808 protein-coding genes, 8 tRNA genes, 7 pseudogenes and 2 riboswitches (2 of these 825 running past the window's edge) are annotated in these 922746 nt (G+C 37.6%); of the genes and pseudogenes, 329 read left to right on the top strand and 494 right to left on the bottom strand.

Features of this window, described 5'->3' with window-relative positions; translation table 11 throughout:
* From ABI125_08820 to ABI125_08805, 4 genes are all read left to right on the top strand, one after another.
* On the top strand, nucleotides 1-1449 hold the 3' portion of the coding sequence (locus ABI125_08820; protein XCF04830.1) for a thiamine pyrophosphate-dependent enzyme. 963 nt of this gene lie to the left of the window's left edge; the window shows 1449 of its 2412 coding nt (coding positions 964-2412); the start codon falls outside the window, past its left edge; it ends in the stop codon at nucleotides 1447-1449.
* Between the two features lie 5 nt (nucleotides 1450-1454).
* On the top strand, nucleotides 1455-1856 hold the full coding sequence (locus tag ABI125_08815; GenBank protein XCF04829.1) for a DoxX family protein: 402 nt from the start codon (nucleotides 1455-1457) through the stop codon (nucleotides 1854-1856).
* Entirely contained in the window at nucleotides 1853-2323 is a 471-nt protein-coding gene (locus tag ABI125_08810; GenBank protein XCF04828.1) for a hypothetical protein, read from the top strand. The genes ABI125_08815 and ABI125_08810 overlap by 4 nt, the downstream gene beginning before the upstream one ends.
* A gap of 160 nt (nucleotides 2324-2483) precedes the next feature.
* Nucleotides 2484-2873 (top strand): ATP-binding protein, encoded by a 390-nt coding sequence (locus ABI125_08805; GenBank protein ID XCF04827.1) that lies wholly within the window; start codon nucleotides 2484-2486, stop codon nucleotides 2871-2873.
* 209 nt (nucleotides 2874-3082) lie between these two features.
* On the opposite strand, the gene ABI125_08800 is transcribed toward ABI125_08805, so the two are convergent.
* From ABI125_08800 to ABI125_08765, 8 genes are all read right to left on the bottom strand, one after another.
* Nucleotides 3083-3283 (bottom strand): Arm DNA-binding domain-containing protein, encoded by a 201-nt coding sequence (locus tag ABI125_08800; GenBank protein ID XCF04826.1) that lies wholly within the window; start codon nucleotides 3281-3283, stop codon nucleotides 3083-3085.
* Between the two features lie 796 nt (nucleotides 3284-4079).
* Complete coding sequence (locus ABI125_08795) at nucleotides 4080-4886, bottom strand: DUF4138 domain-containing protein (GenBank protein ID XCF04825.1); 807 nt, start codon at nucleotides 4884-4886, stop codon at nucleotides 4080-4082.
* Nucleotides 4883-5851 carry a conjugative transposon protein TraM gene (gene traM / locus ABI125_08790; protein ID XCF04824.1) on the bottom strand — a complete coding sequence of 323 codons (969 nt, stop codon included), beginning with the start codon at nucleotides 5849-5851 and terminating at the stop codon, nucleotides 4883-4885. Before traM ends, ABI125_08795 begins: the two co-directional genes overlap by 4 nt.
* Nucleotides 5832-6458 carry a conjugal transfer protein TraK gene (locus ABI125_08785; GenBank protein XCF04823.1) on the bottom strand — a complete coding sequence of 209 codons (627 nt, stop codon included), beginning with the start codon at nucleotides 6456-6458 and terminating at the stop codon, nucleotides 5832-5834. Before ABI125_08785 ends, traM begins: the two co-directional genes overlap by 20 nt.
* Nucleotides 6459-6478: 20 nt before the next feature.
* Nucleotides 6479-7315, bottom strand: a complete 837-nt coding sequence (locus tag ABI125_08780; GenBank protein ID XCF04822.1) for a hypothetical protein — start codon at nucleotides 7313-7315, stop codon at nucleotides 6479-6481.
* Between the two features lie 6 nt (nucleotides 7316-7321).
* Nucleotides 7322-7903, bottom strand: coding sequence for a conjugal transfer protein (locus ABI125_08775; protein XCF04821.1), 582 nt, complete (start codon nucleotides 7901-7903; stop codon nucleotides 7322-7324).
* Nucleotides 7904-7921: 18 nt separating this feature from the next.
* Nucleotides 7922-10330 carry a TraG family conjugative transposon ATPase gene (locus ABI125_08770; GenBank protein ID XCF04820.1) on the bottom strand — a complete coding sequence of 803 codons (2409 nt, stop codon included), beginning with the start codon at nucleotides 10328-10330 and terminating at the stop codon, nucleotides 7922-7924.
* A 270-nt stretch (nucleotides 10331-10600) separates the two neighbouring features.
* Nucleotides 10601-10888, bottom strand: a complete 288-nt coding sequence (locus ABI125_08765) for a hypothetical protein (protein ID XCF04819.1) — start codon at nucleotides 10886-10888, stop codon at nucleotides 10601-10603.
* 376 nt (nucleotides 10889-11264) lie between these two features.
* Between ABI125_08765 and ABI125_08760 the strand changes: the two genes are divergently transcribed.
* Nucleotides 11265-12626 carry an AAA family ATPase gene (locus ABI125_08760; GenBank protein ID XCF04818.1) on the top strand — a complete coding sequence of 454 codons (1362 nt, stop codon included), beginning with the start codon at nucleotides 11265-11267 and terminating at the stop codon, nucleotides 12624-12626.
* Between the two features lie 43 nt (nucleotides 12627-12669).
* On the opposite strand, the gene ABI125_08755 is transcribed toward ABI125_08760, so the two are convergent.
* The 5 genes from ABI125_08755 to ABI125_08735 all read right to left on the bottom strand — a co-directional run bounded on the left by ABI125_08755 (nucleotide 12670) and on the right by ABI125_08735 (nucleotide 17807).
* Nucleotides 12670-13332: an ATPase gene (locus tag ABI125_08755; GenBank protein XCF04817.1), complete on the bottom strand. Its 663-nt coding sequence runs from the start codon at nucleotides 13330-13332 to the stop codon at nucleotides 12670-12672.
* Nucleotides 13329-13874 carry a hypothetical protein gene (locus ABI125_08750; protein XCF04816.1) on the bottom strand — a complete coding sequence of 182 codons (546 nt, stop codon included), beginning with the start codon at nucleotides 13872-13874 and terminating at the stop codon, nucleotides 13329-13331. Before ABI125_08750 ends, ABI125_08755 begins: the two co-directional genes overlap by 4 nt.
* Nucleotides 13871-14149: a helix-turn-helix domain-containing protein gene (locus ABI125_08745; GenBank protein ID XCF04815.1), complete on the bottom strand. Its 279-nt coding sequence runs from the start codon at nucleotides 14147-14149 to the stop codon at nucleotides 13871-13873. Before ABI125_08745 ends, ABI125_08750 begins: the two co-directional genes overlap by 4 nt.
* Nucleotides 14150-14428: 279 nt before the next feature.
* A complete protein-coding gene (locus ABI125_08740) occupies nucleotides 14429-15298 on the bottom strand; it encodes an RteC domain-containing protein (GenBank protein XCF04814.1) in 870 nt (289 codons plus the stop codon).
* A gap of 82 nt (nucleotides 15299-15380) precedes the next feature.
* Nucleotides 15381-17807: an aminotransferase class I/II-fold pyridoxal phosphate-dependent enzyme gene (locus ABI125_08735; GenBank protein XCF04813.1), complete on the bottom strand. Its 2427-nt coding sequence runs from the start codon at nucleotides 17805-17807 to the stop codon at nucleotides 15381-15383.
* A 238-nt stretch (nucleotides 17808-18045) separates the two neighbouring features.
* Here ABI125_08735 and ABI125_08730 point away from each other — a divergent pair, with 238 nt between their 5' ends.
* The 4 genes from ABI125_08730 to ABI125_08715 all read left to right on the top strand — a co-directional run bounded on the left by ABI125_08730 (nucleotide 18046) and on the right by ABI125_08715 (nucleotide 20460).
* Entirely contained in the window at nucleotides 18046-18414 is a 369-nt protein-coding gene (locus ABI125_08730) for a hypothetical protein (GenBank protein XCF04812.1), read from the top strand.
* Between the two features lie 111 nt (nucleotides 18415-18525).
* Nucleotides 18526-19476, top strand: a complete 951-nt coding sequence (locus ABI125_08725) for a helix-turn-helix domain-containing protein (GenBank protein ID XCF04811.1) — start codon at nucleotides 18526-18528, stop codon at nucleotides 19474-19476.
* 114 nt (nucleotides 19477-19590) lie between these two features.
* Nucleotides 19591-20067 carry a MauE/DoxX family redox-associated membrane protein gene (locus ABI125_08720; protein XCF04810.1) on the top strand — a complete coding sequence of 159 codons (477 nt, stop codon included), beginning with the start codon at nucleotides 19591-19593 and terminating at the stop codon, nucleotides 20065-20067.
* A gap of 87 nt (nucleotides 20068-20154) precedes the next feature.
* Nucleotides 20155-20460: a DUF6520 family protein gene (locus ABI125_08715; protein ID XCF04809.1), complete on the top strand. Its 306-nt coding sequence runs from the start codon at nucleotides 20155-20157 to the stop codon at nucleotides 20458-20460.
* 62 nt (nucleotides 20461-20522) lie between these two features.
* Here ABI125_08715 and ABI125_08710 read toward each other — a convergent pair whose 3' ends face one another.
* The 3 genes from ABI125_08710 to ABI125_08700 form a co-directional block, all read right to left on the bottom strand.
* A complete protein-coding gene (locus ABI125_08710) occupies nucleotides 20523-23303 on the bottom strand; it encodes an insulinase family protein (GenBank protein ID XCF04808.1) in 2781 nt (926 codons plus the stop codon).
* A gap of 88 nt (nucleotides 23304-23391) precedes the next feature.
* The gene (locus tag ABI125_08705) at nucleotides 23392-24789 is read right to left on the bottom strand and encodes a RagB/SusD family nutrient uptake outer membrane protein (protein ID XCF04807.1); all 1398 of its coding nucleotides are present in this window, start codon (nucleotides 24787-24789) and stop codon (nucleotides 23392-23394) included.
* A 12-nt stretch (nucleotides 24790-24801) separates the two neighbouring features.
* Entirely contained in the window at nucleotides 24802-27822 is a 3021-nt protein-coding gene (locus ABI125_08700; protein XCF04806.1) for a SusC/RagA family TonB-linked outer membrane protein, read from the bottom strand.
* 985 nt (nucleotides 27823-28807) lie between these two features.
* Here ABI125_08700 and ABI125_08695 point away from each other — a divergent pair.
* Entirely contained in the window at nucleotides 28808-29110 is a 303-nt protein-coding gene (locus ABI125_08695; GenBank protein XCF04805.1) for a helix-turn-helix transcriptional regulator, read from the top strand.
* Here the strand turns inward: ABI125_08695 and ABI125_08690 are convergent.
* Nucleotides 29107-30302, bottom strand: a pseudogene (locus ABI125_08690) (IS256 family transposase). The gene ABI125_08695 and the pseudogene ABI125_08690 sit on opposite strands and share 4 nt — an antisense overlap.
* A gap of 251 nt (nucleotides 30303-30553) precedes the next feature.
* Here ABI125_08690 and ABI125_08685 point away from each other — a divergent pair.
* Complete coding sequence (locus ABI125_08685) at nucleotides 30554-30826, top strand: hypothetical protein (protein XCF04804.1); 273 nt, start codon at nucleotides 30554-30556, stop codon at nucleotides 30824-30826.
* Nucleotides 30827-30835: 9 nt separating this feature from the next.
* On the opposite strand, the gene ABI125_08680 is transcribed toward ABI125_08685, so the two are convergent.
* Genes ABI125_08680 through ABI125_08665 form a run of 4 tightly spaced genes read right to left on the bottom strand, consistent with a single transcriptional unit; the run spans nucleotide 30836 to nucleotide 35208 of the window.
* The gene (locus ABI125_08680; GenBank protein ID XCF04803.1) at nucleotides 30836-31423 is read right to left on the bottom strand and encodes a hypothetical protein; all 588 of its coding nucleotides are present in this window, start codon (nucleotides 31421-31423) and stop codon (nucleotides 30836-30838) included.
* Nucleotides 31416-32021 (bottom strand): response regulator, encoded by a 606-nt coding sequence (locus ABI125_08675; GenBank protein XCF04802.1) that lies wholly within the window; start codon nucleotides 32019-32021, stop codon nucleotides 31416-31418. Before ABI125_08675 ends, ABI125_08680 begins: the two co-directional genes overlap by 8 nt.
* Before the next feature lie 6 nt (nucleotides 32022-32027).
* Nucleotides 32028-34160 (bottom strand): sensor histidine kinase, encoded by a 2133-nt coding sequence (locus ABI125_08670; GenBank protein ID XCF04801.1) that lies wholly within the window; start codon nucleotides 34158-34160, stop codon nucleotides 32028-32030.
* Nucleotides 34144-35208, bottom strand: coding sequence for a DNA cytosine methyltransferase (locus tag ABI125_08665; GenBank protein ID XCF04800.1), 1065 nt, complete (start codon nucleotides 35206-35208; stop codon nucleotides 34144-34146). The genes ABI125_08670 and ABI125_08665 overlap by 17 nt, the downstream gene beginning before the upstream one ends.
* Nucleotides 35209-35827: 619 nt before the next feature.
* Here ABI125_08665 and ABI125_08660 point away from each other — a divergent pair.
* The 3 genes from ABI125_08660 (at nucleotide 35828) to ABI125_08650 (ending at nucleotide 37361) form a co-directional block, all read left to right on the top strand.
* A complete protein-coding gene (locus ABI125_08660) occupies nucleotides 35828-36313 on the top strand; it encodes a helix-turn-helix domain-containing protein (protein ID XCF04799.1) in 486 nt (161 codons plus the stop codon).
* Nucleotides 36314-36328: 15 nt separating this feature from the next.
* Complete coding sequence (locus ABI125_08655) at nucleotides 36329-36988, top strand: nucleotidyl transferase AbiEii/AbiGii toxin family protein (protein ID XCF04798.1); 660 nt, start codon at nucleotides 36329-36331, stop codon at nucleotides 36986-36988.
* A gap of 130 nt (nucleotides 36989-37118) precedes the next feature.
* Nucleotides 37119-37361, top strand: a complete 243-nt coding sequence (locus ABI125_08650) for a hypothetical protein (GenBank protein ID XCF04797.1) — start codon at nucleotides 37119-37121, stop codon at nucleotides 37359-37361.
* A gap of 43 nt (nucleotides 37362-37404) precedes the next feature.
* On the opposite strand, the gene ABI125_08645 is transcribed toward ABI125_08650, so the two are convergent.
* From ABI125_08645 to ABI125_08525, 25 genes are all read right to left on the bottom strand, one after another.
* Nucleotides 37405-37665, bottom strand: coding sequence for a hypothetical protein (locus ABI125_08645; GenBank protein XCF04796.1), 261 nt, complete (start codon nucleotides 37663-37665; stop codon nucleotides 37405-37407).
* 4 nt (nucleotides 37666-37669) lie between these two features.
* Nucleotides 37670-38047: a nuclear transport factor 2 family protein gene (locus ABI125_08640; protein ID XCF04795.1), complete on the bottom strand. Its 378-nt coding sequence runs from the start codon at nucleotides 38045-38047 to the stop codon at nucleotides 37670-37672.
* An 18-nt stretch (nucleotides 38048-38065) separates the two neighbouring features.
* Nucleotides 38066-38482, bottom strand: a complete 417-nt coding sequence (locus tag ABI125_08635; protein XCF04794.1) for a VOC family protein — start codon at nucleotides 38480-38482, stop codon at nucleotides 38066-38068.
* Between the two features lie 12 nt (nucleotides 38483-38494).
* On the bottom strand, nucleotides 38495-38887 hold the full coding sequence (locus ABI125_08630; protein ID XCF04793.1) for an SRPBCC domain-containing protein: 393 nt from the start codon (nucleotides 38885-38887) through the stop codon (nucleotides 38495-38497).
* Between the two features lie 12 nt (nucleotides 38888-38899).
* Nucleotides 38900-39283: a VOC family protein gene (locus ABI125_08625; GenBank protein ID XCF04792.1), complete on the bottom strand. Its 384-nt coding sequence runs from the start codon at nucleotides 39281-39283 to the stop codon at nucleotides 38900-38902.
* A 64-nt stretch (nucleotides 39284-39347) separates the two neighbouring features.
* On the bottom strand, nucleotides 39348-39941 hold the full coding sequence (locus ABI125_08620; GenBank protein XCF04791.1) for a Crp/Fnr family transcriptional regulator: 594 nt from the start codon (nucleotides 39939-39941) through the stop codon (nucleotides 39348-39350).
* A gap of 48 nt (nucleotides 39942-39989) precedes the next feature.
* Nucleotides 39990-40202, bottom strand: coding sequence for a DUF4287 domain-containing protein (locus tag ABI125_08615; protein ID XCF04790.1), 213 nt, complete (start codon nucleotides 40200-40202; stop codon nucleotides 39990-39992).
* A 2-nt stretch (nucleotides 40203-40204) separates the two neighbouring features.
* Entirely contained in the window at nucleotides 40205-40588 is a 384-nt protein-coding gene (locus ABI125_08610; GenBank protein ID XCF04789.1) for a DoxX family protein, read from the bottom strand.
* Between the two features lie 5 nt (nucleotides 40589-40593).
* Nucleotides 40594-41556, bottom strand: coding sequence for an SRPBCC domain-containing protein (locus tag ABI125_08605; protein XCF04788.1), 963 nt, complete (start codon nucleotides 41554-41556; stop codon nucleotides 40594-40596).
* A complete protein-coding gene (locus tag ABI125_08600; protein XCF04787.1) occupies nucleotides 41546-41878 on the bottom strand; it encodes a metalloregulator ArsR/SmtB family transcription factor in 333 nt (110 codons plus the stop codon). Before ABI125_08600 ends, ABI125_08605 begins: the two co-directional genes overlap by 11 nt.
* Nucleotides 41879-42012: 134 nt before the next feature.
* Nucleotides 42013-43458, bottom strand: a complete 1446-nt coding sequence (locus ABI125_08595; GenBank protein XCF04786.1) for a TraM recognition domain-containing protein — start codon at nucleotides 43456-43458, stop codon at nucleotides 42013-42015.
* A complete protein-coding gene (gene mobB / locus ABI125_08590) occupies nucleotides 43455-44489 on the bottom strand; it encodes a MobB family relaxase (protein XCF04785.1) in 1035 nt (344 codons plus the stop codon). Before mobB ends, ABI125_08595 begins: the two co-directional genes overlap by 4 nt.
* The gene (locus tag ABI125_08585) at nucleotides 44458-45027 is read right to left on the bottom strand and encodes a BfmA/BtgA family mobilization protein (GenBank protein XCF04784.1); all 570 of its coding nucleotides are present in this window, start codon (nucleotides 45025-45027) and stop codon (nucleotides 44458-44460) included. The genes mobB and ABI125_08585 overlap by 32 nt, the downstream gene beginning before the upstream one ends.
* Before the next feature lie 402 nt (nucleotides 45028-45429).
* Nucleotides 45430-45627, bottom strand: coding sequence for a hypothetical protein (locus tag ABI125_08580; protein XCF07891.1), 198 nt, complete (start codon nucleotides 45625-45627; stop codon nucleotides 45430-45432).
* A gap of 16 nt (nucleotides 45628-45643) precedes the next feature.
* Nucleotides 45644-46093: a JAB domain-containing protein gene (locus tag ABI125_08575; protein XCF04783.1), complete on the bottom strand. Its 450-nt coding sequence runs from the start codon at nucleotides 46091-46093 to the stop codon at nucleotides 45644-45646.
* 77 nt (nucleotides 46094-46170) lie between these two features.
* Nucleotides 46171-46506, bottom strand: a complete 336-nt coding sequence (gene ssb / locus ABI125_08570) for a single-stranded DNA-binding protein (GenBank protein ID XCF04782.1) — start codon at nucleotides 46504-46506, stop codon at nucleotides 46171-46173.
* A gap of 841 nt (nucleotides 46507-47347) precedes the next feature.
* A complete protein-coding gene (locus ABI125_08565) occupies nucleotides 47348-49135 on the bottom strand; it encodes a ParB/RepB/Spo0J family partition protein (GenBank protein XCF04781.1) in 1788 nt (595 codons plus the stop codon).
* Nucleotides 49136-49523: 388 nt separating this feature from the next.
* On the bottom strand, nucleotides 49524-50240 hold the full coding sequence (locus ABI125_08560; protein ID XCF04780.1) for a hypothetical protein: 717 nt from the start codon (nucleotides 50238-50240) through the stop codon (nucleotides 49524-49526).
* A gap of 9 nt (nucleotides 50241-50249) precedes the next feature.
* Complete coding sequence (locus tag ABI125_08555) at nucleotides 50250-51989, bottom strand: hypothetical protein (GenBank protein ID XCF04779.1); 1740 nt, start codon at nucleotides 51987-51989, stop codon at nucleotides 50250-50252.
* An 89-nt stretch (nucleotides 51990-52078) separates the two neighbouring features.
* Nucleotides 52079-52957, bottom strand: a complete 879-nt coding sequence (locus ABI125_08550; GenBank protein ID XCF04778.1) for a phosphatase PAP2 family protein — start codon at nucleotides 52955-52957, stop codon at nucleotides 52079-52081.
* 169 nt (nucleotides 52958-53126) lie between these two features.
* Complete coding sequence (locus ABI125_08545; protein ID XCF04777.1) at nucleotides 53127-53726, bottom strand: HD domain-containing protein; 600 nt, start codon at nucleotides 53724-53726, stop codon at nucleotides 53127-53129.
* A gap of 5 nt (nucleotides 53727-53731) precedes the next feature.
* Nucleotides 53732-54301 carry a phosphatase PAP2 family protein gene (locus ABI125_08540; protein ID XCF04776.1) on the bottom strand — a complete coding sequence of 190 codons (570 nt, stop codon included), beginning with the start codon at nucleotides 54299-54301 and terminating at the stop codon, nucleotides 53732-53734.
* A 20-nt stretch (nucleotides 54302-54321) separates the two neighbouring features.
* A complete protein-coding gene (locus tag ABI125_08535) occupies nucleotides 54322-54897 on the bottom strand; it encodes a phosphatase PAP2 family protein (GenBank protein ID XCF04775.1) in 576 nt (191 codons plus the stop codon).
* Nucleotides 54898-55010: 113 nt separating this feature from the next.
* Complete coding sequence (locus tag ABI125_08530) at nucleotides 55011-55892, bottom strand: diacylglycerol kinase family protein (GenBank protein XCF04774.1); 882 nt, start codon at nucleotides 55890-55892, stop codon at nucleotides 55011-55013.
* Between the two features lie 2 nt (nucleotides 55893-55894).
* Nucleotides 55895-57871: an LTA synthase family protein gene (locus tag ABI125_08525; GenBank protein ID XCF04773.1), complete on the bottom strand. Its 1977-nt coding sequence runs from the start codon at nucleotides 57869-57871 to the stop codon at nucleotides 55895-55897.
* Nucleotides 57872-58030: 159 nt separating this feature from the next.
* On the opposite strand from ABI125_08525, the gene ABI125_08520 reads away from it, so the two are divergent.
* Nucleotides 58031-58771: a phosphatase PAP2 family protein gene (locus tag ABI125_08520; GenBank protein XCF04772.1), complete on the top strand. Its 741-nt coding sequence runs from the start codon at nucleotides 58031-58033 to the stop codon at nucleotides 58769-58771.
* 96 nt (nucleotides 58772-58867) lie between these two features.
* Here the strand turns inward: ABI125_08520 and ABI125_08515 are convergent, their stop codons facing one another.
* The 7 genes from ABI125_08515 to ABI125_08485 all read right to left on the bottom strand — a co-directional run bounded on the left by ABI125_08515 (nucleotide 58868) and on the right by ABI125_08485 (nucleotide 67398).
* Nucleotides 58868-59320 (bottom strand): PepSY-like domain-containing protein, encoded by a 453-nt coding sequence (locus ABI125_08515; protein ID XCF04771.1) that lies wholly within the window; start codon nucleotides 59318-59320, stop codon nucleotides 58868-58870.
* Nucleotides 59321-59518: 198 nt separating this feature from the next.
* Complete coding sequence (locus tag ABI125_08510; protein ID XCF04770.1) at nucleotides 59519-61933, bottom strand: TonB-dependent receptor; 2415 nt, start codon at nucleotides 61931-61933, stop codon at nucleotides 59519-59521.
* Nucleotides 61934-62052: 119 nt separating this feature from the next.
* The gene (locus tag ABI125_08505; GenBank protein XCF04769.1) at nucleotides 62053-62493 is read right to left on the bottom strand and encodes a hypothetical protein; all 441 of its coding nucleotides are present in this window, start codon (nucleotides 62491-62493) and stop codon (nucleotides 62053-62055) included.
* Nucleotides 62494-62577: 84 nt separating this feature from the next.
* Complete coding sequence (locus tag ABI125_08500) at nucleotides 62578-63279, bottom strand: hypothetical protein (GenBank protein ID XCF04768.1); 702 nt, start codon at nucleotides 63277-63279, stop codon at nucleotides 62578-62580.
* A 133-nt stretch (nucleotides 63280-63412) separates the two neighbouring features.
* Entirely contained in the window at nucleotides 63413-65935 is a 2523-nt protein-coding gene (locus ABI125_08495; GenBank protein XCF04767.1) for a TonB-dependent receptor, read from the bottom strand.
* Complete coding sequence (locus ABI125_08490; GenBank protein ID XCF04766.1) at nucleotides 65928-66833, bottom strand: FecR domain-containing protein; 906 nt, start codon at nucleotides 66831-66833, stop codon at nucleotides 65928-65930. The genes ABI125_08495 and ABI125_08490 overlap by 8 nt, the downstream gene beginning before the upstream one ends.
* 49 nt (nucleotides 66834-66882) lie before the next feature.
* Nucleotides 66883-67398 (bottom strand): RNA polymerase sigma factor, encoded by a 516-nt coding sequence (locus ABI125_08485; GenBank protein XCF04765.1) that lies wholly within the window; start codon nucleotides 67396-67398, stop codon nucleotides 66883-66885.
* 93 nt (nucleotides 67399-67491) lie between these two features.
* Between ABI125_08485 and ABI125_08480 the strand changes: the two genes are divergently transcribed.
* Nucleotides 67492-68553 carry a hypothetical protein gene (locus ABI125_08480; protein XCF04764.1) on the top strand — a complete coding sequence of 354 codons (1062 nt, stop codon included), beginning with the start codon at nucleotides 67492-67494 and terminating at the stop codon, nucleotides 68551-68553.
* Between the two features lie 39 nt (nucleotides 68554-68592).
* Here the strand turns inward: ABI125_08480 and ABI125_08475 are convergent, their stop codons facing one another.
* The 3 genes from ABI125_08475 to ABI125_08465 form a co-directional block, all read right to left on the bottom strand.
* Complete coding sequence (locus ABI125_08475) at nucleotides 68593-69846, bottom strand: HAMP domain-containing sensor histidine kinase (protein ID XCF04763.1); 1254 nt, start codon at nucleotides 69844-69846, stop codon at nucleotides 68593-68595.
* Nucleotides 69847-69849: 3 nt separating this feature from the next.
* On the bottom strand, nucleotides 69850-70524 hold the full coding sequence (locus ABI125_08470; protein ID XCF04762.1) for a response regulator transcription factor: 675 nt from the start codon (nucleotides 70522-70524) through the stop codon (nucleotides 69850-69852).
* A gap of 67 nt (nucleotides 70525-70591) precedes the next feature.
* On the bottom strand, nucleotides 70592-70948 hold the full coding sequence (locus tag ABI125_08465; protein ID XCF04761.1) for a hypothetical protein: 357 nt from the start codon (nucleotides 70946-70948) through the stop codon (nucleotides 70592-70594).
* Between the two features lie 56 nt (nucleotides 70949-71004).
* Between ABI125_08465 and ABI125_08460 the strand changes: the two genes are divergently transcribed.
* Both ABI125_08460 and ABI125_08455 read left to right on the top strand, forming a co-directional pair.
* The gene (locus tag ABI125_08460; protein ID XCF04760.1) at nucleotides 71005-72735 is read left to right on the top strand and encodes an APC family permease; all 1731 of its coding nucleotides are present in this window, start codon (nucleotides 71005-71007) and stop codon (nucleotides 72733-72735) included.
* Between the two features lie 11 nt (nucleotides 72736-72746).
* On the top strand, nucleotides 72747-73007 hold the full coding sequence (locus ABI125_08455) for a heavy-metal-associated domain-containing protein (GenBank protein ID XCF04759.1): 261 nt from the start codon (nucleotides 72747-72749) through the stop codon (nucleotides 73005-73007).
* Between the two features lie 165 nt (nucleotides 73008-73172).
* On the opposite strand, the gene ABI125_08450 is transcribed toward ABI125_08455, so the two are convergent.
* From ABI125_08450 to ABI125_08380, 15 genes are all read right to left on the bottom strand, one after another.
* A complete protein-coding gene (locus ABI125_08450; protein XCF04758.1) occupies nucleotides 73173-73391 on the bottom strand; it encodes a hypothetical protein in 219 nt (72 codons plus the stop codon).
* Between the two features lie 10 nt (nucleotides 73392-73401).
* Nucleotides 73402-73587 (bottom strand): hypothetical protein, encoded by a 186-nt coding sequence (locus tag ABI125_08445; protein XCF04757.1) that lies wholly within the window; start codon nucleotides 73585-73587, stop codon nucleotides 73402-73404.
* A gap of 222 nt (nucleotides 73588-73809) precedes the next feature.
* On the bottom strand, nucleotides 73810-73884 hold the full coding sequence (locus ABI125_08440) for a hypothetical protein (GenBank protein ID XCF07890.1): 75 nt from the start codon (nucleotides 73882-73884) through the stop codon (nucleotides 73810-73812).
* Nucleotides 73885-73972: 88 nt separating this feature from the next.
* The gene (gene nhaD, locus ABI125_08435; GenBank protein XCF04756.1) at nucleotides 73973-75274 is read right to left on the bottom strand and encodes a sodium:proton antiporter NhaD; all 1302 of its coding nucleotides are present in this window, start codon (nucleotides 75272-75274) and stop codon (nucleotides 73973-73975) included.
* Between the two features lie 107 nt (nucleotides 75275-75381).
* Complete coding sequence (locus tag ABI125_08430) at nucleotides 75382-78381, bottom strand: efflux RND transporter permease subunit (protein XCF04755.1); 3000 nt, start codon at nucleotides 78379-78381, stop codon at nucleotides 75382-75384.
* Nucleotides 78378-79295 (bottom strand): HlyD family efflux transporter periplasmic adaptor subunit, encoded by a 918-nt coding sequence (locus tag ABI125_08425; GenBank protein XCF04754.1) that lies wholly within the window; start codon nucleotides 79293-79295, stop codon nucleotides 78378-78380. The genes ABI125_08430 and ABI125_08425 overlap by 4 nt, the downstream gene beginning before the upstream one ends.
* A 2-nt stretch (nucleotides 79296-79297) precedes the next feature.
* Nucleotides 79298-80578, bottom strand: a complete 1281-nt coding sequence (locus ABI125_08420) for a TolC family protein (GenBank protein XCF04753.1) — start codon at nucleotides 80576-80578, stop codon at nucleotides 79298-79300.
* Between the two features lie 200 nt (nucleotides 80579-80778).
* Nucleotides 80779-81390, bottom strand: coding sequence for a class I SAM-dependent methyltransferase (locus tag ABI125_08415; protein ID XCF04752.1), 612 nt, complete (start codon nucleotides 81388-81390; stop codon nucleotides 80779-80781).
* 10 nt (nucleotides 81391-81400) lie between these two features.
* A complete protein-coding gene (locus ABI125_08410; protein ID XCF04751.1) occupies nucleotides 81401-83353 on the bottom strand; it encodes a heavy metal translocating P-type ATPase in 1953 nt (650 codons plus the stop codon).
* A gap of 11 nt (nucleotides 83354-83364) precedes the next feature.
* Entirely contained in the window at nucleotides 83365-83571 is a 207-nt protein-coding gene (locus ABI125_08405; protein XCF04750.1) for a GDCCVxC domain-containing (seleno)protein, read from the bottom strand.
* Nucleotides 83571-84164: a mercuric transport protein MerTP gene (gene merTP / locus ABI125_08400; GenBank protein ID XCF04749.1), complete on the bottom strand. Its 594-nt coding sequence runs from the start codon at nucleotides 84162-84164 to the stop codon at nucleotides 83571-83573. The genes ABI125_08405 and merTP overlap by 1 nt, the downstream gene beginning before the upstream one ends.
* A 52-nt stretch (nucleotides 84165-84216) precedes the next feature.
* Nucleotides 84217-84633, bottom strand: coding sequence for a transcriptional repressor (locus ABI125_08395; GenBank protein ID XCF04748.1), 417 nt, complete (start codon nucleotides 84631-84633; stop codon nucleotides 84217-84219).
* Between the two features lie 2 nt (nucleotides 84634-84635).
* Nucleotides 84636-85841 (bottom strand): efflux RND transporter periplasmic adaptor subunit, encoded by a 1206-nt coding sequence (locus ABI125_08390; GenBank protein XCF04747.1) that lies wholly within the window; start codon nucleotides 85839-85841, stop codon nucleotides 84636-84638.
* Between the two features lie 4 nt (nucleotides 85842-85845).
* Nucleotides 85846-90180 carry a CusA/CzcA family heavy metal efflux RND transporter gene (locus tag ABI125_08385; GenBank protein ID XCF04746.1) on the bottom strand — a complete coding sequence of 1445 codons (4335 nt, stop codon included), beginning with the start codon at nucleotides 90178-90180 and terminating at the stop codon, nucleotides 85846-85848.
* A gap of 107 nt (nucleotides 90181-90287) precedes the next feature.
* Nucleotides 90288-90599 carry a DUF6660 family protein gene (locus ABI125_08380; protein XCF04745.1) on the bottom strand — a complete coding sequence of 104 codons (312 nt, stop codon included), beginning with the start codon at nucleotides 90597-90599 and terminating at the stop codon, nucleotides 90288-90290.
* Between the two features lie 293 nt (nucleotides 90600-90892).
* Between ABI125_08380 and ABI125_08375 the strand changes: the two genes are divergently transcribed.
* The 4 genes from ABI125_08375 (at nucleotide 90893) to ABI125_08360 (ending at nucleotide 97240) form a co-directional block, all read left to right on the top strand.
* Complete coding sequence (locus ABI125_08375; GenBank protein ID XCF04744.1) at nucleotides 90893-91288, top strand: hypothetical protein; 396 nt, start codon at nucleotides 90893-90895, stop codon at nucleotides 91286-91288.
* A 155-nt stretch (nucleotides 91289-91443) separates the two neighbouring features.
* Nucleotides 91444-92526 (top strand): efflux RND transporter periplasmic adaptor subunit, encoded by a 1083-nt coding sequence (locus tag ABI125_08370; GenBank protein ID XCF04743.1) that lies wholly within the window; start codon nucleotides 91444-91446, stop codon nucleotides 92524-92526.
* Between the two features lie 24 nt (nucleotides 92527-92550).
* Nucleotides 92551-95799 (top strand): efflux RND transporter permease subunit, encoded by a 3249-nt coding sequence (locus tag ABI125_08365; GenBank protein XCF04742.1) that lies wholly within the window; start codon nucleotides 92551-92553, stop codon nucleotides 95797-95799.
* Nucleotides 95792-97240, top strand: a complete 1449-nt coding sequence (locus ABI125_08360; protein ID XCF04741.1) for a TolC family protein — start codon at nucleotides 95792-95794, stop codon at nucleotides 97238-97240. Before ABI125_08365 ends, ABI125_08360 begins: the two co-directional genes overlap by 8 nt.
* Before the next feature lie 454 nt (nucleotides 97241-97694).
* Here the strand turns inward: ABI125_08360 and ABI125_08355 are convergent, their stop codons facing one another.
* From ABI125_08355 to ABI125_08345, 3 genes are read right to left on the bottom strand one after another with little or no spacing between them, the layout of a single operon-like run.
* A complete protein-coding gene (locus ABI125_08355) occupies nucleotides 97695-98741 on the bottom strand; it encodes a TQO small subunit DoxD (protein ID XCF04740.1) in 1047 nt (348 codons plus the stop codon).
* 6 nt (nucleotides 98742-98747) lie between these two features.
* On the bottom strand, nucleotides 98748-99173 hold the full coding sequence (locus ABI125_08350) for a sulfur reduction protein DsrE (protein XCF04739.1): 426 nt from the start codon (nucleotides 99171-99173) through the stop codon (nucleotides 98748-98750).
* Between the two features lie 14 nt (nucleotides 99174-99187).
* Nucleotides 99188-99580: a DoxX family protein gene (locus ABI125_08345; protein ID XCF04738.1), complete on the bottom strand. Its 393-nt coding sequence runs from the start codon at nucleotides 99578-99580 to the stop codon at nucleotides 99188-99190.
* A 768-nt stretch (nucleotides 99581-100348) separates the two neighbouring features.
* Between ABI125_08345 and ABI125_08340 the strand changes: the two are divergent.
* Nucleotides 100349-101543, top strand: a pseudogene (locus ABI125_08340) (IS256 family transposase).
* Nucleotides 101544-101652: 109 nt separating this feature from the next.
* Here the strand turns inward: ABI125_08340 and ABI125_08335 are convergent.
* The 24 genes from ABI125_08335 to ABI125_08220 all read right to left on the bottom strand — a co-directional run bounded on the left by ABI125_08335 (nucleotide 101653) and on the right by ABI125_08220 (nucleotide 130440).
* Nucleotides 101653-104745 carry an efflux RND transporter permease subunit gene (locus ABI125_08335; GenBank protein ID XCF07857.1) on the bottom strand — a complete coding sequence of 1031 codons (3093 nt, stop codon included), beginning with the start codon at nucleotides 104743-104745 and terminating at the stop codon, nucleotides 101653-101655.
* Between the two features lie 12 nt (nucleotides 104746-104757).
* Nucleotides 104758-106263: an efflux RND transporter periplasmic adaptor subunit gene (locus ABI125_08330; GenBank protein ID XCF07856.1), complete on the bottom strand. Its 1506-nt coding sequence runs from the start codon at nucleotides 106261-106263 to the stop codon at nucleotides 104758-104760.
* A gap of 11 nt (nucleotides 106264-106274) precedes the next feature.
* Complete coding sequence (locus tag ABI125_08325; protein ID XCF07855.1) at nucleotides 106275-106520, bottom strand: hypothetical protein; 246 nt, start codon at nucleotides 106518-106520, stop codon at nucleotides 106275-106277.
* Between the two features lie 21 nt (nucleotides 106521-106541).
* Entirely contained in the window at nucleotides 106542-107726 is a 1185-nt protein-coding gene (locus ABI125_08320; GenBank protein ID XCF07854.1) for a TolC family protein, read from the bottom strand.
* Between the two features lie 82 nt (nucleotides 107727-107808).
* Complete coding sequence (locus ABI125_08315) at nucleotides 107809-108243, bottom strand: hypothetical protein (protein ID XCF07853.1); 435 nt, start codon at nucleotides 108241-108243, stop codon at nucleotides 107809-107811.
* Between the two features lie 26 nt (nucleotides 108244-108269).
* The gene (locus ABI125_08310; protein XCF07852.1) at nucleotides 108270-110045 is read right to left on the bottom strand and encodes an efflux RND transporter periplasmic adaptor subunit; all 1776 of its coding nucleotides are present in this window, start codon (nucleotides 110043-110045) and stop codon (nucleotides 108270-108272) included.
* On the bottom strand, nucleotides 110035-110517 hold the full coding sequence (locus ABI125_08305; GenBank protein XCF07851.1) for a DUF305 domain-containing protein: 483 nt from the start codon (nucleotides 110515-110517) through the stop codon (nucleotides 110035-110037). Before ABI125_08305 ends, ABI125_08310 begins: the two co-directional genes overlap by 11 nt.
* Nucleotides 110518-110535: 18 nt before the next feature.
* Nucleotides 110536-113037, bottom strand: coding sequence for a heavy metal translocating P-type ATPase (locus tag ABI125_08300; protein XCF07850.1), 2502 nt, complete (start codon nucleotides 113035-113037; stop codon nucleotides 110536-110538).
* Between the two features lie 75 nt (nucleotides 113038-113112).
* On the bottom strand, nucleotides 113113-113622 hold the full coding sequence (locus tag ABI125_08295; protein XCF07849.1) for an AraC family transcriptional regulator: 510 nt from the start codon (nucleotides 113620-113622) through the stop codon (nucleotides 113113-113115).
* Between the two features lie 61 nt (nucleotides 113623-113683).
* Nucleotides 113684-114139 (bottom strand): heme-binding domain-containing protein, encoded by a 456-nt coding sequence (locus tag ABI125_08290; GenBank protein XCF07848.1) that lies wholly within the window; start codon nucleotides 114137-114139, stop codon nucleotides 113684-113686.
* The gene (locus tag ABI125_08285; GenBank protein ID XCF07847.1) at nucleotides 114140-114769 is read right to left on the bottom strand and encodes a DUF3347 domain-containing protein; all 630 of its coding nucleotides are present in this window, start codon (nucleotides 114767-114769) and stop codon (nucleotides 114140-114142) included.
* A gap of 39 nt (nucleotides 114770-114808) precedes the next feature.
* A complete protein-coding gene (locus ABI125_08280) occupies nucleotides 114809-115195 on the bottom strand; it encodes a DUF302 domain-containing protein (GenBank protein XCF07846.1) in 387 nt (128 codons plus the stop codon).
* A gap of 210 nt (nucleotides 115196-115405) precedes the next feature.
* Complete coding sequence (locus tag ABI125_08275; protein ID XCF07845.1) at nucleotides 115406-117760, bottom strand: multicopper oxidase domain-containing protein; 2355 nt, start codon at nucleotides 117758-117760, stop codon at nucleotides 115406-115408.
* 3 nt (nucleotides 117761-117763) lie between these two features.
* On the bottom strand, nucleotides 117764-118987 hold the full coding sequence (locus tag ABI125_08270; protein ID XCF07844.1) for a TolC family protein: 1224 nt from the start codon (nucleotides 118985-118987) through the stop codon (nucleotides 117764-117766).
* Nucleotides 118984-122685, bottom strand: a complete 3702-nt coding sequence (locus tag ABI125_08265; protein XCF07843.1) for an efflux RND transporter permease subunit — start codon at nucleotides 122683-122685, stop codon at nucleotides 118984-118986. The genes ABI125_08270 and ABI125_08265 overlap by 4 nt, the downstream gene beginning before the upstream one ends.
* A gap of 108 nt (nucleotides 122686-122793) precedes the next feature.
* Nucleotides 122794-123207 carry a hypothetical protein gene (locus ABI125_08260; GenBank protein ID XCF07842.1) on the bottom strand — a complete coding sequence of 138 codons (414 nt, stop codon included), beginning with the start codon at nucleotides 123205-123207 and terminating at the stop codon, nucleotides 122794-122796.
* Nucleotides 123208-123267: 60 nt separating this feature from the next.
* Complete coding sequence (locus ABI125_08255) at nucleotides 123268-124932, bottom strand: hypothetical protein (GenBank protein ID XCF07841.1); 1665 nt, start codon at nucleotides 124930-124932, stop codon at nucleotides 123268-123270.
* Nucleotides 124929-126509, bottom strand: coding sequence for a hypothetical protein (locus tag ABI125_08250; GenBank protein XCF07840.1), 1581 nt, complete (start codon nucleotides 126507-126509; stop codon nucleotides 124929-124931). The genes ABI125_08255 and ABI125_08250 overlap by 4 nt, the downstream gene beginning before the upstream one ends.
* 630 nt (nucleotides 126510-127139) lie before the next feature.
* Nucleotides 127140-128420: a site-specific integrase gene (locus ABI125_08245; protein XCF07839.1), complete on the bottom strand. Its 1281-nt coding sequence runs from the start codon at nucleotides 128418-128420 to the stop codon at nucleotides 127140-127142.
* Nucleotides 128421-128651: 231 nt separating this feature from the next.
* Nucleotides 128652-128726: transfer RNA gene (locus tag ABI125_08240), tRNA-Pro, on the bottom strand.
* Nucleotides 128727-128896: 170 nt separating this feature from the next.
* A complete protein-coding gene (locus tag ABI125_08235; protein XCF07838.1) occupies nucleotides 128897-129055 on the bottom strand; it encodes a hypothetical protein in 159 nt (52 codons plus the stop codon).
* Nucleotides 129056-129101: 46 nt separating this feature from the next.
* Complete coding sequence (locus ABI125_08230; protein XCF07837.1) at nucleotides 129102-129263, bottom strand: DUF1328 domain-containing protein; 162 nt, start codon at nucleotides 129261-129263, stop codon at nucleotides 129102-129104.
* 181 nt (nucleotides 129264-129444) lie between these two features.
* Nucleotides 129445-129891: a PA2169 family four-helix-bundle protein gene (locus ABI125_08225; protein ID XCF07836.1), complete on the bottom strand. Its 447-nt coding sequence runs from the start codon at nucleotides 129889-129891 to the stop codon at nucleotides 129445-129447.
* Between the two features lie 114 nt (nucleotides 129892-130005).
* Entirely contained in the window at nucleotides 130006-130440 is a 435-nt protein-coding gene (locus tag ABI125_08220; protein ID XCF07835.1) for a hemerythrin domain-containing protein, read from the bottom strand.
* A 226-nt stretch (nucleotides 130441-130666) separates the two neighbouring features.
* Between ABI125_08220 and ABI125_08215 the strand changes: the two genes are divergently transcribed.
* Nucleotides 130667-131428 (top strand): AraC family transcriptional regulator, encoded by a 762-nt coding sequence (locus ABI125_08215; GenBank protein ID XCF07834.1) that lies wholly within the window; start codon nucleotides 130667-130669, stop codon nucleotides 131426-131428.
* Entirely contained in the window at nucleotides 131320-131697 is a 378-nt protein-coding gene (locus ABI125_08210; protein ID XCF07889.1) for an AraC family transcriptional regulator, read from the top strand. Before ABI125_08215 ends, ABI125_08210 begins: the two co-directional genes overlap by 109 nt.
* 70 nt (nucleotides 131698-131767) lie before the next feature.
* On the opposite strand, the gene trxB is transcribed toward ABI125_08210, so the two are convergent.
* Complete coding sequence (gene trxB, locus ABI125_08205) at nucleotides 131768-132748, bottom strand: thioredoxin-disulfide reductase (protein ID XCF07833.1); 981 nt, start codon at nucleotides 132746-132748, stop codon at nucleotides 131768-131770.
* A 160-nt stretch (nucleotides 132749-132908) separates the two neighbouring features.
* Between trxB and ABI125_08200 the strand changes: the two genes are divergently transcribed.
* Entirely contained in the window at nucleotides 132909-133382 is a 474-nt protein-coding gene (locus ABI125_08200; protein ID XCF07832.1) for a hypothetical protein, read from the top strand.
* 60 nt (nucleotides 133383-133442) lie between these two features.
* On the top strand, nucleotides 133443-134405 hold the full coding sequence (locus ABI125_08195; GenBank protein ID XCF07831.1) for a D-2-hydroxyacid dehydrogenase: 963 nt from the start codon (nucleotides 133443-133445) through the stop codon (nucleotides 134403-134405).
* Nucleotides 134406-134434: 29 nt separating this feature from the next.
* Here the strand turns inward: ABI125_08195 and ABI125_08190 are convergent, their stop codons facing one another.
* Entirely contained in the window at nucleotides 134435-135406 is a 972-nt protein-coding gene (locus tag ABI125_08190; GenBank protein XCF07830.1) for a type I phosphomannose isomerase catalytic subunit, read from the bottom strand.
* Between the two features lie 6 nt (nucleotides 135407-135412).
* On the bottom strand, nucleotides 135413-136429 hold the full coding sequence (locus tag ABI125_08185) for a LacI family DNA-binding transcriptional regulator (protein XCF07829.1): 1017 nt from the start codon (nucleotides 136427-136429) through the stop codon (nucleotides 135413-135415).
* A 134-nt stretch (nucleotides 136430-136563) separates the two neighbouring features.
* On the opposite strand from ABI125_08185, the gene kduI reads away from it, so the two are divergent.
* From kduI to ABI125_08110, 15 genes are all read left to right on the top strand, one after another.
* Nucleotides 136564-137406 (top strand): 5-dehydro-4-deoxy-D-glucuronate isomerase, encoded by an 843-nt coding sequence (gene kduI, locus ABI125_08180; GenBank protein XCF07828.1) that lies wholly within the window; start codon nucleotides 136564-136566, stop codon nucleotides 137404-137406.
* A 7-nt stretch (nucleotides 137407-137413) separates the two neighbouring features.
* Nucleotides 137414-138208 carry a gluconate 5-dehydrogenase gene (locus tag ABI125_08175; GenBank protein ID XCF07827.1) on the top strand — a complete coding sequence of 265 codons (795 nt, stop codon included), beginning with the start codon at nucleotides 137414-137416 and terminating at the stop codon, nucleotides 138206-138208.
* Nucleotides 138209-138224: 16 nt separating this feature from the next.
* The gene (locus ABI125_08170; GenBank protein XCF07826.1) at nucleotides 138225-139400 is read left to right on the top strand and encodes a DUF4861 family protein; all 1176 of its coding nucleotides are present in this window, start codon (nucleotides 138225-138227) and stop codon (nucleotides 139398-139400) included.
* Nucleotides 139401-139741: 341 nt separating this feature from the next.
* The gene (locus ABI125_08165; protein XCF07825.1) at nucleotides 139742-140626 is read left to right on the top strand and encodes an AraC family transcriptional regulator; all 885 of its coding nucleotides are present in this window, start codon (nucleotides 139742-139744) and stop codon (nucleotides 140624-140626) included.
* A gap of 413 nt (nucleotides 140627-141039) precedes the next feature.
* Entirely contained in the window at nucleotides 141040-143046 is a 2007-nt protein-coding gene (locus tag ABI125_08160) for a discoidin domain-containing protein (protein XCF07824.1), read from the top strand.
* A gap of 21 nt (nucleotides 143047-143067) precedes the next feature.
* A complete protein-coding gene (locus tag ABI125_08155; protein XCF07823.1) occupies nucleotides 143068-145641 on the top strand; it encodes a T9SS type A sorting domain-containing protein in 2574 nt (857 codons plus the stop codon).
* Nucleotides 145642-145667: 26 nt separating this feature from the next.
* The gene (locus ABI125_08150; GenBank protein ID XCF07822.1) at nucleotides 145668-147536 is read left to right on the top strand and encodes a Xaa-Pro dipeptidyl-peptidase; all 1869 of its coding nucleotides are present in this window, start codon (nucleotides 145668-145670) and stop codon (nucleotides 147534-147536) included.
* Nucleotides 147536-148111 (top strand): PepSY domain-containing protein, encoded by a 576-nt coding sequence (locus tag ABI125_08145; GenBank protein XCF07821.1) that lies wholly within the window; start codon nucleotides 147536-147538, stop codon nucleotides 148109-148111. Before ABI125_08150 ends, ABI125_08145 begins: the two co-directional genes overlap by 1 nt.
* A gap of 170 nt (nucleotides 148112-148281) precedes the next feature.
* Nucleotides 148282-151410, top strand: coding sequence for a TonB-dependent receptor (locus tag ABI125_08140; protein XCF07820.1), 3129 nt, complete (start codon nucleotides 148282-148284; stop codon nucleotides 151408-151410).
* Between the two features lie 29 nt (nucleotides 151411-151439).
* Complete coding sequence (locus ABI125_08135; GenBank protein XCF07819.1) at nucleotides 151440-153368, top strand: RagB/SusD family nutrient uptake outer membrane protein; 1929 nt, start codon at nucleotides 151440-151442, stop codon at nucleotides 153366-153368.
* Between the two features lie 20 nt (nucleotides 153369-153388).
* On the top strand, nucleotides 153389-154594 hold the full coding sequence (locus tag ABI125_08130) for a DUF5000 domain-containing lipoprotein (protein XCF07818.1): 1206 nt from the start codon (nucleotides 153389-153391) through the stop codon (nucleotides 154592-154594).
* Nucleotides 154595-154625: 31 nt separating this feature from the next.
* Nucleotides 154626-155891 carry a DUF4998 domain-containing protein gene (locus tag ABI125_08125; GenBank protein ID XCF07817.1) on the top strand — a complete coding sequence of 422 codons (1266 nt, stop codon included), beginning with the start codon at nucleotides 154626-154628 and terminating at the stop codon, nucleotides 155889-155891.
* 232 nt (nucleotides 155892-156123) lie between these two features.
* The gene (locus tag ABI125_08120; GenBank protein ID XCF07816.1) at nucleotides 156124-156786 is read left to right on the top strand and encodes a hypothetical protein; all 663 of its coding nucleotides are present in this window, start codon (nucleotides 156124-156126) and stop codon (nucleotides 156784-156786) included.
* 72 nt (nucleotides 156787-156858) lie between these two features.
* Nucleotides 156859-157224, top strand: a complete 366-nt coding sequence (locus tag ABI125_08115) for a hypothetical protein (GenBank protein ID XCF07815.1) — start codon at nucleotides 156859-156861, stop codon at nucleotides 157222-157224.
* A 216-nt stretch (nucleotides 157225-157440) separates the two neighbouring features.
* On the top strand, nucleotides 157441-158637 hold the full coding sequence (locus tag ABI125_08110; GenBank protein XCF07814.1) for an IS256 family transposase: 1197 nt from the start codon (nucleotides 157441-157443) through the stop codon (nucleotides 158635-158637).
* Nucleotides 158638-158710: 73 nt separating this feature from the next.
* On the opposite strand, the gene ABI125_08105 is transcribed toward ABI125_08110, so the two are convergent.
* The 19 genes from ABI125_08105 to ABI125_08015 all read right to left on the bottom strand — a co-directional run bounded on the left by ABI125_08105 (nucleotide 158711) and on the right by ABI125_08015 (nucleotide 194616).
* Entirely contained in the window at nucleotides 158711-160042 is a 1332-nt protein-coding gene (locus ABI125_08105; GenBank protein ID XCF07813.1) for a sulfatase-like hydrolase/transferase, read from the bottom strand.
* 111 nt (nucleotides 160043-160153) lie between these two features.
* Entirely contained in the window at nucleotides 160154-163360 is a 3207-nt protein-coding gene (locus ABI125_08100; GenBank protein ID XCF07812.1) for a glycoside hydrolase family 2 TIM barrel-domain containing protein, read from the bottom strand.
* Between the two features lie 177 nt (nucleotides 163361-163537).
* Nucleotides 163538-164380, bottom strand: a complete 843-nt coding sequence (locus ABI125_08095) for a T9SS type A sorting domain-containing protein (protein ID XCF07811.1) — start codon at nucleotides 164378-164380, stop codon at nucleotides 163538-163540.
* A 336-nt stretch (nucleotides 164381-164716) separates the two neighbouring features.
* Nucleotides 164717-167515: a sugar-binding domain-containing protein gene (locus tag ABI125_08090; GenBank protein XCF07810.1), complete on the bottom strand. Its 2799-nt coding sequence runs from the start codon at nucleotides 167513-167515 to the stop codon at nucleotides 164717-164719.
* A 19-nt stretch (nucleotides 167516-167534) separates the two neighbouring features.
* Nucleotides 167535-169406, bottom strand: coding sequence for a sulfatase (locus ABI125_08085; GenBank protein XCF07809.1), 1872 nt, complete (start codon nucleotides 169404-169406; stop codon nucleotides 167535-167537).
* 6 nt (nucleotides 169407-169412) lie between these two features.
* On the bottom strand, nucleotides 169413-170873 hold the full coding sequence (locus tag ABI125_08080) for an arylsulfatase (protein XCF07808.1): 1461 nt from the start codon (nucleotides 170871-170873) through the stop codon (nucleotides 169413-169415).
* Nucleotides 170874-170944: 71 nt separating this feature from the next.
* Nucleotides 170945-174247, bottom strand: a complete 3303-nt coding sequence (locus ABI125_08075) for a DUF5107 domain-containing protein (GenBank protein XCF07807.1) — start codon at nucleotides 174245-174247, stop codon at nucleotides 170945-170947.
* Between the two features lie 34 nt (nucleotides 174248-174281).
* The gene (locus tag ABI125_08070) at nucleotides 174282-177122 is read right to left on the bottom strand and encodes a glycoside hydrolase family 2 TIM barrel-domain containing protein (protein XCF07806.1); all 2841 of its coding nucleotides are present in this window, start codon (nucleotides 177120-177122) and stop codon (nucleotides 174282-174284) included.
* Between the two features lie 7 nt (nucleotides 177123-177129).
* Nucleotides 177130-177894, bottom strand: a complete 765-nt coding sequence (locus ABI125_08065) for an SGNH/GDSL hydrolase family protein (GenBank protein XCF07805.1) — start codon at nucleotides 177892-177894, stop codon at nucleotides 177130-177132.
* 5 nt (nucleotides 177895-177899) lie between these two features.
* Nucleotides 177900-179303 carry a sugar porter family MFS transporter gene (locus tag ABI125_08060; protein ID XCF07804.1) on the bottom strand — a complete coding sequence of 468 codons (1404 nt, stop codon included), beginning with the start codon at nucleotides 179301-179303 and terminating at the stop codon, nucleotides 177900-177902.
* A gap of 30 nt (nucleotides 179304-179333) precedes the next feature.
* A complete protein-coding gene (locus ABI125_08055; GenBank protein ID XCF07803.1) occupies nucleotides 179334-180821 on the bottom strand; it encodes a sulfatase in 1488 nt (495 codons plus the stop codon).
* A gap of 201 nt (nucleotides 180822-181022) precedes the next feature.
* Entirely contained in the window at nucleotides 181023-182594 is a 1572-nt protein-coding gene (locus ABI125_08050; GenBank protein ID XCF07802.1) for a glycoside hydrolase, read from the bottom strand.
* Between the two features lie 118 nt (nucleotides 182595-182712).
* Nucleotides 182713-184140: a hypothetical protein gene (locus tag ABI125_08045; protein XCF07801.1), complete on the bottom strand. Its 1428-nt coding sequence runs from the start codon at nucleotides 184138-184140 to the stop codon at nucleotides 182713-182715.
* 93 nt (nucleotides 184141-184233) lie between these two features.
* Nucleotides 184234-185859 carry a glycoside hydrolase gene (locus ABI125_08040; protein ID XCF07800.1) on the bottom strand — a complete coding sequence of 542 codons (1626 nt, stop codon included), beginning with the start codon at nucleotides 185857-185859 and terminating at the stop codon, nucleotides 184234-184236.
* Nucleotides 185860-185873: 14 nt separating this feature from the next.
* Nucleotides 185874-187454 (bottom strand): RagB/SusD family nutrient uptake outer membrane protein, encoded by a 1581-nt coding sequence (locus ABI125_08035; protein XCF07799.1) that lies wholly within the window; start codon nucleotides 187452-187454, stop codon nucleotides 185874-185876.
* A gap of 4 nt (nucleotides 187455-187458) precedes the next feature.
* Nucleotides 187459-190503 carry a TonB-dependent receptor gene (locus ABI125_08030; protein ID XCF07798.1) on the bottom strand — a complete coding sequence of 1015 codons (3045 nt, stop codon included), beginning with the start codon at nucleotides 190501-190503 and terminating at the stop codon, nucleotides 187459-187461.
* A 26-nt stretch (nucleotides 190504-190529) separates the two neighbouring features.
* Nucleotides 190530-191942 carry a hypothetical protein gene (locus ABI125_08025; GenBank protein ID XCF07797.1) on the bottom strand — a complete coding sequence of 471 codons (1413 nt, stop codon included), beginning with the start codon at nucleotides 191940-191942 and terminating at the stop codon, nucleotides 190530-190532.
* A gap of 485 nt (nucleotides 191943-192427) precedes the next feature.
* Nucleotides 192428-193396, bottom strand: a complete 969-nt coding sequence (locus ABI125_08020) for a dihydrodipicolinate synthase family protein (protein XCF07796.1) — start codon at nucleotides 193394-193396, stop codon at nucleotides 192428-192430.
* Nucleotides 193397-193770: 374 nt separating this feature from the next.
* Nucleotides 193771-194616, bottom strand: a complete 846-nt coding sequence (locus ABI125_08015; protein ID XCF07795.1) for an AraC family transcriptional regulator — start codon at nucleotides 194614-194616, stop codon at nucleotides 193771-193773.
* Between the two features lie 404 nt (nucleotides 194617-195020).
* On the opposite strand from ABI125_08015, the gene ABI125_08010 reads away from it, so the two are divergent.
* The 6 genes from ABI125_08010 to ABI125_07985 all read left to right on the top strand — a co-directional run bounded on the left by ABI125_08010 (nucleotide 195021) and on the right by ABI125_07985 (nucleotide 204817).
* Nucleotides 195021-196547, top strand: coding sequence for an aldehyde dehydrogenase (NADP(+)) (locus ABI125_08010; protein XCF07794.1), 1527 nt, complete (start codon nucleotides 195021-195023; stop codon nucleotides 196545-196547).
* Between the two features lie 108 nt (nucleotides 196548-196655).
* Nucleotides 196656-197663 carry a 4-hydroxyproline epimerase gene (locus ABI125_08005; GenBank protein ID XCF07793.1) on the top strand — a complete coding sequence of 336 codons (1008 nt, stop codon included), beginning with the start codon at nucleotides 196656-196658 and terminating at the stop codon, nucleotides 197661-197663.
* A gap of 77 nt (nucleotides 197664-197740) precedes the next feature.
* Complete coding sequence (locus ABI125_08000) at nucleotides 197741-198985, top strand: FAD-dependent oxidoreductase (GenBank protein XCF07792.1); 1245 nt, start codon at nucleotides 197741-197743, stop codon at nucleotides 198983-198985.
* A 322-nt stretch (nucleotides 198986-199307) separates the two neighbouring features.
* Nucleotides 199308-200522, top strand: a complete 1215-nt coding sequence (locus tag ABI125_07995) for a Xaa-Pro peptidase family protein (protein XCF07791.1) — start codon at nucleotides 199308-199310, stop codon at nucleotides 200520-200522.
* A gap of 122 nt (nucleotides 200523-200644) precedes the next feature.
* A complete protein-coding gene (locus ABI125_07990; protein XCF07790.1) occupies nucleotides 200645-202897 on the top strand; it encodes a DPP IV N-terminal domain-containing protein in 2253 nt (750 codons plus the stop codon).
* A 267-nt stretch (nucleotides 202898-203164) separates the two neighbouring features.
* Nucleotides 203165-204817, top strand: a complete 1653-nt coding sequence (locus ABI125_07985) for a DUF885 family protein (protein XCF07789.1) — start codon at nucleotides 203165-203167, stop codon at nucleotides 204815-204817.
* Between the two features lie 238 nt (nucleotides 204818-205055).
* On the opposite strand, the gene ABI125_07980 is transcribed toward ABI125_07985, so the two are convergent.
* The 19 genes from ABI125_07980 to ABI125_07890 form a co-directional block, all read right to left on the bottom strand.
* Complete coding sequence (locus ABI125_07980) at nucleotides 205056-205361, bottom strand: hypothetical protein (GenBank protein ID XCF07788.1); 306 nt, start codon at nucleotides 205359-205361, stop codon at nucleotides 205056-205058.
* 344 nt (nucleotides 205362-205705) lie between these two features.
* Nucleotides 205706-207136, bottom strand: a complete 1431-nt coding sequence (locus ABI125_07975) for a DUF3526 domain-containing protein (protein XCF07787.1) — start codon at nucleotides 207134-207136, stop codon at nucleotides 205706-205708.
* A gap of 3 nt (nucleotides 207137-207139) precedes the next feature.
* Nucleotides 207140-208543, bottom strand: a complete 1404-nt coding sequence (locus ABI125_07970) for a DUF3526 domain-containing protein (protein XCF07786.1) — start codon at nucleotides 208541-208543, stop codon at nucleotides 207140-207142.
* Between the two features lie 2 nt (nucleotides 208544-208545).
* Nucleotides 208546-209259, bottom strand: coding sequence for an ABC transporter ATP-binding protein (locus ABI125_07965; protein XCF07785.1), 714 nt, complete (start codon nucleotides 209257-209259; stop codon nucleotides 208546-208548).
* A 502-nt stretch (nucleotides 209260-209761) separates the two neighbouring features.
* Nucleotides 209762-211267, bottom strand: coding sequence for an aminotransferase class V-fold PLP-dependent enzyme (locus ABI125_07960; protein ID XCF07784.1), 1506 nt, complete (start codon nucleotides 211265-211267; stop codon nucleotides 209762-209764).
* A gap of 81 nt (nucleotides 211268-211348) precedes the next feature.
* Nucleotides 211349-213337 (bottom strand): cytochrome c biogenesis protein CcdA, encoded by a 1989-nt coding sequence (locus ABI125_07955; GenBank protein XCF07783.1) that lies wholly within the window; start codon nucleotides 213335-213337, stop codon nucleotides 211349-211351.
* A 12-nt stretch (nucleotides 213338-213349) separates the two neighbouring features.
* Complete coding sequence (locus tag ABI125_07950; protein ID XCF07782.1) at nucleotides 213350-213811, bottom strand: protein-disulfide reductase DsbD domain-containing protein; 462 nt, start codon at nucleotides 213809-213811, stop codon at nucleotides 213350-213352.
* A gap of 8 nt (nucleotides 213812-213819) precedes the next feature.
* Nucleotides 213820-216627, bottom strand: a complete 2808-nt coding sequence (locus tag ABI125_07945) for an insulinase family protein (protein ID XCF07781.1) — start codon at nucleotides 216625-216627, stop codon at nucleotides 213820-213822.
* Nucleotides 216628-216850: 223 nt separating this feature from the next.
* Nucleotides 216851-218230: a TlpA disulfide reductase family protein gene (locus ABI125_07940; protein XCF07780.1), complete on the bottom strand. Its 1380-nt coding sequence runs from the start codon at nucleotides 218228-218230 to the stop codon at nucleotides 216851-216853.
* A gap of 388 nt (nucleotides 218231-218618) precedes the next feature.
* The gene (locus ABI125_07935; protein XCF07779.1) at nucleotides 218619-219860 is read right to left on the bottom strand and encodes a TlpA disulfide reductase family protein; all 1242 of its coding nucleotides are present in this window, start codon (nucleotides 219858-219860) and stop codon (nucleotides 218619-218621) included.
* A 10-nt stretch (nucleotides 219861-219870) separates the two neighbouring features.
* Complete coding sequence (locus ABI125_07930) at nucleotides 219871-220923, bottom strand: DUF4465 domain-containing protein (protein XCF07778.1); 1053 nt, start codon at nucleotides 220921-220923, stop codon at nucleotides 219871-219873.
* Between the two features lie 17 nt (nucleotides 220924-220940).
* On the bottom strand, nucleotides 220941-222437 hold the full coding sequence (locus ABI125_07925) for a RagB/SusD family nutrient uptake outer membrane protein (protein XCF07777.1): 1497 nt from the start codon (nucleotides 222435-222437) through the stop codon (nucleotides 220941-220943).
* 11 nt (nucleotides 222438-222448) lie between these two features.
* A complete protein-coding gene (locus ABI125_07920) occupies nucleotides 222449-225928 on the bottom strand; it encodes a SusC/RagA family TonB-linked outer membrane protein (protein XCF07776.1) in 3480 nt (1159 codons plus the stop codon).
* A 100-nt stretch (nucleotides 225929-226028) separates the two neighbouring features.
* The gene (locus tag ABI125_07915; protein ID XCF07775.1) at nucleotides 226029-227159 is read right to left on the bottom strand and encodes a FecR family protein; all 1131 of its coding nucleotides are present in this window, start codon (nucleotides 227157-227159) and stop codon (nucleotides 226029-226031) included.
* A gap of 124 nt (nucleotides 227160-227283) precedes the next feature.
* On the bottom strand, nucleotides 227284-227841 hold the full coding sequence (locus tag ABI125_07910) for an RNA polymerase sigma-70 factor (GenBank protein XCF07774.1): 558 nt from the start codon (nucleotides 227839-227841) through the stop codon (nucleotides 227284-227286).
* A 338-nt stretch (nucleotides 227842-228179) separates the two neighbouring features.
* Complete coding sequence (locus tag ABI125_07905; GenBank protein XCF07888.1) at nucleotides 228180-228365, bottom strand: transposase; 186 nt, start codon at nucleotides 228363-228365, stop codon at nucleotides 228180-228182.
* Between the two features lie 229 nt (nucleotides 228366-228594).
* A tRNA-Pro gene (locus ABI125_07900) sits at nucleotides 228595-228669 on the bottom strand.
* A 65-nt stretch (nucleotides 228670-228734) separates the two neighbouring features.
* A tRNA-Ser gene (locus tag ABI125_07895) sits at nucleotides 228735-228818 on the bottom strand.
* Nucleotides 228819-228912: 94 nt separating this feature from the next.
* The gene (locus ABI125_07890; GenBank protein XCF07773.1) at nucleotides 228913-230961 is read right to left on the bottom strand and encodes an HDIG domain-containing metalloprotein; all 2049 of its coding nucleotides are present in this window, start codon (nucleotides 230959-230961) and stop codon (nucleotides 228913-228915) included.
* 121 nt (nucleotides 230962-231082) lie between these two features.
* On the opposite strand from ABI125_07890, the gene ABI125_07885 reads away from it, so the two are divergent.
* Nucleotides 231083-232261, top strand: a complete 1179-nt coding sequence (locus ABI125_07885) for an acetyl-CoA C-acyltransferase (protein ID XCF07772.1) — start codon at nucleotides 231083-231085, stop codon at nucleotides 232259-232261.
* Between the two features lie 9 nt (nucleotides 232262-232270).
* Nucleotides 232271-233020, top strand: a complete 750-nt coding sequence (locus ABI125_07880) for a C40 family peptidase (protein ID XCF07771.1) — start codon at nucleotides 232271-232273, stop codon at nucleotides 233018-233020.
* A 378-nt stretch (nucleotides 233021-233398) separates the two neighbouring features.
* On the opposite strand, the gene ABI125_07875 is transcribed toward ABI125_07880, so the two are convergent.
* Both ABI125_07875 and ABI125_07870 read right to left on the bottom strand, forming a co-directional pair.
* On the bottom strand, nucleotides 233399-234331 hold the full coding sequence (locus tag ABI125_07875; GenBank protein XCF07770.1) for a peptidylprolyl isomerase: 933 nt from the start codon (nucleotides 234329-234331) through the stop codon (nucleotides 233399-233401).
* A gap of 67 nt (nucleotides 234332-234398) precedes the next feature.
* Complete coding sequence (locus tag ABI125_07870) at nucleotides 234399-236603, bottom strand: RecQ family ATP-dependent DNA helicase (protein XCF07769.1); 2205 nt, start codon at nucleotides 236601-236603, stop codon at nucleotides 234399-234401.
* Nucleotides 236604-236803: 200 nt separating this feature from the next.
* Here ABI125_07870 and ABI125_07865 point away from each other — a divergent pair, with 200 nt between their 5' ends.
* The 3 genes from ABI125_07865 to lptB all read left to right on the top strand — a co-directional run bounded on the left by ABI125_07865 (nucleotide 236804) and on the right by lptB (nucleotide 239431).
* Nucleotides 236804-237769, top strand: coding sequence for a KpsF/GutQ family sugar-phosphate isomerase (locus ABI125_07865; GenBank protein XCF07768.1), 966 nt, complete (start codon nucleotides 236804-236806; stop codon nucleotides 237767-237769).
* Nucleotides 237769-238611, top strand: coding sequence for a twin-arginine translocase subunit TatC (tatC, locus tag ABI125_07860; protein ID XCF07767.1), 843 nt, complete (start codon nucleotides 237769-237771; stop codon nucleotides 238609-238611). The genes ABI125_07865 and tatC overlap by 1 nt, the downstream gene beginning before the upstream one ends.
* Before the next feature lie 79 nt (nucleotides 238612-238690).
* Nucleotides 238691-239431, top strand: coding sequence for an LPS export ABC transporter ATP-binding protein (gene lptB, locus ABI125_07855; protein XCF07766.1), 741 nt, complete (start codon nucleotides 238691-238693; stop codon nucleotides 239429-239431).
* A 77-nt stretch (nucleotides 239432-239508) separates the two neighbouring features.
* On the opposite strand, the gene ABI125_07850 is transcribed toward lptB, so the two are convergent.
* Nucleotides 239509-240381 (bottom strand): DUF808 domain-containing protein, encoded by an 873-nt coding sequence (locus ABI125_07850; GenBank protein XCF07765.1) that lies wholly within the window; start codon nucleotides 240379-240381, stop codon nucleotides 239509-239511.
* Complete coding sequence (locus ABI125_07845) at nucleotides 240381-241142, bottom strand: CDP-alcohol phosphatidyltransferase family protein (protein XCF07764.1); 762 nt, start codon at nucleotides 241140-241142, stop codon at nucleotides 240381-240383. The genes ABI125_07850 and ABI125_07845 overlap by 1 nt, the downstream gene beginning before the upstream one ends.
* A gap of 126 nt (nucleotides 241143-241268) precedes the next feature.
* On the opposite strand from ABI125_07845, the gene ABI125_07840 reads away from it, so the two are divergent.
* Both ABI125_07840 and ABI125_07835 read left to right on the top strand, forming a co-directional pair.
* Nucleotides 241269-242339 (top strand): PorV/PorQ family protein, encoded by a 1071-nt coding sequence (locus ABI125_07840; protein ID XCF07763.1) that lies wholly within the window; start codon nucleotides 241269-241271, stop codon nucleotides 242337-242339.
* The gene (locus ABI125_07835) at nucleotides 242339-243502 is read left to right on the top strand and encodes a DUF4105 domain-containing protein (GenBank protein XCF07762.1); all 1164 of its coding nucleotides are present in this window, start codon (nucleotides 242339-242341) and stop codon (nucleotides 243500-243502) included. The genes ABI125_07840 and ABI125_07835 overlap by 1 nt, the downstream gene beginning before the upstream one ends.
* Before the next feature lie 252 nt (nucleotides 243503-243754).
* On the opposite strand, the gene ABI125_07830 is transcribed toward ABI125_07835, so the two are convergent.
* From ABI125_07830 to ABI125_07645, 38 genes are all read right to left on the bottom strand, one after another.
* On the bottom strand, nucleotides 243755-245146 hold the full coding sequence (locus ABI125_07830; protein XCF07761.1) for a sugar transferase: 1392 nt from the start codon (nucleotides 245144-245146) through the stop codon (nucleotides 243755-243757).
* A gap of 77 nt (nucleotides 245147-245223) precedes the next feature.
* Nucleotides 245224-246588 (bottom strand): O-antigen ligase family protein, encoded by a 1365-nt coding sequence (locus tag ABI125_07825; GenBank protein XCF07760.1) that lies wholly within the window; start codon nucleotides 246586-246588, stop codon nucleotides 245224-245226.
* A complete protein-coding gene (locus ABI125_07820) occupies nucleotides 246585-247667 on the bottom strand; it encodes a glycosyltransferase (protein ID XCF07759.1) in 1083 nt (360 codons plus the stop codon). Before ABI125_07820 ends, ABI125_07825 begins: the two co-directional genes overlap by 4 nt.
* Nucleotides 247667-248785 carry a glycosyltransferase gene (locus tag ABI125_07815; protein ID XCF07758.1) on the bottom strand — a complete coding sequence of 373 codons (1119 nt, stop codon included), beginning with the start codon at nucleotides 248783-248785 and terminating at the stop codon, nucleotides 247667-247669. The genes ABI125_07820 and ABI125_07815 overlap by 1 nt, the downstream gene beginning before the upstream one ends.
* Nucleotides 248782-249783, bottom strand: coding sequence for a glycosyltransferase (locus ABI125_07810; protein XCF07757.1), 1002 nt, complete (start codon nucleotides 249781-249783; stop codon nucleotides 248782-248784). Before ABI125_07810 ends, ABI125_07815 begins: the two co-directional genes overlap by 4 nt.
* Nucleotides 249776-250819 (bottom strand): exostosin family protein, encoded by a 1044-nt coding sequence (locus tag ABI125_07805; GenBank protein ID XCF07756.1) that lies wholly within the window; start codon nucleotides 250817-250819, stop codon nucleotides 249776-249778. Before ABI125_07805 ends, ABI125_07810 begins: the two co-directional genes overlap by 8 nt.
* 37 nt (nucleotides 250820-250856) lie before the next feature.
* On the bottom strand, nucleotides 250857-251924 hold the full coding sequence (locus tag ABI125_07800) for a glycosyltransferase family 4 protein (protein XCF07755.1): 1068 nt from the start codon (nucleotides 251922-251924) through the stop codon (nucleotides 250857-250859).
* Nucleotides 251925-251938: 14 nt separating this feature from the next.
* Nucleotides 251939-253477: a glycosyltransferase family A protein gene (locus tag ABI125_07795; protein ID XCF07754.1), complete on the bottom strand. Its 1539-nt coding sequence runs from the start codon at nucleotides 253475-253477 to the stop codon at nucleotides 251939-251941.
* Complete coding sequence (locus tag ABI125_07790; protein ID XCF07753.1) at nucleotides 253474-254622, bottom strand: glycosyltransferase family 4 protein; 1149 nt, start codon at nucleotides 254620-254622, stop codon at nucleotides 253474-253476. The genes ABI125_07795 and ABI125_07790 overlap by 4 nt, the downstream gene beginning before the upstream one ends.
* 308 nt (nucleotides 254623-254930) lie before the next feature.
* Nucleotides 254931-256325 carry a UDP-glycosyltransferase gene (locus ABI125_07785; GenBank protein XCF07752.1) on the bottom strand — a complete coding sequence of 465 codons (1395 nt, stop codon included), beginning with the start codon at nucleotides 256323-256325 and terminating at the stop codon, nucleotides 254931-254933.
* A complete protein-coding gene (locus ABI125_07780) occupies nucleotides 256326-257153 on the bottom strand; it encodes a polysaccharide pyruvyl transferase family protein (protein ID XCF07751.1) in 828 nt (275 codons plus the stop codon). It abuts the gene before it with no gap.
* Complete coding sequence (locus ABI125_07775) at nucleotides 257153-258028, bottom strand: N-acetylneuraminate synthase family protein (GenBank protein XCF07750.1); 876 nt, start codon at nucleotides 258026-258028, stop codon at nucleotides 257153-257155. Before ABI125_07775 ends, ABI125_07780 begins: the two co-directional genes overlap by 1 nt.
* 157 nt (nucleotides 258029-258185) lie before the next feature.
* Nucleotides 258186-259340, bottom strand: coding sequence for an HAD hydrolase family protein (locus tag ABI125_07770; GenBank protein ID XCF07749.1), 1155 nt, complete (start codon nucleotides 259338-259340; stop codon nucleotides 258186-258188).
* 12 nt (nucleotides 259341-259352) lie between these two features.
* Entirely contained in the window at nucleotides 259353-260501 is a 1149-nt protein-coding gene (locus ABI125_07765; GenBank protein XCF07748.1) for a glycosyltransferase family 4 protein, read from the bottom strand.
* Nucleotides 260488-261567: a galactosyltransferase-related protein gene (locus ABI125_07760; protein XCF07747.1), complete on the bottom strand. Its 1080-nt coding sequence runs from the start codon at nucleotides 261565-261567 to the stop codon at nucleotides 260488-260490. Before ABI125_07760 ends, ABI125_07765 begins: the two co-directional genes overlap by 14 nt.
* Nucleotides 261561-262772 (bottom strand): glycosyltransferase family 4 protein, encoded by a 1212-nt coding sequence (locus ABI125_07755; GenBank protein ID XCF07746.1) that lies wholly within the window; start codon nucleotides 262770-262772, stop codon nucleotides 261561-261563. The genes ABI125_07760 and ABI125_07755 overlap by 7 nt, the downstream gene beginning before the upstream one ends.
* Nucleotides 262769-263734 carry a glycosyltransferase family 2 protein gene (locus ABI125_07750; protein ID XCF07745.1) on the bottom strand — a complete coding sequence of 322 codons (966 nt, stop codon included), beginning with the start codon at nucleotides 263732-263734 and terminating at the stop codon, nucleotides 262769-262771. Before ABI125_07750 ends, ABI125_07755 begins: the two co-directional genes overlap by 4 nt.
* A gap of 3 nt (nucleotides 263735-263737) precedes the next feature.
* Nucleotides 263738-264469 (bottom strand): hypothetical protein, encoded by a 732-nt coding sequence (locus ABI125_07745; GenBank protein XCF07744.1) that lies wholly within the window; start codon nucleotides 264467-264469, stop codon nucleotides 263738-263740.
* 7 nt (nucleotides 264470-264476) lie between these two features.
* Nucleotides 264477-265562 (bottom strand): acyltransferase, encoded by a 1086-nt coding sequence (locus tag ABI125_07740; protein XCF07743.1) that lies wholly within the window; start codon nucleotides 265560-265562, stop codon nucleotides 264477-264479.
* Nucleotides 265559-266338: a glycosyltransferase gene (locus ABI125_07735; GenBank protein ID XCF07742.1), complete on the bottom strand. Its 780-nt coding sequence runs from the start codon at nucleotides 266336-266338 to the stop codon at nucleotides 265559-265561. Before ABI125_07735 ends, ABI125_07740 begins: the two co-directional genes overlap by 4 nt.
* Before the next feature lie 100 nt (nucleotides 266339-266438).
* Nucleotides 266439-267332: a hypothetical protein gene (locus ABI125_07730; protein ID XCF07741.1), complete on the bottom strand. Its 894-nt coding sequence runs from the start codon at nucleotides 267330-267332 to the stop codon at nucleotides 266439-266441.
* Between the two features lie 47 nt (nucleotides 267333-267379).
* The gene (locus tag ABI125_07725; protein ID XCF07740.1) at nucleotides 267380-268099 is read right to left on the bottom strand and encodes a sulfotransferase family 2 domain-containing protein; all 720 of its coding nucleotides are present in this window, start codon (nucleotides 268097-268099) and stop codon (nucleotides 267380-267382) included.
* A 22-nt stretch (nucleotides 268100-268121) separates the two neighbouring features.
* Nucleotides 268122-268985 carry a glycosyltransferase family A protein gene (locus ABI125_07720; protein XCF07739.1) on the bottom strand — a complete coding sequence of 288 codons (864 nt, stop codon included), beginning with the start codon at nucleotides 268983-268985 and terminating at the stop codon, nucleotides 268122-268124.
* A complete protein-coding gene (locus ABI125_07715) occupies nucleotides 268985-269767 on the bottom strand; it encodes a glycosyltransferase family 2 protein (protein ID XCF07738.1) in 783 nt (260 codons plus the stop codon). The genes ABI125_07720 and ABI125_07715 overlap by 1 nt, the downstream gene beginning before the upstream one ends.
* A gap of 59 nt (nucleotides 269768-269826) precedes the next feature.
* Nucleotides 269827-270777 carry a glycosyltransferase family 2 protein gene (locus tag ABI125_07710; protein ID XCF07737.1) on the bottom strand — a complete coding sequence of 317 codons (951 nt, stop codon included), beginning with the start codon at nucleotides 270775-270777 and terminating at the stop codon, nucleotides 269827-269829.
* Nucleotides 270774-271718, bottom strand: coding sequence for a glycosyltransferase family 2 protein (locus ABI125_07705; protein ID XCF07736.1), 945 nt, complete (start codon nucleotides 271716-271718; stop codon nucleotides 270774-270776). The genes ABI125_07710 and ABI125_07705 overlap by 4 nt, the downstream gene beginning before the upstream one ends.
* A 2-nt stretch (nucleotides 271719-271720) precedes the next feature.
* The gene (locus ABI125_07700) at nucleotides 271721-272497 is read right to left on the bottom strand and encodes a glycosyltransferase family 2 protein (GenBank protein XCF07735.1); all 777 of its coding nucleotides are present in this window, start codon (nucleotides 272495-272497) and stop codon (nucleotides 271721-271723) included.
* A 2-nt stretch (nucleotides 272498-272499) separates the two neighbouring features.
* Nucleotides 272500-273426 carry a GDP-L-fucose synthase gene (locus ABI125_07695; protein XCF07734.1) on the bottom strand — a complete coding sequence of 309 codons (927 nt, stop codon included), beginning with the start codon at nucleotides 273424-273426 and terminating at the stop codon, nucleotides 272500-272502.
* A gap of 153 nt (nucleotides 273427-273579) precedes the next feature.
* A complete protein-coding gene (gene gmd / locus ABI125_07690) occupies nucleotides 273580-274653 on the bottom strand; it encodes a GDP-mannose 4,6-dehydratase (protein ID XCF07733.1) in 1074 nt (357 codons plus the stop codon).
* A gap of 119 nt (nucleotides 274654-274772) precedes the next feature.
* Complete coding sequence (locus ABI125_07685; GenBank protein ID XCF07732.1) at nucleotides 274773-276011, bottom strand: hypothetical protein; 1239 nt, start codon at nucleotides 276009-276011, stop codon at nucleotides 274773-274775.
* Nucleotides 276008-277120, bottom strand: coding sequence for a polysaccharide pyruvyl transferase family protein (locus ABI125_07680; GenBank protein XCF07731.1), 1113 nt, complete (start codon nucleotides 277118-277120; stop codon nucleotides 276008-276010). The genes ABI125_07685 and ABI125_07680 overlap by 4 nt, the downstream gene beginning before the upstream one ends.
* 34 nt (nucleotides 277121-277154) lie before the next feature.
* Nucleotides 277155-277784, bottom strand: coding sequence for a sulfotransferase family 2 domain-containing protein (locus ABI125_07675; protein ID XCF07730.1), 630 nt, complete (start codon nucleotides 277782-277784; stop codon nucleotides 277155-277157).
* Nucleotides 277784-279019 carry an ABC transporter ATP-binding protein gene (locus ABI125_07670; protein ID XCF07729.1) on the bottom strand — a complete coding sequence of 412 codons (1236 nt, stop codon included), beginning with the start codon at nucleotides 279017-279019 and terminating at the stop codon, nucleotides 277784-277786. Before ABI125_07670 ends, ABI125_07675 begins: the two co-directional genes overlap by 1 nt.
* Before the next feature lie 187 nt (nucleotides 279020-279206).
* Complete coding sequence (locus ABI125_07665; GenBank protein ID XCF07728.1) at nucleotides 279207-280052, bottom strand: ABC transporter permease; 846 nt, start codon at nucleotides 280050-280052, stop codon at nucleotides 279207-279209.
* Between the two features lie 12 nt (nucleotides 280053-280064).
* A complete protein-coding gene (gene cysC / locus ABI125_07660; GenBank protein ID XCF07727.1) occupies nucleotides 280065-280649 on the bottom strand; it encodes an adenylyl-sulfate kinase in 585 nt (194 codons plus the stop codon).
* Nucleotides 280646-281443 carry a 3'(2'),5'-bisphosphate nucleotidase CysQ gene (cysQ, locus tag ABI125_07655; GenBank protein XCF07726.1) on the bottom strand — a complete coding sequence of 266 codons (798 nt, stop codon included), beginning with the start codon at nucleotides 281441-281443 and terminating at the stop codon, nucleotides 280646-280648. The genes cysC and cysQ overlap by 4 nt, the downstream gene beginning before the upstream one ends.
* 7 nt (nucleotides 281444-281450) lie before the next feature.
* On the bottom strand, nucleotides 281451-283928 hold the full coding sequence (locus ABI125_07650) for a polysaccharide biosynthesis tyrosine autokinase (GenBank protein XCF07725.1): 2478 nt from the start codon (nucleotides 283926-283928) through the stop codon (nucleotides 281451-281453).
* 6 nt (nucleotides 283929-283934) lie between these two features.
* Complete coding sequence (locus tag ABI125_07645) at nucleotides 283935-284723, bottom strand: polysaccharide biosynthesis/export family protein (GenBank protein ID XCF07724.1); 789 nt, start codon at nucleotides 284721-284723, stop codon at nucleotides 283935-283937.
* Between the two features lie 105 nt (nucleotides 284724-284828).
* Between ABI125_07645 and ABI125_07640 the strand changes: the two genes are divergently transcribed.
* Together ABI125_07640 and ABI125_07635 are read left to right on the top strand one after the other, a co-directional pair.
* Nucleotides 284829-286694, top strand: a complete 1866-nt coding sequence (locus ABI125_07640) for an ABC-F family ATP-binding cassette domain-containing protein (protein ID XCF07723.1) — start codon at nucleotides 284829-284831, stop codon at nucleotides 286692-286694.
* Nucleotides 286695-286780: 86 nt separating this feature from the next.
* A complete protein-coding gene (locus tag ABI125_07635; GenBank protein XCF07887.1) occupies nucleotides 286781-287554 on the top strand; it encodes a class I SAM-dependent methyltransferase in 774 nt (257 codons plus the stop codon).
* A 90-nt stretch (nucleotides 287555-287644) separates the two neighbouring features.
* On the opposite strand, the gene ABI125_07630 is transcribed toward ABI125_07635, so the two are convergent.
* A complete protein-coding gene (locus tag ABI125_07630; GenBank protein XCF07722.1) occupies nucleotides 287645-289732 on the bottom strand; it encodes a DUF5723 family protein in 2088 nt (695 codons plus the stop codon).
* Nucleotides 289733-289929: 197 nt separating this feature from the next.
* Between ABI125_07630 and ABI125_07625 the strand changes: the two genes are divergently transcribed.
* The 3 genes from ABI125_07625 to secA all read left to right on the top strand — a co-directional run bounded on the left by ABI125_07625 (nucleotide 289930) and on the right by secA (nucleotide 294459).
* Entirely contained in the window at nucleotides 289930-290502 is a 573-nt protein-coding gene (locus tag ABI125_07625; protein XCF07721.1) for a cob(I)yrinic acid a,c-diamide adenosyltransferase, read from the top strand.
* Between the two features lie 177 nt (nucleotides 290503-290679).
* Entirely contained in the window at nucleotides 290680-290901 is a 222-nt protein-coding gene (locus ABI125_07620) for a DUF2795 domain-containing protein (protein ID XCF07720.1), read from the top strand.
* 204 nt (nucleotides 290902-291105) lie between these two features.
* Nucleotides 291106-294459 (top strand): preprotein translocase subunit SecA, encoded by a 3354-nt coding sequence (gene secA, locus ABI125_07615; protein XCF07719.1) that lies wholly within the window; start codon nucleotides 291106-291108, stop codon nucleotides 294457-294459.
* A gap of 159 nt (nucleotides 294460-294618) precedes the next feature.
* On the opposite strand, the gene ABI125_07610 is transcribed toward secA, so the two are convergent.
* Nucleotides 294619-294882 carry a hypothetical protein gene (locus tag ABI125_07610; GenBank protein XCF07718.1) on the bottom strand — a complete coding sequence of 88 codons (264 nt, stop codon included), beginning with the start codon at nucleotides 294880-294882 and terminating at the stop codon, nucleotides 294619-294621.
* A 42-nt stretch (nucleotides 294883-294924) separates the two neighbouring features.
* On the bottom strand, nucleotides 294925-295512 hold the full coding sequence (gene folE / locus ABI125_07605) for a GTP cyclohydrolase I FolE (GenBank protein XCF07717.1): 588 nt from the start codon (nucleotides 295510-295512) through the stop codon (nucleotides 294925-294927).
* Between the two features lie 284 nt (nucleotides 295513-295796).
* Here folE (ABI125_07605) and ABI125_07600 point away from each other — a divergent pair, with 284 nt between their 5' ends.
* Entirely contained in the window at nucleotides 295797-296471 is a 675-nt protein-coding gene (locus ABI125_07600) for an ABC transporter ATP-binding protein (GenBank protein XCF07716.1), read from the top strand.
* 60 nt (nucleotides 296472-296531) lie between these two features.
* Here ABI125_07600 and ABI125_07595 read toward each other — a convergent pair whose 3' ends face one another.
* A complete protein-coding gene (locus tag ABI125_07595; GenBank protein ID XCF07715.1) occupies nucleotides 296532-297341 on the bottom strand; it encodes a hypothetical protein in 810 nt (269 codons plus the stop codon).
* 220 nt (nucleotides 297342-297561) lie between these two features.
* On the opposite strand from ABI125_07595, the gene ABI125_07590 reads away from it, so the two are divergent.
* The 3 genes from ABI125_07590 to ABI125_07580 all read left to right on the top strand — a co-directional run bounded on the left by ABI125_07590 (nucleotide 297562) and on the right by ABI125_07580 (nucleotide 301727).
* Nucleotides 297562-298326 (top strand): TIGR02757 family protein, encoded by a 765-nt coding sequence (locus ABI125_07590; GenBank protein ID XCF07886.1) that lies wholly within the window; start codon nucleotides 297562-297564, stop codon nucleotides 298324-298326.
* A gap of 152 nt (nucleotides 298327-298478) precedes the next feature.
* Nucleotides 298479-299918 (top strand): phosphatase, encoded by a 1440-nt coding sequence (locus tag ABI125_07585; protein XCF07714.1) that lies wholly within the window; start codon nucleotides 298479-298481, stop codon nucleotides 299916-299918.
* 6 nt (nucleotides 299919-299924) lie between these two features.
* Nucleotides 299925-301727 carry a cytochrome c peroxidase gene (locus ABI125_07580; GenBank protein ID XCF07713.1) on the top strand — a complete coding sequence of 601 codons (1803 nt, stop codon included), beginning with the start codon at nucleotides 299925-299927 and terminating at the stop codon, nucleotides 301725-301727.
* Nucleotides 301728-301900: 173 nt separating this feature from the next.
* On the opposite strand, the gene ABI125_07575 is transcribed toward ABI125_07580, so the two are convergent.
* Complete coding sequence (locus ABI125_07575; protein XCF07712.1) at nucleotides 301901-303793, bottom strand: peptidase M61; 1893 nt, start codon at nucleotides 303791-303793, stop codon at nucleotides 301901-301903.
* Between the two features lie 146 nt (nucleotides 303794-303939).
* Between ABI125_07575 and ABI125_07570 the strand changes: the two genes are divergently transcribed.
* From ABI125_07570 to ABI125_07550, 5 genes are all read left to right on the top strand, one after another.
* A complete protein-coding gene (locus ABI125_07570) occupies nucleotides 303940-304947 on the top strand; it encodes a glycosyltransferase family 2 protein (protein ID XCF07711.1) in 1008 nt (335 codons plus the stop codon).
* A gap of 207 nt (nucleotides 304948-305154) precedes the next feature.
* On the top strand, nucleotides 305155-307080 hold the full coding sequence (locus ABI125_07565; GenBank protein XCF07710.1) for a BatA domain-containing protein: 1926 nt from the start codon (nucleotides 305155-305157) through the stop codon (nucleotides 307078-307080).
* A complete protein-coding gene (locus ABI125_07560) occupies nucleotides 307077-308333 on the top strand; it encodes a dihydroorotase (protein XCF07709.1) in 1257 nt (418 codons plus the stop codon). Before ABI125_07565 ends, ABI125_07560 begins: the two co-directional genes overlap by 4 nt.
* 5 nt (nucleotides 308334-308338) lie before the next feature.
* Nucleotides 308339-308677, top strand: a complete 339-nt coding sequence (locus ABI125_07555) for a hypothetical protein (protein ID XCF07708.1) — start codon at nucleotides 308339-308341, stop codon at nucleotides 308675-308677.
* A gap of 1 nt (nucleotide 308678) precedes the next feature.
* The gene (locus ABI125_07550; protein XCF07707.1) at nucleotides 308679-309335 is read left to right on the top strand and encodes an alpha/beta fold hydrolase; all 657 of its coding nucleotides are present in this window, start codon (nucleotides 308679-308681) and stop codon (nucleotides 309333-309335) included.
* 270 nt (nucleotides 309336-309605) lie between these two features.
* Here ABI125_07550 and ABI125_07545 read toward each other — a convergent pair whose 3' ends face one another.
* The 14 genes from ABI125_07545 to ABI125_07480 form a co-directional block, all read right to left on the bottom strand.
* On the bottom strand, nucleotides 309606-310880 hold the full coding sequence (locus ABI125_07545) for a hypothetical protein (GenBank protein XCF07706.1): 1275 nt from the start codon (nucleotides 310878-310880) through the stop codon (nucleotides 309606-309608).
* 313 nt (nucleotides 310881-311193) lie between these two features.
* Nucleotides 311194-311898 carry a response regulator transcription factor gene (locus ABI125_07540; GenBank protein XCF07705.1) on the bottom strand — a complete coding sequence of 235 codons (705 nt, stop codon included), beginning with the start codon at nucleotides 311896-311898 and terminating at the stop codon, nucleotides 311194-311196.
* Between the two features lie 3 nt (nucleotides 311899-311901).
* A complete protein-coding gene (locus tag ABI125_07535) occupies nucleotides 311902-313470 on the bottom strand; it encodes a HAMP domain-containing sensor histidine kinase (GenBank protein ID XCF07885.1) in 1569 nt (522 codons plus the stop codon).
* Between the two features lie 70 nt (nucleotides 313471-313540).
* Nucleotides 313541-314125: a dephospho-CoA kinase gene (coaE, locus tag ABI125_07530; protein XCF07884.1), complete on the bottom strand. Its 585-nt coding sequence runs from the start codon at nucleotides 314123-314125 to the stop codon at nucleotides 313541-313543.
* Nucleotides 314122-315078 carry a YbbR-like domain-containing protein gene (locus ABI125_07525; GenBank protein XCF07704.1) on the bottom strand — a complete coding sequence of 319 codons (957 nt, stop codon included), beginning with the start codon at nucleotides 315076-315078 and terminating at the stop codon, nucleotides 314122-314124. Before ABI125_07525 ends, coaE begins: the two co-directional genes overlap by 4 nt.
* The gene (locus ABI125_07520) at nucleotides 315075-316082 is read right to left on the bottom strand and encodes a glycosyltransferase (GenBank protein ID XCF07703.1); all 1008 of its coding nucleotides are present in this window, start codon (nucleotides 316080-316082) and stop codon (nucleotides 315075-315077) included. Before ABI125_07520 ends, ABI125_07525 begins: the two co-directional genes overlap by 4 nt.
* Before the next feature lie 64 nt (nucleotides 316083-316146).
* Nucleotides 316147-316965, bottom strand: coding sequence for an SDR family oxidoreductase (locus tag ABI125_07515; protein XCF07702.1), 819 nt, complete (start codon nucleotides 316963-316965; stop codon nucleotides 316147-316149).
* A gap of 96 nt (nucleotides 316966-317061) precedes the next feature.
* Entirely contained in the window at nucleotides 317062-318714 is a 1653-nt protein-coding gene (gene recN, locus ABI125_07510) for a DNA repair protein RecN (protein XCF07701.1), read from the bottom strand.
* Nucleotides 318715-318790: 76 nt separating this feature from the next.
* Nucleotides 318791-319678: a DUF4835 family protein gene (locus ABI125_07505; GenBank protein XCF07700.1), complete on the bottom strand. Its 888-nt coding sequence runs from the start codon at nucleotides 319676-319678 to the stop codon at nucleotides 318791-318793.
* A complete protein-coding gene (coaBC, locus tag ABI125_07500; GenBank protein ID XCF07699.1) occupies nucleotides 319671-320882 on the bottom strand; it encodes a bifunctional phosphopantothenoylcysteine decarboxylase/phosphopantothenate--cysteine ligase CoaBC in 1212 nt (403 codons plus the stop codon). The genes ABI125_07505 and coaBC overlap by 8 nt, the downstream gene beginning before the upstream one ends.
* A 189-nt stretch (nucleotides 320883-321071) precedes the next feature.
* On the bottom strand, nucleotides 321072-321398 hold the full coding sequence (locus tag ABI125_07495) for a DNA-directed RNA polymerase subunit omega (GenBank protein ID XCF07698.1): 327 nt from the start codon (nucleotides 321396-321398) through the stop codon (nucleotides 321072-321074).
* An 11-nt stretch (nucleotides 321399-321409) separates the two neighbouring features.
* Nucleotides 321410-322240, bottom strand: coding sequence for an outer membrane protein assembly factor BamD (gene bamD, locus ABI125_07490; protein ID XCF07697.1), 831 nt, complete (start codon nucleotides 322238-322240; stop codon nucleotides 321410-321412).
* 164 nt (nucleotides 322241-322404) lie between these two features.
* Complete coding sequence (dapA, locus tag ABI125_07485; protein XCF07696.1) at nucleotides 322405-323283, bottom strand: 4-hydroxy-tetrahydrodipicolinate synthase; 879 nt, start codon at nucleotides 323281-323283, stop codon at nucleotides 322405-322407.
* A gap of 6 nt (nucleotides 323284-323289) precedes the next feature.
* Nucleotides 323290-323766 (bottom strand): hypothetical protein, encoded by a 477-nt coding sequence (locus ABI125_07480; protein XCF07695.1) that lies wholly within the window; start codon nucleotides 323764-323766, stop codon nucleotides 323290-323292.
* Nucleotides 323767-323865: 99 nt separating this feature from the next.
* Here ABI125_07480 and ABI125_07475 point away from each other — a divergent pair, with 99 nt between their 5' ends.
* A complete protein-coding gene (locus ABI125_07475) occupies nucleotides 323866-324624 on the top strand; it encodes a 5'-nucleotidase C-terminal domain-containing protein (GenBank protein XCF07694.1) in 759 nt (252 codons plus the stop codon).
* Nucleotides 324625-324629: 5 nt separating this feature from the next.
* A complete protein-coding gene (locus ABI125_07470; GenBank protein ID XCF07693.1) occupies nucleotides 324630-325541 on the top strand; it encodes a metallophosphatase in 912 nt (303 codons plus the stop codon).
* On the opposite strand, the gene ABI125_07465 is transcribed toward ABI125_07470, so the two are convergent.
* The 5 genes from ABI125_07465 to ABI125_07445 all read right to left on the bottom strand — a co-directional run bounded on the left by ABI125_07465 (nucleotide 325538) and on the right by ABI125_07445 (nucleotide 330588).
* Nucleotides 325538-326296, bottom strand: coding sequence for a hypothetical protein (locus ABI125_07465; protein XCF07692.1), 759 nt, complete (start codon nucleotides 326294-326296; stop codon nucleotides 325538-325540). The two genes, ABI125_07470 and ABI125_07465, sit on opposite strands and share 4 nt — an antisense overlap.
* Before the next feature lie 123 nt (nucleotides 326297-326419).
* A complete protein-coding gene (locus tag ABI125_07460; GenBank protein ID XCF07691.1) occupies nucleotides 326420-327160 on the bottom strand; it encodes a hypothetical protein in 741 nt (246 codons plus the stop codon).
* Nucleotides 327161-327241: 81 nt separating this feature from the next.
* Nucleotides 327242-329245, bottom strand: a complete 2004-nt coding sequence (gene ligA, locus ABI125_07455) for an NAD-dependent DNA ligase LigA (protein XCF07690.1) — start codon at nucleotides 329243-329245, stop codon at nucleotides 327242-327244.
* Nucleotides 329238-330092, bottom strand: a complete 855-nt coding sequence (gene prmC / locus ABI125_07450) for a peptide chain release factor N(5)-glutamine methyltransferase (protein ID XCF07689.1) — start codon at nucleotides 330090-330092, stop codon at nucleotides 329238-329240. The genes ligA and prmC overlap by 8 nt, the downstream gene beginning before the upstream one ends.
* Nucleotides 330093-330096: 4 nt before the next feature.
* On the bottom strand, nucleotides 330097-330588 hold the full coding sequence (locus ABI125_07445) for a GNAT family N-acetyltransferase (protein XCF07688.1): 492 nt from the start codon (nucleotides 330586-330588) through the stop codon (nucleotides 330097-330099).
* Between the two features lie 48 nt (nucleotides 330589-330636).
* On the opposite strand from ABI125_07445, the gene ABI125_07440 reads away from it, so the two are divergent.
* From ABI125_07440 to ABI125_07425, 4 genes are read left to right on the top strand one after another with little or no spacing between them, the layout of a single operon-like run.
* A complete protein-coding gene (locus ABI125_07440) occupies nucleotides 330637-331098 on the top strand; it encodes an LEA type 2 family protein (GenBank protein XCF07687.1) in 462 nt (153 codons plus the stop codon).
* Entirely contained in the window at nucleotides 331098-332084 is a 987-nt protein-coding gene (gene ribD / locus ABI125_07435; protein XCF07686.1) for a bifunctional diaminohydroxyphosphoribosylaminopyrimidine deaminase/5-amino-6-(5-phosphoribosylamino)uracil reductase RibD, read from the top strand. Before ABI125_07440 ends, ribD begins: the two co-directional genes overlap by 1 nt.
* Nucleotides 332077-332688, top strand: a complete 612-nt coding sequence (locus tag ABI125_07430) for an HAD family phosphatase (protein ID XCF07685.1) — start codon at nucleotides 332077-332079, stop codon at nucleotides 332686-332688. The genes ribD and ABI125_07430 overlap by 8 nt, the downstream gene beginning before the upstream one ends.
* A gap of 1 nt (nucleotide 332689) precedes the next feature.
* The gene (locus ABI125_07425) at nucleotides 332690-333307 is read left to right on the top strand and encodes a YigZ family protein (GenBank protein XCF07684.1); all 618 of its coding nucleotides are present in this window, start codon (nucleotides 332690-332692) and stop codon (nucleotides 333305-333307) included.
* A gap of 83 nt (nucleotides 333308-333390) precedes the next feature.
* On the opposite strand, the gene ABI125_07420 is transcribed toward ABI125_07425, so the two are convergent.
* From ABI125_07420 to pflB, 3 genes are all read right to left on the bottom strand, one after another.
* Entirely contained in the window at nucleotides 333391-334893 is a 1503-nt protein-coding gene (locus tag ABI125_07420; protein XCF07683.1) for a DUF3360 family protein, read from the bottom strand.
* Nucleotides 334894-334928: 35 nt separating this feature from the next.
* Nucleotides 334929-335687: a pyruvate formate-lyase-activating protein gene (gene pflA, locus ABI125_07415; protein ID XCF07682.1), complete on the bottom strand. Its 759-nt coding sequence runs from the start codon at nucleotides 335685-335687 to the stop codon at nucleotides 334929-334931.
* A 73-nt stretch (nucleotides 335688-335760) separates the two neighbouring features.
* Nucleotides 335761-337986, bottom strand: coding sequence for a formate C-acetyltransferase (gene pflB / locus ABI125_07410; protein XCF07681.1), 2226 nt, complete (start codon nucleotides 337984-337986; stop codon nucleotides 335761-335763).
* A 381-nt stretch (nucleotides 337987-338367) separates the two neighbouring features.
* On the opposite strand from pflB, the gene ABI125_07405 reads away from it, so the two are divergent.
* The 9 genes from ABI125_07405 to ABI125_07365 all read left to right on the top strand — a co-directional run bounded on the left by ABI125_07405 (nucleotide 338368) and on the right by ABI125_07365 (nucleotide 350239).
* A complete protein-coding gene (locus ABI125_07405; GenBank protein XCF07680.1) occupies nucleotides 338368-340137 on the top strand; it encodes a long-chain fatty acid--CoA ligase in 1770 nt (589 codons plus the stop codon).
* 144 nt (nucleotides 340138-340281) lie between these two features.
* Nucleotides 340282-340725, top strand: a complete 444-nt coding sequence (locus ABI125_07400; protein XCF07679.1) for a MarR family transcriptional regulator — start codon at nucleotides 340282-340284, stop codon at nucleotides 340723-340725.
* Nucleotides 340726-340734: 9 nt separating this feature from the next.
* Nucleotides 340735-343143 (top strand): 3-hydroxyacyl-CoA dehydrogenase/enoyl-CoA hydratase family protein, encoded by a 2409-nt coding sequence (locus ABI125_07395; protein ID XCF07678.1) that lies wholly within the window; start codon nucleotides 340735-340737, stop codon nucleotides 343141-343143.
* 49 nt (nucleotides 343144-343192) lie between these two features.
* Nucleotides 343193-343549, top strand: a complete 357-nt coding sequence (locus tag ABI125_07390; protein ID XCF07677.1) for a four helix bundle protein — start codon at nucleotides 343193-343195, stop codon at nucleotides 343547-343549.
* Nucleotides 343550-343580: 31 nt separating this feature from the next.
* Nucleotides 343581-344771, top strand: a complete 1191-nt coding sequence (locus tag ABI125_07385; GenBank protein ID XCF07676.1) for an acetyl-CoA C-acyltransferase — start codon at nucleotides 343581-343583, stop codon at nucleotides 344769-344771.
* 18 nt (nucleotides 344772-344789) lie between these two features.
* Nucleotides 344790-346592: an acyl-CoA dehydrogenase family protein gene (locus ABI125_07380; protein ID XCF07675.1), complete on the top strand. Its 1803-nt coding sequence runs from the start codon at nucleotides 344790-344792 to the stop codon at nucleotides 346590-346592.
* A 92-nt stretch (nucleotides 346593-346684) separates the two neighbouring features.
* Entirely contained in the window at nucleotides 346685-348019 is a 1335-nt protein-coding gene (locus ABI125_07375) for a M28 family peptidase (GenBank protein XCF07674.1), read from the top strand.
* Nucleotides 348020-348029: 10 nt separating this feature from the next.
* Nucleotides 348030-349667: a M1 family metallopeptidase gene (locus tag ABI125_07370; GenBank protein XCF07673.1), complete on the top strand. Its 1638-nt coding sequence runs from the start codon at nucleotides 348030-348032 to the stop codon at nucleotides 349665-349667.
* Nucleotides 349668-349669: 2 nt separating this feature from the next.
* The gene (locus tag ABI125_07365; GenBank protein XCF07672.1) at nucleotides 349670-350239 is read left to right on the top strand and encodes a YdeI/OmpD-associated family protein; all 570 of its coding nucleotides are present in this window, start codon (nucleotides 349670-349672) and stop codon (nucleotides 350237-350239) included.
* An 8-nt stretch (nucleotides 350240-350247) separates the two neighbouring features.
* Here the strand turns inward: ABI125_07365 and ABI125_07360 are convergent, their stop codons facing one another.
* From ABI125_07360 to ABI125_07325, 8 genes are all read right to left on the bottom strand, one after another.
* A complete protein-coding gene (locus ABI125_07360; GenBank protein ID XCF07671.1) occupies nucleotides 350248-351525 on the bottom strand; it encodes a glycosyltransferase in 1278 nt (425 codons plus the stop codon).
* A gap of 10 nt (nucleotides 351526-351535) precedes the next feature.
* The gene (locus tag ABI125_07355; protein ID XCF07670.1) at nucleotides 351536-353620 is read right to left on the bottom strand and encodes an HAD-IIB family hydrolase; all 2085 of its coding nucleotides are present in this window, start codon (nucleotides 353618-353620) and stop codon (nucleotides 351536-351538) included.
* 318 nt (nucleotides 353621-353938) lie between these two features.
* Nucleotides 353939-355405 carry a magnesium chelatase gene (locus tag ABI125_07350; GenBank protein XCF07669.1) on the bottom strand — a complete coding sequence of 489 codons (1467 nt, stop codon included), beginning with the start codon at nucleotides 355403-355405 and terminating at the stop codon, nucleotides 353939-353941.
* Between the two features lie 104 nt (nucleotides 355406-355509).
* Entirely contained in the window at nucleotides 355510-356637 is a 1128-nt protein-coding gene (locus tag ABI125_07345) for a VWA domain-containing protein (GenBank protein ID XCF07668.1), read from the bottom strand.
* A gap of 88 nt (nucleotides 356638-356725) precedes the next feature.
* The gene (locus tag ABI125_07340) at nucleotides 356726-357403 is read right to left on the bottom strand and encodes a Crp/Fnr family transcriptional regulator (protein XCF07667.1); all 678 of its coding nucleotides are present in this window, start codon (nucleotides 357401-357403) and stop codon (nucleotides 356726-356728) included.
* A gap of 50 nt (nucleotides 357404-357453) precedes the next feature.
* Nucleotides 357454-358293, bottom strand: coding sequence for a universal stress protein (locus ABI125_07335; GenBank protein ID XCF07666.1), 840 nt, complete (start codon nucleotides 358291-358293; stop codon nucleotides 357454-357456).
* Between the two features lie 86 nt (nucleotides 358294-358379).
* Complete coding sequence (locus ABI125_07330; protein XCF07665.1) at nucleotides 358380-359429, bottom strand: response regulator; 1050 nt, start codon at nucleotides 359427-359429, stop codon at nucleotides 358380-358382.
* A 90-nt stretch (nucleotides 359430-359519) separates the two neighbouring features.
* The gene (locus ABI125_07325; GenBank protein XCF07664.1) at nucleotides 359520-360770 is read right to left on the bottom strand and encodes a PAS domain-containing sensor histidine kinase; all 1251 of its coding nucleotides are present in this window, start codon (nucleotides 360768-360770) and stop codon (nucleotides 359520-359522) included.
* 122 nt (nucleotides 360771-360892) lie between these two features.
* Here ABI125_07325 and ABI125_07320 point away from each other — a divergent pair, with 122 nt between their 5' ends.
* The 12 genes from ABI125_07320 (at nucleotide 360893) to ABI125_07265 (ending at nucleotide 375104) form a co-directional block, all read left to right on the top strand.
* Entirely contained in the window at nucleotides 360893-363268 is a 2376-nt protein-coding gene (locus ABI125_07320) for a heavy metal translocating P-type ATPase metal-binding domain-containing protein (GenBank protein ID XCF07663.1), read from the top strand.
* 158 nt (nucleotides 363269-363426) lie between these two features.
* The gene (ccoS, locus tag ABI125_07315; protein ID XCF07662.1) at nucleotides 363427-363651 is read left to right on the top strand and encodes a cbb3-type cytochrome oxidase assembly protein CcoS; all 225 of its coding nucleotides are present in this window, start codon (nucleotides 363427-363429) and stop codon (nucleotides 363649-363651) included.
* Nucleotides 363629-365809: a cytochrome-c oxidase, cbb3-type subunit I gene (ccoN, locus tag ABI125_07310; protein XCF07661.1), complete on the top strand. Its 2181-nt coding sequence runs from the start codon at nucleotides 363629-363631 to the stop codon at nucleotides 365807-365809. Before ccoS ends, ccoN begins: the two co-directional genes overlap by 23 nt.
* Nucleotides 365810-365831: 22 nt before the next feature.
* A complete protein-coding gene (locus tag ABI125_07305) occupies nucleotides 365832-366017 on the top strand; it encodes a CcoQ/FixQ family Cbb3-type cytochrome c oxidase assembly chaperone (GenBank protein XCF07660.1) in 186 nt (61 codons plus the stop codon).
* Nucleotides 366014-366919: a cbb3-type cytochrome c oxidase N-terminal domain-containing protein gene (locus tag ABI125_07300; GenBank protein XCF07659.1), complete on the top strand. Its 906-nt coding sequence runs from the start codon at nucleotides 366014-366016 to the stop codon at nucleotides 366917-366919. The genes ABI125_07305 and ABI125_07300 overlap by 4 nt, the downstream gene beginning before the upstream one ends.
* Before the next feature lie 132 nt (nucleotides 366920-367051).
* Complete coding sequence (gene ccoG / locus ABI125_07295) at nucleotides 367052-368476, top strand: cytochrome c oxidase accessory protein CcoG (protein XCF07658.1); 1425 nt, start codon at nucleotides 367052-367054, stop codon at nucleotides 368474-368476.
* Nucleotides 368477-368659: 183 nt separating this feature from the next.
* Nucleotides 368660-369106: a FixH family protein gene (locus ABI125_07290; protein ID XCF07657.1), complete on the top strand. Its 447-nt coding sequence runs from the start codon at nucleotides 368660-368662 to the stop codon at nucleotides 369104-369106.
* A gap of 1 nt (nucleotide 369107) precedes the next feature.
* On the top strand, nucleotides 369108-369809 hold the full coding sequence (locus tag ABI125_07285) for a sulfite exporter TauE/SafE family protein (GenBank protein XCF07656.1): 702 nt from the start codon (nucleotides 369108-369110) through the stop codon (nucleotides 369807-369809).
* 196 nt (nucleotides 369810-370005) lie between these two features.
* Nucleotides 370006-370677 carry a TetR/AcrR family transcriptional regulator gene (locus ABI125_07280; protein XCF07655.1) on the top strand — a complete coding sequence of 224 codons (672 nt, stop codon included), beginning with the start codon at nucleotides 370006-370008 and terminating at the stop codon, nucleotides 370675-370677.
* A 1-nt stretch (nucleotide 370678) separates the two neighbouring features.
* Nucleotides 370679-372346, top strand: coding sequence for an ATP-binding cassette domain-containing protein (locus ABI125_07275; GenBank protein ID XCF07654.1), 1668 nt, complete (start codon nucleotides 370679-370681; stop codon nucleotides 372344-372346).
* A gap of 2 nt (nucleotides 372347-372348) precedes the next feature.
* Nucleotides 372349-373707: a biotin/lipoyl-binding protein gene (locus ABI125_07270; GenBank protein XCF07653.1), complete on the top strand. Its 1359-nt coding sequence runs from the start codon at nucleotides 372349-372351 to the stop codon at nucleotides 373705-373707.
* Nucleotides 373704-375104: a TolC family protein gene (locus ABI125_07265; protein ID XCF07652.1), complete on the top strand. Its 1401-nt coding sequence runs from the start codon at nucleotides 373704-373706 to the stop codon at nucleotides 375102-375104. The genes ABI125_07270 and ABI125_07265 overlap by 4 nt, the downstream gene beginning before the upstream one ends.
* 9 nt (nucleotides 375105-375113) lie before the next feature.
* On the opposite strand, the gene ABI125_07260 is transcribed toward ABI125_07265, so the two are convergent.
* Together ABI125_07260 and hemN are read right to left on the bottom strand one after the other, a co-directional pair.
* A complete protein-coding gene (locus tag ABI125_07260) occupies nucleotides 375114-375947 on the bottom strand; it encodes a universal stress protein (GenBank protein XCF07651.1) in 834 nt (277 codons plus the stop codon).
* A gap of 29 nt (nucleotides 375948-375976) precedes the next feature.
* On the bottom strand, nucleotides 375977-377341 hold the full coding sequence (gene hemN / locus ABI125_07255; protein ID XCF07650.1) for an oxygen-independent coproporphyrinogen III oxidase: 1365 nt from the start codon (nucleotides 377339-377341) through the stop codon (nucleotides 375977-375979).
* 115 nt (nucleotides 377342-377456) lie between these two features.
* Between hemN and ABI125_07250 the strand changes: the two genes are divergently transcribed.
* From ABI125_07250 to ABI125_07235, 4 genes are all read left to right on the top strand, one after another.
* Nucleotides 377457-378011 (top strand): superoxide dismutase family protein, encoded by a 555-nt coding sequence (locus ABI125_07250; GenBank protein XCF07649.1) that lies wholly within the window; start codon nucleotides 377457-377459, stop codon nucleotides 378009-378011.
* 117 nt (nucleotides 378012-378128) lie between these two features.
* Nucleotides 378129-378761, top strand: coding sequence for a YceI family protein (locus tag ABI125_07245; protein ID XCF07648.1), 633 nt, complete (start codon nucleotides 378129-378131; stop codon nucleotides 378759-378761).
* 101 nt (nucleotides 378762-378862) lie between these two features.
* A complete protein-coding gene (locus ABI125_07240; GenBank protein XCF07647.1) occupies nucleotides 378863-379393 on the top strand; it encodes a sigma-70 family RNA polymerase sigma factor in 531 nt (176 codons plus the stop codon).
* A 1-nt stretch (nucleotide 379394) separates the two neighbouring features.
* Complete coding sequence (locus tag ABI125_07235; protein XCF07646.1) at nucleotides 379395-380195, top strand: anti-sigma factor; 801 nt, start codon at nucleotides 379395-379397, stop codon at nucleotides 380193-380195.
* Here the strand turns inward: ABI125_07235 and ABI125_07230 are convergent.
* A complete protein-coding gene (locus ABI125_07230; protein ID XCF07645.1) occupies nucleotides 380192-380824 on the bottom strand; it encodes a hypothetical protein in 633 nt (210 codons plus the stop codon). The genes ABI125_07235 and ABI125_07230 overlap by 4 nt on opposite strands.
* 4 nt (nucleotides 380825-380828) lie before the next feature.
* On the bottom strand, nucleotides 380829-381323 hold the full coding sequence (locus tag ABI125_07225) for an RNA polymerase sigma factor (protein ID XCF07644.1): 495 nt from the start codon (nucleotides 381321-381323) through the stop codon (nucleotides 380829-380831).
* A gap of 568 nt (nucleotides 381324-381891) precedes the next feature.
* Here ABI125_07225 and ABI125_07220 point away from each other — a divergent pair.
* Nucleotides 381892-384048, top strand: coding sequence for a TonB-dependent receptor (locus tag ABI125_07220; GenBank protein XCF07643.1), 2157 nt, complete (start codon nucleotides 381892-381894; stop codon nucleotides 384046-384048).
* A gap of 24 nt (nucleotides 384049-384072) precedes the next feature.
* Here ABI125_07220 and ABI125_07215 read toward each other — a convergent pair whose 3' ends face one another.
* The gene (locus ABI125_07215; GenBank protein XCF07642.1) at nucleotides 384073-384399 is read right to left on the bottom strand and encodes a multidrug efflux SMR transporter; all 327 of its coding nucleotides are present in this window, start codon (nucleotides 384397-384399) and stop codon (nucleotides 384073-384075) included.
* Between the two features lie 290 nt (nucleotides 384400-384689).
* On the opposite strand from ABI125_07215, the gene folE (ABI125_07210) reads away from it, so the two are divergent.
* From folE (ABI125_07210) to ABI125_07165, 10 genes are all read left to right on the top strand, one after another.
* A complete protein-coding gene (gene folE, locus ABI125_07210; protein XCF07641.1) occupies nucleotides 384690-385367 on the top strand; it encodes a GTP cyclohydrolase I FolE in 678 nt (225 codons plus the stop codon).
* A 38-nt stretch (nucleotides 385368-385405) separates the two neighbouring features.
* Complete coding sequence (gene cysS / locus ABI125_07205) at nucleotides 385406-386887, top strand: cysteine--tRNA ligase (GenBank protein ID XCF07640.1); 1482 nt, start codon at nucleotides 385406-385408, stop codon at nucleotides 386885-386887.
* A 138-nt stretch (nucleotides 386888-387025) separates the two neighbouring features.
* Nucleotides 387026-387247: a membrane protein insertion efficiency factor YidD gene (yidD, locus tag ABI125_07200; GenBank protein XCF07639.1), complete on the top strand. Its 222-nt coding sequence runs from the start codon at nucleotides 387026-387028 to the stop codon at nucleotides 387245-387247.
* A 363-nt stretch (nucleotides 387248-387610) separates the two neighbouring features.
* Nucleotides 387611-392953 (top strand): CHAT domain-containing protein, encoded by a 5343-nt coding sequence (locus ABI125_07195; GenBank protein ID XCF07638.1) that lies wholly within the window; start codon nucleotides 387611-387613, stop codon nucleotides 392951-392953.
* An 11-nt stretch (nucleotides 392954-392964) separates the two neighbouring features.
* A complete protein-coding gene (locus ABI125_07190) occupies nucleotides 392965-394200 on the top strand; it encodes a peptidoglycan-binding domain-containing protein (protein ID XCF07637.1) in 1236 nt (411 codons plus the stop codon).
* 16 nt (nucleotides 394201-394216) lie between these two features.
* A complete protein-coding gene (locus tag ABI125_07185) occupies nucleotides 394217-394567 on the top strand; it encodes a hypothetical protein (GenBank protein XCF07636.1) in 351 nt (116 codons plus the stop codon).
* A 4-nt stretch (nucleotides 394568-394571) separates the two neighbouring features.
* Nucleotides 394572-396176, top strand: a complete 1605-nt coding sequence (locus tag ABI125_07180; protein XCF07635.1) for an FAD-linked oxidase — start codon at nucleotides 394572-394574, stop codon at nucleotides 396174-396176.
* A 24-nt stretch (nucleotides 396177-396200) separates the two neighbouring features.
* Nucleotides 396201-396872, top strand: coding sequence for a hypothetical protein (locus tag ABI125_07175; protein ID XCF07634.1), 672 nt, complete (start codon nucleotides 396201-396203; stop codon nucleotides 396870-396872).
* A 20-nt stretch (nucleotides 396873-396892) separates the two neighbouring features.
* A complete protein-coding gene (locus ABI125_07170) occupies nucleotides 396893-397906 on the top strand; it encodes a hypothetical protein (GenBank protein XCF07633.1) in 1014 nt (337 codons plus the stop codon).
* 26 nt (nucleotides 397907-397932) lie between these two features.
* Nucleotides 397933-398343, top strand: a complete 411-nt coding sequence (locus ABI125_07165; protein XCF07632.1) for a hypothetical protein — start codon at nucleotides 397933-397935, stop codon at nucleotides 398341-398343.
* Nucleotides 398344-398598: 255 nt separating this feature from the next.
* On the opposite strand, the gene ABI125_07160 is transcribed toward ABI125_07165, so the two are convergent.
* Nucleotides 398599-400065 carry an aminoacyl-histidine dipeptidase gene (locus ABI125_07160; GenBank protein ID XCF07631.1) on the bottom strand — a complete coding sequence of 489 codons (1467 nt, stop codon included), beginning with the start codon at nucleotides 400063-400065 and terminating at the stop codon, nucleotides 398599-398601.
* Nucleotides 400066-400337: 272 nt separating this feature from the next.
* Here ABI125_07160 and ABI125_07155 point away from each other — a divergent pair, with 272 nt between their 5' ends.
* A complete protein-coding gene (locus ABI125_07155) occupies nucleotides 400338-401405 on the top strand; it encodes a DUF3810 domain-containing protein (protein ID XCF07630.1) in 1068 nt (355 codons plus the stop codon).
* Here ABI125_07155 and ABI125_07150 read toward each other — a convergent pair whose 3' ends face one another.
* Nucleotides 401406-402206, bottom strand: coding sequence for a DUF6503 family protein (locus ABI125_07150; protein XCF07629.1), 801 nt, complete (start codon nucleotides 402204-402206; stop codon nucleotides 401406-401408).
* Nucleotides 402207-402287: 81 nt separating this feature from the next.
* A complete protein-coding gene (locus ABI125_07145) occupies nucleotides 402288-403676 on the bottom strand; it encodes a T9SS type A sorting domain-containing protein (protein XCF07628.1) in 1389 nt (462 codons plus the stop codon).
* Between the two features lie 38 nt (nucleotides 403677-403714).
* Here ABI125_07145 and ABI125_07140 point away from each other — a divergent pair, with 38 nt between their 5' ends.
* Both ABI125_07140 and ABI125_07135 read left to right on the top strand, forming a co-directional pair.
* A complete protein-coding gene (locus ABI125_07140) occupies nucleotides 403715-404536 on the top strand; it encodes an RNA methyltransferase (protein ID XCF07627.1) in 822 nt (273 codons plus the stop codon).
* Between the two features lie 87 nt (nucleotides 404537-404623).
* Entirely contained in the window at nucleotides 404624-405856 is a 1233-nt protein-coding gene (locus ABI125_07135) for a M48 family metallopeptidase (protein ID XCF07626.1), read from the top strand.
* Between the two features lie 83 nt (nucleotides 405857-405939).
* On the opposite strand, the gene ABI125_07130 is transcribed toward ABI125_07135, so the two are convergent.
* Nucleotides 405940-406791 carry a PPK2 family polyphosphate kinase gene (locus ABI125_07130; GenBank protein XCF07625.1) on the bottom strand — a complete coding sequence of 284 codons (852 nt, stop codon included), beginning with the start codon at nucleotides 406789-406791 and terminating at the stop codon, nucleotides 405940-405942.
* A 173-nt stretch (nucleotides 406792-406964) separates the two neighbouring features.
* Here ABI125_07130 and ABI125_07125 point away from each other — a divergent pair, with 173 nt between their 5' ends.
* Entirely contained in the window at nucleotides 406965-407693 is a 729-nt protein-coding gene (locus ABI125_07125; GenBank protein XCF07624.1) for a hypothetical protein, read from the top strand.
* A gap of 321 nt (nucleotides 407694-408014) precedes the next feature.
* Here ABI125_07125 and ABI125_07120 read toward each other — a convergent pair whose 3' ends face one another.
* The 8 genes from ABI125_07120 to ABI125_07085 all read right to left on the bottom strand — a co-directional run bounded on the left by ABI125_07120 (nucleotide 408015) and on the right by ABI125_07085 (nucleotide 417906).
* Nucleotides 408015-408485, bottom strand: a complete 471-nt coding sequence (locus tag ABI125_07120) for a hypothetical protein (GenBank protein ID XCF07623.1) — start codon at nucleotides 408483-408485, stop codon at nucleotides 408015-408017.
* A 105-nt stretch (nucleotides 408486-408590) separates the two neighbouring features.
* Nucleotides 408591-411572, bottom strand: coding sequence for a T9SS type A sorting domain-containing protein (locus ABI125_07115; GenBank protein XCF07622.1), 2982 nt, complete (start codon nucleotides 411570-411572; stop codon nucleotides 408591-408593).
* A gap of 93 nt (nucleotides 411573-411665) precedes the next feature.
* Nucleotides 411666-413237, bottom strand: coding sequence for a T9SS type A sorting domain-containing protein (locus ABI125_07110; protein ID XCF07621.1), 1572 nt, complete (start codon nucleotides 413235-413237; stop codon nucleotides 411666-411668).
* A gap of 101 nt (nucleotides 413238-413338) precedes the next feature.
* Nucleotides 413339-414163, bottom strand: a complete 825-nt coding sequence (locus tag ABI125_07105) for a hypothetical protein (protein XCF07620.1) — start codon at nucleotides 414161-414163, stop codon at nucleotides 413339-413341.
* Between the two features lie 84 nt (nucleotides 414164-414247).
* The gene (locus ABI125_07100; protein ID XCF07619.1) at nucleotides 414248-414871 is read right to left on the bottom strand and encodes a response regulator transcription factor; all 624 of its coding nucleotides are present in this window, start codon (nucleotides 414869-414871) and stop codon (nucleotides 414248-414250) included.
* Nucleotides 414872-414917: 46 nt separating this feature from the next.
* A complete protein-coding gene (locus ABI125_07095) occupies nucleotides 414918-416720 on the bottom strand; it encodes an ATP-binding protein (protein XCF07618.1) in 1803 nt (600 codons plus the stop codon).
* A 97-nt stretch (nucleotides 416721-416817) separates the two neighbouring features.
* Nucleotides 416818-417474, bottom strand: a complete 657-nt coding sequence (locus tag ABI125_07090) for a hypothetical protein (protein ID XCF07617.1) — start codon at nucleotides 417472-417474, stop codon at nucleotides 416818-416820.
* A 246-nt stretch (nucleotides 417475-417720) separates the two neighbouring features.
* Nucleotides 417721-417906, bottom strand: coding sequence for a hypothetical protein (locus ABI125_07085; protein ID XCF07616.1), 186 nt, complete (start codon nucleotides 417904-417906; stop codon nucleotides 417721-417723).
* A gap of 38 nt (nucleotides 417907-417944) precedes the next feature.
* Between ABI125_07085 and ABI125_07080 the strand changes: the two genes are divergently transcribed.
* Nucleotides 417945-418331: a nucleoside triphosphate pyrophosphohydrolase family protein gene (locus ABI125_07080; GenBank protein ID XCF07615.1), complete on the top strand. Its 387-nt coding sequence runs from the start codon at nucleotides 417945-417947 to the stop codon at nucleotides 418329-418331.
* A gap of 125 nt (nucleotides 418332-418456) precedes the next feature.
* Here ABI125_07080 and ABI125_07075 read toward each other — a convergent pair whose 3' ends face one another.
* Nucleotides 418457-419527 carry a branched-chain amino acid aminotransferase gene (locus ABI125_07075; GenBank protein ID XCF07614.1) on the bottom strand — a complete coding sequence of 357 codons (1071 nt, stop codon included), beginning with the start codon at nucleotides 419525-419527 and terminating at the stop codon, nucleotides 418457-418459.
* Between the two features lie 94 nt (nucleotides 419528-419621).
* Here ABI125_07075 and ABI125_07070 point away from each other — a divergent pair, with 94 nt between their 5' ends.
* The 3 genes from ABI125_07070 to ABI125_07060 all read left to right on the top strand — a co-directional run bounded on the left by ABI125_07070 (nucleotide 419622) and on the right by ABI125_07060 (nucleotide 422082).
* Entirely contained in the window at nucleotides 419622-420125 is a 504-nt protein-coding gene (locus ABI125_07070; protein XCF07613.1) for a DUF4920 domain-containing protein, read from the top strand.
* Nucleotides 420126-420131: 6 nt separating this feature from the next.
* Nucleotides 420132-420878, top strand: coding sequence for a tRNA (5-methylaminomethyl-2-thiouridine)(34)-methyltransferase MnmD (gene mnmD, locus ABI125_07065; protein ID XCF07612.1), 747 nt, complete (start codon nucleotides 420132-420134; stop codon nucleotides 420876-420878).
* Between the two features lie 289 nt (nucleotides 420879-421167).
* Entirely contained in the window at nucleotides 421168-422082 is a 915-nt protein-coding gene (locus ABI125_07060; protein ID XCF07611.1) for a TIGR01777 family oxidoreductase, read from the top strand.
* A 17-nt stretch (nucleotides 422083-422099) separates the two neighbouring features.
* On the opposite strand, the gene ABI125_07055 is transcribed toward ABI125_07060, so the two are convergent.
* The 5 genes from ABI125_07055 to ABI125_07035 form a co-directional block, all read right to left on the bottom strand.
* A complete protein-coding gene (locus ABI125_07055) occupies nucleotides 422100-423317 on the bottom strand; it encodes an ATP-binding cassette domain-containing protein (GenBank protein ID XCF07610.1) in 1218 nt (405 codons plus the stop codon).
* 16 nt (nucleotides 423318-423333) lie between these two features.
* Nucleotides 423334-424206, bottom strand: coding sequence for an N-acetylglucosamine kinase (locus ABI125_07050; protein XCF07609.1), 873 nt, complete (start codon nucleotides 424204-424206; stop codon nucleotides 423334-423336).
* A gap of 78 nt (nucleotides 424207-424284) precedes the next feature.
* Complete coding sequence (gene gap / locus ABI125_07045; GenBank protein XCF07608.1) at nucleotides 424285-425286, bottom strand: type I glyceraldehyde-3-phosphate dehydrogenase; 1002 nt, start codon at nucleotides 425284-425286, stop codon at nucleotides 424285-424287.
* A gap of 17 nt (nucleotides 425287-425303) precedes the next feature.
* Nucleotides 425304-426290, bottom strand: a complete 987-nt coding sequence (pfkA, locus tag ABI125_07040) for a 6-phosphofructokinase (protein XCF07607.1) — start codon at nucleotides 426288-426290, stop codon at nucleotides 425304-425306.
* Nucleotides 426291-426425: 135 nt separating this feature from the next.
* A complete protein-coding gene (locus ABI125_07035; GenBank protein XCF07606.1) occupies nucleotides 426426-430820 on the bottom strand; it encodes a translocation/assembly module TamB domain-containing protein in 4395 nt (1464 codons plus the stop codon).
* Nucleotides 430821-430978: 158 nt separating this feature from the next.
* Between ABI125_07035 and tsaD the strand changes: the two genes are divergently transcribed.
* The 8 genes from tsaD to ABI125_06995 all read left to right on the top strand — a co-directional run bounded on the left by tsaD (nucleotide 430979) and on the right by ABI125_06995 (nucleotide 437521).
* Nucleotides 430979-432001, top strand: a complete 1023-nt coding sequence (tsaD, locus tag ABI125_07030; protein ID XCF07605.1) for a tRNA (adenosine(37)-N6)-threonylcarbamoyltransferase complex transferase subunit TsaD — start codon at nucleotides 430979-430981, stop codon at nucleotides 431999-432001.
* A gap of 156 nt (nucleotides 432002-432157) precedes the next feature.
* Nucleotides 432158-432793, top strand: coding sequence for a peptidylprolyl isomerase (locus ABI125_07025; protein ID XCF07604.1), 636 nt, complete (start codon nucleotides 432158-432160; stop codon nucleotides 432791-432793).
* A 2-nt stretch (nucleotides 432794-432795) separates the two neighbouring features.
* Nucleotides 432796-433512: a 16S rRNA (uracil(1498)-N(3))-methyltransferase gene (locus ABI125_07020; GenBank protein XCF07603.1), complete on the top strand. Its 717-nt coding sequence runs from the start codon at nucleotides 432796-432798 to the stop codon at nucleotides 433510-433512.
* 12 nt (nucleotides 433513-433524) lie between these two features.
* Nucleotides 433525-434166: a DUF4159 domain-containing protein gene (locus ABI125_07015; GenBank protein ID XCF07602.1), complete on the top strand. Its 642-nt coding sequence runs from the start codon at nucleotides 433525-433527 to the stop codon at nucleotides 434164-434166.
* Between the two features lie 95 nt (nucleotides 434167-434261).
* On the top strand, nucleotides 434262-434759 hold the full coding sequence (locus ABI125_07010; protein XCF07883.1) for a TrmH family RNA methyltransferase: 498 nt from the start codon (nucleotides 434262-434264) through the stop codon (nucleotides 434757-434759).
* Nucleotides 434760-434894: 135 nt separating this feature from the next.
* Nucleotides 434895-435983: an AI-2E family transporter gene (locus ABI125_07005; protein XCF07601.1), complete on the top strand. Its 1089-nt coding sequence runs from the start codon at nucleotides 434895-434897 to the stop codon at nucleotides 435981-435983.
* 6 nt (nucleotides 435984-435989) lie between these two features.
* Nucleotides 435990-437168 (top strand): class I SAM-dependent methyltransferase, encoded by a 1179-nt coding sequence (locus ABI125_07000; GenBank protein XCF07600.1) that lies wholly within the window; start codon nucleotides 435990-435992, stop codon nucleotides 437166-437168.
* Entirely contained in the window at nucleotides 437165-437521 is a 357-nt protein-coding gene (locus ABI125_06995; GenBank protein XCF07599.1) for a hypothetical protein, read from the top strand. The genes ABI125_07000 and ABI125_06995 overlap by 4 nt, the downstream gene beginning before the upstream one ends.
* Here the strand turns inward: ABI125_06995 and ABI125_06990 are convergent.
* From ABI125_06990 to ABI125_06965, 6 genes are all read right to left on the bottom strand, one after another.
* Nucleotides 437518-437976 (bottom strand): RNA methyltransferase, encoded by a 459-nt coding sequence (locus tag ABI125_06990; GenBank protein XCF07598.1) that lies wholly within the window; start codon nucleotides 437974-437976, stop codon nucleotides 437518-437520. The genes ABI125_06995 and ABI125_06990 overlap by 4 nt on opposite strands.
* 130 nt (nucleotides 437977-438106) lie before the next feature.
* Nucleotides 438107-438826 carry a pirin family protein gene (locus ABI125_06985; GenBank protein XCF07597.1) on the bottom strand — a complete coding sequence of 240 codons (720 nt, stop codon included), beginning with the start codon at nucleotides 438824-438826 and terminating at the stop codon, nucleotides 438107-438109.
* Between the two features lie 20 nt (nucleotides 438827-438846).
* A complete protein-coding gene (locus ABI125_06980) occupies nucleotides 438847-439719 on the bottom strand; it encodes a pirin family protein (protein XCF07596.1) in 873 nt (290 codons plus the stop codon).
* Nucleotides 439720-439772: 53 nt separating this feature from the next.
* On the bottom strand, nucleotides 439773-440210 hold the full coding sequence (locus ABI125_06975; protein ID XCF07595.1) for a MarR family transcriptional regulator: 438 nt from the start codon (nucleotides 440208-440210) through the stop codon (nucleotides 439773-439775).
* A gap of 27 nt (nucleotides 440211-440237) precedes the next feature.
* Nucleotides 440238-440522, bottom strand: coding sequence for a GNAT family N-acetyltransferase (locus ABI125_06970; GenBank protein XCF07594.1), 285 nt, complete (start codon nucleotides 440520-440522; stop codon nucleotides 440238-440240).
* A complete protein-coding gene (locus ABI125_06965) occupies nucleotides 440497-441054 on the bottom strand; it encodes an NAD(P)H-dependent oxidoreductase (protein ID XCF07593.1) in 558 nt (185 codons plus the stop codon). The genes ABI125_06970 and ABI125_06965 overlap by 26 nt, the downstream gene beginning before the upstream one ends.
* Nucleotides 441055-441199: 145 nt before the next feature.
* Between ABI125_06965 and ABI125_06960 the strand changes: the two genes are divergently transcribed.
* Nucleotides 441200-442828, top strand: coding sequence for a carboxyl transferase domain-containing protein (locus tag ABI125_06960; GenBank protein XCF07592.1), 1629 nt, complete (start codon nucleotides 441200-441202; stop codon nucleotides 442826-442828).
* Nucleotides 442829-442887: 59 nt separating this feature from the next.
* Nucleotides 442888-443310 (top strand): DoxX family protein, encoded by a 423-nt coding sequence (locus tag ABI125_06955; GenBank protein XCF07591.1) that lies wholly within the window; start codon nucleotides 442888-442890, stop codon nucleotides 443308-443310.
* Nucleotides 443311-443379: 69 nt separating this feature from the next.
* On the opposite strand, the gene sppA is transcribed toward ABI125_06955, so the two are convergent.
* From sppA to holA, 9 genes are all read right to left on the bottom strand, one after another.
* On the bottom strand, nucleotides 443380-445140 hold the full coding sequence (gene sppA, locus ABI125_06950) for a signal peptide peptidase SppA (protein XCF07590.1): 1761 nt from the start codon (nucleotides 445138-445140) through the stop codon (nucleotides 443380-443382).
* A gap of 51 nt (nucleotides 445141-445191) precedes the next feature.
* Nucleotides 445192-446268 (bottom strand): AMP-binding protein, encoded by a 1077-nt coding sequence (locus tag ABI125_06945; GenBank protein ID XCF07589.1) that lies wholly within the window; start codon nucleotides 446266-446268, stop codon nucleotides 445192-445194.
* Nucleotide 446269: 1 nt separating this feature from the next.
* Nucleotides 446270-447229, bottom strand: coding sequence for a CPBP family intramembrane glutamic endopeptidase (locus tag ABI125_06940; GenBank protein ID XCF07588.1), 960 nt, complete (start codon nucleotides 447227-447229; stop codon nucleotides 446270-446272).
* Complete coding sequence (locus tag ABI125_06935) at nucleotides 447220-448278, bottom strand: o-succinylbenzoate synthase (GenBank protein XCF07587.1); 1059 nt, start codon at nucleotides 448276-448278, stop codon at nucleotides 447220-447222. Before ABI125_06935 ends, ABI125_06940 begins: the two co-directional genes overlap by 10 nt.
* The gene (locus ABI125_06930) at nucleotides 448279-448956 is read right to left on the bottom strand and encodes a metal-dependent hydrolase (GenBank protein ID XCF07586.1); all 678 of its coding nucleotides are present in this window, start codon (nucleotides 448954-448956) and stop codon (nucleotides 448279-448281) included.
* Between the two features lie 77 nt (nucleotides 448957-449033).
* Entirely contained in the window at nucleotides 449034-449948 is a 915-nt protein-coding gene (menA, locus tag ABI125_06925) for a 1,4-dihydroxy-2-naphthoate octaprenyltransferase (GenBank protein XCF07585.1), read from the bottom strand.
* A complete protein-coding gene (locus ABI125_06920; protein ID XCF07584.1) occupies nucleotides 449936-450775 on the bottom strand; it encodes a 1,4-dihydroxy-2-naphthoyl-CoA synthase in 840 nt (279 codons plus the stop codon). Before ABI125_06920 ends, menA begins: the two co-directional genes overlap by 13 nt.
* A gap of 676 nt (nucleotides 450776-451451) precedes the next feature.
* A complete protein-coding gene (gene ung / locus ABI125_06915; protein ID XCF07583.1) occupies nucleotides 451452-452117 on the bottom strand; it encodes a uracil-DNA glycosylase in 666 nt (221 codons plus the stop codon).
* Nucleotides 452118-452121: 4 nt separating this feature from the next.
* Entirely contained in the window at nucleotides 452122-453126 is a 1005-nt protein-coding gene (gene holA / locus ABI125_06910) for a DNA polymerase III subunit delta (GenBank protein ID XCF07582.1), read from the bottom strand.
* Between the two features lie 128 nt (nucleotides 453127-453254).
* On the opposite strand from holA, the gene ABI125_06905 reads away from it, so the two are divergent.
* The 6 genes from ABI125_06905 to ABI125_06880 all read left to right on the top strand — a co-directional run bounded on the left by ABI125_06905 (nucleotide 453255) and on the right by ABI125_06880 (nucleotide 459146).
* Nucleotides 453255-453701 (top strand): type I restriction enzyme HsdR N-terminal domain-containing protein, encoded by a 447-nt coding sequence (locus ABI125_06905; protein ID XCF07581.1) that lies wholly within the window; start codon nucleotides 453255-453257, stop codon nucleotides 453699-453701.
* Nucleotides 453698-454687 carry a glycosyltransferase family 2 protein gene (locus ABI125_06900; protein XCF07580.1) on the top strand — a complete coding sequence of 330 codons (990 nt, stop codon included), beginning with the start codon at nucleotides 453698-453700 and terminating at the stop codon, nucleotides 454685-454687. Before ABI125_06905 ends, ABI125_06900 begins: the two co-directional genes overlap by 4 nt.
* Nucleotides 454688-454863: 176 nt before the next feature.
* A complete protein-coding gene (locus tag ABI125_06895; GenBank protein ID XCF07579.1) occupies nucleotides 454864-455703 on the top strand; it encodes an OmpA family protein in 840 nt (279 codons plus the stop codon).
* 141 nt (nucleotides 455704-455844) lie between these two features.
* A complete protein-coding gene (locus ABI125_06890) occupies nucleotides 455845-456618 on the top strand; it encodes a DUF1080 domain-containing protein (protein XCF07578.1) in 774 nt (257 codons plus the stop codon).
* 224 nt (nucleotides 456619-456842) lie between these two features.
* A complete protein-coding gene (locus ABI125_06885; protein XCF07577.1) occupies nucleotides 456843-457334 on the top strand; it encodes a T9SS type A sorting domain-containing protein in 492 nt (163 codons plus the stop codon).
* A 6-nt stretch (nucleotides 457335-457340) separates the two neighbouring features.
* A complete protein-coding gene (locus ABI125_06880; protein ID XCF07576.1) occupies nucleotides 457341-459146 on the top strand; it encodes a hypothetical protein in 1806 nt (601 codons plus the stop codon).
* 98 nt (nucleotides 459147-459244) lie between these two features.
* Here the strand turns inward: ABI125_06880 and ABI125_06875 are convergent, their stop codons facing one another.
* Entirely contained in the window at nucleotides 459245-460192 is a 948-nt protein-coding gene (locus ABI125_06875; GenBank protein ID XCF07575.1) for a phosphoribosylaminoimidazolesuccinocarboxamide synthase, read from the bottom strand.
* A gap of 142 nt (nucleotides 460193-460334) precedes the next feature.
* Nucleotides 460335-461288 carry a PhoH family protein gene (locus ABI125_06870; protein XCF07574.1) on the bottom strand — a complete coding sequence of 318 codons (954 nt, stop codon included), beginning with the start codon at nucleotides 461286-461288 and terminating at the stop codon, nucleotides 460335-460337.
* A 156-nt stretch (nucleotides 461289-461444) separates the two neighbouring features.
* On the opposite strand from ABI125_06870, the gene ABI125_06865 reads away from it, so the two are divergent.
* From ABI125_06865 to dnaN, 6 genes are all read left to right on the top strand, one after another.
* The gene (locus tag ABI125_06865) at nucleotides 461445-462338 is read left to right on the top strand and encodes an SAM-dependent chlorinase/fluorinase (GenBank protein XCF07573.1); all 894 of its coding nucleotides are present in this window, start codon (nucleotides 461445-461447) and stop codon (nucleotides 462336-462338) included.
* 13 nt (nucleotides 462339-462351) lie between these two features.
* On the top strand, nucleotides 462352-462648 hold the full coding sequence (locus ABI125_06860) for an antibiotic biosynthesis monooxygenase family protein (protein XCF07572.1): 297 nt from the start codon (nucleotides 462352-462354) through the stop codon (nucleotides 462646-462648).
* Nucleotides 462649-462720: 72 nt separating this feature from the next.
* Nucleotides 462721-463440, top strand: a complete 720-nt coding sequence (gldF, locus tag ABI125_06855) for a gliding motility-associated ABC transporter permease subunit GldF (GenBank protein ID XCF07571.1) — start codon at nucleotides 462721-462723, stop codon at nucleotides 463438-463440.
* Nucleotides 463437-463922, top strand: coding sequence for a hypothetical protein (locus ABI125_06850; GenBank protein XCF07570.1), 486 nt, complete (start codon nucleotides 463437-463439; stop codon nucleotides 463920-463922). The genes gldF and ABI125_06850 overlap by 4 nt, the downstream gene beginning before the upstream one ends.
* On the top strand, nucleotides 463915-465582 hold the full coding sequence (gene gldG, locus ABI125_06845) for a gliding motility-associated ABC transporter substrate-binding protein GldG (protein ID XCF07569.1): 1668 nt from the start codon (nucleotides 463915-463917) through the stop codon (nucleotides 465580-465582). Before ABI125_06850 ends, gldG begins: the two co-directional genes overlap by 8 nt.
* A gap of 168 nt (nucleotides 465583-465750) precedes the next feature.
* Complete coding sequence (gene dnaN / locus ABI125_06840; GenBank protein ID XCF07568.1) at nucleotides 465751-466869, top strand: DNA polymerase III subunit beta; 1119 nt, start codon at nucleotides 465751-465753, stop codon at nucleotides 466867-466869.
* A gap of 124 nt (nucleotides 466870-466993) precedes the next feature.
* On the opposite strand, the gene ABI125_06835 is transcribed toward dnaN, so the two are convergent.
* Together ABI125_06835 and ABI125_06830 are read right to left on the bottom strand one after the other, a co-directional pair.
* Nucleotides 466994-467332 (bottom strand): DUF4870 domain-containing protein, encoded by a 339-nt coding sequence (locus ABI125_06835; protein XCF07567.1) that lies wholly within the window; start codon nucleotides 467330-467332, stop codon nucleotides 466994-466996.
* Between the two features lie 77 nt (nucleotides 467333-467409).
* A complete protein-coding gene (locus ABI125_06830; protein ID XCF07566.1) occupies nucleotides 467410-468252 on the bottom strand; it encodes a universal stress protein in 843 nt (280 codons plus the stop codon).
* Between the two features lie 242 nt (nucleotides 468253-468494).
* Here ABI125_06830 and ABI125_06825 point away from each other — a divergent pair, with 242 nt between their 5' ends.
* From ABI125_06825 to ABI125_06800, 6 genes are all read left to right on the top strand, one after another.
* Complete coding sequence (locus ABI125_06825; GenBank protein ID XCF07565.1) at nucleotides 468495-469247, top strand: DUF3108 domain-containing protein; 753 nt, start codon at nucleotides 468495-468497, stop codon at nucleotides 469245-469247.
* A gap of 29 nt (nucleotides 469248-469276) precedes the next feature.
* Nucleotides 469277-469648, top strand: a complete 372-nt coding sequence (locus tag ABI125_06820) for an FUSC family protein (protein XCF07564.1) — start codon at nucleotides 469277-469279, stop codon at nucleotides 469646-469648.
* Nucleotides 469649-469772: 124 nt separating this feature from the next.
* On the top strand, nucleotides 469773-470825 hold the full coding sequence (locus ABI125_06815) for a M28 family metallopeptidase (protein XCF07563.1): 1053 nt from the start codon (nucleotides 469773-469775) through the stop codon (nucleotides 470823-470825).
* A 53-nt stretch (nucleotides 470826-470878) separates the two neighbouring features.
* On the top strand, nucleotides 470879-471898 hold the full coding sequence (locus ABI125_06810) for a M28 family metallopeptidase (GenBank protein ID XCF07562.1): 1020 nt from the start codon (nucleotides 470879-470881) through the stop codon (nucleotides 471896-471898).
* 76 nt (nucleotides 471899-471974) lie between these two features.
* A complete protein-coding gene (locus tag ABI125_06805; GenBank protein ID XCF07561.1) occupies nucleotides 471975-472364 on the top strand; it encodes a hypothetical protein in 390 nt (129 codons plus the stop codon).
* Nucleotides 472365-472426: 62 nt separating this feature from the next.
* Entirely contained in the window at nucleotides 472427-472744 is a 318-nt protein-coding gene (locus tag ABI125_06800) for an antibiotic biosynthesis monooxygenase (GenBank protein XCF07560.1), read from the top strand.
* Nucleotides 472745-472946: 202 nt separating this feature from the next.
* On the opposite strand, the gene ABI125_06795 is transcribed toward ABI125_06800, so the two are convergent.
* Nucleotides 472947-473022 (bottom strand) — tRNA-His (locus tag ABI125_06795).
* 183 nt (nucleotides 473023-473205) lie between these two features.
* On the bottom strand, nucleotides 473206-473922 hold the full coding sequence (bshB1, locus tag ABI125_06790) for a bacillithiol biosynthesis deacetylase BshB1 (GenBank protein ID XCF07559.1): 717 nt from the start codon (nucleotides 473920-473922) through the stop codon (nucleotides 473206-473208).
* 263 nt (nucleotides 473923-474185) lie between these two features.
* On the opposite strand from bshB1, the gene ABI125_06785 reads away from it, so the two are divergent.
* Nucleotides 474186-476027 carry an SLC13 family permease gene (locus tag ABI125_06785; protein XCF07558.1) on the top strand — a complete coding sequence of 614 codons (1842 nt, stop codon included), beginning with the start codon at nucleotides 474186-474188 and terminating at the stop codon, nucleotides 476025-476027.
* A gap of 80 nt (nucleotides 476028-476107) precedes the next feature.
* On the opposite strand, the gene ABI125_06780 is transcribed toward ABI125_06785, so the two are convergent.
* A complete protein-coding gene (locus tag ABI125_06780) occupies nucleotides 476108-477514 on the bottom strand; it encodes an MATE family efflux transporter (GenBank protein ID XCF07557.1) in 1407 nt (468 codons plus the stop codon).
* A 198-nt stretch (nucleotides 477515-477712) separates the two neighbouring features.
* Here ABI125_06780 and ABI125_06775 point away from each other — a divergent pair, with 198 nt between their 5' ends.
* Nucleotides 477713-478369, top strand: a complete 657-nt coding sequence (locus ABI125_06775; GenBank protein ID XCF07556.1) for an HAD family phosphatase — start codon at nucleotides 477713-477715, stop codon at nucleotides 478367-478369.
* Between the two features lie 21 nt (nucleotides 478370-478390).
* Here ABI125_06775 and mscL read toward each other — a convergent pair whose 3' ends face one another.
* Entirely contained in the window at nucleotides 478391-478831 is a 441-nt protein-coding gene (mscL, locus tag ABI125_06770) for a large conductance mechanosensitive channel protein MscL (GenBank protein XCF07555.1), read from the bottom strand.
* A 172-nt stretch (nucleotides 478832-479003) separates the two neighbouring features.
* On the opposite strand from mscL, the gene ABI125_06765 reads away from it, so the two are divergent.
* Both ABI125_06765 and ABI125_06760 read left to right on the top strand, forming a co-directional pair.
* Nucleotides 479004-479627: a transcriptional regulator gene (locus ABI125_06765; protein ID XCF07554.1), complete on the top strand. Its 624-nt coding sequence runs from the start codon at nucleotides 479004-479006 to the stop codon at nucleotides 479625-479627.
* Nucleotides 479621-480337: a DUF3307 domain-containing protein gene (locus ABI125_06760; GenBank protein ID XCF07553.1), complete on the top strand. Its 717-nt coding sequence runs from the start codon at nucleotides 479621-479623 to the stop codon at nucleotides 480335-480337. Before ABI125_06765 ends, ABI125_06760 begins: the two co-directional genes overlap by 7 nt.
* A 23-nt stretch (nucleotides 480338-480360) precedes the next feature.
* On the opposite strand, the gene ccsA is transcribed toward ABI125_06760, so the two are convergent.
* Together ccsA and ABI125_06750 are read right to left on the bottom strand one after the other, a co-directional pair.
* The gene (gene ccsA, locus ABI125_06755) at nucleotides 480361-483546 is read right to left on the bottom strand and encodes a cytochrome c biogenesis protein CcsA (GenBank protein ID XCF07552.1); all 3186 of its coding nucleotides are present in this window, start codon (nucleotides 483544-483546) and stop codon (nucleotides 480361-480363) included.
* A gap of 193 nt (nucleotides 483547-483739) precedes the next feature.
* Nucleotides 483740-484144 (bottom strand): group III truncated hemoglobin, encoded by a 405-nt coding sequence (locus tag ABI125_06750; protein XCF07551.1) that lies wholly within the window; start codon nucleotides 484142-484144, stop codon nucleotides 483740-483742.
* 60 nt (nucleotides 484145-484204) lie between these two features.
* On the opposite strand from ABI125_06750, the gene ABI125_06745 reads away from it, so the two are divergent.
* The 52 genes from ABI125_06745 to ABI125_06490 all read left to right on the top strand — a co-directional run bounded on the left by ABI125_06745 (nucleotide 484205) and on the right by ABI125_06490 (nucleotide 526480).
* On the top strand, nucleotides 484205-484972 hold the full coding sequence (locus ABI125_06745) for a DUF2520 domain-containing protein (GenBank protein ID XCF07550.1): 768 nt from the start codon (nucleotides 484205-484207) through the stop codon (nucleotides 484970-484972).
* Complete coding sequence (locus ABI125_06740) at nucleotides 484953-485483, top strand: HAD-IIIA family hydrolase (protein ID XCF07549.1); 531 nt, start codon at nucleotides 484953-484955, stop codon at nucleotides 485481-485483. Before ABI125_06745 ends, ABI125_06740 begins: the two co-directional genes overlap by 20 nt.
* 87 nt (nucleotides 485484-485570) lie before the next feature.
* Complete coding sequence (locus ABI125_06735) at nucleotides 485571-486479, top strand: geranylgeranylglycerol-phosphate geranylgeranyltransferase (GenBank protein XCF07548.1); 909 nt, start codon at nucleotides 485571-485573, stop codon at nucleotides 486477-486479.
* A 106-nt stretch (nucleotides 486480-486585) separates the two neighbouring features.
* On the top strand, nucleotides 486586-487176 hold the full coding sequence (locus tag ABI125_06730; protein XCF07547.1) for a Maf-like protein: 591 nt from the start codon (nucleotides 486586-486588) through the stop codon (nucleotides 487174-487176).
* Between the two features lie 28 nt (nucleotides 487177-487204).
* Entirely contained in the window at nucleotides 487205-488146 is a 942-nt protein-coding gene (locus tag ABI125_06725; GenBank protein XCF07546.1) for a septum formation inhibitor Maf, read from the top strand.
* Nucleotides 488147-488196: 50 nt separating this feature from the next.
* Complete coding sequence (locus ABI125_06720; GenBank protein XCF07545.1) at nucleotides 488197-488745, top strand: mechanosensitive ion channel domain-containing protein; 549 nt, start codon at nucleotides 488197-488199, stop codon at nucleotides 488743-488745.
* 35 nt (nucleotides 488746-488780) lie between these two features.
* Nucleotides 488781-489845, top strand: a complete 1065-nt coding sequence (corA, locus tag ABI125_06715) for a magnesium/cobalt transporter CorA (protein XCF07544.1) — start codon at nucleotides 488781-488783, stop codon at nucleotides 489843-489845.
* A gap of 103 nt (nucleotides 489846-489948) precedes the next feature.
* Nucleotides 489949-491064 (top strand): tyrosine-type recombinase/integrase, encoded by a 1116-nt coding sequence (locus ABI125_06710; protein XCF07543.1) that lies wholly within the window; start codon nucleotides 489949-489951, stop codon nucleotides 491062-491064.
* 155 nt (nucleotides 491065-491219) lie between these two features.
* Nucleotides 491220-492704, top strand: a complete 1485-nt coding sequence (locus ABI125_06705) for an AAA family ATPase (GenBank protein ID XCF07542.1) — start codon at nucleotides 491220-491222, stop codon at nucleotides 492702-492704.
* A 290-nt stretch (nucleotides 492705-492994) separates the two neighbouring features.
* Complete coding sequence (locus tag ABI125_06700) at nucleotides 492995-493366, top strand: type II toxin-antitoxin system RelE/ParE family toxin (GenBank protein ID XCF07541.1); 372 nt, start codon at nucleotides 492995-492997, stop codon at nucleotides 493364-493366.
* A complete protein-coding gene (locus ABI125_06695) occupies nucleotides 493339-493629 on the top strand; it encodes a helix-turn-helix transcriptional regulator (GenBank protein ID XCF07540.1) in 291 nt (96 codons plus the stop codon). The genes ABI125_06700 and ABI125_06695 overlap by 28 nt, the downstream gene beginning before the upstream one ends.
* Before the next feature lie 585 nt (nucleotides 493630-494214).
* On the top strand, nucleotides 494215-494793 hold the full coding sequence (locus ABI125_06690; protein ID XCF07539.1) for an outer membrane beta-barrel protein: 579 nt from the start codon (nucleotides 494215-494217) through the stop codon (nucleotides 494791-494793).
* Nucleotides 494794-495387: 594 nt separating this feature from the next.
* Nucleotides 495388-495801 carry a hypothetical protein gene (locus ABI125_06685; GenBank protein XCF07538.1) on the top strand — a complete coding sequence of 138 codons (414 nt, stop codon included), beginning with the start codon at nucleotides 495388-495390 and terminating at the stop codon, nucleotides 495799-495801.
* 8 nt (nucleotides 495802-495809) lie between these two features.
* Nucleotides 495810-496382: a hypothetical protein gene (locus tag ABI125_06680; GenBank protein ID XCF07537.1), complete on the top strand. Its 573-nt coding sequence runs from the start codon at nucleotides 495810-495812 to the stop codon at nucleotides 496380-496382.
* 3 nt (nucleotides 496383-496385) lie between these two features.
* Nucleotides 496386-496856, top strand: a complete 471-nt coding sequence (locus tag ABI125_06675; GenBank protein XCF07536.1) for a hypothetical protein — start codon at nucleotides 496386-496388, stop codon at nucleotides 496854-496856.
* Nucleotides 496857-496861: 5 nt separating this feature from the next.
* A complete protein-coding gene (locus ABI125_06670; protein ID XCF07535.1) occupies nucleotides 496862-497128 on the top strand; it encodes a hypothetical protein in 267 nt (88 codons plus the stop codon).
* Between the two features lie 158 nt (nucleotides 497129-497286).
* Nucleotides 497287-498069 carry a hypothetical protein gene (locus ABI125_06665; GenBank protein XCF07534.1) on the top strand — a complete coding sequence of 261 codons (783 nt, stop codon included), beginning with the start codon at nucleotides 497287-497289 and terminating at the stop codon, nucleotides 498067-498069.
* 138 nt (nucleotides 498070-498207) lie between these two features.
* Nucleotides 498208-498789, top strand: a complete 582-nt coding sequence (locus ABI125_06660; GenBank protein ID XCF07533.1) for a hypothetical protein — start codon at nucleotides 498208-498210, stop codon at nucleotides 498787-498789.
* Nucleotides 498790-498939: 150 nt separating this feature from the next.
* The gene (locus ABI125_06655; protein XCF07532.1) at nucleotides 498940-499380 is read left to right on the top strand and encodes a hypothetical protein; all 441 of its coding nucleotides are present in this window, start codon (nucleotides 498940-498942) and stop codon (nucleotides 499378-499380) included.
* Nucleotides 499381-499956: 576 nt separating this feature from the next.
* Nucleotides 499957-501627, top strand: a complete 1671-nt coding sequence (locus tag ABI125_06650) for an RNA-directed DNA polymerase (GenBank protein XCF07531.1) — start codon at nucleotides 499957-499959, stop codon at nucleotides 501625-501627.
* Nucleotides 501627-502259 (top strand): hypothetical protein, encoded by a 633-nt coding sequence (locus ABI125_06645; GenBank protein ID XCF07530.1) that lies wholly within the window; start codon nucleotides 501627-501629, stop codon nucleotides 502257-502259. The genes ABI125_06650 and ABI125_06645 overlap by 1 nt, the downstream gene beginning before the upstream one ends.
* A gap of 222 nt (nucleotides 502260-502481) precedes the next feature.
* Nucleotides 502482-502670, top strand: coding sequence for a hypothetical protein (locus tag ABI125_06640; protein XCF07529.1), 189 nt, complete (start codon nucleotides 502482-502484; stop codon nucleotides 502668-502670).
* A gap of 358 nt (nucleotides 502671-503028) precedes the next feature.
* Nucleotides 503029-504282: a hypothetical protein gene (locus ABI125_06635; GenBank protein XCF07528.1), complete on the top strand. Its 1254-nt coding sequence runs from the start codon at nucleotides 503029-503031 to the stop codon at nucleotides 504280-504282.
* A 2-nt stretch (nucleotides 504283-504284) separates the two neighbouring features.
* Complete coding sequence (locus ABI125_06630) at nucleotides 504285-505931, top strand: hypothetical protein (GenBank protein ID XCF07527.1); 1647 nt, start codon at nucleotides 504285-504287, stop codon at nucleotides 505929-505931.
* A 142-nt stretch (nucleotides 505932-506073) separates the two neighbouring features.
* Complete coding sequence (locus ABI125_06625) at nucleotides 506074-506844, top strand: hypothetical protein (GenBank protein ID XCF07526.1); 771 nt, start codon at nucleotides 506074-506076, stop codon at nucleotides 506842-506844.
* Nucleotides 506845-506991: 147 nt separating this feature from the next.
* Nucleotides 506992-507363, top strand: coding sequence for a hypothetical protein (locus tag ABI125_06620; protein XCF07525.1), 372 nt, complete (start codon nucleotides 506992-506994; stop codon nucleotides 507361-507363).
* The gene (locus ABI125_06615; GenBank protein XCF07524.1) at nucleotides 507363-508232 is read left to right on the top strand and encodes an exonuclease domain-containing protein; all 870 of its coding nucleotides are present in this window, start codon (nucleotides 507363-507365) and stop codon (nucleotides 508230-508232) included. Before ABI125_06620 ends, ABI125_06615 begins: the two co-directional genes overlap by 1 nt.
* A 165-nt stretch (nucleotides 508233-508397) precedes the next feature.
* On the top strand, nucleotides 508398-509021 hold the full coding sequence (locus tag ABI125_06610) for a GIY-YIG nuclease family protein (GenBank protein XCF07523.1): 624 nt from the start codon (nucleotides 508398-508400) through the stop codon (nucleotides 509019-509021).
* Nucleotides 509022-509197: 176 nt separating this feature from the next.
* The gene (locus ABI125_06605) at nucleotides 509198-509722 is read left to right on the top strand and encodes a hypothetical protein (GenBank protein ID XCF07522.1); all 525 of its coding nucleotides are present in this window, start codon (nucleotides 509198-509200) and stop codon (nucleotides 509720-509722) included.
* A gap of 157 nt (nucleotides 509723-509879) precedes the next feature.
* A complete protein-coding gene (locus tag ABI125_06600; GenBank protein XCF07521.1) occupies nucleotides 509880-510374 on the top strand; it encodes a hypothetical protein in 495 nt (164 codons plus the stop codon).
* Nucleotides 510375-510540: 166 nt separating this feature from the next.
* Entirely contained in the window at nucleotides 510541-511236 is a 696-nt protein-coding gene (locus ABI125_06595) for a hypothetical protein (GenBank protein XCF07520.1), read from the top strand.
* Entirely contained in the window at nucleotides 511217-511399 is a 183-nt protein-coding gene (locus ABI125_06590; protein XCF07519.1) for a hypothetical protein, read from the top strand. Before ABI125_06595 ends, ABI125_06590 begins: the two co-directional genes overlap by 20 nt.
* A 168-nt stretch (nucleotides 511400-511567) precedes the next feature.
* Nucleotides 511568-512092 (top strand): hypothetical protein, encoded by a 525-nt coding sequence (locus ABI125_06585; protein ID XCF07518.1) that lies wholly within the window; start codon nucleotides 511568-511570, stop codon nucleotides 512090-512092.
* A gap of 173 nt (nucleotides 512093-512265) precedes the next feature.
* Complete coding sequence (locus tag ABI125_06580; GenBank protein ID XCF07517.1) at nucleotides 512266-512772, top strand: hypothetical protein; 507 nt, start codon at nucleotides 512266-512268, stop codon at nucleotides 512770-512772.
* A gap of 160 nt (nucleotides 512773-512932) precedes the next feature.
* A complete protein-coding gene (locus ABI125_06575) occupies nucleotides 512933-513520 on the top strand; it encodes an alpha/beta hydrolase (GenBank protein ID XCF07516.1) in 588 nt (195 codons plus the stop codon).
* A 77-nt stretch (nucleotides 513521-513597) separates the two neighbouring features.
* Nucleotides 513598-513942: a hypothetical protein gene (locus tag ABI125_06570; protein ID XCF07515.1), complete on the top strand. Its 345-nt coding sequence runs from the start codon at nucleotides 513598-513600 to the stop codon at nucleotides 513940-513942.
* On the top strand, nucleotides 513942-514325 hold the full coding sequence (locus tag ABI125_06565; GenBank protein XCF07514.1) for a hypothetical protein: 384 nt from the start codon (nucleotides 513942-513944) through the stop codon (nucleotides 514323-514325). Before ABI125_06570 ends, ABI125_06565 begins: the two co-directional genes overlap by 1 nt.
* Before the next feature lie 121 nt (nucleotides 514326-514446).
* A complete protein-coding gene (locus ABI125_06560) occupies nucleotides 514447-515697 on the top strand; it encodes a Shedu anti-phage system protein SduA domain-containing protein (protein ID XCF07513.1) in 1251 nt (416 codons plus the stop codon).
* A gap of 572 nt (nucleotides 515698-516269) precedes the next feature.
* Nucleotides 516270-516857 (top strand): alpha/beta hydrolase, encoded by a 588-nt coding sequence (locus ABI125_06555; protein ID XCF07512.1) that lies wholly within the window; start codon nucleotides 516270-516272, stop codon nucleotides 516855-516857.
* Between the two features lie 77 nt (nucleotides 516858-516934).
* Nucleotides 516935-517546 (top strand): hypothetical protein, encoded by a 612-nt coding sequence (locus ABI125_06550; GenBank protein ID XCF07511.1) that lies wholly within the window; start codon nucleotides 516935-516937, stop codon nucleotides 517544-517546.
* A gap of 149 nt (nucleotides 517547-517695) precedes the next feature.
* Nucleotides 517696-518229, top strand: coding sequence for a hypothetical protein (locus ABI125_06545; protein XCF07510.1), 534 nt, complete (start codon nucleotides 517696-517698; stop codon nucleotides 518227-518229).
* 159 nt (nucleotides 518230-518388) lie between these two features.
* Nucleotides 518389-520155, top strand: a complete 1767-nt coding sequence (locus ABI125_06540) for an AAA family ATPase (GenBank protein XCF07509.1) — start codon at nucleotides 518389-518391, stop codon at nucleotides 520153-520155.
* Nucleotides 520156-520377: 222 nt separating this feature from the next.
* Nucleotides 520378-520734: a type II toxin-antitoxin system RelE/ParE family toxin gene (locus ABI125_06535; GenBank protein XCF07508.1), complete on the top strand. Its 357-nt coding sequence runs from the start codon at nucleotides 520378-520380 to the stop codon at nucleotides 520732-520734.
* A complete protein-coding gene (locus tag ABI125_06530) occupies nucleotides 520724-521014 on the top strand; it encodes a helix-turn-helix transcriptional regulator (protein XCF07507.1) in 291 nt (96 codons plus the stop codon). Before ABI125_06535 ends, ABI125_06530 begins: the two co-directional genes overlap by 11 nt.
* 165 nt (nucleotides 521015-521179) lie before the next feature.
* Nucleotides 521180-521989 carry a hypothetical protein gene (locus tag ABI125_06525; GenBank protein ID XCF07506.1) on the top strand — a complete coding sequence of 270 codons (810 nt, stop codon included), beginning with the start codon at nucleotides 521180-521182 and terminating at the stop codon, nucleotides 521987-521989.
* A gap of 215 nt (nucleotides 521990-522204) precedes the next feature.
* Entirely contained in the window at nucleotides 522205-522498 is a 294-nt protein-coding gene (locus ABI125_06520) for a type II toxin-antitoxin system HigB family toxin (protein XCF07505.1), read from the top strand.
* 1 nt (nucleotide 522499) lies between these two features.
* Nucleotides 522500-522856, top strand: a complete 357-nt coding sequence (locus tag ABI125_06515; GenBank protein XCF07504.1) for a helix-turn-helix domain-containing protein — start codon at nucleotides 522500-522502, stop codon at nucleotides 522854-522856.
* A 227-nt stretch (nucleotides 522857-523083) separates the two neighbouring features.
* The gene (locus ABI125_06510) at nucleotides 523084-523272 is read left to right on the top strand and encodes a hypothetical protein (protein XCF07503.1); all 189 of its coding nucleotides are present in this window, start codon (nucleotides 523084-523086) and stop codon (nucleotides 523270-523272) included.
* A gap of 339 nt (nucleotides 523273-523611) precedes the next feature.
* The gene (locus ABI125_06505; GenBank protein ID XCF07502.1) at nucleotides 523612-524661 is read left to right on the top strand and encodes an NERD domain-containing protein; all 1050 of its coding nucleotides are present in this window, start codon (nucleotides 523612-523614) and stop codon (nucleotides 524659-524661) included.
* A 148-nt stretch (nucleotides 524662-524809) separates the two neighbouring features.
* Complete coding sequence (locus ABI125_06500; GenBank protein XCF07501.1) at nucleotides 524810-525409, top strand: hypothetical protein; 600 nt, start codon at nucleotides 524810-524812, stop codon at nucleotides 525407-525409.
* Between the two features lie 161 nt (nucleotides 525410-525570).
* A complete protein-coding gene (locus ABI125_06495) occupies nucleotides 525571-526035 on the top strand; it encodes a hypothetical protein (GenBank protein ID XCF07500.1) in 465 nt (154 codons plus the stop codon).
* Between the two features lie 142 nt (nucleotides 526036-526177).
* Complete coding sequence (locus tag ABI125_06490) at nucleotides 526178-526480, top strand: hypothetical protein (GenBank protein ID XCF07499.1); 303 nt, start codon at nucleotides 526178-526180, stop codon at nucleotides 526478-526480.
* Here ABI125_06490 and ABI125_06485 read toward each other — a convergent pair.
* The 3 genes and pseudogenes from ABI125_06485 to ABI125_06475 all read right to left on the bottom strand — a co-directional run bounded on the left by ABI125_06485 (nucleotide 526458) and on the right by ABI125_06475 (nucleotide 529618).
* A pseudogene (locus ABI125_06485) lies at nucleotides 526458-527587 on the bottom strand (IS3 family transposase). The gene ABI125_06490 and the pseudogene ABI125_06485 sit on opposite strands and share 23 nt — an antisense overlap.
* A gap of 73 nt (nucleotides 527588-527660) precedes the next feature.
* The gene (locus ABI125_06480; protein ID XCF07498.1) at nucleotides 527661-529124 is read right to left on the bottom strand and encodes a sulfatase; all 1464 of its coding nucleotides are present in this window, start codon (nucleotides 529122-529124) and stop codon (nucleotides 527661-527663) included.
* Between the two features lie 62 nt (nucleotides 529125-529186).
* Nucleotides 529187-529618 (bottom strand): hypothetical protein, encoded by a 432-nt coding sequence (locus tag ABI125_06475; GenBank protein ID XCF07497.1) that lies wholly within the window; start codon nucleotides 529616-529618, stop codon nucleotides 529187-529189.
* Between the two features lie 195 nt (nucleotides 529619-529813).
* On the opposite strand from ABI125_06475, the gene ABI125_06470 reads away from it, so the two are divergent.
* From ABI125_06470 to ABI125_06445, 6 genes are all read left to right on the top strand, one after another.
* The gene (locus ABI125_06470; protein ID XCF07496.1) at nucleotides 529814-530836 is read left to right on the top strand and encodes an SRPBCC family protein; all 1023 of its coding nucleotides are present in this window, start codon (nucleotides 529814-529816) and stop codon (nucleotides 530834-530836) included.
* Nucleotides 530837-530930: 94 nt separating this feature from the next.
* The gene (gene crcB, locus ABI125_06465) at nucleotides 530931-531296 is read left to right on the top strand and encodes a fluoride efflux transporter CrcB (GenBank protein ID XCF07495.1); all 366 of its coding nucleotides are present in this window, start codon (nucleotides 530931-530933) and stop codon (nucleotides 531294-531296) included.
* A gap of 179 nt (nucleotides 531297-531475) precedes the next feature.
* Nucleotides 531476-531724 carry a type II toxin-antitoxin system ParD family antitoxin gene (locus ABI125_06460; protein ID XCF07494.1) on the top strand — a complete coding sequence of 83 codons (249 nt, stop codon included), beginning with the start codon at nucleotides 531476-531478 and terminating at the stop codon, nucleotides 531722-531724.
* Nucleotides 531725-531824: 100 nt separating this feature from the next.
* Entirely contained in the window at nucleotides 531825-532016 is a 192-nt protein-coding gene (locus tag ABI125_06455; protein ID XCF07882.1) for a type II toxin-antitoxin system RelE/ParE family toxin, read from the top strand.
* Between the two features lie 274 nt (nucleotides 532017-532290).
* Nucleotides 532291-532515, top strand: a complete 225-nt coding sequence (locus ABI125_06450; protein ID XCF07493.1) for a hypothetical protein — start codon at nucleotides 532291-532293, stop codon at nucleotides 532513-532515.
* 191 nt (nucleotides 532516-532706) lie between these two features.
* Nucleotides 532707-533417 carry an IS3 family transposase gene (locus ABI125_06445; protein ID XCF07881.1) on the top strand — a complete coding sequence of 237 codons (711 nt, stop codon included), beginning with the start codon at nucleotides 532707-532709 and terminating at the stop codon, nucleotides 533415-533417.
* A gap of 25 nt (nucleotides 533418-533442) precedes the next feature.
* On the opposite strand, the gene ABI125_06440 is transcribed toward ABI125_06445, so the two are convergent.
* The 7 genes from ABI125_06440 to ABI125_06410 form a co-directional block, all read right to left on the bottom strand.
* Entirely contained in the window at nucleotides 533443-534639 is a 1197-nt protein-coding gene (locus ABI125_06440) for an IS256 family transposase (protein XCF07492.1), read from the bottom strand.
* A gap of 293 nt (nucleotides 534640-534932) precedes the next feature.
* The gene (locus ABI125_06435; GenBank protein ID XCF07491.1) at nucleotides 534933-537191 is read right to left on the bottom strand and encodes a glycoside hydrolase family 2 TIM barrel-domain containing protein; all 2259 of its coding nucleotides are present in this window, start codon (nucleotides 537189-537191) and stop codon (nucleotides 534933-534935) included.
* 267 nt (nucleotides 537192-537458) lie between these two features.
* Nucleotides 537459-538646: a glycoside hydrolase family 88 protein gene (locus ABI125_06430; protein XCF07490.1), complete on the bottom strand. Its 1188-nt coding sequence runs from the start codon at nucleotides 538644-538646 to the stop codon at nucleotides 537459-537461.
* Nucleotides 538647-538655: 9 nt separating this feature from the next.
* Nucleotides 538656-540170: a RagB/SusD family nutrient uptake outer membrane protein gene (locus ABI125_06425; protein ID XCF07489.1), complete on the bottom strand. Its 1515-nt coding sequence runs from the start codon at nucleotides 540168-540170 to the stop codon at nucleotides 538656-538658.
* Between the two features lie 17 nt (nucleotides 540171-540187).
* The gene (locus ABI125_06420; protein ID XCF07488.1) at nucleotides 540188-543082 is read right to left on the bottom strand and encodes a TonB-dependent receptor; all 2895 of its coding nucleotides are present in this window, start codon (nucleotides 543080-543082) and stop codon (nucleotides 540188-540190) included.
* Nucleotides 543083-543411: 329 nt separating this feature from the next.
* Nucleotides 543412-547398, bottom strand: coding sequence for a two-component regulator propeller domain-containing protein (locus ABI125_06415; protein ID XCF07487.1), 3987 nt, complete (start codon nucleotides 547396-547398; stop codon nucleotides 543412-543414).
* A 320-nt stretch (nucleotides 547399-547718) separates the two neighbouring features.
* Complete coding sequence (locus tag ABI125_06410; protein ID XCF07486.1) at nucleotides 547719-548324, bottom strand: DUF1684 domain-containing protein; 606 nt, start codon at nucleotides 548322-548324, stop codon at nucleotides 547719-547721.
* Nucleotides 548325-548663: 339 nt separating this feature from the next.
* Here ABI125_06410 and ABI125_06405 point away from each other — a divergent pair, with 339 nt between their 5' ends.
* The 3 genes from ABI125_06405 to ABI125_06395 are packed head-to-tail and all read left to right on the top strand — an operon-like array spanning nucleotide 548664 to nucleotide 551270.
* The gene (locus tag ABI125_06405; protein ID XCF07485.1) at nucleotides 548664-549923 is read left to right on the top strand and encodes an MFS transporter; all 1260 of its coding nucleotides are present in this window, start codon (nucleotides 548664-548666) and stop codon (nucleotides 549921-549923) included.
* Complete coding sequence (locus ABI125_06400) at nucleotides 549916-550896, top strand: YpdA family putative bacillithiol disulfide reductase (GenBank protein ID XCF07484.1); 981 nt, start codon at nucleotides 549916-549918, stop codon at nucleotides 550894-550896. Before ABI125_06405 ends, ABI125_06400 begins: the two co-directional genes overlap by 8 nt.
* A complete protein-coding gene (locus ABI125_06395; protein ID XCF07483.1) occupies nucleotides 550893-551270 on the top strand; it encodes a VOC family protein in 378 nt (125 codons plus the stop codon). Before ABI125_06400 ends, ABI125_06395 begins: the two co-directional genes overlap by 4 nt.
* Nucleotides 551271-551277: 7 nt before the next feature.
* Here ABI125_06395 and ABI125_06390 read toward each other — a convergent pair whose 3' ends face one another.
* Nucleotides 551278-551721, bottom strand: coding sequence for an Lrp/AsnC family transcriptional regulator (locus ABI125_06390; GenBank protein XCF07482.1), 444 nt, complete (start codon nucleotides 551719-551721; stop codon nucleotides 551278-551280).
* A 123-nt stretch (nucleotides 551722-551844) separates the two neighbouring features.
* Between ABI125_06390 and ABI125_06385 the strand changes: the two genes are divergently transcribed.
* Entirely contained in the window at nucleotides 551845-552240 is a 396-nt protein-coding gene (locus tag ABI125_06385) for a hypothetical protein (protein XCF07481.1), read from the top strand.
* 13 nt (nucleotides 552241-552253) lie between these two features.
* On the opposite strand, the gene ABI125_06380 is transcribed toward ABI125_06385, so the two are convergent.
* From ABI125_06380 to ABI125_06360, 5 genes are all read right to left on the bottom strand, one after another.
* Nucleotides 552254-552583, bottom strand: coding sequence for a hypothetical protein (locus ABI125_06380; GenBank protein XCF07480.1), 330 nt, complete (start codon nucleotides 552581-552583; stop codon nucleotides 552254-552256).
* A gap of 129 nt (nucleotides 552584-552712) precedes the next feature.
* Nucleotides 552713-552853, bottom strand: a complete 141-nt coding sequence (locus tag ABI125_06375) for a hypothetical protein (protein XCF07479.1) — start codon at nucleotides 552851-552853, stop codon at nucleotides 552713-552715.
* 194 nt (nucleotides 552854-553047) lie between these two features.
* The gene (locus tag ABI125_06370) at nucleotides 553048-554439 is read right to left on the bottom strand and encodes a HAMP domain-containing sensor histidine kinase (GenBank protein XCF07478.1); all 1392 of its coding nucleotides are present in this window, start codon (nucleotides 554437-554439) and stop codon (nucleotides 553048-553050) included.
* A 151-nt stretch (nucleotides 554440-554590) separates the two neighbouring features.
* On the bottom strand, nucleotides 554591-555130 hold the full coding sequence (locus tag ABI125_06365) for a sigma-70 family RNA polymerase sigma factor (protein ID XCF07477.1): 540 nt from the start codon (nucleotides 555128-555130) through the stop codon (nucleotides 554591-554593).
* Between the two features lie 303 nt (nucleotides 555131-555433).
* Nucleotides 555434-558970, bottom strand: coding sequence for a methylmalonyl-CoA mutase family protein (locus ABI125_06360; GenBank protein XCF07476.1), 3537 nt, complete (start codon nucleotides 558968-558970; stop codon nucleotides 555434-555436).
* 146 nt (nucleotides 558971-559116) lie between these two features.
* On the opposite strand from ABI125_06360, the gene purU reads away from it, so the two are divergent.
* From purU to ABI125_06330, 6 genes are all read left to right on the top strand, one after another.
* On the top strand, nucleotides 559117-559971 hold the full coding sequence (gene purU / locus ABI125_06355; protein XCF07475.1) for a formyltetrahydrofolate deformylase: 855 nt from the start codon (nucleotides 559117-559119) through the stop codon (nucleotides 559969-559971).
* Nucleotides 559972-560001: 30 nt separating this feature from the next.
* Nucleotides 560002-560706, top strand: a complete 705-nt coding sequence (locus ABI125_06350) for a DUF4197 domain-containing protein (protein XCF07474.1) — start codon at nucleotides 560002-560004, stop codon at nucleotides 560704-560706.
* Nucleotides 560707-560895: 189 nt separating this feature from the next.
* Nucleotides 560896-561093: a Lacal_2735 family protein gene (locus ABI125_06345; GenBank protein XCF07473.1), complete on the top strand. Its 198-nt coding sequence runs from the start codon at nucleotides 560896-560898 to the stop codon at nucleotides 561091-561093.
* Nucleotides 561094-561170: 77 nt separating this feature from the next.
* On the top strand, nucleotides 561171-561314 hold the full coding sequence (locus ABI125_06340; protein XCF07472.1) for a hypothetical protein: 144 nt from the start codon (nucleotides 561171-561173) through the stop codon (nucleotides 561312-561314).
* Between the two features lie 160 nt (nucleotides 561315-561474).
* Complete coding sequence (locus ABI125_06335) at nucleotides 561475-563034, top strand: HAMP domain-containing sensor histidine kinase (GenBank protein ID XCF07471.1); 1560 nt, start codon at nucleotides 561475-561477, stop codon at nucleotides 563032-563034.
* Nucleotides 563027-563440 carry a response regulator gene (locus ABI125_06330; protein ID XCF07470.1) on the top strand — a complete coding sequence of 138 codons (414 nt, stop codon included), beginning with the start codon at nucleotides 563027-563029 and terminating at the stop codon, nucleotides 563438-563440. The genes ABI125_06335 and ABI125_06330 overlap by 8 nt, the downstream gene beginning before the upstream one ends.
* A gap of 23 nt (nucleotides 563441-563463) precedes the next feature.
* On the opposite strand, the gene ABI125_06325 is transcribed toward ABI125_06330, so the two are convergent.
* The 5 genes from ABI125_06325 to ABI125_06305 form a co-directional block, all read right to left on the bottom strand.
* Nucleotides 563464-564258: a helical backbone metal receptor gene (locus ABI125_06325; protein ID XCF07469.1), complete on the bottom strand. Its 795-nt coding sequence runs from the start codon at nucleotides 564256-564258 to the stop codon at nucleotides 563464-563466.
* A gap of 19 nt (nucleotides 564259-564277) precedes the next feature.
* Nucleotides 564278-565090, bottom strand: a complete 813-nt coding sequence (pyrF, locus tag ABI125_06320) for an orotidine-5'-phosphate decarboxylase (protein XCF07468.1) — start codon at nucleotides 565088-565090, stop codon at nucleotides 564278-564280.
* 3 nt (nucleotides 565091-565093) lie between these two features.
* The gene (locus ABI125_06315; GenBank protein ID XCF07467.1) at nucleotides 565094-565684 is read right to left on the bottom strand and encodes a hypothetical protein; all 591 of its coding nucleotides are present in this window, start codon (nucleotides 565682-565684) and stop codon (nucleotides 565094-565096) included.
* Nucleotides 565685-565744: 60 nt separating this feature from the next.
* Nucleotides 565745-566821: a peptide chain release factor 1 gene (gene prfA, locus ABI125_06310; GenBank protein XCF07466.1), complete on the bottom strand. Its 1077-nt coding sequence runs from the start codon at nucleotides 566819-566821 to the stop codon at nucleotides 565745-565747.
* A gap of 166 nt (nucleotides 566822-566987) precedes the next feature.
* Nucleotides 566988-569543 carry an adenosylcobalamin-dependent ribonucleoside-diphosphate reductase gene (locus ABI125_06305; protein XCF07465.1) on the bottom strand — a complete coding sequence of 852 codons (2556 nt, stop codon included), beginning with the start codon at nucleotides 569541-569543 and terminating at the stop codon, nucleotides 566988-566990.
* A 364-nt stretch (nucleotides 569544-569907) separates the two neighbouring features.
* Between ABI125_06305 and ABI125_06300 the strand changes: the two genes are divergently transcribed.
* Entirely contained in the window at nucleotides 569908-571137 is a 1230-nt protein-coding gene (locus ABI125_06300; protein ID XCF07464.1) for a hypothetical protein, read from the top strand.
* Nucleotides 571138-571199: 62 nt separating this feature from the next.
* Here ABI125_06300 and ABI125_06295 read toward each other — a convergent pair whose 3' ends face one another.
* The 5 genes from ABI125_06295 to ABI125_06275 all read right to left on the bottom strand — a co-directional run bounded on the left by ABI125_06295 (nucleotide 571200) and on the right by ABI125_06275 (nucleotide 578909).
* Nucleotides 571200-572039 (bottom strand): DUF4249 family protein, encoded by an 840-nt coding sequence (locus tag ABI125_06295; protein ID XCF07463.1) that lies wholly within the window; start codon nucleotides 572037-572039, stop codon nucleotides 571200-571202.
* A 12-nt stretch (nucleotides 572040-572051) separates the two neighbouring features.
* The gene (locus ABI125_06290; GenBank protein ID XCF07462.1) at nucleotides 572052-574337 is read right to left on the bottom strand and encodes a TonB-dependent receptor; all 2286 of its coding nucleotides are present in this window, start codon (nucleotides 574335-574337) and stop codon (nucleotides 572052-572054) included.
* Between the two features lie 99 nt (nucleotides 574338-574436).
* Nucleotides 574437-575399, bottom strand: coding sequence for a DUF3078 domain-containing protein (locus ABI125_06285; GenBank protein ID XCF07461.1), 963 nt, complete (start codon nucleotides 575397-575399; stop codon nucleotides 574437-574439).
* A gap of 72 nt (nucleotides 575400-575471) precedes the next feature.
* Nucleotides 575472-576650: an AIR synthase related protein gene (locus tag ABI125_06280; protein XCF07460.1), complete on the bottom strand. Its 1179-nt coding sequence runs from the start codon at nucleotides 576648-576650 to the stop codon at nucleotides 575472-575474.
* 72 nt (nucleotides 576651-576722) lie between these two features.
* Nucleotides 576723-578909 carry a glutamine synthetase III gene (locus ABI125_06275; GenBank protein ID XCF07459.1) on the bottom strand — a complete coding sequence of 729 codons (2187 nt, stop codon included), beginning with the start codon at nucleotides 578907-578909 and terminating at the stop codon, nucleotides 576723-576725.
* 279 nt (nucleotides 578910-579188) lie between these two features.
* On the opposite strand from ABI125_06275, the gene ABI125_06270 reads away from it, so the two are divergent.
* Nucleotides 579189-580211, top strand: coding sequence for a glutamine synthetase beta-grasp domain-containing protein (locus ABI125_06270; GenBank protein ID XCF07458.1), 1023 nt, complete (start codon nucleotides 579189-579191; stop codon nucleotides 580209-580211).
* 93 nt (nucleotides 580212-580304) lie between these two features.
* On the opposite strand, the gene ABI125_06265 is transcribed toward ABI125_06270, so the two are convergent.
* Both ABI125_06265 and ABI125_06260 read right to left on the bottom strand, forming a co-directional pair.
* Nucleotides 580305-582695, bottom strand: coding sequence for a sodium-translocating pyrophosphatase (locus ABI125_06265; protein XCF07457.1), 2391 nt, complete (start codon nucleotides 582693-582695; stop codon nucleotides 580305-580307).
* Nucleotides 582696-582825: 130 nt separating this feature from the next.
* The gene (locus tag ABI125_06260) at nucleotides 582826-583353 is read right to left on the bottom strand and encodes an inorganic diphosphatase (protein ID XCF07456.1); all 528 of its coding nucleotides are present in this window, start codon (nucleotides 583351-583353) and stop codon (nucleotides 582826-582828) included.
* A gap of 175 nt (nucleotides 583354-583528) precedes the next feature.
* Between ABI125_06260 and ABI125_06255 the strand changes: the two genes are divergently transcribed.
* Nucleotides 583529-585766 (top strand): M1 family metallopeptidase, encoded by a 2238-nt coding sequence (locus ABI125_06255; protein ID XCF07455.1) that lies wholly within the window; start codon nucleotides 583529-583531, stop codon nucleotides 585764-585766.
* A gap of 38 nt (nucleotides 585767-585804) precedes the next feature.
* On the opposite strand, the gene murA is transcribed toward ABI125_06255, so the two are convergent.
* From murA to ABI125_06240, 3 genes are all read right to left on the bottom strand, one after another.
* The gene (gene murA, locus ABI125_06250) at nucleotides 585805-587115 is read right to left on the bottom strand and encodes a UDP-N-acetylglucosamine 1-carboxyvinyltransferase (protein XCF07454.1); all 1311 of its coding nucleotides are present in this window, start codon (nucleotides 587113-587115) and stop codon (nucleotides 585805-585807) included.
* Nucleotides 587116-587120: 5 nt separating this feature from the next.
* Nucleotides 587121-587762 carry a DUF4290 domain-containing protein gene (locus ABI125_06245; protein XCF07453.1) on the bottom strand — a complete coding sequence of 214 codons (642 nt, stop codon included), beginning with the start codon at nucleotides 587760-587762 and terminating at the stop codon, nucleotides 587121-587123.
* Nucleotides 587763-587992: 230 nt separating this feature from the next.
* On the bottom strand, nucleotides 587993-588286 hold the full coding sequence (locus ABI125_06240) for a DUF493 family protein (GenBank protein XCF07452.1): 294 nt from the start codon (nucleotides 588284-588286) through the stop codon (nucleotides 587993-587995).
* A gap of 88 nt (nucleotides 588287-588374) precedes the next feature.
* Here ABI125_06240 and ABI125_06235 point away from each other — a divergent pair, with 88 nt between their 5' ends.
* From ABI125_06235 to ABI125_06215, 5 genes are all read left to right on the top strand, one after another.
* Nucleotides 588375-588914: an ATP-binding protein gene (locus ABI125_06235; GenBank protein ID XCF07451.1), complete on the top strand. Its 540-nt coding sequence runs from the start codon at nucleotides 588375-588377 to the stop codon at nucleotides 588912-588914.
* A 1-nt stretch (nucleotide 588915) separates the two neighbouring features.
* On the top strand, nucleotides 588916-590820 hold the full coding sequence (locus ABI125_06230) for a RecQ family ATP-dependent DNA helicase (protein ID XCF07450.1): 1905 nt from the start codon (nucleotides 588916-588918) through the stop codon (nucleotides 590818-590820).
* Nucleotides 590821-590864: 44 nt separating this feature from the next.
* Nucleotides 590865-591812, top strand: a complete 948-nt coding sequence (gene fmt / locus ABI125_06225; protein ID XCF07449.1) for a methionyl-tRNA formyltransferase — start codon at nucleotides 590865-590867, stop codon at nucleotides 591810-591812.
* 187 nt (nucleotides 591813-591999) lie between these two features.
* On the top strand, nucleotides 592000-592272 hold the full coding sequence (locus tag ABI125_06220) for an HU family DNA-binding protein (protein ID XCF07448.1): 273 nt from the start codon (nucleotides 592000-592002) through the stop codon (nucleotides 592270-592272).
* 122 nt (nucleotides 592273-592394) lie between these two features.
* Nucleotides 592395-592955 carry a YqgE/AlgH family protein gene (locus ABI125_06215; GenBank protein ID XCF07447.1) on the top strand — a complete coding sequence of 187 codons (561 nt, stop codon included), beginning with the start codon at nucleotides 592395-592397 and terminating at the stop codon, nucleotides 592953-592955.
* Here ABI125_06215 and ABI125_06210 read toward each other — a convergent pair.
* Together ABI125_06210 and ABI125_06205 are read right to left on the bottom strand one after the other, a co-directional pair.
* Entirely contained in the window at nucleotides 592952-593794 is an 843-nt protein-coding gene (locus ABI125_06210; GenBank protein XCF07446.1) for an aminotransferase class IV, read from the bottom strand. The genes ABI125_06215 and ABI125_06210 overlap by 4 nt on opposite strands.
* Nucleotides 593795-593856: 62 nt before the next feature.
* The gene (locus ABI125_06205) at nucleotides 593857-594249 is read right to left on the bottom strand and encodes an START-like domain-containing protein (protein ID XCF07445.1); all 393 of its coding nucleotides are present in this window, start codon (nucleotides 594247-594249) and stop codon (nucleotides 593857-593859) included.
* A 132-nt stretch (nucleotides 594250-594381) separates the two neighbouring features.
* Here ABI125_06205 and ABI125_06200 point away from each other — a divergent pair.
* Nucleotides 594382-594455, top strand: a tRNA-Met gene (locus tag ABI125_06200).
* Between the two features lie 654 nt (nucleotides 594456-595109).
* Here ABI125_06200 and ABI125_06195 read toward each other — a convergent pair.
* The 12 genes from ABI125_06195 to ABI125_06140 all read right to left on the bottom strand — a co-directional run bounded on the left by ABI125_06195 (nucleotide 595110) and on the right by ABI125_06140 (nucleotide 613882).
* A complete protein-coding gene (locus ABI125_06195; protein ID XCF07444.1) occupies nucleotides 595110-595535 on the bottom strand; it encodes a heavy-metal-associated domain-containing protein in 426 nt (141 codons plus the stop codon).
* Nucleotides 595536-595567: 32 nt separating this feature from the next.
* Nucleotides 595568-597340 (bottom strand): efflux RND transporter periplasmic adaptor subunit, encoded by a 1773-nt coding sequence (locus ABI125_06190; protein XCF07443.1) that lies wholly within the window; start codon nucleotides 597338-597340, stop codon nucleotides 595568-595570.
* A 3-nt stretch (nucleotides 597341-597343) separates the two neighbouring features.
* Entirely contained in the window at nucleotides 597344-598567 is a 1224-nt protein-coding gene (locus ABI125_06185) for a TolC family protein (protein ID XCF07442.1), read from the bottom strand.
* Nucleotides 598564-602265 carry an efflux RND transporter permease subunit gene (locus ABI125_06180; protein ID XCF07441.1) on the bottom strand — a complete coding sequence of 1234 codons (3702 nt, stop codon included), beginning with the start codon at nucleotides 602263-602265 and terminating at the stop codon, nucleotides 598564-598566. Before ABI125_06180 ends, ABI125_06185 begins: the two co-directional genes overlap by 4 nt.
* 109 nt (nucleotides 602266-602374) lie before the next feature.
* Nucleotides 602375-602791, bottom strand: a complete 417-nt coding sequence (locus tag ABI125_06175; GenBank protein XCF07440.1) for a hypothetical protein — start codon at nucleotides 602789-602791, stop codon at nucleotides 602375-602377.
* A 277-nt stretch (nucleotides 602792-603068) separates the two neighbouring features.
* On the bottom strand, nucleotides 603069-603590 hold the full coding sequence (locus ABI125_06170) for a DUF3347 domain-containing protein (GenBank protein XCF07439.1): 522 nt from the start codon (nucleotides 603588-603590) through the stop codon (nucleotides 603069-603071).
* Nucleotides 603587-606016 carry a zinc-dependent metalloprotease gene (locus ABI125_06165; GenBank protein XCF07438.1) on the bottom strand — a complete coding sequence of 810 codons (2430 nt, stop codon included), beginning with the start codon at nucleotides 606014-606016 and terminating at the stop codon, nucleotides 603587-603589. Before ABI125_06165 ends, ABI125_06170 begins: the two co-directional genes overlap by 4 nt.
* A gap of 3 nt (nucleotides 606017-606019) precedes the next feature.
* Complete coding sequence (locus ABI125_06160) at nucleotides 606020-607444, bottom strand: RagB/SusD family nutrient uptake outer membrane protein (protein XCF07437.1); 1425 nt, start codon at nucleotides 607442-607444, stop codon at nucleotides 606020-606022.
* A 6-nt stretch (nucleotides 607445-607450) separates the two neighbouring features.
* Nucleotides 607451-611089 carry a SusC/RagA family TonB-linked outer membrane protein gene (locus tag ABI125_06155; protein XCF07436.1) on the bottom strand — a complete coding sequence of 1213 codons (3639 nt, stop codon included), beginning with the start codon at nucleotides 611087-611089 and terminating at the stop codon, nucleotides 607451-607453.
* A 130-nt stretch (nucleotides 611090-611219) separates the two neighbouring features.
* Entirely contained in the window at nucleotides 611220-612356 is a 1137-nt protein-coding gene (locus tag ABI125_06150; protein ID XCF07435.1) for a FecR domain-containing protein, read from the bottom strand.
* 171 nt (nucleotides 612357-612527) lie between these two features.
* Nucleotides 612528-613115, bottom strand: coding sequence for an RNA polymerase sigma-70 factor (locus tag ABI125_06145; protein XCF07434.1), 588 nt, complete (start codon nucleotides 613113-613115; stop codon nucleotides 612528-612530).
* A gap of 398 nt (nucleotides 613116-613513) precedes the next feature.
* Complete coding sequence (locus tag ABI125_06140) at nucleotides 613514-613882, bottom strand: helix-turn-helix domain-containing protein (protein ID XCF07433.1); 369 nt, start codon at nucleotides 613880-613882, stop codon at nucleotides 613514-613516.
* Between the two features lie 238 nt (nucleotides 613883-614120).
* On the opposite strand from ABI125_06140, the gene ABI125_06135 reads away from it, so the two are divergent.
* The 8 genes from ABI125_06135 to ABI125_06100 all read left to right on the top strand — a co-directional run bounded on the left by ABI125_06135 (nucleotide 614121) and on the right by ABI125_06100 (nucleotide 620488).
* On the top strand, nucleotides 614121-614795 hold the full coding sequence (locus ABI125_06135; protein ID XCF07432.1) for an NAD(P)H-dependent oxidoreductase: 675 nt from the start codon (nucleotides 614121-614123) through the stop codon (nucleotides 614793-614795).
* A gap of 8 nt (nucleotides 614796-614803) precedes the next feature.
* Nucleotides 614804-615577 (top strand): DUF4437 domain-containing protein, encoded by a 774-nt coding sequence (locus ABI125_06130; protein ID XCF07431.1) that lies wholly within the window; start codon nucleotides 614804-614806, stop codon nucleotides 615575-615577.
* A gap of 167 nt (nucleotides 615578-615744) precedes the next feature.
* Nucleotides 615745-615906, top strand: coding sequence for a hypothetical protein (locus tag ABI125_06125; GenBank protein ID XCF07430.1), 162 nt, complete (start codon nucleotides 615745-615747; stop codon nucleotides 615904-615906).
* Between the two features lie 27 nt (nucleotides 615907-615933).
* Nucleotides 615934-616527, top strand: a complete 594-nt coding sequence (locus tag ABI125_06120) for an NAD(P)H-dependent oxidoreductase (GenBank protein ID XCF07429.1) — start codon at nucleotides 615934-615936, stop codon at nucleotides 616525-616527.
* A gap of 3 nt (nucleotides 616528-616530) precedes the next feature.
* Nucleotides 616531-618417, top strand: coding sequence for a monovalent cation:proton antiporter-2 (CPA2) family protein (locus ABI125_06115; GenBank protein XCF07428.1), 1887 nt, complete (start codon nucleotides 616531-616533; stop codon nucleotides 618415-618417).
* Between the two features lie 68 nt (nucleotides 618418-618485).
* Nucleotides 618486-619058, top strand: coding sequence for a Crp/Fnr family transcriptional regulator (locus tag ABI125_06110; protein XCF07427.1), 573 nt, complete (start codon nucleotides 618486-618488; stop codon nucleotides 619056-619058).
* A gap of 124 nt (nucleotides 619059-619182) precedes the next feature.
* Nucleotides 619183-619935 (top strand): type 1 glutamine amidotransferase domain-containing protein, encoded by a 753-nt coding sequence (locus tag ABI125_06105; protein XCF07426.1) that lies wholly within the window; start codon nucleotides 619183-619185, stop codon nucleotides 619933-619935.
* Between the two features lie 37 nt (nucleotides 619936-619972).
* On the top strand, nucleotides 619973-620488 hold the full coding sequence (locus ABI125_06100) for a lactoylglutathione lyase family protein (protein XCF07425.1): 516 nt from the start codon (nucleotides 619973-619975) through the stop codon (nucleotides 620486-620488).
* Between the two features lie 123 nt (nucleotides 620489-620611).
* Here the strand turns inward: ABI125_06100 and xylA are convergent, their stop codons facing one another.
* The 5 genes from xylA to ABI125_06075 all read right to left on the bottom strand — a co-directional run bounded on the left by xylA (nucleotide 620612) and on the right by ABI125_06075 (nucleotide 627381).
* Nucleotides 620612-621937, bottom strand: a complete 1326-nt coding sequence (xylA, locus tag ABI125_06095; protein XCF07424.1) for a xylose isomerase — start codon at nucleotides 621935-621937, stop codon at nucleotides 620612-620614.
* A 24-nt stretch (nucleotides 621938-621961) separates the two neighbouring features.
* Complete coding sequence (locus tag ABI125_06090; GenBank protein XCF07423.1) at nucleotides 621962-623449, bottom strand: FGGY family carbohydrate kinase; 1488 nt, start codon at nucleotides 623447-623449, stop codon at nucleotides 621962-621964.
* Between the two features lie 4 nt (nucleotides 623450-623453).
* Nucleotides 623454-624470 carry a GntR family transcriptional regulator gene (locus ABI125_06085; GenBank protein ID XCF07422.1) on the bottom strand — a complete coding sequence of 339 codons (1017 nt, stop codon included), beginning with the start codon at nucleotides 624468-624470 and terminating at the stop codon, nucleotides 623454-623456.
* A 75-nt stretch (nucleotides 624471-624545) separates the two neighbouring features.
* Nucleotides 624546-626135 (bottom strand): solute:sodium symporter family transporter, encoded by a 1590-nt coding sequence (locus ABI125_06080; protein XCF07421.1) that lies wholly within the window; start codon nucleotides 626133-626135, stop codon nucleotides 624546-624548.
* A 52-nt stretch (nucleotides 626136-626187) separates the two neighbouring features.
* Nucleotides 626188-627381, bottom strand: coding sequence for an aldose epimerase family protein (locus tag ABI125_06075; protein XCF07420.1), 1194 nt, complete (start codon nucleotides 627379-627381; stop codon nucleotides 626188-626190).
* A 578-nt stretch (nucleotides 627382-627959) separates the two neighbouring features.
* On the opposite strand from ABI125_06075, the gene ABI125_06070 reads away from it, so the two are divergent.
* Entirely contained in the window at nucleotides 627960-629030 is a 1071-nt protein-coding gene (locus ABI125_06070) for a LacI family DNA-binding transcriptional regulator (GenBank protein ID XCF07419.1), read from the top strand.
* A gap of 88 nt (nucleotides 629031-629118) precedes the next feature.
* On the opposite strand, the gene ABI125_06065 is transcribed toward ABI125_06070, so the two are convergent.
* The 6 genes from ABI125_06065 to uxaC form a co-directional block, all read right to left on the bottom strand.
* Complete coding sequence (locus ABI125_06065; GenBank protein XCF07418.1) at nucleotides 629119-630726, bottom strand: altronate dehydratase family protein; 1608 nt, start codon at nucleotides 630724-630726, stop codon at nucleotides 629119-629121.
* Nucleotides 630727-630752: 26 nt separating this feature from the next.
* Nucleotides 630753-632198: a tagaturonate reductase gene (locus ABI125_06060; protein XCF07417.1), complete on the bottom strand. Its 1446-nt coding sequence runs from the start codon at nucleotides 632196-632198 to the stop codon at nucleotides 630753-630755.
* A 24-nt stretch (nucleotides 632199-632222) separates the two neighbouring features.
* Nucleotides 632223-633524, bottom strand: a complete 1302-nt coding sequence (locus ABI125_06055) for a TRAP transporter large permease (GenBank protein ID XCF07416.1) — start codon at nucleotides 633522-633524, stop codon at nucleotides 632223-632225.
* A 3-nt stretch (nucleotides 633525-633527) separates the two neighbouring features.
* Nucleotides 633528-633986 carry a TRAP transporter small permease gene (locus tag ABI125_06050; GenBank protein ID XCF07415.1) on the bottom strand — a complete coding sequence of 153 codons (459 nt, stop codon included), beginning with the start codon at nucleotides 633984-633986 and terminating at the stop codon, nucleotides 633528-633530.
* A gap of 44 nt (nucleotides 633987-634030) precedes the next feature.
* A complete protein-coding gene (locus ABI125_06045) occupies nucleotides 634031-635008 on the bottom strand; it encodes a TRAP transporter substrate-binding protein (protein XCF07414.1) in 978 nt (325 codons plus the stop codon).
* A gap of 91 nt (nucleotides 635009-635099) precedes the next feature.
* A complete protein-coding gene (gene uxaC / locus ABI125_06040) occupies nucleotides 635100-636503 on the bottom strand; it encodes a glucuronate isomerase (protein XCF07413.1) in 1404 nt (467 codons plus the stop codon).
* An 834-nt stretch (nucleotides 636504-637337) separates the two neighbouring features.
* Here uxaC and ABI125_06035 point away from each other — a divergent pair.
* Entirely contained in the window at nucleotides 637338-641981 is a 4644-nt protein-coding gene (locus ABI125_06035) for a LamG-like jellyroll fold domain-containing protein (GenBank protein XCF07412.1), read from the top strand.
* Nucleotides 641982-642060: 79 nt separating this feature from the next.
* Here ABI125_06035 and hisS read toward each other — a convergent pair whose 3' ends face one another.
* From hisS to rpsF, 5 genes are all read right to left on the bottom strand, one after another.
* Nucleotides 642061-643527 (bottom strand): histidine--tRNA ligase, encoded by a 1467-nt coding sequence (gene hisS / locus ABI125_06030; GenBank protein ID XCF07411.1) that lies wholly within the window; start codon nucleotides 643525-643527, stop codon nucleotides 642061-642063.
* A gap of 271 nt (nucleotides 643528-643798) precedes the next feature.
* On the bottom strand, nucleotides 643799-644269 hold the full coding sequence (locus ABI125_06025; GenBank protein ID XCF07410.1) for a DUF6495 family protein: 471 nt from the start codon (nucleotides 644267-644269) through the stop codon (nucleotides 643799-643801).
* 63 nt (nucleotides 644270-644332) lie between these two features.
* Nucleotides 644333-644794, bottom strand: coding sequence for a 50S ribosomal protein L9 (rplI, locus tag ABI125_06020; protein XCF07409.1), 462 nt, complete (start codon nucleotides 644792-644794; stop codon nucleotides 644333-644335).
* 13 nt (nucleotides 644795-644807) lie between these two features.
* Entirely contained in the window at nucleotides 644808-645104 is a 297-nt protein-coding gene (gene rpsR / locus ABI125_06015; protein XCF07408.1) for a 30S ribosomal protein S18, read from the bottom strand.
* Nucleotides 645105-645106: 2 nt separating this feature from the next.
* A complete protein-coding gene (rpsF, locus tag ABI125_06010; protein XCF07407.1) occupies nucleotides 645107-645445 on the bottom strand; it encodes a 30S ribosomal protein S6 in 339 nt (112 codons plus the stop codon).
* Nucleotides 645446-645656: 211 nt separating this feature from the next.
* On the opposite strand from rpsF, the gene ABI125_06005 reads away from it, so the two are divergent.
* Nucleotides 645657-646352, top strand: a complete 696-nt coding sequence (locus ABI125_06005; GenBank protein ID XCF07406.1) for a LytTR family DNA-binding domain-containing protein — start codon at nucleotides 645657-645659, stop codon at nucleotides 646350-646352.
* Nucleotides 646353-646495: 143 nt separating this feature from the next.
* Here the strand turns inward: ABI125_06005 and priA are convergent, their stop codons facing one another.
* From priA to nadC, 3 genes are all read right to left on the bottom strand, one after another.
* Entirely contained in the window at nucleotides 646496-648949 is a 2454-nt protein-coding gene (gene priA, locus ABI125_06000; GenBank protein XCF07405.1) for a primosomal protein N', read from the bottom strand.
* Between the two features lie 23 nt (nucleotides 648950-648972).
* Nucleotides 648973-649932 carry a YihY/virulence factor BrkB family protein gene (locus ABI125_05995; GenBank protein XCF07404.1) on the bottom strand — a complete coding sequence of 320 codons (960 nt, stop codon included), beginning with the start codon at nucleotides 649930-649932 and terminating at the stop codon, nucleotides 648973-648975.
* Nucleotides 649933-650034: 102 nt separating this feature from the next.
* Entirely contained in the window at nucleotides 650035-650895 is an 861-nt protein-coding gene (nadC, locus tag ABI125_05990) for a carboxylating nicotinate-nucleotide diphosphorylase (GenBank protein XCF07403.1), read from the bottom strand.
* Between the two features lie 130 nt (nucleotides 650896-651025).
* Here nadC and rlmH point away from each other — a divergent pair, with 130 nt between their 5' ends.
* Nucleotides 651026-651499, top strand: coding sequence for a 23S rRNA (pseudouridine(1915)-N(3))-methyltransferase RlmH (gene rlmH, locus ABI125_05985; protein ID XCF07402.1), 474 nt, complete (start codon nucleotides 651026-651028; stop codon nucleotides 651497-651499).
* Here the strand turns inward: rlmH and raiA are convergent.
* Nucleotides 651496-651795 carry a ribosome-associated translation inhibitor RaiA gene (gene raiA / locus ABI125_05980; GenBank protein ID XCF07401.1) on the bottom strand — a complete coding sequence of 100 codons (300 nt, stop codon included), beginning with the start codon at nucleotides 651793-651795 and terminating at the stop codon, nucleotides 651496-651498. The genes rlmH and raiA overlap by 4 nt on opposite strands.
* A gap of 160 nt (nucleotides 651796-651955) precedes the next feature.
* Here raiA and ABI125_05975 point away from each other — a divergent pair, with 160 nt between their 5' ends.
* The 4 genes from ABI125_05975 to ABI125_05960 all read left to right on the top strand — a co-directional run bounded on the left by ABI125_05975 (nucleotide 651956) and on the right by ABI125_05960 (nucleotide 656591).
* Nucleotides 651956-652531, top strand: coding sequence for a non-canonical purine NTP diphosphatase (locus ABI125_05975; protein ID XCF07400.1), 576 nt, complete (start codon nucleotides 651956-651958; stop codon nucleotides 652529-652531).
* Nucleotides 652532-652594: 63 nt separating this feature from the next.
* Nucleotides 652595-654820, top strand: a complete 2226-nt coding sequence (locus ABI125_05970; GenBank protein ID XCF07880.1) for a RelA/SpoT family protein — start codon at nucleotides 652595-652597, stop codon at nucleotides 654818-654820.
* Nucleotides 654821-654847: 27 nt separating this feature from the next.
* Entirely contained in the window at nucleotides 654848-655303 is a 456-nt protein-coding gene (locus ABI125_05965; protein XCF07399.1) for a transcriptional repressor, read from the top strand.
* A 13-nt stretch (nucleotides 655304-655316) separates the two neighbouring features.
* Nucleotides 655317-656591: an adenylosuccinate synthase gene (locus ABI125_05960; GenBank protein XCF07398.1), complete on the top strand. Its 1275-nt coding sequence runs from the start codon at nucleotides 655317-655319 to the stop codon at nucleotides 656589-656591.
* A 427-nt stretch (nucleotides 656592-657018) separates the two neighbouring features.
* Here ABI125_05960 and guaB read toward each other — a convergent pair whose 3' ends face one another.
* The 7 genes and pseudogenes from guaB to ABI125_05925 all read right to left on the bottom strand — a co-directional run bounded on the left by guaB (nucleotide 657019) and on the right by ABI125_05925 (nucleotide 668414).
* The gene (gene guaB / locus ABI125_05955) at nucleotides 657019-658491 is read right to left on the bottom strand and encodes an IMP dehydrogenase (protein ID XCF07397.1); all 1473 of its coding nucleotides are present in this window, start codon (nucleotides 658489-658491) and stop codon (nucleotides 657019-657021) included.
* Nucleotides 658492-658548: 57 nt separating this feature from the next.
* The gene (locus ABI125_05950; protein XCF07396.1) at nucleotides 658549-659259 is read right to left on the bottom strand and encodes an Insecticidal toxin complex protein; all 711 of its coding nucleotides are present in this window, start codon (nucleotides 659257-659259) and stop codon (nucleotides 658549-658551) included.
* Between the two features lie 41 nt (nucleotides 659260-659300).
* Nucleotides 659301-660194, bottom strand: a pseudogene (locus ABI125_05945) (IS1595 family transposase).
* Nucleotides 660195-660306: 112 nt separating this feature from the next.
* The gene (locus ABI125_05940) at nucleotides 660307-663069 is read right to left on the bottom strand and encodes an outer membrane beta-barrel protein (protein XCF07395.1); all 2763 of its coding nucleotides are present in this window, start codon (nucleotides 663067-663069) and stop codon (nucleotides 660307-660309) included.
* A gap of 98 nt (nucleotides 663070-663167) precedes the next feature.
* Nucleotides 663168-665642 carry a TonB-dependent receptor gene (locus ABI125_05935; GenBank protein XCF07394.1) on the bottom strand — a complete coding sequence of 825 codons (2475 nt, stop codon included), beginning with the start codon at nucleotides 665640-665642 and terminating at the stop codon, nucleotides 663168-663170.
* Nucleotides 665623-667005, bottom strand: coding sequence for an HTTM domain-containing protein (locus ABI125_05930; GenBank protein XCF07393.1), 1383 nt, complete (start codon nucleotides 667003-667005; stop codon nucleotides 665623-665625). The genes ABI125_05935 and ABI125_05930 overlap by 20 nt, the downstream gene beginning before the upstream one ends.
* Nucleotides 667006-667370: 365 nt before the next feature.
* Nucleotides 667371-668414 carry an FKBP-type peptidyl-prolyl cis-trans isomerase gene (locus ABI125_05925; GenBank protein XCF07392.1) on the bottom strand — a complete coding sequence of 348 codons (1044 nt, stop codon included), beginning with the start codon at nucleotides 668412-668414 and terminating at the stop codon, nucleotides 667371-667373.
* A gap of 166 nt (nucleotides 668415-668580) precedes the next feature.
* Here ABI125_05925 and ABI125_05920 point away from each other — a divergent pair, with 166 nt between their 5' ends.
* A complete protein-coding gene (locus ABI125_05920; protein ID XCF07391.1) occupies nucleotides 668581-668952 on the top strand; it encodes an RNA-binding S4 domain-containing protein in 372 nt (123 codons plus the stop codon).
* 26 nt (nucleotides 668953-668978) lie between these two features.
* Nucleotides 668979-669482 (top strand): phosphoribosyltransferase family protein, encoded by a 504-nt coding sequence (locus ABI125_05915; GenBank protein ID XCF07390.1) that lies wholly within the window; start codon nucleotides 668979-668981, stop codon nucleotides 669480-669482.
* Here the strand turns inward: ABI125_05915 and ABI125_05910 are convergent.
* The gene (locus ABI125_05910; protein ID XCF07389.1) at nucleotides 669474-669995 is read right to left on the bottom strand and encodes a shikimate kinase; all 522 of its coding nucleotides are present in this window, start codon (nucleotides 669993-669995) and stop codon (nucleotides 669474-669476) included. The two genes, ABI125_05915 and ABI125_05910, sit on opposite strands and share 9 nt — an antisense overlap.
* Before the next feature lie 146 nt (nucleotides 669996-670141).
* On the opposite strand from ABI125_05910, the gene ABI125_05905 reads away from it, so the two are divergent.
* From ABI125_05905 to ABI125_05875, 7 genes are all read left to right on the top strand, one after another.
* Nucleotides 670142-670214, top strand: a tRNA-Lys gene (locus ABI125_05905).
* A 64-nt stretch (nucleotides 670215-670278) separates the two neighbouring features.
* Nucleotides 670279-670363 (top strand) — tRNA-Leu (locus ABI125_05900).
* 115 nt (nucleotides 670364-670478) lie between these two features.
* The gene (locus ABI125_05895) at nucleotides 670479-671378 is read left to right on the top strand and encodes a MerR family transcriptional regulator (protein XCF07388.1); all 900 of its coding nucleotides are present in this window, start codon (nucleotides 670479-670481) and stop codon (nucleotides 671376-671378) included.
* A 41-nt stretch (nucleotides 671379-671419) separates the two neighbouring features.
* Nucleotides 671420-672892 (top strand): phytoene desaturase family protein, encoded by a 1473-nt coding sequence (gene crtI, locus ABI125_05890; protein XCF07387.1) that lies wholly within the window; start codon nucleotides 671420-671422, stop codon nucleotides 672890-672892.
* Complete coding sequence (locus ABI125_05885) at nucleotides 672889-673728, top strand: phytoene/squalene synthase family protein (GenBank protein ID XCF07386.1); 840 nt, start codon at nucleotides 672889-672891, stop codon at nucleotides 673726-673728. The genes crtI and ABI125_05885 overlap by 4 nt, the downstream gene beginning before the upstream one ends.
* A 9-nt stretch (nucleotides 673729-673737) precedes the next feature.
* Entirely contained in the window at nucleotides 673738-674187 is a 450-nt protein-coding gene (locus ABI125_05880; GenBank protein XCF07385.1) for a beta-carotene hydroxylase, read from the top strand.
* Nucleotides 674188-674195: 8 nt separating this feature from the next.
* Complete coding sequence (locus tag ABI125_05875) at nucleotides 674196-675341, top strand: lycopene cyclase family protein (protein ID XCF07384.1); 1146 nt, start codon at nucleotides 674196-674198, stop codon at nucleotides 675339-675341.
* A 62-nt stretch (nucleotides 675342-675403) separates the two neighbouring features.
* Here the strand turns inward: ABI125_05875 and ABI125_05870 are convergent, their stop codons facing one another.
* The 8 genes from ABI125_05870 to ABI125_05835 form a co-directional block, all read right to left on the bottom strand.
* A complete protein-coding gene (locus ABI125_05870) occupies nucleotides 675404-676273 on the bottom strand; it encodes an anti-sigma factor (GenBank protein ID XCF07383.1) in 870 nt (289 codons plus the stop codon).
* Nucleotides 676274-676354: 81 nt separating this feature from the next.
* Entirely contained in the window at nucleotides 676355-677020 is a 666-nt protein-coding gene (locus ABI125_05865) for a Crp/Fnr family transcriptional regulator (GenBank protein ID XCF07382.1), read from the bottom strand.
* A 105-nt stretch (nucleotides 677021-677125) separates the two neighbouring features.
* Nucleotides 677126-677557: a DUF5606 domain-containing protein gene (locus ABI125_05860; protein XCF07381.1), complete on the bottom strand. Its 432-nt coding sequence runs from the start codon at nucleotides 677555-677557 to the stop codon at nucleotides 677126-677128.
* 54 nt (nucleotides 677558-677611) lie between these two features.
* Complete coding sequence (gene def / locus ABI125_05855; GenBank protein ID XCF07380.1) at nucleotides 677612-678202, bottom strand: peptide deformylase; 591 nt, start codon at nucleotides 678200-678202, stop codon at nucleotides 677612-677614.
* A gap of 77 nt (nucleotides 678203-678279) precedes the next feature.
* Nucleotides 678280-678690, bottom strand: coding sequence for a Holliday junction resolvase RuvX (gene ruvX / locus ABI125_05850; GenBank protein XCF07379.1), 411 nt, complete (start codon nucleotides 678688-678690; stop codon nucleotides 678280-678282).
* Nucleotides 678691-678806: 116 nt separating this feature from the next.
* Complete coding sequence (locus ABI125_05845; GenBank protein XCF07378.1) at nucleotides 678807-679085, bottom strand: hypothetical protein; 279 nt, start codon at nucleotides 679083-679085, stop codon at nucleotides 678807-678809.
* A 363-nt stretch (nucleotides 679086-679448) separates the two neighbouring features.
* Entirely contained in the window at nucleotides 679449-679727 is a 279-nt protein-coding gene (locus ABI125_05840) for a hypothetical protein (protein XCF07377.1), read from the bottom strand.
* Between the two features lie 59 nt (nucleotides 679728-679786).
* Nucleotides 679787-679975, bottom strand: coding sequence for a hypothetical protein (locus ABI125_05835; GenBank protein ID XCF07376.1), 189 nt, complete (start codon nucleotides 679973-679975; stop codon nucleotides 679787-679789).
* 75 nt (nucleotides 679976-680050) lie between these two features.
* Here ABI125_05835 and ABI125_05830 point away from each other — a divergent pair, with 75 nt between their 5' ends.
* Nucleotides 680051-680866: a 2,3,4,5-tetrahydropyridine-2,6-dicarboxylate N-succinyltransferase gene (locus tag ABI125_05830; GenBank protein XCF07375.1), complete on the top strand. Its 816-nt coding sequence runs from the start codon at nucleotides 680051-680053 to the stop codon at nucleotides 680864-680866.
* Nucleotides 680867-680955: 89 nt separating this feature from the next.
* On the top strand, nucleotides 680956-682008 hold the full coding sequence (locus ABI125_05825) for a glycosyltransferase family 9 protein (protein XCF07374.1): 1053 nt from the start codon (nucleotides 680956-680958) through the stop codon (nucleotides 682006-682008).
* Here ABI125_05825 and ABI125_05820 read toward each other — a convergent pair.
* Entirely contained in the window at nucleotides 682005-682829 is an 825-nt protein-coding gene (locus ABI125_05820) for a glycosyltransferase family 2 protein (GenBank protein ID XCF07373.1), read from the bottom strand. The genes ABI125_05825 and ABI125_05820 overlap by 4 nt on opposite strands.
* A 41-nt stretch (nucleotides 682830-682870) precedes the next feature.
* Here ABI125_05820 and ABI125_05815 point away from each other — a divergent pair, with 41 nt between their 5' ends.
* Both ABI125_05815 and ABI125_05810 read left to right on the top strand, forming a co-directional pair.
* On the top strand, nucleotides 682871-683629 hold the full coding sequence (locus tag ABI125_05815) for a glycosyltransferase family 2 protein (GenBank protein XCF07372.1): 759 nt from the start codon (nucleotides 682871-682873) through the stop codon (nucleotides 683627-683629).
* 115 nt (nucleotides 683630-683744) lie between these two features.
* Entirely contained in the window at nucleotides 683745-684554 is an 810-nt protein-coding gene (locus ABI125_05810; protein XCF07371.1) for a glycosyltransferase family 25 protein, read from the top strand.
* Nucleotides 684555-684590: 36 nt separating this feature from the next.
* Here the strand turns inward: ABI125_05810 and ABI125_05805 are convergent, their stop codons facing one another.
* A complete protein-coding gene (locus ABI125_05805) occupies nucleotides 684591-685394 on the bottom strand; it encodes a lipopolysaccharide kinase InaA family protein (GenBank protein ID XCF07370.1) in 804 nt (267 codons plus the stop codon).
* Nucleotides 685395-685473: 79 nt separating this feature from the next.
* Here ABI125_05805 and ABI125_05800 point away from each other — a divergent pair, with 79 nt between their 5' ends.
* The 9 genes from ABI125_05800 (at nucleotide 685474) to ABI125_05760 (ending at nucleotide 693418) form a co-directional block, all read left to right on the top strand.
* Nucleotides 685474-686583, top strand: coding sequence for a glycosyltransferase family 4 protein (locus ABI125_05800; GenBank protein XCF07369.1), 1110 nt, complete (start codon nucleotides 685474-685476; stop codon nucleotides 686581-686583).
* 4 nt (nucleotides 686584-686587) lie between these two features.
* Entirely contained in the window at nucleotides 686588-687694 is a 1107-nt protein-coding gene (gene glf / locus ABI125_05795) for a UDP-galactopyranose mutase (protein XCF07368.1), read from the top strand.
* 6 nt (nucleotides 687695-687700) lie between these two features.
* Nucleotides 687701-688474 (top strand): DUF4422 domain-containing protein, encoded by a 774-nt coding sequence (locus ABI125_05790; protein ID XCF07367.1) that lies wholly within the window; start codon nucleotides 687701-687703, stop codon nucleotides 688472-688474.
* Nucleotides 688475-688478: 4 nt separating this feature from the next.
* On the top strand, nucleotides 688479-689309 hold the full coding sequence (locus ABI125_05785; GenBank protein XCF07366.1) for a DUF4422 domain-containing protein: 831 nt from the start codon (nucleotides 688479-688481) through the stop codon (nucleotides 689307-689309).
* Between the two features lie 13 nt (nucleotides 689310-689322).
* On the top strand, nucleotides 689323-689883 hold the full coding sequence (locus tag ABI125_05780) for an L-threonylcarbamoyladenylate synthase (GenBank protein ID XCF07365.1): 561 nt from the start codon (nucleotides 689323-689325) through the stop codon (nucleotides 689881-689883).
* Between the two features lie 114 nt (nucleotides 689884-689997).
* A complete protein-coding gene (locus tag ABI125_05775; protein ID XCF07364.1) occupies nucleotides 689998-690372 on the top strand; it encodes a GxxExxY protein in 375 nt (124 codons plus the stop codon).
* 28 nt (nucleotides 690373-690400) lie between these two features.
* Complete coding sequence (locus ABI125_05770) at nucleotides 690401-691825, top strand: HD domain-containing protein (GenBank protein XCF07363.1); 1425 nt, start codon at nucleotides 690401-690403, stop codon at nucleotides 691823-691825.
* Nucleotides 691826-691837: 12 nt separating this feature from the next.
* Nucleotides 691838-692863, top strand: a complete 1026-nt coding sequence (locus ABI125_05765) for a COX15/CtaA family protein (GenBank protein XCF07362.1) — start codon at nucleotides 691838-691840, stop codon at nucleotides 692861-692863.
* A gap of 39 nt (nucleotides 692864-692902) precedes the next feature.
* Nucleotides 692903-693418: a hypothetical protein gene (locus ABI125_05760; GenBank protein XCF07361.1), complete on the top strand. Its 516-nt coding sequence runs from the start codon at nucleotides 692903-692905 to the stop codon at nucleotides 693416-693418.
* Between the two features lie 93 nt (nucleotides 693419-693511).
* On the opposite strand, the gene ABI125_05755 is transcribed toward ABI125_05760, so the two are convergent.
* Complete coding sequence (locus tag ABI125_05755; GenBank protein ID XCF07360.1) at nucleotides 693512-694579, bottom strand: hypothetical protein; 1068 nt, start codon at nucleotides 694577-694579, stop codon at nucleotides 693512-693514.
* A 162-nt stretch (nucleotides 694580-694741) separates the two neighbouring features.
* Here ABI125_05755 and ABI125_05750 point away from each other — a divergent pair, with 162 nt between their 5' ends.
* The 6 genes from ABI125_05750 to uvrB all read left to right on the top strand — a co-directional run bounded on the left by ABI125_05750 (nucleotide 694742) and on the right by uvrB (nucleotide 711827).
* Nucleotides 694742-695647 (top strand): ABC transporter ATP-binding protein, encoded by a 906-nt coding sequence (locus ABI125_05750; protein XCF07359.1) that lies wholly within the window; start codon nucleotides 694742-694744, stop codon nucleotides 695645-695647.
* Nucleotides 695648-695649: 2 nt separating this feature from the next.
* Nucleotides 695650-696474 (top strand): ABC transporter permease subunit, encoded by an 825-nt coding sequence (locus ABI125_05745; GenBank protein ID XCF07358.1) that lies wholly within the window; start codon nucleotides 695650-695652, stop codon nucleotides 696472-696474.
* 30 nt (nucleotides 696475-696504) lie between these two features.
* Complete coding sequence (locus ABI125_05740; protein XCF07357.1) at nucleotides 696505-699252, top strand: T9SS type B sorting domain-containing protein; 2748 nt, start codon at nucleotides 696505-696507, stop codon at nucleotides 699250-699252.
* 143 nt (nucleotides 699253-699395) lie between these two features.
* Nucleotides 699396-704297 (top strand): choice-of-anchor L domain-containing protein, encoded by a 4902-nt coding sequence (locus ABI125_05735; GenBank protein XCF07356.1) that lies wholly within the window; start codon nucleotides 699396-699398, stop codon nucleotides 704295-704297.
* A gap of 169 nt (nucleotides 704298-704466) precedes the next feature.
* The gene (locus tag ABI125_05730; protein ID XCF07355.1) at nucleotides 704467-709599 is read left to right on the top strand and encodes a T9SS type B sorting domain-containing protein; all 5133 of its coding nucleotides are present in this window, start codon (nucleotides 704467-704469) and stop codon (nucleotides 709597-709599) included.
* Between the two features lie 224 nt (nucleotides 709600-709823).
* Nucleotides 709824-711827, top strand: coding sequence for an excinuclease ABC subunit UvrB (gene uvrB, locus ABI125_05725; protein XCF07354.1), 2004 nt, complete (start codon nucleotides 709824-709826; stop codon nucleotides 711825-711827).
* A gap of 84 nt (nucleotides 711828-711911) precedes the next feature.
* Here the strand turns inward: uvrB and ABI125_05720 are convergent, their stop codons facing one another.
* Nucleotides 711912-712325 (bottom strand): TerB family tellurite resistance protein, encoded by a 414-nt coding sequence (locus ABI125_05720; GenBank protein ID XCF07353.1) that lies wholly within the window; start codon nucleotides 712323-712325, stop codon nucleotides 711912-711914.
* Between the two features lie 368 nt (nucleotides 712326-712693).
* Here ABI125_05720 and ABI125_05715 point away from each other — a divergent pair, with 368 nt between their 5' ends.
* Nucleotides 712694-712951, top strand: coding sequence for a DUF1456 family protein (locus tag ABI125_05715; protein ID XCF07352.1), 258 nt, complete (start codon nucleotides 712694-712696; stop codon nucleotides 712949-712951).
* A gap of 37 nt (nucleotides 712952-712988) precedes the next feature.
* Here ABI125_05715 and sucC read toward each other — a convergent pair whose 3' ends face one another.
* On the bottom strand, nucleotides 712989-714179 hold the full coding sequence (sucC, locus tag ABI125_05710) for an ADP-forming succinate--CoA ligase subunit beta (protein ID XCF07351.1): 1191 nt from the start codon (nucleotides 714177-714179) through the stop codon (nucleotides 712989-712991).
* A 204-nt stretch (nucleotides 714180-714383) separates the two neighbouring features.
* On the opposite strand from sucC, the gene lysA reads away from it, so the two are divergent.
* Nucleotides 714384-715622 carry a diaminopimelate decarboxylase gene (lysA, locus tag ABI125_05705; protein ID XCF07350.1) on the top strand — a complete coding sequence of 413 codons (1239 nt, stop codon included), beginning with the start codon at nucleotides 714384-714386 and terminating at the stop codon, nucleotides 715620-715622.
* 48 nt (nucleotides 715623-715670) lie between these two features.
* On the opposite strand, the gene ABI125_05700 is transcribed toward lysA, so the two are convergent.
* The 4 genes from ABI125_05700 to hutH form a co-directional block, all read right to left on the bottom strand.
* Complete coding sequence (locus ABI125_05700; protein ID XCF07349.1) at nucleotides 715671-716225, bottom strand: hypothetical protein; 555 nt, start codon at nucleotides 716223-716225, stop codon at nucleotides 715671-715673.
* Between the two features lie 85 nt (nucleotides 716226-716310).
* Complete coding sequence (gene hutI, locus ABI125_05695) at nucleotides 716311-717546, bottom strand: imidazolonepropionase (protein XCF07348.1); 1236 nt, start codon at nucleotides 717544-717546, stop codon at nucleotides 716311-716313.
* Nucleotides 717546-719624 carry a urocanate hydratase gene (locus ABI125_05690; GenBank protein XCF07347.1) on the bottom strand — a complete coding sequence of 693 codons (2079 nt, stop codon included), beginning with the start codon at nucleotides 719622-719624 and terminating at the stop codon, nucleotides 717546-717548. Before ABI125_05690 ends, hutI begins: the two co-directional genes overlap by 1 nt.
* Before the next feature lie 8 nt (nucleotides 719625-719632).
* A complete protein-coding gene (gene hutH, locus ABI125_05685; protein XCF07879.1) occupies nucleotides 719633-721060 on the bottom strand; it encodes a histidine ammonia-lyase in 1428 nt (475 codons plus the stop codon).
* Nucleotides 721061-721209: 149 nt separating this feature from the next.
* Here hutH and ABI125_05680 point away from each other — a divergent pair, with 149 nt between their 5' ends.
* The 3 genes from ABI125_05680 to ABI125_05670 all read left to right on the top strand — a co-directional run bounded on the left by ABI125_05680 (nucleotide 721210) and on the right by ABI125_05670 (nucleotide 724909).
* Nucleotides 721210-722106, top strand: coding sequence for a LysR family transcriptional regulator (locus ABI125_05680; GenBank protein XCF07346.1), 897 nt, complete (start codon nucleotides 721210-721212; stop codon nucleotides 722104-722106).
* A gap of 158 nt (nucleotides 722107-722264) precedes the next feature.
* Nucleotides 722265-724034, top strand: coding sequence for a DEAD/DEAH box helicase (locus ABI125_05675; protein XCF07345.1), 1770 nt, complete (start codon nucleotides 722265-722267; stop codon nucleotides 724032-724034).
* A 101-nt stretch (nucleotides 724035-724135) separates the two neighbouring features.
* Nucleotides 724136-724909: a carboxypeptidase-like regulatory domain-containing protein gene (locus ABI125_05670; protein XCF07344.1), complete on the top strand. Its 774-nt coding sequence runs from the start codon at nucleotides 724136-724138 to the stop codon at nucleotides 724907-724909.
* Between the two features lie 53 nt (nucleotides 724910-724962).
* Here ABI125_05670 and ABI125_05665 read toward each other — a convergent pair whose 3' ends face one another.
* On the bottom strand, nucleotides 724963-725325 hold the full coding sequence (locus tag ABI125_05665; protein ID XCF07343.1) for a VOC family protein: 363 nt from the start codon (nucleotides 725323-725325) through the stop codon (nucleotides 724963-724965).
* A gap of 170 nt (nucleotides 725326-725495) precedes the next feature.
* Between ABI125_05665 and ABI125_05660 the strand changes: the two genes are divergently transcribed.
* Nucleotides 725496-726236, top strand: a complete 741-nt coding sequence (locus ABI125_05660; GenBank protein ID XCF07342.1) for a carboxypeptidase-like regulatory domain-containing protein — start codon at nucleotides 725496-725498, stop codon at nucleotides 726234-726236.
* A gap of 5 nt (nucleotides 726237-726241) precedes the next feature.
* Here ABI125_05660 and ABI125_05655 read toward each other — a convergent pair whose 3' ends face one another.
* Nucleotides 726242-726895: an RNA methyltransferase gene (locus ABI125_05655; GenBank protein XCF07341.1), complete on the bottom strand. Its 654-nt coding sequence runs from the start codon at nucleotides 726893-726895 to the stop codon at nucleotides 726242-726244.
* A 147-nt stretch (nucleotides 726896-727042) separates the two neighbouring features.
* Between ABI125_05655 and ABI125_05650 the strand changes: the two genes are divergently transcribed.
* Complete coding sequence (locus tag ABI125_05650; protein ID XCF07340.1) at nucleotides 727043-727714, top strand: NAD-dependent deacylase; 672 nt, start codon at nucleotides 727043-727045, stop codon at nucleotides 727712-727714.
* A 5-nt stretch (nucleotides 727715-727719) separates the two neighbouring features.
* Here ABI125_05650 and ABI125_05645 read toward each other — a convergent pair whose 3' ends face one another.
* Together ABI125_05645 and ABI125_05640 are read right to left on the bottom strand one after the other, a co-directional pair.
* The gene (locus ABI125_05645; protein XCF07339.1) at nucleotides 727720-728958 is read right to left on the bottom strand and encodes a glycosyltransferase family 4 protein; all 1239 of its coding nucleotides are present in this window, start codon (nucleotides 728956-728958) and stop codon (nucleotides 727720-727722) included.
* Between the two features lie 107 nt (nucleotides 728959-729065).
* Entirely contained in the window at nucleotides 729066-729539 is a 474-nt protein-coding gene (locus tag ABI125_05640; GenBank protein ID XCF07338.1) for a heme-binding domain-containing protein, read from the bottom strand.
* A 40-nt stretch (nucleotides 729540-729579) separates the two neighbouring features.
* Between ABI125_05640 and ABI125_05635 the strand changes: the two genes are divergently transcribed.
* From ABI125_05635 to ABI125_05625, 3 genes are all read left to right on the top strand, one after another.
* Nucleotides 729580-730146 carry an adenylosuccinate lyase gene (locus tag ABI125_05635; GenBank protein XCF07337.1) on the top strand — a complete coding sequence of 189 codons (567 nt, stop codon included), beginning with the start codon at nucleotides 729580-729582 and terminating at the stop codon, nucleotides 730144-730146.
* Nucleotides 730147-730273: 127 nt separating this feature from the next.
* Nucleotides 730274-731617, top strand: a complete 1344-nt coding sequence (purB, locus tag ABI125_05630) for an adenylosuccinate lyase (GenBank protein XCF07336.1) — start codon at nucleotides 730274-730276, stop codon at nucleotides 731615-731617.
* 6 nt (nucleotides 731618-731623) lie between these two features.
* Nucleotides 731624-731827, top strand: coding sequence for a hypothetical protein (locus ABI125_05625; GenBank protein XCF07335.1), 204 nt, complete (start codon nucleotides 731624-731626; stop codon nucleotides 731825-731827).
* Nucleotides 731828-731954: 127 nt separating this feature from the next.
* On the opposite strand, the gene ABI125_05620 is transcribed toward ABI125_05625, so the two are convergent.
* The 6 genes from ABI125_05620 to ABI125_05595 form a co-directional block, all read right to left on the bottom strand.
* Nucleotides 731955-734222 carry an aconitate hydratase gene (locus ABI125_05620; GenBank protein XCF07334.1) on the bottom strand — a complete coding sequence of 756 codons (2268 nt, stop codon included), beginning with the start codon at nucleotides 734220-734222 and terminating at the stop codon, nucleotides 731955-731957.
* 134 nt (nucleotides 734223-734356) lie between these two features.
* A complete protein-coding gene (locus tag ABI125_05615; protein ID XCF07333.1) occupies nucleotides 734357-737137 on the bottom strand; it encodes a bifunctional aconitate hydratase 2/2-methylisocitrate dehydratase in 2781 nt (926 codons plus the stop codon).
* A gap of 347 nt (nucleotides 737138-737484) precedes the next feature.
* Nucleotides 737485-738438, bottom strand: a complete 954-nt coding sequence (locus ABI125_05610) for a MoxR family ATPase (GenBank protein ID XCF07332.1) — start codon at nucleotides 738436-738438, stop codon at nucleotides 737485-737487.
* A gap of 4 nt (nucleotides 738439-738442) precedes the next feature.
* Nucleotides 738443-739900, bottom strand: a complete 1458-nt coding sequence (locus ABI125_05605; protein ID XCF07331.1) for a peptidylprolyl isomerase — start codon at nucleotides 739898-739900, stop codon at nucleotides 738443-738445.
* On the bottom strand, nucleotides 739863-740714 hold the full coding sequence (locus ABI125_05600; GenBank protein XCF07330.1) for a peptidyl-prolyl cis-trans isomerase: 852 nt from the start codon (nucleotides 740712-740714) through the stop codon (nucleotides 739863-739865). The genes ABI125_05605 and ABI125_05600 overlap by 38 nt, the downstream gene beginning before the upstream one ends.
* Nucleotides 740715-742670, bottom strand: a complete 1956-nt coding sequence (locus ABI125_05595; GenBank protein ID XCF07329.1) for a peptidylprolyl isomerase — start codon at nucleotides 742668-742670, stop codon at nucleotides 740715-740717.
* A gap of 133 nt (nucleotides 742671-742803) precedes the next feature.
* Between ABI125_05595 and ABI125_05590 the strand changes: the two genes are divergently transcribed.
* The 3 genes from ABI125_05590 to ABI125_05580 all read left to right on the top strand — a co-directional run bounded on the left by ABI125_05590 (nucleotide 742804) and on the right by ABI125_05580 (nucleotide 744884).
* Nucleotides 742804-743043, top strand: a complete 240-nt coding sequence (locus ABI125_05590) for a hypothetical protein (protein XCF07328.1) — start codon at nucleotides 742804-742806, stop codon at nucleotides 743041-743043.
* A gap of 141 nt (nucleotides 743044-743184) precedes the next feature.
* Entirely contained in the window at nucleotides 743185-743976 is a 792-nt protein-coding gene (locus ABI125_05585; protein XCF07327.1) for an ATP-binding protein, read from the top strand.
* Nucleotides 743973-744884: a response regulator gene (locus ABI125_05580; protein ID XCF07326.1), complete on the top strand. Its 912-nt coding sequence runs from the start codon at nucleotides 743973-743975 to the stop codon at nucleotides 744882-744884. Before ABI125_05585 ends, ABI125_05580 begins: the two co-directional genes overlap by 4 nt.
* A 105-nt stretch (nucleotides 744885-744989) precedes the next feature.
* Here ABI125_05580 and ABI125_05575 read toward each other — a convergent pair.
* The 3 genes and pseudogenes from ABI125_05575 to ABI125_05565 form a co-directional block, all read right to left on the bottom strand.
* Nucleotides 744990-745790: pseudogene (locus ABI125_05575) on the bottom strand (class I SAM-dependent methyltransferase).
* Nucleotides 745791-745843: 53 nt separating this feature from the next.
* A complete protein-coding gene (gene lipB / locus ABI125_05570) occupies nucleotides 745844-746548 on the bottom strand; it encodes a lipoyl(octanoyl) transferase LipB (GenBank protein XCF07325.1) in 705 nt (234 codons plus the stop codon).
* Between the two features lie 104 nt (nucleotides 746549-746652).
* Entirely contained in the window at nucleotides 746653-746811 is a 159-nt protein-coding gene (locus ABI125_05565; protein ID XCF07324.1) for a YqaE/Pmp3 family membrane protein, read from the bottom strand.
* A gap of 197 nt (nucleotides 746812-747008) precedes the next feature.
* On the opposite strand from ABI125_05565, the gene lysS reads away from it, so the two are divergent.
* The 4 genes from lysS (at nucleotide 747009) to ABI125_05545 (ending at nucleotide 752980) form a co-directional block, all read left to right on the top strand.
* On the top strand, nucleotides 747009-748697 hold the full coding sequence (gene lysS / locus ABI125_05560) for a lysine--tRNA ligase (GenBank protein XCF07323.1): 1689 nt from the start codon (nucleotides 747009-747011) through the stop codon (nucleotides 748695-748697).
* 151 nt (nucleotides 748698-748848) lie between these two features.
* The gene (locus tag ABI125_05555) at nucleotides 748849-750912 is read left to right on the top strand and encodes a response regulator (protein XCF07322.1); all 2064 of its coding nucleotides are present in this window, start codon (nucleotides 748849-748851) and stop codon (nucleotides 750910-750912) included.
* 276 nt (nucleotides 750913-751188) lie between these two features.
* On the top strand, nucleotides 751189-752406 hold the full coding sequence (locus ABI125_05550; protein XCF07321.1) for a hypothetical protein: 1218 nt from the start codon (nucleotides 751189-751191) through the stop codon (nucleotides 752404-752406).
* Between the two features lie 106 nt (nucleotides 752407-752512).
* On the top strand, nucleotides 752513-752980 hold the full coding sequence (locus tag ABI125_05545) for a hypothetical protein (protein XCF07320.1): 468 nt from the start codon (nucleotides 752513-752515) through the stop codon (nucleotides 752978-752980).
* A gap of 76 nt (nucleotides 752981-753056) precedes the next feature.
* Here ABI125_05545 and hemL read toward each other — a convergent pair whose 3' ends face one another.
* From hemL to ABI125_05525, 4 genes are read right to left on the bottom strand one after another with little or no spacing between them, the layout of a single operon-like run.
* Nucleotides 753057-754343 (bottom strand): glutamate-1-semialdehyde 2,1-aminomutase, encoded by a 1287-nt coding sequence (hemL, locus tag ABI125_05540; GenBank protein ID XCF07319.1) that lies wholly within the window; start codon nucleotides 754341-754343, stop codon nucleotides 753057-753059.
* 8 nt (nucleotides 754344-754351) lie between these two features.
* Nucleotides 754352-755176 (bottom strand): glucosaminidase domain-containing protein, encoded by an 825-nt coding sequence (locus tag ABI125_05535; GenBank protein XCF07318.1) that lies wholly within the window; start codon nucleotides 755174-755176, stop codon nucleotides 754352-754354.
* Nucleotides 755177-756091: a pyridoxal-phosphate dependent enzyme gene (locus ABI125_05530; protein XCF07317.1), complete on the bottom strand. Its 915-nt coding sequence runs from the start codon at nucleotides 756089-756091 to the stop codon at nucleotides 755177-755179.
* Nucleotides 756027-756419, bottom strand: coding sequence for a hypothetical protein (locus ABI125_05525; GenBank protein ID XCF07316.1), 393 nt, complete (start codon nucleotides 756417-756419; stop codon nucleotides 756027-756029). The genes ABI125_05530 and ABI125_05525 overlap by 65 nt, the downstream gene beginning before the upstream one ends.
* A 49-nt stretch (nucleotides 756420-756468) precedes the next feature.
* Here ABI125_05525 and ABI125_05520 point away from each other — a divergent pair, with 49 nt between their 5' ends.
* A complete protein-coding gene (locus ABI125_05520; protein XCF07315.1) occupies nucleotides 756469-756633 on the top strand; it encodes a DUF5522 domain-containing protein in 165 nt (54 codons plus the stop codon).
* A gap of 73 nt (nucleotides 756634-756706) precedes the next feature.
* Nucleotides 756707-757273 carry a DUF4136 domain-containing protein gene (locus ABI125_05515; GenBank protein XCF07314.1) on the top strand — a complete coding sequence of 189 codons (567 nt, stop codon included), beginning with the start codon at nucleotides 756707-756709 and terminating at the stop codon, nucleotides 757271-757273.
* Between the two features lie 31 nt (nucleotides 757274-757304).
* Here the strand turns inward: ABI125_05515 and ABI125_05510 are convergent, their stop codons facing one another.
* Nucleotides 757305-757634 carry a thermonuclease family protein gene (locus ABI125_05510; protein XCF07313.1) on the bottom strand — a complete coding sequence of 110 codons (330 nt, stop codon included), beginning with the start codon at nucleotides 757632-757634 and terminating at the stop codon, nucleotides 757305-757307.
* A 145-nt stretch (nucleotides 757635-757779) separates the two neighbouring features.
* Between ABI125_05510 and ABI125_05505 the strand changes: the two genes are divergently transcribed.
* A complete protein-coding gene (locus ABI125_05505) occupies nucleotides 757780-759546 on the top strand; it encodes an aromatic amino acid hydroxylase (GenBank protein XCF07312.1) in 1767 nt (588 codons plus the stop codon).
* 46 nt (nucleotides 759547-759592) lie between these two features.
* On the opposite strand, the gene ABI125_05500 is transcribed toward ABI125_05505, so the two are convergent.
* Nucleotides 759593-760345 (bottom strand): enoyl-CoA hydratase/isomerase family protein, encoded by a 753-nt coding sequence (locus ABI125_05500; GenBank protein ID XCF07311.1) that lies wholly within the window; start codon nucleotides 760343-760345, stop codon nucleotides 759593-759595.
* A gap of 83 nt (nucleotides 760346-760428) precedes the next feature.
* On the opposite strand from ABI125_05500, the gene ABI125_05495 reads away from it, so the two are divergent.
* Entirely contained in the window at nucleotides 760429-760734 is a 306-nt protein-coding gene (locus ABI125_05495; protein XCF07310.1) for a rhodanese-like domain-containing protein, read from the top strand.
* A 178-nt stretch (nucleotides 760735-760912) separates the two neighbouring features.
* On the opposite strand, the gene ABI125_05490 is transcribed toward ABI125_05495, so the two are convergent.
* The 7 genes from ABI125_05490 to alaS form a co-directional block, all read right to left on the bottom strand.
* Nucleotides 760913-761563, bottom strand: coding sequence for a response regulator transcription factor (locus tag ABI125_05490; GenBank protein XCF07309.1), 651 nt, complete (start codon nucleotides 761561-761563; stop codon nucleotides 760913-760915).
* A gap of 11 nt (nucleotides 761564-761574) precedes the next feature.
* Nucleotides 761575-763521, bottom strand: coding sequence for a tetratricopeptide repeat protein (locus ABI125_05485; GenBank protein ID XCF07308.1), 1947 nt, complete (start codon nucleotides 763519-763521; stop codon nucleotides 761575-761577).
* Nucleotides 763522-763530: 9 nt separating this feature from the next.
* The gene (locus ABI125_05480) at nucleotides 763531-763812 is read right to left on the bottom strand and encodes a hypothetical protein (GenBank protein XCF07307.1); all 282 of its coding nucleotides are present in this window, start codon (nucleotides 763810-763812) and stop codon (nucleotides 763531-763533) included.
* A gap of 239 nt (nucleotides 763813-764051) precedes the next feature.
* Nucleotides 764052-765938, bottom strand: a complete 1887-nt coding sequence (locus ABI125_05475; protein ID XCF07306.1) for a PQQ-binding-like beta-propeller repeat protein — start codon at nucleotides 765936-765938, stop codon at nucleotides 764052-764054.
* Between the two features lie 58 nt (nucleotides 765939-765996).
* Nucleotides 765997-766536, bottom strand: a complete 540-nt coding sequence (locus tag ABI125_05470) for a DUF6252 family protein (GenBank protein XCF07305.1) — start codon at nucleotides 766534-766536, stop codon at nucleotides 765997-765999.
* Between the two features lie 125 nt (nucleotides 766537-766661).
* Complete coding sequence (locus tag ABI125_05465) at nucleotides 766662-767603, bottom strand: GSCFA domain-containing protein (GenBank protein XCF07304.1); 942 nt, start codon at nucleotides 767601-767603, stop codon at nucleotides 766662-766664.
* Between the two features lie 111 nt (nucleotides 767604-767714).
* Nucleotides 767715-770333: an alanine--tRNA ligase gene (gene alaS, locus ABI125_05460; GenBank protein ID XCF07303.1), complete on the bottom strand. Its 2619-nt coding sequence runs from the start codon at nucleotides 770331-770333 to the stop codon at nucleotides 767715-767717.
* Between the two features lie 185 nt (nucleotides 770334-770518).
* Between alaS and ABI125_05455 the strand changes: the two genes are divergently transcribed.
* The 5 genes from ABI125_05455 to ABI125_05435 all read left to right on the top strand — a co-directional run bounded on the left by ABI125_05455 (nucleotide 770519) and on the right by ABI125_05435 (nucleotide 773810).
* The gene (locus tag ABI125_05455; GenBank protein XCF07302.1) at nucleotides 770519-771490 is read left to right on the top strand and encodes a M23 family metallopeptidase; all 972 of its coding nucleotides are present in this window, start codon (nucleotides 770519-770521) and stop codon (nucleotides 771488-771490) included.
* The gene (locus ABI125_05450; GenBank protein ID XCF07301.1) at nucleotides 771490-771819 is read left to right on the top strand and encodes a MerR family transcriptional regulator; all 330 of its coding nucleotides are present in this window, start codon (nucleotides 771490-771492) and stop codon (nucleotides 771817-771819) included. The genes ABI125_05455 and ABI125_05450 overlap by 1 nt, the downstream gene beginning before the upstream one ends.
* Before the next feature lie 86 nt (nucleotides 771820-771905).
* Entirely contained in the window at nucleotides 771906-772520 is a 615-nt protein-coding gene (locus ABI125_05445) for a LemA family protein (GenBank protein XCF07300.1), read from the top strand.
* On the top strand, nucleotides 772521-772958 hold the full coding sequence (locus ABI125_05440) for a TPM domain-containing protein (protein XCF07299.1): 438 nt from the start codon (nucleotides 772521-772523) through the stop codon (nucleotides 772956-772958).
* Complete coding sequence (locus ABI125_05435) at nucleotides 772959-773810, top strand: TPM domain-containing protein (GenBank protein ID XCF07298.1); 852 nt, start codon at nucleotides 772959-772961, stop codon at nucleotides 773808-773810.
* Nucleotides 773811-774022: 212 nt separating this feature from the next.
* Here the strand turns inward: ABI125_05435 and ABI125_05430 are convergent, their stop codons facing one another.
* A complete protein-coding gene (locus ABI125_05430) occupies nucleotides 774023-775027 on the bottom strand; it encodes a sugar kinase (protein ID XCF07297.1) in 1005 nt (334 codons plus the stop codon).
* An 83-nt stretch (nucleotides 775028-775110) separates the two neighbouring features.
* Entirely contained in the window at nucleotides 775111-776415 is a 1305-nt protein-coding gene (gene der, locus ABI125_05425; protein XCF07296.1) for a ribosome biogenesis GTPase Der, read from the bottom strand.
* 158 nt (nucleotides 776416-776573) lie between these two features.
* On the opposite strand from der, the gene ABI125_05420 reads away from it, so the two are divergent.
* On the top strand, nucleotides 776574-777083 hold the full coding sequence (locus ABI125_05420; GenBank protein XCF07295.1) for a GTP-binding protein: 510 nt from the start codon (nucleotides 776574-776576) through the stop codon (nucleotides 777081-777083).
* A 309-nt stretch (nucleotides 777084-777392) separates the two neighbouring features.
* On the opposite strand, the gene era is transcribed toward ABI125_05420, so the two are convergent.
* The 4 genes from era to ABI125_05400 form a co-directional block, all read right to left on the bottom strand.
* On the bottom strand, nucleotides 777393-778277 hold the full coding sequence (gene era, locus ABI125_05415) for a GTPase Era (protein XCF07294.1): 885 nt from the start codon (nucleotides 778275-778277) through the stop codon (nucleotides 777393-777395).
* 159 nt (nucleotides 778278-778436) lie between these two features.
* Nucleotides 778437-779129: an FKBP-type peptidyl-prolyl cis-trans isomerase gene (locus ABI125_05410; protein ID XCF07293.1), complete on the bottom strand. Its 693-nt coding sequence runs from the start codon at nucleotides 779127-779129 to the stop codon at nucleotides 778437-778439.
* A 135-nt stretch (nucleotides 779130-779264) separates the two neighbouring features.
* Nucleotides 779265-779936: a bifunctional 4-hydroxy-2-oxoglutarate aldolase/2-dehydro-3-deoxy-phosphogluconate aldolase gene (locus tag ABI125_05405; GenBank protein ID XCF07292.1), complete on the bottom strand. Its 672-nt coding sequence runs from the start codon at nucleotides 779934-779936 to the stop codon at nucleotides 779265-779267.
* A gap of 82 nt (nucleotides 779937-780018) precedes the next feature.
* Complete coding sequence (locus ABI125_05400) at nucleotides 780019-781065, bottom strand: sugar kinase (GenBank protein XCF07291.1); 1047 nt, start codon at nucleotides 781063-781065, stop codon at nucleotides 780019-780021.
* Between the two features lie 131 nt (nucleotides 781066-781196).
* On the opposite strand from ABI125_05400, the gene ABI125_05395 reads away from it, so the two are divergent.
* Complete coding sequence (locus ABI125_05395; protein XCF07290.1) at nucleotides 781197-782258, top strand: LacI family DNA-binding transcriptional regulator; 1062 nt, start codon at nucleotides 781197-781199, stop codon at nucleotides 782256-782258.
* Nucleotides 782259-783274: 1016 nt separating this feature from the next.
* Here the strand turns inward: ABI125_05395 and ABI125_05390 are convergent.
* The 44 genes and pseudogenes from ABI125_05390 to ABI125_05175 form a co-directional block, all read right to left on the bottom strand.
* Nucleotides 783275-784303, bottom strand: coding sequence for a DUF4405 domain-containing protein (locus tag ABI125_05390; GenBank protein XCF07289.1), 1029 nt, complete (start codon nucleotides 784301-784303; stop codon nucleotides 783275-783277).
* A gap of 20 nt (nucleotides 784304-784323) precedes the next feature.
* The gene (locus tag ABI125_05385) at nucleotides 784324-785208 is read right to left on the bottom strand and encodes a helix-turn-helix domain-containing protein (protein XCF07288.1); all 885 of its coding nucleotides are present in this window, start codon (nucleotides 785206-785208) and stop codon (nucleotides 784324-784326) included.
* A gap of 11 nt (nucleotides 785209-785219) precedes the next feature.
* On the bottom strand, nucleotides 785220-785633 hold the full coding sequence (locus ABI125_05380) for a nuclear transport factor 2 family protein (GenBank protein XCF07287.1): 414 nt from the start codon (nucleotides 785631-785633) through the stop codon (nucleotides 785220-785222).
* Nucleotides 785634-785651: 18 nt separating this feature from the next.
* Nucleotides 785652-786062 carry an OsmC family protein gene (locus tag ABI125_05375; protein XCF07286.1) on the bottom strand — a complete coding sequence of 137 codons (411 nt, stop codon included), beginning with the start codon at nucleotides 786060-786062 and terminating at the stop codon, nucleotides 785652-785654.
* Nucleotides 786063-786436: 374 nt separating this feature from the next.
* Nucleotides 786437-786985, bottom strand: coding sequence for a carboxymuconolactone decarboxylase family protein (locus tag ABI125_05370; protein ID XCF07285.1), 549 nt, complete (start codon nucleotides 786983-786985; stop codon nucleotides 786437-786439).
* Nucleotides 786986-787374: 389 nt separating this feature from the next.
* The gene (locus tag ABI125_05365) at nucleotides 787375-788310 is read right to left on the bottom strand and encodes an NmrA family NAD(P)-binding protein (GenBank protein ID XCF07284.1); all 936 of its coding nucleotides are present in this window, start codon (nucleotides 788308-788310) and stop codon (nucleotides 787375-787377) included.
* Nucleotides 788276-788677 carry a DUF5367 family protein gene (locus ABI125_05360; GenBank protein ID XCF07283.1) on the bottom strand — a complete coding sequence of 134 codons (402 nt, stop codon included), beginning with the start codon at nucleotides 788675-788677 and terminating at the stop codon, nucleotides 788276-788278. The genes ABI125_05365 and ABI125_05360 overlap by 35 nt, the downstream gene beginning before the upstream one ends.
* A gap of 43 nt (nucleotides 788678-788720) precedes the next feature.
* Nucleotides 788721-789215, bottom strand: coding sequence for an anthrone oxygenase family protein (locus ABI125_05355; protein XCF07282.1), 495 nt, complete (start codon nucleotides 789213-789215; stop codon nucleotides 788721-788723).
* A gap of 146 nt (nucleotides 789216-789361) precedes the next feature.
* Complete coding sequence (locus ABI125_05350) at nucleotides 789362-790351, bottom strand: AraC family transcriptional regulator ligand-binding domain-containing protein (protein XCF07281.1); 990 nt, start codon at nucleotides 790349-790351, stop codon at nucleotides 789362-789364.
* A gap of 98 nt (nucleotides 790352-790449) precedes the next feature.
* On the bottom strand, nucleotides 790450-791541 hold the full coding sequence (locus ABI125_05345; GenBank protein ID XCF07280.1) for an alpha/beta hydrolase: 1092 nt from the start codon (nucleotides 791539-791541) through the stop codon (nucleotides 790450-790452).
* Nucleotide 791542: 1 nt separating this feature from the next.
* The gene (locus ABI125_05340) at nucleotides 791543-794713 is read right to left on the bottom strand and encodes a M1 family aminopeptidase (GenBank protein ID XCF07279.1); all 3171 of its coding nucleotides are present in this window, start codon (nucleotides 794711-794713) and stop codon (nucleotides 791543-791545) included.
* Nucleotides 794714-794715: 2 nt separating this feature from the next.
* Complete coding sequence (locus ABI125_05335; GenBank protein ID XCF07278.1) at nucleotides 794716-795588, bottom strand: ABC transporter ATP-binding protein; 873 nt, start codon at nucleotides 795586-795588, stop codon at nucleotides 794716-794718.
* Nucleotides 795585-796310, bottom strand: a complete 726-nt coding sequence (locus tag ABI125_05330) for a DUF4386 domain-containing protein (GenBank protein ID XCF07277.1) — start codon at nucleotides 796308-796310, stop codon at nucleotides 795585-795587. Before ABI125_05330 ends, ABI125_05335 begins: the two co-directional genes overlap by 4 nt.
* A 97-nt stretch (nucleotides 796311-796407) precedes the next feature.
* Entirely contained in the window at nucleotides 796408-797385 is a 978-nt protein-coding gene (locus ABI125_05325; GenBank protein XCF07276.1) for a helix-turn-helix domain-containing protein, read from the bottom strand.
* 82 nt (nucleotides 797386-797467) lie between these two features.
* Nucleotides 797468-798052, bottom strand: coding sequence for an NAD(P)H-dependent oxidoreductase (locus tag ABI125_05320; GenBank protein ID XCF07275.1), 585 nt, complete (start codon nucleotides 798050-798052; stop codon nucleotides 797468-797470).
* Nucleotides 798053-798054: 2 nt separating this feature from the next.
* On the bottom strand, nucleotides 798055-798510 hold the full coding sequence (locus ABI125_05315) for a DoxX family protein (protein ID XCF07274.1): 456 nt from the start codon (nucleotides 798508-798510) through the stop codon (nucleotides 798055-798057).
* Nucleotides 798511-798532: 22 nt separating this feature from the next.
* The gene (locus ABI125_05310) at nucleotides 798533-799177 is read right to left on the bottom strand and encodes a hypothetical protein (protein XCF07273.1); all 645 of its coding nucleotides are present in this window, start codon (nucleotides 799175-799177) and stop codon (nucleotides 798533-798535) included.
* A gap of 53 nt (nucleotides 799178-799230) precedes the next feature.
* On the bottom strand, nucleotides 799231-799599 hold the full coding sequence (locus ABI125_05305; protein ID XCF07272.1) for a hypothetical protein: 369 nt from the start codon (nucleotides 799597-799599) through the stop codon (nucleotides 799231-799233).
* Between the two features lie 433 nt (nucleotides 799600-800032).
* The gene (locus ABI125_05300) at nucleotides 800033-801280 is read right to left on the bottom strand and encodes a hypothetical protein (protein ID XCF07271.1); all 1248 of its coding nucleotides are present in this window, start codon (nucleotides 801278-801280) and stop codon (nucleotides 800033-800035) included.
* Nucleotides 801281-801284: 4 nt separating this feature from the next.
* The gene (locus ABI125_05295; protein XCF07270.1) at nucleotides 801285-802415 is read right to left on the bottom strand and encodes a serine hydrolase domain-containing protein; all 1131 of its coding nucleotides are present in this window, start codon (nucleotides 802413-802415) and stop codon (nucleotides 801285-801287) included.
* A gap of 49 nt (nucleotides 802416-802464) precedes the next feature.
* A complete protein-coding gene (locus ABI125_05290; protein ID XCF07269.1) occupies nucleotides 802465-803070 on the bottom strand; it encodes a hypothetical protein in 606 nt (201 codons plus the stop codon).
* Between the two features lie 43 nt (nucleotides 803071-803113).
* The gene (locus ABI125_05285) at nucleotides 803114-803758 is read right to left on the bottom strand and encodes a hypothetical protein (protein XCF07268.1); all 645 of its coding nucleotides are present in this window, start codon (nucleotides 803756-803758) and stop codon (nucleotides 803114-803116) included.
* Nucleotides 803759-803953: 195 nt separating this feature from the next.
* Nucleotides 803954-804571 carry a CatB-related O-acetyltransferase gene (locus ABI125_05280; protein XCF07267.1) on the bottom strand — a complete coding sequence of 206 codons (618 nt, stop codon included), beginning with the start codon at nucleotides 804569-804571 and terminating at the stop codon, nucleotides 803954-803956.
* A gap of 96 nt (nucleotides 804572-804667) precedes the next feature.
* On the bottom strand, nucleotides 804668-804952 hold the full coding sequence (locus ABI125_05275) for a hypothetical protein (GenBank protein XCF07266.1): 285 nt from the start codon (nucleotides 804950-804952) through the stop codon (nucleotides 804668-804670).
* 13 nt (nucleotides 804953-804965) lie between these two features.
* Nucleotides 804966-805832, bottom strand: coding sequence for an SDR family oxidoreductase (locus ABI125_05270; protein ID XCF07265.1), 867 nt, complete (start codon nucleotides 805830-805832; stop codon nucleotides 804966-804968).
* A 21-nt stretch (nucleotides 805833-805853) separates the two neighbouring features.
* The gene (locus ABI125_05265; GenBank protein ID XCF07264.1) at nucleotides 805854-806933 is read right to left on the bottom strand and encodes a serine hydrolase domain-containing protein; all 1080 of its coding nucleotides are present in this window, start codon (nucleotides 806931-806933) and stop codon (nucleotides 805854-805856) included.
* Nucleotides 806934-807038: 105 nt separating this feature from the next.
* On the bottom strand, nucleotides 807039-808769 hold the full coding sequence (locus ABI125_05260) for a tetratricopeptide repeat protein (GenBank protein XCF07263.1): 1731 nt from the start codon (nucleotides 808767-808769) through the stop codon (nucleotides 807039-807041).
* Between the two features lie 204 nt (nucleotides 808770-808973).
* Nucleotides 808974-809180 (bottom strand): alpha/beta hydrolase, encoded by a 207-nt coding sequence (locus tag ABI125_05255; protein ID XCF07262.1) that lies wholly within the window; start codon nucleotides 809178-809180, stop codon nucleotides 808974-808976.
* Between the two features lie 34 nt (nucleotides 809181-809214).
* Nucleotides 809215-810069 carry an alpha/beta hydrolase gene (locus ABI125_05250; protein XCF07261.1) on the bottom strand — a complete coding sequence of 285 codons (855 nt, stop codon included), beginning with the start codon at nucleotides 810067-810069 and terminating at the stop codon, nucleotides 809215-809217.
* Nucleotides 810070-810095: 26 nt separating this feature from the next.
* Nucleotides 810096-811058, bottom strand: coding sequence for an NAD(P)-dependent alcohol dehydrogenase (locus ABI125_05245; protein XCF07260.1), 963 nt, complete (start codon nucleotides 811056-811058; stop codon nucleotides 810096-810098).
* 362 nt (nucleotides 811059-811420) lie between these two features.
* The gene (locus ABI125_05240) at nucleotides 811421-812323 is read right to left on the bottom strand and encodes a hypothetical protein (protein XCF07259.1); all 903 of its coding nucleotides are present in this window, start codon (nucleotides 812321-812323) and stop codon (nucleotides 811421-811423) included.
* Between the two features lie 38 nt (nucleotides 812324-812361).
* Nucleotides 812362-813378, bottom strand: a complete 1017-nt coding sequence (locus ABI125_05235; protein XCF07258.1) for a serine hydrolase domain-containing protein — start codon at nucleotides 813376-813378, stop codon at nucleotides 812362-812364.
* 109 nt (nucleotides 813379-813487) lie between these two features.
* Complete coding sequence (locus tag ABI125_05230; GenBank protein XCF07257.1) at nucleotides 813488-813742, bottom strand: hypothetical protein; 255 nt, start codon at nucleotides 813740-813742, stop codon at nucleotides 813488-813490.
* Nucleotides 813723-814355, bottom strand: a complete 633-nt coding sequence (locus tag ABI125_05225; protein ID XCF07256.1) for a hypothetical protein — start codon at nucleotides 814353-814355, stop codon at nucleotides 813723-813725. The genes ABI125_05230 and ABI125_05225 overlap by 20 nt, the downstream gene beginning before the upstream one ends.
* 44 nt (nucleotides 814356-814399) lie before the next feature.
* A complete protein-coding gene (locus ABI125_05220; protein XCF07255.1) occupies nucleotides 814400-816142 on the bottom strand; it encodes a tetratricopeptide repeat protein in 1743 nt (580 codons plus the stop codon).
* Between the two features lie 146 nt (nucleotides 816143-816288).
* Nucleotides 816289-817418, bottom strand: a pseudogene (locus ABI125_05215) (IS3 family transposase).
* A 162-nt stretch (nucleotides 817419-817580) separates the two neighbouring features.
* Nucleotides 817581-818024, bottom strand: a complete 444-nt coding sequence (locus ABI125_05210; GenBank protein XCF07254.1) for a hypothetical protein — start codon at nucleotides 818022-818024, stop codon at nucleotides 817581-817583.
* 39 nt (nucleotides 818025-818063) lie between these two features.
* On the bottom strand, nucleotides 818064-818738 hold the full coding sequence (locus ABI125_05205) for a hypothetical protein (GenBank protein ID XCF07253.1): 675 nt from the start codon (nucleotides 818736-818738) through the stop codon (nucleotides 818064-818066).
* Nucleotides 818738-819181 carry a hypothetical protein gene (locus ABI125_05200; GenBank protein XCF07252.1) on the bottom strand — a complete coding sequence of 148 codons (444 nt, stop codon included), beginning with the start codon at nucleotides 819179-819181 and terminating at the stop codon, nucleotides 818738-818740. Before ABI125_05200 ends, ABI125_05205 begins: the two co-directional genes overlap by 1 nt.
* Entirely contained in the window at nucleotides 819162-820094 is a 933-nt protein-coding gene (locus ABI125_05195) for a phage integrase N-terminal SAM-like domain-containing protein (protein ID XCF07251.1), read from the bottom strand. Before ABI125_05195 ends, ABI125_05200 begins: the two co-directional genes overlap by 20 nt.
* 54 nt (nucleotides 820095-820148) lie before the next feature.
* Nucleotides 820149-820221, bottom strand: a tRNA-Met gene (locus ABI125_05190).
* A 59-nt stretch (nucleotides 820222-820280) separates the two neighbouring features.
* Nucleotides 820281-820464 (bottom strand): annotated as a pseudogene (locus tag ABI125_05185) (CPXCG motif-containing cysteine-rich protein).
* 67 nt (nucleotides 820465-820531) lie between these two features.
* Nucleotides 820532-821353, bottom strand: coding sequence for a Two component regulator three Y domain protein (locus ABI125_05180; GenBank protein XCF07250.1), 822 nt, complete (start codon nucleotides 821351-821353; stop codon nucleotides 820532-820534).
* 108 nt (nucleotides 821354-821461) lie between these two features.
* Complete coding sequence (locus ABI125_05175; GenBank protein ID XCF07249.1) at nucleotides 821462-823372, bottom strand: ATP-binding cassette domain-containing protein; 1911 nt, start codon at nucleotides 823370-823372, stop codon at nucleotides 821462-821464.
* Nucleotides 823373-823459: 87 nt separating this feature from the next.
* Here ABI125_05175 and ABI125_05170 point away from each other — a divergent pair, with 87 nt between their 5' ends.
* Nucleotides 823460-823846 carry a DUF983 domain-containing protein gene (locus ABI125_05170; GenBank protein ID XCF07248.1) on the top strand — a complete coding sequence of 129 codons (387 nt, stop codon included), beginning with the start codon at nucleotides 823460-823462 and terminating at the stop codon, nucleotides 823844-823846.
* A gap of 7 nt (nucleotides 823847-823853) precedes the next feature.
* On the opposite strand, the gene ABI125_05165 is transcribed toward ABI125_05170, so the two are convergent.
* The 11 genes from ABI125_05165 to ABI125_05115 form a co-directional block, all read right to left on the bottom strand.
* The gene (locus tag ABI125_05165; GenBank protein XCF07247.1) at nucleotides 823854-824897 is read right to left on the bottom strand and encodes an FAD-dependent oxidoreductase; all 1044 of its coding nucleotides are present in this window, start codon (nucleotides 824895-824897) and stop codon (nucleotides 823854-823856) included.
* Nucleotides 824898-825141: 244 nt separating this feature from the next.
* On the bottom strand, nucleotides 825142-826032 hold the full coding sequence (gldN, locus tag ABI125_05160) for a gliding motility protein GldN (protein ID XCF07246.1): 891 nt from the start codon (nucleotides 826030-826032) through the stop codon (nucleotides 825142-825144).
* 65 nt (nucleotides 826033-826097) lie between these two features.
* On the bottom strand, nucleotides 826098-827660 hold the full coding sequence (gldM, locus tag ABI125_05155) for a gliding motility protein GldM (GenBank protein XCF07245.1): 1563 nt from the start codon (nucleotides 827658-827660) through the stop codon (nucleotides 826098-826100).
* Nucleotides 827661-827703: 43 nt separating this feature from the next.
* Nucleotides 827704-828342 carry a gliding motility protein GldL gene (gene gldL, locus ABI125_05150; GenBank protein XCF07244.1) on the bottom strand — a complete coding sequence of 213 codons (639 nt, stop codon included), beginning with the start codon at nucleotides 828340-828342 and terminating at the stop codon, nucleotides 827704-827706.
* Between the two features lie 79 nt (nucleotides 828343-828421).
* A complete protein-coding gene (gene gldK, locus ABI125_05145) occupies nucleotides 828422-829783 on the bottom strand; it encodes a gliding motility lipoprotein GldK (protein ID XCF07243.1) in 1362 nt (453 codons plus the stop codon).
* A 163-nt stretch (nucleotides 829784-829946) separates the two neighbouring features.
* The gene (locus ABI125_05140; protein ID XCF07242.1) at nucleotides 829947-831113 is read right to left on the bottom strand and encodes a formimidoylglutamase; all 1167 of its coding nucleotides are present in this window, start codon (nucleotides 831111-831113) and stop codon (nucleotides 829947-829949) included.
* A gap of 92 nt (nucleotides 831114-831205) precedes the next feature.
* Complete coding sequence (topA, locus tag ABI125_05135) at nucleotides 831206-833713, bottom strand: type I DNA topoisomerase (protein ID XCF07241.1); 2508 nt, start codon at nucleotides 833711-833713, stop codon at nucleotides 831206-831208.
* Nucleotides 833714-833850: 137 nt separating this feature from the next.
* Nucleotides 833851-834618: a hypothetical protein gene (locus ABI125_05130; protein ID XCF07240.1), complete on the bottom strand. Its 768-nt coding sequence runs from the start codon at nucleotides 834616-834618 to the stop codon at nucleotides 833851-833853.
* An 18-nt stretch (nucleotides 834619-834636) separates the two neighbouring features.
* Nucleotides 834637-835410 carry a hypothetical protein gene (locus tag ABI125_05125; GenBank protein XCF07239.1) on the bottom strand — a complete coding sequence of 258 codons (774 nt, stop codon included), beginning with the start codon at nucleotides 835408-835410 and terminating at the stop codon, nucleotides 834637-834639.
* 254 nt (nucleotides 835411-835664) lie between these two features.
* Nucleotides 835665-836903 carry a hypothetical protein gene (locus tag ABI125_05120; GenBank protein ID XCF07238.1) on the bottom strand — a complete coding sequence of 413 codons (1239 nt, stop codon included), beginning with the start codon at nucleotides 836901-836903 and terminating at the stop codon, nucleotides 835665-835667.
* 109 nt (nucleotides 836904-837012) lie between these two features.
* Nucleotides 837013-837462 carry a hypothetical protein gene (locus ABI125_05115; GenBank protein ID XCF07237.1) on the bottom strand — a complete coding sequence of 150 codons (450 nt, stop codon included), beginning with the start codon at nucleotides 837460-837462 and terminating at the stop codon, nucleotides 837013-837015.
* A gap of 165 nt (nucleotides 837463-837627) precedes the next feature.
* Between ABI125_05115 and miaB the strand changes: the two genes are divergently transcribed.
* The 7 genes from miaB (at nucleotide 837628) to groL (ending at nucleotide 844647) form a co-directional block, all read left to right on the top strand.
* Nucleotides 837628-839076, top strand: coding sequence for a tRNA (N6-isopentenyl adenosine(37)-C2)-methylthiotransferase MiaB (gene miaB, locus ABI125_05110; protein XCF07236.1), 1449 nt, complete (start codon nucleotides 837628-837630; stop codon nucleotides 839074-839076).
* A gap of 42 nt (nucleotides 839077-839118) precedes the next feature.
* A complete protein-coding gene (locus ABI125_05105; protein XCF07235.1) occupies nucleotides 839119-840387 on the top strand; it encodes a sigma-54 dependent transcriptional regulator in 1269 nt (422 codons plus the stop codon).
* A 132-nt stretch (nucleotides 840388-840519) separates the two neighbouring features.
* Nucleotides 840520-841029: an LptE family protein gene (locus tag ABI125_05100; GenBank protein ID XCF07234.1), complete on the top strand. Its 510-nt coding sequence runs from the start codon at nucleotides 840520-840522 to the stop codon at nucleotides 841027-841029.
* 133 nt (nucleotides 841030-841162) lie between these two features.
* The gene (locus ABI125_05095) at nucleotides 841163-842122 is read left to right on the top strand and encodes a hypothetical protein (protein XCF07233.1); all 960 of its coding nucleotides are present in this window, start codon (nucleotides 841163-841165) and stop codon (nucleotides 842120-842122) included.
* Nucleotides 842122-842499, top strand: coding sequence for a preprotein translocase subunit SecG (gene secG, locus ABI125_05090; GenBank protein XCF07232.1), 378 nt, complete (start codon nucleotides 842122-842124; stop codon nucleotides 842497-842499). The genes ABI125_05095 and secG overlap by 1 nt, the downstream gene beginning before the upstream one ends.
* Before the next feature lie 147 nt (nucleotides 842500-842646).
* Nucleotides 842647-842922 carry a co-chaperone GroES gene (locus ABI125_05085; protein ID XCF07231.1) on the top strand — a complete coding sequence of 92 codons (276 nt, stop codon included), beginning with the start codon at nucleotides 842647-842649 and terminating at the stop codon, nucleotides 842920-842922.
* Nucleotides 842923-843018: 96 nt separating this feature from the next.
* Nucleotides 843019-844647, top strand: a complete 1629-nt coding sequence (gene groL, locus ABI125_05080; protein ID XCF07230.1) for a chaperonin GroEL — start codon at nucleotides 843019-843021, stop codon at nucleotides 844645-844647.
* 425 nt (nucleotides 844648-845072) lie between these two features.
* On the opposite strand, the gene ABI125_05075 is transcribed toward groL, so the two are convergent.
* The 6 genes from ABI125_05075 to xrtF all read right to left on the bottom strand — a co-directional run bounded on the left by ABI125_05075 (nucleotide 845073) and on the right by xrtF (nucleotide 850128).
* Nucleotides 845073-845435 carry a cation transporter gene (locus tag ABI125_05075; protein ID XCF07229.1) on the bottom strand — a complete coding sequence of 121 codons (363 nt, stop codon included), beginning with the start codon at nucleotides 845433-845435 and terminating at the stop codon, nucleotides 845073-845075.
* A 183-nt stretch (nucleotides 845436-845618) separates the two neighbouring features.
* Nucleotides 845619-847886, bottom strand: coding sequence for a TonB-dependent receptor (locus tag ABI125_05070; GenBank protein ID XCF07228.1), 2268 nt, complete (start codon nucleotides 847884-847886; stop codon nucleotides 845619-845621).
* A 4-nt stretch (nucleotides 847887-847890) separates the two neighbouring features.
* Entirely contained in the window at nucleotides 847891-848616 is a 726-nt protein-coding gene (locus ABI125_05065; protein XCF07227.1) for a MauE/DoxX family redox-associated membrane protein, read from the bottom strand.
* 79 nt (nucleotides 848617-848695) lie between these two features.
* Complete coding sequence (locus ABI125_05060) at nucleotides 848696-849058, bottom strand: hypothetical protein (GenBank protein XCF07226.1); 363 nt, start codon at nucleotides 849056-849058, stop codon at nucleotides 848696-848698.
* Between the two features lie 97 nt (nucleotides 849059-849155).
* Complete coding sequence (locus tag ABI125_05055; GenBank protein XCF07225.1) at nucleotides 849156-849563, bottom strand: exosortase F system-associated protein; 408 nt, start codon at nucleotides 849561-849563, stop codon at nucleotides 849156-849158.
* Between the two features lie 13 nt (nucleotides 849564-849576).
* Nucleotides 849577-850128 carry an exosortase family protein XrtF gene (xrtF, locus tag ABI125_05050; protein XCF07224.1) on the bottom strand — a complete coding sequence of 184 codons (552 nt, stop codon included), beginning with the start codon at nucleotides 850126-850128 and terminating at the stop codon, nucleotides 849577-849579.
* Between the two features lie 121 nt (nucleotides 850129-850249).
* Between xrtF and ABI125_05045 the strand changes: the two genes are divergently transcribed.
* The 8 genes from ABI125_05045 (at nucleotide 850250) to def (ABI125_05010) (ending at nucleotide 858874) form a co-directional block, all read left to right on the top strand.
* Entirely contained in the window at nucleotides 850250-850705 is a 456-nt protein-coding gene (locus ABI125_05045) for a GAF domain-containing protein (GenBank protein XCF07223.1), read from the top strand.
* 209 nt (nucleotides 850706-850914) lie between these two features.
* Entirely contained in the window at nucleotides 850915-852447 is a 1533-nt protein-coding gene (gene purH / locus ABI125_05040; protein ID XCF07222.1) for a bifunctional phosphoribosylaminoimidazolecarboxamide formyltransferase/IMP cyclohydrolase, read from the top strand.
* Nucleotides 852448-852629: 182 nt separating this feature from the next.
* The gene (locus ABI125_05035) at nucleotides 852630-853658 is read left to right on the top strand and encodes a rod shape-determining protein (protein ID XCF07221.1); all 1029 of its coding nucleotides are present in this window, start codon (nucleotides 852630-852632) and stop codon (nucleotides 853656-853658) included.
* Between the two features lie 20 nt (nucleotides 853659-853678).
* Complete coding sequence (mreC, locus tag ABI125_05030; GenBank protein XCF07220.1) at nucleotides 853679-854497, top strand: rod shape-determining protein MreC; 819 nt, start codon at nucleotides 853679-853681, stop codon at nucleotides 854495-854497.
* Entirely contained in the window at nucleotides 854498-855004 is a 507-nt protein-coding gene (locus tag ABI125_05025; protein ID XCF07219.1) for a rod shape-determining protein MreD, read from the top strand. It begins immediately after the preceding gene.
* Nucleotides 855001-856938: a penicillin-binding protein 2 gene (gene mrdA / locus ABI125_05020; GenBank protein XCF07218.1), complete on the top strand. Its 1938-nt coding sequence runs from the start codon at nucleotides 855001-855003 to the stop codon at nucleotides 856936-856938. Before ABI125_05025 ends, mrdA begins: the two co-directional genes overlap by 4 nt.
* Nucleotides 856938-858215 carry a rod shape-determining protein RodA gene (gene rodA, locus ABI125_05015; protein XCF07217.1) on the top strand — a complete coding sequence of 426 codons (1278 nt, stop codon included), beginning with the start codon at nucleotides 856938-856940 and terminating at the stop codon, nucleotides 858213-858215. The genes mrdA and rodA overlap by 1 nt, the downstream gene beginning before the upstream one ends.
* A 32-nt stretch (nucleotides 858216-858247) precedes the next feature.
* Nucleotides 858248-858874 (top strand): peptide deformylase, encoded by a 627-nt coding sequence (gene def / locus ABI125_05010; GenBank protein ID XCF07216.1) that lies wholly within the window; start codon nucleotides 858248-858250, stop codon nucleotides 858872-858874.
* Nucleotides 858875-858877: 3 nt separating this feature from the next.
* On the opposite strand, the gene gldC is transcribed toward def (ABI125_05010), so the two are convergent.
* Together gldC and gldB are read right to left on the bottom strand one after the other, a co-directional pair.
* Nucleotides 858878-859210 (bottom strand): gliding motility protein GldC, encoded by a 333-nt coding sequence (gldC, locus tag ABI125_05005; GenBank protein XCF07215.1) that lies wholly within the window; start codon nucleotides 859208-859210, stop codon nucleotides 858878-858880.
* The gene (gene gldB, locus ABI125_05000; protein XCF07214.1) at nucleotides 859210-860190 is read right to left on the bottom strand and encodes a gliding motility lipoprotein GldB; all 981 of its coding nucleotides are present in this window, start codon (nucleotides 860188-860190) and stop codon (nucleotides 859210-859212) included. Before gldB ends, gldC begins: the two co-directional genes overlap by 1 nt.
* Nucleotides 860191-860264: 74 nt before the next feature.
* Between gldB and nadE the strand changes: the two genes are divergently transcribed.
* Nucleotides 860265-861053 (top strand): NAD(+) synthase, encoded by a 789-nt coding sequence (nadE, locus tag ABI125_04995; protein ID XCF07213.1) that lies wholly within the window; start codon nucleotides 860265-860267, stop codon nucleotides 861051-861053.
* A gap of 95 nt (nucleotides 861054-861148) precedes the next feature.
* Entirely contained in the window at nucleotides 861149-861781 is a 633-nt protein-coding gene (locus ABI125_04990; protein ID XCF07212.1) for a response regulator transcription factor, read from the top strand.
* Here ABI125_04990 and dnaG read toward each other — a convergent pair.
* Entirely contained in the window at nucleotides 861776-863734 is a 1959-nt protein-coding gene (dnaG, locus tag ABI125_04985) for a DNA primase (protein XCF07211.1), read from the bottom strand. The genes ABI125_04990 and dnaG overlap by 6 nt on opposite strands.
* A 351-nt stretch (nucleotides 863735-864085) precedes the next feature.
* Here dnaG and ABI125_04980 point away from each other — a divergent pair, with 351 nt between their 5' ends.
* From ABI125_04980 to ABI125_04970, 3 genes are read left to right on the top strand one after another with little or no spacing between them, the layout of a single operon-like run.
* The gene (locus tag ABI125_04980; GenBank protein ID XCF07210.1) at nucleotides 864086-865528 is read left to right on the top strand and encodes a circularly permuted type 2 ATP-grasp protein; all 1443 of its coding nucleotides are present in this window, start codon (nucleotides 864086-864088) and stop codon (nucleotides 865526-865528) included.
* A gap of 25 nt (nucleotides 865529-865553) precedes the next feature.
* Nucleotides 865554-866480, top strand: a complete 927-nt coding sequence (locus ABI125_04975; protein ID XCF07209.1) for an alpha-E domain-containing protein — start codon at nucleotides 865554-865556, stop codon at nucleotides 866478-866480.
* A gap of 18 nt (nucleotides 866481-866498) precedes the next feature.
* Nucleotides 866499-867452, top strand: coding sequence for a transglutaminase family protein (locus ABI125_04970; protein XCF07208.1), 954 nt, complete (start codon nucleotides 866499-866501; stop codon nucleotides 867450-867452).
* An 8-nt stretch (nucleotides 867453-867460) separates the two neighbouring features.
* On the opposite strand, the gene ABI125_04965 is transcribed toward ABI125_04970, so the two are convergent.
* From ABI125_04965 to rsgA, 8 genes are all read right to left on the bottom strand, one after another.
* The gene (locus ABI125_04965) at nucleotides 867461-868438 is read right to left on the bottom strand and encodes a polyprenyl synthetase family protein (GenBank protein ID XCF07207.1); all 978 of its coding nucleotides are present in this window, start codon (nucleotides 868436-868438) and stop codon (nucleotides 867461-867463) included.
* Nucleotides 868439-868474: 36 nt separating this feature from the next.
* Nucleotides 868475-869515, bottom strand: coding sequence for a 23S rRNA (adenine(2503)-C(2))-methyltransferase RlmN (rlmN, locus tag ABI125_04960; GenBank protein ID XCF07206.1), 1041 nt, complete (start codon nucleotides 869513-869515; stop codon nucleotides 868475-868477).
* A 77-nt stretch (nucleotides 869516-869592) separates the two neighbouring features.
* Nucleotides 869593-870642: a tRNA preQ1(34) S-adenosylmethionine ribosyltransferase-isomerase QueA gene (gene queA / locus ABI125_04955; GenBank protein XCF07205.1), complete on the bottom strand. Its 1050-nt coding sequence runs from the start codon at nucleotides 870640-870642 to the stop codon at nucleotides 869593-869595.
* A 69-nt stretch (nucleotides 870643-870711) separates the two neighbouring features.
* The gene (locus ABI125_04950) at nucleotides 870712-871938 is read right to left on the bottom strand and encodes a 3-phosphoshikimate 1-carboxyvinyltransferase (GenBank protein ID XCF07204.1); all 1227 of its coding nucleotides are present in this window, start codon (nucleotides 871936-871938) and stop codon (nucleotides 870712-870714) included.
* A gap of 54 nt (nucleotides 871939-871992) precedes the next feature.
* The gene (locus ABI125_04945) at nucleotides 871993-872319 is read right to left on the bottom strand and encodes a nucleotide pyrophosphohydrolase (protein XCF07203.1); all 327 of its coding nucleotides are present in this window, start codon (nucleotides 872317-872319) and stop codon (nucleotides 871993-871995) included.
* A 172-nt stretch (nucleotides 872320-872491) separates the two neighbouring features.
* Nucleotides 872492-872827, bottom strand: coding sequence for a metal-dependent hydrolase (locus ABI125_04940; GenBank protein ID XCF07202.1), 336 nt, complete (start codon nucleotides 872825-872827; stop codon nucleotides 872492-872494).
* Nucleotides 872827-873279, bottom strand: a complete 453-nt coding sequence (dtd, locus tag ABI125_04935; GenBank protein ID XCF07201.1) for a D-aminoacyl-tRNA deacylase — start codon at nucleotides 873277-873279, stop codon at nucleotides 872827-872829. Before dtd ends, ABI125_04940 begins: the two co-directional genes overlap by 1 nt.
* Complete coding sequence (gene rsgA / locus ABI125_04930) at nucleotides 873280-874230, bottom strand: ribosome small subunit-dependent GTPase A (GenBank protein XCF07200.1); 951 nt, start codon at nucleotides 874228-874230, stop codon at nucleotides 873280-873282.
* An 89-nt stretch (nucleotides 874231-874319) separates the two neighbouring features.
* Here rsgA and ABI125_04925 point away from each other — a divergent pair, with 89 nt between their 5' ends.
* Nucleotides 874320-874769, top strand: a complete 450-nt coding sequence (locus ABI125_04925; GenBank protein ID XCF07199.1) for a hypothetical protein — start codon at nucleotides 874320-874322, stop codon at nucleotides 874767-874769.
* 64 nt (nucleotides 874770-874833) lie between these two features.
* On the opposite strand, the gene ABI125_04920 is transcribed toward ABI125_04925, so the two are convergent.
* The 4 genes from ABI125_04920 to ABI125_04905 all read right to left on the bottom strand — a co-directional run bounded on the left by ABI125_04920 (nucleotide 874834) and on the right by ABI125_04905 (nucleotide 878824).
* A complete protein-coding gene (locus ABI125_04920; GenBank protein ID XCF07198.1) occupies nucleotides 874834-875916 on the bottom strand; it encodes a bifunctional 3-deoxy-7-phosphoheptulonate synthase/chorismate mutase type II in 1083 nt (360 codons plus the stop codon).
* Nucleotides 875917-876000: 84 nt separating this feature from the next.
* Complete coding sequence (locus ABI125_04915; protein ID XCF07197.1) at nucleotides 876001-876852, bottom strand: prephenate dehydrogenase; 852 nt, start codon at nucleotides 876850-876852, stop codon at nucleotides 876001-876003.
* A gap of 2 nt (nucleotides 876853-876854) precedes the next feature.
* Nucleotides 876855-878000 (bottom strand): aminotransferase class I/II-fold pyridoxal phosphate-dependent enzyme, encoded by a 1146-nt coding sequence (locus tag ABI125_04910; protein XCF07196.1) that lies wholly within the window; start codon nucleotides 877998-878000, stop codon nucleotides 876855-876857.
* Nucleotides 877997-878824 carry a prephenate dehydratase gene (locus ABI125_04905; GenBank protein ID XCF07195.1) on the bottom strand — a complete coding sequence of 276 codons (828 nt, stop codon included), beginning with the start codon at nucleotides 878822-878824 and terminating at the stop codon, nucleotides 877997-877999. Before ABI125_04905 ends, ABI125_04910 begins: the two co-directional genes overlap by 4 nt.
* Nucleotides 878825-879155: 331 nt before the next feature.
* Here ABI125_04905 and gldA point away from each other — a divergent pair, with 331 nt between their 5' ends.
* The 3 genes from gldA (at nucleotide 879156) to ABI125_04890 (ending at nucleotide 883432) form a co-directional block, all read left to right on the top strand.
* The gene (gldA, locus tag ABI125_04900) at nucleotides 879156-880052 is read left to right on the top strand and encodes a gliding motility-associated ABC transporter ATP-binding subunit GldA (GenBank protein ID XCF07194.1); all 897 of its coding nucleotides are present in this window, start codon (nucleotides 879156-879158) and stop codon (nucleotides 880050-880052) included.
* Nucleotides 880053-880151: 99 nt separating this feature from the next.
* A complete protein-coding gene (gene pta / locus ABI125_04895; protein XCF07193.1) occupies nucleotides 880152-882242 on the top strand; it encodes a phosphate acetyltransferase in 2091 nt (696 codons plus the stop codon).
* A gap of 2 nt (nucleotides 882243-882244) precedes the next feature.
* Nucleotides 882245-883432 carry an acetate kinase gene (locus ABI125_04890; GenBank protein ID XCF07192.1) on the top strand — a complete coding sequence of 396 codons (1188 nt, stop codon included), beginning with the start codon at nucleotides 882245-882247 and terminating at the stop codon, nucleotides 883430-883432.
* On the opposite strand, the gene ABI125_04885 is transcribed toward ABI125_04890, so the two are convergent.
* The 22 genes from ABI125_04885 to ABI125_04780 form a co-directional block, all read right to left on the bottom strand.
* The gene (locus ABI125_04885) at nucleotides 883418-884164 is read right to left on the bottom strand and encodes a head GIN domain-containing protein (GenBank protein XCF07191.1); all 747 of its coding nucleotides are present in this window, start codon (nucleotides 884162-884164) and stop codon (nucleotides 883418-883420) included. The genes ABI125_04890 and ABI125_04885 overlap by 15 nt on opposite strands.
* A 1-nt stretch (nucleotide 884165) precedes the next feature.
* On the bottom strand, nucleotides 884166-885266 hold the full coding sequence (locus ABI125_04880) for an acyloxyacyl hydrolase (GenBank protein ID XCF07190.1): 1101 nt from the start codon (nucleotides 885264-885266) through the stop codon (nucleotides 884166-884168).
* Between the two features lie 34 nt (nucleotides 885267-885300).
* Nucleotides 885301-886257, bottom strand: a complete 957-nt coding sequence (metF, locus tag ABI125_04875; protein ID XCF07189.1) for a methylenetetrahydrofolate reductase [NAD(P)H] — start codon at nucleotides 886255-886257, stop codon at nucleotides 885301-885303.
* 206 nt (nucleotides 886258-886463) lie between these two features.
* A complete protein-coding gene (gene metH, locus ABI125_04870) occupies nucleotides 886464-889163 on the bottom strand; it encodes a methionine synthase (GenBank protein XCF07188.1) in 2700 nt (899 codons plus the stop codon).
* Nucleotides 889164-889165: 2 nt separating this feature from the next.
* Nucleotides 889166-889522 (bottom strand): four helix bundle protein, encoded by a 357-nt coding sequence (locus ABI125_04865; GenBank protein XCF07187.1) that lies wholly within the window; start codon nucleotides 889520-889522, stop codon nucleotides 889166-889168.
* Nucleotides 889523-889586: 64 nt separating this feature from the next.
* Nucleotides 889587-890588, bottom strand: a complete 1002-nt coding sequence (locus ABI125_04860) for a homocysteine S-methyltransferase family protein (GenBank protein XCF07186.1) — start codon at nucleotides 890586-890588, stop codon at nucleotides 889587-889589.
* Nucleotides 890589-890643: 55 nt separating this feature from the next.
* Nucleotides 890644-890768, bottom strand: a riboswitch (SAM riboswitch).
* 89 nt (nucleotides 890769-890857) lie between these two features.
* Complete coding sequence (gene cysM / locus ABI125_04855) at nucleotides 890858-891748, bottom strand: cysteine synthase CysM (GenBank protein ID XCF07185.1); 891 nt, start codon at nucleotides 891746-891748, stop codon at nucleotides 890858-890860.
* Nucleotides 891732-892475 carry a serine O-acetyltransferase EpsC gene (epsC, locus tag ABI125_04850; protein XCF07184.1) on the bottom strand — a complete coding sequence of 248 codons (744 nt, stop codon included), beginning with the start codon at nucleotides 892473-892475 and terminating at the stop codon, nucleotides 891732-891734. The genes cysM and epsC overlap by 17 nt, the downstream gene beginning before the upstream one ends.
* Before the next feature lie 110 nt (nucleotides 892476-892585).
* Nucleotides 892586-893638 (bottom strand): NAD(P)/FAD-dependent oxidoreductase, encoded by a 1053-nt coding sequence (locus tag ABI125_04845; GenBank protein XCF07183.1) that lies wholly within the window; start codon nucleotides 893636-893638, stop codon nucleotides 892586-892588.
* A gap of 1 nt (nucleotide 893639) precedes the next feature.
* Nucleotides 893640-894224 carry a bifunctional precorrin-2 dehydrogenase/sirohydrochlorin ferrochelatase gene (locus tag ABI125_04840; protein XCF07182.1) on the bottom strand — a complete coding sequence of 195 codons (585 nt, stop codon included), beginning with the start codon at nucleotides 894222-894224 and terminating at the stop codon, nucleotides 893640-893642.
* Nucleotides 894225-894227: 3 nt separating this feature from the next.
* A complete protein-coding gene (cobA, locus tag ABI125_04835; GenBank protein ID XCF07181.1) occupies nucleotides 894228-894989 on the bottom strand; it encodes a uroporphyrinogen-III C-methyltransferase in 762 nt (253 codons plus the stop codon).
* A 9-nt stretch (nucleotides 894990-894998) separates the two neighbouring features.
* Entirely contained in the window at nucleotides 894999-897101 is a 2103-nt protein-coding gene (locus tag ABI125_04830) for a HEPN domain-containing protein (protein XCF07180.1), read from the bottom strand.
* Between the two features lie 9 nt (nucleotides 897102-897110).
* Nucleotides 897111-898358, bottom strand: coding sequence for a GTP-binding protein (locus ABI125_04825; GenBank protein ID XCF07179.1), 1248 nt, complete (start codon nucleotides 898356-898358; stop codon nucleotides 897111-897113).
* Nucleotides 898359-898502: 144 nt separating this feature from the next.
* Nucleotides 898503-899408 carry a sulfate adenylyltransferase subunit CysD gene (gene cysD / locus ABI125_04820; GenBank protein XCF07178.1) on the bottom strand — a complete coding sequence of 302 codons (906 nt, stop codon included), beginning with the start codon at nucleotides 899406-899408 and terminating at the stop codon, nucleotides 898503-898505.
* 10 nt (nucleotides 899409-899418) lie between these two features.
* On the bottom strand, nucleotides 899419-900039 hold the full coding sequence (locus ABI125_04815; GenBank protein XCF07177.1) for a phosphoadenosine phosphosulfate reductase family protein: 621 nt from the start codon (nucleotides 900037-900039) through the stop codon (nucleotides 899419-899421).
* Between the two features lie 15 nt (nucleotides 900040-900054).
* Nucleotides 900055-900300 (bottom strand): DUF2061 domain-containing protein, encoded by a 246-nt coding sequence (locus ABI125_04810; GenBank protein XCF07176.1) that lies wholly within the window; start codon nucleotides 900298-900300, stop codon nucleotides 900055-900057.
* A gap of 174 nt (nucleotides 900301-900474) precedes the next feature.
* Nucleotides 900475-900894 (bottom strand): Rrf2 family transcriptional regulator, encoded by a 420-nt coding sequence (locus ABI125_04805; GenBank protein ID XCF07175.1) that lies wholly within the window; start codon nucleotides 900892-900894, stop codon nucleotides 900475-900477.
* 18 nt (nucleotides 900895-900912) lie between these two features.
* Complete coding sequence (locus ABI125_04800) at nucleotides 900913-901713, bottom strand: PhzF family phenazine biosynthesis protein (GenBank protein XCF07174.1); 801 nt, start codon at nucleotides 901711-901713, stop codon at nucleotides 900913-900915.
* Between the two features lie 6 nt (nucleotides 901714-901719).
* Nucleotides 901720-902892: an aminotransferase class I/II-fold pyridoxal phosphate-dependent enzyme gene (locus tag ABI125_04795; protein ID XCF07173.1), complete on the bottom strand. Its 1173-nt coding sequence runs from the start codon at nucleotides 902890-902892 to the stop codon at nucleotides 901720-901722.
* Between the two features lie 124 nt (nucleotides 902893-903016).
* Nucleotides 903017-906415 (bottom strand): bifunctional aspartate kinase/homoserine dehydrogenase I, encoded by a 3399-nt coding sequence (gene thrA / locus ABI125_04790; GenBank protein ID XCF07172.1) that lies wholly within the window; start codon nucleotides 906413-906415, stop codon nucleotides 903017-903019.
* A gap of 63 nt (nucleotides 906416-906478) precedes the next feature.
* Entirely contained in the window at nucleotides 906479-907753 is a 1275-nt protein-coding gene (locus ABI125_04785) for an O-acetylhomoserine aminocarboxypropyltransferase/cysteine synthase family protein (protein XCF07171.1), read from the bottom strand.
* A gap of 115 nt (nucleotides 907754-907868) precedes the next feature.
* A riboswitch (SAM riboswitch) is annotated at nucleotides 907869-907981 on the bottom strand.
* A 94-nt stretch (nucleotides 907982-908075) separates the two neighbouring features.
* The gene (locus ABI125_04780; GenBank protein XCF07170.1) at nucleotides 908076-909629 is read right to left on the bottom strand and encodes a hypothetical protein; all 1554 of its coding nucleotides are present in this window, start codon (nucleotides 909627-909629) and stop codon (nucleotides 908076-908078) included.
* Nucleotides 909630-909778: 149 nt separating this feature from the next.
* Here ABI125_04780 and ABI125_04775 point away from each other — a divergent pair, with 149 nt between their 5' ends.
* The 4 genes from ABI125_04775 (at nucleotide 909779) to ABI125_04760 (ending at nucleotide 912960) form a co-directional block, all read left to right on the top strand.
* Nucleotides 909779-910954, top strand: coding sequence for a 2-isopropylmalate synthase (locus ABI125_04775; GenBank protein XCF07169.1), 1176 nt, complete (start codon nucleotides 909779-909781; stop codon nucleotides 910952-910954).
* Between the two features lie 15 nt (nucleotides 910955-910969).
* The gene (gene leuB, locus ABI125_04770) at nucleotides 910970-912088 is read left to right on the top strand and encodes a 3-isopropylmalate dehydrogenase (protein XCF07168.1); all 1119 of its coding nucleotides are present in this window, start codon (nucleotides 910970-910972) and stop codon (nucleotides 912086-912088) included.
* A 131-nt stretch (nucleotides 912089-912219) separates the two neighbouring features.
* Nucleotides 912220-912711, top strand: coding sequence for an ROK family protein (locus ABI125_04765; protein ID XCF07167.1), 492 nt, complete (start codon nucleotides 912220-912222; stop codon nucleotides 912709-912711).
* A 72-nt stretch (nucleotides 912712-912783) separates the two neighbouring features.
* Nucleotides 912784-912960, top strand: coding sequence for a hypothetical protein (locus ABI125_04760; GenBank protein XCF07166.1), 177 nt, complete (start codon nucleotides 912784-912786; stop codon nucleotides 912958-912960).
* 90 nt (nucleotides 912961-913050) lie between these two features.
* Here ABI125_04760 and argH read toward each other — a convergent pair whose 3' ends face one another.
* From argH to ABI125_04710, 10 genes are all read right to left on the bottom strand, one after another.
* Nucleotides 913051-914325, bottom strand: a complete 1275-nt coding sequence (gene argH / locus ABI125_04755; protein XCF07165.1) for an argininosuccinate lyase — start codon at nucleotides 914323-914325, stop codon at nucleotides 913051-913053.
* A gap of 173 nt (nucleotides 914326-914498) precedes the next feature.
* Nucleotides 914499-915566: a M20 family metallo-hydrolase gene (locus ABI125_04750; GenBank protein ID XCF07164.1), complete on the bottom strand. Its 1068-nt coding sequence runs from the start codon at nucleotides 915564-915566 to the stop codon at nucleotides 914499-914501.
* 1 nt (nucleotide 915567) lies between these two features.
* Nucleotides 915568-916344, bottom strand: coding sequence for an acetylglutamate kinase (argB, locus tag ABI125_04745; protein XCF07163.1), 777 nt, complete (start codon nucleotides 916342-916344; stop codon nucleotides 915568-915570).
* Between the two features lie 176 nt (nucleotides 916345-916520).
* Nucleotides 916521-917459: an N-acetylornithine carbamoyltransferase gene (locus ABI125_04740; GenBank protein ID XCF07162.1), complete on the bottom strand. Its 939-nt coding sequence runs from the start codon at nucleotides 917457-917459 to the stop codon at nucleotides 916521-916523.
* Between the two features lie 46 nt (nucleotides 917460-917505).
* Entirely contained in the window at nucleotides 917506-918270 is a 765-nt protein-coding gene (gene proB / locus ABI125_04735) for a glutamate 5-kinase (protein ID XCF07161.1), read from the bottom strand.
* A gap of 21 nt (nucleotides 918271-918291) precedes the next feature.
* On the bottom strand, nucleotides 918292-919449 hold the full coding sequence (locus tag ABI125_04730; GenBank protein XCF07160.1) for an aminotransferase class III-fold pyridoxal phosphate-dependent enzyme: 1158 nt from the start codon (nucleotides 919447-919449) through the stop codon (nucleotides 918292-918294).
* A 1-nt stretch (nucleotide 919450) separates the two neighbouring features.
* Nucleotides 919451-920245, bottom strand: coding sequence for a pyrroline-5-carboxylate reductase (proC, locus tag ABI125_04725; GenBank protein ID XCF07159.1), 795 nt, complete (start codon nucleotides 920243-920245; stop codon nucleotides 919451-919453).
* A gap of 33 nt (nucleotides 920246-920278) precedes the next feature.
* On the bottom strand, nucleotides 920279-921262 hold the full coding sequence (argC, locus tag ABI125_04720) for an N-acetyl-gamma-glutamyl-phosphate reductase (GenBank protein XCF07158.1): 984 nt from the start codon (nucleotides 921260-921262) through the stop codon (nucleotides 920279-920281).
* Between the two features lie 66 nt (nucleotides 921263-921328).
* Nucleotides 921329-922507: an argininosuccinate synthase domain-containing protein gene (locus tag ABI125_04715; protein XCF07157.1), complete on the bottom strand. Its 1179-nt coding sequence runs from the start codon at nucleotides 922505-922507 to the stop codon at nucleotides 921329-921331.
* A protein-coding gene (locus ABI125_04710) for a hypothetical protein (protein XCF07156.1) crosses the window boundary here: on the bottom strand, nucleotides 922504-922746 show its 3' portion. It continues 372 nt past the right edge of the window; the window shows 243 of its 615 coding nt (coding positions 373-615); its start codon lies off the right edge, out of view — the gene reads right to left on this strand; it ends in the stop codon at nucleotides 922504-922506. The genes ABI125_04715 and ABI125_04710 overlap by 4 nt, the downstream gene beginning before the upstream one ends.

The following is a 922746-nucleotide window of genomic DNA, read 5'->3' as shown; positions in this document are numbered from 1 at the left end:
GAGTGGATTATTGAAAACGGTATTGCCACCAACGAAGCTCTTTTGGATATTGAAAGAGCTGCTAAACGCGAGGTAAGGCAAGCCAAAAACAATGCTTGGAACACCTTTTTAAAGCCGATTAAAAACGAACAGGACGAACTGGTTTCGCTGTTAAAGCAAACTGAAACTACTAGTACTAATGGTGTTTTTATCCAAAAAATACGCGAAAGCCTTGCTAATATTAGCGAACCCACCCGCAAGGACATTTTATCGCACGGACGCAGGGCACTTCGTTATACTTTGGGAGAGACCACAACGGAAAAAAAGCAACTGACTGACTGGATCAATAGAATTTTCGAAAAAGTACAACCCAAGTTCAGTTCGCATTTGTATTCTGAAACCCAAGGTTCGAACACCAGAATTCAAGAAATAAAACCCACATACAACGATGATGCCCCGCAGGTAGATGGGCGTATCATCCTTCGCGATAACTTTGATGCCATTTTTACCCGATACCCCGAAGCCCTCGTTTTTGGGGAGGACACCGGTAATATTGGTGATGTAAACCAAGGTTTGGAAGGCTTGCAGGAAAAACATGGCGAACTTCGTGTGGCCGATGCCGGCATTCGCGAAGCCACTATTGTTGGGCAAGGTATTGGCATGGCATTGCGCGGTTTGCGCCCTATTGCAGAAATCCAATATTTGGATTATATTCTGTATGCCCTGCAAATTATCAGTGACGATTTGGCTACCACCCATTACCGCACCAAAGGGAAACAAAAAGCCCCATTGATTATTAGAACCCGTGGCCACCGTTTGGAAGGTATTTGGCATTCTGGTTCGCAAATGGGCGGCATTTTAAACTTGGCAAAAGGCGTTAATTTACTCGTACCACGAAACATGACAAAAGCCGCTGGATTTTATAACACGCTATTGTTGGGCGACGACCCTGCCATTGTAGTGGAATGCCTAAATGGCTACCGATTAAAGGAAAAAATGCCCAACAATTTAGGCGCCTTAAAAACTCCTATTGGCGTGGTGGAAACCGTAAAAGAAGGTGCCGATATCACTTTAGTGTCTTACGGTTCTACGCTACGTATTGTGGAGCAAACGGCCAAAGATTTATTGGCTGTTGGTATAAATGTCGAAATTATCGATGTGCAATCATTAATGCCATTCGATTTAAACCACGACATTGTTAAAAGCATTGCTAAAACCAATAAATTAATGGTGATTGATGAAGACGTACCAGGCGGTGCTTCTGCATACATTTTAGATCATATTTTAAATGAACAAAATGCTTTCCAATATTTGGACAGCGCACCGAAAACCCTATCGGCAAAACCACACCGTCCGGCCTACGGCAACGATGGCGATTATTTTTCAAAACCCTCGGCCGAAGATATTTTCGAAGCCGTTTACGCTGTAATGCACGAATACAATCCTTCAGAATTCCCTAAATTAAGATAAGATTAATGGTATTGAATCTCATAAAAAAACCTACCGATTTAGGCCTGCTCATTTTACGTGTGGGCTTTTCGGGTATGATGCTTAGCCATGGCATTCCAAAAATAAACATGCTTTTTCTAAGTCCCATAAAATTTGCCGACCCCATCGGGTTGGGCGAAACCACATCGCTTGTCCTCACCTTAATTGGCGAAGTGCTTGCCCCTATCTTGGTTCTTGTGGGCTTTAAAACCAAATGGGCCACCATTCCGGTAATTATTACTATGTTGGTCGCAGCTTTTGTGGTGCATTTAAGCGACCCCATCGGCACAAAGGAAAAAGCCCTGCTGTACCTATTCGCATTTTTGGCCATTCTTATTGCTGGCCCCGGTCACTACTCATACGACGGTATTAAAAAGCACCTCAATTGAAAGCAGCATCGGTTGTAAGCATAAAAAAAGAACTGAAATACAAATCGAGGGAAGAACTGCTCGATATTTGCCTGCGGCTAGCTAAATTCAAGAAGGAAAACAAAGAACTCCTTACCTATTTATTGTTCGAATCGGAAGACGAAACCGGCTATGTGGAAAGCATAAAAACCTTCATGGATGCCGAATTCGAGCAAATTAACACCAAAAGCTTTTTTTATATTAGAAAGAGCGTTCGTAAAATTTTACGCAACGTTAAAAAATACATCCGTTACTCCTTAAAAAAAGAAACCGAAGTAGAACTCCTCCTCTACTTTTGCCAAAAACTACGCGATTTTAAACCCAGTATTAAACGCAGCACCCAACTACAAAACACTTACGACCGCCAACTCCTTTTGGCTAAAAAAACCATTGAAAAACTGCACGAAGACTTGCAGTACGACTATAATTTGATGGTGGAAGAATTGTAGTTATTGTTGAAAACTACCAATAACTTTTCTGTCATTTAAATTGAATTTGAAGTATTTTCGACTTAGCTTGCGATATGTATAAGTCGCCTGTACCGAACCTGTTTCAGTAATAAAACGAAGAATATTGTTAAACGTTGGAGCAAACTTATAAATTTTGAATATGACAGAGATACTAACAGATAATTGGCTAAAAGATTTTTTTGGAAATGCTGATGAGGATAATGTCATTAAAAGAAGAGAATCACATTATATCGAGTTTAAATCAAAATTTGATTGGACATCAGAAAAAGCCCGATCGAACTACTCCAAATCTTTATGTGCATTTTCGAATAACAAAGGAGGAGCCTTAATTTTTGGTGTTGAAAATAAACCTCATAAAATTACAGGAATTGAAAATTTTGAAGACATTGATGATGCGGATATAACAAATTACCTTAACGAATTATTCACACCTTCAATAAATTTTGAAAGAAAAACCTTTGAGTTCCGAAATATGAAAATAGGAATTCTATATGCCTTTAAAAATAAAAATAGGCCATTTCGAATTTGACTACCTAAAATCAAAATTATATTCTATATTCGAAGGTTTTTATCCATTTCAAATAAAACGGCTTGAATTATTTGTTTAGAGATGCAATAACTTATATGGATTACTTAGAGAACAAGTTAGAAGACAACGATGGCTAGTAATATTACCTAATTCCCCGGCTAGCGCTCATCTGTGACGAGTGCAACCTAACAAATATAAATAAGCACTCGTTACAAACGAGCGCTAGCATAGCGAATCCTTTTACCTTTCCTTTGTTTTTTGTCCCATAATTTTTGAGATGCACTCCTTTTTAAACTTATTTCAGAGCGTTTACCATTGACTGCAATCCGGACAAATATGAGTGCATTGTCTGTTTTCTTGGAATTAAGGCGCATAAAGAAAGTAACGCCAAATGTTGCGTTTGTTTTCATTTTGAAAGTGTTTTGGTTAAACGAGTAACTCGTAACTCGAAAATCAAATCACTTTCAAAATTTCAGTAGATAGGTGAGCTCAACAAATCACTTAACTATTAACTCACTTTTAAATAAAACCTTACTTTGTCGGGATGACAGGATTTGAAACACTTATATTAAAAACCTGAAAATCAGTAGTTTACAATTTACCTTTTAAATTAGGACATCAATTTAGACATCAACGAGCTCGTTTAAGCTCTCTATACAATACAAAAATAATAAAAACTCACTAAAACTTATCATTAATTTTCGATATACTACCTTAAAATTGTCAGGCCTATTAAGAAAAGGTTTTATCTCTGAAAACTAAACTTACAAAATATTGGTCATAAAGAAGAAGAATTATCTTGGCGGTTTTTAAAGACCAAATGAGGGTAAAACCCATAGTTTGAAGTTTAGAACTTAAGCATAAGGCGATAAAACTGAGCTATGCGTCGGGACAGTGTTACAAAAGCCATTAAAGAAATTAACATTCCAAAATCAGTTCTTAACCTCTGGCGAAACGAATTCAAAAGAAAATGACTGGAACAGTTTTCCTGGCTACCCGAATGAGAAGTATGGATTTCAGTAAAAAAATATCGCAAGATGCTTTATCATTGGATGAAAAATCACACACAAAAGCCTAAAAAAAGAGGTTTAATCATAGATGTACCCCCCATTAATTTTGACAGGTAAAAACAGACACTTAGCGAGATAGTGCCAAAAAGTTCCTAAAGTATGAGATAATTTTTGAATATAAATTAATCTTTTTTAATCAAACCCTTAGCCTAGATATCAACTTCAAGTTTCTCCCCCCATTCAGCTCCTGTAACTCCACCAATAACTTTTCCTTGTCACTAAGTACATATTTAGGCAGTACATATACAAAGCGAAATGATTGACCGTTCCATATTTTGGTTGGAGGGTTATAAATATGAATAGGTTGCATTTCCAATTGTTGATAGGAAGCCTTTCGTCTTTTATTGCCGCTTACCCTATAAACCTTTAAAAAGTCAGTTTCAAAGTCAATACCGGAAGTATTGGATACTTCCATAACCATATAGGTTTCGGATTGGTGATAGACTATTTTTTGGAGCTGAATTTTAATCCCATTTTTCTGTTTAGCTGCCAGTCTCTTGGCTTTGGTTTTAAGCAAGTACGTACTGAAGGATTTAAAATATTCCAACCTTTCTCCAATACTATACAATCGTTTTTGTTTTGGCTCTGGCTTTACAGAAAAAGGCTCTTCATTTCCGATACTTTCTGTGTTAGATATAAAATAATTTAATTTTGATAGTCGTTCGGAATATTTCAAGATATAAGAATACACCTGTCCATCTTCTGTTACTACCAACAAATTGCTTTCTTCACCTGGCTGTGCCTGCAATAACCCGAAATATTGTTTTGTCTCCCGATTATAGGTGAACACAAAATGGGAAGCTCCTGTAATGCCCTGTCGGATAGCCTCCGGAAAAAATAAGGCCACATTCTTTTTGTTATTGGCATACAGCGTATCCAACACAGGTTGTGCATTTAAAGAACCCGATAAAATTATAGTTATAAGTATAGATATTGCTTTCATTGTTTAAGTTTTAATACTAATTGATAGTTGTCCAGTATGGTTACCCTAACCTGTCGGTTGCTCCTTCTAAAAAGCTGCTTGACACCACTTACCTGTGGCACTCCGGGTACGCTTAGGTCATCCACCACATCACCAACTACTTGTTTTCGGACATCCTCCCGGAAACTGTTTTCAATGTAAATGCCCTTACTGCCATCATCCAAATCATACGCTTCAAATTGAACAGCGCACCCTTTGACGTTTTCAATATTTAGAATGGTCCGGTTGGGCTTAAAACCCACAAAACCATAAACCAAGGTGTTTTTATCCACCGTAACCCCATTTATTTTGGCCGGTCTGGAAAGCCTCATGCGTAATCTAAAGTTTTGCATTACCGTCTGTGTGCCATCTACTCGAACCATTAATTCTTTGTCCGTATTGCGTAAAAGCCGTTCAAGGTTTTCTTTTGGATTGGAAGCAAAAAACAACTGATGTTCCAGCCCCAACTCCTTTGCGATAACCTTCAATTCTTTGTCATCTATTGATGCAGTGTCCTTTTTTGGTGCTTTAGAAAGATGAAGAGCTTGAGGATCCGGTTCGGAATATTGCCCATTATAATTGCCTTGCATCTTTTTTAAGGCGGTCAAGTTTTCATACCGCCTTTGTCCTAAGAAATAAACACTGTCGATTATTCTTCTTTTTCGAATGCTGTCCTGTTTTGTATTATAATACCCCAGGGAATCCAATAGCCGCTCATCATAGATGCTTGGCGCATTTGTTTCGCGTTCTTCCTTCAAGGCTTCGATGGCCTCCATCTTACTGTCATATTGTTTCTGCCCCTCTCCAAGTTTAGGGACGGGCACTTGATTGTTTTCAATTGCGGTATCATCATCCTTTCCAAACGTGATGATTGAATAAAAAACAATAAACAAGACCACGCTTGCTATGATCAATACCATGACGATTTTACTTTTCTGGATTTTCATAATCTTCAAGTTTTCTGAGTGTATTTTCAAAATAATCCGTGACCAATAACCCATGGGGGTTATGTGGAAAGTGGCGATCTACATGGATCAAGTGTCCGCTGGATATAAGTTCGTAGGAATCGGTTATGCTGCCCCGGTTAATCTGAAAGGTGGTTACCGTCCTGAACGGATACGGTTCGCTTTTGGTTTCCACATGGGATTCAATCTTGATGACGTTCTGTACCAATGAATATTGCAGGAGCCTATTATAGACACCCTCGGCCTGCTTTTGACGGAACAGCTCGGCCACGGAATTGTTGCCCAACCACAGGGCCTTTTCAACCTGCTTTTTATAATTGTTGCCATCAAGGTCATAAAAGTAGCTGTGGAAGAGTTTTAAATGTGCCAATGCTTCCACTTCAAAGTTTTCCCGCTGATTGACCACTTCCAAGGGCACCACATTTCCTTGGCTACTGACCACAAAGGCATTGTTTAGGGACTCCCTGTGGATTCTTATGGTCACAACGATGGAAAACACGCAGACCAAAGCAGAACATCCCACGGTGGCCAATACGATAAAACGGTTGGTGCGGAGCACGTCAAAAATATTTTTATAAGGTATTTTCATTCTATTTTGGGTTTTGGTTTTTATGAACCTCCAGTAAAAAGCCTTAACACGAACGTGCTGGCTTTTCTATACAGTTTAAATTTGAGAAGCACTATAAACCCGATGGAGGCACATTCAATGACAGGGGCAAAAAACTCACTCCCCCAATCCGTACCGAACAGACCTGTCCAAAAATGGGCATTGATTTCGGTGTAAAGGTTGTTCACAAACACATTGACCAAAAAGAAGGCCGGGACCAGCATATACACACCGGCATAAAGCTTAAAGAACGTATAGGCCAGTGACCTGAATTTCTCAAAAACAGCCAGACTGATGACCAATGGAAAAAAGGCCTGCATGATGCCCAACAAAAAATACCGTTCTGCTAGGAATAGCGGATAAATGAACAGGTCCAACAGCCAAAGCACGACACCGAAAATAAAGGCGATCATCTTTAGCCCATAGAGCGGCGTCACCAAAGCTTCGTATAAAATGGCCATGGCCTTTTTGGCGGCTTCCCAAGCACCCACATCCTGTTCCAGGTCCACATCCTGCAACTGCAACGGGAGGAGTGCCGGAGCCGTATCCCGATATTGCGCCTCGATGGCCACCAAAATGCCATCAAATACGCCCAATACCTGTGTAGAGAAAATGACCAACAGCACGATGGCAAAATTCTTGGCCAGTTCCGTTGGCGTCAGTCCCCAGGTATGGCCATCGGTGGTAGCGATGCCTTCATTATATTTTTTAAGGATATTGATCAGAAAGAACAGCACGGCCAATGTCTTCATCCCGGCAATGGTATATTGGGAAAAGTCACTGTTCTTAATGGTCTGGAAGACCGTATCCACATATTCCAATCCAATACCTAAAAACATGGTCTATTAATATTCACTTGTTCTGTTATTGATCCTATCCTGCATTTTCCTAAACGATATGATCTCCCTGTAACGTCTGGTTTTATTCTCTACCTCGGCCACCATTTCATTCGATTGGGTCTCATACTCTTTTAGGATTGCCGCACGTTCGGCATCGGTCATCTTCAGGTAATCACTGGTCAATATCTTATTGGCATATTCCACACTTTCCATGGAGCGCTCAATAATTTCATTAAAGGAATCCGTGATCCGATCGATCTCGTCGGGCTTGACGTATGGGGAATTCAAGATATCCTGTAAATCCCTTTGTACCATATTGAAGAGCTTCCCATTGTTCTGTATCAACTGGCCAACGGCATCCAGTTGTTGGATCACATTGCTCACCTGCTCAATACGTTCCTTTTGTTTTTTTAGGAACTCGACCGTTTTCAAAAGGTTTGAGGTCTGTTTTGCGGATTCCACGAGCTGCTTTGCCAGGCTGATAAAATTGGTGTTATCATAGACCGGCATACCCTGGCAGGCAGCGCCTGCCGGCAATAAAAAGATGAAGGCAAGTGCTATAAATAAAGTTTTTGCATACTGTTTCATGTTTAAAGGTTTTAATGGTTATTGATTTATGCGTTTTAAAAATTTCCTGATGGCTTCTTCCATATCACTGGTCTCCCTATAAATGGCCATTATGGCCTCGTTTTCCGTACCATCTGTTAGATAGGCCGCGAACACTTCGGGCGGCACTTCCAAGCGAAAGATGTTGCTCTCCTTTCCGGTCTTGATGAACATTTCGGTGTGCTTTCGGTCTCCCGTTAAGTTATTTCTAATGGAGCGAAGTTGGTTCAGATCATGGTCGGAAAGGTTGAGCCGCTTCCTCAGTTCATCATATCCCTTTTCATTCCGAAGGCTATAAATGACCTGGGTATTTTCCAGGATACTGGCAGAAGTGGAATTGTCCGGCAATTGGTTGATGGATTGCAGAATGATACCAATGGCGCCATTCTGCTTACGGATGGCCTGATAGTAGAATTCCACACTTTCCAGAACATTATCGAACTTCAACTGTTTGGCAAACTCATCGAATAAAATGATGCCCCTTTCGGAGCGGTTCCGCCAAATGGTACGCTGTATGGCGGACTTAATGAGTTTTAGCATCACCGACAGGATTTCCTTGTTGTCCCGAACCTCGTCCAGTTCAAAAACGATCATCCGTTTATCCTCTATTTTATAGGTCTGGTCTTCGCCAACATTGAACAAAAAGCTATACAGCCCTCCTTCCACATATTCCGATATGATATGCAGGAAATCATAGGTACTGAAATGCGCCTCTTGGATGCCCAGATCCTGCATGAGGTTTTCTTTGTTCCTATCGACAAAATGGTAAAGGGAAGCCAGCGAATGTGCTTTGCGGACTTGGCCATAATAGTGCAACAGCACTTTCTTCATGGCCACTTCCCTACCTTTGGAAACCGTTTTCCCTTCCGCCAAAAGTTCCAGTAAAAAAACGGCAAGGTCTTCCAGGCGTTCCGGGGTCAGATCGGCATCGTTGGAAATATAAAAGGGATTGATGCCCAGATTTTTTCCTTGTTCATAGCGCAATATGATATGCGCTTCGGGATAGAGTTTTGCGAACTTGGAATAGGAACCTCCCAAGTCGATGATCACCAGCCGCACATTGTCCTCAAAATACTGCCTGAGGATATTGTTGGCCAAAAAGGATTTCCCTTCCCCTGTGGGCGCAAAAATGGCAAAGTTCCGGGCCTTAATGCGTTTCTTTTTCCCGTCCCATACATCTTTGAGGATGGGAATGTTATGCTGCCGGTCATTGAAAATGATTCCAGTGGCATCAGAAATATAGTTGGTGTTGTTGATCCATAGGCACAGCGCATGTTTAAGGTCCGTTACATACACATCGCCATTGGAAAAATTGGAAGAAAAGCAAGGGTATGAATTCAGGAAATAGTGCTTGCGCTCCTCCCCTTTTGGAGAATACGGCATTATATCCAGTTCCTTGAATTCCGCTTTTATCTTGGAAGCGATACCATCCAATCTTTCTGCTCTATCCGCCCAATACACCACATTAAGGTGCCCCCGTACAATACGAGAGCTATCATCTTCATTGATACGGTCAACAATTTCCCGGATTTTCTTTAGGACAACCTTATTCTGCGTTCCAAAATTGGAACTTTTGGAAAGTTCTTCTATTTTCTTCTCCAAAAGTTTTCGCCACTTGTGTTTATCATCGAGATAAAGGATATGGTTGACGATGTGGTTTTCGTCCAGGTCGAGCCCCAGCCCGTCAATAAAACCTTGGTGAAAGCTGAAATCATCCGAAGTGAACTTATCATTGACCTTACTGGTCTGGATAGCCTCGCCAAAACACAGTTCACTGTTGACGGCCAGAACATCAAAATGGAAATCCCCTATGGCAATGCCCTTTTTGCCCAAACTGATATCTGTGTCGAAGCCCTCATTGAACCCATTAAAATAGGAATGGGTCAACTTCAAAATGGCATCGCTGTGGATTGGCACGACATTTATTTTACGGCCATTATTGATAAACGATATCGCATCACGGACTACTTGGATGAATCCATGCACCCGATCGTCAAAAGTTTTGTGAATCCCATTTTCTACCTTTTTAAAGGGGTTCACATATTTGCCAGCTTTCAGCGCCCTGTCCAATGGAAGTACAAAGAACAGATAGCTGTTGTGCTCTACGAATTCCCTGTCCTTAAAGTAGTCGTGCGTCGCTTTTTGCAGAAATGTCCTATTCGGTATATTTCCGGCAGCATACTTACTTTTCCTGTAAACATCCTGCTTATGGATGACCGTTCCCGGCGGAAAGGATTTAAACGCCTGGAACCAGCTGCTATGCAGTTGCTCAAAATCGTTTTCTGAAAGCGAATATATTTCAGGAAGCATGACTTCATAGCACAGTACCACATTACCATTGGAAGCAAACACCACATGGTCCTCGATATTTAAAATGGGATGGTATGCCGAAAAATTAATTGTCTTCATAATACAGTTGGCTTTGTTTTTTATTGCTTATATATCTCGGGAAGACCTTTTGTAAATGAAACAGTTCCGATGTTTGTGAAAACTTGGACAATAGCGCATACAGAGTTGCGTTCCAAAAAAGGACCACGACAATTGCACCAAGGCCAAAAGAAAAAATAATGACCAGAAGCGACGTAATGACCGATATCATTTGCAGTGCAAAAAAGGGCAAAGGGAGCCCAAGTACCATGGCCTGTTTCCGGATGTTTCTATACGGGACAAATCTTTTCATTACACCACGATTCCAATCAAATATGTAAAGATGCCCACCACAGCCCCGGCTATGAGCACAAAGACCAGTACCCGGGTGATCCCTTTTTTGAGGTCTGCATTTTCACCAAAGAAATGCCCCGCATTAAAAAGAAACCCCACTAAAAAGATAACGCCGAGGATAATTGGGAAGATGGAACGGATGGTATCGGAAATATCATTTACCGAATCCTCAATGCCCCCTATTTGTGCAAAAAGGATGTTCGAGACCAGAAGTAATGACAGTGTGGAATAAATTGCTTTTTTCATATCAAAAATGGATTTAAAATGGGTTTGGTTTTGATATCCAAAAGTTACTGAAAGCATTCACCCAATTTACTGTTTGTCAAACATTTGCGAATAAAATATTATTTAACACGGGTTGTTATTATCTGATAATAAACCGGTTCAGTTTTAATGGAGAGATGGGAAGGAACTGTTGATAAGCTGAAAATGGAGAAAGAAAAAAGCGATTGAAAACGTCAACTTGCACATGCATTGCTTAAATTTATTTTGTTTAAGCTCACAAAAAGAAGAGTCTAACAACAACTACACCCTTTACTTTATAACAAAATTTCACAAAAACTACACTTACTTTGTTACAAAAAAGCATTATATTTGCCTTTACTATACAACAAATACTGCTTTGACCTTAAAAAGACACCTTATTGACCAGTTAAACCTTTGGAAAAGTAAACCCAATAGAAAACCTTTGATCCTGAGGGGTGCCAGACAGGTGGGCAAGACCACATTGGTTACTGAATTCGCCAAAAGTTATAAGCACCACATTTATCTTAACCTTGAGAAAAAAGCGGACAGCGAATATTTCGAGCAAACCGATGAAGCGAGTACAATCATTGAGTCCTTATTAATCTCAAATAACATTGTTTCAAAGGACATTGGAGAGACGTTACTGTTTATCGATGAGATACAGGAACAGCCAAAAGCCATTCAACTTTTACGCTATTTCTTTGAAGAGATACCCGATCTTCATGTTATAACAGCTGGGTCGCTACTTGAATTTAGCCTTAAGGATGTTAAAAGCTTCCCTGTGGGCAGAGTTGAGTTTTTGTATCTGTACCCTTTTAATTTTTCAGAATATTTGGAAGCTATCGGGCATCGATCCGGATTAAATGAATTGAATAAAATTCCAGTAAGGTCCGTTGCCCACAAGACCTTATTATCATTGTTTAATGACTATGCCATAATAGGCGGTATGCCGGAAGTTGTGGACTTGTACATCAAAAACCAAAGCGTAGCAGATCTATCTCCTATTTATGAAAGTATTTGGAGTTCCTATATTAGTGATTCGGAAAAATATGCCTCTAATACAACAGAAAAGAATGTCATCAAGCATATTATGTCCACAGCGGCTTACTCCATAGATGAACGGATAAAGTTCCAAAATTTTGGCAACTCCAATTACAGGTCCAGAGAAGTTGGTGAGGCCATGCGTAATTTGCACCAAGCAAAAGTCATCCAGCTTATTTATCCAACCACGGCCACGGAGGTTCCTATAGTACCTGATTTAAAAAAATCTCCTAGACTACAGTTTTTGGACACGGGTATCCTTAACCATATATTGGGAATAAGCGCTAAGATGTTGGTCATGGACGATTTAAGCCAAAGTTACAAAGGCGCCATTATTCCCCATATCATTACCCAAGAACTGATTTCCATTCAGGTGAACACGTCCGATCTGCCCAATTTCTGGGTCCGGGAAAAAAGACAGGCTTCGTCCGAAGTTGATTTGGTTTATGCCATGGAAGGAAAAGTAATTCCCATAGAAATTAAATCGGGAAGTACGGGCTCTTTAAAATCATTGCACCAATTTATAGAACGTACCGACCACCCTTATGCCATCAGGATTTATGCCGGAGAATTTTCCGTTCAAGAGACCAAGACACCTAATGGAAAACCTTATTTACTAATGAATTTACCCTATTTCTTAGGAACCCTAATTCCTCAGTATATAACCTATTTCGTAAAAAACTATAAACTTTCCTGAAAACCAAAGGGCTAAACTAATTAGAAAAACATAAGCACTTCTTTCACTTCCTTTTGTCCTTGCTCTTTTTATCAAAGGCAACCAGATTGAACAATTCACGCATCCGGCTTCGCACCCGATTACCATATCGCCCCTCCAGTTCATCGGCATTTAAATTGGTTGTCGCATGGGTTTTTAGTTTGTGCTTGAGGAATAGATCATAGCGGGAGAGGAGTATTTCCCCCAACACATTACAATCTTTTCCAAAATACCTTCCGCTAGGCTCCACTCCCAGGTCATCGAAACAAAAAAATTGATGGTTCCCATATTGCTCTATAATTCGATAACCTATATTATTGAACCCAAAAACAATGTTCCTGGTGGGGATGACCTCATAGGGACGGAAATGTGGCACCATATGCTTCAATAATCGCATCATGGATGTCTTACCGCACCCCACTGGGCCGGTGAGCAAAATCCCTTTATCGATATCGATGTTAAACTTTTCACAGCTCGCCTTATCCTTGATGAAATAACAACAAAGCCTGTACAGCACTTCACGGTCTTCGTTATAAATCCTAAATTTCTTGCCGAACATAAGCTTTCCTTTGGCTTCGAGATAGACCAGCATTTTACCAAAATTGTACTGGACATAATCTTTTTGGGGCGATCCCAGACAAAATTCAACGCCGCCTTCAATGATGATATGTGGACGATCGAGCTTCATAGTGGTTCATTGTAATTTTTTTCGGAAGTTGTTTTTAAGTTGTCCTGAAAATGAACAGGCTCGGAAGGTTTGTTACCGTTTTCAGAATAATCAAAATCTGATTTTTCAAAAACGCGCTGTTTGTTTTTGTTTTTTAAGTTTTCTTTAGTTTGTATATGTTTATTTATAGGTATCAGTGCTTGTTCAGTACTTGTTTGATTTTTGACGGTGCTGTTGTTCATAGCTTGTTCGGAACTTGGTTCAAAATTGAACATCTTGACTTTACTCCCCTTGAACGGGTTGTGCGATGGCATATAGAGCAGGTAGTTCCAATGACTGAGTTCCTTGATGCATTTGTGGTAGGTGGCCGTGGAACCTATTTTTGACAGGTGCATGACCTCTTCCCGGTTGATATAAAATTCATCCCGGAAATAATTACTGTTCCAACATTGAAAAAGCGCCATGTACAGACTGACATGGGTAGGATTGAGCCTGCTATCCTTGGAGAATTGCCCGAACAGGCCATTAAGATGTTTGATGTAGTTGATCTCTACCACAATCATAACTTATTATGGACACGGTTGTTCTCCAGTACGCCCATAATTTCATGGTAGTCATAATATAGGATCCCCCCGACCTTGGTATAGGGAATGGTCCCGTTGATCCGCATATTCTGTAATGTTCCGGGTGAAATCCCGAGAAGCTTCATGACTTCTGGGGATTTGAGCCATTTTTTGACTGGGGTTCCATTTTGGGACTGCAATAATTGCTTAATCTCCTCTAACAATTCCAATTTAAAATCATAAAGATCTTCGGTGGTAATGATACTTGTTGGCATAACAAAACGATTAAAAAAAGGAACTATCGCGTTACTTTCACCTAATTTGATAGTTCCCCATTGATTTGACTTTCTGTATGCAAACTTCAAAAGTTAAACTGGGAATGTTTCGTAATGCCTTCGTAATTACGAACCCATTTTAACATAGTATACTTCGCTATATTTTGGAGCAATTCCCTCTATTCTTATTGGATTCAGGACACCAAACGGGCATAAATTTAATGATGAACGGCATAAAGCCGCCAGTTCGTAACCTGTTCGTAACTACGAATACTTTTCTCACGCATTTCTGTAACCTTCATCTAAAAACTCATCATCGTTTTCCATCTTCTCATTGAAGCGTACCCTTAACTCTTCAAGAAAACGCGACCGGCTCCCTTTCCTGGCCTTGATTTCAAAGTAGGTCTTATAGAGGTTGCCCAGGTTAATATCAAATAGCACTTCAAATTTAGCGGCTATGGATTTTAAATCATCCTGTCCATTATTGATGGCCCTTGTCGCATACAGGGCATAAATAAGTTCTGTGAGCGCGGCCTTGGAAGATGTCCACTGGAGCGGTTTGGAAAGTTTGTGCTGCGGATGCCGTTCTTTGTTTTGCAGCTCAACTTCCTTGATTACATTTTTTACGTAGACACTAAAATGGTCCATCCCTTTTATCCTTGCCCATAGCATATCCTTGGACGTGAAAAATTTGGGATCCAGATAACAGGCTTCCGGGAGGGCATAAACGGGGAACTCCTGATTTTCGCGGGTAAAGTACTGTATATCCAAATAGGTCAATTCCTGTTCCATATAATGGACAAAATCCCAATTGCGATTGAAGAACTTATTGATGCGGCGGATTTTCTTTTTAAGGAAGGACAATTGGTTGTTCACTCCAATTTTCGGCATTAACAGTTCGCAGGACCGCACCTCACTGAAATAGACGAGAAAGCTGAGCGGTTCCGATTTGACCTTTTTAAAAAAATGTATTTCTTCCTTTATATTTTTAAATCCACGCGATTCAACGATTTCCTTTAAAAGATAGAGGGCATTGTTGCATAAATGGATCCCTTCATTTGATTTTTTCAGGGAGATCCTTCCATCCGACCTTAAACCAGCTAGTCTTTGATTGAACTTATCAATTGCATGTCTGTATTTTCCATTCATCCGGATTTGGGTTAAAATACCTTGGGGAACAGGCAACCTGTTGCTTATTCAAGAGCAATAGGCCTAAAGGTATCTGTAAAATTCACTTCTTAGTTTCCATCATTTCCATGAGCTCCATGGAAAAGTTATCTTTCGCTTGTATGTATGCGCTCTTTTCCAGAACACTGGCTCCAATTTTTCGCTTTTCAAAACCGGCCGTCATTCCAAAATCAATGGTCCGCAACCCCATTTCACCGGCCCTTTTTACGGTCTGGAAAAGTAATTGGCGGTACACTTGGTGGTCATGGGCATACTTATAATCCATCCCCACAAAGGCCGGAACATAGGTTTTGCCCACGTTCTTGTAACAGAACATAACGCCTACGGGGATTTCCTTTTCGATGTCCGCAAAACGGGGCTTCAATGACAGTACAATGAATTCCCATTGAGGGATATCGGACATATATTGTAGCATATCCCTGGGGAACCCAAAGGTGTTCAGGCCAAGATTATGTTTTCTGACATTTTCAAAAAGTCCATAAAACATATCTATTTGCCCCGGTAAGACCTTATCCAGGACCTCTATCTTAAAATGTGCTTCAAAGGGCGCAATATCTTTCTTGAAATGCCTTCTGGATCTTGATGACAGGGTATCCAGGTAATTTTCCACTCCATTCCATTTCAGGTCATGGACCATACAGGCCTCTGGCATGGTCACCTTAAAAAAGCCATGGTTATGGAAAAACTCGTTCAGGATTTCTACGGAATCAAAATCCCTAAATATGATCATTGATGGATTCAGTGCATCATCCAACTTTTCGAGTTCATCAAATAATCGGTGCATCGCATTTTGCCACAGTGGATGGTTATTATCCAGATAAAGATGTGCGCCTTCCGTAAAAAGCGACCCCATGCCCAGCACATATGACACCATGTAATATGGATTATCCAACCTGGTCCGTTCTATTTCTTTGGAAACCGAAGCTGGGGCCAACATATCCTCCTTCCAAAGCGCATAGGTGAAATAGGTCGCCAATACCGGTTTACCCAATTGATCTCGAATGATAAAATAATAGAAGTCCCAGTTCTCCTCAGCCTTTTGGTTTTCGGAAAATGTTTTTTCAAGGAACTGGAGCCCATCCCAATCAAAAACCCCACGATTCCCAAAAAACAGATTCCATTCATCTTTCTTGATTGCCGAAATGCTGCGCTCCACCTGGACACTCAATCCGTCCGATTTGCTCCCAACAACGGGGCTTAGCTGCTTTTTGGGCAAGTTGAATGCTTTCCGTACACTATCGTCAGAGGTAAATGTATCCTCCAAGGCTTTGGGATAATGATAGTCCATGGCCTCCACCAAAGCTTTTATTTCTTCCTTTTGGTTATGTCTGGAAACGGTAATCCTGACCCCCGTGTTCTTTATGGGAACGGCCGGAAAAATACCGAGGTTCACAAAAAAGCCCTCCCGCATCAAACGGTTTACAAAATTATATCCGGTGATGGGCATTCCCGTTCCGATGTAGAAAACGGGCGAATGGTTTCTTTTAATTAATGGCAGATCGGTCTTGTCCAATTCTGCGTTAAAAAAGTTTATGCGCTCCAATAGGTCCTGTTGGAGGGTATAAATTTCCGGAGAAAGGTGGATGTCGGCAGACGCTATTGCGGCCGCTACCGATGCCGGTTCCAGTTGCGCCGAAAAGGTAAGCGGCCCTCCAAAGGTTTTGATCTTTCCGTACATTTTCTTGTTTGAACAGACCAATACGGCACCACTGGCCCCGAAGGTTTTACTGAGCGTCCCGAACAAAAGGACGTGCTCCGGCAATTCCTGAAGTTTATCCATCACGAATCCCGTTCCGTTTTTTCCCGCCCAACTCATACCGTGCACATCATCAAAGTAAAAGTGCAGTTGTGGATATTTATTACTGAGTTCCATCAATTCCAACACTGGCGCTTCATCACCGTACATCGAATACAGACCATCGGCCATATACCATATCCTTTTGTGCTTTGACGACAGTTTTTTGATCTTATCTTCCAACATATCCAGATGGTTATGGCGGATCATCTCAATGGGAACGCTACGGGTCTTTAGGGTCTTTGCAGCACTTTGGACACTCCAGTGCACTTGGTGGTCCAATATAATGGCGTCACGGTCGGACACCGCACTTGGAATGACCCCGATATGTCCCAGACTACTGTTTTTTGTTATGATTACGGGATGCCCGTACATCTGGGCAACCTTTCCTTCCAGGCTGCGATATAAAGGATGGGAGATGTACGTCTTGGATAACGGGAACTGCGTACCATATCGAAAGATGGCCTTGGCCGCCGCTTTTTTTAGTCGTTCATCTTGTTCCAGCCCTAAATATCCAGTGGTCCCAAAATGGAACAATGACTTTTTATTGATACTTATTTTTCTTCCGGTAAATACCTCTCCATCTGCATATAAATGCAGTACGCCCTGTTTGGTTGCATCGGTGAATACTTCATCGACGGTATCCAGAAAATTGTTGCGTTTAATTTTAGCCATTTGTAAATAAATTTTATGGGTTTAACGATTACATAGGTCCTAAAAACCTCAATAATCTACATTTTGAACCAAATAAAATTCGTGATTTAACCGCTTAGATACTGCCATACAATTGAAATAATCCCTTACAGACCAATAAAAATCCTTTACAGATTAATATTACATCGTATCTATTGGACAAAACGACCATTTAATTAAAAATTACTAATTTGAAGGTTTTTATAAAGTACCAGTAATCATGAATGTTGAAAATAATTTTGCATCCTTTTGGATCAAAAGCGGCATTCTCTATTTTAAATACAAAGAGGATGTGGCTATTGACCTAGCAGCCGCCATGCAGATTGTGACCGACAGGTTGCAATTACAAAAAGGAAAATCCTATCCAATCTTATGCGATACAAGAGGCGTTAAAAGTATCGACATGAATGCACGCCGTTATCTTGCCAGTGAAGGGGCTATATTTATAAAGGCCGTAGCACTGGTACAGAACAATCCCTTATCCCGTATTTTCTCCGAAATTTATGTCCAGGGCAACAAGCCTCCCATTCCCATTAAGATATGTAACGGTACCGACGAAGCTTTAAGCTTTCTACATGGATACCTCTAAAATTGGTTTAAGCTTAAAAAGTCAAAGAAAAGATTAAAAGTAAACCCAAAACCAACTGGTATCTTCATTTAGCTCCCGTTCCATTGGCCATTCTTTAAAACCTCCCAAACTATGGATACCCATGAAAATGATAAACGTTTAGAAAAAATATACCTCCAACTGCTCGAACTGTCGAAAGGCAATTTTTCCACCCTTATTGAACGTTCGGAACATAAAGATGACCTCGAAGCCCTTGCTGCATTGGTCAATATGGCCACTGAAGAAATCAAGGACTCCTTTTTGCACCAGGGTTATGTAAATTTCCATGATTCATATGTTCTCGCCACCCAAATGCTTATGGTCTTGGATGGTGATTTCCGCATTGAGGAAATCAATGAGAGCTGTCCTTCGCTTTTGGGTTTCGGGACCAATACATTGATTGGAAGACCTTTTGACACCTTAATCACTTCTAAATCAAAGGAAAAGTGGTCAATCTTGGTGAATGACATAAAAACGTTGTCATATACCGAGCAATCGCTCCAACTCTCCTTTAATACCAAGCAGGGTTTAGAACTCCCTGCATTTTGCAGGGTCGTCCATTTTACGCATAATTCTTTTCTTAAGGGCAAAACCATCATCACTAGTTTTGATATGGTACAGACCCGAAAATATATTGAAGAAAGAACGCAAAAGAAAATACAGAGCCGACTATATCTTCGGAAAAACCATAAAAGGAAGCAAAGTGCGCTTCACCTGAGTGATATAGAAAAAATAAGGACCATAAGCGAACATATCAAAAACCACTTGGATGAAGATCTACCTTCTTTAAAGGAGATGGCGCTTCACTTTGGGACCAACGAATATAAACTCAAAAAAGGGTTTAAGGAACTGAATGGGATGACGGTTTTCCAGTTCTTAAAAGAAGAGCGCCTTCGAAAAGCCCACGTTATCGTTGAACATTCCAATAAGTCCTTTAAGGAAATTGCCAAAATGGTAGGATTTAAAAATTCCACTCATTTTTCAAGGGAGTTCAATATCCGGTTCGGTTACCGCCCCAAAGCGTTGCGGACCGCCAAGGACTGATTCCAAAATACCCGGCCAAAATCAGTTAATCCCTTACAGACCAGTTATTATCCCAGAGGGATCATTCTGCTTCTTTAATTTTATACCATTCATTATCAAACAGATATAAATAGCATGAAATGGGAACAAAAACATAGAAATATTATTACCGAAATCATCAGTATGTTGTTTGTGGTGCTATTTGTTTATGCCGCGATGGGCAAGCTTTTGGATGGGAATAAATTTTATAACAATCTCAACAACTCCCCTTTATTTGGGGTTGGCCATATCGCTGGGATTGTGTCCTGGGCGATTCCTGTAATTGAAATAGGAGTTGCGCTTTTGCTCACTTTTCAGAAAACAAGACTTAAAGGCCTTTATGGAGCCTTAATTCTTATGGCCACCTTTACGATATATGTAGCGGGCATATTGTTCATCAGCCCCTATACGCCTTGTTCCTGTGGCGGTATCATCACACTTCTATCCTGGGAGCAACACTTCATATTCAACATTATATGGATAGGGCTGGCGATAACCGGCATTGTTCTGTACCGTAAAGAATGTGGGGCAACACCCCACAGCACATACCATTATACGAAATACCCTTTTTAAAATATTTGTTGCAACAAAAGCAGGGTGAGGCCCACAACCTGTACAAAAGAATGGGCACCATGTTTAAACCATAAATATTTAAAAATCATGAAAAGATTAAAATTGATTTTACCGATGTTGGCCTTTGTATTGGCCATTGGAATGTCTTTTGCATTTGTGGAAACAAATGCGGAAAAGGACTATTACGCTACTAAATTCATTTTGGTGGAAGCGCCAAATGGATGGGCAACGATTGACGTTGAATGTAATCCACAAAACGATGATTGTACCGTAAGGTTTTCCGAGGATCCGCTTACCGAATATACGGTTTATGATTCAAAAAACCTTAATGATGAGGCAGAGGGAGATGGACAAGCAGTATTAATAAATGGACCAGTTCCAAATCCTGATTGATTCTTGCTTATGAAAAGGAGTGCACTCAGGTGCACTCCTTTACTTTTAAGTTTGTTGCTATATCATTGTAATTCCCTCGAAGATACCATCCTAAACTCGAAGGGCTTAACTTTTAATAGTTTTTGTGCCAGGTGTTTTATATCCAAGGGTGAAATAGATTTTATATACTCCTGTTCTTCCTCTATACTGTGCCATGGCCTTCCAAGCTTATAATAAGCATGTATTTTATCGGATATATACATTCGATTGTTCTTTTTCTTTTCTAAATTGAGGACTTCCATTTTTTTATATCTTTCCAACAATTCTACGTCTACGATACTGTTCTTAAAGGATGTCATAAATCCTTTGGCCTGCCTTATTAATCGGTCTGTGTCTTCCGGACTGCTACTGAATGTAACAAAAACCTCTGTAAACAGCCCTGAATTTTGATTACACGCCACCACTGCATAATAGCTTCCCCCTTCCTTTGTAGATTCAAATCGCATTTCCTGCATTATTGAAAAGTTCATCAACGACTGTAGCAATTTTAGCTTTATTTCCCTTTTCCAATCCAAGCCTGAAGTATCTATACCTGAAATATACCCTAACCGCACCTTTACTTCCTGCATAAATTCCGTAGCTGGTATAGCTACCGCGTGAGGCTTTGGTAAATCATGTTTTTTAGATGTTTTTTGTATACCACAATTATTTCGATCTTTACCAACGGGTAAATTCCCTAAATACTTTTGGCATAGGTGCAAAACTTGATCTTCAGGAAAATCACCGGTAAGCCCAAAGGTAAAGTCTGATGCGTTACCATAGATTTCCTTATATATCGCCAATGCCCTATCCAAATCGGTCTTTGTTACTCCTTTTAGGGCTTTAGTCCCCTTGGGCAAAAAAGTTTCATCTCTTAATACCGCACTAACAGCAGTATTAAAATCCTTCTCATTAATATTTTTTAAAACAATGGATGAACCCGATTTAAGTTTCCAATCCTCAAAAGCGAGCTTATTTTTATTGGGCGCCGTAAAATATAAATAGATCAGTTGCATAGCCGTTTCCAAATCTTCTAAAGATACGGCCCCTTTTATCCCCGCTTCATCATGGGCCAAATATGGAGACACCCTACCCATAAAACCATTATGGGAGAGGTAACGTTCCAATTCAAATTTGTCCAGCCCACCAACTCCGGAATTCCGAACAATATCAGCGGCATTTAAAGCGGAAAAATAATCGGCCTGAGAATAGCAGCTTATTCCTCTGTTGGTAAAACCATGAAATCTTAATGAGTGCTCTTGTTTGGGATTTGGAACAGAAATTGAGTGCAACACCAGCCTAACCCCATTGTCCAAGAGGTACTCCGATGTTCCCGGCAACGGGGTGCTTTTCTTTTTAATGTTAGCCTTCTTTAATCCACTCACCGTTGTAGCATCCATCAATTCGTCAGGGATGCTTGGGTTACGATATGGTACTACTGGCATATTAATGGCATTGGCAATCCAACCACGGATGGTCCTTTCTGAGTAAGACAACATACGGTGACCGGGAGGAGCCAATGTTATAATGTCGATATTGTCTGTATCCGTTTGGATATACTGCTGTGCAAAACGATTGAACTCATCCAAAGTCAAATCGGATATGATTTCTTTTAAAAGCCCATTTTTATTGGGAGGCAAAACTTCCCCAAACACAAAATGGTCAATGATGTTATCCTTCCAGTAAGGCACTTTAGAGGTATCTATTTTAAGTAAGGCTAAAAGGTAATTTTCTTTGGCCGTTTTAAATTCCGATTCCGTAAAACCATCTGTCTCTAATTGCCTTATAGTTCTTAAGGCTCCAAATATCACCTCTTTTTCAGAACCTCCATCTATTTTAATATTTAATTGCACCCCCAACGATGACGGATACATAAATTTAGGCAAAATGTTGAAAGAAGTGTTATAGGCCTCCTGTTGTTCCATAAACCTAGCTGTTAGCATGTCGATCAAAACTTGCCTTTGCTGTTCATTCCTTAAAGCCTCCATGCCACTTTCTTCCAACTTTTCTTTCTGTTTCAGGTACAAACGCAAATAGGCCGTCCTTTTTTTTGAACCCTTCAGTAAGTATGGGTGCTCCTGGCTTATAAATTGAGGAGCTTGGCTTCTGTATTTGCTGTAATCTACATTGGGCGTGCGTGGATTCTCCACCGGTTTATCCTTGGAGAACCTTGTTTTTATTTCGTTTTCCATGTCATCCACGTCTTCGATATCCCCAACTACAACAATGGCCATTAAATCCGGGCGGTACCAATCTCTATAATAGCGTTTAAGTGGTCCATGCGGGAAAGTTTTTATATACTTTACAATGTCCTTGGGCGCTTTCGGGGTTCTTCCTGTCATGGTACTTTCCAAGCTGGTCAAGATAGAACCTGCACCGAACCGACCTCTCTCTGCCAATTCATTTATGATAACAGAACGCTCACTATCTATATATTCACTTTTCAACTCCAAACCCCAGATTATATCATGAAACAAATCAAAGGCAATATCTCTTTTTTGCTCGGTATATGTAGACTTAAGATGGTACTGTACAAAATAATGAGACGTGTTCCCATTGATTTCCCCCATTTTAAACCCCAGATTATGCGCCTTTGCCATGGTCATATTCCTTCCAGATTTAAAAGCCACGTGCTCCATAACGTGCTGTAGTTCATATTGATCCTGGTCCAAAATGGAAGATCCCGCTTTAACAATCAGACGTATATCCATTTGGGACGAACCATTGTCCGTAGGTTTTATATAATACGTAAGCCCATTATCCAACACGCCATGGCGTATACTGGGATCCAATGCCACGGTCTCCTTACAAATTGAAGAATTCACAGGGAAGGCATTACATAAAAATATATTTATGAATAATATTAAAAAGCTATATTTTTTGTTTCGATTGTTCATAGTAATCTTATTAAATTTAATATCCGTTGTTCTGTGTCAGGTTCGGGTTTTTGTCGATTTCATCTTCCGGTACGGGATATAGGACATCCGTATCCTGCCAGGAGTTTTTCTTGGCGCCCAATGTTTCCGATGCCTCCCCTGTGCGTTTAAGATCCAACCAGCGATGTCCCCATTCCATAAACAATTCCCTTCTCCGTTCCTTCTGAATGGAATCCAGTAACGGTTCACGGCCAATATCAGGAGCGGTAACTGAAAGCAATGGTAGCCCTGCCCGTTCCCTTATTTTATCTAAATCTGATATTGCCTCAGTTAATTTGCTCTGTCTCGCTCGTGCTTCGGCACGGATAAAGTATTGTTCGGCCAAACGCAAGGCCATGGAATACTCCATAATCATACCTTCCGAAATGTTATTTTTATATTTAAATGGATAATAATAGACTTGGTCGTCGGTTTCAAGTGCTCCAACCCAACTTTCCCGTCTGAGGTCCTGTTCCCCATAGTGATTTATTAAATCAGTAGCCAGTGCTAACGGCTGTTGGGAATTTGGTGGCGCATCGGTCAAAATGAATATTCGCGCCTCATTGGTTATATAGCTCAAGGCACCGCTCCCGGCAGGTGATATCTGCCAAATGGCTTCTTGGCTATTGGCCAGAAAAACGTCATCGAGTTCATTTAAAAGGGTATAGTTTTCAGAACTAGCGATGACCTGTCCGCTCAAAGTTTCCGCTTTCTCCCAATCTTCCAAAAAGAGGTTTACTCGGGCCAATAAGGCCATAGCCGTAAACCTATTGGCCCGTAAACGCTCACCATTTTCAAAAGTAGTTCCCAAAACGGCAGCAGCACTTTCCAAATCGTCCGTAATGAGATTGTACACTTCTACTATTGAGCTTCTTGGAGCCAAAGCATTTTCCCGATAGTCCGAAGTTTGGATTAGAGGCACATCGCCATACAGGTTAACGAGATAGAAATATACAAAAGCACGGACAAAACGTGCTTCGCCCATGAGCCTATCCTTCATTTCTGCGGAAACCTCTTTAGAGGCTTCCAGCCCATCCAATACGGCATTGCACATATAAACAATATTGTACGCACTGGACCAGAGGTTTAAATTATAGGCGTTGTTTATCAATATCTCATTGTTCTCGAACTCCCTCATGGCATCGTTCACTGTGGTGGTCTGGGCATTATCGGCAGCCAACCCGCCCAACATGGTAACCGAACGAAAATCACCATTGGCAAAATCTGCCTTGAACAGTTCATTATAGATGCCCATAACGGCACTGTTTGCCGTGGCATCGTTATTGAATACGGTCTCACTAATAATCTTATAGTCCGGAGCTTCCACCGCTACAAAATCTTCACAAGAGGCTTGGAGCAGGCCAAGACCGATCAGTATAATATATCTAGATTTCATGTTTTTAATTTTTTATAGGTTTATCTGGATTCCACAGGTTATTGTTCTCAGGGGAGGTACAACTCCCCTACCGCCTTGGGGATCCAATCCAGCGTACCTTGTTATGGTAAAAAGGTTTTGAGCGCGCACATATACATTGGCCGACCGTATGTTCAATCTTTCCATGACGTCTCGGGGCAGTTGGTAGGACAGGGATATATTTTTCAATCTTAGAAACGAGGCATCTTCTATCCCTAAAGAACTATTCGCTGCATTTAAGGAAGAAAATAAGGCCGAAAACGATTGTGACACTTTCTGGATGTCTTCATTATCACCGGGCACCTCCCAAGCGTTCAGGAACTCCACGGGCTTGTTGCCCGAAAAACCTGGAGGTGTCGTGCTGAATATATAACTCAAGTTACTCTGCTTAATGTATTCGAACAGAAACTGAAGTGAAAATCCCTTATACTGTATTTGGTTATTAAGTCCGCCGTAATATGCCCTGCCCATATTTTTAATGATCACCCTATCGTCATTATTAAACCTGCCATCTTCATTGACATCCGAAATGCGGTAAAAACCGGTTTCCGGATCTATTCCTTCATACTGATAGAGCAACCTTATATTTAAAGGGTGCCCCACTCTATATCTGTTGGCATAAGAGGTCTGCTCTATACCATCAAAGGCCACAAGCTTGTTGTCTGGAAAAGTCATATTCAAGGAGGTTTTCCAAGAGAATGCGCCATTGGCGATATTGGTTGTATTAAGGAGTACTTCCCATCCCGTATTTTGCACCGTGGCCGGAAGGTTTGCCTGTACCGAAGTAAACCCTGTAATGGCAGGCAACGGATAGCCTACCAATTGGTTGGAAGAGCGGTTTCTGTACCAACTCACATCTACGTTGATACGGTTTTGAATAAATCCGAGCTGAAGAGCGGCTTCCAGTTTTTTATTGACCTCCCACGAATAATCCGCGTTAAATAATTGGGTAGGGTACAGACCTCCTGCGCCATCGGTGGGCTCATAAGCATCTAGATATCCGTAGTCCCCTATTTGGTCACTTCCGGTAGTGCCATAGCTTCCCCTTAGCTTTCCAAAACTTAGAAAAGACAAGTTTTCACGAATAACATTTTCTTCGGAGAATATCCATGCGGCACCAATGGCTCCGAAATTCGAAAAACGCTTATCAGGACCAAAACGGGAAGAGCCATCACGTCTTCCTGTGATGTTCAGGAAATACTTTTCGTCCCAGTTCAATCCCAAGCGTCCAAATACCGCAGCATATCTATATTCTGTATTGGTATCAGCTAAGGTACGTACATCATCGGCCGCAGCAAGGTTTCCCATTAAACTTTTATCTGCATAACCGTTTCCTTCCATACTTAAATAGCCGTTTTTGTTATCCTGAAAAGTGCCGCCGACCAAAGCATTGATTTCAAACTTTCCCTGTACCATGTCATAGGCCATTTGAGGCTCTACGATCCATGATTGCCTGTTGGCCTGGTTCTGTATGGTGCTCAACCTTATAAAGTCCCACCTGTTCGGGCGATTGGCCTCTTTGAAAAAACGTACCTGCTCTTCACTATTTAATTTGGAGTATCCCGCATTCACTTTTAATTTTAAACCTTTGAGCATTTCATAGGAAAGCCCCATATTGGTCAGTAGGTTATCGGTCTTAATATCCTGCGGCTGTTCGAGCACGGCCAATGGGTTATTACCGGTCCAGTTGTCCCAATTCAGGCTCCCGTCCTCCTTGTAAATGGCAGGGGCATTGGGCGCGGTATTTAGAGCGCTGTTCACAAAGTTGTTTCCAAAAAACAGGGCATTATCGTCCACGCCATAATTGACGGAAAGATCGAGTTGAAATCTTTGGTCTTTGGAGCGGTGGTTTAGGTTTAAATTTGCAGTGAGCTTATTGTAATCGAAATTACCGGGAAATACAGACCCTTGGTTTTGATACCCACCGCCTACCCGAAATGAGGTGTAGGCATTGCCGCCCGATACGGCCATGTTGATACTTTTTGCCAATACCGTCTTTCCAAACAACACCTCCTGCCAGTCTGTATAGCGGTTTTGGTCCCACAACACCAAATCGGGGGCATTGCCTTCATTGGGGGTCAAACCATCGTTCTCAAAGGCCTGTCGCCTCATGGAAAGGTACTGAGGCGTGTTCAACAATTTTGCCTTATTGGAAACCTCAGAGATACCTGAATACAGGTTGATGGCCAATAAAGTCCGTCCATTTTCGTTCGATCCTTTTTTGGTGGTAATGAGCACTACCCCATTTGCTCCACGTGAGCCATAGATGGCTGTGGCATCGGCATCTTTTAAAACCTCAATGCTTTCAATATTCTGGAGGTTCAACGTACTCAAAGGGTCCAGTCCCGATTGGCTGGTCAAAGAACCGACACTGTTTAAAGGCTCGGAATTGACGGGGACTCCATCCACAATATATAGCGGGTAGTTACCATCATTGCGCAAACTGTTGGTTCCGCGTATACGGATGTTTGGGGCCAATCCGGTAATGCCGCTCCCCTGTTCAACCTCTACACCGGGCATCCTCCCCTCTAAAGCCTGTAATGGGCTTACAATAGGCTGTAATTCGATATCCTTTGCGGTGACCTTACTGATACTACCGGTGCGTTCATTTTCAGAAACCGAATAATATCCGGCATTGACCATAACGGTGCCCAAATCGGTAACACTTTCCCGAAGTACTACATTTATGGTTATTTTATTGTCAACAATCATTTCCTGCGTCTCAAGACCCAATGCCGAAAAGACCAGAGTATCGGTTGCTGTGGCCTCAATGATGTACCTCCCATCAAAGTTTGAAATTGTGCCCCTATGGGTGTTTTTAACTTGAATGTTTACACCGGCTATAGGAACACCATTTACATCAACAACTTTGCCCTTGATTTGCCGTTGTTGAACCTTAAAGTTTATATGGTCAGGTATGGGGATGCCCCAAGCATGGTTGGCCAAGAGCGTCAAGGCTACAAAAAGCGTGCAAATAAGCAGGCTCTTTACCTTGTTGTAAAAGGTATTTTTCATAATTTTGAATACGTTTAATTAAACATCGTTTTAATTGGATCTGCCCTCCGGTAACCCGTCAAAGTGATTGGAGGGTTTCTTTTTGCCGTAGATTAACGGCTTTATACTGTAATCGTTATTGTTGTTTCATAGGCATTTCGTTTTTATAGTTAAATTTCACACTAACATCAATAATGGTATATCTGGGCAGGTCACCTGTAAATGATTACCTGTTGTGTTTACAGGGCTTACGCCCGCCCGACATACCGTAACTAATTCAAAGGGTATTCCATAGGCATTGTTTTAAATGAATGTATAGCGCACCTTATTGCCGTAAGATGACTTGTTTAATTACTTAGGGATTATCGTTACATGGCCGGATACCATGAAATATATGCAGTGGTACATTACAGGAGAAAAAGAATATTGAAATACCGGATACCGCATGTTTTAACAACCCGGTATTATAATCCTGCTTTTGCAGGGGCTATAACGTCACTCCCGTAACAATTGGGCATCCTAAACCGGATACTTTGGTTTTTTAGGAAACAGGGCACAAAATACCGTAAAGGTCACATTGTACTGTGCCTTGGTAATTTTTAATCCTTTATACCCTGTAAGTTTTTTAAATGGGTTTACCATAGTTTAAAACCGTAGTATTTTGCAAAACCCGAATTAAAATGAAGAAACTTTTGCCAAGAACAGTTGAGCAAACCAAAATTACAATAATAAAAAGGCGTGAAACTCAACTTACCGGATTGGGGTACTGGTATACCTGACAACGATAAGAGAGCCCACGCCCGGGTCGTGAGCAAACTTACTTATCATCTCGTTGTCTAAAAAGTACCAGTTTTCAATCCGAGACTCCAAGCAATTGCTTCTAATATTTTAATTTGAAGAATTGCAAATTTATGTAATTCAAACAAATATAATAAAATTTATCATATTGGAAATATATTACCAAAGAATATTCTTCAATAAATACAACCTTGTCCAAAATAAGTAAATGAATTCAAAGAAGGTAGACCTCTCTTTAAAAGAATTATTATTAGCTATTGGTAATAAAATAAAAGAAGAAAGAGAGAGGCAAGGTTATAAACTGGAGGATATGGATGCTCTATGTGATATAGACCCTAGTGCATTTAGCAAAATCGAAAGAGGGATTTACGATAACATTACCCTGAAAACATTAATCAGGATTTCTATTGCTTTAAAATTAAAATCTTTTAATGTATTCGGTGTTAATTTTCCTTTAAGACACTATCCCGAAAAGTGTGTAAGTTATAAATCGAGGGTTTGGCTTAATTAAAGCCGGACCCTTTTTTCAAATATAGTCAAAAACTGGTTTAAAATAATGCCCCAGTTCCTAATGGGCATCGACCATTTCTTGGTAGCCTCTCTAATGGCTAAAAAAGTGGATTTCATAACAGCTTCATCTGTTGGGAATGAGAGTTTGTTTTTAGTGTATTTTCTGATTTTTCCATTAAGGTTTTCAATAAGGTTCGTAGTGTAAATGATTTTTCTGATTTCTAAAGGGAATTCATAGAAAGCTGTAAGTTCTTCCCAGTTGTCCCTCCAGCTTTTAATAGCGTAAGAGTACTTGTGTTCCCATTTCTGGGCAAAGTCCTCCAGAGCGGCTTTTGCTGCGCTTTTGGTAGGTGCATCATAGATGCTTTTCATATCCTTTGTAAACTCCTTCTTGTCCTTCCAAACCACATAGCGACAAGCATTTCTAATTTGATGCACCACACAGATTTGGGTCTTGGATTCAGGAAAAACGTTTTTAATGGTGTCGGTAAAACCGTTAAGATTATCTGTGGCCGTGATAAGCAAATCCTGAACGCCTCTGGCTTTCATATCGGTTAGTACACTCATCCAAAAGGTCCCGATTCATTCTTACCCAGCCAAAGCCCTAGGACTTCCTTTTTACCGTCTCTACGTAGTCCTACGGCAATGTACATGGTTTTGTTAATGACTTTGGAGTTCTCCCGAACCTTAAATACAATGCCATCCATCCAAGTAATTAAATATACGGGCTCCAATGGCCTGTTCTGCCAGGCAACAATATCATTGGTAACTTTATCCGTGATGCGGGATATGGTGGATGTGGATACATCAAAATCGTAGACTTCACGGATCTGTTCTTCGATATCGGAATTACTCATGCCCTTAGCATAAAGGCTGATAATCACATTTTCTATGCCATCGACCATGTTGGTGCGTTTAGGGACGAGCATGGGGTTAAAAGAGGCTTCTCGGTCTCTGGGAACTTTAATATTGGTCTCGCCCAATGCCGTTTTTATCTTTTTGGAAGCGTAACCGTTACGGGTATTGCTGTTATCGGATTGTTGGTGCCTTTCATAATCCAGATGCGCATCAAGCTCGCCTTCAAGCATCTTTTCAATGCCCCGCTTTTGGATGGATTTTAGAAAGGAGGTTAGTTCGTCTCCTGTTTTGAACTGTTTTAAAAAGTCGTCGTTTAGAAAATCTTCTTTCTTCATAAGTGTATAAAATTTAAAATTAAACAAAAAAATATCGAGAGCTGTTAACCCTCGATATTTAAACTTTACACACTTAGTGAGATACTACCTCCTTTAAATGATTTCCTTGACTAGCAACTGAACCTACAACAATTTTTAAATATTAACCTGTAATTCTCTGGTTTTCGAAGTTCTTTAAGGTAAACCGTAAAATAATAATACTTCATATGTTTACTTAAAACCTATTAATAATAACCTTAATTAAAACAACTATGGCAATAATTATTACTTACGATATTAATAAAAAGCATACCGAGTTTAAAACAGAAATGGCTACACTTGGATATAAAGATCAGATTCCAGGAACTGTAAATTGTAAAATCATTTATTTTCCTAATACAACTTTATACCATAAAACTAAATCTTCTTCGGAAGCTCGTGATGATGCACAAACTATTAGTAAGAAACTAAACATAGACCTTGAAAGATGTGTTGCCTCTATTTGGGAAAACTGGGCTGCAATTTGTGGTAGTGATTTTAAGTAAAATATAAGCTTATAACTTCAATTTTTTTCCTAAATGAGTAAGAGCATCTCGATTAGACCTTAACATAGCTGCTCCAATTAGATCATTAGAATAATTGTCAATGTATTCATTGTATTTTGCTTTGGTATTAATAACTGCTTGTTCAGTATCAATTCCTGAATATATTTCTTTTATAGCGTAATTAGCACATTCAATAAATGGTGACCTATTAAAATCCCATACAATAAATTTGTCTTTATATCCAATATAACTTAAACAACCATTCTCTATTAATTGAGAACCCAATGATTTACCTGTATGGCAGGAGCAAGTATAAAATAACGAATTTTTGAAACTTTCAACATTATGTTCGTCAATATAAGGAGTGCCTTTAGACAGCAATTCATTATCTGATCCGTGAGAGTAAGCCAAAAAAGTAAATGTATCTAAAGGTTCAGTTACTAATCCAATATAAATATGATTTAATTGATTATTTTGTAGTGAATTAACTGATAAATGTTTCTCTGAAAAAAAGTTATTTAAATCTAAATCACAATCTTCAAAAAAACCTCCAAGTTCTTCATCTTCCTTATCAATTGCAACAATAATATTAGTCATTCAAATTCTCTTTATTTCTTAAAATTAGGTCAATAGTTAATTCATTAAATTTTCTTGTAAATTCCTTACCTATTTCGCTTTGTTGCCTAATTTCGTTCAGTATATCATTAAGAGAATATGATGCTCCGTCAGAAGTCAAATACACAGGCTTATCTTTATCCTCATCCTTATCAATAATCCAATCCTCAATTACATTATCTATATTAAATTCCAAAAATCGTTCTGCCTTATCAATAATAGTCATTGCTTCTTCAATAGTAGCAGTTTTATTAATGAACCCAAAAGCGTGGTTATTTATAAAATCAGAGAATTTTTCTTTATTTTCATCAACTGCACTCCAAAGCACAACAGGTATAAGTTTAGATATATTTGTAATTTCTTCTAAAGCCTTATGCCCATCTATTTGGTTTTCAGGGAAATTTATATCTAATAATATAATTAGGTTCTTTTTTAGATTGTCCTTAATAAAATTTAGCCCCTCTGTTGGTGTTAAAAAAAAGTGAACCTTATCTTCTCCAAATCTATCTTCAAGAGACCATATAAGAGAGTCATCTTGCATCTTTTGGTTATCATCAATAACTACTATACTAATATCCATAATAAATTATTTTTCAAAAGGTAAAACTATCTTAAATGTAGCACCAGTTGGTTTTAGTTCATTTTCTACAACTTCAATTGTTCCATTCATAGCCTCAATCCTTGTTTTAACCATATAAAGTCCTATTCCTGCCCCTCCATCTTCTGCTGTTCGTGTAAAGAAAATATCAAAAATACGATACTTATCTTCTTCCAGTATTCCTATACCATTATCAGAAAAATAAAGCGTTAATTTATCGTTACTAACAATCCCACTACATTTAATCTTTTTATTTGACCTCCCTTTTAGTGCTTTTATTGAATTTGATATTAAATTATCAAAGACATCTTCCAAAGCCTTTTTATTATAATGTAATTCTAAATTTTTAGCAATCTCAACTTGAGTTTCAATATTCTCTCTTTTAAAAACATCTAAATAGATATTGTTAAACAAGTTGCTCAACAAATCATTAAGATTAATATCTTCAATATCATCATCAGATTGGGCATACTTCAACATAAAATCTATGCCTTGTCTTAATGTATTCATTTCGTCAAAAATCCTTGTTGAAATAGACCTAAACCTATCCGTTAACCTCTCATTAGGAAAATGATTTTTAAAGTATTCTGCATCTCTTATTATATGTCCAATAGTGTGTTTAGTCATATGAGAAAACATTGAAGCGTAAGTCTGCAACGATACTAAACTAAAAAACAAACTTTCTTTTTGCTTAGAGTCTTGCTCTAACTTAGCGTAATCTTTTATGCTCTTATTTACTGTGCCTTGTAATTTACTTAAATCAGCCTCTACATCTTTTAATTGCTTTTTCACCTCTGGAGAAGCACTCTTTTTAATCTGTGATAAATTCTTTTTAATAGACTTTAACCCAGTATTAGCATTTGTTAAATCTGATTTTGTGGTCTCTCTTACGTGGTCTCTCTCGTATTTTAAGCACTTTTCAATTTGCTCAATTTGCTCGATAATAAAAAGTTTAAGTTCACTATACTCAATATTATCTATAAAATCCTGTCTATTTGTTGTCTCTATAATATTAGGATTATTTTCATCAGAAATTTCTAAATAACCCAACAAATCCCTACTACTGATCTTATCGAAAAAACCTGAATATCTACGCTTATCAATTCCTAAAATATCTTTTTGTTTATTTTGATTTGCCTCGTGTTCTGCAAAAGGAGTTGTTATAATTCCATCTCTATAAACTTTAATACCATCAGTATCCAAGTTTTGATATTGTTTTACAAGTTTTCGCTTTGCCGATTGGTCGAAATAATATAATGTGAAGTCAACAAATCCAAATCTTCTTTTAGGTACAGACTTAATTATAATTTCTCCTTTGTCGTGAATTGCTATTTCTTGAGTTTCTTGCTTTTTATTATAAGATAGTTTTATTGATTTTGTAGCATAATTTACAATTGATAAAGGCTTAACATTTAAATTGTCATAATCTTTAAACGGAGAGTTGATTTTTATATTAAAAGGATATTGTGTTAATTTAGCATTAGGAGAAACTAACTTCGCAAGTTCCTTTGTAACTCGGATAATATCGTATTCAGTCCAATCATTATTAACCTTTTCAATTTCTAAAATTGTGCCTTGAGTATTTTCGTCTCCTTCTTCAAACCAATATCTATTTTTAATATCAGTAAAAAACTCTTTATCTTCTTCAAAAGGCAAGGTTAATTGTTGTTGTTCTAACGTTTGATAAACTGACCAATCAGTTTCTAAAACTGTCCAATTTTTACTGCCTTTTTGTTTTGTCTTTAGGGTTAATTTAGAACCTAATAAATCAACTGCAAATCGACCTATTCCTTTTTTTCCTACAACTTTTCTATTATAAGGCTCTGGAGAAGTTCTTTCTCTTCTTTTACTACTTGTGCCGATGACCATCCAACGATTTTTTAAGTCGTTCAACGTCATTCCTAAACCATCATCCTTAATAATTATTTTTGAGTTGTTAGATTTTGAAGTTGTATTTATGAAACTAATTGTAACATTATCAGAATTAGCATCGTAAGAGTTTTTTACAATCTCAAACAATGCAGTTATTCTGTCCGTAATTAATTCTCTACCAAGCAATCGATAGGCACTAACGTCAAAATTAAATCTTATGAAGTTATCTTGCTTACTGCTGTTGCTCATTATTAGTTAAATATATGATTTGTTCAAAAATTGCCTTAGCCAATAAAGGAGGTACAGCATTTCCTATTTGTTGTTGCATATGCATTAGACTTCCTTTAAATTCAAAATTATCAGGAAAACTTTGTAGTCTTGCTGCTTCCCTAACAGATAAGCCTCTATCCTGATATGGATGAATTAACATGTTCTTTCTATAATTAGCGATTACTACTGATGGTTTTTTGTCATCTAACCTTTTATAGATACCACTATGACAATTAGATAAATCAGCATAGTTAGACATTAACTCTTTAGGTATGGCTTGCCAGTTTTTTCCTTTAGGAATATGCTTGTATCTTTCCAAAACATAGTCTCTATTTCTTGAAACATAATTTTGTGTTGCAACTTTACAGCCATTACTCATTGTCTTTGCATACTGACTTTTTCTACCTTTCCTATATGGCAATTCATCAATACTATCTCCATTTTGTAAGATAGGTAGGTCATTTATTGCTTGTTTAACAGTTACTCGCTTTTTATTTTTTTCGGGAAAAGTAAAGTCTATACCTAGTCTATTACCTATCATAAAAAAACGATTTCTATTTTGTGGAACACCGTAATCTGATGCGGTTAAGACAGAGTGAGAAACATTATAACCTAAATCCTGAAACTCTTCTTTTAATTCTTTTAGGATTTTACCATTATGAAAAGATACAAACCCTTCAACATTTTCAAAAACAAACCATCTCGGATTTGCTTCTCTAACAAAACGAATAAACTCTTTGAATAAAGAATTATTCTCATTTTTTAAGTTTCGTGTCTTTGTATTAGAGATAGAAAAACCCTGGCACGGCGGACCTCCAAACAAAATAAATGGGTTCCTTACCTCATCAGGCACAGTAACTTCCCTTATATCCTCACATAAAACCTCAGCCTCAGGGTGGTTACTTTTAAAAGTTTCTGCTGCTGCCTTATTATATTCTACTGCAAACTGGATATCTATTCCCGCCAACTCAGCTCCCACACTCATCCCGCCAGCACCGCTAAAGATATCTATTGCATTTTTCATCATAAACCTGATTTTTATAACTTATTTAGTGAACTATCTGTTAAAATTTTCGTGAAAACTAAAATATTTAATTGCTTTTTTTCCTAGATTAAACATTAGAAAAACAACTAACTAAAATTAAGGACTATTCGGGCAATCATTTTTCATACTATTTTTTTTTACAAAATGTGATTATTTTTCAGACAAAAAAAATACTCATTTATTAAAAAAATTAAGATTATACAAATATATTTTTTTAAAAGAAATTTATTATTAATATTATCATTTATTAATAATATAAATATGTTTTCTCCCATTCTTCTTTAATTTATTTCTTGAAATCAACTTAGCTGATTCCATTAAAGCTGAAAAACCAATATAATCCACAATAGAAACCTGTTTTTCAAACTTCATAGCGATACTTTTACTAACGTCTTCGGGTTAGTGTTTTGATTATTTCAAAGAACCGCTCGTAATATTTGGGGTATCCGAATCATTTACTTTTTCAAAAACTGATAGGATATCAAAGCCAATAATATTAGCCCATTCGTATAGTAACTTAGACTATATATACATTATGCTATTTTAAATTCAACAGAGAAGGCAGGTGATGAATATAAACAAATTTGTTTATATTTGTATTATGAATGAGTTAGTAGATAAATACAAAGGCATCCACCCCGGATTGGTTCTGGAGCGCATCCTAAAGAAGCGCATGATCCGTCAGCGTCCCTTTGCCCTATCCATTAACGAACACCCCCAAACCCTTAATGCAATTATTAAAGGTAGTAGAAGCTTAAATACAGCCTTAGCCTTAAAAATTGAAAAAAAATTAGATATTGAAGAAGGCACTCTGCCCCTTTTGCAAACCTATTTTGATATTGCCCAAGAAAAAAGGAAACAAGATACACCCAAGCCAAATGTTTCCATTTTAAGAAAATCGTTATTCTGGGATACTGATATGTCCAAAATTGACTGGAACAGACAATTTAAAGCGGTTATCCATAGGGTTTTTGAACGCGGTAATGATGCCGAAAAAAATGAAATTCGCCGTTTTTATGGTTCCCAAAAAGTACAGACTGCTTTACGATCCAATTCAAGAAAGTCTTATCAGGTTATCCATGATTAACCGTTACCCTCTTATATGCTACATTACAATACCGTTAATGACCTACTGAAGGACAGCCTCATTCTTTTAATGTCCGCTAAGGAATTAGAATCTTTTAGATTAGTTGGAGGTACGGCTCTAAGTCTGCAAATTGGCCATCGGGAATCGATAGATATCGATTTATTCAGTGACCTGCCCTATGGTTCGATTGATTTTGATACCATTCAAAGATTTTTGGAATCCAATTTTGCTTTCGTAGACCACCTGGAGAATATTCCTGTTGCTCTGGGCAAATCCTATTTTATTGGAACTGATGCCGAAAACACCATAAAATTAGATGTGTTTTATACAGATCCTTTTATCCAAGACCCATTGATTGAAGACGGTATTCGCATGGCTACCCTCGAAGAAATTTCAGCCATGAAACTGGATGTCATCCAAAGAGGTGGCAGAAAAAAGGATTTTTGGGACTTGCATGAGCTATTCAATTCTTATAGTCTAAAAAATATGCTAGCACTGCACGAACAGCGTTACCCACATACCCATGACCGCTATTTGATTTTAAAGAACTTTGTTGAATTCAAACCAGCTGATGATGACTTTGACCCTATATGTTTTTTAGGTAAACATTGGGAATTTATAAAAGATGACATTTCTGAAATCATCAATAATCATATTGATGAGATTTCTAAATAATATCTACTCGGTTTTGAAAATATTTATCCGTTAATTAAAACGGCCAAATTATCTTATATTTACTGATAATATCAGTATGATTTGGTTACTAACCTTTTAGTCATAATTCATAACAACCCCTAATAGACTTATGAAAAGTAAAACTGTTTTCAGAAGAGATGTCTCCCAAACAAAAGCACTGATAAAAGCTGGAAAAATCGCTTCTAAAACAGCTCGCAGAGCATCAATTGCATTAGGACTGTCTGTTACTTTTATTAAAGACGGGATAATTTATGAGGAAAAAGAGGGGCAAATTATAGAAAAAGGCCGTATTGAAGCGCAAGATCAAACTTCATTTGAAATAAAAAAAGGAACTGTCCTTCATGCCAAGTAAAAGAAAACAAGAGTTTTTTCTGGTCTTATTTTTTTAACTCCTTTTAATAGTCAATAAGGCTTATTTCAATATTATTACACTTTCCATAGTTTATAACCCCAAAAACATCAATGGAGTTATTGCTCTCAATACGAAGTACCTTATCACAGTCTTCCAAATCGAAACTGATAAGGCAGTCAGGATATAGTTTATTAAGTCCACAAACTATTTCATTTGCTAATGGTTCACTATTTACGTCAGTTTTAAAAATTTCAACGATGGTCTGATTGATATTTATTTGCCCATTACCATTCATTTTCTTCAAACTTTTATACTTCCAAACAATACGATGTAATGGCTTTTATTTTCTCACCTTTTGCACCTTGAAAGACATAAAAATCTGAAAACGCATATTTTTTTCCGTTTTCCATTGTCATCCATCCATTAATTGCTCCTTCTTTTCCATGGGACAGGATTTGGTCTATCATCAATTCGGATGCTTTTACGGGTTGCAGTTCTTCTAATGCTTTTACAAAATTTGCTCTGCCTTCAATTTTCTTGTCCCCTATAATGTTCCAAATAATATCATCCGTAACACTATCCTTTAAAAATGTTACGTTCCCTTCAGCAAAGGCAATGTTAAACTGTTTTAAAAACTCCATTTTGGGCGAGTTGCCGCAATTGGGACTGGATATTATTTTGGTCATTATTTTAAACTTTTTACTTTACATATTCGCATTATAGAGCAGATTGAATTTATGTCCATCAGGATCTGAAAAGACACAAACGACAAATCCATTTTTATCGTAAAATTCTTTTCTGTCTACGTTTGAATCGAATAAAATTCTGCCTCCTGCATTTTTTATATCAGTTACGCATTGATCATACGCTTTCTTGGTTTCAACAGCCAACGAAAACATTACTTCGTTGCCATTGCTTAAATCGGCTGTTTTGCCTTCCAGACTGGATTCTAACTTTTCCCTTTTGAAAAAATGAATTACAAAATTATCAACACCAAAAAAGAAACTGACCAAATCTTCCGAAGGACTTCCATTTAACCTAAAGCCCAACGATTCATAAAAAGTTTTGGTTCGTTCTAAGTTTTCTACGCCTAGGTTTGCCCATACTTGTTTTGCTTTCATGGCCGAGTTTTATCATTCGCAATAATTCTTTAATCGAAAGAGAAACATTGCCCAATTGTAGTTGCACCAACGGTAAAAGTCTGTGCGCCCCCTCCAATGGTTGTGTTTAAGGGTTACGGTTGTGACCTTATCTTTTTCCGATAGGTCAAAAGACACTTTGGTGCCTACCCACTCCTCGTCAGAAGCGGTGCACTCCCAAACAATTTTACTGTTTTCTACAAGTTCAACAACCTTGAACTTTGTGATATAGCCTTCATCAAAATCAAACTCATTGACGAAGCCAATTTCAGGTTTTACTTTGAGTTTCTTCGTCCAAACGTTTCCTAAACCTTCTTCAGTAGTAAGTGCTTTATAAATCTTTGCAACAGGTGCTTTGATGTAGTTGATCTGTTCAATACTTTCCATAAAAACACTTACTTAATTCAAGGAATGGAATCCAATAGAGTTACCCTCTGTATCTTTGATTATGGAAATAAAACCATGCTCACCAATGGCCATTTTGGGTTGGATAATTTCAGCTCCATTTTCTGCTGCCCGATTTTCTAAGACCTTGCAATCCTCACAACCAAAATAAACGAGGCTTCCATTGGTTGAGGGTTTTACTCCTTCCATTTTTACCAAAGCACCTGCAGCCCCATAATTTTCCATATCACTCGGGAAGCATTTCATTTGGACGGATGAATCTGTTGGATCGCTCATATCTTCCATGGTTACTTGAAGTACCTTTTCGTAAAACGTTGTAGCCCTACCTATATCATTTACATAAATTTCGAACCATACCACGGGATTAATTTTTTTCATCTTTCGATTATTTTAAATAGTTAGTACTACAAAAGTGAAAAAAGGAAACTAAAAAAATCTTGTCCTATGACAAGTTCTCCGTTTGCGAAAGTACTTCTTTTCTTATCCTGCTCAAAGAAGTGTCGGTAATCCCTAAATAAGTAGCAATATATTTTAACGGTACTTCTTTGATGATCTGTGGGTTTTCCTGCACCAAGCTCAAATACCTTTGCGAAGCGCTTTGTGTGTGCATGGTAACGGCACGGTGTTTTGCCATAAATAGTTGGTGGGACATCCAACTGCGGCCCCATTCCGTAAAACCTTCTATGGTGCTGTACAAATTTTGAAAATCGTTAAACCCAATTTTATAGACTTCACAATCTGTTAGTGCTTGAATGGTTTCTTTTGAAGGCATACGGAGAAATAAAGAAGCTACTTCAATTAGAATTTCATTAGGGCCAAAAAAACCTGTAGTGATTTCGTTGCCTTTATAATCGATAACATATGATCGGAACAAGCCTTTTTTTATTAAATAGTAAGCGTTATTGAATTGGCCTTCCTTTAATACGGTATCATTTTTTAAAAACCCAACTTTTGTATGGGCACCAATAATAGCTTTATAGTCTTCCTTTTTAATGTTGGGATGGTCATATATGTTTTCGAAAAAGGATGCTTCCATTAATTTTACAGTTTGTTTAAAAATAAGGAAAAAGATCTATTAAAAAAACTATTCCCTTTTTCCTTTAATATAGGCATACATGGCCATAGCGTGCCCGTGGCCCAATTCTAATTCCTCTTTGAGCCAATGGGTTACTTCGGCAGCTTTTACAGTTAATGTACCATTCTTGGTAAACCCTTTTTCTTCAGCAAGATTTAGGAAGTCCTGGGCCGTTTTACCTGTTTTTTCCTCAATGTTTTTGATATATGTTTGGAATGACATAACTATGGTTTTATAGTTTGAGGTCTGACTTTTTGCGAATAGACATAAGAGACACCCAAGACAACACCTACGACGATGGGCATTACAATGTTGGCCATAACTTGGTCTACCGCTATATGGCTTATAGCTGCAAAAATTAAATTGAACGTTAAACCGGCATACGCCCATTCCCTAAGTTTGGCAGGGAGTTTTGGGAACATTATTGCGGTTGCTCCCAATATTTTGCAAACGATTAAAGTGTAGGCGAAGTAATCGGGATAGCCCAAGGGCTTGGTCCCGGCGTTAAAGTATTCGTGAGCGAACAAAAGGGTTGCCAACGGCATTATGGCTTCCATGGCAAAAATGATGGAAGTCGCCATCAAGAATATGGTCTTATTCTTTTTCATGGTTATTATTTGTTTTGATAATTGATCATCCAGTTGATTCCAAACTTGTCCGTACAGCTGCCGAAATAGGCTCCCCAAAACATATCCTGGATGGGCATTTCTACATTTCCGTCTTCCGAAAGGGCGTCAAAAAGTCGTTTGGCTTCTTCGCGGGATTCCGGTTCAAGATTGATGTGCATATTATTTCCTGAATTTACGGTCATTCCAAATTCTTTAGGGGCATCGGTTCCCATTAAAATATGTCCTCCAAGTATGGGAAGCTCTACGTGCAACACCATTCTTTTCACTGTTTCGTTCATAGGCGGATGGTTATGATCAGCGGGGACCTCTTCAAATCGCTGAATGCCGTTAACAAAATCGGATTTAAAGACACTTTTGTAAAAATTAAAGGCTTCTTCCGTATTGCCCGGAAAATTTAAATAGGTGGATACCCTTGCCCTATTGTTGGGTTTGTTTTGTTTACGCAGCCTAAATTGTGATTCGATGTACTGGTCAAGGTTTGATAGTGCCATTTCAAAACCTTCCTTAAAGCCCATTTCAATTATTTTTTCCAGATCATTGAGGCTATCAAAGGTCAAAGTAACATCTACTAAGGTTTGGTCCTCTTTTGCAGTAAATTGATTGTTCCAATAGTTCTGTGGCAATTCTTGGTTCATGGTGCCGTTTTCATCACAAAAGCCGTCTTTTGCTTTAAAGAACTCTTTATCCACAATTGAGATATAATGGACCTTTGCCCAATGCTTTTCGCCCTCTGGACTGACCATAGCATAGTGCCAATGGCCGCCTTCCTTAAATTCCATTGTTTTGGTCTCCGCTTTCCAAGGCTTTGGTGCCCACCATTTGTCTAATATTTCTGATGTTGTCCAAGCGTACCACACCAATTCAAGTTCTGCATTAAATTCCCTTTGGATATTAATGGTCTTGTTTTCCTTGTTTACGGAAAAATTGAATAACAGGCTATTTTTCATTTTTTTTGTTTTTAAGTGTTTCCAATACATTGTCAAGTTGGCTGAATCGATTTTCCCAAATGACCCTAAATTGCTCCAGCCATTTATCGATTTCTTTCATTTTTTCGATTTTCAGCTCATAATAGATTTCTCTGCCCTGTTGATTTGCCTCGACCAGATCACATTCATTTAAGATTTGGATGTGTTTTGAAATCGTAGGTCTTGCGGCATCAAAATTTTCTGCTATCGCACCTGCCGTCATAGCTTGTGAGGTAAGCAAAACCAATATGGCACGCCTTGTGGGGTCGGAAATGGCCTGGAAAATATCTCGTCTTAATTTCATTATGAAGTTATTTGACTACAAATATAAATGAAGTTATTTAGCTACACAACAAAAAATGAATAAAAATTTTATTTGACCGATATATCATTCATTAATTGACCAAAAAGAGTTTAATGTATAAGAAGTTCTAAAGTTTATTCCCCTTTAAAAATAGACTGGACTTCCCGATGTATTTTTTGAAAATGCATAGCCAGGTCGGTTTCAGATACCTCGTATTCCCGTTTGGGCCTTTCCTTTAAAATGGGCTGTAATTTGAAACGCAGCCTCTTGTCCTTTCCATCGGCAAAGGCGATAAACTCCCCTTGTTTCAGTTTAAAGAAGATTTCGGCCCTACGTTTGGACACTTCGCGCTCGCCTTTGGTAATGCGGCTTTCAAAACTAATACCGCTACTTTTGCTGACGCTGCGGGTCGGTGTTTTGATAATTTCAAAGAACCGTTCGTAATATTTGGCGGTATCCGGATCGTTCACCTTGCCAAAAAACTGATAGGACAGGTTGCTTAAAATAGCCTTGCTTGCCTTATCCCCATAAAGCAAATCGTTCTGCACTTTATCCTGCATCACATAGACAGTGCAAATATCATAACTGCGCAGCGTGGCCGGAATACGGTGCATATTGGGCAACTTCAGGGTCGGTGCTTCTTCCATGAGCAAAAAGGAGGATGCTTTGTCCCGCAAGCTCATTTGCTTGATAATGGTATGCATCACCATGGCAATGACCGGCGAATACGCCGAATCATACTTGGGATTATTGACCAGGGCGATTACCGCAGGATTTATGGGATTATTGATGTCCAGGGGCACTTCGTCCTTGGACAGTACATAGAACAGTTTTTGGGAACTGATTTTTCTAAAGGCATTGCCCAGGGTACTTTTCACTCCGGCGGTCTGCTTTTCCGATTCAATCCCGTTGAGGAATGCACTGGCCATACTCCGCGATGTCAGGTCGGACCTTAAAAAGGCCACCAATCTTTTGGTGTCCAAATTCTGGAACAAGGCGATGACATGGGGCAAGGTACAGAAATCGGGATAAGCCGTTTTCATTTTCCATATCATTCCGCTCAGCAGCCCCTCTACGGCATCGGAAAAAAACTTATTGCTCCCGCTACTTTCCGAAAGGTTCTGCTCCAACAGGTTTTCCATGAGCACCCGTGACACTTCGTTGACGCTCTCCTCGTTGGGCAAATACTGTGGGGCAATGGGATTCACCCGGCAATGAATGTCATCAAAAGCAATGGTGTAAAAGGGCATGTCCATGTCGCTGAACAGCGGATAGGCGATTTCGGTAAGTTCAAAATCCTTATAGTCATGGACGACCCCACAAAATCCATTTCGACTGAAATGCTGCAAAAAATTATAGACCACACTTTCGGTCTTTCCACTTCCTGCCGAACCGATGACCGAAGCCCCCCGACGGATGTTATCGATTTTGAACCTCCCATTTTTCAGTTTAAAACGCACCCGGTATTTTTTGTTGATCCGTTCCTGCTTTTCACCATGGAACAGACCATAAATGATAGCTCCAAAAAACAAGGTCGGCACCACAACATACAGGACGATATGTTCCCATGGCCAAATCATATCCCTATAGATCCCGATTCAATCGCCCTTCCAATCCCTTTTTTCAAGGTATTGATGGCTTTCATGGTGAGCTGGAGCTTGTTGGTCGGGATGCTGAGCAACGCCGCATCCACCCCACTTTTTTGCAACAGTTTAAAGGCCAACGCCCTTTCATTGGCAGGTAGGTTCGTAATGGTGGAAAAATACAGCTTGGGATCCTTTAAAAAGGTTTTCCGGGCGGTATAGGATTCCACATAATTACGTTTGTACTTGAACATGGCATCAAAAGTCTTTTCGGCATTCCTATAAAAAGTGTCCCTATCGAATCCGCGTTTTACCATTTTGCCGTTCATTTCCACTTCTGAAGCCCTGTATTTACTTCCCGGGGACAGGCTATAACGGTTGGACACATCCTTGCGGCTTACAATGATATGGATGTGGCTCTGGGGGCCCGGCTTGGGCATGTCCCTGACGATACGTTTGCCATCCAACTGATGGGGCGCTTCACGCTCCAACCGGGCTATCTCTGTTTTCAATTTTTTGATATCCCCCGTTCTTTCCCCTCGTTGAATGCTTCTAACCTGTTGTTTCAATTCCAGTATTTTAGTGGCATAAGGTTGGTTTTCCTGTATCTGTTTATCCGAACCTTTAAAGGTCCGTTGCCGTTCCACTTTGGCGTAATATGTAATGTCGTTTACATTGACGGGCCTGCCCTCGATTTCTCGGTTAAAGGCTTTGGCGTAGGCTTTCATGGCTTCCCTGGTGTATTGTTTTAGAGCTTCGGGGGAATCCCCAATGGTTTTAAGTTCCCTTTGGCTTGGGTTCAGGGTAATGGAATAGAACTTGGGCTCCGTTTTTTTTAGTTTGGCCGTGTTGCCATCAATGGCCTTGATGACTTCATCCGCGGATATTTCATTGTTATGTTGGTCAAAAAATGGCTCCATTTCAGGCACGGGCTTCCCTTCGTTCTCCTTTTCGAGATAGTCCACAAATGCGGCGGCACTTTGGCCATAGTTTCCGCTAAGGTTTTGTGCGGTGATGGTGATGTACATGATCCAGGTTCGTTTTAAAGTTCTCCAATTCATTCCTATCCATATCCAGCTTATGGTAATCCTTACCAAAGGTTGTTTTGATATGGTACAATCGGCCCAACAGTATTTCCATACCATTTTTATAAATGCTGAGTTGTTGCCGCATCTCTTCATAGCGGTTTTGGTAATGTTCCAGTTCGGCATCCCGTGTCAGGGTTTCGGGAGTGCCAAAATCAAATACCTCTTCTGCCACCTCACCCTGCTCCGCTTGTGTTATTTCCCGAAAGAGCGTATCCAGCATCGCCTTGGTGGGCAGGGTCTGTTGTTTTTCAATGTTGCGGACAATAGCGATTAGGGCATTGATGCGTTTTTTGGTATCATCGCCTTTCACCCCCAGACTGTCATTGGGGTCAAGATTGTTCCATTTGAAGAAGTTCAGCATGGCCTCCAGCGTTTCCGAATGCGATTTGGAAACTTCTTTGGAAAACGCCCGAAAGCGATCGGCAATATCTTTTTTGACATTGATTCCGGAAAAGCCGTATGTTGAAAATCTCTTCATTTTGCTGCAAAAAATGGCCTGTTTACTATGGATTTCAGAGGGTTTGCTGCAAACCCTTGATATTCAGCACAATAAAAACAATTTTAAGTAACTGATTATCAATTTCTTAATTAAAAAAATCGAACAGAAACACCGCAGAGCGTGTTACCCTCTTGCTCCTCGATTTTTGTCCCGCAGGGACAAAAAATTTTCGGACATCCCACCAAGGTAGATGCCTTATTTCAATTGTGCTGATATGGTCATGCAAGGAAAGTCAAATCATCTATCCCGATAACTGACGGGATGGAATTGTGAATGACCAAAATGGCTTAACAAGCCATGCTTTAAAGATAGTGATTTCAAGGGATTATGCACAAAAAAAGCCCATCATAATCAATGAGCTTGTTTGGTGCAGTTTGATGTTCAGATGTTGAAAACATACTTATAATTGTATAGATTCCGTATCGCTTCTTCTTCCAACAGGGTTTCATAATTGACGAAGTGCTCCCTGGCATAGTCTCTCAATTGTTTCCCAAAGCGCCTTTCAATATCTTTTTTGGACATGGAAAGCAAACGGTTTTGGGTATCGCCATCAAGGTTGTTATAGTTCAAATAGACCATTATTTTCAAGATTTCATTATAATAGACCGTTATCCGCAAAACTATAGTATCCACCATCTGGGGTTATGATGATGTGGTCCAGCACCGCAACATCCAAAATCTGTGCCGCCTGTTTTATTTTCTCGGTGAGCCTTTTGTCGGATTCACTTGGGTAGAGCTTATAACTTGGGTGGTTATGCGCCAACAAAACGCCCACAGATAATGTTTTGAGCACAATAGCAAACAGAATACGGATATCGACCAATGTCCCCGTTATGCTTCCGCTCGATAACGGATACACGCCCTTCACCTTATTGGCATTGTTGAGCAATAGGATTTTAAAGGTTTCATGCAGCCCTATGGTGTTCTTGTCCCAATTTTTAAATATCAGTTCGGCAGCCTGCGACGAACTTTTGATGGGGCTTGATTTCAGCGTACTGATTTTTTCGCGGTAACTTATCTTTATTTCGTTAACTTTATCGTTCATTGTTCATTTATTTTAAGTGAATGATTAAAAGAGGGCACGTTCTAATTGAAAACTGGTTTCAGTGCCCTCTTTGCTTTTTATTGGCTTCCCAACAGTAGGATTTCAGAAGCCACCACTTCGGTTACATAGCGTTTTACGCCCTCTTTGTCCTCATAGGAACGGGAGGTCAGTTTCCCCTCAATGGCAATCTCCTTGCCCTTGCCTACATACTTCTCGATAATGTCTGCGGTCTTGCCCCAGGCGACAATGGTATGCCAATGGGTGTTGGTCTCTTTTTCTCCTTTGGAGTTTTTGTAGTTCTCATTGGTCGCCAATGAAACCCGAGCTACTTTTTTACCGCTGTCCAACTTGGTAACGGCAGGCTCTTGTCCTACGTTCCCGATCAACTGTACTTTGTTTCTTAATGTACTCATGACTTAAAAATTTAAAAGGTTAATAATTCCCCCTGTCCATCCATTTCATTCGATACTGAATTTTAAGGGGTGCGTTGTATGATTTCTTTCGTGCACAGCACAATGGATAAAGTGGGTTCTGTCAAGGCTTACGGTAAAAAATCGGGAGTGTCTGCGACGTAGCAAATCCCTTGGGATTTCAAGGAAGTAGAGACCCTATTTTTTACCGTAACTTGCACGGTCTTGACAGGTTCCACAAGGGCATTAGCAATTCTCTTAAAGCCAGTTGTGACCTGAGCGTACGGAAAGTTGAGCGAGGCGAGCGATTGGTTTTAATCTAGAATTGGTTATGCCCTGCCCGTTTTTCGATGCCCCGAAAAACGGCAAAAGGCTTTATCCATTATAAACCCCTTAAAATGCGCAGGCCAACGGTGCGGTTTTTAGGGATTTCCGTGCAAGCCCCCAAGAAGGGCTTGCCGAAAATCACGTCAAGAAAACCGTAGCGGTGGCTTTCCGTTGTGGAGAGCGGACTTATCCGTTTTTATTGATGCGTAATGGAGTGTCCCGTACCGGCAGCGCGGTACGGGCAAACGGAATGCAGTCAGCAAAAAAAAACGGATAGGGCCAAGATTTTTGTAGTGAAGCGCTTTGCCCGGAGCGGAGTGGCTATAAGCCCTTTTGTGGGGAATCGCGCAGTACAGGGCAATGTGCTGAGTGGGATATGAGAACTGGATTGAAACACATTAAAATGTTGCTTATTAACGACAATTAATTTGATTATGACATAAATAAGCGACAAACTTGCTTTTGAAAGAAAAAAGAAGGCCGGCACGGATGCCGACCCTCCTACTGACAACAAATGCTAATCGCCGTGTTCCTGTATTTTCCTTTCAAGGACGGCGATGCGCTCCTTCAAGCGGGCCTCCCGCTTGTCCCGTTTTTCGGCATACTCCTTTTCGATGGCCGCAATTTCCTTCCCGTAATACCGCTGTACGGCATTGTAGAACGATAGGTTCGTCAGGTCGTTGGTATGGTTGCCCTCTCCTAAATGCACCTGCTTGGCGATCATGAACCGGAGGAGCCTGTGGAACGTTTCCTTTTTGAAGTTTTTCCGGAAGCTTTCGACAGTTTCGGCCTTGGTCATTTCTGCCGTGCCCTCGAACAGATCCGAAAAATATTTCTCCTCGCCTATATAGCCCACATTGTTTTCGAGAAGCGAAATCGATATGGCGACCATTTCATCCACCGAAAGCGGTTTCTTCATGTCCACATAATCTGTTTCCCTGATCATCTTGGCCACTTCCTCAAACTGCCTGTTGTTCTCTATCTGCTTCTTGCGGTTTTCACGCAGGTTCATTTTGATGATCTGTTCCTTCGGTGTACAATCGTCCATTTTCTTTTTATCGATTGGCACGGAACTGATATTCTGTTCATTTCCGGAAGGCTCGATTACTTTTACAAAGGCCTCCCTTTTTTGGTAGGATTTGGGATGAAAGAGAATGCCCTTGGTATATCCGTTCCCTTCTGCCTCTCCATAGCTTGCCAATTGCTCTCGATAAGCTTCGAGGGCTTCTTCTAATTTGGCTTTCAGCTCTTCTTCGGTATAGTCATAGAAACGGTGCTCGTGCCTTACCGAACCCATGGTCGGTTCCACGGGTGCTTCGATGGTCCTTACCTCATCCAGCAAATGGACTTTCAGCCCTTTGTTTTCGAGCAGTGAAACGATGGCTCGGTTGTTTTCGTCATCAAGCCAATATTTGCGTATCTCGGGGATGAGCAGCCTGTTCTCTTTTTTGCACCTGTCAATCAGATTCATAAGTGACATGGACTTTTTGGATTCAAAGCAGGCCGACCTGGTGCATACCATCTTGCCCTCGCCGAACAGGTTGCCCTGATTGGCGGCATTGAACGGGCAGTCGGTACAGGCATCTGCTTTTGGCGCCAATGCTTTGTCCGAAACGTCGAAGGGCGCATTCTGTAGATCATAGGTCTGTTCTTCGACCATCCTTTTCATCCTATTGGCGTTGAATTCACCGTCCATGGCTTCCAGCATCATCTGCTGTTCCTCGGGTTCAAAAAGGGCCACGGCCACACCCAAGGATATCGTCATTTCTCCATTACGTACATACTGCTTGAAACCGTCTATCAGTCCGGCCAATTTCAACCGTTGCCGAACAAAATTGTCCGTCCGCCCCAGACGCTTTGCGATTTCGCCCGGAGAATGCTTTTCGTGCAGATAGGCGATGGCCTCCGCTTCTTCGGTAGGTTCCACGTCCTTCCGTTGCAGGTTCTCGATGATCTGGACTTCGAGGACGTCACCATTCCCATAATTGCGGACCATGCAGGGAATCGTTTTCTTTCCGGCCAGCTTACTGGCCCGGTAGCGGCGCTCGCCCATGACGATGGTAAAGCCCTTTCCGGATTCCCTTACCGTGATGGGCTGGAGCACGCCGTGCTCCTTGATGCTTTGGGAAAGCAGGCTCAGGGACTTTTCATCGAAGGTCTTCCTCGGCTGGCCGGGATCGGGCTTTATTTTGCCCATGGGCAGTTCCTGGACCTGGAGTGCCAAGGCTTCCTTGCCGTTCAGTGCTTTGTTGGCAGTCGTCTTTCCGCTACTGCGCTTTCTTGGGGTACTTGCTTTTGTTGTCATAATACTCAAATTTTAGTTAAACAATATTTGAGCAGCGGACCAAACGGAAGATAAAATCTTGGCTCAAAAGGAATCGGAATAAACGGGCATGGGAGAGCGCGCCGGATTTATGCCGAAGTCTTTTGATGGAAGTATTTTACGGGTTTAACTTTGTACCAATATTGATATAGATATCCCCCACTTTTTAAGCGGACGCTATTCCAAAGTTTTATATTGGGAATGTAACGAGCTGCTCCCGAAGTTTCGGGATTAGGCAGCATCAAGCGAAGTGGAAATCTAGAACTTTGGAATTGTGTTCAAGACTTCTAGTGAAGCTCTTTTCCAGGAATGTAGAGTAACGAAATGTAGGGAAATGTGCTAAGCTGGTTTTTGAAAGCTAATTTTACAGTTACTTACCATCGTCATTATTAAAACAGGGGTGTTTAAGACTGTCGTACATTAGTTGTCTGAAAGGCAAAGTTTCTTCGGTAGGATATGTATTGAAATAATTATACATGGCAATAACCATTTGCCTCATAAAACGGTTCCATTTTTTTATTGGTATGAAATATATAGTATTTAAATTTTCAAACTTAAATATGATGCCTTGTAGTGATAAATTGTTCTTCTTAAGCTTATAAGCGTAATAAAAGCTATTGTTTGACAAATCGGATTCTTCAAAATATTTATAATTTTCTAGGATATCATCAATATCAAAATTTTCTCTAAATTTCCAATGTTTACCATTTTTCCTTTTATGAATGAGTTTATCTTCAGCCTCATCAGAAGAAATAAAGGTGTTTATAATTAGTTTGTATTTCTTTAATTTACCAAAATTAGTTTTTGAACTTAATACAAGATTTAGAATGCTTTGATTATACAATAACTCAAAACGTTTTAAGAAAAGAAAGAAGCGAAACGCTGAAAGTACAAAAATATAATTTCTTCTTTTAGCACCAGCCTCATTAATTGTATCATCGGTAAAATGAATGTTAAATTCTCTTCTTTTATTATCAAAACCTATGGATATATGCTCTCCTTCTTTTAGAGTTGGCGCATTGAATATGAAACCTTTTTCGTCTGTATAATTGAAGCGCAGATATAGCTGTTTTAGTTCGTCTATCATATCTAAACTTTACTCTTCTTCAAACAAAATGCCTGCCTTCTCCAACAAGTCTTTACCTGACCTCTGAAAACCTAATAGTTCAATTTTGTTATCCAAAAAAAATGAGAAAGGTGCCAATGATTTTTCAAACATTGAATTGGCTTCTTCACGACTTCTTGGTCTTGGTCTAGCAGTTGCTAAATTAAACCTTAAATAATTTATCTCATATTCAAGTAGTGCATTTTGAATTGTGATTTTTCTTTGAATTAATGCATCTTTATTAAAGATTAAAGTATCAACATCAATAATTACAAGGTCATGAATCCTAGAAATATCTAATCCCAATTCTTCTAATTTCAGCAACTCATTAGTAAACCACGAATTAATTACACTATTTAATCCAGCTGCATTAAACATTCTGTAATGCAGAATCAATACTGGAAATATTTGAACTGTTGCCAAAGGAATGTTTGGGTCGTAAATTGCTTCTCCAGCTAATATTTTTCTAATAGATTCAACTAATTGTTTGACTGCTTTAGGACTCCCTTTTTCATTTTCATAAAGCTTAATCCTAAGCTCATTTTCTAAATCTCTGTAATCTAATGTTTGTTTACTTTCCTTAGTAATTAAAATATCTTTAGACTCATAAAGATGAATGTATTTGCCGTTCCTCATATAGTAATCTGGTGCGCCTTGCATAATTCCATCCAACTCTGCTCCAGATTTCTGTACGTATCTATTTCCGTAGATTTCCTTTAATAATTTTGATAAAACATACTGTTCGCTAAATTCATAAGTCTTTAGGTCATATAATTTAGCTACTTTGTCTTTATCAGGCAATTTTTTATTGATTGATTTCAGCCTAAAATAGAGTCCATTATAAATCATTTCGATTGTAAATAATGGCGAAATTATTCTGTATTTATCTTCTTCAAATTTATATAGAGGATTGCTCCTAACTTTAAGGAAATCTACTTCGGTAATTGATTCATCTACATTGGCTACATGCTTATCAATGAACGCCATACTTTCTTGTTCTTCAAGATGGATTTCAGTATGAGATTCCACATCCTTCATTAAAACAGAATGGGTTATCCCTAACAATCGTTTCAGATAATCTCTATAATCTGTTACACCATAATGGGCATAAAATGCATTTAGTAAAGCCTCGCAGTCATCTCTATCTTTTAGAAATTGGAAATATAGCAACGCTCTTTTAAATTGAGCATCAAAAAGCTTATCTACTCTGAAGTTTATAAGGTCATTATTATGAAAACTTATTTCTAGAAGCGCTTGAGCTGGTGTTGGTCTTATATTGTTTTCTTCTTTTATTTGCTTACTTACTAAATACCTGTCAGTAATATTTATCTGATTCAATAATATATAAGCCTTAAACGTATCACGTTCAATTTGCTTATTTGTTTTTGTTGTTTCTTGTTCATCAGGTATCGAATCAAATATAAATTCAAACAATTTTAAGCTAGAAACAACATAAGGAACTTCATAGATTTCTATAGGATATTCTGTAGTTTCTATGTACTCCAAAATATTTTCATATATAGTTTTAGCAAATTCAGCGTTTTCAGGACCGAAAAACATTCGCAAAAAATGTATGATATCTGAGTATCTAGATTTCTCCGCATTGAAACCTAAAAAGAAAGAGCACATTTTAAGTAGGTCTACTTTATCGATTCCTGATAAGTATTCTTTTAAAGTGCCTCGTTCTTCATTAGGGAAACAGGCTTCAAAGGTTATTCCGAGTTTAAACAATTTTTATACTTTTTAGATTAATCTAACAAGTTAAAAAATATATTGTCCGCTCAGTTGAAATGAAGTGAAATATAATTTAGATTAATATCTCAAAACGTAATCACAACACCTGCCATATTATAACCTGAATGCGACGAAAACATAAAATCGGTTTTAAATCTTGGTTCGATTATTTCGCCTGTAACACCATGTTTTACTTGTCTTTTAATTCTGCGATTAGCTGCATTTTTTCCTATAACGTAACCCATTAAAATAGCAAATGGATAGTCTGACACCCAATGAACCCGAGAACTCATCATTTGAAAGGCCATAACTCCTGCAATTGTATATCCTACTGGTCTAAGCCACTTAACGTCTGGATAATTGGTTGTGATTACAGTTAGAGCAGCTATATAGGTCGTCATATGGCCAGATGGCATGGCATCGTAATTTGGCGTATTGGTTTGGTAAGCCTTAAAACTTGGAAAGGGTGTCCAATGACCTCCTGGGTTTCCACTTTCAATCGCTGCACTTGGGCTTTGTCTTCCTGTTATTCTTTTGATTATTTGCGTGCTCACACCAGAAGACAACAACACTTCTATTAATTCACTTGATGTATTTAATGCGCGATAATCGTTATTGATTTTTCCGGCGATATAAAAACCACCACTTAACAGAATTGGTGTTAACCCATTTCCGATGTAGTAAATTGTTCCATTAATATCTTTTGGAAGCACCTCTATACCTAAAAGTCTAGTATAGCTCACATCTTCTGCTAAACCAAGTGGTTCGCCCAATTCTTGTGCGTTGTCCAGTAACTTTTGGTCAAATGGTATTAAAGCCAACGTACCACCAACCGCCATTCCAGTATAAAGTAAGTTTTCTTTTTGGACTGTATATTTTCCAAATTCATATACATCATTTGGAATGTACCGAAACATATCGAAAAACTTGGGCTCAGTATAGGTAAAGGTTGTTCCATCTTTCATTTCGAAGGTTTGTGAATCTTCAAGTTGTTGTGCGTTGTTTCTGTTTGGGATTATGAAACAACAAACAACTATTAGTACTTTAAACAAAAGTGTATAATTGTAGTTCTGCCTCATAAATAAATGTAATCAAAATTATCTATATTGTTCTTAATATTTTATTGTTAATGGATTAAGCTATGACTTCCGCCAACAACTTTTCCAATAATTCAATATTCTTCTTTTTCTTTTCTTGAAGCACATTTTTACCATAGTTTGTATGGTAATGGTGCTCTGATAAAAAATCGAGATTTAGCTTAAACCAATCTTGGTCTGTAAAAATTAGATTCATATAGGTTTTCCATTCTATACGTAATAATTCGTTTTTAAGCATATATACTTTCGTGGACAAATGGAATAAATCAGCATCACAAATAATCTGCTCTAACTTTGTTTTAGGGTTTTGTGGCATTTTAGTTGCGTTGATACAGTTCATCACTTCTGCGATTTTGTTAACTGGATATTTCAAATCGCTCAAAAATAGGTGTGCATTGTTGGCACTTATATCCTCGTGACCTTTATAGGTGGCAGAAACTCCCGTGTCGTGAAATAGTGCAGCTATTTTCAAAATTTCAAATTCTTCTGCATTACATTTTTCTTGCTTACCAATAGTTTGTACATTTTTGTACACTTCCAAAGTGTGTTGTACACAATGAAATGGCAACACTTTACAACGACTGTGCATTAGCAAATCGAGGCAATGTTTTTTTACTTTGCGAACTATTGAATTCATCCTGTCTAAAATTTATATTTGAAACCAAGCAAGTAGTTTCCGTCTCCACCACTAAACGTGAGTTCATAATGTTCTTTTTGGAAAGGTGTTGTAAATAAATAGGTACTCCCAATTCCGACCAATGCACCACCTAAGACATCCCAACCATCGTGTCTTTCATTAATACCTTCTAGTCTGCTGTACGCCACCAAGCCCGCAACAACATAGGCAGGTATCCCATACTCCCAACCATAGCGACGTTGTAAAAAAGAAGCTCCGGAAAAGGCTACAGATGTATGTCCTGATGGAAATGCTTTACCATCTGTTCTACCATCTGGTCTTGGCTTATCAATAGCATATTTTAGCCCGTAGGTTAGAGCCAAAGTAGTACCATACGATTTTGCAAACTGCCAAAATCCTTTTTTGTCTTTTTTTGCAATAATCATAACCAAAGAGGTTAACGCTGGTAAATGTTGCCCATAATCCCCTAATACTTCATAAGTTGTTTCTCTTCTAATTTCTGAAGGCGAATCAATGTCTTGGGCTAAGATTATAAAAGGCATGAAAGCCACTAAAAGCAAAATTGTTTTTTTCATTTTAAAAAAATATAGTTCAGTTAAAATTTATAGGAGAAACCGAGTAGATAGTTTCCGTCATTACTGTTAAAGGTGAGTTCCATGTGCTCCTGTTGGTATTCCGTAGTAAATAGCAAATTGCTCCCCAAACCTATTGCTGCACCAGCCAATACATCGAGTATGTCGTGTTTTTTTGAATCAATTCTACTAGCTGCTGTAAACCCTGCAAGTGCGTAAGCTGGAATACTATATTTAAACCCATAGCGTCTATGAATATATCCTGCACTATGAAATACTGTAGAGGTATGGCCAGACGGAAATGAGTTATCGTTACTCATATCTGGACGTTGTTTATTGATGCTTAACTTAAGTCCGTAAGTAACACCTGTGGTGAGCAAAAGTCCTTTAGTGAACTGCCACGCGCCTTTTTCATCACCAATAATAAATGAGGTTCCTACCGTAGCAGCAGGTAATGCAAAAAGAATAACGTCGCCTATTTTTTGGGTTGTTCCTACTTGTGGTTTTGTCTCACTTGTATCTTGAGCTTGAAGCGGAATTGTGGGTAAAAATAAAACTGTGCATAACAGCCATAAGAATTTTAGATGCTTTGATATCATTAATTGGGTGTTTTAATTAAAGTAGCTTTCTGTATATGCAGTTTATTTTATAATAAATGTAGTTGGGAAATCTTAAGAAAATTTAAAGCTGTCCTCCCGACACATTAGTTGATTCATATTAAGACACTTAAAGATTCTTTTTTAATTGATATTGAAAGTATTGTGTCATTAATTTTTGATATTTCTCCATCAATCTGAGATTCGAAAAATGCACCTTGTTTTCTTGAAAGTGTTAATTCGTTTGTTTGGTAATATCTTACTTCTTTCAATAAACCAATCTTATTAATAAGCATACAAAATCCGAAAAGCAACATTTTCAACTTGCTTATTTTTGGCACTATAATGACATCTAAAAGCCCATCTTTTAAGGATGCTTTCGGTGTCAAACTCACGTTATAACCCATAACATTTGAGTTGGAAACAAAAATTAAAAATGGATTCACCAACTCTGTTTTATCGTTAACACTAATAACTACACCATTTTTTTTAGAATATTGCTGAAAGGATTTTAAAGATGCCTTTAAGTAACACCACAATGTTCTGGTTTGTAATGCTTCATAATTTTGAATCACATGTGCAGTAAAACCAAAACCCGTATTGCTAAAGAAATAGCGTTGGTTAACACAACCAACATCTATGTTCGTGGTTTGATTATTTTTAATAATGTAGAGTGCCTTTTGGATATTTTTAGGAATGTTTAAATTACAAGCTAATCCATTGCCTGAACCAATAGGAACTATTCCTAAAGGAATTGTTGTTCCGACCAGAGTAGAAGCCACTTCATTTATAGTTCCATCACCACCACAAGCCACAATGATATCAGCTTTTTCGTTGATGGATTCTTTAGTCAAATCAATAGCGTTACCTTTAAATGCTGAAGATTTAATGGTAATAGTATATCTGTCCGCTTCAAAATAATCCCGAAGGAATGGTACTGAAAAGCTATGATGACCAGAACCAGCTATTGGGTTAACTATGAAATGAATATCTATCACTTTTACTCATTCTTAATTTTTAAACCCTCGCTTCTGTACAAATCGTCAGCTACCTGATAGAAAGCAATACTCTTTTGTTCAAATTGTTCTTCGGAAGGAATACTTGTTAAACTATTATCTTCAGGATTCCAAGAATAGAAATGAGCGTTTTTCTGTTCATCTAAAACCAAAACTTTATGATCCTTTAAATAACCTAGTTTTCTATAATTCCCTATAAATGCACGTTCATCTTTTGGTTGCATGGATAGAATATCTTTTCCGAAAAGGTTAGATTCATAATCCCAATTCAGTAATGAGAAAAGCGTAGGAAACAAATCAATTTGAGAAGCCAATTTGTCCACTTTTTCGGGTTGCTGATTTGGCAAATTGAAAATCAATGCTGGAATATGGTAATTTTGCACATCCAATTCCCATCGGCCAGCACTACTGGCACAATGGTCACTCATGATAACAAACACCGTATTTTTAAACCAAGGTTTCTGCTTTGCCTTTTTAATAAATTGGCCAATAGCATAATCGGTATATTTTACCGCACCATGTCGTCCTGCTCCAGAAGGAATATCAATTTTACCTTCTGGATAGGTATATGGTTTATGGTTAGAAGTGGTCATTACGAAATCGAAAAATGGCCTTCCAGTTTCGTGAGCTTTGTCTGCTTCTTTCAATACTTTATTGTAAATATCCATATCGCAAACTCCCCAGGCATTTTCAAAAGTCACTTCGTCATCTTCAATATTAGTTCGTGTGGTTGCAATGCTTTTATCCAATAAAAAACCCCGTCCCCTATCTACGATATTAAAGCCATTACCTCCAAAATAGGTGTTCATATTATCAAAATACCCATCACCTCCGTAAAAGAAGTTGCGCTCATAACCTTGTTGTTTAAACACTTCTCCAATAGTAAATAAGCCTTGATTATTTTTTCGCTTTACAATGCTACGACCTGGAGTTGGCGGAATGGATAAGGTTATGGCTTCCATTCCCCTAACAGTTCGTGTTCCTGTGGCATAAAAATTTTCGAAAAACAGACCATTATTGGCTAGTGAATCCAATACTGGTGTAATGTTACTTTTACCTCCAAAAGTCTTTAAAAAACTACCACTTAAACTTTCTATACAAATAAAAATGACGTTAGGTTTCAATGGTCTTGAGATGCTATCTGAATTTACAATTGACCTGTAAATAGCATCTTCTCTTGGATTTACAAACGTGTTTTTTGAATCTGAAAAACTGGATTTAACCGTTTGGAACGCTTGCTCTTTTGGAATGGTTTTATAAAATTCATTATAAGGCAATTCGTTATTTCTAAAGGCCGCAAAGAATGAATAAATTCCAGATTTAGCTAATTCATTATTATATCTATTTTTAGAGAAATCGGCTTGTTTGTTCGTAATGAAAAAAACGCTAATAATAACAATCGTAAACCAAGGAAGCGCAGCAATCAATTTGGGTTTAAAAGTTGTTTCACTATTAAAAGCTTTACTGAAATATCCTAATTTATAGACAATAAATATACTTGCCAGAACCAAAGCCAACATTGTAGAAATTAAAATCGGTAACGGATAAGACTCGTTGATGTTCTTTACAACTTCATAGGTATAAATAAGATAATCTACAGCAATAAAATTATAGCGTCTTTGAAACTCATCCCAAAATGTAAATTCTCCAAAAAATGAAAAGAAAACAATTAACACTCCTAACGAAAAACCAAAATAGGTAATAACTTTATCGACTACCGAACCATTGAAACGTTTTGGAAAAAGCAATAGATAAATTATATACGGAATTGCAAAAAACGAAATTGTAGCTACATCAAATAAAAAACCAATGATAAATGTGTTTCCTAACGTGAATAGGTTTTTATCTACTTCGGAAAAATTCCAAATCAAGAAACTTAATCTTACTATAAACGATAAGATTAAAAACAAACCAATATAGGCTTTGAGTAAAGCAAATCGCTTCGGAAATAGTTTTGACATTGTTGGGTATGATTAATAATTAATTCCCAACGAAAATAATTGCAGAATCTAAAGAAAAATTAAAGTTGACTTCTTACATGCTATCATATCTTGATAGAGCCACCTTTAGAATGCATTAAGATTTAATGCGTAAGTTTAGGTTTTTAACACTTATGGCTTATGAAATTAAAATACGCTTTGATAGTTTTCTTGTTTGTAATGATAATGCCTAAATCTAATGCGCAACAAGACTCTATTGCAACCAAAATCAAGAAAAGTAAAACCTTTCTTAAAAAAAGTATTCTTCCAGTATCTTTAATTATTGGTGGTACACTAATAAGTGGTAGTGGTTTTGAGAGGAATTTTCAACGCGATGTTAGAAATGCCGTAGGAAACGATTTTGCATTTGGCTTTGATGATTATGCACGTTATGCACCGATTGCTGAGATGTACATAGCCGATGCTTTGGGTGTTCCCTCTAAAAATCACTGGTTCGACCAGACCAAAAACCTAACCATAGCCATAATAGTATCTGATTTTATAACGTTCAGATTAAAACAATCGACCAATAAACGAAGACCTAATGGCGGTGACGATTTACAATCATTTCCATCAGGACATACCTCTTTTGCATTCACCAATGCTGGTGTGTTATATCAAGAATTTAAGAATTCTTCACCTTTGTTAGCCTATAGTGGTTATGCCCTAGCTACAACTACTGGTGCTTTTAGGGTAATGAACAATGCGCATTGGATTAGTGATGTGATTGTAAGTGCTGGCATCGGAATTTTAGTCACCGAGTTGGTGTATCTTTTTGACCCTATTATAAAATGGAACCCGTTTAAAAAAGTAAAAGGCGTTACTCTTATTCCACAAATAGACCATAGCCAATATGGGTTTTATTTGAGTAAAACCTTTTAAGCTAATTAGCAACAGTACCAAACCCTTAACCTATAAAAGTTTAAGGGTTTTAATCAAAAAACTACAACCAGTCAATTATGAAAACTCAACTTAACACTAATCTTTATCTTCCTTTTTTACTTCTTGATTTACAATTTTGCCGTTCTTATCTATAGCTACTTCCATCTCGGCCTCTCCTTTTTCAATTTCAAATTCATATATCGATCCATCATGGGTTTCAGAGATTTCTGCTTCTTCCATTTCATATCCAGGGAATGATGATGTTAATGTAGCTTTAACATTTTGAGGGATGTCTTTTTCATCGATCTCATGCTCTGTTTCGGTCCAAGTGCCATCTTCAAAAAAGTTAGCACAATATTTCACCTTGTTTATTTTAAATTCAGCTTCCCATTCTGTAGCATTTTCTTTTTCCCATTTTACTTTTTTCGCCGCTGGAAATTTCTTCGCAAAAGCGTTTTTTACTTTTTGCGGTGCTTTATCTCCTCCCGAAGCAAAGGCAAATAGTATTGTTACCAAAAAAGCTCCTAATAATACCTTAAATGTCTTCATTTTTATTGTATTTAAATTATTGATAGTATAAATGTAACACCAGATTCTAAAGACGGTTTTAAGGAAATCTAAAGTAAATTTCAATTAACATTATTTTAATAAAAAAACACGCCACAATAATAGCGCGCCTTAGTCAAAGTGTTTAAATAATCATTGTTATTTTCACTTATTAAGTTTTCTCTAAGAGCTTTTAAAGCTTTAAAATTTATATTTCATGCCCAACCTGATAATTTGGGTTTCATAATAGTTCTCGTAAAGCGCTGTGAACCCTTCTCCTGTGATGCGCTGTCTTAATCCAAAATTATTGAATAAGTCACTAGCAGATAATGTGATTTCCCCCTTTTTATCCCAAATGGATTTTTTCAACCCTAAATCTATTGATGAACGCGCTAGCTCTTCACCTTGTGGAATATTTCGAGGACTGTACCACAAACCTGTTAGCTGCAACTCTAATTCCTTGGGTAAGTTAAAGCTATTCGAAATTTTAAAGTCACCTGCCTCATCATCTGAAGTGCCAATATTAAATGTACGTTCGGTAGGAAACAATAACATCCCTTGATAAGCATCAATATGGTTGACGTAAAGGTTTGCGCTAGCTGTCAGCTTCCAAAAACTGCTAATATCCTGACTAAACAATAACTCTATTCCTGAATTGGTACTACTATCTACATTAGAATAAATTCTGTTTACAATATCATATTGTGGATTGCTATTGTCTATGCTAAATATGCGTAAATAAGCATCGTTGATTTCTCGGTGGTACACCGCAGAAAACAATGAGCCAGAACTCCAATTGTATCGATGGGCTACTTCAAAGCTATTAGTGGTTTGCGGACGTAAATATGGATTTCCTACCTTCAATAACTCTGGGTCATCATACTTTGGAAAAATTCGCAATTCAGGTTCGCCTGGTCTGTCTATTCTTCTGTTATAAAATATCGAAAGTTTATTTTTTCCATTTAATTTATAAGTAAATCGTACACTTGGAAATAATTCAAAATAATCATACCTGTCATTGCTTGGATAATAGGCATTTTGAGGGTCAAGTACATAAGATACATCGGTTTGTTCTGCACGTAACCCTGCTTCAACGTCAAAATGTTCTTTTTCTAAAAGGTAATTTCCATAAAGCGCATAAAGATTTTCTTTCCATATGGAAAATTCGCCCAAATCAGGGTAAATAATAGATTGGTTGCCCCTGTTGATCGTATAATCTACGGGCAGATTTCTAAATCGTAACTTTAAACCTGCCTCAATTTTACCCGCTTTTAAAGCTTTGGTATAATCGGATGATAAACTTGTAGTATGCTCGATAGCCCTAATATTGGTCATATCTCTACCAATACGTACTTCTGAGCTATCATTTAAAAAGTAACTTTCATCTTCCAAACCTCGTGTATATTGAGCGTTTGCAGATAGTGAATGACCCGCTTGCGGAAAGTTGTGTTTGTAATTAGCAGCCACATTTATAAAACTGGTAACTTCTTCTTCTTTCCAAGTATATAGCCGGTTACGAGCGTTAGTATTCAAATTAATAAAAGCAACTTGCGAGGTATCAATATGCTTTTCACGATCAAACATTCCAGAAAATGTAATGGCATCATTATCGCTTAATTCCCAATCCAATCCCCCTGTAACAATAGAACGAAATTGCCTTCTGTTTTCAGGCACTTGTGAAATGATATTTCGTCCATCGTCATAATTTCTAGTGGTAAATTCGTTATTTGGTAAGGCTTCTTGAATGATAAATTCAGATTGTAGAAAATAGTTCATTTTTTTGGTTCTATAATTCAAGTTTAAGCTCGGAATAAGTTTCGGATTGACCGAAAAACTCCCATAGTCGGTTGGTGTATCGGCTTTTCGTTTGGATAAAGCACCCAAACCAAAAGACAAACCAACATCACCATTTAAGCCTGTTTGCTTTTCTTTTTTGTAAACAATGTTTACAATACCTGCAAAACCATTAGCATCGTATTTTGCGGATGGATTATTGATGATTTCAATACGTTCAATATTGGAGGCAGGAATATTGCTTAATCCTTTTTGATTACCAAAACCTGTAAGACTCGATTGTTTGCCATCTATTAACACGACCACTTTATCACTGCCACGAAGCACCACTTTTCCTTCTTGGTCGAAGGCAACACCTGGCATTGTTTTCATGGCATCCACTACCGAACCTCCGGATTGAGCCACATTATCAGTAAGACCAAAAGACTTTTTATCGAGCGCAGAATTTACAGTTGCCCGTTTTCCTTCAATGGTCACTTCATCTAAAGCCTCTGCAGAAGGTTTTAGTTCTATTTTACCTAAATCGAAAATGGGGTTTAATCCGCCAGAAGCAATTTTTCGCTCTACCGTTTCAAAACCTAAATAGGCAATATTTACGATGTATTTTCCTGTTTTTAAATCCAGTATTTCAAAACGGCCATCATCATCAGTTATGGTTCCTGTTATAATGGTGTTTGTAGCTTCATCTTTAACAGCAACTGTAACAAAAGGTAAGGATTCTTTGGTTTCACCATCTATAACTTGCCCTGCAATGGTAATTGCTTCTTGTGCATTTACTAAAGTTATTAGAAAAAGTAGAATTGTGGTAAGGGTAATTTTCATTTTTTAATTTATAATTTATGCTCCAAACGTAAGGTTAAAATCTAAAGAGAAATTAAAGAAACAAAAAAACCAACCATAAAATTATGGTTGGCTGGTTATGGGACATAAAAAAGGTTTACTTAATTGCCTTCACTTAATGAAAAGCTGCCATCACCGTTAAAATTAGTTACAGAAATTGTTACCGACCAAATCCCAGATGTGCCCGAAGAGGTTACCCCTGAAAAAGAATCAGGTTCAACTGCACCATCAAGAGACCTATCCAGAACAACTGCACCATCGGCATCCCTAACAACCATTGTAAACATGCCTGCCTCAGTAGTCGTAATATCTGCATTATAATCTGCTGTAGTTAAAGCATTTTGCCAGTTAAATGTTCTAGTTACACTTCCGCCATCACCAGTAAAATCACCGTTAATATCACCAGTAAAATCATCATCATTGGCTACAACTGCATTGTTTACTTTAATTGTGGCTGTTGGTGCTGGGTCGTCTTTACTACAACCTACAAAGGCAACAAAAGCCATTACTACTACAATAAGTTTTAAAAAATTTCTCATCATTATGTTAATTTGGGTTAAACTCTATTTTTAATAATACCGATAAAAGAATATATTTTATCGATGAAATGTAATATGTTTTAATTTTTATTGAAAGGTAGATTCTGTACTTACATCTAATCGGTCTGCAACTAAATCAAAAATAGCTTCGTTTTTACTTTCACTGATGATGATTACACCATCAGTAAGAGTTGCATTATCCAATGCATTTGTGGATACCACACTAAACCATACTTGAGGGTCAAATACGATTTTTGATAAGGCTGTTTCGTTTTCGTTTACTATGACCTGTTGAGAGGTCTCTGCTTCAAATACTTCGCCTGAATTAAACTCGAAACGAATAGGAATCACCGTGCTGTTTGAATGCGTATATGTGCCTTCCATAATTACAGAAGGTTGGCTGTCTTCATCCCTTAATTCTACACCTAAATAGACATCTGTATAGGTGCCAGCAGGAATAGTTACATCATCAAGACTTGGTGTTGCAATACCTATTTCAAAATCTATTTTTGAAAAGCGTTCTACATTTCTGGTCACAAAATTGCCAGACTCTAAAGTGCCATAAAATACAATCTCACTTACCCACACGTAACCTGAAGTAAATTCAAGATTTTGATTTACTCTTGATGACGTGTTTTTTGATGTCATTTGTCTGCCAGAAGTACTTGAGTTGGCAAGACCAGCCGTAATTTGCAAAGTTGCATTGCCTGTTCCTATTGGGTTGTCTTTACTACAACTCACCAAGCTAAGCACACAAAGTATTACTGTTGTTACTAATAAATTTTTCATAATAAATTGATTTGGGTTATTATCTTTTATATATGAAACAACACAATACCTAAAGTTTACCCTTTTAAAACAAAGAAATTTCAAAAAACACACAAAACACTGATAAACAATCATTTAAAATGTTTTTTTAAGTCTAAAACTTTACTCTAACAAGGGCATTTGGTGTAAATTGTAACGCGTTTTGTGTTACTGGTGAAGGGAAATTAACATCTGTAAACTCGAAATATCTATCGATAATATTTCTTTTATCGGTAATATTCCACAAAGATATTCCTGTACTAACGTTTACAGAGTTTCTTATTGTAAAATCATAAGTCATTGAAGCATCCCACCTAAAATAATACGGTAAATTGCTTGAGTTTGCCGGTTCGTAATTGATTGTATTGTTAACGACTTCATTCCCATTTACTAGATTAGTAGCTGCCTTTCCTGTTCGCCATTGCAAACCTGTAGCTATTTTGAAGCCTTGATAATTATAGGAAACACCGAGGTTTAAGGCGTGGTTGATGTTGAAGTTATTTGGAAACTTGGATGCCCGAAGTGTTTCGAATTCATAGTTTAAATCTTGGTAGGAATAACTACCCCAAAGACTCAAATCATTAATTTTTTTACTAATAAAAACATCTATACCTATACCAGCATACTTGCCTGTTGCTTTACTAAATTGGTATTGATTTTGAAATTCTTGACTTTGGGCAACCACGCCTTCAACATCCTTATAATACACATCAACATCTACTAACCAATTATTATTTTTATAGGTGAAACCTGTGGAAAGTTGTTTGCTTTTTATTATGGGTATATCTTTATTGTTGGATGCAATCCAACGTCTGTTCTCTACACCAAGAAAATCATTCTGAAAATCCACAGTCTGCGTTGTGGTTTGGTGTTTAAATTCGCCTAAAACATTAAATAATAAATTTTCTGAAATTTCTTGATTGAAACTCAACCTTGGCTCTACTATGATTTCATTAAGCGGTTGTATATAATTGATACGTACACCAGGTTTAAATATGGTCTTTCCATCAAACCAATCAAAAACACCTTCTGTAAAAAGGGCGTGTTTCCGCAATACATCTTTAGAAAAAATTCTGAATAGTGGATTGTTGGATTCCTCTAAATTATAAATACCTGACTCGTTAAAATTGTAACCTGCCGTAACGGATATATGATTATTAAATACATAGTTTGAAGTAATCTTTACGTCTGTTTCATCTATGCTATTTTCTTGAACCAATTGTTTAACGTTAAGTATATCGGCATTTTGGGCTTGTAAATTATAGGTAAGACCATACAACTGTAACTTGGTCTGCAACTTATCATTCCAACGATGCTGATACCACAGGCCTATTGCTCTATTGTTTTGTTTAGAGGTGCTCTGTTTGGATACTTCTTCATTATTAATAAATGCACTTTCAAAAAAAGAAAGGTCATTGTCCATAGTGATGAAGCTTATTTTAAGTTTATCATTTTGTGAAATGTTGTAGTTTAAAATAGCTTCAATATCATAAAATTTAAAGTTATCTCTTTCTGAAATGACATCCTCAATGTTTTGAAAAATTTCTGTGTTTTGAAAGGCATTCTTAAAATAATTCTCTGAGGTAATAGTATTAAAAATATCACTATAAGAACGTCTTCCAGAAAGTTGTAACGATGCCTTTTTGCCTATCGGAACGTCAAATAATACATTGCCTTCTATTAGATTTAAACTTACTGTAGATTTGATTTTGTTTGCTACTTTGTTGGAACTATGAATATCAATCGTACCCGAAACACCATCTGTATATTCCGCTGGACTTCCGTTTTTAAAGAGCTTAACCCTATCTGTAATACTCGGGTTAAATGCAGAAATTAAGCTAAAAAAATGACCAGTCTGATACATTTTAATATGGTTCCAAGTAATCAAGTTCTGGTCGTGAGACCCACCTCTTATATTAATATTTGTTACCGTTTCATCTAAACTATTAATTCCTGGTATGGTTTGCACAGTCTGTAAGGCGTCTGTATCAATAAGACCTGGTAGAATACCAAACTGATTATAGTTAATGTTGATAGCACCACTTGAGGTTTTATTAATACCCTTGGTTATAAAATTGGAAACAATGACCTCATTCAATTCTTCTACATCTGGTACCAAAACAATATTCAAACAGTTCCTATTGGTATTTTTATTAATTGTAAGAAAATCATCTTTGTAGCTCATACGGTAAAACTTCAGCGTATCAGCAAGTTTAACGTCCTTTACTCTGAAAAAACCATTTTTATCACTGACAGTAAATTTTGAATTAATAGCAATTCTCACCGACTCAATGGGAAGTCCTGTTTGGCTATCTAAAATAGTACCGCAAATACTATATAGTTCAGCATCTGGTTTAACAATGGTAATGAGTCCGTTTCCAAGTACATTAAAACTTAAATCCGTCTGTTTTATAAGGTAGTTTAAAGCATCTTTTAGCGACAGCTGGTTAGAAGGTGGGACGATTTTAATAGTTTTAATATCGTCATTAGCGTATGAAAAGTTACAGTTGTATCGTACTTCTAATGTTTTAAGAACTTCAGTAAGAAATTGTTTCTCTTGTAGCGTTTGTGAAGTGAGGTAATGAGTCCATAAAAAAAAAGAAATACATAAAAAATTAAGCAGTTCTTTTTTACTCATATTTGAATATTCTTATTTGGTTACCGTTCACTTCATAGCGCAGTTTAAAGGGTTGCGTAATGGATTTTAAAGCCAACTCTTTATTGTCGTTGGTAAAGCTTCCTGTAAATATTTTGTCCTTATCAAAGTTACTTAAAACAATAGTCACATCAAATTGCCTTTCAAACTCTGCAATAACTTCACTGTAAGGAACACCGGTAAAAGTGCTTTTACCGTCTATCCAAGAAGGTTTAAGCAATGCTGTTTTGCCTTCTGAAAAATTACCATTTGCAAGCCGTAACGTGCGACCAGCTGGCAATTTAATGTTTGATGTGCCAAAGGCTACGCTTACCAATCCCTCAAAACATTGCACTTCCAACAGCTTGCCTCTTTGTTTTACATTAAATTGAGTACCTAATACAGAAACAGTTCCTAAATCTGTTTTCACGTCAAACTTTCTACCTTTGGCCACTTTGAAGAAGGCTTCGCCATCGAGTGTAAGAGCTCTTTTTTTGTCCCAATCTTTTTCGTTGTATTTTATGTAAGAATCTGCATTTACAATTATTTCGGAACTGTCTGGTAAATCTAGAGTAATTTGTTGTGCTACCAATGTATTTACTTTAACTACATCTTCTTTTATTACTGTAAAATATAAGCCAAAGCCAATAACGAGAACAGCGGCAATACGTAAAACGTATTTTATCGAAGTCTTATAATTAAATGTTGAAGTTTCTTTTTCCAATATTGATTTAAAGTTAGCATATTGCTCTTCTTTACTGATAACTGGCGATTTAAAGTAAGACGCATTATCATATAATTTTTTATACGACTCATACTCAGGAAGCTGCTTAAACGATGCTAATTCAGCATCATTCAGCTCACCGTCAAGCCATTTTATCAGTAAATCCTCTTTATTCATTTTTAGTTATTTAAATATATAACAACTATCTACTAAAAGTTTACCCTTTTTAGATGCCGTCTATTTCTTTTCTTAAGTTTTCCACTGCACTATATATTCTTTTTCTTGCTGCTCTTAATGTAATACCAAGCATTTCGGCAATTTCACTATGCTTTTTTCCTTCAACTCTATTTAACAAAAAAGCCACACGTTGTACTTCTGAAAGGTTTTCTAAGGCATTTTGGTATTTTTCAAGATATTGTTTTTGTTCCAAAACAAATTCTGGACTTTCATTATTAATACCACTTGAAACGACTTCACGGTGTTTTAAAACCACTTTTTGATGCTTTACTTCGTTCAACATTAAATTATTTGCAACGGTGAACAAAAAACTTTTAGCCTTGTCCATAGATACTTTAGAACAGTTTTGCCAAAGCTTAATAAAGGCCTCTTGGGCTTTGTCTTGCGGGTTTAAAAGCTCACCATATTTATAGTATAGAAAATCATTTAAATCTTGTATATATTTGTTGTATATACTCGAAAATAAACGTTCCTCACAAATGTTGTTATGTAATTTTTTAGCCAAATTTCACAAAATGATTTTTGCAAATTAACAAAATTAATAAGGATAGAAGGGTAAATTCGTGGCGGTTATATGTTATATAAGAAAAGGAATTAAATGAAATATTTAGTGAAATTTATTTGGCTGTTTTTTCCATTGGCTTTTATACTGTCTTGTCAGGAAAGTATTCCTGAAACGATAGAAGAGGAAGAAGCTGGTCTCATAAGTGCCAATACTAACCTATCTAATTTACTAAATCGTGTCGCACTTAAGGATGGTTCTCAAGACAACATTTTAGATAATGCCAATAATATTACCATTGTACTACCCATTACCGTAACAGTCAATGGGATGGTAATTACTGTAGCGACTGCCAACGATTATCAATTGGTTGAAAACGCTATTGAAGCTTTTGCAGATGATGACGACGTTGTTACTATTTCTTTCCCCATCACTATTATTTTACCCGATTTTACAGAAGTTACCATTAACAACCAAGCACAATTTAACACCTACGTGTCTCAAAGTACCAGTGAAAATGAAATTGATGATGATATAGAGTGTATAGATTTTGTGTTTCCAATAACTTTAGAAGCATTAGAGGTTAATGCATCAATTGCAACAACTTTAGTGATAACCAATGATGAAGAGTTATTTGAGCTTATCATTAATTTGGATGAGTATGCTTCTGTTCAGTTAAACTTCCCGATAGCACTAATCACATTTGATGGTATTGAAATTGAAGTAGAAAATTTAGAAGCCTTAGAATCTACCATTGAAAATTATATAGACAGTTGTGATGAAGATGATGATTTTGATTTCAACGATGATGACCAAGATGTATTACTTGATTTCTTAACCAATAGCAACTGGATTATTGATGAATTTGTCATAGCCGATGTAGGTCAAACCGACAATTTTACGGGATATGTCTTTACGTTTTTAAATGATGGTACAGTGAATGCAAATAATGGTAGTCAAAATATTGGTGGTACCTTTTCCATAGATGATGCTAACCCAAATGAATTATTGGTAGTTTTAGGTTTTGGTACCGTTGAGCCGTTTAACGACCTCAATAATCCTTGGAAAATAACCGAATCTGAGTTTGATACCTTAGCATTAGAAATTGGTAGCGAAGCAAATGGTGACTTGGAAATACTTGTTTTTGAGAAGTTATAGAAAGAGATATATTTGCACATTTGCAAAAACTTATTTATACTAACTTTTTGAAAAATCTATTGAAAAAACATGAAGCTTTTCTTCAAATTTATATGAAATCTTAAATCCGTATACGTCACAAATTTTCTTAACGATTGCGAGTCCTAATCCTGTGGATTTTATGCCATTGGATTCTCTGTAAAAACGTTGAAACAATTTTTCGGGATGGGCTAAAGCGTGCTCACCAAAATTGGAAATAACCAAAGTCGATTGATCTGTAATAATGGAAATGACATCTTCATTTTTAGTGTATTTAACGGCATTGGAAATTAAGTTGTTTATCAAAATATCTGCAAGATAGGCATCCATTGACACTTGTAGTGCCCCTCCTGAAACATGGGACAAATTCGCCATTTGAATCTCCCTAAAGTTTTCTATTTTTTCGTTTACGAGCTCTGAGAGATTTACGTTTTCGATATTTACAAATTGGTTATTATCTATTTTAGTTAATGTAGTAATACGCTTGTTTAACTGCTTTAAACGTTGAATATCCTTTTGAATAGAGCTTACTTGTTCAAATTGATTATTGCTAATTTCTTGTTCATTAATAAGGTTATCTATTTTTGCTTGTATGATTGCTAAAGGTGTTTGCATTTCATGGGAAACGTCTTCTGTAAATTGTTTAAGGTTTTCGTAATCGTTTTTTACTTTATTTGTTAATGTTTCTATTTCATTTTTTAATTCTGAAAACTCTAACACATCACTCTCCACAAGCTCAATAGGCTCTTTTGAAGCTAATGAGAAGCGCTTCATTTGTTCCAAATTCTTAAAAAACGGATTCCATAATTTCAGGCTTTTTGCAATATTAAAGTAAAACAGAAAGATAAAAGCCAATCCAAATATAATGATATTTGACACTACAATCGCAAAAAGAAAATCTTCAGATTCAACAACCATTTCTCTTATGGTAATCTGATAATTTTTTCCTTTAATGTTTTTAGAAATTGAAAGTTCCCTAAAGAGTTCCATTTCATCTTGTGATGGGTCATAGATAACGGTATCCTTTAAAACCTTATCTTTTAGAACATCAACTTCCATAACCTCTATAACGGGCGGCAATGAGCTAACACCACTTTCAAACCTTAAGGCACTTTCTACCCTTGCCTCTGTTGAATACAATACTTCCTCCAGTTCGTTTTCAAGCTGATGTTTGGTATAATAATACAGGACAATCGTGCTCAATAAAGCCAAAACAAGCCCAGTAACCAAAAAGGTTCTCGACGTTTTGTGAATTAGCTTTGTTTTTTTTCTCATGCTTTAATCCTCTATAAATTTATAGCCGCTGCCATATGCTGTTTTTATGTATTTTGCACCTCCAGCAGTCAATTTTCTCCGTAGGTTGTTGATATGCACATAAATAAAGTCAAAATTATCGAGTAAGTCACTATCGTCGCCCCAAAGATGTTCTGCTATAATTTCTTTGGAAAGTACACGCCCTTTATTTGAGATGAAAAACACCAATAAATCGTATTCTTTTCTCGTCAATGATATTGCTCTGCCATTAATGTAAGCGGTTCTGGATCTTGTGTCTATTCTAATTTCATTAAATTCCATAACCTCGTCGCCACCATACTTTCCTCGCCTAAGTACAGCATTAATACGTGAATTTAATTCTGCCAAATGAAAAGGCTTTGTAATATAATCATCTGCACCTAAATCCAGGCCTTCCAATTTGTCTGTCAACGAGTTGTTTGCAGAAATGATTATGACGCCTGCTCTTTTCTTTTCTTTCTTTAAGGATTTAAGTAGATCCAATCCGCTACCTGTCACTAAATTGATGTCTAGAATTATTACATCGTAATCATAGATAGCCGCTTTTTCTGAAGCTTCCCTAAAGTCTGAAGCAACTTCACAAATATTACCATCACGTTGTAGATATGTTACAATAGATTGTTGTAAATCTTTTTCGTCTTCGGCTATTAAGTACTTCATCGCTATAAATTTAAAACAATAAAATTAGTATTGAATTCTAAATTTATTCTAAAGACGCCTTCTATGATTATTCGGTATTATCCGAATTTATAATATGCAAAAACCGATGAACAATAGGAGCCATAACTACTGCTATAACACTAAAGAAGGCAGTCCCGCTAAAAAGCGCATAAAAGGAAGCAAATAATTTAGCGGTATCATTTGGCATTGTTGCTATTGGCCCTACACCAGCCAAAATCATACATGCATTGTAGAAGGCATCCATCCATGATAAAAGTCCTAGATAACGGTAACCCAAAGTTCCAATAGTAACAGAGATGATCACCATAATTATGGCGTACATTAAGTAACGTAATGCCCTAATAAAAAAGCGCTTTCTCTTTATTACAGGACTTTTCCTGTGTTCAAATCTTAAAAATGACATGAAAAATCAATTATATACTTCAAATTTACTTAAGATTTCTTTAGTAAATTTACATCATGGCGAAAAAACTCAATCAACTGGAAGCGACAGCTATTTGTGGCAATGATATTAGTTCCTCATGTTTATATGTTTCTGCACTTGCCATTGTTTATGCCGGGCAATATGCTTGGATTTCGTTATTGGTAGTTGGGGCTGTACTGTTTTTCTTTAGAAAAATTTATGGGGAAGTAGTAGGTGCACTGCCTCTTAACGGTGGTGCTTATAATGCCCTATTAAATACAACAAAAAAATCTACAGCTTCTTTGGCGGCGTCGTTAACGGTACTATCATATATGGCAACTGCGGTGATTTCTGCAAGTGAAGCTGTAAAATATGCACATAGTATTTGGAATGGCATTCCTATTATTCCCGTTACCATAGGGCTGCTTCTACTGTTTATGGGGTTGGTTATTTTAGGTATCGGCGAATCGTCTAAAGTAGCGATTGGGATTTTTTTATTTCATTTAGTTTCTTTGACGTTACTTTGCGGTTTCTGCATCCTATTCTTGTTTGAAAACGGCACTGAAACCCTACTTTCCAATTTTAAAGCACCATTAAAAACCAGTATTATTACTGCTTTATTTTTAGGTTTTTCGGCTGCAATGTTGGGCATTAGTGGCTTTGAAAGTTCAGCTAATTATGTGGAAGAACAGCAAAAAGGTGTCTTTCCGAAAACCTTGCGCAATATGTGGATAGTGGTTACTGTTTTTAACCCACTTATTGCTTTTTTAGCACTAAGCATTATACCTATTTCTACCGTTGTAGACAACCAAGATGCACTATTATCTATAATGGGGAAAACAGCTAGCGGAAATTGGTTGTCATTACTAATTGGTATAGACGCTGCACTGGTTTTAAGTGGAGCAGTGCTTACTTCATTTGTTGGTGTTGGAGGTTTAATGAAACGTATGGCTTTAGATAGAATACTGCCAAATGTGCTCTTGAAGAAAACAAGAAAAGGAAGTAATTACCTAATCTTCATCTTATTTTTTGGGCTTTGCGTTTCTATTTTATTGATTACACAAGGCGATTTAGCCAAATTAGCTGGTGTTTATACTATTGCATTTTTGTCGGTTATGATTTTGTTTGGCATTGGAAATCTATTACTGAAAATCAATCGTTCGCGGTTACCGAGACCGGAAAAATCAAGTTGGGTAGGTCTTTTTATTGGTGTGACTTCCGTTGCAGCTGCTATTGTTGGCAATGTGATATTGAACCCTCAATATTTAGCAATTTTTATGGAATACCTTATCCCAACATTAGCTGTGGTGTTTTTTATGCTCTATCGCACATCAATTTTTAAAGTTTTTCTGAACGTTCTAGATTATTTGTTCCCAGAAAAAAATGCACTTTTTGTTAGATTGAACAAATCTATTAAAAAAGCACTTAATACTATAAACAAGCAACAATTCGTCTATTTTACCAATCACGATGATATTTCCATCCTGAACAAAGTACTCTTGTACATTACTGAAAATGAATCCACTAAAAACGTAAAGATTGTAACTGTTTTAGATAAAGACGAAACTATTGCCCCAAATCTTAAAAAAGATATAGAAACACTGGATAGAGCGTATCCATTGATAAATGTTGAATTTATTATAGAACCTGGCGTTTTTGGACCTGAAAAAATTAAGGAACTATCCAAACGTTGGGAAATCCCTACAAATTTTATGTTTATAGCTTCACCCGGACATAAATTTTCATATAAAATTGAAGAACTGGGTGAGGTAAGATTAATTATTTAAAACAATAAACTATGAGCCTATTATCAGAAAATGTCATCCCGGGAAATCATGGCAAAATATTTGGCACAGATGCCAAAGAAATGTCCGACTTGTTAAAGATTGAAAAAGTCTTATTACAGATTGATGGTATCAAGGATGTTATCCTTAACAAAGATGTTTACCCCAGAGAATTCACCATACATACAACTAAACTTATTAGAGTTGAACAAATTGAAAATATGGTTAAAAAGACGGGGTTCCATGTTGTTCCCAAGAGTATTTTTAAACTTTAAGGTCTATTTGGTGATTTGAGAGGTCATTTTAAAAGTTGTAACCTCCTAAAAAAAGGTTAGTTAAGACTTACACTATAGTCATGCCTTCGTCGTTCGCATTATAACCTTAGGTTTTTTTCAATGTACATTTTAAATAACACGTTTCATAACCTATTACTTTAATGTTCATTTTAATTTTTCTTTTATGCTTTCTATTTTATTTGTTGTTGTTGTTTGATAACCGATTTCATAGAGTTCATCAGATTTCTTAGCGTCAAATAAACCATAATGAAATGACTTTTCAATCTCCAATGCTATATTACATTGATTTAAACGCTGCTCTATGGAGCTCCAAATAACAACCTGTAAACACCTCTCAGCTATGCTTTCAATGCCTTTTATCACTTTTTAATATTTAATGAGGGCAGACACTAACCCCTATAACTTTTTCACCGTTCTTAAAAAGTGGCTCAACTGCCAAATTATTAAGTAATCCCTCGTCAACATAGGTAAAGCCATTTATTTTTACCTGTTTAAACAATAGCGGCAAAGCACAAAAAGCTGCCAGCACTTTAATTAAATCCCTTTCCGATATAATCAACTGACCTGTATTTATTTGGATATGCAAACATGTAAAGGCAGCGTTAAACTCTTAAAATCGTCACTTTTAAAGTGTTCTTTTAAGAATGCTTTCAGGTAAGTAAGTTCAGTTGGACCTTTATTCAAAAAATCAATTTTGAAAATTTTCAAAAACGCTTTCTGGTGACAAAGCTCCAAAATTTCTTGTGGACTATAGTCCGCATAGTACAATACGCCAATTATGCTACCGGCACTGACTGGTTCCTGATATTCGATTTGGGAATATGCCATTATCATTTAAAGCCTTTAAAACCCCAATATGGGCTGCCCCTCTTGCTCCACCATCAAATAGTGCTATACCTATTTACCCCTTCTTTTTTCTTGTTATATTTTTAATATTACCCACATTAATTCAAAACCATAAATGTTAATATTCCGAATATATAACCTAAAAACGCTACTAAAGAGATTCGTTTAAGATACCAGATAAAATCAATTTTGAAAATTCCCATTATAGCGACACCAGCAGCCGAACCTATGATTAAAATACTCCCTCCAGTACCAGCACAATAAGCCAATAACTCCCAAAATTCGCTATCAATTTGGTAAACGTCGGTTGAGTACATACCCATTGCCCCTGCTACCATAGGCACATTGTCTATTATAGAAGATAAAATACCTATTAAACCATTGATAACATATATACTTTTAAAATTAGCATCTAACATTCCTGAGAGTTCGGTCAAATGCCCTCCTGTCTGTAGCGCTGCTACGGCCATCAAAATCCCCAGGAAAAACAATATGCTAGGTGTATCAATTCGTTGGATAATACTGGTAATGGACAAAGCCTTTCTATGTTCTTCTTCTTTCTTTTTATGAATAATTTCTGTTAAAATCCAAACAATACTTAATCCAAATAATACCCCCATAAACGGTGGCAAGTGGGTTATTGTTTTAAAAACAGGCACAAAAAGCAGCACAGCTATTCCTGTAAAAAACACAATATACTTTTCAAAATCACTAACCCCGTGTATTTCTGTATGTTTCGTATTTTTGATTTCCTTTTGAATTGTTCCTTTTAACCAAAAACTGAAAATAATTAATGGCACCAAAGCTGCCACCAAACTTGGCAGAAAAATTTGGCTGATTATATTACCCGCAGTTATTTGCCCCCCTATCCATAACATAATAGTAGTTACATCTCCTATGGGAGACCAAGCTCCTCCTGCATTGGCTGAAATTATCATCATCGAAGCAAAAAGCCATAAATCATCCTTATTTTTAATTATTTTCTTCAAAACGGCAGCCATTACGATAGATGTTGTTAGGTTATCTAATAATGCGGAAAGGAAAAAAGTGATCATTGCTAATGCCCATAGTAAATGACTTTTCTTTTTCATTTTGATTTTATCCGTAATAATACTAAAACCTTGATGGGCATCCATCAGTTCCACTATAGTCATAGCCCCCAACAGAAAGAAAAGGATTTCCGAAATTTCACCTATATGTCCTAAAAGTGCCTCTGTAAGAAAATCTCCTGGCTCAGTACTTCCCATATTTGGAAAAATACTATAACTTCCAAAAACTAAAAGTGTCCAACATACCACACCTAAGAGTAAAGCTGTTGCTGTTTTGTTTATACGAATATAGTGTTCAAGTGCAATAGCTAAATAGCCTAACACAAACATGACAATTATGGCCGTATACATGTTTTATTTTTTTAATTGTTGTTTTGTAATTTACTCTAAATGTATGTTATAAGTTATGTATATAACAGAACAATTTACAAAAACCACTAATTTATCACTCCTTTGGTCTATTCCTTTAATATTTTCATAATTGTAGGCAGTACGATCAATAATAACGGTAAAGCAAAAAACAATCCACCTATTACAGCAATAGCCAACGGTTGATGCAATTGTGCACCTGCACCAATACCCAAAGCCAAGGGTGTTAGTGCCATTATTGCAGCTAATGCTGTCATCAATTTTGGGCGTAAACGAGCTGCAATAGAATATTCAATTTTTTCAATATGAGACAAAGAAGTATCACTTTCTTGGTACTGTCTGTAGGTAAAAATCGAGTTTTCTCCAATGATGCCGACAATCATTATAATTCCGGTATAACTCCCTACGTTTAGTGGTGTTCCTGTTAAGTACAGACTTAATAAACTTCCTGCCACACCCAATACGGCAATTACAATAATGGCGAATGCTATTTTAAGCTTTCTAAATAAAAACAGAATAACCACAAAAACCAGTAATATCGCCGAAATTAAAATCATCATTAATTCCTTAAACGCCTTTTGTTGTTCTTGATAAGCACCTCCATACTCAATAATATAACCAGCCGGAAGCGATAGGTTTTTTGTTAGGTGGCTTTGAATATCCTTTAAGGTAGAACCTAAATCACGATTGTTGAGTCGTGCGGTAATCACACCCATCGATTTTTGATTTTCACGATTAATTTCCGCAACACCTTTGTCCATTTCAATATTTGCCACTTGATTGATAGGCACGCTTGAACCATTTGGCAATAAAATAGCTGTATTTCTAATATCAGATACAGATGTTTTAAGTGCATCAGGATAAATAAGACGTATATCTACCATTTGCTCTTTGTCAATCATTGAGCTTACCACCGTTCCTTCTACTTGCGTCTGTAATTGCAATTGAAAATCGGCCACAGTCATCCCTAATTGAGCTAGTTTGGGAACATTGGGCACTATAGATAAACTTGGACCTGCGACAATAATACCATCATTGACATCAGCTGTTCCCTGTACGATTTCAACCTGTTTTGCTATTTCTTGTGACAGGCTTTCTAAAGTGCCGATATTAGTCCCGAAAACCTTAATTTCTATAGGTTGTACCGAACTCATTAAATCGCCTAACATATCACCAATCACCTGACCAAAATCTATGGTTAGTTGTGGTACTTTTTCTTCAACACGTTTTCTGATTTCGTCCGAAACTTGAGTAGTAGTTTTGTTGCGTTTATCCTTCAGTTTAATTAGATAATCGCCTCGGTTGGGTTCGGTAATAAAAAAGCCCATTTGCGTTCCTAATCGAGCTGAATAGGCTTCCACTTCAGGTTGTGTATCCAAAACCCCATTTACAATTTGAAGCATCCTGTCGGTTTCCTCTAAAGTGGTTCCTGAAGGACTATTAAAATCCAATACGATACTACCCTCATCCATTTCCGGTAAAAACCCGGAAGGCAATTTGGACGGAAACAGCACAAGTATTCCCACACAAACCAATAAAAATGCAATCCCGATAATGGGTTTTCCCAATATATTATGAATCCATTTGGTTTTGGGTTGATTTTTGTTTTTTATTTCTTTATTCTTTATGAAGACAATAGATAGTACAGGTACTAACAACCAAGTCACCAAAAACGAAGCCGCCAGCGCTATAATCATACTAAAAGCCATCACCTTAAAATACGCTCCGGCGACACCTGTCATTAACACAAAGGGAATAAAAATAACCAAGGTACTTAATGAGGAGCCTATCATTGCCGGCAATAAGTGGGTAATAGCTTCGTGGGCCACCCAATCCATTTTTTCTTTTGGGTGTTCTTCCCGTATTTTATGAATTTGCTCAATGATAATGACCACATCATCAATCATCAATCCTATGGCAGCGGCAATAGCACCAAGAGTCATAATGTTGAAGGTGTAGCCAATGGCATCCAGCACAATCAATGTTAAGGATAAGGATACCGGAATGGTAAAGAGCACCACCAAACTCGCCGAGAATGAACGCAGAAACAAAATCACCACCAAAAGGGCTAATGCCAATCCAATCCAAAGAACATCTTTAATACTCGCAATACTGGTGGTTACAAAATCGGCTTGCTTGTAATAGGGTTTTAACACAACACCTTTTGGAAATATAGTGGAAAGTTCGGCAACTTTTTGTTCGATGTTTTTATTGACTTCAATAAGGTTGGCATTGGGCTGTTTTATAATAGCTATGATGGGCACATTTTTACCATTGGCCAATATTTTTACATATTCCTTTACCTCGTTGACTTCAACCATAGCCACATCCTTTAATCGAATCAATCGATTGGGACTGTTGATGATAACTAAATTCTGTAAGTCCTCAATATCATCCACAGCGTTATCCGTAAGGGTTAGGTACATTCTATTAAAATCTGTGATGTACCCATTGGATTGCAATACATTTGAATTGACAATGGCATTCTGAATCGTAGCTATGGAAATACCCAAAGATGTAATGATGTCTGGTCTTAAAATCACCTGAAACTCTTTGTCCTTGCCACCAATAACGGCAATATCAGACACGCCTTTGGTTGCTGCGAGATAAGGTTTAATCTGGTATTTGGCGATTTTTTTTAAATCAACTTGTGAAAACCCATCGCCTTCCAACGAATAGCCCATTACTGGTAAGATAGACGGGTTCATTTTTTCTACCGAAAACACGGTATTGGGAAGAATGCTTCCCTGCGATTGATTGATAAAGGATTCTATCTGTGATTTGGCAACATCAATATCAGTGCTCCAATCCAAAAATACTGAAATTTCACAACTGCCACGGGATGTTGTGCTGCGTATGTATTGCAAGCCTTCAGTACGACGAATGATATTCTCTAATGGAATAGTTACCGTAGTCATCATTTTATCTACAGGTTGCTGTCCCGCATCTGCAATGACCTTAATCTTCGGAAACGTAATATCTGGAAATAAGCCTGTTTTTAAATTTTGATAGCTAAAAATTCCACCTAAAAGTATAATGATACCAATGGCAAGAAGCGGAAACTTATAATTGGAATGCAGTTTTTTCATTGTTTTTTAAAGCTTACAATAGTTGAATCCTGCATTTGATACGCACCTTCCGTGATGACTAAATCACCAATCTTTAAAGTATTGGATTGTATCTGCACTAACGAATCATTTTTAAGTTGTGGCTTAACTTTTTGCTTTATGGCAAGTGAATCGTTAAACACTTTCATTACCCAATACTCTGTTAGCAATTCATTAGTTTGTAAGGCAGTTTTAGGAATACATATAGCCGTTTTAACTTCTCTATAAATAGTTTTAACTTGTACATTCAGGTTTTCTGGCAAATCCTCATCTGGCAACGCAATTAAAAAACTTTGTGATTGCGCTAAAGGATCAATAGTCGGTAGTTTTCCTGTAATTTTAGCGGTTATGGTTTCCTCATTCTGAAGCAGAATTTCGCAATTGGTACCTATATCCACATAATCTTCATACTCATACGGCACATTAACTTGCACGGTCAAGGATTTTGGTTGTACTACAGTTGCCAAAATATCGCCTTCAGCTACATAGTCATTGGTGGTTATATTTAATGTGTTAATGATGCCTGTAGCATTACTCCGTATGGTTATTGGACTAATAAATTTACCTAGAGAACTGTCAATCTTAACCGCTTCCTTTAAAGCATCTTGCTCTTTGGTTCTCACCGACGCAAAGGTTTGCCCATTGTGAATGTTATCACCAATCTTATATTTCATCCAAGAAATATAACCAGTCACATTAGAACGGATATTTTCTTTTTTTTGATATTGGGTAACGCCATTAAACGTTAGGTATTCTTTAATGTCATTTTGCTGAACGGCGACTACCGAAACAGTTATTGGTGCTTTTTTATCGGTTGTAGTTGCTGTTTTTTTATTGCACGATCCAAGAGAAAACATACAAACCGCTAATAGGTAAAAGTGTATTTTTTGTGTCATCGCTACCAGTTTATAAAATTATACTGGCTTTGTAATAACCAGTAGTTGGTTTGCATTTGTAGTTTCGTGTAACTATTAAGCTTGTAGTTTTGAATCACATTGAGATAATCAACAATAGAAACTTGACCTTGAACCAATTTGCCTTTATAGATTTCTAACACGTTTTGTTGTGTTTTGAGTTGTTTGTCAAGTAGCATCATATTATTATTCAATGCCCGTATTTGTTGTTCAATACTTTTAAGATTGTTATCCAACTGTATTTTAGCGTTTTCTCTATAAAACTCTAAACTTTCTTCTTTTAAAAGGCTTTGCTGCGCGTTGTATTTGCGTTGCTTCCCGTCATAAATAGGAATTGTTAACCGTAGTCCAGCACTTGCGCCAAATCTTCTGTAGATATTGGGAGTTTCAACAGCATTTAAACCGGTGTTGGCATAAGCTGTAACCTGTGGTTTGTATTGATTTTCAAAAACCTTTTGATTGGCTACGATTTGTAGACTGTCATTCTCGAATTTTTTCTCATAAAAAAACTGGGAAGGTTTTGAAGCACTATTAAAACTAGGTGCTTCCAAGTTTTCAATAGTTCCAATTGGTGTTCCGCTTAAGCTATATAATTGGATAATTGCAGCTTCAAGGTTATTTTGTACTTGTTCTAGCTCTAATTTTTTCCCTTCAATATCCAATTGCAACAGCAAATAATCACTTTCCATTAAAACAGCACGCTTCACTAATAATTCTACTACTTGTAATCGCTTCTCGAGGTCTTTTAGGATTTCTTTGGTAAAATCTTCTTGCAACTGTAATTGGTATGCCCCTATATAAGCATCTGTAATATTCTTAATAATGTTATGTTCGATTTCTTCTGACGAAAGCGCGATGGTGTTATTTTGAATTTTATTCTGAAACAGTAAATCATCTGTAATTGCTTGATTAAAAAGATTTTTGGTCACATTGATTTGAGCAGAATACAGACCACCATTTGTAATACCTACATCATACCCAAAAGCATTAGCAGATGGTGTTGTGGTAATATCTATAAACTTACCGTTGTTATTAAAGTAAGGTGCTACTAAAACTTCCGAAGTGGCATTAACCTGAAATGCTTTATTTTGTGCAAAAATGATGCTAGTTTGAAGTTCACCAATCTTTAGAAGGTTACTGTTTTCCTTTAAAATTGGAGCGTTTAGTTTCGCCTGATTAATAAAAAAACCAAGGTTTGTTTCGTTTTGAGCAAAAACCTTAACACACGTAAAAAAAACAAATAGAAATAGCGCTTTTATATTCAATGTTAATGGATTACAATTTAAATATAAAAATATGTATAAATTCTAAAGAAGTTCTAAAGCATAATAAAGATCAGCTATTTGTGCCTAACAAGGGAAGTGGTATTGATAACCAATCAAAATAATAGCACTTTCCTTTCAGGGCTTCTACTTTGTAAATCTAAAAAATGATTCTAAAGAAATTTTGAAGAAGATAAGTTTGCTTATAATCTCTTGAACCAACAAAATGTGAAATTTTGATTTGTGTCAAAAGGTGTTATATGGGACTTATTAATACATTCTAGTTTAGAAAATGAACCATTAAATAATTTTTCCATAGATTCTTCTGAATATTGTTTTATCTCTAAACCACTACACTTTTTTGGCCCATTTTCTGAAAATGCACCTATTATCAAATTACCATTTTTCACAATATTCTGTTGAACCAGTTGTTGATACTTTTTGATTTGGGATTCATCAGTTAAAAAATGAAATGACGCTCTATCGTGCCAAAAATGATATTTTTCAGAGGGTAAGAAATCTAAAACATCCGACACAATCCAAGTAACATTACCTGACTTATTTTTTAGGCGATTTTTGGCTTTTTGAATTGCTGCTTCCGAAATATCTAATACCGTAATATTTTGGTATCCCAATTTTAACAAATAATCAACAAAAAAACTGTCTCCACCACCAATGTCAATTATCTTCTCCGATTTAGAGATATTTGCTTTTTCGAGAAATGACAATGAGGTTTTAGGTATTGGTTCAAACCAACTTACCTCATTAAGGGGTTTTGTTTTAAAGACATTTTCCCAATGTTCTTTTTTATTCATAATTATAATATTAACTCCATTTCATTTTCTGTAACCTTACAGCATTCAATATTGCCAATAATGCTACCCCTACATCGGCAAAAACAGCTTCCCACATAGTTGCCAAACCTCCAGCTCCTAAAATTAATACAATTACTTTAACGCCAAAAGCCAAAATGATATTTTGCCATACAATTTTTCGTGTGGAACTGCCTATTTTAATGGCTCTCACTACTTTTGAAGGTTGATCGGTTTGAATGATAACATCTGCTGTTTCTATTGCTACATCGCTTCCTAATCCACCCATTGCTATACCAACATCACTTGCTGCCAAAACGGGTGCATCATTAATACCATCACCAATGAAGGCTACTTTATTTTCTGCATTTTTCTTTAAAATTTCGACTTCATTTAATTTATCTTCCGGCAGTAAACCACCTTTAGCACTTTCAATTTTTAACTCTTTTGCTACTTGCTGGGTTATAGAATCTTTATCACCTGAAAGCATCATAATATTTTTAATGCCTGCTTTGTGTAAATCTGTAATTGTTTCTTTTGCATCCTCCTTTAATTCGTCTGCTATCACCACATAACCAGCAAATTGATTATCGATTGAAACCAATACTATAGATTCTACAATACTTTCAATTTCATTTGGAACATCAATATCATTGGCAATCATTAAGGCTTTATTGCCTACTAATACTGTTTTATCATTCACAATACCTTTTAACCCTTTTCCTGCAACTTCAGAAACCTTATTTGCTTCTAAATTGTTGATTCCTTTCTGGTATTCCATAATAGCTTTAGCAATAGGATGTGTGGATTGTTCTTCCATAGCCATTAGATAGTTCATAAATTCCTTTTCATCCCAATCAAAAGTCTTTATGTTTTTGATTTTGAAAACTGCTTTGGTAACTGTTCCTGTTTTATCCATTACCAATGTATTTATCTTGGTCATAGCATCTAAAAAGGAAGCGCCTTTGAACAAAATACCATTTTTTGAAGCTGCACCCAATCCACCGAAATAACCTAACGGAATGGATATCACCAAAGCACATGGACAAGAAATTACAAGAAAAATCAGTGCTCGATACAACCAATCTCTAAAGACATAATCATCTACAAAAAAGTACGGTAGAAACGTAACACCTATTGCTAAAAACACAACTATTGGCGTATAAATACGTGCAAATTTCCTGATAAACAATTCGGTTTTGGACTTTCTTGCTGTGGCGTTTTGTACCAAATCCAATATTCTCGCTATGGAACTGTCTTCAAACTTACTAATAACTTCAACTTCAATCACACTTTCCAGATTGATGCTTCCTGCATATACTTTTGCTTCTTTTAAAACAGAATCGGGTTTACTTTCGCCTGTTAAAGCTGCGGTATTTAAAGTCGCTTTTTCAGATAGCAGAATACCATCCAATGGGATTTTTTCACCTACACGAATTTGGATTTTTTCCCCTATTTCGACACTTTCGGGCGATACGCTTATACAATCACCATTGCGAAAAACATTGGCTTCTTTAGGTCTTACATCCAATAAGGCCTTAATATTTCCTTTAGCTCTATTGACTGCTGCACTTTGAAAGAGTTCGCCTACTGCATAGAACAACATCACCGCAACACCTTCTGGATATTCCCCTATTATAAACGCACCAATAGTTGCTATAGACATTAAAAAGAACTCTGTAAATACATCCCCCTTTTTTATGCTTCCCCAACCTTCTTTTACTACCGGAAAACCAACAGGTAGATATGCTATACTGTACCAAATTATACGAAGACAACCCTTAAAAAAAGAAACATTAAAATACTCTAATCCTATTCCAATTATAAGCATTGTAAAGCTTATAACGGCAGGTATATAAGCTTTAAATTGGCTTGGACTTTTACCGTGGTTGTACCCATCATCGTGACTATGCTCGTTATTGGCATCAGGTTTTAAATCTCGTAGATTTATTTTCTTTTTTTTCATTTTGAATTAGATTAACAACAACTTTTTTTGCGTTGTATTGAGGGGCATTTTACCGAACCAAAACTGCAATACACACAACAATGGCCTTCGTTTGGTCGTAGGACTTTTTTACAATTCTCACACTCGTAAAAGAACTGACAAGATTCTGTTGGCATTGTTTCTATCTTTTTGTGTCCGCAGTTTGGGCAAGTGATTTCTGATTTTAATTGAACTTCCATTAATTTTCTTTTTTGTTGGTTACTTTATATCCTGTTGTATTAATTGCTTTCTCGATTTCCGTTGCGTTGGTTTTGGTTTTGTCAAATTCAATGATGGCGTTTCCATTTTCGTAAGATGTTTTCGAACTTATAATACCATTAAGTTTGTTTACTTCGTGATTAACGTGTGCTTCACAACTTGCACAAGTCATTCCGCTGATTTTAAATTCAGTGGTTTTAATATCTGACTTGTCAACTACGACAATTTGTTTTTCGGTTTTAGGATAAAAAATTCCTGAATAGTATGGGAAAACCAACATTATAATTGCAAATACTGTTACAATTCCCAAAAACGTTTTTGTTTGTGAAAATTTTGGCTTGTCGTCCGTGTCACATTCACAGTCAATTTCTTTAGGTGTGTTTAGCTTTTGATACCAAGCAAAACCAAGAATTAAAATTGTGAGTCCAATTAAATAAGGTCTAAACGGTTCTACCCAAGAGAATGTCGAAGCTATTCCACTTGCTCCAGCAATAAGAGCCAAAATAGGTGTAATACAACATAACGAAGCTGTAATGGCTGTTAACAGCCCAATTTCCATCAAATTATTTTTCATAATCTATCAGTTTGTTCAAATATGCAATAAATTGAAGTGCAACGGAAGTGCATTATTGCCCACTACACTTATCGCAAATACCTTTTATCACCAAGTTTACATTTTCGGAAACAAAACCTTCTGGAACCTTTATTTGTGGTATTTTATGGTCTGTTAAGCAAACCGTGTCTCCACAATTAGTACAATGAAAGTGTAAATGCAAATCGGTTTTAATATCACAACTGCAACCTTGCTCGCACAACGCATATTTGGTGATGCCTGTACCATCGTCTATTTGATGTACAATATCATTTTCCTCAAAGGTCTTTATTGTTCTGTAAAGCGTTGTTCTATCTGCCTTTTCAAAAGCATTTTCAATATCGCTCAATGTAACTGCTACTTCTTTTTCAGCAAGAAACTTATATATGAGTAAACGCATTGCCGTAACACGAATATTTTTTGATTCTAATAGCTTTTCTATTGTTTCCATATTTAATGTGAATGTTCTGCTTCTCCTTTTTTCATTTCTGCTATAAGGTAATATGCATTATTGTAAGCAAACTCGGTATTAGCGGGTATTTCTTCCGAAAAAGTGACTGCTATCCAATCACCATCTTTTTGCCCAGTAAACACTTCTATAGGTTTAAAAGTCCAATTTTCTCCTTCTATTTTTACCGTAAAAACAAAAAATCTATCGTTATCTTTTACAATGGCAGTTTCGGGCAATGCTTTTGTTAATGCACTATCGGTTTGTATTCTTCCTTGAATATACATACCAGGAATGAGGTTTTCTGATTTATTTTCAATTTCGGCGTGTACGTGAACTGCTTTGGGGTTGTCTTCAAAGGTTTTGCTTACCGAGTAAATTTCAGCCGTAAGTTCGGAATCTGGTATGGATTGAACACTAAAAGTTACCTTTTGGCCTTGTTTTACTTTATATACATCTTTTTCGAACACCATTAAATCGGCGTGAACGTGGTGTGTATTGACAATCTCGAACAATTCTGTTTGTGGTTCTATATACTGCCCTGTTTTAACCTCGACTTTCTGCACAAAACCTTCAATGGGACTTCGTAACGGAATTTGTTGAGCAATTGAAGCATTGCGCACCGATGCTGTATTAATATTCAAAATACTCAATTGAGCTGCCAAACCATTTACTAATGCCGTTGAGCCTTTGTATTCTGCTTCTGCTTTTTGGAAATTGGCACCAGAACCTACACCTGCATCATATAATTTCTTTTGACGTTGGTAATTTTTCTTTAAAAGTTCACTATTGCTATAAGCGTTTAGGTAATCTGTTTGTATGGCAATGATGTTAGGATGCGACAAATAAGCTACCACCTGACCTTTTTCAACTTTATCACCTTCAATTACTTTTATGGATATTACATTTGCACCTATTACAGAAGTAATAGCAGCTTCGTTTTGGGGAGGCACTTCCAATGTGCCGTTTGCCTCTATATAACCACCCATATTGCGTAAGCCCAACGTATCTATTTTCATTTTTAAGGCTTCAAACTGTTGTTGATTAAGTGTTACTTCGCCTTCTTCGTGATGTTCTTCATTATCACTGGTTTGTTCAGTTTTATTATGTGAATGTCCATCATTTTCTGAATGGTCTTTTTTATTGCCACAAGACACCGTAAAAAGTGCTGCAAAAATGACTGCGATGTATTTATATGCTGTTTTTTTCATAATGTTATTGATTGAAATATTGTAATTGAAATGCACTTTCTAAATAATTGATTAAAGCGTTTTGGGCTTCCAGTTCTGACTGCACCGCTTCTTTTACCAATTGAGTAAATGTGGTATAATCAATTTCGCCTTCTTTGTACGCCAACAACGCTCCTGATTTCTGGTCTTTGGTTAACGGTAACACTTGTGTTTCGTAAAACACCCAAGACGTTTTCCACTTTAAATAATCTTCTTTTGCTTGTGCATATTGAGATTGTAATTCTTGTTTTTTGAATAGCAAATTACTTTCGGCAATAGCATAGTCAATTTTTGCCGATTTAATTCGGGCCTTGTTTGAACCTGATAAAAACGGAATGGAAATTCCTGCTTGATAGGTATAAAAACCTGAATTACCATTAACTTTTTGTAAACCACCTTGAAGGTTCAATTTTGGTAAATTATCGGCTTTTGCCGCTCTCAATTCTGCTTCGGCGACATTCAATTGATTTTCTGAAACAGTAACCATTGGATGTTCATTTATTGATAAGCTACCACTTTCTACAGTTAATATGTCCTCCAATTTATTGGTTACCGTATAAATACCATCCTCAAACAACCAAAGATTCAACTGTTGGATAGCAATGAGGTAATCCCTATAAGCCTGTGCTTTTTTATTCTGTATTTGAAACATTTGGTTTTTTGCCGCTGAATATTCCAATTTAGAAATGGCTTCCACTTCAAAGTTAAGTGCAACTGCTTGTTCAAAATTTCCATAAATGGAATCAAGTTCTTCGTACAACTGAAAGCTTATCATAGACTCATAACATTTTGCCCACGCTTTTTTTACTTCCAGTTCTATCTCCAATTCAGATAATTGTACTATTTTTTGTGACAACTCAATGCGTTGTTGTAGCAGTTTTTGTTTTGCTCCGATTCCAAACACATCAATGTTTGATTGACCAACACCGACCGTTGTGTAGATTCCTGTTCCATCTTTGATTTCTTCACCACCAGTAAAGATTTGAGTAAAACCAAAATCGTATGCCGTAGATTTTAGGTTTTCTTGTTTGGTAGCTTCCAATTGTTTTTGCTTCAATAGTGGATAGTTCTTTTTAGATAAGGCAACAGCCTCGTTCAACGAAATTTTAGGCAAGGGCTCCGTGATTTGTTGTGCATTACTTCGAGTTGAAAACACCAACATTAAAACCAGTACTGCGGTTGCACTCACTAATTTTTTGTTTGTTTTAAACCTAAAAGTTTTATTCTCAACCCAATGGTATAAAATGGGCAATACAAATAAGGTTAGTAATGTAGAAGTCAATAAACCACCAATAACAACGGTTGCCAACGGACGCTGTACTTCTGCACCTGCCGATGCTGAAACAGCCATTGGTAAAAAGCCCAATACATCTGTAAATGCAGTGAGCATAATGGGACGTATTCTTCGTTTTGTACCTTCCAAAATTCTATCTTTTAAATTGGTGATACCCTCGTCTTTCAATTCATTTAAGCCGCTTATCATTACCAATCCGTTTAACACGGCAACCCCAAACAATACAATAAAACCAACACCTGCCGAAATACTAAAGGGCATATCCCGTAGCCACAAGGCCACCACACCGCCAATGGTAGCCATTGGAATAGCAATGTATATCATTAAGGTTTGTGGTACTGATTTTAAAGCAAAGTATATCAGTACGAAAATAAGTAGTAAGGCAATAGGTACTACGGTTTGCAAGCGGTTACTGGCTCGTTCCAAATTTTCAAAAGCACCGCCATAGCGGACAAAATAGCCAGAGGGCAATTCCAGTTGTGCATCTAATTTTGATTTAATTTCTTCTACCAACGATTTTACATCACGTCCTCTTACATTGATACCTACATAGGTTCTTCTGTTGGTATTGTCCCTACTTATTTGCATAGGTCCCGCTTTATAAGATATCTCAGCTACTTCACGAAGTGGGATTTGTGTTCCAGAAGGCAAATTGACGAATAGATTTTGAATATCGGATATGTCTTTTCGGTTTTGTTGATTTAAACGAACTACCAAATCAAACCGCTTTTCGCCTTCAAAAATAACGCCTGCATTTCCTCCGGCAAATGCCGATTGCACCATTTTGTTAAGTGTGTTGATTTGCAGTCCATATTGAGCCAACTTATCTCTACTGTAGGTTATAGTCATTTGGGGCAACCCTGTGGTAGCTTCGGCTTTCATATCGCCAATACCCTCAGTACCTGCAATTATTTTGGTAATTTCTTCGGCCTTTTGCGATAAGATATCAATATCTTCACCATATAGTTTAATAGCAATATCTTCACGAACGCCTTCCAACAACTCGTTAAAACGCATTTCTATAGGTTGGGTAAATTCATAATTTACGCCAGGAATGATCTCTACAGCTTCTTTCATGGCTTCAATAAGCTCGTGTTTTGTCTCTACCGTAGTCCATTCGCTTTTTGGCTTCAGTATGACGAATACATCGGCAATATCCATAGGCATTGGGTCTGTAGGAATTTCGGCTACACCAATACGGCTCACAATTTTTTCGACTTCGGGAAATTTGGTTTTTACTATTTGCTCAATTTTTGTTGTGGTCTCAATAGTTTCGGTAAGTGAGCTACCAGGTTTTAATATGGCGTGGAACGCAATGTCGCCTTCATCAAGCTGTGGAATAAATTCACCACCCATTCGGGTAAACATAAAGACTGTTACGGCAAATAGTGCCACTGCAATCCCTACAATCCATTTTCCTTTTAAAAGTGCTTTTTCCAGTAAAGGCTTGTACCTGTCTTCAACCCAACGCACAAACTTATCTCCATAAGATAATTTGTTGTTTTTTGGCGGTCTCAATACTAAAGCAGACATCATTGGGACATAGGTAAGGCACAACACCATAGCTCCCAACATAGCAAAAATAAAGGTCAATGCCATTGGCTTGAACATTTTACCTTCAATGCCTTGTAAGGCTAAAATGGGAAGAAATACGATAAGAATAATTAGCTGACCAAAGAACGCTGCATTCATCATTTTTTTGGAAGCCGATGCAGCAACCTCATCACGCTCTTTGGCTGTTATTTTTTTCTTTTTAAGTACTTGGGAAGCGATAATGAATACAGTAGACTCTACAATAATCACTGCACCATCTACAATAATACCGAAGTCTATAGCTCCTAAACTCATCAGGTTTGCCCATACGTTGAATACATTCATTAAAATAAATGCAAACAGTAACGATAGTGGAATAGTTGATGCTACAATTAAACCACCTCGCCAATTACCCAACAAGAAAATGAGGACGAAAATAACGATTAAAGCCCCTTCAATAAGGTTTGTTGCAACCGTTGATGTCGTTTCTCCAATTAACTTACTTCTGTCTAAAAGTGGTTCAATAACAACGCCTTCTGGCAGGGATTTTTGTATTTGAACCATACGCTCTTTAACATTGGCAATCACATCATTTGAATTTGCACCTTTAAGCATCATTACCAAGCCACCGACAACTTCTCCTTCGCCGTCTTGAGTTAATGCTCCGTAACGAATGGCAGAACCAAATTGAACTGTTGCTATATCACCAATGGTAATAGGCACATTATTAATGGTTTTAACCGTAATTTTTTTAATATCGTCTAAACTTCTTGCCAATCCTTCCCCGCGTATAAAATTAGCCTGATGGTTTTTTTCGATATAAGCACCTCCCGTATTTTGGTTATTGGCTTCGAGGGCTTCAAATACATCTGTAATGGTAATCCCAATAGATTTAAGCTCATTAGGGTCTACAGCAACTTCATATTGTTTTATTTTACCTCCAATAGCGTTGACCTCGACAACACCAGGAACCATTGCCATTTGGCGTTGTACAATCCAGTCTTGCATGGTGCGCACATCTGAAATGGAATAGTTGTCTTGATATTCTGGTCTTACTTTTAATGTGTATTGGTATATCTCTCCCAGACCTGTGGATATAGGCCCCATTGTAGGTTCTCCAAAACCCGCAGGAATTTGTTCATTTACTTCGTTGAGTTTTTCTGCTACCAATTGTCTCGGAAGATAGGTTCCCATATCATCATCAAATACAATGGTGACAACTGACAGACCAAAGCGTGAAATTGAGCGAATTTCTTCCACATTGGGCAAATTGCTCATTGCCACCTCAACAGGATAGGTAACTATTTGCTCAATATCTTCTGTACCTAAATTTGGGGATTGTGTTATTACCTGAACTTGGTTGTTGGTAATATCCGGAACGGCATCTATGGGTACTTGGGTCATACTCCAGATACCTGCTCCAATAATGGTAAGCGTTAGCAAACCAATAATGAATTTATTATTGATTGAAAAATCAATGATTTTATTAATCATAATACATGATTTAATTCAGTTGAACATTTCGATAGAACTTGGGAAGTCATCGAGTAAAATTGACCATAGCGGTCTTAAAAGGATATAACTATCCTATAAAAACTGAATTAAACTTGTGGAGGTTGTAAAAGTGTAGTATTAAAGTCTTTTTCAAGTCCTTCAAAATGGTTGAATACTTGTGTTTGTACTACAATGTTAGATAAACTATAATCCAAAACATTGAATTGTGCCACATGAATATGGCAACAATGGCACTGACAAAATGGTGAGCACAAATCCGCTCCTTGATGTTGATGGTCGTTGTCTAACGCTTGAGAAATTTCAGTTTTAACCTCATTATCAGGGATACCATTATCTTCACAAGGCACTAAATTGAGCGCAAAGATATAAATAGATAATATGAGTGCTAAAACTTTCATTGAGACAAATATATTAAATATTTAATGCAATGGGTGTGCATTTTTAACTCATACTAATTTTAAGGATAGTTCTCAAAAATCAATCAAACAGTGTTTAAAATACCTTTTAAAAAAGAAATGATACTTTACAACATGGAACGATACAGAATTATATAGAGGTCTGACAAATTTACTTATTAAAGTTGTTGAACAATACTAAGTTTTTACTTTTGCACGGATTTTCCTCCAATTAACCATTTAATCCCAAATATTTTTTGTTTAAGTAAACGCATTGCTATAATTTTGCGCGCTGTATGGGCAAAATCTTAATTAAATACCTCTATTTATTAAACCTCCTTTTAATAGTAGGTGTCTTTGGTCTATACGCAAATTCAGTAAATGATTTATCCTTTGGTGAAGCCTATCATGCCGAAAACAGCCATGATGTAAAACACCCTTATTTTCATACCAACCATCACGGCAGTAGCCATGGCATAGATTTAACATTTACCGAAGTAGAGGATACTGAAAACGAAGAATCTTCCACAAAAAACAAAGTCTTTATTGATAGGTTAGCACCTGCTCGTTACAATGCAGCGCTTTTTAGCAATCTATCTTTTCAACTACAAAAAGATTTACGGCGCCACGACATCTATTACGATAAGTCGGCCACAAAGCTCCATGTCAGGATCCAGGTGTTTCGAATTTGAAAACCACTTCCCTTTAAGCCTTTTACGGCTTTTGAAAAACCACAATAGTTTTTCATACTTATTTTAATCCATTGATTTAGCCCGACGTGCGTTTTTGGGGCGGCGTCCTGCTATAAATTCACTTCCCCAAGATTTTTTTTATAAAAAACGAACAGATGAAAAAATCATTCATTTTCATGAGCGTCATTGTGTTTATACTTTTCACAAGCTGTCATTCCGAAAAAGCAGAAAAAAAAGAACATATCGAATTTTTAGTGACTAACCCCATAAAAAAGGACACAGCCATTACCAAAGACTATGTGAGCCAAATCCACTCGTTCAGGCACATTGAAATCAGGGCTTTGGAAAAAGGATATTTAAACCACATTTCGGTCGATGAAGGCCAGCACGTAAAAAAGGGACAGGCCATGTTCCAGATTATGCCCAATGTCTACGAAGCCGAACTGGAACGTGCCAAAGCCGAAGCCATGGCTGCCGAAATAGAATATAAAAACACCCAATTATTGGCCGATGGCAACGTGGTTTCAGAAAACGAACTTGCACTGGCAAAAGCGAATTATGCAAAGGCAAAAGCCGAAGTAACACTGGCCGAAACCCATTTGGGCTTTACCAAAATAAAAGCACCTTTTGATGGCATTATGGACCACCTCCATGTGCGTGAGGGCAGCCTTTTGGACGAGGGTGAGCTGCTCACCACGCTATCCGACAACAGTAAAATGTGGGTGTATTTTAACGTGCCTGAAGCCGAATATTTAGATTACATAACCAGTGCAGAGAAAGGTAACAAAAAAGGAGTGGAACTACTCATGGCCAACAACAAGTTGTTTAAGCAGAAAGGTATTGTTGAAACCATTGAAGGTGAATTCAACCACGAAACGGGCAACATTGCCTTTAGGGCCACTTTTCCAAACCCCGATGGCATTTTAAGACATGGCGAAACCGGAAGCGTACTGATGAAAGTCCCTTATAAAAATGCAACCATCATCCCGCAAAAAGCCACTTTTGAGATATTAGACAAAACCTATGTGTATGTAATCAGTAAAGAAGGCAAAGTTACCCAACGCGAAATTACCGTGGGCGCCGAACTGCCACACCTGTTTATTGTAAACGACGGACTTACCGAAAACGATACCATTTTATTGGAAGGCATTAGGGTAGTTCGTAACAACGAAACCATACACACCAAGTTTTTAGAGCCCAACAAAGTACTGTCTGAGTTAGACCTTTACGCTGAATAATCAAGAATTTAATCTACAAAAGACATGTTTAAAAAATTTATAAAACGCCCCGTTCTGGCCATTGTCATTTCGGTCATTATCCTATTTGTCGGGGGGCTATCCATAAAACAACTACCCATTTCGCAGTTTCCACAAATTGCGCCTACTACTGTAAATATTTTTATTGCCTATCCTGGCTCCAGTGCCGAAGTATTGGTGAATTCTACTTTAATTCCTTTGGAAACCGCCATAAACGGTGTGCAAGGCATGCGCTATATCGCTTCTGATGCCACCAGTGCCGGCGAAGCCACCGTACGTGTTATTTTCGAGCCGGGTACCGACCCCAACCAAGCCGTAGTGAGGGTAAAAACCCGTGTGGACCAAGTGATGCCCTTACTGCCCGAACTGGTGCAACGCGAAGGCGTTATCATTACACCAATCCAACCCAGTATGCTCATGTACGTTAACCTGTCGAGTACCGACAAGAATAACGACGAAAAGTTTCTTTACAACTATGCCTACACCAAAATCATTCCCGAAATTCAACGTATAAACGGTATTGCCAGTGCCCAAATATTGGGTAGCCGCAAATATGCCATGCGGGTTTGGCTGAAACCAGACCGTATGCGTGCTTATAATATTTCAGCCGAAGAGGTGCTCGAAGCCATGGAAGAGCAAAGTATTTTAGCGCGCCCCGGCCGATTGGGAAGGAGCTCGGGGATTACCTCCCAATCTTTGGAATATGTACTGACCTACCAAAACCGGTACAACGAACCCGACCAATACAAGGAAATCATTATTCGGGCCAACAAAGAAGGCGAAATCATCAAACTGGCCGATATTGCCGATGTAAAACTGGGCAGTGAATTTTTCGATATTTATTCGAATTTAGACGGAAAACCGTCGGCATCCATCGTTTTAAAACAAACATTTGGCAGTAATGGTAGCGATGTCATCGATGCCGTAAAGGAAAAGTTGGCCGAACTGGAACAGGAACTGCCGCCTAACGTCGATTTTCAGATCAGTTATGATGTATCCAATTTTCTTGATGCTTCCATAGAACAAGTGTTGCACACCTTACGGGATGCCTTTATCCTTGTAGCCATTGTGGTATTTTTATTTTTGGGCGATTGGCGCTCTACGTTAATCCCCATTATCGCTGTGCCCGTATCATTGGTTGGCGCCTTTTTCGTCATGCAAATCTTTGGGCTGTCCATAAACTTGATAACCCTTTTCGCATTGGTTTTGGCCATTGGTATTGTGGTCGATGATGCCATTGTAGTGGTTGAGGCCGTACATGTAAAAATGGAAGAAGAACACTTAACCCCCTACAAAGCCTCGTATGCTGTGGTGGGCGAAATTGGTGGTGCCATTATCGCCATTACATTGGTTATGGTTTCGGTATTTATACCCATTTCGTTCATGACAGGCCCCGTTGGCGTGTTTTACAGACAGTTTTCCATAACTATGGCTGGTGCTATTGTCATTTCGGCATTGGTCGCCTTAACCCTCACCCCAGTGCTTTGTGCCATGATTTTGAAGCACAACAACGGCAAAAAACGAAAAACTCCAATTGATAAATTCATTGACTGGTTTAACGGCGGATTTGAAAAATTAACCGGAAAGTATGTTAAGGTTTTGAATAAAATTGTAGCCAGAAGGGTTTTAACCTTTGGACTGCTAATTGCGTTCTGTACTGGTATTTTTATCACCAACAAAGTGCTTCCATCGGGGTTTATTCCCAATGAAGACCAAGGTATGATTTACGCCATTATTCAAACCCCTCCAGGTGCCACCTTAGAGCGTACCAACGAAGTCGCCAGAAAACTGCAAGCCATCTGTGAGGTAACCGAAGGCGTTGAGTCTGTTTCTTCTTTGGCCGGTTACGAAATCATGACCGAAGGCCGGGGCTCAAACGCAGGGACCTGCCTCATTAACCTAAAACCATGGTCTGAACGCCATCATTCGGTTCACGAGATTATGGAAGAATTGGAAGAGGAAACCAAAGACCTCGGTGCTATAATTGAATATTTCGAGCCACCAGCCGTTCCCGGGTTTGGTTCTTCCGGCGGATTCGCATTGCGTTTATTGGACAAAACCAATTCAACGGACTATCACAAGTTTGAAAAAATCAATTCCGATTTTATGGATGCCTTGTCACAGCGCAAGGAACTGTCTGGTTTGTTCACGTTTTTCTCAGCGCAATACCCACAATACGAGCTAAAAATCAATAACAAAATAGCCATGCAAAAAGGGGTAACCATTGCCAAGGCTATGGAAAACCTAAATATCTTAATAGGCAGCACCTACGAACAAGGATTTATCCGCTTCGGAAGGTTTTTTAAGGTTTATACACAAGCGGCGCCTTCCTATAGACGAATCCCAACTGATTTGGAAAAATTATTTGTAAAGAACGAAGAAGGCGAAATGGTGCCTTATTCGGCATTTATGTCCATCGAAAAGAAACTTGGCCCAAATGAAATTACACGATACAATTTATATAATTCTGCTGCCATTAGAGGGTTGCCCGCTGCGGGTTTCACCAGTGGCGATGCCATACAAGCCATTAAAGAAGTGGCAGCGCAAAAATTGCCCAGAGGTTACGATATAGCTTGGGAAGGCCTTTCTTTTGACGAAGCCAGAAGAGGCAACGAATCACTGTACATTTTTATTGTGGTACTCGTTTTTGTGTATTTTGTTTTGGCTGCCCAATACGAAAGTTTCATTTTGCCCCTTACCGTTATTTTATCTTTGCCCGTTGGGGTTTTCGGCTCATTCCTCTTTTTAAAAATGATGGGGCTGGCCAACGATGTTTATGCCCAAATAGGGGTAATCATGTTGGTTGGCCTTTTAGGCAAAAACGCCGTATTAATTGTTGAATATGCGGTACAGAAACACCAGCAGGGCGCTACAGTTTTAGAAGCAGCCATTGAAGGTGCCAAAGCCAGATTCAGGCCTGTTTTAATGACTTCATTTGCCTTTATCGCTGGGTTGATTCCCCTCGTTATAGCCACTGGTGCCGGTGCCATTGGAAACAGAACCATTGGCGGGTCTGCGATGGGCGGTATGCTTATTGGTACTCTATTCGGGGTGTTGTTAATCCCAGGGCTGTATTTTGTTTTTGCTAAACTTTCGGAAGGCAGAAGTTTGATTAAGGACGAATCCAGCGAACCACTTTCAGAAGAATTCATTCGAAATAGCGAAGCCGAAAACCAAACAAAAATCAATACGGCAAGCATTGGCAAGCTTACCAAACTATTGAAAAAACTCACTAAAAAAAGAAACAATGAATAGATCTAAAAAATCATTGAAATGCCTTACCCCTTTTTGGAGCGGCACACTCATCATACTTTTTATGTATGCCTGTGTGCCCACCAAAACCGTAAGAGAAGCGAACCTCGCTGTACCAGAGACGTTCCAAAATCAAATAACGGACACATCCAACACGGCCAACGTTAATTGGAAGGTTTTTTTTTCGGATCCTAATTTGCAAACGTTAATAGATACGGCTTTGTCCAACAACCAAGAGTTGAATATTATGCTGCAAAGCATCGATATGGCCAAAAACGAAATACAGGCTAAAAAAGGGGAATACCTGCCGTTTGTTGGTGTTTCGGCAGGTGCCGACACTGAAAAGGTAGGCGAGTACACCCGAAACGGTGTCGTTGAAAAAAATCTGGATATTGAGGAAGGTAAAGCTTTCCCCGAGCCGCTATCTAATTTTTCAGCAGGTTTGAAGGCGTCATGGGAACTCGATATTTGGAAAAAAATGCGCAATGAAAAAAAGGCTGCCGTTTTGGAATATTTAGCTTCCGTTGAGGGCAAAAATTTTATGGTTACCCAATTGGTTTCAGAAATTGCTAGTGCATATTATGAACTTATGGCTTTGGATAATCAACTGGACATCATCAAACAAAACCTAGCCATTCAACAAAACGCCCTTAAAATGGTGAAACTTCAAAAACAAGCAGCAAGAGCCACACAATTGGCCGTAAGGCGTTTTGAGGCCGAAGTTTTAAAAAACCAGAGCAACAAATACAACATCGAACAACGTATTGTCGAAACCGAAAATGCCATCAACTTTTTGGTGGGTAGGTTTCCGCAGCACGTAAAACGAAGTTCGCAAGGTTTTACGGAGCTTTCAATAAAATCTCTCGATGCCGGCATTCCTTCGCAGTTGCTGCAAAACCGGCCCGATATTAAGAAAGCAGAATTAGAGCTCTCGGCAGCGAAACTTAGCGTAAAGGCCACGAAAGCTAATTTTTTCCCGTCCATTGGCATTAAGGCAGGAATTGGGCTAGAGGCATTTCAAACCAAATTTTTAACGCACACGCCACAATCTTTGGCTTACTCGTTGGCAGGCGATTTGGTGGCGCCTTTAATCAATAGAAACGCCATAAAAGTGGAATATAAAAATGCGACCGACAAGCAGTTACAAGCTATTTTTGAATACGAAAAATCTATTTTAAATGCTTATATCGAAGTAGTCAACCAAGTGTTGAATGTTGAAAAACTCAACCAAAGTTATAAATTGAAGGAAGACCAAGTTGAAGCTTTAACCGAATCTATTGAGCTATCGATAAAATTATTTAAATCGGCCCGTGCCGAATACACCGAAGTGTTGTTGACACAGCGTGAGGCACTGGATTCCAAAATTGAAATTATCGAAACCAAAAGAGACCAGCTTCTGGCCAACCTAAAACTGTACCAAGCTTTAGGTGGCGGCTGGAAATAATATAAATCAACTTAGGAAACCTATTTTATTAAAAATTCTCATTGTAATTTTAGTTATAACTTGTTTTTAATAAAACCTTATTTGAAATATTATGAAATCATATTTACAATAAGATTGTTACATAACCCGTTTATAAAAGCTAAAAATCTTCATAGGGATTTCTTCATAAAAAACGCACCTATATTTTAGGTGCGTTTTTTTAATTGTTGCTACTGGTTTTTAGAGTTCTGAATATCACCAAACCAAACCTATTAGGTTTAAGTGTTTCCGTAATAAAACCATTTAATTACGATAGACTACGCTTTGGATTTTTCCATGTTAGATTTTACCCATAGTAGCCAACTATATTCCTAACTAATTATTTTAACGGGTTTGTAAATGAGAGACACTGGAAATATGCACAAACTTTTTGGTTTATAATATGGATTAAATTTTAAAAAAGCCTTTGCCCCCCTCACCCTCTACTTATTATATTGGCTTTTGCTATTTTTTCAATTTGATGCTCCCAATTAGCTCCACTGATATCTGTGATCTTTAGAGTATATGTTCCTTTTGGCAAACTACTTAAAGATTCCTTTTCTAAATTTAGTTTTGCTTTTGCCCCTAATGGTACAATTAAACTATGTTTGCCTGGCTTAATTTTAGCTACATAATGGTTTGATATCCTCATTTTATTCAAAGTTGCTAAATCTTCTTGGGTATACTCTATTATTGTGTTGTTTTTATTGTCATATAATTCAATTCCAATAACCCAAGAACCATAAACATCTACTCCTTCGGTCCTAAAGACATCAAAACTAAGGGTGTTATTTTGAATTTCACCATTAGTTATTTCAAGTTTTGGTTTTACTGATTTATTATGAAGCGTTCCCCAAAGTCCGCCATGAAATACTTGATTAGTCATTAAGGTCATTCCAAAAATAAATAGTGAACCTATTAATACGACTTTAGGAAAAATACGCTCTTTAATCGGTAAAATTCCTGAACCGAACCAACTAAACCATTTCTTTTTGGTAAAAGCAAAATTGTTTTTTATAAGATAACTGTCCAGAGAGTATTTTCCACTGCCAGTTAAAAATAAAACAAAACCTGTAGCTATTCCTAACACACCAATCTGCCATTCATCTAAGCATGTTGTACCTATCCAGCCCGAAGCAAGAAGGATGCCCATAGCTAAACTAAATACGCCAATACTCATAAATCGAGTGAATAACCCAAATAATATAAATAACCCTACAATACCTTCAACAATGGTAAATATTACCATATTTACCCAAAGCACATCTGGGTTCTCCACCAAGTATTGGATAATAGGTTTTATACCTAAAGCATTCGGTAAAAAAGCGTTAAACTTTTCGCCAATATATCCTGTTACTTCTGGATCTAATTTGTCGACTAATACGGTTCTTCTCCAAAATGCCGAAAAATACGTCCAACCTACTACTAATCTTAATGCCAGAGTTAAAAGTCCTGCATCATTTTTTATGTTTACTGTTTTCATAATTTATTAGATGGTAAGTGTGATAAAACCTTTCTTAGTAAGTTGAAAGCCATATAAAATACCATTAGGAGTTATTTCAAGATTACTACTAGGTAATGTTTCAGGATTAATATTAAATTTTGAAAGTGAAATACCGCATACAAAAACGTTTACCTTTTGGGCTTTTGCCTTTTCCAGCAGTGCATTAAAATCTGGATTGTTTGAAATGTCTTTCACTGTTTTACCGCAAATAATTACATAAAACGCTCCATATTTTTCCCCGTCTTCCTTTGCCAATTCATTGGCCGTTAATAAAACAGGTTTGAGTTGTTGTATGTTTTTTGAAAGCACTAAATAATTATTCTTTTTAAGGTTAATATTTTGTGCCTGTAATTGAGAGGTTCCGAATAGTAAAAGGAATATTGTTGTTATAAATAGGATTGAATTTTTCATTGTTTTTGAATTTTTTAATTTGAATTAATACTAAAAAAAAGAAGCCCACCAAGTATGGCTACATTCTTAAAAAGTGGACCTATAGTTGTCATTTGCCCAACCTGTACTGTTAGCGTAATAGGAATTAAAACGGCTATTAATACTATTGAGACCATTTTCGTTTTAAAGCCAAGAAGTAATGAAATGCCTGCAATTAGCATTACAATTCCTGAGAGAATCACAGCTATTTCTGGTGTTCCTAGAATGTTTCCAATAAAACCCATTGAGGAGTTTTCTATTCTGCTCACCGTTTTTTCGGTATTAAAAAAATGATTAGTGCTTGCTATTATAAAAATTAGGCTAAGCATAATGCGAAGTATAACCACAGATTTGTAGCTAACTTCAAGTGTTTTTTCTTGAAATTTCATTTAATATATTTGTAATTGATTGCTATATAGCAGTAATAACAACTGCTTTATGTTTTCTTATTTAGAAAAGCAATTACGAATAGACCTTGAGGTTCTGATATAAAATATAGAGAGGAACATCAGCAACCTGTTGGTTTCTTGATGTATTAAGATTGAAAGCATTCCTAAGTAAATAGGTAGTAAAATCAAAATGAGAAGCTTCCGAAATTAGAAAGTTCGGTTGCAGAACAATTGGCTTTGTGATAGTCTGAATAGTTTCAGAAAACTCAAAAGTCTGGCAATTTGATTCTGAAATTGTAGACTGACTCTTGTTTAAGACTTTGGTTTGAGGAATCCCTAATTCATCTTGAATAAAATTCCTAACCTTACAAGGCGAAAGTAGTAGTAGCAAAACAAGCCCAAATATGGACAAGATTAAATTCATTTTATGTATTTTACTCTTCTCTTTCACTATTTGCAAAAATAGATACATTTTTTCAAGAATTATGTTATTTTTTTCTTAATAAAATTTAACTATAAATTGTTTTTCTTGCTTAGAATCCTAATGTATTCTCCGAATTTTATAATTCTAAACTTGACTTGTCAATAATTGAGAAATTTAAGAACAAGAAATTAAAAGCAATACAAAAAAGACATTTATAAAATAGGTAATAAGAACATTAAGGATTTGAGGATAAAAGGTAGTATCTCACTAAGTGTGTAAAGTTTAAATATCGAGGGTTAACAGCTCTCGATATTTTTTTGTTTAATTTTAAATTTTATACACTTATGAAGAAAGAAGATTTTCTAAACGACGACTTTTTAAAACAGTTCAAAACAGGAGACGAACTAACCTCCTTTCTAAAATCCATCCAAAAGCGGGGCATTGAAAAGATGCTTGAAGGCGAGCTTGATGCGCATCTGGATTATGAAAGGCACCAACAATCCGATAACAGCAATACCCGTAACGGTTACGCTTCCAAAAAGATAAAAACGGCATTGGGCGAGACCAATATTAAAGTTCCCAGAGACCGAGAAGCCTCTTTTAACCCCATGCTCGTCCCTAAACGCACCAACATGGTCGATGGCATAGAAAATGTGATTATCAGCCTTTATGCTAAGGGCATGAGTAATTCCGATATCGAAGAACAGATCCGTGAAGTCTACGATTTTGATGTATCCCATCCACCATATCCCGCATCACGGATAAAGTTACCAATGATATTGTTGCCTGGCAGAACAGGCCATTGGAGCCCGTATATTTAATTACTTGGATGGATGGCATTGTATTTAAGGTTCGGGAGAACTCCAAAGTCATTAACAAAACCATGTACATTGCCGTAGGACTACGTAGAGACGGTAAAAAGGAAGTCCTAGGGCTTTGGCTGGGTAAGAATGAATCGGCACCTTTTGGATGAGTGTACTAACCGATATGAAAGCCAGAGGCGTTCAGGATTTGCTTATCACGGCCACAGATAATCTTAACGGTTTTACCGACACCATTAAAAACGTTTTTCCTGAATCCAAGACCCAAATCTGTGTGGTGCATCAAATTAGAAATGCTTGTCGCTATGTGGTTTGGAAGGACAAGAAGGAGTTTACAAAGGATATGAAAAGCATCTATGATGCACCTACCAAAAGCGCAGCAAAAGCCGCTCTGGAGGACTTTGCCCAGAAATGGGAACACAAGTACTCTTACGCTATTAAAAGCTGGAGGGACAACTGGGAAGAACTTACAGCTTTCTATGAATTCCCTTTAGAAATCAGAAAAATCATTTACACTACGAACCTTATTGAAAACCTTAATGGAAAAATCAGAAAATACACTAAAAACAAACTCTCATTCCCAACAGATGAAGCTGTTATGAAATCCACTTTTTTAGCCATTAGAGAGGCTACCAAGAAATGGTCGATGCCCATTAGGAACTGGGGCATTATTTTAAACCAGTTTTTGACTATATTTGAAAAAAGGGTCCGGCTTTAATTAAGCCAAACCCTCGATTTATAACTTACACACTTTTCGGGATAGTGTCGGATAAAAAAAACCTCCCTTAAAGAGAGGTTTCCTTAAATCCTTAAATTCCTTGAAATCTTTATTGCAGATTTTGAGTTTTGGATGTTACCAGCTCATACACACAAGGAATCACAATTAAATTTAAAAATGTTGCAGTTAATAGACCGCCTAAAATAACCACCGCCATTGGGCTTTGTATTTCACTACCAGGTTGTCCGCCTTTTAAGGCTAATGGAATTAATGCCAATCCTGTAGTAAAGGCAGTCATTAAAATAGGGTTTAATCTATCCAACGCGCCTGCTTTAATGAGGTCTATTCCTATTTTACCTTCTTGTCGTAAATCTTCGTATCGTGATACCAAGAGAATACCATTTCTGGTAGCAATACCAAATAAGCTGATAAACCCAATGGTTGCTGCAATACTTACAATTCCTGATGTAAAATACACAATGAGAATACCACCAATCAATGCTAATGGTAAGTTAATCAATACTACAAACGCCAGTTTGGTATTTTTAAACTCATAATACAATAACAAAAATATGATACCAATGGCTAAAATAGCTGTTATCAATAACAGTTGAGAGGCTTTAGATTCGCTTTCAAACTGTCCGCCATATTGTACACGATAGCCTTCAGGAAGATTGATGGTGTTGTTTACGACCTCTTCAATCTCGTTTACGGCACTTCGTAAATCCCTGCCTTGTACATTGGCTGCAATGACGATTTTACGTTGTACATCTTCACGACTAATAGAATTTGGACTACTTACTGACGCAATGGTTGCTAATTCCCCTAAAACCGTTTGTCCGCCATTTGGTAAGCTAATCAAGGTGTTTTTGAAGTTTTCGATGTTATCACGAAACGGTTTTTCATAACGCACTACCAAATCAAAATACTGTTGACCTTCGTAGATTTCGCCTACTTCCTCACCTGCAAAAGCAATATCGACCTGTTCCATTACATCGCCAACGGTCATACCATAAGCTGCTAAAATTTGACGTTTTGGTTTTATGCGTATTTGTGGCACTTCAATTTGTTGGTCAACCGCTACGTCTGCCAATCCATCAATGGATTTGATGTTTTGCTCTACTTGTTTACCCAATTCAAATAAACGCTGTAAATCTGAACCAAAAATCTTGATTGCGATATTGGCACGAGTACCCGATAACATATGGTCAATTCGGTGTGCAATAGGTTGTCCAAGGGTGATATTTACACCTGGTACAACGCTTAACTTGGTGCGGACTTCCTCAAAAAATTCCTCTTTGGTTTTATCTTCCAAAGTAAACGGAACATCAATTTCGGCAGCATTAACGCCTTGTGCGTGTTCATCCAATTCTGCGCGTCCTGTTCTTCGTGTGACAACCTCTACTTCGGGCATTTCCAATAACAAGGTTTCTACTTGCTTTCCTGTTTTGTTGCTCTCTTCTAACGACATTCCCGGTGGACCTACCACACTGATTACCAACGAACCTTCATTAAATTCAGGTAAAAAACTTCTTCCTAATTGGGTTGATAAAACAATACTCAATATAAAAGCAATCACTGTAACCGTAATTACGGTTTTAGGAATTTTAATCACCTTATCTAATGTTGAAGCATACCGTTTTTGCAACCATTGTTCTACTTTAGTGCCTTCTGCCTGTTTGTTGAGCAGTTTTTCATTGTTCAATAAATAGGAACATAGTACAGGTGTTACAGTGACTGCCACAATCAAAGATGTTAATACTGATGTTACAAACGCAATCCCAAGTGGTTGTAACAATCGTCCTTCCATACCGCTCAAAAAGAATAAAGGCACAAATGACACAATTATGATTAAGGTAGCAATGATAATGGAACTACGGATTTCTACCGAAGCATCACGTACCACTGTAATAATAGATTGTTGTTCCGATTTAGGTAATCGGCTATTTTCACGCAGACGTTTATAAACGTTTTCTACATCAATAATAGCATCATCTACCAACGCACCAATTGCAATAGCCATACCACCTAAACTCATTGTGTTAATGGTGTATCCCATTAATTTTAAGATGATAATCGACACCAATAATGAAATTGGAATTGCCAACAGCGAAATAACTGTTGTACGCCAGTTCATTAGGAAAATAAAGAGTACAATCACTACAAAAAATGCGCCTTCTAAAAGCGTCATATTCAGGTTGCTTATAGATGCTTCTATAAAATCGGATTGTCTAAAGATTTGGCTTTTGATGTCTACACCTTTTGGTAAGGTTTTTTGTAAATCGGCAATAGCTTCATCTAACTGTTCTGTTAATTTTAAGGTATTAACATCAGGTTGTTTTGAAATGGTGAGAATTACCGATTCTTTTCCATTCAATGAGCCATCACCAATTTTATCAGATGCTCCAATTTGAACGGTTGCGACATCTTTAATTTTAATGGTCTGTCCGTTGATTTGTTTTACGACTGCTTCTTGTAAATCTTCCAATGCATAAGCTCTACCGCTTCCCTTGATGATGTATTGATTGCCGTATTGGTTCACGACACCACCAGGTGCATTAACATTGGCTTCCTTAACGTGTTCTACCAACTCCGATAAACTCACATTGTAATGCTTCATTTTTTCAGGATTGGCAAATACTTGGTATTGCTTGTATTCGCCACCGATTACTACCACATTGGCAATACCGCCAATTGCTTTGATGCGTGGTCTTATGGTCCAATCAGATAATGTTCGCAATTCCATAGGTGATAAACTATCGGATGTTACACCCAAAAGCATTATCTCGCCCATAATGGATGAAATAGGTGCCATTGTTGGTGCTCCGATACCTTCAGGTAGATTTTCTCGTACCATTGGGATGCGCTCACTTACAATTTGTCGCGCTTTGTAAATATCTGTACCCCATTCAAACTCCACCCAAACAATGGAAATACCTGCCGCTGATGACGAACGAATACGCCTTACATTGGGCGAACCGTTTAAAGCAGTTTCTAATTGGTAGGTAACGAGTTTTTCTACTTCTTCCGATTCCATTCCGTGTGCTTCGGTAAGAATCGTTACCGTTGGTGCAGTTAGGTCTGGAAACACATCTACGTTCATTGTTTTGGCATAATACACACCTAAAACGCTCAACACCACCGCAGCCAAAAGTACCAACAAACGGTTGTGCAGTGAACTATTTAATATTTTAGTTAACATACTGTTTGCGTTTTAGTGTTCGTGTCCGTGAGCAGGTGTAGAACCTGACATTGATGCCATTTTTACCTGATATGCTCCTGTTGTAACGACCACATCGCCAACCTGCAACCCTTTTAAAACCTCAACATTTTTGCCATTGCGTTTACCGATGGTAATTGGTCGTCTTTCAAAACTTTCACCAGAGAGTTGCACCATTACCGAATAGTTGCCGTAATCTTCCAATAAAGCTGCTTCTGGAACAATTGTGGTTTGTGTACCGTTACCCATAGCAATTTGTACTTGGGTTAGTCTACCATCTGGAACATTTATCATATCATTTACTTTGGCGAATACCGAAATGAGTGGGCTATCTCTTTCTACATCTTTTGAAATGGATAGTATTTCACCTTGAGCATCTGAAATGCTTTTCCAGTTGCCTGTTTCGGTTTGATACCATACATCTTTGATGTTTTGCATTGTTAACCCGTAGGTAGGTGCTATTTGCGATTTCAACACTTTGGATTCTTCCGTTGCCACGCTAATCAACATATCGCCTTGTGAGGCATATTGTCCGTTTGAAACATTAACAGTTCTAATAAAACCATTGAAAGGTGCGCGAATTTGTTTGCTCCCACCAGAAACACCCGAAGCGATGGATTGGTACTGTGATTTGGCAATCGCATAATTGCTTTCAACCTTTTCAAACTCCGATTTAGGAATAATCTTGTCATTATAAAGTTCTTTCTTACGGTTGTACTCTGATGTGGCTTGGTCGTAATTGGCTTTTGCTTTAGCAACTTCTGCACTTAAATTGTTGGTTGCTAATCCTTGACTGCTCACATTTAACAGCAATTGCCCTTGTTTGACTTCCATACCTTCGGTAAGGTTGGTAGTCGCAAAATTTACTGTACCGTTTGCTGTTGCCACCATTGTTTTTACAGAACCCTGTGCAGGTTGCCAAACACCAGATGTTTTGATAACATCAAAAATTTCGCCATTCGTGACTGGTGCTGTTTGAAAATCTATTTGCCAAGCCTGTTCCTTTAAAAATGAAATGGAAGCGTCTTCACCGGCTTCACCCACAGCTTTTTTGGCTTCATCCAAATTGGCATACACCATTACATCTTCAATAATAATGTTATCCTTGTATTGCGGTGTAGAAAGGTCGAAAACCAATTGATGAACGCCTGATTGATTCGGTTGAATGATAGGCGAAAAAATACCAGGTGATGATAGTGCTTCGGCAGTTGCACGAAGTCCTTTATCTCCTTTTATCAAACTTACTGTTACTGAACCTTCACGAACAGGTTGGTGTTTGTCCATCACTGTAAAATGGGCTGCAAATTTGCTGGGTTGCCCAACGATTAAAACAGGAAATTCCACAAACAACTCGGTTTTATCTGTCCAAATGGTATAATCTAATCGAGGAATTTCATCGCCTACGTGACTGCCATCAGGATTGTGGGCGTAATCTTCTTCGTGATTTTGTTTACAAGCTATTGCCATTAAGGCAAGCACAATTATAAAATACTTTTTCATTACTGCTATTTTTAGTGGTCGTGGTTCGTTTCTCCGTTATCGTGTGTGTGGGTTTCTTTTTCTACTTTAATGGTATCCTGACCTACTGTAAACTCTTCTTGTTTTACTTCCTCGTGTTCGTGTGTATGGTCTGAACCTTCATCGTGTGAATGTCCGTGATCGTCGTGTGCTTCTTCTTTCTTTGTTTCTCGGCATCCTGTAAAGCTGATTGCTGCTGTCACCATTAATGCCATTAAAATTTTTGATACTGTCTTCATTTGTCTAAATTTTTAAAATTGTTATAACTGATGTATTAATAATTGTGCTTGTAAAAGCTGTAATTGTTTTTCCATTTGTAGCATTTTATCGGTAGCATCGCGATAAAATTGCACTTCCATATAGTATTCTAAAAAGGAATATTCTCCCAAGCTGTAAGCTTTAAAGAGTAAGTCTTCGCTGTTTAAAGTTTCTATAATGTTTTGATATTCGGTGTATTTGTCGAATAACAATTGATACTGATTGTACTCCTGCTGTACTTGTGCATAAAGCAGTTGTTGTACTACTTCAGTACTGGATTGTTGGTATTCGTATTGGGCTTGTGCTGCTTTGACTTTGTTTTTACTATTCCATAAAGGAATTGAAAGTCCGCCATAGATTCCGGAATAATTACTACCATTAACGCCTTGATAGTTATAACCTAAAGCGAGGTTGGGTAGCACTTTATTCTTTTCTAATTGCACATTTTGTAAGGCAGTGGCTTCATTGGCTTTTAACTCCAATAACTTTGAGTCTTTTGCCAATTTTTCAGTCCATAAGGCTTCCAAAGTTTGTATTTGAAATGGTATTTCCAATTGTAAATTATCCAATACCATAGCTTCGCCACCGTTCAAAGTTTGTAAAATGGCTATTTGGTTTTGGATTTCAGTTTCTAATTGGTCTACCACAAACTGTTCTTGCATCCAAGCGACTTTGGCTTTGTTGAGGTCTAAAATGCCTACTTGCTCTTTGTTAAAAAGCTCTTGCACTTGCTGAAATACCTCTTGACTTTGTTGTTTTCTTTCAACTTCAATGTTTTTTTGCATTTGAAGTATAAAGAGGTTAATCAAGCCCTGTTTTGCCTGTAAAAGTACTTCTTGACGCTTTTTGGTAAAGCTTGCTTGTAGCTGTTCGGCTTTAAGGCTGTTCCACTTGCTACGTGCTGCATATACCGTTGGAAACTCAAAGGATTGTGTGATTTCAAATTCGGTATAATCATCGCTTTGGTGTTCTCCAAAGGGTAAATAGTAGCCTGATAATTGTGGATTGGGTAAATTGTTACCACTTTTATCTTGCAGCTTTTGCCCATCGCTAAAAGATTGATAGGCTTTAAGCTCTGTATTGTTTTGTTCTATTTGGTTCAGTATGTCGTCAACCGTTTGCGATTGCGAAAACACGTTTCCGAAGAACAGGCATACACCTATGGTGTACACTGTTTTTATGTTCATAATATGTTTGTATTAGGTTTATCAAAATGAGATAACAGAGACTATTTGCTGCGTTTGAAACAAGTGTCTCCTGATTTATTGATTAACCTAAACTTGGTGGTCCCCGAAGGGATATATTGGGAAGATATGTACTTTGAAGTTTATCAGGTGGTTGATACCATTTTTTGGTTGTGGTATCGGCTTCGTAAACTACAATAGTATTAGTATTTGTACTTACGGTATTTACTACTGCTTCTTTTTCAACAGTAATTTTTTTAACCGTAGTTTGCTTTAACACCAACACATCCGAAGTTGTGCTGGTATGTGTATGCATTTCTATAAACCAATCCAAAAAGCCCTTTTTTGGGTTTTCTTTTTGTGGGGTTTTATGATGATGGTGGTCGTGATGACTATGTGCTACATCGTGATGATGCTCTTCTTGATGCTGGTGATGCCAATGAGGCACAACTTGGTGCAACAGTAACATACTGAATATACCCAAGAAAAAAAGTGCTTTTATGGTTTTGTGTTTTTGCATCAGAAGCAAATTTAGAAAAAATACGGTTATTCTATCTCATTGATTACACTTCCGCAAGATAGCATGTTAGGGCCAAAATAAGGGTTTTGTATTTGTTCTTCTTTGCTCAACCAATATGCACCTTTGTTATTATCTGCCATAGGGCAAAATTCTACAAATACCTTTTCATTTACACCAAATATTTGAACCGCTTTTATTAAATGTGAAGACAAGTGTTTAAAGTGATTTCTTTGGGTTTTAATGTCTTGTGAACGGGCTATTGAAGTTGTGGAAGATTCTATCTCATCTATTAATGACATCCAGTGATTATGAGCTTCTGCTTTTAGCAATTTCATATCTACCCTACTTAAATTTGATAGTAAAGATGATGCGTATTGGGAACTACTTTTTGAGTCTTCTTCTACTAAAGCATCTTTTAAATTGATGTAATCATTGTATACCTTTTTTAATTGCTCTTGAAATTCCCCTGACACTTTTAAGCGTTCATTCATATTAGCATGGTCACTTTCATTTTTTGATGTATTATTATCCATTCCTAAATGCCCTTCGTGACCTGTCATTGTTTTACCGTCTTGCTTGTTCATCATTGATTTTTTGCCCTGTAGTTGTGCAGCAGCATCTACAGTAAATGTTCCGTTGGTAACAATTTCATTTCCTTCATACAGACCTTCAATTACCTCATAATGACCACCCAGCCTTCTTCCTAAAACCACTTCTTTTAATTCAAAAACAGGTTCATCGGGATTTGTTTTGAGATACACTACAGAGCGTTCTCCTGTCCAAAGCACTGCTGACGATGGTATCGTTATTACTTCATTCGAATTCGATTTATTACCTTCAATTTCTGCGGTTACAAACATTCCCGGTTTAAAAATGGCTTCTTTGTTATTTAAAACCACGCGTAAATCGACAGTACGTGTGTTGGTATTTAAAACAGGGTCTATAAAATCTACTATTCCTTTAAATGCTTTATTGGGATACGCATTGGTAGTTATTTTAACTTCTTGACCTTTTTTAAATAAATCGATTTGATTTTCGTAGACATCAAAATTGGCCCAAACCGTATTGAGATTAGCTATTTTAAGCAAGGGTTGCCCTTGTTTGATGTAATCGCCTTGTTCTACCAATTTTTCAGTTACAGTACCCGAAACAGTAGCATACACAGGGAAATTTTCAATGACTTTACCAGATGTTTCAATTTGGTTGATTTGGTTTTCAGACAGTTTCCAAAGTTTTAGTTTATTACGTACCGCTTTGTATAAAGCAGGTTGTGACTCTTTTAAAGAAGACGCTGTAATCAATTCTTGTTGTGCTGCGTATAATTCTGGTGAATAAATGTTTGCCAATAATTGTCCTTTGCGTACTTTTTCACCAGTAAAACTGATATCTAAACGCTCAATTCTACCAGAAAAATAACTCACTTGTACTGCATTTGCGTCTTCATTTTCGGCTATTTTACCTGATAGTTTTATTGTTTCACTTTCGACTGAACCATTACCAACCTCCGTAGTTTGAATGTTTGCCAAAGCCATTGCGTTAGCAGTTAATTTAAACTGGTCTGCAGTTAAACCATCTGCTCCAGCTTCGGCAGGAATTAAGTCCATACCACAAATAGGGCAATCGCCTGGTTCGGGTTGCATAATTTGTGGGTGCATTGAGCAGGTCCACATTTGGTTGCTTTCAGTTGTTTCCTTATGGTTGTGCTCTGTACTTTCATTGGACGAACTTCCAAATAGTAACCAACCCAAGAGTAAACCTACCACAAGTAAGCCTACGTATATGACTATTTTATTATTTTTCATTTTCTAATCGTTTTATCATGGCTTTCATTTCTTCAATTTCTTTACGCTGTGCTTTAATAATGTCTTCAGCTAATTTTTTAACTTCTGGGTCTTTTATATCTGCACGTTCACTGGTTAAAATAGCAATGGAATGATGAGGTATCATGGCTTTCATCCAAAGTACATCTCCAATAATCGGTTTTTGAGCTCTTACTAATATTAATGCACCAATAAATAAGATAAAACTACCTGCAAGAATGGCTATATTTTTCTTTTTATCGTTGTACATTTTCCGCATAAAAAACCACATGATAACTGCCATAGTGGAAATTCCCAAGCAGGTCATGTAAAAGCGGGTTAAGCTAAACCAAACGTGGTCAATTGAATAAGTATTTAAATACATTGTGATGTACATTGCTACAAATGAGCATGCCAACATTATAAAGAAGGTTTTGTAATTTCCTTTGTTTGAGTGTTCTTTTGAATTTTCCATAATTATTCGATTTTATAGTTAAATTTTAATTGTTCTTAATCTTAAAGCATTTGCTATTACCGAAACCGAGCTAAAACTCATTGCCAATGCCGCTATCATAGGCGATAATAATATTCCAAAGAACGGAAACAATACACCTGCTGCGATTGGCACACCCAAGGTGTTATAGATGAGTGCAAAAAACAGATTTTGCTTAATGTTTTTCATTACGGAATGACTTAAGTTTTTAGCCTTTACAATGCCGTGTAAATCACCTTTTACTAAAGTTATCATAGCACTTTCAATAGCTACAGATGTACCTGTCCCCATTGCAATACCCACATCACTTTTTGCCAATGCCGGTGCATCATTAATACCATCACCTGCCATAGCAACTACTTTGCCCTTTTCTTGCAGTTTTTCTACTTCTTTGAGTTTATCTTCTGGTAGCATACTAGCTTTGAAATCTGCCAAATTAAGTTCTGAAGCTACAGCTTGTGCTGTATCGTGATTATCTCCTGTAAGCATTAAAACATCAATGCCTTTATCTTGAAGTACTTTAATAGCCTTGGCACTTGTTTCTTTTATTTTATCCCCTATAACCACATAGCCGACAACAGTTTCATCTAATGATAAATAAGAAACTGTTTTACCCTGTTTTTGATAAGATTTAGCTTCGTCTTTCATTTTAGATGTAATGTCTGCTTTGGCATGTTCCATCATTTTAGGGTTTCCTAATGCTACTTTTTTATCGTTTATTATAGCTTCAACACCTTTTCCTGTAACAGCACTAAAGTTTTTAGATTTTACTATTTCAACGTTATGTTCCTTTCCATATTTAACAGTCGCTTCTGCTAATGGGTGTTCGCTATTGGTATTTAATGAAACGATGTATTGTAGTAGCTCTTTTTCGTTTAAAGTATCACTAAAAACACCTATTGTTTCTACTGTTGGTTTCCCATCTGTAATTGTTCCCGTTTTATCAACTATAAGTGTATTTACCTTATCCATCTTTTCAAGAGCTTCGGCATTTTTTATCAATACACCATTTTGAGCACCTTTACCCACACCAACCATTACCGACATTGGTGTTGCTAAACCTAAAGCACAAGGACACGCAATGATAAGAACTGCGATTGCATTGACCAATGCATACACATAAGCTGGTTCTGGACCCCAAATTGCCCATACCATAAATGTAATTACCGATATGATAACTACAACTGGCACAAAATAACCTGACACCTTATCTGCTAAATTTTGAATAGGTGCACGACTTCTACTGGCATCATTCACCATATGAATGATTTGTGACAGTAAGGTATCACTTCCTACTTTTTCTGCTTTCATCAAGAATGATTGATTCCCATTAATGGTTCCGCTACTTACTTTATCGTCTTCTGATTTGTTTACAGGAATAGGTTCTCCTGTAATCATAGATTCGTCAATTGTTGTTTCGCCTTCTGTTATTACACCATCCACAGGAATTTTATCACCTGGTTTTACTTTAAGGGTATCGTTGAGTTCTATCTCATCAATACTGACTTCAATCTCTTCACCATCTACAATTTTTATGGCTTTGTTAGGTGCTAACTTCAACAGCTCTTTTACTGCTGAATTGGTTTTGCTATGCGCACGGGCTTCTAATAGCTGGCCTAAAAGCACCAAGGTTAAAATAACCGTTGCTGCTTCAAAATACACATGAACTGCACCTGATTCTGTTTTAAACTGTGCCGGAAATACGTCTGGAAATAACATCCCAACAACACTAAACAACCATGCTACACCGGCACCAATCCCAATAAGCGTAAACATATTGAGATTCCACGTTTTGATACTTCGGTAAGCCCTTTCAAAGAACATCCAAGTGGCATAAAAAACTACAGGAATTGATAATGCGAACTGTACCCCATTCCAATACTTCTGCTCCATAATATCGTATAATGGATTACCATGAAGCATTTCGCTCATGGCAATCAGGAATATGGGCAATGTAAATACTGTGGCCACCCAAAACTTCTTTAATAGCTTTTTATAGGCCCTTTCTTCTGATGAAAGGTCTGGTTGCATGGGTACTAAATCCATTCCGCAGATGGGACACGAACCTGATTCGTCCTTAACAATTTCTGGATGCATAGGACAGGTCCATTGCTCTGATGCTGACGCTGAAAGATTTTGTTCCTCTACCAAATCCATTCCGCAAACAGGGCAATCCCCTGGTTTATCATAGGTTTTATCTCCTTCGCAGTGCATCGGGCAATAAAATGTACCTTTACCTTTTCCTTTGAGTTTCTTTTTCTTTTTGAGTTCTGAATGATGGTGATGTTCTCCTTGATTGTGAATGCTATACCTTCCACCATCTTCTTTTAATGTTTTTTGAAATGTTCCCAAAGAGATATGCTGCTCCATTTCAATTGTGGCTTCCGCTGTTTCGAGATTAACCGTCGCCTTGGAAACACCTTTTACTTTTGAAAGTGTTTCCTCTACGTGACTACGACAACCGTTGCAGGTCATACCGTGTATGTGATACGTGTGTTTCATTGTTTTGATTTTTAAGGTTAATTCACAAAACTATAAGCTACAACTGCTTTTGGTTTTTCCAATTATGGTTATTGTTTATACAATTTTGTCCAAGGGTGTTCTATTCCAATTTTGTAAATTTTTATAATCTGTCATAGACATTCCGGTTACCCGCTTAAACTGTTTTGCCAAATGGCTACTATTTTTATAATTAAGACTATAAGCTATTTCTGAAAAATTGAGTGCCCGTAACTGGATATGCTCCTTCACTTTTTCAATTTTTAGGTTTATGAGGTATTTTTCCAATGTTATGCCTTCTGACTTACTGAACGTTTTACTCAATATGGAATAACTTTTACCAATTTCACTTTCAAGTTTAGTGAGAATGACATCCGTATCGTTCTTTTCAATATGTTCAATAAGACTTACTTTAATTTTTTCGACCAAAGCTTTTGAAGGGTCTTTTATAAGCTCAAAACCTAAATTGTTTAGTTGTTTTTCGAGTTTCACATAATCATTACCAGAACGTTCTTCTACTATTATCTCACCAAGCTGAATAGCTTTTACCTCAAAGCCCTCATCTTTTAATAGTTGAAGGATTGACATTTTACAACGATTACAAACCATATTTTTTATAAATAATGTAAGTGTCATTACCAAAAAGATTTTAGTTTAAACTATCTTTTAGTTGGTTAAAATATTTGATAATTTCTTGTTTTTCAGTATTAGTAAATATGGAATTACTATGGATAAAAGTATATGATTTTAAAGGCATTTTGTTATCCTCTATTTGACTGATTATTGACTTCAACTTACTGTTCTTCCGTCGGTTGGAATAAGAACCCCATTCATTGAAATTTAGTTCTCCTTTTCCTTCTTTAATATGCCCTTCTAAAAACCAAGCAATGGGCTGTATTGTATTGTACCAAGGGTATTTTGTATTGTTGCTATGGCAATCATAGCACGACACCTTTAGCTGCTTTTGAATACCCTCTGGCACATGGTTTACCTCCATAAAATCTGTTTGTGGCACAACATCGCTTTGGTTACATTCTGTGGGCATAAACTGTATGCCCACGAACGCCACCAATAAAACCAATAGTATGATTTTTAAAATCTTCATTTAGTTGATTTCCTTTTGCACTTTTCCACAGGTCAACATTTTGTCTCCATAATAAGGATTTTTAATATCCTTGCTCATGCTTATCCACGCACTTCCCCCATCGTACATTGGGCAAAATTGTTGGTATAAGGTATTCTCTGTGCCAGTGATGGCAACCATATCAATGATATCTTTACTCAGTATTTTGAAATGTTCGCGCTGATGCGCTATAGCACTTTCTGAAATATGCTCAGCGTGCTCTATAGCATCTTCGATAATTTCATTAAGTTCAGATTTTTCAGCTTCTGAATAGTCTGAAACATTTAAACCTTTTAGACTTTTTGCCAAAGTCCCACCAAGTTGCTTAGCTTTTGTATTATCATCTGATACTAGAGCGTCTTTAAGATTGAAGTAATGGTTTAATATGGTTTGTGAATTACCATCTCCGCCCATTGCCATTTCTTTTTTATCTCCACCGTGATAAGCGTCGGTATTATCGTGGTTCATTTTTGAGTGGTCTTCACCCGCATTCATCTCCGAATGATGATCTGCAGAATTGTTTTTGTCTGTTTTTGCATCTTTACAAGACACTGCTGCTAAGGTTACAAGTGCTATTGCAGCTACTCCCAATACTAATTTGAATTTACTCATTTTGTTTTTGATTTAAATTTGTATGTATGATTAATTTTTTTATAATTTTTCAATCACGTGTTTCAATTTTGCCGTGATTTCACTTGCTATCTGTTCTAATTTTTCATTCTCCACAGCCTGCATAGATGCTATAGGGTTCACAGCAGCAACTTCAACAACTCCTGCTCCAATTTCTTGCACTATAACATTACAGGGCAACAGTGTTCCGATTTTATCCTCAGCTTGTAATGCTTTGTGGGCATAAGGTGGATTGCATGCACCCAGTATTTTATACTTTTTAAAGTCTACATCTAGTTTTTTCTTCAATGTTTCTGTTACGTCAATTTCCGTAAGTATCCCAAAACCTTCTTCTTTTAATTGCTGTGTAACTTTATCGACAACCTCTCCAAAGGTTCTATTGATTTTTTTATTAAAGTAATAGTCCATTTTTTATTTGTTTTAATTAGTAATTCGTTTACTCTGTTCGTATTCTTCCTTGATAATTTTACCATTGGCATGATGCCTATCCTAAACGCCTTCCGGACTTCTTCTCGATGATTTTATTGCCATTTACACTTACATATAAGAGGATTACGGAGACAATGACTCCTTATATAATACTCCACATGCGAGTCGTAACTTCACCTTTTTTGTTGGTTAAAATCTTACCAAAAGACCTCCACCCCAGCCATATCGATTATTATAGTTTCCTTGAATTGAAAAATTTCTGGAAATAATATAAGATGCACCAACCAACCACTGGGTTTCTGCTTCATACGATTTACTTCCAATGTCATTTACCCAACCGAAGTCTGCTCTGTATTCGTATTCGCCTTCCAGAAAAATTCTTGGAAAAATTAGAAACTCTCTGTCAAGTCGTATTCTTGGCCGCAATTGATGATCCATACTCACATCTACATTAAATCTGTATGGTGTAAAGTACTTAATACCAACCAACCCAACAGTATTGAATGTATCGTAAGAATTTGGGGTTGAAGTTTCGGTATTTACACCAACATAAAGTCGTACCCAATCGTTTAAATATCTATTATAACTCAATTCAATTTCGGTGTTTTTATCATAATCCCATTCTGCACGTAAACCGAACTCATTTCTTATGTTACTCGATGTAAGAGCTAGCTCATTAAAATTTGAACCCAAACGCGCCAAGCCCCAAGAATAATAATGGTCGGTTTCTTCTATTAGCTTTGTTACTGGATGATCCTTCATTCGTTCATCCCTTGGTGTATCATAGCTAAACACTCGTGCCATACCACCCATCATATGATATAATACGTGGCAATGAAAAAACCAATCGCCATATTCTTCGTTATAAAATTCAATAATCACTTTTTGCATTGGTGGCACGTTAACCGTATGCTTTAAAGGTGAACGTTCTCCATTTTCATTAATAACCCTAAAATAATGACCGTGAAGATGCATTGGGTGATGCATCATTGTTAAGTTATTTAATGTTATTCTGGTAACCTCTCCTCCTTTAATTTTAATCTTATCTGTTTCAGATAATGGCACACCATTTATACTCCACACATAGCGTTGCATATTACCTGTTAGGTTGAGTAAAAGGTCATTTACAGGTAAATCTTCCTTATAAGTGGTATTTTCTTTTGCCTTTAAAAAATCGTAGTTGAAATAGGTTTTACGTGTATTGTAATCAAAAGACCTAGAGTCTTTCTCCATCATAGACATATTATGGCTCATTGGCATAGAATCCTTTTTCATATCCATCTTTTTGTCCATTTCCATTTGCATATGATTATCATTCATATTCATTTGGTTATCCATCTTACCATCTTTCATCGACATCTTATTATTCATATCCATATTCATCTTACCATCTTTCATATCCATTTGCATTCCATACCTTTTCATTAAAGCTTCAGGTGTATTTTTCTTTTGATTACCTGCCATTGCTGGCGCTCCCATTTTCATATCCATTTTAGCCATTTGCTTCATCATCGCAACTTTGTTTGGTCTATCTATTACCGTTGCAGGAAAAAGTTCGCCACTTCCTAAACGAATGGATGTACTGCCAGAGCCATCTTGTGCTGTTGCAGTAACTTCCAATGTGCCATTTGGAATAGTCACTATTACATCATAGGTTTCTGCAATACCAAAGAGAAATCTACTTTTATTGACTGGTGTTACATCAACACCATCACTTGAAACGATTGTAGGATTACCAGCTCCAAAATCCATCCAATAGTAAGTCGATGCAGAAGCGTTGATAAAACGAAGTCTTACCTTTTCTCCAGGTTTAAACCCTGGATATTCCGCCAGTTTTTTACCATTAGACAGAAATGCAGGGTAATAAATGTCCGCAATATCTGCGCCTTCCATTCTATCCCGCCAAAACTTAAATTGCGCGCCTAATGCACCTTCTTTTACAACTCTACTTAAAGGTACAGCTGTTCCTTTTTTAACTTGATACCATTCATTCCCTCGTTTAAGGTTACGAAGCACATTCATTGGTTTTTCATTTGTCCAATCGGAAAGCAATACGACTAAATCTTTATCATATTCCAATGTCTTTTCTTTTGGATGAATGACAATAGAGCCATAAACACCTTTTTGCTCTTGTAACATGGTATGGGAATGATACCAATACGTACCAGATTGGTTGATAGGGATTCTATATTGAAATGTTGTACCTGATTTTATTGGTGGCGTTGTTAAATAGGGCACACCATCATAAAAATTAGGAAGAATTAATCCGTGCCAATGCACAGACGTTTCCACATCCATTTTGTTGGTAACATTAATAATAGCAAGGTCACCTTCATTAAATTCCAAAACTGGTCCGGGAATACTACCATTGATAGTCATACCTTTGGCGGTTACACCAGCAAGTGTCATTTCATTTTCCTCTATAGTGAGATTATATTCTTTTATTTTCCTTCCTTCTTCATTTCTATCATTTCCATTTGTCCCTACTTGGCAAAATGCAATTGACGTTAGTAGTAAAAGAAATATTGTGTTTAATGTCTTCATTGTTTACTGAATTAAATAATTAATTATAGCACTCTGAATATAGTAGGTCTTCACAGATTCAATCTGGTTCATTTGAAACTTCAACTGCAATTCCTGAATATCCAAAACATCATTAAAATCAATGGTTCCTGTTTCATAGCTTTTAATGAGAATTTGCTCTGCATCTTCAGCTTGTTTCAGATTTTTAGATGCTGTATCATTGCTAATTCTTGCTGAAATGCGGTCGGTAATAGCTTTATCTAAAACAGTTTTTAAACTGTTTAAGCGCTCTTGTTTTTGATAATTGATTTCCTGTTGCTCCAGTTCGTTTTGCTTGGTAACCGATTTATATCTTTTATTAAAAATGGGGATTGAAACCGATACCATTGGCATAATAATATCTTTACCATTGTCTGAAAAACTCATATCTGGCCGTTCTTCTACATTGATATAATCCAACCCGAAACCAATCATTGGGCTACTTTCTTTTTGGTTTAGTAATTCCGATTTTTCTACAGATTGATACAGTTTATCGAACTTTATTAATTCAGGATGTACCGATAGATTTTCAGTATTAACCTCAAAATCTTCCATAGGAATTGTTAAGCTATCCACAACTGCAACTTTAATGGTACTATTCCTATTCAAAAGACTGTTGAAATTAGTTTGTTCTGCCAAAAACTGTTGACGCAAAACATCTTTTAATTGTTGCAAATCGTTTTGCCGCATTTGTAAACGCAATACATCTACTGCGGATGCTTTACCTACTTCAACAGAAGTCAAGGCCATTATTTCATAGGTTTCCAACAATTTGATATTATCACTCAGCACTTGCTGTTTTGCTTGGTTTGCATACAGCTTGTAGTAAGATTGAGATACCGAAGCCATAAGTTTTCGTTTGGCAATAACAATATCTTCATATTTCGCATCTGCCAATGCGGTTACATAATCTTCACGCGAGGTAATTGTACCAAACCAAGGTAACATTTGTTTTGCTGACACCTTAAACCGTTGTGCACCTGTTCTGGTTTCGGGTTCGCTAACAAAGTAGCCCACGCCAAATTCGGTGTTTGGAATCGTGTTGACTTCGTTTATTTTTTCTGAAACTCTTTTGTATTGCAACTCGAATTTTTGAATCTCGGGATTGTTTTCTAACGCTTCATTAATTAATTTTTCTAACTGTTGAGCACTTCCATTGAGACAAAAGAGAATAGAAAAAAGAAAAAAGATTGTTTTTATATATTTCATTTTGATGCTCTTTTAAGTTGAACTTCGGCTTTCCAGCTATATAAAACTGGCACAACAAATAAGGTGATTAAAGCGATTAACATTCCACCGAAACTCGGTATTGCCATAGGAATCATAATATCGCTACCTCGTCCTGTTGATGTTAGTACAGGCAAGAGTGCTAAAATGGTTGTTGCTGTAGTCATTAAGCACGGTCTAATACGTTTTTCACCTGCTTCTACAATAGAAGCCCTAATTTCCTTTTTTGTTTCTGGTGAATTTCTATCGAAAGTTTGGGTTAAGTAGGTTGCCATTACAACACCATCATCGGTGGCAATACCAAAGAGCGCAATAAAGCCTACCCAGACTGCGACACTTAAATTAATGGTGTGCATTTGGAATAAATCGCGTAGGTTTTCACCAAAGACACTGAAATTTAAAAACCACGATTGTCCGTACAGCCATATCATTAAAAAGCCACCTGCAAACGCTACTGCAATACCTGTAAAAACCATTAATGATGTGCCCACCGAACGGAATTGGAAGTACAGAATTAAAAAGATGATAGCCAATGCTAATGGTACAACTACTGATAAGGTTTTTTCGGCACGTAATTGGTTTTCGTAAGTTCCTGTAAATTGATAGTTAATGCCTTTTGGTACAATTAATTCACCTGCATCAATCTTGCTTTGAATCATTGCCTGTGCATTTTCAACTACATTTACTTCAGCATAGCCATCCATTTTATCAAACAACACATAGCCTACTAAAAAGGTATCCTCACTTTTTATGACTTGTGGACCTTGCTCGTAACGAATGGTTGCCAATTCGCTTAAAGGTACAGGACTGCCTTTTTCAACAGGTACATAAATTTGCTCTAAATCGGTTGGATTTGCTCGTAATTCTCTTGGATAACGTACACGAACTCCATAACGCTCACGACCTTCAACGGTTTGTGTTAAGGACATACCGCCAACAGCTACTTTTAATACGTTTTGTACCTCTTCAATACTTACACCATAACGTGCAATTTTTTCTCTGTCAATATCTATGAGTAAATACGGTTTACCTACAATACGGTCTGCAAAAACAGCTTCGTCCTTTACACCTTCAGCTTCTTTTAAAATGGTTTCTAACTTCATTCCAAAAGCTTCAATCTGTTTTAAATCTTGACCTTTTATTTTGATTCCCATTGGTGCACGCATACCTGTTTGTAGCATTACCAATCGAGTTTCAATAGGTTGTAATTTAGGTGCTGATGTGACTCCTGGTAATTTGGTGACTTTTACAATTTCGTTCCAAATGTCATCTGGTGATTGTATTTCTGGTCGCCAGTTTCTGTAAAACTCGCCATCATCGTCAGGGATTAACTGTTCTTTTGCATTTAGAGATTGCCACGCTTCACGTTGTTCCGCTCGCAATGACATTCCGTTTTTTAATACATACTCACCATCATTGTTGACCTTATAGCGTTGACGCTCTCCTTTATCATTCAGCATATATTCGGGTTTGTATTGAATGATATTTTCATACATTGACAATGGTGCAGGATCTAAAGCTGATTCTGTTCTTCCTGCCTTACCTACAACGGTTTTTATCTCTGGAATACTTGCTACCGCCATATCCAATTGTTGTAAAACGCGCTTATTTTCTTCTACACCTGAATGTGGCATTGAGGTAGGCATTAATAGAAAAGAACCTTCATTTAATGATGGCATAAACTCTTTACCTGTATTTTTCATTATAAAAAATCCTGCAATGACAATTGCTGTAGGTATGGAAAGAAATAATAATTTATTGTCTAAACACCATCTTAAAATACGTGTGTAGTATTTAATGAATAATGCAAATACACCTAATAATCCAAAGCAAATAATAGCTACAAAAATGAGGTTTAAGAAGATGCTTTCGTTTACGCCTAACGGTCGCCAATATTCTGCTAATAAAAATACGATTGCCGAAGCCGAAATGATAATGTTGGCAAAGTTTCCCTGTTTATCTGAAATCTTGTTTTGAAGATTCAATAAAGCTGTCACACCAAAAGCGATGAGTATTATTCCCAACCAATACCCGAAGTAAATAGCAGTTATTCCTAATACTATTAAAACACCGTTTAAAGCATATTTAAAATGTTTTTGAATGCTCTTTTTTCGGAATAAAAAGGCTGCAAACGGTGGAATTAAAAATAAGGCTACAATTATCGAAGCTGTTAATGCAAAGGTTTTTGTGAATGCTAATGGTCTAAATAATTTTCCTTCAGCACCAATCATAGTAAATACAGGAATAAAACTGATAATGGTTGTCATTACTGCGGTTACGATTGCACCAGATACTTCTGCTGTTGCGTTATAAACGACTGTGTTTATTGGTAATTTGTTTCCGTTTTCATCTAAATGCCTTATGATGTTTTCTGAAAGTATGACACCAACATCTACCATAGTACCAATTGCAATGGCGATACCAGATAGCGCTACGATATTAGCATCGACACCAAAAAGTTTCATTGCTATAAACACCATTAACACCGCAACAGGTAATAAGCCAGAGATTAATACCGATGCACGAAGATTAAATACCATAATGATAATGACCAAAATAGTAATGAGAATTTCTAAAGTTAAGGCTTCATTGAGTGTGCCTAACGTTTCTTGAATCAATTCTGTACGGTCGTAAAATGGTACTATAGTTACTTGTGATGTTCTGCCATCTGCCAACGTTTTTGTAGGTAGTCCTGCGCTTAATTCGTTAATTTTGGCTTTTACATTATTAATGACTTCCATTGGATTAGCACCATAACGTGCCACCACAACACCACCAACCACTTCTGCACCTTCTTTATCTAGAATACCACGTCTTGTTGCAGGACCTAAAGACACATTGGCCACATCTTTAATTTTAATAGATGTGTAATCTTCGGAAGTGACTACCGCATTTTCGATGTCTGCTATGGATTTCACATAGCCCAAACCACGCACCAGATATTCGGCTTGATTGATTTCAAGGGTTTGTGCCCCAATATCTCTATTACTTTCTTTAACTGCTTTTACAATATGTTGCAAACCTATATTGTATTGACGCATAAATTCTGGGTTTACATCCACTTGGTATTCCTGAACATAACCACCAATAGATGCGACCTCCGATACACCACTCGCAGAGGAAAGCGCATATTTCACATAGTAATCTTGAATACTTCGTAATTCGTGCAAATCCCATCCGCCAGTTACGTTGCCGTTTCCATCACGACCTTCTAACGTGTACCAAAATATTTGACCTAATCCTGTGGCATCTGGGCCCAATGCAGGATTGACACCATCTGGTAATAAACCACTTGGTAAGGAATTTAATTTTTCGAGAATACGACTTCTACTCCAATAAAATTCGATATCTTCTTCAAAAATGATATAGATACTTGAAAAGCCAAACATAGAAGAACTACGAATGGTTTTTACTCCAGGAATACCCAGTAATGATGTGGTTAATGGATAAGTAATTTGGTCTTCTATATCTTGTGGCGAACGACCATCCCATTTGGTAAATACAATTTGTTGGTTTTCACCTATATCTGGTATGGCATCTACAGCTACTGGATTGCTTGGTAGAAAACCTGTATCCCAATTAAAAGGTGCATTTACAGTTCCCCATCCTATAAAAAGAACAAGCAACAGTACAGCTACGAGCTTGTTTTCTATTAAAAGTTTGATGCTTTTGTTTAGCATTGCTTTTGATAATTAAACAGTTAGACATTGGCGTTGGGACAACACCGAATACAGCAAATTACCCTTATGACAAAAAGCCAAAGGATAATACAGTCTATTGTTTAAAAATCAAATTAGGTAAGTCTCATCAAGCTTGTAGATGCGCCTTATGACGAGTGGCGGTTTGTATTCTTCGTAAGCCGTTACGTTTTTTTCTAAACCTTCAAAAAGGTTGATGTAAGTATATACAAAGGATGCAATGAATACTTGTTGCTCAAAAGAAATTTTATCTATGGTAAGTTGTAACTCATCTTGACCTTCAATTGATAATTGCTTATCATCACAACAATTTTTCTTGGTAATTGAACAGTTTTCGGTTGATGGATTTTCCATTTCCATACCGCAACCTTTTGCTTTTTGAAACAGCGCCGTTTCTACTAAAGTATCGCCACAATAATGCATGTTCATAGTAAATGACATTGTAGAAAATAACACTACAAAAGCCATTAACATAGACATTATTTTATGGAATACTTGTTTCATTGTAATTGCGAATTTACGAAATTTTAACAAATACAAATTTAATTAACAGAAGTTTAGTGTTTATTTTAAAAACTTTCGCCATGTTAATGGAAATGATTGGCTCTTGTAATGTCTACTGGCTACATAAGCCACACTATCAAATCCTGATGTAAAGATTTTGAAATCTTTTTCAACACCGAATAGCTTAGCTTCCTCTTTCATTTCTTCTAGGTAAGCATCAGCGTCTTCGTATAAGACCACACTATGCTTTAAAGTCCCTTCTTGGTTGCTATAATCCTTAACGCATATTCTATCTTCCATTTCTTCCAAAGCAAACCACATTTGAAGGTTTAAATCAATAAATAATTCTTTAACGGTGTTTCTTACGAACTGGTATAATTCCTTATCCTCAAATACCAATGCAAATTCCGCCAGAATAGGTACAATCATAGAAGAGTCTATCTCACATTGTTCGTCGCCATTATGGATATCAACCAATTTGTCGTAATTGGTCCTAAACAAGGGAAAGAATTTATTGATTCTATAATTATCGTACAACCCTACTACTAATTGGTATATCCACTGTTTGGCAGAATTCATATTTCCGGTTAGCACAAATAAGTTGAGGGCCAATGCAATTTCTACGCTATGAATGTCATATTCCGGATAGTTAGAAGGTGGGTTGTTTTTTATGAAAAGTGTCAAAGCATTACTTATCGATATCGCGCTTTCATAATAGATTTCTGCCTGTTCTTTTTGGTCTTCCATAAAATACAATTTAAATTCCTGTATTTCGGTAAGCCCAATAGTGGCAATAATTCCGATTTCTTCCCAAACATTCAAACTATATTCCAAGCTGTTTTTACCGTATCTATAAATACTATGCTCAACCTTATAGTGTTCAACCACTTTGTTAAAATAGTTCACGCCAATGATTCTTTTTAAACTATGGATTTTATAAAATTCTAAACGAACATAATTCTTGTCTAAATGATTGCCGCTTTGCATAAAGTGCCATACCAACAGCAAGCAACGTTCACTGGCATAAATAGAAGGTTTTAGGTTATTATTGTCCTGAGACCATTTGTAAATAATATTTAAGCATAATCTAACTAAGCGAAGTTTCTTAAGCACCTGTCGCTTCCGTTTGGATGGTTTCTCTAAAATTTGCCGAATTAGACTGTAAAAATGCGACAGGTCATAATCTACTAAATCCAAAAAAGCCAATGACTTTCGTAACAGGGATTGGTATTCCTGCGGAAAGAGTTTTTCGCTTTCCAGATAATCCTCAAGCATTGCACTAATTTTCTCGGTGCCCCAAAAATCGTAATCGATTTTATCTGTAGTATGTTGTTCAACATATTGCGTCCAATCAATTAATACAGGATTATTGATAGAGCCATTAGTAGCAACAATTATTTTTATGGGTAGCTTTTTTTGGGTTTTGGTTAATGACGTTGGAATAAACGTATCTTTTATTTGATTAAGGGTAGAACGTATTGCGTTTACATCACCATCCCAAGTAGTTCTGGTTAAATTTCCTTGTTTTACTGCAAACAAGAATACTTTTTTGATACCATCGTCCGGGTCAATGCCTATGGCGGAAATATCCACACCAAATTGACGTCCGCGTTGTGGTTTGGATATGGTGGTGAACTTCATCCCCAGCAACAGGTCTGTCAACAAAGTATCGAGTTCCTTGTCTTCTTTTAAGAGGTTAATATATTCACTTAATAATAATCTCATTTACGTCTATTAAAATTTTGCCAGAGCAATCGTTCCTTAGCTTGACCAACTGGGTCTATAAACTCACCTCTTGGCATTTCACCTCTATGCGATATGAGTGCAGGTGTCATTTTCTCTGTATATTTCCCTTCATATTTAGAAAAGCAAGATTTTCCTGTTCTGTAATTTATGGTATTTAATGTATTAAAAAATGATGCTTGATTATTTTCACTTTCCCTATATGATTTACTGAATTTACGGCTCTGAATTTTGTTGTAATAAATCAATCGTCGTTCGGAAGGCTCAAACTCTTTTAAAAGAGTTAAATCTGAATAGGCAATATATCTAGCTTCGCCAGCCTTTATAATTTTAGTGATGACTTTCTTGAGTTTTGCATTGGCGGATTTCTTCTTCTCGTTTAAAAAATCAATCACCGAATAGTAATTGAAAATAAGATGGTTGGCAATTAAGTCTGATAGAAAATGGTTGACATTTTTATTCTCATATTTAAGTTCCAAAATGGAATACACTAAAGAAACCGAAGTGTCCTTATCGTAAATGTAAGCGAGAATTTTATAAGTAATATATTCTATGTCAAAATCAGAGAATGTTTTTACAACTTCTTTGGAAACCTTTAACCCTGAAAGGTCTCTAATATTCCCCACACGGTTCATATTGAAAATGGCAATATGGAAATTGGGATTATCACTATTCAGCCGATTAGTAAACAGTTTTTGAAATTCAAGGTAAAAATCATCGATTAGAGTATTAAGTAAATAACTGAAATATGAAATTTTTCGGGCATTATCAATATCCTTTTCAACCCAAACTGTTAAAAACCGAACTACCAAAGACAAACTTTGCTTCGTTAAGTTTTCAAGATTATGGGATAGTTGACTATAAGCACCAGAGTGTTCAAGGTCAATATGAAGTAAATTTGGCAGGTATTTTTCAAGTAGAGACATTTCAGTCTCTAAATCAAGGTTATAAAACAGAAAACACATCAGTTCAAGCTGTACTTCTAAAATTTTAATCTCGGACAGTTTTTCTAATAAGGTATCCGCATTTTTAATTGATTTACGTTGCAAACGAGCAACAAAAAGCACAGATGGCCATAATTCTGACTTTGATTGTTTATTTGTAATATCTTCAAGTGCCCTTTCAATCCAAATGATGAAATCCTTTGGTGTTTCCTCTTGATTTAAATCAAATTTGGCAACTGAATCTAAACCGATTTTATTTAGGGCTTTGTCTTTATGTTTTATTAATTTTTCTACTTCGGCAATAGCAAATTTTTGGTCTGAATAAAATAAACCAGACAAAATATCCTTTAATGTAAAATAAGTGTCGGCATTATTTGTTCCCAAAGTCCTTTTATAAATGGCCTTCCCAAATGAGGGATTATTTTTGGCTTCACGTTCAAGAGCAACTTGCAGGTTTCTAAATCCATAACTATTTTGAAGTTTAAGGACTAAAGTTGGTAAAGCTTTTACGTATTCATCGATTTCAACATTTTTGAAGTCATCACAAAATGCCCTGTACTCTTGCCACCAATTAGAAGGTTCATTACAAACTAATATGTCTGAAAAGAATTTCAAGCTATAGAATTCTATTTTATATCAAATTTAAAAAAGAAATTACTTAATTGGGAAAAATCAAGATACTTAATTGAACTCCATAAACGAAACCAATCTAAAGCAAATGTCATTACAAAAAAAAAAGTGTTTTATGTCTCGCCCCCTTATTATTAGTTGGAACCTAAACTCGAACCTGTGACATCCGATTTATGAGGTTAGAATAAAAACAATTTTCATCAAGTAATAAATGAAATAATGAGTTTTCACATAAAGGTACTGATTCGGTGTTAGTTGAATTTTCTATCACCGAAAAACCTTTTAAACCTAATAAATTTCATACACGTTCTAGTTTCAATTTATCTTTAGCAATACATATTCTGAATTTTAGAGGATTCCATTATTCACATCGAGATAATGAAATTTCAAAGTAGCCAAATCTTACCTTGTATAAAAAAATGAAGTTATAAGAGACAAAAATATCGCGTAGCACATACTATGCAAAACTTCATATCTTTTGAAGTACACAATCCAAAACTAAAAAATTGACTTTTAACACTTATCTGAAAACTCAGTATCAAAAAAATTAATGATAGAGTCTTAGTTTTTGATTTGTTCAACCAATATTAACAAAGCTAATTACCCATTAATTACTTACACTATCCTTAGGTGTCCATTTATCAGATTCCCATTATATGATTCCTGTTTTGAGTCCTTAAGTTTTGCTTTCAACATTTTCATATCATTACTTATTTTCTTTTCAATAACTCTAGCATATTTTTGGGTAGTTGATAATTTGGTATGCCCCAACATTTTTGAAACCGTTTCAATTGGCACATCATTTAAAAGGGCAACTGTCGTTGCAAAGGTATGCCTACCTACGTGAAAGGTCAGTTTTTTTTCAATATGACACAATTTTGCAATTTTCTTGAGATATTGGTTAATTTTTTGATCACTAAATACATTCAAGAGTACAAAATTATTATCAGGATTGGGGTGTTCTGAATACCTTTCAAGAATCTCCAACGCTTCATCCAAAAGTGGCAACTTTACTGGTGTATTCGATTTCTGCCTCCTGACCATAATCCATTGTTCGTTGTCTATGCCATTCACTATATCTCTTTTGCACAAATTCTTAACCTCAATATAACTCAAACCTGTATAACAGGAAAAAATGAATATATCCCGGACTAAACGCATGCTATCTTTTTCAATAGATAGATTCTTTAATTTATCTAGTTCAAACTGTTCTAGAAATGGACAGTCAAAATCTTCATATTTTAATTGGTATAATTTAAAAGGATTTGTTTTTATCCATCCATGTTTAAAACCTAAAGTGGTGAATTTTTGCAAACGCTCCAGATGTTTCATTATTCCATTATTATTTAAAGGTTGAGATTTTTTCAAGGGAGTACAGCGACGAAGATAGTTTTCAAATTTGACAACAAAAGAATAATTTATTTGGAACAGCGGTACATCGTCTGTTTTGAACTCTTCCAGTATAAACTTGCAGATATATTTTTCCGTTGCACTATAATTCTTAATGGTTCCCTTTGCGAGCTTTTTCATTTCATTATTTCTGTGATAGTCCATAAGTTCTCTACAGGTCTTAACCGATCTATCCTTTCCTAAATATCGCAGCTTTACGGCCTTAGAAGTCACCGGAGCTCCCTCAGCCTTAAGTTGTCGATAAACAGCTTTTAGCCTTGAGTTAATATCATCAAGTGCATCATTTATTTCTCTGGCATACTTTACTCTTGTCTTAACCCTATTTCTTTTATTGCACCAATGGATTTCGTTAACGGATTCTTTTGTGCTCATATCTACGGGCTTACTGTCTATCCATAGGCGGGCATAGATAGTTTTCGTCCCATTTTTTCTGGCAGAGTTTCTTTTCAGCCAAAAATGGACGTTAAATGTGTGTGTAGTTGTCATTACTTTCGTTTTTGATGAAACATTCTGTTAAACGAAAGCCAAATCATCTCGAAGAGTCAAATCCAAATTGTGGACTATAAATTTAAGAATTAATTCCCTAAAAAAAATAGGACACGAAAAAGGACACGAATAGATATCCTTTAAATTGGGCACAAAAAAAACCAGAAAAAATGTATTTCACTGGTTTTCATTAGATTAAATATTAAGTGATTCTCCTTAACACCTATTTCGTCGGGATGACAGGATTTGAACCTGCGACCACACGGCCCCCAGCCGTGTACGCTAACCGGACTGCGCCACATCCCGATTTTTTTTTAATTGGACGGCAAAGAAAACAATTTTTAAATTATTTTAAAAACTTTAAATGTAATTTATCTCAAATTTACTTATTATTTCAATAGCATTAACAAGTTAAACGGGCACTTCCCAACTGTGAAGTGCCCGTTTTTAAGCTAGTCTGCCAAGATATAATGTATTTATTCTACCGCATCTTCTACTTCATCGGCCGCATCCTCTATTCCATCCCCAACTTCTTCAACGGCTTCTTCCACCTTATTGTCTTTTACTTCCCTACAACTTGTTGCTATTGCTGAAAGTGCAAATAGTATAATAAATATTTTCGCTACAGTTTTCATAAGATTAAATTTTTAATGGTTTAAAATTAATAATTGAATTCGTTTTTTATTTCTTTATTGCTCCTCTTAAGATTGATAGTATAAAAAGCACTAAAAAAATAAAGAATAAGATTTTTGCAATTCCTGCTGAAGCCCCCGCAATGCCTCCAAAACCTAAAACTCCGGCTATTAACGCAATCACTATAAATATTATCGTCCAACGTAACATAGTTTTTAATTTTTAATTAATTCTGGTTGATTATCAACCAGTTATATGCAATTTATAGAACATAAAAGTGATTTGTTAATCGTATTGATTTACTTGTTAACTCATTCAGCATTTAAGCACGAAAAAGCCTAAACAGTAATTATCTGCCTTGACTTCTATTAACAGTCAAAAAAAATTCGTTTTAACAAAGTTCCTCTAAGGTTCTGAAGCGCGACAAACCCTTTACAATTTTACTTTTTTGAGACTCCATAACCATTTTGGTACTTATGGGAAGTTCTTTATTTTTTATTATTTCAACATACTCGCTAACAGCTGCTTTTTCTCCTTTTATGACCTCTTCTAACATCGATTCTTCATCGTTATACGAAACAATGGCGCTCACATCCATCCAAGCTCTGTTGATATGTTCGTTCTGGATTTGTGAATTCACAGGATGATTATACAACTTAAACTCTGTGGTAAGTTCATCACCAAAATTATGGCGTTCTTGTGCCTTTAATTTAAAGTAAGATTCTAAAGCATCATTACCTACATGTTTTGCAGCTGTTTTAAATCCTTTTTGGGTATGATATGTTTTTTGAAGCAGTTCATTTAATTGCTTTCCAACTTCTTTGGTGTAGGTATTCATAACAATTTATTTCTATTTACAGTAATTTATCTTAAGATTCTTACTGATGGTAATTTTTCATAGTGATAAGTTGGAAGAAGAAAAGAACTAAAGGTTTCGGTAAAGGACAGTTTTTTATATATGTTCTTTCATGTAACCAACGTAATCATTGGCCAGACTTTCTTTTTGCGTTTCTGAAAACACTTTTCCCGCCAATTGAAAAAAAGTACGCTCTTCGTCCTCTAAGTGGTGCTCTACCTTTTCTTTTAAATCTTTTGCTATTTTCAACCATGCCGAAGAATCATATTCGGTGGTTTCCAGTTGCTCGATTAACTCATCAATTTCGTGATGCTCTGCAATACCATGCCTAGCTTTTTCCTGCATCATTTCATTGCTGATTAACGGTTTGTAAAAATGTCTTTCTTCTGCGTTGGCATGCACCTCCAATTCGTTTTTAATCGCTTTAAAAAGGGCATCACGCTTTTTAGTATCGCCTGATGTTTGAACCAACTTATCCAACAAATCCCTTTGCGTATCGTGGTCTTTTCTAATAGCTTCAAAAATATTCATAGTTAAGTATCGTTTTGTGTTTCAATCAAAATTATGGCATTACTCCTAATTTCATTTGTTGAATCGAATTAAGAATTAACTCAAATGATTTTATTGAATCTTTAACTTATGGGATTCATAAAGTCTAAAATAATCTTAACTTTAGGAGTTTCGAAGTCTAATAACCATCTAAAGAAATAACTTACCCCGTATATTGAATAGCTAATTTTAACCCTCACCTCTAATAATGATGACAGAAATTGAAATTATTGCAGACAATACCAAAGAAGTTCTACAAGAAATACAAAACCACATTGGAGGCACGATTGAAGAAAAATGGAGTGAGTGCTGTTTAACGGTAAGCAACAACAAAGCCAATGGAACCATTCGTTTTATTCCTTTTGATTGGGGAGTTAGCCTATTGGATTATAATATCACATTCAGTAATAACATCTGTTTAAAAATACACGCTTCCAACTTTAATCCTATTCGGTTTGTTTACCCGCTTAGTGGCAATTTTACGCATAAATTTGATGTGGATAAACATGGAGAAGACATTGAGCAATTCCAGTCTTTAATCTATACAAACAAAACTGGCGGAATAAATTATTTGGAATTCCCAAAAGGTGTTAACCTGAAAATTAACGTCATTCAAATAGTAAGAAAACAGTTTTTAAAAAAACGCACAACCAATATATCTACCCTAAATAAAAAGCTTTACGAAATTTTTGTTGACACCGATCACGAAAACAGATACAGGCATTACGGCACTTTGAATTTAAAGATGGCCGACCATGTAAAAAGACTTTGGAAGATAAAAACCAAAGGCATGGTTAGGATTTTAAATATTGAAGCCATTGTTTACGAAATTTTAACGCTTCACATCCAGCAACACAATAAATTACAGCAAGGCATACCCTTACCAACTTCATTAATAAAAAGCGAACTTATTACTATAAGGCGTTTGGCAGAGGCCATTTTGAAGAACCCTCAAAAGATTACTCGTTAGAATATTTAGCTACCGAATCGGGATTATCGCAAGCCAAACTGCAAGATGGGTTTAAGTTTCTTTTTAAAAGAACCGTGACCGAATATATAAGGCACGTAAGACTTGAGGTGGCCCGCAATTTAATTACCACTACAGACCTCAATATATCACAAATTGTATATACCATTGGCTTTACCAGCAGAAGCTATTTTTCAAAAATATTCAAAGAAAAATATGAAATTACTCCCAACGAATTTAAAAAGCAACTCGTAGTACCCGTAGCAGTTTAAATTCAATTAAAGAGCATATAAAGAAAGCCGAAGCAATTGCTTCGGCTTTCTATTTTTTAATCAGTCCTGCTTAATTATAAGTAGATGTAGACACTTCAAAAGTAGAATCTTTTGCTGCCAAATAACGTTCGGCATCCAAAGCTGCCATACAACCTGTTCCGGCTGCGGTAACAGCTTGGCGATATACATGATCGGCTGCATCACCCGATACAAAAACACCCTCAACATTGGTTTTTGATGTTCCAGGCTCATTAATGATGTAACCCGTTTCATCTAAATCCAGAAAACCTTTAAAGATATCGGTGTTTGGTTTGTGCCCAATGGCTACGAAAAATCCCGTTGCAGGAATTTCGTGCTTCTCATTGGTTTTGTTATTAAAAACACGCACGCCTGTAACCACTTGCCCATCACCCATAACTTCATCGGTTTCAGTATTGAACAAAATTTCAATGTTTTCGGTGTTTTTAACGCGTGCTTCCATAATTTTAGACGCTCTAAATTCATCGCGTCTCACCAACATCGTTACTTTTTTACAAAGCTTAGACAGGTAGTGTGCTTCTTCACAAGCCGAATCGCCTGCCCCTACAATCACCACCTCTTGGTTTCTGTAGAAAAATCCGTCACAAACGGCACAAGCAGAAACGCCTCCGCCCAATTTCAGATATTTCTGTTCAGAATCCAAACCTAAATATTTAGCTGATGCTCCGGTTGAAATAATAACCGTATCAGCATGGATCTCCTTTACATCGTTAACCCAAATTTTGTGCACCTCACCAGAAAAATCGACTTTAGTAACCCAACCGTCTCGCACATCGGTTTCAAAACGCTGTGCTTGCGCTTGTAGCTGCATCATCATTTCCGGCCCGGTAATCCCTTCTGGGTACCCCGGGAAATTCTCAACTTCATTTGTGGTTGTTAATTGCCCCCCTGGTTGTGTACCTTGGTACAACACCGGATTCATGTTTGCTCTCGCCGCATAAATGGCTGCTGTATAGCCTGCAGGTCCCGAGCCTATAATCAAACATTTTACTCTTTCTATTTCCTCTGCCATATCGAATTCATTTTAGAACAACAAATGTAGAATTTTTAGTGTAAAATGAGTACATAAGTTATTAACACTTTCTTATAACCTCATATTTAAAATCTATTACATTTTAATCTTGTCATTTTTTTTTCGTAAATTTAAATAGGACCAAAATAACTAACACGATATGAAAAAGCATCTAACCTTGGCATTAATAACGCTAATTGCCGTTTCGAGCTGTAAAAACAATAACGAAACCGCTATGGCGGAAGCTATTGAAGAAACCAATAAAGAATACACCCTTGAAGGTGCATGGGAAATGACTAGCTACCTAAATTATGGCGGTGATGGCTCAATAGACACTATCAAGACTTCCGAAAAATTTATGCAAATGAAAATGTTTTCACAAACAAAGTATATGTGGAATCGGTTTACTGCCTATCACCCTTCTGAATGGTTTGGAAGTGGAGACTACACCTTTAAAAACGATACACTAATCGAGCATACAGAATATGGCTCTGAAGCTTTGCTTACTATCCTTGAAAAAGACAGTATCCATAGATTGAGCATCTTCTTTATTGACAAGGACTGTTATATGCAAACTGAAAAAGATAGCCTAGGAAATCCTATCTATGGTGAAATTTACCATCGTGTTAAATAAGCCATAAAGCGTAAAGATTTTTTAATCACAACTCTTATATTTAAAAAATAAAAGTTTTTTATGAAAATAGTTGTATTGGATGGCTTTACGCTAAACCCTGGTGATTTAAATTGGAATGACATAAAACAATTTGACGATTTAACCGTTTTTGACCGAACACCTTGTAATGATGAAGATATCATCAACAATATTGGTGATTCAAAAATCATTTTCACCAACAAAACCCCAATTAACCGCTCGGTTATCGATAGCTGTCCTAACCTTGAATACATCGGTGTATTAGCTACAGGTTTCAACATTATTGATACTGAATATGCCAAACGAAAGAAAATCACCGTAACCAATGTGCCCGATTATAGCTCAACAGCTGTTGCCCAGTTTACTTTGGCATTATTGCTGGAAATGTGCCACCATATAGGTGAGCACAACAATGCTGTCAAAAATGGTGATTGGATAAGCAGCAAAGATTTTTCTTTTTGGAATTACCCACTCATCGAGTTGGCCGGAAAAACCATGGGCATTATTGGTTTTGGAAAAATTGGAAAGGCTACGGCCAAACTAGCTTTGGCTTTTGGACTCAAAATCAAAGTTTACAACCGGACGGTTTACAGTGAATTTGAAAACGACCATTTAAAGTTTGTTTCGTTGGAAGAACTGTTAAATACATCTGATATCATAAGCCTACATTGCCCACTAACCCCTGAAACTGAAAACCTCATAAACCAAAGCTCCATTAAAAAAATGAAAGATGGCACCATGTTGATAAACACTTCTCGCGGACCATTAATTAATGAAAATGACTTGGTTGAAGCCCTTAACAACAGAAAGCTTTCTGCAGCTGCGCTCGATGTTATTTCAAGTGAACCAATGAAAGAAAACAATCCGTTGTTAAAAGCAAGAAACTGTATTATAACCCCACACATTGCTTGGGCACCCAAAGAAGCCAGAACACGTTTAATGCAAACCACTATTGAAAACTTAGCGGCTTATATCGAAGGGAATCCCAAAAATGTAGTAAATTGATAAGTTGTTATTTAATTTTAAAATATTGATTACAGATATATTTCTAAAAATTCTGCATTTTCCGATTCAATTTTAACATGGCTGAGTGATGCAGGCAACAAAATGGTTTCTCCCATTTTTAGTAAATAGGATGTATTGCCACTTTGGAGTTCCAACCCTCCGCTAACACACATATATATTACAAAAGAGTCCAATGCCGAATAGTCTTTTTCCAACGTACCGTCAACTTTCATAAAATTGGTCTTGAAGTATGGCGAATGCACCAACTTGTTACTGGTATTGGCCTCTGTTTTATAATCGGTCTTAAAATGGCTATGGTAAGTAAAATCGATAGCGTCTAAGGCCAAATCGTTGTGCAGTTCGCGTTCTTTACCCGTTATGGCATCCACACGTTTGTAATCGTAAATTCTATAGGTAACATCCGATGTTTGCTGGATTTCCGCCAACAGCACCCCGGCCCCAATGGCGTGGATCCTTCCGGTAGGAATGTAAAACGTATCGCCTTTGCTTACCGTTTCGTGGTGCATCACTTCCAAAATGGTATCGTTCTCCAAATGCTTTTGGTATTCGGTTTTATCAATCTCTTTTTCAAAACCCACGATAAGTTCTGCATCTTTATCGGCGCCCATAACGTACCACATTTCGTTTTTTCCGAAAGAATCATGACGCTCCTTGGCCAATTCGTTACTGGGATGTACCTGAATGGACAATGGCGTTTTGGCATCGATGAACTTGATGAGCAAAGGAAATTCCTCGCCAAAAGTTTCGTAAACCGATTCACCAACAAAACCACCTTTGTACTGCTGGATAAGCTGCTTTAAGGTTTTTCCCTCCAACGGGCCATTGGCCACTTTGGTCTCGTCGCCCTTAACATCCGAAATCTCCCAAGATTCGCCAATGTTATTTTCATTATAGTCCTTATTAAGTTGGGTCTTCAACTTTTCACCTCCCCAAAGTCTATATTTGTAAAGCGGGGTAAATTTTATTGGGTATAGTTTCATGTTATGTTATTTTTTTGATGAATTCCGTTCTATTAATTTCGAATTTAAAATTATGGTCTGCCCCTCAACGGGTATTTCTTTTTTCGATATGTATTCCAACAATAGTTCGGTTGCTGTTTTTCCTATTTCAGAGCCCGATTGGTCTATGGTGGTCAGCGAAGGCTCAATAACCTGAGAAATAGGCTCGTTGCTGAACCCTACTATGGCGATATCTTCAGGTATCTTTAATTGCCGTTCCTTTATACATTTCATGGCTCCGATAGCCGTTACATCATTTGCTGAAAACACACCATCAATCTCCTGTTGGTTATCCAATAAATTTTGCATGCCAAGATAACCATCCTGTTCCATTAATCTGGAATTTACAACATATTCATTTTTAAACAGAATGTTGTGTTTTGCCAACGCTGCTTTATAACCGTTAAAACGGTTTTTGTATATCTCTAATTCCTGAGAACCGGAAAAATGGGCAATACGTTTGCAGCCTTTCAATATTAAATGCTCGGTGGCATCAAATCCGCATTTAAAATCGTCAATAAGAACATTACTGTAGCCGGAAATACCACAATGCCTATCGAAAAAAACCAAGGGAATGCTATTGTTTTTGGCGACTTCCAAATGCCGGTAATCTACCGTTTCCATCGATACGGATATCAAAAGCCCATCTACCCTATTGGCAACCAATCCTTCAACAATCTTCCTTTCCCTTTCAAGCTGTTCCAACGATTGACTAATAATCACATTATAGCCAGCCAAATATGCGGTTTCCTCAATACCTTGAATAGCCGACGAAAAAAAATGACGCGAAATCCGTGGCACAATCACTCCTATGGTATTCGTTACATTTTTTCGTAAATTAGAAGCCAACATATTCCTTTGATACCCCAACTCGGCCGCCATGGCCAAAACCCTAACCTTTGTAGCCTTGGTAACGCGCGGGCTGTCGTTTAATGCCCTTGAAACGGTAGAACTGTCTACCCCCAAAGCTTTGGCTATGTCGTGTATTGTAGGTTTGTTGTTCAATTTTTATATTGAAGGGTTAGTCTAGTATTGCAAATATAACAAAATCCAATCGATTGTATTCTGATATATTTTTAGTACTTTTACGGAGTTTTTCGAAAAAAAGAAACAAATTTAAATCATAAAAAACAAGTAATATGAAAACAAACTATGAAGTAAGATATGCGGCATCTCCACAAGATGTTAAATCGTACGACACTACGCGATTAAGAGACGAATTCCTTATTGACAACTTAATGGAACCAGGCCAAGTAAATTTAGTGTATTCCCATTATGACAGATTTATTTCTGGAAGTGCGGTGCCTACAAATTCAGCTTTAAAATTGGAAACTATCGACCCGTTAAAGGCCGAATACTTTCTTGAAAGACGCGAATTGGGCATCATCAACATTGGTGGTTCAGGAACGGTAAATGTTGACGGTACCGAATACGAATTGAATAACAGAGAGGCTTTATATGTTGGAAGAGGCAACAAAGAAGTGACTTTCACCAGTAAATCGGCTGATGAACCGGCATTGTTTTACCTAAATTCAACACCAGCCCACAAAGAGCATCCCAACAAAAAAATAGGAATAAAAGATGTTGAAGTTGTGGAATTGGGCGCTCCTGAAACCGCCAATGCCAGAACCCTTAGAAAATACATCGTAAACAGCGTGGTTGATGTTTGCCAGTTGCAAATGGGAATGACCGAGTTAAAAACTGGAAGTGTTTGGAACACCATGCCAGCGCACGTGCACGACAGAAGAATGGAAGTATATTTTTACTTTGATGTACCTGCAGACCAAGCCGTATGTCACTTTATGGGACAACCACAGGAAACCCGCCACATTTGGATGCAAAACCACCAAGCGGTAATTTCCCCGGCATGGTCTATCCACTCGGGTTCAGGAACCAGCAACTACACCTTTATTTGGGGCATGGCCGGCGAAAATTTAGATTACGGCGATATGGATCATTGCAAAATTAACGAACTAAAATAAGATAAATATGTCTATTAATTTATTCGATTTAACAGGTAAAGTCGCTTTAATAACCGGTGGTACACACGGTTTGGGCCAAGCCATGGCAACAGGTTTAGGAAAGGCCGGAGCCACTTTGGTGATAAACGGCGCGTCTTCACAGGAAAAACTTGACAAAGCTATAGAATACTACAAATCTCAAGGCATCAATACCCATGGTTACCTTTTTGATGTGACCAACGAAAGCTTAGTGATGAAAAATATTGCTGCCATTGAAAAGGAAGTAGGGAATATTGATATTTTGGTGAACAATGCCGGAATAATAAAAAGAACACCGCTAGAAGACATGGAAGTCGAAGACTTTGAACAGGTGATTAAAGTCGATCTGATTAGTCCATTTATCATGTCCAAGCATGTCGTAAAAGGCATGATTAAAAGAAAGGCCGGTAAAATCATCAACATTTGCTCTATGATGAGTGAATTGGGAAGAAATACCGTTGGTGCCTATGCTGCTGCTAAAGGCGGACTAAAAATGCTTACCCAAAACATGGCGACAGAATGGGCCAAGCACAACATACAAACCAATGGCATTGGCCCAGGCTATTTCGCTACAAGTCAAACCGCACCTATTCGTGTAGACGGGCATCCGTTTAATGAGTTTATCATTAACAGAACTCCAGCAGCACGTTGGGGCGACCCAGACGATTTGCAAGGGGCTGCTATCTTTTTGAGCTCTAAGGCCAGTGATTTTGTAAACGGACAAGTGCTTTATGTAGACGGTGGCATTTTGGCCACTATCGGAAAGCCTTCAAACGAAGATTAAAAAAACTCAGAGTACTATGAATAAAAACACAATATGGGCAGGTGTTTTGTGCGCTGCCTTGTTTTCTTCTTGTAATCAAAAAGAAAACACAAAGTCAATTGTTGTGAAAAACACTTTGGATTTTGAAAGAACTTCGGAAACAGTTGAACTGAGTAAGTCGTTTTTGAAGGTTGAAGACCTAAACACTATTGGCATTAAAGATGCCGAAAGTGGCGAGTTACAAGTTACCCAAACTGTAGACATTGACGGAGATGGTACTTTAGACGAAATTTTATTTCAACCAACAGTAGCTGCAAATTCCGAAAAAACATTTGATATAGTGACGATTACTGAAGCTGAAAAACCAAAAGCCGAAACACTTTGCTACTCTAGGTTTGTACCAGAACGTACCGACGATTATACTTGGGAAAACAACAAGGTAGCCTTTCGAGTTTATGGCCCCGTTGCCCAAAAAATGGTCGAAGATGGTAAGCCGGGTGGCACACTTTCCAGTGGAGTTGACGCCTGGTTGAAAAAAGTAGAATACCCCATTATCAATAATTGGTACAAGAAAAACACCGAAAAACCTGGTGCTTACCACAAACCTTCTCCAGAGGGGTTGGATAATTTTCATGTTGGTGTGAGTCGTGGAGTCGGTGGTATTGCCGTTAAGCAAGATACCACATATTATTTCTCCAAAAACTACACCAAATGGCGCACCATTACTACGGGTCCAATTCGTACCAGTTTCCATTTGGAATACGAAACTTGGGATGCTGGAGGAAATCAAATTAAGGAATCGAAAACCATTAGCTTGGATTTGGGTAGTAACCTATCTAAGTTCGTCACCCATATTGAAGGTACCGATACTATTTCCGCTGGTTTAACTTTACACGAAAAAGATGGAGAAGTTACTGGTAACGATGAAAACGGTTGGATAAGCTATTGGCAGCCACATGCCGATTCTGAAATTGGTATGGCCATTGTAGCCAAGAAAGGAACTTTTTTAGGCTTTGAAAAATATGACACCGAAGCCAAAGACCTAAGTAATGCTTACGCCCATTTAAAAGTGAATAACAACGAAGTGGTATATTACGCTGGCTTTGCTTGGAAAGAAGCTGAACAATACACAACTCCTTCAGAGTGGGAAAACTATCTTACTAAATTTTCAAATCAAATTAACACACCTTTAAAAGTGAGTTGGGCTGAGTAATTTATTAGATTAAAATTTTAAAAAATCCAAGATTGAAATTCAATCTTGGATTTTTTAAATGAATGACCCCGTAGCAAGCAGACTAGGAATTCTTTAGATTAAAAATGTGGCATAGGCCTTAAAACAATCTCCGACTTTATTTTGAAGATTAACTCCTTCAAGTTAAAAAAACTAATACAAAATCTTTTGGACGCAATTTTGAATACAAACAACGAATAACCTGTAAAAAAACCTTTTATAATTTAGCTCTAAATTTAATTGATGTATTGAAAAAGTAATACTTTTGTAATAGGCTCATCCCTTTTACCTATGTAATTTTTCAAAAAACAACAAAACTAAACATGAACACCACTACTCTTAAAGAAGGTTTTTTAGGGCAAAAGATGATAGCTTTACCTAAATCTGTTATTAAAACCATTAAAAAAAACCCAATAACGAAATCGTTTTACATAAGTGATTTAGGATATTATCCAACCGCCCATCACCATCATCGCACCCGAAAAAAAGGAGCCAAACAATATATTTTCATTTATTGCACCAAAGGAAAAGGAGAAATTAGGCTAAATGATACCACAACAAAGATAAGTCCAAACCAATTTTTTATTCTTCCTAAAAACGCTAAACATGAATATGCAGCAGATAAAAAAGATCCTTGGAGCATTTATTGGTTTCATTTTAACGGTAACCTGGCCTCTAAACTTTATAACAGATATGCATCAAACCCTACCAACTTAAGAAACATCCCTTTCTCTGCCGAGAATATAGAATCTTTCGATAAGATATTCAACTTATTTGATAATAACAATCTAGAACATGGTTTAGAATTTGCAAACATCTTGGCTCTTAACTTTATAAGTTCATTTATATATTACAACGCCGAGGAGCAAAAAGAGTTAGATCAAGGCGACAATGTTATTAATGCCATTAGGGAATATTTATTAAGCGACTTACAAAAAAACCACACCTTAGACCACATTTCCGAGAGGTTCAACTATTCAAAATCTTACCTACATACCAAGTTTAAAAAAAGAACCGGCTATTCTATTATTGTTTTCCATAATTTGAAGAAGGTACAAAAAGCCTGCGAGTATTTAATTTATACAGACTTAAGCATAAAGGAAATAAGCTTTAAAGTAGGCTTTGACGACCCTTTATATTTTTCAAGGATATTTAAAAAATATATGGGCAAGTCCCCTAGGAAATATAAAAATGGTTGGCAAAAATAAAAAACTGTTTTGAAAAGCCGATTTTCCTATTTTAAAATATAACAAGCCCCAATATTAGAATAGAGCAGATTAACCTGCCTCTTAGTTACAACTTTTAGCTGTTTTTCTAATTCTTCTTAATCCATTCAACCCATAAACCGAGTGGAGCATTTATATTGATAAAAAACACTCCTTATTTAGACAAGCATTTTTACGCAGTAACGTTTAAAAGTGACATACAAGTCCTGCTAAATTTCAAAATGTGTATACCTATTTCCGTATCACACTTCAAAATAAACACAAAAATCTATTCATTGAATAAAATCATCCATGTTTGAAGAACATGAAGTGATTAAGTTTGGTAGATTACTATTACTGCTTATTCCAACAATTCAATACACCAACCTGACTGAAATTAAACAAAAGCTGAAACTATGAGGAAATTTTTACCAATCCTATTTTTATTTCTATCAATCAACACCTGTTTTTCACAGTACATAGATGAAAATACGCCTAAGAACGTTCAACCATCCAACCCGCACATTAATGGCAATTGGATTCTTGACTTTAGTGACGAATTCAACTCAAATATTGTCGACCAAAACAAGTGGAATATAGACCACAGTACCAAATCAAGAGCTGCTAGGCCCAAAATAGGAATCGATGATTGGAGGTGGAAACCAGAGAACGTTTCCGTAGAAAATGGAAATTTAATACTTAAAGTGTACAAAACCGGAAACTCGTCGATGACTAACGGATCTATAAACAGCCATAATAAGTATTTAACCAAGTACGGCTATTTTGAAGCCCGAATAAAAGTAGGTGATGCCACTAAGGGCACCCATACAGCTTTTTGGTTGCAAAGTCCTAACATGGGTAATGTTGATGGCACCGCAAACGACGGTGCTGAAATCGACATTTTTGAAACGGCATGGACTGAAGACTACACAAAATCTGTGGTACATATTGACGGTTACGGAGCAGACCATCAAGCCAATACAAAACAATTCAATACCCCTGGTATTCATTCCGGATTTCACACATGGGGTTTTCATTGGACTGAAAGCTTCATGGATATTTACTATGATGGTGTTTTTAAAGTGCGATATTCAAACCCTAAATGGGTAGTAAAAAGTCTTGAGTTTCTTTGGTTGTCCAACGGGGCAAGTTTTGGCGTTAGCGGAGACCAATACTTTAAAGACTATCCTATTGGTTATCTTACAGAAACACATGTAGACTATATTAGAGTTTGGAAAACACCCACGGCAACCGATCTTGACGAGTCCCTTTTAAAACAAGATAAATGGCGATTAATTATGGCCGATAGCGAAGACACAGAAGGCACAGGAAACCCTGCCGTTAATGCCTTTGACGACAACCCAAATACATTTTGGCATACAGAATGGAAAAACAATCAGCCACAGCATCCTCACGAAATCCAAATTGACCTTGGAGAAAAAGCAAAAATAGATGCGTTTAAATACTTACCAAGGCAAGACAACAATACCAACGGGAACATTACCCAATATGAATTCTACGCAACAAACAATACATCAAATTGGGGCGCCCCAATTGCTAGCGGGAGTTTTATTGGAGACCACACCCTTAAAACTGTAAACTTTAATAAAACTATAGAATGTAGGTATGTTAAAATGGTTTCCTTAGCGGCTAATAACAGTGCCCCTTTTGCCAATATTGCAGAATTATATCTAAAGGGAACTTATCCACCTCAACTAAACCAAGCTTCTTGGCAATTAATTATGGCCGATAGTGAGGATACTGAAGGCACAGGAAACCCTGCCGTTAATGCATTTGATAACAACCCAAATACCTTTTGGTTCACAGATTGGGCAAACGAACAGCCCACACACCCGCACGAAATTCAAATTAATCTTGGAGAACAAGCAACCATCGAAGCCTTTAAATATTTACCCAGACAAGACGGAAAAACCAATGGAAACATTACAGAATATGAGTTTTATGCATCTAAAACCCTATCAGACTGGGGCAGCCCAATATCTGTTGGCTCCTTTCTTGGTAACGAGGCTTTACAAATAACCTATTTTAACGAGGCTGTAGAATGCCAGTATATTAAAATAGTTGCCTTATCCGATGTAAATAATTCGCCATTTACCAACATTGCCGAAATTTATTTAAACGGCACTTACAATTCACAGCTAAATACCCAGCTTAAAACCAAAACAGATTTTAACGTTTATCCCTCTCCTTTTAATGACGAGCTTTTTCTTAAACAGGTTTATCGTGGTGAATATAAAACTTGGCAAATATTCTCTATAAATGGAATACTTCTAAAGGAAGGGCGAATCCCAATTTCACAAGACAAAATCAATATAAAACTAGATAATCTAGCACCTGGGATATACGTCTTTACTGTTCATGGCAACTCTACCTACAAAAACAAACTAGTTATAAAAGAATAACACGCTTAACATTTAAAAAACATGAAAACTTCAAAAAAAATAATTATAACCGTTTCTCTTTTATTATTGCTGCTGTTACTGGCATTGGTGCTATTTTTAAAAAACACCAACACACCTATTACTTCCCAACAAACTGAAGAGCACCAAGAAGAATACGAGGAAGAACCAGAAGAAGACATGCTCCCTGAAGAACTTTTTGACCCTAAAACTCTAAGCAACAAAGAGCTTGCCGATTATAAAAAATGGAGAAACACCCTTGAAAATACAGGATATAAGTTTACAAATTACGACGTGTTGACATCTTCCGAAACGGAGTTTTTAAAATTCGACAATATAGAAGAAGCTCCAAATCAATACGCTTACGCCAACAACTCCATTACAGGTTCTTGGCACCAAAAAAACCTTACGTTATTTGACGATAGTGGGTTTCGAGCAGATGGCTCTACCTACGATCCTGTGAACGAAGAGCTTTATGTAGTTTCATTTGCAGGTCATCTATATAAAATTGACGAAAGTGCTCCAATTAAATGGTCGCTTAGGAACCACAAAAAAAACTTATTAGGAGACGATTTTAACGGTATTAACCTACCTGATAACAGTTTTCGATTATTACACCAAAAAGCAAATGGCCCCATGGAGTTTTCTGATGATGAAGGCCGAAATTGGATTGATGCAAATGGTGCCTTTTTCCAAAGCTCCTGGAATTACAAAACCTTGGTTAGCAAAACCCCTTCCGGCAGAAAGATTACCGCCCATGGCGGAAGCTACATTAACGGTACCGCCTACGATCGGTTATTTATTTCAACCGATTACGGCTTAAACTATACCGAATCGAGCATTAGGTTCAAAAAATCTGATTTTGAAGTAAGCATAAACAAACCACACAGCAGCAATACGATTTATTGTTTTGCCAGAAGAAAAAGTGATTCTAAAATTTTAGTTTATAAAATGGGCGAAAGCGACAATGACTTTTCTCTACTACACACCACAACACAATCTTTTTCAGCAATCAACAGTGTTTTTGGCTCTTATGTTAACAATGCCACGCACTTTTACATTAGTAGTGGCAACAAGCTTTTTTATTCCAATAACGAAGGTCTAACATGGCTACAAACCAACAGTAATAACGACCGACCTGTTACCGAGGTTCATCCAACACAACCTAATATTTGTTATAAAGGATTTGTAGAACTGTTCATGTCTACAGACTATGGCGCAACATGGAGCAAAAACAACCATTATTTAAGCAGTTATTACGTATGGGACTTACAACACATGAAAATCTACGATAAAGAAAATGGAGATCATTTTACTTTTGCTGGATTTGATTTTGGGAGTTTCTATACCAGCAACCCTATGTTGTGGAACTCATGGACCTCTATTAATTCGGGATCACCAAATATTATGGCCTATGATGCTACAACTAGCGAAATAAACGATAAAATTTATACAGCAAACCAAGATCGGGGCTCCCAGGGCTTTATTGATATTCCTAATAACGATAATGTTTATAATGCAGCCCGTGAAGCTAATACGGATGTTTTACGTGTTCAAGTTTCAAATGATGAATCGTCTGTATGGTTTTGGTATTATTACGGAACCATTGGTCGTGCTTCGGTAACAAACGGTGGAGATTATAGAACTGTAGTACGAAAAGATTTCTATTCAAGCTGGTGGGCCACAAGCATGGTTCCGTCTCCTAATACCAACGAAGATGCCATTTACATCCCTGCCGGAGGCAACAAACTAAATAAATATACTTATCAAAACGGTACAATTACGCAATCATTCCATCCATTTGTGTTTCCAGGCCCACCCATTAGCTTTGCTTATTCCAAAATCAATACCAACAGATGGTATGTAGGTCTAAAAAATGGAGGGCTCATGTTTTCCGCCAACGGAGGCCAAAGTTTCAGTACCTCTAATTATTCTGGCCCTTGGCCTGGACAAGACGATTCACATAGAAAACGACGCACCGTTATAGCTACTAGCCCAACTGATGAATCTACGGTTTATTTTGCTGGCAAAGGAAACATCTTCCTTGAATCGAAGGACGGAGGCTTAACTTTCTCCAATAAAAATACAGGACTGAACGTAGCGCGGATAACAGACTTAGCGGTTTCGCCCAATGGAAAATACGTTTTCGCTTCATGCGAAACTGATGGTGCTTGGATTTATTCCACTGAAGATAACAGATGGTATAAAATGGATGGTTTCCACTTACCCAATGTGCAATTTACAGATGTGCAATTTATAAAATCTAAAAATTTAGTAAGGTTCGCAACCTATGGCTCTGGTATTTTGGACTTTAAAATTAACGAAGATTTATTGTCTATATCAAAAAGCGAAAATAAAACCCCTTCAATAAAGGTTATTCCCAACCCTACTTCTGGTATTTTTGAGATAAAAACCAACGCTACAACAGACATGGTTAATATTGATTTGTACTCTGAAAATGGTACGCTTTTATCCCAAAAAAACTACAAACAACAAAATGGAAAAATAAGCCTAGACTTAACCAACCAAAGCAATGGGGTGTACATTTTAAAAATGCATTTAGAAAAAAGCCACACAATTAAAGTAGTTAAAAATTAATCTTCTAAGTTTATTCAGTCTATAAAATGAGTTCAGTCAAATATATGTTCCGCAAGTTATTTTATGTTCTATTATTGGTGTTTATTTTGCCATCTCCAATACTAGAACTTAATTCACAGAACCAACCTAAAGCATCTCCAATTTTTAAAAATGGAGAAACCCAGATTGTTCCAGAATTTTCAGATGAAACAAAATGGATTAGGGAAGACCTTTGGGTGGAAACAGATTTCGATACGGACGGAGATGGCAAACCAGACCGCATGCATGTGGATGTTACCCGCCCCAAACAAACCCAAACAGAAGGTTTAAAATTGCCGATAATTTACGAATCCAGTCCATACTATGCTCGAGGTGGGGCTCCTTTTTCACAAGAGGCATTCTGGAATGTAAAACACGAACTAGGTGAAAAAAGTAAACCCAGAAAACATCCAGAGGTAATAGGAACCATAAACCGACCGATTATTTCTAACTCGCAGATTAAAACTTGGGTACCGCGAGGGTTTATAGTTGTTCATTCCTCTTCACCGGGTACAGGCCTTTCGCAAGGTGCTCCCACCATAGGAGGCATAAATGAATCTTTAGCCCCCAAAGCGGTAATAGATTGGCTGTGCGGACGGCGCCCAGGCTACAAAACTCCTTATGGCAATGAAATAGTAAAAGCCTACTGGTCTACAGGTAAAGTGGGGATGACAGGCACCTCGTACAACGGAACCATTCCGCTTGCAGCTGCTACTACGGGAGTAGAAGGTTTAGAGGTTATTATACCTATTGCTCCCAACACCTCTTACTATCATTATTATCGATCAAATGGACTTGTTAAATCACCAGGCGGTTATTTGGGGGAAGACATCGATGTGTTATATGACTTTATACACACCATTAATGATGAAACCAAAAGAGCTTATAACAATTCAACAGTAAGAGATTCTGAAATGATAAATGGCATGGACAGAATTACAGGAGATTATAATGAATTTTGGGCAAAGAGAGATTATTTAAACCATATGGACAAAATGAAGGCCGCTATGCTTATGTCTCACGGTTTTAACGACTGGAACGTAATGCCTGAACACAGCTATAGAATATACAAAAAAGCACAGGAAATGGGGCTACACACCAATGTTTACTATCACCAAGATGGTCACGGTGGACCACCGCCTTTAAGTATGATGAACAAATGGTTTACCCATTACTTACACGGCATTCAAAATGACATAAAAAACGCTCCCAAAGCTTGGATTGTACGAGAAAATGACAACCAAACCAATCCTACACCTTACGATAATTATCCAAACCCAGATGCAAAACCTGTAACTTTTTATTTAACCCAAGGAGCACCTAAAACGGGAACACTATCCCTAACACCTCCAAACACAGATGCGACAGAAACCCTTATTGATAATTACTCGTTCACTGGCGAAGTACTAGCTCAAGCAGAGTATAGCAATCATCGACTACTTTACGCAACGCCGAAACTTAATAACGACATACATCTTTCGGGGGTTCCTGAAGTAACCATAAAACTTTCATGCAACAAACCAGCAGCTAACCTATCTGTTTGGCTTGTGTCACTCCCTTGGAACAAAGGAAAAAATGTTAAAATAACAGACAATATTATAACCCGCGGATGGGCAGACCCACAAAACAATCACTCAATATGGCATAGTACTCCACTGGAAAAACATCAATTCTATACAATTTCTTTCGAGTTAATGCCAGATGATCAAATCATCAAAAAAGGACAACAAATAGGCTTAATGATTTTCTCTAGTGATAAAGATTTTACCCTTCACCCCGCACCAGGTACCGAGCTAACCATAGACCTGAAAGCAACATCGTTAAAATTACCTATTGTTAATGGTATCGATGCCATAAAAAAATCAATTGCCTTTTAATGAACAAAAGAGCCAAGCAAGCTAAAGTAATCCGCTTTTTTAGAAAAGCCCATAGAATCACTGGCATTTACTTATTCGCTCTTTTTTTCATACTATCTATTTCTGGACTGGTACTGGGCTGGAAAAAGCACAGTAAAGGCCTAATACTTCCTCGAACCGAAATTGGGGTTTCAAACAATCCTAATGACTGGCTTCCCTTATCAAACCTACAAAGTAAAGCCCTTGAATCTATAAAATCGAAAGGCAAGAGTATTACAGAAATAAGTAGGATTGATATACGTCCAGAACAGGGTATTGCTAAGTTTATATTCAAAAATGAATATTGGGAGCTACAAATGGATTGCACAACAGCCAAAGTATTGGCGATAAACAAAAGACATTCAGATTGGCTGGAAGACATTCATGATGGCTCTATCCTTGACGATTTATTCAAAACAAGAGTAGAAATCATAAAACTAATTTACACAACCTCTATGGGTGGCGCATTAATCCTTTTCACTATAACAGGTTTTTGGCTATGGATGGGTCCAAAAAGAATGAAAAAACTAAGTAGTTCAAAATTAAAACTACTTTAACAAATAATTAATATTATTATCCATATATCTCATTTTTTTATCCATTTTTTAACATATAGTTAATCTTAATTTAGTTGCCACAATAGCAATAAATACTCAAAACCTCTAACCGAAAGGCCATCTTATTAGGTTTTCAACAGAGGATTAACTAACCGACCTAATTGAAAAATATGAAAAAAAAACATTTACCTATTCTACTAATTTTGTTCTGCCAGACTGTTTTTTCGCAAATTATAGTCAAGGGCTCCGTTAAAGACAATAACGGGACTCCTTTACTTGGCGTTAACGTTCTCGAAAAAGGCACCACTAATGGGGTTGCTGCAGATTTTGACGGCAATTACGAAATTAAAGTAACAGACAATGAAGCCATTCTAGTGTTTTCATTTGTAGGCTACCAAACAAAAGAAATTGCTGTAAAAAACGAAACAACCATTAACGCCATTCTTTTAGAAGACCTTTCTGAACTAGATGAAGTCGTTCTAGTAGGCTTTGGCAAACAAAAGAAAGAAAGCTTAGTAAGTTCAATCACCAGTATATCACCTGGCGAACTCAGAGCACCAACAAGCAACCTTACTACAATGATGGCTGGCCGTGTGGCTGGTATGATTGCATTCCAAAGAAGTGGTGAACCTGGTGCCAACAATTCAGATTTCTTTATTCGTGGGTTGGGGTCTTTCGGTGCTGGTAAACGCAATCCATTAATCCTAATTGATGGCATTGAATCTTCACCCACTGATATGGCCAGACTACAACCCGATGATATAGAATCATTTTCTGTACTAAAAGATGCTGCAGCAGCATCAATTTATGGTGCTCGTGGTGCTAACGGTGTAGTACTTATTTCTACTAAAAGTGGTAAAGCTGGTAAAGTTAAGTTTGATTTCAGAGTTGAAAACAGATTTTCTTCCAACACCGATAATTTTAAGATTGCAGATAACATCACCTACATGAAGCTTGCCAATGAAGCTACTTTAACACGAGACCCATTGGCGCCGTTACCATATTCGCAAAACAAAATAGAACGAACTGCTGCTGGCGCTAACCCACTACTCTATCCTAACAACAATTGGATAGACCAATTAATAAAGGATTACACTTGGAATCAAGCTTTTAACCTAAGTGCCAGTGGTGGAGCTGAAAAAGCTCAGTACTATGTAGCAGGAACATTTAATGTAGATAATGGTTTATTAAACGTAAACGGGCTAAACGATTTTAATAATAATATTAAATTATACAATTACTCATTAAGAAGTAACATAAACCTACAGTTAACACCAACCACAGAAGGAATTGTAAGGCTATATGGCCAATTTGACGATTATACAGGTCCTATAGGCGGAGGGCAAAGAATATTTAACTCAGCGCTATACTCCAACCCGGTATTATTTCCAAATGTATACCCAGAAAGTCTATCTCCATTTACTACCCACCCCATGTTTGGGGGTGCAGAAACTCGTCCGGGGAGTGGTGTTTTAGCCCAAAACCCTTATGCCGAAATGGTAAGGGGATATCAAGTCTATAAAAATTCTACTTTACAAGTACAGTTAGAATTAAAACAAGATTTAGGCTTTTGGACTGAAGGTCTGAGCGCAAGAGCCATGGGGTATATTAGAAGGTTTTCCTTTTTTGATGTCACAAGAAGTTATAATCCCTTCTATTATTCATCCCGTAGAAATCCAGAGAATGGAGAAATAATCCTCAACGTTTTAAACGATGGCAGCGAGGGATCAATTGGAACTACGGGCACTGAATTTTTAGATTACAATCCCGGTAACAAAAACTTAGATTCTAGAATTTATCTTGAAACTGCTATTAATTATAACCGTACTTTTAATGATGTGCACTCTGTTTCTGGTATGTTGATAAATTTAATATCAAGTTACCAAACCGGCAACGCAGGGTCGTTACAAGCATCTTTACCTAGCCGAAACCATGGTCTATCAGGCAGGTTTACCTACGGTTATGACAATCGATATCTATTTGAGTTTAATTTTGGTTACAATGGTTCGGAGCGTTTTTCTGCTGGCAAAAGGTACGGATATTTTCCCTCAATAGGTTTTGCTTACAGGATTTCCAACGAAGACTATTTTCAACCTTTAAAAAATGTTGTTAATGATTTAAAACTGAGATTTACCTTTGGAGAGATTGGAAATGATGAAATAGGCAGACAGGAAGATAGGTTCTTCTACCTATCAAACGTTAACCTGAACGATGGCACCTATGGAGCTTCCTTTGGTGAGGAATTTGGCTTTAGTAGGCCTGGGGTTTCAACAAGTCGATACTCAAACCCTAACATAACATGGGAAAAATCCAAACAAACCAATATTGGTTTGGATGTAGGATTGTTTAAATCCCTAACCATTTCGGCCGATTATTTTAAACAACACAGGTTTAATATTCTTCAAGAAAGAAGCGATGTTGGATCAACCTTAGGACTACAGGTAACGCCTTCAACAAACTTTGGCGAAGTAGAAAGTAAAGGTTTTGAACTCTCTATGGATTACAATGAACAGCTTTCTAGTAGCTGGTGGACTAGCCTTAGAGCCAACATGACCTATTCTACAAGCGAAATTTTAGAATTTGCAGAAATAGACTATCCTAACGAACTTTCGTACCTAAAAAGAAAAGGCAACTCCATCGCTCAGGGCTATGGACTAATTGCTGAAAGATTATTTGTAGATGACGAAGAAGTAGCAAACTCACCAACACAATTTGGTGATGTGAGAGGAGGCGACATAAAATATAGAGATGTTAATGGTGATGGTGCCATTACTAATGCAGACCGCGTACCAATAGGACTTCCTACAACCCCAGAACTTATCTACGGTTTTGGTGGAACAATTGGCTATAAAGATTTTGATTTTAGCTTGTTTTTTCAAGGCTCCGCTAGGTCTAGCTTTTTTATAAGACCTAACTTAATACAACCATTTTTTATAAATGGTAGTTCTGAAAGTGGATTACTTAAAGCAATTGCCGATGACCATTGGTCTGAGAGTAACCGGAACGTTTATGCTTTTTGGCCCCGACTCAGCACCCAACAAGAGGTAAACAACAACCAACCTTCAACATGGTGGATGCGCAATGGTGCTTTTCTTAGACTAAAGAACATTGAGTTTGGTTATAATGCACCAAAATCCATCGCCAACAAAATAGGTCTTGAAAACCTAAGAGTTTATGCTAGCGCTATAAATGTTGCCGTATGGAGCTCTTTTGACTTATGGGATCCTGAACAAGGAGCAAATGGACTGGGTTACCCTATACAATCTGTTTATAACATAGGTTTAACTGCAAGACTTTAATTAAATTTAATTTAAAAAAATCACATAATATGTTTTTAAATAAAATTAAAACACTGGCTATTTTGTTAGCATCAATCATCAGCTTTCAATCATGTGAGAGCCACTTAGATGTTGTTCCAGATAGCGCACCTACAATAGACAATGCTTTCACCCTACGAAACGAAGCTGAAAAATATTTATTCACTTGCTATTCTTATTTACCTAAAAACGGCGATGTGCGGTTTAATATAGCCATGCTCGCTGGAGACGAAATTTGGAAGAATGACATCACTTTAGACGATGTTTCAAATTTTGAAATTGCAAAAGGCAACCAACGTGCCGGTAACCCATTAGTGAATGTTTGGGACGGTAACTCTTATGGTGCTGGCCCTGGCAACAACTTTGACATTTTTGATGGTATTCGACATTGTAACATTTTTATAGAAAAAATGACCGACAGGAACAATGCCAGAGATCTAGACGAATTAGAAAGAACAAGGTGGATTGGAGAGGTCGAATTTTTAAAGGCATATTACCACTATTATCTACTCAGGATGTATGGCCCTATTCCTATAATCGATAAAAATATACCAATTGAAGCATCAACCGATGAGATAAACGTATATCGAGCGCCTTTTGATGACTGTGTTTCATATATTTCAGATTTATTAGACCAATCAGCCGAAAAGCTACCAGAATCTATAGAAGACATAACCAATGAGTTAGGACGCATAACAAAACCCATCGCGCTGGGCATTAAGGCAAAACTCCTTACTATGGCAGCAAGCCCATTATTTAATGGAAATCCAGACTACGTTGGTTTTGTTGATAGCCAAGGTACAGCATTAATGAATACCACTTACGACCCACAAAAATGGCGTAAAGCGGCCGATGCTGCCCTAGCGGCCATTCAATCAGCCGAGGCAAGTGGCAATAGCTTGTTCTATTTTGAACAAAACCAGTTTGACCTATCTGAAACCACCCTCACCAAACTCAGTATTAGGCAAGCCATTACAGAACGGTGGAACCCAGAAATTGTATGGTCTAATCCTAACAGCAGAACAACAAACCTGCAATATTACTGTATGGTTCCAGTAAGTGCAGAATATAACCATACACTTGCACAAAAGATTTTGTCGCCACCACTAAAAATAGCCAAACTATTTTATACTAAAAATGGCGTTCCTATTAATGAAGACAAAACATTGAACTTCACTAACGAAACAGAATTAAGGCTTGCCACAACAGAGGAGAGTTATAACATAGAAGAAGGCTTCCAAACAGCACGAATAAATTTTGACAGAGAACCACGATTTTATGCTAATTTAGGGTTTGATGGCAGTACTTTTTATAAACGAGACAGCCCATCCAAATCCGATGAAAACACTTGGGTTATACGAGCTAAATATAATGACTATGCCGGTAGCAACGCAGGGGTGCTTTACAATGTTTCTGGATACTATATTAAAAAACTAGTAGATTGGCGCATGACAAATTCAACAGGAGAGCCTTACAGGTCTTACGCTTGGCCAGAAATAAGATTGGCAGACCTCTACCTATTGTACGCAGAAGCATTAAACGAAACTGAAGGTCCAACGGCCAATGTTCTTGAGTATGCCAACAGAGTTAGACAAAGAGCAGGTCTTGAAGGTATTGCAGAATCCTGGACTAATTTTTCTGTAAACCCATCAAAATATACCACTAAAGAAGGCATGAGGGAAATACTTCATCAAGAACGTTTAATCGAACTAGCCTTTGAAGGCCAACGTTTTTGGGATTTAAGAAGATGGAAAAAAGCATCTGAAGAGTTAAACAAAGACATTACAGGTTGGAACTATTTAGGCGTTACACAAGAAGAATATTACCAAATAAGAACTTTAGAGCTTCAAAAGTTTGTAGCACCCCGAGATTACCTATGGCCGCTTTCAGAAAACACACTTTTACAAAATCCAAATCTCGTTCAAAATCCTGGTTGGTAAAACCATAAAAAATAATGAATATGAAAAATATTATCTTAAAATACTGCTTAGCTATAGTTTGCCTTGCCATGCAAATGTCTTGTAGTGACGATCAAAACGAACACTCCCCTTTAAGTAATGACAACTCTGTACCTGGCCAGGTAACCAACATAACGGTTACAAATCTATCAGGAAAATCAGAAATCAATTACGCTTTACCAGATGATGATAACTTATTGTATGTTAAAGCCATTTACAAACTTGATAATGGAACCGATATGGAGGTGAAATCTTCATACTACAAAAAATCTTTGGTCATTGATGGATTTGCCGAAGCTGGTCCCAGAGACATAACTCTGTATTCAGTTAGCAGAAACGAAGTTGAGTCCGATCCAGTTGTGGTAACAATAAACCCAAAAGAATCTCCCTTATTTGATATTTTTAGAAGCCTCGAGGTAGGGCCTGATTTTGGAGGGCTATTTGTAGAAGCAGACAACCCAGACCGTACAGACATAGCCATATTAGTGATGGAAAAAGACGATAACGGCGATTGGGTTACCAATGGCAATAGCATTTACACCTCTACAAATGAAATTTTTAGAACCATAAGAGGGTTAGATACTCTGGATTACGAGTTTGCATTCACTATTCGCGATAGGTTTTTAAACACTTCAGACACCTTGTTTCAAACCATAAAGCCTATTTATGAAACTGAAATACCAAGAACTCAATACAGTGGTTATCCATTACCTGGAGATGCTCCTACAGACGATTTTGGGTTTGGTCTAGACAGGCTTTTTGACAATAACTTTAGAGGTTGGCCCAGAATTTATATCACTGACGCTGCCCCACCACCACCCCACGCCTTTACCATTGACCTAGGACAAGAAGTAAAAATAAGCCGTGTAAAAATTTGGGATTATCCACAACAAACGTCCAGTGGCTTTTTCTACTATTGGCAATTTAACATGAGAAAATTTGAGATATGGGGTTCCAACTCTCCAAACACCAACGGCAGTTGGGACAGTTGGGAATTGTTGGGTACCTACGAAGTAATTAAACCATCAGGGCTACCTCTTACCCAACAGAACAACGAGGATATAGAATTTGCCCAAGACGGATTCAATTGGCCTATCCCTATTACAGCGCCCAAATACAGGTATCTTAGAATTAACAACTTAGAAAATTGGGCTGGTTCTGGGCGTTTAGCCATTGCCGAAATGAGAGTATACGGAGATACCCGTTAATATAAATTGAAAATTAAAATTTAATTAAAAAATGATTGATATTATAAAAACAATACAGCTACTTCGCATAACTTTTGTTATTGCGGGCATTTTAGCCCTTTCTTCATGCTCGAACCAAGAAGAGGATGATTACAAGAAATTTGTTTCTGATGGAGAGATAATATACACAGGCAAAATAGACTCTTTAAAAACATTTTCCGGTAAAAACCGTATTAAGCTTAACGGACTACTTAGCCCAGACCCTAAAGTAACTTCTGTAAAAGTTTATTGGGCTAACAAAAAGGAAAGTACCGTTATACCCGTAAACAAAGAAGATATAGCCAAACCTGTTAGTTATATTATTGACGGGTTAGAAGAAAACCTTTACAATTTTGAAATACAAACATTCGATGACGATAATAACAGTTCTATTCCTGTTTTTATTACAGGAAAAGTTTATGGCAATAGATACCAGAACTCATTAATTAACAGACCGCTTATAAAACAAGATTTACAAGAAGAAAGCCAATCTGCCTTTGTTGAATTTGCACCAGTTGATCTTACTTCTGGTATCTTGTTCTCTGAATTGGAGTATGTAGATAGTGATGGCGACCTAATAACCATTGAAGTTCCCACTGAAACAGAATCGATCACTCTGGAGAAATTTACAAACGGTAACACCTTTAAATACCGTACAGCCTTCTTGCCAGAAGAAACAGCTATTGACACCTTTTATACAGATTACAAAGTAATAACACCTTCAGTTCCCATCTCTAAACCTCCATACTTTAAAAATGGAGTAAAACCATTTGCTGTTGCAGAATTTAGCGGAATTAGATATGGCACTCCAAAAGATTGGATTCATAACGAAGGTGCTTTGAACCACAACGGTTACGGAGTTTATGACAATAATAGTGGCGGTGGTATATTCAATCTAGTGAGTGGCTATGGCGAACCCAAATTGGTCAATGCAAAGGTGTACCAAAAAATGCGATTAACGCCAGGAACTTACACTTATAAAGTTGTTACAGAAGGCAACAATTACAACGGTGTAAACGATCAAGTATACGCAACAGTAGCCTTGGGCAACACCCTACCTGATGTTAAAGATGTTGAAACCGCATCATCTACACTTGGCTTTGCTCGTATATCTGGTCCAGCAAATACCTATACAATAGAATTTACCCTCACAGAAGATTTTACGGATATAGCTATTGGACTTGCAGCAACAAATGGTATTGACCCTAGCAACCCAGATGCCGAGCCAGTAAATATTAATAGATATATGACGTTTGCGTCTTTTACATTAAGCAAGTAGTAAGTTTATTGTTTTAATTTTTTATATTATAAAAAATCTCGAGAAATAGCCCTCGAGATTTTTTTATTCAATATTTTTTCTGATTTAAGATTATCGAAATGCCAAATAAAATAACTCTTGCTGCCACTACTGAATAAATCTAAATTTCAATAAACTCATTTTTAATTAAATTTTGTAGGATTTTATTTTCTATTTTTTTATATTTAAAATCTGTTATAAAAACTTTACGACAATGAAAACTTGCTGCCTTTATTCCACAGTCATTTTAAGCTTAATATTATTTTCAAGTTGCAACAATGATACCACGGGTAAAGTTAGATCTAATAAAGTACTCACACAATCCAGTCTTCCAGACCTTTCAACACTTATTTCTTATGAAGATTACCGTAACCAAACTGTAACAAAAAAAATAGATTCGGTTATTAAAACCCAAAAAGATTTTTTACAGATGATAATGGAAGATAAAAGCCTAGTAAAGATAAACCCTTATGGTTTGTTTTTGACGGGTTATGAAATAATAAGTAGTGATGAATCTACAATTGACAATATTTTAAATACACCTATTACGGAAAAGACATATTTACCCATTTACGTTGGAAAAGATAAAAACACCCTAAATGAATTTGTAATAAAGCAACCTTTTACTATCAACAACATGAAAAAACCAGAAGTGGTAGATGAAATAAAAAGGCAAAAAGACATAATCAAATTTCGTGTTGCTCAAATACCTGATTCACAATATCAATTGCTGCGATTAGAATGGGACTATCATGGTAAAAAATTTTTCACCAATGCTGTTTTTAGTGGTAAAGAATTGATATATGATGAGATTTTATCTAATCTTAGTGAAATAAATTATATACGAAATTGTAGTTCTGACGAAACCAATATGTAAAAAAAATCAAACATTAAAAATGCTACAGAAGACTGTTCAACAACGTTTAATATTTTTTTTTATGACGAAATCATGTTAACTCGAAAAGGACTCTATGGGAGTGGTTCGTATGCATATGCGCGCATAACAGTTTCTGGCGAACAATGGGCACCAGACTGTACTAAATATATTCAAAGCAAAAGTACAGAGGCAAATGGCTATTACCAACCTGGATACTCTGGGGACTCCAAAGCTAAAATTATTAATTTTACACCAGCTGGGATGTATTATTATGGTTCTTGTGATTACGAACTTGCAGCTGTAATTTCCAATTACGCACCATTTTCCACTTCAATAACATTGTCCTGGAATGGATCTGAGTTTACTGTAACAGGAGGTTCTTGGGGCTATAGCTTTCAGAGTAAAGGGAACTATGTTACTCCTGATATGCTTAATTAGAAAATATTGTCAGTAATGGAACAACATGATTACAACTATCTAACACAAAATAGCATTTGCTATTAATGATGCTATTTTCTGAATGCGCCAAGATAAACATGTTGCTTCCATCGAATAAAATAAAAAAGGTAGTATCTCACTAAGTGTGTAAAGTTTAAATATCGAGGGTTAACAGCTCTCGATATTTTTTTGTTTAATTTTAAATTTTATACACTTATGAAGAAAGAAGATTTTCTAAACGACGACTTTTTAAAACAGTTCAAAACAGGAGACGAACTAACCTCCTTTCTAAAATCCATCCAAAAGCGGGGCATTGAAAAGATGCTTGAAGGCGAGCTTGATGCGCATCTGGATTATGAAAGGCACCAACAATCCGATAACAGCAATACCCGTAACGGTTACGCTTCCAAAAAGATAAAAACGGCATTGGGCGAGACCAATATTAAAGTTCCCAGAGACCGAGAAGCCTCTTTTAACCCCATGCTCGTCCCTAAACGCACCAACATGGTCGATGGCATAGAAAATGTGATTATCAGCCTTTATGCTAAGGGCATGAGTAATTCCGATATCGAAGAACAGATCCGTGAAGTCTACGATTTTGATGTATCCACATCCACCATATCCCGCATCACGGATAAAGTTACCAATGATATTGTTGCCTGGCAGAACAGGCCATTGGAGCCCGTATATTTAATTACTTGGATGGATGGCATTGTATTTAAGGTTCGGGAGAACTCCAAAGTCATTAACAAAACCATGTACATTGCCGTAGGACTACGTAGAGACGGTAAAAAGGAAGTCCTAGGGCTTTGGCTGGGTAAGAATGAATCGGCAGCCTTTTGGATGAGTGTACTAACCGATATGAAAGCCAGAGGCGTTCAGGATTTGCTTATCACGGCCACAGATAATCTTAACGGTTTTACCGACACCATTAAAAACGTTTTTCCTGAATCCAAGACCCAAATCTGTGTGGTGCATCAAATTAGAAATGCTTGTCGCTATGTGGTTTGGAAGGACAAGAAGGAGTTTACAAAGGATATGAAAAGCATCTATGATGCACCTACCAAAAGCGCAGCAAAAGCCGCTCTGGAGGACTTTGCCCAGAAATGGGAACACAAGTACTCTTACGCTATTAAAAGCTGGAGGGACAACTGGGAAGAACTTACAGCTTTCTATGAATTCCCTTTAGAAATCAGAAAAATCATTTACACTACGAACCTTATTGAAAACCTTAATGGAAAAATCAGAAAATACACTAAAAACAAACTCTCATTCCCAACAGATGAAGCTGTTATGAAATCCACTTTTTTAGCCATTAGAGAGGCTACCAAGAAATGGTCGATGCCCATTAGGAACTGGGGCATTATTTTAAACCAGTTTTTGACTATATTTGAAAAAAGGGTCCGGCTTTAATTAAGCCAAACCCTCGATTTATAACTTACACACTTTTCGGGATAGTGTCATAAAAAACTGCTATTACCAACAACTACTTCTCCAAAATTTTCCTAAAAGCAGGATCCCAAATATCTTTGTATTCCACTTCCTTATTTTGCATGAGTTGTTTGTGGATATGAGAGGTAACCCCCATCCATTGTTCTCCTTCATCCCATAAAGGCGGAATAATTTCTAACTCCCAAGCTTTATAGCTCTCTATAATTGAACCGAAAACATCTGGTTTTTGTTTAATTATATTTTGACTTTCTCCCAAATCATCTTTTAAATTATACATAACAGAACCGAAATTTTTCAGTGAAATTAATTTATAGTCGCCAATCCTAGCTGCAGACTCATCTAATTTTCGCCAAAACAACTCACCGTGAGGGCTCCCTTCTGCTTCATTTCTTAAATATGGTATTAAATTAACACCATCTAATTGAAGGTGTTCGGGTTTACTAATGTGAGCTGCCGCCAAAGAGGTTGAAAAAATATCTAATGAAGACGACAACCCATCAAAGCGTTTACCACCCTTAAACCCAGCTGGCCAACTCACTACAAAAGGCACTCTATGCCCACCTTCAAACTTATTGCCTTTCCAACCTTTAAGCGGACCAGATTGCGATTGGTTATTATGGGCTCCTCCATTATCGCTTAAAAAATAAATTAAGGTATTTTCACGTTCACCCAGTTCTTCTAATTTATTCAATAATTTACCTACGTTTTGATCTAACGACCATGTCATGGCTGCTAATTCTCTACGCGGGTGATTTTCAAAGCGTTCTAAATCTTCTTTTTTAGCTTCCATAGGTGTATGCACGGCATTGTATGCCAAATACATAAAAAATGGTTTCCTTTTTGAATCCTCCATAAATTTTAAAGACTGGTCTCCCAAAACATCCGTCATATAACCATTAAAAACCACACGCTCTCCATTATGTTGAAGCATTTTTTCTTTGCTTGGATTCGCCAAAGGAAAATAAGAACGACTACCCGAAATAAACCCATAAAACTCGTCGAAACCTCTGTTATTTGGATGATCGGACATTTCTTCTCCCAGATGCCATTTCCCTAGGGCATAGGTATTGTAGCCATTGGCTCGAAACACATCTGCCATGGTTACAACACCGTCACTTAAACCAATACCTCCAGTACCGTTGGCTTCAAACCCGAACCTCTGTTGGTATTTCCCTGTTAGCAAACCGGCCCTGGAAGGTGCACAAACCGTGGCACTTACATGAGCATCGGTAAAAATAACGCCATTACTTGCTAGGGCATCAATGTTTGGTGTGTGCAAATCTTTACTACCCATAAACCCAAAATCTACATAGCCGGCATCATCCAATAGAACAACTATAACGTTGGGTGGCTTTGTAGCTGCCACTGTTTGTTCGTTTAATTTTGTTTTACAACCCAACGAACTCAAAGTTAAGAGTGCAAAACATATGGTTTTAAAAAGAATATTCATTTTTTGTTCGTTAATTCAATGCAAACTTTAATTTAAAGGAAAGATAGTATAGGAATAAACCATCGATTTAGGCTTTATCTGATATTGCTCTAAGGGCCTGGCCCACCAACTGGTATCGCCACCAACGCCCATTTGTTTATTGTCTATATTTATATTCACAAAATCGCGTTTTTTAATATCTGTTGTATGGCGTTGTTGCTTGGTTAAACCAGCATCAAAATCTGAATTATATTGATGATGTGCACTAAAACTAAATAGTTTTGATCCTGTAACTTTTATACCTTTTCCTTTTTCATTTGTAAAAGAGACCCACCGAACATCTGTTTTATATCCATTTTCTTGAGGCCGTATGTAAGGAACATATAAATCTTCCACTTTAGTGTTATAGATGCCTACAAAAGCTGAAGTATTTCGGTCTTGATAATTTTCTTGCGGTCCTCTACCGTACCAGTTCACATGGTTGTAATCCGCTTTTAATATAAAATTATTTCCGAAACGAGGTAGGTTAGGCAATTCACCACTCACCTCCTTTAGTGTATTTGTAACCGTAATTTGGCCAGACGCCTCTATTTTATAATCTAATTGAATTTGCGCCATATTGTCTGGTAATTGATAAACCAACTCTAATTTTGCCCATGCATCAACAAGGGACTCATGTTCAGACAGAGAGGCTAGGTCTACAATCGTATTACCAGCTTTTAGTGCGTATGACGTCAACACCTGTTGATCTGTGGCCCTTTTCCATTTTGCAAAATGTTTTGGCATATTAAAACCGAAATCGTTATCGGTTGTAGCTCTCCAGAAATTTGGTTGAATGCCTTGTTTGATTATATTTCCGTTACCATAATTCAATGTTACCAGTTTTCCAGTCTGCAGGTTAAAACCAGCTTCAAAGTTATTAGACTTAAAAAATAAGCTATCATTAACTTTCTTAATAGTAATATTATCTGTTGTATTTTCTTTGAATATTGGCGTATAAGTTCCCGTTAAAAACTCTGCTTTAGCCAATGGGTAGCCTTTTGGTATTAACGGCCTTTTTTCTTTTGTTCTAGCGAACAGTTGAAGTGCAAATTCGCCCGATTGAAAATCTATTTCTGGTAAATTAAGTGTTATCACTTTTGAAGTTCTGGGTTCTAAATCAATTGATTTTATGATCCCCTCATCAATTTTAGATCCGTTTTTAAAAAGTTGCCACGAAAAATCAAATTGATTTAGATTGGTAAAAAAATACTCATTGTAAACGGTTACTTGACCTGTTTTTAAGTTGGCGTCTTTAAAATGAATATCTTGATAAACTTTTTTAAGTTCTTCCAAACCTGGGTGCGGTGTACGATCTGGATTAACAATACCATTTAAACAAAAATTAGCATCATTATGGATGTTTTCTGCTCCAAAATCGCCTCCATACCCCCAATATTTCTCCCCTTCTGGGGAGGTAGCAACAAGCCCTTGGTCAACCCAATCCCAAATAAAACCACCTTGCATAATATCATATTTCCTAATAACATCCCAATAGTCTTTAAAGTTGCCTAAACTGTTCCCCATAGCATGAGCGTACTCACATTGTATTAAAGGGCGGTTGGGGTTGTTCTCGGCATACTGAATCATCTTTGGTATTCGCCAATACATAGGTGCTTGAATATCTGTATTTTCATAACCGGTAGCACCTTCGTATTGTACAGGCCTTGTAGAGTCATTTTCTTTTAACCAATTATAGGTAGCTACGAAATTATTGCCATTTCCAGCTTCATTTCCTAAAGACCATGTGATGATAGACGGATGATTTTTATCGCGTTCAAACATTCTTATCGTTCTATCTAAGTGAGCTGTTTTCCATTTTGGTTGATAAGCGGGATGCACCTTTTTTGCTTCCTCGTTATTATCCAATCCTTGGTTGGTAGTTCCCATACCATGAGTTTCAATGTTCGCTTCATTTATAACATAGAATCCGTACTGATCACACATAGAATAGAAAAACGGATTTTTAGGGTAATGGCTACAACGTATGGCATTTACGTTGTTTTTTTTCATTAGCTCCAAATCCTTCATGGTCAATTCTTCACTTACAACGTGTCCTGTTTTTTCATCGTGGTCATGAAGATTCACTCCTTTTAACAATACTGGCTTCCCATTTACTAAAAATTGGTTGTTTTCAATTTTTATATTTCTGAAACCTGTTTTTATGGAAGTAGCCTGCATAATGTTGCCATCAACATCTTTAAGCGTTACTAGCACAGTATAGAGTTTTGGTGTTTCTGCCGTCCATGGTACTACATTTGAAATTGTTCCCTCATGAAAAACTTCAATAGATTGTTTAGAAGAAATTTCAAAATTCTTTGAAAAAGCTTCGATCTCTTCATTGCTATCCATGAGCTTAATTTCTACAATCCCCTTTTCCGGCTGTTTTGAATATGAGCTTAAATCTATCTTCGCACCAAATAAGCCTTGTTTATAATTGCTAGACAGGTCGTTTTTAAGTTTTATATCTTTTATGTAAACAGGGTTTTCAACTCGTAAATAAACATCTCGCTCAATACCACTTAATCTCCAAAAATCTTGATCTTCCATATAGCTACCATCAGACCAGCGTAGCACCTGCACAGATAATTGATTTTCGCCTGGTTTAAGATATTTTGTCACCTTAAATTCTGCAGGGGTTTTACTGCCTTGGTTATAACCTACCATTTGGCCGTTTATATACACATACATAGCACCACTTACCCCGGCAAAATGTAAGAACACATCTTTGTTTTTCCAATCTGTTGGGATTTGAAAAGTTCGTTTATAACTACCTACATTATTAAAATTATGAGCGATATAGGGAGGGTTTTTAGGAAAAACATAACCCGCATTAACATAAATAGGCAGTCCAAATCCTTTTAACTCCCAGTTTGAAGGTACAGAAATAGTATCCCAACCTTTTAAACTAAAATCTTCTTTGTAAAAATCTTTGGGTCTGGCTTGCACACTATCTGCATAGTAAAACTTCCAAGTGCCATTTAGTGATTTGTAAAATGAAGACGACTTCCATCCCTTATTTGTTATTGCTTCCTCTACGGTCCTATGGTTATAAAATGTCGCTCTCGGGGCCTCCCGGTTTATTTGGAATATTTCAGGGTTTTCCCATTCGGGGTTTTCCCAAGTTTCAGCTACATAAATAGGTTTTGAAAGCTGCACTTTATTGCACGAAACTGTTAGTACTAGTATTAAAATTAAGTTACAGTAAAATTTCATCTGGTATTTATTAAAATTTAAAAAGTCTTACAGAATGCAAATACACTAACGGAGTTAAAATGATTAAAAAAAAAACAGACATAATATAGTTATGTCTGCTCCTTTTCAATTATAAACCAACTTGATGTAATATCTTTTTATTGAGGTATTTTATAACATCAAATTAAGGTTTATTATTTAGTTCTTAACGATTCTTTTAAAGGCCGTGTTCCCTTGAGAATTAGCTATTTCAACAACATAAACTCCAGATTGCAAACCACTTATATCATACTCATTATCATTAAAACTAATTATGTTTTCGGCCACCTTATTTCCCAAAATATTATAAATCGATACATTCTCAACAATTGTATTACTTTGGGTTTTTAATTTAAAAGTAGATTGTACTGGGTTTGGGAATAACGAAACGCTATTCTCAAACTTTAAATCGGAAGCAGATAAAGGATTGCTATCTAAAATTTGAATATTATCAATGTAACCGAAAGCATCTGTATTGTTTAGCACTTGACCTGCTGGCACATTTTCATAACCTATATCTGGATGGATAGATAATCTATATAAAGTCCCTAAAGTAAATGCTGTTGCCGCCGGACTATCTTTAATTTCAAACACAATTTCCTGCCATTGGTTAAAATCTGTATACGAATTTACGGCCCTTACTACCTCGCTCCCATTTGATGCATCGTCAGGAGCATCAAAACGAACCCCCAAATCTGGTTGTGCTGGAAAATTAACCATCATACTTAAAAATTTGGTTTCAGAAGATGAAATAGCCATGTCAACAACATCAACACCTTGAAAAACCCACCATTGGGCGCCCGTTCTTTTAATTTCCAAACAATTGGCTGATGTGTTCAACCCTGATGTGTTAGGGTTTGCCACCACTGAAGTGGTTATACCTCCCCCAACATTAAGTAAACCCGTAGTCCCCGATTCGAAATCGTTAACCAATGTTTGCCCAAAAGCTAAAACAGAGCAAAACAGAAATGCTGTAAGCGAAAAAGTAATTTTTTTTGTCATAATAAATAATTTTAATTAGTTAATTGGTTTTGTATAAAATTAATTTTAATAAGCAATATTTAAATGGACTAACATTTTGCTTTTATAGACAATACTACTTTTTTGACACCATTTTAGCTCTTATTGATATTTCAACAGAATAATTAAATAAAATAACGCATTTTCTAACATATTCCTTTCCTTCGATTTAGGGTTAGTATTAACTTATCTCTCTATTATTTATTTTTTCATCTATAAATTCACAAGCGTTTTACTCAGGTACTTTCATGAAAACAAAAAAATAGAAATACTAGATAAAAACGTTTTTAATGGTGAATATCGGCATGATTATTATCATTAATTGTATCCACTACTATAGACGTCTTCTGCTGAAAACGTGCTACTTTTACCTTCAATTTTAACCTGTTCCAGGTCCTTCATTTGGATTGTTTCAGACGGATTAAAGCTATCGCTTTTCATGTACTCCAGTAAGCTATATCTCAATTGTCTCGCTACTGGCCTCTTGTCCAAATCTGTAGTTAAATCTATGGCAGAAAACACCAGCTTTCCTTGCCCTACATTAGCTTCGAAAACATTAGCTAGGTGATGGTTGGTAACAAAATTATCTATCACTCGAACTATCGGTGTCACTTTCAAGGAATCTATAATAACAGATTTTGATTTTATACATAAATCCCACCATTGCCAATCGGTATGCGAACTTGTTGGGAAATGATTAAAAGCTGGATGCGCTTCATTTACCATAACACCCATTGTTGCTGGCTGGTCGGGAAAATGTACAGGACTCCAAAAAACAGGCACAAATCGTCCTGTTGTACCTTTTAGTCCTTTATAATCTGGATTTAGCAACACGGTTTTTCCTTTATGCAATGCTTTTGAAGCCTCTTGAAAAGAAGATGTTATTAAGATATCTGCTGATGTTGTAGAAACAGTTTTTGGATACACCCATATATTCCAACTGTTTTTATATTTTGTTTCTGCTACGCTTACACTAATATTTAGTTTTCTGGCTTCTTTTGCCTCAACAGTGTAATCAATAACTCCTAAATCTGTGTTGTTTCCTATAGATAGATTAATATCAGTTAGACTACCAGATTTCACTTCTTTTCCTGCCTCATCTGTTATGCTCCAATTGATGATTTTGTTTTTCAAATCTTTGAAAAAATTGGCCACTTCAATAGTAGCTATGAAAGACTCTCCGCTTTCGTAAACTGCTTTTTCAAATCTAATTAACGGAACCAATTCGCTATTAAATTGGCTAAATTCTTCGGCAGAGATAACTCCTTTCGATTCCCAAAAAGCATTTAACAAACCTACCAAAGCGGTTCCTTGCCCAGGAAAATCTTGAAGCTGCAGCAACTGAAAGCCATCAAAACTTGGTGTCTTTAAAGCCCTCTCGATTTCCTCCTTGTATAACAAAGCGGCCAACTTTCCTGAATTATATGTGAACTCCGGAGCTAAATCCAAAAGTCCCTTCTTCTCTAAATCTTGTTTTACCGCTATAAAGTTTAGCGGCTCCAAAACCCCTGTATACTTTTCTATTTCACTCATATCGGGATATACGGAATACTGACCAATTTCATGGGAAATTAAAGGCACTTCTATATGTTCCGCTCCAGAAGTATAATCTGCATTAAAATGCGGTGGTTTGTCATTAAAAACACCTTGTCCTCGAATCCATCCTCTCTTGGTCCATTGAGCAATAAAGTACTCATCTTCCGGTTCGGGTCTTGTCCCCATTGGCCTTTGGAACGAAAATGCTGTTGTTGCATATAAATGCCTATCGTCTTTCTGTTTCAAATCTTTAACAAGGCTATTTAGAAAGGCAGCGTCACCTTCCAATTCATTCCCCATCGCCATGAAAATAAAAGATGGATGGTTACCATAATCCTTTATAATTTTATCGGCTTCAGCTTTTAAAAACGCGTTAGTGGCTTGGTCTTCCCCTACTTTTAAACTCCAATGCGGCAGTTCTACCTGAACGTAAAAACCAGCCTCGTCTGCAGCCTCAAAAGCTGCTTTTGGAGGACACCATGAATGAAAACGTAGGTGATTTAAACCATAATCTTTTGCTTGTTTTATAAGAGTTGCCCAGTCTTCTTTCTGCATTGGCGGATAACCAGTTAGCGGAAAAATAACACACTCCAAATTTCCTCTTAAAAAAATACGTTTATCATTTAAGGTTAAATCGCCATCATGGCTATCCACAACTTTGTATCCAAAAGTAGTGCTAACCGTTCCGGTATTCGTTTTTACTGAAACCTCATACAAATTGGGGTTGAACTCATCCCATAACTCAAGGCCTTCCGGCTTATCCACTTCAATAGAAAATTCGTTGTTTGAAACTTTTACAGCCTCTAATTGTTTGCTGTAAATTTCTGCCCCATTTAAAGTTTTAATATTTAAGGCTACTGCCCCATCAAGTGCGACGGGTTGTTCGAATGTTACCTTTAATCCTTTTAAATCTTTTTTGGGGTAAACCTGAATATTATTGGGCTTATTCTGGCCTGAAGCATTTAGCGAAATATCGCCAATTATACCATTCCACTTTATTTGTGTGTGATTGGTGTAGGCATGAGCCATGTCTTGGTTTACTTTATCTGGATAACGTGTTCCTGCAACGTTTATGTTTGGGTACTTGTTGGAGTTATCTACACAAATAGTAAGCATATGTTTTCCCGCAGAAATATTATCTGGAATTTCAAAACTATGTGCGCCAATTAAGCTATTTGCTTTACCGATTATTTTATCGTCAATATACACAGTGGACTCCCATAGCACCCGTTCAAGGTTTAATGTCACCGATTTCTCTTTCCAATCTTTGGGTATTTCAATTTCTTTTTGATACCACGCTTTCCCTATATACTGATGTTTTCGGGTTAAATTGGACATTACGTAATTATTTATTGCTGGTTCAAGTTTGTTTGGCGTTCCTATTTCGGCATCATCTAAAGTTCCTGGTAAACTAATTTCTCTTCCTTCTAGTTTTGACCCCGCCCAATTTTCTTGCTTTCCAACATTTGTGGAATCTAATTTTACCTGCCATATACCCGACAAATCTATTCGATCTACCTTTGGCGCACAAGCACCCAATATGAGCATAAAAACTAGAACTACGGTTTGATATAATTTCATGGTATCTTTGGTTTTTAATTTAAATTTCTTTCCTCAATCTTTGACTTTCCTCAAAATCAAGGCATGCACTTTTTACATGCCAATTAAGGTTTTGGTTTTGAAGTAATGCTTCAATTGTAGGTTCAAACGGTGTTCTGTCTTGACAATAAAGCATATAATTAATAGACATTAAAGCCAGAGTCCAATCCTCATTTTTAGCGAAGTTATTTAAAACTTCCATAGCCTTTTTACTTTGAAATTTACTATACAAGATTGCAGAAACAGTTATAGCTACGGGAGAATAATCATCCTGAAGTGATTCATTTAATTCCTTCTGAAATGATTCTAAAATCTTTTGGTCCTGAGACATCAAACCTACACTAGCCCAATACCTAACTAATCTATCGTCGTGCTTTAGAGATTCTATTTGAGCTTGCGCTACCTTTCTGCCCTTCTTACCAGATAATGAAGCGATTTTATAAATTTCATTAAAATTGTAGTCGTCCGTTAAACGGTATTCGTAAGGAGTTTGGTTTTCAGATATTTTAGCCATATCGTACTCGGGCATAAACAATATATCTTTATCCTCTAAAAGAGTACTGTCTAAAAACTGTCTCATCTTCTCTAAAACAGGATTATACTTTGCATTGTCCGCTAAGTTGTGCTCTTCCCATATATCATTTTCAATATCATATAACACTTCAAAGGGGCGCTCCTCAAAAACCCGAGATTGGAATGCGTTAAGTTTACCTTGTTTTAAATCTTTACGCATATGTTTTGTGATATCAGCAATCTCCAAATAATTGATATACCTTACTTCAGGAATAAATGGCATAAAGTTTCTAGAATATACAAACTTACCATCGGTTACGGTTCTTACTAAGTCTAATCCATTATCCACCCTATCTGTAGACAGTAACAACAAATCTTTTTTATTATTTGAATCTGAGTCAAAAAGGCGTTTTCCTTTCATGTATTCTGGCACTTTACCTCCTAACAAATCAATCATTGTAGGCCCTAAATCTTCAAAACTAATAAGTTTATTTGTTGGCTTTCCTGTTTCCCACGGTGATAGATGTTTAAATTTTTCAGGAAACCACGCCACAAATGGCACACGGTACCCTAAATTTATGCCGTTAGTTTTTGCCCTTGGTATACCCTCGCCATGATCAGCATAAAAGAAAATAATGGTATCGTCTTTTAGTCCATCTTCTTCTAATTTTTGCAATAATTCCCCTATTCGATTATCGGTAAGTTTAATGGAATTATAAACTCTTGCAAATTGCTTACGCATTTCGGGGGTATCGTTATAAAAAGGAGGCATATCAAAAGCATCGTCAGCAATTTTATCTTCGTCAGGCAAATGATTCCAAACATGCTTTTGGTACTGTTCAAAAGTCCACGACATGGTTCGTGACTGATGCGATTCTGCAAAATTGAATACAGCAAAGAAGGGTTGGCCTTCGGCCCTATTTTTCCAAGTGGCCTTGTTGGAACTTTCGTCCCAAGCCTCTTTTACAAAATCTTTTTCGTTGGCAATATTATAATCTGTTTTAGAATTATTGGTTGTGTAATACCCCAATTGCTTCAAGTAAAAAGGGAAGCCTTTAATAAAACCCGGAATAGGATATTGACTTCTTTGGTGGCCTGTACCCATTTTATAAGTTCGAACACCCGTTATTATTGTTGACCGACTGGCCGCACATACTGTACCTGTAGAAAATGCGTTTGTAAACTTTACACCCTCTTCTGCTAATTTATCAATTACTGGTGTACTGGCTTGTTCATTACCGTAACAACCTATAAAGAGAGGAGAAGTATCCTCTATGGTTACCCAAAGAATATTAGGTTTGTCTTGTGCTTGGCACGACATTATTGTAAATAAACACAACGCCAATAAAATTATTCTCATAATACTTTATTTTTCCAGAATTTCTTTTAATTCGGCCTCCATTTTGGCAACTATCTTGGGATATTTGCTGGCAATGTTTTTAGATTCTGATGGATCTTCGTCTAAATTGAACAATTGTGGTTCTGGTCTAAATCCGGGATCTACAAACTTTTGAACAATCCAATTAGGTACAGGTTTATCTTTAGGTTTTATATATTTCCAATTATCCATTCTAAAACCGAAGGTGTATGATTCTTCGAGTAAAAATTTACGGCCTTTCTTAGATTTCCCTAACCAAGACTCCATAAAGTTTTGACTATCAACAGCATCATCTTTTGCAACCTTTTGATCGACCAAGGACGCTAATGAGGCATACAAGTCCACTTGTGACAATAAGGCATTACTAACACCTGGTTTTACTTCTTTTGGCCAATGCACCACAGTAGGCATACGGGTACCTGCTTCATAAGCCGAGTATTTGCTACCCCGGTAACCTCCACCTGGTTTATGGTCACCAACTAATTCTCTAGCATAATCTAAATAGCCATCATCCAGAATAGGACCGTTATCACTTGTAAAAACAATTAAGGTATTATCTAATAAACCTTGCTTTTCAAGTGCTTTGGTAATTTGGCCAACACACCAATCCATTTGAGCAATTACATCGCCACGGGGGCCCATGGTACTGCTTTCTACAAATTTGATATTGGCAATACGTGGTTGATGAATATCATGCAAAGCAAAATATAGAAAGAATGGATTGTTCGTATTATTATTAATGAAAGCATTGGCTTTATCGGTTAGGACAAAAGGGATGTTCTCGTCCACCCAAAGGGCATCTTTACCCCCTTTCATATATCCAATTCGGCTTATGCCATTAATGATAGCTCCCTGATGGTAAGGGTCTGTATGTTGTTTTAGCAATTCAGGACGCTGAAAACCCCATGGGTATCCTTCTATTCTTGCACCATAGCTTACTGTTATTGGGTCGTCAGGGTCTAAACCAACCACTTTTTGATTTTCCAAAAATACACAAGGTACTCTATCGCCTGTAGCTGGGATTAAAAAGCTATAATCGAATCCTACTTCTTCGGGACCTAACGGAATTTTTTCATTCCAATTGATTTTCCCTTTACCAAGACCTAAATGCCATTTGCCAACCACACCCGTTTTGTAACCGGCTTTTTGTAACATTTTAGGTAATGTACCCATATTAGGGTTTATTATAAGTGGTGCATCACCTTCTAAAATTTCAGCATTATTGCGAAAGGCATAGCTTCCCGTTAATAAGGAATATCTTGATGGTGTACAGGTTGATGCCGAACAATGTGCATCTGTAAAGTTCAATCCGTTTTTAGCAAGTGTATCAATATGTGGTGTTTCTACTCCAATGGCTCCATTGACACCAATATCGCCGTACCCTAAATCGTCAACATAAATGATGACGATATTAGGGTTGGTGCTTTGTGTAAGTGCCTTAAAAGGCATACAGCAGAAAATTCCAAAAAAAATAATTTTAAAACAAGATAAAACCCTCATATACAAGCAATTAATTTTAGTTAAGATTTCACCCCAACAAGCGCTTGATGAATCTGCGCTGGAATATGAGATAAATTAGTATCAATAACTTTAGTGAACGCTTCAGTTGCCTCAGCATCGTTACCTTTGCCCAATTGCCCTAAGCCAATCATATAATTACAATGGATTTTATTGATAACATTCAAATCTTCTTCCCAAATCAATAAATCGGGTAAGGATATGGCAAAATAGTCCAGTTTCACATTATCATTAATATGTTCTTGTCCGTAGTTCAACAAATTATCAAATCTCTTGTTTGCTTCATCATTACGTCCTAATTTTTGCAATGCCAATCCTTGATAGAAAATTTTATCAGGCTGTTGGTCGTTGTAAAAAATTGCTGGGCTTGGGTCACTTAATCCTTCGGAAGCTAATTCAAAATAAGCTTTGGCTTGCTCAGCATTACCTAAACCTTCGTAGGCACAGCCTAACCAATAATCGATGTCATTCTCAACAGTGCCGTGCAGTTTACCTTCTCCTAAATTGTGTGGGTAATCTTTTGACTGTATTAAAAGCTCAATAGCGCCTTCGTAATTCTTAATAGAAATATACTGCTTAGCAAGCTCAATGTTACTTGTTAAATATTGGAATGGCACTTTGCCTTCACCTCCTTCCCACGGGTGGAATTGACGTTTATCAATAAGCGCTTTCGCTTTCTCGAAATCACCTTTCAAATTATAAAGCGCAATACGCTCCAAGTACAAATCGTCTCTAGAATTAGTCAAGTCAATATGCTCCTCTAATAATGCTAATCGCTTATCAACAGGTACATTAATCTTTTTATATAATTGGTCTAACTCCATCAACAATCTAGCATCGGTACTATCCAGCTCAAATGCTTTTTCTAAATGGGTTACTGCCAATTCTTTTTGATTGGTTTTATTGTAGTATAGCAATGCCAAGTTGCGATGGGTTATAGCAAAACTATCATCTAATTTCACGGAAGTTTCCCAGCAATCTTGCGCCTCCTCGTACTGCCTGTTGGCATACCAGAAATTCCCAAGATAGTAGAATGCTTTAGCATCGGTTGGGTTCGCTTTACAAGCAGATTCCAATGCCTTAACTTCCTCTATTTTGTTCGGGAAACAATAAGTATCCGGCATCTGCGAGGCCTTTTTGTAAGCTTCCAAAGCTTTAGAATTATCGCCTTTTTGGTCTAAATACCATCCCATGAAATAGTACACCATCGGGTACACTTCATTATTGGCATCGGTATGTACTTTTAAAAGAGCCACAGCTTCATCAAATTGACCCGCCATTGCATAGTCTAAAGAAAACTCAATATAATTGTGTGCATAATTTCTAATAATCGTCTTGAATGCCTCTAAATCTTCTTGGGCATTAGACAAAATATACCTTTCGTAAAGCACTCCAAAATTGAATTTATCAATAGTCAAAGAATCTTTGATTAACTGTTTAGCTTGTTCAATTTTACCAGTTTTTCTGAGTAAAATCACTTTTAGATGTCTTGCCTTATGGTTGTGCCAGTTTTTAATTAAAGCTCTATCCACCAAATCCATAGCTTTTTCTAAATCGCCTCTTGAGCAATCTATTTGGGCTAAGTTGAAATAACCCGCATCTTGCCATTGTGCATTCCAACAGGCTTTAAAGAAACTAGCATAAGCCTCTTCTTTTTTACCTAAATAACTCAATGCCATTCCTTTGTTAAAATAAGGCTCACCGTCATAAGGGTTAGGATTATGACTTGTCAAGGTCTCAATAGCTGTATCGAAATAAGAAATTGATTTTTCCAATTGCCCTTTTCGCATAAACCAAAGCCCCATAGCATTGTTGATGCGTACATCTTTTGGTGAACGTCTCAATGCCTCTTCATAATAGTCTGTGGCCACAAAAGTTGCATGTCTGTATTGCTCTAAATGGAGCCCTCTTAAATACAAGCCTTCAATAGTCTCAATATCTTTTGGATCTTTGGCCGCCTTGGCTGGTTCAGGGATTTCATCTGACAAATCCTTATCGGGTTCCCAAGCCACCAAAACTTTACCGGCACTATCATTCACTGAAATTTGTAAATCATCAAAAGTATTGGAACCAATGTCTATCAATTCTTCAAAACCAACTTCAGGAGACAGATTTAACACTTCTTCGTGCAACACCTTTCCGTTGGCACTTAAAGTGATAACGCAATTGTTATAAGTAGACGTTACATACACTTTTACTTGAGCCTTTCCATCCACCATTTCAAGATTTACCAAAGCCTCTTTGGTCGCATTTTTAACCACACCTACATTGTAGTAAGGCATAAAATATTGCTTAAAGCTTTTTTCTTCATAGGGATGCATCCATGAGAAATCGGGTTGATTATCTGTGTAAACTCCACACATCAATTCAATATAAGGTCCGTCTTCATCTGTTAAATTCCTATCCCAAGCTTTACCAAATTCTCCGTTACCCCAAGTCCATTGTTTTTTCCCTGGAGAAACGTTATGGTCTGCAACATGTAGCAATCCACCTTTTGAATCATTTTCATAACCACCAACAAAATCGTATTTAGAGGTGATGGCCATATAACTTGTTGGTACTGGGATATTCTTATATCTAGATATATCGGTTCCTGGTGAATAATCTACTTTATAATATTCGCCTTTGGCAATTGGAAATTCCGATACATCACGCTTACCATGGTCAAATACAGCATTTACATCTGGTGGAAACACAGATTGGTAATGGTCGTTAACCGCCACCGCAGGATTTGCCCACCATAAGAAAGTTTGTGGATGCGGTGTTCTGTTGTATAAATGGGCTTTAATTTCAATGTAAGCCTTATCTGGATGCAAGGTAAAACCAGCCATTCCTTTGGTTCGGAACATACGCTCTAATTCACTAACCCAAACGGTTTTACTACCATCTTCATTGTCTTCTATATAAAAATCTGTTGGATCGTATGTGCTTGGACGGTGATGCTGAGGCCAGTTAAATTCAATACCGCCAGAAATCCAAGGTCCTGTTAACCCCACCAAAGCTGGTTTTATAACATGATTATAATAAACAAAATCTCGTTTACGAATCTTATCATAAGCTCTTTGGATTCTGCCTCCCAAAGCCGGTAAAATCATTAATTTGATATAATCATTTTCAATAAAAATAGCATCCCATTCTTTATCTACCTTCTCATCACTGATTTTTTCAATAACGGGATGTGGATAAACAGAACCACTACTTGCCTGATATACTCGTTTTTCTAAAAAAACCGGGTATTTCTCTGGTGTTCCTACTTCATAGGTAGGAATGGTTACTTTCTCGTGCCAAGCGTTTACTGTCTTCATAATCTTATAATTTTTATGCTTAGTTTGTTTGTTACTAATAGGTTAATAGCGCTTTTAGTTGACTAATATTCAATTCACTTTTAGGATTAAAATCATTACTGGTCATATATGTTTTTAGACTGTATAAAAGCTGTTGTGCTTCTAGTCTATTTTCTATATCAGTATGCAGGTCAATTCCAGAAAAAATTAGCTTTCCTTTCCCTACTTGAGCTTCAAAAATTAAAGCGAGTTTTCTATTTTTAAACCAGTCGTCAACAACCCTAACAATAGGATTCAATTCTGGTATATCATCAAAAATGATTGCGTTGGAATGGCTCATAGCATCCCACCATTGCCAATTAGAATGGTACTCCGTTGGGAAATGAGCTAATGCAGGATGTTCTGGATTGCATAGAATTCCTAATGTATGTGGTTTCTGTTCATTGGTCCATGAGGTATTCCAAAAAATACTTGAAAAACCAATACCTATATTTCCTCCTTTTTCTGGAGCTATATCTCCTTTGTTGATATTTAAAAGTACATTACCACCATTCTCTAAATAACTGATAGTTTTTGCATCCAATTTAGTTACAACTTTAATAGATGACTCATTTTCAATATTCTCCTTTTTAGAAGGATACACCCAAACATCCCAACTATTTTTGGCGTCACCCACCATAATGCTTAAGATAAGTTGTTGAGCCTTGGTAATGGTATTTAAGGGTTGATTAACCTTTCCTAATTGAATACCATTTCCTATGGGAATATCTATTTTTTCGAATTCTCCTTTAGAGAACACACTACCATCTGTTTTAGTTAATTCCCATTTAGGAATCACTTCATTCATAGGATACTCTCCAAAATGGGCAATTTCAATTTCAGCGGTTAGCGTATCTATATTTTGAAATGTTCGTTTTGATAAACGTGCCAACGGAACCGTACTTCCGCTAAAGGCTTTAAATTCTTCAGGAGTGACGTATCCTTTTTCATCCCAAAATACATCTAAAACGCCCACTAGTGCAGTACCTTGACCAGGAAAATCATGTAAATCCAATAACTGATAGCCTGCCATTCCTTTGGTTCGCAGAGCTGCTTCAATATCTGCTTTGTAACAAAGTGTTTGTAATTTGCCCGATGCCAATAAAAAGCTGTCTGCTAATTTTAACATACCGTTCTCCTCCAAGGATTCCTTAAAAATTTCAAAGTTTTTAGGTTTTAAAACCCCTGTATATTTCGACATTTCCTTAAAGTTGGGGTACACACACCATTGCCCCATTTCATGGCTTACGTAAGGCATAGGTGTTTGCTTAATTAAGTGCTCATAATCAAATAAGGTTTGTGGGGCCTCTTTGTTAATAACACTTTTTAAATTTTGATTCCATCCTTGAATTCTAGGCCTAGCGTTGTTATAATAATCCATATTTTCTAAGTACGGATACCCAGCGCCACTTGTGTATAATCTGCGGTTATCTAATGCTTTAAAATGATTGACATACTTTGTTAAATACTGCTTATGGTTTTTTCCACTTGGCTCATTACCATAAGTCATTAGCACAAACGACGGATGGTTTCCGTAAGCGTTAATGATATCCTCACCTTCTTTGTACAACCATGTATCCACAGGCTCTCCATCTCCTAAACCCGCTTTCCAAGCTGATGCTTCCGCTTGAATATATATACCCATTTCATCTGCAACCTGAAATGCAGCTTCGGGTGGACACCAAGAATGAAAACGAATATGGTTTAGACCGTGATTTTTAACAATACTAATTATCCGTTTCCAAGAATCAACATCTGTAGGCGGATATCCCGTTAATGGGAAAATGGCACATTCTAGAGTTCCTCTAAGGTATAGGGGCCGGTCATTAATAGTAAAAACTGTTCCAGTTGCCTTAAAGTCACGCATGCCGAAAGTTTCAACCCTTTTGTCTACACTTTCTTCGGAATTTAAAGACAGGTGCATCTCATATAAATCAGGATTAAATTCATCCCATAGTTTGGGGGCATCACCCATTGGGTACTCCAACTCTATTATTTTGGAATCACCTATTTCTATTGATTCTTTCAAAACCTCAAGAGCTTCCCCATTTTCCGATTTTTCTTTGGCTTGAAGTACTAATTCTGCGGTTTGGTTCTTACCTGTTCCGTTTTCAATTCTAGCTACAACTCTAACGGTTTTATCAGAGACGTTAGGATATAATTTCACATTTCCGATAGACAATTTAGGAACCGCAGAAAGTGATATTTCACCAACAATGCCATTCCAATTGGTTTGGGTGTTGTCTGAAATACTATGGGCGTCTAAACCAACATTGATATCTTTAATTCGGTTGTCTACTCGAATGGAAACAGTATGTTCTCCTGCTGCTAATTCGCCTAAATTATAGTGATGAGCAGTGGCCAGACTATTCTGCATTTCCAGTTTCTTGTCATCTATCCAAACGGTAGATTCCCAATGCACACGTTCCAGATTTAAGACAATGTTTTTGCCTTCCCAAGATTGTGGAATGGCTATTCTTTTCTGATACCAAGCAGCCCCTTTATAATCTTTAACAGGCGTTAACCAAAACGATACTTTTACGTTGCCTTCTTGTCGGTACTTTTTCATCTCTTCAGATTTATACCATAGGCTATCATTCCACATGTTGCCCGTCCAGTTGGTTTTAACCGATATATCATTACCCTTACCATTTTCGGGCATTGAACCGGGTAATTTAATGCTGTCCCCTAAATTCAATTTGAACCACTTTTCTTTTTCACCTTGGTCTAGCGAATCAATTTTAAAACTCCACGTGCCAGACAAATCGACATAAGCAGTTTCATCACTTTTGCAATTATGCAAAATGAAGCTTGATGCGATTAAAAAAAGAATGATATGCTTTCTGAAAGTCTTCATTTTATGATTAATTGGTTTCACAATTCAAGTTTTTGAAATATTCGAAAATGGCATCCGCAACAAATTGGTGACCTTTCATGTTGATATGATTACTTTGGGACATGTAGCCTTCCAAAGGTTCAGTTTCTGCCAATTTTTTAAATAAAGCATAGCTATCTACCAAGCCTACTTTATATTTATTAGCTAAATCGCGAATAAGTTCACTATGCTTTGCTAGCGGCGATTCATTGGATGCAATATCTTCTTTAGTATCAGGTGTAGGTGTCAATAAAATCACTTTAGTGCCATATTCCAAAGCCTCCTTTATCATTTGTTCCCAAGCCACTTTTGCGCGTTCCACACCCATTTTTCTATCGTTAAGGGCATAATCGATAAACAGCACATCTGGTTTATAAATTAAAACTTCCTCTTTAAAACGCTTAGCGCCTTGTTCTGCCTGTTCCCCTCCAATAGAAGTGGTTATAGTATTTACCACAGAATAAGGATAAAAGTCATTTACCTTTTTTAGTGTGCGATACGGGTAAGCATTTATCCTATCCAAAACACCTCTTGTGGTATATCCCGTAGGTACCGAATGCCCATGAAACACCAAATTGATAGTGCGGTTATTTGGCCATTTTACTTTAAGTTCGGTTTTTAAGCTATCTAAATAATGTGCTGAATGAGGACAATCTTCAATCGTCTCATTGGCTATATCCTGAGCATAAGACTTACAGGCATAACAGAATAAAAACACACCTAAAAGTAACCAAGTACTAAATACTTTTTTCATTTTTATTATTCTTTATCTTTAGTCAATTCTAGTTCTATTTCTTCAAGACTTTTCCCTTTTGTTTCTGGCAACTTCGACTTAATAAATAAGAATCCAGCAATACATATTATACTATATACCCAGAACGTCCCTGAAGCTCCTAAAGCATCATTTAAAATTGGGAATGTAAAGGTTAAAACAAACGACGCTACCCATAAAGAAAACGTAGCAATAGACATGGCAACCCCTCTAATTTTATTCGGGAAAATTTCGGAAAGCACAACCCATGTAATTGGAGCTAAAGACATGGCGTATATTGCTATGGCAGTAATCACCAACAACAATACCGGCCATCCCGTAAACTGGAAAAAGTAAGCACCACCCAAAATAAGATATACCACACCCAAGCCTATAGAGCCCAATAGCATGAGTTTTCTACGTCCCCAGCTATCAACAGTTCGCATGGCAATTAATGTGAAAATTAAATTAACGCTTCCGGTAATCACTATGTTAAATAGCATATCCCCTACACTATAACCCGCAGCCGTAAAAATTTCCTCGGCATAATTAAAAATGATGTTAATGCCACACCACTGCTGAAATATTGCCAGTACTATACCGATTACCAAAATGGGTTTTATTTTAGCCGATTTTAAATCTGCTATATTAACTTTCGGATGTCCGCTCTGTTTCAAGGTCAACTTGATGCTATTCAATTCTTCTTGAGCATAGAACTCTCCTCCTATTTTTGCCAACACTTTTTTAGCTGTTTCACCCTGATTAATCTTTACTAAAAATCTTGGACTCTTTGGAACAACAAACATTAAAACAAAAAACAAGGTAGCCGACACTAACTCTGCCCAAAACATCCAGCGCCAACCAGTTTGTCCGTTCCAAGAATTTAAAATCATTTCGGGCGTACTATTTTCAGGAATGGCTTCGGCAATAAAGTAATTCGCCACTTGTGCGGCCAAAATCCCAATTACCAGTGTGAGTTGATTGATAGCCACAAACTGGCCTCTATATTTTGCAGGAGCAATTTCTGCAATATACATGGGCGATAATGTAGAAGCCAAACCAATACCTAAACCTCCTATCAATCTATAAATTATAAAAGGCGTAAAATTATCAACATAACCGGTTCCAAAGGCAGAAACAATAAACAATAAAGCTGCTAAAATTAACGGTATCTTTCTCCCAAATTTATCGGCCACAATTCCCGATAATACTGCTCCAAAAATACAACCAATAAGCGCACTACTCATCGCCCACCCTTGTAAGGTTGGCTCTGATGTAATATCGAAATAAAGTTCGTAAAACGGCTTGGCTCCTCCTATCACTACCCAGTCATAACCGAACAGGAAACCGCCCATAGCAGATACAAGTGCTAGAAATAATAAATAAGTAAAATTAAATTTTGTTTTATTCATGGTGTTTAGTTAGTTGGTGTATTTAAAACTTTAGTCTTTTGTATTTAAACTGCTATCGTACCAATTATTATTGGGATTAAAATCTTTACTTAAAAAATCCATACGTTGTTTTTCTAAACGTTGTTTCATTTTAGTTTTTCGCTCTTCATATTTGGCTTTTGCCTTGCTATCATCATACTTAGCATACACTTTAGGAATTCTAGCATTTACACTTTCTAAATATGTATCCAGCTCTTTTCTTAAATTTTGTGAAATCTCTTGGTTGTTCGCAGAAATATCATTTGCTTCACTTGGGTCCAATGATAAATTATACAATTCATCACGTCCATCTTCCCAGAAATGAATAAGCTTATAATCTCCTTTTCTTATAATACTTACAGGGTCGCCACCTTGATTTCCATAATGAGGATAATGCCAGAACAGGGGCCTGTCTTCTAATTCTCCACCCTTTAACAGCGGTACTAAACTTACTCCATCAATTATATGGTTTGGGTCTTTTTCTGCCCCAGCCATATCTAATAATGTTGGATAAAAATCTATTCCTGAAGCAGGATACTCAATTTGTTTAGGCGCATTTTTTATCATGGGTGCTTTAATTAGGTACGGCTCTCTAATGCCTCCTTCCCACTGGTATCCCTTACCGCCTCTCAAAGGATAGTTTGTAGTAGAAAAGGCATCTCCACTAGCTACACCTCCATTATCAGATGTAAATACTACAATGGTATTTTCTTCTAAACCCAACTCTTTTAACCTACTGAGAACAACGCCCACTGCATCATCCATAGACTCTACCAAGCCTGCATAAATAGGATTATCCTGCACGGTTCTAATAGGTAATCTAGCTTCCATTTCAAAACCAGATTCGGGAATTCCTTGTGATTCAGCCTTATCTCTGTACTTTTTCCATTTTGCCTCTGTAGTTTCTATAGGGCCATGTACCGCGTAAAAAGAAAGGTACGCAAAGAACGGCTTGTCTTTATTTGCGGTAATGAAATCAGCTGTTTCTAACGCTAAACGCTTAGTAAGGTTTTCACCTTCATATTTATAATCTAACTTAGGATTTCTCCAAGGCGCATAATACCCCCCTTTAGGGCCTCCTACTTCCCAACCTCCTTTGTTTATATCGAAACCATTGTTTTCAGGACCATACGGCACGTCTCCTAAATGCCATTTCCCTGCAAAAAAGGTTTTGTATCCGTTTTGCTTTAGTGCTTCAGCTATAGTGATACTTTCTTCGGGAAGCGCGTGAACATATTCTGGTGGCATAACTTTGGTATTGTAGTAATCGCCCCATTTTTCACCTGTAGCGGCTCCAATCCAGTCTGTTATACCATGTCGTGCAGGATCTTGACCTGTCATTAAACTGGCCCTTGAAGGACTACATACCTGACATGCGGCATAACCTTGTGTAAACTCAGTTCCTTCCTTTGCTATACGATCAATATTAGGCGTTTCATAATAGCTACTCCCTGCATAGCTTAAATCGTGTGCACCCAAATCGTCTGCAAGGATAAACAAGACATTAGGTTTTTTGTCGACTTTAACTACTTCATTATTAACTTTGCTTTTGCAGCTATTAAAAACAATAGCTGCTAAGCAAAGCGCTACTAAACTGAACTTATTCTTGTTTTTCATTTGTGTCATTTTAATTTATGGTACCCAAAGCCCCCAAACTACTTTCTCTAATTCTTAAGAGCTGTTTTAGTTTAGGGTATTTTATTACTTTTTTAAAGATCCTGTTAGTGTATTTATTGATTTTGCCTTAAGGACAACGACTTTGCCGTCTACTTTAAATGTTTCTAAATTGCTATTTTCGGAGGTAACGTTTACATTTTCAATTTTACAGTTGGTTACATTTAAAACCTGATCCTCGTCACTGTAATTGATAGCAACTAAAACCACCTCTGAAGTATCTTTATCAAGGTATCCTGAAACCATCATATTGTTGTATGCTTTTTTTAAAGCTTCTTTGTTTCGGTTTGATTCAACCTCTACCCTTACCATTCCAGGCTTTACAAATCTTGAATAGTTGCCTAACGCCCATAATAATTTAGAATCGTGGTATTCTCCATCATGTTTTAGCGATTGTTTATTATAGAGGTCATTCGGGTTACCTGTATCCAAATAAATAAGCCCGTCTTTAAAGTTGGCTATGGTCAAAGCTGTCCACCATTGCCAAGAACTGGCATTGGCTAGGGTTAAATCGGCATGTATAACACGAGCTACATATAGAGCGGTGTTTATCCCTAAATCCCGTTGATGCCCTCCGCCTATGTCATCATTTTTTTCTAGAATACAAAACTCACTTTGCCAATAATCAAGACCAGGATATTCATTTAGTTTATGTTTCAACTTTTTTCGTATACCAATTAGGCTATCTACTGGCCATGTTGTAAAATAGCTATGACCTGTAATTGTATTATCTAGATGCTTTAGTTCTTTCTTTTCGTTGAAAAAAAAGTCGATTTGATTACCCCGTTCTGACTTATTGTAGTTTGAGTATAACCAACGTAAATCGGCTGCTTCTCCCAACACTATTTTTGTAGACACGCCACTCTCGTCTATACCCTTATCTAACATTTTAGTAAGTTTTAAAATATTTTGATTGGTTGCTGGCGTGCCTTCTTGAGATTTTTTTTCCCAGTCCCATTGCGGTTCATTTATTGGACTTAGATAATCAAAAAAGATTCCTTGGGAGTCAAAATGTTTTAGAAACTCTACCATGAAATTGGCATAATCGTCAAAATACTCCGGTTTTAAATTAATTTCACCGTCTTTATTATCGCCATTGTACCCCTTACCATTTTTTGTCCACTGTACGGGGGCCGAGATTGAAAATGCCAATAACTTATCTACACCATAATGCTTCGCCTTTTCCAAAAACCACTGTTGCCCCTCTTGTTTTTTCCAATTGTAATTTCCATTAACATCTATAAAAGATTCTGCTCTACGCCATTCATTTGCAATATTAGAATCGCTACCTTGCTCAGTAGTTCCTGCCCCGATATAAAACCTCCACATAGATAGCCCGATACCTTTAGGATTTCCTTTTTTGTCTGTTTCTTTACTAAAAAGCCATTCTGCTATTTTCTCTTTTTTATGTTCTGGCCAATTACTGCCCACAAATTGACACCTCCAAGCATCAGAAGCTCCAAAACCTAAAATAGTTTGATGTTCCTTTTCAGTATTTAATTGCACTTGTAAAGTTTGTGCCATTCCAGCAGTGCCGATAAAGCCTGCAAACCATACCACAACAAAAACATGCACAAAATTTGTTTTTTTATATCTCATTTAAAACACAGTAAATCGCTTAAACGCCTATTTTACACAAGACAAATTTAAAAACATGTTTATTCACAAAAATAGACACAACAACTAAAAACATAGACAATAATATTTTCATCACTCACTAACTCCCCTTAACAACAATTTTATAGATTTGATATAAACCTTCTTTGTTAACATCTACCACTACATGGTTTGAGCTAATCTGGGCAGACGCCGTTTCTGTGAGATAAGGCTCTGCTTTTGCCGTGTCATTATAATCTGCTGGCACAAAACGCTCAACACTTTGTATAGAATTTATTGTAAACCCATTTACTTTAACTGCTACTTTTTTACCACTTTCCTTGGCTCCAGTTATATACATTACCATAGTATTTGCATCTTGTAGCGCAGCTGCTAAATGAACCTTATTTGATGTTGTTTTTAAAGATTTGCCCTTGTATGAAACTGCCATATCACCCAAAATTTGCCCTGTTGGAAACACTTTAGAATAGTTCCAGTTGGTTATACCCAAACCAGGCACAGGACTGTTGATTGGCGGCCAATATGCAGCCGCTTGAGCTCCAGCTCTGGCATAAATATGAATAATATCTGGTATAATATTAGCGGCTTCCATATATAATGCTCTTTCGTTGTAATCTCGAGAAGGCATCCATTCTGATAGGTATTTGAAGTTCTTATCTGGATTGAAGTTATCGGCACATTCCTTTATTCTTTCTTCTAAATCAGCAATGTTATGTGAATCAGTTACATAACCTGTATAGGTATGTAAACCTACCCCATCAATAGCACCATAACCTCTAGTAAACTTATTCTTCATGGTTGTAAACTCCTGAGGTTCGGTATAATCTCCATTAATTAACAACTTGAACTTACGATTTGGATATTCACTAACTATATATTCCGTCAAGTCCATGGCAATGTTAACATATTTATCGAGTTTTTGCGACCTACTCACGCCTCCTGCCCATTGCAACCACCATTCATTACCAATTTCCACAAGGCCTCCGTTAACAGAATTAATGCCAGACAAGTCAATAGCCTGTTTCGCTCTAGTCTTTAAGTTGGCAATTGCAAGGTTATATTGAGAAGAACCAACCGCCGTAATCATTGCTTCTTCAGTCGGTAGAACAATACTATAATTTGAAACATTGCTCTTTAACGTTTCTATTGAAGCTCCTGGCGTATCGGGTGATTTGTCCCATCTGGGGGTTGTATTGGTTGTCCAGTCGTAAAATTCAGATTCCCACCCTCCGGGGTATCTTACTACTGTGCTGCCAATAGTACCGAGTGTAGAAGCAAAAGCTGAAAAGGTATTATCCGGAACTAGACGCCAATCATTATTAACACCAAAAATTTCTGGACTTATATCGACACCATCAGTAGCATCGACCATAATAACCACATCTGCGTTTACCTCTTCCTCTCCTTCTTCTTCGCCTCCTATCCCATCTTCAATATTACCAAATTTAGGATCGTTAGGATCTGTAAAATCATTCGAAGTACAGGAAAAAATTATTCCTAGTAATAGTATTAATAATGTCTTTTTCATGTTTGTTTTTTTTAAAATTTATAACAGTTCGAAAATTGCTACACCTCTCTTGTAACTTAATACACCTAATAGCTTTAAAGCTATTTAATAGGCTTATTTTATCTGAGCTCTTAATGTTACTATTGATTTGGACGGCACAACTATATTGTCATACGTAGTTGTAGATTTTTTTAAGTTCTTAGTAGATGATGTTGTATAAACCTCGAAAAGATCATTTACAACCTCAAATTTCGTCCCATATTCTTCTAATATAATTTCCCTATTACTATTGGTATTGTTAACACATACTAAAACCAAATCGTTGCCCGAGGTACTTTTGTAGCCCGAAATCATGAAATTTTCAACCGAAGTATTATCACTATAATCAGGGTCTTTAACTTCAAACCTCACCATTCCAGGCCTAACAAACCTACTATAGTTCCCTAGCGCCCATAATAACTTATTATCTTCAACCGTACCATCTGTATGTGTTGGACTATTGGAATTGGGTGTCCAAAGTACAAGGTTGAATCGGTATGGATGATCTCCGAAAGTAGAACTATTAAGGGCTGTCCAGAAACTCCAGCCAGTAGCATTACCAAAAACTAAATCTGTGTGGATTATACGACTCATCCATAACGCATAGTCAATTTCTTGAAAAGTTGATACGTCTTTGTTTTGCTGATACGCAGTACCCAAAAGACTATACTCCGTTTGCCAATAATTCAAACCATAATTTTCTAGTGTTGTTCTCAAAGACTTGCGTTGCCTTAAAGACTCATTAGTGGTTTCATTACTGAAATAGCTATGTCCTGCTATATTTTTTGATAGATTAGTTAAATTACCTATATAATTAGCACTAGAAGGGTTAAAGAAATCATTAACCTGATTTACCGTATTACCAGAACCTTCAAACAGGTATTTTAACTGAGCCGCTTCAGGAATCATTATTTGGGCATTTATCCCCTTTTCCGTAAACGTCTCATCAATAATTCTAGTAACGGTGGCTATTTCTGCATTAGTTGCCCTGGTACCAGATTGCTGTGCTTCACCAACTGTTGCATTCCACTCGTATTGAGTTTCATTAAAAGGACATAATGCGGTGATATTGTAACCGTCATCCTCGTATTTTTTAACAACATCTGCCAAGAAATTAGCAAAGTCATCATATTTATCTGGCTGACAATTAAAGCTAGACTCATCAGAAGTACTAAACACAAAACCATTTTTACTCATAAAAAATGGAGGTGAACCGGTCCACGCTGTAAATTTATCTACACCATACTCTTTAGCTTTAGACATAAACCAGCGCTGTCCGGCCTGTTTAGACCAATCATAAGTACCATCTGGCGCTAAATAGCACTCCATTTCACGAAACCAATTAGAAGCGCTAAAGCCACTATTAGCTTGATCGGCAGAGCCTTCTCCTATAATGGTTCTCCATAAAGACAACCCAATGCCCTCTGGATCCCCAGAAGTATTACTTTCAGTACTGAACAACCATTTTGCTACTTTATTTTTGGAAGCGTCAGGCCACTTCCCAACCCACTGGTCCTGAAATCCGCTCGACGCCCCAAAATGATCTATGATTTGAAACGTGTTATCTAGGTTTAGCACTATTCCTTCTTCTGGATCATCAAACTTAGGATCGTTGGGATCTGTAGCCTTATCTCTGCTGCATCCAAAAACCGCTAAAACCAATAACAAGCAAAATGATACTTTAAAAAATCTATACCCCATAAAGCCTCTTGTTATTAATATCCAGGGTTTTGCTCTAAATTACCTCTAGAAGCCTGTATTTCTTCAGGAGGAATAGGCCAAAGTAGATGTATACTCGGATCAAACAACACACCACTATCCTGAGACTCTTTTAAATTTGTTGTTTCAAATGGATCGGTACTTACCTCGGTATTATATTTTACAAAAGACCCATTAGGACCTAGGATTAATGCAATTCTAGGAACCCCATTAATTTTTTGTCTTCTTAAATCGTACAACCTATGCTGTTCCAAAGCCAATTCCAAACGTCTTTCTTTCCAAATTGCGTCTCTCAAAGCAGAACCGGTCAAGGACATATTAGTGCTTAATCCTACTCTATCCCTAACTAGCTTCAAAGAATTCTTAGCCGAAGTTTCATCGCCATTAAAAAATGCAGCCTCTGCGTGCATTAAAATAACATCAGCTAACCTTAAGTAAAGTACATGTCCTGGCAATTGACCTTGCACATAATTTGCTGGTCTTTCTGCTTTGGGTAAATAGTATTTTCTGTTGGTACGTCCTGACTTATTTTCAGTAGGCTTGCCGTCGAATTCCGTAACATCTGGATCACCAAAAACAGGTTCGCCATGTTTAATTATTGTTGACCTCAACCTGATGTTGTCGCCTTCACTTAAAAATGCATTTTCTAAATCGCTTGTTGGCGAGCCCCAGCCCCAGCCTCCGTCTCCACGACTTCCGTTGGTTTGAGAAAGATAACCTCCAACATCTACTAGATTAGGATTACTTACAAATTCTACACCGAATATTGATTCTACGCCATTGGCATTGCCTACTTTATAAATATCGGCAAAATCAGGCTCCAAACTATACTCTCCCGAATCCATTACTGTTTTTGCCATAGCTTGAGCTTCTGCCCATTTTTCTTGAAACAAATACACTTTAGCTAACAAAGCTTGAGCTGCACCTTTGGTTGCTCTACCTAAATCTTCTGCCGCGTATTCGCTTTTTTCTGGCAATCCGTTTATCGCATCTTCTAAATCGTCCTCGATTAAAGCATAAACCTCTGCTACGGTTGCTCTTGTTTTATCATTAATAGATGGGTCGAATAACTCACTGTAGGTGGTAACAATTGGTACACCTCCAAAATTCCTAACTAACTCAAAATAAAAAAATGCCCTTAAAAATTGTGCTTCACCTGTAAATCGACTTTTTAAATCTTCAGAAATAGGACTCTCTGGAAGATTATCTAACGCAATATTTACCCTTGTAATACCAATGTAGTTATGCTCCCAAAATGCATTAAAATACGTTGAACCGGCAAATACATTATATTGGGCTATTCCAAATATATCTGGTCTTGGCTGTGCCGTATTTCCTGCCCAGTTATCATCGGTTGCCATGTCATTGATTTGACGCTGAAAATTAACCATCCACCATTTTTCTCCATTTACTTTCCTGTACAAACCGTTAACAAAGCCTTCTAAGTTATCTGGATTACTTAAAAAATCATCTAACGTTTCTCTACCCTGTAGAGGCTGATCTAAAAAATCTTCTTTATCGCAACCCACTACGAAAAGGGCCGCCGTTATTGTTAATAATAATACTATCTTTTTCATAATTTTATAAACTTAAATTTAACCCTACCAAATACGTTTTTGATATTGGATTTCTTCCAAAATCTACCCCTAATGCATCAATAATATTTACTCCTCTTGGCTGATTTTGAACCTCAGGATCAAAGCCACTATAATTTGTAAACGTTATTAAATTCTGTCCGGACACATACAATCTACATTTTTCAAACCCTTTAACTTTAAAGTTGTACCCCAATTGTATATTACGCAACCTAACGTAGGTACCATCCTCAATAAAAAGATCGGATGGGTTTTTATAGTTGCCATTTAGATCAAGTTCAGTAAGTCTAGGGAAGCTCGCATTAGTATTGGTTGGCGACCATACCACATCTGTTGTGCCTGCCAAAACGTTTAGATTTTGAGTACCTGATCTTATATATTCTAAATTACCATTATAAACATCATTACCAAATGTACCGTACCACTGCATAGATAAGTCTATATTTTTATAGCTCATGTTTATATTTAACCCTCCAAAAAAGTCTGGAAACGGGTTACCAATGGTCGTTAAATCTGCATCGTCAATTTTACCGTCTTTGTTTTGATCTACAAATCTCAAATCACCTACTTGAGCATTTGGTTGAATGATAGTCCCATCCTCTGAAGTATGTGAGTTTAATTCCGTTGGATTTTGAAAAATCCCATCTGTTTGATAGCCCTGAAATAAACCTACTATTTCACCCACCTCTGTAATTTTAACATTTCGATTACCTAATGTTGCTCTCTTTTGCCCTAAAATGACCTCATTTGAGGGGTCGAGTTCTATAGTCCTACTTTCATTAGAAGATAGAGTTAAGTTAACCCCCAAATTAAAGTCGTTCCAAGTTTTATTTAATCCTAAAGCGATATCGATACCTTTAGATTCTATACTTCCAACATTACGAGCAACTGTACCCGGAATACCGGTATAACCTGGTTGCTCTACTTGATTTAACAAGTCTTCAGAGGTTTTTACATAATATTCGCCCGAAAAAGTCAAGGCGTTATTAAACAGCCCAAGATCAACGCCAAAGTTTTTATCTTTTACAGTTTCCCATCTTAAATCTTGGTTACCAAACTGACTCAAGAAGTTAGAGACAACACTCTGCCCTCCTAGAATAACGTTATCTGAACCAACTGTAAAAAACGAACCATCTCTATCTATATTTTGATTTCCCAATTCTCCCGCACCAGCTTTTAAACGTAAATTATTAATAGTTTCTGAAGTAAACCAATCCTCAGAATCCACATCCCAAGCTACCGAGGCACTAGAAAATATACCTGTTCTTCTATCCTTTGGAAAACGAGAGGATTGATCAACTCGTACCGATGCGTTTATTGTGTACTTATTGTCAAAACTATAAATGGTTCTAAAAACTCCCGAAAGAATATTCTGCTTACCTTGATTTCCAGTGGCAGAAATAAGTAGTCCTTCATCATTAACAGCGGCATCCAACTGCCAAAGTCTTGGATCGGTATCGCTAGGTATGCCCTCTCGTGAACCTCTTAAATAATTAGTGCTTTCTGAATCAAAAAGAACACCCCCAACAACATTTAAATAATGCTTATCGAGAATTGTTTTTTCAAAGGTGATTGTGTTGTTAATTACATAATCAAAATTCTGAGTAACATTTTTTGTGTATTGGTTAACCAATCGCCTTCTATTAGGATCAAATTCGTAGGCCGGATTAAATGTTTCCCAAGTTAGAGCATCAACATTTAAACCTACTTGAGATGCTAAGGTAAAAGCAGGCGATATCTTATATTCCAATTGGGTATTAGACAACAAACCATAATATTTGTTTTCAGCAAACAGTTGAGCAATTTGGGCAACTGGGTTTGGCACTAAATTATTAGATACAGGGTATATACTATATATATTGCGCCCTACTCTTTCACTTTGCGGAAGATATACTTCGGTTAAAGGATCTATTCTTATAGAATTAAATAATAAATCTGGCGTATTTTCCCACTTCTCAGACCTAGGACTAAGGTCTTGTTTTAAGGTAACTTTATCAGAAATCTTAAAATCTACGTTAAAACGACCTGTAACCCTTTGATAATAACCTTTTGCGTAATTGGATTCTTGATCGAAAAAACTTAAACTAGCCGCATACTTAAGCTTCTCATCTCCACCTGAAGCTCTTAGGTTTGCATTAACCACCGGTGTATAATCCCTAACTACCTCATCCCACCAATCGGTTCCTTCACCATAATCATTTGGATCGTAAAGTGGAGACGCATTATCATTTGTTCTCCTTGTGTTTATAACTTCTATATATTCTTGCGCCCCTGCCATTTCAATCTTGTCCCAACTCTGAACACCGTAGTTAAAATCAAAACTTATTTTTGCCTTGCCTGATTTTCCTCTTTTTGTTGTTATCAACACCACTCCGTTTGAAGCTCTTGAACCATATATGGCTGATGCTGCAGCATCCTTCAAAATATCCATACTTTTAATATCTTGAGCATTAACAGCGTTTAATGAAGTGCCACTAGGCTGCAAAATACCGTCGATAACAATTAGAGGACTAGAAGACCCAAGAACAGTTGTGATACCACGAACCAAAATTTTTGGAGAAGCACCCGGAGAACCTCCCGAAGATAACACCTGAACACCTGCGGCTTTACCTTGCAACGCTTCCGCAGCATTACTAGCTACTTGTTTGGTAATTTCTTCGCCATCTACAGAAGCAATAGATGTGGCTATTTTATCTCTTTTAACCGCACCATACCCAATAACAACCACTTCATCTAATTGTGCGCTATCTTCCTGAAGCGTAATGGGTATATTTTGCCTACCAGAAACGGACACCTCCTTAGTTTTGTATCCAATATAACTGAACACCAAAGTTGCACCATCATTTACCGTTATTGAGTAATTTCCATCAAAATCGGACGCCACTCCATTAGTTGTATTCTTTTCAACAACATTAACCCCAGGTAACGGTTGTCCATTTTGGTCTGTAATAGCACCCGTAACTGTATTTTGGGCTATTACCGTAAACCCCAGCAACAAAAAGCTGAGCATTATTAATCTTGTAAGTCTCATATAATCTTTAATTAATTTAGTTGAATTTATCTTTCTAATAGTGTTAGCCTATTTAAATGCGTATCGAATACCACCTTATAATCCTTTCCTAATGCATCGTCTGGAAAAACATAGTTTGCTCCACCACCCGGAACAGTAGCTTCTGGATCTGCTGCGTCATCAACTCTCCAGAAAGGAGCCCATCCAGAAGCATTTGCATTTAAAATAAATCCGTTGGCACCCTCATCGTTAGGTTGGTCATCAACACTGATATCGAGTGTCCATAAATACGGATTGTTGGAATCTACACTAAAAGGCTTACCTGAATTAAAGTGCCAACATTGTGTGGCCCCTGTTGTATTGTTCACACAGGTAGAAGAATTTCCAACAAATACTCCTCGCCCTAAAATGTAAACTTGATCAAAAGCATCATCGGTTGGAGTATAGGTATTTACTGTGTATGTTAGATTTTTCACATCTATTGTCACCTCATAATACCCCACTTGCGGCAAGACTATAGGCGAGACTGTGCTATCGGTACCAATGGCTAAAACTCCAGGGGCTTCTCCTGCTCCGAAAGCATAAGGCTCAAAAGAGCCTTTCTGAGGAATGAATCTCAATTCGGCATCCTCGGTGGCCGCATAATACCGGGCTGTAAATACATAACCATCTTCTCCTGTTGCGGTACTGGCCTCGGTAGCATAAGGCACTCCAAACAAATCAGTATTCAATGCTGCATTATCTGATACATCGGCGACATACATAACATCGAACAACAGTTCGTTAAGCACATTAACATAAACCATTTCTGTTGTTGTATTTCCTGAAGCATCCGTAACGGTAATCGTGAAATCATACTTGCCCGGATTTGATATATCCAACGAGTTTGAATACACATAGCTTGTTCCCGATATAGGCATGGTTTCGTTTAGCACTGTACTTTCTATTTTAAATTCCGCTAACTCTTGGTCCGCAACGGCTATATCTAATTCTATTTCGATACCATCACCTATTAAAACAGTAGCTCCATTAGTTGGGTTGTTTATCTGGACCGTAGGACTTGCTATATCCTGGTCTAGAGTAACCACCAAGTTTTCGGTAGACTGATTTCCTCCTTGGTTGGTTACCGTAATAAGTATAGTATGCTGACTGCCCTCAATGGCATCTTCTGGAACTTTAAACTTGTAATCCAATTCATAAGTTTTATACACAGAATCATTCTTGATTATGGTTTTATCTAAAAACCAAGGCTCATACTTCAAATTCACAGATTGAACACCCGCTGGGTCAACCAATGTCCCTTTAATAATAAATGTTTCACCTGGAAGCGAAGAAATACTTTTTGTTAACAAAGTTACTTCAGGTACGGAATCTGTTTTAACCGAATCATCATCGCTACACCCAATAACTAATAATAAAAGGGAAGCAATCATTAATACTCCTAATTTTTTTGTTTTCATTTTTAGTCTATATTTAGTTTAATTTCAAGATATTATGTATCCAAATAGGACACACACAAAATACTGTAGTTTTGGCAACCTGCTTTTCTTAGTTGTTTATTGTTAATTTATAAAAAAAACGAACAAAAAAAAGACATAATCATAATAATCTCATTATAATATTTCAAAATTAACAATACTTACAAGCAAAAAAATAGACACAAAACCTCAATATATGGACAATACTATTCTTGTTTAATCCAAAACTAATCATGCTAAATACTTTTTAAGGCAAACAAATTGTCTAAACAAACAATATCGTATAAAAATTTTCTTGCATAGAGTGCATTCACAAAACTAAGATGGGTAATGGCATTGCAACAAAAAACGGTCTTCAATTTTGTTGCCGAGTAAGGGTTGCAACTCAAACTTATTAAATAATTGAGATGTTAAAAAAAAACTCCGTAAAAACGAAGCTTTTCTATTTGAGTGTTTGAAGTATTGGATTACAATAAGTCCAAAGCTCTAAGTCTTTCTTTTGCTAAGTTATATCTTGCTTGAACATCATCAATTTGCTGTTGGGTTAATTCTATACCATAGGTGCGAAGCCCTCCAGCTATATCATTATGATGAATACCCATGGCAAGCTTAAGATATTCCATAAGTAGCGGCTGAGCATCCAGATATGACAGGGAATTTAAAGCCTGAGAAATTTTGTTTGCCTCAGCCCATTCTCCATTTAAAACATGCTCCTGCATGGTAACGCTTGCTTTAGGGAAGATAGCCCCCACACCTGTAATACCACCACATGCCCCAGCAAGTCCTGCAAATACAGTAACTGAATCTACACCTGCCAAAACTTTTAAATCTTTGTTCTCTAAAATCAATGTTTCAATAATTGAAACATCTATTGTCGATATTTTAAGAGCAGTTACATTAGGTAGAGTAGAAATTCTTCGAAGAAGATCAGTTGATATGGCATGATATCCAGCAGCATCAGGATTGTTATAAGGCATAATTGTTACGCCTATGTTTCTTGCAGTCGCTTCAGCAAGTTCAAAGTAATCATACATCTCATCATCTGATGGAATCGCTTTAGTTTTTGGCGGCATAATCATGACGGTATCTACTCCAACCGTTGCAAGACCTTCAATAATTTTGGCAAGTTCTTCCTTTGTTTCTGCAGCTGCTCCACTAATCAACGGTACATTATATTCTTTAGCAACCTCAGAAAAGGCTTTAAGTAAAGAAAGGCGCTGTTCTACGCTTATGTAACTATTCTCACCAAGAGTACCAGAGCCGACAAGTCCGCCCATTCTGCTGCCTCCTTTTCCTTGAACCTTTAAAATATCTGCAGCGTATTTTTTTGTTGCATCTAGGTCTATTTCAAGGGTACCGGATTTTGACTCTTTTAACCATGTAAACACAGCCGGCATAACGCTATGCCGCCAATCTGGGTTATTTTTTTCTATCATATTTTTCATTATCTAAAATTAACTTAAACAAGCATTTTCTAAATTGATGTTTTTGACAAAAGTATAAAGTAAAACCTCTTCCAATGAAGCATTGTTAACATAAAGCGATATTATATTACCCTGTTTTAAGTGTTTTACAAAAAGAAGAAGGTAGTTTTAATTCCTTTAGAGTAAATTTTGGGCTTTGAGTTCTAAAACTAACTAAAAACATAAGATTAGACTTTCTATGTTATAATAGATTTAGGGGAAAATACTTTAAATTCGTATTGTTTGTAAAGAAGAATTTATTTAAAATGTCACTATCAAAAGCCTGTTATTTGTTATTTGTTGTTTCATTAATCATGATTTCTTTAACAAGTTAGACCTTTAATCTGTTAAAACCTTTGCAATCTATAATGTGATGGCGTTAGGCCTTTAATTTCTTTAAATTTTCTATTGAAATTGGCTGTATTTTGAAAACCGCACAACTCAGAAATGGAAGAAATAGAACTGTCAGGGTTGTTGTAAATCATTTTACACGCATTTTCTATTCTAATTTCGATTAAAAACTGGAAAAAGGTTTTATTGGTACGTTTTTTAAAATAACGACAAAATGCATTTTTACTCATGTTTGCTATTTGAGATATTTCTTCAAGAGTAATAATTTCCATGTAATTTTCCATAGCGTAGTTAAGTACATCTTTCATGCGTTTACCTTCATCGTCTGTATATTTTTTTTTATAAACAAATGAAGATAATGCAGTACGTTCGGCTTTGGTAATATGGTCTATAATTTTTAAAAGTGTACTAATGCGTTCAACCTTATTTTGGTCTTTCAGTTTTAAAAATTGCTTTACCAGCTTCTTTTTGCGCGATAGTATTTTCATACCATTTTCCGATTCGTTGAAAAACACATCACAACCTTCTAAATCGGGTAAATTAAAAAAGTCCTTTCCAAACGAATTTCTATCAAAAAACAATGTATAGACAACGGTTAGTTCAGAAAAACTGGTATCAGTCCTAAATACATGAGGTACATACCCCCCCAAAACCAAAATATCGCCAGGATAAAATTCATTAATAGTGTCGCCTACAATTAAAGTACCGGCTCCCTTTTCTACATAGCTAATTTGTATTTCACTATGTTGGTGCAATTGATCGTATAATACGCTTTCCCTTTCATATTGGTATATTAACGCTTGATTTTCAGGTTTCGGAATTTTAAAAGGAAGTACTTTCATAATCATCAATTTTGCTAATATTACTAAAAAACAAAACACAAACCTATTTACAGGGTAATATAGTATCACAAAAAGCTAAGAATAACTACTATCTATATATAAACAAAGTCTATTTTTGTCCATAACAAATCATATTTTAAGACTATAAGGCAAGGCCTAATATTGGCAGCGATAACTAAGTCCACAAGTAAAAATACACTTGAATAGAACTTGATTTTAGTGCTAAATTGTCACAAAATATTAAATTAGCAAAAGTTGCTACTGGTATAATCGCAGAGCAAATAAAAGCTCCAAGATTACCATTACAAGGTGCAGAAAGAGAACGCATAGTTAGGGTAATTGAATCTACTATGTCATCACTACCTAAATAACCATAATATAAAATATTTAAGCACAAAAATTACATGATTACAGGCAAAAATTATATCGGAAACAAACTCAGTGCAACAGGCAATTATAGCTTTAAAACTATAAACCCTAAGCTAAACACCGAAAACCCAACAACATTTGTTGAAGCTACACCCAAAGAAATCGAAGAAGCTGCGCAACTAGCTGCTTCGGCTTTTAAAACGTTTAGAAATGTTTCTGGGGAAGACAAAGCTAAATTTTTAAACGCTATTGCAGACGAAATTTTAGCTTTAGACCAAGACTTAATCGATGCTTACACTACCGAATCTGGTTTACCGGAAGGTCGCGCTATTGGTGAACGCGGTAGAACCGTAATGCAATTAAAATCGTTTGCGAATTTAGTGGCTAACGAAGATTGGAAAGGCAACACCTTTGATGCCGCTATCCCAGATAGACAACCACTACCAAAAGACGATTTACGCAAAACAGTAATTCCAATTGGGCCTGTTGTTGTATTTGGAGCAAGTAATTTCCCCTTTGCTTTCTCAACAGCAGGTGGTGATACGGCTAGTGCTCTAGCTGCAGGTTGTCCTGTTATTGTAAAAGCTCACGAAATGCATGCAGCAACATCAGAGCTTGTAGCTTCGGCTATTATTAAAGCTGCCGAAAAAACAGGCATGCCAAACGGTGTGTTTTCACATCTTTCTGGTCGTGGTACGGTGGTTGGTTCGGCTTTAGTAAATCACCCAAAAATTAAAGGTGTTGGTTTTACAGGAAGCATAGGTGCAGGTCGTGCTATTTTTAATTTAGCATCGCAACGCGAAGAACCTATTCCGGTTTATGCCGAAATGGGTAGTATAAATCCAGTAGTTATTACGCCAAATGCTATAGCTAACCGTGGTGAAGCTATTGCTGCCAATTACGCAGGTTCTATTACTTTGGGTACCGGGCAGTTTTGTACAAATCCAGGATTAATTTTAACTATTGAAGATGAAAATACACCAGATTTTATTAAATCTTTGGCCGAAAAAACCGTAGCTATAGATGCACAATGCATGTTACACCCAAACATTAAAGCTGGTTTTGTAAAAAATAGCGATAGTGTAACTGCGCAAGGCGGTGTGAGCACCGTTGCTAAAATTACAAGTGATGTAGCTGATAACTTTGCAGCATCACAAATTGCCACCGTTTCGGGCGCAGACTTTTTAGCAAACCCAAAAACACATCAAGAAGTATTTGGGCCGTTTTCGTTAGTAGTTACAAGCAAGGACGAAGCCGAACTTATAGAAATTATTGAAGCACTCGAAGGTCAATTAACAGGAACTATCATTGCTGAAGATGATGATATTGCTAAACTTAGTGAGGTTGTTGAAGCATTAACCAATCGTGTGGGGCGTATTATTTTTAATGGCGTTCCAACAGGTGTTGAGGTTTGCCCTTCAATGCATCATGGTGGTCCTTATCCAGCTTCAACCAATGCAAAATATACGTCGGTAGGTACCGATGCGATTCAACGTTGGGTACGACCAATAAGTTATCAATCATTCCCTTCAGAATTACTTCCGAAAGGATTACAAAAATAAATGGTAAATTTAATAGACCTGTCATGCTTTTGAAACCTGACAGGTCTTATTACATTTTATCAAAACCAAAACAATAATTTAAAAGCCCTAAAAGCATACAGTAATTTAATGGCTAGAAAAACCTTTTTTTGTGTAGATGCGCATACCTGCGGAAATCCGGTTCGTGTGGTAGCTGGTGGCGGTCCCAATTTAGTGGGCGCAACTATGAGCGAAAAACGTCAGCATTTCCTTAAAGAATTCGATTGGATTCGTAAAGGATTGATGTTTGAACCTCGCGGACACGACATGATGAGCGGTAGCATACTTTATCCGCCTTCTAACCCAGACAACGATTTTGGTATTTTATTTATCGAAACATCAGGTTGTTTGCCTATGTGCGGTCACGGTACTATTGGCACGATTACTATTGCTATAGAAGAAGGTTTAATTACTCCAAAAATTCCGGGAAAAATTAAAATGGAAGCGCCTGCTGGTTTAGTTGAAATTGAATATCAACAAACAGGCAAAAAGGTAGATTGGGTAAAATTAGTTAATGTAAAATCGTACTTAGCGGCCGAAAATTTAACTATCGATTGTCCTGAATTGGGTGAATTAACCTTCGATGTATCTTACGGTGGTAATTTTTATGCCATTGTAGATCCGCAAAAAAACTTTACTGGCGTACATGACTTTACAGCGAGTAAAATTGTTCAATATTCGCAAGTCATTCGCAACAGCATCAACGAAAAGTATCCAGATATGTTTATACATCCTGAAAACGATACCATTCGCGATGTTAGCCACATGCTTTGGACGGGTAACCCAATTGACCCAACATCATCTGGTAGAAACGCGGTATTTTATGGCGATAAAGCCATCGATAGATCGCCTTGTGGTACAGGAACATCGGCACGCATTGCACAAATGCATGCTAAAGGCAAATTAAAATTAGGCGAACCTTTTATTCACGAAAGTTTTATTGGCAGTAAGTTTATAGGTAAAGTTGAGCAAGAAACAACGCTTAACGGTAAACCAGCCATAATACCAAGTATTCAAGGTTGGGCGCAAGTAACAGGTTACAACAATATTATTATTGACGACGACGACCCTTACGCTCACGGATTTCAAGTGATATAAACCAAAAAAAAAATGCGCTACGTAAAAACTTTAATTCATTTGCTAGCGCATTTTAAACTTTATAATTTAAGCAACAGATGAAAAAAGTTGTCATCATTGGTGGCGGTATTTCCGGCATTTGCAGCGCTTACTACTTACTAAAAGAAGGCTACCAAGTTACCGTTTTAGACAAAAGCGACCTGACTACAGGAGCTTCTTTTATTAACGCAGGATATTTAACCCCCAGCCATTTTATTCCACTTGCCGCACCAGGTATTATTACCCAAGGCTTGAAATGGATGTTTAATAGTTCTAGTCCGTTTTACATCAAACCGCGTGTAGATTTCGATTTCATAAAATGGGCATTATATTTTAAAAAATCGGCTACTAACAAAAATGTCGAAAAGTCTATTCCAGTTTTAAAAGAATTGAACTTAAAAAGTCAGACGCTTTTTGAAAACATGATAAACGAACTGGACTTTAGTTTCCATTACGAGAAAAAAGGCGTTTTAATGACGTATGCTACCCAACATTGTGAAGAAGAAGAACACGAAGTTGCAGAAAGAGCCATAAAAGAAGGTCTTGATGTAAGTGTACTTAATAAAACAGAGTTGCATGAGTTAGAACCTGTTCTATCTGATAAAGTTATTGGTGCTGTACATTACAAATGCGATTCGCACATGACGCCAAATCATTTTATACCAAAAATGAAGGCATGGTTAGAACAAAATGGCGTGATATTTAAAACCAACGAAACGGTAACCGATTTCAGTATAAAAAATAACGAGATAGCTTCAGTTACTACTCAAAATAGCACTTACGAAGCAGACGATTTTGTACTAGCTAGCGGTAGTTGGACTACAGAATTAGCTTCAAAATTAAAGCTAAACATTCCCGTTCAAGGCGGAAAAGGTTACAGTATGGACGTACAACGACCAACTGGCATAACCATACCTACTATTTTGCTAGAAGCTAAAGTTGCTATAACACCCATGGATACCTTTACGCGTTTTGCAGGAACCATGGAGTTTTCGGGGAACAACACCCTTGTTCGTAAAGAACGTGTTGAAGCCCTAGCAAACGCCATAAAAAGCTATTACACCAATATAGAAATAAACCCCGATGAACGTGCCAACGCTACTTCAGGTTTACGACCAGTTTCACCCGATGGTGTACCATTTATTGGCAAAACAAGCAAATACAACAACTTAACCGTAGCTGCAGGCCACGCCATGATGGGTTGGAGTTTAGGCCCTATAACAGGGCAATTGGTTGCAGAACTTGTTGCCAATAAAAAGACTTCGGTTAATGTTAACCCGTTGTCGCCAGAGCGTTTTAAGTAAAAAACAGCCTGTAAATTGCCACGAATTCACTAATATTAGTTGTTAGCATACATACAGAAAAAAAGATGAATGGAGCATATGGAAATTTTAGTGATTTAGATGGATTAATTATTTGGACTTGCAAATTGTTCAAGGGAAAATTTAAAGAGCATCGTGAGAATAAATATTCTTTTATGATTGGAGTTGTATTTATTCTAGTGCTTATTTTGATTCTCTTACTAATGGATTAATCACAAAAAAACATTCGTGAATTAGTGGCTTTTAAAAACAACCACAATACCTTTGCATCACTTTACCCTTTAACTACAAAATAAAAAATACCATGAGTAAATTTGGAATAGGAGGCTCAACCATTCAAGATGAGTTAAACGCTATACAACCAACAGCACAACATATTCAACCTATTCAAAACATCGAGTACGAAGCCCGCATTAAAAAAGCGTGCGACTTAATGCAAGTCCAAAATGTTAAGGCTTTATACTTAAACGCGGGTACGAATTTATTCTATTTTACAGGCATGCAATGGCACCCAAGCGAGCGTATGGTGGGTGCTATTTTATTAAGTAATGGCGACGTGCATTACATTGCGCCACACTTCGAAAAAGGCACCATTAAAGATTTTATGGTTATTGAAGGCGCTATCCATTGCTGGGAAGAACACGAAAGCCCATTTAAACTTTTCGCTTCCATTATTGAAACTGAAGCTACTGGAAAAGGTTCCATTTTAATTGATGAATCTACGCCATTTTTTATATATGAAGGTATTTCAGATGCCATCTCACCAGAAACTTTAAGAAACGGAAAATCAATTATTTCAGCATGCAGAATGGTGAAATCCGAAGCTGAGATTAGCATCATAAAGTCCTTAATGGAAATCACGCTTGAGGTGCAAAAAGCCGCTGCCCGAATATTAAAAGTTGGTATTACAGCTAAAGAAGTAACCGATTTTATTCATGAAGCGCACAAACGTTACGGCGTTGCATCGGGTTCTTACTTTTGTATTGTACTTTTTGGTAAAGATACCTCGTTTCCACATGGCGTAAAAAACCCAAAACCTTTAGAAGAAAACGACATTGTTTTAGTCGATACAGGTTGTTCTATGCATAATTACATCTCAGATATTACGAGAACTTACTGTTTTGGTACACCAACCGATTATCAACGTAGAATTTGGAATGTTGAAAAAGAAGCGCAATTTGCAGCATTTGATGCATCACAGATAGAAAACACCTGCCATGATGTAGATACTGCGGCAAGACAAAACATTGAATCGCATGGTTTAGGTCCAGATTATAATTTACCAGGATTGCCACACCGTACAGGGCATGGTATTGGGTTGAATATTCACGAATATCCATATATCGTAAAGGAAAACAACACGCCATTGCAATCTGGATTTTGCTACAGTATAGAACCGATGCTTGTTGTTCCAGACGAGTTTGGTATCCGTTTAGAAGACCATGTGCATTTAACTAAAGATGGACCTAAATGGTTTACCCAACCTGCGCATAGTATTGAAAATCCTTTTGGGTATTAATTAGATCTTATATGTTTATTCGCTGTTAACTTTTAGTTAAGGTTAATATAATATCAGTTTTAGCTAACATTACGAGATTAGTCTTTCGTTTTAATATCTACTTTTATTGATATTTCAAAACTATGAAGCTAACATCAATCAAATTACTCACATTTACAGCTTTTCTTTGCTATTTTTCTTCATTTAGCCAAGGAACTTTAAAAGAATACAAAAAGGCACTTGCCGTCGATTCAATTTTTCGAGATAAAGTATTTAACACCCCATCTCGTTTTCATTGGATGCCTAACAACACGCTTTGGTATGTTAACAATGCTAAAACAGGCGACGTTTACTATCGTGTTGATGCGAATACAAACACGCAAAACATCTTTTTCGACCACACCAAAATGGCCGAAGCTATTAGCAGTGCTACCGAAAACAATGCTGACGCTAATAAATTAAATTTAAGCGATTTAAATTTTAATCAAGACAGCAATACCTTAAAATTTAAATTTAAAAATCTTCAACTAAGTTGTAATTTAAACGATTATAAAATTACGGTGCTCGATACTGTAACAAACAACAATCGCAGTCGTGGTCGTGGTTACTGGGGAAACCGATTTGATGAAACCCAAGGCAAACCTGTCGAGTCACCCGATAAAAGCATGGTTGCATTCATTAAGAACCATAATCTTTATATAAAAGACCAAAAAACGAACAAAGAAACTCAATTAAGTTACGATGGTAGCAAAGGCAACTATTACTCATCGTATATTAAATGGTCGCCAGATGGTAAAAAAATTATGGCTTACAAAGTAAAACCAGGAGACGAACGCGAAATTTACTTTGTAGAATCAAGCCCAAAAAATCAGCTTCAGCCTATTTTACAAAAACGCGATTACTTAAAACCAGGCGACGAATTGCCGTTTAAAAGTCCGCAACTCTTCCATGTTGAAAGCAAAAAACATATTAGTATTCCAACTTCAGAATTTAGCAGTCAGTATAGCTTAAACCGTATCGATTGGCGCAAAAATAGTAGCGCTTTTACCTTTGAGTATAACCAACGCGGACATCAAGCTTATAAAATAATTGAAGTGGATGCTAACACCGGAAAGGTTAACGTTTTAATCAACGAAACCAGTAAAACTTTTATTGATTACAGTAGCAAAAAATACCGATACGATGTTAACGATGGTGAATCCATTGTTTGGATGTCAGAGCGCGATGGCTGGAACCATATTTACCTCTACAACAACGATGGCACTCTAAAAAAGCAGTTAACCAAAGGCAATTGGGTAGTTAGAAAAGTCGTTCATGTTAATGAAAAAAATCAAGAAATTTATTTTACCGCAAGCGGATTAGATAAAAACCAAGATCCTTACTTTATTCATTATTGTAAAGTTGGTTTCGACGGAAAAAAAATTCAGCGTTTAACTTCCGAAAACGGCAATCATTCCCTAACATTTTCTGATGATTACAGCTATTACATCGATCAATATTCGCGTGTAGACATGCCTGCTGTTACCGTTTTAAAATCGACTAAAAATGCTAAAACGTTAGTCGATTTACAAAAAGGCGACCACAGCGCATTAATAAACACAGGTTGGATTGCTCCAGAAGCATTTACAGCAAAAGGTCGCGATGGTAAAACCGATATTTGGGGCATGATTGTGCGCCCAACAACATTTGATGAAAACCATAACTACCCTATTATAGAATACATTTACGCAGGACCGCACAATTCCTTTGTACCTAAAGATTTTCACGCCTATTACAGGTCTATGTCAGCATTAGCAGAATTAGGCTTTATTGTGGTGCAAATTGATGGTATGGGAACTTCAAACCGATCAAAAGCTTTTCATGATATCTGTTGGCAAAACCTAAAAGATGGTGGCTTCCCCGACAGAAAATTATGGATGAAAGCCGCTGCCAAAAAATACCCGTACATGAATGTTGATAAAGTGGGTATTCACGGTACGTCTGCTGGCGGACAAAACGCAGGAGCCGCCCTTGTTTTTAATTCCGATTTTTACGATGTAGCCGTAGCGTCTTGTGGGTGCCACGACAACCGTATGGATAAAATGTGGTGGAATGAACAATTTATGGGTTACCCCATAGGTCCACACTATGAGGCATGCTCTAACGTGGTAAACGCCCACCAATTAGATGGCAATTTAATGCTCATACTTGGGGAAGTAGATGATAACGTAGACCCCGCAACTACCATGCAGTTTGCCAACGCCTTAATAAAGGCAAATAAAGATTTTGAGTTAGTCACAGTTCCCGGAATGGCACACTCTTCTGGGGGTGCCTTTGGGGAACGAAAACGCAAAGATTTTTTTGTAAAGCACCTGTTAAACGTTATGCCCCCACCGTGGAAAGACATTTACAACTAAAACAAAAAACGATATCAAAAGTTAAAGTCAAAAGATACTATATGTGCCTCATTTTTCCTCCTTGCAATCTTTTCCTTTGATCCCGAGAGCTCAAAAAAAACAAGTATGTGTTAGAGTTTTACTTAAATAGCCTAACATACAGGCATTTTAAATTACTTATAAGACTATTTATTTGTTTAGATCTAACCTAATAAAAGCTCAATCAATTAAGTAACAAACCACACGATGAACAAAACAATAACCACCTTAATTTTAATAATATGTTGTATGAATATAAATTATGCCAGTGAATTGATTGACGTTATCAACACCTATAACGCCGACAAGAATGCTTTAGAAAGTACTTATAGCGCAAGAGAATCTGAAGAATATTATAATCGCTTCTTTACCTTTTACAGAAGATATCAAGAACAACTAAAAGCCATCGATTTCAAAACGTTGAGTTCTGATGGAAAAGCTGATTACGTATTACTTAACAACAACATTAAGCGTGAAATTTATCTGTTAAAAAATCAACACCAAGCCTATAAAGAAGTGGCACACGTAGCCGATTTTGCTGCCCCACTTTATACTTTTATAAAAGAACGCCGCCGAGGTAAACAACCCGATTCTAAAATGCTCGCCGGAAGCTTCAACAATATAAAAAACATTATTGTCGTTAAGACCGAGTCTCTACAAAAATCCCCTTTTGAAAACTGGATTGTTGCCGATAAAGCTGCTCGTGTCATTTCATCGTTACAGCAAAGTTTAAAAGAAGCTTTTGAATTTTACTATAGGTACGACCCTGAGTTTACGTGGTGGGTTAAAAACGCTTATACTGAACTGGACGAAACCTTAAAATCGTATCGTAAATTTTTAACCAATAACTATTCTGAAGACAGCATAAAAGACGACGGCTCAGGCATTATTGGCAAACCTGTTGGCCGTGATGCTTTGGTTAAAGATTTAGAGTTTGAGTTCATACCATATTCACCTGAAGAATTAATAACTACCGCCCAAAAACAGTTCGATTGGTGCAAAGAAGAAATGATTAAAGCCTCGAAACACATGGGTTTTGGCTTCGATTGGAAAAAGGCTATAGAACATGTGAAAGACACTTACGTTGAACCTGGAAAACAACCACAAGCCATTAGCGATTTGTACGATTACAGCGTAAAATTTATTGAGGACAGAGACCTAATTACCATCCCCGATTTAGCCAAAGAAACTTGGGGAATGATTATGATGACACCAGAACGCCAAAAGGTAAATCCATTTTTTACAGGGGGATGGGAAATTAGTATTTCGTACCCAACCATTGATATGAGTTACGAAGATAAAATGATGAGCATGCGTGGTAACAACCCCAACTTTTCTTTTCCCACCGTGCAACACGAATTGCACCCGGGCCACAATCTACAATATTTCATGAACGCACGCCATAAAAGCTATCGCAAAACGTTCAATACACCATTTTGGATGGAAGGCTGGGCCTTATACTGGGAAATATTGTTATGGAACAAAGAATTCCCTCAAACTCCTGAACAAAAAATGGGGATGCTATTCTGGAGGATTCACCGTTGTGCGCGCATTATTTTTTCTTTGAAATACCATTTGGGAGACTGGACACCCCAACAATGCATCGATATGTTAGTTAACGAAGTTGGGCATGAATATGCCAATGCCGAAGCTGAAGTACGCCGTTCGTTCGCCACAAGCTACACGCCTCCACTATACCAATTGGCTTACATGACGGGTGGTTTGCAGTTTTACGCATTGCGCAACGAAATGTTGGCAAAAGGTTGGACCGAAAAGCAATTTCACGACCGCGTGATGCAAGAAAATTTTATGCCGGTTGAAATCTTAAGAGCCGTCATTCAAGATTTACCCATAAAAAAGGCCCCTAAAACGAAGTGGAAATTTTCAACCAATTTTAAATAAATATTTTGCTTTAAATATTGGCACATAAATGAAAACTTAACAAGCATATTTTTAGATGGATTATTAATGGGTTACGGATTGATTTTGGTAAATAAAAAAGATTCTTTTCTATTGAAACTAATGCCCCAAAAAAACGATATATTTTCTTGGGTTTTGTTTTCGCCTTTATTTTATTGAGATTGTAATCTTCCTTTTTCTTTTGCAAAATCACCTTCCAGCCGTGATGCTCTCTCCTTGGTTATGGCTGCTTTAAGTTCTTTTCATCTTGGTAAACCCTTGGGCAACTTCCCTTTGCGCTTAAATCGGTTTTTATACGGTACTTGGTGACAAAGTTTCGGTTGTTGTTGGTGGCGTAAATGACATCTGCCCTTATTAACCTGAAGTTTTTATGTGTAAGGCTTTGTGCTTTGTAAATAACGGATTGTAAACAGGTAACTCCATTAAAATCATTGAAGACATATGTTCTAAAAAACTGATGACGCACATCTGCAATCAACATGCTGTTGCCCCATCTACGTTCTTTAATCTTAAATTGTAATACCAAAGCATCATAAGGTATGGCTTGATAGATTTTTCGAAGATGACTTTCAAAAAAACGAGCGGAGAATAGGTCATAATCTTCAGAGAGAGTAAAAAAGGTGAAGGCAGACCTTGTAGGTCAGAATTCTTTGTATTTCATGATAATCGAAATTGAAAACCCCGTTTTTGTGCCTTTTTCGGGGTTTATTTATACATCAATTTATAACAAAACCTAGTTTTCACAAAGGTTTTCGTGTTTGTGGATGTGCCTATTTTTTTAGATCTTTCAATTCCTCTTAAGATGTTAAGTACTGCTCTATTAAACTTCTATTTGTGTTATCTAGAGTTTTGTGGAACTCAGGTTGATACTTAGAAAAATAAGTATTTAACAGATTTATCTTTTAAATGCTTACCTCCCAATACAAAAAACAAAAATAAACTAAAAAGAGTTAAGGCTATAAAGTTATACCAAACCTCGTTTTTTATTCTATTTTCATAATCAAACTGAGGCATAGAGCTATAGTCTTCAAGCGTAAACTTTTTATTTTTAAATAACATAGGCACCAAATAGTTTCTCCATTTAACAGAGAATTCAAATACTTGTTTCTTATAGTCATTATAGTGCTTTTCTGAAGTACCTGAAATATTATTTAAAGCTTGCTGCATTAATATGGCTGGAGAAATGTACTTAAACATACTTGTTAAATGTTGTTGTTTTTTTAATTGCATGTCGTATTCATCTAACAAAGGCTTTGTTTTTTCTTCCATAACCTTTTCTGAAGCAAAATAGTTATGCCAAAAACCAAAACGTTGCTCATCGTTATTTTGTACTAACTCGAGGTGAGTTCGCAAATAATCGTTCATTATTTCGTTTTGTTTTTCTTCATTTTCCTTTTTAATTAAACGTATTTCGTTAATCATTTTTAAACGCGACGGTATAGGGTAAAGAGCACTACCTATTTGATTTATAGTAGCGGGTATAACCATTACTAATAGTAACCAAACTCCTAGTAATACTAATGCATTTTTTGAAGAATTATTAATTTTAACATTAACAATAAAAGCTGCCACAAACCAAAATAAAACATAACCCGCTATTATTAAAAACAGTCCTATTAAATTAGTAAATTGGGCTAAGGCGTTAACCGAAAAAAGTAAGATTATCAACAACACTATTATCCATGTTAATAATGTAAAAATAACATATCGTATAACTAATTTTTGAAGCAACCAACTCATTATAGCAATGGGTTGAGCTCCTAGTAATTTAAGCGTACCTAACTCTTTTTCTTTTGATAAAATGTTATAAGTAAACGTAATGATTAATAAAGGCAATATGTAAATAATTACGAAAGCCAAATCGAAATTACCAAAAAGCAATTGTACTGGATTTATCATTTCAGAATAGTCTAAAGCAAAATTATTACCATGCACCGTGGGGCTTTTAAAATGTGTATACATATCGCTTTGACCTGTAGCCAAAAATGACAACTCCTGTGGTTTCATAATCGCCAATCTCGGGTATCTATATCCAACGGTCATGGGTTCGTTTGGTATTTGCCAATAAGGCATATCTGGTTTTTTACCAGCTTCAATAACCTTAAGAGTTTCTACTAAAACACTATCCTTTTTTTGTAGTTCTTGTTTTACTACTGTTATATCGTTAAGACGTTTATCAACATTTTTCTTTCCATTAAAGGTAGCAAAGGCAAAAAGCAGCGAAATGCTTACCAGTAAAATAAAGAGCCACTTACTACGTGTTAGTAGCTTTATTTCGTATAATAAATTGTTACTAAACATGCTTTATAATTTTTTTGAAGTCATTATTAATCCTATAAAAGGTAATACCAGCCATAGCACGATAAAGAGTATATTTTGTCTGTTTTCGCTTAATATTTCGTTTAATAATGGTGGGGTAAATTTAAATTTTGGTAGCTTTTTGAATTTATTGACTCCCATCGTGTAACCACGTTCACCCACTTTCATATTATCTTTTATATCGTAGTTTAAAAATTTTTGCTTTTCTATTCTATATGCTTCTGCCGCTTGAGTAAATTTCCAATGTAAATTATTGCTTGTATTAGCTATATCCATTGATAAAAAACGGATAGGAATAAAAGGCGAAATAAATGACAGCTTTTTATAGGTTTGATTTTGATTTACAGCTATATCATTTAATATGCTATAGTGTTTGTCATAAACTTGAGCTTCAAACTCTTCTCCTTTTTGCATACGGTATCCAGCATAATTAAATGGTAATTGGCTAATGCTGTCTACTCCGTATTCTTTTAAAGTTTCTATTTCTAATTGCTTTGCCGCTTTACTCCATGGGTTGTGCCCATCTAAACCTTTTTGCTTATCTTCTGCAATTCTAGAAGCAAATTCAGATTTTGACGGATAAGGATGATTGCTATTAGCAAAATTGGTTGCTATTTTAGGTGTTATGAAACTAAAAAGCACCCAAATTACTAAACTGGAAACCAAAGATACCCCAGAAGACTTACTCCACATAGAAACCAAAACGGTAAGCGTTGTTATTACAGCATAATATAATATATAAGCAAAAAAAAGCACACTTAAACTCATCCAACTAAAAAACGCTACCCCTTGCAAGTTGGATAAAATAATTCCGGTGGTAATAAAAACTAAAGCCGTAAGTAATAAAATTGTTAAAAATGTTGCTAACCATTTACCTAGTGCTAATTTTACTGGGTGCACAGATTGGCTTTTTAAAAGCGTAAATGTATTACGTTCAAATTCTTTTGTATAAGTATTATAACCTATTAAAATAATTATTAATGGAAATAAATAAATTAAAACAAAATTAATTGAAAGTGTACCAAAACGCGCTAAACTTGTTTGGTCGCTTGCTTCGCTAAATGAAGCTTCATTTCTATTATGAGCTTCCAAAAAAATAGAGTTACCAGTGTATTTGGTTACCCCATAATCAAACAATGATAATGCAAATTGAGGCTTAAAAGCGTAAGTACCATAATGCGCTGCTGAATGTGGGTTTTTTTCGCTTTGTGTTTCCCAAATATTACGTTCTTTAGCCTTTGAGATGCTATACTGTTCGGTGTTTTTTTTATATTGATTTACACCTGTTACTGTTGCTATAAGTAATAAAACCAATAGAATAATTGATGCTATTTTAAACCGCCCATCCCTTATTAGCTCTTTTAATTCTTTTAAAACTATATTCTTCATTATTAACTTATGTTTTGAAAGTTCATAATATCTAAATATGTAGTCTCCAGTTCTTTTAAAGAGATATTTGCCGTTTCTATATAATTTTGCAACACTCCAGAACGCATAATTCCAATATGTGTACTAACCTCTTTAGCTCGAAACAAATCGTGAGTTGCCATTAAAATAGCTACATTATTCTCTTTCATTTGCGTTAATAAGTTAATAAACTCATTACTAGATTTTGGATCCAAGCCTGATGTTGGCTCGTCTAGCAATAACACTTTAGCCTGTTTTGCGATAGCTAAAGCTATGCCTACTTTTTGGCGCATACCTTTCGAAAAGGTTTGTACTCGCTTGCTATGTGCATCGTTTTGTAACCCTGCCTCGCTTAAAAAAGATTTCAAGTTGTTAGTATTAAAAATTTTACCAGATAATTTTGTGAAATAATCTAAATTTTCAATTGCAGTTAATGTAGGGTATAACATCAAATTCTCTGGAATATAGGTAAGTAATGATTTTGTTTTTAAAGCATTTTTGGTAACATCCAATCCGTTAATTTGGGCTGTTCCTGATGTTGGTTCTAAAAAGTTTAATAACATATTTATGGTTGTAGATTTACCTGCTCCATTTGCTCCCAAAAGGCAAAGAATTTCGCCCTCGTTTACGGTAAAAGATAAATTACTTACAGCAGTAAAATCACCATAAGTTTTAGTAAGGTTTTTAGTAGTTATCATAATATGTAATTGATTGATTTTTTTAATTTATATAAGTGCTAATAATAACACATTGATACACCGTTAATAAAATTTCTAACATTAACGGTATCTATTCTGCATATGTATATTAAAAACTATTTTGCTGGTGGAGGTCGGCAAAATAAAGTGCACTCAGTAAGATTTGGCACATACTGAAATGTGTAAGTGCTTGTATGTTTATTATTAAAATCAACCTTGTCATATTGCAATGGCGTATAAGTGCTATTACAAACAAAATACGTACTATTAGCTATTATTACATATTCACAAAGCTTACAATGGTCTTGGTTATCAAAATCATTATCATGAGCTATGGCATGTAAACCACAAAGTTTAGCACTAATAAAAATTATTATATAAAATAGAGCAATATGTGATTTAAACTTGTTCAAAAAAAAAAAAAAAAGCTAATTATCAATATGTTACAAATCATCTGCTTATAAAAGCAATAACTAAAAACCAGTGTGCAAAAAAAAAATTCTTATTCAACAAGAAACCACCCCTTAGTTATTTTCTGCTCCGCATTCGCCTTACCATTGTGTATATATTCGTTTTTAACAGCGTTATAAGTGTAATCTCCTCCCCAAGTTATATAGTTTTTAGCAACTTGTTCTACAGCATTACAAATGAATTCAATTTCGGCATTTGTCATGGTTGGGTGTACCGACATTCGAACCCACCCAGGACGCTCAATTAAACAACCTTCTAATATTTTTTGTTCGATGGCTTTCGATTTTGTTTGATCGACGTGCAACAAATAGTGCCCATAAGTTCCTGCACACGAACACCCTCCCCGTGTTTGTATACCAAAACGATCGTTAAGTAGTTTTACTATTAAATTAAAGTGTACATCATCAATAAAAAATGAAAATATCCCTAGCCTTTCTTTATGGTTTGGTGCAAGTAATTTTAGGTTATCAATTTTTGATAATTTTTCAAAAACCAAAGCATTAATTTCATGCTCCCGAGCTATAATATTTTCAACACCCATGACCTCTTTTAACTGAATTGAAAGTGCAATTTTTATCGCTTGTAAAAAACCTGGTGTACCTCCATCTTCACGAGTTTCAATATCATCAATATAATCATGGTCGCCCCAAGGGTTGGTATAATTTACGGTACCGCCACCTGGATTATCTGGCACTAAATTCTTGTATAATTTCTTATTAAACACCAACACACCAGATGTTCCTGGTCCTCCTAAAAACTTATGTGGCGAAAAGGTTACCGCATCTAAATACTCATCCTCGTCTTGTGGATGCATGTTGATATTTACATAAGGTGCCGAACATGCAAAATCAACAAAACACAGCCCGTTATTTTGATGCATTATTTTAGCGACTTCATGGTAATTGGTTTGAATACCTGTTACGTTAGAACACGCTGTAATAGCCGCTATTTTAATAGGTATCTCACTATATTCATCTAATAGTATTCCTAGATTTTTTAAACATGGTAAGCCCTCATCATTCGACGGAATAACTTTTACACGGGCAATCGTTTCTAACCAGCTGGTTTGGTTAGAATGGTGCTCCATATGAGATACAAAAATAATAGGGCGTTTTTCCTCTGGAACCTCGGTATGGTCTTTTAAATTTTCGTTGAGTTTGATACCTAAAATACGCTGAAACTTATTGATTGCACCTGTCATTCCTGTACCAACGGTAATTAAAACATCGTCTTTTGATGCATTAACGTGATTTTTAATAATGTTACGCGCATCGTGGTAAGCCAAAGTCATTGCCGAACCTGTAATTGATGTTTCAGTATGTGTGTTGGCCACAAAAGGGCCGATTTCATTTAAAAGTTTTTCTTCAATAGGACGATACAAACGCCCGCTAGCAGTCCAATCGGCATAAATAATTTTTTTTCTACCGTAAGGCGATTCAAAATACGTATCGCTACCAACAATATGATTTCTGAATTTTGAAAAGTATTGCTCTAAACTTGACGACGTCGTAACTTTATTCTTCTTTTTAAAAAACATAATGATTATTATTTATAAAATCATTCCTAATATTTAGAAGTGATTTTAATCAATAAAAAAAATAGTTATCTGTATAAATAATTATTTATCTGTTGCTTTTTTAAAGTTTTCTATACCCGTTTGCAACCAATTTTTATAAGCCTCAACATCTGGAGTGTAACCAACAGGAGTGGTTAAATTGTATTCGTTATGATCCATAAGTACGTAAAACGGTTGCGAATTAGCCTTATATTTTATGGTTTGTAATTCGCTCCATTTTTGGCCAATATATTTTAATTGTTTCCCCGGTTTTAATTGAGATTCGGTAACTTCGCTAGTTTCCAACGGGCGCTTATCATCAACGTATAACGAAATTAAAACCACATCGTTTTTAAGCATATTTAAAACCTCTGGCTTAGGCCATACGTTCTGTTCCATTTTTCGGCAATTTACACATGCCCAACCTGTAAAATCTATCATCACGGGTTTACCAACTTCTTTAGCGTAAGCTAATCCTTTATCGTAATCGTTAAACGCTAGAATATCGTGTGGTGCTAATAAGTGAGCGCCATCTGGCAGCTCGCTGTGTGCAGCTGACATAGCTGCTCCTACTTTTGTATAACCAACGCCATAAGGCGACTCGCTATACTCTTGTGGTGGTGGAAAAGCACTTATTAAATTTAATGGTGCGCCCCATAAACCAGGAATCATATAAATGGTAAACGATAACACGAGTAACCCAAGTCCTAATCTACCCACAGAAATATGCGTTAATGGTGAATCGTGAGGTAATTGAATTTTTCCGAAAAGGTAAAATGCCAACGTACCAAAAACGGCAATCCATATGGCTAAAAATACCTCACGCTCTAGTAAATGCGCTTGTAAAACTAAATCGGCTTGTGATAAAAATTTAAAGGCTAAAGCTAACTCTAAAAAGCCTAAAACCACTTTTACCGTATTTAACCATCCTCCAGATTTTGGCAAAGAGTTTAACCATCCTGGGAAAGCTGCAAATAAAGCAAATGGTAATGCTATAGCTAATGAAAACCCAAACATACCAATAATTGGAGCTAAACCACCTTTTGAAGCTGCTTCAACCAGTAAAGTTCCGACAATTGGCCCTGTGCACGAAAACGACACAATGGCCAAAGCTAATGCCATAAAAAAGATACCCAATAAACCACCGCGATCTGCTTGCGAATCTACTTTGTTTGCCCATGAATTAGGTAGCATGATTTCGAAAGCGCCTAAAAATGAGAGTGCAAAAACCACTAACAGTAAAAAGAAAATAATATTAAACCAAACGTTTGTCGCTAACGCATTTAAGGCATCGGCTCCAAATATTCCTGTTACGGCTGTACCTAAAAGCACATAAATAATGATGATACAAATACCGTAAATAATGGCATTTTTAATTCCAACCGCTTTGTTTTTACTTTGCTTGGTAAAGAAACTCACCGTCATAGGTATCATTGGGAATACACATGGCGTTAGTAAAGCGGCAAAACCTGATAAAAATGCAATGAAGAAAATCGCCCAAAGTCCTTTTTTGGCTTCTGGATTTGTATTTTCATCATCATTTGTTGCGCCCCAATCGCTATCTTCACTTACTGTTACTGACTTCGTATCAGCTGCAGTGTTATTGTTTAAATTAAAAGTTAAATCGACTTCGGTTGGTGGTAAACAACGTGTATCGTCGCAAACCATAAATTCAACAAAGCCATCAATGGTTTCAACCGATTCTTTTAACTGTATTTTTTGTTTGAAAGTTGCTGTTTTTTCGAAAAACTTAATTTTCATCTCAAAAATAGGATCATCAACAGTATGCCCTTCTTCTTCCGAAGTATTACCGACAATTTGAATCGCACCAGCGCCATCATCATAGATAAACGAGGTTGGTATAGGCCCATCTACTGGCACATTTTGCGAGTATAAATGCCAACCATTTTCTATAGTTGCTTTTGAGACTAAAATGTATTCCGTATCAGATATTTTTTCAACTGAAGTTGACCATTTTACTGGCTCTAAAATTTGTGCAAATACGGCTAATGAACATATAAATGCCGCTAATACAAAAAGAATTTTCTTCATTATTTAGGGTAACTATTTGATATTAAAAACTAAATCGGCTTCGGTTGGCGGCAAACATCTACTATCGTCGCAAACCATGAATTCTACAGTACCATTAACGGTAAATGGGGCTTTTGACTTGAGCTTTATTTGTTGTTTAAAATTGGCTTCATTCTCGAAATATTTAATTTCCATTTCAAAAATAGGATCATTTACGGTATGTCCTTTTTCTTCTGAAGTGTTTCCCTTTTTTAAGTAGTCTTTTGTACTTGAATAAGTAAAAGTTGTGGCTATTGGACCACCTTCTGGTACTTGCTGCGAATATAAATGCCAACCTGTTTCTATAGTGGCCGTCGCTATGAGTTCGTATTCTGTATCGGAAATTTTATTGACCGAAGTATTCCATTTTACAGGTTCTAGTATTTGCGCATGACCTAATGAAAAACACGCTAAGGCAATTACTAATAGTATCGTTTTTATTGATTTATATTTCATGATGTAAATTATGATTTTGGTTTAAAAACAATCTCGTAGCTCTCACCACTTGTTAATATGGCTTTTGCCATTTTCTGGATGTCTTTTTTGGTTATACCGTTTACAATTTTATCGAAGTTTTTAGGGTCGTTAATATTGGTGTTGTATCTAAAATAATTTACTAACACACTCATATCGTAACTGTTTTTATCTTTTGCTTGCTCACGCTCTTTTATAAAGTTGGTTTTGGTTTTGTTTAAATCGGCTTCTTTAACAATGCCATTGGCAATATTTTCTAGTTCGCCTTTGGCAATATTTACCAAATTATCGGCCATATCTGGATTACAATCGAATCTAAAAGACACATAAGCTTGCGATTTTGGCTCTCTGGAAAAACTTGCACTTACTCGCGGACTGTAAGCACCTCCTTCGGCTTCACGAATGCTTTCTGTAATGCGCAATTGTAAAATATCGCCTAAAACATTGGTGTAAATCTCGTTGGGTTTTGAATAAGGCATTTCCTTTTTGTACGAAATATTAACCGTCGCTTTAGGGTCTTCCATCTTAAGATAGATATCTTTATCTATTTGATTTGATATCCATTCTGAAGCACTATCCTTGTATGCTTCGTTTGTATTGTTGGTTGGTATACTCGCTAAATACTGCTCTAATAATGGTTTTAACTGTGCTTCTTTAACATCGCCGACAATGAAGAATTCAAAATCGGAAGCATCAGCAAAACGGTCGGTGTAAATTTTCTTTATTCTTTCAAATGAAATAGCATTGGCATAATCTTGGTTGAAAATACGCTCTTTTGGGTTGTTTTTTCCGTAAAGGGCAACCGTCATACTGTCGCGCATTTTTTCACCTATGTCTTTACTTCTTTTTACGATGTAATTATCGATATTACTCTGTAATACCTTAAAAGCTTCTTCATCAAATCGAGGCTTAACAAAATAAACATGAACTAATTGCAACATGGTTTCAACATCTTTGGTATTTGAACTTCCAGAAACCGTTTCGCTTATATCGCCTAAACCTACGCGAACACCTGCTGTTTTTCCTGCTAGTACCTTTTGCAAGTCTGTAGCGCTAAAATCGCCCAAACCAGACATTCCAATTAAATTACCTAACATGTTTGCCGATGGTAAATCTGCATCACCTAATAACGATGTTCCGCCATAACTGTAAGCACTCAAGGCAATTTTGTCCCTCTCTTTGTCCACAAACTTGTAATGCACTTTTATACCATTACTTAACTGATATGTTGTCGCACCTGTCTGTTTGTTATTTGCTGTTTTTGCAATGGCTCCTGGTACAATATTTAAATCGGATACCAATGTTTTTCCCGCCAAGGCTTCGCTATACGGGGCGATATCACTATCATTTTCTACTTGATCAATAATGTTAGTAGCTTGAGCTTCGGTTAAATTTTCTTGCCCTTCTACCCCAGTAACGTTAATATATCTATTCTTTTTAGCATATAGACGCTTTAAGGTATTATGCACGTGCTCTGGAGTAACTGATGCTAAAATTTGTTGTACTAAGGCATACTCTTTCTCTACATCGGTAATGGTCGCATTGTTTAAAAAGTTGTTTTGAATACCACGTTCTATTTGTCCGTGATTTCTATCATCTAATTTAGCTATTTGGTTTTCGTAAGATGCCTTTATTTTGGTTATGGCTCTGTCGATTTCAGATGACAGATAACCAAATTTTATGGCGCGAACCACTTCGGTCAACACTTCTTGAAAAGCTTTTTGCTGTTCGTTTGGCTTAGGATAAACACTAACGCCAAATGCATTTGCGGTTCGCGACATTTGTCTATAACTTAATCTTGCTGCTAAGAAATTAGCTTCTGGTTTTTGTGATTTTTCTGAAATACGTTCAGATAGCAAACTAATAGCCATAGATTCTAAAAGGCTACGCTTTAAATCACCTACTGTTTCGGTTTCTAATGATTTTTTATGACGAATACCAAAATTAATATTTGCTGTTGATACTTCTGGGTCTGTTCCTAGGCTATAAAGCATATTTTCGTGCTCTGGAATATCTACTACGTATCGTTCTTTTGGGTTATCTACCGCTGGTATTGTAGAAAACTTCTCAATAATTTTTTGCTCTATCCCATTAACATCTACATCTCCAATTATGGCGATGGCTTGTAAATCTGTCCTGTACCAATCGTGATAAAAATCTCTTAGTGCTTTGTACTCAAAGCCTTCTACAATACTCATCAAACCAATGGGCATTCTATCAGAATACTTTGATTGATTAAAAGTTACAGGTAAACTCTTTTTAAATAAACGCATGCGTCCGTTTTGGCGTGTACGCCATTCTTCTTTAATTACACCACGTTCGGCATCAATTTCTTCATCAGTTAATAAAAGATAGTTGGACCAATCGTGCAAAACAGTTAAACAGGTATCTACCAAACCTTCTTTGGTTGGTATGTTGTTTAAGTTGTACACTGTTTCATCAAAACTAGTGTAGGCATTAATGTCTTTTCCAAAAACAGCACCGTGTTTTTGTAAGGTGTTTAAAATACCTTTACCAGGGAAGTTTTCGGTACCGTTAAACGCCATGTGCTCTAAAAAGTGTGCCAACCCTTGTTGGTTGTCGTTTTCCAAAATAGAACCCACGTTTTGTATAATGTAATAGCTTGCCGCGCCTTTAACTACATCGGTACTTTTTATGTAGTAAGTTAACCCGTTTGGCAATACCCCTTTTTTAATTGAGGTATCAATTGGCAATTGGCTATTATAGTCAATTGTTTGAGAGACAGCTCCTAAATTAAGGACTGCACAAAAAATAAGTGTAAAAAATGATTGTTTCATAAATTGCTTTACTTTTTAAAACGTTAAATAGTTCTTTATTTATCTTTTTATAGTTTTAAACAAAAAGGGCTGCTTAAAAGACAGCCCTTTTATTTTTCTTCATATACGAGTGACTAATTCTATAATATGAATAAAAACTAAGTAGATAATCTTTATATATACAAGATGCTTTATTTGAGATCCCCCCCTATTAATGAAATGTTAAAATTCTATTTTAAATATGTTAGATATTCAATTCATCAAGTAAATCGATAAGTTTTTCGTTGGAAGGCCTTGGTGCGTTGGAATTTACAATATTGCCATTGGGATCTAACAAAATAAATCTTGGAATGCCTTTAATGACATAGTCTTTTACAAACTCTGACTGGAAATCATTATCAGCCAATAACTGAATGCCTCCAAGTTCTTCTTTTTTAATCATATTCTTCCACTTTTTATGATTTTGAGGTGTATCTAGTGATATGCTCACAAAATGAATATTTTTATTGTGGTAATTTTTTTCAATTTTCTTTAAAAAAGGAATTTCCTTCCTACATGGTGCACACCAAGTTGCCCAAACATCAATGTAAACATATTTGCCTTTTAAATCCTCCAAGGATGTGGTGTTTCCATTATAATTTTCATAATTATAGAATTTTGGTGATGGATTTCCTGGTTCAACCTGTTTTAGTTTGTTATAGTACTCTTCAATTATTTTTAATTGTTCTTTATCTGTATTAGCTTTTTTAAATGCGTTATAATAATCATCTAAATGTTTTGTAATGGTTATAGCAAAAGTGGAACCTTTCTTCGATAAATTGTTTTTAATAGATTCGCTTGGAACTTTTGCATAAGTTCTTAAAGACGCAATATCCTCTGGTATAGATTTTATTTCACTCAATTTTTCAGCTTGTTTGGTGTAATGTTTTGCTACTAAATATTGATATGTTATGTATAGCCAATAATCTTTTTCATTATTATAATCGATATTTTTTAGAGAGGTTAAAAACTCATCAGAAACTTTAAAATCAGGATTTTTTGTATATATTTTATGAAATCTTTCATAAGAGTTTAGAGAATATAAATAGTTATATTCAATCTCTTTTTCTTTAAAGGCTTTAAATTTAGTGGGTAATTCATCATTACTCGCAACTAAATTTGTTTTTAATGATTTTAATTCATCCATTTTTTTTGCAAAAGCAGATTCTTCTAAGAGATAGAAGTTTTCATTCCCTGTAAATTTTTTCAAATCCATTTCTGAATATTTTATAAAATTATTTTCTACAGACCCATTACCGCTTATTGAAAATGTGCTATCAATATTTTTTGTGTTTGCAGTAATAGATAAGTCGAAACCTTTATCTAAGTAGAGAGATGTTTTTTTATTATTATATTTAAAATCGTAATAGCCTTGAACAAGATCTAGTGTGTCTAGAAAACTGCCATCTTCATTAATTTTTATAGTATAGCTAGATGTTTTTTTTAAGCTATTTGCAATAATAATGTCACCAGAATTAGCCCCGTCAAGTTTTCCCTTTACGATGGCGTAATTTAATGTTGGCTTTTGCTTTTTGCAAGATATAAATGTGATTAGTGATAATAGGACGTAAAAAATTTTTTTCATTGTAATAATTTTTATTTGTGTTTGTTATTTATGCTTTTTTAGAAAAGGTAATCTAATCTCTTCAAGTAGTTTCTAAGTATAATGTTGGATATTTGCGTAAATGATGGCTAAATAAGGTGTTCATGAAACTCTAAAATTTCAATCAAACTTAGGTGTAGAGTAGTAGAGTATAAGACACTTTACAATTTATTTTATAATAATTCATAAACTGAGGTATACCCTTATATTCCAATTTAAACCATTGGTATTGATGTGTCTATGATTTCCTTTTAATTACCTCTTATAAGGAATATTGATACGGATTATGCGTTACTTGTAACTTTTGTTACTAAGTTTTTATTAGTGTTAAAGTTTAATACTTTAGAGCTGTTATTACATTAAGAGTTTTTTATTTATTAAACTTATTTCCGTAAAGTTCAATAAGCTTAGCATCCATCCATGAGCCACGCATATTCCTAGTTACAATATATCCAGATGGATCAATTAAGATACAAGTAGGGATACCTTGAAAATTGTACAGTTTATTTAATTCTCCGTCAAAGGCTTTTAAGTCAGAAACTTGTAACCAAGACATTTTTTCTTCCTTAATTGCTTCTAGCCATTTTTCTTTACTCTCATCCATTGATATGCTTATAACTTCAAATCCTGAAGGGTGATAGGCTTTGTAAGCTTCTTTTAAGTGTGGAATATCGGTACGACAAGGTCCACACCAAGAGGCCCAAAATTCTAGTAAAACATATTTACCTTTGCCAACATGGTCTGAAAGTTTAACCAGATTTCCATGGTGATCTTTAAAATTGAAATCAATAAATTTAGCTCCTTTAGCCGAAGCCATAACTCTTGTGGCCTCGGTTTTAAAGTTGGCAAAAGCTTGGCTTTCTTTAATTTCTGAAGAAAAATTATTTATAATAGTTTCAATTTCATTAAAATTAAATTTATTCAATCTATTTTTTGCTACCGCAAGACCAACATAATTATTCTTGTTTTTTGAGATAAATGTGATAATATTTTCCTTGGCTTTTGAAGCGGCAGCATCAATCTCTTGAACTATACTAATCCCTTCGCTTATGGAACCCTTTACTGCACCATCTTTAGGGTTTAAATAAGCAATGTATTTGTCCATAAAAAGATTTGAGCGCTTTTGGTCTAAAATATCTTGGGTATTTTTAAAATCCATGAACTGATCATGTGATTTAGACCCAGATACTTTTACAGTTTTATAAGCTAAAGGGTTTTTATATAATTCGGAATAGCTATTTGGTAATAAATTTAAGTCTGCCTGTAATGAAATATTTGAATTTTCTAAAAACAGTTGAAAACTTGGTTGATATGGAGGTCTGCTATTTTTCTTTTTTTTGTTTCTTAAAAAAGTAAGCGTGTATAAGGAAGGGGTTTCAACCCTTCCTTTAAACACAAATTTTCCTTGATGGGTTTTTACGCTATCTATAGGAGATTTAGTTCCTTTAACACTTAGATGCACCCAGATATCTTTACTTAAGTTTTTTAATTCTCCATTAATCACAAAAGAGTTTTTGGTGGAGGCTACTGCTTCTGCGGTGGTTATTTGTGCAGACCATAGCAGGCTAAAAAAAACTATAGCTGTTATATTTATTAATTTGATTAATTGCATAATTATGACTTTAATTTGTTAAACGAATACCATCCAAACAAAATGTAGGATCATAAACCATTGTACCAACCTCATCGGTATAAGAGGATGATATTTTGAATAATACTTTATCTACTTCTCCTAAGGAAGTTAAATCAACTTTGGTCCAATCATTTAAAATGAAATCGTACTCAGGATTTTCTGGATCGATATTTGGTAAAGCCGCTAAATAAAAATCAACATCTCCCGTAAGTGTTTCATTTAAATAACCTTCTATTTTGAGCTTTATATAGCCCGTTGATAGCGCATTATATGCCGCAATGGAATCGTTTATTGCTTCAGTTTCAGTGCCACCAGCGTTTCGTGTAGCTTCGGCAGCCGTAGTACCAGCCTCTCTTTTGGCTAATTCAGCATGACCACTTAGTCGAACTGCATTTGATCCATTAGGGGCAGGTAAGGTAAAACGTCCGTATCGACTAGCTGAGGTATTGGGGTTTTGAATATTTCTTACCCTAGAACCATCAATAGTGTAGGATTGTGTTTCAGTGTTAAATGTGCCCGAATAAATAGAACCGTAGGAAGCTAGTAAATAGTTATAGGTAGTATTTGCCACCAGTACATGTTCAACGGTTGCAGGAGTGCTTAGTGTAAAGTAAGCATCCTCTCCATCTGCGCGTCCTACCAAATAATTTTCAGTTCTATTGGGTCTTACGGTTGTTACACTAAAGGCTGTAGAATCAATTGAAGCCTGTTTTTCAGCTGGCGTAATTCCTCCTGCTGGGGCAAAATCTGGACTTAAGTTCCATGGATAAGAACGCCAGTTTTTATTAGAGAGTGCAAATCCACTATAAGCCCCACTACCACCAACTGAAACATTTACGGTGATTACACCTGATTTTTCATCTCCAGTTGTAAAGGGGGTAGTAGGAATTTTATAAGTAAATCTATCTAATTCAAGCTCATTAAAAGTAACATCATTAGGATAAGGAATTTTTAATTCTATACTATCATCTGCGCAAGAATATAAGCTAAGTAAGTATGTTAAAATAGCTATAATTTGTATATGTTTTTGTATGAATTTCATATTCGTTTTGGTTTAAATTATTCTAAATCTGGATTTTGAATCATTAATCTGTTATTTACCATTTCTTCATTTGGAATTGGATAACAAATTTTATTTTCTTCTAAAGGTTTTCCACCTTTAATGGTTTCTATCCATGGTTTACCTGCTTTCATAAATCTGAGTGATGCAAAAAATTCACTACCATTTTCTAAAAATGTTTCTAAGAAATATTCTTGAAAAATTAAATCCATTAATTCTTGTTCATTACTAGGGTTTAAGCTAGGTAAACTCGGGTTAGTGCGTATAGAACGCATTATATTGATAGGAGCGATGGCATCTGATATTGAAGCCCCTGTTCTAGCAAGTAATTCTGATTTCATGATATATAATTCAGGATATCTGAAATAGTATGCGGCGTACTTCTCATTTGGAGGATTAGATTGTAGTCCAGCATAACGACCTAAACGAGCTAATTTTGGCCAAGTGTAATACATTCTGTTATCCCAGGTCTCGGCTCCTCTTACAGGTCCAGTTACGATATCCCACCTTGGATCGGCTTTAAACCAGTCAATTCCATATTCAAGACCAGCAGTTAAGCTTTCTCCTGGACCTAAAGGCAATCTGTCTCCTACAATCTGTGATAATCCATAGGGGTACCAATATCCAGCATTAGAAGTTCTACGCCCATCTTCATCTAAATATCTTACAAATAAGTTTTCTGGAGAATCCCATGCATCTTCATAAACTTGGGCTAAGTCCTCTTGCATTGCAAAACCTGCTGGACTAGAATCAAGCACATCGTTAACTAGTGCAAGTGCTTCATTTAATTCTGAGGTGTTATTGTTATATCCTCCACGGTAAAGTAAAATTTTAGCTTTTAATATTTTTGCAAATTCTTTGGAAACATATCTTGAACTTGAGAATGAACCTAATTTATCAATGGCATAATCAAGATCTTCAAAAATTTTATCATAACTATCACCAACAGAAATTCTAGCTTTCTCAACATTACTAAGATTAGTTATTTCATCTCTGTATAATAATCCGTAGGGATTGGCATTATCATCACTCCACCAATGTCCATAATTCCATAATAAATTAATATTTATCCATGCGCGCAAGCATCTACCTTCTGCAATTAGAGCTTCACGATCTGCTTCGCTAGGAACAGCGTTTTGCGGAAGGTTATTTGCTCCATTTATTGCAAAATTTGCGGCATTTAATGTTTGGTAAAAAGTGCCCCAAAATCCATTTCCTGTATAAGTATTATTTAGTTGGTTATATTCCATCTCATAATCGCCACTACTCCATCTTACAAATCCGGATTTAGTGGCAAGAGTCACATAAAGGGCTCCAGACCAATTGTCTGTTCTAAAGTTTGCATAAATACCTCCTAGAGCAGCTTCTACTTTACTAAAAGAGGTTAATGCATTTTCTTCGTTTAAGGAATAACTCGGTTCTTTTTCTAAAAAGTCTGAACAGGCGCTCACCGTAACAATTAAGGTGAACAATGATATATTTAATAAATTTTTCATTTGTTGATTTTTTACTGTAGGTTGATTTTAATTCCAAGATTGTAAATTTGTGCGGCTGGATAGGTACTTGCATCTACAGCCATTCCTGATCCTATAGAAGAAGAAGTCCAATTTCCTTGAGGGTCAAATCCTGGATATTTAGTTATAGTGAATAAATTTGTTGCTTGAAAGGTTAAATCTATTCCATTTACAACCATGTTTTTAAATAGTTTACTAGGAAGTTTATAGGTAATATTTAGCGCATTTAGACGCAAGTACGAAGCATCATGAAGGTAGAAATCTGAGAATCTATTATTACTTCCAATGCCGTATTGAGCCATTCTAGGATAGCTTGCTTCATAAGGACTGTTTAAAATGGTGCTTTGACCAGCAATTAAATTTGATTGGTTGTAATTTCCAACATATCCAATATCACTAAGAGGCATTTTCCACAATCTTGTATGGCCAAAAGCGTAGGTGAAGGCTGCATTTACAAAAAGACCTTTATATCGGTAGGTTAATCCAAAACCTCCAAAACCTTTAGGGACAGATGATCCTAAATTTACACGGTCTTCATTGGTGATTTTACCGTCTCCATCTTGATCGATAAAAATTAAATCGCCTGCTGTTTCTTGTGCGCTATTTAAATAGGTTGTTTGTCCTGTTTCAGTTCTACCTTGATTAGCGATGGCATCTTCTGCATTAACATAAAACCTTCCGGCGGTTTGGAAGCCAAACCATTGTCCTGTTTCTTCACCTTCTATCATTTTTATGTAAGTGGTGCGGCTACTAGGAAATAATAGTTCTTCCGTATCTCCATTGATTTTGGTTACTTTGGTTACATTTTTTGCAAAGTTGAAATCAAAGGTTAACCGTTGATTTGAGGCACGAAGGATATCGTACTTGATATCAAATTCAAATCCATCATTTTTAATTGAAGCAACGTTTGAGGTAATATTGCTAAACGCAGAACTTGGAGCCAAAGGAGATGAATAGATTAATTCATCACTTCTTTTTTGATAAATACCAACAGAACCATAAATTCTATCATCTAATAAACCAAAGTCTAATCCTAAATCAAACATTTGTGTTTGCTCCCACTGCAAGTTAGGGTTTCCAATAGAACTGGGCTGGATAGCTGGGTTTTCATTATACCGAGTAGATCCTACTTGTGTAATCCAGTCAAAGTTACCGAGATTTTGTGATCCTGATAAACCTAAAGAAGCTCTAAGTTTTAGATAATTTACATATTTAGTAATATTTTCATTTTGCATGAATTTCTCACTAGACACTAACCAAGCGGCTGCACCAGAAGGAAATATCCCCCAACGTTTGTCAGCTCCAAAACGAGATGACCCGTCTCTACGAATGGTACCAGAGATAATATAACGATCGTCAAATTTATAATGCAAACGAGCAAATTGAGATATTAATGCGTTTTCTGTTTGGGTTTCGGTTATGTTTCCTACAGAAGCTGCAGAGCTGAAGTTATTTAAAATGTCATCATCTGGAAAGTTTGTAGCATCCATTGAATACCCCCGAACGATATTATTTTCTACAGAGTAGCCAGCTAAAGCACGAATGTCATGTTTGTTATTAATCATCTTCGCATACGTTAATGTGTTTTCCCAAACGTTTAAAGAAGCTTTACTGTTAAACCAACTTCGGCTACCGGTAGTGTTAAATGTACTTCCAGACCTAGAGTAATTTAAATTTTGGCTATCTGTATAGTTGTTAGTAAAGGCTGTACGGAAATCAAGTCCATTTACAATTCCTATATCTAAAAAAGCAGTTCCATTGAATGTAATACCTTTTCCTGACCGAATATTTTTTAAGGTTGTGTAAGGGTTCTCTGTGTAACGGTCTTTGGTAAAAATGCTTCCGTCTTCATTAAATGCTGGAATATCTGGTCTAACTTTCTTTAATATATCTAGCATATAATCTTTGTCATCAGAGTTACGTGTGCTACCACTTAAATTAAGCCCAAATTTAATATTACTATTTATTCGGGTATCGAAATTTACACGACCGCCATATAATTCACTTTTGCCTGTTTTAACAATCCCTTCCATATTTCTGTAATTGAAGGATACAAAATAGGTTGTTGCTTCTGAGCCACCACGAACCGAAAAATCATGTTGCGTTACTATAGGGTTTTGAGTCATCTCTTCTTGCCATTTGGTATTTCCATCAAAATATGCAGTTGGTAAAACTTGTAAATCGGTTTTATCGTATTCACTTGAGTTTAAATCAAAAAAGGCTTGTTGATCTAAATATAATCTAGAGAAGTAATCAAATCCAGGTCTTGCCATTACCATTTCTCTAGCTGCTGCATCAGCAAAATCCTTATATTCATCTGCTTCAAAGTATTGGTATCCATTAAAATCCATTACTTGAACTCCAACACGAGAAGAAACTTCAAAAACAGGTTTCATTCCTGCCTTACCTTTTTTAGTTGTAACTATAACAACACCATTAGCAGCTCTAGAGCCATAAACAGCTGTAGCAGAAGCATCTTTTAAAATATCAACACTTTTAACATCATTAAGGTTTAAGTTGTATAAAGTGTTTGCTATGTTACCTGAAGTTGTAGAAGAGTATTGGGGTACACCATCTATAACCCATAAAGGTTGGTTGTTTCCTGAAAGAGACGAAGCTCCTCTTATAATTACACTTATTGGAGAAGTAGGTGATGCCGATTGTATTTGCACATTAACTCCAGCCGATCGACCTTGCAATAGACTCTCTACACTAGCACCCATGGGAGCATACTCAATATCTTTCGCGCTTATTCTAGAAATAACCCCTGTGGCATCTTTAATTTTTGATGTTCCATAACCTATAACAACTACCTCGTCAAGATCTGCAAGACTTGGAACCATTTTCACATCAATGACTGTTTTGTTACCTACAACCACTTCTTGGTCTTTATACCCCATGAAAGTAAATATCAAAACCGTATTTTCATTTTGATTACGAATATTTACCTTGTATTCACCATTAAAATCGGTTGAAGTACCTGCCTGCAATCCTTTAACTAATACATTTACTCCAGGAAGGGGTTCACCTCTTTCATCTACAACAACTCCTGTTATGTTTTGTTGAGATAAGTTTGTATCAATTGCTTGCGCAATAGTTCTCTCGGGTATTTTTTTTATGACGATTGTTTTGTCTGAAGATAAATCATAAAAATATTCCCCTTTAGTCAGTGCTAATTGAAGTAGTTTCTCAATTTTAATCTTTCCCCTTTTCAACTGTACTTTAGGGTGATAATCAAACGAATTGGCTTGATAGACAAATGAATAATCGGTTTGATTCATTATTAAATCAAAAACCCCATCAACACTTAGTGTTTTGTTGGCATCAACATTAATTTTTACATTTTGAGATAAGATATTGTTTGATGTAAAACCAAATACAGTTGCGCATAATAAGAATACAAAACTCTTCATAACAACTTTAATTAGTTTCTTTCTTTGAGAGAAAAAAACATTTCTTAAATTAATTTCCATAAATTTGTTGTGTTAGTTAGTTAACATTTTTAATTAATTAGCGTTTTTAAGCAAGGGATGGAGTTTTGTACTTTGGCGAGTGGAAACTTTACTCCCTTTTTTATTTTTTAATTGTAATTGTTTTTCCGTCTATATCATAGGCATTTATAAAGTTTGTGTTTTTAATTAGGTTTAAAATATTTTCGATGTTCTGATGCTTACTTAACTGCCCGTTAAACATGATGTTTTCTGTAGCTTCATCTTCCAAAACCACATTAACATCGTACCATCTTGATAGTACTTTCATAATTTCTTTTAACGTTTTGTTTTTAAAGCTAAACAAGCCATTTTTCCAAGCGATTTCATACTTTGTTTCTACTGTTGTAATTAGCACATTACTATTGTTTTTATTTACTACTGCCTGTTGATTTGGTAATAAACCTTCGTTATGTTCACTAACCTGAAGCGCCACTTTACCTTCAACTAAAGTGGTATAAATGTGCGTTTCGTCCTCATAGGCTTTTACATTAAATTCTGTTCCTAAAACTTCAATTTCTTGTCCTTTGGTTAATACTTTGAATCTAGTACCGTTGTTAGCTTCGCTAGGTGAAACATCAAAATAAGCTTCTCCGTAAACCAATTCTACCTTTCTAACTTCATTGTTTGAAAAACTTACTGGATATTTTAATTTCGACTCGGAATTTAACCAAACCTGTGTTCCGTCGGCAAGTTTTATAAAAAACTGTCCGCCTCTTGGTATGGTTAAATAGTTATACTTTATTTCGTTTGTGTTTTTATTATTGGATTGGTAAGTAATCTGCTCTCCATTACTAACGCTAGTTTCAGATTGATAAACGGCACCTTTTTGCAATGCTATTTCAGTGCCATTTTCCAGGGTTAAGGTTGCTTTATCTTTTCCTGGCTCAACAGTTGCATTAACAATTTGCTGTTCTGATTTAGGGTTATTGTTTGAATATTTAAACAGAAATGAAATTGAAAACAGCAAAACCACAGATGCGGCAACCGCATATTTCCAATAGTTTGTTTTTTTAGGTTTCAGTTCAATTTTTCCAGATATTGATTTCCAACCTTTTTGGATATCAACTATCTCAATATCTTTTGAGTAATTTTCTTTTACACTATCGAAATACCGTTTGTGTTCGGCAGATTCATTGTACCATTCATCAAATATGCCCTCTTCATTTTTTGAAAGGGTATTGTTTAATTTTTTTATTAAGATCTTAAAATCCATTATTTAGTTGTTTGCGGTCATTTAATATTTAGACAACACAACCTTAACAATGGGTGACAATAAAATTATATTATTTTCAATAAAATTTTAAAAATCATAAAAATAAATCAACCAAATTGCGTTTTTAACCATTTATTTCAAACAAAACAAGTATAATGGTTAGCATTTCTGAGATTTTAAGTTTAGCTCGCTTTAATTGGGTTTTTACAGTATTTACAGATACACCCATTTCTGTAGCTATTTCGGAGTATTTATAGTTTTGAAAAAATTTCAGTTTAACTATTTGCTGCATTTTATCAGGAAGTGAATCAACAATTTTAAGTATTTGTTTATAAACTATTTTTTTTTCTTCTTCTGAAGCTTTATCTAAAACTTGTTCAGAAAATAAGGTGTTATTGAAATCCAGTACTTTGTAGCTATCGGCTATTTTTATGGACTTTAAATAATTAAAACACCTATTTCTTACCATCGAATAAAGATAATTTTTTAACGATGTTTTTATATCTAAACTACTGGCGTTTTCCCATAAATAAATAAAAACTTCCTGTACAACATCTTCGCTAGCATCTTTACAATACAAAAAACCATTGGCGTATATAACTAAATCCTTGTAGTTTTTGTCAAAGAAGTTTTTAAAAACCTTTTCGTTCTTTTTTCTTATTTCATCTAAAACAAGGTTCATGTAACTTTTGAAGAGAGTTGAAACACAAATCTAATTAAAAGTTATCACAAATAATGTAAGACTTTCTTGAACAGGTCACATAGAAATTTGGTAAGCCAAACTCTGCCTAACTCATAAACCTCTTGGCATTTTTATGAACTGTGTTTAATATGGCTTCAACTTGAAAAAAATTCACTTGATGTAAATCTGCTAAAAACCGTCAACTCAGATTTGATATTAAGAGTGGCAAACACTATTTTCGGATATTTTGTGTACGGCTTTTTTTTAAGGCTTTGGCTACGCTCTGCAAGATCGTTTCAAGTTCCTTTTTTTAAGGGCATTGCGCAGTCTTTTAAGCTCTAAAGCACATCGGATATTGGTTTTTCTGGCTTAGGGGACGTGGTTGTTTTGGCTGCCCTGCGCCATTTGTAAATCCTTTGGACCTCTATGCCCATTTCGTCCGCTAACTCTTTTATGTTCTCTCGCTGGTAGCTTAAGCGAACTGCCTGTTCCTTTAATTCGGGGCTGTAATATCGTTTTTTCATGTTTCTAAGATATTTGTTTTGTAACAAACGGTCTTAAATTTTGTGTCCGAGTAAAGGTAGCAACTCCATTAAATTTACGACAATTTTGACGGGAAAGTGTTCACCGATTTGTACACCTTTTTATTGGAAACAGATGCTTTTATTTGCCAGCAAACAAAATGCCCAAAAACAAAAAACACTGATAACCATAAGATTAACAGTGTTTTGTTTTGACCTATTACTAGGTTCGTCGGGGTGGCAGGATTCGAACCTGCGACCTCCGCGTCCCAAACGCGGCGCGATAACCGGGCTACGCTACACCCCGTACAACTTAAAAATCGTAGTGTAGTTTATCTCTAGCGAAGTCGAGAGGCTACACCCCGAATTTTGCGGAGAGACCGGGATTCGAACCCGGGCAACACTTACGCGTTGACAGATTAGCAATCTGCTCCATTACCACTCTGGCACCTCTCCTAAACTTTAATAAGAACCTTGCAATAAAATTGCGGTTGCAAATGTAATTTAAACCTAAGAAGCACACAACTATTTTTATACTTTTTTATAAATTTTATTCAGGGTATTCAATTCTTAAATGGTAAATATTTGCTAGCTTGTGTTTTAGCACTTTTTTTATCGATTGAATTTCTTTGAATGTAATATTGGCATTTAAAAACTGGCCTTCTTCTACCTGTTTATTAATTATATTTTCAACAAAGGCCTCAATTTTTGTGGAGTTTGGTTCTTTTAGACTTTTTGAAGCGGCCTCAATACTGTCGCACATCATTAAAATAGCGGTTTCCTTACTGAAGGGTTTTGGGCCGGGATAACTAAAATCCTCCGGATCTGCTACTTCATATTCCTTTTTTTCTTTCATATAAAAGTAATACACCAAACTAGTGCCGTGATGCGTACGTATAAAATCAATAACCCGATCAGGCAAATTGTTTTTCCGAGCAATTTCGATACCATTAATTACATGGTCGGTTATGATTCTAGCGCTCTCTTTGGCCGAGAGTTCGTCATGCGGATTGATTCCCGTGGATTGGTTTTCGGTAAAATACGTAGGGTTCTTCATTTTGCCAATATCATGATACAATGCCCCCACCCTTGCCAACATCGCATTGGCTCCAATTTCGTTGGCCGAAGCTTCAGCCAAATTGGCTACATTTAATGAATGGTGAAATGTGCCCGGCGCCACGTTTGCCAATTCCTTTAAAAGCTTCGAATTCGTGTCAGACAGCTCCAAAAGCGACACATCGCTCACCAAACCGAATAATTTTTCATAAGCATAAATAAGCGGCTGAACAAACAATGTAGCCAGGCCACATAATATAAACCAAATGAAAGTTTCCCATTTTAGGGTTTCTACGCTGCCCTCGTGAATAACAAAAAAAGCAAAATATGCGATAATATAAATTAGAGTGATTTGTCCTACTGAAATAAACAAATTGGCTCGTTTGTAAAGTTCAGAAACCGTGAGTATCGTAACAATTCCGGCTATGGTCTGCAGAAAAATATACTCGTAGCTATTAGGCACTACAAATCCCAATAACAATACGGTAAGTACATGGGCAAACAACCCCAATCTAGCATCGAAAAATGCTTTAAAAACCAGTGGCAAAATACAAATGGGGACTATGTAAATGTACTTGGCGTCATATTTTACAACCAATGTGGTTATAAAAATAAGCAACGAAATGTTAAAGAAAATAAAGGTTACTTTTGTGTTATCATCAAAAACTTTGGGGCGATACTTTTTTAAGAATAAAAACAACATAAGTAAAACCAAAGCCACCAATAATGTATAAGCAAACAAGATCCAGTTATAGTTGGACTGGCTCCAAACCTGCGATTCATATTCCGATTGCAAAGACTTTAAAATCTGGTATTTACTACCCTCTACCACTTCACCCTTCGAAACGATCAAGGTTTCCTTGGCAATGCTTCCTTTGGTATATGAAATTTCACTTAACTCATCCTGAAGCGCCTTATCTGTAAAATTTTTGTTGTAGCTTAAATTCGGTTCTACCAAATCGAAAAACAACGAAACAAAAGAGGTTTTGTAATGTTTTAGATTGTTGTTTTCCAATACCTGATCTATAACACCAGGAACATTATCCGGTTTGATTAAATTGGAATAAAAACCATCTTTAATTTTTTCACGTCCGTCGAGAATGGCTATTCTTTTATCCTCAGGAAAATCGTGGTTTTCATTTAAAATACCGAAAGCATACAGCTGCGAGATAATATGCTCTCCGGTTTTAAAAAGTTTTTCCGAACTGGCTCTGGATATCGTATCAGAAAATGTGGCTTCAAACTGCGATTTAAACCCCTCGCTCACTTTAGTTTCAACCGAAGGATTTAAATTAAAATACAGTAGTGCGTTTTCAACAATTTCCTTTTTTTCGGCTGCAATTTCTTCCCCCGTTTTTTTAATGGCAAAATCGAAAGGTGCCTGTAAACTTTCAGATTGCCAAGGCTTTCCTCTCTCAAAAGTATATCTAAATTTTCCGCTTTTGGGGAACAGGTAAACAATTAAAACCGTGGTGCACAGAAACAATAATGCCTTGTATATTAAGGAATGGTTTCTGTATAAGGCGTTTATATAATCTTTCATCTAAAAACCAAAAGTAATAAATTTATAAGAGGTTTGGGCTATTTTTATAATAGCTGAAACGTTCAAGTTTCTATCAAAAAATCGTTATTTTCGCAAGTACTAAAGTAAAGATTTTAAACTAATGGATAACCAAGTTGTTATTGTTTCTGCCGCCAGAACCCCCATTGGCAGCTTTATGGGGGCTTTGTCTACCATACCTGCCCCAAAATTGGGTGCCATTGCCATAAAGGGTGCTCTGGAAAAAATAAATCTTAAACCAGAATTTGTTGAAGAGGTTTTAATGGGGCATGTGGTACAAGCAGGTTCAGGGCAAGCTCCTGCGCGTCAAGCTGCGATATATGCGGGCATTCCCAACACGGTACCGTGTACAACGGTAAACAAAGTATGTGCTTCGGGGATGAAAGCCGTTATGCAGGCCGCACAAGCTATTGCTCTTGGCGATGCCGAAATAGTAGTTGCCGGAGGCATGGAAAACATGAGCCTTATCCCACATTACCTACACGCCCGTACAGGAACCAAATTTGGACCAACAACTTTAGTAGACGGCATGCAGAAAGATGGTTTGGTTGACGCCTACGACCAAAATGCCATGGGGGTTTGTGCCGATGCTTGCGCCGTTAAATATAAATTTTCAAGGGAAGAACAAGATGCTTACGCTATCCAATCTTATAAACGATCAGCGGAAGCTTGGAACAACGGAAAATTCAACAATGAAATCGTACCCGTTGAAGTTCCACAACGAAAAGGTGACCCTGTTATCGTTACCGAAGATGAAGAATATAAAAATGTTAGGATAGATAAAATTCCGCAATTGCGGCCGGTATTTTCAAAAGAAGGTACCGTAACAGCAGCCAATGCATCCACGATAAACGATGGTGCCGGTGCCATGGTTTTAATGAGTAAAAGGAAAGCTGATGAATTAGGCTTGAAACCTCTGGCAACCATTAAAAGCTACGCCGATGCTGCACAGGAACCCGAATGGTTTACAACGGCCCCGGCAAAGGCGCTACCCAAAGCATTAAAAAAAGCTAATATTACAATTGACAAAGTCGATTATTTTGAATTTAATGAAGCGTTTTCGGTTGTTGGTTTGGCCAATATGAAAATTTTAGGCCTTAACGATTCCAACGTCAATGTAAATGGCGGAGCGGTTTCTTTGGGTCACCCATTGGGTTGTTCTGGAGTTAGAATTTTAATTACGCTTCTCAACGTTTTAGAACAAAACCAAGCAAAAATAGGTGCGGCAGCCATTTGTAACGGCGGCGGAGGGGCATCGGCAATGATTATTGAACGCAACTAAAAGTATTTAATGCAATACGGAATTTGTAATTTAAGCATTGTCCCACTTAGAAATGAACCGGCCGACACTAGCGAATTGGTATCGCAAGTACTATACGGTGAATTTTTTAAGGTTTTGGAACAACGCAAAAATTGGAGCAAAATCCGCCTTTCTTTTGATAAATATGAAGGCTGGATAGACAACAAACAATACCTTGAAATTAACGAGGCAGCCTATAAAGCGCTGAACAGCCAACCCCAAAAACTTTCGACCGATTTGGTTGAATTTATTGAAGACGAAAATCACCAAATATTCCCCATTTCCATTGGAGCAACCTTAAACGGTCTTCCGCTTTTGAATCATAATTACGATGGCGGGTTTATTGATTGCAAAAATGACAAATCGAATATTATAAAAACAGCTTTTCTATTTTTAGACGCCCCCTATTTATGGGGAGGAAAAACACCTTTTGGCATCGACTGCTCTGGTTTTACCCAAATGGTATATAAGTTAAATGGCTATAATTTACTCCGTGATGCCTCACAGCAAGCAACTCAAGGTGAAGCCCTCAGTTTTATTGAAGAAAGCGAACCGGGCGATTTGGCGTTTTTTGACAATCAAGAGGGCATCATAACGCACGTAGGTATTATTATGAAAGACAACTACATCATCCACGCCCACGGAAAAGTGAGAATTGACCGTTTGGACCATTCTGGCATTTACAATGCTGACAGAAGGATGCACACCCATAAGCTTCGTGTGATCAAGAAGATTATTTAATTGGTTTTTACATATAATAGTTTATGCGTCTGTTCGAGTGATTTTGAGGCACGAGAAATTGTATCGAGAACTTCGAGATAGGCAAAGTCCAATTCTCGATAAAAATTTTTCTCATTTCAATCGAAAAATCCACTCGAATTGACGCCTATACTAAATTTTATATTCTGAATACAAAACGGAATTGTTTGAAATTTTTCTGTTTCCTTTTCAACAGTAGCTACTTTTAATTTTCGTTATACATCACTGTCACGCTGAGCGGGGTCGAAGCGCTAGCCCATTGGGGAATCAATTTAGTAACACATTACAACGGTTTCGAAAAACAAAAAAGCACCTAAATAAATTTAGATGCTTTTTGATATGTTATTATTTGAAAGTGGCTTACTTCACATTCATAAGCTCTACATCAAATACCAATGTAGCATCTGGTGGAATAACACCGCCAGCACCTCGGCTACCGTAGCCTAAGTGGCTAGGTATTACCAAACGGGCTTTATCGCCCACTTTTAAAAGTTGGATACCTTCGTCCCAACCCGGAATAACCTGCCCCACTCCAATGGGGAATTCGATAGGTTCGTTACGTTTGTACGACGAATCGAAAACCGTTCCATCAGACAACTGCCCTTTGTAATGTACAGAAACCGTTTTTCCCTTATCGGCTTTTGTGCCGTTGCCTTCTTGAAGAATTTGGTAACGCAAACCACTATCGGTCTTTTTAAATCCTGCAGCTATTTTATCCAATTCGGCTTCGGCCGCTTCTTTAGCTTCAGCAATTCTTTTTTCACGAGCACCTTCAAACACTCTAAAAGCTTCAACGGCATTGAAATTTTCAGCTTCATCACCAACACGTACTATTTCCAAAGATTCGATTTTATCGCCTTGCGCAATAGCATCAACCACTTCTTGTCCGTGCTCCACTTTTCCGAAAACCGTGTGTTTGTTATCCAACCAAGGCGTTTCAACATGCGTGATGAAAAACTGGCTTCCGTTGGTTCCTGGCCCTGCATTGGCCATAGACAATATGCCTGGGCCATCGTGTTTTAAATCCGGGTGAAACTCGTCATCGAACTGATAACCCGGGTTACCTGCTCCCGAACCTTGAGGACAGCCTCCCTGAATCATAAAATCTGGAATGACTCTGTGGAACTTTAAGCCATCATAATAAGGTTTACCCTGTGGTTTAGCATTATTTTCTAAATTTCCTTCGGCCAAAGCCACAAAGTTACCAACAGTTCCCGGTGTTTTTTGGTACTCTAGAGCCACTAGGATTTCTCCTTTTGTAGTATTGAATTTTGCGTATAATCCGTCTTGCATTGTTCTAATTTTTAAGAAAGTGTAAAGATAGAAAACAAAGTGGGAAGTACGAAGTTAGACACAAAGTTTAATTAGCCACTTCGCTTATAAATTTAATTCGGTATAAGCGCAGCTCTTCATCGTCGTAATCGCCATCAAATTCTTCAATGGCTGATTTGATATCATCAGATTCCGATTCCATAAAATATTCATGGATTTCTTCTTGCTGGTCCTCATCCAAAACGTCGTCAATCCAATAATCGATGTTCAGTTTTGTTCCTGAATAAACAATGGCTTCCATTTCCTTTATGAATTCTTCCATACTCATGCCTTTGGAAGCAGCAATGTCATCCAACGGCAGTTTGCGATCTACATTTTGAATAATGTAAAGTTTATTTGAAGAATTTACACCCGTTGATTTAACCACCAAGTCATCTGGCCTAACAATATCATTTTCCTCGACATATTTGGCTATCATAGCCACAAAATCCTTTCCGTATTTTTTGGCTTTTCCATCTCCAACACCATGTACATTGCTCAATTCTGCAATCGTGGTCGGGTATTTAAGTGCCATATCTTCCAACGACGGATCTTGAAAAATTACAAATGGCGGAACGCCTAATTTCTTGGCATTCTTTTTACGAAGATCCTTGAGCATGCCCATCAAAGCTTCGTCGGCCACTGCTCCACCACCTTTAGCCGCGGTGATAATATTTCCGTCATCTTCAGCGCTATCGAAAACGTGGTCTTCAGTCATCATAAACGACTGCGGTTTCTTTATGAAATCTTTACCCTCCTTTGAAAGTTTAATAACGCCATAGGTTTCAATATCTTTTTTAAGATAACCAGCCACCAAAGCCTGTCTTAAAAGTGCCATCCAATATTTTTTGTCTTTGGCTTTTCCTTGTCCAAAAAAGGGCTGTTCATTGGTTTTGTGCGAATTAATAAGTGCATTTTCCTTGCCTACCAAAACGTTCACCAAGTCTTTCGATTTGTATTTTTGATTCGTCTTTTCAATCACTTCCAAAAGCAGTTTCACATCATCTTTCGCTTCAATTTTCTTTTTTGGGTGACGAACGTTATCGTCCATATCACCACCTTCTCCGGTTTCGTTATCAAATTCTTCCCCAAAATAATGTAGAATGAATTTCCGTCGCGAAATGGAAGTTTCGGCAAAAGCCACCACCTCTTGCAACAGCGCATGACCAATTTCCTGTTCGGCTACTGGTTTGCCCGACATGAATTTTTCTAGCTTTTCAATGTCTTTGTAGGAATAGAAAGCTAAACAATGGCCTTCGCCCCCATCTCGACCCGCACGTCCGGTTTCCTGATAATAGCTTTCAATACTTTTTGGGATATCGTGATGGATTACAAATCGCACATCGGGTTTATCAATGCCCATTCCAAATGCGATTGTTGCCACCACCACATCGACATCTTCCATTAAAAATTGATCTTGGTAAAGCGAACGCGATTTGGCATCGAGCCCAGCATGATAAGGCACCGCTTTGATGCCATTTACTTGAAGTACTTGCGCCAACTCTTCAACCCGCTTTCTACTTAAACAGTAAACAATGCCCGATTTTCCTTCGTTTTGTTTTATGAAACGAATGATATCGACATCTACATTTTTAGTTTTTGGTCGTACTTCGTAATATAAATTAGGGCGGTTAAAGGAAGCTTTAAAAGTTTTCGCTCCCGTAATACCTAAGTTTTTAATTATATCCTCCTGAACTTTCGGGGTTGCCGTAGCGGTTAAACCAATAATAGGAATATTTTCCCCAATACGGCCAATGATGTTTCTAAGGTTACGGTACTCTGGTCTAAAATCATGTCCCCATTCGCTAATACAGTGCGCTTCGTCAATGGCCAAAAACGATATTTTCACCGTTTTTAAGAATTCAACATTTTCTTCTTTGGTCAACGATTCTGGCGCTACGTAAAGCAACTTGGTGGTTCCGTCAACAATATCCTGTTTTACTCTTTTTACTTCCGTTTTATTCAAAGACGAATTCAATACGTGAGCCACGCCATCTTCTTTTGAAACACCTCTAATGGCATCCACTTGATTTTTCATCAACGCAATTAATGGAGAGACCACAATGGCCGTGCCTTCGCTCATTAAAGCGGGCAACTGATAACATAGCGATTTACCGCCGCCAGTGGGCATAATTACAAACGTATGATTTCCTGATAAGAGACTATCTATAACATTTTCTTGAAGTCCTTTAAACTTGCCAAACCCAAAATATTTTTTTAGGGCGTCCTGCAAGTCGGTTTTTGTTATTGACATGAACTGAATTAAAATTTAACTAAATTAAAAATAACTATAAATCATTAAATCCGAATCATTGAATTTAATATAGCATTTGAAGAACCCTCATATTTTTTTCGTTAGTTTTGTAACGAAAATCCAAATTACAACAATTTTCAATTTTGATTATCATTTAAAGATAATAAATTCTTTAAACATCAACCTAAAAATAACAAAATTTGAAAGACAAAAATGCTATTCTAGGCCGGGCCAAACAAACTATCGAAATGGAAGCCCAAGCCGTTTTAAACCTATCTAGCTTAATAACAGACGATTTTGCCGAAGCCGTAAAACTAATATACAACGCCAAAGGTCGTGTGATTATTACGGGAATTGGAAAAAGTGCTATTATTGGCAACAAGATTGTGGCTACCTTAAATTCTACTGGTACCCCCGCCATTTTTATGCATGCAGCCGACGCTATTCACGGCGACTTGGGACTCATCCAAAATGACGATGTAGTGATTTGCCTTTCGAAAAGTGGCAATACCCCCGAAATTAAAGTGGTGGTGCCACTTATAAAGCGGGTTCACAATAAACTGATTGCCATAACCGGAAATAAAGATTCGTTTTTAGGTCAGCACGCCGATTATATTTTGAACGCTTACGTTGAAAAAGAGGCCTGCCCCAACAATTTGGCACCGACCACCAGCACGACTGCTCAATTGGTTATTGGCGATGCATTGGCGATGTGTTTGTTGGATTTACGCGGATTTTCAAGCAACGATTTTGCCAAATACCACCCCGGTGGCGCTTTGGGCAAAAAATTGTACTTAAGGGTTAAAGATATTTCTTCTGCAAACCAAAAGCCGAAAGTGGAATTGGGCACAAGCATAAAAGATGTTATTGTAGAAATAACCGAAAAAATGCTAGGCGTTACCGCTGTAGTTGAAAACGATAAAATAATAGGTATTATTACCGATGGCGACTTACGCCGAATGCTTACCAAGGCCGACGATTTTTCGAAACTTACCGCCAAAGACATTATGAGCGAAAATCCTAAACGCATCGAATCTAAATTGATGGCCATAGATGCCATTGAACTGATGGAAACCCATGAAATTTCGCAATTATTGGTTGAAGAGGATGGTAAATATGCAGGTGTGGTTCATTTGCATGATTTAATAAAAGAAGGGATTATATAATGGCAAAAAAAAATATTAATGAGATGTCTTTTTTAGACCATCTCGAAGATTTACGCTGGCATTTAATCCGGATTTGTTTGGCGGTTATCATTGTCGCTACGCTGGCCTTTATTTTCAGCCGATTTATTTTCGACCAAATCATTTTCGCACCGCTAAGGATGAGCTTTCCAACTTACAATTTTTTATGTCAGGCTGCGAATTTCATTGGAGTGGACACAACGTTTTGTGCTGAAGAAATGCCTATGATTATTCAAAACCGCACCATGGCCGGGCAATTTTCGGCCGATATTTGGACGGCCATCTTAGGCGGATTCATCATTTCATTTCCCTACGTCATTTATCAACTTTGGAAATTTATAAGTCCCGGTTTGCACGATAACGAACGTAAACATTCCCGCGGCTTTATCATTATTTCATCGTTATTGTTTTTCATCGGTGTATTTTTTGGCTACTATATCGTTACGCCGTTGTCGCTTAATTTCTTAGCGAACTACAGCATTTCTGATGTTGTGGATAACCAAATTGATATCAGTTCGTATATTGCCTTGGTGCGCTCATCGGCTCTGGCTTCTGGCTTGATTTTCGAATTACCTATTATCATTTATTTTTTAACCAAAATAGGTTTGGTAACCCCGCAAATATTAAGGAAATACCGAAAGTACGCATTGGTAGTGGTATTAATTCTTTCGGCCGTTATTACACCTCCAGATATCGCCAGCCAGGTTATTGTGGCCATTCCGATTTTGATTCTTTACCAAGTGAGTATTTATATTTCAAAAATTGTGGTAAAAAATCAGTTGAAAAAAGAAAAAGAAGAACAAGCTGTTAAACACGGGCACTAATTTAACGGTTGTATATGATTTTGCTATTTTTAGCGTTTATAAAAACACATTCAATCTCAACAATTGACAATATGATATTATGATTTTAAAGGCCGAAAATTTAATGAAGTCCTACAGCGGACGAAAAGTGGTGAAAGATGTTTCGCTTAAGGTGGAACAAGGTGAAATTGTTGGACTTTTAGGCCCTAATGGTGCTGGAAAAACAACGTCGTTTTATATGATTGTGGGCTTAATAAAGCCCAACGGTGGCCATATATTTTTAGACAATACCGAAATTACCAAATACCCCATGTACAAACGGGCCCAAAATGGTATTGGTTATTTGGCACAAGAGGCTTCTGTGTTTAGAAAACTGAGTATTGAAGATAATATTTTAAGCGTGCTGCAACTTACCAAATTGAGCAAAAAAGAACAGCTCCATAAAATGGAATCGCTTATTGAAGAATTTAGTTTGGGCCATATCCGAAAAAACCGAGGAGATTTGCTCTCTGGTGGTGAGCGCCGACGTACCGAAATTGCCCGTGCCTTGGCTACCGACCCGAGTTTCATCCTTTTAGATGAACCCTTTGCTGGCGTTGACCCCGTGGCTGTTGAAGACATTCAGCGTATTGTGGCACAGCTTACCAAAAAGAACATTGGCATTTTAATTACCGACCACAACGTACAGGAAACTTTGGCCATTACAGACCGCACCTATTTGATGTTTGAAGGCAGTATTTTAAAAGCTGGAGAACCCGAAGAATTGGCCAACGACGAAATGGTTCGAAAAGTGTATTTAGGTCAGAATTTTGAACTACGGAAGAAAAAAATTAGAGACTAATTTTTTGTCCGCAGTCGAAGTAATTCCGCGGTAAAAATTTATTTTGAAACACTAAACAAACACTGTATTGGCCTGTTTTATTCTGTCTTTCGGAGCAATCTTTTAAATCCTGTTACAATCAAGTACGCCACAAAACCCACGGCCAACCCTAAAATAAAGTCTTTTATAAAAGATGGCCAGCTTTCCATGAGATGATGGAAATATTCAATATTATGCGAGAAGATACCGCCAGCAACCAAAATAAGCGCGATGGTACCGATAACCGATAAACTTTTAATGATAATGGGAAGCGCTTTTACCAGCATACTGCCCAAACCAAAAAGAATTCCTTTTTTATTGCCACTTTTTTTGATAAGTGCCAAGCCTAAATCGTCCATTCTTACAATAAGCGCAACTATACCGTAAACCCCAACGGTAGCGATAATGGCCACTAACGACACTACCAAAACCTGAAACATTATGGGCTTATCTAAAACCGTGCCCAAAGCGATAATCACGATTTCGACAGATAGTATAAAATCAGTAAAAATGGCCGATTTTATTTTGGCCTTTTCAACATCCAAAATCTCGCCAGCTTCTTTGTTCTTTATTTTTTTAAGGTCATCTTCATGTCTGTGTGGCACCAGGTATTCCATTATTTTTTCAACACCTTCAAAAGCTAAATAAATACCGCCCAAGATTAAAATTAAGGTAATGGCCCAGGGCAAAAACGAACTAAGCAAAAACGCCACGGGCAAAATAATCAGTTTGTTTAAAAACGACCCTTTGGTTATGGCCCATAATACGGGCAGTTCGCGAGACGACACAAAACCTGTGGCCTTTTCGGCATTTACTGCTAAATCGTCGCCCAATATGCCGGCGGTTTTTTTAGTTGAAAGTTTGGTCATTACCACAACATCGTCCATTAATGCTGCAATATCATCTAGTAGGGCAAAAATTCCGGAAGCCATTAAAGCGTTTTATTTGAGGTTAAATTGTCGAAAACCGACATAAGAACATAAAGTAAAATGATTACGGGAATAGCGGCAAATTGCAAAACCAACAACAACACCACACAAAGTATGATGAAAATATAACGTAGGGCATTATTTTTAAAACTGAAATCCTTGAATTTTAAGGCAAACAGTTTTATGTTCGAATTGAGCATATAGCAACTCAATACAGTTACCGCAATTAAAAACCATTTATTAAGAATGATGGCATTAATAGCATCGCTATTTTGAAATTCAATCATTAAGGGTAATGATACAATGAATAAGGCATTGGCCGGTGTTGGCAAGCCTTTAAAATAGCTTTGCTGTTCGTCGTCTATGTTAAATTTTGCCAATCGGTACGCCGACGCCAAAGTAATTGTGAAACCCAAAATAGCCATAATAGATACATTAAGGGGTGCTAGATAAAAATCGGCTCCCCAGCCCCCTGAAGCACTAATGGATTCATAGGTCCCTGATGCCAAGCCCAATAATTTGAACATTACAATTCCGGGCACTAACCCACTCGTCACCACATCGGCCAAAGAATCCAACTGCAAGCCCAAATCACTTTGCACATTCAATTTTCGGGCAGCCAAACCATCAAAAAAGTCGAAAAAAATGCCTAAAAACACAAAAAAAGCAGCGGCCACAAAATGGTCGTTTACCGCAAAAACCACCGCAATACAGCCACACAATAAATTCAATAGTGTTATGGCGTTGGGTATGTGTTTCTTCATAGAGTTCAATTTATATCTGTAAAAATAGCAAACAAATTACGTCTAAACCAAGTAATAAACAATATCTCTTGCATATTGAAGTTTATAGGTTTATAAATAATGTGCATCTTTGTAAAAAAATTGGGATTGAAACCGTACTTAACCACATTAATAGGCTTATTGTCTATCGCCTTGTTTGGTCAAACCACAAGAAAATACTCCAACGAGTTTATGAACATTGGGGTGGATGCAGCCGCATTGGGTATGAGCAGTGCCGTAACCGCGCACACCTCTGATGTGAATTCGGGTTATTGGAATCCCGCCGGACTTCTAAAACTTGAAGACAACCAACTGGCATTAATGCATTCCAGTTATTTTGCCAATATTGCCAACTACGACTATGCCGCTTTTGCTATGCCTTTGGACAACCAAAGTGCTGTGGGGATATCGTTGATTCGGTTTGCTGTTGATGATATTTTGAACACCACCCAACTTATCGACGAGCAAGGCAATATCAATTACGATAGAATCAGTCTGTTTTCAACCGCCGATTATGGTTTAACGTTTTCGTACGCACGCTCGTTACCCGTTCGAGGATTGAATTATGGTGTAAATGCGAAAGTGATTCGAAGAATTATTGGCGATTTTGCGTCCTCGTGGGGTTTTGGTCTCGATGCCGGCATTCAATTTGAAACGAATAACAATTGGAAATTTGGCGTTATGGCGCGAGACATCACAACAACGTTTAATGCTTGGGCCATTGATGAGGAAGAATTCGAAACCATCAGGGATGCCGTTGAAGGTCAAAACCAAGAGTTGCCCGAAACAACCGAAATTACCATTCCGAAACTTCAAATTGGCGTTTCAAAATTGGTTGATTTTAATTATGATTATACGTTGCTCACTTCCGTGAATTTGAATGTCCGTTTCGAGGAAAACAACGATATCATTTCTACTTCTGTGGCGAGCATTAACCCAGCTTTGGGCTTTGAATTTGGGTATATCGATATGGTATATCTACGTGCCGGAATGGGCAATTTCCAAAACGAACGACAGTTTGATAATTCGGAACAGTTGAGCTTTCAGCCCAGTTTTGGTTTGGGTTTTAAATACAACGGCATTCAAATAGATTATGCTTTTACCGATATTGGCGACCAAAGTGTGGCACTATATTCCAACGTATTTTCATTGAAACTCGACTTTAGCATATTCAGATAATGCAAAAAATAGCACTTTTTTTATCGTTCTTTTTAGTTTTTTTCACTTCCGAAGCACAGCAAAATGAGTTGTCAGACATGGCGGAAATCAGCGTGCTTACCGTTGGTCCCGGCACATCGCTTAACGATGCTTTTGGGCATAGTGCATTCAGAATAAAAGACCGAAAAAAGGGCATCGATGTGGTTTATGGCTATGGCGAATACGATTTTGACGCACCCAATTTCTATTTAAAATTTGCCCAGGGAAAACTTCATTATTTAATCAGTAAAACTGAATTTAGTAGATTTTATCGGATTTATAATTATTACAATCGGTCGATAAAAGAACAGGTGCTCAACTTGAACCCTTCTGAAAAACAGCGGTTGTTCGACTATTTAATCAACAACTACAAGTCCGAAAACAGAAAGTACCTTTACGATTTCTTTTTTGATAATTGCGCCACAAAGATTAAAGATGTTACACAAATTGCTTTGAACGATTCGGTGACCTTTTACCCGCCAAAAGACTATCAAGAAGCAACCTTTCGGACTTTAATTCAAAATAATTTAAACCGAAATTCATGGGGAAGTTTGGGTATTGATGTGGCATTGGGCTCGGTTATCGACAGACTAGCTACTCCCGAGCAACATATGTTTTTACCTGAAAACATACATTTGTTCTTTGGAAATGCCACTATAAAAAATAGCAACGAACCGCTGGTGAAAGAAAACCGTATTATTTACACTAAAAAGGAGACCAAACAACCCAGCTCGTTTTTAAGCAGTCCGTTGTTTATTTTAGGGATTGTTGGTCTTTTTATCATTTTGATCACTTACAAAGATTACAAAAATCACACCCGAAGTAAATGGCTGGATGTTATTCTTTTCAGTATTACTGGGCTTATCGGGATTTTTATTTTACTGCTTTGGTTTGCCACCGACCATTTGGGCACCCACCAAAATTACAACTTACTTTGGGCCTTTGCGCTTAATATTTTTATGATTGGCCAATTGCTAAAAAAACAACCAAGTGCATGGTTTGTTAAATACGTAAAACTATTGATTATTCTCCTTTGCCTTTTAACACTACATTGGGTGATTGGTGTACAAGTTTTTGCTATTGGTCTAATTCCGTTGATATTGGCGCTTTTTGTTCGGTATTTGTTTTTGGCGAAAAGGCTTTAATGAAAAACTATCCAATTTGGATCGCTTAACATTATTTACTTCATAGTCTTGTAATAGCATTAAAAATCGAGATTTTCTCGACTCCGCTCGAACTGACAAACGCTATCTGTAATAACGAAAAATATACAACTACTCTGAAAAGTGAACAGGAAACCATTAGTGCTCTCGCTAAGGCGCTAAGCTACTTCTGAATACCGCAAAATGGGACTATGACTTATGACTGCGACTAAAACCTGCCTACTGAAAACCAAATCACTGTCCGCGGAAGAAAATCACGGTACTCAGGGTTTTTACCAACACATTCATATCGAGAAAAAAACCACGGTGTTTTATATAGTACAGATCGTATTGCAACTTGAGCAAGCTATCATCAACCGAAGAACCATAGCGCGTTTTTACCTGTGCCCAACCAGTCAATCCGGGTTTTACCATGTGGCGTGTTTCGTAAAACGGCAACATTCTCGATAATTCCTTAACAAAAAACGGACGTTCGGGACGTGGGCCTATCAAACTCATTTCGCCTTTTAAGATATTGATAAACTGTGGAATTTCGTCTATTCGCGTGTTCCTCATAAATTTACCAAAAGGCGTGATACGAACATCGCCTTTGGTTGACCACACCGCTCCGTCTAGCTCGGCGTTTTTTACCATCGTCCGAAATTTGATAATATTAAACACCTTACCATTTTTGCCCACGCGTTCCTGTTTGTAAAATAATGGGCCTCGGTTTCCAATAAAATTTCCAATTAATATTAAGGGTGACAAAACAATACCCAAAACAATCCCAATTAACGAAACAAAAACATCAAAAAGGCGATGGAAAAACAAATACAGTTTGTTTTGGTTGTTCCGGCTAAACGGAAAATATTTATAGAAATCCTTTCCCACAAACTGCACAGGTATGCGCCGTGTGAGGTCTTCATAAACCTGGGTATATTCATTGATGGGAAACCCTTCTTCCAGTAATTTTATAAGTATATAATAAATTTCAGAAGTGATATTTTCTGAACTGTAACTGGCTACCACGATTTCGGAAAGCGCTTCTTTTTCAATCACTTCCCTAATCTGTTTTGGACTATATTCTGGCACGGCATTAAACCGTACTGATGCTTCCTTATTGGTTTCACAATTAACAAACCCCACAATTTTATAATTGGGGTCGGCCGTTTTAAAAGTTTCAAAAATGGTTTCAATATTTGATATTTCACCAATAATGAGCACCCGTTTGTAAAACCGAGGTGACACGATGAATGAAATATAAGCCCATCGCCATAAAAACAGCGCCACTAAAATGGAGAAATAGAAAAACAGAATCTGCAAACGGTTGTCGGGCAACACCGGAGTAAAAAACGGTGTTAAAAAATAAAACAGTACCGTGGTTGATACCGTAAACACGATGCTAGTGGAAATCTTTTCAATTTTACTGGACTTCTGCAAATCGTAAAGTTCGAAAATAGTCCCAAAAATAGAAATGTAAAGAATGAGCACAAAAACCCATCTCCAGTTTACCGTTGTAATAGTAAAATAATCGAAATGCAAGGAGTGCCCAACACAATACAATACCCCAAGCACAGAAACAATATCTAAAATACGCAACAGTATTTTGCGCTCAGATAAGTTAAAATGGATATTGCTCTTGGGCATTTTGTACTAATTTGAGGTGGTTAAAGATAACAACTAAATTTAATTAAGTGGGAATACCATTGAAAAACACACTAAACCTAGGCCCCATTTAGCAGGTTTTTATTTTTCGGCAGATTTTTTTTGGTTTTATACTGAATATCCAATAAACAGAGGCCATAAACGAAGGCAGGCGCAGCAATACGCATGGATGAATGATTGATGGTTAAAAACCAGAAAAAATAAAAGGAATAAAAGAATATATTCGATTTATTCTTTAATCGGATAAAAAGAGGCGTAAACAATAAAATTAATAATGTCGTTAAACCGAAGAGTCCGTGTTCGGATAAAATTCGGCTCATTTCGTTGTGAGATGCAGCTAAAATACCGACTTCCCTTTCCCTTAATTCCTTAATTTTTCCAACACCAACGCCCAAGACGGGATTCTTGAAAAACTCTTCCAATTCAAATGAAATCAAATCGGTTCGTCCAGTAGTAATATCTGCTTTTTCGCGCCCTAAAGCATCTTCATTGGCATACCGGTTTTCTATCAACCCTCCAGTTTGCAAAGACGAATAGGCCCAAACCATAACTCCCAAACCTATTACCAGGAATACCACCCTAGTAATTCTAAATTTAGCCTTGGCATTTACCTTCATAAAATAAAAATAAACAAAGGCCGCAACCATAATCAGTGCCGTAATGACACCCCCACGGCTAAAGGTTACAATAGCCCTAAAACTCATCACTGCCAACACAAACCCATTCACCGTTTTAAGAAAAAGTGAAGGAGAAAGCATAAAAAACCTCGCTGCAAACACAAACATGCCCAAACCTAAAACCGTAGCCACTTGATTGGGGCCGAAACCACCTGAAGCCGCATAATTGGATCCCGTTCCTGTAATGGTTTCCCTGATATCAGGAGTGAAAACAAATAAATAAGTCACAGTAGACACTAAGGGCAATGCCATATAAAGTAAAACCTTATGAATATTTTGATAGCTTATTTTTCGTTTGTAGCAAAAAATAGACACGATGCCCAAGCACACTGGCCCACTTAAATTAAAAGCTATAGCCGTTCTAATATTGGTTTGCGCACTCATATTGAATCCTGCTACCAAAATTCCTGGAATAAGCAGCAAAATATACAGAATATAAGGTATGGGCTGTTTGTGCATTTTAACTGTAAAAATCCCCATTAAGCTAAACCAAATTACCATATATTTTGAGGCTTCGTACAATAGACTTCCACCTGTCATTCGTAAAAACACCTCGGCACCAACCACATAACTGCCGGCCAAAAGCACTGTAACGGTCCTTTGCGAAGGTTTTGCTTTAAATATTTTGTGGGTGAAATAAATAAATATGCCCAGCAAATAAATTTTAGATAATGGTTTTAGCCCATAAACGCCAACTCCAATGAGCAAATGCAGTAAAATGGACTTTATGTAGTTTATGTTCTTCAAGAGTTGGTTAGGGACTGCTTATATACTTTTAAAATCGTCTGAATTTGAACCTTTTCTGAATAATGACCTTCAACATGCTTGTTGAATTCCGAAGCAAAAATAGTCCTTAATTCTTGGTTTTGAATACATGAACGTATCGCATTTGCCAATTCTTTTGAATTAGAGGAAGTCACCAATAATCCATTTGCTTCATGTAAAACAACGTTTCCGCATTCTCCTACTTTTGTCGCTACCACAGCTAAACTGGACAAACCATATTCCAACAATGCTATGGGTAATCCTTCTGATTTTGACGATAACACCCCAATCTCACACTGACTTAAAATATGAGATACATCGGGTTTACTTCCGTAGAAAAACACTGAGTTTTCCACCCCATACGCTTTCATTTTTTGTTGAATGGATTTTGAATAATCATCTTTAAAATCCTTGCCAATGCAATGCAATGTCCATTCTGGATTTTCTTTTAAAACTTCATCAAAAGCTTCAATTAAAGTAAAATGATCTTTTTGCGGTCTTAAATTGGCCAAGCAAATAATGCGCTTGCCATCTTCACCTTTTAATTGAGTTAGTTTCAATTTGGTATCCGCCACAGCGAAATTAGGCAAATTTGTTACGTTTTTGAGTTTCAATTTTTGTTTGGCCCAATTTTCCAACGGACGATTCACACTAAAGGTATGTGCAAAATATTTTGAGCACCATTTTAAAACTTTATCTTCGCGATTCTGAAGAAACTCGCTGTTACCGTAATGGTCGTGCCAAACCACCACTATTTTTGGATTCAAAAATTTTACAATAGTCGCTAGAAAAAACGAGGTAGAATGCGCATGAATAATCTGAATGCGATGTTTTTTAATAAACCGATGTAGCTTTTGCGTAGCTGAAAAATCAATGGTTTTCTTTTTTTTAAGAAACAAATACTTGACATCGGACAATATACTTTCCTTTAAAAGTCCTTCCCGACGGGTGGTACACAAAAACGATTTTTCAACCTTTGGCACCAGTGCATTGGCCAAGTTAACGGCCACGCGCTCTGCCCCACCGGCATCCAAAGAATCTATGAGTTGTAATATGCGCATTAAGCTTTTAAGAGTTTAACAATTTCAGTTTCAAAAAAGTCTAAGGTATAGTTTTGCGACCAATTCGCGGCATTTTTCGACACCTGTTTTAAGTTTTCGGTGTCATTTAAATGCCTTTCTATTTCTTCTAATGCAGCATCCAAATCGAGTTTTATTAAAATACCCCGATTTCCAAAACCCAGCATATCTGGCAAACAAGAAATTGAGGTCGCTATGGGAATGGTTCCAAAAAACATGGCTTCTGCAATTACTTTAGGCCAGCCTTCAGACTTTGATGGCAATATTAAAAAGTGAGCTCGCTTTAAAACGTTTTTTACTTTTTGTTTTTCTTGGTTTCCATGGAATTGGATAATATGATTTAAACCTTTGGTTTTCACATAATCCTCTAAATCTCCCCTTAAAACACCATCGCCAAAAATGTCCAAACGGACTTTTTTCCCTTTTTCTTGCAGCCTTTCAATAATTTGAATCGCCAATGATGGGCGTTTGCCTTCAACCAAAGTGCCGACAAAAACAAATTGCAAGCCGCCTGAATAATCACGTGGTTCTATGGGTTCTATTTCATTTTCTTTGAAAGTGGCCGTAAAAAACGGTTTGATGTTTTGGGTTTGGTTTTCCCAATTCCCGTAAACCAACACCGACATATTTTTTGTTAAAAACGTGTTGCTCAACATCCATTTTTGAATTCTATAACTAAGCGGTTGTTTTGCGTTTGGGTCCCAATTTCCAGCATATTTGGCCGTTTTGTTTTTTTTCGGAAAAAAGATTTGCACCAAACAGCCCAACAAACCAATGTTTCCAGGGCAACGTAGGTGGATGTGGTCAGCTTTATTACAGGCTTTGTAAATGCCGATTAGAATAATAGGGATTTTAAAAAGTGAAACAAACGCATTTTTTAAATCGGTGAATTGAATAGAGGGAATCTCGTTAAATTTGATATTTTCATGTTTGTAATCTAAATCAATTTCCGATTTAATTTTTGAAGTTTGTGGCGCAACAATTGTAAGATTTTCGACATGTTTTAACCAAAGATTCATTTCGCGAACATACGGCGCATAGGCAGAAAAGCTTGTACCATTTGATTTGTGCTCGACATGTGTGATGATTAAGAATTTCATGCCTCCGTTTTTGGTTTATCAATAAGTATTGAACACCAGCCTACAATACGCCCAAAACCTTCAGTAAGCGCCGCTTTTCTTTTTCTTGTCGTAAAAGTATTTATCAGCCTGACAAAAGTTAATAAGCCTACAGTCGCATTCCATTTCAATCTTGCTTTCAAGTTTGGCAATGGGTATTTTACCCGCCAAACATACCAACCGTTCCGAACAACCATTTTTCCATATTTAAATGTGTTGGGGCGGCCAGATTGGTTATGGTAATGGTTTAATCGAGCGGAAGTGTTCACATATAATTTCCCGAGTTTTGCTAGCCTTAATGAAAAGTCGGCATCCTCATACAAACCATACCCTTCAAAATAACTTGAAAAACGTATTGTATCAAACACTTCTTTTTTATACGAAGCCACCCCTCCCATAAGCAGTTCTACCTCATAAATTTTATTGGAAGGCGGTATGAACCCAATGGAACGACCGTGTGAAAAGCTAGGCATAAATCCGGGGGGCACATCGGGCAATAACCCTATTTTACCTCTTAATTTAAACCGAGAAGGCTCCTCCCGCATCCAACCATCAAAATAAAATTTATTCGGATTGATTTGACTATCTGCCCTTTCCCATTTTACTTCATTAGAAATGTAACCACCAACAGCCAAAGCATCTTCTTTTTGACTGTAAGTCCCTATTAAGTTTTCAAAATAACTTTTTTCTAAAACCGTATCATCATCCAAAAAACATATGATTTCTGAGTCGGGTGAAACTTTCTTAATTCCAAAATTTCGTTGTTTTGTGAGCCCTCTATCCTGTTCTTCTACCTTAAAATAATGTAGATTTTTAAAAGTATCCTTCTTTAAAATTGTTTCAGTTTCGTTATTTGTAGATCCGTCAACAATTAAAATGTCGTTGGGATATAAAGTTTGCTGGTTTACCGACCTCAATAAATTCAAGAGCGGTTTGGGCCGCATATAAGTACAAACTATAAGTGTAAATGATTTAGGCATGCTTAGGTTTTAATTGCTCTACAAATATATCATGTACTTTTATAAAGTAACTATGCCTTCTTAAGTGGGTTTCCCAAAGCAATCGGTTGCTTTTTTGAATTTCAGACAGCTCTTCATGGCTTTTCGCTTCATGAAATTGCAATATTTGTTGCTCTAAACTCACTTTACTTGACGCGTCTAAAATTACGGCATGTTTATTCCAGTCGATTAGATTCGATAAAGGCAGCCTACAATCGGTATTCAACAAAATAGGTATACGTCCCACGGCCAAGGTTTCATAAAACCGTACCGAAAAATTGCCGACACCTCGGATACAAAACGTGTACAAATTATAGAAAATATTGTTGTAGAATTCTGTGGTGGTTCGTGCTTTGGCCTTTTGGTCTTTAGCTCCTGCACGATAGTTATTCCTTAAAATAAAATTGGTTTGGAGATTTTCGCTACGTTTTAACATATTAAGGTATTGTGCCCGTTTTATACCCGAAGGATAAAAAGGTTGTTTATCAAAATAAGTCGTTTTCAGCATAAATTTAAATCGAAATTTTAAATGGCTTAAAACCGATTTTAGGTGTTTTATAACACCCGTTTTGGCATGCCCCACAAAGCCTACACTCGGTTTTTCTTCTTTTTTTACTACGGAAAAAGACGTTTTTAAAGCCGTTTCAAAAGGGTCATTTATAAACGACGGCATTACAAATGTGTTATCACTTAACTTAGAATGAAAGCCGCCCAACCTAAAATTATAACTATTGGGAATGTGTACGGTGAAACCAAAATCGCCCGCCGTGTACAACCAAATTGGCTTTTTGTATTTTTGGGCTTCGGTTAATAACCTTTGAAATGCTTTTTCATTTTTAAAAAACGAACCATAATCAATGGGAAACACAACGATATCACAATCTAAAATCGTATCGACCAACTCATAAAAATCAAGCACTTCCTCATTTTTAACATAATGCAAATCGAACAGCAACGGAAACACTTTGCTTCGGTTGGCATCGGTTAACAACGATATGTTTGTATAAAGTTTAAGCACTAATTTTTAAAATTCCACCTTAATTCACTCTCTAAATTCACATGTAATCTTCAAAAAATATAAAATCTTGTTTTACACGTTCGCTTACCTCATAAAACTTTAAAAAGCTTCTATAACCATTTAAAGCCAATTTATCCCTAAAATTTTGATTGGAATAAATATGCCTCAATTTTTCGGCAAGCATTTCATGGTCTCCCGTTTCAAACAACAGACCTGTCTTGTTATCTTGTATAGTTTCTTTTATCCCTGTATTATTTGTCCCGATAACACATGTACCAACACTCATGGCCTCTATCACTGTAAAACCGAAAGCTTCGGAATAACTAGGGACGACAGAACAATACGCCCCCTTTAGGCGCCTTAAAACTTCATTTTTACTTTTTGCCCCAAGAAAGGAAACTCTGTTTTTTAGTTTCAAATTATCAACCAATAATTCTAATTCGCTTCTCATGCTTCCCGCCCCTATAATATCCAAATTAACATGGGGACTAGTTTTAATTAGTATTGCTAGTGCCCTCAATAACACATCTACTCCTTTTGATGGATGAAGCCTGCCTACATAAACTATCTTATTTCTGTCCGTTTTAATTTCTGGCAATACCGAATTATAATCTCTAACTGCATTAGGTATTACATTGATTTTATTTTTATTCACAAAATATTGTTCTGAAACATCAAACTTAGTTGCCTTAGAATTAGCAATAATGTTAGTGGCCAATTTATATACCAATGCTTTTCTAAAAAGCAATATCTTACGCTGTGGAAATTGAGTGCTTAATGTCCTTACCCAAGCTATTCTTGCCTTTACTCTTGTTATAAAACCAATAATTAAAAAAACGTTAACCGCTCCAAAAACCGAAATACATATACTTGGCTTGAACTTTCTTATTTCTTTGAAAAAGAAAATAAAATCTTTTACTTGAGTGGGGCGACCAGATGGCCAATATTTAACAATAACATCACGGCTCAATGTATTTTGGGCCGTTTTTACATCAGTAAAAACCAATACCTTATATTTTTTTGAAAAAGTATTTGCCAAATCTGTAAAATAATCGGACACCGAACTGTTATTTAGTGAAAAAGCGATAAAAACACATTTAGCCATTTAAGAATATAATATTATTGTTGCTCTAATTTATCAGCCCAAAATATACTTAGCTTCCAATCTCGTATAAATTTAGAAAAATAAAAAAACGGATTTTTATTTTTTTGTTGCGAACAAAATCTAAAAAAAGAAATACATTTAAACCCTAAAAATTGTTCGTGGGTATAAAACTTTTTCCTAACGTACATTACTGTTGGCGAGGGTTTAGGCTGCACCTTTTCCGTCTCCCATGGATGGAAAAATTTTGTTCTAAACCCTCCCATCGGGGCCTTGAGGTGAACAATCTTTAAATCAGGAAAAAAAATAACATCGTTGCCACTATTTCTTAACTGTCTTCCAAAATCGGTATCTTCTCCATAGCCAAATTCCAAAGCCATATTAAAACGAATATCTTTTAAACTCTCAGTTTTCACAACACTGCAGCCCGAACCAAAAATACCTGTCTGGTGTGTATAATTATACTGACGTGGCAATGTTTCACCCTTTTGAAGGTATTCTGTGGTTAAAACATCAACTCCATACTGTTCGATTTTTTCAAAAACACTTTTCAACAAATGAACTTCAAACCTATTATCGTCGTCATTTAAAAATACCCATTCGCTTTCCACGAGGTCTAAAGCAATATTTCGAGCATTGCAGGCTCCGGTTTGGTGGGTGAACACATGCTTGATTATAAACGGCCAATTGTCTTCAGTTAAAAAATCTAATTCTGAAACGCTTCCTTCCGAAGGATTCTGTTCTACTATAATGACATTTTTGGGCAGTAGCGTTTGAGCGGCCAGGTCTTTCAAAACGTCATAAAGATGTTCCTTTCGCCCAATAGTGGGTATAATAACATCTATTTCCCTTTTATTAACTACAACTTTCGAAGACTGTACTTTTAAATTTTGAAAAAAAATACGCTGTTTCCGATAAAAAAGAGAAAGGACAAACGGCAATAAAGGGAAACGCTTACGATAAAGAATATGACATAGCAGCAACATAAACGTCCAAAACCATTTATAATGCTGTTTACTAAACTTAAACAATTCAATATTTGAAGCGCTTTTAGCCCTAATAGTTTGTGATGGTATCGCTTTTAAAAGTCGCGGTTCCGAATAACAAAACAACCCCTTGGGCATGGCCAATTTAGCCAATGAATTTAAAAAATAATCAAAGCTTCTATGGCGTTTGATACTAATTATGGTATTTAAAAATTCGGCCGAAACACCGCCCACATCACTGCTCATTAACCAAGTGGGATAACTTACATCGTACTTTACATTAACAAATACCGACTGGTCAATAAAACCAATAGCTTTGGGTATATAACTTGTTTTAGATACCGAAAACGAGGCCATGATTTGCTTGTGGTGAAAAATATTAGAAATTTCAGATGTACTGATATATTTAACATAGGTTTTATGACACCACATAATAATATCGTCTGGAAATGTTTTGGCCAATACAAACATGGTATCTGTAATTGAAGACGCAACTGAAAACTTTACTTCGTTCAACGAAGTATCCAAAACCTGCAGCGGCCTATTATTTTCGTGCACCAATACAATCATCTGTTCAAAATACTATTATAATATTCTATGTTGATTTCGGCTATTTCTTTGATATCGAATCGTTCCTCAACTTTAAGTCTCGCCGCTTTCCCAAAATTTCGGCACAGGTCTTCATTGTTTAACAATTGAAGGACTCTAGCCGAAAACGAATCAATTTTAGAGGGATGAACTAAAAAACCATCAACACCATCATCAATTAATTCTTGTGCCCAGCCTATACTGGTGTTCACTACGGTTTTTTGTAGTGCCATGCTTTCTATCGTTACCATACCCAAGGTCTCTGCAAAACTCGGGAATGTGCAAACATGAGCATTCTTAATATGCGTTTTGACTTCTGAATAAGGAATTTTCCCTAAATAATCCACCCGTTGTTTAGCTTCTGGCGACAGTAAACGTTCCATTAATTTGTACGTTGAAGGTGCTCCAGTTTTAATATCCGGGGCATCACTCCCAATGAGAACCAATTTGGCTACTGGGTTTTGGGCAACCACTTTATTGAATATTTCGGCCAACTCCAAAACGCCTTTTTTCCGGATGATGGTGCCGATGTATAAAATAGTGTTTCTATCATACGTTTCGGGCGATTCATTTTCAAAATTTTGGAGCTGCAAACCGTAATGGATGGTTTTTATTTTTTTAGCGTCCAATCCGAAAATCTTTCGTGTTTCTTCACCTGCATACGTTGTTGGGGCTATATAGGCCGAAGCGCCTTTTAAAGCCAGTTTTTCGAACATGAAGTTTTTAAACTTTTGTTGTCGTCCATCCAACTTGCAGAAGTAGGCGTCACTACCGTGAAAACGGATCACCAATGGCACATTAAATTTCATAAATGCGGTAATGCCCGTCCAATCGGCCGCTTCAAGAATATTGATATTCTCTTTTGAAACAATCTTATTGACATAATTTTGAATGTGCTTGCGGTAAAAATACCAAGTACAAAACTTATATCTCTTTTTCTTAATCAGGTAAATTTTTACGCCTTCTTCTTCAATAACATCGTCACTGTCCTGCTGATACACAAAAACCGTCACTTTTGCACCTATTTCAACCAAGGCTTCAACCAAATTTTTAATGCTTGTGGCAATACCAGCAGCATGGCTAACTTTTGGGTGTGGATATTCGGATGTTATGAAACCTATTTTCATTGGTTAAAATCTTTAGTTGAAAACTATGCGCTTTCGTTTCTGTTCATTTAAGCCACGTTTCCGATAGCTATCAAAACACTAATAATTTTTATTGTTTAATCTTTTTTATGCCATTGGTTACACATTTTCTCAAATTTCACTAATACTGTCACCTTGAGCGGAGTCGAAAGGTTATAAAAACATCTCGACTCCGCTCGATGTGACAACTTTTTTGTGCTACTGACATAAAGTGTATTTACAAATAATTTTTATAACACAATGCGAAAATATTAGTGTATCTTTTGTAAAATTACACGAATAGCAGGATTTTAGTTTAATATTGAATCTATGGATTTCCAAATATTTTTTGATGCTTCCGCAGGCGTTTTTCCAACTACTATTTCATACCACGTTTTACATTCTTCTACATTGCTCAATTTTGCATCTACAATCTGTTGTACTAAAGCTTCCAAATCAACTTTATCGGTACAGAATACCACTGCCTTTTTGCTGGGCATGCTCCTAAAATGAACATATTTATAATTCTGACCAATATCGCGAATGCCCTTTTTTAATTGGGGCTGTTCGTAATTATAATAAATACAAGGCTTGTTGTGTGCTACAAAATCGAACACGGTTGATGAGCATACATTGGTTACAAACTCGCTATGTTCACAAACGTTGTACAACATTTTAAAATCTTCGGGCGTTGGCAACACTTGATTCCATTGGTTGCCCACTTGTTTCCATATAGGGTCTAAAACAGCGATAATATCGTTATTTTCTTCAATAACCACGTTATAGCGATTGGTAAAATCCACGGGGCATTTTCTGTAAATAATCCCCAGATTATATCCTTTTGAATTCAAATTTCGAACAGCATTGGCCAAATCTTCCAAATAAAACTGGTCGAGCGGTGAGGTGGTTATATCGTCTCCCGAAAAGCAAATGTATTTTTTGTTAAAATCCAGGTTGTGCTCTTTAAAAAAAGCTTTTCTGCTTAGTTTTAAATTTTCATTGTAATGCGGCTCAAACTGCGGGGTGCCTGTTACAAAAACCTGTTCCGGCTTTACAAACGGATAATATTGCAGCACTTGCTGTTTCATCAAATCGCTCCAAACGCAATAATAATTGGTCTCGACCACTTGCATCGCTTTGGGCACATTATCCCATGAATATACAAATGCTACGGTTGGAATGCCCAAATCTTTTGCCGCTAAAAGCGCACTTATGGATTGTGTGGCGCGTTGTGTAGTACAAAAAATTAAGTCAGGTTTATACTCTTCCAGCTGGGCTTTACAATACTTATATTTTGAAGTGGAACGCTCGAGTTGGTTGATTTTACGCCTGAGTTTTTCAACGCCTTTTGCTGAAGAATACAACCCCAGCAACCATTTTACATACAAACTTTTGATGGTATTTTTTAAGCCTTTGTAACTGAATGGGAATTTATAAGTGGGGTAAACCGAATCGTTGAATTTATCTCTCGACACATTGAGTTCCGCCCGCTTTCTGGCCCTTGAATAAATGGGCAAAAGAGGATGCGCCGAATGGTCTTCAATTTTTACTTCTTGAAAACCCAAATTATCTTTTAACGAAAAAATGGTATTGTTCCAATAGGTAATATCGAACCCCATTTCCTCACCTATTGTTTTGAAATCGGTAAAAGCAAAATTCCGCAACCCCACACCATCAGGAAAAAATATGAATACTTTTTTCTTCATTTACAACTTCGTTTTAAACGGACAAACCCTCATTAAATTTTCACAAATATCTTCTATTTTTTTTTGCTTCGGAAGCACTTCTCTTCCATTAAAAAGTTCCAATAGTTGTTCTGTGTTCATTTTCGATGAAATTACATTGGGCTTGTAAGGTGCAATCCCCACCGACTCAAAATAGTCCTGATATTTAATATCGTCACCAAACACATCGTTTGAAAACTTTTGCCATACGGCAGGTATGCCATAGGCATGTGCTACAATCACCCCGTGCAATGATGAAGACACCACTTTTTTACATTTCAAAATTTGGTTCGTGGTTTCCTCAATATCCTTGGTCATTAAATCAATCAGTAGAACGGCATTTTCATTTTGATAATGCGCTTTTACTTTTTTAAAATCGCTGTAGTGAGGAATAATGCCTATATCGTACTTTTTTTCAATTTTCGGGCTGTAATATTGAGGTAAAAGCAAGGCTGGATCCCCATAAACTTCGGGCACATTATACCCCTGACTGATTAAGTGATTTCGGGTTTGTGGCCCTCGAACCGCTAAAAATTTTGCCTTTTTTATCGGATACTCTTTTGAAACGATGCCGCTGCCCCAAACCACACATTTATGGTTTGCGTGAGTTAAAATACTGCCAACTGTAACGTAAATCGGGGCAAAAAAATCATGTACATAAAACTTTTTGGGCCAACTAAAAACTACTTTCTTACCTGAAATATTTTCAATCAAATACTTCCCTAAAAGGTCACCGTAGTTTTCTTTAGCCTTGCCCTGTATCTTTACCTCGTTCCACCAAAACAATCTAATCTTGTGGGATGAAAACATTATACTTTCTGGTTTTTCAGTTTTTCACGTTGTACCTGCTCAATGGGCAAAATATCTTGATTTTTAAATTGAAGCGCTTTGTAAACGGCGTTCACATCCCTCGATAACTTTCGCAACCCCATCGGCTCTAACGAGGCAGCGTGGTCAGTACCTTTCCAAGTTCTATCGAGCGTGTAGTGTCTTTCAATAATATTGGCTCCCAAAGTGTAAGCGGCCACATCGACCGCAATACCCAAATGATGTCCCGAAAATCCGATATGTTTTACCTCACTTCCATATTTTTCACTAAGTAAATTGATATCAAGTAAGCACACATCTTCAAAGGGCACCGGATAACCTGAAGTACAATTGTACAGCACTAAGTCTTGATTTCGTTTTTTACTTTTAAAAATGTGCACCAATTCTTCAATCTCTTCTTTGGTGGTCATCCCTGTGGAAATGTGCAATTCGCCTGAGTAATTATCGCAAAGCCATTCCAACATTTCAACATTGTTATTGCAAGCCGATGGAATTTTAATGAATTCTGGATTCAACGAAGCGATTTCCTTCGCTGAAGTAAGATCCCAAACGGAAGTTGAATAGGTAATGCCAATTTCCTCACAATAGCTTTTTAATTCGGCATGCTGTTCCAAATCGAATTCCAAAAACTCTCGGTGCGCACCATAAGTATTGCCATAGGAATTCACTGGATTGGGGTGCGGTTTATTGTACTGCTCTTCCGTCAACAATTCTTTGTTATTTCGCTTTTGAAATTTCACGGCATCAACATTGCAGAATATTTTTGCCACTTTAATAAGCTCTTTGGCAATACCCATATCGCCTTTATGGTTGCAGCCTATTTCGGCAATGATATATGGTTTTTTATAATTATTCATGAGAATTGGGAGTATTTCAATCTTTTCTGACAAGTAAATGACAAAAATTAAAAACTGTCACATTGAGCGGAGTCGAAATGTTTTGGGACTTATAACCCCCAAGGTCTTCGAATGCGCTCAGACTGACACCCAATGTACTATATGCTTTTGTCATCCTTTAAAATCTTTTATTGTAATTCATGATAAACTGGCAAGCCTCCCTTATGGCTCCTGCTCCGGAGTTTTTGGACAACACAATATCAGCATGCTGTTTTACGATATCAGTTGCGTTGTTGGGGGCTAAGGACCAGCCTACACTACAAATATTGGTTAAATCGTTAACATCATCGCCAACATAAGCGATGTTGCTCAAAGTGATGTTCTTTTGGGTAACAATGTGGTTGAGCAAAGTAAACTTATCTTTTACCCCTAAGAACACATTTTCAATTTTCAGTTTGTCCATGCGTTTGGCCACCAATTCTGAGTTTTCAGAAGTCATAACCATCACCTCAACATCGTATTGCCTTAAAATTTCGAGCCCCATACCGTCGCGCATATCAAAACTTTTGGTGTGCTCACCGTCTTTTGTATAAGTAATCGTGCCATCAGTAAAAACACCATCAACATCCAACACGACATGGGTGATTTTTTCTGATTCCTTTTGTCGCTTTTGGCGTTCCATCAATAAATTTTCAACCACTAGCCAATCGCTTTCCGAATCGATTTCGTGCAACGATTCCTCTGGCATTTCCACAACAGCTACTTTTTCACCAATTCTATTTTTATACTTTTGAATGGTTTCTCTTTTTGCGGCATAAACGGCGCCATTTTCAATGAGCAACCCTTCAAAATCTTGTCGGCGTGGACGGTTAAACGGGTCGTAGTTTAAAGGTTTTCCTTCTTTATTCCACAGAAACCGATGGGTATTCACCACCGTTAATACAGAATCATAATCATTGTTCAATTTATTCAAGCAGGTGTTGATGTCTTCTTTTTTAGTGAAAGATGATGTGGCCTGTAAGAGACAAAACACATCGAAATCATAATTCATGGATTCACAGAATTCCAGCATGGCAAACTCGGTAGAAGCAGTGTCGCTAGCACTTTCCGTACTTCTTAAAAGCGGTTTTACTTTGTTGGTCCAATGGTATTCTTTTTTGATGAATTCGATGATACTTTCATCATCGGTATAAACTACTACTTCATCCAAGTCTGAAAAGATAGCTTCACCCAAGACCCAAGTGAACAATGGCCGGCCGACCATTTTTCGTTTATTTTTATTCGGAATGCCTTTTGAACCTTTCCGAAGTGGAATGAATCCTATTTTTTTCATGTACTTTTATAATTAATCTACTAAACTAAGATATTTACTCAAAACTTGCTGTTTTAATAAATCATAATCGAACTGTTTGCTAAGCTTTTTGTTTTGTTTATTCCCTCTAATAATCAAATTAGGATTGTCCAAAGTATATTCAATCTGATTTTTAATCTCTTTAATATTTTCACAATTTTGAATTAGAAGCCCGTTTTCTCCATGTACAATCACATCTTCAGTAGCCCCTCCGGGATTGGACTGGATAGGGAATGCGCCCAAACAAATCGCTTCAAGCAAAGTATTTGGCATACCATCTGAATTGCTGTTTCCTACATAAATTAAAGCTTTCCCCATGAGTTTGAGAACCTCACCATGAGGTATTTTATCAAAGCATTTTAAATTATTCCAGCTCTTTAAAGTTGATTTTTCAGCGTATTGAATAACCTCTTCTGAGGCTCCAAATACAATTATTTCTGAGGATTTCAACTTATCCGGTAATTTCTCAATAGCCTTTAAAACTTGTACAGCCCTACCCGAACGGCCTTGAAAACCTTTTATTAAAATTAAGTTTCTATCTTCGACAGACCAGATATAGCCCTTCAAATCATTTAAATGAAACCCTCCGCCACCTGGTACTACAGCTAAAAGTTTACCTTTGAAGCCATGTTTTTGGGCAATTTCAACATCACGATTACAATCTGCGAATAAATAATTCAGTCTGGGTAAAACCCGTTTGATGTCCTTTAAATATTCGGGAATATTTTGAAAATAATACAAATCACTTCCCCACGAGCTGTAAATCCAAGGAGTACTATTATGGCGTTCCATAACTTCCAAAATAGGCGTACATGTTACGTACAGCGCAAAACTATGCACCATATCAGGCTTTACTTCCTGTATATATTCCTCAAAAGCTTTGGAAACATCGCGTTCGTTTATTTTTTGAATATTTTGGTAAACTTTAGGGAATTTCTTTTTAACGATGTGCCTGCCCGGAAAATCCCATTTTAACCTCCAATCTACTTTTTGATGCACCCAATCCAACCGTTGGACAAACTGTCCGCTCCCAGTAATATCAAACCAATACACCTCAAAGCTTGAATCTTTTAGCTGTTCGGTCCACCTAAAAAAATGCAAGGATGGCATGGCGACCATGAGTATTTTTTTAGGCTTCTGCATACGGACTAATACTTAATGTTATGGTTTTGCTTTTCCAATCGGTTTTAAAATTATAGAGGGCTAGTCGCTGATGTACAATCAAAGTTTCCAAGCATTTATTATTGATTTGCTCTAAACTGTAAAACTTGAAACTTTTCTTCCCAAAAAGCTGCTTTAAAAATTGTTTCGTTTCCTCCCTTTTCTGAACGCAATGCACTTGGATTTTTAGGGCTGTTTTTAATTGGGGCAATAAACCTACCAATAATGCATCTATTTCTTCTGATTGATTGGACAGCTTCAATATTGTAACATCTTTTTTTAATTCCCGCTTCTGCTCTAAGGAGGGCAAAACGCCCCAAGGCTGGCCGATATTGGCTTTTGAAATGTGGAGTTGCTGACGTTGCAGCATATATTGATGATTAATGCGTTCCAAACCTGTATGGAAAGGATAGCTGCTCGCTTTTGTACGATACGCCTTAGGATGCCATTGGTGTTTTACCAAGACTTCTTTATCATAAAAACACACTTGATGTCCTGCATTTTTTAAGCGTAAATGTACGTCGGTATCTTCGGCGCCCCAACCGTGGTAAAACTCATCGTAACCGTTTATTAATTTGAGTAACTCTGTTTGATACAACGTAATGCCCGTTACTTCATTGGTACTCAAAAACTGGGGTTGAGACTCATTAAAACTCAAATTTTTCTGTGTGGTTTCTTTGGACAAAAATCCCGTTTGAAAATAGGTTGCTTGATTATTTTTAGACCATTCAAATGACTTATCTACAAATTCCGGATGAAACAACAAATCGATGTCGGCAACACAAAATAATGGTGTTTCACATTGTTTTAAAGCTATGTTAATACTTCTGCTTTTATTCCAAAGCTGCCCCACTGCATTTACAAAGATGTAGCTAATAAAGTTATAAGCATCGCAAAGTCTTTTTAGTTTTTGGCTGTATTCTCGGGTGCTTCCATAATCAACCACCATCACTTTAAAGTTGGAGTTCGATTGCGCTTTTAAAGATTGAAAACACCGTGAAACGATGTTTAAATCTCGGTTACGGTATGTCAAGGCGATGGTTAGCATGTTGTAACATCTAATTTATTCAGCAAACATTTTCTATACTCTAGGCTAAATTTTTCAATATTAAAATGACCTCTTGCGTAATGAAAAGCGTTTTGCGATATTTTTTGCCTAAGTTGTTCATCATTTAAAAGCGACTGTATGGTTTTAACAAAATCTTTTACAACAACTTCTTGACTTTTATGGCTTTCTATTAAAACCCCATTACCATAGCTAGATATGTGCTCACTTATACCTCCCACATTGGTACATATTGGTATGACACCATGCGCCATTGCTTCAATTATTACCATAGGAAAACCTTCTCTATAAGAGGTTACCAAAATAAACGTTAGCGATTTGTAAAAAGAATCTAAGCTTTTTTGCCCAATCAATTCTCCTTGATACAAAACTCCAGCTTCATTAATTCTGTCAATGTTACTTTTCATACCAATACCCGCCATTGAAAATTTAACATTAGGGGCTTGATTTTTAATATTTTTGGCGATTTCTAGAAAAATTTCAGGTCGTTTTTCTTTTGACCACCTCCCCACAAAACCAATATTTAGATTTTGACTAATCTCTAATTCATCTTTAAAGTTGATTGGAATTGCATTCTCTATAATTTTAAGGTTGGAATAATATTCCTGAGGCACATCATTTATTTTATATTTATTCAGCACATCGTTATACGCTTTTTTGTTGATAACAATACGAGTATTAATAATTGATGCGCTTTCAATATAGTGTTCTACAATAGTATCATTTTCATTCGAAATAGCATGAATCAAATCTAACTTTTTAGAAGGGTTACTAATACTAGGCAGTATCTCGTAAAAAAAATTGGTATTGCTCCCAAATATACTTTCCAGTTCTTGGTTTTTGTTTATCTTTTTAATTAAGACTTTTTTAAGCAGAGTATTGACAAAGTCATTGTTCTTTGCCAATATTTTATTTACCTCCAATACTTCTGCATATTTATAAAATTCAGGTTTAAAGTTTTCTGTTGCTGAATTATGGGTGAATAAAATGCATAATTGTTTGTCCTGAACACACTGAACAATATTAAGATGTACCCTTTCTGCCCCACCTGTTTGATAATAGGGTAAAACAAAAATGATTTCTGATTTATCAATCTTTTTTGAGTGAAAGAAAAAAAACTTGAACAGTTCCCTTAAAGACTCAGAAAACCTGAAGACGTTCTTGATATGTTTTTTTAACCACTTCAATTTTTGTGCTCTAATAGCTTGATTATTCTTTTAACCAACTCTCTTTTTAAATATGAAAAACCTACATACAAGAAGTACATAAAAAATAAAAACGCTGTTTTTAATAACGAGATAATGCCATTATTATAAAATATCTTGATAAGTTTAATATTCTCATCAAGCAAATTCTGGTCACTTGGAAAGTAAAAATCTCTGTACCAAACTTTCAAATAACTAACTAGATTTGACTTTAACTTTGAATTGTTACTCAACTCAAGCTCCCTACAAATATCAGGAATAAAAAGTTTTAAGGTTTCAAAATACTTTTCTTTTATTTTTGTCCAATCTGTAATATTTGGATAGTAAACCGTATCATAAGGTTCATCATAAAATATCTTAAAACTTACTTCTGGGGCCAACAAAGCCCTTATCATTAATTCAGGGTCATTCAATCTAGGGTAACCTTCTTTAAAACCTTTTAAATTTAAAATAAATTTGCGCTTCCAAATAGGACACATAATAGACCATGATAATTTATAGTTGAGAAACTCTAATAAATAGTTTGATTTTAATGGTATCTCTTTTTTATAAACCTCTTCATTTCTACTCACGCCCATAGGAAAAACTAGAAAGTCTTCTTTTGCATATTCGCTGATTTTTGAAATTCTATTTTCTAAACATCTTGGTGTGAGCGTATCGTCAGAATCCAAAAAAATAATGTAATCACCCTTAGATTTTTGTAGCCCAATATTTCTACAAGTAGAAGCCCCTTTTATTGATTCTGCAGGTCTTTCGTATAGTTTAAACTTATCGTCCTTGGCAATGAATAGTTTTACAATTTCTATAGTGTCATCAACTGAACCATCATCAACAATGATACATTCCCAATGTCTGTAGTTTTGCTTTTCAACACTCTTTAGCGTTTTACCTATCAAGGCTTCCCTATTGTAAACGGGTATTATTATAGATGCCATTAATGCCATAAATCAGTAGGATGTAGCATATTTATACTTAGCTGTTGCTAAAACCGCCAAGCTTTTGTTTCCAGAATAAATAGCCTCGTACACAATTATGTTATTTTGCCTAAACAGCTCCAATAGGTCTTTAACTGTTTGCTGTTCTCCATGTCTTTGGTAGTCATCAAAAATTATAATAAAGTCATCATTGGAAGTTAACTTCTTTGCTAAATCTAAAATATCATACCTAGAAAAGTTTTTACTAACAAAAGGACCGTCTATGATATATAAATCAAATTTTTGACCTGCAATCTCTTCTAAATTCGAGTATGCGTTAATCTCAACTCCTTTTACTTGTCTTTTTACTAAGTTGTGCACCCTTATTTTTGAGTTTACCGATAAATTAAAGTCAGCCTTAAAAGCATTAGCCCACTCTTGACTATGTTCTATAATTAAATGCTTACTGTTTTTTAAATAATTTTCTATAAAAACAGAAATAAATTTACTTGATTCTCCTAAACCGAACTCAATGATAGATTTAGGTTTGTGCTGCGTTAACACCCTATTCAATATATAAAAAAAAGCATAATTACCTGCCCACCTCCCTACATTTAAAGGCATTTCTTCCAGCCATTTTTTCCCTCTTATGCTATCGTGGTATATATGTGCCCACTCTAGTTCCTTTAGCTGATTATAGTTCTCTTTTTGCCATTGTTTGCTGTTATGGATTATCCTAAACACATTTTTTATTCTTTCGTACATAGTAGGACTAAATTAAGTTTCTAAGTTTTAACCTCCCGATGCTTGGTCCTAATATTATTCTATTTTTAAATCGCAAAGCCTTCTTTTCTACCAAATGCCAAGAAAAATAACCAAATAAAATAGAAATTAAAACTGACCATAACATTAATTGCAAAACATCCAATTTGCAATAATACATCAACGTTTGTTGTAAAGGGAAACTATAAATATAAATACCGTAGCTCATATCTCCTATTTTGCCGAAAGCACTAAAAAACGGTAAAGCTGTAAACCCAACAGATAAAATAATGATGGGCAACACCATATGTTTTACCAAATCATAAACATTAAAGCGAATAGCAACTAAAACAATTAAAACAGCCAAAGGCAAAAACCATTTTTTAATTACTTTTTCAAAATTTAATGATGCCAGTAAACTACCGCAAACAAAAAATGTTCCCAAGTCGAGTATTTCGTAACCGTTCATTCCAAAAATAGATGACCCCGCAAATCTATACAGAAAACCGTTATAAATAATCAACAAACCCGCAAAACAAAACGCCAATAACAAAACTTGTATCTTTTGATGTTTTCTAAAAACAAACAACATAGATAAAGCAATGTACAATGAAAACTCGTATCTTATAGTCCATAATGACCCGTTAATGGAATGATAAGGATTATTGTCAAAGACGCCGTTTATTACCGGTTGAAATCCATACAACGAAAGATTATTGGGCAAATAGGTATAAACTTCTTTGTTTTCGAAAAACCCAACATTACCTGCGTAAACAAATGGCGCCAACAAAAGTGAAACGAGCAACACCACAAAAAGTGCGGGAAATAGCCGAAGGAATCGTTTTTTATAGTAACTGAATAAATTGCTGCTTCGTTGAAGGCTTTGGTAAATAAAATAGCCGCTGATGATAAAAAAACCATCTAAACCTAGCCTAGCCAATACAACCTGCCCATTGGTCACTTGGTAAATCCATTGTTCTGACTCATGACTTCCCGCTAGTGGATATGAATGTGAAATCACCACAAATACAGCGAAAAGAAACCTTAAAAAATCAAAGTTATTATTCTTTCTTATGTTCCGTAAATGCTCTTTCAAAATTTATCAGGTTTATTGAACAGGAACTTAACACCATGGCCAAATCGCAAAACAGCATACCAAAAATCGACAAAGAAGTTTTTTACCAAATTTAAAACCGATGTTACAAAACCTTTTGAAACACTTAAAAAATTAATATGCTCGTGCCAAAGTTGGTAATTGCCAACCAAATCATTTTTAAATCTAAAAAACAATTGTTTTTGGGTCCGCTTTATTTGATAGCAAAAAATGGAGGGTACAAAATCGATGCGATAGCCAGCCTTTAAAACCCGAACGGTCCATTCTTTATCCTCGAAGGTGGCCACATCTTCCCTGAATGGATGTATTTCCCAAACCGATTTCCGGAATGCAGAACCAGAAAAAATCAACCCAGACTTATTGGGATCTTCCTTTGCCGGTATGTTATTGATATAATTTCTATAATCGTTGGGATTGTGCAAACACCTCACCCCTGCCAAGTTTGAGTTTTCATCAAACTTGCTTTTTATCAGCTTAAAAAAATCATGGCTTACCGGGTACGAGTGCGCACTGAACATCACCACAAAAGGAAAGTTAGCCTGCTGGGCAGCAAAGTTAGCACTTCCACCATAACTAAAGTTTTTAATTGTGACAAACTCAGCTCCGAATTGCTCTGATACAGCTTTGCTATTATCACTCGATAAATTATCAATCACAATAATTTCAGCAATATCTTCAGCATACCTTTCAGTAAGGTTCTTTAAAAGGAACCCTAATGCCTTTTCTTGGTTTTTATTTCGGATGATTACTGAAATCATGATAACATTGCCTTAATTTTTTGTAAGGGTTCGTACTTTCTCAAATGTGATTACCACTTTTTCTTTATAAAATAAACTTTTTAAGTCCCCTCCTTATTAACTAATTAAAAAATTTAAAACGATTTACTTTTGATTTCAACCTTCGTTTAAAAGTATTTAAAAATAAATATAATTCTCCAATCATATAATAACAATACTTATTTCTCCCTTTATAATAGCAATGGATCTGAGCTTTACTAGAACCTTGAAAGTGAAGAGCTCCAATTTTTATATCCTTCCATTTTGGGCAAGGACTATTGGAAAAAAAATTTTGCAAATTAAAATCATCTGCACTGTAACCAAGATCTTTTGCATCTTTTCTGATATTACTTAAAGTACTATTAAAATAGTAATTGCTGATCCTAAAAATGTCTTTGCAATTTCCTTCAAAATTATACAAACCTAAAAGTGTCATATCGCAGATGCCGCCCTTTATATTTTTGTCTAAAAAATTAATTTTGTAATTGTCAATTAAAATGTTCCTTTTCTCTTTGTTGGCATAATTATTAAGAATAAAATCACAAAAATGATTAAGAGAACTTGGGTTTTTAAAAATAGAATACTGCGGACCATAACCTTTTGTAACAGTCATTTTATATCCTTCTAAATCAATAACATTAAATAAGTCTTGGTAAACTAAAACATCCGAGTCTAGATACATGAATGTTTCATTTACATTGTTGTTATTCACAAAATCTTTGAGGATAAACCATCTTTGAAAACAAATTAATTCAAACTTAAAGGAGTTTGAAGACATATGTTTATAATACCTACTAAACTCATTAGCAGATTTTGTATATTTATTAATATCGACAATTTGAAGCCCCTTAAGTTTAAAGGTTGGACAATCAGTTAATAAGACACAATTGGATTCAGGATGATGCTTAATTGCTTGGTTCAAAGACAACTTCAAATGAAATGGTATTTTACCAATATGTATATAAAATATTGTCATTACTCACAATTAATTTAAAACTCAAGTTTAACTACGAGGTTAATTCATCAAAGAACCTGTAATTTCACTTTATTAATTAAACTTTTGATTGATTTTAAAATTTTGTATTGTAAATATTCTAAATCATAATAATGAGCAACATTTCGTTTTATTTTGTATTTGTAATCAAAAAGTTCAAAATCCAATTTATAGTAGTTATAAACCATTTCCTGAGTCTTTTTATTATAATATTTAGAATAATGCCTATTATTAGATTTTTTAAGATATTTTTTCTTAAACTCAAGACCTAATTTTTTAAATATTTTATTTGCTTCTGAATTTAGGTTTTCTTGCCTCCCAATTTCATTAACTAATAAATTAAAATTTTCATCACAAATGAACTCATGCTGTAATCTAAAATGAGGGATTTTCTTTAACTCAGGTATATCATCAATTTGCAAACAAAAGGCTTCAAAATCATTATCAAATTGTTTGAAAATTTTGTCAAACCAATAATAATCCTTTTCGTTATTCCCACCTCTAGCAAAATAAAAAAAAGCACTCACCAGTCTTGAATAAGGGTTTCTTACAAAAGAAAATTTATAATAACTTAAAAATTTTGAAGTATCTAGGTTTTTAATTTCAATAGCAGTAGCATGCCCACCAACCGCCTCTCCTGTTTTTTTTCGCTGGTCATCAAATAGGCATGACTCCTCTATGGTTGAACCTCCTGTTTTAGGAATATGAATAAATATACACTTATGTTTATCAGAAATTTGTAATGCCATTCAATACTCTTTAAATTAGAATTTATTTCATCTTTAAGACCAACTTAAACAACTTTTTAAAAACCTTAAATGGTGTCAGCAAAACTTTACCAGTTCTATATTCTAAAGAGTTTTTAAGTTGAAGTTCTGCTTTTCGGTGGGCTTTAATATAGTAGAACATCACTTCAAAAAAATTATCAAAATGTTTAATATACAATTCTTTGTGTTTCTGGAAAATATACTTTTTGTTAGTTTCAGAATGATTTCTCACAGTATCTACAAGCATAGATTTTTTGGCTTTTCTGTAATAAAACAAAGGTTCCTCAACAGTATGATACTGCCATCCTCGCTTAGTGATGTTCAGCCAAAACTCCCAATCTTCAAAACCTTTTCTCATGGACTCATCATAACCACCAACCTCACCCCAACATTCTTTTTTGTAAATAGAGGATGGCATCAATTGATTTTCAAACATTAAGTGTCTATAGTTATTCCCCTTAGGCTTATATATCTTAATTATATTAGTCTTAGACTTAACAAAAAAATACCTATAGCTGGTAACAATACCTACAGAAGGATCATTAAAATGGGGTAATAATTTTTCAATATATTGTTCGTGTAGTATGTCGTCTGAGTCTAAAGCTAAAATTAATTTACCAGAAGAATTTTTTATACCTGTATTGCGTGCTGCTGGCAAACCCCCATTATCTTTTGAAAGATAAGAAAACCTTTTGTCTTTTTTACACCACTCTCGCGCTACCTCCTCCGTGTGGTCTGGGCTGCCATCGTTAACAATGATACACTCCCAGTTTTCGTAGGTTTGATGCAATACAGAGTTTAAAGTTTCATCCAACAGATGAGCTTGTTTGTAGCAAGGGACAATTATAGATACTAAACTATTTGTCATTAAAATTTATTTATGAGACCTAGTTTAATAAGCCATTTTATTTTTTTTGATCGTTTTAAATTTCTTACTAAACGTCTTAGGTCCTTGATATCCTCTAAGTCGTTCATGAATAAGGAATAATTTGATTGGAGTATCTCATTCTTTTCCCTTTCCATCAACTTTTTGTTTTCTAATAAAGAACTCATTCCTCCTAGGTAAAAGGTAGTTAGATTTACATCTAGATATTTGTATGTCCTATTGTCTCTACAAATGGCATGAAGAAACAATTTCCAATCAGATACAATCATTAAATCCTCATCAAAACCATTATACTCTTCCAGTAAACTACGTTTAATAAATGTAGCCTGATGAGGTATATTATCAACTAAAAAATAAGAAAACGATAGTCTTTTCGGGTAGTTTTTAGTGTATTTTTTGTTAAGGCCAACTACTTGTTGATTACAATATATAAAATCATAAAATCCTAAATAATCAAAAGCTTTGCCTAATGCCTTACTATCATAAAAATGATCCCCACTATTTAAAAACAATAAATATTCTCCGTTTGCAGCCTTTATGCCCTTGTTCATGGCATGATATACACCGGTATCAGTCTCACTTACCCAGTAATCGAATACCGCTTTATTATTTTCAATGTACTCTGCGCTTCCATCAGTTGACCCTCCATCAATAACTATATACTCAAACTTCTGGTAAGTTTGTTCCTTTACACTCTCGACGGTTTTTTGTAAACCATCGAGGTTGTTATAGTTAACGGTTATTATGGAAATTTTCGGATTCAAAATTTAGGTAACATTGAAAGATAATTATTTTAACAAATAACGTGATTTAGAAATAAATTTTATCTAAAAATAGAAGGCATTAATTTTTTTCTAAGCCTTACTACTGGAAAATATTTTATAAAAAAAATTGAAAAAATGGTTTGTGGAAACTTAAAACTTAATGTTATCCAATAATATATATAATGAAATAAATCTTTATTATCTCTAAACTTAATCTCCCACAACCACTTTAAAACACTATCAATATTTTCTTTTGATGTGCCTTGCCCATAACACCACCCAAGTATTGACTCGTACAGTTTTATATTCCATTTTTCGTACAACATATCGTCATTGTAAATATTTTTATCGTGGATGCCCCGAACTGCAACAGCTTCACTTATATTTCCAGCTTTAAACTCACAGAGTAGCCCCAGCTTAAAAATAAAATCTGAATCTTCTGCCACTGGCAGGTTTTCATTAAAATAGCCCACTTTTTCAAAAACCGATTTCTTAACGGTCAATCCATTTAGGTGCAAATAACCGTACTTGCTTGACAGTAACGATTCAAAAACGTTTCCGTTTTCCAATGGCTGCGTTACTGAATTAAGTTTGTTGAAATAATTCTTTTCATCATTGTCCAGTTTCCTATAAAACTTATATCCTACCGCATTGTAAACCACCTCTACTTCGTGGTTTTCAAAATTATATTTATCTTTTTCAAACCTGTTGGGTAAATAATTATCATCGGCATCCAAAAATGCTATAAAATCTGACGTTGTTTTTTTAATCCCTAGATTTCGTGAAGCTGAACGCCCCCTATTTGCTTGATTTAAATGATGAAGTACCTTTAATCGATTAGGGTATTTATTCTTTAAGTCATTTAATATTTCTAATGTACCATCTGTACTTCCGTCGTTAACCACAACTACCTCACGCACCTCTTCAAGTTTAAAAACAGAAAGAACAGCTTTTTCGATAAAACGCTCAACATTGTAGGCCGGTATGACAACGGATACTTTAAAGGTCATGAATACTTTGATAAATATTTCTTTCTAAAACGTATTAACGGAAAATATTTGATGCTCAACAAAGAAAACAATAATTTAGGATGCGGTAAAAATAATCTAGCCCAGTATTGGATGTTTTGCGCTAAAGCATTCTGTTCTTTTTCCTTAATTATCCATATCCATTTAAAAAGTTCGTCAATAATTTCAAATTGTATTTTATTTTTCGAACACCAAGTTATTAAGGCCTCATACATTTTTATGGTGTATATTTTATAAACATTGGTTTGGTCGAAAATATTATCATCGTGCACGCCACGAACGGCCAGAGCTTCTTTTATAACTCCTGTGTGGAGCTGGCTGGTCATTGCCATTTTCCAAAATATTTCGGTGTCTTCGGCAACTACCAGTTTTTCATTAAATCCCCCTGTTTTATTGAATATTGAGCGCTTTACCGTTAATCCATCAATGTGGAAATGACCACATTTTCCGTATAGTAACGATTTGAACAACTTTTTAGGTTCTACCTCTTTAGTAACCGTATAAAGTTTATGCTTTTTTCGTTCCTGCTCAGATGCTTCTCTATAAAAATGAAATCCCACTGCATTATATACCCCTTCGGCATCTGCATATTTTTCAAACACCTTTTTATCGTTTACAAACCTATTTTCCAGATAGTAATCATCAGCATCCAAAAAAGCAATGTAATTGGCACTAGCGTTTTCTATGCCCAAATTCCGGCTGGCTGAACGGCCTTTGTTTTCGTTGTTTTTATGATGGTAAATTTTAACTCGGGAATCTTTTTGTTTCAGCAGCCCTGCAATTTCCAACGAACCATCTGTACTACCATCGTTTACAACAATAACCTCATTGACTTCGGATTGTTGTAATGCCGATTTTATGGCTTTTTCAAGAAAAGCTTCGGCATTATAAACGGGTATGATTACAGAAACCTCAAATTTCATTCTTAAAACTTATCAATTAACCCTAATTTAACTAACCATTGGATTTTTTTTGACTTCCTTAAATTCCTAATAATCCGCTCCAATTTGTATTTGTATTTAAGATCATTCATTAAAATGGGAAATTCTTGTTCTAAAACGACTTTTCTTTCGGCATCCATTCTAGCCATACTTTCAGAATTACTACTAATACCTCCCAAATAGAAATTGGTAAAAACCTTATCGACATGCTTATAAGTTGCGTTATGCTTCAATAAAGCAATGATTAAAAACTTCCAATCGGAAACTATCTTCAGGTTTTCGTCATAATATCCATAATCCTGAAACAACTCCCTTTTTATAAAAGTGGATTGGTGGGGTGGCAGGTCGTGGTACAGATATGAAAATGAAAGTTTACTTGGCACTTTTTCAACATTAACCGAGCTTCCGTCTATTTTATTGATATTAAAATACACAATGTCTTCTCCTGTAAGCGCTTCAGCTATATTTTGCAAAGCTCTATTTTCCACAAAATCGTCTCCACTGTTTAAAAAGAACAAATATTCACCCTTAGCCTTAATTATCCCCTTATTCATGGCATGGTAAATACCCCGATCGGATTCGCTTACCCAATAACTAAACTGGTTTTTATTTTCTTCAAGAATCGCTTTACTTCCATCGTTAGAACCACCATCAATTACAATATGTTCAAAATTAGTATATGTTTGACCTTGGACGCTTTTTAAAGTTCGTTCTAAACCCAATTTATCGTTATAGTTTACAGTAATTATTGAAACCAGCATGCTTATCCCTCTAAAAATTTATTTTTATACACTTGTTTTATGCCTTCCTCAAGTGTAGTTTTATGTTTCCACCCCAAACTATGGATTAACGAAACATCCAATAGCTTTCGCGGTGTACCATCGGGCTTACTATCATTCCAAACAATATTACCTTTGAACCCAACTATAGCCTTTACGAGTTCTGCCAAGTTCTTTATTGAAATGTCTTCACCTGTTCCCACATTAACCGATACGTTTCCTGAATAATTTTTCATCAAATGGACACTGGCCTCGGCCAAATCGTCCACGTGCAGAAACTCCCTTTTGGGCGTTCCCGTTCCCCAAACCTCTACAGAGGAAAGCTTTTTCAATTTTGCCTCGTGAAACTTACGTAACAATGCCGGAAGTACATGAGACGTTTTCAAATCATAATTATCGTTGGGTCCGTATAAATTAGTGGGCATAACCGAAATAAAATCGCAGCCATACTGTTTATTATAGCTTTCGCACATCTTCACTCCAGCTATTTTAGCAATGGCGTACGGTTCGTTAGTGGGCTCTAACAGCCCTGTTAACAAATAATCCTCTTTTATGGGTTGGGGGGAAAATTTTGGGTATATACATGATGAAGCAAAAAATAGTAATTTTTTCACTTTATGCAGATAACTTTGATGAATAACATTATTTTGAATCATCAAATTCTCATATAAAAACTGTGCTCTGTATGTATTATTAGCAACTATTCCTCCTACCTTAGCTGCTGCCAAAAACACATAATCGGGTTTTTCCTTTTCAAAAAACGAAGCCACTTCTAATTGATTGGTTAAATCCAACTCTTTTGAAACTTTCAATATAAAATTACTATACCCTTGCTGTTTTAAAAACCGAAGCACGGCAGAACCTACCATGCCTTTATGGCCAGCAATATATATTTTAGAAGATAATTTCATGTGTTCATAATTATTGTTTTTCAAATGTCATGCTTCGACTGCGCTCAGCACTGGCATGTAACATCCATGCAATCATTCCGCGGTGTGACAAGATTTTTAGTCATGGATGTTTCATTTTGCTTTTTAAAGTTTGAAACAACAGCTACAATCTACTTATTTATCATTTTCTGTAAACAATTTTAAATCGGATGCCATCATATCTTCTACCAAACTCTTTAAATCGTACTTTGGTGACCATTTTAATTTTTCTTTACACTTTGTGGCATCGCCTACTAACAAATCGACCTCCGTTGGCCTGTAATAGTTAGGATCTACTTTTACTACTGTCTTTCCAATAGGCAATTGGTATTCTGATTGAGTACAGGCACTTACCCTGCCCACTTCATCTTCGCCTTCGCCACTAAACTCAATAGTGATTCCAATATAATTAAAAGCCAAATGAATAAAATCGCGCACGGTTGTGGTAACGCCCGTGGCTATCACAAAATCTTCCGCTTTTTCCTGTTGCAGCATTAGCCACATCGCTTCTACATAGTCTTTAGCATGTCCCCAATCTCTTTGAGCATTTAAGTTACCAATGTAAAATACGTTCTGCAAGCCCAAAGCAATCCTTGAAACAGCCCTTGTAATCTTACGGGTAACAAAAGTTTCTCCACGTAATGGCGATTCGTGGTTAAACAATATGCCATTACAGGCGTACATGCCATAGGCCTCCCGGTAATTAACCGTAATCCAATAGCCATATAATTTGGCAACACCATACGGACTCCTTGGATAAAACGGAGTTGTTTCGCTTTGTGGCACCGCTTGAACCAAGCCATATAACTCTGATGTTGATGCTTGATAAATTCGGGTTTTTTGGGTCAACCCCAACAACCTAACTGCTTCCAAAATCCGTAAGGTTCCCAATCCATCTATGTTTGCTGTATACTCTGGGGTATCAAAACTCACCTTAACATGTGACATGGCACCCAAATTATAAATTTCGTCTGGCTGCACTTCCTGTATAATCCGTGTAATGTTCATGGAGTCGCTCAAATCACCATAGTGCAGCTTGAACCGCACATTACTTTCGTGAGGGTCTTGGTATAAATGGTCTATACGCTCTGTATTTAAGGATGACGACCGCCTCTTCACACCATGAACCATATAGTTTTTTGACAGAAGCAGTTCGGCCAAATAGGCTCCGTCTTGGCCGGTTATTCCCGTAATTAATGCTGTTTTCATTTTATAACAAAAGCTCTTTTAAATATTTAACTTACTGAACACCTATGCGTTTAACAGGATTAAAGTTATACTTAATAAAATTAAGTGTATGGTTAGCTAATTCCCCTTTAAGCTGTTCATTATTTATTAAAAATAGAAATGCTTTTTAAAGCCATCATAATTCGCTCAGTAGATTTCCCATCCAATTTATAAGTTGTATTTCCTATTATTTCATCAATTTCAAAATCACTTATAATGCTACTTTCAAGTTCTCTAATAGCTAAAGCCAAACGTTTACTATCCTTTATCACCTTTTTATAAATATCATATTTCAAAAGAAAATCGTAATGTTTACTAGCTCCATCTTCATACAAGTCAAAAGCTACAACTCTCTTTTTCAACATTAGTGATTCTTCTATAACACTTGAAGCTCGGCTAATTACTAAACTTGAAGCCTTGATAACATCATAAACCGTTTTCGAAGTGTCATTTGCTCCAATTATCCTAATATCACTTTCTGTCAAACCTAACTCCATTCTTACAAAGTCATAAATATTATCTTCGACTGGGTCATAGGGGTGCATCTTTATTACTAAAACATACTCTTCGTAATTTATACTCTCAAAAACAGTCTTAACATATTGAATATAACTTTCCCTAGGGTTTGACCTATCATCATATTCGGTATGTACACAAGTGATTAAAGATATTACTTTTCGTTTAGCATCAAATATTAATTTTAAATTCTTTCGAAAAGCTTTATCATGCAATGGGTTTCCTGTTAAAAATAGATTTTTAGCACTAAAACCAAACTCAACGAATCGATTATATATCAGTCTTCCAAAAAGGAGTTGGTATTTGCTTATCGAAGACAAATGACCGTTTATGTAGTCCTTTTGATTACCCCCATGCTGAACACAAACAGTTGCTTGTTTTTTACTGTTAAGAAAAGTAACAATATCTACTCCTATTTTATGAGCATTTTTGTAATAATTATGATCGAGACAAATAACATTAATTGCATTTTCATACTCTGTTAATGAGAGTGCCGAATGTTCAATTTTGATGGTTTTACTATCATAAATTTTTTGCAACAAATTAGAATCAAACCCTACCCCTTTTTTTGCAAAAAATAATTTTACTTTTATCTCAGGATTGTACTCAACAATATAATTCAGAAGAGGGGTAAAAACTCTTATCTCAGCTTTGGAAGTTATAATAAAATTAACACAAAAAGAATCATTTGTCTTATATTGTCTCAACAAAAGCCTTTTTTTAAAGTAATCAAAAACATCCAATTTACTAATTGGGAAATAAGAATTTATAACAGTGTAATCCTTTAAAAAAAATGATATTATTTTTTCTTTAAAGTAACTCAAATCTTATGGTTTAAATTTTTCAAAAACTGTTTAAAATCCCGAAAGAAATCATCATTGGGCAATTGATAAACCATACCGAGATTATTTAGTTTAATTTTATTTAGATTACCTCCTTCTATCATTCTATTTTCTAAACCCAACATATTTAAAAGTCCTTCTGTTTTGTAGGTGTTCGATTTAAGAAAAAAGGTTTTTATATAATTCATTAATCCGAAAATACCAATATGGTATCTACCCGTTATTAACAAATCAAATTTAGAAATTAAACTACCTATATTGTTATAGTTCAGCCCATCTTCATAAGATATTATTGGTACACCTATTTTAGCAAGTTCATTAGCTATTTGGGTTTCCTTTTCTTCTATTTTAAGATAATATGGCTTGTACCCAAGATTATCAATTTCAAAAATATGTCGTTTTATATCAGATAAAGAAACTCCGTTTTCTTGATTTGGATAGGCTCCTAATACACCCACCGTGTATAAACATTTCTTAAGAGATTGATTATTTTTATTTGATAAAATTTGATCTTTCACAAATGGTTGTGAATTAATTTTAGCTCTAAACGCAAAATCAGGAATCAATGACAACTCAACGCCTTGGGATGCCAGGTAATTATATGAAAAAGAATCTCTTACGCTAATAAAATCCGCACAACTCATTATTTTTCTCGTAACTCTGACGTCCATGTTTTGATAACTCCCATTTACTAGAGCCACTATTTTCCCTTTTTTTTTAGAGTAAAGTGCTATAGCCAAAAGAGCAAGCCCAGCTATTGAATTGTGATGGATAGTACCCTCCATGTTTATCAAAATGAGATTGGAGTCTTGTATTCTATCTTGAGTAGGTTTAGAAATATTAGTCATAGCCAATCTTTCCCACAATTTTATATTTATTCTTTTTTCTCTTTTTAATATTCGTAGTTTTGACGAAACTCTTGAGAATACTCTATTTCTAAGTAGTACATTAGTTTCTTGATAAAGATTTTCAGAAAACATGCTATTTTCTGTACCCAAAGGCACATATTCAATTGTGGTATTTGGTAAATTTTCTAAGACAAACTCAGATAACGAGTTAACTGTCGCATGGCATCCGGGGTTTGTTTCCACCCTCGTATCATTAAAGAAAAGAACCTTTACCATCCTAAAAGTTATAATTAAACATATTCAGGTCTTCTAAAAACTCTTTTTCTATTATGCTCTGGATTTCATTACTATAATAAGACCTGTAGTCAAACTTATGCACATTTGAAACATTTAGCCATTTGAGGTTTAGCTTAAAATCAAAATTTGCTTCAATATCCGTTTTAAAACTTGATAAATCTTCATATTTCCCTATATAATCAGCCGCAATCTTCCCTTCTAAATCTGTAATATAACTTAATTGTGACTTAGCCGAATGAAGCTTAGACACCCAACTATTTTTATCTTCGAATAAATGAACGAAATGTTCAAAGCCATTTACACTACATATCTCATTTCTAACTTTACTTTTATTTAAGTAATTGTATAATGAAACCATTCTTTCAAACGGGTTTCTCACAACAGCAAACTTAAAATAATTTAAAAAATCAAAATCTTTAACTTTTTTTTCCAACCAGCTTGAATCTTCATAAATTTTAAGCAAGTCCTGCAATGATTGATGCTTCGTTGTTTGTGACACAACCCAATGTTCTCTTTTTTCCTTAACGCTTTTTAAGGCTTCCTGTATACTAGTTCCTGCATTTTTAGGAATATGGATAAAAATAAATTTATGCTTTTTTGAGATTACCATTATTGCCAAGTTGAGTTTAATACTATAGGCGCATAACTCTCTTGCTTTTTACCCTGCATTAGCAGTTCGGCAAAATATAAAACCCTTCCAAGAACATTTCTCATACCATTGGATTTTTTTTCAACGACATTTAATGTTAAAGAGTATATGCTTCCGGTTAAATTCATTTCATCAAAACGGGCAGTAAAACTAAAAACTTCTTTTTTAAAATTCTGTTTAGATATAAATTCATTCTCAGCAATGGCTATTGCTCGTTGAGATTTGTCCGTAACAACAAGAGTTATAATGAAATTTTCATAGTCGTATTCTTTTAAAAAAGATAATTCAAAAAAAACCGTCAGTTCATTACCAAAACTTATAGGTATTTGCTTTCTTCTATTTAATGTAGCCTCCCCATTAACCTCTATTTTTAAAACTTTAAAATAATCGCTTATTGTATTAATTTGATCTCCATTTGAAAAACTACCATCATAAGCTTCTATCGCTTTGCCTACATCTCCAGGAAAACACATTGAAACCCCACGCTTCATCAAAATACAATCCGTACAAATTCTTGCAATCTGAGGCATTGAATGTGAAACAAAAATCATTGCACATTTGGTAGACATCTCACTAATCTTATTATAGCATTTTATTTTAAACCCAGCATCTCCTACCGCTAAAACCTCATCTATTATCAACACATCGGGTTCCATTTGGGCGGCCACGGCAAAACCCAAACGCACTTTCATTCCACTACTGTAGTTTTGCACGGGCATATCGATGAACTCTTCCAACTCAGCAAAGGTGATGATATCATCCAGTTTTTCGGTTATTTCCTTTCGGCTAAAGCCTAAAACGGCTCCATTGTTATAAATGTTTTCTCGACCGCTTAAAATAGGATTAAAGCCTGCCCCCAATTCAATTAAAGCGCCCACACGTCCTTTTATAGTAACCTTACCGGCATCTGGATTAATGAGTCCGTTTAAAATTTTAAGCAATGTACTTTTTCCTGCGCCGTTATGCCCAATTAAACCCAAACACTCGCCTCTACGTAACTCAAAACTCACGTCTTTTACAGCCCAAAATTCTTTGGGACGCAGATCCCGTTCATTTTTATTGCCACTCATTCCCGAAACCAAGTCCTTCACCCCATACCAAAGACTGGTTTTAAGGTCTTTACAAAATTTCTTGCTCAGACCTTCAACCTTAACAAGTACTTCGTTTTCTGATTTTTCTGACGCGGTATTAGACATATTTTTAGACTTCTAATTTGTATTGATGAGATTCTTCGCTATCGCTCTGAACGACACGACATGCTCAACAACGAACATTAAAAAACTGATTATCAATTGCTTTAAAATCGAACTCCAATATTTTATATTTTTTTATTCATTATCTACCGCATCTTTCTAGCTCACTTTCCTTTGGGGAGGGGTGGGGCTACGCGCTCATCCGCTCCACAATAATGGGTATTGAAATTCGGTAAAACACTAATCCCACCCCCAATAGTGGTATGCATAACAACAACAGTACAGCATAATACGCAAGGTGTTGTGGAGGCAATCCCAAAGCCAAATCACGAGCTGATAGTATAAATGGTGTAAACGGATTCCAAACCATAATCGTTTTCATTATGCCCTCTTTTGGGATAGCATATACCACGGGGGTAATGTACATAAGAAACCCCAGGCCAAAATTTATAAACTTACCCACATCGGTATAGAGCATCCCCACAGGTGTTAAAAACAGCCCCAAAGTGATGCCAAAAAGCACTGCTGCCAAAATAGTGAGGGGCAACCATAATAAGGACCAGTGGAACCCAATCCCAAATGCGAAAATAAACACAATGAGCAGAATGACTTTTACCGAACTATTGAACAGCAACTTAAAAACCCCCGACACAATTAAAGCTTCTTTCGGAAAATTAATTTTTGTTAAAATAGACCGAGCAGAATTGGTACTTGCCATAGGTGTGTTAATAGCTTCTTTGATAATGGCCCATAACAAGGTTCCTGAAAAAGCATACACAGGGTATGGTACACCTGTATCGGTTAATTTTACTGTACCTGTATTATTAAGAAACACCCAAACAAAAGCCGTGGCCAGGGGTGTTATAAACATCCAAAAAATACCAAGATAAGACTGGCGGTATTGTGCCTTAATATCGCGAACCGCTAGTTGGGTAGCCAAAAATCTCGAAGACAGCATATCTGACAAAGTAGCCTTTAGTAGAACTCTTAACTTTAAGTTGTTCTCTTTTTGATATATTTTAGTTTCCAATGGCATTAAATGCTTTCTTTAAATCTTGTTAATCAACAGTTTTAAAATTTTTTCTACGGCCTTTTCTGGACTTTCTTTCAGGGTTTGAATCTCGATAGTTGGATTGTTCGGTATTTCAAAAGGGGAACTAATTCCTGTAAAATTTTTGATTTCTCCAGCCCTTGCTCTTTTGTACAGCCCCTTTACATCACGCTGTTCACAAACTTCCAATGGGGTATTTACGAACACCTCAATATAATTTTCATTGCCAACAATAGTTCTTATGCTTTTTCGAACTTCATTATAAGGCGTAATAAATGCAGCCAAAACCACGAATCCAGCATCGACAAACAGCTTTCCTACTTCAGCGGTTCGTCTTAAATTTTCAACACGATCTACTTTGGTAAATTTTAAATCACTATTCAATCCACGTCGCAAATTATCCCCATCTAAAGTATAAGTGTGAATGCCTTGTTGGTAAAGTTCTTTTTCCAATAAATTGGCTATGGTCGACTTTCCAGACCCCGACAAGCCTGTAAACCAAACCAAACAGGGTTTATGTTTATTTAAAGCCTCCCTATCGCTTTGCCCAATGGCGTAATCTTGCTTAATGTTATTCTTCATACTACTGTTTTGGCAAGAAAATAGGGGTTTAACAAACTTTCTTTGTTGTATCTTAACTCTTTTACAGCTCCAACTTGACTCACCTTTATTCCAACGGCATTACAAATGGCATGTCCCGCGGCGATATCCCACTCCATGGTGGGGGCAAACCTAGGGTAAACATGTGCCTCGCCCTCTGCCAATAGACAAAATTTCAACGAACTTCCTTTTGATACCATCACAACATCTTCCCCCTTTAACTTTAAATCGTTTATAAAGGATTCGGTTTCGTCATTGAGATGCGAACGGCTGGCCACCACTTTTAGCTGCTGTTTCGGTTTACTGTCTGGTTTGATGATGACACTATTTTCAAAAATGCCTTCTGAAACCTGATGACTACCCAACACTATTCTATAGGCTATATTTTCTGAAACTATTGCATAGTATAGCGTTTTGGAAACTGGTACATAAATTACCCCTAAAACAGGCTGACCGTTTTCAACCAACGCGATATTTACTGTAAACTCACCGTTTTTATTCACAAATTCCTTGGTACCGTCCAATGGATCGACTACCCAACATTTGTTCCACTTTTTTCTTTCAGAGTAGGATACCGCAGCATTTTCTTCACTAATAATTGAAATATTCGTTTCTTCTAGCACCGCGTTGATAACAGCATTGGCTTTTTCATCGGCTTGTGTAAGTGGTGAATTATCAGGCTTCAAAACCACATCAAACACTCCCGAGTAGACTTTCATAATTTCTTCACCTGCCAATACAGCAGCTTCAATAGCTTTTATAAGCACCTCCCTCATACTAAATTCAATTTTTGGGTATCAAATTAAACAACTGCTTTAACCTGCCCATAACTCCCTTTTTAGTGTTTCCGTCATCGTTATAACCATTTCCGTAACTACCGTAACCATAGCCATAACCGTAACCGTAACCATAGCCGTAACCGTACTTTCCTTTTTGGTTATAACCGTTATACACAAAACTGATATTTTTTATCTCTCCTTTTTCATACTTTGAATTCACCAAGTTTATCATCCCTTTTTTGGTGTAATCTTGCCTAACCACATAAATGGTTGCATCGGCGTATTCGGTTAATTCAAAAGCATCGGCTACCAAACCAATCGGGGGAGTATCCAAAACAATATAATCGTATGATTCTTTTAAAATTGCCATCATTCGATCAATGGGTTCTCCAATAAGCAATTCTGATGGGTTTGGTGGAATTGGTCCAGAAGTAATCACATCCAAATTCGGCACTTTGCTTTTCACCAATATATCATCCAACTCATTTTGGCCAATTAAATAGTTAACCACGCCAATATCGTTGGCAATATCGAAGTCTCCAAAAATTTTAGGTTTCCTCAAATCCAATCCTACCAATACCGTTTTTTTACCACTCATGGCCAATACCGTCGCTAAATTAATAGAAGAAAACGTTTTACCTTCCCCACTAACTGAAGAAGTGACCATGATGGTTTTTGTGCCGTCAATCCCTTTATTTTTATAAAAATACTGCAAACTGGAACGTATGGAACGAAATGCCTCTGCAATGGTCGATTTTGGTTTTAAATGAACCGCTAAATTATTCTCCGCATTATTTTTACCAACAACACCTAAAATCGGAATTTTAGACAAGCCCTCCAACACCTGAGGATTATGAATTTTATTATCAAAAAATGTGATTAAAAACGCCAATAACAATGGTGGTAAAATCCCTCCGATAACGGCAAACAAGTAACGCGAACTCAACTTTAAATCTATCGGTGTTGCTCCAGTATCTTTGGCTTTATCAATCACAACAATATCAGAAACCGTAGCCGATTTAATAATATCGGCCTCACCCCGTTTGGACAAAAACATATTATAGGTTTGCTCGCTCAGCGTATATTGCCTTTGTATATCAAACAACTTTTGCTGCGCAACGGGCAACTTTTTAATCTTCGCTTCCTCTTTGGCAATTTTAGAGTTAATGGTTTGCTGCTCTCTTTTAATCTCATTAGTAACCGAACTAATATTTTCCAAGAGCACCGATTTTAAACCATCAATCTGTCGGTTCAGGTCGGCAAAAATCGTAGCGTCCTTTCTAACCGTTGCACCGTATTGCGACTTTTGTACCGACAGCGCATTGATTTTAGATATGTTAGCAACAATATTACCATCGTCTATTCCTGCAACAGCTGGCGCAGGAAGTTCGGTAAACGAATCACTGGTTTGCAAATAGGTTTTTAAACTGGCGTAATAGGCCAACCTTTGTACGTTGCCGTCCCTTTGGTTTTCCAAATCGGTAATCTTCGAATTAATCGCCTCCCCTTCGTGGTTTAAATTGAAAATTTTATTCTTTTGCTTGTAATCATTCAACGAATCGGCATTCAGCACCAATTGTGATTTCACCCGCTCCAATTGCTGATCGATAAAAGTAATGGTATTGGTTACAAACTGGTTTTTGCGCTCAAGCTGTTCCTTGCTTAAAACCTCAACTGTTTCATTTAAATAATCTACAATTTTTGCTTTGTTGACATCTACCATGCTCAAATTCAAAATGGCCGAATTCCTTGGGTTGTCGATTGACAGCCTATTTCGGTATTTTGAAACCACGGCATCAAAATTATTGAACATGAAAAAATATTCACCGTTAGGGGCAACGGTTTTGTCATCTGCCAAAGTTATCACGCCACTAAAATATGGCGTTTCCACCCACTCGTTCAGTTTAAATTGTTGCTGAAATGTTCCCGCAGGTATAGCAATATTTCCCTTTTTTTTATTGCTGAAATTCTGTGTTCCCCGAGACATTTCTTCTTCAAAACTAAAAGACAGTTCGTATCTATCACCGTCTAGAAAAGTGATTTTAAGAGGTGTATTCAACAACTGAAACGTGTTGGGCATTAAATCAACCCGAAACGGGGCGTAAGTATAAATATCATCTTTTCTGAAGCGCGATTGCTTTAAATAAGTGATGTAAAATTTAAGGTTATCGACCACTTCTTCGTGTATGGAGCGCGACCTTAATGAAGTCATCATGGTTTGTACTTTGCCCGAAACACCGCCCCAATTGAAAGTCAAACTAGTGTTTGATGTAAACAAAGGGTTTGAAGCTTCTTCAATCGAAATTTGCGTTCCCAAACGGTACGACTGCTGGGTTCTAATATTTTGCTGATAGACGATAAAAACCCCAACGCCAATAAAAAGTACAAATAGCTTCCAATAGCTTAATACCCTAAAAATAAATGCCTTTACATCAAAGGAAAACGACGACTGGCCTTCTGATACTTCAAACTCTTCCTCCATTTTCCGTTACAGATTTTTTGTTAAAAAATAGGTGGACACCAACACCGATAAAATGGAAGAAATGGTAGTGATATTCTGAATAGCCGTTTGCCCAGCCCCCAAGGCCTTACGCTTTAAGGGTTTTACCAAAATAATATCGTTGGGCTGAATATAATAATAGGGCGATTGCATAGCCTTGATATCGGTTAAATCGATATGATGGATTTTTTGTCCATCGGGGTACTGCCTAATCACCAAAACATCTGTTCTATCTCCTGTATCTGCAATATCTCCAGCATTTGCCAAAGCCTCAATAATATTCACTCGATCTTGAAACAAGGTGTGTACGCCGGTGCCTACTTCGCCAACCGTGGTATAACGCAATCCCGCTAATTTTACGGTCACAAAAATTTCAGCAGTTTCCTTAAAATATTGCGACAGCAATTCGCGCTCAACTTTATCTTCTATCTCTTTAACGGTAAATCCTAAAACGTTTATTTTTCCTAAAATCGGGAATTCAATATTACCATGTAGATCGACAGTAAAACCGTTAAAATAGAGTCCGCCACCAGAGGTATTCCCCCCATTCGCGCCCTCAACCGGATTAAAAATCCCAACCAATTCAGGATCCAGCGCCTTAACATTAATACTCAAAATATCGTTAACCTGAACGCGATAGGGTTTAGAGAGTGCTTTTATTGCCAAAGAGTCAACAACAGTACCTTTGTCCTGCAGGTAAACAATATCTTTATTGGTAATGCACGATACTGAGAGCATGGCTATAACCAACAAAGACAGGATAAAATGGTTCTTCATATTGAGGCACATTGATTTAAAGCAAATATAAGTTTTACGCCTTAACAATAAAACTTTTATCGGATTTTTTGGTTATTTGTCCGTTCTTTGTAAAAAATTAAAATTTTGAATTACTTAACAGTAGAAAACATATCGAAGTCGTATGGTGAACACACCCTTTTTGAAGGCCTTTCATTCAGTGTTCACAAAGACCAAAAAATAGCTTTTGTGGCTAAAAATGGCACGGGAAAAACTTCTATTTTGAATATTCTTTCTGGCGATGACCAAGCCGACTCTGGCAACGTGATTTACCGGAAAGACATTAAAGTCGCCTTTTTATCGCAAGACCCTAAATTCGATAAAGCTTTAACGGTGGAAGAAACCATTTTTGCGAGTGACAACCCGATTTTAAAGGTGATTGCTAACTACGAAAAGGCCCTTTTAAACCCGGAAGACACCGATGCTTACCAAGCCGCTTTTGATGCCATGGAACGCCACCAAGCATGGGATTTCGAGACATTATACAAACAGATTCTTTTCAAACTTAAACTCGATAATTTAGAGCAAAAAATAAGCACACTTTCGGGCGGACAAAAAAAACGATTGGCTTTGGCCAATGCCCTGATCAACAAGCCCGATCTATTGGTTCTAGATGAACCCACCAACCATTTAGATTTAGAAATGATCGAGTGGCTTGAAGAATTTTTCGCCAAGGAAAACATCACCCTTTTTATGGTAACGCACGACCGTTATTTTTTGGAGCGCGTGTGCAACGAAATCATCGAGCTTGACGAAGGTGAACTGTACAGCTACAAAGGCAATTACTCGTATTACCTAGAAAAGCGCGAAGAACGCATTGAGCGCGAAGCGGTTGAAACCGGTAAAGCCAAACAACTTTTCAAAAAAGAACTAGCTTGGATGCGCCGACAACCCAAAGCAAGGACCACTAAGTCGAAATCTAGAATTGACGATTTTAAGGATATAAAACACCGTGCCCACCAACGCCGAAACGACCACCAAGTACAACTGGAACTGAACATGGAACGTTTGGGCAGCAAGATTTTGGAATTTCATAAAGTTTCAAAAGCGTTTAAGGACAAAACCATTTTAAAAGGTTTCGATTACACCTTTAAAAAAGGGGAACGCGTGGGCATTATCGGGAAAAACGGTACTGGAAAAACGACCTTTTTAAACATTTTAACCCAAACGGCAGCGCCCGATTCAGGCAAAGTGGTTAAAGGCGATACCGTAAAATTTGGCTATTACACACAAAGCGGCATTGCCATAAAACCCGAACAGAAAGTTATTGATGTGATCCGTGAGTTTGGCGATTACATTCCGTTGAAAAAAGGACGGCAAATTAGTGCGCAACAGCTTTTGGAGCGTTTTCTTTTCAGCAGAAAAAAGCAATACGATTTTGTTGAAAAACTGAGCGGAGGCGAACGCAAGCGTTTATATTTGTGTACCGTTTTAATCCAAAACCCTAATTTTTTAATTCTTGATGAGCCAACCAACGACCTCGATATTGTAACGCTGAACGTTTTAGAGGAATTCCTTTTGGATTTCCCGGGCTGTATAATAGTGGTGTCGCACGACCGCTATTTTATGGACAAAATCGTAGATCATCTTTTTGTATTTAAAGGTGAAGGTGAGATTGAAGATTTCCCCGGAAACTATACCGATTATCGGGTTTATGAAGATAGCCAACCAGCCGTATCGACTACTACTTCCGAAGATAAAAAGGACACCAAATCGTGGAAACAGAACGAGGCTTCAAAACTGTCGTACAACGAAGAAAAGGAATTAAAAAACATTGAAAGCAAACTGAACGCATTGGCTTTTGACAAAAAGGAACTGGAAAGCAAATTCAACAATCCTGATTTAACGCAGGACGAAATCAACGCACTTTCCGATGAGCTTCAAAAATTATTGGACACCATTGAAGCCAAGGAAGAACGTTGGTTTGAACTGTCCGCCAAATTGGAAGGATAGTTTCTCGCAAAGGCGCGAAGGCGCTAAGAGATGCTTCGACTGCGCTCAGCATGACATTCAACTTGAAATTTGAAACCTGAAACTAAATTTTGTATCAGCCAAAACAATATATAAAGTTCCTTTTAAAATCGAGCAACCAACACGGGGTGCATTCGCCGTTCGTTTACAGTTTGGTGACCAAATGTTTTTACGACAAAAAAGAGCACGGCGCTTACCAAGCTATTTTAAACTATAAAAAAGAACTTCGAAATAGCCATGAAAAAATATCGGTGACTGACTTAGGGGCTGGTTCGCGAGTTTCAAAAGGAAAAATGCGAAAGGTTTCTGAAATGGCAAAAAATGCAGGAAGCACCAAAAAACGGGCGAAATTATTATTTAGAATAGTTCAGTATTTCAAACCGAATTCCATATTAGAATTGGGCACTTCATTAGGCATCGCCACCCATGCCATAGCTTTGGGTTACCCTGACGCCAACATTGTTTCTATTGAAGGCTGCCCGAATATTTCAAAGTTCACAAAAGGTCAACTGAAAAAAAATGGGGTTAAAAATGTTTCGCTTGTTACAGGCGATATTTCGGAAGGAATAAAAAAACTAAAAACCAATTCCTTCGACTTGGTATTTTTTGATGCCAACCACCAAAAAGAAGCTACACTGAGTTATTTTGAAACTTTACTGCAAACGGCGCACAACAATTCCGTGTTTATTTTTGACGATATTTATTGGAGCCCAGGCATGACCGAGGCTTGGGAAACCATAAAAAAACACCCAAAAGTAACCGTAACCATCGACACTTTTTTATGGGGCTTTGTGTTTTTTAGAACCGAACAGGCCAAGGAACATTTTACGATTCGGGCATAAAAATGTTCAACCACTTTGGCTAAAAACAAAAAAAATCCCGAAGCGCTAACTCCGGGATTTCTATTTTTATTTAGATAAAAGCGTTTGCTTTTACTTCACTAAATTAATTTCAACACGTCTGTTCAATGCACGACCAGCACTGGTTGAGTTCGTTGCAATAGGCTTGCTCTCTCCAAAACCTTGTGAAGTCAATCGGTTTGAAGCCACACCGTTTTCAATTAAATAATGCATTACTGAACTTGCTCTCGCTTCCGATAAATTTTGATTTAAACTATCGCTTCCCACACTATCGGTATGCCCTTCAATAGCAAATTTAGCCGAAGGATACTCCTGTAAAATACCTACGATTTCCTTCAACACATCGTTCGATTCTTCCTTAATGGTAGATTTACCGGAATTGAACAAAATAGTTTTTGCATATTCATTTAAGGTTTTTTGAATTTCTTCAGTCACCTCTGGCTCTAATTCTGGGCAACCGTTGTTTGCCACAGTTCCTGCTTCGTTAACACATTGGTCGTCTTTATCCAAAACGCCATCGCCATCGGTATCTGGCCATGGACATCCGTTGTTATCAACTTCTCCGGCCACATCTGGGCATTCATCTTTGTTATCTAAAACCGTATCGCCATCGGCATCTCCCCATGGGCAACCATTGTTTTCCTCAGGGCCTTTTTCATCTGGACAATTATCAACGTTGTCCATAATACCATCCACATCTCTATCTGTCCATGGGCAGCCATTATTTTCAACGGGGCCTGGTGTTTTTGGGCATCCGTCCAATTTATCCAAAACACCGTCACCGTCTTTATCTTTAGCTTTTCCTTGATAAACCGGTATTTTTAATCCGGCGTACACATCGGCTCCTTTAGTATCGTCGCTAGTTAAAGCGGTAAGCACTGAACCAGAACCTAAGTAAAGCGGCCCCATTCTTAAACCAGCACCCGCTTGGAAACCATTATACTCCACCATGCTCAAAGGCAAATAGAAACTGAACCATCGGCTTTCAAAACGCGGTGTTAAAGAGGCAATATTCAAAATACTGCTGGTGTTTTCCTTGCCTTTTTTAGTCAAAGACAAATCGGTGTTTAAATTCAAATAGAATTTACCGCTAAAATTCCAATCGGCATTAAAATGTAGTGCTGTTGGCAAGTAAGTTTTAAAAGAACCGCTCGATTGTGTTAATGTATAAAAATTGTTCAAAAACTCTTCGATATCCTCGGCGTTGTCAAAATCATCCTCTGTTACATTAGTATTAGTAATGTCGTAAACATCTTCCTGTCCTTCTTTGTAATTAATAGAACCCAAATCGGTGATAGAAAGGCCCAATTTTAATTTGTACTTATTTTTATGCTTCAACGTGTAGCTTTCACCATCAGAATTCGTTTTTGTGTAATCGGCATGGTTTGGTCGCCATTCGTACACAAAACCTAAATCGACACCAAAACCACTGGCATCTGGTAGCTCATAATCATAATCGTCATCATCAAAGTTATCAAAACGGCCATAAGTCAATTCACCGGTAGAATCGAAACTCCCATTGTCTGGACCAGCGCCATCAGCATCATAATCAATAGTTACGTTTCTTCCGTAAATATAGCCACTACCAGCACCTTGCAGGTATTTTAACGACAGACCTCCTTTTAAAAAGTGTTCTTCGCTATTCATCAAAACTCGCGCATAAGTTAAACCAACTTCAGCCCAAGCTTGGCCAAAGGCATTAAAATCGCCTTCGTTCACCATAAAATCCTCGGTGTCATCATTATCGATTTCATCAACCGTATTTCCGTTAATGTCATTGATATTTACTACCGACCTCGCTCTTGTAAAAACAGCAATGGAACTATTCTTATTCAAATTGAACATAAAAGATGGTCCTAAAATATCCTCATAAGTCCCAAAGTTATTGCTGTTTGAAGGTGATTTGGTAGCATCCAAGTCAAAATCATAGTCTTCTTTTAAGGCATCCATTACGTTTACCCCATAATAATCGTTTCCAATTATTGCACTGGCGCCCAAAATATTAATATCAGTTTTAAAACGGGAATCCACAATATTGGCCGGGTTTGCCGTAACACTATTCACCCCGCTGTAATTATCGGTAAGATAGCCAATGAACGATTGAGCTTGCGTGCCCATGGCACCTAGCAAGAACAATACTGATAAAGCAGTTTTCTTCATAAATTTTAAGATTTGGTTTGTTTTACGTTATGTATTTGGTTGCAAAAATAATCTTTTTATGTTAAAGGATGTTAAAATACACGCCTAATTCTTACAAGTCAATACCCAAAAGTGGTGATTTATTTTTTACATTTATATTTAACCCTAAAATTGAAATACGCTTTAATTACAAAAGCAAAAAGCATTAAAACAAACATATGAAAATATATACCAAAACAGGAGACAAAGGTACTACGGCCTTATTTGGCGGCTCCCGAGTGCCCAAACACCACATTAGGATTGATAGCTACGGAACGGTAGATGAACTCAATTCACATTTAGGTTTGATACGTGACCAAGATATGAATCTACACTACAAAAAAACGCTCCAAATCATTCAAAACAAACTATTTACCATTGGAGCTGTTTTGGCCACCGACCCCAAGAAAGCCATCTTAAAAAGCGGAAAAGAACGCTTGGATATTGAAAAAATTTCGGTTGAAGATATCGAACTGCTCGAAAAGGAAATGGACCAAATGAACGATGCCCTTCCTCCTATGACGCATTTTGTGTTACCGGGCGGCCACCAAACCGTGTCATTCTGTCATATTGCACGCTGCGTGTGCCGTCGCGCCGAACGTTTAGCTTCAGCATTAAATGAGTTGGAACCTTTTGAAGCGCATGTTTTAATCTACCTTAACCGCCTTTCTGACTACCTTTTTGTATTGGCACGAAAGTTGTCATTTGATTTGAAAGCGGAAGAAATTAAGTGGATACCCGAAAAGGAATGACATATCTTTTTCACAAAACACGATCAAAAATCGCTAAATAACAACCCGCAAAGGTGGATTTATTAAGGTTTAAACCCCAACAGCACACGTTCTTATAATTAATGATTAAATAATTCATTTTTTACTTGCCTGTTTGAACTAAAAATTTATTTTTGCACAAAATTAAAAGTATAGAAAATGTATTGGACTTTAGAATTAGCATCGTATTTAAGTGATGCGCCATGGCCAGCAACTAAGGACGAATTAATAGATTACGCTATTAGAACCGGTGCCCCTCTAGAAGTTGTTGAAAATTTACAGTCAATTGAAGATGAGGGCGACTCGTATGATTCTATTGAGGAAATATGGTCTGACTATCCTACGGACGAAGATTATCTTTGGAATGAAGATGAATATTAAAACAAAAGCATAAAGAATAGTGAAAAAGTCTCGATTTCGAGGCTTTTTTTTGTACTAATCTTTTAATAAAACTAATAACATAATGTATCTTTGAGTGCTTTAAAAACAGCAGGTAAAAGATACTTCTGAAAAATAAAGTGAAACGGAAAACCGCTACGTAACTAATTCGGTTTTTTGTTTCACATAATATAAAATTAAACACTTATGAATTTTTTAAATTCTGTACTAAAGATGTTTGTTGGCGACAAATCCAAACAAGATGTCAAGTCCATAACACCTATAGTCGATAAAATTAAAAGTTTCGAGGCTGCTCTCGAAGCACTTTCGCACGACCAACTTAGAGCCAAAACAGCCGAGTTTAAAGCTAAAATTTCCGAAGCCAACAAAAACATTGACGAGCAAATCACCCAGCTTTTGCAACAGGCCGAAAACACCGAAGATATTGACCAACGTGAAGATATCTACGAACAAATAGACAGTCTAAAAGACGATGCATACAAAATAACCGAAGACGTTTTAAACGATATTTTGCCCGAAGCTTTTGCTGTGGTGAAAGAAACTGCAAAGCGTTTTGTAAATAATACTTCCATTACGGTAACGGCCAACGAATTTGACCGTACCATTTCTGGAGAAAAAAATTATGTTACCTTAGATGGCGACCAAGCCTCGTGGGCCAACTCGTGGGATGCCGCCGGAAAACCCATCACTTGGGATATGGTGCATTACGACGTTCAGCTTATTGGAGGTATTGCCATGCACCAAGGTAAAATTGCCGAGATGCAAACCGGTGAAGGTAAAACCCTTGTGGCCACACTTCCCGTGTATTTGAACGCACTGGCCGGAAAAGGCGTGCATTTAGTAACGGTTAACGATTACTTGGCAAAGCGTGACAGCGCATGGATGGCTCCTATTTTTGAATTCCACGGGTTGAGCGTTGATTGTATCGATTACCATAAACCGAACTCAGCCGCAAGAAGAAAAGCATACAATGCCGATATCACTTACGGTACCAATAACGAATTTGGTTTCGATTACCTGCGTGATAACATGTCGCACGCCCCAGAAGATTTGGTTCAGCGTCCGCACAATTACGCCATTGTCGATGAGGTCGATTCCGTTTTAGTTGACGATGCCCGTACACCATTAATTATTTCTGGGCCTATCCCTAAAGGCGACCACCACGAGTTTAACGAACTGAAACCCAAAGTAGACGATATTGTTGCCGTACAGCGAAAATATTTAACAGGCGTTTTGGCCGAAGCTAAAAAACTAATTGCTTCTGGCGATACCAAAGAAGGCGGCTTCCAATTGTTGCGTGTGTACCGCGGTATGCCAAAAAACAAAGCACTTATCAAGTTTTTAAGTGAAGAAGGCGTAAAGCAATTGCTTCAAAAAACCGAAAATTTCTACATGCAGGACAATAACCGTGAAATGCCAAAGGTTGATGCCGAATTGTATTATGTGATTGAAGAAAAAAATAACCAAATAGAGTTGACCGATAAAGGTGTAGAATATATTTCTGGAAAAGACGACCCAGATTTTTTCATCCTTCCAGAAATTGGTGTTGAAATTGCCAAAATTGAAGAGCAAAACCTTCCGAAGGAAAAAGAGGCCGAACTTAAAGAAGAATTATTTAAGGATTTCGGTGTAAAATCGGAACGCATCCATACTTTAAACCAACTTTTAAAGGCTTACGCTTTGTTTGAAAAAGACACCCAATATGTGGTGATGGACAACAAAGTGATGATTGTTGACGAGCAAACGGGTCGCATTATGGACGGTCGTCGTTATTCCGACGGACTGCACCAAGCTATCGAAGCGAAGGAAAACGTAAAAATTGAAGATGCTACCCAAACTTTTGCTACGGTAACACTTCAAAATTACTTCAGAATGTACCGCAAATTATCAGGTATGACGGGTACTGCGGTAACCGAAGCGGGCGAATTCTGGGAAATTTATAAATTGGATGTGGTTGAAATCCCAACCAACCGCCCTATTGCCAGAGACGACCGTGAGGATTTGGTTTATAAAACTAAGCGTGAAAAATACAACGCGGTTATCGACGAGGTTACCCAACTGTCAAAAGCGGGTCGCCCGGTACTAATTGGTACTACTTCGGTTGAAATTTCAGAATTACTCGGAAAAATGTTGAGCATCCGAAAAATTCCGCACAACGTATTGAACGCAAAACAACATAAAAAAGAGGCCGACATTGTGGCACAAGCGGGACAACCCGGACAGGTAACCATTGCCACCAATATGGCGGGTCGTGGTACCGATATTAAATTGAGCGACGAGGTGAAAAAAGCGGGTGGTTTGGCCATTGTAGGTACCGAACGCCACGATTCGCGACGTGTAGACAGACAGCTACGTGGTCGTGCTGGCCGTCAAGGAGACCCAGGAAGCTCACAATTTTATGTATCGCTTGAAGATAATTTAATGCGTCTGTTTGGTAGTGAGCGTATCGCCAAAATGATGGACCGTATGGGCTTGAAGGAAGGCGAAGTAATCCAACATTCCATGATTTCAAAATCGATTGAACGTGCCCAGAAAAAAGTAGAGGAAAACAACTTTGGGGTTCGTAAACGATTGTTGGAATACGACGATGTGATGAACGCTCAACGTGAGGTGGTTTATAAACGTAGAAAGCACGCCTTGCATGGTGAACGTCTTCGTGTGGATTTGGCGAACATGATTTTCGATACTTCGGAAGGTATTGCCGAAACCAACAAAAACGCTAACGATTTCAAGAATTTCGAATTTGAATTGATTCGTTATTTCTCAATGAGTTCACCGGTTTCCGAAGCTGAATTTGGCAAACTTTCCGCTCAAGAAATCACTTCAAAAATCTATAAAGCGGCATTTGAACATTACCGTGAAAAGATGGAGCGCAATGCCGAGCTTGCCTTCCCGGTTATTAAAAATGTTTACGAAAACCAAGGCGATAAATTTAAGCGCATCGTCGTGCCGTTTACCGACGGAACAAAAAGTTTGAATGTTGTTACCGATCTTGAAAAAGCATACGAAAGCCAAGGAAAGCAATTGATTACCGATTTTGAAAAGAACATCACTCTGGCCATTATTGATGATGCTTGGAAAACACATTTACGCAAAATGGACGAGCTGAAACAATCGGTGCAATTGGCGGTTCACGAACAAAAAGACCCTTTATTGATTTATAAATTTGAGGCGTTCGAATTGTTCAAAGCCATGATTGACCAAGTGAACAAAGATGTGATTTCATTCTTGTTTAAAGGCGAATTGCCACAGGAAACGCAAGATACCATCCAAGAAGCTAGAGCACGTAAACAAGAAAAGGTACAGACCACAAAAGAGGAAATACCTAATCTTGACGAGCGTTCTGCTCAAAGTCGTGCGGCTGGGAACACCCAACGCCAACCAGAAGTTTTGGAAACCATTGTGCGCGATAAGCCCAAAATTGGACGAAACGATCGTGTAACAATCAAGCATGTGCTGAATGGTGAAAACAAAACCTTAAAATACAAACAAGCCGAACCCTTAATTGCTAAAGGCGATTGGGTTTTGGTTGAGGAATAGAACTAGATTTCCCTTCGGCTACGCTCAGGGAACAGATTAATACAAACACAAAAAACCGATAGAAATTCTATCGGTTTTTTTTATAAAATTAAGATATTCTGGATACGAATTATTTCCATGGTCCAGACAGGAATACTTGTGTATTTACAAAATCCGTGCCTATTTTTCCTTTTTGAAAATATAGGTGTAAATCCACATTAACGTAAACGTGGGAATAACATCCAATCCGGGTAATGCTTCTTCGATAAAAGAAATAATCCCAGCTATTTTTCCGGGCTTTCCTTTATAAAGTTTAGTCATTAACCAACCAGAAACGGGCGCCCAAACGATATCGGAGAATTCGCCCACCCCGGGGATAAAAAACGAAACATAGCCCAAAGCATCCAAAACGATACCGATAAGTAGTTTTTTGTATTTATTCATTCAATAATTTTTCTTTGTCAAGAACAAGAAATGTACCAAAACCTACTTCCCGATAAGCTTTAAAAACTCATTACGGGTTTCAATTTTTTCGAACTGTCCACGGAACCCAGAAGTGGTAGTTACCGAGTTTTGCTTTTGTACGCCTCGCATCATCATACACATATGCGACGCTTCAATTACCACAGCAACGCCTTGTGGTTTTAAAGTATCGTTTATACAATCGAGAATCTGCTCGGTTAAACGTTCCTGCACCTGTAAGCGTCTGGCAAATACATCAACAATACGTGGCAATTTACTCAACCCTACAATTTGTCCGTTGGGAATGTATGCTATATGGGCTTTTCCAAAGAAAGGTAAAATATGGTGCTCACATAGTGAATACAATTCAATATCCTTTACTATCACCATTTCGTTGTACGACTCCTTAAACATGGCCCCTTTTAGAATTTCTACTGGGTCTTGATGGTAACCTTGGGTTAAAAACTGCATGGCCTTGGCGGCGCGTTCGGGCGTTTTTAGTAAGCCTTCACGATTGGCATCCTCGCCCAAATCCTTTATAATATTTTCGTATCTGTTTTTTACGTCGTCGGTAATCTTGATATTGTATTCTTCAAAATGCTTGTACGGCATGCCTTGGTAATTTTAATTTTTAATTAGAGCCTGTTTAGGAATTTATCAATTAGTCCTTTACGCTTCTTTTTCCGCATTATTTCGTTAAAATTTTAAACCGTAGCCCTGCTATGCTTGAAAATTTTGCCTCATACTGCACTAAAAATAAGCTATAAAAAATCAAATCATAAATTCCTAAACAGGCTCCTAAATATAGCCCATAAAACGCATACGGCAATAAAAAGCGATTTGAAATTGTACAGAACGGCATAAAATAGTAATTTCCCCACTGATATTTCATACAGATGATTCAAGCGAAAAACATTCATAAATATTATGGCGATTTACAGGTTTTAAAAGGCGTTGACCTGCATATTGAAAAAGGACAAGTGGTATCTATTGTCGGGGCCTCGGGTGCCGGAAAAACCACTTTGCTTCAAATTTTGGGTACGCTGGACAAAGCTTCCTCTAAGACATCTTTCAGCCTAGAAATTAACAATACCGATGTAAGCTCTCTGAGGGATAAAGCCTTGGCGAAATTTAGAAATGAGCATATTGGGTTCATCTTTCAGTTTCATCAATTATTACCGGAATTTACTGCGATTGAAAACGTATGCCTTCCCGCTTTTATAAAAGGCACCCATAAAGCTGATGCCGAAAAACGCGCCAAAGAATTGTTGGACTTTTTAGGGCTATCGCACCGCTACGACCATAAACCCAATGAGCTTTCGGGCGGCGAACAGCAACGCGTGGCCGTGGCTCGGGCATTGATAAACAACCCCGAATTAATTTTTGCCGATGAACCTTCGGGAAATTTGGATAGTGAAAGTGCAGAAAACCTACACAATTTGTTTTTTAAACTTCGGGATGAATTTGGGCAAACCTTCGTGATTGTTACCCACAACGAAGAACTCGCCGATATGGCCGATAGGAAACTCACCATGGTGGATGGCAAAATTATAAACGACCAACCAAGATAAACAAAAAAGCTCGCTGAATACCCAACAAGCTTTTTCTAATTTATTTTAATCGTTCTTTAATTACTCACCAAAAGGAAAAGTTTGGCCAAAAATAGTAATGGTAGCGTTGGTATAATTAATTTTGATATCATCGATATTACCAATACTCACATCCAGAATACCTGCTTCAATACCGCGAGGCAATAGCACAAAATGAAGTTCCTCCTCTACCGTTAAAGTATATTCCACTCCTTTAGAGCTTACTCCAGATTGCGAACCATCTAAAGTATATTCGTCATCCCAAATATTGAAAGGCGTATCGGCACCGGCCACCCAAGTTCGGGTAGAATTTTCGGTGTAATTGATGCTTGCGTCTGTTGAAGTTGTGATTTTTCCGTTATTGATAACCACACTGTATTCTGGGTTTTCATCTTCATTTGTTCCTAAGTTCGTTACTACATGCGTACCCTCTACTTTAAAATCTTCGTGATAATAATTGCTGAATGTTGAAGTGTGCTCACTACCTTCCTCTCTGTACCAACCCGTTGATACTACAGTAACAATGCCTTTTCGGGTAACACCATCTTTACACAAAACACCGTCGCCATAATCGATGGTTGTGGTTTTTGGGAACGAGGTTAAATCCAACGGTTCAACAGTAATGGCTGGTCCATCGGTTTCTGATTTTCCTGCTTTCGATTCGGTTGAACTTTCAGCAGACAACACGGCATCGCCACTGTTGTTTCCAACATCTTGAAACACCTTGTTTACAGTGGCATACTCAATTAAAGCTTCTCGTACCGCTGCCGCATCAATACTCTCTTTTACTTTTTCGGTTTCTTCGCAAGCCATAAATAGAATGGCTAAAATGGGGAAAATAAATTTTCTCATAATATAAAATTTAGTTCACCAAATAACGCAATAAATGTTAATTTTAGTGTACTTCAACCGTTCCAATTCACACTTAAATCATGATTTTACGCATTTCGTCGATGTTTTTCATGTTCTTTTCGCTGAGTTTTTGGTTTACTTTTTGGTTTTTCAACAGTTAAAACTCCCGAAAATTGTATTTTTGAACTTGATTTTTAAACATAAAACCACATTTTTGAAAATAAAACCATCGGAATTAAAAGAGTTTCTTGACGCCAAAGTCGAAACCTACAACAACCCTGATTTTATTGAAAGTGATCCCATTCAAATTCCGCATCAATTTTCAAAAAAGGAAGACATTGAAATTGCGGGATTCTTAACATCTACAATTGCTTGGGGCAATCGAAAAAGTATTATCAACAATGCAAAAAAACTGATGGGTTTACTGGACAACGCCCCACACGATTTTGTGATGAACCACCAAGAAGCCGATATGGAAAAATTGTTACCGTTTGTACACCGCACTTTTAACGGCACCGACTGTATTCAATTTATTACTTCATTAAAACACATTTACACGCATCACAAAGGTTTGGAACAGGTATTTGCCCAACATGCTGAAACCGATTCGCTGCAGCCTGCCATTTCAAAATTCAAATCTGTATTTTTTGAAATTGAACATTTGGCACGAACACAAAAACACGTGAGCGACCCATTGAAAAATTCGGCTGCAAAACGCATTAACATGTTTTTACGATGGATGGTGCGCCCCAACAATACTGGTGTAGACTTTGGTATTTGGGAGAACCTTTCGCCCAGCCAGCTCTCCTGCCCTTTGGATGTCCATTCTGGTAATGTGGCCCGAAAACTAGGATTACTAAACCGAAAGCAAAACGACGCTAAAGCCCTATTAGAACTGGACACTGCATTAAGGCAACTGGACCCCAAAGACCCCGTAAAATACGATTTCGCGCTTTTCGGATTGGGAGTTTTTGAAAAGTTTTAATTAGATTCATTTTAAATATTAAGCTTAACTTTACATAAGTAACATTGCATTCACAAATTCTTCACTTAAAGCCAAACTTAAGCTAACATTTTTGAAGTGCCGAGCACATACTTTTGGAAAAAATAAATAGAACTAATCCAAAAACATCAAAAATGAAACATTCTATTCTTTACGGCATTTTAGCTTGTGCATTTATAACATCATGCGACACTAAAGATGGCACCATTAAAGGAGATAACAAAAAAATTGAGCTTGTTAACCACTCTAAAACCCCCAACCTTCTTGAATTGAAGTCTGGTTTTGAAAACGTTGAAATTACCACGTTGCTTTCTTCTGAAGACCAATTGGAAGACTCTCCAAACTTTGTTTACGGAAGTATGGCCGACGGTGCCGGGTTATTAAAAAACAGCGACGGCACTTACACCTTAATTAATAATATTGAAGCCGATTATTCGGTAGCCAGAATCACTTTAGATGAAACTTTCAAACCAGTAAGCGGCGAGTACATCTTAAATGCTGAAGCTTCAGCTCGTACCGCACAATGTTCTGGTTCGTTAATTACTCCAGAAGAGCATGGTTTTGGTCCACTTTACCTTTCTGGTGGCGAGTGGGGTGGTGCTTCAAAAGCTGTATTTTCAATCGATCCATACAAAGATGCTGCCAATGCATCCATCGCGCAAACCTTGCCTGCTTTGGGCCAGTGGTCTACCGAAAATGCAGTTGCCATGCACCAAAATGCTTTCCCTGGAAAAACAGTCGTTTTAATTGGTGACGATACCAGTGATAACGAAACACCTTCCGGTCAATTGGCCATGTACGTGGGCAACAAAGGCGATTTAAACGGTGGAAAACTTTACGGTTTAAAAGTTATTACCGAAGGCATTAACTACGAAATGGACATGGAAGAAGGCGTAAGCTACGATGTTACTTTTGAAGAGTACAACGAAAGAACTTTAGATGAACTTGAGGCCGAATCGAGAGCCAAAGGCATCATGGGCTTTTCAAGAGTTGAGGATATCGACTGGAGAAGAGGTTCGGCAAGCAACAACAGAGAGTTTTTCTTTGTAGTTACTGGAAGAAAAAAAGACGCACTTTTAGGAAAAGGAACATTTTACGGAAGGATCTACCACGTAGTACTTAATGAAAACAATCCGCTTAAAGGTACTATTGAGTGTGTTTTAGATGGTGATATTTTAGATGGAAAAGCAAAAGCTTTCCACAGTCCAGATAACATCGTGGTGACTGAAAACTACGTGTACATTCAAGAAGATCCAAACGGATACCCAGACACTCCAGAAAAAGACCACTACGCGCAATTGTACGAATACAATATCAAGTCTAAAAACCTTAAAACCGTTTTAGAGTGCAACCAAGATTATGCCGCTTCTTTGGGTTACGGAACTGCCAATAGAAACTGGGAAATTACTGGTATGATTGATATTTCTGAAACTATTGATGTAGACCGCACCTTTTTACTGATTACCCAAAACCACGGCTGGGAAAACCCATCGTTTACCGACCCGTTGGCCAACCCAACACCAGACAGAAACGAAGGCAGTATGCTTTATGTTATTAAAGGTTTAAAGAGATAATCATTTATGAATTTCAATACCAAAAAAGGGGCTTATGTTTTCATAGGCCTCTTTTCAATATTATTAAATGCTTGCTTAAACCAACAGCAAGATCATCAAACAAAAAACAATCCAACCCGAGTGTTGGAAAACACATTTTCTAACACCCTTTCGGCAGCCATAACTGCTCTGGACAGTATAAAAACCGCCAAGGAAGCAGTATCTTTAGAAAAACATTACCTAAATGCTAGGCATCATTTTAAAATGGCCGAACCCGTTTTAGCATTTGTAGATTCTGAAAATTATAAATTTTTGAATCAGCCCAATATTTTAAAAATTGAAGAAGAAGATGCTACCGATATTAAAATAAAGCAACCCACCGGATTTCAGGTTTTGGAGGAAAACATCTTTAATGAAAATCCCGATTTTGAAAGTATAACACTGCACGCCAAAAAAACATCCGAAAGGCTGCAACTTATAAAGAAAAACCTGAATTTAAACTACATAAAGCCATACCATGTACTTTGGATGGTGAGGGACCAAATTATCCGAACTGCCCTAACAGGAATTACTGGCTTCGACTCGCCCGCATTAGAGCAATCGCTCACAGAAGCGCAAACCTCTTATGAGGCCGTAAAACAGTATTTAGAGGTGTATCAATCGGAATTTAATAATACTGAAATTTACAACCAATGGACCGAAGCGATTAAAAAGGCACAAATAGACTTAAATGCCGATTTCAATTCCTTTGATCGTTACAGCTTCATTAAAAACCATACCCACAAAAATTTAGAGCTTTGGAACGCAACGGTGGCCGATTGGCAAGTAGAATTTCCGTTTACCAAATCCATAAATAATAACGCCACTTCACTGTTTTCAAACAACACATTTAACCTCTACCACTTTTCGGTTTACAACGACAGTTTAACCGAAGAAAAAGTCAACCTGGGCAAAAAACTCTTTTTTGAAAAAGAACTTTCAGCTTCAAAAACCATAAACTGCGCCACCTGCCACATTCCCGAAAAAGGTTATACCGATGGCCTCGCCATTTCAAAAGGGGTAACACGCAACAGCCCTACCCTACTTTATGCCGGGCTGCAAAAAGGCTTCTTTTACGATAACAGAGCGGGGAGTTTAGAAGGGCAGATTGTTTCTGTAATCAATAATGAAAATGAATTCCACAGCGATTTGCAAACTTTTGAAAAGGCTTTAAAAAACAACACGGAATACACCAAACCATTTCAGTCCGTTTTTAAGGATTCAATTAAACAAGAGTATATTAGGCACGCCATAGCCAGTTTTATTAGAAGTTTGGCACCGTTCGATTCCAAATTCGACAGAAACATCAACAACCTTGAAAATACGTTAACCGCATCTGAAATCAATGGGTTTAACCTTTTCAACGGAAAGGCCAAATGTGCCACTTGCCATTTCGCGCCACTATTTAACGGCACGGTGCCCACCACTTATAAAGAATCTGAAATGGAATTGATAGGAGTACCGGAAACTACCGATACCATTAACGCGAAAATTGACGACGATTTAGGTCGCTACGACTTGTTTCATACCGAAGAACGGAAACATTTCTTTAAAACACCAACCCTTAGGAATATTGCCCTTACGGCTCCCTACATGCACAACGGGGTTTACAATTCGTTGGATGAAGTGTTGCACTTTTACAATATTGGTGGTGCTGCCGGTTTGGGCATCGAGATGGAAAACCAAACCCTTCCTCCCGACCCGTTAAACCTATCGGAAGAAGAAAAGCAGGATATTATTGCGTTTTTAAATGCATTAACTGATGATGCAAACACCTATTTAGTTTATTAAATCCTTGATGATGCAATATAAAAAAGCTGCCTGAAAAGAAAATCTTTGTCATTTCGAGCGGAGTCGAGAAATCTCATCATATTGAAAATAAAATTTCTCATTTAAAAGATTCTTCGCTTCGCACTGAATAACACTCTTTTCAGACAGCTTTTATCGTTTTAAAAAATTATAAACTACCCTTTCAACCACGCTTTTCGCAAAGCCTTTTGGGCTTCAGTTGCTTCAGGATTTTCAACAATCATTTCACCGCTGGTATAAGCTTTAGTGGTAGTTGTTTTAATTTCAACTTCTTCGCCGTTACGCTCCAACTTCACCTCAATAACACGACCAGGTTTCCACATAAACACTTGCTGTAACACTTGGTTGGCATTTTGCATAGTCAACTCGGTGCCATCAATACTTTTTATCACATCGTTGGGCTGAACGCCCTGTGCTTTCCAAAAGCTATTTTCCAACACTTTATCGGTGAAAAAGATTGTACCCGTTTGAGCATCGCCACTTACTATGGGTACGCCGTCCATTAAAATATAGTTGGCCTCCACTTGTCCTTCACCAATCTCCAAGCCTACTTTTTCAAAAAACACATTGTAATCAATTGGAATATCGCCAACCACGTGCGTGTTTAAAAACTCTCCAACCGAAGGATAGGTCATCTCAGTAATTTCGGCAATTAAATTGTCGTCTTCAAAAGGCTTGTTTTTTCCGTATTTATTGGAAAGTTCTTTCATTAATGATAAAATACCGCGTTGCCCGTTGCTTTCCTCTCTCATTAAAATATCGATGCACATTCCAATTAACGCGCCTTTTTGGTACACGTTTAAATATTCATCTTTGTAAGGTGCTTTTAAAACATTCTCACTCATAATAGTGAAACTCATCGCATCGTTCATTCTTCTAGAGGCTTGTATTTTTTCATAAATATCGCCGTAGAATTTTTTCTCATCTACTAAACCTTGGTCAATTTGAAACAAGGTTGAAAAGTATTCCGTTACGCCTTCGTACATCCATAGGTGTTTTGAAAAAGTAGGGTTGTTATAATCGAAATAATGCACATCTTCAGAGTGTACACTCAGCGGCGTTACAATGTGGAAAAACTCGTGCGACACCACGTCAATCATGGCATCGGCCAACGTTTGTTCGTCCATCGATTCTGGTAAAACCACAACGGTTGAAGTATGGTGCTCTAAAGCTCCAAAACCTTTCGGTGAATCGGCCTCACCATCCGATAAATACAAGTAAATATCATAACGCAGCGTCGAGTTAATATCGCCCAAATAGGCTTTTTGAGCCTGCATCATTTTAAAAATGGTTTCTTTAAGCGATGCTGCCGAGTGCTTCTTGTTTGGAGAATATACACTCAATACAATTTTTATATCGCCCACTTGAAATTCTTCAACATCTAAATTACCGTACATCATGGGGTTGTCGGTAATATCAAAATAACGCGGTGCCAAATAAGTTGTTGTTAAATATTTGCCGTCTTCACTTTTGGTGGAATTAACATTTTGCAAGGCCGAAGTACGTACAAAACCGGCATCGGCGGTCACATTCAATTTGTATTGGTTGCTTTTTAAGGAATCGAAATAGCCCACAAAACCGTGCAGATTCAGCACGTAGTTTTTGGGTTCAATATTCGTTCCTGCAGGCGAAAACGGTTGGTCTTTACCAATACCGCCTTCTTCCTCGATATCGTAAGTATCATTCACCAAATAAGTGATTTTATCCAGCTTCTTGGCATTTTCAATCGTCCAAGTATTGGTATCCAATTGGTTCACCTCTATTTCGTTTCCAGAGTAATCGTAAGCTTTAAAAGCTTCCACGTACTTTCCAAAATCACTCACCGAATAAGTTCCCTGAATCACCCTTGGCAAACGGTAAGTCACGGTTTTAACGGTAAATCGCCCCGGATCGATGGTTACGGGCGCTTTATCATCATTAATTTTCGATAAATCTATGGTCGCTTCAATGGGCAAACTGGTAGCCAAATCATTTCCTGTTTTATTGGCCGACCCGCAACTGGCCAATAATATTCCGGCCATTACTGCCATTACCGATTTTGAATTCATTTATGAGTAGTTTTAAAAGTTTATAAATTGACGTGCAAAATACCATTATGTAACGGCCTCCTTTCTTAAGGTTTTGTTAAATTCGCAGCGTATCCACCCATAATGGGTGCCTAAAAATAAGTCATAAATTTTTAATAAAACTGAAAATGGAACCGCCCTTAGTGAGCATTTTAGTGCCGTTTAAAAATACCGAACGTTTTTTGGCTGTATGTATTCAATCCGTTATTGAACAAACCTATCAAAATTGGGAAATGGTAATGATTGATGACGACTCAACTGACGGCAGTTATAATACGGTTAACGCTTTCGCGGAAAAAGACGCCAGAATACATGTTTTTAAAAATTCAGGAAGCGGTATTATCGATGCCCTGCAAATGGCCCTATCAAAAAGTAAAGGTGAATTTATCACCCGAATGGATAGCGACGATATTATGATGCCTAATAAGATTGAAGTATTGACCAACAATCTTTTAACCCACGGAAAGAAACATGTTGCCGTTGGTTTGGTAAAATACTTTGCGAAAGGCGGCGTAAAACCGGGCTATAAAAGCTACGAAAACTGGTTGAACAAGCTAACGAAAACGGGAAGTAATTATGATGAAATTTATAAAGAGTGCGTTATTCCCTCACCCTGTTGGATGCTACACCGCGACGATTTACTGGCCTGCGATGCCTTTAATCCGCATATTTACCCCGAAGATTACGACCTCACGTTCCGGTTTTACAAAAGCAGCTATAAATGTATTCCGTGTAACGATATTTTGCACCAATGGCGAGATTATAGCACCCGAACTTCCCGAACGCATGTGCATTATGCGCAAAACCATTTTACATCGTTAAAAATCAATCATTTTTTGGATATTGATTTCAACCCCAATAAAACATTGGTGGTTTGGGGCGCCGGAAGCAAAGGCAAAATTATTGCGCAAACGCTTGTTGAAAGAAACATAGATTTTGAATGGATTTGCGACAACCCGAAAAAAATCGGTAAGGATATTTACGGAAAATCCATGCTACCGTTTGAAACACTTTCAAAAATTAAAAATCCGCAAAGCATCATTACTGTGGCCAACAAAGCAGCTCAAAAGGAAATACGGGCCTATTTAAAAAACTTAGATTTAAAGCCCGTTAAGGATTATGTTTTCTTTTGTTAGTAAAAATGACTCAAGGTTTAAAAATGTATTTAGCTGCCACGAATACACGAATAGTTTTACAAAATTTACAAACAAATTGAGATGCTGAATCAAGTTCAGCATGACGGAAAACAAGATTTTATAACTAAAAACATAGATCGAATAAGATTTTAGCACCGCATACAAACAATCAGAAAAAATATGTAGTTTTGACTAATTTAAATCACTATGCAGTTTAAACACCCCGAAATTCTTTACGCCTTATTTTTACTGCTCATTCCCATTATTGTCCATCTTTTTCAGCTTCGTAAATTCCAAAAGGTCGATTTTACCAACGTGGCTTTTTTAAAGGAAGCGACGCTGCAAACCCGAAAAAGTTCACAAATAAAAAAGTGGCTAGTGCTTTTTACCCGCATGCTGCTTTTGGCTGCTTTGGTATTTGCATTTGCACAACCGTTTACGGCAAAAAGCGATGCGTTTAAAACGGAAAAGGAAACCGTGATTTATTTGGACAATTCGTTCAGCATGCAGGCCAAGGGCGACAAAGGCGAACTGTTTAAACGTGCCGTTCAGGATTTGATTGCCAACGTTCCCGAAAATGAAAATATCTCGATAATCACCAACAGCAATAGTTTTAAAAACACCAACATTAAAGCCTTAAAAAACGACATGCTGCAATGGGATTATGCCTCGAACAGCCTTAGTACCGAGGCCGCTTTTTTGAAAAGCCAAAGTGCTTTCAGTAAAAAAAATGGTGTTTTGAAACATCTGGTTTTTATTTCCGATTTTCAAGATAACAACGGTAGTTTTGAGATTCCAACGGACTCGCTTACAGAAATCCATTTTGTAAAATTGGCGCCCGTAAACACCAACAATATTTCGATTGACAGCGCCTATATTTCAAAAAACACAGCCAACACCATTGAACTCAACGTTATTTTAAAAAACAGTGGTGCCGCCGTTGAAAATTTACCGGTGTCGCTGTTTAACAACGATAACCTTATTGCAAAAACTTCAGTGGCTATTGACGACACTGCCGAAACCACATTTTCCATTCCGGCGAATGAAGTCATTAACGGAAAAATCAGCATTAACGATGCGCATTTACAATTCGACAATAATTTGTATTTCAACATCAACAAAGCATCAAAAATTAATGTTTTGGCGGTGAATGCTGCGGACGATTCCTTTTTAAAACGCATTTACACCGATGATGAATTCAACTATATTTCAACTGCTCCGAACCAATTAAATTACAACCTCATTGACGAGCAACATCTCATTGTTTTAAATGAATTGACTGACATTCCCGTATCGTTATCCGCCGCCCTAAAACAGTTTACCGAGCAAGAAGGCATTGTTATTGTTATTCCTTCGGAAGACATCAATGTGGAATCGTACAGTTCATTTTTGGGACATTTTGGCAACGGGTTTTCCGAATTGAATCCATCCGAAAAACGAGTAACCACCATCAATTACGGTCACCCACTATTTAGCAATGGCGTGTTCGAAAAACAGGTGGAAAATTTTCAATACCCTAAAGTCAATAGCTTTTATAACCTCGCTTCAAACAATATGGCTTCTGTCCTACAGTTTGAAGATGGCAAACCGTTTTTGGGCCAAAACAACAATGTTTATGTGTTTACTTCGGCCATCAACACTAAAAATTCAAACTTTCAAAATTCACCGCTCATCGTTCCTTCGTTGTACAATATGGCCAAGCAAAGTTTAAAAATTCCCGAACTGTATTACACTATTGGAAAGGAAAACACTTTTGATGTGGAAACCCAAATGCAGCAAGATGCCGTTTTAAATATGGAACATAACGGCACGAGCATCATCCCGAAACAGCAATATTTCAACAATAAAGTCGTCGTCAATACTTCTGAAACCCCAGATATTTCGGGTGTTTACACCATTAAAAATAAAGAAGAAACCTTAAAAAACGTCAGTTACAATTACAACAGAACCGAAAGCCATTTAAGCTACCGCGACCTGTCTTCGGCAGAAAATGTAACCGTTAGCGATTCCATTCCCGAAATTTTTGATGCCTTAAAAAGTGACTCAAAAGTTAATGCGCTATGGAAATGGTTTGTTATTTTTGCACTAGCGCTACTGCTTGTAGAAATGCTCATCTTAAAATTCTTTAAATGAACATACTTATAAAATCGGCCACCATCCTTGATTCGAAAAGTGAATTTCACAACACTACCCAGGATATTTTAATTGAAAACGGCACGATTACCCAAATAGCCCCAAGTATAAAAAACACTAAAAATTTTCAGGAAATCGATGCCGAAAACCTGCACGTTTCGCAAGGTTGGTTTGATAGCAGCGTGTGTTTTGGCGAACCTGGATACGAGGAACGCGAAACCATACAAAACGGATTGAAAACTGCAGCAGCTTCTGGGTTTACCTCCGTGGCCGTTAATGCAAACAGCAACCCGGTGATTGACTCGAATTCCGATATTACTTTTTTAAAATCGAAAGCCCAAAACCATGCGGTAAGCCTGTTGCCGATTGGTGCCTTAACCGTTAAAAGCGAGGGCGAGGATTTAGCCGAACTTTACGATATGAACACAGCTGGATCGGTGGCTTTTTACGATTATAAAAAACCGATTGCCAACCCCAACCTGATGAAAATCGCATTGCAATATGCGAGTAATTTTGATGGTTTGGTGTGCTCCTTTCCGCAGGAAAACAAAATTGTTGGCAAGGGTGTGGTAAACGAACATATTAGCAGTACTAGATTGGGACTTAAAGGGATTCCCGCTTTAGCAGAAGAACTACAAATTGCCCGCGACTTATTTTTATTGGAATATACCGGCGGGAAACTACATATCCCCACCATTTCAACGGCTGGATCCGTGCAGTTAATTCGCGAAGCCAAAAAGAAAAAACTGGATGTAACCTGTAGCGTGGCCATCCATAATCTATACTTTACGGATGATGTGTTGGGCGATTTCAACACCCATTTTAAAGTATTGCCGCCATTGCGCACACAAACCGATGTGGATGCTTTAATTGAAGGCGTGAAAGACGGCACCATCGATATGGTAACCAGCGACCACAACCCCATCGATGTCGAACAAAAGAAAGTGGAATTTGACCATGCGGAATATGGCACTATCGGATTGGAAAGTGCATTTGGGGCACTTCAAAATGTATTCACTTTAAAGAAAACCATCGAACTGCTCACTAAAGGAAAAAACCGATTCGGTTTAGAATCCACGAGCATTAACGTAGGAAACACGGCCGATTTAACGCTATTCAACCCGAATACTAAATTCACTTTCAGTAAAAACAATATCGTTTCAAAATCGAAAAATGCCATTTTTGAAAACGAAACCCTAAAAGGAAAGGTGTACGGCATTGTAGCCAACAACCAAGTGGTTTTAAATCCATAAACAACATGACCGAACAAGATATTGACCGCGGGCGCAGCAACGCCATCATCAGCTATATTACCATTATTGGGGTGATTATCGCCTATTTTTTAAACAACGAAGAGAAAAACAAAAGTGCCTTTGCTAGTTTTCACATTCGGCAATCGTTGGGGCTTTGGCTCACGTTTTGGGCCTTGGGCTACCCGGTTGGGAGCTTTGACAGTTGGATGGTTACTTCGGCATTTTACCTCTTTTTTGCCGTACTTTTTATTTACGGGTTTTCGGGAGCCATTTCACGAAAAACCACCGAAGTTCCTTTAGTCGGGGCATTTTATCAAAAATTATTTGCAAACTTAGGCGCTTAACATGGAAAACACCGCATTGTCTTTAGAACATATTATTCGAAAATCGACTTTAACCGAAAACGCTCCGTTGCTGATTATGATGCACGGTTACGGCAGTGATGAAAACGATTTATTTTCGTTTGCACAAGAATTGCCCGAAGAATTGTTTATCATTTCGGTGAAAGCGCCCTACCCCATGCAACCTTTCGGTAATGCATGGTACGCCATTAATTTTGATGCCGAAAAAGGCAAATGGAACGACAACGAGCAGGCCAAGGAATCGCGCGATTTAATTGCCCAGTTTATTGATGAGGCCGTTGAGGCTTATCCAGTAAACAAAACGAACGTAAACCTTTTGGGCTTTAGTCAAGGCAGCATATTAAGTTATGCCGTGGCATTGACTTATCCCGAAAAAGTAAAAAACATCGTGGCTTTAAGCGGCTATGTAAACCACGACATACTTCCAAAAGATTTGGAAACACCCGACTATTCCCATTTGGATTTTTACTGCTCGCATGGCAGTGTAGACCAAGTGATTCCAGTAGATTGGGCGCGGCAAACCCCTACTTTCTTAAAAAGTTTGAACATTAAACACCAATATTCGGAGTTTCCGGTTGGGCATGGTGTGGCACCACAGAATTTTTACGAATTTAAGGCTTGGTTGGCAGAGCGGATTTAACCAACACCCTCCACAAACTATTCTTAGCTCTCTTTTTTTTTAAGCTCCATATCGCTTTTGCGACTTTTCATTTTGAACCTTGAATTTGTAAATAATTTCAACTACCTTCGTTTAACGTCTGATATAAGTCATTGAAACGACGCATATCATTAAAGTTGTGGTGCATTTTGACCCGTGCGCAGTCCTGAAAGAAAAAGTAAATGATTTTTTTCATCAATCAAAAAAGGATGCCAAATAGCACCCTTTTTTGAACCTTTGTCAATCATTATTTTAACGCAGGATCCCATAAAGCTCCAAAATACTTGAATTTGCATCCAACAACAGTTGAAAGTCTTCTCCATTAGCATCTATTGACCAGAGACTTGAACCTGACTGCCCATTCTCTGAACCCGCATAGGCAATCCGGTTTCCACCGTTGTAGTAGGTAGGATAACCTGGCGGTAAGGTATTGGGTGAAGGATCCTCAAAAACAAGTAGCGGTTGCGATCCACTAGTCACGTTTATCCTGTAAATGCCAGGCGTGCTATTAAAATATGCAGTAAATATAATATCGCCGCCATCTGGCGACCAGTCTAAACTATAAGTGCTGAGACCATCTGGAAAGGTATAGAAATCTGTAATGAGTCCAGATTCTGGCTGAAGGAATGCAAGTTTTGTTAAATTTGTATCAATATTGGTACGTGTAAAAGCGATATCGCCAGTTACAGGAGATAGTGTAAAATAGCCTAAAATAATATCGCGTTGTTCAGCTACGGAGGTCAATTGAGTCAAAGCCCCAGTCTCAAGATCGTAGGCAAAAATTTCATAGAAGTGCCCATTTACAGGGGGATTCGGTACATCTACAGCTCCTGTAAAATATAATGTTTTGCTATCTAGTGAGAATTGGGGAGAATTATCAAGTTCCAGAAATGTTACAGGAATGGGTATTAATCCGGTACTACCATCACACCTAAAAATGTGCATTTGCCATCCAAATTGAGTGTCTCGAGCTTGGGCAATCCATTCACCATCTGGTGATATGTCCACACCTGTACCACCACCTATACCAAGAGACTCTTCGTTCGTGCCATCAAAATTAAGTACAAAGTTAAATGTTCCGTTTCTGTAGATTAATTTTGGCTGATCAAAACAGCCAAAACTCGTTTGGTTTCCAGAATCAACTATTGTAAAGTTGTAGGATGTTGATATAAATATATCATTTGAAGCATCCAACACTTCTACAATAATCTCTTCGTCCCCTTCCGATTTGCCGACACAGCTTATGGAACTACCACTAACCGAAGGATTGGGAAGCGGATTTCCACTCTGTGAGAGTTCGCCATTTTCTGTAGATAACCTCCATCTATAGGTTAAAGAAGTCGCATCTCCTTCAAAACCAGAAATACTGGCTGTAAAAGTTGCTGAATTGTTCAGCGCCAGTTTGTCATCGTTAAGCCCTGAGGCTTCAATTGAGACTGTGACATTGCTAGTATTTGGATTGCTGTCGTCTGATGTACATCCTATTAAAAAGGATATTAGAAACAATAAAAAGATGCTTTTTTTCATAATAGTTTGGTGTTATTTATCTATACATCGAAACAAAACGGAAATGTCATCAAAAAAAATAAACTGAAAATTACTGACATAAAGTTTCTGAATAAAAAACGACACCACAACAACGTGTATAATTCATTGCTAGTACTCGCCTACTTACGAAAATCCTCGCGGATTTTCTATTTGGTTTGTATTTGCTAAATTAGTTGCTTAAACACGCAACGAAATCATACACAAGACCATTAAACGAAATACTAAAAATCAACTTTCAAAACAAAAAATCCAGCTTTTGGCTGGATTTTTCAATATTCAAACCAATTAGATTTTATTCGTTAACCACCAATCTAAAACCTTCGCCGTGAATGTTCAGGATTTCCACTTTGGGGTCTGGTTTTAGATATTTACGTAATTTGGCAATGTACACGTCCATACTACGCGAGGTAAAATAGTTATCGTCGCGCCATATTTTGGTAAGTGCCAATTCGCGGGGCATTAAATCGTTTTCATGCAATGCCAACAAACGCAACAATTCGTTTTCCTTTGGCGATAATTTTATGGGGTCTCCACCATTAAAACGCAAGAACCGTAGTTTGGAGTTTAAATCGAACTTTCCAATTTTAAACTCAAACTGCTTACTATCTGAAATGGTTTCGGTAGCCTTACGTTGAATAATAGCCTTTATTTTCATGAGCAGCACTTCGCTATCAAACGGTTTGTTCAAATAATCGTCCGCCCCCACTTTATAGCCTTTTAACACGTCTTCCTTCATGGTTTTGGCGGTTAAAAATATAATAGGCACATCGCTATTTTTTTCGCGAATTTCCTTGGCTAGTGTAAAGCCGTCTTTGTAAGGCATCATCACATCGAGGATGCACAAATCGAAATCGTCTTTTTTAAACTTTTCAAAGCCTTCCATACCGTTTTTGGCATGGGTAACTTCGTAATCGTTCATCATTAAATAATCTTTAAGCACGGTTCCGAAATTGGGGTCGTCCTCAACTAATAATATTCTTTTTTTAAGCTCTTCCATAGTTTACGATATTAACGGAAGCTTGATTATAAAGGTGCTTCCTTTGTCTTTTTCACTTTCTACTGATACGTGACCTTGGTGGTCTTCAACAATCCGTTTAACGTAAGCCAAACCTAAGCCGTGGCCTTTTACGTTGTGGATGTTTCCGGTGTGCTCTCGATAAAATTTTTCGAACACCCGTTTGGCAGCCGCTTTGCTCATACCGCTACCGTGGTCTTTTACCTTTAACAGAACATTGTTTCCAACATTTTCGGTATAGACCTCTATTTTTGGTGCATCTGGAGAATACTTAATGGCATTGTCCAGCATATTAACTATCACATTGGTAAAGTGGGTTTCATTGGCCAAAACCGAAGACTGTTCGGCATTTAAAAACGTTTTTATGTAGCCTTGGCGGTCTTCAACAATAAGTTCTACGTGGGTCAAGGCATCTTCAACCAAATCGTGTAAATCTACACGGTCTTTACTAATGTTCAGTTCGTTTTTTTCTAGTTTAGATATGCGCAACACATTTTCAACTTGTGCGTGCATGCGCTTGTTTTCTTCCTTAATCATGGAAAGGTAGCGCATCACCTTATCTTTATCTTCAATAACTTTCGGGTTCCGGATGGCATCCAAAGCCAAATTGATGGTCGCAATCGGAGTTTTAAACTCGTGCGTCATGTTATTGATAAAATCGGTTTTTATTTCCGATATTTTTCGCTGTCTCACCAACTGCATCAGGGCGCTTCCGTAGGCCAAAATAATTACAGAGGTAAATACCACCGACAATAATACCATACCAATTACGGTTGATAAAATGAACTTTCTATCGTCTGGAAAATTCACTAACAGCCGGTACAGGCTTCGGTTATTTTCATCGTAAAAAATAGGTACCCCAAAGGTAGAATTGGCTTCGTATTCAAAATTTTCGCTTTTTACCTTAGTAGCCAAATCGTTACCGTAAATGGCAAATTCGAAATCGATGTTGATACCGTATTTTTTTAACCTTTCGGAAAGCAATGCCCGAACTTCACTTCCTGAAACCCGCTTATGCACTGGCTTCCTTTTAAATACTTCTTTAAAGTTCTTTTTAAAGGTGAGTTTTTGGGCTTCATCAATAGTTCCACTTCTAATAATTTTTGAAATGGGACTCTTTAAATCCCTATCGGTCGATTCCAAATCCTTATAAATTTCGGTACTGGAATTGCCAATAATATTGGTGATATCGAGGCTATCTAAACCAATGTCAAAGAGCGATGAAGAGAGTTTATAGTTCTCTTCTAAAACGTTGCTTCTGTAAATGAGCGTTTCTTTGGTGCTGTTGTTTTTTCGGTAAATTAATAGCTGCGAAACGGCATCTTCATCCGCCTTCTTTTCCTTATCCAAGCTTAAATATTCTGAAAAGTACTTCTCGAATTCGTTCTCTTCGATAGTGTTCGATACGTTGTTGAGTACCGTAACCACATTCGACTTAAAACGCTCCTTTTCGTTCTGTACCGAATCGTTGATATAATAAGCTTGAATGGAAATAATACCGATAAGCGATAGGCTCATCAGTATTATCAACAGGACAAATAATTTTTTGCTCATCATTCAAAATTAACATTTTAACATTTAGGAAATAGGGCTTTTAACCTAACGTTAACAAAAATGTTAAAATTTAAGATTTTTTAAGGATTTCTTGGTGAATTTGCAAAACTTGAGCCTTGGTATCTTCTAAATCTATATTATTGATAACAAAGTGCGAACGTTTGGCTTTTTCTTCGTCGCTCCACTGATTGTTCATAATGGCCTCTATTTTTTCCTTTGAAGTGTTATCGCGTTGCAGCAAACGTTTAACCCGAACCGCTTTTGGCGCCACAACGGTGATGATGTAATCGCAAGCTTGGTCTCCCCCATTTTCAAATAGAATGGCCACTTCCTTAATCACATAAGGAGCGTTTTGCTTAAAAATCCATTTATTGAAATGCTTGGCCACCCTGGGGTGCACGATGGCGTTCATTTTTTCCAAAAAAGACTTATCGTTAAAAATGATATTGGCAATGAATGGCCGGTTGAGTTCGCCATCCACATAAGCGTCCTTACCAAACAAATGAGTTAGTTCGCGCTGGATAACCGGTGAGCGATTCATGAGTTTTTTTGCTTCCTCATCGGCAATATATACCGGAATGCCCAGCTTTTCGAATTCCTTCGCTACGGTTGTTTTTCCGCTACCAATACCTCCTGTAAGCCCTACTATCATTATTTTGTCATTATGAATTCTACATGCTGCTGGTTCACCTTGGCACTCTTAACCGCTTCTGGCCAAACCGTTAATTCGGGTATTAAAAACGACTGGTTTTCGGTGGTTTTGGCATAGTCACAAACCACTTTAAAATCCTTTTCAGTGATCGAAGCAAACTTACTTAAGCTCACATAGTATGATACACTTACCGTTTTCGGGAAATACTTTAAAACCACACCTGCCGGAACATTCGCAATGGTTACGGGTACTTTTAAAGTGCCTTCGGTAAACTTTTCAACCTGCGCTTTTAAGGTAACTTGTTTCTCAGAAAACTGTAAATCGCCTTGATCCGGTAATTTTAATTTTACCTTTTGATTTACATTTGAACGCACATCGGTTAAACTCAACTTTTCGGTTTCCAAAGCCTCAATTTTTGAAACCACAATGTTGGGGCCCACCACCGTTACCGAATCGGGTTCTGCCTCCATTTTTCCCGAAATATCGTAACCCAAACTGTATGTGATGTCTGAGTTGATTTTTACAGGCACTTTTTTTATCAAATTGACGCCATATCGGAACCTTAAGGTATCGGGGCTCATGCTCAACAACTCCACCTGTTTATCAAACTGTGTGTTATTTAAGAACGCCTTACTTTTGCTCCACTCGAAAACCGCTCCTTTTTTATACACATCTTGGCTAAAGTCTATTTGAATTTTCGGGCGTGAAAATGCATATTTCAACCATCTAAAACCATGGGTTTTTAGGGTGATATTGATTTTTGAGGAATCGTTTAAAATAATGTATTCCTGCGGCACATTTATTTTTTCAACATCCAAAACAATAGTTTTGGTGTATGCTTTTGAAAGCTTGGTAAAAATTAGAATAATAAAAGCAAATAAAAAGAACAGCAAAAATACATTGATGCGTTTGTTCTTTATGGAAGAGATTATGTTGCTTTTTATTTTTTTAATCATTTCTGTTTAAAGAATAATTTTGGAAAATGTATTTCAGGATCCTTTTTTAACACTGAAATAGCCCACGTAGATTTTAAAAATCCGTAACCATACCCCAAAAACTGCACCAAAATAGCAGGCACGGACAATATGGCGACCACCAGGTTACTCGCACTTAATAAGGCCAAAATAAATGCCAAAACAAAATACAGCAAATACAATTTAAAGAGCCAATCTATTTGAAACGCGAGAAATAAAACCGAAACTACCAACCCCAAACTAAACAGCAACGGAAACCAATACGTCAGTTTTTTTGTTGACGGATGCCAACTGTTCAAAATCGGGCGAACCAGCCCGAACTTATGTACCTGTTTGTAAAAGGTGCTCCACGAAATTCGGCGTTTATGGAACACATAAGCCTCGGGAATCAGTTTGGTTTTAAAACCTAAATTCCAAAGCCTAATCGAAAGGTCGGGGTCTTCTCCGGGATGGATGCGCCCAAACCCATTTGAAGCCTCGAATGCCTTTTTCGAAAGTCCCATATTGAAACTTCTCGGTTGGAACTTATCCACGCTATTTTTGCTGCCACGAATACCTCCGGTGGTGATAAAAGAGGTCATGGAAAAATTAATGGCCTTTTGCAAATTGGTAAACGATTGGTGTGCTGCATCGGGCCCGCCGAAGCAATCTACATAATCGGTTTGCAAGCTTTTTCTAACTTCGTTTAAATACTGCTTGGGCAAAATGCAATCGGAATCCAAAATGATAAAATAATTGCCTTTGGCGTGCTGCATACCGAAGTTTCGAGAATCGCCCGGCCCCGAGTTTTCCTTATAGAAATAAGAAATATTTAACTTTTCAGAAAATCCATCAACTACTGTTTTTGATGATTGTTCCGAGCCATCTTCAACAATAACAATTTCGAAATCGGTAGCGCCTTCCAAAGCACTAAAACTTTGCAACAATTCCTGAATTTCGTCAGGACGGTTATACACCGGAATTATGAATGAAAATTGTAATTGCATAGCACAAATGTAACAAAAAAAGCCACCCTAAAAAGGTGGCTTTTTCTATATCGTTCAAATTGTATTATTCGTCCTCGCCCATAAAGGTGCTCATTACGGCATCACTAACACCCATGTTACTGAAACCGCCGTCGTTATAAAGGTTTTGCAGTGTTACACGCTTGGTTAAATCGCTAAACAGGGTTACGGTATAATTTGCGCAATCCATTGCTGTGGCATTGCCCAGTGGCGACATTTTATCGGCGTAAGCAATAAATCCATCAAATCCTTTTACACCGCTACCCGCTGTTGTTGGGGTTGGCGATTGCGAAATGGTGTTAACACGTACTTTTTTGTCTCTTCCGAAGAAATAACCGAAACTACGGGCAATACTTTCCAAATAGGCTTTGTTATCGGCCATATCGTTGTAATCTGGGAACACGCGTTGAGCAGCCATGTAAGTTAGGGCTACAATACTTCCCCACTCGTTCATCGCATCTTTTTTGTACAATGTTTGCATCAACTTATGGAACGACATCGCCGAAACATCGGTACCTTTTTGCGTCCAGTCGTAATTTTGATCGGTGTAGTGTTTTCCTTTTCTAACGTTAATAGACATTCCGATGGAGTGTAAAACGAAATCAATTTTACCGCCTAAAATTTCCATTGATTTTTCAATCAAGTTTTCTAGATCTTCCACGGAAGTGGCATCGGCAGGAATGATTTGCGCGCCTGTTTTTTCGGCCAATTCGTTGATTTGCCCCATGCGCATCGCCACCGGAGCGTTGGTCAATACAAACTCACCGCCTTCTTCATGTACGCGTTCGGCTGTTTTCCAAGCGATTGAATTTGAATCTAAAGCTCCGAAAATAATTCCCTTTTTTCCTTTTAGTAAATTATACATATGTCGTGTTTTATACGTTGATTAGTCTTTATTTTATGAGAGGGTAAAGATAGTATTTAATTTTATGTTTACGCAACTGTAAATGACACCTTTATTTTAGTTGAGCAACTCCTTGGCGTGGGCAATGGCCGAAGACGACATCTCTTTACCGCCCAGCATTTGTGCAATTTCCACAATGCGCTCATCGTGGTTCAACTTTATTAAATTGGTTTGGGTTACCTCGTTTACATCTTCTTTAAACACCTTAAAATGCGAATGCCCTTTGGCAGCAATTTGAGGCAAATGCGTAATGGAAAACACCTGCATGGTTTTACTCATTTCGAGCATAATATCGCCCATCTTATTGGATATTTCACCAGAAACCCCCGTATCAATTTCATCAAACATAATAGTAGGCAGCTGAATGTATTTCGCTAAAACCGATTTTATAGCCAGCATAATACGAGACAATTCACCGCCCGAAGCAGCTTTTTTAAGCTCGTTGAAATGACCGCCTTTATTAGCGGAAAACAAAAATGACAATTCGTCTTTTCCGTTAGCTAATAAGGTTTTACCTAAAACAGCCTCAATTTTAAATTGTGCGTTAGGCATGCCTAAACTTGCCAAAATGGTTTCCAATTGCTTTTTTAGCGATGGAATAACCTCGGTACGTTTTTTATGAAGGTCTGCTGCAATAGTATTTAGCTCATTGGCTTTTGAAGCGATTTCTGCTTCTTTTTTCTGAATGTTTCCATCGAGATTTTCAGTAACCGATACGTTTTCTTCCAAGTCGTTTTTAATGGCAATCAATTCCGATACATCAGCAGCAGCATGTTTCTGCATTAAATTGTGAAGCGTTTTCAACTTCGCATCCACCACTTCCAAACGCTGCGGATCGGCATCCAACTCTTCCTGCAGATTATTGACTTCGCCAAATAAGTCGTCCATTTCAATTAAGCTGCTGTTGGCACGATTGTAAAGGTCTTCGTATTTTGAAGAGAATCCAGATAACTTCTGGAAAGCATTTTTTAAAGTGGTTAACGAAGACAGTAGGCCTATTTCGTCATCACTAAGCAATTGATAAGCTTCGCCCAATTTTTCCTTGATGCCTTCAATGTTATTTAAGGTTTCGTACTCTTCTTCCAATAGCTCCAATTCACCGTCAACCAATTGCGCCTCCACCAATTCATTGAGCAAAAACACGTTGTAATCGTGCTCTTTAATGGCTTCAGCTTTCGAGGCTACCAATTCGTCAAGTTCCTTTTTCAGCCTTTTGTAAGCTTTAAAGGCTACTTTATACTCATTGAGTTTCGCTTCGTTTTTCGCCAAAGCATCAATAACCTGAAATTGGAATTCGTTGCTCGTCAATTCCAAGGTTTGGTGCTGCGAATGGATGTCGATTAAACGCTCTCCCAAAAGTTGAAGACTGCTTAAATTTACGGGCGAATCGTTGACGAAAGCTCTCGACTTTCCGGACGGCAAAATTTCACGACGGATGATGGTTTGTTCCTCAAAATCGAAATCCTGCGCCTTAAAAAGCGTTCTTAAATTGTAATTTGAAATATTGAAAACAGCTTCGATAATACATTTCTCTGAAGTGTCTTTCAAACTACTCAAATCGGCACGTTTCCCTAAAATTAAGGACAAGCCACCTAACAAAATAGATTTTCCCGCACCAGTTTCCCCGGTTATAATGGAAAAACCATCGTTGAAATCGATTTGTAAATTATCGATTAAGGCGTAATTTTTTATGGATAAAGCGGTTAGCATATTTTAGTATTCAGTTTTCAGTACTCCGTTAGCAATCAACACATCGGGCTTCAGTCTTCAAACTTACAGCCAAAAATCAAAATTTGATATTTTGCCATTTGCTGTTGTGCATCGGCGCTACTTTTTGAAGCGTTTCTTTAACTTTTGCAATATTTACGTTTGGCCCATCGGTGAAAATCTGCTCAATTTCATCGGCCTTGGCATCGAAAAAGGTACGCAACAAAAAAGAGTTCGGGCGACGGCTGTTCATCGCTTGAAAACTTTGTAGCGACGATGCGATTTCGTCCTTTCCCTGTTTAACATTGTCGCTCATTACATCTAAACCTTTACGGTGATAGGTGTATAGCACATCGCGATATTCTTTAAAAGTAGGCGACAATACATTATCGATTAGAGCGAAGCGGCTTTGTAGGCCGTCTTCAACCTTCCAGCCTTTAAAATTGCCTTGCTGCGAATAATTGGTAATAATTTGCGCCTGTTTGTAATATTCGTCGCCACCATTTTGTTCAAAAGTATCGGCATCTAAAGCTAAAATCATGTAAATATGATAGGCTAAAACCGATACTAAATTCGACTCGAATTGCGACGGATTGTAAATTAAATTCTGATATTCCAAATACCGAAATGTAAAATCTTTATCATTGAAATTATAAACCGGCGTACTGAATGACGAGCCGTAAACTGGGCGTGACGATTGCACTTGAAGCGTTCCTTGAAAGGTTTCGCCACTGTAATTGCTGATGTTAATGACCATACTGCAATTGATGCGCTCCTGTGGTTTAAAGGTTTTATTGGTCCATTTTCTGTTGTTCACAAACTCGGTGAGTTCTTTTTCGAGTGTTTTAAAAATGGGAAAGTTTTCGTTGCCCGTTTGTTCGGCATTCACGACTAAATTGCAATTCAATTCTTGTGAAAACCCGTTTACGGAAAAACAAAATATAAATAAAAACAGTATGTTACGCATCAATCTCAGATATAATTTTATTCATTAAATCGGCCGCCACTTCAGCTTTAGATTTTAACTCGAACTCAGTGATTTGATTTTTACGGTCAATAAAAGTCACTTTATTGGTGTCGCCTTTAAATCCGGCACCTTTATCATTTAACGAATTTAAAACAATTAAGTTTAAATTTTTCTTTTTTAGTTTTCCTTTTGCGTTTTCCAATTCATTATGGGTTTCCAACGCAAAACCGACCAAATATTGTTGTTTTTTAATGTCGCCCAAAGATGCCAAAATATCCTTGGTTTTGGTCAACTCTAAAGTTAACGTATCGGACTTCTTTTTTATTTTTTGTTGGGCAACTTCTTTTGGGGTGAAATCGGCCACCGCCGCTGAAAGGATGGCCACGTCAACACTTTCAAAATATTGATGAACGGCCTCATACATGTCTTGAGCACTGGTTACCGGAATCACTTCAATTAAACTATGTGATGCTTTTTGGTGCGTTGGCCCTGAAACCAAAATCACTTCTGCACCAAGGTTGGCGGCTGCTTTGGCAATTTCAAAGCCCATTTTGCCGCTGGAATGATTACCAATAAAACGCACGGGATCTATGGCTTCGTAAGTTGGCCCAGCCGTAATCAACACCTTTTTTCCGCGTAACGGCAATTTTCCTAAAATATCATTTTCAATGAAACCAACGATAGTTTCAGGCTCGGCCATTCGACCCTCGCCTACCAATCCGCTGGCTAATTCCCCGCTTTCGGCAGGAATCATGATATTCCCGTAGCTTTTTAAAGTATCCAACGAACGCAAGGTACTTTCGTGTTTGTACATATCCAGATCCATGGCTGGAGCGAAATACACGGGGCATTTAGCTGACAGATACGTCGCCATCAATAAATTATCACAAACTCCATTAGCCATCTTTGAAAGCGTATTTGCGGTAGCCGGCGCGATAACAAACAAATCGGCCCACAAACCCAAATCGACATGGTTGTTCCAAACGGCATTTTCATCTTCTTCATTGGTAAAAGACGAATGTACTGGATGCTTTGAAAGCGTGGAAAGCGTTAGCGGTGTAATAAAATCTTTGGCAGCCGGGGTCATTACTACTTTTACGTTGGCGTTGGCCTTAACCAACAGTCTAACCAGCCATGCTGTTTTATAGGCCGCAATGCCACCGGTAACTCCCAATAGTATGTTTTTTCCGCTTAAAATACTCATGAAAATAAAATCCTAGATTCCCGTTTTCACTTCGACTTCGCTCAGTGACCACACAGGAATGACAATTTCAACTAATACCCCGACGCAGAACGTCGAGGAATTCCTTTTCAACAATAACCAAACAAACTCCAAAGCCATTTTTAAAAACGGTTTTGGAGTTTGCTAAATGGTGATTAAATTTAGAAATAATTATTTAGAATCTTCTTCTGTATTTCTAAAATAAATTTTATCGGTAAGCCATTCCTGTACGGCCAATGCGTGCGGCTTAGGTAACTTTTCGTAAAATTTAGATACCTCAATTTGCTCTTTATTTTCAAACACTTCCTCTAGGCTGTCGTTGTAAGTGGCAAATTCTTCCAGTTTATCAATAAGCTCTTTTTTGATTTCTGTATTGATCTGTTCTGCACGTCTTGCAATGATAGAAATAGACTCGTAGATGTTCTCTGTTGGCTCATCTATTTGATTTCTGTCGTACGTTACCGTATTCACCGGAGCATTGATTTTTTTTAAATCCATTGTTGTTATATTTAACTTTTTGCGCTGTAACTCTTTAATTCTTCGGCAATCTCTGCCTGCATTTTGTTCACTTCTTCAATATGCTTGGAAGTACTGTAAGTTTCCTTAAATGCCTCCGAAAATTCTTTGGCTTCTTCCAATCTGTTTTTTTTCAGCATCACGATACCGTCTTGAATAGTACGCTTCATTTCCACACTGTTCATCGCTAATTTATAGGCTGAATCCAGTCTGTAAAACAAAGCCTCTTCGCGTAATCTCGACCCAGGAAATTCAAAAATAAAATTGCTGAACGACTTTACGGAGGCCGGATAATCTGAAATGGTATTATATTGTTTGGCAATTTCGAATGCCTTTTTTTCTAATTTATAATCCAACTCATGAACCAATTTACTGGCTTCGGAAACATATTCGGAATCTGGAAACACGTTGATGAAATCCTGAAGTTTTTCAATAGCATCTTTGGTTTCGGTTTGATCTTTCGAATACACCGGAGAAAGCATGTAATAACTTTTGGCACTTAAAAACGAGGCTTCTTCCAATTTTTCACTATTGGGGTAACTGGTCGCAAAACGCTCAAATTGATAACCCGAAACGTAATAGTCCTTCATTTTGTAAAATGAATTGGCGTATAGGTACATCAATTTTTCGGCTTGCGGTTTCCCTCTGTAGTTTGGGACTATTTGGGCAAATAAGCGATTAGCCTTAGAGTAATGGCCTTCGTTATAAAGCTCTTCCCCCATTTTAAACTTGGTAGCAATATCTTCAGACTTTAAGGCCTTTTGGTATTCGCTACACCCTGTTAAAACGGCAGCTAGCATGAGTATGTAAAAAAATCTATTCATTTATTTTTATTACAGCTTGCAAAATTAAGCTATTATTATGGATTTTAAAAATATTATTTCTTCGCTAAAATAATGGCTTAAAGGCTGTAAAAGGAAGGTTTAAGTAATATTTAACAACTGTGTTTCCTTTTTTGAAATATGCTCTTTTAATTATGAAACAGCTTTTAAAACTGCTTTACAAAGTCGGCAATTTTGGCTTTCAACCCGTTTGAAGCTGGCACCAATGGTAACCTAACGGCGTCTTTACAAAGTCCTAAAGCTTCAAAAACACCTTTAATTCCGGCTGGATTATTTTCTTCGAAAATATAACCAATAACATCAATTAATTTGAAGTGTAACTTGAATGCTTCCTTGGCTTCGCCTTTTAACCCTAAGCGGATCATTTCTGAAAATTCCTTTGGAAACCCTTGCCCGATGACTGAAATCACACCCGCTCCACCTGCCAAAACGACACCCAGTGCTAAATCGTCATCGCCCGAAATGATCAAGAAATCTTCCGGTTTGTTTTTAATCAATTCGTAGTATTGCGAAATGCTGTTGCCGGCTTCTTTTACGCCAACAATGTTTTTAAAATCATTGGCCAATCTTAACGTGGTTTGTGCTTCCATGTTTTTAGCTGTTCTACCAGGTACATTGTACAAAATAATATCGATTGGTGAAGCTTCAGAAATCGCTTTAAAATGCTGGTAAATGCCTTCTTGGGTTGGCTTTGTATAATATGGTGTAACCGATAATATGGCATCGACACCACTAAAATCGGTGGATTGTATTTCTTCGATTACCGCCGCAGTATTGTTACCGCCAATACCCAAAACAATGGGAACGCGCCCGCTGCTTGCTTTTATAACGGTTTGTAAAACTGCTTTTTTCTCTTCTTTAGTAAGGGTTGCCGTTTCGGCCGTGGTACCACATACCACAAGGTACTCCACGCCATTGTCTATATTAAAATTTACAATATCGAACAAAGCGCTATGGTCCACACTCAAATCTGAATTAAAAGGTGTTACCAATGCCACTCCCGTTCCTAAAAACTTACTACTCATTATTCCTTATATTTTATTTAAAATGGTTAGGTACTTATGTACTTCCTTTTTAAAAGAATTGAATTCCTTTAAAGGGGTTTTTATTATTAAATCGTTTAAACGCTCATCGGTCTGTAAAATACCAATTTTTAATTTTGCTTTTGAAAGCGCCGTTATCAACTTCAACTCCAAAACATCATCTTCATAATAGCTTACCAGTGCATCAAATTCGGTATTTAAAAACTCTTGAAGCTCGCTATTTTTAACGGTGCCCTTCCAACCAAAATCCTTCGGATTGTAACAGGCATCCCAAGTATTTATGTTTTCTTTTTCTTTTTCCGAAAAGGCGATAATTTTCACCCTATTGGACCTAACATCAATATAATCGGCCAATTTCCTAAACTGCTCAAAGCTATCAACTTCGTCTACATTAAAGATAATTCCTAAACTTACAATCTTGCCATCGTTAACATTTACATGCCTTTCCGATAACAATTTGTTCAAGTATTTTTTATTAGATTTTTCCTTAAAACCCTTTAAAATCATTTACCTTTATCCTTTCCGCAAAGGTAGCAAAAGTACATTCATTTATTTGATTTACACATGAGGATTACACTTTTATTTATTTTGTTAAATTTTTTAATTTTTTGTGGGTGCAAACCTTCCAAACGGCACCTCTCAAAAATTGAAGGCAAGCAAATAGCCATTATCGATTCACTTCCGTTGAATCCCGAAATTGAAGCTTTTGTTAAGCCATACCGTGATAATATTGAAAAGGATTTGGATAGTGTTTTGGCCTATTCGGCCGATACCTACACCAAAAATGATGGAGAGTTCAATACCGCATTGGGCAATTTTATGGCCGATGCCGTTTACGAAGAAGCCAATCCCATTTTTAAACAACGAACAAAAAAAGATATTGATATGGTACTGCTCAACCACGGTGGCATCCGCTCCATTTTATCAAAGGGGAAGGTTACCAAACGTACCGCGTTCCAGCTTATGCCTTTTGAAAACAGCATTGTTGTAGTGGCATTAAAAGGAACGCAGGTCAATGAGTTGGTAAGTTATTTAAGTCGTGCCAAAAGGGCGCACCCCATATCGAAATTAGAACTCACTTTAGATCAAGGTTTCAATGTTTCTGAAGCCAAAATAGATAGCAAGGGCATTATTGAAGACAGCACGTATTATGTGGCCACTAACGACTACCTTTATAACGGCGGCGACAACATGAGCTTTTTTAAACCCAACGATAGCGTCTATGTTTTAAACTATAAAATTAGAAACGCCTTAATCGATAACTTCAAACGAAAAGACACGATTGCCCCAGTGCGGGACAATAGATTTATTCAGCAAAAATAACAAGAATGAAACGCAGAAAATTTATTCAACACACCGCTGCCGGAGCTGCTTTGGCTACCATAGGAAATTTGGGGCTTCAATCTTTTGCTTCTTTAGAAAACGTAGAAAAAATAACGATTCTTCACACTAACGACGTGCACAGCCATATCGATGCCTTTGGCCCCGAAGATGGCCGAAATGCCAACAAAGGCGGTGTCGCCCGACGCGCCAGTTTAATTGATTCTATTAGAAAGGAAAATCCCAATACGCTTTTGCTCGATGCGGGCGATATTTTTCAAGGCACTCCTTATTTTAATTATTACGGCGGCGAATTGGAGTTTAAATTGATGAGCAAACTAAAGTATGATGCCGCCACTATTGGCAACCACGATTTCGACAACGGTATTGAGGGTCTATACGCCCAATTACCACATGCCGAATTTGAGTTTATTTCAGCTAATTACGATTTTTCGAACACCATTATGGACACCCATACCAAGCCCTACAAAGTATTTAAAAAGGGAAATATAAAAATTGGTGTTTTCGGTCTTGGGATCGAACTGGACGGTTTGGTTGACCCTGCTATGTTCAAGGAAACTAAGTATCTAGACCCTGTTGAGACTTCGCAAGAAATGACACGTATTTTAAAAACACAGGAACAATGCGATTTAATTATCTGTTTATCGCACTTGGGCTATCACTATAAAGGCAACAAAATAAGCGATTTGAAACTAGCCGAAGCCACAAGAGACATAGACCTAATTATTGGAGGACACACGCATACCTTTCTTTCAAAACCAACTGTGGTTAAAAATTTAGATGGCAACAACATGTTAGTTAACCAAGTGGGCTGTTATGGCATCAACCTTGGAAAAATAGATTTTTATTTTGACGCCAGTAAGAACAAGTCGGCCAATGGAACTTCTATTATTGTTTAAGTAAATACAATTTCAGAATAAGACACGTTGTGGTCTTTGATAGATTTTTGTGGTTTTACATGGTTTTCCTTCAGTAGAAATTTAAAAAGGAAATAAAGGCCACTAACATAAAATAAGGCGCTCAATAATTCGAAAACAAAATCGTAGAGATAAAAAATCGATACGTAATTAACTGCCAGCGCAAATCCAAAACAGACAATGGCCACAAAAAAATAAATGGCTGAATACCTTGCATTGGATAAAAATAACCCAAAGGACAGCAAGCCCAACACCAATAAGCTTAAACCCTGAAACACAAAAACATAAAATTCCATCTCATTCGTAACCAGAGCACTAAAAATATGGCTAATTTCCAATAAAAAGCACAAACCTATTGTAAACATGACCAGTAAGTAACCAATAATCAATTTATTTTTTATTTGTAATTGTGCTTTATAGTTTTGCCCCAATACCATCATTAAACTTACTGATGCCACCAAATACAATATATTTGAAATCCCCGTATAATTGGCTTCGTAAAATATCGCCGTAAAGGCATTTCCTAAAAAGACAAACAATAAAAAAGAAATAACGGCTACACTCAAGCGCTTTTTCTTGTAAAAATAGAACGTGAGGTGCAATGGAACCGCCAAAAGCAAAACTGCGCGTAACACCATAATATTTCTAGAAAAATAAGTGCTGCCAATAGCGAGGAACATTAACAAAAACAACCCAAAGAACAGGTTGCCGGCATGGGTAAGACTCGGTTTTCTCATAATCAAAACATAAGTAGGTACTACAAATGTAATGACTTACAATTCGTTAATCGAATAAAAATGCATTTTATCGATGAAACACCAAAATCAAAATGCCATTCATCGATAAAGCATAAAGTAAAACTAATTTTCAATTACCCTGAAATGCTTGTGTTGATTACCAACATTTTTGAACTTTGATTGCTGGTAGTAGAAATAAAAAGCTATTAAGGTGAATGTAGCTGATAAAAAATTCAATATGCTCATCTCTTTAACGTAAATATGAGCGACCAACATAACTTCTGAAAACATAACAAATAAAGAACCTAAAAACAAGTAAAGCGCTTTTCTGTTATCTCTGTACAAATAATTTAGCAACGACATAGGAAGCAATACCACCAATGTGATATTGTAAATCAACTCGAAGTAATAATCGCTTTTATATACTAAACCATCGCCAATAATATTTTGCAAAACATGAACCAAATAAATACTGAGTGCAGTTAGTACCACAATATGGATTTTAAAATGTTTTACCACATGTTTTATATTAATTGATTTACTAATATTTACAATGAGAAACAAATACGAAAGCAAGTATAACAAGTTACCGAAGTAATACTCAAAATCATATAACATTTGTGATCCATCATAAGGAAGACTACTAATCAGGAGTCCCATCAAATCTGACAACGAATAAAATACCAAAAAAAGCGAAAACAGACTATTCTTTTTATTACCTAATAGTAAATACGCCAAAGTAATGGAAGGCACCATAATACTATATAAATAATAGGCAACCGTCTCATATCCGCTAAACTCAAAAATAGCAAATAACATATAGCACATTAACACAAAACCTATCAAGACTTTCGACTTGGACATGAGAGACGTTTTTAACTGGTACGCAAATATATATAAATAATTCGTTATTAAACGTAAAAACATTCTTTTTATCGATAATTTTTAATTTTTATCGATTTTTTGTAAGAATTCATATTCGCTAACCGTTTCAATATTGAGTGCTTTTGCTTTATCTTTTTTGCTCGGCCCCATATTATCTCCAGCAACAATGTAACTGGTTTTTGAGGAAATGGAACTGCTTACCTTGCCTCCGTTATCTTCAATCAGCTTTTTCAATTCATTCCTGGAAATAGATTCGAAAACCCCAGAAACCACAATAGTTTGCCCTTCTAAAACATTCGTTTTTCCTTCCAACTCCTCGGCCGAAATTTCCAATTTAACCCCAAACCGCTTGAGACTTTCAATAATCTTTATGTTTTCTTCAGAAGAAAAGAACGCCTGCACACTTTCAGCAATTTTAATGCCAATTTCATCGACATTGACCAATTCGTCTTGCGTAGCTTCAGCAATGGCACCGATACTTTTGTAGTGTTTGGCCAACTTCTTGGCTACCGTCTCTCCAACATAACGTATACCCAGAGCATACAAAACACGCTCAAAAGGTATATTTTTCGATTCTTGAATTCCATTTACGATGTTTTTGGCACTTTTTTCAGCCATCCGCTCCAAAGGAATAATCTGTTCTGCGGTCAGTTCATACAAATCGGAATAATTTGAAATCAACCCCGCATTGACCAAAAGCGCCACGGTTTCGCCACCCAAACCTTCAATATCCATGGCTTTTCTGGAAATGTAATGTTGTATCCTGCCTATAATTTGTGGTTTACAACCATTGTAATTGGGGCAATAATGTTGTGCTTCTCCCTCTTGCCTTACCAATTCCGTGCCGCATTCGGGGCAGTGTTCAATATATTTTGTGGGCTTCGAATCGGGCAAGCGCTTCAATAAATCTACTCCTAAGATTTTAGGAATGATTTCGCCGCCCTTTTCAACGTAAACTTCATCGCCCACCCTGATGTCCAGTTTTTCAATTTGATCGGCATTGTGCAAAGACGCGCGTTTTACTGTAGTACCAGCCAACTCAACAGGCTCTAAATTGGCGACCGGTGTAATAGCTCCAGTTCTCCCCACTTGATACGTGATGCTGTTCAATCGCGTGGACACCTGTTCGGCTTTAAATTTATAAGCCATGGCCCAACGTGGTGCTTTGGCCGTGTAGCCCAACTCATCCTGTTGCTGTAAACTGTTTACTTTTATCACCACGCCGTCTGTTTCGTAAGGCAAATGGTGCCTGTGCGAATCCCAATGCTCAACAAACTGCAAAACCTCATCGATAGAATTCGCCAACTTTGCTTCACTGGGTACTTTAAAGCCCCATTCCCGGGCTTTTTGCAAACTTTCAAACTGGGTAGTAATGCCCAAATTCGTTCCCGTTAAATTATAGAGCAAGCACTCCAACGGGCGCTTGGCTACTTCCGCACTATCCTGTAATTTTAAACTGCCCGAGGCTGTATTTCTCGGGTTTCTGTAGGGTTCCTCGCCATTTTTAATTCGCTCTTCATTCATTTTATTGAAGCCCTCAAACGGCAGAACAATTTCGCCCCGAATGTCAAATTTTTCGGGGAAATCGCCCTTTAATTGCAAAGGCACCGATTTTATGGTTTTTACGTTGGCCGTAACGTTATCGCCTTGAAAACCATCGCCACGGGTCACGGCTTTTGCCAACACCCCATTTTCGTAGGTTAAACTGATGGAAGCTCCATCATATTTAAGTTCGCAAGCGTATTGAATGTCGCCATCAACCAGTTTTTTTATGCGCTTTTCCCAATCTTGCAAATCTTCCTTTGAATAGGAATTATCCAAAGAATACATGCGATTTTCATGTGCAATGGTTTCAAAATTTTTAGTAACCTCACCACCAACACGTTGGGTGGGCGAATTGGCATCGAAAAACTCAGGATATTGTTCTTCCAAGGTTTGAAGCTCCTTCAATTTTATATCGAATTCAAAATCTGAAATCGTGGCATGGTCTAACACATAATAGTTGTAATTATGCTCCCGCAGTTCATTCCTTAATGCTTCAATGCGCTGTTTTATGTCATCCATTGGTTTTTTCGGCTTTAATCATTCTATCTTTTTTAAAGATATCCTGTTTCAATTCTATGTTTTCAAAATTCTTGTTTCGCAGTAAATCAATCATGGCATTTCCCAAAAATTCATTGATTTCAAAAAACAACAATCCTTTTTCTTTTAAATTATTTATGGCAAAACCGGTTATCGCTTTGTAAAACAGCAATGGGTCTTCGTCTTTTACAAAAAGGGCCAAATGCGGTTCGTTGTCCAAAACGTTCGGCTTCATATATTGTTTTTCCTTTTCGCGAACATAGGGCGGATTGGAAACAATAATATCGAATGCTATTTCTTCACTTGATCTTTTCAGAGTTAAAATATCGGCCTCCTCAAAATAAATATTCACACCGTTCAATTGGGCATTTTTTTTAGCGATACTGAGAGCTTCCAGACTAACATCGATTGCAAAAACTTTTGCTTTTGGCAAATGCTTAGCCAATGAAATAGCTATACAACCGCTACCCGTGCCCACATCCAAAATATTAATTGCCGTGTTGGGTTTGGCTTTTTTTAATGCCCATTCTACCAACTCTTCAGTTTCTGGCCGCGGAATGAGCACGCCATCGTTCACCTTAAAATTCAAACCATAAAATTCGGTTTCGCCAATAATGTATTGAATGGGTTTTTCGTTTTTCAACTCAGCCAAAGCATATAAAATGTCTTCGGAATCGTTAAGGGTTAAATCAGGATTTGTGGCCAACTGAATGCGCTTTACGCCATAATAGGTTTCGGCCAAAATATTGAAGAAACTATCAATTTCTTCGGCAGGGTACACCGTGCCCAACTCCTCCTGAAATTTATGTTTTATGGCCTTTAACTTCATTTAATTATAACGTTTTTGTCATCCACACGCCGCAGGAATAGTGCCCCGTATTGCCCAAAGCACTTTTTAAATGTTTGAAACCGTAACTCTCGTAAATATGGATGGCGGCTTTTAATTGCGAAGCCGATTCTAAATAACAGGTTTTGTATCCCATATTTTTGGCAGCTTCCATACATTTTTCAAAAAGGATTTTTCCGTAACCTTTGCCCCTAACTTTGGGTGAAAAATACATTTTCTGGATTTCGCAAACGCCCTTTTCATAATCCCTTAAAGGTTTTATGCCGCCACCACCCAACACTTCGCCATCGGCTTCAACTACATAGTAAACGTCGTTTTCATTTTGGTAAGCCTCATACATTTTCGAGGTTTCAGGGTCAGTGTATGCTGTGCCTTCCAACGGTATTTTAAACTCATGGAAACAAGCCTTTATAACCTGCTCGATTTGCTGGTTATCTCCAGGTTCAATTTCTCGAATAACTATAGTATCTTTACCCATTGTTATTGCACTCGTTTTAAAGAGTGAAGATACACTAAATCCTAAAAAATGGCCGTTAAAAAACTGATAATCTTATTAACAATAGGCGTTATGCAACTCGCCTGTACCGTTACCGAAAAACCACAATTTATTGGTATTGAACACATTGAAATCATTGAGTCAACGCCTAAATTTATAACCTTTACAGCAAAGGCCCAATTTTTAAACCCAAATGATATTGGTGGTGAACTGCAAACCGACGAAATAAAGGTTTTTGTAAACAACAATGAAATGGCCACCCTTTCTACCGAGAGTTTTGAAGTCCCCGCTAAAAAAGAATTCAGTATTCCTTTGAAAACCCACGTGCCTACCGATAGTATTTTCAGCAATAAAAATCTAGGCGGATTGATTGGCAGCCTGTTCAGCAAGCAGGTAAAAGTACAGTACAAAGGCGACATAAAATATAAGGTTTTTGGATTTTCGCATACCTATTCCGTTGATTTTACTGAAAACGTAAAAATAAAATATTGATGCGCCACATACACGAAACCTACATAAAGCGCTGCATTGAAATTGGAAAGAATGGGCTGGGCAGCACCCGCCCCAACCCCATGGTAGGCAGCGTTATTGTGCACAACAACAGCATTATTGGCGAAGGATTTACCAGTGCATACGGTGGCAGCCACGCCGAAGTAAACGCCATTAATTCGGTAAAAAACAAAGATTTACTGAAAGAAGCCACCATTTACGTGACTTTGGAACCTTGTTCGCACTACGGAAAAACCCCGCCGTGCAGCGACTTAATCATCAAGCACCAAATCCCGAATGTGGTTATTGGCTGTATTGACGACAACGAGCAAGTGGTGGGAAAAGGCATTGCCAAGCTGAAACAAGCCGGATGCCACGTTACCGTTGGCGTTTTGGAAAAAGCATGCAAAAAACACCACAAACGTTTTTTCACCTTTCATAATAAAAAACGTCCGTATGTTATTTTAAAATGGGCCGAAACCAGCGACGGTTTTATTGCCCCAAAAACCAAAAATGAGCAAAAACCAGTTTGGATTACCAATACGTTTTCGCGCCAATTGGTGCACAAATGGCGCACCGAAGAACAGGCTATTTTAGTTGGTGCTAATACGGTTTTACAGGATAACCCCAGTTTAACAGTTCGGGATTGGACGGGGCAAAATCCTATTCGAATAGTTTTGGATAAAACGGAGTGTCTCCCTAAAAAACTGAGCGTTTTTAACGAAGAAGCTGAAACCATTTTGCTAAAAGAAACTTCCGCTAAATCTATTTGCGAAGCTCTTTTTAAAGCCAATATCAATTCTGTAATTATTGAAGGTGGAACCAAAACCCTGCAAATGTTTATTGACGAAAATATTTGGGACGAAGCCCGTGTATTCACAGGAAACAACACTTTTGGCGATGGTACAAAAACGCCATTTTTTTCGGGCACACTAATTTCAGAGGAAAACATATTAAACGATACCTTAAAAATATACCATAATGATTAAAGCACTTGTTTTCGATTTCGGGAACGTTTTTATCAATTTAGACATTGAAGGGGCACAACAATTGGCTTTGGAAAAATTCGGAATGGAAAACCTTTCGGAAGACATTTTGGCTTTCAACAGCCTTTACGAACAAGGTTTGATGAGTACCGAAGAATTTCTGGCGTCTTACCAAGAAAATTTTCCAAAATTCTCGAATGAGGAATTGAAATATATTTGGAATTTTATGCTTAAAGATTTTCCGAAGCATCGGCTCGATTTCATCAAAAAACTTAAAGAAGACGGCCAATTTCAACTTATTTTATTGAGCAACACCAACGATTTGCACATCAGTTGGATAAAAGAAAACGTTTCTTTTTTTAATGAATTCAAAGATTGCTTTGATGCGTTTTACCTGTCGCACGAAATTAATCTTGTGAAACCCAACCCCAATATTTTTGAGTTTGTTTTAAGTGAAAATCAACTTGAGCCCAACCAATGCTTGTTTATTGACGATAACCAAAGTAACATTGAAAATGCCAATAAATTGGGGTTTAACACCTGGCACATCACCCCAAAAACCGACGACGTTACCACCCTATTCGAAACCAAAAAGCATTTGTTTTAATTTGGAAGAAAACGACACGTATAAAACCATAAAAACCGCACCCGCCCCTGTTTTGTTTAAAGACAAAAACAGCAAATTTTTCGGGTATGCCTTTCCCGTTTTAAACGAAGACGCCGTAAAAACCCATTTGGAGACTGTAAAAAAAGAACATCATTCGGCACGTCATTGGTGCTATGCTTACCAACTGGGCACCGAAACCATTTCCTATCGTGCCAACGACGACGGCGAACCGAGTAATTCCGCGGGGATGCCCATTTACGGACAAATACAATCGTTTGACGTCACCAACGTATTAATTATTGTGGTGCGGTATTTTGGCGGCGTAAAATTAGGGGTTGGCGGATTAATCAATGCTTACAGATCAGCAGCACAAATGGCTTTGGAAGCTTCAAAAATGGTGACCAAAACCATCAATATTCAATATGCCATTTCATTCGGTTATAAAAATATGAACACCGTAATGCGGGTTATTAAAGAACACCAACTTAAAATCGTTGACCAAACCATGGAGCTGGATTGCGAAATTATTATTTCCGTAAGGAAAAGAGAGTCCAAAAAAATCTTCGATATTTTCGACCACCTGTTTGAAGTTGACATAAAACCAACTGACCAAAATTAAGAAACCCCAAAAGATTATCTCAAATGGGGCAAGTTGAAACTAAAACAGTTTAATGAAAAACTCAAATAAAATACTTAATAGTGTTACAAAAATGCTTGTATGCCATAGCTTCCTCTAAACATTCCAACAGTTAATATTGCCGAAATACATATTAGTAAAATACTTAAAGGTATCACCAACTTATCCACTACAGAAAGCTTAGCGGCCCTTTCTTTATCTCCAATCAATCCGTTATTATCTAAAAACATGGCCAATGCCCACGCCAACACGGGATTGGTTACCATAGCTGTAAAAACACAAATACCTGCAGCTTGTGCACATGCGCTTTTTTTCACCATTTGAATGCCCGCTTCAATCATGGGCAAAAACACGCCCACAAGAAGAGCTATGCATCTAACAGGTGGCCAAACAGCAACATCCATAGGACTTCCCAAAACAGCTACCGCCAAAACCATCAATCCTAAAAGAATGGCACCTCCAGGAATAGGTCTTTTGGCTATCGCGGCCGGAATCATGTAGGTACCCCACGAAGATGTAATGTTCCCACCGCCAACGGCCGTGCCCACCATTTGCCGCAGTGAACACATGGTCATGGTATCATCTACATCCATTAAAACCTTATCTGTATGTTTTGGATAATTCATTTCCTGAAAAATACGATGCCCCAAAAAATCTGGAGACCACATGGCAACCGCCAAAATCGCAAAAGGTAAAGACGCTATAAAATGCTGTGTATTTGGCAAACCGAGCATCCAGCCTTCTTCTGTGCTACCCCACCAATGTACCGGGTTTAAATTAGGCAAGCCCATTTCGGTTGTAAACTGAAGGTCGAAACCAGCTCCACCCAGCAAAGCTATACCCAAAGCTGTTATGGCACATGCTGGAATAGCCAACCAACGTTTATCAATTCTTGCTAAAAAACTATACACTACCACCGTAACGCCCAAAATTATTAGTCCCAAAAATCCCATTGACCCCAAAGCAACTTCCGGAGACTCCAAACCCATTCCCCAAGTTTGTACTGCCGTTATTTGACCAAACGCACCAGTAAACCCTAAAAAAATGAGCAACCCGCCGGCTACACCTTTACTCGTTAAATTAACCAAACGAGACCCTCCTTTAAACACACTAAGCAAAAGCCCCAATAGACCAATAAGGATTGCTAATGCCAAAGGATGTGCCCCTGCTAACGCAATACTTGCAATAAGCGGAATCATAGGGCCATGGTTGCCAGCTAAATTAGCTCGGGGATTAAGAAAGCCCGATGCCAAAACCACAAATAAAATAGCCGGTATAATCATTTCTACACGAGACACTTCAATGGCAAATTCTTTACCCAGAGTAATGTTATCCCAAGCTTCGCTTAGTCCATTGGCCCAGGCCATCATTACTGAAGAATACATGGCTATAATACCTAGTGTACCAGCAAGTGCTGGAACCAAATCTTCCCATTCAAACCTAAAATCTCTTCCAGGCAGATTCAATCTGAACCTTTTGGGTTTCATGATTTGCAATTCGTGGTTTAAATAATCTGCTCTATTTTTGAAGGCTGAAGCCGGCTTATGAAGTTCTTTATAGGTTTTCATGTACTCATTTTTTGGTTGCAGAAGTAAAAACGGACTTAATTTACTTTCACTTCCCTGAAATAGTTTTTTAAGATTTCTGCCGCAGCATCAATTTCCTCTTTTGTGTTCTCTCTGGCATCTTTTAATTCGTAATTCCATCCAAGGGTTTCCCATTTATGGATGCCCAATTTATGGTAAGGCTGAATCTCAATCTTTTCAATGGTTTTATAGTCTTTAAAGCGGTCGCCCAACTGATGAAGCAACTCGGGTTTATTGGTTATCCCAGGAATGAGCACGTAGCGCAACCACATTTTTTTTCCTGAAGCTTCTCTGTACTTGGCAAACTCAAAACTGGTTTCTTTGTTTTTCTGCCCTACCAAAAATTCATAGCCCTGCTCTGTAACGTGTTTAATATCGAGCATCACCAAATCGGCGTAATTATCCAATAAATCTTCAGTAAAATGGTTTAAAATCCTGCCATTGGTATCGATATTGGTATGGATACCTTCCGCCTTTAAGCGTTTAAAAAAAGTCAGCAGCGCTTTGGATTGCAGCAGCGGCTCACCACCAGATACTGTTACCCCGCCTCTTTTACCGAAATAAGATTTCAAATTGATAGCCTTTTGCACCAATTCATCAATATGCATTTCTTTTCCTCCGCATTTATCGATGGTATCGGGATTGTGGCAGTACAGGCATTTTAGATTGCAACCTTGCATAAACACCACCATTCTTATTCCCGGACCATCGTGCGTGCCAAAGGACTCTATCGAGTGAATTCTTAATATGTTTTCTTTTGATTTGATAATGTTCAACTTTAAAAAATGCGCCTGAAAAACAAATCACCACAATTTGTTTTTCAGACACATGAAAAACACTAAATATAAACTAGATGGATTCGTGAAACGATCTTGTTATAACTTCCATTTGCTGTTCTCTGGTAAGCCTCACAAAGTTTACGGCATAGCCAGACACACGAATGGTTAACTGCGGATATTGCTCGGGACGCTCCATGGCATCGAGCAAGGTTTCCTTATTCAACACATTAACATTAACGTGCTGGGCTTTTCTGGAAAAGTAACCATCTAAAATATCTACCATATTCTCTATTCTCTCCCCACTATTGGCTCCTAAAGATTTGGGCACAATAGAAAAGGTATTGGAAATACCATCTTGCGAATCTTCATAATTGATTTTTGCGACTGAGTTTAAAGAAGCAATCGCTCCGTGCGAATCTCTTCCATGCATAGGATTGGCTCCAGGCGCAAACGGAACGCCTTTTTCCCTGCCATCTGGTGTGGCTCCTGTTTTTTTACCGTACACAACGTTTGAGGTGATGGTGAGCACAGATAGTGTTGGATAAGCATTTTTATATACCGGCAACTTTTTAAGTTCGTTATTAAAATCGGACACTGCATTTGCTGCCAAAACATCCACTCGGTCGTCATCATTGCCATAACATGGAAACTCACCTTCAATTTTAAAATCGACCGTTAATCCTTCTTCATTTCTTATAGGTTTTACTTTGGCATATTTTATAGCTGATAACGAATCGGCAACAATTGACAAACCAGCAATACCATAAGCTATATTAATACTTGGGTTGGTATCAATCAATGCCATTTGGGCTTTTTCGTAATAGTACTTGTCGTGCATGTAGTGGATAATATTCATAGAATCATTATAGACCCGCGCTACTTCTTTCATGGCTATTTTAAAGTTGGCCATGACCTTATCGAAGTCTAAATATTCGCAATAGCAAGGCTCAATACCTTCAACCATTTGGGTTCCTGTAATTTCGCACCGGCCACCATTAATGGCTAGCAATAAGGTTTTCGCCAAATTGGTTCGCGCTCCAAAAAATTGAATGGATTTACCAAGGGATTGGTAAGATACACAGCAAGCAATACCATAATCGTCGTTACCCCGAATGGTACGCATCAATTCATCATTTTCAAATTGGATGGATGACGTATCGATAGCTACTTTTGCACAGTAATTTTTAAAGTTTTCTGGCAAATCTTTAGACCAAAGCACCGTCATATTCGGCTCTGGTGAAGGCCCTAAATTGTAAAGTGTATTCAAGAAACGGAAAGAAGTTTTGGTAACTTTCGTTCTTCCATCTTCAAACATACCACCAATGGCTTCAGTAACCCAAGTGGGATCGCCGGCAAAAATCTCATCGTAGGCAGCCATTCTTAAATGGCGTACCATACGCAGTTTCATTACAAATTGATCGATGTACTCTTGGGCTTCGTTTTCTGTTATCAACCCATCTTCCAAATCGTTTTCAATAAATATATCAAGGAAGGTAGATACATTTCCTAAAGACATGGCCGCTCCATCCTGTTCCTTTACCGCTGCCAAATAAGCCATATAGGTCCATTGCACGGCTTCTTTGGCGTTTTCGGCTGGGCGCCTTAAATTCAAATTATATTTGGCACCAAGCTCAATCATTTCCTTAAGTGCCTTAATTTGATCTGAAACTTCTTCGCGCAAACGGATAACCGCATCGGTCATTGGGCCATTAATTTTGGACAAATCTTCTTTTTTGGAGGCAATTAAAAAGTCAATACCATAAAGCGCTACACGACGGTAGTCTCCAATAATTCTCCCTCTTGCATAATTATCGGGCAGCCCTGTTAAAAAGCCCAAAGACCGGAACTTTTTAATTTCTGCATTATAAGCCGAAAACACGCCGTCGTTATGCGTTTTCACATATTTTGAAAACAACTCGGTAAGGTTGTCGTTGGGTTTTACGCCTTGCTCAGACAGTGCTTTTTGAACCACCTTAAACCCACCAAATGGTTTCATGGTTCGTTTAAGCAATTGATCGGTCTGCAAACCAACAATAACTTCGTTTTCTTTATCGATATAACCGGCATCAAAAGCACTAATTGTAGAAATTACATCGGTGTCTAAAGCAAGTACACCGTTATTCTTCCTTTCAAGTTTCGTGGCTTCTTTACATATATCCCATAATTTTTGGGTTTTTGCACTGGGGCCAACCAAAAATTGGTAATCCCCGTGGTAAGGCGTTACATTGTTAACAACAAAATCCCTTACGTCGATTTTGTTTGTCCAAGTTCCAGGTTTAAATTGCTTTACTTCCATCTTTACTTTTATTTATATTGTAACCTTTCGTGGTTAACGTGGTATAAAATTAAACCCCAACACGCTAAATAAAGATGACATTTATCAGCTAAACCATATCAAAAACAAATTCGACCTTCAAATTTTTACGAAAACGTTTGAAAAACGAATTTCGATTTAAAGAATATTCAAATATTTAACATTTTTAAAACACAAAACATTGACAAATCCAACACAAGCTGAAATATTTTATAAAATTCTTAATATTTTAGTGGTTTTTTTTGCAAAAACCCACCATCAAAATCCAAAATATAGACCTACATTAAAAAATTTCTGAATAACCCCATGTTTGATTAATTCATTTAATTTCATAATTTGCATTATCACTCTAGCTAAACTTGCATGAAAGACATCACCAGACTTTTTGATTTTCCTTACCACCAATTAGAAAACCACCCTTTAGAGGCCGCTTTGGTTACAAAATACACTGGCAAATGGGTAAAAACCTCAACCCAAGAATATATAGACAAGGCCAATGCCATAAGTCGGGCATTGTTAAAACTGGGCATAAATAAAAACGATAAAATTGCCGTAATTTCATCTACCAACCGAACCGAATGGAACATTGTGGATATTGGCGTACTTCAAGTGGGTGCGCAAAACATCCCTATTTACCCAACAATAAGCGCTGAGGATTACGAATATATATTAAACCATAGCGAGTCCATTTATTGTTTTGTTTCAGATGAAGAGGTGCTTGAGAAAATCAATCAAGTTAAATCAAGAACACAGCTGAAGGCCGTTTATTCTTTTGACACTATTAAAGATTGCCCACATTATTCCGAATTATTTGAACTCGGTAAAGACCCCAGCAATCAAAATGAAGTGGAAGACAGAAAAGCCAATGTAAAACCTGATGAATTGGCCACCATAATCTATACTTCGGGCACCACAGGAAAACCAAAAGGGGTTATGCTATCGCACAATAATATAGTATCTAATGTACTCGCCGCCCGAAAAAGATTTCCGTTAGGCTATGGCGACCGTGCATTGAGCTTCTTGCCCATATGCCATATTTTTGAGCGCGTGTTCACCTATCTATATCAATATGTAAGCATTGAAACTTATTTTGCTGAAGCCATCGATAAAATTGGCGACAATGCCAAAGAGATTAAGCCACATACCATGACCGTGGTTCCGAGGTTAATTGAAAAGGTGTACGATAAAATTATGGCCAAAGGCACAGAATTAAAAGGCATAAAGAAACAATTGTTTTTTTGGGCTGTTGAAGTTGGCGCCAACTACAAACCTTACAAAGCAAACGGTTTTTGGTACGAATTAAAATTGAGCATTGCCAGAAAACTCATTTTTAGCAAATGGCAAGCGGCTTTAGGCGGAAACATTGTTTTTTTAGCCTCTGGTAGTGCCGCACTCCAACCCCGTTTGGGCAAAATATTTGGTGCTGCAAATATGCCTATTATGGAATGCTATGGATTAACCGAAACTTCGCCAGGCGTATCGGCCAGCGATAAAAGAAACGGAAACTGGAAAATTGGGCACGTTGGAAAAGTGATTGATGGCGTAGAAGTAAAAATCGCCGAAGACGGAGAGATTTTAGTAAAAGGTCCCAACGTGATGATGGGCTATTACAAAGACGCTGAAAAAACCGCCAGCGTGATGACGAATGACTATTTCCACACCGGTGACAAAGGCGAAATTGATGCCGATGGCTTTCTGAAAATTACAGGACGAAAAAAAGAAATGTTTAAAACCTCAGGCGGAAAATACATCATTCCTACCCTACTTGAAAACGACCTAAAACAATCGCGTTTTATTGAACAAATTATGGTTATTGGCGAAGGCGAAAAAATGCCAGCCGCATTAATTCAGCCTAATTTTGAATTTATACAAGAATGGATTCAACAAAAGGGCCTCGAAATTGGAAAATCTGAAGCTGAAATTTCTAATTCCAGTGTGGTGCAAGAAAGAATTCAGCAAGAAATCGATCAATGCAATACAAAATTCGGTAAGTGGGAGCAAATAAAAAAGTTTGAATTGACCCCCGAAATCTGGTCTATTGAAGGCGGGCACCTCACCCCAACTATGAAAATGAAACGGGATATCATTAAGCAGAAGTACGATAAACTTATCGAAAAGATCTATCGGTCTTAAATGATTCTATTTATCCCGTTTAAAAATCACAAGATTTAGCTAAAATATTATGCATGCATAATATTTTTTTTTATATTTGGGCTATAACAAACTTAAACCAAAACAGCAAAAGCTGCAACCCAAAAGTGATAATTAAATTAATAGATGAAAGACAAAACCATCGACTATGTGTTGCGAACCACTTGGCTAAGTGTTCAAAAAATGTACAATGAAGAAGCTGCAAAATTTGAAAGCACGATGGCTACTGGCTTTACATTATTGAGTATAGACCCCGAAAAAGGGACGCCCTCAACAGCTTTGGGGCCAAAAATGGGAATGGAGGCCACCAGCTTATCCAGAATTTTAAAAACCATGGAAAAGAGAGGATTGATTGAGCGACACCCCAACCCGGACGACGGCCGCGGCGTTATCATTACCCTTACCGAATTTGGTCGTGAAAAAAGGGCGCAATCCAGAGAAAAAGTACTAACATTTAACGATGTAATACGCGCTAATATTTCCGAAGAAAAAATCAACCATTTTTATGAGGTGGCCGAGGTCATCAACGAAATGGTTTGTAATAAAAAAATATACAACCAAAACGATTAGTCATTCAAAATGAGTAAAAGACGGATAAATAAAATAGCCATTATCGGTTCAGGAATTATGGGCAGCGGTATTGCCTGCCATTTCGCCAACATTGGTGTAGATGTACTTTTATTAGACATTATTCCCAGAGAACTAAACGAAAAGGAAAAGGCAAAGGGTCTCACACTCGAAGACAAAGTGGTACGAAACCGGTTGGTTAACGATGCTTTGGCAACCGCCTTAAAATCGAAACCCTCCCCTATTTATCATGAAAAATTCGCTTCTAGGATAACTACGGGAAACTTAGAGGACGATATCGCAAAAGTGGCGCATGTAGATTGGATTATGGAAGTAGTTGTTGAACGGCTAGACATAAAAAAACAGGTTTTCGAAAAACTCGAAAAACATAGAACACCCGGAACGCTAATTACCAGCAACACCTCTGGTATTCCCATCAAATTTATGAGCGAGGGGCGTACCGAAGATTTTCAAAAACATTTTTGTGGAACCCATTTTTTTAATCCGGCGCGCTATTTAAAACTGTTTGAAATTATCCCAGGACCAAAAACAGACCCGGCTGTTTTAGAGTTTTTAAATGGTTACGGCGAACAGTTTTTAGGAAAAACATCAGTGGTAGCCAAAGACACACCGGCTTTTATCGGGAATCGCATTGGTATTTTTAGCATCATGAGCTTGTTTCACACCGTGAAACATATGGGACTAACCGTTGAAGAGGTCGATAAACTTACCGGCCCCGTTATTGGCAGGCCAAAATCGGCCACCTTTCGTACTGTCGATGTTGTTGGGCTCGATACTTTAGTGCACGTTGCCAATGGTATTGCCGAAAACTGCAAAGATGACGAACGTTTGGAACTGTTCAAACTACCCGATTTCATCAATACCATGATGGAAAACAAATGGTACGGCAGTAAAACCGGACAAGGCTTTTACAAAAAAATGAAAGGTGACGACGGTAAAAGTGAAATTTTGTCGCTCGACCTTGATTCCATGGAGTATCGAGCTTCAAAAAAAGCAAAATTCGCGACTTTAGAACTTACCAAATCGGTTGATAAAGTCATTGATCGTTTTGAAATTTTAGTTTCAGGAAAAGACAAAGCAGGCGAGTTTTACCGAAAAACGTTCGCTGCGTTATTCGCTTATGTGTCGCACAGAATTCCCGAGATTTCAGATGAGCTTTATAAAATTGACGACGCCATGAAAGCAGGTTTTGGTTGGGAACATGGCCCTTTCCAAATCTGGGACGCCATTGGTGTTGAAAAAGGTATCGAACTCATAAAAGCTGAAAACCTTCAACCCGCCGATTGGGTTAACGAAATGCTTTCCTCTGGAAATAACTCATTCTACACTGTAAAAGAGGGCGCTACTTATTTTTACGATATCCCATCGCAATCACAGGAAAAAGTTCCCGGACAGGACGCCTTCATTATTTTGGATAACATCAGAAAATCAAAAGAAGTATTCAAAAATGCCGATGTGGTTATTGAAGATTTGGGCGATGGTATTCTCAACTGTGAATTCCAAAGTAAAATGAATACCATTGGCGGCGATGTGTTGGCCGGATTGAACAAAGCAGTCGATATTGCCGAAAAAGATTTCGAGGGATTGGTTATTGGCAATCAAGGTGCCAACTTTTCTGTAGGTGCCAACATCGGTATGATTTTTATGATGGCTGTAGAACAGGAATACGATGAGCTTAACGGCGCCATTAAATATTTTCAGGACACCATGATGCGTATGCGCTATTCGGCCATCCCAACAGTTTCCGCGCCTCACGGCATGTCGCTCGGAGGTGCTTGCGAACTTTCCATGCATGCCGATAAAGTAGTGGCTGCAGCCGAAACTTATATGGGCTTGGTAGAATTTGGCGTTGGAGTAATTCCTGGTGGCGGAGGATCAAAAGAAATGGCCCTTCGTGCCTCAGATACCTTCAGAAAAGGCGATGTGGAATTGAATGTTCTTCAGGAATATTTCCTAACCATTGGTATGGCAAAGGTATCGACTTCAGCCTACGAAGCCTTCGATTTGGGAGTGCTTCAAAAAGGAAAAGATATTGTGGTAGTCAACAAAGACCGACAAATAGCCACAGCGAAAGCTCATGCCAGATTAATGGCCGAGGCGGGCTACACCAAACCCGTAAAACGAACCGATGTAAAAGTTTTGGGAAAACAGGCCCTAGGCATGTTTTTAGTAGGCACAGATTCTATGGAAGCTGCTCATTACATTAGTGAGCACGATCAAAAAATTGCCAATAAATTGGCCTACGTTATGGCTGGTGGCGATTTATCTGAACCCACTTTGGTAAGCGAACAATATTTACTAGATCTAGAACGCGAAGCTTTTTTGAGTTTGTGTACCGAACGTAAAACTTTAGAACGCATACAGCATATGCTCAAAACTGGAAAACCATTGCGCAATTAACGCATTAAGTATTAAGTAAGCAGTATTCAGTATTAAGAACAATAAAACTATGCACAGATTTGAAGATTTGAAAATATGGCAAAAAGCAATGGATATTACGGAAAGTTGCTATAAAGCAACAGAAAATTTTCCTGTTGAAGAAAAATATGGACTTACTTCTCAATTAAGGAGAAGTGCAATTTCAATTCCTTCGAATATTGCTGAAGGTGCAGGAAGAAATACAAATGGTGAATTTAAACAGTTTCTAGGCATTGCAAACGGTTCTTCATTTGAACTATTAACTCAATTATATCTTTCGAAAAGGTTAAACCTTATCACCGAAAATAATGTTCGACCAATAATCAATAAGGTAATTGAAGTTACTAAAATGAACTATTCCCTTCAAAAATCAATCCAAAAGTCTTAATACTTTTTACTAAAATCTTAATTCAGAATTTATGAAACAAGCATATATAGTTAAAGCATACCGAACCGCCGTTGGAAAAGCCCCAAAGGGCGTGTTCCGATTTAAACGTACAGACGAATTGGCGGCTGAGACCATTCAGTATATGATGAAACAGTTGCCAGATTTCGATAAAACACGAATTGACGATGTTATTGTCGGCAACGCCATGCCCGAAGGTTCTCAAGGACTTAACATGGCCCGATTCATTTCGCTCATTGGTTTGAATAGCGTGGAAGTGCCTGGTGTAACTATCAATCGATTTTGTGCTTCGGGAATTGAAACGATTGGCATTGCTGCGGCAAAAATCCAGTCTGGAATGGCCGATTGCATCATCGCCGGTGGTGCCGAAAGCATGAGCGCTGTACCCATGACCGGGTTTAAACCCGAATTGAACTACGACACCGTTAAAGCTGGTCACCCCGACTATTATTGGGGCATGGGAAATACGGCCGAAGCTGTTGCCAATCAGTTTAAAGTATCTCGCGAAGATCAGGATGAATTCGCTTTCAATTCGCATCAAAAAGCGATAAAAGCTCAAGCCGAAGACCGTTTTCAAGATCAAATTGTTCCCATTGAAGTCGAAGAAACTTATATCGATTCCAACGGAAAAAAAGCTACGAAATCATATACTGTTACCAAGGATGAAGGTCCTCGAAAAGATACGAGTTTAGAAGTTTTGGCTAAACTGAGACCCGTTTTCGCGCAAGGTGGAAGCGTAACTGCGGGCAATTCATCACAAATGAGTGACGGTGCAGCATTCGTAATGCTAATGAGTGAAGACATGGTAAAGGAACTCAACTTAGAACCTATTGCACGATTGGTAAATTATGCCGCCGCCGGAGTTGAACCTCGAATAATGGGCATTGGTCCTGTAAAGGCCATTCCAAAAGCCTTAAAATTGGCAGGGTTAAAACAAGACGATTTAGAGTTAATCGAACTCAACGAAGCCTTTGCTTCGCAATCTATTGCCGTAATTCGGGAGCTAAACCTCAACCCCGATATTGTAAACGTAAACGGAGGAGCCATTGCTCTAGGTCATCCTTTAGGCTGCACGGGCGCTAAACTTTCTGTGCAATTATTTGACGAAATGCGCAAACGCAATATGAAAAACAAATATGGTGCCGTAACCATGTGCGTAGGAACCGGACAAGGCGCCTGTGGGATTTTTGAATTTTTAAACTAAAAAGACAACTACAAACGAATGGAAAAAGATATTTTACGTGGCGGACAGTTTTTGGTTAAGGAAACCAACTGCGAGGACATCTTCACACCCGAAGATTTCAACGAGGACCAATTAATGATGAAGGAAGCGGTAACCGAATTTGTTGACCGCGAAGTTTGGGCAAAAAAAGCCCAGTTTGAAAAGAAAGATTACGCCTTGACCGAATCCTGCATGCAAAAAGCTGGGGAACTTGGTTTTTTAAGTATTGCCGTGCCCGAAGAGTACGGTGGTATGGGCATGGGGTTTGTTGATACCGTTTTGGTTTGCGATTTTATTTCGGGAGCTACGGGATCATTCAGCACGGCCTTTGGTGCCCACACCGGAATCGGCACAATGCCCATCACGCTTTACGGAAACGAGGAGCAAAAACAAAAATATGTCCCAAAATTGGCCACTGGCGAATGGTTTGGCGCCTACTGCTTAACCGAACCCAGTGCCGGTAGTGATGCCAATTCCGGGAAGACCAAAGCGGTACTTTCTGAAGATGGCACACATTATAAAATTACGGGGCAGAAAATGTGGATTTCCAATGCCGGTTTTTGTAGCTTAATGATTGTTTTTGCACGTATTGAAGACGATAAAAACATCACCGGATTTATTGTAGAATACGACCCCGAAAACCCTAACGGTATTACCATGGGCGAAGAAGAACATAAATTAGGCATCCGGGCCTCTTCCACCAGACAAGTGTTTTTTAACGACACCGTTGTACCTGTTGAAAACATGCTTTCTACCCGTGGCAACGGTTTTAAAATTGCCATGAATGCCCTTAATGTGGGGCGTATAAAATTAGCTGCTGCCTGTTTGGATGCCCAAAGGCGTACCATTACAGAATCGGTTAAATATGCCAACGAGCGTATTCAGTTTAAAGTGCCTATTTCCAGCTTCGGAGCCATCAGACAAAAAATTGCCGAAATGGCCACCAATTGCTGGGTTGGAGAGGCCGCAACCTATCGTGCCTCAAAAAACATTGAGGACCGCATTACCATCAGAAAAAATAACGGTAAAGACACCCACCAAGAAGCTGAACTTAAAGGTGTTGAAGAATATGCCATTGAATGCTCTATTCTTAAAGTAGCCGTTTCAGAATTTATTCAGCGTTGTACCGATGAAGGCATCCAGATTTTTGGTGGAATGGGCTTTTCGGAAGAAACACCTATTGAATCCGCTTGGCGCGATGCACGTATTTCGCGAATCTATGAAGGCACCAACGAAATTAACCGTATGCTTTCCATAGGTATGCTGATTAAAAAAGCCATGAAAGGTCACGTTGATTTACTAACCCCAGCACAGGAGGTTGCCGAAGAATTGGTGGGTATCCCTTCATTTGAACCTCAAGATTTTTCAGAATTATTTTCAGAAGAAAAAAGCATTGTAAAAAACCTTAAAAAACTATTTTTAATGGTTGCCGGTGCAGCACTAAAAAAATACGGCGAAGAAATTGAAAAGCAACAACAGTTGATGCTAGCTGCATCCGATATTCTGATTCAAATTTACTTAGCCGAATCTGCGATTTTAAGAGCTGAAAAGATGGCCAAAAAAGAAGGCGAAGAGAACATAAAGGAACAAATAGCTATGGCTAAACTCAACCTATTCCATGCTATCGATGTGATAGAAACTGCAGGAAAACATTCCATTATTTCATTTTCCAAAGGCGATGAACAACGTATGATGCTCATGGGGCTTAAACGCTACATTAAATATGTAAACATGCCTAACATTATCGAACTAAGACACATTATCGCCGATAAAGTTATAAAAGAAAACAAATACTGCTATTAAGCAGACGTAAGTGACTAACTCAATATTTAAATGCGCCTAATTATTATTTGAGGCGCATTTATTTTTAGTTATTTTTAGATAAATTTTAAAATATGAAACGTTTAGTTTTTTCCTTACTATTCTGTTTTGGTGTATTGGCAAACGCTCAAAACACTCAACAAATTTACAACATCATCGATTCTGTTTCTTCCGAACGCATTAAAAACGACATACAAACTTTGGTGAATTTTGGCACAAGAAACACATTTAGCGATACACTATCCAACACAAGGGGTATTGGCGCCGCACGCCGATGGATAAAAAAAGAATTTGAAACCATATCGACTCATTGCGGAGACTGCTTGGATGTATTTTACCAAAAAGATTTCGTTACCCAAAAAGGCAACTCTCGCGTGCCCCACGATGCTTGGGTAGTTAATGTTGTTGCCATTCAAAAAGGTATAAAATACCCCAACCGTTACATTATCATGAGTGGAGATATTGATTCTCGCGCCAGCGACACGATGGATTTTACGACCGACGCCCCTGGGGCCAATGATAACGCTTCAGGAATGGCGGGAACCATAGAGGCCGCTCGGGTGCTCACTAAATACAAATTTAACAGCAGTATCGTTTATGTGGGGCTATCTGGCGAAGAACAAGGTCTATTTGGCGGCCAAGGTTTAGCTCAGTATGCTAAAGAAAAAGGTTGGGACATTATAGGAGTCTTTAATAACGATATGATTGGAAACATTAAGGGTGTTGATGGTGTAATTGACAACAGAACGTTTAGAATTTTCTCTGAACCCGTTCCCCCAAATGAAACAGAACGTGAACGTACCATGCGACGCTTTTACGGCGGCGAAGTAGATGGTGTTTCCAGACAATTGGCACGCTATGTGCATAAAACCGTAAAATCATACATGCCTGAAATGAACCCCAAAATGATATATCGATTGGATAGGTTTGGACGTGGTGGCCACCACCGGCCCTTTAACGATTTGGGTTTTGCCGGTATAAGAATTATGGAAGCCCATGAGAATTACACCCAGCAACATCAGGATATTCGGGAAGAAAATGGTATAAAGTATGGTGATGTTATTGAACACGTTAAATTTGATTATGCAAAAAAACTAACAGCCGTAAACGCCATAAATTTAGCAAGTTTGGCATCTGCCCCACCTCCCCCAAAAAATGTAAGTATTGGTGGCATAGTTGAGCCTTCAACCAAACTCAAATGGGATAAAGTTATCGGAGCTAAGGGGTATAAAATCTATTGGCGCGACACCACCTCCCCCACTTGGGACCACAGTCGCTATGTAGGTGATGTTTCCTCTTTTACTTTAGAAGGCATTATTATAGATAATTACTATTTTGGCGTCGCTTCGGTCGGTGAACACGGATTTGAAAGCGTAGCGGTATTTCCAAATCAAATATTTAGAGATTAAAAACTAATACATGAAAAATCTAATTTCCATTATAACTCTACTATGGTTAAGCACTGGCTTTTCCCAAGGCCTTTTAAGTGGCAAGGCTAATTTCACAAGGCAAGACACTCTTAGAGGTAGCATTACCCCAGAGCGCGAATGGTGGGATTTAACCTATTATCACCTCGATATTAAGGTCGACCCAGACAATAAGTTCATTTCAGGAAAAAACATAGTTCAGTACCAAGTTTTGAAAAACCACTCGGTGATGCAAATCGATTTGCAAGCACCAATGAAATTGATGAAAGCCACACAAAATGGTACCGATTTACAAATAGAACAGGATGGCAATGCTCATTTTATAACACTTGCCGAGACTCAAGAAATGGGCGATATTAAAAGTATCGAATTGTTTTATGAAGGACACCCAAAACAGGCAGTAAATGCCCCGTGGGACGGCGGCATTTCTTGGAAAAAAGACCAAAACGGCGAGCATTTTATCGCATCCTCCTGTCAAGGTTTGGGAGCTAGCGTATGGTGGCCTTGCAAAGACCACATGTACGATGAGGTGGACAGCATGCAAATAAGCGTTAATGTGCCCTCCCATTTAATGAATGTTTCAAACGGTAGGCTAAGAAGCGTTGAGCAATACGGCGACACCAAAACTTACCGTTGGTTTGTTAGCAACCCGATTAACAATTATGGTGTTAATATAAACATTGCCAATTATGCTCATTTTTCTGAAGTTTACGATGGCATGGCCGGAAATCTCGATATGGATTATTACGTGTTAAAATACAATTTAGAAAAAGCCAAAGAGCAATTTAAAGATGCCCCAAAGATGATGGAAGCTTTCGAGCATTGGTTTGGGCAGTACCCCTTTTATAAAGATGGCTATAAATTGGTAGAAGTACCTTATTTGGGCATGGAGCACCAAAGCAGCGTCACCTATGGTAACCAATATAAAAATGGCTATTTGGGCCGCGATTTATCGGGTACCGGATGGGGCTTAAAGTTCGATTTTATCATCATCCATGAATCAGGGCACGAATGGTTTGCAAATAATATAACCAATAAAGATATTGCCGATATGTGGATTCACGAAAGCTTTACCGCTTATTCGGAGAACCTATTTCTTGATTATTTTTACGGAAAGCAAGCCGCAGCAGAATATGTTATCGGCACTCGAAAAAATATTTTAAACGACCGTCCCTTAATAGGTATTTACAATGTAAACCACGAAGGCTCTGGCGACATGTACTACAAAGGATCCAATATGCTACATACACTTCGGCAATTGATTGAAGATGATGAAAAATGGCGAAATATTCTTAGAAAAATGAATGTTCAGTTTTATCACCAAACGGTGACCACCCAACAAATTGAAAACTTCCTTTCTGTTGAAACAGGCATCGATTTAACCGAATTTTTCAATCAGTATTTAAGAACCGTGAAAGTACCTACTTTAGAGTATTCAATAAAAAAGAACACGCTTAAATTCCGTTGGAATAATGTGGTTGAAAATTTCGATATGCCTGTTCAGATTTCGATTAACGGTAAAGAACAATGGTTGTTTCCAAAACAAGCATGGAATACATTAACCGCTGAAGAGAATATTGAAACCTTTAAAGTAGATGACGATTTTTACGTAGAAAGTAAAGCCCTTTAGTTTTGAAAAAACTTCCCGAATTATATTTTGAAACCGACACCGAGTGGCGGCAATGGCTACACGAAAACCACGCATCGAGCAAGGGCGTTTACCTGATATTTTACAAAGTTGACCACGAAAAAGAAAGTATGCGCTGGGAGGAAGCAGTAAAAGTAGCCCTTTGCTACGGTTGGATAGATTCTACGGTAAAAAGTTTAGGCAATGGTAAACGGCGCCAATATTTTACCCCACGTAACTCAAAAAGTGTTTGGAGTGCGTTGAACAAAACATACATTGAAGAACTAATTGCCCAAGATTTAATGCACGACAGCGGACTAAAAACCGTTGAAACAGCCAAACTAAACGGTAGCTGGAGCGCTTTGGACGATGTTGAAAATGGAATTATCCCTGAAGACCTTCAAATAGCATTCGATAAAAGCAAAGTGGCTTTCGCCAATTATAAAAACTTTGCGCCTTCTTACAGAAAAAGCTATCTGTACTGGCTCCACCAAGCCAAACGGGAAGAAACACGAAAAAAGCGCATTACCGAAATTATCCGATTATGCGCTAGTAACATAAAATCCAGAGCTTAATAAAAAGGCTAAAAAATATTGGATTCCATGGTGCGTTGGTTAATGGAATTTTCAAATACTTTAATCATCCGCTTTGCAATTCCTGTCCAGCCAAAATTTCGGCGGGCAAATCGCGCTCCTTCAACCGATAGTTCGTTACGCATTTTAGGATACAATAAAGGCATTGACAACATCGCGCCAAATTCAAGCGGTCTATGCGGATCGGCAAACAAAGCCTGGTTTCCAAAATCTATTAAATCGTACAAACCACCGTGTACAGTTACCACACTTGGTGTTCCACAGGCCATAGCTTCAATCGCCACCATTCCAAAAGGTTCGTATCGTGATGGCATGGCAAAAATATTCGCCGAGCGGTATACGTTGGCTAAATCTTCGTCAGCGATATAACTTTTCCAAGCAATTCTGTCGGCCACTCCCAATTCACTGGCCAATTTTTTCAAACCTGCTACCCCCTTGTCGTCTTGTTTGGAATTGTCTCCTCCAATGGCAGCCACCAACCTAGCTTCTGGGCATAATTCGAAAACGGTGGGCAAAGCCTGTAAAAGCAAGTCATACCCTTTGTTGTGTGCCATTCTTCCCAATGCTAAAATATCAGTGGGATGGATATCATATTTCGCTCGTATTTTGTCATTTTCTTTTGAAGGTACGGGGTAAAATCTATTTTCATCAATTCCCGGTGGAATCATTCCGCAATTTCTCGGCAATACATCATATTGTTGGGTGAGCAAATCTACTTGCGGCAATGTGGTCGCGATGACATAATTACACATTTGGTAGACGAAATATTCCTTTCTAATGCGTTCCTTAAAACGGTACTTCTGTTCCATTTCCTTTTCGTCCATATCGCTGCCCATGGTATGCTGTTTCCACCACCCTAAAGAATGCGGCGTATGCACATGCGAAATGCCCAACTCTTCAGCAATTTTTTGTCCGGCCCAACCAGCATCCCAATAGTGGCTGTAAACGACATCGTATTTTTTTCGTTCCTTTTTAATCGCCGCCAAGCAATTGGTAACGAACTTTTTTAGATGGTCGTGCATATCTTCCTTTCGGATGAATTTCTTTCCACCAAAAGGAATACGCCAAACGCTATAATTTTCATCCACATGGTCGTATTCTGGTTGGTCTTCAAATTGTCGGGTTACCAAATCCACACGCTTTCCCAATCGGCTAAAACGCTCGGCCAGCTCTAACACATAAACTACTTGCCCTCCTGTATCTGGTTTTCCTAATTCGGCGTTTGCACCAACGTATCCGTGCAGAGATATCATTAAAATTGACTTCATAGTTTTGTATTTATTTGTTAATTATGTTTAAATCATGACATGCTGAAATGTACTGGGCCGCCGACCAAGCTTGATAGGCTTTCCCCATAGCTTTTCCAGTGGTACCGTGCGCCCATTCGGTGAACTCCCATTCTTCGGTCAAGCCTTCTTTGTTGATTAATGCTAGCTTATACAACTCGGAAACCGCGACATCCTTTAAGCCCAGTTTATTGATGAATTTCACCCAAAATCCGCCTACAAAAGGCCAAATACCACCATTGTGGTAATGGTGCGGAAGATTCAATAAATTAACAGTATAGTAAGGTTTCCAATCAGGATCTCCGGGAGTAACTACGGGATACACATTCGAAACCGGAAAAGGATCGTTTACCCCAACACCCAACATAAACTTAAAGGTTTGGTGCGCCTTTTCGGCATCGACGGTGCCGTGCAAAAAGGCCAAAACATTGCCAAATACATCGCAACGCCAACCAAAATCGAAAGGCGTGGTTTGGGCAATTAAATACGAGGTATCTCCCAATGTGAACTGTCGCTCGGCGAAAGAAACGGACTGAAATAATTTTTGTTGCGTGGAGGGCCAAAAGTTTATGAGTATTTCTTTTTTTATGACTTGTGACCATCGGATGTATTCACCGGCTTCTTCGTATTCACCCAACATTTCCAGCATTCTACCGAAACAAACATTAGCTCGATACCAAAGGATTTCGTCATAAAGGATGTTGTAGCTTCCGCCGAATAAATCGGTCCAATCGCCAGCTTCAGGTATTTCCAACAGTGCATCGTTGTTACTATCGTGCGCCCCCAACCAACGCATGGTTTCTTTTATATCTGAAATATACTTTCGAAGAAAATCGATATCTTTTGTAACATTTACATATTCGTAAAAGGCAATCACTACCCAAATTCCACTGTCGATAGAGCAAATGCCCCCTACCCCTGAATAATCGGGCACATTATCCTTAATCCGCACATTAGAAGGAATTTGCCCGTTGCGTGAAATGTGTTCAAACAAGGTAATCAAAGTTTGCCGTTGGCATTGGTGGATTTCCTTATCGCGAATTAAAGGCAACGAGCCAATAACTGTGATAGCCCCATCTCGCGCCCAAACGCTGTGATAGTTTTCATCGGTACCGCTTGGAACGTTATCTTCTATCGAACAAGCCGAAAAACCCAATGGCGTGATGTTCTTTTTAAGCGCTTCAACCGCTTTTACGTAACCTTCTTTTATTAATGCTATTTTCTCGTCTTCATCCTCTTGCGCAATATTGCTAAGCTCCTTTTGAATAATAAAATCATCGGAATGGTCTTTATCCATACAAGCCAATGCTTCTTTTGGTAAAATACCATAAAACACCAATCCTTCAACAACACCGTTGCCATGCTCGCCTTCAGCGTGATAAATTTGTCGGTATTTTGTAAACTTATATAATTCTTCATGCGCATTGGCCACAACTATACCCTTAACATCCTCTAAATCGAACATCGCCGAATCGTTACCACTATCTCCAGCCACAAGCACTTCACTGGTATTTATATCCAATTTTTGAAGTAACCACTGCAAAGCATTTCCTTTATTCGCCCATTTGGGCAGAATATCCAAAAATTTATCACCAGAATATACCACGTTGATGTGCATATTCGCTTTTTCAAAATCCTTTTCAATGCCTTCAATAAGATTTGGAGTAGCATCGTAAAAAAAGTAACTTCTTTTATAGGAGTGCTGAAACCGCAATGGCTGCTCGCTAATAGGGTGATTTATGCTCTGAACAATATTTTCAACGGCTGATAAATCCCACCCCTCGTCCAGTATATCGTTAAATTCCTTTACAACCCTTTTGTTTGGGTAGTCGTAAATATGGGTACCCACGCCAGAAATAATATAATCTGGCTCGGGCAGCACCCCAGTTTCTATTAAGTTCTTTACATCACCAATAAGCCGGCCGGTATTATAGGTGAGCAGGACATCGGTATCATCCTTGTATTTATTCCAAATTTTTGTAAAATTTCCCTTTAAGGTGTGAAACTCAATTAAGGTATTATCAATGTCGAACGACAATAATTTGATAGGGTACTTTTTTGCAAGATCTGTATCCATATATTAAAAACAAAATTTTGCGTTTTTTGACGTTTTTTTATCAAAAACAGCCTAAAAAACATGTTCATTGGCTTAATATAATGAAAATGGAAAGTAAAAACTACCTCATACGAATTGAAAATGTGCTTTTTCAAGACCCCGAAAAATTAGACGGTTTTTAATACAGATTTGAAAATTTGAAGCACTGAAAATAATGGAATAAAAAAATACGATTAAACCTTGAATGCTAAATCGTATTCTTTTATTTAGATTCCCGTTTTTACGGGAATGACAATTTCAATGGAAACCCGATGCAAATCCTCGGGCAACTCCTTTCAATTAAATACCACTAATAAAACTACCGTAGGGATCTTTAAACTGAAGTCCTTCCGAAAAGCGCTTTTTACTTAAAAGTTTAAATTCTACCAATGCCCAAAGAATAAACTCTTTAATAAAATACTGGTCTTTCTTTTGAGTTTCGGGCTGAAATTTGTCTAGTAAATCGTTTAATGGAGCAATAGCATCCAACAAGTTTTTGTATTCGGCATCATTGATATCGTCCAACAGTTCAAAACCATCTTTTTCGTTGAAAAACCACGATACCAAGTCGTCATATGGACTTTCATCGGTTTGCTTTTGCAATTTTTCTATTTTTGGGAACAGCTTTGGAAAGATACTTTTTACGGCTTCACCAATCAGATTGTAAGCCACTACTGCAGCACCTTCCTGCTCGCCTTCGTAAACCAGCTCCACTTTTCCGGTTATAGCCGGAATGATACCCACAAAATCTGAAAGCCGTACGGTGGTTTTAGCGTCGCCACTAATTAGCGCTCGGCGCTCGGCGGTACTCATCAAATTCTCTAAAGCTGTAATACTCAATCGGGCACTCACCCCACTTTTGGCATCAATGTAGTCGCTCTTACGGGCTTCAAAAACAATCTGCTCCAATAAATCTCTTGCCAAATCGGGAACAACCACATTGCTTTTTTGATTTTCAACCAATTTAGCTTCTTGTTCGGTAATCCGTTTGGCGGTTTCAATATCGATGGGATAATGGGTTAAAATTTGTGAACCTATACGGTCTTTCAGTGGCGTTACAATACTGCCGCGGTTCGTGTAATCTTCGGGGTTTGCTGTAAACAGAAATTGAATATCGAGCGGCAAGCGCAGCTTAAATCCTCTAATTTGAATATCGCCTTCCTGTAAAATATTGAACAGCGCCACCTGAATCCTGGCCTGCAAATCGGGTAATTCGTTTATTACAAAAATACAGCGGTTGGCTCGAGGAATCATACCGTAATGAATCACTCTATCATCGGCATAACTTAGTTTTAAATTGGCCGCTTTTATGGGATCTACATCGCCAATAATATCGGCTACCGTAACATCGGGGGTGGCTAGTTTTTCTGCAAAACGCTCACTTCGGTGCAACCAAGAAATAGGGGTATCATCTCCTTTTTCGTTTATCAATTCTTTGGCGTACCTCGAAATCGGATTGAATGGGTCGTCATTAATTTCGGAACCTTCAACAAAAGGGATATATTCATCCAATAAATTGAGCATTAAACGTGCCAATCGAGTTTTGGCCTGTCCTCGAAGCCCCAGTAAATTGATATTATGTCGTGATAAAATGGCACGTTCCAATTCTGGGATTACGGTGTTTTCGTAACCATGCACGCCCTGAGATGTCGTTTCTTTATTTTTTATTTTCTTGATGAGGTTATCTCGCAATTCATCTTTTATGGATTTACTTTGATAACCTGTTATTTTTAATTCACCTAGTGTGTTTATCTTTTCTATTTTCATATTTTAATTTACTTAAGATACATCTCGACTCCGCTCGATGTACAATTATGCTTCAAATTTTAGGGAGGAACTTTTTACTTCTAACTTCAAACTTTTAAACTATTTTACCCCCTTATCCGTTTTTTTCTATTGGTTTCATAATCTTCAAAAATCATTTCACCCAATCCTTTAATTCCAGTGTAAAAGGCCTTGCCCTGATTGGCATAGGTAAACTCCCTGACAAACTGCATTAAATAATCATCTTTCGCAATCATAAAAGTGGTAATGGGAATGTGCAAACGACGAGCTTGCTGTGCCATCATGTAGCACTTGTTTACAATATTGGGGTTCAATCCAAAGCTGTCCTTAAAATATTCACCGTTGGGCAAACGCAAACAACTCGGTTTACCATCGGTAATCATAAAAATTTGCTTGTTGGTGTTTCGCTTTCGTCTGAGCAAATCTAAAGCCAATTCTAGCCCCGCCACAGTATTGGTATGATACGGCCCTACTTTTAAATAAGGCAAATCTTTGATTTCAATTTGCCAAGCATCGTTACCGAACACCAAAATATCGAGCGTGTCTTTGGGGTAACGCGTGGTAATGAGTTCAGCCAAAGCCATCGCCACTTTTTTTGCCGGAGTAATACGGTCTTCACCGTAAAGAATCATACTGTGACTAATGTCAATCATCAGCACGGTACTCATTTGCGATTTATGCAAGGTTTCTTCAACCACCAAATCGTCCTCAGATAATGTGAAATCTGAAATACCATGACTGATCTGTGCATTTTTTAAACTTTCGGTCATCGAAACTTTATCGAGGGCATCGCCAAATTGGTAGCTTCTAAAATCGCCCGTGTGTTCGTCACCAATGCCAGGGCTTTTGCTTTTGTGGTTGCCCTGTCCGCTGCGCTTAATTTTTCCAAAAATTTGGTCGAGAGCTTGTTGGCGGATGGCGCGTTCGGTTTTGGCCGTAATGGCCAACGAGCCATTTCCGTCGGGGTCGATTTCCTCACGCAAATAGCCTTTCTTTTTAAGGTCTTCTATAAAATCATCAATGGTATAATCGGGAGTAGTCAATTCGTATTCCCTATCGAGTTCGCGCAGCCAATCTATCGCTTCGTCAAAATCGCCCGAAGTATGGGTAATCAATTCCTTGAAAATTTCGAATAGTTTTTCGAAGGGCGATTGGTTTGGCGCTTCGTAACTTTTAAAAACAAATCCTTTTCTTGGAGCATTAAGTGGTTTCATAGCTGTATAAAATTAGCATTTTTTTATACAACGCACCAACAAATGCCCATTAGATTTATTTATGGCTCTACATATCAAATCGATAAGTCTACCTCACCCGTTTTAAGCCTTCAATGTCTTCTATCTTTATTTGCTTACCATTTGCAGACACCAGGCCTTCCTTTTTAAACTGCGACAATACACGGATGGCAGACTCTGTTGCCGTGCCCACTATATTGGAGTAATCTTCGCGAGAGAGCATCACGCTAAGGCTTTTATCGGGGTTTACGCCAAAGCTATCGTGAATAGATATAAGGGTTTCCGCGAGACGTTGGCGAACTGATTTTTGTGCCATATTTACAATAAAATCATCGGCTACTTTTAAATCCCTCGCCATTTCCTGAAGCACATCAAACGAGAATTTCGGATTATTCTGTAAACTATTTATTATTTCGCTTTTAGGAATAAAGCACACTTCCATATCGGTTAGTGCTGTTGCCTGAAGGTTGGAATTCTCTACAGAAACCAGCGAGCGCTGCCCCAGCAAATCGCCCTTAACCACCATTTTCACAATTTGGTCTTTTCCGTTCTCACTTAATTTCGACAGTTTACAGATACCATCCCTTACGCAAAAAACACCGTTAACCGCTTCGCCTTCATCAAAAATAACTTCGCCCTTTTTTATGATTTTACTGGTTTTACAACCAGAAACCCGAATTAACTCTTCTTTTGATAAAGATTTTAAAGCATTAAATTGTTTGATTATGCATTGCTCACATTTTCCCATACCTATTTTTCTTTAATATTATTTGATTTGAAATAAGCTAAATGCACTGATTAGTGCAAAACCAAAAAAGGTACGTTTTTGTAATAATTCACTTTGTCGATGGATGGTTGGAACAAAATCCGTTGCAGATAATTGAGATTTTTAGCCAATACAGATATTAAACTTATGTCCTTAAAATCTACAAATTGTTGTACAGCGCAATCTATTTGTTTATGAGCCAAAAAGTAGAAATTATGCTTCTGCCCCATAAAATAATCTCTTAAAAATTCTTTGTTTTGCTTTTGTTCTTCGTTCAATATTGGGGTATCCTTGCTAACATTCAATACATTTACTTTACCTTGATGTCCCCTTAAAATATCGGTCAACGATTGTAAGGTATCTGGGCTATAAACTATTGAAAAATCTGTAGGCAAAGCCACTTCCTTGGGCGGAACATACTTGGCGTTTTCTGGTACAACCAGTGTAGTACATTTTACTTTGGTGATTACGTTTCCGGTGTTTCCACCTATAGCCAAACCTTTAACACCAGAAGTTCCCTTAGTACCCATTACAATTAAATCGATATTGTTCTTTACTACCTGTTCGCGTATGGAACCAATAAGATTATTACTATCGGAAAACGTAAAAAAGCGATGATTGGGACCTTTGTTAAAGCGTTTTGAAATGCCCGCCACCATTTCCTTCAACAAGACTTGTGAAGGTTTATTTAGTGTTGATACCACAGTATTTTCATAATGCACATAAAAACTGTCGTCTGCTTTTAAGGCATCACCGGCACTAACATGCAATAAATAGAAATTACATGCCGACTTTTTAAAAAGCTGGATGGCGTACCCAATGGCATTCCATGAATTTTCTGAAAAATCTGTTGGTATTAAAATATTCTTCATGCCCTTTATCTTCTATAATGCAAAAATAAAGGCATGAGAGCGAATGAAATATGACCAAAATCATAATTCAGGCTTAAGCTGAAGCGTTAACTAATTTGCTGTAGCCTATCGATATCTAAAATCTTGATGTTCCGTCCTTCAATTTCAATGAGCCCCATATCCTTAAATCCAGAAAGGGTGCGGATTAAACTTTCTATGGCTACTCCGGCGACACTGGCCAAATCGTTTCTTGAAATCCTAATGGCTTGGTTGGGTTTTCTATTGAGTTTTTCGGCAAACTCTATTATGGTTGAGGCCGTTCTTTTTTTTACAGAACTATAGGCCATTTGTAAAAGCTGGTCTTTAACATGAGTGAGATCGTCGGTTAACAACTGTATAAGCTCTAAAGTTACTTTATGGTTATTATCGAGCACCTTTATAAGTTCACTTTTAGGTAAAGCTGTAAGTTTTGAGGCTTCGACGGCCGTCGCCGTTTCTTGGTAGGTTGTATTTTGGGTAAAGGAAGTGTAACCAAACAAATCGTCTTCTTTGTACAATGCGGTGGTTAAGTCTTTGCCTTTTTCGTCTAATTTATGGCACTTAATCAACCCTTTGGAAATTAAATAAACATTATTGGAGTGATCGCCCTCTTCATAAACCAATTGTCCTTTTTCAAAATCGATTTCTGTGCCGTTGTCGTCAAAAAAATTCTTTAAATCATTCAGTGTTCTCAGTTCTTCGTCCTGTTCTTCAGTTTCCTGTTGCTCCTCACTTTTTTCTTTTAAAATGGCTGCCTTTGCCAAACGGCTTTCTATGGCGCTAGTCAGTTCTTCTTCCTCAAAAGGTTTGGTAATGTAATCGTCAGCTCCCAAATCCATGCCTTTGCGCACATCTTTTCGTTCGGTTTTTGCTGAAAGAAATATAAATGGAATATGCTTCGTCCTATCATTTTTCGATAATGCTTCCAATACGCCATAGCCATCTACTTCGGGCATCATAATATCGCAAACCACTATATCTGGCAAATGGGTTTTGGCCACCTCTACCCCTATTTTTCCATTGGGAGCTGTGGTTACAAGGTATTCGGATAGCTCTAGCAATTCTGCCGTATTTTCCCTTAAAATAATATCGTCTTCTATCAATAATACTTTTTTCATATGCTTTATCTCTTGTTTTCTAACACTAACACGTCACAATCTAAAAACCTTTTTGCTGAAACAAAAAGATAGAGGTTGCCGTTTCATTAATTAATGTTGCGCTGTTGCTTTATTGGGTATTGTAAATGTAAATTCGGTTCCTTTATTTTCTTCGCTCGTAAAACTTATGTTCCCTCCTAGGTTCTCTAAATGGGTTTTCACAATGTTAAGCCCTATTCCTGTACCTTGCGTTAACAGTGCGTTTTCAGCCCTAAAATAACGATTAAAAACTTGTTTTTGGTCTTTTTCCGGAATGCCAATACCGTTGTCTTTTATTTTGAAAACGGTGTAGCTTTCGTCCTGTTTGATATAGATATCGACCAATGTATTTTCAGGCGAATACTTTATGGCATTATGCAATAAGTTAGACAAAGCCAATTCGATTATTTTTTCATCCTGATACAATGAATAGTCTTCAATATTTTCTGGATAGTTGATGGTCTGCCCTTCTTTTAAAAGCATGTTGGCATTGTACACCACCTCGTTAACTACTTTGCTAATTTTAAATGTACTGAATTTGTAATTTACCTTTCCGTTTTCCAGCTTTTCAATCGACAGAAAATCGTTCAAAATATTATTTAAATAACGGACTTTATCTGAAATGGTCTTTATGTGCTTATCCCGTCGTTCCTGTTGCTCGGTCAATTTATATTTGGCCAGCAACATTGCAGAAGTTAAAATACCACTCAACGGGGTTTTAAATTCATGAGACACCAAAGACAAAAATTTAGTTTTTAACTCATTGAGTTCCTTTTCCTTTTTTAAGGCCTCTTTGGTTTTATTTTGGGCCTCGATCCGTTTTTTTATTTCTTCGTCGCGTTGAAGATTCGCCATTTTTAAGGTCTGAACAATTGCACTAAGTTCTTTGGTACGTTCCTCTACTTTCTTTTCCAGTTGTGTATTGAGTTCCTGCAATTGCAACTCTTGTTCTTTACGCACCGATATATCAATCACCAAAGCCATAACGTACGATTCGCCATCAATTTCCATAGGGTTTAAACCCGCCTCAACTGGAAAGTTACTTCCGTCTTTCCTTGCCCCATACAAATCGCGTCCATGCCCCATCCTCCGGCTTTCCTTTTGTTTCATAAAGCCCTCAACATGGCTTCCGTGGCTGGCCTGATACCTCTGTGGAATTAAAACACTAAGCGGTTTGTGCAAAAGTTCATGTTTGTCATAGCCAAACATACGCCCTGCCGAAGCATTGGCCGCTACAATTTGCTGCTGATTATTAACCACTATCACACCTTCTGAAACAGCTTCAAAAAGTACATTAAAAACATTTTTTTCGTTTTGGAACATTATAAAACCTTGAGCATACTATTAATTTGAAGATGTGTAAAAGTAAATAAAACATGACAATTATCATATTTAAACGCCCATCGATTTTAGATTTTTGCCCAAGGTATAAATGAGCAAATATTATGGAGCACAACACATGTTTTCACTGTGGGTTGGATGCGACTTCCTCTAACATTATTTTTAACGACAAACTATTTTGTTGCAATGGTTGCAAAACCGTTTATGAAATCTTTTCGGAGAACGACCTAAGCTGTTACTACGATTTGCAACAGGCTCCAGGAGCCACCCCAAAGGAAGTTGAGGGCAAATACAACTTTTTGGACAACGAAAAAATCATTGAGCAATTATTAGAATTTAATAGCGACGATACACAAATCGTTACGCTTTACATTCCGCACATTCATTGCAGTTCGTGCATTTGGGTGTTGGAAAACCTCAACAAACTTAATCCGTCAATTAGCGCCTCAACCGTCAATTTCGGGAAGAAAACCGTGCGGGTTACTTTTCAATCTGAAACCTTATCGCTAAAAGATTTGGTATTGCTCTTGAGCCGAATTGGCTACGAACCGTTTATTAGTTTAGACGATTACAGCGTGGGCAAAAAACAGGTAAACCGTTCGTTAATTTACAAATTGGGCATTGCGGGTTTTGCCTTCGGAAACGTGATGTTTTTATCCTTTCCGGAGTATTTTGAAGTGGGCGAGTTTTGGCTCGAACAGTTTAAACCGCTGTTTAGGTGGCTTATGTTTGCTTTTTCGGTCCCCGTGGTGTTTTACTCCGCACAAGACTATTTTATTTCGGCTTACAAAGGATTGAAATCAGGCATATTGAATATTGATGTGCCCATTGCTTTGGGTATCGTGGTATTGTTTTTAAGAAGCACGGCAGAGATTATGTTCGATTGGGGTTCGGGCTTTTTCGACAGTTTAACAGGCTTGGTGTTTTTCCTTTTGCTGGGCAAATTCTTTCAGCAGAAAACCTACTCTTTTTTGTCATTCGAGCGCGATTACAAATCGTATTTCCCCATTGGAATCACCAAAATTTCAGAGAACGGAACAGAGGAATCCATTCAAGTTTATGATATAAAAAAGGGCTACCGATTACTGATTAGAAACGAAGAACTCATCCCTGTCGATTGCATTTTAATAAAGGGAAACGCTCGAATTGATTACAGTTTTGTTACCGGTGAATCGAAAACCGTATCGAAACAATCGGGCGACAAACTTTTTGCCGGCGGAAAACAAGTGGATGGCAGCATTGAGGTAGATGTTCTAAAATCGGTGGAACAAAGTTACCTCACCCAATTGTGGAGCAACGATGTATTTAAAAAGGATAAAGCACTTGCTTTTACCAACATTACCAACAACATTAGCAAACACTTTACACTTGCTATTTTATCGATTGCCGTTTTGGCTACGGCGTTTTGGTTAGTGGCCGATTCCAGCAAAGCCCTAAACGTATTCACTTCGGTATTGATTATTGCCTGCCCCTGTGCCATCGCCTTGGCGGCACCGTTTACTTTGGGGAATATTTTACGCATTTTAGGTAAAAAGAAATTCTATTTGAAAAACGCTTCGGTTATTGAACAACTTTCAAAAATAAACACCATCATTTTTGACAAAACGGGCACCATTACCGCCAATAAAGAAACCCAAATCGATTACGAAGGCTTGCATTTAAGCCATGAGGAAGAAACTTTGCTGAAAAGCACCCTGCGAGGTTCCAACCATCCGTTGAGCCGCTCGTTGTACCAAATTTTGAACCAGAACGACATTTTGACTTTAGATGACTACACCGAACATTTGGGCAAGGGCATTGAAGCCAAATACAAAAGCCAAAATATTAAAATAGGCTCGGCTTCTTTTGTTGGCCACAATACTGAAACGGCTACGCTCAATACCAGCGTACACATCAGCACAAACGATACTTACAAAGGAAAATTTACCTTTTACAATGCCTACCGCAAAGGGCTTTCAAAATTGTTCAATCGGTTGAAAAAAGAATACGACTTGGTAATCCTTTCGGGCGATAATTCTGGTGAAAAAGAAAATTTAACGAAGTTACTTCCCGCGAAAACCAAACTGATTTTCGACCAAAAACCGGAGGACAAACTAGAATACATCAAGTACCACCAAACCGAAGGCGCCAAAGTGCTTATGGTTGGCGATGGACTAAACGATGCCGGAGCTTTGGCACAAAGCGATGTGGGCATAGCCATTTCGGAAAACGTGAACGTGTTTTCGCCCGCCTGCGACGCCATTTTGGATGCTTCAAAATTCAATCAACTGCACAGCTATATCAGGGTTTCAAAATCGGCCATAAAAATCATCAAATGGAGCTTTTTGCTCTCTTTTATTTACAACTGTATCGGGCTTTATTTTGCCGTAACCGGACAATTAGCCCCGGTAGTCGCCGCCATTTTAATGCCTTTAAGTTCTATAAGCATTGTTGTTTTTACAACGGTTGCCACCAATATTTTGGGAAGAAAATTAGAATAAATACGCCACTAATACACGAATATTAAAAAATAAAAGTGGGCTTCTAAAATAATGCATTAGTGAATTCGTGGCAAAAAACAAATATAAACTAAACATGACAAATGTCATTTTTTAAGTTAAGCGATGAAAGTACTTTTGACACATAACTTCAATTAGGTATGAGTGTTATATATATTCTATTAGCTATAAGCATTGCTGTGGCCATCGGGTTCTTTGTGGCCTTTATTATGGCCGTAAAAAAAGGACAGTTTGATGACGGTTACACGCCATCGGTACGCATGCTTTTTGAAGACGAGTTGGTAAAAACCGATCCTAAAAAAACAATACAAACCAAAAAGAACAATAACCAAAATCACACAAATGGAACAGTTTCATTACGATAACAAAATCGTTAAAAATTTCCTTTACGCCACTATGCTTTGGGGCGTGGTAGGTATGTTGGTGGGCTTACTTCTGGCCTTCATGTTTTTATTTCCTAATTTAACCGATGGCATCTCGTGGCTCAGTTTCGGGCGTTTGCGCCCGCTCCACACCAATGCAGTGATTTTTGCCTTTGTAGGTAACGCCATTTTTGCAGGGGTTTATTACTCTACCCAACGATTGCTAAAAGCCAGAATGTTTAGCGATGTATTGAGCAAAATAAACTTTTGGGGCTGGCAACTTATTATTGTGGCTGCTGCGATAACCCTACCATTGGGTTATACCTCTTCCAAAGAATATGCCGAACTGGAATGGCCCATAGATATTGCCATTGCCATAGTTTGGGTGGTTTTCGGGTGGAACTTAATCGGTACTATTTTAAAAAGAAGACAGCGCCATTTGTATGTGGCCATTTGGTTTTACCTCGCCACATTTGTTACTGTGGCCGTTCTGCACATTTTCAATAGCTTGGAACTTCCCGTTAGCGGATTGAAAAGTTATTCGGTTTATGCCGGTGTTCAAGACGCTTTAGTACAGTGGTGGTACGGACATAACGCCGTAGCATTCTTTTTAACCACTCCGTTTTTAGGACTGATGTACTATTTCGTTCCAAAGGCAGCGAATCGCCCGGTGTATTCCTACCGACTGTCCATCGTTCACTTTTGGTCATTAATCTTTATTTACATCTGGGCAGGACCGCACCACTTGTTATATACCGCATTGCCTGAATGGGCCCAAAATTTAGGGGTGGCATTTTCGGTTATGCTTTTAATGCCATCATGGGGTGGTATGATAAACGGTTTGTTGACCCTGCGCGGGGCATGGGACAAAGTGCGCACCGACCCTGTTTTAAAATTTATGGTAGTGGCCATTACAGGTTATGGTATGGCTACTTTTGAAGGTCCTACTTTATCACTTAAAAACGTAAATGCCATTGCCCACTTTACCGATTGGATTATTGCCCATGTTCATGTTGGTGCATTAGCCTGGAACGGGTTTTTAACCTTCGGTATGGTTTATTATTTAGTGCCTAAACTATTCAAAACCAAACTATATTCTTTAGGATTAGCGAATTTGCATTTTTGGATCGGCACCCTGGGTATCATTATGTATGCACTGCCCATGTACGTGGCTGGTTTTACTCAAGCGAGTATGTGGAAACAATTCAATCCTGACGGAACGCTTACCTACGGAAACTTTTTGGAAACAGTTACCGAAATCATTCCTATGTACTGGATGAGAGCTATTGGAGGTTCATTGTTTATCATCGGAATGCTAGTTATGATTTACAATGTTATAGTTACCATAAAACAAGGCAGTGCTGTTGAAAACGAACTGGCTGAAGCTCCCGCTTTAGAGCGCGTTAGCAAAAGAAGAACCGCCAACGAAGGCTGGCATACTTGGTTGGAGCGTCGCCCTATCCAATTAACCATTTTAGCCACTGTGGCTATTTTAATTGGTGGTATTATACAAATTGTACCTACCATCATGGTAAAATCGAATGTACCAACCATTACAAGCGTAAAACCTTATACGCCTTTAGAGTTGGAAGGTCGCGATATTTACATCCGCGAAGGCTGTGTGGGCTGCCACTCGCAAATGATTCGTCCGTTTAGAAGCGAGGTAGAACGCTACGGCGAATACTCAAAAGCAGGGGAGTTTGTTTACGATCACCCGTTCCTTTGGGGCAGTAAACGTACCGGACCCGATTTGCACCGTGTTGGCGGAAAGTATTCCGACAACTGGCATTTCAACCACATGTACGATCCGCAAAGCACCTCTTCGGGTTCTATCATGCCTCGTTACCAATGGCTGATTACCAACAAATTGGACAAGTCGAACACCGAAGCCAAAATGGAGGCGATGGTAGCTTTGGGTGTACCGTATTCTGAAGAGGATATTACCCAAGCTCAAGAGCAAATGGAGGCACAAGGGGCACAGATTGAAGAAAACCTTTATACCGACCCCGATTTTGCGAAGGCCTACGAAGCCGACAAAAAATATGCTTCTGAAAATGGAGAACCTTTTGTTGAAATGAAAGACAGAGAGATTACGGCACTTATCGCCTATTTACAGCGATTGGGCACCGATATCCATGTAGAAACCACAGCACAAAACTAACCATCAAAAAAAGACCAAAATCATGTTAAAATTTGTAAAAAATCACATGGAAAGCATCACGGGCATAGAAATATACCCCATCATTTCCTTGCTCATATTTTTCACCTTTTTTGTAGTACTGTTTTGGTGGGTGTTTACCGCTAAAAAAGACTATATAAAAACCGTAAGCCATATTCCGTTAGACCATCAAAACGACGATACATTATGATACGACACATTCCATCTTGGGTTAGGATACCCGTAGCATTTTTCATCATCTTCGGAGCTGTAGAATATTTTATAGACTCGGGCGACAAGCCAGCTTTCATTGAGTATCCCGTTGTTTTGCTGTTCCTATTTTTAGTACTTCTTATTTTAATAGCCATTGAAGCCATTGTTGGTGCTTTAGAAAACATCATGCTTCAAAAACTGGACGATAAGGCCAAAGCACGATTTTTAGCTGAAAAAGAAAGCACCTATAAATTCACTTGGCTTAAAGAAACCTATATAAAACTACTTGGACAAAAACCTTTGGAAGAAGAAGGTGAAATTATTTTAGACCACAACTACGATGGCATAAAAGAATTGGATAACAACCTCCCGCCTTGGTGGCTATATGGTTTTTATATTTCCATCATTTTCGGTGCCGTGTATTTACTAAAATATCATGTTTTTAATGGCGACACGCAAATTGATGAATTACAAACCGAATTGGCCGAAGCCAGAACAGCCATAGAAGAATACAAAAAAACCGCTAAAGATTTGGTTGATTACAACACGGTGGAAATATTGACCGATGCTGCCGATTTAAAAGCTGGACAAACCATTTTTGAAACCAACTGTGTAGCCTGCCACAAAGCCGATGGCGGAGGTGGAATTGGCCCTAACCTAACCGACGAGTATTGGATTTTGGGCGGCGGTATTAAAAACGTGTTCAAAACCATTTCTGAAGGTGGCCGTTCCGGAAAAGGGATGATTGCCTGGAAACAAAACCTTAAGCCTTACGAAATGGCCCAGGTAGCGAGTTACGTCCTTCAATTTCAAGGCACAACTCCAGCCGAACCCAAAGAAGCACAGGGTGAGCTTTGGACAGCGGATGAAGCCCACCCCGAAAACATTGAAACGCCTTAACCACAGAAAAAAACATCAAAGAGATTGACTTTACGGCTCGTTGAATACCAATTAATAGCACTTTAACTTCAACTAAACTGTACACAACCTGTCGTGAGACCGGTATCACGGTAGGTTTTAAAACAAAACAAATTGGAGACCCCAGACAACGAAATATTCAGAGACTCCATTGGCACGGTTACCGAAGAAGGTAAACGCGCTTGGGTGTACCCTAAAAAACCCAGCGGCAAACTTTACGACTACAGAAAATGGGTAAGTTATTTTCTGTTGGCATTTTTGTTGGTATCGCCTTTTATTAAGGTTAACGGCAACCAGTTTTTAATGTTCAATATTATGGAACGCCGATTCAATATTTTCGGATTTCCGTTTTGGCCTCAGGATTTTCATTTGTTTGTTATTTCGATGCTGATTGGCGTGGTATTCATTACCCTATTCACTGTAGGGTTTGGACGTATTTTTTGCGGGTGGATTTGTCCGCAAACCATTTTTATGGAAATGGTTTTCAGAAGAATTGAATATTGGATTGATGGCGACCGCAACAAACAACGCAAATTAGACAAACAAAAATGGGATGCCGAAAAAATAAGAAAACGCCTTTTAAAATGGTTTATCTTTTTGGTGATTTCGTTTTTAATTGCCAACATATTTTTGGCCTATTTAATTGGCAGCGACAAACTATTGCGTTACATCATCGATGGACCGCTTGAACACTTGGGCACACTTTTTCCGTTGTTAATTTTTACCGCGGTTTTCTACTTTGTTTTTGCATGGTTTAGAGAGCAGGTTTGCATTATTGCCTGTCCGTATGGTAGACTGCAAGGAGTACTTTTAGACACCAAATCGATTGTTGTGGCCTACGACCATAAACGCGGTGAGGCCGAAAACGGACGCAAAAAGTTCAGAAAAAATGAAGACCGACAAGCCTTGGGTTTTGGTGATTGTATTGATTGCTTTCAGTGCGTAAATGTTTGCCCAACGGGCATCGACATTAGAAACGGTACACAATTGGAATGTGTAAACTGCACCGCTTGCATTGACGAATGCGACCACATTATGGAAAGTATCAATTTGCCAAAAGGGTTGATTCGATATGCCAGCGAAGAAAATATTGAAAACAAAAACCCATTTAAACTTACGCCCCGAATGAAGGGCTACATAGCCATTTTAGTTATTTTAATTGGGATGCTAACGGGAATGCTATTTTTAAGGAACGATGTTGAAGCCAATGTTTTGAGACTGCCCGGCCAGTTGTACGAGCACAAAGAAAACAACATGATCAGTAACGTGTTTACTTATAAATTAGTAAACAAAACCACAAACAACATCAATAATGTGAGCCTAAAATTATTGTCGCATAAAGGGGGATTGAAATTAGTATCGACCGAACAAAGTTTTACCGTACCCGAACAGGGCATTGCCGAGGGTACATTATTTATTGAGATTAACAATGCAGCGCTTTCGGGCGACAGAAACAATATTAAAATTGGGGTGTACCAAGACGATACGCTTATTGAAACCACAACCGCCAACTTTTTGGGCCCGCGAAGTTTTAGGTAAGCGCGGCGATTGGAGCTGAAACAAAACTTGCGGATGGGCGCATTAGGGATTGAACAGTTTGTTTGAGCTCGCCGACGCAGGAGGCAGCGAGCTGTGAAAGCCCGACCCGAGGTAGCGAGGGTAATGCCAAAAATATAACTATGAAACCCTGAAAATGGTAAAGGGAAAATAAAATTTAAAATTATGAAAATAAATTGGGGAACCGGAATTGTAATAGCCTTTATTGGCTTTATAAGCTTTATCATGTACTTTATTGTTACAATGAACGTGAACAGCAAATACGACCACGATTTGGTTACGGAAAATTATTATGCCGAAGAACTGAGCTATCAAAAAGATATTGATAAGCTAAGAAACGCAAAAACATTAAGCGAAAACATAAGCTACAAACGCATAACCGAGGGATTGGTTATTTATTTTCCGAGTAACGTTGATTTTAAAGAAATTACCGGAAAAGTGTTCCTGTACAGGCCATCTAACAAACAATTGGACTTTGATACTGCTATTTCATTGTCCAAACCTTATTTGCTCATACCTGACAATCGTTTGGTGGATGGCCGTTGGAACATTAAAATAGATTGGCAATACGACAACCAATCGTATTTATTCAAAGAAACCTTAAATTATTGATATGTTAGTTTCGGCATTTGTTTTGGGGCTTTTGGGCAGCTTGCACTGCGTGGGCATGTGCGGTCCCATTGCATTTATGCTTCCGGTTGACCGAACCAATAATTTAAAAAAGTTCACACAAATTGGCATTTACCATTTTGGCCGATTACTGGCTTACTCGTTAATTGGATTCGTTTTTGGTCTTGTTGGAAAAAGTCTTTCTTTGTTTGGGTTCCAGCAACAACTTTCCATTGCCATTGGCTTATTAATGATATTGGCGGTTGTAATTCCGCAGAAAACACTCAGCAAATACAACTTTTCTAAACCGATTTATAGAATGATTTCGAAAGCGAAATCGGCACTAGGCCATGCTTTAAAGAAAAAAACACCAGATACCTTTTTAACCATTGGTTTTTTAAATGGTTTTTTACCCTGTGGCTTGGTTTACATGGCCATTTTTGCTGCTATTGCCAGCGGCAAAGCTTTAAACGGAAGTTTGTACATGGCCGTTTTTGGTTTGGGTACCGTACCGTTAATGACTACCGCCGTGTATTTTAGTCAGTTATTGAAAGGCACAGCCAGGCAGCGCATTCAAAAAGCCATTCCAGCTTTTGTAGTGATTATTGGTGCTTTGTTTATTCTTCGTGGTATGGGGCTTGGCATACCTTACCTCTCGCCCGCTCCTGTTTACGATTTGGTTTCCAGCGGTATGGAGTGCCATTAAGCGCACTCTTCACTTTTATTTTCCATAGTGTTTATTGATTGAACATCAACAAAATTGATAGTTTTATTGTCCATTTTAATAGCAATACTATTATATTTGCGTTTATAAATTTCAATAAAGCCTGTAGCGGGCATTTTGGAATTTAGCCAACACCAACTAAACCATTAAGAAAACAATGGTCGCAAAATTTAAATAGATGAAAAATTTACTTTCTAATTTAAAAATTTCTGTACCTGACAAGATTTATGTGAAAGATCCCGAGTCGTCAGAATTGGGGAAGCGCATCGTGGAAAATGGCATCCTTTTGATTGATGAACTTGGGTTTGACAGTTTCACCTTTAAAAAATTAGGCATTAAAATTGGATCTAACGAAAGTTCCATTTACCGTTACTTTGAGAGCAAGCATAAATTTCTGCTGTACTTATCGTCGTGGTATTGGGCATGGATCGAATACCAATTGGTTTTTGAAACCCATAGTTTGAGCTTGTGCGACAAACTGGAAAAAGCCATTGATGTGGTTACCCGAAACACTAAGGAAGACTCTAATTTTTCACATATCAATGAGGTGGTTTTAAACCGAATAATGATCAACGAAAATTCAAAATCCTTTTTAACAAAGGAAGTTGACCAAGAAAACAAAGAGGGCTATTTTGTGATTTACAAGCGCATTGTACACCGCCTTAGGGATATGATAAAAGAGATAAACCCCAATTACGAATTTCCGTCAACGCTTGCCAGCACTATTATTGATGGTAGCTTGCACCAACATTTTTTAAAGGATCATTTTGCATCGATAACCGATTGCAAAACGGGCGATACCCCAACCCTATTTTACAAAAACCTTGTACTAAAAACGCTGAACACTTAATATGGAACACACAAAAATGACGCCTTGGAAACGCTTAATCGGTCTGCTTCAACTAGAAAAACGAGATATCCGGCAAATTTTTTATTATGCCATTTTTTCGGGTATTGTAGCTCTATCATTACCTTTAGGCATCCAGGCCATCATTAATTTAATACAAGGTGCCCAAGTATCTACCTCGTGGATCATTCTGGTTATTTTGGTAACATTGGGCGTAGCTTTTTCAGGGGCTTTGCAACTCATGCAACTGCGCATTATCGAAACCATCCAACAACGTATTTTCACACGTTCGTCGTTCGAGTTGGCCTATCGTTTCCCGAAAATAAAAATGGCCGAACTGCGCAATTATTACCCGCCCGAGTTGGCCAATCGTTTTTTCGATACGCTCACCATTCAAAAAAGTTTATCTAAAATATTGATTGATGTTCCCACGGCAGTACTTCAGATTATTTTTGCACTCATTCTGTTATCATTTTACCATCCGTTTTTTATCGTTTTTGGCATCTTATTGTTGGTATTGGTTTTTGTAGTTTTCAAATTCACCGCGCAAAAGGGACTGGAAACCAGCTTAAAAGAATCGAAAAACAAATACAAAGTAGCCCACTGGATTCAAGAAATTGCAAGATCGGTTATCAGCTTTAAACTTTCAGGAAGTACCAATTTAGGAATGAGTAAAAACGACCTTTTGGTAAATGATTATTTAAAATCGAGAGAAAGCCACTTTAGCATCCTTATGCTCCAATTCATCCAAATGATTAGCTTTAAAGTCATCGTTACCGCCAGTTTATTGCTTATTGGTGGGGCTTTGGTACTTAACCAAGAAATGAATATCGGGCAATTTGTTGCTGCCGAAATCATCATTCTTTTGGTGATTGCTTCGGTGGAAAAATTGATTTTGGGACTGGAACCCTTTTACGACACCCTCACCTCTTTAGAGAAAATTGGGCAAATTGTTGACAAAGAACTGGAAAGCCAAGAAGGCAATTCACCTTCATTTTCAAAAGGCATCCATATTGAGCTTGACCAAGTTTCCTATGAAGTTTCCAACCGAAAAAAACCCATATTAAAAGATATTTCATTCAACATTAATGCACAAAGTAGAATTTTAATACAAGGGGAAAGTGGCGCGGGAAAATCCACTTTGCTGCAATTAATTTCAGGGGTAATCAAGGCCACTTCTGGCCATATTTATATAAACGATATGTCTATCGACAGTCTTCACATTAATTTTTACAGATCGCAATTGGGGTTGTCGCTCTCTCACGAAACACCTTTTGAGGGCACAATTAGGGAAAATTTAACCTTCGGAAATTCTGAAATTCCAGACGAAGAACTTTATGAAGTGCTCGACATTGTTGGCTTGAAACCGTTTATAAGAGATCAGGACAAAGGATTAGACACAGTACTTTACCCCGACGGCAAACAAATGAGTTACACCATTTCCAAAAAATTGGTTTTGGCCCGCGCCATTATCAAAAAGCCCAAATTGCTCATTCTTGAAGATGCTTTAGATCGTTTCCATCAAGCCGAAACCAACACTATTATTGATTATTTATCGCACAAAGACCGACCTTGGGGGCTTATCGTGGTAAGCAGCAGCAGCGCTTGGATAGATAAATGCACCGAACTCATCAATTTAGATCGTGGAACCATCAAATTTAAACGTAGTTAAACATGCTCAATATATCTCCAAACCCATTGAATAAAAAAATAGACTTGACCATGTTTAAGTCTGCCAATAAAATAATGGGCAAAACCTATTATAAATCGTTTAACAAGTTTTTGTTGGCCGCAGCTATAATTGGCTTTATTGTGCTTTTCCTCCCTTGGACGCAAAACATCACCGGGCAAGGATTGGTAACCACCTTAAAACCCAACCAACGCCCACAAACCATACAATCGCAAATTCCCGGCCGTATTGAAGAATGGTTTGTACAAGAGGGTGATTTTGTAAAAAAAGGCGATACCATTTTAAGGATTTCCGAGATAAAAAGCGACTATTTTGACGACCAACTTGTTGAGCGCACCAATGAGCAAATCTTGGCAAAATCATCATCAGTTACAGCTTATGAAGGCAAAATTAAAGCTTTGAACCGACAAATTTCAGCATTAGAAAGTGAGCGAAAACTCAAACTGAAGCAAGCGGAAAACAAACTGATGCAATCGCAACTTAAAGCAAAAAGCGATAGCATAGATTTGGAAGCCGCAAAAACCAACCTGAGTATTGCAGAGCGCCAGTTTAACCGAACACAAACCTTACAGGAAGAAGGGCTTAAAGCCGTGAAGGATGTGGAGGAAAAACGCTTAAAACTTCAGGAAACACAGGCGAAACTGATTTCACAGGAAAACAAATATCTAGCCAGCCAAAACGAGGTTATCAATGCACAATTGGAACTATCGAGAACCAACGCCACCTTTACCGACAAAATATCGAAAGCGCAAAGCGATATGTTTACGGCACAATCCAGTCAATTCGATACCAAGGCACAGGTTACCAAACTTGAAAACACCTATTCTAATTACAAAAAAAGAAACAGTCTTTTATACGTAACGGCTCCCCAAGATGGCTATATAAACCGTGCTGTAACAGGCGGTGTCGGGATTACTTTTAAAGAAGGCGCCGACCTTGTGGGCATTATGCCAGCACAATACGATTTGGCCGTTGAAACCTTCGTTAGACCTATAGATTTACCACTTTTACACATTGGGGAAAAAGTGCGCGTACAGTTTGACGGATGGCCAGCTATTGTTTTTAGTGGATGGCCCAACGCCTCCTACGGAACTTACGGCGCCAAAATAACGGCCATTGAACGTTTTATAAGTGACAACGGGAAATATAGAGTATTGTTGGCTCCCGATGAATCCGACCATACTTGGCCAAAAGATATTAGAGTGGGATCGGGCGCAAGAACCATTGCGTTATTGGAAGATGTGCCTATTTGGTTCGAACTTTGGAGGCAAGTTAACAGTTTCCCGCCTAACTACTATCAACCAGCAACCAATAAAACGGCTTCAAAAAAAGATAAAAAATGAAACGATTTATTGTAGGCTTTCTATTGTTCATTAGCGGTTTTTTGACGGCCCAAGACAGCACTTCGGTCATTTCATTAGCCGAATACCTAGGCTATGTAAAAGCCTACCACCCCATTGTAAAACAAGCCAATTTGGTGATTTCGGAAAGCGAGGCCAAACTACTCAAAGCACGTGGTGCGTTCGACCCCAAAGTAGAAGTTGATTACGCCCGAAAAACATTTAAAGGCACAGAGTATTACGACAAGCTCAACGCCTCATTCAAAATCCCGACATGGTTTGGCATTGAATTTAAAGGTAACTTTGAGGAAAACACGGGTTATTATTTGAATCCGGAATCAACAGTGCCAACCGATGGACTTTACAGCGCCGGGGTTTCCATTCCCGTGGCACGTGGGTTGCTCACCAATAAACGCATGGCCATGTTACGGCAATCTAAATTGTACGTAAACCAAGCGAAAGCAGACCGCCAAATGCTCGTGAACCAAATTTTATACGATGCCACACTCGCTTATTTTGATTGGCTAAAAACCTATAACGAAAAACAAGTTTACGAAGCCTTTTTAACCAATGCCGAAATGCGTTTTAATGGCATAAAGAAGAGTTTTGAAACCGGAGACAAACCTGCCATTGATACTTTAGAGGCACGGATAACCCTAAATAACAGAAAACTGAATCTGGAAAAAGCACGGATAAAATTTGTGAAATCGACATTAAACGTATCGAATTTTTTGTGGCTGAACAACGATACGCCCATTGAATTGAAAGATGGCATGGTTCCGAACACCAACACATTTGAAACTATTGATACTACACTCAACACCGCGGAACTGGACATTGAAAGCTTTAATGTGGAAAATCACCCCAAACTAAAGTCTTTGGACTACAAAATAAAAAGTTTAACCATTGAACAACGCCTTAAACGCAATAACCTATTACCACAGATCGATTTACAGTACAATTTTCTATCTGAAACTCCAGAAATAGCACGCTCGTTCAGCACATCAGCTTACAAAAGCGGTTTGAATATTTACATTCCGTTGTTTTTGCGGAAGGAACGTGGCGATTTAAAATTGGCTAACTTAAAATTGCAAAACACCACCTTCGACCTCCAAAACACCAAAGTAAGCCTTAAAAATAAGATTGATGCCATAAGCCAGGAATTGAAATCGTACTCTCTGCAAAACCAATACACCAAAGCCATTGTTGAAGATTACGGCAAAATGCTCACTGCCGAAGAACGCAAATTCTTTTTGGGCGAAAGTTCGTTGTTTTTGGTCAACTCAAGAGAGTCAAAACTTATTGATGCCAAACTAAAAGCCATTGCTTTAGAGAATGATTTTTTCAACACCAAAGCATCACTATTCAATATTTTGGCCATTCACAATCCCGATTTATAAAATAGAACGCTATATCTTAAAAGTTACAACAGGCAAGTTAGCATGGTTGGCTACATCTTCACCCACACTACCTTCAAAGAAGTGTGCCAAGCCTTTTCGTCCGTGGGTTGGAATAGCAATAATATCGGCATGTATTTTATTGGCGAAATTTAAAATACCTCCCTCAACCGTATAGTCCGACACATAACTCACATCGGCCATTTTATCCAAACTTCGTTCAGCTTTGGTAAAAAAGTTAATCACTCGTTTTTCAATTTCTGCGGTACTTTTAAATCGTTCATTGGGTAAATTTACATACACCAAATTCATTTTTGCCCCCGTTTTTCTAAAAAATCGATCCGCTTTCAAATAAGGCTCTATAGCTTCCTCCGAAAAATCGCAAGCAAACACGCCCGATTTATAATCGGTAGTTTTCACATCGTTTTTCACAACAAGGACTGGAATTTCCGAATGGCGCACCACCCGCTCTGTATTAGACCCCACAAAAAACTCCTTAAAGCCCGAAGCGCCATGAGACCCCATAACAATAAGGTCGGCATTGTTTTCAATAGCCACATCGTTAACCTCGCTAAACACCTTAAAATGTTTAATAATAGGTTTGATTCGAATGCCTTTTAAGTAGTCCTTTTTCAAAAATTCCTCAAACTTTTGTTCAGCCAACTGAAGGAAAAACATGCTTTTTTGGTTTTGCATGCCCCCCGAAGCCGAAAGCATAATGTCGGACATTTCGAGCATATGTAGCACCAACAATTCGGCATCAAACTTTTTGGCGAGCTGTGCCGCTGTTTTTAATGCGTATTCTGATTGTTCTGAAAAATCAACTGGAATTATAATGGTTTTCATTTTTGTTTGATTTTAGGGTGAAACTTGGTTTAAACAGTCATGGAAAACAATTGCGTATCGGGTTGTTTTCGTTGCAATAGCACATCGAAAGCCATGCAAATATTTCTAACAAACGGCCTTCCTAATGGAGTTACCTCGATACCGTGGGCGTTGATGTTGAGCAATTGGTCTTTTTCCATTTCACTTAACTTTATAAGCACATCTGGAATTTCCTTAAAATACAAGGTTTTATCGCGCCACGATGTTTTAAATTGACACATTAAGTTAAGAATATGTTTTCGGATTATCAAATCTTCATCGCTTAAAATATGCCCGCGATACACCGGAATGGTGTTTTCTCCCAACAAACGATAATAATCCTCAATTTTCTTTACATTTTGCGAAAACCCGTACCAACTATCGCTTATTGACGATACGCCCAACCCAATCATGGCTTGGGTTTTTGATGCTGTATAGCCCATAAAATTTCGGTGTAAACTCCCATTTTGCATCGATTGGAACAAACTATCGGTTTCTAGAGCAAAATGATCCATCCCTACTTCGGTGTAGCCCACTTCGGCCAACAGTTTTTTTCCTAATTCGTACTGTTGCCGCTTTAGTTTTGCCGATGGTAAATCGGCTTCATCAAATCCGCGTTGCCCATTACCTTTTATCCACGGCACATGCGCATAGCTATAAAACGCCAAACGGTCGGGCAACAGTGCCTTGGTTTTTAATATGGTTTGCTGAACGTGCTCTAAGGTTTGGAACGGTAAGCCAAAAATAATATCGTGCCCCACCGAGGTATAGCCTATTTTTCGGGCAGCACCGGTTACCCGTTTAACATTTTCAAAAGGTTGGATGCGATGAATGGCCTTTTGTACGGTTTCATTGTAATCCTGAACACCAAAACTCACTCGCCGAAATCCCATATCGTAAAGCACTTGCAAATGCTCGGTTGTAGTATTGTTGGGGTGCCCCTCAAAACTGAATTCGTGGTTTTCAGAAACTTCCGAAGTCTTCAAAATACCGTCAATCAACCGTTTTAAATTTTCAGTACTAAAAAATGTTGGCGTACCGCCCCCCAAGTGCATTTCCTTAATTTTGGGCTTTTTACCCAAAAACCCCAAATAAAGGCTCCATTCTTTCAAAACCGCTTCAATGTATGGCGACTCTACGCCGTGTTGCTTAGTAATCCGCTTATTGCATCCGCAAAACGTACACAAGCTTTCGCAAAACGGTAAATGTATATAAAGACTAACGCCCTCATCGGTATTACTTTCCTTAAACGACTTCACCAATGAATCTTTCCATTTTTCCAAAGAAAAAGTATCCGAATTCCAATACGGCACCGTTGGATAGCTAGTGTATCTCGGTCCAGAAATATTGTATTTATTGACTAATGATTGTAACATACCTAACATTTAAAATGTCAAAATTAAATGAATCCGACACATAAAAATATGATATAAGTCAATCTGTAGTTTACAATTGTTTTAACTTAAGGCGAACCTAAAAAGCTCAAAACACATGAAAAAAATAAGCATAGTAATTATTACCCTGGCCATAGGATTATTGTCTTGTAAAAAGGAGAAAAAGGAAACTGAAACAACAGAAATAGCAACCGAAACTCGCAAGAAAATTAAAATGACCTTAGTTGCTAAAAACGATAGCAATGTGAGTGGCAAAGTGGTTTTTAAGGAAGAGGACGAACAAGTAATCATGACGGCCATAATCAGCGGGCTTGAAGCTGGACAACATGCCATCCACATCCATGAATCGTCTGACTGTTCTGCTCCCGATGGCACATCGACCGGTGGTCACTGGAACCCTACTGCACAACCTCATGGAAAGTGGGGTGCTAACGCAGGTTACCACAAAGGTGATATTGGCAACTTTACTGCAGATGAAAACGGTAACGGAACCATTTCGTTCACTACAGATGAATGGTGTATTGGTTGCAACGATGAAAATAAAAACATTGTTGGAAAAGCCATTATAGTTCATGCTGGGGCCGACGATTTTACATCTCAACCTTCGGGGGCGGCTGGTGCTCGAATAAGTTGCGCGGGAATTATAGAGTAACGCCAACCTCTTTTCTTATCAAAAATTAACATAACGTTGACATTTAATATCGACCTGTTGTTTGCTATTGTTTTTTGATTGTTCTATTTTCGAATATTATTATAATGAACAATAAACATGATAAAAAAAGCAAGTATAGCGTTAATCGCTTTAGCCATCGGATTTGTTTCTTGCAAAGAGAACAAAAAAGACAATCAAACGCCCGAAACAGAAAATATCCAATCTGAAAAATTTGTTGTAAAACCAGAAGCTACTTCTGTTAAATGGACAGCATACAAAACCACCGATAAAGTTGGGGTTAACGGCACTTTTACCACATTAAATTTCGATAGCAAATCTGGAAATTCAGCTCAAGAAGCCCTAAATAACCTCGAATTTTCTATACCAATTAGCAGCCTATTTACCAACGATGCAACCAACACCCGAGATGCCAAAATTAAAGATGCCTTTTTTGGCTCTATGATAAATACAGAGTTGCTAAAGGGAAAAATTGAATATAGTATCGGTGGCGCTTGTAACGCTTCGCTAACCATGAACGGGGTAACGCATAACATTCCTTTAAACATAGATATTCAAGAAGAAAGACGCATAACCTTAACCGGAACCATGAATCTTAAAGATTGGAATGCACTAGAAGCTTTGGAAGCCTTGAACAAAGTTTGCTTCGATCTTCATAAAGGAGCAGATGGTGTAAGCAAAACTTGGGAAGATGTTGCCATTGAGGTTAGCACTTACTTGAGAAAAAGTTAAAACAGCTTGAAGTAATAGTAAAGCGCTTCAATAAACAATAGCAAAAACCAAGATTTTCAAATTATATTTGATTATCTTGGTTTTTTATTTAACCACTATACATGAATTTAGAACACCTTGTTGAAAAGTTCAAGCAAAAAGACGAAAAAGCTTTTGAAAGGCTTTACGATATGTACAGCGAAAGCATGCACGGTGTTATTTTCAATATTGTGAGAGACCATGCTATTGCCGAAGAAGTGATGCAAGATGTTTTTATAAAAGCATGGCACAAGGCTGATACTTATTCAAGCAACAAGGGACGGTTTTTTACTTGGATTTTGAATATAGCGCGAAATGCTGCCATAGACAAAACGCGTTCTAAGGCCTTTAAAAAATCAAAACAAAACCTTGACTCCGATTTTTTCGTAGATATAATTGCAACGGGCGACAGCCTAGACCAAAAGACCGATGCCATTGGTATTAAGAAGTTTGTTGACAAACTAGCCGAAAAGTGCAAGTCTGTTATCGAATTGTTATATTTTAGGGGCTACACCCAAACCGAAGCTTCTGAAGCCCTAAACATGCCCGTGGGCACCATAAAAACAAGAAACAGGAATTGTATTAAAGAATTGAGAAATTTGGTATTGAATTAAAATGGACATTAAAACCTACATAGAATCTGGTATTTTAGAGCTTTACGTAGCTGGTGTTCTTTCTGAAAAAGAAAACCAAGAGGTTTACAATATGATGATGGAGCATCCAGAAATTTTACAGGAAGTTCTCGAAATAGAATCGGCTGCCATTAAATTAACCTCAGCTGCCGCTCCTGCCACAAACCAATCAAAAATTTTGCAGGCCGTAAAAGACCATTTAGGTTTAAGTAAATCAGGCAAAGTTGTTTCAATCACCAAACCAAAATACAATTGGATAACTTACACAAGTTGGGCCGCCGCCATTATTTTGGGCATAGGGCTTATGTGGTTCTCTAATGAAAACAGGCAATTGGAAAGCGAAATAAAAATTTCCACCACGCAGATAGACTTACTGGAAACACAAATTGAACGTTCCAAAACCAACTTAGAAAAAGCCCATACTTTAATTTCGGTGTTAAGAGACGAAAACATTGCCCAAGTACCATTGGCAGGACAAGGCAATTTTTCGAGTACTTACGCCAAAGTGTATTGGGATAAAGCATCAAACCGTATATTCTTGGATGCACAAGGACTTCCAGACCCTCCACAGGGCACTGTTTATCAAGTTTGGTCGTTAAAATTAAGTCCGTTAACACCAACCAGTTTGGGCACTATTGACGATTTTATTTCCGATGAAAACAAAATTTTCGAAATTGAAAACGCCAACGAGAGTGAAGCCTTTGGTATTACTTTAGAACCTGCCGGTGGAAGCGAAACCCCAACCATGGAGCAGCTATACACCCTTGGTGTAGTCAAATCTTAAACATCCAGCTTTTTCAACTCTTTGTAATTTCGGTTTAAGCGTTTTAGCAACAAGCCGTAAATAAGCCTGTAAAACAGCCAAATTAGCAGTATAAATACCACTGTTGAAATGACGACTATTGCTGTGGCCATTATGGTTTGTTCCCGACTAAAATGGGCTACTTGATCGGCCAATTCGGGATTATGGGTATACGCAAAATAAAAACCGAAAAGCAACGAAAACCCAGCGACTATTAAATTATAAAGCACATAGTATTTCACTATTTTTCGGGTACGTAGAATGCTTTCCATGAGCTGTTTGGCACTATCAGTTACCGAAATGGATTTATACGACTTATAAAGCAGAAAAATAAACAAGAGGATTACGGCATAGCCAAAAACAGTAAGCACGGTAAAAGTGCCATCATCAGCATATACGGTATCCAATCGTTCCCTAAACGAATCAGATGTAAAATACGGAACGGTATTGATTAAAATCCAAAACACCAATTCGGCCACACTAATGTAAAATAAAGTCTTCACGATTGAAGACGATTTTTTGTGGAGCAAAGGGTATATTTCACTAACCGTAAGCTTCTTGTGCTCCGGTTGCTTATTCCAGTCTTTCTTTAGTAACTCTAGTCCATCCATAGCATCACGGATTTAAAATGGTTTTTAGCTTTGTTTTAATTCTATTCATCTTCACACGGGCATTCACCTCGCTAATACCTAATGTTTCACTGATTTCCTTATAGTTTTTATCTTCAAGATATAAGAAAACCAACGCTTTTTCTATGTCGTTTAATTGGTGTACCGCTTGGTACAACACTTTAAGTTGTTGCTCTTCTGTGTCATCATAATCTTGCGCTTTTATTTTGAATTCCACACCTTCAAAATCTTGCGTTTGTATAGTGCGTTTCGATTTTCTGTAAAGTGTAATGGCTGTGTTTAAAGCTACACGATACATCCAGGTACTAAATTTCGAATCGCCCCGGAATTTCGGGTAGGCCTTCCAAAGCTGTATGGTGATTTCCTGAAATAAATCGTTATGGGCATCATAATTATTGGTGTACAAACGGCAAATTTTGTGTGCAATATTTTGGTGCTTTTCCAGCAATTCAACAAAACTATGTTCTAGTTCTTTATTCAATGATGGTGGTTTAGTTACAATGTAAGTAGCTTAATTTTTAGGAATGTTACAAATACCGAAAACTATTTTCATTTTAAGCTTTATAAATAAAGAAAATGAAAGGGATTGATTCTGATTTTTTTTGTCTTTTTTGAAGATTCGTGATTATTTCAAATCAGAAAGCACAACTTAAATTTAAAGTTTAAACAACAACCAACAAAAATCTGATTAAAAACAAACTAACAAACAACTATAAACAAAATCTATCGACCGTTTTTACGACTTAAAATTGAATTTTTAGTTCATTTCAACAAGGCTAATATATAAAAAAATTAATAGTTTTTCATTCGTCCAAAAACCCTAAAAACAGCACATCATCTTCTTTCAATTTTATACAAATCGGTTCGATTTCCTATATATCGACAGCCCATTTTTCCAAACCTTAATTTTAGTTTTTCTGAAAAAAAATTCAATTCATCAGCATTATTTAACAGTTCGGTATTTAACAATTTTTCCTTCCTCTTTCCTATTGCAAATTTGTGCAGGCTTAATTCATTAATCCATCAAAAAACGAACAAAAAACCAACCGATGAAAACCACTATCTTCTTCCTCATCTTTATTTTTATTTCGCTTCAAACCATGGCGCAAACCACCATTATGGGAACCGTTTTAAACACCAAAAACACGCCCATTGAAGGTGCCAATATTTATCTGGAAGGCACTTACGACGGCGCCACATCCAATGAAATTGGTGAATTTTCGTTTTCAACTTCCGAAGTTGGCACACAAACTTTGGTAGTTTCATATTTAGCTTTCGAAACTTTTAAAATGGTTGGCGATATATCGTTCATGAAAAATGTTACCATAAAATTGAAAGAGGACCTGAACACTTTAGATGCCGTTGTGCTGTCGGCTGGCACCTTTTCAGCAGGCGACAACAGCAAAGTAAACGCACTAAAGCCATTGGATGTAGTGACCACGGCAAGTGCCTTGGGCGATTTTGTTGGCGCACTGCAAACCTTGCCCGGAACAACCACCGTTGCTGAAGATGGTCGACTATTCGTTCGTGGCGGCGATGCCAACGAAACCCAGATTTTCATAGATGGCATCCGTGTATTTACGCCCTATACGCCAACCACCAACAACGCCCCTACCCGTGGGCGCTACTCCCCATTTTTATTTGACGGCATTACGTTTTCAACCGGTGGGTATTCGGCAGAATACGGTCAGGCACTATCCAGTGTTTTATTGCTAAATACCATTGACGAACCCGACCAAGAAAAAACCGATATTGGCATTATGAGTTTGGGCGCCAGTTTAGGAAACACCCAAAAATGGGAAAAAAGCTCGGTGAGTGTTAATGCTTCCTATATAAATTTAGCGCCATACAATGCGATTTTCACCAACAGAAACCAATGGATAAGCCCTTATGAAACCTTTTCGGGAGAAGCCGTTTTTCGCTACAAAACCAATTCGGGACTATTTAAACTTTATAGCGCTTTTGATGCCACCAATTTTGAACTCACCCAAGACGACATCAACACTCCAGAAGGTATCTATTTTAAACTAAAAAACAACAACGTTTACATGAACGGCTCATACGAAAGCAAATTGAACAGCTCTTGGACGCTTTTTGGAGGGATGAGTTATACACGGGCAGGCAACAACCTGAATATATCAGAAAGCACCATAAAAAATACCGAAAACTCCATACATGCCAAACTAAAATTAAAAAACAGAATCAGCAACCACTTTAAAATCAATTTTGGCGCTGAATATTTTGCCACTGATTTTAACGAATCCTATCGTGACGAAACTTTAGAAAGCCCCAAGTATGGCTTCAACAACAATCTGTCGGCCGCTTTTGCCGAAGCCGATATTTTCATTTCGAAAACATTGTCCTTTAAATCAGGGATGCGTGGCGAGTATAGTCAATTATTTGATGATTTCACGATTTCACCGAGGTTTTCAGTGGCCTATAAAACCTCCAACAAAAGCCAAATATCGTTGGCTTACGGGAATTTTCATCAAAACCCTTCTAGCGAAATATTAAAATTCAACCAGAGTTTAAAACCTCAAAAAACAACCCATTATATTTTTAACTATCAATACAACGGCGACAAAAAGTTGTTCCGTGCCGAAGCCTACTACAAAAAATATGCTGACTTGGTAAAATACGATACCGATTTTGCTTCATTCAACAGCAATTTCAACACTAGTGGACATGGGTACGCTAAAGGCATCGATTTGTTTTGGCGCGACAGCAAAAGCATTAAAAATCTCGATTATTGGTTGAGCTATTCCTTTTTGGATTCTGAACGGAGCTACAAAAACTATCCCACCAAAGCGCGACCTTATTTTGCAAATCCGCATAACCTGTCGGTAGTTGGGAAATATTGGATAGACCAATGGCGAAGCCAAATCGGGTTTAGCTATGCTCACGGCTCGGGACGTGCTTATACCGACCCCAACCAGTCCGGATTTTTAAATCAAAAAACCAAAAGCTTCAACAGTTTGAGCTTAAATTGGGCGTATTTAATCAGTCCGCAAAAAATACTGTATGCTTCCGTAAACAATGTTTTGGGATTTAAAAATATTAACGGCTACCAATACGCCAATACTCCCGATGCAAACGGAAATTTCAACAGGCGAGCGCTTCAACCTGCCACCGACCAGTTCTTTTTTATTGGTTTTTTCTGGACCATTAGTGAAGACAAAAAAAGCAATCAGCTGGATAATTTATAATAGCACTACGAAGGAAAAACACCCTTAATGAGACACGGCTTTCAGCCCGATTATAGACATAATCAATGTTGAAAGAAACAAAAGTCTTAAAAAAGTGGTAGGCTCGTTAAAAACAAAAATACCGACCAACACGGTACCCACTGCCCCAATACCTGTCCAAACGGCATAGGCCGTACCAATGGGCAATGTTTGCGTGGCTTTTACCAAAAGTGCCATACTTACAGCCAGTGTAAGTAAAAACCCTAAGTACCACAAGTACATTTCATTTCCAGCAGACTCTTTTGCTTTACCTAAACAAAACGCAAATGCAACCTCAAAAAGCCCAGCGACAACCAATAATAACCAATTCATCTATTTTATTTTAAGTCATTAATTAACAGCAAAATAGTTTCACAAATAACCATTCGAGAACAAAACTAGCCAAAAAACCAACAGGCAAATTATTGATTTCACATAAATTTAACCTCAAATTTTGTAAGTATTAAATATTTGCAAACACAAAGCATAACAAAAGTATAATGCTTATCTTTGCAAACTAAATTTTTAACGGGAATCGGTTAGCGTTTTAAAACACAACTTACTGAAAAAAAGCCTAGTAGTTTAAGCAACGATACCGCATTGTTAAAAAAAATAAATGTAACATGAAATTCGACAGTAATTTAGAAGATTTTGACGCTATCGGAGACAACCACATCAGTACTTCTGAAGATACCCCCATGCGTAGCGATGCCTTTAAACTTTCTAATGAAGAGAAAATTGACATCATTAAAGATGACGTTCGACACATTATGGAAACCTTGGGCCTCGACCTTACCGACGATAGCTTAAAGGGCACCCCAAACCGTGTGGCCAAAATGTTTGTTAAGGAAATTTTTGGCGGATTAGATCCAGACAAAAAGCCAAGTGCTTCTACATTCGACAACAAGTACAAATACGGCGAAATGCTGGTTGAAAAGAATATTACATTGTATTCTACATGTGAGCACCATTTACTTCCCATCGTGGGAAGAGCCCATATAGCTTACATTTCCAACGGCTCTGTAGTGGGGCTTTCAAAAATGAACCGCATTGTAGATTACTTTGCAAAACGTCCGCAAGTACAGGAACGATTAACCATTCAAATCGTGCGCGAACTGCAAAGTGTTTTGGGCACCAAAGATGTGGCCTGTATAATCGACGCCAAGCATTTATGCGTTAACTCAAGAGGCATCAGAGATATTGAAAGCAGCACGGTAACATCAGAGTTTGGCGGAAAATTCAAAGACATGGCCACACGCCGGGAATTTTTGGATTACATAAAGCTCGATACCAAATTTTAAGTTATTCCACCCAAATAAACAACCAAGCCAGCCCACTAATGCAACTTTATAAAGAACAACAGCTAAAAATATACAATTCGTTAACAGGCAAAAAGGAATCATTTAAACCCATTGAAGAAGGCTACGTAGGCATGTACGTTTGTGGCCCCACGGTTTATAGCAATGTGCATTTGGGTAATGTACGCACCTTTATGTCGTTCGATATGGTTTTTAGATACCTAAAACATTTAGGTTATAAAGTGCGCTATGTGAGGAATATAACCGATGCCGGACATTTAGAAAACGATGCCGATACCGGTGAAGACAAAATAACCAAAAAAGCGAGGTTGGAACAAATTGAACCTATGGAAGTGGTTCAGCAATACACTGTCGATTTTCACAACATTCTAAATACCTTTAATTTTTTACCGCCCAGTATCGAACCTACAGCAACTGGTCACATTATTGAACAAATTGAATTAATAAGCAAGATTATAGAAAATGGTTTTGCTTACGAAGTCAACGGCTCTGTGTATTTTGATGTGCACAAATTCAATGAAACCAACCAATACGGCGAACTGAGCAAACGCAACCTTGAAGACTTAGTTCATAACACCCGCGAGCTCGATGGGCAAAGTGACAAAAAAAATCCGCAGGATTTCGCCCTTTGGAAAAAAGCCGAACCACAGCACATTATGCGCTGGCCTTCACCTTGGAGTGATGGCTTTCCGGGTTGGCATCTTGAATGTACCGCTATGAGCACCAAATATTTAGGTGACCAATTTGACATCCATGGCGGCGGAATGGACTTAAAGTTTCCGCACCACGAATGCGAGATTGCCCAAAACCAAGCTGCAAAAGGCAAATCGCCAGTAAACTACTGGATGCACGCCAATATGCTTCAGCTAAACGGACAACGTATGTCTAAATCCACCGGAAATACGGTAAACCCATCCGAACTACTTTCGGGCGATAATAAATTTTTCAGTAAAGCGTACTCGCCAAGCGTTATTCGCTTTTTTGTGGCGCAATCGTCATACCGTAGCGTTCTCGATTTAACAGACGAAGGACTTTTGGCAAGCGAAAAAGGCTTTAACCGATTAATGGAAGCTGTTGGCCTTTTAGACGGACTTAAAACTTCTGAAACCTCAACCTTCGATGTAGCTTCTTGGAAACAAAAATGCTACGATGCCATGAACGACGATTTCAATTCGCCTATTTTAATTGCGCATCTGTTTGAAGCTGCTAAATTTATCAATCAAGTAAAAGAAGGGAAAGAAAGTATTTCTGAAGCTGATTTACAAACTTTAAAAGATACCATTAACGGTTTTGTGTTTGATGTACTCGGACTTGTAAATAACGCCAACAACAACTCTGGAACCGATAAATTGGCTGGTGCTGTTGATGTTTTAATTAAATTAAGACAAGAAGCTCGGGCTAACAAAGATTTTGCACTATCTGATAAAATTAGAGACGAACTCGCCGAAATTGGCATTCAACTTAAAGACGGCAAAGACGGTACCACGTTTTCAGTAAATTAATTGCATTGTTCACCATTCTAAAATTATCACACTTAGTGCGGCCGAAGTATCTTTCAGAATCACACAAGTTAAATTGAGTGAGCACGTAAAATAATCTCGAATCGCAATAATTATTGGAACGAGACAGGTAGACAACACATGAAAAAACTACTCATTGCGCCATTTTTGTTTTTAATAAAGATGTACCAAACCTTTATTTCTCCGTTTACTCCCGCTACCTGTAGATACTCGCCAACTTGCTCACATTATTCAAAAGAAGCCTTGCAAAAACACGGACTTCTAAAAGGCGGATGGCTCTCAATAAAACGGATTTTCAGGTGCCATCCTTGGGGTGGCTCGGGCTACGACCCAGTGCCTTAAAACGAAAAAAATGAAATCTTTTTTCTATTCCCCCTTAAAAAACCGCCACATAACCCTTTGATTATTAAGGTTAATTTAGTAGTTTTATAACTCTCCCCGCATTTTACTCATTAATAGCGATTGTGTTTGTAAGCCTTTTCAAATTAGAAATAGCCTTATAGCCACATTATTTTTCAATTAGCAAAGTCGGCCTTTTGGGACGGTTTTGTTAATGTGTTTTTTAAACGATTAATAAAACAGAATCGCTATGGTTTGGCACACATCCTTTCAAAAATTCATTTTCGCATTCCGTTTTAGCGTGCACAAGAGTTACAATCAAATTTTACTTATACAATAATCTCTTCATTCCTAAACACTGAACCCATGACAAAAAAAGCCAAAATAATAGGTTTAAAACAGGATGTAAAAACGGTAGCACACCTTATACCAAATACGCTTTCGCAACAATTTGAACTGAAAACTTACATCGAGGTTTCGGCGACGCGGTCCAGCAACAATATCAATACCATAGAACTTGAGAACAACGATTTGGTTGCTATCCAATTTACCGACCAAACCGAATGGATTGGCCACCCCGAAGACGTACAAGCGATTTACGACAAAAAGATTCAAGTTGAGCGATCCATAGTTGATGAAGATTATATTTTCGACATCCAAATAACCACCGAAGATAGCAGTCGTGGCCTCATAAAAAGAGCATTAATCAGTGTATTCAGTGTGTTTTCACCAAAAGGTATTGCCAAAACAACAATAGAAGCCCTGGCTAAAAACTACGATAAAAAAATCCAGCCCAATCCGGGACTTTTTCGGTTAGATTCCAACTTCAACAAAATTGAATATTCGGTACCAACTACCCAAACCAGGCCTTATTTATTGCTATTGCACGGTACATTATCCACCTGCACTGATGCCTTTTTCAAACTGAATAGCAACAACAAGGCATGGAAAGACATTGTATCCATTTACGGCTCACGAATTTGGGCTTTAGAACACCGCACCTTATCGGTAAGTCCGTTGCAAAATGCACTCGATTTTTTAAACGATTGCCCTATTGGCTGCACCATTGATATTTTGAGTCATTCGCGCGGAGGAATTGTTGCCGATATATTGGCCAAATGCGACATCAGAAACAAAATAACAGGCTTTAGCGACAATGAAATTGGGGTTTTAAAATCTGACGAAAACAAACAAAACCGCGAATTGATGCACGACATCAACAAAATGGCCAAGGAAAAAAAGATAACCGTAAACAAAGTGGTACGCGTGGCCGCCCCATCCAATGGCACCACTATTTTATCGCGGCGTGTCGATCACTTTTTCAACCTTTTGCTCAATGCCGTTTCACTGGCCTTTGGTATTACCAACCCATTGTACCAAAATGTAAAAGCCTTTTTGTTGGAGCTGGTTAGCCAAAAAGAAGATCCAGAAACCTTGCCGGGTTTAAATGCGATGATGCCTGAATCGTTGTTTCAAAAAATGATGAATATTTCGGGATCAACCGTTGAAAGTGATTTGTACAATATTGCAGGAGATTCAGAAGTGGGCGGCGTTAACTTTAGTTCACTAAAGGTTATTTTGGCCAACTTATTTTACCGCCAAGCGAATGATTTGGTGGTCGATACCAAACGGATGGAACATGGTGTAGTTAGAAAAAATGGCATTTACAAACATTTGGCACAAAGTAGCGACACCAATCATTTTAATTATTTTTCAGCAAATGGCTCCTGCCCCGCTATTTTGGAAGCCCTTAATGCCAGCGCCCAGAATCCGGTTACTTTATTCAAAAAAGAACTTTATACCGATGGCGAACGCGGTATTTTATTGGACGCCCTTTCCCTTGACGGGGTTATCTTTTCACCCGAAAAAATTACCCGCGATGTGGTTTTTGTGGTTCCCGGCATCATGGGTTCAACCATTTCCAGAAATGGTGACCACCAATGGGTAAACATGCGAAAACTTAACGATGGTGGCATTTCCAAAGACCTTAACATTAGTGCCTCCAACGTAAAAGCCAGTGGTGTTATTGAAAAATATTATAACGATTTGGCCGAGCATTTATCGGGACAATACGATGTTATCACCATGCAGTTCGATTGGCGAAAATCGTTAAAGGATTCCGCTAAAATCCTCAAGCAAAAGGTTGAAGACATCTTAAATAAATACAATGTAAAGATTCATTTTGTGGCACATTCTATGGGTGGCTTGTTGGTTCGCCAGTTTATGATGGATTTTCCCGATACGTGGTCAGCTTTCAAACAAAACGGCGCCAATAAATTCATCATGCTGGGCACGCCGTGGTTGGGTTCCTACCTTATTATGGAGGTACTTACTGGACACAGCAGACGCGTTAAACAATTGGCCGCCATCGATTTTAAAAATGACCGTGCCGATTTATTGAAAATATTCTGGAAATATCCCGGCATTTTTGAACTCCTTCCGATTGAAGAAGATCCCGAAAGGCCTTTTTGGGAGGAAAAATTCTGGAACGATCTGGATGCTCAAGCCGATTTAAAACACATGCCCACACCTAAAACAAATGCAAAATCCTTGTCGGGTTTTGAAAGCTACCGGAAGGACGTCATCAATTTCACCAATCAATTGAAGGGTGAAGATTTTACCAACATCTATTATGTTTGTGGTCAGGCCGACAAAACCGTTTTTGATTATTCATTAAAAAACAGGTTTCTGTCCAGCAAAAAGAAATTGGTTTACAAAGCCACTTCGCATGGCGATGGCAGCGTCACTTGGGCTACGGGCATCCCCAAACAACTTCTCAACACCAACAGACTTTATTATACGCAAACTTCGCACGGCGACCTTTCTAACGAGCCAGAAATTTTCCAAGGCATTTCAGATATTTTATCAACCGGAAGCACCAATGCTTTGAGCACCCAAAAACCCATTACCAGAGGCGGCGAAATTATTTCTGAAATTTACGAAGCTCCCGAACCGGTTTACGATTCCAATGCCGTAATCAATGCGATTTTCGATATAAAAGAACAGAAAAAAACCGAAGCGACCACCTTTAATGTCAAGGTGATACACGGCGATTTAAGGGTAGCCTCCTACCCTGTTATGGTTGGCCATTTTTTCATGGATTTGATTTTAAGTGCCGAAAAGGCCTTAGACGATTATTTAGGAAACCGCCTATCCCAACGCATGGGCATTGGCTATTATCCCGGACAAATTGGGGAAAGCGAAGTGTTTTTCAACCTGAACACACAACCCAAAGGTGCCATTATTTGCGGACTTGGAAACACCGATGCTCTTACCAACTACTTACTTTCTAAAACAGTGCGGCAGGCGGTGCTGAAATACGCTATGTTTATGCGCGATAACTACACTCTTCCGCAGGCAAAAAAATATGCCAAAGGACTTTCATTGGTGTTATTGGGAACGGGCTATGGAAAACTTCCCGTTGAAGATTCCGTAAAGGGTATTCTATTGGGCGTCGCAAAAGCTAACCAACGCATCATTGAAATGAAAGAAGGCCTAAAACCCATTCAGGACATTGAAATAATAAACTATTACGAAAGTATTTCCAGCGAGGCGTATTTTAGTTTATCGCGTCAACAAAATTCAGACGAGCGCATTCCGTTTGTCCTGCAAAAAGGCATCACGAAGCGGTCAGGCGCCAAAAAACGTCGTGTATTCCATACCAACAGTTACGATTGGTGGTACAACCTACACATTGACAGTTTAAAAGACGACAACAGCAAGTGCGACACGGACAATGATATTACCGGTTTTAAGTATTATTCATCCGACAGTTTAGCGCGTGTGGAACAGGAAATGGTGGGCATCGGGCTTCATAAAATAAATTATTTGCTAAAGGAAATGTCCACCAGCTCGGTTTGGGATCAACGGCTTTCCAAATCCTTATTTGAAATACTGGTGCCCAACGATTTTAAAGGCAAATTTAGGGATCAAAATAATTTAGTCCTCAAACTGGATAAACATGCCGCACAAATTCCGTGGGAACTCTTGCATGACAATACCACCACCGAAACTCCGGCTTCGGTTACTTCAAGTTTCATCAGGCAATTGGTCACCGAGGATTCCTCGCGCTACAATTCGGTTTCACTAAACAATATTGAAGCTTTTATTGTGGGCGACCCCATTTACAACCAAAGCGATTTGCCACAGCTTCCCGCAGCAAAAGCGGAATCGGAATGGGTGGCCGCTAAACTCAAAAAAGCAGGTTACAACACCAATGCGCTGGTCAATTCTACAACCAAAAACATTATGATGGAGTTGTTCAGCAAGCATTATAAAATTATGCATTTTGCGGGCCACGGCATTTACGACCCCGAAAACTGTAACGTGGGCATTGCCATTGGTGGTGGAATTTGCATCGACCCCGCCATGATCAATCAAATTGGCTACGTTCCCGAATTCATCTTTATTAATTGTTGTTATTCCGGTGTTTTAAATGCCAGTGACGATGCTTATAGCAAAGACCGCTACAGACTAGCCGCAAATGTGGGCACCCAACTTATTGAAATGGGCGTTAAAGCCATTGTAATTTCGGGTTGGGCCGTAAACGATAACGCCGCAAAAGTATTTTCGGAAACCTTTTATGAAAAAATGTTCCAAGGTTACGATTTTGGAAATGCTGTACAGTTGGCGCGTTTCGAGTGTTACCAAAAGCATAAAAGTTCGAATACTTGGGGGGCATACCAATGCTACGGTAACCAGTTTTATAAATTCAAAAGTCGAAGAAAATACAGCGAAAGCGAACAGGAATATGTTGTGGCATCTCAAATCCACACCGATTTGGATAATCTACTCATTTCCATTCGCGATAAAAAAGAAGATAAAATTTCTGCCCAAACCCGATTAGACAAATACATCAATTTGGCACAGGAATCCAATTTGCTCGACGCCATGGTTCTCGAAAAAGAAGCTATGATTTACGACGAATTGGGCATGAGCAATATTGCCTACGAAAAATATAAAGGCCTCTTTAAATTCGATAATGGCAACTATTCCATTAAGGCTTTAGAGCAGTATTGCACCGTGCAATCTTCACGCTTGAAAAATGATATCGAAGAAGCCAAAAAATCCAAAAAAGCGAATGCTGTTAAAGATACCATTTCGGCCTATCTCGACGAAATTAAACTACTGACCTTGGCCGGGCGTAATGCCAGCCGACTAAACATTGTGGGCAATACTTACAAACAAACGGCCCGCTATTTGCCCAAAAGCGAAGAGATCGAATATTTACAATATGCTTTTGAGTATTACAAAGAATCTTTGGACACATCAAACGACAAATTTAGTGGCCAATATCTCGATGCCCTTTCAAACCTCATATTCATAGCACATATACTCGAAAGTTTGAACGGCAAAAAAATGCTCACCCTTTTAAAGGAAAGCAAAGCTTTTAAAAAGGTGAACAACCTTGAAAAATTCCTTGACGATTTCTACCAAGAACTTGACGATTTTGATAAAGCCGACCTCGATATTTCTGTGCTCATTGGCATGACCGAAGTGAGCTACGCCATTTTGTTGATAAACCCCGAAAACAAAAGTCACAGGGAAGATACCATTTTAAGTTGGTACAAGCAGATTTTTCAGCAAATGTACAGTCAGCGTTACATCAATATTGAAATTGAACAAATTGATTTTCTACAGCATTATGTGAAAAACAAAAAAATCAATGACAGCTTAAGAATGATAAAAAAAGAATTGAACAAATACTAAATCTGTAAACTATGCCCGTGTTATATTTAGGAAGTTGCGACGCCGGAAAACGGCCAAACAGCCGAACCGCTTATTTAAAACCCTACCATACCGACGGGCTTTTAATAGGAAAAGTATCGTTTCGTGATGACGACCGCACCAAGTGGCGTTCCTTTCGCGAAAGCAGCGGCAACGATGTGCTACAATTGCAAAAATTTCTGCACGGTGCCGGTTTTATGCCCCGTTGTGCTTTTGATGGGGTGTTTGGTTATGTTACCCAAGCAGCGGCGAGGTTGTTTCAAGAGTATGTCCGAAGCACGGAAAACGTTCCGAGCATGGTTCCAGACGGCATTGTGGGTTCTGGTACTTGGTCGCATATCCACCGCTGGATTCAAGAAGGCAAAGTTTCAGAATGGGGAAAGCACTCGGCCAGTAATCCAACTCCGAAATATACCCATTGGATGAATTTGCTCAACCAAGCCAAGCAACATTACGTGGCCAATCCCGGGCCAATTTTAAAGCATTTGAACAGCCTTTCAAAAACCTACGCCACTAAAAAACCAAAAGATTGGGATTTTAGTAGCAACAACATCCACCTCATTGGGGTACGTCGCAAGCAGACCGAAAGCACCACTAGGCGGGATAATGACGACCTGTTTTTCCTGCTGATTAATGGGATGGTGTTTACCTTTTGGGGCTCTACCGACCCCAGTGTTGCCATGGCCCAACGGAAAGATGAAGCTTTTTTAATTGAAGGACAGCATCTGTATCGGTTTGGGTGGCATAAAATTTCGGTGGAAAAGAAAATATACCGCGCCCTGAAACCTGCCGACCACAACGGCGTGATGATTATCCGAGATTGGGACAACGACAATGCCTTTACCAACAACGATATAAAAGTAACCGACAGCCAAGGTAAATTGAAAGGGCTACGAGTAAACCCTTCCATCAATATCCATTGGACGGGTGTTGGGCGTTCCAACTTTTCGGCCGGATGCCAAGTCATTGCCGGAAAAAGTTACCTGAACCATAAAAAAGAACTTCAGGATTGCTCAAAATTTGCATCAACCAGTTATGGCGAACTTACAGATTCCGATAAAAAAACCAAAGGCGCTTACAACGTTTTTACCGATTTGGTGCTGTGCTACGCCCCACCAAATGTTACCCAATTGCACTATACCCTTGGGCGGGAAGAATCTTTGGATTTGTCGGCCAACTTTGGCGGCGATTTCGCTTCAAAAACCTTAAATCTTTTAAAATCTGTTTAAAACCATTCAAAAGAAAATGAAAAAACACATCAAAATACTCGCGCTGATTTGCATCTGTTTTTTATTCGTTTCCTGCTATTCCGTGAGGCTGCGAAGCATTAACGGTACTCCGCAACCCGATCCTTTAATGAGTCGAGACGATTACTATCGGGGCATGCAGGTTGTGGAACTCGACACCGTGATTAAAATTGACATAACCTCCAAAGATTTCACCTATTTAATTAAGGAAACCGATGCCTGTAAAACAGGAAAACTGCACACGGTAGAATTCAAAAACACCTTTGGAGGGTCGCTGTTGAGCGTGGTTACCTTAGGAAGAAAACGCAAAATGAAAGTAAAATACGTTTGTATGAAACCCACAAATTAACATTATGGCCACCACAAAAACACATAACCTAAAAGAATGGGACACCCTACATAATAATGGGCCATTTCCGCTGAAAAAACTCTACATCACCGAACTGGAGGGGGATGGGAACATGCCGAACAAAATAGACCGTTACAATGATGCCTCCAAAGAAATCCAAAGGTTAATCAAGGAAACCCGCGAGGCCAATCACGGATTTAGGGCTTACGGTTCGGCGTGGTCCATGAACAATATTGCACACCACCGCGACCGCATGCACTACAATGGGTTTATGAACCTTCACATGCCCATTGAAAATAACAACTGCCATGGCAGCACAACTTTTGAAGCTTCCAATTTGTTTTTGTTTGAATGTGGCACGACCATAAAACGGATTTCGGAAGTGCTTTCCGCCCACGGAAAATCGTTAAAAACCACGGGCGCCAGTAACGGACAAACCATTGCGGGGTGCATTTCTACCGGCGTACACGGCTCTGCACTTGGAGTTGGTGCTGTACAGGATTATGTTGTGGGCATCCATTTAATTACGGGGCCAAACGAAACCGATAGCGTCTATTTGGAACGACAGTCCGCACCCGCGCTTAACGATGCTTTTGCTGAAAAATTCAGTAAAAAGATAATCCGTGATGATGATTTGTTCAATGCCGCTTTAGTCGGACTGGGTGGTTTTGGCTTCATCCACAGCATAGTGATTGAGGCCGAACCTAGATTTCTGCTGAACCGTTATGTAAAAAAAATTGACAAAAATGTAGCTCTGAAATTGGCCGATACGATGGATTTTAAAAATTCAACCTTCAAAATTCCAGAAGAAACCACTCCCGACGGCCATGGCAAAATACCGTACCATTACAAAGTATTCATCAACCCCTACAGCAACGAGCCCGAATATGTGGTGGAACTGATGTACAAAGCGCCGTTTAAAACCGACTACAAAGACCCCTTCCCCATTATCAAACAATCGCTTTACCGCGATTTGATTTATCTGTTCACAAAAATGGCCGAAAATTTTCCGAAGAGTATTCCGTGGTTGGTAAAACGTCTTCGAAAATCCATTCTACCAAAAGTGGACGAAAATTTAACGGGTACCGTGCCCGAAATTTTCTGGGATGCCCCGTATCAAGGGCCTGCTTTTGCCTGTTCGGTGGGGATTGACCATAAAAACTCATCGAAAGCCCTAAAATTATTGGCCGATTTAACCAAAAACGAAGGCCCTATTCCAGGTATTTTCGCCATGCGTTTTGTAAAGCAAACCCAGGCCACCTTGGGCTTTACCAAATTCCCAATTACCTGTGTCCTGGAAATTGATGGCGTGCTATGGAAAAAAACGCGAAGAATTATGAGCCTTAAAGAATATTCGAGGCGTATTATTGAAGTTTTGCAAAAAAACAACATTCCGTTTACACAACATTGGGGCAAAAATAGTGATTGGGCATTCCCAAACTTGGTTAACGACATGTACGGCGAAAGTGTAGTAAACGAATGGAAAACACAACGGAAAAAATTACTTAGCGATGAGATGCTCACTTTTTTTTCAAATGATTTTTTGAATAGCACTAAACTTTCCGAAAAGGTTACAGGAATGGACACTGATGATGATTTAATTGTTTAGTCCATAATTTAAAACCATCGAGCCATGGAAGAACAAGAAAAAGACACTGCCAAATTCCCACACAAAACCCTAATTTGGGCGGTATTTGGCCTAATCGCTATATTTTTATTCAAACCGGAATTAAAATTATTGATTTCGCACGCCGAAAATGTAAGCGTTTTTGGAGTGGAGATTACGGCCAGCAGAGAAAAAGTACGAAAGCTGCACGATTCCATTCAAAATTTTGAAAGTACCATCGCCGATTTATCGAACCAACTGACCAATCAACAAGATAAACTAAAAAATTTAGACAAGCTTAAAACCAAACTTGAAAACGATTTGGCCGAATGCCCTAAAGCCAAAGAAGCTTCGGCCTTACTCAACAAACAGGTTAGGCAACTGTCAACCACCAACCACGAATTAATCAACAAATCAGATCAATTGGCCAAGTCCAGCATTTTAACGGTAAACCCAGACATTTTTAAACTGAACACCTATACTGTAAAACTCGTTTTGCCTTCAAACATGATTGGCGCCGATATTTATGTCGATTCCAAAAAAGCAACGGTTGTAAAAACATCGGGGGTTTATGCCACAGTTAGAGTTATTAAAAAAAACGACAGCCACAAATTCGATATAAAATTAGGAAACAAACGATGCAGTACACAGCGGCTCATTACAGAAAACAATACACAAGTCCCCATAATATGTAATTAAACAAATCAATACTTTAAAACATGGCACAGTATCTCAACATTTTGGTTAAAACATTTGGCTTTATAGCGTGCATCACGGTATATTTATCTACCAACCTGTTTGCCCAAAATAGCAACGTGTATGTTTGGGATTTTAAAACCAGCGAACCTGCCATTAAAAAATTTGCTTCAAAATTCACCGACGATTTCGAAACCGAACTGATAAAACTGGATAAGTATACCGTGCTACAAAGGCGAAACCACAATCTGGTTTTGGCACATCGGGATATGGAAAGCGAAATTTCAAACGTAAAAAACTTGCCAACCGAAACCGTGGACCAACTTAAAAACCTGAGAGCCGAAACGGTTATTTTCGGGCAATTGATTGACGATGTAGATGGCCATGTTTATGAAGTATCTGTTTTTTTCCAGAATTTGGAAAATGGCGAAATCCCTAAAAAAGAAAGCATCATTATTGAAAAAACTTCAATCAATAATAATTCCGCCCGAAAAAGGTACATGAAAGACCTTATAACCAAACTTCATTTCAAGGAAATTTTGGAGGCTAAAAACGAACAGTTCAGAATCATTTCAAAAAAATTGGACACCTACATTGTAAAGGCTAAAGATGTGCATATCGCATTTCGCGACATTATAGATATCGCCCTAAAAAACGAAGCATACTTTGAAGAACTGGAAACCATAATAAACGCCTACAACAACATTTTTATTGATTGGAATGACAACGGTGAAAACTACCTTTTAAGTTTTGAATCGGTTTGGGGTAGTAATTACGGAAGAGAATTGCAATCTATTTACGATGATATGATTAATGACATTCATAAAAAACACATTCTTAAATTGAACAACGTTCGAAAAAAAATATTGGATTATCGGGCAAATCAAAACAAAAGGGAACGGGAAAGACTGAAAGAAGATATCATTTGGAATTCAAAAAATTCATCGATAGGTTTAAATACCGCCATAGATAATTTTGAAGACCAAATACAGCGGTTTTATTTCAACCTAAAGGAAGATTTAAGAACCAAACCATAAAGATTGACCATTTAAAACCAAGAGATATGAAAGCATTTTATTTTATTAAAAAATCGGTAATAATTGGCCTTTTAAGCCTTATTGTGGCATGTGGCGCCGAAACGATTGCCGCCATTGTTTTTATACCGGCTTTTACCGCAACCTGGCCCGTAGAGGGTGGAGACGGCTATGCCTTTTCCATACAAAGTAACGACGAAGGAAAAGAAATGGGCTTAATATTTGGTGCTGAAAAGAACTACCCAAACGATACTGATGGAGATGATAACCCTTTAGAAGGAAAGTTTGACGGTCTTGACATTGAATTTACCGTAACGAGAGATGATGATTCTAAAGTTAAATTTACGGGTAAAATGGTTCCAACAAGCAACGAAGACCATCAAATTATTAGATATAATTTGAGTTCTACCGAAGGAGATATCGTCTTAAGTTTTGATTGATGCAAAATGATTATTTGGGTAATTGTGCTTTGATTTTAGGTTAAAAACCTGTTTTTTCTAATTAAATCAAAATCTTACTACAAAATTGATTTATAACAAAAAAAGCATTATTTAAATGTTTCTTTTTAGAGGCAGATTGGGGTGCTTACTTTATGTTTCACTTAAAATAATGCTTTTAAAATGTCTTCATTCCATTTATTCAAACTTAAGAAAAGTATCGATTAAAAACAAATAAATCCGACAAAAAGCATTAAGTTATATTTTCATAGAAGGAATATTCTTTAAAACCTCCAAAACAAATGTCCAATATTTTTGCACCGACGAAATCTGTGCTCGCTCATCTGGCGAGTGTGCGCCTTTAATGTTGGGACCAAAACTAATCATATCCATTTCGGGATAGTTTTGCCCTAAAATACCACATTCCAATCCGGCATGGCAAGCGGCCACATGTGGTTTTTCTCCATTTAGCTTTTCGTATAGCGGCACCATAACTTTCAGGATTTTTGAATCCATGTTAGGTTGCCAACCGGGATATTCACCTGAAAATGCAACCTCACAACCCGTAAGTTCAAAAGTGGCACGGAGTGTATTTGCCAAATCCGTTTTAGAACTTTCCACTGAAGAACGGGTTAAACAAGCTACTTCTATTTTCCCCTCTTTTACCAAAACGCGTGCTATATTATTAGACGTTTCCACCAAATCGGGCATATCGGCACTCATACGGTACACACCGTTTACGGCGGCATAAACCGCTCTGGTAAATCCTTCCTGAACGCCTAAGTCCAAAATACGTTCTGGCGTTTCGGTTTTTGAAATTTCAATGGTTAAATCGGGGTCGGTAGTTTTGAATTCTAATTTGATGATTTCTGAAAGCTGTTTGATTTCAGATAAAAAGCGCTCCTCTTTAACGGCATCAACAGCAACAATCGCCTTGCTCTCACGCGGAATGGCGTTTCTTAAACCACCTCCTTCAATTTCTGAAATGCGGAGCCCGAAATGTTCAAACCCATCAAACAATAAGCGGTTCATTATTTTATTGGCATTGCCTAAGCCTTCGTGGATTTGCATTCCAGAATGCCCACCCTGTAAACCTTTTACCTTAATTTCGTATCCTATCTTGAATTCGGGTGTTTCTTCTTCCTCATAATTTCTTGTAGCCGTAACATCAATTCCGCCAGCACAGCCTACACCGATTTCATCGTCTTCTTCGGTATCGAGATTTAATAAAATACCGCCAGAAAGGAGTCCGCCCTTTAAACCCATGGCACCCGTCATCCCTGTTTCTTCATCAATGGTAAACAGGGCTTCAATAGCGGGATGCTGAATATCGTCGCTCTCTAAAATGGCCATAATGGTGGCCACGCCCAAACCGTTATCGGCGCCAAGGGTAGTGCCTTTGGCCCGCACCCAATCGCCATCCACATACATGTCGATGCCTTGGGTATTGAAATCGAAAACGGTGTCATTATTTTTTTGGTGTACCATATCGAGATGCGATTGCATTACCACCGTAGTTCGATTTTCCATACCGGGAGTTGCCGGCTTTTTTATAATTACATTGCCCACTTCATCAACAAGGGTCTCCAAACCTAAACTTTCACCAAAGTTTTTCATGAATGCAATAACCCGTTCTTCTTTTTTTGAAGGTCGTGGTACGGCATTAAGATCGGCGAATTTATTCCACAGTGCGGTAGGTTGAAGTTGTCTGATGTCTTGGCTCATTATTTTCGATATTTTTATTTGGACAAAGGTAGCAAAAAGGCACGGACTTATTTCGCTGCTCCTGATTGCAGCGGTATCCTTTATAAAATAAAATATACTGAAATGTTTGGGCTTGGATTAAGTTTGAAAAGATAGCCACGCCCTATTGGCTCGCTATGACATTTTTATAAAGATAAAGCGGAAAGCAGGAACAAACCTTTATAAGTTTGCGACGGTGAATGGGCCACAATTAAAAATATTTGCAAAGGCATAATTTTGTTTATTTTTGGAACATGTTGAAGAACAAGAAAAACCTACTGGCGCTGTCGTTGGTTCCGCAGTATTTTTTGGTGAAACTGATGGCGCTTTTCTCCGAATTTATTGAACGGTTTTACAGTAACGGCCTGTATCCCGTAATCTCGAAAATTTTCAGGTATACATTGGGCTGGTTGCCGTTTTCCTTTGGCGATGTGGTATATGCCATTTCCATAATTTATATAGTGAGGTGGTTGATAAAAAACCGAAAACGCCCACGAAAAGACACCCTAAATTGGCTGCGCGATGTGGCTGCAGCATTGGCCGTGGTTTACTTTGCTTTCCATGTGCTTTGGGGGCTAAATTATTACCGTTTGCCTTTACACAAAAACTTAAATTTGGAAGCCGATTATACGACTGAAAAATTGGTTTTGGTCACTGAAAAATTAATTAAAAAAGCCAACGGCATCCATTTACAAATTGCTGAACACGATAGTTTAAAGGTTGATATGCCCTTTAGCAAAAGTGATATTTTAAAGGAGGCGCCTATGGGTTACGACCAATTGAAAAAACAATTTCCACATTTAGAGTACCACCCTAAAAGTGTAAAAAAATCGTTGTTTAGTTATCCTTTAACCTATATGGGCTTTAGTGGTTATTTAAATCCGCTTACAAATGAAGCACAGGTTGACGGACTGATTCCCTCCTTTAAATTCCCCACAACCACAACCCACGAAATTGCCCATCAATTAGGTTATGCCGCCGAAAACGAAGCCAATTTTATTGGTTGTTTAGCTGCTATAAATCATAAAAATATTTACTTTAATTATTCGGGATATACCTTCGGGCTACGATTTTGCTTAAATGAAATTTATCGTCGGGACGAAGCGCTTTACGAAACCATGGTTGAAACCGTTAACCCAGGAATTTTAAAGAATTACAAAGAGGTTCGGGAGTTTTGGGATGAACACCAAAACCCTGCCGAACCTTTTTTTAAATTATTCTACGGTAATTTTCTAAAAGCCAACCAACAGAGCAAGGGTATGGAAAGCTACAATTATGTTGTGGCCCTACTGGTAAATTATTTTGATGGCATAAATTTATAATTACTCTAAAACAGTAGCACCTTCGGGCACTTCAAACCACTCTGTATTTGGTTTTTCGGAAGATACCGATACCTCTGTAAAATGGTTTTCGCTATGTATTGTAGTAGGCAGATTGTTTTCGTAATTATACCTAACCATGGTTTTAGGGAGCAACAGGTCATTTACCTCTAGCCAATCGCTATATTTTCTAAAATGAAGTTTAGGCTCCTTTTCTCCTGTAAAAAATGTAACAGTATAGCCCAACCATTCCATTTTATAGGTTTCGGGGTTGAAATACAAAACATATTCATCCTCTGGCGATTCGCCTATCCCGCTATTATAGGATATTTTTATTCCGGGGTAGGTTTGCCCTTCGAACTCCAAAGGTTTTGCTTCACTGTAAATAATACCATCATCGGCCAAAACGAATGGCATGGCATAGAAATAGAACATTAAATTATAGTAGAATTTAGCATCGCCTTTGTACTCAGCATCGCTTTTATTTAATAGCCAAGCTTGTTTACCATCAAAGCCAATAGCGTGCTCTGGCATATCGATAAGCGACTTCCTGTTTTTTAAATTTACGGTGGTTACTTCTTTTCCATTGGGTTTTTCCATGGTAAAAGAGAGTGACTTCATTTTGTTCCAAGTATCAAGTCCGCCATGGGCATCAAATACTTTCACCAAAGCCTCTGGATACTTTGAGGGTTTGTCTTTCTGCTCGGCGGCAGTTTCGGGTTTTGTCTCTACGGTGGTTTCGGATGTTTTGTTCTTACAGGATAAAATAAATAGTGAAATGGATAGTAATACTAGTTTTTTCATTTTTATTGATGTTTATTCGTTTGACGAAAGTAACAGCTTTTAATTACATGAAAATGGGCAAAACTCATAATCAATAAATATCTATTGTACCATTAGTTTTCCTACTAAGGTTTTACTGCCATCTATTACCTTAACAAAATATAAACCTCTTTTTAATTGTGAAATGTCCAATTTTATTGATTTACCCGTGTTATTCTTTTCTATTTTGATTATTTCCTTTCCCTGAAGGTCAACAATAGCCACTTCAACCGAAACACTATTTACCTGTTCATTTAATTGTAGGTAAAAATGGTTTTTTGCTGGGTTGGGGAACAATTTAAAATTAACGACCTCAAACTCCTCTGTTTCAAGCGCAACACTAACGTCTAAATAATCTGGAATGTTGTTTGCATTTGTATCATCATCTAATGGTGTTCCATTATTATTGTAATCTTCATCCTTAGTCAAAACTCCATCACCATCATCGTCATCATCTAAATAATCAGGAATAGTGTCTAAGTCAGTATCATCATCATCTAGATTGTTATTTTTATTAAAATCCTCATAACTATTAATTATATTATCATTGTCCAGATCCCGACAATCCTGAACAATTAAATCCAAACTAGTTATTTTATAGCATCCGGTTGAACTAAACGTTGCTCGTGCATAAACCGTTTGTGTGTATGCAGTTGTATTTGTATATAACTCTGGTAATTTTTTGCCATTATAACTAAATGAGGCTGCATCGCTAGAAGTTAAATGATATGTGATAGTCGCCTGACTTCCATCCAAAATTTCATCATTCTTTTCCATTAAATCAAATTCAGAAAAACCATCGGCATTATCATCACATAACAAAAAAGGAGTTGGTTTTTGAATTTCTGGATTCGACCTTACTTCCAAATGCAAATATGTGATCTTATAACACCCATATGAATTTTCTTGTCTTAAATACACCATATCACGATGAGGAGTTGTATTATGATAAGGCAATGTTAGCGGTTTTATTCCCTTAATTGCATCTTCTCTTGTTTTATGAACAGTACTTGAATTATCAACACCTAAATCATAAGTTGAGAAAGCCGTAATACCATCACTTTCATTATCATCACATTTTATTACATCTAACCCCCCTCCTGAATCAGAAAACCCCACAAAATATAACTCAAAAGATGTAAAATCATAATTACCGGTATCGACACTTGTTACTTTAGCATAAATTGTAACAGGTAAATCATCAATGTTAGCTCCGTAAAAACCATCTAAAGATTTGTCATTGTGCACGTCATAATCCGACAAATGGTATGTTACAAGATACTCACTTGAGTTTTGTCCACCTAAAACTTGATCATTTAAAACTGTTAAATCAAAAACTTCAAAACCGTTATGGTCACTGTCACATGTCCAAAGGTCATATGGTTTATTAGCAACCTGTGAAAAAACAGAAATAGATAGAACGAAGAAAAAGAAAAGTAAAGTTTGTTTCATATTTATAGTAAATTTGCAGAACCAAACATAGTAAATAATTGACTACAAAATTTATTTCCAGCGCACAAAACCCAATTATTCGACAACTGGTCCAATTAAAAGACAAGTCACGCGAACGTAAAAAATCGGGTACGTTTTTAATTGAAGGTGGGCGTGAAATCGAATTGGCCATTAAGGGCGGTTATGCATTGGAAACCGTGTTGTTTTGTTCTGAATTATTTTCAAAAGAACAATTAAACGAATTTTTAAATGTCAGGTTGAGCGGAGTCGAAACCCACAAGGACAAGATTGAAATCTCACAAGAAATCTATCAAAAATTAGCGCACCGTGGTACAACCGAAGGTATTTTGGCCGTTGCAAAAAGTAAGTCCCATTTAGTTAAAAATTTAGTTTTCAATACTGAAAACCCATTGATTTTAGTGGCCGAAGCCCCTGAAAAACCCGGAAACATTGGAGCTTTGCTACGCACTGCCGATGCCGCAAATGCAGACGCCGTAATTATTGCCAACCCTAAAACCGATTTGTACAACCCAAACATCATCCGCTCTAGCGTGGGCTGTGTGTTTACTACTCCCATTGCCATGGGAACGACCGATGAAATCATTTCGTTTTTAAAATCAAAACACATTAATATTTACTGTGCCGCTTTACAAGCTTCGGTAGATTATCATACGCAGGATTTCACAAAACCCACGGCCATTGTTGTAGGCACAGAGGCCACTGGATTAAGTGAAGCGTGGCGACAACATTCTACCCAAAATATTATCATCCCCATGCAAGGGGAAATTGACTCGATGAACGTTTCGGTTGCCGCAGGAATTCTTATTTTTGAGGCCAAAAGGCAACGAAATTTTGAATAACCTTGTCATTACTGTGGATAATTAAACAGATTGCCGCGTCGTCCCGATAACTATCGGGACTCCTCGCAATGACACCAAAAAACAAACATGACCGCAAATACCCTATTTTATATTATTATAGCCATAATCGTTATCAATTATTTGGTTGATAAAATATTGGATTCCTTAAATGCTAAACATTTTAACGACCAACTGCCCAAGGAAGTTGAAGATGTTTATGACGAAGCCGAATACAAAAAATCGCAAAATTACAAAGCCACCAAATACCGTTTTGGATTGATTACTTCGACATTTTCGGTGGCGCTAACGCTTGCTTTTCTAATTTTCGACGGGTTTGAATGGGTAGACAACATTGCCCGTAGCTATAGCAGCAATCCCATTATTGTGGCTTTGATTTTCTTTGGAATTATCATGATTGGTAGCGATATTTTAACGACTCCGTTTTCGTATTACAGCACTTTTGTAATCGAAGAAAAATTTGGATTCAATAAAACAACCTTAAAAACCTTTATTCTGGATAAAATAAAAGGTTGGCTGATGATGGCCATTCTTGGTGGTGGTATTTTGGCGCTTGTAGTTTGGTTTTATCAAATTTCGGGGAGTCTGTTTTGGCTGTATGCTTGGGGCTTAATTACGGTTTTTTCGGTATTTATGAATATGTTTTATTCTAAAATAATTGTTCCGCTGTTTAATAAACAAACCCCTTTGGAAGAAGGCGCTTTACGCGATAAAATTTCGGCATACGCCCAAACGGTGGGTTTTAAACTCGATAAGATTTTTGTGATTGACGGCTCGAAGCGTAGCACAAAAGCAAACGCTTATTTTTCAGGTTTTGGAAGCGAAAAACGGGTAACGCTTTACGATACTTTAATTAATGATTTGGAGGACGAAGAAATCGTGGCTGTTTTGGCACACGAAGTGGGGCATTATAAAAAGAAACATATTATTTTCAATTTGGTGGTTTCGGTTTTAACCACAGGCGTGATGCTTTATGTGCTGTCATTGTTTATTTCTAGTCCGTTGCTGTCAAACGCTTTGGGGGTTGAAACACCAAGTTTCCACATTGGTTTGGTGGCTTTTGGTATGCTCTATGCCCCAATTTCTGAAATTACCGGATTGATTATGAATTGGTTTTCCCGAAAATTTGAATACGAAGCTGACGACTATGCCAAAAACACTTATAAAGGTGAACCACTGATTACATCTTTAAAAAAACTGAGCAAAAACAGTTTGAGCAATTTAACGCCGCATCCGGCTTATGTGTTTATGCACTACTCACATCCTACTTTATTGGAACGCATCAAAAACTTACGGAAGTAAGTTCTGCGTTAGTGATTGAAGCGGCATCCTTTTTGAGGCACGAAAAAAAGATATAGCGTAAAGCGCGTTAAAACGCCCAAATACTACTCATTTTCCAATTGCTTTTTATAAGCTTCAATATTGGCTTTAATATCATCGTGCAGTTCTGGCTCTTTTATATCGGCATAGGCACTCAAGGTATCGTACAAAGTTTTCGCCACCAAATACCGCGCGGTGGGCTTATCATCGGCCGGAATGGTGTACCAAGGCGCATGGGGTTTCGAGGTTTTGTTTATGGCCTCTTCATAACAATGCTGGTATTGGTCCCAAAGCTCCCGCTCTTCAAGGTCGCCGGGCGAAAACTTCCAGTTTTTTTCGGGCTTGTCCAATCGGCGTAGCAATCTGTTTTTTTGTTCTTCTTTAGAAAGATTTAAAAAGAATTTAAAAATGATGGTACCATTTTCAGCCAAATGCTTTTCGAAATTATTAATTTGCTCGAAACGTTTTTCCCAAAAAGTCTCGTCAATGTCGTCAATAGAATTAACATTCGGAATTTTTTCGCCCAAAATATATTCGGGGTGTACACGTGTTACCAAAACGTTTTCGTAGTGCGTTCGGTTAAAAACCCCAAATTTACCCCGTTCGGGCAGGGCTAAGTAGTGGCGCCAAAGGTAATCGTGCCCCAATTCTTTGTCGGTAGGTACTTTAAAACTGTGTACCATAACTCCGCGGGCGTTAAAATCTTTAAATATTTCGCGAATCAAACTATCCTTACCCGCGGTATCCATCCCTTGCAAGCATACCAAAACGGCATATTTATCGTGCGCATACATGGTATTTTGCCAATCGCCCAATTTCTTCCGAATTGATTTAAGCTTCTTTTTAGCGTCGTGAATTTCAACTTTTGTTTTAGTATTTTTCAGTTTTATGGGAGAAGTGACTTTGTATTTATCCATGCTTAGCGTTTTATGGGAAGCTTAAATATAAAAAATGTATCGGATAATGGGCTGCGAAAATCTAATTTCATTCCCATTGATTTTTACAATGCCCCAATTTCGATAAACGGCACAGGTGTTTATACATATTTTCATACTTTCGCCCAACCTATTTATGTAACCAACCCCAAACCATGAAACATTTTTATTTTCTATTCTTTCTATTTTCGTACGTAATAACGTATGCCCAAACCCATTGTGACGAAGCCAATGGCTATTTAGTGAATGCCTATTCGCACGTAAAGGATTCTTATGAAGCCAATAACATTAGCCATTTAAAATATTATGCCAACCGATCGTTGGAATCGTTTAAGCTGTCGAAGAAAAATCTTGTCGAATGTGGTTGCACAACAGCACTTTCCCTAGTAAAAAAAGGTATTGACCATCTCGCTATGGTTGAAACGGCTGAAACTTATGAGGACGGCCGTTTTTTTGTGAAACGCGCCCGCGAAATTGCAAAAGAAAGTATTGTTGAATTGGATAAATTCACCGCTTCCTCCAATAAAAACAAAGAATTGACTGCGTTGGAGTTTGAACAAAAACAGCTTGAAGAACAACAATTGGCACTGGAAAAAAAGGAAGAAGCATTAAAACTGAAATTGGCCGCGCAGAAGTTAAAGTCGGAAGTTTTTGAAAAGGAAAAAACAATAAAACATTACAAATCAATTATTGCTTCAAATATTAAAACCTTTAACAGTACATTGCAAGTTTGTGATTGCAAGCATAGTTTGCTGAGTTATGATGACAAAGAAACTGGCCTTCAACAGAAAAACATTTCAGAAATTAAAGACCATTATCTGAATGATTTAGAAAAGTTAACCAAAAGCTATCTAAGCACTTTGGCTTCTTGCGATAAAAATTAAAACTTGGATAAAAAGTCAATTACATCAGAAACAGAATCTAAATCAAGGTTCTGTTTTTTTATTGACACTAAACACCAATAATAAAATATTAATGACTATAAGAATGCTGAGTACGAGTAGTAATTTCATCTTTAGCTTGGTTTAGTATTTACTAGATGCAAGCTTTTTAAAAAGGTTGCGTGGAAAATGAAAATATTTTTGGTTTAACAATTGGGCGGCCTAAATTAACTTAAACCTAACTTCAAAAAAGAAAATAAATTGTGTTTAGACCGCCCAAAATGACTAACTCAAATAACAAATTAATTTTATTAGATAAAGCAGTTAGTTGCAGCTTACGCCATAACCACCAACAACTACGTCAATTGAACCATTAGCATCTAAATTTGCTTCTAGGATAAACTCGACGCCGTTTATGGCTATGGTGCAGGTATTTGGCGAAATATCTCCTAAATTGTGTGCATACAGCGTTACGTAGTTAAAACCATTACTGCCAAAATTATAGATTGTTGAAATCGGGTTAAATGGCCCGTCAAGCACCTGTTGATCAACAATAACCTCGCCATTGGCAATAATAGAAACAATATCGTTGTCTATCTGCCCGTGGTCCCAAACTTCTATGGTTGTTTCCCTAGTCGATATTTCCATACACCCCAGATAAGTGTTTTCCCTTCCTAAATTGGTTGTTGGAATGGTTGATGTTTCGTTTACAACTACTGGATCTTCTTTTTTCTCGCACGATAAAAGAAACGTTAGAATGCATAATAGTGCCAAGGTTTTTTTAATAGTTTTCATAATTTTTGTTTTTATGGATTAATAGCTTCATAAATTTAGCTATATGTACCAATGCAAAAAATCCCCGATAGTGGGGATTTTTGAGTTAAAACAGCCTTTATTCCATCACTTTTTTACCATGCGTTTTTTTATGGTTTTTCCGTTTGTTTTCACCTGTAGCATGTACACTCCCGTATTTAAACTTTCAATATTAAAAACGCCCCATTGGGTTGCTATCTGTTTTTTAAAAACCTCTTTTCCGCTCATATCAAAAATGGCTACATAGGCATTGTTTTGGCCTTTTAATTTTATGTTCAATACAGATGTTGTTGGGTTAGGATAAATACGCAACTGCTCCAATTGCTGTTCTTCCGTGCCCAATGTGCCCACGTTTAGGGTTATAAATGCTCTTCTAATTACAAAATCTGGGGTATCTGTATTTGTAATTTCGCAATGATAAATGCCGCTATCAGAAGTTTGGGCATTGTTGATTACATAGGTGTCAGAATTACCGTTTTCGGTTATTGCCACATTATCTTTAAACCATTGATAAGTGTTCTGGGCCACAACTGTTTTGGTTTTCATCCCTTTTGATGCTATTGGCACATCGGTTACAGTTAGCGTAATGTCGCTTCCTACGCCAATGTTAGTGTCTTCGGGTAAATCTTGGGTAAATTGTGGACTAAATTGAAAATCGGGAATATTGGCTTTATAGGTTTCCAGTTCGTCTGCAACATCAGAAAATTCAAAATAATTGTTGTATATATGAAGTAGTTCCAGCGGCAATGCGGTCAAATCGGGAAAATCTCCGGAATAGGCACTGGTATTATCGCCCCAACCGGGGCCAATAGAGCTATGCAAATGTAAGTGTTTGAGTTTTGTTAAATTAACTAAAGAAGCCGGTATGCTTCCAGATAAACCACTTTGGTTAAGCCAAAGCGTTTCTAGGTTTACCAAGTTGCCAATTTCTGTGGGTATACTGCCAGAAAAGTTATTTGGCGCTAAATCCAAATAGGTGAGTTTGGTAAGATTGCCAATTTCTGGAGGGATGTTTCCTGTTAGTTCGTTGCCCCAAAGACTTAAATAGGTCAACTCGGTTAAGTTACCAATTTCCGGGGGTATGCTGCCCGTTAAATTGTTGTTGCCAATATTTAGGTCAACCACTCTATTATTTACAACATTGTAGATGCCATGCCAGGTATTTAATGGTTTTGTGGTATCTAGCCAATTAGTGTTGTTTGTCCAGTTCTCACCGTTCGTACTGTTGTACAAAGCTACCAGGGCATTGTAATCTGGACTGGATGTTGGCGGTTCGGCAAAATGGAAAAACCCGCTTCTAAGTATTAAACCTGGCACTAAACTACTGTTTATCTCGTAAAAATAATACCACTTGTAATCGTCTGTATTGTTAATCGTTACATCAACCGACATTCCCGCAGATACAAAACCACCATCACTTCCATCGGCATTCATTCTATACCAATTGTAACTGTTTTGGCCGCCGCTTACCAGTGAGGCATTTAAAGTTTCGGTTTGGCCTATTTCCAAAACCGAATTTACATCTTCGCCAACATATTTTTGTGGCGAATAAATGAATTGGGATATATTATTTTGGTATGAAGCAAACTCATTTTCAAAATCGCCAAATTGAAAGTTGTTGTTGTCAATTACAAAATTGGTTAGACTATTTAAGCCCGATAGGTCTGGAATAGTGCCTTCCAATTCATTACCGGATAAATATATCCACTCCAAGTTTGTGCAATTTTGGATGGATGCCGGAATGCTGCCGATAATGCCATAGGTATAGTACAAGACTAACTGACGCAGTTTGGTTAAATTTCCAATGCTTGACGGAATCTCTCCGGTTATAGATGATGCCTGTATCCAAAAGGTTTCAAGTTCCGTTAAATCACCAATTTCAGAAGGAATTGAACCTGAAACGTTGTTTTGGTAGCCAAGGTCTATACCCGTTACCCGCCCGTTGGTTTCGGTAATGCCATACCATGACGAAATGGCTTTTGTGGTGTCCAACCAGTTCGTGCTATCAGTCCATTGATCGCCATTCAGGCTGTTGTAAAGGGCCACCAAAGCATCAAGATCAGGGTGGTTAGAAAAATCAGGGGTTTTACTATAAACGGTTGATGTTCCTCCTATAAATATTTTCCCCTCACGGGAAGTCTCTAGTTCCCCCAACAGAATCCCATTAAATTGGGGCTCTACAGTCCAAGTGACTCCATTGTCTTCCGAATACGACAATGTTAAATTATTAAGATCTCGGCTTATACTATAATATCGCTTTTCACTAGGCTCATATTCTATAATATGATTTAAGTTTTGTATGTTGTTCCCAACCAAATTCCAGGTTTGTCCGCCGTCAGTAGTTGCGTAAAGTTGATTTGAAGTATTATCATTAAACACAACGATGCCATTCATATTATCCTTAAAACTGAAGTTTACGTTCGATTGCGAATTAAAAGGTGTTGCTATCTCAACCCAAGTAATGCCTTGGTCGGCAGTTTTAATAATCGTTCCGGCACCAGTTAGAAAATAAGCCGAATTACCCACAATTTTTAAATAGTTGCTGGAATTGAGAGACCATGTACCTACTGAATTCAAGCCGGAAGATTGGTTGTACCAAGCTCCAAAATAGTAAACATACAATTCCAACCCGTCGCCCATGGCAAAGCCCTGATCAGCACTCCAAAAATGGACTTGGTTAGGAAAAGATGCACCACCATTAAATATTGTCGGCTCCCTAAGCCAAGTTGTACCTGCATCTGTAGTTTTATAAACTCCTACTAAATTTGCATCGTCAGCCAACGAAACAATAACATAAGCTGTATTGGCATCAACCGCACTTAACACGCCCAAGTTAAAATTGTTTTCTGAAAACAAAGCTGGGAAATTTTTATGCGTCCAGGATTGTCCTCCATCCGTTGAAATTGAAAATCCGTTGGGTGTACCCTGTTGGTCCATGAGCCAAATTACATCATCATTAACCACCGAAATTTCATTGATTAAATCGGCCTGTTGTGTAGATGATGTTATCCAGTTTTGTGCACCAACAAAAGTGGTGCATAAAAGGAAAAAAAGTAATAACCGTTTCATAATAAGAGATTTTAAGATTAATTAATAGCATTTTAATTTATCGAAATACTCGATGCCAAAACATCACCAATAGTTGGTATTTTTAGGTTAAGGTTACTGTTTTAAGATGCGCTGGTTTACCACTCCATTTTTTGAATAGATTCTTAAAACATACAGCCCTTGGGGAAGGTGGGAAATGTTTGCCGTGTTGTTGATTGGCTTTGATGTGGAAATCAACTTTCCTGTTACATCAAAAATTTCAATCCCTTCTATTTTTTGGTTGGTTTTGATGTTAACATTCCCTGAAGTTGGATTTGGAAATACGCTTACCCTATGCTGCATAAATTTATTTTCTTCCAAAGAAAGTGTACTATTGTTCACTTTAAAAAGCCAGTAATCAGAATCGCCATTTGGGGCTTCGGTATTGTCGCCAGATGCCTCGTCAACATCGCTGACTATTATAAAATGGCCGTCGCTGGTTTGCAATACTTGTTGGGGAAACTCGTCTGATCCTGTACCAAAAGTTTTTTCGCCCACCAGATTGCCGTTGCTGTCAAGCTCTACCAACCAAATATCGTCTCCGTTACTGCTTTCGGTTTTATCCCCTGAAATATTGGATGAACTTGTACAAGCGAACACATAGCCGCCACCGGCCTTTTTAAATCCACTGGGCTCGTACTCAAAACTATCGCCTCCCAATGTGCTCTGCCATTCTATGGTGCCCGTGCTGTTAATCTTCAACACCCATAAATCGCTCTCTCCTTTACTGTTTTCGGTTTTGTCTCCCCCGATGTTAGAATCGGAATCTCCGGCCAAAATGTATCCGCCATCATCGGTAGGCATCAGAACAGTTAAAATGCTTATGGCTTCTGAAGTGCCTCCATAGGTTTTTTGCCAATCTATAGTATTGCTGGCATTTATTTTAATTACCCAATAGTCTTCATTATTGCTTGTATTTATGGTTTTATCACCCGAAATCCCCGATTCGGCAATTACCCCGAGTATATATCCGCCGTCGGCCGTCAGCTCAATAACGGTGGTTTCTTCATCGGCATCTCCTCCTAGTGTTTTATCCCAGGTTTTCGAGCCTGAACCATTGGTTTTTACAACCCAAACATCGGTAAAACCTCTGGAGTTTTCAGATTTGTCTCCAGATATATCGGAATCGGAATCGCCTACAACCATTAAATCGTTTGTAGGTGTTTCTCTTAATGAAACAGCGTACTCGTAACCCGACCCGCCTAAGGTTTTATCCCAGATTATGGTTCCGGTACTACTGATTTTTACGAGCCAAAAATCTGAATTGCCTTTTGAGTTTTCAGACTTATCTCCAGATATATCTGAATCGGAATCGCCCAGAATAACAAAACTACCGTCGGCTGTTTCAATGGCGGTTACGGCATAGTCGTCACCACTTCCTCCATAGGTTTTATCCCACTGCACAACGCCGCTGCTGTTGGTTTTTACAATCCAGTAGTCTGCCGCTCCTTTACTGGCCTCGGATTTATCTCCTGAAATGCCGGATTCTGAGCTTCCGATGAGCATAAAGCCTCCATCTGAGGTAGGGATCACATCTTCAATATGATCAAACGAATTTCCCCCTATGGTGTTCTGCCATATTATCTGGGCATTTAGGTTGAAATGAACGGTAACAGAAAAAATGATAAAAAGTAGTATTGGTTTCATAACTTGATATTTTATTGATTAATAGCTTTTTCGAAGTTATAGAACTACTTAACATAAAAACATCCCCATTATTGAGGATATTTATTGTACTGTAGAACTTCTTAGTTGTTGGGATTCGCATTTTTATTTTCAGATAGCGAAACACCAATATTGATTCCTATGCCCAGCCACGGTTTTTTATCATATTTCCAATTAACATCTTTGTCGTTGTTTCCGAGAAAATCTACTCCGTATTGAAAACCTATATTTATGGAATTTGTAAACTGGTACATTAAGCCAACAGAACAACTAAAGGCACTAGCTGTCCTATTAGCTTCTTCGTTATCTGAAGTTTCCAAGTTGCTGTTTTTAGGGTTAAGATTTACAGTTGCCAGCCCTATTCCAACAGTAGGGGTGATTAGGTCTTTATCGAACTTTAGCCGGTCTGTTCTTATTGGAAAACTTAGATTCATACCTATATTCACATTCTGTTCAAAATCAAAATCGTCCATCCTTATTTTAAACGGAACAGTAAAGACTCCAGCAGACACCCCTTTAAACCTAGTATAAACTTCTGCGGTTAAATCTTTAAACTTGTTTAATGGTAATCTATGGGTTTTAATAAACCCAATTTCACTATCTCCCCTATTTTTCGATCCATCATTTTGTGTCTTTTCAATTTCGGCTTGTTTCTGAGTGTCATAGAAGAACATGTTATTCAACAATTCTACTTTCTTCCCACTTCCCACAAATTTGTAATAAACAAAAGACACACTTTTTGAATCTAAACTATCAACATCAGTAACATATACGTTATGCCCTTTTTTAAATTGTACTGATTGGTCATCATTGTAAACCGGTGCAAGAAATTGATACGTTGCCTTTTCCTTTTGGCAGAAAGAAGTCGTTGAGCAAAAAATTGACAACAGAAATAATAGCTTTTTCATGGTACGTAAATTTTATTGATTACGTACCAAACTTATGAACCTAAACACCACCAAACCATACCCAATACAGGGTAAAAACGCGAATTAAAACCTATACTTTTTCTCCAGGGCATAACGCATCAGTTCGCCTTTGCCTTGAAGCCCTAAAATGCGTGCCATGTTTTTGCGGTGGGTATCTACGGTGTGTGTGCCAATAAATAACTGATCGGCAATTTCGCGCGAGGTTTTCCCTTGTGCGATCAGTTCGAGTATTTCAATTTGCCGTTTGGTGAGTACGCCCTTGGTTTTGTTGCTCGGTTCAGAATTAAGTGCATTGGTGTTGATGTTGGCATCAAAATAAGTTTCGCCCTTTGCTACCGCAAAAATGGCCTGGCGCACTTCTTCCAACGACGAGTTTTTTAAGATGTACCCAGAGGCACCGGCATCCATCATTTGTTGGATAGCTTCCAACTGGTCGAACATGGTAAAGGCCAAAACATAAATTTCTGGATATTGGTTTTTTATTAGCCTTGTGGCCTCAATGCCATCTGTTTTAGGCATGCGGATATCGGTAAGCACTACGTTGGGGCGCTTCTTCCCCACTATCTCAAGCAGTGCTTGGCCATCGTTGGCGGTGCCCACTATGGATATACCGTCTTCGTATTCCAATAGCAGCTTAATGCCATCGATGAGCGATTGGTGGTCTTCGGCTATGGCTAATCGTATCATTTTAGTTTTTAGTTTCAGGTTTGCTGTTAATGGTTCTAAATTTTCGCTAAATGGGTATATCAATTATTATGGTGGTGCCTTTGTTCGTTTCAGACTCTATGGTCATTTTACCGTCCAGAAATTCCACCCTTTTATCAATACTGCTCAAGCCCATACCTTTGTTTATTGTGGTTATCTGGCTGGGGTTAAAGCCCTTGCCGTTGTCTTCAACCATAATATTCAGGCTGTCGTCGTGGTTGGTTAGGTGTATGGTGGCCTCGGTGGCATTGGCGTGCTTTATAACGTTGGCCACGAGTTCTTGTATCATCCTAAAAATGGCAAGTTCCAAACTGTTTTCCATTCGGTTTTCAAGTCCGTGGTCAATCACCTCGATGGCCAGTTGGTTGGCGTCCGAAATTTTGCTGGCCATATCTTGTACTGCCCTTAACAGCCCTTGTTTGGCGATAACGCCAGAGTTTTTGGCATGGGCAATGCTGCGTATTTTTTGGTAGGCTTCGTCTAAAAGGTTAGTGGTTTTGTTGTACAGTTCGGGGGTTTGCTTGTCTTTTAGTGCATTGAAGTGCAGCTTTACAGTGGCCATAAGGCCGCCCAGATCGTCGTGCAGATCGTTGGCTATGCGCTGGCGTTCTTTTTCCTGTCCCTCGATCATGGCATCGATGCTTAACAGTTCCTGTTCTTTTAAAACGGTGGCCAGTTTTTGGGTTTCGAGGGCTTTTTCCTGTTCTGCCAGTTTTTGTTTTTTACGGGTGTTCTTTTGGATGAGGAAGGCCGTGGTACCGCCGAAAACCAAAAGGGCAAAAGCCACTGAAAGATAAATGTTCCTTTTTTGTTGTTCTTTTTCTACTTTTATTTTTAATTCTAAGTTTTCCCGTTCTTTTTTTTCTGTTTCAAATTTTATACTGTATTCTTCTATTTTTTTCAACAGCTCGATACTGTTTAGCGAATCGTTCAAAACTTCAAATTTTTTTCTGTTGTATAACGCTTCTCTGTAATTTTTAAGTGTTTCGTAATAGTTTGCCAAATCTTCAAAAATGAATGATTGCATTTTTATGTTTCCGGTAGAATCTGCGTACTTTTTGGCTTGCATGTAATATTTAACACTTGATGCTGAATCATTTTTTATTTTACTGATTACGCCTTTGTTAAAATACAAACTGGCCATGCCTTCTTTACTTATTTTGTGGTTAAGTGCTTTATCGAAATAGGCTTCTGCTGAGTCTATTTCGTTCATTTGCCCCAAATAAATGCCTCCAATATTTTGCAGAACAGATCCGCTTATACTGGAATTGGGGTTGGTGCTGAACGCCTTTTTATAATAGAATATAGCCGAATCCTTTTGGTTGGTGGTGCTAAAGTAGGTTCCTAAGTTATTGTGGTTGTACACTAAATTGGCCGTGTCTTTCAATGCCTCTAATTGGTTGTTGTTTTTTTTCAGGTAGTAGTAATTTTTGTCCTGTTTGTTTATCTGCGCATATACTATGGCTGTTTTTTGATACACTTTAGATTTTAATTGCATAGAAGCCAAATCGTTACCATCTAAAAGTTTCAATGCCGATAAAAAATAGTAAATAGATGAATCGGGGTGTGTTTTAAGCAACCTGTGGATGTTGCCAAAACAATAATCTAAATTGGCTTTGTCGAAATTTGGTAAAACGGCATAGTTTTTTTTTGATTTGTACAAATACTGCTTTGAAGCTTCTTTATCGATCCAATAGCTGTTTTTAAATAGCTCGATGAAGATTTTATTTTTTTCGGCAGGCACTAACGAATGGCTTTTTAGGCCACCCTCCAAAAACCTTATTGCCTTTTCATAGTCTTGTTTTAAGTACAGTTTTTGGGCACTGTCCATTATTTTAACAAATACATTTTCTTGCCCTAATGCAAAGCATGTAAAAAGCATAAAAAATATGGAAAGCCTAAGGTACAATGTTATTGTTTTATTAAGATTACATCTTATCAGGAGTGTTGGGCGCTTCATTGGTTGTGGTTGCTATGCCAGATCTTTCGGTTCCCATATCTTCAACCCCAGAACTGTCATCACTGCGGTTTTCTTTTGGGTTGAATTTAACCCTTAATACCTCCTCTCCATTTTCTCTAGAAAGAAAAGTTTGGAATGCTTTTTTCGCCTCCGCATTTGAATCAAAATGGGTTGAATCGAGCTTAAACGAAACTAAATAAGAAGATTTGGAGTCATCAAACTTCACTTTATATTTCATTATATTTTTGGTGTTTTTTCTATTGTTTTTAATTGTATATGTTTTTAACACAATAGATTCTATTTTACACCCATAAGCAATAAACGTAATGGTATAATTTAATACTCTTGTTCTATCAGCATTAAACTCGGCTGTAATTACCGGCTTAAAATCCATTGACCCTAAATTTGTGCCTTTACATATTTCTGATTCGGTATAATTGATCGTATTATTTATGACATAAGAACCAGACTCCTCGGAAGGGTTTCCTATTTTTTTTATAGCATTTAATATTTCCTTATTCTGTTTTTTAATAATTTCTAAATCCGCTTTGCAGCAGTTTTGGCAAGAAACTATAACACTCAACACAAAAAGTGATAGTAAAACAACTTGTAACTTATTTTTCATTTTTTATGGCTTTAGGTTAGCATTACACAAATATCTCCAAAAACAAGTAGCGAAAACATACCCAAAACAGGGTAAATTTAAATCGTGGCGCAAAATGGTTACAATGGTTTTGGGGAGGTAATCTATTATTAAGAAATCAAAAATTTCTTATGATTAATTTATGTGAAAATCGTACAAAACCACTCAGAATATCGACAAAAAGCAAATAAAGACGAAGTAAGGGTTTTACCTAACAAAAACTCCTAACTATTTAAAGAAAAACTTGATAGCAGAAATAAAAAGAATAAAGGCAATAAAGGCGATAAGAATCCAAACGCTACCGGCATAAAACTTTTTATGGAGCTTTAAATCCTTGCGATACGTGTAGGCTATGATGATGGCGAAAATAATAAAAAATAAAACGCCGAAAACAATTTGACCTTTACTGAACATATGGTTATTTTTATGCAAATTTAATGAATTAGCAATAGATGAAAAATAAAATAGAAGCCGTAAAGGCATTTCATACAGCATTTAAAATCGGGCACCGCGAAACCCCAAAAGCCGATTTAGGAACGGAGAAAAACCTGTTGCGCTACAAACTGATGCGCGAAGAGAACGAAGAATATTTGGAGGCGGCCAACAGCAACGATCTGGTTGAAGTAGCCGATGCCCTTGGAGATATGCTTTACATTTTGTGCGGCACTATTATCGAGCATGGCCTGCAACATAAAATTGAAGAAGTTTTTGAAGAAATACAACGTAGTAACATGAGTAAATTGGGAGAAAACGGTGAACCCATTTATCGTGAGGATGGCAAAGTACTAAAAGGCCCAAATTATTTTAAACCGAATATTGAAGCTATTTTGGATAAGTAAGAATCGTGTCATACTTAAATTGATTCAGCATAACTCACGTCTTAATTAAACAAAAAAGAGAAGCGATTTCGCTTCTCTTTTTTTATACTTTATATCCCTTCTCTTTGGAAGGTCGGGATGGGCTTTTACTTCACCTCCATTCGCCATCCAAAAGGGTCTTCAACTTTATTGGTCTGTATATCAGTAATACGTTTTTTAAGGAAACTCGCATACGAATCTTCAGTTAATTTTGGTAATTCGTAATCGTTACCCTTATAGCCAAAACCAGAAATAGGCGAAATTACCGCAGCGGTTCCGGCGCCAAACATCTCTTTAAGAGAACCGTTTTGGGCCGCTTCAACCACTTCTTTTACACTTAATTTTCTAACTTCAACTGTGATGTTTTCCGATTTTGCCAACTCAATAATACTCTTTCTAGTAATTCCATCAAGAATCCTATCGCTTGTTGGAGCGGTTACCAATCTATCACCTATACGAACAAAAATATTCATTGCACCGGCTTCCTCGATATATTCGTGGCTGGTGTCGTCGGTCCAAATGACTTGTTGGTAACCTTTTTCAACCGCCAATTGAGTTGGGTAAAATTGCCCAGCATAGTTCCCTCCTGCTTTTGCAAAACCAACACCTCCATTAGCCGAACGTGAATATTTTTCTTCAATAAGTACTTTTACTTCACCCGAAAAATATGCTCCAGACGGCGCTGTACAAATAATAAATTTATACTCATCGGCGGGCGAGGCATGGAAACCGTTTCCGCTGGCAAATACAAACGGACGGATGTAAAGCGAACTGCCCTCTTTTTCGGGAATCCATTCTTCATCAACTTTCAACAACGCTTTCAAACCATCCATAAAATAGCTCTCCGGCAATTCTGGAATGGCCAACCGCTTTGAGGAAATATTCAAACGTTTAAAATTATCCAACGGACGGAACAACCAGACTTTTCCATCGGCATCTTTATAGGCTTTCATCCCTTCAAAAACCGACTGCCCATAATGGAAAATCTTGGCAGAAGGATCTAACGTAATAGGTTGGTAAGGCACCACTTTTGGGGCCAGCCATTCGCCGTTTTTAAAATCGCATTCCAACATGTGATCTGAAAAAACATGCCCGAATTTCAAATTATCGAAATCTATCTCGCTGATTTTAGAAGTTTTAGCCTTTAAAACCTCTATATCGTGGATTATAGTACTCATAAGTCCAGTTATTTAAAGACACAAATTTAAAGAAAATCGTTTTTAAAAAAGCGGTATATTTACATAAATCGTTTAAAATTGAAATATTAACCTTATGAAGCCCATAACCGTCTTCGTTTTTTGTGCATTCACATTACTATCTTGCAAAAATAAAACCAAACAAGTTCCTGAAATACCGCAAAGCATTTCAGAAACCAATTATCAATCCTTCGGAAAAACCATTGTTCCAGACGATGCTGTAGCCGCGACTTCCATGGCAGCGCATTATAAAACGATGTCTGTGGGCGATAGCATCAATTCTAAAATTAAAGCCAAAGTGAACAGTGTGTGCCAAACCAAAGGTTGCTGGATGCAGTTGGATTTGGAAAACGGCAACGAAGTGATGGTGAAGTTTAAAGACTACGGATTTTTTGTACCGAAAGATATTGCCGGAAAAGAAATCATCGTAAACGGTAAGGCTTTTGTAAACGAGGTTCCGGTTGAAGAATTACGTCATTATGCCCAAGACGCCGGAAAAACGGAAGAAGAAATTGCCAAAATCACAACACCAAAGCGCACTCTTTCATTTGAAGCTGACGGTGTTTTATTGATAAACTAACCACCTTTGAAAAGAGAAATAATCGTTACGGCTGATGGTTCTACCACCATCCACATCCCCGAATGGAACGAACAGTACCACTCCAAGCACGGCGCCATTCAAGAGGCATACCACGTCTTTATAAAACATGGTTTGCACTATTGCAACGAAAGGTATCATTCTAAAAATGTTATACTATCACCACAAAATGTCACTTCGAGCGAAGTCGAGAAGTCTTACAACTCAGGTTTTGATAGAATTTCAATTCTAGAAATCGGTTTCGGCACAGGTTTAAACACTTTTATCACCCTTTTGGAAGCCGAAAAATTGAACCAAAACATTAATTATGTTGGGGTTGAAGCTTACCCTGTTTTAGGGGATCACATCTCAAAACTGAATTACACACAAGAATTAAAAGCCGAAAATAGCGCTTCTATTTTCAAAAAAATCCATGATATTACTTGGGGAGAAAACCATCATATTACAGACTCCTTTTCACTGACCAAACGGCAACAATTCTTTTCTGAAATTGATGATGAATCCTGTTTCGACTTAATTTATTTTGATGCCTTTGGGGCACGTGTTCAACCAGAATTATGGACGGAAGAGATTTTTAAACATATGTACAACGCCTTAAAACCTAACGGTGTTTTGGTGACGTATTCGGCTAAAGGCAGTGTTCGCCGAGCCATGCAAAGCGTTGGCTTTTTGGTTGAAAAGTTGCCCGGCCCACCTGGAAAACGTGAAATGTTACGCGCTTGGAAAGAAGCGTGACATTCAACGACTCAAAAAAAGTAAAAACAGAAGTTAAATGCTGAGAGCAACGAAGCATTCAGCGATTCAGAATAACTTCACAGAGCTAAATGTTACGCGCTTGTAAAAAAAGCGTAACATTCAGCGATTTAAAAAGACAATAAAACTCAGGTCTAAATGCTGAGAGCAACAAAATGATTAAACCGTGTTTTGTTCATTGAAAATCAATGCTTACATAGCTCAATCTGTTAAACCTAACCTAAAATCGAAGTATGGCACCTTTCGTTTTGTAATTTTATAAAAAAAGAACATGCGCATTTTAATTACAGGAGCAACAGGATTAATCGGACAGGAAATAGTTAAGCTATGCCATGAAAAAGATATTGAGGTACACTATTTAACCACGAGTAAATCCAAAATTGAAAATCAAGAAAACTACAAAGGGTTCTATTGGAACCCGAAGGATGAATACATCGACACCCAATGTTTTGAAGGAGTAGATACAATTATCCATTTGGCGGGCGCAACGGTTGCTAAACGATGGACGCCCGCTTACAAAAAGACCATTATCAATAGCCGAAAAAACACCACAGAACTTCTAATAAATAATTTAAAAGGTGAAAATCACCAAATAAAGCACGTGGTTTCGGCCAGTGCCATTGGGGTATACCCCGATTCATTAACAAACTATTACGACCAAACTTTCAATCAAATTAGTCCGTCGTTTTTGGGCAAAGTGGTGCACATTTGGGAAAAAGCAGTCGACGCTTTTTCCGAAGTGGGTGTAGAGGTTTCGAAAATTAGGATTGGCTTGGTGCTTTCTGAAAAAGGTGGTGCTTTACCACAAATGGCCAAGCCCATTAAATTAGGCGTGGGTGCTGCCTTTGGTAGCGGCAAACAATGGCAATCGTGGATACATATTACAGATTTGGCACGAATGTTTTTATACGTTGCCGAAAACCAGTTAAGTGGTGTTTATAACGGGGTCGCACCTAACCCAGTAAGCAATACCGATGTTACCAAAACCGTAGCCAAGGTTTTAAAAAAACCTTTGTTTTTACCCAATATTCCCCAATTTTTTATGAAGTTGGTTTTGGGCGAAATGCATATTTTATTATTTGAAAGCCAGCGTGTCAGCTCGAAAACCATTCAGGATAAAGGTTTCCATTATAAATTTAATTATTTGGAACCTGCCTTAATCGATTTGCTGGGAACGGAGAGCTAAAGCACATTGCTTTTCCCCTACACCTGTTGCCCAGTAGACCCCGTTTCTGATGGCGTTAGCTGATAGGTAAAATGTGGATTGATGTGCTCTTCCTTTCGGTGCGACACATATAGAATGGCCGTGCGACTTTCTTCTGATATTTTATTGATGAGTTGCGAAAATATTTTGGCATCGGCATCATCGAGTCCGTTGGTAGGTTCATCCAGAATAAGCAATGGCGGATGTTTTACCATAGCGCGGGCAATGAGCACCAAACGTTTGTGACCAGCAGAAAGAAACACAAAATCTTTATCTTTTTTATCATACAGCCCAATGAGTTTTAGCCATCGGTGAGCAATATGAACTTGTCTTTCGGTGGGGTATTTATAGAGTCCGATGGAATCAAAAAAACCAGAAAGAATCATTTTTTCGATGGAATCCAATCGCCTGAAACCACGAAGCATTTCGGAGGTGTAATGGCCTATATTGCTTTTAATATCCCAAACCGTTTCTCCGGTGCCCTTTTTCATTCCGAACAAAAAAACATCTTGGTTATAGGCTTTGGGGTTATCTCCCGAAATTAAGGTGAGTAATGTGCTTTTTCCCGATCCATTAGGTCCTACCAATTGCCAAAATTCCCCTGGTTTTATTTCCCAACAAATATCCTTTACAATGGTGCGCCCCCCATAGGCTACGTTTACCTTGTTGAATTTAACCAACGGATTGAACACTTCTGTTGGAACATGTTCGGGCTCGGGTAAATCGTTTACAAAATAATTTTTGTCATCGGTTTTCAATTCACCATCCGCTTTTACGAATTCGCCGTTTTTGAAAGTATAAATCGTTTTTATAAACGGAAGAATATCTCGCTTTCTGCTGGTTATTTGAATGATGGGTTTGGTTTGGCTTAAATCCTTGAGCGTATTGGAAATGTTGGCTTGTGTGGCTACATCTAAACTATCGAATACATTATCTACAATAATATAATCGGGGTTTTGATTGATTAAATACCTGAGCAGGGCTTTTTTGCGCTCGCCTTGCGATGAATGCTCTAGGCTATTTTTAGTATCGGTAAGTACACTAAAATCATCGTGCCGCTTTTCTTTATCTATAAATTTATTGACTGTAATTTCAGAAAACAAACTCCCCTTTAAACCAGAGAGCGGCTTATACCGCTCACCAGATAAAAGTTCATCAATAAGCTGTTGCTTATTGGCACTATTAGAAATATAGTAAGCTACATGCCTTGTCGACATAAATGTTTGGCTTGATTTACTTATGCTTTTTTAAATTTTCAACATGGAAGGGTATTAAACCGTCAATTGGTCTACGCTGGAAGTTACCGGCAATAAAGCCCATTTCTTCGGCCACTTGCTTAATTTCTTCTTGCGCGTAATAAGCAATAGATCCCGCAAAATGTACAGGTGTTGTTTCGAGCACCTCTTTATATTGCATAATCATATTTTCGACGAAAAGACGGATGCCTTTCTTGATAAGGTTTATGGTGTACTCGGAATCTTTATTCAAAAACATAAATTCAGCAAAATTGGCCAAATACGCATTCGGGCTAGGTTTTTTATAAAGATTGTTCTTAATAAAATCGGCCTCCATATTGTATCTACTACCAAAAGCCACCTTTATATTTTCTGGCATGTGATTGTAATAATAATCACGAATAAGCTGCTTACCGTAGTAGTTTCCTGAAGCATCGTCCATTAAGGTGTAGCCTAAAGAAATTACACGTTGGTGCAGTTTTTCGCCATCAAAATAGCTGCAGTTCGATCCTGTTCCCAAAATACAAACTACTGCCGCTTCTTTTGGATGATTAATTGTTGAATAAACTGCCGCGAGTGTATCTTCATTCACCTCGACATGGGCATTAGGAAAAAGGTCTTTTAAAACCCCAGTCAATAACTTTTTGGCGTTATCGGTACCACATCCTGCTCCATAAAAATAAAGATGCGTTACATTCGGGCTATTTTCAACCAAAACGTCGCTTTTTTGGATGCGCTTGGCCAATTTGCTTTCACTTAAAATAGCAGGATTAAGGCCTTCTGTACGAACCTTTTCCAATAGTTTATTTCCGTTATAATCTACAGCAATCCAATCGGATTTTGTAGAACCACTATCTACAATTAAAATCATAAGTATAAAGCTAAAAAGAAACTCCACAGCACTTAACAAAAAGTACTGCGGAGCTCATTATATTAAATAATCTTCAAATTAAATTTTACTAATGTGTTGAGCTAAGTCAATCAATTTAGTAGAGTACCCAAATTCATTATCGTACCAAGATACTAATTTAAGGAAATTATCATTTAAAGCAATACTTGCTCCTGCATCGAAAACACTAGTTAATGATTCTGAAACGAAATCTTGAGATACTACAGCCTCTTCAGTGTAACCAAGAACACCTTTTAAATCGGTTTCTGAAGCTTTTTTAAGCGCTGCTTTTACTTCATCCCAAGACGCGGATTTTTCAGTTCTTACGGTTAAATCTACTACAGATACATCTGGAGTTGGCACTCTAAATGCCATACCTGTTAATTTTCCGTTCAATTCTGGAATTACTTTACCTACTGCTTTAGCAGCACCTGTTGAAGAAGGGATGATGTTAGCCAATGCGCTACGACCACCTCTCCAATCTTTTCTTGAAGGACCATCAACCGTCATTTGGGTTGCCGTTGTAGCGTGAACGGTAGTCATTAAACCTTCAACAATTCCGAAGTTATCGTTGATTACTTTAGCCAATGGTGCTAAACAGTTAGTTGTACAAGAAGCGTTAGATACGATAGTATCAGCAGCAGTAATTTTGTCGTGGTTTACACCCATTACAAACATTGGAGCATCGGCAGATGGTGCAGATATAGCTACTTTTTTAGCACCAGCAGTAATGTGAGCTTGCGCTTTATCTAAAGTTGTGAAAATACCTGTACAATCTAAAACAACCTCTGCTCCTACAGCATCCCATTTTAAATCTTCTGGGTTACGCTCTGCAGTGATCCGGATTTCGTTTCCGTTAACTACTAAGTTTCCATCTTTAATATCAACAGTACCGTCAAAACGACCGTGTACTGAATCGTACTTCAGTAAATATGCTAAGTGCTCAACGTCCAATAAATCGTTGATTCCTACTATTTCAATCTCTGGTCTAGAAGCTGCTACTCTAAAAGCAATTCTACCTATCCTTCCAAATCCGTTAATTCCAATTTTTAATTTTGACATAATCGTGTTTATAAATGTTAAGTGCTCATAATATCTGAGACACGCAATAATTCTAAGTTTATTTTAGTTTTTCCTTTTATGGCCTGCTCTAAAGGCGTTAGTTCCATTTTACTGTTTAAGAGGCCAACCATGTAATTGGTTTCACCGTTTAGTAACGATTCAACCGCCTTTACCCCCATTCTGCTCGCCAAAACGCGATCAAAACAAGATGGCGAACCGCCACGTTGCATGTGACCTAATACCGATACACGCACATCGTAGCCTTCCATATTTTCGTCAACATAATCTTTTAACTGGAAGATATTTTTTCCAATTTTATCACCCTCGGCCACAATAACAATACTTGACGATTTTCCAGATTTTCTACTTTTATTTAAAGACTCTACTAAACGATCCAATCCTAAGTCTTCTTCCGGAATCAATATTTCCTCTGCTCCACCAGCTATTCCCGCGTTTAAAGCAATATGCCCCACATCGCGCCCCATAACTTCAACAAAAAACAATCGGTTATGCGAACTTGCCGTGTCTCGAATTTTATCAATGGCATCGACAACTGTATTCAAAGCCGTATCGAAACCTAAAGTATGGGTTGTTCCAAAAATATCGTTATCAATAGTACCGGGAATACCCATTACCGGAAAACCAAATTCTTGATTGAAAATAAGGGCTCCGGTAAACGAACCGTCTCCACCAATAACCACCAAACCATCAATTTTGGCATCCAATAAATTTTGGTAAGCTTGCTGGCGACCTTCTTTAGTTCTGAAACCTTGCGATCTTGCCGATTTCAACATGGTTCCTCCTTTGTTAATAATCCCCTTTACACTTCGGGCATCCAAACATTCAAAATCACCTTCAATCAACCCTTCGTATCCTCGATAGACTCCAAAGCATTCAACGCCATGATAAGCGCATGACCGTACAACAGAACGGATGGCTGCATTCATTCCTGGAGAATCTCCTCCCGAGGTTAATACAGCTAATTTTTTTATAGTTACTGGCATTCGTATTTTTAAATTTTGAAGCGTAAAATTAATAAACTAATACCATATATCTAAAGCATTTTTAGCAATTTAATGCTTTTTTAAAACTACAACGTTTTAGTATTTCGATAATTGAGAATATAACAAAAAAACTTGTTATTCTTCGGGTGGTTTAACCGATATAAAATCAGGAAGGGCGGTGGTTTCTTCTTTTTCCGGCTGCTCTTCAAAAACCTCATCTTCCTCTTCCTTAGAATTGGCAAACAATTTTTGAAGTAGTTCTTTAAACGTATCGAAATCTACATTATACGACAATCCGACGCCCTGCGTATAGCCAATGGCTTCACCAAAATTACGAATACTATTTTCCCTGTTGAATACTTTCGCCGTTAAAGTGCCTTCTTCATTTAAAAGAAAATCGATTTCCACATCGCCCGCAACAACGGTTTCGGTTGCGCCACCAACAGGCACTCCCACTTTTCCATTTATCAATACCCGATCGCTGATTTGTGTTTGAAGCGTTACTCCAAAACGGTCGTCAGTTTGGTAATCGGGACGATTTTGACCAGCTTCGTAGTTCAACCCTATATTGATTTTACTATCACCACTGGTAAAAATACCATTTATAATACCGTTTAAACGTTCGGCAATGGTTCCCGAAAAATTAAGCGCGTTCAAACCTCGCGAAAATGATCCTGTGGAAATTAAATACAATGCCTGATTTTGACGGTCGTCAACCGACTCCAATCGATACTGCAGCTCCGATTTTACGGTAGAATTCACATTAGGAAACTCGAAGGTGAAGTCTGGGTTGGGTTGCTCCAAATCGCCTGTAAGCTCAATATTAAGTTCAACCGGAATACTACGATTGATGGGATTATCCAATAACGGCGACGGGTTGGCTTGTGTTCGGTAAATAGCCAACATATCTATTTGGGCTTTCAACGGGTCGCCATCCCAGGCAATGGTTCCACCGGGCTGTACGATAAATTCCTTTTGAATCAATCCGCCATAAGCGAAATTATAAACCCCTTCGAATACGGCAAAATCGCCCCACATATCAAACTTGCCATTGGTATTTATCTCAACTAAAAGACCTCCGCGTCCGCGCCCTTTAAGGGAATGCCCCGTTTCTTTATCAATGATAATTTCTACTTCGGCATCTTCTGTAACATCAAGATCGAAGTCCATTTCCAAACCTTTAATTTCTTCAAAAACAATTTCGGTACCTTTCTTTTTCGCTTCTTTTTCTTCTTTGGTAATAAAATGGATATACGAGTTATCACCGAAGGATTCGGCATCCGTCAACGGAATTTTAAACACGGTGCCGCGTTTGGTTTCGCCCACCACACTTATTACCAACTGCTCGGTTGGGCCGTTTAATCGAGCACGACCACCAATAAAACCAGTACCATAGTATAAAGCATCTTCAGTCTCTTTGGTATCTAAAACCAACAAGCGTGGCGTGTTAATTTCTAAACCCATACTCCAATTAGAAAAATTAACATGACTTAACGAACCACTTAAAGTTCCTTTTGAATTGTGTTTGGTATCGGTTAGTTTTATATTGTTGAAAATAAAGGTTTGCTCTTTTAAAGTAAGTGAGGCACTACTATTAAAATCGTAATCCACATTTAAATACGGTATGCCCAAACCACCTTTTTTAATGTTCAATTCGCCATCAATGTTAGGGCGTTTTAAATCGCCTCCCACATTTACATCTCCTGTAACCGTACCTCTAATATTGGTTAAAACGCCTTCCAGCAGTGGGTTTAACGGGAATAAATTAAAATCATTAAAATTTAAAGCTACACTAATGTCGGCCTGCTTACCCGCAACGCTAATATCGCCTTTTGCGGTGAACGATTTGGCCGTATCGTCTTTTATACTGGCATTAACCACATAGTTGGTAAGCGATTCGTTTCCGGTTACCGTAGCATCAAACGAACCCAATAAAAAATCGTTTACGGTTAAATGATCAATCACTATGGACGAATTGGGCAAATAACTACCGTTTTTCTGAAGAATATCCAATTTACCGTTAACATTTCCGGCGAGCGACAAACTATCGATATCTGGAGTAATCTTAGCTAAATCGACATTGGTAAAATCTAACTTTATATCCTTTTGGGTGGAATCTTTCAAAAAACCCGAAAGTTTGATTTCTTCGTTTTTATGATTAATTTTAAACTTGTTGATATCCAGTTTGGTCAACTTTTTATCGAAGGCTATTTTATGAAAACGGTCTTGCGCTTCATTGATGTACCACTTGTTGTTTTTTATGGTGACATCGGATTTTTTAAACCCAACCACCGACTCGTTTGCTTCATTTATAGTATGGTAAAAACTTAAATTGTAGCTATCGTTACCTCGTTTCCCTCCATTGAATTCCGATCGCATAAACAGTGTGTCATTTACGGTAACATTAATCAAATTGAAATCGGATACTTGGTAATATTTGGCATCCAAACTATCAATTTCCACATAGGTATTAAACAGCGGGTTGTTATTGTCTACCTGGATTTCTATACCATCAGCGTAATAGTCCAACAATTTAATTTTGGGCGATTTAAAAGTGAGTTTAAAGCGTTCTTCTTCGCTTTCCACCCTTCCGCGGATAAAGGTGTTTTTACCCAATTCGATATCGGGGAATATCACCTCGACAATTTTGTTATATATTTTAAAATTGAAATCGACGCTCTGATTTGTTTTTACTTCGTGCGGAATGTAATTGGTATAAATATGCCCAATGGAATTTTCGAATAGCTTTTTAAGATCTTTTACAAGGAACTTGCCATACAGACTGCCATCGATAATATCGGGCGAGTTGAATTCTACAGATCTTATATCGCCATCAAACCGAGACGAAATATCAAACTTATCGAAATAATAAGTGTCATGCTCATTTCTGTAAACCGTATTGGTAAAAGTTAATTTTCCGTAGGCATCGTCAAGGCCACTACTGTTCATATTCATTTTTACACGGCTGGTCAATACCGAAATACTATCCTGCTTCACAAAATTGAGCGTGTTTAAATCGGCGTGATCTATCACGGCCTCGAAGTCGTATTTTTTAACCGCTTCGGAAAAATCTACCAAACCGTTAAAGTTTAGTTTTAAATTTTTGTCATTCACCATTAAGTTTCCATCAAAAATCTTGTTCATAATGTTTCCGGCCACCTTGATGTTTTTGTAGTTGTAATTGTTATAAATCACTTCAAAAACATCGCCTTTTACTTGAGTATCGATAGTTTCGGCCACGAAGCCTTTTCCGTTTACATCAAAATCCAAAGAACCTTGGCCAATGGTAGGGTCGTTTAAAAACGTTCCAAAATCAAAGGCTTCAAAAACAATATTACCCTTATAATCGGCATTATCGATATCGTTTATTTTAGTGATTTCTAAATTAGAATTCACCATTCCCAATTCGGTGTCAATTTTAATATCGGCCAAAACGGTCGATTCTGTTACTTGCGAATTTCCCACAATAGTGAATTGCCCCAAACGCTCGAACGACGACGGAATGGCATCGCCCAAAACATTGGGCAACAAGTCTTTTAAATCGTTGTACGTTGACGACAAATTCCAAAAATCACCGTTCATATAGAAATTGCCCGGCTCTTTGTTCAACAGGTTTTTAAATTTTATATCGCCATAAACCAGTGTCCTGGAGCTGGTGGTCAATCTTAAATTATCGGCTTGCAAATCATTTAAGGTTCCCGACAGGTTTACACTAAACCGAGCGGTTTGATTTTTCCCAAACTCGTTGTAAAAGGTGTTGAGCTCATCCAAAAAAACCGAGGAATCATCGAAATTGGCCGTAACCTGCACCTTATCTTCAAAAAACTGCAGGTCTTCCCTTTTGTATGAAAATTTTAAATCGCCCTTTAAAATAGAGCCCGGCGTTTTCACCTCCAAATCCTCAAACGTCATATCGGTTAAGGTATAACTAAAATTGGTCATGAGGTTTTTCACCACCACACCCCTGCTGTCTTCAAATGACAAAGTGTTAATTCGGGCGCTTACATCACTACCGTTAATTAAAAAATTGGTGGCATTGATGTTCAAATCGTTAAAATGAAGTCGCTCTACAGTTTCCCTATTTTCATCGGACAACAGAAAAATACTATTATTGATCGAAACATCGCTTGACGACAGCAAAAAACTGCTCTTTTCGGTTCTAGGATTGTCGCTTTCAAACTTTCGGACAAAAACATCGAGATTGGTTTCTGCTTCCTCCTTATAGGTTTTTATATTAAAAAACAGCTCCTCAACATCAATATCGCCAAACGCCAAGTTGCTATTGGCCAGATTGGTAAAGCTTAAAATAGACGTATTCAGTTCTTTGATGCTTATTAACGTATCCTGTTTATAATCTTCAATGTAAATGTTTTTTAGTTCTACATCGCCATTAAACTGCATGCTTACCCCGCCAATATTAATATTGGTTTTAAATTCTTCGTTTAAACGCTTGGTAGCATAGCGACCTAAATTGGTTTGGACAAAGGGAATAGAAAGCACCAATACCAAAATGATGAACAGCAAAAGCAAAATGCCTATGATTTGTGATAGTATTTTCAGAATTTTTTTGATACGGACAAGCTTATAAGTTTGTTAAGAATCTTTTACTTTTGCACCTACGAATACCTTAATGCGAAAGCCAGCTATTCGTTTTCAAAATTAACAATTATTGTGCCTAATTTTTACTAATGTCTTCACAAAATATTTATATCCTCGGAATTGAGTCTTCATGCGACGATACGGCGGCTTCCGTTATGCTTAACGGCAAAATTTTGAGCAATGTTATCGCCAACCAAAAAATACATGAAGAATACGGTGGCGTAGTGCCCGAACTGGCTTCGCGCGCGCACCAACAAAACATCGTTCCGGTGGTACACCAAGCGCTAAAAAAAGCCAATGTTACCAAAGAGCAGCTTAACGCTATTGCTTTTACACGTGGCCCAGGTTTAATGGGCAGTTTGCTGGTTGGTACCTCGTTTGCCAAGTCGTTGGCGTATGGGCTGGATATTCCCCTAATTGACGTCAACCACATGCAGGGCCATATTTTAGCGCATTTTATTGATGAAGAAGGTTACGAAAAACCGCCACTTCCGTTTTTGGCCATGACCATTTCGGGCGGGCACACCCAAATTGTAAAAGTGAACGATTACTTCAACATGGACGTGATTGGCGAAACCATTGACGATGCCGTAGGCGAAGCCTTCGATAAAAGCGGAAAAATTTTAGGTTTGGGCTACCCCGCTGGTCCCGAAATAGATAAACGGGCTAAATTGGGTAATCCGAAAGCCTTTAAGTTTACCAAACCCAAAGTGGACGGACTCAACTTTAGTTTTTCAGGATTGAAAACGGCCATTTTGTATTTTGTACAAAAGGAAACCAAAGCCAACCCAAATTTTGTTGAAGAAAACCTAAATGATATTTGCGCCTCGATACAACACACCATCATCGGTATTTTGATTGACAAACTGAAAAAAGCTTCCAAAGAAACGGGCATTAAGCATATTGCCATTGGCGGTGGGGTTTCTGCAAACTCCGGCATTCGTCAAGCTTTAAAAGATGGCGAGAAAAAATTTGGATGGACCACTTATGTACCAAAATTTGAATTCACTACCGATAACGCCGCCATGATAGCCATTGTGGGCCATTTAAAATATTTGCAGGAAGATTTTGCTGAACAGGATGTAGTAGCCTCGGCGCGGTTGAAGATTTAGTTTTTCAGAATTATAATTGTCATTCTGCCGAAATTGTTTGAGCATATCGTAAAAAACCAAGTTATAAACAATACATTCTTAAAAACTTATTTTTTATTGAAAGGATTGGTGCTTCATTAGGTTTAAATTTGAAAATGAAATTAAAAACCTACTTTTATGACACACAAATTACTTACCCTATTTTTACTGTTAACATCACTGTTTTCAACGGCGCAAACTTCAACTGAAAACGATTTAGCTTCCATTGAAACGCCCGAACAGATTGAACATTTTTTAGCCACAAAAAATTCAAAAGACAACAAATTAATCACCTTCAACGAAGAGAAGCACAAAACCATTCTGGCCAACGCCCTTTTTAAACTGGGCAAAGGTGGCACACACGTTAACGAAAGCGAATTTGAAAACACCTATTACAAAGTAGTTGAAAAGACCTCGAAAACTTATTACCGCGCCTCGTATATTTATTTGGATGGCACGAAATACGACACCAAAAACATCAATGCACTAAGGGATAGAATTATCGCCAAATACCATAATGGTGCGCCTTTCGATTTTTTGGCCAAGCAATATTCCATGGACCAAAATGCACAAAAGGGTGGCGATTTAGGTTGGTTTGCCCAAGGCGACTTGCACCCCGATTTTGAAACCGAAATACTAAATGCCAACCACCCCATAAATGAAGTATTCACTATTGATATTCCAGAAAACAATTGGTATTATGTGGCTGTAATAACGCATGAACCTAAAGATATTTCAGAAATTGAAGTTTTAAAAATTGTGGAACCCAAATAACAATGCAACTTTTTTATAGCCCAAATATTGACGACAACAGCAGCAGTTTCACTTTCGATAAAGATGAAAGTCGGCACATTGTAAAGGTGCTCCGAAAATCGGTGGGCGACAACTTAAAGATAACCAACGGAAAGGGTTGGTTGTTCACTGCCGAAGTGGCCGTACCCAACATTAACAAATGTTTTGTCAATATCATTTCGAAAACGTTTCAACCTAAAAAAGATTACAAACTGCACTTAGCCGTAGCTCCTACAAAAATGAACGACCGCTACGAATGGTTTTTGGAAAAAGCCACCGAAATTGGCATCGATACCATCACGCCCATTATTTGCGACCACAGTGAACGTAAAGTGATTAAACCCGAACGGCTTGAGCGTATTTTGCAATCGGCCATGAAACAATCGCTGAGTTGTTATTTACCAAAATTGAATGACGCCATGCCATTCAAAAGTTTTATGGAACAGGAGTTTTCGGGCGATTTGTTTATTGCCCATTGCGAAGAAACCGACAGAAAATCCTTGAAAAGTCAGTTGAAGCCTAATACCAATGTTACCATTTTAATTGGCCCAGAAGGCGATTTTTCTACGAGTGAAATTGAAACGGCCATTAAAAATCATTTTATTCCCGTAACTTTGGGCGACACCCGATTGCGTACCGAAACGGCCGCTATTGTAGCTTGTCATTCGGTGGCTTATACTAATGAAGGGCACAATGAGTAATTCACTTTAAACATGAAACAGGTCTTTTCGATTTTCTTTTTTCTATTTTCCTTTTTCTCCTTCAGCCAAAATCTGGCCGTTTTAAAATATAAAGGTGGTGGCGATTGGTACGGCAACCCCACGGCTTTGCCAAATCTTATCGCGTTTTGCAACCAAAACATCAACACGCAAATCAACCCAAAACCCGAGACTGTTGAGACGGGAAGCTCCGATATTTTTCAGTATCCGTTCCTGCACATGACGGGTCACGGTAATGTGTTTTTCAGTGAAACCGATGCCGAAAACCTACGTAATTATTTAATATCTGGTGGGTTTTTACATATTGATGATAATTATGGCATGAAACCCTACATTACCAAAGAGCTAAAAAAGGTATTTCCCGAAAAAGAATTAATTGAATTGCCCGTTAACCATCCTATTTTCAGTTCGGCATTTAAGTTCCCCGACGGATTACCTAAAATACACGAACACGATGGCAAGCGTCCGCAAGCTTTGGGTATTTTTGTTGAAAACCGACTTGCACTGCTCTTTACCTACGAAAGTGATTTGGGTGATGGTTGGGAAGACCCCGAAGTACACAACGACCCTGCCGAGGTTCGTGAAAAAGCCTTAAAAATGGGCGCCAATATTGTAAAATTTGCTTTTGAAAATTAAAGCCCCCTAACCCCCAAAAGGGGAACTTTGTTTAAAGAATAAAAATTGACCGAATACCGAGACTGAAAACTGCTCACTGGACACTGCCAACTATGATGCAACTCACCCACTACAATACCCAATTTAAAAAACGGATTTTTCCGATTACTTTGGTTTGCGATAACGTTACCAACGCTCCGAATATTGGAAGTTTGTTCAGGATTTGCGATGCCTTTGGTGTTGAAAAACTGATACTTTGCGGCGAAGTATCTTTGGGCCGAAAAATGACCAAAACCTCTCGTGCCACAGAAAAATCGGTGGATTTTGAAATTCAGGAGTCTGCTTCAAAAGTGGTTAAAACCCTAAAACAAAAGAACTATCAAATCATTGCTTTGGAAATTACCAATTCCAGCTCGCCCATCCATTCGTTCAATTTTTCCAAAGAAAAACCTATTGCACTAGTTATTGGTGATGAAAATTTTGGGATTTCCGAAGTTATTTTACAGCAATCGGATGCTGTTATCCACATTGACATGTTCGGACAAAACAGCAGCATGAATGTGGTTCAGGCCACAAATATTGCGCTTTACGAACTTACCAAACAACTTTTGTAACATCATTGGGAACCCAATGAAACAACCTTTTCATTCCTGTTTCTATTCAAAAAGATAGCTTCTCACCTCGCCATGATGTTAAAAGATTAATTCAGCGATACCTCCTTGATAATGACAAATTATTATATTTACTAAATGAACTCCAACACCATTTCAAACGGCATTTTAAGGGCGGTTGCCATCATTTTGGGAATTGCGCTCGTTTTATTTTTCCTTTATAAAATTCAATCGGTTATTGGCTATATAGCCATTTCGGCCGTGATTTCCCTAATAGGTCGCCCCGTTGTTCTCTTTTTAGAAAACAAACTGAAATTCAAAAATACCATTGCCGTTGTGGTTACTATCGCGCTTTTACTCGGTTTGTTTTTGGGGTTGGTTGGGCTTTTTATACCATTGGTTGTTAAACAGGGGCAAAACCTGTCGTTACTGAATATTGAAGAATTACAGCAAAATATTGAAAACCTGTATGTTGAAATTATCACCTATTTTGACTTGTCGCAAATGGACGTAGAGCAATCATTGAAAGAATCCGATTTACTTTCAAAAATAGATTTTGCCCTCATCCCCAATTTTTTAAATAGCATTGTTAGCGGTTTGGGCAGTTTTAGCATCGGGCTGTTTTCGGTGCTGTTCATCTCGTTTTTCTTTTTAAAAGACAGCCGCTTATTCGAAAACGGCATTCTCACTTTTATTCCAGAAAACAAAGAAAGTCGTTGGAAAGCCTCATCAACAAAAATCAAAGATTTACTGTCCCGATATTTTGTGGGGCTCATTCTTCAAATTTTGGTGCTATTCATCATTTACACCATCGGGCTGCTCATCATTGGCGTCGATAATGCCATTGTCATCGCCTTTTTGTGCGCGCTATTGAATTTAATCCCTTATGTGGGCCCATTAATTGGCGGTATTTTAATGGTGGTTTTAACCATGACCAGCAATTTGGGCGAAAGTTTTAGCGACGTTATCTTGCCTAAAACCTTTTGGGTCCTTCTTGTTTTTGGCATTGGCCAATTGGTCGATAATTTTGGCAGCCAGCCCATTATTTTTTCAAAAAGCGTGAAATCCCATCCGTTGGAAATCTTTTTGGTAATTTTAATAACCGGTATCCTTTTCGGGGTAATCGGACTCATTATCGCCGTTCCGGCCTACACCGCCATAAAAGTGATTTTAAAAGCCTTTTTATCTGAAAACAAAATTGTAAAAAAGTTGACCAAAGACTTATAATTCCTTTTGAACAAGTCCATTTTAAATACTGAAATCCAAGAATTTATTTCTGAACATTTGAATGCTGATGTCGCTTCTATTTTACTGAAAGGCACATCGTTTCAAAATCTGGAAACCAAAGACCTCATTGAGCAAATTGAAGCTAAAAAACGTTCTCAAAAAAAACTGCCCACTTGGTTTAAAACCGAAAATATTTATTATCCCAATAAGCTAAATATAGAACAAACTTCTTCTGAAATTACCGCCGAATACAAATCGAAACTAATGGATGGTCATTCCATTATCGACCTCACCGGTGGCTTTGGGATAGATTGTTTTTACTTTTCGAAACGTTTTGAAGTGGTGGTGCATTATGAAATTAATGAGGAACTTTCAAATATCGTTTCGCATAATTATGGGCAGCTAAAAGTTGCAAACATTAAAACCATTAGTGGTGACGGCATTGATTATTTAAAATCCACAAAAAGTCTTTTCGATTGGATTTACATCGACCCTTCGCGACGGCATGACACCAAAGGAAAAGTGTTTTTTTTAAAGGATTGTTTGCCCAACATACCAGAACATGTCGATACGCTTTTTGAATGCTCTAAAAACATCATGATAAAAACATCACCACTACTCGATTTTTCGGTGGGCATTGATGAGTTGAAAAACGTAAAAAGCATTCATGTGGTAGCCGTAAATAACGAGGTAAAAGAACTTTTATGGATACTGGAAAAAGACTATTCTGGCAAAATAACCATTGAAACGGCTAATCTCAAAAAAGGAAATAACGAACACTTTTCGTTTATTTTTGAAGATGAAAAGGGAGCTGTTTCAACTTATAGCGAACCCCTTTCCTATCTTTATGAACCCAATAGTGCCATTTTAAAATCGGGCGGTTTCCATTCGGTGGCGAACCAGGTTGGTGTTTTTAAATTCCATCCGCACTCGCATCTTTACACCAGCGAAGAGTTCGTTGATTTCCCCGGAAGGGCTTTTAAAGTTGAACAGTGCTTGCCGTACAATAAAAAGGAACTCAAAAAATTGGGGATTGAAAAGGCGAACATCACCACTCGGAATTTTCCGGAAACGGTACAACAAATCCGAAAGAAATTCAAAATAAAAGACGGTGGAAGCACTTATCTGTTTTTCACGACCAACGCTACCGACCAAAAAATAATTTTAGTTACCAGTAAAGCATGACGGTTGAAGATTTAATTGGAGAATACACCATTGTGGGCAAAAATCAAGATTTGGAAGCCTCTCAATATAGCGGTACGCTAAAACTAACTCTGAACGAGCACAACCGCATTGAAGCCAGTTGGACCATTGGCACCGACCAAAAACAATTTGGCACCGGATTTTTTAAAAACAACATTTTAGTCATTAATTTTTACTACAAGGCCGAGCATTCCATTTTTAAAGGCGTTGCCGTGTACAAGTGTTTAACCAAAGATGTACTCGAAGGCTTTTGGTCTGAAAAATATGGCGACCCCAATTTTCTGGGTGAAGAGCATTGTTTTAGAAAAGGCAGCCGCAAAGAATCTTTAAACTAGCTTCGTGGTTTATTCAATTGCCTATCGTACATGACGATGCTGCCCGCAACCGAAACATTCAGGCTTAATTCCGATTTGAATTTCACCAAAAAATGTGATTTTTCAATGGCTTGTTTTGAGAGTCCGTGGTCTTCGGCTCCCAACAAATAAACACATCTTCTTGGATGATGGAACTGCTCTAAATCTTCGGCTTTATCATCCAGCTCCACGCCCACAATTCTGGCGCCTTTGGGTAAGTTGTTGAAAAAATCTTCAAACGTTTCGTAATGAAAATACGGCATCGCCTTTACGGCATTGTGCGTATCGCAAGCTTGTTTGGCATACCTATTGCCAATGGTAAAAATAAAACTGGCTCCTAAATTTTGTGCCGAACGCCAAAGTACCCCCAAATTTTCTGGGGTTTTACCATTTTGAATACCAATACCGAAAAACTCGTTTGTAAAATTATCGTTCATAGGTTGGCAAAAATAGAAAAGATTTGAAAAGCCCTCATTTTATCCAAAAAGAAGTTTGTAAAATGAGGGCTATTCAGTTTAATCGGAATGACAAAAAATGTAATTTCAAAATAAAATTTTTTCGAAACTTTTATGCATTCATCGGCACTTCAATTATAATAAACTGAGATGGTTTGTTCGCCTTGATTTCAACTTTTGAGACCTCGGAAACACCTATCGCATCCCGTGAATTCAAAATGGTTTCTGCCACTTCAACTTCGCCATCAATTACAAAAATGTAGAGTCCGTTGGCTTCGTTTTTCACCTTGACTTCAATTGATTTTTCTGCATCCAAATCACTTCGGTAAATGTAAGCCTGTTGACTAATGGGCAGAGCATTACCTTCCAATTTATCTTTTGGAGCCACTACAGTTTGCAAACGGTTTTTTTGTTTTTCCGAATTGAATTTTCGTTGTTCGTAATTGGGCGTTACGCCTTTTTCTTCTGGAATGATCCATATTTGAAGAAAGTTTACTTCATCGGTTTGGCTATCATTAAACTCAGAATGTGTCAATCCTGTTCCGGCGCTCATTACCTGCACCTCGCCCACTTCAATGGCACGCTTATTATCCATGCTGTCTTTGTGCGACAGTGCGCCTTTCAACGGAATAGAAATAATTTCCATATTTTGGTGCGGATGGGTTCCAAAGCCCATTTTAGGTTGTACCACGTCGTCGTTTAACACCCGTAGCACTCCAAAATTCATCCGTTCGGGATTTTGGTACCCTGCAAAACTAAAGGTGTGGTAGGATTTTAACCAACCGTGGTTGGCAAATCCGCGTGTATCTGATTTATGGATTACTTTTTTCATATTTTCAACTTTTTACTTTTTTAATTTACTGGAAGAAACCCCATTTTACCCGATTGAAAATCGCGCATGGCTTCTAAAATTTCGGTTTGGGTGTTCATAACATAAGGCCCATAAGTTGCCACTGGCTCGTTAAATGGTTCGCCCGACACCACTAATAATTTAGAGTCTGCTTTCGCTTTTATTGAAAAGCCGTTACCATCGCGGTTAAACTCCAAAATTTGGTTATCGTCAAGTTTCAATTCTTCCGTCGAGTTAACCACCACATTTCCGCTTAACAAATACAGCAAAGCATTATGTGATTGTGGAATATTTATGGTTGTTTCCCCTCCAGATTGGGCTTCTAAAACAAAGGCATTCACAGAAGTTTGTGTTTTTATGCGTCCGTAAACACCGTTTAATTCACCGGCAACAATTCTAACATTTACTTTTTCGTCTTTAGAGGTTATCCCCCTAAATTCATCATGCTTAACATGTTGGTAAGCCGCAGGAATCATCTTTTTTTCGGCAGGCAAATTCAACCATAATTGGATGCCTTCAATATACCCGCCTTGTTTTACAAAATCTTTTGTGGGTGCCTCGGCATGAATAATTCCGCGTCCAGCCGTGGTCCATTGCACATCGCCGGCTTTCACCACGCTCTCATTTCCCAAAGAATCGCGGTGTAATTGTTCACCTTGAAACAAAAAGGTAATCGGTTCGAAACCCCGGTGCGGATGTGGCCCTAAATCGAACGGATTATGTTCCTCCGAAATATGATACGGTCCATAATGATGCAACAAAATAAAGGGATCTACCATATCAATTTTTCTGGTGGGCAACGGTTGTCTTAACCTAATATCGCCCATATTAACAAAATGACTGGGGCCAATGTTTTTAATTGTATTTAGTTTCATTTTAAAATCCTTTCTTTTTATTTTCCATGGAAAATATTTAATTAAAAAAAATGTTATCGCATTTTATCTAGCAATCGGCTCAACTCTGCCGCTTCATCATCACTAAGGTTTTCCAATAATTTACTGTTGAAATTATCTGGAATTTTCTCTAAAAGCGCCAAGCCTTCTTTTGTGATCGCAATTTTTACAATGCGTCTGTCGTGTTCACACGGCAAGCGTTCAATTAAGTTTTTAGAGCAAAGCTTATCCATTAACCTTGTGGCATTGGGTGCACGCTCAATCATACGATTTTTAATGGTTTGAACATTTAAAGGTTCGTTGGCTCCGCGCAAAATGCGAAGGATGTTATACTGCTGCGGTGAAATACCAAAGGGTTTAAAAAACTCGTTTTGGTAGCCAGTTATCCAGTTGGCCGTATACACAATATTTATTAACGCCTTTACATGATTATTTTCAAATTTTGAATTGATATCTTTTGCCAGGTCTCCCATGTTTTTTTTATAATTTATTGTTGCCTATTATTTATGAAGCACATCGTGATATTCTGATTTTTTCTTAAATACGGCATTTGCAAACGGACACAATGGCACAATTTTTATATGGTTTTCGCGCGCGTACTGAACCGCTGTTTCTACTAATTTATAACCAATGCCTTGTCCTTTTAAGCCAGCGTCGACCTCGGTGTGATCGATGATCATTTTTTCTTCTCCGGCCATGCTATAGGTCATTTCGGCTTTTGTTTCTCCATCTATTTCAATGTAAAACTGACCTTTATTTTTATGATGCCTGTGTTGTACTTTCATGCTCTAAGTGCTTTTCAAATTCTGAAACTGCTTTTTTCAACTCAGAATCCAATTCCTTATTAATCAGTTTGCCGTCCGAAAAGTTTTCCTTAAAGTTCGGCAAAGAAAACACGCCAGTAATCTCGGCATTGTGGTACGGAAACCTGTTTTTCGCAACACTTAAAACTGAAGCCCCGCCCCTGCCCCCCGGCGATGCAGCCATGAGCAGCATGGGTTTGCCGAAAAAGGTTTTACTTTCTATTCTCGACATCCAATCAAAAATATTTTTAAAGGCCGTGGAATACGCTCCGTTATGTTCGGCCAACGAAAGCATAATACCCTGAGACGACTTTATCTGATTTAAAAATTGATGTGCGTTCTCTGGAATACCTTTTTCGTTTTCTAAATCTATGCCAAAAACAGGCAACTCAAAATCGTTTAAGTCTAAAACTTCAACCGTGGCATCATCGAGTAAACCCGATGCATAAGTCACCAACTGTTTGTTAATTGAATTCTTACTGTTACTCCCTGCAAATGCAATAATCTTTTTCATTTCTTAAAATTTGATACCTCAAAAGTACAAAATATAATTTTATTTTCCAAGGAATATATTTCCATGTAATATTATTTAGTATTTCATTAACGATAGCCATAAAAAAAATGGAAACTTTTGTACTTTAGCAACAAACTAGCACTACATGGATATCAACTTCAACAAGAACGAAGATTATAACAAACTCTTGGTTTCAGAACTTAAAAGACGTTTAGCAAAAGTAAGTTTAGGTGGCGGAAAAAACCGAATAGAAAAACTGCACAGCAAAGGCAAAATGACTGCCCGCGAACGCATTGATTTTCTGTTGGATGATAACAAAACAGCTGTTGAAATTGGTGCTTTTGCTGGTGAAGACATGTACCAAGAACACGGCGGTTGCCCCTCCGGTGGTGTTGTAGTGAAAATGGGCTATGTAAAAGGGAAGCAATGTATTGTTGTTGCCAATGATGCTACCGTAAAAGCTGGCGCCTGGTTTCCTATTACTGGTAAAAAGAATTTACGCGCACAGGAAATAGCCATTGAAAACCGATTACCCATTATTTATTTGGTCGATTCAGCGGGTGTCTATCTGCCCATGCAGGACGAAATTTTTCCCGATAAAGAGCATTTTGGGCGCATTTTTAGAAACAATGCTATAATGAGCAGTATGGGCATTACCCAAATTGCAGCCGTTATGGGCAGTTGTGTGGCCGGTGGCGCCTATTTACCTATTATGAGCGATGAGGCTTTAATTGTCGATAAAACCGGAAGTATCTTCTTGGCCGGAAGTTATTTGGTAAAGGCAGCCATTGGCGAAACTATTGATAACGAAACTTTAGGCGGTGCAACCACCCACTGCGAAATTTCGGGCGTGACCGATTATAAAGCTAAAGACGATAAAGACGCCCTGACCACCATAAAAAATATTATGGATAAAATTGGGGATTTTGGTAAAGCTGGATTTAATCGTTCCGAAGCCAAAAAACCCATTGAGAAACCTGAAGAAATTTATGGTATCGTTCCTAAATCGAGAGCCGACCAATACGATATGTATGAAGTTATAAAACGATTGGTTGATAACAGCGAGTTTGACGAATATAAGGCCGGATACGGGCAGACCATTATTACTTGTTACGCTAGGATTGATGGCTGGGCAGTAGGTATTGTGGCCAATCAACGTAAACTCGTAAAAACTAAAAAAGGCGAAATGCAATTTGGCGGTGTTATCTATAACGACAGTGCAGATAAAGCCACTCGGTTTATTGCCAATTGCAACCAAAAGAAAATCCCATTAGTGTTTTTGCAAGATGTTACAGGATTTATGGTGGGCAGCAAAAGCGAACACGGCGGCATAATAAAAGATGGTGCTAAAATGGTAAATGCCGTGAGTAATTCGGTTGTACCCAAGTTTACCATTGTGATAGGTAACAGTTACGGCGCTGGAAATTATGCCATGTGCGGAAAAGCATATGATCCCAGGCTGATTGTTGCTTGGCCTAGTGCCGAACTGGCCGTTATGAGCGGAAACTCAGCCGCTAAAGTATTACTGCAGATTGAAAAAGCTTCTTTGGAAAAACAAGGTGAAAAAATAACCAAAGAAAAAGAAGCCGAACTTTACGACAAAATAAAAAGCCGCTACGACAACCAAGTATCGCCATACTACGCTGCAGCACGTATTTGGACCGATGCCATTATCGACCCGTTGGACACCCGAACGTGGATTAGCATGGGGATTGAAGCAGCTAACCACTCCCCCATTGAAAAACCTTTTAATATGGGCGTGCTTCAGGTGTAATTTCCAAAACTGACCATTTTTTCGTATCTTATGTATTGAAAACCAACAACTTTTCAATCATGGATACAATAAAAACCCTAAATAAGTGGGCCAACCGCCATACTTATTTGCCCATTGATCTGTTACGTATTGTACTCGGCGGCTTTTTATTTTTTAAAGGCATCGATTTTATGTCGAATAGCGCCATGCTCATGGAACTTTTTAAGCCCATGCAAAATATGGCGGGCGGTATGATTATGGTACATTATGTTGCCCCCGCTCATTTTATTGGCGGACTGCTAATCGCCTTTGGACTGTTAACGCGCTGGGCTATTTTAGGACAGCTACCTATTCTAATAGGCGCCATACTTATCAATTTTGTAGGTGAGATGCATGCTGGAAATCTAGTTTTAGCCTTGACTACACTTTTAGTTTGTGCTTTCTTCTTAGTTTATGGCTCCGGAAAACATTCGTTAGACTACTATTTTAAAATGCAGAAATAAATAAAAAACGAGCGACATTATTTCCGCTCGTTTCTGTTTTAATCATCATTATAGGAAAGAAACACTGCTTTATTTTATATCTGTTGAAAAAGGAAACAATAATTGCATTCCCTTTTTTTCAGACATAGATTTAATCTCTTTTAAAGCCTTATAATTTTCCGCTCCCAATTCTTCCTTAAGAATGGTTTCCTTAGTTTTTATCAATCCGAATTTTTCCAACATCTCGTCCAGATTTTTTTTGAACACGGGCAATTCCTTAATTTGATAGTCTTGAATTTCGGCCGCTTCGGCTGCATGCTGTAAAGCTACGTCAAGCCCCCCCATCTCATCTACCAAACCAATATTCAGTGCATCGGTTCCTGTCCAAACTCGTCCTTGCGCAATGGCTTCCACTTCATCTAAACTCATTTTTCTTCCTTGGGCAACACGATTGGTAAACAATTCATAAATATCCAAAATACCTTCCTTTATAAATTTGCGCTGTGTTGAATTTAGGGGTTCGAAAAAACTGTAAGTTACCGCATTGGCGTTGGTTTTAACCTGCTCTGCATTTATACCTAAGTTATCGGCCAATTGCTTGCCGTTGGGCAATACACCAAAAACACCAATACTCCCCGTTATAGTTGTGGGTTCGGCAATAATATAATCGGCATTACAGGCCATATAATACCCGCCCGATGCAGCAAAATCGCCCATTGAAACAATTACCGGTTTTACTTTTTTGGTCAATGTAATCTCACGCCAAATAAGCTCACTGGCCAAAGCACTACCTCCAGGTGAATTGATGCGAAGCACCACAGCCTTAACATTATTGTCTTCTCTGGCCTCTACCAAGGATTTTCCCATGTTTCCCTGACCAATGGCATTTTCGTCGCCTTCACCGTAAATAATATCGCCCTCGGCATAAATAACTGCAATTTTATTTTTGTTATATTTATTTATTTTATTAGCTGCATAACGGGCATAATCGCGAATGGTAACGGTTGGCAATTCAGTATCAATGCTGATTCCTACGGCTTTTTTAATGCCATTCATGTATTCATCGTAATAACCAACTTTATCGATTAGTTTTACGTCTTTAGCCATTTGTGGGTTTCGGGCCAGCAAACTATCGGCTATTATATTTAATCGTTCTTCGGAAATACCTCTACTTGCGGAAATATCGCTTTTCATTTCGATCCACAGGGAATTCAAATATGCCGAAATTTGCTCTCGATTATTGTCACTCATTTTGTTGTCCAAAAAAGGCTCGACAGCACTTTTGTATTTGCCCAAGCGAACCACTTCCATTTTAAAGCCTGTTTTTTCCTGAAAATCCTTGAAGTACAAACGCTCGGAATACAGTCCTTTAAACTCCATTATTCCAACCGGATTGATGTAAACGGTATCGGCAACCGAACTTAAATAGTAGTCTTTTTGGGAATAAATATCGGAATACGACACTATGAATTTTCCAGATTCCTTAAACTTGAGCAGTGCCCCGCGAAGTGCTTTGGTTTGTGAAATACCCGCATCGATAAAATTGTTATCAATGGAAATCCCCTTTATCTTATCATCTGTGGCCGCATAATTTATCGCATCGATGAGATTGAACAATCCATTTTTTTCATCTTCATTTAAAAATGGATATTCTTCAAATTCTATTTTCCCGGCATAATCCTTAATAGGGAAATCCAATCTCAATTCGAGTACCGAATTAGATTTTATTTTTAAGGTTTCATTAGGGTCGGCTCCAAAAAGTGCGCCCAAAACAAGTAATCCGAAAAAACAAAGTGTTACAAACACTATTATCCCGACTACTGTGGCCAGCACGCGTTTTAAAAAATTCATAGCTTACATTTTTAAGTAGGTTGCAAAAATAGCCGAAACGTTACGCCAAATCTATAAATTTAACAGTTCCAGTGTTTTTTCCCGATGGATTTTCCCTGACGACGTTTGTTGAAACTTGGGCACGGTAAGCACCTCTTTTGGCTTTTCGTATTTATCCAACACATCAAAAATAGCGGGGTCTAGATTATTTTCTTTGGCCTCTAAAACCAAGACCAGTTTTTCACCCAATGTGTCGTCTGGTTTTGAAGCTATAAAAAACTCGCCCGGTATCTTGCTTTGCAACTTCCTTTCAATTTGCTCTGGAAACAATTTTATACCACCTGAATTAATAACATTATCATACCTACCAAGCCATTCAAAGCAGGTGTTGGAATGAATTTTTACAATATCGTTAGTAACAATTTTTTCTTCGGAAAGATGTGGTGCCTCGATTACTAAACAGCTTCTATCGTCGGTTGAAACGGTAATATCGGGCAAAGTGTTGAAGTATGAGGTTTCAAGCGATTCACCATCTTTGAAATTATTCAGTTTTTTTACGGCGATATGCGACACGGTTTCGGTCATTCCGTAAGTTTCATAAACCAATGGCTTCTTATCCTTTATCATTTCAATGATTGGCTTTGATACCATACCACCACCAACAATAGCAACTCGTATACTTTTCAAATACTTGGCAAAGTTTTTTAACTGCATTGGTGTAAAGGCACAAAAATCATAATCTTTTTCGTAGTCAATCAAAGGTAAAGCCGCTGGCTCGGTCATATCGAGCTCCAAGCCCAACATAATGGCCCGAACAATCATCATTTTACCAGCAATAAAGTTAGACGGTAAACAGTTCAACACCTTATCGCCCGGCTGTAGATTAAAAAAATCGCCCGTTGCAATCGCCGAATTGACCATAGCCTGTTTCTTTATTTTTATCTGCTTAGGCTTTCCGGTAGAACCCGATGTTTTTACTACAACATGGTCGTGCTGATCGAGCCAATCCAACAAAAAATTCCCTAAATCTTGCTGATAGGGCAAACCCTCTTTCACATAACTATAGGCCACTTCCATAAGTTCGTCGTACTTGTAACTTAGGCCATCCAGTTTGAATTTTAAATGTACGTTGGTGTAATGTGGTATCATATTATTCTAAAATTTTATAGTCCTCTTTGGGCGGTTCAACAATAGTTCCTATTAACTTTTCTTTCCAATTATTCCATTTATATCGTTTTGAAAGAATGAATATCAAAATGGGAAAAACGATTAATACGGGCACAAAAATTTCGGCCATGGCCATTTTGGAAGGATCGGACAAATCTTTTAAAATAGAATGTGTTTGAAACGCCGTCCAATCGGCTGTTACCAACAGCGCGGTAAACAAATTATTTGCTGCATGAAAGCCCAAGGCTAGTTCCAAACCTTCATCCATCAAAGTAATAATCCCTAAAAACAATCCGGTACCGATGTAATAAACCATAATAATGTAACCCAGCTTTTCTACCTCAGGATTGGCAATATGCATTAAACCGAAGCCTATTGAGGTTATTAGCAAGGGTACCCATTTATTCTTAAAAACAACACCAAGCCCCTGCATTAGATAGCCTCTAAAAAAATATTCTTCGAAACTAGTTTGCAACGGAATAAGCAAAATGGCTATTACGGCCAAAATTAAAAACGGTTTCAACTGAAAATTAAGTTGGTAATCCTCTGGTGCTAAAACGTAGTCTAACAGCACCAAGCCACTCGAAAGCATCCCCCATAGGAAAAAAATGAACCAAAAGCGTTTCCAATCTATGTTATCTCTAACCGTGGTGAGCATTTTTATGGATTGCTTATGCAACGTCTTCGCCGAAACAAATACGCCCAATAGGCCAAATGCAAACGAAATAAGCATTAAGAACAAGAACAGATTGCTTCCCAGAAGCTCAATCATTTGCGGAATATCGGTTGGGATTTGCTCCATGTTTGTTCCGAACAATTTCACAACAATGGCTATTCCCAAGGGCACCATACCAATAAATTGCCACGCCGCAAAAATTATAAACACGCCCAAAACGTAGCGCCACCAATCGTACAACCCTTTGAATGCCTGCTCTATATACATAGTTGTTCTTTTAAAAATTTTAAATTCCAGTGTTTGTTTTTGGCGTACTGCAAAGTGCCTTTTTTAACTTCCAACGGACTTTCAAAATTATTGGTAAACAATCCGCCCGTGCCCAAACCTTGTGGCATTTTGCTGTGCTTTGTGTAAGTGTATTGTGCAATGGCATTCAACCCTATATTGCTTTCCAGAGCACTGGTAATCCACCAACCTATGTTTTGTTTTTTGGCTAACTCTATCCAAGTATCGCTTCCACGGAAACCACCAACCAAACTGGGTTTTAAAATGATATACTGTGGATTTATAACTTGTAGTAGTTTCTGTTTTTCCGATTCTGAAAAAACACCGATAAGTTCTTCATCGAGCGCAATGGGCAATGGGGTGGTTTCGCACAATGCCGTCATAAATTCAAACTGGCCTTGCCTTATAGGTTGCTCTATGGAATGCAAATCGAATTCTGAAAGCTGTTTTAATTTTTCCAAAGCATTTTCAGGGGAAAAAGCTCCGTTGGCGTCTACACGAAGTTCGATGTCTTTTGAGCTGAATTCTTTGCGGATTGATTTCAGTAAACCCAATTCCGTTTCAAAATCGATGGCGCCAATTTTCATTTTTATGCAGCTGAAGCCTGCTTCAATCTTTTCCTTCATTTGTTGCTTCATAAAGGATTCGCTGCCCATCCAAATTAATCCGTTGATAGGGATAGCACCCTCGTCATCCGTAAAATTAGAAGGAAATAATTCAAAAGCGTCCTGACTTTCCAAAGACTTGAATGCCGTTTCCAATCCGAATTGAATACTTGGAAATTCAGATAAAGAAGCCAAAAGTGTCTCCAGTCCTAAATTGATGTTTTCACAAACCCAATTTAGTTTCCCCTCATAATTAGGCACATCATCGGCCGAAAGCCCTTTAAACAAAGCACATTCGCCAATCCCCTGTTTTTCATCAGAGTTTATAATTAAAAAATAAGTGTCTTTCGTTTTTAACACCCCGCGAGAAGTGCCTCCGGGTGTTTTAAAGTTTAAGGTATGGGGTTTATATGAGGCGTTCAGCATTTACAATTCTATATGTTCTCCAATTTCAAGAAGCATTAAATCTTTGTCCTTCTCGAAAAACTTCCTTTTAGCATCTTCGTGGTCAATTTCAATATACCCAAAGGTATCGTAGTGATAGCCCATAACTTTGTTACATTCTACAAAATCGCTCGCTAGAATGGCATCATCAACGCCCATGGTAAAATTATCGCCAATGGGCAAAATGGCCAAATCGAGCTGGGTTTGCATGGGGATTAATTTCATATCGAAAGTCAGTGCCGTATCGCCTGCGATATAAATGTTTTTGTGTTCTCCTTCCAAAACGAAACCGCCAGGTTGTCCGCCATAGCTGCCATCAGGAAATGAAGAAGTGTGTATCGCATTAACGTACTTCACGGTTCCGAATTCAAAATCCCATTTTCCGCCATGGTTCATGGGGTGACCTTCAATACCTAATTTTTCAAAATATCCAACAATTTCAAAATTTGAAACCACTACCGCTTTCGTGCGTTTGGCTATGGCCTCAACATCGGCAATGTGGTCTTGGTGGGCATGGGTGACTAAAATATAATCGGCCTCTAGAGTGTCAATATCAATATGCGAAGCCTTTTCGTTTGGCGATATAAATGGATCGACTAGTACGTTAACATCATCAATTTGAATACCTAACGAAGCATGTCCGTAAAATGTAATTTTCATCTGTTTAAAATTTATGAACGATAAAATTCACGCTCATTTCATGTGTCAATTTTAAACCATGAATTTACAAAATTATCCTATAACAAATGCCCCACTCCCATTAATATTGCCAATAAAACTGTGGTTAATGCCAACTTTTTTAATTCGGGGTCTAAAAGCTTGGGATCGGTATTACTGTTAACCTGTTTTAAATGAAGTAATAACGGTACATAAGCCACCACAAATATTAAATTGAAAGGCGATGTATAATATAAAATACCGAATAAGGCCGAAGTCAAAATGGCGGATAAAACCAATACATTATGATAAATCTTTACATATTTTTCACCCAACTTGACAGCCAAAGTAATTTTGTTCGACTTTTTATCAGATAGCCTATCGCGCATGTTGTTTAAGTTCAACACCCCTACACTTAAAAGTCCCACGGTTATGGCCGGTAGAAAAACAACATGGTCAATTTTTTTGGCATAAAGTACGTAGCAACCAATAACACTTACCAAACCGAAAAAGACAAACACAAAAACATCTCCCAGACCCCGGTAGCCATAGGCTTTTGTGCCCATGGTGTAGCGCATAGCCGCAACCACCGCACCTACCCCTAATAAAAAGAACAGCAAGGCGTGCCATAAATACTTTACCCCAAATGCTGTAAAAATGAGCAAAACAGCCAAACCAACACACACCAATACATTGATTTTTATCGCATTGAATAGTTTTTCTGAAGTAATTTTTCCGGATTGCAAAGCACGTTCGGGTCCAATCCTATCATTATTATCCGTGCCTTTTACGCCATCGCCATAATCGTTTGCCAAATTGGAAAGGATTTGAAGGCTTAGTGTCGTTAATATTGCCAATATAAAAATGCTCCATTGAAAAACACCATTATAATGTGCCAGACAGGAAGCTAAAATAATACCAGAAACGGAGAGCGGCAATGTTCTAAGCCGCATGGCTGAAAGCCAAATAGAAACCTTCTCCATTATGGAATCCATTTTTTATCGAAGTTAGGCTTTCTTTTTTCAAGAAACGCATTCCGCCCTTCTTTGGCTTCATCGGTCATGTAGGCCAATCGTGTAGCCTCACCAGCAAACACCTGCTGGCCTACCATACCATCGTCTGTTAAATTCATCGCAAATTTGAGCATTTTTATAGAGGTTGGAGATTTAGCTAAAATTTCCTGAGCCCATTCGTAAGCAGTACTTTCTAATTCGTCATGCGGAATCACAGCATTTACCATTCCCATTTCAAAAGCTTCTTGCGCCGAATAATTTCTTCCAAGGAAAAATATCTCACGTGCTTTTTTCTGGCCTACCATTTTAGCCAAGTAAGCCGAACCATAGCCACCATCAAAACTGGTAACATCGGCATCGGTTTGTTTAAAAATAGCGTGCTCTTTACTGGCCAAAGTTAAATCGCATACCACGTGCAAACTGTGGCCGCCACCCACAGCCCATCCCGGAACCACGGCAATAACGGCCTTGGGCATAAAACGGATTAGGCGCTGTACCTCTAATATATTCAAGCGGTGATAGCCATCTTCACCTACATACCCTTGATGCCCTCTAGCCTTTTGATCGCCCCCGCTACAAAACGAGTACACACCATCTTTAGTTGAAGGACCCTCAGCCGACAACAACACCACACCAATATTTACATCTTCATTGGCGTCGTAAAAGGCATCGTACAATTCACTGGTGGTTTTGGGACGAAATGCATTTCTAACATTTGGTCTGTTAAACGCAATTCTCGCAATACCATTGCATTTTGCATAGGTAATATCTTCGTAATCTTTAGCTTTGATCCACTTTGGTTCATTCATAATCACACTAATTTGCTCCAAAATTAAATTTTATTTTAAGAAACCTGCAGCTTATTGATAAAAGAAACCTTAGAAATTAAAAATTCCCTAATCCCCGCTAAAAAAACAACGCATTTTTCAACTTTACCAATAAAAACCGTTTCTAATTATAGAAATTCCTCCCTTCTTCAAAAAATACTGCTAAGTCAGTTATTTTAGAAATAACCATACACCCGTTTATGACAAAAAAAGTGTTAAGAATTTACTTTATCGATAATTTTTGCCTGTAAAGTTTTGGTAAAACATAAAAATGCAAAAGTAAGTAGATATGCGTATTGCCGTGTAGCCTATTTATTATTAATTTTACACCGTAATAATATTAATATTACATGTAATTAACATAAAAGTTGTTTTTCGACGAAATTATTTGTATTTTGCCGAAAATTATAAAACTAACCCCAATAGCCTATGATTTTAACAATTACCCTGATTCTTGCTGTTCTTGTTTCAATTAATTTTTTATTGTTAAGATTTAGTTGCAACAAAACCCCAAACAAAACAACATCTAAACAACCTGTTGTTTTTAGAATTGAAAACGAACCTGTAATACTTGCTCCTACTGGCAGTTAATTTTACCTGCAAGTATTATTATTCTGAATAACACTTCTTAACCAATAAGTAGTGACTTTTTGTGTGCCTACCAATTCACTTTCGCCTTTCCTTTTGATTCTAAGTATTGGTTAGCCAAACTAAAGTGCTTATTTCCAAACCAGTACCCCCTATTAGCACTTAAAGGTGAAGGATGACCAGAGTTTAAAATATTATGCTTTTTAGCATCAATTAATTTTGCTTTTTTCTTGGCAAATCCGCCCCAAAGCAAGAACACCACATTCTCTTTCTCTGAACTTATTAATTTAATCACGGCATCGGTAAAGGTTTCCCAGCCTTTATTTTGATGGCTTCCCGCTTGATGTGCTCTAACCGTTAAAGTAGCGTTTAGCAATAGCACCCCTTGCTTCGCCCAACGCTCTAAATTACCACTGGTTGGATATGCTACACCCAAATCGGTTTCTATCTCTTTAAAAATATTAATAAGTGAAGGTGGATGTGAAACACCATCGGCTACCGAAAAACATAAGCCATTGGCTTGGCCGGGTCCGTGATAGGGGTCCTGACCAATAATCACCACTTTTACGTCGTCAAAATGGCAATGGTTAAACGCGTTAAAAATTTCAGGTCCTGGTGGAAAACATTGATGTTTTTTATACTCTGCTTTTACAAACTCCGCTAGGTTATTAAAGTAAGGTTTACCGAATTCCTCTTGTAAATGAGGTTTCCAACTCTCGTGAATAGTAACATCCATAAAATTAATTTAAAATACGAACCAAAAGTTCCTTTAACAAATCGCCCTGCGGTACTGCATTGGCGCCTACCCCTTTTCCTTTAACATCAAACTCTCTTAGGGTAGCCACTACCATACTGACTTTCCGCATAGGGTAATTTCGTGCCGCATCAATATATTCGTTTACAAAATAAGGATTGATTTTTAGCGCTGAAGCTACACTGCGAGGTGACTTATCCTTCAATCCATGAAACTGCAACAGTTGCGAAAAGAAATTGAATAACAGAGATACCGTTACAACCATGGGGTTATCCTTTGGGTTTTCACCAAAATACTTTACAATTTTAAACGCTTTAGCTGCATTTCGTTCGCCTACGGCCTTCCGAAGCTCAAAATTGTTATAATCCTTACTTATCCCAATGTTTTCTTCTATGTGCTCGGGAGTAATCTGCGTGCCTTTCGGCAGAATGATTTGAAGTTTCTCAAGTTCATTGTTAATCTTGCTCAAATCGGTGCCCAAAAATTCCACCAACATTTGAGCAGCTTTTGGGGATATATCATATTTTTTAGGCGATAATACGCGGCGGATCCAATCGGCCACCTGATTTTCATAAAGCTTTTTACTTTCGTAAACTACCCCAGTTTTTTTAAGGGTTTTATAAAGTGCCTTCCGTTTATCAATTCTTTTATACTTATAGTTTACCACCAAAACTGTTGTGGGCTGAGGATTTTCGGCATATTTAGCCAATTTTTCGATGGTTCGCGACAAATCTTGTGCCTCTTTTATAATCACCACTTGGTATTCGGCCATCATCGGGAAACGCTTGGCATGGCCCACAATATCCTCAACGGCAACATCGCGACCGTAGAGCACCATTTGATTAAAACCCCGCTCTTCCTCGCTTAAAACGGTATCTTCAATAAAATCTGAAATCCGGTCTATATAATAGGGCTCTTCGCCCATTAAAAAATAAATAGGTTTCAGTTTTCTGTTTTTTATGTCGGTAACCAACTGTTTTACTTCGTCCAAATCTTCTAAAATATCAAATCTTAATCACAAAATCCCAAATGGAACAAAACGGTATCCGTGGAATTTATCACCATAAATTGGTATTTACTGTTCTGTAGTTTAACTTTGAAAAATAAACGCAACAACTTTTGCAAGCACTCAATTTTCCGCAGTATTCATTTCGATTCAAAAATAAAGAAAATAAAGTTTCTATTTTTGATGGTATCCGTAAAAAGTTCGTGGTTTTGCAACCCGAAGAATGGGTAAGGCAGCATTGCATCCAATATCTTATTGAAGGGAAAAGTTTTCCAAAATCGTTGATTAACGTTGAAAAAGAGCTGACCATCAACAATTTGAAAAAACGTTACGACATTGTGGTGTTCAACCCCAACGGAAGTATCCATTTAATTGTGGAATGCAAAGCGCCTTCCGTTACTATTGACCAATCTACGTTCGACCAAATTGCGCGGTATAATTTAGAATTGAATGCCACTTATTTAATGGTCACCAACGGACTGAATCATTATTTTTGCCAAATGGATTTTGAAAACGAACGCTACCAATTCTTAAAAAATATCCCCGATTATACCCCATGAACATTGCCATTGTTATATTAAATTGGAATGGAAAAGCGCTATTGGAGCAGTTTTTGCCTTCGGTGGTTGAGCATTCAAAAGAAGCCACGGTTTATGTGGCCGACAATGCCTCGACCGACGATTCCGTGGCTTTTGTTGAAAAAGAATTTCCATCAGTAAAAATTATAAAAAATGCCGAAAATGGGGGGTATGCCAAAGGTTACAACGATGCTCTGAAGCATGTTGAAGCTGATGTGTTCTGTCTATTGAACAGCGATGTGGAAGTAACCCAAAATTGGTTGCAACCTGTAATAGATACTTTTAAAACGCACCCCAACACAGCCATTATCCAACCCAAATTATTGGATTTCAAAAAGAAAGACCATTTTGAATATGCCGGTGCTGCTGGAGGTTTTATCGATAAATTTGGTTATCCGTATTGCCGTGGACGTATTTTTAATACTGTTGAAAAAGATTCGGGACAGTATGACGACGTTTCCGAAATTTTTTGGGCCTCAGGTGCCTGTCTGTTTGTGAGAAGCCATGTGTTTGATGAATTAAACGGCTTTGACGAACATTTTTTTGCCCACATGGAAGAAATCGATTTGTGTTGGCGGGCCAAAAACCTAGGTTATTCAGTAAAATATGTAGGCGCTTCAGCGGTTTATCATGTTGGTGGAGCCACGTTAAGCAATTCCAACCCCAAAAAAACGTTTTTAAATTTCCGGAACAGTCTATTTGCCTTGACCAAAAATGCGACTAGCCCTATTCTTGTAAAAATTGGAGTTCGCCTAATTCTTGACGGCGTGGCAGGAATGAAATTTCTATTGGAGCAAAAGCCACGGCACCTCTTTTCAATTTTAAAAGCACATTTTAGTTTTTATAAAAGTCTAGGGAGGCTACTACAACAAAGAAAAGCAACTGTAACCAAAACTAAATATTACCAAAAAACTTCGATTGTTTTCAGCTATTTCATCAAAGGAAACAAATATTATAAAAAGCCTTAAAAAGGGTTTGACACGAAGTAAACCGTCAATTATTTAATAGTATTCGCACATTAATAATTTCTTATTCGGAAAGCAGCCCATTAATGCGTAAAAATTTTGTTAAAAACTTTAAATGGCGCGTTTTTTGTATATTTTTGTTGAAACAATTAACACGAAATATTAATCCTTTAATAATTATGAGAAAAATTTTATTGCTTAGTGTATCTTCAATGATATTCTTAAGTTCATGTGTATCAAAAAAATTATATACCGATCTTCAAGCCAAACAAAAGGAAACTCAAGACCTTTTAAATTCTGCTACGGTTAAATTAAACTCTTGCTTGGAAGAAAGAGCTTCCGCTACCGCCAGATCTCAAGCTTTGGAAGAGCAAGTTGAAGATTTAAGAAACTACAACGACAACCTACAAGTACTTACTGCTAAAGGCGCTTCAAACATTGAGAAGACTTTAGAAAGTATGAAAGAAAAAGATTTAAAAATCACCCGTTTACAAGACGCCCTTACAAAAAAGGACAGTGTTACTTTAGCTTTAGTAACCAGCTTAAAGCGAGAGGTTGGCATCAACGACCCAGATATTGAGGTTAACGTTGAAAAAGGCGTGGTTTACATTTCTATTGCCGATAAACTTTTATTCCAAAGTGGAAGCTACTTAGTTACCTCTAGAGCTAAAGAAGTTTTAGGAAAAGTTGCTACAGTTGTTAACGGAAAACCAGATTTTGAATGTATGGTTGAAGGACACACCGATAGCAGATCTTACAGCAAGCCACCCTTGTTGGATAACTGGGATTTAAGTGTAAAACGTGCTACATCTGTGGTTAGAGAACTACAAGAATTAGGCGTTAGCCCAGGCCGTTTGGTAGCTGCCGGACGTAGTTCTTACGTACCTGTTGCAGATAACGATACTGCCGAAAACAGAGCTAAAAACAGACGTACTCGTATTTTGGTATTACCAAAAATCGATCAGTTTTACGATATGATCGAAAAAGAAATGAAAAATTTAGCTGCAGGTAACAACTAATCTGCTTTTAAAATAATTTTAGAAAAGCTCAACCTTTTTAGGCTGGGCTTTTTTGTTTTCAACATTCTGGCCTGCCAAAGTATATTTTCATTAGATTTATAGTTTTGTAAACATATTTCATCAATTAAATTCCGAAAAGACATGCTTCAGAACAGCCATACTGTATACCGATTACTATTTATTTGTTTAACTTTTATTTCTTTATATAACTGTAAAAACAGTTCAAAAACAGACTCAGAAGGTTTTGTTAGTATTTTCAACGGAAAGAACCTTGAAAATTGGAATGGTGACCTCACCTATTGGAGTGTAAAAAACGGCAATCTGGTTGGCGAAGTCACCCCAGAAACATTGCTTAAAAGAAATACCTTTATTATTTGGCAAGGTGGTAAACCTTCAGATTTTGAACTGAAATTGGATTTTAAAATTTCTGACAAAGGCAATAGTGGTATCAACTACAGAAGTACCATGATTGATTCACTCCCATTTGCTTTAAAAGGCTACCAAGGCGATATGGATGGCCGAATGAGATATACTGGAATGAACTATGAAGAACGCGGAAGAACCACATTGGCCAGTCGTGGTGAAAAAACCACTGTAAACCCACAACCCAAAAACCAAAGCCCGGACTCACTGAGATTAAATGTAAAAAACAACAGATGGCAAAGTTTGGATGTTGCTGAATCATTGGGCAGTGCCGATGATTTGGCAAAACATATCAAAACCTATGATTGGAATACTTTTCACATCATCGCAAAAGGAAACCGACTGAAACATTTTGTTAACGGCATACTCATGAGTGATGTTACCGACAACGACCCAATAAATCGCTCAAACTCTGGTTTTATTGGAGTACAAGTACACACTGGCCCTCCAATGAAAGTGGAGTTTAGAAATATAAAATTGAAGGAATTATAGAAATACTAATTAGAAAAGTAGCCACTTAAAAAAACAGCTTACGCCTCCTTCTAAACACTGATAATACCCCCCCAGTACTAAAACCAAAATTTAAGGTATAGTAACCTTAAAAAAATTATTTTTTTTGTAGGATTTGTTTTTATTAAAATAAAAACATTACATTTGAACGGACTTTTAAAACACTTTATCGACAACTTATTTAATAACCTCAAATCCAACCTTTAATGAAACAGCAAAGAAAAAAAGCCCTAAAACTGGCTTTAGCGACGGCCTTTTTTGGATTGGCAGCTAACCAAATGGATGCCCAGCAGACAATGGTTGCCTCTGGAAATAATGCTACCGGCAGCGGAGGCAGTATCAGCTACTCCGTAGGTCAAATGATTCATGTAAACAACTCTAGCGAAGATGGCTCGGCCATACAAGGCATTCAATTTGCCTTCGACGATGCTAACCTGAGCATTATTGATCTACAAACCAATTTTGAAATTACAACCTATCCAAACCCAACCACATCGATTCTTAATGTTAACATAAACGGAATCGAGGAAGCCCCTATGGATTACCAACTATTTAATACATCGGGACAAATAGTACGAAAAGGACGCGTAAATGGAAGCTCGACAAAAATTCTTGTCAACGACCTGCCAACCGCTTCCTATATTTTAAAAATACAAAATAACCAAACCACAAAATCTTTTAAAATCATCAAAAATTAACCTACCATGAACAAACCATTACAATTTTTAACCGCTTTTTTCTTTGCCCTCACACTAAGCTTAAACGCACAATCTCCCGAAAAATTAAGCTACCAAGCCATTGTTAGAAATTCGAGCAACACTATCTTGTCCAACCAATCGGTGGGTGTACAAATAAGTATTTTGCAAGGTACGGCCAATGGCACGCCCGTTTATGTTGAAACACAAAATTCTACCAGCAACGCTAATGGCCTTATCAACCTAGAAATTGGTACCGGAAATTTAGTTAGCGGGGCTTTTAACACTATTGAATGGGGCAACGACACGTATTTTATAAAAACTGAAATTGATCCTAACGGAGGAAACACTTACACTATTACTGGCACTAGCCAACTAATGAGTGTACCCTACGCGCTGCATGCCAAAACGGCCGAGAGCATTTCTGGTGGTATTAATGAAACCGATCCTACTTTCACAGCTTCGGCGGCTGAGGGTATTACAAGCACAGACATCATTAACTGGAACAATAAACTTTCTGCTGAAGTAGATGGCTCTGTAACCAACGAAATTGAACTGCCAACCGGTGGAAACGACGGGCAGGTTTTAAAAACCGATGGTAGTGGAAACTATGCCTGGATTGACCAAACCACAGATACCGACACACAACTGAACGAAACGCAAGTAGATGCTTTCGTAGCGAATAATGGATATTTAACTGCTGAAGTAGATGGCTCTGTGACCAACGAAATTGAACTGCCAACCGGTGGAAACGACGGACAGGTTTTAAAAACCGATGGTAGTGGAAACTATGCCTGGATTGACCAAACCACAGATACAGACACACAACTGAACGAAACGCAAGTAGATGCTTTCGTAGCGAATAATGGATATTTAACTGCTGAGGTGGATGGCTCTGTGACCAACGAAATTGAACTGCCAACCGGTGGAAACGACGGACAGGTTTTAAAAACCGATGGTAGTGGAAACTATGCCTGGATTGACCAAACCACAGATACAGACACACAACTGAACGAAACGCAAGTAGATGCTTTCGTAGCGAATAATGGATATTTAACTGCTGAGGTGGATGGCTCTGTGACCAACGAAATTGAACTGCCAACCGGTGGAAACGACGGACAGGTTTTAAAAACCGATGGTAGTGGAAACTATGCCTGGATTGACCAAACCACAGATACAGACACACAACTGAACGAAACGCAAGTAGATGCTTTCGTAGCGAATAATGGATATTTAACTGCTGAGGTGGATGGCTCTGTGACCAACGAAATTGAACTGCCAACCGGTGGAAACGACGGACAGGTTTTAAAAACCGATGGTAGTGGAAACTATGCCTGGATTGACCAAACCACAGATACAGACACACAACTGAACGAAACGCAAGTAGATGCTTTCGTAGCGAATAATGGATATTTAACTGCTGAGGTGGATGGCTCTGTGACCAACGAAATTGAACTGCCAACCGGTGGAAACGACGGACAGGTTTTAAAAACCGATGGTAGTGGAAACTATGCCTGGATTGATTTACCTTCTGGTGGTGGTCCAGTATGGGTAGCTACAGTAGTAAACTCAGATACGACATTAACTACCGAAAACCAAATTGCTACTGTACCAGGTACATCAACAGTATCACTACCAGCATCACCTTCAGAAGGGCAAAATATATGTATACATCATGTAAACGGAACAATACTTGATCCTAATGGAAAAACTCTTCAAGCCAATCCCTCTTTAAACATTACAACCCCTACTTCTTTATCAGGTGCTGGCATAATTCACATTATCTATGTAAATGGAAAATGGTATCTATTATAATTAATTCCTAATATTTTCGTTAGTAAAAAAGGTGCTTAATTTAAATCATGCACCTTTTTTACTATGAATACCAACACACGAGAGAAGTTCATCTTCCTCTACTTCAAATACTCCAAAACATTAGCTTCTATCCTACTTTGGATATCTGAAACATCGGCTTTTACAAAAGTTTCGCCCGTAATGTTTTCGTAAAGTTCGATATAACGGTCTGAAACCGATTGGATGTATTCGTCGCTCATGTGAGGGACGGTTTGTCCTTCCAAACCCTGAAAATTATTACTGATTAGCCATTGGCGAACAAACTCTTTTGAAAGCTGTTTTTGCGGTTCGCCTTTTTCTTGACGTTCCTCATAGCCTTCGGCATAAAAATAACGTGAGGAATCCGGTGTGTGGATCTCATCAATCAACACGATTTTTCCATCCTTAGTTTTTCCAAATTCATACTTGGTATCCACCAAAATCAATCCGCGTGATGCGGCTATTTCAGTTCCTCTTTGAAACAGTTTACGCGTGTAATCTTCCAAAACCAAATAATCTTCTTCTGAAACAATACCACGTTTTAAAATGTCTTCCCTAGAAATGTCCTCGTCGTGGTCGCCCATTTCTGCTTTAGTGGCCGGGGTTATTATAGGTTCGGGAAACGCATCATTTTCTTTCATCCCTTCTGGCATGGGCACCCCGCAAAGCAAACGTTTACCCGCTTTATATTCGCGTGCCGCATGGCCACTCATGTAACCACGAATAACCATTTCTACCTTAAACGGTTCACACAAATGCCCTACGGCTACATTCGGGTCTGGAGTTGCGGTGAGCCAATTGGGCACCAAATCTTCGGTAGCAGCCATCATTTTGGTGGCAATTTGGTTTAATATTTGTCCTTTGTACGGAATACCTTTAGGCATCACAACATCGAAGGCCGATAGCCTATCGGTGGCTATCATGACCAATTGCTCGTCGTTTATATTATAAACTTCCCTAACTTTTCCTTTGTAAACATTTTTCTGCTTTGGGAAATTAAAATTGGTATCTATTATGGTATTGCTCATTTTTTTTTAATTGAATTTTGAAAATTTTTAATCTGCTAAATTAAGACTATAAACTGTTTTAGCCCCGATTGAAGCGGCATCCTTTTTTGCCCTTAAAAGCAAAAAAGATATAGCGGAAAGCGGGATTAGCTTCTAATAAAAATTAATCTCTATTTTCTATACTTTTGTAGGCTTCGATAACCTTTTTAACGAGTGAGTGACGAATAACATCTTTATCGTCTAAAAATATCATGCCCACGCCTTCTACATTTTTAAGGATTAAAAGCGCTTCTTTTAAACCTGAAATGGTACGACGCGGTAAATCAATTTGTCCTGGATCGCCCGTTAGCAAGAATTTGGCATTTTTACCCATACGCGTTAAAAACATCTTCATTTGCGCATGAGTGGTGTTTTGTCCTTCATCAAGAATAACAAATGCATTATCGAGTGTACGTCCACGCATAAAAGCCAAGGGCGCTATTTGTATGGTACCGTTTTCAATATAGTGCGCCAATTTTTCGGGAGCAATCATATCACGCAAGGCATCGTAAAGCGGTTGCATGTACGGATCCAGTTTTTCCTTTAAATCGCCCGGAAGAAAACCTAAATTCTCACCCGCCTCTACTGCTGGACGTGTTAAAATAATACGCTTTACTTCTTTATTTTTTAAGGCTTGAACTGCCAATGCCACTCCCGTGTATGTCTTTCCCGTACCGGCTGGGCCAATGGCAAAAACCATATCGTTCTTCCTGATAGATTCTACCAGCTTGCGTTGGTTGGCCGTTTGTGCTTTTATCAATCGACCACCAACGCCATGAACAATGACTTCGCCACTTTTTTCGGATGTACTGTAATCATCACTGCTTTGGCTTGTTAATACGCGCTCTATGGTATTTTCGTCTATTTTATTGTATTTACCGTAGTGCTTAAAAAGCATAGTCATTCGGCGGTCAAATTCCTCCAGCAACTCTTCATCTCCAAAGGCTTTAATTTTATTGCCGCGCGCTACTATTTTTAATTTGGGAAAGTACTTTTTTAAAAGTTCGATGTTGGCATTTTGGGCTCCAAAAAATTCTTTCGGAGTAATCTCTTCAAGTTCAAGAATAATTTCGTTCAAAGGCTTAAAATTATTTTAATAATTCTGTTCATTAAATAGCTTCATTTTGTGCTAACGGACAAAAATGATTTCTTAGTTTTGTGTAACTTTTAACTATAACCCAAAAATACATAAATTTGGGAAAGGTTTTACGAAAAACATATCAACAATTTGCCTATGGCAATCATAACATTAACTACCGATTTCGGACAAAAAGACCACTTTGCTGCTGCAACCAAAGGCGCTATTTACAGTGAGTTGCCCGATGCCAAAATTGTTGATATCTCGCATGCCGTATCGCCGTTTAACATTCCCGAAGCGGCTTACATCATTCAAAATGCCTATGGTAGTTTCCCAAAAGGCACTATCCATATTATCGGAATCGATTCGGAACTGAATCCAGAAAACAAACACATTGCCATAAAACTGGACGACCATTATTTTGTGTGCGCCAACAACGGGATAATGAGTATGATCTGCTCTGAAATAGCGCCTCAAAAAATTGTTGAAATCAATATTCACGATCGGGTACAAACTAGTTTTCCGGTGCTGGATGTGTTTGTAAAAGTGGCCTGCCACATTGCCCGCGGAGGTACATTAGAGGTTATTGGTAAGGCTATTGATAACATAAAGCCCATAAAGAACATAGTGCCCTATGTGAACGATACCAAAACGCAAATTATTGGCAGTGTTATTTATGTGGACAACTACGGCAACGTGATTACCAATATTAAAAAGAACTTTTTCGAAACCATACAAAAAGGCAGGAATTTTGAAATTTTGGCCCGCAATTATCGCTTTAAAAAAATATACGATAAATATAGCGGTATTGTAAACTTTGAAATTCCAGAAAACAAACGCCACGACGAAGGCCGCAAACTAGTGGTGTTCAACTCTGGAGGTTTTTTGGAAATAGCGCTTTACAAAAGCAACAACAGTACTGTTGGCAGTGCCTCTAGCCTTTTGGGGCTTAAACCTATGGATGCCGTAAGCGTTAGTTTTATGCCCGACCCGGTTGTTCCGCAGGGCGTGGAAGCCATACAAAACATCACAAAAGCTGCCGATTATTAAATAAAAAAAAATTATGCTAGTTAGAATAGTAAAAATGGGGTTTTACAAACAAAATATTGAAATATTTCTCGATAATTTTGAAAACACCAAAAGAGAAATCAGGGCTTTTGAAGGCTGTACCTTTTTAGAACTTTACAGAGACAAAACCAACCCCACTATTTTTTTTACTTACAGTTATTGGGAATCTGAAGAAGCTTTGAACAACTATAAAAAATCAGAACTATTCAAACGGGTTTGGGGCAAAATAAAACCGCTTTTCAGCATAAGGCCAGAAGCTTGGAGTGCCGATAAATTGGAAACATTAGACTAAAACAAAACAACCTGAAACCTGAAACCTGAAACCTGAAACCTGAAACCTGAAACCTGAAACCAAATAAATTAAATGTTCGCCATACTTAAAAAAGAAATCAACTCGTTTTTTGCATCGCCCATTGGTTATTTGGTTATTGCCATTTTTTTGGTACTGAACGGTTTGTTTCTTTGGTTGTTTAAAGGAGAATTTAACATACTAAATTATGGCTTCGCCGATTTGTCGGCGTTCTTTTTATTGAGTCCGTGGATTCTATTGTTTTTAATCCCGGCCGTGACCATGCGCTGCTTTTCCGATGAAAAAAAACAAGGCACTTTAGAGCTATTGCTTACCAAACCCATTTCGGTTTTCCACATGGTGCTTGGGAAATATTTTGGAGCTTTCATTTTAATAATTATCGCATTAATGCCCACCCTACTCTATGTTTACACGGTTTACCAATTGGGCAATCCCGTTGGAAATTTGGACATGGGCAGTACCATTGGTTCTTATTTCGGACTCCTATTTCTAGTGGCCGCCTACACCAGTATTGGCGTGTTTACTTCCACCTTGTCCGATAACCAGATTGTCGCATTCATTTTGGCCGTTTTCATCTGTTTCATCTTTTATATCGGAATGGAAGGCGTGGCCGATTTCACCTCAAGCAACTTTATTGAGCAATTGGGGATGAATGCCCATTACAAAAGCATGAGCCGCGGTGTTTTAGATACGCGCGATATTGTATATTTTTTAAGCATCACACTTTTCTTTTTAATGTTAACCAAGCTAAAATTAAACACCGAGCGCAAATGATTATAACAGGAAGCTTTGTTATTTTATTGGCCATCGTTTTCATTTTGGTTTGGTTATTTATGAATACTGTTGACCATAGAAAATGGCTTACTTTTTTAGTGAGTTTGGTGTTGGCGCCATTGGTTTATTTTTATGTGTTTTACCCGTTACTGAACATTTTTAGCAGTTACCACCATCAAAAACACTTTAATGCTAAAGCTTGGAAAGAAAGTCCTGCCCTGCGTTACGAAATGAGCCGTGAGATTTTAAACGACAGTATATTTATTGGGAAAAACAAAACAGAGGTAACCCAATTATTGGGAGAAAGCGAATGGTACGGATGGGATGATGCGCTAAAAGCCAACTCGTCCAATAAGTGGAATTACAATTTAGGACTAAAACCAGGGGCGTTCAATAATATGCAGGAATGCATCGAGTTGCAATTTGAAAATAACAACGTTGAAAGCGTTAGATTATACCAATTAGAAAGAACTTTTGAATAAATTAACAAAACATATCGCCTTGCTTATTGTGGCTTTGGCAGCTATCAACCTGCTGAGCAGCAAACTTTACAAACGTTTTGATTTAACGGCCGACAAACGTTACACGCTAAGCGAATCGGCCATCGACATTATTGAAGATATCGACTCGCCCATTGTAGTGGATGTATTTTTGGAAGGAAACGATTTCCCTTCTGAATTTAGAAGATTGCAGAACGAAACGCAACAACTTCTCGAAGAATTTCAAGCTAAAAACAGCAATATTGTTTTTAGTTTCATCAACCCGTTGGAAGATGAAACCACGCGCGAACGCAACATACAACAGCTTACCCAGCGTGGCTTAACGCCCATGCAACTCAGTGTTCAGGAAAGCGGAAAATCGAGCCAAGCCGTTATTTTTCCGTGGGCCTTGGCCAGTTATAACGAGCAAACCGTAACCATTCCTTTGGTAAAAAATAAAATTGGCGCCTCGCAACAGGAATTGGTGAGTAACTCGGTTCAGCATTTAGAATATGCTTTTGCCGATGGCTTTAGCAAGCTCACAAAACCCAAACGCAGAAAAATTGCCATTTTAAAAGGTAACGAACAGTTGGAAGACAAATACATTGCCGATTTTGCCAAAAAACTGGGCGAATATTATTTTATCGCGCCTTTTACCTTGGATAGCGTTGCCAGTAATCCACAGAAAACACTAAAGGATATTGAGGCTTTCGATTTGGTGATTTCTGCCAAGCCCACCGAAGCTTTTACCGAAGAAGAAAAACTGGTTTTGGACCAATATACCATGAACGGCGGAAAAAGCCTTTGGCTGATCGATGCCGTTGTAATGGAAAAAGACAGCCTTTACAATGCCAGCGGAAAAAACTATGCCGTGGCCCGCGACCTAAACCTCACCGATTTTTTCTTTAAATACGGTGTGCGCATCAATCCCGTGATGGTTAGCTCTCTATTTTCCGCCCCCATTACCGTCGCGATGGGGAGCGGCAGCGAATCGCAGTTCCAACATTTAAAGTGGCCTTATTCACCGTTGGCCGGAAGTTACAACAACCACCCTATTGTTAACAATCTAAATTTGGTGAAATTCGATTTTGCAAATCAAATTGACACCTTAAAAAACAATGTTGAAAAGACGATTCTTTTAGAGTCGGCTCCCGTTTCAACCCTTGAGGGCACGCCACGCGAAGTAAATTTGGATATTGTCACCAAAGCCCAAGACCCCGAACGTTTCAACCAAGGCAACCAATCTTTGGCCGTTCTTTTGGAGGGCGAATTCCATTCCGTTTATGAAAACCGCATCAAACCCTTTCAACTTTCCGAAGTAAAAAATATAAGCGCCCCTACGAAAATGATTGTGATTGCAGATGGCGACCTTATAAAGAACGATGTGGTTAGAAATGTGCCACAAGAATTGGGATTTGACCGTTGGACGGGACAAACGTATGGCAACAAAGAATTTTTGCTGAATGCCGTAAACTACCTTTTGGACGACAACGGACTTATAAACATTCGTTCGAAGGAAATTGCCGTAGCCTTTTTAAACCAACAAAAAATTGCAGACCAAAAAACCATGTGGCAGCTAGTAAACATTGTACTTCCGCTGGTTTTATTAAGTCTTTTCGGGCTTGGCTTCAACTACTTTAGAAAGAAAAAATACAGCGCTTAAATGTTAATAAGTTTGTTTCGAAATCAATAAGGTTTCGAATATATTTGTACGTAACATAATTTCAATTTTAATTAATCGTTAATCGGAAGAAATTATTGGGCATCAATAAAAAAATGACGATGCCGCACTATTTGTTTCGCTTAACCATTGAAAACATTAAATCCTCAGATGAAATTTATAGTATCCAGTACTTATTTATTAAAGCAATTACAAATATTAGGAGGCGTAATAAACAGCTCGAATACCTTACCCATTTTAGACAATTTTCTTTTTGAATTAAACGGTAATCAATTAACGGTTTCTGCTAGCGATTTAGAAACCACCATGGCTTCTACCCTTGATGTGGAAAGCGATAGCGAAGGTAGCGTGGCTATTCCTGCACGTTTATTGCTCGATACTTTAAAAACATTCCCAGAGCAACCTTTAACTTTTGTTGTGGAAGAAAACAATACCGTTGAAATCAGTTCCAACCACGGTAAATATGCCTTGGCTTATGCCGACGGTAACGAATTCCCAAAAGCTGTAGCGCTTGAGGATCCGAGTAAAACTGTTGTAACGGGCGATATTTTGGCCACGGCCATTAGCAAAACTATTTTTGCTGCCGGAAACGACGATTTACGTCCCGTAATGAGCGGCGTATTTTTTCAATTTTCAACCGAAGGATTAACTTTTGTGGCTACCGATGCCCATAAATTAGTGAAATATACACGAGCTGATGTTAAGGCCAACCAAGTTGCCGAATTTATCATGCCCAAAAAACCTTTGAATCTTTTAAAAGGCATTTTGGCAGCTAGCGAAGATGATGTAACGATTGAGTACAACGACTCTAACGCAAAGTTTACTTTTGAAAATTCTGAATTGATTTGTCGATTGATTGATGGGAAATACCCCAATTACGAAGCGGTAATTCCAAAGGAAAACCCAAATAAATTGGTAATTGGCAGAAATCAATTTTTAAATTCGGTTAAGCGTGTTAGTATTTTCTCAAACAAAACCACACACCAAATACGATTAAAAATTGCCGGTGCCGAATTAAATATTTCAGCCGAAGATTTAGATTACAGCAACAAAGCCGAAGAACGCTTAACTTGCGACTACCAAGGCGACGACATGCAAATAGGGTTCAACTCGCGTTTTTTAACCGAAATGCTGAACAACCTTAACGCCGACGATGTACAATTGGAAATGAGCATGCCCAACAGAGCTGGTATTTTAACCCCTGTTGACGGCTTGGACGAAGGCGAACAGGTTACCATGCTGGTTATGCCCGTTATGCTCAACAATTAAATACTAAACCACTAAACTAAGCTAAATAAACCGTTGCTTCGGCAACAAAACCAAAAAACGCTCACTTAAAAAGTGAGCGTTTTTTTTTACTATCCAAAAATCTGTCCTTATTCAAGAACATACACTAACTAATAAAATTAAAGGATAATGGGTATGTGGGTATTTCGCCCTTACTGGCTTTTATGGCATTTATTATCGGAAAAATAATGGCTACCAGTCCTAAAATCAAAAAGCCCAACAGCCCTAAACCGAACAGTAAAATTAGGGGTACGCAAATAATGCAATACACTATTAAACTGAGTTGAAAATTGATGATATTCTTTCCGTGGGCATCCATTTGGTAAACTTTGTCTTTTTGGGTTAACCAAAACACCAAGGGCAAAAGCAAACTACCAAAACCAATAACCAAAGTTATCAGCTGGCTTAAATGGGTAATGACTATTAGTTGATTATCTTCTCTCATGATTTTTATACATTTTTTTGATTGACATTAATATGACGTTTAAAAAACAAAAATGTTACATGTGTTCACTTAAAATATCAATCTTCGTTATGCATCACCAAAAAAGGAAGATTCATTTTAAAAGCCAAATTCTCAATGGGTTCATTAGAAAACAGTTGCTCTAAAAATGAATGGTGCTTACTAACAATACATAGTAATTTTACGGAATGGGTTTCAATATAATCGTGAACAACCTCATATAAATTATTGCCACTAGCTGCCAAAAATTCATGCTCAGCCAGAGGAAAATGGCTTTTAATAAAATTGGAAGCAAGTGTTTGGAGCGCTTCTTGTTCTGATAAGGTCCCCGTGCTCAACAATTTCAATTTCGCATCGTTTTTTTCAAGTAAATAGTTTAAAACCTTAAGACTTTTAGGTTGCAACGCCTTTAGATTATTGATGAGAAAAGCCAAACTGTTTAATGAGGAATAACTGCAATGCTTGGGAATGGCCAAAACCGGAACATCACAATGCTGCATAACACGAACGGTGTTACTTCCAAAAATCATTTTTTCGATTCCCGAAGTCCCTTTGGTACCCATAATAATAAAGTCAATATCATTTGTATCTGAAACTTGATTGATGGCATCAGCAAAATTGTCGTAATCCACCAGACCGTTGAAACTATGATTCGGATTTGAAAAATTAGTCTTTAAATCGGAAATCAAATTGTCAACAGATTTCTTTGCCGATTCAATCAGTGTTTTATAAACGGTTGAGGAGGGACTAACAATCATCATATCGTCAGTGATATACGAAGATGCTTTTTGCACGTTCAAAATATAAAACTCACAACTTTCCGACTTCAACAAGGCCATAGCATAATTAATGGCACTTACTGAATTTTCAGAAAAATCGGTAGGCAACAATACGCGTTTCATATCCTTAAATTTTAAAATTCAGCTCACTCCAAAAAGACGACGTAAAACCACGACGCTTTAAAACAACACTATAAAAAACTGATATACTTATAAATGTACGGAATTTTACAATATCAAACCATGATAAAAATCAGTAAACGCGAGTGGGTATCGACCACAAAAAATTAGCATAATAATTTTAAGCATCGTATTTTCGGCACAATAAATGATAACAAGAACGTTTATATCTTAAACAAAAAAATATGCTCCGTATTTTAATCGCACTAACCTGCTTTATTTCTGTTTCGCTCGGCGCGCAGAACAACGCCATTGGCTTTAACGAAACACTTACCTACACCGCTGCCTACAACATGTCTGGCATACTCACCGACCTGGCTCAGGTTACCATGGAAACCAGCCCGGTAAAAACATCGAAAGCCACATTATTACGCTTAAAATGTACCGCTACCACTTATAGTAAATGGGACAATTTCTTCAAAATAAGAGACCTTTACGAAAGCTATGTAAACCCAAAAACCTTAACCCCGTATTTGTACAACCGCGATATTAACGAAGGTGGTTACTACAAAAACATGAAATACACCTACAGCCATAAAAGCGGAACGGTAAAAACCGTCATGAAGAAAAAAAGCCACACCGAAAACAAAACCGTAAATATTGGCTCGGGCACAAAAGATATAATTTCTACCATGTATTTTATCCGTTTAATGGATTTTGAAAGCATGTCCGCCGGCACCAATAAAACTTTCCCCATCATTTTCGACCGTGAAGAATTTAAAGGCGCCATTACCTATTTAGGAAAAGAAACCATCAGTACGGCTATTGGCAGCAAAAGCTGTTACAAACTGTCTATTGGGTCGAGCGAATCGGGAGCCGTAAAAGGCACGCTTTGGCTCACTGCCGATGCCAACAAAATACCCGTTTACGGCAAGTTTAAAATACCTGTGGGTACGGGCGAACTTAAAATTAAATCGGCCACAGGCTTAAAAAATTAAATCTGACAATTCAACAAAAACATTAACAGATGAAAAAATTGTTTACCATTTTGGCCGTTGCAGCCTCAATATTAGCTATAATTTTGGCCGTACTTCCTGTTTCAAATCTTGCGGTTTTCCCATCAATTGCGGCTCTCATTTTCGGTTTAGCTGCTTTCTACTTGTCAAAAAAAACAGGTAAAGTGAAAAAAATCATTCAGTTTTCATTTTTGTTGACTATTATGGCATTGGCACTCACTACCTACAAGGCTATTTTTACCGAAACCGAAGTGGCCAATACAGACGATTTAAACGCCAAAGAGACCCAATTGGAAGAGCAAGCCATAGAGGAATTGGAAGACCTTGAAATCGAAGAGATTGAAATAGACGAAAGTGAACTGGAAGATATTACTATTGAATAGCAGCTAACTCCTCATTTTTTTTATATTTGTCGTAATATTTATATGAAACTCGCATACTAAAAGTTTTCCTGCCCCAGAGAATGTTTTGATTGTAAGTTGCATGGGATTAAACCTATAAAACAACATGAAAGCCCTCTGTACCCTCTCTCTCATTACATTGGTAGGCACTTGTGCTACACCAAAGTACACCACCAAAATACAAAACATAAAAGACAGCATTATACTTACCGACAGCGTTTTGGTAATGAAATATGCCAGCACAATTACGGCAAACGAGCTTAAAACTAATCTATATCAGTTTTGTTCCGATGAATTTGAAGGCCGAAAAGTGGGCGAACCCGGACAGAAAAAAGCAGCGCTATATTTAAAAAATTACTACCAAAGTCAAAGTATTGCTTCGCCATTTAGAAACGACAAATACTTCCAAACGGTGCCATCAAATTTTATGAACGATAAATATGAAAGTTCAGAAAATGTTTTGGCATTTATTGAAGGCACCGAAAAACCAGGCGAAGTCGTTATCGTTTCAGCGCATTTAGACCATTTGGGAGTATCTGAAAACGGAACCATATATCCAGGAGCAGATGATGATGGCTCGGGCAATGTTGCCCTGATGGAAATGGCACAAGCTTTTAAGATAGCCAAAAATCAAGGTTATGGTCCAAAAAGAAGTGTCCTTTTTCTCCATTTAACCGCCGAAGAAGTAGGGCAATTGGGGTCCAATTATTATGTATCGCATCCCGCTTTTCCATTAAGTCAAACCATAGCTAACCTCAACATCGATATGATTGGCCGGGTGGACGAACAGCAAAAAGACAATGAAAATTACATTTATTTAATTGGTTCCGACCGATTGAGCAAAGAACTGCACTACCTCTCGGAAAAAGTGAACAGCACCTTTTTCAACATCGACTTAGACTATCGGTACAATGCTGAAAACGACCCCAATCATTATTATTCCCGATCAGACCATTATAATTTTGCGCTACAAGGTATTCCTGTTATCTTCTATTTTAATGGGGTACACGCCGATTACCACAAAGAAACCGACACCCCAGATAAAATCAACTTTCCGCTTTTGGAAAAACGCACGCAACTCATTTTTGCCACAGCCTGGCAAATTGCCAACCAACAGCGCCGCTTGGTTACCGACCAATGTAACGAATTGTTAAAATAGCCTAAAGTTCTGTTGGGCTACATACATTTTTCGTATTATAGTAAAATTTAAAAATGACACCCTTGAAAATTTTAGCACTATTCCTTTCAGTTACCATATCGATATCGTCCTGTAGCAACGGGCAAAATAAAAAGACTCATACCCAAGCACCTTCCCCTGAAACATACGCCAAAACCATCACGGCATCCGAGCTAAAGGAAATGCTTTACACCTATGCTTCAGATGATTTTGAAGGGAGAAAAACGGGCGAACCCGGACAAAAAAAAGCTATTGAATTCATCAAAAAACATTATGTTGAAAACGGTATCGCTTCGCCCATTGCCGAAGGTGATTACTTTCAGGAAATTCCATCGTCGTTTTTTCCAAGTGGCATTGCCGACTCCGAAAATGTTTTGGCCTATATAAAAGGAAGTGAAAAGCCCGATGAAATTGTAGTGATTTCGGCACACCTCGACCATGTGGGTGTAGCAAAAAATGGCGATGTTTACAATGGAGCCGATGATGATGGCTCAGGAACCGTAGCCATTATCGAAATGGCTGAAGCTTTTAAAGCAGCCGAAAAAGCGGGTCATGGACCTAAACGCAGCATTCTATTCCTGCATGTTACGGGCGAAGAATTGGGACTTTACGGTTCAAGATATTATGCCGATGTCGATCCTGTTTTTCCGTTGGAAAACACCGTTGCCAACTTAAACATCGATATGATTGGCCGAGTGGATGACAAACACCAAGGCGGAAAAAACTACCTCTACCTTATTGGATCGGATAAATTGAGCACCGAACTGCACGAGCTTTCGGAAGCCATCAACAAAAAATATTTTAATTTGGAATTCGATTACACTTTTAACGAAGATGACGACCCCAACCGATTTTACTACCGATCGGATCACTACAACTTTGCCAAGCACAACATACCCGTTATCTTTTATTTTAATGGCACCCACGCTGATTACCATAAAACCACCGATACACCCGATAAAATCAATTATGGATTTTTGGAAACCCGAGCACGTTTAATTTTTTATACCGCTTGGGAACTGGCCAATCGGGAGGAACGTGTGAAGTTGGATTAAGACTTATTTTTAAAATTGCAGTACTTTCATAAGCAACCTTTTAATTAAGTGTTCGTCTTATAAAAAAACAGTTGACATGCAAAAAAATATAACATTGGCCTTAATCGGACTTTTAATTTTGAACTGCTCAAAAGAAAACGACAATTTAAATCCAAATGTAATTGGCACCTGGAATTGGGTTAGCTCATCTGGAGGAATTATGGGCAATACAGAAAATCCCGAATCAACTGGAAATGAAAGAAAACTTGAAATATCAGCAGACTCATTATATTTTTACTTAAACGGCCAACTCAATTATAAAACTAAATATAGCATTGAAGTTAGGGAATCTATTATTTTTAATGAACCCCGAACAATGATTGTTAATGAAACTGGTTTTAAGAAAATTATTGATTTTAATGGAGATACTCTATTATTAACAGGAGACTGCTATGACTGTTACGTAAATGAATATATTAAACAGTAGAATCCTACCGAACATTTAATTAGAATCAAAGTCTTTAGTTGCATCAACTAGATTAAGAACAAATGTTAGCACAAACACCCACTCCGCCCTATTATGCCGTAATTTTTACTTCGGTAAAAAATGAAGAGGATAAAGGGTATTCCATAATGGCCGATTTGATGGTGGAATTAGCCAGCCAACAAGATGGGTTTTTAGGTATTGAAACCGCCCGAAACGATTTAGGCGTCACCGTATCGTATTGGCGGGATGCAGACGCCATAAAAAAATGGAAAGCCCATGCCGACCACCAAATCGCACAAAAAAAGGGAAAAACCCATTGGTACAAACAATACAAAGTCCGTATTGCAAAAGTAGAGCGCGACTACGATTTCGGGCTATAATCATGAATATCCGTAATCAATTATAATACTGCCCGTCTCCCAGAACTTGTTTTAGGATATCATTATAAAATTGTCACTCTCAAACAACAGGAGATGCTGAATCAAATTCAGCATGACAACAACATACTACAGCCAATAAAAAATAAAACCGTGTTTTATAAAACAAAAGAAGCCCCTCGGAAACCGAGAGGCTTTTATTTTTGGGTGGAAGATCGGTCTCGAACCGACGACCTCCTGAACCACAATCAGGCGCTCTAACCAACTGAGCTACAACCACCATGTTTTTTTATTTTAAACTTTAAAAAAGTTTTCAAAAGGAAGGCTCTAACCAACAAGATTAAGCCACCGTGTAATACGCATTATAAATGCGAGTGCAAATGTAAATGTTTTAAGCTTATCTACAAAACCTTTTTTTAAGATTTCGTGCTAAAAAACTAAAATAAAAACACTTTTTTGTTCAACTACTTCAAATCGAACAGACTATCGACAGCCACATGGCGCTCTACGGTAAAGCCTTCGGCATGTTCAACCCCAATTAATCGGCCTAAATCTCGCGCACGGTAAATCACACTATCTGTAAAATTCTTACTTGATATGGGTGTTTCAGGCTCTTTACTATCTTCATTAAAAAACTGTGTTTTATAAGCCAGAACCGCCTCCATTTTTTTATCTACAAACCCAGAAATATCAACCACAAAATCGGGCTCTATATTCTTCCACTGTATATAGTGATACACTTGCTTTGGGCGCCAAGCACTTTGCAGCTCATTATTTCTAATGGTTTCAATTTTTGCCAAACCACTTAAAAAACAGGCATCACTAGCCAATTTACTAGCTTTTCCGTGGTCAATATGTCGGTCGTCAACAGCATTGCACAATACAATTTCGGGTTGGTACTTTCGGATGATTTTTATGATTTCCAACTGATGGATTTTGTCATTCACAAAAAAACCATCGGCAAATCTTAAATTTTCTCGCACCGATACGCCCAATATTTTTGCCGAATCGGCGGCTTCCTTATCACGAATTTCAGCAGAACCACGAGTACCCAATTCACCTCGGGTTAAATCGAGAATACCTACTTTTTTTCCCCTTGCCACCTCCTTTGCAATGGTTCCGCCGCAACCTAACTCCACATCATCCGGATGAGCCCCTATAGCCAATATGTCTAATTTCATAGTTTTCTATTCTTTTTCGGAAAAATTTTCTCTTTTTAATTTACGTAAATCCTGTTTTAAACTACATAATCGTAAAATCTATCATTACGAAAACGTATCCTCCACTCCTTCTTATTTCATATTCAGCTAAATTTTGAAAACTGTCCAAAAAAAATGGCGAATGTTCAAAGCATGATTTATATCATAATTAGTCACTAACCGTCGTAGTAATTTTACACCGAAAATAAGTAACCAAGCAATAAAGCTAACAAATATAGCGAGATATGATCTATTTAATGCTCCTCATTTTAGTAATAACCATAGCCCTTTTTGTTTGGGGCAAATTTACCCCAGATATTGTTGCTCTAATATCGATGCTAGCCTTGTTTTTAACAGGTATTTTAACTGCCGAAGAAACCCTTAGCGGATTTAGCAACCCGACTGTTATTATGATTGCCGCACTTTTTATTATTGGCGAAGGTATTGCACAAACGGGATGGACGGCCATGGCCGGTAAGAAATTTGTAGAATGGGCCGGAAAAAGTGTTCCTAAACTATTGGTTATTGTAACCTTGGGCGGCGGCGTACTTTCTGGATTTGTAAGCAATACCGGAACAGTTGCAACCTTAATGCCCTTAACGATTTCTTCGACTTGGAGCATTGGTACTCTTCCCTCTAAAATGCTAATGCCCGTTGCTTTTGGCTCTAACACAGGCGGACTACTAACCTTAACCGGTACCCCGCCCAATATTATTGCCAGTAATGCTTTGGTTGATGCCGGGTTTGAGGGTTTTTCGTTTTTTGAATTCGCCTTAATTGGTGTCCCCTTGTTGGTTATTGCCATTCTCTATTTTAAGTTTATTGGCTATCGGTTGCTTCCTAACAACAAAACCAACAACAAACCGGTAAATATTGAATCGACCCTACACAATTGGATTGAGGCGTATAAAGTTGAAGATGGATATTACCGATTACGTGTGCGCTCTATTTCTCCACTGTTAAACACCAAAATTGAAGACTGGAAATTCGAAGAAAACTATAACGTTTCCATTATAAAAATAAAGAGAAGACATCCTAATTTATTGAAAAAAATACCGACGTTTATCGAGCTTCCCGACCCAAGCACCGTGTTTCTTTACCACGATATTATTACCGTAAAAGGTGACACCGAAGCTATTAACAAACTCATGATTAATTTTAGATTAGGTCTTTTGCCTCTCGATTCGATTGCAGACGAGCTGAAAAACAATTTAATCAACCAAGAGGTCGGAATGACGGAAGTGATCGTAAACCCCAATTCTACTTTGGTGGACAGAACTTACAATATGCATACCTATTTTCAGCGTTTTGGTATTCAACTACTGGCGGCTTCGCGAAACAGAAAACCAATTTTAGAAAACGAAATAAAGGTGAAAACCGGTGATGCTTTTTTAATTCGCGGTACCTGGGCCCATATTGAAGACCTAAAAAAGCAACATGAAAACCTCGTGATTATCGGTAGCCCCGAAGGAATGGCTAAAAATGTAGAAAAGCTAAGTCCGAAATCGTATATCGCTTTGGGCTCATTAATTTTAATGATTCTGTTTATGGTGCTTAAAATTGTACCGGGATCGATTGCAGCATTAATCTCTGCTGGTATCGTTCTTTTAACGGGCTGTGTACCCATATCTAAAGCCTATAAAGGTATCAGCTGGACCAGCGTGGTGATGATTGCTGCTATGATTCCTATGGGGCTGGCATTACAAAAAACAGGAACAGCCCAAATTATTGCAAACGGCCTGGTAGATTATCTTGGCTCCATCCACCCTATTTTATTATTGGGAGGTATCTTTTTGCTCACCACTACATTTAGTCAAGTTATAAATAATTCGGCTACAGCGGTACTCATGGCTCCCATTGCTATTTTAGCTGCCAATTCTTTAAATTTATCTCCCGAACCATTTATGATTGTAGTGGCCATAAGTGCTTCAACAGCATTTTTAACACCCATTGGCACGACAACCAACGCCATGGTCATGACTGCCGGAGCCTATAAGTTTATGGATTACCTTAAAGTGGGAGCGCCGCTATTGCTCATCTTTTTTATAATATCATTACTACTAGTGCCAACCATCTGGCCATTTTAAAAAACAATAAGCACAACGCGGATGATACCTAAGGAAAACAACACCTGAATAAAGAATTTCAACCTTTAGCATTGTTAGCGCTAAACCTCAACGGTTTTCCATCGACCTTTTTTGAACCAAATCATGGCAACTATTGCAATTACCACCTCTGCCAAAGTTATTGCCCAAAACACTCCTACCGGACCAAAATCCAATGTTAAAGCCATAAAATATGCAAATGGCAATTGCAGTAACCAAAAGCAAACAAAGTTTATATAAGTTGGGGTTTTGGTATCGCCAGCACCATTAAAAGCATTGATAACCACCATGCCATAACCGTAAAAAATATAACCTACAGCAATAACCCGTAAGCATGAGCTTCCGTATTTTACCACATCAGAAGTGGCATTAAACAACTCAATAATTTGTGGGGCAAATACTAGATAAACTATAGAAATTATGCCCATAAAAATGGCTGCATATTTTCCTGTTTTCCAAACAGACTGCTCAGCGCGTTCGGGCCTTTTGGCACCTAAATTCTGCCCCACCAATGTTGCTGCGGCATTACTCATGCCCCAAGCTGGCATCAAAGTAAACATCATCACCCTAATGGCAATGGTATAACCTGCAAGCACTTCACTGCCAAACTCGCTCATAATCCGCATTAAAAACACCCAACTGGACGTTCCTATTAAAAACTGCCCAATACCGCCCATCGATACTTTAATCAAATTCAGCATAACTCCAACTTGCAGCACCAAATCCTTAACGGCGATTTTTATTTTACTGAAACCAAAAAACAAAATCCCCAATTGGAACAACACGGCCGTACCCCTACCAATAGTGGTTGCAATGGCGGCACCTTTTACCCCAAAAGCAGGAATGCGGCCGAAACCAAAAATAAAAATAGGATCTAGCATGATATTAAGTCCGTTTGATAAAACCAACGCCCACATAGCCACCGATGCATCGCCAGCCCCCCTAAAAATGGCGTTGATTAAAAACAGAAGCATGATGGTAACATTTCCGGACAAGAGCACTTGGGTGTATCCATAACCCTCGGCAATTAAATCGGGCTCGCCCCCCATTAATGCCAATATTTCTTTCGGGTACAGAATCCCGACAACGCTAATAAGAGACGCCACAAAAACGCCTAAGAAAATCACCTGAACGGCTGCGTGGCGTGCTCCTTTTAAGTCTTTTTCACCCACCCGCCGGGCTACAATGGCGGTTGCTGCCATGCTCAACCCAATAGCCAAGGCATAAACCAAAGTGATAACCGATTCGGTCAACCCAATAGTAGCCACTGCATTAACACTCACTTGCGAAACGAACATGATATCAACAAGCGCGAAAATAGATTCCATGAGCATTTCCAAAATCATGGGTACGGACAGCATAAAAACGGCTCTGCGGATGCTACCCGAGGTAAACTCCTGTTCTTTTCCGGTTACCGCTATTTTAAAATATTGAATGTATTGTTTAAAGGATATTTTATTTGACTGCATAATAAAAAGTAATAATATGAAAACTAACCAAGCAAAATCACCTGGCCTTACCCCGCTCTACATGAAGTTGTTAGAGCATATTCCTAAAGTCAAATTAAATAATCATAGTGCGCAAATATTGTAAAATAATTCTAAACTACAAAAACAGATTTTAGGGTGTTATTTGCAATTCCCATATATTCGCATAAAAAATTTAAGATGTTAAAAGCTGTTATTTTTGATATGGACGGGGTTATAATAGATAGCGAACCCCTGCACAACAAAGCGTACCACGATATGTTTGATGAAATTGGTATTGAAGTATCTGCCGAAATGTACCAATCGTTTACCGGACAATCTACCATAAACATTTGCAAACGCCTGTGCGATCATTTCAATTTAGAGCAAACGCCCGAACATTTAGTATCACTAAAGCGCAAACACTACAAACGTTTTTTTGAAAGCGATTCTGAACTAACTCTTATTGATGGGGTTTTAGACCTCATACAAGACTACCACAACAATGGGGTTACCTTAGTTTTAGGGTCATCAGCCTCTATGGGTGGCATCAATCAAATTTTTGAACGCTTTGATTTAAACCAATATTTTAAAGCGAAATTTAGCGGCGGCGACTTAAAACAAAGCAAACCGCACCCCGAAATTTTTCTTAAGTCGGCCGAAGCCACAGGCTATAACAAAGAAGAATGTTTGGTAATTGAAGATTCCACCAACGGCGTTGAAGCGGCCAAAGCAGCCGGTATTTTTTGCGTGGGCTACGACAGTTTCCATTCTAAAAACCAAGATTATAGCAAGGCCGATATGGTGATATCAGACTTTAAAGAGATTGCATACCAGAAAGCTAAACACCTTGTGTAATCTGTTTCCTTTTTACAGCTCCTATTTAGCCTTTAAAAGCCGGTTTTGTTCTTCCATCAAATCATTCAATTTGGTGAGCAATTCAATATCCTTTGGAGTTGAAACCGCTTTGTCCTTAACATCGTTCGCACGGTTTTTCAAACGGTTCATAAACTTCACCACTACAAATACAGTAAACCCGATAATTAGGAAATCGAGCATAACTTCGCCCAAAGCCCCGTACCCAATGGCTACTTCATTTTTTAAAATATCGCCATCCGTATTGGTTACGGCATCCCTCAATATAATGCGTTTATCCTTAAAATTCACCCCATCGGTCAACAACGATAATGGAGGCAAAAACACCTGTTTAACAAGCACATCAATCACTTTATTGAACGATGCGCCAATGATAATACCAATGGCCATATCTATCATATTGCCCTTTACAGCGAACTCTTTAAATTCCTTTAATAGCTTCATGTTTTCTTGTTTTTAATATGGTAGCAAAGATATTGCAATACCCCTTTATTATAAACCAAAATATTTACCCTTTAGATGATATTTTAAATTATAACCTTTAAAGCTAATATTTTAAATTATTAGTTTTTAAGATAATATTTTGTAAGTCTGAACCAAATTAACTACTTTTATCATGCTTATTTTTAGAAGTATTATGACGAGCGTTATTACAGGCGATATTATCAACTCCCAGGAAAAACCACCCGAACAGTGGCTCGAAGCCCTCAAAACCGTTTTGAATACTTTTGGGCCATCGCCAAAAACTTGGGAAATATACCGAGGCGATAGTTTCCAGGTGGAAATTGCCCCCAAAAACGCCCTACACGCTTGTATTCTAATAAAAGCCCACATTAAACAGTTTGACGAACTGGATGTTAGGCTGGCCATTGGTATTGGCGACAAAACCTACCATGCCGAAAAAATTACCGAGGCTAACGGCAGCGCTTTTGTGTATTCGGGTGAATGTTTTGAAAACCTGAAAAAGACGACACTGGCTTTAAAATCGCCTTTTGATACCTTTGATGCCGCTATGAACTTGATGTTGGAATTAGCCTTACTCACCATGGACCATTGGACTAGTAATTCGGCCACTTTGGTTAAAACCGCTTTAGAGCACCCAGACTTCAACCAAAACCAAATAGCCGCCCTTTTAGGAAAAACCCAAGGCAACATCAGCCAAGGCTTAAAACGTGCGGGCTTTGATGAAATTTCGAAACTTATTCAGTATTTTAACAATCAAATAGAACGCCTATGCTAACCTTCGCCATTCAATTGATTTTAGCGCATTTAATAGGCGATTTTTTACTTCAGCCACAAAAATGGGTAAACCATAAAGAAACCCATAAATACAAGTCGAAGTTTTTATATCTTCATATTTTGGTGCATGTTTTTGCACTAATCATTATACTACAATTCAACTTTAAATACGGCTTGGGCATAGCGATTATAGCGGTTTCACACTATATTATCGATCTTATTAAACTGTTACTGAAGTCAAGGTTTAATAATCGGTTGCTTTTTGGTTTGGATCAATTGGCCCACTTTATCGTCATTGCTTTGGTAGTTCATATTTACTACCCATTTAGCGTTGATTTAATATCTATTCTTAGCACCCAAACCCTGCTCTTTATCACCTGTATTTTAGGGGTTACGAAAGTATCGTCCATTATAATGAAAACCCTAATTTCAAAATGGGATGTTTCCGAATATACCAATAAAGCTTCACTGAAAAACGCCGGCACTTATATTGGAATCTTGGAGCGTTTGTTCGTTTTTATTTTTATCATTACCGACCACTGGGAAGGCGTGGGCTTTTTAATTACAGCCAAATCGGTATTCCGTTTTAGCGACCTTACGCAGGCCAAAGACCGAAAACTTACCGAATATATTCTGATAGGCACCCTACTGAGTTTTGGCCTAGCCATTGCTTTTGGATTATTGTATGAATATGTTTTAGAATGGATTTAATCACTCTATATCTATTCAACTCATCACTTCTTATAATACCGTGCATAACCACGATAGGCAAAAAATCCTAAAATGGCCACCAATACACAAGCTATGGTAATAAACTTAATGCTCACAATTTGGTCGCCGCTAGCGTAGCTATGCAATCCAGCCAAGTAAAAATTCACCCCGAAATAGGTCATGATGATGCTGGCAAAAGCAATGATGGCCATCAAATTAAAAAACCATCTACCACGTAAGCCTGGCACCAAGCGTGCATGGATCACAAAGGCATATACCATAATACTGATGAGCGCCCAAGTTTCTTTGGGATCCCAACCCCAATAACGGCCCCAGCTTTCGTTAGCCCACATGCCTCCCAAAAAGTTTCCGATGGTAAGCATTACCAAACCTACAGTGAGCGCCATTTCGTTAATAATAGTGAGCTCCTTTATGTTCAAATCCATTTTCTTTTTGTTGGATTTGTTGGTAAAAATCATCAATAATAGCGATACCACACCCAAAATCATACCCAAGGTAAAAGGCCCGTAACTAGCCACAATTACTGCCACATGAATCATTAGCCAGTAACTATTCAATACCGGTTGTAAATTGGCTATGGCGGGATCCATCCAGTTCCAGTGAGCAATCATTAAAATCATGGCCGTTACAAATGCCGTTGACGCCATGGTTAAATCACTTTTTCTTCCGAAGGCGAGTCCGAAAAACATCGTTGCCCAAGCCACATAAATCATCGATTCGTAGGCATCACTCCACGGTGCGTGCCCTGAAATGTACCAACGGACAATGAGTCCGGCCGTATGCAGCAGAAACAAGCCGACAATAATCCATTTGAATACGTTTACGGAAATATTCAACGGTTTGCTATTGTCTTTAAAAATCTGAACTATCAGCAAAACAAACATTAAAAAACCGGCATATAAATACCAACTAAATAGCTTTTTAAAAATATCGTACTTGTTATAAAGGATTTCCGCATTAACTTTTTTATCGCTAAGCATCACCTCGCTACCGTAACGGTGCTGTGTTTTTTTGAAAGCTTCCAACAGTTTTTCGGCCTCTGAAAAGTCGCCCGTTTTTTTCGCCTGGTTTACAGTAAACAAATACGTTCTGAAACCATTTTTCACGAAATTACTGTATAATGAATCTTGAATTACGGAAGGGTCTTTTCTGAAGTCGAAGGGTGAGATCCATTTATTGTTATCGTCGTTTGGAATTGGGAAAATTTTCAGCGACATCCCCTCAATGGTATTGTACAGCAAACTAACCCGTTGGTCGGTTTCCTTAAATTCCTTTTGAAATCCGTTGGGTATTTGCGCTTTATAAGCTTCTTCTAAAAAAGGCGCCAATTTATACTCGCCCCTTTCGGTGAAAAAATCGGCTAAGGCTGCATAATCTTCAGACTTCTGAATATTGATAAGCGATCGGATGGAATCGCCCTTTTTCGGCTTTAAATAAATGATGGGCACATTGTACCACAGCATCGGGCTTTCCTGAATGGACAAGAACACTTGGTTGGCATCAAAATCTTCATAACTGTCGTGCTTGCTCAATTTACGAAGCATTTCGGAAGCATAGGTGTTAACAGGCATCATGCGTCCGCTTAAATCCTGAATGACCAAATGGCCAAATTTATCGGCGTGTTCCTTTGGGGTGATATTCGCCTTTAAAATAGAATCGATTTGCGTTTTGGTGGTTTTGGCGTGGTTGTGACCATCATCTGCCGAGTGCTCTTGAGCCATAGCACCTAGCCCAAAACAAAACACCAATACCCCCAACACCTTTTCTTTTTTAGCCTTTACTTTTTCAAGAAGTTTTTTAAGCTCTCCAAAACGGGAATGTTTACTGAACAAAATGGCCATAAGCCCAAAATACAACATGAAATAGCCAATGTAAGTAATAAGTGTTCCCCAATAATCATGGTTTACGGAAAGAATGGTCCCTTTTTCATCGGGATCAAAACTCGATTGGAAAAACCGATAGCCATCATGGTCCAGAATATTGTTCATGTAAATTTTATAATCGAAATCGCCAGTTCGCTCATCCAAAACGGTCACTTCACTGGAATATGCAGAGTAGCCGCGCTCGGTTCCTGGATAACGTTCGGCTTCAAAATCGTTTAATTTAATGGAAAATGGCAACTCCAAAACTTTAGATCCGTATTTAAAGGCGAAATCCAATCCGCCAACATTGATTTGTTTAAACTGACTATTGGTGCCTTTTCCGCCCAACAATCCTATTTTTTTGGTTTCCCCGTTTGTTGTGACTTTTAACACCAAACCATCTTCATCATTTTTAAGCAACTGTGATTTTTGAACCACATCAAAATGGCCTTTAACCACGGGCTTCGGAAACACCATTTGCATGTTTCCTATTACATAGCGCGAGCGTAATATTAACGGCTGTATGCTGTCTTTTACCAATTTACCTTGTGCCATGGTAGCCATGGTCATGTACTCGCCATCGAACGGCGAATTGATGGTGAGCGAATCGCCTTCATAGGTAATGTTGATGGCCCCATCGGTGTGTTTGTTCAATGCAAAAAGGATGTTGTGGATGCTGCTTACCTGTCCTACTTTTAAAAAGTGGTTGTGCGGTCCGGCCTGTCCGGCTTCAACAATTTTCAAATATTCCTCGCCATTTTCATCGGGAACAATATCTTCTTCTGCCCCAACAATAAACTTCTCCAATTCTATAGTAACAGGCTGTTGATCGTAATTGGTTTCGATTTTAAAATCGTTTTCCATTCTTCCAGAAAAATCGACTTCCCGCTCTATAGGCAAACGCTGTGGCACACCATCAATCATATAATCGCCATCAATGTATGTGGTGATATATGTTTTTTGTGAAAGAAAAGTATTTTCTGTAGCGCCTTCCCGAATTGCCATCATGCCTTCAAAACTCACATAACGCGTAATAAAGGCCCCGATAAGAATAAATATAAATGCAAAATGCAAAATAAATGTGGCCCATTTTTCTTTTTTGTAAAGACGATATCTAAAAATATTACCTACAAAATTGATGACAAAAAACACCATGATGGCCTCGAACCACCAAGCGTTGTAAATTAAATTTCTGGTGTAGGGTGTAGGTGAGGTTTCTTGACCGGCATCAAGAATAGTTCCTGTTGCCATAGCGGCAGCAAAAACAATGAATAATACAGCGGTAAGTTTGGTTGAAAAGAAAATATTGGCCAGTTTTTTCTGCATGATAAATGCCTGTTTTTAAGGTCGTGCAAATTTAGGGATTTAAGTTTATTTTAAAGTGTTAAAGTATATTAAAAAGATGGAAGACTGAAGCGTGAAGTTTGAAGATAGAAATACAACGAAGGAAACCTAAAACACCCTCGCAAGGACACCAAGACGCTAAGTCTTCTCTTAATACTGCTCACTGAAAAACTACCTATTGCACACTCCTAGCCTGAAACATACTCATGTGCAGAAAAGTCGCCATTTTTCGGGCGCGACGCTTGGCATTTTCAGCCACTTCACCTTTAAAAAGTTCGTCGATGGTTTGTAACCACAGGTTCAACCAGATACCAAAATGCTTTTCGGAGATGTTGTAGTTGTTTTGTGCATCTACCTTTATGTGAGCCTCCAAAGGGTTTCCTTGGTATTTGTTTTCCAGTTTTCGTGTCATAAACAAGCTGCTTTCCCAAAAGGTGGTTAAAAGTTGCAAATGTTCTTCCCAATTAACAATAGCTTTGTTGAAAATAGGTCCTAAAACAGCATCCTCCCTAACTTTTCCGTAAAAAGTAGAAACCAGTAAAAAAATATCATCACGGGTATTGATATCGGTTTTAGCCATAATGCACAAAGATAAATCAACTTGGTTTTTAAATCGAGGTTTATTGATTATTTTAGCCAAATGATTAATGTAGTACTCATTGGGGCCGGAAACGTGGCCACCCATTTATTTAAAGGATTCAGCAAAACCGAAAAGGTTTCGGTGGTGCAATGGTTCAATAGAAATTTAGAGGCCATAAACCAACATAAAAAAAGTGTTGAAATCACCAATAATTTAAATGATTTAAAGGAAGCCGATGTTTATATTTTGGCAGTTAGCGACGATGCCATAGCCGAACTTTCTACACAATTACCGTTTGAGAATCGACTGGTGGTACACACCTCAGGTTGCGTTAACGTGCATAATTTAGATAAAAAACACAAACGCGGGGTGCTTTACCCACTACAAACGTTCAGTAAAAATGCAGAAGTCGATTTCGCTAACGTTCCCATTTGTATTGAAACGATTGATAAAAAAAGTTACCCGTTACTCAAAGAATTGGCTTTGAGCTTGGGGAGTCCCACAAAAAGGGTTAACAGCAACCAAAGGCGCGTGCTTCATTTGGCCGCTGTATTTGTAAATAATTTTACTAATCAATTGTTTCGCATTGGCCACGAAATTACCGAAAGCGAAGGCACCGAATTCGATTTATTAAAACCGCTTATAATGGAAACCGCCAAAAAAGTGCAGGACATGTCGCCTTATATGGCACAAACGGGTCCGGCAAAGCGAGGCGACCAAAAAACCATTAACGACCATTTAAAACTTCTGGACAACGAGCACCATAAAACCATTTACGAACTTTTAACCGCATCGATACAACACACTCATGGAAGAAAAAAGTTATAAAGAATATTTAGAACACATTACCACATTTATTTTTGATGTTGACGGCGTTTTAACCGACGGCTCGGTAACCATTACCACCACCGGAGAAATGCTGCGCACGATGAATACCAAAGACGGCTACGCCATGAAAACCGCCCTAAACAAAGGATTTAACATCTGTATTATTTCTGGCGGCACAAATGAAGGCGTTCGTGTTCGGCTGAACCATTTAGGAGTAAAGGATGTCTTTTTGGGCTCGAACAATAAAATTGAACAGCTAAACCAATATTTCGATGAAAACGGTATAAAATCTGAAAATGCACTTTACATGGGTGACGATATTCCAGATTTCCCGGTGATGGAAATGGTAGGTCTGCCCTGCTGCCCACAGGACGCCGTGCCGGAAATAAAAGGCATTTCAAAATACATTTCGCATAAAAAGGGCGGCAAAGGCGCCGTTCGCGATGTAATTGAGCAAGTATTGAAAGTACAAGGCAAATGGAGTGGTAATTATGGGGCTAAGTATGACTAAATTGTTTCTGGTTTCAAGTTTGAAGTTATTGGTTAAACACTTAGCATTTTACAAGCCGTAACATTACGAAACTTGAAACCCAAAACCATGAACCTCCTAAAACTCATCCGCTGGAAAAACCTTTTGATGATTGCCACAGTGCAATTGCTCATTAAATACGCGCTTTTAGAACCTTTTGGTGCACAGACCAGTTTGGACGGATTCGATATTTTTCTTTTAATTTTTGCGACCATTTGCATTGCCGCAGCAGGAAACGTTGTTAACGACATTTACGATATTGAAACCGACCGCATCAACAAACCCCATCGGGTTATTGTTGGTAAATCCATTTCAAAAAATACGGCTTTTAATCTTTTTATAGCTCTAAACATCATTGGTGTGGGTACTGGGTTTTATTTGTCGCACGCTGTGGGAAAACCGGCATTTTTTTCGGTGTTTATTATTATTTCCATTTTGCTTTATGTGTACGCCACTTATTTAAAACGCACCTTGCTGATTGGCAATTTGGTTATTTCCTTTTTGGTAGCCATGAGCCTAATCATTGTCGGCATTTTTGAATTGCTCCCCGTAATAACTCCCGAAAACAGAACCACCCAAACCCTGTTTTTTAAAATGATTTGGGACTATGCCCTATTTGCATTCTCCATCAATTTTTTGCGCGAAATAGCCAAAGATATTGAAGATATTGACGGCGATTACAGCCAAGGCATGAACACTATGCCCATTGCTATTGGTCGGGCTCGAAGCAAAAACATTTTGGCCGTATTAAATTTTATTCCGCTTGGCGGCATAATTTATCACTTGAATACCAACTTTTATAAACAACCCTACGCTGTGGCTTATTTTTTAATTTTTGTGGTAGGGCCGCTCATTTACATTACCATAAAAACGTTTAACGCTAAAACGAAAAGCGATTTCCGCCATTTAAGCACAATGTATAAATGGGTGATGTGCTTTGGTATGCTGTCGTTGTTACTTTATTTGTTTATTTTGTAATTTTCCCACGAAAGAGAATAACTAAAAAGCACTCTCTCAAAGGCGCTAAGACGTAAAGTTGTTTTTAATGCAAAACACTGAAAACTGAGATTTCAAACAAAAAAACATGCTAGAACAAAAACTAAAAAACCACCATATTATATTGGCATCCGGATCGCCCCGACGTCAGGACTTTTTTAAGAATCTAGGTTTGGATTTTGAAATTCGGTTAAAACCGGTGAAAGAGGAATCCCCTAAACGGCTTACCCATTTCGAAATCAGCAATTATTTAGCACAACTCAAAGCCTTGCCGTTTAAAGACGAATTGCAACTCAACGATATTTTAATTACCAGTGACACCATTGTTTGGCACAACAACACAGCTTTGGGAAAACCCCGAGATGCTAAGGAAGCATTCAACATGTTAAAATCATTGAGCGGTAACACCCACGAAGTGATTACCTCGGTGTGCTTTACAACGCCCACTTTTGAAAAAACCTTGCACGATATCGCCAAAGTGACTTTTAAGGCACTCACAAACGAGGAAATCAATTATTACATTGAAACCTACAAACCATTCGATAAAGCTGGAGCGTACGGCATTCAAGAATGGATTGGCCAAATTGGCGTCACTAAATTGGAAGGCTCGTATTTTACCGTAATGGGCCTACCCGTCCACCTTGTTTATAAAACGTTAACAGCCATTGCTGATCTATAATTTGTTTGTAATTTTAAACCAAAACACCATGCTACAAATTACAGTAAAAGGTCTTATTTTCACTTGGGTACTTGTTTCAGCTACATTTATTTGTTGCAAGAACGAAAAACAACAAGACATAGCGCTCCACTGGAAAACAGAATTTAAGATTGGAAAAAACTTCGAAAAAAAGCAGCTTCCTGAAACTTTTAAAAACTATTGGTATGCCGGCGAAGCCGAAATTTCATCATATAAATTAGAACAAGCCCGCTATGGCGAACTCCGTGAAGGTACTGCTGTTTTGGTTTACGTTACCGAAGATTTTTTGCCCAAAATTCAAGTAAAAGCCGACAGTAGAAATGAAAGCACCATTCCAATTTTAAAGCTTAATGCCACAAAAAATTTCAACACAGGCATTTACCCTTACTCGATTATGCAGAGTACGTTTTATCCGGTGAGCAACAACCAACACGCCCTGAAAGTATCGAGTTCCATCCAGGAGTGGTGCGGGCAGGTTTACAGCCAAATTAACAATCGAAATCAATTTGAAGTGACGTCGCACTCTTATTTTGAAGCGGAGGCCGACGAATCCTTCAAACTTGAAAAGTCTATTCTGGAAAACGAACTGTGGACGCAACTCCGCATCGACCCCAAATCCTTACCCATAGGAACTCTAAACATTATTCCTTCATTAGAATTCATCCGCCTAAAACACATTGAAACCAAAGCCTACCAGGCAGAAGCCGAGCTTACCGAAGGGCAGTACACCATTGACTACCCCGAATTAAATCGGAAATTAACAATAAACTTCAACCCTAATTTTCCTTACGATATTTTAAGTTGGGAAGAACGCTTCAAAAGCGGCTTTGGAGATAGCGCACAACTGCTCACCACCAAAGCCACAAAGCTAAAAACAATCAAATCAGCTTATTGGCAACAGAACAGTTCTAAGCACGAAAAATTAAGGAATTCCTTGTTTTTAAAACAATAGGGATTTCATTTTTGAACGTATCTTTACCACAAACAATAACTCAATAATTTATGGTTTTAGATTTTTTTGAAACTTACCAAAAAGAACTGATTATAAGTGGCATTATCCTATTTTCGCTATTCATCATTCGCTATATCACCCATTTTACCATTACCAAAGTGGCCCGAAAAAATGGTATTAACGATGCCCGTATCCGATTGATTAGGCGTTACATCACCGGAACCATCTTGTTAATAGCCATACTTTTAGAGTCTATCGTTTTTGGAAACATAGAGGACATCGCAGTAGTATTTTCGTCTGTTTTTGCTATTATAGGTATTGCTCTATTTGCTATTTGGTCCATTTTAAGCAACATCACCTCGGGCATTATTATGTTCTTTAACTTTCCGTATAAGGTGGGCGATAAAATAGAAATACACGATAAAGACTTTCCCATTACGGGAATTATTGAAGATATCAGGGCGTTCCAACTGCACCTTCGTCTTGATAATGGCGACTTGGTAACTTACCCCAATAACCTCATGCTTCAAAAGGCGGTAACCTTAATTGAAAAAGATGCCATTGATGCCCCCACTGAAGATGATGGCGAAGCTGTATAAATTATTACTATATTTAGCTTATAGAACATTCTTTTATGGCTAAAAAGCGAAAACTCCGATCTAAAAAACACATCGGGCAAATTCCGGGCAGCGTTATCTATACGGGCGAAAAACAGGACCACAAACTGTTTATTGAAGCCTTCGATTACAACAAAGGCATGCACATTGAAAAAGAACTCTTAGACGTTGAAGAGTGTTTCAATTTTGAGCATGGCACCGTAACCTGGATCAACATTAATGGGCTAAACCACGTACACGCCATAGAGCGCATTGGCGAACACTACGAGCTGCACCCTTTGGTTTTGGAAGATATCGTGAACATTTCTCAGCGCCCAAAAATTGATGAGTACGACGATTATCTGTTCGTGGTGCTTAAAATGCTCTATTACGATACCAACGAAAAAATCGTTTCAGAGCAGGTAAGTTTTGTGCTTGGCCCCGAGTATGTGCTTACCTTTCAAGAATCTGAAGGCGATGTGTTCGATAGTGTTAGGGAACGTATTCGGCAAGGTAAAGGGCGTGTGCGCAGTATGGGTGCCGACTATCTGCTTTATGCTTTGATGGATGCTATTGTAGACCATTATTTTAGCGTGATTGAAATTTTGGGCAATAAAATTGAAGATTTTGAAACCAACATATTTTCAGGCAATGTAGATGAAGACATCAGCCAAAACATCCAAAACCTAAAACGGGAAATTTTAAGGGTGCGCCGTGCCATTTTTCCGTTGCGCGAAATTATCAGCCGAATGGAAAAAGGCGACAATTCGCTTATTGAACCCAAAACGATCACCTACTTTCGTGATGTTTACGACCATTTAATACAAGTTTCAGAAAACATCGACATTTACCGCGAAATGATCTGGAGTTTAATGGACATGTACATGACCACCATTAGCAATAAAATGAACGAGGTCATGAAAGTCCTCACCATTATGGCCTCCATTTTTATACCCCTCACCTTTATTGCCGGCATTTATGGCATGAATTTCGAATACATCCCCGAACTGCAGTACCGCTACAGCTACTTTATACTTTGGGGCGTCATGATTGTTATGTTTATTGCCATGCTTTTTTATTTTAAACGAAAAAAGTGGCTGTGAAAATTTTCAGGCTGTCTGTTTAGTCTCAACTAAATTTACTTCCATTCTTTTATTTTAATATGAAAATTCGTAATTTTAGTGGTTGTCTTTTTAAAAACACCCCATGAAAACCATCACTTTAAATTTACTGAGCCACCGAAACACGGACCGTATAGGTATTGCGTTTCAATGGGACCGAGAGGTTTTAAACCACATAAAAGCATTGCCACATGTTAAATTCAGCAAAACATTAGGGGTGTATTATGTAAATTATACTTCTGAAAACAAAAAACTGCTTTATGCACATTTTAGAAAAAAAAATTGGTACGTTAACTATTCCAAATTATCGGGCACCCCACAAAAAACAATTTCTACAACAGAACATGTTGAGCTTCCGCCATTGCATGAAAAAGACCGAGAAAATTTAGAAAAGTTCAAAAAATGGCTGAACCAAAAACGACTGAGCCCAAACACGGTGGCCACCTATGTTGAAGTTACTGCTTTTTTTATACGGTATGCCCACCTAAAGCAATCAAAAACGTTTACGGTTAGGTTATTGGAAAATTTCAACTACGATTTTATTGTACGCCCAAATAAATCGGTATCGTACCAGAACCAATGTATAAATGGTATTAAAAAGTTTTTGGAATACAAAGGCGTTCACTTGGAAAACATTACCATTAGCCGACCCCAAAAAGAAAAAAAACTCCCCACGGTTTTAAGTCTGGATGAAGTTAAGCAACTTATTGATGCCGTTAGCAACTTAAAACATAAGGCGTTTCTTGCCCTTATATATTCGGCCGGGCTTCGCGTGGGAGAAGCCATCAATTTACGGCCAAACGACATTGACAGTAAACGCATGCTAATACACATAAAAAGTGCCAAGGGCAAGAAAGATCGTTATACCATACTGTCGGCCACGTTATTGGAGCTGTTGCGCATGTATTACAAAGCCTACAGACCAAAAAACTTTTTGTTCGAAGGCCAATCGGGTGGCGCTTACAGCCATGCCAGCGCCCAAAGAATACTAAAAAAAGCCCGTTACAAAACGGGGCTAAAAAAACAAATTACCTTGCACACCCTAAGGCACAGTTTTGCCACGCACCTATTGGAAAACGGCACCGACCTAAGGTACATACAACAGCTTTTAGGACACAACAGCCCAAAAACCACTATGATCTACACACACGTTAGTGAACGCAGTATTAGAAATATTAGAAACCCATTTGACAGTTTTTAAAAATACTTTATATTGTAAACCAATAATTACAACATTGTAAATAAAACACGAACAAAAAAAGCCATTTATTCCGCATAGCCAACCACAATGGTTGTTTATAACGAATGAAGGTATTTATATAATTAAGTTACCCACAAGCTAAAAAAACATCGTGAATGAAAATAAAAAAGTTACAGATTGATAATTTCAGACACATCAAAAACACCGAGATTGTTTTTGGAGATAAACTAACAATTATTTCTGGACAAAACGGAACTGGCAAATCTTCAATTTTAGGTTGGGTAGCTCAACTTTGCGATTTTAAAAAAAAGAACAAAAGACTTAATGAGGAACTTTTTAAAGAAGATTTTAAATATGTTTTCAAGTTTTGTCCCACAAACGATTTTGATAAAAGTTACAAAGTTGTTTTCACTTATAAAGAAGATTCTGCTTTAATAGAAAGTGATAAAACAATAACTACAAGATTCCAACAGAAAACGGATAAATCACCTTCAAGATATAGGACTGATTTTGATGGAAGAGGTAATGCTTTAGATTTTCCAATAATATATTTAGGGTTAAAAAGACTGATTCCACTAGCAACAGAAAGAAAAATAACGGTAAAAAATAAATCAGTTCCACCGAAATACATTTCTACGTTTTCGCGTCTAGCAAAAGAAATTTTAATATTAATAGATAATAAAATTAAGCCTGAATCTATAAAATCTTCTAACAAAGATTTATTAGCAATGAAAACTGAAAATTATGGTCATTTAGGTAATTCCGCTGGTCAAGATAACATTGGCCAAATTATATCTTCGGTTCTTTCATATCAAAAATTAAAAGATGAACTAGAAGACGAATATAAAGGCGGAATAATCTTGATAGATGAAATTGATGCTTCCCTGTATGCTGGTTCTCAGATAAATTTAATTGATAAACTTTATCGTTTTGCATCAGTTTTAAATCTACAAATCATATTTACAACGCATTCATTAGAAATACTTCAACACTTAGAAACAAAATTGGGTGACGATACTGTATTGAATCATCTAGTTTTAAAAGACGATTTGGTAAGTAATGTATTAAATCCATCTTACGACTATGTCGCAAATAAAATTAAAAATCAAATAAAGCAAGTTGATAAAATAATTAAGAAAAAATTTATTTGTGAGGACAAAGTCGCTGAATATTGGGTTAATAATCTTCTAAACGGAAGTGATTTGAAAAAAATGGTTCAAGTGGAAAAAGGCCCATTTCCTGACGGAACATTACTTTCAATGGCTGAATCTAAACACAGTATTTTTAAAGACGTAGGATTTGTGTTAGACGGAGACGTTAAAGAAAAATTTAAAACAAAGAAGAAACCTAAAAAGACAATTTTTTTACCTGAAAAATCTAGACCAGAAACAGTTATGTATGAATTTTTATTCAACCTATCTGATAATGATGATTTTTGGGATGATAATATTAATTTCACAAAACAGACTTGTTTTAATAATTATACCGATTCAAGCAAAGGAACACATAAAAGATGGTTTGAGGACTTGAATAATAAAAAATACTTTGGTAATACGTATTCAAAACTTTTTAATCGTTGGAAAAAAGAAAACAAAGAAATAGCTTTAGAGTTTCAGAACGAATTAAGAACATTGGTATAAAGCCAGTGGGTAACAATGTATATAAAAAATAGCGCAAGTCATTGCTAACACTATGGTTTGGGCATTTTTGGAAAGTCGCCAAATTTTTAAATTTGACAAATTCCCAAAAATAAAATAATTAGTAAAATTTAAAAATTCGGCTTGTGTTCAATCCGAAAAGAAATCGCTTATTTTCAGCGCTACTTTTCATATACTAGACCGTTGTAAAACATACCTAAAGAACGCTCGGAACTCAAAAAATCAACTTCTGAAATTTTGAAAATAGTAACTTTTAAGTTACATTTGTCTTGATGGACAAAGTTAGGCTAGTAATACAATACAAGAATTATTTTGAGGAATTTCTACTTGCTCAGCCGAAAAAAGTTCAGGACAAGATATTTAAGGTCATTGAAATAATCGAAACCTATCAGCACGTACCGAAAACATATTTGGCACCAATGAAAAGTCACAAAGGACTTTATGAAGCTCGAATAAAATTAGGTTCGAATATTTGGCGAGTTTTTTGCTTCTTCGATGAAGGTAAGTTAGTAATCCTTTTAAACGGATTTACAAAAAAGACGCAGAAAACACCGAAAAAAGAAATCGACAAAGCTGTGATTAATGAAAGAGTATTACGAAGAAAAAAACAAAGGCAATGGAAACTAAAAGTTGGAAAGACATAAAAGACACAGTTTACGGAAAAAAAGGAACTGAACGCAGAGACGAACTCGAAAGAGATTTTGAATCCTTTAAAATCGGATTGCTTTTACGAAACGCACGTGAGGAAAAAAATCTGACTCAAGAGCAACTTGGCGAATTGATTGACAAGAAAAGAACTTACATTTCACGTGTGGAAAATAACGGCAGCAATCTGACCTTAAAGACCTTATTTGACATTGTTGAAAAAGGACTTGGCGGGAAAGTGAATATATCAATTGAAGTATAAAAAAGTACGTTTTACAACAATGGCTATAAGTAATTGCTTGTTCTCGCCTACTTTTGAAATTCCTGCGGAATTTCCAACTTGGTGCGTACTTGAAAAGTTAAACGCTAACCCACGCAACTACTCATAGCCGGAGCCGTTGTCCACAATAGCGGCCGACATCACTCGGACGGGTCAAAACTTAAACGCAAAAAACCAAGCGGACAACAAATAATTACGCGGATTCTCACTCTTGCCGGTTAAAATTTAAAAATAATGCGCAAAAGCCCTGACCGACAAAACCTTGCGGACAAAAAAAACACTCAAAACCTTAAAAAAGGAACTTTTAAAAAAACGGCCGACATACACATCCGACATCACTCTTGCCGTTAAAAAAACAGAAACGCAAGCAGACCTGCTCACTCCTATGGGCCGCTACTGATAAACAACAATGGCTATAAACCATTGCGGCGGAATTTTCTGCCGAAAATTCCAACATTATTGCTATATTCGTTCTTCGGCGGACAAATCCTGCGGATCCGTCCGCAACGGATGTATAGCCGAGACCGTTAGGCAACATTTGAAACAAACCTTAATCAAAACCACTGAATGAAAACAAAACACACTTTAGTATTCCTATTTTTTATATCATTAACGACATTTTCACAAAACAAAAAATTTAGCGTAGAAGTCAATTACCCGTTAGCAATGTCAAATGGATTTGAAAATCTTTCTGGAATTATTGATGCGAGTATTAATTATAGATTTGCAACAAGTGAACTATTTGGTTATGGTGCATCGGTAACTTTCGACTATTTAAAAGGAGACATTAATTTCAGCAATCAGGACTTGAATCGGAATTTCTTTTTCTATCACTTTGACGGATTCGCTGAAATGACTATACCTTCGGCTGAAAAACTTCATCCTTTTGCGGGAGCTGGACTTACTCTACTGAATTATGATTATCAATACCTCAGGGGAACGAACGAATTCACAACAATTGAAACACGAAAAGAAAAAGATTTAGGTTTTAATATAAAATTAGGAATTCAATATGATTTAAGTAATAACTTATTTATTCAATCATATTTTCATTCAATACGGACTTTCAATAAGTCAGATTTCAATAATGAGACAATTGGAGTAAATTACAATCAGTTAAAAATTGGCCTTGGACTTAGATTTTAATAAAACGTTGCCTAACACCGTATAAAAAAAATTGCTAGTTTTAGCTAAACCAAAGTTAGTTGCTCGTTTGCTTGCTTCTGATTTTCCTTCGGAAAATCCTCACACACAAACACGCAACTTTCCTTATACAAACACGTTGTCCACAATAGCGGCCGACATCACTCGGACGGGTCAAAACTTAAACGCAAAAAACCAAGCGGACAACAAATAATTACGCGGATTCTCACTCTTGCCGGTTAAAATTTAAAAATAATGCGCAAAAGCCCTGACCGACAAAACCTTGCGGACAAAAAAAACACTCAAAACCTTAAAAAAGGAACTTTTAAAAAAACGGCCGACATACACATCCGACATCACTCTTGCCGTTAAAAAAAACAGAAACGCAAGCAGACCTGCTCACTCCTATGGGCCGCTACTGATAAACAACAATGGCTATAAACCATTGCGGCGGAATTTTCTGCCGAAAATTCCAACATTATTGCTATATTCGTTCTTCGGCGGACAAATCCTGCGGATCCGTCCGCAACGGATGTATAGCCGAGACCGTTGTGCATAATGTATCGCAACGTTTCGGAGAACTGAAAAACGACTGAATTGAAAAACGGAATTTCTATAACTGAATATCTGAAAAACGAGAAAAAACAACGCCTGATTTACGGTGGAATTTTACTCTTGTGGATATTTGTCGGACTGAATTTCGTGAAATATAAATATGACTTTAGTCCATTCAGGATTGATATGCTGATTTTAATAATTATCTCTACTCTACTGCTGATTGGACCGATTATTATAAACAAAAAAATAATGTGGATTGGTGCTTTTGGATTTGCATTGTTACACGGACTTTGGACAACTTACAAAGTGACATTTGGAACGTTAGTCGATTTTCATAGAGATTATGTTCCAAGTCCAAATTGGAATTTAAAAGATATCGGAGTTTCTATTTTGCTAATTATTGTCTCGTTTTTAGTGACGTGGCTTATTTGGAAAATGAAACCTAAAAAATAAAAAACACTATGCACAACACTGGCTATAATTCATTACGGCGGAATTTTCCGCTGGAAAATTCCTGCCTTTTTGCTATCTTTCGTTCTCAATCGGAATATCACTGCGTGCCATTCCGTAACGAAATCATAGCCCAAACCGTTGTGGTGCATTTAATAAAAATCGAGAAAATAATGAAACCAAGTGAATCCGAATTAAAAGCAATCAGAATATCTGAGGATTATTATAATAAGGAAAGAAAAAGCTTCCTAAAGAAGTTGCTTTTAAAAAAGTTTAGTTTCGAAAATTATGAAACACCCGATTTAAAAAACCTATTCAGTTTGTGGCAAAAATTTGGTTTAAAAAATTCGGACAACAAATTGTTTTCCAAAGAAGAAAAATTAGAATGTATTGATAAATGGCATAAAATATTGTACAACAATGATTTTGACATTATTGCCGATTACCATTTAAAAGATAAAGAGTTTGGAGCTCAAGCTAGAAAGGTAATAAAAGAAAATCCTGGAGTTCATTTCAATTGGATTTTACCATCACCCGAAAACTATCTAGATGAAAATCAATCAGAAATAGGAAACTATAATTAAAAAATGAGCGGAATAATATTTATAATCGGTATTGTCTTATTTTATTGGCTAATTTCAGGAGCAAAATCACCTTGGTCTAATAAAAAATATGGTGGTTATTCAGGTAGTTCAAAATATACTACACCTAAAACAAATGCGCGAATTGAAACCAAAACTACCGTAACAACACCAAAAAACATTTCTGTTACACCTACAATAATAAATACCAAACCTGACTTAAAACTCAGTCTTGTAGATGGACAGTATAGGGTATTTCAAAATTATATTGTAAATGGAACGCAATACACTTATGGATTCCCAAAAGACAATTGTAATGACAAACGAGTTTGGATAGGAATCGGAAGTCAAGAATTAGAACGAATTTCATACCAAGAAGCCACACTAAGACTAAAAAACCAACCTGTACCGTTATTAGCGTACAAGCCAACTAACAACGAAAGTTTTAATGATTACGATGATGATTTACCATTTTAAAAAGTATGTATAACAAAAAAATATTTGAGGTTAGCGAAGATTATGAAAGAGTATATTTTAATTTCTTTATTGAAAAAGAAAATAAAATCATTGCTGTCCCAAAACAAGATTGTAAAAACAAAGCAATATATGCCGGGAAACAATTTGACAAATTAGTTTTGGTAGATAGTCAAAATGCTCATATTTTACTAACTGATTTGATGAGGAGAAGTATTTTATCACATCCTATATTGAAATTTTGTAATCCGGAATCTATTAAATTAATCGAATAAAAACGACACCACAACAATGGCTATAAGTAATTGCTTGTTCTCGCCTACTTCTGAAAATCCTCGCGGATTTTCAGTTTGGTGTGTACTTGCAAAGTTTAATGCTAAACCACGCAACTACTCATAGCCGAGACCGTTAGGCAACATTTGAAAGACGAAAATTGAAACAGATTAACAACATATTCGGACTAATTTTAGTTATAGTTATTGGAATTCCATTATTTATACTAATGCTTCCAATTATTATAATTTCAATGCCGTTTTTGCATTTTCAACAAAAACGATTTGAAAAAAAATACTCTGAATTTTTGACGGCAAATAGTGGAAAGAATTTTTTCTGTTACAATAATCGGAAGAACTCAAAAAAATATATCGAGGAAGAAATAATACCGAATCTGACAGATGGAATTGAAATCGTGTATCTAAATGGAAAAAAAGTGGAATCGGAATATAATGCTGAATTTATTTCAAAAGCACTTTACAAGCTCAAAAATTACAACCGATTTCCACACTTAATGAAAATTCGGAATGGAAAACTGATTGATAAATCAATTAACAATCCATTTTACAATCTTCTAAATCAGAATAAGCCAAAAAAAGTACTTTTAAATGAGATTAACATATTCTTTGAGTTAACACCCGAAAGTTCAAAGTTGGTAACTGATAATTACAATCCTAAGACAATGAAAAGGCTTTTTAAAGAATTATGGTTGCAATCAGATAATTGTACTGAATCAATTGAACACATTTGGTTTTCAATAAACGAAGTTGCTAAATCAACAAATAATTCAAGTGATGAAATTAAAAGATATTTGAATTTATTAATAGACAAAAATATTGTTGAATTGGTCTCTTGGAAACCTTTACTACATAAATTCACAGAGTACGGAAAAGGAATAAAAAGTGACTCAGATATTGAAAAAATAATAAAAAACGTTGCCTAACAATGGCTATAAGTAATTGCTTGTTCTCGCCTACTTCTGAAAATCCTCACGGATTTTCAGTTTGGTGTGTACTTGTAATGTTAAGTGCTAAACCACGCAACTACTCATAGCCGAAACCGTTGTGGTTAATTTGAGAAAATGAGTTATCGAAAACCAAATTTATATGAAATATTAGAGCATCTTGAAAAGAGGAAAGCAATGTATTTGGGAAATGGATACACTTTCCATTCTTTAGATGCTTTTATAACTGGTTTTGGAATAGGTTGCGACAGAGAACAGCTCGAAACTGAACAGTTCAACAATTTTTCTGACTTCAATATCTGGATTCTCGGACATTTACCAGAACATTTTGGACAAAGTGGCGGATGGCACTGGCAAATATCCAACAGAAACCCAAAAAATGACGAAAATGCTTTTAAAGAGTTCTTTAAATTTTTAGAAATATTTAAAACTGCAAAAAAACAGAAAGAAAAAATTGAAGTTGAAAAGTTTGAATTTGAAAAATCGGAATTCAGCACCAAAACGAAAACTCAAGTCAATAAAAAAGAAGTAGTCGATTCCGTCTACAAAGTAACTATGGAACACTCAAAAACCATTTGGATTGAAGGCTATAATAGTGAAAACGAATTGATTTATGAACGCTGGTGTTTAACCGAAAAAGAATTTGACGGAATCATAAATAACTTGAATAATATCAAAATAACCGAATTAAAAAACTAACCACAACAATGTATAACCGCAATTACGGCGGATTCGACTACGTCCGAATCCACTCGGAATTGCTAACGTCAGTGCTAAACCGAAAAATTTGCGTACTTTAACCCGTAACTGACGGTTATACGAGACCGTTGTGGTTAATTTAAAAAAACTTTGAAAACAGATTTGACTAAAAGATATTTAAGCAAAACACCAAAGAATATATTTTGGCTTTCATTATTGGGAATTCCTTATTTGATTTGGATGTACTCAATTGGAATTGAACTGAATAAAAAGAATACGGAATCCAACGGAATGAATAAAATGTTACTGAATATTCTTGTCGGATTTCCAACTCTTTATCTGATTAGTGCGTGGATTTTAATACTGACTGGAAATATAAATATGGAGACAATTTTACCATTCCATTTTGGCGCAATGTTCAGTATATTTTTACTGATGATTTTGACTTCTCGAACAATAATAAAATTTGAAAAAAGAGAAGGATTAAAAGAATCGAACGGAATTGGACTCTTTTTCGGAATTTGGTATTACTTCATTGGAATTTGGTATATCCAACCGAAAATGAACGATTATATTAAACGAATTGAATAAAAAACTAACCACAACAATGTATAACCGCAATTACGGCGGATTCGACTACGTCCGAATCCACTCGGAATTGCTAACGCCAGTTCTTAACCGAAAATTATTAACTTTAAATCCGTAACTGACGGTTATACGAGACCGTTGTCCACAATAGCGGCCGACATCACTCGGACGGGTCAAAACTTAAACGCAAAAAACCAAGCGGACAACAAATAATTACGCGGATTCTCACTCTTGCCGGTTAAAATTTAAAAATAATGCGCAAAAGCCCTGACCGACAAAACCTTGCGGACAAAAAAAACACTCAAAACCTTAAAAAAGGAACTTTTAAAAAAACGGCCGACATACACATCCGACATCACTCTTGCCGTTAAAAAAACAGAAACGCAAGCAGACCTGCTCACTCCTATGGGCCGCTACTGATAAACAACAATGGCTATAAACCATTGCGGCGGAATTTTCTGCCGAAAATTCCAACATTATTGCTATATTCGTTCTTCGGCGGACAAATCCTGCGGATCCGTCCGCAACGGATGTATAGCCGAGACCGTTGTATGCAATTATGAAAACAGAATATATTAAATGAATAGTAAAGGATTTAAAAATTGTTTTTCACCTGATTCAATTCTACTTGCATGGGAACGAGTTATAGCTAGTGTTGGGACTGACGCTAAAGACTACTTTGGAATTAGCGTATTCAACTCAAACTTAACTAAAAACTTAAAAAACCTCACTGAAGAAATTAATTCTGGGAAATATAATCCAAGTAGACCGTTTAAATATTTTGAACCAAAAATCAATGGTACACAAAGAACTAAAACTGTACTTGGAATAAAGGATGCGATTGTTTATCAAGCGATTGCAAACCATGTAGCAGAATTTACATACGACCATTTTGCCGAAACCAGGCATTTTGTATTTGGAAGTGTCTTAAATCCGGATGTAAAAAAAGGAGTCAAACTACTTGAGGAAGATGTTATTGATTATTACTTTTTTGAATATTATGTAAGTCTTTACAATCGCTTTGTACAAAGTATAAACGAAACAGTGGATAAACGCTCAATAAAGTTTCGTTTGGAAACGGACATTACTAGTTTTTTTGACACAATTCCTCACTCAACTTTAATAATAGAGCTGAACGGTTTCAAAATCGACAATGATATTCTAGAATTACTAGGTAAGTGTCTTAATTTCTGGTCAGGAACGAGAGATTCTCAAACTATTGGTGTTGGGATACCACAAGGACCTGCAGCTTCTTATTTCTTCGCTAATCTAATTTTAGATAGTCTTGACAGGTTAGCCATGAAAAATGGATTAATCTATTATAGGTTTATGGATGATATTAGAATTTACGATTCGAACAAAAAGACTCTTAATTCAGCCCTAATTATTTTTGATAGGCATCTAAAAAGTAAATCATTATCCATAAATATCAAGAAGACTTCAATTCAAGAAGTTGCTCACTCTGATAACGAAAAAGGAAGATTACTTGATTCATCAGGTATAAAAATTAAAAAGAATAAAAAATCTAAAGAAATAGACGTAGATATTTTAGAGCATGATTCAACTCAAATAAGTGGTGATGAGGAGAAAAATATTAAATCTCTTGATAAAAGAGAAGCTTTAAGCTTTTACTATGATGCTATACATGAAATTGAGGATGAACTCACCGACATTTATTATGCCACAAAAGATGAAAACATATTGGAATCATCATTCCTAAAAGATGTAAAACTCGTAAGGAGATTTTTAACTCTATCACAAAAATGGCGATTAATAACTCAAAATTTAATTGACATTGATGACAAAGTTCCAGATTATGAAATGGTTGATATTTGGTTATTTGGTATTTCTAGAATCTTTTGGAAAGCGAACAACCTTATTTGGAATCTAACTTATTACTTTGATTTAAAAGATTACAATGATGAGTTCAATAAACTAATCGAAGACTTCAGAGACTATGAATGGGTAAAGTATCAACTACTTGCTGTTTATGGTAAGACTTTAGATTTTAATAGTCAAAAGGTCAATTCAATTATCAAGAAAATAAGTAAAGAAGAAAGTCCTCTTGTACGATTAGGTTATTACAAAATGTTAGTTGAAAAAATAAAAATCAATTCACAGATAGCAGATTCTTTATCATACTTAATTAAATCCGAACCTGAAATTTATGTACAAGAAACTGTGCTAAATTTAATTCATCAAAAGAATCTTAACATTCCAATTGACAATCTAAAATCTTGGTTTTTATAATGGATTATTTAAAAACACTTCAAGACATAAAGGATTCAATTGGCGAAGGAAAAGAATTAACTGCTTCTAATAAGCTTATAGTAATTGGACTTATCGAGAAGGAAGAAGAAACAATAGGAATGAATGAAGATTCGTTTATTTATTTCTATGAAGATGTAATTGACCATGAAATTCAATTTGAATTTGAAGAGGCACTAACAACAGCTGTTTATGAACTAGCGCAAGGAGATGCCACTAATTGCCTAAATACGTTTTCATCCTTCAAGAAAATCGAAGATAATTCAGCATTATATTCTTGGTTACAAAATGCTATTCGGTTCACTGACCACCTAGCTTTACATTATCTTCAAGAAATAATAAAAGAAGTACCAGAAAAACAAGGTGATGCTGGTCAAGAACGCTCTAGATATATTCAAATTAATCAGAAGAAAAATGATGCTGAAAAAGCTGGTAGAATAATGGACAACCTTTACGAATGCAGAAACAAATTGGAACATCGGAAAGTAGAAAACTCAGATTCACAAAGAATAATACCACCAAATTATAAAAGAGCAAAAAAACAAATAATTAAACGTTATCCAGAAGCATTGATTTGTTTTAGAGATTCGTTTAAGAATTATTATAATAAATAACTGCATACAACAATGGCTATAAGTAATTGCTTGTTCTCGCCTACTTCTGAAAATCCTCGCAGATTTTCAGTTTGGTGTGTACTTGCAAAATTAACCGCTAAACCACGCAACTACTCATAGCCGAGACCGTTGGCAACAATTTAGCCAAAACGTTGAGAAACTTAGAACTTAATGTAACAAATACTTTAATTGAGATACTAATTATTTAAAATCTAAAATCAAATGAAAAAAATAACGAAAAGAAGAGCATTAATTTTATTATCAATTGGAATGATTGTAATTTCAACTTCACAAATTGTATCTCAATTTTTTGAATTACCTGATTTTGCGAAGGGTTCTTTTATCGGAATTGGAATAGGACTTTTAATTACCTCTTTAATTTTTGGAAATTTCAAAACTGTTCGTAATTAGAATCGAACAAAAGCGGAATTTCATAAAATAGGCGGAAAGAATAAACCTTTTTTTTAATTATACTGACCAAAATCAAACAGACAGAATTAAACATCAGCTCAGAAATAATCTAAAGAACTATTTTCGGAATCTGAATTTTAAAAAGTATACGGAAACTAAAATATTATTAGTTACGAAAAAAACTGTTGCCAACAATGTATAACCGCAATTACGGCGGATTCGACTACGTCCGAATCCACTCGGAATTGCTAAAGCCTGTGCTTAACCGAAAATCATTAATTTAATCCCGTAACTGACGGTTATACGAGACCGTTGTGCGCAATTACGAAATAATTACTAACCAAATAATAAAAGAAACATGAAAAGTAAATTCTTGACAATTATCACGATTTTAATTAGCTCTATTATTTATGGGCAAGATATTTTTGAATTAGGCTCAAATGACCCGAATAACCCTCAAAAATTATTAATCGAAGATGATGGTATTATTGGAAAATCTGGTCAAACGCTTTTAATAAGTGGATTTGTAGAAATTAGTCATAAAGATGAAAATATTTATGCTGATAATGCTAGAAGAATATTCTTAAAATTTGATAAAATAAAATTTGAGAACAATGGAATAATATATACCAAAAGTGATTTAGGACTCTATCCGACCAAATATCTTGGCGGTCATGTCAAGATAAAAAGTATTAGAGGTATTTTAGGAAAATCTGGTCAAACAAATAATACACAAGCACCACCAATAACCCAAAAGGCTCAAAGTGGTGGAAATGGTAGCAATGGAAGAAGTGCAAGTTGTGGTACTAAGTGGGATGGTTTAGTCCCTGAATTTTATAATAAAGGCTGTCATAATGGTGGTGCAGGCGGAAATGGAAAACATGGTGCGAAAGGCAAAAGAGGTTCTGATGGTGGCAATGGAGAAAATGGAACACATTCATCGAATATTTTAATCGAACTGAATAAAATTACACTTGATGAAAATCTTAAAATAGATATAGAAGCACAAGGAGGAGATGGCGCCAACGGTGGAGACGGACAAAAAGGTGGCGTAGGTGGTGAAGGTGGCAACGGAGGTCGAGGTGGAAATGGTGGAAATGGGAATGAATGTGGCAGGTCAGCTTGTGATGGTGGAAGAGGCGGAAATGCTGGAAACGGTGGTGATGGTGGTGATGGTGGAGACGGTGGAAATGGTGGTCGTGGAGGCAACGGAGGTCTTATAGAAATATATTTTAGCGAACCAAATATGCAAGATTTTCTTTTTCAAGGAATAGATAAGAAAGTAGTTGCTAAGTATAAAGGTGGAAAAGGTGGACGACCTGGTATAGGAGGTGAAGGAGGCGAAGGTGGAAGCCCTGGTAGTAGAGGTTGCGGTGGCGGAAAAGGTCATGCAGAAGGTATTCCAGATATATGGCAAGACAATGGTGATAATGGAGGATGTGGAAACACAGGTGCTAAAGGAAATATTGGACAAAGAGGTAAAAATGGAAAATGGGGTGAACCAGGACAAGATGGAAAATTACGACATTCTAATTACAAATATGTAGAAGAAAGAAGTACTGATTTCTTTAATATGCCTAATAAAACAGAAGGAAAATATATAATTATTTAATTATGAAAGTTCAATTAATCTTTATTTATATCTTTATAGTGTTTGTTGCAAAATCATATGCCCAAGAAGATATAACTATAACTTATGACCCCTCAACAAATTTACATCTTGGTGCAAGCATAGATTATAATTCTATATTTGATTCTAAGCAAGACTGCTTCACGAGTTCAGAAAAGGAGTGGATAGACGGAGGAGCTGTAAAAACGGAAGTATCTTCACTTTTTATATCTTCCTACAAAGAAGTCAGTAATGATTTTAAACTTTCTTATCATTCTGACATTAAATCGACATTAAACTTAAGTGATGCAGTAAGTGGTGGTGGTTCTTTAACATACGACTTTACCTTAAATCACTATTTTAAGAATATCTCGAATTCAATTTACTTTGTGGTTAAAGCAGAGACAAGCCATGGAAGATTAAAGTTAAAAGATAATAGTCTTAAATCGCAATTTCAAAAACTACTAGATGATGGTAATTTTTCAGACTTTATTACAAGGTGTGGTACACATTATGTTAGGTTCGAAACAAGAAAATCTTCTGTGTATGCAATTGTAAGCATAAGTAATATTGAAAAGGAAATCAAAAATCATATAATTTCTAAATATTCAGCAACAGCGAATATCAAAGCTAACGGTTTTGGTTCAGTTGATGCTAAAACAAAACTTGATATAGATAACCTTTTCAAAGAAATTTCCAAGCATGGTCGTGTAGAAATAACATATTTAGCTCAGGGTTCTGAAGGCATCAAGTCATTCAGTCCTGTTGTAACAAGTTCAAGTTCGATTAAAATAAGCGAAATTTTAGAAAACTTAAGTACAACCTTAGCTGATTTTGATAAAGATAAATCAGCACCTGTGGATTATAGATTAGCTTCATTTAAACCTTTTGGCTTATTAAATCTAACCTTAAAAAAAGATAAAGTGACATTCTTGGAAAGAACACAAATAAACCTCAATACTCTATATGATGCCTATAATCAAATACAAGTAATTAAAGATGAAAGGTTTGATGATTACTTGCTTTATTTTAAGGAATTTGAAATTAAGCTAATTGATAGAATTAAGGAAAGCATAAGATTATTAAAAGATTGTTACTATGAAGATAAATTTGATATTTCAAACATACCAGATGATAAAGCATTAATTGATGAAATAGTTTGGCCCTCAAGTATATTTGACAATATAGAAGTCGAATATCATCCATTTTATTCAGAAGGAATAGATAAAGATGGTAATCGTAGTCAAATATTGACTTCGCTGTCAATTACAATTTCAGGACAAATTAGACATTCTGATTACTATAAAAATATGATTCCTCTTCATTTTACTGAAGATTTGGAACTTAAGCCTACTAATGGTTATGAAACAAATGAAAACAATCCATCAATCGGCACACCATTTATTCCTGAAAACAAAATAAAATCAAGACCTTTTTTACTAAGAATAGAGACTTTTAATTTAGATATTATTCCAAATAGTTCTTCTGGTCTTATTTTAATTGATAATATTATAACTAAAAAACACAAAGCCTTAACGGAGCGTTTGATAAAAAGGAAATATTTAGTCAATATAGAAACTATGGATGGCAAATATTTTAACCAACCTATAAAATTTAACTTTTCCGAAGGAGATGTTGAAATGTCAAGATAACAGCGCACAACAATGTGTATAAGTAATAGCGGTTTAAGTGATAAAACGAAAGACAGACCATAAAATAAAAGTCGGTAATTAACTGAAAATTTACTGAGTAGGAATCCGCTACTACTCATACACTTTACCGTTCTACGCAATTATGAAACAAACATTATACATATTAACAATCTTCTTTCTGACAATAAATGTTCACTCACAGAATGAAAAATCCGAATATATTGGAATATACGGAGATTTGATGGATGTTAATGGAAATTTTAGTGGAACAGAGTTGGAATTAAAAGCAGATGGAACTTTTAAATTAAGAACAACAGATTATGTTTATCCGCAGACCTTTAAAGATTATACAAACGAAGGAAAGTGGATTTTAAAAGATGGAGAGGTTATTCTAAACCCAGATTTACAAAAGCGAGAACCAACTGTTAATATTACCGAAGAACGAATCGGACTTAAAGACTCAATAGAAATTAAAGTCAATCATTATGTTGAGCTTTATGAAAACCAAAATTTGACTGAAAAGAAAAAAACGGAATTTGAATTACTAACTCTGTACTTTAACAAAAGAAGAAAATACAAGCATTTAACAAGAGAATGGTTAAAAGAAGGGAGTTGCGCTTGGGCGCCTCGTATAAGAAACAGAGTGAATTTGGACTCGACAAATACTTTTAGAATAGCAAAAAAAGATATTGAGAAAATCGGAGTTTACACTTACGGATTTACAGATTTTATAGAACTGAAAACTAAAAATAAAGAATCTGATTTTTTCCAAATAGATGTTATAATTCCTATCGACAAAGAAAGAATGCCGAGAAATAAAAAAGTAATTATAAAAGGAAATCGAGCTTATTTTTATGAAATAAAAGGAAAAGTAAGTAAGTCGCTGAATAACCTATGGAAAAAAACTGCGTAGAACACCGTGTATAATTCATTGCTAGTACTCGCCTACTTACGAAAATCCTCGCGGATTTTCTATTCGGTTTGTATTTGCTAATTTAGTTGCTGAAACACGCAACGAAATCATACACAAACACGTTAGGCAAAATTAAAACCAACAACAATGACAAGAATTTATAGAAGTTTTTTAGAACCCGATAGAGAGAATTTGACTTGGGAAGAAACTTGGAAACGAGAAGACAAAGGCTTGATTAAGAATTATGAAGTTGGTAGAGCATTAGCAATAAAAGAACCTGAATTAGCTGAAAAAGCAAAAAGAGGAGAATTGCCTGTACTTGGATATAAAGGCGGAGTTGAAAAAGCTTTAAAGAAAAAAGAAAAAATCGGAGCATTAAATTACATTGCTAAATGGCAAGCTCTTCGAGGAGAAGACTTAAATATTGATATGGACGAGGAAATGATATTGACTTGCTCAAAAACAAAAGTGAGAGTTACGTTTACAATGGATTTAGAAAAATTAAAAAATGCTAACTAATGGACTTTTTAGCTATTGACGTTGAAACTGCAAACTCTGATATGTCATCAATTTGTCAAATTGGTTTTGTGATTTATGAAAACGGTCAAATAAAGAAAGAATGGTCAAGTCTACTAAACCCAGAAGATTACTTTGATTTTTGGAACGAATCAATACATAATATTACAGAAGAAGATGTTGTTGACAGTCCAAAATTCCCAGAAGTGTACGAGTTTCTTAAACAACATTTGGAAAATTACATTTGCGTTTGCCACACTCATTTTGACCGAGTTTCAATAAATCGAACTTGCGAAAAATACGGACTTCCTTCAATCCAAAACAGTTGGATTGACACAGCGAAAGTTTCTCGAAGATGTTGGGAAGAATTTGCATACAAAGGATATGGACTTGCGAATGTTTGTAAAAAATTGAATTTCTCTTTTAATCACCACGATGCTTTAGAAGATGCTAAAGCTTGTGCACATATTTTAATTTCCGCAATTAAAGAAAAAGAGAACACCATTGATGATTGGCTTATAAGAGTAAATAATCCTATTCTAGCAAATGCAAAAAATTATAGTGATTCCATTTCAAAAGAGGGAAATCCAAATGGAAATCTATTTGGAGAAATTTTAGTGTTTACAGGTTCATTACAAATTCCAAGAAGAGAAGCTTCACTACTTGCATCTGAAATTGGTTGTAAAGTAGTAAATGGAGTTACAAAGAAAACAACTCTTTTAGTGGTTGGAGACCAAGACATAAGTAAACTTTCGGGAAAGGAAAAAAGCTCGAAACACAGAAAAGCAGAAGAACTGAAAAATAATGGACAGAACATCAGAATATTAAAAGAGTCTGACTTTGTCGCATTGTACGAATCGAATAAAGAATAAATTAAAAATAACTTTGCCTAACAATGGCTATAAGTAATTGCTTGTTCTCGCCTACTTCTGAAAATCCTTGCGGATTTTCAGCTTGGTGTGTACTTGCAAAATTAAGTGCTAACCCACGCAACTACTCATAGCCGAGACCGTTGTGGGTAATACGAGAAAAACGAAATGGCAGGATTAACAAGCGAACAAATTAGATTTTTAAAAGAGCAAAAAGTACATCCAAAATATGTATTCGATGCTGATGGACTTTCAAAATCCGAATATCGTGTGATTATGAAAGAACTGAATAAATTAGTTGCTTACAATGTTACACCTTGCCAAAAAGAGGGACATACTTTACGAACCAGAAGCGGACATTGTTGTCAATGCAATGCAGCGACATTAGGATTTCAAAAAAGGAATGACTCTGGTGGAATAGTCTATATCGCTGGAACTTTGACTGGCGAACTTGTGAAAATTGGATTTTCAAAAGCAGTAGAGGTCAGAGCTGAATCACTTAATCGAACTAAATACGCTGGATTTAATGACTGGAAAGTACTTTATGCTCTGAAAAGTAAAAACGCTGGACGAATAGAAACCAAAGCGAATTCATTACTTCACGAATATGCCTTTTCGGTTGACTATGAACACGATGGACATTGGCAAGATTCGTATGAAACTTATCATTGTGCATATTCAAAAGCAAAAGAATTTGTTGAAAAAGCATTTCAATCAGAAAATTACAAGATTGAAATTGAAAGAAATAGTCCGACTGACAAATATGAATTTAGGAACTTAAAGAAAATATAAACTGGAAAAAGTACTACCCACAACAATGTATAACCGCAATTACGGCGGATTCGACTATGTCCGAATCCACTCGGAATTGCAAAAGCCTGTGCCAAACCGAAAATTAACACACATTAACCCGTAACTGACGGTTATACGAACCGTTGTGTGTCATACCCAAAAACCGTGAAAACTGAATGAAATTAAAGAATATAAATTTGAATTTATCTTTTTTTGGAATATTAGTTCTAATGGTTTTGGTGTCTTGTAATAATGGAGATTATCTACAAGAATATCAGAATTACAATGAATTCAGTGAAATTGAAAACCCAAGATTAACAGGTTGGTTTCCGGTCGAATTAATAAAATCTGATGCGCAGAATATTAAAAACATATCCTATTTAAGTACAAAATGTGTATTTGGAGTTTTTGATTACGAAAATGAGGAACTCTATAGCTCAATCTTTGATAAAGAAAATCATATTGACAAAACCTACATTGGAATTTTCCACTCACAAATCGAATTAGTAAAAGACATTTTTCCTGAATGGTTTCCGAGAATAGAATACTGGAGGAGTATAGACTCTGGAATAATACTTTTTGATAATTGTTATGCTGTAAAAGACTCGAATAAAAAACAGATTTATTATTTCCATCCAGAAGAAGAAAGCACTCGATTCAATGGAAAAATCTATCCTGGAATACGAAATACAATTAGATGAAAAAGTACGAACACACAACAATGTATAACCGCAATTACGGCGGATTCGACTACGTCCGAATCCACTCGGAATTGCTAACGTCAGTGCTAAACCGAAAATTATTAACTTTAAAACCGTAACTGACGGTTATACGAGACCGTTGGCACCAATTTGAGAAATGAACAAAACGACTTTATATTTTGGAATAATTATGGTTTTGGCAATCTGCATTTATTTCCTGACAACTTCAAACTTTGAGAAATCAACTAATGACAAATTTAACTTTGGAACTTTTGCTATTGAATTACCAACTGACTGGAAAAAAATTGAATTTAATGGTATTGACAGCTATGTTGGCGGAATTACAAACGGAATTGACTCGTTGACTTTTGATTATGGCTGGTACTCTTATTCATTAAACGAAGAGAATAAAGAAAATCAACTTTTCGCAACGGACACTATAAATGGAAAAATCGCTTATCTGACCAAACCGAAAACAAATGGAAATGGAACTATAGGAATTTATATCGAAAAAGCCTACAAAGACAACCGATTTAATTTAATCGGTAAAAATATCAAAAATGAAGAACTGATTTTGAATATATTTAAATCAATAAAATTTAAAGATAGTGACACGTCAATAAACTCAAAACAAATTGAATTTACAGAATAAAAATAAAAAAACTGGTGCCAACAATGTATAACCGCAATTACGGCGGATTCGACTGCGTCCGAATCCACTCGGAATTGCTAACGTCTGTGCTTAACCGAAAATCATTAACTTTAATCCCGTAACTGACGGTTATACGAGACCGTTAGGCACAAGCTGAAAAAACAGAATGATAGAAAATAACCAACTAACCATAAAATTCGGCGGAGACGGAAATATCAAAGTTGAAACTCTGACTGAATTTTTAGACAACTACAAACAATTACTTTACTTAATCAATAATGAGTTAGGTTACAATCCTAACGATATGATTATTGAAGTTTCACCACCCGAAAATGGAAGTTTCAAAATAAAACTAAAGTCAAAGTATAAAGATTTGATTTTAGAAAAAATGGGAGACTTGACTGTTGGAACATTAGTTGGACTTCTGATTTTATTCGCAACAAACGCAACTCAAAACAAAACGGAAGAAGAAATAAAACAAATTTTGGAAGACAAACAGATAGTTGATAAAGAACTACCTAAAATAATTTATAATGTTTCTCAAAATTCTGGTGCTAATCAAAAAATTCAACAGACTTTTATAATTGTGAATAAAGATGAAAATGTAAAAGATTTGAAAATAGAACAAGAAGAAAGAGAAGTAATAAATATTAACAGAACAGAATTTCCAAAATTTATCGACCAAATTGAAACACAAGAAATTGAAGAACTGCCAGAATCTGACATTCTAACTGATGAAGCAACTTTAATCATAAAAACCATTCACTTTGAGGGACACGCAAAATGGGCTTTTGTTTTTAGAGGTTATCCAATAAAAGCCTCAATAAAAGATGCCGACTTTTTTGAACGGCTCAAAAAATGAAGCTTTTAGGAAAGGAGATGCTTTGAAAGTAACCTTGTCTCGAAGACGAAATTTTGACGAAGATTTACAGACATATATTATTGACCAAAACAGTTATGTGATTGAAAAAGTATTTGAACACATATCAAAATCAGACAATCAAAATAGACTGAAATTTGAATAAAAGCCAGTGCCTAACAATGTATAACCGCAATTACGGCGGATTCGACTACGTCCGAATCCACTCGGAATTGCTAACGTCTGTGCTAAACCGAAAAACATTAACTTTAAACCCGTAACTGACGGTTATACGAGACCGTTGTGTGTCATACCCAAAAACCGTGAAAACTGAATGAAATTAAAGAATATAAATTTGAATTTATCTTTTTTTGGAATATTAGTTCTAATGGTTTTGGTGTCTTGTAATAATGGAGATTATCTACAAGAATATCAGAATTACAATGAATTCAGTGAAATTGAAAACCCAAGATTAACAGGTTGGTTTCCGGTCGAATTAATAAAATCTGATGCGCAGAATATTAAAAACATATCCTATTTAAGTACAAAATGTGTATTTGGAGTTTTTGATTACGAAAATGAGGAACTCTATAGCTCAATCTTTGATAAAGAAAATCATATTGACAAAACCTACATTGGAATTTTCCACTCACAAATCGAATTAGTAAAAGACATTTTTCCTGAATGGTTTCCGAGAATAGAATACTGGAGGAGTATAGACTCTGGAATAATACTTTTTGATAATTGTTATGCTGTAAAAGACTCGAATAAAAAACAGATTTATTATTTCCATCCAGAAGAAGAAAGCACTCGATTCAATGGAAAAATCTATCCTGGAATACGAAATACAATTAGATGAAAAAGTACGAACACACAACAATGTATAACCGCAATTACGGCGGATTCGACTACGTCCGAATCCACTCGGAATTGCTAACGTCAGTGCTAAACCGAAAATTATTAACTTTAAAACCGTAACTGACGGTTATACGAGACCGTTAGGTGCAATTTGAACAAACAGAGAACTCTAAATTGAAAACCAGAATAACAATCATACTTTTAATCGGATTCATAAATCTCGGTGTTGGACAAAACCGAAAGGAAAGAGATTATGCGAATTATAAATCTCTAAATTTAGGAGTTGGATATAGTTACAGCTTTGGAGACCCTAATGACAAAAACTTCCACCTACTTGATATCGGAATCAACAATACAATGTACGGAGGACTGCATGGAGGCGGATTTCAATACGGAATAGGAACCGAAATCGGATTGAATACAGAAAAGTTCACTATTGGACCAAAAATAAGTGGACTTATAAATCTAATGGGAATTGCCATTGGAACAGAATTGGTGACATATACGGACTTTAATAATTGGACTTTAAGACTCGTACCGTTTTTTGGGTTTAGTGGAGAAAAAGGTAAACTGACCATAAATCCCCATGTGATTTTGACAAATAAAAATTTTCAGCCAATCGATAGAGGACTTATAAATCTGACCATTAACTTAAGTTTAAATAGAGAAAAAGTAGAATAAAAACTGCACCTAACACCGGCTATAGTTCATTGCTTCTGACTTTCCTCTCGGAAAGTCCTCGCAAATTTGCTATCTTCGGTTTACGGCGGAAAATCCTCGCGGATTTCCCGCAACGAAACCATAGCCAAACCGTTGTGGTGCATTTGACAAAATATCGTTTATGAAAGAAAGATTAATCATAATTTCAGACTTGTGGGGTCGAGAAAAATCTGAATGGTTAATAAATTATACTCGAATTTTAGAAGCAAAATTTGATATTGAGTTTTACGATAGTTGCGAACTTGGAGAAATAGACAAAACAGAATACAGTCAAACTAACTTGCACAAACAATTTATTGAAGGCGGAATTGAAAAAGCAGTGAATAAACTAATTGAAATTGAAAAGCACTCGATAAATATTTTAGCATTTAGTTTAGGTGGAACTATAGCTTGGAAATATGGAATTAGAAGTGGAAAAATTAATTCTCTTGCCTGTGTGTCTTCAACTAGATTAAGAAAAGAAACTGAAAGACCTAATGGAAGCCTAAAACTGTTCTTTGGAGAAAATGATGAGTTTAAACCAGAAATGGAATGGTTAGAAAAGATGGAATTGGAATACAAAATATTATTGGACAAAGGGCATCAAGTTTATTGTGAACCTGAATTCGCTAAACAGTTAAGTGAAAAAATAATAAAAACGACACCACAACAATGTATAACCGCAATTACGGCGGATTCGACTACGTCCGAATCCACTCGAAATTGCTAACGTCAGTGTTAAACCGAAAATCATTATCTTTAATTCCGTAACTGACGGTTATACGAGACCGTTGTGGTGCATTTGAGATGAACATATTTACAAGAAATAAAGAGTTGAACTTTTCAGAGGAAAACATTGAGTCATTGACCAAAAGTGTGACTGAATTAAAGGACCTTTTGACCAAAATAGGAACAAGTCTTGGACAACAAGAATTGACAAATGTCCTAGCTTCTGCTATGAAAAAGGATTCCGTACTTTTCAAAAAATACGTTTTGACTAATGAACTTTTTGGTGGAGCTGGAGCATTATGGGAATTGTATTGTGGAAACGATAATCTTCAATCTGAATTTCAAAACAAATTCAATAATTTTTGTAGAGATTTAATCAAAATCGGAATTAAAAACCGCAGAATTAAGCAAGTAATGTGGTAATGGATAAAATTAAACTGGAAACGGAATCGTATTTAATTAGCGGAAAAGAAAATGAACGCTTCTTCCCTTTCTTGGAATTGGAATTCAATGAAAACGTAATTTATGAAAATGATATTCCAAAATACTATTTAAGCTTTTCGGACGATTTAAAAAACGCTCACGGAATTGGAAATTGGATTATGGCTGATTTGGAGAAAAACGGACATAATTTAAGAGATTTAATTGTCGAGTTAGGTAACGCATTGAATTTGAAATGGGACATTTTCTCAAGCAATGTTGGAAATCAAATTGAGAACAGTTATCAAACCGAAGAAGTTGAATTAGAAATACTGAATGACAAAACAATTGAAAAAATAAAAACGACACCACAACAATGGCTATAAACAATTGCTATTACAGGCTTATCCTGAAAATTCCTGCGGAATTTTCAGCTTGCTGTGTACTTGCAAAAGTCCGTACTAAAACACGCAACTGTTCATAGCCGAGACCGTTGTAACCAATTTGATGGAACATCCTCATACAAATAAAAAGCTACCGAAAGAAGAGACTAATTTAGTTCTCTCAATTATGAATGGGATAAATGAAAACTATTGGCTTCCATTATATAAATATCTTGAAAAAGAAACTGAATTAATAAAAACATTTCCTGCTTTATTATTACAACACGAACATATAGTAATTTATATTGGGAGAACCCATTTGGCAATTGAATATTTTGGACCAGAAAAAACAAACAAACTTCCCGAATCAAGAGGTGTGAAAGTTACTCACTATGATTTCGCAGATTCAAAAACAAATCTACTTGAAGATATTATAGGATTTAAATTTGAGAGTACTGCAATTCCTTTTACAATGCCAATTCCGCCTTATTCAGAAGATTTAGTTTATCCAACAAATAAAGGAATGGACAAGTTAATTGAATTAAAATGGAATTGGATGGCTCAAGATTCAATTATGGGAATTAACAGTCCAGGTTTTCACGTTCCTGAAAAGCAGTTCACTCGAATTGTTAACGCAAGATTTTTTGACGCTGATGAAAATGGTTTAAAAACTCGTCACATAAAATGGCTTGATTTTCTGCCAATGGAAATTTTCAATGAAACTGAAAAAACACATGAAATAAAAGTTTCGTTAACTGAATTAGCATCATTGGTTGAACACGATGCCCATTTTAAATATCCATTACCACCAAAAGACGATTATAAATTCAATAAACTTCCTCAAATCAATAGATTTATTGAATTGATAGGCAGTTCCAAAACGACTGAACCAAAACTGACAAAGTTTTTAGAACAACCTGAGAACAAATTCATACTTACTATGGGATTTCTTTCAAAAGAAATCCATCCACAACTTTTACTAAAATGGCAATCAGAGGAAAAAAATGATATTCAACCAGATTTTCTAATTGTAAAGCCAAATGGATATGCAGATATTGTTGAGTTTAAGTTGCCTGATATTAAATCTAAAACAGTAGTTGGAAAATCAAATAGAGAAACTTTTTCAGCAGAAATTAACGCATACATTTCGCAAACAAGAGTTTACAAAGAATATTTTGAAGACCCTAATAATCGAAAATGGATTAAAGAAAAATATAATATCAATATTAGATATCCGAAAAGATATTTAGTAGTTGGTAGAAGATGGGACTTTTCAAATGATGTTTGGAAAGAAATAATTGATGATTATAGAGATATTGAAATTATAACTTTTGACGATTTAGTTGATGGTGTAGTTTCACAATTTTATATGTAAAAAAACTGGTTACAACAATGGCTATAAGTAATTGCTTGTTCTCGCCTACTTCTGAAAATCCTCGCGGATTTTCAGCTTGGTGTGTACTTGCTAAGTTTCGTGTTAACCCACGCAACTACTCATAGCCGAGACCGTTGTCCACAATAGCGGCCGACATCACTCGGACGGGTCAAAACTTAAACGCAAAAAACCAAGCGGACAACAAATAATTACGCGGATTCTCACTCTTGCCGGTTAAAATTTAAAAATAATGCGCAAAAGCCCTGACCGACAAAACCTTGCGGACAAAAAAAACACTCAAAACCTTAAAAAAGGAACTTTTAAAAAAACGGCCGACATACACATCCGACATCACTCTTGCCGTTAAAAAAAACAGAAACGCAAGCAGACCTGCTCACTCCTATGGGCCGCTACTGATAAACAACAATGGCTATAAACCATTGCGGCGGAATTTTCTGCCGAAAATTCCAACATTATTGCTATATTCGTTCTTCGGCGGACAAATCCTGCGGATCCGTCCGCAACGGATGTATAGCCGAGACCGTTGTGGTGCATTTGACAAAATATCGTTTATGAAAGAAAGATTAATCATAATTTCAGACTTGTGGGGTCGAGAAAAATCTGAATGGTTAATAAATTATACTCGAATTTTAGAAGCAAAATTTGATATTGAGTTTTACGATAGTTGCGAACTTGGAGAAATAGACAAAACAGAATACAGTCAAACTAACTTGCACAAACAATTTATTGAAGGCGGAATTGAAAAAGCAGTGAATAAACTAATTGAAATTGAAAAGCACTCGATAAATATTTTAGCATTTAGTTTAGGTGGAACTATAGCTTGGAAATATGGAATTAGAAGTGGAAAAATTAATTCTCTTGCCTGTGTGTCTTCAACTAGATTAAGAAAAGAAACTGAAAGACCTAATGGAAGCCTAAAACTGTTCTTTGGAGAAAATGATGAGTTTAAACCAGAAATGGAATGGTTAGAAAAGATGGAATTGGAATACAAAATATTATTGGACAAAGGGCATCAAGTTTATTGTGAACCTGAATTCGCTAAACAGTTAAGTGAAAAAATAATAAAAACGACACCACAACAATGTATAACCGCAATTACGGCGGATTCGACTACGTCCGAATCCACTCGAAATTGCTAACGTCAGTGTTAAACCGAAAATTAACGCATATTAACCCGTAACTGACGGTTATACGAGACCGTTGGCAATAATAAAAAATGAATCCACGCAGACTATCTTTATTTAAGGAAAAAAAAGGATTTTATATTTCGCCAGAAAACATTATTGCAATTGTTTGGTTTGGAATAATTTTTCTTCTTTATTATCTTAAAAATTCTTTAGGATACAATTTTAAAGGAATTGAAACTGTAATACTTATACTTGGAACTTTATATATAATTGGATTATTGGTTAGTACTTTTTTTAGATACGAAAGAGAAATAGGAGAATATTGTGGAAGAATATATTTTTATGAAAATCATATTAATATTGAAAATATTGACTACAGACTTGACGAAATTAAAAAGTTGGAATTTTTCTCAACTTATGATGTTAAAGGGAATTTTACAAATCACCTTTTGGAGTTTGCTCCTCATTTATCTAATGGTCTGAGCAATCGTTTTATTTTGAATTTAAAAAATGGAAAACAAATTGAATACAATTTTTTGCAGACACAATCTGAACAAATTAAGTTTTATAAAGACGTTTTAACAAACTATCATAAAAATGGAATAATTAGCTGGTTGGAATTATTGAATGTTTTAAACATTGAGGATTATGATGAAATTCAGAAATTTAAAAAACAGATTACTATTGCCAACACTGTATAAAATTAATTGCTATTTTAGTGCTTAAACAAAGTTAGTTGCATTTTTGCTACTTCTGATTTTCCTTCGGAAAATCCTCGCACACAAAAACGCAACTAATCTTATACGAGAAACGTTGTGCATAATTTGAAAAACGAACCGAATTCAAGAAAATGATTAAATATTGGAAAATAAATAAAGTAAATAATTTAAGTGAATTTTTGATTTTAAACAAAGATTCCATTTGGATTTCAAAAATTGATGAAAGTGAAATCTCAATTGATAAAGCGATTGAAGAAAAAAAACTATTTGGAAAAACTAAGTTTTATAAGTTTTCAGATTTTGAGAATATAATGTTTGATGAAGATAACTTCAATTTAATACTAAATTATCTAACTGATGATGACGGAAAAAAAGAGAAATCAATAAAAATTGACATTAAAAAAGCTGACTATAATGATTTTAAAAATCATCTTTTACCAATTTTCAAAAACTCTGAACTGACCGACTTGTCCTTTTTCGACAAAAACAAACCGATTATTTTTTCATTATTAACTACAATAGGAATTGCAATATTTTTAATAATAACAATTGGCTTATCACTAAAAACACTCGGAATTTTATTATTAATGACTATCGTAGAAATTGTAGTAATTAAGAGTCTTTTGAAAACACCTAAAAACGGAAAAATATTAAAGATAAATTAAAAAAACTATGCACAACACCGTATAAAAATAATTGCGGTTTAGTGCTAAATCAAAGGTCGTTGCGTGTTTGTAACGTCTGATTTTCCTTCGGAAAATCCTCGCATACAAACCCGCAACTATTATTATACCAAACCGTTGTGCATAATGTAAAACCAACCTATGAGCCATAAATTAACAACCATAGAAATTCAGAACTTCAAGTCAATTATTGCAATTGAATTTGAACTTTCTGAGTACACACCATTAGTTGGTTATAATAATGCAGGAAAATCCAATATTCTTGAAGCGATAAAATGGGTATTACGCAAAAGTTCACTTAAATCAACTGATTTTAATGATGTTAATAGTCCTGTTATTATGACAGCGAAAATAGACGGTATTAGTGAAACAATACTTGAAAATTTAAATGCTACTCATAGGCAAAGAATTGAACCTTTTTTAGACTCAGAGTCACTAACCATAAGAAGAACTCAATCAACACCTAATGCAACTGCTGCGCAAATTCGTTTAGAAGTTCTTAATCCTGAAGACGGACAATGGCAATCTAATCCAACAGGAATTGACAATGCAATTAAAGATTTATTTCCAGAACCAATACATATTGGAGCAATGGAAAATTCAGAAGAAGATGTTAGCAAATCAAAATCGGGAACAACAATTGGAAAATTGCTTTCAGAAATAATTGGTCCTATAGAAGAACAATATGGTGACCAATTGAGAACAGTTTTGGATGGACTTAAAAATGTTTTAGATGCAGACGGAGAAAATAGAGCTACTGAATTGAGTGAATTTGACCAACAAGTCAATGAAAAATTAGATGCATTTTTCCCTGACATTAATGTTAAGGTTCACGTACCAACACCGGAACTTAAAGAGGTATTTACAAAGGGAACAATTAAAGTTTATGAAAACCAAAGTTTAAATGGCACAGATGTTTCTGCGTTGGGACACGGAGCTCAACGTTCAATTCAGATGACTTTAATTCGACATCTCGCTGATTTAAAAATAGCATCTCAAGAACAAACAACTACCACTCTATTATTAATAGATGAGCCTGAACTTTATTTACATCCTCAAGCAATAGAGATTCTACGAGTTTCTTTGAAAACACTTGCTAATCAAGGATACCAAATAATATTCACTACTCACTCACCATTTATGATAACCGAAAAAGATGTGGCTAATACAATCTTAATTAGGAAAAACTCAACACTTGGAACACATAAACGTAGTTCTTTAAAATCAGCAATACCACAAGTAGAACAAGAGGCTCAACATCAATTAACATTACTATTTGCTTTGAGTAATTCAAGTAACATTTTATTCTCTGAACGAGTGGTTTTGACAGAGGGAAAAACAGAAAAGAGGCTTGTTCCATTTTTAATAGAGGTAATCACAAATAATACTCTTGGCACACATAAATGTGCATTGGTAAAACAAGGAGGTTCAGGTAATACACGAAAATCTAAAATGGTTCTTGAAATGATGGATTTACCTTGTAAGGCTATAGTTGATTTAGATTACGCTTTTAAACACGCAGTTGATGACGGGTTTTTGGAAGCTGACGATGATGATATAACAGCTTGTATCGCAGAATTAACATCTATTGCAACACCAAATGGAATTACACTAGATAATGGATTACCAACAAATAGAAATAGTTCAATGTCAGCAGCAGAAGCTTTTGCCCTTCTAGCACAACAACCAAATATTCAAACTAACATTGAAAATTTAAAAACCAAATTACTAGCTGAAAATATTTGGATTTGGAAAAAAGGAACTATAGAAAAGCATCTCAATTTAACAGGCAAAACAGAATCTGTTTGGGCAAATTTTGTGAACGATATTGAAAACGATGGAATTGAAACAACTTTACCAAATGACCATACGGAAATTACAGAATGTATAAATTGGATATTAACTTAAAAACACTATGCACAACAATGGCTATAAGTAATTGCTTGTTCTCGCCTACTTCTGAAAATCCTCGCGGATTTTCAGCTTGGTGTGTACTTGCAAAGTTAACCGCTAACCCACGCAACTACTCATAGCCCAACCGTTGTAAAACATACCTAAAGAACGCTCGGAACTCAAAAAATCAACTTCTGAAATTTTGAAAATAGTAACTTTTAAGTTACATTTGTCTTGATGGACAAAGTTAGGCTAGTAATACAATACAAGAATTATTTTGAGGAATTTCTACTTGCTCAGCCGAAAAAAGTTCAGGACAAGATATTTAAGGTCATTGAAATAATCGAAACCTATCAGCACGTACCGAAAACATATTTGGCACCAATGAAAAGTCACAAAGGACTTTATGAAGCTCGAATAAAATTAGGTTCGAATATTTGGCGAGTTTTTTGCTTCTTCGATGAAGGTAAGTTAGTAATCCTTTTAAACGGATTTACAAAAAAGACGCAGAAAACACCGAAAAAAGAAATCGACAAAGCTGTTCGATTAATGAAAGAGTATTACGAAGAAAAAAACAAAGGCAATGGAAACTAAAAGTTGGAAAGACATAAAAGACACAGTTTACGGAAAAAAAGGAACTGAACGCAGAGACGAACTCGAAAGAGATTTTGAATCCTTTAAAATCGGATTGCTTTTACGAAACGCACGTGAGGAAAAAAATCTGACTCAAGAGCAACTTGGCGAATTGATTGACAAGAAAAGAACTTACATTTCACGTGTGGAAAATAACGGCAGCAATCTGACCTTAAAGACCTTATTTGACATTGTTGAAAAAGGACTTGGCGGGAAAGTGAATATATCAATTGAAGTATAAAAAAGTACGTTTTACAACAATGGCTATAAGTAATTGCTTGTTCTCGCCTACTTTTGAAATTCCTGCGGAATTTCCAACTTGGTGCGTACTTGAAAAGTTAAACGCTAACCCACGCAACTACTCATAGCCGGAGCCGTTGTGGTGCATTAAAACGGAACGCAAAAAATGAGCAATCTATCGAACATAGGTTTTGATATTCAAAATGAAGAAGACTTTTACTCTTTAGTTGAAAGAGCATACGAAAAGTCCTCTCGGATAAAAACTAAAAAAGGAAGTTACTTTAAATTTTCGGATGAATCTGGAGCGCAGTTATGGATTCAAATGAATGGTAAAAATGAACTTATTGGTGCAAATCCTCACTTTGAAGGAAAGAGTAAGAGAAAAGTATCTCTCACAGCATCTATTGACAGACAAGAAAGCATTTTAGACGGAGCCTTTCATTCTTGGGCTGACCCTTTGGAAAAAGATAATCCTGAAAGTGGTTCTTATCCTTTTGTTTTTGATGTCCCTGACCACAAAAAATATGAAGAAATTGAACTTCCGCAAACTGTGGAGATACAATTATCTGCATTTGCACAGGAGTTTGATTATTACGAATCAGAAGATGCTTTTTCAAACGGACAAGTAGGAGAACCTAAATGGGCTTCACAATCATTTGTTCCAAGTGGACTTTTTAATCCAGGCGAAGGAGAAGACCCAAACCCACCAGAAGCATTTGGACTATTTGCTGGAATAATAAGAGAATCGGAAAAAAGAAAAAATTTGTTTACAGGTCAAGAATTCTATTGGATGTTGATTGATACTCTTGGTGGAGAAATTGACGTAATTGCAGACCTTAGATATTTCGAGAATTCAGAACCTAAAAAAGGCGGAGTAATTCACGGACAATTTTGGCTTTCAGGTTGCTTATTGTCTGAACCTAAATTATCTGAAAAAAGAAAAAAAGGATTTTTAAATAGAATATTTGGAAATTAAAAATAACGACACCACAACAATGGCTATAAGTAATTGCTTGTTCTCTCGTACTTCTGAAAATCCTCACGGATTTTCAGTTTGGTGTGTACTTGCAAAGTTAAGTGCTAGCTCACGCAACTACTCATAGCCGATACCGTTGTAAGTAATGCCGAAAAAAAATCAAAAAGTTATCATTTTGGTAACTTTTTTATTATATTTGCATCAAATAGAAAAATGTGAAAATATTTTCGAGAGGAACATTACGTGAATTTTGGTTGAAACACAATGATTGCGAATTACAATTGAAAACTTGGTATCGAGAAACGGAAAAATCTAATTGGCAATCCATCAACGAACTGAAATCTGAATATCCGAGTGCAAGTATTTTAAAAGACAATAGAATCGTATTCAACATTAAAGGAAATGACTATCGATTAATTGTAAAATTCAATTTTGAGTACCAATTAGCGTGGATAAGATTTGTCGGAACTCACGCCGAATATGACAAAATAAACGCAAACGAAATTTGAAATGGAAATAACACCTATTAGAAACGAAAAAGACTACCAAAAAGCGCTTGAAAGACTTGAAGTGATTTTTGACGCAAAACGTGGAACCAAAGAAGGAGACGAATTGGAAATACTTTCGGTGTTGATTGACAACTTTGAGAGTGATAAATTCCCAATAGAAATGCCTGACCCAATTTCTGCCATTAATTTCAGAATGGAACAGATGGGACTTAAACAAAAGGACTTGGTGGAATACATTGGATTTAAGAGTCGAGTGAGCGAAATAATGAACAAAAAACGCAAACTGACTTTAGAAATGATAAGAAAATTAAGTCATAACTTAAGAATTCCAACTGAAATTTTGATTCAAGAATATTAAAAAGCACTACTTACAACAATGGCTATAAACAATTGCTATTACAGGCATATTCTGAAAATTCCTGCGGAATTTTCAGCTTGTCGTGTACTTGTAAAAGTCTGTGTTAACCCACGCAACTGTTCATAGCCCAACCGTTGGCAACAATTTAGCCAAAACGTTGAGAAACTTAGAACTTAATGTAACAAATACTTTAATTGAGATACTAATTATTTAAAATCTAAAATCAAATGAAAAAAATAACGAAAAGAAGAGCATTAATTTTATTATCAATTGGAATGATTGTAATTTCAACTTCACAAATTGTATCTCAATTTTTTGAATTACCTGATTTTGCGAAGGGTTCTTTTATCGGAATTGGAATAGGACTTTTAATTACCTCTTTAATTTTTGGAAATTTCAAAACTGTTCGTAATTAGAATCGAACAAAAGCGGAATTTCATAAAATAGGCGGAAAGAATAAACCTTTTTTTTAATTATACTGACCAAAATCAAACAGACAGAATTAAACATCAGCTCAGAAATAATCTAAAGAACTATTTTCGGAATCTGAATTTTAAAAAGTATACGGAAACTAAAATATTATTAGTTACGAAAAAAACTGTTGCCAACAATGTATAACCGCAATTACGGCGGATTCGACTACGTCCGAATCCACTCGGAATTGCTAAAGCCTGTGCTTAACCGAAAATCATTAATTTAATCCCGTAACTGACGGTTATACGAGACCGTTGGCTGTAATTTGAGAAAAATCGTAAATGGCAAGAATATATGGAACAATAGAATCGCTGAAATCCTTAAAATCTGAATTAGAGGACAAAGGAATTTCTAGATTTAGTTCTGTAAAAGAGATTAAGACTTTTTTGTCAAATTACAATTCAGAAAAACTAAAAATCCTAAACGACATATCGAACGAGTTAGAAAGAGAGTATTCGGAAACGTGTGCTAAACTTGAACGTAGAATTCAGGAAAAAAACGAAATAATCAATTTAGAGAGTGAAAAAATAAACAATAAAGTTGCTGATTTACAAACTAAAATTGATTCAATTAAGAACAATAAAGAAAAAAGTTTTTTTAGAAAACTGAGCTCAAGTATAAGATTGTTTGTTCTTAAAAATAAATTAAAACATTTTCTAAAAAATAAACCTGAACTGATAAGTTCATTCATAAAAGAATTATCTAAAAAAATTGAAAATGATGAACTTTTTATAAAAAAATACGAAACAGAAAAACAACAATTAATTGAAAAAAGAGCAAAGCCTAAAATTGAAAAAATTGAATATACACGCAATGTTTTAGAAAATTCAAAAAATCTAATTTCAGGAGCAATTGGTGAAAATTTAGTTGTTAAAGAAATAATGAAACTTTCAGATGACTACGTTTTAATCAATGATTTTAATTTAAGCTTTTCTCGACCAATTTTTTACAAAAAACATAATCAGAGAATCTATTCCATACAAATTGACCATCTTTTAATTTCAAAAGCTGGAATTTTCATAATAGAAACAAAAAACTGGAGTAAATCATCGGTAAATTCAATTAGTCTAAGGTCACCAATTGAACAAATTGAAAGGTCTAATTTTGCTCTATATATATACATTTCGGAAAATATAACATTAAATGAACATCATTGGGGAGAACAAAAAATTCCAATTCGAAATCTTATTGTTATGATTCGCAATAAACCAAAAGCTGAATTTAAATATGTAAACATAAAGCTACTAAATGAACTGAATGATTATATAAAATATTTTGAACCCATTTTAACCGATGAACAACTGAATAGAATAGCAAACAATTTGATTTAAAAAACTACAGCCAACAACGTGTAAGCGCAATAACGGCTGAATTTCCTAATCGGAAATTCAACTCGTTTTGCTAAATTAGGTGCGTCAGCGGAAAGTACTCGCGCACTTTCCCGTTACTGGCGCTTACACAAAACCGTTACCTGTAATTATGACAAAAATTTTACTCAAATTATTACTTCTGACTATAATATTGGCTTCAACATCTTGTAAGGATGAGTTGAAATCTATTGTGGATTTAGAAGTAGACTATAAAGTCGTCGAATTGGAATATGGATTTGACAACTATATGAAAAACCTAAGCAATAAATCTGGGCAAATTGTTATTAAGCAGAGAAATTTAGTGGTAATAGACGTCGAAAAAAATGGAGTGACAAAAATTGAAGGGAAAATTGTTAATGATAGTTTAATAATTGACAAACTAAAAAAATTCATCGTTCCTAACCCAGAAAATGAAAAAATGCCAGCTACAATTGAAAAAGAATTTAAATACTCGGGAAAAGTAGATGTCAATAAAAATATTATCGTGTTAGGAATTTTTGATAAAGGATTGAATTATGAAAAATATAGGGAGATTAGAAATAAAATTTATATATCATTTAATCAAGTAAGAAACGATTTTGCATTATCAAAATTTAATCAATCAGTGCAACAGATAATAGACTCAGATAAAGAATCTGACATTGAAAAGTGGACTGAAATAAGAAGAATTTTTCCAATTAGATATACCGAAACCGTAAAAGAAAAATAACTACAGGTAACATTGTGTATAGCTCATTGCAGTCGGATTTTCCAAATGGAAAATCCATCCTGTTTCGCTAACTTAGGGCTACGGCGGAAAAGTCGGTTGGACGTTTTCCGCAACGAGGCCATACACGAACCGTTGTAAGCAATTCCACAGAACGTTATTGAATGAACATAAAAAAGTACATAAGAAAAGAATATAAAAGTTGGATAATTACAATCCTGTTTCTACTGATTTTACTCGCTTTTGGAAAATCATTTGAATACATAAAATCAATTGCGGAACTGAATCCTATTTTTAAAATTGGACTAATAATCTTGATTTTAGCTTTCGGATTTTCATTCGTTTTTTATGCAATTTATGCAAGCGGACTTGAATTTAATATGGAACTTGAATTTAGAGAATATGAACCTGAAGACGTGGAAAGATTAATGCGGAATTTAAAAAAAATGCTGACTATCTTTTCTGTAAGTTCTGTATTATGGATAATCGGAAACTTAATTATCGGAATTGAATACGGAAATGCGGAAAATTTAAAATATTTTATTGCGATAATTTCACTTCCATTAGTTGTAAACGGAATCATGATTTATGTAAAAAACGGAATAAAAACTGCTTACAACAATGTATAACCGCAATTACGGCGGATTCGACTACGTCCGAATCCACTACGTAATTGCTAACACCAGTGCTAAACCGAAATTAATTGCTAACTTGCCCGTAACTGACGGTTATACGTGACCGTTGTATGCCATTTGAGAACTGAAATCCGAAATGAAAAGCTACTTTAAATATACAGACGAAAACAAGACTGAATGTTTTTTTGAATTGGATAATGAGTTCTATTGTGAAAGAGCTATTTATAAAACAGAAAATGAATTAGTCAATACATATTTGACAATAGAACAAGAACCATATTTTTTGCCAGAAGGAAATCTAAAAGATGGTTTAGAATTTATGGACGCGAGTTCCAAAGAGGAATTTGACATTTTGTGGAAAGAATCAACAGTTGAATCGGAATCAGGCTGTGTAAGCTTCCCCATATTAGAACTGCTTAATTTTCTAAAACTGGTTTAAAATTACTGTTTTTAATTCTCATGGAGCTAGCTCCATGAGAATTAATTTTTGCATATTTAATTGGAGAAATTTTTCCTAGAGCATCGTGTGGTCTGTGGTTGTTATAGTCATCTATCCATATCTGGGTTTGTTCTCTAACTTGATCAAGATCTTCGAATATGTATTTGTTTAGAACTCCACGTCTATAACTTCCATTAAAGCGTTCTATAAAAGCATTTTGAGTTGGTTTTCCTGGTTGAATATATTTAAAATCTATTCCATGCATTTGACTCCATTCATTAGTGATATTAGCGATAAACTCAGGGCCGTTATCCATTCGTATCTTCTGGGGTTTTCCTTTTTTATTTATTAGGTGGTTAAGCACCCAGACTATGCGATTACTAGTCAATGAAAAATCTATTTCTATATGAAGAACTTCTCGGTTAAAATCATCAATGATATTAAATGCTCTAAAACGTCTTTTGTTCTCTAAAACATCGGTTACAAAATCCATACTCCAAGTATGATTGAGCTCATTAGGAACCTCTAAAGGCTCTTTTACTCTAACAGGCAAACGTTTCTTTACCTTTCTTCTCAAAGGCAGCCCTAAAGAAACATAAACCCTATGCACACGTTTGTGATTCCAAGGTTTGCCCTCTTCTCGTAATCGGTCATAGGCTTTCCAAAATCCTTCTTCAGAATGCTCTTAAGCCTTTTGCTGTAAAGCTTGTTCTATCTCGAGATCGTCCTTAGGTAATGGTGTGTAATAATAGACACTCTTACTCATATTGAGAACACGGCACGCCCTACTGATACCGTAATGAATAAGTTCCTTTGCAATACTCCGCTTACGGCAGGGCTTTATAGCTTTTTTTCAATTATTTCTTTAGCCATTTGGTGGTCTAAGGCTAAAGTTGCATACATCTGTTTAAGTTTGCGATTTTCCTCTTCTAATTCTTTAATACGCTTTAGTTCTTTTCCGTTCATGCCTGCATAACGTTCTCGCCATTTATAAAAGGCAGATGTACTTACTCCATGTTCGCGCGTTATCTGTTCAACACTCTTGCCGTTATCGAACTCTTTTAAAATCTTAGCTATTTGCTGTGGACTAAATTTACTTCTTCTCATAATTACTGTTTAAAGTTAATATTATTTTTACACTTTTAAACAGTTCGATTTTATGGGAGGCTTACACGTAACATTATTTGTTTAGTTGTCTTGTTTTTATATTTAATGGGTCATTTTCCAAATCGCCGGTTTCTTTTCTCCAGGCATTAATAGCTTCCCTTAATTCTTTAAGTTTTTCTTTATACTCTGGGTTATTTACAAGATTATTAATTTGACCAAAATCATTCTTCATGTCATAAAGTTCTTCTTTTGGGCGGCCAGATTCTAATTGTTTTAATAAGCTATATTGAACGGGGTGTGATTCTTTTGCCTTTAAAGTTGCTTGGTAGCTATGGTTACCCCAACCTTTTTCAACCTTTAAATCAGCAGGCAATTCATAGGTTTTACTGTGCATAAGGTTTTTGATATAATAATATCTCCCGTCAAACACCGCTCTACTTGGGTAATGTTCTGCTCTTATCGGGCCATGGGAGTTATGCTCTCCAAATATATAATCGCGATTACTTAATTTTTCTTGTTTGCCATTAAGCAAGGATTTTAAAGATTTACCCTGAACACTCGAAGGAATATCAATATTTGCATAATCTAAAATGGTTGGCATAATGTCGATATGGGAAATAAGGGCATCAGATATTTTGTTTTTTACAATACTGGGGCCACTTGCTACAAAAGGAACATGTAAACCCGCATAATATGCCGATGCTTTGGCTCTGTGATAAGGTTCGCCTTGGTCACTAGTATAAATTATAATGGTACTTTCTAAAAGATTCTTTTCTTTTAAAGCCGAAATAATACTGCCTGCACATGCGTCGGCAAGCTGTACAGACCCATAATATTTTGCTAAGTCTTTGCGCATTTCGGGAGTATCTGCTAAATATTCAGGAACTTCAATATCTTCAGGGTTAGGAAGGAATTCTGAAAATTTGTCCATGTGATGATCAAAATTTCTGTGTGGAGGGGCTATATTGGCTTGGATAAAAAAAGGTTTATCACCCGCACTGGCAATGTATTGGGAAATTACCTTTTTAAACTGGTCAGGATCATTGTTTACTGGGTTTCTATCGGAATAAGGAAATTTCCAAGGCGGACTCATGTGGAACTTTTGGGTAATTCCGGCAAAATAGCCATGTTCTTGGAGTAATTCCGGAAGCGTTTTTAAGTACTCGTGAATACCTACTTTATCCACTGTTTTTGATTGCCTTCCAAACTCACTAACTGGTTCGTCTAAACGCGGGGTAATGGTGTTTCTCCAATGGCCGTTGGCATGCGGATACATTCCTGTCATGATAGAACTTCTGCTTGGCGAACATGATGGCACCACAGCAAAGGATTTTGTAAACAACACACCGTTTTTAGCAAGCGCATCTATATTTGGTGTTGAAATTCCTTTTGTTCCTACAGCAGATAAATGCGCACCTTGGTCGTCTGTTAAAATGAAAAGGATGTTTAGGGGTTTTTCTTCTGAAATAGTTTTTTCTGAAGTTTTACAACTTAAATAAAGAGTTGTAATTATTAATACGAATAGTTTTTTTTGCATTGCTCTCATGTGCTATTTTAATTAAAAAACATCTATTAATTTTGCTGAAACTTGACTGCTGGCTATGTTGGTTTCAATCTGTCATTGGAATAATGATGGTGAATACCATTATTGAACCAAAGCCGCTTTAAATAGGTTTCAAAAGTCTGCCAATCAGCAGCCGATTTATCACCCGAATATTTGGTGTAAATATTTTCGAGCGCCGCTTTAATTTTTAAATTGTGCCGGTAATTTTGTCCCCACATAATATCGCGCCCCGCCAAACCAGCCTGTGTTAAATAGTACACCAATTTTGGCTCTTTCAATGAAAGTTTTTCCCAACCTAGCACTTGGTATCTCAAAATTTTAACATCGGCAAATTGATCTACCTTAAATTCGAAGTCGGTAGTTTCACTTTGTTCAGCATCCATTCCATCTTGGTTGGATTTTTCACTCCCGCACGGCCATAAAACAGTGCCGAGCACCATCGCGCTCATGATTAATTTAAGTTTCATCGGCTATTATTTTTTTTCAATTATTCGTGAAAAGTTATTACTCACTCCACAGCTCATTATTGAAAAACCTAAAAAACACTATTTAAAGTGAAAAATATCAATTTTCACAGCAACAAATGTAATAATGTAGTAATTTATTAATCGAAAACTAAAAATGATTATATTTGATTTACTAATCTTCCAAAACACTAATTAATGAAAGCTCTTAAGTACATCCTTTTTTTATTGCTCATATTTGTTATTGGCCTCGCCATTTATATTGCTGTACAGCCCAACGAATTCCGTTTTTCTCGCAGTACGGTTATTAAAACTCCAGCTTCAGTCGTTTACAATAAGGTGAATGATTATAAAAATTGGCCCAGCTTTTCACCGTGGATAGAACAAGAGCCAACGGCCATTTTAACCTATGGCGACAAAACGAGCGGGGTTGATGGCAGCTATGCCTGGAATGGTGATATTTTGGGTGAAGGGCAAATGACGACCTTAAGTGTAAATGAAAATGAAAGCATAGAACAACATATTCAATTTATAAAACCGTTTGAGTCGGAATCGGATATTAATTGGACATTCGAACCCACAGATGAAGGCACCAAAGTAACTTGGGAAATGGCCGGAAAACAGGATTTTATGACCAAAGTGTACACCACTTTTGCCGGTTCGATTGAAGATATGACCGGTCCCGATTTTGAACGTGGACTTTTTAAATTAGATAGCGTTGTGGTGGCTGATATGGAAAAATATACCGTTACTGTCGATGGCCTTACCGAACATGGCGGCGGTTATTATATATATAATACAACCTCCTGCAAAATACCGGATCTAGAAGCCAAAATGCAGGAAATGATGCCCAAGGTCAGTAAGTATGCTATAAAAAACAATATTCAAATGGCTGGAGCGCCGTTTACTTATTACCATAAATGGGACGAAAAAAACAACGCCGCTATGTTTTCATGCTGTGTGCCTACCACCGATAGAGTTATATCATCTGAAAGTGATATTTTAACAGGACAGATAGAACCTTTTAAGGCGATAAAAACGACATTAAAAGGTAATTACAGCAATTTAAAGGAAGCTTGGAAAACCACCATGAAACACATAACCGATAGCGACATTGAGTTTACAGAGGATGGCCCCATGCTTGAGGTTTATTTAACCGACCCAATGAACACACCCAACCCAGCCGATTGGAAAACCGAAATCTATATAGCCGTAAACTAACAGCAAAAAATGGATCTTTGTTATTCTTAGCATTTTTACCCAACATAGCCGAATGAAGTCGGGTGTACTTAGCAACCGTAAATTTCTTTTATAAATGAAACAGATTTTACTGGTTTTTGTTGGTGGTGGTTTTGGTAGTGTGCTGCGTTTTTTGATTGGCAAATATTTAAACAATCCACAAACGGACATCCCTTACGGCACTTTTGCAGCCAATATTTTAGGCAGTTTACTCATTGGCATCATTTTGGGCTTAGCCGCCAAAAACAATACCCTTTCGCAAAACCAAACCTTGCTTTTGGCCACCGGATTCTGTGGCGGCTTTACCACCTTTAGCACCTTCGCTTACGAAAATCATGAATTCTTAAAAGCAGGCGACTTTACCAGTTTTGCGTTTTATACCATTGCTAGTTTTGTTGTAGGCTTTTTAGCTGTGTTTTTAGGGATTTTTTTGGTGAAGTAAAAAACTTTTTTTTGTAAAATTTTTCAACCAAAAACAACTTCAATTAGCTATATTTATCGCGTAGATATAATATGGATAATCGCAATTGTGTTTATTCAATTGTTGGGCGTAATTTACGAGCCGCATTCGAAACTTGAATATTTACCAAATTTTGGTATATTTAAGCAAATTAAAACGGAATGAAAAATACATCGATATCATTAGGAAATTATTTTGACCAATTTGTGCAGACACAAGTTTCTACTGGGCGATATAAAAATGTGAGTGAGGTAATCAGAGCTGGGCTTCGACTTTTAGAAAACGAAGAAAGTAAAGTAATTGCGTTACGGAATGCAATTCAAGAAGGTCTGAATAGTCCACTAGTTGAGGATTTTGACTTTGACGAAAATCTGAGACGTCTGAAAGCTGAAAAGAAAAAAAATGGCTAAAGTTATATTGAGACAAAAAGCCATAGATGATTTAAACTACATTTGGAGCAATACTTTTGACAAATGGTGAGCGAAACAAGCGGACAAATATTATGCTACCATTAAAATTGCTTGTAATGGAATTGGAGAAAACCCAGATGTCGGAAAGGAATATGACGAAATTGACAAAAACTTACTCGGATTGAAATCTGAAAAACACATCATCTTTTACAAATTGATTTCAGAGGACAAAATTGAAGTTGTCAGAATTTTGCACGAACGAATGGACTTGAAAAATAGAATAAACGAATAAAAAACTACGCCCAACACCGGTAACCGTTGCACAAGCCCATAATTTTGTAAAAGCACGATATAAAAACGCCCATTTTAAGGGCGTTTGTTGTTTTTGGAAAAGTTTATAATCTAAATTGGAGTCGCTACCTTTACTAGGACACAAAATTTAAGACCGTTTGTTACAAAACAAATATCTTAGAAACATGAAAAAACGATATTACAGCCCGAATTAAAGGAACAGGCAGTTCGCTTAAGCTACCAGCGAGAGAACATAAAAAGAGTTAGCGGACGAAATGGGCATAGAGGCCCAAAGGATCTACAAATGGCGCAGGGCAGCCAAAACAACCACGTCCCCTAAGCCAGAAAAACCAATATCCGATGATGCCTTGGAACTTAAAAGACTGCGCAAATCCCTTAAAGAAAAGGAACTTGAACTTGAAATACCTGTACTGAGCGCAGTCGAAGTATTAAAAAAGGCCGTGCACAAAATACCCGAAAACAGTGTTTTCTCCTCTTAATATCAAATCTCCAAGAGCGATGGGAAATCTATGGATTTATAGCCAGCTATAAACATTTATATCCGATCGAGAGGATGTGCAAGGCTTTTAAGGTAAGTAGGAGCAGTTTCTATAGGTGGTACACTGCCGGCCCTTCAAAACGGGCACTGGAACATGGCCTGTTTACAGATTTGATAAAAAAGGAATTTTAACTGAGCCAACGGCGTTATGGCTCAACAAGAATAGCGGAGCAACTAAAGCGAAAGGGCCACCTTATATCCAGGTGCAGAGTGGCTAAAACTATGAAGGGGAACAATTGGGTGAGCAAACACAAAAGGAAGTTTAAGGCCACCACAGATCCCAACCACAGTTACCCTGTTTGCAGAAACCTGCTGAACAGAAACTTTAACCCCAATAGGCTGAATGAAGCTTGGGTCAGCGATATTACATACATCCAGACCAACCAAGGTTGGCTGTACCTAACAAACATTATTGATTTGTTCGACAGGCAGGTTGTTGGTTGGTCATTGAGCACAAGCCTGCATACGGGCCAAACTGTTGTGCCGGCATGGAAAATGCCCACTGGCAAACGAAAAATAAGCAACAATTTAATTTTTCACTCAGACCGAGGGATTCAATACGCCTCAAAAACATTTACAACATTTATCAAATCCAACCCGTTGGTGACCCAATCCATGAGCAGAAAGGGAAAATGTTGGGATAATTCAGTTGCTGAATCCTTCTTCAAAACATTCAAGGTTGAACTTGTCTATGATGATGGTTTTAAAACTATGGAACAGGCCAAGACCGCTGTTTTTGAGTACATCGAAATATGGTACAACAGAAAACGATTACACTCATATTTGGTATATAAAACCCCTTGCGAAGTAGAACTAGAAGACACTATCCCGAAAAGTGTGTAAGTTATAAATCGAGGGTTTGGCTTAATTAAAGCCGGACCCTTTTTTCAAATATAGTCAAAAACTGGTTTAAAATAATGCCCCAGTTCCTAATGGGCATCGACCATTTCTTGGTAGCCTCTCTAATGGCTAAAAAAGTGGATTTCATAACAGCTTCATCTGTTGGGAATGAGAGTTTGTTTTTAGTGTATTTTCTGATTTTTCCATTAAGGTTTTCAATAAGGTTCGTAGTGTAAATGATTTTTCTGATTTCTAAAGGGAATTCATAGAAAGCTGTAAGTTCTTCCCAGTTGTCCCTCCAGCTTTTAATAGCGTAAGAGTACTTGTGTTCCCATTTCTGGGCAAAGTCCTCCAGAGCGGCTTTTGCTGCGCTTTTGGTAGGTGCATCATAGATGCTTTTCATATCCTTTGTAAACTCCTTCTTGTCCTTCCAAACCACATAGCGACAAGCATTTCTAATTTGATGCACCACACAGATTTGGGTCTTGGATTCAGGAAAAACGTTTTTAATGGTGTCGGTAAAACCGTTAAGATTATCTGTGGCCGTGATAAGCAAATCCTGAACGCCTCTGGCTTTCATATCGGTTAGTACACTCATCCAAAAGGTCGCCGATTCATTCTTACCCAGCCAAAGCCCTAGGACTTCCTTTTTACCGTCTCTACGTAGTCCTACGGCAATGTACATGGTTTTGTTAATGACTTTGGAGTTCTCCCGAACCTTAAATACAATGCCATCCATCCAAGTAATTAAATATACGGGCTCCAATGGCCTGTTCTGCCAGGCAACAATATCATTGGTAACTTTATCCGTGATGCGGGATATGGTGGATGTGGATACATCAAAATCGTAGACTTCACGGATCTGTTCTTCGATATCGGAATTACTCATGCCCTTAGCATAAAGGCTGATAATCACATTTTCTATGCCATCGACCATGTTGGTGCGTTTAGGGACGAGCATGGGGTTAAAAGAGGCTTCTCGGTCTCTGGGAACTTTAATATTGGTCTCGCCCAATGCCGTTTTTATCTTTTTGGAAGCGTAACCGTTACGGGTATTGCTGTTATCGGATTGTTGGTGCCTTTCATAATCCAGATGCGCATCAAGCTCGCCTTCAAGCATCTTTTCAATGCCCCGCTTTTGGATGGATTTTAGAAAGGAGGTTAGTTCGTCTCCTGTTTTGAACTGTTTTAAAAAGTCGTCGTTTAGAAAATCTTCTTTCTTCATAAGTGTATAAAATTTAAAATTAAACAAAAAAATATCGAGAGCTGTTAACCCTCGATATTTAAACTTTACACACTTAGTGAGATACTACCAACTAGAATTTTATCAATTTAAAAATGTAGCATAGGTCTTAGAAAAAATGTCCGACTTTTTGTTGCAAGTCCATAATTTTGCGGGGCACACTATGGGGCATTTCGTTTTAGGCGCAATAAACAGATTTAAATACACTAAAAATTCATTAGCTTAAACTGTTTTTGGGGTGGGCGACATTTTAAATGACTCAAATTAGCAAACTACTAATCAACTGTTAAATACGTACCTTTGAAACTTTGATTTAAAACCATAACTTCAAGCGCCTTTTCTTTGGAATACCTCACTACCTCTATGGAGGCTTTACCATTGGCCATTTCAATAATTTCACTTCCAGTCGGTGTACCTAAACTTTTAATAAGTTCTCCTCCATTTAAGCACTGAAAATATACTCGTTCATCATAATCTAAGCATTGTAATCCGTTATTATCTATGGCAGTGGCCGTAACAAGATAGTTTCCATTCTCCAATAAGTTATAGGTTAATTTTAGCGCTTTTGCTTTTCCGTTTTTTTCATACCTATAATTAACCTTCAAAATATCTTTTACCGTTTTGCTTGTTTCTGTTTTTCCTATAGCAACAAGCTCATTTGCACCTTCAACAAAGTGTAGTTCCCAATTTAAACCGGCAGCAGGAAAAACTTTAACATCTCTTTTTTTTACTCCTAAACTTTTTCCGTTTAAAAACAATTCCACTTCACTACAATTACTATATACACTTATTGTCCTGACCTTACCTTTTGGCCCTTGACGCTCAGTCCACGTATGCGATTCTATATAGGCAAAAGGCGTTTTACTCCAATAGCTTTTAAATACGTAAAAAGCATCTTTTGGTCTTCCATTTCTATCCACCAAGCCTTTTTGATTTATATACGGCATAGCATTTTCTGGACGTAATGGTGTACCAAAATCTTTAAACGCCCATTGCACATTTCCTACAAATGTGGAATCATTTTCAGAAATTCTTAAATGCCAATCAAACAGATCAACAATATAATTTTCACTCCAATCACCTATTTGGGCAATATTGGCTACATCGGTTTGCACAATGGCTTCTTCCCATCCGTCGGATTCAATTTCACCTTCACCGGTAATTGGTGTTTCTGTATGGCGACCTACATGACTTGACCCTCCATACTCAGCATGCAAAAAGTGAGGATACTCATTCTTATAGGTATCTATAGCCTTTTGATAGCTTTTATAACTTCCTGAATACCAACCAGACCAGATTGAAGGGGAAAACACATCAACAATATCAGCGCCCTCGTAATACTTTCTTATTGCGGTTTTTCTTGATGGGTCTAAATCATGAGCAAATGCATTCAATTCACTTAAATAGGCATTTATCTTGGCTGTTTCGTCACCACCTTCAAAATCAGGCAACCAATAAATTTCGTTTCCTAATGACCACAAAATAATACTAGGATGGTTGTAGTTTTGAGTGATTATTTCTTTCAACATGGTTTTCGTGTTTGCTTTCCAAGCATCGTTACCTACTCCTCCTCTGCACCAAGGCAATTCATCCCAAACCAAAAGTCCCAATTCATCACAAGCTTTGTAAACTTCAGGATCTTGTGGGTAATGTGCTAAACGCACAAAATTAGCACCCATATCTTTTATTAAAGCCATATCTGCTCTGTGTTGAGCATTAGTCATGGCAGCACCAACACCCGCATGTTCTTCGTGTCTGTGCGTACCCCTTAACAATAATCGTTTTCCGTTTAGATAAAATGCACCGTAATCTTTAAACTCAAACCACCTAAAACCTACTCTATCTGACACAATATCAATTACCTTTCCATTGGACAGAAGTTCTACTTTCAGCGTGTACAAATATGGGCTGTCTACATGCCATAATTCAGGATTTTGTATGCTTTTGAATGAAAAATTCGATTTATTTCCTACAATATTCCCTTTTTCTGACGCTTTCTTTTTTCCTGCAGCGTCATACAAAACTGCTCTTGTTGTTAAACCGGATTGTTTGTTATAGCCGTTTATTACAACAGAAGCCTTTAAGACTGCATTATGTTTTGATACTTTTGGTGTCAAAATTTTTAAGTTTGCTAGGTTTTCTCTTGGTGTGGTTTTTAGCCAAACATCTCTAGTAATGCCTCCGAAAATGAAAAAATCGCTTTTTTGAGATGGAATAATTTCTGGATTAAATCCATTATCAACTCTTACAAATACCATATTTGCCCCAGACTTGACGACCTTTGTTATATCAACTTCAAAGCCAATGTACCCTCCAATATGGCCTCCTACTTTTTTACCATTTACATAAACTTCACTTGTTATATTTGCACCCTCAAAATAAAGGTGATAATTGTGACCTTTAACCACATTATGAATGTTAAGCTCTTTTTTATACCAACTTGCACTTCTTCGATAGCCCGGAACAATATCTGTAGCATCTAAAGCATTCCATGAATGTGGTATCTCAATACTTTTCCAAGCATTTTGTTTCATGGCTTCAGATAAAATTTCTGTATTATTTTCAAGATAAAACCAATTCGTGTTTATATTTATTTTCTCCCTTATAAGATGACTTTGCGGAACTACATTCCATGAGACCGCCAAACAGGATAGTGCACAAAGAGCTAACACCTTTGTAAAAAAGCTTTTTATATACATTTTATAGAATGATTAAATAATTTGAAAGCGCTTGATTGTATAGCAAACATTGTAGAAAAGTAGTGCGGCATCATGCCCTTGAACTTGCCCTGCTACCAAACTTTATTTTTCAACTCTTAGCCGAAGTAGCGTTTGCAGAAAATAATAATCTCCATAAACTATAGGTTCATCCATTTCGGATTTTTTAGACCAATCGCCAAAACTATGATCAAGTATAAACGGAATAGTATTCTCTGGAGGTAAAATATACTTTATTGATTTTAAACTATGTACTACTTTTTTGCTATAGTTAATATAGGCCTCATTTCTTGTATACCCATAAAGTTCAACACATGCCGAGGCCACTATAGCGCCTGCCGAAACATCGCGGGAAACATTTGGTATATTGGGATCATCAAAATCCCAATAGGGAATACCATCTTCAGGTAATTTTTTATGGTTAATAAAAAAATCGGCAGTAGCTTTTGCCCTGTTCAAAAAACGTTGATCTTTAGTATAACGGTATGCCATAGTGTATCCATATATAGCCCAGCCTTGACCTCTTGCCCAAGCAGAATTATCATGTATACCTTGGTGTGTTACCTTCATACGTACTTGTCCTGAAATGGTATCATAATCTAAAACATGCCATGTACTTCCATCTGATCTAAAATGGTTTTTCATAGTAGTTTCTGCATGTTTTACTGCTATTTCATGGTATAAACTATCTCCTGAAAGTTTTGTTGCCTCAAACAACAGTTCTAAATTCATCATATTGTCAATAATGACTGGAAACTGCCAAATATCTTTATTAAAATCCCAGGAACGAATGCTCCCTATTTTATCGTTAAACCTTGTAGATAAAGTCTTGGCACTTTGAATGAGTACTTCTTCATAGTAAGGACTGCCATTAAACTTTAATCCATTCCCAAAACTAGAAAATACCTTAAAACCCATGTCATGTGTTTTTCCGTTATCTTTCTCACGCTCTATTAAAGGCGTCCATTGCTCAGCTCGCTCTTTATAAGCTTCATCTCCAGTAATCGCGTATATTTGCCAAAGGTTACCTACAAAAAAACCGCTTGTCCAGTCTCTAGAAGATACTTTTTTTATCTCACCTGTTTTATAAGAATAGCTTCTGGGAAAGGCTAAAGAATCTATATTGTAGTCTAATAATCGAGTGAACCTTTTTTGCAATAATGAATCTATTTCCATCTCATTACCATGAGATTTTTTATTTTCACCCTTGGATTTGCATGCCGATAAACACGCAAACCCAAGAATAAAAATAATCAAACTAATTTTGTGCATAGTGGTGGATTAGTAACCTGGATTATTAGGTTCTAAATTAGGGTTACGTTGTAATTCATCATTAGGAAGTGGCAATAAATAATCCCTTGATGGATTAAAATTTGGTCGTTCCTCAAAGCCTCCGGTACCAAATGCTGTGGTTCCTAAATCACGTCTCTTAATATCGTACCAGCGTTTAAACTCAAAAGCTAATTCCCATCTACGCTCCTCTAATACCATATTTCTAAAATCTGCCTGAGACATTCCAGGAGTAACATCTGCTGGGAAGCTAGAACCGTTACCATTTCTTGCTCGAGCCCTAACTCTATTTACATAACCATCTGCTTCCGTAGTACCTGGAGTCACTTCATTCAGTGCCTCAGCCGCAATTAACAATACTTCAGCATAGCGTAATTGTGCGTAATTATGCTCTGAGCCTCTACCGTTACCATTTGAAGTTTGCCCAGTAAATCTAGCATATTTAGCGATGTAGGCACTTGGAATGTTTCTGGCGTCATAATTTGGAAAATTGGCAAATGTATCAACCGCACCATTAAAAACTCCTGTAGTATCTAAACTTACGGCTTTTCTATAATCTCTACCATCCCATCTGTTATACACCTCTATACTTGGCACAGCAACTGACCATCCTCCGCCTATACCACCAAACTGATTACCTCTAATCCCTGTAAGTGCAGGCATATAGTCTTGACCGTAGTTATCATCTCTAAAACCATTATGATCAATAGTGAACAATGCTTCATTCAAACCGCTTTGCTTTGTTGCATCGAATAAATCTTGAAAATCTGCAGCCAGTTCTAATTCGAACCTACCTTCATTATCAATTACAAATTTTGCTTCACTATAAGCATCCGGAAAATTATTCATCGTTAAATGTACCAATGCTAAATATCCAGCCGCTGTAGCTTTAGATGGCAATGCAGACGATGATTGTGTATCTGGCAACCATTGTTTAGCAAACTCCAAATCTGAAATAATATTAGCATATACGTCTGCCGCTGGAGTTTTTGATATTTGAGAGGCTGCAGCAATTTCTTGCACTGGTGCATCTAGGTAAGGCAAATCTCCAAAAAGTCTTACCAAATGAAAATACGTATATGCTCTTACAAAGTATGCTTGTGCTACTACTGGGTTTAATCTTTCCTCCGAGTCTCCCAATGTAGCTGCACCAGCAATTGCCTCATTTGCTCCTGCAATGATTTGATAGGTTCGCGGCCAAAATTCAGTAATCATTCCATTATCATCAGCTACAGTAAAATTATCATGATCTTTTCTACGACCTGCTGTTCCTTGGTCTCCTATACCAACCATATCACTTCTTAGCATTAATGGTAATGAGAATTTCCTACCCCAAAAAGCTTCTTCTGCCATATTACCATAGCTTCCATTTATAGCTGTTTGTACATCTTGAATGGATTGGAAAAACCCATCAGGCGACAATACCGACACTGGTTCTTCTTCTAAATCTGAACATCCTATAATTGGCAATACCAACAAAAGGAATAAATATTTTATATTTTTCATTGTTATCATTTTTTATTTTAAAACTTAAGGTTTACACTAAAGGTCACAGACTCTATGTTTGGATAGTTACCATAATCAAATCCTTGATTTACATTGGCGTTTTGAGAACCTGAAGCTCTGTAACTTACCTCTGGATCTGTTCCAGGATAATCAGTAAATGTTAGTAAATTTTGTCCACTTAACGAAAATCTCACATTATCCATACCTAATTTCTCTGTAATATCTCGAGGTAAATTATAGCCCAATACTAAGTTTTTTAAACGCACATAAGTGCCGTCAAAAACAAATCTAGAATTCATACGCTTCTCTCTTGTTGCGGGAGAAGGCACATTAGTATCTGTATTACTTGGAGACCATGCATTAAGCGCTTCAGTAGTAGCATTAGAACCACCTGATGCTAATTCAGATAAAGTAAAGCTATAAATATCTCCGCCTACCGCACCTTGGAAGAAAATACCTAAATCGAAATTTTTATATTTAAAGGTATTATTAAACCCAAAGGTCCAGTCTTGGTTAGGATCACCTATAATTTTTCTGTCTGAAGAGTTTATTTCTCCACTATTATCCACATCTGTAAATAATTCATCTCCTGCTACAGCCCCACTAAATGTTGCGGTTCCTTCAGGTAAAGCACCACCTTGATAAACACCTCTGTATTCCCATCCGAAGAACTGCCCGAGTGCTTCTCCTTCCCTTAAAATATGTGTTTCGTCTTGTAAAAAATGTCCTGGTGCTGCTGATGGTAAAAATAGATCTACATCGTTACCGAAAAGTTTCTCAACTGTATTTCTATTTCTAGACCAATTTAAATCGGTTGACCATGTAAAATATTCTGTACTTATATTTCTTGTAGAAAGTGTAATTTCCACACCTTTATTATTTATTTCACCTATATTGTCTAAGAAATTAGGATTTAAAAAACCTGTGTACTCTGGTGTATTGCTATTACCTACTATTAAATCTTTTGTATCTATGTTGTAAATATCAACACTTAAAGACGCTCTATTCTGCCATAAACCTAAATCTACACCAAAGTTAGTTTGATAAGATGACTCCCACTTTAAGTTTGGATTGGCTGGCCTCCCAGACACCACTGCGTTTACAGTTTGATCTCCTGTAACAGCATAAATCGATTGCAAAGTAGCTAGGGAATTATATGGAGCAATTGATGGATTACCAGTTACACCATAACTCGCTCTTAGCTTTAGATTAGATATCGTTTCGTTATCCTTTAGGAAATTCTCGTTTGAGACTTTCCATCCTAATGCTCCAGAAGGAAAGAACGCATATTTATTATTTTTAGCAAAGTTTGATGCCCCATCACGACGTGCTGTGAATGTAATTAAATATTTATCATCATAATCATAATTTATACGACCATACTGTGATTGAATTTCAAACTCACTTAAAAAAGATTCAGGAATCAATGGGGTTGATGCTGTATCTAGAGCATTGTAAGACACACTATTAGTTACAAAACCTTCTGCTCCTGCAGAATTTGTAATAGTTTTATCTTTCTGATAAGAATACCCCGCCAATACAGTTAAATTACCTTTACCAATCTCTTTAGTATAAGTTAAATAGTTCTCACTTAATAAATTTGTATTCTTTAAATTGGCTATTCCTGCAATACCACCTTGATCCCCTGCAGAAGTTATCAGTGTTGAAGGCGTAAACTGTCCACGGGTTTGATTTCTAGAACTAAACCCAAAGGTAGATTTAAAAGTCAATCCTTCAATGATTTCATATTCACCATAAAAGTTTGCACGATATATGTCTTCGAAAGTTTCGTCAACGCGTTCACTAGCCACAGCAAACGGGTTGTCTATATCATCTCCTACAGAGTTGAACGTATTATTTCCGTTTTCATCTAAAACACCCAAGTCTGGCGCAAACCTATAGGCTATGGAAATAACATCACCACTTCCTCTACCACCACTATTGGCTTGTGTGGAAACCCCATCCTTAGTGCTTCTACTACCAAAAGCATTGAAACCAAGTTTTAACTTATCGCTAATTTGTGCATCAATGTTACTTAAAAATGAAAAACGCTCGAAACCAGAGTTGATGACTACACCATCCTGATCAAAATAGTTACCAGACACATAATAATTGATGTTGTCTGATCCTCCAGAGAATGCTAATTGATGATTGGTAGTATGGCCTGTTGTGTAAATAAGGTCCTGCCAATCTGTATTAGCAGGCCCTTGTGTATAAGAAGGGTTGATTGCCCTGGTATAATCGGCAAATTGACTAGCATCAAGTAAATCAAGTCTATTAGAAGTTGTTTGTATTGCGTAATTACTGTTCAATTCTATTGTCATCTTACCCTTTCTACCCTTTTTAGTAGTTACCAAAATAACACCGTTAGCACCTCGAGACCCATAGATAGCCGTAGCAGAAGCATCTTTTAACACTTCCACCGATTCTATATCTCCAGGTTGTGGATATGTTGCGCCAACAAAACCATCAACAACTACTAAAGCAGCACTACTGGCATTTATGGATGTATTACCTCTAATGGTTACATTAATTGGTGTACCCGGTTCTCCACCGTTGTTAGACTGCACCGCTACACCGGCAGCACGCCCTTGTAATGCTTGTTGCGCATCCAAAACAGGAAACGCCGTAACTTCTTCTGATTTCACAGAGGACACGGAACCTGTTATATCACTACGCTTGGCTGCTCCATAACCAACTACAACTACCTCATCAAGGGCACTAACGTCTTCTTCTAAAACGACGTTGATTGTGGTTGAACTACCAATGGGCAGTTCTTGGGAAACAAATCCCAAATAACTAAATACAAGCACAGCTCCCTTTTGGGCTTCAATGGAATAATTACCATCAAAGTCGGTTGAAGTTCCGCTATTACCTCCTTTAACAATAACATTTACTCCTGGCAGAGACATGCCATCTGTAGAAGATGTTACAGTACCTTTCACTGTTTTTTGCTGAGCACTAGCAGATAGCGCTAAACAAAAACCTAGTAATACAAAGAATACATTCTTTAATTGTTTGGTTTTTCTCATTAGTTTAAATTTTAGTTAATTTAGCTTAAATAGATAATAATAAGACTAAATAGCACAATGATTGTGATAAGGACAATCTCAACATAATACCTATTTCGTCTTTGGTTTTTCATATTCTAAAACTAGAACAAAGAACCGAACTTGAAGTACAAAAAAGGGGGTTAAAAAGTACAAAAAACTGTTTTTCAACAGTTTAAATTCATTGAAATTTAAACTTCTCTAAACTTATTTGCGTATTGGGTTGGTGTTTTTCCAAATTTCTTTTGGAAGCACTTGCTAAAATACTTAGGATTTTTAAACCCAACCCTATAACTTATTTCAGAAATATTGATTTTACCTTGCTCTAGCAATTGAGCGGCTCTAGTCATTCTAAAATGCTGTACAAATTCATTAGGAGTAAACCCAGACCAAGCTTTGATTTTTGTAAAAAGCATGGTTCTGCTAACCCCTAATTCCGAACAGAAAAAGGGCACATCAAATCCATCATTACCAATATTGCTCTCTACTATCTGAACGGCTTTTTTATAGAGTTTTTCATCGATGGAGGTTACCGTTACTTCATTGGGTTGTAAAAGGGTACTCTCGGTAAACTTTTGTTTTAATCGTGCATTAGCATCTAGAATATTTTTGATACGCACCTTAAACTCTTTTACGTTGAATGGCTTACTTATGTAGTCATCAGCCCCACGCTCTAAGCCTTCCAATTTATAGACTAAAGAAGTCCTTGAAGTCAATAATATCAAGGGAATATGACTTGTTTTAATATCATTCTTGACCGCTGCGCAGAGTTCGGTACCTGGCATTACAGGCATTACAACATCGCTTATAATAAGATCTGGAGTTTCTTTTATGGCAAGGTTAAAAGCTACTTTTCCGTTTTCTGCTTCAAGAATATTGTAAACATCCTTTAAGATACTTTTCATGAACTTGCGCAAAGGTTTGTTGTCTTCAACCAAGAGAATTGTTTGTTTCCCAGCTATTGGCAGTGTATCAAGAACATCGTCAAGCCCTAGTGTTTGGGGTTCTAATTGGTCAACATATTGAGACACATCATCACTAAACTTAAAATCTTCAATAATTTCGTCATCAGACAAATGATCACTACCTAATAATAATTCCACACAAAACACAGAGCCTTGGGCACCATTGTTGGCTTCCAACTTGATACTGCCCTTATGCAAATCCACAATATTTTTTGCTATTGACAACCCTATGCCAGTCCCCTTGTTATAGTCGTTATCTGGCCTGTTATTTACAGCTACCTCAAAAAAACGCTCAAATATTTTGTCTTGGTATTCTTCAGCGATACCTACACCGGTATCTTCAATTTTTATCAATACGCTATGGTTTAGCCTTTCAATCTTCACATTAATTTGTCCTCCTTTTGGTGTATATCTAAAGGCATTTGAAATCAAATTATAAAATACACGTTCTAATTTATTGCGGTCATAATACACTAAGATAAGTTCTTGAGGGGCTATAAAATTATAGTTATACCTCCCATCTTTGGCAAATTCTGAAAATGACAAATAGATCTCTTTTAAAAACTTAACAATATTACCTTCTGCCGTTTCTAATTTATAAAGATTATTTTCAAGCTTTCTAAAATCCATCAACCTATTGATAAGCTGCAATAAATGATTGGCGCTATTTTCAACAACCAGAAGCTTTTTGTATATTTTATTACTGCCTCTATAGTCCTCAATAATCTGATGAAGCGGCCCTAAAATTAGTGCTAGTGGGGTTCTAAATTCATGTGAAATATTGGTGAAAAATTCTAGTTTTGTTTTGTTGATTTCCTTTGTTCGCTCAGCCTCAAGGTGCTCCATCTCCAACTGATGGCGCAGTTTGGTTTTTGACTTTAACACATCTATTAAGAAATACAGTGCCGTAACTATAAACAAACCGTAAAGCATAAATGCCCACCAACTTCTCCAAGGGGCTGGTCTTACTTCTATATCAAGGCTTGTAACGTCCTTATTAAAAACACCATCACTATTAACACCTCTAACTTCAAACACATAGTTTCCTGGGTTTTGAATGGTATATGATGCCGTATTATTTGATGAAAAATTCCACTCTTCCTCTAAACCCGCAAGCCTATATTGGTAACTGTTGTTATTTGAGTTTATAAAATTAGGTATGGAAAACGTAATACTAAAGTTACCTTGGTCGTGCGACAACCGTATGGACTTTGTAAACGAAAGTGCTTCATGTAAAACTTCATTTTCATCTTTTAAGGCTACGGGCTCATTTTTAATGGTAAAATCTGTTAAAATAACCTGTGGCGCATAGGTGTTTTTGTTTAAACGGTTTGAATTAAAAAAAGACACTCCCGTGGGCCCTCCAAAGTAAAAATCAGATTTACCAACCTTTAAAGCCGCATTATTATTGAACTCATTACCCACAAGCCCATCACGCTGATTAAAAAGCTCTAGTTGCCCTGAATTTATGTTGTATTTTACTAAGCCTTGATTTGTGCTTAACCATAGTGTACGTGGTTTGTCTTCTAAAATACTGTTTATTGATGATAATTTAATGTTGTTTTCCTTTAAAGGTATTGGCACAAAGGTTGTTCTTTCCAGTTTAAACAAGCCTTTTGCTTTTGTTCCCACCCAAATATTACGATTACTATCTTGAAATACACATAAAATATCATCACCGTATTGCCTATTAAAATCATAAAAATAAGGCGTAACTATACCGTTGTTATCAATCTTGTTTAATCCCTTTTCTGTCCCGGCCCAAACATTTTGTTGGTCATCAATCATTAAGGCTCTAATCAAATTACTGGATAATGATTTTGAAATATCATCACTAGTACCAATTACATTATATGTTTGTAATGCTTGGTTATATTTTACAATACCCTTACCAAAGGTGCCTATCCATACATTTTGATATTTATCTTTTTGAATACTATAAATACCAACATCACTTAAAAAACTTTTCAGTTGACTGGGTAAAATATTTGTTTCAAAGGTTTTAGTAGACAAGTTATAAATTGCAAGTCCTCTATTAAATGTACCTATCCAAAGTTTGTCCTTGTCAATAATACTCAAAGCCTTTATGTTATTGTCAGGAAGTTGGTTTGTGGAACGTTGTTCAATATAACTAAACGACTGTAGCGTTTTATCGTATATGTTTATACCTCCACCTTCGGTTCCAAAAAACACAAGATTGTTATAATGCGCTATTGAGCTCACTACATTGTAATTTAAACCTCTATTCCCTAATTTATGGGCATAGTTTATAAAATTTACATTAGATTCATCCCAAATATTTACCCCTCCATAATAAGTACCTATCCATATCGATCCTTTTTTGTCTTTGAACAAACACTTTATGGAATTCTTACTCAAACTTTTAGGATTGTTTAAGTCAGACATCAAGGACGCTACAACTTTATTGTTCTTAACCACTGTTAAGCCGTTGTAGGTCCCAATCCACAATAAGCCATTAGCGTCATACAATAGCCTCCTTACGTTTTTACCACCGTCGTTTTTCTCTCCAACAATAGGAAATGTTTTTACTTTTTTGCTAACAATATTATATGAAAGAACGCCACGAGATTGTGTTGCCATTAATATTTCACCGTTCTCTGATTCTATAACATCTTGAATATAAACCGATGTTGTTTTGGGTATCGCTTTAAACTTGTAATTACCATTATTGTCTTTTATAGCTTCACTTAACCCCGACGTGGTTCCAATATAGATTGTTCCTTCTCGTGTTTCTAAAATTGACAGTATATGGCTACCTAAAAGACTTTCTTCTGAACTACTTTTTACATACGTTTTAAAGGTGTTAGAGTCTTGGTTATAAACCGAGAGACCGTTTGAGGTACCAATCCACATTTCTCCATTGGACATTTCTTCAATAGTCCATACGGTATTATTGCTTAAAGACCCCTTGTTTTGTTCGTGAAAGTATCGGGTAAATGTATCAGACCTAGGGTTATATTTGTTCAAACCATTGTAAGTTCCTATCCAAATGAAACCTTTAGAATCCTGCTTGATAGCAAGAATATCGTTATTGCTTAGCGAACTTTCGTCATCAAAATCATTACGGTAAATCTTAAATTTACTGCCGTCATATCTATTCAATCCGTCTCGGGTACCTATCCAAACCTGACCTAAATCGTCTTGTTCTATAGCTATGGCCGAACTTTGCGACAACCCTTCAGCTGTTGACAAGTGTGTAAATTGATAAACTTTCTTTTGCGCAACACCACAGTAAAACAGACCCAAAAAGACTATGAGACAAAAAGCACGTTGCATAGAGTTATAATTAGTATAAAACAAATATATAGAAAGTATAAAACGGACAAACATGTAATACAAGTTTTAATAATTTCAATAAAATCAAACATGCAATTATTATAAACAAAATGTAGCACTCAATAGTTAACTTTAGTACTAAAGTAGGCTTAGAAACAATCAATTGGTTAAAACTTTTAACAACTCATTATGCCATACTTTCTGGCTTGTAACCTCTATTTTTTATGCAAAAACCATCAATTCTTCCTAAAAGCTTTTACCCCAGCCTCTACTCTTGTTTTTAAATAATTTTCGCGGGGCACTATGGGGCAGGAATATTTTTCGTTGTAGGCGCAATACGGGTTGTAGGCTTTATTGAAATCAATGACTATGGTGTCGCCATCTGGAATTCGGGCATCGATATAGCGTCCGCCGCCATAACTTTCCAGTCCGTTGGTTTCATCCAAAAACGGTAAAAAGAGGTAATCTTCAAACCCTTCCTCCTTCATTAAATCTTTCCCTTGATATACATTCAATTTATATTTTTCACCTTTCAGCTCAAAAAGCAACACCCCGTAAACCCGTTCTTTTGAAACCCTATCGGTAGTGGTTTTCATATTAAACCATTTGGAGTTGGGTGTTCGCTCCAAGCGGGCATTTACCACATAAGTAGAATCGAACTTAAAAAAGTCCAATCTTTTAAAATTTTTTCGGTCTTTATCCTTTAATGGTGATTTTGAAGCATCCTTAAAATCGGCGTTCAATTCTTTTTGAAATTCGGTTTCACCCATTATCGGGCGCTTTTTTTGCGCACAGCCCGATAGGCAAATGAGCGTTAAAAAAAGGGTGATGAGTTTCTTCATTTTTAAACATTTTCACTTCAAAAATACAATTTCAAAATATTTTATATAAGTTTGTAGTTCAATAATAAAAATTAAACATGCGTAGTAACGTCACAATTCTTAGAAAACAATGGATCGCTTCTTATAAGGGAAGCTGTTGGACTTGTTATATATTGCGATGATGTTATTATAAATTAATACAATATGTAAAAGTCCGACCTCAGCGTCGGACTTTTTATTTTTAGTGAAACCAGCAATTTAAAAGCTAGCGAATTAAATTGATTTAGTTGAACTAATCCTGATGCATAACAGGATCTAATCAAAAAAACATGTGAAACAAAAACAGAGCAATTAGAACTCATGAAAAGGCTACTCAACAATTACTTAAACACATTTAAAGGCTTATCGCAAGAGGTATGGTGGTTGGCACTCATCACGCTAATAAACCGGGCGGGCACGATGGTTATTCCATTTTTATCGCTTTACCTCACCGAGAGTTTAAACTTTTCGCTTAGCGATGTGGGGTGGATTATGAGTGCCTTTGGATTGGGTTCGGTAATCGGGTCGTGGTTGGGCGGCCGCATGACCGACAAAGTAGGATACTACAAAGTAATGGCTTTTAGCTTGTTGGCCACAGGATTTCTGTTTATTGCCCTTCAGTTTTTGCATACTTTCGAAAGCCTTTGTTTCGGTATTTTTTTGGTGATGCTGGTTGCCGATATGTTCCGTCCGGCCATGTTCGTGGCTTTGAGCGCTTATAGCAAACCCGAAAACAAAACGCGTTCGGTTACCCTAATACGATTGGCCATAAATTTGGGATTTTCGGCAGGCCCGGCCATTGGCGGACTTATAATTACCACATTGAGCTATGGCGGATTGTTTTGGGTTGACGGGATAACCTGTATTATCGCCACACTGGTTTTAGTGATGGTTTTAAACCCCAAAAAATCCAAAGTGTTGGACGAAGTTGTGGTCAACAACCCCAAATCGGCGTACGCCGACAAAGCATTTTTGATGTTCTTGGTGGCCATGGTACTGTTCGGCATTGTGTTTTTACAGTATTTTTCAACCATGCCATTGTATTACAAAGAATCGCATCTGCTAACCGAATTGGAAATCGGAATTTTATTGGGCACTAACGGATTTTTAATTTTTCTATTGGAAATGCCTTTGATAAAGTGGCTGGAAAACACCCGATTCACCAAAACGGGATTGATGCTTTTTGGTGCCATTTTAACAGGCAGTAGCTTTTTAATTCTGAATTTCACCCCATGGAGTGGCGTTTTGGTTTTGGGCATGCTGCTGATGACCGTTGGCGAAATGATAACCTTTCCCTTTTCCAACGCGTTTGCACTAGATCGCGCCAAAAAAGGCAATCAAGGCGAGTATATGGCACTGTATTCCATTGCCTTTTCCATCGCCCATATTTTTGGGCACAACGCCGGTATGCGACTGGTTGACAAGCTGGGCTACGACAACACTTGGTACATCATTACCCTACTGGCTGCGTTTTGTGTATTTTTGCTTTTTGGCTTGAGCCGTTATTTGAATATGAAAAAAACACAGCGACAAAAAGCCGTAGAACCTTTGATTGAAAATACTTTAATTGAACATGAGTGACATTATAAAAAAAGATATTATCATTATCGGCGGAGGCCCCATAGGCATTGCCTGTGCGTTGGAATGCAAAAAGCGGAAATGGGATTATTTGATTATTGAAAAGGGAGCGCTAACCAACTCCCTTTTCAATTACCCAAAAAACATGACGTTCTTTTCCACTTCTGAAAAATTGGAAATTGACGCGATTCCTTTTATAAGCAACAACCCCAAACCCAACCGCGATGAGGCTTTGGAATATTACCGCAGGGTAACCACGTCCAATCAATTGCATATCAATCTTTATGAAAACGTAGTTTCGGTTGAAAAAGCTTCCGAAGCATTTAAGATTACAACGAGCAAAAACCATTATTCAGCCAAACATGTCATCATTTGTACTGGGTTTTACGACATCCCCAAACTGCTGAATGTTCCCGGTGAAAGTTTGCCCAAAGTCACCCACTATTACAAAGAAGCGCACAATTACAGCATGCAGGACGTTATTGTGGTGGGTGCGAGTAATTCGGCCGTTGATGCCGCATTGGAAATTTGGCGCAAAGGTGGGCGCGTTACCATGGTGGTACGCGGCGAAACCATTGGCGAACGGGTAAAATATTGGGTGCGCCCCGATATCATCAACCGCATTGAAGAAGGTAGTATTAAAGCCTATTTTAATTCTGAAATTGCTGAAATAAAACCTGAAAAGGTGATTATAAAAACCCAAAACGGTACAGTGGCCATACCAAACGATTTTGTAGTGGCGCTTACGGGCTACCTCCCTAATTTCGATTTGTTGGCAGATAGCGGTATATGGGTATCGGATGACGGAAAGCGTATCCCCACTTACAACAGCGACACCATGGAAACTAACGTTGAAAATCTATATTTGGCAGGCGTAATTTGTGGCGGAAAGGAAACCCATAAATGGTTTATTGAAAACTCCAGAATCCATGCCAAACAAATTGCGGAACATATCGAAACGAAAATGGGCCGATGAACTTAAACCAAGTAACCATACCATCAAAGAACCTCGAAAAATCGGTAGCCTTTTACACGACTTTGGGGTTGCGGCTTATTGTGGATTCCATGCCGCGGTATGCCCGTTTTGAATGCCCTGATGGCGATGCCACATTGTCCATCCACCAGATTGGCGAACTGCCTAAAGGTAACGACATCACTATCTATTTTGAAGAGGAGCATTTGGACGAATGGGTTGGAAAACTCCAGGAAAAAGGATTCAAATTCGATATTTTGCCAACCGACCAGCCTTGGCTGTGGCGTGAAGCGCATCTACAAGATCCCGATGGCAACCACATTATTTTGTACTACGCTGGTAAGAACAGAAAAAATCCGCCATGGCGTATTGATTAGAAACCGTCTATTTTATTGGAATCACTTCCTTTTGCTTCACCACACGCGATAGCACAATTTGGGTTTTCGATTCGCCGTAAGTAATCAGTTGGTCAATAAAAGATTCTAAATGTTTGTTGTTCTTTAACACCACTTCCATCACTATATTTTCATCGCCCGTAATGCGGTAACAATTTATCACCTCTTCGTAAGTTTTTACTTTTTCCAAAAACGGTTTTAATTTCCCCATAAAAGCCCGTAAAGTGATGATCGCTTTTAGCTGATAGCCAATTTCAAACGGCGAAACAATCGCTTTATAGCCTTCAATGATACCGAGGTCTTCCATGCGTTTTATCCGCTCTGAAACGGCCGGAGAACTAATGCCCACTTGACGCCCAATTTCGGCATTGCTCATCCTCGCATTTTGCTGCAAACACCTTAAAATCTTGCTGTTAATCGAATCGACACTCATTTAAAAGAAAATTAATATGAAAAACTTAAATATTAAACCAAAAATACAATTTTACTTTAAAATCTAAAGAAGAATCTCCTTTCTTGTGAGTAATTTTGATAAAATTGCTTTTTGGAATAGATTATGTTACACAATACCCCATCAAACCTATCGGATTTACCGGTTTATAAAAAAGCCTTAGAGATTTTTGCGCTGTCGCAAAACATTTCAACCTACCTAAATGATGATCTATCGCTTTTAAAACCAGATGGTTCTGAAGACCAAAACATCTACTTTTCGGGCGATATTGTACAGCAATCGGTGTCGTTAGCTCCCGAGATTTTGAATGCCGAATTACAGCGTTATTCCGATAAAAAGCACAAACATTTGGCTTCGTTGAGAAAGTTGACCAATAAGCTTTATAAAAACTCCTATAGATTGGAACGCTCCAACAGCAACGGAAAAGATTTTTTACCCATTTTACGCAGCGAGTTGAAAAAATTCAAAAAGCTTCAACGTTCGTGGATGCTTAGTCTTTAAATATTCCGAGGGCTTAAATTTTAATGAATTTTTGTCCGCAGCCTTCAATACATTGGTACCACAAAATTAAGTTTTCACCTTCAATTTGGTAATATATTTTAGTGTCCTCAAAACTGCAATCCGGAGGTGAAATTTCTCCGTCATTCCAATCGCTTTCAGAAGTCTCGACATAGCTGCCCGTGGTTTTATCACCAATTTCGGTGGTGATATAGCACATATCCCCATTAACCGTTACCGAACCATCACTAAAAAATTCAAAAACCCGATTGCTGGTTACAGGTTGGAACGTGCCACTACCATCGCCTGGATCCATTAATTGTTCAATGAGTTTCCATTGGCCCAACAAAGTTTCATTTTCTTTGGGTTAAGTTTTTAATAAGATGACAAAACCTGAAATGGGTTGCGTAAAAACAAACAAAAAACCTGAAATTTAAAGAAACTTCGGGGCTTAGTATTTATAATCACTAGGTTTTTATGTATTATACATTCCTGCTTTTAGGTTAACAATACTAGCTTCCAATTGATAGTACTTTTCAGATTTTACAATGTTAATTAACCAATCCAAATGGTTTTCCGAACGTCTCTTAAAAGTGTATTTTAATGTTGTTTCCATAGGTAAAGATTTTAATGTTTGGGTTGCCAGATGCTTTTAACACACTGACTTACATAAAATTAAACCCCAAACCGTTGGAAATGAAAAAAGCAGAAACAAATTAGATTAATAGCTTACATACAACCATGAACAGATTTTTCTTGTAAAAAAAAGGGATGAATGGCTATGGATTCACTTCAAAATCAACGTTTGCATTATTTAATGCTCTCAAAATTAGAGTAAATAGTAAACCATACAGTGGTTCCGCCGTTTTCTTTGCTTTCAATATTAATTTCGCCTCCCAGCATTTCTACATACGATTTAGCCAAACTCAACCCCAATCCCGATCCATGCAAGGCTTTTTTATGCTCTGCATCAACTTGGTAAAACGGTTCGAACACCGATTGTATATCGTCCATTGAAATGCCAATACCGGAATCTTTTACATAAAACTCGAAAAACGTTTTATCGGGTTTTGAGCAGCCAATTTCAACAAAGCCTTTATTGGTAAACTTAAATGCATTTTGCAAAATATGCCGAAGCACCGTTTCAAACTTTTCTTTGTCGGTAAACGCCAAACTTTCGTTATAGCCCATACCTATGCTTTTAATTATTTTGATGTTTTTCCGTTCAGAAATAAATACGAAGGGCTTTAAAACCTCATTTATAGCATCTTGGATATTGAACGTTTTAATGTTTATCGTCATCAAACCGGTCTCAATTTTCGATACGTTTACCACATCGGAGATCACATCGGCCAACCGCAAACTTGTTGTTTCTATTACCTTTAGGTATTCTTGATATTCGGCGTCGTCAGTGTTATACGATTTCAAAATATCAACACTACCCAAAATACCGTACATGGGCGTTTTTATTTCATGGCTCATATTGGCCAGAAATGCGGTTTTTAGCTTGTCGGATTCATCGGCTTTTTCCTTGGCTATCAACAGATTTTCGTGTTCCTCGTTGAGCTCTTCCCTAAGCTTGTTTTGCTTCAGCAACGATGAATACAACATATCTATTAAATAGGAAATTGAAAAGACAATAAACAGAGTAAAGATGATGTTGTTTACAAAAACGATAAACATCAAATTAAAATCGTTATGACTAAAAATAGGCAAATCTACCACTTGAAAATAGGAACAAACCAGAAAGACACAGTAAATTAATGCCGTTAAGCCTACGGAATATAGTCCGGCTTTCCTTCCGCTGTAAAGCGTAATTAAAATATTGGGCGTAAAAACTACAATAGCACCATTACCCTGAAGCCCTATAAAAACCAATAAAGTGAATGCAATAACATAGAAAATCCCAGCAAAAATATTCTTTTTAACATGAAGCGCCACGGACTTGTTGAAGGCTATAAAGTAAAGGAGCAATATGCCAAGGGTATCTACAATAAATATGTAATAATCGCCATTAAGCAGGGCAAAAATAGCACTGGGTATATACGCTATAGCTCCTAATACAATAGATAAGGATAAAATGGATAAAAACAGTTTGTCTCTAAAAAAGGGTAAGCTGTCTTCTCTTTCATCATTAAATAGGCCACAGTAATTGATATACCATTTTTGGTAGGCTCGTAAAATGTCGTTTAATATTTGCATGTAAACTAGCAACTTGCTTGCTAAACAAATATACTAAAACACCTTATTTTTTACATTAAATTTCTGACAATAAAACATTATATAAATTCTCAATATGATAATACTGAAAAAAAATTTCGTTTTACGAAACGGACTCTAAATCCATTGAGCTTTAATGACAAACCTTACAATCTTCCTTGGCTTTGAGTTCGCCCACTAGAAAACCATCATCATTTAACTTAAAATCGCAACAATCCATAAAACCTTGGGCAATGAGTTTTCTTCCTCGTTGAATTTGAGATTTTACGGTGGGCAACGGGCGTTGCAACCAATCAGCTACTTCAGTTTGTTTAAGTCCTTTTATGTCCGATAAAAAAAGTGGCTCTCTGTATTTTTTTGGCAAGTTTTTGAGAATACCGTGCAAACAATCTGCTTTGGAATGGGCCAAATCTTGCGACTCAAACTCTGTATCGGCTTCCCATACTGGGGCCTCAATGTTATTGCTCCTAAAATAATCCATAACCGCATAACGGGCGATTGAAAACAGCCACACTTTTAATTTTGCTATATCTTTTAACGTTCCAAGGTTTGTGTGCACTTTAATGAAAGTATCTTGCAGCAAATCATCAGTTACTACGGGGTCTTTAACCCTACTTAAAATAAAGTATTTTATATCGTTGGAATAAGTTTTCCAAATGTCTTTTGTTTTCATGGCTTACATAGAAATAGCATCCGTACTAAAGTTACAAATACGAATGCTATTAGCTTTGGTTTTTAAACAATCTTAACAATTACAGTTGGTGCAGGTACAATTATCGCAAATACATTGGCTGCACTTTCCGGCTTTACATGGGTCGCAATTGCAAGTACATTCTTTATTTTTCATAATATTTACTTTTATGGTTCATATAATAGACGGAGATATTCCAAAAAAGATGCATGTTTTATGAAAAATTTTCAAGTAATCGATTTTAATTTTTTTCCTAAAAAAAAAAAAGAAAAATGGGATATCTGCTTACATGTTTCTTCTATATTGTCCGCCTACCTCAAACAACGCTTGCGTAATTTGTCCAAGTGAACAGACTTTACAAACTTCCATTAACGATTCAAAAATATTTTCATTGTTGATGGCTTTTTGCTGAAGTTCCTTTAACAATGCTTCCGTTTTATAATTCTTGTGAAGGTTTTGCAGCGTTTTTATCTGAAATTCTTTTTCTTCCTCTGTAGCTCGAATTACTTCCATAGGCAAAACCGTTGGCGAACCTTTACTGCTCAAAAAAGTATTCACACCAATAATCGGGAATTTCCCACTGTGCTTCAAAGTTTCGTAGTACAGACTTTCTTCCTGTATTTTACTACGTTGGTACATGGTTTCCATAGCTCCTAAAACACCGCCGCGTTCGGTAATTCTATCGAACTCCAATAAAACGGCTTCTTCCACCAAATCGGTCAGTTCTTCAACAATAAATGCGCCTTGAATGGGGTTTTCATTTTTGGCCAAGCCCAATTCTTTATTAATGATCAGCTGAATGGCCATAGCACGGCGTACCGACTCTTCAGTTGGCGTGGTAATCGCTTCATCATACGCATTGGTGTGCAGCGAATTGCAATTATCGTAAATGGCGTATAGCGCTTGCAATGTGGTACGGATGTCGTTAAAATCGATTTCCTGGGCGTGCAAACTTCTGCCGGAAGTCTGGATATGATATTTAAGCATTTGCGCCCGGGCATTGGCACCGTACTTATATTTCATGGCTTTGGCCCATATTTTTCTTGCCACACGCCCAATAACGGCATATTCAGGATCGATGCCGTTGGAAAAGAAAAATGACAGATTCGGGCCAAATTTGTTGATGTCCATACCTCGGCTTAGGTAGTATTCCACATAAGTGAATCCGTTGGACAGCGTTAGTGCCAATTGGGTAATGGGGTTGGCGCCTGCCTCTGCAATATGGTAGCCCGAAATAGACACCGAATAAAAATTACGCACTTGGTTTTGAATAAAATATTCCTGCACATCGCCCATTAAACGCAGCGCAAACTCGGTTGAAAAAATGCAGGTATTTTGTGCTTGGTCTTCTTTTAAAATATCGGCCTGTACCGTACCGCGTACCTGCGACAAGGTTGCTTTTTTAATTTTGTTGTAAACTTCAGCTGGCAATACTTGGTTACCCGTTACGCCCAACAACATCAATCCCAATCCGTTGTTACCTTCGGGCAAAGCTCCGTTGTATTTGGGGCGTTCCTTACCTTTATAGATTTTGGCTATTTGTGTTTCAACCTCATCTTCCAATCCATTCTCCTTGATATAAATTTCGCATTGCTGATCGATAGCGGCATTCATAAAAAAGCCCAATAACATTGGGGCTGGCCCATTAATGGTCATACTAACGGACGTCATTTCATTGGCCAAATTAAATCCGGAATAAAGTTTTTTGGCATCGTCGAGGCAACAAATGGACACTCCGGCATTGCCTATTTTTCCGTAAATATCTGGGCGGTAATCAGGATCGTTACCATAAAGTGTCACACTATCGAAAGCGGTTGACAAACGCTTGGCAGGCAACCCTGCACTCACGTAATGGAACCGCCTATTGGTGCGCTCTGGCCCACCCTCGCCAGCGAACATTCGGGTGGGGTCTTCCCCCGTTCTTTTAAAAGGGTAAAGCCCTGCTGTAAACGGAAATTCCCCAGGCACATTTTCCTGCAAACACCAATGCAAAATATCGCCCCAAGCTTGGTATTTTGGCAAAGCCACTTTCGGAATTTGTGTATGCGACAACGACTCCGTATGTGTTTCTATTTTGATTTCCTTATCCCGAACCTTGAATGTGTAAACCGGGTTTTTATAACGGTTCAATTTATCTTCCCATCCCAAAATAGCTTCCCAATGTTTGGGTTTAAGCTGTTGTTTTATTCGGTCGAATTCCTTGAAAAGTAACTTTAAAAACTCCTTGTTATCGACTGCGCTCGAACTGACAAGGTTTTTGTCATTCTGAGCTTGTCGAAGGATCTCATCACTATTTAATCCATGCTTGTCAAGGAAAGATTGCTTGGTTTCACTCAAAATGACGTTAGATACAGATTCTATCGTTTTATAAATTCCGTAAAGCTTTTGGGCTATTTCAACTTGCTCGGTAGCCTGTTTGTCGTAATTTCGATTATTCTCTGAAATTTCAGAAAGATAACGCACCCTTGACGGCGGAATGATATAAAGCTTCTCACTACTTTCGTTTGAAACCGAAAAGGAAGATTTTAAATTGGCTCCCGTTTTTTCGTTCAGTTTTAAAATAATAGCTTGATAAAGATGGTTCATCCCCGGATCATTAAACTGTGAGGCAATAGTCCCAAAAACGGGCAAATCGTCTTGCGAAACGTCCCAAAGGTTATGATTTCGCATATATTGCTTTTTCACATCGCGAAGGGCATCTTGCGCCCCTCTTTTATCAAATTTATTAATGGCTACCAAATCGGAAAAATCGAGCATATCAATTTTTTCCAATTGGGTGGCAGCACCAAATTCGGGGGTCATCACGTAAAGTGACACATTGGAATGCTCGATGATTTCGGTATCCGATTGCCCGATGCCCGAGGTTTCCAAAATAATCAAATCGAAGGCCGCAGCCTTTAAAACCTGAATGGCTTCATTCACGTGTTTCGACAATGCCAAATTGGATTGCCTTGTGGCCAAACTGCGCATGTAAACCTGCGGATTATTAATGGCATTCATCCGGATGCGATCGCCCAAAAGCGCTCCTCCGGTTTTTCGTTTTGAAGGGTCGACTGAAATAATCCCCACTGTTTTCTTAGGAAAATCCTTTAAAAACCGACGCACCAATTCGTCAACCAAACTGGATTTCCCTGCGCCACCGGTACCGGTTATGCCTAGAATGGGAGAAGCCCCTACCGACCTCCCCAAAGGGGAGGAGGTCTCACTCAAGCTTGAAAACAAGGTCTTGAATTCCTTGTGATTATTTTCGGCTAAAGAAATTAACCTTGCAATAGTATTATTGTCTTTATTTTTTAATTTATTCAATATTTTTTCAGGAGCAAGCTTCAGTAAATTAGAAGCATCATAATTGTGGGACTCTATATGCTCCCCTCCTTCGGAGGGGTTGGGGGAGGCTTTCTCAACCAAATCGTTAATCATGCCCTGCAAGCCCATTTCCCTGCCATCATCTGGCGAATAAATTCGGGCTATGCCATAATCCATAAGCTCCTTAATTTCCGAAGGTAAAATAACGCCACCGCCGCCGCCGAAGATTTTAATATGCCCTGCCCCTTTTTCGTTTAAAAGGTCGTACATAAATTTAAAATATTCGTTGTGCCCGCCTTGGTACGAGGTTAAGCAAATAGCCTGCACATCTTCCTGAATGGCCGTGTTGACTACTTCTTCAACACTCCGGTCGTGCCCCAAATGAATCACTTCCACCCCAGTGGCCTGAATAATTCGGCGCATAATATTGATGGAAGCATCGTGGCCATCAAAAAGTGATGCGGCAGTTACTATCCTTACATGATGTTTCGGTTTATAGGGCACTTGTTGTTTCATTCGCAAAAAACATTGAATATTATTATTGCAATTTACGAAATATTCAAAAAAAGAACAGGTACACAAAAAATTATCCAAAATTATTTCCCAAATCCTATCCTAACTTATTTTTACATTATTTTTAGCCCATAAAGCTTAGAAGTTTCATGAATAAAATAACCATTTTAATACACTGCAAAGACCGCCCTTACATTATTGCTTCGGTCACCAATTTCATTGCAGGCAACCAAGGAAATATTGTTTACATAGACCAACATGTGGACCGTGAACAAAACATCTTTTTTATGCGTTTGGAAAGTGAATTTGGTTCGGATTCATTTAATACCGAAGTTTTTAAAGCTGAATTTAAAGCCAATATCGCCGAGCGTTTTAAAATGAAATGGCGTATCTATTCTTCGGAAAGAAAGCCCAAAATGGCGCTTTTTATTTCTAAGTACGACCATTGCTTGTACGACCTTTTAGGGCGCTACAACTCTGGCGAGCTTAATCTTGAAATCCCTTTCATTATCAGTAACCACGATACTTTAAAACCCATAGCCGATAGTTTCAATATTCCGTTTCACCACATACCGGTAACCAAAGACACCAAAGAAGCTGCCGAAAACAAGCAACTGGAACTGCTGGAAAAACATCAAATCGATTTTATTGTTTTGGCCAGATACATGCAGATTGTTTCCAGCAAGCTTATTGACAAATACCCAAATAAGATTATTAACATCCACCACTCGTTCCTACCCGCTTTCGTGGGCGCCAAGCCATACCATTCGGCATACAAACGCGGTGTAAAAATCATTGGTGCTACCAGCCATTATGTTACCGAAGAATTGGATGCAGGCCCCATTATTGAACAGGATGTAACACGGGTTACACATGCCCATTCCATTTCCGATTTAATAACCAAAGGCCGTGACCTCGAAAAAATCGTTTTGGCCAATGCCGTTAAACTGCATTCCAACAGAAAAGTGATGGTTTACAACAATAAAACAGTTATCTTTTCCTAAATAATATTTCACTCATTAAAACCCAAAATCATGATCCGAAAACTATTTGCTGTTATTATTGTTTTTAATCTTACGGCCTGTGCCGAACTTCAACAAGTGGTAAGCCAATTGCCTCAAGGGGAAACCATTGGGAACGACCAAATTGCTTCCGGACTGCGACAAGCGTTGGATTTTGGTATAGACAAACAAGTGACCAAACTGATGCAAACCGATGGATTTTATAAAAACGAATTAGTTAAAATACTACTGCCCGAAGAACTACAAAAAGTAGATAAAGCACTGCGAGATATCGGGCTAAGCAACTTGGCCGACGAGGGTTTAAAAGTACTGAACCGAGCTGCCGAAGACGCCGTTAAGGAAGCCGCTCCTATTTTTGTTGACGCCGTAAAAGGCATCACCTTTGCCGATGCCAAAAATATTCTTTTAGGAAGCGATAATGCCGCCACACAATATTTGACCAATAAAACACAAACGGCGCTTTACGACAAATTTAACCCAGTGATAAAAAACTCATTCAGTAAGGTTGGAGCCGATGAAATCTGGAACAATCTCATAACTCGTTATAATAGCATTCCGTTTACAAACAACGTTAACCCAGATTTAACCGATTACGTAACTGGCGAAGCGCTTGAAGGCGTTTATACCATGATTGCCATTGAAGAAAAAGAAATCAGAACCAAAGTATCTTCCAGAACCACCGATTTATTACGAAAGGTTTTCGCTTTGCAGGACTAAAAATACTAGATTAATTAAACTGAAAACCGGAGGCTTTTGCGTTCGTTTTTTTTTATGTTAATAACTTTTTTTTCAAGGAACTTTCCCAGTTTAAAGGAGGATTCCGCCTGATGGATTGAAAAAAGAAAAGGGCGGCTTTTGGATTTCAGCAAAAAAATGTATATTTAAGTTATTGTTATTCAGATAATCATGGATTATACAGACCCAATAAAAACCCGCCAAGACAAATTAAACCAACAGTACAAGAATTTAGTTGAGCAAGCCTATAATTTTAGGCAAACCGATTCGGCGCTTAGCGACATTTCTGAGTACAAGGCCATTAAGCTTCTTAATAAATTAAATAAGCTGAAATACCTCTATCGAGATCCTCAAAAAGTTACAATTTAACTTTTATCAATTCCTTAACATTCCAATCACGTCTAAATAAGACGTTTATACGTATTTTACATATAAAAAGGAACGTTATGAATACACATTTTTGCAAAGTAGGAAAGATTAAACCCAATCTCAACAAGTTGGTAAGTTTAAAAGATTTAGAACGAAGAATTGCTCATTTTGTTGACGATGTTAGCAAGGTTGAATTCAAGGAAGTTGGTCAACTGTCTTAGTTTTTAGGTTATTTGGCAATCACAACAATCTGTCACTAACAAAATATATCGTCAACATCCCACATAAGCAAGAATATGCTCTCAAAATTAATTTTATTAGAGAATTTTCTTGTTTATACTACTATATTATCGTAATTTTTCAAGTAAATTACGATAATAAATGTTGAAAACACTTAAGAAATATATAGAGCCCAACACGTTTCTGTCTTATAAGTTTACAGCACTTATTACGGCATTAACTTCTGCAATCAACGTGTACTCTTGGTTCACCCATCAAACCGAGAACTTTTTTACCGGGCACAGCATAAACCCTGACGCTACCATGAAAGTGGTTACCAGTATAAGCTTCATTATATTGGCTGCGCTATACCTCATTAACAAAGAAGGCTCCTTTAAAATATTATTTGTATCCGGACTATCTTTACAAGCCATTCAACTGGGCTACACCTTTTTTGAAATTTCTGAAGTTGAAATTTTGTCTCCATCGTCTCTCATAACTATTGTTATGTTTATTTTGATATATACTTCACTTTATTTAGTGAAGTTTAAAGATAGAAATAATATTTTTTTATGCTTAAACTCCATAACCTACATCATTTCTTCCTTCGCCATTTTTTACTATTTATTCAACAAAGGCGATATATTTAAAAACATTTTAGGCTTTAGGACTTTAAGCTGGAACACCTCAATCTTATTCTTTATAAACTCAATTTCTATTTTTGAATTACTGCTGGTTAAAAAAATAAGCCGTTTACAACTTAAACACCTTCCATTTAACCAATCACACCCATTTTATTACTTTCCGTTATTCTTCTTGGGACCGATAATAGTGACCACAACCGTATCTGTCCTGACATTTTTAAATTTCATAAACATCACTGCTGGCGAATACTTTATATTCCTATTCTTAAACTTTTCGATATTCATTAGCATGTTTCTTTATTCGTTTAAGTTTATTGATTACTACAAAGACATTTCCCAAAAATCAAAAAAGATTGAAGAAACCAATAAAAGGCTGAGATTGCTTGTTGAAGAATTGAATGAAAAAAACCTGTATTTGGAAGATTTTGCCTCGATTACCTCACACAATTTAAGAGAGCCCATAATTGCCCTGAAAGAACTTTATTCTTATTATAAAGATTCGGCGAGAAACAACGACGTAAATATCCCTGAATTGGAGAGTATGTATGTAACCAATGTTGAAAATCTCAATTATGGATTAAACGCATTGATTAATTACCACAAATTTATTGGGGATATTGACAACCAATTCCCGAACAAAATAACACTTTCTAAAAGTCTAGAGAATATCTACCAAGAGCTGGAATATTTAAAACCAGATAACACGATTTTCCATTCAAAAATTGAAGCCGACATAGAATTGCCCAAAAGCTATATCAACAATATTTTCAACAACCTTATTACCAATTCATTCAAATTCAAAAAAACGACCGATGAGCTAAAAATAAATATTTCGACCTATAGAGCTCGAAACAATTTTTATATTCTATATAAAGACAATGGCATTGGGTTTGACGCCTCTTTACATAAAGACGAAATTTTTAAAAAAGGAAAACGCTTCCATAAAGCCAGCAAATCGTCCAGCGGATATGGGCTTTATTATTTAAAATTGTACGTTTCGAGGCTTAACGGACAAGTAGATTTATTCAGCAAAGTGAACAAAGGAACCATAGTTAGAATTAAACTGCAACATGAGTAAAATAGCCATTATTGACGATAATTTATTGTTTAGGAAAATAACCAACAAACTGCTTCAAAATGTGGGTTACCATGTCAATGATATTTTAATGTTCGAAAATGGTAAACAGGCTTATAATTACATTTCTGAAAATATAAACAACTTAGAAATGCTGCCTGAAACCATTTTACTAGATTTAAACATGCCCATTGTTGATGGTTGGCATTTTTTACAACTTCTACAAAACCTAAATAAAAACCACAATTACCATCCTGCAGTATTTATAATTACTTCTTCGGTTGATGCCAAAGACCGAAAGAAAGCCAAATCGATTGAAGACATAAAGGGATATTTAGTTAAGCCCATTCGCGCTAACGATATTCAAAAAGCCCTGCGTTCAACAAATAAAACACCACCTTCCTGCTGAACTTATCATTAATAAATTCTTCTCTAAAGATTTCTATGCAGCCTTTCAAAATAACCAAAAGCCTCTGTTAATCTAGAGCCATACCACGAAAACATTTCGCCATCTACCAAATGTACGTTAGCATTGGGGAAATACTTTTGCACCTCGTTTATATGCCTTTCGGAAAACGGAAAGGGCTCTGAGGATAACAAAACCAAGTCTACTTCGGTATTTGGAGCAGAGTCTGTCAATGTAATTTCCGGGTACCGGGCTAAGTGACCGTACACATTTCCAAATTTATTGAGTTTCAATAAGTGGTTTATAAAAGTATTATTCCCGGCAACCATCCACGGGTTTTTCCAAATAAAGTAAGCTACTTTTTTAAAGGGATAGGTTTCAATGAAACGGTTGAACCCATCTAATTTTTTCCGAATAGCCAGAGTAATTTCTTCCGCTTTCGTCTGCCTATCAAACAATGCTCCGTATTGTTTTATCAATTCGATACTGTCATCAACGGTAAAAATATCGGAAACATGAACAGGACAAATGTTTTCGCAAGCCTCGACAATGGCTTTGGTATTTTCCTCTTTATTACAAAGGATTATATCAGGCTGTAATTCACGGATTTTATCTAAATGAATTTGCTTCGTACCACCAACGATGGTCGATTGACCTTTTATATGACCAGGATGAACACAAAATTTAGTGACCCCAACCACTTGATGCTCCAAACCTAAATCGCACAACAACTCCGTTTGGCTGGGCACTAACGAAACGATTCGCTTGGGAAGCTTTTCAAAACGTAATACTCGCCCAATTTGATCGTTAACTGTTACCAATGCTTTTTTCCGTTAAAAGTTAGCCTAACTCAACGGCCATTTCCTTTTGCAGTGCTTCCGCTTTGCTTGCCGCGGCTGCAGCAAAATCTTCGCCGCTGGAAGCGTAAATGATACCTCGTGAAGAATTAATCAAGAGCCCAACATTTTCGTTCATGCCATACTTACAAACGTCCTGTAAATTTCCGCCTTGCGCGCCCACCCCTGGAACTAACAAAAAGCTATCTGGAATAATATTTCTGATCTCGGCTAAATATTCCGCTTTGGTTGCCCCGACCACGTACATTAAGTTTTCGGCATTTTTCCAAGTTTTAGAGGTTTCCAAAACTTGTTTGTACAATTCTTTTCCCTCAACGGTTTTTGTTTGAAAATCGAACGCCCCGGCATTGGAAGTCAGTGCCAAAAGGATGGTATGTTTGTCTTTAAAAGCTAAAAACGGCTCCACCGAATCCTTACCCATATAAGGCGCTACGGTAACCGAATCGAATGCTAAATCTTCAAAAAAGGCTTGCGCGTACATGGTGCTTGTATTGCCAATATCTCCGCGTTTGGCATCTGCAATCGTAAAAATTTCAGGATATTTTTCGTTGAGATATTTTATGGTTTTTTCGAGCGCTTTCCAACCTTTTAATCCGTAAGCTTCATAAAATGCCGTGTTGGGCTTGTAAGCTACACACAAATGGTGCGTCGCATCAATAATGGCTTTATTGAATGCAAAAATAGGATCTTCCTCTTTTAAAAGGTGCTGCGGAATTTTATTTAAATCGACATCCAGCCCAATGCAGAGAAAGGATTTTTTTTTACGGATTTGGTTGATGAGTTCGGTTGTGGTCATTTTTTAATTATAAATAATTGTATATCTATTTGAATCTAATTCCTTTTGAAAAAAAGCGAAAAAAGTATTCAATACTTCTTTTTCATCAAAACCATTTTCCTCAAACTTTGGATACAAAAATATAAACATTTCGTTTTGAGGCTCTGCCATTGCATTAGCTTCTGTTAAAATCCTTTTAATTTTTTCGAACTCCTTATCACTGCAGATAAGTTTTGAAATCCATAGTAAATCACTAATAATTTCATTTTTATGATCAATAAAACCAAAATTTCTTGGTACAACGAATGTAGCCGTTTTGCGCACTTCACACTCAAAGTTATAAGGTACCAACTCTACATAAACTCGCTTATCGTCCGATATTTCCAACCGAGCTGTAAACCTATCTTCATCCCATGAGTAGCCTTCCAATACTTTTAGATCGGCAAGAAATTCACTTTCAAAATTTAAGATTTTATCTAAACAATCTTCTTTACTCGGCCCTTCAATGAACGTTTTTTTTAGTTCTTGCCGAAACCCCAAATCCTCTTTATTATCGCCCTCAGTAACTTGTGCCGTAACTGCAATCGGTAAAATAAAAAGGATATTTATGTACAAACACAATCTCTTCATAAAACGATAAAAAGATTCCTGCTTTCGCAGGAATTCATTTTCGGCTTAAATAGTATCGTCGTTAGCTTTTAACTTTTCGGTGTTTTCGGCCAATTGCAATTCGTCTATTATTTTTTGGATATCGCCATTTACAATATTCGATAAATCGTAAAGCGTCAGCCCTATTCTGTGGTCGGTTACACGGCCTTGCGGGTAGTTATAGGTTCTAATTTTAGCACTTCTATCGCCACTGCTTACCATGCTACCACGTTTGGCGGCATCTTGCTCTTGTTTTTTGGCCAGCTCTAAATCATACAAACGCGAACGCAGTACCTTAAAGGCTTTTTCTTTATTTTTATGTTGCGATTTTTGATCTTGACACTGTGCCACCAATCCTGTTGGAATGTGCGTTAAACGCACCGCCGAATACGTAGTGTTTACCGACTGCCCGCCTGGCCCCGAAGAACAGAAATAATCGATACGAACATCTTTGGGGTTGATCTCCACATCAAACTCTTCGGCTTCCGGAAACACCATTACCGTTGCGGCACTAGTATGCACACGCCCTTGGGTTTCGGTTTGTGGTACACGTTGTACACGGTGCACACCAGCTTCGAATTTTAATGTGCCATAAACGTCTTCACCCGATACTTCAAACTGAATTTCCTTAAATCCACCGTTGGTACCCTCGCTAAAATCGACCGTATCTACGCGCCAACCTTTACTTTCGCAGTATTTTGTGTACATTCTAAACAAATCGCCCGCAAAAATACTGGCCTCGTCTCCACCGGTCCCGGCACGTAGTTCCACTACGGCATTTTTAGCATCTTCAGGATCTTTGGGTATTAAAAGCACTTTTATTTCTTCTTCCAGTTTTGGAATACCCTCTTTAGCTTCATCATACTGCATTTTGGCCATTTCCACCATTTCGGCATCACTGCCGTCCGAAATAATTTCTTCAGCCTCGGCCAAATTATTGGTCAGTTCAACGTATTGTTCGCGCTTATCCATCAACAACCGAAGGTCTTTGTACTCCCTATTCAACTCGATATAACGCTTTTGGTCTGAAATGATATCCGGCTGGATAATCAAATCGCTAACCTCATCAAAACGCTGTTTTATTATTTGTAATTTCTCTAACATCTGCCTTTTTTATTGGGAATCAAAAATACGATAATTTATGAATTTACCATGCAGGAATTATTTGCTGAAAATTGACAAATTCCTATCTAATTTTGAACTACAAAAAAAGGAAGCGAAATAGCCTCCTTATTTGTTATATAAGATATCCTTCTCCAAGGGAATACATTTACCCACATTTTGAAGACCCGCAATCCTTACAGGTTAAACAGCCTTCTTGATAAATTAAGTTTTCAGATTTACAGTTGTCGCAGTGCTGCCCTTTGGCTTGGGTACCATCTTCCACATAACGTTTTAAAGCCCTGCCCACACCGTTTTTCCAGGTGTTTATGGACTCGCTGTCGAGCTGCAAACTGTTAATTAAATCAACAATTTTATCGATAGGCATGCCATGGCGGAGCGTACTCGAAATCAGTTTGGCATAGTTCCAATATTCGGGGTTGAATTTATGCGACAGCCCTTCAATAGTGGTTTTGTAGCCTCTTTTATTTTTATATTGAAAATCGTAACGCTTCGTGCCGTCTTCATTTCTGTTTTTGATAATCAATCCGTTATTGGCCCAACGTGGAATTAAAATACCATCCTCATCATCGGCCAAACCGGTAAAAATTTCATAAGGTTTACCGTCAATCAAACCGATAAAAGCAATCCATTTTTCCTTATTATTCTGAAAACGCACTACGTCGGCTTCCAAAATTTGTGGACGCTTAGTCGGAAAAGTGGTTAAAGTTTCTTCTGCAGGCTCTTCCTTTTTTTCTTCGTTAGAAATCAACACCCCCGAGCGCGACCCATCGCGGTACACCGTTACACCTTTACAACCTACTTCCCAAGCCTTTAAATACAATTCTCCCACCAATTCTTCGGAAACATCACTTGGTAAATTGATGGTCACACTAATGGAATGGTCCACCCATTTTTGAATGGCGCCCTGCATGCTCACTTTGCTCAACCAATCTACATCGTTGGAAGTCGCTTTATAATAAGGTGATTTTTTAATCAGCGAGTCAAGTTCTTCCTGCGCATAGTTTTTCGAAGTATCAATGTTGTTCACTTCCATCCATTGCTTAAATCGATGATGGAACACCACATATTCTTCCCAAGAATCGCCAACCTCATCAACAAAATCCACACGCACATCTTTATCGTTGGGATTTACTTTTCGACGTCTTTTATACACTGGCATAAAAACAGGTTCAATGCCCGATGTGGTTTGGGTCATTAAACTGGTGGTTCCGGTAGGCGCAATGGTCAATAATGCAATATTACGGCGACCGTATTCCAGCATTTCATAATACAGTTGGTTATCAGCTTCCTTTAATCGGTTGATAAACGGATTGTTTTTTTCGCGTTCGGCATCAAAAACACCAAAAGCTCCGCGCTCTTTAGCCAAATGCACCGAAGCACGGTACGCTGCAATGGCCAATGTTTTATGTACTTCTAACGAAAAAGCATTTCCTTTTTTACTACCGTACCGAATACCAAGCGCAGCCAACATATCCCCTTCTCCGGTGATGCCAACGCCTGTTCTGCGGCCTTCTTTTGCTTTCTTTTGAATATTTACCCAAAGATTACGCTCAATCGACTTCACCTCATCCATTTCTGGGTCGGCATCAATTTTCTCTAATATTTTATCGATTTTTTCCAATTCCAAATCGATGATGTCGTCCATGATGCGTTGCGCGGCAGCCACGTGTTTTTTAAACAATTCGAAATTAAATTCGGCCTGTTCGGTAAATGGGTTTTCTACATACGAAAACAAGTTTATCGCCAACAATCGGCAAGAATCGTAAGGACATAACGGAATCTCGCCACACGGATTTGTCGATACCGTTTTATACCCCAAATCGGCATAACAATCGGGCACCGATTCATTGATAATAGTGTCCCAAAACAAAATTCCGGGCTCGGCCGATTTCCAAGCGTTATGCACTATTTTTTTCCAAAGTGAAGTGGCTTCGATGGTTTTCGACACCTTCGGGTTGTCACTAAAAATAGGATATTTTTGAATGTAATCTCCGTTATTTTTAACGGCTTTCATAAAATGGTTGTCAATGCGAACGGAAACATTGGCTCCCGTTACTTTACCCTGTTCCAATTTGGCGTTGATGAAATCTTCAGAATCGGGGTGGTTAATGGATACCGACAGCATCAATGCACCACGGCGACCGTCTTGAGCCACTTCGCGAGTGGAATTGGAATAGCGCTCCATAAACGGCACAATGCCTGTTGACGTTAATGCCGAATTTTTTACCGCCGACCCTTTGGGGCGAATGTGCGACAAATCGTGGCCCACACCGCCTCGGCGTTTCATTAGCTGCACTTGCTCTTGGTCAATTTTCATGATGCCACCATAGGAATCGGATTCACCTGAATTACCGATAACAAAACAGTTTGAAAGCGATGCAATTTGGTACGGGTTGCCAATACCAGCCATGGGACTGCCCTGTGGCACGATGTATTTAAAATCCTTTATTAAATCGAAAATCTCGTCTTCGGTAAACGGATTGGCGTATTTGGCCTCCACCCTCGCGATTTCTTTGGCTATACGCCGGTGCATATCGTTGGGGGTAAGCTCGTAAAGATTTCCATCGGAATCTTTCAACGCATATTTATTTAACCAAACACGCGCCGCTAAATCATCATTTTTAAAATATTCCAGCGAAGCATTGAAGGCTTCATCTTGGGTGTAGGTTTTAAGTGAAGTGTTGGCAAGTTCTGCTTTCATTGACAAACTGTATTTTTAGATTAATTAACACAATAAATTAATCATAAAGATACAATTTAAAACATGACAAAAATCATGAAGTTTTCAATTAAAAAACACAAAACACTATAAATCAAACATATAAAAATTATCAACAATCAACATGTTAACAAATTTTAGAAACACACTATAACTTACAATAGCCCTAAACCTTAAATGAACAAATAGATATTTTTAATAATTCACCGGAATCACACAAAAAAGCATCTTTCTATAATCTATTCATTTTGTGAGACATACGAATTTAACTACTCAAAATACAACTTTACTTACTCATTTTGTCCAAAACACGTATATTTACTCCATTAATATTTAATTACAAATTATGAAAAAAACCTATGCATTAGTTTTATGCTCAGCCCTATTTCTTAACTTTTCCTGCAGCAAAGACAACAAAACAAACGACGAAATCAACGGATCTTTAAGCGTTGAAGAAGGCAAAACACAGCTAGAAGACAACAGTATTGCCTTATTGAACAAGGTAGAAGATTTCAAAAACGACGATGCCTTAAACGATATTGTTGAACTGGCGGAATACCTAAGTTCACCAAACGCCTCTAAACCTGGAGGATTCAAAAAAACATCATTAAATACCATCTCCAACCTATCAGGAGCCAAAGCATCTAAAAATGGGCTTTCGGTTCTAAACGCAAAACAGGCTGTAGCACTTGTAGCAGAAACGCCTTTAGCAGACGATTTTGAAGCCGAAAAGGGCGTTTACCAATGGAACAGCGAAACTGAAGATTTCGATAAAACCGGAGAAAGCGACGACATTGTTTACAATATTTCATACAACGGGAATACAGCCGTATTCAGTTTTACTGATTTTAGTACTACCGTTGCTGGAAGTGGAGACAACGAAACCGAAGTACCTACGCTAGCAAAAGCGAACCTAAAAATCAACAACAACACCGTTTTCACACAAGAATTTACAGCCTTGTTCAACAACGGTAAATTAATGCCTGTTAGCATTAACAACACCACAACTATTGGTGCGTTTATTTTTAACACCTCGTTCAATAACACCAATAATACAACAATCGAGCAAGCTTTTGATGTGAAAATCGATAACGAAAGCATCATAGGTTACAACTACACAGTTAACGGGAACTTTAATGATGAAGAAAACATTGAAGACAAAAACGCTGAAGATGTTGTTGACAACGCCTCACTTTCATTGATATTTTTAAACGCAAAATTAATGGTGACCGCTAATGACACAGGACTTGATTCTGACCAAGACCTGACCATAGACGAGCAAATTGACCTATTGAACAACAACACCTCTGCTGTATTAAGCGTAAACAATAAATCTGTAGCTTCTTTGGAATTTTACAAAGATCAAGACACCTATACACATTTCGTGTACAACCAAAGCACACAGCAATATGAAGAAACCGAGGTAACCGAGGATATTGTTAATGCGAGATTTTTGTTTGGAGATGAAACCAGTAGCGATTTTGAAACCTACTTTGATGGTTCTTTTACTTCAACCGAAAACAAATTCGAATCTGTATTTGATGCATACGAAGCGCTTTTTGCAGATGTTGAATAAAAAAGAAAAATAAAGCCTATATTCCTAAAAGCCAACTTGATGTCAAGTTGGCTTTTTGCATGTTACTCCACCTTAAATTTAAAGGATACCGTATTCTCGCCAGACCAATACCCAAAAGCTCCATTACTGATATTAGTTGACACTCGATCTGTAAAAGATGTGCCTTCCAAAACACTAGTTTCATCACCTTTTACAGACTTCCAAAAATCGAACTGCTCTTTGGTAATTGCTATAATTTTAAGCTCAATTACCTCTCCTAAAGTCATTTGGTTTACCTTTTTACCTTCATCATCAAGCTTAATGTAAGATACTATAACAGGAAATGTTTCAGTAGAAATGTTCTCTGTATTAACGATGAAGGGCTTGGCATACTCAAAGTTCTCTTCTACCTCTTTTTTTATTAAAATTTTAAAATATCTATTCTTTCCCTCCTGCGGATTAGCTATGGTCAATTTTATGCTTCGCGAGTTTGGGTCTTTCACTCCGTCTTCAGTCCATTCAATAAACTCCATGCCAGGCACATTCGCTTTTTCGGGAACCTTAGTTTGGGATAAAAACTCCTTACCCCTTATCTTAACCGTTAAAGAGTAGTTTCTCCCTAATTCACCCTTAATAAGATTACTTCTGTAATACAAAAACGGAAACCTAGAATCGTCCCGCTTCAGTGTCAACACCTCTGAGACTTCTCCATCAGAAAGTACCACTTTTGCTTTAGATTCGATAGACCTTGCCACCTCTAACGAATCAATAACGCCTTTAAACGCCAAACCGTTAGTTAAATTTATCTCGGCAAATTTACCCTCTTGTATCTGCCCTTCAACGGTAAGTCTATCGGGTTTTAACGTATGGGGCTCTACAACCGTACACCCCATCAGCAAAAACACAAAAAAGATTCTGTTCATAAACACATCACTTTAAAAAGAAAACAACCAATTAACTGTTGGCAAAAAAGGAAAGAGATAATCTCTGTTTTCTTTAATTTCAATATACGAATCGTCTACATTTCCTTCTGTTGAAAATGAAGTCTGAAACAAGTTTTTGTTGTTATAGGCATTGTACAGGGTTAAGTTCAATTTTGAGTTCCATCGCCCTTTCGGTTTAAACGAATAAGTACACGACAGATCCAAACGGTGGTAATTAGGAAATCTCGAAGCATTTTTAGCTTCAAAATTTATTATTGGCCTTTCGTTTACAATCCTAATATCCTGTGGTCTTGTATAATTTTGCCCACTTGTAAAAATAAACAATGCCCCCAGCTCTATCCTATCGCTTAAGGCATAGTGCGCTATAGCACTAATATTTACAGGCCTATCGAACGTCGCTGAAAAATAATTGCCTTGATTTATTTCATCAAATTTCGCAATGGTTTTAGACAATGTGACCGAAGCCTGTGCCGTTAACTTATTTATCTTTTTGTTTAAACTGGCTTCAAAACCATAAGAATTAAAATGCCCTGTTAAAATATCGTCATAAAGATTGTTTGAAAGCAGATTATTCAAAGAGCCATTTTCAAATTCCGTGTAATTGGAAACCCGTTTAAAATACAATGCCCCATTTAATTGCAAACTGTTTTTTTCGTAAGAGTGCCCCAAACTAAACTGGTTTACAAATTGCGGTTTTACGGCTTCTGTACTCACCACGAAAAAATCTGCTGGTAAACTAAATGCACCAACCGATGCCTGGTGTACAAACTGTGCTAACCTATGGTAACTAACCTTAAGCACTTGGTTGTTTAACAAACTATACTTAAAGCTAACCCTAGGTTCGAAGCTAAAAAACTCCTCCTCCCCTACCAGCGCATTTTCTTTTGTTATATAAGAGGTTAGTCTCAAGCCCATTTTAGCCTCTAATTTATCACAAACGGCAAACTCTACATCACCAAATACACTTGCATCATCATAATTGTAAGTTTCTTGGTTTAAAATTTCAAAAGGAGAGCCTTGAATATTGGCTGCTACTTTTTTTGGAAGCACTTCATTTTTATTATACTCTGCGCCTATTTTTAGAACATAATTTTCCTTATCCCATAAAAAATGATGTTTTACACCAAAAACATTAAAAGAACTATGTGCATTATAGTTATACGGAAAATCATTATCTGAAAAAGATATTTTATAGTTACTGAGCGACATTGTTGTCTGGGAGCTAAGACCGTCCCCAACCCAGTACTTAAAAGTGGTTCCCAACAACAAATTACCCCAACTAAGCCTTCTGTTACGACCTTTTGTTAGATCTTTAAAGTCATCTGAAGTCAAATATAAAGTAGTTTGAAGGGTACTCTTTTCCGAAAGTTCTGAATCATGCTTGGCCAAAAAGTCGTATAAAAAATAATTCTTTTTCTTTCCCAAAATCGAATTTTCATCATCGAAAAAAGGCTTGAAAATTTCAAGATAGGTCCTTCTTCCCGAAAGCAATAAACTATTTTTTTTGTTAAGCTTTATATTTCCCGTTAATTTTGCAGACAATAAACCTATACTTCCCTGAAAATGCGTTGTATCGGGCTGCTTTAAAGTTTTTAAATCGGTCACTGAAGACAAGCGCCCTCCGTATGCTGCATCAAAACCTGCTTTGGAAAACTCCAAGGAATTTAAAAAATCTGAATTTACAGCTGAAAAAAGCCCTCCCAAATGAGCGGTGTTGTGCAAGTATATATTATCCAACAAGGTTAAATTCATACTGGCATTGCCGCCTCTAACCAAAAGCCCAGACTGGCCCTCGGAAGCCTGTTGCACCCCAGGAGTATATTGTATTAATTTGATAACGTCTTTTTCACCCAATACAAAAGGCAACTTTTCTATATCGTTTTGCGACAAATAAATTTGATCCGGCACTACCCTTTTTAATTGGCTACTCGAAAAACTCCTCAGCACGACCTCCTTTAAAGCACTGACTTCTCGAAATAAATAAACATCGTTTTTTAAATCTCCAGCACGAACCTGCTGTGTTGTATAGCCTATTTTAGAAAAGACGAGCACATCATCGTCAGCAACGCCATCTAGCGTGAAGAAACCATCTTGATTGGAATAAGTTCCCTTATCGGTATTTTGTATTCGTACGGAAACATCTTCAACCACATCATTTTTTTCAAAATCAAGTATTCGCGAAGTTATTGATTTCTGTGCCCTTGCAACATTTCCAAAAAAAAGAAGGATAAATATTGTGCAAAATATTTTAGCGGTATCCACCTGCGGAACTATCATTGATTGGGACTGATTTTGCATGCGAAAATAAACACAATTAAATCTCTCCCAAACAAATTCTTTGATTATTTACTTTTCTTAAAAGAAATCAGAAACAAGTTAAAAATCTACGGCAAAACCAACGCCCAAAAACTGTTTCCACTGCACTTTGGCGCCAGCTTCATCAAACTCACCTTCTTCGGTTTGCGATGGCACTTGGGTTTTAATATCGTCGTCATATCTAATGTGGGAACCAAAAGTAGCCCTAACAAATTGGTTCACTTTAAAATCGAAATCCAAGCGCCAATCGATATCCACATTTCCGAAGTTATTAACGTAATCGGAATACAAACTCATTTGGTTTTTTAAAACAATATTTTCCACCACTTCCATTTCGTAGCTATTGGTAAGCAAAATACCAACCTCTTTTCTAACGCGCTCTCCCGGAACAATCACATTGCCGTTAACATCCAGAACGGCAGGCGTAACCCCAAATGCACCTGAATTGGCTAAATCTTCATCCAAAACAAAAGTAGCCTTTAAGGTTAATGGCGAAAAATATAACGATACTTTATCCAAATCTTTGCCATACTCCATTCCTCCACCAAAAAACAGGTAACCCGGAGCCATCAATCTGGAAATAGGCTCATCTTTGTTGGGGTATTTATATCCATTGGCTAACTGGGTTCTAAAATTCAATCGGGCTGAATAAAACCAGTGCGAGCCCGTATTTGGGTTATAGCCAAGATTGGAATTAAGTTCAAACAAATCATCGGTTTTTCTCAATTCTTGAGACTCCTGTTTATTGATTCCATAGCGAACAACCACGTTATTTCTCCAAGAAAAAAACAGATCGGAATAATTGGCAGAAGACTCCAACCCTAAAAGTCCGGAAATGGAATTGGTTCCCCCGGAATTCCAATTAACAAAAGCTACCTCACTTAAATCGACCGTAGCTTTATTTTTTTGAACCCATTGCGGGCCAGTATATTTTTCTTCAACTTTTTTAATGAATAGAGAATCGGGTTGCGCATAGACAGAATGAAAAACGAAGCACAGCAATGCTAAAAACGTATATTTCATAATTTGTTGGTTTGTTTTAAAAATTTACATTCTAATCAACAACCATTCCATTTTAGCTAAAATTTGGAATAATTAATAATTAAACTCACCAAACTCCGATTTTATTGTGAGCTTTTTTTCTTTTGAAGCTTCCACCCTACCAATAATTTTTGCGTTAACATTAAAGGATTTTGATATTTCAATAATTTCCTCGGCAATTTCTGGCGTTACGTACAATTCCATTCTGTGCCCGCAATTAAACACTTGGTACATTTCCTTCCAATCGGTTTTTGATTGTTGCTGGATTAATTTGAACAACGGTGGAATAGGAAACATATTATCTTTTACAATATGGAACTGATCTACAAAATGAAGAATCTTGGTTTGCGCACCACCCGAACAGTGCACCATTCCATGAACAGTATCACTATTAAATTTTGAAAGGATTTTTTTGATGATGGGCGCATAAGTACGTGTTGGCGACAGCACCAATTTTCCGGCATCAATCGGAGCGTCTTCTACCGCATCGGTCAATTTCACATTTCCAGAATACACTAAATCTTCAGGCACAGCGGCATCATAACTTTCTGGATATTTCTCGGCCAAATATTTACTGAATACATCGTGGCGCGCAGAGGTTAACCCATTACTGCCCATACCGCCATTGTATTCTTTTTCGTAAGTGGCTTGTCCAAAGCTTTCCAAACCAACAATAACGTCGCCAGCTTTAATGTTGGCATTGTCAATAACATCGCTACGTTTCATTCGGGCGGTAACGGTAGAATCGACAATAATAGTACGCACCAAATCGCCTACATCGGCCGTTTCTCCACCTGTGGAATGAATGGTTACGCCAAAGCTTTTCAATTCTGAAATAAGCTCTTCAGTACCGTTGATGATTGCCGAAATGACTTCACCGGGAATTAAATTTTTGTTCCGCCCAATGGTTGAAGACAGCATAATATTATCGGTAGCCCCCACACAAAGCAAATCGTCGATATTCATAATCAAGGCATCTTGGGCGATACCTTTCCAAACAGAAACATCGCCCGTTTCCTTCCAATACATATAGGCCAAAGATGACTTGGTGCCAGCTCCGTCGGCATGCATAATCAAGCAATAATCGTCATCATTCGATAAATAATCCGGAACGATTTTACAGAATGCTTTAGGAAACAATCCTTTATCAATATTTTTAATTGCACTGTGAACATCTTCTTTTGATGCCGACACGCCGCGTTGGGCGTAACGTTTTGATACCTCTTGACCCATAATGTTGAATTGTGGTGCAAAGGTAGTTTTTTGAATGAAAAAATCCTGCTTTTTTAAGGCAGGATTTTTTAACTATCTAGTAAATAACAGTTCTCTGTATTTAGTGAGCGGCCAAAGCTCATCGTCCACCAAAAGCTCCAATTTATCGCAATGGTAACGAATCTTTTCAAACAAGGCTTTCACCTGATTACAGTACGCCATGGCTCTTTCTTCAATATTTTCAATGGCGTTTGCTTCACGGCGTTCGTCAATCATTTTGGTAACATTGGCATTAATACCTTCAATATGACTTGAAATTTCCTCGATTAACTTTATTTGTTCCTTTGAAACCGAAGTAAAGTTTTTATCGAATATTTCTTTTAAGCCCTTTACGTTCTCTATCAATACATTCTGATACTTCACAGCGGTGGGCACAATATGGTTTCGAGCAATATCGCCCAACACCCTACTTTCAATTTGAACGTGTTTTATGTACGACTCAATCTCGATTTCGTAGCGGGCTTCGGTTTCTATTTTACTCATTACGCCCATTTCTTCAAATAAGGCGATGGTTTGCTTCGATACTTTTGCCTTTAAAGCCTCTGGAGTGGTTTTGTTGTTGCTGAGCCCTCGTTTTTTTGCTTCATCTTCCCATTCTTTTCCGTAACCGTTTCCTTCAAACAAAATGGCTTTTGTCGACTTTATATACTCACGCAACACATTAAAAACAGCTTCGTCCTTTTTCAAGCCTTTTTTATCGATCAGCACATCTACTTCTTCTTTAAAATCCTTTAACTGTTTGGCCACGATGGTGTTTAAAACCGTCATCGGGTCGCCACAATTTGCCGACGAACCTACCGCCCTAAACTCAAATTTATTACCCGTGAATGCAAATGGCGAGGTGCGGTTGCGGTCGGTATTATCCAACAACACATCTGGGATTTTCCCAACTACATTAAGCTTAAGTTCTGTTTTCTCCTTTGGTGACAATTTGCCTTTGGTAACGCCTTCCAATTCTTCCAATACCTTAGTTAATTGGTCGCCAATAAACACCGAAATGATTGCAGGAGGCGCTTCGTTGGCCCCCAATCGATGATCGTTACTAGCCGACGCTACAGCTGCACGCAAAAGTGCTTCGTGCTGGTGCACCGCCTTAATAGTGTTGATAAAAAAGGTTAAAAACTGAAGGTTGCTCATAGGAGTTTTTCCGGGTGCCAATAAATTGATTCCCGTATCGGTAGTCAACGACCAGTTATTGTGCTTCCCCGATCCATTGATGCCCGCAAAGGGCTTTTCGTGCAACAGCACTTTAAAATTATGTCGGGAGGCCACACGCCCCATAATGTCCATTAATAATGAATTATGATCGACGGCCAAATTGGCTTCTTCATAAATAGGCGCCAATTCGAACTGATTGGGTGCCACTTCGTTATGTCTAGTTTTGGCGGGAATGCCCAACAACATGCATTCGTTTTCCAAATCGCGCATAAAATTGAGTGCCCTGCTCGGGATAGACCCAAAATAATGGTCGTCGAGCTGCTGCCCTTTTGCCGACGAGTGCCCCAACAGCGTACGGCCTGTTAAATTAATATCTGGCCGACTGGTAGCCAACATTTTATCGACCAAAAAATACTCCTGCTCCCACCCTAAAGAGGAGGTTACCTTCTTTACGTTTTTATCGAAATATTTGCAAACATCGGTGGCTGCGGCATCAACAGCATGCAAAGCCCTTAAAAGTGGTGTTTTATAATCTAAAGCCTCGCCTGTATAAGCCACAAAAATAGTGGGAATACAAAGGGTTGTTCCGTAAATAAATGCCGGTGAAGTAGGATCCCAAGCCGTATAACCGCGCGCCTCGAACGTGTTACGGATGCCTCCACTAGGGAAGCTTGACGCATCGGGTTCTTGTTGTACTAATTGTCCGCCACCAAACATTTCAATCGCCATTCCATCCCCAGAGGTTTCAAAAAAGGCATCATGCTTTTCGGCCGTTGCTCCGGTTAAAGGCTGAAACCAGTGCGTATAGTGCGTTACCCCTTTTGAAAGCGCCCAGTCTTTCATGGACGAGGCCACTTGATCGGCAATGCCACGATCTATTTTCTTCCCAAAATAGACGGCATCGGTTACCCTTTCAAACGCATCTTTGGTTAAATATTGGCGCATGGTCTGTTCGTTAAACACATTATTCCCGAACAGTTGCGACCTACGTTCTTTCTCTTCAACAACTTGCGGTTTATAGGCGTAAGTCTCTTTTATGGCATGAAATCTTAATGTAGACATTCCTTATTTTTTCTATTAAAAGTTTTGAAAATGAATTGTTAAGCAAAAATAAAACAGCCGAGGGAATTAAACCACAAACACTTCAAATTTATGTTAACAATTTTTCAGTAATCAAACAAAATAATCATCTTTTTTTAAAATAATCCTTAAAAAAATAGGGTATAAATAAAAATAACTCACGCTATTGTTAAAACACCCCCTCAAAATTCATAGTACATTAGAGAAACCATATATTTGTTTCTCGAAAATTATTATTTCATCTAAAAATAAATATTTATTATGGCAAAAATTAAGCTTGAATACATTTGGTTAGACGGATATTTCCCTACCCAAAACATGAGAAGCAAAACAAAAGTAGAAGACCACGAGGATTTTAAGGGTACCCTTGAAGAAATTGGAAACTGGTCTTTTGACGGGTCTTCAACAAGACAGGCTGAGGGAGGTTCTTCTGACTGTATTTTAAAACCTGTTGCTATTTACCCTGATCCAGAGCGTATCAACGGATACTTAGTAATGACAGAAGTTTTAAATCCTGACGGAACACCACACGTTTCTAACGGAAGAGCTACAATTGATGATGAAGATGATGATTTCTGGTTTGGTTTTGAGCAAGAGTATTTCATCATGGATACCAAAACTCAATTGCCTTTAGGTTTCCCTGTTGGTGGCTACCCTGCTCCACAAGGAATGTACTACTGTTCTGTAGGTGGAAAAAACACTCACGGACGTGATTTAGTTGAAGAGCATGCTGATTTATGTATTCAAGCCGGTTTGAACTTCGAAGGTATTAACCAAGAGGTTGCTTGCGGACAATGGGAATTCCAATTATTCGCTAAAGGCGCTCAAAAAGCTGGTGACGAAATTTGGATCGCAAGATATTTACTAGACCGTTTAACTGAAAAGTACGGATACTATATTGAATACCACCCAAAACCACTTGGTAAAGATATGGACTGGAACGGTTCTGGTATGCATGCTAATTTCTCTAACACATTGTTGAGAACTGCAGGAAGCAAAGAAGTTTACGACAAAGTTTGTGAAGCTTTCCGTCCAGTAGTAAAAGAGCACATTGCCGTTTACGGTGAGTTTAACGACCAACGCTTAACTGGTTTACACGAAACAGCTTCAATCAACGATTTCTCTTATGGAGTATCTGACCGTGGCGCTTCAATCCGTATTCCAATTATAACGGTTGAAAAAGGTTATAAAGGATGGTTAGAAGATAGACGTCCAGCTTCAAACGGTGACCCATACAAAATCGCCGCCAGAATTATTAAAACGGTTAAATCTGCAAAAATTTAATTAAAACATTAAAGTTTTGTTCATAAGAAAAGGCTATCTCTTTTGGGTGATAGCCTTTTTTATTTAGCAGTTAATTTGTTTTATAAAAACAAATTACTCAACATGCTTTTCAATTTTCTTGATTACTTTCTTAGTTTGATTAGCGTCATTTAATTTGAGTGCTTCAATTTTAGTCTTCACCTCTTCCTCAGTACCTTCAAATGTTTCGTACTCAACAGACGCTTCTCCATTTTTAGTGGTTGTAGTTGTTACAACGGCCTTAACCGTTCCATCTTCATTCTTATTGATTTTTACTTTTACGTCTTTTACAACTTCAATCTTATCGATTTGTGGATTTTCTGAAGCGTAAGCCGTTAAGGCTCCATCTTCAACCAAGCTCGGCGCAATTACCAAAGCCACCACCGACATTAGTTTCAACAATATATTCAAAGAAGGCCCTGAAGTGTCTTTAAATGGATCACCTACAGTATCGCCTACAACGGCAGCTTTGTGCGCCTCTGTCCCTTTTCTGCCTTGCTCTTCGATGGTTTTTTTAGCATTGTCCCAAGCGCCACCGGCATTCGATTGAAATATCGCCATCAATACCCCACAAGTAGTCACTCCGGCCAATAAACCGCCCAACATTTCTGCTCCACCAATAAAACCAACGGCAACAGGAACGGCAATAGCCAATAACCCTGGCAATACCATTTCCTTAATCGATGCTTGGGTTGAAATGGCCACACATTTATCGTATTCGGCAACACCGTCGGCAGCATCAAATATTTTTCTATCGGCTTCAGAGGCCTTACTCATATCTGAATCGTATTTACGCATTACATCCAAAGCAGCTTTTAACTGCGGAATATCCCTAAATTGACGACGAACCTCTTCAATCATGGCCATCGCCGCACGACCTACCGCATTCATCGATAATGCAGAGAATACAAATGGCAACATACCCCCCACTAACAATCCGGCCATAATATCTGGCTGAGACACATCAATAGATGTTACACCAGCCGTCTCCATAAAGGCCGCAAATAAAGCCAACGCCGTTAAGGCTGCAGAAGCAATAGCAAATCCCTTTCCAATAGCAGCAGTAGTGTTTCCTACAGCATCCAATTTATCGGTACGCTCGCGAACTTCGCTTGGCAACTCAGCCATTTCGGCAATACCACCAGCGTTATCAGAAATAGGTCCATAAGCATCAACCGCCAATTGAATCCCAGTATTCGCCAACATCCCAACTGCTGCGATTGCAATTCCGTACAATCCGGCAAAGTGGTGAGACACCAAAATAGCCGCAGCGATTAAAATGATAGGAATCATGGTTGACATCATTCCAGTTCCTAATCCAGCAATGATATTGGTTGCAGATCCTGTTTCAGACTGTTTTACTATAGAATTTACGGGTTTTGTTCCGGTTCCTGTGTAATATTCAGTTACTTTTCCCACCAAAAGGCCAGCTACCAAACCTGCAATAGTTGCCCAAAACACGCCCATAGCACCGTATTCAACACCTTTAAACGTATAGGTTTCTGGAATAAAAGCGTTAATTACAAAATAAGAAGCCACGACCATTAATCCAGCTGAGCCAAACTCACCAATATTTAAAGCTTTATGTGGTGAACCACCATCTTTTACTTTAACAAAAAAGGTTCCTATAATAGACATAATGATACCAATGGCGGCCAGCACCAATGGCAAATACACTGCTCCAAGTCCGTTAAAACCATCAGTAGCTATGAGCGCTCCCAATACCATAGTACCAATAATAGAACCTACATACGATTCAAATAAATCGGCGCCCATACCGGCCACATCTCCTACGTTATCACCCACGTTATCGGCAATGGTTGCAGGATTTAAAGGATGATCTTCCGGTATTCCAGCTTCAACTTTCCCCACTAAATCGGCCCCCACATCGGCAGCTTTGGTATAAATACCGCCACCAACACGGGCAAACAATGCGATAGACGATGCCCCCAGTGAAAAACCGGAAAGCACATTAAGCACTTCGCTAATGCCCCAGCCCATTTCGCTATAAATCATAAAGAGTCCGCTTAAACCTAGTACGCCCAAACCTACCACGCCCAGCCCCATTACGGCCCCACCTGCAAAAGCAACTTCCAAAGCTTTTCCTAAAGAATTTCTGGCGGCACTGGTCGTTCTCACGTTAGCCTTGGTGGCTACTTTCATGCCTATAAATCCAGCCAAAGCAGAACAAATGGCGCCTACCACAAAGGATACAGCTACCATACCATTCGACCCCACTTCCGAACTTCCTTTAAAAAACAACAAAACGGCCACCGCTATAACAAAAATCGACAATATTTTATACTCTGCCTTTAAAAAAGACATAGCGCCATCGGCAATGTTTTTGGCTATTTTTTTCATTTTTTCGTCCCCCTGGTCTTGTTTAGAAACCCAAGAGCTTTTAATAAATACAAACGCTAGTGCCAATACACCAAACAGCGGTAAAAACTTTACTATTAATTCCATATTCGTTTTGTTGGTTTTAAATTATTTTTTTAATAATGGAGCTAAAAATAGAAAAATATAAGTGATAAAAAAAGCCATCTTAAATTTAAGATGGCTTAATAAAATTCTAATATTTTGAGAATATAATAATCTAGATGGTAAAGGTTCGTTTTTTCTTGTGTTCACTTTCATCGTAACGTTGTACACATTCGTGGTAAATCTTTCTAGCTTCCTCAGCATTTCCCCAGCCACCAACATCAACTTTCTTTTCTTCCAAATCTTTGTAAACTTGGAAAAAATGCTCGATTTCCTTTAAACGGTGGGGGTTCAAATCAGATATATCACTACGGTGGCTCCAAACCGGATCGGAAACGGGCACACAGATTATTTTTTCATCCGGCCCTTTTTCATCTGTCATATGGAACACACCTATTGGGCGCACTTCCATAACCACCATAGGATAAGATGGCTCGGTTGACAATACCAAAACATCCAATGGATCTTGATCTAAAGCCAAAGTTTCAGGAATAAATCCGTAATCGCCAGGGTACATCATCGATGAAAACAAGGTTCTATCGAAACGGATTTTGTGCAATGTAAAATCGTATTCGTACTTATTTCTACTTCCTTTAGGGATTTCAATCAAGACATCAAATGTCAGTTTATCTTTCTTTGCCATATTTTGTTTCTGTTTTGGGTTGCAAATGTAAAGAACGCACAATCTTAAAACAACAAAAAGCAATGCGTTTTGTCCGTTTTTTCAATAATATAACATGGATTTAACCAAAAGGAACATTTTTCCCTTGCGTGAACGAATATTTTATATCTTGTGAGGGACTAATTCAAATAATTATATGATGATACGATTACTATTCTCGGTACTTGTAACAGTTTACTTTACCTCTATTTTAAATGCACAGAACCAAACTTGGCAGGGTAAATTTGAACCTATAGACCGCCTAATTGCCCCACCAAACACCTACAGAACCGCTAGTGGAGCACCTGGAAAAGCCTATTGGCAGCAACGCGCCGATTACCATATTAAGGTAACACTCAATGAAACAAACAACACCATTTCGGGCGAGGAAACCATTACTTACTACAACAATTCGCCTGACGATTTAAGTTATGTCTGGGTTCAGTTGGAGCAAAACGTCAATAAAAAAGGGAACGAAGATTTTGGCACCATAAACAACAACATCGAGGACGGTATGAGCACTCGAAAAATGCAGTTTCTTACCCGAGCCATTGATTTTCCTGCAGGCTACTCCATTAAACATGTAAAAGATGGAGATGGAAAACCGCTAAAGACCTTGGTAAATAATACCATGATGAAGGTAAAACTGAACAAAACACTCAAATCGGGTGTATCAACGCAACTTTCCATTTCTTGGTCTTACCACATCACCGACCGCAGTTTGTTTTTATTGTCTCGCGAGGGTTACGAATATTTTCCGGGAGACGACAACACCGCTTATCTTATAGCTCACTGGTTCCCAAGAATGGCGGTTTATAACGATACCGAAGGCTGGCAAAACCAACAATTCCAGAAATTGGGCGAATTTGCTCTGGAATTTGGCAATTACGAAGTTGAAATCACCGTGCCCGAAGACCATATTGTAGCCTCAACGGGCAAACTTATAAATAGCGAAGATGTACTTACGAAAACGCAACTTAAACGCTTAAAATCTGCAGAAAAGTCGTTTGATAAACCCATAATGATTATAACCGAAGAAGAGGCCATCACAAATGAAAAGCAAAAATCGACCAAACAGAAAACGTGGAAATTTAAGGCCGAAAACGTTCGCGATTTTGCGTTTGCCTCATCCCGAAAATTCCTGTGGGATGCCCAAGCTATAAAACTGCCCACCAACACGGCAATGGCGATGTCGTTTTACCCCAAGGAAGGCTTGCCCGTTTGGCAGGAAGAATCGACCAAAGCCATAGCCCACGCTTTGGAAGTGTACTCTGAAGCCACTTTCGATTACCCTTACCCCGTTTGTATTTCGGTGAACACCTCAAACGTTGGAATCGAATTCCCGATGATTAGTTTTAACGGCGGAAGGCCCGTTAATGGAAAAATTAGCCATACGGCAAAACAGCGTATGGTTAGCACCATTATCCACGAAGTAGGCCATAATTGGTTCCCGATGATCGTGAGTTCAGACGAGCGTAAATGGATGTGGATGGACGAAGGCCTCAACACCTTTTTGCACCACCGAACACTCGCCGAGCGCTACCCCAGCTTCAACAGTTTTACCCCAAAAACCATCATCCCCTTTATGAGCGGCGACAAAAGTATTTTACGCCCCGTTATGACCACTTCAGACAATGAGTTGTTCAATCAATTCGGCATGAACTTTTATGTAAAGCCCACCGTTGGGCTGCAAATGCTCCGAAATTCCATTATTGGAAAAGAACTATTTGATGAAGCTTTTAAAGAATACGCCAACCGTTGGAAATACAAACATCCCAATCCGGCCGATTTGTTCAGAACCTTGGAAGACGCCACCGCCACCGATTTAGACTGGTTTTTTAGAGGATGGTTTTTTACCACCGACCACGTTGATTTGGAATTAAGCAACGTAAAATGGTTTAAGGTTTTTGAAGAAGACTCAAATATTGAAGACCAAAAAGGCACTTCGAAAAGCAAAATTGCAACTACCGAAAAAAGCAGTGAAACCATTACCGATGATTTTTCAAATGGCCCGGAAATGATTACCATTAACGACACCCCGGACAAAGATTACGGTCAGTTTTTATCAAGATTGGACGATGATGCCGTAAGAAAGGAACTTTTAGGCAAAAATATTTATGAGCTCACCATTAAAAATATTGGCGGTTTGGTTATGCCCGTAACCATTGAATGGGTTTTCACCGATGGTACTACCGAAATAGAAACCCTACCAGCACAGGTTTGGCGCAGAAATGAATATGAAATCACACCAACCTTTGTAAAAACCAAAGCAGTCGCTAAAATTAATTTAGACCCGAATTTTGAATTTGCAGATACCAATACTGCTAATAACAGCTTTCCAAAAACGGAAACAAAATCAGATTTCGATACTTTTAAAAACAAGAAAAAAGAATAATTCTTAAAAGAAGCAGCATAAAAAAAAGGATAGATTAATTAATCTATCCTTTCTATTTTGGCACCAATGGCACGCAGACGTTCGTCTATGTTTTCGTAACCACGGTCTATCTGTTCTATATTTTGAATGGTTGATGTACCTTTTGCTGAAAGCGCGGCAATCAATAACGATACCCCTGCTCGAATATCGGGAGAGGTCATGGTAGTCGCTTTTAACGTTGATTTGAAATCGTGACCAATCACTGTAGCTCGATGCGGGTCGCAAAGAATAATTTTTGCCCCCATGTCGATTAATTTATCCACAAAGAACAATCGGCTTTCAAACATTTTTTGGTGTACCAACACACTGCCTCGTGCCTGTGTGGCCACCACCAAAATAATACTCAACAAGTCTGGTGTAAATCCGGGCCAAGGTGCATCGGCAATGGTTAAAATAGACCCGTCGATAAAGCTTTGTATTTCGTAACCGTCGGTATGTGCTGGAATATAAATATCGTCGCCTTTTCGTTCAACGGTAATCCCTAATTTTCTGAACGTTTCAGGAATAATCCCTAAATCTTTCCACGATACATTGGTGATGGTCAGTTCGCTTTTTGTCATTGCCGCCAAACCAATCCAACTTCCAATTTCAATCATATCGGGCAACATAGTGTGCTCGGTACCTCCCAAACTCTCCACACCGTCAATAATCAACATATTTGACCCTACCCCACTAATCTTCGCCCCCATTCTATTAAGCATTTTACACAATTGCTGTAAATAAGGTTCGCAGGCGGCATTGTAAATGGTGGTTTGCCCTTCGGCCAAAACAGCGGCCATTAAAATATTGGCCGTTCCGGTAACCGAAGCTTCCTCAAGGAGCATGTAAGTCCCTTTTAATTTCTTGGCTTCAACACCGTAGAATTGTTCTTCACGACTGTAACCAAATTTGGCTCCTAATTTTATCAACCCTTCAAAGTGGGTATCCAATCGGCGGCGACCAATTTTATCGCCTCCAGGTTTTGGAATATAGCCTTTTCCGAATCGTGCCAATAAAGGCCCCACAATCATAATGGAACCTCGCAAACCACGACCATCAATTTTAAACTGATCGGATTCTAAATATTTTAGGTTCACTTCATCGGCTTGAAAAGAGTATGAGCCTTTTTGAAGTTTTTCAATTTTCACCCCCAGTTTGCGCAACAAATCGATGAGCTTGTTAACATCAACAATATCGGGAATGTTATTTATGGTAATTTTTTCTGGACTAAGCAGTACAGCACATAATATTTGGAGGGCTTCGTTTTTGGCACCTTGTGGCTGAATGCTTCCTTTTAATTGATGCCCGCCTTCAATTTTAAATACTCCCATATCGATTAGTAGCGCTTACGTTGACGATTGCTTCCTTTTTTGTGATGGCCCTTTTTTCCGCCCGAGTATTTGCTCTTGGAACGCATTAAACTCGAAGCATCGGATAAGTCTTCTTCTGAATTTTTCAGATTGATTTTTCCTCCGGAAAGCTCAAATAAATGATCGTAAATTACATCGTCTTCAACCGTGTCTTTGTTCCAATTTAAGAAACACTTTTTCATGTGGTTGGCAATGGTATAGATCAACGCTTCTTTTAAATCGCCATCGTCCCAAGTATTGGCCACATCAATCATGATTTTGATATTGTTTCCGTAAAAACGGTATTTAGGATGGTTTTGTGGATATTTTAAGGGCTCTGGGCGCTCTTCAAAAAGTTCTTTCGTCGGCTTTTCGTATGGTGAATCGACATCCAACTCGAAATTGGACATGATAAACAACTGGTCCCAAAGTTTATGCTGAAAATCGGGCACGTCCCTTAAATGGGGCTGCATATTGCCCATAACCGAAATAATGGCTTTAGCCACTTTATTCCGCTCTTCTTTGCTTTCAACGTTTTTGGCGAAGTTGATCATTTTCTGCATGTGGCGTCCGTACTCGGGAATGATCAAATGCTCGCGCTCTGTATTGTATTCTAAATTATCGATCAAAATTAAAATGTGTAGAAATTAATGGTTTGCATGTAGTTATTGTGCCTGTGCAAAATACAAAAAAATATTAAGAGCCTGTTTAGGAATTTATCAATTATTCTTTTACGTTTCTTTTTGTGCGTTATTTCGTTAAAATTTTGAACAGTAGCGATGCTATGCTTAAAAATTTTGACTCATACCGCACCAAAAATAATCTATAAAATATTTAATCATAAATTCCTAAACAGACTCTAAAGGCTAATGACACCTTCCACTTTTTCTGCAACCTCTTTGTACTTTTCAATTACGGCATCGGGGTTTTTCATCCTAACGTTTACTGAAACGCTGGTGTACTTGCCGTTTTTAGATTCGGTGGTATTAATCACGGCCCCCAAATTATCGAAAAGATCTTCAATTTTTTTTATTTTTGCCTTATCGGAAATCACTATAAATTTATAAAGATATTCCGAGGGCCACAGTGCGGTATCCTGCAACTGGGTTTTTAATTTTTTATAAAATTCTTCTGGATTTGGAGCTGTTCCCATGGCTTTGTTTTAGACGGCAAATATACGTTTTCCTTTCTATTTTTTTTATAATTGTTAAATTCCGATTTTTACAGCAAATAAAGCCACATTGAACACAAAAAAAATTGTTATTACCGGCGGGCCGGGAACGGGCAAATCGACCTTAATCAATAATTTGATAAGTAAAGGGCATAAGTGTATGGAAGAAATTTCGAGACAGATTACGCTCGACGCCAAAAAAAAGGGCATTGACCAGTTGTTTTTAACCGAGCCCCTGCTGTTTAGCGAATTGCTTTTAAAAGGACGGCAAAAACAATTCATAGATTCTGAAATATATGAAAACGAAACCGTTTTTTTTGATCGGGGCATCCCAGATGTGCTCGCGTATATGGATTATATTGGCGACACTTACCCCAAAACTTTTGTTGAAGCATGCGAAAATGCCAAATACCACCAAATTTTTATTTTGAAACCTTGGCGGGAAATTTACACCAGCGACAACGAGCGCTATGAAAGTTTTGAGCAAGCATTGGAAATACACAACCATTTGATGAACGCATACAATAGGTTTGGCTACCGCTTGATTGATGTGCCTTTCGACACGGTAGACAACCGAACCCAATTTATTTTAAACGCTGTACAAAAATAATATGGAGCACCCCATTAACATATTGGAACGTTATTGGAACTTCACGTCGTTTAGGCCACAACAGGAAGACATCATCAACGCCGTATTACAAGGAGAAGACACCTTTGTATTGATGCCAACGGGCGGCGGAAAATCGTTGTGTTTTCAAATTCCGGCATTAGCAAAACCCGGTATCTGTATTGTTATCTCGCCTCTGATTGCATTAATGAAAGACCAAGTGCAAGCGCTAAAAGATAAAGGCATAAAGGCCATGGCAATAACTAGCGGCATATCGTACACCCAGCTCGATACACTTTTGGATAATTGCATTTACGGCAAGTATAAATTCCTTTACTTGTCGCCCGAGCGTTTGCAACAAGAATTGGTGCAGGACAGAATTAGGCAAATGAATGTGAATTTAATCGCGGTTGATGAAGCCCACTGCATTTCGCAATGGGGCAGCGATTTCAGGCCAGCTTATAAAAATATTGCCTTATTGCGGCAATTATGCCCAAGCGCCAATGTGGTTGCGCTTACTGCTTCGGCACGTCCTGAAGTAGTAGAAGATATTGTTAAAGAGCTCGATTTTATCAATCCTAAAATATTCAAAACATCTTTTGCAAGACCCAATTTAGGATATATGGTGCTTAATGAAAACGACAAACATTACAGACTGGAATCTATTTTAAAAAAATACAAAGCTCCTTCAATTGTTTATGTAAGAAACCGAAAACTCACCATTGAGCTAAGCGACTTTTTAAAATCGAAAAACATTACAGCTACTAGTTACCATGGCGGACTTTCGAATATTGAAAAAGAAACCAACATGAATTCTTGGCTGCATGAACAAAACCAAGTAATGGTGGCTACCAATGCATTCGGTATGGGGATTGATAAACCCAATGTAAAAACGGTTATCCATTTTAATTTGCCCGAAAGTTTAGAGAGTTATTTTCAGGAAGCGGGGCGCGCCGGTCGAAAAGGAGAAAAAGCCTTTGCTGTTATCTTAAAAAACGAAAGCGACAAAAGTTTGGTAAAAAACCAATTTCTGAACGTGCTGCCCAACGTCGATTTTGTAAAGCAAGTGTACCGAAAACTGTGCTCCTATTTTCAAATTTCGTATGGTGAAGGCGAATACCAAACTTTCGACTTCGATTTCAACACTTTTTGCAAAACCTATAATTTCAATACGCTTTTATGCTATAATGCGCTGCTTGTTTTAGACCGAAACAGTATTATTTCACTAACTAGGCAATTTCAAAATAAAACAACGGTTCAGTTTATCACTTCCAACCAATCCCTGTTCAGGTATTTGGAAACGCACCAAAATCTGGACATCGTTGTAAAATCTATTTTACGCCTTTACGGCGGAATTTTCGATCATCCTACAAAAATAGATTTAAGCAAAGTTTCAGAAAAAGCTTCAGCAAGCCAAGCTTCAATAATAAAAGTTTTAACGCAGTTGGAGCGCGACGAAATCATCATGCTGAACCTTGCCAAAACCGATGCGCAAATTACGTTTATCGAACCTCGCGAAGACGACAAAACCATTAATCGCATTGCCAAGATTATCAAACAGCAAAACCAACTGAAACAGAATCAAGTTGAAGCGATGATTGATTATATTGAAAACAATTCGGTTTGCAAAAGCGAACAACTCTTGGCTTATTTCGGAGAAACCGACACAAAACCCTGCGGTATTTGTTCGGTCTGCACTAAGCCCAGCAAAGCTAAAAAACCGCAAGATCTAAATGCTTTGAAGAAAAAACTTGTCGGCATCCTTGAAAACGGCGAACAATCATCAAGAACTCTTGCCGAAAAATTAGACTGTACAGAAACTGAATTAAAAACTGTTTTAAAACTATTATTAGAACATCAAATTATTAACATAACACCAACTAACACCTATAAATTAAGTCATTTATAAAAGAACCCACTTAACCGAAACATACAAAGAAGGAAAAAAAACAGATGAAAGATTTAAGAATCGTATTTATGGGCACTCCAGATTTTGCGGTGGCCACTCTAAAAACACTCGTTGAAAACCATTATAACATTGTGGGCGTAATTACCGCACCCGATAAACCAGCAGGCCGCGGCCGAAAACTCAACGAAAGTGCCGTAAAAAAATATGCCGTTTCCAAAAATTTAAAAGCTCTTCAGCCAACCAATTTAAAAAGTGAAGATTTTTTAAGCGAATTGAAAGCCTTAAACGCCAACCTTCAAATTGTGGTAGCCTTTAGGATGTTGCCTAAAGTGGTTTGGCAAATGCCGGAATACGGCACCTTTAACTTGCATGCCTCGTTATTACCCAACTACCGAGGGGCTGCTCCCATTAACTGGGCCATCATCAACGGAGAAACCCAAACTGGCGTTTCCACATTTTTTATTGATGAAAAAATCGATACCGGTGATATGATTCTTCAGGAAAAAATTAATATCCAACCGAACGAAAATGCCGGTAGCCTGCATGACAAACTGATGGATGTTGGAAGCCAACTAGTACTAAAAACAGTTTCACTGATTGAAAAGGGTGATGTTGAAACGATTCCCCAAAAAGAATCTGAAGATATTAAAACCGCATACAAACTCAATAAAGACAATTGTAAAATAGATTGGCAGCAATCTGTTGATGCCATTCACAACCATATTCGCGGATTGAGCCCCTACCCTGCGGCTTGGTGCGTTATGCAAAATGGAAACGAGGATTACGACATAAAAATTTACAGTGCCGAAAAAGAAATTGCTAGCCACAATTTAGAAATTGGTACTATTATTCACAGTAAAAAAGAATTAAAAGTATCTGTTTCAAAAGGTTATATTATTATAAAGGATTTGAAACTTCCTGGAAAGCGAAACATGGACGTGAGATCCTTCCTAAACGGCTTTACTTTTGAGGAAAATGCCAAAATGCTGTAAACCCTTATTATTACTGACATTTTAAAAAAACCGATGAAATACCTTTCATTTATCAACAAATGCTTCAAGTTATCAACAAAACAGTGTTTTTCCCTTGCTATTACTTGCATGGTTGCATAATCCGTATAAATTTGTAGAGGATTTAACTAGAAGTTTAACCAATTTATTAATAATTAAATTTTACATTATGAACAAAACAGATTTAATCGATGCAATGGCAGAACACGCAGGAATCACTAAAGCTGCTGCAAAAAAAGCTTTAGAGTGTGCGCTAATTGAAATTGAAGGAGCTTTACAAAAAGGTAACAGAGTTTCTTTAGTTGGATTTGGATCTTGGTCAGTTTCTAAAAGAGCTGCAAGAGAAGGAAGAAACCCTCAAACAGGAGATACTATCAAAATCAAAGCTAAAAACGTAGTAAAGTTTAAAGCTGGTTCAGATTTATCAAATGCGGTAAACTAATTATTTGCCCTTTATAAAAAACAGAAAGCCCCCACAAATTGTGGGGGCTTTTTTTATATGTGCCCAAAACAGTTGCTTTTTTAATAAATAAATATTAGATTTAGTTACTAATTCCTGATATTATGGTTACAACAAAACCCAAAAAAGGAAATTTATTGATTGCCGAACCTGCAATTATTGGAGATGTATCTTTTAATCGCTCCATAGTTTTATTGGCCGACCATTCGCATGAAGGCTCTATTGGCTTTATATTGAACAAACCACTTGAATACAATATTAATGATCTAATTCCTGAAGTTGAAGCCACTTACAAGGTTTACAACGGTGGCCCCGTAGAGCAAGACAATCTTTATTTTATCCATAAAATACCGCATCTTATACCCAACAGTATTGAAATTTCATTGGGCATTTATTGGGGTGGCGATTTCACTAAAGTGGCCGAATTGATAAAAGACCACACCATCAAAGAAACCGACATTAAGTTTTTTCTGGGCTATTCGGGTTGGGAAGCCAATCAATTGGAAAACGAACTCAAGGCGAACTCGTGGGTAGTTACCGAAAATGTTTACGAAAAGAACATTATTGAAAAAGACTACGAATCGTTTTGGAAAGAAAAAATGTTGGAGTTTGGTGGCGAATACAGTATTTGGAGCAACGCCCCAGAAAACCCCAGTTTCAACTAACCCAACCTAATCTTTACATTTAGTTTTTGAAGCAGTTGCTTGACCGTTTCATTACCAAACACTTTTTTTCGGTATTTACTTACCGGTTGTATTCCAGTAATGACATTAGTGATGAAAATCTCATCAGCTTTTTGAAGCTCGAATGGTGACACTGATTCTTCAACCAATTCATAATCTGGCAAACTTTTAATTAAGTTTATCAATTGGGTACGCATCACCCCTTTTAAACAACCATCACTCAACGGTGGCGTTTTGATTGTATTTCCTTTTACCAAAAACACATTTCCGTTTAAAGCTTCCACCACTTTTTTATCGGTATTCAACAACAGGCAATTGTTCAGGCTGTTTTCTTTTGCAAAAACACTGCCCACCACATTTAGCACCTTATTATTGGTTTTTAAAGTGGAAAGCAAGGAAGGCGATACGTAATAGTCTTTAAACAAATCGATTTCGTAAAAACCCTCATTTAACAAATAGAAATCTTCGGCCAAAGTTTTTGCCGAAACTAAATACTCCACCTCATTCGTTTCGGGGGTGTAGAGTCCGCCCTCATTTCTATGAACACTCAACTTAACCCGCGCAGATTCATTTGAAAATCCATTAGCCTCGATGGTTTTAGTAATTTCTTCTTCTAGAAATTCCATCGTGAATGCCATGGGAATTTCCATACGCAAAATTCGCATTGAGGCCATGAGCCGAAAGTAGTGGTCTTCCCAAAATAAAATTTTTCCGTGGCTTACTTTTATGGTTTCAAAAAGTGCATCACCATAGGCATAGCCTCTATTTTGGGTTGATAAAATATTACTTTCTGACGCCAATGTTCCGTTAAAATTTATCATAAAAAATCCCGCTAAATTAGTGTTTCAGCGGGACAAATATAATTCAATTTATACGATTGCGGCTATGCAGAACCCAATACTTGTTTTAAGCTGGATATTTGGTTTTCCCACAGCATTTTGGCTTCTTCAATTTCATCTTCCTCTGCGTAATCCGTTATCATTAACGATACATCTTTTGTGATTTCATCGACTTGAATCCTGATTTCAAAATAATAGGATTGTTCGTCCTCAACATCTTCCATCCATCTAAACTTTACGCGCTCACCACTTTTTTTGTTTAGCAATTTTGCTTTTTCTTCGCTACCATCCCAAATAAAAGTGAACATTTCGCCTCGAGAGTTTACGTTATCTGAAAACCATTCAGATAAGCCCGATGGCGTTGAAATATACTGATATAGCAATTGAGGAGAAGCGTGTATTGGGAATTCTATGTCAAATTTAATTTTATCGTCCATGAGTCAGTGTGAAATTTATACTGCCCAATATATACATTAATTGATAAGAATAGCAATAATTTTTAAGAATATTTTATGTGGGTTTGGTTTGGTAACATGGATTTTGTTTTTATATTTGCAGCCACAAAATTAGGCGAGGTAGCTCAGTTGGTTAGAGCGTCGGATTCATAACCCGGAGGTCTCGAGTTCAAATCTCGATCTCGCTACTAGATAAACAAAGAAAAACCCAAGATTTAATGTCTTGGGTTTTTCGCTTATATTCAACATACGGCCGATACCATAAACCTAGTTAGTACGAAGTTTGCTTTCCCAAATGACTTCGACCCTTCTATTCAATTTTTCTAATTTTTTATTTGTAGAATTTTATTTTGGACTATCATCTATTCTCAGAGCAAAAGTACATATGAAGATAGTAATGACACTCTTGCACATATATCTTTAAGGATGAAACATTAGTGAAAATTGAAGCCACTTCTTATACGCTGTTATTAGCATACTCAAAATTATTTTGGATACTATCATCTGGAAACTTTGATGAACTCATATATGCAATAACTGTAATTGAGTTCAAACCACATGAATTTAGTATAGATTCGACACCAATAAGTCTATTTGCTCAAAGCCCTACCTGAATCATCAAAAAGATGCTTTACTAAAATTCTATATTATCTTTTTACAGTTGGGTTATATATCTAACTTCGGATAATACTATTGGTAAAACTCCACGGTTAAAACAAAACTTAAACGACAACAGATAACATCTGTATGCCATATTAAGTCTTGTTCATTACATTTAAACTCCACTAAACCAAAAATTTATACTTAACAACAAATGTAACATCTAAGACATTCTTTAGGAATTAATGATCTTTACTTTTTATTTTATCTGATTGATTCATATTCATTTCGTGGTCGTATTGGCAGCATTCAGGTAAATTGTTGTAAGCCATATTATTAGCTGCCACTTTTTCGGTATCATAACCAGATGCGGCTATTGCCTTATGAATTGCCACAGCATCTGTTTTATCACCATTAAAGGATACATCTATTTTCTTTTTGTCTTTATTCCAGCTTGCAGCAATAACACCTTCTACACTATTGGCTGCTTTTTCAATGGTACTTTTACACATACCACAGTTACCTCTTACGCCAAAAGATAAATTTGTCATTGTGATTTCTTTTGATACTTCCGTTGTTGTCGCTTCTTCAACTTTTTTAGTTTCGTTTTTACAACTTGTTAATCCGATAGCTGCTATAACAGCTACACTTAAAATTACTTTCTTCATTTTTTTAAAATTTAATTATTGTCTGTGTTTATTTATTCTATTGTTTGTTTAACCCCACCACATTTAAGCATTGCGTCACCAAAATATGGATTGATTACTTTTTCTACTTTGCTTAACCAATAGGCTCCGTTATTGTTATCTGCCATAGGGCAAAATTCTACATATACCTTTTCATTTACACCAAATATTTGAACCGCTTTTATTAAATGAGAAGACAAATGTTTAAAGTGATTCCTTTGTGTTTTAATGTCTTGTGAAACGACTATTGAAGTTGTAGAAGATTTTATTTCATCTACTAATGACATCCAATGATTATGCGTTTCATTTTCAAGAAGTTTCACATCTATCTTACTTAAATTAAATAGTAAAGAAGTTGCATTTTGTGAACTACCTCTTGAGTCTTCTTTTACTAAAGCATCTTTTAAATTGATGTAATTATTGTATACCCCTTTTAATTGCTCTTGAAATTTCTCTGACACTTCTAAGCGTTCATTCATATTAGTAAGGTCACTTTCATTTTTTGAATTATTATCCATACCTAAATGATCTTCGTGACCTGTCATTGCTCTACCACCTTGCTTGCTCATCATTGATTTTTTGCCTTGTAGTTGTGCAGCAGCATCTACAGTAAATGTTCCGTTGGTAACAATTTCATTTCCTACATATAAGCCCTCCAGTACCTGATAATTATCTCCTATTTTATTTCCCAATACCACTTCTTTCAATTCAAAAATAGGTTCATTAGGATTTGTTTTGATATAGACTACAGAGCGCTCACCTGTCCAAAGCACTGCTGACGATGGTATCGTTATTACTTCTTTTGTATTGGTTTTAGTTCTTTCAATTTCTGCGGTTACAAACATTCCTGGTTTAAAAATGGCTTCTTTATTATTTAAAACCACGCGCAAATCTACAGTACGTGTGTTGGTATTTAAAACAGGATCTATAAAATCTATTTTTCCTTTAAATTTTTTATTAGGATACGCATTGGTAATTATTTTAACTTTTTGACCTTTTTTGAATTGTTCAATTTGATTTTCATACACATCAAAATTTGCCCAAACCGTATTTAGATTTGCAATTTTAAGCAGCGATTGACCTTGTTTGATATAATCGCCTTGTTCTACTAATTTTTCGGTAACAGTACCTGAAACAGTAGCATAGACAGGGAAATTTCCAATGATTTTACCATATGATTCAATTTGATTGATTTGGTTTTCAGAAAGTTTCCACAATTTCAATTTATTACGAACAGCCTTATATAATTCGGTTTGCGATTCCTTTAAAGATGATGCTGTAATTAACTCTTGCTGTGCTGCATATAATTCTGGAGAATAAATGGTTGCTAAAAGTTGCCCTTTACGCACTTCCTCACCTGTAAAACCGATATTTAAACGCTCAATCCTTCCAGAAAAATAACTCACTTGCACAGCATTAGTCTCTTCATTTTCGGCTATTTTACCCGATAATTTTATGCTCCCATTTTCTATTGCATCATTACCAACCACCGTAGTTTGAATATTGGCCAAAGCCATAGCATTAGCGGTTAATTTAAACTGGTCTGCCGTTAAACCATCTGCTCCAGCTTCGGCAGGAATTAAGTCCATACCACAAATGGGACAATCACCTGGTTGTGGTTGCATAATTTGTGGGTGCATAGAACACGTCCACATCTGATTAGCTTCTGTAACTTCATTGTGATTATGGTCTGCCTCTTCTTTTGATGAACCACCAAATAGCAACCACCCCAATAATACACCCACTACGAGTAACCCAATATATATGACTATTTTATTATTTTTCATTTTTTACTGTATTAAATAATTAATTATTGTGCTTTGCACATAGTAGCTCTTTATAGACTCTATTTGGTTTATTTGGAACTTTAACTGCAGTTCTAGTACATCCAAAACATCGTTAAAATCTACCGATCCTGTTTCATAGCTTTTAATTATGATGTCTTCTGCATCTTTGGCTTGTTTTAAATTTTTGGTTTGTGTAGCATAACTTATTCGTGCAGAAATACGTTCGTTAATTGTCTTATCTAATAACGTTTTTAAACTGTTTAAACGCTCTTGTTTTTGATAATTGATTTCCTGTTGTTCCAGTTCGTTTTGCTTGGTAACCGATTTGTACTTTTTTTTAAATATGGGAATGGACACCGATACCATTGGCATTAGAATATCTTTACCATTATCTGAAAAACTCATATCTGGCCGTTCTTTTACATTGATATAATCCAACCCAAAACCAATCATTGGACCGCTTTCTTTTTGATTTAGTAATTCTGACTTTTCTACAGACTGATAGAGTTTGTCAAACTTTACCAATTCAGGATGTACCGATAGATTTTCAGTATTAACTTCAAAATCTTCCATAGGAATAGTTAAGCTATCTAGAACTGAAACTTTAATCGTACTATTCCTATTCAAAAGGTTATTAAAATTGGTTTGTTCTGCTAAAAACTGTCGTTGCAACACATCTTTAAGCTGCTGCAAATCGTTTTGCCGCATTTGTAAACGCAATACATCTACTGCGGATGCTTTACCTACCTCAACAGAAGTCAAAGCCATAGTTTCGTAGGTTTTCAACAATTTGATGTTATCATTCAACACTTGCTGTTTTGCATGGTTTCCATATAGATTGTAGTAGAATTGAGATACCGAAGTCATAAGTTTGCGTTTCGCAATAACGACATCTTGATATTTAACATCAGCAAGTGACGTGATATAATCTTCACGAGAGGCAATTGTACCAAACCAAGGTACCATTTGTTTTGCTGACACCTTAAACCGTTGTGCCCCTGTTCGTGTTTCTGGTTCACTTACAAAATAACCCACACCAAATTCGGTGTTTGGGATAGTGTTAACTTCGTTTATTTTTTCTGAAACTCTTTTGTATTGCAACTCGAATTTTTGAATCTCGGGATTGTTTTCTAACGCTTCATTAATTAATGTTTCTAACTGTTGAGCACTCCCATTGAGACAAAAGAGAATAGAAAAAAGAAAAAAGATTGTTTTTATATATTTCATTTTGATGCTCTTTTAAGTTGAACTTCGGCTTTCCAGCCATATAAAACTGGCACAACAAATAAGGTGATTAAAGCGATTAACATTCCACCGAAACTCGGTATTGCCATAGGAATCATAATATCGCTACCACGTCCTGTGGATGTAAGTACTGGCAAGAGTGCTAAAATGGTTGTTGCTGTAGTCATTAAACACGGCCTAATGCGTTTTTCACCTGCTTCTACAATAGATGCTCTAACTTCCTTTTTTGTTTCTGGTGAATTTCTATCGAATGTTTGCGTTAAGTAGGTTGCCATTACAACACCATCATCGGTGGCAATACCAAAGAGTGCAATAAAGCCTACCCAGACTGCGACACTTAAATTAATGGTGTGCATATGGAATAAATCGCGCAGGTTTTCACCAAAGACATTGAAGTTTAAAAACCACGATTGCCCGTACAGCCATATCATTAAAAAGCCACCTGCAAACGCCACTGCAATACCTGTAAAAACCATTAACGATGTACCCACCGAACGGAATTGGAAGTACAGAATTAAAAAGATGATTGCTAATGCCAATGGTACAACGATTGACAATGTTTTTTCGGCACGTAATTGGTTTTCGTAAGTTCCTGTAAATTGATAGTTAATGCCTTTTGGTACTATTAATTCACCTGTATCAATCTTGCTTTGAATCATTGCCTGTGCATTTTCAACTACATTTACTTCAGCATAGCCATCCATTTTATCAAACAACACATAGCCTACTAAAAAGGTATCTTCACTTTTTATGACTTGTGGACCTTGCTCGTAACGAATGGTTGCCAATTCGCTTAAAGGTACAGGGCTGCCTTTTTCAACAGGTACATAAATTTGCTGTAAATCGGTTGGGTTAGCTCTTAATTCTCTTGGGTAGCGCACACGAACGCCATAACGCTCACGACCTTCAACGGTTTGGGTTAATACCATTCCGCCAACAGCTACTTTTAATATATTTTGTACGTCATCAATACTTACACCATAACGTGCAATTTTTTCTCTGTCAATATCAATAAGTAAATACGGTTTACCTACAATACGGTCTGCAAAAACGGCTTCATTCTTTACACCTTCAGCTTCTTTTAAAATGGTTTCTAATTGCATACCAAATGCTTCAATTTCTTTTAAATCTTGACCTTTAATTTTAATTCCCATTGGCGCACGCATACCTGTTTGTAGCATTACCAATCGGGTTTCGATAGGTTGTAATTTTGGTGCTGATGTGACTCCTGGTAATTTGGTGGCTTTTACAATTTCGTTCCAAATATCGTCTGGCGATTGTATTTCTGGTCGCCAGTTTCTGTAAAACTCGCCATTATCGTCTGGGATTAATTGTTCTTTTACATTGAGAGATTGCCACGCTCTACGTTGTTCCGCTCGCAATGACATTCCGTTTTTTAATACATACTCACCATCATCGTTCACTTTGAAACGCTGACGTGCCCCTTTATCATTCAGCATATATTCAGGTTTGTATTGAATGATATTTTCATACATTGATAATGGCGCAGGATCTAAAGCCGATTCAGTTCTTCCTGCTTTACCTACAACGGTTTTTATCTCTGGAATACTAGCTACAGCCATATCCAATTGCTGTAAAACGCGCTTATTTTCTTCTACTCCAGAATGTGGCATTGAGGTAGGCATTAACAGAAATGAACCTTCGTTTAATGATGGCATAAACTCTTTACCTGTGTTTTTCATTATGATAAATCCTGCTATGACAATTGCTGTAGGTATTGAAAGAAATAATAATTTATGGTCTAAACACCATCTTAAAATACGTTTATAGTATTTAATGAATAATGCAAATACACCTAACAAGCCAAAACAAATAATCGCTACAAAAATGAGGTTTATGAAGATGCTTTTATTTACGCCTAACGGCCGCCAATATTCTGCTAATAGAAATACTATTGCCGAAGCCGAAATGATAATGTTGGCAAAGTTTGTCTGTTTGTCTGAAATCGTATTTTGAAGATTTAGCAAAGTAGCCACACCAAAAGCGATTAGTATGATTCCCAACCAATACCCATAAATTATTGCTGCTGTTCCCAATACTATTAAAATTCCGTTTAAAACATATTTAAAATGGGGTTGAATACTCTTTTTTCGGAATAAAAAGGCAGCAAAAGGCGGTATTAAAAATAAGGCTACAATTATGGACGATGTTAATGCAAAGGTTTTTGTGAATGCTAATGGTCTAAATAGTTTTCCTTCAGCACCAATCATTGTAAATACAGGAATAAAACTGATAATGGTTGTCATTACTGCTGTTACGATTGCTCCTGAAACTTCTGCTGTTGCGTTGTAAACGACTGTGTTTATTGGTAATTTGTTTTCGTTTTCGTCTAAATGCCTTATGATGTTTTCTGAAAGTATGACACCAACATCGACCATCGTACCAATAGCAATAGCAATACCTGATAGTGCTACAATATTGGCATCGATACCAAAGATCTTCATTGCTATAAATACCATTAAAACTGCAACAGGTAATAAACCAGAGATTAATACGGAAGCACGAAGATTAAATACCATAATGATAATGACCAAAATGGTGACTAGAATTTCTAAAGTTAAGGCTTCGTTTAATGTGCCTAACGTTTCTTGAATCAATTCTGTACGGTCGTAAAATGGTACTATAGTCACTTGTGATGTTCTTCCATCAGACAATACTTTTGAAGGTAGTCCTGCGCTTAATTCGTTTATTTTGGCTTTTACATTGTTAATGACTTTCATTGGGTTAGCACCATAACGTGCTACTACTACACCACCAACCACTTCCGCACCTTCTTTGTCTAATATTCCACGTCTTGTTGCAGGACTTAAAGAGACTTTCGCCACATCTTTAATTTTGATAGCTGTGTAATCTTCCGAAGTTACTACTGCATTTTCGATATCTTCTATAGATTTGACATAACCCAAACCACGTACCAAATATTCTGCTTGATTGATTTCAAGGGTTTGTGCCCCAATATCTCTATTACTTTCTTTAACTGCTTTTACAATATGTTGCAAACCTATATTGTATTGACGCATCAATTCAGGATTCACATCAACTTGATATTCTTGAACATATCCACCAATGGATGCGACCTCTGAAACACCACTTGCTGAAGACAACGCATATTTTACATAGTAATCTTGAATACTACGCAATTCGTGTAAATCCCATCCTCCGGTTACGTTTCCGTTTTCGTCTCGACCTTCAAGGGTGTACCAAAATATTTGTCCGAGTCCCGTAGCATCTGGACCCAATGCTGGATTAACACCATCTGGTAATAAACCACTTGGTAAGGAATTTAATTTTTCGAGAATACGACTTCTGCTCCAGTAAAATTCTATATCTTCTTCGAAAATGATATAGATACTTGAAAATCCAAACATAGACGAGCTACGAATGGTTTTTACTCCTGGAACACCCAATAATGAAGTGGTTAATGGATAGGTAATTTGGTCTTCAATATCTTGTGGCGAACGACCTTCCCATTTGGCAAATACGATTTGTTGGTTTTCACCAATATCTGGAATAGCATCTACTGCTACAGGATTGCTTGGTAAAAAACTTGTATCCCAATTAAAAGGTGCATTTATAGTACCCCAACCTATAAAAAGAACAAGTAATAAAACTGCTACGAGTTTATTTTCAATTAAGAATTTGATGCTTTTGTTTAGCATTGGCTCTGATAATTAAACAATTAGACAATGGTGTTAGTACAACACCGAATACAGCAAACTATCCTCATGACAAAAAGTCATAGGATTACACAGTCTATTGTTTAAAAAATCAAATTAGGTAAGTCTCATCAAGCTTGTATAAATGCCTGACGACCAAAGGTGGTTTATACTCTATAAAAGAGTTTATATCTAAATTATACTTTTCAAAAAGGTTTATGTAAGTATATACGAAAGTTGCAATGAATACTTGTTGCTTAAAAGAAATTTTATCAACGGTTAATTGTAACTCATCTTGACCTTCAATTGATAATTGCTTATCGTCACAACAATTTTTTTTGGTAATAGAACAGCCTTCATCAGCAGATGGTTTTTCCATTTCCATGCCACAGTCTTTGGCTTTTTTAAAAAGAGCCATTTTTACTAAAGTATCCCCACAATAATGCATATCGATAGTAAACGACGTTGTAGTAATTAATACTAATACCGCCATTAACAAAGCCATTATTTTATAAGATAATTTTTCCATTAGCAATACAAATTTACGAAATTTAATTAATTGTAGAGGTTATGGGCATATTTTAAAGAAACGTTCTACAAATAACCTCTATCGTAATATCTTTCTTAGTTTTAGAATATAAAAATAGCAGTAAAGGATTTGCGCATCTTGCTAAAACTAATCATAAACGTGTCTTAAAAGTATGCTTATAAGCTAACTCAAAAAAAAGACCGACGACCACAATGACGCCGGTCAAAAAGACTAATTCAGTATTAATAAATTACTAGACACTCATTACACTAAACTATTACATACTTGCTTTAACTTCTCCGCAAGACAACATATTTTTAGGGTAGTATGGATTTTTAATTTCTTTACTATCGCTTACCCAGGTAACACCTGTCATTGGACATATTTGCTGATGTAATTCAACATTATCTGCTTTCAGCTTATCTGCAATTTTCCAAAACTTTACAGAAAGACTTTCAAAAAACACACGTTGATGATTTATGTTTGAGGTTTCGGTTAACTGAGACGCTACTTCTATAAGTTCTGTTCGTATTTTTGTAGCCTCGCTCATTTGATCTAAAGTTAACTTTTTGAATTTAAAGAGGTTTAGGGAATTTTTAAACTCTATAGAATGAGATATCGCTCCTTCACTATCAGATTGTAATAGGTGTTCCTTTATTTTCAAATAATTATCTGTGATTTTCCGTTTAAGTACTTCTCTTTTTTCAACCAAATCTTCGGAAACTTCTTGGCTAGATGATAATTGAGCTTGTGAATAACTGCATATACCTAAAGCTAATGCTATTAATAATTTTTTCATGTTGTTTTATTGATTTTTTTATTGATTTTTTCAATCTCTAATAAAATAAACTCTAAATGAGATTTATTGATCCCCTTCTCTCCTTTTATTAATCTATTAACTGTTTTTTTTAGCTCTAAAAGGTGTTGCTTTGCATATAAAACAACATCACTTCGCTGAGCTGTGGTTAATAATTTTTCTGATGACGTTACGAGCAGCTTTTCTATTTTTTCAACATAGCTGCGCTGAAGGCTTCGTCTATAAAAATCAAATTTTTCATCACCTTTAAATTTTATCCAAACTGTTTTCTTTAAATCATTTAAAAATTCTGGAACCGTGTAGGCATCCTCGTATTGAATCGATTTCTGACTTAAATTATAAAGCATACCCGAGCTCAATAACATTAATAAAACCCGATTTTGTTCCTCTGAGATTTCTTCACTTGTTTTTAAAGAAATTAATTGATCAATTTGCTTTGGGTACATCCATAAAGGCGCCTCAAACAATTGTCTTCCCACATAATCAATGGCTCTTTTAACCTTTTCTTTTGGTACTTGCCGATATACTGCTCCACTTTGCTCTACTGTTTTCTTTACTTCATAATCGTTTCCAATGTATTTTAAAACGTGATATAAATATCTTAGGTACTGCCTTACAACTACTTTATGCATATCAGATAGATTATTATATGCATCGTTTGGTTCATAAGTCCAACTTATTAAATTATCAACAACGCGCTTTAAGTTTTTAATTCCATAGTCACTTGCTAATACAACATCGTCGCCAAGGTCTTCTCTTTGGCTTTGCGGATTTCTATCTTTTCCTTCACCTCCAAACCATAATTTAGGATTGGTAGTTAAAGCTTCCGTGGTCATTTTTAACAACATGTCTTCTTCTTGGTACTCATCTTGAGCATTTGGAAAAAATCTATACCCCCAGTTAACAGCCCACTTATCGTAAATTCCTATTCTAGGATATATTCCTTTTGGGCTAATATTATCTTCTGGTTGAGCCACGTAATTAAAACGTGCATAATCCATTATTGAAACAGTATGCCCATTAGCTTCAACCCATTCCTTGTCTCTAAGCTTTTCCACTGGTGTTGCTATACTAGCCCCCATGTTATGGCGCAAACCTATAGTATGACCTATTTCATGCGAAGACACAAATCTAATTAGTTGCCCCATAACCTCATCATCTAAATGCATTTTTCTTGCTCTTGGATCGATAGGTCCAGCCTGAACCATATACCACTGCTGAACCAGTTTCATTACGTTATGATACCAGCCTACATGACTTTCAATAATTTCTCCACTTCGGGGGTCGCTTATTCTTGGTCCGTAAGCATTAGGGGTTTCAGAGGCATAATATCTAACTACCGAATAGCGCGCATCTTCTAGACTCATTGTAGGGTCGTCTTCTGGCCATTCTTTTCCTATAATGGCATTTTTAAACCCAGCAGCTTCAAAAGCTACCTGCCAATCATTAATCCCCGCTATTAAATAAGGTCTCCATTTTTTTGGTGTAGCTGGATCTATATAATATACTATTTGTTTCTTTGGCTCTACTAGCTCGCCTCTAAGATACTTTTCTATATCCTCTTCCTTTGGCTCTAAGCGGTAACGCTGAACAATATGTTTTGATTCAACTCGCTGTTGTTCATCGGAAAACAGCACATATTTATTAGCAAAATATCCAACGCGCTCATCAAAAAACCGTTTGCGCATTGGAACTTTTGGCAACAAAACGATGGATGTGTTAAATCTAAGCGTAATACTTCCTACAGAAGACAACGATTTTTTAAAAGTTTTAATGGTTTTAACCTCAACGTTAATAGCATAAACATTTATATCTTCAATAAAAGATCTATCGTTTGCCTGTGATGATAATTTATGATCTGTCTTCTCTTTATCTGATAAAGAAAATACAGGGTTATCCTTTTTAAAAGCATCAGTTACCTCGATAACAATGTTACCTGTTACCGGATTGATTGACTTTATGGGAAAGGATTCTATAATGGGGTTCTCATTACTCCCAGCCAACGCTTTAGCTAACATAGCATCTTCAGAACGTACATCTTGTTTGTATTCTAAAGATCTTAAAAACACGTTATTGTTATTCCCCTTCTGGAAATAAATAGTTTGTTCATTGGCCTTCTCTCCTCCAAAACGCCCCATCCCTTCTGGTGTTGACAGATATCTTGTTACCACTAACATATACCGGTTAAACAAACTATCTGGTATTTGAAAGTATAATTTCTCATCAACTTTACTAACAGAAAACAAACCCTTCTTGGTCAAAGAATCGTTACTTATTAGTTTACTATAAGCTTCGATACCTTTTTGTTGCGTGCTATCGGTCTGTTTGTCTAGGTCTGTTTGTGCAGTTAAACACTGTTGTCCTGAAATAACCAGGATTAGCATTGCATATACTAATTTGTTAATCATAATTTAAAATGGTACTTTTTCGTTTGTATTTAAGGTAAGACTAGGATTCTTCTTTAGCGCAGACAAAGGGAATGGAATAATATATAATTTAGAATCTGGTTTTAAAACGTAGGTTTCCTGCGGAACGGTTTGATTCACAATAGGAAATACACGGGTTATGGTTTTGGCATACTCGGGTTCGTTATTAAATCGCTTAAGATCGAAAAAACGATGAAACCCAAAAAGCAACTCTTTTCTACGTTCGCTTATAATAAGTTCCATGGTTCCCTTTCTTGTTGAGGGCACTTGCAAATCTGTTGTTTCTGAAAGTATTCGTTTGGCTCTCAAAGTGTTTAAGATTTCAACAGCCTCATTCAACTTATTCTCTCTAGCGTAACATTCTGCTAGCATTAAATATACTTCGGTAGTTTTCATGCCTACCGTTGGGTTGAAGTATTTTTTGTAACGCACGTTCCAATATGCGGTATTGGATCCTGGATCTAAAAATGAAGTTGATGTTGAATTAAAAAACAAATTAAAACGTGCATCGTCATCTCCAAAAAGGTTAACCAATTCTGGACTAATGATAGAAATGAATGCAAAATTCATCTCGGTATATCCTGACATGTACATGTAACTTAATACTTCTACGTTATCTTCTGCAGGTACGGATACCGCATTTGGGCCTCCCTGTTCATTATAAGCTACTAAATCAAAAATTTGATTGTTATAGCTAAGAGACTTTTCTGCTGCCTGTTTTGCTTCAGCCACCTCTCTTTTGAACAAATGTACCTTAGCTTTTAAGGCATAAGCAAAAGCTAAAGACGGATGGTATACATCTAGCGGAACTTCTTCTATGTATGGTAGAGCTGCTTCAATATCCCTTTGTATAAAATCATAAACCTCTGCTACAGTTGATTTTTTAGGTTGTGCTTCCAAATCAAATTTATCCATAATGCAAATTCCCCCATCTGTTGCAGCCGTATTTGGGTCATAGGCTTTAGCATAGGTGTTTACCAATAGAAAATGGTCGAAGGCTCGGTAAATTTTAGCTTCAGCTTTTGCTAATTGCTTGGTATATTCATCACCTTCACTATCATCAACCAGAGAAATAATTGTATTCCATCTATTGATATATGAGTATGCTTGATTGTAAAAAGTTGAACTTTCAAGTAAAGCAACTCTATCTGTAGTTTCATCAAAAGTAAAATTGATGATATCAATATTTGGTGTTTGCCCTATTACATTAGACTCTTTCATCCATTGATCATCTGATAGATATTGAAAGTTATTTACTGGATATGCTCTATTAGGCAGAGACACCATTTTATGGAAATCTGAAGCGGCATTGATAACCAGCGCTCCTTTTGGCGTAATATCAGTATAATCTTCGCAAGAAGATATTACTATTAACAGTATCGGAAAAATAAATTTGAATATATGTTTCATAGTTTTTTAAATGTTAAGGTTAAGTCCGACTAAAAAGGTTTTGGGTAATGGAGTACTTCGCGTACCAGAATTGGGCGAATATACCTCTGGGTCAATCCCATTTCCTGCGGCACTCCAATACCAAAGATTATTCACTTGAAATGTCATTTTCGCCGATGACAACTTAATCTTTTTTGCAACGTATTCTGGAAGGTTGTACGCTAATGAAATGTTTCTTAGTTTTACATAATCGCCATCGACTACATTTACATCAGAATTTATCCATTGGGTACTAATAGTACTAGCATTATTTCTTACGCTTTCATCAAAGTCTACAAATAAGCGTGTATTGTTGTTTCTTTGAGAATCAGTATAGCGATCCGTAATTCTCATATCGGTTAGGTCATCGGAATTTAGAGACAACACATCCTTCCTCATGACGTTTCCACCTGAGAAAACAAGCAAGAAGTTTAATTCAAATTGCTTATATGAAAATCTTTGAGAAAAGGAACCCGTATATTTTGGGAGTAAACTACCCATGTTTACGAGAGCATCAGGACTTGTTATAGTTCTTACGCTATTAGACAAAGGATTTCCATCATCATCAAAAGTTATTGACGGTTCTCCATTTTCATCTAGTACATAAGGGTATCCATTAGTAATGCCTCCATGCTTATAAGCATATAAACTGTTATAAGTTTCTCCTTCGATGAAGTAATCTAATGGAGAACTAACATACACAAATGCATCTGATGGTTCTCGAGTAACTTTATCTACAGTAGTTTTATTAAAACTAAATATTAGGTTGGATCCCATTTGAAATTCTCCTCTGTTGTACCAATCAGAACCAATACTTAACTCTACACCTTTATTAAGCAGTGCACCTGCATTAATTCTCCTTGTTAGAGCTCCAACTGTAGGATCTAAATCGGTGGTTGTTAGTAAGTCTGTACTATACTTGCGGTAAACATCTATGCTTCCTCGCAATTTACTTTGTAGAACACTAAAATCCAGCCCTAAATTTGTAGTTTCAGTTTTCTCCCATCTTAACTTTGGGTTTGGCTGAGTAGTAATGTCAATATATTCTAATGACCGATATAGCCTGTCATTCCTCCATCTTGCAATAACGTATGGAGTTGTTGACTGATCAACGTTCCCAGTATAACCATGGGTCGCTCTTAATTTTAATGAGTTAATCCAATTTGTTCCTTCCATAAAATTCTCGTTAGTTATATTCCAACCTAGACCAACGGACCACAATGGACGATTTTTATTTTTTGAATCAACACCAAAAAGATCAGCTCTATCAACACGGTAACTTCCTGTTAAATTGTACCTTGATAACAAGGTATAATTAACCGCACTGTAAAGGGAAAAATATCGATGTAATATTTCTTGTTGAACGCTTGACGGAGCAGATAAAGTCTTATTACGCCCATATATGTAACTTGGAACACCTGTTTCACTAAGATCTTGCGTGTTTAACGTGGTAAAATTCAATGTTACAGGATTATATCCATAATTTAAACTTTCAACACTTCTTGGAACAAAAGTTTCACGCATTTCAAAACCAGCTATTGCGCTAAGAAAATGCTCGCCTTCACCAAATTCCTTTCTATAATCTAATTGATTTCTAAAGGAATGGTTTCTCGCTTGGCTTGTAGATTGTCTATAACGGCCGCCTTCAGAAAAACCGTCCAAATAACTGTATGTATCGCTATCAGAATCATACCCTGTTAAAGTATTTATAGCATAGCGCATTTTATAGGAATCTTGCTCATAATATTGATCGGTATCTGTTCTCACAGCTTCATGTTGAAATTGGGAGCTAAGGCTAAGTCCTCTCCATAATTTCAATCTTAGTTTAGCAAAGGCTCTCAAGTTTAAAGATTTCCTTTGCGTTACGCCCTCTTGAAGTGCTTGTAAAACATTAAATGTTACTGGATTAAAACCATTTAAACCAGTTATTTGAGAGGCAACAATTGGGTTTATTTCACCGCTCGAAGTAAAACCATCACTAATACCTACAAATGGAGATAGAACAAGATTGCCTTTTTCATCTGTAATTCGTTCATATCGCTTTTGAATATTGAAATCTCCAAAACTTGAATCTGTAATATCAGCATTTCTAAGAGTTCCGTTAACCCCAACAGTTACATCTAAATTATTGTTTATTTTATAATTGCTTTTTGCATAAAGGTTAAATGATTCATCCTTATTATACTTTATACGATTGTCATTATGGTCATAATTAAACGAAACAAAAGTATTTTGTCTACTAGTTCCTCCTGAAAAAGAAATGTTATAACGTTTCCTGAATTCATCTTGCCAAACGTTATCTCTATAATCTTTTATGTAATCATTATTTCTCCATTGGGAGATAGTATTATCATAAGCAGATTGAGATATATTACCTTCTTCTAAATCTCTATTTAACTGATACAAAGGACTGTAATATAATATCCTACTGCTACCTATTTCACCATAATTATCGAACATAGTGGCAATATCGCCAAACCTATTTCGCTCTCTATTGTAAACTGCTTGTTCAAAATCGATTATATCAGTTGTAGGTGCATAATTTAAATCTTTAAGATTAGGTTTTGTTGAGATAAAATAATCTGCATTAATGCTAACTTTTAAATTCCCATGCCCCTTTTTGGTTGTTAATACAATGACACCGTTGGCTGCTCTTGAGCCATAAATAGATGCCGCTGCAGCATCTTTAAGAACATTTACGCTTTCTATGTCATAAGGATTAACTTGATCTAGCGTTAGCTCTGTGGGCAAACCATCAATCACAATTAGCGGACTATACCCAACCTCCACTGAAGAAAAGGTTCCGATACCACGCAGAATAGGCCTATCGGCTGATGCTCCAAATGGGTTTTTTTGATATAACAATCCTGCAACGCGGCCTTCAATGGCTGTTAACAAATCTGAATTAACATTTTGATTTAGAGTTTTTTGATCTACTTTAGATACAGCACCAGTTAAATGCTTTCTGCTTATTGTTTTATAACCTGTTACTACAACTTCATCCATCTCTGTTATTTTCTCCTCAACAATAAGTGTTAGTTGAGCTTCTCCTTTTATTGGAAAAGATTTTTTGGCTACGGTCAAACCTGAACATTCAATTATGCCATTGGAAGGCACATTTTCCATTGAAAAATTTCCATCAAAATCGCTTATAGTAAACTCATTGGTCTCTAATACATGGACAGTAACCCCAGGGAAGGGTTCATTATTTTTGTTTAAAATTTTACCTGTTACATTAATTAATTGAGTAGATAAATTTTCAGTTTCAGATGAAGTAACAACAATTGTTGCATTGGCAAGTGTATATTTTAAATTTTGGTTTTTAAAAACTCCATCTAAAGCTTTTTTTAGGTTGACATTTTTAAGGCTAATGGTAACCGCTTTTGAGTCTTTAAGCAATTTTTGAGTATAAAAAACTTCATAATCAGCTTGTCTTGCTATTTCTTTTAAAGCTTTTTCTAGAGAAACCTCGTTAAAATTGACTGTTACATTTTGGGCATGACCTAAAACGCCCAAAAGCAGCATAAAATAAAATACAAAACCTCTTAAGTTTCGAGATTCAATTACCCTTGAATTATTTTTCTCAGGATTTAATTTTGGCGTTTTACATTCTGAATTAAATTTCATACATTTACTTGTGTTTTTAGTTAGACATTTGTGAAAATATATACTAGCTACACATCTTTAACAACCAGAGGCAACGCAACTGCTTCTGGTTTTTTTTGTAAGCTGGTATAATACTGACAAACTTCAGATTTTACGGGTATACAATAATAGTTTTCCCTTCAACCTCAAATTTTATATTGCTGAGCTCAAGTACTTTTAATACTTCAGATAAATTTTTATTCATAAAAGTTCCTCCGTTAAATTTCAAATCAGGTATATCTCCTCTATACTCCACTTGAATATCGTACCATCGTTCTAACTGTTTCATTACCATTTTTAAGTCGGCATTATCAAACTTAAACCTTCCGTTTTTCCAGGCCACAGCAGTTGCAGTATCGACGCTGCCAACCACAATAGAACTTGTTTCTTCGTTTACTTTAGCCTGTTGGCCTGGCCTTATAATGTTTTTTTTATCTTTATATGAGAGCGCAATACTTCCCTCTATCAAGGTGGTTTTAGTAAAAGATTCATTGTTATAAGCCTGAACATTAAAATGTGTTCCTAAAACTTCAATGGTTTGATTTTTAAATTTCACAAAAAATGGCTTACTCTTATCTTTCGCGACTTCAAAATATGCTTCCCCTTCTAGTTCAACCTCTCTTTTATCTCCCTTAAAATGTGTTGGGTATTTTAATAAAGAAGTTGCATTTAAATAGACTTTGGTATCATCTGAAAGAATAATACTATATTGCCCACCTATTGGGGTTGATAAGGTGTTAAAAGTATCTGGACCACCATTATTACCTGTACTAGGACCAACTTGATACGAAACAAGTCCGTTAGGATTCATTTTAATGGTTACCTCATCTTTCTCGCCTTCGCTTACAACGGTATCATTATTTGCCAAGTTGTCTAAAATAATTTGTTTACCATTAGATAGTGTCAGCACTCCTTTGTTTCCTCCTGGGGCTATTTCTTTTACCTCTTCCGTTAATTGAACTTGAGAGACTGATGTTCTTGTAAAATAATATAATCCGGTAGCCATTACTAAAACAACCGAAGCTGCTACAGCCATACGTTTCCATAGACCAATAACCTTTGGATTTCGTTTAACAGGCAGTTTAGATTTAATATATTTAAAGCTGCTTTCTAGCTGGTTTTCGTTTAAACCCTTTTTACTACTTGAAGATTCATATAAATACCATGCCTCTAACTTATCCTTTTCTATATCAGATAAAGTTCCGTTTCTGTAATTTTTTAGTAAGTTTAAAATCTCTTCTTCTGTCATAATTAAAGCATAGTTTTATTGCCGTGTATATTATTAAGACAGACAAAACCATGATTTGTCATAGATAAAATCAAAAAAAAAATAAAAAATCATTATTTCTTTGTTAAATCTATTTTCTTTACTGAAGGTTTATAAGCTAAAAGGAAGTAACAATGTTTTTTCAAACAGCTTTTAATCAAAAAAATATAGTTTAAAAATTAAAACAATTAAAAACGGATTTATTTTAGCTCTTATTTTTTTTAATGCGTTATAAACTTGTTGTTTGGCTGTTTTATCAGAGATATTTAATTGATCGGCAATTTCATCATAAGATAAATGATTAACTTTTCTCAAAACGAAAACTTCACGCATTTTATCAGGAAGACATTCAATTTCTTTGGCAATAATAAGACGTAACTCTTCTTCTCTTTGATTAGCATCTGCAAAGGTGTAATTATTTTCTATAAAGCCTAATATTGACTCTGCATAACGAGATACAACTTTTTCATGTGCTATATGATTTAATATTCTATTTTTAGTTGCCTTAAACAAATATGAGGCTAGAGAACCTTTAATATTTAATTCATATCGTTTATTCCATATAGCCACAAATACTTCCTGAACAATATCGTTTGCATCGTCCTGACTTTGTAAAATTTTATAGGCATGGTTTGTTAAAAGCTTACAATACCTGTTAAAGATTACAGTATAAGCCTGATGATTGTCCTCTTTAAGAAAATCTAAAAGTAACTCATCAGAATATTTATTATAAACAGACAACAAAGGAAAGAATTTAATCAGCCAAATTAATAAATGTTGTTAATCAAAACAAAAATTATCATTTTTTTAAAGCTAATATGTTAACACAAGCCTATTGAACTAGTAAACACAGCCCTGCAACTTTATATCTAATTAAAGTTGCAATTTCATAACAGTTTCTGCAAGTCTTTTATTGGATAAGACAAGTTTAGAACCGATTAGCGAAATTAATTTAAAAAAGAACAACCATTTTAACGGAAAACCGTTCTCGTTTTGAACACTAAATAGTAATTAAAAAACTAATTTTGAGTATTCTTATCTCGCTACATCATGAATAGAGAAAAGCCCAAAATTAAATCGCGGGCTTTTTTATTTGTAAGTAACATAAAAAATCTATTCTTTAAACAGAATATCTGGAACTATTCAATAATCTCACCTCTTTCTTCTGCCACTAAGGTGCCCCAATTAGCAATAGCAAGCAATACAGGCCTTAAGGTTTCACCAAGAGGTGTTAATTGATATTCAACTTTTAAAGGTGGTTTTTGGGTATATACTTTTCTGGCTATCAAACCATCCTTTTCTAGCTGCTTTAATTGCAGGCTTAAGGTTCGCTCGGTAATAGTCGATATTAACTTGTACAACTCGTTATACCGTTTCTTTCCGTTTAAAAGATAAATAAGAATAACACTTTTCCATTTTCCGCCAATCAACTCCATAGCAATGCTTGTTGAACACGAAAATTCCTTATCGTTATACTTTATCACCCGTTTTTTATACTCAATTTCCATAGCAAATCATCACTTTCAAAAACAAAGATACCAAACTATCATTTATTATACAACTATACTTTTTATAGTTATTTTAACATTCGCCTTAACACATTGATTTTACTGCTTAAATCAACAATTTAACCTTTAAAAAAACATACTATCAAATATGACCGTTATTGCACAAAACACAAACTACCAATACTTTTGTCACTATACTTTTGATAGTTAAAATTAAAAACATAAAAAATCAATTAAAATGAATACACCCAACATTGCACAAGAAGATGTTCTAAACGCATTCAATTACCGTCATGCAACTAAAGAGTTTGATGCATCTCAACCTTTAACAGACGACCAAATCAATTTCATTTTGAAAACAGCCAATTTATCGCCGAGTTCCTTTGGTTTCGAACCTTGGCATTTTGTGGTTGTACAAGACAAAGAGCTTCGCGAAATTTTAAAACCAGTAGCTTGGGGAGCGCCATTAAAATTAGATACTGCAAGCCATTTTATTTTGGGCCTCGCCATGAAGGCACCCATGGTAAAGCATGACGCCGACTACATAGAATATATGATGAAAGAGGTTAAACAACTTCCAGAAGATGTCATAGAAATGTATTCAAAATTTTATAGAGAATTTCAAGAGCGCGATTTCAATTTAAACACAGACAAGAAATTGTTCGATTGGTCGTCAAAACAAACCTACATTGCTTTAGGAAATATGATGACAGCTGCTGCTTTAACGGGCATAGACTCTTGCCCAATTGAAGGCTTCCATCAAGAAAAGGCCGAAGCTCTATTGCGTGAAAAATTTGGTGTCGACACCGAAAAATATGGTTTAGCATTTATGGTTGCTTTCGGATACAGGAAAGCTGAACCACCGCATGCCAAAACCAGAAGAGACTTAGAGGACATTGTAACTTGGAAGTAACTTACAGCATGAAATCCACTAGAATATTTATAGCTGCCGTTCTGTTTAGCGTTTCTGTTTTTGCACAAACGCCAACAACAGACCACCGACAATATAAAAACGAAGTCGTTACAATAGACCAAGTAGAGTGGAGCTGGCTAAACCCATTACGCGGTGATAAAAGTCCGGCTGCCGGAAAACTTTGGGGCGATCGTACAAAAAATGAACCCGCTGGTTTTTTAGTGAAATTTAAAAAAGGATTTTCTTCGCCTGCCCATATCCACAACATTACGTATCGTGGGGTGGTTATAAAAGGTTTATTGCACAATGATGATGAAAAGGCCGAAAAGCAATGGTTGCCATCGGGTTCTTATTGGCAACAGCCTGCTGGCGAAGCTCATATCACCGCTGCTAACGGTGATGATAATTTAGCATTACTGGATTTTCAGGAAGGTCCATATTTAGTTAAACCAACATCTGAAGCTTTTGATTATGGCGAACAACCTGTTAATGTAGATAAAACCAATTTAGTTTGGTTAAGCGCTAACGATATCGAATGGGTTTCTGGAAAAAGTAAGGTTGAAACCGCATTTTTATGGGGGAGCCACGAAAAAAATCAATTACGTGCTACCTTAGTAAAATTACCTGCTGGATTTAAAGGAAAAATCAAAAATTTAAGTCCAAATTTTAGAGCCGTCGTTATCTCCGGTAAAGTAACTCATCAATTTTCAAAAAAAGCCACCATAAACGTATTAGAACCGGGCTCATATTTTGCCGCCAAAAAAATGTTTCACCCTGCTTAAGTACTGATACTGAAACGGTAATTTACCTCCGTACCAACGGTGGGTTTAAGGTGAAATAGAAATTCAAAAAATTGATTGAAGATTAGTTTAATAATTGGTTAATAGCAGAAAAGCCACCAAATGTAAAATACATTCTGTGTGGCTTTTTTATTTTATAAACTTTATATATGAAAATAAGTAAAGCCCAAAATACCTGTTTTGAACAAAAGCTATCAAGTACGTATTTTGACAACGACAGAGGAAGCTATAATAACGCACACCCCGATGCGTATAATGAAGATAAAATTAAATTATTACTAACTTTAACTGAAGAAATTACAAGTCAGTAACCTAATAAAATCAACCAAATACAGCCAATGAAAAAGGTACTCATACTCTTTGCACACCCAAAATTTGAAAAATCCAGGGTCAATGCAACGCTTATCGAGCGGTTAAAAAACAAAACTCACGTCACTTTTCACGATTTGTACGAGCATTATCCCAGCTTTCACATTAATGTGCAACACGAACAAGAATTATTACTACAGCACGACATCATCATTTGGCACCACCCATTGTATTGGTACAGCAGCCCAGCTATTTTAAAGCAATGGAAAGATTTGGTTTTAGAATTTAATTGGGCCTATGGCCCCAAAGGAAAAGTACTTCATAACAAAACAATCTTCAACGTGATTACCACAGGCGGGTCACGTGAGGTGTATTGTTCTGAAGGCTATAACACTTACACCATAAATGAATTTCTGCGACCTTACGAGCAAACCGCTAATTTATGCGGCATGAATTATTTACCTCCTTTTGCCGTTATGGGAACACATCATTTATCGGATGACGATTTATTTGATTACGCGAACCAATATGAACAGTTAATAGACTTGTTGCAAGGCGATTTTAACGCCACGCAATTATCAAATTGCTATTTCCTTAACGATTTAGAAATTTTAACTGCTTAACGTATGTCTGGAAGTTTATTATTTGAAGCGATTGTTTTTCTAGCCGGTGCCATTATTTGTGTATCCATAGCAAAACGATTAGGATTAAGTTCGGTGATTGGTTATTTGTTGGCTGGTGTACTTATTGGCCCTTATGTATTAGGCTTTATTGGTGAAGAAGGTGAAGATATTTTGCATTTTGCGGAGTTTGGTGTTGTGGTAATGCTGTTTTTAATCGGGTTAGAAATTGAACCCAAAAACTTCTGGAACATGCGAAAATCCATCCTCGGTATGGGCGGCATTCAAGTTGCATTAACCGTTGGCTTAACTTATGTATTGTTCGCTGTTTTGGGATACGAATGGCAAGTAGCATTAGCCATTGGTATGGCTGTGGCGTTATCATCAACCGCAATTGCATTGCAAACCATCAAAGAAAAAGGATTAATGAATACCACCTTTGGTTCTAGTTCATTTTCTATACTATTATTTCAAGATATTGTCGTGATATTTATGATTGGTGCCTTACCATTGTTGAGTAATTCATCGGAACACGCTAGTGATGACACTTCACATTCTGCATCAAGTTTAATTCAAAATTTACCCATTGGGCTACAAACCTTAGCGATTATATTATCGGTAGCCCTTATTATTTTGGCAGGTCGTTTTGTAGTGGTGCCCATGCTACGTAAAGTGGCAAAAACAGGTGTTAGAGAATTGTTGATTGCGGCTGCGTTTTTAATTGTTTTCGGAATTTCATATTTAATGGAATTTGTCGGTTTAAGTCCAGCGTTAGGAGCCTTTTTAGGTGGTGTTGTATTGTCAACAAGTGAATTTAAACACGAGTTAGAAAGTACGTTAGAACCGTTTAAAAACCTATTACTCGGACTCTTTTTTATGGCGGTTGGTGCATCCATAAACTTTGTAGTGATAGCTAATAGTCCGTTAACCATTGGTGGAATTTTACTCGCCATTATTGCTATTAAAGCATTGGTGTTGTTCATAACAGGTCGCATTTTCAAACTAAAACTCGATCAAAATGTGTTGTTGACTTTCAGTTTGGCGCAGGTTGGTGAATTTGCTTTTGTCTTGCTATCGTTTGCCTTTCAGCTTAATATTTTAGAACAAGAACAAATGGATATGATGCTGGTTGTTACCGCAGTATCCATGTCTTTAACACCAATTTTAGCTGTGGTAAACGAACGTTTAATTCTTCCGAAGGTGGGTACTAAAGAATCTATAAAACGACCAATGGATCATATTGCCAAATCGCAAAAAGTCATTTTGGTTGGGTTTGGTCATTTTGGTAGCACGGTTGGCCGATTTTTACGTTCTCACGGTGTGGAAGCTACGATTTTAGATTTCGATTCGAACCGTGTTGATTTCCTTCGCAAAATGGGGTTTGAAGTGTATTATGGTGATGCCACACGTGAAGATTTGTTAGAATCTGCAGGAATTGCCGAAGCTAAATTGCTCATTTGTGCCACTAATAAAGTATCTGTTGCTAAAGCCATAAGTAAAATTGTTAAGGAAAAGCATCCTCATGTAGAGCTTCTTGTTCGTACCAAAAACAGATACGATGCTTATGAATTGTTAAACCTTAATGTTACCAATATTTACCGCGAAACTTTAGACACCTCCTTGGCTTTGGCGAGTGACGCACTTAATAAATTAGGCTTTAGAAAATATACCTTAAACCGTCAAGTTCAAAATTTTATAAAGTACGATGACGCCAGTTTAAAACGATTAGCATCAGAACCCAAGCGAGATGAAGACTATGTATTTATGGCGCGAAAAGAAATAGAACAACAGGAAAAACTCCTGAACGAAGATTTTAAACGGGGCATTGTAACCTTTGATCACCATTGGGACGGCGAGCACATTAGAAATTTATTGAGCAAAGAAGCTAATTAATAAGCCTCAGTTTATTGATTTTGTTAAGTTTTCTCATAATTATTATCTAAAAATAATAATTTTGCCAAATGCAGGACCAACACCAACTCTTGAGGCAACATTTTGAAGAAATTGTAACGCTTACAGACGAAGAGTGGGAATTTATTGCGCCTCATTTTGAATATAAAAAACTAAAAAAGCATCAGTTTTTAATTCAAACCGGGCAGCCCGTAGATTGCGAATTTTGGATTATTAACGGGCTGGTAAAATCGTATGCTGTAGACGACAAGGGAGACGAACACATACTGCAGTTCGCTATGGAAGAATATTGGGTAAGCGACTATTATGCATTTCAAAATAAAGTACCGGCCACAACAGTGGTAGACTGCATTGAAGATTCCGAGTTCTTTTGTGTGTCATTCGAATCTAGAGAGCTCATTTGCCAAAACGTACCGGCCATAGCCAATTTTTTCAGAATAAAAGCCAATTACGGTTTTATTAATTTACAGCAACGCATCCTTTCCTTATTAACGCAAACAGCAGAAGAACGCTACGATAATTTGCTATTTAAACTACCTAAATTAGTGCAACGCATCCCCAAAAAATTAATAGCTGCCTATTTGGGTGTGTCCAGAGAAACCTTAAGCCGATTTAAGGGTTAAAAAAGTGATATAAATCACACTTTTATGTTGCGCTATATCACTTTAAAATCGTGATGTACATCCTCGCTCTCCCCCTTGTTTTTGCTGAAATTTGCATCAGAATTTTAAAGCAAAAATTAGAACAATGAAAACAAGGTTATACACATTTGCATTCGCTTTACTGTTAAGTACTTCAGTTTTAGCACAAACGAAAAACAACGCTCCAAAAGTGTTATTGGTTTTATCCAGTCACCAAGAATTAGGTAAAACGGGTAAAGAAACAGGCTATTATTTAAGCGAAGTAACTCACGCTTACGAAGTGTTTCAAACAAACAACTACCAGATTACCTTAGTAAGCCCCAAAGGAGGAAATCCACCGGTAGATGGTTTTGATCTTACAGATAAAGTGAACAACAAATACTGGAATGATGCTACATTTCAAAATAAACTTCAAAATACTTTAAAACCTTCAAAAGTAAGAGCTAAAGATTACGATGTTATTTATTATGCTGGTGGACATGGAACCATGTGGGACTTTCCAAACAATAAAAAATTAGCCAAAATAGCCGCTAAAATTTACGAAAACGACGGTATTGTAGCGGCCGTTTGCCATGGTCCTTCTGCTTTAGTAAATATTAAATTATCTAATGGCGATTATCTGGTAGATGGTAAAACGGTTAGCGTTTTTACCAACGAAGAAGAAACTAATGTAAATTTGGAAAATGTTGTGCCATTTTTATTAGAAGACAAACTTAAAGAGCGTGGAGCCACCGTAAATAAAGCGGCAATGTGGCAAGAAAAAGTAAGTGTTGATGAGCGTTTGGTAACGGGTCAAAATCCTGCTTCCGCAAAACTAGCTGCTGAAAAAATTGTAGAACTCATAGAGGCAAAACACTAAAAATGATATATTCTTAACTTACAAAAAAAATAATGACATGAAAGATTCAAAATACCCAAAAGCCTTTTCACACATAGGCATAACTGTACCAGACATCCAAAAAGCAGTTGAATTTTACCAGAACGTAATGGGCTGGTACGTAATCATGCCGCCTTCAACGGTAAAAAAAGAAACCGACACCGCTATTGGGCAAATGTGTATGGATGTATTTGGTAACGATTGGGAGTCCTTTGAAATTGCACATTTATCAACGTCTGACGGCATTGGAATTGAGCTCTTCTCTTTTCCTCACGGCAAAAAAGAAGCTCCAGCATTTAATCCTTTCAACACGGGGCTGTTCCACTTTTGCGTTCAAGACCCAGACATTGAAACACTCACAGAAAAAATAGTTGAAGCCGGCGGAAAACAGCGAATGCCAATACGCGAGTATTACCCCAACGACAAGCCCTATAAAATGGTTTATGTTGAAGACCCTTTTGGGGTTGTTTTCGAAATTTACACGCATAGCTATGAGTTAACCTATTCGTCTGGTGCATATGCCCACAATCAATAGTATTTAGTCCATTATCTGCATACAAAACCAATCCATAAAACTGGGTAAAAACACTAAAGTTGCAAAACAAAAAAAGGTTTAGCTTTCACTAAACCTTTTTTTATGCCTCTCAATTTTATACCATTAAATATATTGATTCATGATATTTTCAAATAATTCTTGCTTACCGCTCTTTAAAGGTAATTCTCCATTTTCTTGAGCAATTTGGTAAAGATCTTGCAAGTTCAATTTCCCTGCCTCAAAATCCTTTCCTTTTCCAGAGTCGAAAGAGGCATAACGCTCTTTACGTAATTTTTCGTACGGTGAAGATGAAATGATTTTATCGGCAATCAACAAAGCTCTAGCGAACGTATCGGCACCACCGATATGGGCATGGAACACATCCTCCAAATCAGTAGAATTTCTTCTAATTTTAGCATCAAAATTAACACCTCCGCCTTGTAGGCCTCCTGCTTTTAAGAATACCAACATCGCCTCTGTTGTTTCCTGAATGTTATTCGGGAATTGATCGGTATCCCAACCATTTTGGTAATCACCACGGTTGGCATCAACGCTACCCAACATACCGGCCTTAGCAGCCACCTCTAGTTCGTGTTGGAAAGTGTGCTGTGCTAAAGTGGCGTGGTTTACTTCAATATTAATTTTGAAATCCTTATCTAAACCATATTCTTTAAGGAAACCAATAGCTGTAGCGGAATCAAAATCATATTGATGCTTGGTAGGTTCCATAGGTTTTGGCTCTATAAAGAAGTTTCCTTTAAAACCTTGTGCTCGGGCATAGTCTCTCGCCATGGTCAAAAATTGCCCCATGTGATCTAACTCACGCCCCATATCGGTATTAAGCAAACTCATGTAACCTTCGCGGCCACCCCAAAACACGTAGTTTTCACCTTTAAGGGCAATAGTAGCATCTAAGGCCAGTTTTACTTGACCACCAGCTCGAGCAACCACATTAAATTCTGGATTGGTTGCCGCTCCGTTCATGTAACGAGGGTTAGAAAAGCAGTTGGCGGTTCCCCAAAGTAGTTTTACGCCAGAATCGGCTTGTTTTTGTTTTAAGTATTCTGTAATGGTTTTCAATCGGTCTTCAGATTCTGAAAACGTTGGAGCTTCTCGCACCAAATCAAAATCGTGGAAACAGTAATAACCAAATCCCATTTTTGTGATAAATTCGAATGCCGCATCGGCTTTATCTTTTGCAGCTTGAATAGGATCTGATGATTTATCCCATTCAAAACTTTGCGTGCCCGGTCCGAAAGGATCACTACCTTGCCCGCAGAACGTATGCCAATACGCTACAGAAAATTTAAACCATTCGCGCATGGTTCTTCCTGCAACCACCTGATCGGGGTTGTAGTATTTAAACGCTAACGGATTGTCTGATTCTTTACCTTCAAACTTAATCTCACCGATACCTTTATAGTACTCTTTGTTTCCTATTAATGCCATAATATTGTTGTTTTTAATGTTTATTTATGCTTTTGTATTTAAAATAATTTCTAATTCATTTTTCCAGCTGTTGTAAGCCTTTAAGTAAGCCGATCGGTCATTTAAAGGCTTATATGTCATCACATAATCATTGTCTATTATGTTCTTGCCAAAGCTCTCAAAATCCCCCTCATGCAAACCGGCTGCACGGGCCGCGCCAATAGCTCCAGTGGTGTTATAGATTTCAATTTCTTGCTCAATTAGTGTTGCCACCGTATTGGCAAAAATTTCCGAACGGAACAAATTATCATTGCCGGCACGGATGACACTTGGTTTTATTCCATCGGATTTTAATATCTCCATACCGTAAACGAACGAAAAGGCTATGCCCTCTAAAGCGGCACGGCAAAGGTGGCCTTTATGGTGGTTATTTAGGTTGATATTGACCACGCGCGTGCCAATTTCTTTATTGTTAAGCATGCGTTCTGCGCCATTTCCGAAAGAAATCAATACGACGCCATCAGAACCCACCGGAATATTTTCGGCCAGACGGTTCATTTCGTCATACGACTCTACGTCCAAATTATTCAACAACCACCGATATTGAATTCCAGCTCCATTAATATTTAAAAGCTTTCCTATGTTTTTACTTTGTAAGGTGTAATTGACGTGGGCAAAATTATTTACACGGGTACTTTCCTTTCCCGACAAATTATCGGTAACGGCATAAAACACGCCTGAAGTACCTCCGGTTGCTGCGACTTCACCTGGATTGAACACATTAAGCGACAAGGCATTGTTGGGCTGGTCTCCCGCACGATAAAAAATAGGAGTACCTTCGGCCAAGCCACTATCGGCTGCCCCCTCTCTACTGACAACAGATTGTTCTCCAAACGTATCAACAATATCTGGCATCAAATTTTTATCGATACCGTAATGCTGTAAAAGGAAATCGGCCACGGTGTTATTTTTAAAGTCCCAAAAAATACCTTCTGAAAGTCCAGAAATGGTGGTATTAATTGTGTTTGAAAATTTAAAAGCTATATAGTCGCCAGGCAACATGAACTTGTGTATTTTTTCAAAAACCTCTGGCTCATTGTCCTTAACCCACTTTAATTTTGAGGCAGTAAAGTTTGCCGGAGAGTTTAGCAAGCTTGTTGAGCATTTTTCTGCTCCTATTTCAGCAAATGCTTTATTACCGGTTTCCACTGCACGGCTATCGCACCAAATAATGCTTTTTCGTAGCGGCTGTCCAGCCTTATCGACCACAACCAAACCGTGCATTTGGTACGAAATACCAATGCCTTGTATTTGATCTGCTGAAATATCATAGGTCTGTTTTAGTTTTTTTATGGCATTGCAAACGTGCTGCCACCAATCGTTAGGGTCTTGCTCTGCCCATCCATTTTTAGGGGCGTGCATACTCATTTCTTTTTCTGGCTCTTGGGTTACGCCCACACTTTTACCTGTAGCCATTTCCACTATTGCTGCTTTAATTGACGAACTCCCTATGTCTAATCCTAAATAATACATGGTTTTATAATGATTCTCTTAAAGTTAATGTTGTTGGTATATATTTTTGTAACGGTTCATTTTTTGTAACAAAGGATGCGGCCTGTGCACCCATGGCTTTAAAATTGGTTGAAACTACCGATATGCCTTTATAAATAAAGGGCTTCATTGGTGTTTCGTTGTAAGACAGAAAACCAACATCTTTACCCGGCTCGAAATTTTTATTTCTACACTGTTCTAAAAACGTTCCAAGAATTCTATCGCTAACACTTATGTAGGCTTTTCCCTTGGAAACAACAAATGCCTCAGGATCGGTAACCACGCTTGATTTAAATTGATGGGCTTCACAAAATTTTTTAAAATAAAAAAGTGATTCGGTGGGGTGCTTTGTAAACGTAGGATACACAAATACTAATTTTTTATACTTTCGAAAAGGGGCGATAGCATCTTCCAAAGCCTCAAAAAACGACTTTCCGAAATCTTGAAAAACGAAATTGTTATTTGCTTTTGAGTGCACTCCCCAATCTATCAATAACAAATTGTTATTTTCAATTTCAGACAAAATGGATGGTACTTCTTTGTGATTGAAAGTCATCACCACATACTTAAAGTATTTCCCTTTACTGTTGTTTAAAATGGTTTTGAAATTGGTAATATTATAATGATGGAACTGTACATCGACAATAATATTTTTGGGCAAATTATTGACGAAGGCATGGTAAAGTACTTCTTTATAAGCCTTAAAAGTATCTAAAACCAAAATTACTTTTCGTGTGGTGTGCGCCACAAAATAGCCTTTATTGGGTACAGACTCCACTACCCCGTTATCCTTTAGAATAGTATAAGCCTTGAAAACGGTATCGCGCGATAAATTATAATCCTTACAGATGGCATTTACCGAAGGTAACGGATCGCCACTGGAAATGGTATTATTGGCCAAAGCATCATTAACAGCATTAACCAATTGCTGGTATTTTGGAATTTCACTATTAAAATCGAAGTCGAAAACCATCAATCCGTTCTGTTCTGTTCTGGTATGCAAATATATAATTTTTTTAATAAAAAAGGGAAGCTTAAAACAGCTTCCCTTTAAATATCCTTTTATAATTTTTTATGGTTAAGACAGGTAAATATATAATCCTATAACGGCTGCCACCACAGCATAACCAACTGGTTTCAAGAATTTCCAAGGAGTAATATCCACTTGCTTGGAATACTCTTGTAAATAATCTGTTTCCCTAGGGTAAAACTTGCTTACCACAAACATGATAATTACAACAAGTACAAACAGAGCGCCCATTAAGTGAAGGAAGTGCGGAAAATAGGCTCCAGACTCAATGCACATTGGACGTACTACGTACAACAGCAACAAGTAAACAATGGCACTGAATAAAATCGCAATATTGGCTGCCTTACTAGATACGCGTTTTGTAAATATCCCCACAACCACAATCGCTAAAATAGGAACACTGTGCGTACCGTTAAGTTCCTGTAAATACGTAAACACACCGCCTTGTACGCCATATAAGAGTGGTGCAATGGCCATAGAGAACAACGCCAAAACAATACCAAATGTTTTACCGGCTTTTACCACTTGCTTTTCAGTAGCATCTTTATTGATGTATTCTTTGTAAAAATCCAGACCGAATAATGTTACCGAACTGTTCAGGGCACTGTTGAAAGAACTCAAAATAGCACCGAACAATACAGCAGCAAAAAAGCCAATAAATGCCATTGGCAATACGGCTTTAACCACCATGGGATAGGCTTCATCGGCATTTGCCAAATCGCCATTAAAAAGATAAAATGCAATGATACCAGGAAGCACAACAATAAATGGTCCCAAAATTTTAATGAAAGCGGCTAAAAGTAATCCTTTTTGGCCTTCCTTTAAATTTTTGGCTCCAAGTGCTCTTTGGATAATCGCTTGGTTGGTTCCCCAATAATAAAAGTTAACGATCATCATTCCAGTAAACAACGTTAGAAACGGCACATCGGAATCTGGCCCTCCAATAATGTCGAACTTTTCGGGCAATGCAGTTGTCAAGGCTTTTAGACCTTTAAACACGTTTCCGTCTCCTATTTTCATCAAACCGAAAATTGGAATCAGTGAACCTCCCACAATCAAACCTACAGCATTAATGGAATCGGAAACGGCAACGGCCTTCAATCCTCCAAAAATCGCATAGATACTACCAATAATTCCAATGGACCAAACGGTTATCCAAAGTGTTGCTTTTGGCCCTGTGCCCAACATTTCTGGAATATCGAACATGGTATTAATGGCCAATGCTCCAGAGTACAAAACAGTCGGTAACATGGAGATGGCATACCCCAATAAGAACAATAGCGATACTATGGTTTTGGTTGATTTGCCGTATCTGTCTTCCAAAAACTGAGGAACGGTAGCAATACCACTCTTTAGGTATTTTGGCAACAGTACAAAGGCAGTAAACACCATAGCTATTGCGGCCAAAACCTCGTAGGCCATAATAGGTATTCCGTCCCTAAACGATACACCGTTCATCCCTACAATTTGTTCGGTTGATAGGTTGGTAAGCAACAAAGAACCTGCGATAACGGGACCTGTTAAGCTTCTTCCTCCTAAAAAATAGCCATCGGAAGATGTTTCATCTGTCTTTTTTGTGGACCACCATGCTATTACGGCAACCAAAAGTGTAAAGGCTGTAAAAGATATCAATCCCATAATTTAATTCAGTTTAGTTAGTAATTTTTTAAAATCGGCTCACAAGATACATTTATTCTTCTTTTTTCACAGAAAATTTGAATGAAGTTTTTGATGTATAGGTTTCTCCAGGTTTTAAAACCACTGAAGGAAAGTCTTTTTGGTTTGGCGAATCTGGGAAATGTTGGGTTTCAAAACAAAACCCTGAACGCTTGGCATATACTCCTCCGCTTGGAGTGGACAAAGTTCCGTCCAAGAAATTCCCCGTGTAAAACTGCATACCCGGTTCGGTTGAAAAAACCTCCATAAAACGGCCACTTTCTTTATCGAAAGCTGACGCCGACAAACGCAAATTTCCTTTTTCTCCATTTAAAACCCAACAATGGTCGTACCCATTGCCAAGTTCCAATTGCTCGTTTTCGGCATTTATTTCTTTTCCAACGGTTTTTGCTGAATTAAAATCGAACGGCGTACCCGCTACTTTTCTAATTTCTCCAGTAGGAATCAAAGTGCCATCAACCGGCAAAAACGCACCGGCATTAATAGCTACCTCATGGTTTAAAATATCTTTACTGAAATCTCCAGTAAGGTTGAAATAAGCATGCTGCGTTAAGTTGATTACCGTAGCTTTATCGGTTGTTGCACTGTAATCCACTTCCAAAGTATTATCGTTGGTTAAGGTGTAAACTACGGTAACGTTCAGGTTTCCGGGGTAGCCTTCCTCCACATCTGCACTTAAATAAGTTAATTTTAACGCTGGTCTTTCACCTCCTTCAATAGGTTCAGCCGACCAAACTACACGGTCGAATCCCTTTAATCCTCCATGTAAATGATTCGGTCCATTATTCGTTGCCAAACTGTATACTTCTCCATTTAATGAGAATTTACCTTTTGCGATACGGTTTCCAAAACGGCCGATAAGCGCACCGAAATACGGATTATCTCCTAAATAACCATCTAAATTATTAAAGCCCAAGACCACGTTTTCGGATTCGCCATCTTTATTAGGCACTTTTAAGGAGGTTATTCTTCCGCCATAGGTAATCACTTCCATTTCAACGCCATTGGCATTTTTTAGCACATATTGTTCTACGATGGTGCCATCTGGCATTTTTCCGTATTCGGATTTGGTAATTGCTGATGTCTTTTCTGCTGGAACGTCCATAGTTTCGCTCTGATTTTCTTTTTTTAATGTTTTACAATAGGTAATTAGACCTATAAATGCGAGGAGCAAAATACTAAAAAAAGAACGTTTTAAAACTTTCATGACGGCTATTTGTTCTGTTTGATTTATTTAGGTTAAACTTATATCAAGTTGAGTCTTGTATCATTTATAACCATTCGCTTTTCTGACATAAGACCGAACTCATTGACGTACATCATTGAAACATATAATAAGCTGCATAAGTAAGCCATCTACAATGCTCGCTTTTAAAATTAATTCGGTAAGAACCTTTTATTGAATATTATTTTCCAATCTGGGCACCTGCCCTTTTAGTTCTGTCTAAGTTAATTTGGCTACTTCGTGGCTCTCAATTTTGATAAATGGGTACTATCTTGCTTTACCCCATCTTTATAATAGGAGTACTCACCATGGGTAAATGTAAGTGCAATTTTTTCGATTCTTCAGCACTATATCTGTAAGACATTGAAGCCCTTAAAAGACACATCATATTTTAATGTTACCAATATAACCTCCAATGAGTTACCGATATACATACTGCAAAATCCTAATTAAAGCGCTATATTCATGTAATCGATTACCAGAAATGTAACAGTTAAGTTTTATTCGCCATGCAAACCTTTTTTAAAAAAGCCTATTTTTGCAAAACGATTTGACTTCTTATGAGCAAAAAAACCACCATTTACGACATAGCAAAAAAACTAAATATTACTGCAGCAACCGTTTCCAGAGCATTAAACAACAACCCTAAAATAAGTGAAGCCACAAGAGCACTGGTGTTAAAAACAGCGGCCAAAATGAACTACGAGCAAAATAAATTAGCTCTAGCTTTAAAAAGCGGTAAAAGTTTTAATGTGGGCGTAATTGTTCCGCGTATCGACTCTAATTTCTTTGCCTCGGTTATCCGTGGTATTGAGGAAGAGTTGCATCCTGAAGGATATCATGTTATAATTTGCCAAACCCACGATCAGAAAAGTCTGGAATTAACAAATGTTAACTCCCTGTTAAATGCTCAAGTTGATGGTGTCCTTATGTCCATTTCTAACGCAAACGATCCTGATAAGCCAGAAAACAAAAAAGATCTTAATTCTGCTGAAAATGATATTTTTAATAATATACTTAAAAAGAACGTTCCACTGATATTTTTTGATAGAAAAAAGGATATAAAAGGAGTAAGTTCTGTGATTATTGATGACTTTAAAGGCGCTTATGATGCCACACAACATTTAATAGACCAAGGCAAGAAACGTATAGCTCACCTTTCCAACAACCGAGAAATTGGTATTTTCAACAACCGCTACTTAGGCTATAAACAAGCGCTTTTGGATAACGGAATTGAATTCGACGAAAATTTGGTGATTAAATGTTTTAGTAAAGTTGATGAAGGCCGAAAAGTAGCCAAAAAGCTTCTAGAAATGAAAGAACCGCCCGATGCCATTTTCTCTGTAAGTGATTTTTCAGCGTTGGGAGCCATTCAGGAAATTTTGGAGCAGGGCTATAAAATACCTGAAGATATAAGTGTGGTTGGTTTTAGTAATGAGCCATTTACCAAATTTATGGAACTTTCAATTTCTTCAGTAGATCAATCACCAACCGAAATGGGACGAATTGTCGCCAAAGTATTTTTGGAAGAAGTAAATAACGACAGTAAAATTAAATCTGAAAAGCATGTAGTACTGAGTCCAGAATTGATGATTAGGAAATCTTCCCTTTCACCGGCAGTAACAGCGTAAATCCCTATTCAATTACATAGAAGCAAAAAACCAAGATCATTACTAATCTTGGTTTTATATTTACATTAGTTTTTTCTTTTTAAAACTATTAAAGCGATACGCCTCTTTTCCAAGGAATAAAGTCGTCCTGGCTCAACAGTTTGGCTTTGGTTTTTATTCTTCCGCTAGCCACCTCGATAATGAAATCCAGCATTTCCTCAGCCATTTCATCAATCGTTTTTTCGCCACGGATAACCGCTCCGGTTTCAATATCTATAATATCAAACATTTTTTCCTTTAGTTCGGTATTAGATGACACCTTAATAATCGGTGCAATAGGATTTCCTGTTGGCGTTCCCAAACCCGTTGTAAACAACACTACGTTTGCGCCAGACCCCACTAAACCTGTTGTACTCTCTACATCGTTTCCAGGAGTACACAATAAGTTCAACCCAGGTTTGTGAATATATTCGGCGTAATCTAAAACACTAACAACGGGCGAAGTGCCTCCTTTTTTTGCTGCTCCGGCCGATTTCATGGCATCGGTAATCAATCCGTCCTTTATGTTTCCTGGCGACGGATTCATATCGAAACCTGAACCTGCAGCGACAACCGATTTTTCATAAGACTTCATCAGTTCTAAAAACTTCTCGCCATCTTTCTCATCAACACATCGGTTAACCAATTCTTGCTCCACCCCGCATAATTCTGGGAATTCGGCTAAAACAGCTGTTCCTTTTAAAGCCACCAATAAGTCTGAAACCGCTCCCAAAGTCGGGTTTGCAGAAATACCTGAAAAACCATCAGAACCTCCACATTCCAAACCTACCTTTAATTTTGATAATGGTGCTGGTTTACGTTGTATGTTGTTGGCTTCTTTCATCGCTAGGAACGAATCTTTAACGATTATTGATAGCATTTCATCTACCGTCCCCATTTGTTGCTGTTCGTATATTAAAACAGGCTTATTCAGATTAGGGTTAATGGCATCTAAAGCATCTTTAAAAATACTTATTTGTAAATTTTGGCATCCTAAACTTAGTACTGTCGCACCCGCTACGTTAGGGTTGTTAACATAACCGGCCAAAAGTTTGGCCAACACTTCTGAATCTTGACGGATACCACCGCATCCTCCGGGGTGGGTAATAAATTTTACGTCCAGGTTTTCAAAAACGTCTTTCGGTTCTTCAACAACCTCAACATCATCTCCGCCGCTTACCAATGAACGTAACAACATTTGATGCGGATTCACTTTTTTCTTTAAAAGCTCTCTTTCAAATATTTCCTTTAGTTTTTCAATATTCTTGTTTTCGCAGAATACCAATGGGAAAAACAACCAAACGTTCTCGGTTCCTACTTGTCCGTCTTCCCTATGGTAGCCCATAAAGGTACGGTCTTTCCACTTATCAACATTTGGTGGCGTCCAGCTAAAGGATTCGGTTTTCTCGAAAACCTTTTCAATTTGGTGCTTTACGTTTTCGGTAGTCAACACGTCGCCTTTTTCAATAACACCGTTTGCCGAACCAACCAACACACCGTACATGATAATACGGGCGCCCGATTCAAATTTTTCCAAAGCTATTTTGTGCTTCGATTTAACATCGGAAAGAATCTTTATATCCTCGCCCTCAAAGGGTATTACTTCACCAGCCTTCAAATTCACCAAAGCAACGGCAACGTTATCGGATGAATTTACTTTTATAAGTTTCTTTTGCATCCTGTAAATGGATTAAATTTATTTTTTTAGTATGTTTTACTGTAGTTAGCAAAACCTTCCTCTACTCCATTAGCTTCAATTTCTTTTAAAGCCAAGGCTACTGCGCTGGTTAATTTTTCAACTTTTGTTAAATCTCCACCCCAGTATTCTTCTATACTCAAGGCTTCTTTGGCTACTTTTTCGTAGTCGTTAGATTCCCAAATTTTTGCAAAATTGGCTACAATATCGTCGCCATCCTGTACTGGAAGGCTCCCTCCTTTCCAAGTCCCTTTATAAAATCTAATCAAGCAGGCAAACGCAAAGGTTAAGTTTGTTGGTAATTTACCGTGCACATCAATATAGCCCAATAAACTTGGCAACACTCTAACTTTGAATTTTGAAATGGAGTTTAAGGCAATACTTGATAAGTTATGAATAATAAATGGGTTTCTAAAACGGTCGAAAATTTCATCTGCGAAGCTGTTCAACTCCTCACGGTCCATTTCCAATGTATCGATAATTTCGTTAAAAACGGCTTCGTTGATAAACTTCCCTGTAAACTCATTATCAACAGATTGTTTCACCGTTTTGTTTCCGTAAAGCAACGAAAAAGGCACCATAGCGGTATGCGCACCGTTAAGAATACGCACCTTTCTAGTACGGTACGGCTGCATATCATCAACAATTTTAACGTCCAAATCGGTTTTATGGAATGGTAATTTGGCTTTCAGGTCGTCACCACCTTCAATAACCCATAAAAGGAATGCTTCGGCTGCTACTATTAAACTATCTTGATAATCTAGCTGAGCATTATAAGATTCTATCTCATCTTTTGGGTAGCCCGGTACAATTCTATCGACCAAAGTGCTGTGGAAACTGTTGTGATTTAACAACCATGCTTTAAAGCCATTACTTAAATTGTAATCGATTACATGTTTTAATAAAATTTCTTTTAAAGTTTCCGAATTATAGTTAATCAATTCACACGGAATGATAGTTAATCCTTTGTTTGGATCGCCATTAAAATGTTTGAACCTTTCGTGCAAAAACAAAGTTAATTTTGCAGGAAAGGAACTTGGCGGTTGCATATCTAGCGTATCGGAAGCCACGTAAGCAATACCAGCTTCAGTAGTGTTCGAAATAACAAACTCCAAAGACTCTTCTTTTGCTAAACTTAAATAATCGTTAAAGTTGGCATAAGGATCTACTCCCTTCACAATATTGTCAATCAATTCAACTTCTTGTATTTCCTCCCCTTTTTTCACACCTTTCATAAAAAGGGTGTAAAGCCCGTCCTGATCGTTAAGCATTTTAACCAAACCCTTGCCTATGGGCTGTACTACGGCTATGCCGGCATTAAAATCGGCCTTGTTATTTAATTCGTGAAAGGCGTAACCTATAAACGCCCTTAAGAAATTACCCTCACCAAACTGCACTATTTTTATTGGACGTTTTTCTTCCAGTCCAACATTTGCTCTATTTAACTTTTTCATTTTAATTTATGTTGAAACACTTTTTTAGTCTATTAAACCAAATACTCTAGGTAACCATAAACTTAATTCTGGGAAATACGTTACCAAGAACAACGCCAGTACCATGGCCAAAAACAATGGTAAAAGCGGCTTTACTACTTTTTCTATCGTGGTATTGGCCACACCAACTCCAACAAATAATACCGAGCCTACCGGTGGTGTACAGAGGCCGATACATAGGTTGAGTACCATAATGATTCCGAAGTGGATGGGATCCATACCCAACTCGGTTACCACAGGTAGAAATATGGGGGTAAAAATTAATACGGCCGGCGTCATATCCATAAATATACCAACGAATAGCAATAATAAGTTGATAATCAACAAAATCACTATTTCGTTTTCACTGATACCCAATAATACTGTACTGATACTTTGTGGAATACTTTCATAAGACATTACCCATGACATACTCATCGAGGCTCCAATCAACAGCATTACAATAGCCGTTGTAGCAGACGATTCCAGTAAAATTTCCGGCAATGTTTTAAAGGAAATTTCTTTGTAAACAAAACCGAGAACCAAAGTGTAAAGTACAGCGATGGCTGAAGCTTCGGTTGCGGTAAAAATTCCTGATACAATTCCTCCTATTACTACTACTAATAAAAATAAACTTGGTAAGGCATCGATAAAGGTTTTTACAACATCTTTAAATTTGCTGCGTTCGCCCAACTTATATTTTTTCTTTTTAGCCCAAAACATGGCCACAAGCATCAAAAACAATCCAGTTAAAATACCCGGAATGTAACCTGCCAAGAACAATGCTGCAATAGACACACCGCCACTAGCCAATGAATAAACAATCAATACGTTACTCGGCGGAATAATCAAACCTGTCGTTGCCGATGTAATATTTACGGCAGCTCCAAATTCCTTTGAATATCCTTCTTTTTCCATTTCTGGACCTAAAATACTTCCCATGGCCGATGCCGATGCCATAGCCGATCCTGCAATCGCACCCATTAACATGGCACCAATCACGTTGATTAGAGCCAAGCCTCCCGGTAATGAGCCAACCAATGTTTTAGCAAATGCAATGAGCCGGTGTGCAATCCCCCCCTTATTCATGAGCTGTCCAGAGAGGACGAAAAAGGGTATGGCGAGAAGCGCAAAACTGTCGAGCCCCGTTCCCATTCGCTGCGATACGGTTGTAAATGCTGCCAACGGCGATATACTCACCAACATGGTCAATACTGCAGAAATGGCGATACTCCATGCTACGGGTGTTCCTATAGCCAATAGGAATAAAAAACTAATTACTAATACAAGTACTGGTATATATTCCATAATTTATTTTTTTATAAGATCTAAAGTTTTGTAAAAAATGATTAACAGTCCACTAATGGGAATGGCTAAATACACCAATGCCATAGGGATTTGTAAAGCTGCTGAAGTTTGCCCCAGTAAATAACTGATATAAACCAGTCTGAATCCGCCAACAACCAATGCTAAAAATGAGAAGATGATAATAATGACATATACCAATTTTAAAATCTTCTTTTGCATAGGGCCACTTGCTTTTGATGGCAATACATCAATAGCCACGTGCATATTGCGGCCCGATACATAAGCGGCCCCCAATACACCAATCCAAATCATTAAATACCTTGCCAATTCATCTGTAAATGAACTTGGCGTTCCCATTACAAACCTTGTAAATACTTGCCACAGTACATTAATAACCATAATGGCCATTATGACTACAAGTACTTTTCCCAAAATCTTGTCTACTTTTTCTCGAAGTTTCATTTATATTAATTTAATCTTGTAAAAGAAATGCTTACGGTCTTTCTTTATTTTAGTTGTTGGATGTCTTGAATTAATTTATTTATCACAGGGTTGTCCTTATACCCGTCATAAACACTCTGTACTCTTTCCTTAAATAAGGTTTTATCAGGTCTAATAATTTCAACACCTGCCTTTTCTACCTCTGCTAAAGCTTCGGCTTCCGCCTCGGCCCAAAGTTTCCTTTGGAAAGTAACCGATTTATCTACCGATGCCTGCAACCACTCCCGCTCTTGTTTAGAAAGCTTGTTCCAGGTACTGGTACCTATTACCAAAACGTCAGGTAAAACGGTATGTTCATTAAGGGTATAAAATTTACAAACTTCGTAGTGTCTCGATAAATAAAAACTTGGTGGGTTATTTTCTGCACCATCAACCACACCTTGTTGTAAAGACGTGTACAATTCGCCCCAAGAAATAGGCGTTGGCGACCCACCTAAACTTTTAACCATATCAATAGCCGTTACACTTTCCATCACCCTAAGTTTTAGTCCTTTTAGGTCTTCGGGAGTATGTACCGCTCTATCCTTTGTATAAAAACTTCTACTGCCCGCATCATAATAGGCCATTCCCTTAAGCCAGTATTTTTCACCGTCGTCCAAAATTTCCTTTCCTATGTAACTGTCTAAAACATCAAACGAATGTTGCCTATCCCTAAACAAAAAGGGCACCCCAAATACTTTCATCTTAGGGGCGAAATTTTCCATTACCCCAACAGAAACCTTGGTCATATCCAAACTTCCTATTTGGAGCAATTCCAGGCATTCTCGTTCTGTTCCTAATTGCTGACTGGGGTAAATTTGAAGGTTCATTTTTCCGCCAGAGCGTTTTTCTAAATCCTTACCCATTTCAACCATCGCTTGATGTACCGAGTGCTTGGTATCTAAACCGTGGGCAATTTTTATCACTCTGGTATTACTCATTTCGCCACAGCTGGACAACAATACGACGAGCAAAAGCGAAAAGACTTTTAGGTTTTTAATCATCTTATTTTAAAGTTTTTTAGGTTTAGTGGTCTGTCTTTATTAAAGAATCAAACCTGCTATTGGACAAAAATAACAGGTTTACTGATAAAATTTAAAAATCGAAATAATTCTTGGCATTAAAATAACTGATATCCGAAACCATTTTTCCAATCCACTGCATTTCTTCTTTCGGCAGTTCCCCTCTTTGGATTTCATCGCCTAAAAGGTTACAAAGAATTCTTCGGAAATACTCATGCCTTGGGAACGACAGGAAACTTCTGGAATCGGTTAACATACCAACAAAACAACTGATAAGCCCCATGTTTGATAGGGCATTCATTTGTTTGGTCATTCCATCTTTTTGATCTAAAAACCACCATCCGGAACCCCACTGAACTTTTCCTTTAATGCTACCATCGTTAAAGTTTCCAATCATGGTGGCCATAACTTCGTTATCTGCTGGATTAAGGTTGTATATTATCGTTTTGCAAAGCTTATCGTTACTATCAAGAACATTTAAAAAGGCTGAAAGCTTTTGTGCTTGCGGGTAGTCTCCAATAGAATCCCAACCTGTATCTGGCCCTAAAATGCGGTGCATACGGGCATTGTTATTTCTTAAAGCTCCAAGGTGGAATTGTTGCACCCAACCAAACTCATGGTAAGTTTCACATAAGAAAACCAATACGGCACTTTGGAATTTCTGGACTTCTTCATCAGAAACTTCTTTTCCTGAAAGCTTCTTTTTAATTATGGCATTCAATTCACTTTCGGTGTAGTCTTCAAAAAAGATATGCGATAATCCATGATCACACAAACGGCATCCGTTATCGTGGAAATGCTGTATACGATTTCTCAAAGCATCGCACAGGGTTGAAAACGAGCTCACTTCAATACCCGATACTTTTCCCAATGAAGCTAGATAATCGGTATAATCTTCAGCCGAAATCAAAATGGCCTTATCTGGTCTAAAAGCGGTACTCACTTTAACACCAAAATCTTCCTTGGCCAATTGTTGATGATATTCCAAAGTATCCAAAGGATCTTCAGTGGTACACACCAATTCGGCATTTACTTTTTTAAGCAAGCCCCTACAGCTATAGCCATCTGAATTCAATTTTTCTTGTGTAATATCCCAAATTTTTTCAGCCGATTTTTCATTCAACAAATCGGTGATTCCAAAATATCGGGTAAGCTCCATGTGAGTCCAATGATACAAAGGGTTACGCATAGTGTAAGGTACCGTTTTGGCCCAATTTAAAAACTTTTCCTTATCTGAAGCATTGCCTGTTATGAACCTTTCATTTACCCCTAAGGTTCGCATGGCTCGCCACTTGTAATGGTCGCCGTTGATCCAAACATCTGTAATATTGTTAAAAGCCTTGTCCTCTGCAATTTGCTGGGGCGGCAAATGGTTGTGGTAATCTATTATCGGTTGATTTTTAGAATAGTCGTGGTATAATTCTTCAGCGTATTTGCTTTCTAGCAAAAAATTATCGTGGATAAACGGCTTGCTCATTTTTTATATTAGTGTAATTAATTTGATTCTTTTATTTCGTATGTTCCATAGAAGCATTTGCCCCTAAGTGTTTCATTGTGCAACACTTAATTCGTAAACAACATTTTCTTTTCTAAACCTCCCTCATCAAATAGCCTGTTGATAATTTAAAAAAATTAATCGATTACGAAGAAAGTAAGTGATTCATATTTAAATATCTCAAATTTTTATATTTATCTTAGTTTGAACTATAGACAAATTAAAACCTCTTTATTTAAACGTTTAACCAGTTTTAAATAATCTCATTTCCGCAAAGATAAAAGCCTAAGTAATAATAGCAAAAACCTAACTGCCAATTACATTTTAAAAACTTCGAATATAAAGCATATTTTCCGATTTTAAACAGGAAAAGATAACCTTTTTCAATGAATGTGCCTGAAACTTTATCTAAATGGATAACCACTCATCTCACGCTTATAAATCCATCCTTGTTAAAAGACAAAAATACCGATTAATAATTTTCCCTAATTTAAAAAATTAACCCAACAATTATTTCACAAACTAAAAATTCGCCCCTTAAGCCCGATTTAAAGCATCTAAATTAACCTCTTCATTAGTCACAACATAAGCCACAAAACTCTTGTTACATTCCAAAAACATTGAAGCTACATTATTTTCATAATTCTTCCCTCAGTTTTTTTTAGAATAATTGTAATCCTTAAAACTAAGCTATTTTAACAGTAGTGTAAAATTACTTTTAATGCATTTTGTCGATTATTTTTGCGTTTCATAGAGTTTTAACATACATTTGACCATGAATATTTTAGCCCCAAACTAAAATTGATCAACCTAATTATGAAAGTGCCCAACTACCATTTGAAGGCAGCTGTATCTTTTTTGCTGTATTTATCTTTAGCATTTACACCGCTTAAAGGCTTTACTAGCTCTATATACAGGAATATTGCAATGGCCTTATCAAGCGCTCCCGAGATAAATATTACGGGAAACACTAACACTATTATTGGCAACGGCAGCAACACCCCCATTTTAACGGACAATACCGATTTCGGAAAAGTTCAAATTGTATCTGAAACCGTTACGAAAACGTTCGTTATTGAAAATACCGGAGCGGCCAATCTAACTCTTGGCGATATATTACTTTCCGGCACTACAGATTTCTCAATAATCAGCAAACCGGCAAACGGTACTGTAATTTCGGCTGGCAACTCCGAAAGCATCACCATTTCCTTTGCTACATCAACCGAAGGCACACAAACCACGGTACTAAGTATCGCTTCCGATGATTCAGACGAGGCCACTTACCAAATAAATCTCACCGCGGAAGGCGATAAAGTATTTTTTGACAGTGATAATGACGGGGTTTATGACGACGTTGATATTGACGATGACAACGACGGCATCATGGATTCGGACGAAGAAAACGCCTGTAGATTATCCAACGGCGCATGGCAAGCAGACTATAAATTTCTGAACGAAACTTTCGGCACAGGCACTGGACGAGGTACCGGAATAAGCTCGCTTTATACCGTGTCTACTTCCTATTGTTTAGAAGATGGCTCACCAGGGTCAAGCTGTTCTGGCTCAAATGCCGGTGTAGGCGATGGCGAATACACCGTTACAAGCTTTATCACTTCTGGTGTTTCCGGCGAAACCGTTGGTCCTAACGATGCCATTGCTTCATGGGCATGGTATGCTTGGGCGCCCATTGAGGATCATACCCCTGGAGATACCGATGGCAGAATGGCTGTTTTTAACGCCGATTACGATCCCGGTATTTTTTATGAAACCCAAATTACAGGCACATTAGCCAATGTACCCGTAACTTATAGTTTCTGGGTAATCAATATTGATAACGACGATTCTCGGTTTTCAGCCGGCGAGCTACCTAGAGGTAATCCCAATGTAACCGTAAACTTCCTAACTTTAGACCGAAGCACTGTAATTTCCACGTTTGACACTGGCGATATCACACGTTGCCCAGGAGCCATTAACGACCCTAACAACCCAGCTTACAACCCTTCCGACCCGTCGTTCAACACTTGTACGACCTCAGAATGGAAACAATTCACGGAAACCTTTTCCACTTCCGAAACCGCTTTTATTGTTCAGTTCGTTAACAACGCACCTGGTGGCGCTGGAAACGATTTGGCTATTGATGATATTGAAGTAAGACAAACCCTTTGCGACATGGACAGCGACGGGGTTGCCGATGTTTTCGATTTGGATTCTGACAACGATGGCATTCCCGATGTGGTTGAAGGCAACCCAACAAGCGCCAGTTTAAGCGAAGGCAAAGCCAGCCTTACCGGTGTGTCCTCGTGGGTGGATACCAATGGCAACGGTATGCATGATTTGGCAGAAGGCATTTCTCCCATAAATTCCGATACCGATTTAATTCCTGATTATTTGGATTTGGATTCTGATAACGACGGGCTATTCGATGTGGATGAATATGGTGCTGTGAGTTCCAGCGCCCCACCCCTTTTTCAAAATGGCGACGGAGACGTAACTGGTAATGGTGTTGGAGATGGAGCAGAAACCGAAGCCTTTAGGGAGAAAGATTCCGAAGGCGATGGTTCAATAGAATATTACGGTGACGGTATTTTAGACATTTTTGATTACCACAGCGACGCAGCCACCTATGCAGATGCTTATGGAAATATTGGGCAAGGCACCGGACCTTTGTATGCTTTGGATTCCGACGGAGATGGCACGCCAGACTACCGCGACCCCACAAATGGCACCACAAATGACATAGATACTGTTGAAATTTATGCGCACCTTCCCAACACGGCAGGGGTTTTAGATAACACCACCGATGCAGATGGTGATGGTATTGTAGCCTCGCGCGATGGCAACGATACTGTTTTTGGCTCACCTCGTAATTTAGATAACAGCTACAGCCTATATTTTGACGGTCGGAATGATTATGTTGAAGACACCAATGTCATTTCCTCAGGAAGCGCAACCATTATGGCTTTTATAAAATCTGACGGCACAAACACCGATGCTGACAACAGAGTTATTGCAGGGCAAAATGATTTTTACATCAGAATAAACGAGGCCGATAACTCGGTTACAGCAATTTCTGAAAGCGTTAGTTTATCCTCTACTACAAACATAACCGATGGTATTTGGACCCATGTGGCGGTGACTACCGAAACTGATGGCGATGTAGTACTTTTTATCAATGGTATTGAAGAAGCCCGAGACACCTCAAGCTTAGGCGGAATTACAGATGCCTCCAATTTTATGATTGGAAGAGCCACCACAGACAGCAATTATTTTAAGGGAGGAATTGACGAAGTTAGGGTTTTCAACAAAGCGCTGACCACTGAAGAACTTCAACGTATGGTTTACCAAGAACTTGACGATTCCAATAATTTCAACAGCGGAAAAATAATTCCAATCACTATTTGTGCTTCATTGGGCAGCAATCTTGTTAAATACTACAAAATGGATGGCTACCAAGATGACATTCTTGACGATAAAAAAACAGGGAGTATTGATGTTTCCGGAGCAAAAATGTACAATTTCAAAGACATTTATTTCCAAAAAGCTCCGCTGCCTTACGAAACGGTTGCCGACGGAAATTGGACGGACAGCTCCAATTGGTTATACGGTAGCGAATGGGATATTTCTACCAAATCCGATAACCCCGATGGCGCATCAATCGTTCATATAAAAAACAATATTATCCTTAACGGCACTTACGATGAGCAAGGCATGGTAGGATTGATCGTAGATTCGGGAAAGGAGTTTTCCATTGAAGCCGATAAAGGACTGTATAACGGTTGGTATTTGAAATTAGACGGCCTGATTGATTTAGAGGGCGAATCGCAACTTATCCAAACCGAAGGCAGTATTTTAGACGCTACCAGCGCAGGAAAAATTGAACGCGACCAACAAGGTACAAAAGATTACTTCACCTATAATTATTGGTCATCTCCGGTTGGGGTTAGCAATGCCTCCAGCAACAACAACAGCTATAAAATGACCGACAATATTTTTAAAAACGGCACACTGCCCACATCGCCAAGTAACATCACCTTTACCAGCTTTGGTTACAATGGCTGTGTTACTGGAAATGATATTACCATTGCAGATTATTGGATTTGGAAATACTCAAACTCCACCTACAACAACTATTACGCATGGCAACACGTTAGGCGAAATGGCACTATTTTACCCGGTGAAGGCTTTACCATGAAAGGCGTGGACAATACCAGCGGCAATATATCGCTGACCCAAAATTATGTTTTCGACGGAAAACCAAATAACGACGAGATTACCCTTCCACTAACAGTTAACAACGAATATTTAGTGGGCAACCCATACCCTTCAGCATTAGATGCCGATGAGTTTATTAGAGACAACATTAAAGACGGCGGCAACAACACCAATAATGTTATAAACGGCGCACTTTACTTTTGGGAGCACTTTGCCAGCAACACGCATTACCTGAAAGAATACCAAGGCGGCTATGGCATTTACACCCTAATGGGCAGCACCCCCGCCATAAACAGTGATACCAGAATAAATCACACTGGTGGGTTGACTAGTACGAAAGGGGCTCCCGAGCGCTACATCCCGGTTGGGCAAGGCTTTTTTGTTAGGGCTATTTTAGATCCCGAGCTTACCGGCGAAAGTAACGACCCGAACTTAACAAGCTCCATCGACGGCGGAAATATTGTATTTAAAAATAGCCAGCGAGTGTTTCAAACCGAAGCTTCAGGTTCGTCCATATTTTTAAAATCGAATGAAGCAAAAAGCAAAAAGAAAATAAACAACACTAATTTAGACACGAGACCTAAACTGAGATTGATGTTCGATTCCCCGAAAGGGTATCACCGCCAACTTTTAACCGGAGTTGATGAAAGTGCCACAAACCATTTCGATTTGGGCTACGATGCGCCATTAACCGAAGACAATGTTGAGGACATGTTTTGGCTAATCCACAATAAGGAATTTGTAATCCAAGCGGTAAATCATTTCGAAACCGACCAAAAATTACCGCTGGGTATAAAAATCAAAAAAGCGGGAATGGCCACTATCAGGATTGAAGCTTTAGAAAATATTACCAACAGCTTGATAATTTATCTACACGATAAAACCCTCGATGTATACCACAACCTTAAAATAAACGATTACAGCATCCATTTGGACCCAGGCACTTATTTAGACCGTTTTGAAATCACCTTTGGAAAAGAAGAAAGCTTGAATACGGAATACAACATTAGCGAAAACATCGGTGCTTATTTTTCCAACGAAAAGAACTGCATTATTGTAAACAACCCCGCTTCCATGTATATTGAATCTGTTGAACTACTCAACATCATTGGGCAGTCGGTATTTAAAACGTTGCCAAAAACTAACCAAAACAGCTTAGAATATTATAACCATTTAAAGCCTGGAAACTATATTTTAAGAGTAAGAACCAAGCATCGTAGCATGTCCAAAAAAGTGCGCGTAAAATAAACAGGGCACATTAAGATTATTTGGAGTTAGTCACCTAAAAAACTTCTTTTTACCCTTGTTTCAAGTCCTGAATTGACGTTCAGGACTTTTTTATGGTTGCTACTAAAGCCTCCAATGATACTTTTTCCTGCTCGCCAGACACCATGTTTTTAAGTGTATAGGTACTCGAATTGATTTCCTCTTCGCCCACCAAAACCACAAACGGAATGTTTCGCTTGTTGGCGTGATTCATCTGCTTTTTCATTTTGGCCGGATCAGGGTACAATTCGGCATTAATGCCCTGTTGGCGCAATTGCTTAATCGCTTTTAAACTGAACAACGCCTCCTTGTCACCAAAATTGATGAACAGGACCTCAACGTTTTTATTAACGGTTTCTGGAAAAAGCCCCAGTTCTTCAAGCACCAAATAAATGCGGTCCAAACCAAAACTAATACCCACACCGCTTACGTTTTTCATTCCGAAAATACCTGTTAAATCGTCGTAACGACCTCCTCCACCAATCGAGCCCATTTTTACGGACTTCGGCGCGGCTACCTCAAAAATGGCTCCGGTGTAATAATTCAGTCCGCGGGCCAAAGTGACATCCAGTTGCAAAGCTGCGGTTTTTAAACCCAATTCGGAAATGGCGTTATTGATGAAGTCGAGTTCGTCAATACCTTTTTTCCCTTCTTCGGAAGTGTTTAAAATATCTTTTAAACTTTCTATTTGCGATTCAAAAGAACCCGACAACGTGAATAGTGGCTGCAATTTAGAAATCCCTTCTTCTGAAATCCCTTTGGAAAGCATTTCTTCTTTTACCTTTTCCTCGCCAATTTTATCGAGCTTATCCAAAGCCACGGTAAAATCGATGAGTTTATCGGAAGCACCAATCACTTCAGCAATGCCCGACAATATTTTTCGGTTGTTGATTTTTATGGTAACGCCTTCCAATTTTAAGGCTGAAAAAACGGTGTCGTAAAGTTGGATGAATTCTACTTCCTGCCACAACGAATCGCTGCCCACCACATCGGCATCGCATTGGTAAAACTCCCTAAAACGTCCCTTTTGAGGCCTATCGGCACGCCAAACCGGTTGGATTTGGTAACGTTTAAACGGAAATTCAATCTCGTTTTGGTGTTGTACCACGTAACGCGCAAAAGGCACTGTGAGGTCGTAACGAAGGGCTTTTTCAGATAAATAAGTGTCCTTTATGTATTCTTTCACCAAGCTTTTGAAGTCCTCGATTTCACCATCAATATTATAAGTCCCGTCCTGCAAAGGATCAACTCCGCCTATTTTATTCTCTATAATTTCCTTTGTCAACTCCGGATAATCAATAGTTTTCAAAAAATCTCCTGAATTCAAAATCTTAAAAATCAAGCGATCCCCTTCGTCACCATATTTTCCCATTAGGGTTTCGGAGTTTTCAAAACTCGGCGTTTCAATGGGTTGAAATCCGAAGGTTTCAAACGCCCCACGAATAGTGTTGAAAATATAGTTACGTTTGGCAACCTGTTCTGGGTTAAAATCTCTCGTGCCTTTTGGGATGCTTGGTTTTTGGGCCATAATAATGCCTGCGCACGCAGGTATCTTTTTGTAATTAGAAAAATTTAAAGTGGATTCCTGCCTACGCAGGAATGACAGCATTCATGCAAAAATAATTAATGGATTTAAAAGTAATACAATATATTACTTTTTATCCCCAAATTTGAGTTGAAAAAAAACCACCTCGTCACTTCGTGACACTCCTCCTTCAAAAGGAGGAGAACTCCTTCCCTTTTAAGGGAAGGTGGATTTCGGTTTCAAAAAAAAAACGAAATCCGGAAGGGTTAAATCTCTAGTTTATCAACTCATTAAAATAATGGTACAGTTCACCTTTGGTAATCACGGAGCCTTGCTCAATCATTTTGAATTTATCGGCGTTCTTATCGTCGGTGTACTCTTTATCGGCTTGTAAAAACTCTACGCTTTCATCCAAAAGGTTTTCACGCAACCAATCGTAGCCTTCTTGGGTGGTGATATCGATGCCGTCTTTTGTAACGTTTACCACAATAGCGTGCATTTTATCTTCCCCCAAGCGGAACAAATACATGTGCTGCGGCGCAAAATTTTCTAAATATTCGGTTTGGTTTAAAACGCCCTCCCAAATTAAATCGCTGAACACATCCAGTTCGGTTTCGGCCAATTCGGGTTTATTGGCTTTTAGATTGGTCCACTCATCATGCGTAATGGACTGTGTGGCCAAAAAATTGATGAACTCTTGGTGCAGTTCTTCAAATTGTTCTTTTGTAAGTCTTCTGTATTTCATTTTTAATATGTCATAAAAAAAGCCCCAACGATGTTGAGGCTCCTTATTTTATTTCAAAATGGATTAAGCTTGCGCTATAACCTCAAAAGGAAAATCGAAAACTACTTCTCTGTGTAAACGCACTACAGCAGTGTACTGCCCTAAACGCTTAATGTTTCCTCCTGTAATTGTAACAAATTTTTTGTCAACTGAATGTCCAGCTTTTTCAAAAGCTTCAACTAAATCGGCCTTAGTCACAGAACCGAATAATTTATCACCGGCACTAGCACCTTCGGTAGCCTTTGCAGTAATTTTAATATCCAATCCTTTTATAGCTTCAGCAGTTTTCTTAGCCTCCTCTATCACTTTCTTTTCTTTAAAAGCTCTTTGCTTCAAGTTTTCTGCCAACACTTTTTTAGCAGAAGGCGTAGCTAAAATAGCTTGCCCTTGGGGAATTAAAAAGTTTCTACCATAACCGCTCTTAACTGTTACAACATCGTCTTTAAATCCTAAATTTTCAACGTCTTGTTTTAATATAAGTTCCATCGTTATGTGTATTTTATTTTAATAAATCTGCTACGTATGGCATTAAAGCTAAGTGACGTGCTCTTTTTACGGCAACAGACACTTTTCTTTGGTACTTTAATGACGTTCCTGTTAAACGACGAGGTAAAATTTTACCTTGCTCGTTTACAAACTTCAATAAGAAATCTGGATCTTTGTAATCAATGTACTTGATACCAGATTTTTTGAAACGACAGTATTTTTTTTGCTTATTAGTTTCAATGTTAAGCGGAGTTAAATACCTGATTTCTCCGTCTTTTTTACCTTTTGATTGTTGTTCTATTGATGACATAATTAAGCTTTTACTTTAAGTTTTTCTCTTCTTCTTTCTGCCCAAGCTACAGCGTGCTTATCTAACTTTACAGTTAGGTAACGCATAAAACGCTCATCACGTCTAAATTCTAGCTCTAATCCATTAATTACTTCACCATCTACGGTGTACTCAAATAAATGGTAAAAACCACTCTTTTTGTTCTGGATTGGGTAAGCTAATTTTTTAAGCCCCCAGTCTTCTTTTGATACCATCTTTGCACCGTTAGAAACAAGAAAATCTTCGTATTTCTTTACTGTTTCCTTTATCTGCTCTTCAGATAAAACGGGATTCAAGATGAAAACAGTTTCATAATGATTCATAAAAATCGTTTTTTATTGTTAAAAATTGGCTGCAAAAATAAATAAATTCTATATATTACACAACTATAACTTATTCTATTTTACACACAGAAATCTGCCCTGAAATAGTGTTAAAAAAAAGTTAAAACATGTATTTTAACGATGTTTTTTGGTTTTTAACCGAATTATTCGTACTATTGTCGATATCTTAACCGAAATAATATAAAATGTTATGACTTTAAACTGTGTAGTAGTAGACGATTCAGCAATACAACGTCTCTCCATCGTTAAGTTGGTAGAAAATCATCCTTCACTTAACCTAATTGCAGAGTACAGTAGTGCCCTTGAAACAAAAAATGGTTTAAACACGCACCAAGTAGACCTAATCTTCTTAGACATTGAAATGCCAGTGTTAAACGGATTTGAACTTTTGGACGTATTAAACAACAAGCCCCAAATTATTTTTGTAACCGGTAAAACCGAATATGCTTTTAAAGCGTTTAATTACGATGCCACCGATTATTTACACAAACCCATCACCAGAGAACGTTTTAATACTTCTGTTGAAAAAGCTTTGGAACAACATAGATTGACCCAAGACTTTAACGAAGAAGATGGCGAACATATTTTTGTCAAAAGTAATCTAAAAAAACGTAAAGTTTACATTAAGGACATTAAATGGATCGAGGCCCTTGGTGATTACGTAAAATTGGTTACCGAAGAAAACAGCTTGGTAGTACTTTCTACAATGAAAGCTTTTGAAGCCGAATTGCCAGAAGGTAAATTTTTAAGAATCCACAAAAGTTACATTGTAAACCTTGATAAGATTGACCGATTTAACAGTAAAAATGTTGAAGTAGGCGCTTATGAAATTCCATTAAGTCGAAACAAGAAAACCCAGTTGGTTGACGCGTTGAATAATATTTAGAAGCGTAACCCCTGTAGGCTACCCCCATAGCTAACCGTTTGTTTTTCAGCTTCCATATAATAATACAACAAAGACAAGAATGAGATCCTGACTTACGTCTGGACTAATTCAATCACGAAATTTGTTTTCAAATTTCTATTTCATTAGAAGTTATCGACATTTAGAATAACCCTAACCGACCGAAAATCTTTTATACTCTGGAAGCTATTATTAACCTTAATAATGGCTTCTTTTGTTTTTGGTAACGATTGTTTTTTTGGAATCTTTACCAAAATATTTTTATGGAATTGATTCCGAATTCTGGCAATGGGTGGCGACTCGGGGCCTAAAACATGGTCGCCAAACAACTGCCTCAACGATTTGGCATACCAAATGGAAGCCGTTTCTACCCTGTTATAATCTTTGTGCTTTAGCGTAATTTTTATTTGTTTGTAAACCGGCGGGTACTTAAAATTATACCGGTCGTTCATTTGCTCGTTGAACATATCGATATAATTATTCGTGGATACCTGCTGCAAAATATTATGGTGCGGATTGTAGGTTTGAATCAACACCTTACCGCGCTCTTGCGTGCGTCCCGCCCTACCCGACACCTGAAGCATCAATTGGAAACTCCGCTCGTGGGCTCTAAAATCGGGGAAGTTCAGCATGTTATCAGCGTTCATAATCCCCACCAATCGTACATTTCTAAAATCCAATCCTTTGGTAAGCATTTGGGTACCCACTAAAATATCAATTTCCAGCTGCTCCAGAGCTGTTATGATTTTTTCATAGCCGTATTTACCGCGGGTAGTATCCAAATCCATTCGAGCCACTTTATGGTTTGGAAACAACACTTTAACCTCTTCCTCAATTTGCTCGGTGCCAAAACCTTTACTATCCAATTCTGGGCTTCCACAGGCTTTGCAATCCTTAATCATAGCCATAACATAGCCGCAATAATGGCAACGCAACTGACTACGATATTGATGATAGGTCAAGCTCACATCACAATTAGGGCACTGAGGTGAATGCCCACAAGTATTGCACTCTACAATGGGCGAAAATCCACGGCGGTTTTGAAAGAGAATCACCTGCTGGCCAACCTCCAATGTTTCGGTCATTTCTTCCAACAACCGGTCACTGAAATGCCCCTTCATCCGTTTCTTTTTCCGCTTTTCTTTAATATCCACCAACTCGATATCGGGCATCAACACATCGTTATGCCTGTATTTCAGCTCCACAAAACCATATTTGTTCTGCTTGGCGTTAAAATAACTCTCTAAACTGGGTGTAGCCGAACCCATAAGCACTTTTGCCTGGTGCATGTAGCCTAAGACCACAGCCGTGTCTCGCGCTTGATAACGTGGTGCGGGGTCGAACTGCTTAAACGACTGCTCGTGCTCCTCGTCCACAACAATCAAACCCAAATCATTAAACGGCAAAAAGATGGAAGAACGCGCCCCAAGAATAATTTGCGCTTTCGCGGAATTTTGCAAGACGTTGTTCCAAACCTCTACCCGCTCATGTGATGAATATTTGCTATGGAACACCGATACTTTTTCTCCAAAATAATCCTGAAGCCTGTTAATCAACTGGGCAGTCAAGGCAATTTCGGGAAGCAAATACAATACCTGTTTTCCTTTGGCGATGACCGCTTCGATCAACTTCACATAAATTTCGGTTTTACCGGAAGAAGTGACACCGTGCAACAGCGTGACCTGATGTTTTTCAAAGGTCGATTTTATTTCGGCTAATGCGGTTTCTTGATGGTCATTCAGATTTTTGGAAGTTTCAGTGTCTTCTCCTTCATATTGCACCCTATCTACTTGAATATGATATTCCTCAAGAATACCTTTATCTATCAAGGTTTTAATGATTGCTGATGAACCACCACTTTGCTCAGCTAAATCGGAAACTTTTACCGGTTTTTTTGTCTTTGCCGAAATGGAAAACAAGGTCAGCACCACCTCACTTTGTTTGGGCGCTCGGCTTAATTCTTCCAACAGGTTTTGCAGCGCACTTTCTGAAGCATAATTATTGTGCAACTTTACAAAACGCACCAGTTTGGGCTTGTACTTTTCGTAAACCTCCTCTTCAACCGAAATGGCATCCTTTTCAATAAGCCGTTTTATAACCGGCAGCACATTTTTTTTATCGAGGATATTAGAAATATCATGAATTTTCAACGAGGATTGATGCTGAAGTGCTTCATAAACCAAAAATTCATCATCCTTTAAAATGGATTCATCGATGGTTTTCAACTTGCTTTTGGTCACCACGGTTTCACTTTCCAAAATAAAGGCATTGGGCAGTGCAGCCCGCATCACATCGCCCAAAGTACACATGTAGTAACTGGCTATCCATTCCCACAACTTCAACTGCAGCGGGTTAACAATAGGTGCTTCGTCTAAAATCTGCTGAATATCTTTGGCTTCATACGCCGTTGGGGCGTTGTTGTGCACTTTAAATACAATACCCGTATATATTTTTGATTTTCCGAAGGGCACGGCTACTCGCATACCGGGTTTTAAAAACTGGGATTCGGCCTCGGTAACGCTATACGTGAATAGCTTTTGCAGTGGAACGGGTATAATGACATCTATAAAATGTGGCATAAATTAATCGGAAATTTTTAGAGTCATTGGTCGTCTTCTATTTTTGGATATTTTTTCAAAAACTGAATGGAAGCATTAAGTTCGTAACCCAAAAGTAAAATATTCGCATTGAGCCAGAGGTAAAACAGCAGTATCAACAATGCGCCAATGGAGCCATAAAGTTTATTGTACTGACTGAAATTTTCAATGTAAAGTCCGAATAAAAACGAGGTCAACATAATTAACAATGTAGTAAAAATAGCCCCGATCGAAAAGAACCGCGATTGACGCCCTTCACGCGTTCCAAAATAATACAATGTGGCCGTTGCTAAATAAACCATGAGAACGAAAAACAAGTATTTCACCACACTAGTCCAAAACACGCCGCTCGACTCCACTTGGTAACCTCGGTTTTCGAGCGCTTGCAGCAGCCCCTGAACCACATAAATTTGAATATACCCCAAAACGGCAATGGTTACAATAAGCAAAAAAGCCAAAATGAGCGCAATACCTAAAGCAAACAAATATTGTCTTACCACATTACGGGAAAGCTGTTCATGATATGAGTTTTCAAAACCCGAAAACACCGCATTAACCCCATTTGCCATCAAAAGCAACGATAGTACAAATACCGAAGATAACAACCCACCGCGTTGCGATTGGTCTATATTTTCAAAAATATTCTCGAAGAAAAAATCGGATGTTGTTGGCGGTAAAAAGGATTCGAGAAACTTTAAAAACTCAATTTTAAAATCGTCGATGGGCACATACGGAATGATAATAAGGACGAACAACAAAAAAGGAAAAATAGCCGTAAAAAAGCTAAATGCAATGGCACTGGCTCTAGTAGTTAGAGCTCCACGAACAATGCCCGTTAAATAGAGTTCCAACAAATCGTAAAACGACAAACCTTCAAGACCGGGCAGTTTCAATTGCTTAAAAAACCGCACCACAACATTAACTACAGGAATTTTATCGAGTTTTTCTTCCAGGGGTTTTGCCATTAATTATTTGCTTTTACCAGTATAAGCAAAGTTATTAAAATTAACCTTGCTTTATAAAGCTTTGTAAAGCAAATTTTTGGATTGCTGCTTCCTTAAAGAAAACTACTTTACAGCCTTTAAGCTTAAATCCATGTTATGTACCGAGTGGGTTAAAGCTCCGCAAGAAATAAAGTTAACCCCACATTCTGCGTAGTGACGAATAGTGGCTTCGTTAATATTTCCAGAAGATTCCGTTAGGCATTTATCCCCTATTATTTTTACGGCTTTTCGGGTGTCTTCATAATCAAAATTATCCAAAAGAATTCTGTAAACGCCGTCGTTCTGCAGGATTTCTTCAACTTCAGAAAGGTTTCGAGCTTCAACCATAATCAATAGCTTTTTGCCCGTTTCATCCAAATACTGTTTGGTCATTTCAATGGCTTTGGTAATTCCTCCGGCAAAATCAATATGGTTGTCTTTTAGCATAATCATGTCGTACAATGCGAACCTGTGGTTTTCACCACCGCCTATTTTAACCGCCCATTTTTCCAACACACGAATACCGGGAGTGGTTTTTCGAGTATCTAAAATTTTGGTTTTGGTGCCTTCAACCAAGTTTACAAACATTCTGGTTTTGGTGGCTATGGCACTCATGCGCTGCATGGCGTTCAAAACGGTACGCTCTGCTTTTAAAATAGACTGAGACGCCCCTTCAATGTACATGACGACATCGCCGTAAGTTACTTCAGTGCCATCCTCAATTCGAACATCGAGTTTCAAGTTCTTATCAACATAGGCAAACACTTTTTTTGCAAAATTAACACCGCCAATAACCCCTTTATCCTTCACTAAAATTTTTGCTTTTCCTCTGGCATTTTCAGGTATACAGGCCAGTGAACTGTGGTCGCCATCACCAACATCTTCCCTGATGGCATTGGCTATTATACCTTTAACTTCGCTATCAAACTGTTCTTGTGTAATCATTATTTGTTGATTAGTTTTGAGCAAAAATAAGAAATTGATTCACTTAATTAAACTTAAATTTTATCAAATCTGTATTTTTTTCGTTATTTAGATGCGTTTTTCATAAACAGAAAGCAATAATATTGTTTTTATGACCATTAAACTTTTAGCCATTGGCAAAACAGACAGTAAGTCACTTAACTTACTGATAGACGAATACATAAAACGACTGGGGTTTTACGTTAAGTTTGATTTGGAAATTATTCCGGATATAAAAAACGTAAAAAGCCTTAGTGAACCCCAGCAAAAACAAAAAGAGGGCGAACTGATTTTAAGCAAGACCAAACCAACCGATGTATTGATTCTTTTAGATGAAAACGGCAAACAATTTGGCTCGGTGGGGTTTTCAAACTATTTACAAAAACACATGAACTCGGGCATAAAACAGTTGGTGTTTGTTATTGGTGGCCCCTATGGTTTTTCGGATGAAGTGTACCAAAAAGCAAATGGGAAAATATCATTATCTAAAATGACATTTTCCCATCAAATGATTCGTTTATTTTTTATCGAGCAGCTGTACCGCGGGTTCACCATTTTACGCAACGAACCCTACCACCACAGCTAGTATGTTTTGTAAACTTCCTTACGTTTTTTAAGCTGTCGCTCTAAGTCGCTTATGGTTTCGCGAACGGCGACTTCATAATTATGTTCTTCGGAAGTGGCGAAAATGCGCGGGCCGGGCAAGCTCAACTCTATATTGCATATTTTACCGGCATCGTGGTGGTTTTCATCTTTTTTAAAATGCACCGTTGCTCCTATTAAAAATTCATATCTGTTAAACAGTTTTTCCAACTTTTCTTTTGTAAACTCCGAAAGGGTTTCACTAATATCTACATCTACATACTGAATGTTTACTGCCATAATTATTTGGTTTTTGTTAATTGATTTCATGTGAAAGATACGAGTTTTTTACTCAACTAAGGCTGAGCAAAATCATAAAATTATCCAAAAACAATACAGTTTAAAGGTTTATAAAAAACCACTTTTAAAGCTTACTTTTGAAACTCGAAAATATAGAAAAATGAAAATTGTATTCGCCACCGGAAACCAAAATAAAGTTAAAGAGGTACAAACATTAATGCCCAGCCATATTACCTTATTGAGCTTAAAAGACATTGATTGCAACGAAGAAGTTCCTGAAACCCAAAACACTATTGAAGGCAACGCGATACAAAAAGCCGAATATATAAAAACTCATTATGGTTTTGATTGCTTTGCCGACGATACCGGCCTGGAGGTTGAAGCCTTGAACGGGGCGCCCGGAGTGTACTCTGCCAGATATGCCGGAGAGCAAAAAAATGCCGAAGACAATATGCAAAAAGTACTTTCGGAACTAAAAGACGAAAACAACCGAACCGCACAATTCAAAACCGTAATCGCATTACACCTAAACGGAAAACTACAAACGTTTACAGGTATTTGTAAAGGAGAAATAACAACCCAGAAAGCCGGCGGAAAAGGTTTTGGTTATGATCCTATTTTTAAGCCCGAGGGCCACCAACAAACTTTCGCCCAAATGGAGCTTAGTTTAAAAAACAGAATTGGCCACCGCGGAAAAGCCGTAGAACAACTTGTTAAGTTTTTAAACCAACTATAAATAGCAATAAAAACAAGAACGCCTATTGCCTGTTAATTATCTTTATGTTATTTTTAATTTATGATGACGAATATTGACATTGAAAAAGAAAATGCCGCAATTACCAAAGCGTACAAAGAGCTTTTAAAAGTTAGCTACACCACATTGACCGATGACGACAAAAAGCTAATTAGAAAAGCCTTTGAAGTAGCTATGGACGGCCATAAAGACCAACGCCGAAAATCGGGCGAAGCCTATATATTTCACCCGTTGGCAGTAGCCAAAATTGTAGCTCAGGAAATTGGGCTAGACGGCACCTCTATCGCCGCTGCCCTGCTCCATGATGTGGTTGAAGACAGCCCCGACTATACCATAAAAGACATTAAAGACCTGTTTGGGCAAACCGTGGCCACTATTGTTCACGGGCTTACTAAAATTTCGTCGTTGAGTAAGGAAAAAGACATGGACGTGTCTTTACAGGCAGAAAATTTCCGAAAAATGCTACTCACCCTAAATGATGACGTTAGGGTAATCATTATTAAAATAGCCGACCGTTTGCACAACATGCAAACCATGGACTCCATGCGCACCGACAAGCAGGAAAAAATAGCTTCGGAAACACTTTACATCTATGCACCGCTGGCCCACCGAATAGGTCTTTACAACATTAAAACAGAACTGGAAGATCTGGGCTTGAAATACACCGAACCCGAGGTGTACAACGATATTCTTAGTAAAATAAAGGAAAGCAAAGCCGAGCAGGATGCCTATATTGAAAAGTTTAGTGCAGTAATCAAAAATTCCCTCGACAGGGAAAACCTTAGCTATACTATTAAAGGGCGACCGAAATCCATCTTTTCCATTAGAAGGAAAATGATAAACCAAGGCGTATCGTTCGATGAAGTTTACGATAAGTTTGCCATTAGAATCATCTACAAATGTGATGCCGACCCACAAAACGAAAAGTTTTTGGCTTGGAAAATCTATTCGATTGTTACCGATCATTTTAGGCCCAACCCCATCCGTTTGCGCGATTGGATATCCTCACCAAAATCAACAGGTTACGAAGCCCTACACATTACCGTTATGGGGCCCAAAGGCCGATGGGTAGAAGTGCAGATTCGAAGCGAACGCATGAACGAAATCGCCGAAAAAGGCTATGCTGCCCATTACAAATACAAACAAGGTAATGAAAAAGAGGATAATCTAGAAAGTTGGATCAACAGATTACAGGAGGCCTTGGAAAACCCTGAAACCAACGCCGTAGATTTTGTAGAACAGTTCAAACTCAATTTATATTCAAAAGAGATTTTCGTCTTCACCCCAGCGGGCGATTTAAAATCCTTACCCAAAGGTGCTACAGCGCTTGATTTTGCATTCCACATCCATACCGAAATCGGCATGAAAACCCGTGGAGCAAAAGTAAACAGCAAATTGGTCCCGCTTAGCCATGAGCTAAAAAGCGGTGACCAAGTGGAAATTTTAACTGCAGATAACGCCAAACCCAACCCCAACTGGTTAGATTATGCAACTACGGCTCGGTCGCGAAGCAAGATAAAATCGGCGTTACGCGAAAACAAAAAACTAATTGGTGAAGACGGCAAAGAACTCTTACGCCGAAAACTCAAGCAGTTAAAAATCACTTTAGATGAAGAGTCCGTTAACGACATGGTGCGGTTCTTCAAACTGAAAACCAGCCTCGATTTATTCTATCGGGTTGGCGTGGGCACCATAGATAACAACATGCTTAAAAGCTATGCTTCATCGAGAAGCAATGCTTTTATGAGTTTCATTAAAAACCGAATTTCTAAAAAAACGCCGATTAAAAAAGAGGAGTTGGAAAAAGAGGAAATCACCTTAAAATACGATTCACTCGTTTTCGGCAGAGAAGAAGAAAAACTGGACTACAAATTGGCCAATTGCTGCAATCCCATTCCTGGTGACCCGGTTTTTGGGTTTCTAACGGTAAATGAAGGCATAAAAGTTCACAAAAAAAATTGTCCTAATGCCGTGAGTTTACAATCCAATTATGCTTACCGTATCATGCAAGCCAAGTGGATCGATTCTACCCAACAGGAATTTTTGGTAAAAATCGTCCTTGCCGGTATCGACCACATCGGTCTGGTCAACGACATTACTAAGGTTGTTTCTGAAAATATGCATGTTAACATGAAAAGCATTAGTTTTGAAAGCCACGGCGGCATGTTTTCCGGAAAAATCAACGTGGTTGTAAAAAACAATACCATAATTAGAAAGCTTTTAGAAAAACTTAAAAAAATTAATGGTATAGAGAAGGTTACTAGAGTGTAAAAAAAGTGTAAATTTGCCACGAAAATTATGGATGCTAAACCAGAAAACAAAAACCAAGAGATTGTAAAAAACGTTTTTACAACGTTTCTAGAAGCTAACGGACACCGCAAGACGCCCGAACGCTACGCCATACTTCAAGAAATTTACAACAACAACGAACATTTCGATATAGAGTCGCTGTACCTCAACATGAAAAATAAGAAGTACAGGGTATCGCGTGCCACGCTTTACAACACTATTGAATTGCTCTTAGAATGCGGTTTAGTAAGAAAACATCAGTTTGGACAAAACCAAGCCCATTACGAAAAATCGTATTTTGATAGACAGCACGACCACGTTATCCTTACCGATACCGGCGAAGTTATCGAGTTTTGCGACCCAAGAATTCAATCCATAAAAAAAACTATCGAAGAAGTTTTCGACATCAAGATTAACAACCATTCACTCTATTTCTACGGAAACAGAAAATCAACAAACAAATAACTATTTTTTTACAATGGCAGTAGATTTACTACTAGGACTACAATGGGGAGACGAAGGCAAAGGAAAAATTGTTGACGTACTAACATCAAACTACAACATTATAGCCCGTTTTCAAGGTGGCCCAAATGCCGGGCATACTTTGGTTTTCAACGGAAAAAAACATGTATTGCACACCATCCCGTCTGGAATTTTTCACGACGATGCTACCAATTTAGTAGGCAACGGTGTAGTAATAGACCCTGTAATCTTTAAAGGCGAACTCGACAAATTGGAAGAGCAAAATGTAGATTACAGAAAATCGTTGCTCATTTCGCGCAAAGCACACATTATTTTGCCAACGCACCGTTTGTTGGATGCTGCCAGTGAAGCCTCAAAAGGCAAAGCAAAAATTGGATCGACACTTAAAGGTATTGGCCCGACTTATATGGACAAAACCGGAAGAAACGGTATTCGCGTTGGTGATTTGGAACTTAGCGATTGGAAAGAGCGCTACAGAAATCTGGCCGACAAGCACGAAAAAATGATTGCCTTTTATGACGTTGATATTGAATACGACTTAAAGGAATTGGAAACCGAATTTTTCAAAGCCATTGAAACGTTAAAATCTTTGACTTTTATTGATTCGGAAGAATACATCTATAAAGCACAAAAATCGAACAAAACCATTTTAGCCGAAGGCGCTCAAGGTTCTTTGTTGGATATCGACTTCGGAACTTATCCGTTTGTAACCTCAAGTAACACGACTGCTGCCGGTGCTTGTACCGGGTTGGGCGTTGCTCCAAACCAAATAAAAGAAGTATTCGGTATTTTTAAAGCCTATACTACCCGGGTGGGTTCTGGCCCGTTCCCAACCGAATTGTTCGACGAAGATGGTGCTACCATGGCTAAAGTAGGCCATGAATTTGGTGCCACTACTGGTCGTCCACGCCGTTGCGGATGGTTGGATTTGGTGGCTTTAAAATATGCTTGCCAAGTTAATGGAGTTACCCAACTCATGATGATGAAAGCCGATGTGCTTTCTGGTTTTAAAACTTTAAAAGTTTGTACCAAGTACAAATATAAAGGTGAAACCATTTCGCATTTACCATACAATATTGAGCCCGAAAACGTAGAACCGGTTTACACAGAATTTAGCGGTTGGGCTGAAGATTTAACGGGCATGTCTGAAGCTTCAGAATTACCAAAAACACTTAACGATTACATTGCTTTTTTAGAAAAAGAATTGGAAACGCCAATCACTATCGTTTCGGTGGGCCCAGACAGAAAGCAAACTATTTTCAGAAAATAGAATCTTATTCAGATTTTGAGTCGTCCTAAAATAGGTTGATGGCTTATAAATGGCATAAAAACCCTGTGAAGCTAGTTTCACAGGGTTTTTGTTGCACATAAAATTTAGGCTAAATAGTAATATTTGATTCACTTCCAATCTAAGGTATTATCATTTTCTTAACCATACCAAAACGGTATTTCAACCTTGGATACTATAGACCTTTTGAATCTGCTTATAGGAATAATTGGCTTTTCGAAACTCTGACTCGACAGCTAATCTAAAGCCTAAATTGTAATCGCGCTGAGTACGTTTAACTTTTATCTCTTAGTCTTTCCTAATAAGTCGATTTTTGCCAACTTATTTCAGGACGGAGCACACGGTAAAACAAAAAGCCTTTCACTGTACAGTGAAAGGCTTTTTTGTTAATGCATATAAAATATAACGACTATCTAGAATAATTAGGCGACTCATTTGTAATGGCGACATCGTGCGGGTGGCTTTCGTTAATACCACTCGATGTGATTTTAACAAACTGTCCTGTTTCCTTTAAGGTTTCAATGTCTTTGGCACCACAGTAGCCCATTCCGGCACGTAAACCGCCAATAAACTGGTGGATGCTTTCAAACAACTCGCCCTTGTATGGCACTCGGCCCACAATACCTTCGGGTACTAATTTTTTAATATCGTCCTCTACATCTTGGAAATAACGGTCTTTACTACCTTCTTTCATCGCTTCAACAGACCCCATACCTCGATATGACTTGAATTTTCTTCCTTCGTAAATAATGGTTTCACCTGGCGATTCTTTGGTTCCTGCCAATAGCGATCCTAACATGACCGTATCGGCCCCTGCTGCAATGGCTTTGGGGATATCGCCCGTATAACGGATACCACCATCAGCAATTACAGGAACTCCCGAACCTTTTATGGCTGCCGACACTTCCAACACCGCAGAAAACTGAGGAAAACCAACACCGGCCACCACACGAGTGGTACAAATTGACCCAGGACCAATACCTACTTTAACGGCATCGGCACCCGCTTCAACCAAATATTTGGCTGCCGCGGCAGTAGCAATATTCCCTACAATCACATCCAATTCTGGGAATTTAGCTTTTACTTCTTTTAACACTTTAACCACACCTTGAGTATGTCCGTGCGCAGTATCGATCACCACGGCATCAACACCAGCATTTACCAAAGCTTCAGCCCTTTCAATAGCATCTGCCGTAACACCCAATGCCGCAGCCACTCTTAGGCGTCCGAATTCATCTTTGTTGGCGTTTGGCTTTTGACTTACTTTAGTGATGTCCCTAAACGTAATTAATCCCGATAATTTATAGCTGTCGTCTACAATAAGTAGCTTTTCTATTTTATGCTCCTGAAGAATAATCTCTGCATCCCTTAGCGATGTCCCGATAGGAGCAGTCACTAAGTTTTCACCAGTCATCACTTCTGCGATCGGCTTTTTATTTTGGTGCTCAAAACGTAAATCACGATTGGTAACAATACCTTTCAGTTTTCCGTTTTCATCCACAATAGGAATTCCACCAATACTGTGCTCGGCCATAGAGTGTTTAGCATCGCGTACTGTGGCAGTAAGCGGTAAAGTAACCGGATCGATAATCATACCACTTTCGGCACGTTTTACTTTACGCACCTTTAGCGCTTGTTGCTCGATGGTCATGTTTTTGTGCAACACACCAATACCACCTTCTTGCGCCATGGCAATGGCCATTTTACTCTCGGTAACGGTATCCATAGCAGCCGAAATAATAGGCACATTGATGGTAATGTTACGCGTAAGTTTGGATTTAATACTCACTTCTCTAGGAAGTACTTCGGAATAAGCTGGAACTAAAAGGACGTCATCGTAGGTTAAACCTTCTCCTACTATTTTGTTTTGATGTGCAGTCATGATGCAATTACGATTATAATTGCGTGCAAATATACAACTAAAATCTAAGATAAAGTGTTAACTTTTATATCTGTTTTCACAATACGGTTTTAGGGTTTTAATAGCATAATCGAATCTATTTTCTGCATTCACCAATTCTCCTTTGTACCTTATGGGTTTAGGCACCATTATGCTGTAAAAACATTTTCCTTTTGCTATTCTTCTTAAGGTTTTCAAACTTTTGGCATCCATAGTTTTATAAATGGGTTCTATCCATTTAAATTGTTCTTGCTTTAGAATAGTTGAATCCCAAGTATCTGCTTCCTTTCCTTTTAATATTTTCTTTGAAAAATACAGCGCATTAAGTTCTGCAAAAGCATTATTAAAAACAGTTGTGTTTCCAGTGTGCGCATAGGCTTTTATTTTTTTCCCGATAAACAGCGTAAACGGAAACTGTTCCATTATATGGATTTTTTTGGAAATAAAATGTGCCATTTTAACCCAAACAACCTCGTGCCCTCTCCTCTCTAGGGTTTTGCAAAGCCATTTATAAAAATCTCGACGCTCAACAATTTTATGATATTGACCATAAAAATTGTTTTTTAGATTGTAGGCATTAGCCCTTTGCCAAACCGCCGTGTTTTTTTGTCTATCTGAAGTGAGCCAATCTGACTGTTGGAGTATATCGCTTCCTGTTACCGTTTTATAGATTTTTAGGGTTTTCCATTCCTTTGCGAAAGAAAAATTAACCCATACAGAAAAATACAGAAGTAACAGACATCTTTGCATTTTATAAATGTAATCTAAAAAATCATTATAGAGGTCGGTAGTTAGTTACTTATAATTTCAGACTGGTAAACTTTATCACCATCAACCATTTTAGTTATTAAGTTATTGAAAATCGTTTTTTTACTTTGTGAACGATTAATTCTAAAACAAAACCCATTATAATATCGATTGGCATTAAAATCACTTACCCAAGAATAAGTTGTTCTTATCCATGATTTTATTTGGTGTATCATGGTATGTATAGCTTTAAAATTAAGTCCTTTGTTACTTTCTATTTGTTTAATGTTATAAGCTTTAGCAATTGGCCTGTAACCCCTCCATAAGCCTGTCGTTACTTGTGCTTGTCCACTAATGTAGTTTACAAAAATATATTGTAGTGATTTAGCCGAAAAGTCATCAATACGCATAGTACACATTCGTTTTACCTTGCCATCATCGGTAAGTTGTACTGCTGTGACAGCTTTCTTTTTCTTGGCACCATAACTGCGACCTATTTTTCATTGTTCGTAACCGCCCAAAACAAATTCATCTACATGCACATTGCCGCCCATAGGATCATTTCCTCTGGAGGACATTGCCTCACGCACCTTGTGCATAAAAAGACCTGCAGTTTTTTCCGTAACCCCATAACGAACACCCATGTAACTTGCCGAGAGGCTTTTAGTGGTAGTTGCCATCTCAAAACAAATGAAAAATGCTTTGCGAACCCCAAATTTAGCCTTGTGAAATAAGGTATTTGCCGTAGCGGATTCTATATGGTGACAAATATTGCATTGTCGTGAAAAATCTTTACGTTTTTGACAGGCATTATGACCACATTTTAAACATTGAAACGGTGTTTTTTACTTCAAAAAAGCAAGATATTCTTTGCAATCTTCGTCCGTTTTGAACCGATTAGAGAACTCTAGAAGATTTTGACCCTTAAATATTTCCATGAAACCTTTATTCTTACTGAAATCAAAGTTACGTATTTATCTACTGACCTCTAAATCATTATTTAGAAATACTTTAAAAAATCATTTTTTAAAGTATTGGCAGCTCATGCTTCTATAACCTTCTTGGTTTTCCCATACGTACTTTTCCTCTACCTCCTCTACCATCACTCATATTCTGACCTGCAAACTTTCCAAACTTATACACAAAGGTGAGCATAAAGTACTGTTCCAATATTTGGTTTTCCACGTCACGAATGGCCGTTTCTGTTACCGATCGGCTAAACCCGTTATTCATCCCCAACATATCGTAGCCCACCAAAGTAAGCGTGCCTTTTTGTTTGAAGAACTGTACGCCCAAACCGGCATTCCAAAACACGGCATCTCCATCAAAATCGTCGCCCACCCTACTGTTATATCGGTAAGACAGTTTGTTGTTGAAAAAGACATTTTTCAAGAAAAATAAGGTAGACTCGAACCGCACATTTTGAACAAAATAGTCGTTATCATTAAATGCATCGGTATTATATTCTGTACTGGTAGTACTGTAACTGTACGAAGTATTGATTTCTATTTTTTTATCGTAGGAATAGCTCAACGAAACCGACGGGCTTAACGTATTGGTTTTGGCCGTGAATTTTACCCCGTTTTGAATGGATCTGATATTATCATAATTTCCCGATAGCCGAACGCCTAAATTGTAATTTGTCTTTTGGTTTAAAAACGACTTGTTCACTCCTAAATTTCCAGATAATCTATAATCGCCATCAATATTTTCGTAGGTGGTGTAACGGATTAAATCTTCATCAGTAATGGTTGAATTTATAATCTTATCGTTTACAAAATCGGCATTTGCACTTCCATTAAAACTAAGCTTATTGGCCGCCAAATTATTTTGGTACCTAAAACGGAAGTTGTGGCTAACGCCTGGTTCCAAATCGGGGTTACCGGTAACAATATGCGTAATATTGCTCACATTGGGTACGGGTTGCAACTGACTGATAGACGGCAAATCGACATTCTGCCTATAATCCAACGAAATATTTTTATACCCATTTTCGTCGCGGTAGCGAATTCTACCCGAATAGGTTAAATATTTAAAATCATTTTTAAAATTTCTGTCCTCAATAATGTCGTCAACATATTTTCTGAACGTATTGGTGTAAGCCCCCTCCAGCTCAAAACGGATATCTTTGTACTGATAACGCAAACGTAGCGACGGGCGTACCGTAGTAGAAATATAACGGCTATCTGTACTTATTTGGGTATTGAAATTATCGTATTCTTCGGTGTCTTCATTATAATCATAAATGCTTTTTTCATTGATATCGGTATTTACCGTGGCACTGTAGCCCGGCATAATCCTGAAATCTTCAAAAATCTCCTTGCTGAACCTTCCGAAGAGATTAATCCTGGAAGAATTGTTTCGAGTGCTCGAAATTTGATCCTGCACCACCACATCGCCACTGTTTGCCAGCTCGTTTCTGGAATAATTGGCACTCTCGCCGTCCTCTTTATCAAAAGAGGTATTGACGCCCATAAACAAAAAGTCTCTTCGGCCACCAAGCCGTGCTGCAACATGGAATTCATTGTCAAAAGAATAATTTGAATTTGAAGATTCGTTGGTTGAAAAATATTGACTCACCAAATCGCCATTGTTAAGTTCTGAAATACGATCTGAGGTTGAGTAGGCATCGTTGTGCCTCGAATCAAAATCCATTTCATTGGAGATTCTTACTTGCCTATTGGAAGTTTTGTTTTTGGGATCGGTTAAAAACTTCACTTCGGCCCCAGCATCGTGGCGTTCAGAATTGTTAAAGCTGCTACTGTTGGAATTGGTGATATAATTTCTATCTGGCAGAAAATTTTCGGCATAACTTTTTTGGCCCCTTTCGGTGTCTTGAACACTGTATCGGTAATCGGCCTTAATTTGCGTTTCGTCCCATTTTCCTTTTGAAAAATTAGTACCCACAAAATTAGATTCAATCAATCCATTACTCGATGTGGCATCCGGCAAGGCATTAAACCCACGCCCCATATTAATGTTGTTGCTTCCCATAATAACGCCAAGCTGCTTCCCTTCTATGATTTGGAACAGATTGGCATTGGCCTGATACCGCTCGTCGGTACCGTAGCCCACATTTACATCGCCGAAGTAAGCCTTATTTCTACCTTTTTTAATTTTCAGGTTGATTTCTTTGGTACCCGAATCAGATTCCTCGCCCGTAAATTTTTGGTTTTCGGTTTTAAAGTCGGTTACCTGCACTTTGCTCACCGCGCTACTGGGGATGTTTTTTAAAGCCACTTCCCCTTTTTGGTCGCCAAAAAACTCCATACCATCCACATTAATCGCCTCAACCTCAACGCCGTTTACGGTAATACCCCCATCAACATCAATTTCAATACCCGGAATTTTCCGCAGTAAATCTTCCACCATATCGTTGGGCATGGTTTTAAAACTATCGGCATTATATTCAATGGTGTCCTTTTTAATCACCACCGGTGGTGCTTTTCCAACGATTGAGACTGCATTCAAGGATTCCATTTGGTCTTCCAAAAAAATGGTGCCCAGATTTAATAATTTACCCTCGGGAACGGCAACATCCTTTTTAAAAGGTTTATACCCCAAATAGGCAATGTTAAAAATAGCCTGCTTATCGTCCTCTGCATTCACTTGCAATGAAAATTCGCCGTTTTTATTGGTAATGCCGTAAGACATCGGAACGCTGTCGGCAACGCTTTGCAGGTACACCGTTGCGCCTTCCAATACCAACGAATCTTTATCTTTTACAATGCCTTCTAATGAAAAACGCTGAGCGAACAACGCCGTACTAAACAAAACTAAAATTAATGTTGAAATGCCTCTTAAACTATTCAAAACTATCGGTGGTTAAATGATTAGTTTGTTAGACCACTAAATTTTGATAAGGTTTAATTTAAAACGAAGAAAAAACACACTTTTTTTTCTGAACGCCATTATATTTTAATTTGAAGCGTGGCGTACCAATTTCGAGGTGCCGATGGAATGATGCCCGGCCCGGGATATCCCGTTGCCCGACGTGTAAAATAGGCATTATCCAAAAGGTTATTGATGCCCGTTTCCAGCTTGAAGTTTTTGTAACTGTAGGATAGCGACACATCCAAAATATCGTATGCCGGAATTTCGCCTATAACGCCTTCTCTAAGTTCGCCCGTGGTTGCCTTTTCCGATTCAAAGGCATCGGTGTATTGTTCGGACAAATATGAATATTGAATGCTTCCCAATAGGTTTTTATACCCAAATCTCAGCATGGTTTTTAAGTTCACTTTAGGAATGAACTCTACTTGGTTTCCTTCCACGCCGTTCCTTAAGGAATTTGTGTATTCAGATTCAATATAGGCAAAATTGACTCCTAATTTCAATTTATATCTTGTAGAAATGTTATCAAATACATCCAAGATGTTCCAATCAAAAAAACCTTCAAAACCATAAATAAAGGCATCACCAACATTAGTTCTTACCCGATTGGCCCTATTGTCTAAAATATCACCTATTCTTTCTTTGTAACTAACTCCAAAAAGTCCCATATCATAAGAAACAGATTTTTTGAACTTTCCCCGTGCTCCAAAATCTACAGTAAAACCTTTTTCATCGGTGATATTTTCGTCAATTATAAAAGTTGGACTAACCGACCGAATATCATTGAAAGTAACAGATCTATAATTTTGCGAAATATTCCCATATAGCTCAACAACCTCTGTAGGTTTATAGCTAGTCCCTATACCCAACAAAACAAAATTCCTGTCAAAAGTTCTATTATCTGTATTCTCAATTGAAGATATTAAGTTATTGGCGTTGTCATAATTCTTTTGGTAATATACGCCTTCGCTTTGTGTTTTTATATATTCGAAACGAAAACCGGGCGTTACCGAAAATCTATCTGTAAACCTGAAAATGTTCTCACCGAAAACAGATAGGTTTCTATTTGGGTAACTGAAATCTGAAACATTAGGATAATCTGCATTTTCCTCATTCAAAATAGAGAATTCTGGAGAAACACCTTTACTTCCCGCACCTTGTTGACTTGAGTTATTTGCATTGTAATATTTACTTCCTATCAAGAAAACCGATTCTTTATCAAAAAGGTTATACTTTGTCAACAACCTTGCTTCAGCTCCCCAATTTTGAAAATTGCCAACTAAAACATCTCTATTATAAAAGTATTCACCGTTTGAATCTACAAAATCTTCTTCTAAAATTGGATTTTTATTCAAACCAGATGGATAAGGATCCCCCCTAAAACCAACAGCTTTTCTGTAAGCATCAAGTCCAAAAAAACTAAAAGTAAAATTGGTATTTTTAGAAAACTCATGGGCAAATTTAAGGTTATAAAGTAGCCAGTTCACTTTAAACCAGTTGCGCGCCCGATTGCTTTGGTATGGGTCGTTGTAAAACATATTATCGGTTAACCCACCAGCTTGTTGTGCCAAATAGTGCAAGTGGGTAAAATTGCCCGTCAACGACGTTTTTTCACTAAACTGATACCCCAAATGCGCAAACACATTTTTGGATTCGAACTCCGAATTGGGGCGAAAACCATCTCCTTTTTTATAGTTGAAATAGCCATAATAGCTAAATTTATCCTTCGTTCCGCTTAAACTGGTAAAATTGGTATAAAGCCCATAACTGCCCAAAGTATTTCTTGTGATAACTTCTAAAGATTTGTTCGGGTTGGGCTGTTTCATTTTAAAATTTATCAATCCGCCAAACTGCGTACCGTACTGCAACGAAGCCGCCCCACGAATCACTTGAATTTCAGAAATTCCTTCGGAAGCCGGAGTATAATAGCTTTCGGGGTAACCCAACACATCGGCACTGATGTCGTAATCGTTTTGGCGGGTATTGAAATTGGCTGTTCGGTTGGGGTCCAAGCCTCGGCCACCGATATTCAACTGCAAACCAGCATCGTCGTTTTGGTAAATATTCAAACCCGCTACCTGACTGTAGATTTGCCGAGCGTTGTTGGTAGCTAAATTTGCCATCGATTCGTCCAGCAGTACCACTTCGGTTTTCTTTCCCGCGTAAATGGCCGTGCCTTCTACATCGTTCAATCGGCGTAATTCAAAAACGCGACGTTTTCTAGCTGTGATTTCAACCTCACTCAATGTGGTGGTTAAATCCTTTAAAGTGATATTTAAATTTTGGGATTCTTCTGTGTTTATCGCAACTTCTTCAACTTCGTATTCAAAGGAAAAGAATACCAAGGTGAGGTGCTTTTTTATGGTTTCGAACTGAAACTCGCCCAAACTATTGGTAGTGGCCACCAAACCGGATGTTTTGTCGTACACCTCAACCCCTGCTATGGGTTTGTTGTTTTTCAGAAGATAAACCGAACCATTTACGCTATTTTGTGCATAAAACGACAAGCTAAAAAGTAGTGCGGCAATAAGTTTAAAGGCCTTTAATGTCATCAGTAAAAGGTAATATCCAGGTTTTGAGTTTAAACGATTCTTTTTCGGCGTACAAATCTACGGTTTTATCAATAAACGGCGCACTCAATCGGCCATTTAATGCCACGTAACTTTCTACAAAAACCTGAACATTTTTATGGCCTTGCGATGTAAAGTGGTCGCCCAGATAATGGGCATATTCCAAAATGAAATCGGGCTGAAAACTCATTTGTTTCTCCTGAAAGGATGTTAAAAAATCGGCATTGTTCACATAAAAGAAATCACCTGTTTCGGCATTGACAATCTTAAACGTTGAAATTCCCATTTTTTCCATCAGCATCACGCGCCACGAAAAACGGTAACCTTCTTCGGTCCAAAACAATTCGCCGGGATATAGCAAATAACGAAACGGAAATAATAATTGGATAACAAAAAATACGCCAACGATTGGCAACACTAGCTTTTTTCGTTTGATGTTGAAATTTTCTTTGATTGTGATCGATTTGAGATTTCTCGACTCCGCTCGAAGTGACCATTTTTTCAGAAATCTTCTTAAAAAATCGATAATTTTTTCATGGAAGCCAGCATCAAAAAATATCAATGCGGAAACGATCATAATGAACGGAAACATGCCGATGGGGAACAACACTCGAGTAAACACATGAAAAAACACTACTAAAACAAAGGCCAATATACGGGTGCGTTTGTAAAGCAGTAAAAACGGAATGGACAAATCGTACAACATACCGCTCCAACTCATGGCGTAGTGAAACCAGTTTTGGTTCATCAAGGTCTCGCCAAGTAACGGCAGATCATATTTTGAGGGCAGCCATATTTTTAGGGGTTGGGCACGGCAGAGCCAATCGGAATTTATTTTGGCCAAACCGGCGTAAAAATACACGATGCCCAAAAGCAGTTTTATGCTATCGATACTCCATTTTGGAACGTTTCTATAGCTTTGTTTTTTGATTAAATTATCAACGGAAAAATAAGCGTTTGCAGGTAAAAAAATCATCAAAAAACTGAGCAGACTGATGAAGTAATAGTGGTTCAGGTAAGTGGTTTTATCCATCAGTTCAATGTAAGTAAAACTTAAAAAAAAGGTGATGATGGCAAAACGATATTTGAGCCCCACGGCAACCAATAGCGCAGATATTCCGCAGATAACAAAAAGTAAATAGGTATAACTGCCCAAAGGTTTTACCCACTCGAAACCGTAATACGAAAAATGGAATTTGGGCTGAAGGTATAAAGTTTCAATCCACCCACGGTACCAAAACCGAACAATACTCAAACACATCATAACCCCAAAAGCCATCCTAAAAACAGCCAAAGGTGCAGCATGCGTATTTTGGTTTGGGTATGTTTTGATGTTAAAACTCATTTTTGAATTTTCATCTGCTTATAGTAAAAATACCGATTTTAACAATCCGCTGTGCATTTGGAAAAAATTCGTCAATTCGAGTGTATTTTTCGATTGAAACAAAAAAAATCTGCACTTCGGCTGCGCTCAGCAGAGCTATCGAGAATTATAATTTTAGTAACCAAAAAGTTCTCGATACGATTTTTTAAGCTTCGCTTAGGTATCTTCAATCAAAATATATTTTGATTTCGATAATCTCAAAATCACTCGAACTAGTGACTAACTAAATTTTATGTTCAAAATATACAACGGTCTTTTATGTTACTCATGTGATTGTCTTAACATCTACGAACAAAAATGGCAGCCAATGGCTGCCGTTTTTTTTATTAATCGTTGCTGTTCCTTATTTTAATGGTATCGTCAAGATAATCCCATTTATCATCACCATTAGAATCAACCAGTTTCTTTGTTTTTATGGTAATAATACCATTGGTTTCTGTTCTGCTTTGAACGAACTCTACCATACTACCATCAAAATCTGGTTCTACTTCACCAATATTAGTATTGATTGTGTAGGTTATGGACTCTAATTCATCTCGGGTTGGGATGCCATCGTTATCGTCATCTGCATCCACAAAATCATATAATGGCAAACGAGTAACAGACGATATATCTCCGTCGGTATTATCATCTAACTCTCCATTTTGGTCAATATCTTCAATAAATGAGGGAATACCATCGTTGTCATGATCATTAACAAATGTTTGGTACAACTCAAACTTAAAAACTAATGGCGCATATGTAGCTCCAGGCCTGGAATCTGAAAAATAAGCCAAGCCAGAGGGTAAAAACATAACCCCTACTCCAGGATTAATATAGTTCACTGTGCCATCCCCATTTATCTCAAAGTCTTGTGCCGCTGAAAATAAAGGAAACCCCTTCTTCCAACCAGAGATTAAATCTCCTGCCAGGTCAAAATCAACAGGAGAGAAAGTAACGTCAAATACAGTTCCGTCTAAAAGAGAACCTTCATAAATCACTCTTATATTATCAGCAAAACTTGGTGATTTACCTCCCCCAGCACTAAGATTCCATGCATAAAATTCATAGTCTATATCTGCATAGCGTGTAGTTTTTGGCGCTCCGACAACGTTGATAAGCAATGAGTCGGCTTCTGGCGAAATAACTTCATCTGTGATTTCAGTAATAATCAAATCGGCAATTCTTGGATCACTGTTTCCTGTAAAATGACTTTTATTATAATAATGACTTTTTAGATATTCATTAATAGAATCCATATCGTCATCTTGTTGCTGGGCGCGGTCTCTAATTTCAATTACCGGAACATCCACACCATCGTCATCTTTTTTACAGGCCGTAAAAACAAAAAGGGCAGCAACAACAAGTAGGCTAAATTTCTTTATATTCATTTTGAAACAATTATTTTTTTGATGGAATATGTGCAAAACCAGAAATTGAATTTTGAAACCTTCTTCGGCAAAAAGAGTCTTTTATATTCCTTATTTTTGAGGTCGCAAGATACAATTTTAATGGCATCTTGCGCAAAAACATTAACGTAGTTTTATTAATTATTGTATGCGTGTAGATAAGTATTTATGGTGTATTAGATATTACAAAACCCGAAGCATTGCCACTACGGCTTGTAAAAAAGGCCATGTAAAAGTGAATGGCGATACGGCAAAGCCCAGTAGGGAAGTTTACCCACAAGACCGTATTGAATTGCGAAAGGACCAAATAAACTACCAACTGAAAGTTAATGACATTCCCGAAAGCCGTGTAGGTGCCAAATTGGTTGATATTTTCCGCACCGATACCACGCCTAAGGAACAGTTTGAAGCTCGCGAGCTTTTAAAATATTCGAAAGATTACTACCGAAAAAAAGGCACCGGCCGCCCTACCAAAAAAGATAGGCGCGACATTGATGATTATACTAACGAAAATGAGTAATTTTATCCCTTAATTTTACAAAAAATATGGCCGTTAACAGCAACGTGATTTTAAACCACACCGAAATAACCAATAAGATTAGGCGTATTGCTTTTCAGATATACGAAAGTAACGTTAACGAAACCGAAATCGTTTTAGCGGGAATTGACAAGAACGGCTATGTTTTTGCAAAAAAAATAAAATCTGTACTACAGAATATTTCAGACATGAATGTGTTACTCTGCAAGGTTAGCATGGACAAAAAAAATCCGTGGAAAGCCATTAGCACTTCCATTCCTGAAAAGGATTACGAAAACAAATCGTTAGTGTTGGTTGATGATGTTTTAAATTCCGGAACCACATTAATTTATGGCGTTAAACACTTTTTGAATGTGCCATTAAAACAGTTTAAAACGGCTGTATTGGTAAACCGAAACCACAAAAAATACCCTATTAAAGCAGATTTTAAGGGTATTTCGTTATCTACGTCGTTGCACGAACATGTGCATGTGGTTTTGGAAGGTAAAACCTTTGAGGCTGTTTTAGAGTAATTTTTCTGCGACTTCTTTGGTCACTTCATCTTTATCTTTACCATCAATGGACACATGCGTTTCTGCCTGCTCGTAAAACGGCATGCGCTCAAACAGGTGTTTCCCGATAAATTCCGTCATGGCTTCCAGAGTTTCGATATGTGCAATTAATGGTCGCTTGGCTTTTTTCTCCATCAATTTATTGGCCAAATTTGGCAACGAAGCTTTTAAATAAACACTTTTCACCTCATCGGCTTCCAAAATAAGTGTCATGTTATCGCTGTAGCAAGGCGTACCTCCACCAACGGCCAATATCATGTTTTTGTCCTTTTTAAGCAGTTTCTTTAAATAATGGCTTTCCTGCTTCCTAAAATATACCTCTCCTTTTTTCTTGAATATTTTTGAAACGGACAAATTTTCTTTGTCTTCGATGTAATCATCCAAATCAACAAACTTATAATTCAGCTTTTTGGCCAATCTTTTGCCTATTGAAGACTTTCCTGAAGCCATATATCCAATTAATATTATAATCATTTTTTGTGTTATATATTGATTATTAAAACCCTAACTATTTGCAGGGCAAAAAAACGAAAATTTATTCGAAAAAAGGCTTGTTTAATTAAAAATAGGTTTTATATTTGCACCCGCAAACAGCAATACAATTGCTCTAGCAAAATCAAGACCGGGTAGCTCAGTTGGTAGAGCATCTCCCTTTTAAGGAGAGGGTCCTGGGTTCGAGCCCCAGCCCGGTCACAGAAAAAAAGTTAAGCATATTTGCTTAACTTTTTTTATTTTTAGTGGGATTTTTTAATTAAAGGCGCACGTGGCGGAATTGGTAGACGCGCTGGCTTGAGGGGCCAGTATCCGTTTAGGATGTGGAAGTTCGAATCTTCTCGTGCGCACTTTAAATCACTTCAAAAAAACACCTACCTCCCTATACCTCAACTCTTTTTATCCCTATTTACTATATTATTTTGATAATTATGCTTATTTTTGTTTAACGAAATTAAATTATCAATGAACAACATAAAAGTTAATTTCAGCATAAAGGACTTAGAAAACCTCAGTGGAATAAAAGCTCATACCATCCGAATTTGGGAAAAACGCTACCAACTTTTAAGTCCAAACCGAACGGACACGAATATTCGAAACTACAATTTGGCCAGCTTGCAAAAGTTGCTCAACATCTCCTATTTAAACAACAACGGGATAAAAATCTCTAAAATTGCAAAACTAGATGAAAACGAAATCCCGATAAAAGTTAGAGAAATTGCTTCGCGCTCCAAAGTTGAAGATCATGCCATCAACGCCCTAAAGCTAGCGATGATCAATTTCGATCAAACTTTATTTTACAACACTTATAACAACCTACTGGAAACTAAAAGTTTTAATGACATTTTTTACAGCGTGTTCCTTCCGCTACTAGAGGAAATTGGTCTTTTATGGCAAACCAATACCATAACACCCGCACACGAACATTTTTTGTCCATACACATAAAACAAAAGATTCTCCTTAATATTGAAAGGCTTCAGATTTTAGAGCCGCGACCAGATTCTAAAACTTTTGTACTGTTCTTGCCCGAAAATGAAATCCATGATATTGGTCTCCTTTTTATAAACTATCAATTGCGCAGTAAAGGTTACCATACCATATTTTTGGGAGAAAGCGTACCTATGGACAGCTTGCTGGGCGTATTGGAATTCTTCAGCATTGTCACTTTTATTTCCTACTTTACCATTTACCCCGAAACCCAAGATATTCAGGACTACCTTCTCCAGTTCAACGAATTATTACTCAAACAAGAAAACACCGATCTTCTTATACTTGGAAAAAAATTCAAAGAAACTAATATAAATAGCATTCCTGAAAAAATTACTATTTTTAATTCCATTGAAGATTTAGTTAAAACAGTTTAAAATTTCATTTTTGTTTAACTTTTATCTATATTTGTTGAACAATGAAATTAAAAGCAAACATTATCGGGTCTGGATTTTCGGCATTGGCAGCCTCCTGCTATTTGGCGCAATCGGGGTACGACGTTACCATTTTTGAAAAGAACCCCACTATTGGCGGACGAGCAAGACAATTAAAAAAAGATGGATTTACATTTGATATTGGCCCCACTTGGTATTGGATGCCTGATGTGTTTGAGCGCTTTTTTGCAGATTTCGACAAAAAACCTTCTGATTTTTATACTTTAGAAAAACTCAATCCGGCCTATAGTGTTTACTTCGGAAAGAACGATTATGTTACTATCGAGGACACCCTCGACAAAATAGCTATTGCGTTTGAAAAAGAAGAACCCGGAAGCTCAAAACAACTTTACAAATTCATTAGCGAAGCTAAAAGCAATTATAAGATAGCGATAAAAGACTTGGTTTACAATCCTGGCGTTTCACCTTTAGAATTAATAACACCAGCAACCATTAAAAAGCTGAACCAATTTTTCAGCACCATCAAAAAAGACGTTCGAAAAGAATTTAAAAACGAACGTTTGGTTAAAATATTGGAATTCCCTGTTTTATTCTTGGGCGCTAAACCCAGCGACACCCCTTCCTTTTACAATTTTATGAATTATGCCGATTTTGGACTCGGCACCTTTCACCCTAAAAAGGGGATGTACCAAGTTATTTTGGCACTTGAAAAGCTAGCATTGAAACTCGGTGTAAAAATTAAAACCCAAAACCCCATCGATAAAATTATCGTAGATAATGGCAAAGCTATTGGAGTGATGTCTAACGGAAAAACATATCTTTCGGATATTGTGGTGAGCGGTGCCGATTACCACCACAGCGAAACCCTTTTAGATAAAGCCTACAGACAGTATTCTGAATCCTATTGGAAAAAGAAAACCTTCGCCCCATCATCGTTGTTATTTTATGTTGGTTTCGATAAAAAACTCAAAAACGTAAACCACCACACTTTATTTTTTGATGTGGATTTCGACACGCACGCCGAAGCTATTTACGACCATCCAAAATGGCCTGAAAACCCATTGTTCTATGCCAGTTTCCCGAGTATTACCGACCAAAATGCTGCACCTGATGGCAAGGAAGCAGGAATTTTTTTAATTCCGCTCGCCCCAGGCTTAAAAGACACGCCGGAATTACGCGAAGAATATTTCAATAAAATCATTACACGATTTGAAAACCTCACTTCTCAAACCGTAGAAAACGATATTATTTTCAAGGAAAGCTTTTGCGTTAATGATTTTATAAAAGATTACAACTCATACAAAGGCAATGCCTATGGTATGGCCAACACCCTATTGCAAACCGCATTTTTAAGACCAAAACTGAAAAGCAAAAAAGTAAAGAACTTATTTTTTACCGGACAATTAACGGTTCCCGGCCCAGGAGTTCCGCCTTCTTTGATTTCAGGCAAATTAGTAGCCGATTTAATAACCAAACACCATCCCGTTTTATTATGAAAGCTTTATTCGACACCGTATCGTACCGCTCCAGTAAATTGGTAACGCAAACTTACAGCACCTCGTTTTCGTTGGCCACTAAAATGCTATACAAAACCATTAGAAACGATATTTACAATATTTACGGTTTTGTGAGATTTGCAGATGAAATTGTCGATTCGTTTCACGACTATCCGAAAGAGATGCTTTTCAACAGGTTTTCGGAAGATTTGGAATTGGCGTTAGACAACAAAATCAGTTTAAACCCTATCTTAAACGCCTTTCAGCATACGTACCATAAATACAACATCGACAAAAGTTTAGTGGACGCCTTTATGAAAAGCATGCGCCAAGATTTGCACAAATCCACTTACCTTTCTGAAGAAGAATTCAAAGCTTATATTTATGGATCGGCCGATGTGGTTGGGCTCATGTGCCTAAAAGTATTTGTAAAAGGAGACCAGCAAAAATATGACGAACTTAAAGAAACAGCTATGGCTTTGGGCTCGGCTTTTCAAAAAGTGAATTTTCTACGAGATTTAAAAGCCGATTTTGAGGGGCTGGACCGCACATACTTTCCCAATACCGATTTAAAAAACCTTGACGAAGCTAGTAAAAAAGAAATCATTGATGACATTGAGTCCGATTTCAGGAAAGGCTTGAGTGGCATAAAAAAACTGCCAATTGAAGCTAAGTTTGGGGTATTTATGGCGTATCGCTATTACAACCAATTGCTCAAAAAATTGAAACGTACACCCGCTCTTAAAATCAAAGATTCCCGAATACGCGTTTCAAATCCCAAAAAAATCGAACTGTTAATGCGTAGTTACGTAAAATATCAATTAAATTTATTGTAAATTATAGCTATGCAGGTCGTTTATTGGATATTGATTTTTTTAGGAACCTTTTGTTTTATGGAATTTATGGCGTGGTTTACCCATAAATACATCATGCACGGATTTTTATGGCATCTGCACAAAGACCACCATAAAAAAGACCACGATAGTTGGTTTGAGCGCAACGATGCTTTTTTTCTTTTCTATGCAGCTGTAAGTATTGTTTGCTTCTACCTTTGGGGCTACGAAAACGTTTGGTTTTGTCTGCCCATTGGTTTGGGCATTTTCGCCTATGGAGCCACCTACTTTTTGGTTCATGATATATTTATCCATCAACGCTTTAAATTATTTAGAAACGCCAACAACTGGTACGCCCGTGGTGTTAGGCGCGCGCATAAAATGCACCATAAACATTTAGGAAAAAAAGATGGCGAATGTTTCGGGATGCTTTTCGTGCCTTTTAAATATTTCAAAAAATAATTCCTAGAATGGAGCAGCACGCCCATTTCGATTATATTATTATTGGCTGCGGATTGGCCGGACTCCAACTGGCATTAAAAATGAGCGAAGATGCTTTTTTTTCTAAAAAACGGATCGCACTGGTTGAACCTTCTGAAAAAAACAACAACGACAAAACTTGGAGTTTCTGGGAAACTGAACCCTCAAATTGGAATAATATCGTTTCTAAATCTTGGGGAAAAGCTTCGGTAGTCACTTCAACAGAAAACATTTCTTTTTCGTTAAAACCCTATAAATACAAATCTGTTCGAGCTATTGATTTTTACAATGAAGCTAAAAAGCAACTCGCCAAGCATCCCCATTTTCAATTTATAACTGAAACCGTAACATCAGTCCAAGCCATAACAAAACCAACCGTTACAACAGAAAACAACACCTATTCGGCTAATCATATTTTCGATAGCCGAATTCCTGAATCGTTTTATAAAAATTCAAAAAAACACATTTCGTTAACCCAGCATTTTAAAGGGTGGGTAATCAAAACTGAAAAAGATTGTTTTGATGAAGAAACATTTACCATGATGGATTTTAGGCTGAAAGACGACGAGCAAACTACCTTCACTTACGTTTTGCCATTTTCTAAAAATGAAGCCTTAATAGAGTTCACTTATTTTACCGAGCACCTAGTTTCTGAAGACACTTACGATGGTTTTATTGAAAATTATATACGCAACTATTTGAAAGTTGACCACTACTCCATTACCGAAACCGAAACAGGGCAAATCCCCATGACCACTTTTCCGTTTTACAAATTCAACACCAACCATGTTACAAAAATTGGCACTGGTGGTGGTTGGGTAAAACCCTCAACCGGTTATTCTTTTAAACATACCGAAAAGAAAGTTTCCATCATTATTGAAAATTTAAAGTTGAACAGCACGCCCTCAAAAGGGCTTTTTAAAAGGCGTTTTCGGTTTTACGATAAAGTATTTTTAAAAGTACTGAAAGACGATAACCACAGAGGCGAATGGCTGTTCGGCCAATTTTATAAAAAAAATCATCCAAAAATCATTTTTAAATTTTTGGATGAAGAATCTAACTTTTGGGAAGAACTCAAAATTATGCAATCGCTTTTTTCGTGGCGATTCATAAAAGCTTTTTTAAAAACGCTTTAAAAAACAAAACAAGAGAAATTTTAACAAATCTCCCTTGTTTTTTTACTAATTATCAACACTACTTACCGGCTAACCATTCCTTCAAGATACATCACAGGCCCAGCTCCCATATCAATGGTAAAATGGTGGTCTGCACTGGCAGGTACCATATGCGCCAAAGGTTTGAGAGTAAATGGGGCAGGGCTATTATCTGGGTAAGGCTCAACCGAAATCACTACTGTAGCTCCACGCAAATCGGTTGGAAAAGTCAGCCCCGACGGTGCATTTTGCAAATAATCTTCTCCCGGATATGGCGGTCCATCATTTAAATCACCCTTAAACGGTGTAGTCATCGCATTATCATCAAAATCAGCAACATCAGTAAAAGTTCCAGAACTTACGGGCACACCATCGATTACCGCCCAGCCTTCGTACTTCCAACCATCAGACAATGTAGGTAAATCCAATCCAACTGCTGGAGAACCGCTGGTTAAATCCAAAAACCAAACACCACTAAATTCATTGTTATCTTCTCCATCGGTTGGCGTGGCCAAAATATATTTTCCGGAAGCGTCTCCAAAATCAGCGACTATTCCAGCTGAACTCACATTAGCTTGATTTCCTGAAAAATCTCCAGCCAATATTTTAGTATCTGCTGGAGCTGGATCTGGGTCAATGGCTGGCTCAATAGACAATACAAAGGTTGTGGCTTTTTCCAGTTGATCTGCATCAACATTAAAAGATTGCGGAAACACTGCCGAAGAAAATGTTCCCGTTGAAACGGGGCTACCGTCAACAATTATCCATCCTTCGTAAACAAAATCATCACCTAATTCTTCAAGTCCGTTCAAATTCAAAGTTAAACGTGCAGTAGTTTGCCCATCGTCACTTTTACTACAGGACGTTACAAACACCAACAATGCCGTAAAGGCAAAAATCATTTTTTTAATCATAGCTTTTGGTTTTAATGTTTAATATACTCCAAAACTAAAGCATGATTTTATCTCAAAATGTTAGCTAGCTAACATTAAGCATTATTTTTTATAAATCTTTATCTGTTTTCTTGAAAATTCCAACTTGTTTTCTTCTTGAAGTTCTTTAAGTAAAATATTAAGTGTTGGCCTTGAGGTACCTATTAGCGAAGCGATATCTTTTTGGGTATAGGGGTGTTGAATAACTTTATCTCCTGTTTTTTCGCAATCATAGCCATAATCCAGACAAAGTTCTTCAAGGAATTCTAAAAGTCTTGTTTTGGCATCTTTAAAAAGTAAAATCTGCAATCGTCTTTCGAGCCTTTTTAGCTTGACCCCGATAAACTTGTAAATCTTAAAACTAAAGGTTTGGTTTTCTCGCATTAAATTGTACATGGTATCGACGCCTACCGGACAAATGCTTGTGTTGTTATCTATGGATTGTGCAAACTCCTCGCGTTTGGATTCGCCCAAAATGGCCGTTTCGCCAAACAACTCTCCACGGGTTAAAATGGCTTTTATCACTTCATTACCATCTTCACTATAGTAGCCCAACTTCACTTTTCCTTTTTCAATGAGATATACCTTGTTAGCCGAGTCTTCCTGAAAATAAATGTAGTCCTTCTTTTTGTAGGAATCTAAAGTATGAACGGATTTGTAGGTTTTGAATTTATGGGGGCACAGTATTTTAAAAAGATTTACATCATCAAAAAACCACAACGATTTCATAAGGCTTGATTCTTAATTAAAACTTGTGGTCGTAATTTATAAGTAAAACTTACACCTAAAAAAACAAAACCTCCTTTTTCAAGGAGGTTTTCAGTCTATCATGTTCTATTCTTCTTCGTCTGCCGACTCACTTACTGTTTCTTTTTCGCTTAAATCGTTAAGCATATCGTGCTTGTGCAACAAGTTGTACCATTGCAGCACTTTTTTAATATCGCTGGCATAAACACGGTCTTCGTCGTATTCTGGCAACACTTCAAAAAAGTATTCTTCCAACTTATCTTTACTGTCTTTTGGCTTCACACTTGTTGGCTGGCCATTTTCCTTTTCTTTTATTTTTTCAAAAACTTCCCTTAGTGGCACTTCTTCATTTAAAGTATAAATGGCTATCTCGCTTAACACGCTAACGTTGTTTTGTACGCTTACCGAAATGCGTTTATTATCCAATAGAGATTCGGCCACAAAACCAGCACGGGTTTGGGTTATTAATTTGTATAATCCAGGTTTTCCTGAAATTGAAATGACTTTTTCTAAACTCATATTTTATTTTTTGAAAGGCACAAATATCAACTGTTTATTGATGTTTTGCAAATGTTATCTTTTCTTTTTCATGGCCGGAAAACGCATGCGGTAGTCCACCTTAATTTTACCTTTTGAAATGTTGCTCAATCGCCCTTTTATCAAACGTTTTTTTAGCGTTGAAAGCTTATCGGTAAACAAAATACCTTCAATATGATCGTACTCGTGTTGGATCACACGAGCAATCAACCCATCAAAAGTTTCCTTTTTTTGCTCAAAATTTTCATCGAGATACTCGATAGTGATTTTTGGTTTTCTGAAAACATCTTCCCGAACATCCGGAATACTTAAACAGCCTTCATTGAACGCCCACTCCTCACCTTCTTCTTCAACAATTTCGGCATTGATAAATACACGTTTAAAACCATCGAGCGCTTTTTGATCTTCTTCCGATAAATCTTCGTCTTCAGAAAATGGCGTAGTATCAACCAAAAACAACCTAATGGGCAAGCCTATTTGCGGTGCTGCCAAGCCAACGCCATAGGCATTGTACATGGTTTCGAACATGTTATCTATTAACTCGTTAAGCTTTGGGTAATTAGCATCTATTTCGGTCGCTACCTTTTTTAAAACGGGGTCGCCGTAAGCAACTATGGGTAAAATCATTCTTTTTTTATTAGAATTGCAAAAATACAACTCTTATTATTTTCGCATCCTATTTAACGGAATTTTATTCTTAGGGTTTATTTGGAGTACAGGTAGCTTTGCAAAATGAGTGTGGCACTAATCTCATCAACCAAAGCTTTGTTTTGCCGCTGCTTTTTCTTTAGTCCGCTATCAATCATAGTCTGCACCGCCATTTTTGAAGTAAAGCGCTCGTCTTCCCTTTTTATTGGAATTTTAGGGAATTCCTTTTGAAGTTTTACAATAAAAGCCTTGATGTGTTTCTCACTTTCAGATTCGGTATTGTCCATTTGCTTGGGTTCGCCAATTAAAAATAATTCAACCTGTTCTTTTGAAAGATAATCTTTTAAAAAAGGAATAAGTTCTTTAGTGTTTACCGTGGTTAATCCGGAGGCGATAATTTGCAGTTCGTCGGTTACCGCGATACCCGTTCGTTTGGTACCAAAATCTAGTGCTAAAATGCGTGCCATAGTTTCTTTTTGCAAAGGTAACATTATATAGTGCAACAAAAAAGACCGTCTTTACAGACAGCCTTTCCCTCACAAAATTTAACCTTAAATATTAATTTGAATTTGAATTCCTTTTATTAAGCCTTTACCGCTTTATTGATTTTAGGGAAAACCAAAGTAATGTTACTTACCTTTCTTTCTTTGTTCAAATAGATTCTGATATCGCTAGATGAACGCGCTACAGTTTCTTTAAGCTCGGCAGCATCAATCAACAAAGTATCGTTGTTTACATTGTCGTTGGCTTCAACAGTAACAGTCTTATTTGTTTCTACAGTGGCAATCTTCTCACCATCTTGAGCGTTTCCTAAAGTAACTGTCAGTAAAAAAACGATTAGTATGTAAAGATTGGTTTTCATTGTTCCTTGTTGTTTGATGATTCAAATATATATCCACAACAACCCCTGAGCATAAAAAATTAGTTGTACAAACCCGTATTTTCGTTTATAAGAACAATGACTTTTTTCACCGATAAACCGTTTAAAAACATGGTTTTGACGATTAAAAACAACAATTTATGTATTTCATCCAGAACGTCCACGGACGAAAAGATAAAATGCATATTTCGCCCTTTAAAAAACACCTCAAAAATTCGAGTTTTTGCATTTAATCGAACAGACGAACACCTACAGTTTTAGCCATTGAAAGGCTGCCTTTACAGACAGCCTTAACCTCACAAAATTTAACCTTAAATATTAATATTGAATTTGAATTCGTTTTTATTAAGCCTTAACCGCTTTATTGATTTTAGGAAAAACCAAAGCAATATTACTTACCTTTCTTTTTCTGTTCAAATAGATTCTGATATCGCTAGATGAACGCGCTACAGTTTCTTTAAGCTCGGCAGCATCAATCAACAAAGTATCGTTGTTTACAGTTTCGTTAGCTTCAACAGTAACAGCCTTAGCCGTTTCTACAGTGGCAACCTTCTCAGTATCTTGAGCGTTTCCTAAAGTAACTGTCAGTAAAAAAACGATTAGAATGTAAAGATTGGTTTTCATTGTTCCTTGTTGTTTGATGATTCAAATATATATCCACAACAAGCCCTGAGCACAAAAAATTAGTTGTACAAACCCGTATTTTCGTTTATAAGAACAATGACTTTTTTCACCGATAAACCGTTTAAAAACATGGTTTTGACGATTAAAAACAACAATTTATGTATTTCATCCAGAACGTCCACGGACGAAAAGATAAAATGCATATTTCGCCCTTTAAAAAACACCTCAAAAAATTCGAGTTTTTGCATTTAATCGGGTTATTGTTTACGGTTATTTTCCCTTTTTAAATGATACCCCTTATATTTGCTGAAAATTTATTTTAGATGACAGAGTTAAAGCAAATCATAGAAAAAGCGTGGGACAATAGAGACCTACTGAAAGAAGAAAGCACCGTTGCGGCCATTAGAAAAGTGGTAGACCTTTTAGACAAAGGTGAATTGCGCGTTGCAGAGCCAACCAACGACGGCTGGCAGGTTAACGAATGGGTAAAAAAGGGCGTGGTGCTTTATTTCCCTATTCAAAAAATGGAAACCATTGAGTGCGGCCCGTTGGAATTTCATGATAAAATTCCATTAAAAACAGGTTACCAAGAAAAAGGCATCCGTGTGGTACCACATGCCGTTGCTCGACATGGCGCTTACATTTCGGCCGGAACCATTTTAATGCCTAGCTACGTAAACATTGGAGCTTATGTTGGTGAAGGCACTATGGTTGATACTTGGGCCACAGTTGGTAGTTGCGCGCAAATTGGTAAAAACGTACACCTTTCTGGTGGTGTTGGTATCGGTGGTGTGTTAGAGCCACTACAAGCCGCTCCTGTAATTATTGAAGACAACGTATTTGTTGGTAGCCGTTGTATTGTGGTGGAAGGCGTTCACGTTGAAAAAGAAGCCGTTTTAGGTGCTAACGTGGTATTGACCATGAGCACTAAAATTATTGACGTTACTGGTGATGAGCCAATCGAAATGAAAGGTCGCGTACCAGCCCGTTCGGTTGTTATTCCTGGTAGCTACACTAAAAAATTCCCAGCTGGCGAATACCAAGTACCTTGTGCTTTGATTATCGGAAAGCGCAAAGAGAGTACCGATAAAAAAACCTCATTGAACGATGCGCTTCGTGATAACGATGTGGCTGTTTAATTGAACTAATAACAACGCATAAAATTCCAAATTCCAGAAATTTTAAATTGGAATTTGGAATTTTTTATTTTTAGCCAGAAGCTGTTTTTATGAAAGTATTGGTAATACAACAAAAAATGATTGGCGATGTGCTTACCAGCAGTATTCTGTTTGAGGCACTTCGGCATAGATATCCTGATGCCCAGTTACATTATTTAATTAACGAGCACACCTTCCCTGTTGTACAAAACCATCCTTTTATTGACCAATTTATCTTTTTCACTAAAGCGGCCGAAAACAGCAAAAAAGAACTCCTTAAACTAGCACAATCGGTAAAAGCATCAAAATACAACGTGGTTATTGATGTCTACAGTAAACTATCCAGTAATATCATTACGTTGTTTTCAGGCGCTAAAATCAAAATTTCTTATCACAAAAGCTACACCACTTTCGTTTACACCCATAATGAAAAACGCAAAAAGGTTTCCGAAAGCAAAAGCTTAGCCATTGAAAACAGGCTGCAACTTTTAGAACCTTTGGGAATTGAAACACAGTTGACAAAACCGAAGATTTATCTAACTGAGTCTGAAATTGAACGCGGCGAGGCTTTTTTAAAAGCTCATGGCATCAACATCGAAAAACCGATTGTTATGATTGGCGTTTTGGGCAGTGGCGCTAACAAAACCTATCCGCATGAATACATGGCCGAGGTTATCAATACCGTTTACACGGAAACCAAAGCACAAATACTGTTCAATTATATTCCGAAGCAAAAAGAATTGGCCGAGGACATTTATAACAATTGCAACAAGGAAACCCAAAACGCTATATTCTTTAATGTTTTTGGCAATAGTCTCCGTGAGTTTTTATCCATCACCCACCATTGCAATGCTTTAATTGGTAATGAAGGCGGCGCTGTAAATATGGCTAAAGCTTTAAGCGTACCAACGTTCAGCATTTTTTCTCCATGGATCGATAGAGCTACGTGGAGTTTGTTTGAAGATGAAAAAAATATCAGTGTTCACTTAAAGGACTTCAAACCTGAAATTTATACCAAACCCGAAAAAACTTTTAAAAACGACGCCGATAAACTTTACGAAAAATTCACGCCCAACTTGTTTAAAGAAAAATTGGTGGGTTTCTTAAAAAGCATCAAAAACTAACCCGATTTTACGATGCCATAAGGCGTATAAACCGATTTATTTTTTTTCGTTTCCTCTCTTATTTTTTTGTTTTTCGCTAAAGCCGCTTCATTTTTATAAGGGCGCTCGTGGTACAAATGCAAGCAAATGGCACTGTATCGTACCTGTATAAATTTAACGCCACTGTTCATCAAGCGTTCGCCCAACTCGCGGTCTTCACCACCGTACTGCATCCGTTCGTCAAATCCGTTAACAGTAATTATATCACTTTTCCAGCCCGAAACGTTCATGCCATCAAACGTTGCTTTTGTAGGCGTAAACGTGTTTAAAAACCAAGCCCTCAATCCAAATGCCGTCAGTTTATTGGTTTTAAATGTTTTTTTCAATCCGTGTTTCAAGAGCCAATCCAACTTAAAACACTGCTGACTTTTAATCGTTTCTTTTGTAATGATATTCGAAATATCTTCGGGAAGTTTAAAATAGCCTCCGGAAAGGAAACAATTTTTCCGACTCAACTTTAAATGCGTGGCCACAAAATCATTCCTTGGAATGCAATCGCCATCTGTAAAAATTAAATATTCCGATGAGGATGCTTCAATGGCTTTATTTAAAATTTTTGTTTTTTGGAATCCGTCATCCTCGTGCCAAACATGAACAATTTCTAATTCTGAATCCTTTTTAAAACGCTCAACCACTTGTTTGGTGTCTTCTCCCGAGCCATCATCGGCAATAATTATTTCAAAACTCTTTTCGGTTTGGGCCGCATAACCCCATAGCACATTCTCCAACCATTTGGGCTGATTGTAAGTACTGATAATTACCGAGGTCTTTAATGTTTCCATTGTAACAAAAATAGCTATTTTTGCCTTACGAAAACAGCAATATGATTAAACTATCGGGCGTTATCATTACCTTTAACGAAGAACGGAACATTGAAAAATGTTTACAGTCTTTAACGCCTGTAGTTGATGAAATTGTGGTGGTCGATTCGTTTTCAACCGACAACACCAAGGCCATTTGTGAAAAATACAATGTCACTTTTATTGAACAAAAATTTTTAGGCTACATCGAGCAGAAAAACTTTGCCCTAAATCAAGCCAAACACGATTATGTGGTATCTCTCGATGGTGACGAAGCGCTTTCTGAACGTTTACAACAATCCATCATAAAACTAAAAAGCAATTGGAAATTTGATGGCTATTACGCCAACCGGTTCAATAATTTTTGCGGACAGTGGATAAAACATTCCGATTGGTACCCCAACAAAAAATTGCGTGTTTTCGATAGGCGAAAAGCGCAGTGGAAAGGCAATAAAGTTCACGAAACCGTACAAATGAATAGTCCATCAGACTCAGTTGGTCAGCTTAAAGGTGATATTCTGCATTACACCTACCAAAGCTATTCTGAGTTCAATTTAAAAACCGAACATTTTTCAACGCTCTCTGCACAGGCCTATTTTGAATTGGGCAAAAAAGCGCCCATTTGGAAAATCATTTTCAACCCCACCTGGGCATTTTTTAAATCGTACGTTTTAAGATTGGGGTTTTTGGATGGGCTAAACGGCTTTATTATTTGCGTGCAAACTGCCAATATCACGTTTTTAAAATACACCAAACTACGCGAGTTGCAGCAGAAAAAATAACTGCTTAAGCTCTGTTTACTGCTTTTTGTTTTTTGCTGATTACCAAAAAAGTTATAAATTCGATCGATGTATTATAAACACACAAACTGTTTCAATTCTTAACCCTTCAACGGCCATGCAGGATTCTTTAAATTTTCAAACGTATTTAATTAATCTTGACCGGTCCAAAGACCGATTGGAACGAATGGAAAAAGAATTTGAAAAGAGTGGTATTCACAAGTTTGAACGCATTCGGGCAGTTGATGCACGAAACTTAAAAGACACAGATTACACTTTAAAAAACCGTTACGACAGAAACTTGGTTCCCGGAGAAATTGGGTGTTTTTTGAGTCATATCAAAACAATGCAGACTTTTTTAAAATCGAGTTTCAGATTTGCTATTATTATTGAGGACGATGCTAAACTAGAAATCAATTACAAACGTACTGTTGAAAAGTCCATCGAAATCTATGACTCTTTACCTGAAAAGCATCAGTGGGACGTACTAAAGCTCAAAAATGGAAAAAGGAGGAGTATTAATGTTCAACAACTGGATGAAACGTATTTTATTGGGGCATGTGGAACAAGTATCCCAATATCTACACTTGGAGCAATTTGGACTCGCAAAGGAGCTGAAAAATTTTTAAAGAAAACACTGAAAAACGGAATCCCGATAATAAAACGCCCTATTGACTGCGAACTCCAACATGCGTGGAACTTCAATTTAAGGATTTACAACCTACTGCCTTCCGTAGTAGATGCAAACCCAATGAATTCCGTTTCGGAGATACACCACGACGTTTCTCTTCGCAAAGCAAAACTCTTAAAACAAATTTTTTATGAACTCAATAGGCTTTTCCCAAAATACTACTACTACTTATCGCACCACAGTCTAAAAAAGTTTGTGGACTCCTTTATCTCAAAAAGAACAAAACTTGTAAAATAGTCAATTTTTTTGATATGATTTTATAAATCTAACTGTTCAAAAACGTTGAATTGGATGTCGGCTCGACATTGACCGGTATTTTTCCTTCCAAAAGAATATGTGTTTTTTCAATCGTACTTTTCTGTAGAACCGGTCTTGGAAATCGACAGTTGCCCGCCACATCAAATTAAATACGCGCTGTTCATCTTCACCTAAACATTTTGCATATTCGTTGCTCATCACCTGTATCATCGGCTTATGGATGGTGAGCTTGGCAAAGTTTTTAATACGGGTTTCAAAATCCATCTTACCAAATTCCATTCGGTTTAAATCGACCAAATAAAATTCGTAACCGTCGCCTGTTCTTTTAATGAGAGTATTTCCGGGCGAGTGATCTAAAAAATTCACTCCGTTTTCGTGTAGTTTAAAGGTAAATCTCGTAAAAGCTCGTAAAATCAATTCATGATTAGGATAATTTAAATCTAAAGTAAGCTCCCTAAAAGTTAAATCGCAATCTAAATGTTCACTTACATAGAAACTACTTTTGAACAAAAACAATGAGCCAAACTCAAAATACGCTATGGGTTGTGGTGTACCAATTCCTAATTGAATTAGTTTATTCGCATACTCAAAAGAACGTTGAGCCTTGCTTTTTCGGAAAAACCTATAAACGATTTGGTTTATTATATTAGGAATTTTAAATGATTTAACATTTATTGTTTTATCTTTTAGCCGAAATAGCTTCAAGGAGTTTCTATCTTGATTTCCAAAAGGAATCCCCTCTGAATTAAAATTAGTTATAAAGTGTTTAAACTCTAGGGTATTAGCTGCAAATATATCTTGAACTACTACATTTTTCATTCAGCAATATTACAAATTTTTATGTTTTCCTAATTTAAAAAAATGATATCTTATCTTTGTTTTCAATTATTAAAAAGACATGAGATTACTTCAAATTACTGCATCCAATGTTTGGCGTGGACACGAACAACAAATCGTTTATTATTATGAGGCATTTAACCCTAGAATAGAACACCAAGTTTTAATATGCCCATCTCAAACTAAGTTATCTGAAATAGCTGAAGAGAAAAACTTTAATGTTCATTCTATCCCCTTAAAATCTGAATATAGTTTTAGTTGGATAAAAAAAATCAAACAAATTGTTAGAGAGGAAAAGATTGACCTTATATTAATACATAGCAGTAGGGCACATACCTTATGTGTTATTTCATCAATATTATCATCTAAAAAAATACCCCTTGTATTTTTCAGGACATTAATCAAAGATATTTCTAAAAGAAAACTAAGTAAACTCAAATATAATTATAAATATTTAGTAAAACTAATCTGTGTTTCGCAAGCCGTTGTTGATGCTTTAAAACCTTCTATTAAGAACCATTCCCGCTTTTCTATTGTTGGAAGCGCAACGGATTTAGCTGAGTTTCCTAAAAAAGAAGCCACAGGGGTTTTGCATAAAGAATTTAACTTAAAACACGATACAATACTAATTGGAAACATTTCTGCTTTTGTCCCTTTTAAAGACCATTACACATTTGTTGATGCAGCTAAACTAATAAAGTCAGAATTATCCAATGTTAAATTTTTCCTTATCGGTACTGGTAAATTGGAAAATGAGATTAAAGATTATGTTGAAAAGCAAGGTTTAAAAAGTGACTTTGTTTTCACAGGATTTAGACAAGATATCCCAGAAATATTTCCTGAGCTTGATCTTTTCATGTTTACCTCCAAATTAGAACCAACCGGCGGGGTTTTACTTGAAGCTTATAATTGCCATGTTCCAATAATAGCAACTAATGCTGGGGGTATTCCTGAAGTAATAGTTAATGGTAAAACAGGAATACTTTGTGAGAAAGAAAATGCTAAAGATTTTGCAAAAAAAGCTCTAGAAGTTTTGAATAATAAAGACCTAAAAATTGAACTGATAGAAAACGGCTTCAAACATTTAAAAGAGAATTTCACAAAAGAAATAATTACTGACAAAATGTATGTTGAACTAGAGAAGGCATACAAACAAAACTTATACAACTAATTTGATGAAACTTTATAACTATTTAATTGTAGGATCAGGTCTTTTTGGATCCGTATTTGCTCATGAAGCCACAAAAAAAGGAAGAAAGTGTTTGGTAATAGATAAACGAAGTCATATAGGCGGAAATGTATATTGCGAAAACAAAAATGGGATTAATGTACACAAATATGGAGCTCATATTTTTCACACAAACGATAAAGCTATTTGGGATTATGTAAACCAGTTTGCTGAATTTAACAACTACATCAACTCTCCCGTATCCATCTCGAAAGAGAAACTATTCAATCTTCCTTTTAACATGAACACCTTTTATCAGCTTTGGGGAGTAAAAACACCTCATGAAGCCAAAAACATCATAGAAGGACAAATAAAAGAGTATGGAGTAAAGCACCCTAAGAATCTTGAAGAGCAAGCGCTTTCTCTTGTTGGCAAAGACATTTACGAAACACTCATTAAAGAATATACAGAAAAACAATGGGGTAAAAAAGCAACAGAATTACCCGCTTTTATAATTAAAAGACTCCCTGTACGCTATACATTTAATAACAACTATTTTAATGACAAGTACCAAGGAATCCCAATTGGTGGCTATAATAAAATTATTGAGGGCTTACTAAATAACATTGAGACTAAAACCAACTGCGATTTTTTCAACAACAAAGAACAGTTTGAACAAATGGCAGACAAGGTTATTTTTACAGGTAAAATAGATGAATATTTTAACTATGAATTTGGTCAGTTAGAATACCGGTCATTACGTTTTGAAGATGAAATTTTGAATACAACAAACTATCAAGGCAATGCTGTGGTTAATTATAACGACGCTAATATTCCTTTTACTAGAATTATAGAGCACAAACATTTTGAGTTCAACAACCAAGAACATACTATAATAACAAAAGAATATCCTGAAGATTGGACTCCTAATAAAGAAGCTTACTACCCAATTAACAATCCTATGAATCAAAATATCTACAATAAGTATAAAGAAAAATCTAAGGCTTATAAAAATGTTATTTTTGGTGGTCGTTTAGCAGAATACAAATATTATGATATGCACCAAATAATTGCCTCAGCCCTTGTTAAAGCAAAAACGGAATTAGAACAATAAAAACTTATGGTTAAAATATTTACAGTTTCACATGGTCCCCAGCCTTATCTAACTAACAAACTATATCAAACTATATATGTAAATTCTAAAGCACACTCAAATATTGGCTCTTCCATTACTGATGCTACTGGAAATAATATCTCTAACAAAAATGAAAATTTTTGTGAACTTACTGCTAGTTACTGGATAACCCAAAATTGTACAGACCAAGAATATGTTGGACTTTGCCATTACAGACGTTATTTTAACCTATTTTATAATAAACTTAGTATATCCCCTTCAACTCAAAAACGCATCACTGCGCAAAATTTTAAAAAAACTAAACTTTATACCGTACCCTCTGAGACACAACAAGAACATATTGTAAACATATTAAAAAATTACGATGTTATATTACCCAGGCATTCTGTTAGCAAACACAATAAGCGCCCTATATCATTATCTGAAAATTATAAAATATTTCATAGGGAAAGAGACTTTAATATAACCAAATCTGTTATTGCTGAAAAATACCCCTCATACAAAACCAGTATTGTTGAATATTTAGATAATGGCAACTCTTTTCATGCCGCCAATATGCTCATTGCTCCAAAAAAAATTTGGGACGATTACCACAACTGGTTATTTAGCATTCTTTTTGAAGTAGAAAAGCGTATCGAAATTCCTATAGATGATTATCAAAAACGTGTATTTGGTTTTATTTCTGAACGCTTGTTAGGCCTATACTTTTACAACAACAAACTAAATATTAAAGAAATACCTCTTTACAAAATAGAATAACCTAATGAAAATTTTTATTGCCACACATAAAGACAAACCCTATGTTTCTAATGCTATTTTAAAACCCATTCAAGTAGGAAGAAACTTAAACAACTTCACGATAGATGAAGGTTATTACATGGACAACACTGGGGTTGACAATATTTCTCATAAAAACATAAACTTTAATGAACTTAGTGCTTTATATTGGATATGGAAAAACATGAAAAATGAAAATATAGTTGGGCTTATGCATTATAGAAGATATTTTCTTTTTTTTACTAACCCACTAAGCAGAAAACCAAGAACAATAAAAAGAGTTAAAAGTGACAATAAGCTCATAATAAAAACTCATGATAAAGAAAATAAAATAAAAAAAAACGTATCTAAATGGTTAAATAAATACGATATAATTCTTCCATATCCAAGAACATACATGGTCAATGAACTGCCTGCCACTATTGCTGAAGATTATTGTTTTCACCACCGGGCTTCAGACTGGAATACTGCAATGGAAATAATAAAAGAAAAGTATCCGGAATACGAACCAAGTATAAAAACCTATTTGTATGAAAGCTATGAATGTTTTTATATGGCAAATATGTTTATAGCTACTTACACTTGGTTAAATGAATATTGCTCATGGTTATTTAATATTTTATTCGAATTAGAATCAAGGATAACCATAAGTAAATCTCCTTACCAAAGAAGAGTATTTGGCTTCATATCTGAACGTCTTTTGTCTCTGTATGTACATCACAACAAATTCAAAGTAAAACATCTTCCCTTAATCCTTGTAAATGATTTTTTTGAAGACAACCCAGAAGTACTTGCACCAAAAGAATGTATTGAATAATAAAAGCTGTACTATGCAATCCGAAATAAAAAACGCTCTTGAAGTTTTAAAAAACGGAGGCCTCATCCTTTACCCAACCGATACCGTTTGGGGCATTGGCTGCGATGCCAGCAACCCGGAGGCTGTAAAAAAAGTGTACAATCTAAAACAGCGAGAGGACAGCAAAGCTCTAATTTGTTTGGTGGCCGACGATAGGATGTTGAAAAAATACGTAAAACAAGTTCCGGCAGCAGCACAAAACATCATTGATGTAACCGACAAACCCACCACCATCATTTACGATGAAGCCCAAAATTTAGCCGAAAATTTAATCGCCGACGATGGCAGCATCGCCATTCGCATCCCCGATGATGACTTCTGTTTTTGGCTATCCAGAAAATTTAATGGTGCCATTGTTTCCACTTCAGCCAACATCAGTGGGCAACCCACGCCCAAATCATTCAAAGAAATAGCACCCGAGGTTTTAAAAGGTGTGGACTATGTTGTAAATTTGCAGCGCGAAAAAATTTGCGACAAACCATCCTCAATTATCAAGTTGAGTAATAATGGTGTTGTAAAGATTATTCGAGAGTAAAAATCGCCACGAATACACGAATATCTTTCCATTATGTTTCACTATTAAGAAAAACATTTAAAATATTCGTGCATTCGTAGCATAACGCTTTAAAAATAGAAACACCGCAATTGAATGTCTAGAATTGTATATAAAGAAGAAAGCTATGAAATTGTTGGTGTACTATTTGAAGTTTACAACAACTTGGGAAGTGGTTTTTCTGAAATTGTGTACAAAGATGCTATTGAACATGAATTTAAATTAAGAAATATTCCGTTTCAAAGAGAAAAAGAATACCACGTAAACTATAAAAACATTGTTTTAAAACACAAGTTTTATGCAGATTTCGTAGTGTTCGATAAAATAATTTTAGAAATAAAATCTGTAGAAAGTTTGCACGACAAACATATTTCACAATGCATTAACTACTTAAAAGTATCACAGAACAAACTTGCAATTTTGGTGAATTTTCACAAAGATTTCTTAGACCATAAACGTATCGTATTATAAAAACATTCGTGTATTAGTGGCAAATAAAATGAATTACAAAGAAGCATTAACTCACAACATTTTTAAAGTTATATCTAAATCTGCTTCAGAGTTAAATCTGGAAAGCTACGTAATAGGCGGTTATGTTCGTGATTATTTTTTAAAGCGTGGCAAGGCGAAAGATATTGATGTTGTTGCGGTTGGCGACGGCATTAAACTTGCCAAACAAGTCGCCAAAAATTTACCCAACACGCCCAAAGTTCAGGTGTTTAAAACCTACGGCACGGCCATGCTCCGCCATGATGATATTGAAATTGAATTTGTGGGCGCACGAAAGGAATCCTATACCGAAGACAGTCGCAACCCTGCCGTTGAAAATGGCACGCTACAAGACGACCAAAACCGACGCGATTTCACTATAAATGCGTTGGCTCTAAGTTTAAATGAAAATACGTTTGGGGATTTACTAGATCCGTTTGAAGGAATGGCCGATTTAGATAAAAAAATAATCCGCACGCCATTAAACCCAGACATCACTTACAGTGACGACCCATTGCGCATGCTCCGAGCTATTCGATTTGCAACACAACTCAATTTTAAAATTGAAAATGAATCGCTTAAGGCTATCACAAAAAATGCTGAGCGCATAAAAATCATCACCAACGAACGTATTGTTACTGAACTGAACAAAATTCTGGAAAGCAAAACACCATCCATCGGGTTTTTATTGTTGGAAAAAACAGGTCTGTTAAAATACATTTTACCGGAACTCACCGCTTTAAAAGGCATTGATGAAATTGAAGGCCAACGCCATAAAGACAACTTTTACCACACCTTGGAGGTGGTGGATAACATCTCTGAAAACACCGATAATTTATGGCTACGTTGGGCTGCTTTGTTACACGATATTGGGAAAGCACCCACAAAAAAATTCAGTAAAAAAGTGGGTTGGACCTTCCATGGTCACGAATTTGAAGGTTCAAAAATGGTGTACCGATTGTTCAAACGGTTAAAAATGCCTTTGAATGACAAAATGAAGTTCGTTCAAAAAATGGTACTGATGAGCTCACGTCCCATTGTTTTGGCACAGGATATTGTTACCGATTCGGCCGTTCGCCGTTTGGTTTTTGATGCCGGCGATTATGTGGAAGATTTAATGATACTTTGCGAAGCCGACATCACCACCAAAAATCCGAAACGCTTCAAAAAATACCATAACAACTTCAAAATTGTTCGTGAAAAAATTGTGGAGGTAGAAGAGCGCGACCATGTTAGGAACTTCCAACCGCCCATTTCGGGCGAAGAAATCATGGAAACCTTCAATTTGCAGCCTTCTAAGGAAATCGGCATCATCAAAGAAGCAATAAAGGAAGCTATTTTAGAGGGCGATATTCCCAATGAATATGAAGCGGCCTATGAATTGATGTTAGAAAAAGGTAAGAAATTAGGGCTTAAAATGGCTAGTAAAAAATAAATTCGTGCGTTCATGGCAAATTCAAAAAAAGACAACAAAAAGGTTATATATTGGCTATTAACAGGCTGTCTGTTGATTTTTATAATGGTTTTTGTCGGTGGTATTACCCGTTTAACCGATTCTGGGCTATCCATTTCCAATTACAAATTGATAACTGGCACCATCCCGCCACTTAATGAGGCCGAATGGCAAGAAGCCTTTAACCTTTACAAACAATATCCAGAATACCAAAAACTAAACTACCACTTTGAGCTCGACGATTTCAAGGAAATTTATTTCTGGGAGTGGCTGCACAGAGTTATTGGTCGGTTAATTGGCATGGTGTTTTTCATTCCGTTTTTGTATTTCTTAATAACTAAACAACTTACCAAAAGCACCATTAAAAAAAGTTTCATTTTAATGGCCTTAGGAGCGTTTCAAGGCTTTTTAGGGTGGTACATGGTTAAAAGCGGTTTGGTAGACCAGCCCGATGTTAGCCACTTTAGGCTCGCAGCTCACTTAGTTACTGCCTTTTTAACTTTTGCTGCGACACTGTGGGTGGCTCTAGATTTAATTTACCCAGACAGAAAACCTATTGCGTTTCCTAAATTTAGAAAGTGGATTATTTTTAGTTTTTTCATTCTAATCTTACAAATTATTTACGGGGCTTTTGTGGCCGGTTTAAAAGCTGGATTGCTACACAACCATTGGCCTTTAATGAACGAGCAGAAGTTTATTCACCATACGGTTTATGTACTACAACCGTTTTATAAGAATTTATTTGAAAACCCAAGCGGTATTCAATTTGTTCATAGAACTTTGGCATATTTAGTTGTTGCGGCATTAATATGGCTCTGGATAAAATCGAAAAAACTACCACTCTCAAGTATTCAGCAAAAAAGTGTTCTCAGCTTAGTAGTTATCGTGTTTGTTCAGTTTATTTTGGGGGTTTTCACTATTTTATTGAGCGTGCCTCTATGGTTGGGTTTAGCTCATCAAATTGGTGCATTTTTATTGTTGAGCGCCATGACATTTACCCTACACCGTTTTTCGAAATAACATAAATAACCTACCTTTGCAGTTCAACTTTTTTATCCCATGATTTACAGATTTAGAGTTATTTTAGACAACGACACCACAGATGAGGATGTTTTTCGCGATTTGGAGATTCGTGAAACCGACACCTTAGAAGACTTGCACAACATTATTACGCAATCGTTTGGATTTGATGGTACTGAAATGGCTTCGTTTTACATAAGCAATGATCAATGGGATCAAGGTGAAGAAATTTCACTATTCGATTTGAGCGACAATAATTCGGCGCGTTTAATGAACGAAACAGCTTTGGAAAGCGTGGTACACGAAGCCCAGACCAAGTTGATTTACGTGTACGATTTTTTAAGCATGTGGACTTTTTACGTTGAATTGGCCGAGATTGTTGAAGAGGCTGAAGGCCAAGATTACCCCAACCTCATGTTTGTACAAGGGCAAGTGCCAGACACCGCTCCAGACCGTGTTTTTGAAGCCGATGAAGGTGATGATTTCAATGAATTTGAAGATGGCCTAGACCTCGACGATTACGACAACCTCGACTTTGAAGAAAACTGGAATTAATCCTTTTAGGCACCCCAACTGTTTCTGCCAATTCAAAAGATAACAATTGGGCGAACGGAGTCGAGCAGCCTTTAAGACGAATCCTATTCAACCTTACTTCTGCTTCAACTTATCCAAACTTACGTTTTCGTAATTATGGGTTAAAAACTCCAAAGAACGCTTAAGGATTTCCCCCATATTTTTGCACCTCTTGAACTTCACATCTTGAGTGTATTCAAAAATCTTCATTTTTAAAAGATGGATGTGTTCATCGGTAGAAATCACATCATTTTGCATGCAATCCAACAACATATCAATACGGTCGTGAAAACTTTTCAAACGTTTTACCAAAATGGAACGCTCTTCGGTTTTGTACTGGTTAATGGATAGTTTTTGCATACCTTCGGAAACCAATTCCACCATTTTCAAATTCTCTTTAAAAAACTGCGGACGGTAAATATTGAATTTCCCCTCGTAGGACTGCTGATCGAAATCGATGGCACGAATTTTATACACCACATGATCAAAATCGTGGGTGGGCACAATAACGTAATTGTACGAACGCATGTCGCCCAAAAGCCGAATCATACAGCGTTCGTTAAATTTTACAAACTCTTTGGCAATTTGCGATTTTTCAGATTTATCGCATTTTGGCAGAAAGTTTTTGATAAACTCATCGCCCGGAATACCAGCAATGTGCTCCTCAATTAAAGTATCTTTGTAAACCAAAAAGTTCAAATTATACGGCGAAAGCATGTGCTCCAATTCCAAACCATAAACCCGCGAAGCATCAGCCGTTTTTACGTAAAAGTATGTATAGTTGTCATTTAAAATATTCCGAACTTTAATCCGAAAAGGCTTAGAGTTTCCGAAGGTGCAATAGTCAATAGCATCAACGCTTAAAAAAGGCAATACGCTTTCATTTCCGTCGGAATGCAAAATGGTGTACACTTTTTTTAATGATAGCTCGATTTCCTCCCGTTCAAAATCGTTGTAATACACCCTGATCCAAAGCGTATCGTTATCATCTTTATCGTACACCACAATAGAGCCTTGAAACCGTAATAAATCATCATAAAAAATAGGGATTTTCATGTCGCGATTATACTCCGAAAGGTAATCGTGCAGTTTGGGTGTTATGGGAAACGAAGGTTTTTTCTTCGATATTTTTAAATCTTGCATATTGTAATGGTATTCAAAAAGGTTGCCGCAATGTGCTTTCAAACTTCAAAATAATAAAACTTTACGACATTATGTTGATGTGCTGTAAAAAGCTAGAAGAAATTGCTGTAACAAAAACAGCGAAGCATCGTCGAACATAAAAGTCCATAAAAACAATACAGCTTGGAACCGATACTTACCATTAACAATCTCACCAAAAAATTCGGCTATTTAACCGCCGTAAAAGACTTATCGTTTACGATTAACAAAGGCAATGTTTACGGTATTTTAGGGCCGAACGGCAGCGGAAAATCCACCACATTGGGTATCGTTTTAAATGTAGTAAACAAAACACACGGTAGTTTCCATTGGTTTAACGGCAATACCACCACGCACGATGCCTTGAAGAAAGTGGGAGCCATTATTGAACGCCCCAACTTTTACCCGTACATGACCGCTTTACAAAATCTAAAATTGGTCTGCAAAATAAAAGGTGTGCCATACCATAAAATAGACGAAAAACTAGAAATTGTTGGGCTTTCGGAACGCAAGGATAGTAAATTCAGCACATATTCTTTGGGAATGAAACAACGCTTGGCCATTGCTTCTGCTCTGCTTAACGACCCTGAAATTTTAATTCTTGACGAACCCACTAATGGATTGGATCCACAGGGCATACACCAAATACGCGAAATCATTAAACAAATTGCCGCCAATGGCACCACTATTTTACTGGCCTCGCATTTATTGGACGAAGTTGAAAAAGTATGTTCACACGTAGTGGTACTGCGTAAAGGCGAAAAACTGTACTCGGGTCGTGTGGACGAAATGATTTCAAGTCACGGTTTTTTCGAACTAAAATGCAACCATCAAAACGAACTGATTCAGCTTTTGGAAAACCATCCCACATTTGGAAAAATAAAAATCAACAACGACTTAGTCACCGCCTTTTTAAACGAACCCCTAGAGGCCGAAAATTTCAATAAGTTCCTTTTTGAAAATAATATTGTACTCACCCATTTGGTAAAACGCAAGGAAAGCTTGGAAGAGCAATTTTTACAATTGACCAATAACCACCAAAACGCCTAATAATGCTTCGACTTTTAAACTTAGAGCTGCAAAAACTGCTCTTAAACCGCACCAGCAAAGTGCTTATTTTTATTTCGTTTGTATTACCATTTTTCATCATTTTATTATCATCGTTAAAAATTAACGTTTTTGGCTTTTTCACCCTCGAACTTGGCGAATTAGGCGTATTCAACTTCCCGATTATTTGGCACCTAACCACGTTCTTTTCGGCGCAGTTTAAATTTTTCTTCGCCATTGTTGTGGTGAGCATGATCGGTAACGAATACAGCAACAAAACCTTAAAACAGAATTTAATTGATGGATTGAGCAAAAAGGAATTCATCCTTTCAAAATTCTATACCATTATTTTCTTTTCGTTGATTTCAACCTTACTCACTGCTCTTATCTCACTTTGCATCGGGCTATATTATTCCAGCTACACCGAAATGAGTATTATTTTAATGGAAACTGAGTTTTTATTGGCCTATTTTATAAAACTTATCGGTTTTTTTAGTCTATGCCTGTTTTTGGGGATGCTTGTAAAACGCTCGGCATTTGCATTGGCATTTTTATTCATATTATTTATTTTGGAATGGATAGCTTACGGGCTCCTTGTTTGGCAATGGAATACCAAAATAGCCGAACAAGTGCAAAACCTATTTCCCCTAAAATCAATGTACAAATTGATAGACCAGCCGTTTCAACGTATCGCCATGACTAAATTTCCCGACAAAGCCGAATTAGCTTACGATTACGCCGTGCATTGGCACGAAATGGCCTTGGTTTTGGGTTGGACTGCCCTATTCATCTTTTTATCGTATAGATTATTAAAAAAGCGCGATTTGTAATATCTTTGATAGCATTGCTATTGCAAAAAGATGAAAAAAATCGCCCTCATTCTAATATACTTTGGCTTAGCCATTACCTGTGCTTTTGGTCAGGAGGAAGCTTCCAACTGGTATTTTGGCGAAAACGCGGGAATACGATTTAATCCAGACGGCACTGTTTCTCCACTCTCTAGCGGCAAACTTAACACTATAGAGGGCTGCGCAACAATATCAGATACCAACGGAAACCTGTTATTTTACACTGACGGTATTTCTGTTTGGAACAAAAACCACGACCGTATGCCTAACGGATTTGGTTTATACGGGGACCCCTCAAGTACCCAATCGGCAATAATTGTACCTCAACCAGAAGCCCCAAACATGTATTACATTTTCACAGTCGATACACAAATACATCAGAACGATCCAGATTTTGGCTTTAATTATTCAATTGTCGATATGAGTTTGGAAAACGGTTTGGGCGATGTAACCATTAAAAACCACAACTTGCTCCCCACAACATCAGAAAAAGTTACTGCCGTTGTAAAGGACTGCCAAACACAATCTATTTGGGTGATCACACTCGCACAAGGAGAGTCCGGTTTTTTCGACACCTTTTATGCTTATGAAGTAAACACTTCAGGTCTAAACACCGTACCCGTAACCAGTTCCTTTTCAAATAACATCACCAACCGAAGGGGTTACCTAAAATTATCGCCCAACGGTTCAAAACTGGTCTGTGCCAATACTACTTCGGGTTTGTTTATTTATGATTTTGATAAAACTACTGGTAATATTAGTAACGAACAGGAAATTACAATTACTTTTTCTCTAAACGGCCAAAAACCGCAAGTAGCCTATGGGGTGGAGTTTTCGCAAAACAACCAACTGCTTTACGTGTCATCCTTTTACCAAACCAATGAACAAGAAGGCAGTGCTCCCTCGGCACAATACGGCGCTTTACTGCAATACAACATAACGGCCACCAACATTAGTAACACCGAATATGTTATAGACAACAGACAAATGTACAGAGGTGCACTGCAATTGGGTCCAGACGGAAAAATTTATCAGTCGATGAACCTTAGCTACGACCAAGGGCAACCCTTTCTTTCTACTATAAACACCCCTAACATTTCTGGTCTGGGCTGCAACTATGCCTATAACAGTTTGCAATTGGGATCGAACGGCAGGCAAGGTTTGCCCCCCTTTATAACGTCTTTTTTCTCTGAGAAAATAGATATTATAGGCAACAACTCAAGCTCTTCTGAACTATTTTTATGCGAAAATGACACTTACACGCTAACATCGCCTGATATTCAAGGCGCCACGTACAACTGGTTTAAAAACGGAATTCCTATTACAAATACCACTTATTTTCTTGATGTCGATGAAGAAGGCTTGTACAAAGTATTTATCGACCCAAATACTGGAGACTGTAGCCAAACTTTAGAAGGCTTGGCAAAAGTCACTTATTTTGCATCGCCCGTAACCAACAATCATACCCTGACACAATGTGCTCCTAGTCCAAATCTTTCGGGAACAACAACCTTTAATTTAACCGAAGCCTACGAAGCTATTTTACCGACCTACAATCAAGATTATAGCATTTCATTCCATAAAACCGAAAATGATGCACAGAATGGTGTTAATGCCATTACTAATCCTGAATCTTATGAAAACACAGTGCCCAACGAAATATTATACACCCGTACTGTACATAACTTCAGTGGGTGTTTTGATACAGCCACGCTAAAATTGCAAATAGCAACCACCGAAGTTCCTGTTTACCGCGCCCCTCAAAAATGCGATGAAGTAGGGTCTCCCGACGGCATTAACCTATTTAATCTCGAAGATTACAAGTCCGATATCGCAGCCCAACTAAACACCACGCTTAACGACGTTTCTATTACATTTTACGAAACCCAAGAAGACGCACTCATTGAAGCCAATAGTCTTTCTCAATACCGAAATAAAACACCTTACACCCAAAGCCTTTATTACAGGGTTGAAACATTAAACAATAATGCCTGCTTTGGAATTAACGAAATAATACTCAGTATTGCAGAATTACCTCAAATAGAGAAAAACGAAAACGTACTTTATTGTCTGAATCACTTCCCTGCACCCATAAAAATCAATGTCGGTTTTTTGGTAGGTTCGCGCAACAATTATTCCTATCTATGGAGCACAGGGGAAACCGCCTATGAAATTGATATTAACGAAATTGGCACCTATACTGTTGAAATTACAAATCAAGCAGGCTGCTCAGATCAACGTACAGTTGTTGTTGAGCCCTCTAACATCGCCACTATAGAAAACGTAGAAGTTACCGATGCATCTACAAACAACACCATAAACATAATGGTTTCAGGCGAAGGTATTTACGAATATGCATTATTGGATATCAACAACCAAATTATTAGGCCCTACCAAACAACTACGTTATTCGACAACCTCTTTCCCGGTTTGTACAGCATTCAAATTAGGGACACAAAAAATGACTGTGGTACAATTACCGAACCCGTTTCGGTAATTGGGTTTCCAAAATATTTCACCCCAAATAATGATGGCGTTAACGATACTTGGCAAGTGTACGGCGTATCCGAAATTTTTCAGCCAAATACTAAAATACAAATTTACAACCGCTATGGTAAACTTATAAAAGAATTAGACCCCTTAGGTGAGGGCTGGAATGGATCAATAAGAGGAGAGCCATTACCTAACGACGATTATTGGTTTGTGGTAAAACTACAAGACGGCCGTGTATTTAAAAATCATTTTACACTCAAACACTAAATTTTAAACAACCACGCAAAAACGCATTTAATCGATTTATTTTGCACTTCATCTAAAAAAAGTCTATTTTTCCACCTTTAATTGTCCTAAGCACAAAAACGGCCTATTAAGCCGTTAACACAAACAGAAACCACCTACTTAGTATGAGATTATTTTATTTCATTTTACTTTTTCTTATTGGCGGAAACCTGCTGTTGTTTTCACAACAAATCTCCGTAGATGATTCTGTTGATTTACAATCCTTAATTCAAAACAACCTCGTTGATGGCTGTGTGGACATTTCAAATATTAGCTCTTCAGTAAATGGAGCAGATACGGGCTTGGCCAGTTATGCCTATTTTGAACGGGTCAGTTCCAATTTTCCTTTCGAAAGGGGCATTATGTTATCTACCGGAGCGGCCCGATCTGGGGGAAATTCTGCCATATCCCCTACATTGAGCGAAGGTTCCAACGCTTGGGGCACCGACCCTGATTTGGAAACCGCTTTGGGCATCACCAACACGGTAAATGCCACTTCCATCGAATTTGATTTTGTATCTATATCCAACCAATTTCAATTTAATTATTTATTGGCTTCTGAGGAATACTTTGGCATCAACCCATGTCAATTTTCCGATGGTTTCGTTTTTCTAATTAGAGAAGCGGGAAGCACGGGGCCCTACCAAAATATTGCTGTGGTTCCGGGCACAACCACACCAGTTAACACCAATACCATACACGATGAAATTTTTGGTGTTTGCCCTGCACAAAACGAACAATATTTTGAAGGCTACAACGTGGGCGACACCAACTATAACGGACGAACTATCGTTTTAACGGCATCGGGCACCATTCAGCCTAATGTTACCTATCATATAAAACTCATTATTGCCGACCAAACCGATAATACATTCGATTCGGCTGTTTTTATTGAAGGCGACAGTTTTAGGGTATTGGAATTGGGCGACAATATAACAACCTGTGCCAGTTCGGCCGTTCTAGATGCCGATTTGGAGAATCCTTTAGCTTCGTATGCTTGGTACCTCAACGGTAATTTAATACCTGGCGCTACAGGTTCTAGCTACACCGCTGTAGCAAACGGCACTTACCGGGTTGAAGTGTCTGTTCCGGTTAACGGCTCGGCATGTGTGGAGGAAGACGATATTGAAATCGTACTAAATACCGAAGAACCCATTGACCCTATTACCGATTACGAACTTTGTGATGATGCCAGCGGCGACGAAACAGAAGTGTTCAACCTATCCACCAAAAATTCAGAACTGGAACCCAACATTCCGTTTACTAACTACGATTACAGTTACCACTATTCGGAAGCTGAAGCTAGGGCAAACCTGAACCCGATAACCGCCCCTATTTCAAACACCATTAATCCGCAACCTATTTTTGTAAGAATTCAGGATTTAGACAGTCCTTGTTTTTCATACACCAGTTTTAACCTTATTGTACACAGTCTACCAGATATTGTTGCTCCCACCCCATTGGAAACCTGTGATGGCGATGACAACCCAGATGGATATGCCATAATAGACCTTACCGAAAAAGATGATGAGATTACTCAAGGCAACGCTAATTTATTCGTCACTTATCACTACAACGCATTGGATGCCAGCACAGGCAACAACCCCATCCCCAGCCCTTATATTAACACCAACACGCCAACAGATAATGTTTTTGTTAGAGTCGTTAATACCACAACCGGTTGCGTAAACAATACCACTTTGCAAGTAAATATTGAAGTTAGCCCCATTGTAAATAGAGACACCCAATACCTGGATGCTTGTGATCGCGATTTGGACGGTTCAGCAAACTTCGATTTAACTGAAGTCATCGCCCCTATTTTGGACGGTTTAACCGATGTGTCCACTACTTTCCATGCCACTTTGGAAGACGCACAAACGAATACCAATATTATTGCAAACGAAACCAATTACGAATACAATAATGCCGTTACCGAACCTGGATCGGGAACCATATACTTAAGGATTGAAGATAACGACACGGGCTGTGCCACCATTGTTCCTTTTGAAGTACACACCAATCTATTGCTCACGGGCACCGACACTGGCGATTATGCGCTCTGCGACAACAATGCAGATGAAAACGACACCTTAGATTTTAATTTATTTACCGTTGAAAGCTATATTGCCAACGATTTACCCTACCCCATTACCGTTACCTTTTACGAAACAGAAGACGATAGAAACAACGGCACAAACGCACTACCCAAAACACAACCCTATGCGGCAGCGAGTCCGCAAGTATTGTACATAACTATTGAAAACACTGACAGTGGCTGTATTGAAGACTCTGAAATCACGCTGCTCATTAACCCGATATTGCTATTTGATAATGTTACCGTACCCTATTGCGATGATGATAACGATGGCTTTGCTAGCATAGACCTCGCTTCGCTTGATGATACCATCACGGGAGGAAACGATGATTTTACGGTACGCTATTACGCCACCCAAACCGATGCAGAAAACACTCAAAATCAACTACCTCCGTTTTACAATAACACCAATTCCGTTGAAACGCTTTATGCGCGTATTGAGGCCACTAACTCGGGGTGCTCTACCGTAAACCCTTTTCAAATAGAGGTACTGGTCGCTCCGGCAACCAATCAGCCCACCGATATTATTATTTGTGATGATGACCAAGATGGATTTTCCATAATCGACCTCAACGCTAAAATTTCAGAAGTTGTGCCTAGCACCACAGGTTTGGATATTGACTTTTTCACCTCTTTTGAAGATGCCGATGCCAAAACCAACGAAATACCCGAAACCAATCGCGATGCCTACAACACCAACACCCAAACCATTTTTGTTCGTGTGGAAGATGTGGCTAGCGGCACGGGCTGCTACGCGATAGAGTCGTTTGAAGCCATTGTTAATACATTGCCTGATTTTCCAACAATAAGCAACTATCAAATCTGTGAGGATGATAACGACCGTACCGCAGAATTTTTACTTTCTGAAAAAGATAACGAAATTTTAAACGGCCAAACCGGAAAAGAGGTCTTTTATTTTGAAGATGCAGCTTTTAGCATGCCTATCGACAAAAACGCGATTTATCAAAACACTAGCAGCCCCCAAACCATTTATGTACGTGTGGAGAATATTACAGACCCTAGTTGTTTTGGTACTTCGACCTTCACCCTTCAAGTATCGCCCGACCCCGTTTACAACCCTATTATTGATTATTTGATTTGTGATGACGATAGCAACGATGGCAGGCACGAATTCAACTTAGCCGAAAAAGCCAATGAAATTAGGCAAGGCACACCCGATGTACTAAATATTTCGTTCCACTTAACCCGAAACTTGGCAGAAGAAAACGTTAATCCGTTGCCTGCCACTTACACCAACGTGGTGAATCCGCAAAGTATTTATGTAAGGATTGAAAGCGACGATTCGCTCTGTTTCGTGGTTGAAGAATTAGGAATCAATATTATCGCTGCACCCGATGTTTTGGTAGGCACTCCGTCGTTGACCGAATGTGCTCCTGACTATAACGGACAAGCCAATTTCGATTTAACCTTTTACAATATTGATACCCAAACTCAAGATTTTGAAGTTTTGGATCGTGTAAAAAGCAACTTAAGAATAGACTATTTTGAAAACGAAACCGACATAAACCCCAATGACGGATTAGACAATACCAATGCCATTGTTGATCCTGAAAATTTTGTTTCAGAAGCTAAAACCATTTATATAAAAGTGGCCAACACCTTAACGGGCTGTTATACCGTTGTGCCGCTTCAACTTAATATAAATCCGCCGCCACCAACAAATACAGTGGGCACAGTTGAAATTTGCGACAACGAAACCAACACCTATGATCTATCTTTGGTTAACAACATTATTGTTGATGATCCCTCGGTGGTAAACATATCCTATCACGACACCCAAACCGATGCCGAAGACAATACTGCGATTTTAAGCAACACTTATAATTACACCAATAACAACCATACTATTTACGTCAGAACTTCAAACCCTACAACGGGCTGTTTTATTGTACAAGCATTCAACCTACAAATTAATGAGAATCCTATCGCGAATACTCCTCCTGATTTAATTGACTGTAATGATGATTTTGATGAATTTCTGATTTTCGACCTCACGCAAAACAATAGTGCTATTTTGGGTTCACAAAATGTTTCAAATTTCAATATTACTTTTTATAATACGGAAGAAAATGCCGAAAGCGGAACCAATAGAATAAACACTTCTTACCAAGCTACTAATGGCGAAACCATTTTCGTGCGCGTTCAAAATATAAGCACGGGGTGTTACAGCACTACTCAGTTCAATACGCGGATTAACCCGTTACCCGTTATCCCAATCAATGATATTGTGCCATTGTGCAATGACGACCCCTTGGTAGTCAGTGCGGAAACCGGCGTTGCTGGCGACACCTATCTGTGGTCAACCGGTGCGACTTCTGCTGAAATTCTTCTCGGCCCAAACGATATTGGGAATTACAGCGTTACCGTTACGCGCCCAAATACCATTGCTCCAGATTGTTCGTACACCCATAATTTTAGCGTCGTGGAATCGGATAGCGCCATAATCAATTTCACCCAAACGGTCGATTTTGCCGATCCCAACAGCATTACCGTTGATGTTTCCGGAATTGGCGATTATGTTTTTATTTTAGATGATGGTGAGCCGCAAACCTCAAATGTGTTTGACAATGTGTCTTTTGGTTCGCACTTGGTCACGGTTCGAGATTTAAACGGTTGTTTGGATGTAACACGCGAAGTATTTGTAATTGACATTCCAAAGTTCGTTACTCCAAATAACGATGGGGCTTACGATACTTGGCACATTGTGGGTGCTAGTCAACTGCCCGGTACCATTGTTTACATATACAATCGCTACGGAAAACTGTTAAAAACACTACCTCACACTTCCGTGGGCTGGGATGGTACCTTTAACGGACAAAACATGCCCTCTGATGATTATTGGTTTGTTGCCAAAATTGTGCAGGATGGCGAATCGTTCGATATAAAAGGACACTTTGCTTTAAAACGATAAATAATAAATTTACATTTCAACTTATTTTTTAAACCTTTGAAGGTTTATTGAGTCCAATGACATTGATTAATCTATTTTAGTATAAATCATATTAAAATAACTTTCATTTCATTCTATGCTTAAGGCTATACCTCGAATTTGTTCTCTAAACATTTTCACCATTCTAATAATGCTTTTCTTTGGATATAATGGTTATTCTCAACTTAGTAAAAAGCACTATATCCCGCCATTAACCAATGCCTCATTTGGCAATGCAAACCCTGAAGACCAGTACATTTACCTTTCTACGCCGAGCAATTCAAACGTACCTTATACTATAATTCCCATTGGGCAACCAGCTACAAATTTTATTACAGGAACGGTATCGAACACTACTCCTAGAGAAATCGCTATTGGCTCTGGTTATGGACAGCTATTTATACTTTCAACACAAACCAGTCTGGTTTCAAACAACAAAGGTTACATTATTGAAGCCGAAGCGCCTATTTACGCATCTGTAAGAATGAATGCTGGTGGTGGAGCGCAAGCCGGTGCCTTGGTGAGTAAAGGGCTTTCGGCTTTGGGAACCACATTTAGAGTAGGTAGCTACACCAACCAAAACCCGCAAGATAATTATCTAAATTTTGTTTCGGTAATGGCTACGGAAGACAATACCACCGTAAACTTCAGTAACCTTCCCGCAGGTTTAATCATTAAAAATTATTCGGGTGCTACACCAATCAATACTATTTTAAACGAAGGGGAAAGCTATACCATTGCCACAAATAGTTTCGATTCAACCGTAAACAGAGATGGCTTGATTGGTTGTTTAGTCAATTCCGACAAACCTATTGTTGTTAACTGCGGGTCTGCTAACGGAAGTTTTGGTTCAGGTAACGGCAGGGATTATGGAATAGACCAAATTGTGGATTTAAGTAAAGTAGGCACTGAATATATTTTTGTACGAGGCGATGGCGATAATGCATGGGAAAACATTTTGATTGTTGCCCATACCGACAATACATCCATCAGCATTAATGGCAACTCCGCAATTGCAAATATAAACTCAGGTGAATATTACGTTATTGAAGGCAACCAATACAGTTCCAATGGCAATATGTATGTTGAAACCTCTCAACCTGTTTTTGCCTACCAAGGTGTAGGAGGACTTGGTAACAACGGCTCACCAAACGAGGCCAACCAAGGTATGTTTTTTGTACCGCCATTAAGCTGTGAAACCCGCGGAAACCTAAATAATATTGCCAATATTAACGATATAGGGAGCACAAATTATTCAGGTGGCATATCTATTGTTACCAAAGTAGGTGCTACTGTAACCATAAACAACAATCCTATTACGGTGAGTCCAAGCCCCGTAACCGGCAAGCCCGATTACATTACTTATAAGGTTAAGGGGTTAAACGGAAATATTTCAGTGGAAAGTGACGACGAGTTATATTGTGCCTATTTTAACTACAACGGTGCAGCAACTTCGGGCAGTTTTTACTCGGGATTTCCTTCGGCTCCCGAAATCAATTTTGATGCCCAGTTCACCACACTCGGAAACTGTATTCCCAACATAACATTACAAGCTGCCAACACCCAAAATTTTGATAGCTTTAAATGGATGTATGACGACGGATCGGGTAGCGGTTTTGTGGATTTAATGGTTTCAAACCCGGAAATCACTCCGGCACAACCCGGAAAATACAAGCTTATTGGTGTTATTACCTGCACGGGTGAAGAATTGGAATCGGTAGAAATCCCGATTAGTATCTGTCCTGACGATGTGGACAATGACGGTATTATTGACAATTTGGATATCGACAACGACAACGATGGTATTTTAAACTGTACCGAATCCAAAGGGAATGCCGCCATTAACTTAAGCAATTTAAACACCCCCGAGTTAATTTTTGAAGATGGCTCTCGCAATAACACCATAGCCAGTGGTAACTTTACCCAAACAAACAACTCAGGAAATACGAATACCTTCAGCGGAAACAGTTCTGGAGGGTTTACCAGCACACTGGGCAATGCCACAAGTGCTGAAAACAACTTTGAAATCACATTTTCGGAATCTGTAAACATTAAACTGGAAGAAACCATTTCGCTTCCAAGTACCGATATTGAAGATGAATACTATATTGTTAGTATTCAACCCATAAATAAAAACATCACCTTGGTCGACCCCAGCGACCATTTACTAATCGACACCAATTTCGATGGAATTTTTGAATCTGGTATTACTCAAATTTCTGGCTCCGAAATCCATTTCAAAATCAACCCAAACCCAAACGGAGCCGAACCTCATCAGTTCTTAGCCAATCAAATTGACGGCTTCACTTTCATTCACAAACTAGAAAACGGAACGGTTTCTTCCATTTTTAACGGCGGGCTTTCAATAACTTGTTTCAATAACGACCACGATTTTGATGGTATTCCAGACAGTTTGGACCTCGATAGCGACAACGATGGCATTCCTGATATTGTAGAAAACCAAGGTACTTTAGTAACTCTATCTGGAACGGATGCCGACAACAATGGTTTAGACGATATCTTCGATGCTACGATAATGCCCCTTGATACTGATAATGATACTATTTTTGATTTTTACGACCTCGATAGTGATAACGATGGCTTAACCGATTTGTATGAAACTGGGCAATTAGGCCTTTTATCAGATACCGATCTAAACGGGATTATTGACAGCGGCGGAAACTTTGGCACCAACGGCTGGTTTGACGATGCAGAGACTTCTCCAGACAGCAACATTATTGGATACACGCTCGACGATACCGATAACGATGGCATCTTCAATTATATAGATTTCGATAGCGACGGCGACGGCTGTAGCGACGTCATTGAAGCCGGGTTTTCAGATGGCAATGGCGACAGCTATTTAGGTGATGGTAATGTAGTCGTTGATATTACGCCAGACTCTGCAACAGGCACAGGGTTGGTCATTAATGCTTCGGATGGTTACACACTGCCAAACAGCGACTATTTAAATAATGCCCCACTTTCCATAGCGTCCCAAACGGCTGTATTGGCCATTTGCGAAGAAACCGATACCACGCTATCGATATCCTCTCCCGAAGCCGAAACCATACAATGGGAAGTCTCGAGCGACAATGGCGCTAACTGGAGTTTGGTAACCGATGACGCTATTTACAACGGATCCAACTCATTCAATCTGAACATATCGAACGCACCGCTTTCTTTTGATGGCTATTTGTTCCGTGCCTTTATAAACAGGACTGGAAATGGATGCGGGCTATATTCCCAAGATATCAACTTTACGGTGGCACCAAAACCAACAGTGTCCGCTTCTGTAACCCTTGTTCAGTGCGATGACGAAGACTCCACAACTTTAGGTTACAGTGCCTTCAATTTAACTGAAGCCAACAACGAAATTTCCGCTAATGTCTCCAACGAAACCTTTAGTTACTATTTAACGAATGCTGCCGCAGCGTTGGGTGATGAAAACAGTAGTGATTTTATTTCAACCCCCACCACTTTTGAAAACAGAACCGTAAACAGTGATGTAGTTTGGGCCCGCGTTGTAGGGCAGAATGGTTGTGCTTCAGTATCCGAAATTCAATTAAGCGTCTCTACCACATCGGTACCTTCAAGTTTTGTGGCTACGTTCAACCAGTGTGATGACTTTTTAGATACCACCGGAAACAACAGCGCCAATAACGATAACCGCGATGGTATTGCAACCTTCGATTTTAGTAGCGCAACAGCTTCCATCATGAGTTTTATTCCGGCAGGTCAAAACCCCATGCCACCACGCTATTACCGAAATGAAGCTGATGCTTTGGCAGAAGTTAACGAGATTACAGATATTTCAAATTACAGGAACATAGGCTACCCAAATTCACAATATATTTATGTCCGTATAGACAGTTCCATTTCAAATGATTGTTTGGGCCTAGGGCCACATGTTTTACTAACCGTTGAACCGCTACCTATTGCAAATCCTGTAACCATTGCACCAGAATGTGATGATGATTTTGATGGCGCTTTTCCTTTCGATACCTCACAAATTGAAAGTGAAATTTTAGGTGCACAAAACCCTGCGGATTTTACGGTGTTGTATTTTGACGAAACGGGCCCTGCTTTGCCCAGTCCGCTTCCAAATCCTTTTTTAACCCAAAGCCAAACCATTACCGTTCGGGTAGAAAACAATACTACTTCGGCACCCGATGGCCCTTGTTACGATGAAACCACCATTACTTTTACGGTTAACGAGCAACCCATAGCTAACCCTGTTGTAGACCAAGTTTTTTGCGACGGTAGCGCTGGCGATATAGATAACGACGGCTACTTCCCTTTCGACACCTCAACTTTTACAAGCTCCATTTTAGGCTCACAAACCAACATGGAAGTGTATTATGATTATGTTGACGAAAACGGTAACTTAATAACCGATGCCACAAGCTTACCTAATCCGCTTATTTCAGAAAACCAAACTATTACGGCCAGGGTAGTCAATCCCAATAACACCAATTGTACCGCGACAACCCTTATCAATTTAATAGTAAACCCATTGCCTGTTTTTACTGTGGATACCCCGAGAATCGTTTGTTCTTCAGATCCGACATTCTCCATCCAACTAGAACCTTTTGAACAAAACACTTCTGAAAGTTTCACCTACGAATGGCTATGGAGCAGTTTAGATGGTAGCCAAACCAACCAATTCGTTTCTAACAACAGAACTATTACGGTTTCTACCCCAGGCACCTACACCATTACGCTAACCAAAACCGATGGCACGGGCTGTTCAAAATCCGAAAACATTTATGTTGATGCCTCAGAGCTAGCCACCATCACTCAAGATGATGTTACAGTCATTGATATTTCCGAGAATAATTCGGTTACCATAGACACCACAAACCTAGGTCAAGGCAATTATCAATTTGCACTGCAAAGGGAAGATTCCAATATCATCGAATATCAAGACGAGCCCCATTTTAAAAATGTCGAAGCTGGTTTTTATACCATCCATGTAAAAGATGAAATTTGTGGCGTGGCGACATTAAACATTTCGGTAATTGGCTATCCCAAATATTTCACGCCCAATGGCGACGGTATTAACGACCTTTGGCATATTAAAGGAATTGATGCAAATGTACAGGCCAACAGCACAGTTTACATTTACGACCGCTATGGCAAACTAATTAAACAGCTCGCAGTACAACAAGAAGGTTGGGATGGCACATTTCGCGGAAAAATATTGCCCACCAACGATTATTGGTTTAAAGTATTTTTAGAAGACGGACGCGTTTTTTCTGGGCATTTCACATTAAAACAATAGCCATTTATTTTGCGTAATTTTGTTAACCAAACCACTATGGACTGAAAGTCCATAGGTTTAATTGCGGACTGAAAGTCCATTTATTCGTGTAATATTTAGCCACAAATTCACGAATATTTATCTAAAAATACTTCAAAATATTTGTGCATTCGTGGCTTAAATAATTTTTAGAAACTGAAAGTCTAGCACTGAAAGTGCATAATTTCAACTAACGATTGAGACCAATGAAATTTAAAGTAAATTCCGAATTTAAACCCACTGGTGATCAGCCACAAGCCATAAAAAAGTTGGCCGAGGGCATCGACACAGACGAAAAGTACCAAACCCTACTGGGCGTTACTGGTTCGGGCAAAACCTTTACCGTAGCAAACGTTATTGAGGAGGTACAACGCCCAACCTTGGTATTGGCGCACAACAAAACTTTGGCGGCCCAGCTGTATTCTGAATTCAAACAGTTTTTTCCAGATAACGCGGTTGAATATTTTGTATCGTACTACGATTACTATCAGCCCGAGGCCTACATTCCTGTTTCTGGCGTTTATATTGAAAAGGATTTATCCATTAACGAAGAAATAGAAAAAATGCGATTGAGCACCACCTCATCGCTGCTTAGTGGCCGTCGGGATGTTTTGGTAGTGGCCTCCGTTTCTTGTTTGTACGGTATCGGAAACCCTGTCGAGTTTCAAAAGAACGTGATTACCTTAAAACGCGATCAAGTAATTTCTCGAACCAAGTTGCTCCATCAGTTGGTGCAAAGTTTATATTCCAGAACCGAAAGTGATTTCCGCCACGGAAATTTCAGAATAAAAGGGGATACTGTGGATATTTTACCTAGTTATGCCGATGATGCCTTCAGAATTCATTTTTTTGGTGATGAGATTGAAGACATTGAATCGTTCAATATCCAAACCAACGAAATCGTTGAAAAATACGACCGACTGAATATCTATCCCGCCAATATGTTCGTGACTTCGCCCGAAGTGCTTCAAAACGCCATAAAAGATATTCAAGACGATTTGGTAAAACAGCACGATTATTTCAAAGACATCGGCAAACATTTGGAAGCCAAAAGATTAAAGGAACGCACCGAGTTTGATTTGGAAATGATTCGTGAATTGGGCTATTGCTCAGGTATTGAAAACTATTCGAGATACTTGGACGGTCGACAACCCGGCACTCGTCCGTTCTGTCTTTTGGATTATTTCCCGGATGATTATTTAATGGTGGTTGACGAAAGCCACGTAACCATTTCGCAAGTGCATGCCATGTACGGTGGCGACCGCAGCCGAAAGGAAAATTTGGTGGAATACGGATTTAGGCTGCCCGCAGCGATGGACAACCGCCCCTTAAAATTTGAAGAGTTTGAAGCACTGCAAAACCAAGTGATTTATGTGAGCGCCACCCCTGCCGATTACGAACTGCAAAAAACAGATGGGATTTATGTGGAGCAGATTATCCGGCCCACGGGACTATTAGATCCCATAATTGAAGTCCGCCCCAGCTTAAATCAAATCGATGATTTAATCGAGGAAATCCAGCAACGGGTTGAAAAAGACGAACGCACCTTGGTAACCACGCTTACCAAACGCATGGCAGAAGAGCTGACCAAATATTTAGATCGCATTCAAATTCGCTGTCGATATATCCACAGCGACGTCGATACGTTGGAGCGTGTTGAAATTATGCAGGATTTACGAAAAGGCCTCTTTGATGTTTTGGTGGGCGTAAATTTATTGCGTGAGGGCTTGGATTTACCCGAAGTATCGTTGGTAGCCATTTTGGATGCCGATAAAGAAGGCTTTTTACGCTCCACAAGATCTTTAACCCAAACCGTGGGGCGTGCCGCCAGAAACCTCAACGGAAAGGCCATAATGTATGCTGATAAGATTACCAACAGCATGCAAAAAACCATTGATGAAACCAACTACCGTCGTGAAAAACAAATGGCCTACAATACGGCCAACAACATCACTCCAAAAGCATTGAAAAAAAGTCTAGACAATGCTTTATCTAAAAACTCTGTGAGCACCTATAGCTATGAACTACAAGCGGCCAAAGCTGCCGAACCGGAAAGCGAATACTTAAGCAAACCTGAACTGGAGAAAAAAATACGCGAAAAACGCAAAACTATAGAGGAAGCCGCAAAAGCATTAGACTTTATTGTGGCTGCTAAATTGCGCGATGAAATTAAAGCATATCAAGAAAAACTAGAAAAGCTAAAAGTTTAACCTTTTAGCTTTCATTTTCACAACTATTGTTGCGCTATCAACACTATTAATTAGTACTTAGATAACATCCTAGTACAAGAGGGATTAATTATACTGTGTTTTAAAAATGTCTATTAAGACATCTGGTGGAACTATTTTATTCGGGAAGCTGTCCATCAAGTACAAAACCTTAGTAATGGACTCATGGCTCAACCCCATTCTCAATCCAAAATTATACAGTTTGGTTACTCCCGCTTTTTCGTTTTCGTCTTGGTATTCCTGTTCAATATTCATTAACAGCACCAATCTATGGAACTGAACAATGCGCTCACTGTGCGATTTTAAATGGGTATATGAAACAGGATTTTCCAATAAATAGTCGAAATCCTCGCGGGCTATATCAAGTTGTTTTGCTACACCCAGCAAAAAATTATACTCTATTCTGCGTATGTCTTTATCATATTTTGCAAAAGCAATCATCTCAGATAAAAGACTTAATTTTTCTACTCTATTAATCATGTTGTTGATGGATAAATCAATTTATTATAAAGTTACGTACTAGAGGCTCTTTTATAATCGTAGATATAATGTAGCTTATCGAAAAACAATACGTATTTAATCGTATATTTTATTTATTTCGTCAATAGTAAATTTTATTCAACTAATAAAATTGCATTTGGTCAATTCTAAAAAAATAACAAAAATGCAACATCTAATTGTAAATTACTGATTCACAGTTTGTTGTTGTTTTTTGAGTTGATTTTCAACACAAAACGTGGCAATACTAATTTTAAGGTATCTTTGCTACTGTTGAAAACGTCAATTCTTAGTGCCCTTCAGGTAAAAATCGATGAAATGCACTATCCACTTAGCATAAACTAAAGCATATGACAAATAATGATATTTTGAAAAAACTACGCGTGGCACTGAAGCTGCGAGACGACGATATAGTAAAAATTTTGGCATTGGTTGATTTTAGGATTTCGAAAAGTGAACTCGGTGCATTTTTTAGGCGGGAAGACCACCCCAAATACATGGAATGCGGCGACCAAATTTTACGGAACTTTTTAAATGGGCTGGTGATCCACTTGCGTGGCCCCATGCCGAAAAAAGGTGAAAACAAAGCACAAAAAAAGAGCAACTAAAATAGTTGCTCTTTTGAATATATTATTACCTAAAAGCTTAAGACAATACTTCCTGTACTTTATCTGCCGCCTCTTGGAATTCGGTGGCACTTAAAACGTCCAACCCAGAGTTGTCGATCAATTCTTTAGCTACATCGGCATTGGTACCCTGTAAACGTACAATAATTGGCACGTTGATGTTACCCATGTTTTTGTAAGCATCAATTACACCTTGCGCTACTCTATCACAACGTACAATACCTCCAAAAATGTTGATTAAAATCGCTTTTACAGCGGGGTCTTTTAAAATGATTTTGAAAGCCGCTTCAACACGAGCTGCATCGGCAGTACCCCCAACATCTAAAAAGTTTGCAGGCTCTCCACCGGCTTGCTTAATTAAATCCATGGTAGCCATAGCCAAGCCAGCACCGTTTACCATACACCCTACGTTTCCGTCAAGGTCAACATAGTTAAGTCCTTTTTCACCAGCTTCAACTTCAATGGCACTTTCTTCACGAATGTCTCTAAGGTTTACATAATCTTTATGTCTGTAAAGTGCATTGTCATCAATAGTTACTTTGGCATCAACAGCCATAATTTTATCATCGCTGGTTTTTAAAACCGGGTTGATTTCAAATAATGAAGAATCAGACTTTACATAAGCCGTATATAATGCGGTAACGAATTTAGTCATTTCCTTAAATGCTGTGCCAGACAAACCTAAATTAAAGGCCACGCGTCTTGCTTGGAAAGGCATAATGCCAACAGCAGGATCAATTTCTTCAGTAAAAATTAAATGAGGTGTTTCTTCCGCTACCGTTTCAATATCCATTCCGCCTTCGGTTGAATACATGATCATGTTGCGTCCTGTACTTCTGTTCAACAAAACCGACATATAAAATTCGCTGGTTTCGCTTTCACCAGGGTAGTAAACATCTTCTGCCACTAAAACTTGGTGCACACGCTTACCCGCTGCCGAAGTTTGTGGGGTTACCAAGTCCATACCAATAATTTGGCCTGCCAATTCTTCAACTTCCTTTAGGTTTTTGGCCAGCTTTACGCCACCGCCTTTTCCACGACCACCTGCATGAACTTGAGCTTTTATAACATGCCAGCTGGTTCCGGTTTCACTAGTTAATTGTTTGGCTGCAGCCACAGCTTCATTGGCATTTTGAGCCACAATACCACGCTGGATGCGTACACCAAAACTGCTTAATATTTCTTTACCTTGATATTCGTGTAAATTCATAATGTACTTGATAATTTTATAAGATTCACAAATGTATATAATAGCGTTTACTTACCCTAATAAATAATCGCGAAAACTTGAAGTAATGTCAAATTCACATTTTCGTTGTTAAATAATTAACTTTTTGTTTAATTATATAAATTTTTTAGATGAATTCTTTTTTATAAGGTTTAATGAAATATCTTTGGCGAAAATTTGAAAATCATGACAGAAAATCAATTGCTGAAAATTGCACAGGAGTTTGGCAGTCCCGTTTACGTTTACGACGCCAACAAAATTGAAGCGCAATACAAAAGACTTACTGGCGCTTTTAAAAACATAAAGCACCTAAAAATAAACTATGCGGTTAAGGCATTGTCCAATATTTCTGTTTTAAAACTTTTAAAATCTTTAGGTTCTGGTATTGATACCGTTTCCATCCAAGAGGTAAAATTGGGCTTAGCTGCTGGGTTTTCGCCTGATCAAATTATTTTTACTCCAAATGGAGTCTCTTTAAATGAGATAGAAGAAGCCGCCAAATTGGGTGTAAAAATCAATATCGACAACCTTTCTATTTTAGAACAATTTGGCACCAAGCACCCTAAAACTCCGGTCTGTATCCGTATCAATCCACACGTTATGGCCGGCGGAAATGCCAATATTTCTGTGGGGCATATCGATTCTAAATTCGGAATTTCCATTCACCAAATCCCACATATTTTACGTATTGTTGAAAATACCAAAATGACCATTAATGGTATACACATGCATACGGGTAGTGATATTTTAGATATTGAAGTATTCCTGTACGCCAGTGAAATATTGTTTGAAACCGCAAAGCAATTCAAAAACCTCGATTTTATCGATTTCGGTTCTGGGTTTAAAGTACCTTATAAAGAAGGCGATATTGAAACGAACATTGAAGAATTGGGTCAAAAATTGAGTGAACGATTCAATGAATTCTGTAAAAACTACGGAAAAGATTTAACCTTAGCATTCGAGCCCGGAAAATTCTTGGTAAGCGAATCGGGTTATTTTTTAACGCAAGTCAATGCCGTTAAGCAAACTACCTCAACAGTATTTGCGCAGGTAGACTCTGGCTTTAACCATTTAATCCGTCCTATGTTTTACGGGTCGCACCATGACATCAGCAATATTTCCAACCCTAATGGCCGTGAACGTTTTTATACCGTAGTAGGCTATATTTGTGAAACCGATACTTTTGGCAGCAACCGAAGAATCAAAGAAATTACTGAAGGCGACGTACTTTGCTTTAAAAATGCGGGCGCTTATTGCTTTTCTATGGCCAGCAATTATAACTCGCGGTTCCGCCCTGCCGAAGTACTCTGGTATAAGGACAAAGCTCATTTAATCAGAAAGCGCGAAACGTTTGAAGACATTATGAAAAATCAAATTGAAGTAGATTTTTCAAATAAAAAAGAAAAAGCCGTTTCGACTAAATAAACCCAAAAGAGCTTCAAAATATTGAAGCTCTTTTTTTTATTTCTTAGTTTACTCTTTCAATTTCCCTGAAAACAAACTCACTTTTGAAGTGAACGGATTTCCTGAAGCCCGTCTCAACATCACCACTTGCCCGCAATGCCAAACAGCATCTTCAATGGGACCATTAATGAGGTTCCAAAACGGAAAACTGTCGTTATCAAATTTTGAAAGGTCGTCTGTAGTTTTTAAAATATCGGATGCCACTTTTAGGTTCTGTAAGGTTAATTCTCGCTTTTCCTCAAATGATAAATTGTCACTTACTGTTTTTCTTTTTTCTTCTGATAAACTATTCAAAACAAAAGTTGATAGCCCCAAAATATGGTCAATCGTTTCCCCACAGGTTCGTCCCGATTCGCTCGGCTTGTAGTTTAAGTCGGTTTCCCTCAAACCTTCTGTTGCCCAATAATACCGAAAGCCCAAACCATCAACCATTCTGGCCGCTACCGTACCGGCCGAATAACTTTCAGGAGTGTTCGGTATTTCATAATAAGGCAATGAGTTTTCATTTTGTGCCATGCCCATTGTAGAAATTATAAAAAATAGAATGGAAGCGAAGTTTTTCATATTATCTGATTTAAAAGCCAAAGATAACTTTTATGAAAAACCTAAAAACCGTTCCAATTATAAAGTTATGTTAATTACTCGACCGCTAAATTGGCTTTCCGTCGATAAAGACGCGTTCCACTTGATGCTCACCAAACGAATACGGTATAAAATGATAGGAATTTATGGGTTTGGTTAAAATTAAATTGGCTCTTTTGCCGATGGTGATACTTCCCACTTCGTTTTGTAAATCCATGGCATAAGCGCCGTTAATCGTAGCGGCGTTGATGGCTTCTTCGGGGGTAAGTTTCATTTTGATACAGGCCGCCGAAACCACAAAATTCATATTCCCCGATGGGGATGACCCGGGATTATAATCAGTGGCCAGTGCCAAGGGCAATCCGGCATCAATCATTTTTCGTCCTGGCGCGTACGGAATGCCCAAAAAGAACGAGCAACCCGGTAAAGCTACGGGCATGGTTTTGGTGTTTTTTAAAGCTTCGATGTCTTCATTTGTCGTTTCTTCCAAGTGGTCTACGGAAAGCGCATTGTGCTCCACCCCTGCTTTTACCCCGCCCAACGAGGTAAATTGGTTCACGTGGATTTTTGGCCTCAGCCCAAATGGTTTGGTTGCTTTTAAAATACGTTGGGTATCGTCCACCGAAAAATAGCCTTCCTCACAAAATACATCTACAAAATCGGCTAAATGTTCTTTAGAAATTTTTGGAATCATCTCTTCAATAATGAGCTTTAAATAGCCTTCTCTGTTGTCTTTATATTCCGACGGAAAGGCATGCGCTCCCAAAAATGAGGCTTTTATGGGGAGATTATTATTTTCCTTTAATCGTTTGATAACGCGAAGCATTTTCAACTCAGCTTCCACCGTTAAACCGTAACCCGATTTTATTTCGATGGCGCCCGTACCCAAGGCCATGACTTCTTCCAAACGTGTTTTCGATTGATTGTACAAATCATCTTCCGGAGTCTCTTGAAGCGTTTTTGCTGAATTTAAAATACCGCCACCTTTTTCAGCAATTTCCTGATATGACAGCCCTTTTATTTTCTCGACAAATTCGTTTTCCCGATTTCCGGCATACACCAAATGGGTGTGCGAGTCGCACCAAGTGGGCAACACCATTTTTCCTGTGGCATCAATCACCTCATCGGCTTTTATTTTGAGGTAATTTTCCATCCTTCCAAAATCAGTAATCAACCCGTTTTCAACCAGTAAATAGGCATTTTTAATAGTGGGCAAGTGCGCCATGGCTTTTCCGGCAACAAAATCGATAGGCTCGTCCCGAACTTGCAATAGTTCTTTTATATTTTTAAATAATGTACGCATTAAAATAAGTTTTCCAGTAATTCATCCTCAACCAAATTAGGCAGGGTGACTTTTAAATTTGGTGTACGTTGCATTTCACGTTTTATGGCGAAAAGAGCTTCGTCATTCCGTGCCCAACTTCTTCGGGCTATGCCGTTATTCACATCAAAAAAGAGCATACTTTTCAATCGCTCTTCGGCTTCTTTAGTTCCATCCAATAACATTCCGAATCCACCATTAATCACTTCGCCCCAGCCAACACCGCCACCGTTGTGTATGGACACCCAAGTGGCGCCCCGAAAGCTATCACCGATAACATTGTGCATGGCCATATCGGCGGTAAATTTACTACCATCATAAATGTTCGAGGTTTCCCGATACGGCGAATCGGTACCGCCCACATCGTGGTGATCTCGACCCAAAACTACGGGGCCGATGTCGCCTTTTGAAACCGCATCATTAAACGCTTTAGCTATTTTGGCGCGCCCCTCCGCATCGGCGTATAAAATGCGAGCCTGCGAACCGACCACCAAATTATTTTCCTTGGCGTTTTTTATCCAAGTGATATTGTCTTGCATTTGAAGCTGAATCTCTTCTGGCGAACCTTTCATAATATCCTGCAAAACTTCAGCGGCTATTTTATCCGTTTTCTCCAAATCTTCAGGTTTTCCCGAAGTGCATACCCACCGAAACGGCCCAAAACCATAGTCGAAACACATGGGACCTAAAATATCTTGTACATAAGAAGGATAAGCCCATCTCCCAGCCTCTTCTCCAAGGGAAGAGGAGCTTACTTTCTCATTTTTATTATTGAGAAACACTTTGGCATCGGCACGGGAGGCTTCCAGTAAAAATGCATTTCCGTAATCGAAAAAATATGTGCCACGTTCAGCGTGTTTGTTTATGGCTTCCGCATGTCGGCACAACGATTCTTGAACTTTTTCTTTGAATTGTTCCGGAGCTTCACGAATCATTCGGTTTGATTCTTCATAGGAAACACCAACAGGATAATAGCCCCCAGTCCATGGAATATGCAACGAAGTTTGATCGGAGCCTACATCAATAAAAATATTTTTTTCATAAAAACCTTCCCAAACCTCAACCACATTCCCGATATAAGCTATGGAAACAACCTCTTTTTTCGTTTGGGCTTTTTTAACACGGACCACCAAATCTTCCAAATTATCAATCAGCACATCCACCCAACCTTGTTCATGCCGTTTGGTGGCCGCATTGGGGTTTACCTCTGCACAAACGGTAATACAGCCCGCAATATTTCCGGCTTTTGGTTGGGCACCGCTCATGCCGCCCAAACCTGAAGTTACAAAAAGCCTCCCCTTAGTCCCCTCCGAAGGAGGGGAAACAGCGTTCTTTTTATTTTTTGAATTTTGGAGAGAGCTCTCTATTTTCCTCAACGCATTCATCACCGTTATCGTGGTGCCGTGAACAATACCTTGCGGGCCAATGTACATAAACGAACCGGCCGTCATTTGTCCATATTGGGTAACCCCGAGCGCATTGAATTTTTCCCAATCATCGGGTTTGGAATAGTTAGGAATCATCATACCATTAGTGACCACTACCCGTGGCGCCTCCTTTGACGAGGGAAACAGCCCCATGGGATGCCCCGAATACATGTGCAGGGTTTGTTCGTCGGTCATATTTGCCAGGTATTGCATGGTGAGCAGATATTGCGCCCAGTTTTGAAATACTGCACCGTTACCCCCATAAGTAATCAACTCTTCGGGATGTTGTGCCACAGCCGGATTCAAGTTATTTTGAATCATCAGCATAATGGCAGCTGCTTGTGACGATTTAACTGGATATTCTAATATGGAGCGGGCAAACATCTCATATTTTGGCTTGAAACGGTACATGTAAATCCGTCCGAAATCCTTCAATTCCTGGGCAAATTCTACTACCAATTCACCATACCACTTTTTAGGGAAATACCTCAGTGCATTTTTTACCGCCAATTGTTTCTCGGCTTTAGAAAGTACATCTTTGCGTTTTGGCGCTCTGTTTACTTCTATTGAGTAATTGTATTTTGGCGGCAACTCATTCGGAATCCCCTGTAAAATCTGTTCTTTGAATGTCATTCGCTCATTTATTTTACTACAAATTTTCGGTTTTCAACCAACCCAACCAGTGCGTTTATATCGTCTTTTAAAATTCTATCGTCCTCCAATTTGGCCACTTTGCTTCTTACAATTTTAAAATTCTGTTCCAAAATCAACGAAAACGTATTGGGACGCCTAAATTCCATGGACTGAGCGGCGTACATCAATTCTATCGCCAATATTTTTTCAATATTTCCTAAAACTTGATTGAATTTTCTACAGGAAATACTCCCCATAGACACGTGGTCTTCCTGCCCTAATGACGTTGGAATGCTATCAGCGGAAGCGGGAAAACACAAAGACTTATTTTCTGAAACCAAAGCTGCAGTCGTGTACTGCGGAATCATAAATCCTGAATTCAACCCGCCACTGGAAGTGAGTAATCGTGGCAATCCGTATTTGCCCTCGAGGAGCAAATAGCAACGTCTGTCTGAAATATTTCCCAATTCGGAAGCTGCCAGAGTTGTATAATCGAGCGCCATGGCCAACGGTTGCCCGTGGAAATTGCCGCCCGAAATAGCTTCGGTGTCGCTCAACACAATGGGGTTATCGGTTACCGAATTCATTTCAACGGTTGTCAACTCCTTTAAATGATAATAAGCATTTCTGGATGCCCCATGTACTTGCGGTATGCAACGCATGGAATAAGGGTCTTGCACCCGTTCACAATTTTCGTGCGACTTTATATTTTTGGAGTCCTTGAACAACATGCGCATACGCTCGGCGACCTCTAAGCTACCCTTAAACGGACGGAGACTATGCAACAATTCCTTAAACGGCGACTCACTACCTTGGTAGCCTTCCAAACTCATGGCCCCAGCAACATCGGCCAAATCGAGCAAATATTTCATTTTGCACAATCCGGTTATGGCATGCGTCAAAATAAACTGGGTGCCATTTATAAGGGCCAATCCCTCTTTGGCGGCCAATTGAAGTGGCTCTAAATCAAAGGTTTTTAAAACCCGACGAGCAGGCACTATTTCACTACCTACCCAAAATTCGCCTTCGCCAATTAAAGGCAAAAATAAATGTGCTAATGGCGCTAAATCGCCCGAAGCACCAACCGAACCTTGCTCGGGCACCACGGGCAACAAATCGTTTTCTACAAAATAAATAATGCGCTCGACCACCTCCAAACGAATGCCTGAAAACCCACGACACAAGGCATGTACTTTGCAAATCATCATGATTTTGCTCAGTTCCTTTGAAATGGGTTTCCCTACGCCAACGGCATGTGTGAGCAATAAATTCTTTTGCAACAGCCCCGTTTCCTTGGGTGAAATCTTAACATCGCATAACGGCCCAAAGCCAGTATTTATGCCATAAATCGCCTTGGGCGAATTGGTCATTTTTTCAACCTTCGCGCGGCTATCGTTTATTTTTGAAATGGCATAATCGCTTAGCTTGGCCTGCATTTTTCCATTGGCTATAGCCATAACTTTACCAACCGTCAACTGGTCAACGCCGTAAACAAACGCCTGATTTTTAATTCTTTCGCTCATATTACAAAATTATCAATAAATTTGATAACCAATAATACTATTTTTATTCAGAATTAATAACTATGGATTATCAATTAGAATTAAGGCATATTACCTATTTTTTGGCCGTTGCCAACGAATTGCATTTTAGAAAAGCGGCCGATAAACTGTTTATCTCACAACCAGGGCTAAGCCGACAGATTAAAGACATGGAAAGCCACTTGGGCATTACCCTTTTTAATAGACACAATAGACAAGTAAAATTGACGCCTGCCGGAGCTTACCTTAAAACCGAGCTTACCAAAAATCTAAACAACCTAAATACCATTTTAAACCACGCCAAACTGCTCGACACTGGAAAAGACGGCAAGTTGAATTTTGGTTACGTAGGTTCAGCCATGCAAAGAATCATTCCCGATTTACTGTTGAAATTCACCCAAAACCATCCCAATATTTTGTTCAGCTTAAAGGAAATGGAAAACAACAAACAGGTCGAAGGCTTGCTTTCGCAGGATATCGACATTGGTTTTGTGCGTTTGGAACGCGTGCCGAGAGGCCTCAAAACAAAAGCCGTTTTAAAAGAGCCTTTTTGTTTGGTGTTGCCCGAAAAGCATCCTATTGATCATTCCAATTTTAAAAATCTATCGCAATTCAAAACCGAACATTTCATCTTGTTTGATGCCGAATACAGCTCATCTTACTACGAAAAAGTCATGGAAATTTTTGACGATAGTGGTTTCACGCCATTGATTAGCCACAATACTATTCATGCGGGTTCCATCTATAAATTGGTGGAAAATAATTTTGGGGTGTCCATCGTACCGAAATCGCTTCAAATAGAAAACCACCCAAACATAAAGTTTATTGAACTCCACAAAATCAGGCAACGTACCGTGCTTTCAGCCGTTTGGAACAAAGACAACCAAAACCCCATTTTAAACGAAGTACTTGCCTTGATTCACAAGAAAATCATAAAATAGTGCTATTGCCAAATAAAAGACTATCTTTGCCGACTGAAACTCAAAAGATTGGGTTTATATTCCTCAGGGTGAGGATGTGTTACTGGAAGTTTAGGTTTAAGTATGTCGATTCACTTCTTATGTAACACTACATAACATAATCGAATACTTACTTAAAAATGAGCACATTTCAAGATTTAGGTCTTAGTGACAACCTATTGCAAGCCATAACCGATTTAGGCTTTGAAACCCCCAGCGAAGTACAAGAAAAAGCCATTCCGCTTTTATTGGATTCAGAAGAAGATTTAGTAGCCTTGGCACAAACTGGCACCGGAAAAACCGCTGCATTTGGTTTCCCGATGCTGCAAAAAATAGATATAAATAGCCGCACTACACAAGGGCTGATTTTATCACCAACCCGCGAGCTATGTTTACAAATCGCCAACGAAATGAAACTTTACGGTAAATACTGTAAAGGATTGAACGTTGTGGCCGTTTACGGTGGTGCCAGCATTACCGAACAAGCCAGGGAAGTGAAACGTGGCGCACAAATAATTGTGGCAACTCCAGGCCGAATGAAAGATATGATCAATCGTCGATTGGTCGATATTTCTAAAATCGAATATTCTGTTTTAGATGAAGCCGATGAGATGCTGAACATGGGCTTTAAGGAGGATATTACCGATATTTTATCACACACTCCAGCAGAAAAAAGCACCTGGTTGTTTTCGGCTACCATGCCAAAAGAAGTGGCGGCCATTGCCAAAAACTTTATGCACAACCCCAACGAAATTACCGTTGGAAGAAAAAACGAAAGTACCACAAACGTATCGCACGAATATTATTTGGTTAATGCGCGCGACCGCTACCAAGCCCTAAAACGATTGGCCGATGCAAACCCCGATATTTTTTCGGTAGTGTTCTGTAGAACAAAACGCGACACCCAAAAGGTAGCCGAAAAACTGATTGAAGATGGTTACAACGCAGGAGCTTTACACGGTGATTTAAGCCAAAACCAACGCGATTTGGTGATGAACGCTTTCCGTAAAAACCAAATACAAATGTTGGTAGCTACCGATGTAGCCGCCCGTGGTATTGATGTGGACGACGTTACCCACGTAATAAACTACCAATTACCAGACGAGATTGAAACCTACACCCACCGTTCTGGGCGTACCGGTCGTGCCGGAAAAACAGGTGTTTCGATGGTGATTGTATCAAAAAGTGAGGTGCGCAAAATAAAGAGTATCGAGCGCATCATTAAACGTCAGTTCGAGAAAAAGGACATCCCGAATGGTATGGAAATTTGCGAAGTGCAATTGATGTCGCTTGCCAATAAAATCCACAACACCGAAATCAACCACGAAATAGATAAGTATTTGTCGAGCATCAACCAATTGTTTGAAGACACTTCAAAAGATGAATTGATTAAAAAACTGTTTTCGGTTGAATTTACACGCTTCTTCAACTATTATAACAAAGCCCAGGATTTAAATGTTTCGGGCGGTACCAACGATGGTGAACGCCAAGGAAGCTCAAACGGTTCTACCCGTTATTTCATTAACGTGGGCGGAAAAGACGGCTACGATTGGATGAGCTTAAAAGATTTCTTAAGGGAGCAATTGGATTTGGGTCGCGACGATGTCTTTAAAGTAGAAACCAAAGACAGCTTTTCATTTTTTAACACCGAAAACGAATTGCGCGAAAAAGTGTTGGCGCATTTCACCGACTTTAAGCACGACGGCCGTTTTGTAAACGTTGAAGTTTCAGAAAACCGTGGCGGCGGTGGCGGCAGGAGACGCGATGGCAAAAAGGGCGGCAAACGCCGAAATGGAGAAAAATCATTCGGTAGCAAAAATGGAAAGCGCCGTTCAGAAGGCAAAGCCAAACCAAGACGCTCCGGCAACAGTGAATTCGCGAGCTCAAGGCCAAGACGTTCCAGACGTTAATTTTAAACCCATTTGTTAATTTTTAGTCAAAATAAAAGCATAAAAGTACGGCTAAAATTTTCTTTAGTACTTTTATGCTTAAATTAGCATTTTATCAAATCATGAAGAACTACCTAATACTTTTTGCATTTTTAATGGTTTGCTCGGTGGGTATGGCCCAAGAGCAAGCAGAAAAAGTATTGGGTGTTGTTATCAATGCTTCGGACGACAAACCTTTGGAAAACGTTCATATTGTTAACCTCAATCAAGTTATCGGAACCACAACCAACAGCAAGGGTGAGTTTCAAATTTCCGCGAAAGCGAACGATACGCTACACTTTTCCTTTTTAGGTTTTAAATCGATAAAAGTGCGTGTTACCAACGACTGGCTGAAGTTTGGAAGCTCAAAAATTGAATTGACCGAACTCGCTTTGGCTTTGGAAGAAGTGGTTGTTAACCAATTGAAACTTACGGGCTATTTGGAAGTGGACATCAAACAAGTGCCAGACATCAACAACAATTACCGTTACAGTATTTCCGGTTTGGAAGGTACGGGTTACGAAGCCAGCAAAAAGTCAGGGTTGACCAAAGTGATCGGTTCTATTTTCAACCCGGCCGATTTTCTGCACCGCATGTTCGGAAAAAAACCCAACGAACTGCGTAAGCTGAAAAAAATGAAGGAAGACGACGAAATCCGGAATTTATTGGCGTCGCGTTTTGACAGGGAAATGCTTATGGTATTGCTGAATGTTGACCGTGTTGATTTGGATGAAATTGTGAGCCAGTGCAACTACTCGAAAGGCTTTATACAAACCGCCAACGATTTGCAAATACTTGATGCCATTAGTGGTTGCTACGAAGAATACAAGTTATTGAGCCGTAGCCGTAGATTATAGATAAATTAAACGGTATTTAATATTGAAAAGGAATCCTATTGAGGATTGCTTTTTTATTTTTTAGAATGCAATGCCACCCTATTCCCTTCGGTATCTATAAACACGGCCATAAAACCGTACTCGGGTGAAATTTCTGTTTTTGGTTGATAAATTTTTCCGCCAGCAGCTTCAATACGGTCCAATTCAATTTGCACATCGTCACTCATAAAATACACCAAAGTTCCCTCTTGGCTTGGAATGTAAGTTTCCTGTTTTATCAAAGTTCCGGCGGCACCTTCCTTGCCTTCACTAAACGGAAACCACCCCATAAGCATCCCAGCAAAATCGTGAATTTCTATTTTCACTTTAAAAACCGCTTCGTAAAATGCTTTGGCTCGCCCCATATCACTAACCGGAATTTCGAACCACCCTACCATGTTTTTTTTTCATTTTTAAATATTTTTTAAAAACACCTTTAAAATACGAAATTAACGCCAGCTGCTCTTAAACTTTTTTAAATGAAACGTTAAACTATTATAAAACAAAATTACGGTGTACAAGAAAACCATAAATTAAAGTCGGAATTCAGAATTTTCAATCTCGTTAAATGCCGAAATCAATACTTTTTTTACTTTTCATTTTACCGCTTATAGCCATTTCGCAAAATGTAACGGGGAAAATATATGATGCCGAAACCACCGTAAAGGGCGCAAAAATTTATAATAAAAATATAAATGAAACTACTAATAGCAACGAGTCAGGAGATTTTTCTATAAAAGCTAGCGTAAACGATTCGTTAGTATTTTCATCACTTTTTCATGAAGAAAAGCTCGTTGTAGTTACCCAAAACCATTTTAACCACATTGTAGTTTTTGAATTAAAAAAAATAGTAAATAACCTTGACGAAGTCCTTCTTTCGGAAAGAATCAAGGAAAAAGCATTCCAATCGGGTCAATATTCGGCCGATCTTGGTTTGCAAATTGCCAACGACATTAAAAACAATCCGCATTTATACAGCCCACAAAGTGGCAACTTAGATTTCATTGAAATAGCTGGTCTAATAAAAAATTTACTGTTTAAAGGCAAAAAGAATAAAGCTCCCAAAAGCAAACCTATAAATTACAAATCGTTGGATTCGTTATTTTCAAATAGTGATTTCTTTACCGAAAACCTTTTGGTAAACGATTTAAAAGTACCCAAACAATACAGGTTCTTATTTTTTTATTATTGCGACAACAAACAGATTGACAACACGCTTCTTTTGGAAACGAACAGTGTAATTTTACTTGATACGCTTATAAAATGCAGCAGTGAATTTGCGAAGATTATTTCGGAATACGAAAAATAAAAAGATTAGCTTTTAAGATACCGCTCCACAATCTCATCATAACTTTTAATTGTTTTTTTGCTCCAATCCAATCGTTTTTCAAGCAATTCAGTTTCCGAAAGCTGCCAATTGATATCGGTTTGTTTGAGTTTCGTGGTAACATGTTGCAAAATAATAGCGGCCGAAACCGAGATATTCAAACTTTCGGTAAATCCAGACATGGGGATTTTTAAATAGCAATCGGCGGCATCCAATACTTCCTGCGAAAGTCCTTCGGTTTCCCTTCCGAAGAAAAAACAAGATTTTTGGGTTACATCGAATTCATGCAACACGCAATCATTGGTATGAGGTGTGGTAGCCACTATTTGATAGCCTTTTTGTTTTAAATCTGCAATGCAACTTTTCACTGAATGGTAACGATTTAAATCTACCCATTTTTGTGCTCCCATGGCTATTTCGCGGTCAATCCGTTTGGTGTTTTGTTCTTCAACAATATTCACCTCCTGGATACCAAACACGTCGCAGCTACGGATAACAGCACTGGTGTTGTGCAGTTGATAAACATCTTCGGTAGCGACCGTAAAATGTTTTGTGCGCTGTGCCAGCACTTTCTTGAAACGTTCGCGCCGGTTTTCGGTTAAATAGGATTCTAAATGCTCAATAAGGTTTATGTCTATCATGGCTCAAATATAAAAGAAAACGGTGACTGCCTGCTAGTTCTAATAAAAATGCGATTCGCAATGGTGAAAAGTTTTATATTTGATGAGTTTCCCGCCAAAGTTTATCTTGAGCGATAGCCGAAAGGTGGTAATGACAAAAACAAAATAATGAAACACCTAGTTGTACTTACCGGAGCCGGCATGAGTGCCGAAAGCGGTATAAAAACCTTTAGAGATGCGGATGGGTTATGGGAAGGCCATGACGTTATGGAAGTGGCCACGCCCGAAGGTTTTGCCGCCAACCCCGAGCTGGTTTTAGATTTTTACAACCAACGCCGAAGACAGCTTTTTGAAGTAGCCCCCAACCAAGCCCATTTCGATTTGGCTGCACTTGAAAAGCGTTTTAAAGTGAGTATTATCACCCAAAATGTGGACGACTTGCACGAACGCGCCGGAAGCACAAACGTGACGCACTTGCACGGCGAACTTTTAAAAGCACGCAGTACGTTTAACACCGAAAACATTCTAGAATGGAAAACGGATATCGTTTTGGGCGACCTATGTGAAAAAGGCCATCAGTTACGTCCGCACATTGTTTGGTTTGGGGAAGAAGTCCCCATGATAGAAAAGGCCATGCAGATTTGTGAAACCGCCGATATTTTAATGATTATTGGCACCTCGATGCAAGTATATCCCGCGGCAGGATTGATGCATTATGTCCCTCAAAACACCCCAACATATTTTATTGACCCCAAACCCAATATAGCTAGCAACAAAAATTTAACTGTTATTGCCGAAACGGCTACAGCAGGAGTAAAAAAGGCTATAGAATCACTATAGACTTATTATGATTTTTTGTTTTTCTCTTCAATCCATTTCCCCATAAACTTAGTGCTTTGCAACGAGTGGTGTTGCAACATTTGCCCAATGAAGTTGTTTTGGCGTTTTTCGGGTAGCACTTTTATTGTTTCAGAAATGACTTCTAAAAGCTTCTTTTGATGCTCTGTTTTATCAAAACGGGTGTTAATAACCTCAAATCCGTTTTGCTGTTTGGACTTCCAAAGCGATTCATTTTGGTAAAGCCGAATGGCCTTTTCGGCAAATGTTGTGGGGCCGTCTTCAACAAAACCATTCTCCGGAAGATTCCCGAACATACCTTCAGAAGCTATCGTACTCATTATACAAGGCGTTCCATTTTGCATGGCATCAATCAATTTTCCTTTTAATCCGGCACCAAACCTTAGCGGAGCAAAACATATTTTTGCGTTTTGCATCACTTTATTCACTTCTTCAGCAAAACCTTTTATCAAAAAACCTTCTTTTTCATTATGCAATTGGTTGATTTTTTGTGAAGCATAAGCACCGTAAATATGCAATTCGGATTTTGCAAGTTTCTTTCTAATCATTGGCCAAATCGTCTGCTTTAAATATAAAACCGCATTATAATTGGGTTCGTGCAGGAAATTACCAATAGTTATGAAATGTTGGCGTTCTTCAAATTTTGGCAAGGTTTTAATTTTTTCTCCTGAAATGCCTTCCAACATAAAAGGCAAATACACCAACAATTCACTATCAACTTTAAAATCGGCTTTCAGAATTTCCATTTCAGCCTCTGAAATAATCAAACTCAAATCGCACCTGTAAATACTAGCTATTTCACGTTTTGCGGTATCGTTAAACAGATACGTTTTACTGAAAGGCTTCTCATCTTTGCAAGCCTGTTGTCGTCCTTTTCGTAAGCTGTGCAGATCTTCGGTATCTAAAACTTTCAAGGCATTGGGGCATTGTTCGGTAACGCGCCAACCGTACTGTTCCTCGACCATGAAACGGTCAAAAAGTACCATATCGGGGTTCAATGTTTTTACAAAATCATCAAAGCTGGAATGGTTCAATTCTATTGCAACAGCATCCACGCCTATGGTTTCCAACGGAAAAGCCCACTCGGTTTTGGCACAGGCAGAGGCAAAAGTGATTTGATAATTTTCAGATTTAAAAAAATGAATAAGCTGCATCATCCGGCTTCCAGCTGCAGAACTTTTGGGTTCTGGCCAAACAAAGCCGATAATAAGAAGTTTTTTAGCCACTAATTCACGAATATTTTATCAACCAGCAATTGTAAACTATATTTTTTCTTCATGTTTTCCTTCCCTTTAGGAAAGTCCCGATAGTTATCGGAAAGGATGGGGCTTGACTATTGTGGTTCTTCAACCATGCTGTATTTAAAGCGAACCATTTTTGCCCAATTAACCACCGATTCGATTTGCGCATCGGTTAAGTTGGCTTCACCATGCGTCCAAGTGTATGATTTTAGCGGCATCTCTTTATCTTCAACCATTTCAATCAGTTCTTCAAATTTATGGTCTTTTCGTTTTAATGAATTTCCTTCCCAATTTGAAACATTAAAATGTTTTTTACCATCTTCAACATGGTGGTTTAACCAATAATTTAGGGGGGTGATATTGTTGTACCAAGGGTATCTGGTATAATCGCTATGGCAATCATAACAGGTTTCCTTTAAAATTAATTTAACATCTTCGGGCGGATTGGTTTCGGCCAAAAAAGGCTCGATGGAACTTAAATCGCCTTGGTTTTTCTCTGGTCCGAAAAACTGTGCCACCACAAATAAAATCAGTAACGCTAATACTATTTTTTTTATAATTTTCATTTTAATATTTTTAAGAACTGGATAAAAATAATAAATCGTTTTGACTACCGCACAACTTTACGACGAATTAAATTATGTAAACCATTCGCGTGAAAAAAGGTTGCATTATGCCAACTTAATTCTTGCCAACACAGATTTGTTTCCAAAACTTATGGACATTCTTTTTAGGGTAGATGATAAAATTTCCGTGCGTGCGGCTTGGGTTTTCGAATACATGTGTAACCAAAACATTGAGGTGATTATTCCGTATTTGGGCACCTTTACGTCAAATATGAAGCAAGTCCATTTAGACCCGGCCGTGCGCCCCGTTGCCAAAATTTGTGAATTGTTGGCCGTGGCTTATACTTCAAAAGATGATAATGAGATAAAACACGCCCTAACCGATAAACACAAAGAGCGTATTATCGAAACCTGTTTTGATTACATGATCAACGACGAAAAAATTGCACCAAAGGCCTACTCTATGAACACCTTATTCCTGCTGGGTAAAGATTACGACTGGGTACACCCCGAACTCGCCTTAATTTTAGAGCGCGATTTTCAAATGCAAAGCTCAGGCTTTAAAGCCAGAGCACGGCATATTTTGAAGAAGTTGAAAAAGGGTTAAAATCAAATGACCTGCGATTGACAAAACCTGTATTTTCATTCAAAATTCAGCATCAAACTTAACGCCTCTCGCTTCGTTCTTCCCACTTTCTTTCCTATCTTTGCATTCTTTAAAATTCAAACCAAATATGTCATTATCACCACTCAACGCCATCTCTCCTATCGATGGTCGATACAGAAGTAAAGTGAGCGAACTTGCTCCTTATTTTTCTGAAGAAGCTTTAATAAAATACCGTGTTTTAGTTGAAATAGAATATTTTATCGCACTTTGTGAAGTGCCATTACCACAACTAAAACAGGTTGACCATTCTATTTTTGACAGCTTAAGAGCCATTTACCAAAATTTCTCTGAAGAAGACGCATTGGCCATCAAAAAAATAGAAAGCGTTACCAACCACGATGTTAAAGCCGTTGAGTATTTCATAAAAGAAAAATTTGACAAGCTGGGCTTGAGCCAGTTCAAGGAATTCATCCATTTTGGGTTAACCTCACAGGACATCAATAATACAGCCATTCCGTTAAGTATCAAGGAAGCCATAAACAATGTTTACATTCCGGAATACCAAACAGTACTAAACAAGCTAAAAGAACTTACTGGCGAATGGAGTGCCGTTTCAATGTTGGCTAGAACCCATGGGCAACCCGCTTCACCAACCCGTTTGGGTAAAGAAATTGAGGTTTTTGTTGCCCGACTTAACGAACAGTTCAATTTATTGAACGACATCCCAAGCGCGGCTAAATTTGGTGGCGCCACAGGAAATTACAATGCCCATCACGTGGCTTATCCGAATATCGATTGGAAAGCCTTCGGAACCAAATTCGTTCAGGAGAAATTAGGATTGCAACATTCGTTCCCTACCACACAGATTGAGCACTACGACCACATGGCTGCATTGTTCGATACACTTAAACGCATCAACACGATTATCATTGATTTAGACCGTGATATTTGGACCTACGTGTCGATGGATTATTTCAAACAAAAAATAAAAAAAGGGGAAGTAGGAAGTTCGGCCATGCCACACAAAGTAAACCCTATTGATTTTGAAAACTCTGAAGGAAACTTAGGTATTGCCAACGCCGTTTTTGAGCACCTTTCTGCTAAATTACCTATTTCTAGATTGCAGCGCGATTTAACCGACAGTACCGTTTTAAGAAACGTGGGCGTTCCATTTGGACATACCATTATTGGTTTTAAAGCGACCTTGAAAGGGTTGAACAAATTATTGTTGAATGAAGCCAAATTTGCTGAAGATTTAGAAAATAATTGGGCTGTTGTGGCTGAGGCTATTCAAACTATTTTGAGAAGAGAAGGCTACCCGAACCCTTACGAAGCATTGAAAGGATTAACCAGAACCAATTCTAAAATCAATCAGGAATCAATTTCCAATTTTATTGATACTTTAGAAGTATCTAACACAATAAAAGAAGAATTAAAACGTATTACTCCTAGTAACTACACTGGAATTTAAAACTTTATGTTAAGCGACAAACAATCAATTATTTTAACAGGAATAATGGGCGTAGGCATTTTTGTTTTCGGCATATTAGACCTTTTGGATAATTTTGTCGTTCTTACCGTAATGACTATTTCATTTTTTGCCATTGTTATTAACCTACTTTATACCAAGGCAAAAGGAGAGGATATTACACCGCAGGAGCAAGAGGAATTAGGCGAATGATTGCTTAAAAGCATATTTTATAAAGCTTCTCTATTTTGGAGAAGCTTTTTTTTTTTGAAAAAAAAAAAAAAAAAAAAAAAAAAAATCCAGCCCTGCGGCTGGATTTAAAAATTAGATTTCTTTAGGATTATGCATTTTGCTTTTTAATCAAATTCAAAGCAGAACCTTCTTTGTACCATGCTATTTGCGCAGCATTATAAGTATGGTTCAGCTTAATAGTGTCCTTAGCTCCATCGCTATGCACTACTTCCACAGTCAACTGCTTATCTGGTGCAAACTGGTCTAGATCCAAAAAGTTGAAAGTATCGTCTTCCTGGATTAGGTCGTAATCATTCTCATTGTCGAAAGTCAATCCTAACATACCTTGTTTTTTAAGATTGGTTTCATGAATACGGGCAAACGACTTCACGATTACGGCTGCAACGCCCAAGTGTCTCGGCTGCATAGCGGCATGCTCACGAGACGACCCTTCACCATAGTTATGGTCACCTACAACTACCGATTTAATTCCGGCCTTTTTGTATTCGCGTTGCACATCTGGTACACCGCCGTACTCACCCGTTAACTGATTTTTTACAAAATTAGTTTTTTGATTGAAGGCATTTACGGCTCCAATTAAGGTGTTATTGGCAATATTATCCAAGTGTCCTCTAAAACGTAACCAAGGTCCAGCCATTGAAATATGGTCTGTTGTACATTTTCCGAAGGCTTTAATCAACAATTTCGCTCCAGTAATGGAATCTCCCAAAGGCTCAAATGGTGTTAGCAATTGTAAGCGTTCCGAATCTGGTTTCACTTCCACTTGAACATGACTTCCATCTTCTTCGGGTGCTAAATAACCGTTATCTTTAACTTCAAAACCTTTTGGAGGTAATTCCCATCCTGTTGGCTCATCCAACATCACTTCTTCGCCATCTTCATTTATTAATTTATCGGTAAGTGGATTAAAATCCAAACGCCCAGCAATGGCTATAGCGGCCGTCAATTCTGGTGAAGCCACGAAGGCGTGGGTATTAGGGTTACCATCGGCGCGTTTAGCAAAGTTCCTGTTAAACGAGTGAACGATACTATTCTTTGGTGCGTTCTTCGGATCCTTATATCTAGCCCACTGCCCAATACATGGCCCACAGGCATTGGTAAATATTTTGGCATCCAATTTTTCGAACACCTCCAGAATACCATCACGCTCGGCAGTGTAACGCACTTGCTCTGAACCTGGATTAATACCGAATTCCGCCTTTGTTTTTAGTTTTTTATCCAATGCCTGTTGTGCAATTGACGACGCCCTTGACAAATCTTCGTAGGACGAATTGGTACACGAACCTATCAAACCCCACTCTACTTTTATTGGCCAATCATTTTCTTGAGCTTTTTTGGTCATATCTTTACCAACCTGTGTGGATAAGTCGGGAGTAAATGGACCGTTTAATAAAGGGCCTAATTCCGTAAGGTTAATTTCAATAACCTGATCGAAATACTGCTCTGGATTGGCATATACTTCTGGATCTGCTGTTAAATGTTCTTTAACCTTATTTGCGGCATCGGCCACATCGGCACGGTCTGTAGAACGTAAATAACGTTCCATAGATTCATCATATCCAAACGTTGATGTTGTAGCGCCAATTTCGGCACCCATATTACAAATGGTACCTTTTCCTGTACACGACATTGACGTTGCTCCAGGGCCAAAATATTCAACAATAGCACCTGTTCCCCCTTTTACGGTAAGAATTTCGGCTACTTTTAAAATCACATCTTTTGGTGCGGTCCAACCCGAAAGTTTCCCTGTTAATTTCACACCAATCAATTTCGGGAATTTAAGTTCCCAAGCCATTCCAGCCATTACGTCAACGGCATCGGCTCCACCAACACCAACAGCTACCATACCTAATCCGCCTGCATTTACGGTATGCGAATCGGTACCAATCATCATGCCGCCAGGAAAAGCATAGTTTTCTAAAACCACTTGATGGATAATACCTGCTCCTGGTTTCCAAAAACCAATACCATATTTATTGGATACCGATTCCAAAAAGTTGAAAACCTCACTACTCACATCGTTGGCATGCCGCAAATCGGTTTCAGCCCCGTCTTTAGCCTGAATTAAGTGGTCGCAGTGCACTGTTGTAGGCACGGCTACTTTATCTTTACCAGCTTGCATAAACTGCAATAAAGCCATCTGAGCTGTTGCATCTTGGCACGCAATTCTGTCTGGTGCAAAATCAACATAATCTTTGGCTCTTGTATAAGCTTTAGTAGGTTCGCCGTCCCATAGGTGGGAATACAAAATCTTTTCGGACAACGTTAGTGGTTTTCCAACAATTTCGCGTGCTTTATCCACACGTTCTCCCATTTTGGCGTAAACACCTTTTATCATTTCAATATCAAATGCCATGTGTGCTTTTATTATTTTTTAAAATTAAACTTAACTTTTCATTCCTCACTAAAATACTAAAAATCTTAGTCATAAGAAACAGAAAAGCCCAAATCATCAGATTTGGGCTTTCAATTTATAATTGGTCAATATAATTAAGCGTTGATCAACTGTTTTTGGGATGGCTTAAACTTCGTTAAAACTATACCATCAACAGCTTTTTCGTATTCTGCCATTGTTGGGGTTCTTCCTAAAATGGTTGACAAAACAACTACTGGAGTTGACGACAATAACGACTCACCCTTTTTCTCACCAGAATCCTTAACCACACGGCCTTGGAACAAACGGGTTGAAGTGGCCATTACCGTATCGCCCGGTTCAGCCTTTTCTTGGTTACCCATACACAGGTTACACCCTGGGCGCTCTAAGTACAACATGTTTTCGTACTTGGTACGTGCTGCAGCTTTTGGTGCATTATCATCAAACTCGAAACCTGAGTATTTTTGAAGCACTTCCCAATCGCCTTCTGCTTTCAATTCGTCAACAATATTGTATGTTGGAGGCGCAACAACCAATGGTGCTTTAAACTCCACTTTACCTTGTTGGGATTCAATATTTTTCAGCATTTGAGCTAAAATTTTCATATCGCCTTTATGAACCATACACGACCCTACGAAACCTAAATCGACTTGCTTGGTACCGCCATAATAAGACAACGGACGAATGGTGTCGTGAGTATAACGTTTAGAAACATCTTCGTTATTTACATCTGGATCGGCAATCATAGGCTCAGCGATTTCATCTAAATCGATAACCACTTCAGCATAATACTTAGCATTGGCATCAGGACGTAACGATGGTTTAATTCCGGTTTTCAATTCCTGAATTCTGTTGTTGGCCTTGTCAACCAAACCTTGAAGCACTTGCTTCTCGTTATCCATGCCTTTATCAATCATGATTTGGATACGGCCTTTGGCGATTTCCAATGATTCAATTAAAGTATCATCTTCTGAAATACAGATAGACGCTTTAGCTTTCATTTCTGCCGTCCAATCAGTAAACGTAAACGCTTGATCGGAAGTTAAAGTACCGATATGCACCTCGATGATTCTTCCTTGGAATACGTTTTCTCCTCCAAATTGCTTCAACATTTGTTGTTGTGTCGCATGAACCACATCACGGAAATCCATGAAACTTCTCATTTGTCCTTTAAAGGTTACTTTAACCGATTCTGGAATTGGCATAGTAGCCTCGCCAGTGGCTAAAGCCAAGGCAACGGTTCCTGAATCGGCACCAAAAGCCACCCCTTTAGACATACGTGTATGCGAATCGCCACCAATGATGATATCCCAATCGCTTACCGTAATATCGTTAAGTACTTTGTGGATTACATCGGTCATGGCGTGGTATTCACCTTTTGGGTCACGACCAGTGATTAATCCGAAATCGTTCATAAATTTCATTAACTTCGGAATGTTAGCCTTCGATTTATCATCCCAAACCGAAGCGGTGTGGCATCCCGATTGGTAACCCGCATCAACAATTGGAGAAATAACAGTAGCCGCCATCGCTTCCAATTCCTGTGACGTCATCAATCCCGTAGTATCTTGAGATCCTACGATGTTTACTTCCACACGAACATCCGACCCGGCGTGTAATGTTTTGCCCGGCGTCGTGCCAACAGCGTTTTTATTGAATATTTTTTCAACGGCAGTCAAACCTTGTCCTTCAATAGAAATTTCTTTTGAAGGCGCATAAACTACAGGCGCCTCAATCCCTAAAACACCTGCGGCAAAAGTTTGTAATTTTTTACCGAAAACAACCGCATAAGATCCACCAGCTTTAATGAATTCCATTTTTTGTGGAGTCAAGGCAGCTGAAATATCTTTTAATTCTTTATCGCCGTTGTATAATTTCTTTGTTTTTGTGTTGATGGTTAAAACCGTTCCAGTTTCAACCGAGTATTTTTGTTCCAAAACAGGATCGCCGTTTTCGTCAACTACCGTGTTTCCTTCCGCATCGGTTTTCTTAACCCAGTTTTTAAGGTCAATACCAATACCACCGGTTACGCCTACCGTAGTCAAGAAAATTGGAGAAATGCCATTTGTACCCGCAATAATTGGCGCAATATTGATAAATGGTACATACGGACTTGCTTGAATACCAGTCCACAATGCTACGTTGTTTACACCAGACATTCTTGAAGACCCCACTCCCATGGTTCCTTTTTCAGCAATAAGCATCACACGCTTGTCTGGGTGCTGCTCTTTCAAAGCCGTTAATTCCTGCTGCATTTCTTTGTTATGCTCGAAAATACACTGTCCGTGCAATTCTCTGTCAGAACGTGAATGCGCATCGGCACCTGGCGATAACAAATCGGTTGAAATGTCACCTGTTCCAGCGATGAAGGTTACAATTTTTATTTCCTCTTCTGCTTCAGGAAGTTCAGTAAAGAACTCGGCCTTAGCATAGCTTTCCAATAATTCTTTTGCTATGGCGTTTCCTGATTTAAAAGCTTCTTCTATACGAGCCATATCAGCCTCATACAAGAACACCTGTGTTTTTAAAACTTCGGCCGATTGTTTTGCGATGGCTTCGTCGTTTCCTAAAGCCAAATCCAAAAGCACCTCAACTGAAGGTCCACCTTTCATGTGCGACAACAACTCAAAGGCAAAGGTTTTCGTGATTTCTTCTACCGCAACTTCCCCAAGAATAATCTCCTTTAAAAACTTTGCTTTTACACCAGCAGCACCTGTTGTTCCGGGCACTGTATTATAAATGAAAAATTCAAGTGAATCTGCTCTGTTCGCATTTCCAGCATCTTTAATTTGATCAATAATCTCAGAGAGCAACTCTGCACTTTCAATGGGCTTTGGGTGAAGCCCCTGCGCCTTTCTTCCTTCAATTTCTTTGATGTAATCGTCGTAAATGTTCATGTTAAGTCTTTTTCAAATTTTAGGCCCCAAATAATAAAAGCTTTGCATCACCTGAAGCGTTTTTTAACGTCGCTCAGGCCGACCATAGCCTTAAAAGCCTATTTATATTTTCTATGTTTTTAGTTTTATAAAAAGCGACGCAAAATACTAAAATAAACGCTAAAATTTAAATATTACGCGCGCAATACAGCCACTTGCACACCCAAATTATTATTGTGGCATTTTAATCTGAATTCTTTTGGTTTTTATGGAATTTTGAAGAAATAAAATTGACAAATTATCAATTCAATCGTTTAAGCAGAATAAATTATTTAGGATGTTAACATTTAAACCCCAACATCAATTACTTAAAATAAGCTTTCAATAACCTGTTCTTCGGTTACCCCTTCGGCTTCCGCTTTGTAGTTTTTAATGATTCGATGCCTGAGGATACTTTTGGCAACGGCTTGAACATCTTCCATATCGGGTGAAAACTTACCGTTTATAGCCGCGTGGGTTTTAGCCGCTAAAATGAGGTTTTGTGAAGCTCTCGGCCCTGCTCCCCAATCGATGTAGGTTTTTACAATTTCGGGAGCAGCATCACTATTTGGGCGTGTTTTGCCTACCATGGCTACAGCATATTCAATCACATTATCGGCCACAGGAATGCGACGGATTAAATGTTGAAAATCGATGATTTGCTGTGCCGTAAAAAGCGCTTTCACTTCTACTTTGGTATCGTTGGTGGTCGATTTTACCACCTCAACCTCTTCTTGAAAAGTGGGATATTCCAAATTAATGGCAAACATAAAACGGTCTAACTGCGCTTCCGGCAACGGGTAAGTCCCTTCTTGTTCAATAGGGTTTTGGGTAGCCAACACAAAATAAGGCAATTCCAGTTTGTAATGGTGTCCGGACACAGTTACCGCACGCTCCTGCATGGCTTCCAACAAAGCCGCTTGGGTTTTCGGTGGCGTTCGGTTAATCTCGTCGGCCAAAATAATATTGGAGAAAATAGGGCCTTTTATGAATTTAAAATGGCGGTCTTCATCTAAAATTTCGCTACCTAAAATATCGCTGGGCATTAAATCGGGCGTAAATTGTATGCGCTTAAAATCTAAACCCAACGCTTGCGAAATGGTGTTGACCATCAACGTTTTTGCTAATCCGGGTACGCCAATGAGCAAAGAATGTCCTCCAGAAAAAATGGAAATGAGAATTTGATTGACTACTTCATCTTGCCCAATAATAACTTTGGCTATTTCGTTTTTAAGGCTTTTATATTGTTTTACAAATTGCTCGATGGCAGCGACATCACCCATAAAATTATTGTTTTAACCAGTTATTGGAAAACTCACAATCTCTATACTTTCCACTAATTTTTATGTAAGTATCCATTATTTTTTCTTTTTGCCACTTTTCAATTTCCTTGATTTTCTTTTCTTCAAGAGCCAATTCTTTAATCTTTAAAAAGTCGCGGGCGTAATCGGCTTCGTGCTCATCAATCCTGTCGGTTACCATCAAGATTTTAAAACTCACCTTTCCGGTACGGTCTTCTTCCTTTTGTACCAAACTCACTTCGCCATCCTTTACATTTTGAATTTGGGCATACAGTTCAGGATCCATACGGGTAAGTTCGAAATTATAATCTTGTGTGGTTGGGTTAATCAACTGTCCGCCATCGGCTCGGGTTTCCTTTTCATCACTGGCTTCACGCGCCGCATCGGCAAACGAAATATCCCCATCAACAATACGCTGTCTTACTTTTTCCAATCGTTCCTTGGCTTCTTTAACCGCCTCGTCTGACACCTTTGGCGTTAATAAAATGTGTGCGACATCGTACTCCTGCCCCCTAATTTTTTCCAACATAATAATATGGTAGCCGTAATCGGTTTTAAACGGATCGGACACTTCGCCCTCTTGCAAAGCAAAGGCCACTTGCCTAAATTCCCTTACCATTTTGGGCTGCTTGCGGTTTAGAGTGTACTTGCCCCCGCGGCTCGCAGACCCGGGATCTTCGGAATACAAGATGGCTTTGGAGCGGAAACTTGCCCCATTTTCAACCACATCGGTTTTAAATTGTTTTAAACGGTCGATGATTTTTTGCCTTTCCTCGTCCGAAACTTTGGGCTCGGCTACAATTTGCGCCACTTTCAACTCGGTACCAAACGTTGGTCTTTCGTCTTTAGGAATATTATTGAAAAACGAGCGCACCTCTTCTGGAGTAATTTCAACGCCCTCAACAATTTTGGCCTGCATTTTCGCTGCCAATTGGTTGGCTTTATTGATTTCGAACATTTCGTTACGGAATGTTTTTTCGTCTTCCATATTATAGAATTCCAAAAGACGTTCCATAGAACCGTTGGTCTGTTGCAAAAACTGCTGGATTTGATAATCAACACTTTGGCGGATTTCAGCATCGGAAACAGGAATACTATCCTGAATGGCATGATGCGCATACAACTTTTTTTCAAGCATAAGACCGAACAATTGGCAATCTTCTACGCCTTCAACCGAACCACCGGCAGCTTTTATTTGCTCGCGCTCTTTTTCAACATCCGAATCCAAAACAATGTAATCGCCCACCACAGCGGCAACACCATCTACTTTTTTACCCGTTTGCACGTTGGAAACCGACGCTTTTGTTTCGGCCACAGCCACTTCCTCTTCATCTGCAATAATTTCTTGGGCAGCCAAAACATTAACGGCAAACAAGGTTATTGCGATACAGGCAATATGTTTTAAGTTATTTATAAATTTCAAATTGTTTGTTTTTAACAGCATCTTTCGTAATATCTTTTTCTAATTCCCTAATGAGGTCCAACTTCCTTTTATTGATCACGATCTGGTTTATGGTTGGCCTAACGTATTCCAACGGTGCAGTTTCGTTTCGCAACAGCACATCGTTAATTTGCATCAAATATACTCCTAATGAATCTTTGAGCTGTATAAAATTAGATTTTTTTAACAATTGCTCTTTATTTTCAGGCGTTACCGCCGGAATCTTCCGTATGGCTTGACTGAGCCTTATCCAAACCGAATCTTTAAAGGAGTAGGATTTAAACTGAATGGAAATGGAATCTAAAATACGCTTGTCCCTATCGTTATAGCGTTCGAAACGTTTTTTTACATCCTCATAATTGATCATGTTTTCATCAAGGTTAACGTACCTGAACTTGATGAGTTCTTCGTTCAGTTTAAAAACATCTTTATTGTTTTCGTAATAGCTTTCGGCCTCTTCATCGGGTATCAACGTATCGATATTTTTTTTCACCAAAGCCTCCATATACGCTTTGGTGTACAAATCGTTTTTGTACTGTTCTACCAGTTTGTTGAAGTTGTTCTGTTTTTCTTCACTGAGGTTAAATTTAGCGCCGTCCATCAGCAATTGTTGGGTCGCCCAACGGTTGATGAAATTTTGCACTAAAAGGGTACTATCTTCTGCTGAAGCGCCTTCGGGCACTAGATTTTTTATATCATCCTTAAACAAAAAGCTTTCGTTGACCCGTGCCACGGGTTTGCGCTCGTCCGTTTTCTTTAAATATTCGCAAGAAAACAGCAAAGCCAGCATCGCTATTATGAAAAAACTGCCCCGCACCTATTTGTTGTTAAGTTGTTCTTTTACATTTGCAAGCACCGCTTGGTTTACCTTTACGGGATACTTTTCGGCCAATTCGCTTAGCCATTTTTCTTCTTTATGGTTTTGGTAATCGGCAATGACCAAACCTTTGGCGTCTTCGAAAGATTTTTGACTTTCGGGAAGCACCTCGTTGATTTTTACGATAACGAATCCGCCATTGTGTTTATGAATTTTCGAAATGCCCTTTTTAAATTCCAAATTCTCAGGTAGCGCTTGGTGGTTGGCTTCCATCACTTCGGCAGTAAAAATAACCTCGATCGCATCGTTACTGTTCACCAACGATTTGATGCGCTCAACGGCCATATCCTTCTTCAATAATTTGGCTACTTTTTTTAAGGTTTTTTGTTTCGATGACGATGCTACCACGGCATCAATACGCTCGGGCGATACGTACTTGATTTTGTTCGCCTCGTAGTATTCTTTTATCGCGATGGTATCGGTAGTACCGGCGTTCCAAATGGTGTTTTCCATCAGTTCGAAAAGTAGCAAACCGTCTCTATATTCGGTAACGATATCGGCATATTCTTCGTTTTCGTTTTCCAAATTTTCTTCCTGATAATTCAACAATTGCTGCTCCAAAAACGCTTCGTATTTTTTAACCACCAAGGTTTCAAAAGATTGTTTTGGCGTGGTGTTACGCTGTTGATTTTCCAGGTAATTGGCAAAATCCTGATAGGTTAATTGCTTGTTTCCTATTTTTAAAAATGGCTTTTCACCATCAAGATTTTCAGGCAATTTCCAATTTCTACTGAAATAATCGTCGTTCAAAATGGCCACAAAATATTGTAAATCGGAAGGCGGATTGCCAATGTTATACTTCGCTTTCAATTTATCAATCAAAGCCTCATCAATCAATTTTGAACGGCTATCGCGCTTTACTTTATTTGCCAATTCGGGCTTTAAAGTTTCAAAATCGGGCACAGGCTTCTTATTGATTAATTTTACAATATGCCAACCGAAATCGGTTTTAAAAGGATCTGAAATATCACCTTCGTTTTCCAGACCAAATGCCACATCCTCAAATTCCTTGGCACGCAATTGTCCGCTAGAAAATGGCGCCAGTTCACCCCCTTTTGGCGATGAGTTTCTATCATCTGAAAACTGCTTGGCCAGCGAAGCAAAATCTTCGCCCTGCTCTATTTTTTTATAAATATCATTGATTCTCGTTTCTGGATTTTCGGCCAACGAATCGTTTGGTTTTTCAACCACCATAATATGCGCAACGGTTACTTCGCCTTTCGATGGGCGCTTATCCAACACATTCACTATATGGTAACCAAAACGGGTTCGGAATGGCTGAGAAATATCGCCTACCGGCGTATTGAAAGCCGCATTTTCAAATTTATAAACCATTCTAAACCCAGAAAAATATCCCAACTGCTCGCCAAAAACAGTTTGGCCGTTATGTACTTCGGCACGCACTTTTTCAAAACCTTCCTTTACGGCTCTTTCGCGTAGTTTTATAATTTCATTGTAGGCCGCCAAAGTATCGTTTGGGCTGGCATTTTCATCAACCTTTACCAAAATATGGTTGGCATTTATCTCCTGCGACACACGCTGGTAAGCCTCTTCCACCAAAGCATCGGTTACTTTGCTATCGGTCATGTAACTTTTGGCCAATTGCTTTTTGTAGTTGTTCAATTCCCGTAAATAATTGGCGTTCTCGTTCAGTCCCAAGGTTTTGGCTTCCTTCAACTTTAATTTATAGTTGGTAAACAGCTTTAAATATTCGTCCACATCCTTTTGCGATTCGTCTTGTACCAAATCGAGGTTTTTCTTGTAAACCTTAACGAATTCCGACACATAAACCGGGTTTCCATCAACCGTAAAAAGGGTTTCGCTGTTGCTGGTTTGCCCGTTTACACCAAAAGCCAAAAACGCAAAAAATAAAGTAATAAGATGTTTTAATTTCATGGAATATTTTTTTTCGATGGATACAAAAATACTAATATATACCTATAATACAAGTTGTTTTGTAAACGCCCAAAAATAGCTGTTATTGTTTATTTTAATCTATATTTAGTCTGTAATTTTTACAACGGAAAACATGCGAAAACTGAAACTGATTTGGGATTTTCGTGGTCCCAATGCCCATAAAACGGCACAGCACCACGAGATCCATTTAAAGGAATACATTGCCATTGAAAAACTAAACCTCAACATTACCGGCGTTGAAACCCTTTCTGAACACCACAGCACGGCCTTTTTGGTGGTTGATGAAGACCAAATGAAACCTATTCGTGACGCCCTAAAACCCCACCGTGGACAGGTTTATACGGAAAGTTGAGGCTTGGATTTTTGTTTGTAGAGTTTTTCGGCTATTTTCGTTAACATATAACACCATATCTAAATGAATATGTATGAGGGCTAAATACCGTTATTTTATTTGGTAAACTTTTATCATTAAATATACAAGAACTAACAAAAAGTGAGTAAACGAAAAAAGAAATATATCCCAAAGAAAAAGAACAACCCAGTTGTTTTAAACCTAAGAATTGAGGAATTAAAAAATGAACTTAGGCTACATGGAAAAAATATTGATGCCATATCAAAATCACACGATATACACATCACTATGCTGAGTAATTTTGCTAGACACGATATTAAAAACTCTATTCAAAGTATCGATAGTGTAGTAAGCACAAACACCTCTGATGAAATTACTGACGAACATTTAAACTCAATTAAATTGAATTTAAAAATAATGAGAGAGACAATTGAAAACTTCTCTAAATTAGTTCCTCATAGCGATAAAGACAATTTTTCCTACAGCAGTTTAATAACTGCAGTTGAACTTTTAAATAGAGATAATTTCTATGAAAACAAAATTTCTCTAATTAAAGAAAATAATTTAGAGCAAGAAATCTATTTTAGTTTACCTTTTCAATCAGTTGTGCAAATGACAAATAATATTATAATTAATGCAACAAAAGCACTTTCAAAAATAGACTCAAATAGAAAAATTAAATTTTCAGTTGATAAAGATGAAGACTTTTTAAAAATAAGCATATTTGATAACGGAGAGGAAGTTGAAAAGAAAATAGAAAATAAAATTTTCGATTATGGAATTTCAAATACAGGAGGTTCTGGAATAGGCTTGCACCACGCGAAATACTTATGTGAGCTATATAATGGCTCAATAGAATATTACCCTTTAGAAAATGAAGAGTATCAAAAATATTTTTTAATATCTTTACCCATAATAAATTCAGAAGAATGAAGCGAAGTATTTTAATTATAGATGACGTGAAAGTACAGGCTCAAGGACTAGAAAAAGGTCTTAGAAAAAACCTTTCTTCTGAATATGATTTGAAAAGTGTTTTTGAAGAAGATGATATCATTGAATCTATTGAAAACAGGTATTTCTCATTAGCTATTGTAGATTTAAGAATGGATGGTTTTGTCTTTGATGGTATTGAGTTAATAAATAAAATAATAGAAACCAACCCTTTTGCTAAAATTATTATTGTTTCTGCTTTTAAGGGAGAATATTTACTTCAATTAAAGGATCTTTTCTTAACTGGCAAAATAATTGATGTTCTAGACAAGGAGGATTATGATATATGGATTCCTAAACTCTCTAATATTATTGAGAAATATCATCAAGAATCCTTCAAATCACCCGATGAAATAAATAATGCTCTTTTAGAGTATTATTCAAATGCAAAAAATGAAAGTGACACATATTCAAAAGGTGAAAAATTCGAACATTTTGTTAGTCTTTTATTTCAATCCATAGGGTATAATAGTATTAACAAAAGAGTAATTGACAAATCACTAAATGAAGTTGATCTAATAGTTAGAAACGAAATAGAAGACCCCTTTTTAAATAAATTTGGCAAATATATTTTAATTGAATGCAAAAACAAACCAAAAGACAAAGTTGACAAAAATACTTTCATTGTATTCAGCAGCAAATTGAAGCATACAAATGGTTTAGCTGAACTTGGAATAATTGCAACAACAGGTTACTTAACAAGAAATACTTACTTAGAGGCCATAAGAGAATCAAATGATGTTAGAAAAATAATCTTTATTTCAAATAAAGAATTTCAAAGGCTTATTATGTCAATTAATAAATTAGAAACTTTTAAAGAAATTATAGACGAACAAGTGAAAGACAATTAAATCATTTTACCAAAAACAGCAAATCTCTCTGCACAAGCCCATAATTTTGTAAAAACATGATATAAAAACGTCCATTTTAAGGGCGTTTGTTGTTTTATAAACGCATCACAATTTCGTCGCCTTTACCGTAAAAATCAAAGGGTACAATTGGTCTTTTGTTACAAACATACCGTTTTCGGTTTCGGTTAAATTGGGCAAAACATCATACGGGCTTTCGTTGTATTCGTTTAAATAGTCTATGTGCAGCCCTGCTTCGGTCAATGCATTAATAACTTCACCAAGGCCGTGGTTCCAACCGTATTCTTTACTGGTTATCTCGGCGTTTTCGTCGGCATAAGTACCTTGGTATTCTTCGTAAATGACATCGTTTTGCATATAACCGTATTGCATTTTTGGTGTGTCGCCTTAATAATCGAACATCCAAACTATGGGATGGAATTCGGCCATAAAAAATGTGCCGCCCGTTTTTAAGCGTTCGGCAATCATTTTGCCCCATGGTTTTAAATCGGGCAACCAACCGATAACGCCATAACTGGTAAAAACGATATCGAATTGTTCGGTCACAAATTTTGAGGTATCTAACACGTTACAACATACAAATTGGGCATTTTGTTGCAGTTCGTCATTGAGTTGTTTCGCCAGTTGGATGCCCTCGTCGCTGATATCGACGCCCGTGCAGGTTGCGCCCATTCGGCTCCAACTCAATGTATCTTGACCAAAATGGCATTGCAAATGCAATAGCGATTTTCCGTTAACATTCCCCAAGGCTTCCAGTTCATACCGCATCAATGACGATTTTCCTTGCTTAAAAGCTTCGAGGTTGTACATATCGCTTTGGGCATGCACCTTTACTTTTTGGTTCCAGGTTTGCCTGTTGGTTTCAAAATAATGCTTGTTGGTGCTCATTTAAATGGAATAGTTATCGGTTAAAAATAAGCAAAACCCCATAAAACAACAGTCTATTTCGCAACAAACTCCGCCTCAAAAAGTTCAGAAAAATGTTTGAGTAGTTTGTCTTTTACTTCTGTTTCGTCAACTTCTTTTTTGCCAAGTTCCACGTTTAGCGAAGTCACCGCTTTACCACGAATACCACAAGGAATAATATTATCGAAATAGCCCAAATCGGCATTCACATTAAGCGCAAAACCGTGCATGGTTACCCACCGACTGGCGCGAACGCCCATGGCACATATTTTACGGGCAAAGGGTGTGCCTACATCCAACCAAACACCGGTTTCACCATCGCTGCGCTCGGCTTTTAAACCGTATTCGGCCAAGGTTAAAATAATCATTTCCTCAAGCAAACGCAGGTATTTGTGTATATCGGTAAAAAAATTGTCGAGATCCAAAATAGGATAGCCAACAATTTGCCCGGGCCCGTGGTAAGTAATATCGCCACCGCGGTTTATTTTATAAAAGGTCGCCCCTTTTTCGGTGAGCTGTGATTCATTCAGTAATAAATTGGACAAATCGCCGCTTTTCCCCAAAGTGTACACATGCGGATGCTCAACAAACAAAAAGTAGTTGTTGGTTTCAAAGTCGGTTTCTTCACGCCTATTTTTAATTTTGGCGTCAACAATGCCCTTAAACAGTTGCTCTTGGTAATCCCAAGTTTGTTTGTAATCCTTAAATCCTAAATCCTGCAGTTGAACCTTTTTATTCATAAGCTGCAAAATTACGATTTTATTCTCGCAAAGGCACAAAGGCACAAAGTAATTGAAACGGGATTTTTGTTTAGTATTTCAGAAGAAATTTTTACCCCCTGAAACTAATTTTTTGGGTTATTCAGTATTACAAGTGCGGCAATCACTCCGGGCACCCAGCCGCAAAGCCACAGTAAAAACACGATAATGATGGAGCCACAACCTTTATCTAAAACGGCTAATGGCGGACATATAATTGAAAGCAGAACTCTCCAAAAACTCATATTCTATTTTATTTTGATGATTGATGATATGGCCTATTCGACGGGAAAACCATTCTTTTGTTACAATTTAAGCCGCATAAAGTTTGGCAATGTTGTATGGCGCCCAAAATCTCCTAGTAACTTATGTGCTACTTTTTTGAAAATAACGTAATTTTGCACTCGCTCGAAAAGGGCCAAACTCAAAATTAAAAATTAGCATGCAGCTTTCAGAACAAGAATTAGTAAGAAGAGACAAGTTAAAAAAACTTCGTGAGTTGGGTATCAATCCTTACCCAGCCGATTTATACCCTGTAACCCACACCTCCAAACAGGTTAAGGAACAGTTTGAGGAAGGTAAAAAGGTAGTAGCTGCAGGCCGATTGATGATGGTTCGAGTTCAAGGAAAAGCGAGTTTTGCCCAGTTGCAGGATGGCGAAGGGAAAATTCAAGTGTACTTTAACCGAGACGAGATTTGCCCCGGAGAAGACAAAACCAAATACAACGACGTATTTAAAAAGCTATTGGATTTCGGTGATTTTATTGGCATTGAAGGCGAATTGTTCACTACTAAAGTGGGCGAAAAAACCATTAACGTTAAAGATTTTACCTTATTGAGTAAAGCCTTAAAACCATTACCTGTTCCAAAAGAAAAAGACGGCAAGGTTTACGATGCCTTTACCGACCCCGAGCAACGCTACAGACAGCGCTATGCTGACTTAGTGGTGAATCCACAGGTAAAAAACGTATTTGTAAAGCGCACCAAATTATTTAATGCCATGCGTCAGTTTTTTAACGATGCTGGTTATTTTGAGGTAGAAACTCCCGTTTTGCAGCCTATTCCTGGTGGTGCAGCGGCGCGTCCATTTGTTACGCACCACAATGCTTTGGATGTACCTTTGTACATGCGAATTGCTAACGAACTTTACCTAAAAAGATTGATTGTTGGTGGATTTGAGGGCGTTTATGAATTTTCTAAAAACTTCAGAAACGAAGGGATGGATCGCACCCATAACCCAGAGTTTACTGCCATGGAAATTTATGTAGCCTATAAAGACTACAACTGGATGATGGACTTCTGCGAACGCCTGTTAGAACACTGCGCCACTGCCGTTAACGGCACTACAAAAGTAAAATTTGGTGAACACGACATAGATTTTAAAGCACCTTACGCCCGCGTAACCATGGCCGATTCCATTAAGGAATTTACTGGATTCGATATTACCGGAAAAAGCGAGGCCGAAATACGCCAAGCGGCTATAGATTTAGGTGTTGAAGTTGATAACACCATGGGTAAAGGCAAGTTAATCGATGAGATTTTTGGTGAAAAATGTGAGGGTAACTACATCCAGCCTACTTTTATTACCGACTACCCAAAAGAAATGAGTCCGTTGTGTAAAGAGCACCGCGATAATCCAGAATTGACCGAACGTTTCGAACTGATGGTTTGCGGTAAGGAGATTGCCAATGCATATTCCGAATTGAACGACCCTATCGACCAACGTGAGCGTTTTGAGCACCAATTAAAACTGGCTGCCAAAGGTGACGACGAAGCTACCGAATTTATAGATCACGATTTCTTACGTGCTTTGGAATATGGTATGCCACCAACATCAGGTATGGGTATTGGAATGGATCGTTTAATCATGTTTTTAACCAACAACCAATCTATTCAAGAGGTATTATTCTTCCCGCAAATGCGTCCGGAGAAAAAAGCCGTTGCCGTTAGTGAAGATGCCAAAGCCGTTTTTGAAATTTTGAAAAAAGCTGAAAAACTGGAACTTATCGATTTAAAAACGCAATCGGGACTTTCAAATAAAAAATGGGACAAAACCATTAAAGAGCTCACTAAAAACAATTTAGCCAAAGTTGAAAAGACCGATAATGGATTGTTTGTTGGTGTGATTTAATGTGTTTTAAAATCTACAACCGCATCCAAAAAATGAAAATTTTATTAATTCTAAAAATATTAATAACTTCGATGCAAAACTAACCCTTTAAACGTGGCTTAAATCAAAATGATATTGCACCTCTCTCTAATAATAGCACTAACTAAATGCAATGTTAAGCAAACTTAAAAAAAAAGTTGTTCTATTTCCAATAGCATCTTTCACCATTACGGTGCTCATTGTAATTCTAGTTTGGAACAAAGCTCTAATCAACAGTAACCGGTTAATTGAAGAAAACGTCATTCAAACTGGAAAACTTGTTTTTAAAGAGTTTACCAACATTGTTAAGGCAGATTTTGCACAAATACATAATCTAAAAAATAGGATTGAATTTACCGACGGCATGTATCTGGATCATTGGGAACAAGATGCTAGAATGCTGCTAAAACAAAATCCGTCGTTTAAATTTTTAGAATGGATTGACAGCACCATGGTTATTCGAAAAATCATGCCATTAAAGGGAAATGAAGGGGCTTTAAATTTAGATATTTCTAATATCGGTTACCGTAAAGACGAATGGTTAAGCCACCGATTTACAGACATCCCCAATGTAACGCCATGGTCTGAGCTAACTCAAAGCGGACAAGCTTTTTTAGTTGATTTTTCAGTAAATTTCGACAACACATTTCAAGGCACCATTACTGGCGGCGTAGACTTCACAGAAAAGTTCGATAAGCTAGCTACCAGTTTGGAAGACCAATATGCCATTGAACTTTGGGATCATGAATCGAACCTTTTTTACTCCCTAAATACGCAAGACAAACTCTTAACAGAGAAAAAATTATTTTACGAAGACAGTATTTTAGTTGATTCTTTAGATAACCAAAGTTGGCGTTTAAAAGTAACACCCAGCAATGAACTTTACCTATCAGAAAACAGGCTTATTACCCACATAGCCTTGGGCGTTGGCGTCCTTTTTTGTATTCTAACCAGTTTGCTTATCAATTTTTATTTAAGAGCTCGCGAGGGCACAAAACTCGCTTTGCAGTCTAACGCCATGCTCTTAAACACCAACGAAAAACTCAACAATGAACGGAATCGGGCCGAGAAAGCTTCGAAGGCCAAATCTGAATTCTTGGCCAATATGAGCCACGAAATAAGAACGCCACTGCATGCCGTGCTTGGTTTTATTGAATTGTTAAAAGACAGCAAACTCAACAAAACAGATAGAGAATATTTAGACTTAATGGAAAAATCTTCCAACAACCTGCTAAATATTATCAACGATATTTTAGACATCGAAAAGATAGAGTCGGGCAAAACCGAGTTGGTCGAAACCAATTTCAATCCGCTTGAAAAAATAAAAGAGCTTATTGAAGTTAATCAATTTATTTTTGTCAAGAAGAACCTTTACCTCAAATCAAATTTTAAAAATGTTCGCGGACTAAATGTTATTGGAGATGAAAGCAAGTTCATCCAAGTAATAAACAACATTGTTAAAAACGGCTTAAAGTTTACAAACACTGGTGGTGTAACCGTAAATTATAGCGAAGACCTAGTAGGTGAAAACGAATTACGTGTACATGTTACCATAAAAGATACTGGTATTGGCATACCAAAAGACCGCTTAAAAACTATTTTCGACAGGTTTACCCAAGTGGAAAACGGCGTGAAAAAACAGTATGAAGGCAGCGGCTTAGGCTTGGCTATCTGTAAGGTTTTAATCAATATGATGGGCGGTAAAATAAAAGTAAAAAGCACCCCAAACAAAGGCACAAAGTTTAAATTCAATATGTTGTTTAAACTGGCCGACAAGCAGCATGTTGAAAAACAAATACCCGTAAACCAAAAGGTAGATTACTCTAACTTAAGCGTATTGATTGTTGACGATAACAACCTGAATATTATTGTTCTCAAAAAATTCCTTGAGGATTTGGGCATTACACCAGATGCTGCAAAAAACGGTCAACTAGCCTTAGAGAAATTTCAAGAAAAACCTTATCATCTTATTTTTATGGATATCCATATGCCTGTGATGGATGGCTGGGAAGCCACCCGCGAAATAAGAAAACAAGACGAGGACGTAATTATTTTTGGGCTATCAGCCAATGTCACCACGGAGGCAATAGACCAGGCTCTTGAAAGTGGCATGAACAATTACCTGTCGAAACCCTTTAAAAAAGAACACCTATACAAACTACTGCATTTTCATTTTTGTCTACAATTAAAAGATTAAAAACCAATTGCCCATTGGTCAAAAAACAAAAAAGCCAGTTATTTTAATAACCGGCTTTAATAACAAACTAAACTTTAACTTTTTGCATTTTCCAATGCACTAACTAAACTAAACTAACTATACAAATAGACGCAATATTTTTGACGTACTAAAGTAATTTTGAAATATTTAACATTCACCTTTACCTTTTATAAATTCGTTAAAAGAGTAAAATCGATTTGTTAATTTTTTTAAGAAATTTTCTTCTAGACATCTATATTTAAGTATTTTTACCCGATGCTAAAACACCTATTATTCTTCTTTTTGCCTGTACTTGCCTTAACAGCTATAGCCCAAGAAAAAGATAGTATTTTCTATAAAAACGGCATCGATAAACCTAGCCTATTAGCCACGCACCATTTTGGTATTTTCAGCTCAAGGCTAAATACCAATTTCAAAAGTGCCCCCTCAAAAAAACCTACATTTACCATAGACCATATTAGCGGTAATAATTTCCATCCGTATGTTGAAGCTTACTTCCCCAAAGACCCCGAAGTTAGGGAACGGTTAAGTAACATAAAATGGCACGATCGCCCCTTTACCTTTATAGATCAAGAAAGCACGCCAGCCGATTATATGAACATTGTTGTTGATGCAGTTATAAAGGAATTTAGGTTGAATTTTGATATCCCCATTAACCAACAGCACGAAATAAACCTCAATTTTAGGCACTATTGGATTACCAAAGGAAAGTATCCTTTTTCAGTTTTCACCTCCGACGAAGCCATCGAGTGGTTCCACAGCAATATTGCTGGTGGCGAAGACCCTTTCGGGCGCCGGTATTACGGCATGAATCAAGTTAATTTTAGATACTTGGACCGTAACGGAAACACCATGGAATTGCGCCAAAACCATTTCTTTTTAGGAGGCATTGAATTGAGCCATTATTATTACCCTAAGTTTCGTTTCAGTAAAAAACACAATATTTTCATCAATTTTGGTAGCCATTTAGGATTAAACACATCGCGTTTCAATTCATCAATGGATGCTGGAATTTCTGCCAATGCGGTTAAAAAAATCAACCTTAAAAACCAATACCAAATCCATTTTGCAATAGGAGCCAACATACTCCGAAAAAACTTCGTCAATTTTAAGGAAGTCATCGATCTGGGTAACAATAAATATTTAGGCACTTTAGAGTCGCATTTTGAAATTACCAAGTACACCAAAAAGGGTAACTACAATGCCTTCGGGGTAAATTTTCAGGCGCAAACCCGATATAATCAAAGGGAAGAATACGAGTATTTTAAGCTTTCGGGCAAGTGGAAAGAAATAAACGGCGGCTGGCACAACGGGGTGTACACACTTTACAACCCCCTTCAAAACTGGAATTTCGTTTATACCTATGGAAAACCGAATTTTAAACTTTCCATTTATATCAAAGAAGATTTTGAGGTAAATAATGCACCCGATTTCCAAACAGGTATCGGGCTGTCTTTCCCATTTATCAAATAACAGCTGTTTCGAAAAGTTGTTAACTTCAAGTTAAAAAAATTATCGTCTTAAACCTTTTTCATTTTCCACGGTCTTATTAGCAGAAAGAACCTTTAAAACAATAAAAATGAAAAAGTTAATGATTATCGCCGTGGCTTTTGTAGCCTTACAAGGTGTTGCTTACGCCCAAGGCCCACAAAAATTGGATAGAAAAGACAAAATGCACTTGATGCACGATCTTTCTCCGGAGGAAGCTGCCACATTACACACCAAAAAAATGACCCTGCATTTAGATTTGAACAAATCGCAACAGGACGACATTTATAACATAAGCCTTGAAAACGCCAAAAAGCGCAAGGAAATGATGGAAGCCTATAAAGCGAAAAAGGAAAGCGGCAACATGGAAAAACCATCGAAAGAAGAACGCTTGAAAATAATGAATGCCAAGTTAGACCACCAAATTGCCATGAAAGCGAAAATGAAAAAGATTTTAAATGAAGACCAATATGCAAAATGGGAGAAATCGCAAGCCAGAAAGAAAATGAAAAGCGACGACAAAAAAAGAGACTTCAGAAAAAAGGAGCACCGAAGATAAAATTTGATTGATTTTAGTTTAGTTTGTTGATGAAAAACGCATTTCCGAGTATTTGGAAATGCGTTTTCTTTTTACACTACAATGTTTTCGCCACTTCGTTTACAGCGTTAATGGTAAAATCTAAGTCTTCGTAAGTTAGAGCATCAGTTATAAACCAAGTTTCAAATGCACTTGGCGCGATATACACCCCTTGATTCAGCATACCGTGGAAAAACGTTTTAAAAGTATCGTTATTTCCGTTGGCTGCGGTATCAAAATCAATCACTTCCCTTTCATCAAAATGCACCGAAATCATCGACCCTGTTCGGTTAATGGTATGCACCACCCTATTTTCGTTCAAAACGTTTTCTATGCCTCGGTGTAAATATTCCGTTTTTTCAGCCAAACGAGTGAATATCTCCGCATCAGTATTCAGCTCGGTGAGCATCGCCAAACCGGCCGCCATAGCTAATGGATTTCCACTTAATGTCCCCGCTTGGTAAACAGGCCCCAAAGGCGCCAAATGGTTCATAATTTCGTTACGTGCCGCAAAGGCACCAACGGGCAATCCGCCACCAATTACTTTTCCGAAGCAAACTAAATCGGCCTTCACTTCAAATAATTCTTGGGCACCACCTTTTGCCAATCTAAAACCGGTCATCACTTCATCAAATATGAGTAAAATATCGTTGGCATCACAAAGGGTTCTCAACCCTTCCAAAAACCCTTCTATTGGCGGTACACACCCCATATTTCCAGCCACAGGCTCAATAATGATGCAGGCAATTTCACTCTTATTCGCCTCAATAATTTCCTCTACATTATTAATATCATTATATCTGGCCAACAAGGTATCTTTGGCTGTTCCTTGGGTTACGCCGGGGCTATTGGGCGTACCAAAAGTACTCGCACCACTACCCGCTTGGATTAAAAACGAATCGGAATGCCCATGGTAGCAGCCTGCAAATTTTATTATTTTGTCTTTCCCCGTAAAACCGCGTGCCAGACGTACGGCACTCATACAGGCCTCGGTTCCTGAATTCACAAAGCGTATTTTATCGATATTCGGAACCATCGATACCGTCAACTCGGCTATTTTGGTTTCGATTTCGGTAGGTGTTCCAAACGAGGTACCTTTTTTGGCTTTTTCAATTACCGCATCCACCACGGGTTTGTGAGCGTGGCCTAAAATCATCGGCCCCCAAGAATTGATGTAATCTACCAATCGGTTACCATCTTCGTCGTACAAATAAGCCCCTTTGGCTTCCTTAATAAAAATCGGTGTTCCACCAACGCCTTTAAACGCTCTAACGGGCGAATTTACACCACCGGGAATTACTTTTTCTGCTTCTGCGAATAATGCACTGCTTCGTTTATAAATCATATAAAATTTTAATTTTTTGATGTGGGTTTAACCAAAAGCACTTGTCCAATGCTGAGGGTTGTGCCTGTTAAACCATTTAAATTTTGAAGTTCTTCAACTGTGGTATTGTATCTTTTTGAAATGGAATACAAGGTATCGCCTTTTGATACCGTGTAGGTAGTCCGTTGGTTGTCGGCTACTTCGGGCTGATATGGCGTGTACGAATTTCCTAAAACCGCCATATCATACTCGTGCAAATTGTAGCGCTCAATCAAACTGATGAGTTTATCGGGATATTTTCTATCGGTCGCATATCCAGCGGCTTTTAACCCTTTAGCCCAACCTTTATAATCTTCCTTTTTTAAGCTGAAAAGTGGCGAATACCGTTTGCGCTCGGTTAAAAATAAAGAGTGGTCTCGGAATGAATATTTGGCATCCTTGTACTTTCGGAAGCATTCTTGGTCTTTATCGTCATCGTGATAAATTCGCGCTCCTGTCCATTCATGGCATTTAATACCGAAATGGTTATTGGCTTCAACTGAAAGTCGACCTCTCCCCGAGCCCGATTCCAAAATACCCTGTGCCAAAGTGATACTTGCCGGAATACCATACAACCGCATTTCGTTTTGTGCCACATCTTTGTACTCATCGATGTAACGTTCGGTATTATTAGCATAAACCTTTGTGGTTGTTGGGGTTTCAATGGTTTGCGTTTCGGCGGGAGTTCCTGTGTTTCTCTCTACGTGTTCAACACGCTCGGTGCGTTCAGTTCTTTTTTTGGTGACAATAGCTTTTTTCGATTTACAGCTAAAGAAGAAAGCTGCAACACAAAAAACGATGATTATTCTCTTCATTTATTTATCAATTATCGGTAAATTTTTCTTTTTCAATAGTTGGTTCATCCCGTCAATGCCCTGCAAACCTCCAGTATGGATGGCCAATATTTTTGTTCCTTTCGGAAAATAACTTTTTTCAATCAAATCGAAAATCCCAAACAGCATTTTTCCCGTATAAACCGGGTCTAAAAGCACTTGGTTTTGGGCTTTAAACTGATTGATAAACGCCACCAATTCGGCGTTTATTTTAGCGTAACCTCCAAAATGGTAATCGGTAATGAGTTCCCATTGACTGTTGATTGCAAATTTACTAATATCTTCTTGTAAAAACTGCCCTTTTAACGCCGGAAACCCCAAAACATGCTGTCCGGGTTTCATCCCATTAATGAGGCCCGAAATGGTTCCGCCGGTTCCCACAGCACAACAAATATAATCGAATTGTCCGTCTGCTTCATTCAAAATCTCTTGGCAGCCCTTAACAGCCAAAGCGTTGGTACCACCTTCGGGAATGGTATAAAAAGCTCCAAATTCGTCTTTCAACTCATTTATAAACGCTTCGGCATTTTTGTTTCTATACACATCGCGCGGCACAAACTTAAATTGCATACCGTTTTGTTGAGCGAATTTTAGTGTTGGGTTGTCATTAATTTTATCGCCAAGTTCTTCCCCGCGGATAATTCCAATGGTATTAAACCCCAAACCGCTGCCCGCCGAAGCCACTGCCGCAATGTGGTTTGAAAATGCCCCACCAAAGGTCAGCAACGTTTTAAAACCTTGATTTTTGGCTTCAATTAAATTGTACTTTAATTTTCTATACTTATTTCCAGAAACGAAAGGATGAATGCGATCTTCCCGCTTTACAAACAGTTCAATTTCCTTTTCCTTTGGAAGAAAAATTTGTTGGTTTACACTGTTTTGAAGACTGAATTCCATGGCTGCGAAGATACTTCAAAAAAGCCCAAAATGGTCGATTTTTAAGATAATCTAAACGGTTTTCATTGGCAAAAGCTTCTCTTTCGAAAGAAATATTCCGATAGGCTTCTTGCCAATTTTTAAATTGAACGAGCCGGATTAAAAATTCCAAAATATAGCATACATAAAACGGAATCACCAAAAGTTCCAACTGCTGTCGCAAATGGATGTTTTCGTGATTCAAAAGCTGCTTATCGCCCTTTAAACCTTTCGATTTTAAAAACACAAAAGGAAAAATGGCCATGCCCGTATAACCTCTCGGCACTAAATATTTTGAAATTAAAATCATGTTTTACAGCAATCAAAAATCAATCCAATTTACACTATCTTTGTATGAGATGAAAAAGATTGTCCCCATTGAAGAAGGCGATTATTACTTAACGCCCGAAGGTTACCGCTGTTTTACCGAGCAATACCACTTAAAACGAGGGTACTGCTGCGAAAGCGGATGCAGACATTGCCCCTACGGCTATGATAGAAAAACGAACACGCAAAAACCATAACCCTTGGTATGATTCTTGATGCTATTTATAAATAAAATGCATTAAACTTGAGAACCTTTAACTTTATTTTGCTATGAAAAATTTACTAAAAACCTTACCTATTTTGGTCTTGCTTATGGTGATAACTTCGTGCAGCTCCATAAGAACAGCTGCCGATTACGACAAAAACGCCACATTTAACGACTACAAAACCTTTGCTTTTTTTAAAACAGGTATCGATAAAGCTGAAATAAGCGATTTAGACAAACGCCGAATTTTACGCGCTATTGAGGCTGAACTTTTAGCAAAAGGATTTACAAAATCTGAAAACCCCGATTTATTGGTTAGTTTGTTCACCAAATCGCAACAACGTGTTGATGTTTACAACAATGCCTGGGGCTACGGTGCCTGGGGATGGGGCGGATGGGGCCCTTGGGGCGGCTTCGGACCCGGTTGGGGATGGGGCTGGAACCAGCCCACTACATCAGTAAGCACAGAAGGCACGCTTTATATCGACCTAATTGATGCCGACAAAAAAGAATTGATCTGGCAAGGTATGGGTAGCGGCTACCTAAGCAGAAACATGGAGAAAAAAGAAGAGCGCATTAAGGAATTTGTTTCTGAAATCATGCAGAAATACCCGCCCGAAATGCAGAAATAGACTTAAAAAAGCACCCAATGGGTGCTTTTTTTTATATCAAATAAGGTTTAGCATGCCCGTTGTCAACCAGCCATTGGTTAACATCCAAACCGTCCTCTAAAACAATATTGGCCAAATACCTGCCATACTTACCCTGTTTATCTTTATAAGAACGAATGGTTACATCCTTATCCAACACCATTTCCCTTAAAATATCACGCACTTTTAGGCCCTCTTCCCTTTCTTCGCCTCTCAATTCGGGCGTATCAATACCGTACAAACGAAGTTTCATTTCCTGAAAGTGAAGAAACCCCAAATCTACCATGGCCGTTACGGTATCGCCATCATAAACATCAATAATTTTTGCTTTGTAGTTATACATAATATGGTTTTTAATATTAGTTATCTATTGAAGTTGCGGAACAAAATCCTCCTTTTTAATCATAATAATTCAATCAAACCATTAAAAACCTCAATTTACTGAATATTTCGTATTTTTATAGTTGTTCGCTAAAGAAATTTCACTCATGCCCAAAAACATAGAACCCAATCCTATTTTAAACCGTTTGCCCGCACATTTAAAACAGTTTATAAAACCGCAAAACTACGAGCAATACTCGGCCATTGACCAAGCGGTTTGGCGGTATGTCATGCGCAAAAATGTGGATTTCTTAAGTCAGGTAGCGCACAAATCGTATGTTGATGGCCTAAAACAAACGGGCATCTCCATAGACCAGATTCCTAATATGTACGGGATGAACCGCATTTTAAAGGATATTGGCTGGGCAGCCGTGGCCGTTGATGGTTTTATTCCACCCAATGCTTTTATGGAATTCCAAGCCTATAATGTGCTCGTAATTGCCAGTGATATTCGCCAATTGGAACATATTGAATACACGCCCGCCCCCGATATTATTCACGAAGGTGCTGGCCATGCTCCCATTATCGCCAACCCAGAATATGCCGAGTACTTACGTCGTTTTGGTGAAATTGGCTGCAAAGCGATTTCATCGGGTAAGGATTACGAACTTTATGAAGCCGTAAGATATCTGTCCATCATCAAAGAAGCACCCGATACTAAAGCCAATGATATCGCTTCCGCGGAAAAGAAAGTGGAAGAGCTTCAAAAAAATATGGGCGAACCCAGTGAAATGGCACTGATACGGAATTTACATTGGTGGACGGTAGAATACGGCTTAATCGGTACGATTGAAAACCCTAAAATTTATGGTGCTGGGCTACTTTCCTCTATTGGTGAAAGTGCCTGGTGCCTTACCAACGAAGTTAAAAAAAGGCCTTACACCATTGATGCCGCCTATCAAGATTTTGATATTACCAAACCCCAGCCGCAACTGTTCGTCACTCCAGATTTCGCACATTTGAGTTTGGTTTTGGAAGAATTTGCCAATACCATGGCACTGAGAAAAGGTGGACTTTCAGGTGTTAACAAACTCATTGCCTCTGGTGCTTTGGGCACAATAGAATTGAGTACAGGATTGCAAATTTCGGGCAAGTTCACAGAAGTTATCGAACACGAAAACCAGCCCATTTATTTACAAACCGAAGGCCCAACGGCATTGGCCTATCGTGAAAAAGAATTGGTGGGGCACGGCACCAACACTCACAAAAAAGGTTTCGGGCTGCCTGTTGGTAAACTAAAGGGCATCAACTTGGCCATTGAAGACATGAGTCCCAGAGACTTGAACGCTTATGATATTTACGAAGAAAAAACGGTAACTCTCGAATTTGAAGGCGGCATTACTGTCTCGGGTGAAATCATTACTGGAAAGCGCAATCTTCAAGGTAAAATCATACTCATCAGTTTTAAAAACTGCACCGTTAAACATAATGACAAATTACTATTTAAACCCAAATGGGGCATTTACGATATGGCCGTTGGCAAGGATATCGTTTCAGCTTTTTCTGGACCGGCAGATTACCACAGTTTCGATTTGATAACGCACAAACCTACATCGGAAACCATTCACGTAAAAAAATCGAAAGAGCGTATGGCTCTCGAAAGTCTATATCAACAGGTGAGGGATTTTAGGGAAGAAAAAAGCCAAACCATTTCAAGAACAAAAGTGTTGGAACAACTCATTGAAAAACACCCCAACGACTGGCTTCTGCCCGTTGAACTTTATGAATTGGCTTTCGTTGGAAACGAAAAAAACTTGTGTGGCAGCATTTTAAAACATTTGGAAACCATTAAACAGAACCGCCCCGAAGTAGGCCATTTAATTGATGACGGGCTGGGTATTATTCAAAAAAAGCAAGATGTTTCGTCATTCTGAACTTGTTTCAGAATCTCACTTCAATCCAGATTTTGTTTTTCAACTGCTACCTAAACCGTTTTAAAGTCTTTTTGGTGAATTTACTCAGCACCAATCGGCCGCTAATTTCGGCACGCTCGGGCAAAAGTTCCTCCCAATGCGCAGTGTTTTTCCAAAAAACGGTTTTCATCTCCTTTAGTGCTTCTGGGTTGTAACCCGCCAATTTTTCAGCGAGACTTTTTACGGCTTCGTCCAACTCTTCCGTGGTTTCAAACACTTCAGCAAAAAGTCCTTTTTCTTTTCCATATTCCGCAGAAAAAAACGTTTCGGCATTAATCGTCATTTGCGACATAGCTGTTGCGCCCATTTTTCTGGACACCGCCGGCTCGATTACAAACGGGCCAATGCCAATGCTTAATTCGCTTAACTTAATGGACGCATATTTTGTGGCCAAACAATAATCGGTTGAAGCGGCCAAACCTACCCCACCGCCAACTGTTTTACCCTGCACACGACCAACAATCAATTTGGGGCAATTGCGCATAGCATTAATCACCTTCGCAAATCCCATAAAAAACTGTTTACCTGTTTCAGCTTCTTCGATGGCTATTAATTCGTTAAAACTGGCTCCTGCACAAAAGGTTCGGTTGCCCCCACTTTTTAAAACAATCACTTTTATTTTATCGTCGTTACCTGCCTTTACTATGGTTTTCTGAAGTTCATTTAGAATTTCACTGGGCATAGAATTTCGGTTGGGATGAAAAAATTCAATATAGCCCACCTGATTTTTAACGGTTAAAGTAACGTAAGGATTTTCCATGTTTATAAGCAACGAATTAAAGGTTGAAAGATACAAATTTCATATTCTAATATTATTTGGGTAACTTTAAAAAAACGTAATTTATGGGATTTTTAGATTTTATTTTTGGCGCAAAAAAAAGACACGTGCAGCAGTATTTAGAGCAAGGCGCGGTTATTTTGGATGTAAGGAGCCAAAAAGAATGGGACGACGGACATATTGAAGAGGCCATACACGTGCCATTGGACAATCTCACCGATAAAGTTGACGAAATAAAACGCCTGAATAAACCTGTTATTGTTTGTTGCGAAAGTGGCATTAGGGCGGCAAAAGCGGCCAAATTTTTAAACCTCAACAACATAAAAGCCACTAACGGCGGCGGCTGGATTGGCTTAAAGAACAGATTGTAGTTTTAAAATTTACAAATTCAAAATTTGTATGCCCAATTATATTAGATTTAAAACAAAAAAAAACATTAGTTTCCTTCGACGTAAGAAGTCTAACTAATGTAAAAATTAACTTTTTTCTGTACAGTTCAAAATTAAAACAAATACCCAACAGCCATATTAACATGTGATTAAGCAATCATTAAATCAAGTTATTTTTTTGAGCTTTTTGCACAGCTTCCAACTTGTTATGTACTTGCAGTTTTTTATAAATATTTTCAATGTGTTTTCGCACTGTGCCCACCGAAAGAATAAGATTATCGGCTATTAAGCCATAGCTCAACCCTTTACTTAATTGCTCTAGCACTTCTACTTCCCTTGCCGTTAATTTGATATCGCCTTCCTTTGAAACATTGTTTAAATTAATTGGATTCCTTAACAGCTTTAGGGTTTTTAAGGCAATGGACGGGTTCATGGCAGCACCACCATTTAAGGTTTCCAATATACCGGTATGTAAGTCTTTAGCGTTGACTTCTTTTAGTAAGTAACCATCGGCCCCAGCTTTTATCGCATTGAAAATATTCTCGTCGTTATCAAAAACCGTGAGCATAATTATTTTTATATGCGGATATCTCTGTTTTATCTTCTCAGTAGCTTCAATACCATTTAAAATTGGCATTTCTATATCCATAAGTACCACATCGATATTATGGTTGCCTTCCAACTTCTCAAGCAAATCGGCGCCGTTCATTGCCGAAAATTTGAAATCCAAATCATCAAAAAACGATAGCTTTTCTGCCACCATGTTTATTAAAAAGCTGTTATCGTCGGCTATGGCTATTTTTATTTTCATTGTATTTATTTTTAACAAACCAAGGTTACTACGCTTCCATTGCCGGGTTTGCTTTCTATTTCAAAATGGGCATCAATTTCATCGGCACGTTTTTTCATATTGTTCAATCCGTTGCCAGATTGAGCGCTTTCTTTATCGAAACCTTTACCATTATCGGTTACCGTAAATTGTAGTTTTGAGCCCTTATGCTTCACATTTACCGCAATTACCGTAGCATCTGCATATTTCAGGGCGTTGTTGACGGCTTCCTGAATTATTCTATAAATATTCATACCCCGAACTGAATTGAATTTCACATCCTTATTAATGTCTCCCTCCATATTAAATTCAAATTGAATTCCGCTGGAAGACAACTTGGCTTTATCGATAAAGTTTGAAATACGCGATTGCAAATCTTCTAACGAAATGGCATTTTTATTCATCGCCCAAATGGTGTCGCGCAATTCTGAAATGGTTTCTTTCGTAAAATTGCTAATGCCCAAAAGTTTATCGGTGAGTTTTTCATTGGTTATCTTAAAACCATACTGTAAATTTTCGATAGATGAAATGATAAAGGTGAGCTGCGCCCCAATATTATCGTGCAAATCCCTTGAAATTCTTAATCGCTGTTCCTGAAGTTTGTTTTGCGTTTCTATTTTTACCAGTGCTTCCTTCAGCTGACTTTCTTTTTTTAACTGTTCGTTTTTTAATTTTTGCTGTTTGAACAACAAATATCCCAATAACGACAACACCACGGCCAAAACCACCAAACCTATTAATTGCGTGTTTTTTCTGTTGATGTTGAGTTTGTTTTCAGTAATGGTTGCCTTTTGTGCCAGAATTTCGTTTTCCTTTTTCTCGGTTTCGTATTTGGCTTCTATTTCTTGGCTATATTTTAAATTACTTTCACTAAGATTACTGTTAAGAGCCAGTTTATACTGTTTTGAATAGAAGTTTAAACTGTCCCTGTTGTTTTCAACCGCATAAATCAGCATCAAAGTTTCATACAGGTTTTGTAACTTTTCATTAGCATTGGTTTTAATGAAATGCGATTTTATTTTGAGCAATCCTTCTTTAGATTCCTTTATATTTCCCAAGCTAAAATTATTAATAGCCAAGGTGAGTTTTGCACTTTCCAAATCGCCCAAAGCACCAATCGATTCCCGAATTTCGATAGCCTTTTTTATATAGTTGGTACTTTCTTCAATGTTATTTAGGCCGTTATAAATAGTGCTTAAATTGTTCAACGCCGAAGCCCAACCCACATAATTTTTACTTTCCTCAGCATGTTTTGCCGCTTGTTTATAGGCATCGATGGCGACCAAAGTATCGTTCTTCGACAGCAAAATATTGCCTTTGGTAATATAGGAATTGGAAAGCTCCCGCTTTAAATCTTTATTCTGAAAATAAAGAATACTGGGGTTTAGATATTCCAGAGCCTTTTTATGATTGCCGGACAAATAATAAGTGGCCGCAATATTCGATTCAATTTTTACCGAACTGAACGAATCGTTAACTTTATAGTAATAATCACGGGCTTTTAAATAATAATAAATGGTGCTATCTAAAACATTTGTTTTATTAAAGTTGTTCCCCATTTTGTTATAAAGGCTTGCTATCCCCGAAGTGTCTTTCAACTTTTTTCTATAAACCAGACTTTTTCTTGCATAATTGATAGCTGTTGGGTAATTGCCCCTAACAAAATGTACCGTACTTAAATCGTTTAATGATTGACCAACTAGCGTATCGTTTTTTGCTTGTTTTGAAAAACCCAAGGATTTTTCGCCATAAACCAACGCCGAATCCACATTTACATAGCAATAGTACCACGCTAAATCTGCAGTAAGTTTTGCTTTTACTGCCGTGCTATTTTCTTTAGATAGATTTATTTTTGAAGTTTCTATCAGCTGTTTGAAGTTTTGGGAAAAACCAATAAAACCAACTAATAGCATTAAAATTGAGAGCGTACTTTTTTGCATTATTTAGGGTTAGTTTTTACTATCAACAATCATTTTTTGCATTAAAAGTATTTGTCTGGTTATGTAAAAAAGATTTTTAAAAAGTGATTCATGTAAGTTATCGACCAAAGTTAATTTTTCTGTATTCCATTTGTTTTTCTGATTTTCTACCACAATTTGTTTTTGCAAATCTGATTGACTTTTAAGCCACTCACCTTTTATTCTTTTGGTGTTAAAATACACTTTTAAAGTATAAATTGCCAAGCTCAACAGCAGTATTAAAATCGCCATGCTTAAAAAATCGATCGCCATACCTATAATTTGTAAACATTAGTCCCTCCAATGGTATAGACGAAAAAACACCAATCCTCAAATGTTTTAACATATTGAAAAATTGGTGCCTTTTGATATGAACTGATTAATAGCATATTAAATTTAGCTTAATATGTTGAACCTTAGTTAAAAAATCGATAAAACGTTACCAAAAAAAGATTAAGCGCAGTAATTTTTAATACCACACTTAATCCATAAAAAAATCTCAACAACAAGATTTAACTTTTTAGGTTATACGACACAATGGTCTTGTCGTCTGATTTATAAAACAAATACCCACCAAGCTCATCCACTTCATATTCTGGTTTTTTATCTTTTAGCATAATCTCCTTTTCTATTTTACCAGAATCTTTATCCACTTTTACAAGACCTGCACCGCCATCTAAATTCGTTAAAATAAACTGAGCATTTTCTGTTGCAGCTGTCGCTCTAAATCTGGTGGACAAATAATCGAACGAGGCACTTGCAATTCCCGCAAACATATCTGCTGCACGTTTTGCTTGTTTACCAGTTTCGTTGTAACTATCTAGGTCGTTAATACTTCCAAATGCGCTTCGGTTGGCTCCTGCCTTAGCACTCATGGCCACGGTCATGGCCGTGGAAGCTACGGCCAACGCCCCACCTACAATTTTACCAAAGGTGCTTCTTCCTGGTGATTTATAATACGCATGATAGCTTTCCTTTCCATCAAAATCTACTAAAGTCATATTTTGGTCTGATGATAAAAACACGCCGCCATCTCTAATTTGCATAGTATTTGGGTCTTCCTTTTCATCAAAATTGCATTTTGCAAAATCACTTACGTTACCTGAATTAGCATCAATAGCCATAATTTTACCATCGGCTGCAATTAAATAACGGTTGTTTTTTTCATCAAAAGCAGAGGCTACCGAGACGGCCCTTTTATACTTTAAAGGCTTATTCCAAATGGGCTCACCTGTTTTTAAATCCACAATATTGGCATCTTCACTAGTGATATAAATTAAGCCTTGTGGTGTTTCTGCCATGAGCATAATGTTTTCTCCGGTTTTAAGAGGCTTTTTGAACAAAGTATTCCCATCAAAAGAAATTTTATTGATCCCGCCGCTGTAAATACCGAACAAAATACCATCATCCTGAACATAAAAATGCTGCACATAGCCTTTTGTTTTTGGTGCTTTTTCCCAAAGGTCGTCTCCAGTGGCCGCACTGAACATTGTGATTTTCGATTCTGCTTTTGCGCCCAATGCACCGCTACCACCAGCAACATCGCTCACAACAGCCAAACCTTGTGGTAAAATCTCAAAATTGGTAACGTTTCCTTTTACTTTACGTTCTTCTTTCCAAACCTCGTTTCCGTTCCCATCCAATTTGTAAATTCTGGTATTTTTTCCGTTGACTGTGGCTTCAAAAGCATAAATATCGGTTTCGCTTTCATTACTGGTCATCCAGTTTACGTTTTTCACTTTGTTTTCCCAAAGGGTTTCACCCGTTTTAGATTTTGCTATAATACCCTGCGAAGTCGGTATTAATAATTTGTCCTTTAAAAGCATTGGCGTACCGGTAACCGCAAAATATTTCATACTTACTTTGCCGGGTTCTATCAAGAAAAACTCATAATCTAAACTCCCGGTAGCTAAATCGTAAACACCAACTTTAGGCGTCACGCTTTCGGCTTTTCCACCGCCTTTTTGAAAACCACTAACCACCAATTTGTTTTGTGGCATCATAACATCGCAGGTAAAAACATTTTTCCATCCTTTGGATTCAGTGGTGAAAAGTACTTTCCCTGAAATGTGGTCAATCACCGCCTTTTTGGCCGATAAGTTTGCAAATCCGGTTTGTCCCACCATCACGTAAGGCGACATGGGCACGAAATTTAACTCCTCTGGTTTTACTTTTCCGTAGTCCGTAAAATTGAATAATAATTCGTTGGTGTCTGGTTTTATACCCACCAAACCATCGTTTGTTGCTACCACCAAAGTACCGGCTACCGTTAGTGTCATTTGATTAATACTCGCTCCTAAATCATAAGTGTTTTCAGGAGTATCTATTTTTTGAGCTTTGACTGAATTTACCATAAGCAATATGGCCATTAGCGTTATATGTAATTTGAAATGTCTCATTGTTGAAAATTTTTGAAATTGAAAAATAACCCTCCTTCGTCAGGAAGGCCCATAGTTATTACTCTACGGTCTTCTTTAGGTTAAAAGAACCTTCTGAAATGGTTTTTACAGAACCATCGCCGTTTACATTTTTACATTCGAAAGAAAATGTACCTTTTATATTGGTTTCGGTTTCTTCCGAAATGGATACCGAACCCGCAACGGCATCTGCAAAAGGCGCTTGCCAAATTTCGGTAGTAGAAGCTGTTGGGTTGCTTAGGTTAACATCGGTTTCTGAATACGAAGCCGTATTGAAAACACCTAATGAAGCGCCATCAAACTCATAGGTTTTGCCAGCGCCCTCGTAACCAAAAACGCTCATCATAAACGCGTTACCATCACTATTTGTAGCAATGATTATTAGGTTGTTGCCATTATTGGCCACCGTGGCTTGCGACGAAATTTCTAAAGATTGGTAAGCTGTGCCGTTTACTTTTGCGACTAAAGTTCCTCCGGGTGCATTTCCACCATCGCCACCGTCGTCGCTCGACGAACAGGAATTAAAGGTTAAGAATCCTCCCAGTGTTACGAATAACACAATTTGTTTTAAATTTCTCATTGTTGATTATTTTATTGGTTAATAGTCCAACAAAATTGAAATTTTAAACAAGGGCAATCAATACGATGAATTACGTATATTTTGATTTACGGTTGCAGATTTAGGCTATCCCAGAAATAAGCGTACTAAAAATTAATATGTGGAAATGCTTTACAGACCTCTCCTTTTTTAATTTCCAACTTTTGAAGAAATTCAAGATGCGCTTTGGAATTTGGATTGAACGGTTTATGCTGAAGTCCTTTTTGAATGACCTCTACTTCACCCATAGTTTTTAAGGCTTCAGAAGCTACCCAAACGGTTTTGAAACGCTCCCAAATATAATCGATTGCCGTCGCATTGGGGTGTACCATATCGGCTTCGTAAAAGCGATAATCGCGCAGCTCGTCCATCATTATTTCATACGACGGAAAGTATAGTCCGCTATCCTTTACTTTATGAATAGCCGAAACTAAATGCGCTTTGCTTTGGGTGTTTTCAATAAAACCATCCTTTAAATGACGTATGGGGGAAACCGTAAAAATAATGGTTGCTTTCGGGTTTACCTTTTTAATGGATGCTGAAATATTATTTAGTGAAGTTGAAATATCTTCGACAGACAGCAACTCTTTTTTAAACTGTTTTTGAGGAACTTTATGGCAATTGGCAACAAGCATACCGTTTTCCAAAAACCGATACACCCAAGCCGTACCCAAAGTCATGATAATATGTGATGCTTCGAGGAGGTGTTGGCGAGTCGATTTTAATGCTCGATTCAAATTTTCCAACAACGCTTCTTTTGTAACCGAACTTAACTTCGAATGCGCTTCAAAGCAATTCCATTGTTCATTTTGAAAAAGCACATCCTTTTCCGAAAATGTTTTTTCATTTAAAGCCCTGTCCACTAAACTTTCAATCGCTTTGGGCTGAAACAAAACCCCAAACGGATTTTGAAGATTATTAAATTTGAAGTAATCCAGCTTTGCCCCAATATTATCTGAAAAACACGAACCTAACAGCACCACAGTAGAGTGGTAATCTATTAGATTTTCAGATTGCTTTTTTAATGGTATTTGCGTTTGGAGTTTCATTTTTCAAAATTACAAAGTATCCCGAAACTACAATTCAGAAACAAAAAAAGTTACTGAGTTGTTGAATGAACCATGCCTCAGTAACTTTTTTATATTTCAAATAAAATATTCTTAAACCGCCTTAATCATTTCGCCGGCTTCTTTCAAAGCTTGGTCAATCCCAGCTGGGTTTTTACCACCTGCAGTGGCAAAAAACGGTTGTCCGCCGCCACCGCCTTGAATAAATTTACCCAACTCACGTACCACTTGGCCAGCGTTCAATCCTTTTTCGGCTACCAGTTCCTTCGAAATGTAGCACGATAATAAGGCTTTTCCATTTTGCTCGGTCGCCAAAAGCAAAAATAAATTGTTTTGTTCTCCCCCTAATTCGAATGCTACATCTTTCAGTCCGCCAGCATCCAGATCTAATTTTTTAGCTAAAAACTGAACGCCATTAACTTCCTGCAGTTCGTTTTTCAGTTCGCTTTTTATGTTTTTGGCCTTATCCTTTAACAGGGCTTCAACTTGCTTTTTAAGCGCATTGTTTTCTTCCTGCAAACTGGTAAGCGCTTTTACAGGTTCTTTGGCGTTGTTTAATAACGCTTTCATTTCAATAAAAGCCTGATTATTTTCAAAATAATAGTTCTTTGTGGCTTGGTTGGTAATGGCCTCAATACGACGGATTCCTGCTGCAACTGCACCTTCTGAAACAATTTTAAAATGCCAAATATCGCCCGTGTTTTTTACATGTGTACCACCACAAAGTTCGATGGATTTCCCGAAACGTACCGAACGCACGGTATCACCATATTTTTCTCCGAACAAACTCATTGCACCATCAGCAATAGCTTCTTCTTTAGGGGTATTGCGCTTTTCTTCCAAAGGCAATTTGCCTTCAATTCTTCTGTTTACAAAATCTTCAACCTCCTGTAATTCCTCTGGTGTTAATTTTGAAAAATGCGAAAAATCGAAACGTAAATAATCGGCATTTACGGCACTACCCTTTTGCTCAACGTGGCTACCCAAAACTTCCCTTAAAGCCTGGTGCAATAAGTGGGTGGCGGTGTGGTTACTTTCGGTTAGCGTTCTGTGCGTTGAATCTACTACAGCCTTAAACGACTCATTGATATGTGCGGGTAAATTTTTGGCAAAATGAATGATTAGGTTATTCTCCTTTTTGGTATCGAGGATATAAACCACATCGCCATGGGCATCTTCCAAATAGCCCTTATCGCCCACTTGACCACCTCCTTCGGGATAAAACGGCGTAATATTGAACACCAGCTGGTACATATCGCCTTCTTTCTTGGTGCTGACTTTGCGGTAGCGAGTAACCTTTACATTGGTTTCGAGTGTATCGTAACCCACAAATTCGGTTTCGGCATCTTCCTTTACAATCACCCAATCGTCGGCGTTCACTTCACTGGCTGCTCGCGAACGCTCTTTTTGCTTTTGCAGCTCTTCATTGAAGCCTTTTTCGTCCAGTTTCAATCCTTTTTCTGAAAGAATCAACCCCGTTAAATCAATCGGGAACCCGTAAGTATCATAAAGTTCGAAAGCTTTTTCGCCCGAAACGGTATCGCCTTTCGTTTCTTCCACAATTCTATTCAACAACACCAAACCTTGATCTAAAGTTCGTAAAAAGGATTGTTCTTCTTCCTTTATTACGTTTTCAACCAATGTTTTTTGGGTTTTTATTTCAGAAAACGCCTGACCCATTTTTTCGCTAAGCACATCTACCAAGCGGTAAATGAACGGTTCTTTTTTATCTAAAAATGTGAAACCGTAACGCACGGCACGACGCAAAATTCTTCGGATAACATAACCCGCACCAGTGCTGCTTGGCAACTGCCCGTCTGCAATCGAGAAGGCTACGGCACGAACGTGATCAGAAATAACACGAATGGCTACATCGGCCATTTTATCCTGCCCGTATTTTTTATTGGTAATGGTTTCAATCTCGCGAATAAGCGGCGTAAACACATCGGTATCGTAGTTAGATTGCACCCCTTGAAGCACCATACACAAACGCTCGAAGCCCATTCCGGTATCGATATGTTTACTAGGTAAAGTTTCAAGGCTTCCGTTAGCTTTTCGGTTGAATTGAATAAAAACTAAATTCCAGATTTCCACTACCTGCGGATGGTCTTGGTTTACCAAATCCTTTCCAGATATTTTGGCTTTTTCTTCCGCAGACCGGATATCAACGTGTATTTCGCTACAGGGTCCGCATGGCCCTTGGTCACCCATTTCCCAAAAATTATCCTTTTTGTTTCCTTTTAAAATACGGTCTTCAGGAATGTGCTGCTTCCAAAGGTCGTAAGCCTCAGTGTCCATATCCAAACCATCTTCCTCACTACCTTCAAAAACGGTAACGTACAATATATCTTTATCGATACCGAATACTTCGGTAAGCAGTTCCCAAGACCAGGCAATGGCTTCCTTTTTAAAGTAATCGCCAAAACTCCAGTTTCCCAGCATCTCAAAAAGGGTGTGGTGATAGGTATCGTAACCCACCTCGTCTAAATCGTTATGCTTTCCTGAAACACGAAGGCATTTTTGGGTATCGGTTACACGGGTACTTTTTGGTGTGGCGTTACCCAAAAAATATTCCTTGAACGGCACCATCCCCGCATTTACAAACATTAACGTGGGGTCGTTTTTCAACACCATAGGGGCCGACGGAACAATACTGTGCTTTTTATCTTCAAAAAAACTTAAAAACTTAGATCTTATGTCTTGAGATTTCATGTATAAAATATTCTCTTTTGCTGTTATTGGGCTTTAATTGCGAAACAATTTTTATCTTTACTCTTCCTAATTTTAGAGCAACCAAACCAAATTTTATTATAATATTTTATTGGTTCGTTCGTTTTTACAAAATTTGCACTTTGCAACTAAAGTTTATAAAGCGCAAAAATAGTATAATTTAAGAAATGAGTAAGGTAAAATATTACTACGATCCAGAATCGCTTTCGTACCGAAAGATTGAGCGTAAAAAAAGAACTACTTTTAAGTACGCCTCTTTATTTATCCTGTCTTCTGGATTTTTTGCCTTCATCTTTATTTTCATTGCCAGCCAGTACATTTCGTCGCCCAAAGAGCGTGCCCTAACACGCGAATTGGAAAATATGAAATTACAATATGAACTATTGAACAAAAAGATAGACCAAGCCGAAACCGTTTTGGCCAATATTGCCGAAAGAGACAATAATATTTATCGGGTGTATTTTGAGGCTAATCCCATTCCGGAGGAACAGCGTAAAGCTGGATTCGGCGGTATTAACCGCTACAAAAGTTTGGAAGGCTTCGATAATTCTAAACTGATTATTGAAAGCAATAAGCGATTGGATGTGCTACAGAAACAAATTGTGGTACAATCGAAATCTTTGGATGAAATTGCCATTTTAGCCGAAGAAAAAGAAAAACTTTTAGCAGCCATTCCCGCCATTCAACCCGTTAGCAATGAAGATTTAACCCGAATGGCCTCGGGTTTTGGTATGCGATCAGATCCCTTTACCAAAGTTAGAAAAATGCACTGGGGCATGGATTTTACCGCACCGCGCGGCACCCCAATTTATGCCAGCGGCGATGGCGTTGTGGCTCGTGCCGACAGTAATTCTTCGGGCTACGGAAAACACATTAGAATAGACCACGGTTACGGTTATGTTAGCCTATATGCACACCTTTACAAATACAACGTAAGAAGAAACCAAAAGGTAAAACGTGGGGATTTAATTGGTTTTGTGGGTAGCACCGGAAGATCTCAAGCACCGCATTTACATTATGAAATTTTCAAGGACGGTGAACGCATCAACCCCATAAACTTCTATTATGGCAGTTTAACGGCGGAAGAATTTAACGAACTATTGGAGCATGCTTCATTAGAAAACCAATCATTAGACTAATGTACATAGACCTACCTGAAAAGCGATATTACAGCATTGGCGAAGTAGCCAAAGCATTTGGTGTTAACACCTCACTCATTCGTTTTTGGGAAAAGGAGTTCGATGTGCTCAAGCCTAAAAAAAACGCTAAAGGCAACCGAAAGTTTACACCCGAAGATATAAAAAACCTAAAGTTCATCTACCATTTGGTAAAAGAACGTGGCTTTACTTTAGAAGGCGCAAAAACCCATTTAAAGGAAGAAAAGAAACAGGCTCTGAGTAATTTTGAAATCATTAGTAAATTGGAAGACATAAAAAGTCAACTGCTGAAAATCAAGGAGCACCTTTAATTTTCAATTAAAAAAAACATACTTCGAATCGTAACTTTTTGTAAAAATACGTGTCTTACTAACAACCTTTAAAACTTTAAATAATTATGAAAAAAGGAGTAATTGCCGGATTAGGGTGCGGCGCAATTGTCATTATAGGCTTAATTGTCATTGCTATTTTCGGTGGGATTTTCGCCTACAATTTCAATAACACGGCAGTTGCATATGAAGCCAACGCCAAAACCGCTTGGAGCAATGTTGAGAGCGCTTACCAACGCCGTACAGATTTAATCCCCAACTTGGTAAATACCGTAAAAGGTTATGCGGCTCACGAAAAAGAAACGCTTGAGGGTGTTATAAAAGCCCGTTCGGAAGCCACAAAAACCACTATCGATGCTTCAAACTTAACGCCCGAAAATATAGCTCAATTCCAACAGGCGCAACAAGGGTTGAGCGGTGCTTTATCCAAATTACTTGTAACCGTTGAACGCTACCCCGATTTAAAAGCCGACAGAAGTTTCCAAGAACTGCAATCGCAATTGGAAGGTACCGAAAACAGAATCAATGTGGAGCGCAACCGCTTTAATGAAGCTGTAAATACATACGATATCCATACCTCGAAATTCCCAGGGAATTTACTAGCAGGCTTATTCGGTTTTGAAGAAATGGCTCGTTTTAAAAGTGCTCCCGGAAGCGAAAACGCCCCTAAAGTAGAATTTTAAATGTCTAACATTGAAGATTTTTTAACTCCCGACGACGAACAGGATATTGTTGAAGCCATTCGGGTGGCCGAGTTAAACACATCTGGCGAAATACGCGTACACATTGAAAAAACCGATAATGGCGATGCTACACATCGGGCTTTGGAAGTATTCCACATGCTTAAAATGGGTAACACCCAACGGAAAAACGGGGTGTTGATTTATGTGGCGGTTGACGATAAACACTTTGTGATTTACGGAGACGAAGGCATTAACAAAGTTGTGGCTAGCGATTTTTGGGAAAGCACAAAAAACACCATTCAATCGCACTTTAAAAAAGGGCATTTTAAACAAGGTTTGATAGATGGCATTTTAAAAGCGGGCGAACAGCTTAAAACACACTTTCCGTACAAAGCCACAGATATTAACGAACTCCCCAACGATATTTCAAAAGGATAAATGCAGCATTCGGTTTTCAGTATTCAGTCGCATAGCAAAAATTATTTTAAGTTTATACTTTCCCTTCTTGTTGGATTGGTATTCTGTAGTTTTTCGTATGCACAATTTGATATTCCTGAAAAGCCTAAGTTTCAAACCAGTGTTTACGATTATACCAATCTGTTATCTTCCTTTGAGAAATCCAGTTTAGAGCGTAAACTTGTAAAATATTCCGACACCACGTCCACCCAAATCGTGGTAGCCATAATCCATTCCACCGAAGGTGAAAACATTAATTTTTTAGGCGCCCAATGGGGACAGGAATGGGGCATCGGCCAAGCTAAGGAAGACAACGGCATTTTAATTTTATTGGCACGAAACGACCGACGAATTGCCATAAACACTGGCTACGGCATTGAACATTTACTCACCGATGCGCTATCAAAACGCATTATTGAACGCGACATTATTCCGTACTTCAAAAAAGGGGATTATTACGGCGGATTGAACCGTGGTGCCGATGCCATTTTTGAGGTTTTAAACGGTGAATACAAAGGCACTCGCCCAACTAATAACCGAAATGGGATTCCGCCTGGGATGGTCATCATATTCATTTTTATATTTATTGTCATCCTTATTTCCATTTCCAAAAACCGACGTGGCGGTGGTGGAAACCGCGGGCACCGTTCGGCTGGGCAAGATTTGCTCGAAGCCATTATTTTAAGCAATATGGGGCGCGGCAGTTACCGTCGTGGCTCATCGGGTTGGGGCGGTAGCTCTGGTGGTGGTGGTTGGTCTTCCGGAGGCGGAGGCTTTGGCGGTGGTTTTGGTGGTGGCGGCTTTGGTGGCGGTGGTGCTTCTGGGGGGTGGTAGCACTTGTTTGATATTGTCCGCTCGACCTCTAAGTTTTGTCATGCCGAACTTGTTTCGACATCTCATTCTATTAAAGATTTGGTTTTCCTCGCACAAGACCCTGAAATAAATTCAGGGTGACACGATTTTTTTAAATATCTAAAGTTTTTATATAAACAAGCACAAAACTACCCCAAAAAAACACCTCCCTAACCCTCCTCAAGGAGGGAATCCTACCTATTAAACCTCCCGGTAACGTTACCATCTAAAATACGCTGTACCTCGTCGGTAGTAGCGTAGTTAACATCGCCGGCATAGGTATGCTTTAATGCGCAAGCGGCACTGGCAAACTGCATCGATTTAAAATCGTCGTAATGCTGAAGTCCGTAAATGAGTCCAGCAGCAAAGGCATCACCTGTACCGATTCTGTCTACAATATGGGTGATTTCAAAATCTTGTGTTTCACGAAACTCTGTGCCGTTCCACATTCTCGCCCTTATTTTATGCCATGACGCGTTAATGGAAGTCCTTATTTTATCGAATACTTTATTGATAGTTGGGAAAGCTTCCATAAGCTTTTTACTAGCCTCAATAAATTCTTCGTTGGTATAGCCGTAATCTGTACCCAAAACTTCGTTTATTTCGTTGACTCCCCCAATAAAAACGGTAGAACAATGCAACAATTCCGTAAGTGCGTCTTTGGCTTCAACGCCATATTTCCATAAACCACTACGGTACGTGGGATCGGCCGAAACCTGCATACCCTTTTCTTTGGCCAGCTTTAACCCTGCCTTTAAAGTATCGAACGCCCCTTGGGTTAAGGCCGGAGTAATACCCGTCCAATGGAACCAATGGCCTTTGCGGAGGGCTTTTTCCCAATCGACCATGCTGGGTTCAATTTGAGAAAATGCCGAATGCGAGCGGTTATACGAAATGGAACTGGGACGCATTACAGCACCAACTTCCAAAAAATATACACCAAGTGGCCAGTTGGAACGTACGATAGCCGACGTATCCATATCGAACTTATTGAGGTGAGCAATGGCGGTATCGCCAATAAAATCGTCTGAAATAGCGGTAATATGCTTTACTTTGCCCCCAAAATGGGCAATGGACAGCCCTACGTTGACTTCAGTCCCTCCGAAATAAAATTCTAAAGTATTGGCTTGAATGAATTTCTTGTTTCCAAATGGCGACAGGCGCATAAGCACCTCTCCAAAGGTTATAATTTGGCTCATAAATTGAATTAGTTTAGTAGTCCTAAAAATAATCAATCTGCCTTTAAGTTACCTGTGAATAATGGATGTTTTTAGGTAAACCCTTATTTTTTCCGCATATAAACACTAATAGGCACCCCGTGGAAACCAAAATGTTCCCGAAGCTTATTTTCCAGATAGCGTTTGTACGGGTCTTTTATATACTGCGGCAGGTTGCAGAAAAATGCGAACTGCGGTTGCGGTGTGGGCAGTTGCATAATGTATTTAATCTTAACGAATTTGCCTTTATAAGCTGGTGGCGGATAATTTTCAATAATAGGAAGCAACACCTCGTTAAGCTTGCTGGTCTTTATTTTTTTGGTTCGGTTTTTATAAACTTCAACCGCGGTTTCAATAGCTTTAAAAATGCGCTGTTTGGTCAATGCCGAGATAAAGACAACGGGCACATCGGTAAAGGGCTCCATTTGTTTTTTAATGGCTTTTTCGTATTCTTTCATAGATTTATGGTCTTTCTCCACCAAATCCCATTTGTTTACCAAAACCACAATGCCTTTTCTGTTGCGTTCGGCCAACCAGAAAATGTTTTGCACTTGTCCGTCGAACCCTCTATTGGCATCGAGTACCAACAAACATACATCGGCATGCTCGATGGCACGGATACTGCGCATCACGGAATAAAATTCCAAATCTTCCTTTACCTTCGATTTTCTTCTTATTCCAGCCGTATCGACCAAATTGAATTCAAATCCAAAACGGTTGTACTTAGTATCGATAGCATCGCGGGTAGTACCAGCAATATCGGTAACAATATATCGGTCTTCACCAATTAAAGCATTAATGAACGATGATTTTCCCGCATTGGGTCGCCCCACCACTGCGAACCGAGGTAACTCTTCTTCTATAATTTCTTCCTTTTCGGGCAAAGCTTCCACCAAAGCATCGAGTAAATCGCCAGTGCCACTTCCGTTTATACTGGCAATGGTAAAATAATCACCCAAGCCCAGCGAATAAAATTCTACGGCATCTTCGGCACGTTTAGCATTATCGACCTTATTCACCACCAAAAACACAGGCTTTTTTACTTTGCGGAGTAATTTGGCCACATCTTCGTCCATTCCGGTAACTCCCGTTTCTACATCGACCATAAAAATGATGGCATCAGCTTCATCAATGGCCAATTCTACCTGCTTATCGATTTCAGCTTCAAAAATATCATCGCTACCAATTACGTAACCGCCCGTATCGATTAATGAAAACTCACGTCCGTTCCAATCGGTCTTTCCGTAATGACGATCGCGTGTTACCCCACTTACGGCATCAACAATAGCTTCCCTACGTTGGATTAAACGGTTAAAAAAAGTGGATTTCCCCACGTTAGGTCTTCCTACTATTGCTACGATATTGCCCATAATTACTATTTAATCTGATAAAGGTTCTTTAAGAAGCCCTAACCTAAAAATTTTTGCAAAAATAGCAAATATACTAACGCCCTTTTCGTTTTTGATAAATAATAAATAAATCGCATATCAATAAAAAATAGTAATTTAGAATACCAACAACTAAACCCATGCCTTTATCCAACGACGTTATTTTAAGGCCTCGCTTTAAACTTGAAATACCTCAAAACCAAACTTCGGTTTTGAGCGACTTTGAAAATGCAAAAAAAACACAATCGGAATTTATAATAAGCCGCGTTGACCAGCATATTTTTATAAAATTCCCGAAGGAAAAACAGCATTTTTGGTCGCCACGGTTGCAATTGGAAATTGACGAAACCACCAAAGATTCTTGTTTAGTACGCGGGCTTTTTGGCCCCAACCCAACGGTTTGGACGCTTTTTATGTTCCTTCATTTTATAGTAGCCATAGTATTTGTTGCATTCGGAATTTGGGCTTACAGCAATTGGTCGCTAAAACAAAGCTACACCGTTCAATTGAGCGTGATGTTTTTAATGGTAGTGGTTTGGATTGGTCTTTATTTTGCAGCTAGCATCGGAAAAGCATCCAGCAAAAAGGACATGGTAGCCTTAAACGATTTTATGTATTCGGTTTTAGACACAAAAAAAAGCCTTAATTGAAAGAAGAAGAATGGTTCAACTAAAGCTTTTAAAACTAACTAACTCAAATGTGATAAAACAAATTTTTGACTGCTGCAAATATGGAGCAAGTACATTAAGTAAAGGTTACTTAAGCAATAAGTTAGCGTTAGGTTTTGAAGTTTAAAACTTCTTTTAAAAATATTAAAGTGAGGCTTAAAAAATTATGCCCGATAGATGGGGTGCAATTTCTTGGTTTATAAGATTCCAATTCTCGATACATATTTTTCTCATTTCAATCGAAAAATTCACTCGAATTGACGAATTTCAACAAAAACACAATAATGTCGATTACCTATTATTATATCCAAAACGTTTAAGTTGATTTTGGTTACTGCGCCAATTTTTATTCACTTTTACGTATATTTCAATGTGGATCTGTTTTCCGAAAAAGGCTTCCAAATCTTTTCTCGCTTCAACGCCTACCCGTTTTAAAGCACTGCCTTTATGCCCAATAATGATCCCTTTTTGCGTGTCTCGCTCTACCATAATCACCGAACGCACCCGAATGATATTTTCTTCCTCTAAAAATTCTTCGGTTTCTACCTCAACGGCATAAGGGATTTCCTTTTTATAATGCAGCAGAATTTTTTCGCGGATGGTTTCATTGATGAAAAATCGCTCAGGTTTATCGGTCAGTTGGTCTTTGGGGTAAAACGGCGGCGACTCGGGAAGCAAATCGATAATGCGGTTGAATACCTCCTTAACATTGAATCCTTCTAAAGCTGAAATAGGAAAAATTTCAGCATTGGGTACTTTTTCTGCCCAAAGCTGCACCTGCTCCTCCAATTGCTCTTGGTTAGACAGATCTATTTTGTTGAGCAACAGCAACACCGGAATTTTTGAGTTGGTAATTTTTTTGAAAAAGGCTTCGTCCTTCAATTCCTTTTCGCCAATTTCGACCATGTAAAGCAGCACATCGGCATCTTCAAAAGCCGATTTTACAAAATCCATCATCGATTCCTGCAACTCGTAGGCGGGCTTTATAATTCCGGGGGTATCACTTAACACGACCTGAAAATCGTCTCCATTCACAATACCTAAAATACGATGGCGCGTGGTTTGCGCTTTGGAAGTGATAATGGACAGTTTTTCGCCCACAAAGGCATTCATTAGGGTGGATTTCCCCACATTTGGATTTCCGATAATATTTACAAAACCTGCTTTATGACTCATTTACAATGTTATTTTGATGCAAATTTACAACCTTAGCTCGTTTTATTCTACTGTTTGTGTTTACTTTTTATAACACCCCTAGGTCCCCTCAATGGGACAATAAAAAAAGCAGAAAGATCTTCTTTCTGCTTTTAGTTTATTACGATAAATAATGCTCTATTACTTAACCTCTAATAATTCAACATCAAAAATTAATGTCGAGTTAGGCTTAATCTCTCCCGGTGGAGGGTTTACACCATAGGCCAAATTCCCTGGAATGAAAAATTTGTACTTAGCACCTTCCTTCATTAACTGTAAACCTTCGGTCCATCCTTTAATCACTTGTGTTACACCAAATTCTGTAGGCTCTCCTCTATCTACCGAGCTATCAAACACAGTACCATCTATCAACGTACCGTGGTAGTGTACTTTTACTTTAGACTCGGTAGTTGGTTGCGCACCCGTTCCTTCTTTTAAAACGATGTATTGCAATCCGCTTTCGGTAGTTTTTACACCATCTTTTTCTTTGTTTTCTGCTAAGAATTTTTCGCCTTCAGCTTTGCTTTTTTCAGCTTCTTCTTGCCTTTTAGCCATTTCTTCTTGTTGCTTTTTCTGGAAGTATGCTCTAATCAATCCTTGTGCTTTGGCAGCATCAATTTGAATATCTGTAGAATCGGATCCGTTTACAAATCCTTGGATAAACAAATCGTTATCAAATTCATCAAAACTTCTTTTTACATTGTTGGCTACATCCAATCCAATAGCATAGCTTACAGAATCCAATTCTGTTGCTAAAGGTTTGTTGGTTACTCCATTCTTACCGTTGCACGATACCATTAGTAAAGCAAATGCTACTAAACTTAAAAATTTCATTATTTTCATTTTTGGTTATTTTGATTTTTTGTCAAGTGCCAAATGTAGCAAAATAAAAGGGAGTAAAAAAAGGAAAACCTTCACGAATACCGTGAAGGTTTTTAAGTTTAACAAGTTTTTAACGAAGCAATCGTATTAAAACCCTCTAACCTTTTTTACAATACTTAAAGCATCCTTAACATCCTGCTCTAATTTTGCATAATCCTTATTGGCAATAATTTCTTTTGAAATTAATTTAGACCCCATACCCACACATGTTACACCGGCATCAAACCAACCTTTAAGGTTCTCTTCGGTTGGCGACACACCACCGGTTGGCATAATGCTAGTCCATGGTTGTGGGCCTTTAATCCCTTTTACAAACTGAGGACCGTAAATATCTCCAGGGAACAGTTTTACGATTTCGCAACCTAATTCTTCAGCTCTTGCGATTTCGGTTAAAGTACCACAGCCTGGAGACCATAATACTTTTTTACGGTTACATGCAATGGCGATGTCTTCGCGCAACACTGGGGTTACGATAAAGTTCGCACCAAGCGCCATGTACAATGAAGCTGCTGCTCCATCGGTTACAGAACCTACCCCCATAATCATTCCCGGAAGTTCTTTAATGGCGTATTTTGTTAATTCGCCAAAAACCTCGTGAGCGAAATCGCCACGGGCAGTAAACTCCATTAAACGAGCACCACCATCGTAACAGGCCTTCAATACTTTTTTACTTAATTCTATATCGCTGTTGAAAAACAAAGGAATCATCCCCGTGTCTTTCATGGCTTGTGCCACTTCTAATCTTGAAAATTGTGCCATTTTTTTAATGTTTATTTGTTTATTTGTTTAACCGTTGAATTGATTACTCAAATCAACAATTAAACGTTTAAACATTTTATAATTATCTCGCTACACGACCTGAAGCATCACCACCCATAAGTTTTTCTACTTCGGCAACGGTTACCAAGTTGGCATCACCTTTAATAGTGTGCTTTAAGCAAGAAGCTGCCACAGCAAAATCCAATGCGTTTTGGTCGTCTTCTGGGTATTTTAACAATCCGTAGATCAATCCACCCATAAATGAATCACCACCACCTACTCTATCAACAATATCGGTAATTTGGTACTGACGGGTTTCGTACATTTTTTCACCATCGTACAATACACCAGCCCAAGTGTTATGAGAAGCTGAAATAGAACCTCTTAACGTAGTAATTACTTTTTTGGCTCTTGGGAATTTTTCCATCATTTGCTTACATACCGAAAGGAAAGCTTCTGCTTTTACGTTGTGTCCTTCAGTTTGTACGCTAATGCCTTCTGGCTTAATACCGAAGTGCATTTCTGCGTCTTCCTCGTTTCCTAAAACCACATCACAATATGAAGTCAATTCAGTCATCACTGCTTCTCTGTGGGCATCGTCACAATATTTCCATAGCTTAGCACGGTAGTTCAAATCGGTTGAAATAGTAACACCTTTTGCGCTCGCGGCTTTTACGGCCTCTAAACAAGCATCGGCAGCACCTTGCGAAATAGCTGGCGTAATACCCGTCCAGTGGAACCATTCAACATCTTCAAAAATAGCATCCCAGTCTATCATTCCTGGTTTGATTTCAGACATCGCAGAATGTGCTCTATCGTAAACCACTTTCGAACCTCTTGATACCGCACCTGTTTCTAAAAAGTAAATCCCTAAACGGTCTCCACCCCAAACAATTTTGTCAACGTTTACACCACGCTTTCTCATTTCCATCATCGCACATTCACCAATGTCATTTTTTGGTAAACGCGTTACAAAATCTACAGGCACACCATAGTTAGCCAAAGAAACGGCGACGTTAGACTCACCTCCACCGTAAACCACGTCAAAACTGTTGGCTTGCGAAAATCTTAAAAATCCTTGAGGTGCCAAGCGCAGCATAATTTCCCCAAAAGTGACTACTTTTTTCATTCTTGAATTGTATTTAGTTTTAAAAATTAAAATTTGGTTAAACGATTAAACAACGGTTATAAAAAACAACCAAAACCCGCTACAACACTAATGTTATTAAAGTTTTGATTATAAAAATTATCGCACTATATTTGCTTAATCGATTAAGCAAATATATAAAAAAATCACATATCAAAAAGAAAACCACCATAAAAGATATTGCTAATGTGCTAAACATTTCTACTGCTGCGGTTTCAAAAGCCTTGCACGACGACTCGCGTATTAGTGAAAAAACCAAACAGGCGGTAAAGCAGGTAGCCAAAAACCTCAACTACCAGCCCAACCATTTGGCTAGCGCCCTGCGCAAAGGAAAAAGTAAATTGGTAGGTGTGATTGTGCCACGAACCAACAGTAATTTTTTCTCTTCGGTTATCCAAAATATTGAAGAAGTGCTGAACAAAGAAGGGTACAGCATTATCATGACGCAATCCAACGAGTCGTATAAAAAGGAATGCAATAATATTGACACCTTATTGTTTACACAAGTGGACGGCATAATCGCCTCGATGGCCAACGAAACCATTAAACTGGATTATTACGAAAAAATAAAATCGAAGGGCATTCCTCTTATTTTATTCGATCGTGGTGAAAACGATTTGAATGTTGATTACATAGGTATTAACGATTACAACAGCAGCCAAATGATTGTTGAGCATTTGGTGGAGCAAGGTTGCCAGCGTATTGCCCATATTGGTGGTTACAGACACACTCGTATTTTTAACAACCGAATTAAAGGATATATTGATGCCTTAAAAAAATACGAACTACCCTTGGATACCGAACTACTTATCGAGTGTAAACTTACCCTTGAAGACGGACGTAAAAAGATGGAACAACTGCTAAATTTGAAAAATCGACCAGATGCCGTTTATGCCGCCAGTGATAACGCCGCGTTGGGTGCCTTGCAGGTGCTTCATGAGAACCATTTAAAAGTTCCCGAAGATATGGCTTTGGTAGGATTTGGCAACGAACCGTTCACTGCTTTGGTAACGCCAAGTATTTCGAGCATAGAGCAACACAGTGCCGAAATTGGAAAACAGGCCGCCAAGCGCTTTTTGGAATACAGCGAGTTGCCCGTTGTAAAACAAAGTTTGAACAAAATAATTATGGATGCGGAATTGGTGATTCGGGATTCGTCGAATATTAAAAAATAGGCGTGAGCTGTTCTTTTTCTTAAAGTCCCGGTATTATTCTATTGAATTTTTAAAATTAGAGTTGTTATCTTTACTCGGACATCTGCATTTTCTTTTTTGATATTCTTACACTCCCTTCTATAAAGGTATCTACCTTTAATTTCTCTCTTATCCCTTTTGCCGTTACTTTTGGTTTTTAAAATAAAATAAAGATGTACGAGAAGTAACCGAAAGTTGTTTGATTTTAGCTAATGCATTAGTAACCTCTTATGTTAAACCATCGCAGAAATATTCGTTTTTAATATCGCTACTCATATTAACAAAAAGAAGTACTGCTATGGATTTTTGGTTGTTAAAATTTAACGCAAAATAAAATAATAAAACCAGAGATAATTATGGTAACTAAATCTAAACCACTATGTGCACAATTACTCCTGCAATCTTGAATATTAAATAAAGTTTCGATGTTGGTTTACCATTTTAGTTGAAATAAGAACTTTATACATTATTTTTTCATCAATTTTTATTACGCCTTTCCATAAAGTGTATCTTTAGTCAAAAACGTGTACGTTCTGTAAAAGTAAAAAACTGAAGACATAAAAAAACGGATTGTGAGAACACAATCCGTTGGTTTTATTAGCTTTAAGCTTTGTAGCGGGAACTGGACTCGAACCAGTGACCTTCGGGTTATGAGTTTGAACCCCAAAAACCTGACCTCCCTGTTTATGGGGCTTCCCAGCTGCTCTATTTTAAAAACGCATGCACTTTCGTATGCAGAAACGTATGCAGTTTAAGCTTTCTGGTTATTGAAAATTTTTATCTAAATTAAACATTTTTTGAATAAAAGAAAATTTAAAAACCTAATTACAATATCCGTTGACTAATCTTGAAATTATTACATCACTTCCAATGAGCTTAAATTATCATACAACTCTATCTAGATGCCATGTTTCGGTATTTATTACTCAATTTTCAAATTATGTACACCAAAACCAATAACAAGTTTTTAAAGTTTAAGTAGTGCCTATTAATAATAATTATTGAATGCTTATAATAACTCTATCAACTATCTCCTTTGCTGATGTTATTTTGGATAAATCTTTAAATAATTTTCCATTTTTACCAGAATGATGACCATGCCCAACAATCTTCATTAATTTATAGGTTTTAGAATTCTGTTTATTGGATGCGATTACCGTTTCATAAATGAGTGATGGTTGACCTACTTGACCTGAACCTGAATAAACAGAATCGTTAGGGAATCTATCCTTGGAGTAAAACTCATTCCAATCATAAGACTGATTCACCTCCAAACAAACCTTAAAGTTTTTTAAGTTTTTTAAGTTGCCCTGAGATTTAATAATGAAATTACCCGTTGGTGTTGCACCAGAAACGGCGTCCAGATCTTGCGCATTATATAACGGCATAAAAAGTCCGTCTATTGCTTTTATACCTCTTTTATGAGACCAATAAGGCAGGGCCTCAGGACGTCTAACAATATCCGGTTGCCAAACCCCATTAACTTTATTTCCAAAATCAAATTGACTCGATGAAATAACACGCGAAATGTATAGGGTTTCAACATAATGCCCTTTAGAATCCTCTATCCAAACGGCAAACAACGGATATTGAAATTCGATTCTCTTTTTCAATTCTATTTCGAATTGAAGGTCACCCAACGCTTTTTCTAATTCAATAATTTGATAATCAAACTCTGTTTCGGTTTTTCCCAGTTTCTCGTTTCTAATTTTATTTCCAAAACTATAGAGATCTCTTAAAATTGGATACTCAAAAAACACTCCGAAGGCCAAAACTAGTATAAATGAGAAAACCAATAGACTTTGAAACTTTTTTAATTTTGATTGTCCTTTTCCTGAAATATAGTTTGAAAGTGGTTTTTTGTTATTTAAAACATGACAAACCATAACTAAAATAAACAGCAAACCAAAAAAAGTATGTAAACCAGCTATGTTTTTACTAAATGGTTCAAAATACATTATTAATCCTGAACCTAGTAAAATAAGAAAGGTGATTATTAAAATATTACCTACAAACCTTCTATTCATAACAGTAAATTAATCACTGGTTAACTTGCTGCAGCCTTATTAAACCCCACTGTTTCCCTGTATTGCTGTGGAGAGACCTCAGCATTTTTTTTAAAAAACCTGCTAAAATAATATTCATCATTATACCCCAATTCAAAAGCAATTTCTTTTACCGTTTTATTTGTTAAATACAATTCTCTTTTGGCTTCGATAATAATTCGTTCGGAGATTAAATCGGTTAAGGTTTTATTAAAGTGTGTTTTGGTTAGCCGTGTTAAGGCTTTTGGTGTTATGGCAAGCATATTGGCGTAATCGCTCGCAGAATGTTTTGTTTTGAAATGCGTTTCAATATAATTTTTTAAATTTTGAAAAATAAAGGGTTCCTCGTTATTTATAGTTTCCTTTTTTGACCCTGACTGTTGTTCTGTTTTTAACCTAGAAGCCGTAATCAAAAAAATCTTTAAGAAAGAAACTATCAGTTCATACTGTGCCAACGCAGATTTTTTCATTTCATCCTTAATCTGATCAATTATCATTTCAAAACTTGATGCCGCCTTTTCTTCAACTCGAACCATTGGCAAACTATAAATATTATTGAACAACACACCGTTACAAGCCACTTCTTTTTGATGTTTATGGATACAGAAAAAATCTGGATGAAAGTGAACCACTACACCCTGAATGTTCGTAACAGGCTTGACTACAAAAGGTTGAAATGGTGAAAACGACAACAAAGTATTTTCGGCAAAATTGAACTCGGTAAAATTTGCAATAACACTTCCGCTTCCCTTTTGTATCCAAATTAAGGAATAATGATTAAGTCTCTGCACTTGATTGGACAGGTCATCTTTTTCTAAATCGTAAACTTTAAATGCCAGATTACCGGTTTGCGGATTAACGAGTGTGTAGTTGTTATTTTGCACCATATTTCAACTTTTTAAATTAACTTTCTTTGGTTTTCTTCAATTTTCACATCGTTTATACTCGCGTAGCGCTTTTGCATGAGTCCGTTTTCGTTAAATTCCCAAAGTTCGTTCCCATAGGCTCTAAACCATTGGTCGTTATCATCTTGAAATTCATACTCAAATTTAACGGCAATCCTATTATCCTTAAACCCCCAAAGCTCTTTTTTTAATTTGTAATTTCGTTCAATTTCCCATTTCTTAGTTAAAAACGCAACAATTTCATTTCTACCGTAAATAAACTCAGTTCTGTTTCTCCATTCAGAGTCTATGGTGTAAGCTTTTGAAACTTTTATGGAATCCTTGGTATTCCAGGCGTTCTCGGCCATTTGAACTTTTTGAAGCGCCGTTTCCTCGTTAAAGGGCGGCAGTGGATGTTTTGCTTCCATAATTGATTTTTTTTACTTTTATATTAAATCTGTAGAGTCATTAATAGTCCATTCCCCTTTAACTAACCTAGTAACATAACAGTTGTCTGCCTCTTTAATTAGCATTGCTTTTTGTTCTGGGGTAATGTTACCTATAATTTGAATTGCAGAGTTTACCTCTGTTGCAAAAGATCCGTCTGATTTTTTTTTAGCCACCTGGGTTAAATGGGCATCTACGTTTCCTATTTCAATGTTTTTTCGTCTAGCTACATTTCTAATAGTAGCCACTTTACACATTGATATCCCAGCCAAAACCAATTCTGTTGGAGACATACCGAGATCGGTTCCTTTTACATTTAAAGGTTCATCGCCTACTAGCGTGTGTTTTCCATTGGTTATTATTGATTGATATCCAGTTGGTATATTTTTTATTTTTATTTCTGTTGCCATTTTTATACTACTTTATAATGGTTAAAATTTACTTATTATTAATATTCACAAGCCTCGAAGCATACATTGCACACTTGTTTTTCGTCTTTCCTCTTGGGGTATATCCCGGTGAAGTTATGCTCAACATAAGATGCAATCCAGCCTTTTTTTTGTTTCTGGTCTCTTTTGCTTGAAGATTTTACAGGTTTATAAAATTGATTACCATATTCTTGTCTCCCCCAACAATTTGGGCAAAAACTTCCTGGTGCCTTTTCCTTTTTTATATTTGGGTATATCTTCAAAAAGTTCAATATATTTTTAACAGGGTTCATTTTTTGATTGATTTTCAAAGTTTAAAAAAGGAAATATGGAAATCCATATTTCCTTTTTACGATTTAAATATTTTCCGCTAAAGGAAAATCTACGGGCACTTTAGTAAGATTGTGCAAATAATTCATGGCTGTTTTATCACTTACCTGAATTATTAAATCCACAAGATTTTCTTTGGTATAACCTTGATTAAAAAAGTCCTCCACGTTCTCATCACTGGCATTACCTCTATTTTTTGTGATGTCGGCCGCCAATTTCACTAAAGCATTTAATTTTGGAGTCTCACTTTTTCCTTTTCGTATGTCCAGTAATTGTGCCTCGGTAAACCCATTCATTTTCCCAAGTACTGTGTGAGCACTTTGACAATAAATACAATTATTTACCTGACTTACAATCAGGTTAACAGCTTCCTTCTCTTTATTACTTAAAGATGTTTTTGCGTTTTGGTAGTTTAAAAAACGTTGTAAACCATTATCTGAATACGCCATAACAGCGTAAAGATTTGGCACAAAACCTAATGCTTTGTCTAAATTATCGAAAATCTCTTGATTGTTTTGAGATACTACATCTCTAGTTGGAACTTTAAATTCCGTGGTTGTTTCTAAATTTTCCATTGTTGTATTTTTTAAAATTGCTTGTCATTATTGACACTACAAAATTGGTGAAGATTAGAGTGGTTTAAAATGGACCATTTTCGTGAATGGATGGATAATTTTCACAGTCGAAATGAAAACCCAATGGAACTACACCTAATAAAGCCTCAGCAATAGCGACTAAATGCTTTTTTATTGCTTACACTGTTACAGTACTTTTTCAAGAACCCGTAACTACCGTTTCACGTTCATACTCTGAAAAACTTTTTAAATGCTATAAGTGATTTCTTAAACTATAGCGTTACCAAATATAATAGGGAATTGTCATCAAGTTCTGATTTTAGATGTAAAACAACATAAAATTAAGGCTCTGAAACTGGCTACAGTTGGTCGAAGCCTTTTTTAACGGGTTATTTGGTCTGTGTTATTTCTGCATTCCATATCCCAGTTGCAGCAGTTTGTCTAGCGTAGGTTTCAAAATCTTTAGCAGGTCTACCTAACACTTTGGCAACATCATTCGAAACATCTTGGTTATCTGGGTTTCCTAATACTTCTTGAAATAAATACCCAAAGAGCCATACGTAAGAATCAGGTAACCCGGCTTTTCGCATTCCATCTTTGAATTCGTCAATTGAAATAGGCACAAATTGAATGTGTTTATCAGAAGCTTCTGCCATAATGCCCACCACCTCCTTGAAGGTTCTTTTTTGAGGTCCAGTAACGGTTATGGTTTGTCCGTTGTATGAATCATTCACTAAGACGTTAGAAACTACGTCAGCAATATCATCCGCGTCCACAAATGGAATTTCGGCCTCTGGCATAGGCAGTGCAACTACACCATCTAATACAAAATCTAAAAATGCACCTTCACTAAAGTTTTGGTTAAACCAAGAAGCTCTAACCAAGGTGTAATTTAAACCTGAATTGGCAACGATGTCCTCACAAGCTTCAGCTTCGGTTTCTCCTTTTCCTGATAGTAAGACAACTTTTTCTAAGCCAGCTTCCAATGCTTTTTCGGTCAATGCTGTAATGGCATCTCTAGAACCAGGAACAGCCAAATCAGGATAATAGACAATGTAGGCTCTATCCATATCTTTCAAAGCCGCGTCATAGGTTTCTGGATTTTCCCAATCAAAAGCTGGGTTTGTTTTTCTGCCCACAACGCGTACGTTGTGTCCGGATTGTGTTAAATTTTCTGCAACTCGGCGACCAGTTTTACCAGTTCCTCCGATAACTAAAATGTTTTCTGTTTTCATGTTTTCTGTTTTAAAATTGTTATTAATTATTTGAAATTTTCTGTTTTTTCTTTTATCAATAATTTGTAATATTTCTTCTGCTTTTAACATTGATGTACCAATAAGCAGTTGACATTACTATAAATTCGATTCCGATAAGCCAAAAACCGATAGCAGTAAAGAAACTATAATGTGTTCCTCCATATGGTGCTATTAAATAGGGTACTGAAATTAGTGCATCCAGAACGCCAGCGATTAAGAAAAAGGCTAACCCTAACCAGTATCCTTTCGTAGTACTTTTTCTTTTGTAGTATTGTTTTGCTCCAAACCACACTACGGGTAGTATTCCTAAAGACAGTAAAATATTAGCTTGTAATTCAGAGTCTTCTAAAATTGGGATGTAAAATGAAAGAGTGTAAATACTAACTCCTATAATCCAGATTATTATAGCAATACCTATGATTCTAATTTGTTTCATGATTTTTCGTTTTTATTTATAGTTTTTTAAAATTGTTCAGTTTTTATTTTGAATACATTAGTCCGGTTATTAAGAGCGCAAATGATGTGAACGATGCTATCGTGCGTTGAATGTGCCAGCGATTCCAAGGTTGCTCAAATTTTGTTCGCAATTCTTTAAGTTCAATTGCCGATAAATTTTCCAAGGTTGTTTTGTCTAGAGTCTCATTAAGCGGAACATTTTTAAAAATTGTAATAAGACCTATTCCCACAAAAAACAAAATTGCAGCCAGAGTAAATGACCAAAATGTGGTTGGATTCGAGCTCCTATGCAAAAAAGCATTAATGAATAATAGTATCACTGGTCCAAAAAAAACAATGAGAAAACTCGGGTTGATGATGGCGCGATTCATTGCCTGAAAGGATTGCAAGAATTCTAAGTCATCCAATCTGCCAATGCCGGGTGTTATAGCATTAGACCATGTGAAGCACAATCCTGCTGTTAGGCCTGTAAATAAGATGCCTAGTATTAATACGATAATTTTAAAGTTTATTTCCATTTTGATTACTCTTTGTGGATGTAATCCAGATTGATACTGTTGTTATATCGAGTTGTTAATTTGATGATACAAAGGTGCGAAGTGTTCAAAAGAGATTTTTGACACTTAAAGACAACCTTTTGACATTTTCCGCCAAAAGGATAATTTTAGTTGGGTTTTCTAAATTCTGAAGGAGTTTGGTCTGTCCATTTTTTAAAAGCACGGTTGAACGCACTTTGCTCGGAAAAACCAGTTAAGAAGGCAATTTCACCAATGCTTTGTGTGGTATTACTGAGCATATCTTTTGCAATGGTTTCTTGAGTCTTTTTAATTAAGTCACGATAAGTAACACCAGCTTCAGAAAGTCTTCTCGTCAGCGTTCGGTTACTCATAGCTGTAAGGTCAGCAATATGATGAATACTTGGAATTCCTGTGGGTAGCGCATCTTTTATTAGAGATTCAACATCTCGGACAAATTTTGAGCCTGGGATTTTAATGCCTTTAGTTTTTTCATCGACTTGTTGTAAAAGGTAACTATTAATGCTGGCATCTGCTTTAGCAGTTCTTAAATTTAAATCTTCTGTTTTATAGCTTATGGAGTATTGTGGTTGATCAAATGAGACAGGACAATTAAATGCTTCCTTATAACTGGTAATATCTTTAGGTGGTTTATGTTTGAAACTTACTTGAACTGGCATAATATTTTTTTCAGACATCGCTTTTACAACTACTACTGTTGCAGACAAACTGGCTTCTGAGGACAGTTGCATTCCTCTACTATTAGCAGGTCTATTAAGAATTATATGAGAAAAAGTTTCACCATCCTTAACTTCCCAATTATAGGTATTGGATAGCAATTTAAAATAGCGTTCACTACGATCAAAAATTTCTCTGACCTTTGAACAGGTTCTCCAGGATAATCCCAATACCCCATAATCTTCGATTTTCATCTGCTGACCAACTCGAATCGCAAATCCAGATTTAAGCTTTTCATCAAGCAATTCATGCGCATTTAAATGTTGATCCGCAGAAACAAATTTTAAATTTTCAGCCTCTTCAAGCGAAATTGGCCAATTTTCAAAATCCTTGCTTGACATTCCTTCAGCAATAGCACAGTTAAGTATCTTTTTATATAGATTAACAGAGAAGTATTTCATCTTTAATTTGAATTTAAAGACATCAGGATTCCTGACACATTACTAAATTACGATTTTAGAAATAAATATGTTTTCCTATGTTATCAATTCATTTTGAATTACTTATCAAGTATCCAAGATGAAATTTCACCGAGAAAATTATCAACAAATTTCTTTTCAAGGGAAGCATATTCGTCCCTACTTCCTGTGGTTGCCTTTTGAAAAAAATGATTGGCCTTATCAAATATTATAAAATGATACTCCGTTCCAGATTTGAGAAGTGCATTTTCCATACGGTCTTTATTTTGGTCTATAGGAACCTGAAAATCTAAACCACCAAATAAACCCAACACAGGTACTTCCAATAACTCTAAATCTTTAGAAGGGTGATAGTATAGGAAAGATGCCAGTGATGGTAACGCATAAATTATTTTGAATTGGTTGGCTTTGGCCAGCGCCTCTTTTTCGATTTTTAAGGTATCAACAATTTCTTCTGATGACATTAACTCATACAGTATGGACTTGGTAGTTTCTTGAAATAATTGATACGCTTCATCAATATGCTTATTATCTTCAATAGCTCTCATCAATTTATTATGCGCTGAAATATCGGCTTCAATTAATGATTTCGAAATATTAGATTGTTTATATTCCTGCCTGACTTGATAAAGTACCACCTCTATTAGTGGTACTGCTGGCGCTCCCATTAGAATTACTTTTTTCACAGACTTATTATTAACAGCAACCTTTGCAGAAATAATACCTCCTTGGCTATGACCAAATAATATAAAATCAATGAATGAATACTTTTTGTAGGTTTTAAAGTAATCGATTATGCTTTCTAAATCCTTTGAATGGTCATCGATTGTGCTGTTTGCAAAATCACCTGTACTTGTTCCCACGCCTCTGTCGTCGTAACGGAAAGATGCTATTCCTTTTGAGGCTAGGTGTTCCGCTATAACTTTAAAAATCTTAAAACCCTCTAAGGTTTCATCCCTATCTTGTGGACCACTGCCAGAACTCATGACAACTAGAGATTTCACTTTACGATTGGATGGAATAACTAGTGTTCCGCCAATCGAAACATTGTCTGTCTGTATAACTAAATCGATAGATTCCGATTCTTGATTTACCAACACTGTGGCCGCCAAGCAAGGAAATGTTAACGTTATACATACTATTAACATAAGGTTCTTTCTTGCTGTTTTCATATTAAATTTCTTTAAATAATGCCTCAATTTGTAATTTCACGTTCTTATTTAAAGTTACCTTATAAAATTCATTAAGCAAATCCAACGAGGTTGGCTTTTTTGGATATTGATTATTTTGAAGGAAGTTCCTCAATGCCAGATTTACCTGGTCTTCACCAATTAACTTTGATAATTCTACCATAGCAACAGCTCCCTTTGAATAAGCAAGATGAGTTGCACCATAAGGCACTTTAAATAGTGCTGAATCACCATATAATCCTTTTTCATTTTCATAAATTTGTTCATGTATTGCTAAACGTTCCTTCATGCGTTCTTCTCCATACAATCGTTTGTAAATCATCATTTCCGCATACATGGCTAAGGTTTCTGTAAGCATAGAAGCACCCTCTCTTATATCCGGACTAACTTGACTATTTCCCCACCATAAATGAGACAATTCGTGTCCAGCAAGTTCATTAATCACATCCTTACTAGGATCACTTTCTATGTTGGTATGAAAAATTAGGTTTTCGGTCATAAATACAGCAGACGGATAAGCAGTTGCCGCAAAGCCACTGGTAAAAGATGACACTTCAACAAAACTGATTTTTTCAAAGGGATAAGTGCCAAAGTTATCTATGCAGTAGTCTAAACTTAGTTTGGCATTATTAAGAAGTCGATCCACGTTTTCAAAATGCATATCATCGTATAACACTTCAATTGTTATGTTTCGATGGAGTAATGATTGTTTTTTATATGCTGCAGATGCTATTGCGAAACGAAATGGGATGCTGTCAACCTTGTGTTGCACAAAAGTTCTACCATTATCTGACCATGACCTCACAACATCTCCAGTTCCAATTGGCGTTTGGCCCCCCTCAGTTGAAACGGTCATATTCAATTTTATAAAGTCACTCCTGAAGACCTCAGGCATTTCAAGTGCTTTCAAGCCAGTTTTAGCGGCTAATTTATACTCTTTTCGCTTTTGCTCATCCGCTATCTCTTTATCTGATTGGTATCCCAGTACTGGATAGTAATTACTTATCCTCATAAACGATCCATTTCCTACAATTGCATTGAAGGATTGATGACCGTTTACGGCATACCAATTATAAGACAATTTGAAGTCCAATACTGCTGTCTTATTAGGTAGTAAAGGTTTACCAAGTTGTAGTTCCGTGATTAACTCATCAATTGCAATATTTTCACCATGGACATTAAAAGTGGCCTCCTCTAGCTCTAAATCTGAATGAAAATTTAATAATATACTGTGTATTGGTCCTTCTGTTAAATTTTGTAATACATATTTACCTTGAATGTTATATGAGTTTTTAGATGGAAACAAGTCAATTTTAGTATCTACATCAACAACAGTAGGTTGGGGAATATTCTGATAATGACGATATTTCTTTTCGTAGTTAAAAGCTTCTATCATTTTAGAATCCTCATTCTTCGGCATATAACCTTCCATGAAGTTAACACCACTAGAGACGCCTAATCCCAAGAAAACAATGACAAAAACAGACTTCATTTTTGTCCATTGTCTTGATTTAAAATATGAATTGACAATCCACAATAATCCTAACAAACTTACTCCAAAACATAAGCGGCTTGAAAATACAGACAAGTACACACCATAACCATTTAGGTCACTGTACACGCCTTTAAAGCCTGAGAAAACATGGAATAATGGATAGGGCAACATCATCTTAATCAAGGGTGTTGCAAGAACTATTACTGAAATAATGGAAACACCTAAGGCGACGTACTTATTTTTAAAAACACAGTTTATAATAAGCATTAAAGTTCCAAAAAGAAAAAGTGGAATGGTGTTAAATAGTACAACACCTAAATATGCCAAACAATCAATTTGGGTATATCCATAGCTTATTTGAAAAAGTAAAGCCAATGCAATAAGTATAGTCGTTAGAAATAGTAATAATACACCAATGGATACTAAGTGTCCTTTTAATTTTGATTTTGAAAAAAATGTACTCTGTTCAATCAAATAAAAACGAGCTGCTTCACTTCTCCAATAAATATCGTTAACAAAATACACCAAAATGAAGGCGCCTAACAAGTGAAAACTTTGAGAAATAGATGTGGCTAAAAGCCCTGAACTCGCATAGTATTGGGGTAAACGTATACCCTTATCAATGGCCGCATACATTTCCATCCCTACAAAAAAGACCAACAAAATAGTAACCGCGACAATGGTAACACCTTTAAATAAATAAATTAAATCTACTTTCGAAAAGGATAAAATGGACTTCAATTCAGATTTAAAACTAAAATCAAGAACTGGTATTTCAACTTTTGCTATTCTAACAATAGTGTCTCCAACTTTCTGCTTTTTGCGCTTCAATTCTTTTTTACTTACACTTTTGTTACTAGAATAAAAATGTCGAGTAATAATCAAAAACACAACTGATAGAGATAGATAAATTAAACGGTTAGCCGCCAGAAAACCACTAAGCGGAACTAAAATCTCATTTTTTGCGATGACCGTCATGTTCCTAGCTTCGAAGAAATATGCAGACACCCCGAAAGGATCCAACAAAGCTGATAGTTGCTGTATTTCAATCGATTGAGGGGTACTTCCAGCCATAAATGGTGAATTAGAAAACACCAACAAAACCATGTAAAGCACATAAAGCAATAAACCACCTACAACTACCAATAATTTTTTACGAGTTGTATAAGCGACCATGAATAAAAAACTACATATAAAAAGGCAGTTTAGCACTCCGAAAATCAAAAAAGGATATAAATAAAACCAGAGATTAAACCCTTCCTGCATCTCACTTCCTGTACGCAAGTTTTGACCAATCACAAAACCAACAATTAAAATGAAAAAACTGAGAAAAGTTTTTAAAGTAAACGTTGAAAATTTGCCTATTAAATAGGTGTCTAAAGTAACAGGATATGAAAATAACATAATGTCAAACTTTGTATCCCATTCTTTCAATAGAATCTCCATTGCGTATGAAATGGCTAAAAATATTATTGACAAACTAAGCAAGGCCATCATAAACCCAATAGTATACGGTGAATTAAGGTATATACCCTCACCTGCAGTTAAATTAAATTTATAACCGCAGAACCATCCTACGAGCAATAATATTGCTCCTGTTAAACTTAAAATATACCGGTTACCGCTGTGCCGTAATTGGAATTGAAATATTGCATTCATAATTAACTGTTTTTAGAAAGCACATTAAAGTAGACATGCTCAAGTATTGGTTCTACCGGCAAAAATCCTTCTGGCTGCACGTTTGAAAATATCGTGATTTGTAATTGACGTTCGATAAGTTGCTGACTGATAACCTTAAATTTTGATTTGTAGACTTCTAATTCATGATTATCAATAAATTTTGACCAGATTTTACCTTCTAGTTCTTTAATTAATTCTTTTGGCTTTCCTGTTTTAAGAACCCTTCCTCGATTTATTATGGTCATTTCTGAACACAGATTTTTCACATCTTCAACCAAATGGGTCGATAAAATCACAACAACTTCACTACTAATATCACTTAGCAAGGTATTAAATCGATTACGCTCTTCTGGATCAAGCCCTGCTGTTGGTTCATCAACAATTATTATTTTAGGATTTCCAAGCAAGGCCTGTGCCACTCCGAAACGCTGTTTCATACCTCCCGAAAATGTATGTACTTCCTTATCTCTAAAATTCCAGAGATTAACTTTTTCTAATAAATATTGAATCTGATTTTGACGCTCTGTTTTGTTGGAAATTCCTTTTAAAATTGCAATATGATTTAATAGGTCATATGCATTTACTTTAGGATAAACACCAAAATCTTGAGGTAGAAATCCTAAATTCTTTTTTATGTAATCGGGATTGTTTACAATATCAACATCATTGAAACCGATACTACCAGATGTAGGTTTTTGCAATCCAACGATAGTTTTCATTAAAGACGATTTTCCGGCCCCATTTGGACCTAATAACCCAAACATGCCATTTTTAATATCTAAGGAAATACCATTAATGGCGTTGTAACCGTTTTTGTAGGTTAGATTAAGATTGCTAATTTTTAAAGAGTTCATAATGGTAAGTTTTTTAAGTTTTTATAAGATGTTGTCGTGCCTTTAATGAGCATATATAAAGTTAATCCAACCTCTCCAATAGCAGCCGAAACACCAACGATAAGAGCCGTATAACCCTCATAACCCGGAAAATTAAAATTTCCAAACGTTTCTATCAAATAACCAGCTGCGGCACCAAGGAATAGGCCACCAAACACCTTTGGGAATACATTGGATTTGTAAATTAGTATTGCCAATAAAAGGCAATGCACTCCAAAAAAGGTTCCTGCGATAAGATATCCATACTGATGCGCTTCCATAAATAAGGTGCTTATGTTCTGAACTTGAGTTATACTAAATGAATTTGACAAACTATCAGTTTCTAATACTTTAAGAGCCATATAGTGATTTAATAAATTTAAACTTCCTATAGCTGGATGTGCTATTAGCCTAAAGGCCGAAGACACCATCGCCAGTGTTTTATTGAAAGGTTTAAAAATTTTATACAATAGTATGGCTATAACAGCGTCTAAAAGAAATGCTATCAAGTCGGTGGTTAACCCTAATTGAAACAGTTCTTTGTTTTGTAATATATTGCTTGCTGTTTCTACAGCATTTCCCGGGACAATTAGGGTGCCTCGAACGTAACCTTGGCTAAAGCCGGCGCAAATAATGACCAAAAGATAGAGTGCTCCTGTAAAGCGGATCAATTTCATACTCGCAAAAGATTTAATGCTTTTCATTTTTTAAATGTTTGTGATTTAAAGCAAAATTGATGAAAAGATGTCTTAATAAATTGACCCTTTGTGCCGAAGATTTGACATTTTGGGACAAAAAGGTCTACAGGGTTTTTCTGTATTCGTTTGGAGCTTGACCAGTCCATCTTTTAAATGCCCGATTGAAGGCACTTTGTTCAGAAAAGCCAGTTAAAAAAGCGATTTCGCCAACAGATTGAGATGAATTTGAAAGTAATAATGTGGCCGTTTCTTGTTGGTTCTTTTGGATAAGCTCTCTAAATGTTAAGTTTCTTTCAGCCAGCCTTCTTTTGAGTGTCCTAGCACTAACCCCTAAATATTCACCTACTTGAGCAATACTGGGTATCCCACTTGCCATAGACTCTTTAAGAATCTTATTGATTTCGTATGTTAGTAAATCATCTTCTTTGTTAAGATTTGATTTTTCTTGTTCCATACGTTCTACTAAAAACTGGTGAATAAACTTATCAGCTTTTATAGTCGAGACCTCAAGTGTTTTTGCTCTGAAAACCAACGTGTTATTAGAAGAATTAAAGTTAACGGGACAATCAAAATAGTCAGAAAAATAGTCACTATTGGTAAAGGTGTGCTTGAAATTAACTTCCACAGGCTTAATGTTTTTACCAGTTACTTCATTTAAAACTCCTACCAACATAACAAAAGACGCCTCATTTGCTGTTTTAACGCCTAATCTGTAAACGTCCCTATTCAAAATAAGCTTAATTATACCATCACGTTCAAGTAATTCAATACTGCCATCATCGGTTACAAGTACCATGTATCTTTTTACATTTTTCAATATATCGATAGCTTTCAGACAGGTTTTCCAGGATAATCCTAAAGTACCATAGTCATTAGAATCAAGCTGTTTGCCTTGTCTTAGTCCAAAACCTGCAGGTAAATGTTTTTCAGCGCATTCATAGATATCAAGTAATAAGTCCATTGAGACCCGTTCATTTTCGGTTTTATGACTTACTGAACAATCAAGGCTGGTTTTAGGCGCGCCTTCTTCGAGCGCAAGTTTAATAGCTTTCTTGAATATAGTAGAAAAAACAACAGCCATGACGTCAATTTTATTATGCTCCTGAGCAAAATAATATTTTTGATTGAGTTTTTCATATACTTAATTTATAAATTATAAAAGGTTATTTATTAGAATGTGATTCTACTAAATCGAACTTTGCTTCTTTATATGTGTTATTTACTATGGTGTGAAATGCCTGGGTCTTTTTACGAATCTCTTCCTTCAAACTTTTATCATTAATTTCTCCGTTATTGAAATTATCATAAAAAGAGGGCAATGAAAACGTATCTGTAATACTGGCCCCCATAAACGGAAAGTAAGTACTTGCCGATTGTAAAACAGTGGCACCGCCTCTGCCTCCTGGTGAGGTTGCCATTAACAGCATAGATTTTTCTCTCCATATTTTCATATTTACACGAGATAACCAATCTATCGTGTTTTTGAATACCGCTGAATAAGACCCGTTATGTTCTGCAAGAGAAACTATAAATCCATCGGCAGTATTAAACAACTCGTTTAGTCTTTTAACAGCGGTCGGAATACCATATTCAGCCTCAAAATCTGCACTATAAATAGGCAACACATAATCGTTTAAATCGATTGAAATAATTTCGAGATTTTCCAACAAACCAGCGGTATAGGTTATTAAACTTTTGTTTATAGATTTTTGACTGTTGCTTCCAGCTATTGTGATTATCGTTTTCATGATTACTGCTTTTTAGAGATTAATTTATCTATTGACCATTTTCCACTACCGTTTACCAATGTGGTTAGGGCAAGACCGATTATAAGAAGAGAATATTCGTATCCTTCTCCAGCTTGATTACCAAACCAATTCATAAAAAAGCCATGTTCTAACTGTGTAGTATAAATAATACCCACAAACATTCCGGCAAGTGATAGTGCCCAAAATCTACTCAAGAGTCCAAGAATTAAGAAAATAGAGCCAAAAAATTCAATCATTATTATTGAGAAGGCTACAATGCTTGGTAATCCCATTTGCGCTGTAAATGCTTCCATATTGGCTGAGTAACCATAACCTCCAAACAGCCCCAGTAATTTCTGTGCTCCATGCGGAAATATTACTAAACCGAGTGTTAATCGTGCAATACTAAATCCAATATTTGGATGTGTCGTTAAAAGTTTTTGTACTAAAGTTTTCATAATGTTGAAGATTTAAAATTGTTTATAATGTTTTTCGGTAATACACACCGAAAGATGATTTTTCTATAGGGTTTGGCCCATATTGGTCAAAGTCTAGCCCAAAACCGAATTGGTGCCCATTGAACGATACGCCGGCACGCCATTGCTGAAAACTTCTAGAATGCCTCTTGAATTCATCCCACACCGTTAAAAACTGCCCGTTTAACCAAAGCGATACTTTATTACTTATGGGAATGTTGAACTGAAACTGAGCAAAGGCTTCGGCATAGCTAGCGTTGGTCTGCTCAGAATGGGCAACTGTGGGAATAATGACAAATAATATCCGTGAATTTTTTAGCGTGAATTTTACTGATAAGCGTTGCGAATATCCTGCAACGCTGTTGTAATATAAAGAAGGCCCAATGGAAATATTCTTATTAATGTTCCAGAATAAAGTTGGCTGAACGCCTACCTCATCAAAACTCTCATTTTCCTTTTTGTTGAATTTTTGAAAAAAGGTGAGGGTGGCAATACTCAGTGTATTTCCCTCATTAATTGGATAGCTAGAATACAGATTAAAATCTGTTTTACCAAATCCAGAAAACAGTTCTACTTGGGTAAATTGTGCCTGCAAATAGTTTGCAAAACCAATTGTAAAAAATGAAGTAATGATTATTATTTTTTTCATGCTTCAAAATTCCGATGGAAGCACGTGAAAAAAAATGAACTAGTTTAAGACTTTTACATTCTATTGACTTTGGAGATAATCTTGCCCATAAATTCTGGCGTAATGCCAATATACCCAGCTAAGTCTTTTTGGGTAATTCTATTGACAATATTTGGATACTTTTTTTTGAACACCAAATATCTTTCTTCTGCTGTTAAGGATATACCATGATTTGAGCGCCTTATATAACTTATCAGCGACCTTTGATAAAGAATGCGATAAAACTTTTCAAATTTTGGTATTTCTTGAAATAGTAGATCATAATTAGCTCTAGAAACACCCAATAATTCAGAATCCTCAGTGGCTTTAATAAAATAACGCGATGGTTCTTTATTGATAAAACTGGCCAGGTCTCCTGTCCAATAATCTTCAACCGCAAACATAGAGAGATATGAGGTGCCCCCTCTTCATCTAAAGTATACACTTTTAAGCAACCTTTTGTAATGAAGTACTCATATCTAGTAATTTCACCGGCCTGCATTAAAAATGCTTTCTTCATGACGTTTACTTCGGTAAGCAAAGAAATATACTTCTGTTTTTCAAGCTCGGTTAAATCGATAAACCTGCTAACATTGTCAATAATTAATTTATGTGAGTACTTTAAGTTCAAGATGAATTTTATACTTTTTTCTAAAGTTAACCATCTAAGTTTAATTATTAAAAACTTTACTCATTTTTACAATTGTTTTATTACATCCTGCTATTGGAAAGGAACAAATTTTGACTGAAAAAAACCTAATTGTATCCTAATATTTTAAAATTTTAATAGACCATTTAATTACTTGTGGGTAAAATTAAAAATCACTATTTAACAGTTTATAAACTTATTACATCTAACAACTTGGTTAAAACTGTATCTTTGCCACTGACTAAGTCTTCCCAACTAGGACGAATTAAAATATCGGGCATCAGTGCCTTATTTTCTTCTTCTGACAAACGAAACAATCTTTTAGAATATGTGATAACTAACTTTGAATTGGGCAATGTAAATGAATCCATATCTTGATACCCATTTGGATTGGAACCAGTGGGCTGACCAACAATTTTAGCATTTAACAATTGTTTGAAAAGCGCTGCATTACTTGTTGCGGCAGAAAAGGTTTTATTGCTTGTTAATACAAATATGCCGTTTTTCCAATCTATGGAATCGGCAAGATTAAGGGCATAGGCTAAAACTGTACCTACATACAAATCGCCACCACCATTTTCTCTCATATCTATAATGACTTGTTTTATCTGCTTTTCTTGAATACAAGAAACCAATCGTTCCCCAAAACTTTGCATCTCTTCAAATGAAGGGTAAGTTTTAAAATTTACATATAGTCCTTTTGTTTCTGAAATTGGGGCGAACCACAAATCAAGGTTGTCAATATTGGGCCTTTCTATTTCAGGAACAGATGTAATCATTTCAGAAATATGCCTATCCTGCCACATTTCATTAGTAATAGCAGTCAATTCCATATTAATTAACTCGTTATTATTTTTTTGAAAACTAAACGTTGCTTTATTTTTTGAATCAATCAAATTAAGATAGAAAAGAAATTCTGCAGTAGTTAAGTAATTACCAGTTCTTTCCTTTAAAGAATATTCGTTTTCAACAAACTGGGCAATTTCTGAAACTTTTTGAGCCACTTTATCAATTGAAATTCCGTTTATAGATTTCAACGTAGTTTTTAAAATATCCTTATTCTCATTTAATGTTTTTACCACGCGCCATTGGTCCTCTATCAATGTAACTTCAAAAGGAAATCGATGTGTTGGCATATTTCTGAAGGATACAGACGTATGCCCATCATTTATGCGCCTTGTTAAACGCATTAGTTTGAGAATAATCTCAAAATCGTTTAATGTCTCAACACTCTCATAAATTGAATTCCACTCATTATAAAATTCTTCTTTAGTTACCGTATGGTATAGATCGATATGTTTTTGTTCCAAAGACGCTTTATAAATTTTAAGGTCCTCTTTCCAGTTCATTTTATTCGGTGGCTGTGCAAACAATACATTAAGCACTGAAAATACTAAAATTAAAAAATGAGTTGCTACTATTTTAAATGCGTTCATACTACTATTTGTTTTCTATTATTTTAAGTATTTCACGAACCAAATTCAGTGTGCTTTTTGAAGCTTCTATTTGATTTAAAGTACCAGCAATGTAAGTATCCAATTGTGGGCAATACCATAAAAATGAAGCCGTGCTGCCAGTATGACCAATAAGTTCCAAGTCATCTGTATTCAACTTCTCTTTAAAAGATACTTTTCTTATTCCAAAACCGTATTCCATGCCTACCGTTTCATACACCCAGTTTTGCATGGTGTAACGGGTTTCTTTTTTTACAATTAAATCTTCATTAAAAGCTTTTAAAAAGCGAATTAAATCTTGGGTTGTCGACACTAAACCTCCACCGCCCCAATCGGCACTTAAGCTTTTGAACGACGATAGCTCGATGTCTCCGGCATAAAACTTAGCTATTTTAAGTTTAGTCTTTTTAGATGGCGATTTTAAATTGACATACGAACTGTCCATCCCTAAAGGTTTAAAAATAAATTCGTGAAAGAACTCGCCTAATGATAAACCACTTACTTTTTCAATAATAAGTGCCAAAAGTACATATTCTGTATCGGTATAGTGATAGTCTTTACCGGGAGCAAAATGAGGCTCCATCTTATTTTTTGTAAACTGAATAATTTCTTGAGGCGACCAAAGCTTATTGGTATCCAGGAGTAGTTGATTGATAATATTAGGGCTTTCATCAATTGTTGAATCTGTGAAATAATCAGGTAAACCAGAAGTATGTTGCAATAAATGAGCTATGGTTAGCTCCTTTGAGTACTCCTTACCATCTAAAACGTGAAGGTTTTCGACAAGTGATTCTGGTAGATATTTATGTATTTCATCTTCAAAATTTAACTTCTTATAATCCTTTAAAATTCCAATAGCGGTAGCTGTTAGCATTTTGGTAATACTCGCTGTATAAAAAGGACTATTGATGTTTATATTATCCTCTGAATTAATTTTACTTTCCGCTAACTGAATATTAATTCCTTTTGATTTAGAATACACATGCAGAAAAGCACTTTTAATAGCTTCTTTTTCTAATTCGGTATTAAATAATTTCTTTACCTCCTTATTTATATTTTGACCAAAGCAGGATAACGAAATAAAAAGCAACAGACCTAGTAATACATTGTTTTTCATGTGATTGCTTTTTGCTATTGTTAGCAATTATAAATTTAGTTCTTTATTATTAAAACCAACTAAACCCTATACCTATACTAAAAGTTACAGCATCTCTTTGCGCATCACCATCTAAATAGGCCGTCCCCATTACTAATTTGGACTGTACATTCATTGCAAAGTTTTTCTTTTTATAAAATTCATAGCCTGTACTTGCCATAACTGCACCTCCAAAATTCCAATCATCATTCACATTTTCTTTAATATCGTATAGTGCAGGTCCGTCAACCGCCAATCCAATACCACCATGAATCCACCAACGATCTTTTATCCAATATTGAACAGAAGGGACAAATACTCCAAAATGCCTGTCGTTTTCTTGAAATTCATAAATCTTTCCAGGCATAGAAACCGTTATTGCCAAGTTATCGTTTAACATATGACCAAACTTCAATTCAGGGAAACTAATACCTCCTTCAAATTTATCGAAAGTTTGAGTACCCTGGCTATCTTCAATACCAATAAAACCAGCACCTAAAGTAAACTCAAAGATAAAACCTTTACGTTTAATAGTCGTTTCTGTATTTAAGTTATCTTGTGCAAATGTTGCTGTGGTGATTAATGTAAATACCGTAAGTACCGCTGCTAATCTAATTTGTTTATTTATTGTTTTCATGCTAATTGTTTTTATAATTAATTTTTTAATTGCTCTTTTTTAATTAAAACTTTATTCCAACATAAAGGTTTGGTTCAAAAAGGAAGTGAGATTTCCATCTATTATCTAGTTGTTTAAATGCTTCTGGCGTGTTTGTGTCAAACATCCAATTTTGACAATGAATTTGGGGTTCGATAAAAATGCGTTTCTTTTTTCCAAAAGCAATGTGGTAGCCTATGTGATAGGACGTGTAGAGCTTAAATCCGTTTGCAATTTTCTTGCTATTTAAGTCTAAATAAGTTTTGTGTAATGGCAATACTTCTACAGATGCAAATAACCCTTTCCAAAGCATACGCTGATACGATACACCCACGCCAGTTTCGCGCAGATAACCGGGGTAAAATTCAGTTTCAGAATCAATTTTGTCTAAAAGCCCATCCCACCATTGAATTCCCATGGGTTGAAATAATCGCCAAGTGGCGAATTTTACTCCAACGATGTTTTTAGGATCTAATTCTCGTTTAATATGAAGTTCAATATGTTGTGTATTGGTTCTTTTGCCTCCGTCGCCAATGTTAGTTAAGATAATAGCAGGAAAGCTCGCTCTGTATTTGAAACCTGTATCGTTTTTCTTTGTTGATTCCAATTTACTCTGAGCAAAAATATTTAGTGTACAAAGAGTTAAGCAGATGATTAGTAGTTTTTTCATTGTAATGTGTTTTTAATTGTTCGTTTTTTGATTAATAATTTGATGGTACAAAGATTCACTGAATTTTAAGGGCAATCGTTTTGAATTATAATTTGGAACCTTTTTAATACTTAGTACTAATGCTTATTTTTTCACTAAAAGAAAAAGGCTTAACATTTTAGAGTTAAGCCTTTTATTAGTCCTTAGGGTATTATCTTAAAGCAACGCTTCAGGATTAGAGGTAAGCTTTTCTACGTTTTCAGTAATTTTTTCAATCTCCCAATCCCACCATTTTAACTCTAATAGTTTTGAAATGGTATCTTCAGAAAACCGTTTTTTTATAGGTTTAGCAGGATTACCCCCAACAATAGTGTAAGGTGCTATGCTTTTTGTCACAACCGCTTTTGATGCTATTATTGCACCATCACCAATGTGAACACCAGGCATAATGGTAGCATCGTGACCAATCCAAACATCATTACCGATTATGGTATCACCTTTGGTTGGATAGGTTTTACCTTCCATGGCATCTTGCCACGCGCCACCAAAAATGGCAAATGGATATGCTGTTGTGGCTTCAATAAGATGATTACCACCATTCATAATAAATGTTACATCTGAAGCAATCATACAAAACTTACCTATAATGAGTTTATCTCCAATAAAATCAAAATGATATTTTACGTTTTTCTCAAAGTTTGAAACATCTTCAAAATCATCATAATACGTATAGTCTCCCACTATAATATTTGGATTGTTAATAAGATTCTTTAAAAAACAAAGTTTTTTATAATTGGGTAACGGGAATAGGGTACTTGGGTTGGGTGCTTTCATAGAGTCTTCATTTATTTTGATGATTTATAAAATACTATGGCTAAATATAGGGTTATGATAGCCTGACATTTTTCAATTATGTTTTCAGCTAATAGATTACCAATGGTGTTTAACATAAAAAAAAAATGCAAAAACCAAAAGTATCCTTTTTATGGTTTTAGCTGTAAAAATTGATTTTACCAGTCTGCTTTTCATAGAAAGGACTGCGCCTATAAACAGCATTATTATTAATGCCACTCCTTCCAAGATATACATTTCTGAAATAGCTTTTATTTTACCACCCCAAACTATAGTGTAGGGAATGATTTGAAATAAAACCAGTACGTGAAATATACAGTAGGCAACAATAATAATTAGAGCGATTTTTTGAGATAATTTCATTGTGATGCTTTTACTATACTCCAATCGTTTTAACTTCTTGAACATAAAAATCCTTTAAGTGATGCTTTCCGTAGGTTGGTGCTATATTATCCTCTGCCATAAGGGTTAGGAAAAACTCAATTGGCCCATAGGTTTTTACACTAGTAAAGGTTCTTAAACTCCAAATGGTTAGCTTTCTCATCCAATCTGGTAAATGAATGATTTTTATGGGTTTGTTCAAAGCATTTAAAGCTAATTTACCAATATCATTAAGACTTAACACGTCGGGGCCACCAATGGTTAATTCTTTATTGGTTTCCTCTAGATTATCTACAATAAATGTTGCCAAATCTTTACCGTGAATTGGGTTGAATTTTTGATTGCCCGAGCCAAACAAATAAACCCGACCCGATTTTGCCATTTGCAAAAAATCTTTCATATCTGAAAAAAAACCGTTGGGTCTTACTATGGTATAGTTTAGTCCTGAAGCTTTTAAGGCATCGACAAACTTTTCCTTGGCTTCAAAAATTTTTAAATTCCGATATTTATTGCCATTGATAGCCGAAACGTAAACAAAATGTTTTACACCTGCTTTTTTTGCTTCTTCCAACAAATTCATATTTGCCTGATAATCTACATCTAAATATGTTAAGCCATCTTTTTGCCTTGTTATACCTACTGTAGATATAACCGTATCAATACCTTTGCAAATATCACGTAGGGTATCAGGTTTTGTAACTTCTGCTTGTTTAACCTCTAAAAAATTTTCGTTATTATTTTTAAGTTTATTTGGATTACGCACAATGGCAAGAACTTGATTTTGATTATCAATTAAGGCATTTAACAGATAAGACCCTAAGTAACCTGTAGCACCTGCCAGTAATATGTTAGTATGTTTCATTGCTATAAGGTTACTTTGATTTTAATTAAACTCATTTGTTAATAATTGCTCAATAATGGCATTGCGTTGCGCCCCTGTATCGTCTTGTTGATTACTTAACAAAATAATGGTAGCATCGTATTCTGGTATAAAACCAATCATACTCCAATAGCCATTAATATCGCCACCGTGCCAATACATTGTTGTATTTCCCTCTTGGGTGGTAAACCAGCCTAAACCAAAATCGGTATAACCACTTGGTACGTTTTGGGTAAATATTTCGGTTTTTTCATTATTTGTAAACCAATTGTTTTTTACAGCATTAGCCCAAGTTTCCATATCTTTTGGTGTACTACTATAGTCTCCAGCACCAAAAGCAATTGTCATTGGGTAGGTGCTATTTGTGTTACCATTTAAATAGCCTTGAGCGTGTGTATTTTCATCAATTACATCAGTACCTTTATATGTATTAGACATTGCAAGAGGATTACATATGTTTTGTTGCATATAGTCGTGGTAAGGCATTTGAGATACTTCTTGAATTAATAAAGCAGCAATAAGAAAGTTTGAGTTGCTGTACTGTTTATTAGTACCTGGTGAGAAATTTAGACCATTTATAGAAATCAATTCTTTAATTACTTCATATATATCTTCTTCATCTAAAGTTTCTCCTTGTTCGTAAGCTTCCTCTACTACAAGTTGATAATCTGGAATACCCGATTGATGTGATAATAACTGTGCAATAGTAATTTGACTACCGTTTGGAAATTCAGGGTCAAATTCATCTAAACTTTGATTAAAACTATTAATTAAGCCATCGCGTTTTAATTGGACAATGCCAGCTGCTGTTAATGTTTTGGTAACTGACCCGATGCGATAAGCGAGATTGTAATCTTGTGATAAAGCTGAAGTTTGATTTGCCAATCCAAATCCTTGTCTCACTAAATCGTTTCCGTTTTTAGTTACAATGGCATACCCCTGAAAATCAATTTCATTTAGTAAATTTTCTACGTTTGTGTAATTGTTTGATGGTGTGTTGTTGTCATCATCTTTTGAACAAGATGTAAAAAGGATTATGGTAGTTACCATAAATGCTACAAAAATTTTGTGTAAAGTTGTCATAACTGTTCGTTTTTTGATTATTAATTAAATGATGATGCAAAGATTCATCAGATAACTAAAGCAATCGTTCTGAATTATAATTTGAAACGAACTAAATAGGATTTGCTACGAATTGGCTTTTAACCAAGCTTTAGGGGTAATGCCCTCTGTTTTTTTGAAAAACGTATTAAAAACACTTTTAGAATTAAACCCGCTATCATAAGCTAAACCAAGAATGGTAAGGTGTGCATTTTTAGGATTTAAGGCTATGTTTTTAAAATAGTTGAGACGATACGAATTAACAAAGTCATTAAAGTTAACGTTAAATGCTTGGTTAACTAAATAAGACATTTTATTTGTATTTAACCCTAAAATATCTGCTACAAACTTTAATGTTAATTGAGGATTTAAATACGGTTCGTCTTCCCTAAAATAAGAAAGTAATTCTTCTTTTAGAGTATCTATTTGTTGATTATCCAAAAGAATTGATTGTGATTCTTCTTGCTCTATTTGAAGAGGTTTAACATCTTTTAAAAGTAAGTTTGACTGATGTAATTCTAAAAACCCATTGAAACTATGCAAGGGTCTAAAAAAAGGTTCTTGCCTAAAGTTGATGACTTGACCTCGTCTATGGTTAATCATTTCCTTTAAACGTAAAAACCCTTTGTCGCTATGTTTTGAATTGCTTAATATAAATGCATCATAAGGGACCAACATTGTTTGATTAGGACTATTTTTAGCCCATTTATCAATAATTTGTTGCGGAACTGTAACTACATTTTCATTAATAATGCTATACAGTATTTCCTTTTCTTCTATGAATGTAGAGTTGTGAATATGGGAAATAAACGCTTGCTTTTTGCTAAGCCATATTAAACAAAAGCATTTTAAATGATGTGCCAATTCTAATTGAGGATTCAGTGTTAAAGCGTAATTTACTTTTTCTAAAGCTTTCTCATATTGACCTTGATAGTAATAAATATGTGCTAAAGTGTAATAGTTGTTAGCCGAAAGCGGATCTACCTCTAATAATTTGTTGGCATATTGTAAAGCTACATCAAAAAAACCGTGAGCGATACATAACTCTGCCATAGCTTCTAAACCATCTATGTGATTTGGGTTTATCTCTAATACTTTGTTTATATGTAGGTAGGCATTTTTAAAATCCCATTCTTCCCAGAAAAACTTACCTACAAAAGATAATGGGTATTCTGGTAAAGAGGTATCAATTTCTTTGGCGATTAATAAATTACTAATTGCCAATTCCATCGCTTCGTGATAGGGCATATAGCCCCACATTGCCAATAAGCCATAACATTGCAAATTTGCATAGTAAGCTTTTGCATAATTCTTATCGAGCGAAATGGCTTGGTTGTAACATGTAATAGCCTCTTTTATGCTTTCGGGTGTCCATTTTAATTGTAATGAACGCCCTTTTAAAAACTGTTGGTAAGCATCAATATTGTTTGTGGGTTGTTTAATAAGATGCTCTTGCAATTCAAAATGACCGAAATTGTTTCTGACCTCTTCTGCTATAGCCAAACTAATTTCGTCTTCTAATTCAAAAATGTTAAGCAGTTCTCTATCGTATTTTTTAGACCAATAATGTATTCCGTCCACAACATCTATTAACTGCGCTGTTATTCTAACCTTATCTTGTGCTTTTTTTATACTTCCTTCAAGAATTGTATTTACACTTAATTGCTTGCCAATTTCCCTGATATCAATATCCTTTCCTTTAAAGGCAAAAGATGAGGTTCTTGCAATTACTTTTAAGCCTTTTACTTTTGTTAGTGCGTTGATGATTTCTTCTGTGATTCCGTCACAAAAATATTCGTTATCAATATGATTGCTCATATTGACGAAAGGTAAAACGGCTATTGATTTTTGGCTAATCAAACTTTTATTTTGCTAAAACAAATGTAAAATAAAAGGTTAAAAGATTGATTAACAAAAACAAATAATATTTTTAAATAAATAAGACTAGCTACCTCTAGATAGAGCAATCAACTATGCTTTAACTTAAAAAAAAAAAAATCTGTACATTAGGGGAACAAGTTTTCAACCAATCTTTCGCAGTTTTAACCAAGTTATAATTGTTTCATTGGTTTCCTTTGGTTTTTCTTGTTGGATATGATGCCCACAATTTAAGCTAACAACATTTAAATCTGGTGCAAAATCGTTTAAAGTTTGAGATTTTGGAATGACATCTTTTTCACCATAAATCATTAAAGTTGGGTGATTGATTCTTGGTTTTACATTTGCCATAACATGCCAATTTCTATCAAGGTTTCTGTACCAATTAATAGCTTCTGAGAATTAAGACTTCAATTTTTTTTAAATTTGTTGTACTTGGCACATGTTTAGAATTCTCTAGTAAAACAACTTCCTCTAAAGATGGAAATATTCGCTTCGCTCTTTTTATTAACTTTTTTCCTGGAAACATGATGTCTTTTTCAGCTGCAAAAATGCTGATTGGTATTTTTATGTTATGGGCTGAATCTTGAGAAATTATAGGAAGCGGAGAAAAATCCATGTTGCAATGTTGAAATGTATTTGACATGTAGGTTAAAGCAAAATCGTCGTATTCAGAAAAAAGTACACCCATTACTTTTTTAAGGTAACGTTGATTATTAGTTTTAATAAACTTTTTTAATGGTAGGAACATTTTGAAAAAACCTACAAGTGGATTACCATTTACGATATAGACTGGGGCGATTAAGAAAACTTCTTTTATTGGTATTTCACTAAATTCGAGCGCCTTTAAACTGATTAACCCTCCAAAGGAAAACCCAACTAAAGTGACTTCTTTTAATCTTAATTTTATGATGACTTCCAACAGCCATTCCCCATAATCTAAAGACTTTATATCCAATCTGTTCTCTGCACTTTTATTCGGTTGCGCTAACACATCGATAGCATAAACGCTATATTTTGATGATAAATTTGGAAAAGAATCTAAAATTTGTGGAGCGCAACCTCCTGTTCCGTGAATCAGTATTAAAGGAGGGTTTTTAGTATCGCCAATAATAATAACATTGGTCACTCCGAACTTTGTTTCTAGAGATTTTTCTGAATATTCAATATTCAACTCCTGTAACTTTTGATTGTAAAGCCTTAAAATTTTTGATTTTCCTTCTTTTGATTTAAAAAACATCTGCTGTTCGTTATTTGATTGATAATTTATGGATTGATAATTGCTACGTTACCGACTTTACGCCCCGTTTCAAGATATTGATGCGCTTTTGTGATTTCTAATAGATCATATGTACGATCTATATTGGTATATAATTTACGTTCTCTAAAAAAGTAAACTAAATCATTGAATAATCGCTTTAATTCTTTGGTCTTTTTCATGCCTGTAGCAGCAAACTTTACTTTTTTTGAATTCATGATCATTTGCCAGAGTATTTGACCACTTAATACTGGCGTCATAAAAATTCCATCAGAACTAATTGAATTTTTCACGGTTTCATAGGATAGTTTTCCAACGGCATCATAAATCACATCATATTTATATTTTAGATCGCTTAGGTCTGCATTGGTATAATCTAACACTTCGTCAGCACCTAATGCTAGTACAAAATCAATATTCTTGGTACTACAAATTCCTGTGACTTTTGCTCCCATTAATTTTGATAGTTGAACTGCTGCAGACCCCAGACTTCCGGAAGCGCCATTTATTAAAATATGATGTCCTTGTTTGATATTTGCGATGTCTTTTAAAAAATTATAAGAAGTTAAAAAGCCATCACAGACCGGCGCTGCTTGTGCATGAGAAATCGTATCTGGCTTCAACTCAACAACCGTATCTCCTGAAATACATAGATATTCAGCATTACAACCATTGCTAAATAACTTTTCACCAAAAACCTCATCTCCAATATTAAACTTTTTCACATCAGCTCCAACTGCTTCAACGATACCCGAGAAGCCTGTTCCTAAAGCTGTATTTTTTGGTTTAAATACACCAAGAAATAACCTTCCAAATCTTGGAATACCTTGACGCATCATAGTGTCTGCCCTAGTAACTGAAGATGCTTTAATTTTAACCAAAACCTCCTTAGATTGAGGTGTCGGTTTATCAGTATTTATAACCTGAATAACATCTGGGGAACCGTATTTTGTGTAAATTGCTGCTTTCATAATTACTTTATTTACAGCAAAGGTTCGAATAGTTTTGTATTTAAAAGTTCGTGTTTAGAAATCGGAACATTTTACATCTTTGATGTGCCTATTAAGGAACGAAATAAATATCGAATAATGTGAACACTTATGAACCGTGCTTCCAATACACCCAACGCCAAGGAAGAGTCAGCAGTTAGATTATTACACTGAAAACAAAAGGGCACAAAAGCCCTAAAACAAATTAGCAAGCTTTTCATCCTTTTTATTTGAAATTTCTAACAAAACCGCCCTCAACCCAAATATAATTTTCAATAAATAGATAAAGCTGCAAAGCAAATACAATTAAAAAGTAATAGCTTTTTTCAATTTTGAATTTGTAATTAATTACAAGAGGTATTCAATTCTTGGTAAGCAGCTAATGATACCATAGGTATATTTTGACCACTGTTTATTTTTATACAACTTAAATTGGGGTTTCTATCCGCTCTTAAATCTACAAGATTTGTATTACTGCTAACATCTAAATTTGTTAGTAAATTACTGGTGATATACAAATGTGATAAACTACTATTCTCCGTAAGATTGATACTTTCCAATTGGTTATCTGACACCAATAAAGTTTCTAAATTTAAATTTGAGGAAACATCCAAATTTTGGAGCTTGTTTGTAGTTAACAATAGGTTTTTAAGGTTAATGGCATCTTTGATATTTATTGACGTTAAATCATTATGACTAATGTGCAAAATTTTTAACGACGGGTTTTTTAGCGTTAATTCTTCGAGATAATTAAATGATAAGTCCAATGACTTTAATTTTAATAAATCAATCAATCCGTTTACAGATTCGAGGTTATTACCCGATAAATCTAACAGTTCTAAATTAATATTGTTGCTTACATCAATACTTGCGATATTGTTTCCTGCAAGGTATACAGAATCTAAAAGAACATTAAAACTCAAATCTATCTGCTCTATATCATGCTGGTAGGCAATTAGTTTTCTTAGGCTTGCAAAACCCTCTATTCCGGACAAATCAGAAATAGCACCATACTCTAATGTAGCTAAATTCAATTCTTCAATAATATTGGCATCAGCTTTTAGCATTTGTTTATTAATCTCTCCATCTGAATCGATACCTTGCTCTATCAATATAGCTTCAAAACTAGCATCGGGTATTTCTAAATAAATGTTGTTGTTTGTATTATCTTCATCAGTTGAGCATGAAACTAAAAAAAACATGTTTAGAATTAGAGTTGTAAGTAATACTACTGGATTTTTTTTCATTTTATTAAAAAGAGTTTTTAAGTTTGTTATTAAATATTCTAATCTCGGATAATTTTATAAATTCTATTATTTATTATTTCTGACAAGTTCCAATTGAGTAATTTCGGGTCTGTTGTATTATAAAAGCAAACAACAACCGCATCTATATCTATATAATATTTGGCAAAACTCTGGTATCCTGGAACCCATCCATCATGCTCAAATTTATAGATAGAAGCATATATTTCTTGTTCTCTATTTTTAAACAATTTTCCATCGTTCAATGCTCTCAAGAATGTTCCCACGTCTTCTGCTGTGGCGAGCATACCGTAATCATTTGTTTTTAAGTCATGAGGGTATCCTATATGGTAGCCGCTCATTACATTATTTATATTAACTTCGTTAAGTGAACCAAAAGTATTTTTAAGATTTAATGGTTTTAAAATCTCTTCTTGTATGAATTGAAAATTATTATACCCCAAGACATTATCCATAATCTTATTGATTAACAAATAATTGGTATTACAATATTCATAATCTTCACCAGGTTCAAAGTTTGCTGGTTTCCCTTCAATTAATGCGATACTTTCTTCAAAGGATTCGGTGGGCGCTGCCCAAAACTTTGGAGCATCTGTGAAATTCGGGATTCCACTTTTATGCTGTATCAGCAACCTTAAAGTGATTTTATCAGCATTTTCTATTTTCCCCACTAATTCTGGCAAATAATCAGCAATTGTTCCATCCAAAGAAAGACGTTCATCGCTTACCAATTTGGTTACAGCCACAGCATCATAAAGTTTACTAATGCTGGCTATTTTAAATAAAGTATGGAGTTTGGCAGGAGTTTTTGATTCTCGATTATGCCATCCAGAACCATAAGACTGCGGTTCTTTTCCTGCTTGGTCTATATATACAACTACACCTTCAAACCCATGACTTACAGCTTCATCTAGTTGCTCTTGAACCGTATTTGGCATTGGAAGAACCCATGCTTTTACCAAAATCCATGGCACAAAAAACATAGAAACTATAGTACCAATTAATAATGCTAGTCTTATGATGAGTTTAGTTTTCATAAATTATATCGTTAACAATTTTTCATTGACAAGGCAAATATCTAGTAAACCGAAACTTTAAAAAATAATAAACAACTGAACTGTATAATCTTAATGACAAATTGTATTATCAATGGCTTTTGTTGTTGCTTTTATTATTTTTTTGAGTTCCATATTCTAAAGCCGCACCAATTGCAATGCCTAGTACGAACCATAATTGCATATTTGAGGTTAGATAGCCTATTATAGTTCCTAGTATAATCCCTATTCCTAATTTTACTCCTTTTTTACTTTTTTTAGTTTCCATTTTTTCCAATGTTTGTATTCTTTTTTGATTTTTGATAAAATTAGATAGGCTTAGAATATTATTGATTTGAATACTCAACTAGCTCCTCGTTATAAACAAAATCATCTTGCTTTTGAGTAAGCTTTATGAAATTTTTGACTTTAGGTGCGTACAACCAAATCTCATCTACAACCGCATTATAACATCTGGAGTTTGTGATTTTACCATTATAATGAATCGTAAACGCCATAAATGTTCCTGCATCTACTTTCTCTTCTTTATAATATAAAATTTCGGCATTTAGTTGTTGATTTCCTGTTGTCCCATCTTGACTTGTCCAGTTTTCTTCATAGATCCACTTTTTGCCCACTTTAAGAGGCCAATCGTACTTTGGCGTTTTACTTTCTTCGGGTTTTACAATTTCTGAGACAGGAATCATATCCTTACCAATTGTTATATGCAACTCACCGTTAACTTCTATTATTTCTCGTGTGTCTCTGCCTTCAGATCTTACTTCTCCTTTGGCAGTCACCCCTTTATACTTCCATATCCATTTTTCTCCTACTGAGTAATCAGATAAGATTGGTTGTTCCGTTATATCAGAATTTATCTGACCTTTACAAGTACTAAATAGTAGTATCGCAAAACATAATTTGATAAATAGTTTAATTTCAAAAAAATTGAATTTATAAATACAAGACAAAACTAACATTCAATGAAATGATAAACGTCCTATTTTATAAATCAGAACTAATTCTATTGATGGGATTTTAGATAAGCATTGGGTGTTTTCCCTTCCATTTTTTTGAAAAACGTATTAAACACTGTTTTAGAATTAAACCCACTATCATAGGCAATTGCCATTATTGTTAAACCTTTGTTTTCTTCTAAAAGAATGCGTTCTTTAAATTCATTTACTCTAAAGGTATTGACATATTCTGAGAAATTTTTATCAAAACCTAGATTTAATAATTGAGAGACGTAATTTGCTGGAAGCTCTAAGTACGATGCTAGATCTTTTAATGATAGATCTGGATTTATGTAGAGTTTATAATCTATCATTAGTTGCTCTAATTCTTTACTGTACTTTTTAATTTCGGTTGTATCCAGCAAAGCGTGTTTGTACTTTTTTTTCTGCTTGTAGTTAACATTATCAGGAATTGCTTTGAGCATGATGCCTTTAAAGCGTTTGTTGTTTCTTATAGGTTTTAATAGAGGCTCGGTATTTAATAATAAAATTAAAGGTAAGTGATTTTCAAAAGCTTGTTCTACAAGGTCTATTGCCTTATTGTAGTTACCCAATAACACATTTACTAAAATCAAGAAATTAAATGCTTTATCTATATTATCAGATTGTAAATAACCTTCAAGCTCTACCATCTTTTCTTTGCACTTTACAATATCATTAGTTTTGGCATAGCACATGGTTAAACCACCAAGTTGAGTTAAATCACTTACTGAAACGCCTTTTAAGTTATTGTAATAATTAATAGCTTCTGCATGTTTACCTGTAAGCAACAAACATTCACCAATATATAAGGGAGGAAAAGGTAAATCACCATTTAACTCTAAAGCTTTCTGTAAATAAGGAATTGCTTCATTGTACTTTTCCTGTAGGTAAAGCAAGAAGCCTTTATAATGATGATTCATCGCAGAAAACGGATCTAATTGTAAGGCCTTATCTAAATAGTTTTGCGCTGGATCTAATTTTCCTTCAACGGTTAAATAGTTAGAAATGGTTAAGTAAATATCATCTGCTGGTTGAATCTCTAATGCTTTATTAACATGTTCGTAAGCCTTCTCTAAATTCCAGTTCTGCCAACATTCAATCCAAGATAAATTCAATTGGACTCTTGCTGAATTTGGATCAAGAGTCAAAGCCTTTTGAAAATATGGCTGCGCTTTATGAAAAGCTTCGTAAGCTGGCAATAATCCTAAAGCACCCATGTATGTATACCCTAAATTTATATCTAAATAAGGATTAAGGAAACCGGGTTCTTTCTTGGTAATATTATTAAATATTACAAATGACTTAATGATGTTATCATAGTCTAGCTTCATCAAATAAAATCTGCCCTTTAGATATTCTTTATAAATATCAATGGGTACATCAATAGGTTCTACTAACTTTTCCCCTATTTCTAAATGGCCAATATGTTCCCTTAACTTCTCTGCGATGAATAGACTAATTTCATCTTGTACCTGAAAAACATTTTCTGGGTTTCTATCAAATGTTTCTGACCAGAAATGAAAATCGTCAACAGTATCGATCATTTGCACTGTAATGCGCATTTTCTTTTTTGATGTTCTTACACTCCCTTCAATAAAGGCGGCCACCTTTAACTTTTCTCTAATCTCTTTAGCTGTTACTTTTTTGTTCTTAAAATAAAATGAAGATGTTCGCGAGGTTACAGAAAGGCCTTTTATTTTTGCTAAAGCATTAATTATCTCTTCAGTTAATCCATCGCAGAAATATTCGTTATCAATATTGTTACTCATATTGACGAATGGGAGTACTGCTATAGATTTTTGGCAATTCAAAATTTAAATTTTACTAATATAAAAATTAAAAAGCCAAATATAATTTTCGGAATCAAACATAAAACATTATTTACACCATGTAAGCTTCCCCATATTAGAACTGCTTAATTTTCTAAAACTGGTTTAAAATTACTGTTTTTAATTCTCATGGAGCTAGCTCCATGAGAATTAATTTTTGCATATTTAATTGGAGAAATTTTTCCTAGAGCATCGTGTGGTCTGTGGTTGTTATAGTCATCTATCCATATCTGGGTTTGTTCTCTAACTTGATCAAGATCTTCGAATATGTATTTGTTTAGAACTCCACGTCTATAACTTCCATTAAAGCGTTCTATAAAAGCATTTTGAGTTGGTTTTCCTGGTTGAATATATTTAAAATCTATTCCATGCATTTGACTCCATTCATTAGTGATATTAGCGATAAACTCAGGGCCGTTATCCATTCGTATCTTCTGGGGTTTTCCTTTTTTATTTATTAGGTGGTTAAGCACCCAGACTATGCGATTACTAGTCAATGAAAAATCTATTTCTATATGAAGAACTTCTCGGTTAAAATCATCAATGATATTAAATGCTCTAAAACGTCTTTTGTTCTCTAAAACATCGGTTACAAAATCCATACTCCAAGTATGATTGAGCTCATTAGGAACCTCTAAAGGCTCTTTTACTCTAACAGGCAAACGTTTCTTTACCTTTCTTCTCAAAGGCAGCCCTAAAGAAACATAAACCCTATGCACACGTTTGTGATTCCAAGGTTTGCCCTCTTCTCGTAATCGGTCATAGGCTTTCCAAAATCCTTCTTCAGAATGCTCTTAAGCCTTTTGCTGTAAAGCTTGTTCTATCTCGAGATCGTCCTTAGGTAATGGTGTGTAATAATAGACACTCTTACTCATATTGAGAACACGGCACGCCCTACTGATACCGTAATGAATAAGTTCCTTTGCAATACTCCGCTTACGGCAGGGCTTTATAGCTTTTTTTCAATTATTTCTTTAGCCATTTGGTGGTCTAAGGCTAAAGTTGCATACATCTGTTTAAGTTTGCGATTTTCCTCTTCTAATTCTTTAATACGCTTTAGTTCTTTTCCGTTCATGCCTGCATAACGTTCTCGCCATTTATAAAAGGCAGATGTACTTACTCCATGTTCGCGCGTTATCTGTTCAACACTCTTGCCGTTATCGAACTCTTTTAAAATCTTAGCTATTTGCTGTGGACTAAATTTACTTCTTCTCATAATTACTGTTTAAAGTTAATATTATTTTTACACTTTTAAACAGTTCGATTTTATGGGAGGCTTACAACCATACGCCTGTATTCTTGAATTCCTAGAGAAAGTTTCTCTTTAACCTTGAACGATTTTGTCAGTTTTTCCACAATATTGACTTTGACTCATTGACTATACCAATAAATAAACCACATTCCCAGTTTCCATGTCATAGTGCGGCGCCCTTCCAAGAGAGTCCCTTATCATATTTTTTACGGGATAATATCTGGCGCCGCTCAAAACAGACTTAAGTTCCATGATGTCTTTTTTGGTAGCCGCCTTGTTCTCGTATTTGGTCAGAATAGATTTAAAGGCATCCGCCGCCAGGGTCCCCATGGTGGCGTTGCCCACTCCGGCCAGGCTCATCTTGTCCACCGATTGTTTACCGGGCGGCTTTTTGTCAGCAGCGTACTTATCGGGCAGCGTCCCCTTCTTCTCCAGACCATTTTTTCGTAATTTTCTATGGTGGTAGGCTTTGGAGCGGCAAGTATCGCTGCAATATTTTTGTGCGCCCCGCCTTGTGGGCACGTATTCTTTATAGCAGAACTTACAGGTATAAAATCTTGGTTCGTTCATTATGCGTCAAATATACGTTTATTTTACGCATAATAGTCTCTATTTTTCAAATTTGATACCAAAAACCGTAGATAAGAGGTATTTTTCGGCTGTTTCCTCGGTACCGCACTTGATCTTTTGTAAGCGCTCCTTTTTGGTCTGGCGGTCGTTGGTTCCAGTAGCCGTCCGGGTGTTGGGATTGGGCACCAAACCTCCAAAGCTCTTTTTGACCAACTCTACTATTGGGCTGTTTGCCCCAATCTCTGTTTTTGGCAGTGCGAACCGTTTCTCGAAATCGAGCTTGTGATCCAGATGCAGTTGGCGCTGTAAGCTAAAGGCCTTTTTGTGGTTTTCGGTCAGGTCCGCTATATCCTTCTGGCAATTGTTGTCCATCCAGTCCGTAACATAATGGAACAGTGCCACCAGCCCGCCGTACTTTTCGACTGCGTACCGAAAGGCCGATTCGCCAAATTGGTCCTTTAGGTTGTAGAGCGAAAAAACCACTTCGCTGAGCTTATTGAACTTTTTCATCACCTGGATGGCCACATCGTCTTCCTCTACGATAAAATTGAACCCGTTGCCATCTACCAGCATCAATTGGTTCACATGGGGCGCCCATGCCTCTTTTTCCTCCGGCGAAAAGGTATCGACCAATATTTCCGGCACGTAGAACAACGTCGAGTCCATAAGGTCGAAGATCGAGGCGGTTATAAAATGTTCAAGTCTGTCTCCCATCAATTTTTAATCATTTCGGAATAGTCCTCCGGTAATTCTGCGTCTATGCTCCGTAGGTACTGTTCCAACGCCTTCATCGAGCTGTGCCCCGTAATCTGCATCAACTTGCTCTTTGCGGCGTGCGGCGATGAGGCCTTTTCCAGTTCTTTGTAAAGTTTCGATATAAAGGTATGCCTAAAGCTGTACATGCCATGGTCATCCCCCAACAAAAACTTCTCCTTGACCACCTTCTTGAAGCGTTTGGAAAAATAATTGCGTTTGCTATCGGCCGTCCCTTCCCATTGCCCGCCCAGGCCCTGTGGCGTAAAAAGAAAGTCTTCCCTGTTAAATGCTGAAAGGTCTGGCAGGTCGCGCCAAAGTATTTCGGGGATGATCTTCGTCTTGTGCTCACTGTTCTTGGCCTTAAAGCTGAGCGTGCGCTTTTCAAGATCGATATCGCCCACTTTTAGACGACAAACCTCGATCGGCTTCAAAAAAATTGTACGACACGAACTTTATGAAGAGTAAGAGCAACGGATCCTCCTTTTCCAAATGGTCGAATATTTCCTGTTGCTGAGTGTCGGTATAGCTTTTGTTGCGCTTTGGATTGGACTTGTAGACCTTTATCCTCTTAACAAAATTGCTACTTACATATTCATGCTCCTCCAATGTAGAGAACAGACTGCTCAGGCTGGCCCGGTAGTTGTTCCTGTTCCTTGCCGATGAATTTTTGAGTATATGTTTCAGGAAGTCCAGTACGGTCTGCTTGTCCAGCTGCCCGATGTATTCCATTTTGGGGCGGTTTTCCGCCAGCCATTTCCTGAACACGTTGATGTGGCTGTTGTAGGAGCGCTGGCTACTGGGCTGGAGCGTCTCCGATTTGATCTCGGCATCGAGGCTGAAGGCTTCGTCAAGTGTCGCTCCGTTCTCGGCTTCCGTTTCTGCCTGTTTAGGTAACTGCCTTTCAATGGGATTCGGCTCTTTGGGTTGCCCCGTTCCATCATCTTCTTTCGAGCCTTCCGCTTTAGGGGCTTCGCTAGTCCCATTGTAAAGGCTATTGAAAAGTTCCGTATTGTCCTTATAGGGATTAAAACCTTTTCTCAAAAGCCGCAACAGTGTTTTTTGAAGCACGGTCAATACCGCCAAACGCTCTTCCTTGGTCTTGTAGCCATTGGCGTTTCCGTATATCGGGGTCTGGCGTTTCAAACGGCACGTCCCGGGGTCACGGAACGAAAAGTACACGTACCAGCGCTTATTCAGGTCACCGTTGCCGGTGTAGATTTTGGGCTGGGAAAATGGTCGCTTTTCTGACAAATCGTATGCACTTTCGTATTCACTATCGTATGCAAAGGTAAGTATTTGTTTAATGGTGAGCATAAAAAAACGGTTTAGGAAAACCTAAACCGCTCATTACGTTCGTTTTAAACTTAGTAGCGGGAACTGGACTCGAACCAGTGACCTTCGGGTTATGAGCCCGACGAGCTACCTACTGCTCTATCCCGCGATATTGGACTGCAAATATACAACCCTTTTTAGTTTCTGCAAGCATTTAGCAATAAAAATTTATTGTTCTATATTACTTATCTGAAAATCTATTAATTGCGTCCCATTAAATTTTAAACCTATTTGAATCGGGTTACAGCAGACTTCACAATCTTCGATATATTTCTCGGTCAGAAATAGAGTTATCCAACAACATGGAAATTTGTTCCCAACAATATGGACAAGTAAAATAATGTTCAATCATTTATAAATATAAAAAAAGCCATCAAAATATTCGATGGCTCCCTTTAAACAAAATTATAAGCTTTACTTTATTCTTTTTCTAAATCCATTACAGCGGTAGAATTTTCTATTTCCATCATCAATGCTGGCGGGTTTTTACCTGAAATACTTATATACTCGTAATTCAGATTATTATCACTTACCATAAACGTATTCAGTTTTTCTAAATTCAAAAACTCTTTTGGAATATCACCTGTAAATTGATTTGTTGATAACAACAACTCTTCCAATTCAGTCAAACTAGCCATTTCTGAAGGAATTTCGCCGTACATCTGGTTATCCATCACACTAAACTTTTGCAAGTTTGATAAAGCACCAATCTCGGCTGGAATCGGTCCTGTTAGAAAATTACTTCCTAACAAAAGCACCTTCAAATTAGTCAACCTCATTAAAGAGTTTGGTATTTCTCCAGTAAATTTATTACTGTACAACTGTAATGACTCAAGCTTTTTTAATTCACCAAGTTCAGAAGGAATTTGTCCTTCAAAACGGTTCATAAACAATTCTAAAGCTGTTAATTCTTTAAGGTTTCTTAATGATGAGGGAAGTTCTCCGCTTAATTTATTGAAGCCTAAGTTTATGGTTCGTAAACCTGTTAAATTCCCTATTTCTTGAGGCAATGTTCCAGATAAATTGTTGAATTGTAAATTGATTTCTACCACTTTACCAGCTTCAACTTTAACGCCGTACCATTTGTCTACCGTAGTATTTAGGTCCCACGAAGTGTTCCAATTAGCTCCATTTGTTGCATTATACACAGCTATTAACGCCTCTCTTTCAGTTGAAGAAATACTTGCAAAAGAATAAGCTGTTGTAAAAAAACACAAAACGACAAGTTTTAAAGTTTTCATATTTTAGATTTGGGGGATTAATTCTCTCACAAAAATAACCCAAACCTAGACAAAAAACTATTTTATTCGATGAAATACATTATTTTTTAACATTTGCACTTCGATGAACTACCTTTCGAAAGCTTCAATTTCCAATTGAATATCTTCCCACTTTTGCATATAGTTCTGCAAATCGGTTTTCTTCTTTTGATAATTATCAAAGAAATTGGGCTTTGAGGTCACTTCTTCATAATTAACTTCCAACTCGACATCAATCGCTTTAATATCGCGCTCCAATTGATTGATTTTTGCCTCTACGTTACTCAACTTATTGTTTAGCGATTTTAGCTTTTTTTGCTCTTCGTAACTCTGTTGCTTTTTTTCTTTGGGTTTTGTGGCAACCACCGTACGTTTTTCAACTTCCCGTAAACTGGCGACTTGGCGTTGTTCCAAATAAAAATCAATATCGCCCAAATACTCTTTAAGCCTGTGGTCTTTAAATTCATAAACCACATTGGTTAGCCCTTGAAGAAAATCACGGTCGTGCGATACTATAATCAATGTGCCTTCAAAGCGTTTTAAAGCTTCCTTCAGTACATTTTTAGATTTGATGTCCAAGTGGTTGGTAGGCTCATCCATAACTAAAACATTGAATGGTTGAAGCATCAGTTTTGCCAGTGCCAATCGGTTTCGCTCTCCACCAGAAAGTACCCGCACATATTTCTCAACCTCTTCACCTCGGAACAAAAACGACCCCAAAATATCACGCACCTTACTACGGTTGGTTTCATTGGCCGCGTCAATCATGGTATCTAGCACGGTTTTATTGCCATCGAGATATTCGGCTTGATTTTGGGCAAAATAGCCAATCTGCACGTTGTGCCCTAATTTTAGCTCTCCCTGGTGCTTTATTTCTCCAATAATAATTTTTGCCAAAGTGGATTTTCCTTGCCCGTTTTGCCCAACAAATGCCGTTTTACTATCTCGCTCAATCAACAAATCTATGTTTTTAAGCACTTGGTTTTCACCATAGCTTTTTGAAATAGCTTCGGCCTCGACCACTACTTTTCCCGGCGTCACCGAAACCGGAAAGTTAAGCGTCATTACACTATTATCGTCTTCATCAACTTCAATGCGCTCTATTTTGTCCAGCTTTTTTATCAGCGATTGTGCCATCGTGGCTTTTGAGGCTTTTGCACGGAATTTTTCAATTAGTTTTTCAGTTTGCTCAATCTGCTTTTGCTGGTTTTTTTGTGAAGCCAACTGCTGGGTTCGCAGCTCTTCGCGCAGCACCAAATATTTTGAATAGGGTTTGGGGTAATCGTAAATTCTTCCCAATGAAATCTCAATGGTTCGGTTGGTCACATTATCCAAAAACATTTTATCGTGCGATACGATTACCACTGCCCCTGCATAATTTTTCAAAAACCCTTCCAACCAAATAATCGATTCAATATCCAAGTGGTTGGTAGGCTCATCCAGAAGCAAAATATCGTTGTTTTGCAGCAACAGTTTGGCTAATTCGATGCGCATGCGCCATCCGCCCGAAAAGGTATCGGTGAGTTTATCGAACTCCTCGCGTTTAAAACCTAAACCTTGAAGGATTTTTTCGGTGTCACCTTGATAATTGTAACCGCCCAAGATTTCATATTGGTGCTGCAATTCATTAATATCAACCATCAATTGGTGATAGCCCTCGCTTTCGTAGTCAGTGCGTTCGACCATTTGTGTGTTTACCGAATCCATTTTAGCTTCTAAAGCCTTAATTTCAGTAAACGCTTCATAGGCTTCCTCTAGAACGGTACGACCGAAAATAAAATCGATATCCTGTTTTAAAAAGCCAATTTTAAGTTCCTTATCGGCCGCAATCTGACCGGTATCGGGCTCCATTTCCTTTGATAAAATTTTAAGCATGGTAGACTTTCCTGCTCCATTTTTTCCAATTAACCCTACCCTGTCGCCGTTTCCGAGTTTAAAAGTGATGTCTTCAAAAAGATATTCTCCTTGAAATGAAACGGATAAATTATGAATGTTCATCATAGAAATGTAACTTTAATTACAGTGTTTTTGTTCATTAAATAGTATTTTTACACTGCAATTCTTGGCTGCAAAAATACATTAAATAATATGTTTAAAAAAGGAAGTAAACTATATAGCATTTTAACCGGTTCTTGCCCAAAATGCCACGGCGAATCGATGTACAAAAACAAAAACCCGTATGCCCTTACAGAGGTTTTGGATATGCACGAAACCTGTAGCTGTTGTGGTACCAAATACAAAATTGAACCGTCTTTTTTTTATGGCGCCATGTACGTAAGCTACGCTGTTGGTATCGCTTTTGCCACAGCCGCTTTTGTTATTTCGTTTTTTGTGTTTAATGCGGGGCTCAACGTTATGTTTATTTCAATAGTAGGCACATTGGTTGTTTTTATGCCAATAATCATGCGACTTTCCCGAAATATTTGGATTAACTTTTTTATGAGTTACGATAAATCTTTAGCTAATAAGAAATAATAGCCGTTTACTCTGAAAACCTTTTAATGTCGATTTCCTTTTCCAACGGCTCGTTATTTTCTATAAATTGGAAAAGTTGTTGGGCCACATAGGGACCAATCATCACGCCACGGGTGCCCAAACCGTTCAATATGTACATGCTTTTATGTTCGGGATGCTGCCCCACCAAAGGTCTTCGGTCTATTACCGTTGGCCTGATGCCAGCTACTTGATCGGTAACTTTAAATTCGCATTTTATGACTTTTTCTAATCGGTTTAAAAGCTTTTCACGAGCTTCGTTTGTGACATAATGGTTTAAGTTTTCCCATTGGTGAGTCGCTCCCACTCTATAATAACCGTCTTCTAAAGGAATTAAAAATACACCAGCTTTTATGATATAATCAACATTTAATTCTGGCGCATGTATGGTCAACAACTCGCCTTTTGTTGGCACCAGCGGTAATGCTTTAAAATACGGGTTGTTCACCACCCCAAATCCTTCTGAAAAAACGACATGCTTGGCTTCAACATCCTTGTACTTTATGGTATTTCCACCAAAATTCAAATCGTTATGATTGAAAGTTTCCTCTCTTAAACATTGATCGGCTCGCAAATTCGACTTATACCCTTCCACCAAAGCTTTGGCATCAATACGTCCTGTATGGTTTACTTTTCCGAAACCAAATGGCGCTTCTATGGAGGGGTTATCATTTTTGATAATTTTTTCGCTCATATATTCCGAGAGGAATGGTCTATCGGAAGCTGCTACCCAATTGTTTTGTTCTTCCACTGAAGCAAATTTTCTATAAACCGGAATTTTATAATCCAATTGAGCACTAATATCTTTTTCAATTTTAGCGTATAGCGGCAAAGCCAAATCGAGTTGCTCTGCACTTTTCCAAACGGGCGTAAAACGCTTTAGCACCACAGGATTGTACATACCTCCAGCCACGGTTGACGACTGCTGCGAAGCATCATCAAACACCAAAAACGTGTTGTTATTGGCTTTAAGCTGTTCGCAAAAACTAATACCGGCCAAGCCCACGCCAACTATAATATAATCTACTTGCATAATGGCACGAATATAGCCAGAAAAATTATTGGGAGAACATATTCGCTATAAAAAAGAGATTCAAAAAGTTCATCATTCTAAATTTCGATAACGCACAATAGTTATCGTTTCGAGAATTGAGTTTTAAACAGGATGAGACTTCTCGACTCCGCTCGAAATGACAAGAAAACTACTTTTTATATTCTCCACAAAAAAAAGCCATCATTAAAATGACGGCTTTCTTTTATTCTTTTTGAGTTTTAAACTAGTATGTCCACATATCCAGTTCAAAATCCCTGATTTTATCTTTAATTCGTTCAGATTCGAGCAATTGCATCAAAGCGTTATCTGACACGTATTCTGAAATAGCCCTATCCTGCTGCACGTTTTCCTCTTTGTAAATATAAGCTTGGAAACGCCTGGCATTCAACACATGGTCGAAAGAAAATGGCATGGAGCTGTTCTTATTATTAAACGATTTCGCCTCATGAAGCACTTCTCTGGCATCTGGAAAAAACACCCAAAACAATTCCACTAAATCGGGCGTATCAGAATCAATAAAGTTTACATCGGGCGCTACGGGAGCAATACCCAATAATCTGTATTTCATTTCGGCTTGGCGCTTATCGAAGTACCAAAGCCCTCTGATACGGTATTCCATGATATCGGCAGCAGTAATGTCTCTTCGTACAATGTACTCTGGCGACAATTCTTCACCGGCGTTAATTTGCTCGATACCCAATTCGGTAGTATCAATCAATGTTAATGCGCCTTCAATATCCTTTAGGGTTCGTTTAGTGGTAAAATAAGAATCATCGTAAATGTTTTCAATCTTACCGGTTTTGATGCTTTTCATCAATACATCGTACAACGACCGCCTATTGCTTCCGATATTGTTGGTATCTATTGGATAGTACAGCGGAAAGTTTGCACGCTCGTCGAGTACAATTTTTTCCCATACCATTTTAGAGTACAAAATATCCCTATCATCAACATAACCATATTCCAATGGCTTATCATTGTCAACTGCTTTTTGGGCTTCGGTTCTTACACCAATTTCCTCTGGACTTTTGGCGTTAAGTATGTTAGCTTGAGCGAACATACCTGATGCCGTTAAAACAGTTGCGGCGGTTAATAAAACACTTTTTAGATTCATCTTAAATATTATTTTGCATTATCAATATTTGGGATGGCTTGTAAAAACCATCCCAAATAGTTTTTCTAATTTGTAAGCTCAATAAATACTGGCGATACTTTTTTAAGTATTACGCTTACGCCAGTGGCTTTAGCTTCAATATCGAATATTTGAACGCCCTCGCCACGTTTTGCTTTACGCAATGCGCTTTTGGCTCTACTATCTAACTTATTACCGTTAACATTTATTGTAGGTTGTCCTGGAACTTTAAATTTAAATCCGGTTACACGTAATGGCAATTCGAAATCGAAATCATCGAACATCGCACCAACAGTAGAAATCTCTAAACTGTTACGTTGCATTTTTACCTGACCATCTTCCCCTCTTATGGTACCGGTTGGTTTTGGTAAATCTTTAATTCTGAATTTCGCGTTATCGCTAACTTTTCCACCATCAGGCAAGGTTCCAGTAACATTAATAGTTACTTCACGACCTTGAATTCTGGTCGCATCCATTACATAACGGCTACCACCAGCTTTAGATAAACCTTGTGCGCTAGCATTAACTTTGTTATCTGGAATACCAGCAAACGAAATAGTCATTGGGTTTTTAACACCACGGTACACTACGTTCATTTTATCGGCCGAAATGGTTGCTGCGTTTGGCTTGGCAACGGTTGCGAACGAAGAACTTACAGGAACCGCAATTTCTTCACCGCCTTCACCAAAATAAAGGTTACCTTCTATTTTGTGCTCTCCAACACCGCCAGTACCAATCTTTAACTTTACTTTACCATCTTCAATTGAATATTGGTTTTCAGTTAACTTTCTACCGTCTAAAGTCAGTTCAACCCTTTTAGGTTTTGTTGAAGCATCTTTACGACCCAATACAATCTGTCCGTCAAATTGCTCGCCGTTAAAGTAAGCTGATTTTGAAGTTTCCATCAACGTGGTATAGTTGGTCATTGATACCTCACTGGAAAGTGTACCTTGCAACATATTTGATAGAATTTCAGACTCAGTGGTTTTGATATCGGCCTGTAATTGCGTCATTTTAGTTAATGAAGCTACCAAAGGAAATCCTTTATAATGGTAATCCAACCAATCGATTTTGATACCGTCTCTATTGATTTCTTGCTCTGTATTGAATTTTTCCTTTACATCTTTTACGATGCTTTCCATTCCTGGTTCGTTCTCAAGAACTTTAACCACACCTTCTCTAAATGAGTTTATTTGATTTAAGAACTCTTGTCCGTCTTCTTTTAACTTATCGCCTTTAAAGAAGTTTTCGTCAAGGTAAGTTCCTTTGTCCATCACTTCATAATCGGTAGCATCGTCAAGATCGGCTGTCATTTTCCCTTTTAAATCCTCTAAATAGTCATCAAATTTATGGGCTAAAACATCAATTTGAGCGGCTTTAGCTTTTAAAGGTTCATATTTTTCAGGTTGGTCGTTTGCTTTTTGTTCTAAACTGGCTACAAAGTTGGCGTTTCTTTGCTCTGTAGCTTTGTTAGATTCTGTAAGCTTTTCGTTCATTAATCCGAATGCTGAAAGTACTTCTTTCGACATATTCAAAGCCAACATTGCGATGAATATGAGGTACATCAGATTAATCATTTTCTGTCTAGGTGATAAATTTCCTCCTGCCATGATAATTAGGTTTTTGGTTAATAAATTTAGGCTTAACCCCTAATTAATTTTTGTTCATTGCAGAAAGCATTCCACCGTAAACACCGTTTAAAGAAGACAGGTTTGATGCTAAAGATTGCATTTGCTCTTTAAGTTTTGCGGCATTTTCTACAGACTCCTCGTTAATGGCAGCTTGTTTATTGATGCTTTCTAACTGTACTTTGTACAAGCTATTTAGCGATTCCATTTGAGCGGCAGCCAAAGATAATTCTTCGCCATACTTTTTAGTAGCTTCAATAGAATCTACTGTAGAAGACATGTTTTTGGCAGCACCTTCAAAGTTTTTGATACTATCGCCCAAACTTGAAATTAACTCGCCATCAATTTTTGCTTCTTTTAATAAGTTATCTAGTTTTTTAGATAGTAATCCTTGCGCATCTTCGTTTGCTTCTCTTTTGCTTGATTGCCCTCCAGCTAATTCTGGATATACTAAAGACCAATCTAAATCATCATCAACAGGTTCGAATGCCGATAATGCGAATATAATCGCTTCCGTTACCAAACCAATGGTTAACATAACGTTACCTGTTAGCGGGCCAATTTCGAAGTGAATGATTTTGAATAGTGCACCAACAATTACAATTGCGGCTCCCAATCCATAGGCCATATTCATGAATTTCTTGTTTGCTTTTGACTTTGCCATAATTTTCGGTTTTAAATGTTAAGTAGGTTATACTTAAGTAGGTTAATTAATAGTTTATGATTTTAGATTTGATTATAAATTAGTTTCCGTTGCTTGTTACTTTTGTCCCCATGTAATCTTGAACGGTCCTGAAACCTATATAACTTCTTGCTGAATCTGCGTATTCGTAATCTCTTGAGCTTACCTGTAAAAAGTATGCCACGTCTTTCCAAGAGCCCCCTCTAACAATTTTACGCGTATTTTCATTATCGTTTACACTTGGGTTAATGGTTGAAGTGTATTGATATGATGATGGATCGTATGATGCATTTACCCATTCGGCCACATTTCCGGCCATATTATACAGGTTGTAATCGTTTGGCTCGTATGATTTGGCTTCTACAGTATACAGTGCTTGATCGGCCGCATAATCTCCACGAACCGGCTTAAAGTTGGCCATAAAGCAACCTCTGTCACTTTTTGTATAAGGCCCACCCCAGGGGTAAGTTGCAGCTTGCAGACCACCTCTTGCGGCATACTCCCACTCGGCTTCCGAAGGCAATCTAAATGTATTGACCAAAGCAGCACCTTTCTTAGATTTTTGATATGAATTTTTGTTGATGGTTCTCCACTCACAAAATGCTTTTGCTTGATCCCAAGTTACACCAACTACTGGGTAATCGCTGTATGCATCGTGCCAAAAGTAGTCGTTGTGCATAGGCTCGTTATATGAATATGCAAAATCGCGAATCCAAACGGTAGTATCTGGATATACCTCAATCTCCTCTTTTATGATAACGTCTTTACGCTTAATACCTCTGTTTCTCGCTGCCTCTTGGATATCCATGTGATTGTACTGAAACTTGAATTTAGTAACATCCCAAGTACGTTGCCCGTTGTAAGACTCTTCCAAAGGCAAATACATGGTATCCATTACTTCGGTGTAATATTCATCTGGGTAATCAGAAGTATCGAAAACCAAATCGACGTCTTTGTTTATTTTTCGGCCTTCATAACCTGTAGGCCCCAATCCGGTATAGTTTTCGAACATGTATTTTTCGTAAACGGACATATTAGCGGTATCGGCATCTTTAAATGCGTACTCACCAATGCCTCCATCTTCTGGCAACATACCAACCTCATCGGCCAAAACAGCCAATCTGTATCTAATAATTGAGTCTCTTACCCAGTTTACAAATTGGCGGTACTCGCTATTTGTAATTTCGGTTGCATCCATATAGAAAGCTCTAACGGTAACGGTTTTAGAAGGTGCATCTTGCACACCTGCCAAATCATCGTCGGCTTTACCCATAATAAATGCTCCCCCTGGAATAAGTTCCATGCCATACGGCTTTTCTGGGTGCCATTTTTTTCCTTGAACACCTACCAATTCGCCCCTATCCTTGGAGCCACAACTAGTTAGCATTGTCAATACTGCGGTTAATAATATAAACTTCTTCATATCCATAGAAAACTCGAGGTTAATTATTCATGCTTCAATTTTGAGAGCGTAAACATATTTATATATTTTTTAAAAAACAACTTTTTATCTAAAAAAAATACGTTTCATCGTAAAAAATTAGCATTTCACCGATAAAATTAACTGTTCACCCATACGCCTTTCGCTACACGCTATTTTTCCTAAATGCCTTATACCAGCGCTCTGGCACCTTATTATTACAGGCATCAAGGTAATCTTGATGCATGCATGGTAATAACGTATGCTTCTTTAATTTATTATTGACTTCAGACAAAAAAGGAATTTCAATCCACCATCGGCCCGTTTTATTACTTTTATAAAAAACAAGCTGGTGATCTTCAGTAAGCGTCGTAAATTTTTGGTAGCTCGAATCATCTGAAAAATCGTCGTCTTTCACCCTATAGTTCACCCCTTCAATAAAATACCAAAGCATTTGCGCCACCAGCATAGCGGTCATTTCATCATCTTTTGATGGCTTATATTCATAAATTCCGAAGGAACTCACTTTATTGCTTATCCCCGCATATCGGGCTATGGCACAAATTTCCTTGCCATCCAGTCCGTTTGGTGAAAAACGCTGCCTAAGGCTCACTTCAGAACTTTTAACGGCATTTAAATCAATACTCACAATATGAGCGTCTCTCAAAGCGGGCTCAACCGAAGTGATATCCTTTGATACTTCCCCTAATCGGTACAGTTCGAAATACAAGCTGTCCATCAAATCGATTTCTTCCTGTGAATTGAAATAGGTTTGGTAGCCAATATTGGCGTAGTTGAATAAATTGTATGGTTTATCGAGAATAATCTTCCCAACAAAACTGTTATTTTTAATGGGTTTTGTAGAATCGCCCAAATTAAACTGGGCATCAACGTTTACCACATTCACCATAGGGATTAAAGCATCGTAAGCACGGTAATTGGCATAAGTAAGATCTTGGGAGCCACCGATGATTACTGGAATAATCTTTTTTTTCACCAGAATACCAATGGCTTCTTTTAGTGCGAAATAGGTATCCTCAACACTTTCGCCTTTTTCAATGTCACCCAAATCGGCAACCGTGGTATTCCAACTACCGGGAAAGAGACTGTAAAACGATTTCCTGATTTCATTTAGCTGAAACTCCTCGCCTATGTAATCAACATCGTTTCGGTTTTCAAGCACACCCAAAATAGCGATGTTAACACCCTCTAAATCAGGAATACCGTTTTGTTCTGAGTGAATTTTAATTTTCCGTCCTAATGCTTGGGGAGATAGTAGCTCATTATGTGCAAGTACTAAATCTGAAACCGGAGAGAGAAAATTAAAATTCATCTATTTTACACTTTTATAACAATGTTCTTTATTCGCATCCTTAAATTATTTCCAAGATACTGACCATTATCAGTATAATGCCCATTACGGGCTTATTTCTTTTTTGTGGATGTTTTCTTTTTGGTTGTGGTTTTTCTTTTGGTGGCCTTCTTTTTTGGAGCGTTGGCTTCTATGATAGCTTTGGCCTCATCAATCGTCATGTCTTTAACATCAACGGTTTTGGCCAATTCTACTTTTGTTTTGCCTTTGATAACATTATGTCTACCCCAACGTGCTTTCTCTACACGAATGCCTTCTTCTTCCCAATTATGGATAACCTTATCGATTTCCTTTTGAATTTTTGTTTCAATCAATTCCACAATATCCTCATCCGATAAATTATCCCAATCGTACTTTTTGTTCACGTTAATGAACATGTTGTTCCATTTTATATATGGGCCAAAACGACCTTTACCCTTTTGTACCGGCAAATCCTTATACATATATATAGGTGCATCGGCTTTTTGTTTTTCCTTGATCAACACAATGGCATCATCCAACTCAACACTTAACGGATCGGTTCCTTTTGGAAGGGAAACAAACGCATCGCCAAACTTTACGTATGGCCCAAAACGTCCGTTATTTACTTCAACATATTCGCCTTCGTATTGCCCAAGTTCCTTTGGAAGCTTGAATAAATCCATAGCTTCCTCGTAAGTAATAGTATTTAACTGCTGGTCTGGGCTTAAACTGGCAAATTGTGGTTTTTCTTCATCATCCACGGTACCAATTTGCACCATAGGCCCGAACCTTCCTAAACGCACACTCACTTGCTTTCCTGTTTTTGGATCTGTGCCCAAAATACGCTCACCAGACTCCCTGTCGGCATTTTCCTTAACATCTTCAACCACCGGATGAAAATCTTTATAAAAGGATTTCATCATTTTCTGCCAATCCTCCTTGCCCTCGGCGATATCATCAAAATCTTCCTCTACTTTGGCAGTGAAATTATAATCTAAAATGGCATCGAAATGATTCACCAAAAAGTCGGTTACAATCATTCCAATATCAGTTGGCACGAGTTTACCTTTATCGGAACCTACTTTTTCGGTTAAAGTGATGTCTTTTATTTGTCCGTTTTGCAATTTCAGCTGCGAATAGTTGCGCTCCTCTCCATCCACAGAGCCTTTTTCAATGTAATTTCTATTCTGAATGGTTGAAATGGTTGGCGCATAGGTTGACGGACGACCAATACCCAATTCTTCCAATTTTTTCACTAAAGACGCTTCGGTGTATCTTGCTGGCGGACGCGTATAGCGCTCGGTGGCCGTAATGAAACTGTTCAACAAGGTTTCGTTCACCTTCATGGCTGGCAACATGCCGTCTTGTTCTACATCTTCGTCGTCGGTACCTTCCAGATATACTTTTAAGAATCCGTCGAAAGTAATTACCTCTCCGTTGGCAGTGAAAGTTTCGTTGTGGGTTGATGCACTAATTTTCACATTGGTGCGCTCTAATTCGGCCTCGCTCATTTGTGATGCGATGGCACGCTTCCAAATCAAATCGTACAAACGGGCTTGATCTCTATCAATATCCACCGAATGCGTCGCAAAACTGGTAGGACGAATGGCCTCGTGCGCCTCCTGCGCCCCTTTTGCTTTTCCGGTGTAATTTCGTGGTTTGCTATATTTTTCGCCAAAGGCATTTTTAATTTCAGCCTCAGCGCCTTTTCGGGCTTCATCCGATAAGTTAACACTATCGGTTCTCATATAAGTAATTAAACCCGCTTCGTAAAGGCGTTGCGCCAAAGTCATGGTTTTACTTACCGAGAAGTATAATTTACGCGACGCTTCCTGTTGTAATGTTGACGTGGTGAACGGCGCTGCGGGCGATTTTTTGGCTGGCTTTTTGGTTAAATCGGCAACCTTAAAATCGGCTGCGGCATTTTGCTCCAAAAACTTTTGCGCCTCTTCTTTGGTTGAAAAGTTCTTTGGAAGCTTCGCTTTGAAGGTTTGCCCGTCTTCATTTGAAAACTCCGCATCAATACGATAGGATGCTTCGGGCGTAAAGGCATCAATTTCACGTTCTTTTTCAACAATCAAACGTACGGAAACCGACTGCACACGCCCTGCTGACAATCCGCCTTTTACCTTTCGCCACAAAACGGGCGAGAGTTCATACCCCACAATACGATCCAACACACGGCGTGCCTGTTGGGCATCTACCAAATCGTAATCAATGCCTCTTGGGTTTTCAATCGCTTTTTGAATGGCCGATTTAGTAATTTCATGAAAAACAATACGTTTGGTTTTGTTTTTATCCAGTTTTAAAGTTTCCGCCAAGTGCCACGCAATGGCCTCTCCCTCGCGGTCTTCATCACTAGCCAACCAAACGGTTTCTGCTTTCTTCGCTAAATCTTTCAGCTTTTTTACGACTGCTTTCTTGTCTTTTGAAACTTCGTATTTGGGTTCGAAATCACCGTCAACATCAACGCCCAATTCTTTGGAAGGCAGGTCGGCAATATGCCCAAAACTGGACTCAACCTTAAAATCTTTTCCAAGGAATTTTTCAATGGTTTTTGCCTTTGCAGGTGACTCTACTATCACTAAATTCTTCGCCATACTTCACTTTTTGAAGCTACAAATGTATATTAAAAAATATTTATCTGTAGCATTTTATGGATTAACCCTACATTAACCACACAAAAAAACCTGTTTTTACCGCTACAAAAACAGGTCTTTTTCAATTAATTAAAAATTTATTCTATTGGAGTTCCTATTTCGTCAATGGGGTTTTGTTCTTTAAAACCGATGGTATCTTTATAAACAAAATAAACCGGTAAATAAGCAAACGATGCTGTTACAACCACACCAATAAAACACATAACCACACCTACTACTTGCGCTAAAAGCCCGGCCACGAACATCAAACCGAATGTGACCAACCATTTTTTGTTTCCTAATTTGAAGCCTACTTTCACAATATCGGACGCTTCCATATCTGGATTAAAAGCATAAATCACGTTGATTAGCGCAAGAGGCACCATCACATAAATTATTGGCAGAACACATAGTAACGTGGCTAAAAGCGAAATACCGAAAGTTATAGCAGCCACCTTTATGGTTTTCCCTAAATATGGTTTTTTGAAAAAATAAAAATAATCGTCGGATGTGGCTTCATTAAAATCCTTGAATTTACAAATTCTGTAAAATGCCGATTTTAATGCAAATGCTATAACCATAGCGAAAAACATAAACACCACCATTAATATGTAAAACGGAATAAGCATGGCAATATCTGGCTGACCGCCCTGTTGCATCGCCTCGGGATCAAAAATACCCATGGCAATTAACGGCAGATACATAACAATATAAAAAGGTATCATCAATACCATAGTCAACAAAAGCATAACCAAACCCTGCAACCATACTTTTTTAAAAAGCTCGATGCTTTTATTAAAAATATCGCCGAATTCCAAATCTTTGGCATTTTCTACTTTTTCAAGTAAAACGTTTAATGTACTCATATTTTTGTTTGTTTAATATTAAAAATTGATATTGTTTTCGCGCCCTATCAAATCGATTTCGCTGGTATCGTCAAACCCAACTACTTTTTTATAAATAAAAAAAGTGGGCAGGTACACAATTGAAATGGTAAACAGGATACCTATGCCACAACCTAAAATTCCAAGGAACCCTAATAAACCCGCAACAAACAGCGTTCCGAAGGAAATCAGCCATTTTTTATTACCCAATGCGAAACTGGCTTTTACTATTTCCATTTCGCTTAGTTCAGGGTTATTCGCAAAAACAATGGCAAAATAAGCCAATGGCACGGCAGCATATATATACGGAACAAAAAACAAAAGTTGCGCTACCGTAGCTATACCCGTGTGGATAATACCCAACATCAATAATTTTGAGAAATATTCCTTTTTAAAGAACTGGAAATAATCTTCAACCACTTGTTGTTTTCCGGCATCAAACTGAATACAGATTTTATAAAACGCCGAAACCAAAGCTAAACTTACCGTAGTGGTCAAAATGGTTTGGGGTATATTCTGAATGATGCTCGATGAGTAGAAATCAAGATAGGCTTCCAGGTTAATCCCATCGGCAAACAAATTACCTTTTGGTGCTAACCCAATTAATGAAAACACCACGCCAACAAGCATGGCTATCCCTACCATAATCAAAACCACCAAAAAACCTTTCAGCCAAACTTTTTTAAAAAGCTCGATAACGTTATCAAAAATATGACTAAATTCTAAAGGTTTGGCATTTTCAATTTTATGCATTAAGCGGTTGTACGCATCCATACAATTGGAATTTTGACGGGTTAATTTTGCATAAATGTAATTGTTTTTTAAAAACATCAGCTATGCGTGCAAAAAAAAATCCTGCTGTGGCGCAGGATTTTCGTCAAAATCATTTTGGAGTTTATTTATTTTAGCTCTCGCAAAGGTGCGAAGTCGCAAAGTTTATCTTACGGAAGTTTTTCTGAACTTAGTTATTGCTTGGCGCCTTCGGTCCTTTGCGAGCCATTTTTACATCAAAAAAAGATAATTAAATTTTACAACTCAAATTCACTCACCAGTTCCACACCACTTTCAACATAGTTATATTGATAAAGCATGTCTCCGCCAATCATCAACAGTTTATCTTCCAACGGAATAACGTCTTTTGCTTGAATATCTTGAAATTGCTTAACAAAACGCACTTCCAACGGATTAGTTTTATCAAACAACTTTAAGCCCGCCGTACCATCGCAAACAAAAAGCACGTTACTTTTTATGCCCAAACCGTACGGGTTTTCCAATTCGTATCTTCCCGCTAATTTCGGAGTTGATTTATCACTTACATCAATCACTTCCAAAACGCTTTCCAATTGTCCGCAAGCATTACCACCACGCAAGGTCAAATACGCATAATTGCCATCAACCACTACGGGGTCGCAGCCTTCCCAATGGGTAAATTCTGAAACGTATTCGGGCAACGCCGGGTTATTTAAATTATAAATATACATACCGTTGGTACTGCCCAAATACAAATAGCCTTCTGCCTGAAACATAGTTTCGATATTCCAACCGGCATATTGGGTATTGGTCAGTACGGGCTCTGCCAAATTTTGGATGTTGAAAATAGCCATTTCGTAATTCCCCACGGCGTACAAATAATGGTCCACAATCTGAAAACGCGCCAAAGAACCACCACTACCTGTGGCCGATTCACTGGCATTTAAAACCCGACCGCCATCCAAAAACATATCTATTAAAACATCACTATCCTGTTTTTTGCGTCTTTCGGTGGTGATGGTCCACCCCACTATAATATCGTTTTCATAATCATAATTGGCATAATCAACCGCTTGGGCTTCCAACGGCACATTATAATCATACACATTAAAAACATCTTTTAAACGCCCAACCACACTGATGTTATTGATATCCGAAATATCAAAAACCACCAAATCGGTAGCGCTATCGGCATACAAAAAATCGTCTTTTACCGAAATATCTTCATTGCCCGGAATCTTGATAAACTTGATGGATTTTGGAACGGCCGGGTTGGAATTATCAATAACATGTACCCCTTTGCTTTCATCACTTACAAAAATATAATCCTTATAAGCGTAAATTTTCCCAACGGTTTCAATGTCTTTCGGGGCATCGACTTCCACCGAGCTTCTAAATGCCGTTTTACTCATTAATTGTGGCGTGGCCACTTGCACAAATTCGTAGTCTTCATCATTGGTGTCGCACGAAAAAGCCAACACAACGATCAGGGACAGAAAAAGGTATTTTAATTTCATGGCAAAATATTTTATTTTTAAATTCTTATCAGTTGAAAAGTGTTTCTCGATACAATTTTCTTCCAGAAAATCACTCGAAAAAACGACATAACCCCAAAGATCATCTCAATTAATATTTATAGTTCAACGACGTTTCCAACCCTTCAATATGCAAAATAATTTCGTTGCTACCACTCACCCTCAAAGGTGTTAAATCGAACGAAATGGTTTTTGTAAAATAGGCATCGCACAGTTCTTCATTTAGAAGTTGAAGTTTTAAATAGCGTTGCTCGGGAAATGATTCGGCCACTGCTCCCGAATCGACCAAACTAAAACGCCAAGTGCTTCCGTCGCAACCCGAAGCTCCAATTTCAAGATTTAGGCAATCTCCAGTAATTTCAGCACTAATAATTGTAAAACGGTCTGTTTCCAGATTTTTATACGTATCGCTATCGACAACAGTATTTTGGTCGCAGTCGCCCATATAGCCATTGGAATCATCGTCGTTTTCGCAAGTCATATTTACAAAACACAACAACGCTACAAAAGCTAACAACATGGTTTTGAGACTCTTTTTCATCAAACTATTTTTTATTTTAGATACAAAAATGGCTTTTTGGTTGCGTATAAAAATTAACAAATTTTAATACATTTTCAAGGAAATTCAAACTGTCACTTTGTCATAAACACAAATAATATTGTACATTTGCATGCTAATTGAGTGTGACGAGTTTCAGTATTGACTATGGAAAAAATTATTGACGAAAACAAACAGGGCGAATCGCTGGTTTTAGAACAAAAAGAAGGCAACAAGCGTAAACTTTTTATTGAAAGCTACGGCTGCGCCATGAATTTCAGCGACAGTGAAATTGTAGCTTCTATTCTAGCGACTGAAGGGTTTAACACTACCCAGAAATTGGAAGAAGCCGATTTGGTTCTGGTAAACACCTGCTCTATTCGCGACAAAGCCGAGCAAACCGTTAGAAAGCGTCTTGAAAAATATAACGCCGTAAAACGCGACCACAACCCCAAAATGAAAGTGGGCGTACTGGGTTGTATGGCAGAGCGCCTAAAATCTAAATTTCTTGAAGAAGAAAAAATTGTTGATTTAGTGGTTGGCCCCGATGCTTATAAAGATTTACCCAACCTGCTTAGCGAGGTTGACGAAGGCCGCGATGCCATTAACGTTATCCTTTCAAAAGAAGAAACCTATGGCGATATTGCTCCCGTTCGGTTAAACACCAATGGCGTAACGGCTTTTGTATCCATTACCCGTGGTTGCGACAATATGTGCACTTTTTGCGTAGTACCGTTTACCCGTGGACGCGAACGTAGCCGCGACCCGCAAAGTATTATTGAAGAAGTTAACGACCTTTGGAATAAAGGCTACAAAGAAGTAACCCTGCTTGGGCAAAATGTTGACAGCTACCTTTGGTATGGCGGCGGACTTAAAAAAGATTTTGAAAAAGCCAGCGACTTGCAAAAAGCTACAGCAGTAAACTTTGCCAACCTTTTGGAAATGTGCGCCAAAGCACAGCCCAAAATGCGTTTTCGTTTTTCAACGTCCAACCCGCAAGATTTTACGATTGATGTGATTGAAACCATGGCGAAATACCGTAACATCTGCAATTATATCCATTTACCCGTGCAAAGTGGTAGCGACCGCATTTTAAAGGAAATGAACCGTTTGCATACCCGCAAGGAATACATTGAAATTATCGACAACATCCGTAGGCTCATCCCAAATTGTGGTATCAGTCAGGATATGATTGTAGGCTTCCCAACAGAAACCGAAGAAGATTTTGAAGATACGGTATCGTTGATGGAATACGTGAAATACCACTTTGGCTATATGTTTGCCTATTCGGAACGCCCAGGCACTTTGGCCGAAAGAAAAATGGATGATGATGTGCCCGAAGCCGACAAAAAACGCCGATTGGCAAAAATTGTGGAGCTTCAACAAAAGCACAGTGGCATGCGCACCAAAGAACACTTAGGTTCTGTGGTGGAAGTACTGATTGAAAAAGAATCAAAAAAGTCGAGCGACCATTGGTCGGGCCGTACCTCAGAAAACATTGTTTGTGTGTTCCCAAAAGAACACTACAAAGTAGGCGATTTTGTTAATGTAAAATCTATTGATTGTACTACCGCCACTTTAATCGGAGAGGCCGTTGGGTACTCAGAAAACAACTAATAATAATTTTAAAATAGATTTCCGCTTTAGCGGAAAGGTCCTATGGAATCAGTTCAAGCAATAAAACAACGTTTTGGAATTATTGGCAACACGCCCGGACTCAACCGTGCCATTGAAAAAGCCATTCAGGTAGCACCCACCGATATTTCGGTTTTGGTTACTGGAGAAAGCGGTGTTGGTAAAGAAAGTATTCCTAAAATTATTCACCAACTATCGCACCGAAAGCACAATAAATACATCGCCGTAAACTGTGGCGCCATCCCCGAAGGTACCATTGATAGTGAATTATTCGGACATGAAAAAGGTGCTTTTACCGGAGCCACCCAAACCCGTGAGGGCTATTTTGAGGTGGCCGATGGCGGCACCATATTTTTAGATGAAGTGGGCGAATTGCCCTTAACCACCCAGGTACGTTTGTTGCGTGTATTGGAAAATGGCGAGTTTTTAAAAGTGGGATCCAGTAAAGTGCAAAAAACCAATGTACGCATTGTGGCGGCAACCAACGTAAATATGTTTGAGGCCATTCAAAAGGAAAAATTCCGTGAAGATTTATTTTACCGATTAAGTACGGTCGATATCCATTTGCCACCTTTGCGGGAAAGACAGGAAGATATTCACCTGCTATTCAGGAAATTTGCAAGCGATTTTGCCTTAAAGTACAAAATGCCCACGGTTAAGTTGACCGATAACGCCGTGCAAGTGCTCACAAAATACCGCTGGGGCGGAAACGTGCGTCAGCTTCGGAATATAGCAGAGCAATTATCAGTTTTGGAGCAGGACCGCACCATTACCGCCGAAACCTTACGAGCGTATTTACCCACTTCGGGAAGCAATTTGCCTGCCGTAATTAAAACTTCGAAGTCTGAAAGCGATTTTAGCAGCGAACGAGAAATCCTCTACAAAGTGCTTTTCGATATGAAAAGCGACCTCAACGACCTAAAAAAGCTCACCATGGAACTCATGAAATCGGGCAATACCAAAGACGTTGAAAAGGAAAACGAGGGACTTATCCAGAAAATATACGGCAACGACGATGAAGATGATATCGATTTTGAGGACACCGCCGAAGCAGCCGAATTCCTTTCCATACCCGAGCATGTTGAAGCCAATGAAGACAACGAAATGGCTCAAGACAAATATCATTTTGCCGAAGAAATTGAAGAGGAAGAAACCTTATCGTTACAGGACAAAGAATTGGAACTCATAAAAAAATCACTGGAACGCCACAACGGAAAGCGCAAGTTGGCCGCTGCCGAATTGGGGATTAGCGAGCGTACGCTTTACAGGAAGATTAAGCAATACGATTTGTAGTTTACCGTTAAATAAAAAATTAATCGATATTGTCATTCCGAACGAGGAACGAGGATGAATCTCTATTTAAAAAATCAATTTATCAGATTGCCACGACTTAAAAAAGTCTCGCAATGACAAAACGAAAACCGCATGAAAAAAAATATAAACCACCTTCTTATTTTCGCTTTAACTCTATCGCTTTTCGGCTGTGGCATTTATTCCTTTACCGGAGCTTCCATCCCGGCAGGCACCGAAACCTATCAAGTAAACCGTTTTGAAAACACGGCTCTTTTAGTGGAGCCTGCTTTAGAACGCGATTTTAAACTGGCCCTGGAAGATTTAATACAAAACCAAACTAATTTAACCTTGGTGCCATCAAACGGCGATTTGGTTTACGAAGGCGAAATTACCGAATACCGCATTTCGCCCACTACGGCCACATCGCAAAACACAGCGGCGCAAAACCGATTGACCATAGGTGTAAAACTACGGTTTTTCAACACAAAAAAACCTGATGACGATTTAGAACAAAGCTTCTCCTTTTTTTATGACTATGGCGGAAGCCAACAACTTATAGGCGCTCAAAAAACCTTGGCACACGAAACTATTTTTGAACGCATCACCCAAGATATTTTTAACGCCACTTTGGCAAAGTGGTAATCCCTCTCTGGCCTGCGGACATCTCCCCCCAAGGGAGAGAAAGAGAAAACCAAATAAGGGCGTCTGCAAAAAAATCAACATTGTCACTTCGAGCGGAGTCGAGAAGTCTTAATTAAATAAAAAATGAATACATTTGGCGAAGCCAATGAACCTTACAGATTTTACACACTTACTGCAACACCCGCAAACTATTACGCATCAGCAAACTGATGGCGTAAAATCTGTTATTGACGAATTTCCATATTTTCAGTCGGCACGCGCTATTTACTTAAAAGGCCTCAAAAACCAAGGCAGCATCAGTTACAACCAAGAATTGAAAACCACCGCTGCTTACACCACAGACAGGAGTATTCTGTTCGATTTTATCACTTCGGAAGCCTTCATTCAGAATAAAATTTCAAAATTCATCAAACAAAACACGTCAAGTTTAAAAGGTTTTGATGTGGAAGTGGAAGCGGTTTCCGTTGAAAAAAGCATGGAAACTGATGATACCCTCAACCAACACATAAAGGACACCGAAGGTACTTTGGACCCAGAGCTTTTCGAACCCAAAGAACCTCGCCCTAAAAAAATATCGGCTTTTGTTTTAGATGAATCAGAAACTATTGAAGAAGCCACACCAAGCACTAAAACTCAAGAAGCTTCGGCCGAAGAGGTTTTAAATTTGGGACAGCCCCTTCAGTTCGACAAGCGCGAAAAACACTCTTTTAACGAGTGGCTGAAACTCACTCGTTACAAACCCATAAACCGTGATAAGGATATTGTTGAAGTTGAAAACGATTCCTACGAAAAACCCGTTCCTACGGAAAAAGCAAAAAAATTCAAACTGATTGACAAGTTCATTTCAGAGAACCCAAAAATCAGTCCCACAAAACCCCTTTCAAAAAAAGGCAATCTGGCAAAGGCACAGATGATACAGCCCGAAGCCTTAATGACCGAGACTTTGGCGCGAATTTACGTAGAGCAGAAAAACTACAAAAAGGCCATTCAGTCATATAAAATTTTAAGTTTGAAATATCCAGAAAAAAGTGGTTTCTTTGCAAACCAAATTAAAGCAGTAGAACAATTACAAGAACAAAACAATAAAGAATAATGAGTACGTTTACAATATTTTTGGTCCTTATAGTGGTTGTGGCCTTTTTACTAGTGGTAGTAGTCATGGTACAAAACCCTAAAGGCGGCGGATTGTCATCTTCGTTTGGTGGCGGTGGCACACAACAATTGGGTGGTGTTAAAAAAACAACCGACTTTTTAGACAAAAGCACATGGACTTTAGCAACATTACTTTTGGTATTGATTTTATTATCGAACGTTGCTATAAACAGAAGCTCTGAAACGGTAGATTCTAAAGCATTAGATCCTGATGCAACTACAACACAACCGTTGCCAGAAGCACTGCCAAATGCACAAGACGCTGCACCTGCCACTTCAACAGAAGAAGCCACAGATGCACCCGCAGAAAACGAATAATTTTGTTTTATACATATAAAAAAATGCCAGCTTTTCCAGCTGGCATTTTTTGTTTCTGCAAGTTTGTCAGTCTGCCTGTATTGGCACATTTTTGGCTTAAAGGCTAAGCGTTAAATATTAATTTTTAAAACTTAAAATATACAACAAATGGCATTGAACATTAAACCATTGGCAGACCGCGTTCTTATTGAACCTGCTGCCGCTGAAACTAAAACAGCTTCAGGAATTATTATTCCAGACAACGCTAAGGAAAAACCACAACGAGGTACCGTTGTAGCTGCCGGGCCTGGCACCAAAGACGAGCCTATCACCGTAAAGGTTGGCGATACTGTTTTATATGGTAAATATGCTGGAACCGAACTAAAGCTAGAAGGCACCGATTATTTAATCATGCGCGAAAGCGATATATTGGCGATTGTTTAACAATCGAGTTCCAGGTTTAAGGTTTCTAGTTCAAAGTTACCTTAGCTTGGAAAAAACTTTAAACTTTGAACATTAAACTTTTAACACAAAATAAAAATGGCAAAAGATATAAAATTTGATATTGAAGCACGCGACGGATTAAAACGTGGTGTGGATGCATTAGCAAATGCAGTAAAGGTAACTTTAGGTCCAAAAGGTCGTAACGTAATTATTTCTAAAAGCTTTGGAGCCCCTTCTGTAACAAAAGATGGTGTTTCTGTTGCTAAAGAAATCGAATTGGAAGATGCACACGAAAACATGGGTGCGCAAATGGTAAAAGAGGTTGCTAGCAAAACCAACGATTTGGCTGGTGACGGTACTACTACCGCTACCGTTTTGGCTCAAGCGATTGTAAAGGAAGGCTTAAAAAACGTAGCTTCTGGTGCTAACCCAATGGATTTAAAACGTGGTATTGACAAAGCTGTTGAAGCCATTACCAAAGATCTTGAAAAGCAAGCCCAAGAAGTAGGCAACTCTTCTGAAAAAATCAAACAAGTGGCTGCCATTTCTGCAAACAACGACGACACGATTGGTGAGTTAATCGCCCAAGCGTTCTCTAAAGTTGGTAAAGAAGGGGTGATTACGGTTGAAGAAGCCAAAGGTCTTGACACTTACGTTGATGTGGTTGAAGGAATGCAATTCGACCGAGGTTACCTCTCTCCTTACTTCGTAACCGATTCTGATAAAATGATTGCCGATTTAGAAAATCCATACATTTTATTGTTCGACAAAAAGATTTCAAACCTTCAAGAAATCCTTCCTATTTTAGAGCCCGTAGCACAATCTGGTCGTCCGTTATTAATCATCGCTGAAGATGTTGACGGACAAGCCTTAGCTACTTTGGTAGTGAACAAACTACGTGGTGGTTTAAAAATCGCTGCTGTTAAAGCTCCTGGTTTTGGCGACAGAAGAAAAGCCATGTTGGAAGATATCGCTATCCTAACTGGAGGCACAGTAATTTCTGAAGAAAGAGGATTTACTTTAGAAAATGCCGACCTTTCTATGTTGGGTACTGCCGAAACGGTAACTGTTGATAAAGACAACACGACTATCGTTAACGGTTCTGGTGATGCTGAAGCCATTAAAGCACGTGTTAACCAAATCAAAGCTCAAATCGAGACCACGACTTCAGATTACGATAAAGAAAAACTTCAAGAGCGTTTGGCTAAATTGGCCGGTGGTGTTGCCGTACTTTACGTTGGTGCTGCTTCTGAAGTGGAAATGAAAGAAAAGAAAGATCGTGTTGACGATGCTTTACACGCTACCCGCGCTGCCGTTGAAGAAGGTATTGTTGCCGGTGGTGGTGTTGCTTTGGTGAGAGCTAAAGCCGTTTTAGAGAAAATTGAAACCGTTAATTTAGACGAAACAACGGGTGTACAAATCGTAAACAAAGCGATTGAAGCACCGTTGCGTACCATCGTTGAAAATGCGGGTGGCGAAGGTTCTGTAGTCATCAACAAAGTATTGGAAGGCAACAAAGACTTCGGTTACGATGCTAAATCTGAGCAATATGTTGATATGCTTAAAGCAGGTATCATCGATCCTAAAAAAGTAACTCGTATTGCTTTAGAAAACGCTGCTTCGGTTTCTGGAATGATCTTAACTACCGAGTGCGCTTTAATCGATATTAAAGAAGATGCTCCTGCTATGCCTCCAATGGGTGGCGGCATGCCAGGCATGATGTAGTCGAGAGCATCGACAGGCAAAACAACTCACTCAAGCACTTAAGCCTTGAGTGAAAACAATAAGTAAAACGCTTCCCAAAACAAATTGGGAAGCGTTTTTTATTTAAACTCTCCTAAAATATAAAACCACCTCTTTTGAAGGTGGCTGCTACTATTTTTCTTATTCAAAAAATGTGGTTTATACTAAATAAACCCTACACAAACTACTTCTTTTTAGCAGGAGCCTGTGGCGTCTTGTTTACCGCTTGCTTGGGTAAAACCGACTTTGCTTTAGACTTTAATTGTCCCATAATATTTTCATTTAAAAGAACCTACTAAAGGTAATGAGAAATTAAATTCATCGCTCTTTTATTGTGAAATATTTAACCAAAACTAAAAAAAGCCCAAACTCGAGCGGTTTGGGCTTTTCTAATTATTCAATACTTTTTATTCTTTTTCAGGTTTATGGTCATCTACAACCTCTACATCGCGGTAACGGCAGCATGGATGAACACTTGCATAGGCCTCGTCAGTAGCCTTTAAATCCTTTAAATCGTGCCCTACGGCCAGAATATTTTTCTTAATGCTGTCTAAACTAATTTTGCGCTCGTCATAAAACAGTTTCAGTTCGTGGGTCTTCACATCCCAATTGGCACTTTTTACACCTTTGGTGCCGTAACAAGCCTTTTCAATTCTAGATTTGCACATTAAGCATACGCCGTCTACCTCAAGCTTAGCCTGTGCGTTTTTATTTTGGGCAAATACTGTTGTTCCTAAAACTAATAATGCAATGGTTATTATATTTTTCATTTTTATGGTATTTATGTTGTCTATACTAAGTAAATTAATGATTTTCTGTGTCAATCTTTTGAAAAATCAATCTTTAATTTTTAAGATCACCAAACTTCGACTCCGCTCGGTGCAAGCTTCTATTAATGACAGTTAATTGTTTATTTTTTGTTCTATTAATGAGATTCCCTCCTTCGAGGCAATTCAAATTCTAAACCGTAACCCAGCGTAATACATGCTTCCAAAAATTGGGCCGTACACAAAGGTCGTATCAAAATTTGAACCAAAAGGGTCGTCGGCTCCAATAATAGGATTGGGTTGCCTCACATTTGTGATATTTTCGCCCCCTAAATAAACTTCAAACTTTGGAGAAAACACTCGAGTTACCTGTGCATTTAGTGTGGTTACCGTTGGTGTACGTTCTGGTATTTGATACTGAGCAGGACTCGACTCTGTAGACGAAAACCGCTGCGAACCCAACCAATTAAAAGTAGCATCAAATTTCCATTGGCTATTGTTTTTTATTTCTGTTTCATATCCGGCATTAGCAAAAATACGATGTTTGGGCACTAAGGGTTTTTCCAAATTTCCACTGTTGTAATCTGTTTTTACATTGTAAAGCTTATAGGCTGTCCGTAAATCAAAACGTTCAAAAACATTGTAATTCACTTCTACCTGAAAACTGTTGGCGTAACTTTTCCCGTCCAGATTATAAAAGTTGACCTCTTGCGGATTTTCAAAATCAACCACCACTTGGTTTTCAAAATCGGTTCGGTAATAATCAAAAGTAATATCGGCTTTTCTCCCGAAGAGATTGAAACCCTGCAGGTAAGAAAGTCCGTAATTCCATGCAATTTCGGGGTCTAACCCATAAATACTTCCGTTGCTATTTAAAATATTAATAGCCCTTGAGGTTGAAAATATATTTTGATTTTCGGCAAAAATATTGGCGCTGCGCTTGCCTCTTCCGAAAGAAGCCCGAAAAGCCGATTTCTCCCAAGGTGTGTATCGTGCATGGAATCGAGGCGTAACGAATGTGCCGAGCAAATTATGATTATCCACACGGATTCCCGCTGTTAAGTTCAGTTTTTCCAAATTATCGTAATTGTACTCAAAAAATGCACCAACCGATCGTTCGGTACGTTCGTAATCCGAACCCAAATTGGGCACATTGAGCAGCTCGTCGTAATGATCGTATGTATAGCTAATTCCGGTTTTTATTTTGTGTCGGGAATCGCTAATAATAGAGTTATAAACCGCATTGGCATACAAACTGTTATGCTCAATCTCGTACTGATTCAAGCCAAAATACGACTCTTGTTTATGGCCACTAAAAGCGGTTTGTACACCAATACTTTGCCACGGCACTTCTGGATTAACATAACCGAATTTAGCCGATATTTCGTAACGTCTTGTATCGATCTCGCTGCCCCACACTTCGTCTCCACGCAGTACAGCCTCATTTCTGGTAACCCTATCGGTGTCTGGGTTAAAATTCAATTGCCCCGTTTGTTTTTCATCATTTAAGAATTTCAAATTGATGAAACTTACAAAACCTTTTTCGGTATCGGTGTACTGCCAACGGTTCATTACATTTATTTGATTGTACAGTGGCATATCTAAAAACCCGTCATCGTTTACATCATGCTTTTGGTTATGGGTGTTGCCGTGCAAATACAAACCGGTATGCCATTTATCACTAACTTGAGTGTTTAAATGTGTATTAAGCTCCAGTCTCTCACTCGATGCTCCATATAAATTAACAAACAATTTATCATCGGTTGATGGTTTCACCAACTCGGCATTAATTTGCCCAGCGATACTCTCGAAACCGTTTACCACACTACCAGCACCTTTGGTAATCTGAATACTTTCCACCCAAGTTCCGGGGATAAAACTGAGCCCAAAAGCCTGAGACGCCCCACGAACAGTCGGGATGTTTTCCGTGGCGATTAAAATATACGGACTGGTAAGCCCCAACATTTTTATTTGTCGAGTTCCGGTAACGGCATCGGCAAAATTAACGTCGATGGACGGGTTGGTTTCAAAACTTTCCGATAGGTTACAACACGCCGCTTTGAGCAACTCGTCACTACTTACCGTAAAAGTATTGGTTGCCTTTAGGTACGATTTGGCCGTGGCCTGTTTTCTGGAAGTTACGGTAACTTCATCCAAATTATCGGTTGGCTGCAACCAATGGTGTACCATTTTAGGTTCGTTAATGGTTAACGTATCGGTTTTAAACCCCACATAACTCACCACAAGTTTTTTGTACTCGGTTTTGTATGGAATGGTAAAATTGCCATCAATATCGGTAACCACACCCACTTCGGTTGTCAACCAATACACATTGGCACCGACTAAACCAATATGTTTGTTTTCGGGGTTAGCTTCCATAATCATTCCGGTAATTTTTTCTTGGGAAAACATCACCGTTGGAAGCATTAATAATATATACAAAAGATTTTTCATTATTTTAATTGTAGGTTTTAACAAGCATCACAATAGCCATTACGATCATAATACTGTTTTCAATAAAGGTCGCTTTGGTCATGGGAAGTTTTAGAGCTGTTCCTAAGCAGGCACACTGAATGGATTTTTTATCCAACAACGTTTTTGTAACGCCAATAGTGGTAATCCCCAAGATGACCAACGTAACAATTAATGCCACTGGAATTTCAATGCGCATTAAAAACATAAGCCCCAGGGCCACTTCAATAAATGGGTACGCCCACCCGTAGGCCGGAAGTGCTTTGGCCAATGGGTCGTACATTTTAAACGAATCTGGGAAACCCTTTAAATCTAACAATTTGAAAAAACTGAACACAATATAGAACAGCCCCATAAAATCGAGCATAAACTGTTCTACGTTCCACGGGGTGTAATTGAGCAAAATGGAGGCCACGGTAATGTAGCCAAAAATTAAAAATAGAGGGAACAATTGTTGCCAATCACTTTTTTGCACCTCTGCTTGCATTGAACTTGTACTTTGAAAAATATTTTTCTCGGATAGAGCATATTTTTCTGGTAATGCTTGCCGTAATGTTTCCGTGGGGATGTGTTGCGACATTTCTATCGAAACCTCCGCCCTGTCAACATTTGCTGAGGCTTCAACCACATTGGGCAATGCCTTTAAAGCTTTCTCAACAGAAGCTTTACAGCCGTTACAGGTCATACCCGTAACTGTATATGTATGTTTCATGATTTTTGAATTTGATTTTAATTTTTCTAATGGAGTGGATTCCCGTCTACACGGGAATGACAAAAAGGAAAATTATAAATCAAATGATGAAAACCTGATCCATTAACTGAATATCAGCAATCAAGTTTGGTGGGGAATAATCTTTATGCGGAATGGTTTGTTTGGGAAAGCTTTCAAAAAGCCCCAAATAAGCATAAGTGAACGTTTGTAAAAATAATTGTTGGTCGAAATCCAAATCTTCAAATGAAGAAAACTTGAGTTCGTCCTGACCTTTTATCACGTCAATTTCATCCTTACAGCATGTTTTTTTCTGAAGCATTTCAAAAGCCTCCATAGCGCATTTTTCCACATCGCTGAATATGGCCGCATCAACCAACACATCACCGCAATAGTGCTTTTCAACAGTAAAAGACACCGTTGAAAACAACAGCAGTAAAGCCATGGCTACTGAAAAAACTTTATTTAAACATTGCTTAAACACGCTACAAATTTACAAAAAACTAAAAGTAATATTAACGTTTTAGATTTTGATTAACATTTCAGCCCTTCAATTTGTGATAATAAAATGCGGGCAACAACAGTATTAAAATGATAGGCTGAATTAAAAACCTGCGGATATTAAAAAACAAATAATAATCTTCCTGCCGAGGGTTTACCACAAAATATAAATACACTAAAATAAGCACCACAAAAGCGAATGCGTAAATTATGGCCGAAAATTTCAAAATACCTTTGTCTTTAAAAAACAGATAAATTATGCCTAAAGAAATAACGGTGTTCAGTGCATAGCGCAGTGTGGTAAAGGCTATCAATTTGGCAACTTCGCGACGCGGGCTATCAACGTACAAATAATCATTATGAAAAAAATTGAGGTACGGATCGTAAAACAGGGCATCCTCAAAAAAACGAATTAAAATCAGCAACAAAAACAATAGGGCTAAGCTCATATATTTTATCAGCCTATCCATCTGTTCTGTTGATTTTTGAAAATCGGTTCACCCAAAAGATCCAAAGTAAAAACACCATACCGTAAATAATGCCGGGAAAAATAACAGTATGCAAAAGATCTTCGTATTCTGGGTAATGGTAAAGCCCCATGCTTAAAAGCGCAATGCGCAGGAGGTTTACCGAATAAATTAAAACGCTTCCCGAAAGGATGTAAAAAAATGTGGTTTTCCATTTTCCCGAAAACGCCACAATGAATGATAAAAACAAAATCATAACACTTAACGAATTACAACCTTCTACCACGCGCGCCAAATAGTTACCGTTTACCAGCAATTTTAAGCTAGGTTCGTTGGGGTGCGGTAAAACTTCAGTATTATAACCAAAAGCTTCCAACAAGGCTCCACTTTGTTTAGCCACCAAATGCGTTACGTAATCCGGATAGAATTTTGAGCCATCGGAAAATTGCAAATAAAATTTATACGCCACCGATAGCATACCGTAAACCAACAAAAATGTAAGGATGAATTTTATAACCGACTTGTATTTTACAAAAAGTGCTTTCAAAAAAAAAGATTTTTCCGAGTATCGAAATTACGTCTTTTTAAATATTTTTGCGCGATAATCGCCATTAAATTATTTGAGGGCCCACCTTTTAGAATTAAAAATTTCAACCAAACTTTTTAAAATGAATTTTGAACAACTAAAACCAGAAATAACCCAAATTACTTCGAACGATAACAAAACGGTTAACGACCGCCTTTTCGATATTTGCCAACTGCTCGAAAAGCACATCGATTATTATAATTGGGTGGGCTTTTATTTTAGAAATGGCGACAAAGAAGAGTTGAAATTAGGGCCGTATGTTGGCGCTCCAACCGACCATACCATCATCCCTTTCGGAAAAGGCATATGCGGACAAGTAGCCGTGAGCAACCAAAATTTTGTTGTGCCCGATGTCTCTGCACAGGACAATTACATTGCTTGCAGTATTACCGTTAAGGCCGAAATTGTGATTCCTATTTTTGTAAATGGCGAAAATATTGGCCAAATAGATATCGACTCCAACACTCCCGATCCTTTTACCGAGGCCGATGAACGCTTTTTGGAGTTTGTTTGTACTGAAGTCGCCAAGCTCCTTTAACCCTTTGATATTTTCAATTTCGAAATTTAAGGCACGGTCGTTTTTACATCACAAACCTGTTAACAACTTTAACCTTTCGTTAAAAAAACACGTCTTTTTCAATCGCTTACAGCTTGTAGTTTCTAAGGAAATAAGTACTTTTGCAAATATTTTAAAATTCAGGGATAACACCCCGAAAAAACAGCAAAATCAATTCATAATTATCAGCCATGAGCAACGAAAAAACCATTAAATCGGCATTAATTTCTGTATTCAGCAAAGACGGCCTAGAGCCCATAGTTAAAGAATTAGACAAACAAGGCGTTACCATTTATTCAACTGGTGGCACCGAAAAATTCATCAACGATTTAGGGGTTAGCGTTGTTCCTGTTGAAGACGTGACCTCCTACCCTTCCATTTTGGGCGGACGTGTAAAAACCTTACACCCAAAAGTATTTGGTGGTATTTTAAACCGTCAGGACCACGAAGGTGATGTTTCGGAACTGGCCGAATACGAGATTCCGCAAATTGATGTGGTTATCGTGGATTTATATCCGTTTGAAAAAACTGTTGCTTCTGGCGCCAGTAACCAAGATATTATTGAAAAAATCGACATAGGCGGGATTTCATTAATACGTGCCGCGGCTAAAAACTATGCCGACGTAATTTGTGTATCTTCGGTTGATGATTATGCCGAATTTTTAGAATTGATTTCTGCCAATAACGGCTCTATTTCCGAAGAAGACAGAAAACGTTTTGCTACAAAAGCGTTTAACGTGTCGTCGCACTACGACTCTGCTATTTTCAATTACTTCAACCAAAACAACGAAGAAACCGTATTGAAAATCAGTGAAAACAAAGGCAAAGTATTACGCTACGGAGAGAACCCACACCAAAAAGGCTTTTTCTTTGGCGATTTTGATGAATTGTTCACCAAATTGCACGGTAAGGAATTAAGCTACAATAACCTTTTGGATGTTGATGCTGCTGTAAATTTAATGTTGGAATTTAAAAACGATGCTCCAACTTTTGCTATTTTAAAACACAACAACGCTTGTGGTTTGGCACAACGCGACAACCTAAAACAGGCCTATTTAGATGCTTTAGCTGGCGACCCAGTTTCAGCTTTTGGTGGTGTTTTAATCAGTAATACAGCGATTGATTTGGCTACGGCCGAAGAAATCCACAAGTTGTTCTGCGAAGTGGTTATCGCTCCAGGTTTCGCACCTGAAGCTTTGGAATTATTACAAGGTAAAAAGAATAGAATCCTATTGAAAATCCACGATATTGAAATGCCTCAAACCAACGTTAGAAGTTGTTTGAATGGTGTTTTGGTACAAGACAGAAACAATATAACCGATAAAGCGGAAGATTTAAAAAACGTTACCAACCTTGAGCCTACTCAAGAGCAGATTGACGATTTGTTGTTCGCTTCAAAAATATGTAAGCACACCAAATCGAACACCATTGTTTTGGCTAAAAACAAACAATTGTGTGCCAGCGGAACCGGACAAACCAGTCGTGTTGATGCACTTCAGCAAGCCATCCACAAAGCCAATTCATTCGATTTTGAATTGGAAGGTGCGGTAATGGCCAGCGATGCCTTTTTTCCCTTCCCAGACTGTGTTGAAATTGCCAATAAAGCAGGTATTTCGGCAGTAATCCAACCGGGCGGTTCCATAAAAGACCAATTAAGCATCGATTACTGTAACGAAAACAACGTGGCCATGGTGATGACCGGAACGCGTCATTTCAAGCACTAAAAAAAATCAGATTTAAAAGGTTCAAAATGAAAATCAAATCATCCAAAAACGGATGAATAGCGTATAAGTACCGTATGCTTATTTTAAAATTTATTTTGAACCTTTTTAAAACTCATATATTTATTTACTTTTATTACTTTTACGAGATTCGTTTTTTAACCGTAAACAACTTTAAATAGCACATGGGATTTTTTGATTTCTTAACAGAAGAAATTGCAATAGATTTAGGTACTGCAAATACACTTATTATTCACAACGACAAGGTTGTAGTTGACGCCCCTTCGATAGTAGCTCGCGATAGAATTTCAGGAAAAATTATTGCCGTTGGGCAGCAAGCCAGCTTAATGCAGGGAAAAACCCATGAAAATATTAAAACCATCCGTCCGTTGAAAGACGGTGTAATTGCCGATTTTGATGCTTCTGAGCAGATGATCAGTATGTTCATCAAAAACATTCCGGCATTAAAAAAGAAGTTTTTCACCCCGGCATTGCGCATGGTCATTTGTATTCCATCGGGTATTACCGAAGTGGAAATGCGAGCTGTAAAAGAAAGTGCCGAGCGCGTTAACGGAAAAGAGGTGTACCTAATCCACGAACCCATGGCTGCCGCTATTGGTATTGGCGTTGATATTATGCAGCCCAAAGGAAACATGGTGGTAGATATAGGTGGTGGTACTACCGAAATTGCCGTAATTGCCCTAGGCGGTATTGTTTGCGATAAATCGGTTAAAATTGCAGGCGATGTGTTTACCAACGATATTGTTTACTACATGCGTACCCAGCACAACCTTTATGTGGGCGAACGTACGGCGGAAAAAATAAAAATACAAATTGGTGCGGCCACTGAAGATTTGGAATTGCCTCCGGAAGACATGAGCGTTCAAGGACGTGATTTATTAACCGGAAAACCAAAACAGGTCTCCATTTCGTACCGCGAAATTGCTAAGGCTTTGGATAAATCCATCCTTCGTATTGAAGATGCGGTTATGGAAACCCTTTCGCAAACACCTCCAGAATTGGCTGCCGATATTTACAACACAGGTATCTATTTGGCCGGTGGTGGCTCAATGTTACGTGGGTTGGACAAACGTTTATCGCAAAAAACCGATTTGCCCGTTTATATTGCTGAAGACCCATTGCGTGCCGTAGTAAGAGGCACCGGAATCACCCTTAAAAATTTACCAAAATACAAAAGCGTATTGATAAAGTAAGCGTAAAATAGGCAAGCCCCATGCAACAGATTATTAACTTTATAATAAGGAACAAAAACTTTTTGTTGTTCCTGTTGCTCTTTTGTATTTCGCTGTTATTCACCATTCAGTCGCATTCGTACCACAAAAGCAAGTTTATCAATTCGGCCAATTTTTTAACGGGTGGCGTTTACAATTCCATAAACGACATCAGCAGTTATTTCAATTTAAAATCGCAAAACGAAATTCTTTCAGAAGAAAACCGAAAGCTAAGGGCGTTGCTCCAAAACTATGGAATTGACAACGATTCTGTTTATATCGATAGCACCAAATTCAACCAAGCCTATCGTTTTTACACGGCCAATATCATAAAAAACAGTTATTCGCTTACTGATAATTACCTGACCATTAACAAGGGAAAAAAAGACAGTATTAAACAAGATTTTGGGGTGATTTCCTCAAAAGGCATTGTAGGTATCATAGACCGGACCAGCCGTGGATACGGTACGGTCATTTCTATTTTGAATACCACCAGCCGAATCAGCGCCCAATTAAAAAAAACCAACCATTTTGGCACCTTGAAGTGGAATGGCAAAAACCCGGCTTTGGTTCAGCTTATCGATATTCCAAAGATTGCTCCAGTGCAAAAAGGCGATACCATTACTACATCTGGGCGTTCGTCCATTTTCCCAAAAGGTGTGCCCATTGGTGTTGTGGAACAGTTTAATTTAGATGCTGCCGAAAACTTTTATGAAATAGACATCCACCTGTTTAACGACATGACCGATTTGGAACATGTTTATATTATTGAAAACGTTAACCGGGCAGAAATCAATAACCTTTTGAACAGCGACGAATAAATGAACAACATTTTTTCCATTCATACCGTCCGTTTTCTAACCTTGGTTATTGTTCAGGTTTTAATTCTGAACAATATTAATTTTATGGGCTATATCAACCCATATATTTATATCCTGTTCATTGCGCTTTTCCCGATAAAACACAACCGCATTATCGTGATGCTTTTAGGTTTTTTATTGGGGCTTATTATAGATTTGTTTATGGACACTGGCGGCATACACGCCGGGGCGTCGGTTTTTATAGCGTATTTGCGCCCCACGATTTTAAAAACCAGTTTTGGAACGGTTTACGAACACCAAAGTGTACGCTTCAGTAATATTGATTTTGGCTCGAAACTCACCTATTTTACTTTATTAACGGTATTGCACCATGTCGTGCTGTTTTCTTTGGAAATATTTAGCTTTTCGAAAATACTTTTAATCCTTCAAAAAACGTTATTATCAAGTATATTTACTATCTTATTAAGTGTGATAGTAACCATTATTTTCAGTAGGAAAACGAAATGAGACAATTTTTACTTTTTATTTCGGTTATTGCCGTCGGCCTCATGTTTATCTCAAGGCTTTTCTACTTGCAGATTTACAACACCAATACCCAGAGTTTGTATGACGACAATGCCATTAGAAAGGTGTTCGACCTCCCCAAACGCGGCTTTGTTTACGACCGTAACGGCGCACTGCTGGTATCGAACCAACCTTCGTACGATGTGATGGTGATTCCGAGGGAAGTAGAACCTTTGGACACTTTGGAGTTTTGCAGACTTTTAAAAATTGACAAAGAAGATTTCATTAAAAAATACAACAGAGCCTACCATTATTCCCCGAGATTGGAATCGGTTTTCGTTTCGCATTTATCGAAGGAAGACTACGCTGTGCTGCAAGAAAAAATGCGAAAGTTCAAGGGCTTTTACATCCAGAAGCGTTCGTTGCGACATTACGAAACCACTATCGGCGCCAACGTTTTGGGCGATATTGGTGAGGTGAACAACCGTATTATCCAAAACGATCCGTATTACCGTATGGGTGATCTCATAGGAAAACAAGGCGTTGAAGCCTCTTATGAAAACACGCTTCGCGGTGTAAAAGGCATCAAGTTTATCCAAAAAGACCGGTTCAACAGAAACATTGGTCCTTATAAAGATGGAAAATTCGACACCATCCCAGAACAAGGTAAAGACATCACTATAACCATTGATGCCGAATTGCAAGCCTATGGTGAATTGTTGATGAAGAATAAACGTGGTGGTGTAATTGCCATAGAACCTACTTCGGGCGAAATTTTGGCCATGGTAGCTGCACCAACCTACGACCCCAATATTTTGGTGGGGCGAAACCGTTCAAAAAACTTTACAAAACTCTATAACGATTCCATTGCAAAGCCACTTTTTAACCGAAGTCTGCAAGGGGTTTACGAGCCAGGTTCTCCGTTTAAACTGATGAACGCTTTAATCGGCCTACAGGAAAATGTGATTACCCCTAACGAAACCGTAACTTGCTACACAGGTTACCGCTACGGCAATCGCATTATGAAATGCCACTGTAGTTACGGCACACGCAACGATTTGGTGGGAGGCATCCAACGGTCATGCAATGCTTATTTTGCAACGACCTATCGAAAAATACTGGATAAAAACGGAAGCGCTTCCGAAGGTATTGATACATGGAGCCAACATGCCAAAAGTTTTGGCTTGGGCGAGTTTTTAAATAACGATTTGTACGTGGGACAAAAAGGACGAATTCCAGATCGCGATTATTACAAACACATTTACCCAAAAACATTTTACTCTACTTACACCATTTCAAATGCTATTGGGCAGGGCGAGGTTGCCACTACCCCCATTCAGTTGGCCAACATGACTGCTGCCATTGCCAACCGGGGCTATTATTATACGCCGCACATCATTAAAAATATTGAAAACGAAACCTTGCCCGAGCAGTTCACAAAACCAAAATATACCACTATCGACAAACAAAATTTTGAACCCGTTGTTGAAGGCATGCTCCAAGTTTATAAAAAAGGAACAGCGGCCTCTTTACAAGTAAAAGACATCGATATTTGTGGAAAAACGGGAACAGTTGAAAATTTTGCCATTATCGACAGCCTGAAAACACAGCTTACCGACCACTCTATTTTTGTGGCCTTCGCGCCAAAAGACAACCCGAAAATAGCCATTGCCGTTTTTGTTGAAAACGGGTATTGGGGAAGCCGTTTTGCGGGGAAAGTAGCCAGTTTAATGATTGAAAAACACATAAAAGGGTACATTACCCGTACCGATTTGGAAGAATGGTTATTACGCCACAGTTTGGAAAACGAATACGCCAAACCCTATTCGGGCGAACCGTTTAAAATTAATGGCTACACCACTTTGCAACTTGTAGAAGAGAAAGAATACCAGCGCTTAAAAGAAAAATTAAGCCAAATTAAAAAAACAGACAGTTAATGGTTAGAGACACTAACAGGCATTTTAAATTCGATTGGATTACCATTATTCTCTTTTTGCTTTTGGTGGGCTTTGGTTGGCTAAATATACTTTCGGCGTCGCATACCGGTACAACGGTTGATTATTTCGATTTTTCGCAGCCCTTCGGTAAACAACTGATGTTCATTTTTTTGAACTTTGTACTTATCGTTTTGCTTTTGGCTATTGACGCCAAGTTTTACGAACGGTTTTCCAGTATTATTTACCTCATTTCCATGCTATCGCTGGCGGGGCTTTTTATCTTCGGAAAAAACGTAAACGGTGCCACCTCGTGGTACGCCATTGGCGGCATGACCATCCAGCCCAGCGAGTTTGCCAAAACCGCTACTGCATTGGCCGTTGCCAAATACATAAGCGATTTAAACTTTAACATCAATTCGCTTAAATATCAAATCCAGTTATTTACCATCATCCTCATTCCCGCTGTTTTGGTACTTTTACAAAACGACACTGGAAGTACTATTGTTTATGGGGCATTCTTTTTTGTGCTTTACAGGGAAGGCTTGCCAAAATACTACCTTACGTTCGGCATCTCCGTTATTTTGATTTCCATTTTAGCATTGAAATTTGGCGCAATCATAACGTCAATTTTAGTGGTGGCATCCGTTGTGGCGTATCATTTTTTAAGCAAAAAGAAATTAAGAATTTACCAATCCATTTTAATTTCATTGGTTGCTATTGGCATTTCATTTGGGGTAAAATTCTTTTATCAGAGTATATTGAAACCCCACCAACAAGACCGTATTAGTCTGTGGTTGAATTTGGAAAAAGACCCCGATAAGTTGGAACGCATGAAACAAACCTTTGCATACAACCTAAACGAATCTGAAAAAGCGATAAGCTCTGGTGGGCTTGCAGGCAGGGGGTTTATGGAAGGCACACGTACCACCGGAAAATTTGTACCCGAGCAGCACACCGATTATATTTTCAGTACCGTTGGTGAAGAGTGGGGCTTTTTGGGCAGCAGCCTCGTGGTTATTGCCTTTGTGTTATTGATACTTCGTATTCTCCATTTGGCCGAATTGCAAAAATCACAATTTAGCAGGGTGTACGGTTATGGCGTGGCCTCCATTGTCTTTATCCACTTTTTTATCAATATCGGCATGGTAATGGGGCTTATCCCCACTATTGGCATTCCTTTGCCCATGTTCAGCTACGGCGGCTCGGGGCTTTGGGCTTTTACCATTTTAATCTTTATTTTTATTAAATTAGATTCCAATAAAATCAATGAGTGGTAGCTCGCCATTAACTGGCATTTTATCTTTTTCAAATGAAAAAAACTATACTTTTCATTTTGGCATGCTTAGCCATAGCTGGCTGTTCAAGCACCAAAAATTTAAAAAGACACAACTTTTCTTCCGAAGAAATTAAATCGATTTTAAGCGGAGACTCTCTAATACCCATGCGGGTTTACAAAATCACCAAAAAGGCCGATTCTATTTTACTGCGCACAAAAAGTAGCTACATAAAACCCAATCCGAACGATTCGGTTTTAAAACATTTCGTGAACCGGCTTTACGCCACCGTAACAGACAGTATGAGCTTGGGTGTGGGCATTGCGGCTCCGCAAGTAGGCATTTTAAAAAACATTATTTGGGTACAGCGATTCGACAAGGAAAACTTTCCGTTTGAAGTGTACTTGAACCCTAAAATTTTAGAATATTCTGAAGAAAAGCAAGTGTTTAGGGAAGGTTGTTTGTCTATCCCCAATAGAACGGACACTGTAAAAGCCAGGGCTTACACTATAAAATTGGCATACGACACCATGGAAGCCGAACACAAAACCGAAACGGTTGAGGGTTTTACATCTGTGATTTTTCAACATGAAATTGACCATTTAAACGGTATTTTGTATTTGGACCATTTAAAAAAGGAAGTTCAAGATGCTAAACAATAGAACTTATTTATTCAACTCCAACTTTTCAGCAAAATACTCACAGAAATCCTTCATGGTAGCGCTCATTTTATCGTCTTGGGTAGCGCGGTAAAAGGTATCGCTCATGGCCACTAAGGTTTGATGGAAAAACACTTTCATTTCATCAACGGGCATGTCTTTGGTCCACAAATCGATACGCAACGATTCTTGGGCTTTCGAATCCCACACCGAAAGCATCATGGCTTTGGCTTCCTCATTGCTCACACCGCCATCATTCGCGGACCAATGTAATTTTTCCGGCACGCGGTTTTCATCCAATTCAACGTTAAGCTCTATTTTCGATTTTATATTTCCCATTACTTTTCTGGTTTAAACTTCGAGTTATTAAAAATGTCTTCGGTGCTTTTTATGAGCATCTCGTTTAAAGACACTTGGTTATTTTCCATATAGGCCCTAACAATTTGCCAACCTATGTATCTGCCCAACCTACCTGGCGAATCGGTATCGATGTCTTCCAAATAAAACTTGCTGAAAGGCGCTGGGTTTATAAAACGTCCGGGCAATTTGGTATCGGTACTAAACAACAGTTCGCGCTCCACAAAATAGCGCCAAATATAACTTTCGTTAGCTTTTGCCCAATTGAGTTCGGCTTCGGTATAAGCTATTTTTTCGGCATCGGTTTTAAACGGAATGGCGGCATCTTTAAAATACAATTGCTTGCCGTAGTACACCATTTCGTCCAACAGCGTTTTGCGTTGCGGATGGAAAATCAACTTTTCGGCATAGGCCTCTGCCAAATCGACCACAATCTGTTCTTTTTTTAAATTGGCCCGGATGTATTTGGGAATGCCTTGGTAAAATTTATGGTCGTCTCCCAAATACGAATCCAACGCAATTAGCGCAATGGTATCGGTAACAATAACACTGTTTCGGTAATCCACATCGTTAGTCACCGTAATAACACGCGGCGCACTAAACTGCGGAAAATAATATTTTAAATGATTGAAAAACGATTCAATTTCGGCCTCTTCATTTTCAAAACTCGGGTAAGCTTTTTCAACTTCATTAAGCAACTCTATTTGAAGCGTATCAGTCTTTCGGGCTAGCCAAAAGGAATCGGTATACTTTTGCGGAAACATAAACGGATAGGCTTGCTTGAGCTTAGGAAAACTTCTGGCATCCGCATTTTTAAATAACGCTTCAAAACGCTCCACCTCAATATCCGTATTTATTTGGGCTATTTCGGCTTCCAAAGCGCTTTCCTTTTTGCAGGAACCTACCAAAACAAGCACAAAAAACAGGGATAAAGCAGACTTCCTAAAAAACTTAAACGTCATAAATTTTTATAAATTGGGCGTATAGGCTATTTTTGTTTGCAAAGGTACTATTCTTAGAATTAAATTCGATTAAAATGCAAACAGAAAAAGTTGTAGATTATATTGTAAACTGGCTTAAAGATTACGCTACAAAAGCTGGTGTTAACGGATTTGTAGTAGGCGTTTCTGGCGGTATCGATTCGGCTGTAACATCTACCCTATGTGCTAAAACCGGGCTTAACGTGCTTTGCGTTGAAATGCCCATTCATCAAGCTGAAAGCCACGTAAGCCGAGCGCACGAACATATCGCACAACTAAAAGAGCGTTTTGATAATGTGGATGCCACCCGTACCGACCTCACCCCTGTTTTTGAAGAATTTAAAACCGAAGTGTTTCTTGATGGCGACCAAGCGACCATTGATATGGCTTTGGCAAACACGCGCGCTAGGTTACGAATGACTACTCTTTACTATTACGCCGGACTTTACAAACTTTTGGTTGCCGGAACAGGCAATAAAGTTGAAGATTTCGGCGTGGGCTTTTATACCAAATATGGTGACGGCGGCGTGGATTTGAGTCCTATTGCCGATTTGGTAAAATCGGAAGTGTACCAATTGGGCGAATTCTTAAAAGTACCCGAATCCATAATGAAAGCAGCTCCAAGCGATGGGCTTTTTGGTGATGCCCGAAGCGATGAAGACCAAATTGGCGCAAGCTACCCAGAATTGGAATGGGCCATGGAAATGGACGACAAAAGCAAAACAGTTGATGACTTTACCGGAAGGAAAAAAGAAGTCTTTAAAATTTACAAACGTTTTAATACAGCCAACAAGCATAAGATGATTCCTATTCCAATTTGCGAAATTCCCGATATTTTGCACTAAATATTGTAAAATCCATAAAAAAGTATTACTTTTACGGCAAGCTTATTCTCTCAACCATAACTATATCTCAAAATAGTTTTTAAAAAAGCTTAATTATGATTAAATTATTAATAGCAGACAACCACCCCATCACGAGAAAGGGCCTAGAGGTTCTATTCTCTGCATCACCCAACATTAAAGTTGTTGGAAGTGTTGACAACGGCGAATCCATTCTGGAGTTCGTAAAGAAAAATCCGGTAGACATCGTTTTAACCGAAGCCGATTTACCAAAACTCAATGGTTTAACCGTGCTTCGTTATTTAAAAAACGACCACCCCGATGTAAAAACCATTATTCTTAGTGCACAACCCGAAGAGGTTTATGCCATTAACACCATTAAAGCTGGTGCTTCTGGATACATAAACAAATCGGAAAATGTGATTACCATTACAGAGGCCATCTCCAAGGTTAACGACGGAGGTATTTACCTTAGCAACGAGTTGACCCAGCAATTGGCTTTTGGAACTAGAACTAACAAAAGTGGTAATTACTACAAGAAACTTTCTACCCGTGAGGCCGAAGTACTAAAACTATTGACCGTTGGTAAAAAGAACAAAGAAATATCTAAAGAATTGGATATTAACGAAAAAACCGTTAGTACTTACAAAGCTAGGCTAATGAGAAAACTAAAAGTGACCAACTTGGTAGATTTAGTTAATCAAGCTAAGCTTAACCAAGAGGTATCATAATACCCTATTTAATTTTCTAGATAACAACATTTTTAGACTCGAATAGTCTTTTACTTCTTCAAGTATATTTCTATTCGAGTCTATTTTATTTTTAAGTGTTTCCTGCTGAAACTCCTTAACTTTTTGGTCTATTAAAAAGCAACGTAAGCTCAAAATGGTTTCACTAACCAATTGGGCCACGGTATGTTTTTTCTCTTTCGGATAAATATCCATACGATTCCAGTCGTCCAAAGTGTACCGCTCATCATCCATAAGAATGGTGGTGATTTCATTGGCCATATCTTGATCTACGGAATTGATGAAGGTTTTCAACTCAAAATCGGCATCTTGGTTTAAGCGCTCAATAATAGTATAGTAAAGCGTTTTAAAGGTTTCATTTGAAAACTGCATTTCGTCATCCTGAAGATCCAAAAACACCTTTTCAAAAACTCTAGCCTGCTGGATTACCGGTTCCAATTCCAAATCCCCCTTGTCATTTTCCTTTAACACCAAGTCTTCAAAGTCTTCGGTTTTATTACCGTAAAGCAATAATATTTCAATGATTTTGCGTTCCATCAAATACTGCACATCCACCTTTTTTACAGGTTGTTGATGTTTTATAACTTCGAATGCTTTCTGCTCGTTTTTGTATTTTTTGTCTTCTTCCTGAAGTTCCTTTTTATCCATTTGCGCGAGGGTACTAAAAAGCACACTCTCACTAATGTCCATGATCCGAGCACACTCTTGGATGTAAACCTCTTTTTTGATACGGTCTGGTATCTTAGAAATACTGTTGACGATATCTCGAATGGTTTCGGCCTTTTTTATAGGGTCGTTTTTAGATTCCTCATAAAGCACTGAGGCTTTAAATTGAATAAAATCCTTAGCGTTTTCAGCTAAATAGTCATGCAGTTCTTCAAGTGTATTTTGCCGTGCAAAACTATCGGGATCTTCACCTTCCGGAAAGGTGCACACCCTAACGTTCATACCTTGTTCCAAAATCAAATCGATACCACGTAGCGAAGCACGCATACCCGCAGCATCGCCATCAAAAAGCACGGTGATGTTTTTGGTGAGCCTATTTATTAATCGAATTTGCTCTGAAGTTAAAGCCGTTCCAGAAGAGGATACCACATTTTTTATACCCGTTTGGTGAAATTGGATAACATCGGTATAACCTTCAACCAAATAGCAATTATCTTCTTTGGCAATACTTTGTTTGGCATCATAAATACCGTAAAGCACTTTACTTTTGTGGTAAATATCACTTTCTGGGGAATTGAGGTATTTTGCTGCTTTTTTGTCGGTAATCAAAATACGTCCGCCAAACCCCAAAACACGGCCACTCATACTTTTTATGGGGAACATAACGCGCCCCTTAAAACGGTCGAAACGTTTTTCGTCCTTTACAATAGTCAGCCCCGTTTTTTCAAGATACTCCAATTTATAGCCTTTCTTTAGAGCCTCGTCCGTAAAGGCTTGCCACTCGTCCAGCGAATAGCCCAAATCGAATTTTTTAATGGTTTCCTCGGTAAAACCGCGTTCCTTAAAATAACTTAAACCAATACTTTTACCCTGATCGGTCTTTTGTAAAACATTCTGAAAATATTTACTGGCAAACTCACTTACCAAATACAAACTTTCACGCTCATCGGCCTTTTCCTTTTGCTCGTTGGTTTGTTCAGTTTCCTCTAGCTCAATGTTATATTTTTTGGCCAAGTACCGAATGGCTTCGGGGTAAGTAAAGTGCTCGTGCTCCATTAAAAACGACACGGCAGTCCCCCCTTTTCCGGTCGAGAAATCCTTCCAAATCTGCTTTACCGGCGATACCATAAAACTGGGCGTACGTTCGTCGCTAAACGGACTTAAGCCCTTAAAATTGCTTCCCGATTTTTTAAGCTGAACAAAATCGCCTATAACCTCCTCTACTCGTGCGGTTTCAAAAACTTGATCTATGGAAGATGGTGAAATCAAAATCTATTGGATTAAATATTGGTAATTATCGTCTGGAAATTATTCTGTAAAAATAATACAAACTAAGCATTTTATTCCATTTGCACAGTCACTCTTTGGTTGATAAATCTAATTCAAAACATTCAAATGGTTTTAATATTTCTTTCGATTTCATTTTTAAAAATCTGAAAATCAAAACTTTTAATGACCTAACTTCAAAAATATCAATTCCATAAAAAACCATCATCAAAAACTACAACAATACATAATTTTTAGTGTTTTTTGATTTTACATAAATTCTTTTTATCATATTCACGTATTTATTGAAAATACAATAACATATCGTTATATTTGAGTAGAAACACTTAGCCTATGAAAAACAATAATATCTTCTCGGCTTACCATAAGCTTCCGAAAACATGGGATGAAATGTACACGGATTTGGCAGAGTTCAGGCCACAGTACCAAGGTTTCGTAAACTACCTTAAAAGCACCTGCTCGGACCGGCTTACAAAAAAAGAAGACCTCTCGAAGCAATTGTTCATAAACCAAGGGGTAACGTTTACCGTTTACAACGACAATGAAGGCATTGAAAAGATTTTTCCTTTTGATATTGTTCCAAGGATAATTACTTCGGATGAATGGGCCAAAATCGAAGCGGGCATAAAGCAGCGGTTAAAAGCTTTAAACCTTTTTATAAAGGACATATACCACGAACAGTTTATAATAAACGACGGCATTATACCGGCCGATTTAATTTACTCCTGCCCCTATTTTTTAAGGGAAATGAAAGGTGTTAACGTGCCACACGATATTTATGTGCATATTTCCGGCATTGATTTAATCCGAAACAACGATGGTGAATTTTACGTACTTGAAGATAATTTAAGAACCCCATCTGGCGTAAGTTACATGCTTGAAAACCGCGAAATCTCCAAGCGGCTCTTTCCCGGCATTTTGCCGCAAAGTAAGGTGCGTTCGGTTTCAGAATACCCCAACTTGCTGTACAAAAAACTAAAAGGGCTTTCCAATAAGCCTGATCCAAACATTGTACTGTTAACTCCTGGAATTTATAATTCGGCCTATTACGAACATACATCGTTGGCGCGACAAATGGGCATCGAACTGGTTGAAGGACCAGACTTGGTAGTAAAAAACCATTGTGTTTTTATGAAAACCACTCATGGGTTAAAACAGGTTGATGTGATTTACAGACGTGTGGACGACGATTATTTAGACCCACTAGAGTTTAATGCCAACAGCGTTTTGGGGGTTGCCGGTATTATGGCCGCATACAGAATGGGTAACGTAAATATTGTTAATGCGCCGGGCACTGGAATTGCTGATGACAAAGCCATTTACACATTCGTGCCAGATATGATAAAATACTATTTAAAGGAAGAGCCTATTTTAAAAAATATTGAAACGTACCAGTTAGGCAAGCCCGCAGACCTTGAGTATGTTACAAAACATATTAAGGAAATGGTGATTAAAAAAACCGATGGCAGTGGCGGTTACGGCATGCTCATGGGGCACGAGGCTTCAGATTCCGAAATAAAAATCTATTTGGAAGCCGTTAACAAAAATCCTAGCAACTTTATTGCCCAACCCATTTTAAAATTATCGACTGCACCTTGCTTTATCGACGGTAAGTTATCTCCAAGGTGTATAGATCTTAGGCCTTTTGCGCTTTTCGGAAAAGATGGCATCGATATTTGCCCGGGTGGGTTAACCCGAGTAGCCCTAAAAAAAGGGTCGTTGGTAGTTAATAGTTCGCAGGGCGGTGGCAGCAAAGACACTTGGGTAATAGATTAAAAAAAACAATAAAGCATCATAACACATGTTAAGTAGAGTAGCAAACAACCTTATTTGGTTGGATAGGTATATGGAACGCGGAAATGGTATTTTAGGTCTGCTAAAGGTGAATTTTTATGCCCATCAAGACTCTCCCGAATTGTTTTCGTGGTCGCCGATTATAGAAAGCTTTACCTCTTCAGAGAATGACTTCTATACCGAAGACACTTTAGAATGTATACACTTTATGGTTTTCGACGTAAAAAATGCCAATTCCATAGTAAACATTGTGACACGGGCTAGAGAAAATGCCAGGAGCGTACAGGAACATATTTCAAGGGAATTGTGGTTGTGCATCAACAGTTATTATTTGTTTTTAACCAAAAAAGATTTACCTCAAAGATTAAGGGACGAAGACCCCGTTCAATTATTGGAGGATTTAAGAAAATACCATTTAATTTATAATGGCACTTGCGACATTACCCAAGAACGTGGCACACCATATTGTTTTATGAACGTTGGCAAGTACCTTGAGCGCGTAATGCTGATCTCTGATTTTACAGCGCTGAAACTTGAAAAAATTGGAAACACCTCCGATAGCCTCGAAAAAACATTCTATTGGAAAAACCTGTTGTTGTCCATTGGTGGCTATCAGCTTTATCTCAAAACCTACAAATCTACTTTTAACGAAAATCATGTTATCCAAATGGTTTTTCAGGACAAACTATTTCCAAGATCGGTGTATTATTGCATAGAAAAATTAAACCGACACATTAACAAACTGATTGAAACAGGCCAACTGGAAAACAACAATTTGGATTTTCTTCTAGGAAAGCTGGAAAGCCAAATAAAATACACCACCATTGAAAATATTAACAGCATGGGGTTAAACCATTTCATTGAAGGCATAAAAGATGGCGTTAAAAATATTTCGTTGAGCATTAATGCCGTTTACTTTTCACAGAACAACTGATTTTTTTTTTGATTACCTATGGCTATTTTCAACATAAAGCACAACACCTTTTACAGCTATTCGGGCAATGTTATAGACGGAGCGAACCTAACACGCCTTCACCCCATTAACGACGACTACCAAAAAGTTAACTCGCATTTTATATCCATTACCAAAAACCCATTTATTGAAACTTTTTTCGACTTTTTCAATAATCGGGTAGGTTCTTTTATGCTAGCCGAACCCCACAATGTTTTGAATATTATCTCTGAAATTGAAGTTGAAACCAAACTAAAAACATTCCCTACGGACCAAGTTGACATCAAAACCCAATGGAATCATTTAGTATCCCTCAAGCCCAATACTGAGTTCATCGATTTCTTAAAATTCATCACTTTTGATGGCACTGAGGGCATCCGAAACTTAATTGAAAGCAAAAATCTAAAAAGCAAATCGCCATACCAAGCTACTTTGGAGCTTTGTGAATATATCTACCAAAATTTTGAATACAGACAAGGAGTAACCACGGTAAGCTCAAAATTGGATGATGTTTGGCAACTCAAAGCCGGTGTTTGCCAAGATTTCACCAACATATTACTACAAATGGTTAGGATGTTGGGCATACCCGCACGATATGTAAGCGGCTACATCTGCCCGGGCAATGGTGAAACACGCGGTGAAGGCGCCACGCATGCTTGGATTGAAGCCTATATTCCCTTTTACGGTTGGCTGGGCGTAGACCCTACCAACAATGCCATAGCCGACGAATACCATGTTAGGCTCGCTGTGGGCAGAAATTATAAAGACTGTGCTCCCGTAAGTGGTGTTTTTAAAGGTAATGTAGAATCTAAAATGACGGTATCGGTTGAAGTTACCAGAAGAGATAACTTAACCCCCAAAAAAGAAGACGCTATTTCTCCAGATCCCAAAACAGGGAACAGTTTTCAGCGGAATTTAGAACTGAAACAACAAAGCCAGCAACAGCAGCAATAAATTAAGCCCTATTTTTTTCGGTCAATCACGTAATTCACCATCACTTTTAGTGAATTTTTATATTCCGAATCTGGGTAGTTTTCTAAAATCTCAAGAGCCTCACTTTGAAATTGTTTCATCTTCCCAATGGCATAATCCAATCCGTCATTTTCCTTTACAAACTCAATCACTTCTTTTACCCGTTTGGTATCCTTATTATGGTTTTTAATAGAATTTATCAACCATTTTTTATCATTTTTAGAGACTGTATTGAGCACATAAATTAAGGGCAAGGTCATTTTTTGCTCTTTAATATCGATGCCTGTGGGCTTTCCTATTTGGGCATCACCATAATCAAAAAGGTCGTCCTTTATTTGAAACGCCATGCCAATCAGCTCACCAAACTTACGCATGGTTTCCACATGTGGCGACCCTGGCTTTACCGAAGCAGCCCCCAAGCTACAACAGGCAGCAATTAAAGTGGCCGTTTTTTGGCGGATGATTTCATAATACACTTCTTCGGTGATATCGAGTTTTCGAGCTTTTTCAATTTGGAGCAGTTCGCCCTCGCTCATTTCGCGAACAGCAATCGAAATGATTTTCAGCAAATCGAAATCATTATTGTCAATAGAAAGCAACAAGCCTTTCGACAGTAAAAAATCGCCAATAAGCACGGCTATTTTGTTTTTCCAAAGTGCATTCACCGAAAAGAATCCTCGGCGGCGGTTGCTATCGTCTACCACATCATCATGCACTAAAGTAGCGGTATGTATCAATTCAATAACCGAAGCCCCACGATAGGTCCGTTCGCTCACCTCGCCATTCGATACCATTTTAGAAACCAAAAACACAAACATGGGGCGCATTTGCTTCCCTTTTCTGTTGACAATGTAATGGGTAATACGGTTAAGTAAAGCCACTTTACTAGACATGGAAAGTTGGAACTTCTGTTCGAAGAGATCCATTTCAAAAGCAATGGGCTGTTTTATTTGCTCGACTATTTTCATTGAAAACCCAAAGATACTATTTCAAACGAAAATTGCTTAACTTTTATTAGCCAATTGCCCACAAGCCGCATCGATATCCTTGCCACGGCTACGGCGGACGGTTACGGTAATATTATTGGCTTCGAGTACTTGCACGTACATATCCAAAGCCTTTGAATTTGCCTGTTGAAATTCACCATCGTCAATAGGGTTGTACTCTATTAGATTGACTTTACTAGGCGCAAATTTGCAAAAATCTACTAATGCATCGACATCTTTTCTTTTGTCGTTGATGCCGTTCCAAACCACATATTCATAAGTAATTCTGTTTTTGGTTTTGGCGTACCAATACTGCAAAGCTTCACGTAAATCGTTCAACGGAAAAGTTGAGTTAAACGGCATAATTCTGGTTCGCACCTCATCAATGGCAGAATGCAACGATACGGCCAATTTAAATTTTACCTCGTCATCCGCCATTTTCTTTATCATTTTTGGCACGCCCGATGTAGATACCACAATACGTTTTGGCGACATGCCCAACCCCTCGGGAGAGGTTATTTTATCAATGGCTTTTAAAACATTATTGTAATTCATTAGCGGTTCTCCCATTCCCATAAATACAATATTACTCAACGGACGGTTGTGGTACAAACGACTTTCGTTATCAATGGCTACTACTTGGTCATAAATTTCATCGGGGTTCAAGTTGCGCATTCGTTTTAAACGTGCCGTAGCACAAAATCGGCAATCTAAACTACAGCCCACCTGACTGGAAACACAGGCCGTGGTACGAGTTGACGTTGGAATCAATACCGACTCCACCACCAAATCATCATGCAACCGAACCGCATTTTTTATGGTCCCATCACTACTGCGTTGCATCGTATCCACCTTAATGTGGTTAATTACAAAATGGTCTTCCAGCATTTGGCGGGTGTCTTTCGAGATATTGGTCATATCGTCAAAAGTATGCGCCGATTTTTGCCAAAGCCACTCATAAACCTGATTGCCGCGAAAGGCCTTATCGCCTTGTTCAACAAAAAAATTACGAAGTTGCTCTTTGGTTAATGCCCGTATGTCTTTTTTCTTAGTTTCCATGCGTGTGCAAAAATAAGAAAAGGCTGCCTTATATTTTAAGACAGCCCTTTGTTTTATAAATTCTGATTGACTACGAATTATAAAATTAACATCGCGTCGCCGTAGCTGTAGAATTTGTATTTTTCTTTTACTGCTTCTTCATAGGCTCGTTTTATAAAATCGTGACCTGCAAAGGCAGAAACCATCATCAACAATGTTGATTTTGGTGTATGGAAATTGGTTACCATACAGTTGGCAATGCTGAAATCGTAAGGAGGGAAAATAAATTTGTTGGTCCAACCTTCAAATTCATTTAGCATCCCGTTTGATGAAACGGCACTTTCTATGGCACGCATCGCTGTAGTACCAACGGCACAAACGCGACGTTTTTCCTGAATGGCCTTATTTACAGTTTGAACCGCTTTTTCGTCAATTTTCAGCTCTTCGCTGTCCATTTTGTGTTTTGATAAATCTTCAACCTCAACTGGGTTAAAAGTCCCTAAACCAACGTGAAGCGTTACTTCGGCAAAGTTAATACCTTTAATTTCCAATCGCTTCAACAAATGTTTTGAAAAGTGAAGGCCTGCTGTTGGCGCTGCTACGGCACCTTCATTTTTTGCGAAAATGGTTTGGTAACGGTCTTCATCTTCTGGCTCTACATCTCTTTTAATGTATTTAGGAAGCGGTGTTTCCCCAAGTTCGTTCAACTTTAAACGGAACTCGCGGTACGATCCGTCATATAAAAAACGTAAGGTACGTCCACGCGAAGTGGTGTTATCAATAACCTCGGCCACTAAAGTTTCGTCGTCACCAAAGTATAATTTATTACCAATTCTAATTTTTCGGGCTGGATCAACCAATACGTCCCACAAACGTTGTTCTTCGTTAAGCTCGCGCAATAAAAATACTTCTATTCTAGCCCCTGTTTTTTCTTTGTTCCCGTATAATCTGGCAGGAAATACTTTGGTGTTATTCAGAATCAATACGTCATCTTCGTTAAAATAGTCGATTAAATCCTTAAACATTTTATGCTCGATGGTTTGTTCCTTTCGGTTTAAAACCATTAAGCGCGATTCATCTCTATTTTCCGCCGGGTATTCTGCTAATAATTCGTTCGGTAAATCGAACCCAAAGTTTGATAATTTCATGTATTATATTTTTAGAAAGTTGCAAATATACAATCTCAACACAGGGGTTGTCAAGTAAATAAGCGATTATTATTTGCTAATTTGGAAACCTATAGACTCTAAATCATCCCAAAACGTAGGATAGGATTTTGAAACCACCATGGCATCTTCAATAATTAAATTGGTTTTTAACGCCAAAGGTGCAAAAGCCATAGCCATTCTGTGGTCGTTATAAGTGGCGATGGGCACCATTTCTTTAATGGTTTTTGAAGCTGAAAGGTGCAGGGATTTATCGGTAATTTCAACCTCACCTCCTAATTTTTCAATTTCAGTTTTTAAAGCCACCAACCTATCAGTTTCTTTTATTTTTAGAGTATGAAGCCCGGTTAAATCGCAAGATATTCCCAAAGCAAAACAAGTTACCGCGATGGTTTGCGCGATATCGGGTGCGTTAACCAAATCTAATGCCAATGGCTTTACTTCATTTCCCTCCTTTTTCAAGGTCATGGAATTACCATTAAAAATGGTGGACACCCCAAAATGCTTATAAATTTCTACCAACGATGAATCGCCCTGAAGTGAATGTTCTTTGTACGACGACAAGGTAATTTCCGTACTGGGTTGGCAAAGCGCCACAATGCTGAAATAGTAGGATGCTGATGACCAGTCTGATTCAACTGTTAAAGTTTTTGGTTGCTGGTTGTTGGTTGTTGGTTTTACTATAATAGTATTGCCAATAAATGAGGATTCTATTCCAATTTCATCCAACAAAGCTAAAGTCATTTTAATGTATGGTACTGAAGTGATTTCGCCTTGAAGGGTTAGCTCAATGCCATTTTCTAATTTCGAAGCAATTAGCAACAAGGCCGAAATGTACTGGCTGCTCACATTGGCTTGTAAGGACACTTTATTTTTAGTCAGCTTTTTACCTTGAAGTTTTATAGGTGGATACCCTTCGTTTTCTTCGTAACTGATGTCTGCACCCAATTCTTTTAAAGCCTCAACCAAAATTTTAATAGGGCGTTCTTTCATGCGTTTGGAGCCTGTTAAAATGGTTTCGCGACCTTCCTGAATAGAAAAATAAGCCGTTAAAAAACGCATGGCCGTCCCGGCATGGTGGATATCGACTATTTTTTCTTCGGAAGACAGTGCGTTGGTCATTAAGTTACTATCATCAGAATTTGAAACATTTTCGAGTTTAAACTCTGGATACAAAGCCTGCAAAAGCAACAATCGGTTCGATTCGCTTTTTGAGCCCGTTATGGTAACTTCAGATTGACGGTTTGTGATTTCGGATTTATGAAGAGTGATATTCATTTTATAATATTAAAAAACGCTTCTAAAATTAGAAGCGTCAAATATAATTATAAATTATTTCAATTTCTGGTTATTATGGTGCCTATCGTGGTCGCGTTTAGCTTTTTTGTCCATTCGCTTATCGAAAGCAGCCTGAAGATCTACTCCCGTTTGGTTGGCCAGGCACAGCACCACGAAAAGTACATCGGCCAGTTCTTCACCTAAATCTTTGTCTTTGTCGCTTTCCTTTTCACTTTGCTCGCCGTAACGCCGCGCGATAATTCGCGCCACTTCGCCCACTTCTTCGGTAAGCTGAGCCATGTTGGTGAGTTCGTTGAAGTAACGAACGCCATGGTTTTTAATCCAATCGTCAACTACTATTTGTGCGTTTTTAATCTCCATTGTATTTTTATAATTAAAGAAGTTACTAGAATGATTATACAAGGAACAAAAATATACTTTAATTCGCTAAAAAGCACTTTTACTCCTCGAGAAGAAAAAACCGTTCCACGCCAAGGGGCGGCACTTGAATCTCTCGAAACGGGAAAAAAATAGCGACCATTATCAAAAGGAATTAAGCCCCCAACACCCTTTCCCCTGAAGTCATCGCACTCAATAAACCGTGCGATAATGTAGATAGAAAAATAATGGTAAACCACAATGCCCTATTATTTTTTCCAAAGGAAAACATGAGAATGAGAGCCCAAATCAAGGCAAAAACAATGGAATGGGTAAACCCGCGATGCCCTAAAAGGTGCTCGTAATGGATGCCCAATTGAAAACCGATAACATCAAAATCTGGAAGAATGGTTGAAAATATTGCGGCCAGTAGCAACCATTTGGAATTTTTATTGTCCAATATTTTGGCCAAAGTAAAACCAACCGCACCGTGCCCAAAAACAGAAGCCATTATTCTTTATTTTTAGAATCGATAATGATGGTTACAGGACCGTCGTTTAAAAGTTCCACTTTCATATCTGCACCAAATTCTCCCGTTTGCACGGTTTTGCCCAAATCGGATTCAAGTTGTTTTACAAAGGCCTCGTACAGCGGAATGGCCACATCGGGATTGGCCGCTTTTATATAACTAGGACGATTGCCTTTTTTGGTGGCCGCATACAGTGTAAACTGACTCACCGCAATGGCATCTCCGTTGGTTTCTTTAATAGATTGGTTCATCACCCCGTTTTCGTCATTAAAAATACGGAGATTCGCTATTTTGTTCGATAGCCATTTGATGTCTTCGGTTGTATCTTCGTTTACTATTCCCAATAAGATCAATAACCCTTTGTTGATTGAAGCTACTTTTTGCCCTTCAATGGTAACGCTGGCTTTTGTTACTCTTTGTATAACTACTTTCATTTATTCTTTATCCCAAATATCAGTTCTGTAATGTTCGTCTTCGCCTTCAATAATCTGCAAATAACTGCGGTATCTAGTGTATTCTATTTCGCCTTCTTCCAAGGCATTTTTAACAGCACACTTGGGTTCGTTGATGTGCAAACAATTGTTGAATTTACAATCTTGCTTTAGTGCAAAAAACTCTGGAAAATAATCGCCCACTTCTTCTTTGTCCATATCCACAATGCCAAATCCTTTTATACCTGGCGTATCGATAATTTTGGCTCCGAAACTTAAATCGAACATTTCGGCAAAGGTTGTAGTATGTTGCCCTTGCATATGTTGGGACGAAATTTCTTTGGTCTTTAAGTTTAAATTGGGTTCAATGGCATTGACCAAGGTCGATTTCCCCACACCCGAATGCCCTGAAAACATGCTCACTTTATCCTGCATCAAGGCTTTTACCTTATCGACATTTTTTCCTGTTTTAGCCGAAACCCCAATACACTCATAGCCAATTTTTCTGTAAACATGCGCCAAATAACGCACTTCATCTAGAGTGTCTTGATCGTAGGCGTCTATTTTATTGAAGAGCAAAACGGTTTTTACTGAATAAGCTTCGGCCGTGACCAAAAATCGGTCAATAAAACTGGTTAAGGTGGGCGGATTGTTTATGGTTATCATCAAAAAAACCATATCCAAATTAGCAGCAATAACGTGGGTTTGTTTGGACAGGTTCACCGATTTGCGGACGATATAATTTTTTCGGTCTTGAATGTGATGGATAATGCCAGATTCTTGGTTGTTGTCCACTTCCAACTCAAAATCTACTACATCACCAACAGCAATGGGATTGGTGCTTTTTATACCTTTTATGCGGAATTTTCCTTTTATGCGGCACTCGTACGTTTTACCCAACTCGGTTTTTACCGTGTACCAACTTCCTGTAGATTTATAAACGCGTCCCGTCATATTTTTTTCAAAAGTAATTCAAAATAATTATTTTTTTTGTACGAATGCACATATATTTGAAGCTTAATTTCAAATCAAAAATCAACAACATGAAAAAAATTTTAATTTTATTAACTGTTTCTTTATTTTCTTTTATTGAAACCCATGCACAAGTGGAGTACAAAGTTGTAACGAGTGTAGAATCTATAGTACCGAATGGCTTAGGGCGCTCAAGAATAATTAGCGCCAACGAAGAGAAAAATTACAAAGAATTTACCACAACCCAAACCGAAGATGACAATTCACGAAATAAATCTGACAGGGGCGAAATTAGGGTAAAGGACTTTGATGAAACCAAACTACTAAACTTCTTTAACATTGGCGGGATTAGATTTCAAAACATTGCTGCCAATGATGCTATAATTACTTCAAAAATCAACACCATGATTGCCGAAGGATGGGAACTAGCTTTTGTTACCAGTGCAGTTGAAAGTGCTGGAAAAGGTGATAACCAAGGTATTTTTATAACCCGATATATTTTTAAACGAAATAAACAGTAACACTTTTTTCGGAAACTAAAAAAGCCTCGTGATTGCGAGGCTTTTTTAGTTTTACAGAAAATTATTATCCGTTAATAATCTTCTCTTGGTGATTGATAGATTCTTGGTGAATGGCTTTGAACATTTTTAAAATGAACTCTTCACTTAAACCGTGCTGCTCACCTTCCAATACCATTTTACCTAAAATTTCGTTCCAACGCTTAGACTGTAAAACCGCTACGTTTTTCTCTTTTTTAAGAGTTCCAATGCCATCGGCTGCTTTCATTCGTTTACCTAACAAATCAATAATTTGGTTATCAACCACATCAATCTGCGCTCTTAAAAGCCCTAAAGCTTTATTGTAGTCTGCTTCAGAATCAGTCTCTTTTCTAATTTTCAAATCTTTCATGATTTGAACCAATGCTTGTGGTGTTACCTGCTGTGAAGCATCACTCCAAGCATTATCTGGATCGTAGTGGGTTTCAATCATTAATCCATCGAAATTCAAATCCAATGCCGTTTGCGACACATCAAATATCATATCGCGTTTTCCTGTAATGTGCGACGGATCGTTAATTAAAGGAATGTCTGGGAATTTATTTTGAAACTCGATAGCCAATTGCCATTCTGGGTTGTTTCTGTATTTGGTTTTTTCGTAAGTAGAGAATCCTCTGTGGATCGCTCCAATATTTTTAACTCCCGAAGAGTAGATTCTTTCAATACCTCCCAACCACAAAGACAGATCTGGGTTTACTGGGTTCTTGATTAATACAGGCTTATCGGTACCTTCAAGCGCATCGGCGATTTCTTGCATAATGAAAGGGCTCACGGTTGAACGCGCTCCAATCCAAAGCATATCGATATCGTGCTCTAAAGCCAATTTTACATGTGCTGCATTAGCCACCTCGGTACATACTTTCATACCAGTTTCGGCCTTTACTTTTTGCAACCACTTCAATCCTAATGCTCCAACGCCTTCAAAGTTTCCTGGGCGGGTTCTTGGTTTCCAGATACCAGCTCTAAAATAGTTTACATCGGTATCTTTTAGCTCGTGGGCTATTTTTAAAACCTGCTCTTCGGTTTCGGCGCTACATGGTCCTGCTACTACTAATGGATGATCTAGTTTTAAATCATCTAACCATGCTCTCATTTCTTTTGTGTTTTCCATAATTCTAATAAAAATTCAATTTTTAAATTCCAAATCCCAAAATCTACAGTTGGAATTTAGGATTTTAAATATTGGTATTTGCTGTTAATGTATTCCGTTTAAAATATCTTTTATATGATTTGTGTTTTTCATTTCGTTAAAAACGCCTTCAAAATCATCTTGTTCCATCATCTCCTTAAAATGCGACAGGTTGGAGATGTACTCGTCTAACGTTTCAATAACGTTCGTTTTATTCTGTCGGAAAATCGGCGTCCACATTTCGGGCGAACTTTTTGCCAAACGCACCGTTGATGCAAATCCACTTCCCGCCATATCGAAAATATCGCGTTCGTTTTTTTCCTTTTCAATCACCGTTTTGCCCAACATAAACGAACTGATATGCGATAGGTGCGACACGTAAGCGATATGTTTATCGTGTGCTTCTGGGTTCATGTAACGGATGCGCATTCCGATATCGGTGAACAACTTCAATGCCTTTTCCTGTAGTTTGAAAGTGGTTTTTTCTACCTCGCAAACTATATTGGTCTTTCCAACAAAAAGGCCTTCCATGGCTGCACTTGGTCCCGAATGCTCCGTTCCTGCTATGGGATGCATCGCCAAAAAGTTTCTACGTTTTGGATGATTCTCCACCGCCCTGCAAATATCAACTTTTGTTGACCCCGCATCGACCACCAACGCAGTATCTGGGATTTTATCCAAAATTGTTGGCAACAATTTTACAGTGGCGTCAACAGGAATGGAGATGATGACCAAATCGGCATGCTCGATATCATCTAAAGTTGCTTTTTTATCGATTAGCTTTAGTCGCAAAGCTTCATCGAGCGTCGACTCTTTTCTGCTCACACCGTGAATCACCACACTGGGGTCATTCTTTTTGATGTCGATAGCCAAGCTTCCGCCTATTAATCCAACTCCTATTGCGTATATATTTTTCATTCTTAACTTACTCTTTCAATAGCTTCTTCCAAAACTTCGGTTGGGGCACATAACGAAAACCTAATATAGCCCTCGCCTTTTGTTCCGAAAATAGTTCCCGGTGTAATAAAAATGTGGTTATCCTTTAACACCAAATCTATAAATTCTTCAGACTTTAAGTATGCTGGCAACTTGGCCCAAACAAATAACCCAGAGGCATTTTTGTCGTAGGTGCAATTAAGTGCATCGGCCAGTTTCCAAACCAATTGACGACGCTCTTGGTACACATTGTTCAACGTGGCAAACCACATGTTTGAACATTTTAAAGCCTCAATCGCTCCTTTTTGTATGCCGTAAAACATACCCGAGTCCATATTACTTTTTACTTTTAAAATATTGCTGATATGGGTGCTATCGCCAACCACCATACCTACACGCCACCCAGCCATATTGAAGGTTTTGCTCAACGAATTAAGCTCTAAACAAACCTCTTTGGCGCCTTCAACACTTAAAATGCTTTTTGGCGAATTGTTCAAAATGAAACTATACGGGTTATCGTTTACAATTAAAATATTGTTACGCTTCGCAAAAGCCACTAAATCTTCAAACAAGGTTTCGGTGGGGTTGGCGCCCGTTGGCATGTGCGGGTAATTTACCCACATCAACTTCACTTTGCTTAAATCTTGTTTTTCCAAAGCTTCGAAATCGGGCAGCCAATTATTGGCTTCGTCCAATTCATACAAAACACCTTTGGCTCCCACCAATTTCGTTACCGATTGGTAAGTGGGGTATCCCGGATTAGGAATCAACACCTCATCGCCTTCATTTAAATAAGCCATGGAAATGTGCATGATGCCTTCCTTGCTGCCCATTAAAGGCAGTATTTCGGTAGCCTGACTTAAATTCACCGAAAAGTTCAGTTTGTAGAATTTGGCCATGGCATCCCTCAACTCCGGTAAACCTTGGTAGCTTTGGTATTTGTGTGCGGAAGGGTTTTTAAAACTGTCCATTATCGCATCAATCACCTTTTGTGGTGGTTGTAAATCGGGGCTACCAATACCTAAATTGATTACGGGCTTACCGTTTGCAATCAGCAAATTTACTTCCCTCAACTTTTTAGAAAAGTAGTATTCCTCAACGGTCTGTAACCTGTTAGCTACCTCTATCATAACTTGGCGTTTTTATATTCACCTAAAACTTTAAAGCCTTCGGCCATTATATCTATCAACGATTTTGCTTTTTTGAAATCGTTGTACGTTTCGAATGTTACATCAACAAAAAAGGCGTATTTCCAAGGGGTTTCAACAATGGGTAACGATTGGATTTTGGTTAAATTCAATCGGCAATCGCTCATTACGTTTAAAATAGCCGCTAAACTACCTCGTTTGTGGTTGGCCTCGAACTTAACCGACGCTTTATTGATTTCGTTTTCGGGCACTTCAGAATTTACACGTTTTACAATTACAAAACGGGTTTCGTTGTGCTTTATGGTTTGAATGCTGTGAGCCAAAATATCCAACTCGAAAATCTCTGCTGCGGTGACGCTGGCAATGGCACCGATGCCTTTTAATTCCTGCTTTCGGATGCGTTCGGCCACTTCAGCGGTATCCTTATCCTCAACCAATTTAATGTGCGGATACTGTTTAAAAAACTCCTTACACTGCAACAACGCCATAGGGTGCGAATACACTTCTTTAATATCGTCTATCCTTTGCCCCGGCCACGCCATTAAATTATGCTGAATATCCAAATAATGCTCACCAACAATATGCAACTTAAACTTATCGATAAGGGCATAGTTTGGTATTATCGAGCCTGCAATAGAATTTTCAAGCGCCATTACCGCCGCATCGCTTTCAGCCGTTATTAAAGAATCCACTACCCTATCGAAGGTTAAACAATCGATACAGTCTACCGGATTTTCAAAAAATTGCTGCGACACAATATGATGAAAAGACCCTTTAATACCCTGTATGGCCACCTTTTTTATCACAGTTTTCTTTTATTTATTTTAATATTCAGTTTAAAAATTTCAACCACTTGTTGACAAAAAAAAGTCCCGATTTTCATCGAGACTCATATTCAAATTTATGCTTATAAATTATACATACAACGCCTCGTTTCTTCCGCTAAAAAAGAAATAGTTGTTAAAATATGTATAATAAACTGTTGTTGTCATAATTACGCCGCTAAAGTAAATATTATTTTAAGAAATAAAAACACAATAAAATCTTTTTTGTACATTTTTTAAAAGTTTTAAAGATTTTTAGGTAAACGCTACTTTACGTTAGATAATCATTATTTTTGAAGAAACAATTTTAAATATGTCTATTGAAGTCGTTGGCGTTTCAAAACTGTACGGAAAACAAAAAGCGTTGAACAATGTATCCTTTACGATTGAAAAACCAGAAATAGTGGGTTTTTTAGGGCCTAACGGCGCTGGAAAATCGACTATGATGAAAATTTTGACCACTTACCTAAATGCTGATACGGGAAAAACCAAGGTAAATGGCCACGATGTAAGCCAAAATACCAAACAAGTTCAGCAAAGTGTGGGCTACTTACCGGAGCACAATCCGCTTTATTTAGATTTATTTATAAAAGAGTACTTAACGTTTAACGCGAATATTTACGGCGTGGGCAAAAACCGCATAGAAGAGGTTATTGAACTCACCGGACTTACTCCCGAGGCCCATAAAAAAATTGGTCAGCTTTCAAAAGGCTATCGCCAGCGGGTAGGTTTGGCAAATGCATTGTTGCACGATCCTGATGTATTGATTTTAGATGAACCCACCACAGGACTTGACCCAAACCAACTTATCGATATTAGGAATTTGATAAAATCCATCGGAAAAACAAAAACCGTTTTCCTTTCTACCCATATTATGCAGGAAGTCGAGGCCATGTGCGACCGCGTTATCATTATAAACAAAGGTGAAATTGTGGCCGACAAAAAACTGAAAGATTTACGCGACGAAAAAGAGCAAGTGGTAATTGTAGAGTTCGATTATCGGGTTGAGGATGCCTTTTTGCTAAATCTACCTAAAGTAAAACAAGTAGCGAACACCTATGGGTTTGTTTACGAAATCACTTTTAAAACCGCAGAAGATATGCGCTCGCATGTTTTTGATTTTGCACACGACAACCAATTAAAAATTCTTCAGCTCAATCAAAAAAACGCAAGCCTAGAGTCGCTTTTTAGAGATTTAACTTCCAACTAAGTTCAAGTATGATATTTATCATTAATAACCCAAAACGCACTTGTTAATTTTGCAACAACAAGTAAATAAAATGTTGTTTTCAAATAAAAACTAATAACAATGAGTAAAGGAATTTATGTAGCCACACTAGAGCCCAACAGCGGAAAATCGGTAATTGTTCTGGGCTTAATGCGCATGCTTTTGGGCAAAACGGCCAAAGTAGGCTATTTTAGGCCCATTATTGAGGACACCGAAGATGGCGAAATGGACAACCATATAAGCACCGTTATTTCCCATTTTGAAATTGACCTCAACTACAAAAAAACCTTTGCTTTTACGCGAAACGAAGTATTAAACCTTTATAATAAAGGTAAAGCTGGCGATGTTATCGACGAAATCATTAAAAAATACAAATATCTTGAAGAGCATTTTGATTTTGTTTTGGTTGAAGGCACCGACTTCTCCCATGAAAACTCCAGTATAGAGCTAGATATCAACTTGCTGATTTCAAAAAACCTGGGACTTCCCGTTATTATTGTTTGCCAAGGCGACGGCAAAACGGTATCCGAAGTTGTTGACCACGTACAATTGGCGCACGATGCTTTTAAAGAAGAGGTGGACGTGCTTTCCATAATGGCCAACAAAATAAACCCTGAAGATATTTCGTCTTTAAAAACTCTTTTGAAGTCAAGAATTAACGAAGACACCGATATTAACGTTATTCCAAAAATTGGCAGTTTGGCCAGCCCAACCATCAAAGAAATCGTAAAAACACTTAACGGCGAACTCCTTTTTGGCAAGGACATGATTAACAACCAAGCCGAAAGCTATAGTGTTGGTGCTATGCAATTGCGCAACTACTTAATCCACCTCAAAGAAAATGCCTTAGTCATTACACCTGGCGATCGTGCCGATATTATTTTAGGAGCACTTCAAGCCAATATTTCTAAAAACTATCCTAAAATATCAGGTATCGTTTTAACTGGTGGATTGATTCCGGAAGATCCTATTTTACGCCTCATTGAAGGACTTTCAAGTGTAGTGCCCATCATTAGTGTAAAAAGCGGTACGTTTTCAACTACCAATACCATCGGAAAAATAAAATCGAGGATTTACGCCGAAAACATCGAAAAGATAAACACCTCTATTGAAACTTTCGAAAAACATATTAATACCGATAAATTAGCTAACGATCTCATTACACACAAATCGGGTATTTTTACTCCGAGAATGTTCCAATACAATCTGCTTCAACGAGCTTTAAAAGACAAAAAGCACATTGTTTTACCCGAAGGCTACGACGAGCGTGTTTTGCGAGCCGCTGCAAGATTAATACATGCACACGTGGTCGATTTAACCTTAATCGGTGAAAAGGATAAAATTAGAGAAATCATAGAAAAACAAGATATCCCATTAAATTTAGAAGACGTTAATGTGGTATCTCCCACCCATTCTCCTCATTTTGAAGACTACGTTAACACCTTTTATGAGCTCAGAAAACATAAAAACGTAAACCTAGACATGGCCAGAGATGCCATGGCCGATGTATCTTACTTTGCCACTATGATGATTCATAAAGGGCATGCCGACGGTATGGTATCGGGTGCTGTGCATACCACCGCCCACACTTTACGTCCGGCTTTACAGTTTATAAAAACCAAACCTGGTGTAAATATTGTTTCTTCGGTATTCTTCATGTGCTTGGAAGACCGCGTATCTATTTTTGGCGATTGCGCCATCAACCCTAACCCCAATGCCGAACAGCTAGCAGAAATTGCAATTTCTTCAGCGCAAACGGCACTAAATTTTGGAGTAGAACCCAAAGTGGCCATGTTATCGTATTCTTCGGGCACATCTGGAAAAGGGGAAGATGTTGATAAAGTGCGTCAAGCCACACGAATAGCTAAAGAAAAAGCCCCCGAACTAAAAATTGAAGGCCCCATTCAGTATGATGCGGCTGTTGATATACGCATTGGCAGAAGCAAACTTCCAGACTCTGAAGTTGCCGGACAAGCCAGTGTTTTAATTTTTCCAGACCTTAACACCGGGAACAACACCTATAAAGCCGTGCAACGAGAAACTGGGGCATTGGCCATTGGCCCTATGCTGCAAGGCCTTAACAAACCCGTCAACGATTTAAGCCGTGGCTGTACGGCAGATGACATTTACAGCACCGTAATTATAACCGCTATTCAAGCCCAAGATCTCTAAACATGCAAGTACTTGTTCTAAACTCAGGAAGTTCATCCATAAAATTTCAATTGTTTTCAATGCCAGAAGAACAAATTCTTTGTTCGGGGTTAATTGAGCGCATTGGCATGAACGATGCCCGATTTGTTTATAAAACCGCCGATGACTGTATAGAGGTAGAAACCCCTATTTTAACCCATAAAAAAGGACTAAAATTATTATCTAAACAGTTACTGGACTCCAAAACCGGAATCATCAAGTCTAAAGACGATATCGATATTGTTGGGCATCGTGTGGTACAAGGCGGGGCATTGTTTGATAAAACCACCGAAATCAACTCCATAGTAAAAGAGCAGATTAATGACTTGTCGAGTTTAGCACCTTTGCACAACCCTGCCAACTTTGAAGGCATTAAAGTAGCCGAAACGGTTTTCCCAAAGGCTAAACAAGCTGCTATTTTCGATACTGCATTTCACCAAAGCATTCCTGAATATGCCTATAGATACGCAATTCCGGAAACACTTTTCAAAAAACATAAAATACGCCTGTACGGATTCCACGGCACCAGCCACAAATATGTTTCGGAAAAAGCGATTGAGTATCTCGAAAAAAAACAATCGAAAATTATTACCATCCATTTAGGTAATGGCTGTAGCATGACCGCCATAAAAGACGGTAAAAGTATAGACCATTCCATGGGTTTAACCCCCTTGAACGGCTTAATCATGGGAACACGTAGCGGCGACATAGATCCTGCCGTTATTTTCCATTTGGCAAAAAACCTAAGTTACAGTCTTAGCGATATTGAATCCCTTTTACTAAAAGAAAGCGGCATGATGGGCTTAACGGGCTACAGTGACTTAAGGGATATTCTGACAAAGGCAGAACGCGGCTACAAAAGTTGCCAATTAGCACTGCAAATGAATGCTTACCGCATAAAAAAATATATAGGAAGCTATACCGCCATTTTAAATGGATTGGATGCTATTGTTTTTACTGCGGGCATAGGAGAAAACTGTTCCTATGTAAGGGAATTGGTTTGTAAAGACCTTGAGTTTTTAGGGATTGAAATTGACGAGGATAAAAACCAAATTCGCACTAAAACCCTCCACGATATTAGTGCAAAAGGGGCTAAAGTTAAAACTTTGGTTATACCAACCAATGAAGAATTGGAAATTGCCAAACAAGCGGTAGAGCTATTCGAAAATTAATCGGCCTTTGTAAAGCTCCTCCACATTAACCAATGGAGGCTGGTTCACGGAAATGACATTTCCTACACCCCGAATAACACCTGTTATTTCCTGTTGTGGGTTTACAACCATATCGTTCGAGCTTCGGTTGTTTACATTTACCTTTTGGGCTATTAGATTTCTGCCTTCATAACGCGCGTTCCCGGCCGCAAAATTGATGTTCAAATTTTCGGTTTCGCCTTCAACGTAGCACACCGAAAGATTATTAAAAGCTACAGTCAAGTTTTCATTGTTCAAATTCAGTCTAAAATCGCCCACATTGAAGGTATCTGGCGCACCAAAATCTTCTGAAAACAAAGTCAGGCTTGGGTAAGTTAAAACACCGTTTGAACTGATATCGTATTGGGTAGAACTTCTAATTTCGGTAAGGTTTGGCGAGGTTACAAATACTTTGGTTATACCGTAATCACGTACATAATTACAGGTATTGTTATTGGTTAAAACAAGTCGATTTTCAATCACCTCAGCAACCACATCATTCATCAAGTTTTTTCCGGTTTCAACGATTACTTTTTGTTCTGCCCCTTGTGTGATGACCAATTCAACATCTCGGTTCACCAGAATTTTATTAAAGGAAGGAAGCATCACTTCATTTTGGATGGGTTCTCCTGCCGTTTGAAAGCAATCGCCTGTGTTTTCGCTATCGCACGACCACAAAACCAACGCACATAATATGTAAATTATTTTCTTCATTTTACAATCGTACACCAATTCCAAATTCCACACCTTCAGCTTTTGCTCCGTGTGATTTTAAACTTAAAGTACCGAACCACTTTTCTCCAAAATAGCGTTTTAACCCCAAACGCGTGTAAACCCGACCTTCAAAATCGAATGGATAATGCACATAATAGCCCAATTGGGTGAGTAACGACATCCTATTTATAAACAATTCGTGCCCAGCAAAAACACCAACCCGTTTATGATCCTCATCGCCCGACACCTCTTTTTCAGGAAAAGCGACGCTTTCATAATAAATGAGTTCCTTTAAAAAATTGGAAAAAAACACGTCGCCCCCCAATTGCAGTGCACTGGTTTTATTAATGCGCTTATCGGCATAAGCAGAGGCCACATACATAGCAAACTGTCCGCTGCCAACCACATCGCTTTCATTAATACCACTTCGAAATACTAAATTATATTTAATGGGTTCTGAAAACTCTTGATCGGCTTTTTTATCTAAATCGCGTTGATATTCTAAATCGGTGTCATCCAAATTATAATTCAATCCCACATTAAAAGTCACGGAATTAGTACCATTATTGGGTGATTTTACATTAGCGTTGGAATAATGAATCAATGAAAAACCAGCTTGAAGTCCGAATCTATCAAAAAGCCGTTCTTTTTTATAGTTGAGCATCACATAGGTACTGCTCATAAATTTCGAACCAAAAGCCACATTTTTAAAATTGCTTTCTTTATGGTACGGATTGGTATTGTATGCCAAACCTTGGCCCACCCTAAACATCAAATTCCTTTTAAAAAAGTAAAAATTGTAATGGGCGTACAGTGAATAATTATTGCCCAGAACCTCGTTCTTTAGATTTTGATAAGCGAACGAAATCCCGTAATCGGGAAAATTGAAACGCTGCTCCCAATCGTTGAAACCGTACGTTTTTTTGTTCCAGCCAATAATGCTTCCTTCGGGATGCCCCTGAATTAAATGTAGAATTTCATTGTTATGCAATGCGATATTTCCGTAGAAATAATTGACATCCACATACGAAGTATGTTGCTTTTCCTGGGAAAAAACTAATACTGAAACCAGCAACATAATGTAGGTTAAAATAAACCGCATGACACTAAAATTTGGGGCAAATGTAACGGAATATTTAAAATAACGCCGAAGCTATAGCTTTTATGTTATCGCTTTTTCCCATGGAATAATAATGCAAAAACGGCACACCAGCATCTTTCAATTCCTTCGATTGCTGAATGGCAAACTCAATGCCTACTTGTCTCACGGCCTTGTTATCTTTACAATTTTCAACAGCATCAATTAAATCTTGTGGTAAATCAATTTTAAACACTTGGGGTAAAATTTGAAGGTGACGTTTTACCGCAATAGGCTTAATTCCCGGGATAATAGGTACGGTAATCCCTATTTCTCTAGCCTTATCCACAAACTCGAAGTATTTTTTATTATCAAAAAACATTTGGGTAACCACGTAATCTGCTCCGGCATCTACCTTAGCTTTCAGCCGTCTTAAATCCGTTACCAAACTTGGTGCTTCCATATGCTTTTCGGGGTATCCGGCCACACCAATACAGAAATCATAATTATGCTCAATCTCCACATCATCATGTAAATACTTACCGTTGTTAAGGTTTGTGATTTGCTCGACTAATTCGCTCGCATAAGCATTGCCGCCTTTGGTTGGCACGAAATAAGATTCATCTTTTCTCGCGTCTCCTCTTAAAGCCACGACATTGTCAATACCCAAATAATGACAATCAACCAACACATATTCGGTTTCCTCTTTGGTAAAACCACCGCACAACAAATGTGGAATCGCATCAATTTTATACTTGTGCATAATCGACGCACAAATACCCACCGTACCGGGGCGCATGCGGGTAATGCGCTTATCTAAAAGGCCATTGCCTTTATCAACGTAAACATACTCCTCGCGCGATGTGGTTACATCAATAAACGGCGGTTTAAATTCCATTAACGGATCTATATTACCATACAAATCCTGAATATTGGTTCCCTTTTTTGGTGGAATCACTTCAAACGAAAACAAGGTTTTTCCGTTGGCGTTTTTTATGTGGTCTGTTACTTTCATTTCTCTAAATCCCCATAAGGAGCTTTAATTTGTTATATTTTTATTCTTTTCAGCTTTTTTGGCGTTACCCATCCAACAGCATTTCCCAATGCTTGGGTCGGGCTATTCGTTACAAGTCCTCGCTCCTAACGTCGCTCCGGGCTTTCCACTTCTATCCCTAACGCACCACTGTCATGTGATGCTGAAACAAGTTCAGCATGACGACACTAATCGGCTATATTGGCATGCAACCATTTTCTGGCCACCTCTTTTTCAATGCCTTTTCTATTGGCATAATCGGTAACTTGGTCGTCGGTAATTTTCCCCAGTCCAAAATACTTCGCTTCCGGATTGGCGAAATAATAACCCGAAACTGCCGCCGCTGGCCACATGGCCAAACTTTCGGTAAGCTTTACACCAATAATTTTTTCCACCTCCAACAAGTCCCAAATGGTTTCTTTTTCCAAATGGTCTGGACACGCCGGATAACCGGGAGCCGGACGGATTCCTTTATAACTTTCCTTTATCAGTTCGTCATTACTCAAATCTTCATTCGGTGCATAGCCCCAGTGTTTTGTTCGCACTTGTTGATGCAAATATTCGGCAAAAGCTTCGGCAAATCTATCGGCAATCGCTTGGGCCATGATAGCGTTGTAATCGTCCTGTTTTGCTTTATAGCTATCCGCCAATTCCTGAGCGCCAAAAATGCCCACGCAAAATGCGCCGACATAATCAGTTTTACCACTTTCCTCTGGTGCGATAAAATCGGCCAAAGCATGATTAGGCACCCCTTCGCGTTTACTCAATTGTTGACGCAATGTCCTAAAAACAGCTATTTCTTTGCCCTTTTTCTTCACTGAAATGTCGTCGTCGTTTATGGTGTTGGCTTCAAACAGACCAAAAACCGCTTTGGGTTTTAAGGATTGCTTGGCGATGATTTCTTCAATCATCACTAGGGCTTCGTTGTACATAATGGTTGCTTGTTCGCCCACCACCTCGTCAGTCAAAATATCGGGGAATTTACCGTGCAAATCCCAACTTCTAAAAAACGGACTCCAATCTATAAACGGCAACAATTCCTTTAAACTGAGCTGCTTCAACATTTGAACGCCCATTTCGTTGGGCTTCACTATTTCAGCGGCTTCCCAGTCAATTTTATATTTTCTTTTACGGGCTTCCTCAATCGAAATATATGATTTCTCTTTTCCTCGTTTTAAAAACTTGGTACGGAACTCATCATAATCCTTTTTCAATTTCGCCACGTACTCGTGCGATGTTCTTTTGTTCAATAAATCGCCCACAACGGTTACCGCTCTGGAGGCATCGTTTACGTGCACTACCGCGTTTTGGTATTGTGTGTCTATTTTTACGGCCGTATGTGCTTTAGATGTCGTAGCGCCCCCAATAAGCAGAGGCAACTCAAATTTTTGGCGTTGCATTTCTTTGGCGAGGTACACCATTTCATCCAGCGACGGGGTGATTAATCCCGACAGCCCAATGGCATCCACACGTTCTTTAATGGCGGTTTCTATAATTTTTTCTGGTGGCACCATTACGCCCAAATCCACAATTTCGTAGTTGTTACAAGCCAATACCACGCTCACAATATTTTTACCAATATCGTGCACATCGCCTTTTACAGTGGCCATTAAAATTTTACCAACGGGTTCTGATTTATCTGATTTTTCGGCTTCAATAAACGGATTGAGATACGCCACGGCTTTTTTCATCACTCGCGCCGATTTCACCACTTGTGGCAAAAACATTTTTCCGGCCCCGAACAAATCACCCACCACATCCATTCCAATCATCAAATGGCCTTCAATAACCTCAATAGGTTTATCGGCTTCTTGTCTGGCCTGCTCAACATCTTCAATAATATAAGCATCGATACCTTTTACCAACGCATGAGTTATTCGGTCTTGCAACGGGTTTTCACGCCAAGATAAATCTACCGCTTTTTCAGCTTTGGTACCTTTTACCGTTTCCGCAAACTCCAACAAACGTTCGGTAGCATCATCTCGGCGATCTAAAATCACATCTTCGATATGCTCCAACAAATCCTTCGGAATATCATCATAAACCTCCAGCATAGCTGGGTTTACAATACCCATATTCATTCCGGCCTGAATCGCATAATATAAAAACACCGAGTGCATCGCTTCGCGGACAATATTATTTCCTCGGAAAGAAAACGACACGTTGCTTACCCCACCGCTAACACTCACATTGGGCAAATTTTCACGCACCCAACGCGTGGCTTCAATAAAGTCGATAGCATTTTTTCGATGCTCGTCCATACCCGTTGCCACAGGGAAAATATTCAAATCGAAAATAATGTCTTCGGAAGGGAAACCGACTTTGTTTACTAAAATATCGTACGAGCGTTTGGCGATTTCAATACGGCGTTCGTAATTATCAGCTTGCCCAACTTCATCAAACGCCATAACAATCACGGCGGCTCCATAACGCAGGATTTGCTTGGCTTCCCAGATGAATTTTTCTTCACCTTCTTTTAATGAAATGGAATTCACCACACATTTTCCCTGAACCACTTGTAGCCCAGCTTCGATGATTTCCCATTTGGAACTATCGATCATTATCGGCACACGGCAAATATCGGGCTCGGCAGCAATGAGGTTTAAAAACTTCACCATGGCTTCCTTACCGTCTATAAGTCCGTCATCAAAATTTATATCGATAATCTGTGCACCTCCATCAACTTGGTGGCGTGCAATATCGAGGGCTTCATCGAATTTTTCCTCCTTGATCAACCGAAGAAATTTTCGTGATCCCGCCACATTGGTTCGTTCTCCTACATTGATAAAATTGCTGTTTTCGTTCAGAATTAGAGGTTCTAACCCTGATAATTTCATGTAACGTGTTTGGTTGTTTGTTTTTTGTTGCTTGTTGTTTGTTATTTCCATTTTTATAACTTCTTGTAATAGTTGATAAATCCGTTAAGCAACTTCATACAAGCTTCTATTTGAACTAGTATTTTATGCAGTTCTTCTTCTGAAAGAAAATTTAAATCTTTAGATAGAAAAGATTGTGTTTCTAATTCATACAAAGAACCTCTTGATATATACAAAAAATGTATTGTTTCCTTTGAAGATTGTCTTCCACACCCTTCTGCTATATTTGAAGGAATGGAAATTGCGCACCTTCTCATTTGGTTTACTATTCCGTAAATTTCTTCTTTAGGATATTCTTGAGTGAATTCATATATGATAGTAACCAACTTTCTGGCTTCCTTCCAAACATCTAAATCTCTATATGATTTCATTACTTTTTTTAATTATCCTAATCTTCGTTATTAATATTCAATTGCTGAAACCAACAGCCAATAACTAGCAACCAACAACCACTTGACGGGGTTTATATTTTGCAGCTATATCTGCAATTACTTTGATGTGTTCTGGCGATGTACCACAACAGCCACCAATAATATTGATTAAATTTTTCTTTAGATATTCTTCAATTTGAGCGCCCATTTCTTCTGGGGTTTCGTCGTATTCTCCAAAGGCATTGGGCAATCCGGCATTGGGATGTGCCGAAATGGCAAAATCGGTTTTATTGGCAATGGCCTCTAAATGCGGCTGCAATAAATTCGCCCCCAAAGCGCAATTGAAACCAATAGAAAGTAATGGCACATGCGACACCGAAATTAAAAAGGCTTCGGCCGTTTGCCCGGAAAGCGTTCTTCCCGACGCATCGGTAATGGTACCGCTTAACATGATTGGGATATCAATGCTTCTCTCCTCTTTTACTTCTTCAATGGCAAACAAAGCCGCTTTGGCATTGAGTGTATCAAATACGGTTTCTACCAACAAAATGTCCGAACCACCATCCATAAGTGCTTCCACTTGTTGCTTGTAAGCTATTCGCAATTCGTCAAATGTTACGGCTCTATAGCCCGGATCGTTTACATCGGGCGACATGCTCGCAGTACGGTTGGTTGGACCAATGGAACCTGCTACAAATCGTGGCTTGTTGGGTTCTTTTTTGGTGAACTCTTCAGCAACTTCTTTGGCTATTTTTGCCGATTGGTAATTGAGCTCGTACACCAAATCTTCCATTTGGTAATCGGCCATCGCGATAGTGGTTCCCGAAAAGGTATTGGTCTCTACAATATCGGCTCCCGCTTCAAAATACTTGGCATGAATGGTTTTTATGGCTTCGGGCTGTGTAATGGACAACAAATCGTTATTGCCCTGTAAAGGCACAGGAAAATCCTTAAAACGTTCGCCACGGAAATCGTCTTCGGTGAATTTATAAGCTTGGAGCATAGTACCCATGGCACCGTCCAAAACCAGAATTCGCTCTTTTAAAGCTGCTCTTATATCTGACATTTTTTTGATATTATCTTTAAGTCATAATATCATCAAGAAAAGTAAAAAATACTATTCGTTATCTTTCCGCTAAGACCTGAAACAAATCAGAATTGGCGGTAGAACGTAGCACCTTCTTTACAAGTTAAAGGGTTGCCAAGGCTTCACTGGGTCTAATCCCTCTACCTTTCTTGATAACACTATTACGTAAATGAACTTTTGTTCGTAAAAATTGGAATGCAAAAATAGTGACTATATTTTGGTTTTCCTATTTTATTGAATACTCTCTGTTATTCAAATAAAGTGGACGATAAATACCTATCACCACGATCACAAATAATAGCCACAATAACTCCTTTTTCTATTTTTTCGGCGATTTGTAAGGCACAGTAAACTGAACCGCCACTGCTCATCCCAGCAAAAATGCCTTCTTCTTTTGCCAATTTTATAGTTGTGGCTTTGGCATCGGCTTCGGTAACTTCAATAACCTCATCGACTTTACTTCGGTTGAAAAATTTGGGCACGTATTCTTCCGGCCATTTTCTAATCCCCGGAATTCGGGAATCGTCGTCGGGTTGTGCCCCAACAATGGTCACATTTTTGTTTTTTTCTTTTAAAAAAGTTGACACACCCATTATAGTTCCTGTAGTACCCATGGCCGATACGAAATGTGTGATTTCCCCGTTGGTATCGCGCCAAATTTCTGGGCCTGTGGTTTTGTAATGTGCTTTCCAGTTATCGTCGTTTTCAAATTGGTTTAAAAGCGTATAACCTTTTTCATCACGTAATTTAAAAGCTAAATCGCGTGAGCCTTCAATACCGATATCAGCTGGCGTTAAAATCACTTCAGCCCCATAAGCTCGCATGGTTTTAACACGTTCTTCGGTGGAATTTTCAGGCATAATCAAAATCATTTTCAACCCCAATAAATTGGCAATAAACGCCAAAGCAATTCCTGTGTTTCCGCTGGTAGCTTCTACCAAAGTACCACCTTTCTTAATATCGCCGCGTTTTAATGCTTCGTTTATCATATTGAAAGCAGGGCGGTCTTTTACACTTCCCCCCGGATTATTACCTTCCAACTTTAAAAACAATCGCACGCCTTTTTTTGAAATGAGGTGCGTGGCTTCCACCAACGGCGTGTTGCCTATTTGACCAATAATACTATTCTCGTATGCCATTCTTTTTAGGTCTGATTTTTATTTCTGTTTGATAGGTTACCAATGAATTTTCAGGAACCGATTCGGTAATCCAAACGTTGGCCCCAATAATGCTGTTTTTCCCGATGACGATGTCGCCGCCTAAAATGGTAGCATTGGCGTAAATGCACACGTTATCTTCAATGGTTGGATGGCGTTTGGTTGAAGCCAAATCTTTAGCCACCGAAATACCGCCCAAGGTAACCCCTTGATATATTTTAACGTTATTTCCAATAATGGAGGTTTCGCCAATTACGATTCCCGTGCCATGGTCGATGTAAAACGAATCGCCAATGGTTGCTCCGGGGTGGATGTCAATACCGGTGATACCGTGAATATATTCACTCATCATTCTTGGTAAAATATGAACGCCCAACTTAATTAAAGCATGACTTAAACGGTAAATGGATATCGCATGAAAACCAGGATAGGCCATATAAATCTCGGCCAAACTATGAGACGCTGGATCGTTGTTTTCAAACGCAATAGCATCGGCATCCAACTTTTTTCTGATGGAAGGCAGATCGGTTTTAAACTGTTCCCAAATTTCCTTTCCGTTTTCAATCTCCAAATTGGAAACGATTTTTAAAAAAGTGGCTTCCAAAAATTCGCTATTGGCTTCTTCTTGCTCACAATCGAACAATGAATAAAACAATTTTTTGGTAAATGTTTTTACCGTATCCTTTAAACAAACATTGTAACTCTTCATGTGTTTTTGTTTGAGGTTTTATATTTTGCAACCAAACTTCCCAAAAATATTAAATCCCACAAGGTTAATGAAACCATGTGGGATTTTTTTAACCTCTTACTTAGTATATTTTAGTTTATAGCTTGAACTACTGCTTTTGGTGCTTCTTTACGCGACCCATCAAAACCATCAATACCGCTTACAGTTGTGTATTTCAACACATATTTTTTACCTGGGTTAATGATTCTGTAGGCTGCCTGACACATTAAAGTTGCTTCGTGGAAACCACAAAGGATCAACTTTAACTTTTCTGGGTAAGTATTCACATCACCAATGGCGAAAATGCCCGGGATGTTAGTTTGATAATTTAAAGAATTATCTACTTTAATGGCATTCTTTTCAATCTCTAAGCCCCAATTTCCAATCGGCCCTAATTTTGGAGACAATCCGAACAATGGCACAAAATGATCTGTTTCTATTCTAACAGATTCGCCTTCCCTTTCGTAAGTTACCGCCTCAATTTTACCAGCGCCGTGCAATTCTTTCACTTCGGCTGGGGTTACCAAGTTGATTTTACCTTCTTGGGTAAGCTCTCTTACTTTTTCTACGGAATCCAACGCGCCTCTAAACTCATTTCTTCTGTGAATCAATGTTACTTCTGAAGCTACATCGGTTAAGAAGATACTCCAGTCTAACGCTGAATCTCCACCACCTGAAATCACCACTTTTTTGTCGCGGTAAAATTCTGGATCTTTAATAATGTATTCCACACCGTTATCTTCGTAATCGGCCAATCCATCAATAGCTGGTTTTCTAGGCTCGAACGACCCTAACCCACCGGCTATGGCTACTACTGGCGCATGGTGCTTAGTACCTTTATTGGTTGTTACGATGAATGAACCGTCGTCTTGCTTTTCGATAGTTTCGGCACGCTCACCCAAAGTAAATCCGGGTTCGAACTGCTTACCTTGCTCCAACAAGTTTCTGGTTAAGTCGCCCGCTAAAATTTCCGGGAAACCTGGAATATCGTAAATCGGTTTTTTGGGATAAATCTCTGAACACTGTCCGCCAGGTTGTGGCAATGCATCAATTAAATGACATTTAAGCTTTAACAAACCTGCTTCAAAAACAGTAAATAATCCCGTTGGTCCTGCTCCTATTATTAGTATATCTGTTTTAATCATTTTAAGACTCTTTTTTCTCGATTAATCCTTTGGTGAATTCGTTAAGTGTTTCCACTTTTTGTTCAAAATCACCTTTTATTGTTTTTCTATATTCGTTTAAATTTTTTACTAAATCATCTACATTTTCCGGGATAACATCCTCAAAAAACTGACGCAAACGTTTCGCTGTTGTGGGCGATTTTCCGTTAGTTGAAATCGCTACCTTTACATTGCCCTTGGTGACGATACCCCCCATATAAAAATCGCAATACGGCGGGTTATCGGCCACATTTACCAAAATGCTTTTTTTGCGGCAATGCTTGTGCACTTTTACATTCACTTTGGGCTTATCGGTCGTGGCCACCACAATGTGCTTCCCTTTTAAATACTTCTTTTTGTATTTACTTTCAATAAGGGTAACGTTTCCTTTTTTGGCCAACTCCACCGTGTCTTCCCTAAACATGGGCGACACCATAGTGACATTGGCATCTGGGCTTGATTTTAGAAGAAAAGTCAATTTTTCTTCAGCCACATAACCTCCACCAACTATAAGAACGTTTAAGCTTTTCGCTTTTAAAAAAATAGGGTATAAATTATTTCTTTCCATGACCTATTCCTTTACAACTTCGGCACAAATAGAACTCAACACGGCTCTTTCTTTCACCACATCACCGATAATGATAATGGCCGGAGATGATAATTCCTTTTCAGCAACAATATTTTGAATGGTACTTATAGTGCCAATGCCTACTTTTTCGTCTGCTCGCGTTCCGTTTTGTATAATGGCAATGGGCGTTTCCTGTTTGTTTTCTTCTGAAAAAATCTTAACGATTTCGTCCAGTTTGCTCATGCCCATTAAAATTACAACCGTTGCCGTCGATTTAGCCGCTAAAGCCACATCACCAGAAATTTGGTGCTTTTTGGTCGTTCCTGTGATGACCCAAAAGCTTTCGGAAGCCCCTCGTTTTGTTAACGGAATGCCTTGATAAGCTGGCACTGCCACCGATGATGAAATACCCGGCACCACAAAAGTTTCCAATCCGAAACCGCTCACATAATCAATTTCCTCGGCACCGCGACCAAAAATAAATGGGTCGCCGCCTTTTAATCGCACTACATGCCCTTTTTCCTTGGCTTTGGAAACAATCAGCTCGTTGATTTGTTCCTGCTGAAACGCATAGCACCCCTTACGCTTGCCCACAAAAATAAGCTCGGTATCCTCCGAAGCATATTTAAGAAGCGATTCGTTGATCAGTGCGTCGTACAGGATCACATCGGCAGATTCTATAGCCTTAATCGCCTTAAGGGTAATTAAATCTTCGTCACCCGGACCAGCACCTACAACCGTTAATTTTGGGGTTTTCAAACTCATATTCTTTATTTATACCGCCTTTGTTTCAACTGCATCAGCCTCTCTAAAAGCTCTTACTTTTTCTAAAAACTTACCAGCATCTTCAATGTATTTTTCAGCAAATTCTTTTGTTGGCGCATTTTGGTTAAGTTGATAAATCAACTCAGAAAATGAACCTCCAAGATCTATTTTTCCACCTTCAACAAACAGTTTATCAAAATCGCTTATGATACCTGCTTGGGTGTTTGTCTTTTTGTTTTCGGCCAACAACAATGCTTTCGCGGAATTAACCAAAGAACTGTAAGCATGGTAAATAGCATACGAATACACTTCGTTACCAAAAGCTTCCTTAGCGTTTTCGATTTTCTCCTCACTCTCTAAAAATAAAGTGGCAATTAAATCGATAACCACACCGGCACACTCACCAATACCAATTTCTTTTACATATTCTTCTTCATTACCCCAATCGATAAAATCTTCTGGAGTTAAGTTGCTAACGTCTTGTAAATCGTTAAGCAAATCGTAGAAATAGCGGTCTCCCGTTTCTTTGTAATACTCCACGAATTTCTTTCCACCGGCATTGGCTTCAAAATCGTTTAAGATTCTACGTAAGGCTTCCGGCCCTCTTCTACTTGGTACTTTTACCACTTTATCAGCAAAAACTCCGGTACCATCACCAAGGTTTCCACCACCTAAAAGTACTTGTAACGCAGGCGCTACTAATTTATCTGGTGTACGAACCGACATCCCTTGGAAACCAATATTCGCCATATTATGCTGTCCGCAAGCATTCATACAACCACTAATTTTTATAACTAGGTCTTCGTTTTTAAGATACTGTGGGTATTCGGCTTTTATAACACGCTCCAACTCATCTGCGATTCCTGTACTACTAGCAATACCTAAGTTACACGTATCGGTTCCTGGGCAGGCTGTAATATCTACGGCTTTGTTATATCCAGCTTCCGCAAACCCTAATTTCTCCAATTCGGTGTAGAAAAATGGCACTAACTCCTCTTTTACAAATGGAATCACGATGTTTTGGCGCAATGACAAACGGATTTCGCCCGCTGCATATTTCTCAACCAAATCGGCCAATAATCTTGCCTTATCTGTATAAAAGTCACCTAAAAGCACTTTTACACCAATGGCCACATACCCTTCCTGTTTTTGAGGAATGATATTGGTTGCTTTCCAAGTTTCAAAAGCTTGATCGTCTTTTATATCAACTTGAGGAATTTCTGAAACCTCAACCGGTTTTGAAGCCACATAAGCATCGGCATCAATTTCAACCGTTTTATTGGCAATGGCTTTTTGCTCTGCTTCAACCAATTCTTTGAAAGCCTCAAGACCGATATCTTTAATTAAGAATTTCATTCTCGCTTTGGCACGGCTTTTACGCTCACCATGGCGATCAAAAATTCTAACCACACCTTCCATTAACGGAATAATCTTGTTACTTGGCAAGAAGCTGTAAAGCTCATCGGCATGACGTGGTTGTGAACCTAAACCACCACCAATCATCACTTTAAATCCGCGAACACCGTTTTCAATTTTGGCAATAAAACCTAAATCATGCATGTACGACAGTCCCGTATCTTCATCGGAAGATGAAAATGATACTTTGAACTTACGTCCCATTTCCTGACAGATTGGGTTACGCAAGAAGAAACGGAACAACGCATCGGCATACGGCGACACATCGAACGGTTCGTTTACATCAACACCTGCCAATTCTGAAGCGGTTACGTTACGTACCGTGTTACCACAAGCCTCACGAATGGTGACATCGTCCTTATCCAATTCTGCCCATAATTCTGGCGTACGGTTAATATCAACGTAGTGGATTTGGATATCCTGACGCGTAGTAATGTGTAAACGTCCACGAGAGTACTCGTCAGACACGTCCGAAATTCGTCGTAACTGGTTGCTCTTTACTTTTCCGTAAGGCAATTTGATACGAATCATTTGAACGCCTTCTTGACGCTGACCGTAAATACCACGGGCCAAACGCAGACTTCTAAATTTTTCTTCGTCAATTTTTCCATTGTTGAACAACTCGATCTTATTGGCTAATTCAATAATATCTCTCTCAACAACTGGGTTTTCTATTTCTGATCTAAATGTTTGCATTTTCTTTTTTTATTGAATGAATCCTGCTCCAACAGTATGGTTGGTTTGCGGATCAATTAAGATAAACGACCCATTGGTTCTATGCTTTTTAAATTGATCATAGAAAATAGGCTTATTTAATTTGAAGGTTACCGAAGCAATATCGTTAACCCCTAAAGTAGTCACCCCTTTTTCAAAACCAGAATAATCTGGATTGATTTTATGGTTAATTCTATCCACTTTGGCCAATACTTTATTGACACCATGCTGAACAATATATTTACCGCCGGTTACCAATTCGTCTGAATCCATCCAGCATACATTGGCCGTAAACTGTTTGTCGATGGTTGGCAAATCACCTTCCTTAACAATCATGTCGCCACGGCTTACATTGATATCGTTTTCTAAAGTGATAGTTACCGACGAACGACGCGATGCCGTTTCGTACTTTTCATCATAGAAATAAATGTCTTTTATTTTTGAACGTGTTTTTGATGGCAACACAATAATATCGTCGCCCACGCTTAACTCGCCACCATAAACTTTTCCGGCATAGCCTCTAAAATCGTGGAAATCTTCGGTTTTAGGGCGGATAACATATTGTACCGGAAAACGCGGGGTACCCACATTAAAAATATCGGCTTTATCCAATTGCTCTAAATGCTCTAATAACGCCTCTCCTTTGTACCAAGGCATCTTTTCAGATTTATGCACCACGTTATCGCCTTTTAAGGCACTAACAGGAATAAAAGTGATTTTCTGGTCTTGGTAATCGCGTTTGCTCATCAACTCAGAAAAATCGGCTTTAATCTTATTATAAACCTCTTCAGAATAATCTACCAAATCCATTTTGTTTATCGCAACCACCACATCTTTAATCCTCAACAAGTTGTTGATGAAAAAGTGACGATTAGTTTGCTCAATAACGCCTTTACGAGCATCAATCAAAATAATTGACGCTTGCGATGTTGAAGCTCCAGTAACCATGTTACGTGTATATTCCACGTGCCCCGGAGTATCGGCAATAATGTAACTTTTCTTTCCTGTTGAAAAATAAATGTGCGCTACATCGATGGTGATACCTTGCTCTCTTTCAGCAACCAAACCGTCGGTAGCCAACGAAAAATCCAAATAATCGTAACCACGTTGTTTGCTGGTTTTTTCAATAGCTTCCAATTTATCGGTAGTCAACGATTTGGTATCGTAAAGAATACGCCCAATCAACGTACTTTTTCCGTCATCTACACTTCCTGCTGTTGCAATTTTTAATACTTCCATTTTTATTGTTATTGGTTGTTGGTTAACGGTTATTAGATTTCTCTGAGTCGCCTTTCAATCTTCAACAACTTAATTTTTAATCTTTTGAAATTTTGTGCGTATTGCTAATTACCAGTAACTGATAACCAACAACTATTAGCTATTTTAGAAATACCCTTGTTGTTTACGTTTTTCCATAGCGGCTTCCGAACGCTTATCGTCAATTCTCGCTCCACGCTCAGAAATTGTAGAGTCTCTAATCTCCTCTACAACTTTTGAAATGGTTGAAGCTTCAGACAACACTGCTGCTGTACAGCTCATATCTCCAACGGTACGGAAACGCACCATTTCCTCGATTACTTCTTCGTCTTCATCTCTGTAAACCACATCGTCATCAGCAGACCAAATCATACCATCTCTTAAGAATACTTTACGCTTATGGGCGAAATAAATGGATGGAATTTCGATGTTTTCTTTTTCGATGTACGACCAAACATCCAACTCTGTCCAGTTTGAAATTGGAAATACTCGAACGTTTTGCCCCAACTCGATTTGACCATTCAGCATATCGAACAACTCCGGACGCTGATTTTTTTCGTCCCACTGACCGAAATCGTCACGTACCGAAAAGATACGCTCTTTTGCTCTCGCTTTTTCTTCATCACGACGCGCACCACCAATACAAGCATCGAATTTAAATTCTTCAATAGCATCTAAAAGTGTAGTGGTTTGCAATTGGTTTCTACTCGCATAACGACCAGACTCCTCCTTTACTTTTCCTTGATCGATAGAATCCTGAACGTTACGAACAATAAGTTCTAAACCTAATTCTTCCACCAAGCGATCTCTAAATTCAATCGTTTCTGGGAAGTTGTGCCCCGTATCGATGTGCATTAAAGGAAATGGCACTTTTGCAGGATAGAATGCCTTAACGGCCAATCTTACCAAAGTAATGGAATCTTTTCCTCCTGAAAACAACAACACTGGTTTTTCAAACTGTGCCGCCACTTCTCTCATAATGTAAATCGCTTCGTTTTCTAGCGAGTTGATATGTGATGTATCTTTCTTCATAATCTTATTTTTAAGCGTGCAAACCACACTCTCTATTTTCTAATGCTTTTGTTGGGTCAAAATATTTAAACTCGTTAGGCAATTTGTTTTCTTCCAAATAACCATCTAATTTTTCGTCGGACCAATAATAAAACGGACTCACTTTTAAAACGCCATCTTTACTCAAACTAAAAATGCCAATACTGTCCCTAAAAGCGGTTTGCCCTTGGCGCAAATTAGTGAACCAAACTTTCGGCTTGTGCTCTTCCATAGCTCTTCTAAACGGCTCCAACTTTACTTGCTCTGTAAACAATGCGTGCTCTGGTGCATCTACCGAAGGAATGCCCATTACCACATCGCGGTGTGCAGACGTTTGTTTTGGCACATATAAAAAGATGTTTAAATCTAAATCTTTTATTATCTGCTCGGCATGCCTGTACGTTTGTGGCGTATTGTAACCCGTATCGCACCATACCACTGGTATTTTAGCTTCAACCGAACTTACGGCATGCAAAATGACCGCTTCGTAGGGTCTAAAGTTAGTCGTAACTACCGCCTCTTCATTAAGCTCGAAAGCTTTTTTTATGATTTCGGCCGGTGCAGCATCTTTAAATGCTTCGTTTAATTCTTTTATTTGGTTTTCTGTAAACATCGTTTCCTTAAAATTTTATTTCCCCCACTTTATTGAATTCCAAACGCGCTCGTGGAAAAAGTACAATACCATTTTGGTGATCAGCTCGATACCTCCAATTGAAAAAGCCAAATCCAATTTTCCGGTTATAATCCAAGAAATCAATATAGTATCTATAGTACCTATAGTTCTCCAACTTAAAGATTTAACTACACTTCTAATAGGCTTTTCACTGGTGCGGTCTTCTTTATAAGTGGCTTTTTCTTTATCTTTTAGTAACATCTGTCCTATCATTTGTCATTGAATTATATTAATCCTATCAATTTACTAGGGATTACAAAAGTAATACTTTTTTTTAGATGACAAATACTGAAATCTTATTTTTAGGATAATGATGTATTTTTTCGACAAACGGAATAATATTGACAATAAATGGTTTTTAAATTTGAAGAATCCTTAGCGCTTTTCGTTCGATAAATCGGCTAAGGTAGTGTTTCTAAACACATTGAGTGTACTGTCGCGCACCTGAATCATTAGTTTGTTCACGCTACAAAGTGCTTCATCGGGGCAGTCGTCGCAAGGCTCGTAATAATTTAAACTTACACAGGGTACCATGGCAATAGGGCCTTCCAAAATCCGCATTACCTCGGTCATTAAAATTTCCGAAGGTTCCTTTCTTAGATAATAGCCACCATGCTTTCCTTTTTTTGAGCCGAGTATGCCCGACTTACGCAAGCTAAGCAAAATACTTTCTAAAAATTTCTGCGGAATAAATTCTGCTTTGGCTATTTCCCCAACCTGTACTGGCGTGTCTTCACCCCTTCTGGCAATAAACGTAAGCGCCTTTAGGCCATACTTTGTTTTTTTGGATAACATGCTGCTAAGATATGGAAATTATATTTTCAATTGAGCCTCAAAAATCGTTACGGCCTGTCCTTTTATTTCCACTCTATCCCCAACTACAGCTACTTTTAACACACCTCCTCGTTTTGATATTTGATGCGATACCAATTCTTGTTTTCCTAATTTACCAGACCATAATGGTGTTAAGGCACAATGCGCCGAACCCGTTACCGGATCTTCGTTTATTCCCATATCGGGCACAAAACACCGTACCACAAAATCAACATCATTGCTATTTGCTTTTGAAGTTACAATTAACCGTCCCAACCCATTCAACTTTAGTGCTTCAAAATTAGGTTGGCAATGCTCCACTTGCTGTTGATTTTCAGCAACGGCAAGCATCCAATGGTCATCGCTTTTGTAAAATTCGACGGGCTCAAAACCGATAATTTCCTTAAAAGCTGTTGGTATTTCTGTTTTAGTGAAACGATACTGCGGAAAAGCCATCGCTAAAAACTTGTCACTCTTCGTTATGGTTAAGTTTCCGCCCTTTGCTTTAAAATGAATGCTCTCGTCTGAAGCTTTCAATCCCAATTGATAAATAATATGCGCAGAAGCCAAAGTGGCATGTCCGCACAATGCAATTTCTGCCGCAGGCGTAAAAAACCGAATATCGTAGTCTTTACCGTTGGGCACGACAAAGGCCGTTTCCGATAGGTTCATTTCAGCAGCCATATTTTGCATCCAATCTTCCGACAAGGGCGCATCGAGAATCATCACCCCAGCCGGGTTGCCCTTAAAGGCTTCATCGGCAAAGGCATCCACTTGAAATATGGTTTTGCTGTTTATCACTTTAAATTATTTAAGCGCCTGTTCTAAATCGGCAATAATATCATCGACATGCTCCAACCCCACTGAAACGCGCGCCATACCGTCAGTGATACCCGCAGCGGCCTTTACTTCGGGCTCAACTTTGGCGTGCGTGGTACTTGCAGGGTGTGTAACGATGGTTCTAGTATCTCCTAAATTAGCCGAAAGCGAACACATTTTTAAACTGTCTAAAAACGTTTTTCCACCTTCCAAACCGCCTTCAACCTCAAAAGCCACAATATTTCCACCTAAACGCATCTGCTTTTTCGCCACCTCATGTTTGGGATGCGACTTTAAAAACGGGTATTTTACCCATTTTACTTTAGGATGCGCCTCCAAATAAGTAGCGATTTTCAAGGCGTTTTCACAATGTTTTTCTACTCTCACCGCAAGTGTTTCCAATGATTTTGACAATACCCAAGCATTGAACGCACTCATAGATGGACCAGTAAGTCTTGAGAACAAATAAATCTCTCGAATCAATTCTTTTTTGCCTACGGTAACCCCGCCGAGTACACGCCCTTGGCCATCCATTAATTTGGTAGCTGAATGGATTACCAAATCCGCACCGTGTTTAATAGGGTTTTGTAAATATGGGGTGGCGAAGCAATTGTCTATCACCAAAAGGATATCGTGCTTTTTGCAAATTGCGCTTAAAAATTCCAGATCCAACACGTCAACTCCTGGGTTGGTTGGGGTTTCAGCATAAATGAATTTGGTATTGGGTTGGATTAAACTTTCAACCGAATCTACTTCGCCCACATTAAAATAGGTGCATTCAATATTCCATTTCGGCAAATATTTTGTGAATAGTCCGTGGGTGGCACCAAAAACGGAACTGCATGACACCACATGATCGCCAGCCTCCAGCAAGGTTGCAAAGGTTGAAAATACGGCAGCCATGCCACTAGCAAAAGCGAAACCGGCTTCAGCGCCTTCCATAGCGCAAACTTTGTCAACAAACTCATTGACGTTAGGGTTGCCATAACGGCTGTACAGATCGCGCTGTTTTTCCTCGGCAAACGATGCCCTCATTTCTTCTGCATCATCAAAAACAAACCCCGATGTTAAATATAACGGTACAGAATGCTCTGAAAACTGCGTGGTTTCGGTTTGCGTGCGAATGGCTTCTGTTTCAAATTGTTTTTTCTTCTCGCTCATTTCATTCATTTTTTGCCACAAATTCACGAATCAATTTTTGCAACTATTCGTGCATTAATGACTATTTATTCTTATTCATGCTAAAAGAGATGCTTCGACTCCGCTCAGCATGACACCATGAATCTTAATTTATATGTTTCGACAACCTTAAAATATCGCCAAACACACCTCTGGCCGTAACCTCAGCACCAGCACCAGCACCTTGGATTACGATAGGTTGTGCACCGTAACTTTCGGTGAATATTTCGAAAATGGCATCACTGCCTTTTACATGCCCCAAAGTACTGTCTTCGGGAATAGAAACCAATTTCACTTCCAAAGTCCCTTTATCTTTAGAAAGGTCGCCACTTAAATCACCCACATACCTAAGCACATGCCCCGGTTTTTGGAAGTCTTTTATCTTTTGGTACTGCTTGTCCAACACATTCAGTTGGCTTAAAAATTCCTCCACTGAAATGTTTTGGTAAGCGTCTGGAATTAAATTCTGAACCGAAACATCCTCAAATTCGTTCTGCAAATCCAGCTCACGCGCTAAAATCAACAATTTTCTAGCCACATCGTTCCCTGAAAAATCTTCACGCGGGTCGGGCTCGGTAAAACCTTTATCAATGGTTTCCTGAATTATTGCGCTAAACGGTTTGTCCTGAACCGAAAAATTATTGAACAAATAGCTTAAGGTTCCCGAAAACACGCCTCGGATTCGTGTAATATTCTCGCCCGATTCGTGCAACAGCTTAATGGTATCAATTAATGGCAACCCCGCACCAACCGTAGTTTCATACAAATATTGCTTATTGTTCTCTTTTAACTGAAGGCGCAAATCTCTGTAAAAATTGTGCGAAATGGTATTTGCTATCTTGTTAGACGATACTAAATCGAAGCCAGCCTCAACCAACGGCACATAGTTTTTATAGAATTCTGAACTCGCCGTATTATCAACCGCGATAAGGTTTTCCAAATGATGATTTTTTGCAAAAGTGATAATATCTTCAACTGAAAGGTTACTACTCACCTTGGCAATATCTTCTTTCCAAGTTTTTGCGGCACCGTTTCGGTTTAAAAGCACCTGTTTGGAATTGGCAATGGCAAACACATTTAAGTTAATACCTTTTCGTTTCTCAATATCGGCTTTCGATTTTAAAATTTGATTGATCAGCGCACCACCAACTCCGCCGTGGCCAAAAATGGCAATGTTTATCTTTTTTGAAATCCCAAAAACTTCACCGTGAATAACATTCACCGCTTTATGCAATTGATTCTTTTTAACGACCAAACTCACATTTTTACCTGTTACGGTATTGTTGAAAAGCAATGGGGTAATTTGGTTTTTGATTAAGGCATTGAATGGCTTGTGGAACGAACTAAGCTCAATACCTACAATGGAAATTACAGCTACATCGTCTACCACATCAATTTTATTGACATCCTGAGAATAGAAATCGCTTTCAAACTCACGCTCCAGGGCAATTACCGCCTGTGTAGCTTGGTCGGCATCAATGATTAAACCAATACCGCGTTCCGAAGAACCTTGCGACACAATGCTCACGCTAATGCCATGGTTACTCAACGCCCCAAAAATTCTGGCATCGACACCAATTTTTCCTAACAATCCGCGCCCTTCTAAATTCAATAACGCTACATTATCGAGAACCGATAGCGAGGTGACCTCTTTTGTGCTCGGCCTGGCCGTTATCAATGTTCCTTCATCGTCTGGATTGAAGGTATTTAAAATACGAAGGTTGATATTCTTTTCAACCAACGGAATAATGGTTTTGGCATGCAACACCGAAGTTCCGAAATTAGCCAATTCGTTGGCCTCACTGTACGAGAGTTCACGAATCTGCTCGGCATCGGCCACCAAACTAGGGTCGGCGGTATAAATACCGTTTACGTGGGTGTAATTTTGTAATTCTTCGGCATCCAAAAAATTGGCCAAAAGTGCTGCCGTGTAATTGCTGCCGTTGCGTCCCAAAGTTGTGGTTTCGTTCTTTAAATTGGATGCAATAAAACCAGTTACCACATTCACCACATCTTTATTATCCTTGAAATACTTTTCGGTATTTTCTTTAGACAGCTTTGAAAACGGCTGTGCATTACCAAAAGCCTCATCGGTTTTTATCAATTCGCGGGCATCGGTAGCTTTGGCTTTTATGCCTTGCTCATTCAACAAATTGGCAATGAGCTTAACCGATAACAATTCGCCCTGTGCTAAAATATTGTCTTTTGTTTTTTTACTGTAATCGCGCAATAAACTTACACCCTCAAACAACTTATCGAGAACCGAAAACTCTTCTGAAAAATCGATGGTTTTTGATGGCTGTGTTTGGTAAGCTTTAAAGGCCTCCAACTCTTCTTGATAGGGTTTTCCTTTTAGGGCTTTGTTTAAAATCGCCTCTAAATCATCTGTGGCCGAACCCCTTGCCGATACCACAACCGCCAAACGTTCGTTCGCTTCTACTTTATTTTTTATAATTGAAAGCACCGTTTCCAACCCTTTTCCGTTAGCTAACGATTTCCCTCCAAACTTCAATACTTTCATTCTTTTTCTTTTTGAATCTGGCACAAAAATGCCTTCAATAATTTTTTCCAACTGCTCGTATTCCATTAAAAACGCATCGTGCCCGTGTACCGAATGTATTTCATTATAAGTTACATTTGGGTGCGTTAAAGCCAATTGCTTATGGGTTTCACGGTTTTCTTCAGCTGTAAAAAACAAATCGGAATCTACCCCAACAATATGTATGTTGGCTTTGATGTTATCCAAAACATTAAAATCGTTCGCTCGGCCTTTCGTAACATCGATAGTTTTCAGCAATTGGTTCATCAATTTATAGGCAGAAAGCTGAAACCGTTCCTGCAATTTTTTTCCGTGATGAAGCAACCAACTTTCCACATTAAAAATCTCCAGATCTTCATTTTTGGAGCGTTTGAAACGTTCCTTAAACGATTCGGGCGTGCGGTAACACAACATGGCATGCATTCGGGCATCGTGCACCGGATTTTTGGAATTCAATAGAAATTGTTCTTGAATTTGGCAATTGGCAATGAGCCAATCGGTAGCCTTCCAATCTGTAGCTACAGTGATTAAATGCTCAGTAAAATCGGGGTTGTTCACTGCCATTTCCCAAGCAATACCGCCACCAAGAGAGCCGCCAATAGTGGCGAAAACTTTTTTTATTTCCAGTTTTTCGAGCCCTAATAAAAAGATGTTGGCCACATCCCGCGCTACGAAATCCTTGTAATTTTTAATTATGAAACCATCGTAACCGTTTCCAGGAATATTAAAAGCCAAAATGGTGTATAAATTGGTATCGATTACTTTGTTGTCTCCAATTAAATCTTTCCACCAGCCATCTTCACCGGCCACATTGCTATTCCCGGTTAAGGCATGATTTACAAGGATAATAGGCGCCTCGCCCAATGTTTGTCCGAATACCTGGTAACTCAGTTTAAGCTCTGAAACGAGCACACCACTTTCGGTGGTATAATTTTTAATATTGATATGTTGCAACGGGTGCTTCAATGTTTTGTTGTTTTAAAGGCTCCGCTGAATATTGCTACCCAACGGAGCCTCTCATTTTTAAGTTTATATTTTTGCGAAAGCCTCTTTTAAATCGGCTTTTAAATCCTCAACATCCTCAATTCCAACCGACAATCTAATTAAATCACCTGAAACACCTGCTGATGCTTGCTGTTCTTCAGTTAATTGCTGGTGGGTTGTACTCGCTGGGTGAATAATTAGGGATTTGGTATCTCCAATATTGGCCAATAACGAGAATAATTTGGTGTTATCTGAAATGGCTTTTGCCGCATCAAATCCGCCCTTGGCACCAAAGGTTACAATACCACTCTGCCCTTTTGGCAAATACTTATCGGCCAATTCTTTATACTTACTGCTTTCTAAACCAGGATAATTTACCCACGCCACTTCTGGCTGCTCTTCTAACCATTTAGCTATTTCAAGTGCATTTTCACTATGCTGCTTTATACAAACTGGCAGAGTCTCCAACCCTTGGATGATGTTAAAAGCATTGGTAGGGCTCAATGCGCCACCTAAATCCCTTAAGCCTTCTAAAATTAATTTGAATGTGTAGGCTGCTGCCCCAAGTGCCTCGCTATACACTAAACCATGGTAACCTGCCGATGGCTCTGTAAACTCCGGGAACTTTCCGTTGGTCCAATCGAAAGTACCAGCATCAATAATAGCACCTCCTAAAGAAGTACCTTGACCACCAATGTATTTTGTTAACGAATGGATTACAATGTTGGCGCCATGCTCAATCGGGTTAAGCAAAGCGGGAGTTGCCACGGTGTTATCTACAATAAAAGGCACCCCAGCAGCCTTAGCATGCACCGAAATAGACTTTAAATCCAACACATCCAGCTTGGGGTTTCCTAAAGATTCTACAAAAAATGCTCTGGTATTATCCTGAACTGCCTCTGCAAAGTTATCTGGGTTATCGGCATCTACAAAGGTTGTAGTAATGCCCAACCTTGGCAACGTTACGTTCAACAAGTTATAAGTTCCTCCATACAAGCTGCTTGATGCTACAATATGGTCACCAGCTTTTAACAAAGTAAGCAAACCAGTAGAAATTGCCGAGGTTCCGGAAGCGAACACCACAGCGCCAATACCGCCCTCAACAGCTGCCAAACGTTCTTGCAAAATTTGGTTGGTAGGATTATTTAAACGGGTATAAATAAACCCTAATTCCTGTAATGAAAACAAATTGGCTGCATGGTCTGTATTGTTGAACACATAAGATGTAGTTTGATAAATAGGAACAGCCCTTGTTCCTGCATTGGTTGTTACATCATGCCCAGCATGTAAAGCATTTGTTGCTAATTTTTGATTACTCATTTTTCTATTTTTTTCTTATTTAACAAAAATAATATAAAGTCAATGCACTTAAAAAAGTGTACTTATTAGAAAAATGTTATGAAGAATTTATAAAACTACCTGAAGTAATTCTGTGTGGTTATCTATCCAACAGCACTAGGCTATGTGGCAGAATGTAGCACCTTCTTTACAGATAAAGGGTTGCTAAGGCTTCATTGGGTCTAATCCCTCCGCCTTTCTTGATAACATCTCAATAAGTGTTTGAACTTCGTGAATGCAAATATTCGTTCAGAAAAAGTTAATATCCAAATTTTTTAAGGGAAAATTTACTTTTTCGTCGGTATTATGGTTTCTCGTGGCGCCTTTGGTGAAACTTATTTCTAATCACCAAACCTATTGGCCTGTTCTGTATTTTAGACTCCAACCAAGAAATAATATCTAAATACAAAAACGCCCGACTTTGGTAAGGATCGTCTTCAAATTCTTTTAGTTTTTTATGCAGTTTAATGAATTCATTTTTCACTTCATGCGGATAAATATCGCCCAAACCACGTAAAAACTTGATGAACTCTTTTTGCACTTCGTACAAATCTTCCATCTTGATTAAAAACTTATAAGTGCTCCTAATCAAGGCATCTAAATTATAATCCAGACCTGCTTCGTAATGCGCCACCAAATTCAAAATACGCGAAAAACACAACAAATCTTCTCGCATTTGCAAAGACTTGTTACTAATAATTTTATCTAAAAACTGTATGCATTTTTTGTTTTCGCCAGCACCAAAATACATACTGGCTATTTTATAGTAAAACACCATAATATGGTGCTCGTCTATGCGGTTTTGGTAGTTTTTCAACCGCTCCAAAACCTCTTCAATTAAGGGCAGCCCTTCCTTAAAAGAACCCTCCATGAAATGCAGATTGAACTTGTTATTGTAAACATATAAAAAGGCTAAACTTTCGTTGTTGTCGTCCAATGGAAACCATTTCTCTTGGGTGATTTCTTCCAAACGATGTAGCGCTGTTTTGAACTTTTCGTATTGCTGCAAGTAGAACAAAGCTTCCAACAAATAGTGATTACCACGTAAAAAGAATACTGGGTTAAGCACAATCATATCTTTGTTATCATAAAACAAATCGACCCATTTGGAGGCGTACTTGTAGCACGATAAAAAATCGACTGTTAAAAAACTGTACCACAAGTACGATTTGTAGAGCCAAAGTTTTTCTCGAAAGCCCAATTTATTGATGTCGTATTTTGGCAATCGGTCATTAAAATATTTGGTAACAATTTGGTGTTCTTCGTCGTTTTTAATGTAACCTGTTTTTAGGAACAACCCATATAATTGCAGCGACAAATTAGACAGTTTACTGGCCAAAACATTTTGCTGACTTAGTTCTTTGGCTTGGATGGACAGCTCGTCGGCTCGATTGCTCAAACTGCGGGTTATGTACTGCGACTCGATTACTTTTTCAAGTTCAACAATTTCGTAGGCGGCATTCTTTTCTTCATGCGCAATGGCCAAGTTTTTCGCTTTATCTAAAATTTTTAAGCTTTGTTTATAAAGCCCTTTGTGGTATAAAATAGTTGCAAAATCTAACTGTTCGCGAATTTGAATCCTTACATTTTGGTGGGAAGGGTTTAACCGTAAACTTATTAAGATTTGCTTGTACAAGTGTGCTTTTAAATTAGAAAGCTGCTGTTTTTTTACAATCCCTTTTTTAAGTATAGCAGCTTCGTCGTACACCGAAAGCTTATCGAGAATATTAAAAAGCATCAAGAATTTCGAATCTTCATTCACTCCCAATCGTCCCACATAGAGCTTAAATTGCCTTTTTTCAGACTTAGAAAGGGATTTCACCAAAACAAACAAATTATCTTTTTGCTCTTTTGTCATAGTTATAATAAACAGATTAAAGTATTGTTTTTCAAGTATTTAACTAAACATCAATACGCTTAAACATCGTAAAAACAGTTTGTTGGATTCTGTATTTTAGAAACCAAAATATACATTCGTAGAACAAAAAGAAAATATATTTTAATTAAATGTCTGATAACAAAGTACAAATTTTTGACACAACGTTAAGAGATGGCGAGCAAGTCCCTGGATGCAAGCTTAATACCGACCAAAAATTAATCATAGCCGAGCAGCTGGATAAATTAGGGGTTGATATTATTGAAGCTGGTTTTCCGGTGTCTAGCCCCGGTGATTTTAAATCGGTCGAAGCTATTTCCAAAATAGTAAAAAACGCTACCGTTTGCGGTTTAACGCGCTCAGTAGAAAACGATATAAAAGTTGCTGCCGAAGCTTTAAAGTATGCTAAAACGCCAAGAATACACACTGGTATTGGTACTTCGGACTCCCATATAAAACACAAATTCAGATCTAACAGAGAGGCCATTATCGAGCGCGCTGTTAAAGCAGTAAGCTATGCTAAAACTTTTGTAGAAGATGTTGAGTTTTACGCAGAAGATGCCGGTAGAACCGATAACGATTATTTGGCACAAGTTTGTGAAGCCGTTATTAAAGCAGGTGCTACCGTATTGAATATTCCTGATACTACAGGCTATTGCTTGCCTAGCGAGTATGGTGCAAAAATTAAATATTTGAAGGAAAACGTTAAGGGTATTGATAAAGCCATTTTATCCTGCCACTGCCATAACGATTTAGGCTTGGCTACGGCCAATTCCATTGAAGGGGTAATTAACGGCGCCCGACAAATTGAGTGTACCATAAACGGTATTGGCGAGCGTGCAGGAAACACTGCTTTAGAAGAAGTGGTAATGATTTTAAGGCAGCACCCTTATTTAAATTTGGATACCAACATAAAGTCTGAAATGCTTTATGGCATTAGCCAATTAGTTTCAGATAACATGGGTATTTACACCCAACCCAACAAAGCTATTGTAGGGGCCAACGCCTTTGCTCACAGTTCGGGCATCCATCAAGATGGGGTAATCAAAAACCGTGAAACTTACGAAATCATCGACCCTAAAGATGTTGGTGTTACAGAATCGGCTATTGTATTGACTGCCAGAAGTGGTAGAGCCGCATTAGCTTACAGAGCAAAAAATATTGGATATGAATTAACCAAGCTTCAATTGGATGAAATCTATGCTAATTTCTTAGATTTTGCCGATACTAAAAAAGAAGTTGATGATAACGACATCCATTACATTATAGAAAACAGCAAAGTGTACAAAGAAATCACTTCTGCTTAAACCAGTAAATACGAAATGAAGTTAAATATTGCCGTTTTGCCAGGTGATGGCATTGGTCCAGAAGTTACAGCTCAAGCCGTTAAGGTTCTGAAAGCTATAGCTATGGAATTTAACCACGTATTTACATTTAATTATGCCTTAGTTGGCGCCAGTGCCATAGATAAACATGGCACGGCGCTTCCGCAGGAAACTATTGATATTTGCACAAAAGCCGATGCTGTCCTTTTTGGAGCCATTGGAAAAACAGCTTTCGATTTAGACCCCGATGCCAAAATACGTCCTGAACAAGGTCTCTTGGGTATTCGAAAAGCCTTGGGCCTACACACTAATATTAGGCCAGTTATCGCCTACGACGATTTGTTGAGCAAATCATCCTTAAAAGTACGCCAAATAAAAGACACCAATATTCTTATTTACCGCGAATTAACGGGCGGCATTTATTTTGGTGAACGCAGTTTGAGCGAAGATGGCAATACCGCTTCTGATGTTTGTACCTACCACCGTTTTGAAATTGAGCGCATTGCACATCAAGCCTTTAAAGCGGCACAATCGAGAAAACGCAAACTTGCACTGGTTGACAAGGCTAACGTTTTGGAAAGTTCCAGATTATGGAGGCGCGTGGTACTTGAAATCGCACCGCAATATCCCGATGTAAAAGTCAATTACCTTTACATTGACAATGCGGCTATGGAGCTCATTATCCGCCCAAGACAGTTTGATGTCATTTTAACTGAAAATATGTTTGGTGATATCCTTTCGGAAGAAGCCAGCGTGATTGTAGGATCTATAGGTTTATTGGCTTCGGCCTCACTTGGCAACGAGCATGCTATGTTCGAACCCATTCACGGTGCGTACACCAAAGCAGCCAACAAAGGCATTGCCAACCCCATCGCTTCAATTCTATCGGCAGCTATGTTGCTTGATCATTTCGGACTTGACGAAGAAGCTGCCTTAGTGCGCGAAGGTGTAGACAAGTCGTTAAAACTACACATCACTACACCTGATTTAAATAACAAGTACGACAATATTAGCACCACGAAAGTGGGCGACTTTATTGAAGATTTCATCAATAATCCAGACGAGACCAATCTAAACTTTACAAATATACATTTAGGGCAATCCACTATTATTTAATTATTTGAGTTAGTCGCCAACATATTAAAACTAAACATTTTGGAAGTCCTTAAAAGCGCATGTTTTACATGCGCTTTTTTAATTTATCGAAACTGTTGTATTTTTAAGCTGAATCAAAATTTAAAACCTAAATGGAATTACTAGGAATTGATGTAGGTGGCTCAGGAATGAAAGGTGCTATTGTAGACTCAGAAACCGGAGAAATGCTAACCGAGCGACATAGAATTGCTACTCCGTCATCCAGATCACCCGAAGATATGGCCAAAACCTTCAACGCTATTGTTCAGCATTTTAACTACAAAGGCCCCGTTGGTTGTGGTTTCCCAACTATTATAAAAAATGGTGTGTGTAAATCTACCGGAAACTTACACCCCAGCTGGATGAACGTCAATGCCGAAAAATTATTTTCTGATGCCTGCAAGCTTCCGGTTCACGTTATAAACGATGCCGATGCTGCCGGTTATGCAGTAATGAATTATGGCATTGGAAAAGACAAACAGGGCTTAGTGGTGATGGTCACTATTGGCACAGGTTTAGGTACAGGTGTTTTCTATAACGGTCAACTGATACCTAATTTTGAAATGGGCAGAATTCCTTATAAGAAATACGAATGTATTGAATAAGCCTCAGTTAAAAAGCGTAAAAAATTAAGCTTTAAAAAGTGGGGAAAACGGTTTAATGTCTTTTTGGAAATTGTGGAAACCTTATGTAGCCCCGATTATATTTTTTTAGGCGGAGGCACGTCCAAACATTTCGATGAATATAAAAAGCACATAAAAATAGACACTCCCGTTATTCCTGCCTATTTAGGAAATCATGCGGGTATAATTGGTGCAGCGGCCGCTGCATTGCACCCTAACGACAAGCCCTAAAATAACGTAACAGTTCAAGCTAAATTCCTCAGTTTTTAATCGTGAAACACTTTAAAACTGAGGAATATTTTTCTTATTGAATATTTGCTGTTACTTGGGAAACTTAGCCCTGATTTTATCTAAACACAGGTTATGGATACTGCCTTCGTGGGTATGCTTCTTCGAGGTATCCGGCACATAGGTTCCGTCCTGTACCTGGCCACCGATTTTCTGGTAAGCCTCCCGGAAAGTTTGCCCTTCAACCACCAAAGTGTTGATATTATCCACCGTAAATAAATACTTGTACAAATCGCTGTTGGTATCAATATCCTTTACAATGATTTGCTGAATGGAATAATTGAAAATGTCCAAAATATCCTTAATTTCTTCAAAGGCGGCAATCATGTTTTCTTTCAACAATTGAAAATCGCGGTGATATCCACTTGGCAGATTATTGGTAATTAACACCATTTCGCTTTGAAGTGCTTGTATTTTGTTGCACTTACCACGGATAAGCTCAAACACATCAGGGTTCTTTTTATGCGGCATGATACTACTTCCTGTGGTTAACTCATCAGGAAATGAAATAAAACCGAAATTCTGGCTCATATACAAACAAACGTCCATTGCAAATCGCGACATGGTATTGGCCAAGCTTCCTAAAGCAGCCGAAATGGTACGCTCGTTTTTACCACGCCCCATTTGTGCAGCTACCACATTGTACTTTAGTGTTGCAAAATCCATTTCGTTAGTAGTAAACTCCCTATCGATAGGGAATGAACTTCCATAACCCGCTGCAGAACCCAACGGATTTTGGTCTACCGTTTTTATGGCCGCATCTATTAAAAACACATCATCTACCATCAATTCGGCATAGGCCGAAAACCATAACCCGAAAGACGATGGCATGGCCACTTGCAGGTGCGTATAACCAGGCAACACCTTGTCTTTATAATTTTCAGCTTGATCTATAAGTGTATTGAAAAGCGTTTTAGTCTTTTCTTTAACCAAGGCTAGATTTTCTTTGTAATACAAATGAAGCGCTACTAAAACCTGATCGTTTCTAGAGCGTGCCGTGTGTATCTTTTTTCCAACGTCACCCAAACTTACGGTAAGTTCGTACTCAATTTTAGAATGTACATCTTCAAACTGCTGGTCGATTACAAACTCGCCTGCTTCAATTTCATTTTCCAAAACTTGCAGTCCGCCTAAAAGTTGCTCCAATTCAATAGTGCTTAAAATGCCTATTTTATGCAGCATTTTGGCGTGCGCCTTGGATGCGATTACGTCGTATTTTGCAATATGGATATCAATTTCACGATCGTTGCCAACCGTAAATTGTTCTATTTTCTTATCGATGGAAATGCCTTTGTCCCAGAGTTTCATTTATTATGTTTTTGTCATTCCCGTGAAAACGGGAATCTTTTAATTCTTTAGTTTTTTTTAGCCCCTTCGACTACGCTCAGGGTGACAACCATTCTTATTATCATTTCGAACGAAGTATACCATCTTTTCTCTTTTGAAGAGATAGCCACGTCGCTCCGCTCCTCGCTATGACGCTACACGATAACCCGATTCAACAACTCCACATAAATTTGGATACCTTCCTCTATTTCGTTGATATAAATAAACTCATCTGCCGAATGCGAGCGCGTGCTATCACCAGGCCCCAGTTTTAAACTTGGGCATTTCAGTACCGCTTGATCAGACAAGGTTGGTGAACCATATTTACTTCTGCCCATGGCCATCCCAGCTTTTACCAAATCATGGTCCATTGGGATAGACGACGAATTTAATCGTAAACTACGCGGTGTAATTTTTGTGCACGGCGATTTTGTTTGCAGTATTTCAGCAATTTCTGCATTGCTGTAAGCGTCGTTTACACGGACGTCTACTACCAAATCGACATGGCCAGGAACCACATTGTGCTGCGACCCTGCGTTTATTTGTGTAACCGTCATTTTAACATCACCCAAGGCTTCGGTACTTTTTTCAAATTTAAAATCTTTAAACCACTGAATGACCTCAATCGTATTATAAATGGCGTTGTTATCGTTGGGGTGTGCGGCGTGACTTGGGGTGCCTTCCACGACAGCATCAAAAACCACAAGCCCTTTTTCGGCCACTGCCAAATTCATTAGTGTTGGTTCGCCAACTATCGCTACATCAACTTTCGGGATAATGGGCAACATACTGTTCAAACCGTTTGGACCGCTACTTTCTTCTTCCGCGGAAGCGACCAAAACCAAATTGTATTTTAAATCTTTTTGATTGTAAAAATGGGTAAACGTAGCGATTAACGACACCAAACAACCACCTGCATCGTTACTGCCCAAACCGTACAATTTACCATCTTCAACAATGGCTTTAAACGGATCTTTGGTGTAGGCACTGTTCGGTTTTACGGTATCGTGATGCGAGTTTAGCAACAGCGTTGGTTTACTCTCGTCGAAATATTTATTGACCGCCCAAACGTTGTTCTTGGTACGTGTGTAGTCAATATTGAATTGTTTAAACCAGTCTTCAATATGTGCCGCAGTAGCATCTTCTTCAGAAGAAAACGACTGCGTTTCAATCAGTTTTTTTAAAAGCGCAATGGCTTTTTGGGTTAATTCCTGTAGCGCCATATTATAAAGTTATGGTTGTAAAATTAGAGTCGGTTTTCGTTAACATCGAGGTATTTCCCATGTTAATGTTTTTTACGCCGTTATTCAAAGCGTCGAAACAATTTTCAAGTTTCGGAAGCATACCGTCTGCAATAATGCCTTGTTCCAAAAGGTCTTTATAAGTATTGGAATCGATATGCTTAATTACTGAATTTTTATCGTTGATATCTTTTAAAACACCATTCAGCTCAAAACAATAATATATCGATGTTTCGTACAATTCACTCATCCCTACTGCGACCTGAGAAGTTATGGTATCTGCATTGGTATTAAGCAATTGGCCATTACCATCGTGGGTTATAGCACAAAACACTGGAGTAAAATCGGCTTGAATCAATTTATCGATAGACTGATACGACACGCTTTCCACATCGCCCACAAAACCGAAATCAACTTCCTTTACCGGGCGTTTTACTGATTTAATACTGTTGATATCGGCACCGGTTAAACCAATGGCATTGGTATTCAATGCCTGTAGTTTGGCGACCACATTTTTATTCACCAAACCTCCGTAAACCATGGTAATGACCTCAAGGGTTTCGGCATCGGTAATTCGGCGGCCATTCACCATTTGGGATTCTATGCCCAATTTTGATGCGATGTGCGTGGCGCGTTTGCCACCACCGTGCACCAAAATTTTCTTGCCTTCTAAATTTGAAAACAATTTTAAAAAGGCATTTAGAGCGCTTTCGTCCTCAATAATGTTTCCTCCTATTTTTACTATGGATAGTTTTTCCATTTTATTCTATTGGTCATTACGAGGAGTTTTTCACGACGAAGTAATCTGTTGTAAAATAAAAAAGATTGCTTCAATCGTTCCTCTTTCGCAATGACGTTATTTATTTCATCACGTTATGAGATTCTGAAACAACACTTCGACTACGCTCAGTGTGACAGTTCAGAATGACGATAATTTTACAAATTATCCAATATTTTTTTAAGTACCAACTGCGCGGCATACGTTCGGTTGTTGGCCTGCTCGATTACAATGGAATTTTCAGAATCTAAAACCGCATCTTCAACAATCACATTTCGTCTTACTGGTAAACAGTGCATAAATTTAGCATCGCCCAACTTTTCTTTGGTAATCATCCAATTGGGGTCGGTATTTTTTACTTTTCCGTAGTTTTCGTAACTGCTCCAGTTTTTAACATACACAAAATCGGCATCTTTAAAGGCTTCCTCTTGATTGTGGTAAATTTTGGCATCGCCTGTAATTTCTGGGTTTAAATTATAACCTTCAGGATTGGCAATAACAAAGTCCACATCCATTTTTTGCATGGCTTGGGCAAAACTATTGGCCACGGCATGTGGCAAAGCTTTTATGTGCGGCGCCCAGCTTAACACAACTTTAGGCTTCTTGGTTGGCGCATGCTCCGAAATGGTTAAAGCATCGGTAAACCCTTGTAACGGGTGGCCGGTAGCACTTTCCATATTGACAATAGGCACGGAAGCGTATTTCTTAAAGGCACTCAACACCTGCTCGCTTTCGTCTTTTTCTTTATCGGTTAGCGTTGGAAAAGCACGTACCGCAATAATATCGCAGTATTGCGACACCACAGCAGCCGCTTCTTTAATATGTTCAGCGGTTGAGCCATTCATCACAGTGCCATCTTCAAATTCCAATCCCCAAGCATCACCAGAAACATTCATTACAATAGGATTCATCCCCAAGTTTAAAGCCGCTTTTTGGGTACTTAAACGGGTACGCAAACTTGAATTGAAAAACAGTAAACCCAAGGTTTTGTTCTTTCCCAATTCGATGTGCTTTAAAGGATCCTCCTTTAATTGTTTGGCTTCCTCAATCCATGAATTGATATTATCGATATCGTGTATGGAGGTGTAATGTTTCATTCTTCTATCTTGTTTTTTTCAGACCTGTCGGGTCTGTACATTATCGTTATTTTATTTTGGTAAATGGCACTTTGTTTTCAATGGCGTTTAAAATGAAATAATCTTCCAGACCATTAACAATCCATGTTTCAATATTGGCATTTTTTGCTACGGATGCCGCTTCAATCTTCGATTGCATACCACCACTGCCGTGGGACGATTTGGAATCGACTACCTGTTTGTTCAACTCCTCAAAATCATCAACCACTTTAATGGTTTCCGGCGTACCGTTTTCGTAGGATTCTTTCGTATAAATCCCGTTGGTGTTGGTAGCGATTATAAACAAATCGGCTTTTAAAAGCGAGGCCGTTAAAGCTCCTAATTTATCGTTGTCACCAAATTTTATCTCATCAGTAGCCACCGTATCGTTTTCGTTAATGATGGGAATATAATTATTGTTCACCAAAACATTGATGGTATTCACGATGTTTTTTCGACTTTCCTTTTTTTCAAAATCGGAATAACTCAATAAACATTGCGAAGTCAATAGCCCATATTCACGGAAAATCTCCTGATAAATACGGATTAAATGGGGTTGCCCGATGGATGCCAAAGCCTGTTTTACAAAAACGTCCTTTTGCTTGCTTTCCAGCTTTACAAATTGCTTGGCTACGGCAATAGCCCCAGAACTGACGATGACAAACTCGTGCGTATCTTGAAGTTGTGCAATCTGGCTGGCCAAGTCTTCAATCTTACCCCTGGAAATATTATTGGTTTCCTTGGTAAGCGTATTGGAACCCACTTTTAATAAAACACGTTTTTTTCTTTTCATGCTTTTGGTATGCAACGATTGCTAAATGTTTTGCAATTGATTTTCTTCAATTTCAGATAACGCTTCAATCAATGCTTCAAAGAATTGATTGATATGATCTTTTCGAATGGTTAATGGCGGTAAAATTCGCAACAGTTTTTTGTTGGAAGCCCCTCCTGTGAAAATGCGGTGATTATAGATAAGTTTTTTTCTGAGTTCGCCCACTTCAAAATCAAACTCCAAACCGAGCATCAAACCTCTCCCTTTTATATTTTTTATCTGCGGAACGCTTTTCGCCAGTTTTAAAAAGTACTCGGACATGGCGTTAACGTTATCCATCAAATTTTCATCTTCAATAACGTTTAACACCGAAAGACCAGCCGCACAAGCCAAGTGATTCCCACCAAAAGTAGTACCCAACATGCCGTGTTTAGCTTCAATATCGGGGTGGATTAAAATACCGCCAATAGGGAAACCGTTCCCCATACCCTTGGCTATCGAAATGATATCGGGAGTGACATTGTAATGCTGAAAAGCGAAAAATTTGCCCGAACGTCCATAACCTGATTGTACCTCATCGGCGATAAACATGGTATCATTAGCTTGACAAAGGGCATAAACTTGCTCGAAAAAATCGGCCGTGCCTTGGTCCAATCCGCCTACACCTTGGATAAACTCTACGATAACAGCACAAACATCGCCTTTTTCTAATTCGGCCTTAACGCCCAAAATATCATTCAACTCTAAAATGGTTACTTTTTGCTGAGCGTTTATCGGTGCGATAATATTAGGATTATCGGTTGCCGCCACTGCTGCTGAAGTTCTTCCATGGAAACCATTTTTAAACGCGACCACTCTTGATTTTCCTGTTTTGAAGGAAGCTAATTTCAATGCATTTTCGTTGGCTTCAGCTCCCGAATTGCACAAAAACAAATTATAGCCTTCGCAACCAGAAAGTGTTTCCAGCTTTTCGGCCAATTGTACCTGTAACGGGTTTTGAATGGCGTTGGAATAAAAGCCCAAATCGGCCACCTGGCTTGAAACGGCATCGACATATTTTGGGTGTGCATGCCCAATGGAAATTACGGCATGCCCACCGTAAAGGTCTAAATATTCCTTGTCGGCATCATCGTAAACATAAAGTCCCTTGGCCGAAACCGGCGTTACGTTGTATAATGGGTAAACGTCAAATAATGGCATGTTAATTCTTTTTTAGTTGGTTTATTTTTTCAAAGGAAGCATTAATTCCTTTAATGAGCGAAGAGCTTAATCCTTGGTGCTCCATTTCGTTAAGACCTTCAATGGTACAACCGCTCGGGGTGGTTACACGGTCTATTTCTTCCTCTGGATGTCTTCCAGATTCTTTCAATAAACTGGCTGCTCCGTAACAAGTTTGCAAAGCCAATTGGTGCGCTTCATGAGCCTCGAAGCCTAATTGAATAGCCCCTTGGGTTGTGGCACGCACCAAACGCATCCAAAAGGCAATACCACTGGCACATATAACCGTAGCAGCCTGAATTTGATCTTCGGGAATAACCATAGTGGTGCCCAGTTGATTGAAAATATCTTGAGCCATTGGCACTTTATCTTGCGCTGCTTTGTTAGCCGCAATGCATGTCATTGATTTCCCTATGGAAATAGCCGTATTGGGCATCACGCGGATGATATTTTTATCAGACCCAATAATGCTTTCGATTCTTGAGATCTCGACACCAGCGGCAACAGACATCACCACGTGCCTATCTGTGAATTTGGAAGACACGCTCTCTAAAACCGCATTGATGTGTTTGGGCTGAAGCGCAAAAATCACAATATCAGATTGTGTTACGGCCAACTCATTATCGTTAGTTACTACCACATTGGGCAGACTTTTATACGCATCAACATTTGTCGTATTTTTGTCACTTAAATACAAGGATGAAAAGGTGTTGTTTTTCACCAGTCCTTTGGCAATCGAACTCCCTAAATTACCAGTACCGATAATGGCTATTTTCATTGCAATAGTTTGTTAATCGTTTTACTTGAGATATTAAAAATAAGTTCCTTTTAAGCTTAAGCCCGTGGTTTCCTCCAGTCCGAACATTAAATTCATGTTCTGAACCGCTTGCCCTGAAGCGCCTTTTAATAAGTTATCAATAATACTCGTTACCAACAACTTACCTTCGTGCTTGTGCAAATGGATTAAACATTTATTGGTATTCACTACTTGTTTCAAATGTAAAAAATCATCTGAAACAAATGTAAAATTAGCCTCTTTATAAAATTCGTTATATAAGGTTTTAGCCTCATCTACCGAGCCTTCGAAATCGGTATATATAGTTGCGAAAATACCTCTTGAAAAATTCCCTCGGTTGGGCATAAACAAGATCTCTTTTGAAAAATCATTTTGCAATTGCTTAACCGATTGGTTGATTTCACCCAAATGCTGATGGGTAAAGGGTTTGTAATACGAAAAGTTGTTATCGCGCCAAGTATAATGTGTGGTTGCCGACAGCGATGTTCCAGCTCCTGTGGCTCCGGTTACTGCGTTTATATGCACATCGGTATTCAACAAGCCTTTGTTCGCCAATGGCAAAAGTCCTAATTGAATTGCTGTGGCAAAACAACCAGGATTGGCTATATAATTGGCTTTTTCGATGGCTTCTTTTTGCAATTCTGGCAGTCCGTAAACAAAGGTTTTACCTTCAAAAGTTTTATCGGCTTCCAATCTGAAATCGTTGCCCAAATCAATGATTTTCGTGTTTTCCGAAAAGGTATTGGCCGACAAAAACTTTACCGAATTACCGTGACCCAAACACAAAAACAACACATCAACATCGGGGTTTGCCGTATCGGTAAATTCTAAATCTAACGACCCGATTAAATCTTGGTGCACTTTGCTTATTTTGTTTCCGGCATTACTTGTACTGAATACAAAATTAATTTCGGCTTGCGGGTGATTAATCAGCAGTCTGATTAATTCGCCTGCCGTGTACCCAGCTCCACCAATTATTCCTACTTGTAGTTTTTTCATTTTTAATACTTTAAAATTAAGCTTCGACTGCGCTCAGCCTGACAATCCTGCAAGACAAAGTCCGTTTTATTTCGAATTTACTTGCTGGTAAATTTTGTTTTGGTTGCCTACAATTTTAATAAATCCTTTGGCTTCATCGGCGGTCCAACCTTTATTTTCTTCACCATAGCTTCCAAACTTGGCGCTCATTAAATCGTGGTCTGAAACAATGCCATCTAAAGTAAAGTGGTACGGCTTCAACGATACGGTAACATCGCCAGACACTTTATCTTGACTGCTTTGCAAAAAGGCCTCCATATCGCGCATTACGGGATCTAAGTACTGCCCCTCGTGCAAGTGCATGCCGTAGAAACTGGCAATATATTCCTTGTGCTGCAACTGCCATTTGGTAAGCGTGTGCTTTTCCAACAAATGGTGCGCTTTTATGGTGATTAGTGCTGCAGCCGCTTCGAAGCCTACGCGACCTTTAATGCCCACAATGGTATCGCCCACATGGATATCGCGACCAATGGCATAAGCCGACGCCAAATTATTTAGGGTTTCGATATTGATTTCCGGTGCATTTTCAATGCCGTTTACGGCCACCAATTCGCCTTTTTCAAAAGTTAGTTTTACTTTTTCCTCTTCGGAATGTTTCAATTGCGACGGGTAGGCTTCCCCCGGTAATGGTTTTTCCGAAGTCAATGTTTCGGCACCACCAACACTGGTTCCCCAAAGACCTTTGTTAACCGAGTATTTGGCCTTTTCCCAAGACATATCGATACCGTTTTCTTTTAAATAGTCGATTTCTTCTTGTCGAGTTAATTTTTGATCCCTGATCGGGGTAATGATTTTAATATTCGGTGCCAAGGTTTGAAAAATCATATCAAAACGCACTTGGTCGTTACCGGCTCCGGTGCTTCCGTGGGCAATATACTCAGCATCAATACTTTTGGCATATTCAATAATTTCAATAGCCTGAATAATACGTTCGGCACTTACCGATAGCGGATAGGTATTGTTTTTCAACACATTACCAAACACTAGATACTTCACCACTTTTTGGTAAAATGTAGATACCGCATCAATATTTTTATAAGTTGAAACGCCCATTTTATAAGCGTTACTTTCAATATGCTTGATTTCTTTTTTGGTAAAACCGCCAGTGTTTACACTTACCGCGTGTACATCGTACTCTTTTGATAAACTAACGGCACAATACGAGGTGTCTAAGCCGCCACTATAGGCTATTACTAACTTTTTCATGTGTTTGGTGTGTTTGGAATGTTTGGAATTTTACTTTTTAAAATCTTATTTATTTGATTAAGTTTTGATTCGAAATAAGGGTTAACGTAATATTTATATTTAAGCTCATCTCTTAGTTTCCCTAGTTTTTCTAAGGTTGAAATCAATACCGGAGACAAATCTTTTAAGGTCACGAATTTCATACCCAACAATAAATTATTTTGGTGAACCGTGGGTTCTTGAGCAATGGAAATTAGAAA

The organism is Tamlana crocina (assembly GCA_040429635.1).
GTDB classification, from domain to species: Bacteria; Bacteroidota; Bacteroidia; order Flavobacteriales; family Flavobacteriaceae; genus Flavisericum; species Flavisericum crocinum.
Note: the sequence above shows the minus strand (reverse complement) of the source record. Positions and strands in the feature narration are given on the sequence as shown.

What these genes read in the sequence shown, in the direction of transcription:
- ABI125_07180 (XCF07635.1), top strand. Translation starts at nt 394,572, where the DNA reads ATGGCCACCACAAAAACACATAACCTAAAAGAATGGGACACCCTACAT.
- ABI125_05335 (XCF07278.1), bottom strand. Translation starts at nt 795,588, where the DNA reads ATGAACTCTTTAAAAATTAGCAATCTTAATCTAACCTACAAAAACGGT.
- ABI125_08470 (XCF04762.1), bottom strand. Translation starts at nt 70,524, where the DNA reads ATGAAGTACTTAATAGCCGAAGACGAAAAAGATTTACAACAATCTATT.
- ABI125_05595 (XCF07329.1), bottom strand. Translation starts at nt 742,670, where the DNA reads ATGAAATTAAAACATCTTATTACTTTATTTTTTGCGTTTTTGGCTTTT.
- ABI125_08120 (XCF07816.1), top strand. Translation starts at nt 156,124, where the DNA reads ATGAAAACTTGCTGCCTTTATTCCACAGTCATTTTAAGCTTAATATTA.
- prfA (XCF07466.1), bottom strand. Translation starts at nt 566,821, where the DNA reads ATGTTAGAGAAATTACAAATAATAAAACAGCGTTTTGATGAGGTTAGC.
- ABI125_05420 (XCF07295.1), top strand. Translation starts at nt 776,574, where the DNA reads ATGCCTTTATCCAACGACGTTATTTTAAGGCCTCGCTTTAAACTTGAA.
- ABI125_06975 (XCF07595.1), bottom strand. Translation starts at nt 440,210, where the DNA reads ATGGGAGACCTGGCAAAAGATATCAATTCAAAATTTGAAAATAATCAT.
- hemN (XCF07650.1), bottom strand. Translation starts at nt 377,341, where the DNA reads ATGTTACAATCATTAGTCAATAAATACAATATTTCTGGACCGAGATAC.
- ABI125_06300 (XCF07464.1), top strand. Translation starts at nt 569,908, where the DNA reads ATGAAAAAAACCTATGCATTAGTTTTATGCTCAGCCCTATTTCTTAAC.
- ABI125_05045 (XCF07223.1), top strand. Translation starts at nt 850,250, where the DNA reads ATGAATTTTGAACAACTAAAACCAGAAATAACCCAAATTACTTCGAAC.
- ABI125_05320 (XCF07275.1), bottom strand. Translation starts at nt 798,052, where the DNA reads ATGAAAACGATAATCACAATAGCTGGAAGCAACAGTCAAAAATCTATA.
- ABI125_08005 (XCF07793.1), top strand. Translation starts at nt 196,656, where the DNA reads ATGGCTAGAAAAACCTTTTTTTGTGTAGATGCGCATACCTGCGGAAAT.
- ABI125_06305 (XCF07465.1), bottom strand. Translation starts at nt 569,543, where the DNA reads ATGAAAGCAGAACTTGCCAACACTTCACTTAAAACCTACACCCAAGAT.
- ABI125_05310 (XCF07273.1), bottom strand. Translation starts at nt 799,177, where the DNA reads ATGAAAAAAATAATAATCATTACTTCATTTTTTACAATTGGTTTTGCA.
- ABI125_05385 (XCF07288.1), bottom strand. Translation starts at nt 785,208, where the DNA reads ATGGTGCAAAATAACAACTACACACTCGTTAATCCGCAAACCGGTAAT.
- ABI125_07520 (XCF07703.1), bottom strand. Translation starts at nt 316,082, where the DNA reads ATGCAATTACAATTTTCATTCATAATTCCGGTGTATAACCGTCCTGAC.
- ABI125_06285 (XCF07461.1), bottom strand. Translation starts at nt 575,399, where the DNA reads ATGAAATATACGTTTTTAGCATTGCTGTGCTTCGTTTTTCATTCTGTC.
- ABI125_07710 (XCF07737.1), bottom strand. Translation starts at nt 270,777, where the DNA reads ATGACCTTTAAAGTATCCGTTGTCATACCGGCCTACAATGTTGAGCGT.
- ABI125_05800 (XCF07369.1), top strand. Translation starts at nt 685,474, where the DNA reads ATGAGATTACTTCAAATTACTGCATCCAATGTTTGGCGTGGACACGAA.
- ABI125_07095 (XCF07618.1), bottom strand. Translation starts at nt 416,720, where the DNA reads ATGGACAGTGCCCAAAAACTGTACTTAAAACAAGACTATGAAAAGGCA.
- ABI125_06735 (XCF07548.1), top strand. Translation starts at nt 485,571, where the DNA reads ATGAACCTCCTAAAACTCATCCGCTGGAAAAACCTTTTGATGATTGCC.
- ABI125_06885 (XCF07577.1), top strand. Translation starts at nt 456,843, where the DNA reads ATGAAACAGCAAAGAAAAAAAGCCCTAAAACTGGCTTTAGCGACGGCC.
- ABI125_06535 (XCF07508.1), top strand. Translation starts at nt 520,378, where the DNA reads ATGGACAAAGTTAGGCTAGTAATACAATACAAGAATTATTTTGAGGAA.
- ABI125_05550 (XCF07321.1), top strand. Translation starts at nt 751,189, where the DNA reads ATGCTAAAACACCTATTATTCTTCTTTTTGCCTGTACTTGCCTTAACA.
- ABI125_04915 (XCF07197.1), bottom strand. Translation starts at nt 876,852, where the DNA reads ATGAAAAATATATACGCAATAGGAGTTGGATTAATAGGCGGAAGCTTG.
- rodA (XCF07217.1), top strand. Translation starts at nt 856,938, where the DNA reads ATGGTTAGAGACACTAACAGGCATTTTAAATTCGATTGGATTACCATT.
- ABI125_05525 (XCF07316.1), bottom strand. Translation starts at nt 756,419, where the DNA reads ATGATTTTAATTTCAAAATATTTAGTGCCGAGAGGTTATACGGGCATG.
- uvrB (XCF07354.1), top strand. Translation starts at nt 709,824, where the DNA reads ATGAAATTTAAAGTAAATTCCGAATTTAAACCCACTGGTGATCAGCCA.
- ABI125_07800 (XCF07755.1), bottom strand. Translation starts at nt 251,924, where the DNA reads ATGGCTAAATGTGTTTTTATCGCTTTTTCACTAAATAACAGTTCGGTG.
- ABI125_08635 (XCF04794.1), bottom strand. Translation starts at nt 38,482, where the DNA reads ATGAAAGCAAAACAAGTATGGGCAAACCTAGGCGTAGAAAACTTAGAA.
- ABI125_04865 (XCF07187.1), bottom strand. Translation starts at nt 889,522, where the DNA reads ATGAAATCATATAGAGATTTAGATGTTTGGAAGGAAGCCAGAAAGTTG.
- ABI125_05070 (XCF07228.1), bottom strand. Translation starts at nt 847,886, where the DNA reads ATGAAAAATCTTTTGTATATATTATTAATGCTTCCAACGGTGATGTTT.
- ABI125_08125 (XCF07817.1), top strand. Translation starts at nt 154,626, where the DNA reads ATGATTGATATTATAAAAACAATACAGCTACTTCGCATAACTTTTGTT.
- ABI125_07620 (XCF07720.1), top strand. Translation starts at nt 290,680, where the DNA reads ATGTATTGGACTTTAGAATTAGCATCGTATTTAAGTGATGCGCCATGG.
- ABI125_06695 (XCF07540.1), top strand. Translation starts at nt 493,339, where the DNA reads ATGGAAACTAAAAGTTGGAAAGACATAAAAGACACAGTTTACGGAAAA.
- ABI125_04785 (XCF07171.1), bottom strand. Translation starts at nt 907,753, where the DNA reads ATGAGTAATCAAAAATTAGCAACAAATGCTTTACATGCTGGGCATGAT.
- ABI125_06350 (XCF07474.1), top strand. Translation starts at nt 560,002, where the DNA reads ATGATCCGAAAACTATTTGCTGTTATTATTGTTTTTAATCTTACGGCC.
- ABI125_08425 (XCF04754.1), bottom strand. Translation starts at nt 79,295, where the DNA reads ATGACACAAAAAATACACTTTTACCTATTAGCGGTTTGTATGTTTTCT.
- ABI125_05410 (XCF07293.1), bottom strand. Translation starts at nt 779,129, where the DNA reads ATGAAATTTTTAAGTTTAGTAGCATTTGCTTTACTAATGGTATCGTGC.
- ABI125_07350 (XCF07669.1), bottom strand. Translation starts at nt 355,405, where the DNA reads ATGAAAATAGAAAAGATAAACACACTAGGTGAATTAAAAATAACAGGT.
- ABI125_08285 (XCF07847.1), bottom strand. Translation starts at nt 114,769, where the DNA reads ATGAGTAAATTCAAATTAGTATTGGGAGTAGCTGCAATAGCACTTGTA.
- ABI125_07250 (XCF07649.1), top strand. Translation starts at nt 377,457, where the DNA reads ATGAAAAAAATAAGCATAGTAATTATTACCCTGGCCATAGGATTATTG.
- ABI125_07105 (XCF07620.1), bottom strand. Translation starts at nt 414,163, where the DNA reads ATGAAAAAGCTATTATTTCTGTTGTCAATTTTTTGCTCAACGACTTCT.
- ABI125_07525 (XCF07704.1), bottom strand. Translation starts at nt 315,078, where the DNA reads ATGATTAAAAAAATAAAAAGCAACATAATCTCTTCCATAAAGAACAAA.
- ABI125_06515 (XCF07504.1), top strand. Translation starts at nt 522,500, where the DNA reads ATGGAAATAACACCTATTAGAAACGAAAAAGACTACCAAAAAGCGCTT.
- ABI125_05730 (XCF07355.1), top strand. Translation starts at nt 704,467, where the DNA reads ATGCTTTTCTTTGGATATAATGGTTATTCTCAACTTAGTAAAAAGCAC.
- ABI125_05405 (XCF07292.1), bottom strand. Translation starts at nt 779,936, where the DNA reads ATGGCACAATTTTCAAGATTAGAAGTGGCACAAGCCATGAAAGACACG.
- ABI125_07600 (XCF07716.1), top strand. Translation starts at nt 295,797, where the DNA reads ATGATTCAAGCGAAAAACATTCATAAATATTATGGCGATTTACAGGTT.
- ABI125_07165 (XCF07632.1), top strand. Translation starts at nt 397,933, where the DNA reads ATGAAAGCATTTTATTTTATTAAAAAATCGGTAATAATTGGCCTTTTA.
- ABI125_08720 (XCF04810.1), top strand. Translation starts at nt 19,591, where the DNA reads ATGAAATGGGAACAAAAACATAGAAATATTATTACCGAAATCATCAGT.
- ABI125_06400 (XCF07484.1), top strand. Translation starts at nt 549,916, where the DNA reads ATGAGTGACATTATAAAAAAAGATATTATCATTATCGGCGGAGGCCCC.
- ABI125_05325 (XCF07276.1), bottom strand. Translation starts at nt 797,385, where the DNA reads ATGGCTGTTGTTTTTTCTACTATATTCAAGAAAGCTATTAAACTTGCG.
- ABI125_07625 (XCF07721.1), top strand. Translation starts at nt 289,930, where the DNA reads ATGAAAATATATACCAAAACAGGAGACAAAGGTACTACGGCCTTATTT.
- ABI125_06750 (XCF07551.1), bottom strand. Translation starts at nt 484,144, where the DNA reads ATGGCTAAAACCGATATCAATACCCGTGATGATATTTTTTTACTGGTT.
- ABI125_07385 (XCF07676.1), top strand. Translation starts at nt 343,581, where the DNA reads ATGAAACAAGCATATATAGTTAAAGCATACCGAACCGCCGTTGGAAAA.
- ABI125_05520 (XCF07315.1), top strand. Translation starts at nt 756,469, where the DNA reads ATGAAAAAGATTGTCCCCATTGAAGAAGGCGATTATTACTTAACGCCC.
- ABI125_05345 (XCF07280.1), bottom strand. Translation starts at nt 791,541, where the DNA reads ATGAAAACAGCAAGAAAGAACCTTATGTTAATAGTATGTATAACGTTA.
- rlmH (XCF07402.1), top strand. Translation starts at nt 651,026, where the DNA reads ATGACCATTAAACTTTTAGCCATTGGCAAAACAGACAGTAAGTCACTT.
- ABI125_07245 (XCF07648.1), top strand. Translation starts at nt 378,129, where the DNA reads ATGATAAAAAAAGCAAGTATAGCGTTAATCGCTTTAGCCATCGGATTT.
- ABI125_06005 (XCF07406.1), top strand. Translation starts at nt 645,657, where the DNA reads ATGACTTTAAACTGTGTAGTAGTAGACGATTCAGCAATACAACGTCTC.
- ABI125_05380 (XCF07287.1), bottom strand. Translation starts at nt 785,633, where the DNA reads ATGGAAGCAAAACATCCACTGCCGCCCTTTAACGAGGAAACGGCGCTT.
- ABI125_07405 (XCF07680.1), top strand. Translation starts at nt 338,368, where the DNA reads ATGAAAGACATCACCAGACTTTTTGATTTTCCTTACCACCAATTAGAA.
- ABI125_08170 (XCF07826.1), top strand. Translation starts at nt 138,225, where the DNA reads ATGAATAAAAACACAATATGGGCAGGTGTTTTGTGCGCTGCCTTGTTT.
- ABI125_06830 (XCF07566.1), bottom strand. Translation starts at nt 468,252, where the DNA reads ATGAAACGCGTATTGTTGCCTACCGATTTTTCTGAAAATTCAGTAAGT.
- ABI125_05805 (XCF07370.1), bottom strand. Translation starts at nt 685,394, where the DNA reads ATGAAAAATGTAGTAGTTCAAGATATATTTGCAGCTAATACCCTAGAG.
- ABI125_06935 (XCF07587.1), bottom strand. Translation starts at nt 448,278, where the DNA reads ATGCTGAACGCCTCATATAAACCCCATACCTTAAACTTTAAAACACCC.
- ABI125_05785 (XCF07366.1), top strand. Translation starts at nt 688,479, where the DNA reads ATGAAAATTTTTATTGCCACACATAAAGACAAACCCTATGTTTCTAAT.
- ABI125_07585 (XCF07714.1), top strand. Translation starts at nt 298,479, where the DNA reads ATGAAACATTCTATTCTTTACGGCATTTTAGCTTGTGCATTTATAACA.
- ABI125_08040 (XCF07800.1), bottom strand. Translation starts at nt 185,859, where the DNA reads ATGGGGTATAGATTTTTTAAAGTATCATTTTGCTTGTTATTGGTTTTA.
- ABI125_05240 (XCF07259.1), bottom strand. Translation starts at nt 812,323, where the DNA reads ATGAAAAAAAATCCAGTAGTATTACTTACAACTCTAATTCTAAACATG.
- ABI125_06995 (XCF07599.1), top strand. Translation starts at nt 437,165, where the DNA reads ATGACGGTTGAAGATTTAATTGGAGAATACACCATTGTGGGCAAAAAT.
- merTP (XCF04749.1), bottom strand. Translation starts at nt 84,164, where the DNA reads ATGAAAAATAATTTGATGGAAATTGGGCTGTTAACAGCCATTACAGCT.
- ABI125_07240 (XCF07647.1), top strand. Translation starts at nt 378,863, where the DNA reads ATGAATTTAGAACACCTTGTTGAAAAGTTCAAGCAAAAAGACGAAAAA.
- ABI125_08215 (XCF07834.1), top strand. Translation starts at nt 130,667, where the DNA reads ATGATGACAGAAATTGAAATTATTGCAGACAATACCAAAGAAGTTCTA.
- epsC (XCF07184.1), bottom strand. Translation starts at nt 892,475, where the DNA reads ATGAAGAGTTACAATGTTTGTTTAAAGGATACGGTAAAAACATTTACC.
- ABI125_08155 (XCF07823.1), top strand. Translation starts at nt 143,068, where the DNA reads ATGAAAACTTCAAAAAAAATAATTATAACCGTTTCTCTTTTATTATTG.
- ABI125_07675 (XCF07730.1), bottom strand. Translation starts at nt 277,784, where the DNA reads ATGGTAATCTCAAAAAAGCATAAATTTATTTTTATCCATATTCCTAAA.
- ABI125_05910 (XCF07389.1), bottom strand. Translation starts at nt 669,995, where the DNA reads ATGATTATAATATTAATTGGATATATGGCTTCAGGAAAGTCTTCAATA.
- ABI125_07025 (XCF07604.1), top strand. Translation starts at nt 432,158, where the DNA reads ATGACACACAAATTACTTACCCTATTTTTACTGTTAACATCACTGTTT.
- ABI125_05815 (XCF07372.1), top strand. Translation starts at nt 682,871, where the DNA reads ATGATTAAACTATCGGGCGTTATCATTACCTTTAACGAAGAACGGAAC.
- ABI125_08280 (XCF07846.1), bottom strand. Translation starts at nt 115,195, where the DNA reads ATGGACTATTACTTTAATAAAAAAATCAATAGAACCTTTGGAGAGGTT.
- nadE (XCF07213.1), top strand. Translation starts at nt 860,265, where the DNA reads ATGCAAACAGAAAAAGTTGTAGATTATATTGTAAACTGGCTTAAAGAT.
- ABI125_07100 (XCF07619.1), bottom strand. Translation starts at nt 414,871, where the DNA reads ATGATACGATTAGCCATAGCCGAAGACCACCAATCGCTCATCGATGGC.
- dapA (XCF07696.1), bottom strand. Translation starts at nt 323,283, where the DNA reads ATGAGTAGTAAGTTTTTAGGAACGGGAGTGGCATTGGTAACACCTTTT.
- ABI125_07015 (XCF07602.1), top strand. Translation starts at nt 433,525, where the DNA reads ATGAAACAGGTCTTTTCGATTTTCTTTTTTCTATTTTCCTTTTTCTCC.
- ABI125_07970 (XCF07786.1), bottom strand. Translation starts at nt 208,543, where the DNA reads ATGAAGAATATAGTTTTAAAAGAATTAAAAGAGCTAATAAGGGATGGG.
- ABI125_08220 (XCF07835.1), bottom strand. Translation starts at nt 130,440, where the DNA reads ATGAATATTTTTGAAGCTATTAGAAAAGACCACGATACGCAAAGGGAT.
- ABI125_08325 (XCF07855.1), bottom strand. Translation starts at nt 106,520, where the DNA reads ATGAAGACAGTATCAAAAATTTTAATGGCATTAATGGTGACAGCAGCA.
- ABI125_06220 (XCF07448.1), top strand. Translation starts at nt 592,000, where the DNA reads ATGAACAAAACAGATTTAATCGATGCAATGGCAGAACACGCAGGAATC.
- ABI125_08535 (XCF04775.1), bottom strand. Translation starts at nt 54,897, where the DNA reads ATGATATCAAAGCATCTAAAATTCTTATGGCTGTTATGCACAGTTTTA.
- rpsR (XCF07408.1), bottom strand. Translation starts at nt 645,104, where the DNA reads ATGTCATCAATAGAACAACAATCAAAAGGTAAAAAAGACGGAGAAATC.
- ABI125_06745 (XCF07550.1), top strand. Translation starts at nt 484,205, where the DNA reads ATGATTAATGTAGTACTCATTGGGGCCGGAAACGTGGCCACCCATTTA.
- ABI125_07935 (XCF07779.1), bottom strand. Translation starts at nt 219,860, where the DNA reads ATGCAATTAATCAAATTAATAAATATAACAGCTATAGTTTTTTTTAGC.
- ABI125_08815 (XCF04829.1), top strand. Translation starts at nt 1,455, where the DNA reads ATGGTATTGAATCTCATAAAAAAACCTACCGATTTAGGCCTGCTCATT.
- ABI125_05665 (XCF07343.1), bottom strand. Translation starts at nt 725,325, where the DNA reads ATGGTAGGGTGGTTCGAAATTCCGGTTAGTGATATGGGGCGAGCCAAA.
- ABI125_05470 (XCF07305.1), bottom strand. Translation starts at nt 766,536, where the DNA reads ATGAGAAATTTAAAACAAATTGTGTTATTCGTAACACTGGGAGGATTC.
- hutH (XCF07879.1), bottom strand. Translation starts at nt 721,060, where the DNA reads ATGCAGGCCAAGCTAAGCGATTATGCCATTTCAAAAATAAACGATAGC.
- ABI125_07145 (XCF07628.1), bottom strand. Translation starts at nt 403,676, where the DNA reads ATGAAACAAACTTTACTTTTCTTTTTCTTCGTTCTATCTATTTCTGTT.
- ABI125_05825 (XCF07374.1), top strand. Translation starts at nt 680,956, where the DNA reads ATGAAAGTATTGGTAATACAACAAAAAATGATTGGCGATGTGCTTACC.
- ABI125_07570 (XCF07711.1), top strand. Translation starts at nt 303,940, where the DNA reads ATGGAACCGCCCTTAGTGAGCATTTTAGTGCCGTTTAAAAATACCGAA.
- topA (XCF07241.1), bottom strand. Translation starts at nt 833,713, where the DNA reads ATGGCGAAGAATTTAGTGATAGTAGAGTCACCTGCAAAGGCAAAAACC.
- ABI125_05430 (XCF07297.1), bottom strand. Translation starts at nt 775,027, where the DNA reads ATGAGCCAAATTATAACCTTTGGAGAGGTGCTTATGCGCCTGTCGCCA.
- ABI125_07630 (XCF07722.1), bottom strand. Translation starts at nt 289,732, where the DNA reads ATGAAGAAAACTGCTTTATCAGTATTGTTCTTGCTAGGTGCCATGGGC.
- ABI125_05305 (XCF07272.1), bottom strand. Translation starts at nt 799,599, where the DNA reads ATGTTTGCGGTTGAAGATTATTGGACAGGAGACCTGGCCAGTTTTATC.
- ABI125_07930 (XCF07778.1), bottom strand. Translation starts at nt 220,923, where the DNA reads ATGAAATTCATACAAAAACATATACAAATTATAGCTATTTTAACATAC.
- cysD (XCF07178.1), bottom strand. Translation starts at nt 899,408, where the DNA reads ATGAAGAAAGATACATCACATATCAACTCGCTAGAAAACGAAGCGATT.
- ABI125_06100 (XCF07425.1), top strand. Translation starts at nt 619,973, where the DNA reads ATGAAAGATTCAAAATACCCAAAAGCCTTTTCACACATAGGCATAACT.
- ABI125_05780 (XCF07365.1), top strand. Translation starts at nt 689,323, where the DNA reads ATGCAATCCGAAATAAAAAACGCTCTTGAAGTTTTAAAAAACGGAGGC.
- ABI125_05580 (XCF07326.1), top strand. Translation starts at nt 743,973, where the DNA reads ATGAAGCGAAGTATTTTAATTATAGATGACGTGAAAGTACAGGCTCAA.
- trxB (XCF07833.1), bottom strand. Translation starts at nt 132,748, where the DNA reads ATGGCAGAGGAAATAGAAAGAGTAAAATGTTTGATTATAGGCTCGGGA.
- ABI125_05300 (XCF07271.1), bottom strand. Translation starts at nt 801,280, where the DNA reads ATGAACGCATTTAAAATAGTAGCAACTCATTTTTTAATTTTAGTATTT.
- ABI125_08630 (XCF04793.1), bottom strand. Translation starts at nt 38,887, where the DNA reads ATGGAAAGTATTGAACAGATCAACTACATCAAAGCACCTGTTGCAAAG.
- ABI125_07545 (XCF07706.1), bottom strand. Translation starts at nt 310,880, where the DNA reads ATGAAAAAAAGCATCTTTTTATTGTTTCTAATATCCTTTTTAATAGGA.
- ABI125_07505 (XCF07700.1), bottom strand. Translation starts at nt 319,678, where the DNA reads ATGCGTAACATACTGTTTTTATTTATATTTTGTTTTTCCGTAAACGGG.
- ABI125_06340 (XCF07472.1), top strand. Translation starts at nt 561,171, where the DNA reads ATGAATACACATTTTTGCAAAGTAGGAAAGATTAAACCCAATCTCAAC.
- ABI125_05950 (XCF07396.1), bottom strand. Translation starts at nt 659,259, where the DNA reads ATGCAAAGATGTCTGTTACTTCTGTATTTTTCTGTATGGGTTAATTTT.
- gldF (XCF07571.1), top strand. Translation starts at nt 462,721, where the DNA reads ATGTTCGCCATACTTAAAAAAGAAATCAACTCGTTTTTTGCATCGCCC.
- ABI125_08625 (XCF04792.1), bottom strand. Translation starts at nt 39,283, where the DNA reads ATGAAAAAAATTAATCCCGTGGTATGGTTCGAAATTTATGTAAATGAT.
- ABI125_08495 (XCF04767.1), bottom strand. Translation starts at nt 65,935, where the DNA reads ATGAGTAAAAAAGAACTGCTTAATTTTTTATGTATTTCTTTTTTTTTA.
- ABI125_05740 (XCF07357.1), top strand. Translation starts at nt 696,505, where the DNA reads ATGAAAAAAATCGCCCTCATTCTAATATACTTTGGCTTAGCCATTACC.
- cobA (XCF07181.1), bottom strand. Translation starts at nt 894,989, where the DNA reads ATGAGTTTGAAAACCCCAAAATTAACGGTTGTAGGTGCTGGTCCGGGT.
- ABI125_06140 (XCF07433.1), bottom strand. Translation starts at nt 613,882, where the DNA reads ATGGAAATTGAGTATAAAAAACGGGTGATAAAGTATAACGATAAGGAA.
- ABI125_06370 (XCF07478.1), bottom strand. Translation starts at nt 554,439, where the DNA reads ATGCAAATATTAAACGACATTTTACGAGCCTACCAAAAATGGTATATC.
- ABI125_08545 (XCF04777.1), bottom strand. Translation starts at nt 53,726, where the DNA reads ATGAATTCAATAGTTCGCAAAGTAAAAAAACATTGCCTCGATTTGCTA.
- ABI125_08595 (XCF04786.1), bottom strand. Translation starts at nt 43,458, where the DNA reads ATGATTTGGCCATGGGAACATATCGTCCTGTATGTTGTGGTGCCGACC.
- ABI125_07910 (XCF07774.1), bottom strand. Translation starts at nt 227,841, where the DNA reads ATGAACCTTGTTTTAGATGAAATAAGAAAAAAGAACGAAAAGGTTTTT.
- corA (XCF07544.1), top strand. Translation starts at nt 488,781, where the DNA reads ATGGCTAAAAAGCGAAAACTCCGATCTAAAAAACACATCGGGCAAATT.
- ABI125_08225 (XCF07836.1), bottom strand. Translation starts at nt 129,891, where the DNA reads ATGAATACCTACACCAAAGAAGTTGGAAAGCAATTAAATGAACTGCTT.
- ABI125_08750 (XCF04816.1), bottom strand. Translation starts at nt 13,874, where the DNA reads ATGATTGTGGTAGAGATCAACTACATCAAACATCTTAATGGCCTGTTC.
- crcB (XCF07495.1), top strand. Translation starts at nt 530,931, where the DNA reads ATGAAACAGATTTTACTGGTTTTTGTTGGTGGTGGTTTTGGTAGTGTG.
- ABI125_06335 (XCF07471.1), top strand. Translation starts at nt 561,475, where the DNA reads ATGTTGAAAACACTTAAGAAATATATAGAGCCCAACACGTTTCTGTCT.
- ABI125_05975 (XCF07400.1), top strand. Translation starts at nt 651,956, where the DNA reads ATGAAAATTGTATTCGCCACCGGAAACCAAAATAAAGTTAAAGAGGTA.
- ABI125_07875 (XCF07770.1), bottom strand. Translation starts at nt 234,331, where the DNA reads ATGCAAGACGGATTATACGCAAAATTCAATACTACAAAAGGAGAAATC.
- ABI125_05075 (XCF07229.1), bottom strand. Translation starts at nt 845,435, where the DNA reads ATGAAAAATATAATAACCATTGCATTATTAGTTTTAGGAACAACAGTA.
- crtI (XCF07387.1), top strand. Translation starts at nt 671,420, where the DNA reads ATGAAATTAAAAGCAAACATTATCGGGTCTGGATTTTCGGCATTGGCA.
- ABI125_06860 (XCF07572.1), top strand. Translation starts at nt 462,352, where the DNA reads ATGCTAGTTAGAATAGTAAAAATGGGGTTTTACAAACAAAATATTGAA.
- ABI125_07695 (XCF07734.1), bottom strand. Translation starts at nt 273,426, where the DNA reads ATGAAATTATCTTCTAAAATATATATTGCTGGCCATAAAGGCATGGTA.
- gldB (XCF07214.1), bottom strand. Translation starts at nt 860,190, where the DNA reads ATGACGTTTAAGTTTTTTAGGAAGTCTGCTTTATCCCTGTTTTTTGTG.
- ABI125_05885 (XCF07386.1), top strand. Translation starts at nt 672,889, where the DNA reads ATGAAAGCTTTATTCGACACCGTATCGTACCGCTCCAGTAAATTGGTA.
- ABI125_08650 (XCF04797.1), top strand. Translation starts at nt 37,119, where the DNA reads ATGAAAAGTAAAACTGTTTTCAGAAGAGATGTCTCCCAAACAAAAGCA.
- ABI125_05260 (XCF07263.1), bottom strand. Translation starts at nt 808,769, where the DNA reads ATGAGCAATCATATTGATAACGAATATTTTTGTGACGGAATCACAGAA.
- ABI125_08685 (XCF04804.1), top strand. Translation starts at nt 30,554, where the DNA reads ATGGCAATAATTATTACTTACGATATTAATAAAAAGCATACCGAGTTT.
- ligA (XCF07690.1), bottom strand. Translation starts at nt 329,245, where the DNA reads ATGGATGACATAAAACAGCGCATTGAAGCATTAAGGAATGAACTGCGG.
- ABI125_07885 (XCF07772.1), top strand. Translation starts at nt 231,083, where the DNA reads ATGGATAACCAAGTTGTTATTGTTTCTGCCGCCAGAACCCCCATTGGC.
- ruvX (XCF07379.1), bottom strand. Translation starts at nt 678,690, where the DNA reads ATGGCACGCATTTTAGCACTAGATTTTGGTACCAAACGAACGGGTATC.
- uxaC (XCF07413.1), bottom strand. Translation starts at nt 636,503, where the DNA reads ATGAGCAAGCCGTTTATCCACGATAATTTTTTGCTAGAAAGCAAATAC.
- ABI125_04750 (XCF07164.1), bottom strand. Translation starts at nt 915,566, where the DNA reads ATGGCGCTACAGGAATTAACCCAAAAAGCCATTGCGCTTTTAAAAAAA.
- ABI125_06460 (XCF07494.1), top strand. Translation starts at nt 531,476, where the DNA reads ATGAAAAATACATCGATATCATTAGGAAATTATTTTGACCAATTTGTG.
- ABI125_06780 (XCF07557.1), bottom strand. Translation starts at nt 477,514, where the DNA reads ATGCAGTCAAATAAAATATCCTTTAAACAATACATTCAATATTTTAAA.
- ABI125_08035 (XCF07799.1), bottom strand. Translation starts at nt 187,454, where the DNA reads ATGAAAAAGATAGTATTATTATTAACAATAACGGCGGCCCTTTTCGTA.
- ABI125_04840 (XCF07182.1), bottom strand. Translation starts at nt 894,224, where the DNA reads ATGGAAAGAAATAATTTATACCCTATTTTTTTAAAAGCGAAAAGCTTA.
- ABI125_05690 (XCF07347.1), bottom strand. Translation starts at nt 719,624, where the DNA reads ATGACATTCAAAGAACAGATTTTACAGGGGATTCCGAATGAGTTGCCG.
- gldM (XCF07245.1), bottom strand. Translation starts at nt 827,660, where the DNA reads ATGGCAGGAGGAAATTTATCACCTAGACAGAAAATGATTAATCTGATG.
- xylA (XCF07424.1), bottom strand. Translation starts at nt 621,937, where the DNA reads ATGGCATTAATAGGAAACAAAGAGTACTATAAAGGTATCGGTGAGATT.
- ABI125_05475 (XCF07306.1), bottom strand. Translation starts at nt 765,938, where the DNA reads ATGAGACATTTCAAATTACATATAACGCTAATGGCCATATTGCTTATG.
- ABI125_08455 (XCF04759.1), top strand. Translation starts at nt 72,747, where the DNA reads ATGAGCCTATTATCAGAAAATGTCATCCCGGGAAATCATGGCAAAATA.
- ABI125_06155 (XCF07436.1), bottom strand. Translation starts at nt 611,089, where the DNA reads ATGAAATTTAATTCAGAATGTAAAACGCCAAAATTAAATCCTGAGAAA.
- der (XCF07296.1), bottom strand. Translation starts at nt 776,415, where the DNA reads ATGGGCAATATCGTAGCAATAGTAGGAAGACCTAACGTGGGGAAATCC.
- ABI125_07380 (XCF07675.1), top strand. Translation starts at nt 344,790, where the DNA reads ATGGAAAAAGATATTTTACGTGGCGGACAGTTTTTGGTTAAGGAAACC.
- ABI125_05105 (XCF07235.1), top strand. Translation starts at nt 839,119, where the DNA reads ATGGAATCAGTTCAAGCAATAAAACAACGTTTTGGAATTATTGGCAAC.
- ABI125_05745 (XCF07358.1), top strand. Translation starts at nt 695,650, where the DNA reads ATGCTTCGACTTTTAAACTTAGAGCTGCAAAAACTGCTCTTAAACCGC.
- ABI125_08150 (XCF07822.1), top strand. Translation starts at nt 145,668, where the DNA reads ATGAGTTCAGTCAAATATATGTTCCGCAAGTTATTTTATGTTCTATTA.
- ABI125_05640 (XCF07338.1), bottom strand. Translation starts at nt 729,539, where the DNA reads ATGAAAATTATAAAAAAAATAGTATTAGCGTTACTGATTTTATTTGTG.
- ABI125_07090 (XCF07617.1), bottom strand. Translation starts at nt 417,474, where the DNA reads ATGAAAAATAAGTTACAAGTTGTTTTACTATCACTTTTTGTGTTGAGT.
- ABI125_04965 (XCF07207.1), bottom strand. Translation starts at nt 868,438, where the DNA reads ATGAAAATAGTCGAGCAAATAAAACAGCCCATTGCTTTTGAAATGGAT.
- groL (XCF07230.1), top strand. Translation starts at nt 843,019, where the DNA reads ATGGCAAAAGATATAAAATTTGATATTGAAGCACGCGACGGATTAAAA.
- ABI125_06165 (XCF07438.1), bottom strand. Translation starts at nt 606,016, where the DNA reads ATGATTAACAAATTAGTATATGCAATGCTAATCCTGGTTATTTCAGGA.
- yidD (XCF07639.1), top strand. Translation starts at nt 387,026, where the DNA reads ATGAAAAAACTACTCATTGCGCCATTTTTGTTTTTAATAAAGATGTAC.
- ABI125_07235 (XCF07646.1), top strand. Translation starts at nt 379,395, where the DNA reads ATGGACATTAAAACCTACATAGAATCTGGTATTTTAGAGCTTTACGTA.
- era (XCF07294.1), bottom strand. Translation starts at nt 778,277, where the DNA reads ATGAGTCATAAAGCAGGTTTTGTAAATATTATCGGAAATCCAAATGTG.
- ABI125_08620 (XCF04791.1), bottom strand. Translation starts at nt 39,941, where the DNA reads ATGGAAGCATCCTTTTTCGAAAACATATATGACCATCCCAACATTAAA.
- ABI125_08025 (XCF07797.1), bottom strand. Translation starts at nt 191,942, where the DNA reads ATGAAAACAAAAAAATTAGGAGTATTAATGATTGCTTCCCTTTTATTA.
- ABI125_07725 (XCF07740.1), bottom strand. Translation starts at nt 268,099, where the DNA reads ATGGCATTACAAATTTCTGATAAACATAAGTGTATATTTATTCATATT.
- ABI125_06635 (XCF07528.1), top strand. Translation starts at nt 503,029, where the DNA reads ATGAAAAGTAAATTCTTGACAATTATCACGATTTTAATTAGCTCTATT.
- ABI125_08070 (XCF07806.1), bottom strand. Translation starts at nt 177,122, where the DNA reads ATGAAGACTTTCAGAAAGCATATCATTCTTTTTTTAATCGCATCAAGC.
- ABI125_05680 (XCF07346.1), top strand. Translation starts at nt 721,210, where the DNA reads ATGGATTATCAATTAGAATTAAGGCATATTACCTATTTTTTGGCCGTT.
- ABI125_06820 (XCF07564.1), top strand. Translation starts at nt 469,277, where the DNA reads ATGAAAAAATTGTTTACCATTTTGGCCGTTGCAGCCTCAATATTAGCT.
- ABI125_05930 (XCF07393.1), bottom strand. Translation starts at nt 667,005, where the DNA reads ATGAGTTTTAACATCAAAACATACCCAAACCAAAATACGCATGCTGCA.
- ABI125_06960 (XCF07592.1), top strand. Translation starts at nt 441,200, where the DNA reads ATGGATATCAACTTCAACAAGAACGAAGATTATAACAAACTCTTGGTT.
- ABI125_06160 (XCF07437.1), bottom strand. Translation starts at nt 607,444, where the DNA reads ATGAAACATATATTCAAATTTATTTTTCCGATACTGTTAATAGTAATA.
- ABI125_06360 (XCF07476.1), bottom strand. Translation starts at nt 558,970, where the DNA reads ATGAAACAACAAGTGCCCTATAAACCGAAACATCATGTAAGGATAGTA.
- cysQ (XCF07726.1), bottom strand. Translation starts at nt 281,443, where the DNA reads ATGAGGGAGGTGCTTATAAAAGCTATTGAAGCTGCTGTATTGGCAGGT.
- ABI125_06585 (XCF07518.1), top strand. Translation starts at nt 511,568, where the DNA reads ATGAAATTAAAGAATATAAATTTGAATTTATCTTTTTTTGGAATATTA.
- ABI125_06045 (XCF07414.1), bottom strand. Translation starts at nt 635,008, where the DNA reads ATGATTAAAAACCTAAAAGTCTTTTCGCTTTTGCTCGTCGTATTGTTG.
- ABI125_08195 (XCF07831.1), top strand. Translation starts at nt 133,443, where the DNA reads ATGAAAATAGTTGTATTGGATGGCTTTACGCTAAACCCTGGTGATTTA.
- ABI125_06540 (XCF07509.1), top strand. Translation starts at nt 518,389, where the DNA reads ATGAGCCATAAATTAACAACCATAGAAATTCAGAACTTCAAGTCAATT.
- ABI125_08520 (XCF04772.1), top strand. Translation starts at nt 58,031, where the DNA reads ATGAAATTAAAATACGCTTTGATAGTTTTCTTGTTTGTAATGATAATG.
- ABI125_08715 (XCF04809.1), top strand. Translation starts at nt 20,155, where the DNA reads ATGAAAAGATTAAAATTGATTTTACCGATGTTGGCCTTTGTATTGGCC.
- ABI125_06630 (XCF07527.1), top strand. Translation starts at nt 504,285, where the DNA reads ATGAAAGTTCAATTAATCTTTATTTATATCTTTATAGTGTTTGTTGCA.
- ABI125_07835 (XCF07762.1), top strand. Translation starts at nt 242,339, where the DNA reads ATGCAAAAAATAGCACTTTTTTTATCGTTCTTTTTAGTTTTTTTCACT.
- ABI125_07775 (XCF07750.1), bottom strand. Translation starts at nt 258,028, where the DNA reads ATGAATAATTATAAAAAACCATATATCATTGCCGAAATAGGCTGCAAC.
- ABI125_08295 (XCF07849.1), bottom strand. Translation starts at nt 113,622, where the DNA reads ATGTCAATCCTTCAACTATTAAAAGATGAGGGCTTTGAGGTAAAAGCT.
- ABI125_08375 (XCF04744.1), top strand. Translation starts at nt 90,893, where the DNA reads ATGGGCAAAATCTTAATTAAATACCTCTATTTATTAAACCTCCTTTTA.
- lipB (XCF07325.1), bottom strand. Translation starts at nt 746,548, where the DNA reads ATGAATAAAAAGGTTCAACTGCAGGATTTAGGATTTAAGGATTACAAA.
- ABI125_07355 (XCF07670.1), bottom strand. Translation starts at nt 353,620, where the DNA reads ATGGATACAGATCTTGCAAAAAAGTACCCTATCAAATTATTGTCGTTC.
- ABI125_07340 (XCF07667.1), bottom strand. Translation starts at nt 357,403, where the DNA reads ATGGGAAAATGTGAGCAATGCATAATCAAACAATTTAATGCTTTAAAA.
- ABI125_07535 (XCF07885.1), bottom strand. Translation starts at nt 313,470, where the DNA reads ATGAGCAAAAAATTATTTGTCCTGTTGATAATACTGATGAGCCTATCG.
- ABI125_08705 (XCF04807.1), bottom strand. Translation starts at nt 24,789, where the DNA reads ATGAAATCTAGATATATTATACTGATCGGTCTTGGCCTGCTCCAAGCC.
- ABI125_07400 (XCF07679.1), top strand. Translation starts at nt 340,282, where the DNA reads ATGAAAGACAAAACCATCGACTATGTGTTGCGAACCACTTGGCTAAGT.
- cysM (XCF07185.1), bottom strand. Translation starts at nt 891,748, where the DNA reads ATGGCATACGAGAATAGTATTATTGGTCAAATAGGCAACACGCCGTTG.
- ABI125_07075 (XCF07614.1), bottom strand. Translation starts at nt 419,527, where the DNA reads ATGAGTACTATAATCCACGATATAGAGGTTTTAAAGGCTAAAACTTCT.
- argC (XCF07158.1), bottom strand. Translation starts at nt 921,262, where the DNA reads ATGAAAAAACTACAAGTAGGAATAATTGGTGGAGCTGGGTACACGGCA.
- ABI125_08675 (XCF04802.1), bottom strand. Translation starts at nt 32,021, where the DNA reads ATGGATATTAGTATAGTAGTTATTGATGATAACCAAAAGATGCAAGAT.
- ABI125_08360 (XCF04741.1), top strand. Translation starts at nt 95,792, where the DNA reads ATGAATAGATCTAAAAAATCATTGAAATGCCTTACCCCTTTTTGGAGC.
- ABI125_08380 (XCF04745.1), bottom strand. Translation starts at nt 90,599, where the DNA reads ATGAAAGTTTTAGCACTCATATTATCTATTTATATCTTTGCGCTCAAT.
- ABI125_08370 (XCF04743.1), top strand. Translation starts at nt 91,444, where the DNA reads ATGAAAAAATCATTCATTTTCATGAGCGTCATTGTGTTTATACTTTTC.
- ABI125_07735 (XCF07742.1), bottom strand. Translation starts at nt 266,338, where the DNA reads ATGATTTCAGTAATCATCCGAAATAAAAACCAAGAAAAGGCATTAGGG.
- ABI125_08670 (XCF04801.1), bottom strand. Translation starts at nt 34,160, where the DNA reads ATGAGCAACAGCAGTAAGCAAGATAACTTCATAAGATTTAATTTTGAC.
- ABI125_05535 (XCF07318.1), bottom strand. Translation starts at nt 755,176, where the DNA reads ATGAAGAGAATAATCATCGTTTTTTGTGTTGCAGCTTTCTTCTTTAGC.
- ABI125_08660 (XCF04799.1), top strand. Translation starts at nt 35,828, where the DNA reads ATGAATGAGTTAGTAGATAAATACAAAGGCATCCACCCCGGATTGGTT.
- ABI125_08085 (XCF07809.1), bottom strand. Translation starts at nt 169,406, where the DNA reads ATGAGAATAATTTTATTGGCGTTGTGTTTATTTACAATAATGTCGTGC.
- ABI125_08580 (XCF07891.1), bottom strand. Translation starts at nt 45,627, where the DNA reads ATGGTCTATTTGAACTATAACAACCTTGATGGCGATACCCAAAACCGT.
- ABI125_06865 (XCF07573.1), top strand. Translation starts at nt 461,445, where the DNA reads ATGGCAATCATAACATTAACTACCGATTTCGGACAAAAAGACCACTTT.
- ABI125_06230 (XCF07450.1), top strand. Translation starts at nt 588,916, where the DNA reads ATGGAGCACCCCATTAACATATTGGAACGTTATTGGAACTTCACGTCG.
- ABI125_06625 (XCF07526.1), top strand. Translation starts at nt 506,074, where the DNA reads ATGAAACAAACATTATACATATTAACAATCTTCTTTCTGACAATAAAT.
- ABI125_08680 (XCF04803.1), bottom strand. Translation starts at nt 31,423, where the DNA reads ATGACTAATATTATTGTTGCAATTGATAAGGAAGATGAAGAACTTGGA.
- recN (XCF07701.1), bottom strand. Translation starts at nt 318,714, where the DNA reads ATGCTAACCGCTTTATCCATAAAAAATTACGCCTTAATCGATAATTTA.
- hisS (XCF07411.1), bottom strand. Translation starts at nt 643,527, where the DNA reads ATGGCCCAAAAACCAAGCATCCCAAAAGGCACGAGAGATTTTAACCCA.
- ABI125_07920 (XCF07776.1), bottom strand. Translation starts at nt 225,928, where the DNA reads ATGGAAATTAATTTAAGAAATGTTTTTTTCTCTCAAAGAAAGAAACTA.
- ABI125_07795 (XCF07754.1), bottom strand. Translation starts at nt 253,477, where the DNA reads ATGATTGTATTGGTGCACGAAAATAATAGGCCGCTGCAGGTTTTGGAT.
- ABI125_07880 (XCF07771.1), top strand. Translation starts at nt 232,271, where the DNA reads ATGCAATACGGAATTTGTAATTTAAGCATTGTCCCACTTAGAAATGAA.
- ABI125_08500 (XCF04768.1), bottom strand. Translation starts at nt 63,279, where the DNA reads ATGAAAAATTTATTAGTAACAACAGTAATACTTTGTGTGCTTAGCTTG.
- nhaD (XCF04756.1), bottom strand. Translation starts at nt 75,274, where the DNA reads ATGTATACGGCCATAATTGTCATGTTTGTGTTAGGCTATTTAGCTATT.
- ABI125_06570 (XCF07515.1), top strand. Translation starts at nt 513,598, where the DNA reads ATGAACATATTTACAAGAAATAAAGAGTTGAACTTTTCAGAGGAAAAC.
- ABI125_07665 (XCF07728.1), bottom strand. Translation starts at nt 280,052, where the DNA reads ATGCCATTGGAAACTAAAATATATCAAAAAGAGAACAACTTAAAGTTA.
- ABI125_06205 (XCF07445.1), bottom strand. Translation starts at nt 594,249, where the DNA reads ATGGACGATAAAATTAAATTTGACATAGAATTCCCAATACACGCTTCT.
- ABI125_06775 (XCF07556.1), top strand. Translation starts at nt 477,713, where the DNA reads ATGTTAAAAGCTGTTATTTTTGATATGGACGGGGTTATAATAGATAGC.
- ccoS (XCF07662.1), top strand. Translation starts at nt 363,427, where the DNA reads ATGAGTGTTATATATATTCTATTAGCTATAAGCATTGCTGTGGCCATC.
- ABI125_08030 (XCF07798.1), bottom strand. Translation starts at nt 190,503, where the DNA reads ATGAGACTTACAAGATTAATAATGCTCAGCTTTTTGTTGCTGGGGTTT.
- ABI125_06430 (XCF07490.1), bottom strand. Translation starts at nt 538,646, where the DNA reads ATGCACAAAATTAGTTTGATTATTTTTATTCTTGGGTTTGCGTGTTTA.
- ABI125_06275 (XCF07459.1), bottom strand. Translation starts at nt 578,909, where the DNA reads ATGTCTACATTAAGATTTCATGCCATAAAAGAGACTTACGCCTATAAA.
- kduI (XCF07828.1), top strand. Translation starts at nt 136,564, where the DNA reads ATGAAAACAAACTATGAAGTAAGATATGCGGCATCTCCACAAGATGTT.
- ABI125_06725 (XCF07546.1), top strand. Translation starts at nt 487,205, where the DNA reads ATGCTACAAATTACAGTAAAAGGTCTTATTTTCACTTGGGTACTTGTT.
- ABI125_08230 (XCF07837.1), bottom strand. Translation starts at nt 129,263, where the DNA reads ATGTTACGTTGGACGATAATATTTATAGTGATTGCGTTAATAGCCGGA.
- ABI125_04715 (XCF07157.1), bottom strand. Translation starts at nt 922,507, where the DNA reads ATGAAAAAGTTAGTAATAGCCTATAGTGGCGGCTTAGACACCTCGTAT.
- ABI125_05920 (XCF07391.1), top strand. Translation starts at nt 668,581, where the DNA reads ATGCGTGTAGATAAGTATTTATGGTGTATTAGATATTACAAAACCCGA.
- ABI125_08305 (XCF07851.1), bottom strand. Translation starts at nt 110,517, where the DNA reads ATGGAAAATTCAAAAGAACACTCAAACAAAGGAAATTACAAAACCTTC.
- ABI125_06675 (XCF07536.1), top strand. Translation starts at nt 496,386, where the DNA reads ATGAGCGGAATAATATTTATAATCGGTATTGTCTTATTTTATTGGCTA.
- ABI125_08780 (XCF04822.1), bottom strand. Translation starts at nt 7,315, where the DNA reads ATGTTTTTAGGTATTGGATTGGAATATGTGGATACGGTCTTCCAGACC.
- ABI125_06990 (XCF07598.1), bottom strand. Translation starts at nt 437,976, where the DNA reads ATGAACGATAATTTTACAAACGAGTTTTTCGGTATTGGTATTCAAAAT.
- ABI125_07705 (XCF07736.1), bottom strand. Translation starts at nt 271,718, where the DNA reads ATGAAATTTGAGGTTTCTGTAATCATACCCGTTTATAATGCCGAAGCT.
- ABI125_08095 (XCF07811.1), bottom strand. Translation starts at nt 164,380, where the DNA reads ATGACAAAAAAAATTACTTTTTCGCTTACAGCATTTCTGTTTTGCTCT.
- ABI125_05590 (XCF07328.1), top strand. Translation starts at nt 742,804, where the DNA reads ATGCGAAAACTGAAACTGATTTGGGATTTTCGTGGTCCCAATGCCCAT.
- ABI125_05625 (XCF07335.1), top strand. Translation starts at nt 731,624, where the DNA reads ATGTTAAGCGACAAACAATCAATTATTTTAACAGGAATAATGGGCGTA.
- rplI (XCF07409.1), bottom strand. Translation starts at nt 644,794, where the DNA reads ATGGAACTTATATTAAAACAAGACGTTGAAAATTTAGGATTTAAAGAC.
- ABI125_04880 (XCF07190.1), bottom strand. Translation starts at nt 885,266, where the DNA reads ATGCGGTTTATTTTAACCTACATTATGTTGCTGGTTTCAGTATTAGTT.
- ABI125_05500 (XCF07311.1), bottom strand. Translation starts at nt 760,345, where the DNA reads ATGGAAAATCCTTACGTTACTTTAACCGTTAAAAATCAGGTGGGCTAT.
- ABI125_08475 (XCF04763.1), bottom strand. Translation starts at nt 69,846, where the DNA reads ATGAGAAAAAAAACAAAGCTAATTCACAAAACGTCGAGAACCTTTTTG.
- ABI125_06700 (XCF07541.1), top strand. Translation starts at nt 492,995, where the DNA reads ATGGACAAAGTTAGGCTAGTAATACAATACAAGAATTATTTTGAGGAA.
- ABI125_08000 (XCF07792.1), top strand. Translation starts at nt 197,741, where the DNA reads ATGAAAAAAGTTGTCATCATTGGTGGCGGTATTTCCGGCATTTGCAGC.
- ABI125_07580 (XCF07713.1), top strand. Translation starts at nt 299,925, where the DNA reads ATGAATTTCAATACCAAAAAAGGGGCTTATGTTTTCATAGGCCTCTTT.
- ABI125_07085 (XCF07616.1), bottom strand. Translation starts at nt 417,906, where the DNA reads ATGTTCAGTAAAGGTCAAATTGTTTTCGGCGTTTTATTTTTTATTATT.
- ABI125_06025 (XCF07410.1), bottom strand. Translation starts at nt 644,269, where the DNA reads ATGAAATACAGAAGACTTACAAAAGAACAATTTGAAGAACTGCACCAA.
- ABI125_04970 (XCF07208.1), top strand. Translation starts at nt 866,499, where the DNA reads ATGGCTATTTTCAACATAAAGCACAACACCTTTTACAGCTATTCGGGC.
- ABI125_07320 (XCF07663.1), top strand. Translation starts at nt 360,893, where the DNA reads ATGGAGCACAACACATGTTTTCACTGTGGGTTGGATGCGACTTCCTCT.
- ABI125_05130 (XCF07240.1), bottom strand. Translation starts at nt 834,618, where the DNA reads ATGAGTACATTAAACGTTTTACTTGAAAAAGTAGAAAATGCCAAAGAT.
- ABI125_08330 (XCF07856.1), bottom strand. Translation starts at nt 106,263, where the DNA reads ATGAAAAAGTATTTTATAATTGTGCTTGCCTTAATGGCAATAGCTTGT.
- coaBC (XCF07699.1), bottom strand. Translation starts at nt 320,882, where the DNA reads ATGAGTATTTTAAGCGGAAAAAACATACTATTGGGAGTTACCGGTGGC.
- ABI125_08725 (XCF04811.1), top strand. Translation starts at nt 18,526, where the DNA reads ATGGATACCCATGAAAATGATAAACGTTTAGAAAAAATATACCTCCAA.
- ABI125_07750 (XCF07745.1), bottom strand. Translation starts at nt 263,734, where the DNA reads ATGGCATTAATGGCATCTATAATAATACCCGTTTACAATAGGGAAGCC.
- ABI125_04860 (XCF07186.1), bottom strand. Translation starts at nt 890,588, where the DNA reads ATGTCAGATATAAGAGCAGCTTTAAAAGAGCGAATTCTGGTTTTGGAC.
- ABI125_07810 (XCF07757.1), bottom strand. Translation starts at nt 249,783, where the DNA reads ATGCCTAAATCATTTACACTTATAGTTTGTACTTATATGCGGCCCAAA.
- ABI125_05965 (XCF07399.1), top strand. Translation starts at nt 654,848, where the DNA reads ATGGATGCTAAACCAGAAAACAAAAACCAAGAGATTGTAAAAAACGTT.
- ABI125_05820 (XCF07373.1), bottom strand. Translation starts at nt 682,829, where the DNA reads ATGGAAACATTAAAGACCTCGGTAATTATCAGTACTTACAATCAGCCC.
- ABI125_07370 (XCF07673.1), top strand. Translation starts at nt 348,030, where the DNA reads ATGAAAAATCTAATTTCCATTATAACTCTACTATGGTTAAGCACTGGC.
- ABI125_08080 (XCF07808.1), bottom strand. Translation starts at nt 170,873, where the DNA reads ATGCCTTTTAAGGCACTTACACAAAGCACCAACCCTAATATCGTCATC.
- ABI125_07610 (XCF07718.1), bottom strand. Translation starts at nt 294,882, where the DNA reads ATGAATAAATACAAAAAACTACTTATCGGTATCGTTTTGGATGCTTTG.
- ung (XCF07583.1), bottom strand. Translation starts at nt 452,117, where the DNA reads ATGGATGTTACTATTCACGAGAGTTGGAAACCTCATTTACAAGAGGAA.
- ABI125_05970 (XCF07880.1), top strand. Translation starts at nt 652,595, where the DNA reads ATGACGAATATTGACATTGAAAAAGAAAATGCCGCAATTACCAAAGCG.
- ABI125_08335 (XCF07857.1), bottom strand. Translation starts at nt 104,745, where the DNA reads ATGTTAACTAAAATATTAAATAGTTCACTGCACAACCGTTTGTTGGTA.
- ABI125_06690 (XCF07539.1), top strand. Translation starts at nt 494,215, where the DNA reads ATGAAAACAAAACACACTTTAGTATTCCTATTTTTTATATCATTAACG.
- ABI125_07155 (XCF07630.1), top strand. Translation starts at nt 400,338, where the DNA reads ATGTTGAAGAACAAGAAAAACCTACTGGCGCTGTCGTTGGTTCCGCAG.
- ABI125_07265 (XCF07652.1), top strand. Translation starts at nt 373,704, where the DNA reads ATGAAACGATTTATTGTAGGCTTTCTATTGTTCATTAGCGGTTTTTTG.
- purU (XCF07475.1), top strand. Translation starts at nt 559,117, where the DNA reads ATGAATAAAATAACCATTTTAATACACTGCAAAGACCGCCCTTACATT.
- leuB (XCF07168.1), top strand. Translation starts at nt 910,970, where the DNA reads ATGAAGTTAAATATTGCCGTTTTGCCAGGTGATGGCATTGGTCCAGAA.
- ABI125_05035 (XCF07221.1), top strand. Translation starts at nt 852,630, where the DNA reads ATGGGATTTTTTGATTTCTTAACAGAAGAAATTGCAATAGATTTAGGT.
- ABI125_07915 (XCF07775.1), bottom strand. Translation starts at nt 227,159, where the DNA reads ATGGATTTTAAGATCTTAATAAAAAAATTAAACAATACCCTTTCAAAA.
- ABI125_08385 (XCF04746.1), bottom strand. Translation starts at nt 90,180, where the DNA reads ATGATTAATAAAATCATTGATTTTTCAATCAATAATAAATTCATTATT.
- ABI125_08540 (XCF04776.1), bottom strand. Translation starts at nt 54,301, where the DNA reads ATGAAAAAAACAATTTTGCTTTTAGTGGCTTTCATGCCTTTTATAATC.
- ABI125_06875 (XCF07575.1), bottom strand. Translation starts at nt 460,192, where the DNA reads ATGAGCAATACCATAATAGATACCAATTTTAATTTCCCAAAGCAGAAA.
- ABI125_05400 (XCF07291.1), bottom strand. Translation starts at nt 781,065, where the DNA reads ATGAAAAAAGTAGTCACTTTTGGGGAAATTATGCTGCGCTTGGCACCT.
- ABI125_08100 (XCF07812.1), bottom strand. Translation starts at nt 163,360, where the DNA reads ATGAAATTTTACTGTAACTTAATTTTAATACTAGTACTAACAGTTTCG.
- ABI125_06185 (XCF07442.1), bottom strand. Translation starts at nt 598,567, where the DNA reads ATGAAATATATAAAAACAATCTTTTTTCTTTTTTCTATTCTCTTTTGT.
- ABI125_07020 (XCF07603.1), top strand. Translation starts at nt 432,796, where the DNA reads ATGCAACTTTTTTATAGCCCAAATATTGACGACAACAGCAGCAGTTTC.
- ABI125_08075 (XCF07807.1), bottom strand. Translation starts at nt 174,247, where the DNA reads ATGAAGACAGTAAACGCTTGGCACGAGAAAGTAACCATTCCTACCTAT.
- tatC (XCF07767.1), top strand. Translation starts at nt 237,769, where the DNA reads ATGGCAAAAAAAAATATTAATGAGATGTCTTTTTTAGACCATCTCGAA.
- ABI125_05210 (XCF07254.1), bottom strand. Translation starts at nt 818,024, where the DNA reads ATGAACGAACCAAGATTTTATACCTGTAAGTTCTGCTATAAAGAATAC.
- murA (XCF07454.1), bottom strand. Translation starts at nt 587,115, where the DNA reads ATGGGAGTATTTAAAATTGAAGGCGGGCATCAATTAAAAGGAAGCATT.
- ABI125_07465 (XCF07692.1), bottom strand. Translation starts at nt 326,296, where the DNA reads ATGAGAAAACCGAGTCTTACCCATGCCGGCAACCTGTTCTTTGGGTTG.
- ABI125_05515 (XCF07314.1), top strand. Translation starts at nt 756,707, where the DNA reads ATGAAAAATTTACTAAAAACCTTACCTATTTTGGTCTTGCTTATGGTG.
- ABI125_05265 (XCF07264.1), bottom strand. Translation starts at nt 806,933, where the DNA reads ATGACAACTTTACACAAAATTTTTGTAGCATTTATGGTAACTACCATA.
- ABI125_08785 (XCF04823.1), bottom strand. Translation starts at nt 6,458, where the DNA reads ATGAAAATACCTTATAAAAATATTTTTGACGTGCTCCGCACCAACCGT.
- bshB1 (XCF07559.1), bottom strand. Translation starts at nt 473,922, where the DNA reads ATGAAATTAGACATATTGGCTATAGGGGCTCATCCGGATGATGTGGAG.
- ABI125_05660 (XCF07342.1), top strand. Translation starts at nt 725,496, where the DNA reads ATGCCGAAATCAATACTTTTTTTACTTTTCATTTTACCGCTTATAGCC.
- ABI125_07815 (XCF07758.1), bottom strand. Translation starts at nt 248,785, where the DNA reads ATGAAATTCTTAATCATCACACATGTCGAGCACAAATCAAATGGTACA.
- ABI125_08050 (XCF07802.1), bottom strand. Translation starts at nt 182,594, where the DNA reads ATGAGATATAAAAAAACAAATTTTGTGCATGTTTTTGTTGTGGTATGG.
- ABI125_06920 (XCF07584.1), bottom strand. Translation starts at nt 450,775, where the DNA reads ATGAATGAACCAAAGTGGATCAAAGCTAAAGATTACGAAGATATTACC.
- ABI125_08135 (XCF07819.1), top strand. Translation starts at nt 151,440, where the DNA reads ATGTTTTTAAATAAAATTAAAACACTGGCTATTTTGTTAGCATCAATC.
- pfkA (XCF07607.1), bottom strand. Translation starts at nt 426,290, where the DNA reads ATGCCAGTAACTATAAAAAAATTAGCTGTATTAACCTCGGGAGGAGAT.
- ABI125_07575 (XCF07712.1), bottom strand. Translation starts at nt 303,793, where the DNA reads ATGAATTCAAAATCGGTAATGGCAGTAATGGCCGGAATATTATTGGCC.
- ABI125_07275 (XCF07654.1), top strand. Translation starts at nt 370,679, where the DNA reads ATGGAACACACAAAAATGACGCCTTGGAAACGCTTAATCGGTCTGCTT.
- rsgA (XCF07200.1), bottom strand. Translation starts at nt 874,230, where the DNA reads ATGACGGGACGCGTTTATAAATCTACAGGAAGTTGGTACACGGTAAAA.
- miaB (XCF07236.1), top strand. Translation starts at nt 837,628, where the DNA reads ATGGAAAAAATTATTGACGAAAACAAACAGGGCGAATCGCTGGTTTTA.
- ABI125_06385 (XCF07481.1), top strand. Translation starts at nt 551,845, where the DNA reads ATGTTACACAATACCCCATCAAACCTATCGGATTTACCGGTTTATAAA.
- ABI125_08480 (XCF04764.1), top strand. Translation starts at nt 67,492, where the DNA reads ATGAAATATTTAGTGAAATTTATTTGGCTGTTTTTTCCATTGGCTTTT.
- ABI125_08355 (XCF04740.1), bottom strand. Translation starts at nt 98,741, where the DNA reads ATGAAAACAGTAAACATAAAAAATGATGCAGGACTTTTAACTCTGGCA.
- ABI125_06295 (XCF07463.1), bottom strand. Translation starts at nt 572,039, where the DNA reads ATGAACAGAATCTTTTTTGTGTTTTTGCTGATGGGGTGTACGGTTGTA.
- ABI125_06850 (XCF07570.1), top strand. Translation starts at nt 463,437, where the DNA reads ATGATTATAACAGGAAGCTTTGTTATTTTATTGGCCATCGTTTTCATT.
- ABI125_07010 (XCF07883.1), top strand. Translation starts at nt 434,262, where the DNA reads ATGCAACTCACCCACTACAATACCCAATTTAAAAAACGGATTTTTCCG.
- traM (XCF04824.1), bottom strand. Translation starts at nt 5,851, where the DNA reads ATGAAAATCCAGAAAAGTAAAATCGTCATGGTATTGATCATAGCAAGC.
- ABI125_08310 (XCF07852.1), bottom strand. Translation starts at nt 110,045, where the DNA reads ATGAAAAATAATAAAATAGTCATATACGTAGGCTTACTTGTGGTAGGT.
- ABI125_06115 (XCF07428.1), top strand. Translation starts at nt 616,531, where the DNA reads ATGTCTGGAAGTTTATTATTTGAAGCGATTGTTTTTCTAGCCGGTGCC.
- ABI125_05720 (XCF07353.1), bottom strand. Translation starts at nt 712,325, where the DNA reads ATGATTAATAGAGTAGAAAAATTAAGTCTTTTATCTGAGATGATTGCT.
- proC (XCF07159.1), bottom strand. Translation starts at nt 920,245, where the DNA reads ATGAAAATAGCCATTATCGGTACTGGTAATTTAGGGAGTTCGATTGCC.
- gldL (XCF07244.1), bottom strand. Translation starts at nt 828,342, where the DNA reads ATGGCAAAGTCAAAAGCAAACAAGAAATTCATGAATATGGCCTATGGA.
- ABI125_08265 (XCF07843.1), bottom strand. Translation starts at nt 122,685, where the DNA reads ATGCTAAACAAAAGCATCAAACTTTTAATAGAAAACAAGCTCGTAGCT.
- ABI125_06955 (XCF07591.1), top strand. Translation starts at nt 442,888, where the DNA reads ATGGATACAATAAAAACCCTAAATAAGTGGGCCAACCGCCATACTTAT.
- ABI125_08805 (XCF04827.1), top strand. Translation starts at nt 2,484, where the DNA reads ATGACAGAGATACTAACAGATAATTGGCTAAAAGATTTTTTTGGAAAT.
- ABI125_05360 (XCF07283.1), bottom strand. Translation starts at nt 788,677, where the DNA reads ATGAAACAAATTAGAATCATAGGTATTGCTATAATAATCTGGATTATA.
- ABI125_06260 (XCF07456.1), bottom strand. Translation starts at nt 583,353, where the DNA reads ATGGCAAAGAAAGATAAACTGACATTTGATGTCTTGATTGAAATCCCT.
- ABI125_05220 (XCF07255.1), bottom strand. Translation starts at nt 816,142, where the DNA reads ATGAGTAACAATATTGATAACGAATATTTCTGCGATGGATTAACTGAA.
- ABI125_07195 (XCF07638.1), top strand. Translation starts at nt 387,611, where the DNA reads ATGACAAAAAAAGCCAAAATAATAGGTTTAAAACAGGATGTAAAAACG.
- ABI125_08525 (XCF04773.1), bottom strand. Translation starts at nt 57,871, where the DNA reads ATGTCAAAACTATTTCCGAAGCGATTTGCTTTACTCAAAGCCTATATT.
- ABI125_07645 (XCF07724.1), bottom strand. Translation starts at nt 284,723, where the DNA reads ATGAAGAACCATTTTATCCTGTCTTTGTTGGTTATAGCCATGCTCTCA.
- ABI125_06965 (XCF07593.1), bottom strand. Translation starts at nt 441,054, where the DNA reads ATGAAAAAGATTATTGCATTTGCAGGGAGTAACAGTAAGAATTCAATT.
- def (XCF07380.1), bottom strand. Translation starts at nt 678,202, where the DNA reads ATGATTTTACCCATAGTTGCTTACGGCGACCCCGTTTTAAAAAAGGTA.
- ABI125_06110 (XCF07427.1), top strand. Translation starts at nt 618,486, where the DNA reads ATGCAGGACCAACACCAACTCTTGAGGCAACATTTTGAAGAAATTGTA.
- ABI125_08345 (XCF04738.1), bottom strand. Translation starts at nt 99,580, where the DNA reads ATGAAATTTCAAGAAAAAACACTTGAAGTTAGCTACAAATCTGTGGTT.
- ABI125_08140 (XCF07820.1), top strand. Translation starts at nt 148,282, where the DNA reads ATGAAAAAAAAACATTTACCTATTCTACTAATTTTGTTCTGCCAGACT.
- cysS (XCF07640.1), top strand. Translation starts at nt 385,406, where the DNA reads ATGCAACTTTATAAAGAACAACAGCTAAAAATATACAATTCGTTAACA.
- ABI125_05755 (XCF07360.1), bottom strand. Translation starts at nt 694,579, where the DNA reads ATGCAAGATTTAAAAATATCGAAGAAAAAACCTTCGTTTCCCATAACA.
- ABI125_08045 (XCF07801.1), bottom strand. Translation starts at nt 184,140, where the DNA reads ATGAAAAAGACATTATTAATACTATTACTAGGAATAATTTTTTCCTGT.
- ABI125_07650 (XCF07725.1), bottom strand. Translation starts at nt 283,928, where the DNA reads ATGGAGGAAGAGTTTGAAGTATCAGAAGGCCAGTCGTCGTTTTCCTTT.
- ABI125_06930 (XCF07586.1), bottom strand. Translation starts at nt 448,956, where the DNA reads ATGAAAATTACATTTTACGGACATGCTTCGTTAGGTATTCAAATTGAT.
- ABI125_08015 (XCF07795.1), bottom strand. Translation starts at nt 194,616, where the DNA reads ATGAAAGTACTTCCTTTTAAAATTCCGAAACCTGAAAATCAAGCGTTA.
- ABI125_08235 (XCF07838.1), bottom strand. Translation starts at nt 129,055, where the DNA reads ATGAAAACTGTAGCGAAAATATTTATTATACTATTTGCACTTTCAGCA.
- ABI125_04925 (XCF07199.1), top strand. Translation starts at nt 874,320, where the DNA reads ATGAAAAAAATTTTAATTTTATTAACTGTTTCTTTATTTTCTTTTATT.
- queA (XCF07205.1), bottom strand. Translation starts at nt 870,642, where the DNA reads ATGAAATTATCAAACTTTGGGTTCGATTTACCGAACGAATTATTAGCA.
- priA (XCF07405.1), bottom strand. Translation starts at nt 648,949, where the DNA reads ATGCCACATTTTATAGATGTCATTATACCCGTTCCACTGCAAAAGCTA.
- ABI125_06130 (XCF07431.1), top strand. Translation starts at nt 614,804, where the DNA reads ATGAAATCCACTAGAATATTTATAGCTGCCGTTCTGTTTAGCGTTTCT.
- ccoN (XCF07661.1), top strand. Translation starts at nt 363,629, where the DNA reads ATGGAACAGTTTCATTACGATAACAAAATCGTTAAAAATTTCCTTTAC.
- ABI125_05760 (XCF07361.1), top strand. Translation starts at nt 692,903, where the DNA reads ATGATTTACAGATTTAGAGTTATTTTAGACAACGACACCACAGATGAG.
- ABI125_05245 (XCF07260.1), bottom strand. Translation starts at nt 811,058, where the DNA reads ATGAAAGCAGCAATTTACACAAAATACGGTTCCCCAGATGTTATTCAG.
- ABI125_06660 (XCF07533.1), top strand. Translation starts at nt 498,208, where the DNA reads ATGAGTTATCGAAAACCAAATTTATATGAAATATTAGAGCATCTTGAA.
- proB (XCF07161.1), bottom strand. Translation starts at nt 918,270, where the DNA reads ATGAAAAGAAAAAAACGTGTTTTATTAAAAGTGGGTTCCAATACGCTT.
- ABI125_05165 (XCF07247.1), bottom strand. Translation starts at nt 824,897, where the DNA reads ATGCAAGTAGATTATATTATAGTTGGCGTGGGCTTGGCCGGTATTAGT.
- hutI (XCF07348.1), bottom strand. Translation starts at nt 717,546, where the DNA reads ATGCGTACATTATTTAAAAATATAAAAGAACTATTGCAAGTTCGGGAC.
- ABI125_07050 (XCF07609.1), bottom strand. Translation starts at nt 424,206, where the DNA reads ATGATTTTAATTGTAGATAGTGGTTCTACAAAATCCGATTGGATTGCT.
- glf (XCF07368.1), top strand. Translation starts at nt 686,588, where the DNA reads ATGAAACTTTATAACTATTTAATTGTAGGATCAGGTCTTTTTGGATCC.
- ABI125_06090 (XCF07423.1), bottom strand. Translation starts at nt 623,449, where the DNA reads ATGTATTATTTAGGATTAGACATAGGGAGTTCGTCAATTAAAGCAGCA.
- ABI125_07975 (XCF07787.1), bottom strand. Translation starts at nt 207,136, where the DNA reads ATGTTTAGTAACAATTTATTATACGAAATAAAGCTACTAACACGTAGT.
- ABI125_07130 (XCF07625.1), bottom strand. Translation starts at nt 406,791, where the DNA reads ATGGATAAATACAAAGTCACTTCTCCCATAAAACTGAAAAATACTAAA.
- ABI125_08415 (XCF04752.1), bottom strand. Translation starts at nt 81,390, where the DNA reads ATGAATAAAAAAGAACATTGGGAAAATGTCTTTAAAACAAAACCCCTT.
- ABI125_08395 (XCF04748.1), bottom strand. Translation starts at nt 84,633, where the DNA reads ATGGAAACAATAGAAAAGCTATTAGAATCAAAAAATATTCGTGTTACG.
- ABI125_06280 (XCF07460.1), bottom strand. Translation starts at nt 576,650, where the DNA reads ATGGGTCAAGAGGTATCAAAACGTTACGCCCAACGCGGCGTGTCGGCA.
- ABI125_05675 (XCF07345.1), top strand. Translation starts at nt 722,265, where the DNA reads ATGAGCACATTTCAAGATTTAGGTCTTAGTGACAACCTATTGCAAGCC.
- ABI125_07475 (XCF07694.1), top strand. Translation starts at nt 323,866, where the DNA reads ATGAGGATTACACTTTTATTTATTTTGTTAAATTTTTTAATTTTTTGT.
- ABI125_05065 (XCF07227.1), bottom strand. Translation starts at nt 848,616, where the DNA reads ATGAAACATACATATACAGTTACGGGTATGACCTGTAACGGCTGTAAA.
- lysS (XCF07323.1), top strand. Translation starts at nt 747,009, where the DNA reads ATGCAGCTTTCAGAACAAGAATTAGTAAGAAGAGACAAGTTAAAAAAA.
- ABI125_06645 (XCF07530.1), top strand. Translation starts at nt 501,627, where the DNA reads ATGGATTATTTAAAAACACTTCAAGACATAAAGGATTCAATTGGCGAA.
- ABI125_06405 (XCF07485.1), top strand. Translation starts at nt 548,664, where the DNA reads ATGAAAAGGCTACTCAACAATTACTTAAACACATTTAAAGGCTTATCG.
- ABI125_07960 (XCF07784.1), bottom strand. Translation starts at nt 211,267, where the DNA reads ATGTTTTTTAAAAAGAAGAATAAAGTTACGACGTCGTCAAGTTTAGAG.
- ABI125_06215 (XCF07447.1), top strand. Translation starts at nt 592,395, where the DNA reads ATGGTTACAACAAAACCCAAAAAAGGAAATTTATTGATTGCCGAACCT.
- ABI125_05860 (XCF07381.1), bottom strand. Translation starts at nt 677,557, where the DNA reads ATGAGTTTAGAAAAAGTCATTTCAATTTCAGGAAAACCTGGATTATAC.
- ABI125_06900 (XCF07580.1), top strand. Translation starts at nt 453,698, where the DNA reads ATGAACATTGCCATTGTTATATTAAATTGGAATGGAAAAGCGCTATTG.
- gldA (XCF07194.1), top strand. Translation starts at nt 879,156, where the DNA reads ATGTCTATTGAAGTCGTTGGCGTTTCAAAACTGTACGGAAAACAAAAA.
- ABI125_05250 (XCF07261.1), bottom strand. Translation starts at nt 810,069, where the DNA reads ATGTTTTTTAAATCAAAAGAAGGAAAATCAAAAATTTTAAGGCTTTAC.
- ABI125_05735 (XCF07356.1), top strand. Translation starts at nt 699,396, where the DNA reads ATGAGATTATTTTATTTCATTTTACTTTTTCTTATTGGCGGAAACCTG.
- ABI125_08300 (XCF07850.1), bottom strand. Translation starts at nt 113,037, where the DNA reads ATGAAACACACGTATCACATACACGGTATGACCTGCAACGGTTGTCGT.
- ABI125_06240 (XCF07452.1), bottom strand. Translation starts at nt 588,286, where the DNA reads ATGGGAACAGCTCCAAATCCAGAAGAATTTTATAAAAAATTAAAAACC.
- ABI125_05120 (XCF07238.1), bottom strand. Translation starts at nt 836,903, where the DNA reads ATGAAATTAAAATACCTTTTTCTGTCCCTGATCGTTGTGTTGGCTTTT.
- gldK (XCF07243.1), bottom strand. Translation starts at nt 829,783, where the DNA reads ATGAAGAAGTTTATATTATTAACCGCAGTATTGACAATGCTAACTAGT.
- ABI125_06395 (XCF07483.1), top strand. Translation starts at nt 550,893, where the DNA reads ATGAACTTAAACCAAGTAACCATACCATCAAAGAACCTCGAAAAATCG.
- ABI125_07785 (XCF07752.1), bottom strand. Translation starts at nt 256,325, where the DNA reads ATGAAGAAAAAAGTATTCATATTTTTTCCTGATGGTGTGGGGTTGCGG.
- pyrF (XCF07468.1), bottom strand. Translation starts at nt 565,090, where the DNA reads ATGACCACAACCGAACTCATCAACCAAATCCGTAAAAAAAAATCCTTT.
- ABI125_07055 (XCF07610.1), bottom strand. Translation starts at nt 423,317, where the DNA reads ATGTCGACAAGGCATGTAGCTTACTATATTTCTAATAGTGCCAATAAG.
- ABI125_05270 (XCF07265.1), bottom strand. Translation starts at nt 805,832, where the DNA reads ATGAAACATACTAACATATTACTGGCAGGTGCTACAGGTTACTTAGGG.
- ABI125_07270 (XCF07653.1), top strand. Translation starts at nt 372,349, where the DNA reads ATGCTCAATATATCTCCAAACCCATTGAATAAAAAAATAGACTTGACC.
- ABI125_06420 (XCF07488.1), bottom strand. Translation starts at nt 543,082, where the DNA reads ATGTCTCTGCCAGGAGTAAATGTTATTGTTAAAGGAGGTAATAGCGGA.
- ABI125_05195 (XCF07251.1), bottom strand. Translation starts at nt 820,094, where the DNA reads ATGCTCACCATTAAACAAATACTTACCTTTGCATACGATAGTGAATAC.
- ABI125_05870 (XCF07383.1), bottom strand. Translation starts at nt 676,273, where the DNA reads ATGATTAAAAAAATGATTTTTGCCTTTACGGCATTGTTGGTGTTTGTA.
- ABI125_06270 (XCF07458.1), top strand. Translation starts at nt 579,189, where the DNA reads ATGGCAAAAATTAAGCTTGAATACATTTGGTTAGACGGATATTTCCCT.
- ABI125_05835 (XCF07376.1), bottom strand. Translation starts at nt 679,975, where the DNA reads ATGCAAAAACTCGAATTTTTTGAGGTGTTTTTTAAAGGGCGAAATATG.
- ABI125_06895 (XCF07579.1), top strand. Translation starts at nt 454,864, where the DNA reads ATGAGAAAAATTTTATTGCTTAGTGTATCTTCAATGATATTCTTAAGT.
- ABI125_05845 (XCF07378.1), bottom strand. Translation starts at nt 679,085, where the DNA reads ATGAAAACCAATCTTTACATACTAATCGTTTTTTTACTGACAGTTACT.
- sppA (XCF07590.1), bottom strand. Translation starts at nt 445,140, where the DNA reads ATGAATTTTTTAAAACGCGTGCTGGCCACAGTAGTCGGGATAATAGTG.
- ABI125_05715 (XCF07352.1), top strand. Translation starts at nt 712,694, where the DNA reads ATGACAAATAATGATATTTTGAAAAAACTACGCGTGGCACTGAAGCTG.
- gmd (XCF07733.1), bottom strand. Translation starts at nt 274,653, where the DNA reads ATGAAAACAGCATTAATTACGGGAATAACCGGCCAAGACGGAGCCTAT.
- ABI125_05435 (XCF07298.1), top strand. Translation starts at nt 772,959, where the DNA reads ATGCAGCATTCGGTTTTCAGTATTCAGTCGCATAGCAAAAATTATTTT.
- ABI125_07175 (XCF07634.1), top strand. Translation starts at nt 396,201, where the DNA reads ATGGAAGAACAAGAAAAAGACACTGCCAAATTCCCACACAAAACCCTA.
- ABI125_07985 (XCF07789.1), top strand. Translation starts at nt 203,165, where the DNA reads ATGAATATAAATTATGCCAGTGAATTGATTGACGTTATCAACACCTAT.
- ABI125_05620 (XCF07334.1), bottom strand. Translation starts at nt 734,222, where the DNA reads ATGGCATTTGATATTGAAATGATAAAAGGTGTTTACGCCAAAATGGGA.
- ABI125_04920 (XCF07198.1), bottom strand. Translation starts at nt 875,916, where the DNA reads ATGGAAAACACAAAAGAAATGAGAGCATGGTTAGATGATTTAAAACTA.
- ABI125_06710 (XCF07543.1), top strand. Translation starts at nt 489,949, where the DNA reads ATGAAAACCATCACTTTAAATTTACTGAGCCACCGAAACACGGACCGT.
- ABI125_06150 (XCF07435.1), bottom strand. Translation starts at nt 612,356, where the DNA reads ATGACAGAAGAAGAGATTTTAAACTTACTAAAAAATTACAGAAACGGA.
- ABI125_06890 (XCF07578.1), top strand. Translation starts at nt 455,845, where the DNA reads ATGCTTCAGAACAGCCATACTGTATACCGATTACTATTTATTTGTTTA.
- ABI125_06620 (XCF07525.1), top strand. Translation starts at nt 506,992, where the DNA reads ATGACAAGAATTTATAGAAGTTTTTTAGAACCCGATAGAGAGAATTTG.
- ABI125_07470 (XCF07693.1), top strand. Translation starts at nt 324,630, where the DNA reads ATGAAACGCAGAAAATTTATTCAACACACCGCTGCCGGAGCTGCTTTG.
- ABI125_06640 (XCF07529.1), top strand. Translation starts at nt 502,482, where the DNA reads ATGAAAAAAATAACGAAAAGAAGAGCATTAATTTTATTATCAATTGGA.
- alaS (XCF07303.1), bottom strand. Translation starts at nt 770,333, where the DNA reads ATGAAATCTCAAGACATAAGATCTAAGTTTTTAAGTTTTTTTGAAGAT.
- pflB (XCF07681.1), bottom strand. Translation starts at nt 337,986, where the DNA reads ATGGAAGTAAAGCAATTTAAACCTGGAACTTGGACAAACAAAATCGAC.
- ABI125_08740 (XCF04814.1), bottom strand. Translation starts at nt 15,298, where the DNA reads ATGAATGGAAAATACAGACATGCAATTGATAAGTTCAATCAAAGACTA.
- ABI125_05115 (XCF07237.1), bottom strand. Translation starts at nt 837,462, where the DNA reads ATGAAAAAGAGTCTCAAAACCATGTTGTTAGCTTTTGTAGCGTTGTTG.
- ABI125_08190 (XCF07830.1), bottom strand. Translation starts at nt 135,406, where the DNA reads ATGAAACTATACCCAATAAAATTTACCCCGCTTTACAAATATAGACTT.
- ABI125_07135 (XCF07626.1), top strand. Translation starts at nt 404,624, where the DNA reads ATGACCGCAAATACCCTATTTTATATTATTATAGCCATAATCGTTATC.
- ABI125_04890 (XCF07192.1), top strand. Translation starts at nt 882,245, where the DNA reads ATGCAAGTACTTGTTCTAAACTCAGGAAGTTCATCCATAAAATTTCAA.
- guaB (XCF07397.1), bottom strand. Translation starts at nt 658,491, where the DNA reads ATGACTGCACATCAAAACAAAATAGTAGGAGAAGGTTTAACCTACGAT.
- sucC (XCF07351.1), bottom strand. Translation starts at nt 714,179, where the DNA reads ATGAATTTACACGAATATCAAGGTAAAGAAATATTAAGCAGTTTTGGT.
- ABI125_07720 (XCF07739.1), bottom strand. Translation starts at nt 268,985, where the DNA reads ATGACAAATAGTTTAGTATCTATAATTGTCCCTTGCTACAAACAAGCT.
- ABI125_05205 (XCF07253.1), bottom strand. Translation starts at nt 818,738, where the DNA reads ATGGGAGACAGACTTGAACATTTTATAACCGCCTCGATCTTCGACCTT.
- ABI125_08255 (XCF07841.1), bottom strand. Translation starts at nt 124,932, where the DNA reads ATGAGATTATTATTAAGTGAATATATTAACCTCTTAAAAGAAGACAAG.
- ABI125_07080 (XCF07615.1), top strand. Translation starts at nt 417,945, where the DNA reads ATGAAAAATAAAATAGAAGCCGTAAAGGCATTTCATACAGCATTTAAA.
- mrdA (XCF07218.1), top strand. Translation starts at nt 855,001, where the DNA reads ATGAGACAATTTTTACTTTTTATTTCGGTTATTGCCGTCGGCCTCATG.
- ABI125_08160 (XCF07824.1), top strand. Translation starts at nt 141,040, where the DNA reads ATGAGGAAATTTTTACCAATCCTATTTTTATTTCTATCAATCAACACC.
- ABI125_08655 (XCF04798.1), top strand. Translation starts at nt 36,329, where the DNA reads ATGCTACATTACAATACCGTTAATGACCTACTGAAGGACAGCCTCATT.
- ABI125_04825 (XCF07179.1), bottom strand. Translation starts at nt 898,358, where the DNA reads ATGGAAGTATTAAAAATTGCAACAGCAGGAAGTGTAGATGACGGAAAA.
- ABI125_05935 (XCF07394.1), bottom strand. Translation starts at nt 665,642, where the DNA reads ATGACATTAAAGGCCTTTAAACTTATTGCCGCACTACTTTTTAGCTTG.
- ssb (XCF04782.1), bottom strand. Translation starts at nt 46,506, where the DNA reads ATGAGTACATTAAGAAACAAAGTACAGTTGATCGGGAACGTAGGACAA.
- ABI125_05610 (XCF07332.1), bottom strand. Translation starts at nt 738,438, where the DNA reads ATGGGTGATGTCGCTGCCATCGAGCAATTTGTAAAACAATATAAAAGC.
- ABI125_07150 (XCF07629.1), bottom strand. Translation starts at nt 402,206, where the DNA reads ATGAAAAAACTAGTATTACTATCCATTTCACTATTTATTTTATCCTGT.
- ABI125_05085 (XCF07231.1), top strand. Translation starts at nt 842,647, where the DNA reads ATGGCATTGAACATTAAACCATTGGCAGACCGCGTTCTTATTGAACCT.
- ABI125_07215 (XCF07642.1), bottom strand. Translation starts at nt 384,399, where the DNA reads ATGAATTGGTTATTATTGGTTGTCGCTGGGCTTTTTGAGGTTGCATTT.
- ABI125_08755 (XCF04817.1), bottom strand. Translation starts at nt 13,332, where the DNA reads ATGAAGCTCGATCGTCCACATATCATCATTGAAGGCGGCGTTGAATTT.
- ABI125_05915 (XCF07390.1), top strand. Translation starts at nt 668,979, where the DNA reads ATGGCCGTTAACAGCAACGTGATTTTAAACCACACCGAAATAACCAAT.
- ABI125_06255 (XCF07455.1), top strand. Translation starts at nt 583,529, where the DNA reads ATGATGATACGATTACTATTCTCGGTACTTGTAACAGTTTACTTTACC.
- ABI125_08640 (XCF04795.1), bottom strand. Translation starts at nt 38,047, where the DNA reads ATGACCAAAATAATATCCAGTCCCAATTGCGGCAACTCGCCCAAAATG.
- pta (XCF07193.1), top strand. Translation starts at nt 880,152, where the DNA reads ATGAGTAAAGGAATTTATGTAGCCACACTAGAGCCCAACAGCGGAAAA.
- ABI125_05315 (XCF07274.1), bottom strand. Translation starts at nt 798,510, where the DNA reads ATGAAAACTTTAGTACAAAAACTTTTAACGACACATCCAAATATTGGA.
- ABI125_07760 (XCF07747.1), bottom strand. Translation starts at nt 261,567, where the DNA reads ATGCTAACCATCGCCTTGACATACCGTAACCGAGATTTAAACATCGTT.
- rlmN (XCF07206.1), bottom strand. Translation starts at nt 869,515, where the DNA reads ATGGAAACTAAGAAAAAAGACATACGGGCATTAACCAAAGAGCAACTT.
- ABI125_04730 (XCF07160.1), bottom strand. Translation starts at nt 919,449, where the DNA reads ATGCCATTATTTGACGTTTACCCATTATACAACGTAACGCCGGTTTCG.
- ABI125_08320 (XCF07854.1), bottom strand. Translation starts at nt 107,726, where the DNA reads ATGAACATAAAAACAGTGTACACCATAGGTGTATGCCTGTTCTTCGGA.
- hemL (XCF07319.1), bottom strand. Translation starts at nt 754,343, where the DNA reads ATGATTTATAAACGAAGCAGTGCATTATTCGCAGAAGCAGAAAAAGTA.
- ABI125_07990 (XCF07790.1), top strand. Translation starts at nt 200,645, where the DNA reads ATGAAGCTAACATCAATCAAATTACTCACATTTACAGCTTTTCTTTGC.
- ABI125_04980 (XCF07210.1), top strand. Translation starts at nt 864,086, where the DNA reads ATGAAAAACAATAATATCTTCTCGGCTTACCATAAGCTTCCGAAAACA.
- ABI125_05810 (XCF07371.1), top strand. Translation starts at nt 683,745, where the DNA reads ATGCAGGATTCTTTAAATTTTCAAACGTATTTAATTAATCTTGACCGG.
- ABI125_07185 (XCF07636.1), top strand. Translation starts at nt 394,217, where the DNA reads ATGAAAAAACACATCAAAATACTCGCGCTGATTTGCATCTGTTTTTTA.
- ABI125_07595 (XCF07715.1), bottom strand. Translation starts at nt 297,341, where the DNA reads ATGAGAAAATTTATTTTCCCCATTTTAGCCATTCTATTTATGGCTTGC.
- ABI125_05340 (XCF07279.1), bottom strand. Translation starts at nt 794,713, where the DNA reads ATGAATGCAATATTTCAATTCCAATTACGGCACAGCGGTAACCGGTAT.
- ABI125_06940 (XCF07588.1), bottom strand. Translation starts at nt 447,229, where the DNA reads ATGTATATAGAGCAGGCATTCAAAGGGTTGTACGATTGGTGGCGCTAC.
- ABI125_07360 (XCF07671.1), bottom strand. Translation starts at nt 351,525, where the DNA reads ATGAAGTCAATTTTAATGATATCTCTGCACGGATACGTTGGTGCAAAC.
- ABI125_05125 (XCF07239.1), bottom strand. Translation starts at nt 835,410, where the DNA reads ATGGATGCGTACAACCGCTTAATGCATAAAATTGAAAATGCCAAACCT.
- ABI125_06740 (XCF07549.1), top strand. Translation starts at nt 484,953, where the DNA reads ATGGAAGAAAAAAGTTATAAAGAATATTTAGAACACATTACCACATTT.
- ABI125_05670 (XCF07344.1), top strand. Translation starts at nt 724,136, where the DNA reads ATGAAGAACTACCTAATACTTTTTGCATTTTTAATGGTTTGCTCGGTG.
- ABI125_07700 (XCF07735.1), bottom strand. Translation starts at nt 272,497, where the DNA reads ATGCTGGTTTCAATAATTACTGTAAACTATAACGATAAATTGGGTTTA.
- ABI125_05275 (XCF07266.1), bottom strand. Translation starts at nt 804,952, where the DNA reads ATGAAATTATCTCAAAAAATCGCTCTAATTATTATTGTTGCCTACTGT.
- ABI125_08110 (XCF07814.1), top strand. Translation starts at nt 157,441, where the DNA reads ATGAAGAAAGAAGATTTTCTAAACGACGACTTTTTAAAACAGTTCAAA.
- ABI125_05495 (XCF07310.1), top strand. Translation starts at nt 760,429, where the DNA reads ATGGGATTTTTAGATTTTATTTTTGGCGCAAAAAAAAGACACGTGCAG.
- ABI125_06650 (XCF07531.1), top strand. Translation starts at nt 499,957, where the DNA reads ATGAATAGTAAAGGATTTAAAAATTGTTTTTCACCTGATTCAATTCTA.
- ABI125_05365 (XCF07284.1), bottom strand. Translation starts at nt 788,310, where the DNA reads ATGTTAAAAGCAGAAGAAATATTACAAATTATTGATAAAAGAAAAAAC.
- ABI125_08465 (XCF04761.1), bottom strand. Translation starts at nt 70,948, where the DNA reads ATGTCATTTTTAAGATTTGAACACAGGAAAAGTCCTGTAATAAAGAGA.
- ABI125_04775 (XCF07169.1), top strand. Translation starts at nt 909,779, where the DNA reads ATGTCTGATAACAAAGTACAAATTTTTGACACAACGTTAAGAGATGGC.
- ABI125_06435 (XCF07491.1), bottom strand. Translation starts at nt 537,191, where the DNA reads ATGAAACAAAATGCTTGGAAAAGTATTGAGATACCACATTCATGGAAT.
- ABI125_05180 (XCF07250.1), bottom strand. Translation starts at nt 821,353, where the DNA reads ATGAAAACTTTAAAACTTGTCGTTTTGTGTTTTTTTACAACAGCTTAT.
- ABI125_08460 (XCF04760.1), top strand. Translation starts at nt 71,005, where the DNA reads ATGGCGAAAAAACTCAATCAACTGGAAGCGACAGCTATTTGTGGCAAT.
- ABI125_06530 (XCF07507.1), top strand. Translation starts at nt 520,724, where the DNA reads ATGGAAACTAAAAGTTGGAAAGACATAAAAGACACAGTTTACGGAAAA.
- ABI125_06190 (XCF07443.1), bottom strand. Translation starts at nt 597,340, where the DNA reads ATGAAAAATAATAAAATAGTCATATATATTGGGTTACTCGTAGTGGGT.
- ABI125_07120 (XCF07623.1), bottom strand. Translation starts at nt 408,485, where the DNA reads ATGAAAACTATTAAAAAAACCTTGGCACTATTATGCATTCTAACGTTT.
- ABI125_08350 (XCF04739.1), bottom strand. Translation starts at nt 99,173, where the DNA reads ATGAAAAATTCAATCCTATTTATAACAACAATATTCCTTTTACTATTC.
- ABI125_06605 (XCF07522.1), top strand. Translation starts at nt 509,198, where the DNA reads ATGAAATTAAAGAATATAAATTTGAATTTATCTTTTTTTGGAATATTA.
- ABI125_08365 (XCF04742.1), top strand. Translation starts at nt 92,551, where the DNA reads ATGTTTAAAAAATTTATAAAACGCCCCGTTCTGGCCATTGTCATTTCG.
- mscL (XCF07555.1), bottom strand. Translation starts at nt 478,831, where the DNA reads ATGAAGCTATTAAAGGAATTTAAAGAGTTCGCTGTAAAGGGCAATATG.
- ABI125_08585 (XCF04784.1), bottom strand. Translation starts at nt 45,027, where the DNA reads ATGAAGAGATTTTCAACATACGGCTTTTCCGGAATCAATGTCAAAAAA.
- ABI125_07260 (XCF07651.1), bottom strand. Translation starts at nt 375,947, where the DNA reads ATGAAAACCATTATAATTCCAGTTGATTTTTCAGAACAATCAGAATAC.
- ABI125_05875 (XCF07384.1), top strand. Translation starts at nt 674,196, where the DNA reads ATGGAGCAGCACGCCCATTTCGATTATATTATTATTGGCTGCGGATTG.
- ABI125_05170 (XCF07248.1), top strand. Translation starts at nt 823,460, where the DNA reads ATGTTTAAAAAAGGAAGTAAACTATATAGCATTTTAACCGGTTCTTGC.
- ABI125_05440 (XCF07299.1), top strand. Translation starts at nt 772,521, where the DNA reads ATGTCTAACATTGAAGATTTTTTAACTCCCGACGACGAACAGGATATT.
- ABI125_04780 (XCF07170.1), bottom strand. Translation starts at nt 909,629, where the DNA reads ATGACAAAAGAGCAAAAAGATAATTTGTTTGTTTTGGTGAAATCCCTT.
- ABI125_06175 (XCF07440.1), bottom strand. Translation starts at nt 602,791, where the DNA reads ATGGAAAAATTATCTTATAAAATAATGGCTTTGTTAATGGCGGTATTA.
- fmt (XCF07449.1), top strand. Translation starts at nt 590,865, where the DNA reads ATGAAAGATTTAAGAATCGTATTTATGGGCACTCCAGATTTTGCGGTG.
- ABI125_05765 (XCF07362.1), top strand. Translation starts at nt 691,838, where the DNA reads ATGGCAAATTCAAAAAAAGACAACAAAAAGGTTATATATTGGCTATTA.
- ABI125_07495 (XCF07698.1), bottom strand. Translation starts at nt 321,398, where the DNA reads ATGGATTTAAAAAAAATCAATGCTCCGGTGAATACGGTAACGTACGAC.
- ABI125_08490 (XCF04766.1), bottom strand. Translation starts at nt 66,833, where the DNA reads ATGAATAAAGAGGATTTACTGATAAAATGGCTTGACGGTGAGCTGAAT.
- ABI125_08730 (XCF04812.1), top strand. Translation starts at nt 18,046, where the DNA reads ATGAATGTTGAAAATAATTTTGCATCCTTTTGGATCAAAAGCGGCATT.
- ABI125_06720 (XCF07545.1), top strand. Translation starts at nt 488,197, where the DNA reads ATGGTTTTAGATTTTTTTGAAACTTACCAAAAAGAACTGATTATAAGT.
- ABI125_06595 (XCF07520.1), top strand. Translation starts at nt 510,541, where the DNA reads ATGATAGAAAATAACCAACTAACCATAAAATTCGGCGGAGACGGAAAT.
- metF (XCF07189.1), bottom strand. Translation starts at nt 886,257, where the DNA reads ATGAAAGTAACAGACCACATAAAAAACGCCAACGGAAAAACCTTGTTT.
- ABI125_05545 (XCF07320.1), top strand. Translation starts at nt 752,513, where the DNA reads ATGAAAAAGTTAATGATTATCGCCGTGGCTTTTGTAGCCTTACAAGGT.
- ABI125_06525 (XCF07506.1), top strand. Translation starts at nt 521,180, where the DNA reads ATGAGCAATCTATCGAACATAGGTTTTGATATTCAAAATGAAGAAGAC.
- ABI125_05865 (XCF07382.1), bottom strand. Translation starts at nt 677,020, where the DNA reads ATGAAATCGTTGTGGTTTTTTGATGATGTAAATCTTTTTAAAATACTG.
- ABI125_07955 (XCF07783.1), bottom strand. Translation starts at nt 213,337, where the DNA reads ATGAAGAAAATTCTTTTTGTATTAGCGGCATTTATATGTTCATTAGCC.
- bamD (XCF07697.1), bottom strand. Translation starts at nt 322,240, where the DNA reads ATGAATAGATTTTTTTACATACTCATGCTAGCTGCCGTTTTAACAGGG.
- ABI125_05450 (XCF07301.1), top strand. Translation starts at nt 771,490, where the DNA reads ATGTACATAGACCTACCTGAAAAGCGATATTACAGCATTGGCGAAGTA.
- ABI125_07125 (XCF07624.1), top strand. Translation starts at nt 406,965, where the DNA reads ATGAAACATTTTTATTTTCTATTCTTTCTATTTTCGTACGTAATAACG.
- ABI125_06980 (XCF07596.1), bottom strand. Translation starts at nt 439,719, where the DNA reads ATGAAACTAAATACAATTAAAAACATTGGCCCCAGTCATTTTGTTAAT.
- ABI125_04805 (XCF07175.1), bottom strand. Translation starts at nt 900,894, where the DNA reads ATGTTATCCAAAAAAACAAAGTATGGCCTAAAGGCGCTTACGTTTATT.
- ABI125_05235 (XCF07258.1), bottom strand. Translation starts at nt 813,378, where the DNA reads ATGAAAACTAAACTCATCATAAGACTAGCATTATTAATTGGTACTATA.
- ABI125_07830 (XCF07761.1), bottom strand. Translation starts at nt 245,146, where the DNA reads ATGCCCAAGAGCAATATCCATTTTAACTTATCTGAGCGCAAAATACTG.
- ABI125_06210 (XCF07446.1), bottom strand. Translation starts at nt 593,794, where the DNA reads ATGATAAATTTTAACGGAACATTGGCGTCAGAAAGTAATATTTTATCA.
- purH (XCF07222.1), top strand. Translation starts at nt 850,915, where the DNA reads ATGAGCAACGAAAAAACCATTAAATCGGCATTAATTTCTGTATTCAGC.
- ABI125_04945 (XCF07203.1), bottom strand. Translation starts at nt 872,319, where the DNA reads ATGGAGATTAAAAACGCACAAATAGTAGTTGACGATTGGATTAAAAAC.
- ccsA (XCF07552.1), bottom strand. Translation starts at nt 483,546, where the DNA reads ATGCAGAAAAAACTGGCCAATATTTTCTTTTCAACCAAACTTACCGCT.
- ABI125_07555 (XCF07708.1), top strand. Translation starts at nt 308,339, where the DNA reads ATGACCGAACAAGATATTGACCGCGGGCGCAGCAACGCCATCATCAGC.
- ABI125_06560 (XCF07513.1), top strand. Translation starts at nt 514,447, where the DNA reads ATGGAACATCCTCATACAAATAAAAAGCTACCGAAAGAAGAGACTAAT.
- ABI125_08505 (XCF04769.1), bottom strand. Translation starts at nt 62,493, where the DNA reads ATGATGAGAAATTTTTTAAAACTTATTGTAGTAGTAATGGCTTTTGTT.
- ABI125_06345 (XCF07473.1), top strand. Translation starts at nt 560,896, where the DNA reads ATGGATTATACAGACCCAATAAAAACCCGCCAAGACAAATTAAACCAA.
- ABI125_07375 (XCF07674.1), top strand. Translation starts at nt 346,685, where the DNA reads ATGAAACGTTTAGTTTTTTCCTTACTATTCTGTTTTGGTGTATTGGCA.
- ABI125_07285 (XCF07656.1), top strand. Translation starts at nt 369,108, where the DNA reads ATGTTAGTTTCGGCATTTGTTTTGGGGCTTTTGGGCAGCTTGCACTGC.
- ABI125_07870 (XCF07769.1), bottom strand. Translation starts at nt 236,603, where the DNA reads ATGTCAATAACAAAAACCGACTTGCAGGACGCCCTAAAAAAATATTTT.
- ABI125_07965 (XCF07785.1), bottom strand. Translation starts at nt 209,259, where the DNA reads ATGATAACTACTAAAAACCTTACTAAAACTTATGGTGATTTTACTGCT.
- ABI125_04795 (XCF07173.1), bottom strand. Translation starts at nt 902,892, where the DNA reads ATGAGCGAGAAGAAAAAACAATTTGAAACAGAAGCCATTCGCACGCAA.
- ABI125_07945 (XCF07781.1), bottom strand. Translation starts at nt 216,627, where the DNA reads ATGAAACAATCATTTTTTACACTTATTTTTTGTGCAGTCCTTAATTTA.
- ABI125_05455 (XCF07302.1), top strand. Translation starts at nt 770,519, where the DNA reads ATGAGTAAGGTAAAATATTACTACGATCCAGAATCGCTTTCGTACCGA.
- ABI125_05840 (XCF07377.1), bottom strand. Translation starts at nt 679,727, where the DNA reads ATGAAAACCAATCTTTACATTCTAATCGTTTTTTTACTGACAGTTACT.
- ABI125_07005 (XCF07601.1), top strand. Translation starts at nt 434,895, where the DNA reads ATGAACTCCAACACCATTTCAAACGGCATTTTAAGGGCGGTTGCCATC.
- ABI125_08115 (XCF07815.1), top strand. Translation starts at nt 156,859, where the DNA reads ATGTTAACTCGAAAAGGACTCTATGGGAGTGGTTCGTATGCATATGCG.
- ABI125_06610 (XCF07523.1), top strand. Translation starts at nt 508,398, where the DNA reads ATGGCAGGATTAACAAGCGAACAAATTAGATTTTTAAAAGAGCAAAAA.
- argH (XCF07165.1), bottom strand. Translation starts at nt 914,325, where the DNA reads ATGAAACTCTGGGACAAAGGCATTTCCATCGATAAGAAAATAGAACAA.
- ABI125_08745 (XCF04815.1), bottom strand. Translation starts at nt 14,149, where the DNA reads ATGCCAACAAGTATCATTACCACCGAAGATCTTTATGATTTTAAATTG.
- ABI125_08175 (XCF07827.1), top strand. Translation starts at nt 137,414, where the DNA reads ATGTCTATTAATTTATTCGATTTAACAGGTAAAGTCGCTTTAATAACC.
- ABI125_06600 (XCF07521.1), top strand. Translation starts at nt 509,880, where the DNA reads ATGAACAAAACGACTTTATATTTTGGAATAATTATGGTTTTGGCAATC.
- ABI125_07745 (XCF07744.1), bottom strand. Translation starts at nt 264,469, where the DNA reads ATGTACGAAAGAATAAAAAATGTGTTTAGGATAATCCATAACAGCAAA.
- ABI125_05530 (XCF07317.1), bottom strand. Translation starts at nt 756,091, where the DNA reads ATGGAATTCAGTCTTCAAAACAGTGTAAACCAACAAATTTTTCTTCCA.
- gldC (XCF07215.1), bottom strand. Translation starts at nt 859,210, where the DNA reads ATGGGAAATATAAAATCGAAAATAGAGCTTAACGTTGAATTGGATGAA.
- ABI125_08390 (XCF04747.1), bottom strand. Translation starts at nt 85,841, where the DNA reads ATGAAAAAAACAGCATATAAATACATCGCAGTCATTTTTGCAGCACTT.
- ABI125_06035 (XCF07412.1), top strand. Translation starts at nt 637,338, where the DNA reads ATGAAAGTGCCCAACTACCATTTGAAGGCAGCTGTATCTTTTTTGCTG.
- ABI125_07820 (XCF07759.1), bottom strand. Translation starts at nt 247,667, where the DNA reads ATGCGCATATTACAACTCATAGATTCTTTGGATGCCGGTGGGGCAGAG.
- ABI125_06170 (XCF07439.1), bottom strand. Translation starts at nt 603,590, where the DNA reads ATGAAAAAATTATTAATAGCATTAGCTTTAGGTATATGCAGTTATTCA.
- ABI125_08550 (XCF04778.1), bottom strand. Translation starts at nt 52,957, where the DNA reads ATGAAAGATGGAACAACCTTTACCTATACTGAGCCCAAGTTTTTCGAT.
- ABI125_07325 (XCF07664.1), bottom strand. Translation starts at nt 360,770, where the DNA reads ATGTTCCAAAACGAAAAAAATGTTTTTAATGTACTTTTTGAAGCTGTT.
- ABI125_08165 (XCF07825.1), top strand. Translation starts at nt 139,742, where the DNA reads ATGAACACCACTACTCTTAAAGAAGGTTTTTTAGGGCAAAAGATGATA.
- ABI125_06120 (XCF07429.1), top strand. Translation starts at nt 615,934, where the DNA reads ATGAAAAAGGTACTCATACTCTTTGCACACCCAAAATTTGAAAAATCC.
- ABI125_06425 (XCF07489.1), bottom strand. Translation starts at nt 540,170, where the DNA reads ATGAAAAATATAAAATATTTATTCCTTTTGTTGGTATTGCCAATTATA.
- ABI125_07290 (XCF07657.1), top strand. Translation starts at nt 368,660, where the DNA reads ATGAAAATAAATTGGGGAACCGGAATTGTAATAGCCTTTATTGGCTTT.
- ABI125_05775 (XCF07364.1), top strand. Translation starts at nt 689,998, where the DNA reads ATGTCTAGAATTGTATATAAAGAAGAAAGCTATGAAATTGTTGGTGTA.
- ABI125_06410 (XCF07486.1), bottom strand. Translation starts at nt 548,324, where the DNA reads ATGAAGAAACTCATCACCCTTTTTTTAACGCTCATTTGCCTATCGGGC.
- ABI125_06105 (XCF07426.1), top strand. Translation starts at nt 619,183, where the DNA reads ATGAAAACAAGGTTATACACATTTGCATTCGCTTTACTGTTAAGTACT.
- ABI125_07850 (XCF07765.1), bottom strand. Translation starts at nt 240,381, where the DNA reads ATGGCTTCCGGAATTTTTGCCCTACTAGATGATATTGCAGCATTAATG.
- ABI125_07460 (XCF07691.1), bottom strand. Translation starts at nt 327,160, where the DNA reads ATGTCCAAGTCGAAAGTCTTGATAGGTTTTGTGTTAATGTGCTATATG.
- ABI125_05330 (XCF07277.1), bottom strand. Translation starts at nt 796,310, where the DNA reads ATGAAAAGCATTAAATCTTTTGCGAGTATGAAATTGATCCGCTTTACA.
- ABI125_05370 (XCF07285.1), bottom strand. Translation starts at nt 786,985, where the DNA reads ATGGAAAATTTAGAAACAACCACGGAATTTAAAGTTCCAACTAGAGAT.
- ABI125_05375 (XCF07286.1), bottom strand. Translation starts at nt 786,062, where the DNA reads ATGGCAACAGAAATAAAAATAAAAAATATACCAACTGGATATCAATCA.
- ABI125_06180 (XCF07441.1), bottom strand. Translation starts at nt 602,265, where the DNA reads ATGCTAAACAAAAGCATCAAATTCTTAATTGAAAATAAACTCGTAGCA.
- ABI125_06440 (XCF07492.1), bottom strand. Translation starts at nt 534,639, where the DNA reads ATGAAGAAAGAAGATTTTCTAAACGACGACTTTTTAAAACAGTTCAAA.
- tsaD (XCF07605.1), top strand. Translation starts at nt 430,979, where the DNA reads ATGTCTTCACAAAATATTTATATCCTCGGAATTGAGTCTTCATGCGAC.
- ABI125_08515 (XCF04771.1), bottom strand. Translation starts at nt 59,320, where the DNA reads ATGAAGACATTTAAGGTATTATTAGGAGCTTTTTTGGTAACAATACTA.
- prmC (XCF07689.1), bottom strand. Translation starts at nt 330,092, where the DNA reads ATGAAGTTAAAGGCCATAAAACATAAATTTCAGGAGGAGTTGGGCACG.
- ABI125_05650 (XCF07340.1), top strand. Translation starts at nt 727,043, where the DNA reads ATGAAACACCTAGTTGTACTTACCGGAGCCGGCATGAGTGCCGAAAGC.
- ABI125_08260 (XCF07842.1), bottom strand. Translation starts at nt 123,207, where the DNA reads ATGAAACAAGTATTCCATAAAATAATGTCTATGTTAATGGCTTTTGTA.
- ABI125_05280 (XCF07267.1), bottom strand. Translation starts at nt 804,571, where the DNA reads ATGAAAGCACCCAACCCAAGTACCCTATTCCCGTTACCCAATTATAAA.
- ABI125_05490 (XCF07309.1), bottom strand. Translation starts at nt 761,563, where the DNA reads ATGAAAATAAAAATAGCCATAGCCGACGATAACAGCTTTTTAATAAAC.
- ABI125_05505 (XCF07312.1), top strand. Translation starts at nt 757,780, where the DNA reads ATGCCCAAAAACATAGAACCCAATCCTATTTTAAACCGTTTGCCCGCA.
- ABI125_06805 (XCF07561.1), top strand. Translation starts at nt 471,975, where the DNA reads ATGCAAAAAAATATAACATTGGCCTTAATCGGACTTTTAATTTTGAAC.
- gldN (XCF07246.1), bottom strand. Translation starts at nt 826,032, where the DNA reads ATGAATCTAAAAAGTGTTTTATTAACCGCCGCAACTGTTTTAACGGCA.
- ABI125_07780 (XCF07751.1), bottom strand. Translation starts at nt 257,153, where the DNA reads ATGTTTTCATCCCACAAGATTAGATTGTTTTGGTGGAACGAGGTAAAG.
- mreC (XCF07220.1), top strand. Translation starts at nt 853,679, where the DNA reads ATGCAACAGATTATTAACTTTATAATAAGGAACAAAAACTTTTTGTTG.
- ABI125_08735 (XCF04813.1), bottom strand. Translation starts at nt 17,807, where the DNA reads ATGGCTAAAATTAAACGCAACAATTTTCTGGATACCGTCGATGAAGTA.
- ABI125_08245 (XCF07839.1), bottom strand. Translation starts at nt 128,420, where the DNA reads ATGACAACTACACACACATTTAACGTCCATTTTTGGCTGAAAAGAAAC.
- ABI125_06495 (XCF07500.1), top strand. Translation starts at nt 525,571, where the DNA reads ATGAACATAAAAAAGTACATAAGAAAAGAATATAAAAGTTGGATAATT.
- ABI125_06765 (XCF07554.1), top strand. Translation starts at nt 479,004, where the DNA reads ATGCTTATTTTTAGAAGTATTATGACGAGCGTTATTACAGGCGATATT.
- rpsF (XCF07407.1), bottom strand. Translation starts at nt 645,445, where the DNA reads ATGAATCATTATGAAACTGTTTTCATCTTGAATCCCGTTTTATCTGAA.
- ABI125_05355 (XCF07282.1), bottom strand. Translation starts at nt 789,215, where the DNA reads ATGGAAATAAACTTTAAAATTATCGTATTAATACTAGGCATCTTATTT.
- ABI125_08510 (XCF04770.1), bottom strand. Translation starts at nt 61,933, where the DNA reads ATGAAAATTACCCTTACCACAATTCTACTTTTTCTAATAACTTTAGTA.
- purB (XCF07336.1), top strand. Translation starts at nt 730,274, where the DNA reads ATGTCATTATCACCACTCAACGCCATCTCTCCTATCGATGGTCGATAC.
- ABI125_06800 (XCF07560.1), top strand. Translation starts at nt 472,427, where the DNA reads ATGTTAGCACAAACACCCACTCCGCCCTATTATGCCGTAATTTTTACT.
- ABI125_07190 (XCF07637.1), top strand. Translation starts at nt 392,965, where the DNA reads ATGCCCGTGTTATATTTAGGAAGTTGCGACGCCGGAAAACGGCCAAAC.
- ABI125_08270 (XCF07844.1), bottom strand. Translation starts at nt 118,987, where the DNA reads ATGAAATATATAAAAACAATCTTTTTTCTTTTTTCTATTCTCTTTTGT.
- ABI125_08060 (XCF07804.1), bottom strand. Translation starts at nt 179,303, where the DNA reads ATGAATAAAACAAAATTTAATTTTACTTATTTATTATTTCTAGCACTT.
- nadC (XCF07403.1), bottom strand. Translation starts at nt 650,895, where the DNA reads ATGATTACACAAGAACAGTTTGATAGCGAAGTTAAAGGTATAATAGCC.
- ABI125_07060 (XCF07611.1), top strand. Translation starts at nt 421,168, where the DNA reads ATGCGCATTTTAATTACAGGAGCAACAGGATTAATCGGACAGGAAATA.
- ABI125_06555 (XCF07512.1), top strand. Translation starts at nt 516,270, where the DNA reads ATGAAAGAAAGATTAATCATAATTTCAGACTTGTGGGGTCGAGAAAAA.
- ABI125_08065 (XCF07805.1), bottom strand. Translation starts at nt 177,894, where the DNA reads ATGAAAAAAGTATTTAGTACTTGGTTACTTTTAGGTGTGTTTTTATTC.
- ABI125_06730 (XCF07547.1), top strand. Translation starts at nt 486,586, where the DNA reads ATGCTAGAACAAAAACTAAAAAACCACCATATTATATTGGCATCCGGA.
- ABI125_04740 (XCF07162.1), bottom strand. Translation starts at nt 917,459, where the DNA reads ATGAAACATTACACCTCCATACACGATATCGATAATATCAATTCATGG.
- ABI125_06545 (XCF07510.1), top strand. Translation starts at nt 517,696, where the DNA reads ATGATTAAATATTGGAAAATAAATAAAGTAAATAATTTAAGTGAATTT.
- ABI125_06490 (XCF07499.1), top strand. Translation starts at nt 526,178, where the DNA reads ATGAAAAGCTACTTTAAATATACAGACGAAAACAAGACTGAATGTTTT.
- ABI125_05700 (XCF07349.1), bottom strand. Translation starts at nt 716,225, where the DNA reads ATGAAAAACTTCGCTTCCATTCTATTTTTTATAATTTCTACAATGGGC.
- ABI125_05605 (XCF07331.1), bottom strand. Translation starts at nt 739,900, where the DNA reads ATGCTGTTAAAAACAAACAATTTGAAATTTATAAATAACTTAAAACAT.
- ABI125_05350 (XCF07281.1), bottom strand. Translation starts at nt 790,351, where the DNA reads ATGAAATACTTCTCTGTTAATCTATATAAAAAGATACTTAACTGTGCT.
- ABI125_07230 (XCF07645.1), bottom strand. Translation starts at nt 380,824, where the DNA reads ATGGATGGACTAGAGTTACTAAAGAAAGACTGGAATAAGCAACCGGAG.
- ABI125_05615 (XCF07333.1), bottom strand. Translation starts at nt 737,137, where the DNA reads ATGAACATTTACGACGATTACATCAAAGAAATTGAAGGAAGAAAGGCG.
- ABI125_05960 (XCF07398.1), top strand. Translation starts at nt 655,317, where the DNA reads ATGGCAGTAGATTTACTACTAGGACTACAATGGGGAGACGAAGGCAAA.
- ABI125_07540 (XCF07705.1), bottom strand. Translation starts at nt 311,898, where the DNA reads ATGGAAGAGCTTAAAAAAAGAATATTATTAGTTGAGGACGACCCCAAT.
- ABI125_05025 (XCF07219.1), top strand. Translation starts at nt 854,498, where the DNA reads ATGAACAACATTTTTTCCATTCATACCGTCCGTTTTCTAACCTTGGTT.
- ABI125_06390 (XCF07482.1), bottom strand. Translation starts at nt 551,721, where the DNA reads ATGAGTGTCGATTCGATTAACAGCAAGATTTTAAGGTGTTTGCAGCAA.
- ABI125_04765 (XCF07167.1), top strand. Translation starts at nt 912,220, where the DNA reads ATGGAATTACTAGGAATTGATGTAGGTGGCTCAGGAATGAAAGGTGCT.
- ABI125_08200 (XCF07832.1), top strand. Translation starts at nt 132,909, where the DNA reads ATGAAAAAGCATCTAACCTTGGCATTAATAACGCTAATTGCCGTTTCG.
- ABI125_05485 (XCF07308.1), bottom strand. Translation starts at nt 763,521, where the DNA reads ATGCAAAAAAGTACGCTCTCAATTTTAATGCTATTAGTTGGTTTTATT.
- ABI125_05060 (XCF07226.1), bottom strand. Translation starts at nt 849,058, where the DNA reads ATGGCTTTACTGCTGTTGTTTTCAACGGTGTCTTTTACTGTTGAAAAG.
- ABI125_07330 (XCF07665.1), bottom strand. Translation starts at nt 359,429, where the DNA reads ATGAAAAAAGTATTATTGATAGAAGACGATATTATTTTAAGGGAAAAT.
- ABI125_06365 (XCF07477.1), bottom strand. Translation starts at nt 555,130, where the DNA reads ATGAAAACAAAAGACATTTGGAAAACTTATTCCAACGATATAAAATAC.
- ABI125_07565 (XCF07710.1), top strand. Translation starts at nt 305,155, where the DNA reads ATGCAGTTTAAACACCCCGAAATTCTTTACGCCTTATTTTTACTGCTC.
- ABI125_07110 (XCF07621.1), bottom strand. Translation starts at nt 413,237, where the DNA reads ATGAAACCAATACTACTTTTTATCATTTTTTCTGTTACCGTTCATTTC.
- ABI125_05995 (XCF07404.1), bottom strand. Translation starts at nt 649,932, where the DNA reads ATGGCAAAACCCCTGGAAGAAAAACTCGATAAAATTCCTGTAGTTAAT.
- ABI125_08560 (XCF04780.1), bottom strand. Translation starts at nt 50,240, where the DNA reads ATGATAGACGAACTAAAACAGCTATATCTGCGCTTCAATTATACAGAC.
- ABI125_06055 (XCF07416.1), bottom strand. Translation starts at nt 633,524, where the DNA reads ATGGAATATATACCAGTACTTGTATTAGTAATTAGTTTTTTATTCCTA.
- ABI125_04810 (XCF07176.1), bottom strand. Translation starts at nt 900,300, where the DNA reads ATGTTACTAAAAGATAAAGAAAAAGCCACTTATAAAGAAGACCGCACC.
- def (XCF07216.1), top strand. Translation starts at nt 858,248, where the DNA reads ATGAAAAAAACTATACTTTTCATTTTGGCATGCTTAGCCATAGCTGGC.
- ABI125_08605 (XCF04788.1), bottom strand. Translation starts at nt 41,556, where the DNA reads ATGAAAAATAGCCTGTTATTCAATTTTTCCGTAAACAAGGAAAACAAG.
- ABI125_08795 (XCF04825.1), bottom strand. Translation starts at nt 4,886, where the DNA reads ATGAAAGCAATATCTATACTTATAACTATAATTTTATCGGGTTCTTTA.
- ABI125_05510 (XCF07313.1), bottom strand. Translation starts at nt 757,634, where the DNA reads ATGTATAACTACAAAGCAAAAATTATTGATGTTTATGATGGCGATACC.
- ABI125_08405 (XCF04750.1), bottom strand. Translation starts at nt 83,571, where the DNA reads ATGGAAGTTCAATTAAAATCAGAAATCACTTGCCCAAACTGCGGACAC.
- ABI125_05480 (XCF07307.1), bottom strand. Translation starts at nt 763,812, where the DNA reads ATGGCGATCGATTTTTTAAGCATGGCGATTTTAATACTGCTGTTGAGC.
- ABI125_04885 (XCF07191.1), bottom strand. Translation starts at nt 884,164, where the DNA reads ATGAAGAAAATAATTTACATATTATGTGCGTTGGTTTTGTGGTCGTGC.
- ABI125_04940 (XCF07202.1), bottom strand. Translation starts at nt 872,827, where the DNA reads ATGGCTTCTGTTTTTGGGCACGGTGCGGTTGGTTTTACTTTGGCCAAA.
- ABI125_05175 (XCF07249.1), bottom strand. Translation starts at nt 823,372, where the DNA reads ATGATGAACATTCATAATTTATCCGTTTCATTTCAAGGAGAATATCTT.
- ABI125_06575 (XCF07516.1), top strand. Translation starts at nt 512,933, where the DNA reads ATGAAAGAAAGATTAATCATAATTTCAGACTTGTGGGGTCGAGAAAAA.
- ABI125_06065 (XCF07418.1), bottom strand. Translation starts at nt 630,726, where the DNA reads ATGCAAAAGAAACTTATAAAAGTAAATTCATCCGATAACGTTGCCGTT.
- ABI125_07670 (XCF07729.1), bottom strand. Translation starts at nt 279,019, where the DNA reads ATGTCTAATACCGCGTCAGAAAAATCAGAAAACGAAGTACTTGTTAAG.
- ABI125_05565 (XCF07324.1), bottom strand. Translation starts at nt 746,811, where the DNA reads ATGAGTTTTTGGAGAGTTCTGCTTTCAATTATATGTCCGCCATTAGCC.
- ABI125_06815 (XCF07563.1), top strand. Translation starts at nt 469,773, where the DNA reads ATGAAAGCCCTCTGTACCCTCTCTCTCATTACATTGGTAGGCACTTGT.
- ABI125_06785 (XCF07558.1), top strand. Translation starts at nt 474,186, where the DNA reads ATGATCTATTTAATGCTCCTCATTTTAGTAATAACCATAGCCCTTTTT.
- ABI125_05895 (XCF07388.1), top strand. Translation starts at nt 670,479, where the DNA reads ATGAACAACATAAAAGTTAATTTCAGCATAAAGGACTTAGAAAACCTC.
- menA (XCF07585.1), bottom strand. Translation starts at nt 449,948, where the DNA reads ATGGATTCCATAATGGAGAAGGTTTCTATTTGGCTTTCAGCCATGCGG.
- ABI125_07790 (XCF07753.1), bottom strand. Translation starts at nt 254,622, where the DNA reads ATGAAAATAGGTTTCATAACATCCGAATATCCACACCCAAAAGTTAGC.
- ABI125_05140 (XCF07242.1), bottom strand. Translation starts at nt 831,113, where the DNA reads ATGAATTTTAATTTTCTCTCTCCGGTTTCAGATTTAGTACTTGCACAT.
- ABI125_05790 (XCF07367.1), top strand. Translation starts at nt 687,701, where the DNA reads ATGGTTAAAATATTTACAGTTTCACATGGTCCCCAGCCTTATCTAACT.
- ABI125_08410 (XCF04751.1), bottom strand. Translation starts at nt 83,353, where the DNA reads ATGAAAAAAAAGAAAATAAATCTACGAGATTTAAAACCTGATGCCAAT.
- ABI125_05655 (XCF07341.1), bottom strand. Translation starts at nt 726,895, where the DNA reads ATGATAGACATAAACCTTATTGAGCATTTAGAATCCTATTTAACCGAA.
- ABI125_06880 (XCF07576.1), top strand. Translation starts at nt 457,341, where the DNA reads ATGAACAAACCATTACAATTTTTAACCGCTTTTTTCTTTGCCCTCACA.
- ABI125_07995 (XCF07791.1), top strand. Translation starts at nt 199,308, where the DNA reads ATGAGTAAATTTGGAATAGGAGGCTCAACCATTCAAGATGAGTTAAAC.
- ABI125_06615 (XCF07524.1), top strand. Translation starts at nt 507,363, where the DNA reads ATGGACTTTTTAGCTATTGACGTTGAAACTGCAAACTCTGATATGTCA.
- ABI125_05290 (XCF07269.1), bottom strand. Translation starts at nt 803,070, where the DNA reads ATGAAAACAATAAATAAACAAATTAGATTAGCAGCGGTACTTACGGTA.
- ABI125_06070 (XCF07419.1), top strand. Translation starts at nt 627,960, where the DNA reads ATGAGCAAAAAAACCACCATTTACGACATAGCAAAAAAACTAAATATT.
- ABI125_07420 (XCF07683.1), bottom strand. Translation starts at nt 334,893, where the DNA reads ATGAAAACCTATAAAGAACTTCATAAGCCGGCTTCAGCCTTCAAAAAT.
- dtd (XCF07201.1), bottom strand. Translation starts at nt 873,279, where the DNA reads ATGAAAGTAGTTATACAAAGAGTAACAAAAGCCAGCGTTACCATTGAA.
- ABI125_06705 (XCF07542.1), top strand. Translation starts at nt 491,220, where the DNA reads ATGAAAATAAAAAAGTTACAGATTGATAATTTCAGACACATCAAAAAC.
- ABI125_06470 (XCF07496.1), top strand. Translation starts at nt 529,814, where the DNA reads ATGAAAGCTCTTAAGTACATCCTTTTTTTATTGCTCATATTTGTTATT.
- ABI125_08800 (XCF04826.1), bottom strand. Translation starts at nt 3,283, where the DNA reads ATGAAAACAAACGCAACATTTGGCGTTACTTTCTTTATGCGCCTTAAT.
- ABI125_05100 (XCF07234.1), top strand. Translation starts at nt 840,520, where the DNA reads ATGAAAAAAAATATAAACCACCTTCTTATTTTCGCTTTAACTCTATCG.
- ABI125_06505 (XCF07502.1), top strand. Translation starts at nt 523,612, where the DNA reads ATGGCAAGAATATATGGAACAATAGAATCGCTGAAATCCTTAAAATCT.
- ABI125_08430 (XCF04755.1), bottom strand. Translation starts at nt 78,381, where the DNA reads ATGAAAAAACTGCATTCCAATTATAAGTTTCCGCTTCTTGCCATTGGT.
- ABI125_07730 (XCF07741.1), bottom strand. Translation starts at nt 267,332, where the DNA reads ATGACAATATTTTATATACATATTGGTAAAATACCATTTCATTTGAAG.
- ABI125_08020 (XCF07796.1), bottom strand. Translation starts at nt 193,396, where the DNA reads ATGATAGAAAAAAATAACCCAGATTGGCGGCATAGCGTTATGCCGGCT.
- ABI125_05555 (XCF07322.1), top strand. Translation starts at nt 748,849, where the DNA reads ATGTTAAGCAAACTTAAAAAAAAAGTTGTTCTATTTCCAATAGCATCT.
- ABI125_06550 (XCF07511.1), top strand. Translation starts at nt 516,935, where the DNA reads ATGAATCCACGCAGACTATCTTTATTTAAGGAAAAAAAAGGATTTTAT.
- metH (XCF07188.1), bottom strand. Translation starts at nt 889,163, where the DNA reads ATGGAAATAACAAACAACAAGCAACAAAAAACAAACAACCAAACACGT.
- ABI125_08600 (XCF04787.1), bottom strand. Translation starts at nt 41,878, where the DNA reads ATGAAATTAAGACGAGATATTTTCCAGGCCATTTCCGACCCCACAAGG.
- ABI125_05770 (XCF07363.1), top strand. Translation starts at nt 690,401, where the DNA reads ATGAATTACAAAGAAGCATTAACTCACAACATTTTTAAAGTTATATCT.
- ABI125_07560 (XCF07709.1), top strand. Translation starts at nt 307,077, where the DNA reads ATGAACATACTTATAAAATCGGCCACCATCCTTGATTCGAAAAGTGAA.
- ABI125_05445 (XCF07300.1), top strand. Translation starts at nt 771,906, where the DNA reads ATGAAAAAAGGAGTAATTGCCGGATTAGGGTGCGGCGCAATTGTCATT.
- ABI125_05925 (XCF07392.1), bottom strand. Translation starts at nt 668,414, where the DNA reads ATGAATATAAAGAAATTTAGCCTACTTGTTGTTGCTGCCCTTTTTGTT.
- ABI125_06835 (XCF07567.1), bottom strand. Translation starts at nt 467,332, where the DNA reads ATGAGAGAAGATAATCAACTAATAGTCATTACCCATTTAAGCCAGCTG.
- ABI125_05465 (XCF07304.1), bottom strand. Translation starts at nt 767,603, where the DNA reads ATGAAACTCCAAACGCAAATACCATTAAAAAAGCAATCTGAAAATCTA.
- ABI125_05830 (XCF07375.1), top strand. Translation starts at nt 680,051, where the DNA reads ATGACAGAGTTAAAGCAAATCATAGAAAAAGCGTGGGACAATAGAGAC.
- ABI125_05880 (XCF07385.1), top strand. Translation starts at nt 673,738, where the DNA reads ATGCAGGTCGTTTATTGGATATTGATTTTTTTAGGAACCTTTTGTTTT.
- ABI125_08145 (XCF07821.1), top strand. Translation starts at nt 147,536, where the DNA reads ATGAACAAAAGAGCCAAGCAAGCTAAAGTAATCCGCTTTTTTAGAAAA.
- ABI125_06500 (XCF07501.1), top strand. Translation starts at nt 524,810, where the DNA reads ATGACAAAAATTTTACTCAAATTATTACTTCTGACTATAATATTGGCT.
- ABI125_07160 (XCF07631.1), bottom strand. Translation starts at nt 400,065, where the DNA reads ATGAGCCAAGACATCAGACAACTTCAACCTACCGCACTGTGGAATAAA.
- ABI125_08770 (XCF04820.1), bottom strand. Translation starts at nt 10,330, where the DNA reads ATGAAGACAATTAATTTTTCGGCATACCATCCCATTTTAAATATCGAG.
- ABI125_07305 (XCF07660.1), top strand. Translation starts at nt 365,832, where the DNA reads ATGTTAAAATTTGTAAAAAATCACATGGAAAGCATCACGGGCATAGAA.
- ABI125_06825 (XCF07565.1), top strand. Translation starts at nt 468,495, where the DNA reads ATGCTCCGTATTTTAATCGCACTAACCTGCTTTATTTCTGTTTCGCTC.
- ABI125_08610 (XCF04789.1), bottom strand. Translation starts at nt 40,588, where the DNA reads ATGAAAAAGAATAAGACCATATTCTTGATGGCGACTTCCATCATTTTT.
- ABI125_06135 (XCF07432.1), top strand. Translation starts at nt 614,121, where the DNA reads ATGAATACACCCAACATTGCACAAGAAGATGTTCTAAACGCATTCAAT.
- ABI125_07765 (XCF07748.1), bottom strand. Translation starts at nt 260,501, where the DNA reads ATGCAGAAGCCTAAAAAAATACTCATGGTCGCCATGCCATCCTTGCAT.
- ABI125_06195 (XCF07444.1), bottom strand. Translation starts at nt 595,535, where the DNA reads ATGAAGAAAGTAATTTTAAGTGTAGCTGTTATAGCAGCTATCGGATTA.
- ABI125_08575 (XCF04783.1), bottom strand. Translation starts at nt 46,093, where the DNA reads ATGAACGATAAAGTTAACGAAATAAAGATAAGTTACCGCGAAAAAATC.
- ABI125_07115 (XCF07622.1), bottom strand. Translation starts at nt 411,572, where the DNA reads ATGAAACGGTTATTACTTTTTTTCCTTTTATGCACCACTTTTGTTGGT.
- gap (XCF07608.1), bottom strand. Translation starts at nt 425,286, where the DNA reads ATGTCAAAATTAAAAATTGGAATTAACGGATTTGGAAGGATAGGTAGA.
- ABI125_04910 (XCF07196.1), bottom strand. Translation starts at nt 878,000, where the DNA reads ATGATAGAGGTAGCTAACAGGTTACAGACCGTTGAGGAATACTACTTT.
- ABI125_05295 (XCF07270.1), bottom strand. Translation starts at nt 802,415, where the DNA reads ATGAAAAACAATGTATTACTAGGTCTGTTGCTTTTTATTTCGTTATCC.
- ABI125_06565 (XCF07514.1), top strand. Translation starts at nt 513,942, where the DNA reads ATGGATAAAATTAAACTGGAAACGGAATCGTATTTAATTAGCGGAAAA.
- argB (XCF07163.1), bottom strand. Translation starts at nt 916,344, where the DNA reads ATGGAAAAACTATCCATAGTAAAAATAGGAGGAAACATTATTGAGGAC.
- ABI125_06290 (XCF07462.1), bottom strand. Translation starts at nt 574,337, where the DNA reads ATGATAGTTCCGCAGGTGGATACCGCTAAAATATTTTGCACAATATTT.
- ABI125_04975 (XCF07209.1), top strand. Translation starts at nt 865,554, where the DNA reads ATGTTAAGTAGAGTAGCAAACAACCTTATTTGGTTGGATAGGTATATG.
- secG (XCF07232.1), top strand. Translation starts at nt 842,122, where the DNA reads ATGAGTACGTTTACAATATTTTTGGTCCTTATAGTGGTTGTGGCCTTT.
- ABI125_06985 (XCF07597.1), bottom strand. Translation starts at nt 438,826, where the DNA reads ATGAAAAAAGTAATCCATAAATCAGATACACGCGGATTTGCCAACCAC.
- ABI125_06450 (XCF07493.1), top strand. Translation starts at nt 532,291, where the DNA reads ATGGGCATAGAGGCCCAAAGGATCTACAAATGGCGCAGGGCAGCCAAA.
- ABI125_07300 (XCF07659.1), top strand. Translation starts at nt 366,014, where the DNA reads ATGATACGACACATTCCATCTTGGGTTAGGATACCCGTAGCATTTTTC.
- ABI125_07430 (XCF07685.1), top strand. Translation starts at nt 332,077, where the DNA reads ATGATTAAAGCACTTGTTTTCGATTTCGGGAACGTTTTTATCAATTTA.
- ABI125_07925 (XCF07777.1), bottom strand. Translation starts at nt 222,437, where the DNA reads ATGAAAAATTTATTAAATATATCATTGTTCACCTTAATTGTTACGGTG.
- ABI125_07345 (XCF07668.1), bottom strand. Translation starts at nt 356,637, where the DNA reads ATGAAACCACTTAATGCTCCAAGAAAAGGATTTGTTTTTAAAAGTTAC.
- ABI125_07220 (XCF07643.1), top strand. Translation starts at nt 381,892, where the DNA reads ATGAAAACCACTATCTTCTTCCTCATCTTTATTTTTATTTCGCTTCAA.
- ABI125_05055 (XCF07225.1), bottom strand. Translation starts at nt 849,563, where the DNA reads ATGAGCTTAGCCCTATTGTTTTTGTTGCTGATTTTAATTCGTTTTTTT.
- ABI125_08290 (XCF07848.1), bottom strand. Translation starts at nt 114,139, where the DNA reads ATGAAGATTTTAAAAATCATACTATTGGTTTTATTGGTGGCGTTCGTG.
- ABI125_06060 (XCF07417.1), bottom strand. Translation starts at nt 632,198, where the DNA reads ATGAAAAAGTTAAATAGAGCAAATGTTGGACTGGAAGAAAAACGTCCA.
- ABI125_07950 (XCF07782.1), bottom strand. Translation starts at nt 213,811, where the DNA reads ATGAAATATAAATCAATAAAAACGATACTATTAGTAATTGCCTTAGCG.
- ABI125_07280 (XCF07655.1), top strand. Translation starts at nt 370,006, where the DNA reads ATGAAAAATTTACTTTCTAATTTAAAAATTTCTGTACCTGACAAGATT.
- ABI125_07890 (XCF07773.1), bottom strand. Translation starts at nt 230,961, where the DNA reads ATGAAAGATTATATAAACGCCTTATACAGAAACCATTCCTTAATATAC.
- ABI125_07170 (XCF07633.1), top strand. Translation starts at nt 396,893, where the DNA reads ATGGCACAGTATCTCAACATTTTGGTTAAAACATTTGGCTTTATAGCG.
- ABI125_08315 (XCF07853.1), bottom strand. Translation starts at nt 108,243, where the DNA reads ATGCAAAAACACAAAACCATAAAAGCACTTTTTTTCTTGGGTATATTC.
- ABI125_08695 (XCF04805.1), top strand. Translation starts at nt 28,808, where the DNA reads ATGAATTCAAAGAAGGTAGACCTCTCTTTAAAAGAATTATTATTAGCT.
- ABI125_07335 (XCF07666.1), bottom strand. Translation starts at nt 358,293, where the DNA reads ATGAAGAATATTTTAATACCAACAGATTTTTCAGAAAATTCATGGAAT.
- ABI125_05285 (XCF07268.1), bottom strand. Translation starts at nt 803,758, where the DNA reads ATGAAAAAACTACTAATCATCTGCTTAACTCTTTGTACACTAAATATT.
- ABI125_04830 (XCF07180.1), bottom strand. Translation starts at nt 897,101, where the DNA reads ATGCAAACATTTAGATCAGAAATAGAAAACCCAGTTGTTGAGAGAGAT.
- ABI125_08010 (XCF07794.1), top strand. Translation starts at nt 195,021, where the DNA reads ATGATTACAGGCAAAAATTATATCGGAAACAAACTCAGTGCAACAGGC.
- ABI125_07070 (XCF07613.1), top strand. Translation starts at nt 419,622, where the DNA reads ATGAAGCCCATAACCGTCTTCGTTTTTTGTGCATTCACATTACTATCT.
- ABI125_06945 (XCF07589.1), bottom strand. Translation starts at nt 446,268, where the DNA reads ATGATACCACATTACACCAACGTACATTTAAAATTCAAACTGGATGGC.
- ABI125_08275 (XCF07845.1), bottom strand. Translation starts at nt 117,760, where the DNA reads ATGAAGACATTAAACACAATATTTCTTTTACTACTAACGTCAATTGCA.
- ABI125_07905 (XCF07888.1), bottom strand. Translation starts at nt 228,365, where the DNA reads ATGAAAAAACGATATTACAGCCCCGAATTAAAGGAACAGGCAGTTCGC.
- ABI125_07845 (XCF07764.1), bottom strand. Translation starts at nt 241,142, where the DNA reads ATGAAGAAACACATACCCAACGCCATAACACTATTGAATTTATTGTGT.
- ABI125_06050 (XCF07415.1), bottom strand. Translation starts at nt 633,986, where the DNA reads ATGAAACTTCGAGAAAAAGTAGACAAGATTTTGGGAAAAGTACTTGTA.
- ribD (XCF07686.1), top strand. Translation starts at nt 331,098, where the DNA reads ATGCGCCACATACACGAAACCTACATAAAGCGCTGCATTGAAATTGGA.
- ABI125_07770 (XCF07749.1), bottom strand. Translation starts at nt 259,340, where the DNA reads ATGAAAAAAATAGGATTCATTCCACTTCGGAAAGGTTCAAAAGGCATT.
- ABI125_04815 (XCF07177.1), bottom strand. Translation starts at nt 900,039, where the DNA reads ATGTTTACAGAAAACCAAATAAAAGAATTAAACGAAGCATTTAAAGAT.
- ABI125_08090 (XCF07810.1), bottom strand. Translation starts at nt 167,515, where the DNA reads ATGAAATTATATCAAACCGTAGTTCTAGTTTTTATGCTCATATTGGGT.
- ABI125_06075 (XCF07420.1), bottom strand. Translation starts at nt 627,381, where the DNA reads ATGAAAGTTTTAAAACGTTCTTTTTTTAGTATTTTGCTCCTCGCATTT.
- secA (XCF07719.1), top strand. Translation starts at nt 291,106, where the DNA reads ATGAATTTTTTAAATTCTGTACTAAAGATGTTTGTTGGCGACAAATCC.
- ABI125_06810 (XCF07562.1), top strand. Translation starts at nt 470,879, where the DNA reads ATGACACCCTTGAAAATTTTAGCACTATTCCTTTCAGTTACCATATCG.
- ABI125_06125 (XCF07430.1), top strand. Translation starts at nt 615,745, where the DNA reads ATGAAAATAAGTAAAGCCCAAAATACCTGTTTTGAACAAAAGCTATCA.
- ABI125_07550 (XCF07707.1), top strand. Translation starts at nt 308,679, where the DNA reads ATGGAAAACACCGCATTGTCTTTAGAACATATTATTCGAAAATCGACT.
- ABI125_08665 (XCF04800.1), bottom strand. Translation starts at nt 35,208, where the DNA reads ATGATGAAAAATGCAATAGATATCTTTAGCGGTGCTGGCGGGATGAGT.
- ABI125_06080 (XCF07421.1), bottom strand. Translation starts at nt 626,135, where the DNA reads ATGGGATTGATATCTTTTACAGCCTTTACACTTTTGGTTGCCGTAATA.
- ABI125_06970 (XCF07594.1), bottom strand. Translation starts at nt 440,522, where the DNA reads ATGAAAGTACAACACAGGCATCATAAAAATAAAGGTCAGTTTTACATT.
- ABI125_07940 (XCF07780.1), bottom strand. Translation starts at nt 218,230, where the DNA reads ATGAAAAAAATTTTTTACGTCCTATTATCACTAATCACATTTATATCT.
- ABI125_06760 (XCF07553.1), top strand. Translation starts at nt 479,621, where the DNA reads ATGCTAACCTTCGCCATTCAATTGATTTTAGCGCATTTAATAGGCGAT.
- raiA (XCF07401.1), bottom strand. Translation starts at nt 651,795, where the DNA reads ATGGCAGTAAACATTCAGTATGTAGATGTAGATATTAGTGAAACCCTT.
- ABI125_06330 (XCF07470.1), top strand. Translation starts at nt 563,027, where the DNA reads ATGAGTAAAATAGCCATTATTGACGATAATTTATTGTTTAGGAAAATA.
- ABI125_06670 (XCF07535.1), top strand. Translation starts at nt 496,862, where the DNA reads ATGTATAACAAAAAAATATTTGAGGTTAGCGAAGATTATGAAAGAGTA.
- ABI125_07515 (XCF07702.1), bottom strand. Translation starts at nt 316,965, where the DNA reads ATGTATAATTTACTAAAAGGAAAAAAGGGAATTATTTTCGGAGCTTTA.
- folE (XCF07641.1), top strand. Translation starts at nt 384,690, where the DNA reads ATGAAATTCGACAGTAATTTAGAAGATTTTGACGCTATCGGAGACAAC.
- ABI125_06475 (XCF07497.1), bottom strand. Translation starts at nt 529,618, where the DNA reads ATGAAACTTAAATTAATCATGAGCGCGATGGTGCTCGGCACTGTTTTA.
- ABI125_07395 (XCF07678.1), top strand. Translation starts at nt 340,735, where the DNA reads ATGAGTAAAAGACGGATAAATAAAATAGCCATTATCGGTTCAGGAATT.
- ABI125_06265 (XCF07457.1), bottom strand. Translation starts at nt 582,695, where the DNA reads ATGGAATTAATAGTAAAGTTTTTACCGCTGTTTGGTGTATTGGCACTA.
- ABI125_08565 (XCF04781.1), bottom strand. Translation starts at nt 49,135, where the DNA reads ATGACAACAAAAGCAAGTACCCCAAGAAAGCGCAGTAGCGGAAAGACG.
- ABI125_07390 (XCF07677.1), top strand. Translation starts at nt 343,193, where the DNA reads ATGCACAGATTTGAAGATTTGAAAATATGGCAAAAAGCAATGGATATT.
- ABI125_04845 (XCF07183.1), bottom strand. Translation starts at nt 893,638, where the DNA reads ATGATTAAAACAGATATACTAATAATAGGAGCAGGACCAACGGGATTA.
- ABI125_08615 (XCF04790.1), bottom strand. Translation starts at nt 40,202, where the DNA reads ATGTCATTCCAAACATATATCAAAAACATTGAGGAAAAAACAGGTAAA.
- lptB (XCF07766.1), top strand. Translation starts at nt 238,691, where the DNA reads ATGATTTTAAAGGCCGAAAATTTAATGAAGTCCTACAGCGGACGAAAA.
- ABI125_08765 (XCF04819.1), bottom strand. Translation starts at nt 10,888, where the DNA reads ATGAAAAAAGCAATTTATTCCACACTGTCATTACTTCTGGTCTCGAAC.
- ABI125_08130 (XCF07818.1), top strand. Translation starts at nt 153,389, where the DNA reads ATGAAAAATATTATCTTAAAATACTGCTTAGCTATAGTTTGCCTTGCC.
- ABI125_04950 (XCF07204.1), bottom strand. Translation starts at nt 871,938, where the DNA reads ATGAATATCACTCTTCATAAATCCGAAATCACAAACCGTCAATCTGAA.
- ABI125_06480 (XCF07498.1), bottom strand. Translation starts at nt 529,124, where the DNA reads ATGCAAAAAAAACTATTCGTATTAATAATTACAACTCTTTATTTAAGT.
- cysC (XCF07727.1), bottom strand. Translation starts at nt 280,649, where the DNA reads ATGAAGAATAACATTAAGCAAGATTACGCCATTGGGCAAAGCGATAGG.
- ABI125_07445 (XCF07688.1), bottom strand. Translation starts at nt 330,588, where the DNA reads ATGGGTAAAGATACTATAGTTATTCGAGAAATTGAACCTGGAGATAAC.
- ABI125_06510 (XCF07503.1), top strand. Translation starts at nt 523,084, where the DNA reads ATGAAAAAAATAACGAAAAGAAGAGCATTAATTTTATTATCAATTGGA.
- ABI125_05255 (XCF07262.1), bottom strand. Translation starts at nt 809,180, where the DNA reads ATGGCAAATGTAAAACCAAGAATCAATCACCCAACTTTAATGATTTAT.
- ABI125_06375 (XCF07479.1), bottom strand. Translation starts at nt 552,853, where the DNA reads ATGGAAACAACATTAAAATACACTTTTAAGAGACGTTCGGAAAACCAT.
- ABI125_07440 (XCF07687.1), top strand. Translation starts at nt 330,637, where the DNA reads ATGGCCGTTAAAAAACTGATAATCTTATTAACAATAGGCGTTATGCAA.
- dnaN (XCF07568.1), top strand. Translation starts at nt 465,751, where the DNA reads ATGAAATTTATAGTATCCAGTACTTATTTATTAAAGCAATTACAAATA.
- ABI125_08700 (XCF04806.1), bottom strand. Translation starts at nt 27,822, where the DNA reads ATGAAAAATACCTTTTACAACAAGGTAAAGAGCCTGCTTATTTGCACG.
- lysA (XCF07350.1), top strand. Translation starts at nt 714,384, where the DNA reads ATGACAGAAAATCAATTGCTGAAAATTGCACAGGAGTTTGGCAGTCCC.
- ABI125_04990 (XCF07212.1), top strand. Translation starts at nt 861,149, where the DNA reads ATGATTAAATTATTAATAGCAGACAACCACCCCATCACGAGAAAGGGC.
- folE (XCF07717.1), bottom strand. Translation starts at nt 295,512, where the DNA reads ATGCCGTACAAGCATTTTGAAGAATACAATATCAAGATTACCGACGAC.
- mobB (XCF04785.1), bottom strand. Translation starts at nt 44,489, where the DNA reads ATGTACATCACCATCACCGCACAAAACCTTAGCGGAAACTATGGCCAA.
- ABI125_05225 (XCF07256.1), bottom strand. Translation starts at nt 814,355, where the DNA reads ATGTTAGTTTTGTCTTGTATTTATAAATTCAATTTTTTTGAAATTAAA.
- ABI125_05390 (XCF07289.1), bottom strand. Translation starts at nt 784,303, where the DNA reads ATGAATAGAAGGTTTGTAGGTAATATTTTAATAATCACCTTTCTTATT.
- ABI125_06680 (XCF07537.1), top strand. Translation starts at nt 495,810, where the DNA reads ATGCACAACACTGGCTATAATTCATTACGGCGGAATTTTCCGCTGGAA.
- ABI125_08775 (XCF04821.1), bottom strand. Translation starts at nt 7,903, where the DNA reads ATGAAACAGTATGCAAAAACTTTATTTATAGCACTTGCCTTCATCTTT.